This is a genomic window from Nocardia gipuzkoensis, assembly GCF_021183645.1.
In the GTDB taxonomy this organism is placed as follows: domain Bacteria; phylum Actinomycetota; class Actinomycetes; order Mycobacteriales; family Mycobacteriaceae; genus Nocardia; species Nocardia abscessus.
On record NZ_CP089225.1, the window covers coordinates 3,088,323 to 4,011,068 of the forward strand.

Genomic DNA, 922,746 nt, shown 5'->3' on the forward strand with positions numbered 1-922,746 from the left:
ATCTCGGCGCGCAGGCGGCCATGGGCGCGGGTCGGGACCTGCGCGGCGCGTTGCTGCACCGCGTCGGCACGTTCTCCGCACGCGAAGTGGGGATGTTCGGCGCGCCCTCGTTGATCACCCGCAATACCAATGACATTCAGCAGGTTCAGCTGCTCATCGTGATGTCGGCGACCATCCTGGTGATGGCGCCGATCATGTGCGTGGGCGGGATCATCATGGCGTTGCGCGAGGATCTCGGCCTGTCCTGGCTGCTGCTGATCGCGGTGCCCGCGCTGGGGCTGTCCATGGGGGTGCTGATCTCCAGGATGGTGCCCGGCTTCCGCGACATGCAGACCAGGATCGACGAGGTGAATCGGGTGCTGCGCGAGCAGATCACCGGTATCCGCGTGGTCCGGGCTTTCGTGCGGGAACGGCAGGAGACCTGGCGGTTCGGCCTGGCCAATACCGAACTGACCGACACCGCACTGCGCGTCGGCCGGTTGATGGCGCTGATGTTCCCCACGGTCATGCTGATCAGCAATGTCACCGCGGTCGCGGTGATCTGGTTCGGCGGGCACGCGATCGACGCGGGGCACATGCAGATCGGTTCGCTCACCGCGCTGCTGTCCTACATCATGCAGATCCTGATGGCCGTGATGATGGCGTCCTTCCTGGCCATGATGGCGCCGCGCGCCGCGGTGTCCGCCGACCGGATCGGCGAGGTGCTCGACACCGAATCCTCGGTCCACCCGCCACGACTGCCACAGCCGTTCACCGACGACCCGGCCGTCGTGGACGTCCAGTTCGCCGAGTTCGCCTTCCCCGGCGCGGAGAAGCCGGTGCTGAAAGCCATCCGGTTCCAGGCGCGTCCAGGCACCACCACCGCGATAGTCGGCTCCACCGGCGCGGGCAAGACCACGCTGATCAACCTCATTCCGCGGCTGATGGACGTCACCGACGGCGCGGTATACCTCGGCGGTACGGACGTCCGCCACATCGACCTCGAGGTGCTCCGCGCGCAGATCGGCCTCGTCCCGCAGAAGGGGTACCTCTTCTCCGGCACCATCGCGAGCAACCTGCGCTACGGCAATCCGAACGCCACCGACGAGGAGCTCTGGCGTGCGCTGGAGATCGCGCAGGCGGCCGATTTCGTCCGGGAGATGCCACAGGGGCTGCAGACCCCGGTCGCCCAGGGCGGCACCACCGTGTCCGGAGGCCAGCGTCAGCGGCTGGCCATCGCGCGTGCGCTGGTGAAGAAGCCGAGGGTATACCTGTTCGACGACTCGTTCTCCGCGCTCGACGTCGCGACCGACGCCAGGCTGCGCGAGGCGCTGAAGCCGGAGACCGCCGACGCCTCGGTCCTGATCGTCGCGCAGCGCATCGCCACCATCCGGGACGCGGACCAGATCGTGGTGCTCGAAGACGGCGCGATGGCGGGTATCGGCACCCACGAGCAGCTCATGCGCGACTGCGCGGAGTACCGGGAGATCGTCGAGTCGCAGCTGAGTGCCGAGGAGGCGCGATGAACCCCGACCGCCCGGACCGAGTGCGGATGTCCCGCGGCGAGCAGGAGGCGCGATGAGACCCGGAATGCCGACTCCCGGTGCGCCGGACGCCAAGGCGAAGTCGTTCGGGCCGTCCCTGAAACGGTTGTTGCGCAGGCTCACGCCGGAGCGGTTCCATGTCGGACTGATCATCGCGCTCGTCATCGTCTCGGTGGTGCTGAACACCCTCGGCCCCTACATTCTCGGCAAGGCGACCAACCTGGTCTTCGACGGTGTGGTCGGCAAACAGCTGCCGCCCGGCGTAACCAAGGACCAGGCGGTCGAAGCCCTGCGGGCCGAAGGCGACGACACCTTCGCCGACATGCTCGGCGCCATGGACGTGGTGCCCGGAGTCGGCGTCGACTTCGGCGCCGTGGGCCGGGTGCTCGCTCTGGTGCTCGTGCTGTACATCGGCGCCGCCGTCTTCGGATGGCTGCAGGGGTACCTGCTCAACATCGTGATCAACCGCACGGTGAAACGGCTGCGCAGCGACGTCGAGGACAAGATCCATCGGCTGCCGCTGCGCTACTTCGACACCGCGCCGCGCGGTGACGTGCTCAGCCGAGTGACCAACGACGTGGACAACGTCTCGCAGAGCCTGCAGCAGACCATGAGCCAGCTGCTCATCTCGGTGTTCTCGGTGCTGGGCATCCTCGTCATGATGTTCTGGATCTCGTGGGTGCTCGCGGTGATCGCGCTGCTCACCGTGCCCGCCGCCATCGTGGTCACCGCGCAGATCGCGAAACGCTCCAAGCCGCACTTCGTCAACCAGTGGAAGTACACCGGCCTGGTCAACGCGCAGGTCGAGGAGGCCTTCACCGGGCACGAGGTGGTCACCGCTTTCGGCCGTAACCGCGAGGTCGGCAAGGAATTCGATCAGCGCAACGAGGAGCTCTACCAAGCCAGCTTCAAAGCGCAGTTCATCTCGGGCCTGATCATGCCTGCGATCATGTTCCTCGGGAACGTGAACTTCGTGCTGGTCGCGCTGGTCGGCGGCCTCAAAGTGGCCACGGGCAGCCTCTCACTCGGCGAAGTGCAGGCGTTCATCCAGTACTCCCGCCAGTTCAGTCAGCCGCTGACCCAGCTCGGCGCGATGGCCAACCTGCTGCAATCCGGTGTCGCCTCGGCCGAGCGGATCTTCGAGATCCTCGACGCCGAGGAGCAGAGCGCGGACCCGGTGATGGCCGTCGCGCGCCCGGTCGACCGCGGCCGGGTGGAATTCGAGGCCGTCTCGTTCCGCTACGAACCCGACAAGCCGGTGATCGAGCGGCTCTCCCTGGTGGCCGAACCCGGACACGTGGTCGCCATCGTCGGCCCCACCGGCGCGGGCAAGACCACCCTGGTGAACCTGCTCATGCGGTTCTACGAACTGGACGCGGGCACGATCACCGTCGACGGCGTCGACATCACCGAGATCACCCGCGACCATCTGCGCTCCCGCATCGGCATGGTCCTGCAGGACACCTGGCTGTTCCGCGGCACCATCCGGGAGAACATCGCCTACGGCAACCCGAACGCGAGCGAGAAGGAGATCCTCGCCGCGGCGCGCGCCGCCTACGTCGACCGTTTCGTGCACGCGCTGCCCGACGGCTACGACACGATCATCGACGAGGAGGGCTCCGGCGTCAGCGCGGGCGAGAAGCAGCTGATCACCATCGCGCGGGCGTTCCTCGCCCAGCCGTCCATCCTCATCCTGGACGAGGCGACCAGCTCGGTGGACACCCGCACCGAACTGCTGGTGCAGCACGCCACCGCCGCACTGCGCCGCGACCGGACCAGCTTCGTCATCGCCCACCGCCTGTCCACCATTCGCGACGCCGACTTGATCGTCGTCATGGAAGCGGGCCGGATCGTGGAACACGGCTCGCACGAACGCTTGCTCGAGGAGCGCGGGGCGTACTACCGCCTCTACAACGCCCAGTTCGCCGGGGCTGTGTAGTTTTGCCGCGCCTTCGGCGCGGCGTGTTCGCGGCCCCTTTGTGGCTCGCGTCCGAGCGACCGCCGCTGGCGACTTCGTCGCGGACGCGGCGGCCACTCGGACGCGAGCCGGGCCGCGAACGGCGGATGCTCGGTCTCGCTTCGCTCGAAACCGGGGGTTGGGGTGCGCCGGGCGCGTTTGTAGTTGAGCTCACGGCATCGGGCACGCAACCGGAGGGCTGATCCTGGTGTGGGCCGGTGAGCGGTGGCCTGGTTCGGGCCGGTTCCGTCGAACTGCGAGGATGTCGGGGTGTCCGGTCCCGAATCCTTCACCTTCACTGTCGGTGCGCGTCTGGACGGGCGGCACGGCCGGTCGGGGGTGATCACCACGCCGCACGGGTCGATCGCCACGCCCGCCTTCGTTCCGGTGGGCACCAAGGCAACGGTCAAGGCGGTGCTGCCGGAAACCATGCGCGAACTCGGCGCCCAGGCGCTGCTGGCCAACGCCTACCACCTCTACCTGCAGCCGGGCGCCGACATCGTGGACGAGGCGGGCGGGCTCGGCGCGTTCATGAACTGGCCGGGACCCACCTTCACCGACAGCGGCGGATTCCAGGTGATGTCGCTGGGCGTCGGCTTCAAGAAGGTGCTGGCGATGGAGGCGGTCGACGTCCGCAGTGACGAGGTGATCGCGCCCGGCAAAGAACGGCTGGCCACCGTGGACGACGACGGGGTCACGTTCCGCTCACACCTCGACGGCTCCACGCACCGGTTCACCCCCGAGGTGTCGATGGGCATCCAGCACCAGCTCGGCGCCGACATCATGTTCGCCTTCGACGAGCTCACCACACTGCTCAATACCCGCGCGTACCAGGAGCGATCGGTGCAGCGCACGCACGAGTGGGCGCAGCGCTGCATCGATGAGCACGAGCGGCAGACCGCCGCCCGCACGCACCGTCCGTACCAGGCGCTGTTCGCCGTCGTCCAAGGTGCGCAGTACGAGGATCTGCGCCGCAAGGCCTGTCGCGGGCTCGAATCGATTCGCGGCAGCGCGGGAACGGGGTTCGACGGTTACGGCATCGGCGGCGCGCTGGAGAAGCACAATCTGGGGGCCATCGTCGGTTGGTGCTGTGACGAGCTGCCCGAGGACAAACCGCGGCACATGCTGGGCATCAGCGAACCCGAAGACGTGTTCACCGCCATCGAGAACGGCGCCGACACCTTCGACTGCGTGAATCCGTCCCGGGTCGCCCGCAACGCGGCGATCTACTCCGACACCGGCCGGTTCAACATCAACACCAGCCGCTTCCGCCGCGACTTCACCCCGATCGATGAGAACTGCGACTGCTACACCTGTGCCAACTACACGCGCGCCTACATCCATCACCTGTTCAAAGCCAAGGAGATGCTGGCGTCCACGCTGTGCACCATCCACAACGAGCGCTTCACCGTCCGCCTGGTAGACCGCATCCGCGACAGCATCGAAGGCGGATACTTCGACGAGCACAAGGCCGAGACACTGGGCCGCTGGGGAAGCGGAAGGGTCGGCCGAGCGACAGAGGGCGCGGGCCGCAAGGACGATCAGTAGCTCGACAGCGTCCGCGATCGTCTCGGGTGACCCGCGCCCTCCGGTGTACGGTCAGCGGCTTCGTCAGGTGCGCAGCGGATCGGCTTCGATTGGCGCGTAGGTGGGTTCGCGCTTCTTCAGGAACGCGATCACCCGGTACGTGATCGGGAGCACGATCACCTCGCAGAGGGTCTTCCAGATGAAGCCGACGATCACGTAGTTGACGAACTGCTGCCAGGTGTCGATGCCGATCGCGCCGGCGGCGATCGAGCAGAAGATCAGCGTGTCGGCGAACTCCCCGACGATGGTCGACCCGATCAGCCTGGCCCACAGATACTTTTCCTTCGTCCGCTCCTTGATCAGCACCAGCGTCGCGGAATTGAGCAACTGGCCGACGAAGTATCCGGCCAGACCCGCGGCGACGAGCCGCAGCGTCGTCCCGAGGACGGTGCGGAACGCCTCCTGGTTCTCGTAGAAGCTCGCGGCGGGCAGCCGGATCGCGATGGCGAAGCACGCGACCGTCAGCAGCAGGGCGCCGAAGCCGTAGTAGATGGCGCGCCGGGTGGCGCGGAAGCCGTACACCTCGCTCAGCACGTCGCCGAGGATGTAGGCCAGCGGGAAAAGGAAGAAGGCGCCGTCGGTGGCGATCGGCAGGATTTGCAGCGGCCCCAGCGACACCGACCGATCGCCGAGGAACTCCACCCCCTTGCCTGCGCAGATGTTGGAGATGATCAAGGTCGCAGTGAACAGGGCCACGATCGGTGCGTAGTACCCCCGCGCCACCTGGGCAAATGCCGCATGGTCCGCGGGGCGCCCAGGCCCGTTGTGCTCTTGGGTGGTTTTCGACTCACTCACCCGCATCATCCAACCAGGTTGTGGAATACGCTGTACCAATGACGAATCCCGGCGATTCCGACGAGTGGTGGAAGCAGTACGGCGGCCAAGGCGTGTCGCCGGAGTCCGGTGGGCAGAGTTCGGTGCCGCAGTACCCGAGCCCTGAGCAGCAGCCGTCGGGCTACCCCTCGGCGCCGCAGTACCCGGTCCAGCCGCCCTCGCAGCCGATGACGCCGCCTCCGCAACCGCAATACCCGTCCTACCAGCAGCCCGCACAGCCGTATCCGCAGCCGAACTACGGCTACCAAAGTCCGTACCAGCCCTATGGAGTTCCGGCGCAGGGCACCAACGGCATGGCGATCGGTGCGCTGATCTCGTCCCTGGTCGGATTCGTCACCTGCGGGATCGGCTCGATCGTCGGGATCATCCTCGGGGTGGTCGCGCTGAACCAGATCAAGCAGAGCGGCCAGGAAGGGCGCGGCATGGCGCTGGCCGGCATCTGGATCGGTGTGGGCGCGATCGTGCTCGGCATCCTGTGGTTCGTCGTGGTGATCATCGCGGGGGCGACCAGCGCGTAGCGGCGGGGCCGGGAAAGCAACAGGGGCGCACCCGAATCGGGTGCGCCCCTGCGCGTTCGATGCCGCCGTGGCGGATCAGGCCTTGACGACCTGGGTGCCGCCGGCGAACTTGTCATGCCAGCCCTGCTTGTTCGGGTCCTGCGAGATGGTGATCATGATGTAGATCGCCAGGCCGAGCGACACGAGGCCGCCGACGCACGGGATGATGTTCGCCGCGACGAACAGGTTGCGCTTCAGCGAGGTGACCGGGTCGATCTTGGCGGCGCCGCCCGGGGCGAGCACCTTCAGGCCGAGGATCTTCTTGCCGAGCGTGGTGCCCTGCGAGGTCTCCATGCCGACGAAGTAGCCGAGCTGGACCAGGGTCCAGACCAGGCCGAGACCGATGGTCAGGCCCACCGAATTGTTGACCAGAAGGTACAGGATGAAGTACGGGATCATCAGGATGATCGCGTCGATCACGCGGGCGCCGATGCGGGTGCCGAGGTCGCCCGGCTGGCCGCCGTAGTTGTTGAACCCGGGCTGCTGCGGGTACTGACCGTAGGGATCCTGCCCGTACTGGGGCTGCTGGCCGCCGTACTGCGGCTGCTGCCCGTACTGCGGCTGCTGCCCGTACTGCGGCTGCTGCCCGTACTGCGGCTGCTGCCCGTACTGGTCGCCGCCCTGGGGGTACGGCTGCCCGTACGGCTGCCCGCCCTGCGGATACTGGTTGGGGTCGTACCCACCGCTTGTCATAGTTGTTTGTCCTCGTCGATTGATCAGTAGTTGGACGATGCGTACGTTACGGACATGGGCTGCTTCGCAACAACCCATGAACATCGAGTATCCACGGTTCGCGGGGTAGCCGCCGGGTGTCGAAACGCGCGAGTAGCTCGGACGACGATGTCGCGGCGCAGCCGAGCGAAGCGGCCAGTGCCGAGACTACTTCCTCCGGCGTGTTGCCGAGCGCCAAGCGTTCGCGGAGTGTTACGGCCCCATCCCGTTTCGCCAGTCGCCGCCCTTCGGCGTTGCGTACCAGCGGCACGTGGGCGTAGCGCGGCACCGGCAGGTCGAGCAGTGTCGCGAGATATGCCTGGCGCGGGGTCGACGGCAGCAGGTCGTCGCCGCGCACCACCTGGTCGACGCCCTGTGCCGCGTCGTCCACCACGACGGCGAGGTTGTAGGCGGGGATGCCGTCGCCGCGCCGCAGCACCACGTCGTCGACCGGGCCGCGGTAGCGGCCGTGCAGGTCGTCGTGCACTTCGAACTCGGCGGCCGTGGCGCGCAGTCGCAGCGCGGCCGGGCGACCCTCGGCGCGCAACCGCGCACGCGCCGTCGCGCTCAGGGTGCGGCAGGTACCGGGGTACGCGCCCATCGGCCCGTGCGGCGCCGTCGCGGCCTTCTGAATTTCCTTTCGAGTGCAATAACATTCGTAGGTGAGCCCGGCGGCCATGAGACGCTCGACGGCCGCATCGTATTGCGCCAACCGGTTGGACTGACGCAGTACGGGCCCGTCCCAGTCCACACCGATCGCGGCGAGGTCGGCCAGCTGCCGCTGCTCCGCACCGGGACGCACCCGGTCCAAATCATCGATCCGGAGCAGGAATCGGCGGCCGGTGGAGCGAGCGAACGCCCAAGCGAGCAGCGCCGTGCGGAGATTGCCCAGGTGCAGGTCCCCGGACGGGCTCGGCGCGTACCGGCCCGCGCCCGGCTCAGCCACGGGCTCGGTCGGTAGACGATGAGGTGCGCACGCCGCCATGGTAGAAGCGACGCGCTCAACCGCGCAGACGCGGCCGCAGGTCGGCCTCCGCCGGTTCGCCGCCTGCCTCCAGCGTGGCGAGCAGCGACTCGGCGTGCGCGATCAGTCCGGCGAGGTCGATATCGTAGGGCGCCTGCTGACCTTCCGGCCGGTATGCCGTCAACCGCGACACCGCGCGGGCGAGCAGTGTACGCGCCCCCTTCGGATTGCCGCGCTGTATGTGGGTCAGACCGACAGCGAACTGCGCGAGCGCCTGCCACAGCATCCGCTCGGCGAACGGTCCGTTCTTCCATGCGGCCTCTAAAACCTCATGTGCGTTGAATGCAAGTCCGTCGTCCAGCAGTTGCTGGGCGAAGGTCAAGGTTTGCTGGGGTGGAAGCTCGAGATCGTCTGGAATTCGGGCAACTCCGGTGCTGCCGAGCGGCAGCGGGCGCCCGAGGCGGTCGCGCGGACGGGCACTACGGGCGCGACCTGCGTCGTCGCGATCGCGTTCGACCATAGGTTCCATCATGCACGGCCGCCGTGCCCGCGTCGACGGAGGCTGCGGCGGGATGTGAATTGTCGTCCGATAACAGAGCAATCACATCCGTTAAAAACATTGTGGTACGCCAGTGCTGGGAATGAATGAGGAGGGCTGGCAATGCTTCCGCAACTCTCTTGCTTCGCAAACGTGTGTGGTTGCGATGATTGAATAGGCAAGAGCCGGGCAAACTTTCGAAGGACCTGCTAGTGTTACCGCGCGGGGACAGGCCCCGCGCGAGGTTAATTTCCTCTCGAACTCGATGTGCGATATCGACGCACCGAGAAAGTGCGCTCCGGCACGGGGTGCACCACGGGATTCGGCTTTCGGAGTCGGGTGCCGATGCTAGCTGGAACGATGTCAGGAGAAATCTCGCTCTCGACGCAGCAAAGGAGCTAGTGCCGTGGAGGTTGATTGGACGGGCGCTGTGTGGCGCAAGAGCACATACAGCGGTCCGGATGGGAACTGTGTGGAAGTCGCGTTTCTCGTCGACGGCAATGTCGCGGTTCGTGACACCAAGGACAGTGGACGTGGCCCGGTCTTGGCGTTCGCGCCGGGCGAGTGGGACGCATTCCTAATGGGGGTCTCAGGGGGAGAGTTCCGGCGCGGCTGAACCGCTCCGGAGTCGCCTGAACAAGGCAAAGCGGGCCCCGGGTCGTGTGGACTCGGGGCCTTCGCGGTTTCGGGACGGGTTGTGCGGGCGTCGGATCCTCAGTGGGCGGAACCGTTCCCGTGGCCGTTCGCCCGATCCTGAACCTTGCGCAGCACGGCGAGCTGCTTGCGTTCCTCTTCGTGCTCGATCTCGAAGTGCTTCGCGCTCTCGTCGCGCGGGTCGGCGCGCAGGAAGCTGCCGGTGCCGGGCTTGCCCGCCGCACCGAGCTTGCTCATCTTCTTCGGGACGGGGGCGCCCTGGTACTCCAGCGGAATCGGGTGACCGTGCGCGTCCACCGGGCCCAGCGGCTGGTGCACCTCGATGTACTCGCCGTGCGGCAGACGCTTGACCACACCGGTCTCCACTCCGTGCTCGAGCACCGCGCGATCGCTGCGCTGCAAACCGAGGCAGATGCGGTAGGCCAGGAAGTAGGCGATCGGCGGCCCGAGCAGGATGCCGATGCGGCCCACCCAGGTCGTCGCGTTCAGCGAGATGTCGAACTTGTAGGCGATGATGTCGTTGACGCACGACAGCGTCAGCACCACGTAGAAGGCGATCGCCATGGCGCCCAGCGCCGTGCGAACGGGCACGTCGCGCGGGCGTTGCAGCAGGTTGTGGTGCGCGCTGGTGTCGCCGGTGAGCCGCTTCTCGATCCATGGATAGGAGATGAGGACGGCGAACACCAAACCCATGAGCACGGCGACCCAGAACACCGCGGGCACGGTGTAGCGGCCCAGGTACAGCTCCCACGGCGGCATCAACCGGGCCATGCCGTCGGTCCACATCATGTAGAAGTCCGGCTGCGAACCCGCCGACACCTGCGACGGGTTGTACGGGCCCAGGTTCCAGATCGGGTTGATCTGGAACACGCCGCCCATGATGCCCACGATGCCGAGGGTGAAGGCGAAGAACGCGCCCTGGTCGGCGGCGAACACCGGCACGATCCGTGCGCCCACCACGTTGTTCTCCGTGCGGCCAGGGCCGGGGAACTGGGTGTGCTTCTGGTACCACACCAGCGCCACATGCGCGGCGATCAGCGCCAGGATGATGCCCGGGAACAACAGCACGTGCGCCACGTAGAGGCGCGGGATGATGATGTCGCCGGGGAAGTCGCCGTCGAAGATCAGCCAGTGCATCCAGGTGCCGATGATCGGGATGCTCATCGTGATGCCGGAGAAAGCGGCCCGCAGGCCGGTGCCCGACAGCAGGTCGTCGGGCAGCGAATACCCGAAGAAGCCCTCGAACATCGCCAGGATCAGCAGCAGCGAACCGATCACCCAGTTCGCCTCGCGCGGCTTGCGGAACGCGCCGGTGAAGAAGATCCGGAACAGGTGAACGATGATCGAGGCGGCGAACAACAACGCCGCCCAGTGATGTACCTGCCGCACGAACAGGCCGCCACGGACCTCGAAGGACAGATTGAGCGCCGTCTCGTACGCCCGTGACATGGTGACCCCGCGCAACGGCTGGTAGGAGCCGTTGTAGACGACCTCGCTCATGGATGGGTCGAAGAACAGCGTCAGGTAGACGCCCGACAGCAGCAGGATGATGAAGCTGTAGAGCGCGATCTCGCCGAGCAGGAACGACCAGTGGGTCGGGAAGACCTTGTTGATCGACCGCTTCACGAACGCCGCGGCGCTGTACCGCTCGTCCGCCTCATCGGCTTGGTTGGCGGTGATCCGAGATAGAGCTGTAGCCATGGCCGACACCCCGCCCTGGGTGAGAGTGGTATCCGTTCCTACTACAGACGGTAGCAGAGCTGACAGGCGGAATCGATGGGGTTTTCCGGGTGAATTGTGGAACAAGATCATTCACATCGTCCGGTCTCGCCCCGCCCTGCCGGATCCGAGCCGATATCGTTTTACTCGTGAGCGCGATGACACCGCAGGACGCGACGATCTATTGGCTGTCGAAACGCACGCGCAACGATCTTTTTCTGCTGTATTGCTTCGCCGATCGGGGGCGGCCGACCGAGGAACTCCGCGCCGCCATCGCCGAACGAAGCGCGCGGATCGCCGACCTTTGCGTCCGGCTGCGCGAACTGCCCGGGGACATCGACTACCCGGCTTGGACGCGGTGTGAATTCGGTGCCGGGCAATTCTTGGAACACGAACTGGTGGAGCGTAATTGGCCGCGTCTGCTGGATGCCCTCGGCGATGTGCTCGGCACCGGCGTCGATGCCGCCGTGCACCCGTGGCGACTGCACCTGTTCCGAGCCGTCACCGACGCGCCAGGACTGGAAGGAGAACCCGCACTGGTGGTGGTGCTCCAGATGTCCCACGCGCTGGCCGACGGGCGGCGGGCCTCGGCGATCGCGCGTGCGTTGTTCAGTGGGGCGGAGAATCCCGTGCTCCGAGGCGGAAGCCGAGCGGGGTCGGCGGCGTTCGGTGACATGCGGGCCGGGGCGGACGGCGGTGTCGATGCCGCAGGTGGCGAGTCGTCCGCCGGCCGAAGCGTGCCCACTGCGCGGCTGTCTGCGTTGCTTGCTGGAGGTGGTGAAGTCGGCTCGGCCGTAGCAGCTCGTGGACGGATGATCGGTGACGCAGTGTCGGCGGGAGTGTCATCCGCTGGGGTGCTGGCCGATTCGGCTCTGGGACTGTTGCGCATGCCGGTTCGACTGTCCGCCACCGCAGTGCGCGGCTATCGAGCCTTCCAGGCGCAGCAACGGCTGGCGCGGTTGACCGAGGCGGGCGAATTACCGCCGCCAGGACCGGATTTCCCGCCGAGCTTGCTGAATCGCTCGACAGCGGAAGGAGTCCGGCGGCACGAAGCGCGGATACTCGTGTTTCCGGCCGAAGACTTGCGCGTCCCCGGTCGCACCGTCACGGTCGTCGTCCTGACCGCGGTGTCGCTGGCGCTCGCCCGTTACCTGGCCGATCGTGGCGAGCCGCCGGAGCGCCTCGGTGCGCAGGTTCCCATGGCTCTGCCCGAGGGCGCCGCTGCACGCAACAACTACCGCAACCTCGGCGTCGATCTGTTCGTCGACGAACCGGACCTGCGCCTGCGCGCCGACAAGATCGCCGTGGCGCTGGCCGACCGCCGCGTGCGGGCGGGGCACCCACTGCTGTCGGCGCAGGACCGGGTCACCGCGACCGTCCCGGCCCCCATGCTGCGCCGGGACGTGGACCGCTATCCCCTCGACGCCGTGCCCGACTCGATCGCGGGCCACACCGTCGTCTCCAGCGTCGATCGCGGCGCAGCCGACCTTTCCTTCGGTGGCGGCGACGTGCGCTTCACCGCCGGTTTCCCGGCCCTCGGCTCCGTCATGCATCTCACCCACGGGGTGCACGGTCTCGGCGACACCGTCACCGTCTCCCTGCACGCCGACCCCGAGGTCGTACCGGACCTCGATGCCTACGCCACATACCTGCGTGCCGCGCTGCTCGAAGCGCACCTCACCCAGCGGGACCCCGCTCCGGCGGCGCCGCCGGCGTGATGCTCGCCTGCCCCGCTGGTCAAGAACGGGCGAGGGCGGGCTGGGCCGTGGACTGGTGAACTTCGGCGGAGATCTTGATCTCCAGCTCCAGCCGGGTGGCGTTGATGACCGACCGTTCTTCCTCGACGGTGTTCTCGATCGCCCGCGACCACAGCGCCTGGATCTCCGCGATCTCCTCGGCGGTGGCCTCACCGTCGAGTTCGATCCTGCGGCGCTGCAAGCTGATGTTCAGCGCCGCGGCGAGCGTACGCATCAGGTCCTCGCAGCGATTGGGGATCTTGCGGTGCGCCACGACGCGCAGGCTGCTGATGAAGCCCCGGGAGCCGGTGATGATCTGCCGCACCTCCGCGTCGAGCTGATCCAGTTCCTCGGCCTCCCAGCGATCGCAGCGCAGCAATTGCTGGCGGACGTCGCTCGAGACGGCCAGCACCGAGGAGACCGCGGTCAGCACCGATTCCCGCCGCCATTTGTCGTGCTCGCGCCGCTCGGCCGCCGCGTTGGCCGACTCCACGGTGCGCTGCGCCGCGTCCAAGGTGACCCGGTTCCGCTCGTCCGCGGCGGTGAGCGCCGCACGGTTGGTGCGGTTGTTGACCAGCACGCCGACCAATGCCGCAATGGCAACGATGAGGGAACCGAAGAGCGGAAGCCACTGAGTCACGGGGACGATCATTCCATCGGAAACGGAAGTCGCACAGCCTAGATCGGGCGAACCGGGAAGGACCTACGCGGACGAGACCGCGCGCCCGGCCGCGGTCGTCGGTGCGGCGGTGACGAGTTACGCGCCGCTGGATCTTCGGCTTGCCCTACACGGCGAGGCGTCGCCCACGGGTGAAGTAGGCGAATAGTCGACGTGCCCAGTCGGTGGGGCCGGGATTGCGCAGCTCGGCCGACAGGCAGCACGGCGGTGCCGTATCCGACAGAAAAGGCCAGGTCGGACGCGATCAAGCGTCCGACCTGGCCTTTCGTGGCGGAGGATAGGGGATTTGAACCCCTGAGGGCGTTAACCCAACCCGCGTTCCAGGCGAGCGCCATAGGCCACTAGGCGAATCCTCCGTGGAGCAGCATACCGGTAGCCCCCGGCCAGTCGCCAAATAGGTGGGGTCGAAGGGGTGAAGTGCCTGGTCGAGGCGGGTTGTGGACCCGGAGGATGGGATTGCGGGCGGAAGGCGCTACACTGGCCGACGGATCCCGCGCGGCGCGCATCCTGTGAACTCCCCCAGGGCCGGAAGGCAGCAAGGGTCAACGGGCTCTGCCGGGTGCGCGGGGTCCCCTTTATTCGGAGGGCCCGCGCGGGCGGATGCGCGGCTGCCTCGCCTTTCGCTCGACCGGTGCGGGCTGTGGGCGGACCGGGCCCGAGCGGACTACCCTCGGTCGGCGGATAACGCCCCCAATTCCGGGCACTGCACGGGTAACGTGAACATCGTCCGCGGATGCACGTGCGTCTGCACGGACAAGTTCGGCCGCCGCCGCACATCGGTCCGGCCAGACCCATTCGTCCCTTCGCTGCTTGAAAGGCTGCCCAGGATGCCCCGGCAAACGCAGATCGGTTTGATGAGCCAAGAGGAACTCGTGTCCGAGCACGAGACCCAGACCGCGAACTACGCGAAGCTCCAGACCGAGAAGCTCACGCTGGACCTGACCCGCGGAAAACCTTCCCCGGAGCAACTCGACCTGTCCGCCGCGCTGCTGCAACTGCCCGGCGAGGGCGATTTCCGCGACGGCACCGGCACCGACTGCCGTAACTACGGTGGCCTGCACGGTCTCCCGGAACTGCGCGCGATCTTCGGTGAGTTGCTCGGCATCCCGGTGGACAATCTGCTCGCGGGCAACAACGCCAGCCTCGAGCTGATGCACGACGTGATCACCTACGCGATGCTCTACGGCACCAACGATTCCGAGCGTCGCTGGGCCGCCGAGGACACGCTGAAGTTCCTGTGTCCGGCCCCCGGTTACGACCGGCACTTCGCGATCACCGAGGCACTCGGCTTCGAGATGATCCCGATCCCGATGCGCCACGACGGCCCGGACACCCACGCCATCGCCGAGTTGCTGGCGAACGACCCGCAGATCAAGGGCCTGTGGGCAGTGCCGAACTACTCCAACCCGACCGGCGTCGTCTTCTCCGAAGACGTTGTCCGCGAACTCGTCTCGATGCCGGCCGCCGCGCCGGACTTCCGGCTGTTCTGGGACAACGCCTACGCGGTGCACCCGCTCACCGACACCGCGGCCCCGGTGATCGACGTGCTCGGCCTCGCCGCCGCGGCCGGAAACCCGAACCGCCCCTTGGTGTTCGCCTCCACCTCGAAGATCACCTTCGCGGGCGCGGGCGTGAGCTTCATCGGTGGTTCCACCGCGAACCTGGAGTGGTACCTCAGCCACGCGTCGAAGAAGAGCATCGGCCCGGACAAGATCAATCAGCTGCGCCATCTGCGCTTCTTCCGGGACGCCGACGGCGTGCGCGCGCACATGCAGAAGCACCGCGCCATCCTGGAGCCGAAGTTCGCCTTGGTGCTGAAGATCCTCGAGGACCGCCTCGGCGCGTCCAAGGTGGCGTCCTGGACCGAGCCCAAGGGCGGCTACTTCATCAGTCTGGACGTGCTGGAGGGCACCGCGGCGCGGGTGATCGCGCTCGCGAAGGAAGCGGGCATCGCCCTCACCGCGGCCGGTTCGGCCTTCCCGTACCGGAACGACCCGGAGGACAAGAACATCCGGATCGCGCCGAGCTTCCCGAAGTTGCCCGAGCTGGAGAAGGCGATGGACGGGCTGGCCACCTGCGTACTGCTCGCGGCCACCGAGAAACTGCTCGGCAAGTAGCGGCAGATCGAGACAACCGACCAGCGGCGCCCGGCACGGATCTCGTGCCGGGCGTTGCCGACTTCGTGCTGGGCCGAGGCGGCCGCGCGGTTGTGCCGGATGGGTTCCGCTCGGAGATTCGAGCTGGGCCGATCGCAGGTGCGATAGTCGCCTACCCGGTCTCCAGCAATTCCTTGAGTCGCGCCAAGTCGGCCCGGTTCGCCCGCCGGATCGCCGCCTCCAGCATGGGTGCGGCGAGTTTCTCGAATCCGCTCGGCTCGCCCCGATTGCGCAGTGTCATGCGGGTGCCGCCCTCGGGGGTGTCCACCCAGGTGTAGGTCGTCTCCATCGGAAACGGCCCCTGTGCGGTACGCATCACCAAACGGGAGCCGGGCACGTAGTCGACGACCTCATAGGTGTAGGCCAGCCTGCGGCCGAGGAAGTGAGCGACGAACGCCGCCCGCGAGCCGACGCGCAGCGGCGGCTCCGTCTCCCAGGTGACGCCGCGGATGCGCGAGTACCAGGCGGGCGCGTGCGCCGGATCGGCCGCGTACGCCGCGACCAGCTCGCGTGAGCGGTCGATCACCACCTCGGTCAGGACGTCGACGGCCATCGGCCCGGGTCAGTGCGGTTTGTGCGCGAGGACGGCGAACATGGTCACCGAGAGGTGGATGTCGCCGTTGGCCGCGCCCGCCTCGAGGTCGGCGAGCAGTCGCTCGCGCTGTGCCTCGGTGATCGAACCGCGCGCGACCGCCATCGCCGAGACCCTGGTGACCAGCGAGCCCACACCGACGCTGCGGTCCTGCACCAAGGCTTGCGAGCCGATGTCGTCGACCACCAGGCCTGCCTTGGTGAGCAGACCGGGGAGGCGACGGCCCGACAGCGGGTTGGTGGTGGCCGACACCAGGGTGTCGATCACCTCGCGGACGACTCCCCGGTCACCCGGGTGCATGATCGCGGTGCCCCAATCGCTGTCCACCACGACGACGCGGCCACCCGGACGGAGCACGCGCGCGATCTCGTTGGCCGCGCGGGCAGGGGCGGTGAGGTGCTGGAAGACGCGCTCGCACAGGACGGCGTCGAAGCTTTCCGCGCCGAACGGCACGCCATAGGCGTCGCCGGAATGGAATTTGGCCGTGGAGCCCGCCTGCTCGGCGCGGCGCTCGGCGGAGGCGAGCAGATGCGGGTCCGGCTCGACGCCGACCGCGCTGCCGGTCGGGCCCACCGCCTCGGCGAAGGTGATGACCTCGGTCCCGGTGCCGGAGCCGATGTCGACGGCATGCTCGCCGGGCCGCAGCCCGAGCGCTTCGTGCGCCCAGGCGCGCAAGCGGCGGATGCCGGGCAGCGCGGCCTGTAGGTCACGCACGTCGACGAGCTGGTCCTGGCCTGCTCTGTCGAACCGATCGGGGCGCAATGCGTAGGTGTTCATGGGCCCGTGTCCATCCCTGGCCGTCGTAGTCGGTGTCGCCGTCATCGGAGGCATGGCCTGGAGCCTACGCGGCAGGTCATCTACCCGCGCGTAGGGGATGTGAGGTGGGTCACTATCGTAGAGTAATCCAGTACGGCCTGAATACCTGGAGAGGCGCGACAGTGACTCGCACGCTATGCCTGGCGCAAGACGCCGAGGCCGACAAGCTACTGACCGAGGACCATTTCGCCACGCTGCTCGGCATGCTACTGGACCAGCAGTACCCGATGGAGCACGCCTTCCGCGGCCCGAAGAAGATCGCCGACCGGATGGGCGGCTTCGACATCCGGCGCATCGCCGAGGCCGACCCGCAGGAGTTCGAGGAGCTCGCCGCGACACCGCCCGCGATCCACCGCTACGGCCGGTCCATGGCCCGGCGCGCCCAGGAACTGGCTCGCTACGTCATCGAGCACTACGACGGCAGGGCCGAGAACATCTGGACGGCGGGCGACCCGGACGGCAAGGAAGTGCTGCGCCGCCTGAAGGAACTTCCCGGCTACGGCGAGCAGAAGGCGAAGATCTTCTTGGCCCTGCTGGGCAAGCAGCGCGGCGTGCGGCCGGAGGGCTGGCGCGCGGCGGCGGGCGCGTACGGCGACGAGGGCTCGCGCCGGTCGGTTGCCGACGTGACGGACACCGAATCCCTCGCGCAGGTAAGGGAATTCAAGAAGCAGGCGAAAGCGGCGGCCAAAGCGAAGTAGCACGGTCGTAATTCGCGGGTTGCCTATTTGAAATCGTCTTGCGTTTTTTCCTCGTTCTCGGGGAGTCGGTACCGGATGCTTTTGCCTGGAACGGCTCCACCTGAGATGAGGGATTGCAGGACATGAGGATGAGGAAGCTCGCCGTGGTGGCGGCGCTGGTGACCATCGCGACCGGAGTGGCCGCGGGTACGTCCGGCGCCGCGCCCGCGGAGGAAAACGCCGAAAGCGCAATCAATTTCACCGCGTATGCAACGGATAGTCAGTCGATCATCGAAACCGACGCGGGTTCGCTGGTTGTCGAAGACGAGGTGTTCAAGGTCAAGGCGTCCAACGGTACCGTGCTCGCGGCCCAGCCGCTGCGGTTTCAGCTGGAGGATTTCGAATTCCCGATCGCCGCACAGATTTCCGGCCGCAGCGCCACGCTGACGCCGCTGTTCGACCGGGAGCACGCGGTCTACAAGCCGGTCGCCCTGCCGTACGAGGACAAGGCGCCGTGGAAGACCGAGTACGACCGTGAGGTCGCCGCCTGGACCCGCCTGACCAGCACCATCGCTGCCGGTGCGACGGTCGGCACGCTCGTCGGCGGCCTGGCGGGCGGCGCCATCGGTTGCGTGCTCGGCGGCATCGCGGGTGCGACCGTGGCCTCCGCCGCGATCGTCGGCCTGTTCGGCGCGTTCATCCCGGCCGCGGCCATCGGCTGCCTCGGCGGCATCATCGCGGTCGGCGCGCTGGGCACCCTCGCGGGCCAGGTGCTGGTGACCGCTCCGGTGGCGGTCGCCGCCGCGATCCAGTACTTCACGACGATCAACCAGCCGTTCAACGCGCCGAAGTAATCCTTCCGCGCGAAAAGACCCCGCCCCGCAAGCCTCTTCGAGCGAGCGGGGTCTTTTTCGCGTGCTCACGACCTGGGGAAACAATGTGCGGGTGCACACAACGGCGCGTCGGGGGTTGGTGCGTCGCGGAAATCGGTGTTAATTTTAATGACATGTCTGCTGGCCGGCCGAACCTCCTGCGCGTCACTTACGTGACCGCCGCGCTGGGTCTGCGGCTGCCATTGACGCGCGAACTGTGTCGCCTCTCTTGCTGCAGCTGAGCTCGTTTTCCTGCTCATTTGCTGCCTCGCCGCTCATGTAGGCATGTCCCGTTGGATTACGGGACTTCAGCAAGGATCTGCACAATGTCCCTTCCCGCCCTCGAACGATCCGGCTCCAGGGTTGCGGCCGCTCGTGCCCGCGTTCAGCGCCCGGTCGTCGCTCCCGAACTGCGCATCGCCGACAACCCGGCGGCCGCGGTGTTGCGCTCCGCTACCGGCGGTCCGGTTTCCCGCGACAACGCCGCGCGCACAACCGGTTTGAGTATCGCCACGGTCAATCGCCAGGTCTCCGCGTTGCTGGCGGCCGGCCTGCTGCGGGAGCGCCCCGACCTGACGGCCTCGGGCGCGGTCGGACGCCCCCGCGTCCCCTTCGAAATCGATCACGAGGCCTACCTGACCATCGGCATCCACGTCGGCGCCGTGGTCACCAAGATCGTCGCCGCGGATCTGCGCGGCCGCATCCTCGGCGGCCTGGCCATCGCCACTCCACAGACCGGTCAGGAATTCGCGACCACCACCGTCGCCCGCAGCGCGAAAGCGTTCCTGCAGCGCTGGCACCGGCGCAAGGCGCTGTGGGCCGGCGTCGCGATCGGTGGCCGGGTCGATCCGCTCACCGGCGTGGTCGACCACCCGAAGCTGGAATGGCGTGGCGCGCAAGTTGGTTCGGTCCTCGGCGAGGTGCTGGAGCTGCCGGTCTCGGTGGCACCGCACGTCGAGGCGATGGCCGGGTCGGAGCTGCTGCTGCCCACCGGCGAGCCGAAGGACCAGGCCCGCGTCGAGCGGGGCAGCAGCCTGTACTTCTATGTGCGTGAGACCGCCGGTGTCGCAGTCACTTTGGACGGTCGCGTGCACACCCCGAGCAACGGCCCCGGATCGATCGCGCATCTGCCGACGGGCTCGGACGTCGAATGCACCTGCGGACGGCGTGGCTGCTTGGAGGTGACCGTCGGCGATCGGTCGCTGCACTCCAGGGCCGTGGGCCGCGGCATCATCCCGGCGCACAACGGAACCGCGGGCTCGACCATCGCCGACCTGTACCGGGCCGCGGAGGCCGGTTCGGAATCCGCGCGCGAGCTGCTCGCCGAACGGGCCACCATCCTCGGCCACACCGTGGCGATGGTGCGCGACATGCTCAACCCCGATCGGGTGATCCTCGGCGGCCAGGCCTTCACCGGCTACCGCCCCGCGGTCGCGCATGTGGCGCGGGCGTTCAACCAGGGGTCCACATTGCCGCCCACCGACATCCGGATCAGCGGATTCGGCGGCAAGGTCCAGGAATACGCCGCTGTGGTGACCTCGCTGAGCGTCCTCTACGCCGACCCGCACGCGGCGGTCCGGCGCACCGCTTCGAACGACTGAGCAGACGACAAAGGGCGACCGGCCCCAGCGGCCGGTCGCCCTTTTCGCGCGTGCAAGGCGTTACCGATGCGGGTCGCCCGCGGTCGCGAACAGACCCTCCAGCGCGGTGATGAAGAACGGGAAGTGGCCCGCGAAGCGCTGCAGGTTGCGGTCGCGTTCGAAGCCGCCGAACCAGTAGAGGCCGGGTTGCGCGTCGGCCGACGGATCGAGATCGCGGAAGGCGCGGATCCAGTTGTCGGCGCGCGCGCCGAGCACCATGAACGGCAGCGCGCGGGAGAAGACGGTCTCCTGGTCGATCGGCGGGATGTGTTCGCGCCGAGTGGTTTCCAGGCCGCGCTGCAGGGCGCGGATCTGCCGGGCGAGCTCCAGCCCGCGCGCCGTCCGTGCGGGCAGGTACCTCGGCGTGAGCAAGGTCGCGACACCGCCGAGCGCGATGGCGACACCGACCAGGGCGTGCCCGGACGTGAGCGCGAGCGCGACGGTCGCCGCGACACCGGCCACGACCAGCGCGCCGCCGAGCCACACCGCGAAGCCGGGCTGCTTGCGGTCCAGGAAGTTGCCCCGGGCCACGGCGTCGGCCACCAGCGCGGTGCGTACCGGACCGGAGCCCACGCGACCCGGCTTGCGCAGGTCGGCCAGTGTCACCGCGTCGGAGCCGTCGGGCAGTAGCGCGTGGTAGACGGCCTTCTCGTAGTCGCGCAGCTGGTCATCGGGGGTGTTCACCCGGGTGATCCGCCAGTCGCTGTCGCTGAGCGGGGTGATCCGGATGTACCGGCGCACCGCGAGATCCACCACGGTGGCGGCGATGTCGACCGGATCGACGAACCCGTCCAGTAGCAGGCCCGCTTCGCCGGGCAGCGCACCGTCGGGCGAGGTGAACTGCACGCGGTCGCCGTCGCGCAGCAGCGGGTCGATCGTCTCCGAACCGCCGTCCATCGCCGCGTCCTGGCGGCGGACGCGCAGTACGAAGGCGACCAGTCCGGCCAGCGCCACCAAGAGGACGCCGAACGCCACGAGCACCGGGGTGGTGATCGTGAACGGGCCCGCGTCGCCGCTGTCGCGCACGTCGGCGTTGTTCGGCACGGTGCCGGGCGGCAGTTGCAAGGTCAGGTCGATCGCGTCGCCCTTGTGCAGGTCGGTCTGCTCGAGGAAAAGGACGCCGTCGGCCTCGATCTTGACGTCGGCGCACGGCCGGGTGTTGCCGGGCGGGCCGAGTTTGCAGTCCACGATGCCCATTTCGAAGCTCGGGCTGATCAGCGAGGCGCTGATGGACGCGATGTCGGTGTTGAGCACACCGAGCCAATGGAACACCTGGGTGCCCTGCGCGCCGCTGACGGTGTTCCGCACGGAGTACCGGAAGGTGGATTCGCCGGGCCTGGCCTCGATGGTGAACTGGTCGTTCGCGACTGTCGCGGTGCCCGCGCCCTCGGTGTCCACGTCGGTGACCCGGAAGACGCGCTCGGCGTCGTCGCTCACCTTCAGCCGCAGCGGAAGCGACATCCGGAAGGAGCCCTCCGGCGGTACCGAGACCTGTTCGACCACTTCGAGGACGCCCTCGCGGTTCAGCTTCAGATCGGCGGTGATGGTCACGCCGTCCGGCGCGGGCTGGGCCTGGGCGACCGGGGCCGTCGCGGACAGTCCCACGACGGCGAGAAGCAGCGCGCCTAGGGCGGCCCCCCGAAAAGTCAGCATGGCTGCCTACTCTAGACAGCTTGCTATTCTGCGTCAGCGGCTGTCGGCGATCACTAGGACTAGGGGGTACGGGGGCGTGACACAACCACCGTACGGACACGGACCGGTCCCGCACGGGGGGCGTCCGGTTCCGCCGCCGCCCGGCTACGGTGCGCCCTATGGCCCGCGGCCGGGCTACGGTCCGCCACCTGGGTACGGCCCACCGCCCGGCTATGGTCCGCCGCCCGGATATGCCCCGCCTGCTTACGGTCCGCCCCCGGGTTACGGCCCGCCGGTCCCGCCGCCGATGCCCTACGGTCCGCCGGGACGGCCGCCCTACCCGCCGCCGCGCAAACGCGGTGGCGGCGGATGGGTGGTGCTGCTGGTGGTCGTCGTTTTCCTGGTCGCCGCGGGGCTGGTGCGCAACGCCATCTCGGTGGGACGCAACGACAGCGACGCGTCCGGCCCGCAACCGAGCTTCACGTTCGACGCCCAGCCGGACGGCTCGATCGGACCGTCGGAAACCGGCAACAATCCGCTGCTGACCGACCCGAACGCGACGCTGATCCCGGCGCGATGCGACTACGCGCGGTGGGGCACGCAGGTGGACGCCGCCCGCAAGTTCTTCGAAAGCGCCGCGTCGTGCCTGGAGACGGCCTGGAAACCCGTACTGCGCAAGGCGAACCTGCCGTTCCAGCCGCCGTCGCTGAACGTCAGCGCGACCACGGCGGGCATCACCACGCCGTGCACCGGCTCGACCAGCAATTTCGCCGCGTTCTATTGCCCGGCGAACAAGACGATCTACATGCCGATCAGTCAGTTGCAGACGGACTTCTTCAAGGACAACTGGGTGGTGTACCTGTCGGTGTTCGCGCACGAGTACGGGCACCACGTGCAGGCGATGTCCGGCATCCTGCGCAAGGCCAACAGCGAGCGGGCGGACGCGGGACCGCGCACCGCCAAGGGCCTGGAGCTGTCCCGCCGGGTCGAATTGCAGGCCAACTGCTTCGACGGCATGTACCTTGCCTCCTCGGCGGAGGGCGGCTCGCTGACCGATCCGCAGCTCACCTTGGCCCGCAAGGACGCCTACGGGCGCGGCGACCAGGCCGGGGACATGCGGGACCACGGCTCCGCCGAGAACGGCGGGCAGTGGTTCGAGACGGGTGTGGACAAGAACCGTGCGGCGCAGTGCAACACGTTCACCGCGTCGGCGAGTTCGGTGAGCTGATTCCCGTTCAGTCCCGCTGATCGTCATCGAGCGGGCGATCGGGGTGCGGACGCCCGAAATGCCCCTCGCCGAGACGGCGTGGCGCGTGTCCGTGCACCCCTTCGGCATACGCCGTCTCGGCGTGCAGGGCGAAGTCGATGCCGGCGGTCTCGTCCTCCTTGCTGACCCGGAATCCGACGATCAGGTCGATGCCCTTGCCGAGCGCGAACGAGACGCCGAAGGCGTAGGCCGCGACGACGAGCACCGCCACCAGCTGCTTGCCCAGCTGAGCCAGGCCACCGCCGAAGAACAGGCCATCGACGCCGCCGGTCATCACCTGGGTGGCGAGCAGGCCGATCAGCACGGTGCCCACGATGCCGCCGACGAAGTGCACGCCGACCACGTCGAGCGAATCGTCGTAACCTGCCTTGAACTTCCAGCCCACCGCGAACGAGCACACCACGCCCGCCGCGAGCCCGACCAGCAGCGCGCCCAAGGTGTTGACCGACCCGCACGAGGGCGTGATGGCGACCAGACCGGCCACAACGCCGGACGCGGCGCCGAACGTGGTCGGCCTGCCGTCGCGGATCTGCTCCACCGCGAGCCAGCCGAGCATGCCGAGACAGCCCGCCACCAGGGTGTTCAAGAAGACGGCCGCGGCAACGCCGTTGGCGGCCAGCGCCGAGCCGGCGTTGAAGCCGAACCATCCGAACCACAGCAGGCCCGCGCCGAGCAGCACGAAGGGCAGGTTGTGCGGGCGCATCGCGTCGGTCCTGAACCCGATGCGCGGGCCGAGCACCAGCGCGAGGGCCAAGGCCGACGCGCCGGAGGCGATCTCCACCACCAGCCCGCCCGCGTAGTCCAGCGCGCCGAACGAGGCGAGCCAGCCGTCCGGACCCCACACCCAGTGCGCGATCGGCGCGTACACCGCCAGCGCCCACAGCGGCACGAAGATCATCCACGCGGCGAACTTGGCGCGGTCGGCGATGGCGCCGCTGACCAGCGCGGCGGTCAGGACGGCGAAGGTGAGCTGGAACGTCGCGAACAGCAGTTCCGGCACCGAGCCGCGCACCGAGGTCGGGTCTATGCCTGCCATGCCGAAGTGCCCGAGATCGCCGATCAGGCCGCCGCCCGCGTCGGCACCGAACGCCAGGCTGTAGCCGAGCAGTAGCCACACGACGGTCACCAGCGGGATCGCGATGAAGTTCATCATCAGCATGTTGAGCACGCCGGTCGAGCGCACCATCCCGCCGTAGAAAATCGCCAAGCCCGGGGTCATCAGCAGGACCAGAGCTGTGCTGATCAGTAGCCAGGCGGTGGCCGCCGGGTCGATGGTTGCAGACACGGGTTCACTCCTTCCGCGCGCGTGCGCTGCGAGGAAGTTACCGAACGGTCGCTCGCGGCCCGACAGCCCATCGGTCGAAGCGCGTTTCCACGGTTCAGGCCGGAGACCGGCCCTGCCGGACGTCGCGCAGCCATTCCGTCACCGACTCCGCTGTCGGCGGGTCGGTGCCGATCAGATCGAGCACGCTGTAGCCGAGGCACGCGGCGCTCATTACGCGCGAGGCGACGGCTTCGGCATCGCCCCAGGGCAGGAAGGGTTTGGCCAGCAGCAGGGAGGTGATGCCATGGGCCACCGACCACAGCTCCAGCACGATCGGCAGCGGGTCGCGCGGCGCCATCGTCCCGTCGTCCATGCACTTGCGCACGGTGGTCGCGAAATGCTGGAAGGCCCCGCTGGTGAGGACCTGGTCCACCGCGCCTCCGGTCTCGGTCGGCGCGGTCGCCAGCCGGTACTGCTCGGGATGCTCGAGGGCGAAGCGGACGTAGGCCATGCCTTGATCGTGCAGCTGGGTCATCGGGGAGGTGGTGGGATCGGTGGCGGCGCGCATCGCGTCGGCGAGGTCCTCGAAGACCTGCGCGACGACCGCCTCGATGAGCTCGTCCTTATCGGCGAAGTGCCGGTAGATCGACGGGGCGCTCACCCCGACCAGCTCGCTCACCGCGCGGATCGAGACCGCGTCGGCGTGCCCGGTCCTGCTGAGCAGTTCGGCCGTCGCGCGCAGGATCTCCTCCCGCAGCTGGGCGCCGGACCCGCGCGGCGACCGCGGACGCCTGCCACCGATCACGCGCGTCCCGCGGTTTCCAGCGGGCGGGCGGCGATGTCCTCCTCGCCTTCGGTCAGCCCGATCTTGGCGTGCAGGCGGGCCAGGGGCGCGGGCGCCCACCAGTTGGCCCTGCCGAGCAGGCGCATGAGCGCGGGCGCGAGCAGGCCGCGGATGATGGTGGCGTCGACGAGCACGGTCAGCGTGAGGCCCAGGCCGAGCAGCTGCATGAACGACACCTTCGAGGTCACCAGGGCGCCGAGCACGATCGCCATCAGCAAGGCGGCCGCGGTGAAGATCCGGCCGGTGCGAGCCAGGCCGACCGCCACCGCGCGGGTGTTGTCGTGCGTGGCCAGCCATTCCTCGCGCACCCGCGAGAGCAGGAACACCTCGTAGTCCATGGACAGGCCGAAGGCCAGGCAGAACATCAGGATCGGCATGGTCGGCACCAGATAGCCCACCGGGGTGAACCCGAGCAGTCCGGACAGGTGGCCCTCCTGGAACACCCACACCATCGCGCCGAAAGCGGCCGCCAGCGACAGCGTGTTCAGCAAGAGCGCTTTGATCGGCAGTACGACACTGCCGGTGAACAGGAACAGCACGACGAACGTGGTCAGCGCGATCAGAGCGGCGGCGAGCGGCAGCCGGGCGGCCAGGGCGTGCAGTGAGTCGGCGTTGGCCGCCGCCGCGCCGCCGTAGAGCGCGTCGCCCGGCGCCGGGATCGCCCGGATGTCCTTCAGCTGACGTTCACCGGCGGGCGAGAAGGGGTCGAGCTTGGTGGCCACGCTCAGATAGGCCCCGGTGGCGTTGACCATTCCGGGCGGAGCTGCCGCGACTCGCGTGCCGCTCGCGTAGATCCCGGCTCCGGACAGCACCGCGGGCACGCCGTCGACCTTGGACAGTTCGGCGGCGTACCCGCCGAGCGCCGCGACGTCGACGCGATAGCCGTCCAGCACGATCGTGGTGCTCGCGACCGGATCGGCCTGGGGGAACTCGGTGCGCAGGGCATCGCCGACCTGGCGGCTGGAGGCGGTCGTCGGCAGCACCCGGTCGTCCGGGTAGCCGAACTGCACCGAGAGGAACGGTGCGCCGAGCGCCAGCAGCAGCGCGATGATCACGATGGCGACCGGCGCCGCGTGCCGCATGACCACGCCGGCCAGCCGGTACCAGCCGCTGTCCTCCGGTGCGCGCGGGCCGGGCGCGGGCGCGCCGCGGCGGAACAGGCGCCGCAACGGAGCCCGCAGGTCGAGCGAGTTCACGCGGTGTCCGAGCAGGACCAGCGCGGCGGGCAGCACCACGATCGAGGCGGCCGCCGCCGCGGCGACGACCGCGACGCCCGCGTAGGCGAAACTCTTCAGGAAGTACAGGTCGAACACGCTCAGCACGGCCATCGACAGCGCGACGGTGAGCGCGGAGAACAGCACCGTGCGCCCCGCGGTCTGCACGGACCGGATGGTGGCCGCCGCCGGATCGAGGCCGTGCGCGAGTTCCTCCCGGAAGCGGCTGACGATGAACAGGCTGGAATCGATGGCCAGCGCCAGGCCCATGGCCGTCGTCATGTTCAGTGCGTAGATCGACACATCGGTGAACAGGGTGAACAGGCGCAGGATCGCCAGCGTCGCCAGGATGGCGAAGATGCCGATGGTCAGCGGGAGGGCGGCGGCGACGAGGCTGCCGAACACCAGGATCAGCACGATCATCGACAGCGGCACCGCGACGCCCTCGGCCAGCGCGAGGTCGCGGGTGGTCTGCTCGGTGACGTCGTGGTAGATCGCGGCGATGCCGCCTTGCCGGACCGTGACGCCGTCGGAGACGCCTGCCAACTGCCGCTCCAGTTCGCCCGCGGTCTGCTGAACCTGCGTTTCGTCGCCGTCGAGGTAGGCGACGACCAAGGCGCTCTTGCCATCGGTGCTGCGCAACGCGTTCGCCAGCGGCTGCGGCGTGGTCCAGTAGGACTGGACGCCCTGCACGTCCGCGCGCGTCTTCAGCGCCTCGGCCAGCCCGACACCAGCCGCTTCGGTGGCCGGATCGTCCGCGCCCGCCTCGGAACCGACCAGCAGGACGAAGTTGGGCGCCGCGCCGGCGAAGTTGTCCGCGATCAGCTGATTGACCTGCGCGGATTCGGCATCGGCAGAGGTGAAACCGCCGGACTTCAAGTGCGCGGGCGCGGTGGCCCCGAAGACGCCGCACAGCAGGGCGATGGCCGATGCCGCGGCCAGCACGGTGCGCGGAGATCGGGTGGTGAAACGGGCAATCCGGGTCAGCATCGCGGCTCCGCTCGTTAGGCTAACAGCGTTAGAGTAACGCCGTTAACCTATGGTGTCGATTCCGCGGATGCGCCCGACGTCAGCCGCGGGACTTCCGGATGGCCCGCAACCCCCTCCGCCCGGGCACGGGGAGGTCGTCCTGCATCTCCACCCACTCCGCGGTGGTCAACCACAGCTGCTGGACGCGGGCGTCGGCGGTGTTGTGGAAGATCCGGCGGCCCCGGTCGTCGCGCAGTTCTTGCGCGACCACCGACCAGCGCGGCGCGCGGCCGTGTTCGTCCAGGTAGTCGGCGAGGTATGTCGCGATCGCGGTGCCGATGGTGTTCACCGGGCGCAACGAGACCCGGTTGCCGTACTGGGCGGCGTAGAAACGCCGTGCGGCGCAAAGGGATCGGGGGTTGGCGTTCGAAGCGATCCACCCGGCACGCTGGGCCCGCTCGATCAGCCAGAGGTGTTTGACCGCCGACGGCGCGATATTGCCGACGTGGGTGCGGATCAGCGTCATGATCTGCTCGCTGCACAGCACGTCGCGGCGGGTGGGTCCATAGCCGTGCGCGGTCCAGTGCGCGTCGGCGAGTTTGGCGAGTGCGCGGCCGAAGTCGTCGATGCTGCGCTGCGCGCGCCTGCCGAGACGTTCGATGCGCTCGGCCTCGCGGCGCATCTCGTTCTGCGCGGTCAGGGTGCGGATCGCGGCCATGGTGGGCACCTGGCCGCGTTCGAGGAGCTCGAGGATGGCGGCGGCGGTGGCCGGATCGGCTGCCGCGGTCACCGGCAGTGAGTCGCGCTTGATCGCGAACTCCTGCGGGCTGATGGCGCGGCTCAAAAGGGCGACGGCGGAGCGGTCGCCTGCGAAATCGGTACTGGACAGCCAGGCGGCGGCGATGTCGTCACACGACACGGTGGACGGTCCTCCGGTGGAAGTGGGAATTAGCGCTGGTCACCCGTGGGCCGAGCTCTGCTGGTTGTGCCCCGGTCGGGATGAGGGACCGGCCGGGGTCACCAACCTGATGAAGGTTTGGCTACCGAAGTTGCCGAATGCCACGTTAGCCAGCCGATTGCATCGGTGTCACCCTTGGTGACGGTTTCGTTATCTCCAAAAATTTGGGGTAAAGCGGGGTGTGAGTTCATATTTTCCAGATCGGCGGGGGTGGCGTGGCGGCGAAGTTCCGAATTCGCGCGGTCCGCATAAGCGATAGCTCGAAGGTTGCCATCGCTGTGTATCCCGGCTGGCCGCCGAAGAAGGCGGCGAGCATGTTGTGACTTGTATCACATCTATGGCCGCCGCACCGGCCCGGAACGGCGCACCAGGCGGGAATGTCCTTTGTCGGTAGTCGCCGGTAACCTCTGGCCGTGGCTCTGTACCGGAAGTACCGACCGGCAACGTTCGCTGAGGTGGTGGGTCAGGAGCACGTCACCGACCCGCTGAGTATCGCGCTCGACACCGGGCGGATCAGTCATGCCTATCTGTTCTCCGGTCCGCGCGGCTGCGGTAAGACGTCGTCCGCGCGTATTCTCGCCAGATCGCTGAACTGCGCGGAGGGGCCCACATCGACGCCCTGCGGCACCTGCCCGTCCTGCGTCGCGCTCGGCCCCGGCGGTCCGGGCAACCTGGACGTCATCGAACTCGACGCCGCGAGCCACGGCGGTGTCGACGACACCAGGGAATTGCGCGACCGCGCCTTCTACGCACCCGCCGAGTCCAGGTACCGGGTGTTCATCGTGGACGAGGCGCACATGGTGACCACCGCCGGATTCAACGCGCTGCTCAAGATCGTCGAGGAGCCGCCGGCGCATCTGATCTTCATCTTCGCCACCACCGAGCCGGACAAGGTGCTGCCCACCATCCGCTCGCGCACGCACCACTACCCGTTCCGGCTGCTGCCGCCCGCCACGATGCGCGGCCTGCTCGGCCGGATCTGCGAGCAGGAGCACGTGCCGGTCGAAGAAGCGGTGTACCCCTTGGTGATTCGCGCGGGTGGCGGTTCGCCGCGCGATAGCCTGAGCGTGCTCGACCAACTGCTGGCGGGTGCGGGCCCGGAGGGCGTCACCTATGCTCGCGCGGTCTCGCTGCTCGGCGTCACCGACGTGGCATTGATCGATGACGCGGTCGAGGCGCTGGCCGCCGACGACGGCGCCGTGTTGTTCGGCACCGTCGACCGGGTGATGGAGGCGGGCCACGACCCACGTCGTTTCGCCGTCGATCTGCTCGATCGCTTCCGCGACCTGATTCTCTTGCGCGCGGTGCCCGACGCCACCGAACGCGGTTTGGTCACCGGGCCCGGCGACGTGCTCGAGCGGATGCGCGACCAAGCCGCGCGGCTGGGCTCGGCCACCCTGACTCGTTACGCCGAGCTGCTGCACGAAGGTCTCGGGGAGATGCGCGGCGCGACGGCGCCGCGACTGCTGCTCGAAGTCGTCTGCGCGCGCATGCTGCTGCCATCGGTGTCGGATACCGAATCCGCCACGCTGCAGCGGTTGGAACGGCTGGAGCGCGGTCTGGCGGCTGGCTCGTTCGCCGCTGCCCCCGCCGCGTCCTCGCCAGCCGCTCCCACCCAGCCGCCGGCGGCGGGCGGACCCCCGTCGGAGCCGCCCCGCCGCCGTGGGGCAGAGGCACTGGCAGCGATTCGCCGCGAGAGTCCCGCGCCGGTCGGACCGGGGGGGAGCTCGTCGTCCGGTTCCACTGCCGTAGTGCCTGGTGGCGGAGCCTCTGGCGGTGGTGGCGAATCCGCGGGTGCCGGAGAAGGTCGTCGGCCGACCTCCGCGGACTCGGTTGCGCCGGGTGTGGGTGTCGAGGGCGGCGCAGATCGTATTGCGCCGGTCGCCGAGCCGCGCTTCGATCCCGGATCTGGCGGCGGTGCGGCAGGGATGACGTCGGGAGGGCCGAGCGCGCACTCGGGTACTCCGCAGAGTGGAACGGCCGAATCGTCCGGGGGGCCTGACGTCGCCGTCACCCGCGGTGCGAGTGCGGGAGCGGGGCGCCTTCCTTCCGAATCCGGGGCGCCGCAGCGGATTTCCGACGATGTCGCGGGTTCGGGGCTCTCTCCGGCGGCGCAGGCAGCGGATTCTCGGGCATCGAGCGCGCAGGTGCCGGGCCCGGCCGCCGGGCGCGACCCCGTGGCCGCCGATTCGGCCGTCGTGCGAAGTTCCCCCGCCGGGCACGGCGATCGGGATCGATCCGGCGCGTCTGCGTCCCGCGTGCCCGGCGCGTCTGCGTCCGAGGTGCCCGGCGCGTCTGCGTCCCGCCTGCCCGACGCGCCCGCGACCGGCGCGACCGACGCGACCGCGACCGGCGCGCCGTCATCGGAGCCCGCTTCCGATCCTTCCTCCGCGCCGAGTGGTGATCTGTTGCGCGAGGTGGAGGCCGCCTGGGTGGATATCCGGGCCAAGGTGCGTGAGTTCGGCGCCGCCGTGCAGGCGATGCTCGCCGGTGCGTCGGTCGCCCGAGTGGAGGGCGAGGTGATCGTCTTCGCTCATCAGCACGCGCCGCTGGCGCAGCGATTGTCCGATCCGCGGAATCTGGAAGCGGTCCGGTCCGCGGTGCGCGCGGTGCTCGGTCGCGACCACGAAGTGCGCTGGGAAGCGGGTGGCGCGGCGCCACGTCCCGCGGCCGCGCCCCGGTCCGGCGGTGCGGGCAACCGCACCCGCGGGCAGGCGGGCAATCAGCCGGGACGTGAATCCGGCAACGCGGCGGGCCGTGCTCCGGACGCCGCCGCCCCGCCGCGGTTCTCGCGCCCGAGCCAGACCCGGAACGGGGGCGCCGACAAGTCGGGCAACGCCGGGCGCTCGCGCGCGACCGGCGCGAACCCGCGCCCGTATCCCGCGGACGACGACATCCCGCCGCCCGACTACCCCGACCTCCCGGACGATCCCGGCCCCGCGGATTATCCGCCGCCGTATGACGCCGAACCGAGCGGAAACGACGCGGCGAGCGGCCGCAGCGGGGCCGGTGACGGCGTCGTCCCCGCCTCGACGCCGGAAGAGGAGCAGGAGATGATGGCCGCCGCGGCCGACCCGGTCGCTCCCGGCGACCGGCGCGACCCGGACGAGGTCGCCCTCGAATTGCTGAAGAGTGAGCTGGGTGCCACACGGCTGGATGGTTGACAACCACCGCTCCGACGACGTTAAGTTAACCGGAGTTCGCACTCCACGGTAGTATGAGCGGGTAGCCGTGAGCTTCGGTACGCCGACGTTCTATGGTATGCCCAGGCGTACGAGCGACCGGGACGTGCGTCCGCTGTTGCTTGCCTGGTTTTGTACAGCGTTAGGAACGGTCGGTCGCAAGGCCGGTCGGCGAGGTCATCCGCAGCCACGCCGCACCCGCGGTGTCGCCGCACACCAGCGCTCGGACGGGACGAACGTGCCGGACGGTCGCACAGGAGCGCTCGGACGGACGAATGTGCCGGCCGACCGCAAGGAGCGCTCGGACGGACGAATGTCCGGCCGCCGCACATTGAGGAAGGAACACTCCGATATGACCACAGAGGCCTACATTTACGAGGCCATCCGCACCCCGCGCGGCCGTGGCAAGAAGAACGGCTCGCTGCACTCGGTCAAGCCGATCGACCTGACTGTTGGTCTGATCCAGGAGCTGCGCGGCCGCTTCCCGAACCTCGACGAGGACCGGATCTCCGACCTGATCCTCGGCGTGGTGGCGCCGGTCGGCGACCAGGGCGCCGACATCGCCCGCACCGCGGTCACCGTGGCCGGCCTGCCCGACACCGTCGGCGGCTTCCAGCTCAACCGCTTCTGCGCCTCCGGCCTCGAGGCGGTCAACCTGGCCGCCCAGAAGGTTCGCTCCGGCTTCGACGACCTGGTCATCGCCGGTGGCGTCGAGTCCATGTCGCGCGTGCCGATGGGCTCCGACGGTGGCGCCTGGGCGCTGGACCCGGCCACCAACTACGACACCTACTTCGTCCCGCAGGGCGTCTCCGCCGACCTGATCGCCACCATCGAGGGCTTCAGCCGCGACGATGTCGACGCCTACGCGGTGCGCTCGCAGGAGCTGGCCGCCAAGGCCACCACCGGCGGCTACTTCGCCAAGTCGATCGTCCCGGTCAAGGACCAGAACGGCATCGTCGTGCTGGACAAGGACGAGCACATGCGTCCCGGCACGACCGCCGAGGACCTGGCCAAGCTGCAGCCGTCCTTCGCCGTGATCGGTGAGATGGGTGGCTTCGACGCGGTGGCGCTGCAGAAGTTCCACTTCGTGGAGAAGATCAACCACGTGCACCACGGCGGCAACAGCTCCGGCATCGTCGACGGCGCCGCGCTCGTGCTCGTCGGTACGGAAGAGGCGGGCAAGGCCTCCGGCCTGACCCCGCGTGCGCGCGTCGTCGCGACCGCCACCAGCGGCGCCGACTCCACCATCATGCTCACCGGTCCGACGCCGGCCGCCAAGAAGGTGCTGGCCAAGGCTGGTCTGACCCTCGACGACATCGACCTGGTCGAGATCAACGAGGCGTTCGCCTCCGTGGTGCTGAAGTTCCAGAAGGATCTGAACGTCCCGGACGAGAAGCTGAACGTCAACGGCGGTGCGATCGCGATGGGCCACCCGCTGGGTGCGACCGGCGCGATGATCACCGGCACCATGGTCGACGAACTGGAGCGCCGCAACGGCCGCTACGCGCTGATCACCCTGTGCATCGGCGGCGGCATGGGCGTGGCGACCATCATCGAGCGGGTCTGAGCCCCAACCGACAGCTATTTCACTACGCGGCGTGAGCGACGGGCCCGGAGCAGGCGGCCTGCGTAACCGAGCAGGCATCGCGAACGCCGCAATTCAATCAGGAGACACACAGCTGTGAGCGAAACCAACATGATCGGTTGGGAGCAGGATTCGGACGGCATCGTCGTGCTGACGATGGACGACCCGAACCAGGGCGCCAACACGATGAACGAGCTGTACAAGAAGTCGATGACGGCCACCGTCGAACGGCTCGAGGCGGAGAAGGACACCATCACCGGTGTCGTGCTGACCTCCGCGAAGAAGACCTTCTTCGCCGGCGGCGACCTGAAGAACATGATGAAGGTCGGCCCGGACGACGCCCAGGCGCTGATGGACGAGCTCACCGAGATCAAGAGCGCCCTGCGTCGCCTGGAGCAGCTGGGCAAGCCGGTCGTCGCGGCCATCAACGGCGCCGCGCTCGGCGGCGGTCTGGAGATCGCGCTGGCCACCCATCACCGCATCGCGGCGGACGTACCGGGTTCGCAGATCGGTCTGCCCGAGGCGACCCTCGGCCTGCTGCCCGCGGGCGGCGGCATCATCCGCACCGTGCGCATGCTGGGCCTGCAGAACGCCCTGATGCAGGTGCTGCTGCAGGGCCAGCGCAACAAGCCGGCCAAGGCCAAGGAGATCGGCCTGATCGATGAGCTCGTCGGTTCGATCGAGGAGCTGGTCCCCGCGGCCAAGGCGTGGATCAAGGCCAACCCCGAGGGCGGCGTGCAGCCCTGGGACAAGAAGGGCTTCAAGATCCCCGGCGGCACCCCGTCCTCCCCGGCCTTCGCGGCGAACCTGCCCGCGTTCCCGGCCAACCTGCGCAAGCAGATCAAGGGTGCGAACATGCCGGCCCCGCGCGCCATCATGTCTGCCGCGGTCGAGGGCTCGCAGGTCGACATCGACAACGCGTCGCTGATCGAGTCGCGCTACTTCGTGCACCTGCTCACCGGCCCGGTCGCGAAGAACATGATCCAGGCGTTCTTCTTCGACCTGCAGACCATCAACAACGGTGGCTCGCGGCCGAAGGACGTGCCGAAGAAGGAGATCAAGAAGGTCGGCGTGCTCGGCGCGGGCATGATGGGCGCGGGCATCGCCTACGTCTCCGCCAAGGCCGGCTACGAGGTCGTGCTGAAGGACGTCTCGATCGAGGCGGCCGAGCGCGGCAAGAACTACTCGGAGAAGATCGAGGCCAAGGCGCTGTCCCGGGGCAAGACCACCGAGGAGAAGTCCAAGGCGCTGCTGGACCGGATCAAGCCGTCCGCGGACGCGGCCGACTTCGCCGGCGTCGACTTCGTCATCGAGGCCGTCTTCGAGAACACCGAGCTCAAGCACAAGGTGTTCCAGGAGATCGAGGACATCGTCACCCCCGACGCGCTGCTGGGCTCGAACACCTCCACCCTGCCGATCACCGGTCTGGCGACCGGCGTGAAGCGCCAGGAGGACTTCATCGGCATCCACTTCTTCTCGCCGGTCGACAAGATGCCGCTGGTGGAGATCATCAGGGGTGAGAAGACCTCGGACGAGGCGCTGGCCCGGGTGTTCGACTACACCCTCGCGATCAAGAAGACCCCGATCGTCGTCAACGACAGCCGCGGCTTCTTCACCTCGCGCGTGATCGGCACCTTCGTCAACGAGGCGATCGCCATGCTCAAGGAGGGCATCGAGCCCGCCACCATCGAGCAGGCCGGTCTGCAGGCGGGCTACCCGGCCGCGCCGCTGCAGCTGTCGGACGAGCTGAACATGAAGCTCATGCAGAAGATCGCCAAGGAGACCCTGGAGGCCGCCCAGGCGGGCGACACCACCCTGGGCGCCAAGCGGCACCCGGCGCAGGACGTCATCGACTACATGGTGTCCGAGGGTCGTCCGGGCCGTCTGGAGAAGGCGGGCTTCTACGAGTACGACGAGAACGGCAAGCGCACCGGCCTGTGGGAGGGCCTGCGCGAGCACTTCAAGACCACGGCGGACTTCGGCGTCCCGATCCAGGATCTGATCGACCGCATGCTGTTCGCCGAGGCGATCGAGACCCAGAAGTGCTTCGACGAGGGCGTGCTCACCTCCACCGCCGACGCCAACATCGGCTCCATCTTCGGCATCGGCTTCCCGGCCTGGACCGGTGGTGTGCACCAGTTCATCGTCGGCTACCCCGGTGGCCAGGAGGCCTTCGTGGAACGCGCCGACTACCTCGCCAAGACCTACGGCGAGCGCTTCGAGGTTCCGGCCTCGCTGCGTAAGTAATCTCGCGCCGTAATCAACGGCGAAGCCCGCCATCGCTTTTCGCGGTGGCGGGCTTCCGTCGTTTTCCGGCCCGTTCACCTTCGCGTCCGTTCGGCCGGATAGGTTGGCGTTCGTGCGGAGAAGTAGTCGTCATGTTCTGATCGCCGGTTGTGCCCTCGTGCTCGCCTCGGCCCCGGTGGCCGGCGCCGATCCAGCGGCGGCGCCCTCGGTGCGTTTGCTGAGTGAGCAAGTGATCGCATCGGGCCTGGACTTCGACGGCACCACCGTGGGTGGCCTGTCCGGGATCGACTACTCGGCACGCACCGGTGAATTCGTGCTGATCAGCGACGATCGGTCGAACAAGAACCCCGCGCGGTACTACACCGCGCGGATCGAGGTCGGCGAGCGCGGAGCTGGGCCCATGACGTTCACCAGCACCCGGCCGCTGCTGACCGCGACGGGCGCCGCCTACGCGCCGATGTCGGTGGATCCCGAGGAGATCCGCGTCGACCCGTGGACCGGCGACTACTACTGGACGCAGGAAGGCGAGCGGGACGGCGCGGTTCTCGCGGACCCCTCGGTGCGGATCGCGCACCCGGACGGCTCGTACGCCGGTGAGCTGCCGATCCCGGAGAACGAACGCATGCGTCCCGGTGCGGGTCCCCGGCAGAATCAGGGATTGGAGGCGGCGGCCTTCCTCGCTGCGGGCGCGTTGTTCGTGACCGCCACGGAAGGACCGCTGCTGCCGGACGGCCCGGCGGCGACCACGACGAGTGGCGCGGTCGCGCGGATCACCGTTCAGGCCCGATCCGGCCCCCTGCTCGCCCAGTACGCGTATCCGATGGAGCCGGTCTTCACCGAGTCGCGCCCCGAGCCCGGCCGCGGAGGAACCGGGATCGCTTCCCTTCTGGCCGCCGATCCGCTGGACCCCACGAAAGTTCTTGTGTTGGAACGGTCCTTTTCATATGACGCGGGCAACAAGATCCGTATCTACGAGGCTGATCTGAGCGCCGCGACCAATGTCCTCGATAGCCCGATCGGCGCGGCGCGTCCGGTGGCGAAACGGTTGCTGGTCGATCTCGACGATGTGGGGCTCTCCATCATCGACAATGTGGAGGGCATGACCTGGGGGCCCCGGCTGCCTTCCGGCGAACGCACCCTGGTTCTGGTCAGCGACGACAATTTCGACAGCGACCAGGTCACCCAGGTGATCACCCTCGCCGTCGCGTAGGTCCTCGGCGTAGCCCCCGGTCGAGTAGTCGAACAGCCACCTCGTGCGGTCCGGTCGATCGGTCGCCGAACAACGCTCTGACGGCGTTCCCGTGATCGGGCGCTGAGCGGCGCGAAACGCGCGGACCGCGGACACGAGCCGTCCTGTTCCGAAAGATCTCCCGCGTGCTCGCGCACCGCGCTACGTTGGAGTATGCGCAGACATATCGGACACCCGCGTCCGGGGTCGGCGCGGAGTTGGTCGCCGATGTCGCCGATTCGATGTGAGTTCGAGGTGATCACATGAATCCACAGACGCGTTCGGGCCGGGTGCGCCCCGAATCCCCTGCGGCCGAATCGCATACGCAGCGTCTGACGCCGATCGCCATCGCCGACGAACTCGAGGCGATGGGCCTGTCGGGTGCGGTGGAGATCGGCCGGGGCGGGTTCGGGGTGGTGTATCGCTGCATCCAGACCGCATTGGACCGGGTGGTCGCGGTGAAGGTGCTCTCGTCGGAGATCGACCCGGAGAGCCGGGAACGGTTCCTGCGCGAGGAACAAGCCATGGGCAGGCTGTCCGGCCATCCGAACATCGTCGACATCCTGCAGGTGGACGTGACGGAGACCGGGATGCCCCTGATCGTCATGCCGTTCTGCACCCATGGGTCGCTGGAAAAGCTGATCCGTGATCAAGGCCCGTTGACTTGGGCGGACTCGCTGCGAGCCGGGGTCAAGCTGGCGGGCGCGATCGAGAGCGCGCACCGCGCCCGGATCCTGCACCGCGACGTGAAACCGGCCAATGTCCTGCTCAGCGGCTATGGCGAGCCGCAGTTGACCGATTTCGGCATCGCCCGCATTCCGGGCGGGTTCCAAACCTCCAGCAGCTTGATCACCGGGTCGCCCGCGTTCACCGCGCCGGAGGTGCTCAAAGGCGACGAGCCGACCATCCGCTCCGATGTCTACGGCCTCGGCTCGACGTTGTTCGCCTTGCTGACCGGGCACGCGGCCTTCGAGCGGCAAGCGGGTGAGCGGGTGGTCGCGCAGTTCCTGCGGATCACCACGCAGCCGGTGCCGGACCTGCGCGAACAGGACATTCCGCCGGATGTGGCGACCGTCATCGAACACGCCATGTCGCCGAGTCCGCGGGATCGCCCGGCCAGCGCCTACGAGTTCGGCGAGATGCTGCGCGCGGTGCAGCGCGACCACGATCAGCTGCCGGACGAGATGGCGCTGCTGGACACCACGCTGGAGGCCGAAGCGACGACTCCGACCGCCGTCGGCGAGCCGACCGCCGCGTGGACGGGCTCCCGTGCGGCCGTCACCGCGCGGCGCAGCTGGCCGTTGACGCTGCGGCCCGCCGTCTCGCAGCATCCGTCGACGTTGCCGCCGACGGCCGTGACCAAATTCCGTCCACCTACGCCCACCCGGGAGCCGATACCGCGGCCGCGTCTGCTGGACATCCTGCGCGGGGGTGGTCGACGCAGGCTGGCGGTGATCCATGCCCCGGCGGGGTTCGGCAAGAGCACGCTTGCCGCGCAGTGGCGCGCCGCGATCGCCGAAGACGACGCCGTGATCGCCTGGATCGGTGTCGACCGCGACGACGACAACGAGATCTGGTTCCTGGCCCACCTGATCCAGGCGATCCGCCGGGTGCATCCGGAGGTCGGCGACGGGCTGGGCCAGGTGCTGGAGGAACGGCCCGCCGATGCCGCCGCGTTCGTGATCCCCACGCTCATCGACGAGATCCACGCGGCGGGCAAGACGGTCGTGGTGATCGTCGAGGACTGGCATCGGATCACCGACGCGGGCGCGCATCGCGCGATGGAAGCCCTGCTGGACAACGGCTGCCACCATCTGCGTTTCGTCGTGACCAGCCGGGAGCAGTCCGGCCTGCCGACGAGCCGGATGCGCGTGCACGACGAACTGGTGGAGATCGGCTCGGCCGCGCTGCGCCTGACCGAGACGGAAACCCGCCAGATCCTCGTGGACCGCAACGGATTCGACCTGACCCCCGAGCAGGTGGCCGAGATCCACACCGCCACCGACGGCTGGCCCGCCGCCATCCAGCTGGTCGGCCTGTCGCTGCGCGGCAACGCCGATCCCGCCCAGCTGATCGCCACGCTCTCGGAGGGCAACCACGGCATCCGCGAGTACCTCGCCGAGAACGTGCTGGACACCCTGGAACCGAGGATGCTCGAGTTCCTGATGTCGATCGCGGTGACCGAGCGGGTGTGCGGCTCGCTCGCCGCGGCGCTGTCGGAGGAGCCGGAGGCCGAACAGCTGCTCGAGCAGGCCGAGCAACGCGAGCTGTTCCTGCGGCGCATCGCGCACGATCCGGAGTGGTTCCGGATGCAGCCGCTGTTCGCCGAGCATCTGCGGACCCGGCTCGATCGCGTCCACCCGGGGAAGCTGAAGTCGCTGCACCGCAAGGCGTCTCGCTGGTATGCCGAGCATCAGCTGCTGCGCAAGTCGGTCGACCACGCGCTGGCCGCGACCGACCTGAAGATGGCGCTGGACCTGCTCGAGAGCGGCGGGATGGATCTGATCGACGGTTCCCGGCTCGCCACCCTGCTGGGCAGCGTGTCGAAATTGCCGATGCAGCAGGTGGCCTCGCGCTCGAAGCTGCTGATGGCGGTGGCCAGGGCGAACGTCAACCTGCAGCAGTCCGGCGCGGCGCGCAACGCGCTGGGCAGACTGTCCAACATCCTGGCCCGCGGCTCATCCGGCGACGCCGACGTGCGCGTGCAGCGCTGCCAGGCGGCGGTGCTCGCCGCTTCCGACCAGATCGCGCGCGACCATACCGAGGGCGTCTGCGCTCGGGTGGCCGACTGCCTGCAGCAGCCGGACGACCTACCCGCGTGGACGGTCTCGACCGCCGCGAACCTGGCCACCTTCGTGCGCCTGTGCGAGTTCGACTTCGAGGGCGCGAGGAAGATGCAGGACTGGGCCGAGGAGTACCACGAGCGCTCCAAGGACCCGCTCGGCATGGTCTTCGGCCGCTGCGGCCGAGGCGCGGCAGCCTACGAGCAGCTCGACGTCGCCGCCGCCACCCACAGCTTCCAGCAGGCGTGGGAGTCGGCGCGCGAGCGCTCCGGCCCGCGCTCGCACGCGGTGCGCGTGGCCGCCGCGCTGCTCGGCGAAATGAATTACCGCCGAGGGGATCTGGATGCCGCCGACCGGCTGCTGGACGAGAGTCACGAGCTGGTCACCCGGATCGGCCCGGTCGACTTCCTGATCTCCACCTTCGTGGTCGGCGCCCGGGTCAAGGCGGTCCGTGGCGACCTGTACACCGCCGCCACCCGGCTGGAGGAGGGCGCGCGCATCGCCGCCGACAACCGGCTGACCCGGCTGGCCGCGCATATCAGGGCCGAACGGCTGCGCCTCGGCATGCCGCCGGAGGTCGCGGATCGCCGGTACACCGATCCCAGCGAGTCCACGCCGCTCCAGGCCGGGCATCGGCTGAGCGGCGCCGCCCTGCTCACCGCCGAAGCCGAGGAACTCGCCGCGATCCGCGCGCTGCTCACCGAACACCGGCTCGGCTCCGACGACCGGGCGGTGCGCCGCGCCCGCGCGCTGCACGACCACACCCGCGACAAGCACCGCCCGCGCGCGCAGTTGGACGCCGCGCTGCTGCTCGCAGAATGCTTGGCCGCGGCAGGCTGGGTCGGCGAGGCGACCAACCTGCTGCTGCCCTCCCTCGCGACCTGCGCCGACCTCGGCTGGACCAGGCCACTGCTGGACGCGGGCCCCGGCGTGGTCGGCATCCTGCGCGTGCTGCGCGCCGATCTGCCCGCTCCGCTACAGGTCGGCGACACCGAACTGCCCGCCCGGTTCCTGGACGAGCTCCTGGACGGGGCGGGCAGTCAGGTCTTCTGAAGGAGCCGGGTTACGGCTGCCACCACGGCCGCAACGGCACGGTCCAGTCGCCGTCGGCGGGCAGTTTGACGCCGAGCACCTGGTGCAGCTGAACCACGTTGCGCTGGAAGCCGAGGCGGCACCCCGCCATGTACAGGCCCCACACCTTCGCGGTGCCCTCGCCGACCTCCGCGACGCAGGCGTCCCAGTTGGCGACCAGGTTCTTGCACCATTCGTGCAGCGTCAGGGCGTAGTGCTCGCGCAGGTTCTCCTCGTGCAGCACCTCGAGCCCGATGTTCTGGATCTCGGAGATGATCCGGCCGGAACCGATCAGCTCGCCGTCCGGGAACACGTAGCGGTCGATGAAATCGCCCGCCTTGGTGGTGCGGGTGTTGTCCGGGCGGGTGATGCAGTGGTTCAGGAACAGGCCGCCGTCGCGCAGCTTGCCCTTGATGAAGTCGAAATAGAACGGGTAGTTGTGCACCCCGATGTGCTCGGTGAGCCCGATCGAGGACACCGCGTCGAACTCGCCCTCGGGGACGTCGCGGTAGTCGGAATGGCGCACCTCCGCCAGATCGGCGAGGCCTTCCTCGGCGATCTTCTTCCGGGCCCAGTCCGCCTGCTCGGCCGAGAGCGTCGCGCCGATCACCTTGACGCCACGCTTGGCCGCGTAGCGCACCATGCCGCCCCATCCGCAGCCGATGTCGAGCAGCCGGTCGCCTTCCTTCAGCCGCAGCTTGTCGAACACCAGGCGGTACTTGTTCTCCTGCGCCTGCTCCAGCGACCAGCTCTCGTCGCCGTAGGTCGCGCAGGTGTAGGTCATCGATGGGCCGAGGACATACTCGTAGAAGGTGTTCGAGACGTCGTAGTGATGATGGATCGCCTCCGCGTCGCGGGTCTTGGAGTGGCGCAGGCCCTCGAAGGCGATGCGCCGCCAGCGCGGCAGGGTCTCCTGGGGCGGTGGTGGGACCGGCTTGAGCCGCTCCCAGCCGAGCGAGCGCGCGATGGTCACCAGGGCCAGCGCGGACGGACGGCGGAACTTCAGCCCGTCCATCGCCTTCAGGACTTCGTACGGATCGCCCGGGTGCACGCCGGTGACGGTCATGTCGCCTGCGATGTAGGCGCGGGCCATGCCCAGGTCGCCGGGGGCGGTCGCGAGATAGTTGATGCCGCGCGGCGTCCGGATGTCCAGCGCGTACTGCGAATCCTCCGGTCCGGTCGCGCTGCCGTCGTAGGCCGTCAACCGGATCGGGACTTCGCCCTCGACGAGGGTCTCGAAGATCTCGGCAATGCTGAGCTTGGTCCCGAGATCGGCGAAGACATCGGAGCGGTCCTTGAATGTCGTCATTTACGTTGCACCGCCTTCGAATACAAATCCAGCAGGCGCTGGTTCGGGTCGTAGCGTTTCTTCAGTTCGGTGTAGGTGTTTCCGCCGTAGAGCGCCGCGAACTCATCCTTGCCGTAGTAGGAATCCGAGTACAGCGACTTATGACCGTCGAAGTCGGTCACCGTGTGTTCGATGGCGCGGTTGGCCGCGCCTTCTTGCTGCCCGGGGGCGGTGGGCACGGCCGACCAGAATCCGACATTGACGTAGGTTCGGTCCGGCTCCAGGGGGTACAGCGGCCAAGGGCGGCCGCCCGGCCGGTCCGCCTCGCCGGTGTCGCGCAAACGCAGCGGGCACAGCCAGATCGGCTCGATCGGGATCTCGCGCAGAAACCATTCCGCGAAGTCGGCGGTGCGATCCACCGGTACCTCGATGTCCTGCACGACCCGCTCCCGTGGCGGATTGCCCTTGCGGGCCTCCAGTTTGTCGCCGATGCCGTATCTGCGGTCCAGCGCTACGAGTTTCCAATAGAAACTGCTGCGGCGGTAACGTTTCGGCCAGAACCGGCGGATCTTCGGGTTCTGCGTGCCGAACGCGCGGGAGCACCAGAACCAGTCGGTGTCCCAGCGCCACAGGTAGTCGTGGATGGTCAGGTGGTCGCGCCGGGGCTCGGCGCCGTCGTGCTGGATGGACCGGTAGTAGATGTCCATCCCGGTGTAGTCGCTGACCGGGCCCGGCTCGTCGGTCCGGCGGCCCAGCGTCAGGTAGCTCTCGTCGGCGGAGAACACGACGCCGTCGAGGTAGTCGACTCGCTCACCCGCGTAGGTCCGGTCGGTGACGATCGCGGCGAGGGTCGACTCCAGCTCCCGCAGATCGTGAAACCGCAGGTGCCGCAGGGCGACGTACGGCTGGACTTCCTCCAGCTCGATCTTCAGCCGGACGGTATAGCCCAGCGTGCCGTAGGAGTTCGGGAAACCGCGGAACAGATCGGCGTACTCGTTGCCCGGCGTCACCGTGAGGATCTCGCCCGCGCCGGTCAGCACGTCCATTTCCAGCACGGACTCGTGCGGTAGGCCGCTGCGGAACGAGGTGGACTCGATGCCGAGACCGGTGACCGCGCCGCCCAGGGTGATCGTCTTGAGCTGCGGAACGACCAGTGGCGCCAGCCCGTACGGGAGGGTGGCGGCCACCAGCTCCTCGTAGGTGGTCATGCCCGCCACGTCGGCGGTCTTGGCGACCGGGTCCACCGCGATGACGCGGGTCAATCCGGAGACGTCGAGGCCGGGCGCGGTGTTCTCGGCCCTGGCGCGGAAAAGGTTCGAGGTTTTCTTCGCCAACCGGACGTTGGCATGCTCGGGTATCGCGCGGTAACTCGCCAATAGGCGGTCCACGCCCGCTCGATGCGCGGCAAATCCTGATTCGCGTGCGGCCGGTGCGTGTCCGGCCTTCCCCAACAGACTCACTGCCACCCCTCGACGCTAGTACGGACGATACGCCTGGGCCACCGCGCGGCCACAGTGGCGGAGAAATGTCACGCATATGTTGCGAAAAGGAATACCGAATTGTCCGGAGGCGTTTGCCACACGCCGACGCCCTCCGCGTTTTCCCGCGGCATGGACAGGGCAGGATGGACATCCGTCGAGACACCGCATCCGGACAAGGAGCTCATTGTGGGACAGGTCAGCGCCAGCAGTTCGATCGACGTGACGGCGGATCCGCAGCGCACGCTGGCGGCCATCGCCGACTACGACACCGTGCGTCCGCGCATTCTCACGTCGCATTACCGCGACTACAAGGTGGTCGAAGGGGGCAAGGGCGCGGGCACCGTCGCCGAGTGGACGCTGCAGGCGACCGAGAAGCGCTCGCGCAACGTGCACGCCGTCGTTTCGGTGTCGGATTCCATTGTCACCGAGCGCGACTCCAATTCGACGCTGGTGAACACCTGGACCGTCACCCCGGAGGGCGCCGGCGCGCGGGTCACGCTGCGCACCACCTGGCAGGGCGCGGGCGGCGTCGCGGGCATCTTCGAGGGCATCTTCGCGCCGCTGGGCCTGAAGAAGATCCAAGCCGAGGTGCTCGCGAATCTGCAGCGCGAACTGGCCTGATCGCAGGATCGCGACGACGGTCCGGTGCGGGCCGTCGTCGCGGTCGGCTTTCGCCGCGCGGTCTACTCGGCCGCGATGTCGAAGAGGTTCCCTTCCGGGTCGGCCAGCGTCGTCCACTTCGTGCCCCACTCGTCGAAATCGCCGACGTGCTTCGCGCCGAGTTCGATCGCACGTCCGACCTGCTCGTCCCGGTCGGATGCGTGCAGGTCCAGATGGATGACGTTCTTGCCCGGATTCTTGTCGGGTACCCGGATGAACATCAGCACCGGCGTGGCGCCCGCGGTGCGGCCGACGGTCGCGAACTCCGGGCTGGGGTCGGGGTCCACGGGAGTCTCCAGCAACCGCGACCAGAATTCGGCGATGGTGCCCGCGTTCTCGCAATCGATGGTGACGTGGGCGATCGAGAGCGTCATGGATATCTCCTTGTTCACGGCTGGGCGATGGGCCAGCACACTTCGGTCCGGTAGGTGGCCGGGTCGTCGGACTTGTCCGGACCCAGCAGGTACAGCTCGCGGATGGGCTCCGACAGCGCGACGTCGTGCTCGGCGACATGACTGCCCAGCGCGCCGTAGGTGCGGTCGAAATCGTCGAACGGGCCGTCGTGCACGGTGACCGCGAAACGGCGCGCGGGTAGTTCGACGACGGAAAGCGCTGCGGGCAGGGCGATGCCGGGGTCGGCGACCGGGACGAACACGACCACTTCGCCCTCGTCCTCTTCGAAGAAGTCGGTGCCGTAGGTGGCCCCGCCGGCCCCCGCGGGTGCGACGCCTGCCGCGTCGAGGGCTTCGTACAGCGCCTGGAACGCCGTCGCGCACCACTCGCCGATGTGCTCGCGCGCCACCACCGCACGGCGGGCCGCGGCCGGGAACGCCGGAACCACGCGATACTCCACAGTGATCGGGGCCGAGGGAGTCAGCAGCGAACGCAACGACGTCACCACCGCGCGGGTACGGATCAGCTCCGCCTCCATGCGTTCCAGATGCGCGCGCAGCGCGGTGTCGCGGGCGCTGTCGTCCGGCGCGGTGAGCACGGCGCGGATCTCCTGGACCGGCATGTCCAATTCGCGCAGCCGCCGAATCAGCTGGGCTTGTGCCACCTGCGCCGTCGAGTACCGCCGATAGCCGGAACCCGCGTCGATATCGACCGGGGCGAGCAGGTCGATCTCGTGGTAGTAGCGCAGCGTCTTCACACTGAGGTGGCTCAGCCTGGAGAACTCCCCGATGGGGACGGTCGCTGTCATGGCATCAGCCAACACCCTCCAGTGACGGGAGGGTCAACGGCGTCCGATGTTCAGCCGAGCGCGAAGGTCAGCAGCAGGGTGGTCTGGAACGCGCCGCGCCACCACGAGTAGCCGAACCAGACACCGGGGGTGACCTCGCGGATCTCGTCGTAGACCGGCGGCGTCGGGGAGGGCGTGTAGTCGAGGGCCCAGGCGGGCCGCCCGTCGGTCAGGGCGGGCGAGGCGTAGACGTCGGCGCGCCAGCCCTCGACGCCCGCGCCGGTGAGGCGGTTCATCAGGTATCCGCCGTCCGGACCGGTGTAGAAGGTCTTGCCGATCCACAGCGGGGGCGCCACAGCCTGCATGACCGGCGGGCGAGTCACCCAACCCGCTTTCACGCCGGTGGGAACGGCGCCCAGCGGCGCGTCGCGGAAGATGGCGTCCTGCTGTTCGGCCGAGCAGCGGAAACGCAGCGAGTCGATGGTCGCGGCCTTGTCGTCCGGGTAGAGAACGCAGCCGCTCCCGTAATCGGCGACGGCCGGTGTGGTCTCGGCATCGATCACCTCTGTCGCGTCGATGATCTCCGTATCCGCGGACACCGGACCGGTGCCGAGAAACAGGCCCGGGACCCCGAGCGTGAGCACCAGCGTGCTCGAGAAACGTGCACGGACTGCGATCATCATTGTCTCCAGATTTGCACACCGGTCTCGACCCGGTGTCGATGGTAAGGAACTCTCGGGCGATCTCCATCGGAACTACCCAACCTGTTATCAGCCATGCGCCGCGCGTCGGACCGTCGGGCCGCGCCGGAAGCACGGTGTGGCAGGACTAGGCTGGCCGATGACACCTTCTCCAGAGAGGACCCTCCCGTGCAGCCAGGTGGTCAGTTCGACATGCAACAGTTGCTCGCTCAGGCGCAGCAGATGCAGCAGGCGGTGATGGAAGCCCAGGCCGAGATCGCGGCGACCGAGGTGGACGGCGCGGCGGGTGGTGGGCTGGTCAAGGTCACCATCAAGGCGAGCGGTGAGGTGGTTTCGCTCACCATAGACCCGAAGGCCGTCGACCCCGACGACGTCGAGACCCTGCAGGACCTGGTCATCGGCGCGGTCAACGACGCGATGGCCAACGCGCAGCGCATCGCCGCGGAACGGCTCGGACCGCTGTCCGGTGGCCTCGGCGGCGGTTCGCTGCCCGGTTTCTGAGCCGAGGTAGCAGTTGTACGAGGGTCCGGTCCAGGATCTGATCGACGAACTGGGCAAGCTGCCCGGCGTCGGTCCGAAGAGCGCGCAGCGCATCGCCTTTCACCTGCTCCAGGTGGAGCCGCCGGAGATCGATCGGTTGCAGGCCGCGCTGCAGAAGGTGCGCGACGGTGTGCAGTTCTGCGTCACGTGCGGGACGGTCTCCGACGGCGAGTTGTGCCGCATCTGCGCCGATCCGCGCCGGGACCGGACCATGATCTGCGTCGTCGAGGAGCCGAAGGACGTGCAGGCGATCGAGCGCACCAGGGAGTTCCGCGGTCGGTACCACGTGCTCGGCGGCGCGCTCGATCCGCTCAGCGGTATCGGCCCCGACCAGTTGCGGATCCGGGAATTGCTGGCGCGCATCGGGAATCAGGAGGACGGCGTCGATGTCAGCGAGGTGATCATCGCGACCGACCCGAACACCGAGGGCGAGGCCACCGCCACCTACCTGGTCCGGATGCTGCGCGACTTCCCCGGTCTGAGCGTGACCAGACTGGCCTCGGGCCTGCCGATGGGCGGCGACCTGGAGTTCGCCGACGAACTCACCCTGGGCCGCGCGCTGTCCGGGCGGCGGACCCTCTAGGCGCTGTCGCTCGCTCCGGCGGGAACGCCCCGCGGCCCGGTCTCGCGAACGCCTCTCGCGAGTAAGGTTGCGCCGCGCCTGGCTCGAGTTACCGTGTCGAGGATGAGCATCGAATTCGTGCTGACGACGCTCGTCATCGTCGCCACGCCCGGCACCGGTGTGCTGTTCACGTTGGCCGCCGGACTGTCCCGCGGCGCGCGGGCCGCGGCGATCGCGGCCTTCGGCTGCACGCTCGGCACTGTCCCGCACATGATCGCGGCGATCACCGGTCTGGCCGCGCTGCTCAATGCCAGCGCGGTCGCGTTCCAGACGCTGAAGTACCTAGGCGTCGCCTACCTGGTGTACATGGCCTGGACCACTTTCCGGGACAAGGGCGCGCTCGCCGTCCCGGAGCCGACCGGGCTCACCGTGCCCTCGGCGCGGAAAGTGATCACCTCGGCCGTGCTGCTGAACCTCCTCAACCCCAAGCTGACCGTCTTCTTCTTCGCGTTCCTCCCGCAGTTCGTACCCAGCGGCGCGCCGAACGCGTTGGCGCGCATGCTCGCGCTGAGCGGCATCTTCATGCTGGCGACCTTCGTGGTGTTCGCGGTGTACGGCGCTTGCGCCGCCGCCGTCCGCGACCAGGTCGTCTCGCGTCCCACCGTTGTCACCTGGATGCGCCGTGCCTTCGGCGCCTCGTTCCTGGCGCTGGCGGGGCGGCTGGCCGTCCAGAATCAGTGACCGTGTTCAGAGGTCGACGCGAGACCAGGGTAGGCCGGGAAAGCGGGTGCGGTCGTCGTTGGCCCAGCCCCAGATGAGGGCGGCCACGGTGGCAGGGTCTGCGACGGTGGTGCCGAAGTGCTTGTCGGGGGAGCCGTCCCGGTATTCCAGGGTGTAGGCGCCGGAGTTCTCCCGATAGGTCTGGATGTAGAACTGCTCACCGCGTTCGACGACGAGATACGGGTTGGGCGCGCTCAGCTCCGGAATCCACTGCTCGATCAGGGCTTTGGTCAGGTAGGGGAACTCGCCCCCGCCGCCGTGCGTGACGATGGCGGGCACGTGCCCGGCGGGATCGATCAGCCAGGCCAGCTGCGGATCGTAGACGGCGTAGTTCAGCGGCGTGGCGAGTTCGAACAGCAGGTGCCGTACGAAGCCGATCGCGTCGTAGGGACACGACACGTGGAGTGCCGCGCCGGTGGCGGCGCCGCCCACCGGCGCGGCACTGAGAAAGTTGTCCTCCTCGGGTAACTCCGCGTTGCGTCTGTTCAGTTCGGCCGCGATCCCGGCGACCGTCCCCGACTCGGGGACGCCCTGCTGGGTGCTCAGGTAGGCGTCGACCTCCGCGATCGACGACGCGACACCGGACGGCAGCAACACGTGGTCATAGCTCACCCGGCCAGGCTACGGAACCGCTCGGGCGCGTCGGCGGACCGTGTCGTCGTCGGTGCATCGGCAGCCGCCCGCGAGATCCCGGCAATCGAGGACGAACGCGTGGCGGGCATGGGCGAGATCGAGGCAGTGCTCGTCGGTGCATTCGGCCATCCGGCGCGCGTGCACGATCAGCGTTCCGTGGCAGTGGTCGAGGGCCGATTCGCAGGATGAACAACCTGGTGTACGCATGTGACCTCCTGGCGAGATCGTTCGTCGTGATTCGGTGATACCACCGGCACGGCCGCTGCGGTGGGATCCGCGGCCCGTGTGTCGCCCCTATCCGGCGTGATGGCAATCACTCAGCTATCTGCGTTGCTGCTGGAGTGGACACTGCCGTATCAACCAGATCAGGGCCCACGACGTGCGAAAATGACCGCACAGCCCACCGATGCGATGCGTCGGGACGATCGGTTGGTTCCGGGCGCGAACGTTCTGGAAAGCGTTCGGCGACCGTGGGGCACGGATGCGGCGGAAGCGAGGTCGGCCGGTGAGGTTGCGCGACGAGCCGCGGGAGACCGCGGCCCTCACGACCGTGCGCGAGCAGTTCGCGCGCTACCGCATCGACGGCGCCGAGACCGCCACCTACGACGAATGCGGCAGGCCGGTCCCGGGTTACCACGACGAACTGGTCGACGCCGAGGGCAACGTGCGCCGGATCTGGTCGGAGCTGTCCGCCGACTTCGCCGAACTCGGCGGGGAGGGCCTCGGCAGGCTGGACAGCAGGGTGCGCAGGCTGATCGACGACGACGGCATCACCTACCTCGAGGCCGGCGCGCCGGCCGACGCCACGGCGCCGTCGCCGTGGCGGCTCGATCCGATTCCCCTGCTGGTGGCCGCGGACGACTGGATTCGGCTGGAGGCGGGGCTGGAACAGCGCTCCCGCGTGCTCGACGAGGTGCTCACCGATGTCTACGGCCCACGCAGGACGATCGACTCGGGGCTGCTCGCGCCGGAAGTGGTGTTCGGCAACCGCGGCTATGTCCGGACCGCGCACGGCATCACCGTGCCGGGGCGGCATCAGCTCTTCCTGCACGCCTGCGACCTCAGCCGCTGGAGCGACGGGCGATTCCGGGTGCTCGCGGACTGGGCGCAGGCGCCCGCAGGCGCCGGATACGCGCTGGCGGACCGCAGGGTGGTGTCGACCGCGATCCCGGAGTCGTTCGAGCACGCCAATCCGCGCCCGCTGACGCCCTTCGCCAGGGCGCTGCGCTCGATGCTGATCGAATCGGCGCAGAACGGCGACGACGAACCGGTGGTCGTGGTGCTCAGCCCCGGCGTGCACTCCGAGACCGCGTTCGATCAGGCGTATCTCGCCTCCACCCTCGGCTTTCCGCTGGTGGAGAGCGCGGACCTGGTGGTGCGGGACGGTGCGCTGTGGATGCGGTCGCTGGGCACGCTGAAACGGGTGGACGTGGTGCTGCGCCGCGTGGACGCGGAGTTCTCCGATCCGCTGGACCTGCGGCCGGATTCGCGCCTGGGCGTGGTGGGACTGGTCGAGGTGCTGCGGCGCGGCGCGGTGACGGTGGTGAACACGCTCGGCAGCGGATTGCTGGAGAACCCCGCGCTGGCTGGTTTCCTGCCCGGGCTCTCGCGTGCGCTACTCGGCGAGGACCTGCTGCTGGAGAGTGCGCCGTCGTACTGGGGCGGGCACGACCGGGAGCGTGCGCACCTGATCGCGCATCTGGATGGGCTGGTCCTGCGCTCGGCGGTCGACGGAGCCACGCTGTTCGGACCGGAGCTGAGCCGGGAGCAGCGCGACGAGCTGAAGGGCAGGATCGGCGCGCACGGATGGCAGTGGGTCGGCCAGGAACCGGCGCAGTTCTCGGTCGCGCCCGCCGTTCGCGATCACGACGGGCTCGCCGCGGCTCCGGTCGGGATGCGCTTGTTCTCGCTGGCCCACCGCGGCGGTTACACCGTGATGTCCGGCGGTCTCGGCCAGCTGCGGCAGCGCACGACCGAACGCGCCGCGATCAAGGTCGCCGCCAAGGACATCTGGGTGCGGGCCGCGCCGCAGGCCGCGGCAGCGACGGGCACCGAGCCGCCGAGCGCGGAGCGGGAACGGCGCACCGCCCCGATCGTGGCCGCGATCAGCTCCCCGCGCGTGCTCAACGACCTGTTCTGGATGGGCCGCTACGGCGAGCGCGCCGAGGACACGGCGCGTCTGCTGATCGCCACCCACGAGCGCTACCAGGAGTTCCGCTATCGCCCTTGGCTGGAGGGCGCACAAGCGCTGCCGGTCCTCTTCGCCGCGCTCGGCCGGACCACCGCCACCGCCGCACCGGCCGAGGGACCGTCCGGCCCGGAGGCGCATGCCCCCGCGCCGCAGCAGAATTCGTCCGATCGCGACATGCTGTCACGGTCGGGTGACGTGCCGGTCGCGCAGTACGGCGACGATCGAGCGCACACGGCGGCGGCCGGATCGATCGGGTATTCCGATCACGAGTCCCAGGCCGTCCCGGCGCTGCCGGGTGCGGGCGGATCGGCGGAAGATGCCGCGCAGCCGCCGTTTTCCGGCGAACGTTCCGTTGCGGAGGGCCCGGCCGCACCGTCGCCGAGAGCCGGAGCGCCGAAAGCAGCAGGGAGCGGAACTGATCGGGAGCGAGCGGAGTGTGATTCCGGCGTGGCTCGGGTCGAAGCCGTGGCCAGGGCCGGTGCGCGACAATCGGCTACGGGCGGGGTAGAGGCCGTCGCCGAACGACCGGGTAGCGGCGCACCGACCGGCGCGTCCCGGGAGGGCCACGACTATCTCGTCGCCCTGACGATCGATCGGGACCTCCCCGGATCGCTGGCCTTCGCGATCGAGCGGTACGGCAGCGCCGCGCGGGCCGTGCGGGACCAGTTGCCGACGGACACCTGGATGATCCTCGGTGCCATCGACCGCGCGTTGGCCTGCTATCCGGGTGCGGTGGACGACCAGGAAGCGGAGCTGTCGCAGGTGCACGCACAGACCCTGGCCGGGCTGCTCGCGCTGGCCGGGATCGACGGGGAGTCGCTGGTCCGCGACGCCGGGTGGTACGTCAGGGACATCGGCAAGCGAATCGAGCGCGGTCTGGCCCTGACCGCATCGCTGTCGGCCGCGCTGACCCAGCAGTATCGGGAGGAGACCGAGCGGGAAGTCACCGAGTGGGTGCTGCGCGCCACCGAGTCCTCGGTGAGTTACCGTCGGCGGCACCGGGATTCGGTGCGCATCTCCACCGTCGCCGAGCTCCTGCTGTTCGACACCGCCAATCCGCGATCGCTGGCCTATCAGCTGGATCGGCTCCACGCCGATTTCCACGCTTTGCCCGGCGCCTCCGGCTCGTCGCGTCCGCAGCGGCTGCTCGCGGACGCGCGACGCATGCTGCGCCGCCTGGACCCCGACGACCTCGAGTTCACCGACGCGGACGACCGGCGCACCGAACTGGCCGAATTGCTGGAGGGAGTGCACTCGCGCCTGCGCAAGATGTCCGAGTCCTTCGAGACCACCACGCTGTCGCTCCCGATCGGTATCCAGCCGCTGTGGGGCAGCGCGCAGGTTGTCGAATGACCGGCCCAGACGGCGCGGCCCGGCGCTACCGGGTGGAGCATCGCACCAGATACGCGTACTCCGGGGAGGTCACCAGTTCGTACGGGCGGGCGTACCTGACGCCCCGCGAATTCCCCGGCCAACGACTGATCGCACACGACATCCGAATCGACCCCGCGCCGTCGGACCGATCGGTCGGCGCGGACGTGTACGGCAATCGCACCTCCTACTTCCACGTCACCACCGAGCACCGCGCTCTGACGGTGGTCGGCGAATCGCTCGTCGAGGTCGACGCCCCCGGACACGATCGCGCCGCATCGGCCGCCCAACCTTGGGAGAAAGCGCGCCCCACCGGAGCGAACGGGCCGTTCGCCGTCGAGTTCGCCCTCGACCTGCACCCGCCGGAGATCACTGCGGACCTCGTCGCCTACACGGCCGAATCCTTCCTGCCGGGCAGGCCGCTGCTGGCCGCGGTGGACGAGCTGAACACCCGCATCTACACCGACTTCGCCTACCGGTCCGGCGCCACGACGGTATCCACTCGGGTGGCCGACGTGTTCGCGGCCCGAGCCGGCGTCTGCCAGGACTTCGCGCGTCTCGCCGTCGCCTGCCTGCGCTCGCAAGGCCTCGCCGCCAGGTACGTCTCGGGCTACCTGGCCACCGATCCGCCGCCGGGGAAGGAGCGGATGATCGGCGCCGACGCCACGCACGCCTGGGCGGCGGTGTGGGCGCCCGGCGTGGATGGACACGACCGGGCGGGCCACTGGGTCGACTTCGACCCCACCAACGACCAGTTCGCCGACGAGCGATACATCACCGCCGCCTGGGGCCGGGACTACGCCGACGTCCCTCCGCTGCGCGGCATCATCTACACCGACGCGAAGGACAGCGTCATCACCGTCTCGGTCGACGTCACCGAGACCGGAGACTGATCACTCGGCACCACCACGCGGCTCAGGCGCGCAGGCGCTCGCGGCGCAGCTGGTCCACCTCGGGGAGGTCGAGGGGGGCCAGTTCGGTGCCGCCGAGGGCGCGGGTGAGCAGCAGGTCGGCGAGTTCGGGGTTGCGGGCCAGCGCCGGACCGTGCATGTAGGTGCCGATCACTGAACCCTGGACGACGCCTTCCAGCCCGTCGCCGACGCCGTTGCCGACGCCGCGGGTGACCCGGGCCAGGCCGTGCGCCTCGCCGCCGAGTTTCGTTCCGCCCCGGTGGTTTTCGAAGCCGGTCAGCGCCGCGGTGAGGCCGTCGAGCAGCGGTGCGGTGGTCACCTCGCCGATGGCGCGCTTGGGCTGCGGCGATGTGGTGACGTCGATCAGGCCGACGCCGTCCACCCGCTCGCCCGCCGAGGTCTCGTACCACTGGCCGAGTACCTGGATGGCCGCGCAGATCGCCAGTACCGGAGCGCCTTTCGCGGCGGCGCGCTGCAAGCCGGGGTAGCGCTGCAGGTGCCGGGTGGCCAGCCGCTGGGCGGAATCCTCCGCGCCGCCGAGGGTGTAGATGTCCAGGGAATCCGGCACCGGCTCCGACAGCGTGATCTCGACGATCTCGGCGTCGTAGCCGCGCATGCGCAGCCGCTGCCGCAGCACGAGGGCGTTGCCGCCGTCGCCGTAGGTGCCCATCACGTCCGGCAGCACCAGGCCGATGCGCAGGGTCGATTCGCTCATGATGCCCGCTCCTCGAGGTCACGGTTGAGATCGCGGAACGCGGTGTAGTTCGCCAGCACTTCCACATGGCCGGCGGGGCACGACGCGATGGCGCGCACCGGATCGGGCACCGTGGTGTGCTCCACGCCCGCGTAGGTCAGTCGCACGGCGAGATCGGTGGCCCGCTCACCGGCCGCCACCACCTGCACGCCTTCGAAGTGCTCGAAGCGCACGTCCCACAGCCAGGACAGGTCCTCGCCGTCGGGCACCTGGCCGTTCACCGCGATCACCAGGCCCGCCGAGGTCGGCTCGATCATCGACAGCGCCTCCTGCCACCCCGCCGGGTTCTTCGCCAGCAGCAGACGCGCGTCGTGCTCGCCGACCTGCACGGTGCGGTAGCGGCCCGCGATCTCGCGCACCGTGCCCGCGGCCGCGACCGCCTGCTCCGCATCGGCGCCCAGTGCGACGGCCGCGGCCACCGCCTGTGCGGCATTGCCGCGATTGGCCCGGCCGGGCAGCGCCAGCCGCAACGGGAAGCGCACGCCGCCCGGCCCGACCAGATCGTCCCCGTCGAGCCACCAATCCGGTTCGGGTCGTTGGAAGTCCGCGCCGGTACTGCGCCAGTGCGTCCCCTCCCAGACGATCGGCTCGCCGCTGCGGGGGCAGCTGGTCGCGTCCATCGCCCAGCCGCTGCCCGCGGACACCCACACCACGTTGGGATGGTCGTAGGCGATCGAGGTGACCAGCACGTCGTCGCAGTTGGCCACCACGACGGTGGCGGGATGCCCGGCCAGCCCGGCGCGCAGCTTGCGCTCGATCATGTTGATCTCGCCGACCCGGTCGAGCTGGTCACGGCTGAGGTTCAGCAGTACCACCGCCGAGGGGTTCAGCGAATCGGTGACGTGCGGCAGATGCAGTTCGTCCACCTCGATCGCGGCCAGCGGCGCGCGCCGGTGGGCGTTGAGCGCGGCGACGATGCCCGCGTCCATGTTCGCGCCGTCGGCCTGGGTCGCGACCGTGCCCAGCGTGCTGAGCGCGGCGGTGGTCATCCGCGTGGTGGTGGACTTGCCGTTCGTGCCGGTCACCAGCACGGTGCGCCGCTGCCGCCCCAGCTGGTCCATGACGGTCGGATCGATCTTCAACGCGATCAGGCCGCCGATCATCGAGCCCTTGCCGCGACCCGCCTTCTGCGAGGCCCAGGACGCCGCGGCCGCCGCCGCCAGCGCGAGCCGTCCACGCACCGATATCTCTGCCACGTCGCGAGTCTATGTTCGCCCCGCGATCCGGGCGCGCCGCGGTCGGGTGGCGTGGGCCACGCGGCTCAGCCCTGGTAGAGGTTGGCGGCGTAGTTCTCCGGGGAGTAGTAGCGCTCCAGCTCCTCCACCGTCTCGGTGACGTTCGTCTGCACCTCTTTGACCAGGCAGGCGGCGCTCGGCAGGGAGTCCTGCGGCCACTGTTGCGGCTCCCACAGGTGGCTTCGCATGAACGCCTTGGCGCAGTGGAAGAAGATCTGGTCGATGTCCACCTCGACGGCGAGGATCGGGCGGTGCCCGCGCACCACCATGTCGTCGAAGTACGGCGCGTCGCGCACCAGCCGCGCGCGGCCGTTGATCCGCAGCGTTTCGCGGCGGCCCGGGATCACGAACATCAGCCCGACGTGCGGGTTGGCCAGGATATTGAGGTAGCCGTCGGCGCGCCGGTTACCAGGGCGCTCGGGAATGGCGATGGTGGTGTCGTCGAGCACCCGCACGAATCCGGCCGGATCGCCCTTGGGGGAGGCATCGCAGTTGCCGTCCGCGTCGCTGGTGCTCATCACCAGGAACGGCGAGGTGGCGATCCACTCGCGGTCCCTGGCGTGCAGTGCGGCTCGCTCCTTGGTCGCGGCGCGCGGCATCACCGCGCCGAGCAACTCCCGCAGGTCCGCCGGGTCGGTGATCTCGTTCGGGCCGGTGCTCTCGCGCATGATTCGATTGAAGCACCGCCCGCGGGGACGGCGCGATCGAATTCCGTTCCGCAGAGGGACATCGATCACGTTCAGACGGGGACGTCGAACATGTTCGGCTGTCCCGCCGCGTAGCGGTCGGCGTCGATCCGGCGCAGCGGTTCCAGTTCGGGCGCGCGGAACAGGGTGAACATCCGGCAGCGCTCCGCGTTCGAACCGGACACCTCCAGAAGCGCGTTCACCGCGGCTCGCGCGGATTCGTTGGCGCCCTCCATGGTGGCCAGGTCGATGTTCGTGCGCACGTAATCGCCTGCCAGGAACAGGTTCTCCAGTGCGCCGTGCGGTTGCGGACGGTACTCCCACGACCCGGCCGTGTTGATCAGCAGTGGGTCGGCATTGGCGTTGCGCCGCTGCCCCTCCTGCCAGGTGATGCCCGGGTCGAGGAACCAAGAGTGCAGGTCGGCGTCGCGCAGCACCTCGCCGCGGTCGACCAGGTGGGCCCGGATCTGCGCCCAGGTCTCGCGGGCGATCTCCTCGTGCGTGCACTCCTTGGCCGGTTTGCCGAACACGATGCCGGGGGTGTTCCAGTCGGAGATGTCCACCGACAGGCAGTCCTGCACGCTGCCGTCGCCGAACTCGGGCAGCTTGCGGCGCCACAGCTGGTTCTGGCTGATCGAGGTGAGCGACCACGGCGCATCGATGTAGGCGGTGTGGCCGCGCGAGATCTCCGCCGGTCGGCGCAGATAGAACTGGATGCCGTTCATCCAGTCGGTGAAGAGGTTGTCCATCGCGGCCAACTCGGGCTGCACGGCGAGCACTTGCGGCGACCACAGGGTGCGTGCCCGTTCGGCGGGCAGCGCGACGACGAAGTAGTCGGCCTCGATCGTGCGCTGCGCGCCGGTCTCGTCCAGGATGCGGGCCGCGGTGATCCTGCGGTCGCGCACCTCGAGTTCGCGCACCTCGGCGCCGAGCACGAATTCCGCTCCCAGTTCCCGGATCCGCCGCAGCCACGGGTCGATCCACACCGCGTTGGTCGGACCGTTCAGCACCCGGTCGAGGCCGCCGTCGTTGCCGATCTGGAAGGGATTGCCGAGGAACTGCTCGCCCATCGTGCCGATGGTGCGCACGCTGGCCACGTTCTCCTTCGCGGCGACCATGATGCTGGTCAGCGTGCGCGAGAGCAGCGCGCGGAACTCGTGCGAGCGCGCGTGGCCGCCGACGAAATCGTGCCAGGAGGTGCGTTCCCACTGTCCGAGGCGGCGGGCGTCGCAACTGGTGTTGAAGACCAGCAGCCGTTCGGCGAAGTAGATTCCCTCGTCGGCGGGCATTTTCAGCGCGGTCGACAGCGCGGCGCCGAGCGTTTCACGGAAGGCTTCGTGGTTGAAGCCCGAGCGGGCGCGCGGGCCGAGCGGGACGCGGAAGTCGTCGCCGCCGCGCCGTGCGAATCGTGCCTCCGGCACGGCGACGAGGTTGTCCCAGACTCCGTTGGCGTTGCCCGGGAAGGGAATTCGCCGCATGGTGTCCGGCACGTGCTGATAGAAGCCGGGGAAGAAGCGGAAACCGTGCTCGCCGGGCAGATCCGGCCGTCCCCCCGCTCCGGTGCCCGGTACGCCGACGCTGCGGGCTTTGCCGCCCCATGCGCGCTTTTCGTAGACGGTGACCTGGAATCCGCGTTCCGCCAGCTCGTGGGCTGCGGTGAGGCCGGCGACACCACCGCCGAGCACCGCGACCCGTCCTCCGCCGGGATTCGCCGCGGCCGGCGCCGGTAGCGACGCACCCGCCGTCAGCGCCCCCGCTGTAGCCACCCCCGCTGCGACCGTGTTACGAAGCAGTGCTCTTCGCGATACGGTCCATCGATTTTCTGCCATGCGCCGCTCTGCTGCCTAGAACCGGGACCAACTTCCACGCCGGGCACTACTGTAAGGCGGCAATCCGAGCATCTCGCACCGACCCCGCGAAGCGATCGGCGCACTCTGCGGAATCTGTGCGATCGAGCGCACGCGGGTCGGCCGGATCGCGGCGTGACCGCCCGTTCAGGCCGGGTGGCCGGATCCGGCCATCGCGGGGGTGCCCGGTGTCCCGGTGCGGACATCCATCGTCGCCGCACGCGGCTTGCTCGACGTGGCGGCGAACGCGCCCGCCAGCACCACGACGCCGCCGACCAGCGACAACGGGGTCGGTGTCTCGTCGAGGACAGTCCAGGCCGCGGCGATTCCGACGACCGGAACGAGCAGCGAGAACGGCGCGACCAGACCCGCCGGATAGCGCCCGAGCAGGTAGGTCCACAGTCCCGTACCGACCACGGTGGCGAGGACGGCGATATAGGCGAGGGCCAGGAGAGCGGGCAAACCCTCAGTCGTGAACAACTCGGCCAAGGCGCGAGCGCCCGTGGTCGGTCCTTCGGCGAACACGGACAGCGCGAACAGGGGCACCGGCGGCACTGCGGTGGTCCACAGCATCAGGTGCAGCGGGTTGACGCCGAGGGACTCGGTACCGGCCAGGCGCGCGCCGATGTTGCCGAAGGCCCAGCCGAGCCCGCCCGCGAGGGTCAGCAGCACGGGCAGCAGCGCGGCGTGTTCCAGCCGGTCCCAGCCGATCACCGCCATGCCCGCCACCGCGACGGTGATGCCCCCGACCTGCACCGGCCGCATCCGCTCGCCCAGCAGCAGCGTGCCGAGCAGCACGGTGAACGGCGCGGAGGATTGCAGCACCAGCGAGGCGAGGCCGGTCGGCATGCCCACCCGCATCGCGGTGAACAGGAACGCGAACTGCAGGATGCCGAAACCGGTGCCGTACAGCAGGATCCAGCGCATTCGCACCGCGGGACGCGGGATGAACAGCAGGGCGGGGACCGCGAGCACCGCGAAGCGCAGTGCCGCGAAGAAGAACGGCGGGAAGTGGTCGAGCCCCACCCGGATGGCGAGGAAATTCAGTCCCCAGAGCAGGACGACGGTCAAGCCGAGCAGGCGGTCGCGGTTGGTCACATCCCCATCGTGCGAGTTGCTAATGATCAGAACAATCGAATAATTGTGGATCAATAATGTAGTGTTGCTTAATGGACTTGACCTCCGGCCCCGCCGTTTCCGGGCCGCCCATGGCGCTGGAACGGCTCCGTGTGCTGCGTGAGCTCGCCGATCGGGGCACCGTCGCCGCCGTGGCCTCGGCGCTGTCCATGACGCCCTCTGCCGTCTCACAACAACTCAAGGTGCTGGCCAGGGAGGCCGGGGTGGCCCTGCTCGAACCGGACGGCAGACGGGTGCGGCTCACCGACGCGGGCCGCGCCTTGGTGGTGCGCGCCGACGAGGTGCTCGCCGCCATGGACCGCGCGGTCGCCGAGATGGCCCACTATCGTGGCTCGCCGCGCGGGCGGGTCCGCGTCGCGGTGTTCCCCTCGGGTGGTGCGTTGCTGCTGCCCCATGTGCTGCCCGGCATGGTGGACAGCGGAGTGGAGGTGATCGCGCGAGACGAGGACGTGCCCCCGTCGGAGGTGGCGCGACTGCTCGCCGACTACGACGTGGTCCTGACCCACCGCGACGAACGCGCCGCGCCGATCGCCGACCCGCGCGTCGCGACCCGGGCGCTCATGCGCGAGCCGATCGATGTCGTGGCCGCGCCGACCCATCGGCTCGCGGGCCGTTCGGCCGTCGCGCCGGAGGAATTGGCCGACGAGACCTGGCTGAGCGTGCGGGGCGGTTTCCCGGTCGACGACGTGCTGCGCTCGATCGCCACCGTGACCGGCGTACAGCCGCGGATAGCACAGCGCCTGAACGATTTCCGCGTCATCGAGACACTGGTGGCCACCGGCTACGGCGTCGCGCTCATGCCGCGCTACGCCGTGGGACACCCCGCTCTCGCGGTGCTGCGGTTGTCGGGCGTGCGTGCCGCCCGGATGTACGAACTGGTCACCCGCCCGCGGGCCGATGCCCGTCCGGCGGTCGCCGCCGTGCTCGCTGCTTTCGAATCGGCCGCCGCGATCGCGACCACCGACGTGGGCGCGGTGAGCGGAAAAGACACCGCCGCACGAGGATGATCTCGGGCGGCGATGTCGAGTCGCCCTGCGAACCGATCAGAATCCTTGCGGCGGCTGGTACTGCCGGTAGGGGTGCTGGGTCTGCGAGCTGACGTAACCGAAGTCGTCGGCGACCATCGCCGCCAGTTCCAGCAGCGCCCGCCGTGTCGGCTTGCTCACCAGTTCCAGATCGATCTCCGCGCCCTCGGCGAGGTGGTCGTCGAACGGGACCACCTGCACCGCGCGGGTGCGGTCGAGGAACAGCTTGCGCAGCTGGTCGAGATCGACGGTGGACGCGCCGCGCCGGGAAGCGTTCACCACCACGACCGTTCGCTCCACCAGCTTGCCGTAGCCGTGGTGGTCCAGCCAGTCCAACGTGGCCGACGCGCTGCGGGCGCCGTCGATGGCGGGCGAGGTGACCAGCACCAGCGAGCTCGCCATATCCAGCACGCCCGCCATCGCGGAGTGCATCAGACCGGTGCCGCAGTCGGTCAGGATGATGTTGTAGAACGACTGCAGGATGCCGATCGCCTTGCGGTAGTCCGCTTCGCTGAACGCCTCGGAGACCGCCGGATCCTGTTCACTGGCAAGCACTTCCAAGCGGCTCGGCGCCTGCGAGGTGTGCGCCCGCACGTCGGAGTACCTGGTGATGTGCTGATCCTCGAGCAGGTTGCGCACGGTGGAGCGGGTCTGGCGCGGTACCCGGTGCGCGAGCGTGCCCAGGTCGGGGTTGGCGTCGATCGCGATGACCCGGTCGCCGCGCTGCGAGGCGAAGGTGGAGCCGAGACCGACCGTGGTGGTGGTCTTCCCGACGCCGCCCTTCAGCGAGAGGATCGCGATCCGGTAGTCTCCGCGCACCGGTTGGTTCACCCGGTCGACGAGATCCTGGTAGACGATGTCGGCCGCCGACTCGCCCGGGTTGATCATGCCGCCGGACGCCTTGTGCACGGCACGGCGCCAACCGCTTCGCGGCGCCCTGCGGGCCCGCCTGAGCAGGTTCAAATCGTTCACCGAATGCCCCGGCTGGCCGGGCTGCGTCAGATGCTGCGGCTGGAACGGTTGCGCCGGCTGATGCGGATTAGGTCCACCCTGCCAACCCGGCGGCCCGTCCTGCCAACCCGGCCCTTGCGGTTGCCCCATCGGCGGGGGCGGCGGTTGATAGGCGGGCGGCGGAGGCTGATGCGTCACCGGCGGGGGCGGTGGCGCCCAGCTGTAGATCGGGCCGCTGGGCTGATCGGGTTGCGGCGCAGCGGATTCGGGCGGCCCGGAGTCCACGGGCACCCGCCGGACCAAGCCGTCGCCGCCGATCTCCTGGCGGTATTCGCCGTAACCGGGATTGGGCCCGTCCGGCGGCGTGGCTATGGGGTGGCTACCGCTGTGACTCGGCGGCGGCTGAAATGCGCCGGTAGGGAACGGCTCCCCGGGAAAGGGCGACGGCGGCGGATACGCGCCCGCGCTCGGCGGAGCGTAGGAACCGTACGGCTCGGCAGGTCCGGCTTGTGGGGGAGCCCAGGACTGCGCTGGTACGGCAGCCTGCGGATAGGCCGTGGTCTGCTCCGTCGAGCCCTGTGGCTCCGGCTGTTCGGGCTGCGCGTCCGGCTGGGCAGGCCCATCCGCCGTGTCGGTTTCCTTCGCTTCCGTGCCGCCGGCCGGTTCGCCCGACGGGTCGGTGGCCGATGACTCCGCGTCGCTGACTTCGGCCGTATCCACGGAATGACTCTGCAGCCAGGGCGGAGAGGTCGGATTGTGGTCGTTTGTTGTCACGGTTCCCCCATCTGCTCGGGAATTCGAGCAGAGAGCTCGGCGCTTGGAGTGCGAATCCAACGCTAGCACGGGGTTCGCTACGCCGTGGCGCGGTGCATGCCGGAGGTGGGGAGCGATAGGGCCCCTGACAAGCGGTCTGCGCCAGCAGGATCGGGCGCCGCGCGGTGGAACCGTCGCGGCGCCCGTCCGGATGGGTGCTGGGATGCGCTGTCAGTGCGACCGGTTCACCGCCGACACCACCGCGCGCAGCGACGCGGTCGTGATCGAGGTGGCGATGCCGACGCCCCATACCACCCGGTCGCCGATCGCGCACTCCACGTACGCGGCGGCCTGCGCGTCATCGCCCGCGGACATGGCGTGCTCGGAGTAGTCCAGCACCTCGACGTCGAAGCCGACCGCGGCGATCGCGTCGATGAACGCCGCCAGCGGTCCGTTGCCCTTGCCGGTGATCTCCTGCTCGACGCCGTCGACCTTCACCACGGCCACGATCGAGTCGACGCCGCCGTCGGTCTCCGACGCGGTGACCTTCTGGCGCATCCGCTCCAGCGGGCGGATCGGGCTCAGGTACTCCTCGTGGAAGACGTCCCACATCTCCTTGGGCGTCACCTCGCCGCCCTCGCCGTCGGTGATCTTCTGGATCGCCTGGGAGAACTCGATCTGCAGCCGCCGCGGCAGCGCCAACCCGTGGTCGGTCTTCATGATGTAGGCGACGCCGCCCTTGCCGGACTGCGAGTTCACCCGGATGACCGCCTCGTAGGTGCGGCCGACGTCCTTCGGGTCGATCGGCAGGTAGGGCACCTCCCAGGTGATGTCGGCGACGTCCGACTCGGCGGCGTCGGCCGTGGCCTTCATCGCGTCCAAGCCCTTGTTGATGGCGTCCTGGTGGCTGCCGGAGAAGGCGGTGTAGACCAGGTCGCCGCCGTACGGGTGACGCTCGTGCACCGGCAGCTGGTTGCAGTACTCGACGGTGCGGCGGATCTCGTCGATGTCGGAGAAGTTGATCTGCGGGTCGACGCCGCGGGAGAACATGTTCATCCCCAGGGTGACCAGGCAGACGTTGCCGGTGCGCTCACCGTTGCCGAACAGGCAGCCCTCGATCCGGTCGGCGCCGGCCTGGTAGCCCAGCTCGGCGGCGGCCACCGCGGTGCCACGATCGTTGTGCGGGTGCAGCGACAGCACGATCGAGTCCCGGCGGGCCAGGTTGCGGCTCATCCATTCGATCGAGTCGGCGTAGACGTTCGGGGTGGCCATCTCCACGGTGGCGGGCAGGTTGATGATCAGCGGCTTCTCCGGCGAAGGCGCGATGATCGCGGAAACCGCGTCGCAGACGTCCTTGGCGTATTCCAGCTCGGTGCCGGTGTAGGACTCCGGGCTGTACTCGTAGCGCCAATTGGTGTCCGGGTAGCGCTTCTCGGTCTCCAGGCACAGCGCGGCGGCGTCGGTGGCGATCTTCTTCACTGCCTCGCGATCGGCGCGGAACACCACCTTCCGCTGCAGGATCGAGGTGGAGTTGTAGAAGTGCACGATGACGTTCCGCGCGCCCGCACAGGCTTCGAAGGTGCGTTCGATCAGCTCCGGACGGCACTGGGTCAGCACCTGGATGGACACGTCGTCGGGGATCGCGCCGTCCTCGATGATCTCGCGGACGAAGTCGAAATCGGTCTGGCTCGCCGAGGGGAAGCCGACCTCGATCTCCTTGTAACCCATCCGCACCAGCAGGTCGAACATGCGGCGCTTGCGGGCCGGGCTCATCGGATCGATCAACGCCTGGTTGCCGTCGCGCAGGTCCACCGCGCACCAGCCGGGCGCCCGGTCGATGACCCGGTCCGGCCAGGTGCGGTCGGGCAGCGTGATCGGCTCGACCTCCTCGGCGAACGGCCGATAGCGGAACGTCGGCATCGAGGAGTTCTTCTGTTTGTTCCACCCGGGCTGGTCGGCGGGAGCGGGTTTGCTCGGTGCCGTGATCGTGCGGGTGGTTGATACGAACGCGTCAGCAGGGGACATGGGGGTTTCTCCCGAGGATGTCGTTTTTCCCAATGGGCTGGGTCGACCGGCGCGGCAAAACCCCGCGACGGGAGCCGGTCCGATCAGACCCCGTCGCGGCGGTCGAGAAGAAGTGCCCGCTGCATGATGTCCGAGAGTTTACCGTGCCGCCCAACCGCCGGGAAGGGAGGTCCCGTCGTCGGGTGATCCGACGATCCGGCTACCGTTCGGTCCGGCAGTGGACAACGCTGGTACGGGCCCGGTGCCCGACCGGACGTCGAAGGATTGGCTATGACCTGGCTGGAGCAACTGGCCGTCTTCGGTGCCGGCATCGCGGCGGGCGGCATCAACACGATCGTCGGCTCGGGCACGCTGATCACCTTTCCCGTACTCCTCGCGTTCGGCCTTCCTCCGGTGACGGCGAATGTGTCCAACACCATCGGTCTGGTCCCCGGCTCGATCAGCGGCGTGCACGGGTACCGCCGCGAACTCGCGGGCCAGCGCGACCGGCTGACGCGCTTGGGCACGGCCTCGCTGCTCGGCGGCATCACGGGGGCGGTGCTGCTGCTCGTCCTGCCCGCCGGTGCATTCAAGGCGATCGTGCCCATCCTGATCATCGTGGCACTGGTGCTCGTCGTCGTGCAGCCGCGGCTGGCGAGCTGGGTCAAGCGCCGCAGGGAGAACGACGGCGCCCCGGTGCCGGAGCACGGCGGCCCCATCCTGTTCGCCGCGGTCTACGCCGCGGGCGTCTACGGCGGGTACTTCGGCGCGGCCCAGGGCGTGCTGCTGATCGGATTGCTCGGCGTTTTCGTGCACGACGACATCCAGCGCCTCAACGGGGTGAAGAACGTGCTGGCCCTGATCGTGAACGCGGTCTCGGCGCTGATCTTCATCGTCCTGGCGGACGTGGACTGGCGTGCGGTGGCGCTGATCGCGTTCGGCTCGATCATCGGCGGGCAGCTCGGTGCGCGAATGGGCAGGCGGATGCCGCCGACCGCACTGCGCGCCGTCATCGTGGTGGTCGGCCTGATCGCGGTGATCCGGCTGGTGACGTCCTAGAGCCCGGGTAGTGCCGTCAGGAATCTCAGGGTCGGATGTCAATCCTCAGGGTGACGACGGCCGCCCGGCGCGGGGCTCAGGATGAGTGCCGTGCCTAGCTGGAAGATCGTCATCGTCGCCGCGCTCGCCGGGCTGCTACCCGCCGTGAGCGGCTGCGCCGGACCGCCGAGCCGACACGAATCGGCGGTCGCGGACCTGGTCGCGCAGGCCGACGCGGTCCCGACACCGCAACTGGACTGGGCGCCGTGCGCCGAGCCGGGGCTGAGCCGATTCGACTGCGCGACCGTGCAGGTGCCGGTGGACTACGCGCACCCCGACGGCCCGGCCCTCGGGCTGGCGGTGGTGCGTCAGCGGGCCACCGACCCGCAGCGGCGGATCGGCACGCTGTTCTCCGCCGTCGGCGGTCCGGGCGGTTCGGGACTGCGCTGGGCGGCGGAGGGGGAACTGCTCGGCGGCGAACTCGCGCGCCGCTTCGACGTGGTCACCTTCGACCAGCGCGGGGTCGGCCGCAGCGGCCAGGTGCGCTGTTTCCCGGACGCCGAGCGGCAACGCCGGTTCTGGACCGGCGCGTTGCTACCGCCGGCGAATCCGGAACAGGAGCGCGCGGCCGACGTGGCGAGCCGCGAGCTGGCCGCCGGTTGTGCCGCGCACGGCGGCGCACTGCTCGGGCACCTGACCACGGTCGACGCGGCGCGTGATCTGGACCTGCTGCGCCGGGCCGTCGGCGATCCGCAATTGACCTACGAAGGCGGATCCTATGCGAGCTATCTGGGGCAGGTGTACGGCGCGCTGTTCGGCGATCGAGTGCGTGCGCTGCATCTGGCGTCGATGATCGATCCGGACGCGTACACCAACGACACTCGAAGCGGCATCGAGAGCGCCGCGGCCGGGACCGAAGAGGTATTCGGTGAATTCCTCCGCCTGTGCGCGGACGCGGGCCGGGCGGGCTGCGCGTTCGCCGCCCAGGTCGGCCAGAGCGATGCCCTCGTGCAGGGCGGCGCGGGCGACCCGGTCCGCCCCGCCGATCTCCGGGCGCGCAATGATGCTGTGCTGCACCGTCTTCGCGCGGCGCCCCTGGTGGTGGGGACCGGCGCGCGGGCGCGGACGCTCACCTACAGCGAGGTGCTGTCGGCGCATGCGCTGCTGCTGTACGACCCGAAGGAGGGCTGGCCCGCCCTGGCCCGACTGCTCGCCGAACTGGAGCGCGGCCCGGCGGGGGACCCCGACGCCGTGCGCGAGATACTCGCGGCCACCGCGCAACCGTACGACTTCCTCGACTCGTACACCGCTATTTCGTGCGCCGACAACTCTTTTCCACGCGATCCGGGTCAATGGTCCGCATTGGCAAGGGAACTCGCGAGTGTCAGCCCGACCTACGGCGCTTTCTGGTTGTCGCTGCGCCAAGCGTGCGCGTCCTGGCCGTCCCCGCCGGAGGGATACGCCCAGCGGTATACCGGCCCGTGGATTCTCCGGTCGGACACCCCGGCTGTGTTGGTCAACAACCGATTCGACCCGGCCACTCCGCTCAGCGCGGCGCGGCGCGCGCAGCAGGAGTTGGTGAACGCCCGGTTGGTCGTCGTCGAAGAGGGCTACGGGCACACTCCGCTCAACGACTGCACCAGGAAGCTGCGCGAGCGCTATCTCGTCGACTTGCACCTACCGGCGCCCGGGGCGACCTGCCGCCCGGACGAGCTGCCGTTCGGTCGATAGCCAAAACGGATATCTGTTCACAAAACGGGAATACCGGTAATCTGCGCACGCTAAGCCTGATGATGGAAGGTGACCGGTGCGTAGACGTGCCTTGTTCAAGGCGGCGGGCACGGCCGCCCTGCTCGGTGCTGTGGGAACGATGGCGGGAACGAGCGTGGCGTCCGCCGACCCGGTTTGGGAGGGCTTGTTCCGCACCTGGGTGCCGGAGATCTTCGCCCCGATTCCCGACCCGCCGGAGCATTCGCCCGCGATCGTCATCGGCTCGGGCTTCGGCGCCGCGGTGACCGCGTTGCGCCTGGCCCAGGCCGGGATCGCGACCACCGTGCTGGAACGCGGCTCGCGCTGGCCGAACGACCCGTGGCGGGAGATCTTCACCGGCGACGACCTGCCCGACGGCCGCGGCTTCTGGCACCGCACCCAGTTCACCGGCGTCACCAAGGTGCCCATGCAGTTCGCCAGTTTCGGCGGGGTGCTCGACTGCACCGAGTACCCGGGCATCGACGTCTGGCGCGCGGCCGCGGTCGGCGGCGGCTCGGTGATCTTCAGCGGAGCGATGATCGCCCCGCCGCGCCGCTTCTTCGACCACGTCTTCGGCGGCACCGTGGACTACGGCGAGATGGAGCGCGTCTACTACCCGCGCGTGCGGGAGATGCTGCGGCTGAGCCCGATGCCGGCCGACATCTACAACTCCTCGCCGTTCGCGCATTCGCGCGCCTGGGACGATCAGGTCCGCAAGGCCGGTTACCAGCCCCAGGCGAACGACTCGATCTTCAACTGGGACATCCTGCGCGGCGAACTGGCCGGTGCCACAAGGGCTTCGGCCACCGCGGCCCGCAGCAATCTGGGCAACTCCAACGGAGCGAAGTTCGACCTGAACCAGAATTACCTGGCGTACGCGCAGGGCACCGGCCGGTGCGGGGTCTTCCCCGGCCACCGGGTCGATGCCATCGCACAGGAGTCCGGCGGCCGCTACGCGGTCACCGTGGCGAAGCTCTCGCCGACCGGTGACGTGCTGGGCACCCGCAGCCTCACCTGTGATCGGCTCTTCCTCGGAGCGGGCTCGATCGGCACCTCCGAACTGCTGGTGCGCGCCCAGGCCACCGGTGCGTTGCCGAATCTGAACGAACACGTGGGCGACGGCTGGGGCACCAACGGTGACGTGGTGCTCGCCCGCGGCGCCAGCGCGCTGGCCGGTCACGGCCAAGGTGTGCCGAGCGCGAGCCGGATCTTCGACGAGTCCGGCGTACCGCTGACCCTGGAGAGCTGGTACATCCCGGGAATCCCGTTCGAAACCGGCGCGCTCGCCTCGCTCGGCATGGTGCTCGACCCGACCCGCGCCCGGTTCGGCTACGACCGGGGCACCAACCGCGTCGGGCTGAGCTGGTCGACCAAGAACCGGGACGACACCGTGGCCGCGGCCCGGGCGGTCGACCGTCGGATCGCCGAACGAGCGGACGCCCTCGTCGAGTACAGCGCCCTCGGCTACGACGCGAACGCCCTGTTCACCGCGCATCCGCTCGGCGGAGCGGTGCTGGGCCGGGCCACCGACGGCCACGGCCGCGTGCACGGTCATCCCGGCCTCTACGTGATGGACGGCGCCGCGATACCCGGCAGCACCGGAACGGTCAACCCGTCGCTCACCATCGCCGCGCTGGCCGAACGCAATATCGAGGCGATCGTTCGCGCCGGTCGCTGACCGATCCTGCGCCGGGCGGGACAGTCCGCTCGGCGGGGTATCGCCATCCGTGCCGAGCGTGCTTTCCGCGTACTAATGTCGGCGACACCGTTCGGCGTCGAAGGGATTCGCAGTGTCCGCTCCCACCCCCAGCTCGGGCATCGAGAGTTCGCCTGTCGACAGATACGGCCTGCGGGAACCTCCACAGCCGCAGGACTATCCGCGCAAGCCGCCGATGCTGTGGACGGATTTCCTCATGCTGGCGCTGGCCATCGTCTCCGTGGCGTTGGTGGCGTGGATCACCTTCTTCCCGGTTTCCGGGCACACCTATCGCGTGATCGTGGTCGTCGACTGGACGGTGTGCGCGGTGTTCGCGATCGAGTTCGTCTGGCGCTGGCGCCGCGCGGGCTGGCCGTGGACCTTCCCGTTCGTCTACTGGTACGAGGTCCTCGGCATGATCCCGGTGACCAGCCCGTTCTTCCGCGGCTTCCGGCTGCTGCGGATCGTGGTGATCGTCGTCCGGCTCGCCCGGGTGGCCGACCGCGTGTTCGGGGACCGGGTGACGGCCGCTGTGGTGAACCGATTCGTAACGACCATCGTCGACACCATCCGCCGTCCGATGACGATCGCGGTGATGGACGAGGTGGCGCACGTGCTGCGTACCGGGCACTACACCCGCAACATCGCGGCCGCGCTGGAGGAGAACCGCGCCGAACTGGACGAGATGATCCTGGAGTTGATCAAGAAGGACCCGCGGGCGGGCCGAGTGCGCTACATCCCGTTCCACGACGAGATCATCCGGCTGATCGCCGACACCACCTTCCGCATCGTGTTCCAGGTGCTGGAGGATCCGCGCACCGACGAACTCGTCGCGGATGTGTTGCGGGAGAACATCGATCAGATCCGCGACGCGGTCCGCGACGGTGTCCGGGTGCCGCCGTCCGCGTACGGGAAAACACCCGACGGGGATTGCGTGCGGCATCGCGTCAATCGGCTACCGCGTGCCTGATCGCGTCCCGTGGCTGCGCCAAACGCACGGTCTCCCAAGCGATCAGCGCGACCAGGACGAGGCACAGCAGCGACAGCGAAGCCAGCGCGGGCAAGGCGCAGGCCAGCGGGATGAGGGCCAGTAGCACCACCACGGCGATCACCCGCGGCACCGTGATGGTGCCCGTGGCGAAGTGCTTGAAGCCCACCAGGGCGATCAGGTACAGCACGACGCCGCCGTAGAGGGCGTAGAGCGGAATTCCGTACAGCGGGTCCTTCAAGGTGTGGTGTGAGGAGTCCCCGACGTAGTAGAGAACCTTCTTCAGCCCGAGCGACAGCGCGATGATCCCGACGATCATCGGGAAATGCCAGAAGGTGTAGGAACCCTGCGCGATCTTGATCTGCCGCTTGCCCTCGGCGCGGACGAGTTCGTGCTCCACCGCCAGGGCCGCGACGTCGAAATACGCCCACCACAGCAGACCGGAAACGGCGAGGCCGAGCAACGAGCCGAGCGCGATCGGCCAGGAGATCGGCAGACCGGCTACCCCGATGCCGATCGAGACGATCGATTCACCGAGCGCGACGATGATGATCAGCCCGTAACGCTCGACGAAATGCCTCGCCGAATTCAACCGCCAATCGGTGCCCGCGAACAGCGTCCACAGGTAGTCGCCCGCGATCGCGGCGATCCACAGCGCGATCTGCGCGGCGCCCTCGGTGAGCGCGGCGACGACCAGCAGCGTGGTACCGAGGGTGATCGAACCGAGCGCCCAGCGCAGCAGCTGGCTGCGCAATTGCGGGTCCTGGGCACTGGCCAGCCAGAATATCCCGACGTGCACCAACCGCACGATCAGGTACGCGACGGCGAAGACCAGGGGCCCGAACCATCCCCCGGCTATGTCGTCGAACGCCTCGGGGATGGTGAGCGCGGCGAGGAACGCGCCGCCCATGGCCGCGAACATCGCCACCCGTGCGATGCCCTCGTCGGCGCGAACGACATTGCCCAGCCAGGAGTAGGCGATCCACAGCCACCACATCACCGCGAGCACCAGCAGCGCGCGCAGCGCGTTCTTGGCGCTGGTGTCGTCCGCGACCAATCCGGTGACCATGGTGAACGCGAAGACGAGCACCAGGTCGAAGAACAGCTCGAGCTGGGTTACCGAGCCGTCTTGGGCCATCGGCTGGAACCGCGCTCGTTTGGAACCGATCATGCCGCTCATCGTCGCACCTCGGCCGGTTCGGCGCCGGTTCGCTGCCGCGCCCGCCCGCCTGTTTCGCGCAGAGCGCAGCATCGCCCGCGGCTACACGGGTAGGTAGGTCTCCGTTTCGGGGAACCGCTCGGCGAAATCGATGAAACACTCCACGACCACTTCGTTGGCCTTGCGGAAAGTGCGTTTGAGCAGAAATCCCGGAACCGGGAGGGGCAGATAGAGCTCGACGTGGTACCAGACGTGCGTGCCGTCCACGCTGTCGGACACCTCGAAAAAGCCGCCGCCCCGCACACCCCGGGTGCTGTCGGCGACGACCCAGGAAGACCGGTCGTCGGTCCAATCGTATTCCAGCACTTGCAGATCCGCGCTGCCGAGCAGCTCCGCGGCGAGAAAGACGCGCCGCGGCCTGCGCCGTGCGTCGCGGGTCGCGACCCGCACGTCGCTGTAGGCGGACGACCATTCCGGAAGCGATTCGACCGCCGTCAGAGCGTCCATGACCTGTTCGGGATCGGTGTCGACGAAGAATCGGATATCCGTTTTGGTGCGCATGGCATACCTCCGACCCCCGGATGGACAAGTCGGCCCGATTGTCTCCGCGATTTGTCCGGTTCGTCAACTTGACTGTGCCAGGCGGAATCTCGGCTAACCGGATAGCATGTCGTTATCTGGTCGAGATCGGCGATCGGCAACCGCGGGAACACCTTCCAGGTGGAAGGAAGGGGGTCGAGTGGGGCCTCGCGCGCCTACGATCGGAAGCCGAATGATCGCCGGTATCCGATGCCGTCGGTCCGGTCGGGAGGTTGCCATGAAATACGCCGAACTGCTGGCGCAGACACGGGACGCGATCACGGTGCGCCGGGTATACGGAGAGCCTTTCGAATCCGGCGGGGCGACGATCATTCCCGCCGCCGCGGTCGGGGGCGGCGGTGGCGGGGGCGGCGGTACCGGGAACGGTCCCGATGGGGAGGGCGCGGGCGAAGGCGCGGCGTTCGGAGTGGGCGCCAAGCCCGTCGGCGCGTTCGTGCTGCGCGACGGTGAACTCACCTGGCATCCGGCCGTGGACGTCAATTCGATCATCGAGACCGCGGGCAAGGTGCTGATCGCGGCGATCGTGGCTTTCGCGCTGACGCGCCGCGGCTGGCGACGCGCCTGAGCCGCGCTGCCGGATGAGGTTCGTCAGCCGACGCCCGGTTCGAGCGAAGACGGCGTCTTCGCTCGAACCGGCGTCACGTTCATTCCGACGTGGCGGGCTCGACGATCGCGTCGGGCCCTGGATACACCAGCGACTCGTGACCGTCGGAGAACCGCACCACGTACGGTGGCGTCCCGTCCGGTCCGCGGACCTCGATGATCTCGGCCAGGTGATCCCCTTCTCCCACCACGTGCCCGTGCACGCAGAGTCGATCTCCTACATGTGCCATCATCGCCCCATTATCGAACGGCAGTGCTGCGCGTCACAACCACTCGCGGCAGGTCGCGCGTGGCGATTCAGTCCTCGGCGCCTATGACGCGCTCGACCGCGGCTTCGATCAATTCCCGGCTCTGCTCCTCGGTGAACACCTCGGGCAGCGTGAGCCGATCGACGATCAGCCAGTTCAGCGCGAGGTAGAGCAGCAATACCGACTTCTCGTCGCCGGGCAGGCCGGCGGCCAGGTGGTTGCGCACGTTGTACTCGATGTCCTCGCGCACCCGCTCGGTCAGCACCGCGCGCAACTCCGGTCGCCGCGTCGCTTCCAGGCGCAGTTCCAGCAGCGCCAGGTAGCCGGTGCGGAACGCCTCGATGCGTCCGACCGTCTCCCGCATCAGTTCGATGATGTTGGCGCGGGTCTTCGGCCCGTCGGTCAGCTTGGCCATGGTGGCCTCGCTCGGCTGCAGCCGCTCGTAGAAACGGCGGCCCGCCTGGGTCAGCAGGTCGTCGCGGTTGGCGAAGTAGTTCGATGCCGTGCCCGCCGGTACACCGGCCTCCTTGTCCACCGCGCGGAAGGTCAGCCCACGGGCGCCGTCGCGCGCGAGGACTTCGATCGCGGCGTCGACCAGCGCCTGTCGTCGTTCCGGGTTGGTCCGCACTTGACACCACTCCATTCGTAGTACTACTTTCAAACCACTTCGAACAGAGTACAGCGAGATGGGCGGTAAGGGTATGCGAAAGCTGGTCTATTACGTGGGCGTGTCGCTGGACGGCTACATCGCGGGCCCGGCGGGGGAGTGGGACTTCTACCCGTACGACACCGAGATGGCCGCCTGGGTCAACGCCGAATACCCGGAATTCGTGCCGAGCCACGTACGACCGCACGCCGGCATGGCGGTGGGCGAGCCGAACAAACGGTGCGACACCGTCGTGATGGGTCGCGGGACCTACGAGCCCGCCCTGTCCGAAGGCGTGGCCAGCCCGTACGCGCATTTGAAGCAGTACGTGGTGTCCAGCACCCTCGGCCGGATCGACGACCCGGCCGTCGAACTGGTCGAGCGGGACCCGGTCGGGCTGGTACGGGGCCTGAAGCAGGCCGAAGGCGGGGACATCTGGCTCGCGGGTGGCGGCAAACTCGCCGCCGAACTGCTCGGCGAGATCGACGAGATGATCATCAAGAGTTACCCCGTCGTCGCGGGCGGCGGCATATCCGCGTTCGCCGGCCCGTTCCGTCCCACCTTGTTCACCCCGGTCCGGCGTAAAGAGTTCGGCAACGGCGCGCAGGTCACCTGGTTCACCCGGGCCTGACCCGGTCGTCGCCGGCACCGCCGTGCCCGGTTTCGCGGGCGAGTTCCGCCCGACGCTGTTCCGGCCGGCCGAGCGCGATCCGGCGGCGTCAGCTCGCGTCGGTGAGGAACGACAGCCGCACCTGCCGGTCCGGGTTGTCGACATTGAGGTCGACCAGCGCGATCGACTGCCAGGTGCCGAGGGCGAGCTTTCCGCCGAGTACCGGGACCGTCGCGTACGGCGCGATCAGCGCGGGCAGCACGTGCGAGCGGCCGTGCCCGCGTGAGCCGTGGGCGTGCCGCCACCGGTCGTCGGCAGGCAGGAGATCGCGTAGCGCGGCAAGCAGGTCGTCGTCGCTGCGCGCGCCGAGTTCCATGATCGCGATCCCGGCGGTGGCATGCGGTACGAAGACGTGCAGCAGCCCGTCACCGCCCGCTTCGCGCACGAATGTCGCGCACTGCGGCGTGATGTCCTGTACCACTTCACTGTGGCCCGTTCTCACCTCGAGCAGCGTGCTCTTCATGCGCACATCGTCCCCCATTCGCGGTGGCCCGCGCGGGGGGATCGGGATCGGATGCGGCTGTGGGCTTTTCCACAAGCCGGGTAGGTAGCGGCAAAACCGCTGGCCCCGGCCGGTACCCTGAATGACTGTTACCAGTTTGTTGTCGATCTTGGAGGACCCTGTCGTGGCTCTCGTGGTTCAGAAGTACGGAGGATCCTCGGTGGCGACCGCCGAGCGGATCCGGCGCGTCGCTGAACGGATCGTGGAGACCAAGAAGCAGGGCCACGATGTGGTGGTCGTCTGCTCCGCCATGGGTGACACCACCGACGAGCTGCTCGATCTCGCTCAGCAGGTGGCGCCGTCGCCGCCCGCCCGCGAGATGGACATGCTGCTCACCTCGGGTGAGCGCATCTCCAACGCGCTGGTCGCCATGGCCATCCACTCCCTCGGCGCCGAGGCCCGCTCGTTCACCGGCTCGCAGGCGGGTGTGATCACCACGGGCGCGCACGGCAACGCGAAGATCATCGACGTGACCCCGGGCCGCGTCCGCGCCGCGCTGGACGAGGGCCTCGTCGTGCTGGTCGCCGGCTTCCAGGGCGTGAGCCAGGACAGCCGGGACGTCACCACGCTGGGCCGCGGCGGCTCGGACACCACGGCCGTCGCACTGGCCGCCGCGCTGGACGCGGACGTCTGCGAGATCTACACCGACGTGGACGGCGTCTTCACCGCCGACCCCCGGATCGTGCCCGACGCGCAGCGGCTCGAGCAGGTCTCCTACGAGGAGATGCTGGAACTGGCGGCCTGCGGCGCCAAGGTGCTGATGCTGCGCTGCGTCGAATACGCCCGCCGCTACAACGTGCCCGTGCATGTGCGCTCGTCCTACACCGACAAGCAGGGCACCTACGTTTACGGATCGATGGAGGACATCCCCTTGGAGCAAGCAATCCTCACTGGCGTCGCGCACGACCGCAGCGAGGCCAAGGTGACCGTGGTCGGACTGCCGGACGAACCGGGCTACGCCGCCAAGGTGTTCCGCGCCGTGGCCGACGCCGAGATCAACATCGACATGGTCCTGCAGAACATCTCGAAGATCGAGACCGGCAAGACCGACATCACCTTCACGCTGCCCAAGACCGAGGGCGCCCGCGCGGTCGAGATGCTGACCAAGCGGCAGGCCGAGATCGGCTTCTCCCAGGTGCTCTACGACGACCACATCGGCAAGGTGTCGCTGGTCGGCGCGGGCATGAAGAGCCACCCCGGCGTCACCGCCACATTCTGCGAGGCGCTGGCCAAGGCGGGGGTGAACATCGACCTCATCTCCACCTCGGAGATCCGGATCTCGGTGCTGGTCAAGGACACCGAGCTGGACGAGGCGGTCCAGGTGCTGCACAAGGCGTTCGACCTGGGCGGCGACGAGGTCGCGGTGGTCCACGCGGGAACGGGGCGATAAGCCATGGGAGTTCGCGTAGGAGTCGTCGGCGCGACCGGACAGGTCGGCGCCGTCATGCGGAAACTGCTGGACGAGCGCAACTTCCCCGCCGACGAGGTGCGGTTCTTCGCGTCCGCGCGTTCGGCGGGCAAGACGCTGCCTTGGCGCGGCCGCGAGATCGTCGTCGAGGACACCGAGACCGCGGATCCATCCGGCTTGGACATCGCGTTGTTCTCGGCGGGCGCCACCATGTCCCGCGTGCAAGCGCCGCGTTTCGCCGCGGCGGGTGTCACGGTGATCGACAATTCCTCGGCGTGGCGCAAGGACCCCGAGGTCCCGCTGGTGGTCAGCGAGGTGAACCCGGAGCAGACCCGCAACCTGGTCAAGGGCATCATCGCCAACCCGAACTGCACCACCATGGCGGCCATGCCGGTGCTCAAGCCGCTGCACGACATCGCCGGTCTGCGCCGCCTGATCGTGTCCAGTTACCAGGCGGTCTCCGGCAGCGGCCTGGCCGGTGTCGAAGAACTGGTGAGTCAGGCCCGCGCGGTGATCGATGACGCCGAGCGGCTGACCCACGACGGCCGCGCCGTGGACTTCCCCGCTCCGAACAAGTACGTCGCGCCCATCGCGTTCAACGTGCTTCCGCTGGCCGGTTCGCTGGTCGACGACGGCTCCGGCGAGACCGACGAGGACCAGAAGCTGCGCAACGAGAGCCGCAAGATCCTCGGCCTCCCCGATCTGGCGGTCAGCGGCACCTGCGTGCGCGTGCCCGTCTTCACCGGCCACTCGCTGTCGGTGAACGCCGAATTCGCCGAACCGCTCTCCGTCGAGCACGCCAAGGAGATCCTGGCCAAGGCCCCGGGCGTCAAGCTGGTCGACGTGCCGACCCCGCTGGCCGCCGCGGGCATCGACGATTCGCTCGTCGGCCGCATCCGGCAGGACCCTGGCGTGCCGGACGGCCGCGGACTCGCGCTGTTCATCTCCGGCGACAATCTGCGAAAGGGCGCCGCCCTCAACACGATTCAGATCGCCGAAGTACTGCTCAGCAACCGCTGAGGTCTTCCCGATCCGAACGGGCCGCGGGGTTCCCGCGGCCCGTTCGTCGTTTCCGGAGCCGAGTCAGTGGGCCCGCAGTGGTACCATATATTGTACTACTGGCTGGGAGGAATGATGGCTTCGGCGATTACCGCGAGTGAAGCGCGCAGAAACTTGTTCCCCCTGATCAGGATGGTCAATGAGGATCACGACACGATCGAGATCGTGTCGAAAGGGGGGAACGCCGTGCTGATGTCCAAGGAAGATTACGACTCGCTGATGACGACCGTGGAACTGTTGAGCGGTCGCGACGGGGCCCGCCTACGCCGGTCGATCCAGGAACTCGAGGGTGGTGGCGGCGTCGAACGCGACCTCATCGAATGAAGGCCGTCTTCTCCGAAGCCGCGTGGGAAGAGTATTCGGCGTGGCTACAGCGCGACCGGCTCGTGCTGAAGAAGGTCAATGTCCTGATCGAGGCAATCCTGGCCGATCCCTTCGAAGGCATCGGTAAGCCTGAGCCTTTGAAGCATGACTTGGCGGGGTACTGGTCACGCCGGATCACGCAGGAGCATCGCATCGTCTACCGAATCGTCGACGACGCGGTTTGGATCGCCAAGGTAGGAAAGCACTACGACTGATCCTGGCGTGCTCGGCGAAAAGGGCTCGCTCGGCGCACGGCGCGGCTGTTAGCCTGCGCCGATGGCTCATCCTCATCCTCAGGTGTTTCTCGGCGACCGGATCGTGGCGGCGGACGCCGCGACGGTGGGCGTCGCATCGTCGGCGGTGCTCTACGGACTCAGCGTCTACACCGTCTTCCCGGTGCACGTGGATGGGGCAGCGCGTACGGCATTCCGATTGGACGATCATTTCCGTCGGCTCGAGGAGTCGTGCAAGATCATCGGGATCGATCGGTTCGCGGCGGAGTGGGATTTCGAGCGGTTTCGTGCGGCCGTGGTGGAACTGATCGCGGTGAACGATCCGCGCGAGGACGTTTTCGTGCGGGCGACGGTACACGTGGTCGAGTCCATTCCGGGGACCCGGGTGCGGGGCTGCGCGATCCGGGTCAGCATGTTCGTCTACGACGCGGTGCCGATCGTCCCGCAGGACGGCATGCGCCTGAAGTCGAGCCCGTGGCGGCGCATTCCGGACAACGCGATTCCGTCTCGCGCGAAAGTCAATGGGGCGTATGTGAATTCGGTGCTGGCCAAGCAGGACGCGATCGACAGCGGCTACGACGACTGCGTCTTCCTCGACGGTAACGGGCACGTCTGCGAACTCAGCGCGGCGAACATCTTCCTCGTCCGCAACGGCACGCTGATCACGCCGGACGTCTCCTGCGACATCCTCGACGGCATCAACCGCAGGACCGTTCTCACTGTGGCGGCCGAAGACGGCATCCCGGTGGTCGAACGCACCGTAGACCTCACCGAGCTGTACATCGCCGACGAAGTTTTCGTGACCGGCACGTCGGCCGGTGCGGCGCCGGTCGTCGAGGTGGACGGCCGCGTGGTCGCGAACGGTGTGCCCGGCCCGATCTCGCAGGCGCTGCGCAAACGCCACTACGCGGCACTGCGCACCGACAACGTGCACGGCTGGGTCACGGACTTGTCCATCGCCCAGTAGGCCACGGGGGCCGCTCAGCGGATGCCGGGGGTGCGCGGATCGGTGCCGAGGCAGGCGAGGATGGCGCAACCCGGCGGGGTGTCCGCGAACGGCGGTGCGAGCGGCTGATTCAGGCACGAGAAGACATTGCAGCCAGGGTAGGCGGCGGGCCCGATTCCGAACACCGCGATCAGAATGTCCGCGTCGACGAAGCGCCGCGGGTCCAACCGCAACGGCGGCTCGACGTACGGGCCCGGGTCGGGCACCGGCCGGTCGTAGAAGGCGTCGAACACCTTGCGGAAGAATTCGTAAGGCAATTCCTGCGTGTTCTGCACGACTCCGGACAAGCCCTGACTGCTGACGTTTCCGAAGACGCCGGTCCACACCACTGTGAGATCCAGACTCGGGATGACGAAGACGTTCTGTAGCCCCAGGCCGGCCATCGCGTACACGTCGCGGGGCAGGTAGTCCGCGATCTCGGCGCAACCGCTCCCGAGCCAGAACAGGTATCCGTAGCACGCGTTCGTGGGTGACGGCGTGCGTGCCTTCCGCAGGTAGTCGAGGGAGACGATCTGCTGTTCGCCCCAGCGCCCGTCGTTGCTCACCAGGAGTCCGAGCTTCGCGAAATCGTTCGGCGGGATCATCAGGTGGGCGTAGCCGTAGGTGTTCCCGGAGCGGTCGCGGGCCCAGTAGTAGTCGCTGCGGAGAATGCCGAGGGGATCGAACAGTTCACGCTGCGCGAACTCTTGCATGGGTTCGCCGACGGCCAGTTCCAGCACGTAGGCCAGCAGGTCGACATTGCGCTGGCTGTAGGTGAAGACGGTGCCCGGCGGATTGTCCAGCGGCACCCCGAGCGCCTGCACCGGGCTGTCCGGGTCGATCGGGATCACGCCGGTGACACCCTCGGTCAGCACGCCGACCCGCATACCCGAGGTCTCGGTGAGCAGGTTCTCGATGGTGATCGACCGGTGCTTCGCGTCGCCGAGCCCTGCGGGCAGATAGCGGTCGATCGGTGCGTCGAGATCGAGTTTTCCCTGATCCGAGGCAATCCCGGCGAGCAAGGAGACGACGCTCTTGGTCGAACTCCAGATGTTCCATGCCACATTGCCGGTCTGGTTGTTGGTCAGCCCCTCGCCGATGAGGCAGTTGTGCCGGAATATCTGCACGTTGAATCGGTTTCGCCCGGCCGCGAACGTCAACGCGTCCTGCAGCTTCACCGAATCCAGCCCGACCTGTTCCGGTGCCGCCCGCTCCAGATCACGTCCCGAGGTGACCGCGCAGCGCACCTGATCACCGGGCGCGGCGACCGCATTCCCGGCGAAGAGGTTGCCCGCCACCAGCGAAACCGCCGCGACTCCCGCCAGGAATCCACCGAAACGCCCCATGCGCAAAGGCTAGCGCTCTTCGGCCTGTTGACGCGGTCAATAGGCGGGGTGTGTGGCGGGTAACTGGACGTTCGATATCGGCATCGGTCGGCGGCTATCGGCGGTAGCGCTTGCCCAACACATACAACGCACCGCCGAGCGCGAGTGCGCCGAGCCCGGCGAGCACGGAGTCGAGGGGCAGCGAGAACCCCACGACGACGCAGCCCACCGCGCCGACCACGGGTATCCACCGGGGCGGGCGATTCTCCTCGGCGGTCAACGTGGCGGCGCAGATATTGGCGATCAAGTAGTAGAAGAGCACGGTGAACGAGGAAAATCCAATGGCCGCGCGCAGATCGAAAAGCGCGGCGACCACGGCGACGATCGCGCCGACCACCAGTTCCGCGCGGTGCGGCACCCCGAACCGCGGATGCACGGCGGCGAGCGCTCCCGGCAGATAGCGGTCCCGCGCCATGGCGAGCGCCGTGCGCGATACGCCGAGAATCAACGCGAGCAGCGATCCGGCCGCCGCGAGCACCGCGCCGATCCGCACCACAGGAGCGGCCGCCGGAACGCCCGCCGCACTGACCACGCGCGCCAGCGGGTCGGCGGCCTGGGCCAGTCCGCCCGAACCGAGCACACTCAGCGCCGCGACCGCCACCAGCGCGTAGACCGCGAGGGCGAGTCCGAGTGCGATCATGACGGCGCGGGGAATGGTGCGTCGCGGTTCGCGCACCTCTTCGCCGAGCGTGGCGATGCGGGCGTATCCCGCGAACGCGAAGAACAGCAGTCCCGCTGCCGTGAGCACATCGCGCGGACCGATCCGGCCGGGCAAGACCGTTGCCGCCGAGTGCGTTCCGGCCAGCCCGATCACGATCACCACGGCCAGCACCGCGAGCACCGCCGCGACGATCATCCGGGTCGCGAACGCCGACTTCTGCACCCCGGTGTAGTTGACGGCGGTGATCGCCACCACCGCCCCGACCGCCACGGCATGCGCCTGCTCGGGCCAGGCGTAACTACCGACTGTCAGCGCCATCGCCGCACACGAGGCCGTCTTCCCCGCGACGAATCCCCACCCCGCGAGGTATCCCCAGAACCGTCCGAGCCGCTCCCGGCCGTACACATACGTTCCACCGGACACGGGATACAGCGCTGCCAGCCGCGCCGACGACATCGCGTTGCAGTACGCCAGCAGCGCCGCCACCGCGAGCGCCACCAGCAACCAACTCCCGGCCGAGGCCGCCGCGGGCGCCAGCGCCGCGAATATCCCCGCCCCCACCATCGCCCCCAAGCCGATCACCACCGAATCGGTGAGCCCGAGCCTCCGGTGCAAGGTCCCGTCCTGCGACGCCATGAGGTGCATCCTTCCGCACCATCCCCGCCGCCGCAGCGCGGGTACGACTCGGCGAAGACCACGAGGTTCGACGCAAGGACGGGGCGCGTTCAGCCGAGTACGGTACAGCGCCGCCGGATTCGCGAGGAACCTGGCGGCGCTGCGAGTTCGGACACCATGCCGGCGTCACATCCGTGGTCGACGTCCCACAAGCGCCTCTCGGCGGGTGGTCGCTCGTAGCGACGAAGGGGTGCGGCCCGGGGCTGTCCGGACGCCGACGTTGGGTGTCGACGTCCCACAAGCGCCTCTCGGCGGGTGGTCGCTCGTAGCGACAAAGGGTGCGGCCCGGGGCTGTCCGGACGCCGACAGGGTGTTCAACCACCGGCCCGCGCAACCTATTCCGGCGCCATTTTGTGACGCTCGCCACTTCTTCCGGCCCTGTTGGAGGCAGTGATCGGCGCGTCCTGGCCGGCAGGAGCGGCTCTCGGGGTCCCCTCTTTTCTTGAACGAGTCCAGATCCTTTTCTTGACTTATTCCAGAAAAGGGCGAGACTCGAAGCATGCACACCCACGGCACCGCCCCACGCGAGTGGTTGCGATCAGCAGGTCTGCGGGTTACCGCCCCGCGGCTCGCGGTGCTGAACGCGGTCGTCGCCCGGCCGCATTCGGATGCCGACACGGTGGCCGCCACCGTCCGGGAAGCGCTGGGTTCGGTATCGACGCAGGCGGTCTACGACGTCTTGCACGCTTGCGTGCGCGCCGGGATCCTGCGCCGGATCGAGCCTGCGGGCTCGTCCGCGTTGTACGAGACCCGGATCGGCGACAACCACCACCATCTGGTGTGCCGAAGCTGCGGTGCGGTCGCCGACGTCGACTGCGCTGTGGGCGCGGCCCCCTGCCTGGACCCCTCGGACGCTCACGGATTCGTGATCGATGAAGCCGAGGTCGTCTTCTGGGGACTGTGCCCGACGTGCCGTTCCGAGTAGCGGTCCACCCCTCATGCCCGGGGCAGCCCGCCCGGGACGATCTTCACCAGCCGAGGAGACTCCATGACCCAACCGACGACCACGAACACCGGAATTCCGGTCGAGAGCGACGACGAATCGCTCACCGCGGGCGCGCAAGGCCCGATCCTGCTGCACGACCACTACCTCATCGAGAAGCTGGCCCAGTTCAACCGCGAACGGGTGCCCGAACGCATCGTGCACGCGAAGGGCGCGGGTGCCTACGGTGAGCTGGTCGTGACCAACGACGTCAGCAAGTACACCAAGGCGAAGCTGTTCCAGCCGGGTGCGCGCACGGAATCGCTGGCGCGGTTCTCCACCGTGGCGGGTGAGCAGGGCAGTCCGGACACGTGGCGGGACCCGCGCGGTTTCGCGGTGAAGTTCTACACCGAGGACGGCAACTACGACCTCGTCGGCAACAACACGCCGATCTTCTTCATCAAGGACCCGATCAAGTTCCCCGACTTCATCCGGTCGCAGAAGCGCCTGCCCGGCAACGGTCTTCGCGACCACAACATGCAGTGGGATTTCTGGACCCTGCGCCCGGAGACCGCCCATCAGGTGACCTGGCTGATGGGCGACCGCGGCATCCCGAAGACCTACCGGCACATGAACGGCTACGGATCGCACACCTACCAGTGGATCAATGCCGCCGGCGAGCGCTTCTGGGTCAAGTACCACTTCAAGACCGACCAGGGCAACGAGTTCCTGACCCAGGCCGATGCCGACCGGATCGCGGGCGAGGACGCCGATTACCACCGCAAGGATCTGTGGGAGGCGATCGAGCGCGGCGAGTTCCCGAGCTGGACGGTGTACGTGCAGGTCATGCCGGTCGCGGAGGCCGAGGGCTACCGGTTCAATCCGTTCGATCTGACCAAAGTGTGGTCGCATCGGGACTACCCGCTGATCGAGGTCGGCAAGTGGACGCTGAACCGCAACCCGCGCAATTACTTCGTAGACATCGAGCAGGCCGCGTTCGAGCCGTCGAATGTCGTTCCCGGCATCGGCTTCTCGCCGGACAAGATGCTGCTCGGCCGCGTCTTCGCCTACGCGGACGCGCACCGCTACCGCATCGGCACGAACTACGCGCAGCTGCCGCCGAATCAGGCCAGGGCGGCGGAGGTGAACTCCTATTCCAAGGAGGGCGGCATGCGCTACCACTACAACGACCCGAATGTCCCCGTCTACGCGCCGAATTCGTACGGCGGCCCGCACGCCGACCCGGAGCGGGCGTCCGACGGCGGCATCTGGGACTTCGACCCGGCCATCGTCCGGGCGGGCTACATCCAGCACGCGCAGGACGGTGATTTCACCCAGGCGGGCGCCCTCGTGCGCGAGGTGCTCGACGACGCGCAGCGCGAGCGGCTGGTGGACAACATCGTCGGCCACGTGCTCGGTGGAGTGCGGGAGCCGGTGCTCAGCCGGGTCTTCGAGTACTGGAAGAACGTGGACGCCGACCTCGGCAAGCGGGTCGAGGAGGGCGTGCGCGCCGGGCTCGCCGACTGATCGCCGCTCGCGGGCAGGTGCGCGTGACGGCGTGCACCTGCCTGCGGCGTGTCCTGCCGATCCTGTTTGCCCGGTGAGTGCCGGGATGTCAGAGTGATGGCATGTCTCGGCTGACACGCGACTATCGGGTGGCACTGGCCGCCGCATTGGCGCTACTGGCCGGTTGCGGTGCGGAAACCGATGCGGCGCAGCTCGGCTCGGCCGCCTCGAGCGTCCAAGCGGGTCCCGCCGCGAACGCGAGCCTGGACGAGGTGGAGGCTCGCTACGGTGCGCAGGTAGGGCTGTCCGCCGTGGACACCGGTACCGGCGAGACGGTGACCCATCGCGCCGACGAGCGTTTCCCGTTCCTGTCCACCTTCAAGACGCTCGCGGCCGCCGCACTGCTGCACGCGCATCCGCTCGATACGGGATACTTCGAGCGGGTGATCCGATTCCATGAGGCGGATCTGGTCGAGCACTCGCCGGTGACCAGCGCCGCGGTGGCCGGTGGAATGACCCTGGCGCAAGTGGCGGAGGCCGCGATCACCCGGAGTGACAACACCGCGGGCAACCTGCTGCTGCGCGAGCTCGGCGGACCGGAGGCGCTCACGGCGTTCCTGCGCACGCTCGGCGATCCGACGAGCAGGCTCGACCGCTGGGAAACGGAACTCAACACCGCGATCCCCGGTGACGAGCGGGACACCACCACTCCGGCCGCTCTCGCCGCGGACTACCGCGCGGTGGTGCTGGGCGACGCGCTCGGTGCGCGGGAACGGGATCAGTTGATCACCTGGCTGAAAGCGAACACCACCGGCGCCGAGCGCATCCGCGCCGGGCTGCCCGCGGGCTGGGTTACCGGCGACAAGACGGGCACCGGCTCTTACGGTTGCGCCAACGACGTCGCGGTCGTCTGGCCGGAGGGTGGCCGGGCGCCGATCGTGATCGCGATCCAGAGCCGCAAGGCGGACCTGGACGCCGAGGTGAACAACGCCCTGCTGGCGGAAGTGACGAAGGCGGTCGTAGACCGTCTGCGGTGACAGCCAGGGTGTCACTCGTTGCGCGTGTGCCCCGGCAAGGCGGACTCGGAGGTCCTCGCGACCTCCATATCGATCTCCTGGATCTGGAGCGTCACGCCGTCCGGATCGACGACCCGCAGGCTGCGACCGAAGTCCTCGTCGTGGATCTCGTAGTCGTAGCCGCGAGCCCGCAGCCGGTCGGCGACCACTTCCAACTTCTCGTCGGTCGCGAAACCGAGCTCGACCGAACCGGCCGGGCGCCCTTTCGACACCCTGAAGTCGTGGACCCCGACCGCGCCCGCGTCGCCCGAGAGTTGCGCCCAGACATCGAGGCTCGCATCCGGGTCGAGCGCGAGGCCGAGACCGGCGTAGAACGTTCGGCACGCGTCCACGTCCGCGACGTACCTGATGGGCAGGACAGTAAGCATCTTCACTCCTTCTCGAACAACTGGTCCGAGTATGGAGTGACGCCGTGCGCCGTGGCCCGCTCTGCCGGGCTGTACGCCGGGATCCGACACGCGACGCGGTGTATCTGACGGATTCCGTCACGGCTGACAGTCGCACCGGCTGTGCCGAGGCCCGATCGGCGAGACCTCGAACAGAGGGGCTCTGCGACGTGCCGTAGTAGACCTGGCCGGGTGGGCGGCCAGGTTCGGACACCTACAGCAGGCCCCACCAGTAGAGCAGGCTGGCCAGAATCCAGACCACCACGGTTTCCATCGTCGCTCCCAATCTCCTTGGCGCACTTGTCACCATCATCCCGCGATCCGGGGCCGGGCGGTAGGCGCTTGCCTGGTCACCACTTGGTAAAGCCCGTTCACCTGCGATTTTGATCTTGCAAGGTGTTCTTAAGTGCGCGCCAAGCCCGCGCCTGCATTCTTTGTACCGCAGGGAGGACAAGCCTCCGCCGGAGGTGCGAACCGGGGAACGACCTGTCTCGAGGGGTGACAGGTCGGGCTCTCGGGGGTGCAGTCCGCCGGGCCGGTCTACGAGGGGTGGCCGGCCCGGTGGGCGCGGGACGCGCAGCGATCGCTCGCGCCGGCTCTTCCCGGAGCTGACCGGCAACGAGACGGTCGTTGCCGCTGCCGAAGGTAACCGACGAGTGTGCGGCGCCGTGTCCGACGAGGAGCGCGGCTGGGCCGGTGGTGAGGGTGACCGGCCCGCCGAACTGAAACCCGTTCTAGACACTTCGCTTGTATTGTCTTACGGTCGATACATGGTGAACGCTGCGTATCAGCCAGCTCCGGTCTTCGAACTTCGCTCCGGGCCCACGTGGGCCTCTCCGTGGGAGATGTACGCGGCGCTGCGCGAGCACGATCCGGTGCAGCACGTCGTACCGCCCGCGCGCCCGGAAAACGACTATTGGGTGCTCACCCGGCACGAGCACGTCTACGCGGCGGCGCGCGACAGCGACACGTATTCCTCCCGCGACGGCCTGACGGTGGAATACGGCGAACTCGACGAACTCGGCCTGACCGACAACCCGCCACTGGTGATGCAGGACCCGCCGCAGCACAGCGACTTTCGCAAACTGGTCGCGCGCGGGTTCACGCCGCGCCAGGTCGGGGAGGTCGAGCCGGTGGTCCGCCGGTTCGTGCGCGACCGGCTGGACGACATCGCGGCCCACGGCGGCGGCGACATCGTCGAAGAGCTGTTCAAGCCGCTGCCGAGCATGGTGGTCGCGTACTACCTGGGGGTGCCCGCAGAGGACCGGGCGAGGTTCGACGGGTGGACCGACGCCGTCGTCGCGGGCAGCATCGATCGGACGAACACCAAAGCGCAGGCGGCGTCGGCGGAGATGATGGGGTACTTCGCGGAGCTGATCAAACGCAGGCGCACCGATCCCGGTGACGACACCGTGTCACTGCTCGTCCAGGCCGGAATGGCCGCCGACGACGCGGACGTGCGCGGCCTGGTCCAGATCCTCGCCTACACCTGGACCATGGTGGCGGGCGGCAACGACACCACTACGGGCCTGCTGGGCGGCGCGGTCCAACTGCTGCAACGGCATCCGGATCAGCGCGCCGCGCTCGCGGCGGAACCGGACCGGATTCGCGTCGCGGTGGAGGAGTTCGCCCGGCTGACCTCGCCGGTGCAGGGGCTGGCCCGCACGACGACGCGCGAGGTCGAACTGGCCGGGAAGACAGTGCCCGCGGGACGCAAGGTGTTGCTGGTGTTCGGGTCCGCCAACCGGGACGAGCAGGCGTTCGGCGCGGATGCCGCCGACCTCGACATCGACCGGAATCCGCAGCGCATCCTCACCTTCGGGCACGGCCCGCACCACTGCCTCGGCGCGGCCGCCGCGCGGATGCAAGCCCGGGTCGCGCTCGAGGAGTTGCTCGATCGGTTCCCTGAGTACGTGGTCGACATCGACGCGGTCGAGTATGCGAACGGTCCGTATGTCCGCAGGCCGACTACTGTGCCGTTCCGGTGCACGGCGTGACCGCGGAGTGCCTCGATCGTGCCGGAAGGGACACACAGTATGAGTGGCGATTGGCTCGCCGACGGCCGCGCCGAGCTGGCCGCTGAGCGCATCCTCGACGCGGTGCGCGCGCTGTTCATCGACAAGGGCGTCAGCGGTGTCGGCATGGCCGAAGTCGCCGACGCCGCAGGTTGTTCCAGGGCGACGCTGTACCGCTACTTCGAGAATCGCCAGGCGCTCTACGTGGGGTTCGCGGGCCGGGAGGCGCGTCAGCTGGTCGAGCGGGTCTGGCGCGACCGGGCGGTGCCCGCGAGCGCGGAGCCGGGGGAGCCGTTGCTCGGCACGTTGACCGCGTTGCTCGCCGAGGTGCGCAAAACGCCGCATCTGGCGGTGTGGTTCGAACCGTCCAACGCGGGTATCGTCGCCCAGCTGGCGAATTCGCCGGGCGTTGTCGACGCGCTCGCCACGGACTTCGTCGCCGGATTCCGCCCCGGGCTGTCCGCGCTCGCCGCCAAGCGCGTCGGTCAGTGGGTGGTGCGGGCGATGGTGTCGCTGCTGACGCTGCCCGGTGCGGGGGAAGACGACGAGCGAGCGATGCTGCGGAATTTCGTGCTGCCGTTCCTGCTCGACGAGCGCACCGTGATCGACTGATCTCGGCACGTCATCGACCGCGAGCAGCCTGACCGAGTCCGGTCGCATCCGCAGCCGAGCTCTGGCGTACCGTGCTCCCGACCAGGCGCGCCGAATCCCGGTCGCCGCACGCGCCGACGGCTCACGGACTCAGTTGCCGACGGTCACCGTCGCGTAGTCCGGCAGATCGTAGGTCTCGGTCTTGCTGAGCATCCGCATCATGACCGGACGCATCGCCTTCGACATCATCACCCTGCTCAGTGCGTGTCCGGCGCGAATGCCGAAGCGCGACTTGGGCGTCATGGCGCTCAGACCGCCCGGCTGCAACTGCTGGGCCTTCTGCACGAAGGGGCGCAGCACCTCTTCGTAGCGGGCCAGCCCCGCTCCGGGGTTGTCGGCGTGCGCGGCGAGCTCACCGGCCAGGACGTACGCGCCCACCAGCGCCATGGCGGTTCCCTGCCCCGTGAGCGGTGAGCCGCAGTATCCCGCGTCGCCGAGCAGGACCACCCGGCCCTGAACCCAGCTCCGCATGTCGATCCTGGCCAGCTCGTCGAAGTAGAAGTCCGGCGCCTCCGACACGGCCGCCGCGATGCGGGCCGACTCCCAGCCGCCGCCGGCCAGGCGCTCGCGGATGAACTGCTGCTGTGCCGCGACGTCCCGGCGCAGCGCCGGATCCGCCGCGGCGCGGATCACCACGAGCGCCTTGCAGGTACTGGGGTCGGCGTCGGGCCGCATGCCCAATCCCGTTGCTCCGACCAGCGAATGCATCGTGAACCAGTGCGGCTCCAGGTCTTGCGGCCGCGGCAGCGTGAAGAACGACATGTACCCGCCCAAGTACGTCGCGAACTCCTCCTCGGGGCCGAACACCATCCGGCGCGTGGCGGAGTGCAGGCCGTCCGCGCCGATCACGATGTCGAATCGCTCGGCGCCGCCGGAGGCGAATGTGACGTCGGCGCCCGCGTCGTCCGGCCGGATCTCGGTGATCCACTCCCCGTACCGGTAATCGCCCCCGCCTTCCGCGGCGAGCAGGTCGAGCAGCACCTGGTTGAGATCGCCACGGGTGATCTCGATTTCGGCGACCGCGCCCTTGCCGTCGAAGAGTTCGGCGGACATGCGGAGAATCTCCCGGCCCGCGTCGTCGACGTACTTCATGCCGCGCTCGTCGAGCTGGTATGCGCGGATGCCGGGCATCATGCCCATGCGCTCGGCCACTTCCCGGCTCGGTCCGCGCAGGTCGACGGCCTGCCCGCCCGGCCGTGGCGCCGCGGCGCGCTCCACCACGGTGGCCCGGATACCGGACCGGAGCAGTTGCAGCGCGACGGCATTGCCGCCGATGCCGCCGCCTGCGACGAGTACGCGGAGCTGACTGCTGACGGACTTGGCGCTCATGACTTGCCTCGACTCCCACTGGGTTGACCAAATGTCTCAGACATATGTCTAACACAAGCTGGCACAAGTGTCTAGCACAAATGTCTGAGTGTGGGGCCGAAGAATGGCCGTGGTGGCGAGGGACTCTCGCTACCACGGCCTATCGGCGGATTGCCGGAGCTAGGAACGATGTTGCAGGTACGTGCGCCAGCTCGCGTGGTGGGTGATGTCGGTAGCGGTGCTCGCGGCCTCGTGAGTGCAGCTGAAGCCGACGACGTCGCGGCCGTCGGCGAGTTCGATGCTGGTCAGGGCCATAGGAGGGGGCAGTTCGGCGAGAAAGCTGCCCAGTCCGGCCGTGGAGACGCGGAAGAGTTCGCCTTCGATTGGAGCGCCGCGGCCCGGTCCGTGCCGCACCAGTCCCGGCTTGGGCGGCGTGGTGTCCAGTGCGGTGAGGCGGTAGGCGTCGGTGGTTCGGATGCCGCCGAGAAAGCGGGCGCCGAGCTGCTCGAGCTGCCAGTGCAGCGGTTGTCCGCGCAGGTGGGCCCCGAAGACGGCCAGGTCGACACCACGATCGACCAGTAGTGGCGCACTGTCGAGTCCGAGCAGGCGGGCAGCGAGGTCGATCGCCACCTGATCGGCGAATGCCGGGGTGACCAGCATGACTCCGAACGGCGCGCCGTCGGCGGTCGATGCGCCGGGGACGGCGACCGCGGCCATGTCCAGCAGATTGCAGAAGTTGGTGTAGGTGCCCATCCGCCGGTTGATCGCGATCGGATCGGCTTGCACCGCGGCGATACTCGGGTGCTCGGTGGTTGTCGGCAACAGCAGTGCGTCGAAGCCGTGCAGCAATTCGGCCGCCGTCGCTTTCGCGCGGGCCAGCGTGTCGAGATCGGCGGCGAACGCCGGGCCGGTCTTCGCTCGCGCGGCGCCGATGATGGCGGCGACCGTGGGATCGGCGCTCGCGGGGGCGGTGTCCAGGAACGCGCCGACCGCGGCATAGCGTTCGGCGACAAGTGCGCCGTCGTAGAGCAGCAGCGCGGCGTCGAGCAGGGCGGAGATGTCGATCTCCTCGGTTTTCGCGCCCGCGTCGGCAACCCCGGCGACGGTGCGAGCGAAAGCTTCCCGATACGGCTCGCTGAGCGCGGCCAGATCTTCCGCGCGTGGCACGGCGACGCGCGGCGCGAGCGGGGCGGCCAGCCGGACGTCGGCGGGCCAGCTCCGGCTGCGCGGATCGCGCGGCTCCGGTCCCGCCATCACCGCGGCCGCGGTCACCGCCAGGTCGAGGTCGGCGGCGAAGACCGTCACGGTGTCGTAATCGGCGCAGGCGGGCACGGTCCCGTGTGCCGGGATCACACCGAGCGTGGCCTTGATGCCGACGATCCCGTGCAGCGCCGCGGGCACGCGACCGGACCCGGCGGTGTCGGTGCCGATGCCGATGTCGGCGACCCCGAGCGCGACCGCCGCGGCGGAACCGGAACTCGACCCGCCCGACACCAGCTCCGGGTCCAGCGCGTTGCGCACCGCCCCGTACGGGCTGCGCGTCCCGACCAGCCCGGTGGCGAACTGGTCCAGGTTCGTCTTGCCCAGCACCAGCGCGCCCGCCGCGGTCAATCGCTCGATCGCCGCCGCGGTCACCTCCGGCAGGTAGGCGAACTCCGGGCAGGCCGCGGTGGTCGGCAGGCCGGCCACATCGATGTTGTCCTTGACCGCCACCAGCAGTCCGGCCAGCGGCAAGGTCTCCCCGGCGGCGACCCGCTGCGCGAGCGCGGCCGCTTCGGCGGCGACCTCGGGTTCCGGTCGCAGCGTGATCCACACCTCCGGCCGATCGACCTCGGCGATCCGCCGATAGGCGGCCGCGACGCGTTCGACGGGGCCGGCGGTGTTGCCTAGGACGCCTGGGGGCATTCAGTCGACTCCGATCACGACTAGGGGAGTACCCGGCTCCACCTTGGCGCCGGGGGTGGTCAGGACCTTCAGCACGGTGCCGTCGGCTGGGCTGTGCACAGGTAATTCGAGTTTCATCGCCTCCAGGACGGCGACCGGCGCACCGGCTGTGACATGTTGGCCCGGTTCGACTTCCACCCGCCAGACGTTGCCGACCATCGGCGCGGTCACCACACCCGCGTCGGCGGGTAGTCCGGCCAGCGGGTCCTCGACCGGCGCGGCGACCGGCGCGACGGTGGTGCGTTCGAATTCGCCCGCCGCCCGCCACGCTTGCTTCTCCGCCTCGAACGCGGCGGCCTGCCTGGTCTCGAACTCGGCGATGGAGTCGGCCTCGGTGCGCAGCAGCCGCATATGGTCCGCGAGGGCGAAACTGCCCTCGCTCACCTCCGCGTCGAATCTGCCCGCTTCGGCCGCCGCACGGTATTCGAGCAACTGCTCGGCGCCGACCGGCTCCCAGACGATGCGATCGAAGAACCGGAACAGCCAGGGCGTGCCCGCTTCGAACGGCGCGGACTGCCGATAGCTGGACCAGATCGGCACCGTGCGGCCGATCAGCTGGTAACCACCGGGAGAAGCCATCCCGTAGACGCACAAGTACTTGCCGCCGATGCCGACGGCGTCGGACGGGGTCCACGTGCGCGCCGGGTTGTACTTGGTGGTGACCAGACGGTGTCGCGGATCGAGCGGAACCGCAAGCGGCGCACCCAGATACACGTCACCGAGGCCGAGGACCAGGTATTCGGCGTCGAACACGGTGGCGCGCACGTCCTCGACGCTGTCGAGCCCGTTGATGCGGCGAATGAACTCGATGTTCGACGGCAGCCACGGCGCGGTGTCGCGCACGCCGCTGCGATAGCGGTCGATCGCCTCGGCGATGGACGGGTCGTCGAACGACAGCGGCAGCCGGATGGTGCGGCTCGGCACCACCAGGTCGGTCGTGGCGGGCAGCTCGAGTTCGAGATCGGCCAACGTGCCGAGCAATCGATACTGTGGGAGCACCGCGGGATCGAAGTGGATGTGCAGGGATCGGACGCCGGGGGTCACGTCGAGAATGCCGGGCAACCGGGCGCCCGCGAGCGCCTCGGACAGTGCGTGCACCCGCATGCGCAGTCCGAGATCGAGCACCATCTCGCCGTATTCGACCAAGACGTTGTCGTCCCCGCCGCGCAGGTACCGCACACCCGGCCGGTCCTGCACCGCCTCGATACCGCCGAGGACGCCGCGATCACGCAGGGCCGTAGCGGAAGCGGGGACCAGATCCGGAACGCGGCTGCTGTCGGAGGCGCGCAACGCGGCCGCCTGCTCGTCATCGACCGGCACGAAGCGCACCGAGTCGCCGGGACGCAACTGGCCCATCCGCCAGCGATGCGCGGACACCACGGTGAGCGGGCAGGCGAAGCCGCCCAGGCTGGGGCCGTCCGGCCCGAGGAGGATGGGCGTGTCACCGGAGACGTTCAACGCGCCCACGCTGTAGGGGTTGTCGTGCAGGTTGGACGGGTGCAGCCCGGCGTCCCCGCCGTCGGACCGCGACCAGGCCGGTTTCGGCCCCTCCAGGCGGATGCCGGTGCGGTTGGCGTGGCTGGCGACCCGCCACGGGTGCGTGCAGAACTGGGTCATGTCGGCGTCGGTGAAGTACGCGGGCGCCGTCTGCGGACCTACCCCGACCGCGAGTTGCCAGTCGTGGGTGAATTCCGGCCGGTCACCCGGCGGCACCGTCGCGGGCGTGCCGAGGGCGTCGGCGGCGGCCGGGGCGATGCCGAGTACGTCACCGGTGGCGACGGCCTTTCCGGTCACCCCGCCGAATCCGCCGAGGGTGAAGGTGGCCGCGCTGCCGTGGTAGAGCGGGGCGTCGATACCACCGCGCACCGCCAGATAGGTGCGCAGTCCGGTGTCGGTGGGTGCGCCGATATCCAGCACCGCACCCGCGGCCACGGTGAGCGGCTCCCACATGGCCACCGGGTGGCCGTCCACCAGTACCGGGGTCGGCGCGCCGGTCACGCAGACGACGGTGGTGTCGGAGAAACGCAATTGCGGCCCCTGCAAGGTGCATTCGAGCGCGGGGACGCCGACCGGATTGCCGACCGCGGTGTTGGCCAGGGTGAAGGAGAGGTCGTCCATCGGGCCGGACGGCGGAATACCGACCTCCCACAGGCCGATCCGGCCCGGATAGTCCTGCACCGTGGTCATCGTGCCGCCGCGCAGCACATCTATGCGCCGCCCGACCGGGCGAATCTCGGCCAGCGTCGTGGTGGTGTGCTCGGTGGCCAGCACCCGGGCGTCACCCGCTGCTTGGCGCAATTGGGGCAGATTCGTCTGCACGCCGTAGATCCGCGTCGCGACGAGCGCGGTGCGCAATGCGGCGAACGTGTCCGTCCGGCTCTCGCCCGAACTGATCACCTTGGCCAGCAGCGGGTCGTAGTACGGACTGACCTCCGAGCCGGTGGCGATCCAGGTGTCGACCCGGACGTCGGCCGGGAAGTGCGCGGCCGTGACCAGACCCGCGCTCGGGCGGTAATCGTGGCCGGGATCTTCCGCGTAGACGCGCGCCTCCACCGCATGGCCGGTGATCGCCGGTCCGCTCTCGGGTAGTTCGTCCACCATCGAGCTGTCGCCGCCGGCCAGGCGCAACATCCATGCCACCAGGTCGACGCCGGTGACCGCTTCGGTGACCGGATGTTCGACCTGAAGGCGGGTGTTCATCTCCAGGAACGACGCGGTGCCGTCGTCGGTGTCGTACACGAACTCCACCGTCCCGGCCGAGCGGTACCCGACCGAGCGGGCGAGTTCGCGGGACGCGGCCAGCAGGTGTTCGGCCAACCCCGCGGTGAGTCCCGGCGCGGGCGCCTCCTCGATCACCTTCTGGTTGCGGCGTTGCAGCGAACAGTCCCTGGTGCCGAGGCTGACAACGCGGCCGTGGCCGTCGCCGAACAACTGCACCTCGACATGCCTGGCGCGTGCCACGAACCGTTCCAGGAAGACACCCGTCGAACCGAAGTTCGACGCCGCGATGCGCTGAACGCGCTGGTAGGCCGCGCGCACCTTGTCCGGGCCGAAGCAAGCCTGCATACCGATGCCGCCACCGCCGCCGACCGCCTTCAGCATCACGGGGAAGCCGATCCGCTCCGCCTCCGCCACCGCGTGATCAGCCGATTCGAGCAGATCGCTGCCCGGAATGAGCGGCACGCCGACCGCGCGTGCCGCCGCGCGGGCGGTGTGTTTGTCACCGAAGACGCGCAGCTGCTCGGGAGTCGGTCCTACGAACGCGATTCCCGCGTCCGACACCGCGGTGGCGAAATCCGCGTTCTCCGAGAGGAATCCGTAACCCGGATGGATCGCCCCGGCTCCGGTCTCCAACGCCGCCTCGACCACCAGGTCCGCGCGCAAATAGGACTCCGCCGCCGGGCCCGCACCCAGATGCACCGCCACATCGGCCATTTCGACATGGGCGGCGCCCACGTCGGCGTCGGAGTACACCCCGACCGTCTTCAATCCGAGCGTCTGCGCGGTACGCATAATGCGGCAGGCGATCTCGCCGCGGTTGGCGACCAGCACCGTATCGAATTCCAGCCCCACAACCACTCCTTGCTAATCCGTGGCCAGCGACATCGCCGTGATCGCGCGGGTGACTCGTTCGAGCACCACGTCCAGCGATTCACCGATGTGCGTGTGCAGCAGCCGGTAGGCCAGCGGGAGATCGTCCGCCAGCACGGCGTCCAGGATGCCGAGATGCTCGGCGATGGTGGTCTCGATCCGGTTGTTGACCATGAAGTCGTACATGCGCACATGGCGGATGCGGGAGTTCACCGCTTTGAGCGCCCGCACCATCTCGGTGTTGCCCGCCGCGGTGAGCAGTGTGACGTGGAATTCCTCGTCGCGCACCACGAAACCGGGTTCCTGTTCGGGCGGATCGGCGCGCAATTCCAGCCAGGCGGCGCGCTCGGCTTCCAGCAGTTCCCGGTCGTGCGTGACGGCCGGGTTGGTCATGGCGCGCTGGAGGCCGCCCATTTCCAGAGTGATTCGCAGCTCGTACAGGTCACGGATCAGAGGGATGCTCGGGCGCACCGGACTGAAGCCGTATTCTTCGCGTTGCAGCAGTCCGTCCGAGCACAGGACGGTCAGCGCTTCGCGAATCGGGGTGCGCGAGATGCCGAACCGCGCCGACAGTTTCGGCTCGGTCAGGCGTTCGCCGAACTTGATGTCCCCGTTCATGAGTTCGCTGCGCAGCGCCGCGTACACCACGTCGCGCAGCGGTTTGCCCGCCGCGTCCGCCAAGGTGGCAATCCGTGTCGACATGGCTGTATACGCTATTGACCTCGCATTTCGGTGGCGTGTCCGTAAGTTATCGCCGCGTTAGCGTCTGCTCACCGCGCCGGGCGCGGCGATGTGCCCGCACGTGGGGCGGATGACGCGGGGCGAAACGGAATCCGGCGCGGACCCGACAGAGTTGTCGAGTCGGTTGTCCCTCGGCGAATCACCAAGGAGATGGTATGAAGCGCAGCACGAAGTTCGCCGGAGCACTCGCCGCCGCGGTGGTGGCGCCGATCATCGCGGCCGGTAACGCACAGGCCGACCCGGGCACGGTGTACTTCTCGGTGGGCAGCACGAACTGCGCGATCTTCGGCGACGGCTCCGTCGGGTGTGATTTCGGCTCTCCCCTGCACCTGAGCTACTACGTCGGCGACACCTACGTGCCGGTGCCCATGACGGTGAACGAAATCGTGATCGACCAGCCTTGGCTGCCCGCGCATCCCACGTTCGACCCGGCTACGCCCTACACGCTGCCGGGCGGCAATCCCAGCATCTACGACGTGAAGACCGGCGCGGGGCAGTGGGGTCCGATCATCCAGCACGCGGGGGCCACCTGCCAGGTGGGCTTCCACGGCAGCTTCGGATGCCAGGCGTTGGGCCGGGGATTCACCACCTACGGCGGCACGATCGTCGCGTGACCGCCGGCGCGCCCGCTGAGTTCGGCGGGCACTGCCGGGGCTATTGCGGTGGCTTGCCCGTGCCGTCGAGCCTGATGACTTGCGCGTTCACCGTGCTCGCCGCGTCGCTCGCCAGATACGCGACCACCGCCGCGGGCTCGGCCGGGCTGATCGCGGCGAGGGCGACCTCGAGCTCCGCGTTGTCGGTCGTGCCCGCGCCATAACTGACCGTGTTGACAGTGATCCGCCGCGGCACGAAGTCCGGCGCCACGGCTTGGCCGAGCTGCTCGACCGCACCGCGCGTCGCGTCGTGCACCGCGCTGCCCGGATCGGCGGGATCGCAGACGTTGATGACCCGGCCTTCGTCGGCGAGGTGCGTAAGGGCCAGTTGGAGACCGTGGAACACGCCCTTCACCGGCGCCGCGAAACCGCTGTCGAACCCCTCCGAGCTGAGCTTGGGGAACGGCTCGGACTCCGGCACCGCCGCGGTGTTGACCAGCAGGTGCCATCCGCCGCATTCCTCCAGCAGCGCCTGCACCAGTTCCTCGTACTCGGTGCGGTCGGCGATGTCCGCCGCGAGCGCCAGCGCCTTGCCGCCTGCCTCGGTGATCTCCTTGACCACCTCCGCGGCGGGCTCCGGGAAGTGCGGATGCTGGATCACGACCTGAGCACCTTGCGCGGCAAGCGTTTTCGCGACCGACCTGCCGATTCCGGTGTAGGCCGCCGTCACCAGCGCGGTCTTCCCGGACAGCGGTTCGTCTGCGGGCACGCCATCGACGGGCTTGCTCATCTGCCGACCTTTCGTCGATTGCGGGAGTGGGGCTTCAGCGATGATATTCCCGCATTCGATCCGATTACCCGTTAAAGGGCAAGTGACCCACGTGTCGGAAGCGAGCGAGCGTTGTTCGCACCCGGCGAGTGCGGGCATCTGGTTTCTGTCCGGCCGACCAGAGTTGATCGATCAAATCGGGCGACGCGTCCTTCGCTTCGAAACCAGCACGGGCGGCGGGGATCCGGCGCGCGGTCGTCACCACGCGCCGAAGCCCCTCTTCCTACGCGTCGACGAACAGGTCGTTGGCCAGCGCGCCGTCACCCGGGACGACGCGGTATCGGTCCAGATCCGTCACACCGTTGGCGGTCAGCACGTCCTCGTCCAGCAGCAGTTGGCCGGTGTAGGTCGCGGCGGGGCTGGTCACCATGAGCAGGGCGGCGTCGGCGCAGATGTGCGCGGTGCGGGAGGCCGCGACGGCTTCCGCGCCGCCGAGCAGGTTGCGCACCGCCGCGGTGTCGATTTTGGTACGCGGCCACAGCGAGTTCACGGCGATCCCGTAGGGCCGGAACTCGTGCGCCAAACCGATGGTGGCGACACTGACGCCGTATTTGGAGACGGTGTAGGCGACACCGTTGCCCACCCACTCGGGATTCATATTGAGCGGTGGCGAGAGCGTGACGATATGCGGATTCCGTCCGGCTCGGGCCGAGGCACGCAGATGCGGGAGCGCCAGCTTCGACAGCAGGAACGGGGCGCGCAGGTTCACGGCTTGCATGTGGTCGTAGCGCTGCATACCGATCTGCTCGGCACCGGTCAGATCGACCGACCCGGCGTTGTTGACCAGGATGTCGATGCCGCCGAACCGCTCCACGACCTTTTCGACCGCCGCGGCCATCGCCTTGTCATCGCGGACATCCGCCACCAGCGGCAATACATCGCCGCCCGCCGCCTCGGCTCGCGCGGCAGCGGTATGGATAGTGCCCGGCAGTTTGGGATGCGGCTCCTGAGTACGGGCGATCATCGCGACGTTCGCCCCCTCCGCCGCGAACCTGATCGCAATCGCCAGGCCGATACCCCGGCTGGCTCCGGTGATCACCGCGGTCTTGCCGGCGAGCAGGCCCTCGACTGCCGCGTGGGTAGTGGATCCGTGCATAGCTGCTGCTGCCCTTCGCATTCGGGTCGATCGTGCTCCGAGGCTAACCGGCGTACGGGGCGAGCGGGAGCGGTTCGGCCGCCCCCGCCGAGTGCCACAAGTTCGCTGTCCCGAAACACAAAGAAGGCCCCCGACCGTGTAACGGTCAGGGGCCTTACCTTGTCGTCTCAACCACGAGTCGGGGTGACAGGATTTGAACCTGCGACCTCTTCGTCCCGAACGAAGCGCGCTACCAAGCTGCGCCACACCCCGTGAAGCGAACCTGGAGTAGCTTACAACAGGGTGGCTCGAGACGTTAAACCGGCAGGTCAGTCAGCCTTCGAGGGGGCGGATGCTGGTGAAGATGCGCTTGGCTGTCTCGGCGTCGAGTGCGTGCGGGACGCCGGTGTCGGCGGCGATCACCATCACGAAGGTCCCGTTGTCGTTGGGGAACGCGGCGGTGTAGACGGAGTACGCCTTCGCGCAACCGGGCTTGGCGTCGGCGACGGTGCCCTTGGTCTCCACGAACATGCCGTGCTGGGAGCCGTCCAGCGAGGCCAGCGGCATCGGCAGGCCGGGGTTGCTGCCGGAGGTCGCCTTGTAGGCGAGCGTGGCGGTCTTCGTGCCGAGTTCGGTTGCCGCCTTGCCCGGGTCCGAGGTGTTCGAGCCGGTGAGGAAGGCGACGGTCCGGGTCGAGCCGGGGCAGTAGCCCTTGCCCTCGCTGGCCAAGCCTTTACCCGCGACGGCGTTCGGCGGTTCGCCGAAGCCGCCGATGGTGCCTTGGGGGGCGATGGTCCAGTCGGCGGGCACGTCGTAGGCGGCGCCGCTGTCGGGCGCCTTGACGACCTGGAAGCCGGGGATGAGCGGGGTCTTGTCGGCTGACCCGCGCGCGGTCGTCGTCGGCGCGGGCTTGGTCGTCGCAGGGGCGGTCGAGTTCGCGGCGGCGGTGGTGGTGGTGAGCGCGCTCACCATCGACGGCGGGGTGTCCTGGGCCGAATCATCTGACTTCATTGTCGTCAAGGCGACTGCCCCGGCGACAAGACCTACCACCAGCAGTGCCACGAGCCCGGCCGACAGGACCAGCTTTCCTCTCGGACTGTTCTGCTGCGGTGGCGGCGCCGGGAACCCGCCCTGCGGGCCAAGCTGGTATCGACCGTCGGGAGCCGGGCCGTACTGCCCCGGCCCGCCGCCTGGTTGCCACTGCGAGATCTGCGCCGGTGGGCCGAAGCTGCCGGCGTTCGAATAGCCGAGCAGAGTGGGCGCCGAATCACTCGGTACGGGACTCTGCCCCCGTCGACCGAAGGGACCGTGCTGGTCGAGCGCGCCGAGCGGCTGTCCGAGCATGGTCGGGTCGTTGTGCCCGTGGACGCCGGGAACCGGCTCGGTCTGCGGCGGCCACTGTCCCGACGGTGGCTGCCCGAGGGATCGGGCCAGCATCGTCGGATCGTTCCGGCCGCCCTGGCCGGGTGGCGCGGGTTCCGGCTGCCGGCCGCCCGGCGCCGGGCCGAGCAAGGTCGGATCGGTCAATGCGGGCGTGTTCGCCGCCGAACCGGCGTCCGGCATCCAGGACGTGGCGGGATCGCTCTGCCCGCCCGGTTGCCATTGGAGCGTCGGCGCGGGCTCTTCGTTCGGCGGCCATTGCGTGGCGGGGTCGGGCTGCCACGGATAGGGCGATGCGCCCCCGTCACCGGTGCCCGGCAACTGCGACGTGGGCGCGGGCTCGTTCGAGTTCAGCGGCCGCCAGCCCGAAGCGTGGCCGGAGAACTGATCTTCCGCGCCGCGCTGCCAAGGGGTGACCGCGGGGCGTCCGCCTTCATCGACCCCGGATGGCTGCCATGGTGACGACTGTCGCGGGGCTTCCGGCTGTGCCCCGGCGTTCAGCCGGCTAGCGCCCTCGGCGTCGTCACCGGACGCGGCAGAGGCGAAACGCGGTGCGCCGAAAGGTTGTTGTCGAGGAGTCGGCGGCCCGGCGGGCCGTCCCGGAGTCGTCGGGTCGTCGCGCCGGTCGTCGAATCCATTCACAGTTGTCCCCTACCTGACACATGTCTCGGCAGGGGACCTTAGCGGGCGACGGCCTCCGATGCCGACACACCATGGCCCGTGTCGGCTCCCGGCCGCTTCGGCGTCGCGGCCACCAGGGTCAACAAAGTCGCCTCCGGACGGCAGCAGAATCGGTACGGCGCCCACGGGGAGGTGCCGATGCCCGCGGAGACGTGCAGCTGGGTGTGCTCACCCCACTTCGACGCACCCTTCACCCGGGACCGGTCGATCCCGCAGTTGGTGACCAGGGCGCCATAGCCGGGCAGGCACAACTGGCCGCCGTGGGTGTGCCCGGCCAGCACCAGGTCGTAGCCGTCCTCGGCGAAGCGGTCCAGCACCCGGGGCTCGGGCGAGTGGGTGAGGCCGATCCGCAGGTCCGCCAGCGGATTCGGCGCGCCCGCGATGGTGTCATAGCGGTCGCGCTGCAGGTGCGGATCGTCGACGCCGGCGGTGGCGATGCGGATACCGGCCACCTCGAGGTCGCGGCGCACGTGCGTCAGGTCGAGCCAGCCGCGCTCGTTGAAGGCCGCGCGCAGGTCCTTCCACGGCAGCGGCGCGCCATAGGTGCGGCGATGGTCCTTCTTGAAGTACTTCAGCGGGTTCTTCGCCACCGGCGCGAAATAGTCGTTGCTGCCGAAAACGAAAAGGCCCGGGCGGGAGAGCAATCCGCCGAGGGCCTGGACCACCGCGGGCACCGACTTCTGATGCGAGAGGTTGTCGCCGGTGTTGATCACCAAGTCCGGCTCCAGCCGGTCCAGCTCCCGTAGCCACTGCTGTTTGAGCTTCTGGCCGGGCGTCATGTGCAGGTCACTCAGGTGCAGCACCCGCAGCGACGACGACCCCGGCGCCAGGACAGGCATGGTCGCCTCCCGCAGGACGAAGGCGTTGCGTTCGACCAGCGAGGCGTAGCCGATTCCGGCCACCGCGGCCCCGGCGGCTCCCAGCGCGGTCGTGCGTACAGCAGAGGTCGAGATCACGGGCATTTGCCCAGCATAGGTGACCTCGCTCAGGAGCGCCGAGTGTGTTTCCGCACAAGCGCCCCTTTATCGGGCGGGAAACGGGCGACGCGGCAAATGTAGTGGGACCGGCGCGCCGCAGCGGCTACCGTGATCGGCATGTCGGAACTCAAATCGCAGCTGCGGGCGGACCTGACCGCCGCGATGAAAGCCAAGGACACGCTGCGCCTTTCCACGTTGCGGATGCTGCTGTCGGCGATCCAGAACGCCGAGGTCGCCGGTTCGGCGGCCCGTGAGCTCACCGACGCCGAGGTCGTCTCCGTACTGCAGAAGGAATCGAAGAAGCGCAACGAATCAGCCGAGGTGTACACGCAGGCCGGGCGCGGCGAACTGGCCGCGAACGAGCACGCCGAGGCGCGCATCATCGATGAGTATCTGCCGAGCCAGCTGACCGACGCCGAGGTCGCCGATCTCGCCGACACCGCCATCGCGCAGGTCGCCGAGGAGATCGGGGAGCGTCCCGGCATGCGCCAGATGGGCCAGGTCATGAAGATCGCCACCGGCCTCGCCGCGGGCAAGGCCGACGGCTCGCGGATATCGGCCGCGGTGAAGGCGCGGCTGTAGGGCAGCGACACGAAAGGGGCCGCGAACCGTGTGGTTCGCGGCCCCTTTCTGCTGCTCAGCGCGGGATCGGGATCGGAATCGGGATCGGTGGCAGCCGCGGCGGTAGCGGCAGCCCCGGAATGCCCGGCGCCGGTGGGGGCGGCCCCGGCGGCGGCGCGGCCCGGACCGTGCCGTCGCTGATGTACAGCGTGATCACCGAACCGGGGATCGCCGAGCCGTTCGGCGCGGTGCCCATCACGGTGCCCTTGGGCCGATCGCCCGCCCCGGTCACCGGCGAGACCTGGAAGCCCGCCGCCACCAGCTTGGCGGTCGCCTCGCCCTGGGTCATGCCGACGACGTCGGGTACCTGGGCGTTGTTCGCGCCGCGCACGTATTTGTCGTCCAGCGGCGGCAGCGCGGGCGGCGGGAACAGCGGTATCACCGGTTTGATCGCGTTGAACCAGGTGCGTGCCGGTTCGTTACCGCCGAACAGGTTGCCGTCACCGCAGTTGCGCAGCGGGAACGAGCAGATCTCCCCGGGAGTGGGGCTGTCGCCGTAGACGTAGACCGAGGAGGCGAGCGAGTTGGTGAACCCGAGGAAGGCCGAGGAGCGGTGGCTCTCGGTGGTACCGGTCTTGCCCGCCATCGGAAGGTTCCAGCCCACCGACTGGGCCGCGGCCGCCGCCGTACCCGAGGTGTCGTCCTTGCTCATCGCGTTGGCGAGGGTGTTCGCCAGACCGGGTTCGACGACCTGCTCGCAGGCCTGCTGGGTCAGCGGTACCTGCTTGCCTTGGCGGTCGATGACCTCCTTGATCGGGTTCGGCGGGCACCACCGGCCGCCCGAACCCAGCGTCGCGGCGACGTTGGACAACTCCAGCGGGTTGATCGCGACGGGGCCGAGGGTGAACGAGCCGAGGTTCTGGTCCTTGATCATGTCGGCCAGGCTCTGGTTGCCGTGGCCCGAGGAGCCCGCTTCGGTGAACGAGCGCATGCCGAGCCGGACCGCCATGTCGACGGTCGGGGTGACCCCGACGGCCTGGATCAGCTTGACGAACGCGGTGTTCGGCGACGTGGCCAGCGCCTCGGTGACCGACATGGGCGACTTGTACCGGCCCGCGTTCTCGACGCAGTAGGTGGCGGGCGGGCATCCGCGCGCACCACCGTTACCCATGCCCTTGGCCTCGAACCGGCCGGGCACCTCCAGCTGGGCGTCGATGCCGAGTCCCTTTTCCATGGCCGCGGCGGTCGTGAACACCTTGAAGATCGAGCCCGCGCCGTCACCGACCATCGAGTACGGCTGCGGCTGTACGGTCTCGCTCGCGTCCCGGTTGAGGCCGTAGGTGCGACTGCTGGCCATCGCGAGTACCGGATGCGAGTCCTGCCCCGGCGCGACCACCGACATGACCTCGGCGATGTTGTCCAGATTGGGGTTCGCCGCATCGGTCACCGCCCGCTTCACCGAGTCCTGCACGGCCGGGTCGAGGGTGGTCCTGATCAGATAGCCGCCCTTTTCGATCTGCTCGCGGCTGATGCCCGAATTGGCCAGATACTGCAGCGCGTAGTCGCAGAAGAAGCCGCGGTCGTTGGCCGCGATGCAACCGCGCGGCAGGCCCTTGGGCTCCGGCAGCACGCCCAGCGGCTTGGTCTTGGCCTCGCGGAACTCCTCGGCGCGGCTGGGAATGTTCTGGATCATCGTGTCCAGCACCGTGTTGCGCCGGGCCAGCACGCCGTCCGGGTTGGTGTAGGGGTTCAGCTTGGACGAACTCTGCACCATGCCCGCCAGCATCGCGGCCTGCGACACGTTCAGTTCGGCCGCGTCGACGCCGAAGTAGGTCTTCGCGGCGTCCTGGATGCCGTAGGAGGAGTTTCCGAACGGGACGAGGTTGAGGTATCTGGTGAGGATCTCGTCCTTGGTCAGCTCACGGTCCAGCGTGAGCGCCATCCGGATCTCACGGATCTTGCGGGCCGGAGTGGTCTCGATGGCGGCGCGGCGTTCGGCGTCGGTCTTGGCGACCACCAGCAGCTGGAAATTCTTCACGTACTGCTGATCCAGCGTCGACGCGCCCTGCTGCACCTCGCCGCTGGTGGTGTTGGTGAGGAATGCGCGCAGCGTGCCCTGCCAGTCGACGCCCTCGTGCTCGGCGAAGCGGCGGTCCTCGATGGACACGATCGCCAGTTTCATGTCGTTGGAGATCCGGTCGCTGGGGACCTCGAATCGGCGCTGCTCGTACAGCCAGGCGATCGGATTGCCCGCCGCGTCGACCATGGTCGAGACCGCGGGCACCGTTCCCTCGACCAGCTCCGCGGAGACGTTGTCCACGGCGTCGGCGGCGCGGTTGGAGACGAACCCGAAGCCGCCGGCGAGCGGGAACAACAACCCGGCGACGAGCACGGAGGCCAGCACGCAGCTGCCGGCCAGGCGCGCGAGCGTATGTGTGATCGGCACCAATCAAGACTACGGGTTGCCATTCCGGCGTTCTTGGCGGCATTTGTCCGAAGCCCGGAACTGGTTGTTCGCGAACCGGAATGGGCGTGTCGCGCGATCGCACCCGGCGTGTCGCGCAAGGGCCCGCACGCAATCTGCCTGCCCGTCCTGTGTGCGCCCGGCTTTGCAGGGACGGACGTACCAAAAAATCTCGAGGTGGTCTTGCGCAAGCGCCATACCTTTACCTAGATTGAGAACCCAGTGTGATAGAGCTAACACTCAAAGTGGAATGTGGTGCACTTCGCAGCGGGGTTTGGGTGCTGCGCGGTGACAACGCGATTCTGGAGCGCCGTTGACCCGGTGTTCGGACTGCAAAGGGGCACACCAAATGCACATGACAACCCCCATCGCTCGATTGGACGTGGAGCAGGCCGAAGCAAGGATCGCCTGGGTAGCCCAGGCCCGATGCAAGGAAGTGGATCCCGATCAGTTGTTCGTCCGCGGCGCGGCGCAGCGCAAAGCGGCGACGATCTGCAGGCACTGTCCGGTGCTCATGCAGTGTGGTGCCGACGCCCTGGACAACCGCGTCGAGTTCGGTGTGTGGGGCGGCATGACGGAGCGGCAGCGCCGCGCCCTGTTGAAGCAGCATCCGGAAGTGACCTCGTGGGCCGATTTCTTCCAGGCCCAGCGCCAGCACCAAGTGGCGATGTAGTCCAGCTCAAACCGAAACGGAGCCCGCGCGAGCGGGCTCAGTTTCGTTTCAGGACCGATATTTTCTTCGAAGCAATAGCGGATACGCCTAAGTATCAGCGGTCGCGCGGGCCGTGCTGGTGAGCTGATCGCCGACCACCCGCAGCGCGTCGAGATCGGACACCTCGAACGGGAGCGAGGTGACCGAGACGATCGGCACGCGCGGGTGCGCGCCCGTGAAGCGGTGCAGCAGATGCTGCTCGCGCTTGTCGGTGGCGACCCGGCGAGCGTGCACTCGCAACACCGCCGCGGTGAGCGGATCGGATTCGGCCACCTGGTCGGCGGCGGTGATCGCGTGATCGGCCGACAGCGAGCTGAGCACCGGATGCGTGCGGTTGAGCACCAGTCCCGCCAGCGGCATGCGCTCGGTGGAGAGGCGGTCGACGAAGAACGAGGCCTCCCGCAGCGCGTCCGGTTCCGGCGCCGCCACCACGAGGAAATGCGTGCCCGGCTTCGACAGCATCGCGAAGGTCCGCTCGGCCCGCTCCTGGAAGCCGCCGAACAGCGATTCCAGAGACTGCAGGAAGTTCGACGCGTCCTTGAGCATCTGCCCGCCCACGACGGTGGACACGCCACGCACGGCCAGGCTCATCGCGCCGGTCACCAATCGGGTCACGCCGCGGCCGGGAGCCATGATCACGCGGATCATCCGGCCGTTGAGGAAGTTGCCCAGCCGCTTGGGAGCGTCCAGAAAGTCGAGCGCGTTGCGCGAAGGCGGCGTGTCGACCACGATCAGGTCCCATTCGCCCCGGTGAGCCAGCTGGCCCAGCTTCTCCATCGCCATGTACTCCTGTGTGCCGCCGAAGGAGGAGGCGACCGTCTGATAGAAGGGATTGGCGAAGATCTGGTCGGCTTTCTCCCCGCTGGTGTGCTCGAGCACCATGTCGTCGAACGTGCGACGCATGTTGAGCATCATCGCGTACAACTCGCCCTTGACCTCCGGACCCAGCGCCACCCGCTGCGGGTTGTTACCGAGGTCGGCGACGCCCAGTGACTGGGCCAGCCTGCGCGCGGGGTCGATGGTGAGCACCACGACCTTGCGTCCCGCCTCGGCGGCGCGCAGCGCGATAGCGGCGGCGGTGGTGGTCTTGCCGACGCCACCGGAGCCGCAGCAGACCACCACGCGGGCGGAGGGGTCGGCGATGATCCGCGAGACATCCAGCGGGGCAGCCGTGGGGTGGGTCGGCGTGCTCATCGGACTCCCTGTGCGGTGAGGTGTTCGGCTAGTTCGTACAGCCCGCCCAGATCCATCCCATCGGGCAGGGCGGGCAGGTAGAGCCGGGAGATGTCGACCTTGGCCAGCTCCTCGGCGCTGTCGTCCTGTGCTTGTAGCGTGGCGGAGTGCTCGATCGTTTCGGTGAGCAGGCCCTGGAAGTCGCTGTCGGAGAGGGTGATCCCGGCGGAGGTGAGGCCGGCGCGAACGGCATCGGCGTCCAGATCGCCCCGGGCGGCCCTGGCGCGCAGCTCGGGCGGGAGCTGGCCTTCGGTCGCGCGGTTCACGATGACGGTGCCGATGCGCAGGTCGGCGGCGGTGAGTTCGGCGATCGCGTCGGCCGTTTCCTGGACCGGCAGCGCCTCCAGCAGCGTGACCAGATGGATCATGGTCTGGTCGGAGTGCAGCAACTGCGAGACGCCCTCGGACTGCGAGGCGATCGGCCCGCCCTTGGCCACCTCGGCCATGGCCTTGGTGACGTCGAGGAAACCGGCGATCCGGCCGGTGGGCGGGGCGTCGACCACGATTTCGTCGTAGACCCGCTTGCCGGACTTGTCCACGCGAACCGCGCACTCCTTGATCTTGCCGGTCAGGATGACGTCGCGCAGACCGGGCGCGATCGTGGTGACGAACTCGATGGCGCCCATCCGGCGCATCGCCCGTCCCGCGAAGCCGAGGTTGTAGAACATGTCGAGGTATTCGAGGAAGGCGTGCTCGATGTCCAGCGCCAGCGCGACGACTTCGCCGCCGCCGTCGGCGGTGGCGATCCGTGTCTCGGTCGGCGGCAGCGGCGGCAGATCGAACAGCTGCGCGATCGATTGCCTGCTCTCCACCTCGACCAACAACACCCGCCGTCCGCCCGCGGCGAGCGCCAGCGCCAGCGCGGCGGCCACCGTCGACTTGCCCGTGCCCCCCTTACCGGAGACGTAGTGCAAGCGGGCCTGCTCAGCGCGCTTCGGCCACCCTGTGTCCAGTCCCGGCTCCGCCGAAAGCGGCACTGCTGTTGGTACTCCCACGCTCGCGAGCCTATAACTGGTCCGCCACTACGAGTCACCGGCCGTACCAGACGGGCGAATGAACGCCTGGTCACAGGCCATACTGGGATGCCGCCCACACCCGGCGAGTTGCCGATGCTCGTACGAAATCCGCCGTGCGCCGTCCGGACCATCCGCGCCGCGGCACAGGCATCGGTCGCCCCCAACGGCCCCTGCCAGACCGCCCGCGTCTTCCACGCACCCCATCGGCCCAACCAAGGGTTCGAGCGAAGCGAGACGGCGCACTGCATGCTCGCTTCCGGGCGGCCGCCGAGGTCACCAGCCACCTCGCCCGCCGTGCGGCTGAAGAACCGAACTCCGAGTGGTGGGGCCTAGCACCTGTCGCAACCACATCGGCCCATCCAGGGGTTTCGAGCGACGGAGCGCTGCCCGTGTGGCCTCGTTCGCGTCCGAGCGGTCGTCACGCCAGCGCGGAGGTCGCCAGGAGACATCTCCTGCCGTGCGGCTGAAGAACCGAACTCCGAGTGGTGGGGCCTAGCACCTGTCGCAACCACATCGGCCCAACCACCGGTTTCGAGCGAAGCGAGACCGAGCATGCGCCGTTCGCGCCACCAAGGGGCCGCGAACACGCAGCGCCGAAGGCGCTGCAAATCGAACACAGCTACGCTCTCGCACATGAGTGATACGACCCTGTGGGAGTACGCGACCGTGCCGCTGCTGACGCACGCGACGAAGCAGATTCTCGACCAGTGGGGAGCCGACGGCTGGGAACTGGTCACCGTGCTGCCCGGCCCGACCGGTGAGCAGCACGTCGCCTACCTCAAGCGGCCCAAGTAGAGGAGGGTGAGGCAGTGACCCAGTGGGAGAAGAACCTCGCCGAACTCGGCATCACCCTGCCGCCGGTCGTTGCTCCGGTCGCGGCCTACATTCCCGCGATCCGGACCGGGTCGCTCGTCTACACCTCCGGGCAGCTGCCGTTCGTGAACGGCCAGTTGTCCGCGGTCGGCAAGGTCGGCGCGGAGGTTTCGGTCGAGGCGGCCAAGGAGGCGGCCCGGCTGTGCGCGCTGAACGCCTTGGCCGCGGTGCACGACCTGGTCGGGCTGGACGCGGTGGTGCGCATTGTGAAGGTGGTCGGATTCGTCGCCTCGGCACCGGGATTCGGTGATCAGCCGGTGGTGATCAATGGTGCGTCGGAGTTCCTCGGCCAGGTCTTCGGTGACGCGGGCAGACACGCGCGCTCGGCCGTCGGCGTCGCCGAACTTCCCCGCGACACCCCCGTCGAGGTCGAACTGATCGCCGAGGTGCGCTAGACCGGAACTACCGGCTCCGTTTCTATCCGAGGTTATGCGATGACATTGACACACCCCGCCTATGGGCAGCTCCGGCAGGTCACCGAGATGGCGGCGGTGCTGCTCGCCGACAATCCGGGCCAGATGACCTTGGAGGGAACCAATACTTGGATCCTGCGCGCGCCCGGAGGGACGGACTGTGTGGTGGTGGACCCGGGGCCGAAGGACAAGTCGCACTGCGCCGCGATCGCCGAAGCCACCGGCGGCCGGATCGCCCTCACCTTGGTCACCCACCGTCATCACGACCACACCGGCGGCATCGATCGCCTGGTCGAGCTGACCGGAACACCGGTGCGGGCCAAGGATTCCGCCTTTCTGCGCGGCTCGGATGCCCCGCTCGCCGGCGGCGAGGTGATCGAGGCCGCGGGCCTGCGGATCACCGTGCTGGAGACACCGGGCCACACCGGCGACTCGGTCAGTTTCGTCCTCGATGACGCGGTGCTGACCGGTGACACCATTCTCGGCTCGGGCACCACGGTGCTCGACTCCACCGACGGCACGCTGGCCGACTATCTGTCCTCGCTGGACCGGCTGGTGGAGGCGGGCAAGGGCAAGGCTTTGCTGCCCGCGCACGGCCCGGACCATCCGGACCTCGAGCCGGTCGCCCGCTACTACATCGCGCATCGGCACGAGCGTCTCGGTCAGGTGCGGGACGCACTGCGGACGCTCGGTCCGGACGCGGGTGCGATGGCGGTGGTGCGGAAGGTGTATTCCGACGTGGACAAGCGGTTGTGGCCGGCGGCGCGCAGTTCGGTGCAGGCGCAGTTGGACTACCTGCGCGTGCACGGCTAGGCGGAACGCCACAACGCCGGGTTCAGTGGAGCGCTGAACCCGGCGTTCGCCGTATGAGGTCCGCTACCGCGCGCGGCGGGCCAGGCGCTCGGAGTCGGAGATGAGCACGCTCTTGCCCTCCAGCCGCAGCCAGCCGCGATGCGCGAAGTCGGCCAGCGCTTTGTTCACGGTCTCGCGGGAGGCGCCGACCAGCTGGGCGATCTCCTCCTGGGTGAGGTCGTGGGTGACCCGCAGCGCGCCCGCCTCCTGGGTGCCGAAGCGCTGCGCGAGCTGCAGCAGCGCCTTGGCGACCCGGCCGGGGACGTCGGTGAAGATCAGATCGGCCAGGTTGTTGTTGGTCCGGCGCAGGCGGCGCGCGAGAACGCGCAGCAACTGCTCGGCGATCTCGGGTCGCTGATCGATCCAGGCCTTGAGGGCGTCGCGATCCATCGTCACCGCACGCACCTCGGTCACCGTGGTGGCGGTGGAGGTGCGCGGCCCCGGGTCGAAGATCGACAGTTCGCCGAACATGTCGGACGGGCCCATGATGGTCAGCAGGTTCTCGCGCCCGTCGGGCGAACGACGTCCGATCTTCACCTTGCCGGACGTGATGATGTACAGCCGGTCGCCCGGCTCGCCCTCGTTGAAGATGACGTGTCCACGCGGGAAATCCACCGGTTGAAGTTGCTTGGCGAGGGCGGCCACCGCAGTGGGCTCGACGCCCTGGAAGATGCCTGCTCTGGCGAGGGCCTCGTCCACGAATGTGCTCCTTATGGGAAATGGCTCTGTACTGGACCGAAGCGACTCGGCCAACAGCGCAGTCTACGCGGCGTGCCTACAGCGTAGTGACGGACACCACGTAACGAGTGGATTGCGCGACGCTCGCGCCGGTGTCAGCTCGCGCGAGCCACGTCCAGCTCCTCGCCGCGGGAGCGGCGCCTGCGCATACGGGCCACGGCGGCGGGGAGGCCGAGCTTCGTCAGCTCCTTCACCTCGGCGTTGCTTGCCTTGTCCAGGTACTGCTGAACCTCTTCGTCGGGTTCGAGAAGCTTGCGGAGCCGGTTCTCGACCCGCTCCATACCCAGTGCGAACAGCATCAACACCACTGGGAAGAGCACCACAGCGAGTCCTTGCATGACGAGCAGTAAACACCGTCGAGGTCTCAGATGGAACACGGCAACTGAACTGGAAGGGCAACGTTGTCCGCCGGTTCCGTATGGTGGACGCGTGCGCGTCTCCCCCTCCACCGCCGCCGGGAACGGGCTTCCGGCCGGCTCCGAGTCCTCCGAAACGTCGCCGGTCACCGCCGCGGCTCCGAGACGGAAAACCAGGGCGCGACAGGCGGAAACCCGGCTCGGGCTGGTCCGCAGGGCACGCCGGATGAACCGCGAATTGGCCGCCGCTTTCCCCGATGCGCACTGTGAGCTGGATTTCACCACTCCGCTCGAATTGGCGGTCGCGACAATACTTTCCGCGCAGTGCACCGACGAGCGAGTGAATCTCACCACCCCCGCGCTGTTCGCCCGCTACCCGGACGCCCGCGCATATGCCGAGGCCAACCGGGCGGAACTGGAGGAATACATCCGGCCGACCGGGTTCTTCCGGAACAAGGCCGCCTCGCTGATCGGACTCGGCCAGGCACTGCTGGAGCGGTACGACGGTGAATTGCCTCACACCCTGACCGAACTGGTCCAGCTGCCCGGCATCGGACGCAAGACCGCGAACGTCATCCTCGGTAACGCGTTCGGGGTGCCCGGCATCACAGTCGACACCCATTTCGGCCGCTTGGTGCGTCGCTGGGGATGGACCGACGAGGAAGATCCGGTGAAGGTCGAGCACATCGTCGGTGCGCTGATCGAGCGCAAGGAGTGGACGATGCTCTCGCACCGCGTGATCTTCCACGGCAGACGGGTCTGCCACTCCCGCAAGCCCGCCTGCGGCACGTGCGTGCTGGCCAAAGACTGCCCGTCGTTCGGGATCGGGCCGACCGATCCGGAGGCCGCGGCCAAACTGGTGAAAGGGCCGGAGCGGGAGCATCTGCTCGAGCTGGTGGGCCGGTGAGCTCGGAGCCCTCGGGCCGAAGGAGCACGGGTCTTGCGTGGCGTTGGGCACTCGCCGGTCTGATCGCGGTGGTGGCGCTGGCGGTCGCGGTGTGGCCGCGCGGCGACGACGGCGAGACGACGGGACCGCGGTCCACATCCCTCGCCACCGGCGTTTCCGATGACCTGCGCGCCGCCGCCGGTCTGCACGATTGTCCGAGCGCCGCCGCTCCCGGGAACGGCCCGCTGGCCGGGATAACGCTCGAGTGCCTGGCGAACGGCAGGCCGGTCGACCTGGCCGCCGCGCTGGCGGGCAAGCCGGCCCTGCTGAACCTCTGGGCCTACTGGTGCGCACCGTGCGCCCAGGAGTTGCCGTATTTGCAGCAATACGCCCAACGCGCCGGAAACGCGATTACGGTGCTGACCGTGCACAGCGACCCTGATGAGGCCAAGGCCCTGTCCCGGCTGCACGGACTGGGCGTCCAGCTGCCAGGCGTGCTTGACGCCGACGCGCGGGTGCGCACGGCCGTCGGCGCCCCCGCCGTGCTGCCGATCTCGGTGCTGGTGCGGGCCGATGGCTCGGTCGCCGAGGTCGTGGTGCGCGCTTTCGAGGGGGTGGATGACATCGCGAACACGGTCGCGGGCAAGCTCGGAGTGGCCGCATGACGATGCGGGTGAACAAATCAATGGTGGAGGTGTCGGTGCGGGCGGTCAGTCGGGGACGCATGCGCGGGGGAGGTGTGCGTTGACGATCGAGCCGCCGCGAGATCTTCCGGCGTGGCTGGCCCGCTCGGCGGAACCGGCCGCCGATGGCGCCGACACTTTGACCAGGGCGCGTGCGTTGCGCCGCGTCCTGACCGTGACCTCGAAACCGCGCCAAGCCGCCGTGCTCGTGCTGTTCGGCGGCTCGCCGGAGACGGACCCGAACGCTCCGGGCGGACTGCCCGCCGACGCCGAAGTGCTGCTCACCCAGCGCGCGTCCACGATGCGCCAGCATCGCGGACAGGTCGCGTTCCCCGGCGGCGCGGTGGACCCGGAGGACGCCGGGCCGATCGACACCGCGCTGCGCGAGGCGTGCGAGGAGACCGGCCTGGACCGTTCGGGCGTCGAGCCGTTCGCGGTGCTGCCGAAACTGTTCGTGCCGCCCTCCCGGTTCGACGTGACACCCGTGATCGCGTACTGGCGCGCGCCGGGAGCGGTACGGGTGGTGAACGAGAGCGAGACCGAACGGGTCGTGCGCGTCCCGCTGGCGCAGCTGCTCGATCCGGCGAACCGCTTCCTGGTCCGCAGCACCCTCGGCTATCAGAGCCCGGCGTTCCAGGTGGACGGAATGCTGGTCTGGGGTCTGACCGGCGGCATACTGGCCGGGATCAGCAAGGCGTCGGGCTGGGACCGCGAGTGGGACCACGAGGACGTTCGTGACCTGGAGACCGCACTCGCCGCCGTGGGGATGACGTTATGAGCTCGTCGGCCTGGCTCGACATCGCCGTCGTGCTGCTCGCGCTGCTGGCCGCCTCCTCGGGGTGGCGGCAGGGTGCGGTGGCCTCCGCGCTGGCCTTTCTCGGCGTGGTGCTCGGCGCCGTCGCGGGCATCCTGATCGCGCCGCACATCCTGGTGCATGTCGATGAGGGCCGCACCAGAGTGCTCACCGGTGTGCTGCTGATCGTGGTGCTGGTGATCGTCGGCGAGGTCGCGGGCATGGTGCTCGGACGCGCAGCGCGCAGCGGCATGCGTCATCCGTTCACCCGCAGCGTGGACAGCGTGGTCGGCGCGGGGCTGCAGGCGGTCGCCGTGCTCGTCACGGCGTGGCTGCTGGCGCTGCCGCTGGCCACCTCGTCGCAGCCGGCCATCGCGACCGCGATCAACGGCTCGCGGGTGCTCGCCGACGTCAACGACGTCGCGCCGAACTGGCTGCGCAGGCTGCCCAACGAATTCTCCAAGCTGCTCAACACCTCCGGCTTGCCGGACGTGATCGGGCCGTTCGGGCGGGCGCCGATCGCGGCCGTCGAACCGCCTGATCCGAGCGTGCTGGCAAGTCCGGTCGCCGCGTCGCTGCAGCAGAGCGTGCTGCGCATCCGCGGGGTCGCGCCGAGTTGCCAGCGTGCGCTGGAAGGTTCCGGGTTCGTGATCGCGCCGGAGCGCGTGATGACCAACGCGCACGTCGTCGCGGGCACCACGAGCATCGACGTCGACACGGCATCCGGCTCGCTGCCCGCTTCGGTGGTGCTGTTCGATCCGTTCACGGACGTCGCGGTGCTCTCGGTGCCCGGGCTCACCGCTCCGGTCGTTCCCCAGGCGCCCGCGCCCGCCCGTTCCGGCGAGAGCGCCATCGTGCTCGGCTACCCGGGCGGTGGCCGGTACACGGCGAGCGCGGCACGGATCCGCGAGACCCTCGATCTGACCGGGCCGAACATCTACCGGGACGGAACGGTCAAGCGCGAGGTGTACACGGTGCGTGGGCTCGTTCAAGCGGGCAATTCGGGTGGGCCGCTGGTGGATACGCGGGGACAGGTGCTCGGAGTCGTCTTCGGCGCCGCGGTGACCGACAACGACACCGGCTATGTCCTGACGCTCAACGAGGTCCGTTCCGAACTGGAGGCTTCGGAGCGTTCCGCGGGCCCGGTCGCCACCGGAGCATGCGTGCTCAGCTGATCTCGCCGTGTTCCTCGCGATTCAGGTCAGGAGCTTCGCGAGTTCTGCCGTGACCACGTCCGGGTTCTCCTGGTGCGCGAAGTGGGCCGCGCCGGGGACCCGGACCAGGCGTCGTCGCGGTGACCATTCGTGCCCGCGACGGAACGTGGCGGGCAGGATGTAGGGGTCCAGGTCGCCGCGCATGGCGAGGACCGGGATGTGGATGGGGTCGCGCATGGTCGCCATGAAGCGGCGGCCGTCCGGCCGCCACTGGCTGCGGAAGGCCCAGCGCTGGTACTCCAGCGCGCAATGCGCGGCGCCGGGGATCTGGATGGCCGAGCGCATCCGCCGCGCCGTGTCGACGAATTCGGCGGAGCCGGACCAGCCCACGCTCACCCGCTGCCGCAGCAACCGTTCCACTTCGAAGCCGTCGGCGGTGGTCAGCAGATGCTCGCCGTAACGGGGCAGCTGATAGCGAAGGAAGTTCGGCAGCCAGGCCGAGCGCTGGCGGCGGTTGCGCAGTACCGAACTCTTCAGCGCCGACGGATGCGGCGAGCCGACCAGCGCGATGGAGTGAACCAGCCGCGGGTGCAGCACCGCGGTGGTCCAGCAGACCAGTCCGCCGTCGGCGTGCCCGACCAGCGTGGCCTCGGTGTAGCCGAGCGCCCGGATGAGCCCGGCGACGTCACCGGCGAGCGTCCAGCCGTCGTAACCACGCGGCGGCTTGTCGCTGTCGCCGTAGCCGCGCAGGTCGACGGCCACGGTGCGATAGCCGAGTTCCGCCAGGCCGGTCAATTGGTGCCGCCAGGACCACCAGAAGTCCGCGAAGCCGTGCAGCAGCACGACCAGCGGGGCATCGGACCGCTCGGGCGCCGCGTCCACGACGTGGAATCGAATGCCGTTGGCGTGCACGTCCCGATGTGTCCACGGTCCGTCGTAACGGACGCTGGACGGATCCGGAAGCAAGTTCGCCGACACGGCGACCGAGCCTAGTAGCCGCCGTACCGGCTCGCGAAAGCGCGCCTAGGAAGTTTGCTTCTGCAGCGCGAGACGGTCGTCGTGCGCGGCCGCGCCCAGGCTGTGCGGCAGCACCGTGCGCGCCTGCTTGAGCGAGTCGATCGTCTTCTCCGGCGCGCGCAGTTTCTTCACCCGCAGGTACCCCAGGAACGCCAGCGCCGCGGTGGCCGCGATCATCAGCAGGAAGACGATCAGGAAGGCCGCCCAGCGCGCCAGCCACACGTCGAGCAACTCGCCGAGGAAGAAGAAAAAGAAAAAGGTGCTGAACAGCAGCACGGTGAGCGCGAGGATGAAGTAGACGCTGCCCTGCAGGCCCTTCTTGATCTCACCGGTGACCTCGGCCTTGGCCAGTTCGACCTCGGCGCGGACCAGGGTCGACATCTGCTCGGCGGCGTCGCGGACCAGGGTCCCGAAGCTCGCGGAGCCGAGTGGATCGGCGTCCGTGAGGGGAATGGAGGTGACCGTACGACCGCGCTCCGCGTCGTTCCCGTTACCGCCGTGGTTGAAACTCACTTGGTCGACCCTTCTCCCTGTCCCGGCACTGCTTCAACTCCCGTTTGATCGGCGGCGTTCCCGGTGCCCTCCGTGGTCACGCAGGCTACCGCCTCCGGACGGATCGCTCGCGCCGCCGTGCTGTTCACGTTGTAACGCACGGGCGTCCCGCCGAGCCTGGTGGACACGCCCACGCCGCAACAGTAGCGCCGAACCGGCGAGCGACGCCGCCATTGATGCGACCAACACAGCGGCTTTCGCCAACTCGGCGGCGGAGGCGTCCGCGACGTCGGCGAAAGCGAGCTCCGCCACCAGAAGGCTAACCGTGAAGCCGATCCCGCCGAGCACCGACAGGGCGAACATGTCCCGCCAGCCGAGTCCGCCGGGGCGCGTCGCGATGCCCAACCGGATTGCCGCCCAGCTCATTCCGAAGATCCCGAGGGGCTTGCCCACCAGGAGACCGAGAATCACCGCGAGCGCGAGCCGATCGGTGAACAACTCGCCGAAGACCGTGGGGTTCAACGGCACTCCGGAGGCGAACAGGGCGAAGAGCGGGACGCACAGTCCGGCGGAGATCGGCTGGAAGAGGTGCTCGAGCCGGGCGGCGGGCGCTACACGTTCCCCGGGATCCGGGCGCACCCGGCTGAGCAGGCCGAGCGCGACACCGGCCAAGGTCGGGTGGATGCCCGCTTCGTGCAGCGCGTACCAGGACACCAACGCCAGCGGGACATAGAGCAACGGCGTGCGGATTCGCGCGTGTTGCCCCAGCGCCCACCCCGCGAAGCACCCGGCGGCGATGAGCAGCCACAGCAGCGATACCGCGGTGGTGAACAGCACCGCGATCAGGACGATCGCCATCAGGTCGTCGACCACGGCGAGACTGAGCAGGAAAACGCGCGCGCCCGCCGGAATGCGCGAACCGGTCAGCGCGAGCACGGCGAGCGCGAACGCGATGTCGGTGGCGACGGGAATGGCCCAGCCGCGGTCCATGCCCGGTATGCCGAACCCGACGATCGCCGCGATCAGCGCGGGGGTCACCACACCGCCGATCGCCGCGATCACGGGCAGCGTGGCGCGTCTGCGGTCGGCCAGCTCGCCGACGACCAGTTCGCGTTTGAGTTCCAGCCCGGCGACGAAGAAGAACACCGCGAGCAGACCGTCCGCGGCCCAGTCGGCCAGGGTCAGCTGCAGGTGCAACGGCGGGATCGCGACGACCGTCCTGGTCATCGTCAGATAACTCGCTCCCCATGGCGAGTTCACCCACAGCAACGCGGTCGCGGCCGCGATCAGAAGCAGTGCGCCGCCGACGGTTTCCGTGCGGAGGTAGCGGGACAGTTCCGAGCGCACTGGCGTGATCACGGGAAACCTTTCGGGCGGTGGGCAGCCGGCGCGGAGGCGGCACCCACCGGAATCGGCTCTACGGATGCGCGACCGCTCGCCGACCAGACTTCCCGGCACACCGTACGCAATCTTAACGGGTCGGCCGGTGACGGATCCGCCACCGGCCGCGCTCAGCGTCTGTGGCGGTCAGTCCTTGCCCGCGCGGATCGCCTCGAAGACGCTCGGGTCGACCAGGGTGGAGGTGTCGCCGAGTTCGCGTCCTTCGGCGATGTCGCGTAGGAGGCGGCGCATGATTTTGCCGCTGCGGGTTTTGGGGAGTTCGGGGACGATGTGGATTTCGCGGGGTCGGGCGATGGGGCTGATTTCGCGGGCGACTTCGTTTTTGAGGTCGTTGATCAGTGCGGTTCCCGTGTCTTGGGCTTCGGCTGTGAGGATGACGAAGGCGACGATGCCTTGGCCGGTGGTGGGGTCGGTGGCGCCGACGACGGCGGCTTCGGCGACGGTGTGGTGGCCGACGAGGGCGGATTCGACTTCGGCGGTGGAGATTCGGTGGCCGGAGATGTTCATGACGTCGTCGACGCGGCCGAGGATCCACAGGTCGCCGTCGGTGTCGAGTTTGGCGCCGTCGCCTGCGAAGTACCAGCCTTGTTCGGCGAAGCGTTCCCAGTAGGTGGTTTTGTAGCGTTGCATGTCGCCCCAGATGCCGCGCAGCATGGACGGCCAGGGTTGGTCGAGTACGAGGTAGCCGTTGGCTTCGGTTTCGCCGCGGTGTACTGGTGTGGCTTCTTCGTCGACGACTTGGGCGGAGATGCCGGGTAGTGGGGTCATGGCGGCGCCGGGTTTGGTGGCGGTGACGCCGGGTAGTGGGGAGATCATGATGGCGCCGGTTTCGGTCTGCCACCAGGTGTCCACGATGGGGGTGCGACCCGCGCCGATGACTTCGCGGTACCAGCGCCAGGCTTCGGGGTTGATGGGTTCGCCGACCGAGCCCAGGAGCCGGATGCTGGACAGGTCGTGGGCGGCGGGGATTTCTCGGCCCCATTTCATGAAGGTGCGTACCAGGGTGGGGGCGGTGTAGTAGATGGTGACGCCGTATTTTTCGATGATCTGCCAGTGGCGGTGTTCGTCGGGGTAGTTGGGGGTGCCTTCGTAGACGATCTGGGTGGTGCGGTTGGCGAGGGGGCCGTAGACGATGTAGCTGTGTCCGGTGACCCAGCCGATGTCGGCGGTGCACCAGTAGATGTCTTGGGCGGGTTTGTGGTCGAAGACGGTGTGGTGGGTGTAGGCGGTTTGGGTGAGGTAGCCGCCGGTGGTGTGGAGGATGCCTTTGGGTTTTCCGGTGGTGCCGGAGGTGTAGAGGATGAACAGGGGGTGTTCGGCGTCGAAGGGTTGGGGTTGGTGGGTGGGTGAGGCGGGGGTGATGGTGTCGTGCCACCACAGGTCGCGGCCGTGGGTCCAGGGGACCTCGATGCCGGTGCGGCGCACGACCAGGACGTGTTCGACGGTGGTGGGGTCATCACCGAGTGCTTCGTCGACGGCGGCTTTGAGGGGGGCGGGGTTGCCGCGTCGCCATTGTCCGTCGGTGGTGATGACCAGGCGTGCGCCGGCGTCGTCTACGCGTTGGCGCAGCGCGGTGGGGGAGAAGCCGGCGAAGACGACGGAGTGGGTCAGGCCCAGGCGGGCGCAGGCGAGCATGGAGATGATGGCTTCGGGCACCATCGGCATGTAGATCGCGACCCGGTCTGTGGTGGTGAGGCCGAGTGCGGTCAGGGCGTTGGCGGCCCGGCAGACCTCGTCGTGGAGTTCGCGGTAGGTGATGGCGCGGGAGTCGCCGGGTTCGCCTTCCCAGTGGATGGCGACCTGGTCGCCGTGTCCGTCCAGGACGTGGCGGTCCACGCAGTTGTAGGCGACGTTGAGTGTGCCGCCGACGAACCACTTCGCCACCGGCGCGTCACTCCAATCCAGCACCTGTGTCCACGGCTGCTCCCAGTGCAGCCTGCGGGCCTGCTCGGCCCAGAACGCGTCGCGATCGGCCGCCGCCCGCTCGTAGAGCCCGGCATCGGCGTTCGCCGCCGCGGCGAACTCCGCGGTCGGTGGGTAGGAGTCCCTGTGGTCGGCGCTGGTTTCGGTCATCTCGTCTCTTCTTTCCACGTAGCCTGAGCGCACGATTCGACGCAGCCGAGTTCGACAGTAATCAACTGTGACCTACGCCGCGTACGGTGTGGCGCCCGGGTCGAGCCGACTGCGCACCGCCGGGCTCCGCCTGCTCGGCGTCGGCGCGCGGCGGCCCCGCACGGCCGTTTCGTCGGAGATAATTTCGGCCGGACGGCCATTTTCCCAGGAAAGTCGGGGTGTTTCGGCAATGTTGCCGGATCGGTAACAAGTGCAACGAACTCGGATCAATCAGGTGACAGTGCCCGCGCCGGTGGTTACTCTGCCAACCAAACAGGGGGATCGTGGCGGCATGCGCTGATGGACCTCGCGCGAGTGGCGTCCGGCTCCCCCCTTCTCGCACCGGGAGGACGCGTTGAAATTCCACAGAGCGATGGCGCTGACCGCGGCGGTCGTGCTGGCCACGAGTCTCGGACTGTCCGCATGTTCCCCGGGCGACGGCGCCGACGCCGACATCGTCACCGTCAACGGCGGCGAGCCGCAGAATCCTCTGGTGCCCACCAACACCAACGAGAACATGGGCGGGCGGGTGGTCGACCGGCTGTTCGCGGGCCTGAAGTACTACGACGCCGAGGGCAAAGCGCACGACGAGATGGCGGAGTCGATCCAGACCACGGATCGGAAGAACTACCGGGTGACCATCAAACCGAACTGGAAGTTCACCGACGGCACCCCGGTGACGGCGAAATCGTTCGTCGACGCCTGGAACTACGGTGCGCTCGGCAGCAACGCGCAGTTGCAGAGCTACGTGTTCGGTCCCATCGTCGGTTTCGATGAGGTGTCCGCGGAAAAGCCCACGGCACAGACGATGTCGGGGCTGAAGGTGATCGATGACCGCACCTTCACCATCGAGCTGAAAGCGCCCTCGATCGACTTCGAGACCGAACTCGGCTACGCGCCGTTCTATCCGTTGCCCGAAGCCGCGTTCAAGGACATCAAGGCATTCGGGGAGAACCCGATCGGCAACGGCCCCTACAAGTTCGCCCGGACCGGGGCGTGGGAGCACAACGTCAAGATCGACTTGGTGCCCAACCCGGACTATCCCGGCGGCCGCCCGGCCAAGAACAAGGGGCTGCGGTTCGTGATGTACCAGTCCTTCGACACCGCCTACGCGGATCTGCAGGCGGGCAACCTCGACGCGCTCGACACCGTGCCCGACAGCGCGCTCACCTCCTACCAGCAGGACCTCGGCGACCGCGCGATCACCAAACCGACCGCGCAGAACCAGCACATCGGCATCCAGTCCAACGTCGCGCATTTCTCCGGCCAGGAAGGGTTGCTGCGGCGGCGGGCGATCTCGATGGCGATCAACCGGGAACAGATCGCGCAGAACATCTTCCACGGCACCCGGATTCCGGCGCGCGACTTCACCGCGAGCACACTGCCCGGTTTCGAGCCGAACCTGCCCGGCTCGGAGGTGCTGAAGTACAACCCGGACGAGGCCAAGAAGGTGTGGGCGCAGGCCGACGCGATCTCGCCGTGGTCGGGCCGCTACGAGATCGCCTACAACTCCGACGGCGGCCACCAGGCCTGGATCGAGGCGGTGGCCAACAGCGTCAAGAACACTCTCGGCATCGACGCCATCGGCGTGCCGTACCCGACGTTCAAGAACATCCGCGACGAGGTGAACGCCCATACCATCAACAAGGCGTTCCGCTACGGCTGGCAGGGTGACTACCCGACAATGCTGCAGTTCCTCACCTCCCAGTACTACAGCTACTCCGATACCAACAACGTCGACTACGCCAACCCCGAATTCGACCGCCTGCTCGATGCCGCCTTGGCCGCCCCGACCCAGGAGGAGTCCTACCGGATCGTCGCGCAGGCCCAGGCCCTGCTGATCAAGGACCTGGCCGATATCCCCGTCTTCGACTACGTGGCAGCGGCGGGCCGCTCCGACCGTGTGCGTAAGGCCGAACTCGCTTGGAACGGTCTGTTCGCTTTCGAGAACATCGAGAAGTAGACGCTGGCCGCCCGGCGTCCGCGTGGCGCTCGGCGGTGTTACCCCGGAGGTGAAATGGCCTGGTATATCGGGCGGCGTCTGCTTCAGATGATCCCCGTGTTCCTCGGTGCGACGCTGCTCATCTTTGCCCTGGTGTTCGTCGTCCCGGGTGACCCGATCCACGCGCTCGCCGGTGACAAGCCGATGACGCCCGCGGTGGAGGCACAGCTGCGGGCGCGTTACCACCTGGACGAGCCCTTCATCGTGCAGTACCTGCTGTATCTGAAGGGCATCCTCACGCTGGACTTCGGCACCGCCTTCTCCGGCAGGCCGGTGCGGGACGAACTCGCGCGCGCGTTTCCGATCACCATCAAGCTGGCGTTCATGGCGGTGTTGATCGAGTCGGTCTTCGGCGTGCTGTTCGGCCTGATCGCCGGGCTGCGCAAGGGCAAACCGTTCGATTCGGCAATGCTCGTGGTCAGCCTGATGGTCATCGCGGTGCCGGTCTTCGTGGTGGGCTTCCTCGCGCAGTATCTGCTCGGGGTCAAGTGGGGGATCGCTCCGGTGACCGTCTCCGGGAAGGCGACGGTCGGCGAACTGCTGGTACCCGCGTTCGTGCTCGGCTCGCTCTCGTTCGCCTACGTTCTGCGATTGACCCGGAACTCGGTGGCCGAGAACATGTCCGCCGACTACGTGCGCACCGCGACCGCGAAGGGACTCGGCAGGCCGCGTGTGGTGACCGTGCACATCCTCCGTAACTCGATGATCCCGGTGGTCACCTTTGTCGGCGCCGACCTGGGCGCGCTGATGGGCGGCGCGATCGTCACGGAGGGCATCTTCAACATCCCCGGCGTCGGCGGCACGCTGTATCAGGCCATCACCAGGGGCGAGCCGCCGACCGTGGTCTCCTTCGTCACGGTGCTGATCGTCATCTTCCTGCTCACCAACTTGATCGTCGACCTGCTCTACGCCGCACTCGATCCGAGGATCCGCTATGCCTGACCCGACCGCGCGCGCGGGCGCGCGCCGTGGCCAGGAGCACTTCGTCGCACCGCCCGATGAGGTCGAGGTGCTCTCCACCGACGCGGTTCTGGACGCGGGCGCGCCGACCAGCCTCTGGCGCGACGCGTGGCGGCAGCTGCGGCGCAACCCGATCTTCGTCGTCGCGGCGGTGTTGATCGTGTTCGTGCTGATCGTGGTGATCTGGCCGGGGTTGTTCACCGATCAGGATCCGCGCTACTGCAATGGCGATTTCAGCATGGACCCGCGCGGCGCGGGCCACCCGTTCGGTTTCGACAAGCAAGGCTGCGACATCTACGCCCGGACCATCTACGGCGCGCGGGCTTCGGTGCTCGCCGGGGTGGGCGCGACGCTGTTGTTCGTGCTGATCGGCGGAACGCTCGGGGCACTGTCGGGGTTCTACGGCGGGCCGCTGGACTCGATCGTCTCCCGGGTCGCCGAGATCTTCTACGCGATTCCGCTGATGCTGGCCGCGATCGTGATCATGCAGCTGCTGGACGCGCGCACGATCTGGACCGTGATCGTCATCCTCGCCTCGTTCACCTGGCCGCAGGCGGCGCGGATCGCCCGCAGCGCGGTGATCCAGGCGAAGAACAGCGACTACGTGACGGCGGCGAAAGCGCTGGGCGTCTCCCGGATCCAGACGCTGCTGCGTCACGTGCTGCCGAACGCGGCGGGACCGTTGATCGTGGTGACCACGCTCTGGCTGGGCGTCTTCATCGTCACCGAGGCGACGCTGTCGTATCTCGGTGTGGGACTGCCGCGCACGGTGGTGTCCTGGGGCGCGGACATCGCCACCGGGCAGAAGGAGATCCGTACCTCCGCCATCCTGTTCTATCCGGCGACGGCGCTGGCGCTGACCGTGCTGAGCTTCATCATGCTGGGCGACGCCGTGCGGGATGCCCTCGACCCGAAGGCGAGGAAGCGATGAGCGAGTCCGCACGGCCGCTGCTGGAGATCACCGATCTGAACGTGAGTTTCACCGCCGACGGCAAGCCGGTGCCCGCGGTGCGCGATGTGAGCCTGTCGGTCTATCCGGGACAGACCGTGGCCATCGTCGGCGAATCCGGTTCGGGCAAGTCGACCACCGCGCACGCGATCATCGACTTGCTGCCCGGCACCGGCCGGATCACCTCCGGCTCGATCAGATTCGACGGCAAGGATCTCACCGCTGCCTCGAAGCGAGAGATCGTCGCGGTCCGCGGCAGCGGCATCGGGCTGGTGCCGCAGGACCCGATGTCGAATCTGAACCCGGTGTGGAAGATCGGATTCCAGATCCGCGAGACGCTCGAGGCCAACGGCATCGCGAAGGGCAAGACTGCCGCGAAGCGAGCGGTGGAGCTGCTCGAGGAAGCGGGCATGCCCGACGCCGGACGGCGGGTCAACCAGTACCCGCACGAGTTCTCCGGAGGCATGCGCCAGCGGGCGTTGATCGCGATCGGCCTGTCCTGCCGGCCCAAGCTGCTCATCGCCGACGAGCCGACCTCGGCGCTCGACGTGACCGTGCAGCGGCAGATCCTCGACCACCTCGAGCAGCTCACCGCCGACCTCGGCACCGCGGTCCTGCTGATCACCCACGATCTCGGTTTGGCGGCCGAGCGTGCCGAACACCTGGTGGTGATGTATCGCGGCCGCGTCGTGGAATCCGGGCCTGCCCTGCGGATTCTGCGCGATCCCCAGCACCTGTACACCAAGCGGCTGGTGAGCTCGGCGCCCTCGCTGGCCGCGCAGCGCCGGTCCGCGGTGCGGCGCCGAACCGAGATCCACGCGCAGGCCGTGCAGGTAGCGGCCGATGACACGGCGGTGCCGGACGAAGTGGTGGTGACCGAGCACCTGACGAAGACCTTTCGCATTCGCGGTCGTGCACCGTGGAAGTCCAGCGAGTTCGTCGCGGTGGACGATGTGTCGTTCCGGTTGCGGCGCGGGTCGACCACGGCGATCGTCGGCGAATCCGGTTCGGGCAAGACGACGGTGGCGCGCATGGTGCTCGGTCTGCTGGAACCCAGCTCCGGCTCGGTCACCTTCGACGGCAAGGACGTGGCGACCCTGGATCGCAAGGGCGCTTTCGCGTTCCGGCGCCGAGTGCAGCCGATCTTCCAGGACCCGTACGGCTCGCTCGACCCGATGTACACGATCTACCGCACCATCGAGGAGCCGTTGCGGACCCACGGGATCGGCACTCCCGCAGAGCGCGAGGCGACGGTGCGGGAACTGCTCGACAAGGTCGCGCTGCCTGTCGGCGTCATGCGGCGCTACCCCAACGAGCTGTCCGGCGGACAGCGTCAGCGTGTGGCGGTCGCGCGTGCGCTCGCCCTGCGGCCCGAAGTGGTGGTGTGCGACGAGGCGGTCTCCGCGCTCGACGTTCTGGTACAGGCCCAGATCCTCCAGCTGCTCAACGACCTGCAGGCGGAGCTGGGACTGGCCTATCTGTTCATCACCCACGATCTGGCCGTCGTCCGGCAGATCGCCGACGACGTGCTGGTCATGCAGCACGGCAAGGTGGTCGAAGCGGCGACGACCGACGAGGTGTTCGACGATCCCCAGCAGGAGTACACGCGCAAGCTGCTCGACGCGATCCCGGGACGCGATCTGCTGGCCGGGTAGGCGGGCCGGGCGCGCGGATCGCTCCCTGCGGGCGCAAGTAGCCTCGTATCCCGTGACCGATCCGCTCCAGCCCCTCGTCGATCTGCCCGGTGTCCGGGACGCGGCCGACCGCGCCCGCGACGCGCTCGCCGAGGTGCACCGGCACAAAGCGAACCGGCGCGGGTGGCCGACCACAGCGGCCGAGGCCGCGGTGCGTGCGGCCCGGTCCTCGGCGGCGATCGATGGCGGTAGCACGGACATCCCCGCCGACGGTCGCGTGGCGGACCCGATTCTGGCCGGTTCGCTGCGCGTCGGTCAGGCGCTGGACGGCGACGCGCTGCGGAATCTGGTCGGCGTCTGGCAGCGCGCTCCGCTGCAGGCATTGGCGCGGCTGCATCTGCTCGCCGCGGCCGATCTGGTGGAGCAGGAAGAGACGCTCGGCAGGCCGCGCGGCGACGCGGGTGTGGCCCAGCGGCTGGATCTGCTGGCGCAGACGGTGCTCGGCTCGCGGGCGCCCGCGCCGGTGCTCGCCGCCGTAGTACACGGTGAGCTACTGGCGCTGCGGCCGTTCGGAACGGCCGACGGCGTGGTCGCGCGGGCGGCCTCCCGGCTGGTCGCGGTGTCCAGTGGGCTGGACCCGCACAGCCTCGGCGTGCCGGAGGTGTTCTGGCTGCGCAGGCGTCAGGCGTACCTGGACGCGGCCGCCGGGTTCGGCAGCGGGGATCCGGAGGCTGTGGGTGGTTGGGTGATCTACTGCTGCGGGGCGTTCGAGGACGGTGCGCGCGAGGCCACGTCGATCGCCGACTCGGCGGCGGGATGATCCCCCTGTACACGTCAAAGCGGGCGGCGTTGTCTGTCGACCTCACCGCCCGCTAGCACGGACTACCCGGTTACCAAGCGTGCTAATTGGGTTGTGTTCTGCGGCCTCGGCGACAATCCGGACATCGGCCGGTTCATCCCCGCAACCTGTGCGAGGCCTTCGCCGTCGACTATCCGTATTTCGCAGGCCCACAACGCTTCTGCCCTTGTCGCGGCGCGCTCCGCGTGGGTGCCTGGTGTCCGTGCTGGGAAAGAGGGTCGGGAGACAGTGCCTTCTCTTCTGGTGCTGCCTTGGCCTTCCTTCCTTCCGTAGTTACCTTTCTACACTGTGACTGCACTCACATCAAGAGGTCGAAAGGCATTGAATAATCGGCGTGTTTCTCGGCGTTTCGTGGTTAAATGCCTGGTCCTTCGCCGCGTCTGCTAAGTCGGCGAACCCCTCGGCAAGCATCTGGCGTCCTGGATGGGTGCGGGCGCTCGAGCGACCGGACCTCAGCGTCGCCGACGCAGCATCCGGTAGCTGATCGCACCCGCCAGCACCGCACTCAAGCCGACCGCGGCCGTCGCCGCGAGGGTCGTCGAGGACGGCGCCTGGAAGCGCGCCCACAGCGACACCGGGTTGGAGAAGGTCAGGATCGGCCAGCCGCGCGCGGTGGCCTCGCGGCGCAGATTGCGATCCGGATTGACCGCCGTGGGGTGCCCCACCGTGCCGAGCAGCGGCAGATCGGTGATCGAGTCGGAGTAGGCGTAGCAGCGGGTCAGGTCGTAACCCTCGCTGGCGGCGAGTTTCTCGACGGCGGTGACCTTGCCCTCGCCGTAGCAGTAGAACTCCACCTCGCCGGTGTACTTGCCGTCCGCCACGACCATCCGGGTGGCCGCGGTGTGCGAGGCGCCGAGCGCTTCGGCGATCGGGCCCACGATCTCCTCGCCGGAGGCCGAGACGATCACCACGTCGTGACCCCGGATCTTGTGGTCGGCGATCAGATCGGCCGCCTCCGCGTAGATCAGCGGATCGACCAGCTCGTGCAGCGTCTCGGCCACAATCGATTTCACCTGTTCGACGTCCCAGCCCGCGCACATGCTGGTCAGGTGCGCGCGCATCCGTTCCATCTGGTCGTGGTCGGCGCCCGACAGCAGGAACAGGAAGTGGGCGTAGCTGCTCTCCAGGACGGCGCGCCGGTTCAAGAGCCCCTGCGCGTAGAAGGGCTTGCTGAAGACGAACGTGCTCGACTTCGCGATCACGGTCTTGTCCAGATCGAAGAAGGCGGCGACGCGGCCGCCCGCGGTGGCTGAGTTGTCCACCTGACCAGGATAGGTGGCGGTATCGCGTCCGCTGGGCCCGGAGCCGGGCAAGTTCGTTCGGCGTTGCTTGTTCGCCGCCCTCGAGTCGCCTGAGTCGGGCTCGACAGTGGGCTGCGGGGCAGCTCCGGACCGGCCGGGCCCAGAGACGAGCGCGGGCCTCGGGGGGACCGTCTCGGTTTCGCTCGGCCCGGCGCGCGATTCTGAGCGGGGTCTGTCCGGCTGCGCTGCATCGGGGCGGCCGGTCAGTGATCGCGTACCGAACCGCCGCGCCTGTTCTGTGGCTGTCCTGCCTGCGATCGGCCCAGTATGGGCGGCGGATGGACTTCGGCCGCGCTCATTCGGCACGGGGTGTTCCGGGCGGCGCGGCGGCTGTGGCCGGCGCAGCGGAGAAGTTTGCCCCGCAGACGCCGGGGCTGCAGCGGCCACAAAGATGTCCGATGGCAGACTTGCGTGGTGGCCGGGGCTTGGGTGTAGTATTGCTGGCACCTGGACATAGTCCAGGCGCGTTCAGCCCGACCCCCCGGGGCTGAACCCCGACGGCCCCAGCCTCCTCCCCCCCCGGCTGGGGCCGTCCTCTATTTTCGGGGACGGCTCGGTGGGCCGCGTGGCCTGGATGGTTGTCCACAGCCCGCGAGTTATCCACATTCGGCATCCTGCCCCTTCTTCCGCTGCTCGAGTTCAGCGACGCTGACCTGCATGAACCTTGCAGCACCTGAGTCGAGCGGGCCCCCGCCCGCCCTCGTGCTCATCGATGACGATCGGCTGCGTGACGAAGTCCGGCGGATCGCTGCGGCCGCCGAACGGGCACTCGACGAGCGGACCCAACCCGTCGGCCGACATGCCTGGACGGGCGCTCCGCTGGTGATCCTGGACACCCGTGCGGCGCAGGAGGCGGCCGCGGCCGGATATCTGCGCAGGACCGGCGTGGTGCTGGTAACCGACGGTGAGCCAGGTTTGCTCGACTGGCAGGCCGCCGCGTCGGTCGGCGCCGAGCGAGCTATCGCTCTGCCGGGCGCCGCGGTGGGGCTCATCGAGATGTTTGCTGAGTACGGCGAGCAGCGCGCGGGCGACGGCGTGGTGGTCGCCGTAGCAGGGGCGGGCGGCGGGGCCGGGGCGTCCACCCTCGCCGTCGCGATCGCGCTGCGCGCCGCCGCCGAAGGGTTCCGGCGCGAAACCTTGCTGGTCGATGGCGCACCCTTCGCCGGTGGTCTCGACCTGCTGCTCGGCATCGAGAACACGCCGGGCCTGCGCTGGCCCGAGCTGGTGGTGGAGGACGGGCGGGTGTCCGCTGCGGCGCTGCACGGCGCGCTGCCCGTCGCGGCGCCGGGGCTGGCGGTGTTGTCCTGCGGGCGCTGCGGTGCTGGGCGGTTGCCACGCGAACTCGGCCCGGCCGGAGTCCGCGCTGTGATCGAAGCAGGCCGTGCCGCAGGCGATTTCGTAGTTTGCGATATTTCGGGCGAGCGCGGGCCGCATGCCGACCAGATGCTCGACTCGGCGGATCTCGTGGTGCTGGTGGTTCCGGCGCGCCTGCGAGCAGTCGCCGCGGCCGAAGCGGTGGCCGCCCACATAGCGCGGCGAAACCCGAATCAGGGCTTGATCGTTCGCGGGCCCGCACCCGGCGGGCTACGCGGAGCCGAGGTCGCCGAGGTGCTCGGCCTTCCGCTGCTCGCCGCCGTCGGCGCTCAGGCCGGCTTGGCACACCGTCTGGAGCGCGGTGGGATTTCGCTCCGCCGCGGACCGCTGCGCGATGCCGCCGATGCCGTGCTCGGCGTGCTCAGCGCGGCACCCGGACAGCGGCGATGAGCGCCATACTGACCAGCGAGCTGCTGGACCGGGTACGCGAGCGGTTGGCCACCGAAACCGGCGATCCGGACCCGGCGCAGGTCGCCGCCGCGATCCGCGCCGAGGCGGGCGGGGTGCTGGGCGACACCGACCTGCTACGGGCGCTGCGGTTGTTGCAGACCGAGCTGACCGGCGCGGGCGTACTCGAACCGCTGCTGCACGATCCGCATGTCGCGGACGTTTTGGTCACCGGTCCGGACGCGGTCTGGATCGACCGCGGGCACGGTCTGGAGAAGACTTCCGTCACCTTCTCCGACGAGGCCGCGGTCCGGCGGCTGGCGCAGCGCTTGGCGCTGTCGGCGGGGCGGCGACTCGACGACGCGCAACCATGGGTGGACGGTCGGCTATCCGGAACGGGTGCGGCGCTCGGGGATTCGTTCGGGGTTCGTTTGCACGCGGTACTCGCGCCGGTCGCGCACGGTGGCACCTGTCTGTCGCTGCGCGTGCTCCGTCCGGCCACCCAGGGGCTGGACGCGCTCGCCGCGGCGGGTTCGGTGCCCGCCGCCGCGAAGCTGCTGCTGGAGCGGGTGGTCCGGGCGAGGCTGGCATTCCTCGTGGTCGGCGGCACCGGAGCTGGGAAGACGACGCTGCTGTCCGGTCTGCTCGCCACGGTGGATCCGTCCGAGCGGATCGTCTGCGTCGAGGATGCGGCCGAACTCGCGCCACCGCATCCCCACGTGGTCCGCTTGGTCGCCAGGACGGCGAATGTGGAGGGCGTCGGCGAGGTGACGGTGCGCGACCTGGTCCGTCAAGCGCTGCGCATGCGGCCGGACCGGATCGTGGTCGGCGAAGTCAGGGGCGCCGAGGTGGTGGACCTGCTGACCGCGCTGAACACCGGTCACGACGGCGGGGCGGGCACGGTGCACGCCAACTCGCCGCAAGAGGTCCCGGCCCGTCTGGAAGCCCTCGCCGCGCTGGGCGGAATGGATCGAGCGGCTCTGCACAGTCAACTCGCCGCCGCGGTGCAGGTCGTCCTGCATGTGCACCGCCGATCGGACGGCTCGCGCGGCCTGCGCGAGATCGGTCTGGTGCACCGCACCGATTCGGGGCGCGTGCGGATCACACCGGCTTGGCACGAGACGGGTGCGGCTCCGGCCGCCGCGGACCTGTCCAGCCTGCTCTCCGAGCGGCTCGACCGATGAGCGGTGCGGTGTTGTGCCTCGCGCTGGCGCTGCTCGTGGTGCCCGCCCCGCGATCCCGGCGCCGATTCGGTGAGCTGTTCACCGCGCCCGACCGGCCTCGAATGCCGCTGCGCGGAACCATCCTTCGGGTCGGTGCGGTCGCAGGCGTCGTGATTGCGCTCGTCGCCTTCGGGACGGGTCCGTTCCTCGCGGTCGGCGTGGTCGCCGGAACGGTTGGGCTGCGAGGCCGCCGGGCGGCGCGAGACCGGCGCAGGAATCTCGAGCGCGGACACCTGCTCGATGCGTTGGAGGCCGTGATAGCCGAATTGCGCGTGGGAGCCCACCCGAGCGCTGCCGCCGAGGTGGCCGCGCGCGAGGTGCAGGGCGAATCGGCGCACGCGTTCGCCGTCGGCGCCGCACGCAGCCGGCTCGGCGGCTCGGCGGCGGAGGGCCTGCGCCGCCCGGACTCGCCTGTGGCTGTCGAACTTTCCCGAGTCGCGGGCGCCTGGCAGGTGGCCGAGCAGCACGGTCTGGCACTGGCCGAATTGCTGTCGGCAGCGCGGACGGACCTCGCAGGACGCATTCGATTCCACGGCCGCACCACCGCCGCGCTGGCCGGTGCACGCGCCACCGCCGCGGTGCTGGCCTGCTTGCCGTTTCTCGGTATAGCGCTGGGCCAACTGATGGGTGCGTCGCCTCTGCACGTTCTCTTCGTCTCGTCCGCGGGAACGGTGTTGCTGCCGCTCGGTGCGGCGCTGGCCTGCGCGGGCTTGCTGTGGACCGATGCCATCACGCGAAAGGTGCTCGTATGAGATCGCTTTCGACGGACGGTCGAGGCCGGCCGAATATCCGGCAGCAGTCGCCGCGTTCGAGGGCATGGCCGATGGGCGAGGAGTTGAGGCTCGGAATGCCAGTCCGAGCGGCTGTTGTCGTCGCAGCCGTGGCCGGTGCCGCCGCGCGCGGCCTGGCGACGGTCCGTGCAGGTGGCTCTCGCGCAACAGGATCTGTGAGGAAGGCTGACGATGGCGCTCACCCAGGAGACGGCACTGCCATTGCTGTTGGTGGCGACCGCATTAGCGCTGCTGCCGGGACGGGTGGCCGTGCGCCGACGGCTGCATGCCCTCCGCGGAACACACCCCCGCGGACCGGCCGCGTCGTCGCGCCGCAGGAAGCGGGCGGCCGATGCACTGGCTGTCGCCTCGGTTCTCGACCTGCTGGCCGCCTGCCTGCGCGCCGGGCTTCCCATGGCCGCCGCGGCGCGGGCCGTGGCGCCGGAAGCCCCGGAATCAGTCGGCGAAGCTCTGCGCCGGGCAGCGGACTCGCTCGCCTTGGGCACCGACGCGGCCACGGCCTGGGAACAGGTCGCCCGGGATTCGAACGCGCGTCCCGGAACCGAGGAGATCGAGTCACTGGCCCGGATGGCACGCCGTTCTGCGCGGTCCGGATCGTCCTTGGCTGCTGCGGTCACGGAGCTGGCCGAGCAGCGTCGGTCGGCGGTCGAAGACTCGGCAGCCGCGAAGGCGGAGCGGGCAGGCGTCTTGATCGGCGGCCCCCTGGGGTTGTGTTTCCTTCCTGCCTTCGTCTGCCTCGGCATCGTCCCGGTTGTCATCGGCTTGGCGGGCCGAGTCCTCGACGGCGGTCTCCTGTAGCCGCAGTTCACGGTGTGGCTTTGCCGCATACGGTGCGGGCCCGACAGCGTGCATGCGGGGGGCTCGCACCGGTCCGGTGGGCTGCTGTGTACCGAGACGTGTGGGTGCCTCGCAGTGCGCGCAGGCAAGGGCGACATGCGCTCGTCCCTATGTCTCAGCTCTCACGCGAGGGTGGTCGTGGTGGTTTCGTGGCCGGCAGCCAGCAGCCTCACCGGTTCGTCGCCGATCTCCTGATGCCTCATCGAGCTGCGGCGGGCGATGCACGGTCGGGTGGCGGCACCTCGTTGTCCACCGGGCTGGATCCGGTGGGCGGCCGCCTCCATGCTCGCCGCTGCTGCCGGCATACGTCGGGGACTGCGCCGCACATCTGGTCTGCCTGCCTACGGTCCGGCAGTCCGGCGGTGTCCGGAGTCTTCGAGGTTCCGGTGCCCGCGCTGCGCGTTGTGTCATCGCAGGCGTTCTGCGGGTGCTGCCTCGCGCCTCCGGGTGCTCCTGTCGACGGGCAGGCGGTTGCGGTTCGCCCCCGCTCGGAGCGGGACGTGGGCGGTGGCCAGGGGAGGCCGGGACGGTGGTGTCCGGTGCCGCCGCGCACTGCACCGGAGGAAGCGTGCCCGTGCGGATCGGCCGCACGGGCCGGAAAGGAGGAATCGGGTGCGTATCGAGGGGGTCGCGAGGTCCGTGGGCCGAAGGCTGAGGGCTGTATATATGGGTCTGCGTGCGCGAGTGCTGCGGGCTGTGGTCGCGGAGGACGGCATGAGCACGGCGGAGTACGCGATCGGCACGATCGCGGCGGCGGCGTTCGGTGCCGTGCTCTACGGCGTGGTGACGGGCGACAGCATTGTGAACGCGCTGACGAAGATCATCGATCGGGCGCTCAACACGTCGGTGTAGCCGAGGCGCGACGGTGTCCTGCCGCGCCGGGACTGGGCGACGATCGGGGCGCGGTGACGGTCGAGGCCGCGCTCGCACTCACCGCGGTCGTCGCCACCGTCGTGCTCTGTCTCGGTGCTCTGCTGGCGGCGTCTACACAGGTCCGCTGTGTAGACGCCGCCCGTGAGGCGGCCCGCCTGGCCGCACGGGGCGATCATGCGAACGCCCTCCCCGCGGCGGAGCGCATCGCGCCACCGTCGGCCGACATCACGCTCCGCACCGAGGGCACCCGTGCCATAGCCGTGGTTTCCGCCCGAACACCGCTACTTCCCTTGCTCACCCTCCGCGCGGAAGCGGTCGCAGCCCTCGAACCTGGGGCTTCGAAGTGAAGGCGGCGCCGACGGTCGGGGCTGTGAGTCGAGGGTCCAACGAGGCCGCCGGCCGGGTTGTCTCGGCGTCAGCGTCGGTGGCGGTGTGACGTGAGAGGCCCCAGCACCCGTACTGAGGGCACCCGTACTGAGGCCGAGAGCATCGACCGATGCCGCCGGTCCGGCGCCTCCTGGCGTCAGCGTCGAGTCGTGGGTTGGGACGTGAGGAGCCCGAGCGACCGCAGCGAGGCCAGATCGGAGTCCGATGAGCGGTGTCCCCTGGTGCGGGGCAGGTCGGGGGTGTGACGTGAGAGACCCGAGCGACCTCAACGAGGCCGAAATCGGCGACCGATGCCGCCGGAACGGGCTCTCCCGGCGTCAGCGTCGGGCCGTGCGCAGTGACGTGGGAGGCCCGAGCCACCGCCCTGGGGCCGAGATCGGTGACCGAACGGTGTGCGGCGGTCGGCGGGTGTGCTCTGAGGACGGGTTGGCGACCGTTTTCGGGTGTCTCGCGCTCGTGGCATTGATCGGGGCGACGCTCCTGATCGCACAGGTGGGCTTCGTGGTGGTGGCGCGACATCGAGCGCAGGCAGCCGCGGATCTGGCGGCCCTCGCCGCGGCGGGCGCATTGGTCGAAGGAGTCGATCCCGCATGCGACGAGGCCGAAGAGCTGGCGCGGCGGATGGGCACACGAATCCGCGCGTGCGGCGCAACGGAGTGGGATGTCACGGTGACTGTGGAAAGGAATGTACCAATAGGTCTGTATGGCGATCGCGTCGTTCGGGCGAGCGCCCGAGCCGGACCGGTTGAAGAGTGACGGAGTTCGATACACACCCGCTCTTACGTCGCTTCCGGTAGCGGAAATCGGTAATACTACTGGCCGGTTAAATGGGGCTCGGGGAATTCCCCGCCGGAGTCCGGATATCAAAAACGAATGGATGCGCATGTCCGCAATGGAGGCGGTGGCAATAGTCTAGTTAACATGAATCTATTCCTTTTTATTCCGCCGGGGTGAAGCAGTGCCATTCCACTGGGACGTGTCCCAACGCCGCCGGCATGTTCGCTGGCAAGGTCGACAACCGGTCACGGGCCAGGCTCCGCGCTGTCACGAACCGAGCGAGGTGTCCTCATCGGCCGGCAGTTCGGCCAGGACTGCGGTGAGCAGGCGTGCCGCCGCCACCTTGTCCAGCGGGTGGTTGCCGTTGCCGCACTTGGGCGACTGGACGCAGGACGGGCAGCCTGCCGCGCAGCCGCATGACTCGATGGCCAGCCGCGTTGCCGAAAGCCACTGGCGTAGCTGGGCGAACCCGCGCTCGGCGAAACCCGCGCCGCCGGCTTGGCCGTCGTAGACGAAGACGGTGGGCAGCCCGGTGTCGGGATGTTCGGCGGTGGAAACACCGCCGATGTCCCAGCGGTCGCAGGTCGCCACCAGCGGCAACAGCCCGATCGCCGCGTGCTCGGCCGCGTGCAGGGCTCCGGGGACGTCCTGGGGTTCGATACCGGCCAGGGCCAACAACTCCGGTGTCACCGTGTACATGACCGCCCGGGTGGGCAGCGTCTGCGGTGGCAGATCCAGTTCGACCAGGTCGAGCACTTCGCCGGTGACCAGCGTGCGCAGGTAGCCGATTACTTGGCTGGTGACCCGCACCTGTGCCAGCCCAGCCGTCACGTGACCGTGGGCGCGGTGCTCGGTCACCGCGTCGACGGCGATCGAGGTCACCTGGCGTGCGTTGGTGGTCCACCCGGGCTCGGCGGCGTGCACGAAGGCCACGCCGTCCTCGAGATCCAGCTCGTCGACCACGTAGGTCTCGCCCTGATGGAGGTGAACGGCGCCCTGGTGCAGCGTCGCCCGGGCCCGCCCCGCGTCGGCGGTGCCGAGCAGCCTGCCGGTCTCGCCGTCCACGATGGCCACCGGAGCGCCGATCCCGCCCCGGACGTCGACCGCATCGTGCGGCTGGGTCTCCGCGGTCACGTACCAGCGCGCACGGTCTTCGGCTCCACGACGCCTGATCAGCCCTTTCGCGGATAGATCGCCGAGTACCTCGCGGGCGCCGAACTCGTCCACCTCGGCATCGGTGAGCGGAAGCTCGAGCGCGGCGCAGAGTAGTTGCGGCCCCAGCACATAGGGATTTCGTGGATCGGTGATGGCGGCCTCGACCGGCTTGTCCAGTAGCGCTTCGGGGTGGTGGACCAGGTAGGTGTCCAACGGATCGTCCCGCGCCACGAGCAGGACCAGTGATCCCTGGGTGCGTCGCCCCGCCCGCCCGGCTTGCTGCCAGAACGAGGCCACCGTCCCGGGAAAACCGGAGATGACCACGGCATCCAGCCCTGCGATATCCACGCCGAGCTCCAGCGCGTTGGTCGTCGCCGCGCCCAGTAGCGATCCGTCCGACAACGCCGCTTCCAGATCGCGCCGATCCTCCGCGAGATATCCCGCCCGATAGGACGCCACGCGCGCGGCCAAGTCGGGGTCCACCTCGGCCAACAGCCTTTTGGCTTCCATCGCGGTCAGCTCCGCGGCCCGGCGTGACCGGACGAAAGTCAAGGTCCGCGCCCCTTCGCCTACCAGATCCGCCATGATCCGCGCCGCTTCCGCGGTGGCCGCCCTGCGCACCGGTGCGCCGTTTTCGCCGGTCATCGCAGTGAGCAGGGGTGGTTCCCAGAGCGCGACCGTGCGTGGGCCCTGCGGTGATCCGTCTCGGGTGACCGCCACGCACGGCGCGCCGATCAGACGCGACGCGGCCGCCGCCGGCTCGGCCGATGTCGCCGAGCAGAGCACGAACACGGGATCCGCGCCGTATCGTGCGGCGATCCGCCGCAGCCTGCGCAGCACCAGCGCGACGTGCGAGCCGAAAACACCGCGATAGGCGTGGCATTCGTCGACCACCACGTAGCGCAGCTTGCGCAGCACGCGCGCCCAGCGCTGGTGTGACCGCAGTATGCCCAGGTGAAGCATGTCGGGGTTGGTGAAAACCCAGCGCGCGTTCGCGCGTACCCACTGGCGGATCTCGGCCGGGGTATCGCCGTCATAGGTGGCCGGATGGACATCACGCAGGGGACCTTCGTGGGTCAGCGCGCCGACCGCGCGCAGCTGATCGGCGCCGAGCGCCTTCGTCGGCGACAAATACAGCGCGGTGGCCTTCGGATCCGCTTGCAGCGCCGTGAGTACCGGCAACTGGTATCCGAGCGATTTGCCCGAGGCCGTCCCGGTGCTCACCACCACGTGCCGGTCGTGGAACGCCGAATCCGCCGTCTCCACTTGGTGGCGCCAGGGCTGGTCGATGCCGGTGTCGCGTAATGCCGCAATCACTTCCGGCGATGCCCAGGCGGGCCAGTCGGAGCGATCGGCGGCCCGTGCGGGCAGCTCGACCACATGGGTCAGCCGGGGGTCGCCAGCCGGTCCGCCGGCTAGGACACGATTCAGCAACGATGTCCCGTAGCTGAGGCCGGTTCGAGGCTGCGCGCGCAGCGCTGAGTCCGCCGGATTCACGAGGCGAACCCCGCAACACGCTCGGGAAGTGTGAAACGTGTGTGTCCGGGAAGCCCTACCTGCCATTTCGTTACCCAATAGCGACCTGGGTCACAGCTTCTTTGCTGAACGTCGACTCTGTTATCAGCGAGCAAACGAACCACAAGTCTGGATTCCACCATTGTGTCCCTCACCTGCGCATTCGCAAGATCAACTTTTTTGCAAATTGTCGGTAACTCGACTGTTGAATTGCCCGAAGACATGGTTCACTGGTTCCTGGTCGCAAGCTTCTGTGTTCGAGGGACGGATCCAAAGTCCAAACCGTCAGCAGGATCGATGTTGCGAACGGTGTGCTTGGTGCTTTCCTTGCAGGGGGAACCAACAGTACAGCGGTCGGAACGGACCCGGTGGACGAACCCAGTTGTCCGCCGTTCCGGTAAGAAAAGAGAAGGAACAGAATGGCACAGGGAACTGTGAAGTGGTTCAACGCGGAGAAGGGGTTCGGCTTCATCGCGCCGGAGGACGGCTCCGCTGACGTCTTCGTCCACTACTCCGAGATCCAGGGTTCGGGTTTCCGCACCCTCGAGGAGAACCAGAAGGTCGAGTTCGAGGTCGGCCAGGGCACCAAGGGCCCGCAGGCCACCGGAGTGCGTGCGCTCAGCTGAGCGGCGCAGGGATCCACAGCGCGTCCCTCACCACCGGCAACGGGGTGGGGGACGAGCTATATCTGGGGTAGTCACGGCCCGCGTGCGGCGGCGGAACGGCCCGCTGAGGACGCCGCGGCGCAAGTGTGGCGAAAAGACAAGGCATACTGATTCGAACTGACGCGCGTACGCTCAGTGGTTCGAGTCGCAAGCACTCGACCACACGCGGCGTCACGGTATAAACGTGTCTGGTGCGACGTTCAGCCGTCGCAGCCGCTTACCCCAGCCGCGCACAGCGGGAAACAACGCAGCGCGGGTCGATCAGGAAAGGTGTATTCGCCGGTGGCAACACGAGACCGCGGTGCAGCCGACCAGGGCCGTGCCCTGCGTCGTCTCGTGATCGTCGAGTCCCCGACCAAGGCCCGCAAGATCGCGCCGTACCTCGGTCGTAACTACACGGTCGAGGCGTCGGTCGGCCATATCCGGGATCTGCCGCGGGGTGCGGCGGACGTCCCGGCCAAGTACAAGGGCCAGTCCTGGGCGCGGCTCGGTGTCGACGTGGACAACGATTTCGAACCCATCTATGTCGTGAGCCCGGACAAGAAGGCCAAGGTCACCGAGCTCAAGAGCCTGCTGAAGGACGCCGACGAGCTCTATCTGGCCACCGACCCCGACCGCGAGGGCGAGGCGATCGCCTGGCACCTGCTGGAGACGCTCAAACCCAAGGTGCCGGTCCGGCGGATGGTGTTCCACGAGATCACCGAACCGGCCATCCAGGCCGCGGCCGCGGACACCCGCGATCTCGACAACGATCTGGTCGACGCGCAGGAGACCCGCCGCATCCTGGATCGGCTCTACGGCTACGAGGTCAGCCCGGTGCTGTGGAAGAAGGTCATGCCGCGGCTGTCGGCCGGCCGCGTGCAGTCGGTGGCCACCCGGGTGATCGTGCAGCGGGAGCGCGAGCGGATGGCGTTCCGTTCCGCCGAGTACTGGGACATCGCCGCCAAGCTGGACGCGGGTAACGGGGAGGGAACCGACGCCACCAACCCGAGGACTTTCGGTGCTCGGCTGGTTACCGTCGACGGGGCGCGGGTCGCCACCGGACGTGACTTCGGATCGGACGGGCAGCTGAAGTCGGTCAGCGGTGTCGTCGTATTGGACGAAGGCTACGCACGGCGGCTGGCGGAGGCGCTGGACGGCGCCGACCTGGTGGTCTCCTCGGCGGAGGCCAAGCCGTACACCCGCAAGCCGTATCCGCCGTTCATAACATCGACGCTGCAGCAGGAGGCGGGGCGCAAACTCCGTTTCACCTCCGAGCGGACCATGCGGGTCGCGCAGCGTCTGTACGAGAACGGCTACATCACCTACATGCGTACCGACTCGACCACGCTGTCGGAGTCGGCCATCGCCGCGGCCAGAGCGCAGGCGACTCAGCTCTACGGCGCCGAGTTCGTGCACCCGACCGCGCGCCAGTACAACCGCAAGGTGAAGAACGCGCAGGAGGCACACGAGGCGATCCGCCCGGCGGGCGACACTTTCGCCACGCCGGGTCAGCTGCACGCGCGCCTGGACAACGACGAGTTCCGGCTCTACGAACTCATCTGGCAGCGGACCGTCGCCTCCCAGATGGCCGATGCCAGGGGCACCACGCTGACGCTGCGCATCACCGGTGTCGCGGGCACCGGCGAGGAGTGCGTGTTCTCCGCCTCCGGCCGCACCATCACGTTCCCCGGTTTCCTGAAGGCCTACGTGGAGAGCGTCGACGAGGAGGCCGGCGGCCAGTCCGACGACGCCGAGTCCAGGCTGCCCGCGCTGGAGGAAGGCCAAGCGGTCACCGCGGTCGAGCTGAACCCCGACGGGCACAGCACCAACCCGCCCGCGCGCTACACCGAGGCGTCGCTGATCAAGACGCTCGAAGAGCTCGGCATCGGCCGTCCGTCGACGTATTCGTCGATCATCAAGACGATCCTCGATCGCGGCTACGTCTACAAGCGCGGCAGCGCGCTGGTGCCGTCGTGGGTGGCGTTCGCCGTGATCGGCCTGCTGGAAGAACATTTCGGCCGCCTGGTCGATTTCGACTTCACCGCCGCCATGGAGGACGACCTCGACGCCATCGCGGGTGGGCGCGAGCAGCGCGGAAACTGGTTGTCCAGCTTCTACTTCGGCGGCGACCACGGCGTGGAAGGCTCGGTCGCGCGGTCCGGCGGTCTGAAGAAGATGGTCGGGGAGCGGCTCGACGACATCGACGCGCGAGAAATCAACTCCATCAAGCTGTTCAGCGATTCCGCCGGACGCGACGTCGTCGTCCGGGTGGGCAAGTACGGGCCGTACCTGGAGCGGATGGTCGCGGATCCCGATGACCCCGAGGGCAAACCGGTGTCGCAGCGGGCCAACCTGCCCGACGACCTGCCGCCGGACGAGCTGACCCCCGAGGTCGCCGAGAAGCTGTTCGCGACGCCGCAGGAAGGGCGATCGCTCGGCGTGGACCCCGAGTCGGGGCACGAGATCGTCGCCAAGGAAGGGCGTTTCGGTCCGTACGTCACCGAGATCCTGCCCGAACCGCCGGTCGCCGCGGGGCAGGAACCCGCCAAGAAGACCGCGAAGAAAGCCGCGGCGCCCAAGCCGCGCACCGGTTCGCTCTTCAAGTCCATGGACCTGTCCACCATCACGCTCGAGGACGCGCTGAAGCTGCTGTCGCTGCCGCGCGTGGTCGGCGCCGACCCGGCCAGCGGTGAGGAGATCACCGCGCAGAACGGGCGGTACGGGCCCTACCTGAAGAAGGGCACCGACTCGCGGTCGCTGAACACCGAGGACCAGATCTTCACGGTGACGCTGGAGGAGGCGCTGAAGATCTACGCGGAGCCCAAGCGCCGTGGACGGCAGGCTTCGAGCGCCGCCCCGCTGCGTGAGCTCGGCGACGACTCGGCCACCGGCAAGCCCATGGTGATCAAGGACGGCCGCTTCGGCCCATATGTCACCGATGGCGAGACCAACGCGACCTTGCGCAAGGGCGACGAGATCGAGTCGATCACTCCCGAACGGGCCATGGAACTGCTCGCCGACCGTCGGGCGCGCGGACCGGTGAAGAAGGCGGCCAAGAAGACCGCCGCGAAGAAGGCGCCCGCCAAGAAGACCGCGGCCAAGAAGACGGCCGCGAAGAAGGCAACGACCACCACGAAGACGGTGGCGAAGAAGACCGCGGCGCAGAAGGCGACAGCAAAGAAGAGCGGCGTCGGGAAGTCGTGAGTTCTCGGCTCGTGGCCGTAGCCTGAGCGCCATGAGTACAGAACAGGAACGCGAGGATCTGATCGCGATGCTCGCCGACCAGCGCGCGCTTTTTCGCATCACCCTGCGTGGCGTCGACGATGAGCAGGCGCGGAAGCGGACCACGGTGAGCGAGCTGACCCTCGGCGGTCTGCTGCACCACCTGGTCAGCTGCGAACGGCACTGGACCTCGGTGATCGTGCAGCGGGACGAGAACGCGGAACTGGATCTCTCGAAGTTCGGCGGCGAGTACGTGATGGCCGCCGAGGAAACCGTCGCCGGTCTGCTGGCCACCTGGGACGAGGTCGCCGCGGCGACGGCGGAGTTGATCCGTTCGGTGGACAGCCTCGACAGCTCGATCCCGACGCCGACGGCGCCGTGGACTCCGGAGCGGATCTGGCAGTCGGTGCGCTACACGGTGCTGCACATTCTGCGGGAGATCGCGCACCACTCGGGCCACGCCGACATCATCCGCGAGGCGCTGGACGGGGCGAACAGCACAGCGCAGCGCGCCTCCTAGTCACGAACCCGGGTGAGTGGCGCCGTGGGTGCCGAGAATCGCAGCGGTCCGGCATCCGTAAGGCGCTGGGCGGCGCGAACAGCACAGCGTGCCTCCTAGTCACGCCAGCTGCGGCAAGCGGCGCCGTGGACCGTCGAGATCGCGGCGGTCCGGCATAGCTGTGCGGCCGAGGCGGGGTGTGTCCAGTGGAGCTGGGTGGTGTGTGGCTCAGCCGGGGTGCGGCTGAGTCGGGTGTGCGCGGCTGAGCCGGGCGTCGTGCGGTTGAGCCGGGGATGCGACTGAGCCGGGTGTGCGCGGCGCGGCCGGGCGTCGTGCGGCTGAGCCCGGGTTGTGCGCGGCGGTCGCGCGGCCGAGCCCGGGTAATGCGCGGTTGAGCCGGGGCGCGATCGTTGCACCGCGCTGATGCATCCGGACGATGCGGCGGCGCGGGAATTGCGGGAGGGTGAGCCGGTGACGGTGCGTTCCCGGACCGGGTCGATCGTGGCGCCGTTGGAGGTGCGGCAGGCCGGGTGGTGCGCGGCGGAGCTGGGCGGCGTGCGGCTGAGCCCGGGTAACGCTCGGTTGTCACGTAATGCGCAGCTGAGCCGGATCTGCGCGGTTGAGCCGGGTGGTGTGTGGCTGAGCCTGGGTGGTGCGCGGCCGAGTCGGACGTGCGGCGCGGCTTGGACGATCGGATCCACCCGCGACGCGTTCGGTTTGGTTGATTCGGTCATGACACGACCTCGTGGCCGAGGGCTTCGGCGACGGCGCGGCTGAGCCAGATGGTGTGACGCTGAGTGGGATATGCGGCGGAGCCGGATGATGTCCGGCAGAGCCGGGTGTGCGCGGCAGAGCCGGGCGGTGTGGTCGAGCCAGGTGTGCGTGGGCGCGTCGGCGGGTGGCGGGCGTGGTGTCCGAGACCGGCCGGGTTCTGTCGGGAGGGGCGGCTAGGGTGTACGGCGTGGCGGGTGTCTTCGATCGGTTGGTCGGCCAGGAGGCGGTCGAGTCCGAGCTGACTGCCGCCGCCGTCGCGGCGCGCGGGGGCACGGTCGACGGCGCGATGACGCATTCCTGGTTGTTCACCGGGCCGCCGGGGTCGGGCAGATCCGTTGCGGCGCTGTGCTTCGCGGCGGCATTGCAGTGCACCGACTCGGAAATACCCGGCTGCGGCAGCTGTCACGCCTGCACCACGACCATGGCGGGCACTCATGGCGACGTTCGCCGGGTGGTGCCCGAGGGGCTGAGCATCAGCACCAAGGAGATGCGCGAGATCGTGCAGGTGGCCTCGCGCAGGCCGAGTACGGGGCGCTGGCAGGTGGTGGTCATCGAGGATGCCGACCGGTTGACCGAGGCGGCGGGCAACGTGCTGCTCAAGGTCGTCGAGGAGCCGCCGGACCGGACGGTGTTCCTGCTCTGCGCGCCCTCGGTGGATCCGGAGGACATCTCGATCACGCTGCGCTCGCGCTGTCGGCATGTGCATCTGGTGACGCCTTCGGTGCCCGCCATCGCGCGGGTGCTGCGGGAACGCGACCAGCTCGACGAGAAGACTGCGAACTGGGCCGCTTCGATCAGCGGCGGGCACGTGGGCCGTGCCCGCAGGCTCGCCACCGACGAGGAGGCGCGAGCCCGCCGTCGGCGCGCGCTGGCGTTGGTCACGGCGTCCGGAAAACCGGGTGCGGCCTACGCCGCCGCCGACGAACTGGTACGCGCGGCCGACGACGAGGCCAAGCAGATGAGCGCGTCCCGCGACGAACGCGAGCGTGCGGAACTGGCCACCGCGCTGGGCGCGGGCGGCACCGGCAAGGGCGCGGCGAGCGCCACCCGCGGCTCCGCCGGCGTTCTCAAAGATCTGGAGCGGCGGCAGAAATCGCGCGCGACCCGTACCGGCCGCGACGCGCTCGATCGCGCCCTCATCGACGTGGCCGGCGTCTACCGGGACGCGCTGGCCGTCCGATTCGGCGCTACCCGCCTCGGCTCCGGCATCGCGCTCACCCACCCGGACCTGTCCGACGAGATCTACGATCTGGCCGAGCGGGTGCGCCCCGAGGGCCTGCTGAAATCCATCGAGGCCGTCCTCGCCTGCCGCGAAGCCCTCGACCTGAACGTCAAACCTCGTTTCGCCCTCGCCGCCATGACCGCCGCCCTCATCGCGGTCCGCGCCCAATGACCGAGCTCATGAGCTATCGCGGATCGACCGACAGTTCCCTGTCCTCCACCTAGTGGGATCGGCACGTGGACGGGGTGTTGATAGAGCCCGTGGGCATTGTGGACGGCTTCAGGGCCGATGCGCCGCCGTGCAAAGGCGTCCGTGCCTGCTGTTGAGGTAACCTCTCCACGGCCCGGGCTGGTCTTCCGCTATTCAGCACGGTGTCGGCGACTGCGCCGAGTCGGCTGCGGAAGCCCGGCGGTCTCGGCGACTGCGTGCTGTGTGCGGCGCACTGCCTATTTACGGGCCGCATCGCCGATAAGACGGATCTGCTTCGTAGTGCAAGCTGTCTCGGTGGCAATTCTCGGGAAAGGGTCCGATGTCGATTGAGACGCTACTGGCTCATGCTCGCGGGCTGTGGGAAGGGCTTGCGAGAGTTCCGGTTTCTTTCTCGCCGGGCTGTATCGACGTGGTGGTGTCACCCGAGTCGCAGATGTGCCCTCCGGGATGGGCCGGTGTCGTGATCTTGCAAGGTTCGGCGATCGTAACGGCGCCCAGCCCTGTTGCGGCAGAGATCATTCAGACTGCCACCGCGCGGTTCTCGGTTGTGGAGGTGGCCGTTGCGGAACGACTCGGAGAGGTCCTGCCCGTTGCCGACGTTCTCGGTCCTGCGGTGTTGGCCTATACCGACGAAGAACTCTTTCATCCCGCATCGGTAGATGCATCGATGATCGAGTGCGCACCTCCTGAGGATTCGACGCTGAATGAGCTGACGGTTTCGGCCGGTGCGGCTGATACGGCCGAGAGTGGACTGAACGAGATCACCTCGGCCGCATTCACAGTGCGCTCAGGCGAGCGGATCGTATCCGCAGCCGGATACCGGGCCTGGCCGAAACACACAGCGCATATATCCGTCCTGACAGCGCCCGATTACCGGGGCAACGGCTTGGCTCGGCTGACTGCCGGCGCTGCCGTAAGCCATGCTTTGGCAGATGGTCTGACCCCACAGTGGCGAGCCCGAACGCCACAGTCTCTGCGGGTCGCATCTGCCCTTGGCTTCCACGAACTCGGCATACAGATGAGTGTCCGCCTAGAGACCGGCGACGAGGTTGAATCGATCACGCGTGGATAAGCGCGGCGAGTGCCTGCACGCTCGGGTTCTCCAGGATGTGCTTGATCCGTAGCCGAACGCCGCAGCTCTCGTGCACCTCCTGGATCAACTTGCCGGCAAGGACAGAATTCCCACCTAGGTCGAAGAAGTTCTGGTCGACTCCGACCCTGTGTACGCCGAGCACCGTGGCGAACAATTCGGCCACGCGCTGCTCCTCGGGGGATGCCGGTGCTCGACCTTCCGGCGCGACATCGCGGTCCGGCTTGGGTAGTGCTGTACGATCCAACTTCTCGTTCGAGGTCAGCGGAAGCTTGTCCAGCACAACGAATGCCGTGGGAACCATGTAGTCAGGCAATGCCGCCTCGGCCCGGGCGCGGAGCGAGGTCACGTCAGGTGTCCGGCCTGTCGCCGACACTACGTAGGCCACCAGTCGCTGATCGCCCGGCGTATCTTCGCGTACCAGGCAGACCGCCTGGCTGAGTTGCCCGTCGCGGAGTAGGACCGATTCGATCTCCCCCAATTCGACTCGAAAGCCTCGGATCTTCACTTGATGGTCGAGTCGTCCGAAGAACTCGATCTCGCCGTCTTCTCGCCAGCGAGCCGCGTCGCCCGAGCGGTACATCCGGTCGCCGGGTTCACCGTACGGATCCTCGAGGAAGCGGTCCGCGGTCAGCTCGGGTCGGCCCAGGTAACCCTCTGCCAGTTGCACCCCGGCGAGGTAAAGCTCACCGATCACGCCTGGTGGCAGCAGCCGTTGCTGTTCGTCGAGTACGTACAGCTTCGTGTTCCATACCGGTCGGCCGATGAGCACCGGGCCGGGCTCCGGGTCGCGGGGGCACAGCATCGACGTGACATCGACCGCCGCCTCGGTCGGTCCGTAGACGTTATAGAGGTTCGCGGGTAGCACGGCGGCGAACCACGCTTGCAATTCCGCGGGCAGCGCCTCGCCACCGCACACCACGGTGCGCAGGCTGGTGCATCCGATCGCGGCCGGCTCTTGGAGGAACATCTTGAGCCCGGACGGCACGAAATGGGCAACGGTGATGCCTTCGGCCACGATCGTCTCCGCCAGATACAGCGGATCACGGTGACCATCGGGGTCCGCCACCACGAGGGCCGCGCCCGCCAGCAGCGGCCAGAACACCTCGCGCACAGTGACATCGAACCCGGCAGGTGTTTTCTGTAGCAGCAGGTCGTCGGGCCCCAGCGGAATCTGGTGTTGCATATGGTGCAGCCTGTTGGTGATGGCTTTGTGTGCGACCACGACACCCTTGGGGCGTCCCGTGGAGCCGGATGTGTACAGCACATACGCGGGAGCATCCGGGTTCAGCGGAACCCTTCGGTCGGTATCGACCAGGTTGGCCGGGTCGGCTTCGGCGAGACGGTCCACGGTCGCAGGGTTGTCCAGCACGACCAGTTCCACGTCGATGAGCACCGAATCCACCAGGTCATCGATGGTGACCACGTGAGACACCCCTGCGTCGGAAAGCACCTGGGTGATGCGCTCGACCGGGTAGCCGGTGTCGACCGGCAGATAGGCGGCGCCGGTCTTGACGATGGCCAACGCGGTGACCACATAGTCGATCGAGCGTGGAAGCAGCATCGCCACGATGTCGTTCGAGCCTGCGCCGGCGCTCGAGAGCAACCGGGCTATCCGGTTTGCCCGCGCGTTCAACTCGTCATAGGTCAGGCGTATGTCGTGATGTTTGACGGCGAGCCGGTCCGGGTGAGCGGCCACGTTGGCCTCCACCAGCTCGGGCAGTGTCAGTACCGGGACCTCGTGGGCGGTGTCATTCCAGATCCGCATGATCCGGTGGTACTCGTCCGGGGTGAGCAGTTCCACCGCCGCCACGTCCGCGTTGGGCCCGACGGCCAGCAAGCGGTGCGCGAAGTGAGCGATGCGCGTGGCGTGTCCGGTGAGTTGTTCGCGCGTGTGCTGCTCAGCGTTGCCCACGACATCGACCACCAGTCGCCCCTCGCATTCGTCGAAGACGAACGTCAGGTTTTCGACGAGGACGGGAGGTTCGCGGAAGGCGACACAGGTGTGCACGGCCGCCGCAGCCGACTCATTCTCGCCGGCGTGCGCGCGGGAGGCGCGAACCCGCTCGACGAGGTCACCGAAGTTCGAGGCCGACCCGGCGTGCACCTGTATCAGCGCGTCCTGCGTTGCCAGCGTGATGCTGTCGGTCCGGAGCATCCGATGCTGATAGGCGACCAGCACAGCCAGCGCGATATCCGTCCAGTCGGCTTCGCCGAAGGTTGCGGGTTCCATGCGGATCTCGGCCATGGTCATGCTCCACACCCCACGAGGAAGCGGTGCACGGCCTCGACGACGCGCGCGTCGGCCAGCATGGCCTCGGTGCCGACCGGGAAGGTCTGTACGGACGCCGCGTGCACCACGCCGGGATCGGACCCGGCCGAGGTCAGTGCCGTGCTCGTGCTCCACCCCTGTTCGGGATCGAGTTGCCGGGCCGCGACAAGGTAGGACACGTACGACCGGAACACGCTCACTACATCCTCGACGGTGTCTTCGTCGAAGCCCAAGCGTTCGGATACAGTTCCCACGGCGGCTTCGTACAGCTTGACCACCTGGGTGGCCGCCTCCGCGGCGTCGCCCGCTGCCTCGCACACCGCCAGCGCCTCCGCACAGTGATCGGCACGCTCCTGCGCGGACAGCGTCGACATGGTGTCGATAGCCTTCTTGAAGTCACGATGAAAGCTCAGATTGACCACGTGCTCCGGGTCGATGAGCAGTGACGCCGGTCGGCTGCCCTGGTCTCGGGCGATGGCCTCGGCCAACGCGGGAACGAACACTGCCCCCACGCAGTAACCGGTGACAGCGATCACGTGGCCTTGCGCGCCGTCCGGCCGGTTGCGCCACCACCGCAGGTACTCCTCGACCGGCAGCAGTCCGGTCTCCGCGGCTTCGGGCTGGCTGGTCAGCCAGACCTCGCGACCGGGCCGCAGAAGTTCGGTCAGTTGGTGGTAGCCGGCCTCGGGCCTGGCCGACGAACTGAAGTCGATAGCGAGTATTACGCGTTCTGGGTCGCCCGCACTGATCCGCCGCCAAGAACCTGTGTTCACGACGATCGCCCCCTGTTGGCCACGATGACCTACTCCTTACGCGTGAATGTTCTCATCGACAGAAACAGCTGCGGCCTGCGGCCGGGTTTCGATCCGGTGGGAAATACGGACATCGACGGCGTGAAGTCGGAATTTTATTGAATACCCCCGGTTCCAACTCCGTCGACGAAAGTGGAACATAGCGTATGAAGCGTGTCAAGAGACTGTCACGCCGGGTTGCCTGCAACGACGATGTGATACCTGCCCGCCAGATAGAAAAATGGCAGTCGAATGGCAGTGGTGGCGTGGTGGAGTGAACATGTTGGCAGGGGTGCAGTGCGAAAGGGCGCGCGCACCAGTCGCTGTGCCCGCGCCCTGTCCGATCAACGGATCGGTTATTCGATACCTGTCCGGAACTGGTGAAGCGCCTTCCAATCTATTCCGTGCGGAGCATTGTCCAACACCGTTGCCAGCAATCCGATTCGGGCGTTCCTGAGATCGTCCCGATCGGCCATGACGAGCACGTCGTCGAAGAAATTCTGCAGGGCAGTGACCAGCCCGGATGTGTGTTGCACCCATTCCGTGAGCGGCAACTCCCGCAGTGGGATCAGCTTGGTGACGACCGCGTCGAGTTCGACCTCGGCAGGAGTTGTCAGTAGTGATACATCGTAAGAACGTGGGGGGTCGGCGGGCAGGATTCGGACGATACGTTGCAGCCCCTCGACCAATTCGGTGAATCGGCGGCCGTGCTGGGCAGCGGACTCCTCGATATCCGCTAGCAGACGATCCGCGCGCAGCGGCGATTTTGTCGCGGGCGCCACGGCGGAAATCAAGGCAACGGGCACGTTTTCATCGCGCAAGCGTTGTACGAGGCGGCTTGTCAGCAGATCCTCCGCGGCCGTACGAATCCTTGCGTCGACGTTGTGACCCTGGTGGCGGAGCTGTCGCGCGGCGGCCTCGACGCCTGCCGAGAAGGTGACGTGCTCGAGTTCCGGCGCGGCGCGCAGGATCCGCACGATCCCCAGTGCCGCCCTCCGCAGCCCGTACGGATCGGACGTTCCGGTGAGCTTGGCACCGACCGCCAGCATGGCGACCAGCATATCGAAGCGATCGGCGAGCGCGAGTATCTTGCCGATCGTGCTGTGCGGCAGAACGTCCGCCTGGTGGCGAGGCAGCTCCATCTCGAGCAGGGCCTCGGCCACCTGCTCGGGTTCACCAGCTTGGCGTGCGTATTCGCGCGCCATGGTGCCTGCCAGCGACGTGAACTCCACGACCAGCTGTGACGCGAGGTCGAACTTGGCCAGTGCGCTCGATCGGCGCAGGCTGACCATGTCGTCGTCCGAGAGGTCGGCCTGGGCCGCCAGGTCGGCGGCCAGTCCGGCTATCCGGTCCGCGCGGTCCGATACCGAGCCGAGCCGCTCGTGGAAGGTCAGCGCGGCCAGTCGGCGCCGGAATTCGCTCGGCGGGATCTCGAGATCGGCTCGCCAGAAGAATGAGGCATCCTCGAACCGTGCACGCAGGACTTTCTCGTTACCGTGGCTGACGATTTCACGATCGCAGGCACCATCGGCCAGGGTGACGAAGAAGGGCATCAGTTCGCCGGCGGCGGTGCGGACGGGCAGGTAGCGCTGATGCTTACGCATCACGGTCGTGAGGACCAGATCGGGCAGTTCCAGATATTTCGGGTCGAAACGGCCGAGTATGCCGATCGGGGATTCGACGAGATCTGTTATCTCGTCCAGTAATTCCGTCTCGTCGTCGGTGTCGATAAATCCACCTGCCTGCATCGCCAGGTTCTCGGCCTCGGCAACAACGGCGATGCGGCGCTCACTGCGATCGATGATCACACCCGCAGTGCGCAACAGCCTCGCATATTCGTCCGCGTGTGGAACGGCAATGATGGTCGGCTGGGCGCGCCGTTGGCTGTCCCGGGTGGTGCGCCCGGCCAAAAGTGTGCCGGCGGTGACCGGAAGGACAACATCCCCGAGCAAGGCGAGCATTCCTCGGACCGGTCGACTGTAGGTCAAGACCGGGTCGTTCCACCGCATATTCTTGTCGGAGCGCAGTCCGGCGACGACCTTCGACAGCACCTCGGTCAACACGACTGTCGCAGGGCGTCCTGGCCGCGGTACCCGCAGCGCAACGTGTGCGGTTCCGTTGAATTCGACTTCGGTGAGATGTTCGACCTCCGCGGACTGTGCGCGCAGGAACCCGAGCAGCGCAGGCGTCGGTTCGCCGTCCGCCGTGAAGGCGGAAGCGACCTTGGGCCCGCGTTTCACCTCGACCCGGTCGGCTTCGTGCTCGGCGACGTCATCGATCTCGAGCACGATCCGACGGGGTGTGGCAGCTACCCGCACCCGGCCGTGCGTCAACGCGGTGGTCGCCAGGAGTTCGGTCAGCGTGTGCTCTACGGCTGCGGGGGCCGTCTCGACACAGTGCGGTGGCAGTTCCTCGACGGCGATCTCGAATACAAGCCGACCTTCGGCCGTTTCGACCGTCGTATTCGGTGCGATGGCTTCCGGAAGCGGGACGTGAACGCCACGTGGATAACCCGCACTCTCTCTGAGCTCGACCCAGAGCTCGGCAATCGCGCGCGACTGGGTCCGCATCGTTCCGAACCATTTCGCCCGCTCTGTCGTCGAGATCGCCCCTCGTGCGTCGAGGATATTGAAGGCGTGCGATGATTTCAGTACGAAGATGTGGGCGGGCACAGCGAGGCGACGCTCGACGAGCCGATGAGCTTCGCCGGAATATATTTCCAGGGCGGCTCGTGTTGATTCGACGTCTGCCTCGTCCAGATAGTATCGCGAAAGCTCGTATTCGGATTGGCCGAAAATCTCGCCGTAGGTCACGCCGTGCGCATAGGTGATGTCCTTGAAATGATCGACGCCCTGGATCGCCATGATGATACGTTCCAGGCCGTAGGTGATTTCCACCGGGATCGGGTCGAGATTCAAGCCGCCCACCTGCTGAAAGTAGGTGAACTGAGTGATCTCCAGACCGTCCAGCCACACCTCCCAGCCAAGGCCCCAGGCGCCGATTGCCGGCTGAGCCCAATTGTCCTCGACGAACCGTATGTCGTGGGCGTCGATATCGATCCCGAGAGCGATCAGCGAGCCGAGATACAGTTCCTGTGGGTTACCGGGCTCCGGCTTCAGCAGCACTTGGAATTGTGTGTGAGTTTGGAGACGGTTCGGATTCTCGCCGTACCGGCTGTCGTCGGGTCGAACCGACGGTTCGACGTAGGCCGCTTTCCATGGCTCCGGTCCGAGTGCGCTCAGAATCGTTGCGGGATTCATCGTGCCCGCTCCCACCTCTGTATTAAACGGTTGCGAAATGACGCAACCGATCTCGGCCCAGTAATTTTGCAGGCGGAGTATTGCTTCCTGCATCGTGAGAGAATCACCGGGTCCGTTACGAGTCGCTGCTGCGGGCATGCCGCCGATACTAACCCGTGCGCGGTGCCTGTCGGAGCCTGGCTGTGCTGGGGGAATCGCGCGGGAGCCGGCTGTCGGTTCTGCTGTTCGAGATGGCAGTCCTTGGCTCGGGTGGCAGTCGTCGTTTCGTTGCCGGGCCGCGATCCAGCGGCGGTCGACCGGTGCTGCTGCTGTCGGCGCCGGTTCCGCGGGGTCTTCGCTGCCCGCCATCGCGCTGGAACTCGCGCTCGCGGCGTCGTGCGGTGACCGTCGCTTAATCAAGAGTCGTCACCGTATACCGGGGGGCTGCCATTTCTGGCACGGCAACTGCCATTTCTGACGAGACGGCACAAGCACTTGACCCTCACGAAGGCGGTCGGTTTAAGCTGGCCTCGGCTTCGGCGTCGCGGCAACGATGATCGCTTTGAGGCATCGCATTACTCGAATACGGGGTGGGAATCTTGAGTGATCAGCAGGACCAGGTGTATGACGTCGTCATAAACGACGAAGAACAGTATTCGATCTGGCTCGCGCACCGCGATCTGCCGCCCGGTTGGCGGCGGGTAGGCAGACGGGGCACCAAGGAAGAATGCCTCGATTTCATCGAGGTCACCTGGACAGATATGCGGCCATTGTCATTGCGCCTCCGAATGGCCGGATCACACACCGAGCCAGGGTCCCAGGCGACGGACATCGTGTCGTGACCGTGCAGTCGGCCGGATATCACTGCACCCCTTTACAAGAATGGCTCGCCGGTCGTATTTCTGAGCCGAAATCCTGGATCAATACGGGCCGGGTGCAATTTCCCGACGGGAAATCCTTGTCGGAGGCGGTCAGCGCCTTGAGCGCGACAGTGGGCCTGAGCCGAGTCGGCCTGGTACACGATCCGGCCCACGGCGTCATCCTCCGGGTAGGCGACGCCCCCGGTGGCACGTCATCCGAGGAGGACTACGGGTACGGCTTTGCGGTGTCCGCCGATACGGAGGACGAGGCTGTCGTAGAGATCCGGGTCCCGGCACTGCTGGCCGACCCGCCATCGATCCGGCTGCTGCAGAGGGCACTTGTGGACTGTCTTCGTGGCGTGCCGGTGAGCGACGGGCGGCTCTCCGACTGGTTTCGGTACGCCGCGTGGCAGCGCTCGTTGTCCTCCCATGGATCCGCCTCTCCCGCGCCGGAAGAGGTCGGGCACCTGACATTCGAGCGGCCCGAAGGCACCGGACGCGGCGACTGGGCGAGTTCTCGGCTCACGGGCCCGGCCGCGACAGCATTTCACGCTTTCTGCACCGAGCGTGAGATAACCGCAGATGCCGCGCTTTTGAGTATCTGGCGGCTTGCGCTGCGTGCCGTAGGAGCGACCGGCGGACTTCCGATCTGGGTGGCGATGGACCGGCGGATCGGTGAGGTTCCGTCGGATGTCCTCGGACATCTATCGTCCTATCGCGTATGGCATTCGGGAGCCGAGTCGATCGTGGACGTGCTGGCCGACGCGGCCGGTTGGCTGGACTCAGCGCAACGTGACGATCAGGCATGGGGTATCGATAGTCCGCCGACGACGCTGCCGATGTTCTCCTACACCTCGGTGCCCGCTGAGCTGGTCCTCGAACTCGCACACGGCCGAGCCGTGCTCGGTTCGCCGGTGCCTGCCCCGTTCGCAACGGGCATGATGCTGACTACCTCGATTGATTCCGACAGCATCGAGCTTCGATTGTGGTACGACACAGGTCGTTTCGACGCTGCCGATGCCGCAGAGCTGGTCTCCGTGATCGGACGGCTGGCAACACAGCTGCCGGAAATAGCCGGCAACGGGCAGTGCTGGCGAGGCGATCGGGCAGCCGAGTCTCGGGTATGCGCAGGGGGGCGCCTCCATTACCGCTCGCTGTTCGAGCGAGTGCGCGACAGTGCCGCGAGTAATCCGGATGCGCCCGCCGTGAGCTGTGCGGACAGGTTGGTCACCTATCGCGAACTCATCGCTGCTGCACAAGGGATCGCCGGTGCGGTCAGGGCATCGGGCGACGGAATCGAGGATCGTGTCGGGGTGCTGGTGCCGCAAGGACCCGACTTGGTTTCGGCATTACTGGGAATCAATGCCGCGGGCGCTGCGTATGTACCGCTCGACTACGGCCTTCCCGCCGCCCGAATCGAGTCGATGCTGCGCGCCGCCGAGGTCCGGACCGTCGTCTGTGACGTCGCCGCTCGGCACCTGATCCCGCCGGACATCCGCACTATCGACCCGTCTGTGCTGTCGGCTCCGAGTCGTGTAGACCTCGGCACGTCCGATGATCCGGACGCGCTGGCCTATGTGCTGTTCACCTCGGGCAGTACGGGTGAACCGAAAGGCGTCCTCGTCACCCGCCACGGCCTGGACAGCTACCTGAGTTGGGCGGTGTCGCACTACTCGTTCGATCGAGGCGCGGCTGTCGTCACCCATACGCCGCCGATCTTCGATCTCGGGGTCACCTCTTTGCTGGCTCCCTTGATCGCGGGACAACATGTCCGCGTAGCACCGCCGAGCCAGGGCCTCGACGGGTTGCCCGCGACGCTTCGAGCCGTGGGCGACGTATCGCTGCTCAAACTCACCCCCACCCATTTAGCAGCGATCGACCTGTTGCTGGGCCCGGACAGCGGCGTGCGTGTTCACACGGTCGTCGTCGGTGGTGAAGACCTCGCGACGGACACCGTGGTCCGCTGGCTGCGGCACCACCCGGAGTCCGTGGTCTACAACGAGTACGGGCCGACGGAGACTGTCGTCGGGTGCTCGGTGCGTCGATTCGAAACCCGGGAGGCGGGGTGGCCGACCGTTGCGATCGGCCATCCGATCGACGGTGCCGGTACCTCGGTGCGTGGCTCGGACCTGCGGGACCTCGAGCCGGGCGTCGTGGGTGAGTTGTGTATCGGAGGCCGGGTTGTAGCGCGCGGGTACGCGAACGATCCGCGCCGTACCGCGGAACGCTTCGTACCTGACCCGTCGGGCCCGCCCGGATCCCGGATGTATCGTAGCGGCGATCTCGCTGTCGATACCGCCTCGCGCGGCCTGCGTTATCTGGGGCGCCGGGACCGCCAACGCAAGGTGCGGGGATACCGCGTGGAGCCCGGGGAGATCGAGCACCGGCTCAGAGACCTGCCTGGGATCACCGATGCTGTCGTGCGTGCCGCGGCGGCCGAGGGCGAGGACATCCTCGTCGCATACGTTCTCGGCCCTCGATCCGAGGGCGCCGTCGATGCCGCGGCGATCCGGGACGCGTTGACCGAGCACCTGCCGGACTACCTGCTACCCGACGTGGTGCTGGGTATGGACTCCCTGCCGGTCACCGCGAACGGCAAGCTGGACGAACAACGGCTACCCGACTATCGCGCCGTCGCGGATCCACCGTCGCGGACTGTCCAGACGGCGACGGAGGCGCTGGTTCTCACCGCATGGAGCGAGGTCCTGGGGAGGACGGTTTCGAACCCCGATGCGCGTTTCTTCGAGCTCGGCGGGACTTCGTTCGGTCTGGTGAAGATCAATTCCCGGTTGCGCGCGGAGTGCGGCATCGAGCTTGCCATCACCGAGATGTTCGAGCGTCCGACCGCCCGAGGGCTGGCCTCACTGATCGACGACAAGCTCAGCGGGCGCGCCGGGGCGCCGAGATACGAGCCGGCGACAGGCGCTGATCGGTTACGGGCGATGGAAGCGCTGCGCTGGTCGAGGGAGAGCAGGGCATGACCGATCAGGGGATGCGCATCGCGATAGTCGGTCTGGCACTCCGTCTCCCGGGAGCCAGCACCGCCGAACAGTTCTGGCGCAATCTCGCGGACGGGGTCGATTCCATCACCCGTTTCCCGGCAGCCGACGCGTCGGTGATTCCGCAGCTGGAGCGGCTCGGTGTGGGTGCGACCGCGGTGCACGCGGGCGGATTGCTCGACGAGCCGGAACGCTTCGACGCCGATTTCTTCGGGGTCTCACCGCAAGAGGCCAAACTGATCGATCCGCAACAGCGACAGCTCGTGGAGGTGGTGCACGAGGCGTTCGAGGCGGCCGCGATCGTTCCCGGGGCGGGTCGCACCGGAGTATTCGCCGGCGCGGGTTTGCCCACCTACCCGATGACTCATCTGTGGAACAGTCCCGACCTCGACGGCGCGGGGCACTATTGGCTGACTGTCGGGAACGACAAGGACCACATCGCCACCCGGGTCTCCTATCTGCTCGGGCTGCGCGGGCCATCGATCACCGTGCAGTCGGCGTGCTCGACCTCGCTGGCCTGCCTGCATCTTGCCTGCCAGAGCCTGTTGACCGGTGAGTGCGACATCGCGGTCGCCGGTAGTTCGGCGATCACCTTTCCACAGCGCCGGCCGTACCACGTGGTGGAGGGCGGCATCCTCTCGACGGACGGGACGTGCAGGCCGTTCGATGCCGCGGCCGCCGGCACGGTGCCCGCCAACGGAGTGGTCGCGGTCGTGCTCAAACGTTTGTCGGACGCGCGGCGGGACGGTGACCCGGTGCGCGCGATCGTTCGAGGCACGGCGATCGGCAACGACGCTGTCGATCGGATGAGCTACAGCGCGCCATCGGTTTCCGGGCAGGCCGCGGTCATCTCCGAGAGTTTGGCGGTGGCCGGTTGCCGACCGGAGGATGTGTCCTTCGTCGAGGCGCACGGAACCGGTACTCCGCTCGGTGACCCGATCGAGATCACGGCACTGGCCCGCGCCATGCCCGGTGGACCCGACCAGGGCCCGTCCTGCCTGATCGGCTCGGTGAAGGGGAACATCGGCCACGTCGACGTCGCGGCAGGGCTCGCCGGGTTGATCAAAACGGTCCTCGCCCTGGAACACGATGCAATACCTGCCACAGTGCACTTCCGGTCGCCGAATCCGGCATTGGAACTGTCGCGGACCAGGTTCCGGGTGGCGGACTCGGTGGTTGCCTGGCCCCGGGGTGCGGGCCCGCGAATCGCCGGGGTCAGCTCGATCGGCCTCGGCGGGACCAACGCACACGTCGTCGTGCAGGAAGCACCGGCGGATACGCTTCCCGCGCCCGATACCCTCGGCGATCCCGTGCCGTTATTGTTGTCTGCGGACAGCCGTTCCGCGCTCGAGACCTATGCGGGACGCCTCGCGGACGTCGTCGACCATGACCTTTCCGCGGCGGCTCGTGCCCTCGCATTCGGCCGAAAGCATCGGTCGCACCGCCGTGTGGTCATTGCGGACTCGCAGGAAGGGGCGCAGCGGGGACTGCGGAACGAGCGACGCTGCTCGGTATCCGCCGCCGCCCCACGGACGGCGTTCGTGTTCTCCGGCGCCGGACTGCTGCCCGGTCCGGAGGCGGTCGATCTCTTCGAGTGGCCCGCCTTCGGGTCCGCCTACCGGGCGGTAGAACACGCCTTCGCCGCGATCGATGTCGAAGTCCTGTCACCCGCCCTCGTGGCGAATATGCCGGAGGCCGAGCGGGTTCGGCCGTCGGTCACGCTTCCCGCTCTCTTCGCCGCACAAGTGGCGCTGGCGCGTTTGTGGGAATCGTTCGGCATCCGGCCCGCGGTCGTCTGTGGGCATAGCGCGGGCGAATACGCCGCAGGCCACGTCGCGGGAGTGTTTTCGCTGTCCGGCGCCGCGGCCATGATCAAGAAGCGGGCCGGACTGCTCGAGACGGCGGCGCCGGGACGAATCGCGCTGGTTCGCCTCGGCCATGCGGCGGCCGCGGAGTTGGCGGAGTCGACCGGCGTATTCGTCGCGGCCGTCAACTCGGCGGATACCTGTCTGCTCGCCGGTGACGACGAGCATTTCGCGGCCCTGCTCGCGCATGCCGAAGTCATCGGACTGGACCTGCGGGTCGTCGGCGTCGCGACCGCGGCGCACACCCCGCTGCTGCACGATTCGGGTGACGAACTCGCGGCGCTCGTCCGAACCGTCACCAGACGGCCACCCGAAATACCCTATATCTCGGGAATGACCGGGGCGGCCACCGACTCGGAGGTCACTGATCCCGGCTATTGGAGTGACCATCTGTGGCGGACCGTCCGGTTCGATATGGCGTGTCAGGCAATGGCCGGGCACGCGGATGCGTTCATCGAGATAGGGCCGCCCGGCACAGCGGAACCCGCTGTGCGAGCCAATATCCCGGATGCGATCGTGGTTGCGTCGTTGCCCCGGCAGCGTGAATCGGTGCGGTCGCGGACCCGTTTTCTCGAATCGCTGGGTGTGCTGTGGACGCACGGTGCGGATGTGTCATGGGATGCCGCGGTAAGCCGCGAGGGTCGGCGTGCTGCGCTGCCCAGCGCGCCGTTCGGCGGTGACAAACATGTGCCCCAGCCGGGAGTTGCGACCACCGCTGGCACCCACACCGATCGCGGATCCGGGTCCTGGGTGTTCAACCCGATCTGGCGGCGCGTCACGGCACCGGCAGCAGGGGTGCCTGCGCCCGGTCGATGGCTCGTCTACGACGACGGTTCGGTGCTTGCGGACGAGATCATCGATCGATTGCGGGGATTCGGTGCGGAGGCGGAACGGATCATGCTTCCCGCTGATAGCGGTCAGTCGGCCGACCACGCGGCAGGTGACCGATTGGTCGAGTTCGCGACCGAGCCGTGGTCGCGCGGACCCGCGATATCCGGCGTGATCTATTTCTGGGCCGCCCGGGCTCCGGTGTCCGGCCCGAGCGGTTCGGACGCGGATTCGGCAAGAGCAGTCGATGTGGGATTCACGGTGCCGCTGGCGATCGCCAAATCTGTGGTCGGACGAAAAGACGATTCCATCCGGCTGGTCGCCATAGCGCCCGGCCTGGTCGATGCCTTCGACGGTACGGGTGCGCGTCCCCACAGTGCGTTGCTCCTCGGCCCGTTCCTCACCGCATCCCGCGAGAACGATCGCCTTTCGGCGGTAGCCATCGACACCGATCCGGCTGCCGCAGACGAGGCGACCGTGAACAGCATTTGCGCGGTGGTGGGCGGCGGCGAACCGGACGAGGTCGTGGTGGTTCGCGGAGCACGCCGGTGGGTGCGGGAATGGGAACGAGTCGACGAGCCCGCCGTGGAGACCGAAGAGCCGGGCGTGACCGTCATCACCGGAGGACTCGGTGGTATCGGATTGGCCGTCACGCGCGCGCTCCTCGCGCGCGACGTCCGCAAGATCGCCCTCTTCAGCAGACGCGCGGAGCCTTTCGGCGAGGCTGCCGATGCGGTGCTTCGCGCGGCGAAAGAGATCGGCGCGGACCTCCTTGTCCTGCGGGCGGATGTCGCCGACGCAGCGCAGTTGTCGAATGCGATCGCTACGGTCGCCGCGCGGCTCGGCCCCATCGAGACCGTGGTGCACGCGGCCGGAGTGCCAGGTGGCGGACTGATCGCGTCCCGATCGCTCGACGAATGCCTCGATGTTCTGCGGCCGAAGGTCGCCGGCACTCGCAATCTGGCCCAGGCCCTGGCGGGACAACCGGTGCGCAGGGTGCTGCTCTGTTCGGCGCTGGATGCGATCCTGGGAACCTTCGGGCAGGTCGATCATGTAGCCGCGAATTGCTTCCTGGATGCGGTCGCGGCAACCGACTGGTTCGGTTCGGCCGTGGTGACCTGTGTCGACTGGGGTGCGTGGCGTGACGTAGGGCAAGCTGCCGATCTCGCTTCGGCGGGAGGACTGGCGCGGTGGCGCACGGAAATGCTGGAGCAGGGGATCACGCCCGAGCGTGGTGCGGAGCTGGCAACCCGGCTACTCGGCTGGCCGGGCGCCGTCGCGGTGTCTGCGCGTGATATCGGCGAACTGCGGTCACTCGCTCGCGAGTCGGATGTGGTGAGTCTGTTCAGCGACCCGGCGCCGGCTCCCCGTATGTTCGCGCCGCGCCCCCTGTCCGAGGAGACCTACCGGGCTCCGTCGAACGATATGGAGAGGATGGTCGCCACGCTGTGGTCGGCGGTCATCGGTGTGGCGCCGATCGGGATCCATGACGACTACTTCGCGCTGGGTGGGCATTCGCTCGCGGCTATAGCGCTGGTGTCACGACTGCGGCTGCGGTTCCGATTCCGGATCGGCCTTACCGACGTACTCGATAAACCCACGGTGGCGGAGCAGGCGCGGTGGCTTACGGAGCAATTCGATCAGTACCTCGCCGGCTTGACCGACGACGAGGTCGAGCGGCTGCTCGCCGAGGAGCCGCCGGCCGAGATGGGGGTACAGAATGCCGGTCAGTGATCAGAGCGCGGATGAACTCCGCGCGATCGCCGCACGACGGCGGGCCGAGCGGGCAGCGGGTAGTGCCGTCGTTCGGCTCGTCGACATCGGTCGCCCCGCGCGTGCGTCGGCCTGGGAGCCGGCGACGATCGAGGCGCGGGTCGGCGGTCTCGAGCTGTCGGCATGGGTGTCCGGGCACGCCGATCTGGTGCGCGAGCTCGTCGCCACGCATGGTGCCGTGCTGCTGACGGGGATGGTGGTCGATGCCGATTCCTTCGGTGCCGTGGTGTCGTTGGTCGCGGACGCGCCGCTCGGGGATTACGTCAACCGATCCACACCACGGACCAGGGTGAGCGGCCGGATCTTCACCTCCACCGAATACAGTGCCGATCTCGCCATACCCATGCATTCCGAGCAGTCGTACACCACGAGCTGGCCGTTGGTGCTCGGTTTCTGGTGCGACCGTCCGGCGACGCAGGGAGGCATGACACCGCTGGCACCGACCGATCGTGTCCTCGAACTGTTGCCGCACTCGCTGGTGGATCGGTTCGAGGCAGACGGAGTCTGTTACGAGCGGTGGTATCACCCGCACCTGGACCTCCCGTGGCAGGAGGTGTTCCAGACCGGTGATCCCGAGGAGGTCGAAGCGCTGTGCGTGGCGGCCGGCATCGAAACGCATTGGGAGGGTGAGCTGTTGCGTACCAGGCAAACGGCCCAGGCATCCGTCAACCATCGTGGCCGGCCGCGGTGGTTCAACCAGGCGTCGCTGTTCCATCCGTCGGCACTGCCCGCACACGGAGAAGCCGCGCTGCGGCAGTCCGTCGGCGACCGGCTGCCGCGTAACGCGTGGTACGGAGACCTCGCCCCGATATCCGCAGGCGACATCGCGGTCATCGGTGAGGCGTTCGATACGGCGTCCTGGCGTAGACCGTGGCGGACCGATGACGTGCTGCTGGTCGACAACGTGGCGGTAGCGCACGGCCGCACGCCATTTCGTGGTGCGCGGCGAGTCCTCGTGGCGATGGCCGGGAGCGGCACGGCCGACGAGAGGGGACAGATGTGACACTCGACGAGATGTGGCACGAGACGATCGGTCTCGGGCTCGCCCATTGGCCACTGCACTGCGCTGCTGCGCGGGGCTCGGGGCACCGTCGGGCCGAATTGGTGATAGCCCCGGATCTCGGAGCTATCGACATCGAGACCCGGGCTCGGATCATCGAGGCACTGCGCCGTTGTGATGCGCTCGGAATAGCGGTGGGCTCGCTGCCGGGAGTCCGGGTCGGCGTATTGCATTGCGGTGCTGGCCCGGTTGTCGACGAGGGGACGGATGCGGCGAGTGTCCGGGGTAGTAGGAGCCCGGCGCTGCTCACGGTCGAGCCTTCGCGACTGTGCCTGTCAGTGCCTGCGATGGCGATCGACACGGCATCGTTCGAACTGCTCTGGGCCCGCTTACGCGCCGCTCTCACCGATCCGGATCAAGCCGCCGCCGACAACGAGGTGGACTACCTGGATGTGCTCGAGTGGCAGAACGAGCAGTTCACCCGCGGGCCCGGCGGCATCGGTGGATCCTTCCGGCTACCCGATGCGGATTCCGGCGATCTCGCCGATGTCGGCGAATGCGTCTCCAGTCGCTGCAGTGCCGATACCGTCGACGGCTTGCTGCGCGTGGCACGGCTGCTCGATGCTGATCCGCTCGACGTACTCGTCGCGGTGTTGCAGCGAATCCTGCCCGTCCCGAGAGGCGAGGACGCCCCTTTGATCGCCCGCGTGTCGGCCGGGCGTACCACTGCCGCGGTACGCGGGGTGGTGGGCAGGCTCGACGTGCTCGCACCGTGCGATGCCAGCCCGACCACCTCCGCGGCACTCGGCCGAGCGGTGGCGACGGTGGCCGCCCGGCACGCCCAGGCGCAGCACCGCTTCGCTACCGACCTGGTGGACGCGGTCGAGAAGACGTGCGGGCGGCTCTGGTCACGATCCCGGCGTCAGCCGTTGATCGCCGTGATTCGTCGTCCGCACCTCGACCCGATCGTGCTGGACGACGGCAGCCGGTTGCGCGGCACCGTCGTCGGTGACGACGGTGACCTTGCCGACCTCGCGGTTCGGCTGATCGATGGGCGCACGCCGTCACTCGAGTTCGCGCTCGGACCCGGGCGAACGCCGATCCCACCGGAACTGTTGGAGGAACGACTGCGATCAGTGCTCGACACGGTCACTGATACGTCGGCAGAAGTGGAGCCAACCGTCCGGATCGGCCCGTGTGAACGGGCTTGGCTGGCGGAGCGGCTGACTCCCACGGTGACGGAAGGCCGTGCGGCCGGGTGTCACGAACGCATCCTGGCCCACGGGCGCCAGGATCCGCAGCGTCGGGCGCTGGTCGGCCAGCACGGCCCGATCACCTACGGGCAATTGCGCAATGCCGTGCTGCGGGTGGCGGCGGACCTGCGCCGAGCGGGCGTGGCGAGGGAAGACCTGGTCGCGGTGGTCACGGACGACCTCGCCGCGTTCGCCACCGGGTGTCTGGCCGTCCTCGCGGTCGGCGCGGCGTTCGTCCCGATCGATCCGGGTACCTCGCCATCCAGGCGCGCCGACCTCCTGGATCGAGCGGGCGTCCGCGTCAGTCTCACGCGAGGTGAGTCGCGCGACTATCCGGAAGCCATCGGGATCGCCCTGCCGGATGGTGCCGGCACCGCGCCCGCTGAGCAGGAACCAACGATGGCGCCAACGGTTCCGGAATCCCTGGCCTATGTCTTGTTCACCTCCGGCTCGACCGGGATGCCCAAGCCGGTCGCCGTGGAGCATCGCGCATTGTCGGCCTACGTCGATGCCATCGGTGAACGGTTGACCATCGCGCCCGAGATGACCTTGATGAGCCCGGCCGGCTTCACGGCGGACTTCGGCTTCACCGCGCTCTGGCCCGCCCTCGTTGCCGGTGCCACCGTCGTGCACTGCCCGCCCGCCGCACGGCTCGACGGCGAGGCGTTCGCCGACCAGATGGCTGTCCTGCCGATCGATCTCCTGAAAATCACGCCATCGCATCTCAGCGCGCTGCTGACCATCTCGGAACCCGCGCGGGTGCTGCCGAGGCAGACCCTCGTCTTCGGCGGCGAGCGCCTGGATTCGGCTCTGGTCGCGAACGTGCTCGCATTGCGGCCCGATCTCCGGGTCATCAACCACTACGGCCCGACCGAGACGACGGTCGGTGTCCTCACCGCCGACGTCACCCACCTCGATCTCGACGAAGAGGTACCCCTCGGAACTCCACTGCGGCATGTGTCGCTGGCCATCCATGGCCCTGCCGAGGAGCCGGTCGGTATGGAGCGGATAGGAGAGCTCATGGTCTCGGGTCCGGGGGTCGCCCGCGGCTATCTGGGTGATCCGCGCTCGACCGCGGATCGTTTTCGGCCGTGCTCGCACGTCACACCCGGTGCGCGCGCTTATCGCACGGGCGATGCGGTGCTCATCGCCGGCGATGGTGACGTGCGGTTTCGTGGTCGCCTCGACGACCAGGTGAAAGTCCGGGGCTGGCGAGTGGAGCCCGGGGAGATCGAGCATGCGCTGCGTGGGCATCCGGCGGTCACGGAGGTCTCGGTGATCGGCCGCGATGTGGCGGGCGGATGCGTGCTCACGGCCTTCGTGGTCGTTCGTGGCACGACGAACTCGGACGACTTGCTCGGGTTCCTCCGAGAGCGATTGCCGGAGCACGCGATACCGGCGGCGATATGCGTGATCGACCGTCTGCCGCTGCTGCCGACGGGCAAGGTCGACCGACTGCGGCTCCGTGAGCTGGCCGATGCCAGGGCTGCCGTGCGAACCGCGCCCCGAAGCGATGTGGAACGTGTTGTCGCGGCTATCTGGGCGGAGTTGATCGGGGTCGAGGAGATTGATGTGCTAGCCGATGTCTTCCGGATCGGCGCGCATTCGCTGATGGCGACTCGTGCCCTCGCGCGGGTTCGTGACCTGTTGCAGACACCCGCGACAATCATCGACATTTTTCGCTACCCCAGCGTGGCCGGTTTCGCCGCTCATCTGACGCGTGGACCGGACGGCGCCGCGCTCGCTCGCCGGGCCGCGGTCGTGACCCGGGTATGGGAGATGACCGACGACGAGGTCGGGCGCGCGCTCGCAGACCGGACGGAGGGAGCGCGATGAGTACCGACGACCCGCGCGACGAGTTGGCGGAAGCCGTTATCGCGGTGTGGGCCGACCTGCTCGATCGCCCCGCGGTGGACATGTCGGACGACTTCTTTCGCGCCGGCGGGAATTCACTGCTCGCCGCGCGGCTGATCCAGCAACTGCAGGCGGCATTCGACATTCGGCTCAAACTGATCGACTTCTTCGACGAACCAACTCCGCTCGCACTCTGCGAGCTGGTGCGGTCTGCGCTGGAGCGTCAACTCGACGCGATGAGCGATGACGAACTGATGGCGCTGCTCGAGCAGGAGACGTGGTGAACGACGTCGAGATCGGGCGGCGTCGCGAAGCCCTGAAGAAGCGTCTGGCCCACGGTGTCGACCGCCTGCGTCCAGCAGATGCGGTGCAGGCCGCCGCCACAGCCGTACCCGAGGCCGTCGCGCGTCCGCTGCGGGGTGGGCTGCAACTGCCCTACTTCTCGGCGCCGGTCGATGTCAGCACCGATCGCTTCGGGGTTCCGCATGTGGTCGCGGCATCGCGGGCGGACCTCTACCGTGCCCAGGGCTTCCTCCAGGTCACCGACCGTGGCTGGCAGATCGAGCTCAATGCGCGGCGTGCGCTGGGCACACTCGCGGAACTGCTCGGCCCCGCCGCACTGTCCTCGGACCAGTTCGTCCATCGGATCGGCCTTCCCGACGCGGTCCGCCGTGCGGTCACCGCGATGCCCCCGGAGACATGGCAGGTTTTCGAGTGGTACGCCGAGGGGCAGCGCACGGCGGCCGAGTTGATCGGCGCGACCGCCGAGCACGCGCTACTGCATGCGGAGCCCACGGTGCCGGACACCGAGACGGCTCTGGTCCGGGCAACGGCACTGTTCATGTTGCTTTCCGTTCGCCTGCAACATGATTGGCTCTACGAGCTGCTGCGGCTGTCCATCACCGCCACCGACCACGCCCATGCGGACCGAACCCCCGACTCGCCGTCGGCGGAACAGCTGCTACAGGCCTATCGAAAACGGTTCGGCTCAGTGCGGACGACCGGAGGCGGCGGATCGAATGCCTGGGCTGTCGCTGGCCCGCGCAGCGCCACCGGAGGTGCCGTACTAGCCGGCGACCCGCACCTGGAACAGCAGCTTCCCGGAAACTGGTACGCGATGCACCTCGCCTGTCCGGGCGTGGATGTCATCGGCGCGTCGTTGCCCGGAGTTCCCGATATTCTGTTCGGTCACAATGGAAAAGTCGGCTGGGCGAATACTTTCGCACCCGTGGTGGCGACCGAATGCGTCATCGAACACTTCATCGGTCCCGGCGTAGTCCGGCGGCCCGAGGGCACGGAGCCGGTGCGGACGAGGTCCGTGCGGATCGCGATAGCGGGCGAGGAGGACCACACCGAGGAGTGTGCGTCGACCTCCAATGGTCCGTTGCTCGGGCTGGCGTTGACAGCTCCGGACGGTTCCGGCCACGACCTCGCGCTGCGGTTCGCGGCGTGGGACGAGCCCTACCCGCAGCCCGTGATCGCGGCCGTGAACACGGCGAAGACCGGCAACCAACTGGCATCGATCCTCAGCGGCTGGCGTGGCATGGCACAGAGCGTCGTATACGCCGATCATCAGGGTGGCATCGGTGTGGTGCAGACCGGGGTGCGGCTCGCGTCGAACGCGCGGGAGCCGCGTTGCGGCTGGCGACCCGGCACTCGCGCCGCGGTCGTGTCGAGGCACGACGTTCTGCGCGGCAACGACATCGTCGTATCGGCGAACAACCTGCCGGATGGCTCGACGGAGCAGGGACATTGGGAAGTCGCGCTGCGGGCGAACCGCATCAGGGATCTGCTCGACGACGGAGTGGCCCTACCGTTCAACCAGTCGGTGCGCACGCAACTCGACGTGCTCTCGCCGCTGGCGCTGCGGGTTCTTCCCGCGCTGTGCGCCGGCGTGGCCGCCCATGTCGACGGTCTGGATGCCGAACTGTTGACGGACTTGAGCCGATGGCACGGATTCGCCTACCGCGATCTGGTGGAACCGACCGTTTTCGCCGCGTGGTACCGCAGGCTGGCATCCGCCGCGGCGGGCGACGAGCTGGGGGAGTTGTTCTTCGGCAGCAAGGCGTGGCTGACCGAATGGGGTCTCGAGACGGTGGATCGGTGGGTCGATGCCCGGGGACGCATGCCTGACGGCGCCTGCGAACTGGCTGGGCACTACCGAGCCGCGCTCGCCGATCTGCGAGCTCGACTGGGTTCGGACCCCGCTCGATGGACATGGGGGCGGGTGCACCGGGTTCGATTCGGGCACGCCTTGACGGGCCTCCCCGGCTGGCCGGCCGATGACGTGGTGCTGGAGTTGCCGGGCCTCGACGATTCGGTGTTCCGAGGTGACACGGGCGTCGATCCGGTCGGCGGACCCACCTTTCGGATGGTGTTGAACCTGGCGGAGCCCGATCGTTCGGTATGGGCGTGGCCGGTCGGCAACAGCGGCGTCGCCACGAGTCCCCATTGGGCCGATGCGAAAGACAGTTGGGCGCAGGGCAGGTATCACCCGATGCCGTTTTCCCGAGCCGCGGTGAACGCCGCCTCGACCAATGTCCTACGAATCGTGCCATCCAGAAAGGCGCCTGCCGACCGGTGACGGACACGGCGGCGAATCAGTTCCACGAAATGGCTTTGAAAAGGGGAGGTCTCGAAACTATGTCGGACTGGACGTTGCTCAATCTCAATGCTTACAGTCCGGGGCGGGTGCTCGATCCGCGTACCGGCACACCGATCACCTACGAACGCCTGGCGGAGGTCTTGCCTCCGTCGCTGGCCGAAATGGAACTACTGGACCGCCCGACCCTGTCGGTGCCCGCGGATCTGCGTGACGCGTTCAGCAGCTATCGCCCGACCCCGGTGCTGCGGGCGGACAGGTTCGCCGAGGCCATCGGCAACGGCTGCACGGTATTCGCCAAGGACGAGGGCACCACCCCGTCCGGCAACCACAAAATGAACAGCGCCCTGTGGATCGCATACCACTGCGCGCAGGACGGTATCAAGACGATCACCACGGAAACGACCGGCAACTGGGGTCTTGCGCTCGCGATGGCGGCTGCCCGGTTCGACCTGCGCGTCGTCTGCTTCATGGACGAGGCCAGCGCTGCGGCGCGGCCGGACCGGGAACGTTTGATGCGCGATGCGGGTGCGGAAGTGGTGGTGGTCGGGCCGGACGACGCGGAGGCGGATTTCGACCCGCTGGTCCTGTCGGCAGACCGGGCCGTGACCTACACCCGTGCTCGCGACGACGCCCGGTACATCTTCGGCAGCGTCTACAACTACTTCATCCTGCCGCAGACGCTGACGGGAACGGAACTGAGGCGACAGCTGGCCGATGAGGACATCGATGTGGTGGTCGGGAGCTGCGGCGGTGGCGCGAACTTACTCGGTGTCGCGGCGGCATTTCTCGCCCAGCGAATCGAGACAGGGCGCGGCCCGGACATTCTCAGTGCGGAATCGGATATGTGTCCGATCATCACGAAAGGCGTACCCGGCGAATACTCGATCGATGGCCAGGGTTTCTACCCTTCGCTTCGTACCTACGGCCTCGATCGCCTGCTCGGCGCGGAGTACATAGGCGGGCTGGGTTCGACCCTTGTCGCTGCACCGGTGGCGCACTTCCACGAGCAGGGCCTCATCCGGGGCGTCACGATCACTGCCGAGCAGGCGGCCGAGGCCGCGCAGCTGTTCGCCCGGACCGAGGGCCGGCGCGTCGCACTGGAGACCGGGTATCAATTGGCCGCCGTCATCGAAGAGGCGCGCCGCATTCCCGGCCGCCGACTGCTTGTCACCGTCAGCTCGGTCGGCGAACGCTCATATGCCTGATTGCCGCCGCCTGATTTCCGCTCGCACTCGAAAAGGATCGCCCGATGGTTTCTGCCGGCCGTGACGAATTGATCAAAGCCCTACTGCACGATGAGGGGCTCTCGGACGCCGGGCGTGACCAGATCGTGCCGCGATCAGCGTCGAACGAGTTTTTGCCGTTGTCTTTTGCGCAGGAGCGGTTGTGGTTGGTTGATCAGTTGGGTGGGGGGTCTGCGGCGTACAACATTCCGCATGCGGTGCGGTTTCGTGGGGTGTTGGATGTGGGGGCTTTGGAGTGGGCTTTGGGGGAGGTGGTGCGTCGGCATGAGGTGTTGCGGACGTGTTATCCGGTGGTGGGGGGTCGGGTGGTGCAGCGGGTTTTGCCGGTGGGGGGTTTTCGGTTGGGGTTGGTTGATTTGTCGGGGGTGGGGGATTCGGAGGGGGGTTTGTGGGAGCGGGCTGCTGCGGAGGCGGTGGAGCCTTTTGATTTGGCGGTGGGTCCGGTTTTTCGGGCGGAGTTGGTGCGGTTGGGGGGTTTGGATCATGTGTTGTTGTTGACGGTGCATCATATTGCGTCGGATGGGTGGTCGAGTGGTGTGTTGGTGGGGGAGGTTGCGGCTGGGTATCGGGTGGCGTGTGGTGTGGGTGGGGGTTTGCCGGTGTTGCCGGTGCAGTATGGGGATTTTGCGGTGTGGCAGCGGGGGTGGTTGCGGGGGGAGGTGTTGGAGCGGCAGTTGGAGTATTGGCGGGGGGTGTTGGATGGGGCTTCGGTGTTGGAGTTGCCGGTGGATCGGGGGCGTCCGGAGGTGTTGTCGGGGGTGGGGGCGACGCGTCGGTTTGTGGTGCCTGGGCGGGTGCGTGAGTCGTTGATGGGGTTGGCGGTTGGGGAGGGGGTGACGTTGTTCATGGTGTTGGTTGCTGCGTTCGATGTGGTGTTGGCGCGGTTGACCGGCGCCACCGACATCGTCATCGCTACTGCGGTATCCGGCCGTCCACACCGCGATTTGGAGTCACTGATCGGGTTCTTCGTCAATACGTTGGTGTTGCGGACGGATGTGTCGGGGGATCCGAGTTTTCGGGAGTTGGTGGGGCGGGTTCGTGAGGTGACGTTGGGTGCGTATGCGCATCAGGATCTGCCTTTCGAACAACTCGTCCAAGAAATAAGGGCCGACACCGAATCTGATCGACGCGATCACCGCCGTCCGCTGGTCGAGGTGCTTTTCCAGCTCGACGAGTCCCCCTCGCCGTCGTTGTCGCTGCCCGGCCTCGATATCGAACCGCTCGCGGTCGACAAACAGGCGGCGAAATTCCCATTGACGGTGATGATGTGGGACCGCCCCGACGAGGGACTTACCGGTGGCATCGAGTATCTCGCCGAACTGTTCGACGATGACAGCATCGCTGCGCTCGTCGCCGCCCTGAATTCGGTCCTGGCCTGGGCCGTAGAGAACCCGGAAACGCCACTGTCGCAGTGGTCTTCAATGAGCGAAGCGGTGGGTGTCGACCCGTCGCAACAAGAAAGCGTGGCGCTGTGAACGATCCTTCCGACGTCGATGTCACTTCGGGGCAGCCGTCCCGTGCTGCCGTGCTGGATCGGCTCGTGCGCAGCCGGCTGGGTCGGCACGACGAACCCGAGCAGGCTCCGGACGCCGCTACCGAGGCGGAACCGGGCCCGATTCCGATGACACCCCTCCAACGTTCGCTGTGGTTGCACGGAGAACGGTACGGCCACGGTCGGCGCCAGTTGGTGACGTGGAGTGCGTGCCTCACCGGTGAGATCGACGATGCCGCCCTCGAAGCGGCACTGCGTTCGACCGCCGGTGACGGCGCGCTGCAAGTGCGATTCACCGTGCTGGACGGTGAATTGGTGTGTCTGCCCGAGCCGCATCGCGAACCCGTTGTGTTCGTCGATCACAGCCGTGAGTTCACCGACCTCGGTCCCGCAGACCGGGAAGCGGCGGGCCTGAGAATCGTTGCAGGCAGGGTGTCCGAGATCGATCCGGCGCACGGTGTCTTCGCGGCCACCTGCGTCCGGATCGACGCGAACCACCTGTTGATCGGCCTGATCGCTCACCATCTGGTCTTCGATGCGAGATCGCTGCGGGTGTTCCTGGATCGGCTCGCCGAGCGCTACGAAAAGCGGGTGCGGACATCGAGTTCCGGTCCGCTGCGAACGGCGCGGCTTTCCCGGCCGACCGCGGGTACTCGCGATTCGATCGCATACTGGACCGAGGTGCTGGCCGACCGGCCGCCGGGGGTCGGCGCGCAAGAGGGGCGTGGGTCCCGAGGTGGCGGTCGCCGCGACGTCGCCATCGGCGCACCGGCCACTCGCGCTCTGCGACAGCTCGCGGTCGATTGCCGTGCGTCGCTGTTCATGGTGGTGTTCGTGGGCGTCGCCATCGCGATGCGGAGGGCGGGCGCACCCGCCGATGTGATCATCGGTGTTCCGGTCGACACTCGGGAACCCGAGGACGCCGATCGGATCGGCTGCTTCGTGAACACCCTCCCGTTGCGTCTGCGATGGGCAGACGGCGCGGCGGACTACCGCGCGCTTCTCGATGACGCGCGCAGGGTGGTCACCGAAGGCCTGGTCCATCGCGACGCCGCGCTGGCGGACATCAGTGCGGCACTCGGTGGCTCGCGCAGTGCGTCCGGTGCGTTGTTCGACGTGACGCTCAATTTTCTGGGGGTAGGCGTTGACGAGCTCTATATCGACGGAGTCGAATGCGAACCGCTGGATCTCGCGGTGGCGGAGCCGGAGTTCGGGCTGAGCCTTTTCGTCCGTGAGGAGGGCTCGGAACTCGACATCGTGCTGGAGTACTCCACCCGGTTGCTCGATGCCACCGGTGCCGAGCTTTTCGGCGAGCTACTTGCCGACGTGTTCGACGAGATGGCGAATCATCCGGATCGGGTGATTCCGGCGGTGGCTCGCACGCAGCTGTGGCGCACCGCCGACGCCGGTGCGGCGAGCACACCGCCACGGGACACGGCCCTTGAAGCCCCTGTGCCCCACCTCCAGGCAGTGGTTGCCGATGTCTTCGCCATAGTGCTGGAACAGGCGGGGCCGCTGACTGCCGACGACGATTTCTTCCTACTCGGCGGGCACTCGTTGCTCGCCATGCGCGTTGCCATGGAGCTCCGTCTGCGCACGGGCGTGGATCTCACGCTTGCTGACATCTTCGACTACCCGACTGTCGGCGAACTCGCGGCGGTGATCGCGGGCCACCAGGACGCCGGTACCGACATCGAGACGGAGGGCTGCCGGTGAACACCATCGACCCGAGTGCGGATTTCCTGACCGCGATCATTCGTCGCGGTGAGCGTCAGGGCCATGACATCGGTATCAGGTATCTCGATGAGCTGGGCGACTGTGCCGACGAAATCACCTATGCCGAACTGTCGGACGGGGCGCGCCGCGTCGCGGCGACCCTTCGAGAGGAGGGTGTGGCCGGACTGCCTGTCGTGCTGCTGACCGGGGCGAGACGGTCTTTCGCCGTCTGGCTGCTGGGGTGCATGCTGGCCGGATCGGTTGCGGTGCCCGCACCCCGTCCACGAGGTAGCCGCCAGCAGGAGCGGTTGCGGCGGCTGGTGCAGGATTCGGGTGCGGTCGCCATCGTCGGACCGCCGTCGGCCGATCCGATCGAGGTGCCGGGAGTGCAGTGGTGGACGCCCGACTGCTATCTCGGATATGAGCCGTCGGACGTCCCGGCCGTTTCCGAAGCGCCCGAGCAGGCCGCGATCCTGCAATACACGTCCGGTTCCACCGCCGCGCCGCGAGGAGTCGTGCTGACCCACGTTTCACTGGGGCACAACATCGGCCAGATCGCCTCGGCGTTCGACCTGAGCCCGGAGTCTAAGGCCGTGATCTGGTTGCCGACCCATCACGACATGGGTTTGATCGGGGGCCTGCTCACGCCACTGTCGATCGGTTTTCCCGTCACGCTCCTGGAACCGAGGCACTTCGCCCGGCAGCCGATCGAATGGCTGCGAGCCATCTCCCGGGAGCAAGCGACCGTGAGCGGCGGGCCGAACAGCGCGTATGACATGGTGGCGCGCGGACTGGCAAACTTGGCACCGGACGACGCCGTTCTGGACTTGTCGCGATGGCGGACCGCGTTCGTCGGCGCCGAACCCATTCACCCCGAGACCATGCGGCGGTTCCTGAAGGCCACCGCTCCATTCGGGTTCGGAGCAGCGGCTTTGCGCCCGTGCTACGGGCTGGCCGAGGCGACGCTCATGGTCACCGCCACGCGTGGCGGCGACATCGGCACTACGCGACGGCCCGGTGACGAGAAGGAGATCGTCGACTGCGGACCCCCGGTAGCCGACACCGAGGTCGTGATCGCCGACAACACTGGCCGAGCGCTGCCGCCCGGCCGGGTCGGGCGAATCCTGGTGCGCGGGCCGGGCGTGGCGGCCGGTTATCGCTCGAACACCGAGGAAACCGAGCGGGTGTTCGGCGCTACGGTCCGGGGGCGCGCAGGTGTGTTCCTGGATACCGGTGATCTGGGTTTCCTCGACTCGGCCGGGTGCCTGTTTCCTACCGGGCGGACGAAGGAAGTCCTGATCGTCAACGGCCGCAACATCTATCCGTCGGATCTGGAATTGGCAGCCGCCACAGCCGCCGGGTCCGCGCTCGCGGGTGCGGCGGCGGCGTTCGGTCTCGGTGTGATGGACGAATTCGCGGTCGCGGTGGAGTGCGCGGCTCCCGAATCGGAGCATGCCGCCCTGGTTCAGCGGATCCGACTGGCCGTCTTCGACGAAGCGCAGCATGCTCCCGCTGTCATCGCGCTCGTCCCGACCGGCTCGCTCCCGCGTACGACGAGCGGCAAGATCCAGCGCGGTCGAACGCGTACCGCGTACCTCGCGGGCGGACTCGCGCCCTTCGCCGAGTCCGATACCCGGCTTTCCCGCACGACCCCCGGCGTACACGAGCAGCTCCTGCGGACCGAGCTGGCTCGGGCGACACCTGCCGCACGGGTTCGGCTGCTCGTCTCCTATCTCGAGGATCGGCTCGCGGCGGCAGGGGTAGTGGCAGCGGCTACAGACACCGAATCATCACTCATCTCACACGGGCTCGACTCGCTGACGCTGGTATCGATCCTGAGCGGCCTGGAGGCCGCGGTGGGACAGCCGCTGAGTCGCAGCACACTGCTGTCTTTGTCCTCGATCGAGGCGGTGGCCGCCGCGGCTGCCGATACCGGCCGCTCCGAGACACCCGTTCGCCCGGCGCCGCTGCCCGGCGCCGAGTACGGGACTTGGTCTGCGGCCTCGCCCGCCGAGTCGGCGATGTTCGTGCTGGAATCGCTACTGCCCGGTGGCACCAACCTCTGGGGAGCGTGGGAGGTGACGGGCCCGTGTGACGCCGGCCTCGTCGAGTCGGCACTCGCCACGCTTGTCGATCGGCATGATGCCCTGCGAACCAGCTATCGCGACAGTCCCTTGGGTGTCCAGCGCCGGGTGCAGCCACCTACGACGTGCCCGCCCGATGTGGTCAGCATAGCGGCGGCCCGCTGGTCCGAGGCGAGGGTGGAGGACTGGCTGCGGACAACCACCCGATTGCCCTTCGATATCGCTGAGGCACCATTGCTGCGGGGGTATGTGCACGAGCTGGGCGACGATCGTCACCTACTGCTGGTGACCGTATCCCATCTTGTAGCCGACTTTCGCTCCACCACACTGCTTTTCGACGAGCTTGTCGCCGAACTGAACCAACCGGGTTCGGCTCCCCCTGTCGAACTCGGTTACGCCTCCCATGTGCCCGCGGCGCACGCGTACCTCGACAGTGAGCGCGGTCGTCGCGCGGTCGCGGATTCGGTGCGTGAGTTGAGCGGTGTGTCGTCGCGGTTGCTGCCGAGTGTCGCCGGCGCCGCGGATCGAGTGCCGGTGGGTGCGGCGGCCGAGATGCCGATCGTGGTGCCCGCCGACGCCGTCGATGCGCTGACGGCACTCGCCCGGCTGGAACAGACAACGCTCTTCGTGGTCATGCTCGCCACCTACCAGGCGGCGCTGCATTGCTGCACCCAGCAGGGTGAAGTAGTGGTCGGGACGCCGGTACTCGGCCGCGAGTCCCGCTTCGGGGCGTCCGTGGGCCTTTTCATGAACCAGGCGCCGATCATCAGCAGGTTGGACGGTCACGGCACGTTCCGTGAACTGGTTCGCGCAACGCGCGAGCGCGTACTCGCCGCGCTCGATCGGGAACATTGCCCGCTGACCGCGGTCACCGCGGCGCTCGGGCGCAACGCCGCGGTCTTCGAGACCATGTTCGTGCTCCAACAGCCTGCCCATCAGCTCGCGTTGGGCGAGGTGGTGGATGGCGCTCGCGTTCGGATCGGCGATCTGACCTTCCGCTCACGCTATGTGCCGCGGAGCCTGGACACGCTGCCGCTGACACTGGTCGGGGCCGAATACGAGGGGACCCTCCGATTCGTTCTCCGCTATCTGTGCGACCGAGTCTCGCCGGACATCGCACGGCACATCGCCGATACGTTTGTGGCACTCGCGCGGCGATTGGCCGAAGATCCCGACGCTCCGGTTCTTTCGATTCTTTCGCCGCCCGTGGCGCACACACCGAGTTCGTGGCGCGGTGCCCCGGCACGGCGCAAGGAGTCCGTCGTCGACCGGCTTCGCGACGTCGTCGGCACCTACCCGGATGTGGTGGCGGTCGATGACACGGTCACCACCCTTACCTACGCCGAACTGTGGGAACGGGCGGGCCGTGCGGCGGCGATGCTGCGCAGCCAGGGTGTGCGACCGTCGGGCACGGTGCTCATCCTGTGCCGGAGAAATGCCGATGCGGTGGTGGCCACCATCGCCGTGCTGCGGGCGGGCGCGGCTTACGTCCATCTGGACGCGGACTCTCCCATCGAACGACTACGGCGCATCGCCGTGGACAGCGGTGCCGCCGTCATGGTCGCGGAAACCGCACTGGCACCTGCGGCACGTGCGCTCGGCGTACGGATGCTGACGCCGGATGATCTGCGCACAGGCGGGCCGGGACAGGAACTTCTGGAGATACCGGCCGAGCTACCGGCGTATATCAGCTACACATCGGGTTCGAGTGGGAGCCCCAAGGGAGTCCTGGTCGCACATCACGCGGTGGTCGCCGCCGTCGACGCCTATACCGACCGCTTGGCGATCGGTCCGGGAGACGTCGTCTGCGGCGTCTCCGCATTGGGATGGGACATCGTGGTCGGCGATATCCATGCCGGCCTGCTTCGCGGCGCGACACTGTGCTTGGCGCCCGCGGACGTCGTGGTCGACCCGGTCGACCTGGTTGCGCTGCTGGCCGCGCGACGGATCAGTGTTCTTGCGACGACACCGCATAGATGGAGGTTGTTGCTGGACGCTGGTTTTCGGCCTTCAGCAGGGTTTCGCGCGGTCTGCGGTGGGGATACCATGCCGCCTGCGCTCGCCGCCGACTTCCGCAGGCTCGGGGTGCACGTATGGAACTTCTACGGGCCGACCGAGACCGTGCTGTGGGCGACGTGCAATGACCTGTGGCGCCGTGGTGGCGCCGAATCCGCCTCCGTACCGATCGGAGTGGCGCTCGACGGGTACGAGCTCCACGTGGTCGACCCGGCCATGCGGCCGGTGCCACCCGGTGTTCCCGGTGAGTTGTGCATCGGCGGGCCCACCGTGGCCGAAGGCTATCTCGGCGCGGCCGCGCAGACCGCGGAACGGTTCGTGCCGGATCCCTTTGCCGCCACGCCAGGCGCCCGTGTGTACCGCACCGGAGACATAGTCCGCCACGGGCCCGGCGGACTCACCTTCCACGGTCGAGCAGACCTGCAACTGAAGATACGGGGCCACCGTGTGGAAGCGGGCGAGATCGAATCGGCACTGGTGGCTATTCCGTCGGTGAGCGCGGCGGCGGTGGTCGCGGCCGATACCGAACTCGTGGCGTACGTGCAGCGGGTTGCGGGCGCTCCGACCGGCGGCGCCGAGCTCATCGGAACGGTCGGCTCCACGTTGCCGCGGTATATGGTGCCGGATCGGGTGATCGAGGTCGACGAGTTGCCGGTGACCGTCAACGGCAAAGTCGACCGCGTGCGGCTGGCCGAGATGGTTCCCGAGTACGCACTCTCGGCCCGGCCGGTCGAACATCAGCCGGCCACTGTGACCGAAAGGCTGGTAGCCGACATATTCCGGGAGGTACTCGGCGCTGAGGTCGATGTGCAGGACGACTTCTTCGCTGTCGGCGGACATTCGCTACGCGCGGTCCAGGTTGCCGCGCGTTTGAGCATGGCGATCGGCAGACAAGTCTCGGTGCGCGCGATCTTCGCGTATCCCACCGTGGCGGGCATTGCCGACTACCTCGATCGGGTGGACGGTGTGCACGGTTTCACCGCAACCGCTCCCAGCGAACGTGCCGAAGGACGGCCCGGAGCGTTGACCTCCGGGCAATACCGGGTGTGGTACGAGCAACTGGTCGCCGAGGGTGATGTAGGACTGGTGCTCCCCTTCGGAATCGAACTTTCCGGAACCATCGTGCACGGAGCCGCCGTGGAGGCTTTCGATTACCTGGTGGATCGGCACGAGTCGCTGCGGACCGTCGTCGTCGAGGAAGGGGGCGAGCCACGTCTATCACTCGGCCCGCGACCTGAGCTGTCGGTAGTGCGGGCACCGGGCATGTCGCTCGGCGATGTGCGGGAAGCTCTCGCGGTACTGACCGGTGAGCCCTGGCGGGTCGACGAAGGCCCGTTGATCCGGAGCGAGTTGCACCTCATCGACGAGGACCGCGCCTTCCTCCTGGTCGCTGTGCACCATCTCATCTCGGACGGATGGTCGGCACGGGTGCTGTTGAACGAATTCCTGACCGTGTATGCCGATCTGGTTGCCGGCCGAGAGCCCCGCTTGCCGCGGCTGGTGGTCGGTGAACACGACGCCGCGCGACGTCGCGCGGCCGCGACCGAGCTGGTGACCTCCCATACGGTCCGTCGGGTCGCCGACCGACTGCAGGATGCGCCGCGAATTGCCTTGCCGACGGTGACCGCGCGGCGCACAGACGGAGCGGCACGACGATATAGCGTCGAGGCAGGCGCGCTGGTCCATCGAATCGCGCGTCGGCGTCGTACCACGGCTGTGGCTGTGGTGGCCGCGGCGCTCGGGATGGCGCTGAGCAGCCGGTGTCGGCAAGAAGATCTGGTGCTGTGGCTGGACGTGGCGAATCGGGACCATCCGGATCTCGAACATCTCGTCGGATACTTCGGGAATCAGATACCCATGCGGCTGCAGATCCGCACTACCGATGACCTCGGATCGGTGCTCGACCGAGCCGGCGGCGCGCTCCGCGACGCACTCGAGGATGCGGACGCACCGTATGAGCAGGTGCTGGCCGAACTCCGCCGCCGCTCGGGCGGAGCGGTCGTCGGCGATCTAGTGGATGTCAAGGTGGTACATCAGTTCATGCCCCGGCGCATCACGTCGGGCGACTCATCGATTGTCGGCACCCTGGTCGACTCGGGGTGGGCGTCCGCGGCCGATCCGGTCGGTCTGTGGATATGGGACGACGGCGAAGCGTGCCGTCTCGAAGTCCATTACCGGCCGGAATCCTGCTCAGCGGAGTGGGCCGAGGCACTCCTCGACGCCGTCGTTGCGACGCTTCACACGGAGCTGCGGCTCGACCGGGGCGGCCGCCCGGCTTTCAGCGAGGTGACTGTCGCGCCCATAGGTATCGGGGACCGGCCGCACCGATCGATCGACGTCTGTGTCGACTCGAGCCGTGAGACCAGCGTTCTCACCGTCGAGAGCGATGGCATCACCGATCCGCAGTCGTGGCTCGCGGAGCATCGCGATGTGGTCGTGGGGGGTTTGAACGATCATGGAGCGGTTCTGCTTCGCGGATTCGATGTTGCGACTCCGGACGCACTCACCGCCGTCACCACGGTGTTGTACGAGAAAAACTATGCCACAGCGGAACACCCCCGGCAGGTAATCGACGGGCAGGTGGTGACCCCGGTCGACTATCCGCCCGAACTCGAATTGTTCTGGCACAACGAGGATTCGTTCAACCGGATCTGGCCCGCCACATTGGCGTTCGCGTGTGCTCGTGCGGCCGATGAAGGCGGTGAGACGACCGTCGTCGACGGTGTCCACGTATGGAAGATGCTGCGGCCGGGAGTGCGCGCCGAGTTCCAGGAGAAAGGTGTGCGCTACATACGCCGATTCATTCCGGGCCTCGGTTTGCCATGGACAACGGTTTTCGCCACCGAAAATCGAGCGGAAGTCGAGCGACGGTGCGCGGCGGACGGGATGAGCTGGACGTGGGAGCACGACATTCTCACCACCGTCGCGCACCGGCCCGCAGTCATGTCCACTCAGGGCGAGCAGGCCTGGTTCGCCCAGATATTGCATTGGCATGAAGCATGTATCGACCCCGAAACACGGGAGGCGATGCGTGCCGGCCTAGGCGGGCTCCTGCCTCGTTCGGTTACTTTCGGCGATGGCTCACCGATTTCCGATGACATAGTCGACGAACTGATCGACGTATGCCGGGCCAGTGAGTATCCGATGCGCTGGCAGCCTGGTGACGTGTTGTTCGTCAACAACCGCCGCGCGGCGCACGGCAGACGGCCGTACCGGGGCAGCCGCAAGATCTTGGTGGCCTTGGGCGACCCGGTGGAGGAGTGAAACCGGCGGGAGCCGATGTCCCGCCGACGGCGAGCCCGCCGACCACCTGATCGGTCGATCCTATGGTGGCCGACGAGGCAGATCCACCTGGCCACCCTGTTCATGTGGATAGGCGGACACTCTGTAGGACCCACACTGATTTCGGTCCCGAAGTACGAGCCGGAATCAGTGTGGGTTCTCGTCTATTCGGCAGTCTCCGTCAGTAGGTCCCGCAGTTGATCGCCGTATTGCCGCAGTGCATCGGTGTGCAGCATTTCCGAATGCGTGCAGTCGATGAAGTATTCGATTGTCTCGCCTCGGACATGTGGTGCCCACAACTCGTCGGCGCGATGCCGGTCCTTCGCTGCGGTGAAGAGAACAACATCTCCGTCGAAGACCTGCGGGACGTGGTTCTGCTGGAGTTCCATGTTCCGCCAGAGGTTCTCCGCTACCAGCGCATACAGCCCCGGGCTGGCAAGATCCTCGTCGACGTGATCCAGATAGTCGTTCACCATCTCCTTGTCCTCGTCGGTCCACTCGACATCCAGATAGGTGTCCAGGATGACGAGTCGCTCGACCTCGCAGCCCCGGCGACGGAGTTCGACGGCAATTTCGTGTGCGACCATGCCGCCGAACGACCAGCCCAGCAAGCGATAAGGACCGGTGGGCTGGATTGCCTGCATCTGGTCTGCGTAGCTTCTCGCCATCGAGGTCACCGAGTCGTGCTGCGGGTCGTCGGTAGCACCGGTTTGCTGGATCGCAATGATCGGGCAATCCAGGTATCTACCGAGGTTGCGATACGGCCAGCAGATGCCGCCCCCGGGGTGGATGCAGAACAGTGGGTAGCCCGCGCCGTCCTGGATCATTTCCAGCGGCTCCAGCCTTTGCTCATGGGCAGTACGTGTCGCCGACTCTTCCCATCTGTCGGCGAGCTGGGCCGGCGTGGGGTGGTCGAAGATCACGCGGATGGGGATGTCCACGCCTAGGCGCTCGCGGATTCGGCTGGCGAGTCGGGTGGCCAGCAGGGAGTGACCGCCGAGGTCGAAGAAGTTGTCGTCGATGCCGACGGTGTCGATGCCGAGTATCTCGGCGTACAACGACGTGAGGGTGTGTTCTAGTGCGGTGCGCGGTGGCCGGTAATCGACAGCGGACGCAAGTTCCGGGTCGGGCAAAGCCGTGCGGTCGGTCTTTCCGTTGGTGGTCAGTGGAATGTGGTCGAGAACCACTATTGCCGCGGGCACCATGTACTCCGGTAGCCGATCGGCCACGTGACGCCGCAGGGCCGTGGCGTCCGTGGCGCCGGTGTCGTGCAGTGCGACGTATCCTACGAGCCGTTTCTCGCCGGTGACAGCACTCGCCCGGGCTAGTACGACAGCCTGGCGGACGGCGGTGTGTGCGGAAAGCGTCGCTTCGATTTCGCCGGGTTCGATGCGGTAGCCACGGATCTTGATCTGCTGGTCGCTGCGGCCGAGGTATTCGAGTTCGCCTTCCGGCGTCCAGCGCACCACGTCACCGGTACGGTACAGTCGGCCGTTGCCTTCACGATCGAACGGGTCGGCGACGAATCGTGCGGCGGTCGCTCCGGCCCGGTGCAGATAGCCTCGTGCCAGCTGAGCGCCGGCGACGTACAGTTCGCCCGCTACTCCGACAGGAACGGGCAGTAGATCGTCGCCCAGCACGTAGACCCGTACATTGCCCAGTGGTGTACCGATCGCGCTCGCGCTGGACCGAAGATGATGTGCTTTCAACCGAAGTTCTGTGGTGTGCACCGTGTTTTCGGTGATGCCATACATGTTCACCAGCGTCAGATCCTTCGAGCGGTCCACTGCCTGCCAGGAGAGCAGGCGCGTGGGATCGAGCGCTTCACCACCGAAGATCAACAGCCGCCACGCCGTCGGTTGCCGGTCGTGTCGCGCTCCCACCTCCAGTAGGGCGTCGAACGCGGACGGTGTCTGGTTCAGGACAGTTACCCGGTGCTCGACCAGCAGCTCCCACAACTGGTCCGGGGAGCGCACTGCCTCCCAGGAGGGTATGACAACCCTTCCTCCGTGAGCGAGCGCTGCCCAGATCTCCCACACGGAAAAGTCGAACGCTACCGAGTGGCACCACAGCCAAACATCATCGGCTCCGAAACCATATGACTGTGCGACCCCGCTCAACAGATTGACCACGTTGCTGTGTGGAACCGCCACACCTTTCGGGGCGCCCGTGGAGCCCGAAGTGTAGATCACATATGCCAGATTTCGCGGATGCAACCTTGTGGTGGTCGGAACAGTGTCCAGGACCTCGGAATCGACGGCACCGGTGAGTTCCTCGATCAACAGACACGGCACCGTCGTATCCGGCAACGCCGATGCCAGGGCACGATCGGTGAGGACGAGATCCGGTGCCGCGTCGTCGAGGATGTATCGGGTGCGTTCGGCGGGGTAGGTGGGATCGAGGGGAAGGTACGCGGCGCCGGTTTTGGTGATGGCGAGCAGGGTGACGAGTAGTTGGGGGGTGCGGGGCAGGGCGACGGCGATGATCTTCTCCGGAGCTGCTCCCTGGGCGAGAAGGTGGTGGGCCAGGTGGTTGGCGAGGGTGTCGAGTTGCTGGTAGGTGAGGTGTTGGTTGCCGTGGATGACGGCGGTGGCGTGGGGGGTGGTGCGTACGTGGTGTTCGACCCTGTCCGCGACGGTGATACCAGGGGTTTCGGTGGTGGTGTCGTTCCAATGGTGCAGAAGTTGGTGCTGTTCGGTGGCGGTGAGGGCAGTGCTGCGAGCGATGGGAATATCGGGTCGGTCGGTCAGGGCGCTCAGGAGTCGTTGGTATCGGGCAGTGATGGTTTCGATGGTGCTGTGGTCGAACAGGTCGGTGGAGTACTCGACCACTGCCGGGTACCCGAGGGAGGAGTCCGGGTCGTCGGTGATGCTGAACAGTAGGTCGAGCCGGGCGGTGTGGGTGCCGACGGTGGGGTAGTCGGTGATCTCTAGACCGGGCAGCGTGGTGGAAGTGGATCCGGCGTTCTGGAATGCCAGCGAGACTTGGAACAGGGGGTGATGAGCGGTGGAGCGGGTGGGGTTGAGCAGTTCGACAAGCCGTTCGAAGGGGGCGTCTTGGTGGGTGTAGGCGGCCAGGGCTTTATCCCGGACCTGGGTCAGTAGGTCGGTGAACGTGGTGGCGGGAGTGACGGTGGTGCGCAGGACCCAGGTGTTGACGAAGTAGCCGACCAGATCGGTCAGAGCGTCGTCGGTGCGTCCCGCTACCGGGGATCCGATCGGGATGTCGTTGCCGGCGCCGAGCTTGTGCAGCAACACGGCCAGGCCGGCTTGCAGGACCATGGACGCAGTCACGTTATGGCGCTGAGCGAGTTGGGTGATTGCGGTGCGGGTGGCGGGATCGATGGTGAAGGTGGCCAGGTCGCCCCGGTAGGTGGCGGTTTTGGGGCGGGGCCGGTCGGTGGGCAGGGTGAGCTGGTCGGGGAGATCGGCTAGTTCGGTGCGCCAATACTCGAGCTGCTGACTGATCAGGGAGCAGGGGTCGGTGTCGGAGCCGAGGATCTCGTGTTGCCACAACGTGTAGTCGGCGTATTGGACCGGCAGGGGAGTCCAGTCGGGTGCTGTGTTGTGCAGGCGTGCGGTGTAGGCGGTGGCGAGGTCGGCGAAGAGGGGTTGCATCGACCAGCCGTCACCGGCGATGTGGTGGAGCAGGAGGATGAGAGTGTGGTTGTGCGGGCCGGTGCGAACAATGCTGGCGCGCAACGGTATCTCCGTGGCGAGGTCGAAGGCGTGTCGTGCTTCGGTGGCGAGGATGGTGTCGAGGTCGGTGGTGTCGGTGGTGAGGTCGATCAGTGTGATGGGTTGGTCGATTTCGTGTGGGTGGTGGATGTGTTGGAAGGGTGTTCCGTTTGTTTGGGTGAAGGTGGTGCGGAGTGTTTCGTGGCGGGTGATGAGGTCGGTGATGGCGGTGGTGAGTGCGGTGGTGTGGAGTTTTCCGGTGAGTTGGAGGACGAGGGGCATGTTGTAGGTGGGTGAGGGGCCTTGGAGTTGGTGGATGAACCAGAGGCGTTGTTGGGCGTAGGAGAGGGGGATTTGTTGGGGGCGGTTGCGGGGTGTGAGTGGGGGGCGGGTGGTGGTGGTGTTGTTGTTGAGGTGGGTGGCGAGTTCGGTGGGGGTGGGTGCTTCGAAGATTGTTCGGATGGGGAGTTCGATGCCGAGGTGGGTGCGGATTCTGCTGATGAGGCGGGTGGCCAGGAGGGAGTGTCCGCCGAGTTGGAAGAAGTTGTCGGTGATGCCGACTCGGTCCAGGCCGAGGAGGTCGGCGAAGGCGTCGGTGAGGGTTTGTTCGTGGGTGGTGCGGGGTGGCTGGTACTCGGCGGCAGGCTCGGCCGTGGGCTCCGGTAGTGCCTTCCGGTCGAGTTTGCCGTTGGTGGTCAGGGGGAATCGGTCGAGGACAATGATCGTTGCGGGAACCATGAACTCGGGCAGCCGTGCAGACAGGTACGTTCGCAGAACCGTGGGGTCCAGGCCGGCGGTGGTGTCGGCCGCAGTTGCGTAACCCACCAACCGCTGCCCGGCGTTCGCGGCGCTCTCGTGCGCTATCACTGCGGCGCGGCCGACCGCGGGGTGAGCGGTCAGCGTCGCTTCGACTTCGCCGGGTTCGATGCGGTAGCCGCGGATCTTGACCTGGTCATCGAAGCGGCCGATGAATTCCAGCTGTCCGTCGGTGCGCCAGCGGACATTGTCGCCGGTGCGATACAACCGATCACCCGGTGTTCCGAATGGGTCGGCGACGAACCGCGATGCTGTCAGTCCCGCACGATTGAGGTATCCCCGCGCGAGACCGGAGCCGGACACGTACAACTCACCGGGCGTACCAGCGGGCACCAATTGAAGCCGCGCGTCGAGCACATACACGCGCATGCCCGAGAGGGCGGTACCGATGGGTACCGGTCCCGCGCCGATGGTGTCACCGGGTTGGGCCGAATGTGCGGTGGCGAAGGTGGTGGTCTCAGTCGGCCCGTAGCCGTTCACGATTCGTGCCGTACAGGTTGCGAGTGCCCGGGAGAACGCGTCGACCGGCATCTGTTCACCGCCGACCCAGACCTCGCGCAGACCGTTGAAGATTTCAGGATTCTCGTCGAGGAATAGTTCGAACAGCCTCGTCGTGAGGAACAGCGCACTTACCTCGCAGGAGCGGAGAATTCCGTCGAGCGCTGTCGGACTCAGGTGCCCGGGCGGGGCGATGATCGCGGTGCCACCGGTGAGCAACGGCACCCACATCTCGTAGGTGGATGCGTCGAACACCGACGGGGAATGCACTAGGACTCGGGTGTGGGCACCATTGGCGAATCTGGGATCGGTGACCAGGTCGGTCACGGCGGCGTGGGTGATACCGACGCCTTTGGGTCGTCCGGTGGATCCGGAGGTGTAGATGATGTAGGCGAGGTGCTGCGAGTGCAGCGGTGTGGTGTGAGTGAGGGGGTGGCCGCACTGGTCGGCGACGGTGCGTTGAGTGTCGGAATGATCGATCAGGATGGTCGAAGTATCGGTCGGTATGGCGGATTGCGTGGTACTGGTCAGGGTAAGGACGGGTGTGGCGTCGGCGAGGATGTACCGGATGCGTTCGGTCGGGTAACTGGGGTCTACGGGTAGGTATGCGCCTCCGGCCTTGAGTACGGCCAGGATCGCGATGATCATGTCGATCGAGCGAGGCAGCATGACGGCCACGGTGCTGTCGGGTCGCACGCCCCAGCTGATGAGCAGTCGTGCGAGTTGGTTGGATGCTTGATCGAGCTGCCGGTAGGTCAGTGACCGGTCGTGGGCTACGAGCGCGATGGCGTCGGGCTGGTGTGACGCATGGATAGCGAACAGCTCCGGAATCGACAATGGTCGAAGGTCTGTACGCCGCGTCGCGTCGCAGCTGTCCTGGTTCCACTCGCTGAGTAGCTGACGGCGTTCGATGCTGTCGAGTAGGTCGATGGATCCGATTCGTTGATCCGGATCGGCCACCACTGTCTCGAGAATCCGGAGCCATCGTGACATCAGTGTCTCGATGGTGGAGCGGTCGAAGACGTCGGTCCGGAATTCCGCGGCGCCGACGATCCCGTCGGAGTGGCCGGAGGTATCGCGGTGTTCGGTCAGACTGAGGGTCAGGTCCATGCGTGCGGTGCCGGTGTCGACGTATTCGGGACGAACTTCGATTCCGGTCATCGCGAACCGCGCCGGGTTGGTGTTGTTCCAACCGAGGACGACCTGGAACACCGGGTGGTGGGACATCGACCGTGGCGGGTTGAGGACTTCCACCAGTCGTTCGAAGGGCAGGTCTTGATGGGCGTAGGCGTCGAGGCTGTTTTCGCGCAGCTGGGTCAGTAGTCGCCGGAAGGTGGGGTTGCCGGAGGTGTCGGTGCGCAGGACGAGCGTGTTGGCGAAGTAGCCGATCAGGTCGTCGAGAGCGTTGTCGGTGCGGCCGGCGATGGGTGAACCGATCACGATGTCGTCGCCGGCTCCGGTGCGTGACAGTAGTACCGCCAGTGCGGCGTGGACGATCATGAATACGCTGGCACCGCAACTGCGGGCGAGCTCGTCGAGCTGGGCGTGCAGTGGAGCGGGCCACGAGATGAGTACCGTGTCGCCTTCGTTGGTGGCGACCGGAGGGTACGGCCGGTCGATGGGCAGGGCGATTCGCTCGGGGAGCGTGGTCAATATTCGTCGCCAGTACTCGATCTGCGTGGAGATTTCGCTGCCGGGTTCGGACTCCTCGCCGAGAATTTGGTGCTGCCATAGCGTGTAGTCGGCGTATTGCACGGGCAGCGGTGCCCACTGCGGTGTCCGGCCGACGCACCGTGCCGCATACGCCGTACTCAGATCGCGCCCCAATGGCTGCAGGGATCCGCCGTCGCCTGCGATGTGGTGCAGTAGCAGGACGAGGACGTGATCGTCGGGCGCGCGCCGAATAAGGGTCACACGCAGCGGTATCTCCGTCGCGAGGTCGAAGCAGTGGCGTGCTGCGGTGGCGAGGACGGTATCGAAATCGGCAGGGTCGGCGGTGAGGTCGATGGTGCAGACCGGGTGCCGTACTTCCCGAGGGTCGAGGATGTGCTGGTAGGCGCCGGCCGTGGGATCTTCACCGACGATGGTGCGGAGTGTTTCGTGGCGGGTGATGAGGTCGGTGATGGCGGTGGTGAGTGCGGTGGTGTGGAGTTTTCCGGTGAGTTGGAGGACGAGGGGCATGTTGTAGGTGGGTGAGGGGCCTTGGAGTTGGTGGATGAACCAGAGGCGTTGTTGGGCGTAGGAGAGGGGGATTTGTTGGGGGCGGTTGCGGGGTGTGAGTGGGGGGCGGGTGGTGGTGGTGTTGTTGTTGAGGTGGGTGGCGAGTTCGGTGGGGGTGGGTGCTTCGAAGATTGTTCGGATGGGGAGTTCGATGCCGAGGTGGGTGCGGATTCTGCTGATGAGGCGGGTGGCCAGGAGGGAGTGTCCGCCGAGTTGGAAGAAGTTGTCGGTGATGCCGACTCGGTCCAGGCCGAGGAGGTCGGCGAAGGCGTCGGTGAGGGTTTGTTCGTGGGTGGTGCGGGGTGGTTGGTATTGGGTGGTGGGGTGGAATTGTGGTTGGGGTAGGGCTTTGCGGTCGAGTTTGCCGTTGGTGGTCAGGGGGAATTGATCGAGCACGGTGATCACAGCGGGAACCATGAAATCGGGCAGTCGTGCGGACAGGTAGGACTGCACAGATCCGACCTCGACACGGGTACGCGCGTCGGCAGCGGTGACATACGCGACAAGGTGTTTGATGCCCGTCGCTATTTCGTGAGTCACCACCGCGGCGCGGCCGATAGCGGGGTGTGTGACGAGCACCGTCTCGATCTCGCCGGGTTCGATTCGATAGCCGCGGATTTTGACCTGGTCGTCGGTACGGCCAACGAATTCCAGGTGCCCGTCGGCGCGCCAGCGCACGATGTCGCCGGTGCGGTAGAGCCGCTGCCCCGGTGCCCCGAAGGGGTCGGCGACGAACCGCGACGCTGTCATCGCGGCTTGGCCGAGGTATCCCCGTGCAATACCGGAGCCCGACACATAGAGTTCGCCGGTGGTTCCTACGGGCACCAGCTGCAGTCGTCTGTCGAGGACATGAACACGCATGCCGGACAGAGGTCTGCCGATGGGGATCGGGCCGTCGCCGATGTCTTCCTGGTGCTGGAACGGGCGGCTGGTGGTGAAAGTGGTGGTTTCGGTCGGGCCGTAGACGTGCACGATTCGCGCGGTGCAGGTGGATACGGCACGGGTGAACGTTTCGACCGGCATCAGTTCGCCACCGGTCCAGATCTCGCGGAGCCCGGCGAATACGTCGGGGTCATCATCGAGGAGGAGTTCGAACAACCTTGTGGTGAGGAATAGTGCGCTCACCCTGTTCGGCTGGATGACCTGTGCGAACGTCGCCGTGTCCAGACGTCCGGGAGGAGCGATCACCGCCGCGCCGCCGTTCAGCAGTGGCACCCACATTTCGTAGGTGGAGGCATCGAACACCGAGGGCGAATGGACCAGGACCCGGGTGTGGGCGCCATTGGCGAACGCCGGGTCGGTGGCCAGGTCGGACACCGCGGCGTGGGTGGTGATGACGCCTTTGGGCCGGCCGGTCGAGCCTGAGGTGTAGATGACATAGGCGGGGTGTAGTGGATGCAGTCGGCTGCCACGGTCGGCATCGGTGAGCGGGCGGTCGTCGTGAGCGGCGAGGGCGTGGACGACGTCGGGGTCGTCGACCACGATCACCAGGGTGCCGGCAGGCATGGCGCCGGACAGAGCCGTTTGTGTTGTGCTGGTCAGGATCGAGACAGGCGCCGCGTCGGTGAGTGTGTACGCGATGCGTTCGCGCGGATGATCCGGATCGATGGGCAGATACGCGCCGCCGGCCTTGAGGACCGCCAGGACCGCCACGACCATCTCGATCGAGCGGGGCAGCATCACGGCCACGATCGTGTCCGGCTGCACGCCGCGGCTGATGAGCAGTCGCGCCAACCGGTTCGAGGCGCGATCGAGCTGGTCGTAGCTCAGCGACCGACTCTCGAATATCAACGCGGGCGCATCGGGTCCGCGTCCGACCTGGGCCGCGAACAGGTCCGGTATCAGTGCATTGCGTTCGTTCGGTGATTCGGCCGGTAGGTTCCAATCGAGCAGCAGTTGCCGCCGCTCGGTGTCGTCGAGCAGATCGATCGTTCCGACTCGACGGTCCGGGTCGGCCACCACCGCCTCGAGAATTCGCTGCCAGCGTGAAACCAGCGTCTCGATCGTCACCCGGTCGAACACATCGGTGCGGAATTCGGCGGCACCGACGATTCCGCCGTCCCCGCGACCGGAGCCACTGCGGTGTTCGGTCAGGCTGAAGGTCAGGTCCATCCGGGAGGTGCCGGTGCCGATGAACGCGGGACGGACCTCGAGCCCGGGCGCCGTGAACTCGCCCGCAGCGGTGTTGTTCCAGCCGAGAACGACCTGGAACACCGGGTGATGAGACATCGACCGTGGCGGGTTGAGGATTTCCACCAGTCGTTCGAAGGGCAGGTCTTGATGGGCGTAGGCGTCGAGGCTGCGTTCGCGCAGCTGGGCCAGGAGTTCCCGGAAAGACGGGTTTCCCGACATGTCGGTACGCAGTACCAAAGTATTCGCGAAGAATCCGACCAATTGGTCGAGCGCGTCGTCGGTGCGACCGGCGATCGGTGAACCGATCACGATGTCTTCGTCGCCGCCGATCCGCGACAGCAGCACCGCCAGCGCACCGTGGACAACCATGAAGACACTCACTCCGCAACGGCGGGCGAGTTCATCGAGCCGGGTATGCAGCTCCGCGGGCCAGGACATCAAAACTGTGTCACCCGCATTGGAGGCCCTCTGTGGATATGGCCGGTCGATCGGCAGGGTGATTCGCTCGGGCAACTCGGTCAATGCCTGCTGCCAGTACCGCATCTGTGCCGAAATTTCACTGTCGGGATCGGACTCCGCGCCGAGGGATGCCTGCTGCCAGAGCGTGTAATCGGCGTATTGCACAGGAAGCGGCGCCCAATCCGGCTTCGTGCCTTGTACTCGTGCGGTGTAGGCGGTGATGAGGTCGGTGAACAGGGGATGCATGGATCCTCCGTCGCCGGCGATGTGGTGGAGCAGGAGGACAAGGGTGTGCTTGTCGGGTGCGGTTCGGACGATCGTGGTGCGCAGTGGTACTTCGGTGGCGAGGTCGAAGGGGTGGCGTGCCGCGGCGGCAAGGACAGACTCGAGGTCGGCAGGGCTGGTAGTGAGATCAATAACGGTGCGCGTGATGTCGATGTCGCCGGGTCGGTGAATGAGTTGGAAGGGTTCGCCATCCATTTCGGTGAATGTGGTGCGGAGCGTTTCGTGGCGAGCTATGAGGTCGCCGATGGCGGTGGTGAGTGCGGTGGTGTCGAGGGTGCCGGTCAGCTCGAGCACGAGCGGCATGTTGTAAGTGGGTGAAGGGCCCTCGAGCCGGTGAACGAACCACAGCCGTCGCTGGGCGAACGACAAAGGAATTCGGTCGGGGCGCAATTGCGGGATGAGGGGAGTGCGGGTGCAGAAGTTGTCGACGAGTTGTCGTGCCAGTTCTGCTGGTGTGGGCGCGTCGAAGACGACGCGGATGGGAACCTCGATGCCCAGCTCGGTGCGGATTCTGCTGACGAGACGGGTGGCCAGAAGTGAGTGCCCCCCGAGCTGGAAGAAGTTGTCGTCGACGCCGATTCGGTCGTGGCCGAGGATATCGGCGAAGGCATCCACGAGGACTTGTTCACGCACGCTCTCTGGGGCCCGGTACTCCGAGACCGCGGTGAACAACGGCACGGGCAAGGCCGCGGCGTCGAGTTTTCCGTTGGCCGTCAACGGGAAGCGATCCAGCACCACGATCGAGTCGGGGACCATGAACGACGGCAACTGCCGCCGTACGTAGGCGCGTAGCTCCTCCGCGAGACCCGGGATGTCGGCCTGGTGGGCGGTGGTGTAGGCGATGAGGTGTGTAGTGGTGGGAGTGTGATGTGTGGTGATGTGTGCTCGGCGGATGGCCGGATGGGCGGCGAGCGCGGACTCGATCTCGCCCGGTTCTATCCGGTAGCCGCGAATCTTGATCTGAGAATCGCTGCGACCGAGATATTCCAGTTCGCCGCTGGATGTCCATCGAACGAGATCACCGGTGCGGTACATGCGTTGCCCCGGCTCGCCGAACGGATTGGCGACGAATCGCTGTGCGGTCAGTTCGTGCCGGTTGGTGTAGCCCCGGGCGAGTTGGACACCAGCCAAATAGAGCTCACCGGTCACACCGAGTGGTACCGGTCGGAGGTACGAATCCAGCACGAACACCTGCGTGTTCCACACCGGTGCACCGATCGGGATGATTTGTGGTGCAGCGCCGTCGGGCGCCTCGCTGCGGCGTGGGCATGCCCAATGTGTGACGTCCACTGCTGCCTCGGTGGGACCGTACAGGTTGTGCAGTGCGGCGCTCGAGATCGCAGTGAACGCGCGAACGGTCTCGGCCCCCAGAGCTTCGCCGCTACAGAACACGCGACGCAGTGACTCGGGCGCCTTTTGTCCCACCGCAACGAACTCAGCCAACATCGACGGAACGAAATGGACCGCGGTGACCTCGGCGGCACGAATCAGCCCCGCCAGGTAGACCGGGTCACGGTGCCCGCCCGGCACGGCCATCACGAGCCGAGCGCCGACCCGCAGCGGCCAGAAGAACTCCCACACCGACACGTCGAAGGTCGCAGGAGTTTTCTGCAGCACCGCATCGGTCGCATCGAGCGGGAAGGTGTGCTGCATCCAACGCAAACGGTTGTCTATCGCGGCGTGGGAAACCACGACGCCTTTGGGTTCTCCGGTCGATCCCGAGGTGAAGATCACGTATGCCGGGTGGTCGTGGCGTAATGGGGTGATCCGGTCGGTGTCGGTGATCGTGCCGGGGTCCCGGTCGGCAAGGTCGAGGCTGTCCACGTCAATCCGGACGATCTCCGCGGGTAGCGCGACCGGTGATGCCGACACCGCCAGTACACACACCGCGTCGGCGGCCGATAGCACAGCGCGGATGCGGTCGGCCGGATATTCCGGATCGAGCGGCAGGTAAGCGCCACCGGCCTTCACGATCGCGTACATGGCGACCACCAGATCCAGGCTGCGCTCGATGATCAGACCGACCACCGACTCCGGGCCGACACCCTCCTCGATGAGCGCACGCGCCAGCCGGTTCGACCGATCGTCGAGCTCTGCGTAGGTCAGTGCGTGGTCTTCGAACCGCACGGCTGTGGCAGCCGGGGTGCGGGTCACCTGGTCGGAGAAGGCCTGCGGCAGCGTGGTATGGGGAGCGTCGGCGGCGGTGTCGTTCCGGTGGTGGAGGAGTTCGTGTTGTTCGGCGTCGGTGAGGGCGGTGATATGGCCGAGGGGGAGATGGGGTCGGTCGATGAGGTCGGTGAGGAGTTGTCGGTATCGGATGATGATCGTTTCGACGGTGCGGGCGTCGTAGAGATCGGTGGAATATTCGATGACGGCGGGGTACCCGTCGGCAGCATCGGAAGTGTCGGTGAAGTTGAACAGCAGATCGAGCCGGGCGGTGTGGGTGCCGGCGGTGGGGTAGTCGGTGATCTCCAGACCGGGCAGCGTGGTCCCGGTGGTGGCTCCCGCGTTCTGGAATGCCAGCGATATCTGGAACAAGGGATGGTGGGCGGTGGAGCGCGCCGGGTTGAGCAGTTCGACAAGTCGTTCGAAGGGGGCGTCTTGGTGGGTGTAGGCGGCCAGGGCCTTCTCCCGAACCTGGGTGAGCAGCTCGGTGAAGGTGGTGGTGGAGGTGATGGTGGTGCGCAGGACCCAGGTGTTGACGAAGTAGCCGACCAGATCGTTGAGGGCGTCGTCGGTGCGTCCGGCTACCGGGGATCCGATCGGGATGTCGTTGCCGGCGCCGAGCTTGTGCAGCAATACCGCTAGGCCGGCTTGCAGGACCATGGCTGGGGTGGCGTTGTGGCGCTGCGCGAGTTGAGCGATCGCGGCACGAGTGGCAGGGCTGATGGTGAAGGTGGCCAGGTCGCCCCGGTAGGTCGCGGTTTTGGGCCGGGGCCGGTCGGTGGGCAGGGTGAGCTGGTCGGGGAGACCGGCGAGTTCGGTGCGCCAGTAGTGGAATTGTCCACTGATCAGGGAGTCTGGGTCGGATTCCTCGCCGAGGACTTCACGTTGCCAGAGGGTGTAGTCGGCGTATTGGACCGGGAGGGGAGTCCAGTCGGGTGCTGTGTTGTGCAGGCGTGCGGTGTAGGCGGTGGCGAGGTCGGTGAACAGGGGTTGCATCGACCAGGCGTCACCGGCGATGTGGTGGAGCAGCAGCACGAGGACGTGATGGTCGGGAGCAACTCGGATAAGACTCGGACGCAGCGGTATTTCGCGAGAAAGGTCGAAGGCGTGTCGTGCTTCGGTGGCGAGGATGGTGTCGAGGTCGGTGGTGTCGGTGGTGAGGTCGATCAGTGTGATGGGTTGGTCGATTTCGTGTGGGTGGTGGATGTGTTGGAAGGGTGTTCCGTTTGTTTGGGTGAAGGTGGTGCGGAGTGTTTCGTGGCGGGTGATGAGGTCGGTGATGGCGGTGGTGAGTGCGGTGGTGTGGAGTTTTCCGGTGAGTTGGAGGACGAGGGGCATGTTGTAGGTGGGTGAGGGGCCTTGGAGTTGGTGGATGAACCAGAGGCGTTGTTGGGCGTAGGAGAGGGGGATTTGTTGGGGGCGGTTGCGGGGTGTGAGTGGGGGGCGGGTGGTGGTGGTGTTGTTGTTGAGGTGGGTGGCGAGTTCGGTGGGGGTGGGTGCTTCGAAGATTGTTCGGATGGGGAGTTCGATGCCGAGGTGGGTGCGGATTCTGCTGATGAGGCGGGTGGCCAGGAGGGAGTGTCCGCCGAGTTGGAAGAAGTTGTCGGTGATGCCGACTCGGTCCAGGCCGAGAACATCGGCGAACGCTTTGACCAGCACCTGCTCACGGCTGGTGCGGGGTGACTGATACTCGGTGGCGCTGGTGAAAACCGGGTCGGGTAGCGCCGCGATGTCGAGTTTGCCATTGGAGGTCAGCGGGAATCGGTCGAGGATGATGATCGAGTCGGGGACCATGAACGAGGGCATCCGGTCGCGCACGTACGTGCGTAGCTCCTCCATCAAGCGAGCGTCGCCCGGCCGATTCGTGTATCGCTCGATCGAGGGAGTCGGCACATAAGCATCGGCCAGCAGCCTGCCGCTGACGAAGGCTGCGTCGGCGAAGACGGCGTCCATGCATCCCTTGCGGGCGGACCAGGTAACCGCTGTCGTGTATCCGAGTTCTTCACCGAGCCCATAGACCTGTTCCGGCAGCATGCCGGCACTCGGATGATCGACGAGATCGGCTAGTGATTCTTCGGCGGCATGGAGCCCGTCGACTGTGGCGACCGGCTGCCCCGCCATCACCCGCTGCGCCACCGCGATTTCGTCGACGAGACCCAGATGCGGAATCCCTGTCACCCGGATCGCCCTGTGCACACGGGTATGGAGTAGGTGCACCAAAGCCGGGCGATCGCTGTAGCGGACTTCCGAAGTTGCCGCGACCGACAGCACAGCTGATGAGTTTTTGTGCAGGACGACGTCGTAGCGATAGCGCGTCAGCTCGTTGATCGAGACCCCGCGCTTGAGCTGGATATCCACGGCGCCTATGTCGGGCATCTGCTCGGCCAGTGCGCTGAAGTAGTCAGGAGCGACCAGCAGCTCTCGTTCGGTCGCGACCCTCCGGTGCACCTGCTTGCGGATCACCGAGGATGGCGCACCACTGTCAAGTGCGACCTCGATATTCGATGCGAATACCTCGAGCAGGCGGTGATTCCGTACATCGCCGACGAACATGGTGCCCTCAGTAGCCAACAGTCGCGCGGCGGTGCCGAGTACCCTGTCCAGATACTCCCTGCTGGGGAAGTACTGAATCACCGAGTTGAGAATCACGGTGTCGAAGTAGCCCTCCGGCAACCCAGCCGCATCCTCGGCAGTCCTGACGCTCAGCACCACGCGGTCGGCCCATTCGGCTCCGGAGGCACGCAGATCGGTCCGCAGCGCATCGATGGTGGCAGCCGAGAAGTCGGAGGCCCAGTACTCGTCGCAGTGTGGTGCCACTTGCGACAGCAGCAGTCCTGACCCCACACCGATCTCGAGGACCCGCCGAGGGTTCAAGGCCAGAATCCGCTCGACAGTAGTCGCTCGCCACTCACGCATATGCTCGATCGGGAGAGGTGCGCGAGTGTAACTGCTCGTCCAGCCGCTGAAATCGGCGCCGAAGCCTGCGTTTCGTCCATCCTCAGATCCGAAATCTCCGCCGGAATAGAGGTCTTCGGAGATCTCGCACCACTCCTGTACGAGTTCGTCCTCGTAGGTGGAGTGATGGGTGGTGACGTAGGCGACGAGGTGTGTGGTGGTCGGTGTGTGGTGGGTGGCGATGTGTGTTTGGTGGACGTTGGGGTGGCTGGTGAGGGTGGTTTCGATTTCGGCGGGTTCGATGCGGTAGCCGCGGATTTTGATTTGGGTGTCGGTGCGGCCGTGGTATTCGAGTTGGCCGTCGGGTGTCCAGCGGGCGAGGTCTCCGGTGCGGTACATGCGTTGTCCGGGCGTGCCGAAGGGGTTGGCGACGAATCGTTGTGCGCTGAGGTCGGCGCGGCCGGTGTAGCCGCGGGCGAGTTGGGCGCCGGCCAGGTAGAGCTCGCCGGTGACGCCGACGGGCACCAGCTGCAGAAGCGAATCCAGCACGTACACGCGCGTGTTTACCACCGGCGCGCCGATCGGCACGATGGTCCGCAGCGGAGTCGACTCGACGGTGTCGTATTCGGACACGCAGGCTGTTGTTTCTGTCGGCCCGTAGCCGTTGGTGAGCTGTATTTGCGGGTGCCGGGTATGGACCGCACGAACCAGCGCGGGTGGGAGTTCGGCGCCGCCGGAGAGGATATGGCACAAGCTCTGCAGCGGGTCGGTGTCGAGGTGTTGGGTGTGTTCGGTGAGGGCGGTGAGTAGGGGTGGGGTGAGGAAGGTTTTGGTGATGTGGTGGGTGGTGATCAGGTGGGTGATTTCGGTGATGTCGGAGCGTGGTTCGCTGGCGAGGACGAGGGTGGCGCCGGTGGTGAGGGTGGGCCAGATTTCGTAGATGGAGGCGTCGAATGCGATGGAGCAGTGGGCCAGGACGCGGTCGGCGGGGGTGAGTGGCCATGCTTGGGCGAGGAGGTTGGTGAGGTTGGCGTGGGTGATGCCGACGCCTTTGGGTCGTCCGGTGGATCCGGAGGTGTAGATGATGTAGGCGAGGTGTTCGGGGTGCGGCGATGTGGCTGTGGGTGCAGGTGCGTTTGAGGCCGCGCTGTCCGGATGGATGTGAGGTACAGCGGTGTGGGGCAGAGGGAGGGCTGAGTCGGTGACGATCGCTATGGGGTGTGCGTCGTCCAGGATGTACTGCGTGCGTTCGGTGGGGTAGGTGGGATCGAGGGGAAGGTACGCGGCGCCGGTTTTGGCGATGGCGAGCAGAGTGACGAGTAGTTCGGCGGTGCGGGGTAGGAGGACGGCAATAGTCGTTTCGGGGCCTGCTCCGTGGGTGAGGAGGTGGAGGCTGAGGTCCGCGGCTCGGGTGTCGAGTTCGCGGTAGGTCAGGTGATGGTCGCCGCAGATGACGGCAATGGCGTCCGGAGTTGTGCGTGCGTGGTCTTCGACGAGGTCCGCGAGGGTCGTGTGCGGGGTTTCGGTGGTGGTGTTGTTCCAGTGGTGGAGCAGTTGGTGTCGTTCAGTGGCGGTGAGGGTGGTGATGCGGGCGAGTGGCGTGTGAGGTTGGTCGGTGAGGGTGCTGAGGAGACCTTGGTATCGGGCAGTGATGGCTTCGATGGTGGTGTGGTCGAACAGGTCGGTGGAGTACTCGACGACCGCGGGGTATCCGGAGGTGGGGTCGGGGGTGTCGGTGATGTTGAACAGTAGGTCGAGCCGGGCGGTATGAGTGGTGGTGAGGTGGTTGGTGATCTCGAGACCGGGAAGTTCGGTGGAGTTGGTACCGGCGTTTTGAAATGCCAGCGAGATCTGGAACAGGGGGTGATGGGCGGTGGAGCGGGTGGGGTTGAGCAGTTCGACGAGTCGTTCGAAGGGGGCGTCTTGGTGGGTGTAGGCGGCGAGGGCCTTCTCGCGAACTTGGGTGAGTAGGTCGGTGAAGGTGGTGGTGGAGGTGATGGTGGTGCGCAGGACCCAGGTGTTGACGAAGTAGCCGACCAGATCGTTGAGGGCGTCGTCGGTGCGTCCGGCTACCGGGGATCCGATCGGGATGTCGTTGCCGGCGCCGAGCTTGTGCAGCAATACCGCTAGGCCGGCTTGCAGGACCATGGCTGGGGTGGCGTTGTGCTGGTGGGCGAGTTGGGTGATTGCGGTGCGGGTGGCGGGATCGATGGTGAAGGTGGCCAGGTCACCCCGGTAGGTCGCGGTTTTGGGCCGGGGCCGGTCGGTGGGCAGGGTGAGCTGGTCGGGGAGACCGGCGAGTTCGGTGCGCCAATACTCGAGTTGCCGGTTGATCAGGGAGTCTGGGTCGGATTCCTCGCCGAGGACTTCACGTTGCCAGAGGGTGTAGTCGGCGTATTGGACCGGGAGGGGAGTCCAGTCGGGTGCTGTGTTGTGCAGGCGTGCGGTGTAGGCGGTGGCGAGGTCGGTGAACAGGGGTTGCATCGACCAGCCGTCACCGGCGATGTGGTGGAGCAGCAGAACGAGGATGTGATCTTCGGGGCCGGTGCGGAAGAGGGCGACGCGCAGCGGAATTTCGTTGACGAGGTCGAACGTACGGCGCGCTTCGGTGATCAGGATGGTGTCGAGGTCGCCGGGATCGGTGGTCAGGTCTGTGATGGTGACGGGAATTTCGAGGTGATCGGGGTGGTGGATGTGTTGGAAGGCGCGTCCGTCTGTTTCGGTGAAGGTGGTGCGGAGTGTTTCGTGGCGGGTGATGAGGTCGGTGATGGCGGTGGTGAGTGCGGTGGTGTGGAGTTTTCCGGTGAGTTGGAGGACGAGGGGCATGTTGTAGGTGGGTGAGGGGCCTTGGAGTTGGTGGATGAACCAGAGGCGTTGTTGGGCGTAGGAGAGGGGGATTTGTTGGGGGCGGTTGCGGGGTGTGAGTGGGGGGCGGGTGGTGGTGGTGTTGTTGTTGAGGTGGGTGGCGAGTTCGGTGGGGGTGGGTGCTTCGAAGATTGTTCGGATGGGGAGTTCGATGCCGAGGTGGGTGCGGATTCTGCTGATGAGGCGGGTGGCCAGGAGGGAGTGTCCGCCGAGTTGGAAGAAGTTGTCGGTGATGCCGACTCGGTCCAGGCCGAGGAGGTCGGCGAAGGCGTCGGTGAGGGTTTGTTCGTGGGTGGTGCGGGGTGGTTGGTATTGGGTGGTGGGGTGGAATTGTGGTTGGGGTAGGGCTTTGCGGTCGAGTTTGCCGTTGGTGGTCAGGGGGAATTGATCGAGCACGGTGATCACAGCGGGAACCATGAAGGCCGGAAGCTGCTCACGCGCGTGTGCACGCAGTTCCTCCGCCAGACCGGCGTCGTGGGCTCGGTCCGCGACGACATAGGCGATGAGGTACGTCCCGGTGGAGGCGCGGTGTGTGGTGACGTGGACTCGATCGACGGCGGGGTGGCTGGTGAGGGTGGTTTCGATTTCGGCGGGTTCGATGCGGTAGCCGCGGATTTTGATTTGGGTGTCGGTGCGGCCGTGGTATTCGAGTTGGCCGTCGGGTGTCCAGCGGGCGAGGTCTCCGGTGCGGTACATGCGTTGTCCGGGCGTGCCGAAGGGGTTGGCGACGAATCGTTGTGCGCTGAGGTCGGCGCGGCCGGTGTAGCCGCGGGCGAGTTGGGCGCCGGCCAGGTAGAGCTCGCCGGTGACGCCGACGGGCACCAGCTGCAGAAGCGAATCCAGCACGAAGACCTGTGTATTGGGTGCCGGCGTCCCGATCGGCACCGTCGTGTACACCGTCTGAGGCCGGGTGGTGTGCGAGGTGACGGTCACCGTCGCCTCGGTAGGCCCGTACAGATTGGTCAGTTCGACATGCGGATAACGAGTGTGCAGAGCCTCCACGACCGCGGGCTGCAGCACATCTGCTCCGGTATTGATACACCCGAGACTTTCGAGGTGTTGGGTGTGTTCGGTGAGGGCGGTGAGTAGGGGTGGGGTGAGGAAGGTTTTGGTGATGTGGTGGGTGGTGATCAGGTGGGTGATTTCGGTGATGTCGGAGCGTGGTTCGCTGGCGAGGACGAGGGTGGCGCCGGTGGTGAGGGTGGGCCAGATTTCGTAGATGGAGGCGTCGAATGCGATGGAGCAGTGGGCCAGGACGCGGTCGGCGGGGGTGAGTGGCCATGCTTGGGCGAGGAGGTTGGTGAGGTTGGCGTGGGTGATGCCGACGCCTTTGGGTCGTCCGGTGGATCCGGAGGTGTAGATGATGTAGGCGAGATTTTCGGGGTGGTGTCGCGTGGTGTACCCGAGTTCAGCGAGGGGGTCGTTGGTCAGTGTGTGTCGGGTGTCGGGGTGGTCGACCAGGATGGGGGGGATGTCCGCTGGTATGGCGAATTGTGCCAATTGGTCTGTACTGGTGACGGCGACTACCGGTGTTGCGTCGTTCAGGATGTAGTGGGTGCGTTCAGCGGGATAGGTCGGATCGATGGGTAGATATGCGCCGCCGGCTTTCAGCACCGCCACGACGGCGATGATCATGTCGATCGAGCGAGGCAGCATGACGGCCACGATGGTGTCGGGTTCGACGCCCTGGCTGATCAGCAGTCGGGCGAGTTGGCTGGATGCCTGGTCGAGTTGCCGGTAGGTCAGCGTCCGGTCTTGGGAAATGACCGCGGTGGCGTGCGGGCTTGTGCGGGCGTGGTGTTCGACCATGTCCGCGACGGCAGCATGAGGTATGTCGGCGGTGGTGTCGTTCCATTCGTGCAACAACCGACGTCGTTCCTGCTCGTCGAGCAGATCCAGGACACCGATCGGGGCGTCGGGCTGCTCCGACAATCGTTCGGTCAGCAAGCGAGTCTGGTCAGCGATGCGCTCGATAGTGCTGCGCTCGAACAGCGCGGTCGCATAGGTGAGGAGCCAACGCAGCCGGGATGGCGCCACGGAGACGAAGAACTCGATATCGAACCTTGCTGTCGCATTCTCGGCCGGGGGAAAGGGTTCTGCCTCCAGGTCGGCCCACGGCGCCGGGGATGGTGACTCTACTTCCAGATCGAAGACAACCTCGCTGAGCGGGTTTCGGCTGAGGTCTGGTGCCGCTCCGATGCTTCGGACAACCTCGGTGAAGGGAACGTCTTGATAGCGGTGCGCATCGAGCACTGTGCGGCGTACTTGTCTGAGTACGTCGCGGAAGCTCTTTTCGGCATCGACATCGGCCCGTATGACGAGCATATTGACGAACATGCCGATGGTGTCTTGGACGTCGAGAGATGTACGGCCGCCGACCGGGATGGTGACCGAGACATCGGCGCGGCCGGTTCGTTTGGCTATCAGCACCAGAACGACGGCGAGCAGGCCCATGAACGGGCTGAGCCGTTCGTGCCGGAACAGTGATTGGAGCCGATCCACGCTCGCTCCGTGCACAGTGAATTCCACTGATCCGCCCTCGAGGGACAGAACTGCCGGCCGTCGATGATCCGTGGGCAGATCCAGCGGTGCGAGATCGGTGAGTTGATCCTGCCAGTAGGTCAGCTGATCGTGCCGGGCGCGAACGCGGTCGGCGCTGGATTCCCGAATGGCATAGTCGATGAAGTCGAGTTGGGCGGTCTGTGGGGCAAGCGCCCCGGGGTTCGCGTCTTCGGTGAGGTATGCCTCGGCCAGCTGTCGGGCGAAGACCTCCAGTGACCATCCGTCACTGATGATGTGGTGCATCCATACCGACAACACGTGGTCCTCGGCGTCGAACGCGATGAGCAATGCACCCGCCACTGGACCGCGCAGAAGATCAACCGGGTTGCGCCGGTGCTGGTCGACGAGCTGCCGCGCACGGGCGTCCCGCGCGTCGGCGAGCGATCCGGTGAGATCCGTTGTCTCGAGCGGCAGCGTGGTGTGTGGCGACACTCGCTGGAACGGCCTGCCACGCTCGTCGACATCGAAGGTCGTGCGCAGACTGGAGTTTCGCGACGCCACTGCGGCCAAAGCTCGTTCGAGCTTGCCTCGGTCGAGCCGCCCGCGCAGTCGCAGGACAGTCGAAATCGTGTACGCACTGGTGTCGGGCGCGATTTGCATGATGAACCACAGACGCTCCTGGGCGGCTGTCAGCCACGCGGTCCGCAGTCCGTCGGCATCGGTCGTCCTCTGCGACTGCACGGATTCCGACTTGTCGTTCATGCTCTCTACCTGCTCTCTTCGACAAACACGCGGAGCGCGGCCGAATCCAGTTTTCCGCTCGGCAACAACGGCAGCGTGGTGACCTGACGCCAGAGATGCGGAACCATGTACGGCGGAAGTTGTTCCATCGCGAAGCGGCGGAGCTTCGCGGTATCGATATCACCCGCCGTCGGAACGACGATGGCTACCAGTCGTTTGCTCGCACTGTCGTTGCCGTGTGCGATGACAGCGACGTCGGCGACGTCCGGATGAGTTCGAAGTACGGCGGATATCTCACTCGGCTCGATGCGATAGCCGTTGACTTTGATCTGGTTGTCGATTCGACCGACGAACTCGAGGTCGCCATTGGCGTTGATGCGGCCGAGGTCTCCGGTTCGATACACGCGATCCATGCGTCCGGCGATACCGGGCAGAAAACGTCTTTCCTGTTCGTCCGGCGCATTGAGATATCCGATCGCCAATCCATCGCCGGCCACGTATATCTCCCCCTCCGCGCCGACTGGCGCCAGCTCACCCGCGGCATCCACCAGGTAGACGCGACTGTTGGAGACAGGTCGGCCGATCGGTAGCCCGTCGATGAGCTGGTCGGCGGCAAGACGGTACGTGGTCGTAAACGTTGTATTCTCAGTCGGCCCGTAAGCGTGGATTATGTGCGTCCGAGGGCAGCGAGCGCGGAACTGCCGTACATGCTCGATCGAAGCCACATCGCCGCCGGTCACCAGTTCGCGGACCCCGGAGAACCGCTCTGCCGCGAAATCGGAAACCATCTGGAAGAGGCCGGTTGTCAGGAAGCAGGTCGTGATTCGTCGCCGCTCGGCGAATTCACCGATTTCGGTGGGAAGCAGCCGCCCGCCCGGCAAGATGTCGAGTGTCCCGCCATTGAGCAGCGCGCCCCAGATCTCGAAGGTCGAGGCATCGAAGGACAGTGGCGAAAGGTGCATCATTCGTGTCGTGCCGTCCAGGCGCGCATAGTTCTGTGCCCGGACGAGCCGTGCGACGCCGCGGTGCGTCACCTGCACACCTTTCGGAGTTCCGGTCGAGCCGGAGGTGAAGGCGACATAGGCGATGCGATCCGCGAACCTTTTCGGGAAGCTGATCGGATCGTCGCCGGCGTGCGTCAGCAACTCGTCGAACGTCACACACGCAATGGGTGAGTCCGGCGATTCGGCGATCTCTAGAACGGCGGACGACTCGCGTGCCACAGTCAGTTTTCGCGTTGCGGGGAGATCCGGCTCTACGCCGACATAGCAAGCGCCGAGGCGCAGGACTCCGATGAGCGCCGCGATGGTTTCCGGTGATCGGCTGTTCTGCACGAGTACCCGGTCGCCCGGACCGACGCCGTGGGCATTCAGGCTACGCGCGATTCGGCGGGAGCTGTCCGCTAACTGACGGTATGTCACTACGCGATCGCCGAGTTCGATCGCGGCTCGGCCGGGATGAGTATCGGCCACCGCGTCGAAAAGCGAATCCAACGTTGCCCGAGGATAATTCGTGGCAGTATCGTTCCAGCTATCGTACCAGGCGGCGATAGATAAGCGCGTATGCATCTGTCGCTCCTTTATTTGCTCGGCGATGAATCGGTGGAACGTCCGTCAAGACGAGACAATCGACGGGTCACCGAGCACTGGTTGTGTGAAGAAGTTCGGAAGAACGATCGACTCGTCGTACTCCTCGGCCAGAAAGGAGTGAGCCGAGTCGGTGACCGCGCCGGCCAGTGACCTCCACCGGGCGTGTGTCGGACGCCCAGCGGCCGCTTCTCGTCGCTGGTGGTGGGTGAAGGCGGTGGCCACGCTGTAGTGGTCGACGATGGTGACGCGCTGCTCGGCGAACGAATGCATCACAGCGCGCAACAGCTCGACCGCCGCGCGGTCCCGCCACAACGTCCTGGTCGATGCGGTATCAAGGCCCATCCGGCGCCCGATCTCCGGCAATACGTTGTACCGGCTGGGGGAGCCCAGGTTACGCAGTGCGACCTCGGTGCAGGTGTACCACCCGGAAAACGGGGCCGCCGGGTAGGAGATACCTCCGATACGCAGTAGCTGATTGCTGATTGCCGGATGGGCGTACCAGCGGAGGCCGAGTTCGTCGAACCAGGACAGCTCCGGGTGGACCAGTGGCACTTCCAGCCCGGCGCTCTCGGGTATCGGGTACCACCGAGGTTGTTCCCGAGGCATCTGGATGACGATCGGCAAGATATCGAATCGTGTGCCCGCCCCGCGCCAGCCGAGATTTTGAACGGCTTCGGTGAAGCGGATCGTGTCGGGATCTCCGGTGACGGATCCGCCGCGATGTCGGTAGCCCGCATACCGGACGAGCTGACTGTTCCAGATCCGGATACCGGAGCCGTTCTCGGCCGACGGCAATACGGTTATTACTGCCCTGATTCGTCCGTTGCCGGTGGCTATCCGCAGGTGCTCGACGCATGCCTCGAAGACTTGATCGGCTGTGACGGCGTCGCGGCAGTCACGCAGGTCGAGTCCGCGCCACGCGCCTTTTCCGATGCAATCGAGTGAGTTGCGCCAGGCAAGTTTGCTGCCATAGCCGAGTTCGGCCGAACTCTGCCAGTAGGTTCCGGTCCGGTCGATCTCCGTGGCGATTTCCTCCCACCGTCCCGCCGGTATCGAGTCGGCACCCAGTTCCGCCCGGCAGATTCGCAGGAATTCCCCGGCCTCGGTCAATGTGTCGGTGGCAGGCTGGATCGGGTCGATGGAGGTGTCGTGGCCCGGGCAGACCGCGAATTGCTTCATGCCACGCCGCCCGCGCTGATCGCACCGGTCCGATGCCAGATTGCGGCGACAGTCTCGGCGCGAGCGGGCACCCGACGGAGCAACAAGCCGAGTGCTGCGGTCACTCTGCCTGCGAACACGGCATCGACCGTGCGTCGCCGGTGTGTCACCGACAGTTCCAGGTGGGTCGTGTGATCCGCGAGGGCGACGCGAAGATCGTGTCGGGCCGTGTCGACGCCGATCGGCAGTGGTTCTACCGCCAGACCGGACAGCTGGGGTAGCGATTCGGCACCGTAGGTGACAACCCACAGCACATGTCCGCCCGCCGCGGAGTGGATGTCGTCGGCAAGTAGCTCGTACGAGATATCGGACACGGTCAGCGCGGATCGGACGTCGTGCGTTATCGCGTCGATCAATTCTCCGAAGGTGGTGGTCGGGTGCATCCTCGTCTGGATGATCAGCGGACGCGCGAAGTATCCGACCGCATGTTGGTCGCCGGTGCTGTCTCTGCCGTGGAAGGGCGTGCCGATGAGCAGGTGTGCCGGACCGCCGGCCGCCGCGACGGCGATCGCGGTGAGCGCAAGTGTCATCACCGATGTCGTTGCGCGCGCTGCGCGGCGGCGCTGCTCCCACGTCGCGCGTTCCGCCGAATCCGCGACGGCGAACGCCGTACCGGACTCCCAAGGCATCGGATCACCGGGTTGCTCCGGCTCCGGAAGCTTAGGCCGACCGGCTGCGGCCAGCTCGTCACGCCGGCGCACGATCAGCTCCGTTCGGTGCTCCGTCGCATCGTCGCAGTCAACCGGACGCCCTGCGGCAGTTCTCGTCGCCCACCCGGCCGGATGCCGTCCGCTCTCGCGCAGCGCTTGATAACAGTCGAGCATCTCGGTGCACACCAGGCGTATCGAGAAGTCATCGGAGATCAGGTGGTGGATGACGAGAACTACGACGTGATCGTCATCGCGGGCCCGGAGTATGCCGATCCGGCTGAGCGGGCCCTCGGCCAGGCGTATCGGGCGGACGACGAAGTCGGCGGCTACCTGACCGATCAGTGCATCCGTTGCCCCACCGAGGTCGATCACGGTCATCTCCGCGCTGCCGGGGCGCTCGACGAGCACGGGCAGCCCGTCGGCCGCGGTGGCAACGACGCATTCCAATACCGGGTGTCGCCGTAGTACCGCCTGGACCGCCTGCTGCAGGACCTCGAGGTCGAGCGTGCCGCGCAACCGGAAGGCAGCGTTCATATGGTATTCCGGGGTAGCGCCCTGCCGCAGTTCCAACAGCCACAGTCGAAGTTGTCGGTCGGTCAGCGGCCGGGGATCCGCTGGTGCGCTGAGCAACCCGATCAGATCTCCGCGCCAGGCCGACATCGCGGCGCGAATTGTTTCGTCGATCGCTCCGACCGGTGCCCGGAATCGCAGCAGCTCCTGATCCAGCCACAGCTCGACCCCACGTCGGCGCAGCTCGATCAGCAAATCGGCGGGCGTGCCGAATTGCCCGGCAGTCATACCACGCCTTCCTCGACTCCCGCATGCGCCGGTGGTTGGGCAGCCCGTCCTTCCTCGTTCTCGACGAAACGCCGCACCATCTCGACCTCGAGCAGCCGTCGGAAGTTGGTGACCGATGGCGCTCGCATCAGCTCGACGTGGGAGGGACGAAGCCCGAATCGACGTTCGGCTTCGTTCAGCAGGGTGATCAGGTGGACGGAGTCCATGCCGACCAGCACCAGATCGGTATCGGCCTCGATGCCGGGCTGGTCCAATCGCAGTCGTACCCATTCCAGTAGATGCTCGCCCAACGGAGAGCTGGCGCTGGTCGAGCGGACCTGCGCGAGTTGTTCCCGCGCACCGGACGTGGCGTCGTCGGTCGAAGTAAGCGGCAGCTCACGGAGCCGGCGCCGGTCGACCTTTCCGTTCCCGCTCAGCGGGAACTCCGGGACAAAAACGATATGGCTGGGCACGAGATATGCCGGGACGATTCGTAACAGGGCTGCGCGTAGCGCATCGGCGGTGACGTGTTCGTCGGCCGGAACCACGTAGCTGACCAGACGCCGATCGTGTTCTCGGTCTCCGATCACCTGGCTGATGGCCGTCCGGACGCCTGGCAAGCTGGTCAAGGCCGCGTCCAGATCACCGAGTTCCACCCGGTAGCCACGGACCTTGACCTGTCCGTCCAGGCGGTACAGCATCTCCAGCTGCCCGTTCCGCCGCAGGCGTACGAAATCGCCGGTGCGGTAGAGCCTGCCGTGCTCAGCGTGCAGGGGAAACGCTTCGGCCGTCAGCGCCGGGTCGTTCCAATACCCGTCCGCCACTCCGGAGCCGCCGATATGCAGCTCACCGGGGACATCGAGCGGCCGTTCCCGGCCGAGCGCGTCGAGGACATAGGTTCGCTGGTTGGTCAGGGGCTTGCCGTAGGGCACGCTGGACCATCCGGGAGAGGGCTCCTCGGTGTCGTGCACCACCGACCAGACGGCGGCCTCGGTTGCGCCACCGAGGCTCAGGACTCGCGCGTTCGGCGCCGTCGATCTGATGCGCTCCGGGAGATCGAGAGGAATCCAGTCCCCGCTCAACAGCACCAACCGCAGATCGGGCAGCGAGACGTCACGCAGCTGTGCCAGGTCGACCAGCAGATTCATGAGCGCGGGTACCGAATTCCACAGTGTGATCCGGTGTTCCGTCGAATATTTCAACCACTCGCTGGGATCCTGTGCGGCCTCGGCCTGTCCGGTAGTCACTACCGTCGCGCCGGCAGCGAGCACGCCGAAGATGTCCCACACCGACAGATCGAAGCCGAGCGACGATACCGCGAGAACCCGATCACCCGGGCCCACCATGAATCGTCGATTGATATCGAGCAGGGTGGTGGCGGCCGCGGCATGGGTGATGCGGACACCTTTGGGGGTTCCGGTGGAGCCGGAGGTGAATATGACATATGCGAGGTCGTCGAGCCCGACGGCTGGTTGCACCGTGGCGGCCGGGTCCGCGTCGGAGTCGGCTTCGCGCACGGTGACGAGACGACCGTCGAACCAGGCGGGCCGATCTCGATCAGGACCGACCACCAGGGTGTCGATCCCGGCGGCGTCGGCCATGATCGCCAGCCGCTCGTCCGGCAGTGCCGGGTCCAGCGGAAGATAGGCGGCCCCCGCGGCACAGATGCCGATCACCGCGGCGGCAGCGGCCCAGCCACGGTCCCCGACCACACCCACGACGTGCCGGGATGTTCGGCCGAGCGCCCGCAGTTCCGCCGACAAAGCCAGCGCGGAGCCGGACAGTTGGCGATAGGTCACCGCCGTCGCTGCCGCGGTGTCGACCACCGCGATGGCTTCCGGAGTCGCTGCCGCCGCGGCAAGGACCAGTTCGTGCAAGGGACGGAGCCGGAAGTCGGCGTCTAGTTCGGCACCGGCGCGAGTGAGCCGCACAGACTCGGGGGTCGTTGCCGCGTGGGAAGCACTCCAGGTGGACTCGTCGGCGAGGCTGCCCACGGTGCGGGTGAAGGTCTGGAACATGTCGTCGAGCATTGCCTCGTCGAAGGCGTCCGAGACCACGTCCCAGATCAGCGACACAGCATCGGAAGTCTCGATGACCTGGCAATCGAGCAGTACCTGAGGCGTCTGTGAAATCGAGAACCGTACGGTGCCGAGCTGCGCGAGATCGTTTCTGAAGTCACTGTTGTCCGGGGTGCGAACATGCGTGAACACGATCGGCATGGAGACTTCCGACTCCTGCCGCCGGGACATCTCCCGCAGCAAGGCGACACCGGTGAATTCACGGTGCTCGAGATTGCTCCACAGCTGCTGTTGTACGGCCGCCGCGAGATCGCGCACGCTACGGTGCTCGCGAAGGTCCACCGCCAGCAGCGTCGTATTGGTGAAGGCGCCCACGACTCGATCGATGTGCGGGTGTAGCGGTGGGCGGTCGAACACGGTGAGGTTGAGCGTGAATTCGGGTGCCGCGGCCCAGAGTCCGATGGTGTCCGCCATCGCGGTCAGGATGGCAGGGGCGGTACCGACTCCCGCCGCACGGGCATGCTGATCGATCGCCTTCCACTGTCGGCCCTCGATCCTCGCTTCCAGGCGAGTGAACTTCGGTGACTCGATCGCCTCGATCGGGCATCGAAGCGGCAGTTCCGGAGCGGACGGCAGGTCGTCCAGCCGAGTGCGCCAGTATTGTTCGGCCTCGGCGCGTGCGGTTGCCCGCGACTCGTCCGTCACCTGCGCGACGTAGTCGCGGAAAGTCACGTCTATCGGAGGCAGCACCCGGTCGGGGTGCATATAGAGCTGGACGAGTTCGGATGCGAGGATCTGGAAGCTCAACGCATCCGCGATCAAGATATCGAAGCTGATGTGTACTCGGCTGATTCCGTCCGGCATTCGCGTGACGCGTATGTCGAACAGTGGCCATCGATCGGTGGGCAGCACCTGATGGGACATTTCGGTGCGAATCGCATCGAGAATGTCAGTGTCGGTGGTCACCTCGGTCAGCGGCGGACGGTACCGAGGGACGGTGTCCAGCACCCGCTGAACCCCATCCCCGTCGACGATGGCGCGCAGCATCGGATGGCGTTCGATGAGTTTGTTGCATGCCTGCTCCAGACGTTCGGTATCGAGTTCGGGAACATCGAGCTCCAGATATCCATGGCATGCGGTGCCGACCGCGGTGGATGTCCTCTGCCTACCGACCCAATAGGCCTGTTGCAGGTCCAGCAACGGGAACGGTTCGAACTGGTCATCGTGGTTGCTGCGCACGGATGATTGCGGGAGCAGGCCGGTCGGCGGCGACGGTTCCCTATCCGAGTCGATGGCCGCGAGTAGCCGTTCGCGAAGTTGCTCTCTGGCCGTCGGTGCGGCCTGGCGAGTGACTTCTTTTCCTGATTCGGGCATGAATTGTCTCAACCTTCTCGTATTTCGCCACTCGCGCTCGGATCGACTGCGGGCGAATACGCAGTCGTAGGTGAACCCGGATATCCGGCGGTGGCGACATCGGAGCGCCGGAGGGTGGAGCTGGACAGACCGGCAAGGAGAACCAGCGCGATAAGACCGGCCGCGATGACGATCGTGCGCGTCGGGCCGGCCCCTTCCGTGAGAAACCCGCCGAGAGCCGGCCCGACCGGCAAGAGCGCCGAAAATCCCGCTTCGACCATCGACTGAACTCGCGCCATCATGCCTGCCGGAGTCTGTTCGGCGATGTAGACCTGCAATGGGATCGCGAGCACCGGGCCGAGAAGCCCGGCGAGCATCATCGGCAGCGCAGGCCAGTACGGGCCGAACGGGGCAGCGATGGCAAGCACCAGGCCCGCAAAGGCCATGCAGATGGCCAGGACCAGCTGATTGATGGGCACCAAGCCGACGAGCCGGGGGGCGACCAGTGCGCCGACCAGACCGCCGACACCCATCGCGCCCATTACGATGCCCACCACGGTCGGGCTTCCGCCGCGATCTTGAACCAGCACGATGACGGGGATCAGCAACATGCTGCTGCCGAGGTTCACCACCAGTGTGAAGAGGCAGATCGCGCGCAATAGAGGTTTGTTCCACAGCCACCGGGCGGCCTCGGCGATGTCAGCGCGCATCGTCGGCTCGGCGTCCGCGGCTACCATCGGTGCGCCGGCCCGGCGAGGTATTCTCGCGAACATGAGGCAGGTTGCCGAAATCAAATAGGTGATGGCGTCTGCTACGAAGGGAATTGCCTTCCCCCAACCGAACAGCAGACCACTCGTGGGCGGCCCGATCAGCGTGACGCCGTACGTGCGGGCGTGTTCCTGAGCGTAGGCGACCGTCAGCAGTTCCGGTTTCACGATCACCCGGACGGTGGCTTCGCGTGCCGGGGTGAACAGCGCTCCGGCCGCACCGAGGATCGCGGCCGCCGCGACGATGTGGACGATCGTGAGACGGTCCATGATCGCGGCCAGGGCCACCGTGCCCACTGAAATCGCCCGGATCACCTCGCAGGAGAGCAGGACGCGACGCCGATCCCAGCGGTCACCCCACACTCCCCCCGGCAGTGCGAACAGCAGTCTCGTGGCGAACCCCACCGTGCCGACGGCACCCGCCATCGCGGGCGATCCGGTGAACGCGAGAACCAGCAACGGAAAGGCAAGTGCCGAAATATCCGAACCCAGCGCTGATATCGCAGAGCCAATCCACAGCCATTGGAACTGTTTGTTCCGCCGAAGCTCCTTCGCGTGTTCCGTGGTTCCCCTCATCGCGCCCCCATGCCAAGACCTCTCGTAGCGGAAATTTCATCAGCTTCGGAGTCGAGGCATTCCGATGGATATTTCTCGCATTGATATTCCCCCCGAAAGTCAATAATGCTTGCGGCCTCTACGCCGGAGTCGAAGCTAGCATGGCCACTTGGTCGGGACAACCCTGCTCCGCGGTGCTGACAAAACTTTGGCAGTCCTGTCACTGACATGCATCATGGCATGGGCAAATGCTACCCCCGCATGTCATTGACACGCGTAGGCGTCCTGCGGTTACCTTACTTCGGTCCCACGGCACTGGACGGAGGTATTTCTGTTGGAAATTCGCGGCTTGTACCACTGTTCCGCAGGCGAACCGTCCGATTTCAGGATCGGTTCGGGGCCTCGAGGATGAGCAGTGGGTTCGTCGGTTACGATCTGCACCGTAAAACTGAAGGATCGGTCTGACAGGCAGTGGCCGTCGGGTCGAATCGCGGTTCGACCCGACGGACGCCGCGACTGCCGTGACTATTACATGAACAACTTCCCGATCACGCCAGAGCGGAGAGCTTCGAGCGGCAATCGTCCTGATCCGACAATGTGATCAGCTCAGCGCGACTGTCCACCCCCAATTTGTCGTACAAGCATCGAATTCGCCGGTACATCGATCGCTCCGATATGTAGCTCTCGCGCGCGATCTCCGCCACGGTCATCTTGGACCGCAGCATCTGCAGCAATCGGATGTCGAACTCATGCCGGATGCTCAGGCTGTTGTGTATGTGTCCCCGTCCGGATTCGTGTTCGATAACTGCACTGTCGGCACCGGCAATACCCTGGCCGCCGGGCTTCCGATGTTCCACTGGCTCCGGCGCCGAGCGTTCCGGTGTCATATCGGGAGGCTGGAGGTGCTCACGTAAATGGTCGCGAAGGATCTCGGCTTGCTGTTGACCGGAGATCGCGACATTCAGCACAAGGTTGGCGCCGGAGCGTATCGCGAAGTAAGTCGAGTATCCGGTGACATCATTGGTCACCGCGACGATGAGTCCCATTGCGTATCGCGCGCGCACCGAGCCCAGAATCTCAGCCTGATGCTCGGTGTTGACCGGCAGCATGACCGGCACATTATCGATACGAGCGCGCACCGACATTTCTTCGTAGTCGACGTACTCGACCTTGAACGGTGGTGCGAGTAAGTTCCCCCATCGCGCATTCCCGGGATGAAGATGCTCGCGCAGGCTCGGATGGGCGAGAACACCCACCTTGGAGTTCGGTTCGAGGTCTCGGGTCGGTCTCGAACCAACTCGGGCCAAACCGCCTCGAGTCCGTCCTCGCCGATGCGAATCTGTCATTGCCACGTGTCACACCCCCACTCGGTCACAAGCGTTCACTCGCTGTGACCGACTATCCTGTTGTCCTGCTATCCGATTGGACGCAGTAGGTCCCCAATCGGTTCCATCATGCTGAGCGGGATGGCGACCGACGACGAGGTGGTGCCATCCCATTCGCAGCTGATCTTACCCACGACGCGTCGAACCTCCTGCGCCGAACAGTCTCCCTGAGGACCCGCAGAGCCGCGGTGACCTGGCTTTTTCGCCGACGTGGTCGTCCTGTCCGCCGGGCCGCTCGCCGTGGCCACGATTCGTCGGTGACGGCACGCTCGATCCGGAGAACGTGCCCGACGACAACTGGCCGACACCGTGGCATGGTTCCCAAGTGGTTACGATGACCTGCGGTTTTCGTGATCCTGCGACGATTCGATAGACTCGCACCGCCGAGAGGCACGCCGCCTTAGCTCAGTCGGTAGAGCGCTTCACTCGTAATGAAAAGGTCGGGGGTTCGATTCCCCCAGGCGGCTCAATAGCATCTTGCTATAATCGCAGGTGGAGAGCTTGTCGAAGCCCCTCTTGTCCATTTTGCCCGATTTTTCTGATGACGCGGTCATCGGAAAGTGATGACGCGCAACGCGGGTTGGTCCTTCGGTGGTCCGTTGACCTGGTCTTTTACCGCGAGAGGGTCCGATGATTCGGTCCCTAACCCCATGCAGTGATCGGATTGCGCAAAAGATCAACCTCTCCGATCTGGGGTAGCTGGCGGACCCTTCTCTGGAGTGGTCACCGTCATCGCCTCTGTCGGCGATCGCGTCGTGTAGCCACCGCGGTCGAATGGGTCACCCGCCTTCAGGCCCACTCGCCGGCACGGACGATTGCCGCTGAACTGGCGGGTCGTTGCGTCCGATTGGCAGGGTGTCGCCTCGGCGATGAACGATGCCACCCGAGAGGTCGGCTCCGCGGTCGGTATCGCGTTGATGGGCTCCGCGTTCGCCAGTTACTACACGTCGGCGCTGCCTGTGCGCGATCAGCTACCGTCGCAAGCGGGGCACGCGGTGGAGTCGTCGGCGGCGGCCGGTCTGCACGTGGCGGGATTGCTGGGTCCGCAGGGCACCGCGCTGGCAGCTGCAGTGCGATCGGCCTTCATTGGTGGTCTGTCTGCGTCATTGGTCGCAGTGTCGGTGATCCTAGCGGTGGCCGGTGTCGTTGCGATGCTGCGTGCGCCCGAGGTTCAGCATCCGCCGCGGTACCGATGGCTGTTTTGTCGAGCTACCACGAACAACAGCTGAAAATGATGATCTCATCAGTTGAATATTGACAACGAATATGATCATAAGTGAGTATTTCATCAGAATTTTCAGGCATGGCCGTACCGCCGCATGCCGGCTGGGGGCATGGCTGCGTGTTGGACAAGAGGACCAAAAGGATACTGCGTCATGAAAACGATACTCATTACCGGTGCGACGGCGGGGATCGGGCTGGAGTGCGCCACTCGACTGGCCCCCGACTCGAATCTGGTGCTGGTAGGGCGCAGCCTGCCCAAACTGGACGTTGCCGCCAGGCGGGTCGGAGACGCGGGAGCTGTACGTGTGGACACACTGGTCGCCGATTTCGCCTCCCTGGCATCGGTGCGCGAACTAGTTGAGCAGATACGCGCCAGCTACGACCGGATCGACGTTCTGATCAACAATGCGGGGACTGTGTACGCCGACCGCACGGAAACCGTGGATGGCTACGAAGCCACCTTCGCGGTCAACCACCTGGCCCCCTACCTGCTCACCCAGTCGCTGAAGGAGCTGATGGTGGCAAGCGCGCCAGCGCGGATCGTCTTCACGGCATCTACCGGACATTACCGTGGCTCAATGGATTTCGATGACCTGCAGTACCGCTCCGCGTACTCGATCATGAAAGCCTATTCGCGTTCCAAGCTTGCCAACGTCTTGTACATGCGAAGTCTCGCAGCCGAACTTTCGGGCACCGGGGTCACCGTCAACGCTCTCCATCCCGGAATGGTTGCAACTGACATCTGGGATCGCGCCCCTTGGTTCGCCCGCCCGCTCTTGGCTGTGGTCAAGCGGATGACCATGATCTCTCCCGAGGAAGGTGGACGTCGAATCGCCTACGTGGCCAGCGATCCGGCCCTCGCCGACGTCACCGGTCAGTACTTCGAGGACAACCAGATTCGGGAGCCGTCCCCGGTGGCGCAGGACCCGTCGGTCGCGCAGCGGTTGATGCGAGTCAGTGATTCGCTCACGGATCCACGCTGAGCATTGGGCTGACGAGGGTTCGACAGGCAGTGGCCGTCGATATCGGCCCTGAAACGCCGCAAAGCGCGCACTCGCTCAGCGGAGGACCTCGAAGAGGTTGAACTCGAGGTCGCGCACATTGCTCTTGTAGTGACTCACCGTCCGCCTTTCCCGATCAGCCCGCCGACACGTCCAGTAGATGACGACTTCATCGTAAGTGATGACAATTCCAGAATCTGGCCAGGATCGTGGTCGCTGGTTCAAGGACTGCCGCCCTGTGTACAGGAGCTCCAGCTTTCACTTCGATAAGTGGAGGACGGCTCGAACGATGGGGGCGAGGCGCCCGATCTCTGCTTCTTCAGTTCGCTTTGCGCTCCAGTCCTTTTCGGTCATAGAAGAGGGTGACCACCGCACCGAAGCACACTCCGATAGCCAGACCGAGCAGTGTCATCCAGGTGCCGTGGGCCAGGCCCGCGGAGCCGCGCGCGTCGAAATACAGGATCGCCCGGATGCCCAGGAAGACCTGGTGCATCGGTTCGAAGGTGGACAGCCATCCCATGAATCTCGGGGTAGCCTCGATGGGGACGGTGCCGCCGGCGGAAGGCAAGCCGAGGACGATGAACACGATCAGGTTGACCAGCATGCCCGCCGCGCCGAAGGCCGCCAGGATCGCCAGGGCGCTGACACCGACGGCGATGATGGCCAGTGTGCTGTACAGGAACAGTGCTGGGGCCCGGTCGACGGGCATGCCGAGCAAGTTTCCCACGCCCAGGATGATCGCCGAGACGACCGGAGCGAGACCGGTGAGGATGCCCCATTTCAGCAGAAGGGTGCGGAATCGGGAGATCGGTGTGGGCGGATAGTGCACGTACCAGGGCCCATACTCGGTCGGGGTGAATCCTAGGGAGGCGTCGACCATGGTGTGGATGATCATGGCGCCGGTGAATCCGGCGAGCAGGACGAGTAGCGTGTAGAAGAACGCCGACAGCCCGCCGCCGGTGCCCTCGGGCAGCGGCCGGAACGGCGTGATCACCACGTTGATCGGTTCGGCCAGGGTCAGCAGGCTCGCCCCGGCGACCGTGGGAGCTACTGCGCCGGGTGCGGAATGCAGTTGGGCCTCGACGGTATCGGTGAGCTGCTTGCCGACCGTGCGGTTGACCTCGGTGAGCGCCTGCTGGGCGATGCGCGTGGTGATCTGCGTGGCGTAGCTGCCGACCCGCGGGTTGGTCTGGATGGTGATGATCGGTCGTTCGATCTGGCCCTCGACGACACTGGCGGTGCCGAGGATGCCCAATCGCTTGGTGAAGTCACTGGGAATGATGATGGCGCCGTAGATCGAACCGTCGAGCAGCATGCGCTGCATTTCCGGGACACCGGTGACCTTCAGGTCGACCTTGTCGGCGGGGATGTGCTGCACCAGCGCCGCGCTGATCTGGTCGCCGATATTGGCGGGGTTGCCGCCGAGACTGTCACCGACGTCCTGGTTGACCAGCGCCAGCGGGAAGTCGTGCAGGTTCTTGTCGGGGTTCAGGACGTAGCCGAGATACATGAACGACAGCAGTGCCATCAGCAGGGCCACCACCGCTGTGGGTCGTGTCCAGACACGTGCCAGCCGGAATTTCGCTGCCATCGAATGGGCTCCTCTCACGACTGCTCTCCGAATACCACTCGGCGATCGCGGGTTTGGTTGTCGAGTTCGGCTCGCATGGTTGCCCTGATTCGTTCGGAAGGCCCTCTCATCCGGGAAGTCGACATGGGGGCCGGACCGTTGTCCGCAACTTCGTCGGCGCGGGCTGCTGAGTGCGAGCAGGGCCGGCCTATAGGGCGGGGGCAGCGGCCGTTGCCGCCACGCCGAGCGCTCCGGCGACCGCGTCTCCGAGGGCGCGGCAGCCGCCTACTGCCGGTCCAGAGCATGGACTCGTAGTCGTACACTGCGGCCTCATTTTCCGTGTCGGGAGCTGCGTGGGACGGAAACTCCAATCTGATAGCGTCATCAGAGTTGATTGAATCAACCTAACGCAGCTATTGAGGAAATCATCAGTCACGATGAAACTCGTGTCAAGGAGATCTGAGGATTTCACAGCGCTCCAGTCCGCGTGGCAAGCGCGACGGCGGTCACGGTGACGGCCCCTTCGTGCCGCGAACCAGCCTCCTGGCTCCCGAGCCGGTGCAGGCGGAACAGCATCTGCCGGTTGGTTCGGCGGCGGATGTCGGCTTCAAACGTCGGGTGACAGCATGACGACGCGTCGGGTAATCGCGGTCGTCGGCTGCTGGCCGCCGATGATTCTGTGCGGTCTGGCTCGTGTCGTGGACTTCCTGCCCACAGTTCTTACGGCGCCGATCCGTGCAATTGCGCCCCTGCTGGGGGCGAACAGACCGGTGGGGATATTCTGGCGGGTGCCCGCTGGGTGAATCACGAGGAGCCGATGGTCGACACGGATCCGTTCGAGACACAGCGTGATGTGGCTATTGATGTCATCACGGAGTTGAGCGCTGCCGGTTTCGAGGACGCAGTGGAGATCGGGCGGGGTGGATTCGGGGAGGTGTACCGGTGTACCCAGCTCTCGGCGGATCGTACGGTCGCGGTGAAGGTACTCACCGGTGAGCTCGACGAGAATCGGGAGCGCTTCTTTCGCGAGCAACGTGCGATGGGGCGGCTGACCGGGCACCCGAATATCGTCGACATGCTGGAGGTCGGTGAGACCGGCCGCGGTCACCCCTACCTGGTCATGCCGTATCACGATCGCGGCTCCCTGGATGCGCGCTTGCGCCGCGATGGTCCGCTGTCGCTGGCAGAGGCGCTGCATCTGGGGGTGAAGATCGCCGGGGCGCTGGAAACCGCACATCGGGCGCAGGTGCTGCACCGTGATATCAAGCCGGGAAACATCCTGCTCACCGAATACGGCGAGCCCGCGTTAGCGGATTTCGGCATTGCCCATATCACCGGCGGGTTCGAAACGGCGACCGGCACGATCACCGGATCACCGGCGTTCACCGCACCGGAGGTACTCGGTGGGGACCCGCCGAGCCGGGCTTCGGATGTGTACGGGCTGGGAGCCACCTTGTTCTGCGCACTGACCGGGCATGCGGCCTTCGAGCGCCGCAGCGGCGAGCGGGTGGTCGCGCAGTTTCTGCGAATCACGCAGCAACCGGTACCTGATCTGCGTGAGCAAGGAATGCCCGACGACGTCTGCGCGGTGATCGAGGCGGCCATGTCACGCGAACCGCGGGACCGCCCCACCGCTGCGGCATTGGGCGAGCAAGTCCGTCAGGTAGAGCGCGATCATGGTTTCGCGGTCGACGAGATGGCGCTGCCGACCGAACCAGGAGCGCCCGCGACATCGGCCGCGGTGATTGGGAACAGTGTTCCTGGCCGAGGCGTCGATGGGTTGCGTGTGGGTGTGGGGAATGTGCCGTTGGAGCTCACCAGCTTCGTGGGTCGGCGCATCCAGGTGTCGGAGGTGAAGAACGTACTGTCGGTGTCGCGTCTGGTGACGTTGACCGGTATGGGTGGGGTCGGCAAAACCCGGCTCGCGCTGCAAGTCGCTCGCAAAATGCGGCCGCATTTTGCCGGTGGCGTGTGGCTGGTCGAGTTGGGAGAGCTGCGCGACGCGGAGTCATTGGTCGATGTCGTGGCGGCCACTCTCGGTCTGCGCAACCAGACCGGCGGGCCGATGCTCGAGGTGCTGGTGGACTTTTTGTCCGCCCGGGAGCTGCTGCTGGTGTTGGACAACTGCGAGCACATGATCGAAGCGGTCGCGGAGCTGACCGAGTCGCTGCTGCGAACCTGTCCGGAGGTGCGGATTCTGGCGACCAGTCGGGAGTCGCTCGGCGTCGGCGGGGAGTCGGTGTTTGCGGTCTCGCCACTGGCCGTCCCGGCTCCGGACAGTGAACCGTCACTGCGGAGTCTGGCCCGCTACGACGCGGTGACATTGTTCGCCGAACGAGCTGCCGCGGCGGTGCCGGGCTTCGAGGTAACCGACGGCACCGGGCTGACCGTGGCCCGGATCTGTGCCCGACTGGATGGGTTACCGTTGGCGATCGAGTTGGCCGCGGCCCGGTTACGGACGATGTCGCCCGAGCAGATCCTGACCCGGCTGGACGACCGCTACGCCTTGCTGACTCGCGGGAGTCGTGGTGCCCCCGTGCGGCAGCAGACACTGCGGTGGTGCATCGGCTGGAGCTATGACCTGTGCACGTCGGTCGAGCAACGGTTGTGGGACCAGCTTTCGGTGTTCGCCGGCGGTTGCGAGCTCGATGCCGCCGAGCAGGTGTGCGGCACCGATCTGACCGAGGCGGAATTGCTCGACGCATTGTCCGCGCTGGTGGACAAGTCGATCCTGATCCGCGAGGAAACCGATGGCACGATCCGCTTCCGGATGCTCGAAACCGTTCAGGAATACGGCAGGGAGCAAGCCGAGAACAGCGGAGAGTGCCCGGGATACGTTCGACGGCATCGGGATTGGTACGAGCGGATGGCACTCGCGGCAGAAGCGGAATGGGTCGGCCCGCATCAGTTGCAGTGGGTTGCCCGGTTGGAGCGGGAGCTGCCGAATCTGCGGAAAGCGCTGGAGTTCAGCCTGTCCGAGCCGGGTGATGACGGGTTGCGGATCGCCACTGCCCTTTACATGTTCTGGACGTTGCGTGGGCGACTCAGCGAGGGGCGCCGCTGGTGCGAGCGCGCGCTCGACCACACGACCGGTGTGCCGACCGCCGACCGGGCCAGGGCACTGTACGAAGCCCATGCGATGGCCACTATGCAGCGGGACATGCCAGCCGCCATCAGCAAAGTGGCACAGCTCGAAAGCTTGGCCGAGCAGGCGGACGACCCGATGGTCAGCGCCCTGCTCGCCCAAGTCCAGGGAAATAATTGTCTCGCCGGAGGTGATGCTGATCTGGCTCGCGCCGGTAGCCTGCTGGCCACTGCTATCGACTATTATGAGGCATCCGGTGACCTCAGATTACAGCTGCACGGCTTGATTTCGCTCGGATGGGTTTACGCACTACAGGGAGATGAACCGCGGGCTATCGCCTGTTACGAAAGAATACTCGCGATCACCGAATCCGCCGGTGAAACGCTGCTTCGGTCGTGGGGGTTGTGGGGGATGGGATTCGCCGTGTGGCGAAGCGGTGCGCGCGACCGCGCCGAACATCTGTTGCAGGAGGGTATTCGAGTGGCCCGACTGGTGTCCGATCCACTTGTCGCCACGGGCTGTTTGGAAACGCTGGCCTGGATCGCGGCGCAGCAGCGCCATGCCCGGCGCGCCGCCGTCTTGCTTGGCGCCGCCGATACGCTCAACCGCACCGTCGGCAACCTCATTTTCCTTTTTCCCAGTTCGCTTGTCCACCATGAGGAATTCACGCGCAGCAGCCGTAAGATGCTCGGCGCGCGAGCATTCGAGACGGCCCACCAGAATGGCGCCGCGATGAGTTTCGATGCTGCGGTGAGCTTCGCGCTCGACGAGCAAGCCGAAGCGACCGCGCCGCCGGCTCGTTCGGGAGGAAAACTGACCAAACGTGAGCGCCAGATCGCCGATCTCGTCGCGCTGGGTTTGACCAACAAGGCCATCGCCGCCCGACTGGTGATCTCAAAACGTACCGCCGATGGACATGTGGAACATATCCTGGCCAAACTGGGCTTCACCTCGCGCGCACAGATCGCGGCCTGGGCCGCCGAGCAGCCCGAATTCTGAAGCCCTTGCGCCATATGCCCCGGCCCGGGCAGCGTCATCGATCCGGCGTTCGGTTGTGCCTCGGTGCGGTCGAGATGAGTGGCCGCCGACTTCGCCCCGAGCGGGAGCCCGCAGGGTATCGAGCGTGATCTGTCGCCTTTGAGATAGCGGTCGAAGAATGCTGCCGAGTAGCGCATGTAGACCTCGGTTTCGCGGAAGTCCGCCAGGTTCCATGGCGGGAAGAGCTTGTTGATGTAGGGATTGAGCGCTGCGAAGTCGGAGATGAGGAAGCGATCGGTGTGGCTGATCTCGATGAAGTGCTTCCGCCGCCGCCGGCCGCGGTGTAGGTCGTCCATGGTGGTTCGCCCGACGCTTCCGAGTAGGCGTCGGCGCCGGTGAGGAACATCAGTGGGATGTCGATATGTGCGGCGGCGTCGGCGATGCGTGTGTTGCTGATGAACGGGCGAGGCCAGCGGGAGGACACGCTGATCCGGGGATCGCGCGGGGCGAGCGGGCTGTCGAGAGCGCGGGCCGCGGGCATGGCGCAGGGGTCGATGTCGACCACCCGGACTTGTCGGAGATCGGCCGGGAGCGGGGCATACGGGTGGCGCAGTCGATTGCCATGCCGCCGTTGAGCAGGGGGTAGGCGGCGCCCAGCGAGTGCCCCGGCATCCGGACCTTGGAGGGGCCGATCGACCTCGCGAGCGGCGCGGCGGTGTCGTCGTTCGCTGCAGTGTCATGTCGAGAGCCATGAGGATCTCCCGGGGTCGATATGTCATGCCGAACCGCATCCATGCGATCGCGGAATCTCGGGCGGCGAAACCACGAGTTCAGAGCGCGAAAGCGACCACAGGACTGCGCGTCTACCAGGATCAAGTATCTGACAGTATCATCGGTACAGGATCAAAAGATCAGATATGATGGTCTGATCGAGACGTGAGATCGGCATGACCGTAATTGATTTCCGGAGGGCGAACGGAACGTGGGCCACTGCACGAGCAATGTGTGCGACCTCGATTTCGATCTGTTCGAAGTGCTCGGTCTGGAGACGATCCTGTCTGCGGGTGCCTTCAGTGATCTCGATCCTCAGACCGCGCGGACGATAATCGCCGAGGCCGCGGGCTGGCTGAGGGGCCACTCGTCGAGTCGTTCGCGGCCACCGATCGCACTCCGCCGGAGTTCGTCCGACCCTCACGGGTTCGACTGCCCGAGGCCTTCAAACGCTCCGTGCGGGCGTGACAGGAGGCTGGCTGATGGTGTGTCGGCAAGTCGGGGCCATCGGAGGCATGCCCGCCCTCATGTGCCGAACCCTACTGGAATAACTGCTGATCTCCGCGCTCGATCGCAGAGGTGACGGTCACGCACATCCGCCGACGGCGCGGGAGGCGGTCTCCGGTACTTCGACCGCGCCCTGCTGCGCCGCACCTCCGAACTCGCGAAGGTCCACAACCACGGGCATGGCCGTGGAGGGCTGGCATCCATCACCGCTCAAAACCATAACTTGTGATTGAAGGGTCAACTCATGGAAGTAGTGACTACAGGTTGCTGGCTGCTGCGCTTCCGCTCCGACATTCCGCGAGCCGACGCGAGCCGCTATTGGGCGACAGAGCACGGTGACATCGCGGCTCGCATCCCGCACGTCATCGAGACCGTCGAGCGACACTTCTCCCGCACGGAGCGGGGCTTCTGGCCCAAGACCCCGCGGTGCGCCACCACCATTCCCGATGACTGGAGCTTCGACGGGATGCCGGAGCTGCGCCTGACGCTCGGCGGGGCGTTGCGGGGGTTGCGTTCCCCTGCCGCCCGCGAGATCGGCTACGACGAGCAGAACGTCTTCTCCACATCTCTCGGTCACCTCGGTCTGCCCGGTTCGTCGCGCTGGTGGACCGGCGGATTCGGCGATCGGACCCTTGACACAGCTGTCGTGTTGATGCGCCGCCGGGCAGGAGTGTCCCGCGCCGACTTCGCGGACTTCGTACACAACGTGCTGGCCCGAGCGCTCCTCGAGGCAGGAGCAGCCGAGCTGCGATCCCACGTGTTCGCCCCTTGGCTTCGAGCTCTCCACAACACGCCGGGCGTCGGTCACGACAATCCCGCTCACCTGCGCTACCACGGAGCGTTGGTGATAGGCGCGCGGCCGGACGAGGGCCTCCCGGCATTACTCGAGTCCTCGCCTGTCGTCTATGCGGTCTCGCACCAGGATCGGTTCTGCACCGCCATGCACGCCTACAAAGTCGAGCAGTCGATCCCCCTCGTGCTGGCGGGTCGACCGGTGCCCGCTGTGGAGCGAGGTTTCCGCGAACTCACCTCACCGAGCCGTCCCGGCGAAGACTGCGTAGCCCAACACTCCGCCGACAGCCCGCACCGTCACAAGGATCGGCATGAACCCAGCGACCGCGACCCCGTCCGTCCGCTGTCGTCTCCGCTTCCCACGAGCACCTGACCAGTCACAGACAAGTGGCGGCACGAGACGAACCCGGAGAATGGTCTTGGAAAATGCATCGGCTCGTTGATGGTCGTGAAGTACTGTGCGGCGGCAGCGATTGCCACAGGGGCGGTGGCGAAGACCTGACCAGCCAGGGTGCCCAGGACAGCGCCCGCGGTGACCCCGGCAATGCACCCTGGACGCCGGAGGGCGGGCTGTCGAACACGGTGGCCAGTGCGCCGGTCAGGGTCGCGCCCGGGGCGCCTCCGATTGCCCAGCCGCCCGCCCCGTCGCCAAACAAACCCGTCGTGGTGCCGACGGTCGCGCCCATCTGATGGTGTTGGTCAGACCACTCCACGCGGCCTGCGCGCGCCGTCGGCCGGTTGCATAGTCGATCTACGCGGGATCTGACGCGGCGCCGATGCGCATCATGTGGATGACTTGATTCCGCTGTCCAGACTCAGACCGTGAGGAAGGCGCGAGTTACCTGGTTGAAGTAGTCGGCGCGTTCCCATTGCACCCAGTGCCCGGCGTTCGCGGCGAGCAGCAGATCGCAGTTGGGCATGATGTCGGCCAACATCTTTCCGCCGCTCGGGCGGTTGACCTTGTCGGCGCTGCCCCAGATCACCAGGGTCGGAGTGGCCAACCTGGCCAATCGGCTGTCGCGTGTGAAATCCATCCGCCACAGGGTGCGCAGCGCGGTCGGTCCCGAGGGGCGGCGCAGTGGTGGATTCGCGATGACCTCGGGGTCGATGCTCGACTGGTAGCGGGTTTCGATGACCTCGTCGGGTACCGCGCTGCCGTCGAAAACGAGGTCTTCGCGGATGAAGGTCTGCAGCTTCTCGCGGGAGGGGCCGGAGCCGCCGTAGTACGCCAGTAGGTGTTGCAACCCGGCGGTCGGCAGTGCGCGTGTGGTGCCGATCCCCCCGGGCCCCATCAGGACCATGCGGTCGACACGATCGGGGGTGTCCAAAGCCAGTCGAAGCGCGCACGCGCCGCCGTAGGAGTTGCCGACCAAATGCGCCTTGCGGATCTCCAGGCGACCGAGCAGGCCGCGAATGGCGTCGGCCAGATAGCCGAACGGGTCGTTCTGGTCGACACCTTTGCTGGATTGTCCGTAGCCGGGCAGGTCCGGCACGATCACCCGGAAGTCCTTCGCCAATTCCGCGATGTTGCGCGAATAGTTGGAGACTCCGGATGCGCCGGGTCCGCCTCCGTGCAGCAGCAACACGGCCGGACCTTCGCCGGTCTCGGTATAGAAGATCTTGTTGCCGCGTACCTCCACCGTCTTTTCGATCATCGCTGGTGTCCTCATTTCACTGCTCCTTGTGGGTGGCTTCGATGAATCATCATGCTGATTCGGATATTTCGGCTGCCACCGTGAGTCCCTTCGGCGGTGACGGCAAGGTTTCGTTCGAATTGGCGGCGGCGTAGACGAATCCATCGGGTCGCAGCGCCAGAACTGTCGCGTCGTGTCGGCGCATCCAGTCGACCAGGATGTTGTCGAGATCGACGGTGGCCCCGTCGGATATCGGCGACTCCGCGGGCCATAGCCGCATCGTCGGTACCCCAGCTGCTGTCCATTCGGCCCAGTCACAAGCCGGTCCGAGATGGAGCACTCGCCACCCCGACCCGATCACACTATCGAGTCGCGCACGGCCGCCGACTTCGTCGAGCACCCAGGGCTGCGGTGGAAGATGCCCCACCGCTGCGTGTTTCGACGGGGAGAGGAATCCCTTCGGGTAGTGCGCCGCTGGAAACCATTTGGCGCTGCGGAGATAGTCGCCGACGAACGGAAGTTGCATGGCTATGCGGAAGGCGAGATTACGCGCGGCGGTGACCGGCGGGCGTCGCTCGGTAATGACGCGACCGAAAAAGACCGCGGCCTTGGTCACTTCGCGGACATGCGGTTGACGTTCCACCTCGTAGCTGTCGAGCACGCTTTCGGGAAGCGATCCGGTGAGCACCGCGGCAAGTTTCCAGCACAGATTCGCCACATCGCGGACACCGGCGGCCATTCCCTGCCCGATCCACGGCGGCATGACATGTGCGGCGTCGCCGGCCAGAAAGATTCGGCCGACTCGCCACCGATCGGCGAACCGGACATGATGGCTGTATACGACGGCTCGCAGAATCTTGACTTCGTTCTCGGTGATACCTTGGTCGTTGAGCAGCCGCCATACCGCGGCATCGGTAACGAGTTTCTTTTCGTCTTCTCCAGGCAATACTGGAAACTCCCAGCGGTGATGACCGAGTGGGGTGGGGCAGTCCACGGCGGGCCGAACCGGGTTGCAGTGGAACCGCAGCCGATCGTGGGTCGGCCATTCGTTGATGACTTCGGTATCGATGACGACCCAGCGGTCCTCGTAGGTTCGTCCCTCGAAACCGACTCCGAGTAGACCGCGGGTCGGGCTGGAACCGCCGTCAGCGGCAATCACGTACGACGCGCGAATGCGCTCGAAGGTGTCTGTGCGTAGGTCCGCGACCAGCAATTCGACGCCGTCGTCGTCTTGACGGGTGCGCAGACATTCGTGTTGTAGAAGCACTTTCACATTCGGATACCGGTTGACACCCTCGCGGAGTACCTGCTCGAGCGCGGGCTGATAGATGAACACCTGCGTGGGGTGACCATTACCGCGGGGTTCCGGCACGAAGTTCAGAAACGAGCGCCCGGCTGCGTCGACGAATTCGAGCGGCTTACCCGCGAGCATGTCCTGCTTCAGGCGTTCGGCCAAGTCGATCCGCTGCCAGATGCGGAGGACTTCCTCGTCGGTCGCTATCGCCCTGGCTCGGCTGTAGATGGACTCGTCTCGTTCGATGACGACGACGTCGAGGCCGAGTCGGCCGAGAAAGTTCGCGGCAGTCACGCCGGACGGGCCGTAGCCGACGATCGCGACATCGTAGGAATGCTGGGCGGTCACGTCGAGACCTCTCGTCAATGGGGCTTTCGACCCGAAGGGTAGATCCGGGGTTGTTCCCGTAGCGGCAGTCATATTATGATGATTTCATCAGATAGTCAATGAACCATCAGTGATGTAGATAAAGTCAATGGCGGACCAGGGTCCTCCGCCGCGGCATGGTCCTCGGGTGGGGAGGGGTGATCGTCGCCATCGCACTCGACATCGTCGCTCGCCGTCGCGCCACGGTCTCTGACCTGCGCGCAGTGGCAAGATTCTCGTGCATTTCTGACCAAACCATCAGATTCGCTTGACAGAGTGTTGAATCGTAACTGATGATCTGATCACTAACGGTTGTGGAGGTAGCTGTGAGGCCCATCGCCAAAGGTGTCGGCATCGGACCGACGTCTCGGGTCGGCTTGGACGGAATATGCTGCGCGGCCGGGCCCGCTCCCGCGATGCCGAATCGGAAGGCGCGATCATGAGTGACTTTCTGCGCCCGACTACCGACGGATCGGTCTTCGGTGCAGTCCATTTGAGTTATGTTGTCGTGCAATCGAATCGGCTACACGACTGGTGGCGGTTCGGCTCGGACGCGATCGGGATACATGTCGACGAAACCGGTACGGACGTGCTGCGTTTCCGTCTGGACGAGTACGCCTGCCGTTTCCTGATCCAGCGGGGCCCCGCCGAGGATGTGATGGCCCTGGGCTGGCAGGTCGACGATCACGAGACGTTCGACCGCATCGTCGGCCGGGTGGCCGACCGTGGTGTCCCGATCATCGAGGGCACGCCGGAGGAGACGGCCCTGCGCGGGGTGGAGCGATTGTGGCGCTTCGCGGGCCCGAAAGGCCTGGCACAGGAGATCTTCACGGTTCCGGTGACCACACCGGAACCGCTGCGGATGCTCAGCTCCGGATGGGTGACGGGGGAGGCCGGAATGGGCCACGTCGCGATCGTTTCACGCGAACCGGAAGCGATGCGCGGCTACTACCACACGGTTTTCGACTCCCGACTGAGCGACTACATCGACGAGAACGTCTCCGGGTTGAAGATGAAGATCCGTTTCCTGCGGGTCAACGAGCGCCACCATTCGATCGCGATCGCCAACCTTCGCGGAGTGAAGATCGATCCGATTCGAACCCGAGTGCAGCACATCAATATCCAGTCCGCGGGCTTGGATGACATGCTCGCGTCCTTCCAGCGCGTCAAGGATCTGGGCTTCCGCATGGCGTGGTCGGTCGGTCAGCACACCAACGACCGTGAACTGTCGTACTACTGCGTGACCCCATCCGGCTTCGAACTCGAGGTCGGGTGGAACCCGATCGTGATCGGTCCGGAACTCGAATCCACTTGGGAGCCGACGACTTATCAGGGCATCAGCCTCTGGGGTCACACCCCGGTAGGGGAAACCGTGCTGGGCAAGTTCGCTCAGTTCGGCCAAGCCCTGCGCACGGTAACCACGCCGGAAATCACCATTCCAGAGCTCACGGGTGCTTCTGCGCGATGAGCACCAGCCCAGCCCATTCCCGAACCGCCACGGGTCTGGCAAATCGTTTCTCCGAGGAGTTCAGTGTCGCGTAGCGATTCGATGCCGGGCGGGTCGGTGACCGATACACCCGAGGTTCGGTCCGCCGCCGTTCGGCTGGCCGATGCAACCTTCCGCGGTGTCACAGTGCCGCCGGTACGTGATCTGATCGGCCCCGACGATGTGCGGTTGGCCTATGCGGTGCAGCGCATCGGTACTCGGGAACGGCTCGCCGCTGGTGCCCGTGTGGTCGGACGCAAGATCGGCTTGACCTCTCCGGCGGTCCAACAGCAGCTCGGTGTGGATCAGCCCGACTTCGGGGTGCTGTTCGACGATATGGATGTCACCGAAACCTCTGCGGCACAACGACCGCGGCTATTACAGCCGAAGATCGAGGCGGAGCTGGCCTTCGTGCTCGGTGCCGACCTCGACACCGATCAGCTGGACGCGATGAGCGTCCGCGGGGCAGTGGAATACGCGGTCGCCGCGCTCGAGATCGTCGACAGTCGCATCGCGGACTGGGATATCAGCTTCGCCGATACCGTCGCCGACAATGCTTCCAGCGGCTGGTTCGTGCTCGGCGCGCAACGGCTGTCACTCGATGATTTCGCGCCGCGCGAGATCGCGATGAATATGACGATCGACGGCGAGATCGTCTCTACCGGAACCGGTTCCGCGTGCCTGGGCGACCCGCTCAACGCGCTGGCCTGGCTGGCGCGCGCCACCCGCGAATTCGGTGACCCGCTGCGGACGGGCGAGGTTATCCTGTCCGGCGCGCTCGGCCCGATGGCACCGTTACTACCCGGAGCTCGCATCCATTCCGAAATCTTCAACGGCGCAGTAACTCTCGGTTCGGTCGACTTTACGCTCGGCCTTCCGGGAGCCGAGGCGGGTGAGCGGTGATACGTCCGCTACGCCGCGGAAACCGTCGGCAGAGCGTTTACAGCCGCGGTTGCGGCGGCAGCTCGGTCGAAGTCAACTTCTGCGCCGAACGCTTGTTCATGCCGAACATGCGCAGCACATGGCAGGTCATTTCGTCGGCCAGCTCATCGGCATCGGCGTCGGGGCGCGCATCCAACAGCTGCAACAGTCCGAGCAGCGCTCCGCCCGCCGCCATGATCGCCATATCCGGGTCCATCGGCTCGAAGCGGCCCGCCTCCTGGGCGGCCATGATGTCCCGGCGAGCTCGCGGGGCCAGACCCTCGTCACGCAGCAGTACCGATGTTCCGGAATTCAGCAGGACCCGCACCATCTCCGGAAGCTGCCGCTGCAACCGGCCGGTCATGCGGAAACTCACCGCGAATATCTCGGCCGGATCGTCGTAGAGCTCCACGATCGAATCCCGCATTTCGCTGTAAACCTGCAGCGCCGAGCGCACTGCCTCGTCGAACAACTGCTCCTTGGACTCGAAATGGTTGTAGAAGGAACCGAATCCGACGTCGGCCGCATCGGTGATCTCCTGAATGCTCACCGCGGACCGGCCTTCGGACAGGAACTTCCGTGCCGCGCCGAGCAGTGCGTTGCGGGTGCGCTCGCGGCGGCGGTCGACTCGGTTGCGCACCACGGGTTCGGCTGTCATCGCACCTTCTTCCACTCGAAAACGTCACCGGAATCGTATCTGAGGAAACCATCAAATGCGATTACGGTGCCAGTCAACTCTGGTGTGGTGTGCGCAACATTCCGCTCCCGCGACTTCCCTCCCCGCACTGCCGCCGTCGTTGCGTCGGCGGATTTCGCTGTATTAGTTGCCGATCTTCGACTCGGAAAGTGAGAATCCCTGTGCCGAATTCCCGCCCGCAATCGATCCCTCGGATCAGCCGCCGCAGCGCGATAGGCGGCGCTGTTGCAGGCACCCTGAGTGCGGCCGCCGCGGCAGCGCTGCCGGGCGTGCATGCGGCCCCGGCCCGCGCCCAGCAGCCGGCGCCGTCGGGCGCCTATCGGATCGACCTGCACGCGCATTTCCTGCCACCGGACTACCGTGCAGCACTGCTGGATCATGGTCACCTCACCATCGGTGGCTACCCGACGCCGCAGTGGTCGCCGGAGGCGGCAGTGGCCTTCATGGACTACTACGGCATCCAGGCCCAGGCACTGTCGGTATCGGATCCGGGGGTGTCGTTCTTGACCGGTAAAGAGGCCAGCGATATGGCCCGCTACTGCAATAGCTATGCCGCCGGGTTGTTTCGGTCGAATCCGTCGCGATTCGGGGCGTTCGCTGTGCTGCCGATGCCCGATATAGCGGCCTCGATCACCGAGGCGATCTACGCACTCGATGACCTGCACCTCGACGGTGTGGTCCTGCTCTCGGCCTATGATGGTGTCTACCTGGGTGATCCGCGTTTCGAACCGCTGATGATCGCGTTGAATCAGCGCAACGCCTACGTCTTCGTGCACCCGGCCGCCATTCCCGATTTCGCCAAGCCGAAGCTGGCGCTGCCGGACTTCCTGGAGGAGTTCACCTTCGACACCACTCGGGCGGCGACGATGATGATGGTCACCGGAATGACGCAGCGTTATCCCAACATTCGCTTCCAGCTCGCGCACGCGGGCGGGACTGTGCCGTTCCTGTCCTGGCGCATCAGTGTCGCGTCGCAAACGGTGCTGGACGAGCTGTGGCCGCAAGACCTGCCGAAACCGTCCGTGCTGGACATGAAGAATCAGATCTCGCGGTTCTACTACGACACCGCACTCAGTGGCTCGGCCGCCGCCATGGCCAGTGTGCTCGCCGTGACGAACCGTGATCACATCGTCTTCGGCTCCGACTGGCCCTTCAGCGCGCTCACCCTCCCGCAGAGCGGTTCCCACGATCCTGCACCCGGACTGAGCGAGGTCTTCGACGCCGATCAGCGCATGGAGGTCGAACACCACAACCCGCTTCGGCAACTGCCGCGACTGGCCGCAGTGGTGAATGGCTGACCAGGTCGAATCGTCCGATACCGCAGTTGTATCGGTCCGCGCCGTGATGTGCATCGGTCACGGAGCGGGTGCGCGCCGTTCGCCGAGCACGTCCACGCTGCTACAGATTCGGCAGCGTAACTAGAGCTGTTGCCCCCGAACAGTGTCCAGGCAAGCGCGCTGTTCGGGGAACGCGACAAATCGTGAAGCGGACGCGGCGTATGTGCTCATCCGCGCGGCGCAAGGTTGTCGGTTCCGCGGCCCGGCCACCAGGCCGCCGACGCCGCGGATCTGCCGCGATTGGCGCAGGTGTCAGGCACCCGGCGGGTGCCGTTGCCGACTGGTAGTCAATGGATCGTCGGCTGCGAGTGCGACCAGCCGCAGCTCGGTGAGCAGTGGTTCTACATCGAAGAACAAGCGGGTCTGTGCGCGGGTTGGGATCGTGATACTCCCGTCTTTCAGCGTCCGAATAGGAGTGTGATGACAGCATCCGCGTGGGTCTCGACCACTTCGCGTGCTCGTGGGTCGACGCCCGCGAGGCGGCGGCACTCGGGTGCCAGGACGAACATCGTCGACGCCGCGCCGGTGAGGATGTAGTAGAAGTGCTCCGCCGGGATGTTGGGCAGATGACCGGCGGCGACCAGGCGAGCGAACATGGCCGTCGCCTGTTCGTAGCGGGGGCGAACGTGCTTTTCGACCAGCCAGTCCATGCGTGGGCCGTCGGCTTTGCCCTCTTGGTTGATGATGCGATACAGCTGTGGATTCTCGGCCGAGAAGTAGATGTACTCGCGGACCAGCAGCTTGGCCACGCTCACCTCGTCGACACCGCGCAGTCCTTCCGTGCGAGCCGTCATCACTCGGGCGAGGGCTTCGAACAGTCCGTTTACCGCTGACCGCCACAACTCGTCCTTCGAGCTGAAGTGGTAGTTGAGCAGCGGCTGTGTCACTCCGGCTCGCGCCGCGATATCCCGCATGGACGCTCCGTCGTATGACAGTTCGGCGAACAGGTCCAGGGCAGCCGCGAGAATCCGTGCTCGGGTGGCGTCGGCCGAACGCCTGGTTGTTCGTCCTGTCGTAGGCACCTTGGTCACGATTGAATACTAATCAGTTGATCAGATTATTGACAGCAAACTTATCAAATGATTAGGTACGACGTGATCCCGCTCACGATCTTCTGCGGTGGCGACCGTGCAGTGCGGGACCTGCGGGGAGCCGGCACAGAAACTGGGCCGCGGTGAGACGAAGGAAGTTGGATGCAAAATGTCGACGCGGACATCCGCGACGCACACTCGGCCGGATTGCCCGCAGCCCTGGCGCCTGCTGCTGGGGATCGCCTCGGACTGCTGTCATTGCGTGAAACGCTGGTTGCGAGCGTGGTCGCCAATGTAGGCACGCTCGGGCGAACCCTGCGCTCGGCTGTGGAGGCGACGGTGATCGCGAGCGTCGACTTGATACGGGGTCGATTTCTATGGCGCGAAACCCTCACGCAGGCGTGGTTTCTCATCAAGGTGACCGCGTTGCCTGGTGTCTTGATGGCGATTCCGTTCGGTGTGACCGTGTCCGTTCAGGTCGGCAACATGGTCGATCAGCTCGGCGCGGATTCGCTGATCGGCGCTGCCGGTGGGCTGGGAGTGATCAAGCAGGGCGCGCCTTTGGCTACCGGCCTGCTGCTCGGTGGGGCCGGCGCGGCTGCCGTTGCCGCTGATCTGGGCGCGCGGACGATACGCGAGGAAGTCGATGCGATGCGGGTCATGGGGATTGATCCGAGGCAGCGGTTGGTCGCCCCGCGTATCGCCGCTATTCTGCTGGTGGCACCGCTGCTCAACGTGCTGATCATCGTCATGGGTGTGGTCGCCGGGTACCTCGTCGCCATCGCGGCGCTTGGGGTGACGCCGGGCAGTTATTGGGAATCGTTCGGCGCGTTCACCGGTGGCGCGGACGTGTGGGTCTCGCTGGGCAAGTCGATGATCTTCGGATATCTGGTCGTGAGCATCGCATGTCAGCGAGGACTCGAGGCCAAGGGCGGTCCCCGCGGCGTCGCGGACGGGGTGAATGCGTCGGTGATCCTTTCAGTGGTGACGATCGCGGTGGTGAATGCCGCGATTACTCAGGTCGCGGCCATGTTCTTGCCGACGGAGCTGGCATGACGGCATCCAGCTATACGGTGAAGGGCCTGCGCTGGACACGCACTGCGCGTGGGCGGGTATGGGCTCCGATCGACACGTTCGGGTTCGTGCTCGGTTTCTGCTGGCAGGTGCTGGCATCCATTCCCCTCGTGCTGAAGCATTACCGGGCGCAGACCATGACGCTGATCACGGATATGACGTGGGGTCGTGGCGCGGTGATCGTCGGCGGCGGCACGGCGGCGGTGATGGGGATCATGGGCGTGGCGGTCGGTGTGACGACCGGTATCGAGTCCTACAGTGCGCTCGATCTGGTCTCGCTCGGCCAACTCACTGGTGTGGTCTCGGCCTTCGCGAATACCCGCGAGCTTGCGCCGATCGCCGCAGGTATCGGGTTCGCCGCACAGGCGGGCTGCCGAATGACCGCCGAGATCGGGTCGATGCGGATTGCGGAGGAGATCGATGCTATCGAATCTTTGGGCGTTCGATCGGTGCCTTTTGTGGTGACGACCCGGGTTATCGCGGGGCTGGTCGCGATAGTGCCGACTTTTCTGATCGCGCTCATTCTGAGCTATGTGGCCAGTGCGGCCATCGTCGTGCGGCTGCACGGTGAGCCGAGTGGTGTGTACGACCACTACTTCGACATGTTCGTGGTGGGCTGGGATATCGCGGCCGCGGTGATCAAAGTGATGGTGTTCGCGGTGGCCGTCATTGTGATCCACTGCTATCAAGGCTTTTTCGCGACGGGCGGACCACAGGGGGTCGGCATCGCCTCGGGCCGGGCCATCCGGGCCAGTCTGGTGGCGATCATCGCACTGAACATGGTGATGACGATGCTGCTGTGGGGGTTCACCGCCCCTGTCCGGTTCGCGGGGTGATCGGCGTGCCAGTGTACGGACTTCCCGGAACAGCGGTCGGTGCGCGTGGCGCGCGAGCGATCGGCGTTGTCGCCGCCGTCGTCTCGGCGGCACTGCTGATTACCTGGTCTGCCCTTCCGCAGGACGATGACGGGACGATCTCGGTCGCTGTCCTCACCGACGAGATCGGAACTGGTATCCAGGTCGGCGATGACGTGCGCCTGGACGGCGTGCAGGTCGGCCGGATCGAGGCGATCACGTCCGCGGACCGGCATCAGCGGATCACGTTGGGGCTGTACCACAGCCAGGTATCCGGGCTGACCGATGCGCTCGGCGTGGATTTTACGCCGGGCAATCTGTTCGGGGTCTCCGAGATTGATCTGCAAAGGGGTATCGGCGGACGTCCACTCGCCGCGGACGCCGTCGTCGATCTCACCGGCCCGCAGGCCGGGCGTGCTCGTGACGCGACGATCTCGATGTTGCTGAACCAGGTCGGCTCGTTCAGCAACGACGTGCTTTCCCCCGAGCTCGTCTCGGTGCTGCAGCGAATTGCTGGTGGTACAGCGGCATTCACGCCACTGATCGAGACGATCGTCGCGCTCACACGATCGATAGCCGACACCCAGCGGTTGCCGAGTTCCTTCCTGATCGGCCAGTACGGCTCGATGCTCGGCGGGCTGCCCTCCACGGTGGACGGCCTACTGCAGTTGCTGGGGTCGGCCTACAACTCCGAATACATGCGCAGCCCAGGCCACATCCAGAAGTTCGACGCGAGTGTGCACATGCTCGAAAGCGAGCTGATTCCCAGTATCGTGACGCTGTTGACGACCAGCGAGGAGTATTTCGCTGGCACGACGGCAGCGCTGGTGCCGGTGCTCACCGTGCTGGCGCGGACCGTGCCGGCTCCGGACCGGTCCAGCCAGGAGTTCGGCGAGCTGCTCGACCGACTCGGTAGGGCGATGCCTGATTCACCGCATGGCCCTGTTTTGAGAGTGAACCTCGACCTGCGCGGAGTGCCTGGTTTGGCCACGCCGTTGAATGCGGCGCTGAGCGCTGAGCGGGGGGTGCGATGAAAGTCCGGTCGTTGGTGATGCGGATGGTGCTGTTCGCGGGCGCCATGGTGCTTCTGCTGATTGGGGTCTTCCAGGTCATCGATCGTCCGGTGACCGGCGATACGGACACCTACACAGCGGAGTTCGCAGATGCGAACGGTCTCAGAACCGGCGACGATGTGCGACTGTACGGAGTGCGGGTCGGCAAGGTCGGTGAGATCCGGTTGGCGGGTGCCCGGGCCGCGGTGCGGTTCACCGTTCGCAGCGCCTATCCGCTGTTCGACAACAGCACCTTTGCCATCCGCTACCAGAATCTCAGTGGACAGCGGTATCTCGATATCCAGCACGCCCATGATCCGAGCCGACGACGAGACCCGAGTCAGCGGATCGGCACCGAACACACCATTCCCTCGTTCGATATCACCAAGGTGTTCAACGGCCTGGAACCGGTACTGGCGCAACTGACTCCAGCGGACTTGAATCAGTTCTCCACCAGCATGTTGGCGGTCATAGAGGGGTCGGGTAGCGGATTGGGCCCGGCGTTGAGCGCCATCGACACATTGAGCAACTACGTCACCGACCGGCAAACAGTGATCACCACCCTGGTGCGCAACCTGGGCCAGGTCGCGCAGCAGCTCGGTGGAAAGTCCGGGAACACAGTCCAATTGCTGCGCCAGCTGACGGCCATCTTCGTCAATATGACTCAGCGGATCGGTGGGCTGGTCGACTTCTCCCAGCAGATTCCGCCGGTTCTGCGGCCTACCGACCGCCTGCTGGCCAGCCTCGGGCTGACGCCGTCGCCGAATCCGGATATTGATCAGTTGCTGCGGAGGGCATTTCCCGATTCCGACCGGACAGTCGAGACATTGAGCCGTCTGCCCGCGGTCCTGCAATCGCTGTCCGCGTTGATCCCCAGCAATGTGCCGGGCCTGCAACCAGGCTGCGCACATGGTGCCGCGCAACCGCCACAACCCCTTCAGCTGCTCATCGGTGGACAGAGGATTTCGCTGTGCAACAACTGATTCGGATCAGGCCGATACGCGGGCGCCACCCGCGGCCCCCGCTGACCGACGCCGCCCGCAAACGGGGCGATGTCCGCTGGGGGGTGGTCGCGCTCGCATCCGTGCTGGTGCTTGCCGCCGCACTCGCATGGGTCGACCGCGTCGATTTCGGTGCACGGACGTATACGGCGCGTATGTCCGATGCCGGTTCGATCCGGGTCGGCGACGAAATCCGGCTCGCTGGAATCCGGGTCGGCACTGTGAAATCGCTGACGGCCCGAAATGGCGAGGTAGAGATGCGGTTCACGGTCGAGGGTGACGTCTTCGTCGGCGCCCAGACCACACTCGACGTGCGGATGCTCACCATCCTCGGTGGCCACTACGTGGCTTTGATCCCCGGTGGCAGTGCGCCGCTGGGCGAGGCGGTCATCCCGGCTGACCGAGTGGCACTGCCCTACAGCTTGCCCAAGGTTTTCCAGGAGGCAATTCGCCCGGTCAAGGAGGTGGACGGGGACACACTGCGCCGCAACGTCGCGGCGCTGAACTCGTCGATCACGCGCAGCCCCGAGGCGGTCGGCAGCACATTGACCGCTATGGAGAGCGTTATCGACATCATGAACCAGCAAAACGCCGAGATATCCCGCTCGCTGTCGCTGGCCGATGAATACCTCACCGCGCTCAACGGCGGCAAACAGGTGCTCATCACCTTGATCGGCACCCTCCGGACACTCGAGACGATCGTGGAGAATCACGGACTGGAGATACACGAGGCCCTCACCGTTCTCGCAAGGGTGCTCGACCGACTGGCACCCCTCGGGCAGGCATGGCAGACAACGTTGAAGCCGATGGCCCACCCGCTGGCCGATGCGATCCAACAACTGGATCGCATCGGCGAGAAGATGCGCGACCTGCTGGATTCGCTGCACACGCTCGAAAGCCGACTGACTCAGATCGCTTCGCCGGACGGCCTCGCGATCGATCACTCCACCACCACATACCAGGCCGCCGGAATCTGCGTGCCCGTGCCGGGAAGGGTGTGCTGATGCTGAAGCGCCTGTTCGCCGCGCGTGGATTTGTCACCGCGGCGACAGTTCTCGCCCTCGCCGCAGTGGCCGTAGTCGGCTACCGGATCGCCCAGCCCACCCCGCCGATGCGCTCTTACTGCGCACTCATGCCCGACAGTATCGGGCTCTACACCGGCAGCGATGTCACCCTGCTCGGGCTGCCCATCGGGCGGGTCACCGACATCCGGCCCGACGGCGCCGGCGCGCGCGTCGAGTTCGAGATTTCAGCCGACCGACATCTACCCGCCGATGTGGGGGCCACCACGCTGTCGGACACCCTTGTCGCCGACCGCAAACTCGCCGTCGTCGAGACCGCGACATCGAGCGGTCCGAACTGGGATCCGGCACGCTGCATCACCAAGACGCTGACACCCAAGAGCATGACCGAAACATTCGATGCGCTAGGTGATCTCGCCGAAGAACTCAACGGTGGCACCCATCCGGACCAACCGGATCTGCTCGCGCAGGGCTTCACCGCACTCGACACCGCGACCACCGGACGCGGCCATCAGATCAATGCCATCATTCACAAACTCGGCTCGGCGCTGAACTCACCGGATGCCGCCATCGGCCATCTCGGCGCCCTGATCGACGCGTTGGCCGAACTGGCGCACAGCGCCGCGAACGGCTGGTCCGACATCGAGAACATGCTGACCCGGCTGACCGCGAGCCTGAATGCCGCCAACTTCCTGGTGGTACCGCCGCTCGTCGATGTGTTCGACGGCATGCGCGATGTGCTGCCTCCCGTCAACGAAGCAATCATCGCACTGGGTGGCCCACTGCTGCGCAAGCTCGACGCGGCGGCCGACCAACTTCCCTTGCTCGCTGCGGGATTGGGCTCGCTGCGCGACCTGATCGTCATGCTGCCACCACTGGTACAAGCATTCACGACCGCGGCTGACCCGCACACCGGACAGCTGGCACTCACCTACGCACCGCCTGTCGTCGCTATCCCGGATACGGCCGCTCCGCAAGTCTGTTCGGCCATCAACGCGCTCGCTCCCGGCCGGTGCACCGACGCCGCGGGCGGGCTGGTGTACACCCAGATCGTGCCATTGGTACTCGGATCAGTAGGTGCGCGATGAAATTTCGTAGAGTCTTGATCACCACAGTGGCGTTGGCCCTGACGGGTGGTTGCGGTATCGACCCCGCCACGATCGAAGTACCCGGCACACGGGTCGGTGGACAAACGTATCAACTGCACATCCAGTTCGCCGACGTCCTCAACCTGCCGCCCGGCGCGAAGGTATTCGCCAACGGGGTGTTGGTGGGCAATCTCGACAGCGTGCGGATCGTCGACCCCGGTGCCGGAGATCGACGCACGGGCTACGCGGTGGTCACCCTCGATATCACCGATTCGGTGAAACTGCCCGCCAGTACTATCGCCGAACTGCGGCAGGCGACTCCGTTGGGCGACATGCACATCGCACTCACCTCGCGCCCCGACGACACGGGGCCCTTACTGGCCTCGGATGCGACTATCCCGATCCACCAGACCAAACAGTCCCGTCAAGTAGAGGACACCCTCGCCGGACTTGCGACCGCGATGGGGAGCGGAGCCATCCTCGACATGCAAAACGTTGTGCGCCAGCTCAATACCGCCCTGCCGCCCGATGCGTCCGACACCGCCCGCATGTTCGGTGTGCTCGGCAACGACCTGCGTGATGTCGCGGACAACCTCGGCGAGGTCGACTCCTTCCTCAACGGACTGGACGTCAACGCGACCACGATGCTCGCAGACGGGCCGCTGCTGAACCAACTGCTCGATGATTACGGCGTAGAGCATGTGACGGCCGTGGTCAGCTCAATCGTCGGGGTGCTGAACATCATGTCCGCTCTCGGGCCGGTCGCCACCCAAGCGGCCTGGCTCGCCCCGGCCATCGCCGCCCTCGACGATGCGGCCCACGCTATGGTGCCGCTGCTGTTCACGAACCGGCCGCTGGATCTGCACGCCCCGTCGAACCTGAGCAAGCTGACTGCGCTGATTCGGGAGAAGATCATCCCGTTCACCGAGCACGGCCCAAAGATCGACATTGTCGGTGCGACCGTCGCCGATGCCGCGGCACCGGACGTCCCGCGCGAGGACAAGGTGCAAGATATCCTCGCGACGCTGCGCATGATCGGAGTCGTGCGATGACCCGGAGTGCGCGCTCGATCAAACCGAGGTCGCTGGTGTCATCGGCGGCCATTGCCGCCGTCCTGCTCGCCGGGATCGGCTACTTGAGTTTCGGTGTGCTGCATATGGATCCGTTTCGCGACGACATCACGGTGCGTATGCTGCTCGCCGATTCCGGTGGGGTGGGTGCGAATTCGCCGGTGCTGCTCAGCGGCGTGCGGGTCGGCAAAGTTGCCACGGTCGATACGGTGCCCGCCGGTGTCGAGTTCCGGCTGCGTCTGGACACCCGATACCGCGTCCCCGCGTCGAGCACGGTCCGCGTCGAAGCGGTGTCGGCGCTGGGTGAGCCGTATGTGGAGTTCGATCCGCCCGGCCAGACCGGCCCATATCTGAGCGACAACCAACTCGTGGACACCCGCGGGATGCCGATGTCGATATCGATCCCACAGGTCTCGGTCCGGGCTGTACAACTGTTGCGCCAATTCGACCCCGCCACCATGAAATCCCTGATCGGCACGATAGATACGGCTATCACGGGCACAGGCGGCGAAATGCCACGCCTCGAGCGCGCGAACACCCTGCTGGCCGCCACGATCCTCAGCCGCCGCGACCTGCTGCACCGGCTGCTCACCGACATGCAGACGATGGGCGCGGACATGTCCTGGGCCGGGTCGAGTCTGCAGACCTCCGGTCGGGGGTGGCAGCAGTTCGGCGTCAGCATCGACGCGTTGATCATCGCCGCGTCCGGTCTGTTCGAAAAAGGCAACTCACCGACTGACTACAACACGGGCGACGGGATGGTGCCTTTCCTGCAGCGCCTCAACAGCGTAGTCGGCGAAACGGGGCCGTTGTTCCAACAGCTGACCCCGATGCTCCAACCGCTGGCCGACACCGCGGTACACGTGGGCGCGGACATCGACATCAGCGCCCTCATCTCGCAGGCCTTGGCCATGGTCGGCGACGACGCAGCCGTGCACCTGCGCATCAACGTCAAATAGCCGATAGGAGAGATCAGTGAGTACCCGGACCGACGACGAACTCGACGAGCACACGAGCCGCGCCGACAACGATGAGGTGAATACAACCCCTCGAAAAGTGCCGCGCCGCGTCGCGATTCGCCTCTCCACCGCGATCGCCGTGGTGCTGAGTATCATCGCCGTCGCCTCGATCACCGTGCTCACGGTACTGCTGGTCTCCGCACGCGGTGAACTGGCCGGCCAGGACGCGCGCGCTGCTGACGAGGACCACAGCAAACAAGTCGCGATGGACTATGCGGTCGGGGCCTCCACCATCGACTATCGCGATACCAAAGCCTGGTACACGAAGCTGAAAGCCAACACCACACCAGAGTTGGCCGGCCGATTCGACGCCACCGCACCCCAACTCGACCAGATCCTGATGCCACTGCAATGGACCTCCACTGCCCACCCGATCACCGCGGTCGTGACCTCGACGTCCTCGGGCATCTACAAGGTCAACGCCTTCCTGAACGTCACCTCGACCAGCGTGCAGACCCCGCAGGGCGGACAAACCACCGTCACCTACGCGCTGACCATCGACAAGAACTCCGGATGGAAGATCACCGAGGTCGGGGGCCTGGACGGCGCGCTGCCGATGAAGTGAGCACATGACCACCCGCACGGCGTATCCGCCATATCGGCATCGTATCCGGCGCACTTACCTCTCAGGATAGTGTCGAACGGATCGGATGCGGGCCGTCCAACTCGCCGCCGTGACCATCGACGCTCTTACCGTGACCGTCGATGACAACGTCGGTTCCGGCCTCCCGCTAACAGTTCAGGAGGCACAGTGCCCCCGGCTCAGCGCCAGTCCATGCATCCGGCGGATGGTGAGCCCGAAGTCAGGTTGGGTGTGGATCCGAAAGCTGGCGCGTCATAGCCGATCCAATCATTCCGCGCGCATGGCCAGCCTCTGCGAATCCGGCGGAGCAACCGACCCGCAAATGCATCGGCCCGTCCTTCAGCACACCCGATACGGCGGACATTGGCAATCGTACGAGTGGCATCATCCGAGAAGCTCCCTAGCGGCGCGAACTCTCTCCCAGGGCCTTGACCGTTGCCCCGATGATGTCCTTGACGGCTTGCAGTAGCGCCTGCTCCTCGACCGAGGTATACGGCTCGGAGTAGAACCGCCAGAGCGTGCGCTCGACCATCGAGTTGAGTGCGCGGACATGCGCCTCGGTGGCTGCCGATCCCGGCTGTGACCGCAGTACTGCGAGCGTGGCTTCCAGCCAGCGGTCCATTGTCTGTTGCCACAGCTCGCCGATCCTGGGCATGTCGCTCGACCTTTGCGCGGCGAAGCACATGACTGCAGTGTGCTGCCGCCAGAGCTCGGCCACGCGGTCGATCGTGTCGCTGATCAGGTCGTCAGTGTCGGCGTTGACCGGAACCTCGCGGATCGGGGCGACAAGCTCGTCGTAGATCGCTTCTACGAGCGCGATCGCTACCGACTGCTTGGAGTCGAAATAGAAGTACAGGGCCGAACGAGCGATGCCGACGCCCTTCGCGATGGCGTCCATCGTCATGCCGTCGAAGCCCTGCTCGTCCAGCTGTCGCTCGGCCACCTCGAGGATGCGCTGCTCGCGCAGGTCCCCGCGCGAGGGCTCGCGTTTGCGCTGCGCACGTCGTGAGGCCGTAGTCATCTCCCGATTATTGCATGAGTTCGAGTCGTTTTGACGCTATGTCGATTATGCGTCGACGCAGCGTTGACTTTTAGTTGATGGTGTGTCTAACCTCATACAGAACCGCCCCTGGTGGCCCCTGAAGCGCAGCCGACGACAGCAAGGAAGCAGTCATGCAACACACACTGAGGACCTCGGTATTGGTGGCCGGAGCCGGCCCTGTCGGCGCCGTCCTGGGGCTCGAACTCGCCCGGCTCGGCATTGCCAGCACCGTCATCGAGCGGCGGGACACGATCGCCCCGAACCCCAAGTGCATCACCACCAACGCACGGACCATGGAGTTCCTCCGGCGGCTCGGTCTCGCCGACGCCATCCGCGCGGCCGGCCTGCCCGATGACCACCCGACCGACGTGGTCTACATGACTACGCTCGCCGGGTACGAACTCACCCGATACGTCATGCCATCCCGCAATGAGCTCGGCGACCCGGAGGTGCAGGCGATCGACGCAGGCTGGCCGACCCCCGAACCTCAGCACCGGGTCTCCCAGCTCTTCGCGGAGCCGATCCTGCACGACGCCCTGCGGGAGAGTTCGGCCGTAAACTTTTGCGAGAGCACGGAGCTGGTCGCGTTCGAGCAATCCCACGACGGGGTCCGATGTGTCGTCCGAGACGCCGATGGCCAAGAGCGAGTTATCGAGGCCGACTTCCTGGTCGGCGCCGACGGAGCCAACAGTCTGGTGCGCAAGGGCATCGGTGCACGGTTGACTGGTATCCCCGAGGTGGCGCGCGTCGTGACGGTCTTTGTGCGGGCACCTCGCATCACCGAGCTCGCGGCCAAGGCCCGGCTGGGGTTCATGTACCGGTTCGTGGGGGGCGAAGCGCCCATCAGCATGGCCGCGATCGACGGTGAGAACCGCTGGATCTGCCACATCGTCTTGCCGCCGGGGACAGACGACGCGAGCTTCGACCACGAACGCGCGATGTTCGCTGCCATCGGCGAGGAGTTCGAGTACGAGCTGCTGAACCGCGAGGTGTGGATCGGCCGCGCGATGGTCGCCGACCGGTTCCGCGACGGGCGGGTGTTCCTCGCCGGCGACGCCGCCCACATCTGGATCCCGATGGGCGGATTCGGTATGAACGCAGGCATCGCCGACTCGGTGGGGCTTGCCTGGATGCTGCGAGGCGCACTGGAGGGCTGGCTGTGCGAGGACGCCCTGGAGGCGTACGCCGTGGAACGTGCCTCGATCGGGACGATCGTTGCCTCCCATGCCGCGAAGATCACTCGCGAGCTGCAGGCGATCGAGATCCCCGCCTCCCTCGGTGAGGCCACCGAGGAAGCGGCAGCGCTGCGCGAAGACATCGGCAACCGCATTCGCACCGTGAACCTCGCCGAGTTCAACAGCGTCGGCCTCCAGCTGGGGTATGCCTACGCGGACTCGCCCGTCATCTGCTACGACGGCGCTACCCACCCGGCGGTCGCGCTCGACCACTATGAGGAGTCGAGCCGACCGGGGGTGCGGGCTCCGCACGTGTGGCTGTCCGACGGTTCCTCGCTGTACGACAAGCTGGGCGACGGCTACGCCCTGCTCCGACTCGGCGCAGACGCCCCAGCGGTCGCTGACTTCGAGAGCGAGGCCGCGGCGCGTCGGGTGCCTTTGACGACTCTGCACCTCGTAGAGCCGGAGGCAGTGGCGAAGTACGGCGAGGCCCTGGTGCTGGTGCGCCCTGACCAGCACGTGGCCTGGCGCTCGTCGACCTCCCCGTCAGCCGCGGAGGCCGCGGAGGCATGGGATCGCCTTACCGGGGTGTCGGTGCGCCGGGACCGCGTGCCGACGCTGCCCGCCGAGGAGGTCGGTTCCGGTTTCCTGTTCGGAGAGGGGCCGCGCTGGCGTGACGGCCGCCTGGTCTTCAGTGACATGACCGGGGGGCGCGTCCTGCAGTACGACCCCGCGGACGGCGAGATCACCGGACTGCACGAAGTGCCCGCCATGCCCAACGGTCTGGGCTTCCTCCCCGACGGTCGGCTCGTCGTGGCGTCGATGTTCGACAGCGTCGTCTACGTCGAGGGCAGCGAAGGCCTCGAGCCCTACGTCGACCTTTCCCACCTGACCACCGGCTACCTCGGTGACCTCACCGTAGACCGCCTCGGCCGCATCTACGTCGACGACACCGGAGCTCGGGTCCTCGAGGGCGAGCCCCCGGCCGCGGGCCGGCTCATCCTTGTCGACACGGACCTGTCCTCGCGCGCCGTACTCGAAGGACTGCTGTTCCCCAACGGCCTTGCACTCTCGGCCGACGGTGACGTGCTCCATCTCGTGGAGTCCTTCGGCTTCCGCCTGCTGACCGTGCCTGTGCATGAGGACGGCGGCCTCGGCCGGCCGGAGGTCTTCGCGGACCTGTCGCCAGGCACCGGGGACGGCATCGCGCTCGACCCGAACGGCAACATCTGGGTGTGCTCCCCGATCCTCGCCGACGTCGTGACCTGTTACGACGGCACCGGCCGCGTGAGGGCCCGGGTAGTCATGCCGGAGGGCGGAGAGCCCGTCGCTTGCGCCTTCGGTCGCGAGGACGGTCGTGATGTCCTCTACATCGTCGGCACGGACAAACTCCCCGAGGGTGTGGACCACTTCGCGGCCATGGCGGCCAAGCAGACCGTCGGCCGGCTGTGGAGGGCTGACATCACCGACATCACCGCCGCGACCATCAAATCCGCCGCGACCGGGGAGCTCTCGTGACCAAGCCGATCGCCCACGAGGGGCTGATTCGTGTCAGCGCCGAGCGGGAGATCTTCTACGCCGACACCCGCACCCCTGGTCCGGTCGTCGTCCTCCTGCATGGGGGCGGACCGGGAGCATTCGGCGTGTCGAACTACTCGCGCAACATCGACGCCCTGGCCTCCAGCTTCCGGGTGATCGTGCCGGACCTGCCCGGCTACGGCCGCTCCACCAAGGGAGTCGACCGTGATGACCCCTTCGGCGACTTGGCGACCAGCATGCGTGGCCTGCTCGACGCCCTCGACATCGAGCGCGCGCATTTCTTGGGCAACTCCCTGGGCGGTGCCTGTGCCCTGAGGCTCGCGCTCGACAGCCCACAACGCGTCGACAAGCTCGTGCTCATGGGTCCGGGCGGGATCGGCACGACCCGGAGCCTGCCGACGGCCGGTCTGAACCATCTGCTGAGTTACTACACGGGTGAGGGGCCGACGCTGGCCAAGGTGGAGACGTTCATCCGGGACTACCTGGTGTACGACGGCAGCTCGATTCCCCAGGAGCTCATCGAGGCTCGGTACATGTCGAGCATCGAGCGCGACGTTCTCGCACATCCACCACTGCGGCGCCCTTCCGGCCCGCTGGCCCTCCGCAAGGTATGGCGGATGGACTTCACCCGCGACAGCCGGCTGAAGTCTCTGACCACTCCGACCCTCGTCATCTGGGGGACCGAAGACAAGGTCAACAGGCCCGAGGGTGGCAGGATGCTGGCCCGGACGCTGCCGAATTGCGACCTGCTCATGCTCTCCCGCACCGGCCACTGGGCTCAGTGGGAGAGAGCCGATCTCTTCAACACGGTCATTCGTGCATGGCTGCTGGACGAGTCGTGAAGAGCGTCTTCGGCGATGTGCGCCTGGGATACCTGGTGGTCGAGACGCGGCGGTTCGGGGACTGGCGGCGCTTCGGCGTCGACGCCGTCGGTCTGCATGTCGACTCGCTGGGACCGGACGCCCTGCGCTTCCGCATCGACGAGCATGCCTGCCGGTTCCTTATCCAGCGGGGACCGGCCGAGGACGTCCAAGCGATCGGGTGGCAGGTCGACAACCACGAGTCCTTCGAGCAGGTGCTCGGGCGGGTCACCGCAGCGGGTGTCCCCGTCGCCGAGGGCACTCCCGAGGAGGCGGCGCTGCGCGGCGTCGAAAGGCTCTGGCGCTTCCCCGGGCCCAAGGGCCTCGTCCAGGAGATCTTCACCCGGCCCGTTACGACGGACTCGCCGTTGGAGATGGTGACCTCTGGCTTCGTCACCGGTGGCGGAGGGATGGGACACGTCGCGTTCACCTCCAAGAAGCCGCACCAAGTTCGCGGTTACTACAACCGCGTTTTCGACGCCCGGCTCTCGGACTACATCGACGAGACCATCAGCGGCGTGAAGCTCAAGATCAGGTTTTTGCGGGTCAACGAACGTCACCATTCTGTAGCAGTGGTCTCCGTGCAGAACGTCCCGGGCGACCCGATCAGGACGAAGGTGCAGCACGTCAACATCCAGGCGGCGACGCTCGACGACATGGTCCAGTCCTACCAGCGGATGAAGCAAACGGGCTTCGCCCTGTCCCTTGGCGTGGGCCAGCACACCAACGACCTGGAACTTTCGTACTATGTCGAGACACCCTCGGGATTCGACCTCGAAATCGGGTGGAACCCGATCCTCGTCGACGAGAACACCTGGGAGCCCACCACCCACCAGGGCACCAGTATCTGGGGCCATCAGCCCGTCGGACAAACGGTCTTCGACATGCTCGCCCGGCTGAAAATCCTTGCGCGGTCGCTGAGTCGAGAAGAGGAGGATGTACCCGAGCTGTCGGGGATCGGGATCGGCGATAACTGATCCTCGTCGGCCCAGCTGTCCGACACGAATCTCACCCAGAGATTCGTAGGCCCGCGACCAGAGCCGGAAGGTCGTGGATGTCGACCGCGGCGGATGTCTTCGAACAGGGTCGCATCGAGTAGGCCGGGGATCGGGTCGCGCCAGCCGGTGAGCCGATTGGGCGAGTTCGTCGTCGGCGCGTTCCGGAGGTGCGCATCGGATTCCTGTCGTCGCCGTTCCGATTCGGCCCCAGGCCGACCACCATGGTGTTCACCCAGCCGGACAACCATCCCCGTCAACAAGACCGATAGCGAAGCTCGAGGGCGACCGATCGCTGGACCACGACCGATACTCCGTGATAGCCGAACGCGCCGAGCTGTCCGAGCAGGGACAACATCCAGTCGCTCCCCGGAGAGTTGGCACCATCTCTGCTTGGTGTTCGCCACGCCGTGTTGGTGGTTGATGGGTCATTGGTGACCGTTCAGCTTGTGTGGCATCCGCAATCGACGCGTCGCGCTGAGAAGCAAGTGGATGTCTGTGGTCTGACCGCAGTGTTGGTGGGCTGCGCGGTCGACTCGCAGGCCCCTACGGGATGCCGACGTTACCGATGCCGTCATCGTCAAAATCCTCGTTCTGTGCGCTGACCGGGTGATGACGGCGTCATCACTCAGGTGGTATTTTCTGTTGCGAAATGTAGTGATACGTCGCGAAAGTGCAGTTGAGCGGCGGTGATACGCGCAGGTCAGCTCGTTGAATTGGTCGTTTTCAGTGGGGCACAATGGGGTTCGATTCCCCCAGGCGGCTCCAAGAAACGCCAGTTCAACGGCGTTTTCTCGTACGTTGGAACGGGCTCGGTGTGCGCACCGTCGTCATCACCCGCATCTCGAGGCGATGTGTCTTCCGGCAACCGGAAGGTTGACCATGGCATCCGCGCCGCGAAGTTCGCCGAAATCTCACCGGTGGTCAACCCCTTCGCAGTCAACGACAGCACGAGTTCGTCCACCCGGACAGGCGGCGCTGACGCTTCTTGACTACCTTCGGCTCGAGCGGGAATCGTATCCAGCGCACGCCGATGGCGGCCGATTCGGCGCCCATCACGCGGCGCGGCTATTGCTCCCGCGTGGAACCGAAGCTGACGTCGGTCACCCACCGTTGTCGGTCTATTCGATCAGGACGTTTGCTCATCCGCCGCGGCGTTCGGCTGCTGACAGGAGGGTCTCGGCGGCGTCCCGTGCCCTGCGCGCGGCCTGGGGGTCGTCGTGCATGGCGGCGGTGACCATCGCGCCGTTGGCCAGGATCAGCAGCTGGTCGGCCAGCGCTTCCGGAACCGGGCAGTCGGCGATGAGATCGGCCAGGTACTCGCGCACCGCGAGTTTGTGCTGCCTGGCGATCCGGCCGACGTCATCGACTGTGCCACCCAGCTCCCCGACCGTGTTGATGAACAGGCAGCCCCGGAAACCGGTTTGCGCGAACCACTCGAACAGGAAGTCGAACACGGCCAACACCCGCTCCCGGGGCGTACGCGCACGGGCATCGACGAACTGCGCGATCGCCTCGCGCACCTCGCAGTCGCGGTGCTCCAGTACGGCACGCACCAGATCTGCTTTCGAGGGGAAGTGGTGATAGAGACGTTTGAGCGGTAGGCCCGCGGCGTCTCGGATGGCGTCCATGCCCACCGCTTGTATGCCGCGGTCGTTGAATAGACGCTCGGCGGCAGCGAGTACCCGTAGCGCGTCCGATTCCTCTTGCACAGCGCACTCCCTTGCGTAGAGAACCATCGTTCTCCTAGACTAGCGAAGCCGGTTGAGAACGATCGTTCTCAACCGGCGTCGGCAGAGGAGAACCACCTCCTGGGCTCGGACGTTCCGGCCCGAACCGGCAGGAAAGACATCCGTCGGCCACTCGGCTGCGGAAACATCGAAGGAGAGAAACATGACCCGAGAAGCTGCGACCAAGACCGCGGTAGTCGTGCTGAGCGACCCCGCGGGCGGCGACGAAGCCCTCGGTCGCGTGTTCAACGCACTCGCGGCTGCCTACGACTTCGATCAGGCCGGCGACGAGGTCCGTGTGCAGTTCCACGGGGCGGGCACGCGCTGGCCCGAGCTGCTCGGTGCGCCCGATCACCCGGCATACGAGGTCTACCAAGCAGTGCGCCATACCATCGCCGGTGCCTCCTGCGGATGCGCCGACGTCTTCGGCAGCAGCCAGGGCGTGCAGGCCAGCGGTATGGACCTGATCAAGGACAACCCGCTGCCGGGCACCTCCGGCCTGGCCAGCCTGCGCGCCCTGGTCGACGACGGATACCGCATCCTGTCGTTCTGACCATGGAGCACTTCTTCGCCCTGACGTTCGGACCGGATGAGCAGGCGCACCAACGTCGGCAAGGTTCATACGGCCGCTACGAACGCTCACTTTCCGCCGCGCCCGTGCCCGATGGCATGGGTGCGGCGGAAGCCGAGTTCCTCGCCCACCGCGACAGCTTCTACCTATCTTCGGTCGGACGTAACGGCTGGCCCTACGTTCAGCACCGTGGCGGGCCGCCGGGCTTCGTCAAAGTGCTCGGCCCTACCCGGCTGGCGTGGGCCGAGCGCACCGGTAACCGGCAATACATCACAGCCGGTCACCTCGACAACGACGACCGCGTGGCGATGATCGCGATGGATTATCCGAACCGTAAGCGGCTCAAGATTCTCGGGCATGCGCGGTTCGACCCCGATCCGGACCCTGAAACACTCGACCGAGAAGGCATCGACGGCAAACTCGAAGGCCTCATGACCGTCGAGGTCGTCGCCTTCGACTGGAATTGCCCGAAACTCATCACTCCACGGTTCACCGCGGATGAGGTACGCCTTTTCACTGAACCGCTGCGCGAACGCATCCAGCAACTGGAAGCACAATTGGCCGCGCAGCAAGGCTGCGAAGGACAGGCTCGGCAGTCTGCGGCGGATCGCAACCGTGGTCCGATGAGCTGAACCTGGATTCGGCAGGAAGGACCGACTGATGCTGTAGACACTCGACGCTCCGATCGGTCCACCTCCGGCGCGTCGGCAGGGGCTTCGCAGTGGCGGCGCGCCGGGCGCTGCTCGAGCGGCTGATGCCCTCGATGACAGCCGACAGTCCGGCGAGTACGGTCAATGCTCCGTCGGGCGAAATGGCGGCCAGCCGTCGCCCCACTCCACGTTCCTCGCGCTGCGGTATGCCTCGCCCTGTCGCTTCGAGACGAGGGTCGGCAGTACGCCGTCGTCCGGTGTGCACACCTGCATGGAGACCAGACCCTTGCGTTTGAGTGGATGCCGCAGGATTCGGCCCGGCGCGGGCTCGTACGCGGTCCGCGAGGCGATGACATAGGAGAACTTCTCGTCTTCGTGGCCGAGTTCGCCGCCCTTCAACCGCCTATGGAGGGAGGTCCGGTTGATCCGCGTACTGAAATGACACCAGTCCGTGCCCGTGGCGAGCGGGCAAACGTGCTGGTGCGGGCACGGGGCCACGACGGCCATTCCGGCATTGACCAAGACGTCGCGGGCGGCCAGTATCCTGCTGTGGCCGTCCGGGGTACCCGGCTCGATAACGGTCACTACTTCCGCCCCCTCGGCCGACCGGGCGACCAAGGCTGCCTGCTCTGCCCCGGACAGTTCGCTGAGTACATAGGAGATCGTGACGAGGTCGGCTTCGCCGAATACCTCCCGTTCGGCGAACGAGGTCCGCCGCCATACGGCGGAGCGCAGCGCCGCGGCGTCGGCGCCGGTCGCAAGCCTGCGTCCGAGCTGCAAAGCCTCGTCCACCTGATCGAAGACGGTCGCCTCGGCCAAGGAGGGGAACAGTTCGGCGGCGGCCCACAGCGCCGCGCCGGTACCCCCGCCGACGTCGAGCAGCGTCACCGGTCGGAAGCCGGGCGCCTGCTCGGCGAACCGCTCGAGCGCGCTGCGCACGGCGGCCCAGGTAGCGGGCATGCGATAGGCGGCGTACGCGGTGACGTCGGCAGTCGATGTGAGGATCGGCGCCGAGGCCGGACGCGGGTCTCGATACCGCGAGATCAGCCGCTCGACCGACGCGGCGAGTTGCCGCTGAGGAACGCCCGCGCATGCCCGGTCGAGGGCGGCGACGAGTTCGGTGGGCAGCTCCACCCCGTAAAGCTCCTCCGTGTGACGACTGGGCCGCCATTCTGTCATGGCGGCCCGCGCCCATTGGTCAGCGGTGACCGGCCAGGAGGAGCGCGTTGCCGGGGGCGGCGATATCACGGGGGACACCTCCGCCTCGCTGGGTTCCGACACGTCGGACCAAGCGGCCAGGACAGCTGACGACGACCGTGGCGGAGTGCCTGCGGCAGAGACGGCGACGACCGACCGTGGCGGAGTGCCTGCGGCCATGACGACTGACGACCGACCGTGGCCGAGTGCCTGCGGCAGAGACGGCCCGGACCGTGGATCGGTTCGGCTTATCGGCTGTTCGTCGCTCAGGAAGCCCAGGGGCCGATGCCGCCGACCTTCTCGATGCGGATGCGGGTGAGATACCCGGGCGGCGCGTCCGCTGGGGGGAACTGGGCATCTGGGCTGGCCAGAGTCTTGGCGAGTTCGCGGAGTAGTTCGGGTGCGCCGCCCTCGACGACGCGGGCGCTGCCGGTGATCGAAAGGTACGGACGCATCACCTCGCCGCGTTCCTGGGACAGGATTGTCACCGCGACGCGGGGGTCGCGGCGGACATTGCGGATCTTCTGGTAGACGCCGAGGTGGGCGGTGACGAGTTCATCGCCGTCCGGGGTCGATTGCAAAGCCACCCAGACGACCGATACCTGTGGGCTGCCGTCCGGGTTGATGGTCACCAATGTCGCGTCAGCGCCGGAACCGATGAGTGCGCGTGCGGCGTCGTCGAGTCTCATGTGCTGTTCGACTGTCCGGTCGGCGCTTTCATTCCCGCGCGGGCCTCGCAGATCTGCCGGTGGTACCGCGCGCTGCCGGCGAAGATCGCGACGCAGGCGCGCGGTAACCGCCGTGACCGGGCAGAACAGTCCGCTGGACCGGACTACGTGACGACGAAGACTCCCTTCCCGGGAACGTGCGGGAAGTTGGTCGCGATCAGGACTTCCACCCGGCCGAGGCCGGAAGGTATGCGGACCGGGACCCAGACGTCCGCGACGTTCTCCTCGGCCGGTGAGTCGTCACCGAGCCACATCGAGGGGAGGGTGCCCAGCTCGCCGGTGTCGGAGTTCCGCCACGACACCGTGACCTCCACACCGCAGGAGCCGCCCGGTCGGTCGGGGGTGAAGACGAACTCCGGACGGATCCAGAGCGTCGCGTTGTCGGCGTAGTTGCGGTCGGGGTCGTATTGGGCGGCGATCATGCCGATGCCCGCACCACCGCCGCCGCAGAGGGTTCGCGCCGGGGGGACGCCGAGGGGTAGCGCCGATGCGGACGGGGTGGTCACGGCAAGTGCGCCTATGGCCAGAGCCAGGACCGCTACACCACGAGAGACGTTCACCGCTGCTCCCTTCGCCGGAACCAGAACTTGTCTGTCTGAGTGTCGACTGGAGTTCGCTGTGTGTTAACGGTTCTGGTGAAAATGGGAGCCTGGGCGGCGGGAAGCTGAGCCATCGCCGCTGGATACGTCTGTTCGGCGCGCTGATTTCCTTGATGGACGTCCAGGAGAGTATTTGACGGGCAAACGGGACGAACGCGAACTAGGTGTACTGACCACAGAGGTTGGTGACGGCGTGTCGGGCTGACATGGCGAAGACCTCCGGGTGAAGTGCGAGCTGTCTAGGAACGCATTCACCAATCGGAGGTCTTCGTGTCCCACCGTAATGCCCCGTTGTCAGAACTGGGCCGACTGCGGCTTGCTCGTTGTGTCGTTGAGGACGGTTGGCCTTTGAGGCGAGCCGCCGAACGATTCCAGGTCTCAGCGACCACGGCGAAACGGTGGGCCGACCGCTATCGGACCGACGGCGCTGCCGGTATGGCCGATCGATCCAGCCGCCCGCACCGCAGTCCGCGACGAACCCCGGTGCGCACCGAGCGGCGCATCATCAAACTCCGCCTTCTGCGCCGGTGGGGACCGGCCCGGATCGCCTACCTGCTCGGCCTGCACCCGGCCACCGTGCATCGGGTCCTGGCCCGCTATCGGCTGGCACGGCTGCGGTGGCTCGATCGCGCCACCGGCCGGGTGATCCGCCGCTACGAACACCCTGAACCCGGCGACCTGGTGCATGTTGACATCAAGAAACTGGGCAACATTCCCGACGGCGGCGGACACCGCGCCGTGGGCCGCCGCACCGGCGGACGCAACCGCGCGCGCACACCCGGAAAAGTATTGCGCCGCAATGGAAGCAGCCATGTCGGCAACAGCTATTTGCACAATGCTGTCGATGACCACTCCCGCCTGGCCTACTCAGAGATCCTGAGCGACGAGCGCAAGGAAACCGCTGTCGCGTTCTGGCGACGCGCACGCAACTACTTCCACACCCACGGAATCACTGTCCGGCGGGTGCTCACCGACAACGGCTCCTGCTACAAATCCCAACTCTGGCGCGACACCCTCATCGAGACCGGCATCACCCACAAACGCACCCGCCCCTACCGGCCACAAACCAACGGCAAGGTCGAACGCTTCAACCGCACCCTGCTCGAGGAATGGGCCTACGCCCGCCCCTACCGCACCGAAACCGAACGCCGCAACACCTTCCCCGACTGGCTACACACCTACAATCACCACCGCGGCCACACCGCACTCGGCGGACACCCACCAGCCAGCCGCGTTCCTAACCTCTCAGGTCAGTACAACTAGGCGGTCCCGCGACACGGCTGCGGGCACGGCGTGGAAGTAGATCCCACGCGGTGCGCAAGTGGTTACGGTCGTAACCGACCTGTGCGTCGGTCATGTGCCGACCACGGGCGTCGCGCCGTCGAGCCCGGCGTTGTCGCGGGAGACCGTTGCTCCTGGACCGGGCGCCGTTGACCGGCCCAGGAGAACGTCCTCCGGGGTCAGCCGGCGACTGCGGAGCGCAGATGGGCGCGCTCGGCGATAGCGGCCAATTCCGCGTTGAAGCGGTCGGCGGCTTCGATATTGCCCAGGTGGCCGGTGGGCCATACGTGGTACGCGGCCAAGTGGCCGGTTTCGGCGAGCGCGTCGGCGATGCGGCGCGACATGCGCTCGGGCAGCAAGCGGTCGTGCGCGCCCGCGATCACCGTGGTGGGCACGGTGAGGGATGCGGCGGCTTCGGCGAGATCCATGTCGGCGAGGGCGGCGGCATGCCTGCCGCGCGTGAGCGGTCGGCACGACCGCACGATGCCCAGCGCGAATTCCACCTGGTCCGCGGTCGCGTGCGGCGTCATCACGCGCGCCTTGAGCAGAGCGCTGGCAGGCCAGCCGCCCGGCAGCGGGACCGGGGCGGTGAGCAGCGTCTCCGCGACGATCATCGGCAAGCGCACGGTGGCGCCGAGCACGGTGATCGGCCGGTCCGCCAGAGTCAGCGGCTTGTTCAGCAGCGGAAGCAGATCGGTGTCGTAGCGGATGTTGCCCGAGGAGCTGTTCAACAGGACGGCAGCGGCGGCCTGCTTGCGGACCTGCTCCGGATAGCGAGCGGCCCACGCCTGCACGGTGATCCCGCCCATGCTGTGGCCGACCAGTACGGCGCGCTGTCCGGGGCGCAGCGTCGCGTTCAGGACCACGGAGAGATCGTCGGCGAGCGAGTCCTTGCTTGGCGCCGACTTACCGATTTCACTGGCGCCGTGGCCGCGCTGGTCGTAGCAGACCACGCGATACCGGTCGGCGAACGCGTTGATCTGCGGGTTCCAGTACTCGATGCTGCAGCTCCAGCCGTGGATCAGGACGATGACGTCGCCCTCGGCGGGACCGTACGCGTGTACTCGGAGGCGAGCGCCGTCCTTGGTGGTGACGGGGATGACCGCGTGGCGGGCGGTCGGTGCGTTCAATGACGCGGTCCCGAAGGTGCGGGACCGAAGTCCGGCACGGTATTCGGCGGTCAGCGCACCGTTGTACGCGTCCGCCAGCGTCCTCATCGACTTCACCAGCATCGAGCACTCCTTTGTGTCCACCGTCACCGTACAGTGCAAGCAGAGTGCTTGCTAGTGCTAGCGCTGTAGGACGGTATTCCTGGTCTATATCGGGGAGTACCCCCGGATTCGCACCGGCAAAAGATCATTTCGGGATGAAACTTCGTGCGCGATGTAGTGGGCTTGTCGGAGTCCGATGCGAGGATCGCGGCATGACCGCCATCCACCTCGCCCCGCCGGTCCCGGTGCTGCGCATGTTCGACGTCGCCCGGGCTTACGAGTTCTACCGGGACTACCTGGGATTCACGGTCGACTGGGAACATCGGTTCGGCGCGGAGTTCCCGCTCTACGCGCAGGTCTCCCGGGCCGAGGCGATGGTTCATCTCAGCGAGCACCACGGCGACGGCACGCCGGGAAGCGTCGTGTGGATCGCGGTCGGCGACGTGTTCGCCTGGCATGCCGAGCTGGCGGCCAAGAGCTACCGCTATGCCAACCCCGGTCGTCCGGAAGACGGTCCGGGCGGGCCGGGCTTCGAGCTGGTCGACCCGTCCGGCAACGTGCTCCGGTTCGCACAGCCGAAGTAGCGCGGCGCTGCTGTGGCGCCCGCGATCGCCGCACGGTTACGGTTGACTTCGTGGAGATCGCGCATACTGCCCCCGGCCCCGCGTCGGACCTGGAGCCCGAGCCGAGGACGGGTTGGCGCGGCGTCGGGCTCCCCCTGCTCGTGGCAGGAGTCGGACTGGGCGTCGGCGTGCTGTTGCATCTACGCGATCCGCACGTCGAAGGCTCCTACGGCACCTGCCCGGTCTACGCGCTGACCGGCTGGTACTGCCCCGGCTGCGGCGGCATGCGGGCCGTGCACAACCTCACCGACGGGCAGATCATCGATGCCCTGCACAGCAACTTGCTCGCGCTTCCGCTGGTCCTCGCGTTCGCGGTATGGGTGACGGACTGGACCATACGGGCCTGGCGTGGTCAGAAGATGAGGCTGCCATCGATCAGCCGGACCACGATGTGGACTTTCTTCACAGTGCTGGCGGTCTACACGGTGTTGCGCAATACGCCGTGGGGAACCTTGTTCACACCGGTGTAACAAAGCGCGACGGGGGCATCCGAAAGTATGAACGATTCGCTGAAGACCAGGGTGCGGCAGAAATTGCTGCGCCAACTCGGAGAGGACCCGCGGGACGCCGAACACGACGACCCGCGGCAGATCGCCGTCGAAACCGATCTGGACGCGCTGGCCAACGTCCCGGAGGACGATCCGCTCGTGGAGGAGCTGGCGGCACGCTATCTCGTGTTCTGATCAGGCGATCGAGGCGCCGCCGTAGGGCGGCAGCTGCGGTAGTCGCTCGGCGCGCAGCCAGCTCTCCCACAGGGATCGCAGCGGCACCAGGCTGTAGTGCCCCGCCAGGTCGGTGAATTCCTCGGTGGTCACCGACGCGTGGCGGTAGCGGATGGTCCACTCGCGCAGCAGGTCGAAGAATGCCGAGTCGCCGAGTTCCAGGCGAAGCGCATGCAGGGTCAGCGCGCCGCGCTTGTAGACGCGGTCGTCGAACATGCGCAGTGGTCCCGGATCGCCGACGACGATGTCCTGAGGCTCGCGGGAGAGGTTGTGCCGGGCGGCGCGAGCCAACTGATCGGCGGTGGGTCCGCCCGCCGCCTCCGACCAGATCCATTCGGCATAACAGGCGAAGCCTTCGTGCAGCCAGATGTCACGCCACTGCCGGATGGTCAGGCTGTTGCCGAACCACTGGTGCGCCAGTTCGTGCGCCACCAGCCGTTCGGCGCCGCGGCGGCCGTCGCAGTGGTTGGCTCCGAAGATGGATATGCCCTGCGCCTCGATCGGAATCTCCAGCTCGTCGTCGGTGACGACCACGGTGTAGTCCTCGAACGGGTACGGGCCGAACTTCTCGCTGAAGACCTCCAGCATCTTCGGCTGGCGAGCGAAGTCGTAATCGAAGTTGGCGCGCAGCCGCGGTGGCAGCACGGCGTGCATCGGCACCGAGGAGTGCGAAGAACCGACGCGGTGCTTGCGATAGTGGCCGATCTGGATGGTGGCCAGGTAGCTCGACATCGGTTCCGGCTGCTCGTACACCCACGTGGTCTGACTGGCCTTGGTCTGCTTGCGCAGCAGGGTCCCGTTGGCCACCGCGTAGTACGGCGAATCGGTGGTGATCGAGATCCGGTAGCTCGCTTTGGAGCTCGGGTGGTCGTCACAAGGGAACCAGGACGCCGCGCCATTGGGCTGGCTGGCCACGAGCGCCCCCTCGGTCAGTTCCTCCCAGCCCACATCGCCCCACGGCCCGCGCACCGGTTTCGGCGCGCCGCCGTACTGCACCACCAGCGAGAGCACGCCGCCTGCCGGAATCCGCTGGTTCGGCGCGATCACGAGTTTGCCGTGCTGGTGGGTGAACTTCGCGGCCTTGGCGCCGTTGACCGACACCTTCGTGACGCTCAGCGCCTGGGAGAGGTCGAGCGCGTACCGGGGCCGCACCTCGGTGGTCACCGCGGTGATCACGGCGCGTCCGGCGAGCCGGTTGGCGGCCACCCGATAGGACAGTTCGAGTTCGTACCGGGAAACGCGGTACCCCCGGTTGCCGTTCTGCGGGAGGTAGTCATCGATGGGGGCTTCGTAGAACTTGCCCGCCATCAGCGCGTCCCGGGATCGCCCGTGAACCAGGGCGCGATCGGGTTGCCCCACCAGCGCGTCGAAGCGGGAACCGCGTCACCGCGCATGACCAGGGAGGCCGGGCCGATAGTGGCGCCGTCGCCGAGGGCGGAGGCGGGCAATGCCACGCAGTGCGGCCCGAGGGTGGCGCCCGCGCCGATGGTGACGGTGTCCATGGCCATGATCCGGTCGTGGAACAGGTGGGTCTGCACCACACAGCCGCGTTCCACGGTCGCGCCGTCGCCGAGAGTCACCAGATCCGCCTCCGGTAGCCAGTAGGACTCGCACCATACCCCGCGGCCGATGTTTGCGCCGAGACCGCGAAGCCAGAGGTTCAGGACGGGCGTCCCGGTCGCCGCACGCGCGAACCACGGCGCGGCAACCGTTTCCACGAAGGTGTCGGAGACCTCGTTGCGCCAGACGAACGAACTCCACAGCGGGTGCTCCCCGGTGCGGATCCGCCCTACCAGCAACCATTTCGCGGCCACCGCGCTCGCTCCCGCGACGGCCCCCGCCGCGAGCAGCACCAGGCCGCTGAGCAGCGCGGCGGCCAGGTGGCCGAAGGTTTGCGCCAGCGCTGCCAGGGTGAACAGCACGCCGAGGCCGATCGCGAAGGTCACCAGAACCGGGATCAAGCGGCAGGTTTCGACGATGCCGCGGGCGACGCGCAGGCGGGCGGGCGGGTCGAAGGTACGCGCGGTGTCGGCGCTCTCCGCGGCGCGGCGCAGCCGGACCGGCGGGCTGCCCAGCCAGGACGAGCCCGCCTTCGCCTTCGACGGCGCCGCCGACAGCACCGCGACCAGCCCGTTCTTCGGGACACGGCGACCGGGCGCGGTCATCCCGGAGTTGCCGAGGAAAGCGCGTTTGCCGACCTTTGCCTCGCCGATGCGCAGCCAGCCGCCGCCGAGTTCGTAACCGGCGATCATGGTGTCGTCGGCCAGGAAAGCGCCGTCGGCGACGGTGGTGAACTTCGGTAGCAGCAGCACCGTGGACGCCTCGACGCTCTTGCCGACCTTGGCGCCGAGCAGGCGCAGCCACAGCGGGGTGAGCAGGCTGGCGTACAGCGGGAACAGGAAGGTGCGCGCGGAGTCCATCAGCCGCTCGGTGGCCCACGCCTGCCAGCCGACGCGGCTGCGCACCGGGTGGTAGCCCTCGGTCAGGCCGATGCTCAGCAGCCGGACCGCGATGATAGTCGTCGCGGCGTAGATACCCAGGCTGAGCAGTGTGGCGAGGGGAAGTACGGCGAACGCGCGCACGGCGCCCTCGGCGAGCGTGCCGCTGTCGCGAACGAACCAGGCGAGGAACGCGCCACCGGCGCCGATACCGAGAATCGGCATGGCGGCCAACGCCATCGACGTGATGCCGAAGATGCCGACCCAGTGCCGGGCTCGATGGGGTGTGTGCGGCGGCCAGCGGTGCTGGGCCTTGCCGACCTTCACCGCGGGCGAACCGGCCCACTCCTGCTCCGCCTTCACCTTGCCCGCTACCGCGGAGCCCGGGGCGACCTCGGCGTTCTTGCCGATCTTGGTACCGGGCAGCAAGATCGAGCGCGAGCCCACCACCGCGCCGGGGCCGATGGTGATCGGGCCGAGATGCACCACGTCGCCGTCGATCCAGTAACCGGACAGGTCGACTTCCGGCTCCACGCTGCAACCGTCGCCGAGTTCCAGCATGCCCGTCACCGGAGGGAGGCTGTGCAGATCGACGCCCTCGCCGATCTTCGCGCCGAGCGCGCGGGCGAACGGCACCATCCACGGCGCTCCGGAGAGGTTCTCGGCGCCGCTGGCCTCGGAAAGACGGACGGCGGCCCACAGGCGCAGATGCACCGAGCCGCCGCGCGGGTAGCGGCCGGGCCCGATGCCGCGCAGCAGCAGCCGCGCGCCGGCCACGCAGATCGCCATGCGGCCGGGCGGGGAGATGAACAGCAGGAACGCGATCAGCGTCCACCACCACGACAGCTGCGGCAGCCAGGGCAGCGAGCCGGACCACGCGGCGATGTTGCCGACGATCGCCAGCCAGGTGAACCACTGCAGTCCGGTGAGGGTGGTGAGCGGGATGGTGGCGAGCACCTGCGCCGCCTGCGCGGGCCGTGGGGTCGGGCGCACCGTCCGCTCGGCGACGGCTACGGCGGGCGTGGTCTGCTCCAGCAGGTCGGCCAGCGCGCCGAGGCGGGGATGATCGTAGACATCGGCGACGGCGATCTGCGGATACCGTTCGCGCAGCGCCGTGACCAGCTGCGCCGCCGCGAGCGAGCCGCCGCCGAGATCGAAGAAGTCCGCGCCGAGGTCGCCGACCTGGGCGCCGAGAATGGAATCCCACAGTCCGGCGACCCATTGCGCGGTACCGGTCAGATCGTTGTCGTCGTCGTCCTCGGCGGCATCGGGCAGCGGCCAGGGCAGCGCGTCGCGGTCGACCTTGCCGGAGGTGCGGGTGGGTAGCTCCCCGACCACCGCGAGCCGGGGCACCAGCGGAGCCGGGAGTCGTTCGGTGAGGATGGCGCGCGCGGCCTTGGCGTCGAACTCCGACCCCGGGCCGGTCAGGTAGCCGACCAGGATCTTGTTGCCCGCCTTGGTGGTCCGGATGGCCGCCGCGGCGCCGGTGACACCGGGGAGATGCTGTAGAGCGTTGTCGATCTCGCCGAGTTCGATGCGCCGCCCGCCCAGCTTGATCTGGTCGTCGGCGCGGCCGAGGAAGACCAGTCCGGCGCTGTCGTTGCGAACCAGGTCGCCGCTGCGGTACGCGCGCTCCCAGCCGACGGAGGCCAGCGGCGCGTACTTCTCGGCGTCCTTGACCGGGTCGAGATAGCGAGCCAGACCGACGCCGCCGATCACCAATTCGCCGGATTCGCCCTCGGCCACCGGGTTGCCCGCCTGATCCACCACGACCAGATCCCAGCCGTTGAGCGGGAGTCCGATGCGGACCGGCCACTGGCCGTCCAATCGCGCCGCGCACGCGACGACCGTCGCTTCGGTGGGGCCGTAGGTGTTCCACACCTCGCGAGCCGAATCGCCGTTCCCGGCTAGACGTTCGGCGAGCTCGGGCGGAACCGCCTCGCCGCCGAAGATGAGCAGGCGCACCGCCTCCAGCGCCTCGACCGGCCAGGTCGCCGCCAGCGTCGGCACGGTCGAGACCACGCTGACCTCGCGCCGCACCAGCCAGGGACCGAGATCGGCGCCGGTGCGCACCAGCTCACGCGGGGCGGGCACCAGGCAGGCGCCGTTGCGCCAGGCCAGCCACATCTCCTCGCAGGACGCGTCGAAGGCGACCGACAGACCCGCGAGAACCCGGTCGCCGGGACCGATCGGGGCGTCGGGGAGGAACAGGTCGGCTTCGGCGTCGACGAAGGCGGCGGCGTTGCGGTGTGTGACGGCAACGCCTTTCGGAGTGCCGGTGGAACCGGAGGTGAAGATGATCCAGGCGTCGTCGCCGGGGCTGGGCAGCGTCGACCAGGTTTCCTCGCGTTGCTGCTCTGCCGCGCGGATGCCCGCGGCAGTGGTCTCGATGCCATCGGCGGTCACGATCGCGGTGACCTGCGCTTCCCCGAAGACGAGGTGGGCGCGCTCGTCCGGGTCGTCGGCGTCGACCGGCACGTACGCGGCCCCGGAGTACAGGATGGCGAGGATGGTCACGTAGAGCCCGCGGGTGCCCGACGGCATACGCACGCCGACCCGGTCGCCCGGCCGCACGCCCGCCGTGGCGAGGCGGGCCATGGTCTTCTCGATCTCGACGACCAGCTCCAGATAGGACAGCACCACTCGGCCGTCATCGATGGCGGGAGCGTCGGGATGTGCGAGCGCCGTGGCGGTCAGGATGTCGACGAGCGTCCTGGCCTCGGGCGCGCGGTCGCCGCGCGACAACGGGCGCGCCGGCATGTCGACGTCTGTCTCGAGCATGGTGCTCTGCGCACCTCCCATCGGCCTGCCTCACACTTTCCTGTTGTTGTGTCATAGCTGGGTTACCAAAGGGCAAACGCCACGACGGCCAATCGTCCACGGTACCCGGGGTCGCTGTCGTGCGTTGTTCACCGGACGCTGCCCGGGATCGACTGGCGCGGAGCGCGTTGTTGCAGGTGAGATCGATATTTCTCGCATCGCACAGGGCAACCGCTGGTCGGCGGGGCATCCCGTTGGTTCGCCGGGAGATCGCTGGGTGCGGGGGTGTGATTCCGCTCATGGGTGCGCTCGGCAGACTCCGCCGCGCGGTGGCGCCGATGTCGAGTGCGCAAAGGTTCACGGCGGGCTTTGGCAGCCGGTCGCGGAAGCGCGGGCGCGGCAGGTCCACGCAGAGCGTCGGGTCGACGCGGCTCGCGCGCTGTCGTGGGGGTGCTTGTAATGGCTCTCGCGTGGTGGTTATGTCCACGCGGTGCTCGTGGAAGCTCGGGTGGAACGTGGTTGACAGCGCCGGGGCGCTTCTGCCACTCTCGGGTCAGGTCATGAGTGCCAGCGTCAAGCCCCGGCTTGCTGGCCGGCAACCCTCCTCCGCGGTGGGGTGCTCCGGGTGACGACCCGGCCGCCGCCCAACTGGGCGCGGCAAGCGCGGACTCGACGAATCATTTTCGATTGCGGGTCCCTGAGCCGACGGGATTTCACGTGATGACTACTGCTGTCGACAATGCCTGTGCCGCACTCGCCCGAGTCTCCGGTGACGAACTGCGCGTACCGCTGGTGCAGGGTGGAACGGCGACCTACGCCAACTTCGACTACGCGGCGAGCGCACCGGCGTTGACGCAGGTGACCGACCGCGTGCAGCAGTTGCTGCCGTACTACGCGAGCGTGCATCGCGGCGCGGGCTACGCCTCCCGGATCTCTACCGAGTGCTACGAGGCCGCCCGCGGGTCGGTCTCCCGGTTCCTCGACGCCGCCGATGACCAGGTGGTGGTCTTCACCCGCAACACCACGGACTCGCTGAATCTGCTCGCCTCCTGCGTTCCCGGTGACACCGTGGTGCTCGACGTCGAGCACCACGCGAACTTCCTGCCGTGGACGAGGCGCGGTCGCCGCGTCGTAGCGGCCGCCGACACGGTCGAGGAGACCGTCGGCAGGTTGGTCGCCGAACTGTGCAGCAGGCCCGCCGCCTTGCTCGCGGTGACCGGCGCGTCGAACGTGACCGGGGAGGTGCTTCCGCTGGAGCGGCTGGCCACCATCGCCCACCAGTGCGGCGCCCGGATCCTGGTGGACGCGGCTCAATTGGCGCCGCATCGGCGGATCAGCCTGCGCGACATCGGAATCGACTACCTGGCGTTCTCCGGGCACAAGCTGTACGCGCCGTTCGGTGCGGGTGTGCTGGTGGGCAGAAGGGATTGGCTCGACGCGGCGCGGCCCTATCTGGCGGGCGGCGGGGCAGTGCGCGAGGTGAGTATCGACGGGGCCGAGTGGGCGCCCGCTCCGCAGCGCCACGAAGCCGGGTCGCCGAATGTGCTCGGCGCCGCCGCGCTGGCGGCCGCCTGTGACGCGCTCGGGGCCATCGACGCCGAAACCCTTGCCGCGCACGAACACCGGCTCGCCGACCGCCTGCGCGACGGCTTGGCAGCTATTGCCGGTGTCCAGCAGTTGCGTATCTGGATCGACAGCCCCGATTCCGTCGGCATCGTCGCCTTCACGCTCGACGACTTCGCCCCCGGCCATGTCGCCGCCTATCTCTCCGCCGAACACGGCATCGGCGTGCGTGACGGACGTTTCTGTGCCCACCCGCTGCTCACCCGCCTCGGCTTGGACGGCGCTCTGCGCGCCAGCATCGGTCTCGGCACCACCTCCGCCGACGTGGACCGCCTGATCGATGCGCTCGCCGCACTCGTGCGAACCGGCCCCACCTGGAACTACGCCCCCACCAACGGCCTGTGGAACCCCACCCCGGAAACCCGCCCCTTCACCTCCACCGCCCCCAGCGGCGCCGCCCCCTGCCTCGTCGAATAACGCGAGCGCGGCCTCAGTTCCGGAACTGGACCCTTCCGCAGCAGAAGTGGATATAGCATTGATGCTATGGGTTGGGGTATTGTGGAGTTGGAACCGGAGGTACGCGATTGGTTGGAGAAACTCTCCTCGGTCGCATTCGCCCGAGTGGCGTTCTACATCGATTTGCTTGCAGACAAGGGCCGCTACTCGGTGAACCGTACACGCGGCAGTTGGACGGTAAACTGCGGGAACTGCGGTTCTATTTGGGCAATTTCGCGGTCCGGCTGACCTACTGGATTGCACCTGGGCGTCGGATTGTGATGCTGACCGTGTTCGTCAAGACGAGGATGCGGGAGCATGCCGAGGTTGAACGAGCGCGGCGAGCGCTTGACCGCTGCATCGCGGCGCGGCACACGGCCGAGGAGGATGAGATCAATGGCTGAGCGTGGTGGATGGGCGGAGATCAGGAACCGCCGGATGAAGGAGCCGGCCGCCGCTGAAGCTTACGAAGCGGCCCGGTTGGCCTACGAACTCGGTCGAACGATTCGGCGCATGCGCGAGGAGCGTGGCTGGAGTCAGACTGGGCTGGCCGACGCCGCAGGTATGACCCAGTCCGCGGTCGCCAGGTTCGAGGCGGGTGGGACGGTGCCGAGCCTTCCGGTGCTGGAGCGGCTGGCCCGCGCGCTCGACGCGGAGTTGGTGGTGCAGGTGCGGCCTCGGGTGGCGTAGCCGGAGTCAGTCGCCCAGTGCGGTCGGGCGGTAGTAGCGCCCGTTGTAATACAGCAGTGGCGCGGCGGCGGGTTTCTCGTCGGTGTTGTCGTGCACCCGGGTGACCAAGCCGACGACGAAGGTGTGGTCGCCGATGGGGATCAGTTGGTGCACGGTGGCGCGTAGCCAGATGGGGGTGCCGTGCAGGACCGGCTCGCCGGTGTCCAGGGTGGTCCACAAGGCGCGGTCGGTGAAGCGCTCCTCGGCGGTCCGGGAGAACCGATGCGCCAGGTGCTGCTGGTGTTCGCCGAGGAAGTGGATGACGACGGACTCGGCGTCTCGCATGGCGGACAGGCTGGAGGAGGTGTGCGCGATGTTGAACGAGACCAGCGGCGGGTCCAGGGACAGCGAAGCGAACGAGGTCGCGGTGAAGCCGACCGGCCCCCGCGGCGAATGCAGTGTGACGACCGTGACGCCGGCCGGATAGTGGCGCATGGACGCGCGGTACTGCTCCGCGGTGATGCCGCTCAGGTCATCGGGGATCCGCAGTTCCGTCTCGGGGCGTGGTGCGTCGGTCACATGACGAAACTACGCCCGGATTGCCCGCACGCGAGGTGTGTGTGGCGTTCGGCATGATTTGCGACCCGTGCGCCGGAGTCAGTCCACGTCGAGCGGGAGACCGGCGGTGATCCGCAGCAATTCCGGGAACGACGTGCGGAAGATCGTGTTCGGGTGCCCGCCCGCCGCCCAGATCTCGCGATGGCGCCCCAGCGCGTTGTCCACCCAGGTGGGCAGGTTCGTCGGGTGGCCGACGGGCGCGACGCCGCCGATGGGCTGACCGGTCACCGCGCGCACCATATCGGCGGGAGCGCGGGTCAGTGTGCCTTCCAGACGCGCGCCGGTCTTGTCCAAGTCGACCTGGTGCTCGCCCGACACCAGCAGCAGCACCGGGTCGTCGTCGAGCAGGAACACCAGCGATTTCGTGATCGCCCCCACGTCGACGCCGAGTGCGCGCGCGGCGTCCGCCGCGGTGTGCGTCGGTTCCGGCTGGGCGACGATGAGTCCATGATGACCTCGGGAGATGAGGGTGTCCGCGACCCGGCAGGCGACCGGTGGCAATGACGACCTGCGCATCTCACCAGGGTAGAGCGATTGCGGACGGTACGCCGGACAAGTCGAATCGCGGGCTCAGTATTCCGGGTAGCCCTCGCTCGGACCGAGCATCCCGGCGATCCGTTCGCGGGTGATCCGCGCCAGCTCCGGCAGATCGCGCGACGAGACCGGTTCGTGCGCAACCGCTTCGAAGGCGCGGTCGACATCCCGTGGAGACAGCGCGAGCAGTTCCAGATCGGCCTTGGTCAGCAGGGCATCCCGGTCCGGATACGGTCGGGCGTCGCTCAGTGTGGCGGCCCATGTGACGTTGCAGCAGCACTCGTACAGGGCGTGCACCGCGCGGGCGCGCGGCATTTCGTTGAACCGGTCCAGGCCGATTCCCCGATGCATCAGCATGGTGTCCTCCGAACCCGATGAATGAGGTTTGCTGACTCGACCATGATCCGCCGTCCGGCGAGCCGGGAACCAGTGCGCCGCCGCCATTTTGCACAGGATTTACACGCTGCGGAGTTTCACCGCGAATCCTTGCATACCGGGATCTCCCGGGCCGGGATACCGGCCGCGCGTCACCTCGATACGCTGTACAAATGACAGATTGGCAGGCTTTCACCGTCGAAACCAAGGATCACGTCGCGCAGGTGACGCTGACCGGCCCCGGCAAGGGAAATGCGATGGGTCCCGACTTCTGGCGCGAGCTGCCGGAGGTCTTCCAGGCACTGGACGCCGACCCGGAGGTGCGCGCCATCGTGCTGACCGGCTCGGGAAAGCACTTCTCCTACGGTCTGGACCTGCCCGCGATGAGCGGCACGTTCGGTCCGCTGATGGCCGAGCGCGCCTTGGCCGCGCCGCGTACCGACTTCCTCACCGACCTGCGCAAGATGCAGGCTTCGGTCACGGCGGTGGCGGACTGCCGCAAGCCGGTGATCGCCGCGGTGTCCGGCTGGTGCATCGGCGGCGGGCTGGATCTGATCGCGGCGGTCGACATCCGCTACGCCAGCGCGGACGCCAAGTTCAGCTTGCGTGAGGCCAAGGTCGCGATCGTCGCCGACATCGGCTCGCTGCACCGGCTGCCCGGCATCATCGGCGAGGGTCACCTGCGCGAGCTGGCCTACACGGCCAAGGACATCGACGCCGCACGAGCGGAGAAGATCGGCCTGGTCAACGACGTCTTCCCGGACCAGGAAGCGGCGCTGGACGCGGCGCACGCCACCGCGCGCGAGATCGCCGCCAATCCGCCGCTGGTGGTGCAGGGCGTCAAGGACGTGCTGGATCAGCGCCGCAAGGACGAGGTCGCCGCGGGCCTGCGCTACGTCTCCGCGTGGAATGCCGCGTTCCTGCCCTCGGAGGATCTCACCGAGGCGATCAAGGCCGTCTTCGAGAAGCGCGCGCCCGAGTTCCGCGGCCGGTGACCCCACGGCGCGCCCGCACCGCCGTGGGCGCGCCGTGCCCGTACCCAAGGGTGGGTATCGAGGGTGGGCAAGGTGATTCGCCTCAGGGTTGCTTTGCCCTCACCCTAGGGGTGGGTGTGCGAGGCGCCGATCGCCCATATCGTTTGGGACGTCAGAAATTTCGCCTCGCATTCAGGAGCAAAACCAATGCGTATCAAGTCCTTCTTCGCCGCTGGTCTGCTGGCCATCGCCGCCGTCGCCGGGGTGTCGACGGCTGCTTCGGCCTCGGCCGCGCCGGTTTACCAGGACGTCGCCTACGGCGGCACCTACGTCGGCACCTACGCCACGCTGAACGCCTGCCGCGCCGACGGCGAGTCGCCGAGCACCGGTGGCTACTACTGGGAGTGCATCGAAGCCTGGGACGGCTGGGACCTTTACATCTACTACTGAGCCACCTGTCACAGAGAAGGGGCATCCGGCATCCGGGTGTCCCTTTTCGCCTTCCGAGATCCGAATCTCAGGTCACAACGAAAGCGGGGAGTCCGATGGAACGGACTCCCCGCTTTCGTTGTGTCCAGCGGACTTTCAGTGCCCGCCCTGGTCCTTCAGGCGCTGAATGGACGCCTCCACTTCGGCCTCGGCCTCGGCGCGACCGACCCACTCCGAACCCTTGACGTACTTGCCGGGCTCCAGGTCCTTGTAGCGCTCGAAGAAATGCTTGATCGCGGCCAGCTCGAACTCCGGGACGTCCTTCAGATCCTGGATGTGGTCCCAGCGCGGGTCGCCCGCGGGCACGCACAGGACCTTGTCGTCGCCGCCCGCCTCGTCGGTCATCTTGTACATCGCGACCGGACGGGCCTCCACGATCACACCCGGGAACACCGAGTCGGGCAGCAGGACCAGCGCGTCCAGCGGGTCACCGTCCTCGCCGAGGGTGTTCTCGATGAAACCGTAGTCGGCGGGATAGACCATGGACGTGTACAGGAACCGGTCGAGCCGGACCCGGCCGGTCTCGTGATCGACCTCGTACTTGTTCCGGGAACCCTTGGGGATCTCGATCGTGACGTCGAACTCCACGCCATCTCCTTCGTGCATCGGTGCCGAGCCCGGCGACTCGGCTTCTTTCGGCGACTGCCGACTCGGCCGCTGCGGAGTGCCGACTCGCCAGGTTGTTCAGGGGAACGGTTGCGCAACGAGGATAGTGTGGTCGGCGCGGACATGGGTGCGGCAGGCGGCTGCTGCGGGAATCGGTCAGGAGAGCGGCGGCGACGTGTTTGGTGGCAACGAGAACATCGGTGGGCTGGCCGCCCGGCGGCGCCGCAACAGATGGATCTGGATATCGACCACGCTGATCGTGCTGCTCGCCGTCGCCGTGGTGGCACTGGTCACGGTGCGGCCGTGGACCGACGAGTTCCGGCACGGCGGTCTGACCGTCGTCGCCGCGCCCGCGCCGGTCGAGCCCTCCCCGCGGATCGGTCCGGCCCGGTCGACCGGTTCCGCGCCGAGTGCCGCGGGGATCGCCGCCGCACTGGCGCCGGTGATCGGCAACCCGGACCTCGGCGCGTTCGCGGGGCAGGTGACCGACGCCGACAGCGCGATCGTGCTGTGGAGCGGTGACGCGAACCGGCCGATGATCCCGTCGTCCACCGCGAAGATCCTCCTCACGGCGGCCGCCCTGCTCACGCTGCCCGCTGAGCACCGGGTGACGACGAAGGTGGTCGCCGGTGCGGCGCCGAACGAGCTGGTGCTGGTCGGCGGCGGCGATCCGACTCTCACCGCGCAGCCGGACGGCAAGGGGTACTACCCGAACGGTCCGCGGCTGTCCGACCTGGTCGGCCAGATCAAGACCGCGGGCCGCCCGGTGGACACGATCGTCGTGGACACCTCCGCCTTCGCGGGCCCGACCATGGCGAAGGGCTGGGACCCGATCGACATCCCGGAGGGTTCCATCGCCCCGATCGAGTCGGTGATGATCGACGGCGGCCGCTTGCAGCCGCTCGTCGAGTACTCGCCGCGTACCGCCACGCCCGCGCTGGACGCGGGCCGGCGACTGGCGGTCGAGCTGGGGCTCGACCCGGCGCGGGTCCGGGCGGGCGTCGCGCCCGCGGGCGCGGCCGAGGTCGCCTCCGTGCGGTCGGCGCCGCTGCGTGACCGGCTGCGCGACATGATGGTGTACTCCGACAACGTGCTGGCCGAGACGATCGGACGGGAGCTTGCCGCGGCCACCGGTGACGACGCGTCCTTCGACGGCGGGGTCGCCGCGGTGCGCACGGCGCTGAGCACGGCAGGTTTCGATCTGACCGGCCTGGATATGCACGACAGCAGCGGGCTTTCGGTCGACGACCGGATTCCCGCGCGATTGCTCGACCGGGTCGTGGCGACCGCGGCCAAGCCGACCGGCGCCACGGCGGTGCAACCGGCCGGTACCAAGGCCAAGCCCGAGAACGACCGCGTCGCCGCCACCTTGGCTCCGATGCTCGACGCTCTGCCGGTCGCCGGCGCAACCGGGTCGCTGACCGGCCGCTACGTCGCCCGCGACCGCCAAGCCGCGGGCTGGGTGCGCGCCAAGACCGGAACTCTGTCGGTGTCCAGCGCGTTGGTCGGGTATGTGCTGGACGCCGATGGGCGGGTGCTGACCTTCGCTCTGATGTCGAACGACCGACCGCCGGAGGTGAGCAGGCCCGCGTTGGACGCGATCGCAGGCACGCTGCGAAATTGTGGATGCTCGTGACGGGTGGTTGATCATGACCCAGCAAGGTTCCGACACAGCCGAATCCGGCGCCGCGGACGTCGTCGAGCGGCGCAAGGGCCGCTCGGGTCTGTCCGGCGTGGTCGATTGGCGCTTGGCCGCTAGAACCGGCTCGGCCCTCGCGCCCGCGGGTCCGCGCACGTCGCGCTATTCGGCCGAACAGGTCGTCGCCGAGCTCGCCGATTCCTCCGTGCGAGCCGAGGGGCCGGTCCGCGAGGTCAGCGGCTTGCTGGACGACCGGCCGGTCCCGGCGGCCAGGATCGTCGACCGGCCGGGGTGGATCGGAGCCGCCGCCGACTCGATGGCCCAGCTCACCGGCACCGGTGGGGCGCCGGTCGAGCGCAAGCCGCTGGCGGGCAAACCCGCCGGTGTGCAGGCGGGCGCGATGCTCGCCTTCCTGTCCACCGCGATCCTCGGCCAGTACGACCCGTTCACGGGACCGGACGGCACCCTGCTGCTGGTCGCGCCGAACATCGTGGCGGTCGAGCGCGCGCTCGGGGTGTCGCCGAGCGATTTCCGGCTCTGGGTCTGCCTGCACGAGGTGACCCACCGGGTGCAGTTCTCCTCGGCGCCCTGGCTCGCCGAATACATGCGCGCCAATGTCGAAGTGCTCGGCGAGGTCGGCGACGAGCCGGTGAGCGACATGCTGTCCCGGCTGGTCGAGGAGGTGCGCGACCGCCGCCGCGGAACAGCCTCCGATGACCCGGCGGCGCGCGGGGTGGTCGGCCTGCTGCGTGCCACGCAGGCACCGCCGCAGCGTGCGGCGCTGGACCGCCTGCTCATGCTCGGCACGCTGCTGGAGGGGCACGCCGATCACGTCATGGACGCGGTCGGCCCTGCGGTCGTTCCGTCGGTCGAGCAGATCCGCACCGCGTTCGACCAGCGGCGCAAGCGTCCCACCAACCCGGTGCAGCGCATCCTGCGCGCCCTGCTCGGCGTGGACGCGAAGGTCGCCCAGTACGTGCGCGGCAAGAAGTTCGTGGACGAGGTGGTCGCCACCGTCGGGACCACGCGGTTCAACACGGTGTGGACCGATGCCGAGACGCTCCCGCGCACCGACGAGATCGAGCAGCCGCAGCGCTGGATCGAACGGGTGCTGGCTTGAGCTAGCAGGGCCTTTTCTGCCCCGGCGGTCAACCGCCGAGTGAGGCAGGCCGGTAGGCTGCGCCCATGGGGCGTGCGCCAGGAACCACACCCGGGCGCTTCGGATCGGAGGCCGGGTCGTCCGGTTCCGTGCCGCCACTCGCGCCCGCCGCCGATCCCGCGCGGCGCCTGCCCGAGACCGCGGCCGTGCTCGCCGTGCGCAGGGCGGTCCGGGACTGGCTGGCCGATTTCGGACCGCGGGAGACCGACGAGCAGGCGGTCGCGGTCGCGCTCTCGGGCGGCGCGGATTCGCTGGCCCTCACGGCCGCGGCGGTGGTGGAGACGAACGCTGTTCACGCGCTGGTGGTCGATCACCGGCTGCAACCCGGTTCCGGCGCGGTGGCGGCCGAGGCGGCGGCCCGGGCACTCGCCCTGGGCTGCCGGTCCGCGCGGGTGCTTCCGGTCGAGGTCGGCACCGAGGGCGGTGTGGAAGCCGCGGCGCGCCGGGCACGCTACGCCGCGCTGGACGCGGCGCGCGACGGCCTGCCGGTGCTGCTCGGGCACACGCTCGACGACCAGGCCGAAACGGTGCTGCTCGGCCTCGCGCGCGGTTCGGGTGGCCGCTCTATCCAAGGGATGGCCCCGTGCGCCGAGCCGTGGGGGCGGCCGTTGCTCGGCGTGCGACGGGCGACCACCCGGCAGGTGTGCGCCGACCTGGGCGTTCCACCACACGACGACCCGCACAACGCCGCCCCGGAGTTCACCCGGGTCCGGCTGCGCACCGAGGCGTTGCCGCTGCTGGAGCAGATCCTCGGCGGCGGGGTGGCCCCGGCCTTGGCGCGCACGGCCGAGCAGTTGCGTGCGGACGGCGCGGTGCTGGACGCGCTCGCCGCCGAACTGCGGCACAACGCGAGTGATGGCCGGGCGCTGGTGATCGAGACCCTCGCCACTGCGCCCGCCGCCCTGCGGAAACGGGCAATTCGGGCATGGCTGCTGGACCACGGTGCGAAAGCCCTGACCACGAAGCATTTACAGGCAGTCGACGAACTGGTGACGGCTTGGCGCGGGCAGGGCGGTGTCGCGGTCGGCGGAGGAAGGCCGGGTAGCAGGTTGGTCGCCGGGCGCGAACATGGCAGGCTGACACTGCGGCTGAGTGAGGATGGGCATCGGAGGCGATGACGCAGACCGAACCGGCCCGACGGGCTCACCACCACGGAAGGAATTCAGCTGACGTGTACGGGGACGACATCGCGTCGGTGCTGATCACCGAGGAGCAGATCGCCGCGAAGACCCAGGAGCTGGCCGAACTCATCGCCAAGCGGTATCCCCCCGACGCACCCGAGGGTGACCTGCTGCTGGTGGGCGTGCTCAAGGGCGCGATCTTCTTCATGACCGACCTGGCCAAGGCGTTGCCGATCCCGACCCAGATGGAGTTCATGGCCGTCTCGTCCTACGGGTCGTCGACCTCCTCCTCCGGCGTGGTGCGCATCATGAAGGACCTGGACAAGGACATCGCGGGCCGCAACGTCCTGATCGTCGAGGACATCATCGACTCCGGGCTCACGCTGTCGTGGCTCAAGCGGAACCTCTCCACCCGCAACCCGGCGTCGCTCGAGGTGGTCACCCTCCTACGCAAACCCGACGCGCTACGCACGCCCGTGGAAGTCGCGCACGTCGGCTTCGACATCCCGAACGAATTCGTCGTCGGCTACGGCCTCGACTACGCGGAGCGTTACCGCGACCTGCCCTACATCGGCACCTTGGACCCCAAGGTCTACGGCGGCTGAGCGTCAGCCCGGCAGGATGCCGAAAATCGTTGCGGGGGAACCTGAACCACCGCGGTAGAGCGGTCCGCCCACCAGTACCCACGCGCCCGTCGCGGGCAGCGCGGCCAGGTTCGCCAAGCACTCCAGGCTGATCCGGTGCTCGCCGTAGAGCAGCTTCGACACCGCGTACGTCTCGTCGGTACCCAGGTCAGGGCCGAACGTATCGATGCCGAGCGCGCCTCGGCGGCCGAGCCTGCCGGTGCGCAACAGCCACTGCACCGTTTCCACCGCGAAACCCGGTTGGCGACCGGACGATTCGCCGGTGCCGACGAATTCCGGCGTACCCCACTTGGCGTCCCAGCCGGTCCAGGCGATCACCGCGGCGCCGTCCGGGATCCGGCCGTGCTCCGCCTCCCATCCCCGCAGATCGCCGACCGTGACGGCGTAGTCGCGATCCTCCGCGCAGAGCTGCCGGACATCGATCCGCACCGCGGGCAGCAGCAGATCGTCCAGCTCCAGTTCGTCCGCGGCCAGCCCGTCGGCGCGGAAATGGATCGGTGCGCCCCAATGGGTTCCGGTGTGTTCGCCCTGCTGGATGTAGCGCAGGTAGTAGCCGTCGTCGGCGATCGTGGCCACGAGGTCGGCGCGGAATTCGGGATCGTCCGGGTACAGCGGCGTGGTGGCCGGATCGTGGACGTGCGACAGATTCACCAACCGTCCCAGCGGGCGCGGTGTGGTCATCGGGTCCGCTGCGGAATCGCTCTGGCCAGCGCGAGCAGATCTGCTTCGAGGAGCCGGAACAGCCGGTAGGTCAGCACGAAGGCCAGGATGCCACCCACACTCAGCACGCGCACCGGAACGATCACCAACTCCAGGTCGGCGGCGTTGACGAAGGTCGCGCTCGCCACGCCCAGCAGCGGAACCGACGCCGCGACACCGAGATAGAAATTTCCGCGCTTGGCCAGCGCGCGCAGCTGCTTCTCGTCGCCGGGGCCGATGCCGCCGCGCACCAAGAGCTGTGGATAGATCGAGCGCACCGCGTAAACCATGATCGGGAAGAACGGATAGGCCAGCGCGATCGCCGCGCACACCACCTGCGCGGCGAAGAAATGCAAGAAGGTCCCGCGCGGCAGGTCGACACCCGAGAAGGCCAGACCCAGCGGCCAGATGATGCCCGCGACCAGCCAGAATCCGAAGGGTATCCAGACCGCCCAATCACCCATCATCAGCGTGTCCCGGCGCGCTTTCGCGAGCGTCCGCGCGGAGTACCCCTCGCCACGGCGGAGGCGGAACGCGATGGTGAGCGGCCGCCGGGTCATGAACAGCAGCAGCAGCGCGGCGACCGGAAACGCGACGAGATTGTTGATCAATCCGACCGCCGCGAATTTCTCTTGATCCGCCGCCGCCATCCGATCGATGATCAGGGCTTGGTTCAGCTGGATGTTGTAGAAGCTGGCCAGCACATTGGGGACGCCGACGCACAGCGCCGCGACCGGCAGCAGCCAGCCGCGCGCTCGGTACGCGAGGCTGTTCGGCGGGGGATCGACCAGGTCGCGTGCGCGGGTGTCCAGGCACAGGTCCAGTTGTCCCGCGAGTTCCGCGCCGCTGCGCCAGCGGCGCCGCGGGTCCGCGTGCAGGCACTCCAGCAGCACGCGGCGCAGCGCGGCCGGGGTGTCTTCGGGTAGGCGGGACAGCGCCGCGGCCGGGACGCCGTCGCGGCGCACCGCGAGCATCCGCGCGTACGTCTCGGTGACCGAACCCTCCTCGGTGGGCGGCGGATCGTCGAACGGACTCGCGCCCGTCAGCATTTCCCACAGCAGCACCCCGAGGGAGTAGACGTCGCTGGCGTTGCCCGGCGCGGGCGCACCGGGATCCAGATAATGGGCCAGCTGCTCCGGGGAGCGGTAGACGAGTGCGTCGGTCGCGCCGGGATCGCGTGGCACGGGGATGCGGGCCGCCGCCTCGCCGAGGGCGAAGTCGGCGAGCTTCGGGATGCCCTCCGCGGTGAACAGGACGTTCGCCGGCTTGATGTCGTGATGCAGTACGCCGTGGTGCTCGGCGTAATCGAGGGCGTCGGCCAGCCGCCTGCCCACCCACGCCACGGTCTCCGGCCAGCTCAGCCGCGCGATTTCGGCGCGCACGCTGGAATCCGAGGGCCGGATCTCGCCCTTGGCCTCCATGGCGGTGTCCAACGCGCGCAGCAGCAGCGCGCCGCCGTCGGTCACCGGGCCGCGACGGCGCTGCTCGAGGACGCCGACCGCGGTGCCGCCGGGGAGGTACTGCATGTAGACCAGGCGCGGCAGGGGGGCCGGCGGGGCCAATGGTGGCCTGCCCGTCGAGGCGTCGGCGTAGTCCCTCGGGATGGCGTCAGGAGCGATGGAGTCCGCCCGCGTCGCGTCCGGATCGTCGAGTACCGCGGTGCCATTGCCGGATTCCGCCGACTGCCCGGCCTCGTGATCGGGAACCGGCGTGCCGTCGCGGCGTGGGCGGCGCGCACGGTACGGGCTGGTGACAGTGGTGTCGTCGCTGCCTTCAGGGGTCCGGGGGGCGTGTGTCGCCGCTGCGACGGTGGCGTCGTCTGCGGCTGGACGTCGTTCGGTGTCGCGAAGGTGTGCCTCGGCCACAGTGGCGTCGTCTGCGGTCGGGCGTCGTTCGGCGGATAGGTCGGCGCGTTCGGTGCCGGGGAGGCCGGGGGCGGCGATGGTGGCGTCGTCGTCGGGGCGGCTCGCGGACCGGCCGGGCGGTGGGGCCGCGACGGTGGCGTCGGGTTCGAACGGCTCGGCGATCGCGGGGCGCGGCGCGGCGATGGTCGACTCCGCGTCGGCTGTGGTGGCGAGGGTGTGGCTGCCGTTCGCGGGCGCACCGGCGACGGTCAGGGTGCGTGCGGCGTCGGCGCTGAGCACCCGCTGGTCGAAGACGCGCACGATGTGGGCGTGGTCGAGCTGGGCCATCGTGTGCGGCGCACCCGCCCGTCCCGCCGAGAACCGGACGGCGACCAGCCGCTGCATGGAACGTTGCCTGGCCAGGAAGACCCGGCCGAGCAGGCCGGCGCCCAGGTCGGTGAGCAGGTCGAAGTCATCGATCCGCAGACCGGGCGCGAGGTCGGCGAGTGCGGCCAGGGCGTCGCTCGATTCGCCCGCCTCGTCGGCATCCTCGACGGCGAAATCGGCGAGGCGTTCGCGGATGGCGTCGGCGAGGTCCGGATATTCGGCGAGAAAGTCCTCCGTCGGCAGCGGTCCGCGTCCGCGGCGCGCCAGGAATTCCTCGCACACCAGATCCAGGAGTCCGGGGCTGCCCGCCAGCTCGATAAATTCCTCGCGATACTCCGCGATCCGCTTGCCGAGCCCTTCGCGCTCCCAGCGCCGCCGCAGATCCACTCGGATCAGATCGACGAGGACGGTCAAGCGCACCTGCGTGCCGTCGGGCACGTAGTCGCGGATCTGTGGCGGCAACCGATCGCTGTGAAGGCTGCGTTGCCAGTCGGCGGCGAACCGGACGACGGCATCGGTGCGCGGAGAACTCACGTGTCGGTCTCCACGTCGGCCGTTTCCACACGTGCGGATCGGCCCTCGGGAGGCCCCTGTCCGGCAGCTTCGGGGTCGACAACCCGCTCCAGCGCCCGCAGATCCGCTTCGAGCGCACGAAACAGCAGATAGGTACCCACGAACGCGAGTATGCCCCCTACGCACAGCAGCCGGACGGCGAAGATCACCGACGGGATGTCGGACGGGGGCAGGAAGGTCACTCCGGCGACCGCGAGCAGCGGCACCGAGGCGGCCACCGCGAGATACCCGTTGCAGCGCCGGTCCAGGCCGCGCAGCCACACCGCGTCGGCGGGGCTGATGTCCCCGTGCCGCAGGAACACCGGATATATGCACCGCACCATGTAGAAGGTCAGCAGGAAGAAGGGATAGGCGACCGCGATGGCGCCGCAGACCACCAGCGAGGAGAAGAAGTGCACTATGGCGCGCGCCGATATGTCTCCGGTCGACACTTGTAGCGCGAGCGGGAAGATCATTCCGGCCAGTACCCACAGTGAGAATGCCACGGCCACGGCACGATCGCCCATCAGCAGAGCGTCCCGTCTGGCGCGCTGTAAGGTCTGCGGGTCGTACCGTCGTCCTTTGCGCAGACCGCGCGGCACGGTGAGCACGTATCTGGCCATGTACAGCACCAGCGCTATACCGGCCGGGAAGAAGATCGCGTTCACGGTGCCGGTGATGATCAGGAAGGTCTGCTGGGCATTCTCGGTCATCCGACTGATGATCAGGTGTTGGTTGTGCTGGATGTTGTACAGCGAAGCCAGCACGTTCGGCAGTGCCACCGCCACCAGCGCGATCGGCACGATGTACGGGCGCAGCCGCCGCCGCCAGCTGTTCGGCGCGGGATCGACCAACTCCCGCGCGCGCCCGTCCAGGCACATCTCCAGCTGCCTGGCCAGCAGCGCGCCTCTGGACCAGCGGTCGGCCCGCTCCGGTGCGAGACAGGTCAGCAGCACGCGGCGCAACGCGGCGGGGCAGTCGGGCGGAACCCGCTCCAGCGCGGCCGCGTCCACGCCGCTGCTGCGCCGCTCCAGCATGGCTTCCAGGGTGGTGTCGTCGCCGTGCCTGCCCGCCCCCGCCGTGCTGTCGTCGAACGGCTTCGCGCCGGTGAGCAGCTCCCACAGCACCACCCCGAGCGAATAGATGTCCGCGCGGGTGTCCAGGTCGGCCGCGTTGCGACCGAAGCTGGGATGACAGGCTTCCAGCTGTTCCGGCGACATGTATGCCAGTGAGCCGCCGAAGTAGGCCACCGGGCTGGTGCCTTCCACGTTGCGGCTGAAGCTGATGTTGAAGTCGGCCAGTTTCGGCACGCCCTCGGCGGTGAGCAGGACGTTGGCCGGTTTCACGTCGCGGTGCAGCACACCGTGCGAGGAGGCGTAGTCCAGCGCCTCGGCCAGTCTGCGGCCCAGCCAGGCCACCGTCTCCGGCCAGCTCAACCGCGCGAGTTCGGCGCGCACGCTGGAATCGGTCGGCCGGATCTCGCCCTTCTCCTCCATCGCGACGTCCACGGCGTCCAGCAGCAGCCGGCCGCTGCGCTCGGCGGGCGGGGTGGCGCGCACCCAGCGCAGCAAGCCCAGCAGCGTGCCACCGGGGAGGAATTGCATGTAGAGCAGTCGCAGCCGGCGCGCGGCGCCCTCGGCGTCGTCGAGCAGCCGCTGGTCGAAGACCCGCACGATGTAGTCGTGGTCGAGTTGGGCCAGCGTCTGCGGCTCGGTGCCGTGATCGGCGGAGATCTTCACCGCGACCAACCGTTGCAGTGAGCGTTGCCGCGCGAGGAAGACCCGGGCGAACGCGCCGCTGCCCAAACCGGTCAGCAGATCGAAATCATCGATCCGCTGCCCGATCTCGATGCGGTCGAGCGCGATGTAGCGCACCGGTCCGGTACCGATCGTCGTGGGCACGGCGGTGGCCGTGCCCATCGGATCGGCGGCGGTCGTTCTGGTCATCTCAGAATCACGAGAGGACTCGGCGGTTTGGTTCAACGCGGTGTCGGCGAGGTCGGAGCCGGGGTGCGCGAGGGCGGTCCGGGTGGAATCGTCCAGCGTCGCGCGACGCGTGCTCTGGTCGAGCTCGTCGGCGTTCAACAACTCGCGCAGTTCCTCCGCCTGCCGCGGATATTCGCGCAGGCATTCGCGTGGGTCGACCCGCTCCCCACTCTGGCGGCGGATGACGAACTCCTCGTACACCAGACCGGCCGGAATATCGTCGGACCCGAGTTCGGGAAATTCGGCGCAGTAATCGGCCAAGCGCATGCGAGCGGCGTGTTCCGGCGCGGACCCCGGACGGTGCAGCCAGCGATGACGTAAGTCGACGCGGATCAGCCCCAGCAGGGCTTCGCGGCGCAAGGTCGTGGCGTCGGGAAGGAATTCGGCGATGGTCGGTGGGCGCCGGGCGGATTTCCACGCCGCGGAGAACGCCGCCACCGCGTCGGATTCGGCACGTAACAGCCCGCCACTCCTCGCACGGGTGGAAACACCTGTGTCGGGATCGAAACTTCTCTCAGAGTTCACACTCATGCTCGGACCTAGTGGCTCGGCGGACGCCGCGGTATCCGCATCGGTCTTTGGCCGGATGAGGCGAAAATTTCTCGCCACACCCGACTCCATCATCCCCCGCGCCGTATTCGAAATGATAACTTGCGGCTCGACAGTGGATCACCCGATTTCGACAACGACGCGACGGGGGATGACCAGCACATGTCTGACGAGGCCGCGGTAGTGGCGAACGGCTCGATGTCGGCGGCGAAGGCCGCGCCGCGAACAACCGTTCCGAATGCGAAGACCACCGAACCGACGCTCACCGGAGTACGAGTGACCGCGGTCGGCGAACGGCCGGAGCGCCTCAGGGAGGCCGGATCCGGCTCGGAGCGCGGCCCGGCCGCCACGATCGCGGCCTGCGTGCGCGACGGCCTGCTGCATCCCGGCCAAGTGGCGGCGGACGCAGGCACGCGGATCGCCGCGGCGGACCGGAAGGACAACGTGTTCAGCGTCCTTCGCGCCGAGCAGGCCATGGCCGAGTCGGTCGGCCTGATGGAGCGCGCCGACCTCGACGTGCTGCCGATGGCCGGTGTGCCGGTCGCGGTCGAACACGGGACCCCGATCGCGGGCGAGCCCGCGCCGTGGGGTCCGGCGGCCACCACGGATCATCCGGTGGTGGCCAGGCTGCGCGCGGCGGGTGCGGTAGTCCTCGGGCACGTCGCGGCCCCCGAACTCGGCCGTTGGTCGACCAGCGCGGGCACCGAGCGCGTCATCCGCAATCCGTGGAACCCGGCACGCAACGCGGGCAGCGCGGCCGCCGCCGCGGTCGCGGCCGGGCTGGTCCCGGTGGCGCACGGCAGTGACGGTTTGGGCGCGGTGCGGGTCGCCGCCGCGTGCTGTGGGGTCTTCGGCATCAAACCTGGGCAGCACACGGTCCCCGATGTGGGCGCGTGGGCGGGCTCGGTGGAAAACGGTGTGCTCGCCACGAGCGTGGACGACGCCGCGCTGGCGCTGTCGGTCCTGGCGGCGCGGCCGGACCTAGCCGAGGTGGACCCACCCGGCCGACTACGCATCGGCCTGGCCGTGGATCCGCCTTCTCCGCTACTGCGTGTCGACCGGCACTGGACGGCAGCCGCGCGCAGAGCGGCCTCGGTGGCCGCGGCGGCGGGCCACTTGGTCGAACCCGCCGCGCTACCGTACGGAAACGCCGTGTTCGCGGCGTTTCTACGCTGGCTGGCCCTCAGCGCACGCGACGTCCCCGCGCTACCTGAGCCGGACCAGCTATCCCGCAGAACCCGCCGTCGCCTGGCCCTCGGCCGGGCGGTGCAGCGGTTCCGGCTCGCCCACCCCGCCCAGATCGACCGGGTGGAAGCACGACTACTGGAGTTCTTCGAGCGTTACGACGTGGTGATCACTCCCACGCTCGCCGCCCCGCCGCCCATGGCGCGGGCCTGGCACTTCCGCGATCGACCGGCCACTCTGCTCGCCGGTGCGCGATTGGCACCTTTCACCCCGCTGTGGAACCTTGTCGGCTGGCCCGCCGCCTCCGTTCCTATGGGCATGCACCCTCGGTCGGACACGCCGGTAGCCGCTCAGTTCGCGGGATCACCCGGCAGCGAATCCACCCTGTTGCGGCTGTCCGCGCAGATGGAGGCCCGCTGTCCCTGGCAGCGCACCGCGCCCTGACCCGCTGGTTCAGACGCTGACCGGCGACTGCTGCGCCGCGAAACCGCCGTCGACGGCCCGGCCGGCGAACTCGAGGATGGTCGGCCGGTTGTCGTCGGCCCGCCACGCCACGGCGAGTTCGCACGGCGCGAGGCCCGACACCGGGCGTGCGGTCAGACCGGGCCAGCGGTACATCGGCACATTGTTCTCGGCGAGCAGGAGCACGCCGAGGCCGAGACTCACAGCTTCCAGCTTGTCCTCGGCAGTCGCGGCCTCGGCGCCGATCTTCGGCGCGCGGCCGCCGCGTCCGTCGTTGCCGAGCCAGAAGTCGCGCACCGCACCGGCTTCGGTGGGCAGTGCCACGAACGGCTCGTCGAGCAGATCGGCGAACTCGATGGTCTCCGAGGCGGCCAGCGGGTGGTTCTCCGGAAGCAGCACCCAGCGCGGTTCGGTACGCAGTACCTGCCAGCGGTAGCGGCTCTGGTCCGGCAGCGGGAGCCAGACCAGCGCCAGGTCGGCCTGACGGCCCGCGAGCCCGCTGGAGGGATCGGTCCACGAGGCCGCGTGCAGCGCGAGGCGATGTCCGCTCGCGCTCTCCAGATCGCTGAGCAGGCCGCGGCCGAGCGCGGACTGGATACCGACGCGCAGCACCTCGCCGGCCTCCTGGAGCGAGACGTTGGTGACCTCCCACAGCTCCAGGATCTTGCGGGCGCCTTCGAGCAGCTCCTTGCCCGCGACGGTCAGCGCCACACTGCGCTGGTTGCGGTCGAACAGGACCACGTCGAGCTGACGTTCCAGCTGACGGATCTGACGCGACAGGGTGGGTTGTGCGATGTGCAGCCGCTGAGCGGCGTTGGTGAAGTGCAGTTCCTCAGCGACGGCGACGAAATACCGCAGGTCGCGCAAGTGCGGGTCCATAGCCCCTTGCTATCAGAATCAGTCCGGAATTTCCAGCCTTATCAGGCCGAAAAGTTCGGATACGGGTGCCGAAACAGTCGACAGGTTTGTTAGAGACAGCATATTGCTTGCGATGGTACTGCGCACTAGGCAGTTGGCGAATTCTCGGCACGCGCCGACGGTTATCGCCGCCTTTCCCTACCTGGGCGCTTGACCAGCAGTAATAGCAGCATAGCGGGGCGGCGGTAGCGGATTGTGGACACCGCTGCGGTTGCCGCCTATCGGCTGAGAATTTGCCGCTGACCGGCTGCCCGGGGTGGCGGAGTCATCAGGTGATCTTCCTCACAAAAAAGTTTTCGAACGCCTCGGCGGTCGCCCCCGGTGTGCTCCAGAACGCAGCGAGGCGCCACGGTCGAGACGAATCCCGGCCGTGGCGCCCCGGCTCGGCGCCCGCGCTCACGCGCCGCGGGCGCGCTCCTCGTATGCCTTGCGCTTGTCGGCGTCGACGTCGTCGAGGAACGCGCGGCCGGACCCCAGCGCCCGGCCGATGCCGTCCCCGAGCGCCTCCGGCAGCAGGCCGACGAACTGCGAGATGAACCCTGCCACCGCGGTCACCCGGACCTTCGACTTCGGCGCGACGATCAGCTTGGCGACGGCGTCGGCGATCTCCTCCGGCTCGGCGGGACGCAGCAGTTTGGGCGGGGTGACGCCGGAACCGAGTTCGGTGTTGGTGAGCGTCGGCAGCACCGAGGAGAAGCGCACGCCGGTGCCGCGATACTCCTCCCGCAGCGTGTCGGTGAACCCGAGCACCGCGTGTTTGCTGGCGTTGTAGGTGGCCAGGCCGGGGATGTGGGTCTCACCGGCCAGCGAGGCGATGTTGATGATGTGCCCCGTGCGGCGCGGCAGCATCCGGCGCAGCGCCAGCTTCGAGCCAAGGATCACGCCGTAGACGTTGATGTCCAGGATGCGCCGGGTCAGCTCCTCCGGCTCGTCAACCACCTTGCCGGTCGGCATGATGCCCGCGTTGTTGATCAGCACGTCGATCGGGCCGAGGGTGCGCTCCACCTCGTCCAGGAAGCCGTCGAACGACTCCTGATCGGTGACGTCGAGCTTGCCGTAGTGCTCGAAATTCCGCGCGGTGCCCGACTCCTTGACGGTGGTCTCGTCGATGTCGCCGATCGCGATCTGCGCGCCGAGGGCTTGCAGCGCGGTCGCGGTGGCGAGCCCGATGCCGCGGGCCCCACCGGTGATGACGACGACCTTGCCGCGGATCTGCTTCGTTTCGGTCACTTGCCGTCTCCCTCGAGCTTCAACAGGGCCGGAATGTCGAGACGCCGCAGACCGCGTGCGCCCGCCGCGCGCATCGCGCCGAGCGCGACCAGCAGCTTCGGCATCGAATACGGGTACCAGAACAGTTCTTTCTGCTGGGTCGGCAGGATCGGCGTGGTGAGCGCCTGCTGACGGCAGTATTTGCGCACGCCGTTCGCGCCGCCCCAGCGGGCGCCGACGCCGGACAGACCCCAGCCGCCCATCGGCAGCGCGTAGCTGAACAGGTTCGCGAAGACGTCGTTGATATTGACCGCGCCCGCGTTCAGCTGTCGCGCGATCCGCTCGCCGCGCGCCTTGTCGCCGGTCCACACCGAGGCCGAAAGCCCGTAGACGGAGTCGTTGGCCAGCCGGATCGCCTCGGACTCGTCGGCCACCTTCATCACCGGCAGGGTGGGCCCGAAGGTCTCCTCGCTGACGCAGGACATGGTGTGGTCGACGTCGACCAGCACGGTCGGCTCGAAGGCGGTGCCGAACCCGGCCCGCTTGCCGCCGGTCAGCACCTTCGCGCCGGCCGCGACGGCCTCGTCGACGTGGCGCTGCACGATGGCCACCTGGTTCTCGTTGGCCAGCGCACCCACGTCGTATTTCGACTCGCGCCCGTCCAGCCCTTGGCGCAGCGCCTTGACGTTGGCGGTCAGCTTCGCGACGAACTCGTCGTACACCGGCGCCTCGACATACACCCGCTCCACGGAGATGCAGACCTGGCCGGAGTTGAACATGCCGCCGAAGGCGATACCGTGCGCGGCGCGATCGAGGTCGGCGTCGGCGAGCACGATGGCCGGGTCCTTGCCGCCGAGTTCGAGGCTGTAGGGCACCATCCGCTCCACGCACGCGGCGGCGATCTTCCGGCCGGTCGCGGTGGAGCCGGTGAACTGGATGTAGTCGGCGTTGCCGACCACGGCCGCGCCGGTCGCTCCCGCTCCGGTGACCACGGCCAGGACCGGCGGCGCGCCGATCTCGGCCCAGCCCTTCGCCAGTTCGAGCGCCGAGAGCGGCGTCACCTCGGACGGCTTGAGGATGACGGCCGCCCCGGCGGCGAGCGCCGGGAACACGTCCATCACCGGCATGGCCAGCGGGAAGTTCCACGGCGTGATGACGCCGACCACCGGATAGGGCCGGTAAACCGTGGTCAATCGCTTGACCCGGGCCAGCGGACTGTGCGGCGACGGGTGATCGTCGGCCAGGAATTTGGCCGCGCGGCGCGCGTAGTAGCCGATCAGGTCGGTGGCGAAACCCGGGTCGATCAGCGCGTCCACCCGGGGCTTGGCCGTTTCGGACTGCAGCACGGTGGCCAGGCGGTCGGTGTTGTCGATCAGCCAGTCCTGGAACTTCAGCAGCCAGACTTTGCGGCCCTCGGGCCCGATCGCCTCCCACTCCGGCTGGTACAGCCGCAGTTCGCGCACCTTGGCCGCGACGGCCTCGGCGGTCTCGTCCAGCACCGTGCCGACGACCTCGCCGGTGCCGGGATTGCGCACCTGGATGACGGCGGGACCGTCCTTCTTCGCGGTCGTCTCGCGTGCCTGCGCCTTCTCGGTCGCGGGCGCGGGTTCCGTATTGGTCACTGCTGTTCTCCCACTGACGTTGTGTTGAACCGCCGCTGACTACTGTGAGTCAGGCCACTGAACTATGATCGTGACACAATTCGAAGAGACTTTCTTGGCCCAGATTGTCAAGGAAGAAGGGCAAATTTGTCTCCGGGTAACAAACAGCGTCGGCCTGAGGAGATGGCGATGACCGTGGGGCCCACGCCGCGCGCCGGGGACCGGCCGAGCCCGGCGCCCGACGAGGTGCGCGACTGGCTGGCCGACTACGTCTACGAGACGATGCGCGCGGAGACGCTGGAGCGGATCGTCACCCGGCTCGACGACGTCATCATCGCGCGAATCCCCGAACTCGCCGATCGCGATATGCGCCGCGACCTCGCGGCCAGCACCCGGGCGCACGCGAGGATCGTGCTCAGCCGCCTGCCCAGCGACGCCTTCGAGTTCTCGCTGCCGGAGGAGGCGCACGCGTTCGCGCGCAGCGTGGCCCGGCGCGGCTTCGAGCTCCGGTTGCTGCTGCGGGTCTATCACGTGGGCATGGAGGCGGTGCTGGACTACATGACCGAGGTCGTCGAGCAGCGGCGGACCACGCCGGAACTCGAGCGCGTGGTGCTGCTGCGGTTGTTCGAGCGGGCCACCAAATGGATCAGCACCTCGGTCGAATTGCTCACCGACACCTACATGGAGGAGCGCGAACAAGTTCTGCGCGCCGCCATCAACCGGCGGGCCGAGACCGTCCGCGCCCTGCTGGACGGCGACGACGTGGACGTCGAGCAGGCGTCGGTGCGGCTCGGCTACCGGCTCTCCCAGCAACACCTGGCCTTCGTGCTGTGGACCGACGAGCCGACCGGCGAGCCCGCGGGCGCGGACGCGGAGGCGACCGGCTTGCTGGACCGGGTCGCGGCCCGGCTGGCCGCGTCGTTCGGCAGCGCACGGGTGCTCACCGTTCCGTCCGGCGCCAGCGCCATGTGGGCGTGGGCCGGTTCGGACGACGTGGAACGCGCCGCCGAACTCGCGGCGCCGGGACAGCTGGAGCGGCTGGCCGGGGCGCAGGTCGAAGCGCCGGTGCGGGTCGCGTTCGGTGTGCCTGCCGCGGGAATCGCGGGCTTCCGCCGCAGTCATCGCGAGGCGGTCGCCGCGCGGCAGGTCGCCGAGCGGGCACCCGCGGGCGGCCCGCGGGTCACCGGGTATCGAACGGTGGAGATCGCCTACCTGGCCGGCGCGGACGAAGCGGCCATGCGCGGGCTGGTCGAGCGTGAGCTGGGCGCGCTGGCGGGCCGGGATGCGAACGCCGCGCGGCTGCGCGCGACGCTGCACGCCTATCTGCGCGGCCACCGCAGCCCGGAGGCCACGGCCAAAGCGCTCGGCGTGCACAAGAACACGGTTCGCTACCGCGTGCAGCGGATCGAACAGCTACTGGGATATCCGATCGAAGAGCGGGGCTTGCCGCTGGAGATCGCGCTGGTGTGCGTCGACGTCTACGGCTCGGACGCCCTGCCCTGAACCGCGGCTACTCTCCCGCTGCCGCCTCGCGCGCCGCGATGCGGCGCAGTGGCGGCTCGGTGGGCGGCGCCACCCTGCGGTCGGGTAACTCGGCGAGCAACGTGGTGGTCGCCTCCGCGATGGCCGCGACGGCCTTGTCGACGGCCGATTTGGTGGTCGAGCTCAGGCCGGACACGCCACCGACCTTGCGCACGTACTGCAGTGCGGCGGCATAGATTTCCTGCTCGGTTGCGGCAGGTTCCAGACCACGCAGGACGGTGATGTTTCTACACATGCGAGCACACTAGCCCCAGATCACGACATGCGTCAGGGCAAGAAGTCATCGAGGTCGAAAACTATTCGCCCAGCGGACGCGCACTCGGCGCGACGAACATGCGCCATCGGCGAATACCGAGCGTCCGCCGGGACGGATGGGGAACAATCGGGGGCATGTCTGCGCGCGGTGTACCGACCTTGACGACGTTTCCGTACGCGGAGCTGGACGAGCGGGAGGAAGACCATTGGTCCGGCGCCGCGGTATCCGACGACGAACTGCGGGCGTTGGCCCTCGGCGCCTTCTACTCGGCGCGCTGGGACGCCTTCCACGACGCGCTGCTGCTCGGTCCCGAACGCGCGCATCCCCTCGGTGACCGGCGCGAGCTGGCCATCGACACACTCACCGGAGCGTGGGGCATCACCGACGGCACCGAGGCGCAGGCCTCGATGGAGCAGTTGCTCGACGGCATGCACGCCCCGCTCTACGCGCTGGTGCACCCGCTGGTGACGGCCTCGATCAACGCCAGCGAGCGCGATCGGTTCGGCGAGCGGGCCGACCGGCACCGGGCGTTCCTGCGGCAGGTCGGCGCGTTCCGCGGCATGGACAATCCGGAGGCGCTGGTCCGCGACTACGACATCTGGTCGCAGGCGATCAAGATCGGATTCACCGACCATCTGGCCCGGCCGCTGCCCAGCGACATCCACGCCTGGGATCTGGCCAGGGTGGTCGCGGTGGCCAGGATGGCCTACACAGCCGGCTACCTCGACGCCGACGTGGCCTGGGGCTATCTCGCGCGCGCCCTGCCGCTGGCCCAGAGCAAGTACCGCAACTGGCGTCAGTTCGGCGACGCCTACCTCACCGGCTGGACCTATTGGCAGGCATGCGAGGACCTGGCCGAGCTGAAGAACGGCGGCGTCGATCGCCGCAAGGAGCTGCTGCGGCTGTGGCTGCGCCCGACCAGCCCGTGGCGTCGGGTCGCGCTGAACTCAGTTCCCGTCGGGGAGTGAGCGCAGGATGCCGCGGCCGTAACGCTGGAACTGCGCGTCGTCGACCATGCCGAGGGAGTGCCGCTCGACCAGCAGCTCCCACTCCGAATACAGCTGGGCCACACCGGGATCCGCGGAGCCCGCGGCCCCGTCGGCGGATTCCCTGCGCACCGCGAAGTTCACCGCGCAGGTGACCCGCTCGGTGTCGGCGCGGTCGACGCCGGTGAAATGCAGCGTCCGGCTGCCGTCGTGCACCTCGATGCCGGTGGCGCCGCGTCCGGGACCGATCTCGCCGCGGCCCGCGGTGGGGGTGTCGGTGACGCGCGCCCACAAGACCACGGGAATCGGGAGTTCGTGCGCGTACCGGCCGTCGCCGATCGAGACGAACAGCAGGCGCGCCGTCGTGGCGGCGAGCAGGCCGGAACCGTTGCCCGCGGGTGGTTGCGCGACCGCGACGGCGGTCTCCAGGACGTACTCGTCCGGCGTCACGTAACGATGCAGAGCCGCTATCGCCTGCTTCGTGTCGCGGCGCGGCGACATCCTTCGGGTCGCCCGCTCCACATCCGCGCGAACGGGACCGCCGCGGCCCCAGGTGGGCGCAGGCGGGCGCAGATCCGGCGCCGCCACGTCGATGCGCTGGGTGGCCAGGATGTGCGCGTTGAGCCGGTCGATGATCTCGGTGGCCGCCGGGAGGTCGTGCTCGGCGATCAGGACCGGCAGCGGGGTGCGGTCCGCGGGCACGCCGGTGAGCACCGGCGTGGGGTAACGCAGATAGATCTCGATGACGACCGCGTCGTCCGCGCGCCGGTTCAGCCGGACCTTGAGCAGGTCCGACACCGGGACATCGAGGACGCGCTCGCCGTCGGACCCGGGCCGCAGGATGATCAGCCTGCCGCGGCCGTGACGCAGTATCGCTGTGGGTGTCCGTAGCTCGACTATGTCCATACCCCCTGCGCTCGTGTCTGGTGCGGCGCTCCCGGGGCTTTCGTGGTTTGCGAGCTACCGCTTAACGTGCCCGTCGCTCGCGCCGCGAGGTTGTGTCGTCGCTCACGATAGGCCGAACATGCCATGATTGTTGCCACTTGGAGGAAGCCGGACCGGAGACATCGGGAACCACCGTCGATCCCCAGCCGTTTACCTCATTAGCTGCACCTGCAGTCGAACTGTGCGATGTATCGACTAGACCGTACGCGGTAACGTGGCATGTCCGCATCCGAACCCCCGCGGAACCGGACGCGCCAGACGCATCGCTAGGCAAGAACCGGAGACACCGGAAAGGACTGGCCGCCCCGGCCGACGCTCTATGAACCGCAAGACAGTGTTTCGCACCCTGGCCATAGTCTCGGGCATTTTGCTCGTGATCTATGCGTTCAGCTATTTCGGCAACGACACGCGGGGCTGGAAGAGCGTCGATACATCGGTTGCCCTGAGCCAGCTCGAGAACAAGAGCAACGTTCAGAACATTCAGATCGATGATCGTGAGCAGCAGCTGCGCATCGAACTGAAGGACGGCAACGACGCCACCGGCGGGCAGAACAAGATCATCGCGAAGTATCCGGGCGGGAGCGAGACCTCCGCCCAGATCTTCGACGCGGTGAAGACCTCCGGCGCGCCCTACAACACCGTGGTCAAACAGGAGAGCTGGTTCACCCAGATCCTGCTGTTCGTGCTGCCGATGGTCATCCTGCTCGGGTTGTTCATCTTCGTGATGGCCCGCATGCAGGGCGGCGGCCGCGGCGGCATGATGGGCTTCGGCAAATCGAAGGCCAAGCAGCTGTCCAAGGACATGCCCAAGACCACGTTCTCCGACGTGGCCGGAGCCGACGAAGCGGTCGAGGAACTCTACGAGATCAAGGACTTCCTGCAGAACCCGGTTCGCTACCAGGCCCTCGGCGCCAAGATCCCCAAGGGCGTCCTGCTCTACGGCCCGCCCGGCACCGGTAAGACCCTGCTGGCCCGTGCCGTCGCCGGCGAGGCGGGTGTGCCGTTCTTCACCATTTCCGGCTCGGACTTCGTGGAGATGTTCGTCGGTGTCGGCGCCTCCCGGGTGCGCGACCTGTTCGAACAGGCCAAGCAGAACAGCCCCTGCATCATCTTCGTCGACGAGATCGACGCGGTCGGCCGCCAGCGCGGCGCCGGTCTCGGCGGCGGTCACGACGAGCGTGAGCAAACCCTCAACCAGTTGCTGGTCGAGATGGACGGCTTCGGTGACCGCACCGGCATCATCCTGATCGCCGCGACCAACCGCCCCGACATCCTCGATCCGGCGCTGCTGCGTCCGGGCCGGTTCGACCGGCAGATCCCGGTCGGCAACCCGGACCTCGCCGGTCGCCGCGCGATCCTGCGGGTGCACTCGCAGGGCAAGCCGATCTCTCCGGACGCCGACCTGGACGGCCTGGCCAAGCGCACCGTCGGCATGTCCGGCGCCGACTTGGCCAACGTGATCAACGAGGCCGCGCTGCTCACCGCCCGCGAGAACGGCGCGGTGATCACCGGCGAATCGCTGGAGGAGTCGGTAGACCGCGTGATCGGCGGCCCGCGCCGCAAGAGCCGGATCATCAGCGAGCACGAGAAGAAGATCACCGCCTACCACGAGGGCGGCCACACCCTGGCCGCCTGGGCGATGCCGGACATCGAGCCGGTGTACAAGGTCACCATCCTGGCGCGCGGCCGCACCGGCGGTCACGCCATGACGGTGCCCGAGGACGACAAGGGCCTGATGACCCGCTCGGAGATGATCGCCCGCCTGGTCATGGCGATGGGCGGCCGCGCGGCCGAGGAACTGGTGTTCCACGAGCCGACCACCGGCGCGTCCTCCGATATCGACCAGGCCACCAAGATCGCTCGCGCGATGGTCACCGAGTACGGCATGAGTTCCCGGCTCGGCGCGGTCCGCTACGGCCAGGAGCAGGGCGACCCGTTCCTCGGCCGCTCGATGGGCATGGGTTCGGAGTACTCGCACGAGGTGGCGGGCGCGATCGACGTGGAGGTGCGCAACCTGATCGAGGCCGCGCACACCGAGGCGTGGGCCATCCTCAACGACTACCGCGACGTGCTCGACGACCTGGCCACCGCGCTACTGGAGCGGGAGACCCTGCACCGCAAGGATCTCGAGCAGATTCTCGCGTCGGTGCAGAAGCGCCCGCGGATCACCGCGTTCAACGATTTCGGCGACCGCGTCCCCTCGGACAAGCCGCCGGTGAAGACCCCGGGCGAGTTGGCCGCCGAGCGCGGCGAGTCGTGGCCGCCGGAACCGGCGGTGGCCGCGTCCGCGCAGCGTGACCCGCAGACCTCCAACGGCTACCCGCCGCACGAAAGCGGTTACGGAGCTCCGCCGCAGTACGCCCGCCCGTCGGCACCCGGCTACCCGCTGCCTCAGGCGCCCGCCCCGGCCTATCCGCGCCAGGGCACGCACGGTTCGCGGCCGGACTACGGCGCTCCCGCGGGCTGGTCGGCTCCCGGCTGGCCGCCCCGGGACGAGCCGCAGCAGCAGGGGCAGCCCGGCTGGGGTGACTCGCAGCAGCCGCGGCACGGCTACCAGCAGTGGGGCCCGCAGGGGACCCCCGAAGGCGGCTACGACCGGGACGGTTACGGCGAGCGCGGCGGCTACGAAGAGCCGCGCCGCGCCAACCCGAACGGCGAGGGCGACAACGGTGATTGGGATGGACCGAACGGTCGTCACTGAGCAGTGACGATTAGGCTCGACCATCGTGGGGTGCCGAGAAATTGCCGGCACCCTGAAAGTTTGGAGGTGTCCTCGATTGTCGGCCAACGATCACGGCGGTGGCTACACCCTCGCCGAAGCGGATAGTGCTGAACACGATGGTTTCGACATCGGCCTGGCGGAGCCTGGACCGGTCGCCCTGGAGAGCGGTAGATCGTTCGACCAGGCACGGGCCGAAGCGGCGGTGCGGGAGTTGCTGCTCGCCGTCGGTGAGGACCCGGATCGGCCTGGGCTGCGGGAGACGCCCGCCCGGGTCGCGCGGGCCTATCGGGAAACCTTCGCGGGCCTTTACGTGGAACCGGATTCGGTGCTCAACACCACGTTCGATGAGGGCCACCAGGAACTCGTGCTGGTGCGGGACATCCCGATGTACTCCACCTGCGAGCATCATCTCGTGTCGTTCCACGGTGTCGCCCACGTCGGTTACATCCCCGGCCCGCACGGGCGGGTCACCGGTCTGTCCAAGCTCGCCCGGCTGGTCGACCTGTACGCCAAGCGCCCGCAGGTGCAGGAGCGTCTGACCAGCCAGATCGCCGACGCGGTGATGCGCAAGCTGGATCCGCGCGGCACCATCGTGGTGATCGAGGCCGAGCACCTGTGCATGGCGATGCGCGGTATCCGCAAGCCGGGCGCGAGTACCACCACCTCCGCCGTGCGCGGGCTGCTGCAGTCCAACGCCGCCTCGCGGGCCGAGGCGCTCGATCTGATACTCCGGAAGTGAGCGGGCCCGCGGTGTCCGAACCGAGCAGCGGAGGGCGCGCAGCGACCGGGGACGACGCCGCCACCGCGCGGCCGGACGGGCGATCGGCGACCGAAGCGCGGGCGAGTGGGCTCGAGAACGTCGGCGCTCGCGACGGGCGCTCCTGCGTGGTGATGGGCGTGGTCAACGTCACCAGCGATTCGTTCTCCGACGGTGGGCGATACCTCGATCCCGAGCTGGCCATCGCGCACGGCGTGCGGCTGCACGCCGCCGGCGCGGACATCATCGACGTGGGCGGCGAGTCGACCAGGCCGGGCGCGGTGCGCATTGATGCGGCGACCGAGGCCGCCCGGGTGACCCCGGTGATCCGCGGCCTGGTCGCGGCGGGCGTGCCGACCAGCGTGGACACCATGCGCGCCGCGGTGGCCGCCGCGGCGATCGAGGCGGGGGTGTCGGTGGTGAACGACGTCTCCGGTGGTCGCGCCGACGCCGACATGGTGCGAGTGGTCGCCGCCGCGCGGGTCCCGTGGATTCTCATGCACTGGCGGGCGGGCGCCGACTACCGGCACACCGGACCGGCGGACCACTACGACGACGTGGTCGCCGAGGTGTTCGCCGAGCTGACCGCGCAGGTGGACCTGGCCGTCGCCGCCGGCGTAGACCCGTCCCGGCTGGTCCTCGACCCGGGCTTGGGCTTCGCGAAGAACGCCGAGCACAACTGGGCTCTGCTCGGCGCGCTGCCCGAACTGGTCGCGCACGGGCTGCCGGTGCTGATCGGTGCGTCGCGCAAGCGTTTCCTCGGTTCGCTCCTCGCCGACGAGGCGGGGCCGCGTCCACCGGACGGCCGCGAGACGGCCACCGCGACCATCTCGGCACTGGCCGCGCTGCACGGCGCGTGGGGTGTGCGGGTGCACGACGTGCGCGCCTCGCTGGACGCCATCGCGGTCGCCGACGCGTGGCAGAATGCCGCACGGCAGCGCGCCGCACAGCACGACACCGTCCGATCCAGTGCGCAAGGAGCTCGATGATGAGCCGGTCCCCGGTCCACGCCGAAGACGATGCGCCGCCGCGCGATTCGGCGACCAGGCGCGGCGCCGACCGGATCGAGTTGCGCGGCCTGCGCGCCTTCGGACATCACGGTGTCTTCGAGCACGAGCGTCGCGACGGTCAGGAGTTCCTGGTCGACCTGACGGTGTGGGTGGATTTCGCGTTGGCCGCCGCGTCCGACGATCTGGCCGCCACCGTGGACTACGGCGCGTTGGCCGAGCGTGCGGTGCGCATCGTCCAAGGCCAGCCGCGCAATCTCATCGAGACGGTGGTGTCGGAGATCGCCGACGACGTGATGACCGATCCGCGGATCGAGTCGGTAGAGGTGGTGCTGCACAAGCCGTCCGCGCCGATCCCGCACACGTTCGCCGACGTGCGGGTGATCACCTCCCGGCACCGGGGGGAGCCCGCCGAATGAGCGAGCGCAACGGCGGCGCGGCCATTGTCCGGACCGCGCCGAGCGCTGCGGAGGCGCGCCGATGACCCGTGCCGTGCTGTCCATCGGTTCGAACCTGGGGGACCGGCTCGCCCATCTGCGCAGTGTGCTGGATGGGTTCGGGCATCGGGTGCTGGCCGCCTCCGCCGTGTATTCGACCGCGCCGTGGGGTGGTGTGCCGCAGCAGGATTACCTCAATGCCGCTGTGCTGGTGGAGGATCCGGGCTTCGGCTGCGCGGACTGGCTGCGCTGGGGCCAAGATCTGGAGCATGCCGCCGGACGCGTGCGCGAAGTGCGCTGGGGCGCGCGCACACTCGACGTGGACGTGGTGTGGTGTGCCGAACTGCGCGAGGGAGAGCCGGTCGCGTGCCGCAGTGCCGACCCGGATCTGATTCTGCCGCACCCTCGAGCGCATCGGCGCGCTTTCGTGCTGGTGCCGTGGCTGGACGTGGTGCCGGACGCGGTGCTCGAGGTCGACGGCGTACCGCACGCCGTGGCGGATCTGCTGGCGCGGCTGGAGCCGGCCGAGCGCGCCGGGGTGCGCCGCACCGAATTCTCGTTGACGGGCACTCCCTCGTGAAACTGAAGCCGACTCGCGTCCTCGACCTCGTGGCGACTGTGCTGATCGCCGCGATCCTCGCGTGGATCGCCACCAGGGTGGCCTATGACAACTTCCCGCCGATCTCGGTGTTCGCGGGAGCCTCGCTGTACCCCGTGGCCGCCATCGAGGCGGTGCTCGCCTTCGTGATCCGGGCCAGGGTCAACGACCACGAGATCGGCGACGGCCGCCACCAGTTGCATCCGATCACCGCGGCCCGCGCCGTCGCGCTGGCCAAGGCGTCGGTGCAGGTGGGTGCGATCTCCGCCGGCATCTGGCTCGGTTTTCTGTGCTGGGTCTTCCCGCAGCGCGGCACGCTGCGCGCGGCGGCCGCCGACAGCCCGGGTGCGATCGTCGGGATGCTGGCGGGGGTGGCTTTGGTTGCTGCGGCCCTCTGGTTGGAGTATTGCTGCCGGGCGCCGGAGGATCCGACCGACGATGCGGCAACTACCTAGCTAGCTTTACGAACGGAATCACCAAACGTTGTGTGGGCGCGGCTCCACCTATTGGCTACCCTGGCTGGCATGGTTTCACCCTCCCGTAGCAGCACTTCCCGTCGACGGCGGGACGACGCGGGAAAATTGTTCGTCGGCGTCTTGATCTTGCTCGGCCTGGTTGCCAGCGTTTTCCTGATCTTCAGTAACAGCGTGCAGTTCGTACGGGTAGGTCTGATTGCGGCGCTGTGGGCGGCGGCGATCGGCGCTCTGGCTGCGACGAAGTACCGCAAGGAAGCGGATATCGACAAGGCGAAGGTCCGTGATCTACAGACCGTCTACGAGTTGCAGTTGGAGCGGGAGGTCACCGCGCGACGCCAATACGAGCTCGGCCTAGAGGCGCGAGTGCGGGAGGAAGTGGGCGCCGACGCGGCCGAACTCGCGGCCTTGCGCGCGGAACTCACCGTGCTGCGGCAGAGCCTGCAGCGGCTGTTCGACGGGGATCTGCCGATGGATCGCCCGGCGTTGCGCGCCGACGCGACCCGGATTCAGGAGCTGACCAGCTCGGGCGCGGAATCCGGGAACAATAGCTCCGCGAATGCCGGGATGTGGTCGGTGTTCGCCGACCAGCAACCGCATAGCAGTATGACGCCGATCTTCGAGCCCGATCATCCCGAGCCGCCTGCCTTCGCCAGCCCCTTCGACGATCCGGTCACCGCAGAGACCGCGGTGGTCTCCATCGACGACGAGGCCGAGCAGGCCGACGTGGAGCAGGCGCGCTACGCCGAGCCGCGTGGCTGGGCCGACGCCTTCACCGAAACCGTGGACGAGCCGGTCGACGAGCCGCCGACCCAGCCCGCCGCGCGCCCGCGGCCGACGCAGGAGCCCGCCCCGCGGCCGACCTCCGCGCCGACCATGGGCACGCCGAGCGCGCGCAGGCGGCGCCGGGCCGAGAGCGACGACGAGACGCCGTCGCGTCGTCTTTCGGTCGCGGAGATCATGGCCAACCTGCAGTCCGAGGAGCGCGAACGCCGGTGACCCGCGGCCGGGCGCTGCCCGGCACTGCGGCATAGATCACGCGGGCACCCCGTGGCGGCGGAGAACCGCCTGCCGATATTCTCTTGGCGTACCGTCCGGTACCCGCATGGCGGGACTGGAACGACATCGAGAGGACAACGTTGACCTCGAGAAGCGTGAATTCCGACAACGCTGCTTCGGGCTTCGACCCCGCGCCCGCACGCCTGACGGTGGGAATCGTCTCGGCGGGACGTGTGGGCTCGGCATTGGGCGCCGCACTCGAGCGGGCCGGACACATCGTGTTCGGCGTCTGCGCGATCTCCGACGCCTCGGTGCGCCGTGCCGAGACCCGGCTGCCCGACTCGGAGATCCTGCCGGTCGAACAGGTGGCCGCCCGTAGCGAGCTGCTGCTGCTCGCCGTACCCGACACCGAACTCCCCGGCCTGGTTCGTGGCCTGGCCGGGGCGGGAGTCGTCCGGCCGGGCACCATCGTCGCGCACACCTCCGGCGCCAACGGCGTCGGCGTGCTCGCGCCCCTCGCCGAGATCGGCGCCCTTCCGCTGGCCATCCATCCCGCCATGACCTTCACCGGACACGACGAAGACGTGCCCCGGCTGGGCAACGCCTGCTTCGGCATCACCGCGGCCGACGAGGTCGGCTACGCCATCGCGCAGTCGCTGGTGATCGAAATGGGCGGCGAGCCGGTCCGGGTGCCCGAGGCCGCACGCTCGCTGTACCACGCGGCTCTCGCGCACGGCAGCAACCACCTGGTCACGGTGATCGTCGACGCGGTCGCCGCGCTGCGGGCAGCCCTGGACGGGCCGGGACTGATGGGCCAGCAGCTGGTCGACGACCAGCCGGGCGGCTTGGCCGAGCGCCTGCTCGCCCCGCTGGCGTCGGCGGCGCTGGACAACGCGCTGCGCCGCGGCCAGTCCGCCCTGACCGGCCCGGTGGCCCGCGGCGACGCGGACGCGGTGGCCGCGCATCTGGACGCGCTGTCGTCGGTCGACCCCCGGCTGGCCGAGGCCTACCGCGCGCTGTCGCTGCGCACCGCCGAACGGGCCGGCACCGCCCCGGCCGTCATCGAGCTGCTGGAAGGACACTGATGTTCGACCCGAAATTGCGCGGTGCCTACCGGCCCGGTGAGCTGACCGTGCACCACGATCCCGCGGTCCTCGGCGCGGTGTCCGCCGCGCTGCGCGGCGTCGGCCGCACCGTCGCGCTGGTGCCGACCATGGGCGCGCTGCACGAAGGCCACTTGGAGATCGTGCGGCTGGCCAAACGGACCAACCAGGTCGTCGTCGTCTCGATCTTCGTCAATCCCTTGCAGTTCGGCGCGAACGAGGATCTGGACAAATATCCCCGCACGCTGGACGCCGACGTCGAGCTGCTGCGCGCGGAGGGCGTCGAGCTGGTGTTCGCGCCGAGCGTGGCCGACATGTATCCCGACGGTCCGCGCACCACGGTGCATCCCGGTCCGCTCGGCGCGGAGCTGGAGGGCGCCAGCCGCCCGACCCATTTCGCGGGCATGCTCACCGTGGTCGCCAAATTGCTGCAGATAGCGCGGCCGACCGAGGCGTTCTTCGGCGAGAAGGACTATCAGCAGCTCACGTTGATCCGGCAGATGGTGCGCGACCTGAATTTCGACGTCAAGATCACCCCGGTGGTCACCGTGCGCGAGGCCGACGGCTTGGCGCTGTCCTCACGCAACCGCTATCTCGACCCGGTGCAGCGCGAAGCGGCGCTCGCCCTGTCGGCGGCCCTCTCGGCGGGCAAGCACGCGGGCGGCCTCGGCGGCGCCGCGGTACTCGCGGCCGCCGGCCAGGTGCTCGACGCCGCGACCGGCGTGGACGTCGACTACCTGGAACTGCGCTCGGCCACGCTGGGGCCCGCTCCGGCGACCGGCAACGCCAGACTGCTGATCGCGGCCAGGGTCGGCCCGACCCGGCTCATCGACAACGTCGCCGTCACGCTCGGCGCTCCGATCGACGGCCATCCCAACGTCTCCGGTTCGCGGCCCGCCGTGGACTCCTCCCAGCCTGCCCCGGCGGTGTCAGATCCCGCCCCGATCTTCCCCGCGAACTAGAAAGGGCGACGCAATGCTGCGCACCATGATGAAGTCGAAGATCCACCGTGCCACCGTGACGCACGCCGACCTGCACTACGTCGGCTCGGTCACCGTGGACCAAGACCTGCTCGATGCCGCCGACCTGCTGGAAGGCGAACAGGTCTGCATCGTGGACATCGACAACGGCGCCCGGCTGGAGACCTACGTCATCGCCGGTGAGCGGGGGTCCGGTGTGATCGGGATCAACGGCGCCGCGGCGCACCTGGTGCATCCGGGTGACCTCGTCATCCTGATCGCCTACGGTCAGCTGAACGAGCAGGAGATCGCGGACTACGACCCCAAGGTCGTGTTCGTCGACGAGCGCAACCGTCCGGTCGAGCTCGGCTCGGACCCGGCGCACGCTCCGGAGGGCTCGGGTCTGACCTCGCCGCGCTCCCTGTCGTTCGTCTGAGGACCGGCGACCGGGACATGCTGCTGACCATCGATGTCCGCAATACCAGTATCGAACTCGGTCTGTTCTCCGGTTCCGGGGCGCATTCGAAACTGGTGCGGCACTGGCGAATGCACACCAATCCGTTGCTGACCGCCGACGAATTCGCCATGCAGGTGCGCGGGTTGGTCGGCGCGCAGCTGGACGAGGTGATCGGCGTCTCCGCGCTGTCGACGGTGCCGCCCGTGCTGCGCGAACTGCGCGCCATGCTCGGCCAGTACTGGGCTCACGTTCCGCACGTATTGGTGGAACCCGGTGTGCGCACCGGGATTCCGTTGCTGGTGGACAATCCGAAAGAAGTCGGCGCGGACCGCATCGTCAATTGTCTGGCCGCTTACCAGCGGTATTCCGCACCCGCGATCGTCGTCGATTTCGGCACGGCGATCTGTGTCGATCTGGTGTCGAAGAAGGGCGAGTTCCTGGGTGGGATCATCGCGCCCGGTGTGGAGATCTCCACCGAAGCGCTGGTGGAACGCAGCGCGCTGCGGCGGGCCGAGCTGACCAGGCCGCGGTCGGTGCTGGGGAAGAACAGCATGGAGTGCATGCAGTCCGGAGCGGTCTTCGGTTTCGCCGGACTGGTGGACGGCCTGATCGATCGGATCCGCGACGAGTTCGACGCCTTCGCGGGCGACGATGTCGCGATCGTGGCGACCGGCGCGACCGCACCGCTGATCGTCCCGGAATCCGAAACGATCGATGATCACGATCCGCACCTCACGCTGACCGGGCTCCGGCTCGTATACGAACGCAACCAGCGGCGCAAGGGAAGTGTCTGAATTGCGCGGTGTTGGCTTTGTCGCAGGCCGGGCATGTCGATACCGCGCCGGATGCTGTTAAACTCACTCTCGTGACTTCCCGCGTGAGCACCCAGGAGTGTTGTCGAGGCTGACTTGCCTCGACCGATCGAGGCTGCCTTCCCGCCCTCGACCGATACCTTCCTCCTGGAGATTCGCTCATGCGTTCCTCTGTTCTTTCCCTTTCTTCCGCGCGCACTGCGTTTTCGGCTACCCCGCCGGTGGAGCGCTCGGTGTCGCCCGCGCTCCCTACCCGGTTGCGTCCGGCCGACCTGCTCCGGCTGACCGATGAAGGCGCCGAGGATGTGCTGGCCGGGCGGTACGACCACCTGCTTCCCGCGGACGGGACGTGGCCGGTGGACGAGCGCTGGGCGGCCAGATTACTCACCGACGACGAGGTCGACGTCTGGCTGATCAGCTGGACTCCGGGTAAATCGACCGAATTGCACGACCACGCCGGTTCGCTCGGCGCACTCACCGTGCTCAGCGGCGCGCTGTCGGAATATCGTTGGAACGGAACGGAACTGCGCTGCCGCACACTCGCGGCGGGTGACCAGGCCTCGTTCCCGATCGGCTGGGTGCACGACGTCATGCGCGCGCCCGCCGCCGTGCCCGGCGCTGCCGATTCCGCGGGTCCGCTCGACCCGACGCTGAGCGTGCACGCCTATTCCCCGCCGCTCACCGCCATGTCCTATTACGAGGTGACCGGTCACGGCACCCTCCGGCGCACTCGAACCGTTCTCACCGACCAGCCCGAAGGTGATATGTGATGACCCGTTTGACCATCGATCAGATGCTCGAGAACGCACGGGCCCAACTCGAGCGGATCTACGCCTTCGAATTGCCGCAGGCTATCGAGCGCGGCGCCATTCTGGTGGATATCCGGCCCCAGGCCCAGCGTGGACGCGAGGGCACCTTGCCCGGTGCGCTGGTGATCGAGCGCAACGTCCTGGAATGGCGGCTGGACCCCACCAGCTCCGCCCGCTTGGCGCTGGCCGCCGATCACGACGTGGAATGGATCGTCGTCTGCTCCGAGGGCTATACCTCCAGCCTGGCGGCCGCCGCTCTCCAGCAACTCGGGCTGCATCGGGCCACCGACCTGGTGGGCGGCTACCAGGCATTGAAGGCGGCCGGCCTGCTGAACGTCGCCATGGGGGCGCCGCACTTCGCGCGTGAGCTCGACGCGCTCGCGTCCCTGTAAATCACCCGCGAACACTTCCATCTCGAAATAGCCGGTCGCACAGGTGTTTCCGGACACCGATCGATGCGCACCGGCTATTTCGGGTATCCGGAGGCTCGGACCGACGGTCCGGATCGGGGCAGAGCATCGATACCGTTTCGTTACTCCGGGTCAGAGTCCGGGCGGCGCGCAAACGATTTCCGGTGCACGCTAGGGTTGTTCGATGTGAGCACCCCGAACTCTGCATCCTCCAGCGCATCGACATCGGATTCGCGGCCTGCCGTGGCGCCCGACGCCGACGACGCCCCGGAGCAGATACGGATTCGGCGGGAGAAGCGGGAGCGACTGCTCGCGGCCGGTGGCGAGGCCTATCCCGTGGTCGTGCCGCGTACGCATACACTCGCGGAAATTCGGGCCGCATATCCGGACCTGGCCGCCGACACCGCCACCGGACAACAGGTGGGCGTCGCCGGACGCGTCATATTCCTGCGTAATACCGGCAAGCTGTGTTTCGCGACACTGCAGGAGGGCGACGGCACCAAGCTGCAGGCGATGATCAGCCTGAACGGGGTCGGCGCGGACGCCCTCGCCGCCTGGAAGGCCGATGTCGATCTCGGTGACTTCGTTTTCGTGCACGGTGAGGTCATCTCCTCCCGCACCGGAGAACTGAGCGTCATGGCCGATTCCTGGTCCATGGCGGCGAAGGCCCTGCGGCCGCTGCCGGTGGCGCACAAAGAGATGAACGAGGAGTCGCGGGTCCGGCAGCGCTATGTCGATCTGATCGTGCGCCCCGAAGCCAGGGAAATGGCCCGTACCCGCATCGCCGTGGTGCGTGCGCTGCGCAACGCGCTCGAGCGCCGGGGATTCCTCGAGGTGGAGACGCCGATGCTGCAAACGCTGCACGGCGGCGCGGCGGCCCGGCCGTTCGTCACCCGTTCCAATGCCCTCGATATGGACCTCTACCTGCGCATCGCGCCGGAGCTGTTCCTGAAGCGCTGCGTGGTCGGCGGCTTGGAGCGCGTCTTCGAGATCAACCGGAACTTCCGGAACGAGGGCGCGGACTCCACGCATTCCCCCGAGTTCGCGATGCTCGAGACATACCAGGCATACGGCACCTACGACGACTCGGCGGTGATGACCCGGGAATTGGTGCAGGAAGTGGCCCAGGAGGCGTTCGGCACCCAGGTGGTGACCCTGGCCGACGGTACCGAATACGATCTGCGCGGCGAGTGGGCGACCGTGGAGATGTACCCCTCGCTGTCGGACGCGCTGGGAGTGCAGGTCACCCCGGAAACGTCGGTCGCCGAATTGCGGGCACTGGCGGATCGGGTCGGTCTGGAAATTCCGGAGGGCAAGGGCTACGGACACGGGAAACTTGTCGAGGAACTCTGGGAACATCAGTATGGCGACAAGCTCTACGCCCCGACTTTCGTGCGCGACTTCCCGGTGGAGACCTCCCCGCTGACCAGGCAGCATCGGAGTGCGGCAGGCGTCACGGAGAAGTGGGACCTCTATGTGCGCGGCTTCGAGTTGGCCACGGGCTATTCGGAGTTGGTCGACCCGGTGATCCAGCGCGAACGGTTCGTCGATCAGGCTCGGCTGGCCGCACAGGGTGACGACGAGGCGATGGTGCTCGACGAGGACTTCCTCGCGGCGATGGAGCACGGCATGCCGCCGACCACCGGAACCGGTATGGGAATCGATCGGTTGTTGATGGCGCTCACGGGATTGGGAATCCGAGAAACGATACTGTTCCCAATTGTGCGTCCGGTCACCAGGTGACCACTGGATTGCAAAGTAGCGGCTCCGTCTTGGAATTTCCGGAATTCGGGGTATTCTTGCCTCGGGTAATCGGCCTAGTATGCGGGTCGCACGATTTCGAGAGGACGTTCATCTCATGGCAAAGAAGGTCACCGTTAGCCTGATCGACGATGTCGACGGTGAGTCCATCGCGGACGAGACCATCGAGTTTGCGATCGACGGTGTGTCGTACGAGATCGACCTGTCGTCGGCAAATGCGGCGAAGCTGCGCGACGGTTTGGAAGAGTGGGTTTCGAATGCGCGCCGGGTCAGCGGCCGGCGCCGGGTCAAGGCCGCCGCGGCCGCCGCGGGCACGCCCAAGAGCCGGGTCTCGATCGACCGGGAACAAAGCGCCGCAATTCGTGAGTGGGCGCGTCGGAATGGACACAAGGTGTCCGCCAGGGGCCGCATCTCCGCCGACATCACCGACGCGTACAACAAGGCCGCGAAGGGATAGTTCTATTTTCGGCCGCCGTCCCGGCGAATCGTGCGACGTCGGGGCGGCGGTCTTGTTTGTGATAGACCTTCGATATAGCAGCGAGACCGGATCCCACGGTGGCCCGTCACGGGCGGATGAATCGATCTTGCTCGTGGTACCCGAACGCGGCACCATGGAAACGTGCGACGGTCACTGGCGGTATGGAGAGGCGAGGTATCGGCGCAGTGACAGGATTCGTCGGATCATTCTTGCGGTTCACCGATGACGCCGGTCGGCAGCAGGAGCTCACGCTCACTCCCGACCGCGGGCGCGTCACCATCGGCCGCTCCCCGCATGCCGATCTCGCGCTGAGCTGGGACGCGGAGGTCTCCCGCCTGCACGCGGCGGTCGAATACCTGGGCGCGCACTGGACCATCGTGGACGACGGTCTGTCCCGCAACGGCACATTCGTCAACGGGGACCGGCTGGTCGGTCGCCGCAGGCTGATGGCGGGCGACGTCATCCGGGTCGGCACCTCGCGGGTGTCCTTTCACGACTTCGGCGGCGTGTCCGACGACATCACTCGTACCTCCACCGGCTCGATGCCCACCGCGCGCTCGCTCACCGAAACGCAGCGCTCGGTGCTGATCGCGCTGTGCCGCCCGTACAAGCACGGCGCGGGCTTCGCCACTCCGGCCTCCAATCAGCAGATCGCCGAGGAACTGTTCCTCAGCGTCGACGCGATCAAGACCCACCTGCGCGCGCTGTTCGCCAAGTTCGGCGTGGAGGATCTGCCGCAGAACCAGAAGCGCGTCCGGCTGGCTGGTTTGGCCATGCAGAGTGGGCTCATTTCCGATCGGGACCTGTGAGACCTTCACGGTAGACGCTCGCTTAGGCGGTCGAGCTTCTCGGCCATGGAGAGTCGTGCCGACAGCGGCTTGACTTGGACTCAGCAGCCGGATCGAGAACGGGTCCGGCCGAGTTTCCCAGCAGGAGGAAGTCATGACCGCCACACGTCTCGCCGCACTGGTGTTCGCCACGCTGGCGACGGGCCTGATCGCGGGCCTCTTCTACGCGTACGCCAATTCGGTGATGCCCGCGCTCGCCCGCACCGACGACCGGGTGATGATCGACGTGATGCAGAAGATCAACGTGGTGATCATCAATCCGTGGTTCATGATCGCGTTCCTCGGCACCGTCGGCTGCACCATCCTGGCCGCCGCGCTGCATCTGGGCCGGGAGCACCGCGGCACGCTGATCTGGATCGTGCTCGCGCTGGTGCTCAACGTCATCGCGTTCGCGGTGACCTCGGGCCTGAACGTTCCGCTCAACGACCAGCTGGCGGCGGCGGGCGACCCGGCCTCGATCGCCGACCTCGCCGCGGTGCGCGCCGATTTCGAATCCGCCTGGGTCCGTTGGAACATCGTGCGGGGCGTCGTCCACACGCTGGCGTTCCTGGCGCTGTGCGGCGCGCTGTTCGTGGCAGGCGTTCAGCAGGGGAAGGCCACCGCCGCGGCGAGCACGCCGGGCCATCCGGTCGCGGGCCGGTACGCGGTGGACCGGCCCGGCGCGCCCGCCTTCGGTCAGAGCTAGTTTCCGCAACGACCCGCCGGAATCTACTCCGTCTGGGCCACTGCGTGCGGTAGCTTCCCGGGAAGACGAGACCGGACCGGGAGGCTATTGTGCGGCGTGTCCCAGGCTTTTCGTTGCTGATCGTTCTGCTCGCCGCGGTGTGCGTCACCGCGGGCTCGGCGCACGCGCGGCCTGCACAGGAGCGATATCCGGTCGACTACAACTTCTTCGCCGGGATTCCCGCCGAGCTGGCGAATCCCGGCGGTTCGCTGCCCGGCACCAACGACTGGACCTGCCGGCCCGGCTCCGAGCACCCGAACCCCGTGGTGCTCGTGCACGGCACAGGTGGTGGCGCACAGACGAACTGGGGCGTGTATGCGCCGTTGCTGGCCAACGAGGGCTACTGCGTGTACTCGGCCACGTTCGGCGCCTACAACCTGCCGTGGCCCGCTTCGGCCATCGGCGGCATGCTCCCGATCGAGCAGAGCGCGGCCCAGCTCGCCGCTTTCGTGGACCGGGTACGCGCCGCTACCGGCGCGGCCGAGGTCGACCTCATCGGCCATTCCCAGGGCAATTTCATCGGCAACTACTTCGTCAAGCGGCTCGCGGGCGCGAGCAAGGTGGACAAGATGGTCGGGCTGGCTCCGCCCTGGCTCGGCTCGAACGCAGGCGGCATGGCGGATCTGAACGAATTCGGCACGCGCCTGGGCCTCGGCCCGTTCTTCGACGCCGTGGCCGGGTCGCCGTGTATGGCGTGCCGCCAGGTGTTGCAGGGGTCGGAGTTCGTGCGCGCCCTCAACTCGGACGGCGTCTACCACCCGGACGTGACCTACACCAACATCGCGACCGTCCTGGACGAGCTCGTGGTGCCCTACACCGCCGGACTGGTCACCGGGCCACGAGTGACGAATATCGTGGTTCAGGACGGCTGCGCGACGGACTACTCTGGACATACGGGCATTGCGGGCAGTCGGAGGGCCGCGACGTACGTGCTCAACGCGCTCGATCCCGCGCATCAACGCCCCGTGCCCTGCGGTTAGGTCCACCCGTACACCGGGTAGGCAGCCCAGGTCGGACGTGTTCGGCAGTGATCCGGTCGGCGAGCAGTCTGTTCGCTGAGGGCAAAACCCGGCCGGAAACGAATCCCCCGCCGCCCACGTTATGAGTGAATGACCGTGCTGTCGCCGGTCGGCAATAGGGTGGACTGGCGGCGGCGGCATCTCCCGCCAACTAGAGTGGAGGCGGGGGCCGCAACCCCCGGGCTTCATGGCAGGCTGACGCCCACGGTTGTTGTACACAGCACACTGCGGCGTCTGTTGCCAGAATGTCGGAGCAGGAGAGTGAGGGAGCGATGTTCGAGAGGTTCACCGACCGCGCGAGGCGTGTCGTCGTCCTGGCCCAGGAAGAGGCCCGGATGCTCAACCACAACTACATCGGCACCGAGCACATCCTGCTGGGGCTGATTCACGAGGGTGAGGGCGTCGCGGCCAAGTCGCTGGAGTCGCTCGGCATTTCGCTGGAAGGCGTGCGCAGCCAGGTGGAGGAGATCATCGGCCAGGGCCAGCAGGCCCCGTCCGGTCACATCCCGTTCACCCCGCGCGCCAAGAAGGTGCTGGAGCTGAGCCTTCGCGAGGCGCTGCAGCTCGGCCACAACTACATCGGCACCGAGCACATCCTGCTCGGCCTCATCCGTGAGGGCGAGGGCGTGGCGGCGCAGGTGCTGGTGAAGCTGGGCGCCGATCTCAACCGTGTGCGCCAGCAGGTCATCCAGCTGCTGTCCGGGTACCAGGGCAAGGAGCCGGTGGAGTCCGGTTCGCGCGGCGAGGCGGGCACCCCGTCCACCTCGCTGGTGCTCGACCAGTTCGGCCGCAACCTGACCCAGGCCGCGCTGGAGGGCAAGCTCGACCCGGTCATCGGCCGCTCGAAGGAGATCGAGCGCGTCATGCAGGTGCTCAGCCGCCGCACCAAGAACAACCCGGTGCTGATCGGCGAGCCCGGCGTCGGCAAGACCGCCGTCGTCGAGGGCCTCGCGCAGGCCATCGTCAACGGCGAGGTCCCGGAGACGCTGAAGGACAAGCAGCTCTACACCCTCGATCTGGGTTCCCTGGTCGCGGGCAGCCGCTACCGCGGTGACTTCGAAGAGCGCCTGAAGAAGGTGCTCAAGGAGATCAACACCCGCGGCGACATCATCCTGTTCATCGACGAGCTGCACACGCTCGTCGGTGCGGGTGCCGCCGAGGGCGCCATCGACGCGGCCTCGATCCTGAAGCCGAAGCTGGCCCGCGGCGAGCTGCAGACCATCGGCGCGACCACCCTCGACGAGTACCGCAAGTACATCGAGAAGGACGCCGCGCTCGAGCGCCGGTTCCAGCCGGTGCAGGTGGGCGAGCCCACCGTCGAGCACACCATCAACATCCTCAAGGGTCTGCGCGACCGCTACGAGGCCCACCACCGGGTCTCCATCACCGACGGCGCGCTGGTGGCGGCCGCCACCCTGGCCGACCGCTACATCAACGACCGGTTCCTGCCGGACAAGGCGATCGACCTGATCGACGAGGCGGGCGCCCGGATGCGCATCCGTCGCATGACCGCTCCGCCGGACCTGCGCGAGTTCGACGACAAGATCGCCGAGGCGCGCCGGGAGAAGGAGTCCGCGATCGACGCGCAGGACTTCGAGAAGGCCGCGCGGCTGCGCGACAAGGAGAAGCAGCTCGTCGCCAAGCGGGCCGAGCGGGAGAAGCAGTGGCGCTCGGGTGACCTGGACGTCGTGGCCGAGGTCGACGACGAGCAGATCGCCGAGGTGCTGGCGAACTGGACCGGTATCCCCGTGTTCAAGCTCACCGAGGAGGAGACCACCCGTCTGCTCCGCATGGAGGACGAGCTGCACAAGCGGATCATCGGCCAGGAGGACGCGGTCAAGGCCGTCTCCAAGGCCATCCGCCGCACCCGTGCCGGCTTGAAGGACCCGAAGCGTCCGTCCGGCTCGTTCATCTTCGCCGGTCCGTCCGGCGTGGGTAAGACCGAGCTGTCCAAGGCGCTGGCGAACTTCCTGTTCGGCGACGACGACGCGCTCATCCAGATCGACATGGGCGAGTTCCACGACCGCTTCACCGCCTCGCGGCTGTTCGGTGCCCCTCCGGGCTACGTCGGCTACGAGGAGGGCGGCCAGCTCACCGAGAAGGTGCGCCGCAAGCCGTTCTCGGTCGTGCTGTTCGACGAGATCGAGAAGGCCCACCAGGAGATCTACAACACCCTGTTGCAGGTGCTCGAGGACGGCCGTCTCACCGACGGCCAGGGCCGGACCGTGGACTTCAAGAACACGGTGCTGATCTTCACCTCGAACCTCGGTACCTCGGACATCTCGAAGGCCGTCGGCCTCGGCTTCACGCAGAGCAATGCCGAGGGCTCGAACTACGAGCGGATGAAGCTGAAGGTCAACGACGAGCTGAAGAAGCACTTCCGCCCCGAGTTCCTCAACCGCATCGACGACGTGATCGTCTTCCACCAGCTCACCACCGACCAGATCGTCGAGATGGTGGATCTGATGATCAACCGCGTCGCCACGCAGCTGAAGAACAAGGACATGGCGATCGAGCTCACTCAGAACGCCAAGAACCTGCTGGCCAAGCGCGGTTTCGACCCTGTGCTCGGTGCCCGGCCGCTGCGCCGCACCATCCAGCGCGAGATCGAGGACCAGCTGTCGGAGAAGATCCTCTTCGGCGAGATCGGCCCCGGTCAGACCATCGCGGTCGATGTCGAGGGCTGGGACGGCGAAGGCTCCGGCGAGGACGCCAAGTTCACCTTCACCGGTAAGGCGAAGCTGACCAAGGCGCAGACCGAAGAGAAGCCGGAAGTCGTGCTGACCGGCGCGACGGAAAGCTCCACCGAGGCCGCCTCGGGCGAGTAAGTCGCAACGCGAAAGCCCGTGCCCACCGGATGCCGGTGGGCACGGGCTTTTGTGCTTCTGCGGTGCGTCCGGACGCCGCCGTCGTAATGATCGGCACGGAACTCACGGTCTCGGGTCGAGTGAAAATGTTCATGCCGAAAAACTGCGCTGCGGGACATGCCGGAGGCATCGGTCGCGCGTCGTCACTGGGAATTCGCCTGGAGACGTACGCGCGAAGCTGCCACTCGGGAGATTAACCAGATAATTGCCGAGTGCCGTCAGGTTGCGAAATAAATGATTGCTGAAGAATTGCTATTGCCCTGATATCCAGCCGGGCGAACGACGTCTCGCCATGTCGTCGCGAGTATGGCGCCAGTCCGCTGTTGGTTACTGCCAGCCCGGGCGGACGAGCCCGGCTTCGTAGGCCATGACCACCAATTGGGTGCGGTCCCTGGCGTGCAGTTTGGTGAGAATGCGACTGACATGCGTGCGAGCGGTGGCCGGGCTCATATAGAGGCGCTCGCCGATCTCGGCGTTGGTGAGGCCCTCGGCGACCGAGGTCATCACTTCGCGCTCGCGGTCGGTGAGCTCGGTGAGGGTGGCCGGAGGCGGTGTTTTCGCGCGCGCGGAGAATTCCGCGATCAGTTTCCGGGTCACTCCGGGGGACAGCAGGGCATCACCAGCGGCGACCACGCGGACGGCACGCACCAGATCGGCCGGTTCGGTGTGCTTGACCAGGAATCCGGTCGCGCCGGAGCGGAGGGCCTCGAAGACGTACTCGTCGAGCTCGAACGTGGTCAGCACGACCACGCGGACACCGGCCAGCCGCGGGTCCTCGGCGATCATGCGGGTGGCGGCCAAGCCGTCCAGGATCGGCATGCGGATGTCCATGAGCACCACGTCGGGGCGCAGGCCACGGGTCATCCGCACGGCCTGCTCGCCGTTGTCCGCCTCGCCGACCACCTCGATGCCGTCCTGGGCATCCAGCAACGCGACGAAGCCGCCACGCACCAGCGCCTGGTCGTCGGCCACGAGAACCCGGATGTCACCGGGCGGCCCGGACGCCGTGCCCGTCCCGGCGGAGTCGTCGTCCATCGGGTCTCCTTTGCGGTCAGCCGGGTTGCGCGGTGCTGTCATCGCCGTGCGCGACCAGCCCGGGTGTTCGTCCGCTCGTCCGTGTCGGTGGACCGGCGCTGCGGCCCGGCCGCCGTTGAACGCGGCTCGTCGGGGCTCGCATCCGCGTTGTCCGAGGGTGGCGTTCGTGAGGCTTTGCTGTCGGCTGATGTCATGCCCGCCGCGGCCGATGCCGGTGTTCCGGGGGCCGAGGCGTCAGGGCTCCGTTTCGGCGTTACTGACGCAGCAGGGCCTTGGGGCAGCGTGCCCGCCGCGCCCTGGAGGTCCGTCTGTGCTGCCGTCGTGTTCTCGGAAAGCGTCCCCGCGGGCGTGGTTGCTCCTGGTTCGGGGGTTCGCGTGGGCAGCCGGGCAGCGACCCGGAATCCGCCGCTGGGGCGCGGACCCGCGGTGAGCGCGCCGCCGAGTGCGTGGGTGCGCTCGCGCATGCCGATGATGCCGTTGCCGCCGCTGGTGCCGGAGCGCGCGGCCGCACTGGCCGGCCGGGTGTTGTCGACGGTGATGTCGACCGAATCCGCCGTGTAGCGCACGGTCACCGTGGCATCCGCGCCGGGTGCGTGCCGCAGTACGTTGGTCAGCGACTCCTGGACGATCCGGGCCGCCGCCACGTCGATGACGCTGGGCAGCTGCTGCGGAGTGCCGAGTATCCGGGTGTTGACCGTCAATCCGGTGGCGCGGGGGCGCTGCAGAAGATCGTCCAAGTCGCCGATGCTCGGCGCGGGAGCGCGTGGGGCGGGTGGTGGCTCGGCCACGGCCTCGGCCGACTCCTCGGGGCGGTCGCCGTCGCTCGAAGTACGCTCGGCCGCAGCCGAATTGCGGGTGCGTGCGAAACGACGGGTCCGGCGCAGGCCGGTCTCCTCCGTGTCGGCGTCGTCCGTGGCCGGTTGCTCGTCGGCCGCGGCGGGGGCCGTGCCGGAGCGGATCGTGTGCAGCAGGGAATGCACCTCGGCGAGCGCGTCGCGGCTGGCGTTCTTGATCGCGGTGAGAGCCGTCTCGGCCTGTTCCGGGCGCTTGTCGAGCAGTTCCAGCGCGACCGAGGACTGCACGTTGATCATCGAGAGACTGTGTGCCAGCACGTCGTGCAGTTCACGCGCGATGGCGAGGCGCTCTTCGCTGGCCCGGCGCTCGCGCTGCGTTTCCTCGTCCCGGCGCGCGGCCTCGGCACGCTGCTTGCGCTCGACGAGCACGGCCTTGCGCTGCCGGATTCCTTCGGCCGCCAGCAGCAGCACGGCCAGCCACGCCATCAACGCGACGATCTGCCACAGGTCGGCGGGGCGGCCGAGCAGCGCGGGCAGCGGCCAGACCAGCGCCAGGTACCCGAGCGGAACGAGAGGATAGGTCCACCAGCGTGATCCGGCGCTCGCGGCGGTGAGGAAGGCGACGACCAGTGCGACGAAGATCGGCCCGTATCCGTAGCCGCGCACGAAATACGCCAGGCACACGGCGAGCACCACGATCAGCACGGGCACCGGCTGTACGCGCCGCCAGATCAGCGCCACCGGCCCGGCCAGCAGCAGCAGATAACCGAGGACGTCGAGGGAGTGCACCCCGGTCTGCCGCATGTTCGCGAAGGTGCCACCGACCAACTGCACCGCGGCCACGACGAGCGCGACCCCCCAGTCCCAGCCGACCGAACTTCGATCCGTCATCCCTGCCACCCGCACCCACGTAGCCTATGCGGCTCGGTCGTGATTCGACGTCCGCCTGGGAACGTATTTCGCGGGAATCGCCCCGATTCGGCTATTTGCCGGACGCCGCGCCTGGGGCAGGGCGGCCCGCCGCGCCCGCTTCCAGTGATCCGCCGTGGCAGCTCGTCTTGCTCCGCTGCGGCCGCGACAATGGCGGTGAGCTGTGGCGTTGTGAGCTGTGGGCCGGGTTGTGAGCCTGCCCCTGAATCGTCGGCATCGGACTGGGGGCCGTCGTCCTCGCTACGTATGCCGAATATCGCTCGGCGGCGGATGTCCGCATGGGGTTGTCGGCGGATTCTCGGTGCATGACAGATTCGATCGTGGTCACCCGAGGGTTGACCAAACGCTACGGCGAGCACACCGCTGTCGACGGCGTGAGCATGAGCGTCGCGGCCGGCGAGATCTACGGGTTCCTCGGTCCGAACGGCGCGGGCAAGACCACCACCCTGCGCATGCTGGCCGGGCTGATCCGTCCGAGCCGAGGCACCGCCACGATCGCGGGGCATCGGCCGGGCGATCCCGCGGTGGTTCGCCGGATCGGCGTGCTCATCGAGGGTCCTGGCTTCTACCCCTACCTTTCCGGCCGGGACAACCTGCGCGTGCTCGCGCGGTATCGGGGGCTGGGACGGCCGGAGGTCGAGGAGGCGCTCGCCCGGGTCGGACTCGTGGGGCGGGCCGACGACAAGTTCCGCACGTACTCGCTGGGGATGAAACAGCGGCTCGGCGTGGGCGCCGCGCTGCTGGGCAGTCCCGATCTGCTCATCCTGGACGAGCCGACCAACGGCCTGGACCCGGGCGGGATGGCCGAGATGCGGGAACTGATCACCGCTCTGGCCGCCGAGGGCCACACCGTGCTGCTGTCGAGCCACCTGCTCGGCGAGGTACAGGAGATCTGCGATCGGGTCGGCGTGATCTCGCAGGGCAGGCTGCTCACCCAAGCGACGGTCGCGCAGTTGCGCGGGGGCTCGTCGCTGGTGGTGCGGGCCGAGCCGCTCGAGGTCGCCTTGCCCGCGGTGCGCGGGCTGGTCGGTGCGCGTTCGGCGCTGCTGACCGGGAGCGGCATCCGGATCGAGTCGGACACCGTCACCGCGCCCGCCGTGGCACGTGCGGTCGTGGCTTCGGGCGCGGACCTGCTGGAGCTGCGGGTCGACGAGAAGTCCCTGGAGGAAGTGTTCTTCGAGATGACGCGATGGGAGACCGCGCGATGAACGGTAGGGCACTGCGCGACCTGGTCGCAAGCACGAAAGCCGAAATGCTGCGGCTGCGCAAGTGGCCCGCGTTCTGGATCATCCTCGGCACGTGGATTCTGATGAATCTGACATTCGCCTACTTGTTCAACTATCTTGCCTACACCTCCGGCGAATCGGGACGGATGTCCAACGGACTGCCGCGCGAGGCGCTGCTGCGGCAGATGTTGCCCCCTGCGGTCCCCGAAGTTTTCACGCAGGGCATGGCCATGTTCGGCGGCGCGCTGATGCTCATCCTCGGCGCACTCACCGTCGGTAGCGGGTACGGCTGGGGGACCTGGAAGACGGTGTTCACCCAGGGGCCCTCCCGGGTGCGGGCGGTCGCCGGGGTGGTGGTGAGCCTCGCGGTCGTGGTGGTGGGGCTGGTGTGCGCGGCATTCGTCGTGGATGTCTCGATCGCGGTGCTGATCGCGGCGTCCCAGTCGCAGGCGGTCACGCTACCGGCACTGGACCGGTCCCTGCTCGGAATCCTGACCGGCACAGCGATTCTCGGTATGTGGACGCTGGCGGGCGCGCTGATCGGCGCGATCGCGCGCGGCCCCGCGCTCGCGGTGGGGCTCGGCCTGGTCTGGGTGCTGGTGGTGGAGAACCTGCTGCGCGGCGTCGCCGGAATCTTCGCGCCGATCCGGGCGATCGCCGATCACCTGCCCGGCACCGCGGCGGGGTCACTGGCGGGGGCGATGCGCACGGTGGACGGTCCCGCCACGCCGGGTGTGCTGGACGTGCTTCCGCGGACCGAATCGCTGGTCGTGCTGGCGGCCTACCTGGTGGTGTTCGCGAGCGGCACGATCTGGCTGATGCGCAAACGCGATCTGGTGTGAATCACGAGGGGTAACCGTTGGTGAGCTTTGCTCGCCAACGGTTTTCGCGGGAGTGGACCGGTTTCACCCGGCGCCGAGCACGGTTTCGGCGATCGAGCGTAGTGCGCCGGTGATCTGCTGAGAGGACAGCCCGCGCCGGCGTTGCTGCCGATAGACCTCGGCGGCCAGCGGTGCGAGGAGCGGATCGACCATGGCGTCCGGCTCACGAATCCCGGCTGCCACCAATAGCGCTCGCACATGGGCGTACCAGAACCCGTAGGCGCCGGTCGCGAAGCGCGCTCCGCCTGTTTCGGCGCCGAGGACCAGATGCGCGTGCGCGTCCAGCAATTCGACCATCGCGGCGTAGAAGGCCGCCAGTCTTTGCGCGGGTGCGGCGCCGGGGCCGAGGGGCGGCGGGCCGGACAGCAGTTTCTCTTGCAGCGCCCGTTCGTGTTCGTCCAAGAGGGCCACCGCGACCGCGGTGGTGTCCGGATAGCGCCGATACAGGGTGCCGCGGCCGACGCCCGCGGCCTTGGCGATGTCGTCCATCGTCACCGTGCGGGGTTCCCGGGTGGCGAACAGCTCCGCTGCGGCGGCGAGCACCTTCGCCCGGTTGCGGGCCGCGTCCGCGCGTTCCGCGGGGGCCGCCGACGGGCTCGGCCCGGTACCGGCGAGCAGGTCGGATCGGGGTTCCATGCCGTGACTGTAGCCGAACGCGGAACAAGTGGACAAGATGTCCACTTGTGCTCTACCGTCGAGGAAGGAATCGGACACATTGTCCAGTTATTCGGAGGTTTGATCATGAGCACGTTGTTGCATCTCGACGCGAGCGCTCGGCGCCAATCGATCAGCAGGGAATTGAGCGCCGCTTTCGCCGACGCATGGCGCACGCGGCATCCCGGCGGCGGTTACCGCTACCGCGACCTCGCGGCCGAGCCGGTGCCGTTCATCGCAGCGGCGTGGACCGAGCTGTGCGACGCCGTGCTCGCCCTCCCGAGCACGGACCTGGAGCGGCTCGGCGACCTGGTGCGGACCCCGGCGCAGGCCGCCGCGTGGGGCATCGTCGAGCCGCTGCTGTCGGAGCTGCTCTCGGCGGACGTGATCCTGATCGGCACGCCGATGTACAACTACTCCGTACCGGCCGCGCTGAAGGCGTGGCTGGACCAGGTGACCTTCCCGCGAATGACGCTGGGGCACCGGAGATTCGTCGTGACGAGCGCCCGCGGCGGCGCTTACTCGCCGGGAGCGCCCAAAGCGGCCTACGACTACCAAGAGCGCTTCCTCCGCGACTTCTTCGCGGGCCATTTCGCCGTGTCCGACACCGTTTTCGTGCACGCGGAGCTAGCCAATTCCCGCCAGGACCCGGCGCTCGCGCACCGGCGTGCCGAGCACGACGCGTCCTACGCCGACGCTCTGGAGACCGTTCGCGCGCTGGCCGGGGAGTACTGAGATGAGCTGGGTGGTGCTCGTCGTGGCAGGTCTCGTGGAGATCGTCTGGTCGCAGAGCATCAAGCCGACCGAGAATTTCACCCGCCTGGTCCCGACGCTGGTCTGCTTCGTTTTTGGGGCCACCGCCGTGTACCTGCTGTCGCGCGCCATGCAGACCTTGCCGGTCGGCACCGCCTACGCGGTGTTCACCGGCATCGGCGCACTCGGCGCGATCACCCTCGGGATCGTCGTCAACCGGGATCCTCTCAGCGCGGGCCGGGTGCTGGCGCTCGCGTTGATCCTCGGCGGCATCGTGCTGGCCAGGATCACGAATCCGGAGTAAGCGGCCGCCTCGCCGTTCCGACGGATTCGCTTGGCGCGTGGGCAGTTTACCGCCGAGCCGCCCAGTCCGTGTGGTCGGCGCGCCGCCGCGAACGCGATCGGCGAACAGGTGGGCCGGGGCGAGTCGGCCGGGGTAGGTTCGTGCTGAATCGTCAAACGAGCATCGGCGAAAGGACCGTGATGCCCACACGTACCGCGCGTACCGCTTGGACCGGCACCCTGCAGGAGGGGTCGGGCCAGGTCGAACTGGCCAGTTCGGGGGTCGGTAAGTACGACGTGTCGTTCCCCAAGCGTTCCGCCGCGGAGGCCGACGGCACCACCAGCCCGGAGGAACTGATCGCGGCCGCGCACTCCTCCTGCTACGCGATGGCGCTCTCGGCGCAGATCGGCAACGCGGGCGGCACCCCGGAGAGCCTCGACGTCACCGCCGACGTGACCCTCGGCCCCGATCCGGCGGGCGGTTTCCGGATCACCGGGATCGAACTGACCGTCCGTGGTCGCGTGTCGGGTATCGACGCCGACGCGTTCCAGGCCGCCGCCGAGGCCGCGAAGGCGGGATGCCCGGTCAGCAAGGCCCTCGCGGGCGTCAACCACATCAGCCTGGACGCGGCTCTCGCCTGATTCGCCTCCGCGCTTCGTGCCCCGCACCGCGATAGGTGCGGGGCACGAAGCGCGGGTGCCCGGCGTCAGCGTTTGCGGAAGTGACGGCGGGCGGTGCTGGTGTAGAGAGCGGGGACGGCGATCAGCACGGCGATGACGTGGACCGTGCGCAGGGCGGCCGGCAGCAGGGACGCCGCGGACGCGTCCCGGAAGAGGTCGCGCAGTTCGTCGGCGGACATGGCCGCGGCGAGTGGCTCGATGGTCAGTGACAACAGCCCGAATACGCCGATGCCGACGGTGATCAGCAGACGGGCCCAGCGGTCGCCGTAGGTCAGGCGTACCGCGACGGCCAGCACCAGAAGGTAGATCGCCGCGCGCGTACCCAATCCGGCTGCGAGGCTCGCCGCGTCGGACTCGGGGAAAGCGAGAACGGCCCGCACTACCCCCTCGGCGGCCCCCGCGAGCAAAGCGACGACCAGAGCGATGAATGCGGCGCGTACGGCGCGCGGTGGTTCAGCGGGGTGGACACGCAGCGGTGCGGGCCAGACGGAAAGGGCGGTGCCGGTCATGGGACCGACACTGCCTCAGCTCGTCTCGACGCGAATCACCCCGCGGTAGCAGCCGCCGCCGGTACCGGGGTATCGGTGCGCGTGGCGTGCTCGGTGAGCGCCGCGAAGCCGAGGGCCAGGCAGGCCCACAGCGTCGCGGTCTCGGCCAGGGACGCCACTCGGAACTGCCACAGCAGGGTGGCCGGGAAGTCCGCGCTCACCTCGTTCACGCCGGGCAGCAGGATGTAACCGAGCGCGGTGACCAGCACGAATGCCGCGACGCCACCGGCCAGCCGGAACGTGGGAGGCTGAGCGCGCAGCGCGGTGAACACCGCCACCGCCGCGCCGACCGCCACGAGACCGAGTGCGACGGCTGCCAGCCACAGCAGGGTGCGCTCGTTGATGGTGTCCGGATCACCCACGGCGGGCGGGTTCGCCGGGTACTTGAAGAACGGCACCGCGACGATCGCGGCCCATCCTGCCGCGCCCAGCGTCAGCGCGAGCCGTGGCCCGGACAGGGTGGTGTAGCGCCGCGCGAAATGCGCGACCGAGGCGTAGATGGCGCCGAGCGCGAGCCCGGCCAGGCCGAGCGCGAGGAACTGCCCGAACTTCTGGCCGCCGCGGCTCACCAGCGGTTCTTCCTCGTCACCGTGGGTATGCCCGCCCGGGGATTCGGCGTGCTCGCCGTGCGTGTGCTCGGCGGCGGAGCCCGCTTCCTCGATGGCGATGGCGGCGTCCACCTTGGGTTCGCCGACGAAGTAACCGACTGTGGCGGCCAGCAGTCCGGCGATGAGGCCGGCCAGCAGGCCGCGCAACAGCAGTGTGCGGAGCGAACCGATCAGTGGCACGGAAGCCCCAGCAGGTGGCGTCCGTCGTGCATCAGCTCGTGCAGGTACATCCCGCTGCGCGAGATGACGCCCTGGTCGAAGCCGACCAGGTACAGCGTGAGCAGTGCGAGAAGAACGACACCTACCGTGACGAGCACGGTGGCCAGGGAATCGGTCGCCCGGCTGGGTGTATGCGCGATGGCCATTCGAGTCCTCCTTGGGATGCGCGTCCCATCGGGTGGTGGCGCGACGGTGCCGGTGTCTGGCTTTCCGGCACCGGACTCGGTGCGTGGAACACAGTGGCGCGACCGCTCCGGAATCTCACCGGAATTACCGCATCACCCTCGCGTTTGTCCTTCGAACTGTGACACCCGCATGCCACCGGCGTCAACCAGGTCCGGCACGGGCGTACCACGGCGTCGGGCGAGTCGCCGGGCAGGCGGACCTACCCGGCGGCGGGTAGTCGACTCAGTTCGCGGGTTTGGCGTCGACGTCGAGCACGACCTCGAACTCGAGCAGGGACGCACCCGTCGAGACCGGCTTCTGGCGCTCGCCCGCGTGCGCCTCACGCGCGGGCCCGTCCCGCCACGCCGCGAAGGACTCTTCCGAATCCCACTGGGTGACAACGAAGTACCGGTTCTCTCCGGCGACCGGGCGGAGCAGTTGGAAGCCGAGGAAGCCGGGGGAGCCCTCGACTGCGTGCGCACGGTGGGCGAACCGCTTCTCCAATTCGGGGCCCGCGCCCTCGGGAACCTCGATCGCGTTGATCTTCACAACAGCCATGCATCCAAGCTAGCGGCTGATGCCGAGCGGGTGCTCGGTGCCTCGTATTGTCGGACCGATGTTGCACGACGAAGGCGGAGCAGGCGCGCCGATCCTGCTGCTGCACGGATTGATGGGCAGCGCGCGCACCTGGCGTGATCAGCTGGACTGGCTGCGCGAGCACGGCCACGTCTACACCTTCGACGCCGCGGGCCACGGCAGGCCGGCGCCCGCGGAATTGACCACCGAGGCGTTCGTCGACGACCTCGCCGCGGCCACCGCCCCGATCGGCGCGCCGATGGTGGTGATCGGACATTCGATGGGCGGGCTGCACGGCTGGGTATTCGCCGCGACCCACTCAGATCGGGTCCGGGCACTGGTGATCGAGGACATCGCGCCGGACTTCACCGGCCGCACCGCCGCGCACTGGGCGGCGATGATCGAGGCGTGGCCGCAGCCATTTCCGGACGACGATGCCGTGCTTTCCTTCTTCGGGCCGGTCGCCGGGCGGTACTTCCTGAACTCCTTCGAGCGCGGTCCGGAGGGATACCGGCTGCACGGCTCGGTCGCCACCTTCCGCGATATCTCCGAGGAGTGGGGGACGCGCGACTTCTGGCGGCACTGGCACGCGGTGCGGGTTCCCGCGCTGTTGCTGGAGGGCGAGCACAGCATCACCCCACCGGGGCAGATGCGGCAGATGGCCGCCGCGCATCCGGGCGCCGAATACGTCCTGGTCCCCGGTGCGGGCCATCTCGTGCACGACGACCAACCGGAGCGCTACCGGGCCGAGGTCGAGCGCTTCCTACGGCGCGTGCTCGGTAAGTAGGGGTCGAGCAGCCCCGCCGCGCGGTTCGGCGGCCGAACCGCTGTCGCGTCCGGCGCGGGCCGGTTCTCCGCTGTTCTCCCCGAGGTTGCCGCCCTCGCCCGCCAGGGCGAACAAGCCGTCGGGCGTCTGTTCGATCAGGCCGTCCACCAGCAACGAGTGCAGGGCGCGGTCGCGCTGGCCCGGGTCGCGGGTCCAGGCCAGATCCAGCCGCATCCGCTCCACCGGGCCGGTGGCGTGGCGCAGGACGTCCAACAGGCGACCGCGTGCTTGCCGGTCGGTGCCCTCGTACTTCTGGGTGCGGCGGACCACCTCGCTCACCGGCCTGCCCGCGGTGACCCACGCGCAACTCGGCAGCGGGCAGCGCGAGCAATCGGGAGTGCGGGCGGTGCACACGGTCGCGCCGAGTTCCATCAGCGCGGCGGAGAACACCGCGGCGCGGTCGACCTGGTGGGGGAGCAGCGCTTCGGTGTCGGGGAGGTCCCGCGACGAAGGGTTGCCCGCTTCCGCTCGGCCGTGCACGGCCCTGGCAACCACTCGGCGGACGTTGGTATCCACCACCGGAACTCGTTGGCCGTATGCGAAACAGGCGACGGCGCGCGCGGTGTAGGCCCCGATGCCGGGCAGCCCGAGCAGCACGTCCACGTCGGCCGGGACTTCGTCGCCGTGCTCGGCCGCCAGCATCCTGGCGCACTCGTGCAGCCGCAGCGCGCGGCGTGGATAGCCGAGTTTGCCCCAGGCACGCAGCACTTCGGCCTGCGAGGAGGCGGCCATCGCCGAGGGGACCGGCCAGCGCGCCACCCACTCCCGCCAGATCGGTTCGACCCGCACGACCGGGGTCTGCTGCAACATGATCTCGCTCATCAAGATCTGCCACGCGGTGACGCCCGGTCGGCGCCAGGGCAGATCGCGCGCCGTCTCCCCGTACCAGTCCAGCAACGTGTCCGCGTCGATGCCCTTCGGCACGCCGTTCCGCACTGCCCTCACTATCCTCGTCCTACTGCCGCCAGGCGGTATTTGCCCACCTGTAACCAACCGAACTCGCTGGTAGCGCAATCGTTGTGCACAATGGTCGGTATGCCGGATTCCAACCCGATCAGTGCCTGGAAGTCCTTGCGTGAAGGCAACGAGCGCTTCGTCAGCGGTGCGCTGCTGCATCCTAGCCAGGGTGCCGCGGACCGGGCCAAGCTCGTCAGTGGCCAGCATCCGCAAGCGATCTTGTTCGGTTGCGGCGACTCGAGGGTCGCCGCCGAATTGATCTTCGACCAGGGCCTCGGCGACATGTTCGTGGTGCGTACCGCGGGCCATGTGGTCGACAGCTCGGTCCTCGGCTCGATCGAGTACGGGGTGCAGGTGCTCAACGTACCGCTCATCGTAGTGCTCGGCCACGACAGCTGCGGAGCCGTGAAGGCCACCATCGACGCGCTGGACGGCGGCGAGGTCCCGGGCGGGTTCATTCGCAGCGTGGTCGAGCGGGTCACGCCGTCCATTCTGATCGGACGGCGTGAGGGCCTGTCCACCGTCGACGAGATGGAGGCCAGGCACGTGGTGGAGACCAGCCGCCTGCTCATGCAGCGGTCGATGATCATCTCGCAGCGGGTCGCGACCGGCGAGTGCGCCATCGCGTGTGTGACCTACAAGCTGGCCGAGGGCAAAGTGCAGTTGCACCGGGTCGTCGGCAATATCGGCGAGCTGGCCTGAGCCGGGGGCGCGCCCCCGGTTTGCCCAGCGTGTCGGCGGAATGTACTCGCCGCCGACGGGGGCGGGCAGCCGACACGCCGTGCCCCTGAGACGATGTGCACGAGCGTGCCCTTACCGTTGAGTCGTGCTGGAACCGAATGGACCGCTGCCACCGGAGATCTATTGGCGTCGCCGCGCGTTCGCCATCGGAGTTCTGGTGGTCGCGCTGGCGCTGGTGATCTGGGTGGTGCTCGCGATCGCGCGCGGCGGCGGCGACTCGCCCGGTGACGCCAAGACCGCCGGGTCCAGTTCGGTTGTCGCCAAGCCCGCCGACGCGGCGGCCAAGCCCTCGGGCGAGTCCGGCGCGCCGAAGTCCTCCGCGGCGGCCACCAGCGCCGCGGCGGCGGGCCCATGCCCGGACCAGTCGCTGGCGATCAAGGTGACCGTGGAGCAGCCCACCTACAAGACCGGCGAGCAGCCGGTGTTCGGGATCGTCATCACCAACATCTCGGGGGTGGCGTGCACCCGCGACATGGGCTCGGGCCTGCAACAGGTTTCGGTGCACACGCTCGACGGCCAGCGGCGGCTGTGGTCGAGCACCGACTGCTACCCGGACGGCCAGCCCGACGTCCGGACGATGAGTCGCGGTGAGCAGGCGGCCTTCACGGTGACCTGGTCGGGCACCACGTCCCAGCCCAACTGCGCGGGCGAACGCGTTCAGGTGCCACCGGGGCCGTACAGCGTGATAGCGCAACTCGGTTCCGTACGAAGCATGGCCGAGCCGTTCAATATCGCCTGAGAGGCGTTGGTCGGTGTGGGCGCGTGGAGCGTTTGTAGCCGGGACACGGTACGCGCTGCTTGGTGTGGAGGTCGATGAGCGCGGGGGCTGGTCGGGATCACGCTGCCCAGTGAGTGTGGCGGCTGGTGTCGAGATCAGCCGGCGGCCTCTTCGGGGGCAGCGCGGAGTTTGCGCAGGCCCGCCATGCGGATGGCGGAGCGGAGATCGGTGACCTCGTGGATCTTCATGGTGCCGCGCACCGGCGTGAGGCCGGGCGGCACCAGGGCGGTGGTGAAGCCGAGGCGTTCGGCTTCGGCCAGTCGGCGGTTGAGGCCGGTCACCTTGCGGACCTCGCCCGCGAGTCCGACCTCGCCGAGGATCACCCAGCCGGGCGGGATCGGCACGTCGGACTCGGCGCTGGCGATGGCCAGCGCGATGGCCAGGTCGGCGGACGGCTCGACCAGGCGCATACCGCCGACCGTCGCGGCGTAGACGTCGCTCTTGCCGAGGAACACCCGGCCGCGGCTCTGCAGGACGGCCAGCACCATGGCGACCCGGTTGTAGTCCAGTCCGCTCACGGCGCGGCGCGGCTGCGGGATCTCCGTCTTCACGGTCAGGCCCTGCACCTCGCCGACCAGCGGTCGCTTGCCGTCCATGGCGACGGTCACCGCCGTGCCGGGCACCGAATCGGTCCGGTGGTGCAGGAACAGGCCGGACGGGTCGTCCACACAGGCGATGCCGTCCTCGTGCAGCTCGAAGCAGCCCACCTCGTCGGCGCTGCCGAAGCGGTTCTTGATGCCGCGCACCATGCGCAGAGTCGAATTCTTGTCGCCCTCGAACTGCAGCACCACGTCGACCAGATGTTCGAGCGTGCGCGGGCCCGCGACATTGCCGTCCTTGGTCACGTGCCCGACCAGCAGCACCGCGATCCCGCTCGCCTTCGCCAGCGACGTCAGCGCGGCGGTGACCTCGCGTACCTGGGTGACGCCGCCGATTACGCCGTCCACCTCCGGGGCGTGCATGGTCTGCACCGAGTCGACCACCAGCAGCGTCGGCCGTACCTGCTCGACATGCCCGAGCACGATCGACAGATCCGATTCCGCCGCCAGGTATACCCGGTCGTGCACCGCGCCGGTGCGATCGGCGCGCAGCCGGACCTGCCCTGCCGACTCCTCCGCGGTGACGTACAGCGACTTCTCCTCGCGCTGGGCGGCCCAGCGATGCGCCACCTCGAGCAGCAGCGTCGACTTGCCCACCCCCGGCTCGCCGGACAGCAACACCACCGAGCCGGGCACCACCCCGCCGCCGAGCACCCGATCCAGCTCGCTGACGCCGGTCGGCCGCGCTTTGGTGATCTTGGAGTCGATCTGCGAAATCGGCGCGGCCGCGGTGCTGGGCAACATCGCCTTCCGCCCGGGGGAACCGATCGCGCCCGCCCCCGCGACTACCTCGTCGACCGTGCCCCAGGCTCCGCACTCAGGGCACTTGCCCACCCATTTGGCGACTTCGTGCGAACAAGCGGAGCACCGGAAAGTCGGCTTGGTCTTTGCCACAGGGGCACCATACGCACCAACCCCGACAGTGTCTGATTTCCAGCGCCTGTGTCTGATTTGCCGCGACTTCATCGCGGCGTGGACGCGAGCCGGGCCGCGAACGGCGGATGCTCGGTCTCGCTTCGCTCGAAACCGGTGGTCGGGCCGGTGTGGGCGCGTAGGGCGGGGACTGTGCGGCTCGAGTTGTGCCGTTGCAGCGCCGCCTTGCGCAGTGCGCGGCTCGGGTTGCCGACGTTCGACACGCCCTTGCGGGGTGTGGACGTATGCGGATCTCGAATACGCAGTGCTACGGCGCTTCGTGTCGACCAGGGTTCAGTGGCCGCCGCTGCCGTGCTCGGCTTCGCCCGGGCCCGCGTGGGCGCGTAAGGCGGTAACCGTGCGGCTCGAGTTGTGCCGTTGCAGCGCCGCCTTGCGCACAGCGCGGCTCGGGTTGCCGCTGGTCGACGCGCCTTGCGAGGGTGCGGGCTTATCGGGATCTCGACGCAGCGCTACGGCACTGTGAGTCGACCGCGGTTCAGTGGCCGCCGCTGCCGTGGGCGCCGCTGCCGTGTTCGGCTTCGGCCGGGCCGGACTTGTCGGACTCGTGGCGCTCGGTGTGCAGGCCCGCGTCGACCGGGACCTGGACCTGGACGGTGCCGTTCTGCTTGAAGTTGAACGAGATGTTGTAGGTCAGGCCCGGGGTGATGTCCTTGGCCAGGCCGGTGATCTCGATCTGGATCGGCTTCGCCTCGGGATCGGCGGCGGGCTGGGCGCCGTGCTCGCCCGCGCCGTGCGAATCGGCCGTGGTGGTCGGTGCGGCGGTGCGCGGCGCGGAGGTGGTCGCTCCCGCGCCGGTGGTCGGCGCCGCGCTGGTGGTGGTCGGCGCGGCCTCGCGCTTGACCGGCTGGCTCGCCGCGACCACGGTCTGCTGCGGAGCGAGCTCGACGACGGACTTGCCGGAGGCCGGGGTGAGCTTGACGGTGCCGAGGTCGGTGGTGATGCTGGTCAGCTCGTCGGAGACGGACTCGCTGTTGTTGATGATGGACAGCGCGATGAGCGCCTTGCCACCCTTCGCGTTGTTGTATCCGGCGCCCTCGTTCGGATACACGATGTGCACGTTGCGCAGCGCGATGCGGCCGACGTCGGCGTGATTGCCGTTCACCGCGGCGACCTGGTCCGCGGTCTGCGAGATCTGGCCCGCGCCGCAGCCGGACAGAACAATCGCCGCTCCGGCGGCGAGTGCGGCAACCGTCACCATGCGACGTCGCGCCCCCTTCGGAGCGGTCACAGCTTTCAGGGCAGTCACGGGTTGTCCCTCCATGTCGACCGGGCTCTGCTCCGCGCGGGAGCGTAGTAACTAGGCAGCGTAGTAGTTCCCTCGGCAGGCCGGGCGCGGGGGCCGTGCCAACGCGGCTGCCGGGGCGTCGTGCGCCCGTGCTTGCCGGAGCGCGGCGGTGGGGAGGGGAACCGGTGCGTCCGGGCCGACACACGCGTGTCGGTAACGGTTCGGTGGAGCTTCGAAGGTTGCCGAGAGCGTGCCGCGCCGCGGGAGGGGAACGGCGCCGATCGAGCCGGGAGATAACTCGTTCTGGCACAACGTAATGCACACCGCCTGGCATCTGTCAAGCCCCGGGGTCGCCTCGTTGTGGCCCTGACCTGCACAGTTGATCGCGCCGTTATCGAGTCGCATGTTAAACTGTGAACATCGAAAGGGGCACGGGACACATGATTTTTAAGGTCGGAGACACCGTCGTTTACCCCCACCACGGAGCGGCGCTGATCGAAGCAATCGAGACTCGCACCATCAAGGGTGAGCAAAAAGAGTATCTGGTCCTGAAGGTCGCCCAAGGCGATCTCACTGTTCGGGTTCCCGCGGAGAACGCCGAATACGTCGGCGTGCGTGACGTCGTGGGTCAGGAGGGTCTCGATCGGGTCTTCCAGGTGCTTCGCGCGCCGCATACGGAGGAGCCGACCAACTGGTCCCGCCGCTACAAGGCCAACCTCGAGAAGCTCGCTTCCGGCGATGTGAACAAGGTGGCCGAGGTCGTCCGCGATCTGTGGCGCCGGGAACAGGACCGCGGCCTGTCCGCGGGCGAGAAGCGCATGCTCGCCAAGGCTCGGCAGATTCTTGTCGGTGAGCTCGCGCTGGCCGAAGGCACCGATGACGGCAAGGCTGAGACCCTGCTCGATGAGGTCCTCGCAGCGGCTTCCTGACCGTGAATACACCTGACAACGGTGTCCGTTCCACCGACGGACCCGTCGTTGCTCTGGTGCCTGCCGCCGGCCGTGGCGTGCGTCTGGGTGAATCGACACCCAAGGCGTTCGTCACGGTCGGCGGCACGCCCATGGTCCGGCTCGCCGTCGAAGGCTTGATCGCCTCGGGTGCGGTCGACCGGATCATCGTGATGGTTCCCACCGAACTGGTCGACAGCGCCGTTGCCCTGCTGCCGCCCTCGGATTCGGTGCACGTGGTCGTCGGCGGCGCCGAACGCATCGACTCGGTGCGAGCGGGTATCGCCGCCGCGCCCGACGCCGCCTACTTTCTGGTGCACGACGCCGCCCGCGCCCTCACGCCGCCCGCGCTCATCGCCCGGGTCGCGGCGGAACTGCGCGCGGGCCGTCCCGCCGTGGTTCCGGGTCTTCCGGTGGCCGACACCATCAAGTCCATCGACACGGCGGGCGTGGTGACCGGCACTCCCGACCGCGCGCGGCTGCGCGCCATCCAGACGCCGCAGGGTTTCGCGGCCGAGCTGCTGCGCTCCGCCTACGCGACCGAGGGCGTCCAGGCAACCGATGACGCGGGTCTGGTCGAGCGGCTCGGCGTCGGAGTCCACACCATTCCCGGCGATCCGCTGGCTTTCAAGATCACCACTCCGCTCGACCTCCGGCTCGCCGACGCGGTACTCGACGGCGCGGGCATCGCACGAGCGGTGGCGCCGTGACCATGCGCGTCGGCATCGGCAGTGACGTCCATCCGATCGAAGCGGGCCGGCCCTGCTGGATGGCCGGTCTCCTGTTCGACGGCGACGACGGCTGCGCAGGCCACTCGGACGGCGACGTCGCCGCGCACGCGCTGTGCGACGCGCTGCTGTCCGCGGCCGGTCTCGGCGATGTCGGCGCGGTGTTCGGCACCGGACGCCCCGAATGGGCGGGTGTCTCCGGCGCGGCCATGCTGAAGGAAGTGCGCAGGCTGCTGGGCGAGGCGGGCTTCGAAGTGGTCAACGCGGCGGTGCAGGTGATCGGCAACCGCCCCAAGATCGGGCCCCGGCGCGCCGAGGCGCAACAGGTGCTCGGCGAGCTGCTCGCCGCTCCCGTGTCGGTGTCCGGCACCACCACCGACGGCCTGGGGCTGACCGGTCGCGGCGAGGGTGTCGCCGCCGTGGCGACGGCCCTGCTGCAAGCCTGTCGTTGATCCTGCTCCGGCGGACCCGAGCCGGTCCGTGAACGACCTTATACACCAGCTAGGATCGACTGCCGTGACGCTGCGCCTCTTTGACACCGACACGCGGACCGTGCGCGATTTCGCGCCCTTGGTCCCCGGCCGTGCCTCGGTGTACCTCTGTGGCGCCACCGTGCAGGGTGAGCCGCACATCGGCCATGTGCGCAGCGGAGTCGCGTTCGACGTGCTGCGACGCTGGTTGCTGGCGCACGACTTCGACGTCTGGTTCATCCGCAACGTCACCGATATCGAGGACAAGATCCTGACCAAGGCCGCCGAAGCGGGCAGGCCGTGGTGGGAGTGGGCCGCTACGCACGAGCGCGCCTTCGACCGTGCCTACGAAAAGCTCGGTGTGCTGCCGCCGTCCGCGGAGCCTCGCGCCACCGGCCACATCACCCAGATGGCCGACATGATGCAGCGGCTGATCGACCGCGGGCACGCCTACGCCTCGGCGGGCAACGTCTACTTCGACGTGGTCAGCTATCCCGACTACGGCAAGCTGTCCGGTCACAAGCTCGATGACGTGCACCAGGGTGAGAGCGCGGGCGAGGGCAAACGCGACCCGCGCGACTTCACCTTGTGGAAGGCGGCCAAGCCGGGCGAGCCGACCTGGCCGTCGCCGTGGGGGCCCGGCCGCCCCGGCTGGCACCTGGAGTGCTCCGCGATGGCCGAGTTCTACCTCGGTGCGGAGTTCGACATCCACTGCGGCGGTATGGATCTGGTGTTCCCGCACCACGAGAACGAGATCGCCCAGTCGAAGGCCGCCGGTGACGGCTTCGCCAGGTACTGGCTGCACAACGGCTGGGTGACCATGGGCGGGGAGAAGATGTCCAAGTCGCTGGGCAATGTGCTGTCGGTGCCGAACGTGCTGAAACAGGTACGTGCCGTCGAACTGCGGTTCTACCTGGGCAGCGCGCACTACCGCTCGATGCTGGAGTACTCGGAGAAGGCGCTGCACGACGCGGCGCAGTCCTACCAGCGCATCGAGGCGTTCGTGAATCGGGTGGTGGACCGGGCCGGTGAGATTCCGGTGGGCAAGTGGACCGACGCGTTCGCCGCCGCCCTCGACGACGATCTGGCGGTGCCGAAGGCGCTGGCGGAGATCCACCGCGCGGTGCACGAGGGTAACAAGGCGCTGGAGGTCGGCGCGATCGACTCCGCTCGCGATCTGGCGAGCCAGGTGCGCGCCATGCTCGGCATCCTCGGCGTCGATCCGCTGGACCCGCACTGGTACACCCCGAGTGATTCCTCCGCGGCGATCGGCGCTTTGGACGTGCTGGTGCGTGCGGAACTCGACCGCCGCCAGGAGGCGCGGGCCACGAAGGACTGGGCGACCGCCGACGGCGTGCGCGACCGCCTGCAGTCAGCGGGCATCGAGGTCACCGACACCGCCAACGGTCCCGAATGGGCACTCGGCGAACCGCAATCCGGAAAGGCCGAGTGATGGCAGGAAATTCGCAGCGCCGAGGTGCGGTCCGCAAGAGCGGTAGCAAGAAGGGCGCCGTGGTCGGCTCCGGCGGCAAGCGCAGGCGCGGGCTGGAAGGCCGCGGCGCGACCCCGCCCGCCGAGATGCGGACCAAGCATCCGGCGGCCAAGCGGGCGGCCGCGAAAACCAAGGCCGCGCAAGGCCGTGGCGCGGCCTCCCGGCCCGCGGGGCGCAAGACCGACGACGGTCCGGAGTTGGTGCTCGGGCGCAATCCGGTGATCGAGTGTCTGCGCGCGGGTGTGCCCGCGACGGCGCTGTACGTCGCGGTGGGCACCGAGAACGACGATCGGCTGACCGAGAGCGTGCGGCTCGCCGCCGATAAGGGCATCTCCATCCTGGAGGTTCCGCGCACCGACCTGGACCGGATGAGTGCCAACGGCTTGCACCAGGGCGTCGCCCTCCAGGTGCCGCCGTACCGCTACGCCCACCCGGACGACCTGCTCGACCGGGCGCGCGGTTCCGCGCAGCCCGCGCTGCTGGTCGCCCTGGACAACATCTCCGACCCGCGCAATCTCGGCGCGGTGGTTCGCTCCGTGGCGGCCTTCGGTGGACACGGCGTGCTGATCCCGCAGCGGCGCAGCGCGAGTGTCACGGCGGTTGCCTGGCGCACCAGTGCGGGCGCCGCCGCTCGGCTCCCGGTCGCCCGCGCGACGAATCTCACTCGCACGCTGAAGGATTGGGCGTCGCAGGGTGTTCAGATCGTCGGTTTGGACGCCGGTGGCGATACCTCCCTGGACGATTTCGACGGCCGTGAACCCACCGTGATCGTGGTCGGCTCGGAGGGCAAAGGGCTTTCCCGCCTGGTCCGGGAGTCCTGTGACGCGATCCTGTCGATCCCGATGGCGGGCCCGGTGGAATCGTTGAACGCGTCGGTCGCCGCCGGCGTCGTGCTCTCCGAAGTCGCCCGGCAACGACGCGCCTGAGGAGAGTTCGTCAGTCGGTATCGTCGTTCGCCGACCTCTGCGCAGGGCTTGCCGGTGCGGCGAACAATCCAGCGGCCAGGGAATCGGCGCGTAGCTGGGCATGGTCCGGCTGCTGCCGGGCGTCGCTCGCGGGACGGCGCCAGGGCGGCTTCAACCGGTCTGCGGTATCCAGGACGAATTCCTCGCCGACGCGACGTCGAGTGCTGTCGCGCCCGGCGATCTCGCGAATGGCAGCACGCGACAATGGATTTCGTAAGAACGTGAGTAACTCGGCGGATACGCCCGAAACCGGAGCATCACCAATCGCATGACCTGCCGCCGAATCTCGGCATTACCGACTCGTACGGTCTAAAGACCCGGAGAGGCGGCGCATCCCAGTAGAATTCGGCTGGTGGTGATACCCAATCAGCCCATCGGTCAGACGGTCGAGCATCCGAACGCGACTGCGGTGTTGTTCCTCGGCGCGGTGAGCGTCCTCTGCTGCGGGGTGCTGGGGCCGGTGGCGTGGGCGCTGGGGCGGCGCGCGCTCGACCAGATCGAGGAGTCCGGCGGCGCGTACAGTGGCCGTGCCCAGGTGATGGTCGGCTACATCCTCGGCGTCGTCGGCACCGTCCTGATGATCATCTTCGCGGTGCTGTTCGTGCTCATCCTGCTCGGCGGCAACGCTTGAGAGGCGAAGCGCCGCCGGACCGAATGGGCGGAGGTAACGTTCGGCCGTTGGGCGCCGGCGGCGGGATGGAGGTTCGTCCACAGCGCCGGGCCGTGTGGCACGCACAATAGGGCCGTAGTTCGGGCGGAGTCCGTCCACAGCGGCCCAGACGCGTCCGCCCTAGTCCAGACTGGGCCGTTCGCGATCCGCGCCGTCCCAGGCGGGCCATTCCGTGCTGACGCTGCCGGACCAGCTGGGTTGCCTGCGGTCCCGGAAGGCGGCCATGGCCTCGCCGCCGTCGATGCTCTTGGTCGCGTGCTGGTTCAGCTCCGATTCCAGCTGCCCGACCACCGTAGGAGTCATGCCGAGCCCTTCCCACAGCAGCCTCTTGGACAGCGCCACCGGGAGCGGGGCCGAACCGTTGGCGAGGTCGTGCGCGACGGCGAGCGCGGTCGGCAGCACCTCGCCCCCGGGTAGCGAGCTGTTGGCCAGGCCCATCGCCTTCGCCTCGTCGCCGTCGAACGTGCGCCCGGTCAGCATGATGTCGGCGGCGTTGGCCATGCCGACGAGCCGGGGTAGCGTCCAGTGCGCGTAGCCGTCGGCCAGGACGCCGCGACGGACCTGGTTCAGCCCGTAGACCGCGTCGCGCGCCATGTACCGCAGGTCGCATTGGAGGGCGAGCGCCAAGCCGATGCCGACGGCGTGGCCGTTCACCGCCGCGATCACCGGTTTGCGCACCCGCCACGGCGGAGGATCGATGGTGGCGCTGACCTCGCCGACTCGATTGGACAGATCCGCGCCCGCGCAGAACGCGGGCGGGGTGCCGGTGACGATCACGGCACGAATGGCGTCTTCCGCATCGCACCGCTGCAAGGCGGCGCCCAATTCGGCGGCCATCGTGGGGGTGAAGGCGTTCTGTTGCGCGGGCCGGTTGAGCGTGAGCACGGCGACGCCCCTGGAGACATCGACGTGCAGTTCCGAACTCATGCCACAGGATGTTAGCCGACGGAGGCGGACCTGACCTCGGGCCGAAAGTCCTCAGCTATCCGCGCAGCACCTTGCGCCCGATGGCGTACTTGTGTACCTCGGTCGGCCCGTCGTAGAGCCGGAAGGCCCGCATGTCCCGGAAGATCATCTCGACCACCGTCTCGTCGCTGATGCCGATGCCGCCGAGCACCTGTACGCACCGGTCGGCGACCTTGAACAGCTCCTCGGAGACGAACGACTTGGCGATCGAGCTCTCGTGCCGCGCCTTCTCGCCGTTGTCCATCAGCCAGCACGCGTGCCAGATGGTCAGCCTGCACTGGTGCAGTGCGATCTCGTTGTCCGCCAACATGAACGAAACGCCCTCGTGCTCGCCGATCGGCTTGCCGAACGCGGTGCGGGTGCGCGCGTGCTCGATCGCGATGCTCTGGGCCCGTTCGGCGGCGCCGAGCCAGCGCATGCAATGGGTCAGGCGGGCCGGGGCGAGCCGGAGCTGGGCGTAGCGCAGCGCTTGGCCCGCCTCGCCGAGCAGTGCTTCCCTGGGCAGGACCAGGTTGTCGAAGCGGACCACGCCGTGCCCGGCGACGTAGTTGCGGTCCATCGTGTTCATCGTGCGCTCGAGGACGATGCCGGGCTCGTCACCGTCGGCGAGGAACAGCGTGGGGCCCTCGGGCAGGTGCGGGTTGGCGGCAAGGCGCGCCATGATGATCCAGGTCTTCGCGCCGTTGGCGCCGGTGATCAGCCATTTCCGGCCGTTGATGGTGAAGTGCTCGCCGTCGAAGCTCGCCGCGGTGGACAGCTGGGCCGGGTCGGAGCCTGCCCCGTCCGGCTCGGTCATGGCGAAGACCGAGCGCTGGTGGCCCGCGATCACCGGGGCCAGGTAGCGCTGCACCTGGTCGGGGTCGGCCACCTTGGACAGCAGGAACATGTTGCCCTCGTCGGGCGCCGCGCAGTTCATCGCGACCGGGCCGAGCGTGGACCAGCCCGCCGCCTCGTAGATCACGGCCTGCTCGATGTGGGTCAGCCCGCGCCCGCCGAGCGATTCGGGCGCCTGCACGGTGAGCAGCTGCTCGGCGCGGGCGAGTTCGACGAGTTCCTGCCGCAGCTCGTCGGTCGGGCCGTGCGCGGTCAGGCGCGGGTCCCGCTCGTACGGCACGATCTTGTCGATGACGAAACGGCGGACTCGGTCGCGTTCGGCGGCGAGCTCGGCGGGAATCGCGAAATCGATCATCGTTGGTCACCATTCGTTCGGGGGCGCGATGCGTCGAGCTTACGAAAGCGTCCGGAAATGACTGAAGGCGGATGCCATCAAAGATGCCATCAGGTGGTGGTAGCGCCCTGAGCTGCGGCGATAACCACCGGATGCGGTGCCGTCGGCAAACCGGGCATCGTTGCGATCATCGGAACGAGTACCCCCGGGGAGCCGGTGAGCCCGACGAGGAGATCCCCGCCGTGATCGTGCGGGCCTCGGCATTCCTGCTGCGGCACGCGGAGCCGCCGTCGCAGAGACGCAACTGGGGTTCGACGCGGTGGCGACAAGACCGCAGCGACGGTCGCGACCATGCGAATCACCCACCCCGAGGCTCCACGGGCTCTGCAGGGCTGCGGAAGACCGTGCGGCGGGCCCTGAGCGGTCTCAGCGGGCGCGGGCGAGCCTGCGGTTACGGCTGCCCAGCAGGCGGCAGGCGAGGTAGATCAGGAACGAGATGGTGGTGACGAAGGTCGAGACGGGGACGCCCGGCGCCAGCGACAGCAGGATGCCACCGACCGCGGCGACTTCGGCGAACACCACGGCGAGGACGGTCGCCCGGATCGGGTCCGCGGTGAGCTGCGCCGCCGCTGCCGCCGGGGTGATCAGCAGGGCGAGAACCAGCAGCGCCCCGACGATCTGCACTCCGAACGCCGCCGTGATGCCCAGCAGCACAGCGAACACGATGGACAGCGCACGCACCGGAACCCCGCGCGCCACCGCCACCTCCGGATCGGAGCTGGCGAACAGCAGCGGCCGGTAGACGAACGCGAGCACCGCGATCACCCCGGCGGTGCAGACGGCGAGCAGGCCGAGGCCGTTGTTGCCGACGCTCACCACCTGGCCGGTCAGCAGGGAGAACTTCGATCCCGCACGGTCGGGGCCCAGCCACAGGAACAGCACCGAGAGACCCAGCCCGAACGAGAGCACCACCGCGATCACCGAATCGCGCTCGCGCGCCCGGGTACCGAGCAGGCCGAACAGCACCGCCGCGACCACCGACCCCGCGATGGCGCCGAGACCGACACCGACACCGGCCAGCAGCGCGGCGGCGGCCCCGGTCAGGGACAGTTCGCTGGTGCCGTGCACGGCGAAGGACATCTGCCTGCTGATGATCAGCGGGCCGATCACCCCGGACAGCAGTCCGAGCAGGGCCGCGGCGAGCAGCGCCTGCTGCACGAAGCCGTAGGACAGCAGGTTCGCCGTGGTGCCGAAGTCCAGCATCTTGCCGAGGACGCCGGAGAGCTTGTCGGTCACGAACGCACTCCGCTCTCATGCGGGGCCGGGCGGCCGCCGTCGCCGTCGACGAGGTCGGCCGGAGCGCTCGGCGTCGCATGGGTCGATGCCTCTCCCGCCGTCGCGCCGTCGTCCGGTGTCGAGTCGGTCCGGGTCGGTTCTCCGACTCCGGGCGAGGCGGAGTGACCGGTTGTCACGTTGGTTCCGTCCGAGTCGCTCGAGGATGGATCGGTGGTTGCCGCCGCGATGGTGACGGGTTCCCCTGATGCCTGTCGAGCCGAGTCGTCGGTACTGGCTGCCCCGGTCGAATTCGAGTAGCTGTCGGCGGCCGATGTCCCGGCGCCCTCCGCAGTGGACACACCCTGGCCGAATTCGTCGCCCGCGGGGCCGTGGCAGTGACCGCCCGCCGTGCCGAGCGCGTCCATGGTGTCGCCGGTGCCGACGACGACCAGGCGCCCGCGTACCCGCAGCACGTCCACCTCGGTGTGGTACAGCTCCGAGAGCACCGCCGAGGTCATCACCTCCTGCGGCGTCCCGATCCGGAACTGACCGTCGACCAGGTACAGCACCCGATCCACCAGGGGCAGAATCGGATTGATCTCGTGCGTCACGAAGAGCACCGCGGTGTCGTGGGTGCGCCGCCTGCGATCGATCAGTTCGGCGACCAGGCGCTGATTCGCCAGGTCCAGGCTGAGCAGCGGCTCGTCGCAGAGCAGTACCTTCGGATCGCCGACCAGCGCCTGCGCCACCCGCAGGCGCTGCTGCTCGCCGCCGGACATGGATTCCAAAGGCGCGTAGGCGAAGTGCTCCGCTCCGACGTCGGCGACGGCCGCGGCCACCTTGCGCTTGCGTTCGGCCCGGGAGCGTAGGCCGAGGCCCCAGCGATGCCCGTCGACGCCGAGCCCGACGAGGTCGACGCCGCGCAACTGCACCCCGGCGTCGATCGTCTTCTGCTGCGGCACATAGCCGATGTCGTGATTGCCGGTGCGCGCGGGCGAGCCCGCGATCCGAGCCGTCCCGGAACTCAAGGCGAGCTGGCCCAGCAACACCTTCAGCAGCGAGGTCTTGCCCGACCCGTTCGGTCCGAGCACCGCGACGAATTCACCGGGGGCGACGCTGAGATCCAGCCCCTCCCAGAGGGTTCGATCGCCGAACGACAATCGCGCCGCCTCCAGGCGCACCGCCGCCGAGTCGTCGCCGGGGTCAGGTCGCCGCCGATCCATCCGGTCGGTGTGCTCGGTCAGCGCGGCCGCCTTGTTCATCGGCTCAACCCAGCGCGGCGGCCAGCGCCTGCGCGTTCTTGGTCTGCCACTGAATGTAATCCTGACCCTCGGGCAGGGTTTCGGTCACCTCGACGATGGTGACGCCCGCGTTCTGCGCGGTGCCGCGCAGGTCCTTGGTGATCTTGTCCTCGGTCTGCACGTTGTAGATCAGGGCGCGGACCCGCTTACCGCTGAGCAGATCCTGGGTCGCCGCGACGGCCGCGGGCGCCGGATCGGTCTCCTGCTCGATGGCTTCCTGGAACTCGTGCGGAGTCAGATCGTCGGCTCCGGCCGCGACCAAGAGGTAGTGCGCGAGGGGCTCGGTTTGCAGCACCGGCGTTTTCGGGTGCTCGGCGGCGAGCTTGCCGGTGATGGCGGTCACCGCGGCGAGCCGGTTCTTGAAGGTCGTCGCACGCTCGGTGTAGGCCCCTGCCTTGCCCGGGTCCAGTTCGCCGAGCTGGGCGGCGATCCGGTCGGCGACCACGCCGACGGTGCGCACGTCGTACCAGACGTGCTCGTTCTCGTCGCTCTGATCCACCCGCAGCGAGAACGCGTCCACCGTGCGCTTGTTCGTGCCCGCCGCTGCCTTCTCGGCGAACTCGTCGTAGCCGCCGCCGTTGTAGACCACCAGGTCGGCGTCGCTCAGTTCGGCCGACTCGACAGCGGAGGTCTCGTGCGAGTGCGGGTCGGCGTTCGGATCGGTGATCAGCGACCGGACGGTGGCATCGGGGCCCGCTATGGCCACGGCGATGTCACCCCAGACGTCGGTGGAGGTGACGACGGTCGGCCGATCGGAGTCGGTTGAGTCGCCGCAGGCGACGATCGTCGCTACGGACGCGAACCCCACGGCAATGCCTGCACACTTCATGGCGAATCTGGTTTTCACGCGGGGTACTCCTGGCAATCCGGCAGATCAAAATGGAAATCGTTCCCGTTAACTCTAGCAAATCCGGTCCAACGGTAGGACGCAACGCCGATGCGGAACGCAAAAACCAAGGGCCCGTTCACGATTCCTCGTTCGCGGGCCCTCGGGTGAGCTCGGATCTTCAGACCAGCGCGGCCTCCACCGGCTGTCCGAGCAGTTGCGCGCAGCGCAACAGGCCGAGATGGCTGTACGCCTGGGGATGGTTACCGAGCGAGCGTTCGGCTACCGGGTCGTACTCCTCGCTGAGCAGCCCGGTGGGGCCCGCGACGTCGACCAGCTGAGCGAACAGCGCCTCGGCGTCCGAGCGCTTGCCGATCAGCAGGTACGCCTCGACCAGCCAGGCCGCGCACAGGTGGAATCCGCCCTCGCCGCCGGGCAGGCCGTCGTCGTGGTGGTAGCGGTAGACGGTCGAGCCGCTGCGCAGCTCGGCCTCGGTCGCCACGACGGTCGCCGCGAAGCGGGGGTCGGACGGGTCGATCAGGCCGCTCAACCCGATGTGCAGCGTGGCCGCGTCCAGGTCGGTGCCGTCGTAGGCCGCGGTGTAGGACTGCACCTCGTCGTTCCAGCCCTTGGCCTTGACCTCGTCGGCGATGGTGTCGCGCAGCACCGGCCAGGCCGGATCGACCTCGCGATCGAACTTCTGCGCCAGGGTCAGCGCCCGGTCGACCGTCAGCCAGCCCATCACCTTCGAGTACACGTGGTGGCGGGGGTTGCCGCGGATCTCCCAGATGCCGTGGTCGGGCTCCTGCCAGCGCCGCTGCACCGCCGCGACCATGGCGCACACCAGCTCCCAGTCGGCGTCCGGCAGCACGCCGGCCGGATCGGTGACCCCGCGCAACTCCCTGGCGTGCGCCAAGGTCGCGATGAGGTCGACGATCGGGCCGAAGACGTCCAGCTGGACCTGCATGTTGGCCGCGTTGCCGACGCGCACCGGGCGCGAGCCCGCGTAGCCGGGCAGCTGGTCGATCGAGGCCTCCGGCGGCAGCGTCTCGCCGTACAGCGTGTACAGCGGGTGCAGGCGCTCCGGGCCGGGCAGCGTCTCCAGCACCCGGTGCACCCAGCCGAGGTAGTCCTCGGCCTCGGTGAGCGAGCCCAGCGAGACCAATGCCTGCGCGGTCAGCGCCGCGTCGCGCAGCCAGCAGTAGCGGTAGTCCCAGTTGCGCACGCCGCCGATGTCCTCGGGCAGCGAGGTGGTGGCGGCCGCCAGGATCGAACCGGACGGCGCGTGCACCAGGCCGCGCAGGGTCAGCGCGGAGCGCTTCATCAGGTCGGGCTTCAGCGGGGGCAGGGTGAGCTTGGAGGCCCACTCCGACCAGTACCGCTCCGCCTCGCGTCGCCGCTGAGTCTCGTTGCTCTCCGCGGGATCCAGATCGCTGGTGCCGCAGCGCAGTTCGAGTACGACCGCGCCCTGGGACGGATCGACCACGGCCCGTGCCGACTCGTGCGTTCCGTCGAAGACGATCTCCCACCGCACGCCGGGGGAGCGCAGCACGATCGGGTCGTTGGTGCCGTGCACGCGCAGGCCGCCCTCTTGCGCTTCGAGGTTCACCGGCACCTGGCCGAACTCCGGCCGGGGTGCGAAGGTGACCACGGCTTTCGCGTGACCGGTGATCACCCGGGTGAGGTCGGTCCGGTTGGACGCCACGTCGTGCGGCAGGTAGTCGGTGACTTGCAGGCTGGCCCAACGGGTTTCGACGGTCATGGTGCCGTCGACGTAGCGCTGCGACAGCGGCAGCCCTGGCCGCTCGGGCTCGATGGTGAAGTGACCGCCCTGCGGGCCGCCGAGCAGGTGCGCGAACACCGCGGCCGAATCCGGTTCCGGGTGGCAGAACCAGGTCACCGTGGCGTCGGGGGTGAGCAGCGCGACCGAGCGCGGGCTGGCGAGCATGGTCAACCGCTCGATGCGCGGCGCGCTCGCCCCCGCCAGCCAGGTCCGGCGCTCCTCCAGCAGGTAGGCCAGCGCCCAGGCCACGGCCTCGGTGCTGTCCACCCGGAACTTGGCCAGGCTCTCGCCGTCGCCGACCTTGATGCCCACGTCCGGGCCCGAGAGCACCCGGAACGCCTTCTCGTCGGTGACGTCGTCGCCGAAGAACACCGCGGCCGAGGCCCCCGCCTGATGCCGGACGGTGTCCAGTGCGGTGCCCTTGTCGGTCTGCACCACGGCCAGTTCGATGACGGCCTTGCCCTCGGTGACCTGCACGCCGAACCAGCACGCCGGGCCGAGCCGGACCTGCGACAGCGCGCGGTGGCCGATCTCCGGGCTGGCGTTGCGCACGTGCAACGCGACGCTGGCCGGTTTGATCTCGACGGTGACCCCGGGGTTGTCCGCGGCGACCTGGTTCAGCGCCGTCTGCACCTCTTGGAGCAGGTGCTTGGCGTCGTTGTCGATCGCGTGTACGAAGCCGACGTCGAATTCCGAACCGTGGCTGCCGATCAGTTGCACCTCGACGGGCAGGCGCGACAGCGCCGCGAGATCTCGCAGCGCGCGGCCGGAGATCACGGCGGCGGTGGTCCCGGTCAGGCCGGCGAGGGCTCGTAACGCGCTCACCGATTCCCGATGGGGAAAGGCTTTGGCCGGGTCGGACACGATGGGCGCGAGTGTCCCGTCGTAGTCCGATGCGACCAGCAGCCGTGGCACGCGCGCGACCGTCGACAGTGCACGGCGAAGTTCCAGTGGCAGATCCTGTGCGCTCACGCATCCAACCTAGTGATCGGAGGAGTTCTTTACGGGGGCGGGCAAAACAATACTGTGTTGAATTTGCCGCACAGAAGCGCGCCGGTCCGCGTGCGCACGATAACGCAGGTGCTGAACCGGTGTCCGGTGGATCTTCCCAGCTAACGGCAACGGGATCCGAGCGGGTGAGCTTCGTCGCAGCACAGGGGTTGATTCGGGCCCGATGGGTGACCGGGCGCCGAATTCGCTCGATGTGCGCTGAGAGATCCCGGTAGAGCTTACTGGTTGCGTTCGCCGAGCAGGAGGTCGACGGTCAGTTCCAGGCGTTCGGTGACGTCGGTGGCCGACGCGCGCCGGGTCAGCCAAGCGACCAGATTCGACAGCCATACGTCGCTGATCACCCGCGCGATGGCCAGCTGGCGTTCGGTGGGCTCGCCGTCGTTCATGGCCCGCGCGAAGACACGGTCCATCACCTTGCCCACGCGGTCCACCTCGGCGGCGGCGGAGGCGTCGGCGAACATGAACGCCCGGGTCATGGCCTCGGTGAGCAGCGGGTCGCGCTGCATCATCCGGGTGATCTGGGTGAGCAGCAGGTGCATGCGCTCCTGCGGAGACTGCCCGGCAAGCGGCTTGCGTTTGCCCTCGATCTGCTCGAATTCGCGCGACAGCGCGGAGACCAGCAGGTGCACCTTCGACGGGAAGTAGCGGTACAGCGTGCCGACCGCGACGTCGGCGCGCTCGGCGACCGCGCGCATCTGGACCGCGTCGTAACCGCCCTTGGACGCGAGTGCCAAGGTCGCGTCCAGAATCCGCTTGCGCCGTTCGCGCTGCGCCGCCGAACTCAGCTCGTCCTCACTGAGCGTGGTGACCGTGGCGGCGGGCCGGGCCGCGCTCGGGTCGGCTGGCTGCGATCGGGACGGACTGGCCATTGATGAAAGTCCTTTCCGGGAACGTCGTTTCGTCGGCTGCGTGCGCGGTCTCGCCTCGGCGGCGATGGTGTCTTGACTTCCGCCCGGCTAGGATATTAGAACATGTTCTAGGTGTGGGAGTCACGCCGGAAAGGCGGTATGGAGTGTGACCATCGCCACCACTGACGAGCATAAAGCCGTGCAGGAGTCGATGCGCGGATGGGCCGCCTCGGTCCGTCCAATTGCAACAATGCGAACCGGCGCGGCCGACTTCTGGCGCGCCTACTGGCCCGCGCTCGCCGAGATCGGGATCTTCCGGGTCGCGGTGGCCGAGGACGCGGGCGGTGCGGGTGGATCGGTCGCCGATCTCGCCGTGCTGATCGAGCAGGCGGCGCACGACCTGGTCGGCGGCCCCGTGCTGGCAACGGCTCTGGCCAACCTGATCACCACGGGACAGCTCGATGAGGACCTGCCCTGCGGTGTAGCGCTCGACTTCGTCGTCGGTGCGACGGTGAGCGTACCCGCCGCAAGCGACGGTGTGTTGCTCACGGGTACCTGGGATTCCGTGCTCGGCGCCGCACCGGGCACCGCCGTGCTGCTGCCGGTGGACCACCCGCGAGGGCAGCGCTGGTGCCTGATCCCGCCCGACGCCGACGGCCTGCGGGTGGAGGCGCTCGCGCCGCTGGACCCGAGCACGCCGCTGGCCCGGGTGCACTGCGCCGACCTGCGGGTGCCCGCGGAGCGGGTGTTCGTCGCGCCACACGGCGCCGAAGACCTTCTCGTCGCGCTGGTCGCCGCCGAGCTGGCGGGTTTGGCGGGCTGGTGCCTGGAGACCGCCGTCGAGTACGCCAAGGTGCGCGAGCAGTTCGGCCGCAAGATCGGTTCCTTCCAGGCGGTGAAGCACATCTGCGCGTGGATGCTGTGCCGCACCGAACTGATTCGCGCCGTCGCGGCCGACACCGCGGCCGCCGTGGACGACGGCGGCGCCGAACTGCCGATCGCCGCCGCCATCGCGGCCGCGATCGCCCTGGACGCCGCGGTCGAGACCGCCAAGGACTGCATCCAGGTGCTCGGCGGCATCGGCTTCACCTGGGAGCACGACGCGCACCTGTACCTGCGCCGGGCGACGGCGCTGCGGCAACTGCTCGGCGGCTCGGCGCACTGGCGGGCCCGGGTCACCGAGCTCACCCGTCAGGGCCTGCGGCGCACCACCGGCGCGGATCGGGTCTTCGCCGCTGAGGGCGTGGCCGTGGACAGTGGCACCGCGGACGAACTGGCCGCCGAAGTCGCGCGGATCGCGGCCCTGCCCGCCGATCGGCAGCGCGACGCACTGGTCGAGGCGGGCCTTGCCATGCCGCATTGGCCGCGGCCCTACGGGCGCGCCGCGGATCCGATGACCGGTTTGGTGATCTCCGAGGAACTGCGCCGCGCCGGGCTCACGGCGCCCGACCTGGCCATCGGCGGCTGGGCGATTCCGACGCTGTTGCAACACGGCACACCGGAGCAGATCGAGCGCTTCGCCTGGCCGACGCTGCGCGGCGAGGTGATCTGGTGTCAGCTGTTCAGCGAACCCGAAGCGGGCTCCGACCTGGCCGCGCTGCGCACCACCGCGAAAAAGGTGGACGGCGGCTGGGTGTTGCGCGGGCAAAAGGTGTGGACTTCTCTGGCAGACAAGGCGAATTGGGCGATTTGCCTGGCTCGTACCGATCCGGACGCACCCAAACATCGTGGCATCACGTACTTCTTGGTCGATATGCACAGCACCGGACTCGAAGTGCGCCCACTGGTGCAGATCACCGGGGAGGCGCGTTTCAGTGAGGTATTCCTCGACGACGTGTTCGTGCCCGACGACGGCGTCGTCGGCGCACTGAACAATGGATGGAAAATCGCCCGATCGACCTTGGCGACCGAGCGGGTCGCCATGGGCGGCAATGGCATCGGTCCGGTGCTCGAAGAGCTGATCGCGAAATCGCCCGCCACGGGCCCCGGCGCCGAACTGGTGAACGACCGCCTCGGCGGATTCGTCGCAGAGGCCGTCGCCGGACTTTTGCTCGAACAACGCGCGGCAGTGAAGTTGCTTGCCGGGGGAGACCCGGGTGCGCAGAGTAGTGTTCGCAAATTGGTCGGGGTGCGCCACCGCCAAGCGGTCGCGGAATTCGCTGTCGAGACGGCAGGGCTTTCCGGCGCGCAGGATTCCGAAGTAGTGCAGGAATTTCTGCTCACGCGCTGTCTATCGATCGCTGGTGGAACTGAGCAGATCTTGCTCACCGTGGCTGGTGAGCGGATTCTCGGGCTGCCTCGCGACGCGAACAGCTAGTCGCCGACAACCGGGAGAAAACGTGGATTTCACCAGGGACGAGGGCCAGGACGCGGTGGCCGAAGTCGTCGTGAGCTTGCTGGAACGAGAACCCGCTCGCGATATGGAGCTGTGGCCGAGACTGGTCGACACCGGACTGCTTGTCGTGGCGGTGCCGCAGCGGCACGGCGGTGACGGAATGGGGCTGCTCGAGGTGGCGGCTCTACTGACCGAGCTGGCGACGGACGCGGTCGCGATACCCGCCCTTCCGACGCTGGGCTTCGGCGTGCTGCCGCTGGTGGCGAGTGCGCCGGAGAGCGTGGTGGCACGGGTGCTGCCCGACATCGCCAAGGGGACGGTGCTCACGGCTGCGCTGAGCGAAGCCGGGGCGCCTTTCACCGTCGAACCGGAGACCATCGCGGTCACCAGTGGAAACACCGTGCGGATCAGCGGGTGCAAGGTGGCCGTGCCCTATGCCGAGCAGGCGAGTTGGCTGCTGGTGCCCACCAATTCCGGTATCGCCCTCGTCGATGTCCAGGCCGAAGGGCTCACGCTGACGCCTACGCCGGTCTCCGGCGGCATCCCCGAATACACCGTGCGGCTGGACCAGGTGGAGATACCCGCCGAACACTTGTGGACAACCGGCCTGACGGACCTGCACCGTTTGGCGCTGGCTTCCATCGGCTCGGTAGCCGATGGGTTGCTCAAGGGGGCGATCACGCTCACCGCGGAGCATTTGCGGACCCGCCGCCAGTTCGGCAGGCCGCTGGCCGAGTTCCAGGCCGTCGCTCAGCAGATCGCGGATCTGTACGTCGTCTCCCGCACTCTGCACGTGGCCGCGGTCTCGGCGAACTGGGCGCTGGCCCAGGACGATACGAGCCAGGAACACCGCGAGCGCACCGACGACGACCTGGAGATCCTGGCCTACACCGTCACCGAACAACTGCCCGCGGCCATGCAGAAGTGTCATCACCTGCACGGCGGCCTCGGGGTGGACGTGACCCACCCGATGCACCGCTACTACTCACAAGCCAAGGACATCGCTCGCTGGCTCGGCGGCGCGTCGTTCCGACTCGATCGATTGGGGGCCAGATGTTCATCGACCTGACCACCGAGCAACGTCGGCTACGCGAGGAATTGCGTGCCTACTTCGCCGATCTCGTGACTCCCGAGGAGGAGTCCGAGATGGCGGTGAATCGGCACGGCGACGCCTACCGCGCCGTCGTGCGCAGGATGGGGCGCGACGGCTGGCTCGGCGTCGGCTGGCCCAAGGAGTACGGCGGCCAGGGGTTCGGCCCGGTCGAGCAGCAGATCTTCTTCAACGAGGCGGTCCGGGCCGACGTCCCGCTTCCGCTGGTGACGCTGCTGACCGTCGGCCCCACCTTGCAGCAGTTCGGCACCGCGGAGCAGAAGCAGCGGTTCCTGCCCGGAATCCTCTCCGGAGACATCCATTTCGCGATCGGCTACTCCGAGCCGGAGGCGGGCACCGACCTCGCCGCGCTGCGCACGTCGGCGGTGCGCGACGAATCCGGGGACTGGATCGTCAACGGGCAGAAGATCTTCACCACGGGCGCGCACGAAGCCGACTATGTCTGGCTGGCCTGCCGCACCGGCTCGGCCGAGTCGCGCCACCGCGGCATCACCATCCTGATCGTGGACACGAAGGACGCCGGCTACTCGTGGACGCCGATCATCACCTGCGACGGCGCCCACCACACCAACGCGACCTATTTCGACAACGTGCGCGTTCCGGCGAACATGCTGGTCGGCGAGGAGAACCGGGGCTGGAAGCTGATCACGACGCAGCTCAACCACGAGCGGGTGAGCCTGGGGCCGTCCGGCAAGATCGAGCAGCTCTACGACCGGGTGCGTGACTGGGCGCAACCGCGCGGCGTGCTCGCCGAACCGGACGTGCGTCGCGCGCTGGGTCGCATCCACGCCATGGTCCGGCTGAACGAACTGCTGAACTGGCAGGTGGCCGCTGCGTCTGATGGGCGGCGTTCGCAGGGCCCTGCGTGGTCACGCTCCGCTACCGCCTCCGGGCCCGGCACGCCCGCCGCCGGGGTAGACGGCGACCAGTCCCAAGTGATCGCCGACGCGTCCGCCACCAAGGTCTACTCCACCGAATCGCTGCAGGAGGCGGGCAGGCTCGCCGAGGAGATCGTCGGCCGCTTCGGCGACCCGGCCGACCCGGCCACCGGCGAACTGCTGACCTGGCTGGACCGCAGGACCAAGCAGAACCTCGTGGTCACCTTCGGCGGTGGCGTCAACGAGGTGATGCGCGAACTGGTCGCCTCGGCCGGTCTCCGGTTGCCGCGAGTACCCCGATAACGAGTGAAGGAGCCGCGCGTGCCGGACACCACAACTGCGGACGCGATCGTCGCCGCCGCCGAAGCGATTCGGGCGGCGGGTGAGAGCGCGCCCCGTTTCGGGCGTGACCCGGTGAACCAGCCGATGATCAACAACTGGGTCGAGGCGCTCGGCGACGCCAACCCGATCTACGTGGACGAACAGGCGGCGCGCGCCGCGGGGCATCCCGGCATCGTCGCGCCGCCCGCCATGGCCCAGGTGTGGACCATGTTCGGGCTCAACGGGTCCCGGCCCGCCGACGACCCGATGGGGGCGGCCACCGAGCTGCTCGACGCCGCGGGTTACACCTCCGTGGTGGCCACGGACTGCCGGCAGACCTACCACCGCTACCTCAACGTCGGTGAGCAGGTTTCGGTGACCAGCACGCTGTCGGACATCCGCGGCCCGAAGCGCACCGCGCTGGGCGAGGGGTGGTTCGTCACCTTCCGGACCACCTGGCGGGTCGGCGACGAAGTGGTCGCCGAGATGCTGTTCCGGCTGCTGAAATTCGCGCCCGGCACCGCGGCGGCGGAACCGGCCGCGGGCGAGCGGGTGAAGCCGCTGGTCTCCTGGGATACCGAGTTCTTCTGGGAGGGAACCAAAGCGGGCGAGTTGCGCATCCAGCGGCTGCCGGACGGATCGCTGCGGCATCCCCCCATCCCGGCCATCTGGGAGGACAAGTCGAAACCGACCGATTACGTCGTCGCCTCCGGGCGCGGCACCGTGTTCAGCTACGTCGTGCACCACGCGCCGAAGGTGCCGGGACGGCGGCTGCCGTTCGTGGTGGCGCTGGTCGAATTGGAGGAGGGCGTGCGCATGCTCGGCGAACTGCGCGGCATCGACCCGGCCGAGGTGCGGGTCGGCCTGCCGGTCGAGGTGGGCTTCGAGAAGCTCGACGACGAGGCGACCCTGCCGGTGTGGCAGGTGGTGTCTTGAGCGCCGCCGTGCAACCGGAGTCCGTGCGGGTCGGCACGGCGCTGCCGGAGTTGGTGATCGACGCCGATCCCACCTTCGTGATCAGCACCGCGCTGGCCACCCGGGATTTCCAGGACGTGCACCACGACCGGGACAAGGCCGTCGCTCGCGGGTCGAAGGACATCTTCGTCAACATTCTCACCGACACCGGCTTGGTGCAGCGCTTCGTCACCGACTGGGCGGGCCCGCGCGCCATCGTCAAGTCGATCGCGTTGCGCCTGGGCGTGCCGCTCTACGCGGGGGACACGCTGACGCTGACCGGCACGGTGACCGCGCTGGAAGGCGAGGACATACACATCGACGTGATCGGCAAGGACAGCTTGGGCGACCACATCACGGCCACGGCCGTCATCGCGTTGCGGAGCGCCAATGACTGAGCAGAAGATTTCCGGCCGCGCGGCCGTCGTCGGCATCGGCGCCACCGACTTCTCCAAGGACTCCGGCCGCAGCGAACTGCGGCTGGCCGCGGAGGCGGTCACCGCCGCGCTGGCCGACGCGGGCCTGACACCCGCCGACGTGGACGGCCTGACCACGTTCACCATGGACACCAACACCCAAGCCGCCGTGGCCAGGGCGGTCGGTATTCCGCAGCTGAAGTTCTTCAGCCACATCGGCTACGGCGGTGGCGCGGCCTGCGCCACCATCCAGCAGGCCGCCATGGCGGTGGCCACCGGAATCGCCGACGTCGTCGTGGCCTACCGCGCGTTCAACGAGCGGTCGGTGTCGCGGTTCGGGCAGTTCTCCACCGCACTGGCCACCGCGCCCACCTCCTCGGGCATCGACGCGGGCTGGTCCTACCCGCAGGGGCTGGGCACACCGGCCGCGCAGGTGGCGATGGTCGCCCGGCGCTACATGCACGTCTACGGCGCGACCAGCGAAGATTTCGGCCGGGTGGCCGTGGCCGATCGCAAGCACGCCGCGGTGAATCCGGCGGCGTTCTTCTACGGCAAGCCGATCACCCTGGCCGACCACCAGAATTCCCGCTGGATCGCCGAGCCGCTGCACCTGCTGGACTGCTGCCAGGAGTCCGACGGCGGCGTCGCGATCGTGGTCACCAGCGTCGAACGGGCCCGCGACCTGCCGCAGCGGCCCGCGGTCATCGCCGCGGCCGCCCAGGGTTCCGGCGCCGACCAGTACGTGATGACCAGCTACTACCGTGACGCCATGACCGGCCTTCCGGAGATGGGCCTGGTCGGCGACCAGCTGTGGGCGCAGAGCGGATTGCGTCCGCAGGACATGCAGGCCGCCATCCTCTACGACCACTTCACCCCGTTCGTCCTCATGCAACTGGAGGAGCTCGGTTTCTGCGGCCGGGGCGAGGCGAAGGACTTCATCGCCGACGGGGCGATCGAAGTCGGGGGCCGCCTGCCGCTGAACACCCATGGCGGCCAGCTCGGGGAGGCGTACATCCATGGGATGAACGGCATCGCCGAAGCCGTGCGCCAGATTCGCGGCACCTCGGTCAACCCGGTACCCGACGCGACCAACGTCCTGGTCACCGCGGGCACCGGCGTCCCCACCTCCGGGCTCGTTCTCACCGCGGGCTGAGTCGGCTCGGGGCCACGGGCAGGCGCGTAGGTTGGTTGCGGTGGTGGCCCGGCATCTGGTGGACGTGCACGTGCTGTTGCTGCGCGGCGAGGAGTTGTTGCTGAGCAGACGGCGCAGCGCCGACGAGTTCGACGGGTTGTGGCACCTGCCGGCCGGGAAGCTGGAGGTAGGGGAGTCGGCGCTGGCCGCGGTGGTCCGCGAGGCGTGCGAAGAGGTCGGCGTGGTGATCGATCCGGAGGATCTGCGGCATGTCCACACCGCGCACGTCGTCGGGTCCGGGCGGGAGGCTCGGATCGGGTTGTTCTTCGAGGCTCGCCGCTGGTCGGGCGAACCGGTCAACCGCGAGCCCGACAAGTCCTACGAGTTGCGATGGTTTCCGCTGGCGAACCTTCCGGAAACGCTCATCCCCTATCCGGCCGCGGGCATCCGCGGCTACCGAACGGGAGCGACCTACAGCCAGCGGGGCTGGACGGGGTAGCGGCATCGATCAGACGCTCAGGTGGGGACCGATCAGCCGGGCGAGTTGCCGCACGCTCTCCGGTGTGTTCGGGCGCAGGGCCGTGCGGTTGCCCGCGAAGCGGTCGAACACCGCGCCCTCGACTACGGCGACGAAGTCGTCGGCCCTGGCGCCGGGGTCGGTCGCGCCCATGGCCTGGAAGAGGTCGCGGGCGCGTTCGGTGGAGAACAGGCTGTGCGCGAGTCGGGGCCGCAGGTCGTGATCGTCCAGTAGGTCCAGCAGCAGGGCGTGGCGGGCGATCAGGTGCGCGCGCCGCTCGGCCAGCAGCCGGTCGAGCCAGGCGGCGATGGTCTCGGCGACCGCCTCGGGCGTGGCGGCGCCGGTCGGCGCCAGCGCGGCCGCGGCGAAATCGTCGCGCGAGCGGGTGGTGATCCGGTCCACGATGGCCTCGACCAGGGCGCGTTTGGTGCGGAAATAGTACGAGGCCGACCCGCCGGGCAGGCCGAGTTCGGTGTCCAGCGCCCGGTGCGTGAGCGCCCGCAGGCCCCGCGTCGCGATCAGTTCGATCGCCGTGTCGACGAGGAGCACGCGCCGGTCGCCTGTGGACATGATCACCCTTCCTGGCCGCCGCGCGGCTCGTCCTCTACAAATGTAGAGGACGAGGAGGTGTCATGGAACCCGATGTCATCCAGTGGGATTCCGAGCAGCAGTTGGCGGCGGCGCGGTTGCGGGAGTTGGTCGACCGGCGCGGCAGGCCGGTGCGGCGTCATCGCGGGATCTACCTCTACGGCAGGCCGGGGCGCGGCAAGACCATGCTGATGAACCGGTTCTTCGCGGAAGTGGCCTCGCAACACAAGCGGCGCTACCACTTCCACCAGTTCTTCGCGGGTCTGCACGCCGCGGCGCACGCGTCCGGCTCGATCGACGCCGCCGTGGACGCGCTGCTCGGCGACGCCCGGCTGGTCTGCTTCGACGAATTCCACGTGCACGACATCGGCGACGCGATGCTGATCGCGCGACTGCTCGACGCGCTGTTCGCCCGCCGCATCGTGCTGGTGGTGACCTCGAACTACCCGCCTGCCGAACTGCTGCCGAATCCGCTGTTCCACGATCGTTTCCTACCGACGATCGAGCGCATCCTCGCACGCATGGACGTGGTGGCGGTCGACGGCGCGATCGACTATCGCGGCCTCGGTTCTAGCGGCCGCCGCACCGGATTCGCGGCCGGACGATACGTCGTGGCGCCACGGTGGCACGCGCCGCGGATTTCGACCGCGGGCGCGTGGAATACTGAGGAGGCACAAGGGGAGAACGGATCGGCCGTCGAGATATCCGTCGGCGCCCGAAGATTGCACGCCATCGCGACGGACGACGACACACTGGTCATCGACTTCGCCGCATTGTGCGGGGTCCCGACCTCCGCGGCGGATTATGTTGCACTGTCCCAACGATTTCGCCGCTGGGAAATCCGGGATGTGCCGCTGCTGGGTGCAGTTCCGCCCGACTGGGCGATGCGTTTCGTGAACGTCGTCGATGTTCTCTATGACGCCGATCGCGAACTCGCCGTTGTCGCGTCTTCGGTGCTCGGCGAGCTGGTGCGGGGCGTTCGCGGGGTGCCGGATATCTCACGTTTGACGAGCCGTCTTTGTGAATTGTCCCAATCCTCGCCCGAAATCGCCCGGGAACCGCGGCCGTCCCAGCCGTCCGGTGGCCACCTGGCACAGCCGCGGTTTAAGAGGAGGGACTCCGAAGTATTCCATTCCATCCCGAGCGGACCATCCGGCATGTAACTATGTGGCTGTTTTGTGCAGTACTCAGATTTGGTGGTACGCAGTGGCCCGGGCGCGAGCGCCGATATCGCGCGTGATCGTGCTGATCACGCTGCTGGCTTTTGCCGCCATAGCCCTGCACGGATACATCCCAGGAATTACCGAAAGTGAGCCGCGCGGGCATGCCCCGTCCGCCTTGTCGGTCGCGCTCATGCCGGTGCTGCTGTCGGTGTCGATCGTGATCCTGCTGGCGGGCGTGATCGCGAGCCAGCACCGGTTGCCGCTGGCCATGCCCGAGCCGGAACGCGAGGACGAGCGCACGCAGTGGCGTCTCGGGCGGGCCGGGCTGGCGGTGCTCGGCGCGCTCGCGCTGCTGGCGTTGCTGCTCGCGGCCGCGTCGGCGATCTACTTCATCGGCGCCGGCGGGCCGAGCGAACCGGCCCGCCCGGCGGCGCCCGCCACCACCACGGGCACCGCGCCGGAGCCGGGGACCGCGCCGCCCGCCGAGTACGACCCCCGGTCCGCGGAGCTCACCGGGACGGCGCTGGTGCTGGCCGGAATCGCGGCCGTGGGCCTGCTGACGGTGGCGATGAGTGGATTGGTCGTGGTCGCCGTGTCCTCCCGGCGCAAGCCGGTGCACGCCCCGGCGCCCGCGGCCGCGGCGGCGCCCACCGTGGCGGACTCGCTCGCACGCGCGGCCGAGATGGGGCTGGCCGCGATGAACGCCCCCGGCCAGGACCCGCGCACCGCGATCATCGCGTGCTACGTCGCGATGGAGCGCGGCCTCGCCTCCGACCGCTCCGCCGCCCCACTGGTCTCGGATACCCCGATGGAAGTGCTGGCCCGCGCGTTCGAACGCGGCGCGCTGCACGACGCGTCCGCCCGCGAGCTGGTCGCCCTGTTCGAGGAGGCCAGGTTCAGCCCGCACGCCATGCTCGAGTGGCAGCGCATGCGGGCCGAGCAACTGCTGCGCATCGTGCTCGCGGACCTGCAAGGGGAGGTGCCCGCATGACCGGCCGGGCGAGAAAGGACACGGCGTGAATCGGATGGGGGTGGTGATCACCAGCGTGATCGTGGTCGGGGTGATCGAGCTGGCGGCGGTCGAGCGCGCTCGCGGGTTGCTGCTGGTCGTCGCCGGGATCCCGGTGGCGGTGGCGCTGGGCTGGCTGATCTGGTCGCTGCTCGAGCGCGCCGAGGCCAGGGGCGAGGACCGGATCGACGATATGGAGAACGGCCCCGCGGAGATGCTGCAGCGCTGGCACGCCAGGGCGCAGATGCTCGCCGACCGCGCGGACGGCACCCGTGCCGAGTGGGACCGGCACTTGCGTCCCCTGCTGGCCAAGGAGTTCGAGTTGTCCAGCGGCCAGCGGGTGGCGAAGAACCGCCGAGCGGTCGAGACGGCGGGTATCCACCAATTCGGGCCGGAACTGTGGCGGTGGGTGGATCCGGCCAATTCGGCCCTTCGAGATCAGACCAGCAGGGCACCGGGACGTGCGGCGCTGGACGAGATCCTGAGCCGCCTGCAGAGAATGTGAAATGGGTTGAGGCAAGTGCGGGTACACAAATGACCATGCCGATGGACGTGACCATCCAGCGCAGCGAGGCCGTGCTCCGGGAGCTGTCCCGGGTCGTGGTCGGCAAGCAGGACGAGTTGCAGTTGATCATGATCGCCGTGCTGTCCGGTGGGCACGTGCTGATCGAGGACTTACCCGGCCTCGGCAAGACGCTCATCGCGCGATCGTTCGCGGCCGCGCTCGGGCTGCAGTTCACCCGCGTGCAGTTCACCCCCGACCTGCTGCCCGCGGACCTGCTGGGCTCGACGATCTACGACATGTCCTCCGGCCGGTTCACCTTCCGCAGGGGCCCGGTGTTCACCAACGTGCTGCTGGCCGACGAGGTGAACCGCACCCCGCCGAAGACCCAGGCCGCGCTGCTGGAGGCGATGGCGGAGGGACAGGTCAGCATCGACGGCGAGACGTTCCTGCTGCCGCAGCCGTTCGTCGTGCTGGCCACCGATAATCCGATCGAGTACGAGGGCACCTACCCGCTGCCGGAAGCCCAGCTCGACCGGTTCGCCATCCAGTTGCGGCTGGGGTACCTGTCCGAGCAGGACGAGACGCAGATGATCCGGCGCAGGCTGGAGCGCGGCGCGCAGCAGCCGCAGGTCAACCAGGTCGTGGACGCGAACGGGTTGCTGGAGATGCGGCAATCCGTCGAATACGTGACCGTGCACCCCGACGTGGTCAGTTACGTGGTCGCCTTGGCCTCGGCGACCAGGGGACACCCGCAGGTCGAGGTCGGCGCGAGTCCGCGCGCGGAACTCGATCTGGTGCAGATGTCGCGGGCGCGGGCGCTGCTGCTCGGCCGCGACTACGTGATTCCCGAAGACGTCAAGGCGCTGGCGATCCCGGCCATGTCGCACCGGATCACGCTGCGACCGGAGATGTGGGTGCGCCGCATCCGCGGCGAGGACGTGATCACCGAACTGCTGCGCCGTCTGCCGGTCCCGCGCGCCACCGTGACATGAGGCACCGCGACGCCAGCTCCGCGGTCGACGCCGAATTGCGGTGGCGGCCCGCACCGCTGGTCTTCATGCTCGCGGTATGCGCCGCGGCGGCCCTGGTGCTCGCGGTGGTCCTCGGCAGGTGGCAGCCGATCGTGTTCGCCGCTCCCTTGCTCGGCGTGCTGGCCACCGCGCCGTGGCAGCAGTCCTCGACCAGGATCCAGGTCGACGGGGGCGGCACGCTGCGCTGTTTCGAGACCGAGGAAGTGGTGCTCACCGTCGCCGCCTTCGTCGAGAAGGGGCACGCGCTGCTGCGCCTGAAACCGGAGAGCTCGACGGGGCTGGGAATCCAGGTCGAGGAGGCCAGTGATTCCGGGACGGCGCCGGCCGGGTTGCGGCTCGCGCTCTCGGCGGGCCGGTGGGGGCGCTATCCGGTGACGGTGCGGGTCTCGGCGCTGAGCCCGGCCGGGCTCGCGATCGCCACCGCCGTGCTGCCCGCCGGTCAGCTGTTCGTGTACCCGATCACCGATCCGCAGCGAATGCGCTTGCCGCGCACGGAACTTCCTGAGCGGCTCGGCACCCATCTGACCCGCAGGCACGGGCCCGGCGTCGAGTACGCGGACATCCGCGCCTACGCGCCCGGCGACCAATTGCGCATAGTGAACTGGCCGGTGAGCGCGCGGCGCGGGCGACTGTACGTCACCGAGCGGCTGACCAATCGCTCGGCGGACGTCGTGGTGCTGGTGGACACCTCGCAGCAGGCGCCGGGACCGGCCGCCGACTCGCTGGAGCTGTCGGTGCGCGGCGCGGCGCAGGTCGTGCAGTCGACCTTGCAGGCGGGCGATCGCACCGCGGTGGTCTGCCTGGGCCAGGAGCCGCGCTGGCTGCGGCCGGACATCGGGCGCCGCCAGTTCTACCGCATCGTGGACACCGTGCTCGACGTCGGCGACGAGCACATTCCGACCACCGGCACCCTGGCGCCGCACGCGGCCGTACCGCTCGGCGCGATCGTGGTGGCGTTCTCCACGCTGCTGGACACCCAGTTCGCCCTCGCGCTGATCGATCTGCGCAAGCGCGGGCACGTGGTGGTCGTGGTCGACGTCCTGCGCGGGCCGCCGTTCCATGAGCACCTCGACCCGACCCTGGCCAGGATGTGGCAGCTCGAGCGCGCGGCGATGTACCGGGACATGGGCACCGTCGGCGTCGACATCGTGGCGTGGCCGCAGGACGCGCGCCTCGACCAGATCATGCGGGTGCTCCCGGAGCACCGCAGGACGGTACGGGTGCGCCGATGACCAGATTCCTCGCCGTTCTCTCCGGGGTGCTGCTGGTGGCGTCGGTGGCGCTGCTGGAGCCGTGGAGCGGCCTTCCCGCTCTGCTGCTCGTCGCGCTCGGCTGGTGGTTCCGGCCGCTCGCGGTGTGCGCCGTGCTGCTCGCGCTCGGCGTGCTGGCGGTCGCCGACGCCGGTGTGCTCGCTTCCGCCGCAACTGGGTTGGTGGCGACGACCTACCTTCTCAACGCCGCCACGGTGACCGCGCCGCACGGCGTGGTGCCGACGACGATCCCCTCGGTGGCCGGAGCGGTCGGCTTCGCGGCGGCCGCCGTCTGCGCGGCTCTCGTCCCGCTGCGCCTGGCCTGGGCCCCGCTGGCCGCGCCGGTGCTCGTGCTGGTGCTGTACGCCCTGGTGATCCAGGGCGTCGCGGCCCGGCGCGGGCGCGACGACCGGGAACTGGGCCGCACGGCCAAGCCTGAGACGCCGTAGGCCGATAGGCGTTCGTCCGTCTATAAGCTGACCAGCCCGGCTGAATGTTTCGCAGTCAACCCAGATACGGACTCGTGCGCTGTTCGGCGTGGTGCCGCAACCGGAGCCGAACAGTCTCGTGTACGGGCAGCGTCTCGAGTTCTTCGAGTCGCAGGAACTCGACAGAGGTCGATTCATCGGATACGGAGATTTCCCCACCGGTCACTCTGCCGTAGTAGACCACTGCGAACTCTTGCCGGACCTCTCCGTTCGCGTGTTCGATCACGTGCTCGGGGTCGGTGTAGATACCGAGCAAGCCGGTGATCTCTATGTCCAGTCCGGTCTCTTCGCGGGTCTCTCGAACCGCGCAATCCTCCAGGGTCTCGCCTATTTCCATGATTCCACCGGGGAGAGACCAGTTACCCGAGTCGCCACGGCGTTGCATCAGCACACGCCCGTTCTCGTCGGTCACCAACGCTGAAGCTCCCGGCTTCAGTGAGTTCGGCCGTGGCGCGTTCGGATCTCGGTAGTAGTCACGCCGTGAGCCCATTGGCGAATCCTTGCGTCGTTGAGTACGGGGTGACAGTGCCCCATATCTGTTCGAACTGGTCGGCGAACGACTCGAATATCCCGTGCTGGGACAACCGGCGCAGATGCAGCGCCGTGTGCTGGTAGCCACGGGCACGGAACAGGTACGGCGTCACGATCATCTCGGAGTCGAACCGGAACACAGAGTTATACAGATGGGTCGAATGAACTCCCACGGTGCAGCCGGGGGTATCCGCAAGCGGTCCCAGCATCGACAGCGCGTTGCGTATCCGGCCGGGGAGCGTCCCCCGCCCATCTGCTCCAGCGCGTCACGCTCCATGACGTGAGCGCAGTCCGGATCGGCGAAGCCTAGCCGAACCTCGCATCCTGCGCGGCACTTGGCAGCGATGATCTCGGCTGCCCTCGGCAGCAGTTCGAACACGAACGGGTAGGCATACCCGATAATGTCGATTCATTCGGTTGCCTTGTGTACCAACGAAATCCATAGGTCGTTGGGAATGTCCGCCCGGTGTGCGTACGCGCTGATGACCTCCGCGGTAGCCGGTGCGCCGGATTGCATGTCCGGCCGCGCCACGGGCCATAGGGTCTCTTCGGTCTCCTGGAGTGCTTCGGCTATCCGAATCCTGGTTCGACGGTGCGGTACCCGACCGGCAAGCCACCGGTTGACGGTCTTCACGTCCACGCTGGCGATTGCCGCCAGCGCAGCTGAGTCGAGTCCGGCCCTCAGCATCGCGGACTCGAGTCGAGATGTCATACGCACATCTTCCCAAAGGTCCCTCGAGGACACACCGGACGTTTCAAATGTCCGGCAAAGCGTTCTCGGCGAAGTTCTGGCGTCCCGCGGCTATCCATACCTTTGAGACAGCGTTCGGCACCGGTCGATTCGTTCCCCGGTGCCGCGTGCGAACCAATCGTCAGGGCAGCGGTGGATATCGATTGCACGGCCCGCTACGGCCGTCTGCCGGACGACGCCCACCCGAAGCCGGTGAACACTCAGGGGGTTCGACGTGAGCCACGACCTAACCCAGCGCGTCCCGAGGGCGGACGAAATTCCTCCAGGCCGGTACGAGCCTCCGCCGCTGTTGATGCTGTGGCTCTTCGCGGACGCTATGGCTGACTGGGCCTACAAAGACTCCCCGGGTACGGGTGAACCGTCCCCGTACTCGGGTGAGAACCAAGCACAGGGACGAAAGTGACTCTGTTACCGGACGATCGGGTCGTCGTCGACCCTGTGCCGTTGTCTCGGTGCCGCTGGTGGAAGACGGCCGACGGCCCACCGAATGGATGGGGGACACTGACCGATGTCCGTTGCCCCGATAGGCTGTTCTGCCTCCACCTGGTCCCGGTCGTAGACGGCCGAATCGGAGGGCACCAACGCAGCGACCGGCGTCCGTGCCCGTGGCCAGGTTCCCGGATCGAAGACGACCGGCCGGAGGGTTTGCGATGAAGCCGAACCCGTCGCACGTCACGACATCCCCGGATGGCTCAGCGTCGGTCGAATGGAAGCTGGTCGGACGCATAGCGCGTATCGCCCAACTGACGAACGGCGAGACCCCCACTGTCTCGTTCATGCCGTGGCCGGATCTATCGGAGGCTCGGGAGCGCTACCCGCGTCTCGGCGGACTCTGGGACCGGGTTCGACACGACTACTGGGCCGAGATACTGACCGCTGGAATGCTTCCAGGAGACGAGCACCCGGCCCCCCAAGCCGTCCTGCGGACGCGCTCGCCCACATGTGGCGCGCCGTCATGCGAGGCAAACCGCTCAGGCGGGGCCGATCCGTAGGGAGACGTCGCCGAGAACCGGTGCGTCGTCGCGCTCCACCACGGTTGCGGCGATGGTGAGTACGTCGTCCCGCCGCCAGATCCGGGTGCGGATCGTCTCGCCCGGGTAGAGCACGCCCGCGAACCGGGCGCGGAACCCGATGACGCGGCTGGCGTCGGAGTCGAGCACGGTGTCGGTCGCGGTCTTGCACACGATGCCGTAGGTGCACAGGCCGTGCAGGATGGGCGCGGGAAATCCGGCGGCACGGGCGAACTCGGGGTCGGAGTGCAGCGGGTTGCGGTCTCCGGACAACCGGTAGAGCAGCGCCTGCTGCGGCAGGGTCGGCGTGGTGACCTCGAAGTCCGGGGCGCGGTCGGGCAGTTCGGACTTGCTGCTGGGGCCGCGCTCGCCGCCGAAGCCGCCCTCACCCTTGGCGAAGATCGATGAGCGCTCGGTCCACAGCGGCGCTCCGTCGGAGCCGGTGACCGTGTGCTCCTGCACGATGACCGCTGCCGAGCCCTTGTCCCAGACCTCGGCGATCCGGCTGACCTTGGTCGCCTTGCCCGCGGCGGGAATCGGCCGGTGCACCTCGACCTCTTGATGACCGTGCACCACCTTCGCCAAGTCGATCTCGATGCCGGGGAAGCTCACCTTCGGCGGCTCGGTCTCGTGCACCGTCGCCGCCACGGTGGCGAAGGTCGGCAGCACCTGTGGTTCCCGATCGTCGAGATAGCGCAGCTCGGCGGGGTCGGTCCAGCGCGTACCCGCGCCCAGGCCCAGCTGGTAGAGCTGCACGTCCGAGGGGGTCCAGGCGAACTCCCGGCTCGGCAGTTGCGCGCCGAGCGCGATCTTCGGGTCGATGGGCATCAGTTCTCCTTGTGCATGATTGTGGATCGATCCGGGCCTGCCGCACCGCGACCGGGGCCGCGCCGGAAATCGATGCGCCTTTCGGTCCGAGCATGCTCGGCGCGACCGAGGCTCGCCAGTGCGTCGCCCGTTCGGCGGGATGGGTGCGTGACCCGCACCGCGAGCGGTCGTCAGGCTTCCGTCGCAGCGGGTGCGGGCCGGTCCTTTTTGCGCTCGACGATGTCGAGCACCGCGAGGTAGCCGAAGGTGATCGCGGGGCCGATGGTGGCGCCGGGCCCCGCGTAGGTGTGTCCCATCACCGGTGTGGAGCAGTTGCCTGAGGCGTACAACCCTTCGATGACGCTGCCGTCCTCGCGCAGCACCCGCCCGGCGGTGTCGGCCACCAGTCCGCCCTTGGTGCCCAGATCGCCCGGCACGATCTTGGCGGCGTAGTACGGGCCCTGCACCAGCGCGGCCAGGCACGGGTTGGGCCGCACGGTCGGATCGCCGTAGTACCGGTCGTAGTGGCTGTCGCCGCGGCCGAAGTCCTCGTCCTTGCCGGTCTCGGCGAAGCCGTTGAACCGGGTGACGGTCGCGGCCAACTCCTCGGCGGGCACGCCGATCTTGCCTGCCAATTCCTCGATGCTCTCGGCCTTGACGATGAAGTCGTTTTCCATCCACCGGGACGGGAAGCGCTGCCCGGGCTGTAGCCCGGCGAAGATGTAGCGGTTCCGGTAGCGCTGGTCGAACACCAGCCACGCGGGGATGTTCTCGCCCGGTCCCTCACCCTGCCCGTACTCGCCGCCGTACATGGTGTGCACGGCCTCGACATAAGGAGCGGACTCATTTCCGAATCGCTTGCCGTCGGCGTTCACCATGATGCTGCCGGGCAGGTTCCGTTCGGCCAGCGCGAACCACGGTTTGCCGCCCTTGAAAATGGTCGGCCCCCACCAGGCGTCCTCCATGAAACCGATAGCCGCGCCCGCACCCATGCCCGCTTGGATGCCGTCGCCGGTGTTGGCGGCCGCGCCGGTGGTCCACTCGGTGGTGATGGGCTGGCGCTGGTATTTGGTGCGCATTTCAGCGTTGTGCTCGAAACCGCCGCTGCCGAGGACTACGCCGTAGCGGGCGGTGAAGGTGACCGGCTCGCCCTCGTGCAGCGCATGGACGCCGGTGACGACGCCGTTCGTCACGACGAGGTCGGTCATCGGAGTGTTCAGCAACATCGGCACGTTCGCGTCCATGAGTCCCTTGCGCATGCCCGCGATGATGGCCTGCCCCATGCCGACGATGTGTTTGCGGGTGAACTTGGCCCAGTAGGTACGCGCGCCGACGCGCATCGCCCGGAGCATGCCCTTCGGATGACGCCGGATCAGATTGAGCCGGACGAAGTCGGCTTGCATGACCACCACGTTCAGCGGAGCCTTCGCGTACGGCGGCTCCAGGTTGAACCGCTCGTCGCCGAGGATCTTCGTGTCGAACGGCTTGGGCTCACACGAGCGCCCCTCCGGCCGCCCGCCCGGCGCCTCGGGATGGTAGTCGGAGTAGCCCGGCACCCACGTCATCTTCAGCGGCGAGTGATCGAGCACGAAGTCCATCGCTTCCGCGCCGCGATCGATGTAGGTGTCGATCCGTTCCTTGGGCACGACGTCGCCGATGATGCTGTGCAGGTAGGTCCGCGCGTCCTCGCGGTCGTCGGGCCGACCGGACGCGCGCAGCGCCTTGTTGCCCGGGATCCACACGCCGCCGCCGGAGCGCGCGGTCGACCCGCCGTAGTGCGCGGCCTTTTCGATGACCACCACGCTCAGCCCGTGCTGGGCCGCGGTGAGGGCGGCGGTCATGCCGGCGGCGCCGCTGCCGACCACCACCACGTCGTATTCCCGATCAGTCATGTAGAACACGTTATAGAATGGACGCGCCATTGGTCTATGTTGTGTGGCAGAAGACTTGCTCGACGTTCCGTTTGTCGAGGAAACTTGTTTCAGTTTCAGACCGGAGTTAAGAACATGGGCCTCGAATGGGACCTGGCCACCGACGTTGTCGTGGTCGGATACGGCGCCGCGGGCGCGGCGGCCGCGCTGGAAGCGACCGCGGCGGGCGCGCAGGTGCTGGTGCTCGAACGCTTCGCCGGGGGCGGCACGTCGGCGCTGTCCGGCGGCATCATCTACGCGGGCGGCGGCACCTCGGTACAGCGGGAGGCGGGGGTCGAAGACACCCCGGAGGCGATGTACGCCTATCTCGAGCGCGAGGTCGGCGGCGCGGTCACTCCCGCGACGCTGCGCAAGTTCGTGGACGAGAGCCCGGAGCTGATCGAGTGGCTGAAGGCGCACGGCGTCCCGTTCGAAGCCTCACTGTGCCCGTACAAGACTTCCTACCCCAACGACCGCTACTACCTGTACTACTCCGGTAGCGAGATCTCCGGCGCGTTCCGTGACATCCCGGCCGCTCAGCGCGGACATCGGGTGAAGGGCAGAGGCACTTCGGGCAAGAAGCTCACCGGCCCGCTCGCCGCTGCGGCGTCCCGGGCGGGAGTCCGCGTGGAAACCCTCACCCGGGTAACCCGATTGATCACCGACGGCACGGGCGCGGTGATCGGCGTCGAGTGCCACACACTGCGCGACGCCCCCGGCCGGGTCCGGGACCGCTACACGCGCATGGCGAACATCGCGGCCAAGCCGGGCATCTACTACCCGCCGCTGCGGCGCGCACTGGAACAGCGGCTGGACCGGCTGGAACGCCGGTACGGCAGCACGATACGCGTCCTCGCGCGGCGCGGGGTGGTGCTGTGCGCGGGCGGCTTCATCGCCAATCGCGACATGGTGCGGCAGTACGCGCCCGCCTTCCACGGCGGTCTCGCCCTCGGCACCACCGCCGACGATGGCAGCGGCATCCTGATGGCCCAGCAGGTCGGCGCGGCCGTGGACCGCATGGACAACGTCTCCGCGTGGCGATTCCTGCTCCCGCCCAGCGCTTTCACCGGCGCGCTGCTGGTGGACGCCGCCGGTCGCCGGGTCATCGACGAGACGCGCTACGGCGCCGCGGTGGGCAACGCCCTGATCACCGAGCACGACGGCAAGGGCTGGCTGCTGGCCGACGGCCCGCTGATGCGCACCGCGATCGGGCAGATCGGCAAGCAGGGCGCGTGGTTCCAGCGCGGGCAGTTCGAAACCATGCGGCGCACCGCGGTCAGTGGCGCCACGCTGGAGGAAGCGGCGACGAAGGCGGGGATCGATCCCGCCGGGCTGCGCGCGACGGTCGAGGCGCACAACACCGCGATCGAGACCGGCGCCCCCGATCCGGCCGGCAAGCCCGCCGAGTTCACCAATCCGGTCCGCACCGGCCCGTTCTGGCTGTTGGATGTGGGCATCAAACCGAGCCTGACCAACCCGTGCCCCATGCTCACCCTCGGCGGCGTCGTCGTGGACGAGAACACCGGCGCGATCAAGACGGGCGAGGGGGACGACATCCCCGGGCTCTTCGCCGCCGGTCGCACCGCGCTCGGCGTCTGCTCCGAGTCCTACGTCAGCGGGCTGTCGCTGGCCGACTGCGTCTTCTCCGGCCGCAGGGCCGGCCGGTCCGCGGCGGGCGAGCAGGTCTCGGCGCTGGAAAAAGCAACTGTGGAAGGGAACTAGCGTGCTGTCCGACGCGGTACGAACCGAACTGGCCGACGAACTCGAGCGCGCGGAGCGCGAACGGGTGGCGATCGATCCGCTGATCACCCGCCACCCTGACATCGACGTGGTCGACGCCTACGAGATCCAGCTGATCAACATCCGGCGCAGGCTCGCCGACGGCGCGCGCGTGGTCGGGCACAAGGTGGGCCTGTCCTCGAAGGCCATGCAGCAGATGATGGGCGTGGACGAGCCGGACTACGGGCACCTGCTCGCGGAAATGGAAGTCTACGAGGACGTTCCGGTCGAAGCGGGCCGCTATCTGTTCCCCCGTGTCGAGGTGGAGGTCGGTTTCGTGCTCGGCGCGGACCTGCCCGGCGCGGAGTGCACCGAAGCGGACGTGCTCGACGCCACGGTCGCCTTCGCACCCGCGATCGAGCTGATCGACTCGCGGATCAAGGATTGGCACATCGGCCTGGCCGACACCATCTCCGACAACGCGTCCTCCGCCGGTTTCGTGCTCGGCGCCGAGCGCGTCGCGCCGAAGGACATCGACGTCAAGGCCATCGACGCGGTGCTCACCCGCAACGGCGAGGTGGTCGCCGAAGGCCGCAGCGACGCCGTGCTGGGCGATCCGGTGATCGCGGTGGCCTGGCTGGCGCGCAAGGTCGCGAGTTTCGGCGTCCGGCTGAAGGCCGGTGACATCGTGCTGCCCGGCTCGTGCACCCGCGCCATCGACGCCCGTCCGGGCGATGCGTTCCACGCCGAGTTCGCCGGACTCGGCTCTGTCCGTCTGCAATTCACCTAGGGAGGCTGTCGTGTCCGTGAACGGGACCGTCACCGCCGCGATCGTCGGGTCCGGCAACATCAGCACCGACCTGCTCTACAAACTGCTGCGCTCGGAGAAGATCCAGCCGCGCTGGATGATCGGGATCGACCCGGACAGCGAGGGCCTGAAGCGGGCGCGCGGGCTCGGGCTGGAGACCTCGCACGAGGGCGTGGACTGGCTGCTCGGGCAGTCCGAACTGCCCGAGTTGATCTTCGAGGCGACTTCGGCGTATGTGCACCGCGCCGCCGCGCCGCGCTACGCCGAAGCGGGCATCCGCGCCGTCGACCTCACCCCCGCCGCTGTCGGCCCCGCCGTCGTGCCGCCGGTGAACCTGGGCGCGAATCTCGACGCGCCGAACGTCAACATGATCACCTGCGGCGGCCAGGCGACGATCCCGATCGTCGCCGCGGTCTCGCGGGTCGTCCCGGTGCCGTACGCGGAGATCGTAGCGTCGGTGTCGTCGGTTTCCGCGGGCCCCGGCACGCGGGCGAACATCGACGAGTTCACCAAGACCACCAGCCGCGGCGTCGAGACCATCGGCGGAGCGCAGCGCGGCAAGGCCATCATCATCCTGAATCCGGCCGAGCCGCCGATGATCATGCGCGACACCATTTTCTGCGCCATCCCCGAGGACGCCGACACCGACGCGATCGCCGACTCCATCCACCGGATGGTCGCCGACATCCAGCAGTACGTGCCCGGCTACCGGCTGCTGAACGAGCCGCAGTTCGACGAGCCATCGGTGGTCTCCGGCGGCTTGGCCAAGGTGTCGGTGTTCGTCGAGGTGGAGGGCGCGGGCGACTTCCTGCCCCCGTACGCGGGCAACCTCGACATCATGACCGCCGCCGCGACGCAGGTGGGCGAGGTCATCGCCGAACAAATCGTCACGGCCCGGGTGTAAGGAGCTATTCGAATGGCCTACTCAGCAGAACTCGACATCCGCGTCACCGACACCTCGCTGCGCGACGGATCCCACCACAAGCGCCACCAGTTCACCGCCACCGAGGTCCGGGACATCGTGGCCGCGCTGGACGGCGCGGGCGTCCCGGTGATCGAGGTGACCCACGGCGACGGCCTGGGCGGCTCGTCGTTCAACTACGGCTTCTCCAAGACGCCGGAGCAGGAACTGGTCACCATCGCGGCCGAGACAGCGAAGCACGCGAAGATCGCCGTGCTGATGCTGCCCGGCGTCGGGGTGAAGGAAGACATCAAGATCTCCCAGGACAACGGCGCGTCGATCTGCCGCATCGCCACGCACTGCACCGAGGCCGACGTGTCGATCCAGCACTTCGGCCTGGCCCGCGAACTCGGGCTGGAGACCGTAGGCTTCCTGATGATGTCGCACACCCAGCCGCCGGAGGTGCTGGCCGAGCAGGCGCGCATCATGGCCGACGCGGGCTGCCAGTGCGTCTACATCGTCGACTCCGCCGGAGCGCTGGTGCTGGAACAGGTTTCCGACCGGGTCGCGGCGCTGGTCGCCGAACTCGGCGACGACGCGCAGGTCGGCTTCCACGGCCACGAGAATCTCGACCTGGCCGTGGCCAACTCCGTGTACGCCATCCGCGCGGGTGCCACCCAGATCGACGGCAGCGCGCGGCGTTTCGGCGCGGGCGCGGGCAACACGCCGGTCGAGGCGCTGGTGGGGGTGTGCGACAAGCTCGGCGTCAAGACCGGCATCGATTTCTTCGCCATCGCCGACGCCGCCGAAGACGTCGTCCGCCCGGCCATGCCGCAGGAATGTCTGCTCGACCGCCAGGCCCTGATGATGGGCTACGCGGGCGTCTACTCCAGCTTCCTCAAGCACGCCGAACGCCAAGCCGAGCGTTACGGCGTCTCGGCCGCCGAGATGCTCGTGCGCGCGGGCAAGCGCAAGCTGGTCGGCGGGCAGGAGGACCAGCTCATCGACATCGCGCTGGAACTGCAGCGGGAGAAGGCGACGGTCACCGCCTGACCCGGAAACGGTCGCTATCCGGCCAGTTCGGCGACCATCCGCCGCACTAGGTCGGCGCGCTCGGTGGAAGTCCGCGCCTTCATCAGCCGCAGGAAGTAGGCGTACTGCGCGGTGCGGTCGAGTTGATCGAAACTGTTCCGTGCGGGGGCATTCGCGCCGAGCGCGTCACGCAGGTCGGCTGGGCAGGTGGCGGTGCGCTGAGGTGCGTAGGCGGCCGACCAGCGGCCGTCCGACTGGGCGGCGGCGATGGCCGCGAAGCCGGGGGCGCGCATCCGGCCCGTGGCGATCAGTGCTTCGGCTTTACCGACATTGACCTGCGACCAGGGGCTCTTCGGACGGCGCGGCGAGTACCGCTGGAGGTAGTGGTCCGCGTCGAGGCCGCGGCGGTGACTGTCGATCCACCCGAAGCACAGCGCGCCGTCGAGCGCCTCGGTGATCGTGATCGTCGTGCCCGCCGCCCCCTTCTTGGCGATCTTCAGCCAGACCCCGGCGGCCTGGTGGTGATTGGCTGCGAGCCACTCCTCCCACTGCCCGATGCCGGTGCAAATGAGGATGCCCGTTTCATCCCACTGACCCACACGTGCCTCCAAAGATGCGGTGCTGTTCATACACCTCATCCTCCGCCCCAAAGTGCTCATCAACTGAGCACTTCACCCTTTGAGTGGCGCATGAGCATGGGTGATCTCGGAATTCCCCGCGCTCAGGGGCAGAGTAAAGAATTCGATGTCACCGGCACGCGCCTGCTCTGCTTCTCCGGCGCGGAGTTCAGCGAAGACCTCCGACGCGCCGAGCGCGAAGGCGAAGTCGAGTTGGTTGGGCTGGACGAACTGTACGGCCGTTCGTGAACGCGCGGCCTCCTCGAAGTCGGCGCGAAACCGGGAAGCGTCCCGTGGCGGCGGCGATCGCCGAGCGATCGGCGGCGTAGTGTCTCTGCCGCCGTGCATGCGGCGGCATCCCGGCCGGTGACCGGGCCAGACAGTCGAGAGGATCGGCGAATGACCATCGATATTCGCAAGGTGACCGTCCTCGGCACGGGAGTGCTCGGGTCGCAGATCGCATTCCAGACCGCGTTTCGCGGTTTCGAGGTGACGGCCTACGACATCGACGACAGGGCGCTGGCCGCGGCCGAGAAGCGACTCCACGGGCTCGCGGCGGTTTACCGCGAGCAGGTACCCGGCGGTGGGGACGGCAAGGCGGAGCAAACGGCGGCGGGCATTGCGCTCAGTTCCGAGCTGGCTCGAGCGGTGCAGGACGCGGACCTGGTCATCGAGGCCATTCCCGAGGTGCTGAGCATCAAGCAGCGGACATATGAGGAACTCGGCCGGGTCGCTCCGGAGCGCACCATCTTCGCCACCAACTCCTCCACCCTGCTGCCCAGCGCCATGAAGGACTTCACCGGCCGCCCGGACCGGTTCCTAGCGCTGCACTTCGCGAATCAGGTGTGGCACTTCAACACCGCCGAGATCATGGGTACGGCCGACACCGACCCGGCGGTGTACCAGGCCGTGGTCGACTTCGCCTCGAAGATCGGCATGGTGCCCATCGAAATCCACAAGGAGAAGGCCGGTTACGTCCTGAACTCGCTACTGGTGCCGTTGCTCAACGCGGGCATGAGCCTGGCGGCGGGGGGCTACGCCGATCCTGAAGCGGTGGACAAGACCTGGCAGATCGGCACCGGCGCACCGGCCGGGCCGTTCCGCATCCTCGACATCATCGGCCTGACCACGCCGTACAACATCCTGGTCAACAACGAGGACGAGGACTCCCAACGGCTGGCCCAGTGGTTGAAGGAGAACTACATCGATAAGGGCAAGCTCGGCATCGCCACCGGCGAGGGGTTCTACAAGTACTGACCTGCGAGGGCGACAGCGCCACCCGGCTCGGTCGGCCACACGGCCGATCGAGCGCTTGATGCGCTAGACCGCGACGATCTGGAGCATGCTTTCCAGCCCGAGGAAATCCGCGCTGTTGCGGGTGTACAGCGGTAGTCCACGTACCGACGCGATCGCCGCTATGAGCAGATCCATCCGGCGGGGCCGCGGGTCGCGTTTCGTTGCCAGGGTAAGTGCTACCAGGGTGCCGTAGCGTGTCGCGGCCTCCGCGTCGAAAGGCAACGGATCGAAATCCACTATGGCGGCGCCGAGTTGCTCGGATCGTGCGGCGCGAGTAGCAGTGTCTTTCGCCATGGCGACGCCTTGGTGCAGTTCAGCCAGCGTGATTGCGGTGATCTCGGGCAGCTTCGGCAAAGACGCAGGATCAAGCGCGTACAGGTCGATGTAGGTGCAGGTGTCCAACACGCCTGAGGCGTATCGCTCGGTCATGAACGTGATCCCCATGCATCGTCGTCACCGACCCGATCTTCTGTTCCGAAGAATTCGTCGGCCTCTTGCCGCATGCGGGCATAGTCGATACGCGGGAGTTTGCGATGCCGTTCAACAACTTCTTCCGCCGTGCGGCGGCGCTGTCGGCCGACCGGCCGCACCTCGGCAACCTCCACCCCATTTCGGGTTACGCGGAAAGTCTCCCCGGCCTCGACAGCATCCATGACCGCCGCTGAGTTGTTGCGGAACTCGCGCTGGGTGATCACCTTCATAGCACGATTGTAGCCCCATGTAGCGCGACGAGCTACAGAAGTTCGTTTCTTCGGGTCGCTACAACCAGGTGTCCAGCGTGGTAGTCGTGAGGAAGTGCTCCAAGTCCGCGCGCCAAGGGGCCGGGGTGGTCTTCTCGGGTTCGATGGCGGTGTACTGCCCCCGGTAGAAAAGCAGGGGGCGGCCGGTGGTCGTCGTTTCGGTGAGGGCTTGGACCCGGCCGATGACGATGTAGTGGTCGCCGCCGTCGACGACGCTGTCGACCTTGCATTGGATGGTGGCCAGCGCGTCGTCCAGGACCGGCAGGTCCAGGTCGGAGGTGTGCCAGGCGGCGCCGGCGAACTTGTCGGGTTCGCGGGAGCCGAAGCGGGCGCACAGTTCGCGCTGCTGTTCGGCGAGGACGTTCACGCAGAAGCGCCCGGATTTCTCGATCGCCGCCCAGGACCTGGACGCCTTGGTGGGGCAGAACAGCACCAGGGGCGGTTCCAGCGAGAGGGCGGCGAACGATTGGCAGGCGAAGCCGATCGGGGCCTGCTCGCCGTCGAAGGTGGTGATCACGGTGATGCCGGTGCAGAACTGCCCCAGCACATTCCGGAACTGCCGTGGATCGATCTCGGATCCGTCCGCGGTCATCGTTTCGCTCGCCCTCTCGGTCACTGCTGCCGCTGTCCGACGGTGAAGTCGTGGCCCCACAGGCTCACCGCGGTGGATTCCCGCGCGATCCAGTCGTGGTCGTCCACTTCCAGGCCCTCACAACCGAATTCGACGTCGAAACCGCCCGGCGTCTTCATATAGAAGGAGAGCATCTTGTCGTTGACGTGCCGCCCGAGCGTCGCCGACATCTTGACCTTCTTGCGCAGCGCGCGGTCCAAGGCCAGCCCGACGTCGTCGGCGTTCTGCACCTCGATCATCAGGTGCACGATGCCGCTCGGTGTCGGCATGGGCAGGAACGCCAGCGAGTGGTGGCGCGGGTTGCAGCCGAAGAACCGCAGCCAGGCGGGCTCGCCGTCGGCCGGGCGGCCGACCATCTGCGGTGGCAGCCGCATCGAGTCGCGCAGCCGGAAGCCGAGGACGTCACGGTAGAACTCCAGCGCCGCCTTGTCGTCCTTGGTGCTGAGCACCACGTGCCCGAGCCCCTGCTCCTCGGTGACGAACTTGTGCCCATAGGGACTGACCACCCGGCGATGCTCCAGCGCCGCGCCGTGGAACGCCTCGAGCGTGTTGCCGGAGGGATCGTCGAACCGGATCAGCTCGTACACCCGGCGATCGGCCAGTTCGGCGGCGGTGCCCTCCTTGAAGGGCACGCCCGCCGCGTCCAACCGGTTGCGAATGTCCTGCAGCTCTTCGGCGTTGGCGGTTTCCCAGCCCGAGATCAGCAGCCGGTCCTGCTCGCCGGGGACGATCACCAGCCGGGCCGGGAACTCGTCCATGCGCAAATACAACGCTTCGGGGTCGGCCCCCTTGCCCTCGACCATGCCGAGGACCTTCAGGCCGTACTCCCGCCAGGCGGCCATGTCGGTCGCCTCGATTCGCAGATATCCCAGTGAACGGATTCCCATCACTTCTCCTTGACGCCCGCGAGGAAATCGATGGCCAGCCGGTTGAACTCATGGAACTTCTCCAGCTGCGCCCAGTGCCCGCACCCGCCGAAGACGTGCAGCTGCGCGCGCGGGATCAGCTTGGTCGCCACCAGCGCGCCGTCCAGCGGGTTGACCCGGTCCTCGCGACCCCAGATCAACAGCACCGGCTGACGCAGCTTGTAGGCGTCGCGCCAGAGCATGCCCTTCTCGAAGTCCGCGCTCGCGAACGACTTGCCCATGGCGCGGGTCGCGGCCAGTGCCTCCGGCGTGCTCGCCGAAGCGAACCGCTCCTCGATCAGCTCGTCGGTGACCAACGACTGGTCGAAGACCATGATGCGCAGGAACGCCGCCAGGTTCTCCCTGGTCGGCTCGTAGTTGAACTTGGAGAGCAGCTTCACGCCCTCGGTCGGATCGGGCGCGAACAGGTTGGTGCTCAGCCCGCCCGGTCCCATCAGGACCAGCTTTCCGGCCCGATCCGGGTAGTCCAGCGCGAACCGGACCGCCGCGCCGCCGCCGAGCGAGTTGCCCAGCAGGTGCACCCGCGAGGTGATCTCCAGGTGGTCGAGCAGGTCCTTCAGCGCCGACGCGCTGTGCACGAAGTACTGCGGATGCTCGGTGGGCTTGTCCGAGCGGCCGTAGCCCGGCTGGTCCACCGCGATCACGTGGAAGTGCTCGGCCAGCACCGGGATGTTGCGCGCGAAGTTCGACCACGAGGACGCGCCCGGACCGCCGCCGTGCAGCAGCACGATCGTCGGCCCGTTGCCGACGCCCGCCTCGTGGTAGTGCAGCCGCAGATCGGGCCGCACCTGCGCGTAGCGGGAAGTCGATTCGGCGGTGAGTTCCACGGTCGATGTCACGGTCACCCCTCCTAGACCATGCCGTCGGTGACGGGCAGCCCGAACTCGTGCGTGCCGTACATCAGGTACGCGCGCTCCGGATCGTTGGCCGCGTGCACCCGGCCGGCGTGCGCGTCACGCCAGAAGCGTTGCAGTGGTGTGCCGTTCGACAGCGCGGTGGCCCCGGAGCTCTCGAACAGCTTGTCGATCGCGGCGATCGAGCGGCCGGTCGCGCGCACCTGGTCGCGGCGGGCTCGCACGCGCAGGTCGAACGGGATCTCCTCGCCCGCCACCAGCAGCGCGTATTCGTCGGCCACGTTGCCCGACAGCTGGCGCCACGCGGCGTCGATGTCGCTGGCGGCCTCCGCGATGCGCACCTTGGCGAACGGGTCGTCCTTGGCCTTCTCGCCCGCGTAGGCCGCGCGCACCCGCTTGCCCTGGTGCTCGACGTGCGCCTGGTAGGCGCCGTAGGCCATGCCGACGATCGGGGTGGAGATGGTAGTGGGATGGATTGTGCCCCAAGGCATCTTGTAGACCGGGTCGGTGTTCCGCTCCAGGCCGGGCGATTTCAGCTCGCTCATCGCGCGGAAGCTGAGGAATCGGTGCGAGGGCACGAAGACGTCCTTCACCACGACGGTGTTGGAACCGGTGCCGCGCAGGCCGACCACGTTCCACACGTCGTCGATGCGGTAGTCGTCGCGCGGGATGAGGAAGCTGCCGAAGTCGACCGGCTTGCCGTCCTTGATCACCGGGCCGCCGAGCACCGCCCAGGTGGCGTGATCGCAGCCGGACGACCAGGCCCACGCGCCATTGACCAGATAGCCGCCGTCGACAACCGTGCCCGCGCCCATGGGCGCGTAGGAGGAGGAGATCCGCACTTCGGTGTCCTCGCCCCAGACGTCTTCCTGCGCTTGCTGGGCGAACAGCGCGAGGTGCCAGTTGTGCACGCCCACAATGCCCGCCACCCAGCCGGTGGAGCCGCACGCGCTGGCGATCTTGCGCACGGTGTCGTAGAAGACCACCGGATCGGCGGCGTGACCGCCCCACTGCTTGGGCTGGAGCAACCGGAAGAAGCCGGTCTCCTGCAACGCCTTCATGCTTTCGTCGGGGATGCGCCGCAGGTCCTCGGCCTCCTGTGCGCGTTCGCGCAACGTCGGCAACAGCGCTTCGACCCGTTCGGTCACTTCTTGCGTCATCTCGGGACCTGCTCCTGCCTGGTCGGTGATGTCCAGAATGTCATTTGCCTCTGAGACTAGAACAGGTTCCTATTTCTGTCGAGAACCGGTGTCGACCCCCGCTCGGACATGCGCTCATGCAGGAAGTGAGGGGAATCGCTGGCGTCTAGAGCGCCAGTTTTGTAACGTGTTCTAGTACAGATGGAGGAGGAATCGCGATGGCAGTTACCCCACAGGGCGGCGGTGCGAAGGTACGGGAGCTGGATGTCGGCACCGCACCCACCCGCTATGCGCGGGGATGGCATTGCCTGGGTCTGGCCAAGACGTTCCGGGACGGCAAGCCGCACGCGGTGAACATCTTCGGCACCAAGCTGGTCGTCTGGGCCGACGGCGACGGTGAACTGCGGGTGCTCGACGCCTACTGCAGGCACATGGGCGGCGACCTGAGCATGGGCGAGGTCAAGGGCGACGACATCGCCTGTCCGTTCCACGACTGGCGCTGGTCGGGGACCAACGGCAAATGCACCGCGATTCCGTACGCCCGCCGGGTGCCGCCGTTGGCGCGCACCAGGAAGTGGACCACGCTCGAGCGCAACGGCCAGCTGTTCGTCTGGCACGACCACGAGGGCAGCCAGCCGCCGCCCGAGGTCACGATTCCGCACATCAAGGGCCCTTACACCGACGCGGACGGCAACCCCACCGAGCAACTCGACAGCGGGTGGACCGACTGGACCTGGAATTCGATGCTGATCGAAGGCGCCAACTGCCGCGAGATCATCGACAACGTGGTCGACATGGCCCACTTCTTCTACATTCATTTCGCCTTCCCGACGTACTTCAAGAACGTCTTCGAGGGGCATATCGCCACCCAGTTCCTGGAGACCAAAGGCAGGCCGGACATCGGCATGGCCTCCAAGTACGGCGGTGACACGCTGCTCAAGTCCGAGGCCTCGTATTTCGGACCCTCGTACATGATCAACCCGCTGATCAACATCTACAGCGGTTACGAGGTCAAGAGCGTCCTGATCAACTGTCACTACCCGGTCACGCAGGACTCCTTCGTCCTGCAATGGGGCATCACGCTGGAGAAGCCGAAGGGCGTCGAGGGTGAGATGGCGACCAAGCTGGCGGAGAAGATGACCGAGGGCATCAGCGTCGGCTTCCTGCAGGACGTGGAGATCTGGAAGCACAAGTCCAAGGTCGAGAATCCGCTGCTGTGCGAGGAGGACGGGCCGGTCTACCAGCTGCGTCGGTGGTACGACCAGTTCTACGTCGACCTGGCCGACGTCACCGAGAAGATGACCCAGCGCTTCGAGTTCGAGGTGGACACCACCAAGGCGAACGAGGCGTGGGAGGCCGAGGTCGCCGAGAACCTGCGGCGCAAGCGCGAGTCCGAGGAAGCCGAGGCCGGCGTCTGATGGCCACCTGGGCGAAGGCACCCGATTTCGCCGATCAACCCGCGCGGCGAGCCGAAGTGCACGCCCAGACGGTGGTCGACAAACAGCGGTACCTGGAGGACGGCCTGACCCCGCTGCGGTGTCAGGCCTGCCAGAGCCAGGTGCTGGTGCGCAAGAGCAGCACGCACCAGACCTCGGTGCAGTGGACCGGCGATCCCGCCGAACGCTGCCCGGTCTTCGCCGAGCTGAGTGCGGGCGGCCACGGGCCGGGCCGCCCTGACTCGTGTCCCGACCTCGAGCGCACCATCGCCTGGGCCGTGACCGAGGGAGTGCTCGAAATCCCTGACTAGGCACGGTATTCGAGGGCCCTCAGCACGGCTCGGTTTGCCCGCCGATCGCCGCGGCGATGACCGTGCTGTCGCGGGCGAGCCGTGCTCGGGCTACGTTGACGGGAACAAGAAGACCTTCGTGCCGGAACGGATCTCGTCCGATCCGGCGCCGCAGGAGGGAGTTTCCGTGATGCTGGTGCGGCATCTGGACTGCGCGACCATGTGCCCGGTCGGCGGGCGCGCGCTGCTGGGCAGCGGTGGGCTGCTGACCGGCGGGCTGGTCGGGCATTGCCTGCTCATCGAGTCCGATGCCGGGCTGGTGCTGGTGGACACCGGATTCGGCATGGCCGACGTGCTCGACCGCGGCCGGCTCGGGTTCGGTACCGCGCGCTTGCTGCGACCGCGGCTGCGTCCGGAACTCACCGCGCTGCATCAGATCCGCGGGCTCGGCTATCGGCGCGAGGATGTCCGGCACATCGTGCTCACCCATCTCGATGTCGATCACGCGGGCGGGCTGTCCGACTTTCCGGACGCCACCGTGCACGTCTTCGCCGACGAACTCGACGCGGCGACCCAACGGCTCACCATCGGGGAGAAGCTGCGCTACCAGCCGCGCCAATGGGAGCACGGACCCCGCTGGCTGGCCCACGAAACGGGCGCGGACACGTGGTTCGGCTTCACCGCCGTCCCGGTGCTCGAGGACATCATGCTGATCCCACTGGTCGGGCACACCCGCGGGCACAGCGGCGTCGCGGTGCGGCAGAGCGACGGGTGGCTGCTGCACTGCGGTGACGCCTACTTCCACCACCGACAGCTGGTGGTGGGGAAGGCTCGCCCACCGGTTGGGCTCGGCGTCTTCGAGGTGTTGGCGGGCACGCTGGGGCGCGCGCGGGTGGAGAACCTGGAGCGCCTGCGTACGCTGCGCGCCGATCACGGTGACCGGGTGCGGATGTTCTGCGCGCACGATCCACACGAGCTCGCTCAATTCGCCAGGGTGCCGGTGCGCTGACCCCGGTCAGTCCAGCCGGAAGTCCGCGAAGTCGAACCCCGGCGCGACGATGCAGCTGACCAGCGCATACTCCGTGCCCGCCGGTCGCGCCGACTGGCTCACACCGCCGGGCACCACGGCCTGGAGCACATGACCGTGCTCCAGGCCGGGGCCGAGGATCACCGTCCGGCCGCCGATGTCCAGCGCCAGCGGGCCGCCGCGATGCCAGAGCCACAGCTCGTCGGATCGCACCGTGTGGGGGGCCGACTGCTCGCCCGGCAGCAGCAGGAAATGGATCGCCGTGGCGGCGGCGCGCGGACCGGGGTAGCCCTCCGGCGTGAATTCCACGGGACTGCGCCAGGTTTCGCGATACCAGCCGCCCTCGGGATGCGGTGCGAGATCGAGTGCGACGGCGAGCGGCGGTCGATTGTCGGTCATCGTTCGACTATGCCCGATCCGCCGACTGCCCGATTCGCGCTGCCGGTCAGCTTTCCTCGATGCGCCAGGTGATCCCGAACGGTGCCAGCGCATCCAGGAAATCGGCAGCGTCGAACGCTTCGGCGGGGGCCAGCGCACCCGGTGCGGCCGCGCCCTCGGCCAGCCGGACGGCCGTCTCCACCGCCATCAGCGCCGAATCGCGGTAGGAGTCGACCCCGCTCACCACGCCGCGGACCCGGACGCCGTCCACGCCGAACGTGTCCACCACGAGGTCGTAGCGCAGATCCGAGCTCGGCTCGTCGGGCAGCGTCTCGATGAGCTCGGCGGTGAAACCGCTGAGCAGGTCGAGGATCGAGGTGGCGAGCACGCCCTCGACGTAGGAGACCTCCGAGTGCCGGGGGATGGTGATAACCGGGGGCTGCGGGAACTTCGCGACGGGAGTCGGCTCCGCGTCGCCGGGGAAGATCATCTTGTCGTGCCGTGCGGTGGCGCCGGTGCGCAGTTCGCCGCCCGCGTAGTGCCAGCCGCCGCTACGGAACCAGTCCAGGCTGGCGAACACCGTCTTCGCGCTTCCTTTGGAACCGTTGCCGCCGCTCTTGCTCAGGTGACTCAGCACCACCTCGGCCGGTCCGGCCACCCGGCGGGTGGTGAGGTGCGCGAGCAGGTCGCCGGAGAGATTGTTGTCGGTGATGCCGGAGACAACGGTGACGCCCGCCGCCGCGGCACGCGGACCGAACTCCTCGAAAACCCGCCGCAGGAACAGTTGTTCGCCGGATATGTCGGTGTAGTGCGCGCCCGCCTCGATCGCCGCGGCGAGCACCGCTGCGCCGTTCTCGACGTAGGCGGGCAAGCTGCTGATCACGACGTCGGCTCCGGTGAACGCCGTGACGAGGGCCGCATGGCCGGTCAGGTCCGCTACCCGGATGTCGGCATTCGGGAGGTCCGCGGCATCGGCGGCGGCCCGGATGCGATCGGCGTCGCGGCCCACCAGGATCGGGGTGATGCCGCGGCGGCGCAATTCGGCGAGCAGGTAGCTGCCGGTGTGGCCGGTGGCGCCGTAGACGGCGATGGTGGGGGTGGCTTCGGTGGATGTCATGAGAAGAAATGTATTGCCCACATCTGAGCTATCCAATGCTTATAAAGCTCTATAGTTTGTCTGGAACGCTCAAACTGGGAGTGCTACGGTGTTCTGGTGGACATCCTCAGCGAGGCCATCGCCGCCATTCGCACCGGTAGCCCGACCTCGGGTCTGTTCGTTCGGCACGCTCCGTGGGGTCGCCGGTATCCCGTGGTGCCCGGCGCGGGCTTCCACGTCGTGTTGCAGGGGTCGTGCTGGGTGGTGCCGCCGGACGGACGGCCGATGGCGCTCGGCGTGGGTGACGTGTTGTTCATGCCGCGCGGCGCCGATCACGACCTCGTCGACAGCTTGGACTCCCCGGTCACCGAGCACGCGAGGCCCGGAGAGCCGAGGGAAATCGTGGGGCCCGGCGTTCGGACCGCGTTGCTGTGCGGCGCCTACGAACTCGGCCGCGGGCGCAGCCATCCGATTCTCGACGAGTTGCCCGAGTTCATCCACCTGCCCGCCCGCCCGGGGCGTCATCCGGCGTTGCGCGGCGCCGTCGATCTGCTGGCCGCGGAGATCGCCGAGCCGCGCCCGGGCAGCGACGCGGCCGTGCCCGCGATCCTGGAGACGCTGCTGCTGTTCATCCTGCGCGCCTGGTTCGACGAGCAGGCCGACGCGCAGTCCTCCGGTTGGGCAGGCGCTTTCGCCGATCCGGCCGTAGCGGCGGTGTTGCGCGCCGTGCACGAGGAGCCCGCGCGAGCCTGGACCGTCTCCGATCTCGGTCACGTTGCGGGCGTCTCCCGCGCCACCCTCGCCCGCCGCTTCACCGCGACGGTCGGCGAACCGCCGCTGGCCTACGTCACCCGCTGGCGCATGCTGACCGCCGCCCGCCTGCTCCGCGACACCGACAGCAGCCTCGGCGCCGTCGCCCGCCGCGTCGGATACACCTCGGAATTCGCCTTCGCGAAGGCGTTCAAACGCGAATACGGCCTGGCTCCCGGCCGATACCGCCGCGCGGCCGACAGCCCGCCCTTGGTCGCGGTCTGACCGGAGGACGCGGCGGGCGGCGACCTTGCGAGCACTCGCCGAGCCGCGTCTGGGCATTGCGCCGGATACTGGCGCACCTGCCGCCGGAGCCCGGACCGGCTGGACGCATCACGGCGATCCCGGGCACTTTCGCCTTGCGGCAGGCTATCGACCGGCACCGCGACGGCGACGACGCGCAACGGGCCGACGGGCTATCGCTGAACTCAGCTGAACGGCGAGCGGGGCCGTTCCTGGAGTTCACCGTCCACGTAGATGTCGACCTTCTCGTTGTAGAAGCAGACCAGCCCGGCGACTTTCTGACTCTCCGGAAGAGGTGTGCGGTAACCCCACACGTAGTCGGGATACTCCTTGCCTTCGACGCGGACAGTCCAGTAGTCGGCGGTGCCCTTATAGGGGCAGCGGGTGTGGGTGGCCGACGGGTGCAGCAGATCCATGCGGACGTCCGTCATCGGCAGGTAGTACCGCGCGGGAAGGCCCGTTTCGAAGAGGATGCGCGGCGCGCGCGAGTCGGCGACGGTGACGCCGCCGATCTCGACCCGCACATGACGCGAACTGGCCAGGATGTCGACGCGCGAATACGGGTTGCGCGGGTGGACGTAGATCGGTTCGTCTTCCTCGAACCACTCGTCCATCGCGTTCCACTCCAGCCGCACCAAGTCGCGCAACTCGGTGAGCGGCGAGTCGTGATACCGCAGTGCCGCCCCGCCTGCCGTCGTGCCGTCGACCATGACGTCGTATACGGTCGCGTCGCCCCGGCTCGTGGAGTGTTCGGTATGTCCGTTCGGTTCGAGTTTGGCGCGCAGATCCGCGACCGGCAGATAGTAGGCCGGGTAGTGCGGGTTCTCCCACACCAGCACCGGCCGCGCGCTGTCGGCCACCAAGTGGCCGCCCAGGTAGACGCGCACCCGCTTCTGGCTGGTCTCGACGCTGACGCGGCCCCGCTTCGCTTCGGTCATATTTCTCGACCGTACTCCTCGCACCGGCCGCCGCCAGGGTGGAAACGCCGAAGGCAGCCACGCCGGTGGCTGCCTTCGGTATGCCTCCGGATCAGTCGTCGCCGACGGTGATGGCCTGGGCTTCCTCGACGCTGTGCGGTGCGGGCTCGTGCTCGTCGAGGTGTGCCAAGGCGGCGCACCCGGTCAGCAGGACGACGACCGCGGCGGCCGTGCACGCCGCGCCGACCCAGAACGGCAGCGAGATGCTGTGCTCGCCCAGTTTGCCCGCGAGGTAGGGCGCCGCGGCGCCGCCCGCGAAGCGGACGAAGCTGTACGCGGCCGACGCGGTGGACCGTTCCACCGGCGCCGAGATCATCACGGCCTCGGTGATCAGCGTGTTGTTCACGCCGAGGAACAGGCCCGCCAGCACGGTGCCCGCGATGAGCGCCGGCTTGTGCTCGGCGAAGACGGCCATCACCGCCAGATCCGCCGCGAACAGTCCCAGCGACAGTCCCATCATCGGCAGCGAACCGAACCGGCGCTGCAACCGGGGAGCCAGGAACACCGACGCGATCGCCAGCAGCACACCCCAGCCGCAGAAGATGAAGCCGATCGCGTAGGTGCCCATGTCCAGCGGGAACGGGGTGTAGGCGAGCAGGGTGAAGAAGCCGAAGTTGTACAGCAGGGCGGTGATGCTCACGATCAGCAGCCCGCGGTGGCGCAACGCGCGGAACGGCGCGGCGATCGAAGTGTGGTGCGTGGGCTTCGGGCCCTCCGGCAGCAGGACGACGATGCTGACCAATGCGACGGCCATCAGCACCGAGACGCCGAAGAACGGTCCGCGCCAGCTGATTCCGCCGAGCACCCCGCCGAGCAGCGGACCGGTCGCGATGCCGATGCCGAGCGCGGCCTCGTACAGGATGATCGCGCGGGCCACGCCGCCGCTGGCCGCGCCGACGATGGTGGCCAGCGCGGTGGCGATGAACAGCGCGTTGCCCAGACCCCAGCCCGCGCGGAAGCCGACGATCTGCGTGACCGTGCTGGACATACCGGCCAGCGCCGCGAACACGATGATGATCGCCAGGCCCGCCAGCAGCGTCTTCTTGGCGCCGAAGCGGCTGGACACCACGCCGGTGACCAGCATGGCCACGCCCGTCACCAGCATGTAGCTGGTGAACAGCAACGACACCTGGGAAGGTGAGGCGCGCAGCTGCTCGCCGATCGGTTTGAGAATGGGATCGACCAGGCCGATGCCCATGAACGCGATCACGCTCGCGAACGCGACCGCCCAGACGGCTTTCGGTTGCTTGGTGCCGTCCGCGGCCGAGGCCGCGGCGCGGGTGGGAGCCACTGTGCTCATCGATGTCCCCTCGATATCGGATCGTGCTGTCGCGTAGCCGTTTTCAGGGCCTCCAGCAGGTCGTGCAATTCGGCGTCCAGCCGTGCCAGGCGTTCGGTGTCGAAGCCGGGAAGATGTCCGCCGATCGCGGCGGCGAATGCTCGGCGGAACTCGGCCAGCCGGGTTCGCCCGGCCGGGGTGAGCTCGACGATGACGACCCGGGAGTCCTCCGGGTCCTTGCGCCGGGCCGCGAATCCCTCCGCGACCAACTTGCCGATCAGCGCCGTTGCCGCCGGCTGTGAACATCGGTCGATCCTGGCGAACTCACTGACCCGCAACGCGCCGTGTTCGTCGAGCACCGAAAGCGCTCGCGATAAGGCGCGCGGCAGGTCGTCGCCGCTGATCACCCCGGCCAGCCGAGTGAGCCTGCCCGCGGTGACGAGAAGGTCGACGACGATGTCATCCGCTGCGTTCACCTGAGCTTGCTGCACGAGAATATTATTACATAGGCTAACTATCTATCTATGGTGAAGTCGGCCACGCGCTCCGGATCTGTGGTTGAGCCCCGCGCAGCCGCGTGCTCCGCGGGGCTCGCGATGGAATCAATCCTGCTGCACGGCAATGGGTTCTGGCGTCGTCTCCTCGTAGCGGATGCCGTAGGCCGCCGCGATCGGATTGATTTTCACCGGGTCCAGCACGCCGTCGGTCAGCACCGACGCCCCGGCCTCGAAGAGGTCTTCCAGGTAGCACTCCCATCCGCCGGGTGAGGAGATCTGCAGTACCCGCGGCGGCGGCTGCGACCCGCAGCGCAGGGCGTGTGGCACGCCGTGGGGCAGCAGCACGAACATGCCGTCGGTCGCGGAGAGGGTCCGGTCGTCGAACTCGACCTCGAGCGTGCCTTCGAGCACGTAGATGCATTCGTCCGCGATGTGGTGCGTGTGCCGGGGGATATCGCGTGCCAGGGTCACCTCGAGCAGGGAGAACCTGCCTTCGGTGTCGGCGGTTGTGGCTTTCACTGCGAACGCGGGCGGTAACGGCACTCGGCCGGGACGCGCCTCGCCGGGGTTCAGGAGGCGGAAACGATTGTCGGACATACTGCTACCCTTCGATGACACGAAACGGAATCGGAATCCGGTTCCGTTTGAAGCGTAAACATGGAGGGATCGCCAGTGTCAAGGCCACCGACGCCCCGGCGGCAGCGCGCCGACGCCACGCTCAACCGCGCCCGCATCGTTGCCGTGGCTCGCACGCTGTTCGCCGAACGCGGCGCGGCGGTGCAATTGCCGGAGGTGGCTCGCGCCGCCGGAGTCGGCGTCGGCACCGTCTATCGCCATTTCCCCACCCATGCCGATCTCATCGAGGCGGCCGCCGAGCAGCGCTTCGCCGAGATCGAGGACTTCGCCCGCACCGAATGCCTGCCGGCCGAGCCCGGTGCGGGCCTGGCCCGCTACTTGCATCACGTCGGCGCGGTCCTGGCGGCCGATCGCGGTCTGTCGGCTGCGATCGGGGCGGCGCGGCAGTCGGCGGGCAGCGAGCCGAGGGGTGAATCCCGCACCAGGCTCGAAGGTGTGATCGGCGAACTCCTCGAGCGGGAGCGCGCCGCGGGAACGCTACGCGACGACTGCACGGTGGCGGACGTCTACCTGATCGTCGGCGCGTTGTCCGCGACCATCGCCAGTGGAAGCGGCGACTGGCGGCGACTCGTGGAGATCGTGCTCGACGGCCTGCGTCCGCGGGCCGCCGATGCGGCCCGCGTACGCGCGGACGGGTGATCCGGCCGGGTCAGCCGGGGGCGATGTTGGCGTTGCGGTGGAAGACATTGCCCGGGTCGTAGCGGGACTTGATTCGGGCCAGCTTCGCGTATTTGGCGCTTCCGTAGGATTCGCGGACCCGGCTGTGATCGGCGTCCGCCATGAAGTTCACGTAGCCGCCGTGGTTGGACGCCATGGGGCGCAGCGCTTCCCACGTCCTGCGCACCCAATCCCGGTCGAGGGCGAGTGTCTCGGCGTCGGGAGCGATCGCGTTGATATTGCACCCGTAATGCGGGGTGCGCGCGCCACCGAATGCCGTGTCGTCCTCGCCGACAGTGCTGAACGCGCCGTTGAGCGGAAAGATCGGCATGAACGACAGTGGCGCGGTTTTCTCGGCGGCCTTCTCGGTGAGCACCGCGATGACGTCGTTCGAGAAATCGTCCAGGTCGAGCGCCTTCTCGTACCCGCGGATGCCCCACGGCGCCGCTTCGTCGAGCATTCGCTGCAGTCCGGTATACGGGATCGGGCTGATGAATTCGAACAGCGGCGGCAATGCGTCCCGGATCGGCGCGACCGCGGCGGCGTGCTCCTGCGCGGTGCCGAAACCGACGACGATCAGGGCGTGGCCCGCGCGGCCGTGGTATCGCTCCGGGACGAAGGGCGCGGGCGGCGCCGACATCGCCAGCGCTATCAACGCTCCCGACCGGCGCGGCAGCGTGGGAATGAACTCGCGGATCAGTCGGAGTGCGTCGGTGCCGTCCGGCATGTCCCAGAAGAACAAGCCGAGATTCACTTCCGGGCCGACGTGATGCAGGCGGTACTCGAATTCGGTGACCACGCCGAAATTCCCGCCGCCGCCGCGCAATGCCCAGAACAATTCCGCATACTCGGTCTCCGACGCCCGCACCACCTGGCCGTCGGCGAGGACCACCTGCGCCGAGACGAGATTGTCGATGGCCAGCCCGGCCATCCGGGTCAGCCAGCCCATGCCGCCGCCGAGGGTGAGGCCGCCGACGCCGGTATCGCTGATCACCCCGCCGGTCACCGCCAGCCCGTGCGCCTGGGTCGCGGCGTCCAGGTCGGCCATTGTCGCCCCGCCGCCGACGCGGGCGCGCTCGGTCTCCGGATTCACCGCGACGCCCTTCAGTGCGCTGAGGTTGATCATCAGGCCGCCCTCGCCGACGGCGGTCCCGCTGTAGGAGTGGGCGCCGCCGCGAACGGATATCTCCAGCCCGCGGTCCCTGGCGAAGGCCAACGCCGCGGCCACGTCGCGGGGCGACAGGCACTGGGCGATCACCGCCGGGTGCCGGTCGATGTCCGCGTTCCAGACGGCGCGGGCTCGGTCGTATCCGGTGTCCGCGGGGCCGTAGACCGGCCCGTCCATGGTGGACCGCAATACCTCGAGATCGGAATTCACTGTTTGCGTCATGGCATCCTCCCGGCTGGTAGGCCCCGACGACTTGTTGGAGGCGAGCCACAATCTGGACTCGCTACGGCACCGATTCCGACCTGCGGTGCCACTGGTAAACGCACCCCCGAGCATGCGCATGTGGCGCGTGTCACATCTTAGTTCATCGCGTCCGCACCGGACAGAAATCCGGACAGGGCGCACCGCCGATCACAGCGGCGCGCCGCTGCCCCGGGTCATGCGGGCTGCGTCACCGGACGGTGTGCGGCGCCGAACAGCTGGGCATCCGCGTGGGCACGCTTGAAGAACAGATGCGCGTCGTGCTCCCAGGTGATCGCGATGCCACCGTGCAACTGGACGGTCTCGGCCGCGATCGCGGTGAGCGCCTCCGAGCAGTGCACGCGGGCGGCCCAGACGTCCTCGGCGGCCGAGGGGCTGTTCGCGGCCACCGCCGCGGTGGCCGCGACGGACGCGGACCGGGCCGATTCCAGCAGCACGTACATGTCCGCCATGCGGTGCTTGAGCGCCTGGAAGCTGCCGATCACCCGCCCGAACTGCACACGGGACTTGGCGTAGTCCACCGTCATCTCGAGGCAGCGGTCCGCCGCGCCGACCTGCTCGGCGGCGAGCGCGGCCCACGCGATCTCCCGCAGCCGGGCAATGGTCGCCGCCGCGTCACCCGAGCCGAGCCGTCGCGCCGGTACTGCGGCGAAGCCGACTTCGGCGAGCTTGCGGGTGGGGTCCATGGTGGGCGCGGATCGCCGGGTGACGCCCGGTGCGGTGGGCTCGACCTCGAAGAGACCGGTCGGGGTCACCACCACGAGGATGTCCGCGGCCATCCCGTCGAGCACGTAATGCGCGGTCCCGGCGAGGGCGCCGTCCGTCTCGCGCACACCCGGCTCGTCCCAGCCGCCCTCGCCCGCCCAGCAGACCGCGATCGTGCGCGTGCCCTCCGCCACCTCGGGCAGCAGCCGCGCGCACGCCCGCGCGTCGCCCGACAGCAGCACCGCCTGCCCGCCGAGAACGGCGGAGCCGAGCATCGGCACCCCGGCGAGTGTGCGGCCCAATTCGCCCACGACCAGCAGGGATTCGACCAGGCTCGCGCCGAAGCCGCCGTACTCCTCGGGAATCGCCAGCGCGGCGACGCCGATCTGCTCGCACAGCAGCCGCCACAGCGCCGGGTCGTAGCCGAGTTCGGTGTCCATCGCCGCGCGCACGGCCGCGGACCCGGCGTGCTTGGTCAGCAGCGCCCGGACCGACGCGAGGAATTCCTGGTGTTCGGCGGTGCTCATCGGTGTCCTTTCGCGCATGAGCGGGTGCGCCGCGTGGTTACGCTTCGCTGCCGTCTCCGGGCCCGACCGCTCATGCTGTGCCCGTATCCGGCATGAGCGGGGCCCTCCGTCGTCACGCTCCGCCGCCTCAGGGATCGACCGCTCATGCGATGCCTCGCTCGGCGCGCTCCCGGTCGGTGTCCTCCCGCAGCGCCCGTGCGATCCGGGCGCGATGCACATCCGATGTGCCCCAAGCTGATCGCAGCGCGGTCACCTTGGTCAACCACAGCGAAAGGCCGTACTCGGCGGTGTAGCCGATCGCGCCGTGCACCTGGAGGGCGGCGCGAGCCGCGCGGTGAGCCGCGTCGCCGCAGGCGATCACTGCGGCCGAGACGTCCCGGCCACGGGTGGGGGAAGTCATGGTCAGCGCTGCCCGGTAGAGCAGTGGTTCGGCCAGGTCCAGCGCGATCAGCACGTCCGCGAGCTTCTGCTTCACGGCCTGGAACTCGCCGATCGGCTTGCCGAACTGCTTGCGCTGCTTGGCGTATTCGGTCGACGCGTGCAGCAGGGCCCTACCGGCGCCGAGCAGCTGCGCCGCGCAGGCCAGCGCGCCGGTGTCGAATCCCGCGGCGGCCGCCGCGCGGACCTGCTCGCCCTCGGCGACGGTCTCGAGCGCGGTCACCGCGAACAGGCGGCGCGCGGGATCGATCGAGCGCACCAGACCGGCGCGGTGTCCGGTGGCCAGCTGGTTCGCATCGGCCAGCAGGACCACCTCGGCGGCGTCGGCGTCCAGCGCGACGCCGCCGGGGCCGGGTGCGGCGAAAGCGACGGTGCCCAGCGCCGTGCCCTCCGCCAAGCCCGGCAACCATCGCGCGGCCGGCTCGTGGTCCGGAAGTGCTTGCAGCAGAGCAGGAATCGCGGCGGCGGTCTCCACCAGCGGCCCGGGCACGGCTGCCCGGCCGATTTCCTGGAACGCCACGACCAGATCGATCGGCTCGGCGCCGATGCCGCCGTGCCGCTCGGCGACGGCCAGACCGAGCACACCGGCCTCGGCCAGCTGCCGGATCAGCGCACGGCCCGGTCCGCTGTCGCCCGAAGCCCACGCGCGCACGGCGGCGGGCGTGCGCCCCGCCTCCAGCAGCTTGCGCAGGCTGGCGCCGAAGTCGAGTTGTTCGGGGCTGAGCGCGAATCTCATCGGCTGCTTCCTCTCGGTAGTCCGAGCAGCCGCTCGGCGATGATGTTGCGCTGGATCTCGTTGGTGCCCGCGTAGATCGGGCCGGACAGCGCGAACAGGTAACCGTCGGTCCACGGTCCGGAACGCTCCGCGGACGCGCCGAGCACCTCGAGCGCGGTCTCGTGCATGGCGATGTCGAGCTCGGACCAGAACACCTTGGTGATCGAGGATTCCGCGCCCAGCTTGCCGCCCTCGTTCAGCCGGGTGACCGTGCCGAAGGTGTGCAGCCGGTAGGCCTCGCTACCGATCCAGGCGTCCACCACCGCGTCGCGCTGCGCGGTGTTGTCCTGCTCGCCTGCCGCGCGCCACAGCTCGATCAGCCGCTGCGCGGTGGCGCTGAACCGGCCGGGGCTGCGCAGCGAGAGGCCGCGTTCGTTGCTGGAGGTGCTCATCGCCACCCGCCAGCCCTCGCCGGGTGCGCCGATCACGTCGCGGTCGGGCACGAACACGTCGTCGAGGAAGATCTCCGCGAAGCCGGGCTCACCGTCGAGTTGCGGGATCGGGCGCACCGATACGCCGTCGGCGGTCAACGGGAACATCACGTAGGTGAGGCCCTTGTGCCGTTCGGCCTCCGGGTCGCTGCGGAACAGGCCGAAGGCCCAGTCGGCGAAGGCGGCGCGTGAGCTCCACGTCTTCTGGCCGCTCAGCAACCAGCCGCCGCTGGTGCGCCGTGCGGTCGAGCGGATACCGGCCAGGTCGCTGCCCGCTTCCGGCTCGGACCACGCCTGCGCCCAGATGTCGTCGCCGCGGGCCATCCGCGGCATGATCCGCTTCAGCTGCTCGGGTGTGCCGTGTTCGAAAAGCGTCGGCGCCAGCAGGAATATGCCGTTCTGGCTGACCCGCCCCGGCGCGCCCGCCGCGTAGTACTCCTGCTCGAACAGCACCCATTCCAGCAGTGCGGCGTCGCGCCCGCCGAACTCCTCCGGCCAGGAGACCACCGAGAGCCGGGCGTCGGCTAGGGTGCGCTCCCACGCGCGGTGGGCTTCGAATCCCGCTTTCGTGTCCATCGAGGGCAGCGGTTTCGCGGGTTTGTTCGCGGCCAGGAATTCGCGGACCTCCCGCTGGAATTCCTGGGTCGCCTGGTCGAGATCCAGATCCACTACGTCGTTCCGTTCTGTTCTGCGGTGCCCGCGGAAGCCTTCATCGACTTGGCGTTCATGCCGCCGAGCGAGTCGGCGCCGACTTCGGCGTTGTGCGCGTGCGCGAAGTGATGCAGGCCGAAGACCGAGTCCATGCCCGACCGCATGCCCATCAGGTCCTCGGCCTGGTTGACCGCCTTCTTGGTCAGCGCGAGACCGAATTGCGGCATCGTGGCGATCTTTTCGGCCAGCGCCAGCGTCTCGGCCTCCAGATCGGCGCGCGGCACCACCCGGTTGACCATGCCCCACTCCTTGGCCTGCGCGGCGCCGAACCGGTCGCCGGTGAACAGGAACTCCTTGGCCGCGCGCGGACCCATCACCCACGGGTGCGCGAAGTACTCGACGCCCGGAATGCCCATGCGGACCACCGGATCGGAGAAGAACGCGTCGTCGGAGGCGATGATCAGATCGCACACCCAGGCCAGCATGAGCCCGCCCGCGATGCAGGCGCCCTGCACCATGGCGATGGTCGGCTTGGGGATCTCCCGCCAGCGCCTGCACATGCCGAGGTAGACCTCGAGCTCCCGGGCGAAGCGCTGATCGCCGCCGGCCCGGTCCACGTGGTCCCACCAGAGCGCGGCCTTGTTCTGGTACCGCACGTGGTGGTCGCGGCCGGGCGTGCCGATGTCGTGCCCGGCGCTGAAGTGTTTCCCGTTGCCCGCCAGCACGATCACCCCGACCTCGGGGTCCTGCACGGCGCGCTCGAAGGCCGCGTCGAGCGCGTAGGTCATCACCGAGTTCTGCGCGTTGCGGTAGTCCGGCCGGTTCAGCGTGACGATCGCGACGTGACCGCGCCGCTCGTAGGTGACGACCTCACCCTCGTCCGGGATCGCCGGACCTTGGTCCGGGGTTGCCGGTTCCGACATTACGACTTCTCCTCACGTAGTTGACGCTTGAGTACTTTCCCGGCGGCGCTGTAGGGCAGCTGATCGCGGAATTCGACGAACCGCGGCACCTTGAAGTTGGCCAGCACGGTGCCGGCGTGCGCGAGCACCTGTTCCTCGGTGAGGGCGGAGCCGGGCTTGCGCACCACGTACGCCTTGCCCACCTCGCCCATCCGGGTGTCGGGCACGCCGATCACCGCCGACTCGGCCACGCCGTCCAGCCGGGCCAACGCCTGTTCGACCTCGGCGGGATAGACGTTGAAACCGCCGGAGATGTACATGTCCTTGAGCCGGTCGGTGATCTTCAGGTATCCACGGTCGTCGACCGTGCCGATGTCGCCGGTGTGCAGCCAGCCGTCGGCGTCGATCGTCTCCGCGGTGCTGTCCTGGTCGTCCAAGTAACCGAGCATCACGTTCGGTCCGCGCAGCAGCACCTCGCCCGCCTCGCCGATGCGCAGTTCGAAGTCCGCGATCGGCCTGCCGCAGGTGTTCGCGATGGTCTCGGCGTCGTCCTCGACGCGGCACATGGTGCCGAAACCCGCGCTCTCGGACAGGCCGTAGGCGGTGATCACGACATCGAAGGCCAGTTCCGAGCGCATCCGCTCGATCAGCACCACCGGCACCGTCGCCGCGCCGGTGACGGCCACCCGCAGCGAACTCAGGTCGAACTCGGCGCGGCGCGGGAAGTCCAGGATCGTCTGATAGATGGTCGGCGGGCCGGGCAGTACGGTGACCCGCTCCGCGCCGATCAGTCGCATCGTCTCGGGCACGTCGAAGGTGGCCTGCGGGATGATCGTTGCCCCGGTGACCAGGCAGGCGAGGATGCCCGCTTTGTAACCGAAGTTGTGGAAGAACGGGTTCACCACCAGGTACCGGTCGTCGCCGCGCAACGTCGCGCACTCCGCCCAGGCCCGCACCACCGACAGCGCCTGCCGGTGCGCGACCAGGGTGCCCTTGCTGCGGCCGGTGGTGCCGGAGGTGAACAGGATGTCGGACAGGTCCTCCGGGCGCACCGACTCGGCACGTTTCTCCGCGTCGGCCACGGTCACCTGCTCGGCGACGGTCGCGAGTTCCGACCAGTCCAGTGCGGCGATGTCGGTGTTCTCCGTGCCCGGTTCGGCCGGGATCACCACCACCGTGTCGATGGCGAGGTGCGGCGCCGTCGTGCGCAGTTCGGCGAGCCGGTCGCGGCCGAGGAAGGGCCCCGCGATGAACAGCGCCTTCGCGTGCACCCGCCCCAGCACGTCGGCGGCCTCGTCGGCCACATAGCGGGTGTTCAGCGGCACCAGTGCCGCGCCCGCGTAGTGCGCGGCCAGCGCGGCGATCACCCAGTGGTGGGTGTTGGGCGCCCACATGGCCACGCGGTCGCCGGTCCGCACGCCGCGTGCGATGAGGGCCCGCGCCACTTCCTGGACCGCCTCGAGCAGTCCGGCCCAGTCCAGCCGGACCTCGCCGTCGGCGACAGCGGGGGCGTCGCCGAAGGTCCGAGCGGCGTGGTGCAGTGCCATCGGTGTCGTCTGTGCAGGGGTTGTCACGGTTGTCCTTACCGTCGGCGAGCCACTTATGCGAGTGCTCTACAAAGCAAGTGCTTGGTAGGTTATCCTACCGGCGTGGGTGCGATCCAGACCTCAGAATCCGATACCGCCGCGCCGGACGGGCGGTTTTCCGCCGCACAGGACGAGCGATTCGCCGCCGACGTGCGCGAGTGGCTGGAGGAGAACCTCAACGGCGAATTCCGCGAGCTGCGCGGCCTCGGCGGTCCCGGCCGCGAACACGAGGCGTTCGACGAACGCCTGGCCTGGGACCGGCACTTGGCCGCAGCGGGGTGGACCTGCCTGGGCTGGCCGAAGGAGTACGGCGGCCGCGCGGCCACGGTGCGCCAGCAGGTGATCTTCCACGAGGAGTACGCCAAGGCCAACGCGCCCGCGCGGGTGTCGCACGTCGGTGAGGAACTGCTCGGCCCGACCTTGCTCGCCTTCGGCACGCAAGCCCAGAAGGACCGGTTCCTGCCCGGCATCCGCACTGTCAGCGAACTGTGGTGCCAGGGTTACTCCGAACCCGGCGCGGGCTCCGACCTGGCCGCCATCACCACCGCCGCGCACCTGGACGGCGACGAGTGGTCGATCAACGGGCAGAAGATCTGGACCTCGCTGGCGCACGTCGCGGACTGGTGCTTCGTCGTCGCCCGGACCGAGCGCGGGTCCGCCCGGCACAAGGGCCTGTCCTACCTGCTGGTCCCGATGAAGCAGCCGGGCATCGACGTGCGCCCGATCATCCAGCTGACCGGGACCTCGGAGTTCAACGAGGTCTTCTTCGACAATGCCCGAACCGCGGCCGACCTGGTGGTCGGCGAGCCGGGTGACGGGTGGCGCATCGCCATGGGCACGCTCACCTTCGAGCGCGGCATCTCCACCCTGGGCCAGCAGATCCGGTTCGCCCGCGAGCTGGCCGACATCGAGGCGCTGGCCCGCCGCACCGGAGCGGCCGACGACCCGCTGATCGCCGACCGGATCGACCGGGCCTGGGTCGGCCTGCGCGTGCTGCGCGCGCACGCCATGCGCACGATGGAGGGCGCGGGCGTGGACGACGGAGCGGGCCAGGCCTCGGTGGGGAAACTGCTGTGGGCCAACTGGCATCGCGGGCTCGGCGAGCTGGCCATGGCGGTGCTCGGCGCCCGCGGCCTGGTGGCGGGCGAGGACGATCTCAACGAATGGCAGCGGCTGTATCTGTTCACCCGCGCCGACACCATCTACGGAGGTTCGAACGAAGTGCAGCGCAACATCATCGCCGAGCGGGTGCTCGGCCTACCGCGCGAGGCTCGCCCGTGACGACCGGGGCCGGTCGTTCGGGGCCGCTGTCGGTCGCCCCCGCTCCCGTCGCGGGGCACGGCCTGTTGTCCGGCCGCACCGCCGTGATCACCGCGGCCGCGGGCACCGGGATCGGCTCGGCCACCGCGCGCAGGCTGCTGGCCGAGGGCGCGGACGTGGTGGTCTCCGACTGGCACGAGCGGCGGCTGGCGGAGACCGCGACCGAGCTGGCCGCCGAGTTCCCGGACCGGCGGGTCGCCTCGATCGTGTGCGACGTGCAGAGCACCGAGCAGGTGAACGCACTGGTGCGCGGCGCTGCCGAGGCCGTCGGCCGGATCGACGTCATGGTCAACAACGCCGGTCTCGGCGGTGAGACGCCCGTGGTCGACATGACCGACGAGCAGTGGGACCGCGTCCTCGACATCACCCTCAACGGCACCTTCCGCTGCACGCGCGCCGCGCTGGGCTACTTCCGCGCGGCGGGCCACGGCGGCGTGATCGTGAACAACGCCAGCGTGCTCGGCTGGCGCGCGCAGTACGGCCAGGCGCACTATGCCGCCGCCAAGGCGGGCGTGATGGCGCTGACCAGGTGCAGCGCGGTCGAGGCCGCCGAACTCGGCGTCCGGATCAACGCGGTGGCTCCGAGCATCGCCAGGCACGCGTTCCTGGACAAGGTCAGTTCGACCGAGTTGCTGGACCGGCTGTCGGAACGGGAGGCATTCGGCCGCGCGGCCGAGCCGTGGGAGGTCGCCGCGACGATCGCCATGCTGGCCAGCGACTACACCACCTACCTGACGGGTGAGGTGGTCTCGATCAGCAGCCAGCGCGCCTGAGCCGCGCGGTTTTCCGGGCTCGTCCGCTGCGTAGCGGGCGGACGGGCGCGCCCGGCGACCGCCGAGCAGCCCCTTGTTCGGCCGTTCGGGACCGGTCTCGCGCGCCGTATTGCGATCGCCTTCTCGCATCGCGCACCCTGCGCAAAATGGGCGGCTGATCAGCTGGAAAAGCGCGAGCAGGAGGCCGCCGAGGTGTGCCATGCTGGATGAGATCGGATCCGCGCTCTTCAAGGGGGCGATGGCTATGGGCCTGGATCGCCCACCTGCCCGCGAACAACTGGAACTCGACGTGGTGCGCGAAGTCGTGCTGGCCAGGCGACGGCTGGACAGCCTCGTACTCTCGGCGCTCACCCTCGGCGCCGAGCTCATCGAGCACACCTCCGTGCGCACGGTCGCCACGGCCGCCGTGCGCATTCTCGAGCAACACGCCGTCGACGAGGGCGAGGTCGCCCGCGACCCGCGCGGCGCGCTACGGGCCGATCTGGCGCGCGACCGCGAGCGCGCCCACCGCATCGGCCTCAGCGCCGAGGGCGCCGACAGCGAACAGGAGCGCCGCAGGCAGCACCGAACGGCTCTGCTGTGCGAGGTGCGCGCGGACCTGCTCGCGGTGGTCGCGAAATGCCGGAAGTTCCGCTTCGACCGGGTGACCTTCGCGGACGAGATCGCGCAGGGCCTGTGCGCGGCCACCGACAAGCTCGTGATCGGCGCCGATATGGACACCTATCACGCCTGGCAGCGCGGCATGGTGCTCAAGCTGAGCGAGGAACCGGTGCGGGGCGGGCCGCCGCGGGTGATGGCCACGGTGGACGCCGGCCCGGACCGCGGTCAGCTCACCGTCGAGTGGGACAGCTGCGAACGTCGTCTCGCGCTCGTCGCGCGGATGGCGCGGGCGGGCGTCTCGCCGGTCGTCATCTGCGATCGCCTGCTCGCCGACCTCTCGGTCTCCTCGCCGCTGCGCTACTCGGCGAGATAACGCTCGCCCAAGCAAATGCTTGGTTGTATGATGGGCCGCGTGACCGCACCAGACGCCTCCAAATCAGCACGGCGCAGCGAGTTGCTCGCTATGGCGGCCGAATTGTTCGCCGAGCGGGGATTGCGCGCCACCACAGTGCGTGACATCGCCGACGCGGCCGGAATCCTATCGGGCAGCCTCTATCACCATTTCGATTCCAAGGAGTCGATGGTGGACGAGATCCTGCGCGGATTCCTCGACGACCTGTTCGGCCGCTACCGCGAGATCGTCGCCTCCGGTCTGAGTTCGCGAGACACCTTGGAAGCTCTCGTGCTCGCGTCCTACGAGTCGTTCGACCGGTCGCACGCCGCGGTGGCGATCTACCAGGCCGAGGCGAAGCGGCTGCGCGCCTCGGAACGGTTCACCTACATCGCCGACTACAACCGCGAATTCCGCGAGCTGTGGCACCGGGTGCTCACCAACGGCGTCCAGGACGGCAGCTTCCGGGCGGAACTCGACGTCGAACTGGCCTACCGGTTCCTGCGCGACACGGTGTGGGTGGCGGTGCGGTGGTACCAGCCGGGCGGCTCCATCACCGTCGAGAACCTCGCCAAGCAGTACCTGACCATCGTGCTCGACGGGCTCACCGTCCCCGAGCGCACCACGTAGGAGTCCTTACATGTCAGCACCTTCCACGTCCCGTCGTCCGTATGCCCCGCTGCGGGACGCCTACGTGATCGATGCGGTACGCACACCGGTCGGCAAGCGCGGCGGTGCGCTGGCGGGCGTGCACCCGGCCGATCTGGGTGCGGCCGCACTGCGCGGCCTGCTGGACCGCAGCCCGATCGATCCGGGCGTCGTGGACGACGTCATCGTCGGTTGCGTCGACAACGTCGGCCCGCAGGCGGGCAATATCGGCCGCACCATGTGGCTGACCGCCGGATACCCCGAGGAGGTTCCCGGCGTCACGGTGGACCGCCAGTGCGGGTCGAGCCAGCAGGCCATCAATTTCGGCGCGCAGGCGATCATGAGCGGCACCGCTGAGGTGATCGTGGCCGGCGGCGTGCAGAACATGAGCGCGATCCCGATCTCCGCGGCCATGCTCGCGGGCAAGGAGTACGGTTTCGACACCCCATTCGTCGGCGCGCAGGGCTGGGACCACCGCTACGGCACCGGCGAGGTAACGCAGTTCCGCGCGGCCCAGCTGATCGCCCAGAAGTGGGGCATCAGCAGGGAAGAGATGGAGCGCTGGGCGCTGCGCAGCCACGAGCGGGCCCGCGACGCGATCAAGAACGGCCGCTTCGACAACGAGATCGTGCCGGTCGGCGACTTCGGGATCGATCAGGGTCCGCGCGAGACCAGCCTGGAGAAGATGGCGTCGCTGCCGCCGCTGGCCGAGGGCAGCCCGCTCACCGCCGCGGTGGCCAGCCAGATCTCCGACGGCGCCAGCGCCACCCTGCTCGCTTCGGAATGGGCCGTCCAGGAGTACGGGCTGACTCCGCGAGCGCGCATCCACCACGTGAGCGCGCGCGGCGCGGACCCGATCTTCATGCTCACCGCTCCCATTCCGGCGACCAAATGGGCGCTGGAGAAGACCGGTCTCACGATCGACGACATCGACGTCGTCGAGATCAACGAGGCGTTCGCGCCCGTGGTGCTGGCCTGGCTGAAGGAGACCGGGGCCGACCCCGAGAAGGTCAATGTCAACGGCGGCGCCATCGCCCTCGGGCACCCGCTCGGGGCCACCGGCGCGAAGCTTTTCGCGACGCTGCTCAACGAACTCGAACGGATCGAGGGCCGCTACGGCCTGCTCACCATCTGTGAGGGCGGCGGCACGGCCAACGCGACCATCATCGAGCGCTTGCCCCGCTGACCGGCGACGAGCGGCACGTCGGCGAGATCGAGTCGCCCGACGTGCCGCTCGGCACGCGTTGTCGGTCTTCGGCGCCGCACGCGGGGCCGGGTTCAGTTCAGTCGGACTGCACCTCGTGGTCCGACTGACCCTGTGACGAACCGCCGTTGACGGGGTTGCGGCTCGCGGAATTCCCGAAGGAGTCGGTTTCTTCGTCGCTGCGGGCGTCGGGCCTGCCGGAGGGGTCGGTTTCTTCGTCGCCGCGGGCGGTGGTTCCTGCCGACGAGTCCGTCTCCGCGTCGCCACGGGCGGCCGGACTTCCGGACGAGTCCGTGTCCTCATCGGCGCGGGCGGCGGGCTTTCCCGCGCCGCCTTCGCCTTTACCTTTTCCCTTGCCTTTTCCTTTGCCCTTCCCCTTCCCCTTCCCCTTTCCTTTTCCCTTGCCTTCGCCTTCGTCGGCGTTACTCGCGTCGGGTTGTCCCTGCGTTTCGTCCTGTGCCAGATACGCGACCGGCCCACCGCCGATCGTCTCGCTCGCGGCGGGCTGCGCGACGAGTCCCACGGTCAACGCGCCCGCGGCGACCGCCGCTACCGTCACGGCGGTTCGAACGGATGACTTTCCCACTACCAAACCTCCCTGGCGATCGGTTTCGTTGGTGGAGCAGCGCGAAGTTAGCACCGGCGCGAACGCGGTTTCTCGGGCTCGCCGCGCCCTGATCGCCGTCGTGACAAGGTCGACATTCCGCCGTGACGCGCACCCGATTTGTTCGGAAAGTCCTATCGCTGTGAGCGCAGATACTCGTCGTGTTCGCGGTCTTCGCGGTAGTAGCGCTGGGTCAGGGCGGCGAGGCGGTTGATCTCGGCTGCCATGGCGGCGGGTTCGAGGGGCTTGGCGACGATGGGGTCGCCGGTCTTGACGTAGTAGCGGCCGTCCGCGTAGTCCATCCACCAGAACCCGCGTCCGAACCCAGGCCGGGCATCGACAGCTGGGCCCGCGAGTACGGTGATCTCACCGAGGCCGAGGCGTTCGCGTTTGAAGATCCGGTCCAACTGCGCGACGACGCCGATCTCGTACGGCTTGCGAACCGGCCGTTCCCGATCGGCGGCCACTTCTTCCCGGCGCACTTCGATCGGCGCGTGCGTGCCCGCCGGCATCTTGGGCAGCGCGGCAACCGCTTTCGCGGCGATTCGTTGCGCGGCGCAATAACTCACGATCACGTCGCCGCCGGTATCCGGCGCTGTGCCGGGAAGCTGGACCAGAGTGGCACCGAGGCTCCCGCGCACGGCCCCGTGGAAACGGAAGACGATCGACATATCCGGGCCACCCATCCCTTTGGACTCGACGCGCACCTCCGGCTCCAGCAATACGTCGAGCGCACGTTCCAGGTCGACTGCGTATCGACCGAGTAGCGCGTCGACCGCCGCCTCGCGCTGACGCTTCAGGTCGGCGAAATCCATCTCCTCCGGCCGGTATTGCAGCGGGTAGGGCAGGCGGTCGCGACCATAGGCGGCCCAGAGGATCTCGAATTCCTGCCCAGTGAATCGCCAGTCAGCCATTCGGGTTGTCTCCACCGATGACCGGAGGAACCGATTTCGGCAAGGAGTCCAGACCCGTGAGTTCCTCGCCGTTGTGCTGATTGATCAGGTAGTCCTTGACGCCCGAGGTCTCCCGCTCATCGTCCTTGCCGCGCGCCGCCATACCCGGCGCCATGCCGGACGTGCCTGCCGCGCCGGTTCGAGCCACCGGGTGGCCCGTTGCCGTGGCGGCCGGAATCACGCTCGGCTGCTGCGGTACGGCCGGGATATTGCGGCCCGGTGCAGGAGTGCCGGTGGCATTCGGAGTGCCGGGAACGCTCGGCGTGGTGGGACGTAGGGGCGTGTTCGGGCGCGTCGTACCGGGTCGGCCCGGTGCTGTCGGAGCTGTGGTGTTGAGGGCAGGGGCCGGCGTATTGGTGCTGCTCGGTGTGGTCGACGGTGTGTTCGAGGTGGTCTGCTGCACGCTGGTCGGCTGGTCCGCGCCCGCCGGGGTGACCGCCTGCGGCGTGGTGGTGGCCGGGTCGGTCTCGGGCGATCGCTGCCGGTCGCCGTCGGACTGTTCGGTGGACTCCGGTTGCGCGGCTTCGGAACTGTCGGAGGCGGACGTTGCCGACGTACCCGGCTGCGGCCCGGCATCCGCGACGATCTGCGGAGCTGTCGGAAGGACGGGCACGCCGTGGTCGGTCTGAGTGGCCACTTGCCCGTACACCGTGCGCAGGATCCGCCGCGCCTCCTGCGTGGCTTCCTCCTCGGTGTAATCGCCCGCCTTCATGACGCCGTCCTGGGGCAAGGTCTTACCCGTCAGTTCTGGGCGTTCGGTGGCCTGCGGCATCAACGCCTGCGTCTGCTCGAGGCCGGTATGCATCTCGGACAGTTTGAAACTCACCATGGCGGCGGCATCGGCCAGATTCGCCGACTGGTTCCGGTAGTTCGTCACCGCGTCGGCGGCCGCCTTGCCGGATTGCCCCGTCCAGCCGGGATTGGTGCCGTCGCCGGTCACGGTGCGGCCGAACTGCTCGTTGAACGCCTGAATCGCACCGGTCAGATTCATCCCGATGTTCAGCCACGCCTCGGACGCCTCCCGCACCGTCCCCGGCCGCATTGCGTTCACGGCATCGACCATCTGCGCCAACGTCATACTGTCGTAGTTGTCCGGCCCCGGAATCCGCGGCGGCTCGTATTCCCCCTGAAACGACGAACCCAACCGGCTGGTGAAGTCGTAGATCGTGTCGCGCTCCCGATTCCACTGCTCCTGCGCGGCGATGATCCGATCGCGGTACTCCTCGTAGGTCATGGGGTGGCGTCCAAACCGGTGAGCTGGTCAGCTCTGGACTGGTCCAGCTTCACAAAGTTCGCGATGGCTTTGGCGACAACTTCTTTCGCGATCTTCACCGCGTCGATGTGCTGCATGAGGACGGCGTCCAAGGACTGCTCGGTTCCGCTTGATTTCAGCTTGAACTTCTCTTGTAGCGCCACACCGGACGGGAACGGGCCGAACCCGGTGACATCAATGATCCTGTCGGTCATTCGCATGATGTCATCGAGACGATCGAGGTAGTCATCACAAGCTTTATCCAGACCTTTGCCGACATCCGGATGCAGGATCAGCTCACCAGCGTTCGCCTGGTCCAGCAGTCTGCGCCATTCCGCCGGATCGACCCCTACGGCCATCGCCCCTCCTCAGTTCCTGGGCAGGTAACGCACCAGGTCGTCGGCGTGACGACCTGCCTCCTGGCACGGTTCGCCTTGTTTGCCGATCGAATAGCGTGTCGTCACCTTGAAGATGACCGTTCCGTGCGCGTTTTCGACCGCGACACTGCATTTGAGTCGCTTGCTGTCACCGACGTCCAGGTATTGCAGTGCGCGATGCGAGCCCACGGTCAAGGGAGTGAACGACTCCTTGTCCTGACGTTGACGAACTTCGTCCAAAGCGAATGCTCCGGATAGGACACCGAGGTCGTACCATCGCGCCGACGCCTGCCAGCCACAGACCTTCCACCCGGTGAAATCCACACCGGCGACATCCTTCTCTTTGGTCGCCTGGTTGAGGCCGGCGCCGGAGATTGCCGAGTCCGGCAACGTGCACGGATCCCAGAGGGCGGCGTCGGGGTCGGCCGACTTTGACGCTGATGAGGAGGGTGCCGCCACAGCAGTGGTCGTGGTCGCCGAGGGCGAGTCCGTGGAGTCGCCGCATCCCACGACAACAAGAGTGGCACCGACCGCGAGCGCGGCACCGCGCAGAACCTTCCCCCAGCTCGTCATCGGTTCCTCACCGCCGGTGCCGTACCGCATCGACGGGGGTCGGACCGGCTTCTCCGCCCCCTGCAAGCTGAGATCGACGCTACTGGCCCCGTCCCCATGGTTGCAACCAGTTCGGTGCTGATTCCAGCCATCACAATTGTGAAGTCGTGCACCGCTCCTCACCAGCCCCGATCGTGTGCAACGGTGATCGTCTTACGCCCTCAGCGCAGCAGCTCGTACACGTCCATATCCACGCGCCGTGGCAGTGCCTCGAGCTAGGTGGCTCATGTCGGGGCTCGGCCGACCCGCTCGAGGCTGTAGCCACGTGTACGGGAAAGATTGACCTCGGCGCGGCCGGTGTTGCGCTATGGCCCGCCCGGTAGACGGCGGTGTCCTGTACCCACTTCGTCCGTCAGATCTTCGTAGCCGACAGCCAGTTCTGCCAGTTGCTCCCATGCGTCGCCGAGCGACTGCGTGGAGCTGCTGGCGAGTGCGGCGTAGGCGTAAGCGGTGTACTGCGCGAGGCGATCGACCACCGAGCCAACGGTTTCGGTGTGGACTCGTGCCGCGCCCAGAGACGGTCGTAGTCGGGCGGTGACCCACCGGTCGATGTCTCGGACCAGGCGGGTGCGGCATTGATCGATCGATTCGGTTTGTTCGGGCCCTGCGGAGAGGCGGCGTTCGTGCAGTGCGGCGAGGTCCCGTGCGGCACTCAGCAGGGGGTGGTCGTCGTGGGTGTCGCCACGGCAGGCGGCCAAGAGGCGGTGTTTGCCGGGGAAGGGTTCCATCTGGGTCACCGCACTCTGCCGGTTTCGGGCTGGCGAACCTGCGAAAGGGCGAGGCCGCAGGGCGAAGTTCTCACGCGCTCAAGCCCTTTCCCCTCGATGCTTCGGTATGGGCCGCGATGAGCCAGAACCGGGTCGGCGCAGATGTGGCGCGGACGTCTCCCTCGTCAGATGACGGATGGATGCGAGGATCAACTGCCCGGAAGGGCGGTACGCGCCGCACGGGGGCTCGATCCAGTGCCGGAAGCGGGCGCACTTGTCGGTGGGGGACGGCAGCGCGATCTCTCCGCCGACGCGCACCACGGAGACGTCCAAGCGGAACATCTCTGCGAACAGGCGGTCGTCATCGGGCAGATCAGGCCGCACCAAATAGCTCCACCTATGTGAGCGTGGGTGGGACATGATCGGGCCGATACCGTGCCCGCGGCGCTGTAGATCGATCTTCACGAGCTGTCCCAAATGGGCGGGCATCATCAGCGCCCAGACGATTCCGGCCCGAACGACGATGCGGCCCAACTCGGGTGGGTCGATGATCGCGGGCAGGCCGCACACCTGCCGGGAGTACCGGCAGCGGGACACAGGCGTGTCCCCGAACTCCGATTGGTTCATTTCCAGACCTCTGCGCGAGTCGGTGAGCTAGGGTGCGCCCAGCCCTGGAAGTCGGCAGAACCCAGGGGCGGGGGGCGTGGTGGGAAATCGGGGTGGCCCCCTCCTGGGCGCGGAGTCAGCAAAACACCTTTGACCTGCGCGGAGTCCGAAGTCTGGGTATCCCAGACGAACTCGGCCGAAGGTCCAGAGCAAATCCCGTGCCGGGTCGTAGCCGACACCCAGTACGGGTCGAAATCGCATGAGGAAGGGGACCTACTGTGACCGATACCGGCTCGACTCTGCCGAGGCGCCAACTGGGGCGCTATCTCCGGGAAGCGCGGACGGCGGTGAACATGTCACTCGAGCGGATGGCCTGCCTTACAGATCTGAGTTCATCTGGACTGCAACGACTCGAGACCGGGCAGGCGACGCGCCTGAAAGTGCGCGATCTACAGGCGATCTGCGAGGTACTGGACCTGTCCGAAGAAATGTCCGCCGCAATGGTCGGACTGCTGCGGCAGAGTGCCGAGCCGAATTGGTGGCACGAGTACGGAAATCTGATTCCGACGACCTTCGATGTATACGTAGGTCTGGAGACGGCGGCGCGGAAGTTGACGACGTATCAGCCGTCCCTGGTGCTCGGCCTGCTTCAGACCGCTGAGTATGCCGCCGCGCTGATCCAGGCCGGAACGCCTGCGGAAAGCAGTGATGAACTGAGGCGGCGCGTGGAATTACGGATGAAGCGCCAGACGATCGTCACTCGGAAGCGGCGGCCGATCGAGCTCGAGGTCGTGCTTCATGAGTGCGCGCTGCGAAGCGCTGTCGGTGGTGACCGTGTCATGGCACCACAACTTCACCATCTGGCGGAGATCGGGAAGATGCCCAACGTGACGATTCGAGTGCTGCCGTTTGCTGCCGGTGCTCCGATCGGTCACCCGGTGGGGCAGTACGCGATCCTGGAGTTCGGTGACGATTCCAAAGACAGGGCTGTCGAGCCACCGGTTGTGTACTTGGAGAACTTCACCGGTTGCCTGTATCTCGAAAAGGATGAGGACATTCAGCGGTACGCTTGGGTGCACGATTGTCTCCGGCGGGCCTCGTTGGACGAGGCTGCGAGTAGGAGCCTGCTGCGGCAGGTGGCGAAGGAGTTACAGGCATGACTGCTGACCTGTCCAAGGCAGATTGGTTCAAGAGCAGCCATAGTGCGACCCAGGCGGATTGTGTCGAGGTCGCATTCCTCGCGGACGGTCAGGTCGGCGTGCGAGACTCCAAGAACCCGAGCGGCCCAGCGCTTGTGTTCCAGCCGGGAGCCTGGGACGCGTTCACCGGGCACCTCGTCGCTGGTGACCTGCGGCGGCAATAGTCGTTGCATTCTGCTGTAAGTGTGCCGAGCTGAGGGGTTTGGTGTGGTAGCCAAAGTGTTGGGGGCTCAGTGGTTCAAAAGCAGCTACAGCGGCACCCATTCCGACTGCGTCGAAGTCGCTTTCCTGGACGGAGACCACGTCGGCGTGCGTGACTCCAAGAACCCGACCGGTCCCGCGCTCGTCTTCACCGCCGATGAGTGGGACGCGTTCACAGCGGGCTTACACGCTGGGAAGTTCAGGCGAGCAGACGCCTGAGTCGGTCACGCGTGAATGTGATTGATCAACGATGCCCCGGAACCCATACGGCTCCGGGGGCATCGGCTTCTGTCGAGAGTTGGCGCGGGGCTCAGCTCACGGCACCGCGGTGAACAGTTCATAGCTGTGCCCATTGGGGTCGCGCACATAGACTCCTCGACCTCCGCCGAGGCGATTGATCTTCCGGTCCCATCCGTACTCCGGGCCGGACCCGTAGTCGACGTCCGCCCATGCCGACAGGCGTTCCAACACCGCGTCGAAGGTTTCGTCATCGACCAAGAACGCGTAGTGACCGGGCTCGACCTGCCCGCGTTGATCGAAGTCGAAAGTCAGGTCTTCGTTGACCCGCACCGGCGCGAACGCCCCCGCCGGAGCCGCCACCTCCAGCCCGAGTAACTCGGCGAAGAAACTCGCCGCCACCTGTTCGTCGGCCGCAGGGACGATCGTGTGATTCAGGACGATGGACATGGTGCCCTCCGTTCATTTGTGTGTGATACGCACACAAATATATGTGCGCATCGCACGTAATGTCGAGCCATGTCCGCACCCGAGTGCTGGTAGGTTGGCGGCCGTGAACCGCTCCAGCGCCGACGTTCCCGAGATCGACGGCGGACCCGCGCTCTTTCGACTGGTCCGTTTCTGGTCCCGCCGCTGGATCAACCAAACGCTGACCGGCGTACCGGCGGAACCAGACCACGACATGCGCCAGGCTCAACACGTCCAAGTCGTCGAAGCCGTGGCGGCCACGCTGCGCACCGCCGAGGAAGCCACCGTCACCACCGTCGCCACCCAACTCGGCCTCGACCATTCCGGAGCCAGCCGCATGGTCCGCGACGCCGTCACATCCGGCTATCTCACCCGCACCGATTCCGCCCACGACCGCCGCCGCGTAGTCCTGAGCCTCACCGACGACGGCCACGACCTCCTCACCGCCTCCCACGACTGGCAACGCCGCTGCTTCGACCAACTCACCGCCACCTGGAGCCCCCGCGACCGCCGCCAATTCGCCACCTACCTGCAACGCCTGGCCGACGAGGCAACCATCTGAGTCCCGGCCATCACGGCGTAATCGAATGCCGGGACCGCAAATCCGGCTCGCGAGGAAATTTGATTCGTGCAGCACCGATCGCCGGCTTCTCAGGCGCGCGTTGAGTTGGTGGAAACACCTCCGCCATAGGCCGTCCCAGCACGGTGGCGCGGCCGGCATCGGGTCGGCCGGTGGCTGATCGCGGGAGGCTCGAGCGCACCCCGCCTACGAATGTTCCTGCTGGCGCTGCTCCCACTCCGCCTTTTTGCGCAACCATTCCGCTTCGCGCCGGTCGCGGGCCTCCTCGGTGTTCGATTGCCGATACCACTCGTCTTTCTCGGTACCGGCCAAGTCGTCTTTGAACCGCTCCGGCAGATCGTCCGGATGTACTTGCGGGGGTCGCGCATTGAATTCCGCAAAGGCTGCTTCGGCTGCGGCCCTCACTTCAGGCGGAATTTCATGCACCGGTACCCCGAACGTCTTTCCGATTGCCCTAAATTTTCCGTGCTGCTCCACAGTCTTCTCCTGTCTACTTCGGAACTACTTCGATCATTTCAATGATAGTTCGGCCGGTCGTCCAGTCGGTGGTGATGTTCGTCGGCTGGAAAGTGGTACCCGTCTTGAAAAGCACTTCCGGATTGCCGGGCGCGGAATATTGTGTGACGTCTTTACCGGTTTGCGAGAAGTATTGAAATTCTACATTTCCGTCTCGGACGTTGCCGCCATTCCTCAACGGTGACGTGCTGGTGAATGCATCCTCTGTGACACCTTCGTTTCTTCGCCACGCTGCGTAGTACTTGTTGAGGTCGGCAGGGTCCAAATCAGTTACGCGGGTGACCGGGCCTTGGTGGTTGGGCAGTTTGTCCAACGCGGAATTGAGTGTGTCGACATAGCGCTGCTGTTCCGGGGTGAGGGGCCGCCCGGCCCGCAATGGGATATTTGCGTACTGGTGACCCGAACCGGAGTAATCGGCGATCGCATCCACCTCGGCGCGAGAGAGGGAGGCAGGCCGCGTCGGCGTTGTCGCCTGCTGGCCCATCCGCTTGAGCCGCTGTAGCTCTTTTTCCTTCTGCGCCAGGCCGCCGAGCCGGTTGGCGCTGAACGGCTTGGCCTTCCGTGCGATCTTCCACCCGTCGACCAGCGCACGAATAGGTGCCGAGCATCGCGCGATGATCTGGGTGACCCGTGCGGCACCCAGCGCTGCGCCGAGACCAGCCGTAATCACCGACGCGGCCACCGCCAGCGCCAGCGTGATGCCGACTTCTGCGGCGATCTGCTTGCCGAGGTCCTGTAGCAGAACGATCAGCTTGTCCCGCAACTCTTTCAAATCTGCTTTATGGTCCAGGCACGCCGTGGAGAACTCGCCGAAAGCGGCAACAGCATCGTTCGCGGAATCCCGCAGAGTGTTCAAATTCTGGACGACGAGCGAGATTTCCGGGGCGGTGTTCTGATCGATTTCCTTCGCGATCTGATCGAGCGCATCCGAGAAACCGGACACGGCCGGATCGTCTTGGATCTGCTTCCACGCATCCGCTACGGCCTGCAACTTGTCGGTATCCCCATCCGGGACGGTGACACCGATCTTCTCGATGAGCTCGACCGAATCGGACACCAACCCATTTCCCGGGCCGCCCGCGCTGGGCAGTGGAACGCGGCACAGGTATACAGCAGGAGGGAATGCGGTGGGTTTCTCCGGACCGGAACCGCCCGCGTTGATGGTCGCCGTGAAATCGGCTACCGCGTAGTTGTAGCCCACGGTTTGGAGGACGGACGCGAAGTTTCCCGCCGCTTCGGCGATGAGCGTGGTCTGTCGCAGGAGCTCAGCGGCGCCGTTATCGTAGGCGTCGGCCCACTCCCGGGCCTCGGTATAGCTTCCCGCCATATTGGAGCAATTCGACAGCGCCCCGAAACGTCCGTCGATAGCGGAAAACCAGTTCGTCGCGGCTTCCTGCAATCTGGTCGCTGTCGAATAGTAGGTTTGTGGGTCCAGATCCATCACGGTCATGCGGGCTCAGCTCTCCAGCATCCGCATGTTGGTGTTGATCGCCTCGCTGTAGGCGGCATGAGCTGCTGCGGCAGCGGCACGCATCGCGGCGATGCCGTCGCGCACGTCGGCCGCACCTTCGGCCCAATCCCGGTGCGCCTCGGCATGTGCGGCCGCAGCGGCGCCGGTCCATGTGCGGTGCAGCGCGGTCACCCGCTGCTCCACCCCTGTGAATGTGTCCTCGGTGAATCCGGCCAATCCGCCGATGCGCGCGGTCACGGCGTCCAGGTGCGCCAGATCCACACCGAACGCCGCCGTCATGGCAACTCCAGTGAGGACGTGCTCGCAGCGCGGTCGACGTCGACCGACACCACGGCATCTACCGAGACGCCGAGTAGATCGCCCATGCCGTCCAGCGCTTCGAGGATGCGCACCGCACCGCGGCGCGCCTCATCCCATGCCGCGGAGTAGGCGTCGGCGGCTGGGCCGTGCCATGTCGCCATGAGCCCGGCCACCTCGGTGTCAGCCGAACGGATGCCGTTGATGAGCGTTCGCGCGGCCTGCTGGACATAGCGGCCCGCATCGGACACGTCGGCCGGGACAATCGCGAAATCGGTGTCGGCGCCTGCGGTGTCGGTCATGCAATCCCCTGTCTGCGTGATACGCCATGCGTTCTTGCATCAGCGATCTTGCCTTCTTGGACGCACCGACCTCCTTGTTGATTCCATTCGAGATGGCAGGGGTCGAGGCCGTAACGGCTCTCGATCGTACGATTACCGAGCTGTCCTGCGACGCACAGGGACAGCAGCATCGAGTTGCCGATAGCGGGTCAGAGTTTCTGCGCGTCAGCGGTTTCAGTACTTGATCGAAGCAATGCGCCACGTCCTACCGTGTCGAACGATCCGATCAGTCCGGCGCGGCGACCACTTCGGGACTTTCACTGGTCGGTCGTATAGGTGCCGATCAGCTGTCCGTCGCCGAGGCTCGCGTCGACTATCGCGGATCGCGCCTCGTCCGGTGGGGTGTCCGCATCCACCGGCACGGGGCGCGAGAGGGCGTACACGATGAAGCGGTAGTGGTGGACGCCGGTACCGGCGGGCGGGCACGGTCCGAAGTATTCGGCACGGTTCGCGCTGTTCAGGCTGACCAGCCCGCCCGCCGGTGTCTGCCCCTCGTCGGTGGACGTCGTGGTCGGCGGGATATTGCTGACCACCCAGTGGGTGAACAGGCCGCTGGGGGCGTCCGGGTCGTCCACGATCAGCGCTAGGCCGGCGGCTTGTGGGGGAGCTGTCCAGCTCAGCGGCGGTGGCTCGTTTCTGCCATTGCAGGTGTAGACCACCGGGATCGGGTCGCCATTGTTGAAAGCGGTACTACGCACGGAGATTTCGTTCGTCGCGGGCATCGCGGCCTCCGCTCGAGTGGAGGGGACAGTGATGGAGTCCGGCGATTCGCCTGTCTCGCCCCGAGGCGGGACGAACCGGCGCACGACGGCGACGGATACCAGGCGAACCCGGTATGTCGTTGTCAGTCCAGCGTAGGCCGCTGACCGCGGACCTCCAAGCCAGGTGGCAAACACGCCGTTATCGGCGGTCGCGGTCGAACGTAACGTCACCGGCCGGGTTGGATTCCGCCGGGTCGAAGCTCCGATCGCGGGGCACTGATTCCGGCGCGCGGTCGTCCCGATAGCAGGTGGTCGTTTCCGATAGCGATAACGGCGGCCACCGTCTGAACCGGAGGCCGCCGTTTCCTCATTCGGACTGCGCCGCCGCCGGGTGCGGATTACCGGCGAGCGCCGAGATCGTCTCGATCCGCGCCACCGCGTCGGTGACGATCCGCTCGATCAGCTCCTTGCACGTGGGCAAGTCATCGATGATGCCTGTGACCTGCCCCGCGGCGAGCACACCCGCCTCGGTGTTGCCCTCGACCAATCCGGCGCGCAGCAGCATCGGCGTGTTCGCGGCCATCACTACCTGGGACCAGCTGAGGTCCTTGGTCTTTCGCATGGCCAGGCCGTCGCGGACCATGGTGGACCACTTCATACCGGTCATGCTCTTGAACCGGGCCGCGTTGCCGACGGCGGCGGTGAGTCCCCGCCAGCGGCCGGAATGCTCCAGCCGCTGCACCAGTTCGGTGTTCAGCACGCGGTGCGGCATGCCGTCGACCTTGAGCGATACCACCGTGTCCTGGAGCTGTCGTTGCAGGTACTCCTGTTTGACGGCGTCGGGAACGGTGCTCTCCTGGGTGAGCAGGAACCGGGTGCCCATCGCCACGCCCGCCGCGCCGTACGCGAGGGCGGCGGCCAGGCCGCGTCCGTCGAAGAACCCGCCCGCCGCCACCACGGGAATGTCCACCGCGTCGAGCACGGAGGGCAGCAGGAGGGTGGTGGCCACCGGGCCGGTGTGCCCGCCGCCCTCGCCGCCCTGCACGATCACCGCGTCCGCGCCCCAGGACGCGACTTTGACCGCGTGCTTGGCCGCGCCGATGGACGGGATGACCACCACGCCCGCGTCTTTCAGCTTCGCGATCAGGTCCTGTTTGGGGGCCAGCGCGAACGACGCGACCGCTACCTTCTCCCGGATCAGCAGGTCGATCCGCTCCGGGGCGTCCGCGGCGTCGGCGCGGATGTTCACCCCGAACGGCTTCGCGGTGTGCGCTCTGGTCTTCGCGATGGCCGCCTCCAGCTCCGCGAAAGTCATGGTCGCCGAAGCGAGAATGCCGAGGCCGCCCGCCTCGGCGGTGGCCGATACCAGGCTAGGGCCCGCGACCCAGCCCATGCCGGTCTGCACGATCGGGTGCTCGACGCCGACCAGATCGGTCAGCGCGGTGCGCAGGCGTGGGCTCATGACGGGACCTCGGTTTCGCGAATCTTCTTGGGATCGAGCACCTCCCGGATCAGCCGCAGCTCCTCGGCGGTCGGCTGCCGAGTCTCGCCCGCCTCGGCGAGACCGGCGATCTCGAACGAGGTGTTCTCCGCGACCTCGCCGGCGGTGACGCCGGGGTGCAGGCTGCGGGCGCGCATGGTGTGGCCGGGACCTTCGAAATCGAAGACGCCCAGGTTGGTCACCACGCGGTGCAGGTGATGGAAGCGGTAGGCCGGGTCGGCCTGGTCGACCTTGTCGTATCCCACCCCGCAGACGATGTCGACCTTGTCGGTGAACACACGCTTCGTGTGCCGCGCGACCCAGTAACTGGTGGCGTGGTTGATGGTATTGCCCGGAGCGCCGCGCGAACCGAACATCTGACGGGTCGGCTGCCGCAATGAGCCGAAGGCCGAGAGGTTCTGGTTGCCGAACCGGTCGATCTGGTTGGCCCCCATCACCACGTGCCGCCGACCGGAGGCCACCACGTCGAAGACTTTCCGGAACGGAATCCACCCTTCGATCGGCGCTTTGCCGCCCAGTGGGGGAGTCTCGGCGAGCAGCAACGCCTCGCCGTCGGACAGCAGCAGGTCCGGTTCGGTGGTGAGCTTGGCCAGGCGCGCGCCGATGATCGACATCGGCGACATCGGGCTGGCCATGATCTCGCCCGCGCCGCTGAAGATCTCCGCGCAGGCGACCGCGCAGATCTCGGCGCGGGTGACGGTCTCGGTGGTGGTCATCACGCCTCCTCGGCGAATCGGCGTACGGCGGCCTGGTACTGCTCCTCGGAGCCGGCCAGGTAGGTGTCGACGAACTGCTGCCACGTTTCCGGCGTCTTCGCAGCTGCCACGTAGTGCTTCTGGAACTTCTCGTCCCGGCCGTAGTCGTCGCCGGCGAGGGTGAAGTGCGCGCCGTTGGGGGCCTCGACCACGCCGTCCACCATCATGCGGTTGAGCAGCAGCGCTTGCAGTGGCACGGTTTTCACCAGTTCGTCCGTCTCCACCACCCGCTCTACCGAGACGTAGCGGCGCTGTGCGGCAAGACAGAACAGGTCGTCGAAGTACGGGTCGACGCCGGTGTAGGCGGCATTGCCGTGCGCGTCGCCGAGATTGAGGTGCACCAGCGCCGCGTCGAGATGCAACGCGGGCATGGCGATCAGAGTCTCGGGCGTGCCGTCGACAGGGTAGGGCGATTCGATCGTCTTCAGCTCGCCCTCCCAGAAGTTCGGCACGTCGGAGCCGAGACCGGCGCGGATCGGCAGGAACGGCAGTCGCGCCGCGGCCGCCTCCAGCCCGCATTTGAGCATGCCCTCGTCCATCTCGCGGGCGGCCAGCGCGCCGGAGGTGCGTGCCGCGGCGAACCACGGGTCGTAGAACGGCGCCGAATCCAGCGACACGAATCCGTAGTACGCCTTGCGCACCTTGCCCGCCGAGCACAGCAGCCCGAGGTCGGGCCCGCCGTAGCTCACCACGGTCAAGTCCGTGAGGTCCGAACGCAGGATGGCCCGCACCAGCGCCATCGGCTTGCGCCGCGACCCCCACCCACCGATGCCGATGGTCATCCCGCTGCGCAGCTCGCCGACGACCTCGTCGAGCGACATCCGCTTGTCTCGCATGGGTATTTCCTCTCCTGGTTGTCGGCGCTCTCGGGGCCCTCCGTGGTCGCGCACGCTGCCGCCGCCGGGCCCGTCGATCGCGCCGCGTCTCACTGCCCGCTCTTGCGCGCCGCGAGGTCGTCGTCGAACCGGGCGCGGATCTCGTCGGCGACGCCGGCGAGGTTGAGTTCGAAGGTGAAACCCTGCTCGTACCGGTAGCTGCGGTGCACGTCCTGCACGTCGATGCCGTTCAGGGCCCGCTTGGCCGCCCGGATCACCCGGCCGTCCTTGGCCGCGATGTTCTTGGCCAGCTCCAACGCGGCGGCGTCCAGTTCGGCGCGCGGCACCACCTGATAGACCGAGCCGTAGTGGTGCAACTGCTGCGCGGTGATGGTGCTCGCGGTGTAGAACAGCGCGCGCATCAGGTGCTGGGGCACAAGCCGTGCGAGGTGCGTCGCCGCGCCGAGTGCGCCGCGGTCGACCTCGGGCAGCCCGAAGGTGGCGTCGTCGGAGGCGATCACGACATCCGCGTTGCCCACCAACCCGATACCGCCGCCGAGGCAGAAGCCTTGCACCACCGCGATCACCGGTACCTGGCAGTCGTACACCGCGGCGAACGCCTCGAAGCACCCGTGGTTGGCGTCGATCAGCGCCTGGTGGCCGGGCTTGCTCTGGATCTCCTTGATGTCCACACCCGCGTTGAACCCGCGGTTCTCCGCGCGCAGCACCACCACCTTGGTGTCCGGATCCCGGCCCGCCGCGCGCACTTCGTCGGCGATGGCGAACCAGCCGTCGGTGGGGATGGCGTTGACCGGCGGATAGTCGACGGTGACCACGCTGATGCCGGTCGATTCGGAGTGGCGGTTGATCCCCATGGCAAGTCCCATCGTGTGTACCAGCGCATTGGCAAAGCAAGCAGTTGCTTGGTAGGTTAGCACGGTGGCACTCGAAATCGATCTGGCCGGGCGCGTCGTTCTGGTGACGGGCGGTGTGCGCGGCGTCGGCGCGGGCGTGAGCAAGGCATTCCTGGCCGCGGGCGCGACCGTCGTGGCGTGCGCGCGGCGTCCGGCCGATGCGCCGGTCGAAGTCGACGGGCGCACGATCGACTACCTGCCCTGCGATGTGCGGGACGCGGACGCGGTGCACGCGCTGGTCGACACGATCACCGCGCGCCACGGCCGCCTCGACCATCTGGTCAACAACGCCGGTGGCGCTCCTTTCGCGCTCGCCGCCGAAGCGAGCAAGAACTTCCACACCAAGATCGTCGAGCTGAACCTGCTCGCTCCGCTGCTGACGGCGCAGGCCGCCAACGCGGTGATGCAGCGGCAGGATGAGGGCGGCTCGATCGTGAACGTCTCCAGCGTCAGCGGGCACCGCCCGTCGCCGGGGACCGCGGCCTACGGCGCGGCCAAGGCGGGCATGGACAGTCTCACCGGCTCGCTCGCCGTCGAGTGGGCCCCGAAAGTGCGGGTGAACTCACTGGTGGTCGGCCCGGTGGACACCGAGCTGAGCCAGTTGCACTACGGCGATCAGAACGGCGTCGACGCGGTGGGCCGGACCATTCCGCTCGGCCGCATGGCCCGCCCCGACGACGTCGGCCGCTGTGCGGTTTTCCTGGCTTCCCCGCTGGCCGCCTACGTCAGCGGCGCGACCCTGCTGGTGCACGGCGGCGGCGAGCGGCCCGCCTTCCTCGCCGCCTCCACTGCCGACCAGCAGTCCTGAACACGCCGGGGACGAAGAAGAACACAGGTGGGAGCGGTGGGGCGGAGCGTGAGCACGGAGAGCCCCGCTCGGATCGGAAAGGACACCGGGCAGGAGCGATCAGGCCCGGAGGCGGCAGCGGAGCGTGACCATGGAGGGCCCGCTCACATCGGAAAGGGACACAGTATGGACACCGAGCAGATCTGCGCCGGACGCGTCGTCATCGTCACCGGCGCGGGCCGGGGCATCGGCCGGGCGCACGCCCTCGCGTTCGCCGCGGCGGGCGCCCGCGTGGTGGTCAACGACATCGGTTCGACGCTGGACGGCGCGGCCACCGCGGAAACGCCTGCCGCGCAGGTGGTCGCGGAGATCGAGGCGCTCGGCGGCCAGGCCGTGGCCAACGGCGACGACGTCGCCGACTGGGACGGCGCTCGCAGGCTCGTCCGCCAGGCCGTCGACACCTTCGGCAGGTTGGACGTGCTGGTCAACAACGCCGGTTTCGTGCGCGACCGGATGCTGGTCAACCTGAGCGAGGACGAGTGGGACGCGGTGGTCCGCGTGCACTTGAAGGGCCACTTCGCCACCATGCGGCACGCGATCGAATATTGGCGTGCGGAGGCCAAGGCGGGCCGCCCCGTGGACGGCCGGATCATCAACACCAGCTCCGGCGCCGGTCTGCAGGGCAGCGTCGGTCAGGGCAATTACGGCGCCGCCAAGGCGGGCATCGCGGGCCTGACGCTGACCGCCGCCGCCGAGTTCGCCCGCTACGGCGTGACGGTGAACGCGATCGCCCCGTCCGCGCGCACCAGGATGACCGAGACGGTGTTCGCGGACATGATGGCCAAACCGGAGAACGGCTTCGACACGATGGCGCCGGAGAATGTGTCTCCGCTGGTCGTGTGGTTGGGCAGCGGCCAGTCGGCGGCGGTGACCGGGCGGGTGTTCGAGGTCGAGGGCGGCAAGGTGGCGCTGGCCGACGGTTGGCGGCACGGGGTGGCCGTCGATCGCGGCGCGCGCTGGGACCCGGCCGAGCTCGGCCCGGTGGTGGCCGATCTGATCGCCAAGGCGCCTGCGCCGGAGCCGGTGTACGGGGCCTGATTCGGCTTCACCCCTTTCGGGGCGTGTTCGCGGGCCGGGGTCTAGTATGGGCACCCATCCGTTTTGGAAAGTCCCGTGTGGGAGGGCGACCGGGCACAGAACTGCGCTTCGACTGATAAGGGGAAGGCTCGGCGCATGGCGGTAGTTCGCGCATTCCATGTGCTGGCAGCAGCCTGCGCTGTCGCGGGCTCGGCCCTGCTCGGCGGCGCGGCCTCCGCCGATGCGCGACCTCCCTGCCCCTCGTGCGTCGCCGACCCCGCTCCGCCGCCCTACGACAGCGGCGATGCCTGGTACCCGCTGGCGGTGCCAGGGCAGCGATCCGAGACCAGCGCGGATCCAGCCGACTCTGCCGACCCGGTCGCCGGAACCGGTTCGGCCGCCGCGGGTTCGGCGGCCGCCGGTTCTGCCGGGTTGGGTGTGGTGCTCGGTTCCGGTTCGGCAGGTCTCGGTGTGGTGCTCGGTTCTGGCTCGGCCGGTTTGGGTGTCGCGCTCGGTACCGGATCCGCGGCCGTCGGGTCGGCGGCCGCCGGTACCGGTTCGGCGGTCCTGGGTACCGGTTCGGCCGCGCTGGCGACCGGTTCGGCTGTCGTGGGTACCACCGGCTCTGCCGCGTTGGGAACCGGTTCCGCCGCGCTCGGCACCGGGTCAGCCGTCGTGGGCACCACCGGCTCCGCCGCGCTCGGTACCGGTTCGGCTGTCGTAGGCACCACCGGTTCCGCCGCGGTCGGCTCGGCCGGTATCGGTTCGGCGGCCGTTGGCTCCACCGCGACCGGTTCGGCCGCGACGGGTTCCGCCGCAGTGGGTTCGGCGGCCGTCGGTTCCGCGAGTCCCTTACTGCTGCTGTTGATTCCGCTCCCGCAGGCGACCGTTCCGCCCGCGCCCGCGCTGCCACCGTTGACCGTTCCACCGGTACCAGTCCCCACGGCGCCGTGGAGCTCGCCGATTCCGATCGACGCGCCGCTGATTCCGCCGTTCGCCGCACCCGCGCCCGATCTTGCCGCGCCCGCACCGGTGCGGGAGCAGCCCGCGTCCCCGGCGGTCCGCCCGGTGAGCAGCGCCGACCTTCTGCCCGCACCGCGGCTGCTGCCGGTGATCGGCGGATTGATCGCGCTCGCCCTCGCGGGCGTGGGGTCCGGCGCGATCAGCTTCCACAGCGCGGCGGCCGCGCAGGCCAGGATCGACGCTGCCCGTGCCCAGTTCTTCCCGAGGCCGTGAGGGGCCGCCGATGAGCGTGAGCCGGATTCGCGGTGACTTACGGTCCTACCGGCGGGTCGCCGCCGCCGTCGACGCGGTGTGCGCGGTGGCGGCCGACTTCGACGCGACCACCCTCGACGAAGTCGTTCGCGCGATCGCGGGCGAGCGGCGCCGCGAGATCGAGATCGCCAGTGCGCGGCTGGGTCCCGGCGTCTGCGGGCAGCGCTGGTTCTACCCCGACCGCGACGTGATCGTGCTGGCCGAGACGCTGCCGAGCCGCGAGCACACCCTCGCCCACGAACTGGGGCACATCGTCTTCGATCACGAGGGCGCGCCCGCGCCCGAGGTCACCTTGGCGGCGAGCGACGACCTGATCGCCTACATGCTCAGCCAGCGCGCGCACCAGCGGATCGTCGACGACGGCGCCGACGAACTCGCCGAATGGGAGGCCGAGACGTTCGCCGCCATGCTGATGACCCGGCTGCGCGTGTTCGACAACCGGGGCGCGGGCGTCTCGGTCCTGCGATTCGACGAGGCGCTCGGATGATCCTGTGGACGACGGCTCTGCTGGTCTGGATCGCCGCCGGCGCACGGGTGGGACGGGTTCTGGTCAAGCCCGCGACCACGGCCAGGGTGGCCATCGTCGTCGCGGTGGCCGCGGTGGCGCTCGCCGCCACCGTCGCCGTACCCGAGATCGCGGTCGCCGTGGACAATCTCGTTCCCGGCGGTGTGCACGCGGGCTGGCTGTCGGAGGGAGTGGTCACCGCGAGCTGGATCGCGTTCGCCGCGGCCACCTCGGTCGTCGCCGCCGCGGCTCGGCCCGTGGTGTCGCGGCATAACCTGCGGCAGATCGGTCTCGGCATCTACGGCATCGGCCTGTGCGCGATCGTGGTCACGCTGGCCTGGTCGTTCACCGTCGGCTGGCTGGTCGTGGCCGGGGGATGCGCGTTCGTCGTCGTGACCGGTTTGCGCAATCTGGACTGGACCGCACTCGGCCGTGGCATCGCGCTCTACACGGCCGGAACCGGGTTGGTCGCGGTGCTGGCCGTGTGGCAGGTCTGCCGCGCGTTCGGGCACGCGCCCCGCGTCGCGCCCGGCGACCCGGCCTGGGCCTGGCCCGTCTGGGGGATCGCGAGCCTGCTCATCGCGCTCGGCGCGGTGTGGATCGTGGTGGAACTCTGGGCGCGGGCACGGGTGCTGATGCGGCGGATCCGCCCGCTGCACCGGGTCATGGTGGGGCGCTTCCCCGAAGTGGTCGCGCACGAACAAACCGGATTCTCCACGCAGCTCGCGGCTTCCGACCAGGTGGCGCAGATCATCGACGCACTGTACCTGCAGTCCGGCGGGGGGCTCGTGCTGGCGGAACTCGCAGCGCCGCCCGCCTCGGTGCCGGAACGGGCCGATCGGGTCGCGCGGTGGGCGCGCGATCCCGCGGGGGAGTTCGCGGTGGACGCCCGATGGATTGCTCCGCCGGAAGGCATTAGTCCTCGGGGATGGGTTCAGGCCATCGCGCGGGCGTATCGGGCCACCGCGTCCGTGGCCGCGCGAAATTGATCGACTTCGCGCGAATACGATCAATCCGACGCAATAGCGCTACTGATCGGACTTTTCGGACAGACCGGTTGGACCGGGAATCTCGTTCGGCGCGAACGTAGACCGCTCTATCGCGCCGAAAGCGGTTATGCGGGCATGTGATCCGGACCACAGCGAAGGCCGGAGCGCGTACGTGCCCGTAATTCTCGGGCACGCCGCGCGCCGGTTGTGTGCTGCACGCACATTTGCATGTGCATAACACAGCACAGTGCGACCCACTGGGTCGCACTGTGCTGCCGTGCAGGAGAACCTATTCGGTGCCGTCCGGAGGAATTTCGGGCAAGCCTTCGCTGGCCCGCAACTTCTCCGCCATGGACGTGAGCAGGTTCTGTGATTCTTCGGACAAGTCGAACGCTCTACTCGACAGCCGCCGCAGTCCGTAGCCCTGCAGCTGGGACAGCAGCTCCAGATCGTGATCGATCTTGGCGGCATAGATGTCGTTGAAGAAGTAGTCCGGCTTGACCTTGAAGAACTTCGCCAGGGCGGCCACCGTCTCATCCGACGGGTTCGTCCGTTGTCCCGACCGCAACTGCGACAGGTACGGTTTCGAGATCGGATGTCCGGAGGCCGTCAGCGCCGCCGCAACCTCCGCGTTGGTGTGCGGCTTACGCCCCGGGGGATGCACGGTTTCGAACAGCTTGTTCAGCCGCGCCGCGAAATCAGCCATTGTGAGCCGCCCAATTCCCTTCGCTGTACTAACAGTCGTTATCTCGGATACGTATCATTGATATTAGCGGCTCAGTAACTGAAAACCTACGCCTGATTCCGGATTTCCTTGAAGCTTCTAGGTCGGATGGCGGCGAAGGCACTGGGACGGTCGCGTTTGCGGGTCACGCCAAGGCCTCTCGAGAAGCCGCAGTACGAACCGGTTCTGGCCCGTCGCTGCGGTCTCGACGCAAGGGGTCTTGATAGCCGCAAGATAGCTGACGTCTCATGGACTCGACGGTACATGAGTTTGTGTGGCGTACGACACGTTTGTGCCCCTAGGGGATGAACGTTCAACCAACGCGCACGAAATGGTTGAAGTCACAAACGTTCGATGATCGTTCCTGTCGCGAGTGCGCCACCGGCGCACATGAGAACCATTGCGGTGGCGCGGTCGGAGCGTTCGAGCTCGTGCAAAGCCGTTGTGATGAGGCGTGATCCGGTGGAGCCGACCGGATGCCCGAGGGCGATGGCGCCGCCGTTGACATTAACCCGGTCCATGTCCGGCCGATGGACCGAGGCCCAGGACAGCGCGACCGACGCGAACGCCTCGTTGATCTCGAACAGGTCGATGTCCCCGATGCTCATGCCGGACCGCTCCAGCAGCCTGGTGCACGCCTGCACCGGGCCGTCGAGGTGGAACTCGGGCTCGGCGCCGACCACCGCCTGGGTGACGATCCGCGCCCGCGGCCGCAAACCGGCCCGCTGGGCGGCCTTTTCGTCCATCAGCAGTACCGCGGCGGCGCCGTCGGAGATCTGCGAGGACGAGCCCGCCGTGTGCACGCCGCCTTCCAGTACCGGCTTCAGCTTCGCCAGGCCCTCGACGGTGGTCTCGCGCAGTCCCTGATCCCGGGACACGTCGAGCTTTTCGCCGGTGGGATTGCCCTCTTTGTCTACCGCGGGAGCGGTGACGGTGAGCACCTCGCGATCGAATCGGCCTTCCGCCCATGCCTGCCCCGCCAGGCGCTGCGAGCGCGCGCCGAACGCGTCCACGTCCGCGCGAGTGATGCCGCGCCGCTTGGCGATTCGCTCCGCCGCCTCGAACTGGTTGGGCAGGTCGATGTCCCACGACGCGGGCCTGCGCGGTCCGGCGTTCGCACCGACGTTGGCGCCCAAGGGAACCCGGCTCATCGCCTCCACGCCGCAGGCCATGCCGATCTCGATGGCGTCGGCCGCGATCAGGCCCGCGATCAGATGGTTGGCCTGCTGGGCCGAGCCGCACTGCGTGTCGATCGTGGTGGCGCCGACCTGCCACGGCAGACCCGCGTGCAGCCATGCGACCCGGGTGACGTTGTTGGACTGTTCGCCCGCCTGGGTGACGCAGCCGCCGATGACCTGTTCGACCTGCGCGGGGTCCAGGTGCGCGCGCTCGAGCAGTCCGCGCTGCGCCGCGCCGAGCAGTTCGGCCGCGTGCAGGCCGGCCAGCCAGCCGCCGCGCTTGCCGATCGGGGTCCGTGCGGCCTCGACGATCACAGGTGTGCCCATGTCCAACCTCTCGTTATGGGACAGAAAACTGAAACGCGTTCATAGCGCTCGCCAGGCGCGGATCTGTCCGGTTTCTTTCCTCATACTCGCGCCTGTGCTTCAATGATTATAGAACGTGTTTCAGTTTGTCGAAGGAGACATCTGGTGGTAGACACTCGGAATGCCCGGCCGAATCTCCCGGACGGGTTCGACGTGACGGACCCGGACATCTACGCCGAGCGTGTTCCGGTCGAAGAGTTCGCCGAACTGCGCAGGACGGCGCCGATCTGGTGGAACCCGCAGTCGCCGGACGTCAGCGGCTTCCACGACGACGGCTTCTGGGTGGTCAGTAAGCACGCCGACGTCAAGGAGGTCTCCCGGCGCAGCGATGTGTTCTCCAGTTTCGAGAACACCGCCATCCCGCGGTTCAACGACGACATCGCCCGCGAACAGATCGAGCTGCAGCGGATCGTCCTGCTGAACATGGACGCCCCCGAGCACACCAAGCTGCGCAAGATCATCTCCCGCGGCTTCACCCCCCGGGCCATCAACGGCCTGCGCGCGGAGCTGTCGGCACGCGCGGAATCGATCGTCAAAGCGGCGGCCGAAGCCGGCTCCGGGGACTTCGTCACCCAGATCGCCTGTGAACTGCCGCTGCAGGCCATCGCCGAGCTGATCGGCGTCCCGCAGGAAGACCGGATGAAGGTCTTCAGCTGGTCCAACGACATGACCGGCTACGACGACCCGGAGAGCACCGCCGACCCGGTCGCGGCGTCGGCGGAGATCCTGGGCTACGCCTACCAGATGGCGGCCTCGCGCAAGCAGTGCCCGGCCGACGACATCGTGACCACGCTGATCGAGGCCGACGTCGACGGTGACAAGCTCACCGAGGAGGAGTTCGGCTTCTTCGTGATCATGCTCGCCGTCGCGGGCAACGAGACCACCCGCAACGCCATCTCGCACGGCATGATCGCGTTTCTGGAGAATCCGGACCAGTGGGAGCTGTTCAAAAAGGAACGCCCCGCCACGGCCGCCGACGAGATCATCCGGTGGGCCACCCCGGTCACCTCGTTCCAGCGGACCGCGCTGGAGGACACCGAACTCGGTGGCGTGCAGATCAAGAAGGGCCAGCGGGTGGTGATGCTCTACCGCGCGGCCAACTTCGACGAGGACGTCTTCGACCAGCCGGAGAAGTTCGACATCATGCGCAAGGACAACCCGCACCTGGCCTTCGGCGGCACCGGCGCGCACTTCTGCATCGGGGCGAACCTGGCCCGGCTGGAGATCGACCTGATCTTCAACGCGATCGCCGATCACCTGCCCGACATCACCAAGATCGCCGACGCGAAGCGGCTGCGTTCGGGCTGGCTGAACGGGATCAAGGAGTTCCCGGTCGACTACAAGACCTGCCCGGTCGCGCACTGAGACACGAAAGGGGCCCTCGCACCGTGCGAGGGCCCCTTTCGTGTGCCCGCTACCTCAGTCGACCGGTCGCGCGGTCTTCATGGCGCGATCGACCTCCCAGAACGCGCGCAGCGCGGCGATCTTGCCCGCGTCGTCCACCCGGTAGGTGAACACCCCGTCGGCATCGATCCGGTGACCGCCGATGGTGCTGCGGATCGTGCCGGTGAAGGCGACCTCGTTGCCGCACGCGAACGAGTCGCCGAACAGGAACTCGATCAGGTCGGTCTTCGCGATCGCTTTGTCCCAGAACGCGGCGATGGCCTCCGTGCCGCGGTGGCCCTTGCCCTCCGGATCGAAGCCCGAAGGGCCGATGGGGTCCTCCACGATGCCGTCTTCGGCGAACAGCGCGACCCAGGCCTGCTTGTCGCGTGCTCGCACGGCGGCCTGCGAGGCCAGGCCCGCGGCCCTGGCCGGATGCTCGGTGGTGGTGGTCATATGGCCTCCCTCGGCCAGTGCGTGGGCCTCATGCGGCGACTATGGGTTCGGCGATGTACTGCTGGGCGAACTTGCGCAGCGAATCCTGTTTGGCGGCGAGTTCGCCGTCGAAACCGATGCCATCGGCCAGCCAGGGCACCACGATCGCGTCGGTGACGCCCGCGTCCACGAGGTCCTGATAGCCGGACCGGCCGAACCGGTCGACGCACACCGCCTGGATCTCGAACGGCTCGTCGGCGCGGCCGTACTCGGCGCGCAGCGCGTCGAGCTTGCCGATGGTGCGTCGCAGTTCGTCGTAGGTCATCATGGCCGAGGTCCAGCCGTCGCCCACCCGTGCGGCGCGGCGCAGCGCCGCGTCGGTGTGCCCTCCGATGTAGAACGGCACCGGCGCACTCGGCGCCGGGCTGATCTGCAGCGGATCGAAGTCGAAGAACTCGCCGTGGTACTCGACCATGCCGCCGGCCAGCACCAGCTTGATGACCTCGATCATCTCGTCCACCCGAGCGCCGCGGCGCGCGAACGGCACGCCGCACCACTCGAATTCCTCCGGCGCCCAGCCGATCCCGACGCCGAAACCGAAGCGGTTGCCGGACAGGTTGGCCACCGAGCCGACCTGCCGGGCCAGCAGCAGCGGATTGCGCGAACCCAGCTTCAGCACGTTGGTGTAGAAGCGGATGCGGCTGGTGACGGCCGCCATCGCGGTCGCGCCGATGAGCGGGTCGACCCACGGGGTGTCCGGTCCCCAGAACCGGCTGCCGTCGGCGGTGTAGGGGTACTTCGCCGAGGCCGACTTCATGTAGAACAGCGAGTCCGGCAGTGCGATGGACGAAAAGCCGCACTCCTCGGCGGTTTTCGCGAGCTCGGACAGCTGGTCCAGGGGACTCAGCGCGATGCCGACGGTGAACTTCAGCGCGGTCACCGCCGCTCCGATCCGACCACCCACATCGAGAAGTACTGCGAACCACCGCCGTACGCGTGCCCGAGCGCTTTGCGCGCGCCCTCGACCTGATAGTCCCCGGCGCGCTGCATGACCTGCTTGGCGGCTTCGGCGAACCGGATGAGCCCGGACGCGCCGATCGGGTTGGACGACAGCACGCCGCCGGACGGATTGACCGGAAGGGTGCCGCCGATCTCGGTCTCGCCCTTGTCGGTGAGCTTCCAGCCGTCACCCTGCGGCGTGAAGCCGAGGTTCTCCAGCCACATCGGCTCGAACCAGGAGAACGGGACGTAGATCTCGGCCACGTCGATCTCCTCGAGCGGGTTGGTGATGCCCGCCGCCTCCCACAGCGCCGCGGCGGCGTCCCGGCCTGCCTGCGGATTGACCTGGTCGCGTCCGGCGTACGTGGTCGGCTCGGTGCGCATCGCGGTGGCGTGCACCCAGGCGACCTTACGGCCGGTGGCCTCCACCTCGGCCGCGGCGTCCGCGTCGCCGAGCACGATCGCGCACGCGCCGTCGGAGGAGGGGCAGGTCTCGTCGAAGCGGATCGGGTCCCACAGCATCTGGGAGGCCAGCACCGATTCCAGGGTGATGTCGGGCTGCTTCAGGTGGGCCAGCGGGTTCTTGGCGCCGTTGCGGCGGTCCTTCGCCGCGACCATGGCGCCGATGTGGCCCGGTGCGTTGGAGCGGCGGATGTAGGAGCGCACGTGCGGCGCGAAGTACCCGCCCGCGCCCGCGCCGACCGGCATGGTGAACGGCACCGGAATCGACAGCGCCCACATGGCGTTGGACTCCGACTGCTTCTCCCAGGCCACCGCGAGCACGCGCTTGTGCACACCCGCCTGCACCAGGTTGGTCGCCACGATGCCGGTGGACCCGCCGACCGAACCGGCGGTGTGCACGCGCAACAGCGGCTTTCCCGTGGCGCCCAGAGCGTCCGCCATGAACAACTCGGGCATCATGACGCCCTCGAACAGATCGGGCGCCTTGCCGACCACGACCGCATCGATGTCGGCGATGGTGAGACCGGCGTCGGCGAGGGCGCGGTCGATCGCCTCACGGCACATGCCGGCCATGGACACGTCGGTTCGTTTCGTCACGTGATGGGTTTGTCCGGTGCCGAGCACCGCGGCAGGGAAGCCCCCAGCTGTAGTCGTCATCGGGTCTCCAAAACGGTCACGAGGTTCTGCTGCAGGGCGGGGCCGCTGGTGGCGTGGGCCAGCGCACGATTCGCCGAGCCCGCGATGATCGCCTCGGCCGCGAAGCCGATGCGCTCCAGGCCTGCGGCGAACATCGGGTTGGCCGCGAGCGCGCCGCCGGACGGATTCAGCGTCGTGCCGTTCTTCAGCCCGATCGCCTCGGCCAGGATCAACTGCTGATGACTGAACGGGGCGTGCAACTCGGCGATGTCGAAGCCGCTGACATCGCCGCCGGTGACGGCCTGGGCGGCGGCCGCCGTCGAGGGTGAGACGCTCAGGTCGCGCGCGCCGAGCACCGGAGTGTCGACCCGGTGCGCCATGCCGGTGATCCAGGCGGGACGCTCGCACAGTTCGCGGGCTCGGTCGCCCACGGCGAGCACGATCGCGGCCGCGCCGTCGGTGATCGGCGCGATATCGTGCGCGCGCAGCGGATCGGCGACATACGGCTGGTCGAGCAGGCTGTCCACGTCACCGGAGTCGCTCGCCGCCACGGCCGCCATGTCCCGCTCGGTCCAGCGGCCCGCGTCCAGGCCGGCGCGCGCCTGCAAGCCCGCGATGGACCAGGCGTCCGGCCACAGCGGCGCGACCAGGTACGGGTCCAGCTGCATGGTGAGCACCTGGCGCAGCGTGCTCGCGGAGGACTTGCCGAAGCCGTAGACCAGCGCCGTCGTCGCCTGTCCCGAGCGCAGTTTCACCCACGCCTCGTACAGTGCCCACGCCGCGTCCATCTCCACGTGCGACTCGTTGATCGGCGGCACCGCGCCGATGGCGTCGATCGCCGAGATGAACGAGAACGCGCGTCCGGCAAGGTAATCGGACGAGCCCGAGCACCAGAAGTCGATATCGGCCTTGGTGATGCCGAGTCGGTCGTAGAGCTGCTGGAAGCAGGGCACCAGCATCTCGACACCATTGGTGGTGCCGAAGGTCTCCGGCACGTGCGGTGCGTGGGCGAAACCCACGACCGCGATGTCGGTGGCGTTGTCAGTCAACGTGCGCCTCTCTCAGAGGTGATGGGAGTAGGTCTCGTATTCGGCGTCCGGCTCGCCGCTGGGGCGGAAGTGGTCCACGTTCTCCAGGCCGTAGCCCCACTCCTCGCGCGGTTTCCACACCGCCTCCACCCGCATGCCCATGCGCACCTCGCTCGCCTCGCACCCGAGCACCAGGTGCAGCACCGGGATGTCGGCGCCGTCCAGCAGTACGTACGCCGCGACGTACGGCGGCTTGATCCGCTGCCCGAGGAACGGCACGTTGACGATGCAGAAGGTGGTCACCGTGCCGCGGTCGGGCAGCTCGATGAACTCGTCGGTCGGCCTGCCGTCGGTCGGGTTCGCGCCGCGCGGCGGGAAGTACACCTTGCCCGCGGCGTCGGTGCGCGCGCCGATCAGCTTGCCCTCGGCGAGTCCGCGCAGGTAGACGGTTTCCTGCGGGGACGCGGTGTGCTTGTAGGACAAATCGACCGGCGTGGTGATCACGGCCACCGGGTCGGCGGACGCGGCCTGGACCGGCGCGGCGGAGTTCTCGCCCGGCTCGAAGCAGACGATGTCGCGAATGCTGCCCTCGGTCTGCTCGGCCCACCGTGCGGTCACCCGCAAGCCGGTGCTGATGTCCTCGGGCGCGGCGACGTCGACCGCGTGCAGCAGCGTGGTGTCCGCGCCGTCCAGCCGGATCAGCGCCCAGGCGAACGGGCGGTCGAACGGCTGGCCGGGCAGCGGCTCGCGCACCCAGGTCCACGATTCGACGGTGCCGGTGTCGGCGACGTCGACGAATTCGGTCAGCGGTTCGGCGGTGATCGGGTCGTATTCCGGCGGGGGCACGATCACCCGGCCGTCCGAGCCGCGCGCGCCGACGATTTTGTGGTCGCGCAACTGGGTCAGAAAATTCCCGATGGTGGATCCGACGGAGCGGGTGTAATCGAAACGCATCCGTAGGGGCGCGCTGAGTACATCGGGCACGGCGGCTGTGTTCAATGCCGTGCCGCTACCACCAGCGATTGCCGTGGATGCAGTATTCCCCTGAGTCACGATATCGAGTAGAACAGGTTCTAACTCTGGTGGCAAGCAGTTGATCGGAAAGGGGTCCGGCGTGAAGTTCGGATTGCAACTCGGGTACTGGATGGCCCAACCGCCCGCGAACGCGGGGGAGCTGGTGGCGGCGGCCGAGGAAGCCGGGTTCGACGCCGTGTTCGCCGCCGAGTCCTGGGGGTCGGACGCCTTCGGCCCGCTCACCTGGTGGGGCTCGTCCACGCGGCGGGTACGCCTCGGCACGTCGGTGGTGCAGATGTCGGCGCGCACGCCCGCCGCCACCGCCATGCACGCGCTGACCCTCGATCACCTCAGCGGCGGACGCGCCATCCTCGGCCTGGGCGTCTCGGGTCCACAGGTGGTGGAGGGCTGGTACGGCCAGCCGTTCGCCAAGCCCTTGCAACGCACCCGCGAGTACGTGGGGATCGTCCGCCGAGTGCTGGCCCGCCAGGCGCCGGTCACCAATGACGGCCCGCACTATCCGCTGCCGTACACCGGGCCGGGCTCGACCGGCCTGGGTAAGCCACTGAAGCCGATCGTGCATCCGCTACGTGCGGATTTGCCGATCTGGCTGGGTGCCGAGGGTCCGAAGAACGTCGCGCTCACCGCCGAGATCGCCGACGGCTGGCTGGCCATCTACTACGCGCCCCGGCTGGCCGGGATGTACAACGACTGGCTCGACGAGGGCTTCGCGCGGGCGGGGGCGCGGCGCGGCAGGGACGATTTCGAGATCGCCGCGAGTTGCCAGGTGGTGATCACCGACGATCCGGCGAGCGAGCTGGAGCGGATGCGCTGGATCATGGCGCTCTACATCGGCGGCATGGGGGCGCCCGAGCTGAACTTCCACGCCCAGGTGTACCGGCGAATGGGGTACGACCGCGAGGTCGACGAGATCGGCCGGCTGTTCCAGTCGGGCAAGAAGGCCGAGGCGGCGGCGGTGGTGCCGGACGAGCTGATTCTGGACACCGCGATCATCGGCGACGAGGAGCACGTCCGCAAGCAACTGCGGGTGTGGGAGGCCGCGGGCGTCACGATGATGCTGGTGTCGGTTCCCGATGTCGCGCAATTGCATCGGCTCGCCCCCCTTGTCGAACAGTAGAACACGTTCTAGATTCAATGGGGTGACTGCCTCACCCGCCCCGTCGGCTCCGCCTCCTCACCAGCCCCCAACGCAGGAGTCAGTGAAAATTCTCGGTCTGTGGAACATCGCCGAAGCCGAACCCGATCGGATCGCGATGGTCGATCCCTGGGGCCGGGAGGTGACGTATCGCGAATTGGCCACGCTCGCCGATCGTTACGCCACCGGCCTGCGCGGGCTGGGCCTGAAAACCGGTGACGTGCTGGTCAGCATGGTGCACAACTGCGTGGAGGCGATCGCGGCCTATTTCGCCGCCTACCAGTCCGGGTTGTACATCGTCGCGGTGAACTGGCACCTCACCGGCCCGGAGGTGGCCTACATCCTGGCCGACAGCGAGGCCAAGGCGTTCATCGCCAGCGATCGTTTCGCCGCCGCCGCGAAAGCCGCCGCCGACGAGGCGGGGCTGCCCGCGACGGCGCGCTTCGCGGTGGGCGAGATCGAGGGCTTCAAGTCGCTGGCCTGGCTCGGCGCGGCGGACACCGGACGCCCGTCCGACCGCAGCACGGGCGCGCCGATGCTGTACACGTCGGGGACGACCGGACGGCCCAAGGGTGTCCGCCGTCCGCTGACCGGAGCCGACCCCGATGTCGTTCCGCCGCATACCACCGCGTTCTTCGGCCTGTTCGAACTCGCGCCCTACGACGACCATGTGCACATCTGCGGCTCGCCGCTGTATCACACCGCGGTGCTGAACTTCGCCACCATCTCGATCCAACTGGGCCACAAGCTCGTTCTGATGGATCGCTGGGACGCCGAGGACATGCTCCGGCTGATCGACAAGCACCGGGTGACGCACAGCCACATGGTGCCCACGCAGTTCCACCGCCTGCTCGCGCTGCCGGAGGAGGTGCGCGCCAAGTACGACGTGTCCTCGCTGCGCAGCATGGTGCACGGCGCCGCGCCCTGCCCGCAGGAGACCAAGCGGCAGATGCTGGAGTGGTGGGGGCCGACGGTCACCGAGTACTACGCGGCCACCGAGGGCGGCGGCACGGTGATCAACGGCTCCGAATGGTTGCGCAAGCCGGGCTCGGTCGGCAAGGCGTGGCCGTGGTCGGTGATCAAGGTGCTCAGCGAGGAAGACGGCTCCGAGGTCCCGGCGGGTGAGACCGGTCTGGTCTACATGCGCATGGGCGCTTCGAGTTTCGAGTACCACCACGACAAGGCGAAGACCGAGGACTCGCGTGTCGGCGACCTGTTCACCGTCGGCGACATCGGGCACCTCGATGAGGACGGTTATCTCTACCTGCACGACCGGCGCTCGGACCTGATCCTGTCCGGCGGCGTGAACATCTACCCGGCGGAGGTCGAGAACGTTCTGATCACCCACCCGAAGGTCGCCGACGTGGCGGTTTTCGGTATCCCGCACCCGGATTGGGGCCAGGAGGTGAAGGCGGTCGTGCAGCCCGCCGAAGGGGCGGCCACCGGCGACGCGCTCACCGAGGAGCTTCTCGCCTTCGCCGCCACGCAATTGGCGAAGTACAAGATGCCCAAGTCGATCGACTATCTCCCCGAACTGCCGCGCGACCCCAACGGCAAGCTCTACAAGCGCAAGCTCCGTGAGCGGTACATCCCCGCGTCCTGACACGCGCCGCCGGACGGCCTCGGGCGAGAGCCTGCCCGGGTCCGGCGGAGGCCCGGCGGTCGAGTAGCCGGCCCGCTGGGGCTGCGGTTCGGCTACTCGACGACGCCGAAAGCGAATGCGCCCTTCGTGATCACTGCGAAGGGCGCATTCGCGCGCTCAGGGTCAGACGCTCTCGCGCAGTTCGGGCGCGAGGCCGAACAGCGGGAACAGCTTCTCGGTGTCGAGGAAGAAGTTCAGCCCGGCGATGGTGCCGCCGTCGAGTTCCAGCACCGTGATCGACCACGGCACCCACACGCCCGGCTCGTCGCCCGGCTTGTAGTGGCCGAAGGCGGGCAGGCCGTTGGCGCCCTCCAAGCGGACCATTCGCGAATCGCGGCAAGCGCTTCCGTGCCCGAGCATGAACGCGGCCACGTTCTCCGGGCCGGAGATCCACAGCTCGATCGGCGGCATGGATAGCGCCACATCTGTTTTCAGCAAGGTGGTGAGCGTGTCCATGTCGTAGGCCTCGAACGCCTTGACGAAGTCGTCCACCAGTCGGCGCTGGTCCTCGTCGGCCTCGTCGTAGGTGTCGGTGGCCGCGGGCTGCACCTTGGACATGGTGGCGCGCGCCCGTTGCAGCGCGCTGTTGACCGACGCGGGCGACATGGTGAGCGCCTCGGCGGTCTCGTTGGCGGAGAAGCGCAATACCTCGCGCATGATCAGGATCGCGCGCTGGGTGGCGGGCAGATGCTGGCAAGCGGCGACGAACGCCAGGCGCAGCGTGTCCTTGGTGCTGGCGTGCTCGGCCGGATCGGCGCCGAAAGCCAGCGCGTTCGGGATGGGCTCGATCCAGACGTAGTCCGGCTGCGGCGCGGGCAGCGGCGAATCCGGCCGCGACGGACCGGACAGATCCATCGGCCGGGCCCGGCGCTGCGGGCCGTCGAGCATGTCCAGGCAGACGTTCGTGGTGATCTTGTACAGCCAGGAGCGCAGGCTGGCGCGGCCCTCGAACGAGTCATAGGACTTCCACGCCCGGGTATAGGTCTCCTGCACGGCGTCTTCCGCTTCGAAGGAGGAGCCGAGCATGCGGTAGGCGTACGCGCACAGTTCCCTGCGATGGGTCTCGAACGCCGCGAGCACATCGGGAGCGAGGCCGGTAGGGGAGCCGGACGAGTCGTTCATGGGAGTCACCCTGCCACAGGCCACCGACACAAAACAGGCCCTCGAACTCGAGGGCCGCGCTGATCAAGATCGTTAAACCTGTCCGGCCTGTGGGACGTGTCACCGATGAGTTCGCGGTGGGTGGCCCGTCATATCCGGTGACACGAAACGGACTTGCTCGAGAGGAAGAGGCCATGAGCAGCAAGATGATCTTCATCAATCTCCCGGTCGCCGATCTGAACCGGTCGAAGGCGTTCTACGAAGCGCTGGGCTGGAAGGTCAACCAGGAGTTCACCGACGACAACGCCGCCTGCATCGTGGTCGACGACAACATCTGCCTGATGCTGCTCATCAAGGACTTCTTCACCACCTTCAGCAAGCGGCCGGTCGCCGACACCACGGCGGCGATCGGCGCCGCGTACGCGCTCGCGCTCGGCAGCGCCGCCGAGGTCGACAACCTGACCGCCGCCGCGCTGGCGGCAGGCGGCACCGAAGAGGTGAACGAGGACAAGCGTGCGCAGGAGGCGCAGGTCGGCATGCACGGCCGCACCTTCATCGACCCGGACGGCCACCAGTGGGAGCCGTTCTGGATGGATTACCCGGGCGCCGACTGAGCCCGGCGAGGGGTCGCCCCCGATGCGTACGCGCACCGGGGGCGCCGGGCTCCTGTCCGAATCCTCAGTTTCCCGTGAAAGAGGGCTTGCGCTTTTCCGCGAACGCCCGCGGGCCCTCCTTGGCGTCGGCCGAGCGGAACACCGTCATGCCGAGCTCGGCGTCGATCTGGAAGGCGTCCTCTTCGGGCATGGCCTCGGTCTCCCGGATCGTGCGCAGGATGGCCTGCACCGCGAGCGGGCCGTTGGCGGCGATCTGCCCGGCGATCTCCAGCGCCTTGTCCAGTGCCGAGCCGTCCGGCACCACGTGCCCGATCAGGCCGATCTCCTTGGCTTCGGCCGCGGTGAGGTGCCTGCCGGTGAGCAGGATTTCCGCCGCGATGGTGTAGGGGATCTGGCGGACCAGCCGCACCGCCGAGCCGCCCAGCGGGAACAGTCCCCATCGTGCTTCGGACACACCGAATTTCGCGCTCTCCCCAGCGACGCGGATGTCGGTGCCCTGCAGAATCTCGGTGCCGCCCGCGATGGCCGGGCCCTCGACCGCCGCGATCAGCGGCTTGGTCAGCCTGCGGCCCTTGAGCAGTGCCTCCAGCTTGGCCGGATTCCAGCCGCCGCCGTCGATGGTGTCGCCGGGGTGCTCGGAGGTCATGCCCTTGAGATCGGCGCCCGCGCAGAACGCGCCGCCCGCGCCGGTCAGGATCGCCACCCGGATGTCCGGATCGTCGTCCACCTGGTTCCAGGCGTCTTTCATGATCGCCATCATCTCCCCGGACAGCGCGTTGCGCGCCTCGGGCCGGTTCATGGTGACGATGAGGACATGGTCGCGCTTCTCGACGAGGCAGTGCGGCATCGCTGATTTCTCCTGACTTCGAGCCTTGTCAGAAACAGTAACACGTTCTATTTTTAAGCTTGTGAGCTACAACATAGCGGACCTTGTCGAACATGCCGTCGACCTGATGCCCGACCGCGTCGCGCTGGCCGACGACGGCCGCGAGGTCACCTACGCCCAGTTGGAGGAGCGGGCCAACAAACTCGCTCATTACCTGCAAGAACAGGGAGTCCAGCCGGGCGACAAGGTAGGCATCTACTCACGCAACACGATCGAGGCCGTCGAGGCCATGGTCGCGATCTTCAAGGCGCGGGCCGTGATGATCAACGTGAACTTCCGATACGTCGAGAACGAGTTGCAATACATCTTCGACAACTCGGACATGGTCGCGCTGATCCATGAGCGGCGCTACAGCGACAGGGTCGCGGCCGTGCGTCCGAAGACTCCGCAGCTGCGCACCGTCGTCGTCGTGGACGACGATACGACCGGCACGATTCCCACCGCAGCGGATTCGGCGGATTACGAGACGGTGCTCGCGCAGTCCTCGGGTGAGCGCGACTTCGGCGAACGCTCCCCGGACGACCTGTACATGGTCTACACCGGCGGCACCACCGGCATGCCCAAAGGCGTGATGTGGCGGCAGGAGGACGTGTGGCGCGTGCTGGGCGCGGGCATCAACTTCATCACCGGCGAATACGTCCAGGACGAGTGGGAACTGGCGAAAGTCGGCGCGGGCAGCCCGCCGATGACGCGGTTCCCGATTCCGCCGATGATCCACGGCGGCGCGCAGTGGGCCACGTTCCACAGCCTGTTCGGCGGCGGCAAGGCCGTGATGATCCCGGAGTTCTCCGGGCACGGCGTGTGGCGGGCCATCGACAAGCACAAGATCAACCTGATCTTCATCACCGGTGACGCGATGGCGCGCCCCATGCTCGACGCGCTGATCGAGGGCAACCCGGAGACCGGGCAGCCCTACGATCTTTCGAGTCTGTACGTGATGGCCAGCAGCGCCGCGCTGTTCTCGCCCGCGCTCAAGGACCAGTTCCTCGAGCTGCTGCCCAACCGGATGATCTCCGATTCGATCGGCTCCTCGGAGACCGGTTTCGGCGGTATCGCCATCGTGGCCAAGGGGGCGACGCACACCGGAGGGCCGCGCGTGAAGATCGACGCCTCCACCGACGTGCTCGACGAGAACGGCGATCCGGTGCGGCCCGGCTCCGGCCAGGTCGGCATCCTGGCCCGGCGCGGGCACATCCCGCTCGGCTACTACAAGGACGAGGCGAAGAGCGCGGCGACCTTCAAGGAGTTCAACGGGATCCGCTACGCCATTCCCGGCGACTTCGCCCGGGTCGAGGAGGACGGCACGGTCACCATGCTCGGCCGCGGCTCGGTCAGCATCAACAGCGGCGGCGAGAAGATCTATCCCGAGGAGGTCGAGGGCGCGCTCAAGACACACCCCGAGATCTTCGACGCGCTCGTGGTCGGCATCGAGGACGAGCGCTGGGGCCAGCGGGTGGTCGCGGTCGTGCAGTGCCGGGGCGAGTCCCGCCCCACCCTGGAGGAGCTGCGGCCCATGCTCACCCAGGAGATCGCACCGTACAAACTGCCGCGCAGCTTGTGGTTCGTCGACGAGATCAAGCGCTCCCCGGCGGGCAAGCCCGACTACCGCTGGGCCAAGGAGCAAACCCAGTCCCGCCCAGCCGACGACCACGCGGTGGCGGGCGGGAAATAGGTCGGTCACGCGTCCTCAGCGGTTGGCGAGTTCGGCCAGCTGGTAGGCGAGGCGGTAGCGGAAGGCGGGGACGCGGGCCAGGGTGGTGAGGATCAGGTTGCGCAGGGCGCGGGCGGGGCGCTGACGCAGGGTCGCCATCTTGGTCATGCGGTCGGTGAACGAGACGACGCCGAGGGCCACGGGGCGGCGGCTGGTCTCGTACTCGTCGAGCAAGGCGCCGGGCTCGCCGGCGAGTACTCGGACCAGCAAGGGACCGAGGGCGGCGGCGTCCTGGATGCCGGTGTTCATGCCCTGGCCGCCCGCCGGGCTGTGCACGTGGGCGGCGTCGCCCGCGAGCAGGATCCGGCCGCTGCGGTAATGGTCGGCGACACGGTGGTGCACGCGGAAGCGCGAGCTCCACAGCACCTCGCGCACCCGTACCGCGCCACCGGGACCGCGGGCGTCCAGTACAGCCTGAACGTCCGCGACGGTCGAGTGCTCGGGCGCCGTTTCCAGAGTGGCGACCACGCGGAAGCGGTTCGGCTCGTTCTCGTCCGGCAGCGGCGCGACCACGGTGACCCCCTCCGGCGAAAGATGCAGGGCCACCTCGTCGCGCGGGATCGGCCAGTCCATCCGCACGTCGGCGAGGACGAAGGATTCCGGGTAGGTGGCACCGGTGAACCCGATGCCGGCTTGCTCCCGGACGACGCTGTGCATGCCGTCGGTTCCGATGACGTAATCGGCGCGGATGCTGCCCGGCGTGCCCGCGGCGTCGGTGTATTCGACAGTGACGCCTTCGTTCTGTTCGGCGACCCGGCTGACCGTGTACGGCCGGTGCACGTCGCCCCCTGCCTTCCGCAGCCGCTTCAGCAGCACCGCCTCGGTGGTGTCCTGCGGCGTCATCAGGGTGTACGGGTACCGCGTCGGCAGGCCGTCGAAGTCGATGGTGGCCAGGGTGCGATCGCCGTCGTGCACGGTGAAGCGCGCGACGACGTCACCGGAGGCGACCAGTTCCTCGGCGATGCCGAGCTCCTCGAGCACCTCCAACGTCCTGGCGTGCACTACGGCGGCACGCGAGGTGTTCGCGCCTTCGCTCAGCCGATCGAGCAGGACGAAATCCACACCCGCGTCGGCCAGCGTGATGGCGGCGGTGAGCCCGGCGGGCCCCGCGCCCACGATCACGACGGAGGTGGTGGCGGGCAGCGCGCTCGGCGTGGCGTTCATCGGAACTCCTCAAGTCAACGTTTGTAGGCCAACGTTTGTTGGCATAACCGTAGCCCCGACCGGGCTAGGAAGTCAACAGTTGTTGGCCTACACTTGTTGGCATGACTGTCGAGCCTGATCAAGCCCCCGCTCGCCGCTCGGACGCCACGCGTGCGGCGATTCTGGAGGCGGCCCGCGCGCGGTTCGCCGCCGAGGGTTTTCGCAAGGCGACCATCCGCGCCATCGCCGCCGACGCCGACATCGATCCGTCCATGGTCATGCGGTACTTCGGCAGTAAGGACGGGCTCTTCGCGGCCGCGGTCGACGTGCGGTTGGATCTGCCCGATCTCGGCTCCGCGGAGCCGGACCTCCTGGGCGAGCTGCTGGTGCGTCGCTTCTTCGAAATCTGGGAAGAGCAGCCGAACCAGGAGGTGCTGCTGACTCTGCTGCGCTCATCGATCACCGACGAGGCGGTCGCCGAACGCGTCCGCGCCATCTTCGCCGAGCAGATATTGCCCGCCGTCCTGCGTTTCGGCGATCCCGCCGACGCCCCCCGCCGGGGTGGCCTGATCGTCACCCAGATGCTGGGCCTGGCTCTGTGCCGCTACGTCCTGCGCCTGCGCCCGGTCGTCGCCCTGACCCGAGACCAGATCATCGCCGAGGTCGGCCCCACCCTTCAGCGCTATCTGAGGTCGATTCCGGCCGATTGAGAGTGGAGCGGTATCGGGTGGTACCACGTAGTACTATGTGGCTATGGCCGGCCTGAACATTCGATTTTCCGACCAGGAACTGGGCGCCTTGCGCGAACGTGCGGAGGCTGAGGGCCGCAGTATGCAGCAGTTCGTCCACGATGCTGTGATCAAGGCGATCAACGAGCATTCCAGACTGTTCAACGAGGCAGCCGATCATGTCCTGCGCGTCAGTGAGGAGCTGAACCGGAGGCTGGCCTGATGGAGTACCTGACGCTACCCGAGTTGCTGAATCTCGCGGAGCGGTTGGGCACTCCGACGGTGCGCGACTACGGCTTGCTGGACTCCGCGCTGGCGCGCCCGCGGTCCAGCGTGTTCGGACAGGATGCCTACCCCGATGTATGGCAGAAGGCTGCCGCGCTGATGGAGTCGATCGCCCGCAACCACGGCTTGGTCGACGGCAACAAGCGACTGGCGTGGTATGCCAGCTGGGTTTTCCTGCAGATGAACGGTCATCGGCTGGACCCGCGCTTCGACGTCGACGACGCTGAGCAGTTCGTGCTCGATGTATGTCAGGGTGTGTTGGACGTACCGGCAATCGCAGAGCATTTGGCGAAGTTCGAGAGCTGACACGCTACGAGACGCACATCGGCCCGCGCGGCAGGACGCCGTGCGGGCCGACTCGTTCGGATGCGGCTACGTGGCCAGCAACGCGCCGAGGGCGCGGAGGTGGTCGGTGCTCGCGCCGAGGGCGAACTCGTTGTGCTTGGCGGCGGTGAAGTAGTTGTGCACGATGTGGTCGCGGTCGATGCCGACGCCGCCGTGCACGTGGACGACGGTGTGCGCCACGCGGTGGCCCGCGTCGGCGGCCCAGAACTTGGCGGTGTGCACCGCCTCCGCCGCGGGCAGGTCCTCCGACAGCAACCATGCCGCCTGGGTTACCGCCAGGCGCAGGCCCTGGACGTCGATGTAGGCGTCGGCGAGCCGCTGGGCGACGGCCTGGAAGCTGCCGACCGCCTTGCCGAACTGCTCACGCTCCCTGGCGTACTCGGCGACCAGATCGAGCGCCCGTTCCAGGGTGCCGAGCTGCGAGGCGCTCAGGCCGAGCCAGGCGCGGGTGAGGATCCAGTCCAGGATCGCCGCGCCGTCGGCGACGGCGCCGACGAGTTCGGCGGGCGTATCGGTGAACTCGACCGCGAACTCCGGGCTGCGGTCGACGACCTGCTGCGGAGTCACCGTCGCCGTCGCGGGATCGACCAGGAACACCGCGGTCGTCCCGGACACCGTGGCGGGCACCAAAATTCGCTCCGCCCGGTTCGCGAAGGGCACGGTGGTCTTGGCGCCGGTCAGCCGCCAGCCATCGGCGGTCTCCACGGCGGTGGTGGTCGGCGTTGCGGGTTCCCAGTTGCGTTCCTCGGCCAGCGCCACCGTGAGGATGACGCTGCCCGCGCCCGCCCGGGTGGCCAGATCCTGTTGCGCCGCATCGCCGAATCGCGCCAGCGCGCCCGCGCCGAGCACGATCGACCACAGGTACGGCACGGCCGCGAGATGCTTGCCCAGCTCACGCAGGATGGCGGTCTGCTCGAGCGCGCCGAGGTCACTGCCGCCGACCGCCTCGGGCAGTGCCGCCGCGAGCACACCGGTCTCGGCCAGCGAACTCCACAGGGGCTGGTCGAACCGCTCGGTGCCCGCTCCCGCCTCGCCGCCCCGGCTGTTGTCGAGCTCGCGCAGCCGATCGGCGGTGACCAGTTTGCCGCACACCTCGCCGGTCAGCCGGCCGAGATCGAGTTGGGCTTCGGTGGGGGTGAAATCCATGGTGGGTCCCTGCTTTCGATCAGCGCGCAGCGGCGGGCTGCTTGAGGGCGGTCATGGCGATGATGTCGCGCTGCACCTCGTTGGTGCCGCCGCCGAAGGTGAGGATGAGTGCCGCGCGGTGCATCCGCTCCAGGCGTCCGCGCAGTTGCGCGCCGGGGGAGTCCTGGCGCAGGTAGGCCTGCGGGCCGAGCACTTCCATGAGCAACCGGTAGGCCTCGGTGGCCAGTTCGGTGCCGTACACCTTGCAGGCCGAGGCGTCCCACGGCCGCGGGGCCGCGTCGCCGCCCGCGTCCGCCCGGCTGGCGATCTCCCAGTTCAGCAGTTTGAGGTATTCGACCTTGGCGTGCACCTTGGCCAGGTTGAGCTGCACCCATTCCCGATCGATCACGCGGGAGCCGTCACCGGCCTTGGTGTCGCTCGCCCATTCGACGGTCTGGCGCAACGCCAGTGCCAGCGGCGCGGCCGAGGTCAGCGCGACGCGCTCGTGATTGAGCTGGTTGGTGATCAGCGCCCAGCCGCCGTTCTCCTGGCCGACCAGCGCGCTCGCGGGCACCCGCACGTCCTGGTAGTAGGTGGCGCTGGTGTCCGGCCCGGCCATGGTGTGCACGGGCGTCCAGGAGAAGCCCTCGGCGGTGGTCGGCACGATGAGCATGCTGATGCCCTTGTGCTTCTTGGCCGCCGGATCGGTGCGCACCGCCAGCCAGACGTAGTCGGCGTAGGCGATCAGGCTGGTCCACATCTTCTGGCCGTTGATCACGTAGTCGTCGCCGTCGCGTACCGCGCTCGTGCGCAGGCTGGCCAGGTCGGTGCCCGCGCCCGGCTCGGAGTATCCGATCGAGAAGTGCAGTTCACCGGCCGCGATCTTGGGCAGGAAGAACTTCTTCTGTTCCTCGCTGCCGTAATGCATGATCGTGGGCGCGACCGAGTTGATGGTCAGGAACGGCACCGGCGCGCCCGCGATCGCGGCCTCGTCGGTGAAGATCAACTGGTCCATCGTGGGGCGGTCCTGGCCGCCGTATTCCTTGGGCCAGCCCAGCGCCAGCCACCCGTCGTGGCCCATCTGCTGAACCACCTCGCGGTACACGTTGCCCTGCCCGTACTCGCCCGTCTGCGCACTCAGGGCCTCCCTGCGTTCGGGAGTGATGAGCCGCGCGAAGTAGTCGCGCAACTCCGCGCGCAGCTGCTCCTGTTGCGGCGTGTACGCAATGCGCATGGCAATACCTCATGGGGGGTGGTCGGCCGACGGAGCTTACGGAGTCGGCGGGGTGGACAGGACCGAGCCTTCGTTGGATCGGGTTCCCCCGATCATTGCATATGGACTGAAACATGTTCCAGTATTGATACTGAATCCCCCCGATGCCGCCCCGGTGGAGCGGATCGGCTTGTTAGGCTTCGGCCAGAGCGGTGGTAAAGGAGTTGCCATGAAGATCAGTGTCGATCCGGATCAGTGCGAAGCGAATGGAATCTGTGTCGGAATCGCCCCCGACGTGTTCGAACTCGATGACGAGGACGTACTGCACATCGCGAACGCCGACGTGCCCGACGATCGGCTCGCCGATGTCGAGGACGCCGTGGCGCAGTGCCCCAAGGCGGCGCTGCGTCTGCAGTGAACGACCCTTGCCGTAAGTTGGAACACGTTCTAGAGTCGGCCGCGTGAGCAATGATCTGAGCCTGGCGGGCCGAGTAGCGATCGTGACCGGCGGCGGCGCCGGACTTGGGCGGGCCGAAGCGCTCGCGCTGGCCGGGGCGGGCGCGTCGGTCGTGGTCAACGACCTCTCGGAGTCGGACGCGGTCGCCGACACGCTGGGCGAGATCCGGGCGCTCGGCGCCAAGGCGGAGTTCGTCGCGGGCAGTATCGCCGAGCGTGCGACCGCCGATGCGCTCATCCGCACCGCGGAGGAGTCTTTCGGGTCGGTCGACATCGTGGTCAACAACGCGGGCATCACCCGCGACCGGATGCTGTTCAACATGTCCGACGAGGACTTCGACGCCGTGCTCGCGGTGCACCTGCGCGGTCATTTCCTGTTGTCGCGCAATGCCGCCGCCTACTGGCGCGGCAAGTCGAAGCAGGCGGGCGCGCCGGTCTACGGCAGGCTGGTCAACACCTCGTCGGAGGCCGGATTGCTCGGCCCGGAGGGGCAGGCGAACTACGGCGCGGCGAAGGCGGGCATCACCGCGCTGACCCTCTCCGCCGCGCGGGCGCTGTCGCGCTACGGAGTGCGCGCCAACGCGATCGCTCCGCGGGCGCGAACCGCGATGACCGAGGCGGTGTTCAGTCCCGCTCCCGAGGGTGGGGTCGACCCGCTGTCGCCCGAGCACGTGGCCCGGCTGGTCGCCTACTTGGCTTCGCCGGCGGCGGATGCCGCGAACGGGCAGCTGTTCATCGTCTACGGGGGGATGGTGGCGCTCATGGCCGCGCCGGTCGTCGAGCGCCGGTTCGACGCGGACGCGGGGCAGTGGTCGGCCCAGGAGCTGGCCGACACGCTGGGCGGCTACTTCGCCGATCGTCCGGATGGGCGAACCTTCTCGGCATCCTCGCTGACCGAGCTGGGGTGAGTGGGGGCGGGGCGCCGCAGATGCGCTACTGATCAGCTGTCCAACTGTTGATCAAGGGATCGGCGCTTGGTAGACATAGGGACGGGTTATGTCCTACCTCACAAAGGTGGGATCATTTCTCACTGACACCGGTTCCAAATTTATATGCCGATCTTTCGAAATATTGCACGTCAAATGTGCGAAAAGGGCTACCGGCAACACGGTGAACATGTTCTAATCGTTCCGGCGGTGCGGCCACGGTTGATTCGCGCCGTGTGCTGTGTACGCCGGTTGAGCAAGGAGGATCGCGGATGAACGAGGTCCTTGCCGTGCCGTTGCGGGCAGTCGGTGGATTCTTCGAACTCACCGCCGATGTCGCACGCGCCAGCGTGCGCAGACCCTTTCAATGGCGGGAGTTCATCGACCAGTCCTGGTTCATCGCGCGGGTCTCGATCGTGCCCACATTGCTGGTGGCCATTCCGTTCACCGTTCTGGTGAGCTTCACGCTGAACATTCTGTTGCGCGAGATCGGCGCGGCCGACCTCAGCGGGGCCGGAGCGGCTTTCGGCGCGGTCACCCAGGTAGGGCCGATCGTCACCGTGCTCATCGTCGCGGGGGCCGGCGCCACCGCGATCTGCGCCGACCTGGGCGCACGCACCATTCGCGAGGAAATCGACGCGATGCGAGTGCTGGGCATCGATCCGGTACACCGCCTGGTGGTGCCCCGGGTGCTCGCCTCGATGTTCGTCGCGCTGATGCTCAACAGCCTGGTGTGCACCATCGGCATAGTCGGCGGATTTCTGTTCTCGGTGTATCTGCAGGACGTGAACCCCGGCGCGTTCGTCAATGGCATCACGCTGCTCACCCATCTGCCCGAGCTGATCATTTCGGAGGTGAAAGCCGGGTTGTTCGGGCTGATCGCCGGACTGGTCGCCTGTTATCTGGGCCTGAATGTCAAAGGTGGTCCCAAGAGTGTCGGTGATGCGGTGAATCAGACCGTAGTCTTCGCTTTTATGGCCCTGTTCGTCGTGAACGTGGTGGTCACCGCCGTCGGCATCAAGTTCACGGCGCGGTGACGCGATGGCCTTCGTTATCGAATCCCGCTTTCCCCGCACCGTTCGCCGGATGCGCCGGATGTCGGACTCGCTCGATTCGCTCGGCAAGCATGCCGTGTTCTACGCCCAGGCGATCGGGGCCATTCCACGGGCGCTGATCCACTATCGCACCGAGACCATCCGGTTGATCGCCGAGATCAGCATGGGTACCGGTGCGCTGGCGGTGATCGGCGGCACGGTGGTGATCGTCGGGTTCCTCACGCTGTTCGCGGGCGGCACCATCGCCGTGCAGGGCTACAGTTCGCTGGGCAATATCGGCGTCGAGGCGCTGACCGGCTTCTTCGCGGCGTTCATCAACGTGCGCATCGCGGCGCCGGTGATCTCCGGCATCGGCCTGGCGGCCACCATCGGGGCCGGCTCGACCGCGCAACTGGGCGCGATGCGGGTCGCCGAGGAGATCGACGCGCTGGAGTCGATGGCGATCCGGCCGGTGCCCTACCTGGTCGCCACCCGCGTGCTGGCCGGGATGATCGCGATCGTCCCGCTGTACGCGCTCGCCGTGATCGCCTCGTTCCTGGCCAGCCGGTTCGCCACCGTGGTGATCTACGGGCAATCGGCGGGCGTCTACGACCACTACTTCTCCACGTTCCTCATCCCCAGCGACATCCTCTGGTCCTTCGCCCAGGCGATCTTCATGGCCTTGGCGGTGATGATGATCCACACCTACTACGGCTACAACGCCGCGGGCGGGCCGGTCGGCGTGGGCGTCGCGGTGGGTAACGCGGTGCGCGCCTCGCTGGTCGCGGTGGTCACGGTGACCCTGCTGATCTCGCTGGCCATCTACGGCACCTCCGGCAACTTCCATCTCTCCGGATAAGCGACATGGCGGAATCGAAGCAAACGGAAAGCGGCCTCGTGCGGGCGCTGCGCGGCGGGCTCGGCCTGAAACTGGCCGGTGCCGCGATGGTGCTCGCGCTGGTCGCGATCGTCGCGGTCGCGTTGATCATGTTCGTCGGCGGGTTCACGCCGACGGCCACCGTGACGGTGGACGCGCCGCGCAGCGGCCTGGTGCTGGACCCGGACGCCAAGGTGAAGGTGCGCGGTGTGGAGATCGGCCGCGTCGCGTCCGTCGACCACACCGACGAGGGCGCCAGACTGAAACTGGCTCTCGATCCGGATCTGTTGCGGCTGGTGCCGTCCAACGCGGACGTCGACATCAGGTCCACCACGGTGTTCGGCGCGAAGTACGTCAACTTCGTCGTCCCGCGACAGCCGTCGTCCACGCCGCTGCAGCCGGGCGCGACCCTGACCGCGCAGCGGGTGACCGTCGAGTTCAACACGCTGTTCCAGCATCTGTCGGATGTGCTCGCCAAGATCGAGCCGGAGAAGCTGAACGCGACGCTGTCGGCCCTCGGCACGGCACTGCAGGGCCGTGGGCAGAAGCTCGGCGAGCTACTCGAGCAGAGCGACGCCTACCTGCGCGACATCAACCCCTACCTGCCCACGCTGCAACAGGATCTCGCGAAGACCGGAGAGGTCACCGACCTGTACGCGGACACGGTGAACGACCTGCTGCGCACCGTGGACAACTTCACGGTCACCAGCAAGACCCTGGACCAGGAGCAGGACAGCCTCGACAACGTCCTGGTGAATCTCACCGGGCTGGCCGACACCACCGGTGCGGTTCTGCGCGAGAACGAGAACGACCTCGGCACGGCATTGGATCTGCTGCGCCCGACCACCGGGCTGCTGGAGGATTACGCGCCCGCGCTGTACTGCCTGATCGGCGGCCTCGGCAAGGCGCTGCCGCTGGGTGAGGCGGTCTTCGGCGGTCTGCAGGAAGGTGTGGCGCTGAACACCGGCTTCATGTACGGCGCGAAGCCGTACACCTACCCGGAGGATCTGCCCAAGGTCAACGCGACCGGCGGCCCGCAGTGCGCGGGCCTGCTGGACCGGGAGCCGGGCAGCCACGCGGACTACGTCGTCACCGACACCTCGGAGGGGCATGTGTACACGCCGTCGACGACGCTGACGGTCAACCCGCCGAAGATCTTCCAGATCCTGTTCGCCGGACTGCCGGGGGTGCCGCGCCCGTGAAGAACACTGCGACCACCGTCAAACTGGCCATCTTCACGCTCGTGATGTCGCTGATCTTCGCCGGCCTGGCGGTCGTGTTCAGCCAGATGCGCTTCGCACGGGAGCACGGCTACCACGCCGTGTTCACCAGTTCCTCGGGCGTACTGCCCGGGGCGAAGGTGCGCATCGCGGGCGTGCCGGTCGGCTCGGTCACCTCGGTGCGGGTGGGCAAGGACTACCTGGCGCACGTCGAGTTCGACGTCGACCGCAAGTACCGGCTGCTCACCAGTACCCGCGCGGCGATCAAGTACGAGAACCTGGTCGGCGACCGCTACCTCGAGCTGTCCGAAGGGCCGGGCTCGAATCGTGTGCTGCAGCCCGGCGGCACCATCGTCAAGGAACAGACCGCGCCCGCACTCGACCTGGACATGCTGCTCGGCGGCTTCCGGCCGCTGCTGCGCGGCCTGGACCCCGGCCAGGTGAACGACCTGACCAACGCGCTGCTGCAGATCTTCCAAGGCCAAGGTGGCACGCTGGTGTCCCTGCTCAACAGCGGCGGGTCCTTCGCCAAGACGCTGGCCGACCGCGACGCGCTGATCGGCAGCGTGATCGACAACCTGAACGCGGTGCTGCAGACCATCGATCAGCGCGGCGACCAATTCGCCACCACGATCGCCGAACTGCAGCGGCTGATCAGCGGACTGGCGGCCGACAAGGACCAGATCGGCGACGCGATCCCGCGGATCGCCGGGGCCACCGGCGACCTGACCGACCTGCTCGCCCAGGCTCGCCCCGATCTGCAGGGCACCATCGAGCAGACCGGACGCCTGGCCACCAACCTCGACGCCGGGTCGGACACCGTCCAGTGGGTCCTGGAACGGCTGCCGGCGACCTACCGCCAGCTGATCCGCATCGGCGCATACGGCTCCTTCCTCCAGCTCTACGTCTGCTCGACGAACTTCCTGGTGGACGGCCCGAACGGACAGACGATGAAGATCAACATGCCCGGGGCGCAGACGACCGGAAGGTGTGCGGACAACCGATGAACGAGCAGCGATCACCCGCCATCACCATCGGCATCGTCGGCCTCGTGCTCGCGGTGGCGGTGGCGCTGTCGGCACTGCAATTCGACCGGCTGCCGTTCATCCGTTCCGGCGCCACGTTCACCGCCTACTTCGCCGACGCGGGCGGCCTGCTTCCCGGCGACCCGGTGCAGGTCGCGGGCGTGCGCTCCGGGCGGGTCGAGAAAGTCGGCCTGGACGGCGCGAAAGTGCTCGTCCGGTTCACCCTCGCGGAATCGATCGTGCTGGGCGAGAAGACCTCCGCGGCGATCAAGACCAACACGGTGCTCGGCCGCAAGTCGCTGGAGGTGACGCCGTCCGGTCCCGGCGCGTTGCGCGCCGACGACACCATTCCGCTCGAGCGCACCACCTCGCCCTACTCGCTCAACGAGGCGTTGAGCGACCTGGCGGGCACGGTGCACGACCTGGACATGGATCGGGTCGACCAGACCCTGGACGTGCTCTCGGAAACGTTCGCCGACACACCGGCGCCGCTGCGCTCGGCGCTCGACGGCGTCACCGCGCTCTCGCGCAGCATCAACGCGCGCGACCAAGCGCTGACCGATCTGCTGAAGCGGGCGCAGAACGTCACGAAGATCCTCGCCGACCGCGGCAACCAGATCAACGCGCTGCTGCTGGACGGCAACGAACTGCTCGGTGAGCTGGACCGGCGGCGCACCGCGCTCGGGCAGCTGATCGTCTACGTCAACGGGCTGGCCCAGCAGCTGTCCGGCCTGGTGGCCGACAACGAGGCTCAGCTGCGGCCCGCGCTCGACAAGCTGAATTCGGTGGTGGCGCTGTTGCAGCGGAACAAACAGAACCTCGCCGACGCACTGGACGGGCTCGGCCCGTTCGCCGCGGCCCTGGGCGAACAGGTCGGCAGCGGCCCCTACTTCCAGGCGTACGTGATCAACGCCGCGAGCAAGACGCTCCAGCCGCTGGTGGACGCGCTGGTGTGGCCGCAGCACCTGCCGAGCGATCTGCAGAGCTACCTCACGCCGCCCCCGTCGATCGAACCCGCGATACAGGAGCCGCCGCGATGAAACTTCCCCGCTGGGCGCTGGTGCTGGCCGTGGTGGTCGTCGCGGCGCTCGTGGTCGCCGTCGCGTGGACCGGCCTGACCCGGATCGGAACCACGAAGGTCACCGCGTATTTCTCGTCCACGTCCGGCCTGTACGCGGGCGACGACGTGCGAGTGCTCGGCGTCAAGGTCGGCCGGATCGACGCGATCGAACCCGGCGCCGACCGGGTGAAGGTGACGATGACCCTCGATCGCGGCATCGATGTGCCCGCCGATCCGAAGGCGGTGATCATCTCGCCTTCGCTGGTCTCGGCGCGCTTCATCCAGATCGCGCCCGCCTACACCGGCGGCCCGAAGCTGGCCGACGACAGTGTGATCCCGATCGAGCACACCGCGGTGCCGGTCGAATGGGACGACATCAAGGCGGAGCTGTCCAAGCTGGCCACCGCGCTCGGCCCGGTCGGCGACGACAAGCAGGGATCGTTCGGCCGCTTCGTCGACACCGCCGCCGACAACCTGGACGGCAACGGGCAGCGGTTCCGCGACACCCTGCGGGAACTGTCGGCCACGTTGAGCACGCTGTCCGACGGCCGTACCGACCTGTTCGGCACGGTGCGCAACCTGCAGAAGTTCGTGGAGGTGCTGTCGGCGAGCAACGAGCAGATCGTGCAGTTCGGCGGACGGCTGGCATCGGTGTCCTCGGTGCTGGCCGGAGTCTCCACCGACCTCGGTGCGGGACTGGACAATCTGGATGCGGCGATCGTCGACGTGCGCCGGTTCATCGACGGCAGCGGCGCCGAGCTCACCGAGGGTGTGCAGCGGCTGGCCGACGCCACCCAGGTGCTGGTGGACAAGCGGCCGGAACTGGAACGAGTCCTGCACTCCGGCCCGACCGCGCTGGTGAACTTCTACCAGATCTACAAACCGGCCCAAGGCACCCTGACCGGCGCGATCGCGCTGAACAACCCGGCCGACCCACTCGGATTCCTGTGCGGTTCGGTCCGCGCGCTGGAGACCAACGATTCCGATCGCAGCGCCGACCTCTGCGCGCAGTACCTGGCGCCGGTGATCAACAGCCTGAGCATGAACTACGTGCCGATCATGACCAACCCGGCCAGCGGCGTGACCGCGTTCCCCGATCAGCTGGTGTACACCGATCCCAGTCTGGCCGGGCAGGTCGCCAACCAGACGCCGGCGCAGCCGCGGCCCGCTCCGGTGAGCGTGCCGGACGGCATCGCCGGACTGGCCATTCCCGGAGGAGTGCGATGATGCCGACGCGGCGATTGCGCCGCACCGCCGCCGTCGCGGTGGGGCTGGCGGTGGCGCTCGGCGTCTCCGGCTGTCAGTGGGACGGACTGAACTCGCTGCCGATGCCCGGCACCGAGGGCACCGCGCCCGGCTCCTACGAAGTGCGCATCCAGATGCCGAACGTGACCACGCTGACCCAGAATTCGCCGGTGCGCGTGCACGACGTGACGGTCGGCACGGTCTCGAAGATCGAGGTGGAGGACTGGCACGCGCTGGTCACCGTCATGCTGAACCCGGACGTGCTGCTGCCGGCGAACACCGTCGCCAAGATCGGCCAGACCAGTCTGCTCGGGTCCAACCATCTCGAGCTCGCCGCGCCGACCGATCAGCCTCCCGAAGGTCAATTGAAAGCGGGCGACGTCATCCCGCTGGCGCGGGCCGGGATCTTCCCGACCACCGAGCAGGTGCTGTCCTCGCTGTCGGTGGTGCTCAACGGCGGCGGCGTGGCGCAGCTGGAAACCATCACCCGCGAACTGAATTCCGCGCTCACCGGGCGGGAGGAGGCCATCAGGGACCTGCTGCCGCAGCTGAACGAGCTCACCACCAACCTGGACCGCCAGACCGGCGACATCATCGCCGCGATGAGCGGGCTGGACCGGCTCGGCGGTCAACTGGCCCAGCAGCGCGACGTGGTGGCGGCGGCCATCGAGCAGATCCATCCGGCGTTGACCGTGCTCGCCGACCGCAGGGCGAACATCACCAGGGCACTCAGCGCGCTGGGCGAGCTCAGCGACGTCGTCCGGCGCATCGTCGCCGCCAGCGGCGACGACCTGAAGGCGAACCTGAACAGCCTCGTGCCCGCGCTGAAGTCGCTGTCGGACACCGGCAGCAACCTCACCGAGGCGCTGAAGATCCTGGCCACCTTCCCGTTCCCGATGAAGAACCTGGACCACGCCATCAAGGGCGACTATCTGAATCTGTTCATGACCGTGGACATCACCGGCAAGCGGCTGGATTCCAACTTCCTCACCGGAACACCGCTGGGCGGGCGGTTCGGCGGCGTGGAAGGCGCCCTCGGCAGCTTCGCGCCGGGGACGGCCGCGCAGAACGGTGATCCCGCCACCGGACCGTTGCAGGCGCCGCCCCCGGCGGCGAGTCAGCCGCCGCCGTCCATTCCGGGGTTGCCGCCGATACCCGGCCTGCCCGCGATACCCGGGCTGACCGTGCCCATGCCGGGCAACACCGCGCCGCAAGGGGGTCCGGGACAGTGACGCTCACCCGGTTCGTTCGTACCCAGCTGATCATCTTCTCCGTGCTGACGGTGATCGGCCTGGTGGTCATGGGCGGCACATACGTGAAGCTGCCCGCGATGTTCGGCATCGGCCGCTACGAGGTCACCGTGCAGCTCGCCGCGACCGGTGGTCTCTACCCGACGGCGAACGTCGCCTACCGCGGCACGAATGTCGGCGTGGTGAAGGAGGTCCGGCTCACCCCCGTCGGCGTCGACGCGAAACTGTCCATCGGCAGCGACTACAAGATCCCCTCCGACGTCGACGCGTGGGTGCGCAGCGTCTCCGCGGTCGGCGAGCAGTACGTGGACCTGGTGCCCGCCGAGAAGCGTACGGGCGGAAATCTGCGCGATGGCAGCGTGATCCCGGTCGAGCGCACCAAGCTGCCGCAAGACGTCGGCGCGCTGCTCGACCAGGCCGACCGGTTGCTGTCGAGCGTCGCGGACACCAGGTTGCGGCAGGTCATCGATGAGGCGTTCCTCGCCTTCAACGGCGCGGGACCGGACCTCCAGCGGTTCATCGACTCCGCGTCGCTGCTGGTGCAGGAGGCGCAGGCCAACGCCGAACCCACCAAACAGCTGCTCGACCAGATCGGACCGCTGCTGGACACCCAGACCCGCTCGGACGCCGCGATCCGTTCCTGGACCGCCGATCTGGCGACGGTCACCGATCAGCTGCGCGGCCACGACCCCGCACTGCGCGGCATCCTGCGCGAGGGCCCCTCGGCCATGCAGCGGGTGACCAACCTGTTCGACGATCTGCGTCCGACGCTGCCGCTGCTGCTGTCGAACCTGGTCAGCGTCGGCCAGGTCGCGGTCACGTATCACGCGGGACTCGAGCAGATCTTGGTGGTCTACCCGCCGCTGGTCGCTGCGCTGCTCACCGCGGTACGCGGCCCGCTCGAATACGGAGCCCTGGTCGACTTCATGGCGGTGGTCAACGACCCGCCCGCCTGCACCACCGGCTTCCTTCCGCCGGACCAGCGTCGCTCGCCGAGTGAACTCGACACCCCGCCCACCCCCGCCGGCCTGTACTGCAAGGTGCCGCAAGACGCTCCCGAGGCGGTGCGCGGCATCCGGAACACGCCGTGCGCCGAGGTGCCCGGTGTGCGCGCCCCGACGCCGGAAATGTGCCGGACCGGGTACGTTCCGTTGGGTGACAATCCGCCGTTCGGGCCGCCGCGGCCGGTCGCGCCCGCGGCGTCGTCCGCGGATGAGCCCCCGGCCGTCGCACCGGCGAGTTACGGCGGCGACACACCAGCCACCGCGCGAGCGTACGACCCGTCCACCGGCGTGTACATCGGCACCGACGGGCGGACGTACCGACAGGGTGATATCGGACCGGGCGGTTCGGGCACGGTACCGTCGAGCTGGCAGGCGATGCTCGAGGAGCAGCAACGATGAGTGAGAGCAACGGAGAAGGTCACCGCTCGCGGCGGCGTGCGGTGCGCTCGGCCGGGCCCCCGGTCGAGGAGAACGCGACCGCCACCGCCACCGGCGCCGAGACCGCGACCGACGCGAAGGCCGTGACCGCCACTGACGCGAAGGCCGTGACCGCCACTGACGCGAAGACCGTGACCGCCACTGACGCGAAGACCGTGACCGCCACTGACGCGAAGACTGCGGCCGCCGACGAGGTGAAGACTGCGGCCGCCGACGAGGTGAAGACCGCGCCAGCCGAGGTATCCGACGGCTCCGCGGCCGGAACTGCCGTTGCGGACAACGAGCCGAGTTCGCTCGCCGCCGAGTCGAGCCCGCCGAGCGCACCGGCACCGGCCACGGACGACTCGACCGCCGATGCGGACGACGCGACGGTCACCATGACGAAACCCGCTGCCGAGTCGTCGTCCACCGAGCAGAAGCCCGGCGCGAGCAAGGGCCGTGGCCTCCCGCGCATTCTCGCGATGGCAGCGGCCGCGCTGCTGGTCATCGCGCTCGTCTGCGGCGCGACCCTCTCGGTGCTCGCCACGCGCTCAGCACACGAACGCGACGAGCGCCGCGCGGAATACGTGGAAACCGCCAGGCAGGCGATCGTCAACCTGACCACCATCCGCGCCGATTCGGCGAAGCAGGATATCGACCGGATCCTCTCGCTGGCCTCCGGCGAGTTCAAGACCGAGTTCGACGGCCGGGTCGATCCGTTCACCAGCATCGTGCAGCAGGCCAAGGTGGTCTCCACCGGCGAGATCGTGGAAGCCGCGCTGGAGAGCGACGACGATCGCTCCGGACGGGTGCTGGTCGCCGCCAAGCAGTCGCTGACCAATGCCGGCCAGGCCGAGCCGCAGACCAGGTACTACCGGTTCCGGGTCACCGTCTCCCGCGGTGATTCCGGGCTCACCGTCTCCGATGTGGAGTTCGTGGCATGAACGGTCAGGCCTGGAGGCGGCAGCGGAGCGTGACCACGGAGGGCCCCGTTCATGCCGGAGAGGACACAGCATGAACGGTCAGGCCTGGAGGCGGCAGCGGAGCGTGACCACGGAAGGCCCCGTTCCTGCCGGAGAGGACACAGCATGAACGGAATTCGAGGCAGGATCCTGCTCGCGCTCCTCGGTGTGGTGGTCGCCGTAGCCGCGGTGATCGGCGGCGTCAACGGGTACCGCTACTGGGACGACCGGCAGGCCGAGCAGTCGCGCAAGGACGCGGTCGCGACGGCGGGCCGCACCGTCGAGGCCATGTTCACCTACAACCCGCAGACCGTGGACACCGAGCTGCCCAAGTCCGCCGACAACTTGACCGGCGACTTCCGCGCGGACTACCTGACCCTGATCGAGAAGCAGATCGCGCCGGGCGCCAAGGAGAAGCAGCTCACCGTCACCGCGACCACGCAGGCGGGCGGTGTCATCTCCGCCGACAGCTCGCACGCGCAGGTCCTGCTGTTCCTCAACCAGGTCATGACGAGCAAGGACACTCCGCAGGGCACCACCACCGGCAGCCGCGTGCGCGTCGCCTTGACGAAATCGGACTCGCGCTGGCTGGTCGAAGCGGTCACGCCGGTCTGAGCCCGCGGCGAGGCGCTAGGACGACTCCGAGGACGGCCGGCGCGGCAGCCGCACCGTGAACGTCGTCCCGGCCTCGGTCGAACTGCGCACTCCGACCTCGCCGCCATGTGCGGTGACCAGCGCTTGCACGATGGACAGGCCGAGCCCCGTGCCGCCGCTTGTTCGCGCGCGGGAGGTGTCGGCGCGATAGAAGCGCTCGAAGACGCGTTCGGCGTCCTCGGGCGGCAGTCCCGGCCCGGTGTCGGCCACCTCCAGCAGCACGTGCTCGGGGTCGGGCGCCAGTGCCACCGTCACCATCGCGTCGGGTGCGGTGTGCGTGACGGCGTTGTTCAGCAGATTGCCCAAGACCTGACGTAGTCGCGCCTCGTCGCCGACCACCTCGAGCGTCCCTTCGCCCGGTTCGATGGTCAGCTCGATGGTGCGGACGGGTCCGTCGGTGTGCCCGGCGGCGACCATGGCGCGCGCGTTGTGCACCGCGTCGCTGGCCACGGCGAGGAGGTCGACCGGGCCCAGTTCCAGCGGGCGCTGCGCGTCCAGCCGCGCGAGCATCAGCAGGTCTTCTACCAGCACACCCATTCGCTGGGATTCGCGCTCGATGCGGTCCATGAAAGTGGCGGGATCGTCCGTGGCGCCCTGGCGATACAGTTCGGCGAACCCGCGGATCGTGGTCAACGGGGTGCGCAGCTCGTGGCTGGCGTCGGCGATGAAGCGCCGCATGCGCTCCTCGGACCGGCGCGCCGCCTCCTCGGAAGCGGCGGTCGCGGTGAACGCGCGCTGGATCTGCGCCAGCATGCCGTTCAGTGACCTGGACAGCCGATCGACCTCGGTGTTCGTGCCGCGCACCGGGACACGGCGGTGCAGGTCGCCGCGGGCGATGGCCGCGGCGGTGCTCTCCACCCGGCGCAGCGGCCGCAGACTGCGCCGCACCACGAAGTACGCGATCACCGCCAGCACGGCCAGGACGATCGCCCCGACGATCAGCTCCAGCATCACGAGCCGGTGCACGGTGTCGGTGTTCTGTGTGAGCGGCAGCGCCACCGTCGTGGTGCCGTCCGGTGTGCGCACGGTCAGCGCGCGCCAGCGGATCGGACCTCCGTCCGTGGACCCGACCGTGTACGGACCCGTCCGTGGCGTGGCCGGCAGATCGGGTTCGGCCTCGTCGACACCGAATGCCTTCAGGAAGACCGCGCGTCCATCGGTGCGTATCGAGCGCACATAGAACTGGCTGGGGGCGTGGCGTGGTTCGGCGGGCAGCACCGGCGGTGGCGGCCCGCGCCTGGCCCATTCCATCGCGCCCTCCCGCAACTGCTGGTCGGTGCGGTCGGTGAGCTGCTGTTCCAGGGCCGAGGTGACCACCATGCCGGAGACCAGCAGGCCGAGCCCGGCGGTGAGCACCAGCAGCACCATCAACGTCACGCGCAGCGGGACCGAGGAGAGCAGGCCGGAAATCTTCGCGCGCGCCGTGACGATCCGGCCCGGGCTCATGTACCGCTCTTACGGTGCGGCGCGCGCATCACGTAGCCGACGCCGCGCAAAGTGTGGATCAGCCGGGTGTCGCCCGTGTCGACCTTCTTGCGCAGGTAGGAGACGTAGGTCTCCACCACGCCGACCTCGCCGCCGAAGTCGTAGCGCCACACGTGGTCGAGGATGCGCGGCTTGCTCAGCACGGTGCCCGCGTTGACCATGAAGTAGCGCAGCAGCGTGAACTCGGTGGGCGAGAGCGCCACCGGCTCACCCGCCTTCCACACCTCGTGGGTGTCGTCGTCGAGCTCGATGTCCTCGAAACGCAGACGCGAACTCTCCCGCTGCGGAGCGCCGTGACCGGCGCGGCGCAGGATCACCCGCAGCCGGGCCACCACTTCTTCCAGGCTGAACGGCTTGGTGACGTAGTCGTCGGCCCCGAGGGTGAGGCCGGTGATCTTGTCCTGCACGTCGTCGCGCGCGGTCAGGAACAACACGGGCGCGTCCACCCCGTCGGCGCGCAACCTGCGCAGCAGGCCGAAGCCGTCCATGCCGGGCATCATCACGTCCACGATGAGCGCCTGGGGGCGAAAGGTGCGCGCCTTGTCCAGCGCTTGCGCGCCGTCGGCCGCGGTGTCGACCTCGAAGCCCTGGTAGCGCAGGCTCACCGCGAGCAGTTCGACGATCATCGGCTCGTCGTCGACCACCAGGACCCTGGCTTCGGGTATCTGCTGCACGGACGCACCACTCATGGCTTCATGGTCCGGTATCCGCCTGCGAAGTTCCTGGACCGAAGCTGGGTGGTTCCTGTGAACGCGCGACTCAGCGTGGTTCGCGGTCCTCGGGATAGACGTCGTCGTCGGTGAGCAGCGCGCTGCCCGCGACTTGGTCCTGCGCCAAGGCATCGAGGAAGGCCCGTGCCCAGCGATCGACGTCGTGGGCCAGCACCTGCCTGCGCAGCGACCGCATCCGCCTGCGCTTGACGTCGCGCTCGTCCTCCAGCGCGGCGACGATGGCGTCCTTCACGTCGTCGAGGTCGTGCGGGTTGCACAGGTATGCCTGCCGCAGCTCGGCGGCGGCGCCGGTGAACTCGCTCAGCACCAGGGCGCCGTTGAGCCCGCTGTGACAGGCGACGTACTCCTTGGCCACCAGGTTCATGCCATCGCGCAGCGGCGTCACCAGCATGACGTCGGCGGCCACGAAGAACGCGATCAGCTCGTCGCGCGGAATCGGGCGGTGCAGGTAGTGCACCACCGGATAACCGACCCGGGCGAACTCGCCGTTGATCCGGCCGACCTGGCGTTCGATGTCGCCGCGCATCTGGATGTAGCTCTCGACCCGCTCGCGGCTCGGGGTGGCCAGCTGGATCATGACGGTCTCGGAGGGATCGACCCGGCCATCGATGAGCAATTCCTCCAGCGCGTTGAGCCGGATGTCGATGCCCTTGGTGTAGTCCAGCCGGTCCACGCCGAGCAGGATGTTCTTCGGGTTGCCGAGTTCGGCCCGGATCTTGGCGGCGCGCTCGCGCACCGACCTGCGCCGGGAGTGCTCATCCATCTCGGTGGAGGCGATCGAGATCGGGAACGCCCCGACCCGCACCGTACGGAACCCCACCTGGACGACGCCGAGCTTGGAGCGCACGCCCACCGAGCCGCGCGAGGTGGGCTGGCCGGCCAGCCTGCGGGCCAGGTAGAGGAAGTTCTGCGCGCCGCCGGGCAGGTGGAAGCCGATCAGATCGGCGCCGAGCAGGCCCTCCACGATCTCCGTCCGCCACGGCATCTGCATGAACAGCTCGACCGGCGGGAACGGGATGTGCAGGAAGAACCCGATGGTCAGGTCGGGGCGCAGCATGCGCAGCATCTTCGGCACCAGCTGGAGCTGATAGTCCTGGACCCACACGGTCGCGCCCTCGGCGGCGACCTTGGCGGTGGCCTCGGCGAAGCGCCGGTTCACGGTGACGTACGCGCTCCACCACCTGCGGTCGTAGACCGGCCGCACGATCACGTCGTGGTACAGCGGCCACAGGGTGCCGTTGGAGAAGCCCTCGTAGTAGTCGGCCACCTCTTTCGCCGACAGCGGGACCGGATGCAGCTCCAGGCCGTCCTCGATGATGGGGTCCACGTCGACGTCCGGGACGCCCGCCCAGCCGACCCAGCCGCCTTTGTTGTTGCGTAGGACCGATTCCAGGGCGGTCACCAAGCCGCCGGGGCTGCGTTTCCACCGGGTGCTGCCGTCGGGCAGTCGTTCGAGGTCGACCGGGAGCCGATTGGCGACGACGACGAAACCGGAGCCCGCGCCGGAGCCGGTGGTTCCCGCCGCGGTGTCAGCAGTCGAGGTTTCTCTGGCGTGCTCGGAGTCGTCGGAGGGGTTCATCTGGTCCACTCACGCATCCTTTGCGCGTTGCTGTATCCCGCTGGAGTTGTGTAGTCGACGTCGCCGTTGGCGTCGAGAACGAGGCTATTCGCCTCGAGCGTTCGGTCCAATACCCAACATGGACAACAACATCCGGCATTCATCGGCGTCCTCGGCGTATGCCGCGACCACCCGCTGCGCCTGACGCGCGGTTTCGTCGGCGAGCGGTTCCAGATCGTCGTCCGCAATGTCGTTCGCGCTGCCCTTCGCGGCCATCGTCAAGTCCTCCCGGCTTTAGTGCGCTCTTACCCTGCGAAAAGTCAATGGTATGCGACGCTGGGAGGTGCGCCCGCCGGGGCGTTGGCGCAAGCGTGGCACGCGCCACCAGGGCACCCCGGTCGGTGCGTCGCCCCCGCCGGTCCCTATACCGTGGGGGAGCAGCACCAACTCCACGAAAGGGTCGACATGCCGCTGGCCACGGTGAACGGGATTTCCCTCAACTATCAGGTGAAGGGCGACCGCGCCAGGGGCACCGACACCAAGGGCTCCGCGCCGCTCGTCGTCATGATCATGGGCACCGGCAGTCCCGGCCGGGTGTGGGAGCTGCACCAGGTTCCCGCCCTGGTCGCGGCCGGTTACCGGGTGTGCACGTTCGACAATCGCGGGATCGCGCCGTCCTTCGAGGCGGCCTCCGGCATGACCGTCGACGAGCTGGTCGCCGACACCGCAGCCCTGATCGAGTTCCTGGACGAGGGCCCGGCGCTGGTGGTGGGCACCTCGATGGGGGCGCGCGTCGCGCAGGAACTGGCGCTGGCCCGCCCCGAGCTGGTGCGCAAGGCGGTGTTCATGGCCGGGCACGGGCGCCTCGACCAGTTCCAGAAGACGCTTTCCCTCGGCGAACACGAGCTCGACGCCGCCGGGGTGAAACTGCCGCCGAAATACGAGGCGGCGATCACCGCGGTCATGAACCTCTCGCCCGCGACCATGGCCGAGCCGAACGCCGCGCGCGACTGGCTCGACCTGTTCGAGTTCACCGGCGGGCCGGTCTCGCCCGGTATCCGGGCGCAGCGGCGGATGGACCACGATTTCGATCGGGTGCAGGCCTACCGGGCGATCCGCGTGCCCTGTCTTTCGATCGGTTTCGCCGACGACCGGATGATTCCGCCGTATCTGTCCAGGGAGATCGCGGACGTGATCCCGGGCGCGCGGTACCAGGAGGTACCGGACGCGGGGCATTTCGGATATTTGGAACGGCCGGAGGCGGTCAACAAGATTCTGCTGGACTTCTTCGCGGGCTGATTGCGCGTCGGCGAGGCGACAGCGTAGGTAACCGCCCAGGCGTAACGTCTTGCTTGCTAGTGTCGAAACAACGCTCGGGCTCTCTCGGCGCCAGGGGTTGGCAGCAACCCGGCACCGTGTGAACCAGGAGCGATCCCGTACATAGCGCCAGTATCCAGTGAGGTGAAATTGAGCACCAACCCCTTCGATGATGAAGACGGCCGCTTCTTCGTCCTGGTCAACGACGAGGAACAGCATTCCCTGTGGCCCGCCTTCGCAGAGGTTCCGGCCGGATGGCGAGTCGTGTTCGGCGAGGACAGCCGTGCCGCCTGTGTCGAGTACGTGGAGAAGAACTGGACCGACATGCGTCCGAAGAGCCTGCGCGACGCCATGGCCGCGGACGATGCGGCCCGGCAGGGCGCCCAGTCCTGATCGGTCCGCCGAGTGCCGCGCCCACCGCGCGGCAGGTTCGCGGCTCTGTCTCGGCGCACGCCCGAGCGACCGCCGCCTGTGACGTCGTCGTGGGCGGGCCGGTCGCTCGGGTCTGAGCGGGGCCGTGAGCGATGCTCGATCTCGCTTCACTCGAAAGCGGTTGTCGGGTCGGGTCGCGTTCATCGCCGAACGCGGATTCCGTTTGTCACACAGACGGCGAGCCCGGTTATGATGACAACCGCTTTTCCCGCCTCCTTAGCTCAGTGGTAGAGCACTCGCCTTGTAAGCGAGCGGTCGTCAGTTCAATCCTGACAGGGGGCTCCGTCGGCCGCTGCGCGTCTGAAGCTCAGTGGTAGAGGCCGTGGCCCTCATTCTCGGTGCCGCTGCACCGTTTCGATCCACCACAACGTTGGCTCGGGTCTAGTTCTCAGACACCGACAGCTACCGCGTAGTGCTGACGCTTCAGGCTCATCGTGCTTGCAAACTCGAGCACTGGTGTAGATGCATTCACGCCAAGGTCTGAGAGGCTGGTTCCTGCGGTCTCGGTGGGATTCGCCGCCAGCAAGCCGCCGATCGCGCGCCAAGCCACCATGCTGGGCCCGTTCAGTACCATCCAGATTGCGTCGTGCGGGGTGATCTGGTCGAGGAGGAAGGCGACGTCATCGCTCGGCTCGCACACGACAGCGACAACGTCGCCGCTTGCTGTGGTGTGTTCGAAAAGCCACTCGATCTCTATGGGGTTCCGGTTGGCGAACGCCGGTGCTAGCACGTCGAACGCCTCGGCGCGGTCGAGTTGGTGCTCATCGAGCGCGGTGCGTACGAAGACACCCGCGACGATCGGCCGCTCGGTGTGCTCATGGATTGGTGGCAGCGCCTCGGGCTCCGCATCGAGCGCGAACGCCAGCGCTTCGCGATAGTCCTGCTTCGCTTCCGCGAGCGTGTCTGCGCCACCGAGGATGCTCTCGGGCATCGAATAGTATTGCCACTTCGGCCCAGCGTCCGGGCAGAAGCGGTACACAACAGTCTGTGCGCTCACTTACCCACCTCATTCCGGGCTTCGGAATCGGATAGACCGATGTCAACTACAAGGATACGTCGTAGGATGTTTCCGTTGATCTCGACGCCATCGTGGAACGCGAACGTGAACCTGCCGTTCTTGCCCTGGTACACGCGATGCGATCCACGTTGCCGGAGGGGAGGCCCGCAGTGTCGCTCGATGATCGCAACTACGTAACCTGCTTTCTTCGCAGGCCACCGATCCCCCAACTCGTTGGCCCCCTCCAGCTTCGGTTGCGTGCATCTAGGCGTGTCGAGCTTCTCGATCGTATCCGAGGCGGCGCGAAGCGTCGAGATTGCGAGCGACCTGTGGACGCCGGTGCATCGCTCGATGGATGGTCATCACAATCGACGCCTATGGGCGGCCGCCGGACGTGGCCTGATCCGGCAATCCTGACGGGGCGCCACCGACGCATGCGAACCTACCACTCGCGCTCCCTGTACGTGCTCTGGAGAAAGTGATGCGGCTACCGATCGAGTCGTTGGGGTTCGGTGCCGTGATGGCCGGCCGAAGCCTCTCCGGCGGTGCGGACGGAACCGAGGTCGACTCGGCTATAGGTGAAGTCGCGCCCGAGCAGTTCGCCGCTGCGCGGCGCCCGAGGATGCCAGGCAATTACTCGGGGATCTGGCTGTCCCGTTACGAGTACTACTCGTCCGGACAAGATGCGACGTTCACGGCTGTGCACCATGTCGTGGTGTTGCAGCACGACAGCCGGCTGACGGTGCGCTCCCTGCCGAACTCCGCGCAGTCCTCCATGGAGATGGACTTGACCGTTGACGGGCACGTCGCTACTGGCACATGGCGCGAGCACACCGCCCAGGACGGCTACTACCGCGGCGCCTACTACCACGGGGCTATCCAACTGCTGATCGAGCTGACCGGTGCCCGGATGGCAGGGAAATGGGTCGGCTTCGGCAAGAGTTTCGAAATCAACTCCGGGCCGTGGGAGTTGGTGTTGCAGGACTCCTCGACGGCCAAGGCCGCCATCGACGCCTACGACCGCCCGCCGGACCTGGCTTGACGGATGTCACGTCGTCGCGGCGTTGTCGCGACTCGGTTGGTCTCTGCCGGATTGTGTAGGGCCATCGTGTCACCGTGGAGGCATGGACGATGCGGGATCCGGGGTACATACCGCCAGAGATGCCCGGCCCCGCCTCGCCCGCGTTCATCGCGGCCGTGGCAGCTGCTCTTACACCCTGGCGGGCGACGATGCCGGAGCGCACACCACCATTCGCAAATTGTGGCGCAAGGTCCTGGCATTCAACGACGAACCTCTGAGCGCGCCGGGCACGCTGGAGAAGATACGGCCGCACTGCATCGGGGCTCATGCGCAACCACCCACAGGTCCACAGGACCGTCCGTGTACTCGCCCACGCCCGCCGCGGCACCGACTCCCTGGCCAGTTCGCCAAGTGGCCAACGTCAAGATCTGAACTGGCAGACCGGGTTACCCGGGCTGCCCGGTAGATGCAGTCGCTTGCGGGCATGGCGTGACCGCGCTGAACGAGTTCGGCCGAGACTTCCCGATGGCGAATGGGCAAGTGAGCCCTTTCCGGTTGCCGACGAACGCGTCCGGTTCGAATTCGTCTGTAAGCGTGGGACGATTTCTCATCCGAATCCGGATGGAATGGGCGAGAGAAAGGGGCGACCAGTATGGCGGGCGGTAGCGAACTACCAGCAGGTCTGATTACCGACCGACTGGAATGTTTTCGGCTACGAGTCTGTTTGTAGTCTGGTGTGCGCAAATAGGTCTCGCGACGAGCCGGTTCAGGTCACGCGCAAACACCGGATGGGCTACAAACGAAACATACTGGCATACTTCGCGCATACGCGGGAAAATCGACTGTGTCGGGTTCTCCATCTGCCGAAAGTTGCTGAGATGTACGAATACAACGCGTTGCCACCGACCGATACGCGGGCTCGTACGAACCAGGGGGTGTGCGATGACTGAGCTGATCGACTTCTCCGCCGCGCTCATCGAGCCACAAGCGATCAAGGACGCCGGATACGCGGGCGTCATAGGCTACTTCAGCGATTCCCGCCCGGGCACGAATTTCGGTGCGAAGCCGCTGCGGCGGGATTACTGCGACCGATTGCGCGCCCTCGGGCTGGAAATAGTGACCAATTACCAGTACGGCAAGGGTGAGACATCGGACTGGAAAGGTGGTTACGACGCGGGTGTGCATCATGCGCGGATCGCGCTCGATTACCATCTCGCGGCCGGGGGACCCGGCTTCCGTCCGCTGTATGCCCCCGTTGACGCGAATCCGTCGCTGAACGAGTGGAATTCGCTGATCGCACCGTTTCTGCGGGGCTGGGCATCGGTCGTCGGGTTGGAATGGACCGGCATGTACGGCAATGCCCGATGCATCGACTGGGCGCTCGAGGACGGCGTCGCCACCTGGTTCTGGCAACACAACTGGTCCGGCGATTCCTCGATCAACGGCGACCATCCGGCCGCGCACCTCCATCAGATCCGCATCGACCGCGATCGGGTCGCCGGTGTCGTGGTGGACGTCAACAAAGTTCTCGCCGACGACTACGGCCAGTGGTCGAAGGCCGTCCCGGATCAAGGAGGAGCGATGCAGAAGCCGGACTACGTCGAATTGGACCGAATGGGCAACTCCGCGTCCAGCCGTCACGGGGCGCGCATCGAGAACTTCCTGCTGCACACCCAGGAAGGCAACGGAACGGCCGAGAGCCTGGCCAACTATCTGAACAACCCGGCGAATGGGGTGAGCTACCACTACACGGTCCGTGATCGTGTGGTGGTCGACGTGGTCGACACCGATCTGGCCAGCTGGTCGGTGCTGGACGCGAACCCGTTCACGATCAACCTCTGCTTCGCGGGCAGCCGCGTGGCGTGGAGCCGGAACGACTGGCTGCGCATCCGCGACGACATTCGGATCGCGGCCTGGCTCGCGGTGCAGGACGCGCGCAAATACGGGTTCGACACGCACGTCATCGCACCGCCTTACCAGCGGCGCCAGGGGATCTCCGACCACAAGTACGTCACCGAGTGTCTCGGCATCGGCACGCACACCGACGTCGGGCCGAATTTCCCCTGGGACGTGTTCGCCGACGACGTGCGCGGCTTCGCCACCGGCGAGCCGGGCGGCTCGGAGCCGAACGCGATCAATGATTGCGCGGCCGCGAATCCGTGGCTCGGCGCCCGGATCACGAATGGCGAGATCGCGACGCCCGACGGCGCGGGCCGCTTCGCCCAATTCGAACACGGGTACATCTATTGGCATCCGGACACCGGTGCGCACGCCATCCCGGAGACGCTGTGGGGAAAATTCGAGGAACTGGGCTGGGAGGCCGGTCCGCTCGGCTACCCGATCACCGATCGCGCCGTCCTGTCCGAGAACGGCCAGGTGGCGGGTGAGGTGCAAGGCTTCCAGGGCGGCGCGCTCTACCGGCGGCAATCGAGCGACAGCGTGCACTGGGTGCACGGCGCGATCCGCGACCGCTGGAACCGCTCGGGTTTCGAGACCGGGCCGCTGGGCTGGCCGACGAGCGACGAGATCCCCTGGGACACGGGCGCCTATCAGGATTTCGAGCACGGCCGGATCTATTGGACCCCGAGCCAGACTTTGGCCACGGTCGCGGTCGGCGGAATCGATACACCCCTGCGCGATGTGGCGAGCTGACCCAGAGGCGGGCTAGTCGGGAACGTTGGCGCCGTGGCCGAGTTCGCGCAGTGCCTGCTTGATCTTGGCCTGGGCCTCGTCCAGGGACTCGGGGCTCGGATTCGGGTCGGCGCCGGAGATGTCGAAGTCGCCGAGTGAGAAGGCCGGGAACACGTGCACGTGCAGGTGCGGCACTTCCAGTCCCGCGATCAGCAGACCGGCCCGCGGGGCGTCCCATGCCGCGCGCACGGCCTGGCCGATCTTCTGGGCGACGGCGGACAGCCTGGCGAAGGTGTCGCCGTCGATGTCCTGCCAGTGGTCGATCTCCTTGCGAGGCACCACGAGCGTGTGACCGGGGGTGACCGGGGCGATGGTGAGGAACCCGACGAACTCGTCGTCCTCCCAGACGAAACGGCCCGGGAGCTGACCGGCGATGATCGCGCTGAAGACAGAAGCCATGTTCCGCAGCGTAGACCGGCCGGTGCGCCGAAGCGCCGGACCGGCCCCCGCTACACCGCGACGAAGTGCGACAGAATGCCCTGCACCTCGTAGATGTCGACCTGCCGGTTGAACCGCTTCAACAGCGGCTCGGTGGTGCCCGCGATCCAGATGGCCAGTTCGGCGTCCAGATCGAAGGTGCCCGCGGTCTCCACCGAGAAATGGGTGATCGCGCGATAGGGGACGCTGTGGTAGCTCACCTTGCGGCCGGTGACGCCCTGCTTGTCGATCAGGATCAGGCGGCGGTTGGTGAACAGCATCGCGTCGCGGACCAGCAAGTACGCTGCGTAGACCTGTTCGCCGTTGCCCAGGAGCTTGGCGTACTCCTGTTGCGCCTGCCCCGGCTCGATCCGGCCGGCGTTGCCCATCAGTCCGTCGATCAGACCCATTTGTCAGCACTTCCTTCGGTGCTCCGGTGGCAGGAGCGGTCAGGCCCCCGCACATGCCGGAAAGGACACAGTGGTCGGGTGCGGGCCCGATACGCCCACACCCGTTGTCCCCATTCATCATCCCCTTCCCGAGCACCGGCAGCGGCGAAGACGGGCAACGGCTCGTTTAGGCTGTCTGCCGTGCGTGTACTCGTCATCGGTTCCGGAGCCCGTGAACATGCCCTCGTCCTGGCGCTGCGCCGGGACCCCGCGGTGACCGCGCTCTTCGCCGCCCCCGGTAATGCCGGGATCGCCCAGCACGCGCAGGTGCGCCCGGTCGACCCGTGCGCTGCCGAGGACGTGGTCGCGCTGGCCACCGAGGTGGACGCCGACCTGGTGGTGATCGGCCCCGAAGTCCCGCTGGTGCTCGGCGTCGCCGACGCGGTGCGCGTGGCGGGCATCGCCTGTTTCGGCCCGTCGGCCGCCGCCGCCCGGATCGAGGGCTCCAAGGCCTTCGCCAAGGACGTGATGGCCGCCGCGGGTGTGCGCACCGCGCACAGCGAGGTCGTGGACAACCCCGCCGAGCTGGACGACGCGCTCGACCGGTTCGGTCCCACCTGGGTGGTGAAGGACGACGGACTCGCCGCGGGCAAGGGTGTCGTGGTGACCGCCGACCGCTCCGCCGCGCGCGACCACGGCGCCGAACTGCTCGAGCAGGGCCACCCGGTGCTGCTGGAATCGTTCCTGGACGGCCCCGAAGTGTCGCTGTTCTGCCTGGTGGACGGCGAGACGGTGGTTCCGCTCCTGCCCGCGCAGGACCACAAGCGCGTCGGCGACGGCGACACCGGACCCAACACCGGCGGCATGGGCGCCTACACCCCGCTGCCCTGGCTGCCCGAATCGACCCTCACCGCGATCGTCGAGGACGTGGTGAAACCCGTTGCCGCCGAACTGGTGCGGCGCGGCAGCGGATTCTCCGGCCTGCTCTACGCCGGGCTGGCGATCGGCGCGGCCGGTCCCGCCGTAGTCGAATTCAATTGCCGTTTCGGCGATCCCGAGACGCAGGCGGTGCTCGCGCTGCTGGACAGCCCGATCGGCGAGCTGCTGCACGCCACCGCCACCGGCACGCTGGCCCAGCTCGCCCCGCCGCGTTGGCGCGACGGCTCGGCGATCACCGTGGTGCTCGCCGCGGAGAACTACCCGGGCCGCCCGCGGCTCGGCGACGCCATCTCGGGCGCGGGCGAGGGCGCGTTCGACGAGCACGCGACGGTCCTGCACGCCGGCACCACGCAGCGCGAAGACGGCGCCTTGGTCTCCGCGGGCGGACGGGTGCTGAACGTGGTCGGCGTCGGCGCCGACCTCGTCGAGGCGCGTACGCGCGCCTACGACCGCATCGCCGCGATCAAACTGCCGGGCAGCCACTACCGCACGGACATCGGCTTGGCCGCCGTCGAAGGTCGCATCGAGGTCTGACCGGCGGTTCGGTCGGCGCACGTCTCGATGGCCGGACGGCCGGATCGGGAGCGCGTCGGCGACCGGTCGGCAGCGTCGGCGCGATCCGCTACGCCGACCCACGGCCGACCTGGGGGTCGTCGCCTTCGGGAGCCGATGCCCAGGCAACGGTGTGCGGAGTCGTCTCCGATGCCGCCGAGCGGCCGCCTGCGTTCCGGCTCAGCCGAACGTGAGTCCGCGCAGCGCCAGCCACTGCTGCGGGTCCACGTGCTGTCCGCCGACGATCACCTCGAAGTGCAGATGCGGGCCGGTCGAGTCGCCGCGGTTGCCCATGCGGGCGATCTGCATGCCCGCGGGCACCCGCTCGCCGACCGAGACGAAGAAGTCGTACATGTGCCCGTAGACGGTGACGCTGCCGTCGTCGTGGCGGATCCTTACCCACAGCCCGAAGCCTTGCGCCGGTCCCGCGTCGATGACCGTGCCGTTGGCGACCGCGTAGATCGGGGTGCCCATCGGACCGGCGATGTCGATGCCGTTGTGGAACGTGCCCCAGCGGGACCCGAAGCCGCTGGTGAAGATGCCGCGGGCGGGCAGGGCGAAGCCGGTGGTGCCGGGGATGGTCCCCGGCTGCACCGGAGCGGTTCCGGTCATCCACGGCTGACGCTCGCCCGCGACGGCGGCGGCAGCCTCGGCCTTGGCGCGTTCGAGCGTCGTGCGCGCGGCAGCCGCGACCACCGCCTGCTCGCGCAGCCGTTCACCGTTGGCGATCGCGTTCAGCAACCGGGTCACCGAGGGCGGGGTGTTCTGCATCTGAAGCGGATACGCGACAGCGACGCGCTGCGCGCGATCCGGAGCCGGCGTGCGATCGGTGACCGTCCCGGCGAAGGACGTGTCGCCCGCGGCGAACACCGCGGCCGCGGTGAGCCCGGCCAAGAGCACCTTGTGCTTGCGCGCCAGCGCGAGCAACTCGTCGCCGGTGGGTTTGCGCCGCCACAAATCGCGCGCGTCCGGCCTGCGCCCCCACCAGGCCCGCAGGTCGCGGCGGCGTGCCCACAGGGCGCGCGGATCGACCCTGCCGCCGCGCCCGAACAGCCGCTTGCGCGCCCGTCGTGGCAGGCGCGCGCGCCGATCACGCGGAATGACGCCGATACCGCCAACTCCGCGCACTCGGTCGAGCTCGTCTGGTCGAGACCTATCGAGCATCAGGCCGACCATAACCGCGACCGTGCGGTTGCGCGTGCTCTACCGTCTGTCGAGTGTCCAGAGAATCCCGCCGGTCGACCATTCCACCTTTCTACGTGATGGATGTCTGGAAAGCCGCCGCGGAACGCGCCCGAACCCACGGTGATGTGCTCGTTCTCGCCGCGGGACAGCCGTCGACGCCCGCGCCCGCGCCGGTGCTGCGCGCGACCCGGCTGGCCATCGAGTCCGAATTGCTCGGTTACACGGAGACTTTCGGCATCCTGGCGATCCGGGAAGCGATCGCCGAACACCATCGGGAGACCTACGGTTACCACGTCGCGCCGGACGACGTGGTGGTGACGACCGGCTCGTCCGGCGCGTTCTCGCTGATCTTCCTCGCCGCGTTCGACCCGGGCGACACCGTCGTGGTCGCGCGCCCCGGTTATCCGGCCTATCGCAACACGCTCGCCGCGCTCGGCTGCCGGGTGCTCGAGCTGGACTGCGGCGCCGCGACCAGGTTCCAGCCCACCGTCGCGATGCTCGACGCGCTCCCCGAGCCGCCCGCCGGCCTGGTCGTGGCCAGCCCGGCCAACCCCACCGGCACCATGATCGCCCCGGACGAACTCGCCGCGGTGGCCCGCTGGTGCGAGGAGCACGGCACCCTGCTGATCTCCGACGAGATCTACCACGGGATCACCTACGACAGCGCGGGCGCCGACAGCGCGACCTCCTCGGCGTGGGAGACCTCGCGGGAATCGGTGGTGATCGGCTCGGTCTCCAAGTACTTCTCCATGACGGGCTGGCGGCTGGGCTGGATGCTGGTGCCGACGGGGCTGCGGCCTGCGTTGCAGCGATTGGCCTCGAACCTGACGGTGTGCCCACCCGCCATTTCGCAGTACGCCGCGCTGCACGCGTTCGGGGCGGAGGCCAAGGAAGAACTCGACGGGCACGTCCGGCGGTACGCGGTGAACCGGCGGTTGCTGCTGGACGGGCTGCCGAAGCTGGGCATCAGCGACCTCGCCCCGGCCGACGGCGCCTTCTACGCCTATGCCGACATCGGTCACCTCACCGACGACTCCCGGGCGTGGTGCGCCGACGTGCTGAATCACACGGGCGTCGCGCTCGCGCCGGGGGTGGATTTCGACACCGTCAACGGACACCGCACGGTTCGTTTCTCCTTCGCCGGAGCCACCGCCGATATCGAGGCGGCGCTGCTGCGTCTAGGGCACTATCTAGGTGTATGAAAGCCCTGCCGGGCAAGAACTTTCCGCAGTTCGGCACCCTGGCCGCGCGGATGCGGTAAAACAACGATGGTTGCTTTTCCTCGCTGATTTCCCCTGGAAGAACTGATGACGACTGGCACGATGGCACGGTGATCACCGCGACGACCCCGAAAGGCGAACGGCGTCGCCAGGCTTTGATAGCCGCCGCTGCCGAACTCCTGCTCGAAGGCGGGTTCGAGGCGGTGCGGCATCGCTCGGTTGCGACGCGCGCTGATCTGCCCCTGGCGTCGACCACCTACTACTTCGAATCCCTCGACGACCTGATCGCGCGGGCGGTCGAGTTCAGCGGCAACGCCGAGCTGGACGCGATGCGCAGGCGGGTCGGCGAGGTGAGCCACCGTCGCCGCGGCGCGGAGGCCACCGTCGACCTGGTCCTGGACCTGCTGGTGGGCGCCGACGGCGCCGACGAAGGCGCGCGCGGGCAGCTGATCGCCCGCTACGAGCGTTCGGTCGCCTCGGCGCGGCACCCGGAATTGCGCGAAGTGCAGTTACGGCTGCGCGCCCAGCTGGACGAACTGCTCGCCGACGTGCTGCGCCGGTCGGACCGGATGGTGCGGCCCGAACAACTGCGCAGGCTGGTCGCCGTGGTGGACGGAGCGGTGGTCGCCGCGCTCACCGAGATGGACCCCGAACCGCGGCGGATGGCGCGGGGCGCCCTGCTCGAGGTGATCGACATCGTCGCGCCGCCCGCACGGGGGTCGGCCCCCGAGACGGCGGCGTACGTGACCACGGACGGCCCCGTGCGCGCCACACCTGCGCAAGTGGACCGCTACCGGGCACTAGACTGACCCGACGTGAGTCTTGTCCCCAATGTCCTCGCCACCCGTTACGCCAGCCCGGAGCTGGTGCACTTGTGGTCGCCGGAGCACAAGGTCGTGCTCGAGCGGCGACTGTGGCTGGAGGTGTTGCGGGCGCAGTCGGAGCTGGGCGTAGCGGTGCCCGACGGGGTCGTCGCGGACTACGAGCGGGTGCTCGACGAGGTCGACCTCGCCTCGATCGCCGAACGCGAGCGGGTCACCCGGCACGACGTGAAGGCGCGCATCGAGGAATTCAACGCGCTGGCCGGGCACGAACACGTGCACAAGGGCATGACCAGCCGCGACCTCACCGAGAACGTGGAGCAGCTGCAGATCCGGCTCTCGCTCGAGCACGTGCACGCGCACGGCGTCGCGATCGCCGCGCGGCTGGCCGAGCGCGCCGCCGAGTACCAGGCGCTCGTGATGGCGGGCCGCTCGCACAACGTCGCCGCGCAGGCCACCACGCTCGGCAAGCGGTTCGCCTCCGCGGCCGACGAACTGCTGATCGCGCTGTCGCGGCTGCGTGAACTCATCGACCGTTACCCGCTGCGCGGGATCAAGGGCCCGATGGGCACCGCGCAGGACATGCTCGACCTGCTCGGCGGCGACCCGGCCAAGCTCGCCCGGCTGGAGCAGCAGGTAGCCAGGCATCTGGGCTTCGCGACCGTGCTCACCAGCGTCGGCCAGGTCTATCCGCGCTCGCTGGACCACGACGTGCTCTCCGCCCTGGTGCAGGTGGGCGCTGGCCCGTCCTCGTTCGCGCACACCATCCGGCTGATGGCCGGGCACGAGCTGGTCACCGAGGGTTTCCAGCCCGGTCAGGTGGGCAGCTCGGCGATGCCGCACAAGATGAACACCCGCTCCTGCGAACGGGTCAACGGCTTGCAGGTGGTGCTGCGCGGTTACGCCTCGATGGCGGCCGAGCTGGCCGGTGCGCAGTGGAACGAGGGCGACGTGTTCTGCTCGGTGGTCCGCCGAGTCGCGCTGCCGGACGCGTTCTTCGCCATCGACGGGATGATGGAGACCTTCCTCACCGTCCTGGCCGAGTTCGGCGCCTACCCGGCCGTCATCGCCCGCGAACTGGACCGGTACCTGCCCTTCCTCGCCACCACCCGCATCCTCATGGCGGCCGTGCGCGCCGGTGTCGGACGGGAGACCGCGCACGAGGTCATCAAGGAGCACGCCGTCGCGGTCGCGCTGGCCATGCGCGAGCAGGGCCGCGAACCCGACCTGCTGGACCGTCTCGCCGCCGACGCGCGCCTCCCGCTCGATCGCGCCGCCCTCGACGCGGCGCTGGCCGACAAGTCCGCCTTCGTCGGCGCCGCCGAAGCCCAGGTCGCCGACGTCATCGGCCAGGTGCAGAAACTCGTCGACCGCCACCCGGACGCGGCGCGGTATTCGCCGTCGCCGATCCTGTAGGGGAACTGAGGCTTCTGCGGCGAAGCGGCTCGTCATTCCGCGAAACCGTGTGTTCAACGGCCACAGCGCGCGCTCAGCGACGTCCGCAGACGACGACACGGTCGCCGCAACCTCTCCAACCGAGAGTGCTGCGACGACCGTGTGAATCCAAGGGATCGCGGGAGGGGGCTCTTTTTGCGTTTCCGGGATCTTTACCGGATCAGAACACGCCCAGCTTCGTGCACATCCAGGTCAGCGCTTCCTCGCGATCGGTTCCCGGAATGGTCCGAGTCGCGTACGTCGGCTTGCTGACCCAGCGCCGCGCACCCCAACCGGACACCGGCCGGACAGTCCACCAGCCGACTTCGCGATGCAGCGTGTATCCGCCACCCGTGTCGTCTGGGTGCAACCGCCGTCGGGGGTGGGGGCGAGACAATGCCCTGGCGACACCGATCACCCGATCTCGTAGAGTGACCGGACCGTCGTACTCGGCGTAACGTCGCCCACTCGGCAAACCCATGTCATCCCTCTATCCGCAGTCGACCGCGCTGACAACACGCTCTTGGGAGGTGGTCTCGATCGGACCATACGGCCTGCCCTGGATCGTACCGCTCGCCGAGGAGTACATCCGCCAGAGTCCGGGAACGCATGGCGCGGTAGCGGTGTAGGTCTGGCGTGACCATGGCACCAGACTGGTCTTCACATGCTGGCCGACGAACTCCCACGAGCCAGAGGAGTTCCGTCGTTGCAGGCTCAGGTAGTAGTTGTGCGTCAGCGCCGGGTCCCCACCATCGGTAGGCCGATCGCACTGTGCCCACCCATCGGCGTGTACCTCGGGCCGTACGATCGTCGGCTTGGAGAAGCTGAATCCGTTGTCGCAGAGGGTCTTCTTCGCCTTTGTGACCGATGGTCCGCCGGGACTGGCATTGACGACGTTGACACCTGTGAGGGTGAACGCGACCGCAGCGCTGAGGACGGCTACGAGTCTAAATACGCTGCTGTGCACTAGTTTCCCCTTTTCGCCTGAGCGTCTTCTCCGCTCAAAACTCCCGTGTTGTGTCCGGCTTCATGCGTCCGGCGCTGATCAGCGTTTGGCGCGCCGCTTCCTTGCGTGGGCACTCCGTGGCGCGGCAGCCGCGGCGCTGCTGCATGGTCGCGTGGGCTTCTACGGCGCTGAAGGGCCACTCGGGGGCTGCATGAGGCCAGCCCGTCGGCCCCCGTTGGCTGGCTCTCCACTCGGCTTGGACGCGATCGACGATGTCTTGGACGTTCCCCCGCTCCGATGGATCGACGTCGTCTTGCCACCAATTGAAACCCATTGCCGTATCAGTCCTCATGTCATTTATGGGTTGAGAGTCACCGGAGCCGGCAACCCGGCTGGTCAAGTCCAGGGGCGTGGTGTAGGAGGGGCGGTCACCGCTGATCCGGTTGGTGGTCAGGCGGTGAGGGCTGGGGTGGTGGTTTCCTCCTGTTCATTCGGGTTGGTGTCGGTGGTGGTGCGGGATCGGGTCAGGACGTCGAGGCCGAGGTAGCGGCGGCCTTCGATCCATTCGTCGTGTTGTTCGGCGAGCACGGCGCCGACGAGGCGGATGATCGCGGCGCGGTCGGGGAAGATGCCGACGACGTCGGTGCGGCGGCGGATCTCCTTGTTCAACCGTTCTTGGGGGTTGTTGGACCAGATCTGGCGCCAGATCTGTTTGGGGAAGCTGGTGAACGCGAGCAGGTCGGCGCGGGCGGTGTCGAGGTGGTCGGCGACTTTCGGCAGTTTCTCGGTCAACGCGTCGAGCATCCGGTCGTATTGGGCGGCAACTGATTCCGGGTCTGCTTGATCGAATACCGAGTGCAGCAGGGTCCGCACCCACGGCCACGACGTTTTCGGACACACCGACATCAGATTGACTGTGTAGTGGGTGCGGCAGCGCTGCCAGCTCGCGCCGGGCAGGGTGGCGCCGATCGCGGCTACCAGTCCGGCGTGTGCGTCGGAGGTGACCAGACGGACTCCGGTCAGGCCGCGGGCGACCAGGTCCCGGAAGAACGACAGCCAACCGGCTCCGTCCTCACCTGAGGTGACTTGGATACCGAGGATTTCGCGGTAGCCCTCGGCGTTGACGCCGGTCGCGATCAGGCAGTGCACGTTCACCACCCGCCCGTTCTCCCGGACTTTCAGCACCATGGCGTCGGCGGCGACGAAGGTGTATGGACCTTGATCCAGCGGACGGGTGCGGAACGCTTCGACCTGGGCGTCCAGGTCGCGGGCCATCATCGACACCTGCGACTTGGACAGGCTTGTGATCCCGAGGGATTCGACAAGCTTCTCCATCCGCCGGGTGGATACTCCGAGCAGATAGCAGGTGGCGACCACGCTGGTGAGTGCGCGTTCGGCGCGTTTGCGGCGCTCCAGCAGCCAGTCGGGGAAGTAGCTGCCCGATCGCAGTTTCGGGATCGCGACGTCGATCGTGCCGACCCGGGTGTCGAAATCACGATGCCGGTAGCCGTTGCGGGAGTTGACCCGCTCGGGCGAGCGTTCGCCGTAGCCGGCACCGCACACCGCGTCGGCTTCGGCGCTCATCAGCGACTGGATGAACGTCGAGAGCATGGTGCGCAGCAGGTCAGGGCTGGCGACGGCGAGTTGATCGGACAACAACTTCGACGGGTCGATAGGCTCGACAGAGGTCATCGCGTGAACTTCTCCTTCGTTGAGCTTGGCGGTTCAAGAAGGATCACGCGGTGACCGCCCACTATCCGGCTACGACACGCTCACGCGGTCGCTCCGAAATCGCTGGTACACCACTCTGCCGGACGCAACCACCCGGCTCCGGGACGATTCTGGGCCTCCACCCATTCACGGAGGGCTGCGAAGTATTCCGCCGACATTCCGGCGGGCAGCCGCGATGGTGTGACACTCGTCGCCGGGGGCTCGGTGAATTGATGAGGGCTCCGGCGCCGCCCCGACGGCGAGTGCTCGGATTCGAGATTAGGGAGTGACATCCGACAGGTCTACGAACTTGCGCAAACTTGCGCGCATTCGGCCAACAGGGTGCATGTGGCGCAAGAGTGGCGGATCATGAGTTATGTCGGTGCAAGCATGCACAAAAATATCGGGAGGGACTTGATCATGAACTTACGATTTCTCGGCAAAGGTGGCTCCGATAAGACAGGGTGCCCATCCTTGTACGCGACTGCCCAGGGAACTTACCTCGTCCAGGGATGGCGGACCGGGGAGCCTGAGATAGTGGAGATTCCGCACCTGTTGACCGGCTTCGCTGAGACGGACACGTTCATCGGCGCGACGATGATCGACACGGGCAGGGGGACGTTCAGGTTGACTGGTCGCCCCATCACCGACCATGAAACTCTGGCTCAGCTGGTGCTGGAGGACAACGAAACAGCCATCGAAGTGCCGAAGGCTGAAAGGAACTACTACGGTGGAACTTCGCTCGGATGATCGTTGGCTGGAGCTATTCGAGGGCGCCCAGCATTCAGCGTTTCACCTGGAAGTCCGGGATTCCTACGCCGAGCCGGAGGAGTCTGCACCGCTGCGGCGGTTCCTCGCAGGCGAACCTGAGCCGCCGGACGGCTACGACAAGAACGACTGGATCCAACTGATTGCAGCACTCGCCGATCGCGGGATCACGGTGAGCCGTATCCGGGTGGTAACCGAACCCCTTTCCGGCTATCAACGGTGGTTGCTGTCGGTGGCTGGAAGTAGCGTGCGTGCCGGCGAGGACATTCGTTATGTTCTCAGGCATCTCGCGGGGAAGGTGCCTCCCGATGACTGGTGGTTGTTCGATGACGAGCTGGTGGCGTTCAACCTCGTCGACGCCATCGGCAAGCCGGTCGGTGCAGCAGTGACCAACGATCCCGGCGTCGCGGCATATTGCCGGCTCGTCAGGCAAAGGCTCTGGGATCTGGCCATCCCGTACACCGAGTTCGCCGCTTCGGTCAGCATCCAGCGGTGACTGATTCTGTTCAAGACGCGAGGGAAGCTCTCGGCCAGAGGCTTCGGGAAATCCGGCGTGATGCCGGTATCAGCGGCCGAGAGCTTGCCTCCCGCGAGGGCTGGCACGAGTCGAAGGTTTCCCGCATCGAGCACGGGAGGAACACGCCTTCGAGCGACGATATCCGTGCCTACTGCAACCACTGCCGGGCGCACGAACAGCTGCCCGACCTGCTTGCCACGCTGCACAATATCGACGCCGCATATCTCGAGTACCGTCGGCTACTCAGCGCAGGGGTCAAGCGCGGACAGCAGTTGTATGCCAAGCTCGAAGCGGAAGCGAAGCTGATTCGCACTTACGATCCGCAGATCATTCCCGGCCTGCTGCAAACCGCCGAGTATGCCGAGGCCAAGCTGCGCAGCGTCATCGAGTTCTACCACCTGCCGAACGACATCGACGCAGGCGTGTCCAAACGTATCGAGCGGCAACAAGTCCTGTACCGCAGGGATCACCGATTTCACTTCGTCATCAGTGAGCGGTCCCTCTACACAACCGTTGGTGATGACGATGTGATGCGCGGCCAACTCGATCGATTGCACTCGATTATCGGCATGCCGCGAGTCACGTTCGGGATCGTGCCGCTGACAGCCGAGGCCAAGGTGGTCCTGGAGAATTTCACCATGTTCGACAACCGGATGGTCAAAGTCGAAGGGCACACGGCCGAGCTGACCATCACGCAGCCACGGGAAGTCGCGCTGTATGGGCGCGCATTCGACGTCTTGTCCCATCAGTCCGTGACCGGCAAGCAGGCGCGCTATCTGATCACTTCAGCCCTTGAACGACGCACGGGAGCTGCCCGACCGGGTCGAGCATGAAAGAGCACCCGCGGCAGCGGGCGGTGGTGAAGCCGCACGCCTTGGCCTCGACCGGTGTCGATGCGGCTGCCGCTGGCCGGCACTTGTGAGGACGACAACACGCGCGGCGCCGCGCTGGGGACCGCATAGGCTGCGGCTTATGAATCCCTACACGATTTTCGCCGATATCGTTGCTGGGCGGGCGCCGTCGAGCAAGGTCTACGAGGACGACGATGTCGTGGCGTTCATGGACATCAGGCCGATGACGCCGGGGCATCTGCTGGTGGTGCCGAAGGTGGCGGCACGCAGTCTCGCCGAGCTGGATCCCGTCATCGGGGGGAAGTTGTTCCAAGTGGGGCAGCGGCTCGCGGCGGCGTTGCGGACCAGTGAGGTGGGGTGTGACGGGGTCAATTTCTTTCTGGCGGACGGGGTGACGGCCGGGCAAGAGGTCTTCCACGTGCATCTGCACGTCATCCCGCGTACTCCGGGCGACGGGTTCGGGCTGCGCGGCCGTCCGACCAGTCCGCGGCGAGAGGATCTGGACTATCTCGCTGGATCAATCCGGGGTGCGCTGAAGGATTGAGCCCGTATCGCTGTGTTCCGCACCGTATTCGCGCGGGCGAGCGGCAGGTCTGCCAGCCGCGGCGTGCCCGGCTCGCGACACAGCAACTTGCGAATAGCGGCGGCGAACCGCCGGGCCGGGGAGACGAGCACCCGGCCCGGGGACGATCGACATGTCCTGGGCGCGCCTCAGCGCGGCGACGAGACCGCGCCGATCCGGGCCACGCGCACGTCGTCACCCACGGAGACGGCGGTGACGGTGCGGGAGATCGCCGAGCGGCGACTGCCTAGTCGCGCACCAAATCGGCCGCCGTCCAGTTCGGGTAGTCGCTGTAGCCCTCGGCGGTGCGGCCGTACAGCAGCTCTTCGCGGAGGGGCGCCAGCGGCAGGTCGTGGCGGATGCGGTGCACGAGATCGGGATTGGCGATGAACGACCTGCCGAACGAGACCAGGTCGGCCAGCCCCGCTTGCAGCACCTGTTCCGCGCCCGCCGCCGTGGTCGGTTCGCGGTTCTCGCCGATGTTCGCGATCAGCGTGCCGTGCCAGCGCGGTCGCAGGTCGTGCAGCGCCGGGTAGTGGTCGTTGTCGGTGAGGTGCAGGTAGGCCAGGCCGCGCCGGTCGAGTTCGGTGACGAGTGCGCGGTAGAGCGGGGCCGGATCGGCCTCGGACATGTTGAACTGCGGGTTGCCCGGCGAGAGCCGGATGGCGGTGCGGTGGGCGCCGATCGCCTCGGTCACCGCGTCCACCACCGTCAGGGGCAGCCGCATGCGGTTGACGATCGAACCGCCGTACTCGTCGTCGCGCAGGTTGGTGTTGTCGGCGAGGAACTGGTGCGGGAGATAGCTGTTGGCGGCGTGGATCTCGACTCCGGCGAAGCCGGCGGCCACGGCGTTGCGCGCGGCGGCGGCGTAATGCCGCACGGCGGCGGCGATACCGGCGTGGTCGAGCGCGGCGGGCGTGATCGGATCGGCCTTGCCGCCTGCGATGAGATGCACCGGGTCCTCGTCCAGCACCGCCGACGGTCCGGCGGGCCACGACCCGTCGATCCGCGCGAGCGGGTGGCCCTTGCGCCCGCCGTGCATGAGCTGCGCGAAGATCCGTCCGCCCCGCGCGTGCACGGCCTCGGTGACCCGGCGCCAGGCCGCGACGTGCGCGGGCGTCTGCAATCCGGGCACCCACGCTTCGCTCTGGCCGGTCGAATGCGGCCAGATGCCCTCGGTGACGATGAGCCCGGCCGTCGCGCGCTGGGCGTAGTAGTCGGCGACATCGCTGGTCGGCGAACCGTCGGGCAGCGAGCGCAACCGGGTCATCGGCGACATGACGATCCGGTTGGGCAGGTCGAGCGGGTGGTTGCGGTATTCGGTCAACAGCAGCATGGCTGTACCGTAAAACCTGACATCGATGTTAGGTCAAGGAGCGAGTGTGCGGATCGGTGAACTGGCCGAGCGAACCGGCGTGAGCGTCCGGTCGCTGCGGTACTACGAGGCAAGGGGACTGCTGGCCGCGCAGCGGACCTCCGGCGGCCAGCGGGAGTACCCGGAGGCGGCGGTCGACCGGGTCAGGCGCATCCAGGAGATGTTCGCCGCGGGCCTGCACAGCGACACGATCGGTGAACTGCTGCCGTGCGTCCACGACGTCGACGGCACCCCCAACGCCCGCGCGACGCCGTTCCTGGTGGAAAAGCTCACCGAGGAGCGCGCCAGGATCGATCAGGCGATGCGCGATCTGCGCCGGACCAGTGACGTGCTCGACGGCATCATCCGAGCTGCGGGCGGCTCGGCCACCGAACAGTAGGGTGTACGCCATGGCTCTCGACAGCTCAACGATCTCCGGACCCGGTAGCGGCGCGGTGGCGCCGCCGGTCGCCAAGACGGTGCCCAGCGAGCGGGTACACCACGGCGACGTCTTCGTCGACGAGTACGAGTGGCTGCGGGAGAAGGAGAACCCCGACGTCATCGCCTACCTGGAGGCGGAGAACGCCTATACCGAGGCGCAGACCGAGCACCTCGCCACGTTGCGCGAGACGATCTTCGACGAGATCAAGGCGCGCACCCAGGAGACCGACCTCTCGGTGCCCACCCGGCTCGGCGACTACTGGTACTACTCGCGCAGCTTCGAGGGCAAGCAGTACGGCGTGCACTGCCGGTGCCCGATCGCCGCGGGCGCCGAGGGCATCGACGCCTGGACCCCGCCGCAGCTCGACGCCGAGACCGAGGTTCCGGGCGAGGAAGTGCTGCTGGACAGCAACGAGCTGGCCGAGGGCCACGATTTCTTCGCGCTCGGCGCGTTCTCGATCAGCCATGACGGCACCCTGCTCGCCTACTCGGTGGACAACGTCGGCGACGAGCGGTACGTGCTGCGCTTCAAGGACCTGCGCACCGGGGAACTGCTCGGCGACGAGATCGCGGGCACCGCTCCTGGCGCGACCTGGTCGCTGGACGGCAGCCACGTCTTCTATCAGACCGTCGACGAGTCCTGGCGGCCCGACACGGTGTGGCGGCACCGGCTCGGCGGCACCGATCCCGACGTCAAGGTGTTCCACGAGCCGGACGAGCGCTATTGGGTGAGCATCGGCGCAACCCGCTCGGAGAAATACCTGATGATCTGGGTCGGTTCCAAGATCACCAGCGAGGGCTGGGTCCTGGAATCCGACGATCCCGAGGGCGAGTTCCGCGTCCTGCTGCCCCGCCGCGAGGGCGTCGAGTACTCCGCCGAGCACGCGGTGATCGGCGGCTCCGACCGATTCCTGATCCTGCACAACGACGTGGTGGACGGCGTCAAGGCGGAGAACTTCGTGCTCGCCGAAGCGCCGGTCGACGATCCGTCGAACTTGACGCAGCTGATCGGGCATCGCGACGACGTGCGGCTCGAGGACATCGACGCGTTCCGCGACCACCTGGTGCTCAGCTACCGGCGCGAGGCGCTCACCCGGATCGCGGTATGGCCGCTGACCGAGTCGGGCTACGGCGAGCGGCGCGAACTCGACTTCGATCTGGAACTCTTCGCCGTCGGCGTCGGCTCCAATCCGGAGTGGGCCCAGCCGACCTTGCGCATCGGGCTGACCTCGTTCATCACGCCGATGCAGGTGTTCGACTACGTCCCGGCCACCGGTGAGCTGCTGTTGCGCAAGGAACAGCCCGTGCTCGGCGGCTACGACGCCCACGACTACGAACAGCAGCGGGACTGGGCGGTCGCCGAGGACGGCACCCGGATTCCGATCTCGCTGGTGCGGAAGAAGACGACGGCCGCCGACGGGCCGAAGCCGTTGCTGCTCTACGGCTACGGCTCCTACGAGGCGAGCATCGACCCGTCCTTCTCGGTCGCCCGCCTGTCGCTGCTGGACCGCGGCATGGTCTTCGCGGTCGCGCATGTGCGCGGCGGCGGTGAGATGGGCAGGCTCTGGTACGAACACGGCAAGACGCTCACCAAGAAGAACACCTTCACCGACTTTGTGGCCGCCGCCCGGCATCTGATCGCCACCGGGGCCACCGCCGCGGACCGGATGATCGCCGACGGTGGCAGTGCGGGCGGCTTGCTGGTCGGCGCGGTGGCGAACCTGGCTCCCGAGCTGTTCGCGGGCATCCTGGCCAACGTGCCGTTCGTCGATCCGCTCACCTCGATCCTGGACCCGTCGCTCCCGCTGACCGTCATCGAGTGGGACGAGTGGGGCAATCCGCTGGCGGACAAGGACGTCTACGAGTACATGAAGTCCTACTCGCCGTATGAGAACGTCGCGGCCAAGGACTACCCGGCGATCCTGGCCATCACCAGCCTGAACGACACTCGCGTGCTGTATGTCGAGCCCGCGAAGTGGATCGCCAAGCTGCGCGCTACCGCGACCGGCGACGCGCCGCTGCTGCTGAAGACCGAGATGAGCGCGGGTCACGGCGGGGTCAGCGGACGCTACGAGAAGTGGCGGGAAGTGGCCTTCGAGCACGCTTGGGTGCTCGACACGCTCGGTCTCGCCGGCGCGTAGGGCATCGGGATCGCTACCGGTCGAACCGGTGGTTTGCCGATAGCGGCGGCGCGCCGCGGGCGGGGCGAGGGCTCGACACAGGCGTGACGGAGTGTTCGCCACCTGGTCACGCGGCCTGCATGTCGAGGACATGTGCGGCTGGCACCGTAGGTTCATGAACGCTGAGCTGATCGTCTCGATTTCCGGGATCAAGGACACCACCCGGGACACGGCGATGGAGTTCGCCGAACAGATGGATCGGCGCGGCGTGCCGCTCTCGCTGCTGGTCGCGCCGCGGCTGAAGGGCAAGTACCGGTTGCTCGACGACCCGGCGACGCAGGCCTGGCTGCGCGGGCGGCGGGCTCGCGGCGACGCGATCGTGCTGCACGGCTACGACCAGGCGGCCACCAAGCGGCGGCGCGCCGAGTTCGCCGCGCTGCCCAGGCACGAGGCCAAGCTGCGGTTGACCGCGGCGGACCGGGTGCTGGAGCAGGTCGACCTGCGCACCCGGCTGTTCGCCGCCCCGCGCTGGGACGCCTCGGCGGGCGCGCTCGCAGCGCTGCCCGAGGTCGGTTTCCGGTTGGCGCTCGGTCTCACCTCGATGGTCGACCTGGAGCGCAATGTGGCGCAGAAGTCCAGGGTGTACGGCATCGGCGAAGGATTTCGCGCGGAGCCGTGGTGGTGCCGGGCCCTGGTCATGGGCGCCGCGCGCACGGCCCGTCGCGGCGGGGTGCTGCGGCTGGCCGTGTCCGCCGCCCAGCTGGCGCGTTCCGGCCCGAGGCAGGCCATGCTCGACGCCGTCGACCTCGCGCAGTACCACGGGGCGGCAGGCACGACCTACCGGTGGGAGCCCTTCCCTGTCGTTCGAGCCGCATGACTGACGCCGCGGCGCACGGTGTGTCGGCACCGTCGCCCGCGGCCGGTCGGGACCGCTTTCGCGCGACCGATCGGCGCCGCCGCCCGCGAATGGCGTAGCCGGGCGGCGGCGCTGTCACGACCGGGACGTGGCGATCGTCGTCTGCGGCACGGCAGGTGACGCGGTGTGGGTGAAGCCGCCCGCCTCCTCGCGCGTGAGCGAGGTGGCGAACGGTCGCAGCCGCAGCTGGCGCATGCAGCGGGCGAGATCGGCGAGCAGCAGGTCGGCCATGTCGACGGTGAAGCCGTGGCGCAGTACCGTGCGCATGACCGTCTCGTCGCCCCGGTCAGCGGGCAGCGGATATGCCGCGATCAGCCACCCTCGGGAGCGCAGCCGGTCGGACAGGTCATAGAGGTTCCAGCCGGGATCCCCGGTCAGCCGCCAGCACACCGCCGTGATGCCCCGCTGTGGGTCGCCGTCGTGGATCAGCTCGAAGACTTCGAGCCCGCGCACTCCCGCGGCCAGATGCTGGGCCACCCGATAGATCGCGGACTGCACCCTCGCGTAGCCGGCGCGCCCCAACCGGATGAATTCGTAGTACTGGGTGATCGCCTGCCCGCCGGGCCGGGAGAAATTCAGATTGAAGGTGGCCATGCTGCCGCCGAGGTAGTCCACGTCGAAGATCAACTCCTCGGGCAGGTCGGCGGCGTCGCGCCAGATCGCCCAGCCCGCGCCGAGCGGCGCCAGCCCGGTCTTGTGACCCGAGGCGTTGATCGACTTCACCCGGGGGAGGCGGAAGTCCCAGACCAGGTCCGGTGCGGTGAAGGGGGCGAGGAAACCGCCGCTCGCCGCGTCGACGTGGATGGGGATGTCCCAGCCCTTCTCGCGCTGCAACGCGTCCAGCGCCGCGCTGACGCCTGCGACGTCTTCGAACAGTCCGGTGTAGGTCTGGCCGAACGTGGGGACGACCATCATGGTGTTCGCGTCGCAATGCTGCGCGAGATCGTCGGGGTGCATGGTGAGCCGGTCGCCGCGCAGCGGGATCTGCCGGATCTCCACATCGAAGTAGCGTGCGAATTTCTCCCAGCAGACCTGCACGGGACCGCAGACGAAATTGGGCGTGCCGGTGCCGCCGCGCTTGCGCCAGCGGAACTTTGCCGCGAGGCCGCCGAGCATGGCCGCCTCGCTGGACCCGATGGTCGAGGTGCCGTGCGTGGTGGCCGGGTCCGGCGCGTGCCACAGGTCGGCGACCATCCGGACGGCGCGGCGCTCCAATTCGGCCGTCTGCGGGTACTCGTCCTTGTCGACGATGTTCTTGTCCAGGCATTCGGACATCAGCCTGCGTGCTTGATCGTCCACCCACGTGGTGCAGAAGGTGGCCAGGTTCATCCTGGACACGCCGTCGAGCATCAGCTCGTCGTGCACGATCTCGTAAGCGACCTGGGGAAACATCTCGTGCGCCGGAAAACCGCCCCGCGGCGCGGACCGGCTGAGTCCCGGCAGGGCGAACAGGTCATCGGCTCCTTCGGACATGACAACGGCCTCCCGGTTCGACTGGTGTGCGGGTGTGCGGGTGTGCCCGGAGAGAATGCCAGAGGTTTGCCCAACACTCTCGATTGCCAGCTTGGCACACCCTTCCTGTCGCTGGACGCACTTCGCGCATACCTCGGATTCCGCGCTGCGGGCAGTGCGGGCGCGAAGACCCGACCGGCGGTGGGAACTTCGCTCGCGGCGCGGGCGATAGGGTGAGGGAATGGCGGAGGATGTGCGGGTGGCGGAAGTGCGCGGTGCCGTGGCGGGGCTGATGGACCAAGCGAAAAGAGATCTGGCGCAGCTTGTTTCGTTTCGTTCGGTGGCCGATCCACGGCAGTATCCGATCGAGGAGTGCGATATGGCGGCGCAGTGGGTGGCCGACGCGTTCGTCGCCGCCGGACTGACCGCGGTCGGTCTGCACGAAACGCCGGACGGCACCAAGGCCGTCGTCGCGTCGCGGCCCGCGCCCGATGGCGCGCCGACGGTGTTGCTCTACTGTCACTACGACGTCCAGCCGCCGATGGACGAGGCGGCATGGCGCACCCCGCCATGGGAGCTGACGGAGCGGGACGGGCGCTGGTACGGACGCGGCAGCGCGGACTGCAAGGGCAACATCGCCATGCACCTGACGGCTCTGCGGGCGCTGGGTCCGGACTTGCCGCTGGGCGTCACCGTCGTCGCGGAGGGCTCCGAGGAGCAGAGCACCGGGGGACTCGAGCAGTTCGTCGAAGCCAACCCGGACCTGCTGCGTGCGGACGCGATCGTGATCGGCGACTGCGGCAACTTCGCCGCGGGTGTGCCGACCCTCACGCAGACGTTGCGCGGCGGGGTGAACGTGCTGGTCACCGTCGAAACCCTCGCGAGCCCACTGCATTCCGGGATGTTCGGCGGCCCGGCCCCCGACGCGCTCGCCGCGCTGATCCGGCTGCTGGCCTCGCTGCGCGACGAGCGCGGCAACACCACGATCGACGGGCTGCCCAACGATCAGGTGTGGACCGGTGTGCAGTATCCGAGTGAGCAGTTCCACGCCGACGCGCGCGTCCTGCGCGGCGTCGACCTCATCGGTGACGGCACCGTCGCCGACCTGCTCTGGGCGCGTCCGGCGCTGACGGTGCTCGGCATCGACGCGCCTCCCGTGGTCGGGTCGGCCGCCGCGATCCCGCCGATCGCGCGGGCCCGCCTCAACCTGCGCATCCCGCCGGGCACCGACCCGCAGCAGGCGCATCGGGCGCTCGTCGCGCACTTGGAGGCGCACACGCCGTGGCATGCCACGCTGACCGTCGAACTGGAAGGCACCGGCGCGCCCTTCCGATCCCCGACCGGCGGACCGGCGCGCGCCGCGATGGAGGCGGCCCTGGCCGCGTCCTACGGCCGCCCGGCGACCACCCAGGGACAGGGTGGCTCGATCCCGCTGTGCAACGTCTTCGCGACGACCTACCCGGAGGCGGAGATCATGTTGCTCGGGGTCGAGGAACCGAAATCACTCATCCACGCGCCCAACGAGAGCGTCGATCCGAAAGAGATCGAGCACATGGCGTTGGCCGAGGCGCTTTTCCTCGCGACCTATACCGGGTAGCCCTACAGTTCGGTGGCGTCCTCCGGCTCGAGCACCCGGAATTCGGTTCCGGCGGGGGCCATCTCGCTGAGGCGTCCGAAATAGATGCCCTGCGCTTCGCGCTGGATGATGCCGAAATGGATCGGCAGCGCGACCCGCGGGGCGACCGCGCGCAGGTAGTCGACCGCCTCGCTGATCCGCATCCAAGGGGCCGCGGCCGGGGTGGCCAGCACGCCGACCGGGACCGGCGGCACCCACAGCGAGTCACCGGGGTGGACCAGCTGAGCCGGGTCGTCCGGGGTGCCCAGCTGGAAGACGGTGTTGTCGATCACGGGGATCTCCGGGTGGATGACGGCGTGCCTGCCCCCGCCGCCGACGATCTGGAGACCGCCGAGGGTGAGTACGTTGCCCGCGCGCACCGCCTCCCACGGCTCGCCGCGCTGCTGCGCGGTCTGTGGATCCGACAGCAACCGTGCGCCGGGATTCGCGTCGATGAGCGCCTCGATCCGGTTCGGGTCGATGTGGTCGGGATGCTGATGGGTGACCGCGATCGCGTCCAGGCCGGTGAGGCCCTCGAAGCCGTGCGAGAAGGTGCCCGGGTCGAACAGGATCTTCTTGCCGTGCAACTCGACGAGGAGGCAGGAGTGACCGAAGTGGGCTATGCGCATGCCGCCATGCTATCCACGCCCGGTGTGTTCTCCGCGACAACGCCGATGTCTTGGCCGACCCCGCGGATGCCGTGTCCGACCAGCACAACTACGCTGCTGAGGTAACCCCACAACCACATGAGGAGCAACGCGTGGCACGAGTCGTGGTCGAGGTGATGCCGAAGGCCGAGATCCTGGATCCGCAGGGGCAGGCCATCGTCGGCGCGCTTCCGCGTCTGGGATTCGAGGGCGTCGCGGACGTGCGGCAGGGCAAGCGATTCGAACTCGACGTCGATGACAGCGTCGACGACGCCGCACTCGAGCGGATCGCCGAATCGCTGCTGTGCAACACGGTGATCGAAGAGTGGAAGGTGGTTCGCGTCTCATGACCGCGCGGATCGGGGTCATCACGTTTCCCGGCACGCTCGACGACGTCGACGCGGCCAGGGCGGTGCGCTTGGCCGGCGCGGAGGCGGTCACGCTTTGGCACGCCGACGCCGATCTGAAGAGCGTCGACGCGGTGATCGTGCCCGGCGGCTTCTCCTACGGCGACTACCTGCGTGCCGGGGCCATCGCCCGGTTCGCCCCGGTGATGGGCGAGGTCGTGCGCGCGGCGGGCGCCGGACTGCCGGTGCTGGGTATCTGCAACGGCTTCCAAGTGCTGTGCGAGGCCGGATTGCTGCCCGGTGCGCTGACCCGCAACGAGGGACTGCACTTCATCTGCCGGGACGAGTGGCTCACCGTGGATTCGGTGTCGACGGCGTGGACCTCCCGCTTCGAGCCGGGCGCTCAGATCCTCATCCCGCTCAAGTCCGGTGAGGGGCGCTACCAGGCGTCGGAGGCCGTGCTGGACGAACTGGAGGGCGAGGGCCGGGTGGTCTTCCGCTACGCGAGCGGCAACCCGAACGGCTCGCAGCGCCGTATCGCGGGCATCGCCTCGGCCAACGGTCGCGTCGTCGGCTTGATGCCGCACCCCGAACACGCCACCGAGCCGCTGACCGGCCCCAGCGACGACGGGCTCGGCCTGTTCCTCTCGGTGCTGGACACGCTGGTAGGGGTGTAGAGCTGTATTGAATTTCCAGCGCCGGGCCGCGAACGGCGCATGCTCGGTCTCGCTTCGCTCGAAACCTGGAGTTGAGGTCGGCCGGGTACGTTGGTAGTCGAGTCAGGACATAGTGCACGCGGTTTGTAATGGCTCGGCCGCGAATTGACCGGTATCAATGGTTCTTCGTGGTGCGGGTTTGCTCGAACGCGAGTTGGCCGCGGGGGCGTCGGTTCAGCTGATGCGGTCGATGATGTCGAAGTCGACGCCCTGCGCGCGGGCGAGGTAGCCGTGCTGGATCGCCTGGTTGCCCCGGAATCCCCGGTTGCCGGAAGGCGTTTCGAGGATCAGGCCGTGATCGAGGGCGTGGAGGATCTCGGGCACGCCCAGTGAGCCGACCGTCCGTGCGAGCGCGCCCAGCGTGTGGACGGCTTCGTAGGTGGCGTTGCTGAAGCTGGTCATGGCGGGGGCGAACGCGCCGTACCGCGCGCGGTAGCGGGTCAGGCGGTCGCGTCCGTCGGCGGTGCGGCCGTCGAGGAAGAAGCTGGACGCCACGAAGAAGTCGTGGTTGGCCTCCGGGCCCGCCGCCAGCAGCACGTTCTCGTCGGCGGCCGGACTGACCCGCAGCTGGCTCGCCGCGCGGCCGGTGGCCGCGTACTGCCGGTTGAAGCGGGCGACGTCGGCGCCGACCATCAGGATCACCACTCCATCGGCCAGGTCGAGCGCCGGATGGCTGAGGAAGCCGGAGAAATCCGCGCATCCCAGCGGGACGAACTGTTCCAGCACGATCGCGGCCGGATCGGGCAGGCTCGCGCGAATCGCCTTGGCGGACTGGCGCGGCCAGATGTAGTCGTTGCCGATGACAGCCCAGCGCCGCACGCCGTACTCGCGTTCGAGCCAGTGCACGGCGGGCACGGTCTGCCCGGCCGGATGCTCGCCGAGCATCAGCACGCCGGGCAGTTCGTCGGTCAGGCCCTCGTGGCTGGTGGCGTACAGGTAGGGCACCCGGCCGGCGCAGGCGCGCGCCACGGCACGGCGGACCGCGGAGGTGTGCCACCCGGTGATGGCGTGCACCATGCCGGTGGACAGCAGCGCGGAGACTTCGGCGGCGACTTCGCGCGGCGGCCGTCCGCCGTCGATATTCGTGGTACGAATTTCCCGCCCCAGAATTCCGGTACCGCGGTTGATTTCATCGACCGCGAGCGTTATCGCCGCATCGCAGGACGGCGCGACGATACCGCCCGGACCCTGCCGCGGAACTATGTTGAGGACCTCGATCGTGCCGTCGGGGCTCTCGATCGACGTCGACATTCGGTACTCTTCTTCTCGTTCGAGTGAAATTCACGGCAGGCGGGAAATAATGACGTCCATTGTAAGCGGAAATTCGACGCTGCATGGCGCGCTGCGTGCCGCGGAGCGTGGTTGGGTGCGGCACTTGGACGCGGCACTGTGTGCCAGGCAACTCTCGCCGGATCAGTGGTCGATGCTGTCGAATCTGTGTGGCGACGCGGGGATCACGATGACCGAGCTGGCGGCCAGGTCGCAGCTGGCGCCGTCCTCGGCCACCAGGCACGCCGACTATCTGGCCGAGCGCGGCCTGATCTTCCGGCTCGCCGCGCAGGACGATCGGCGCCGCATCCTGATCGGTCTCAGCAGGCTCGGGACGGACCTGGTCGCCGAGGTGCGCGCGGAGGAGGCGCGCGCCGAGCAGGAGTTGCGCGGGCGCATCGGAGCGCGCCGATATACCGAACTCATGCGATTGCTCGACCTGGTTTCCATTGCCTCGGAGTAAATACTCCGAAGTACCGGACATTCATCCGATGAATGTCGTGAACGACCGTTTCGTGATCGGTCGGCAACCATTCTCGGCGTTATGTCCCGACGCGAATCGTCGGGCGCCGCGGAGGGATCTCGGCGGGTGGATTCCCGGCGATCACGGTATCGGCCACACCGTCTCGACCGATATTCGCCTCGCGTGGCTGCCCGGCCGTGACAGGGCGGTCGCGTCCGGCGTGCCTAGGATCGCAGGCATGCCCGTTTCCACCACCGCAGCCACGGCCGCCGGGTTGTGCGCGTTCATCGATGCGTCTCCGTCACCGTTCCACGTCTGCCGCACGGTCGCCGCGGAACTGGACGCGCGCGGATTCACCCGGCTCGCCGAGCCGGAGCCCTGGCCCGCGGACGGCGCGGGCAGGCACTATGTGATCCGCGGAGGATCGCTGGTCGCCTGGGCCACCGGAGAGACCGCGAGCGCGACTCCGTTCCGCGTCGTCGGAGCGCACACCGACAGCCCCAACCTGCGGGTGAAGCAGCACCCGGACCTGACGTCGGCGGGCTGGCAGTTGGTCGGCTTGGAGCCATACGGCGGCGCGTGGCTGAACTCCTGGCTGGACCGAGAGCTCGGCATCTCCGGGCGCCTGAGCGTGCGCGACGGAAACGCGGTGCGCGAGCGCGTGGTTCGCATCGACGAGCCGATCCTGCGGGTGCCGCAGTTGGCCATCCACCTGTCCGAGGACCGCAGGGGCGTCACCCTGGATCCGCAGCGGCACGTCAACGCGGTCTGGGGTGTGGGATACGAGGCGGCCGGGTTCGTCGATTTCGTGGCCGATCGGGTCGAGGTCGATCCCGGCGACGTGCTCGGCTGGGAGCTGATGACCCACGACCTGACGCCGAGCAGACTGATCGGGCGTGACCAGGATCTGGTCAGCGCGCCGCGCCTGGACAACCAGGGAACCTGCTACGCGGGCCTGCAGGCGTTCCTCGCCGCGCTCGACGAGCCCGGCGCGGCCACCCCGGTGCTGGCCATGTTCGACCACGAGGAGGTCGGCAGTCAGTCCGATCGTGGCGCGCAGTCGGATCTGCTGCCCGCGGTGCTGGAACGCATCGTGCTCGCGCGCGGCGGCGGCCGGGCCGATTACCTTGCCGCGCTGGCCGGTTCGGTGTGCGCGTCGGGAGACATGGCGCACGCCACGCACCCGAACTATCCGGAGCGGCACGAGCCCGCGCACCGGATCGAGGTCAACGGCGGGCCGGTGCTGAAGGTCAACCAGAATCTGCGCTACGCGACCGACGCCACCGGCGCGGGCGCGTTCGCGCTGGCCTGCGCGCAGGCCGGAGTCCCGTTGCAGCGCTACGTGCATCGCGCCGACCTGCCCTGCGGCTCCACGATCGGGCCGATGACCGCGGCGCGGACCGGCATGCCGACCGTCGACGTGGGCGCGCCGCAGCTGGCGATGCATTCGGCGCGCGAGTTGATGGGCGCGCTCGACGTCCCGGCCTACGCGGCGGCGCTGGCCGCCTTCCTCACACCCGAGACCACCGGGCGGTAGGTGACCACCGCCACGACGAACACGGCGAGAGTGACCAGCACGTAACTGCTCCCGATGATCTGCTGCCACCAGGCCCAGTCCAGCTCGCGGTCGCGCGAGTGCGGCAGCAGCCAGTGCGGGCCGATCAGGAACAGCACGCAGCCCGCCGCGACCGCGCCGATCACGCGCGGGCTGCGCGCGCCACGCACCATCACCTCGGCGGTGACCACCAGCACGGGCGCGATCCACACCCAGTGATGTGACCAGGACACCGGCGAGACCAGCAGCACCGCCGCGGCGTTCACCAGCAGCGCCGCCACGGTGGCGCCCGCGTCGATCAGCCTGCGCATCCACACCGCGGCCAGCGCCACGGCCAGCGCCGACAGCGTGATCCACAGCAGGGTCGCCACCGTGTCGTCGACGCCCAAGCGGAATGCCATGCCCTTGATGGACTGGTTGCCCGCGAAGTATGGAGGTCCGATCCGGCCGGTGTCGGCCAGCGTGTGAAACCAGTAGTCCACGGAATCGGCGGGGAACAGCAGGAATCCGAGCCCCACCGCCGCGATCGCGGACACCACCAGCGTGCCCGCGGCCTTCCAGTCCTTGCGCAGCACGAAGTACAGCAGGTACCCGGCCGGGATCAGCTTCACCGACACGGCGATGCCGATCAGCATGCCGCGCGGCCAGAACGGCTTGCGCACCAGGCAGTCCAGGGTGACCGCGGCCATCAGCACCAGGTTGATCTGGCCGAAACCGAACGTCTGGCGGATCGGCTCGAGGAATTGCGCCACCGCGACAGCGCCGATGACCAGGGTGAGCACGGCAGGGCGGGACAGCTCGGGACGCAGGCGCGCCAGCACCAGCCACAGCGAGATGCCCAGGCTCGCCACGGAGGTGGCGACCACCAGCACCTCGGCGAGCAGTAGCGGCATCAGGGCCAGAGGCGCGAAGAACAACGCGGCCAACGGCGGATAGGTGAACGGCAGCCCGATGCCCTCGACCGGTGGCATCGGACCGTACAGATCGCCGCCGTCCAGCCACACTCGGGCGCCGTTGCGATAGACCTGCAGATCGATGTAGCCGTGCCACCAGTGCGCCAGCAGCGAAACGAGTGCCGACACCGCGAACAACGCGATCGCAGCAATCAGCCAGCGCACTTGCGGCGCCCACGAGTTCGGCGACGCGAGGCCGGGCGCGGTTCCCGGGTCCCCGATCCGGGTCGACGCGGTGTCCGTGGTGATCGATCTCCCACCCGGATTCGCGGCTCCCGATCCTTCGTTCACCGGCTCAGAGTAGCCGGTGCGTGAGCCCCGTACCCACTGCCTCTAGACTTACACCAGGCTTCTCGCCGCCACCCAGTGACAACGCTCGTCGCTTCACAATGCCCGGCCGAAAGGACCCTGGTACTCCGTGACTCCGCAGGTCGACACCGTCAGCGCAGCCGCAGCAAACCCCGACGTGCCGCAGCCCTATAAAGAACTCGGACTCAAAGACGACGAGTACGCCCGCATCAAGGAGATCCTCGGGCGCAGGCCGACCGACGCCGAGCTGGCGATGTACTCGGTGATGTGGAGCGAGCACTGCTCCTACAAGTCCTCGAAGGTGCACCTGCGCTACTTCGGCCAGACCACCACCGACGAGATGCGCAAGTCCATGCTGGCAGGCATCGGCGAGAACGCGGGCGTCGTCGACGTCGGCGACGGCTGGGCGGTCACCTTCAAGGTCGAAAGCCACAACCATCCCTCCTACGTCGAGCCGTACCAGGGTGCGGCCACCGGTGTCGGCGGCATCGTGCGCGACATCATGGCGATGGGCGCGCGCCCCATCGCGGTGATGGACCAGTTGCGCTTCGGCGCGGCCGACGCGGCCGACACCCGCCGCGTGGTGGACGGCGTCGTGCGCGGCGTCGGCGGGTACGGCAACTCGCTCGGCCTGCCGAACGTCGGCGGCGAGACCGTGTTCGACGCCTCCTACCAGGGCAACCCGCTGGTGAACGCGCTGTGCGCCGGTGTGATGCGGGTCGAGGACCTGCATCTGGCCTTCGCCTCCGGCGCCGGGAACAAGATCGTGCTGTTCGGCGCGCGCACCGGCCTGGACGGCATCGGCGGCGTCTCGGTGCTGGCCTCGGACACCTTCTCCGGTGACGAGTCCGGCGCGGGCCGCAAGAAGCTGCCCTCGGTGCAGGTCGGTGACCCGTTCACCGAGAAGGTGCTCATCGAGTGCTGTCTCGAGCTGTACGCGGCGAAGCTGGTGGTGGGCATCCAGGATCTCGGCGGCGCCGGATTGTCCTGCGCCACTTCCGAACTCGCGGCGGCCGGCGACGGCGGCATGCACATCGAGCTGGACAAGGTGCCGCTGCGCGCGGCCAACATGACGCCCGCCGAGGTGCTCTCCAGCGAGTCGCAGGAGCGCATGTGCGCGGTGGTCACCCCCGAGAACGTGGACGCGTTCATGGCCGTGTGCCGCAGGTGGGACGTGCTGGCCACGGTGATCGGCGAGGTCACCGACGGTGACCGGCTGGTGGTCACCTGGCACGGCGACACCGTGGTGGACGTGCCGCCGCGCACCGTCGCGCACGAGGGCCCGGTGTACGAGCGCCCGGTCGCGCGCCCCGACGAGCAGGACGCGCTGATCGCGGACACGCCGGACCGGCTGGCCCGGCCGAAGACCGCGGACGAACTGCGCGCCACCCTGCTGCAGATGATCTCCAGCCCGCAGCTGTGCAGCCGCAAGTGGATCACCGAGCAGTACGACCGCTACGTGCGCGGCAACACCGTGCTCGCCGACCAGGCCGACGCTGGCGTCATCCGGATCGATGAGGCGACCGGCCGGGGCATCGCGCTGGCCACCGACGCGTCCGGCCGCTACACCAAGCTGGACCCCTACGCGGGTGCGCAACTGGCGCTGGCCGAGGCCTTCCGCAACGTGGCCACCACCGGCGCGACGCCGAAGGCGGTCACCAACTGCCTGAACTTCGGTTCGCCGGAGGACCCCGGCGTGATGTGGCAGTTCCAGCAGGCGGTGCGCGGACTGGCGGACGGCTGCGTGGCGCTGGGCATCCCGGTCACCGGCGGCAACGTCAGCTTCTACAACCAGACCGGCCAGACCGCGATCCTGCCCACCCCGGTGGTCGGCGTGCTCGGCGTGATCGACGACGTGCACCGCCGCATCCCGACCGGGATCGGGCTGGAACCGGGCGAGACGCTGATCCTGCTCGGCGAGACCCGCGACGAGTTCGGCGGTTCGATCTGGTCCCAGGTGGCGCACGACCATCTCGGCGGCGTCCCGCCGAAGGTCGACTTCGCCCGCGAGCAGTTGCTCGCCGAGGTGCTGACCGCCGGTTCGCGCGACGGCATGATCAGCGCCGCGCACGACCTCTCCGAAGGCGGTCTCGCGCAGGCCGTCGTCGAAGCCGCGCTCGCCGGTGAGACCGGTTGCCGCATCCTGCTTCCCGAGGACGCCGACCCGTTCGTCACGCTGTTCTCCGAGTCGGCGGGCCGGGTGCTGGTCGCCGTTCCGCGCTCGGAGGAGACCAGGTTCACCCGCATGTGCACCGCCCGCGAACTGCCGTGGGTGCGCATCGGCGTGGTCGACCAGGGCTCGGATTCGGTCGAGGTGCAGGGCCAGTTCTCGATCCCGATGGACGAGTTGCGTGCCGCGCACGAGGGCACGCTGCCGAGGTTGTTCGGCGCCGGCGCCGTCTGAGACGAACGCTCACCTGGGCGGGCCTGGACCCCTCGTTGCCGGGCCCGCCCAGGTGAGCGCGATCAGGCGACGGAATGGAACGGATCGTGCTCGGCGAGCAACTTGTCCATCCGCGCCTGGTCGATGCGACCGTGGATGGTCGCCGCCTCGTGCTGGTCGCGAACCACTTTCGCCAGCGTGAACGTGCTCGTGACCAGGAAGAGCACGGACATCCCGAGGAACCCGCGCTGCCAGATGTCCAGCGGCAGTGCGCAGATCCCGATGCCCACTCCGACGAAGCTGATGCCGAAGGCGATCGCGGCCTGCGCGACGTAAGCGCCGCTGGCCTTCGGGCGCGTGGTCGATGTGCTCATGGACAAGAAGTTTCCGGGCGGCGCGGCCCGAGCACCCCGGTACAACTACTCGAGCGGAATGCGTAGTTGCCAATCGCGCCGGGCGTTCGATTGCCGGACCGCCGGCGTGGACGGTGTGATCCGCGTCGACCGCGCCCGCGTCCGGCCGGGCGACGCGCCGGATCGTCGGAGGCGACCGCCATACTGATCGAATGCTGAAGACCGCCGGAGCCATGCGGCGGCTGCGCACGCGCGCGGTCGCGGCGGTCCGGCGCGCCGAGGACGTCATCGACCTCAACTATGTCGGCCTGGTGGTCGCGACCGTGTTCTTCGCCCTGTCGGTGACGCCGTCACTGCTGCCGCGCGACTGGCTGTTCCAGGGGTTGATCAGCGGGATCAACGCCGCGCTCGGGTACGGCGTGGGCTGCCTGCTGGAGTGGCTGTTCCGGCTCTGGGTGCGGCCGCGGCTGAAGATCGCCTCCCCGCCCACGTGGGTGCGTTACGCGGTCAAGTCCGCCCTGCTGTTCACGGCCGCGCTGAGCGCCGCGCTGATGCTGGTGCAGTCGGCGCGCTGGCAGCGGGAGATCACGGCGTTGATGGGCATGGAGGGCACCACCACGCCCGCCTATCTGCGCACCGGTCTGCTCAGCCTGGCGGTCGGCGCCGCGGCGGTCGCGGTGTACCGGACGGTGCGGGAGATCATCCTGTTCCTGGCCCGCCTGCTCAACCGGTGGGTGCGCGTGCCGCGCGAGCTGGCCCCGGCCGCCGGTTTCCTGGTGCTGGTGGTGCTGGCGGTGACGATCTTCAACGGCGTCGCCACGCGGGCGTTCTTCGCCGTGGCCAATTCGGCTTTCAGCGTGCGCAACGACCACACCTCGGTGAACGCGGTCCAGCCGCAGCAACCGGAGCGCTCCGGCAGCCCCACCTCGATGGCGAAATGGGAGACTCTCGGGTTCGAGGGCCGCTGGTTCGTCTCGCACGGTCCCACGGCGAGCCGGATCACCGCGGTCACCGGCCGCCCGGCCAAAGAGCCCATCCGGGCCTACGTCGGCTTGGAATCGGTCGAGGGCGACGAGGAACCGGCCGAGCTGGCGGTGTCCGAGCTGGAGCGCACCGGGGCATTCGACCGCAAGGCCATCGTCGTGGTCACCACCACCGGCACCGGATGGGTGAACACACTGGCCGCGAGTGCCATCGAGTACATGTACGACGGCGACACCGCGATCGTCGCCACGCAGTACTCCTACCTGCCGAGCGTGCTGTCGTTCCTGGCCGACCGCACCAAGGCCGCCGCGGCGGGCAAGGACCTGTTCGACGCGGTGCACGAGCATTGGGCCGCGCGCCCGCCGCAGGTGCGACCCAAGCTGCTGGTGTACGGGGAGAGCCTCGGCTCGCAGGGCTCCGAGGCGGCGTTCGACGGTCTCGCCGACCTGCGGGCGAAGGTCGACGGCGCGCTGTGGGTCGGTCCGCCCAACTCCAACCGGCTGTGGCAGCAGTTCGTCGCGCGCCGCGATCCGGGTTCGCGTGAGGTCGAGCCGCTGTACGCGGACGGGCTGGTGGTCCGGTTCGCCTCCGACAGCGCCGACCTGGCCCGGCCTTCGACGGAGTGGCGGTCCCCGCGCATCGCCTATCTGCAGCACGCGTCCGACCCGATCGTCTGGTGGTCGCCGGATCTGATCTTCTCGCAACCGGATTGGCTGTCCGAGTCGCGCGGCTCGGATGTCTCCTCCCAGATGCGCTGGTGGCCGTTCGTCACTTTCTGGCAGGTGGCCGCCGACCTGACCAACGCGCAAGCCGTCACCGACGGTCACGGGCACCGCTACGGCAGCCTGGTGCTGGACGGCTGGGCGGCCATCGCGGCGCCGCCGGACTGGACCGCGGAGCGTTCCGAACGGATCCGCTTCGAAGTGCAGACCGCGGAGGATTACGAGCGGACCACCAAGTGAGTCCAGGCAGCGCCGCGAGAACGATTGTGGCCGTGGCGCTTCCCTTGATCTGGAGCAATGCGGCGTTGCCCCGTCTCGCTCTCGGTGTGCGCGGGCGAACCGCCGCCAACGCCGGTTTCGCCACCGCGTACGCGCTCGCACTGCGCGACGAGCCGGTCCGATGCTCGGTGCGCGGCGTGTGCTACGGGCTGCGCGCTGCCTCGGTCGTCGCGGCCGGATACACGGTGGCCCTTGCCGTTCCGTCGACGCGGTGGCAGCTGGCCGAGCTCGCCGACCGCGGGCCCGAGGTGTCGACGGCGGAGTGGGTCGCGGTGCACATTCCCGTCGGCACCGTCTACAGCGAGGAACTCGTCTTCCGCGGCACGCTGGACCCGCTGCTGGACACCGTTTTCGGCACGCGAGCGGGGATATTGCTCGGCGCGGTGACCTTCGGCCTCTGGCATATCGCCCCCGCGCGGGCCGCCGGTGACAGTGTCCCCGCCACCGTCGCGGTGACCACGGCGGGCGGCCTGGTGTTCGGTTGGCTGCGCCGCCGCACCGGGGGTGTTGTCGCCTCCGCACTGCTGCACCTGGCCATGAACGCCGGTGGGGCGATCGCACCGCGCCTGGCCCGCCGCCTCGAGGCTTCCGTGCGCGCACCTCGGGGAGCGCGGTGTGCTGGGGACAGCTGTGCATAGTTCCACAGTCCGGCTTCCGGCAGCACTCTTCACGGCCTGAGAGTGACGGCCGACCACCGGCGGTGATCGACCTCTGCCCATGCGCCGTCGGCTTTCCTCGGCGCGGCTCGGTTCGCGCCTGACCCGTGCTCGCTGAACGATGGCGCGGCTGTGGGCGGCCCGCGGCGTGCGGTGACCGGGAGGTTGCGAACGATTCTCGACTCACCATTGGCCCGAACCGGATCTCGGCAGTTCTCACCCTGAACACGTTGAGGCGCAACCCGGTATGCGATCCCGCCCGCGCCACAGGGTGTGACCAGATCCGGGCGGCGAGAGATTCGAAACAACCGCGACCAGGTCGCGCAGTCGTGCCACCCTCGGCCGCCCTTGCGCAGGTCAGGGGAAGGTTAGGCGACGCACGGGCGGCGGCTGGTGTCGTTCCGGCGCAGCCGATGACGACGCTGCGGGTCATGCACGCACAGCCCGCCTGCCTCGCGTTCATTCGGGGCCCGTCGAGGCGGACGCGCCTCTTCGGAACACGGGCTGACTGCGGCAAACCAGCGGTTGCGCACAACGTTCCCATATGAGTACAGTGTGCGCATGGAAGCGCACACTGTGCGCAAGATTGAGAACGGAAGCGAAGCGATGTCGAACACGATGAACTGGGACGAAACGGGCGCATGGCAGGTGCGGGGAGACTGGGGCAGCACGGATTCGGCCGGGCGCCGGTTCTCCGTGGCGCGCTGGCAGGCGAAGTTGGACAGGCTGCTCGCCGAACACCACGTGCCGGGCGCGGCCCTGGCCGTGCTGGTGGACGGACAGATCTACGAGATCGCCGGCGGCGTCCTGCACCGGGGGACGCGAGTGCCGGTCACCACCGACTCGGTGTTCCTCTGCGGCTCGATCGCCAAGGTGTACACCGCGACGCTGATCATGCGGCTCGTCGACGCGGGCGAGCTCGACCTCGACGCTCCGGTGGTGGACGTGCTGCCGGAGTTCGCCACCCCCGACGAGCGGGCGACGGCGACGATCACCATCAGGCAGCTGCTCAGCCACACCGGCGGTGTCACAAACGATTTCAACCACGACACCGGCCGCGGCGACGACTGCCTCGCCGCATACGTCGAGGCGGCACGGGACGTGGCGCTGGATTGCGCGCCCGGCACGGCGATGTCCTACGGCAGCCTCGGCTATGTGGTGCTCGGTCGCGTCGTGGAAGTGCTCACCGGGAAGACCTGGGACGAAGCGGTGCACGACATGCTCGCGGTCCCGCTCGGGCTCGACCGGCTCGTGACACTGCCCGAGCAGGCGCTGAAATTCCGGGTCGCGATGAGCCACCTCGGGGCGGCTGGCGTCGATCCGGACCCTGCGCCGGAGTGGGATGCGATGCCGCGCAGTGTCGCACCGGCGGCCCGGGTGATCACGTCGGCGGGCGACATGGTCCGCTTCGCCCGCATGCATCTGGATGGTGGGCGCGCCGCGGACGGCGCCGAGGTCCTGTCCGCCGCGTCGGTCGCCGCGATGCAGCGGCGCGAGGTCGACGTCCCGGACAAGTGGACGGTCAGCGCCGACGGCTGGGGTCTGGGTTGGACGCTCTACGACTGGGACGGCGTCAAGGGATTCGGCCACGACGGCGCGGCCATCGGTCAGTACGCGTACCTGCGGGCGGTGCCGGGAGCGGGAGTCGCGGTGGCGCTGCTCACCAACGGCGGCGGCGCCCGCCCGCTCTGCTCGGCCCTGTTCGGCGAACTGCTCGCCGAACTGGCGGACGTCCGGGTGCCGGACGCGTTCGGCCCGGCCGACCCGCCGGTCCCGGTGGACATCGCCCCGTTCGTAGGCACCTACCGGCGCGCGGGCGTGGAGATCACCGTCACCAAGCGGGACGACGGCACCGGCCACATGCTCTACGAGTTCGTCGACGGAATGGCAGGCATGTCACCCGCACTGAGCATGGACCTGACCCCGGTCGGTGCCACCGTGTTCGCCGCCTCCGGCGCGGGCCCGTCCTTCAGCGAGGACTACATGCCCGTCGTCTTCGCCACCCTCGCCGACGGCACCGAGTGCTGCTACGTCGGCATGCGTGCCACACCGAAGGTATGACCTCGGTCCCTCTCCTGGTTGCCCGGTTCTCCGCACCTTTCGAAGGAGGCGAGGTGCCGGGCAGCCGGGCTGAGCGGAACGAGTGGGGAAGTAGGGTCGGGACCGTGGCAGGACGAGGGACGGTCGACCCGGCGCAGATGCGGGCGGCGGTGGCGGTGGTGAGCGAGTGGTTGCGTGACGAGTCGGTCGATGCCCCCGCGCGTCCCGAACTCGCGGCGGCGGTGCGGACGACGGCGCGGTCACTGGCAGCCTCCGCGCCCGGGCATTCGGTCGAGGTCCGGGTGCCGCCGTTCGTCGCGGTGCAGTGCATCGAAGGTCCGCGGCACACCAGGGGAACCCCGCCCAACGTCGTCGAGACCGACGCCCGCACCTGGCTGCTGCTGGCCACCGGCCTGCTCGAGTTCGACGCCGCCCTCGCCTCCGGCGCGGTCAGCGCCTCCGGCACCCGCGCGGCCGAGATCGCCCATTGGCTACCGATCGCCCGGGCAACGACCGACTGACGGCGCGCGCAGACGAACGACTCACACCTGGACGATGTTGCGGCGCTCTAGCCCCTTGCGGTCGTAGAAGCGGGTGATCGCCGCGCCGAAGACCAGCCCGATCGCGAGTCCGAGGACCGCCATCCACACGCCGCGGGTGAGTCCCGCCTCGAACTTCGCGTCGAAGTAGAGGATCGACCGCACACCGAGGAACACCTGGTGCATCGGTTCGAAGGAGGCGAGCCAGCCGAAGTACCGCGGCGTCGCCTCGATCGGCACGGTGCCGCCGGAGGACGGCAAACCCAGGATGACGAACAGGATCAGGTTCACCAGCAGGCCGGCCGAGCCGATCGCCGCCAGCATGGACAGCCCGGTCACGCCGACCGCGGTCAGCGCGAGCGCGCTGTAGAGGTACAGCGCGAGCGGATTGCCGATCGGCATGTCCAGCAGCTTGCCGACGACCAGGAACACCGCGGCGACGACGTTCGCCACCAGCACGAACACGCCCCACTTGATCAGCAGCGTCTTGAACCGCGAGATCGGCGTGGGCGGGTAGTGCACGTACCACGGCCCGTACTCGGTGGGCACGAAGCCGAGCTGCGCATCGATCATCGTGTGGATGACCATCGCGCCGACCACCCCGGCCAACAACAGCAGCAGGGCGTAGAAGAACGCGGTCAGGCCTTGGCCGCTACCGTGCGGCAGTGGGTGGTACTGCTGCTCGACCACCTCGATCGGCGACGTCAGCGCGACCTTGGTCGCGCCGGTCAGCTCGGGTGGGGGCGGGCCGCCGGGGCGCGGGGCGAGCTGCGCGTTCACCTGGTCGAGCAACTGCTTTCCGACTTGCTTGTTCACCTCGGTCAGCGCCTGGTTGCCGACCCGGAGCATGATCTGGGTGCCGAACGCGCCGGTGCGCGGGTTCGTCTGCAGTGTGATGATCGGCCGCTGGATATCGCCCGGTATGACACTGCCCACACCCAGATTGCCGAGCCGCTTGCTGAAATCGCCCGGGATGACGATCGCGCCGTACACCTGTCCGGACTGCATCTGGCGCTCGGACTCGCTGATGCCGAGCACGCGCAGGTCGACCTTGTCCGAGGGCACCCTCGAGGCCAGTGCTTCGGTGATCTGATTGCCGAAATTGACCTGCTGCTTGCTCTCCCCGCTGCCGATGGTGTCGCCGACGTCCTGGTTGACCAGGGCGATCGGGAAATCGTGCAGGTTCTGCTCCGGATCGACGACATAGTCGAGGTACATGATGCCCAGCAGCGCGGTGAGCAGGCTCAGCACCACCAGCGGAAAGAACACCATCCGCGACCATGGCCTGCGCCCCGCGCCCGCTGCCGGCCCGGTTTTGCTCGCGTCGTCCGTAGTCGTCACGGTGCGCACCGTAACAGCTGCGGGCGCCGGAAATAGTCCGGTTCGGTCACCGTGGATTGCTGCCCGGATGCGGCGGCGTGCGAGTGCGCCGCGGCCCACCCGTAGAATGAAATTTGCCCCCAGCCCGCCCGAACAGGGAGCAAACGGTGACCAACGCCGAACTGCCGGTCGACAGCATTTCCGCCACCTCGTGTCCCACCCCGGACGTCGATGAGAACGAGCCGCGCGAGGAGTGCGGAGTGTTCGGAGTCTGGGCGCCGAGTGAAGAAGTGGCGAAGCTCACGTATTACGGGCTCTATGCCTTGCAACACCGTGGGCAGGAGGCGGCGGGCATCGCGGTGTCGGACGGTTCGCAGATCCTCGTCTTCAAGGACCTGGGTCTGGTCAGCCAGGTGTTCGACGAGCAGACGCTGGCGGCCATGCCGGGTCACATCGCCGTCGGTCACTGTCGTTACTCCACCACGGGTGGCGTGACCTGGGAGAACGCCCAGCCCATCTTCCGCACCACCGCCGTCGGTTCCGGACTTGCTCTGGGGCACAACGGCAATCTGGTCAATACCGCCGAATTGGCGGGCCGCGCACGCGAACTCGGCTTGCTCGCCTCCGTTCGCGGCGGGCGCCCGCAGCCCGCCGCGGCCACCTCCGACTCCGACGTGGTCACCGCGCTGCTCGCGCACGCCGCCGCCGATTCCAGCATCGAGCAGGCCGCGATGCAGCTGCTGCCCACTTTGCGGGGCGCGTTCTGCCTGACCTTCATGGACGAGCACACCCTCTACGCCGCGCGCGACCCGCACGGGGTGCGCCCGCTGTGCCTGGGCAGGCTGGAGCGTGGCTGGGTCGTTGCCAGCGAGACCGCCGCGCTGGACATCGTCGGCGCCGCGTTCGTCCGTGAGATCGAACCCGGCGAACTGCTGGCGATCGACGCCGACGGCGTGCGCTCGATGCGCTTCGCCAACCCGGAGCCCAAGGGCTGTGTCTTCGAGTACGTGTACCTGGCCCGGCCGGACAGCACCATCTCCGGGCGGTCGGTGCACGCCACCCGGGTGGAGATCGGCCGTCGCCTGGCGAAGGAGCATCCGGTCGAGGCCGATTTGGTGATCCCGGTGCCCGAGTCCGGCACGCCCGCCGCCGTCGGCTACGCGCAGGGTTCAGGGGTGCCCTACGGCCAGGGCCTGATGAAGAACGCCTACGTAGGGCGCACGTTCATCCAGCCGAGCCAGACCATCCGGCAGCTGGGCATCCGGCTCAAGCTCAATCCGCTGCGCGAGGTCATCCGGGGCAAGCGCCTGATCGTCGTGGACGACTCGATCGTGCGCGGCAATACCCAGCGCGCGCTGATCCGCATGCTGCGCGAGGCGGGCGCGTTGGAGATCCACGTGCGGATCGCCTCGCCGCCGGTGAAGTGGCCGTGCTTCTACGGCATCGACTTCGCCTCACGGGCGGAACTGATCGCCAACGGCGCGGGGACCGAAGGCGACGTCGCCGACATGGTGGAGGGCGTGCGCCGGTCGATCGGCGCCGACACGCTCGGCTACATCTCCTTGGACGGCATGATCGCCGCCACCGAGCAGCCGCGTTCACGGCTGTGCGCCGCGTGCTTCGACGGCGACTACCCGATCCCGCTGCCCACCGAAGCCGCCATCGGGAAGAACGTGCTCGAGGGCATGCTCACCGGCCAGTCCGAGGCAGAGCTGTTGGGTGACAACGCGAATGCGAGCGCGCTGAGCCGTCCGTAACCCTTTCGCGGGTACCGCCATCCGGTGTCGCACACCGTGATCTGGCGTGCTCGAGACATCACAACCGCCAATTCTGGACGTTTGACCGGTTTACCCGGCGTCGGAGGCGTCGCGCATAACACCTGCTGACGACGCCGCGGATTTTCTTCGGAAACGTAACGTGCCGAAAATGCTTCGTAGGTACGGTGCCGATCAGATCGGAAGTTCACCCGTGTCCGCACCGGGCCAGGAGAACGCGGTGCGGCGCTCGAGAAGTGGGGCCGTGATGAGGAATTCGAGGGTTGGCCGACGTGCCGGGACGCGAACCATCGCCACCGTCGGCTTGCTGGCGCTGACGGCGTCGGTGCTGGCGGGCTGCGGTTCCGGACGAACCGGGGAGGGAGGCGACGGAGCCGGACTGGTGGCGGGCACCACCGACAAGATTTTCTCGCTCGATCCGGCGGCCGCTTACGACAACGGGTCGCTGGTCGCCGAGACGCAGATCTACCAATACCTGCTCAACTTCGCGCCGGGTGACGCGACGCCGAAGCCGGATGCGGCGCAGAAGTGCGAATTCACCGCGCCGACGGTGTACACCTGCACGTTGAAGGACGGCCTGAAGTTCGCCAACGGTAACCCGCTCACCGCGACCAGCGTGATGTTCTCCTTCGACCGGATGCTGCGGATCAACGACCCGAACGGCCCCGCGTCCCTGCTCGGCAACCTGGAGAAGACCGATGTGCTGGACGCGCGCACCGTCGCGTTCACGTTGAAGGTGGCCGACGATCAGACCTTCCCCGCGATCCTGCCCACCCAGGCGGGTCCGATCGTCGACGAGAAGGTCTACGCGCCGGACAAGGTGATGCCGGACGAGGACGTGGTGCGGGCCAAGGGCTACTCCGGTCCGTACACCATCGCCGCTTACGACAAGAACAAGCTGGTCGAGTACCAGGCGTTCGCCGACTACAACGGCATCCTCGGCACCCCGAAGACCAAGACCGTGTCGACGAAGTACTACGCCAGCACCGACAACATGAAGCTGGACCTGCAGAACGGGTCGCTCGATGTGGGGTACCGGTCGTTCACGCCCACCGACGTCGAATCGCTGCGCAACGACGGCAGAGTCGCCGTGCACGAGGGCCCCGGTGGCGAACTGCGCTACATCGTGTTCAACCTGAACACCATGCCGGGCGGCACGCCGGAACAGAAACTGGCCGTGCGCAAGGCGGTCGCGTCCACCGTCGACCGGGCCGCGCTGGCCGACAGCGTCTACAAGAAGACGTACCTGCCCGCGTATTCGTCCGTGCCGCAGGGCATGCCGGGCGCGGCGGAGCCGTTCAAGGACATCTACGGAGCTCAGCCGAACAAGGACCAGGCGGCGAAGTTCCTCGCCGACGCGGGGGTGACGACGCCGGTAGAGCTGAAACTCCAGTACAACCCCGATCACTACGGTTCCAGCAGCTCCGAGGAGTACGCGGCGATCAAGTCGCAGCTGGAGGCCACGGGTTTGTTCCGAGTCGACCTGCAATCCACCGAATGGGTGACCTACCAGCGGGAACGAGCGCGCGACGCGTACCCGGTCTACCAATTCGGCTGGTTCCCGGACTTCCCGGACCCGGACAACTACCTCTCGCCGTTCTTCGGTCCGAACAACTTCCTCCAGTCGCACTTCGAGGACCCCGGCATCTCCGCGCAGTTGATCGCCCAAGCGACGCAGCCGGACAAGGACAAGCGGCTCGCGCAGATCAATCAGGTGCAGCGTGACCTCGCGCAGAACTTCCTGCCGATCGTCCCGTTGCTGTCCGGCAAGCAGATCGCGGTCGCGGTCGCGGGCGTACAAGGCGTGCAGCAGACGCTCGATTCGTCGTTCAAGTTCCGCTATACGGTACTGAGCAAGTGAGTTCCGGTGACGCAGCCGGTGCCGGGACGACTACCGCGCCGGAGAACGTGCGCACGCCGGTCCCGGCCCGGCGGTTCGGGCTGCCGCGAAGGGGCGAGGGCGGCGAGGATTCCCGTCACCTGGCGCTGCTGCGCTACCTGGGCGTTCGCCTGCTGCTGATTCCGGTGACCGCGTGGATCCTGGTGACGGTCGTGTTCTTCCTGATGCGTGTGGTCGGCGACCCGATCAGCGCGGCCATGGGCGGGCGCATGACCCAGGAACAGATCGAGGCGCGCAAGGAGGCGGCCGGGCTCAACCGGCCGGTCCTGGCCCAGTATTGGGACTACCTCTCCGGCCTGCTGCACGGGGACCTCGGGCGCTCGCAGGACAACCGGGAGATCAGCGAGGTGGTGCTCACCTACGGCGCGGCTTCGCTGGAGCTGGTGTGCTGGGCGTTGGTCGTCGCGTTCGCGATCGGCGTCCCGCTGGGCAGATACGCCGCGACCCACCGGGATTCGGCCGCCGACACCACGGTGCGGCTGCTGGCCATCCTGTTCTACGCCGCGCCGGTGTTCTTCGTCGGATTGCTGTTGAAGCTGGTTTTCGCCGTGCGACTGGGCTGGCTGCCGGTCGCGGGACGGGCGAGCACCAACGTGGAACTGCAATTGCAGCACGTCTCGCCGAAGACGAACATCATGGTGATCGACGCGATCCTCTACGGCGACACCGGATATCTGCTCGATGTGCTGAAACACGCGGTGCTCCCGGCGATCGCGCTCGGCTTGCTCACCGCGGGCATCTTCCTGCGGCTGGTGCGGATCAACTTGATCCAGACCCTCCGCGCCGACTACGTGGACGCGGCACGGGCGCGCGGCCTGTCCCGGCGCGTGGTGACCGGGCGGCATGCCTTCCGCAACGCGATGATCCCGATCGTCACGGTGATGGGCATGCAGATCGCCATGATGCTCGGCGCCTCGGTGCTCACCGAGACCACATTCGAGTGGAAGGGCCTCGGCTACCAGTTCGCGCAGTACCTCTCGGCCCGCGACTTCATCGCCGTGCAGGGCATCGTCGCGTTCATCGCGCTCATCGTGGCGGTGCTGAGTTTCGTGGTGGACGTACTGGTGGCGCTGATCGATCCGAGGGTGAGGTTTTGATGACCGCTCCGGAAGTGCTGAACGAACCGCTGATCACGCCACCGGCGGCACGCCGGGGTGTGCCCGGCCTGCGGCTGTTCGCCATGACCGCGGGCTTGCAGCGCGCGACGCTGATCCTCGGGCTCGGCCTGGTCGGCGTCTTCGTGGTCGCCGCCGTCTTCGCCCCGTTCATCGCGCCGTACGGATTCGCCCAGAGCGCCGCCGACGGAGTCGATTTCGCCCGGCAGCAGGCGCCGTCGGCCGAGCACTGGTTCGGCACCTCGGTGCGCGGGGAGGACGTGTTCTCCCGGGTGATCTACGGTGCGCGGACGGCACTGTGGGTGATCGCGATCTCGCTGGTGCTCTCGCTGCTGATCGGGGTGCCGCTCGGGCTGCTGTCCGGCTATCTGGGCCGGTGGCCGGACCGATTGCTCGTGCTGTTCATGGACGCGATGTACGCCTTTCCGACGCTGCTGCTGGCGATCGTGGTGTCCATCGTGGTCGCTGGCGGGCGCTCGACCAGTCTGGGCGGTGTGCTGTCCGCGGCGGTCGCCATCACGGCGGTGTTCGTGCCGCAGTACTTCCGGGTGGTGCGCAACGCGACCGTCGCGGTGAAGCAGGAGCCGTACGTGGACGCCGCCCGGGTGACCGGCGCGTCCACTGCGCGGATCCTGTTCCGGCACATCCTGGCCAACGTCACCCAATCGCTGCCGGTGATCGTGACGCTCAACGGGTCGGAGGCCATCCTCACCCTGGCCGGCCTCGGGTTCCTCGGTTTCGGCATCGAACCGACCCAGGCCGCGGAGTGGGGCTTCGACCTGAACAAAGCGCTGTCGGACGTCTCCAACGGCATCTGGTGGACCGGCGTGTTCCCCGGCGTCGCCATCGTGCTCGTGGTGCTCGGCATGACCCTGGTCGGCGAGAGCCTCAACGAGGTGCTCAACCCGATCCTGCGCACCCGCCGTGCGGCAACGATCGCGGCGACTGCCGTTACCGAAGTCCGTCCCGGCGACCAGGACGCCGTGGTCGCCGACCGGAAGGACACAACCGATTCTCAATGACGATGTCAACTCTTCAAGATCATGTGGGCACTGGGATGTCACGCGGCGGTAGCGGCCGGAGTGGGTGGCACTGCCGTGTAGCAGCGGTTGTCTCGCAGCATCGCCCACAAGACGTTGACTCGTCGGCGTGCGAGAGCGAGGACGGCCTGGTTGTGTCGCTTACCCTCGGACCTCTTGCGGTCGTAGAAGTTCCGCGACGGCTCATGGCGCTGGACGCTGATCAGCGCGGATGTGTAGAAGACATGTTGCAGGCCGCGATGGTATCGGCGTGGACGGTGCAGGTTGCCTGCGATGCGGCCGGAGTCTCGCGGCACCGGTGCGACGCCGCCGTAGCCGGCCATGTGGTCGCAGGAGGCGAAGGCGTTCATGTCGCCGCCGGTCGCGGCCAGGAATTCGGCTCCGAGCACGGGCCCGATGCCGGGCATGCTCAGCAGGACCTCGGCGCTACGGTGGCGGTGAAATCGGCCCTCGATGAGCTTGCCGACGTGTTTGAGCTGCTCATCGAGGGCGATCACCCCCTTCGCCATCTCGGCGATCAGCTCGGCGGCCAGCCGTTGGCCGGGAAGGGTGGTGTGCTGGCTCGAGGCAGCGGTGACAGCCTTCATCGCCAGTGCGGCGGCACCTTTGACTTTCTGCGAGCGCAGCCATGCTTCGACCTCGCCGACACCGGCTTGGCGCAGCGTCTCGGGGATCTGGTAGCCGGTGAGCAGCACCAGCGGTCCTTGGTTGGTCAGATCGAGCACTCGCTCGAGTGCGGGGCTGAGGCTGAGCAACTGCTGGTGCAGCCGGTTGACCAGCCGTGTGCGGTCACCGGCGAGGTCACGGCGGCGGGCGATGAGCATCCGCAGTTCCACGATGAGTTCGTCATCGATGCGCATCGGTGCCAGATCGCGGCGGATGCGGACCTGGTCGGCGATGATGGCAGCGTCTTTTGCGTCGGTTTTCCCCGCGCCGCGGTAGCCATCGGCGGCCCGGTTGACCTGGGCGCCAGTGATATAGAAAACCGTCTGGTCGTGGGCTGTGAGCAGGGCCAGCAGCAGTGCCGATTCGCCTGTGACGATATCAACGGCCCAGTCCACCCGGTCGGCCAGGCCAGCCACCTGGCCGACCAGCTCCAGCAAAGCCTGTTCGTCGTTGCGGACTCGCCGCGACAGCAGCCGGTTGCCGTCGGTATCGATCACCACCGCGTGATGGTGTTGCTTGCCGATGTCGACTCCGGCCCACACACGTTCCAACGTCGTCTCCCTCGTTCACCGAAACTATTGCACCGCAGACGACCTCGCTGTCCTATCCCTACTGAGCGACTGGTTCGCAATTCTCAATCAGCAGCCGGGTCGTCGCGGGGTGCCGGGCGGCCAATCGGCGCAAGCCACATCCACTGCAGATGCCTGAGAGCCATACCCGGCACCCCTCGGCAACCAGGACCCTACGACTGGCCCGAGTCACCCACGAAAGAAGGTAGGGATGTCTGAGCCGATCGCGACAGATCGTCCCCGCCCCGCCCTGTCCATCGAATCGCTGTCGGTCACCTTCGCCACCGACGCGGGGCCGGTGCACGCGGTCACCGACGTCTCCTACGAGGTCTATCCCGGGGAGGTGCTGGCCATCGTCGGGGAATCCGGCTCGGGCAAGTCGGTGAGTTCGCGCACGGCGATGGGATTGCTGCCGGCGACCGCGACGGTGCGCGGTCTGGTCACCCTGGGCACCGAGCAGGTCACCGCGATGAGCGAGAAGCAGCTCACCGCGCTGCGCGGCGGCGCGATCTCGATGGTGTTCCAGGAACCCGGTCTGGCGCTGGACCCGCTGTTCACCGTCGGCTTCCAGATCGGCGAGGCGCTGCGGGCGCACACGAAGCTCAGCAAGAAGGCCGCGAAGGCCCGCGCGGTGGAATTGTTGCGCTTGGTCGGGCTGCCCGAACCGGAGCACCGGGTGGACTACTACCCGCACCAGCTCTCCGGCGGGCAGAAGCAGCGCGTGGTGATCGCCATCGCCATCGCCTGCGAGCCGAAGGTGATCATCGCCGACGAGCCGACCACGGCGCTGGACGTCACCGTGCAGGCCGAGATCCTCGCCCTGCTGCGGGACCTGCGCGACCGCACCGGCACCGCGATCGTGCTGATCACCCACAACATGGGCGTGGTCGCCGATATCGCCGACCGCGTGGTGGTGATGCGGGATGGCGCGGTGGTCGAGCAGGCGCCGGTGGACGAGCTGTTCGCGCGGCCCAGCGCGGACTACACCCGTGCCCTGCTGGCCGCGGTGCCGCATCTGGGCGCCGAGCAGCTCGAGCACGGCCCGTCCGACAGTGCCCGCACCGAGGGCGATCCGGTGCTGGAGGTCCTTGACCTGGTGGTCGAATTCCCCGGCCCGTTCGGCCGTCCGCGGTTCCGCGCGGTGGACGGGGTGAGCCTGCGCATCGGGCACGGCGAGACCCTCGGTCTGGTCGGCGAGTCCGGATCGGGCAAGTCCACCATCGGCCGCTGCGTCGCGGCGCTGCAACGGCCGACCTCGGGGGTGGTGCGCGTGCGTGGCCAGGACATCGCTGGTCTGTCCCCGCGCAAACTGCGGCCCATCCGGCGGCGCTTCGGCTTCGTCTTCCAGGACCCGGCCAGTTCGCTGAACCCCCGGCTCACCGTGGGCGAGTGCGTGGCCGAACCGCTCATCGTGCACAAGGCCGGAAGTGCCGCGCAGATCCGCGCCAGAGTGCGCCGACTGCTCGACGACGTGCGTTTGCCCGCGGGGGCCGAACGCCGGTACCCGCACGAGCTGTCCGGCGGGCAGCGTCAGCGCGCCAGCCTGGCCCGCGCCCTGGTGCTCGACCCGGACCTGCTGGTCGCCGACGAGCCGACCAGCGCGCTGGACGTCTCGGTGCAGGCGGCGGTGCTGGAGCTGTTCGGTCAGCTACAGCGCGAATGCGGCTGGGCGTGCCTGTTCATCAGCCACGACTTGGCGGTGGTCGACCAGCTCGCCGACCGGATCATGGTGCTGCGTGACGGTGCGGTGGTCGAACAGGGTGATCGTCATCGCATCCTGCGCGCGCCGCGGGAGGAGTACACGCGGCGCCTGGTCGCGGCGGTGCCGGTGCCCGACCCGGTGCGGCAGCGCCACCGCCGGGCCCGGACGGCCGGGTTGTTCGACGGGAACGAGATGGACTGATGGTCCCCCTGTACGGCTCCCGCTGCCCTATTGTCAAGAGGGCGAGCCAACACCGGTGCGGGGTCGTTATCCGGCTCCGGTAGCGTGAGCAGGCATCTATCCGCCGATTCGGTTTGGAGCTTTCCCCGAAGATGACTGAACAGACCCCCAGTGGTGGTGCCTCGTACGCCGCGGCAGGCGTGGACATCGAGGCAGGTGACCGCGCAGTCGAGTTGTTCGGGCCATTGGCGAAGAAGGCGACCCGGCCCGAGGTTCAAGGCGGCCTCGGCGGTTTCGCCGGGCTGTTCGCGTTGAAGGGTGGCTACCGGGAACCGCTGCTGGCGGCCTCCACCGACGGCGTCGGCACCAAGATCGCGGTGGCGCAGGCGATGGACAAGCACGACACCGTCGGCCTCGACCTGGTCGCCATGGTGGTGGACGATCTCGTGGTCTGCGGCGCGGAGCCGCTGTTCCTGCAGGACTACATCGCCATCGGCAAGGTCGTGCCGGAGAAGGTCGCCGAACTGGTCTCCGGTATCGCGGAGGGCTGTGTGCGCGCAGGTTGCGCGCTGCTCGGCGGCGAGACCGCCGAGCATCCCGGACTGATGGACCCCGACGACTACGACCTGTCCGCGACCGGCATCGGCGTGGTCGAGGCAGACGCGGTGCTCGGTCCCGACCGGGTTCGTCCCGGCGACGTGGTGATCGCCATGGGGTCCTCCGGTCTGCACTCCAACGGCTACAGCCTGGCCCGCAAGGTGCTGCTCGACATCGACCGCATGTCGCTCACCGGCCACGTCGAGGAATTCGGCCGCACCCTGGGCGAGGAACTGCTCGAGCCGACCCGGATCTACGCCAAGGACTGCCTGGCGCTGATCGCCGAGACCGACGTGCGCACCTTCGCCCACGTCACCGGCGGTGGCCTGGCGGCGAACCTGGCCCGGGTGCTGCCCGCGGGCATGGTGGCCGAGCTGGATCGCGGCACCTGGAATCCGGCGCCGGTGTTCAAGATGATCGCTCAGCGCGGCCGGGTGGAGCGGGTCGAGATGGAGAAGACGTTCAATATGGGCGTCGGCATGGTCGCCGTCGTCGCTCCGGAGGACGTGGACCGGGCGCTGGCGGTGCTGACCGCGCGGCACATCGAGTGCTGGACGCTGGGCACGGTCAAGAAGGCCAAGGACGCCGACGCCGTGCGCGCCGTCCTGGTCGGTGACCATCCGCGGTTCTGACCGCGGCGAAGACACGTCAGAGTCCCGCATCCTCGTTCGATGCGGGACTCTGTTGTGTTGCAAGCCTTTTCGGCGCCTGTGACGTCAACCCGCGACAACGCTCGAAGGGGGAGGCCCGTCGGCCTCCCCCTTCAGACGTGAATCCGAGTCAGCGGCGCCAGTCGTCGTAGTCGTCCTCGTCCCATCGGGACAAGGAGTCGTCCGCGTCGTGCTCATCGGACAGCACACCACCACTCCGCTGGGAGTTGGGGCTTCCCGAAAGCTCGCGCTGAAGGCTCGCGAAGTCGGTCGGCGTCGAGCTGTACTTCAGCTCGCGTGCGACCTTGGTCTGCTTTGCCTTAGCCCGGCCACGGCCCATGGCTGACCCCCTCGCGTCACAGCGGGGCGGCCTGGGGTTTGGTGGCGGCCCCGTTCGAATTAATACTCTTCCTGACAGACACTTTAGCGTGTGTCCGGCGGTCTCGCTTCCAGGAGTGGGTGAAGAACTCCGGAACTGGGCCGTTTGCCCGCTTGTCGCCCCGGCGTGGAATAGCTAGACGACCCCGGGTATCGCGCGAATCACACCGACTCGAGCGCCGCCGCCGAGCACCGCGGGGGCCGCCAGCTCCGCGTGCGCATCGGTCCACTCGATGCCCATCCGATGCAGAATCGCCAGCGTCAGTGGCATTCGCGCACGATCGTGGCCGTCATCGATCTTGTACGCGAAAGCCGATCCGTCCGGCAGGGCGCCGGCGTGCACGCCGTCCGCGCCGATCTTGCACACCAGGCCGGGGGTGGCCCGCATGACGAGCAGATCGGGGGCGTTGGTGCCGGAAATCACTCGCGGATGGGCGCGGATCGCGTCGGCGACCCGGCGTTCGGGGGAGCCGGGCGCGGCCGTCGCCATCGTCGAGAACACCCGCGCGAGATTGATCAACGAGACCGGGATGATCGGCAGTCCACAGCCGTCGATGCCGAGATCGGCTTCCGGCTCACCGGTCAGGTCGGCCACCGTGGCGATCACCGCACGCTGCAGCGGATGCGCCTGGTCTCGGTAGCCCTCGGTGGGCCAGCCGTTGACCGCGCAGGTCGCGAGCATCGCCGCGTGCTTGCCCGAGCAGTTCATGTAGAGCGGGTGTGGCGGCTGTCCGTCCGCGAGCAGAGCGGCGCGGGCGCGCTCGTCGTAGGGAAGATCGGCCGGGCACGCGAGGGCCGTGTCGGCGAACCCGAAGCGCTCCAGCAACCTGCGCACCAGGGCGATGTGGTCCGGTTCGCCGTAGTGCGAGGCGGTGGTGACGGCCAGTTCGGCATCGTCGAGGGGCTCGAAACCGTTGCGCAGCAGAGTGATCGCCTGCATCGGCTTGTTCGTCGAGCGCGGGAAGATCGGCAGGTGCACTTCACCGAGCTCGCGGGTGGGCTCGCCCGCGGCGTCGAGCACCACCACCGAGCCGCGGTGCACGCATTCGCGAAAGCCCGAGCGGACGACTTCGACCAGTTCCACACTCACAGCCGCGCTCCCGTGCCGAGGTCGTCGGCGGCTGCCGACGTGTCCCGGTCCGCGGCGGCGCGCGCCGCGTTGGCATGTCGGCGTGCGTGCCGTTCGACCTGCATGCGCACGTCGTCGGAAATGGTCGGCTCGTCGGCGAGCAGGATGGCCAGCAGGTCGAGATCGGTGCCGGTGAACACGTCGCGAACGGTGACGCCGTGCTCGGGGACGTGCACCACCGAGATCCGGTCGCCCGCCCCGATCGTTCCCTCGGTGAGCACCCGCAGGTAGGTGCCGGTGTCGCTGCGCGATGCGAACCGCTTCACCCACTGGCGCTCACCGCTCCAGTGCTGAAACGTCGCGCACGGCACGCGCGGTGCGCTGACCTCGAGCAAGGTGTCGCCGATCGACCAGCGCGCGCCGATCACCGAGTCGCTGACCGGAAGCCCACTGACACGCAGGTTTTCGCCGAACCACCCGGCGGGCAGTTCGCGGCCGAGTTCCGTGCCCCAGCGGCGGGCGTCCTCGTCGGCGTAGACATAGACGGCCTGGTGCACGCCACCGTGGTGCTTGGTGTCGCAGACGTGGTCGCCGGCCAAACCGAGTGCGCGCACCGCGACCCGCCCCGCTACCGGCCTCTTGTCGATGGCGGTGCGGCCGACCCGCCCCGGCATCTCGAGGTCGGCGTGCACGACGCAGGTGGCGAGGACCTCGCCGGAATCACCGACGCGCATGGGCAGCGCTCCTCTCGTCACGAATGGGGAGCTCGGCGCTGAGCAAGGGCAGGGATCTCGGCTCCGGAACGTCCCATGCCGGATGGTGGTTCGTCAACCGGTCAGCGCCCGCGCAGCCGGTCGACCGCGATCCGGCCTGCCTGCGGCTCGTCGTCGGCGGGCACCGAGCCGGGATCGATGGACGCCGCGACCGAGCCCGCGGCCAGTGCGGTGTCGGCCGGAACGGCGCGCTTGACCAGGGCGAGGGCGATCGGGCCGAGTTCGTAGTGGTCCACGACCGTGCCGAGCCTGCCCACCGTGCGACCGCCCGCGGTGACGTCGTCGCCGGTGGCGGGGCGCTCGTCCGCCGAGCCGTCCAGGTGCAGCAACACCAGGTGCCGCGGCGGCTTGCCGAGGTTGTGCACCCTGGCCACGGTCTCCTGGCCGCGATAGCAACCCTTGTCCAGGTGCACCGCCCCGTGTTCGCTCACGCCGCCGATCCAGCGGGCCTCGTGCGGGATGGTCCGCTCGTCGGTGTCCAGACCGATCCGCGGGCGGACGGCCGCCACGCGCAGCGCCTCGAACGCCCACATCCCGGCGGGCACGGCGCCCGCCGCGGTGAGCCGGGTCCACAGATCGGTCAGCTGATCGCGGGGGATGACCAGGTCGAAGGAGTCGGCCGTCGGCCACGGCATCCGGCGCAGGAAACCGCCGCCGGGCAGCGGCGCCGCCTCGTACACGCCGGGCAGGGCAGTGATGCCGAGGGTTTCGGTCAGGCCGGCGACGCCCGATCCCAGCAGGCTCAGCACCGCGTGATCGTCGGCGCCGACCGGCTTGGCGTCGGCCCAGAAGACCATCTTCTGCAGGAACGCCAGCAGGTCGGGTCCGCGCTCGGCCTCGGTGTCGATCCAGACGGTGCCGTCGAGTTCGGTGAGCACGAAGTGCTGCTGCACCCGGCCGTTCAGATCGAGGTCGAGGTTCTCCGCGGACTGCCCGTCGCCGAGAGCGGCGACGTGCTGACTGGAGATGGTGTGCAACCAGGTGAGCCGCTCCGCGCCGGTGATGCGCAGGACGAAGCGATGCGAACGGTCGACGATCGCGGCGCGGTCCACCGCGGCGCGCTGTTCACCGAACGGATCGCCGTAATGCCAGGCGACGGCGGCGTCTGGTGAGCCAGCCGCTCCCGCGACGGCTCCCGACACACTGAGCAGGGGGCTGGGCGCTACGACCACGGACACCTCTCCCACTCTAGGCGGGGCCGCCGCGCGGTGCGCGAACCGGGCTGCCACGCCCGAGTCCGGCATAGCGGATCGGCATTGCGCGAGCATTACGACCGGCGCTGCGGGGAACCTTGACAAAAGGTCTTGCGAAAGCGGCCGTGACGTAGGCATTGTCCGCTCCTACCGCCTACGCTCGTCGCATGGTGGATCGAGTTCTGGTAACTCTCGATGGCGCGGTGCGGGATGCGGATGCGCCGTTGTTGTTTGCGGACGATATCGGCGTATTACGTGGCGACGGAGTTTTCGAGACGGTGCTCGTGCGCGCGGGAGTCGCGTGCGCGATCGAATTTCATCTAGGCAGACTGCGCCGCTCCGCGCAGGCGCTCGATCTACCCGAGCCGGAGCTGGGCAAATGGCGCGAGGCGGTGGAGACCGCCGCCAAGGAGTGGGGCAGCGACCGCGAAGGGGTGCTGCGGCTGGTGCTGACCCGCGGCCGCGACTCCGAGCTGGCCGGCACGCCCGACAAGGTCAAGACCGGCGATCTCGCCGCCGCCGTGCCGGTGCCGACCGCCTTCGTGCTGGTGGCGCCGGTACCCGAGCGCGTAGCGAAGGCCCGCACCGAAGGCGTGGCCGTGGTGACCCTGTCGCGCGGCATCTCGATCGACCTCGCGCAGGCCGCGCCGTGGCAGTTGCTCGGCGCCAAGACGCTGTCCTACGCCACCAACATGGCCGCCCTGCGGTTCGCGGCGCGGATGGGCGCGGACGACGTGATCTTCACCAGCACGGAGAACCGGGTGCTGGAAGGCCCGCGGTCCAGCGTGGTGATCGCGCGCGACAAGCAGTTGATCACCCCGCCCGCGAAGAACGGGGTGCTGCCCGGCGTCACCCAGCGCGCGCTGTTCGCCGAGGCGGAGAAGGCGGGCTGGCAGTGCCGCTACGAGTCGCTGTTCACCGCCGACCTGCTCACCTGCGACAGCATCTGGATGCTGTCGAGCGTCTCGCTGGCGGCGCGGGTCAATTCGCTGGACGGGCTGCGGATGTCGGCGCCGGACAACGCCGCGGAGATCATCGAGTTGGTCGATCGCGGCATCGAGCGCGCAGGCGCCATCGGCGACTGGTGAGGCGGCGGTGACCTGTCGCTGATCGGTGCCGCCCGTGATCTCCGTCCTATTCGGCGGGGAGCCCGGTGGCTATGAGCACGGGAAACCGGCGAAACGGCCGGTAAAGCGCCTGGCCAGTGGCCCAGGACGCATTGCCGCGAGCCGTCTCCGACGTACTCTTACTACGACACGTCGTAGATAACAGGAGGTCGGCTTGAACGCCTTGGACATCTCCCGATGGCAGTTCGGCATCACGACGGTGTATCACTTCCTTCTGGTGCCGCTGACCATCGGCCTCGCGCCGCTGGTTGCGGCCATGCAGACGGCATGGGTCGTCACCGGCAAGCAGCACTGGCTGCGGCTGACCAAGTTCTTCGGCAAGCTGTTCCTGATCAACTTCGCGCTCGGCGTGGCGACCGGCATCGTGCAGGAGTTCCAGTTCGGCATGAACTGGAGCGAGTACTCCCGGTTCGTCGGTGACGTCTTCGGTGCCCCGCTCGCGCTGGAAGGACTGATCGCCTTCTTCATGGAGTCGACCTTCCTCGGACTGTGGATCTTCGGCTGGACCCGATTGCCGAAACTGCTGCATCTGGGCGCGATCTGGATGGTCGCGATCGGCGTGAACGCCTCGGCGTACTTCATCGTCGCGGCCAACTCGTTCATGCAGCATCCGGTCGGCGCCCGCTACAACCCGGAAACCGGTCGCGCGGAGCTGGAGAGCATCGTGGAGGTGCTCACCAACAACACATTGCTGGCGGCCTTCCCGCACGTGGTGGCCGGGTCCTTCCTCACGGCAGGCACATTCGTCGCAGGCATCGCGGGTTGGTGGATGGTGCGCAACGCCCGCAGCGGCGACGAGGTGAAACTCGCCGAGGCGCGGGCGATGTGGCGGCCCGCCGCGCGGGCGGGCATCGTCGTGATGATCGTGTCGCTGGCCGGGCTGGTCTACACCGGTGACGTGCAGGGCAAGCTGATGTTCGAGCAGCAGCCGATGAAGATGGCATCGGCGGAATCGCTGTGCCACACCGCGCTCGACCCGGATTTCTCCGTGCTCACCGTCGGCACGCACAACAACTGCGACAGCGTGACGCACGTGCTCGAGGTGCCCTACGTGCTGCCCTGGCTGGCCGAGGGCCAGTTCACCGGTGTGACGCTGGACGGCGTCGTCGACCTGCAGAAGGCTTACAACGAGAAGTTCGGCGTCGGTGACTACCGGCCGAACCTGTTCGTCACCTACTGGTCGTTCCGCGCCATGATCGGCCTGTCGGCGGGTTCGGCGCTACTGGCGCTGGCCGGGCTGTGGCTGACCCGCCGCGGCCGGGTACCGGATCAGCCCTGGTTCTCGTGGCTGAGCCTGCTGGTCATCCCGACACCGTTCCTGGCCAACAGCGCCGGATGGGTGTTCACCGAGATGGGTCGGCAGCCCTGGGTCGTCGTGCCCAATCCCACCGGCGACCCGAACCTGCGCCTCACCGTCCAGCAGGGCGTGTCGAACCACTCGCCGGGCGTGGTGCTGTTCTCGCTGATCATCTTCACGTTGCTGTACGGCGCGCTCGCGATCGTGTGGTTCTACCTGATGCGCCGGTACGTGATCCACGGCCCCGATCCGGCGGCACCCGCGGCGAGCGAGCCGCACGACACGGACGCGGCCTCGGGCGGGCGCCGCGCCGGAGAACCCGCCGTCGAACAACTTTCGTTCGCCTACTAGGAGCCGGCGATGAGTCTGCAAGAAATCTGGTTCGTCTCGATCGGCGTGCTGTTCACCGGCTACTTCGTGCTGGAGGGCTTCGACTTCGGCGTCGGCATGCTCATGCCGATCCTCGGCAAGAGGTCCGACGCGCGCAGGCGCGCGGTGCTCAACACGATCGGGCCGGTGTGGGACGCCAACGAGGTCTGGCTGATCACGGCGGGCGCCGCGATGTTCGCCGCGTTCCCGGAGTGGTACGCCAGCTTGTTCTCCGGTTTCTATCTGGCGTTGCTGCTGGTGCTCGTCGCGCTCATCCTGCGGATCTGCGCCATCGAGTACCGCGGCAAGATCGACGACCCGCGCTGGCGGGCCCGCTGCGACATCGGCATCGGCATCGGTTCCTGGGTTCCGGCGCTGGCTTGGGGCTGGGTGTTCGCCAATGTGGTGCACGGGGTTCCGCTGAACGAGAAGAAGCAGTTCGCGGGCTCGGTGGCGGATCTGTTCGGCCCCTACGCAGTGCTCGGCGGGCTGGCGACCGGACTGCTGTTCGCGCTGCACGGGGCGATGTTCCTGGTGCTCAAGACCGGGGGCGAGGTGCGCGACGACGCCCGGCGCACCGCCCGGCTGCTGCTGGTCCCGACCGTGCTCGTGGTCGGCGGATTCGGATTGTGGACCCAGCTGTCCTACGGGACCGGCTGGACCTGGTTCCCGCTGGCACTGGCCGTGGCCGGGCTCGTCGTCGCGACGGCGGCCGATTTCGCGCACCGCGACGGGTGGGCGTTCACCGGCACCACGCTGACCGTCGCGGCGGCCACCGCGCTGCTGTTCGGGTCGCTGTTCCCCAACGTGCTTCCCTCGACCATCGATGCGGCCTTCGACCTCACCATCCACAACGCGTCCTCGACGCCGTACACGCTGAAGGTGATGAGCTGGGCCGCGGCGCTGGTCACGCCGGTTGTGCTGGTGTACCAGGGCTGGACGTACTGGGTGTTCCGCAAGCGGATCACCGTCGAGCAGATTCCGGCCCCGGTCGGGCTGCCGCTGCGGCGCGGGCAGGATTGATGCCATGGCCCGTCCGCCGATCGATCCGCGCCTGTGGCGGTACGCCCGCTCGGCGCGCGGCTACCTCGCGCTGAGCGTCGCGCTGTCGCTGGTCGTCACGGCCGCGATCGTGGTGGCGGCGGTGATGATCGGACGGGTGCTGGCCGGGGTGGTCACCGACCCGGCTCTGCGGACCCTCGGCGCGTGGACGGTCGAACTGGTCGTGCTCGCGCTCGCGATCGGGAGCCGGGTGCTCGCCACCTGGTCGCAGTCCCGGCTGGCCCACCGGGCGGGCGCGAGCGTGGTGGCGGAACTGGAGAGCGCGGCGCTCAGTGCGGGCGCGCGGCTGTCCCCCCGCGAACTGGACACGCGCCGAACGGAGTTGGCGGTGGTCGTCGGCACGGGATTGTCGGGGCTGCGCGGCTATCTCGTGGGCTACGTGCCCGCACTGCTGCTGGCGGTGCTGGTGCCGCCGATCGTGCTCGCCGTCATCGCGGCGCACGATCTCACCTCCGGCGTGATCGTGGTGATCACGTTGCCGCTCATCCCGATCTTCATGATCCTCATCGGTCTGCTGACCCAAGGGCGCGCCGAGGCCACGCTCGCGGCCACCACCCGGCTGTCGGACCAGTTGCTCGACCTGTTCGCGGGCATGCCGACGCTGCGCGCGCTCGGACGGGAGACGGGCGTCGCGGAACCGGAAACCCCGTCACGGGGCGGTGGCGCCGGGCACGCGCGCACCCTGCAGCACCGCGTGCGCGATCTCGGTGACGCGCTGCGGCAGCGCACCATGCGCGCTCTCCGCATGGCCTTCCTGTCCTCGATGGTGTTGGAGATGCTCGCCACGCTGAGCGTGGCCCTGATCGCGGTGTCCATTGGGCTGCGGTTGGTGTTCGGCGAGATGAGCCTCTACGCGGGCTTGGTGGCGCTGGTGCTCGCGCCCGAGGTGTACTTGCCGCTGCGCATGGTCGGTGAACGGTTCCATGCCGCTCAGGACGGTATGGCAGCCGCGGACAAGGCGTTCGCGGTGCTCGAGTCCACGCCGGGCGAGCAGACGGGGGCCGGCTTGGACGAGTCGTCGCGTCCCGCACCGGTGCGCCGCGACCTCGCCGCGTCCGGAACGGTCGAAGTGCGCGGGCTCTCGGTTCGGGCGCGCGACGGGTTCGCGCCCGCGGATCTGTCGGCGACCTTGCGGCCCGGCTCCCTCACAGTGCTCGCCGGTCCCAATGGAAGCGGCAAATCGACCGCGGTGCAGGCGATCCTGGGTTTGATCACGCCCGACCGAGGCGCCGTGACCGTCGACGGTGTCGACGTCCGTGAACTGGACCCGGACCGATGGTGGGCGCGCGTGGCCTGGCTACCGCAGCGACCGGTGCTGGTGCCGGGCACGTTGCGGGACAACCTCGAACTGCTCGGTGCGCGAACGGTGGACCACGCCGCTCGCGGCCCGGTCCGCGTCGTCGACGATCTCGAAGCCGCGTGCCTGGCCACGGGATTCGACGCCGTACTCGATGATCTGCCCGAGCGCTGGGACACCGTGGTCGGCCCAGGCGGCATCGGCCTGTCGCTCGGCCAGCGCCAACGCCTCGCGCTGACCAGAGTGCTGGCCGCCGACCGTCCGATCCTGCTGCTCGACGAGCCGACCGCACACCTCGACGCCGCCGCCGAGGCCACCGTGCTGGCCGCCCTCCAGGCCCGCGCTCGCGCGGGCGCGACCATCGTCGTCATCGGCCATCGCCCCACCGTCCTGGCCGCCGCCGACCATGTCGTCCAGGTCCGCGCCGACCGAGCGGAGGTCCTGCGGTGAGCGCGGGGACATGCGGACGACCCGTTCGCACGACCCTGTCCGGAGCGAGCGACCGCAGTCGGTGGTCGACGGCGCCGCGACCGATTCGACGCGCCGATGTGGCCGGTTCGTCCGCTGCTTCGTCCACCGCCGTCACCTCGGCGCCGACCGCACGGGCCTGGACCGCCGCCTACCAGGCCGCAGGCGCCCCGTGTCCGCGCCGCCGCGACCCAGCCCCGCCTGACGTACCTGCGGCGCGTTCGAGGATCGGCCGGACCGTCGAGGTTCGCGCGCCGATGCGAGAGGAGCGATCGCGATGACGCGAGCCGTTGCGCGCGACACCGGCTACACGGTGCTGGGTGATCTGCGCCGGATGTGGGCGCTGCTCGAATTGTCCCGTCTGCGCGTCGCGGTGGCGATCGGCTGGGGCGTGCTGGGGCTGGGCAGCGGGCTCGGGCTCGCCGCGCTGGCAGCGTGGCTGATCGCGCGGGCCTGGCAGATGCCGCCGGTGCTCGACCTCAGCATCGCCGTCGTGGCGGTGCGCGCCCTCGGCATCTCGCGCGGCCTGTGCCGGTACCTGGAACGTCTCGCCACGCACGACGTCGCCCTGCGAGCCATGACCACGGCGCGAACCACGGTCTACCGAACGCTGGCCCGGTCGGATTTCTGGCTGCGCCGACCAGAGGTATCGCGCGGCGGTGACGACCGGCCGGAGGCCCGGCCCGGGGAAACGAAGCCGCCGCGCCTCGGTGATCTCCTGGTCCGGATCGGCAGCGACATCGATGACCTGGGTGCCGTGGTGGTCCGCGTGTTCGTGCCGGTCGCCGTCGCGGTCGTCCTCTCGATCGCGGCGGTCGCGCTCCTGGCCACGATCTCGCCGCCCGCGGCCGCGCTCCTGGCGGGTGCGCTGGCGCTGTCCGGCGTCGTCGCGCCGTGGCTGTCGGCGAAGGCGGCATCCGAGGCGGAACGCGCCGTGCGCGCCGACCGGGCCGAGTTCACCGCACAGGCTCTCACGGTGCTCGACCACGCCGCCGAACTGCGCGTCGCAGGCCGGCTCGACGCCGCCCTCGCCGCGGCCGGAGCAGCCTCCCGCCGGGCGGTCGCGGCGGAGGACCGGGCCGCCGCGCGCAGCGCGTGGTCGGCCGCCGCCACCCCGCTGTCGATCGGAGCCGCCGTGCTCGGCGCCCTGCTGATCGGCATCACCCTCTACGGCCCCGACGGCGGCACGGCGGGCGCGATGACACCCATGGCACTGGTGATCCTGGTTCTGTTGCCCCTGTCGGCCTTCGAAGCGGTCGGCCCACTGGCAGCGGCGGCGCAAGCTCTGACGACCGCCCGTGCGGCGCTGCATCGCCTGGACGGGTTCGAACCCGGCTGCACGTCGGCGGACCCCTGGGCGCGAGTGACTCTGCCGCCGCACAGCAGGGACGCGGAGGAGGTCGCTCGGACCGGGGATGGCCGAGCGGCCGACCCGGTCTCTTCGATCGGCTGGGCCGGTCACGCCGCGCCCGGTGGGACTGCCTCCAGCGCGCACTCCGGCAGCAGCGTGGCGCCCCAGGAGCTTTCGGACCAATGTGTGGACGGTGCAGGCGTCCCGCGTCGGGCCGACGATATCCCCGGCGCAGCCGACCCGGCCCGGCCACTCGACGCGCGCGTGCCGGAAATGCCTCGGGGTCGGCGGATCGCGGTGGTCGGCCCCAGCGGCGCGGGCAAGACGACGCTGCTGATGAAGTGGGCCGGGTTGTTCGACGCACCTCGCCCCGGCGTCACCTTCTTCGCCGAGGACGCGCACTTGTTCGGCACTTCCGTGCTGGAGAATCTGCGGGTCGCGCGCGGCGATCTGACCGCGGAAGAGGCCGGGAAGGCGTTGCGGACAGTCGGTCTCGGCGACTGGCTGGACGGGCTGCCGGAGGGAGTGCACACCGATCTGGTCGGGGGAGCGGCCGCCGTGTCGGGCGGCCAGCGTCGCCGGATCCTGCTCGCACGCGCTCTCGTATCCCCGGCGCGGGTGTTGCTGCTCGACGAGCCGACCGAGCACCTGGAGGCCGAGGCCGGGGCGCAGCTGCTGCGCGACCTGCTGGACGCAGGCAGCGGCCTCGTCGCACCCGATCGTGTGGTGCTCGTCGTCACGCATCAACTGCCAGAAGACCATCAGGCCGACACGGTGCTCCGGATCACCGCGTCAGGGGAGGTCACAACGGATTTCGCGGTCGATGAACCACCGCGCCGTCCCGCCGATTCCGCCCACCGAGAAATTCCGTTGCCGAGTTACTGACGCATCGCTAGATTCGTTCGTACACGAGGAAGGAGGTGGTTCGAAGAATGGTTATTCATAGGACACGTGAGGTGGCTGTCCGCTAGCGCCACCGCTGCAGGTGGATTTCGCCCGCGCGAGCGCTGAGCGAATTCCAGGCAGTCACCCGGCCCCCGAGCCCCGGTCTGTCCGACCGGACCTGTGCGACGCAAGAAGCACCGGTACGGCTCGGGGGCTGTTCTGTTCCGCCCCTCCGAAGATTCAGGCCGTACTAGTGGGGTGGTGCTCGGGTGATCACAGGTCTTGCGTCGGGGATGGGGTGAGTTTTGGGCGTACCCGGTGAGTTACCCATGTGCTGGCGAGATCAGGTGTTGCGTCAGCAGCCGCTGTGGTCGGTGCGGCTTAGTTTTCGCCGTACCCGGTGAGTTACCCATGTGGCTGGCGAGATCAGGTGTTGCGTCGGCAGCCGATGAGGGCGGTCCGGCTCAGTGTTCGCCGTGCTCGGTGAGTTACCCATGTGCTGACGAGCGAACTGGGCAGGTCCCGCCGGGTTAGGCGATGACGGGCACTCGCCTCAGCCGATGTAGCGCTGGAGGCGCGCGGAGAGGCGGGGTTCGAGGGGGCCGTCGGCTACCACGCGCTCCTCGACGTAGGCCAGGTCGCCGCCTTCGACGATGCCGTAGAGGCGCTTGGCGCCGCCGACGACGACGCCGGACTGGCTGCGGATCACCACGTCGGTAGCCAGTTCCCAGGACGACTGGGTCAGCGCCTGCCCGTAGAACAGCTCCACGATGCCGCCGCTGTGCGCCAGCAGCAATTCGATGACCTCGTCGTTACCGTCGATGCCGACCCGCCAGAAGCCACTCTCCCGCAGGTCGGGGCCGCCGTAGCCGCCCTCGGCGTCGATAACCCAGGACCGGGACTCCCAGGCCAGGTAGTCGCCGCCGTCGTGCGAGACGACGATCTGCTGGCCGAACCGATAGTCGCCGCGCTCCGGATCGTGGCCCTCACCTTCGCCGCGCCACACGCCCACCAGGGGGAGCAGCGCGAGCATCGAGGCGCTCAGATCCGGGCCGAGCCGCAGGTTGGCGGTGTCGTCGGGCAGCGGAAGATCCGGCAGGACCGGGATGTTGCGGGCACCGGTCGATTTCGCCCGTTCGGCAGCGTCGGCTACGGCCTGGTCACCGCTGCGGCGACCGGCGGAGTCGACCGGAGCGTCACCGTTCAGTTGTTCACTCGCTCGCTCGGCCGGGTTGGAACCTTCGCTCGCGAGTTCGCTCATGATTCGGTGAACAGCCGGTAGAAGACGTAGAGGCCGAACCAGCCGATCAGCACGGCCACGGCCACCAGCAGAATCTCGAAGAAGAGGACCACGTTTGGAGTCTAACGACCCGCTTGCGACGGCACGCAAACGGCCCCGGTGCTTCCGCAGAGCGGAAAGCGACCGGGGCCGTCGGCCTGGGTGCGGTGGCTTACTTGGCGACCGCGACGTCCACCGAGTGGATGCCCGCCCCTTCGGGGCGCACCTCGGCGGAGCCGTTGCCCGCCGAGGACAGCGCGCGGACGGTCCACGAACCGGGAGCCGCGAAGAACCGGAAGTCACCGGTGCCCGACGCGACGACCTCGGCGGTGAAATCACCATTGCCGTCGAGCAGGCGCACGAACGCCCCGCCCACCGGCTGGCCGTCGGTGCTCAGGACACGGCCGGTGATGACCGTCTCCTTCTCCACGTCGACTCCGGCCGGGATGGCCTGACCCTGAGTAGGTGCTGCACACATGTCGATTACTCTCCCAACTCGATCGGAGCGCCGACGAGGGAGCCGTACTCGGTCCAGCTCCCGTCGTAGTTCTTGACGTTCTGGTGGCCGAGCAGCTCCTGCAGCACAAACCAGGTGTGCGAGGAGCGCTCGCCGATCCGGCAGTACGCGATGGTCTCCTTCTCGCCGTCCAGGCCGGCTTCTTTGTAGATCTCGGTCAGCTCGGCGTCGGCCTTGAAGGTGCCGTCCTCGTTCGCGGCCTTGCTCCACGGCACGTTGATGGCGCCGGGGATGTGGCCCGGACGCTGGCTCTGCTCCTGCGGCAGGTGGGCAGGCGCCAGGATCTTGCCGGTGAACTCGTCAGGGGAACGCACGTCGACCAGGTTCTTCGTGCCGATGGCCGCGATGACCTCGTCACGGAAGGCACGGATGGACAGATCCGGCGCCGAGGCCTTGTACTGGGTGGCGGGGCGGTTCACCGGCTCGGTGGACAGCGGACGGCCGTCCAGCTCCCACTTCTTGCGGCCACCGTCGAGCAGCTTGACGTTGTTGTGGCCGTACAGCTTGAAGTACCAGTAGGCGTACGCGGCGAACCAGTTGTTGTTGCCGCCGTACAGGATGACCTCGTCGTCGTTCGAGATGCCGCGAGCCGAGAGCAGATCGGAGAACTGCTCCTGGTTCACGAAGTCGCGACGAACCTGATCCTGCAGGTCCTTCTTCCAATCGAGCCGGACGGCACCTTCGATGTGACCACCGTCGTAGGCGGAGGTGTCCTCGTCGACCTCGACGAAGACGACGCCGGGGGCGTTGAGGTTCTCTTCGGCCCAGTCAACGGAGACCAGGACATCGGAGCGAGCCATTGTTTTCCTTTCAGAGATGACGTGCAGGGTCAGTTCGATGCCGGTGACGGGCTCCGGCGGAGGCGGGCTGCCAGCGGATAGATCCGGCAGCCCAGGCAGATCCCGAACGCCGCGTTCAGGAACGCCGCGAACAGGGCGAAGCCGGCGAATACCGCGCCGACGACTGTGGAGCCGAGCGCGAAGCCCAGCAGGCTGACGGCCGCGAAGACGAAACCGAGCAGCTGCGCGAATCGCAGCGGAGCCGTCGGCTCGGTCTCACTGGCCGGCGCGAGGCGCGGCGCGACGAAGGCCGCGTAGATCCGCCCGTACGGGTGGCGGCGCGGACCGAGAGCGGCGCCGAGCGCGAAGACTACCGCCTGCAAGGCGATCAGAACCGCCGCGGCGACCGGCGAGAGCGCGGCGGCGATCAAGACCAGGACGAGCACGCCGGTGGTCACCCAGGCGACGAAACGGGGTCCGCGCACATCGACCTGGTCGGTGGAAGAGGGGATGGTTTCGGAAATATTGCGGATTTCGGTGGACATTGTGCGTACTCCTGCGCTGAATAAGTCCGATGACTGAAAATTTGCCAGTTCGCCGGGGGATCGTGAGATCACTCGCGCGGCGGACAGAGGTCGGCGTCAGGAAATCCGGGGAAGCCGACCGATCAGCGGCACAGGCAGCAACAACCACCGAGCCGACACAGATCCACTGTGCGGCGTCGGGTGAGCATCAGCTCGTGGTTGGAAAGCACGCCAAGCAGTTTACCCAATTCGGCGGGAGAATTGGACCCGGGGTGGATCACACCCGTCCAGGGGACTTGTCGTCGCAGCTCAGGCCGCCGCGGTGAGCGGCTCGAGCGCGGAGTGCAGATCCGAGTCCTTCGGCACGCCGGAGATCCGGAACCGTTCCCTGCCCTCGGTGTCGAAGACGAACGTGGTGGGCAGGGAGAGCACGTTCAACTCCCGTGCGAGCGCGGGCTCGGCATCGATGTCCACCTCGATGTCCTGCGGCGGCTGCGGTGATTCCGCGAGCTGCCCTGTGACATTGGCAACCACTCGGCGAACCGCGGCGCACGGCCCACACCACTCGGCGGAGAAATGCAGCACCGCGGGACCGGCGCCGGTCACGCCGACGGCCGCCAGCAGTTCGGCGCGGGCCGACTCGGACGCGTCGATGCCCGCGCCCGCCCGGACCTTGCCGTCGTGCCTGCGCAGCAGGACGCCCACCGCCAAAGCGGTGAGCAGTACGACTGCCAAGATGGTGATCTGGATCATGGTCGCTGCAATCGGTCGAGGTCGATCGTGACGTTCACGCCCTTGCCCTCCACGACGATCTGACCGCCCTGGGCGGAGACCTTGGTGGGCCGGACACCGAACGGCAACTCCTTGGTGTCGATGGTACGGGTGAACCGGGCGAGCACCGCGGGGCGATCGGCGTCGGTGATCACCGCCACAGGCATGGTCTCGGTGCCCGGGCCGCCGCGATAGAAGCCGGTCGCCACGATCTTCACCTGGTCGCCGTCGAGCAGCAGATCGGCTTGCACACTGACCTTCTCACCGCCGTACTGCGCGCCCGGGGTCTCCGGCAGGGTGCCGGTGAGCACCAGTGCGCCCGTGGTGGTCATACCGGAACCGCCCGATCCGCCGGTGCCGTCGGACTTGTCCGCGGGCCGGGAATGCACCTGCAGATCGGGAATGGTGAACAACCGGCCCAGTTCGGTGGGCTCCACGCGCAACCTGCTGTCCACCCGCTCCACGGGGACGGCGCGCAGGCTGCCGTCGACCAGCTCGCCGACCGGCAACCGGACCCCGGTCAGCGTCGCCTCCAGCGCGGTCTCGCCGGGAATGTCCGCGCGCTTGGCGCGCGCCCTGATCTCCACGTGGTCGTAGCGGCTGTCCCACGCCTGGCCGAAGAACGGGAAACCGTGAATCGTCACCTCGGGATCGGCGGTGAGGTCGGCGCCTTCGCGCAGCGCCCGGGACACCCGGTACTCCGAATAGGCGGCGGTGCTGAAGTCGGCGACGACGGCGAACCCCGCCAGACACAGCAGGCCGATGATCAGCTTGCGCATGCTCCCCCGTCTCTCCGGGTCTCGGGCCGCGGCGGTACGGAGCCGCGCGGCGCACGTCCGGGTGCCGCGCCGGGCGCCCGGCTGGTGGCGGGCCTGCCCGATACGTAACCCATGTAGGCACCATATCGGTTGGCTCGAGCCGGGCTCCCGGGTGTCCGCGGGTGCGGCAGCGGACCCGGAATGCGTGGTCATCCCTTGTTACGCGCTAATCTTGCATCCGATTACCTGTGATTAGCGACGCGGCCACGGCGGTGCTGCCGTATCCGCGTGGCTACGAGATGGGAGGAGGGCCCGTGGAGCTGCTCCTGCTTACCTCCGACCCCAACCCCGAGTCGGTGTTGCCCTCGCTGGCGTTGCTGGCCCACAATGTGCGGCCCGCGCCCACCGAGGTGGCTTCGCTGCTCGAGGCAGGCACCGCGGACGTCGCCCTGGTGGACGCCCGGACCGATCTGGCCGCCGCGCGCGGCCTGTGCCGCCTGCTGGGCAGCACCGGGTCCTCCGTGCCGGTCGTCGCGGTGCTCACCGAGGGGGGCCTGGTCGCGGTGAACGCCGACTGGGGACTCGATGACATCCTGCTGCCCGGCACCGGCCCCGCCGAGCTCGACGCCAGGCTGCGGCTGCTGGTCGGGCGCAACGGCGGCGTGGCGAGCCCGGAGAACACCGGCAAGATCACCCTCGGTGAGCTGGTGATCGATGAGGGCACCTACACGGCGCGGTTGCGTGGCCGTCCGCTCGACCTCACGTACAAGGAGTTCGAGCTGCTGAAGTACCTCGCGCAGCACGCGGGCCGGGTGTTCACCCGCGCGCAACTGCTGCAGGAGGTGTGGGGCTACGACTTCTTCGGCGGCACCCGCACCGTCGATGTGCACGTACGGCGGTTGCGCGCCAAGCTCGGCACCGAGTACGAGTCGCTGATCGGCACCGTGCGCAATGTCGGTTACAAGGCCGTGCGCCCGTCGCGCACGGCCGCCAAGGGGGAGCCGGTGAACTTTCCGGACGAGGACGACGAGGGCACCGACGACTCCCCGCTCACGCCGGTCAACGGTTCCGCCCAGTAATTTCCCGCAGGTGACGGCCGGAATTGCGATAGTGCGGGCATCGTTCCCGGCCGCGGCCGAAATGCCGCGTGCTCGCGCGGCGTTGCCAGAAGCGGGCCCTGCGGGGTCCGCCGGCTCGATGAACGGAGGCCGATGAGCGGCGCGACGACACAGTGGACCGACCGTCCCGACGCGGACGCAGCGCGGGCGATCACCGATCTGCTGGCGCGGGCCACCGCGGCCGACGGGGTCGCCCCGGTCTCCGAACAAGCGGTGCTCTCGCTGACCGCGGCCGACGGCGCCGGGGCGCGCCATCTGCTCGCGTGGCGCGACGGCGTGATCGCCGGTTACGCGAATCTGGTTCCAGCCCATGGCGAACACCCCGCGATGGCCGAGGTGGCGGTCGACCCGTCCCGGCGCGGCCACGGCGTCGGGACCGATCTGGTCACGGCCGCCCTGGCCGCGGGCGGCCAGGGCGCGCGGGTCTGGGCGCACGGTGACCGGCCTGCGGCCAAAGCCGTCGCCGCGCGGCTCGGGCTGCGGACCGCGCGCGAGTTGTGGCAGATGCGGAGGTCACTGGCAACACCCGAGCTACCGGAATTGGCCGTACCGGAGGACATCACGGTGCGCACCTATGCCGGTCCCGCCGACGACGCGGAATTGTTACGGGTCAACGGCGCGGCCTTCGCCTGGCATCCAGAACAGGGCGGCTGGACCGAACGTGACATCGAGGTCCGCCGTACCGAGTCGTGGTTCGACCCGGCTGGCCTGTTCCTGGCGTTCGACACCGCTCACCCCGACCGGCTGCTCGGATTTCACTGGACCAAAGTGCATTACGCGGAGGATCCGCCGCTGGGTGAGGTTTACGTGGTCGGCATCGACCCTGCCGCGCAGGGGCGTGGCCTCGGTCGTCTGCTCACTTCGGCCGGCCTGCGCCACCTGCGGGATCGTGGATTGACCGAGGTGTTGCTCTATACCGAAGCCGACAACGTACCGGCGGTGCGCACTTATACCCGTCTCGGCTTCGCGCCCGCACATGTCGATGTCGCCTACACCACGGCCGCGGCTGAATAGCAAGCGGCAGACCGGGTATCACCGAGTAAAACTAGGGCAAACGTCACATCTACCGGGTGCAATCGCGCCGGGCTGTTCACTCTCCGTTCACTCAGGTCGGTCCAACTGTCAACCACGTGACCTTAGGTTGTGTGAGGGCAGCACACTGCTGCCTGGTGCGCAAGTTCCCCGCGAACAGCACCACAACACCCGTCCGGGCCGGTGAGGGACCGGACGAGTAGGACGCGATTCCGGAGGAATAAGTGAATTTCAAGCGCAGCAGCGCCCTGGTCGGTGTGCTGGCCGTCGGCGCGATGACGCTCGCCGCCTGTGGCAGCGACGACAACACCTCTTCCGACACGGGCAATGTGGCCAAGGTCGACGTGGCCTGCGGCGGCAAGGAGGCCCTCAAGGCCAGTGGCTCCTCGGCGCAGAAGAACGCGATGGAGCGCTTCATCGCGGCGTACGAGAAGAACTGCGACGGCGCCACGCTGAACTACACCTCCAGCGGCTCGGGTGCCGGTGTGAGCGAATTCATCGGCGGACAGACCGATTTCGGCGGCTCCGACTCGCCGCTGAGCTCGAAGAAGGACGAGCCGAAGAAGGCCGCCGACCGCTGCGCCTCGCCGGCGTGGAACCTGCCCACCGTGTTCGGCCCGGTCGCGATCACCTACAACATCGATGGCGTGACCGACCTCGCGCTGGACGGCCCGACCGCCGCCAAGATCTTCAACGGCGCCGTGACCACGTGGGACGCTCCCGAGATCAAGGCGCTGAACCCGAACGCCAAGCTGCCGTCCGAGCCGATCGCGGTGATCTTCCGCAGCGACGAGTCGGGCACCACGGACAACTTCCAGCTCTACCTGGACGCCGCTTCCGACGGCGCCTGGGGCAAGGGCGCGGGCAAGGCCTTCAACGGTGGCGTCGGCGCGGGCTCGAAGGGCAACGAGGGCACCTCGGCCGCGGTGAAGAGCACCAAGAACGCGATCACCTACAACGAGTGGTCCTTCGCGAAGGCGCAGAACCTGTCGATCGCGCGCATCGTCACCTCGGCGAGCAAGGACCCGGTGACGCTGAGCGTCGAGTCGGCGGGTAAGGCGATCGAGTCGGCGAAGATCTCCGGCCAGGGCAACGACCTGGTGATCGACACCTCCTCCTTCTACAAGCCCGCGGCGGCGGGGGCATACCCGATCGTCATGCCGACCTACGAGATCGTGTGCTCGAAGTACGCCGACGCCGCCACGGCCACAGCGGTGAAGGCCTTCCTCACCTCGGCGGTCACCAACGGCCAGCAGGGCTTGGACGAGGCCGGGTACGTCCCGATCCCGGAGCAGTTCAAGACCAAGCTGACCACCGCCATCAACGCCATCTCCTGATAGCAGCCCCCACATGACCGTGCACGACGAAGTTGCCGCCGCTGATCAGTCGGATTCGACCGACCAGCGAGCAGGCGGAGATACTGCGCTCATGCCGAGCAAGCCGAGCAACGAACCGGCCGCCAAGAGCGGTCGCCCGCACAGCCCGCGAGCGGAGATCATCTTCCGCTCGCTGGCGACGGCGGCGGGAGCGATCATCGTCGCGGCCATCGCGCTGATCGCCCTGTTCCTGCTGATCCGAGCGGTGCCGTCGGTGCTGGCGAACGAGGCGAACTTCTTCACCAGTACCGACTTCAACACCTCGGACGCCAACCACCTCAGGTTCGGCATCCGGGATCTGTTCATGGTGACGGTGCTGAGTTCGATCTTCGCTCTGGTGCTCGCCGTTCCGATCGGCATCGGCATCGCGCTGTTTCTGACGCACTACGCGCCGAAGACGCTGGCGCGGCCGTTCTCGGTGATCGTCGATCTACTCGCCGCGGTGCCTTCGATCGTGTTCGGTCTGTGGGGAATCCTGGTGCTGGCTCCGCAATTGGAGCCGATCCAGAACTTCCTGAACGACAACCTCGGATGGCTGTTCCTGTTCTCGAACGGCAACATCCCGCTGGCCAGCGGCGGCACGATCTTCACCGCGGGCGTCGTGCTCGCGGTGATGATCCTGCCGATCATCACGTCGGTCAGCCGTGAGGTGTTCAACCTCACCCCTCGCGCGCACATCGAGGCGGCGCAGGCGCTCGGCGCGACGAAATGGGAAGTCGTGCGGATGACGGTGCTGCCGTACGGCCGCAGCGGCATGATCGCCGGCGCCATGCTCGGTCTGGGCCGCGCGCTCGGCGAGACGATCGCCGTGCTCATCGTGCTGAAGACGGCCGCCCAGCCGGGACAGTGGTCGGTGTTCGACGGCGGCTACACCTTCGCCTCCAAAATCGCCTCGGCCGCGGCGGAGTTCAGTGACCCGCTGCCGACCGGCGCGTACATCGCGGCAGGCTTCGTGCTGTTCGCGCTGACCTTCGTCGTGAATGCGCTGGCTCGACTCGCCGCGGGCGGAAGGGTGAACGGGTAATGACCTCGACTCTGGACCGGCCGATCAAGCCGCCCACCTTCCGGGATGTGAGCCTGTCGCGCAAGGTGCGCAACAACGTCGCGACCGGCTTGGTCTGGCTGGCGTTCGGCATCGCGCTCGTGCCGCTGGCCTGGGTGCTGCTCATGGTGATCACCAAGGGCTTCAGCGCCGTGGTCCGGGCGGCCTGGTGGCAGAACTCGCTGAAGGGCGTACTGCCCAATCAGGTCGCGGGCGGCGTCTACCACGCCATCTACGGCACCATCGTGCAGTCGCTGGTCGCGACGGTGATCGCCGTGCCGCTGGGCATCATGGCCGCGGTGTATCTGGTCGAGTACGGCCGCGGCGTGCTGGCCAAGACCACGACCTTCATGGTCGACATCCTGGCGGGCGTGCCGTCGATCGTCGCGGCGCTGTTCATCTTCGCGCTGTGGATCGCGACGCTCGGCTTCCCGCAGAGTTCGTTCGCGGTGTCGCTGGCCTTGGTGTTGCTGATGTTGCCGGTGGTCGTCCGCAGCACCGAGGAAATGCTCAAACTGGTGCCCGACGAACTCCGTGAGGCGTCCTACGCCCTCGGCATTCCGAAGTGGAAGACCATCCTGCGGATCGTGGTGCCGACCGCGCTGCCCGGCATGATCAGCGGCATCTTGCTGGCCATCGCCAGGGTGATGGGTGAGACCGCTCCCGTGCTGGTGCTGGTCGGCTACAGCAAGTCGATCAACATGGACATCTTCGACGGCAATATGGCGTCGCTGCCGCTGCTGATCTACCAGGAGCTGGCCAACCCCGAAGCTGCCGGACGCGAGCGGGTCTGGGGCGCGGCTTTGACCCTCATCATCATCATCGCCTTCCTGTACCTGGCGGCTGCGGTCCTCAACCGCCTGCTCACCCGGAACCGATAGAAGCGGAACGGATTACCCAAAATGGCCAAGCGGATCGACGTCAAAGATCTGAACATCTACTACGGCAAGTTCCATGCCGTGTCCGATGTCTCGCTGACCGTGCTGCCGCGCAGCGTGACCGCCTTCATCGGTCCCTCGGGTTGTGGCAAGTCCACCGTGCTGCGTTCGCTCAACCGCATGCACGAGGTAACCCCGAACGCCAGGGTCGAGGGCGCGGTGCTGCTGGACGGCGAGGACATCTACGGCACCCAGGTCGACCCGGTGGGCGTGCGCCGCACCATCGGCATGGTCTTCCAGCGGCCGAACCCGTTCCCCACCATGTCCATCAAGGACAACGTGGTCGCGGGCCTGAAGCTGCAGGGCGTGCGCAACAGAAGAGAACTCGACGAGGTCGCCGAGCGCTCGCTGCGCGGCGCCAACCTGTGGAACGAGGTGAAGGACCGCCTGGACAAGCCGGGCGGCGGCCTCTCCGGCGGTCAGCAGCAGCGTCTGTGCATCGCGCGTGCCATCGCCGTGTCGCCCGACGTACTGCTCATGGACGAGCCCTGTTCGGCGCTGGACCCGATCTCCACCCTGGCGATCGAGGACCTGATCACCGAGCTGAAGAAGGAATTCACGATCGTCATCGTCACCCACAACATGCAGCAGGCCGCGCGTGTGAGTGACCAGACCGGCTTCTTCAACCTGGAGGCCCAGGGCAAGCCGGGCAAGCTGATCGAGATCGACGACACCGAGAAGATCTTCTCCAACCCGTCGCAGAAGGCCACGGAGGACTACATCTCCGGCCGCTTCGGCTGATCCCGGCGCCGCCGGCTTTTCCACAAGCGGCTGAGCGAAACGAAGGCCCTGGATAGCGATTCGCTGCCCAGGGCCTTCGCCGCGTTTCGGGATACGGCTCCGCTATTCGTTGACGGGCGGAGTTTCGAAAAGCGGAGTCGGCGTTGCTTCCACCCGACGCGTGTGCTCCGAATCCGACTGCCTGCTCGCCCCCGGTGTGCCGAGCAGACCGGTACTCGCCGGCGCGGTCGACGGGGAACTGGATGCGGGCGCGGGAGAACTGCTCGGATTGCCGGAGTCGGTACCGGTGTAGCTCGCCTGCCGGACGGACGCTGGTTGGTCCGCCGTGGATTCTGCGGACTGCGGCGCATTCGGTTTGTCGGTTTTGCTGTTGTCGGTGTTCGCCGGATTGCCCGCCGCCGAATTGTCCGCCTTCGGATCGGCGGCTTTCGCGTTCGGATCGGTGGCAGCGGGCTGCCCTGTCGTGGGATCGGTACCCGCCGGGTCGGACTTCGGCGTTTTCGACTCGGCCGGGTCGCCGGTAGCCGGTGCGTCCGTGGACGTGCCGTCCGCCGCACGGTCGACGCTGGTGATCACCGTGTCAGCCGCGTCGGCGAATTTCTCGGCCGCCGAACCGGCGGAGTCGATCAGACCCTTGCTCGCCTCGCCACCCGCCTTGATGATGTCGTCGAGATCGTCATCGAGCTTGCTGACGGATTCGATCAGCGTGGGCACATTTCCGGTGATCCCGCCCACCGCGGTGATCAAACTCGTCACATCCGACGGCTTCCACGAATTCGGGTCGCTGGCCGCGCCGGTGGAAGCCGGTGACTGCGCGGGTTGGTCCGTCTTGTTCTTGTCCGCACCGTCACCGCTGTCGTCGGTCTTATCGTCTTTCTGCTTTCCGGATTGATCGGCTCCGTCCTGCTTTCCCGACTCATCGGCTCCGTCCTGTTTCCCGGATTGATCGGCGCCATCTTGACTCGCGGGTTGCTGGTCTGCGATCGGGCTCGCTTGCGGCGTGCCCGCAGGTGTGGTGGCAGGGGAACCCTGATCGTTCTGCTCGGATTGATCCGCGGGCTGGTCGTCGGTGTCGGACGGCTGGCTGTACACCGCCAGGATCGGATCGCCCTCCGGCGTCTGGCCGCTGTCGAGCGGGTCGCCGTCGCCGAGCTGCTCACTGCGGGCACGGACGTCCCCGCCGGCCTGTTCGATCTTGGTGGCGATGTCCGATTGGGTGCCGATCATTTCGTTCAGGGCGGTGGTGATGGCGGTCTGATGCGTGTACTGCGCTTCGCCGTCCTCGTCCGAGCCGCCCGGCCCCGGAGTGACCTGCCAGTCCTCGGAGACGGTGAATCCGGCCGCTACGGCCTGGTCGACCTTGTCCAGCAACGCCTGGCGGAAACCGGCCAGGCTGGTGCCGCTGTCGATCAACGTCTGCGCGAGTTCCTCGGTATCGAGCGCCACCTTGTTCGCCGCGTCGCGGTCGCCGGCTATCCGATCGTAAGCCGCGTAATAGGCGTCGCCGCTCCAATGCGCACCGGCGGCTCGGATCTGCGTCACCGTCTCATCGATCAGCGTGACGAATTCACCATTGCGGGTGCGTATTTCGGTCCCGGCTTCGCTCAATTTCCACGGCTGCCATTCCGACCGCACCTGGCTCAGGGTGGGCGTCGCGTTCGTGGTCCTCACAGGTGTGCGCCCATCGCGTCGAGTCCGTCGCGAAACTCTTGGTCGGACACCTCGTAATTCGCGGCGCCGCCCTTCGCGAGGTTCGAGACCCGTTTGCAGCGCATGGCCATTCGCTGCCACGCGTCTTCGACGTTCGCACCTGCCGTCGAGCACACTTCGCTCAGCGCCGAACCCGGCAGGACGCCACCGAGCGCGTCCGTGGTGGCGCGTACCGTCAAAGCGCCGATTTCGCCGCCGATTTTGTCCATCGACGCGGCTAATGCGCGCAGTTCTGCTGGATCGACGTTCATAACGCCCCCCTTCATACCGGATCCCCTCCGGCGTAACGCAATACCAGAGCAATCCCGCCCCGTGCGGCTCAATCTATCATTTGCCGCCCGCGAAACGTCAAGCCCAGCAACCCTTTCGGTTACGCCTCCGCATCCGGGTCAGGGGGGAGGACGCCGGTCACCAGGAAGATGACCCGGCGGCCGATTTCGACCGCGTGATCGGCGAAGCGCTCGTAGTAGCGGCCGAGCAGCGTGACGTCGACCGCGGCGGCCACGCCGTACTTCCAGTCCCGGTCCATGAGCAGCGTGAAGAGGTGGCGGTGCAGATCGTCCATCGCCTCGTCGTCCTCGTTCAGCTGCGCGGCACGGTCGGGGTCGCGCGTCTCGAGCACCTCGCGGGCGCCCGCGCCCATGTTCACCGCGATGCGCCCCATCTCGGCGAAGTAACCGTTGACCGCCTCGGGCAGCGCGTGGTTCGGATGGCGCCTGCGGGCGACCTTGGCCACGTGCAGTGCGAGCGCTCCCATCCGGTTCACGTCGCCGACGATCTGGATGGTGCTCACCACCTGCCGCAAATCGCCGGCCACCGGCGCCTGCAGCGCGAGCAAAGCGAAGGCCTTCTCCTCGGCGTCCTGGATCAGCTCGGCGATCCGGTCGGACTCACTGATCACCTGCTCCGCCAGGGCGAGGTCCGCTTGGAGCAGCGACTGGGTAGCCCGCTCCATGGCCGAGCCGGCCAGGCCGGCCATCTCACCCAGCAGGTGGGCGAGTTCGGCCATTTGCTCGTTGTAGATGACACGCATGAAAGCTGACATTAGTTCGCCGCGCTGACCAAGTCACGAACGCCGAGTGAATGACCGGTGTGCATCATTAGCGCGGCGATTGCCGATGGCGGGTGTCAACGACCCGTCCGCCGCCCTGGTCGCTCCGCACGACGGCAACAGCACAGCAAAATGTGATCTGAATCGCACCGTCCGCCGCGGCGTTACTTGCAGATATCGTCGGCCGCGTTGACGTGTTCCAGATCCGAGGGCAGTACGGTCGGCGTCGTATCCGTCGGGGTACTCGTCACAATGTTGGTGATCTCGTCACCGACCGGCGTCGGCGCCTTCACGGTGACGCCGTTCGCCGAGTCGACTCCGATGACGACCTCGACGATGCCGCCGAGATCGTCGGCGGCCTCGATGGTCGCGCCGGGGATCGCGGTTGCCACGGTGGCGGCTTCGGCTTCCAGGCCCGCGGCGTAGCGCACCTTCGTCGTGGTGGATTTGCCGTTGGCGTAATTACTGGTGTTGTAGATCGCGAAACCCTGGTTGCCGAGCTTGGTAGCGGCCGTGCGCGCCAGACCCTCGAACCCGGAGCCGTTGGACACCAGCAGCGAGACGGTGGAGGGCGCCACCGCGGTGTACTTCGTCGGTGCCGGCGCGGCCTGGGTCGGAGCGGGTGCGTCGTCATGGACGGTCGGCTTCTCGCCCGGCAGCGGCTGATCGTCGCGGATCGCCTTGAAGATCGCCTTGATGTCGGATTCGCGGGGGATCTCGTTGCCGTAGGAGGTGGTGCCCGCCGTCGGGACGGTGATGAAGGTGACCGCGCCGGCATCGATCTTCTGCAGGGAACGTCCCAGCATCAGGAGGTCGTTCGTTTCGACCTTGTTGACCCAGGTGTGCTCGCGGAACGCGCGGATGAAGTCGTTCAGCTTGCCCGGATTGAACAGCACCTTGCTGGACAGCGCGCCGCGCAGCAGCGAAGCGAGGAAGCGTTGCTGTCGGTTGATGCGGTCGTAATCGCTGCGCTCCTCACCGTAGACATGCCTGGCGCGCACGTACTTCAGCGCGGTTTCGCCGTCGACGCGCTGCTTGCCCGGGTGCTCGAGGATGGTGCCGAGCACATCGTCGACGAGCGGCTTGGCCGCACAGACCTCGACGCCATCGATGGTGTCGACCATGGACTCGAAACCGGCGAAGTCGATGCCGATGAAGTGATTGATCGACGCGCCGGTGAGCCGCTGGATTGTGGAGACGAGGCACATCGGCCCGCCCAGGTTGTAGACGGCGTTGAGCTTGTCGCCGATGGCCGAGGGGAACTTCTCGTCGGTGTAGCCGTTCTTCTCGTTGTCCCACCCGTAGCACTGCGGCCTGGTCACGTCCAGGTCGCGCGGGAAGGAGACTACGACGACCCGACTCCGGTCCTTCGGGATGTGCACGAGCATGGTGGTGTCGGCGCGGGCGCCCTCCGCGTCGTCCAGCGTGCCCGCGCCGAGCTTGCCGTTGGCGCCTGCGCGGGTGTCGGTGCCGACGAGCAGGTAATTCTCGTCACCGAGCTGGGCATTGGAATCGACGATGTCCTCGGAGTTCTCGTCGAGGGCCGAGACCTGGGTGAAACTGTCGCTGGTCGAGCGCAGATAGCTCCAGCCGCCGCCGGTGGTCAGCAGAATAAGGACGGCGCACACGGTCATCCCGGCCCGTCCGGTGGCTCGCAGCCGCTTGTTCCGGCGCTCCCGGGAGGCTTCCAGCCGGGTCTGCGCGGGGGTGCCGACGGTCTTCGGCTTGGCGTCTTTGCCTTCCTTGGTCGGCCAGCCCACCCCCTTGCGCTTGGCGCGCGTCTGCTCTTCGAGGGGAGGAAGGACGTCGGTGACCTCTTCGGCCTGCTCCGGCTCGGGACGCGCGACAGGTGCGGCGGCTACCGGGCGCTCGGCGGTGCGGCGGCTCGCGGCGCGGGCGGCCGGTGTGGCGCCTGTGATGTCCTGGACCACCGGTGAGTTGCCCGTCTGGCGCGGCGGCGGGGCGTCGGGTGCGCGCCGGGGACCCGCTGCCGCGCCGCGGCCGTTAGCGGGCTCCGGGGCACGATTCGCGGCCGGGTCGGCGGGGCGCCGGGGAGCCTCCTGCCGCGGCTCGGCGCGGTTGCCCCGTTGCGGGGGCGGGCCGGCCTGCGGAGGTATCGGCTCAGGGCGGCGCGTCCGGGTCGGCGGAGTGCCCGCACCCGGCGGCGCGGGTTCGGCGCGGCGTCCTCGGTTCGGCGCGGCGGACGGGTCCGGCGGGGCGGGTTCGGCGCGGCGTCCTCGATTAGGTGCGGCGGACGGGTCCGGCGGCGGGGGCTCGGCACGGCGGCTGCGCCGGCCGCTGCGTTCGTTGTCGACCCGCTGGACGAGATCCTGGACCGTCAGGGGCGCGGAACCCTGGTCGGGAGTGGCGTCGGTATGGCGGGAACGGCGAGACGTGCGTGCGGCGTCTTCTTCGGGGTAATCCTCCGCGGGATACCGCTCCCACGGGGCGCGACCTCCGGGCCGTGGCGAACGCCCGTGCCGATCGTCACCCACCAACGAACCTCGCTTTTCGTCTTGCTTTCCGCCTCGGTCGAACCGGACCGGCGGCACCGATCCCGTAATGATAACGATTCCGCCACAGCGGGCCACCCCACGGCGAAATCGAACAGGTCACAGCAGTGTTTGGCGCTCTCGTTCGCTATGCGGTTGCCCGATCACCCGCCGCTGTGCATCACATCGGCGGCCTGCGGCACCGCGGGATCGTCCGGGTCGTCGAGCCACCCATGCGGCAGCGCGACCTTTCCCGGTGAGCCCTGGCGACCGCGCGGGCCCTCCGCGTCCTTCGGGAAGGGCGCGGTCGGATCGAGCTGTCCGACAAGATCTTCCAGCTGAGCGAGGCTGCCCACCGTGGCGAACGAGCGCCGCAGGTCCGCGCCGACCGGGAAGCCCATCAGATACCAGGCCATGTGCTTGCGCAGATCACGCATGGCCTTGTCCTCGCCGAGATGCTCCGCCAGCAGCGCGCCGTGCCGATACAGCACCGCGCCGACCCGGCCCAGATCGGGAGCCGCGGGCAGCGGCTCGCCGCGCAGCGCCGCCTGCAACTCGGCGAACAGCCACGGCCTGCCCAGGCAGCCGCGACCGACGACGACGCCGTCGCAGCCGGTCTCGTCCATCATGCGGACCGCGTCGTCGGCGGAGAAGATGTCGCCGTTGCCGAGGACCGGGATCGAGGTGACGGTCTCCTTCAGCCGGGCGATCGCCGTCCAGTCGGCCTGGCCGGAGTAGCGCTGCGCGGCCGTGCGCGCGTGCAGCGCGACCGCACGGGCGCCTTCGGCTTCCGCGATGCGTCCCGCGTCCAGATAGGTGAGGTGGTCGTCATCGATGCCGATGCGGAACTTCACGGTGACCGGGACCCCCGCCGGCTCCGCCGCGGTCACCATGGCGCGCACGATGCGCCGGAACAGCGTCCGCTTGTACGGCAGGGCGGCGCCGCCGCCGAGGCGGGTGACCTTGGGCACGGGGCAGCCGAGATTCAGGTCGATGTGGTCGGCCCAGCCCTCGCCGACGATGATCCGCACCGCTTCGCCGAGGGTGGCCGGGTCCACGCCGTAGAGCTGCATGGAGCGCGGATGCTCGTCGGCGTCGAAGGCCATCATGTGCAGCGTCTTCTCGTTGCGCTCGACCACCGCACGCGCGGTGATCATCTCGCAGACGTAGATCGAGGTCGGGCTGCCGAATTCCCGGCACAACTTGCGGAACGCCAGGTTCGTGATGCCCGCCATCGGCGCGAGCACGACCGGCGGATCGACCGGATACGGCCCGATCCGCAGCTCGGCCGTCGCCTCGGTAGTCATCGTCACGCCGACCAGTGTCTCATTTCCGCACGTGAGTCGGCCGGATCGGGTCGTTCGCCCAGCAGGCATGTCGCCATGGGGTCGCTACACCGATCCGTTCATACCGCGCCGCCGCCCAGTGTCCCGGACGGCGGCGGTGTGCTCTCGTCGCGGCGGTCAGCCTACGGAGCTGCCCGCCATCTGGCGGTCGCGCTTGGCGGCTTCGCGAGCGAGCATCCGGTCGCGCTGCTCCTCGAACTTGATGACGTCCTTGGCCAGCCTGTCCAGGAAAAGGCCCAGGCGCTCACGGACGGCTTCGCCACGGGCGGTGAAGTCGGTGCGCTCGAAGATGTTCCACTTCTTCAGCACCGGCTGGACGACCTCTTCCAGGTGCTGGCGCAGGTCGTAGATGCCGTGCTTGGCCATCAGCACGCCGTTGCGGCGGAAGTTGGGCATGCCCGCGCCGGGCATCTGGAAGTTCTCCAGGATCAGGGTGATCGCCTCGATGGCCTGATCGGGAGCCAGATCGAGGGCGGCGCCGCACATGTTGCGGTAGAAGATCATGTGCAGGTTCTCGTCGGCGGCGACGCGCTGCAGCATGCGGTCGGCGATCGGGTCGTCACAGACCTTGCCGGTGTTGCGGTGGCTGACCCGGGTGGCGAGCTCCTGGAAGGTGACGTACGCGACGGAGTGCAGGAACCCGGCATCGGCTTCGGCAGGGGAGGCGAAGCCGTTGGTCATGTGGACCATGCGGGCCTCTTCGAGGGCGACCGGGTCGACGCCGCGGGTGACGACCAGGTAGTCGCGCATGACGATGCCGTGGCGGTTCTCCTCGGCGGTCCAGCGGCCCACCCAGGTGCCCCATGCGCCGTCCTGGGAGAAGTTCTCGGCGATTTCCCGGTGGTAGGAGGGGAGATTGTCCTCGGTGAGCAGGTTCGTGACCATGGCCGCCTTCGCGACCTCATTGAGCCGGGACTGTTCCGGGTCCCAATCCACACCGCCGAGTGCCGCGAAATTGCGGCCGTCGTCCCACGGGACGTAGTCGTGCGGATGCCATTCCTTTGCCATGGAGAGGTGCCGGTTGACGTTTTCTTCGGCAACCGGCTCCAACTCCGTCAGAAGCTCGAGTTGAGTCAGATCCCTTGCCATGTATGAACCCTTCAGTGTGTGCTTCCGGTCGTGCAGGTCATCCCAAGGTAGACCGATACCGTTGCGGCCATACCTTACGGCACCGTAGGTGTGATGCGAAACGCATCCGTTAGACGATCGATGCCCTGGTGATCCACCTCATGCGACGCCTTCGCCGTTCGGTGATCTACCCGAGTGTATGGGTTCTACCCGTGGCGAGGGGACTATCGACGCGGGGCACGAAGCGTTAGCAAAACGTGCTCGGCTACACAATCCCCGGTCGCGGCCGTCATGCGGCGATCGACCGGCGCTCGAGCGTGTCGGACCGCCGAACTCGAGCCGCGCTGAGGCGGTCTCGCCCGGCGACTCGCCGATGTGACCTCGCGACGGTGGTTCGGGGTGCGCCTCTCAGCCCGGGCCGCGGCAGATCGCGACGGCGATATGGGTCCGTTTGCGGCGGCGGTCGCCACCCGAGCGGGCGTTTGTGCCCTTCCTCACAATCCGACCGGTGTCCACTGTGGTGCTACGCCCCATTCGGGCCTATGTCTCTGTTGTCGCCACTCGGCCGGAATCTGTCGGCAAAAGCGCCGGGTCCCGGCTCGCGCACATCGCGGAGGGCTTCTATATCCACCTTCGCTCAGCCTGATCGCAGTGAAACGGAGCGCCGGCAGCTCGTCCGGCGGCCGTCCACGCCGGTATGGCCACGCTCGGGAACTCGGGATAAACAGATCGGGCGCCCGGAGTGACCCGGGCGCCCGACGCGTGTGCCCCCAGTAGGGCTCGAACCTACGACCTGCGGATTAAAAGTCCCTTTCTTGCCTACATACCAAATCCGCTGGACATACGTCAACAATCGCGACACGTATGTACCTATGAACAGCACATATTCATCTATTCCGGCTTGTGTGTTCGTGACGCGAGTGTACACAGGGGGACATCTGTCTGCCCCATGTCTGCCCCACATGCCACGGACATCTGCCCCACATGCGTTCTGAACGGTTGTGGCCCTGCGGTGCTCATGCGATATGGGTGTCCGAGTGGCGGTGCTGCTCATAGCCAACCCAAGCGGCCGTCGAGGTCGGCACAATCGACTGGGTGACAGGATTCGTATTGACACCGGAGCGTCGTGAACAGCTGTCCGACCTTCTCGGGGACGAAATGCGCTTTCGCGCTTCGTATCCCAGGGTTGCGGAGTACCTCGACACTGCCCCGGCCATACCTGGCAGCGGTGACGTCGAGGCGGACAGAGCCTTTGACCTCCGTTTGCTGCACTACATGACGGGGGGTGACAGTGAGAATCCGTACTGGGACATTGTCGGCCCGTCTGTCAGTGCGGGCTCGGCCGAACGTGGTGGGCGTCGCGAGGTCAACGGCGGTGCAGCGAAGGGCAGTGCTCGGCTGGCCTACGCACAGACCGTTCTCCAGGAGGCATATGCCTACGCGATCCCGTCGCCGGAGACGCTGGAGTGGGTCACCGACGTTTGCGCGGGCCGAGGACTTCTGGAGATAGGTGCCGGTCGCGGGTACTGGGCGCAACAGCTGCGGCGCCGCGGTGTCGATGTGTTGGCGTTCGATTCGGAACCGCCCGGCCAGATCGAGAATGTGTCGTTTCGCGGGGGAGCTGGACAGGTGGATGTCTGGCACGAAGTCGGCGACCTTGGCGACCTGGCCGCAGCTCGGGAAGCTGGCGAGGAATCGCGTCGAGTCCTCTTCCTGTGCTGGCCGCCGGGGTGGGGAAATCCGATGTCAACTGATGCGCTCGAAGCGTTCGAGAAGGCCGGAGGCGACACGCTGATCTATGTAGGCGAACCTCGCGGCGGCAAGACTGGAACTGACGCGTTCTTCGACAAGCTCGCCTCCGGGTGGGAACAGGTTGGTGAGGATTCGCAATTTGTGGCTTGGTGGAACCTGCACGACAAGGCTGAGAGCTGGGCTCGGCGGAAGTAATCCCAGAAGTCGCGCAAACACATCACCCTGCTTCTCGCACACTGCGATGATGTGTGTATACGTAGTTGTGTATTGGTAGGACGTACTAACTCCTGCCTTAGTGGACGAAGCGAGGGGATGGACAGTGACAGAACCGGCATACGTGAAGATCGCGGGTGAATACGCACGCAAGATCAGGGCGGGTGAACTCCCGCCCGGAACGCAGCTGCGGAGCTACCCGGAACTGGCGAAGCGTCATGGCGTGTCGCAGATCGTGATCCGGAACGCGATCGAGTTGCTTCTCGGTCAAGGGTTGGTGCGGACCGAGCGGCGGAAGGGCACGTTCGTAGCCGACCGGCCGAATCTCACAAGGGTCTCGCCCGAGCGTCAGTTCGAGCAGCCCGAGACGACATTTGAGAACGAGGCGACGGAGCCGGTGGAGGTGGAGCGCGACATCAGGAGCGTTCCGGCTACGGAAGAACTCGCTGACAAGCTCGGCGTCGAAGTCGGCTCCGAGCTGACGCATGTAATTGTGCGCGCATCGGAGGGCGGACGGCCGATCTCCGTGTCGGACAGTTACCAACCCGTCGGTGTTGCCGACGTCTCGGCGGCGGCGTTTCTGGAGGAGACCCTGACGGACTCCCTGCCGCCGGCGAGCCACGCTGAGTGGCTCAAGACTCCGTCCGGTGAGCTGGTCAAAGCTGTGTCTCAGCGCTACATCGACAGTGATGAGCGAGTGCTCATGTTCTCGAACATCTCGTACCCGCGGGATCGGTACGACGCGTTCCTCTTCCGAATGGCACTGGCACCTGAATCGGTGGCTGCGAGCAAGCGGGAGACCTCGACCTGACCTGAGCTAGAACGCTTCGGATCGAAGCGTATAGGGGCCTGATCAATGCCTTGATCAGGCCCTTTTCGCGTTCTTTGACGACTACACATGTGTAGGGCTTGTGCACATACGCAACTACACATACGCTCTTGTGTATACGTAACGACAAGTCGTCAAAGGAGTGACATTCATGAGCAGACGAAGTGGCTCGGTCGGAGGACCGAAGAACCTGGTCAGCCTTCGCGTCGCGGCTGAACTGGCCGGGGGAGTCCACCCGCGGACCGTCCGTCGCTGGGTGGACGGTGGTCTTTTGGAGGGCTTCCAGGTCGGCCCGAGGCTCATCAAGGTCGATCGAGACCAGGTCCTCGCGCTGGTTCGTCCCTTGAACGAGACCGGAGTGGCGTGATGAGCGCCCGTACGTTCGGTCTCGCGGTGGCGGCGGTATCGGTTGGGTTCCTGACGCTCACGCACCCCGCAGTTGTCGGATCCACGGTGATGGTGCTGGGTGGTGTCGCGTTCTGGCGTGCGTCGCGGCGGTGGGGGGTTCGGCGATGAGCATCAACCTGAGCGATGGGGATCAAGAGCGGCAGGCCCACCCCGAAGGAGTGTTGCGGGACTACGTAGGTCACTACGTGATCGCGGCTAGCGAGTCGGGTGTCCCGGTGGATACCGGGGTCTCCGCGGAAATCTCGGTGCACGGGTCGTTCCGGGTGCGGTACGCGGCACACGTCGACCGGGTATGTGTCCGGGTGTACCCGGCGTCGTCGTCGGCGTACGTCGGGATGTCAATGCAGTTGACGCTCGAGCAGGCAACCGCGCTGCGCGCGCTGCTCGACGCCGGCATCGCGGATGCAGTGGCCGCGCGTGACAGCCGGGCCGACACGGGCGAGGCGGTCGACCGCAACAGTGCCGAGCGGAACGAGGCGGATCGATGACCGCGCCGTGGCGGCAGGACCCGCCCGCCCAGGGGTACACGGTCACTCATTTCGACCGCCGTAGTGGTCACAACCCGTTGCATTCGATGGCTGGTCCGGAGTTCACCGGCGCGAGTGCGGTGTTCGCCCCGCTGGGGCTGTTGCCGCCGATGGTGCGGCTCGCGGCTTTCGGTGTGCTGCTGCTCATCGGCATGGGTGGTTGCACGGCGGCGTGGATCGATTACCAGGACTACGTGCCGTCGCCGAACATCTGCCGCCCGCTCAACGCCGGGGTCCCGGCGGAACCGGCGGGGTCGTGCGTCCCGCGCTCGCAGGCGCCGGAGGTGACGCCATGACCAGGCGCGTGTTGCCGCCTGAGTTCGCGGTCGAGGTCGCGGCGATCGATACCGCGCGGGACGCCGCATCGGCAGCGTTGCGTGAGGCCAACGCTCGTGGCCTTACCGGGGCGGATATCGACGCGGTGATCGATGCGATGGATCAGGTCACCGCTCGTTGCGAGGAATTGCGTCGCCGCTACTTCCCACGCCGTCACCGGCTGTTCGTGGCGTGTGGTCTTGCTGTGGTCATATCCAGGACGGGACGGTCCACGGAGATTGTCTGGCGCCGCCCGGATCGGGGAGTGAACCGGTGACCGCGGCCGAGCAGCAGGGCGGCATCCCGGTTTACGACTGGCGTCGCGCGCCTTCGCATCTGCGGACGCGTCGGCAGCTGGCCGCGCAGGGATTGCGCCCGAACGGCCAGGACATCGCGGGCAAGGTGCAGCGTCCGCGCCGGTCACGGGAGCCGCTGACGGCCTACCTCTATGACGTCAACCTCGCCGCGGCGAAGCGAGAAGCGACGCCTGCCCAGCTCGCGGCGTTGGCGAAGGCCACGCGGGAGCGGCAGCTGCGCGCTGCGGAGCGGCACGGCGTCGACCGTGCGGAGTTCGAGCAGATCAACGACCCAGGCCCGGGATGGGCCGATTCGACAACGACCCCGACAGCGCGGTCCCCGATTGCGGGTCATGCGTTCGCGGGGCTGGTCAACGGCCGCGGCCGTGACCGTGATGGATGGGAGCGATAGATGACGGCATATCGGATCGGTCCGGTGCCGATGACCGTGTTGACGATTCTGGCGTTCATGTACGGGGCGCCGCTGGATGTGGTCGCTCGGATGCTGGGCGTACGGATGTCGAGCGCGTACCGGCACGTGGCAAAGTGGCGTGAATCCAAGCTGGTTTCGTCGTTGAAACTTCGGCCGGTGCCGGGACCGACGTGGGTATTCCCGACCCGCTCGGCGATCGAGGGCCTGACGGGGCTGAGTACGCAGTTCTGGACGCCGACACCAAAGATGGCCTCGCACGTGCGAACCGTGCTGGAGCTGCGGCTGGCGCTGGTGGGGCTGGATCTGGAGCGGTGGATCTCCGAGCGTGAACTGCGCGCGCAGGTCGGGCCGGTCCGGGCGGGAGAGGCGCGCCCGCACATCCACGATGGCCGGTATTACGACGAGCAGGGCCGGTTGTGGGCGGTCGAGGTCGAGCTGACCGCGAAGAACGCCGCCGCCGCCCGGATCGCGGTCGCCAAGGCCAAGCAGGCAGCGGCGAAAGCCAACTGCGACAGGCTCATCTACTACTGCAAGAACGGCGAGATCCGCAACGTGATCGCCGATGCCGCCCGCGCCGCAGCGGGTGTGGAAGGCCCGTCTATCCGCGTGGCCGCCCTCGCCGAAGCATTCGGCATCACCAGCACGGTTCCTGGTTCTCGGCCCGGTCTGTCGCTGATCCCCGGCGGTGCCTCCGATCGCATCAACCAGGCCGAGACCGGTCGCCGTGACACCGGAGAGGCGGTGTCGTGATGAGCACCGAGTTCCCCATCCACCGCGACGCGGTGTGCCAGAAGGTGATCGATTTCCGTCCCGAGTGCGCCAAGACCTACCCGTCGCAGGTGCCCGCCGCCCCGGAGCAGTCCCAGGTTCCGGGTACCGGCGAATCTCCGCACATCGAGATCCACCCGAAGGCCCCGCCGATCTTCGGCGACAACGCTCCTGACAGTGATCTGTTCGGCATCACCCTGCCGGAGATCACCCTCGACGGGTTCCTCGACGCGTTGATGATCGCGGGCACCTGCGCGGTGTTCGGGCTGGTGTCGGCGGGCGCGATCTTCCTGGTCACCAACCTGCTGGCGTGGTCCCCCGCGAGGCTGCGGAACTGGACGATCGGCGCCACCGTCGCGATGCCCGGTTCGGCGATCGTGTTCGGCGGCATGGATTGGTCGGCGCCGCTGACCCAGTTCACCGCGGGCGCCGCGGAGCTGGTGTCGGGCAACCCCGCCCACGGTTTGGCGGCGATGACGGTGCTGCTCATCCCGGCAGCGTGGCTGACCGCGATGATCGCGTTCACCAACCGGCGGGTGCGGGTCGCGACCAACGGGTTGCAGTCCCCGGCCGCCACGGAGCGGGCGTTGTGGCTGCGCACCCAGCGTGAGCAGCGGGCAGCGGCGCGGATGTCGCGGTATCGGCTGCCGTTCTCCACCGGCGGGCTGAACCCGCAGCCGGTCCTCGGCCGTCTCGCGACCGAGTCGAGCCAAGCCCCGGCCAAGTCGCGGACGCGGGCGTTGCTGTCGCGGACGGAGACTCGGCTGATCGTGCCGTGGATCAAGTTCAACGAGCACGGCACCGTCGTCGCGTCCTCGGGTAAGGGCAAGTCGACGCTGATGAACCGGACGTTGGTGTCGTGGTTCGTGACCGGTTGGCTGCGGCATCAGCAGTGGTGGCGCCCGCGTCGGCCCGGCCGGCCGTTGGTGCTGGTGATCGACTGCAACGGCGGCCCGGAGTCGGTGAAGTCCGCGCGGACGATGGCGCGCTGGTTCGCTGCCCTGGGTGTGCCCGCCGACCGGATCGGTGTCGTCGGTGTCGAGGACACCGACCCGCTGTACACGCAGCTGGCTTTGTGGGACATCGAGGATCTCGATGACCTGCGGTCGGTGTTGTCGGCGATGATCTCCGGCGGCTCGACACCGACGACCGACACCGAACGCTACTTCCACAACATCCGCGAGACCCTGATCCACCTGGTCGTGGACGCCCCGGCGAAGGTGGTCGACGGCAAGCCGGTCGGACAGAACCCGCCGCGGGATTGGATCGAGTTCCTGTCCCGGTTCGATCCGGTCAAGCTGGCCAAGCTGTGGGGCGGGGTGTGGGACGACGAGGTGCCGTGGGCCGGTGTGCCCGGCGCCGATCGGGAGATCGCCTCCACGATGGCCGGGAAGCAGCCGGTGATGGATTCCGCACGCAGCGAGTTCGGCATCCTCTACCGGCTGCTGGGTGACTCGTTCGAAGGCGACAAGCAGGTCACCGACTTCGATTTCCTCTACATCATCCTCGAAGGCGTCAAAGCCGCCGACCGGGCCCGCGCCCAGTTCGCGGCGCTGGGTTGCATGCTCGAGCAGCTCGCCGACAAGGACCACGGCCGTCAGGCCCTGCTGGCGGTGGACGAGTTCTCTGCGGTGTCGGATGGCAAGACTCGCGCCAAGGCGTGGGTGGAGCGGCTGCGCAAGGCCGGGATCGGCTCGTGGTGGTTCGCCCAGTCCTGGAACGGTCTGGGCCACGACGACGACGCCCGCGAGGCCCTGGCCACCGCCGCCTCCGGTGGTTCGCTGCTGGGTGGGCAGGAGAAGGGCGACAAGCTCGCCGAGATATACGGCACCCGCCGCGATTTCGACCTCTCCCGCAAGCTCATCGGCGGCTCCGAGGCAGGCGACGAGGGCAACGTGCAGGCCAACGACAAGCTGCTCGTGCACCCGAACCGGCTGCGCGCCATGGCCAAAGGCGACATCGTGCACGTCTCCGGCGGTGTGGCCCGCTTCGGCCGCGTGACTCCGCTCGATGAACGGCAGCTGTCGGCGTTGCGCCCGCTGCCCGGCCTGTCGCAGATGCAGGCCAGCCCGGCCGAACCCGTCCTGTTAGCGCCGGTCATCGACCTGACCAAACACCGCCACGCCTGAAACGAGAAGGAGCACCACTCATGTCTGTTCCGAACATCAACCCCGAGGACCACGGAGAGGAAATCTCCGGCCTGTCGCCCGAGCAGCGCCAGGCCGAGATGGACCAGCTGGCTCCGCTCGCCGACGAGATGGCCAACCGCACCACCAAGAAGCTGGTCGAGCAGATCCAGCAGCAAAAACCCGTCGTTCCCGATGGCGGCCAGATCGGGCGCGCGCTGGGAAAGCACGTCGACCGCGCGACCGGGGTCAAGGACGGGCTGCGGCTGTGGGCGCCCGTCCTGGGCACCAGCACCGGGTTCGTGGTCGCCGCGACCACCCTGCCGATGACCGGCCCGCTGGCCGTCTACGGCGCCGGGCTGACCGGGTTCTCGGTGTGGATGTGCGCTGGCCGCCCCGGCCCCATCGAGTCGATCCGCCTCAGCGGCTATGTCATCGCCGATTCCGCCAGCTGGATCAAACGCCACACCACACGCCGCCGCAGTGACGCGGCGGAGTCCGCATAACCCCACCGAAGGAGAAATGGAAATGTCCGACCACAGTGTCGAAGACGAGATCTTCGCGCAGGCACGCCAGTTCAGTGCCGCGATGCGCACGGCGATGCAGCGTCACGCCCAGGCCGCGAACTGGATCGAGCGCCGCCGGGCCCGCAAGGAAATCTCGCGTCTGGTCCGCCAGGAGCGCCGCGAGCAGCAGAAGTCCCGCACCAACCACCTGTCCTGGACCAACCAGGCCGTCGACCGCTACCGGCTGCACGCCGAAACGGTCGCGGCCCGCGCCAATGATCCGCGCGTGGATCACGACCGCCGCGCCCGCGATGCCCGCGCCCTGGTCGAGCACCGTGACCGCCTGGCCGCGCAGTTCGTCGGCAACGGACATTTGACCCGCACCGAGCAGGGCATTGCCCTCGACGGTTTGGACGCCGCCACGGTGTTCCCGGAGTTCAAGACCGGCAACCTGTTCGCCCGCGCCCACAAGGTCAAGGGCCTGGAAGCGCTGCACTACCGGGCGCGGGTGGCCCGCGAGACGGTCAGCATCAACCGCAGCGCCGAGCGTGAACGTGCGGAGTGGCAGCAGGGCCTCGATGCCGCGCACCGCGCCAACGCCGAGGAGGCGCTGTTGGCCCGGATCGACGCCGCCCAGGCTCACCGTCACCGCTACACCGCAGCGATGACGTGGACCGATCCGGACGGCGGGAAGCTCACCGAGTCCCGCTCGTTCGCCACCGTGCACACCGCGACCGAATGGTTGCAGCGCAACATCCACCGCACGTCGTGGTCGGACGGCACCACCCTCCAGGTCGAGACCCGCGACACCGCCAACGCCGCGAAGCAGTACGTCGACTACGGCCGCCCCGAGACCGTCGCCGGGCAGTTGGCCGCGCGGGAGGCCGTGCTGCGGGAGCGGACGCTGGCCGGGCAGGTGCACCGCGAGCAGGACACGGCGCAGGCCCGCGGGGTCGAGCAGGGACAGCAGGCGGAGCGGTTCAGTAGCACCGTCACCTACCTGCCGGAGAACGCGAATCAGGTGGTGCATGAGCGCGGCGCCCATAGCACCGAGGCGGAGTCGGCGCGCTGGACCGCGCAGCAGCTGGCCGGGATTCGGCCGGCGCCCGGCACCACGGTGCACGTGGCCGCTTACGACCTGGCCGACGAGTGGCGTCCGGAGCGGGTGTTCCGCGCCGAGGGCGGCCGGTCGATGGTCGCCGACGAGGTGACGCAGTGGCGGGAGGGCATCGAGCGCGTCTCATCCGAGCAGGAGCGCGACGAGCAGCAGCTGCCCGCCTCGGTGCAGGAGATCGCGGCCGAGCGTGACCAGCTCGCCGAGGATCTCGCCCAGCGCGGTCGCGAAATCGAGCAGCTGTCCGGTGATCTGGTCGACGCCGCCGAACGCAACAACCAGCTGTCCGGTCAGCTCACCGAACGAGACAAGAAGCTCGCGGAACTGACCAACCGGCACGGGTTGTCGATCGAGCACAACAACGACCTGACCGAGCAGAACGCCCGGCTCACCCGGCAGCTGACCCAGGTCACCGCCGAGCGAAACGATGTCGTCTCGGCGTTGGCCGAACGCGGAGGCGAGGTCTACGCACTGTCGCAAGACCTTGAGCAGGTCACCGCCGAGCGTGACCAGCTGCGCGGCGAACGCGACGAGGCGGTACAGAAGCTCGCCGAGCGCACCCCGGCGCATGAGCGGTTCGGCAGCCCGGAGCGCCAGGCCGAGCAGGCCGGCGCCGAGGCCGCCACCAATGGACACACCAACGGCCGCGCGCCGATCAAGGGCCACGCCTTCGCGGGCCTGGTCAACAACCGCAACCGGGATCGGGAAATGGAGATGGAGCTGTGAGCAGCAACGAGCTGGATGACCTGTACGTCAACCGCTACGCCGGGCGGGTCGAGAATCCGGAGGAGGTGTTGATGCGGGCGGACTTCGACCGGGCGAAGGACCTGTACGACACCGCAGTCCACGCCGAAACCATGGACCAGATGGACCTGATCTGCGATCAGGCCAACGCCATCGGGCAGCGCTGGCTCGACCGTGGCGAGGAGTTCGGGGATGCCTGGCGGTACCTGGAGGACGCGCACAGCGATTGGAAGTCCGCGCCCGACACGATGCGGCGTCTGCACGAGCAGATAGCCGCGGATCGAGCTGAGGGTTTCCTCGCGATCAGCGAGATCGACTGGCGCAGTCAGCAGCACGCCCGCGAACTGACCGGCAACGGCCGCTGGATTGTGCAGCCGCGCTCCATCGAGCAGGCCCGCCAGCAGCTCGCCGCTGCCGAGCGCCGCGATTCCTGGTCGGATCCGGCCGAGGTCAACCCGAACGCGGCACCGGTCCCGGTGTCCGGATCGTTCGCCGCTGGCCGTACCGCGGAGCTGTCCGGGCAGCAGCGGCGCCCGATTCCGGGGCACGCGTTCGCGGGCCTGGTCAACAACCGCGACCGGGGACAGGAGATGGAGCTGTGAGTACCGAGGACCGGACCGTGGGCGAGCTGATGATCGATCTCGCCAAATCTGACGGCTTGGACGATGCGGTCACCGCCTACTACGCCAACCGCGTCCAGGACCCGCAGGAGGCGTTGTGGCGCGCCGATTACGCCCTCGCCTACATCCGGTGGGATAAGGCCGAAGACGCCCCGTGGCGTGACCACCCGCGCGCGATCGAGCTGCAGGCGCAGGCCCGCGCGATCGAACAGCGGTGGACCGATGACCCGATCGTCGGGCCCCGGTGGGCGGAGCTGGACCAGATGCGCAGCGATGCCGACTACGCGGTGCCGATCGGCGACGAGGAGCCGACCATGCAGGTCGAGGCGCCGACCGGCATGGACCCGATCACGTGGCGCAGTCATTTGCAGGCCAACGATATGACCGGCCACGGCCGATGGCCCGCCGCCTCCCACACCGCTGATCTGACCCAGGAGCAGCGGGCCCCGATTCCGGGACACGCGTTCGCGGGCCTGGTCAACGACCGTGATCGGGGACAGGAGATGGAGCGGTGACCGCGATCCACGAGACCGAGGTACCCGCCGACGGATTCGAGCCGTTGCGCCCGTACGGGCCGACCGCGCCGGGCGAGTCCTACGCCGAGCTTCAGGCCCGGCTGATCGCGGCGAACGAACGCGCCGCCGTGCTGGAGCAGCAGCTCGCCGCCGTGACCGCGCAACGGGACGCCGCCGAGCACCAGGTCGCGGATCTGAAGGACCGTAACCGGGAGCTTGCCAGCGATCTGGACGATGCGCTGGATCTCGCGAGCGAGAACGCGCTGCACGCCGGTCGTGAGCGCTTGGTCCCGAAACCGCTTTACGGGCACGCCTTCGCGGGCCTGGTCACCAACCGCAATCGAGAAGGGATCGAACGATGAGCGACACCCTGTCGCCCCCTGAGGCCACCGCGTCACCGTCCGACGTCGCCACGTCGCCCACCGAGGCCGGATTGTCGCCGCAGCCGTCGCCGCCGTCGTGGAACGTCGCTGAGGTTGTCGCCTTGCTGTCGCTCGCGGCAGTGAGCATCGCGGCGTTCTCGTGGAGCGCGATCGCGTTGCACGGCGTGGCGGTCATGTCCGGTATCGACTCCCGATTGGCGTGGGGTGCCCCGGTGATCGTGGACGGCCCGATCATCCAGGCCGCTTTCTCGCTGGTCGCGTTGAACCGGCGCGAGAAGATCGGTGTGCCGATCCCGGCCGCGACTCGACGGTTCTTCTGGGCTGAACTCGCCGCTGCTGAGCTGGTGTCTTTGGTCGGGAACGGTGTCCACGCGTGGACTTCGGAGGGTCTGATGCTGCCTCAGCTCGCCGCCGCGGCCGTGGCAGGCGCCGCCCCGGTCGCCGCGCTGGCGGTCACGCACGCGCTCACCGCGCTGCTGGAGGTCCCCCGCACCCCGCAACAGCAGGCGACAGCACCCGTCGCGCATGCGACAACCGGCGACACCGCCCCGAACTCGGGCGACACCGAGGCGACACCCGCCGACGTGGAGGCGACACCGGCCGAAACCGATGCGACAGCAGCACGCGACGCGGAGATCCTCCGGTTGCATCAGGCCGGCCTTTCCTACCGCGAGATCGCCCCGATCGTCGGGTTGCACCACGGCTCGGTCGGCAAGATCCTCGCCCGCCTCAAGACCGAGGGCGACACCCACCGCGAGCAGCTGGCGTTGCCCGCACCTCAAAGCGTCCGGCTGATCGCCGGATAACCCCACACCCAACAATCGATAACCAAGGAGTAACCGTAATGACATCGTGGATCATGACCGAGGAGCCGAAGGTCATCCGCAGCGCGTTCGGCAAGGCCGACGAGCCCGGCACGACGGTGGCCGGTCTGGTCGTCTCCCAGGAGCTGGCCGTGCAGAAGGACCCGAAGACCGGCAAGCCGAAGCTGCGCCAGGGCAACCCGATTCGGCAGCTGGAGGTCGTCATCCTGACCGGCTGGCAGACCGATCCGGACGACGACGGCGCACGCAAGCTGTTCGTGCGCGGCAACCTGCAGAAGGCTCTGCGGGCGGCGATCCTCGCCGCGGGCGATGACGACCTGCGCAACGGCGCCCGGCTGACCATCCAGTACACCGGCACCGGGCAGGCATTCAACGCCGACTATGCACCGCCGAAGCTGTATCGCGCCAAGTACGAGCCGCCCACCGACGACTCCCTCGCCGAGGTCGCCGCGTACTTGGGCCAGGACGACGAGTAGCCGCCTGACCCACGCCTGACCAGCAAGAAGGCCCCTGCCGAGTCCCAGTCGGCAGGGGCCTTCGCGTGCCCGGAGCAGCTCGCGTCCAGGCCCGTTCATTCTTCGCCACCAGCCCACCGGCCGCAGCGTCGGGGCTTCTCGCCCCTGGTGCGGGGGCGCGTGCGCCTCCGCCGGGGCAGGCCACCGGCCTGCCCCTTAACGCCTGCTCTTCCCGCGCAGAGGCTCACGGGTCAAGGGTGGCCGCAGGCCATCGCCGCAGGCGACGCGCAGCGCCCTTGAGGCGTGAGTGGCGCGGGAACACAATGCAGGCGCCCCCGAACCAGGGGCACGCGGCCGAAGGCCGCGCACGGCGCACCGCGCCGCCTCCCCAATCCAATTGCCAATCGATAGCCGGTAGCGGCTCTGGAGCTACTCGCCGCCGTTGCCGCGATCCTCCTGTCTCCTCCAGCCCAGCGCCGAGAACTCGGCTGGTTCCCGTGTCCTGACTCCGGTTCGGCAGTTGATCTTGCGATCTGCCGGAGCGCGAAAACCTAGCGAGAACTGAGCGAAATGCCAGCCAAAAGTAGAGACAACTTATCGCAACTTTTCGCAGGCGTACCTCACCCCCGCCTACCTCCCTGACCTGCGTATACGACGCTGCGCGTCGTTGAATTCCTCCCCCCTCCCACTTCCACATCTCATACCCACTTCGTGCGCATGAGATGTGGAAGTGGGAGGGGGGAGGAATTCAAGATCAAATCAGGTCAGGGAGGTAGGCGGGGGTGAGGAGAAGGAAGAAGTGGTTGAGTTGGGTGGGTATCGGTGAGTTTGCGAGTGGGTTGCGTTGGGAGACGATTCCAGCTGGTCAACTCGTGTGCGTCGGCTGCGGTCTACTGATACGCGGATACCGTCCGGGGCCGGAACTGCAAGGCGTGGCAGGTCATCGAAGTGGTGCGCGGGCGACGGGCGCCCGCGTCCGCGAGCCAAGGCTCGCGTGGTCCGGCGCGCAACGTGCTGGGTGCTCCTCCGGTATGGCCTTATTCGGGGCTATCACGACGACGACGACCGTCAAGGGCAAGTCGGCTGCGCCGATGGCCTGGCGGCCACCCTTGACGGCCGCCGCCGTCGTGATCGAGTAGCCCCAGGCCATACCGGAGGAGCACCCAGCACGAACCCGAGGCACGCGCTATGGACCGGGAAAGCTGCGCAGCCGCAGGCTGCGAGGCGGGGCTCTGCCCCAGCACCCCGCCCTCGCCGGGAGGCAGGCCACCCAGAGGGCCACAGATGACTCGGTCGATCCGAGGTCCGCAGCAGAACTACCGGCCCGTCGATGGAGTACCAAATCGCAAGTGGCCTGTGCCTAGCCAGTCATCTACCTCACACTGACATTGTCTCTCTGGCATGATGCCAGCGAACAATCTGCTCGGACTCGACGATTTCACACACGAGGTTATGGGGGTGCAGCATGAGCTACAAGAAGTCGAAGCTGTGGGCAAGGACGCTGGGCAGTTCCGATGACATGACTCATCACGAATCTCTTAGCAAATTGTCCCAGGCATATGACCAATTTCGCGACCATGTTGAACCTTTGGCTAATGAAATCGCGCTATCGGTACCAGGATATACAGACCATGGCATTGGCCATTGTGACAGCCTCTGGGACTCTGCATCACTTCTCATCGAGGACGATTTCCCTATAAACCCAGCCGAAGCATTTGTGCTTGGTGGGGCATTCCTAGTGCACGATCTCGGAATGGGTATTCAGGCATATGGCGGCGGTCTGGAATCAATAGCGAACTCAGTCGAGTGGAGCGACTTGCTCGCGATGCTCCATCCCGGGGATCATTCGAACCTCCATGAGACTTTCGTGAGAGATTTACAAAATAACCCGAATTGGGATGGCCTAACAGACCAGCGTGTGAAGCACGCATTAACGATCTTCCTCCGGCTGCACCATGCGGAGCAGGCTGGAGAAATTGTTGGACGAGAGTGGGCGCTAACGAATGGGCAAAAGTTCTACCTGATCGCAGATTCTCGGCTTAGATTCTGGTACGGAGATCTTGTAGGAAAGATCGCTTACAGCCATTGGTCAAGTGTCGATGAATTGCCGGAAATGTTCCCAAGTACGCTTGGCGCTCCGCCCGGATACCCTTCAGAGTGGACGATCGATCCCATCAAGCTGGCCTGTGTAATGAGGCTTGCTGATGCTACACAGATAGACGCTCGGCGAGCCGACCCGCTTCATACGCCGCATCGAAATCCTCAGGGTATATCTCTTGACCACTGGAAGTTTCAGGAGAGAATGTTTAACCCACAGATTATCGGTAATCGGATGGTGTACACCAGTGCGGCTGCACTGGAGTACAAGGATGTCGAAGCTTGGTGGCTTGCGTACGATACGGCGAAGATGATCGACGCCGAGCTCAGAAAAGTTGACGCCCTATGCGCGGACCTGTCAAAACCTAGGTTTGCCGCATCTTCAGTTGCGGGAGTCGAGTCCCCTGAGCGATTTTCAAGATTTGTTCCAACCTCAGGGTGGCGCCCCGTCGATGCCAGACCTTATATCTCGAACTCGGGTCATGTGATCGCGACGCTTGGTGGATCGAAACTATATGGCACGAACGATGCAGATAGAAGGGTAGTAATCCGCGAGCTTCTCGCGAATGCTTTGGACGCGACTCGAGCCCGGCGGGCCGGAGTCGGCGAAGATGGAATTCGACCGATTCGTATATCATTCGCATCCGAAGACTCCTGTGACACACTGACGGTGCGCGATTTCGGCATAGGGATGTCGGAGTCGGAATTGATTTATAATCTCTGCGATTTTGGTAGCTCTGGGTGGCGCGGCATGAATATGGCGCGTCGGTTTCCCGGCCTACTGTCGCATGACTTTGAGCCGACCGGACAATTCGGCATCGGGTTCTTCTCGGTATTTATGGTCGCAGAAGATATATCGGTGACTTCGCGGTCAGTACATGAATCGTGGAGTGGAACTGTGGTGTTGGAATTCAGGGGAGGGCCATCAGCTAGACCGCTGCTAAGAACGGCCAGTACCTCGGAACGTCTGGCGGAACCTGGTACAGAGATCAAGCTTAAATTGACCCATCGCCTCACTTCTGCCGAGGGAATTCTTTCTAACTTTTCACTGTTTCAGTTGCGAAAAAACGGCGAACTCGCAGATTTCGTACGACGAATGGCATTGATGGCCGACGAAGATATTGAAGTGCGTGGAGTTGGTCAAGCGGATTATTCATTGGCTGTCAAACGCAATCAGTGGAAAACGATGCCTGCAGAAGACATATTTGATGCTCTTAACCCAGATCTCTGGCTGTACGATTCCGAGGAAGTTATTCATGCCGCACGGGAAGAGTTCGCATCGACCCTCTCAAGTATAGAAAATTCTCAGGGAGAAGTTCTCGGCAGGCTTGGGCTGTACGGAACGGCGCGCAAAGTTAGAAGCACTGCGTCGGATTTCGATGTGTTCTGTGGAGGCTTGGCGTCCTCGGAAAGATCGCCGTACTGCGGGATTATCAAGGGCGTTCCTACGCGAGCTAGAAGGGATCAGAGTCGAATCAACCTTAGCTTGGAAGATATGCGTCGATGGTTCGAGGTTCAGAAGTCTAAAACCGACTTGGATTCGATCCCTGATCGCATCAAAATGCTGATACAAGAATCGGGCATTGAGCTTGGTATCAGAAGTGAAGATCTCCCTATAATATACGGTAAGGGTGGATACATGACCCCAATCCAATTAATGGAGTTCTGTGCCGATCGGTCGGAGCTGATAATTGTTGACGAGCCTTCTGGGCATCTTCTGCTTGGTGATGAAGAGCATTGGGGTTTCACGTCTGAGGACGACAGGTTCTGCATACTGGATGACAACCTCCTTCATCTGATGATGGATCAGGTCCTGACTAGCGGAAGGTCGACCTTCCCAATGCGTGAGAATGAATACAAGAATTATTGGGTTGACCATCCCTATGGGGAAAACGTGCAGATAAGGCCAGATGTCTGGTGGAATATGCGATACGCAAGCGTGACCGCCGAAGTGGTTAGAATAGTCTCGGAATCATGGGAGATGACGGTTCCGGAAGTCGTTGAAAGTGTGGAGCTCGCGTACTACGACGACAGGGTTACTGTACCGGCTGTGGGTGGTGGAACTGCGAAGGCTGACGCAATCAAGTTGTCTCGGTCGATAAAAGATGCGACGAGATTTTAGACCGGTTGTTTATGTCCATAACGTGGCAGCTGGCTTACATTGATCTTAACTGTTATGGAAGGGTCAAGTTCGGTGTCTGTAAGTGCGGATGGTGTCAGGTTGGATGATCGTAAGGAAATTGATGCACTGCTAGACCGAATACGTCACCGAGCGCATCGCTCGGCCCGTGCTCAGTACATCGCATCGAAACGTGCTGGCTTGATGCATAACATACTGGGAATTCCAGTTGTGATACTTTCGGTGGTAGTGGGAACGACGTTGTTCTCTTCCCTCGGAAGTGATCCGAGGAAGGGGGTTGTTATATGCGCGGGAATTGTTTCCCTATTGGCCTCGGTGTTGGCAGCTCTGCAAACGTTTCTTGGATACTCGGAGAGCAAAGAGCGACACTTCGCCGCAGCTACTTCACTGAGCGCCTTGAAGCGTGAATTGGATCTGCTGGCTCTCAGGTTTCGTGTCGATCAGATGGAGCCGCCTCAAGCGCTAGATTTGCTGGCTCCATTCGTGGACAGGTTCTCCACCTTAATTCGCGATAGTCCCGATGTACCGGATCGCTATTACGACCGGGCTCGTGCCGAGGAAGAGGAGGATAGCGAAGGTGTATGAGACACCCAGCTTGTCCGACTTAGAATTTTGAAAGACGTGTCGGTCGGCATGACGGTGCCTAGCGTGGCAATCCGCCGCTCCTGTCTACTGCTGGGAAGACATGCAAGCGACTAGTCCAGGGCAGCGCGAACACTATCCCATCGCGACTTGGCTCGGTGGGCGTACCGCATGGTGGTGGTCACTGATGCGTGTCCGAGTAGTCGCGAGACGTCCTCGATCGGGATGCCGCGTTCGAGTAGGCGGCTGGCGTAGGTATGGCGGAGGTCATGGAGACGGACATGCCCGATCTGATGACGAGTCCTCCCTCGACCGACATACGCGATTCGTACGGACGCCTCGAAGCGGTCACGCAGGTTGCTTGAATCGAACGGTCGGCCTTGTGTGTGTGCTAGGACGAGCCCGGAGTGCACGCGGGCATTCCGCGGGTACTTCACGGGTGCAGGGGCAGGCTTGCCTATCCCGCCTCGATCGAGCCGCGTTTTGAGAAGCTTCGTCAGCTTGTCGCCGATAGGGATAGTTCGGCGCTCGTAATCTTTTGGAGGGTTCATCTCATGCTCCACCGGATCGTAGGCCCACTCCACAACGATCTCGCGGCGTTTGAGGTCCACGCTCTCCCAGTGCAGGCCCATTGCCTCGCCGAGGCGGACACCGGTACCGAGCAGCAGCTCGACCACCGCGAGGTCGAACGAATCTAGTGACACCTCGATGGCCCTTACCTCCTCATCGTCGAGGTAGCGCTCGGGCATGGGGCCGGGCTTCGGAAGCGTTATGCCTTTGCACGGGTTCACGTCGATACGGCGTGCGAGGTGCGCAGCCTTCATCGAGGAACTTAGGAGGTAGTAGCACTTGGCGACCGTAGAGGGCGCCATGCCGCTGTTGGAGAGGTCGGTCACCCACTTCTGTACATCGTCGGTTGTGATTGACCGCAACGCTTCCTTCTGCCACCGCGGACGGACGTGATCCCGCAGCCGAGCCACGTCCGAACGATTTGTGCTCTTCCTCACAATCCGTGCCGCCGCCCATACCGGCTCCCACTCGCCCCATGTCATCTTGTCGGCTCCATCGGGAGTGGGGGACCGGCGTTCCGCGACCTCCCTGGTCCCGGCCTGCCGCTCCGCCTCCGCCTTCCGGGCGAAGGTGCCGGCACTCCGCTTCTTCCCGTTCGCGTCCCTGTAGACGCCCCTGTACTTGCCGCTGGGGAGCTTTTCCGCCCACGCCATCGACTGGTCCACCCTTCAATCGGTTCGTGCCCCACAGCCGCTGTCAGCTATGCTTGCCAGCCGAGCCCCTTTAGCTCAGTTGGTAGAGCTGGTGACTTTTAATCACTAGGTCGTAGGTTCGAGTCCTACAGGGGGCACCATCACGACGGCGGGGCGTGGAGGCTGCGAGCCCCACGTTTGCCCCACGATTCTAGCGTTTTCGCTGATAGAAGCGCTACAACCCTTGGATTAAAAGTCCGTAGCTCTACCAACTGAGCTATAGGGGCGCGCGGAGGAACAGTGTAGTGCGAGCGGTGGCCGATGCCCCAATCGGGGGAGTTCGTGTCGGGGGGCGGGATGGATGGGTGGTGTCGGCGTGGCGGCCAGGGTGCGTCGCGTGGCGGCGTGGGGGAAGGTAACACGGTGCGCGCAGGGGCGATGCAGGCGGTAAACATTTGGTACCCAGCTTTGTTCATCTCAACCCGATCTGGATATCATTCAATCATGTTGGCTGGCAATGAGTTTGGATTTGCGGGGGGTGAACGGCCCGAGCCGGGGGAGGCTCGTGGGATGGGTTGGCGGGTGAAGTGTGGGCGGCGGCCGGCTGTCCGGCCTGCCGATCGGCTCGGGTGAACGATGCTGGGCCGCTGGTGAATTCACCCACCCGCCGGACGAGCCGGGCGGGTTGCCGAAGATTTGCCGTAACAGAAAACGGAATCGGATGGCTACCCGACTCGTCAGTTTGCCGCGTGTCGGATCGGGATTCCGGGTACGGTGACGCCTTGGTGAATTCCGAAAGAATCGCCGACTCGGTCGGCGCCGCGGAATTCGGATTGTCGTTGCTGTGTCCGGAGGGGTCGCGGTCGGTCCGGCCGGCCACGGCTCGACGGAACTCGATGCCGCAGGAGGAGGCACGTTCGAGACGAAGAAATGCCCGGATGCGCACCCCCTGCGGCGCACCCGGGCAGGCAAACTATACCAGCTGGTGTGTTTCAGGTTTTTCCCGAGTTTTCGTACCGAAAGTTTGAATTCGCTCGAAAACCGGGTTTGAAGTATCGATAAAACTAATGAATTCGCGCCGAGGGTCCGTTCCTTTGGGGGTGGCTGATTGGCGGCGAGTAGGCTTCGGAGGCGTTTCGAGCATGGCACGGCAGCAAGAGCGGGCCCGCCGGACACGGGCGGCGATAATCAGGTCCGCCGCCGTTGAGTTCGGGAAGAGCGGCTATGCCGCTGCATCGCTCAACCGCATACTGGAAGGGTCGCGTGCCACCAAGGGCGCCATGTACTTCCATTTCGACTCGAAGGAAGATCTGGCACGCGCGGTGCTGGAGACCGCGGTGGAACGCTACCGCGCCTCCGCCGAGCGCTGGCTGGCCCGAACGGATCTCAGCCCGCTGGACATCCTGCACGGAGTGGTCGACGAGATCGCGCTACGGCTGGAGCACGACATCATCGTGCAGGCCGAGTATCGCCTGATCATCGAACCGGACTTCTACCGTGACGTGCAGGCGGGTGGCGGCCGCATCCTGGGCCGCACGACCAGGGTGCTCACCGTGCGCGCCATCGACCACGGGCAGCTGCGCGCGAACGCCGACCCCGACCGGTTCACGCGCACGCTCGCGGCCGCGCTGGCCGGTCAGCGGTACATGGTGGACCTGCTCGGCGGCCAGGTCGATCTGCGGGCGCGGTTCGAGGAGGCGCTCGAGGTCGTGGTCGAGGCGATGGCGACCGGGGAATGGCTGGAGAAGTTCCGCAGCGACGGCTGGCGCGCGCAGGCTCGCTTGGAGGAGCTCGGTTTGAGCCTCTGACCAGCCGGTTTGGGATTCGAGTCGGGTCTGTCATAAGCTATCCCAGCTCCCAACGGACAGCCGTTGAAAGCCGGTCCGGAGAAATCCGGGACGAGCCCCCTTCGTCTAGCGGCCTAGGACGCCGCCCTTTCAAGGCGGTAGCGCGGGTTCGAATCCCGTAGGGGGTACGATCTTCGGATCGTTGGTAGCAGAGCATGGCCCTGTGGCGCAGTTGGTTAGCGCGCCGCCCTGTCACGGCGGAGGTCGCGGGTTCGAGTCCCGTCAGGGTCGCAAGTAAGCGCCGGAGATATCCGGCGTTTCGCGTATGGCATTCACTTCGGGTGCCTGCGGCCAGGTAGCTCAGTTGGTACGAGCGTCCGCCTGAAAAGCGGAAGGTCGCCGGTTCGATCCCGGCCCTGGCCACTTCACTCGTACCGGCTCATGCTCATGGAGAGCATGAGCCGGTCTCGTTTCGTCATGTTTTGTGGGGGTGCAACCCCCACGCCCCGCCCGGCGGGCTTCGCCCCCGGACCCCCAGGATTGTGGTTGCGTTCGGTGGGTGTCGTTCGGGTTGATTCCATGTTTGCCGGTGTTTGCCGGTCCGTCCCTGCCCTCCGGATGCCGTGGTCAACCCAGTGTGCTGGTGTCGCGTGGTCGACCCATGTCGACCCGTGTCCGATGGTTGAACCGTTTCGGGGCTCTTCCCCTCGAGGGGATTGGTCGTCGTCTCGCGCGACGCGGTTTCCGTGCGCGGCGCTCGACTTGATGTGGCGAATCCCACAGCGGTGCAGGGTGGTTCGCAACTGGGGGCGTGGCCGGTTCGCGGGCCGCGGGTAGGCTGGCGCGGCCATGTCGACCCTTCTCCTCGCGCTCGCGGGGTTCGCCTTCCTCGACTCGCTCGACCTGCTGCTGATCGGCGTCACCACGGCGGTGGTCTACGACAGCAGGTTGAGCCGTCGCTCGCCGCTGGTGGGCGGTCTGAGCCTGCTGGCGGGCGTCTTCGCCGTCACCACGGCGTTCGGGATCTGCACGATCCTCGGGATCGGTTTCGTGACCGAGCTGATCGACTTTCGGATCACACCGGCGGTGCGGTACTGGGGTGAACTGGCCGCCGGGGTGGTGCTGATCGCTCTCGCGACCATTCGAATGACCGGAACGGCGGCCCCGCGGCGCGCGACCACATTGCGACGCCGGCCATGGATGCTCGCCGGCATCGGCGTGGCGATCGGTATCGCACAGGCGCCGACGGCGGTTCCGTATCTCGCCGGACTCGCGATGATCTCCGCGCGAAATCCGCTACCGACGTTGTGGCCGCTGATCGTGGTCGCCTATTGCGCGCTCGCATTGCTGCCGCCGTTGGTGATACTCGCGCTCGCGATGCGGCGCACGACCGGCGCGCGGCGGATGTATCGAAACATTGTTCGCATTATCACCACACACGGCCCGACTTCGGTCCGCATACTCTTCGCGATCTTCGGAGTGGCTCTCCTATGTGACGCGCTCGTTCATTACCGCAGCCTTTGGTAGTCCGTGATGAATTGCGTTCGCCGGAGCACCGCATCGGCGGTCGGGAAAGGGGGTTGAACGGTGGTGTTCGGTGGGATGCTGGAGGTATGGCTGAGCGCTGGTATTACTGCTTGAAGCACAATCGGGCCGAGCAAGGGCGGCAGTGCTGGTTCCGCGACCGGATGGGGCCGTACCCGGACAAGGCGACAGCGGAGCGGGCGCTCGAGATCGCACATGCGCGCAACGAGCGGGAAGACGCCCGGGACCGAGCCTGGCGGGACGGGGACTGAGGGCGAGCCTTCCCCCGGGCGGTGAAGTTGATCTTGAGCCGCAGGTCGCGGGCCCGGACGGCGTCGCCCCGGGTGCGGCCGCTCGGCTCCCGGTCAGGTGTATCGAGTACGGTTCTCCAGAACTCGACGAATGCTCGGTGGTCCTGGCGTGGGCTGCGAGCGGAAACCAGGATCAGCAGGGAGGGCGACCCTTGAGGGTTACCGTTGTTGTGCCGACCTACAACGAGCGGGAGAATCTGCCGGTTGCGGTGGAGCGGCTGACCGCGCTGCCGGTGCCCGACCTGCACGTCCTCGTGGTGGACGACAGCTCGCCGGACGGCACCGGCGAGGTGGCCGACAAGCTCGCCGCCGAGCTGCCGAACGTAGTGGGTGTGTTGCACCGGACCGAGAAGGACGGACTCGGACGCGCGTACATCGCGGGCATCACGCGTGCGCTGGACGAGGGCGCGGACGTGGTGATCCAGATGGACGCCGACCTGTCGCACCCGGCCGAGGTCATCCCCGCCATGCTGGAGAAGCTGACGACCACCGACGCGGGTGTCGTGCTCGGTTCCCGTTACGTCCCGGGCGGCTCGACCGCCGCCGAATGGAAGTGGTACCGCAAGGCGCTGTCGGCCTGGGCCAACTTCTATGTGAACCTGATTCTGCGGTTGGGCGTCAAGGACGCCACCGCGGGCTTCAAGGCGTGGAAGGGCGACACCCTGCGCGCCATCGAGGTGGCCTCGATCCGCAGCAACGGGTACTCCTTCCAGGTCGAGATGAACTACCGCACCATCAAGAAGGGAATCTCGATCGCCGAGGTGCCGATCCGGTTCGAGGAGCGGACGCTCGGCGCCTCCAAGATGAGTCTCAAGGTGCAGCTCGAGTCGGCATTGATGCCGTGGAAGTTGCTGTTCGGGCGCGCGGTCTGAGCCACGCCACCGGATATTCGTGACGCGGCGCGGACTCGGTGATCAGCGGGGCCAATCCAAGAGCGTGTCGATGAACAACTGACGCACCTGCGCCACGTTTTCGTCCAGATCGGCGGGATTCCATGCGCTGACATCGATCGGGTCGAGGATCGCCACGTCCACCGTGCCGGGCCGGGCGACCATCGCGTTGCGCCAGCAGATCTCGCCCGCGTTCCGGATGACCACCGGGATCACCGGCACCCCGGCCTGCATCGCGATGTGGAACGCGCCTTTCTTGAACAGTCCGACCTCGGGGGTGTAGGAGCGGGTTCCCTCCGGCGACACCGCGACCGACAAGCCGCCGCGCAGCGTCTCGACCACCGGTCGCAAGGCCGCCCTGGCCCGCGCGCTGTTCGACCGATCGATGAAGGTCACGCCGACGAAGCGCATGAGCGGCCCGAAGATCGGATTCTTGGTGAGTTCTTTCTTGCCGATGGCCGTGACGCCGCCGCCGAGCACCTCGGGCACGATGATGATGTCGAACTGGCTCTGGTGGTTGAACAGGAAGACCGCGGGCCGCGGTGATTTCGCGTTCTCGGCTCCCGTGACCCGCACGTGCACTCCCGCGATGCGCAGCGTATTGCGCGCCGCGTGCGCCATCAGGGCGTCGGCCATCTGCTGGCGGTCCTTGGTGGGCGCCTTCGACGCGACACCGAACAGCGCGCCGCCCAGCAGTCCGGCGAATCCCGCGGCGGTGCGTGCGTAATCGCCCGCGCGTGGCGGGCGGCGCGGCCGGAACGTCAGCTTGCCCCAGTGCTGCCGGTCGGCGACCTCGGCCAGCGCGTCGTCGGGGTTCACCGCCACCGGATGCCCGGTCTGCGACAGCAGCGGCAGGTCGGCGCTCGTGCCCGCGTAGGCGTAACTGCGTTCGAGATCCACCTCGTGCGCGGCGGCGAACTCGGCGACCGCCTCGGCCTTGCCGTTGCCCCACAGCGGCTTGCCGTCGGGATATCCGGTGAGCACACCGTCCCGGGCGGCCATGGGCGTGAACAGCACGTGCTCGATGCCCAGGTGCGCCGCCGCGGGCGTCACCTGGAACTCGGTCAGCGAACTGACCAGCACGACGGTGTGCCCGGCCGCCTGGTGGGTCCGGATCAGCTGCCACGCTTCGGGGTACAGGTACCCGTAGACAGTGCGCTTGAACAGTCGCCTGCCCAGCTCGGTCAGCTCCGGTGCGGACCGTCCGGCCAGCGTCACGGACAGTTCGCGGAGCAACCGGCTGTACTCGCCGTCGGTCATGTGCTTGCCGAGGCCGCGCAGCAGCACGTCGGCGGGCTTGCGGCGCCGGCGTGGTGCCGGGCCGTCGACGACCGCGCCGAAATCGAAGACAGCCGCGACCGCGCGGCCTTGTGGCCCGGAGCGGATGACGGCGATCGCGGCGTCGAGGTCAGCGCGTGCGCCGGTCATCGGACCTCCTGTGCGCCCGGGGTGGTTGCGCGTCGATCGCTCACCACGCCTCCCGGTTGGATGGGTCGAGCGCGGCGGCCTGCGCGATGCGGGCGCCGATAGTGCGCAGGCGCTCGGCGAATTCGGTTCTGCGCCGCAGCAGGTCCGCGCGCCGCTGGGCCGCTTCGGCGGAGCGCTCGGCCGGTTCCTCATCGAGCGCCGTTTCCAGCAAGCCGTAGTTGTCGGCGAGTTTCAACGCGCTGGTGAACAACTCGGTGGAGACCGACTCGGGGCTGTGCAACCGCTGCTGCAGCATCATCTGCTTGCCGACCGCGACGCATTCGGTGATGAACTCCTTGCGGTCGATCTCGTCGCCTGCGTCGCGGGCGGCCAGCCGTTCGGCCACCACCAACTGCGCGTCGATGAACGAGCGCAGCACACGGTGGGCCATCGTGAAGCCGGATGCGGTGAGCTTCGCCAGGATGTCCGAGCCGAGGGTGTCGTGGCGGGTGTGGGTGTACCAGTCCGGATCCACCAGGAGCATTTCCGCGACCATCTGGTCGGCGAACTCGCCGCGATCGGGAAAGAAGAAGTCGAACTTCAGCAGGTCGCGCAACCGGAATGCCTCGTCCCAGCCGGTTTTGAGGGCGTCGGCGTCGCCGTTGTCGACCGCGGCCAGGATGGACAGCTCGAGGATGGCGCGGTTGACGAACCAGTGCACGGCGCTGTTGCGGTAGAAGGCGGCTTCCAGATGGGCGCCGGGCTCGATCGAGTACACCGGCTCGATCCCACCGCGATACACCGTGACCACCTTGGCCAGCGAGAGCTGTTCCAGCACGACGGCCAAGCCCTGCTCGTCGCGGAGCGCGTCGAGTTCGCCGCGCGGCAGCTCGCGCTTGTCGATGTAGCCGAGCATCGGGGCCAGCACGGTGCGCACCTCGCCGAGGGTGAGCGCGCGCCCGTCGACACCCAGCAGCGTCAGGGTGGCCAGCGCATTGACGGTGATCGGCGTGACCGCGTTGATCCCGACCGCGACCTCGAACGCCAGCCGCTGCACGGCCTTGCGTTCCAGCTCGAGCATTTCCGGCGGGTCGCTGTCGACGAGCCCCGCTTCGGTGCGCGGCGGCGGGATCGGCTCAGTGTGGTGCCACGGGATGGTCAGCGGCGGCGCCGTCAGCGGATCGCCGTGCGCGGCGAGTCGATCGCGCGCCGACAGCGGCTCACCGAAGCGGACGTATACGTGCCCGGCGGAGTGCTGCTGACTGCGGATGTAGCGCGCCAGCCAGGTCAGCCCCTCGGGTTTCTTCTTGCCGCCCTCCTGCTCGGTGGTGATGGCGCCGAGTTCGTTGAGCCGTTCGTAGGTGATCGAGACCGGAACCAGCATGACGTCGTCGATGCGATTCGAACGGACGGCGGCCGCAAGATAGTTCAGCAGTCCGTAGCGCGGCGGCCGCAGCTTCCCGGTGCGGGTGCGGCCACCTTCGAAATACCACTCCAGGTTGAAGCGCTTGACCAGCAGATAGGCGAAGTATTCCTCGACTACGGCCTTGTAGACCTCGTCGTCACCGAAGCTGCGCCGGATGAAGACGGTTCCGGTGCGCCGCGCGATCGGGCCCATCGGCCAGAAGCTGAGGTTCGCGCCGCCGATCACGTGGTTCGGCGGGAAGTCGTTGCGGGCCAGCACGTCTCCCAAGACGAACGCGTCGACGTAGGAACGGTGCGAGGGCAGGAACACCAGCGGATAGCGGCGGTTGAGATCGCGCAGCCCGGTCAGGCCGGACTCGTCGGGGTCCACCTTCCAGGTCGAAGCGTGCACCGGTCGCATGGCCTGGGTGAACAGGTCGGAGACCAGCCTGCTCTGCGCGGCGACCAGTTCGTTGAGCCCTTTCTCCGCACGGCGATACACCTCGTGCGGGCTGGCCCCGATCTGGTCGGCGATCAACTCCAGCCTGCGCAGGAAGTCGGGGGAGTCGAGGATCTCCTCGGCGACGAGCTTGGGCACCTTGTACCGGTCGCCGATGATGGTGCGTTCGGCGCGTTCGAGCGCCACCACCGCGGCGCGCACGACGGCGCGGGCGAACGGCTCGGCGGTGCCCTTGTCGAACAGCGCCGAAGCCTCCGGGTTGTTCGCACGCAGCTCGCTGAGCCGGGCCGGCGCGCCGGTCAGCACCACGTGCCGGTCCGGCGACTTGGACAGCAGCCTGCGCTGCACCAGCCGGTTGGGCTTGCGCGGGTTGGTCATCAGGGCCAGGTCGGCGAAGGTGACGCGGCGGACGCCGTCGCGTTCCGGTGGCAGCCACAGCACGCGGATCGGCACCACCAACGGATCGTCGCGCCTTCCGACCAGCCTGGTCGCGACGGCGGCCGCGTCCAGGTCCAGCTGGATGACCGGTGCGTCGGTGCCGAACTCGGCGCTGATCCCGCCGTCGGCCAGCCACTGGCCGACGAGTTCGCGTTCCACCCCCGATGCGGCGTCGATCAGGGCCACCACCGAGTGCGGTGTGGTCCCGGGCCGGGCTGTCGCGGGTGAATCGCCGCGGTGATCGATCATCGATGTTCTTCCCTCCGCAGGTGACGCTCTCCACTATTCAATCCCGGCGGGTCTCTTCCGCGCAGGCGGTCGGCGTGGCGAGTTCGGTTCGGGCGGCACGGATGGCGTGATCGAGGCACCGGATGGCGGCACGAGTGCGGGCGAAAGTGCTTGCGAGGTGGCCCCCATGCCGCTCGGATCGATCGCTAGGCGGCAGCCTTGTAGCCGCGAGCACACCCCCGCACAGCGAAGCAGGTAATGCTAACCTTACCTCCACAAGTTAGGCCAGGGTAACCTTTGGAGGATCGTTGTCGACCACGGAACGCCTGCGGGTTGAGTATGTGACCGATCCGGCGGCAGCGATGTCCCGGCTGGCAGGGGCGGATCGGTTCGGCGAGTACGTGATGTACGAGCGTCCGGGGGAATGGGTCTTCGCCGCCGATCCGATCGGCAGTGTCGAACTGGACGCGCGGGAACTGCGCGTCACCTGGGTGGGGCAGACCACGACCAGCGGATGGGAAGGCAACCCGGCAGGCGTGATCGACCGTGCGCTCGGCACGCTTCCCCTCGACGGTCGAAATGCGTACGGCTGGATCGGATTCGAATTCTGCGCGTGGGCCCTCGAAGCCACCGGGCACGTGGACCCGCGCACCGCGCTCGCGCACCTGATGATCCCCCGGATCGAGGTCAGGGTGAGCGAATTCGGCGTTCAGGTAGCGGGTGCGACGCCCGCGGAGACCGGGGACATCCACGATCTGATCGCACAGTCGCAGAACACCGAACTGCCGCGGGCGCATCCGGCCGACATCCGGATCGATCCCACCGGGTACCGGGACCGGGTCGCCGAGGCGGTCGGCGAGATCCAGGCCGGCCGCTACCAGAAGGTCATCCTGTCCAGGAAGGTCGAACTGCCGTTCGCGGTGGACATTCCGGCCACCTATCGGCTCGGGCGCGCGCACAACACTCCGGCGCGGTCGTTCCTGCTGCGGCTGGGCGGCCTGGAGGCGGCGGGCTTCAGTCCCGAACTGGTCGCGTCCGTGGATGACCAGCGGGTGGTGACCACCGAGCCGCTGGCGGGCACCCGCGCATTCGGTCGCGGCTCGGCGGCCGACCTCGCCGCCAAAGCCGACTTGATCACCGACCCGAAAGAGATCGTGGAACACGCGATTTCGGTGCAGACCTCGTTCGCGGAGATCGCGGCCGTCGCCGATCCGGGCACGCCCGCGGTGTCGGACTTCATGGCCGTGCGCGAGCGTGGCAGTGTGCAGCATCTGGCGTCGACCGTGCGGGGGCGGCTGGCCGCGGACCGATCCAGCTGGGACGCGTTGGAGGTGCTGTTCCCGTCGGTGACCGCCTCGGGGATTCCCAAGCGCGCGGGCGTCGACTCGGTGTTCCGGCTGGACCACGATCCGCGCGGGTTGTATTCCGGTGCGGTGGTCACCGTTTCGCCGACCGGTGCGCTGGAGGCGACCCTCGTGTTGCGCGCGGTGTACCAGAACACCGAGGGGGCCTGGCTGCGCGCGGGCGCGGGCATCGTCGGCCAGTCACGGCCGGAGCGCGAGTTCGAGGAGACCTGCGAGAAACTGGGCAGCATCGCGCCTTATGTGGTGAAGGCCTAGCGAAAAGCCGGCGGGCAGCGCACCGATGATGCGCTGCCGTCGGCTTTCAGCGGTACTACCGCTCGGCGCGCAGCGCTTTCTTGTCGATCTTGCCGACCGCGGTGATCGGCAGTTCGTCACTGCGGCGCAGCACGTCGGGCAGTTTGTAGGTGGCCAGCCCGCGTGCGGCGAGGAAGGTCTTGATCTCGGCCAGCGTCGGCATCTCGCCGTCGACGACCAGGACGGCGCAGACCTTTTCGCCCAGCGCCGCATCCGGTAGCCCCACGGCGGCGGCGTGCCGGACGGCGGGGTGGGCGAGCAGGTGTTCCTCTAGCTCGTCGCAAGAGACGTTCTCGCCGCCGCGGTTGATCACGTCCTTGATCCGGCCGGACACCACCAGATGGCCGCTGGGTAGACGACGCACCAGGTCACCGCTGCGATAGAAGCCGTCCGGGGTGAACGCGCGCGCGTTGTGCTCGGGGGCGCGGTAGTAGCCGCGAATCGTATACGGCCCTCTGGTCAGCAGCTCGCCCTCCGTGCCCGGCGCCACCTCGTTGCCGTCGGCGTCCACCACGCGGATCTCGTCGGCAGGTGAGAGCGGCCTGCCCTGGGTGGTGTGCAACAGCTCGGCCGGATCGTCGAGCCGGGTGTAGTTGAGCAGGCCCTCGGCCATGCCGAACACCTGTTGCAGGGTGGCGCCCAGCGCGGGGGTCACTTCCTTGGCGTTGACCTCGGCCAGTCGCGCGCCGCCGACCTGGAGCAGACGCAGCGAACTCAGGTCGGCGTCTTCCCATTCGGTGGCCGCGCACCAGAGTTGGGCCAGCGGCGGCACGACGGCGGTGACCGTCACCCGGTGCCGCTCGATCGCGGCGAACGCGCTCTCGGGGCTCGGGTCGCCGACGAAGGCGACCGACCCGCCCACCGCGACGGTGCCGAGGATTCCCGGGCAGGCCAGCGGAAAGTTGTGTGCGGCGGGCAGTGTCGCGAGGTAGACGTCCTGCTCGGTGAGTTGGCACACCTGCGCGCTGGCGGTGGCGTTGTAGACGTAGTCGTCGTGCGTGCGCGCGATCAGCTTCGGCAGGCCGGTGGTGCCGCCGGAGACCAGCATGAGGGCGATGTCGGCCGGATCGATCTCGGGTAGTTCACCACCCGCACGCGGGATCGAGGTGAGGTCGGTGAACGGCCCGGGATCCCCGAGCACGAGGATGTGGCGCAGCGAAGGCACCGCGGCGCGCACGGTCGCCGCCAGTTCGCGATAGTCGAAATCGCCCGCCCGGTCGGCGACGATGTAGCCGACCGCCTCGGAAAGCCGGGCCAAGTGCTCGATTTCGGCCCGTCGATGCGCAGGCAGACTCAACACGGGAATGATTCCGGCGCGCAGCAGGCCGAACAGCACGGTGAGGAACTCGGGCACGTTCGGGAGCTGGACAACCACGCGGTCGCCGGGAGCGATGCCCAGCGCGAGCAGTCCGTGCGCCATCCGGTCCGCGGCGGCGTCGATGTCGGCGTAACTGCGCTTGCCTTGCGCGTCGAGCAGCGCGGGGCGCTGGGGACGCCGGTGTGCGGTCGCGCGCAGCAGGTCTCCGAGCGGGCGCCCGGCCCAATATCCGGCGGCTCGATATTCCGCGGCCGTGCGCGCGGGGAAAGGTACATAGCCGTCGCGATGCGCGGACTCGGTCGGTGTGGAAGTCACGGTCTGCCTCACAGATGTCAAGCCAAGGGGTGCCTTATATAGGTTAGGCAACCCTACTGTTCGGCGTGTCCGAACCTGTCGCCCGGCATCGGCGCGCACTAGACTTTTCGTCATGACCAGGTGGGACACCTCGAACATTCCCGACCAGAGCGGCCGGAAATTCATCGTCACAGGGGCCAACAGTGGCCTGGGGGCCGAAACGGTGCGCGCGCTGACCGCCGCGGGCGGCGAGGTGGTGCTGGCCTGCCGGAACGTGGCCAAAGGGGAGCGGGTGGCCGCCGGACTCGGCGACCGGGCCCAGGTGCGCGAGCTGGATCTGGCCGATCTCGCCTCGGTCCGCGCGTTCGCCGAGGGCGTCGACGGTGCCGACGTGCTGATCAACAACGCGGGCGTGATGGCTGTGCCGGAGGGGCGCACCGCCGACGGCTTCGAAAAACAGATCGGCACCAACCATCTCGGTCACTTCGCGCTCACCGGGCTGCTGCTGGACAGGATCTCCGACCGGATCGTCACCGTCTCCAGCGGTGCGCACCAGGTCGGCAAGATCGATCTGGACGATCTGAACTGGGAGCGGCGCAAGTACCAGCGGTGGGCGGCTTACGGGCAGGCCAAGCTGGCCAACCTGATGTTCGCTCGTGAGCTGCAGCGCCGGTTGACCGCCGCGGGCTCGTCGAAGGTCTCGGTCGCCGCGCATCCCGGCTACGCTTCCACCGAATTGCAGTCGCACACCGAGTCGTTCCTGGACCAAGTGATGTGGCTGGGCAACCGGGTTTTCGCGCAGAACGCCGCCATGGGCGCGTTGCCGACGCTGTACGCCGCGACCACCGACGTCCAGCCCGGCGGCTACTACGGGCCGACCGGACTCGGCGGCATGCGCGGCTATCCCGGGCCGTCCGGATCGTCGAAAGCCTCCAGGGACGAGAAGGTCGCGGCGGATCTGTGGGAGCTGTCGGAGAAGCTGACCGGCGTCACCTACGACTTCACGAAATAAGCGCCACTTCGCCTTTCGGGCACTGTGATCCACGTCTCACGGTCCGCTGTCACACTCCGGCGCACCGCGTCGTCCTCCTGATGAACCCGCAGGGAACGACAAAGGACGGACATCATGGAACAGCGCTTCGAACTCTTCACCAACCCGGTCGGCGGCAGCTTCGTCAAGCGGCTGACGATGGCCTCGAAGGTGATCAACGATTCCACCCTGCCCGCCGCGACCTATGAATTGGTGAAGATCCGCGCCAGTCAGATCAACGGCTGCGGCTACTGCACCGACATGCACACCAAGGACGCCGCGCACGCGGGCGAGACCTCCGTGCGGCTCAACCTGATCGCCGCGTGGCACGAGGCCACCGTCTTCACCGAGGCCGAGCGCGCCGCGCTGGCGCTCACCGAGGAGGCCACCCGGATCGGCGACGGCCGCGCGGTCAGCGACGCGGTATGGCAGGAAGTGCGCAAGCACTACGACGACGACCAGATCGCCGCCCTCATCGCCGCCATCGCGATGATCAACGCCTGGAATCGGATGAACGTCATCGCCCGCACCCCGGCGGGTAGCTACGTGCCCGGCCAGTGGGGGTGAGACCGAATCTCCGGCAGCACCGCCACATCGCCCCGTCGCGGCCCCATCTCGGCGGGGCCGCGAGCAGCGCTCGTAAGCCTCCGGTTCCGGCGGGCCAGGCCGCCCGAGCCTAGAGAGAGCCGCGACACGCCGCGCCGAGGCGTGGCGTATCTAACAGAGTCGTTCACCGATCGGTTGCGGGCTGGTACTGTCCCCGACGTGCAGCGCGTGTATTTCTGGTTTAGCAAGCCGGCCCTGGGTGGGCTGGTCTGCGGCAACCGCGTGCGCTGACTGACTTCCACCCCGAGCCGGACGATGACCGGCTCGACGGGATTTCTCCTCCGTGGGTCGGCCTCGAGATAAGGAAACCCACGACATGACAACCGCAGCCGACGTCGACGCGCGGCATTCCGATCTGGACGATCAACGCACCCTCAACATCAGCCCGCTGCGCTCGCCGGCTGAGGTGCGTCGCGTGCACCCGATCACCGATGCGCTCGCCGATACCGTCCGTGCGGGGCGCAAAGCCACCGTCGACGTGCTGAACGGCGCGGACGATCGCCTGATGGTGATCGTCGGCCCGTGCTCCGTGCACGACCCCGCCGCCGCGCTGGACTACGCGCGCCGCCTCGCGGCGAAGGCCGCCGAACTCGACGACCGGTTGCACGTGGTGATGCGGGTCTACTTCGAGAAGCCGCGTACCAGCCTGGGCTGGAAGGGCCTGATCAACGACCCGCACCTGGACGGCTCGTTCGACGTCAACACCGGACTGGGCTTCGGCCGCAAGCTGCTGGTCGATATCACCGCGCTCGGTCTCCCGGTGGCCTGTGAGTTCTTGGACCCGATCACTCCGCAGTACATCGCGGACCTGGTGTCCTACGGCGCGATCGGCGCGCGCACCGCGGCCAGCCAGGTGCACCGCCAGCTCAGCAGCGCGCTGTCGATGCCGGTCGGAATCAAGAACGGCACCGACGGCGACGTCCAGGTGGCAGTGGACGGTGTGCGCGCGGCGGCGGCCAGCCACGTGTTCCCCGGCACCGACCTCGACGGCCGCTCCGCGCTCATCCGTACCACCGGCAATCCGGACTGCCACGTGATCCTGCGCGGCGGCAGCAACGGCCCGAACTACGACGCGGCGTCGGTCGCCGAGGCGTGCCTGCGGCTGGAGAAAGCGTCCCTGCCGCAGCGGATCGTGGTGGACGCCAGCCACGGCAACAGCAACAAGGACCACAACAAGCAGGTCGACGTGGTCACCGATATCGCGCGGCGGCTGGCGGCGGGCGAGGCGGCAGTCGTCGGCGTCATGCTGGAGAGCTTCCTGGTCGCGGGACGCCAGGACCTCACCCTCGGCCACGCCGACGAGCTCACCTACGGCCAGTCCATCACCGACGCCTGCCTGAACTGGGAGACCACCGCGAAGCAGCTGGACCGCCTGGCCGAGGCGGTGGGGCAGCGCCGCGAGCGCTGATCCGTCCGACGGGACGCTCGAACCGACGGTGCTGCGCAGCAAAGTCGAGGTCGCGGCGAAGTCGCCCGCGCTCACGCGGGCCGTGCAGACGCCGTTGGTCGAGCACCATCAGCAGCAGAGCACGCCCAGTAGGTCACCGGAGGAGATGGTGCGGACATCGAAACCCGCTTCGGTCAGGTGTTCGGTCAGCCGGGCGAGCGGCGGCTTCGGGCTGGTCGGATCCGCGGCGTCGGGCGGGCCGTAGCCGTAGTACAGGCCCAGCGTTCCTCCGGGCGCCAGCAGTTGCCGGATCAGGGCGAGTTCGGTGGTGGGGCGCTTGGTCCAGAACAGGTTGACGTTCACCGCGAGGACTTTGTCGAAACCCGCCGCGCCGAGCCCGGTCTCGCGCAGCAGCCGGTCCTGGGCCAGATCCGCGAGGTCGGCGTGCACCAAGCGGACCCGGCCCGACGCGAGGTGCGCGGCATGCCGTTTACTCGCGCGGGCGATGGCCGTGACCGAACGTTCCACGCCGACGACCGTGCCGTCGATCGCCTGCTCGGCCAGGCGGGCGATCGAATCGCTGGAACCAGGACCGATTTCCAGCACTCGATCGGCGGGCCGAACCGCCATAGTTCGTATGATCCAGGCGAATCGCGGGTCGGCTGTCATCGGCGAGCTACGCCGTGGCTCGGCGTCCGGCCACGAGCGAACTCGGCGGGCCAGTCGTCCGCCGGGCCGGGCGGGTCGGTGCGCAGCCGGGCGGCGAACCAGTGGTCGCGGCGTCGTCCGCGCTGGAGGCTGCCCAGCCGGGCCAGGCCCTCGTACCGGAATCCGGCGTGGCGCGCGACCGCGGCCGAGGCGTAGTTGCCGACGAACGCGCGCCAGGCGATCCGCTCCAGAGCCAGGCCGTCGGCGCGGAACCCGAACTCGCACACCAGCTCGACCGCCTGGGTCATCAGGCCGCGCGACCGCTGCGCCGGGACGAGCCAGAAACCGATCTCGGCCGCGCTCTCGTCGCGTTCGCCGAGCCCGATCATGCCGACGACCGGTCCGTCGGCGCGCAACCGGATCGCCCAAGTGGGGCTGCGCGCGGCCCAACCAGGGACCACCATCTCCTCGATGAAGGTCACGGCGCTGTCCCGTACGTAGGGCACCGGGATGGTCACCCACTCCGCGATGTCCGGATCCTGGCAGCACTCGGTGATGGTGTCGATATCGTCCGTCGTCGGGCGCGACAGCCAGATCGTTCCGTTCGACAGCACTTGCTGGTCCATCGCGTCATGCTGCCACGGAAGGGTCCGGCGGATCATCCGGTTATCTCGCGCAAACCTGTAGATGCCGCGCGGGAACGTTCCAGACCCGGACCGTAGACTTCCCTCGATGGTTGCCGCGCTGCTTTCCGACCTGTTCGAGTCACATCGGGCGCATCTGCTCTCGGTCGCCTACCGGCTGACGGGCAGCGTCGGCGATGCCGAGGACGCGGTGCAGGAGAGCTGGTTGCGCTTGGCGGGGGCCCACCAGTCCGAGATCGAAGATCTGCGGGCTTGGCTCACCACCGTGGTGACCCGCATCTGCCTGGACCGTCTGCGAAGCGCGGCGGCGCGGCGGGAAAGCTACGTGGGTCAGTGGCTGCCGGAACCCGTGGTCACCGCGCGCACGCAGTCGAGCGCCCCCGACCCGCTGGAAGCGGTGGTGCGCAAGCAGGAGTGCCGGTTCGCGGCGCTGATCGTGCTGGACGCCCTGACGCCGCCGCAACGCGTGGCCTTCGTACTGCACGACGGGCTGTCGGTGCCGTTCGACGAGATCGCCGACATCCTCGGCGTATCGGCCGACGCGGCGCGGCAGCTGGCGGTGCGCGCCCGCAAGGCGGTGACGCAGATGCCGCAGCCGGTGCCGGATGCCGAGCACGAGGCCGCCGTCGTGCGTTTCCTCAACGCGCTGAGTTCCGGTGACGTGGCCGCCGTCGCGGCGGCGCTGCATCCGGACGCGGTGATGATCGGCGATGCCAACGGCACCACCGCCACCGCGATCAACGTGCTGCACGGCGCGGATCGCATCGCCCGGTTCTACCTGGGCTTGGTGCGCAAGTATGGCTTCGAGGACGCGTCGCCGGACTTCGAAATCGTCTCGGTCAACGGGCAATTGGGGCTCGCGGTCCAGGCGCGGCCGGCGCGGGAAGGCCGGAGCGGTTATCCCGCGCGTGTACTCGGCTTCACGGTGCGTGACGGGCTGGTTTGGGGTACTTACGATCTCGCGAATCCAGCCAAACTCGGCGGGATTCGTCTGGGTTGAGCCGCACCAGACTGCCGCCCGGTGGGGATCGGCCGGGACGCTGACGGACTCGGCCAGTTCCCGTGGACGCCCCGGCTCCCGGCCAGGGGACGAGCCAACGCCCCGCTCCGGTGTCCAGGAGTCGAATCAGGTGCCCGCGATCGAGTCGTGCGGCACCTGCCGCAGCATTTCGATGCGTGTCCGGCGACCTCCGATGTGGCGGGGGCTTCGCGCGATCGGATCGAGGTGGCAGGCGATGCGCCCCCGCCGAGGCACCCGCTACCAGCGGGTTTGTGCGGTAGAACACGTGGAGGTGGGCTGAGCTAGTCTCCGGTTATGCCCTCGCGACATCAGACCGTTGCCCGCCTGCGTCCCTTCGCCTCCACGATCTTCGCCGAGATGACCGAGCTCGCCGTCCGGCACGACGCGGTCAACTTGGGGCAGGGGTTCCCCGACACCGACGGGCCCGCGAGCATGCTCGAAGTAGCGCGGCGCGCCATCGCCGACGGTCTCAACCAGTACCCGCCCGGGCGTGGCATGCCGGTGCTGCGCCGAGCCGTCGCCGCCGACCGCGCCCGGCGCTACGGGACCGAGTACGACCCGGACACGCAGGTGCTGGTGACGGTGGGGGCGACCGAGGCGATCAGCGCGGCGGTGCTGGGCCTGGTCGAGCCCGGCGAGGAGGTCGTGCTGATCGAGCCGTACTACGACTCGTATGCCGCGGCGGTGGCGCTGGCAGGCGCGCGGCGGCGCACGGCTCGGCTGGTGGCCGACGGAGACCGCTTCGTGCTGGACCTGGACAGCCTGCGCGCCGCGATCACTCCGGCGACCCGGATGCTCGTCGTCAACTCGCCGCACAATCCGACCGGCACGGTGCTGGGGCGCCCGGACCTGCTGGCGATCGCCGAGATCGCCTGCGAGCACGATCTTCTGGTGCTCACCGACGAGGTCTACGAGCACCTGGTCTACGACGGTGCCGAACACGTCAGCCTGGCCACCCTGCCCGGCATGGCCGAGCGCACGATCGTGGTGTCCAGTGCCGCGAAGACATTCAGCGTCACCGGGTGGAAGACCGGGTGGGCTTGCGGGCCCGCGGATTTGATCGATGGCGTGCTCGCGGCCAAGCAGTTCATGACGTTCGTGGCGGGCGGGCCGTTCCAGCCCGCCGTGGCACACGCGATCGACCACGAGCTGGGCTGGGTCGGCGAGCTGCGGAATGCGTTGTCCGAGAAGCGGCTCCGTCTTTCCGCGGCGCTCAGCGACACCGGTCTGCGGGTGTATCCGAGCGCGGGCGGCTACTTCGTCGTCGCCGACATCACCCCGCTCGGCGCCGCCGATGGACTGACGTTCTGCCGGGAACTGCCGAAGCGTCTCGGGGTGGCGGCGGTGCCGGTCAGCGTGTTCGCCGACGACACCGCCGCGTGGAACCACCTGGTGCGTTTCACCTTCTGCAAGCGGGACGAGACGCTGGACGAGGGCGTGCGCCGGTTGCGTCACGGCTGATTCGCAAACCTTGCCGTGAACTGTCAGGTTTCGGTGGCAACCTTGCCTGGCATGGCTACCCAGTACTACACCGCAACCAGTCTGGACGGATACCTCGCCGATCCGGACAACTCACTGACCTGGCTGTTCGAGGTGGACGGCGCGGACGAGGCGCAGGCGAGCACGGCGGGCTTCCTCGCCCGGGTCGGCGCCCTGTGCATGGGCGCGACCACCTACGAGTGGATGGTGGCCAACGATTCGCCGGAGAACTGGCACACCTACTACGGCGACCTGCCGTGCTGGGTGTTCACCCACCGGGAGCTGCCCGCGATACCCGGTGCGAATCTCCGGTTCGTGTCGGGGACGGTCGAGTCGGTGCACCAGGAGATGGCGCGCGCGGCCGGTGATCGCAATATCTGGATCGTCGGCGGCGGGGACCTGGCCGGGCAATTCGCCGACGCCGGGTTGCTCGACGACGTCATGGTGAGCATCGTGCCGGTGACCCTGGGCGCGGGCGCACCGCTGCTGCCGCGGCGCATCCTGTCCACCCGGATGCGCCTCGTCGCCGTCGAGCAGGCCGGTCAATTCGCCGAACTGCACTATCGCCTCGCGGCCCCGCGCTGAGCCGAGCAGCCGCCGCACCGGCGTCACATCGGCTCAGGCCGGTGTGGGGCGGGTGCGGTCGGTGGCGAGCAGGACGGCGATCGCGCCGAGCATCGTGCCGGTGAGATAGCGCTGGACGCGCAGCCACAGCGGGCGGCCGGTGACCAAGGTCGCCAGCCCACCCGCGCCGAGCACGATCAGGGCGTTCACGGTGAGCGCCACCGCGATCTGCACCGCGCCCAGGCACAGACTCTGCAACCAGACTTTGCCGTGCTCCGGCGTGACGAACTGCGGGATCAGCGCCATGTACATGATTGCGATCTTCGGATTCAGCAGATTGGTGACCAGCCCCATCGCGAACAGCCGCCGCGTGGGATCCGCGGACAGCGCCGTGGGCGCGAACACCGAGACACCGCCCGGCCGCACCGCCTGCCAGGCCAGCCACCCGAGATACGCCGCGCCCGCCAGCTTCACCGCCAGATACAGCCCGGGGACCACCGCGAACACGGCCGTGATCCCCGCCGTCGCCGCCGCCAGATACACCCCGAACCCAGCCGCCACCCCCGCCAACGACACCAACCCGGCCCGCCGCCCCTGCGACACCGTCCGCGACACCAGATACATCATGTTCGGCCCCGGCGTGAGAACCATCCCCAACGCCGCCACCGCAACCCCCACCACCGCCACCATCTCGATCACCCCCCGATCCTCACCCGCCCCACCGACCCCTGTCGCGGTCCACTTCACACCCGCTGGACGGGAAGCGGGAATATCCACTCGGGTGACCTCTGCCCTCGACCGAGGTCGCGCCGAGCGGGCTCAGCCGCTCGGGTTCACGGTCAGTGCGCGCATGCGGATTTCAAAAGCCCAGGCCAGGGGTGGTGGTGGGCGGCGAGTCGGCGGGACATTGGTGACGAAACGGATGACAATGCTGGGCTATGACGGCCACGGTCAGCGGGTTGCGAAAGCGGCGGGCGGACGGGGTGGGCGGCGGGTCGGATCGGGAGGGATTTCGGCCGGATATCGAGGGAATGCGAGCGGTCGCCGTAGCGGCTGTGGTGCTTTTTCACGCGGGTGTGCCGGGGATCGGGGGTGGATTCGTCGGTGTGGACGTCTTTTTCGTCATTTCCGGCTTTCTCATCACCGGAATACTTTGCCGAGCAGCGGTGGCCACCGGCACCGTGGGGCTGGTGCGGTTCTACGGTGCCCGTGCGCGCCGACTGCTGCCCGCGGCGGGCGTCGTGCTGGTCGCCACGGCGATCGCCGCGGCCGCGTTGTTACCGCCGTTGCAGGCTCGCGAAGTCCTCGTCGATGGGATCGCCTGCGCACTGTATGCCGGGAACTACCGCTTCGCGCTGCACGGCACCGATTACCTGGCCGCGGATGCGCCGCCCTCGCCGTTTCAGCACTTCTGGTCGCTCGGCGTGGAGGAGCAGTTCTACCTGGTATGGCCCGCGCTGGTGATCGCGACGACCTGGCTGGTGCGGCGGCGCCGCAGCGGTTCGACCGGGCCGTTGCCGTACCTGGTCGCACTCGGGGTGGTGGCCGCGCTCTCCTTCGCGGTCTCGCTGATCTGGACCGAAACGCTGCCCCCGTGGGCGTTCTTCTCGCTCCCTGCCCGGGCTTGGGAGCTGGCGGCAGGCGGCGTGGTCGCGCTGACGGCCGTCGTGTGGGCCCGGCTGCCGGAGGGCGTATCCGCCGTCGCGGGCTGGGCCGGATTCGGTGCGATTCTCGCGGCCTGCGTTCACCTCGACGAGAACGTGCCGTATCCGGGCACCGCGGCGCTGCTGCCCGTGCTGGGCACGGTCCTGGTGATCGGATCCGGTTGCGCTCGCGCGCGATTCGGTGCCGGTCGCGTTCTAGCGGTGCCCGAGCTGCGGGCGATCGGCAGAGTGTCCTACGCCTGGTACCTCTGGCACTGGCCGGTGCTGGTGCTGGCGCCGCAGGTGCTCGGCCACCCGCTCGGGTCGGTCGGCGCACTGGGCGCGGTCGCCATGGCCTGCGGACTCGCCATGCTCACCCAGCGGCTGGTCGAGGATCCGGTTCGCTTCGCCGTTCGGTTGCGAAGTTCGGCCCGGCTCAGCCTCGCCTGTGGCGGTGCGAGCACCGCGATCGCGATCTGCGTGGCGCTTGCGCTGCTCACGGTGGTGCCCGCTCCGGTCGGCCGCGGCGCGGCGGCGCAGCGGCTCACCCTCACACCGGTGGCACCGGCTAGCCCCGTCGCCGACCCGCATGACGACGTGATCCGGCAGTTGACGGCGCAAACTCAGTCGGCGGTCGCCGCCTCCGCCGAAGTCCGCGACGTTCCCGCCAACCTCACTCCCTCGCTCGCCGATGCGCGTGGCGACCGGGCGGAGGTGTTCGACAACGGTTGCGTCCGGTCCTGGCACGACGTGGGCCAGGCCGAGTGTGCCTCCGGCGATCCGGACGCGGCCACCACGGTGGCCTTGGTCGGCGATTCCCACGCGGCGATGTGGCAGCCGGCGTTCGAGCAGATCGCCGGATCGCGCCACTGGCGGCTGGAGACCATGGCCAAAGTCACTTGTCCACTGTTCGACCTGCCGATCACGAGTCCCTACCTGGGCCGCGCGTACACCGAATGCGAGCAGTGGCGCGGGCAGATCCTGACCCGGCTGCGACACCAGCGCCCGCGGCTGATCGTGGTGAGCATGTCCCGGCGCTACGGTGGCGACTTCGGCTTCGTGTCCTACGACCAGGCGTGGATCGACAGCCTGCACCGCCTGGTCGCCCAGTTGAGCGCGACCGGCTCGGCTGTGCTCGTGCTCGGCGCGATCCCCGATCCCCATGCCACCGTGCCCGCGTGCGTGGCCGAGCATCTCGGCGACGCCTCGGCATGCGCTCCCGCGCGCCCGGTCGCGGTCGACGACGCGGGCATTGCGGCCGAGCACGCGGCGGTGACGGCAGGCGGCGGACAGTACGCCGACCTGACCGCGCTGTTCTGCACCGCGGCTCGCTGCCCCGTCATCGTCGGGAACAACCTCGTCTACCGTGACGACAACCACCTCACGATCGGTTACGCCGAGACCCTCGGGCCGGTGCTCGGCGCGCTCGCCGAACGCGCGCTCAGCCACGGCTGAGCAGCCCGTCTCGGGGGCCGCGGGAAGACATCGGGCCCTTCCGGTGTTACACCCGGTCGCCGCCGCAACCGCGCCCTGTGGAAAGGCCCGGTAGCCTGCGGGTTGTCGGAGGGGTCGGGGAGAATGGCGGGGAATCTATCGGAGGAGGGACTGTGAACGACGGTCCGCTGATCGTGCAGAGTGACAAGACACTGCTGCTGGAGGTCGACCACGAGTCAGCCGACGCGGCGCGGCAGGCGATCGCGCCGTTCGCCGAGCTGGAGCGGGCGCCCGAGCATGTGCACACCTATCGGGTGACCCCGCTGGCGCTGTGGAACGCGCGGGCGGCCGGGCACGATGCCGAGCAGGTGGTGGACGCGCTGGTCAGCTTCTCCCGTTATGCCGTGCCGCAGCCGTTGCTGGTCGACGTGGTGGACACCATGGCGCGCTACGGCAGGTTGCAGCTGGTCAAGCATCCCGCGCACGGGTTGACGCTGGTCAGCCTGGATCGCGCGGTGCTGGAGGAGGTGCTCCGGCACAAGAAGATCGCCCCCATGCTCGGCGCGCGCATCGACGACGACACGGTAGTGGTGCACCCGTCCGAGCGCGGCCGGATCAAGCAGATGCTGCTGAAGATCGGCTGGCCCGCCGAGGACCTCGCCGGCTACGTCGACGGCGAGGCGCACGAGATCGAGCTGGACTACGCGACCGACGGCTGGCACCTGCGCGACTACCAGCAGATGGCCGCCGACTCGTTCTGGGCGGGCGGCTCCGGGGTGGTGGTGCTGCCCTGCGGCGCGGGCAAGACGATGGTCGGCGCCGCGGCGATGGCCAAGGCGAAGGCCACCACGCTGATCTTGGTCACCAACACGGTGGCGGGCAGGCAGTGGCGGCGCGAACTGCTCGCGCGCACCTCGCTCACCGAAGACGAGATCGGCGAGTACTCCGGTGAACGCAAGGAGATCCGCCCGGTCACCATCGCCACCTACCAGGTGATCACTCGCCGCACGAAAGGCGAGTACAAGCACCTGGAGCTGTTCGACAGCCGCGACTGGGGATTGGTCATCTACGACGAGGTGCACCTGCTGCCCGCTCCGGTCTTCCGGATGACCGCCGATCTGCAGTCCCGGCGCAGGCTCGGCCTGACCGCCACGCTGGTGCGCGAGGACGGCCGCGAGGGCGACGTGTTCTCGCTGATCGGCCCGAAGCGCTACGACGCGCCGTGGAAGGACATCGAGGCCCAGGGGTGGATCGCCCCTGCCGAATGCATCGAGGTCCGGGTCACGCTGACCGATGCGGAGCGGATGACCTACGCCACCGCCGAGCCGGAGGAGCGCTACAAGCTGTGCTCCACCGCGCACACCAAAATCGCTGTGGTCGAGTCGATTCTGGCCCAGCACCGAGACGCGCCCACCCTTGTCATCGGTGCCTACCTGGATCAGCTGGACGAACTCGGCGCCGCGCTCGACGCCCCGGTGATCCAGGGGTCGACGAAGACCAAGGACCGCGAGGAACTCTTCGACGCGTTCCGGCGCGGCGAGATCCCGGTGCTCGTGGTGAGCAAGGTGGCGAACTTCTCCATCGATTTGCCGGAAGCGTCCGTTGCCGTGCAGGTTTCGGGTACCTTCGGCTCTCGACAGGAGGAGGCGCAGCGCCTCGGCCGGCTGCTGCGGCCGAAACAGGACGGGGGGCAGGCCCATTTCTACTCGGTGGTCGCGCGCGACACGCTCGACGCTGAATACGCTGCTCATCGTCAGCGTTTTCTCGCCGAACAGGGGTATGCCTACCGCATCACGGATGCCGACGACTTGCTCGGCCCCGCCATCGGATAAGCGGAGGCATTTCCTCCGCAAACTGTGCTAGGAATGAGGGCGTGCGACGCTTCGAATTCGCGGTGGACCGCAGGCACGCCCACGCGGTCAACGAAGTCTTCGCCGACCTTCGCCGCCTGCGCGTCATGGCGATCGCCGCAGCGGTCGTCGCGGCGAGCGGGGCGGCGTTCTTGATCTGGCTGGACCACACCTGGGCGTATCTGGTCGCGGTCGCCTTCGCGCTCGGCGCGGTGACCGCCCTGTGGGTGGCCCTGTGGACGCCGTGGCATTCCAGCATCGAGAAGCTCTACGCGGACGGAGAGTTGGTCCCCGCGGTGGTCTCGGAGGTGCGTCCGTCCGGTGTGGTGCTGCTCGCCTTGGTGGACGTCTCCACGCCGGAGACAGGTGACCGGCGCTATGCCTTGGTGACCCGCAAGGTCGGTGCCCTTCCCGGCCATGAGGCCAAGGTGGGGGAGCGAGTGCCGTCGGTCGCGGTGCGTACCGACCGGGCGCCACGGCCGGTGGGCGAGCGCTGGCAATCGGTGAGCGCCATGCCGATCGCGTGGGGCACCACCGACGGCAAGGTCATCGCAGGCGCCCGCGCGGCGATCGGCGAGACCGAGTGGCGGTTGCTCACCGACAATCTCGGGCTCGCGGAGAAGGTGCGGCGCACCACCACGAAACGGTTGCTGCTCGATCCGGATCAGTTGCCCGGCGAACTCGGCACCTGAATCCGGCTGCGAACGCACGATTCCCGGTTGCGCGCGCGCCTACACTCGAAGGATGGTTCCAGCGTCCAACCTGCTGGCATTCGTCGCCGCCGCGGTCGTCATCATCGTCGTGCCCGGTCCCGGCGTGCTGTTCACCGTCGGTCGTGCGCTCACCCTCGGCCGCCGCGCGGCATTGCTCTCGGTGCTCGGGCACGCCGCGGGTGTCTACGCGGCGTTGGTCCTGGTCGCGATCGGGCTGGGTACCTTGCTCACGGCGTCGGCGCTGGCGCTCACGGTGGTGAAGTTCGCGGGCGCGCTGTATCTGATGTATCTGGGAATCCAAGCGATTCGCCAGCGCTCGGCGTTGCGCGAGGCGCTGGGCGCCCCGGTCGAGCCGACGCCCCATGCGCGAGTGCTGCGCCAGAGCGCGATCGTTGGACTCACCAACCCCAAAGCTATCGTGTTCTTCTCCGCGGTGCTGCCGCATTTCGCCGACCCGGCAGCGGGCTCCTTGTCGTGGCAGTTCCTCCTGCTCGGCACCGTCTTCCTCGCCATCGCGCTGGTCTCCGACAGTGCGTGGGCACTGCTGGCCGCCTCGGCGAGGTCCTGGTTCGCGAAGTCGCCGCGGAGGCTGGAGGCGGTCGGTGGAGCGGGCGGGGTGATGATCTTCGGTGTCGGCGCGTCGGTGGCGCTGACCGGCAGCGGCGACTGAAGCCGCTACCATCCAGCGTGGTCGGTGCGCCGGTACCGGCATGAGGCGGGGTGGAGAGGGGTGGTCGTTCGTATGAGGTTGTCCGGCCGGATGTGCGCCGCGGTCGCGTGTGTGTTCGTCGCGGTGCCGTGCTTACCCGCGAACGCCGAACCTCCCGCGGACCCGTTCGTCGGCGCGCCGGGCCTGGGCGATCCGTACTACCCGCTGGACGGCAACGGCGGCTATGACGTCCGGCACTACGACATCGCCATCGATTACGACCCGCCGAGCCGTCGGCTCGCGGGCACTGCCACGATCGACGCCGCCGCTACCCAGGCCCTGCGCGTGTTCAACCTGGACTTCGCGGGACCGGAGGTGCGGATGGTGTCGGTGAACCACCTCCCAGCCGCCTTCGACCGCAACGGCGAGCACGAGTTGACGGTGACGCCGATGCTCCCCCTACTGCCCGGGGTGCCGTTCACGGTCACCGTCGACTACGCGGGCCCCGCCGTGAACACCCAAGGCGAGGGATGGACGTTCGCGCCCAGCGGCGGCGCTTTCGTCGCGGGCGAGCCGCACTCGGCCACCAGCTGGTATCCGCTCAACGACACCCCGCTGGACAAGGCCACGTTCACGCTGAACGCCACCGTTCCCGCGGAGTGGGAGGTGGTGTCCAACGGTGTGCGAACCGAGAACGTGGTGCGCGGCGACCAGCGGACGGTCCGGTGGGCCAGCGCCGAGCCGGTGCTGGGCTACCTGACCACCGTCGCGATCGACAAGTTCGACTACCTCGAGCAGCGCAGGGCCGACGGCACTCCGCTGATCAGCGCGTTCGCGCCGAATGCGGACAGTCGCCAGCGCGAACTCGAACAGCGCCTGCCGGAGATCCTGGACTTTTCCGAACAGCTCTACGGCCGGTACCCCTTCCAGGCCGCGGGCGGCATCTACCTGGACGCCGACATCACTTTCTCGCTGGAAACCCAGACCCGCCCGCTCTACGCACCGCGGATCGATCTGCAGACGGTGGTCCACGAGATCGCGCACCAGTGGTGGGGCAACTGGGTGTCGGTGCGCAACTGGTCGGACATCTGCCTGAACGAGTGCTTCGCCAGCTACACCGCCGACTACCTGTGGCCGGAGCGCACGGAGGGCAAGAACGTCGACGACGACTACCGCAGGACCATCCGGAAGTACCGCGACAGCCAAAAGTTCTGGGACATCCCGCTGGAGAACCCCGGCGCCGGGAAAGAGTTCACCTCCGTCTACTACCGCGGGCCGCTGTTCCTGCACGCGCTGCGCAAGCAGATCGGCGAGGAGGTGTTCTTCGCGACCGTCCGGGATTTCCTGGCCGCGCACGCCTACGGCAACGCCTCGATGCCGGAGTTCCGCGCCTTCGTGCAGTCCAGAACGCCTATGAATCTGACCGGTTTCTTCCACGCGTGGCTGAACACCACCGCGCCGCCGGTGGAGGAGTACCTGTTCCCCGGCGCCCTGCGCAGCTGAATCGTCAGTCGTTCGCGACGTGCTCGCGAGCCTTCGCCATTCTGCGTTCGGCCCGGTCGAGCCGGCGTTGCGCGGCGTGTAGGTCCTCCTTGGCCGACCGCTCGGCCGACTTGCGGAATTGCCGCTGCTGTTCGGCGTGCGTGAGCTCCTCGCGCAGCGCGGCGACGCGTTCTTCGGCGCCGGACAGTTCTTCCGTCGCTTCCGCGAGCGCGGATTGCGCAGAGTCCTTTGCGGCGCGAGCGGATTCGACCGCCTCCTCGGCGTCGGCCAGCTCGCGGCTCGCGGTGTCGTCCGGCTGCCGCCGCGATGCCGCGCGCCGGGGTGCCGCGGCCGGTTCGGGCACCGCCAGCAGGTTCGGTCCGCTCGGCCCGAAGCCTTCGTAGCTCGCCGCGGTGGCGAGGGTTCCCGTGCGCAGCCGCTCGGCCACCTCCGGGTCGGCGAGTGCCGCAGCCAACGTCTGGCCGACCTCACGCACAACACCCTCGCCGACCGGATGCCCGTGCTCGGCGGCGAGCGTGCCCGCCTTCTTGGCGAGCGCGTTGACCAGCTGCTGCCGCTGGGCGGTGAGGCTGCGCAGCCGCTCGGCCGAGAGTTTCCGCTGAGCGGCGGCCAGTGCCGCGCCCAGCCGGAGCAGATCCGCCACTTCGCCGGGTGCCGCGCGGGCCAGCAGGTTCGCCGCCCATGCGGTCAGGGTCGGCTTGCGTAGCTTGCCGATGGCAGCCGCGAGCTGTTTATCGCCCGCCTGCTTGGCCTCGGCCGCCCGGTCCGCGCGGGCCGCGACGAATTCCGCGGGCGCCAGCCCGTACAGGTCGTGCGCGACGTCCTCGACCGTCATACTGACCAAGCGTAACGACCCGGTCTCGGACGACGACACACTCCGCATACCGGACAAGAGTCCAGTTGGATGAAAATCGCGAAAGGCGTTGCTAGTGAATTACTCTGCGTTCTCGTTGCTCGGTCGTCTGCTCCCCAGCATCCTCGGTTACGCGCTCATGGGGCTCTACGGCACGCACATGTAGCGCGCCGCCCGCTCGGGGTCAGCCGGTTGGCTGATGCGGCCGCTTGGTCCTGCGGGTATCCTCACCGCGTTCACGAGCCCGTGAACGTGTTCGGTGAGAGAGGTTTTCAGGTGAAGTTTCCAGGAGCGAGGCTGCTGGCACGGGTCGTGCTCGCCCTCGTCGCGGTGGCCGCGGTAGTGGTCACGGTGGCCGGCTGTTCGATGATCGGCGACGCGGGCAAGTCGGACACTGCCAAGGCCGAGGTCGGCGACTGCATCAACGTCATCGAGGGCTCGGCGGTCGATTCCAAGACCGAGCCGGTCGACTGCTCGTCGGACAAGGCCGTGTACAAGATCGCGCAGTCCTACGACAAGAAGACCGACTGCGCCGCCGACTACACCTCCTATGAGGAGACCCTGGGCGGCGGAACCACCGCGTTCCTGTGCCTGGCGCCCAACTTCAAGGAGGGCAGCTGCTACAACGAGAGCAGCACGACCGGCTACAAGCACGTCGACTGCGCGTCCGCGGACGCCACCTTCAAGGTGCTGAAGCGGATCGACGGCCAAGCCGACGAATTGCTGTGCGACGCGAACGCCGACGGCTTCCGGCTCATCGAAACCGATCCCAAGGTCACCTTCTGCACGGGCAAGCCGAAGGGCTGATCATCCCAGCAGGTCATTCCAGCAGGGCGACCGACGCGATCCGGTGCAGCGTGAAGTGCCGGACCGCGCCGGTGACCGGGTCCAGCGCGTCGAGCTGCCCGTTGCCCACCTTCAACGGTTCCACCACGCGCTGCGTGGCGACCCCTTGGGCGTCGACGTAGCCGATGTTCACCGATCGCCGCACCCGCGCCGCGAGCTGGAGCAGGGCGAGGGTCGCGGCGGTGTTGGTCCTCGTCCCGTCCAGGCGCACCGACTGACCCGAGCGGGCGCTGGCCGCACGTTCGCTCGCGCGTAGCTCGGTGACGAGCAACTCGAGTTGTTCGGTGCTGGGCGGTGTCGGGCGATACGGCTGCCGTGCGGCGGGCCGGACGGAGATCCGCGCGCCACGCGGACGCAGATTTACGATCGCGCCTGCCGAATCCTCGCCCGCGGGCGCGAAACCGGCCGCGCGCAATTGCTCCAGCAGTTCGCCCAGCGGCGCCTGAGCGATGGCGACGGTCGGGGCGATGGACCGCAGCGCCAGCGTGCCGGCCACCGGTGCGGCGAGCACCTGCGCCAGCAGCGCCGGATCGTCGCTGCGGATGAACGATTGCGCCATGCCCGCGCGCAACTGGCCGTGCCGCCGGGCCACGTCATCTATCAGATAGGTCAGCGCCTGGGGGACCGGCGTCCTGGAATGCTTGGCGAACAGGGCGTGCAGTTCGGCCGCCGTCAACCCCGCGTCCAGGGCGCGCCGCACCGACGACTCGCCGATCCGATACACCGTCGCCGCGCCGGCGGACTCGACGTCGGCGGCCAGGGCGACGCGGTGCTGCAGGTCGGTGGTCAGCGGACCGGGCGCGATCACCGTCAGGTCCGCTTGCACCAGCACGTGATCCACCGGCTCCGGCAGCGCCGACTCCATCTCCGCCTCGGCGTCGGCCACGCTGGTCGGCGCCGCGTGCAGCAGCGCCCGCGCCGCCGAGCCGAGCGCGCCACGGCCGACGAAGCCCAGCGCCGCCGCTTCGGCGAGGGTCTGCTCGACCACCTCCGGACGGAAGTTCCTGCGCCTGCGCGGCTGCCGCCAGGCCAGCAGCCGGCCGATGTCCGCCGGGGCCGGCGCCGTACCGGACGGATACTCCGCGAGCAGGCCCAGGACGGCATGGCGATCGCGCGGCGCGTTCGGGGTGCGCAGTTCCAGCGACAGCGCGGCCAGCGGCTTGTCGTTGGCATCGCGCATGCCGATCATCCACGGCGTGCGATCCATTTCCAGCCAGGTCTGCCCGAGCGCGGCCCAGCGCCGGGCGGGCGGAGACTCCAGCCAGGCGTCCACCAGCGGTGTGGGCGCCCAGAAATCGTCGGTCGAGTCGAAGTCCGGCGGTGGGTCCGGCAAACCCTTCTCGATCAATTTCGCGGCCGCCAGCAGTTCGACCAGCAAACCGGCTCGCGGCTCGTCGACCCCCGCCTGCTTGGCGATGCGGCGCAGCTCCCGCACGCCGAGGCCACCCGCGCGCAGGGCGGGAGCCGGCGCCTGACCGAGCACCTCGAGTACGGCGGCACAGTGCCGCAGCAACTCGCCGACCTCGCCCGCCGCGACCGCGTTCACCTCGGCGGGCGGGTATTTGGCGGCCTCCGGTTGCGGCGGGGTCAGCGCATGCGGGTGGGTGACCGGTTCCCGGCGCAGCACCTGGCCGACGGTGACCGGAAGCTCGACGGTCTCGTCATCGATCCAGTGCAGCAGCCTGCGGGTCAGCAGCCGCTGAATCGGTCGATCGGACGCGGTGCCCGGTGCGGCGTCCCTGGTGCGACCGCGCGGGCCCGTCGCCGCGAGCTTGTCCAGCAGGGCCCGTTCGGCGGGCTCGAGTTCGGTGAGCGCCGCGACCACCTCGGCTTCGGTGAGGGCGTCGGGAAGCTCGGTCGCGGTGCCGATCGGCCACGGCAACGCCTCGGCGGCCGCCGGAATCAGGTGCAATCCCTGCTCGGCGTCGAGCCAGACCAGCGCCCGAGCCGTCAGCCGCTCCAGCGCGTCGTCGATCGCGGCGGCCTGCACCCGTTCGCTCAGTTGCACATGCAGTTCGGCACGGTTGAGCGGAGCACTGCCGGGGCGGGTCACCCCGTGCACCGCAAGGGTTTCCAGGAGGGCGAATTCCAGAGTGGTCAAGTCCTCTGTGGCGCGCAGCACCGACGCCCGCTGTTCGGTGCGGGCGGCGAGCACGGCCATCGAGGAGGGCAGCGGCACGGCCAGGTCGGGCCGAAGCTGCAGCAGCGTCACGAGCTGGGCATCACTGCGGGCACCGAGCCATCCGGCGAGGGAGTCGGTCACGGTCATCCCGTCCACCCTACGACGCCGGGCCCGGTCGATCGGATCCCGTCACGCAACACCTGAACGCACATCCTGTGTCACCCGACTGGTACGGCCTGAATACTCGGAGGGGCAGCACCGCTAGCATGGGGCCGTGGTGAACAAATCGAAGAAATCCTATGTCGACAACGGCTGGCCGAAGGTGGAAGACGGCGACCATGCGGTCACCGAGCTTTCCTCGGCCCGCTCCGGTGGTCTCTCGCCCTACGGCGAGGACACCGAGTTTCCGGTTCCCGCCGAGCAGTTGCCCTACATGCACCCGAACACGGTGATCAACCGCTGAGCGCGCGACCGGAACGTTCTCGGCTACGAAGAAGGGCCCCGCATCCACGTTGATGCGGGGCCCTTCTTGAAGCTGGGTGGCGATCAGGAGGGCAGCAGGCCCTTGTTCGCCTCGTAGAAGTTGACGACCGCGGGGTCGAGGGTGACTCCGCTGGACTTGGCGGCGTTGAAGAAGTCGAGAGCTTCCTTCGGCACCTGCACGCCCTGGCTCTGCACGACCTCGAGGGCGCGATCCACGGCGGAGAAGATCTGCTGCGTGTCCGCCGGCGCGGCCTGGGCGGCCTGCGGCGCGGGGTTCCAGCGCGGTGTCTCGTCGGTGGCGGGCGCGGAGCGCGGGGTGGGCGCGCTGCTCAGGCCCAGCTTGGACGAGCAGGAGGGCCATGCGCCCCAGCCCTGCGAGGCGAGCACCTTCTCGGCGACCGCGATCTGCTGTTCGCGGCTGGCCTGGTTGGCGGAGGAGGCGTACTCCTGACCGCCGTGGGCGCGCCAGGTGCTGGGCGAGAACTGCAGCCCGCCCTGGAAACCGTTGCCGGTGTTGATGCCCCAGTTGCCGCCGGCCTCGCACTGAGCGAGTCGATCCCAGTCGGAGTCGGGTGCCGCGCTGGCGTTGCCTGCGAATGCCACACCGGCGGTGCCGATGATGGCGCCGGTGACGGCAACCTTGGCTACCGTGCGGCCGGTCGAGCTTGGCTTGCGATGGCGTCCACTCATTTCGGGTTCGTCTTCCTCTCGACGCACCTGCGACATCTTCGGTTCTGGTTCGGACTGAGAGGTCGTCCGTTCCGCCCTCGCCCCTACGTTTCCGTTGGGGTTCCGGTACCCGCGGGGCGAGGCTCGGTGCGGCGGGCCGGTGGTCGCCGGGGTGTCCCGGCTGGATAAGACGGTACGACGAACCGCGGGAAAAATCACTATTTGGTAACCGGCGTGTACCACTGGGTCTCGACGCGATATCAGCTGAGCAATAAGTCTTCGCGCAGCTAGAGCGGTCACGGCTGCTCACCTCGGCCGCCGTCACCGCTCCGTGACCTCCCCGTAATGTGATGAGGATCACACATCCGAGTGGGTAACGAACGCGTCGGGTAACCAGTTCGCGGCGATCGCGGACCCGCGCTCCGGTTCAGCGGGATCTGCGGCCCGAGCGCAGCGTGAACACCAGGGCGAGCACGAACCCCAGCGGCGCGAGCATCGCCCCGAAGTAGAGCCACAGTCCGGGCTCGCCGTCGGTGAGTATGGGGATCGCGAAGATGACGACGATGGCCAGCAATCCCAGCGCGAACAGGCAGAGCGCGAGCTGCAGCAACCAATCGCCGCGTCGCCGCGGGGCGCCGCCGGAAGGGTTCGGAGCGGAAGGGTTCGTCACGGTTCGACGGTAAAACTGATGTGCTTGCGTTATTGGCACCGGGGTAGACTCGGTGGCAATCGCGTCCTGCAATCCTGCTGGGCGCGTTCTTTTCGCACAGAAAAGGGCCGGTCCCGTGACCGGCCCGGTGGACAGATGTGCTCGGGCCGTAGGGGTCCGAGTTTCGATGACGAACGGGTGAGCGCAGTGCCGACCGGCAGGGTGAAGTGGTACGACGTCGAAAAGGGCTTCGGCTTCCTTTCCCAGGACGAGGGTGAGGACGTCTATGTCCGCTCGTCCGCGCTGCCCGAAGGTGTCGAAGGCCTCAAGCCCGGCCAGCGCGTCGAATTCGGCATGGCCGCAGGCCGTCGCGGCCCCCAGGCGCTGAGCCTCAAGCTGCTGGAGGCGCCGCCGTCGGTCCGGCAGGGCCAGGAACGCAACGCGCGCAAGGAACCTGTCGCGCGCAAGCACACGCCTGACGAGCTGCACGGCATGGTCGAGGACATGATCACCCTGCTCGAGGCGAAGGTGCAGCCGGATCTGCGCAAGGGCAAGTATCCCGATCGCAAGACGGCGCAACGCATCTCGGAGGTCGTCCGCGCGGTGGCGCGCGAACTGGACCGATAGTCCTCGCGCCGGCGGCGACCTCCGCGGGCGCTGAGGGTCAGATGCCGCGCAGTTCTCGGGCCACGAGTCCGTCGACGAGATCGTTCATCTCCTCGACCAGTTCGGGCGCGCCGCCGTTGTGGGCGAGGTTGTGCATCTCGTGGGGATCTTCCTGCCGGTCGTAGAGCTCGTAGTCGAATTCCTTGCGGATCCCCTCGATTTCGTGCGGCGTCGAGTAGCGGGCGAAGCTGTAGCGGGGTGTCACCGCGCCCCGCAGGCAGTATTTGACGCCGGCTGCTTGACCGCCGCTGGATTTGGCGTCGGAGGTGAGCAGCAGTGCGTCGCGGAGGGAGCCCGCCGGGTCGGTCAGCAAAGGCGTGAGGTCTTTGCCGACGAGTGGGGCTGTCGTGGCATCGATTCCAGCGAGGGAGGCCAGGGTCGGCACCAGGTCTATGTGTGAAGTCAGTGCGGCGGTACTGGTTCCGTGCGTGGCGGGGTTGCGGGGGTCGGCGATGACCAACGGCACCCGGTTGTTCTCGCGGTAGATCATCGCGCCCTTCTGCCGCAGTCCGTGCGCGCCGCCGAGTTCGCCGTGGTCGGCGACCCGGACCACGACGGTGTTGCCCGCAGCGCCACTGTGGTCCAACGCGTCGAGGACCTCGGTCATCAATTCGTCGGTGCGGCGCAGCAACTCCAGATACCAGTTGCCCCACTGCCGCCATTGGGTACGCCCGAGCGGCGAGTCGACGTCGTGCGGCATCAGACCGCCGACTGCCTCGTTCATGGTGCGCCACACCGTTTGTATCCGCGGCTTGGTCGACAGGTCGGACTCGAAGTTCGGCGGCACGTCGGCGCCGTGATCGGGCACGTCCGCCAGGCGGTAGAAGCGCGGGCAGTACATCATGTCGTGCGGGTTCACCATGCTGACCACGCACAGCCATGGCCGGCCGTCGCCGCCGTGCCGTCGCAGCCAGCCGACGGCGTTCTCGACGACGCCGGGGTCTTCGTGGGCGCCCTCGTTGGGCCCGCCGCCGGACAGGATGTCGTAGGCCTCGTCGAATCCGTATGCCGACAGCGCCGCGCTCTCGGTGCCGACCGGCTCGGAAAGGTGCCATTTTCCGATGTAGGCCGTCCGATAGCCGGCGTTCTTCAGCACCGTCCCGATGGTGGGGATCGTGGTGTCGAGATTCGCGCTCCAGGCGTGCAGCGGTCCGAGGACCGAGCCCATGAGGTCGTTGCCGCGGACGTTGTCGGTCATGCCGGTGACCGGTGCGTGTGATCCGGTGAAGAACGCCGATCGCGCGGGCGAGCACGGCGCCGTCGGCGAATGATGCATGGCGAACCGGACGCCGGCGGCCGCCACCCGGTCGCGGGCGGGCAGTGCGAAGCCCGCGGGCAGGACGACATCCGCGCGCTCCTGGTCGGTCATGATCACCAAGATGTTCGGCCGCGCCGCCGGCGCCGCGACGGCCTCGGCGGCGAGCGCGCCGCTGAGGGCGGGCACGGCGGCGGCCATCATCGCGAGAACCTGACGTCGGTTCGGCGCCGGTGGGCGGGCGCACGCGAGGAACTGATCGGAGTCAGACACGGGACGGACCTTCCTGCTGGGTGGAACGACCACCCCACTGTAACTGATGAATTGACGAAATCATTCAGTAAGACTTTTTCGCTGGTGGAGTCGTCGCGATACTGTGCACTGGTGTCAGGAACCGAGACGACGTCCGCTACGGCACGCGGTGAGCAGACGCGGCAGGCCATCCTCGACGTCGCCACACGCCGGTTCGCCGACCAGGGTTTCCGCAACACCTCGGTGGCGGCGGTGGCTCGCGAGGTGGGTGTGGCGCCATCGGCGGTGTACTTCCACTTCGCCGACAAAGAGGCGCTGTTCGTCGCCGCGTTCGACCGCGACGCCGCGCGCCTGTCCGACGCGGCGCTGCCCCAGTCGGGTCCGATGGACGCCGTGTACTGGCAGCAGGTCGTCAGCCGGTTCGTGACCAGGCTCGACGCCTACCCGCTGGTGCATCGAGTGCTCGCCGGACAGGAGCCGGGGCTGCTCGTTCGACTGGTCGACGGTGTTGTACCGCAGCGCATCCGGCAAGTGCTCGAAGCGGCGTTGCGCGCCGGTCAGCAGTCCGGGGACATCGCCGAAGACCTCGATCCGCGGGACACCGCGATCGCGCTCGAGGCCATCTTCACCGCGGTGATCATCACCGTGGTGCAGGTCGGCGGGAGCGGTAGCTCGGAGCGTATCGACGCCGTCGGCCGTTTGGTGCGGGCTGCTCTCACCCCGGCTTGATCGTCCAGGCGCGGGGAAAGGCGGCCCGCCCGGAAGCGGCGGCTCGCCGCTCGATGCCGCCTACGCCGTGCTGATCGACCAGGTCGCGTGCGGCACGTAGAACTCCCGGCCCGTTTCGTCGCGGGCGAGGATCGGCAACTGGAATTCGACGCCGATGAGACGCAGATCGGGTTCGGGCTTCGAATCGATGGTGAGCGCCAAGGCGCGGTCGGGGTAGTCGTTGCGGCTGATCACCTGGTCGACCTTCTCGCCGTTGGGCAGCAGGTAGACGAGCTGGGCGAGCCAGGGCGCGTCGGCGACCTGCTTCGGCAGCGACAGTTGCAGGGGGTAACCGGCGGGAACTTCCAATTCGACGGTGCGACCGCGGCGGCAGTCCGGCGCGTCCGGGGCGCAGTGCAACGTCTCGAAGACCGTGCCCGCCACGTCGTCCTCGGGCAGCACGCGGCAGTCCCGCATGGTCACCGCGCAGTAGCTGAACGGCCGCACAGTGACCGTCTTGCCGTGCGCGTAGGCGGTGAGGGTGACGTCGGGTTCGTCGGCGTTGCGGACCAGCACCGCCAGAACGCCCGCGAAGGCGACGGTGAGCACGAGCAATCCGGCCGCGACCAGCGCGACGATCGTGCGTGCGTTGAGCTTGCTCACCAGATCGGGTCTCCTTGCCCTCGTTGGATGCGTTTGGTGTCGCCGCCGCGGCGCGCCGCCGGATCCTGCGCGCCGGGTGCGCTTCCGGGGTAGCCATGCGGCCGGAGTGCCGGCACCTCTTGTTCCGCGTGCTGCGGGCGGTTGCCGCCGAGGCCGGGCAGCAACGAGTGACCGCGGAAGCTGAGGAAAGTCTGCACCAAGCCGAGCACGAGTATCGCGGTGACCACCGCGAAGCCCTTCCAGTAGTCGGTCGGCAGCAGCACGCCCGCCGCGCCGCCGACGACCCAGCTCAGCTGGAGCACGGTCTCCGAGCGACCGAAGCCGGAGGCGATCGACTCCGGCGGCAGGTCGTCCTGGATCGAGGCGTCCAGCGACACCTTGGCCAGCGCGCTCGTCGCGGCCGCGACCAGGGCGGCGGCCGCCGCGCCGAGCAGATTGTTCGCGAACGTGGCGAACAGCGCCACCAGCGCGCAGGCCGCCGTGCAGCCCAGCACGATCAGTGCGGGCCTGCCGAGCTGGAGCCGGGCGCCGGTCGCGTTGCCCGCGAAGTTGCCGACGGCCGCGGCCGCGCCCACCGCGCCGAGCATGAGGGCCTGTTGCACCGGCCGGTGCTCGGTCGCCTTGGCGACGAACGCGACGTAGAAGGTGAGGAATCCGGTCAGTACGCGGATGGCGCTGTTGCCCCAGAGCCCGGTCACCACGGCGCGGCCGAGCGGCTGCCTGCGTTTGCGCGGCGGTACCGACGACTCCTTGCCGGAGGACAGCACCTCGGTATGCGCGTCGGGGCCGTGATAACTCAGCGTCGCGGGCACTTCGCCCTCGGTCACTTCGACCCAGGAGGGGATGCGCAGGCTCAGGTAGGCCCCCGCACAGGCGATCAGCGTCGCGAAAACCAGCGCGCCGTTTGAGCCCGCGATCGCCGCGGCCAGCCCGGCCAGCCCTCCCGCACCGATGGTGCCGCCGACCAAACCGAACACCGTGAGACGGGAGTTGGTGCGGACCAGATCGATGTCCGGCGGCAGTACCCGGGGTGTCACCGCGCTCTTGAGCACGGAGAACGATTTGCTGCCGATCATCATGCACAGCGCGAGCGGATACAGCGCCCAGGTGTCGAACTCGAGGATCAGCACCACCGCGACCACCGCGCGCACCGCGAACGACGTCGCCAGCGCGAGGCGGCGACCGCGCTGCAGGCGATCGAGCATCGGACCGATCAGCGGGGCGATCACCGCGAACGGCGCGATCGTGATCAGCAGGTACAGCGCCACATTCGTCTTGCTCTCCGCGGTGGCGCTGGCGAAGAACAAGGTGTTGGCCAGCGCCACCGCGATGGCGGCGTCGAGGGCGAAATTCGCCATGGTCGCGTAGGTGAGCGCCGTCAGGCCCGACTTGTCGGCGCCGTCGGCCTTGGCCGCGCGCTGGAAGGTCGCGATGCCCTTCTCGGTGAGCTGCCTGCCGCGCAGGGCGGCCACACGGGTAACCGTGAGTTTGCGCGGCATCCGCCGCGCGCCGGAGGCGGCCGCGCTTTCGGGTGGTTGCACCGCATCCTGGACGGCGGTATCGGGGTAGTCGCCGGCTGGTGGTTCGCTGCGACGAGGCGGTTGCGGGCGGTGCGGGAAGGCGTGCCGAGCCGCGTGGCCGGAGGCACTCGGTTGCTCGGTGTCCGGTCCGAGCGGGAAAGGTTTGGTCGCCGGAGGCCGTGGGGCTTCGCGTCGCGGTGCAGATCCCGGCTGGTCGTAGGGCTCGGGGGCGCGTCCGCGTCCCAGCGGTGGCAGCGGCCCTCGGCGTCGCGGCGGGTTGGGGGGCGGGTATCGGTCGAAGCCGGGATGCCGATCGAACGGCGGGGACTCCTCGCCTTCCCACCGATCACGGTCGGGACCGGAAGGTTCGCGGGGAGTAGTCACGCCCTCAATTCTGGCGTACTCCCGTGCTGGGCGTTCACGCACGCTCCGTGGCGGCCGCGGAAAGTGACCATCGTCGCGGATCGTCGGACCTGCTCAGGCGGGCACGAAGCGGACCTCGAACATGGTCGGCCAATTCTTGCCCGTGATCAGGAACCGGTCGGTGCCGGGCAGTTGGGCGATGCCGTTGAGGGCGTCGGCCCCGGCCCGCGCGGTCGCCGGGAGCAGACCGGCGGCGTCGGCGGACGCCAGCACGGCGCCGGAACCGGGGTCGATGCGCAGGATCGTGTCGGTGGGCCAGTCGTTGGCGTAGACCGACCCGTCCGCCGCGCACTCGAGTTCGTTGAGGCGCGCGCCGTTGTGGCTGGTCAGCTCGACCGAGCCGGTCGGGGCGAAGGTGACCGGATCACGGAAGGTGAGCCGGTCGGTGCCGTCGCTCATGATCAGTCGCCCGTCCCGGGCGCACAGGCCCCAGCCTTCGCCGTCGTAGCTCGCCCGGCCGCGTTCGGCCAAGGTGGCCGGGTCCCGCGCGATGGCGACGCCGTCGTGCCAGGTCAGCTGCCAGAGCGTGGCGCCGGCGAGGGTGATGCCCTCGCCGAAGTAGGGGGCGGGCAATTCGGTCCTGGCCAGTTCCTCGCCGGTCGTCAGCCGGGACGCGCGCACGCTCGACGCGCCCGGCAGTCCGGTGCCCTCGTAGAGAACCTCGCCGTCGACTTCCAGCCCCTGGGTGAACGCCTTCGGGTCGTGTGGTCGGGTGCCGACCACCTCGATGTTCATCCTGGGTGTCGTGTCCTCGGCGCCGCCGCATCCGCTCGTAACGAGCAGACCGACCAGCACACCGACGGCCAACGAACGCCGATTGCGTTCCATACGGCAAAATGTAGGCCGTGAGCGCAGTTTCTGTTTCGGAGTCCGGCGTGCGGCCGATTCTGGCCGATGCCGTCGATTTGGCCCGCCGTGCGCTCCTGGAGTTGGAACCGTTGGGTGTCGGCGCGCACCTCGGCGTGATCGCCGAGGACGAGAGCGCGGCGACCCATCGATTCGAGGCCACGCTGCCCGGCTATCGCGGGTGGCAGTGGGCGGTCGTGGTGGCCGCCCCGCCCGAGGCCGATTACGCGACGGTCAGCGAGTCCGCGTTGCTGCCCGGGCCCGAGGCCTTGGTCGCACCCGAGTTCGTACCCTGGGAGCAGCGAGTTCGCCCCGGGGACCTCGCGCCCGGCGACCTGCTCGCCCCACCCGCCGACGACCCGCGCCTGGTGCCGGGCTACATCGCGACCGGCGATCCTGCGGTCGACGAAGTCGCCTATGAGATCGGCTTCGGGCGCACCAAGGTGATGAGCAGGGAAGGCCGCGCGGAGGCCGCCGAACGCTGGTACGCCGAATACGGCCCCGACGCCGAGATGGCCAAGGCCGCGCCCGCCACTTGCGGCAGTTGTGGCTTCTATCTGCCACTGGCCGGAGCGCTGCGCGCCGCGTTCGGCGTCTGCGGCAACGCCATGGGCGCCGATGGGCGCGTCGTCCACGTCGCTTACGGCTGCGGTGCGCACTCCGACACCGAAGCCCCCACCGGCGGCGGCTCCCCGCTCTACGAGGCATACGACGACGCGGCCATCGAGGTGATCCCGCTCGAAAAGGGACGCGCGCGCGCCGCCGAGGCGGATACGCCCACGGGTGGTGGTCGGCACCGTGCGCCCGAGGCGAGCAGTGCGCCCGCGGCGGTTGAGCAGGCGGAGGACGCGACGGGAACCGCCGAGGTCCGCGCGGACGCGGCGGTCGAGCAGGCGGAGGACGCGACGGGAACCGCCGAGGACCGCGCGGTCGCGGCGGTCGCGGCGGTCGCGGCGGTCGCGGCGGACCTTGCGGTCGCTGAGGGCGCTGCGGTGGTCGAGGACGCTGCGGCTGCCGAGAGTGTGGTTCCTGCCCAAGACGATGCTGCAATCGAGGACCTTGCCGGTGCCGAGCACGCCGGCGGTGCGGAGGGCCTTGCGGCCGGCGGGGCGGCCTCGGAGAACGCGGCTGTCCCGGAAGAGAACACCACCGCCGGGGCTCCGAGTGGGACCGGCATCGGCCAGTCCGCCGACCGGACGGCGACTGCGGGTCCTGAGGTGACCGAGCCCGATGCCGCCGGGGTCGGTGAAATCGATTCCGCCGCCGTGGCCGCCGGATCTGGCGTTCCGTCCGCCGGGCGGGAGGTGCCGAGCGCGGGCGATGTCGCTGAGCCGCCGACGGTGCACGACACCACGTCTGCTGCCGCCGACGCGAGTTCCGTAGCCGCTCAGGGCGAGCCGCGCGGCACGGCGGACGACGCCGCCAGCCCGGCGCTCCGCACGGGCGACGCGGCGGACACGCCCGCGGCGACCGATGAGAGTGGATCGGCCGCTGTGGTCGCAGCGTCGGTCGATACGCGAAGCACCGGCAGCTCCTCGGATAGTGCGGTCGGTACCGAGTCGAGTCCGGCCGAGCAGGTGACCGCCCCGACCGAGTCCGCGGTGGGATCGGGCTCGTCGGAGACCCAGCCCAGCGAGCCGCGCACCCCCGCATCGGGCCTGTCCGGTACGAGCGTGGACGACGCAGCTCTCCCGGTGACCGATGACCGTGAGCCGGGTTCGGTGAGCCCGCAGTCGGATCCGGTAACCGACGTGGAGCAGCCCTCGGCCGATTCGGATCCCGTCCAGTCGTCCGGCACCGGGTCGAGTGTGTCCGAGGCGGAAGCTTCGTCCGCCGACGCGCCCGGCGCGCCGGAGACCAGCGCTACCGATTCGCCGGTGCAGGCCGGAACCGAGATCGCAGGTGCGCCAGCCGGTTCCACGGTCGGTGACGAGCCGGGGTCCGAGGCACGGCCGGAGTTCCAGTCATCGCCGCGGAGCTGACCGAGGCCGCCGATCCGTTCGGCACGGCGGCGTTGCGGGCGGGAGTGCTCGCCGCATGGCGTGATTCGCCGACGCGGTTGCGGGAGGACGCCGCGACCGAGCACGACTTGGTGCGCGCGGGCTACCGCGACCGGTTGCTGACCGAGCTGGCGCAGAACGCCGCCGACGCCGCGCGTAAGGCGGGCGTGCCCGGTGAACTCGTCGTCCGGCTCGACGGCCGTGACCTGTCCATCGGCAATACCGGTGCGCCACTGGACGTCTCCGGCGTGCACGCGCTCACCGCCCTGCGTGCGTCGGCCAAATCCGACGACGGCGCCGTCGGCCGGTTCGGCGTCGGATTCACCGCGGTGCTCGCGGTGAGCGACGACATCGAGCTGCGGTCCGCCTCCGGATCCCTGCGGTTCTCCCGCGACCTGACCCGGGAAGACCTGAGTCGCAACCAGATCCGGATTCCCGCTGTCGAAACCGGCGAGTTCGCCCCGCCGGTGCTGCGGTTGGCCTGGCCGACTCGGGCGCGACCGGCGGACGGTCTCGACACCGAGGTGGTGCTGTGCCTGCGCGCGGACGTCGACGCCGACGCGCTCCTGGCTGCGATGCGCGCCGAAGCCGTCGACTTGCTGTTGGAACTGCCCGCTCTGCACCGCATCCGCGTCGGAGCGGACGAATTCGTCGGCAGTGCGGAAGACATGGGCGGCGGCATGCACGAGGTCTATGTCGACGGGCCGGGCAGCGAACAGCGCACCTGGTGGCAGTACCGCACACCGCGCGCACGCTGGCTGCTGCCGGTGCGCGACGGCAAGCCGGTGGCCGCCGCTCCGGACGTGCTGCGAGCGCCCACCCGTTCCGACGAGGAACTGTCGCTGCCCGCGCTGCTCATCGCAGACATCCCCATGCAGCCGGATCGTCGCAGGCTGTTGCCCGGCGCCCGGCTCGCCGAATTGGCTGCGGGCTACGCCGATTTCGCCCGTGCCCTTGCGCCACGCGACCGTCTGGTGCTGGTTCCCGCGCCTGGTTTCGCTCGCAGCGAGGCCGACGGTCTGCTGCGCGAAGCCCTGCTGCACGAGCTGCGATCGCATCCTTGGCTGCCGGTGGTAGCCACCCCCCGGCGCGCTCCGCAGGAAGATTCCGGCGAACAGGTTTGGCCTGACGAATCATCAAGTATTGCAGTCAATTTCGGTGTGATCGGTGTCGCAGCGTCCGCCCCGATCGGTAGCCCGGAGGACGCCGAGCCCCACGTATCCGCGCCCAGCGCTGAGCCAGGCCATGTCCGGGCCGCCGAACCGGCCGATGTATCCAGCGCTTCATCCATCCCCGTCGGCGAGCTGTACGCCGAGCCCGGCGCCGGTTCCCCCTCCGCCGAATCGCCGTTCACCGCCGTACGGCCACCGCTCGAGGACGTTGCCGTCCCCACCCGCGCATACGTTCTCACCGGTCTGACCGCGGAGTTGGCTGCACTGCTCGACGACGTGGTCGGACCCTTGGTGATCCCGGACCTCTCCGGGCGGGCTCAGGCCGAGGCCATGGGCGTGCTGGACGTGCACCGGCTGGGGTTGGCCCGGCTCGCGGAATTGTCGGGGGGCCTGGAGCGGCCGCCGAGTTGGTGGCGGGAGTTCTACGCCGCGCTGGAACCGTTCGTGGTGGATCCGCTCGCGGCCGAAGAGCTGGGCGCGCTGGCGGTTCCGCTGGCGGACGGCCGACTGGTCACCGGGCCGCGCACCGTGGTGCTGGACGATCAGCTCGAGGTCGCGATCCCCGTGCACTGGGCCAGGCTGGCGCACCCCGAAGCCGCGCACCCGCTGCTGGCTCGGCTCGGCGCGCGGTCGGCCACCGCCGAGGATCTCCTGAACGACCCCGGGTTGCGGGCCGACTTGGAGGATCACCCGGGCGATCCCGACACCGCCGACGCCGTCCTGCGTCTCGCCGCGCACGCCGACCCGCAGTCGCTGCCCTCCTGGCTCGGGCTGCTCGAATTGCCCGACGTCGATGGCGAGCCGCGCTCCGCCGACGAACTGCTGCTGCCCGGCGCGCCGCTGCGCGAACTGCTCGTGCCGGACGCGCCGTTCGGCACGCTCGACCCCCAGCTGCTCGAACGCTACGGTGCGGACGCGCTGCGCGCGGTCGGCGTCGGCTGGGATTTCGGTGTGATCGTCGAGGCCGATCCGACCGGCCCCGATCATGATCTGGCCGACGAGGAACAGTGGTGGTCCACGTTGCCGGACGATCCGCCGGAGCTGATCGCCGTTCGCGACCTGGACTTGGTCGACGACCGCGCCTGGCCGGAAGTGCTGCGGCAGCTGGCCGCGACGTCGCGCACCCGCCGTCTGCTCACCGACGCCGACGGCTACACCGCGTGGTGGCTGCGCGCGTACGCGCGGATCGACAGCACCGCGCTGGGCCTGTTCCGTCACCCCGCCGATACCGAGTTCGACGGGCTGCTACCGGCTTTCACCGTCGCCGACGTGGACCCGGACGCCTATCGCGCGGTTCTCGCCGACCCGGGGACGATCACCGACGAGCTGGCCGCCGCGCTGCTGGACGCGCTCGCCGATCCATCGAGAACGCCCGCGCCGGAGGTCGTCTCGCGGACGCACGCGCGCTTGGCCGCCGCCGTCGCCGCTGGTCTGCTCGATCTCGAAGAGCTGCGACCACCCGATCGTGTGCGCGCGCTCTCCGGCGCCGTGGTCGATCCGGGCGACGCGTTCGTCCTCGATCAACCGTGGTTCGGTCTGGCGGTGCCACCGGACCGCGTGGTGGCGGGCGATACCGAAACCGCCTCGGCCCTGGCGGCTCTGCTCGATCTGCCGCTGGTGTCCGAGGCCGTCACCGCCGAGGTGGTGGAGGCCGGCCGCCGCACGACCTGGGCGGCGGAGCCACTGGGCGTCGTGCTGCGCCAGGTATTCGGCTTGCCCGCGCAAGCGGGCGAGCTGATCGTGCACCAAGAGCTGACGGTGCGGCTGAGCGGTGCGATCGAGGCGACGGTGGCGGTGCCCTGGTGGCGGACCGGCGCGGCCGTGCACGTTCGCGCGCCGCAACCGCGTAGCTGATCCCGAGGCTAGTGCGCGGCGTATCCGGTGATCATCTCGCTCAACAGATCCAGCTGCCCGCGCACACTCTCGCTGTCGTTGTCCACCAGCCAGCGCAGCACCACACCGTCGATGACGTTGAGCGTGAAGCGGCTCAGCGTCTGCACCGGAACCGACCAGTTGGTGCCGGTCGCGTCGCGCGCGTGCTCCAGGATGTCGGCGACGGTGGAGTCGTTGAAGTTGTACTGTTCGCGCGCGATCGCCAGTTTCGCCGGGGTTTGTTCGCCTTCCCGCAGTGCGTAAGTGGTCGTTTCGTAAGTGAGCAGCTGCCGTTCCGGAGTGGCTTCAATGTTGAGCCACATGAGTTCGAGTCCGGCCCGGATCAATTTTTGAAGGGCTTCTTTTCCACTTCCGACGTCTTGCCATACCGTTTCGTTTGCGTCGACGGAATCGCGCAATTCCATCGCCAACGCTTTGACCAGCTCGGTCATCAGCGCGTCCTTGTTTTCGAAACAGTAATGCACCACACCGAGCGAGACGCCGGCCGCCTGAGCGACATCACGCGTGGTCACGCCCGCGACACCCTTTTTCTCGGCAAGGCCGATCGCGGCCTCGATAAGGTGGGCCCGTCGTTCTTCGACGCTCAATCGGGAGGACACCCAAGGGAGTTAAGCGCTCACGGACCGCGCAGTCAATTCGCGGGCCGAAAAAAATTGGACTGGACGAGTGACCAGTTGTGTGGTTCGCTGCATCGGGACGGAAGGGAGACGGGTATGTCGGTGTCGCGCAGAACTGTTCTGGCCCGGACCGCGATCGGTTCGGCCACGCTCGCGGCCGCGACGGTGCCCGGGATGAGTGGCGTGCTCGGCGTTCCGGCCGCCGCCGCCCCGGATTCGGGCGGCTACGAGATCGGCGTCGGGCTTTCCGACATCACCGGCCCGGCCGCGGAATGCGGCATGATGGGCTACTCCCAGCTCGAGCAGCAGACCGCGGGCATCCACCTGCGCCCGCGGGCGCGGGCGTTCGTCATCGGCAGCGCGGGGCGGCGAATCGTCTTCGTGGTCGCCGAGAACGGGATGATCTTCCAGTCCGTGCACCGTGGCGTGCTGACCGAACTGGCCCGGCGGTTCGGCGATCTGTACACCGAGCAGAACGTCCTGCTCACCTCCACACATTCGCACGCGACCTGCGGTGGCTCCAGCCACGACTACGCCTACAACCTGTCCATCCTCGGTTTTCAGCAGCAGGTCTACGACGCCGAGGTGAACGGCATCGTCGAGGCGATCACCGCTGCGCACGCCGATCTCGGCCCCGGCTCGCTCGCGGTCGGCCGCACCGAGCTGCACAACGCGAGCGTGAACCGCTCGCGCGTGGCCTGGGAACGTAATCCGCTCGCGGACAGGCAACATTTCCCGGAGGCCATCGATCCCGCGGTGACCACGCTCGTCCTGCGCAAGGGTGGCCGGTCGGTGGGAACCATCACCTGGTTCGCCACGCACAACACCTCGATGACCAACGCGAACCGTCTGATCAGCTCGGACAACAAGGGCTACGCCTCCTTTTCCGGCGAGCACATCGAGCACGGCGTGCGCTACCTGGACGGCAAGCCCGCCTTCGTGGCCGCCTTCGCGCAGACCAACGCCGGTGACATGTCCCCGAACCTGAATCTGCGTCCGGCCTCCGGACCCACCGAGGACGAGTTCGACAACACCCGGATCCTGGGCGAGCGGCAGTACGCGGCGTCGAAAGACGCGGCGGCCCAGGCGCGCTCGATCTCCGGTTCGGTGGACGGGCTGCTCTGCTACATCGACCTGGCCGACATCGCCGTGGAGGGTCGCTTCACGCCGGACGGCCTGCCGCGGCGCACCGCACCGGCCGCGGCGGGTGTCTCGCTGATCGCGGGCAGTGTCGAGGACGGTCCGGGCTTGCCGGGCGGCCCCATCCCGGAAGGTGTGCGCAATCCGTTTCTCCAGGCGCTCGGTGACCCGGCCCAGCCGGCCCCGGCCTGGCTGGCGGACGCGCAGGCGCCGAAAGCGATCGCGGTGCCGCTGGGCATGCTGCCCCCGGTGGCGTGGGTGCCGAATGTGCTGCCGATTCAGCTCGTTCGGATCGGCGAACTCTATCTGGCCGCCGCGGGTGGGGAATTCACCATCACGGCAGGCTTGCGGATCCGCCGGGCGGTCGCGGCGGCGCTGAACGTCCCCTTGGAGCAGGTGCTCATGCAGGGCTACGCGAACGCCTACCACGAATACGTCACCACGCCCGAGGAGTATGACTCCCAGCAGTACGAGGGCGCTTCGACGCTGTTCGGCCGCTACACCCTGTGCGCCTATCAGCAGGAGTTCACGCGGCTGGCCGCGGCTTTCGCCGCCGGTGGCCGGGTGTCGCGCGGCCCGGCGCCGCGCGATGTGTCCCAGCTGCAGCCGAACTTCCAGCCGGGCGCCGGTCCGGACGCGGCCGTGCCGGGCCGCGGCTTCGGCGACGTGCTCGTGCAGCCGAACCCGGCCTATGGGCCGGGCGGTCGCGTAGTGGCCGAATTCGTCTCGGCGCATCCGAAACACGACAACCGCCGCAACGGGACGTTCCTGGAAGTGCAGCGCCGGAACGCTTCCGGCGAATGGGTGCGGGTGGCCAATGAGGGCGAGTGGGCGGTGCGATACCACTGGAGCAAACACGGGTCCGCCGCGTCGGTGGCCCGCTTCACGTGGGACATCCCGCGCGACGCCGAGCCGGGACGCTATCGCCTCCAGCACTACGCGACCCGTCTCGATCCCAGTGGCGCACTCCACCCGTTCACCGGCGCCACCGACGAATTCGAGGTGGGCCGCCCGTAACCCCGGGCGGGTTACAAACCGGTCTGCGCGCCCTTGTCCCCGCGCCGCGCGCCGCGGCGCTGGACCAGATAGATCACCAGGGCGATCAGGCCGACCACCAGCCCCATGAGGCAGACCGGGCGGGCCGACGCCCATCGGTCCCCGCCCGCCCACACCACCACGGTGGCGACCAGCCACAGCGCGCTGCCGACCGCGAGCACAGGGCGCGGATCGGTCAGGCGCGGCGGGAGTTGCGGGACATTCTGCGTCACGCAGCTCAGCCTAATCGTCCCGGTGAGTCGAAGTCCGTCGGCCGAGCGGAAGCGCGGTGGTCGGCGCAGCGCGGGAACCCGCGACCGGCCGCCCGCGGTCCCGTATCGTTTGCCACTGTGACAACGCCATCGGATGTCAGAGCCCTCGCTGGTGAGCTCTCGCTGGCGGTCGTTCGACTGACGCGACACCTGCGCGGCCGTCGGGCCGACTCGCAGATCTCGCTGACCCAACTCTCCGCGCTCGCCACCCTCGCGCGGGAGGGTGCGATGACGCCGGGTGCGCTCGCGGCGAAAGAACGCGTCCAGCCCCCGTCCATGACTCGCGTCATCGCCTCGCTCACCGATCTCGATCTGGTGGAGCGCAATCCGCATCCGACCGACGGCCGTCAGATCATCGTCTCGCTGTCCCCGGCGGGGCGCGCGCTCATCGCCGACGAGGCCAGCGCGCGGGAGGCGTGGATGACCGAGCAGCTGTCCACGCTCACCGAAGAGCAACTCATCGTGCTCACCCGGGCCGTGGCGATCATGAAGCAGATCGTCGCGGAGTCCGAGTAGCACGTTCGGCCGCAACGGCATTCGATGCCGATGCCGTCGACGGCGGCAGGGTCAGCGGTTCGTCCGGAGGAGTCGGACGAGGATTGCGGCGCCCCACCACAGTAGGCCGCCCGCGATCGTCAGGCAGAGGGCGAAGGCCGGATAGACCAGGACCCCGTAGTCGGCGGCCCAGCGGGGCAGGCGGGGGAGTTGGATGGCCGCGCCGACGATCAGCAGCAGGCCCAAAACCGCCGCGATCGGCGCGAGTGGCGCGGTGTCCGGGGCAGTGCGGTCGGTCATGTGGAGCCCTCCTGTGCGGTCGGCTCGGCACCCGCTCGGGGCGCGATGGGCACTGGAAAACGTCAGTTACCTTCTAGCTAACATTCGCACAGGGGTGTGATTTCGTTAACAGTCTGTGACGTAGATCACAGAAGAATCGCGACAGCGCCATGCGGCCAGCGCACAGCGTGACCTGCGCAAGGGCGGCCGATCCGGCCGGATGTGCCGACGGCTAGCGCGTGCCGAACGGCTGGTCGCTGTCCACGATCTCCCGTCCCAGCGGGAACAGTGAGATGGGGATGAACTTCAGGTTCGCCCAGCCGAACGGGATGCCGATGATCGAGACGAACAGCGGGATGCTGGTGATCAGGTGGCCCAGCGCGAGCCACCAGCCCGCGACGATGAACCAGATGATGTTGCCGATCAGCGAGCCCGCGCCCGCGCCCGGCTTCTCCACCGTGGTCCGGCCGAACGGCCACAGCACGTAGGCGGCGATCCGGAAGGACGCGATGCCGAAGGGGATCGTGATGATCAGGATGAAGCAGATGATCCCCGCCGCGATGTATCCGAGCGCCAGCCAGAACCCGGCGAGGACGAGCCACAGGATATTGAGAACCAACTGAATCGGCTTCATGAGACCAGCATGCCAGCCGCGCGCCGATTCGGACATTTCTTCCTTCCCGGCGGGGCGCGGCGCGTGTCGTCAGAAGAACCAGCCGAGCATCGCGTCCCGCTCCGTGCGGAAGGCGTCGTCGAGCGCACGCACCTGCGCGGAATCCTTGGCCCGCACACGGTTCGCCGCGGCGAACACCCGGCCGGGATACGCGCCGAGATACATGCTGCCGAGCACGTCGATGCCCAGTTCGACATCGGCCGCGCGATCGGTGGGCGCGCATTCCGCCTGACCGTCGCGCACCCGCAGAGCGAACCTGCCGCCGGCGTTCCGGAAGGGGTCGGTCACCTCGAGGGTCACATCGAGCTCGCCCGCGTACGCGCGTGCCGTCAGCGCGGCGGGAACGTCCATCAGGCGAAGCCACAGTCCGTCGTAGCGGGCGGTCGTGCGCACCAGCCGGGGATCGGTCAGCAGATAGGGCAGCGGGTCGTGGTCGGTGAGCACGCCGTCCACCCGCTGGACCAGGTCCAGCCCGAGCAGGGCCCGCCACAGTGCCGCGTGCGCTTCGGCGGTGACCGTCCGCATCTCGACGACTTCGACCGTTCTCGCCCTGTCGTCGGAGTGGAACCGATACAGCGCGTAACCGTCGGCGTGCAGGAGACCGAACAGGGTGGTGCCGCCTTCCCGGAAGCGTTCCGGGTCGTCGAACACGATGTCCCATGCCGCCGCCGGACGCACCTGCGCGCCGGGCACCAGCCTGCGCCAGCGGTCGTAGATCCGTTCCGCGGCCGCGCGCAGTTCGCTCGGCGTCCGGAGCGTCACACCGCCGGGGTCCGGAGCGGTCGGCAGGAACTCGGCGAGTCGGCGTTCGATGCCGACGGCGTTCTCCCGTGTCGCGGGTCCGTAGCCGAACCGGCCGTAGATGCCGCCCTCGCTGGCGGTGAACATGGTCAGGGGCAACCCGGCCGCCTCGATGCGCCGGTGCTGCTCGGTGTACATGGCGCGCAGAATGCCGCGCCGCCGATGGGTCGGCGCCACGCCGACGCCCGCGATGCCGCATACCGGCACGGTCCGCTCGCCGGCCACCGTCACCGTCATGGTGGTGGCCTGCAGGTGACCGACGACCTGTCCGCCCTCGACCGCGACGATCGAGTTCTCCGGGGGGAACAGCAGCGGTATCCGATGCAGCTCGGCCGGGTCGTAGCGGGTGCCGAACGAGGTCTCCACCAGCGTCATGATCGCGGGCCCGTCGTCCTCGGTGGCCGACCGAATCGTGATTCCCGGAAGGGTCATGCCTCGACCATCCCACGTTCGCGTCCCTGCCCGCACCGCATTTTCCCGCGCTCGGCGACCACCGGGCGAACACCGATTCGGAACCGGGCGCGGCCGCCCGGCAGGATGGAGCGGTGGCCGAAGTGATCGATATCGATGACCCCGCCGACCCCCGGGTCGACGACTTCCGCGATCTCAAGTCGGCCGACCGCAGGCCCGATCTGCCCGGGCGCAAGGGACTGGTGATCGCCGAGGGCGTCGTGGTGGTCCAGCGGATGCTCGATTCGCGCTTCGCGCCGACCGCACTGCTCGGCGTGGAACGCAGGCGCTGCGAACTCGCCGACGACTTGGTGGCCGTGGATGTGCCGTACTACCGCGCGACGGCCGAGGTGATGGCCGAGGTGGTCGGGTTCCACCTGAACCGCGGCGTGCTGGCCGTCGCGCGCCGCCCCGCGGAACTCGGCGTGGACGAGGTGATCGAGAAAGCGCGGACCGTCGCGGTGCTCGAAGGCGTCAACGACCACGAGAATCTCGGCGCGATGTTCCGCAACGCGGCCGGGCTCGGCGCCGACGCGATCCTGTTCGGCGACCGCTGTGCCGATCCGCTGTACCGCCGCGCCGTCCGGGTCTCGATGGGACATGTGCTGCGGATCCCGTTCGCGACCGTGCCGGATTGGCCGACTGGACTGGATATACTGCGGCGCAAGGGATTCCAGATCATCGCGCTCACTCCGAACCCGGCGGCGGCGAATCTGGCCACGGCGATGACAGGGGAGCGGGTGGCGTTGTTGCTCGGGGCCGAGGGGCCGGGACTGACCGAGGACGCCATGCGGGCCACCGACGTGCGCGCGCGCATTCCCATGACGCCGGGCACCGATTCGCTCAACGTCGCGACCGCGGCCGCGATGGCGTTCTACGAGCGGGTGCGTACCGCATGACCGGACCGTATCGACCGTATCCGTCCTATCAGGACCCGACGCCGTGGGGCGCGGGCCTCACCGTGGCGATCATGGTGGCGCTGCTGACGGCGGTCGCGGTGTACTCCTTCGGTGCCGCGCTGGCCGAGGTGCACCCGCTGCTCGCGGTCGCGGTGAATCTCGTGGCGGTCGGCGGCGCCGCGCCCACCGCGTGGCGCTGGCGTTTCGCGCCGGTGACGCGGTGGGTGATCGGCGGAGGCGCGGCGGGCGTGCTGCTCGGCTGGATCGCATTGCTGCTCGGCGGATTCGCGGCATAGGCCGACCGGCTACGTCGCGCGGCGACGCGCCTAGCGGACCGGGTCGGGTCCGCGCAGCCAGCCGAACAGGCCGCGCCTGCGCGAGGTCGCATGCGCCCCGCCGTCGGCGGGGCCGCGGATCGCCGGATCGGGCAGCTTGCCCTTCGGGTGCAGCGCGAAGCCGCAGACGGGGATGTCACCGGGCACGATCGCGCCGGGAGCGACCGGACCGCGGTAGTGGAAGCCGAGCCATTCGTCGTTGGCGGCGTCGGCGAAGCCGGGCGGATCGAACGGCAGCGAGTGCGGGTCGGGTAGTTCGCCCGCGCGCCACCGCACCGGGTGCTCGCCCGCCCAGTAGGGACGCTCCCAGACCAGCGGAAGTCCTTCGTCCTCCAGGATGTTCACCCGGGTCGAGCTGAACGCTCGGCGGAACTCGCCGCGCTCCCAATGAGCGAACGCGCCCCAGCCGTGCTCGATGTCGAACGACACCAGATAGGTGTGCTCGGAGGCCAGCGGGCGCACCAGCAACTCCGGGATCTCGGTCGGGTGGATCCGCGCGGCCTGGGGCGAGCACAGCACCGTCACGCCCGGAAAACAACCGATGTACACCTCGTCGTTCTCCGGGCCAGCGCAACCGGCCAGCGTGCCGACCATGATCGGCCGCACATCGCGGTCCTCGTGCAGTTGCCTCGCCAGTGCCAGTGCGGCTCGGGGATCCGGGTCGTGGTTCGCGCGCAGCACCGCCACGGGGTCGGGGGTGTCGACGTACCAGAGCGACCAAGCCTTGGATAGCATTCCGGCACCTCCCGATAGTTGCACGAATGGACTCCGCGAACTTCGAGCAACGCGCGATGGTGCCGACCGGCACACCGCTGAGGTGACCTGTCCGGCGCCGACGCGCGTCGTCGACCACACCGAAAATTTACTCGCACCGCACCATCCGCGGTGCGGCTTCGCGCCGCGAACACGCGACGCGCCACCGGCCCTCGCACGGGCGATCGAGCATCAACCGCGACTTCTGATTTCGCGAGCACATGGGTAACTCGCCGGGAACGCCCGAAGCTGAGGTGGCACCTGACGCAGGACCTGTGTGTGAATCCCGCGCTCTCAACTCGTACGGTCTGAAGGCGCGGAGAGGCGGAGGAGCGCTCAGTGACCGGAGCTGCGCACCCCGAGCAGCACGTCCTCCCAGGACGGCATCGGGGCTTTGCCCCGCTTGGCGCGGCTGGGCTTCGCCGGAGCCTTCGCGGGCTTCGCCGGCTCCTCGCCGGTGGCGGGCGCCGACGCGGCAGGGGCAGCCGGGGTGGTCTCCGCCGCGGCGCCGGAAGTCGGTGTCGCAGCGGCGCCGTTGGCGGGGGCCGCGTTACCGGCCGCCGCGGGGGCCGCGTTGGCAGCCGCGGCGCCGTTGCCCGGCGGGATCGCCGCGGCGCTGCCACCACCGGCGACGGCACGCTGTTCGTAGTACTCGTCCAGCGTGGGCTGGCTCTGTCGGTTCGCGGTGCGCGCGGGCGGCGCGGCCGGGGCGGGACGCGGTTCGGCCACCGGTTCCGGCTGCGGCGGGGCCGGTTCGGGTTCCGGCGGCAGGATCGTCGCGAGCCCGCGCAGCGCGCGTCCGAAATCCGGATCGATCAGATCGGAGGCCGGGTCGTCGAGCGGGGAGACCGAGCCGCCGTGCGCGTCCGGCTGGTAGCGCCAGTGCGCGGCGATCTCCGATCGCCCGTTCTGCCACTGTAACTGGGCGACCCAGTAACCCTTCTCATCCTTCCAAGCGTCCCATTCGGCGCCCTCGATGTTGTGCCCGCGCGCGGTGAACGCGGCGGTGACCACATCGATGAGGGTGTCCACGGCGGGACCGTCGGGACGGACGGGGTGGGCCTTCTGGGCGAGTTCGGCGGCGCGCGCTCGCTCCAGCAGCACCGGATAGGCGAACCGCTCGACGCGGCTGGCCGGCATTCCGGATTCCTCGGTGACCTGTTCCACGGAGGCCCCTGCACGAATACGGGCCTGGATATCGCGGGGACGCATAGTTGCTTCCATTTCGATCTCGATCTGGCCGAATCGGGCAAGGTCTCCGCGCGCGGCGGCTCGCAGTTTGTCGTCGGCGGGCAGCCGGAACTTCTGACCGGACTCGGTGTCGATACACACGATGTGCGTGGAGTCGGGCGTCACCCCGATCACTCGAAGTTCACGCACCGTTACCTCCTTATCGCGTCGACTCGCGACACCGCCCACTTTCCGAAACAGTAGTGCACATCTGGGATTCCTGGGGCAGGACACGCGGCACGGAAATCTCCGGAGAGACGTCCGCGCCCCGCTAATCTGCTCTGTTCGATCCGCTATGCCTAATTTCGCGGCGTGTCGATCCCGGGCGTGTTGCGGCCGTAAAGGCTCGAAATATGCGGCGGTCAGCCGAGATTCTGCACGACCCAATCGATCGAGCGGGTCAGCTGGCTGACGTCGTCCGGATCGATCGCCGGGAACATGCCGATGCGCAGCTGGTTGCGGCCCAGCTTGCGGTACGGCTCGGTGTCCACGATGCCGTTGGCGCGCAGGATCTTCGCCACCGCGGCCGCGTCGACCGAGTCGGCGAAGTCGATGGTGCCGACCACCTGCGAGCGGTGCGCCGGATCGGTGACGTACGGGGTGGCGTACTCACTCGACTCGGCCCAGGAGTACAGCCGCGACGAGGAGTCCAGCGTGCGCTTGACCGCCCAGTCCAGGCCGCCGTTGCCGTTGAGCCACTCGATCTGGTCGGCGAACAGCAGCAGGGTGCCCAGCGCCGGGGTGTTGTAGGTCTGGTCCTTGGTGCTGTTGTCGATCGCGATCGGCAGCGACAGGAAATCGGGTGTCCAGCGGCCCGACGCCTTGATCTCCTCGACCCGGGCCAGCGCGGCCGGGCTCATCAGCGCGACCCACAGGCCGCCGTCGGAGGCGAAGCACTTCTGCGGGGCGAAGTAGTAGACGTCGGCGTCGGTGATGTTGACCGGGAGACCGCCCGCGCCCGAGGTGGCGTCGATGGCGATCAGCGCGTGTTCCGAGCCGGCGGGACGACGTACCGGGATGGACACGCCGGTCGAGGTCTCGTTGTGCGCCCAGCCGATCAGGTCCACCGACGGGTCCGACACCGGCTCCGGCGCGCTGCCCGGCTCGGCCGAGACCACGATTGGGTCGCCGATGAACGGGTTGCCCTTGGTCACCGCGGCGAACTTCGAGCTGAACTCACCGTTGGTCAGGTGCAGCGAGCGTTCCCGGACCAGGCCGAACGCCGCGGCGTCCCAGAAAGCGGTGGTGCCGCCGTTGCCGAGCACCACCTCGTAGCCGTCCGGCAGGCCGAACAGCTCACGCAAGCCGGAGCGCACCCGCGCCACCACGTCCTTGACCGGTTTCTGCCGATGCGAGGTTCCGAACACCGAGGCGCCCACGTTCACCAGCGACTGCAGCTGCTCCGGGCGCACCTTGGAGGGGCCGCAACCGAACCGTCCGTCGGCGGGCTTGAGATCGTCGGGAATGGTCGGAAACGCAGAGGTCATGGCGAACAGGGTAGTCGGTGGTGTCGCTGTGGCGACGCCCACACTCCGGCTAACGTAAGCGCCCATGAGCATGCGGTCAGCTAACTCGGGGTGGCGACTGCGCGAGCGGGCGCGGAACTTCCGCCTGCGCGGCGCGACGGTCTCGGACGCGATGCGGCGGGAGTTGCTGATCCGCGGGGAAGGGGGCACCGCGACGATCCTCGGCGTGCGTCCGCGGCGTACCGAACCCGGGCACGTGTTCTGGGTTCGGGTGCAGCTGGCCGGGGAGTTCCCCTACGAGAGCCGGGTGCGGCAGCGGGTGACCGAGGCCGACCTGGAATGGATGCGCCCGGGCGACGTGGTGTGCTGCCGGGTGGACCCGCGCGACCGCGATCGCCTGGTGCTGTACGTTCCCGACGCCGAGGAATCCGGTCGGGCGAGCATCGCGAAGATCCTCGCCGACGGTCGCCGCGCCGACGCCACCGTGCTCGCCGCCGCGCCGATCGCGGCCGATTACTCCGGTCGCGACGACCCCGTGCTGCGGCTGGACCTCGAATTGCGGGCCTGGGACGAATCCAAACCGTGGCTGGTCCGGCTGGTCCAGCCGGTGCCGCTGAACGCCATCCGCCTGGTCGACCTGGGTCAGCATCTGGAGGTCGCCTTCTTCGAGGTCGACCACGGCGAAACGGTCGCCGTCGACTGGCTCGCGTCGCTCGAGGAGTGAACCGTCAGCGAATTCGGCCGAGTGCCTGGCGGTGTACAAAGGTGAAACCCATCGCGCGGATCTTCGGCCGCGCCGCCATCATCCTCGCCGCTGTTCCGGAGTGCGATGCATATGGTCGAGTGAAATAGCGCCCGAGACTGCCACATTCATCCCCAGATCGCGTCTTGGTGGCTGCGGCGGCCGCACCGAAATCGGTGTCGATACCGAATCCGGCCGGGATTCCCCTCAATTCGTGGACGATTGACACTGCGACATCGTGTTTATGCGCGGCGCTGGCGAAAGAATCGCGGCGGCCTGCGATTTCGACGCCCAACTGCTGTGGCCGGATCCCGGCGTGCCCGGCGGATGTCGTACCGGCCGCTCTTCCCGGATGCTGCGCGAGCCGGGCGGGACGGCAGGAGGACATGTCCGCCGTCCCGCCCGGCTCGGGGCGGTGACGCTGTGGTTCGGCTACGTGTGCCCGATGGTCGCCCAGCCGTCGACCTCTTCGGGCTTGCGGGGGCTGGGGCCGGTGTAGATGGCCGCGGGGCGGACCAGTTTGCCCAGTTGCTTCTGTTCCAGGATGTGGGCGCACCAGCCCGCGGTGCGGCCGCAGGTGAACATGGCGGGCATCATGTGCGCGGGTACTTCGGCGAAGTCCAGGATCACCGCGGCCCAGAACTCCACGTTGGTCTCGATGGCGCGGTCCGGACGGCGCTCGCGCAGCTCGGCCAGGGCGGCCTGTTCCAGCGCGGCGGCGACCTCGTAGCGCGGAGCGGCCAGGCGCTTCGCGGTGGCGCGCAGGACGCGGGCGCGCGGGTCCTCGGCCCGGTAGACCCGGTGACCGAAGCCCATCAGCTTCTCTTTGCGGTCCAGGATGCCCTTGACCAGTGCGCGCGCGTCGCCGGTCTTCTCGACCTCTTCGATCATCGGCAGCACGCGCGCGGGCGCGCCGCCGTGCAAGGGACCGGACATGGCCCCGATCGCGCCGGACAGCGAGGCGGCGACGTCGGCTCCGGTCGAGGCGATCACCCGGGCGGTGAAGGTGGAGGCGTTCATGCCGTGCTCGGCGGCGGAGACCCAGTAGGCGTCGATGGCCTCGGTGTGGCGCGGGTCCGGGTCACCCTTCCAGCGCGTCATGAAGCGCTCGGTGACGGTGGTGCACTCATCGATCTTCTTCTGCGGGACCGCGGGCTGGTAGATACCGCGCGCCGACTGCGCGACGTAGGACAGCGCCATGACCGAGGCGCGGGCGAGGTTCTCGCGAGCGGTCTCGTCGTCGATGTCCAGCAGCGGCTGGTAGCCCCAGATCGGGGCGAGCATGGCCAGCCCGGCCTGCACGTCGACCCGCACGTCACCGGTGTGCACGGGGAGCGGGAACGGTTCGGCGGGCGGCAGGCCGCGGCCGAACGATCCGTCGACCAGCAGCGCCCACACGTCACCGAAGGTCACCCGGCTCTCGACCAGGTCCTCGATGTCGACTCCGCGGTAGCGCAGCGCGCCGCCGTCCTTGTCCGGTTCGGCGATATCGGTGGTGAAAGCAACCACGCCCTCCAGGCCACTGACGAAATCGCTGGGTACGGTGGCCTGCCTACCGGAAACCGCGGGGCTGGTAGTCATGTTGCGACTCTCCTTGCACTTGGGTCGCATGTTCTCGTCGATGGGAAGCTGCCGGATTTGACGAGCACATGCCGATCATCAAAACCTTAGCTCGCCGCTACTGCGGAGTAACGTCTGGCCCATGCGTGACCTGGACAATTCATCGGATCTCGCCGCCATGCGGGTCGACTACGGCGGCCTGCCGCACGGCGGCAACGAGGACGTGGACCTGGACGAGACCTGGCTCGCCGGTGGATGGGAGCCGCTGCTGCGGCATTGGATCGAACAGGCCACCGCCGTCGGCATCGCCGAACCCAACGCCATGGTGCTGGCCACGGTCTCGCTGGCCGACGGCACGCCGCGGCCGGTCGCGCGGACCGTGCTGTGTAAAGGGCTCTCGCCGGACGGTGTGATCTTCTACACGAACTACGAGTCCGCCAAGGGCGCTCAACTGACCGCGGTCCCGTACGCGGCGGTCACCTTCGTCTGGCCCGCGCTGGGCAGGCAGGTGCACCTGCGCGGCGCGGTCGAGCGGGTCCCCGCCGAGACGACGGCGGCCTACTGGCGTTCCCGGCCGCGGGACTCGCAGCTGGGCGCCTGGGCCTCGCGGCAGTCCGCGCCGATCGGCTCGCGGGCGGAACTGGATCGCACCTTGGCCGAGGCGAGCGAGCGGTTCGCCGATGTGGACGAGATCCCGGTACCGCCGCACTGGGGTGGTTTCCTGGTCCGCCCCGACGAGGTCGAGTTCTGGCAAGGGCGGCGCGGCAGGCTGCACAACCGGATCCGGGTGCGGATCGAGCACGGGACCGCCTCGGTCGAGCGCTTGCAACCCTGAGGTATTCCCGTTCCGCGCGTGAGAATTCTCGCGTCGAACCGGACCTGCCCGACTGGATACTCTGCGCCCGGTGAAACTGCTCGCCGACACCACTCCGCTGCGTGATCCGGACTTCCGACGCCTGTGGAGCTCGGGCATCGTCACCATGATCGGCGCTCAGCTGTCCGTCGTCGCGGTGCCCCAGCAGATCTTCCAGATCACCGGCAGCTCCGGCTACGTCGGTTTGGCCGGATTGTTCGGTTTGGTGCCGCTGATCGTGTTCGGCCTGTGGGGCGGCGCGCTCGCCGACGTGCTGGACCGGCGCAGGCTCCTGCTGCTCACCAATGCGGGCACCGGGCTCACGGCGCTGGCCTTCTGGCTGCAAGCGGCGGCCGGGCTGGACAACGTCTGGGTCGTGCTCGGCCTGTTCGCGGTGCAGCAGGCGTTCTTCGCGGTGAACCAGCCCACCCGCAGCGCCACCATCCCGCGCCTGCTGCCGGAAGACCAACTGGCCGCCGCGAATTCGCTGAATATGACCGTGATGCAGTTCGGCGCCATCGCGGGGCCGGTGCTCGCCGGTGCGCTCATCCCCGTCGTCGGGCTCGCCACGCTCTATCTGGTCGACGCCGTCGCGCTGCTGGCCACCCCCTGGGCGGTCTGGCGGCTGCCCGCGCTCCCGCCCACCGGAAACGTGCGCCGCGCCGGATTCCGCACGGTACTCGACGGTTTCGGCTATCTCGCCACGCAGCGAGTGCTGCTCGCGTCGTTCGCGGTGGACGTGATCGCCATGGTGTTCGGGATGCCGCGCGCGCTGTTCCCGCAGATCGCGCATGAGACCTTCGGCGACCCGGCCACCGGTGGGGTGGCGCTCGGCCTGCTGTTCGCCTCGATGTCGGCGGGCGCGGTGCTCGGCGGGGTGTTCTCCGGCTGGATTCCACGCGTCCGCAGGCAGGGCCTCGCGGTGCTGGTCTGCATCGTGCTGTGGGGCCTGGCCATGGTCGGTTTCGGTCTCGCCGTAGGTTTCACCGGCCACGGCCTGGGCCTCGGCGCGGGGTTGTGGATCGCGTTGGCCTGCTCGGCCTTCGGCGGTGCGGTGGACATGGTCTCGGCCGCGCTGCGGGTCACGATGCTGCAGACGGTGGCCACCGACGAACTGCGCGGGCGGCTGCAAGGGGTATTCACGGTGGTGGTCGCGGGCGGTCCGCGGATCGGTGATGTTGCCCACGGTTTCGCGGCAGCGAGCCTGGGTACCGCTGTAGCCGCGGCGGGCGGAGGCGCGCTGGTGGTGGCGGGTGTGCTGATCGCGGCGGTCGCGTTTCCGGCCTTCACGCGTTACCGTGTCGCTCGCGCTCATGCCGAAATCGCCGTGTGACGTGCACCGCGAACACCCGGCGATCGGGTTCCGCCGTGGGCGCGGAACCTCACCGCGCCAGGACGTGTTTGTGAGCCTCCGCAGGACTACCCTCCGGTATTGTCCGCGTCGGTGAACGGCTAGCGTTGAGGCAAGCGCATCGTGCGCCGACCGCGCCGGTGCCTGTGGTTCTAGCCTGAGAGGGATCCTTCCGTGCCCGCTGAGAACATCATCAACGTCGACGACGACGCCAAGCCGGTACTTTCCTACCCCGGCGGCGAGTTCCCGATGACGGTCGCCAGGGCCGCCGAGGGCAACGACGGGATCGAGCTGGGAAAGCTGCTGGCCAGCACCGGGTACGTGACGTACGACCCGGGCTTCATGAACACCGCCCCGACCAAGTCGGCGATCACCTACATCGACGGTGAGGCGGGCATCCTGCGCTACCGCGGGTACCCGATCGACCAGCTCGCGGCGGCCTCGACCTTCATCGAGGTCAGCTACCTGCTGATCTACGGCGAGCTGCCGACCCAGGCCCAGCTCGAGGACTTCACCGACCGCATCCGCAGGCACACCCTGCTGCACGAGGACCTGAAGCGGTTCTTCGACGGGTTCCCGCGCAACGCGCACCCGATGCCGGTGCTGTCCTCGGCCGTGAACGCGCTGTCGGCCTACTACCAGGACTCGCTGGACCCGCGCGACCCCGAACAGGTCGAGCTGTCCACCATCCGACTATTGGCCAAGCTGCCCACCATCGCGGCCTACTCGTACAAGAAGTCGGTCGGCCAGCCCTTCCTCTACCCGGACAACTCGCTGAGCCTGGTGGAGAACTTCCTGCGGATGACCTTCGGCTTCCCGGCCGAGCCCTACGAGGTCGACCCCGAGGTCGCGGCGGCGCTGGACATGCTGCTCATCCTGCACGCCGACCACGAGCAGAACTGCTCCACCTCGACCGTGCGCTTGGTCGGCTCGTCCGACGCCAACCTGTTCACCTCGGTGTCCGGCGGCATCAACGCGCTGTGGGGCCCGCTGCACGGCGGCGCGAACCAGGCCGTGCTGGAGATGCTCGACGGCATCAAGGCCAGCGGCAGCGACGTCAAGGAGTTCATCCGCAAGGTCAAGAACAAGGAAGACGGGGTGAAGCTCATGGGCTTCGGGCACCGCGTCTACCGCAACTACGACCCGCGCGCGTCGATCGCCAAGAAGCACGCCGACGCCATCCTGAGCAAGCTCGGCGGCCACGACGAGCTGTTCGACATCGCCCAGGCCCTGGAAGAGGCCGCGCTCACCGATGATTACTTCATCGAGCGGCGCCTGTACCCGAACGTCGACTTCTACACCGGCGTCATCTACAAGGCGATGGGCTTCCCGACCCGCATGTTCACGGTGCTGTTCGCGATGGGCCGGCTCCCCGGCTGGATCGCGCACTGGCGCGAAATGCACAGCGAGCCTTTGAAGATCGGCCGTCCGCGGCAGATCTACACCGGCTACGGCGCCCGCGATTACCGCGAGATCACCAACCGCTGACGACATCCATCCACCATCTATCGAAGGGGTAAAAGCCGAATGACCAAACCGGAGATCGAGTTCCAGGAAGGGCCCGCGCCCACCGAGCTGGTGATCAAGGACATCATCGAAGGCGAGGGCAAGGAAGCCGTGCCCGGTGGCACCGTGGAGGTGCACTACGTGGGCGTCGAATTCGAATCCGGCGAAGAGTTCGACTCCTCCTGGAACCGTGGTGAGTCCATCACCTTCCCGCTGCGCGGCCTGATCCAGGGCTGGCAGGACGGCATCCCCGGTATGAAGGTCGGCGGCCGTCGTCAGCTGACCATCCCGCCGGAGCTGGCCTACGGCCCCGCGGGCGCCGGTCACCGTCTCTCGGGCAAGACGCTGGTCTTCGTGATCGACCTGCTGAACGCCAACTGATTTCGGCGTAGAAGTGGCCTGTGTTCCGATCGGGACACAGGCCACTTCTCGTATTCCGGCTATCGCCTGACGATCTCGACCGGATCGGTGAGAGCCGCGGCCAGGGCCGATTGCTGGGCGCTGCTGCGTTGTGGCATGGCGGCGACGGCCTTGTCGGTCTGGGCGCTCAGGTTGTGGACGATGCCTTGCAGCTGGCTCACACCGCCGGTGAGCTGGCCGATCGCGTCTACCAATTGGGCGCCGCCCTGTTCGGCCAGCCGGGGCAGCCCCTCTGCGAGCTTCGCGCCCTCGGACAGTTGCGCGCTCGCGCTGGTCAGGCGGTCGACGACGGTGCGAAGCAGCGTGCCGAGATCGGTGTCGGGGTCCATCGCGCCGCCGACGAGCGAGCCCAGTCCGGTCAGCTGCGAGCCCGCCTGGCCGGACACGCCCCGCAGTGCGTCCAGTTTCCCGATGATGTCGGCGAGGGCCGGATCGCCCGCGAACGGCAGCGCGCGCAACAGCGGCAGGATCTGATCGAGTCCGCTGCTGACCGTGTTCGCCGTCCGCTCCACCTGCGCGATGGTGATGCCGGTCGAATCGAGCGCGGCGGCGAGCTGGTCGGCTTGCGCGGCGGCGCCGTCCACGGTGGAGTTCAGCAGCGCGATGGCCGAACTCAGCTGCGCCGAACCGTTCTTCGCGAACTCCAGGAAGCCGAGCAGCTGATCGGCGCCGGAGCTGAATTGATCGGCTCCCGCGGCGGCGGCCTCGACGCCCGCGTTGAGCAGCTGGGCGGTGAACTGCACCTGCGACATCTGGGAACGGGCCTGCGTGACGGCGGTGAGGGCGGCGTCGACGCCGACCGCGCCGATCCGATGGGTCACCGCCGTGACCGCGCCGTGCACCAGATCGGCGTCGGCGTCCTCATGCGTGGCCACGGTGACCTTGGCCCGCTTCGGCTCGGCACCGGCCAGGGTGCCCATCGACTCGGTCAGATCGGCGGGCAGGGTGATGACGGCGGCGTAATCGTCGGTGTTCAGCGCACTCGCGGCGACGGCATGCCATTCATAGCCACCCGCCTCCTGTAACGCCTTGACCACCCGCGCGCCGGTCGGGCCCATATCGCCATCGACCAGCGCGATCGCCGTCGGACCCTGGTCGGACCCGGTGCATGCGCTGATTCCGGCGCCGAGGAATCCCGCTGAGACGAGGGCAACGGCGAGAAGGGCCCAGCGGGCGCGTTTTCCGATCACGTCCGCACACCCTAAACGCGAGTTATGGTGCGCTCCTTGGCGTTTCTCTGAGAGAAAGCTAAATTGCCGATCGCTCGGGCAGATCGAGGACAAGCCGGATGCCGCCGAGGGTGCCCGCGTCGAAATAAGCCCGGCCACCGTGCAGTTGGGCCTGCTGGGCGACCAGCGCCAGGCCGAGGCCGGAGCCGCCCTTGCTGGCTTGGCTGCCGCGGAAGAAGCGGTCGAAGACGGCTTCGCGCTCCTGCGGCGGGATGCCGCGGCCGTTGTCATCGATCGAGATCACGATGTGGCCGCCCGCCCCCCGGTGCGCGGAGACCAGCGCCTCGGTGGCTCCGCCGTGCTTGACGGAGTTGGCCAGCGCGTTGTCCACGGCCAGCCGCAACCCGGCGGGCAGGCCGCGGGTGACCAGTTCGGCGTCGGAATCGATGCGCACGGTGAGGCCGGGGAAGTGCCGCATGGCGTCGTGCGCGGCCTGATCGCACAGGTCGCCGACGTCGGTGGCGACGTGGTCGCGCTCGTTGGTCAGGTCGCCGGTGGCCAGCCGCTCCAGCGCCGCGAGCGTGCTCTCCACCCGGCCCTGACTGCGTTGCAGGTCATCGAGGATCTCGGCCCGCTGCGCCTCGTCCAGATCGAGGGTGCGCAGCACCTCGAGGTCGGTGCGCATCGCGGTCAGCGGGGTGCGCAGTTCGTGGGCGGACACGGCGGCGAAGTCGCGCGCGGTCTCCAGCGCGGCCGCGGTCTGGGCGTGGGCCAGATCCACCCGCTGCAGCATGGTGTTCACCGCCTCGGCCAGCTTCTCCGCCTCGTGCACGCCCGCGCCCTCCACCGGCGTCTGCGGATCGCGGGGATCGGGGAACGCGCTGCGTGCCCCGACCTGCCGGGTGAGCCGGACGATCGGACGCACCGCGGCGCCCGCGAGCAGCCAGCCGAGCGCCGCCGCGGCGGCGATCGCCAGCAGCGCGCCGCCGAGCACCCATCGTTGCTGGTCGGCGGTGGCCTCGGCCGCGCCCGCGGCGGGGATGCCGAGCGAGACCACCCGGCCCGCGGGTTGATTCTCGATGGTGGTGGAAATCCGGTACGGGGTGCCGCCCACCGTGACGGTGCGGGAACCGGTAGGCAGCGCGGGCAGCTCGGTGGGCGTGCTCGCGACCACCTCGCCGTTGTCCCGGACGGTCACGGCCATGTCGTTGTTCAGCCCGGTCAAGCTGATGAACCGGACCGCGATCTGCGGCTCGATCAGGACGATCCGCGCCGCGACGGCGAGTTGCTGGTCGGACTGCTGCAGGTTGTTGCGCTCGATGGCGCGGATGCTGATCAGGCTGATCAGCGTCACGATGACGATCGCGCCGGCCGCCGCCGCTCCCGCGACCCTGGTGCGCAGCGAAAACGACCGGCGCCGACGGGACTTCGAGCGGTCGGCGGCGGCCACGGTCATTTCGGCGCTCGCAGCACGAACCCGACGCCGCGGATGGTGTGCAGCAGCCTGGGCGTGCCGCTCACCTCGAGCTTGCGGCGCAGGTAGCCGACGAAGACGTCCACCACGTTGGTGTCGGCGGCGAAGTCGTAGCCCCACACCAGTTCCAGCAGCCGTTCCCGGCTCAGCACCACGCCCACATTTCTGGCCAGCGTGGACAGCAGCTCGAATTCCCGCTTGGTGAGCTCGATCTCGCGGCCGTGCAGCAGCGCGCGGTAGCCCGCGACGTCCACCTCCAGCGGACCGACGGTGATCGCGCCCGGGGTCGCGGGGGCGGGTGCGTCGGATCGGCGGCGCAGCAGGGCCCGGATCCGTACCACCAGCTCCTTCAGCACGAATGGTTTGACCAGGTAGTCGTCGGCGCCGGACTCGAGTCCGGAGATGCGGTCGTCCACCGAGGCGCGGGCGCTGAGCACACAGATCGGCACATCGTTGCCCATCGCGCGCAACGCGGTGACCACGCCCGCGCCGTCCAGCACGGGCATGTTCATGTCGAGCACGATGGCGTCGGGCGCGTTCTCGTTCACACTGCGCAGCGCCTGCGCGCCGTCCCTGGCCACGAGAACCTGGAAGCCGGACAGGCGCAGCCCGCGCTCGACCGAGGCGAGCACGTCCTCGTCGTCGTCGACGACGAGAACCGTGGGAGTCGGGGTCGACGTCACGTCGTCCATTCTGCTCCCCCTCCTCTCCGGGTCTTCGATCCGCGCAGGCCGGGGGATGCCGGACATGCGTCCAGCTCCTGAGTCGGGTGACCCGCCGGGCCGTTCGGACCCGGCGAGTCACCCACGTTCTCGCGAGATCAGTAGTTGTGGCAGGACTCGGCCACGGCGCGGATGGTGTCGCGCAACTGCGCGGTCCGGGGGTCGTTCTCCGCCTGGCGCGCGGCCTCCGGGTTCTCGTCGATGGCCCGCCGCAGCTCGGCCCGCCGCTGCTCGACCGGCTGGTCGAACTTGCGCTGCAACTCGGCCTTCTGGTTCGGGTTGGCGTCGAGCATCGCGGCCAGCTGCGGCGCCTTGTCGTGCAGCGCGGCATCGACCTGGGCGAACGAGCAGTCCGAGGTCAGCAGCGGCTCGGCGTATTCCATCGGGCCCGCGGCGGCGATCGCGGGGCTCAGGAACAACGTGACCGTGGCGAATCCACCAGCTGCGAGAGCGGCGACGGCGGGGCGGCCTACGGAACGTTTCATGATGTGTTGCCTCCAGATCATCGAAGGGTTTCGGGGCGGTCTCGAGGCTATTTCGAACTGCTGGCACGGATATGAACGTCGTCTGTGGAAACTCTGAGGACATCACGATCCGTGCGCAAACTCAGGAGGGCACAACCGGATCCACGTCGGGCGCCACTACGTTGTCGGTGTTCTCGGCGTCGCTGTGCGCGGGTTCGCGCCACTCCGGCCGCGCCGCGCGGATCTGCTGTTCCAGGGCCGCGAGCACTCCGGGGTCCTCGATGGTGGACGGCACTTCGAACGGCCCGCCGGAAGTCATCTGCCGGATGGTCTTGCGCAGGATCTTGCCCGACCTGGTCTTGGGCAGCGCCGTCACGGTGATGGCGTCGTGCAGCGTCGCTATGGCGCCGACCTGGATGCGCACCCGCTCGATCAGTTCATCGCGCAGTTGCCGCGGATCGATCTCGACGCCGGCCTTCAGCACCACGTAAGCCAGCGGCCGGTGGCCCTTGAGCTCGTCCGGCAGCCCGATGACGGCGCATTCGGCGACCGCCTCGTGCCCGGCGATGGCCGCCTCGATGCTGCCCGCCGAGAGCCGGTGCCCGGCCATGTTGATCACGTCGTCGCTGCGGCCGAGGACGAACAGATAGCCGTCCTCGTCGAAGTAGCCGGAGTCGCCGGTGAGGTAGTGGCCGGGGTAGGCGGACAGGTAAGAACGCTCGTAGCGGGCGTCGTCGCGCCACAGTCCGGTCAGCGTTCCGGGCGGCAGCGGCAGGCCGATGACGATATTGCCCTCGGTGTTGGGCGCCACCGCGTTGCCAGAGGAGTCGAGCACCCGTAATCGGTAGCCCGGTACCGGCACCGACGCCGAACCCGGCTTGATCGGCAACCGCTGCAGGCCGAGCGGGTTCGCGCAGATCGGCCAGCCGGTCTCGGTCTGCCACCAGTGATCCACGACCGGGCAGTCCTGGCGGCCCGCGAACAGAATCTCGTCGGCCCACGCGTAGGTGGCCGGGTCCAGCCGTTCGCCCGCGCAGAACAGGGCGCGCAGTGAGGACAGGTCGTGGCGGTGGGCCAGCTCCGCTCGCGGATCGGCCCTGCGGATGGCCCGCAGCGCGGTCGGGGCGGTGAACAGCACGTCGACCTTGTGCCGGTCGACCACCCGCCAGTACGCGGCCGCGTCCGGCGTGCCGATCGGCTTGCCCTCGTACAGCAGCGTGGTGGCTCCGACCAGCAGCGGCGCGTAGACGATGTAGGAGTGACCGACCACCCAGCCCACGTCGGAGGCCGCCCACATCACCTGGCCCGCGCCGACGTCGTAGATGTTGCGCATGGACCAGGCGAGGGCGACCGCGTGTCCGCCGTTGTCCCGGACCACGCCTTTCGGCTTACCGGTGGTGCCGGAGGTGTACAGGATGTACAGCGGATCGGTCGCGGCGACCGGCACCGGTTCGGCCGGGGGAGCGTCGCGCACGGCGTCGTCCCAGTCCAGCCACTGCGCGGCCACGGTTTGCGCCGAACTCGGTAAATACTCGGTGGCGGGCTGCGGGGCGGGGAAATGGATGGTGTCGAACTGCGGCCGCTGCTTGACGATCACCGTGCGCGGCGCGGTGGTCTCGGCCAGATCGAGCGCCTGCAACACGATGGGCGGGTATTCGATGTTCTTGCCCGGCTCCAGGCCGCCGGAGGCTGTGATGATCAACACGGGTTCCGCGTCGTCGATGCGGGCGGCCAGCTCCGGCGCCGCGAAGCCGCCGAACACCACCGAGTGGACCGCGCCGATGCGGGCGCAGGCCAGCATCGAGATCACCGCTTCGGGGATCATCGGCAGGTAGATCACCACACGGTCGCCCGCCGAGACGCCCAACCGGGCCATCGCGCCGGCGAACCGCGATACCTCGTCGAGCAACTCGGCGTAGGTGTAGACGACGGTGGCGTCGGTGATAGCCGAGTCGTATATTAGTGCGGGCTGATCGGCGCGGCTGGGGGCATCGGGGGTCGTCGGGTGCACGTGCCGATCGAGCGCGTTGAAGGAGGTGTTGAGGCGGCCGTCGGGAAACCACCTGGCCACCGGCCGGGCACCGGCGTCGACGATCTGCGTCGGCGGCACGTCCCAGTCGATCGACTCGGCCGCGGCGGCCCAGAACTCGGCGGGATCCACCAAGCTGGTCTGATAGGCCGGTCGATACTCGTGCCGCACGTTCAACCCCGTGACTCCCTAGCCTCGCCTCGATGCCCGCCTCGATAGATCTGGTTGATTGTGGCAGACTTCACGCGACGCCCGGGTGGGTGCCGCCACCTTTGGTTTTGCCTGGAATCGGCAGGTCATCGGTTGCGAACTTACGCGGAGTCACCCAAGAAGTTATTGATCCGTTAGAATCTGATGTCACTTGTTTGGGCCGTCGTAGACGCAATTTCTCGGCCAGCCGCAGTTCTCGGCCAGCTCCACCCGTCGAGCCATGCACGCGATTGTGGAGGTTCGGCTGATGGTGCGTGGTAGAGGCCAGTTTGGAAAGTGAGTGGGAGATGCGTGACGCCGCTAGGTCCGGCAACAAACGCTGGGCGCTCGGCAACTGGGACCTGCGCTGGAAGGTGACGGCGGTACTCGCCGTGCCTCTGGCGGTCGCGGTCGGGCTCGGCGTGTCCAGGATCTCATCGGAGTTCGCGGAATCGAACCGGCTCGCCGACATCGCCGAGAACATCGCCGCCATCCCGGTGGTCACCGGCCTCAGCGCGCAGACGGCGACCACCGCGAGTTCGCAGATGGTCACGCTGGCGCCGAACACGTCCATTGTGACCGATCAGAACCTGGCGGATCTGGACAAGGCGATCGCCAACGCGGAGAAGTCGGTCGACCGGTTGAGCAGCGTGCCGGGTGCGCGCGCGTCGCTGGAGAGCATGCTCAACCAGGCGAAAGCCGTCCGCGCCCAGGGTAAAGGCGCCACCACCGGTCCGGCCTCGGATACCGTCGCGTTGATCGACCGCGTCCGCAACGACAGCGTGCATATCGTCGAAACCACGGTCGGCCAGGTCAGCGACGGTGGGGTCGACGCGGCCAAACTGCGGTTGGTCGACTCGCTCAACACCCGTGCCGCGCTGGTCAGCGTGGTCGCCTCCTTCCCGGAGGTGCTGCGCTCCCAGCAGGCCGGCGTGCAGAGCTTCCTCATCGCGTCCAGCACCGAGCGCGCGCTGCTCAACGTGGTCGCGCACCGCTTCCCGGACGGCGACACCTCGATCGCCGATCTGCGCGCGGGCATCGACACCAGGGTCGCGCTGCTGACCAGCCCGCAGGCCCAGGCCGGCCAGCTCCCGATCGGTGACCTGAAGAAGTCGCTGACCGACAGCCTCGCGGTCTACGAGCACGTCGTCGGCAAGTCGACCAAGGACATCGACTCCGCGATGCAGTCGCTGGTGTCCACGGCCCAGCGTGACGCGTGGACCTACACCGCGGTCGTCATCGCGACCATCCTCGCCGCGCTCCTGCTCGCCGTCTTCGTGGCCCGCTCGATGATCGTCCCGCTGCACCGCCTGCGGCTGGCCGCGCTGCGCGTGGCCGAGAGCGACCTGCCGCACGAGGTCGCCCAGCTCCGTAACGGCGCCTCGCCGGAGGAAGTGCCGCTGGAGCCGATGCCGGTGCGCAGCACCGAGGAGATCGGTCAGCTGGCCCGCGCGGTCGACGACATCCACGGCCAGGCGCTGCGCCTGGCCAGCGACCAGGCGAAGATGCGTTCGCAGGTCAACGACATGTTCGAGACCCTCGCCCGGCGGTCCAAGTCGCTCGTCGACCATCAGCTCACCCTCATCGAGGCGATGGAGTACGACGAGAAGGACCCGCGCCTGCTGGAAAACCTCTTCCGGCTCGACCATCTCGCCGCACGTATGCGCCGCAACGGCGACAACCTGCTGATCCTCGCGGGCACCAGGCAGCGCCGCGCCAAGTCCGCCCCCGTCGAGATCGCCGACGTGCTGCGCGCCGCGATCTCCGAGGTCGAGGACTACGAGCGCGTGAAGCTCGGCGCGACGCCGCGCGGTTCGCTGAAGGAGCCCGCCGCCTCCGACCTCGCGCACCTGTTCGCCGAACTGCTGGACAACGCGCTGCGCGCCTCGCCGCCGGAGACCGACGTCAAGTTCACTTTCGCGCAGGCGCACGACCAGGGCCTGCTCATCGAGGTGGCCGACCGCGGCATCGGTATGCCGCCCGCCGAGATGGCCGACATCAACCGGCGCTTGGAGCAGACCGCCGAGCCCGGACCGGACACGGCCCGCCACATGGGTCTGTTCGTGGTCGGCAGGCTCGCCGAGCGGCACGGCCTGACCGTGCGGTTGCGCCCGACCTTCGACACCGCGCGCGATCCGGGCGTGACGGTGACCGTGCACGTGCCGGTCGGACTGATCGTCGCGGGCAAGCCGAGCGCGGGGCAGCCCGTCACCCCGCAGCCCTCGCCGCAGGCCGCCGCGCCCCAGCGTCCGTCGGCGCCCTCATCGATGCAGATGCGGGCCGTCACGCGGACCCCTGGGGGCAATGTCATGGTCACCGTCGATCCCGGAGTGAGCGGCCCGATCCCGGTCACGAGTTCCACGCCGACCCCCAGCGGGCCCACGCCCAGCGCACCCGCGGCCACGGGCCCGGGTGGACTGCCGCAGCGGCAGCCGGGTTCGGCGATGTCGTCGTCCGGTATGCGCTCGGACGCGCAGCAGCAGGCCGCGAGCCTGCGTCCCGCGCCGGGGCAGCCCGCGCCGAGCGGTCCACAGCGCGGCAAGCTCGCCGCGGCCAATCTGCCCAAGCGCAACCTCAGCCCGGGCGGTCCGCCGCCGCGGCAGCCCGGCGGTACCGCCGAACAGTCCGGGTCGGGCCTGCCGCCGCGTGAGCCGAACTCCGGTGAGCTGCCGGTCCGTCAGCCGGGCGCGAACGGTGTGCCGCAGCCGAGCACGGGTCTGCCGCAGCGCCAGCCGGGTACGAACGGTGTGCCGCAGCGTGAGTCGGCCTCTGGTGGTTTGCCGCAGCGTGATGCTTTGGGTGGTCTGCCGCAGCGTGAGTCGGCCTCTGGTGGTTTGCCGCAGCGTGATGCTTTGGGTGGTCTGCCGCAGCGTGAGTCCGCTTCCGGTGGTCTGCCGCAGCGCGACCCCTCGAGTGGCTTGCCGCAGCGTGAGTCGGCCTCTGGTGGTCTGCCGCAGCGTGATGCCCTGGGTGGTCTGCCGCAGCGTGAGTCCGCTTCTGGTGGTTTGCCGCAGCGTGATGCTTTGGGCGGTCTGCCGCAGCGGGAGTCGACCGGCGGCTTGCCCCAGCGTGAGTCGGCCTCTGGTGGTTTGCCGCAGCGTGATGCCCTGGGCGGGCTACCGCAGCGTGAGTCGACAGGGGGGCTGCCGCAGCGTGATCCCTCGAGCGGTTTGCCGCAGCGTGAGTCCGCTTCTGGTGGTCTGCCGCAGCGTGATGCCCTGGGTGGTTTGCCGCAGCGTGATGCCCTAGGGGGTCTACCGCAGCGTGAGTCGACCGGCGGCTTGCCGCAGCGCGAGGCGGGCTCCACCGGCCTACCTCAGCGGCAGCCGGGTTCGAACGGTGTGCCGCAGCATGAGTCGGCGGCGGGTGGTCTGCCGCAGCGTGAGCCGGGCGTCACCGGCCTGCCGCCGCGGCAGCCTGCGCCGAACCTCCCGCAGCGCGAGTCCGCTTCCGGCGGTCTGCCGCAGCGGGAACCGGGCAACGGCCTCCCGCAGCGGGATACCGGTGCCCACCATCTGCCGCAGCGCGAGTCGGCGAACGGCTTGTCGCAGCGTGAGCCGGGTATCGCGAACGGCTTGCCGCAGCGTCCCCCCGCGCCGTCGAGCCCGCCGCAGCGGGAAAGCGGGCTGACCGGTCTGCCGCAGCGGCAGCCGGGCGCCCAAGCGCCACAGCGCCAGCCCGTGCCGCCGGGCATCGCACTGCCGCAGCGCGGTGGCCAGCACGCCGCGAGCGAAGATCAGCAGGCCACCCCGCCGGGGCGCGATCCAGGCAAGCACAGCTTCCGGTCCAACCCGGCCAAGACGGCCTCGTTCTTCCAGACCAGGCTGCAGCCCGCGGAAGAGTCGGGGGCGTCGATGGGCGGAACGCCGATCTTCGCCGAGATGATGTCGGCGTGGCTGTCGGATCCCAGCACTGACAGGTCTCAGGTGGCCGCCTCCTTCGAATCGCCGGGTGACGAGGGGTGGCAAGCCGCTCGCCGCGCCAGCGAGGCGCAGACCGAGACGAAAACGGCGGCGGGCTTGCCGCAACGCAATCCGGGCGGAAGGCTTGTCCCCGGCGGCGTGACCGGTGCGGTGGATCGGGCGCCGCGCCGTGACCCAGAAACGATCAGGTCCAGCTTGAGTCGTCACCAGCAGGGCGTCCGGGATGGCCGCGCAATGAGAGCAATGAACCTAACCGGAGATAAAGGAGACCGATGAACCCCGATCTAGGTGGTACGAACCGTCAGCTGGATTGGCTGGTTTCGAACTTTGCCAACGAGGTTCCTGGCGTAGCCCATGCCGTCCTGGTCTCGGCTGACGGCCTACTCATGGCCGCGAGTGCCCAGCTGCCCGTCGACCGCGCCGAACAGCTCTCGGCCGTCACGGCCGGTCTGGCCAGCCTGTCAGTCGGCGTCTCGAACCTGTTCGAGGGCGGCACCGTGCTGCAGTCCGTCGTCGAGATGGAGCACGGCTACCTGCTACTCATGGCTGTCGGCGACGGTTCCTACCTCGCGGTGCTGACCAACACGTCGTGTGACATCGGCCAGGTCGGCTACGAGATGGCTCTGTTGGTCGAGCGTGTTGGCCAGACTGTTCAGGCCACACCACGCGTCACGATGGGTTCCTGATGGTGGGATGGACATAGAAGATCACCGCGTGGGGAGCGCCGAGCCCAGCCTCGTCCGTCCATACTCGCTGACCGCAGGCCGCACCAGGCCCGCGGTCGAGTTGGCGTTGGAAGCTCTCGTCGCATCGCATCCGGTCGCCCTGGAGCGGCAGTTCGAACTGACCAACATCGAGACGTCAATCGTGGAGTTGTGCAGAGAATCGCCGTCCGTCGCCGAGGTGGCAGCCCGATTGGGTATTCCTATCGGGGTGGCGCGCGTGCTCGTGGCCGACTTGATCGAGGCCGGGCACGTGCGCGTATCGGCGACTTTGAAAGACGATTCCAGCGACGATGAGCGTCGCGAGCTGATCGAAAGGGTTCTCAGTGGACTCCGGCGTATTTGATTCGACGGCGCAGGTCGACACTCGTACCAGTAAGCCAACATCGGCGAAGATCGTGGTCGCGGGTGGCTTCGGCGTCGGGAAGACCACGTTGGTCGGTGCTGTCTCGGAGATCGTTCCGCTGCGCACCGAGGCATTGGTGACCAATGCCAGCGCCGGGATCGATAATCTGACCGGCATTCCGATGAAGTCGACCACCACCGTGGCGATGGACTTCGGCCGGATCAGCCTCGCCGACGATCTGGTGCTGTACCTGTTCGGCACGCCCGGCCAGTATCGATTCTGGTTCATGTGGGACGACCTGATCCGTGGCGCCATCGGTGCGGTGGTGCTGGTCGACACCCGCAGGCTGGAGGACAGCTTCGCGGCCGTCGACTACTTCGAAGCGCGCGGCCTGCCTTTCCTGGTGGCGCTCAACGAATTCGACGACGCGCCGCGATACCCGATCGAGGACATCCGGCAGGCCCTCGCGGTGCCCGCCGACGTGCCGATCCTGTCCATCGATGCCCGTCGCCGGGAGCCGGCCAAGCAGGCGCTGGTCGCGCTCACCGAGTACGCGCTGCGCAAGGTGATGCAGGGCTACTGAGTGCTCGTGGGGCTTGCCGAGGCGCCGGGTAGGGCCGGATAGGCTCGCCCGGTGCGTACCTCGGCGCGAGAGTTACTCGAGCAACTGCTCGACACGGGCTCGTTCGTCAGCTGGGACCGGCCGCCGGTGACGGTGGCCGCATCCCCGCAGTACCGCGATGCGTTGCAGAAGGCGGCGGTCGCGGCGGGCATCGATGAATCGGTGCTCACCGGCGAAGGATTGCTGCGCGGTCGGCGCGTGGCCGTGATCGCCTGCGAGTTCGGATTCCTGGCGGGCTCGATCGGTGTGGCGGCCGCGGAGCGGATCGTCTCGGCGGTCGAGCGCGCCACCGAACTCGGGCTGCCGCTGGTCGCGTCACCGACCTCCGGCGGCACCCGGATGCAGGAGGGCACCGTCGCCTTCGTGCAGATGGTGAAGATCGCCGGTGCGGTCGCGGCGCACAAGTCGGCCGGCCATCCCTACCTCGTCTACCTGCGTAATCCCACGATGGGCGGCGTCTTCGCCTCGTGGGGTTCGCTGGGGCACATCACCTTCGCCGAACCCGGCGCGCTGATCGGGTTTCTCGGCCCTCGGGTCTACGAGGCGCTGTACGGCAGGCCGTTTCCGGAGGGCGTGCAGACCGCGGAGAACCTGTATCGTCGCGGCGTTATCGACGGTGTTCTGACCATTCCAGTTTTCCGCCGGATCGCCCACCGCGCGCTGAGTGTGTTCAGTGGCGTCGCGTTACCCGATTCCACTGTCACACGAACGGATTCCGATCAGTCCGCGGCACTCGAACCGAGGTCGACGCCGCCGCATCGAACTCATGAATCGAATGACGCTGAGGCAGAAGGAATTCGACTCGGCGTGCCGCAGAGCCGCTCCGGAGGCAATGCGGTGTGGCAGTCGGTCCTGATCTCACGCCGCCCGCCGCGCCCCGGCCTCCGGGATCTCTTACGTCATGTGACACAACGCGTTCCGCTCAGCGGCACCGGGCAGGGCGAGTCCGATCGCACTGCGGTGCTCGCTCTCGGACGTTTCCGAGGGCAGCCGTGCGTGGTGTTCGGGCACGACCGGCGTGGCCAGCAGGGTGAGAACACCATGGGCCCGGCCGCCCTGCGCGAGGCGCGGCGCAGTATGGCGCTTGCTCGGGAGTTGCGACTGCCGCTGGTTCTGGTCATCGATACGGTGGGTGCGGCACTCTCGAAGGAGGCCGAGGAGCGCGGGCTCGCCCCCGAAATCGCCCGCTGCATCGCGGATCTGGTGACGTTGGACACCCCGACCGTCTCGGTGCTGCTGGGTCAGGGCACCGGCGGTGGCGCGCTGGCGCTGCTGCCCGCCGACCGGGTGCTCGCCGCCACGCATGGCTGGCTGGCTCCGCTGCCGCCGGAAGGAGCGAGCGCCATCGTCTTCCGCGACACCGATCATGCGGCGGAACTGGCTGCGGCACAACGCATCAGCGCCGCCGATCTGCTCGCCGACGGCGTGGTCGACCGGATCGTGCCCGAGTTCCCCGATGCGGCGGACGAGCCGGTGGACTTCGCCCGCCGGATGGTCGCCGCGATCGCGCGGGAACTGGCCGCCTTGCGCGCCCGGCCGGAATCGGAGGTGCTCGCGGCGCGGCAGGCGCGCTACCGGCGGCTCGGGCTGCCCGGCGGGACGAGCTGACCGACGGCTGACACGGTACGTTTCGGCCCTCCGCCACCGGTTTTCCAGCAAATTGCGGGCCAACACACCCGAGGGCGTGATTGACGGTTCGCCGCCGCACTTCTACCGTCGGAATGTGACCTTCAAAAGCGAGACCAGCACCGTTCCCTCGATCGTGCTGAACGACGGGAACGTGATCCCGCAGCTCGGCTTCGGCGTGTTCCAAGTGCCCGCCGAGGATGTCGTATCGGCCGTCACCACCGCGCTCGAGGTCGGCTACCGCAGCATCGACACCGCCGCTGTCTACGGAAACGAAGAGGGCACCGGCCGTGCGATCCGGGAATCCGGCCTGCCCCGCGACGAGATCTACGTCACCACCAAGCTGTGGAATTCCGAGCAGGGCTACGACTCGACGCTGCGCGCGTTCGACGCCAGCATGCAGCGGCTCGGCCTGGATTACCTCGACCTCTACCTCATCCACTGGCCGGTGGCCGCCGCCGACCGGTTCGTGGACACCTTCCGTGCCTTCCAGGCGCTGAAGTCCCAGGGCCGGGTGCGCTCGATCGGCGTCTCGAACTTCACGGTCGCGCACATCCAGCGGCTCATCGCCGAGACCGGCGAGATCCCGGTGGTGAACCAGATCGAGCTGCACCCCAGGTTGGCGCAACGCGAGCTGCGCGAGTTCCACGCCGCCAACGCGATCGCCACCGAGGCGTGGAGCCCGCTCGGGCAGGGCACGCTGCTCGAGGAGAGCGCCATCAGCACGGTGGCCGCCGAGCTCGGTCGCACTCCCGCGCAGGTGATCATTCGCTGGCATCTGCAGCTGGGCAATGTCGTCATCCCGAAGTCGGTCACGCCGTCGCGGATCGCGGAGAACTTCGACGTGTTCGGTTTCGAGCTGAGCCCGCAGCAGATGGACGCGATCAACGCGCTGGACACCGGTGCGCGCCTCGGTGGCGATCCGGACACGTTCACGCTCGGTCTGATCGACTGACGTTTCGGTCGGCGGGTGCGGCGGTCAGCGCAATCCGAGATGTTCGGTGAGTTCGAGCGCCGCCGCGCGTCCCGCGCGATTGGCGCCGACGGTGCTGGCCGACGGCCCGTAGCCGATCAGGTGGACGCGCGGGTCGGCGGCTACCTGCGTGGCCAGCCGGCCCGTCATGGTGATGCCTCCGCCGGGTCCGCGCAGTCGCAGTGGTGCGAGGTGGTCGAGGGCGCTGCGGAACCCGGTCGCCCAGAGGATCACGTCCGCCTGCTGAAAGGTTCCGTCGGCCCAGCGCACCCCGCCGGATTCGATGCGCTCGAACATCGGCAAGCGGGTGAGCGCGCCGCGCGCTTGTGCCGCGCGTAGGCGGTCGTCGAGCCGCAACCCGGTGACCGAAACCACCGACCCCGGCGGCAACCCGCGCCGCACCCGGTCTTCGACTATCGCGACCGCGGCTCGCCCGGCCTCCTCGGCGAAAGGGCCCTCCCGGAAGCGCGGCGGTGTCCTCGTCACCCACGTTGTCGTGGTGACCTGGGAGATCTCGTCCAGCAGCTGTACCGCCGAGATGCCGCCACCGACCACGACGACGTGCTTGCCCGCGAACTCCGCGGCGGTGCGGTAGTCGTGGGTGTGCAGCTGGCGGCCGGTGAAGGCTTCCGCTCCGGGGTAGTGCGGGACGAACGGATGTTCCCAGGTGCCGGTGCAGTTGATCAGGCCGCGCACCCGGATGGCTGCGGCGGCGTCGGTTTCCGCGTTGAGCACCGCGCCGTGGGCGGCCGGGTTGCCCTCCAGGGGCCGATCACACACCACGGTGACCGATACCTGTCGGTGTACGCGCAGGTCGAAACGCTTTTCGTACAGCTCGTAGTAGCGCGGCACAGCGGTGGCCGCCGGTGCGGACGACGAGCCCGGCGGCAAGGTCTCGGCGAACGGCATTCCGGGCAGATCGTGCACCTTGTTCACCGTTTCCAGGGTGAGCGATGGCCAGCGGAACTGCCACGCGCCGCCGGGCCCGGGGGACCGGTCGACCAGCAGAAAGTGCCGCTCGGGACGCAGTCCCAGGCGTTGGAGGTGATATCCGGCCGACAGCCCCGCCTGACCAGCGCCGATCACCAGGATGTCGAAGTCGGTCGGCACAGCCGGTGATCGTATCGCCCGGCGCGGAAAAGGTGACGGGCTATGGCAGAGTGAAGAGACCAGATGGACCGTTCAGCCGGGGAGGTCGCATGCTCGGGGTCAGCCGTGACGGTGACGTTGTCACCATCGAACTACGGCGGGAGGAGCGTCGTAACGCGCTCAACTACGAACTCGTGACACTGCTGCGCGAGGCGGTGCTCGCCGCGGTCGCCGACGAGGCGCGGGTCCTCGTGGTGACGGGGCGCGGCCCGGTCTTCAGCGCGGGCGCCGACCTGTCCGGGGTGTACTCCGACGATTTCCTGTCCGGGCTGCTGGAGATGCTGCACACGATCGAATCGGCGCCGATCCCGGTGATTTCGGCCATCAACGGCGCCGCGATCGGAGCGGGCGTGCAGCTGGCGCTCGCCTCGGATCTGCGAGTGATCTCACCGGAGGCGTATATCGCGGTCCCCGCCGCGAAACTGGGCATCAGCGTGGACCGGTGGACCGTGCGCAGGCTGGTCGCGCTGATCGGTGGCGGTCCGGCGCGAACCGTGCTGCTGGGCGCCGAACAGATACCGGCCGACGACGCCTACGCCTTCGGGTTCGCCAACCGGATCGGCGGATTGGCCGACGCGCAAGCCTGGGCCAAGCAGATCGCGGCGCTGGCCCCGTTGTCGCTGCGGCACATGAAGCTGGTGCTCAACGATGACGGAACGCGCGATCCGGAAACCGCGCAGCAGCGGGCGGCACTGGAGGCCGCGTGGACGAGCGAGGATGCCAAGGAGGGTCGTTTGGCCAGGCAGGAAAAGCGTCCGGCGAAGTTCGTGGGGCGATGATGGACATCAGACGTATCGGAGGCGCGGCCGCGGGTGCGCTCGGCATCACCTGGCTGGTCCGGGCGGTGTGGGACATCCCTTCGGCGATGGGCGCTTCGATCTCCGCCATCCAGCCGCACGCGGTGGGCGCGACGACCTATCGCGATCGCCAGTTCCACAACACCGAGCCCAGTATCCAGATAGCCGCGGGTTCGGCTCCCTCGCTGCTGGTCTCGGCCCTGACCCGGCGCAACGCGGGCAGGCCGCGTGGCGCCATTCCGTTGCAGACCCCGCAGCAGCCCACGGCGGCGGCCGCGCTCGCCGTCACCTGGTACGGCCACGCGACGACGTTGATCGAGGTCGACGGGTACCGGATTCTCACCGATCCGGTGTGGAGCGAGCGAGTTTCGCCTTCGCCGCTGGTCGGGCCGGCGCGCCTGCATCCGGTGCCGCAACCGCTGGCCGATCTGCCCCCGATCGACGCGGTGATCATCTCGCACGACCACTACGACCACCTGGACAAGGAGACGGTCCGAGAGCTGACGGCGCGCCAGAGCGCGCCGTTCCTCGTTCCGATCGGCATCGGCGCCCACTTGCGGCACTGGGGTGTCCCGGAGGATCGGATCGTCGAATTGGATTGGGGCGGTTCGGTTTCGCTCATCGAGCTCGGCCGGGACCGGGACGGCGTGGATCTGGTGATCACCTGTACGGAGGCGCGGCACTTCTCCGGACGCGGCCTGCTGCGCAACACCACCCTGTGGGCCTCGTGGTCGATCGTCGGTCCCACACGGCGTGCGTACTTCGGCGGCGACACCGGCTACACCAAAGCGTTCGCCGCGGCGGGCGCCGCGCTCGGCCCGTTCGATCTGACGCTGCTGCCGATCGGCGCCTATGACGAGCGCTGGCCGGATGTGCACATGAATCCCGAGGAGGCGGTCCGGGCACACGCCGACCTGTGTGGCGGCGATCCCGGCCGCGGCCTGCTGGTGCCCATCCACTGGGCGACGTTCAATCTCGCCTTCCACGGGTGGTCGGAGCCGGTCGGGCGCATGGTGGCCGCGGCGCGGGCGGCGGGTACCGCGGCCGCGGTGCCGATGCCCGGGCAGCGTGTGGACCCGTCGAGTGCCCCACCTGGGGATTCTTGGTGGGAGAATGTTGGGTGAACGACTCCGGCTGATCGACGACAGGAAGGATTCACCACGATGAGTTTCGCGGATACGGTCAAGGGCCTGGTCGGCAAGGGAAGGGACGCGGCGGCCAAGAACTCCGACAAGATCAACCAGGCGGTCGACAAGGCCGGTGACTTCATCGACCAGAAGACGCACGGCAAGTACACGGACAAGATCGCGAAGGGCAAAGAGGCCGCCAAGAAGGTGGTCCCGCCGGATCAGTCCGGACCGCACGCCTGAGCGAGCGGCGGAGACCGCGTCCGGGTCTCCGCCGCTACACTTCGGATATGGCGGCCCGCCGCGCGTTCGGTGGTATCGAGGTTGACCTGAGCAACCTCGACAAGGTGCTGTATCCGGCCACCGGCACGACCAAAGGCGAAGTCATCGCCTACTATTCGGCGATCGCGCCTGCCATGCTGCCGCATATCGCCGGGCGGGCGGTCACCCGGAAGCGCTGGCCCAATGGGGTCGACGAACCGTCCTTCTTCGAGAAGAATCTTCCGTCGCACGCGCCGTCCTGGATCGAGCGGCGCACGCTGCGGCATTCCGATCGCAAGGTCCACTACCCGCTGATCGATTCCGAAGCCGGGCTGGCCTGGCTGGCGCAGCAGGCCGCGCTGGAAATCCATGTGCCGCAGTGGCGTTTCGACGGCGACGAGATGGGCGCGGCGACCAGGCTGGTCTTCGACCTGGACCCGGGCAAGGGCGTCGGGCTCGCCGAATGCGCCGAGGTGGCGCTTGCGGTGCGCGAGATGGTCGAGGGCATCGGTTTGCACGCCTTCCCGGTCACCAGCGGCAGCAAGGGCATTCACCTCTACGTGCCGTTGGATCGCGAGCTGAGCCCGGGCGGCGCGTCCACGGTGGCCAAGCAGGTGGCGACGAATCTGCAACGGCTGCACCCGGACCTGGTCACGTCGACGATGGCGAAGGCGGCTCGCGGCGGCAAGGTCTTTCTGGACTGGAGCCAGAACAACCCCGCCAAGACCACGATCGCGCCCTACTCGTTGCGGGGGCGGCCGGAGCCGAACGTCGCCGCCCCGCGCACGTGGAAAGAGATCGAGCACCGGAAGAAGCTGCGGCACTTGCGGTTCGACGAGGTGCTGGCCCGGTACCGATCGGACGGCGATCTGCTGGCGGAGCTGGATCCACCGCCGGCGCGGCGTGCTTCGTCCTCGGTGCAGGCAGGACCGGACGCGTTGAGGAAGTATCGCTCGATGCGTGATCCGGCCCGCACGCCGGAGCCCGTCCCCGCCGAGGCGCCCGAGCCGGGGACGAACAATCGCTACGTGGTGCAGGAGCATCATGCGCGGCGGCTGCACTGGGATGTGCGGCTGGAGCGCGACGGTGTCCTGGTGTCCTGGGCCGTGCCGAAGGGCCCGCCGACCTCGCCGGAGCAGAATCGCCTCGCGGTGCACACCGAGGACCATCCGATGGAGTATCTCGACTTCCACGGCGCCATCCCGAAGGGCGAGTACGGCGCGGGTGAGATGACGATCTGGGACTCCGGCACCTATGAGACCGAGAAGTGGCGCGACGACGAAGTCATCGTCCGGTTCCACGGCAAGCGGCTCACCGGCCGGTACGCGCTGATCCAGACCAACGGCAACCAGTGGCTGATGCACCTGATGCGTGCGCCCGGCGATGCCGAACCCCAGCAAGAGGCGGACAAGTCGCCGGGCCGGATCATTCGCCCGGCCAATGGGCCCGCGCCGCTGCCGCGCGGACTGGCGCCGATGCTCGCGACTCCCGGCGACGTCACCGAACTCGGCGCCGACGAGTGGTGCTTCGAGACGAAGTGGGACGGCTTCCGGCTGATCGCCGAAATCGACTCCGGCGCGATCACCTTGCGCAGCCGGGCGGGGAACGTCGTGACCGACCGCTATCCCGGCATCGCCGCGTTGCAGCGGGAGTTGTCCGGGCACCGAGTGGTGCTGGACGGCGAGGCGGTCGTCTTCGACGATCACGGCGTGGCGACCCTCGGTCTGCTGCAAGCCGATGCGGCGCGGGCCGCCTTCGTCGCGTTCGATGTGCTGTACCTGGACGGCACCTCGCTGCTGCGCAAACGCTACGCCGATCGCCGCAGGGTGCTCGAGGCGCTCGCCGCGAACGCGCCGTCGCTGGTGGTGCCGCCGCGACTGGACGGCTCGGGCGCCGAAGCCCTGCGCTACAGCCAGGAGCAGGGGCTCGAGGGCGTGGTCGCGAAACGCAAGGATTCGGTGTATCTGCCGGGCAAGCGCGGGCATTCCTGGGTGAAGCAGCGCAACTGGCGCACCCAGCGGGTGCTGATCGGCGGTTGGCGGCGCAGCACGGCGCGGGATTTCAAATCGCTGCTGGTCGGCATTCCGCACGACGGGCGGCTGGTCTACGTCGGCCGGGTCGGCACCGGCTTCGACGAGTCGGACATGCGGGATCTGGCGGGTCGCTTGCGCAAGCTGGAGCGGAAGACCTCGCCGTTCGACAACGACCTCACCGCGGAGGAGCGCAAGGAGGCGGTGTGGGTGACGCCGAAACTCGGTGGCACCGTGCGGTTCATGAACTGGACCGAGACGGGACGGCTGTGGCACCCGGCCTGGCTCGGCGCCGCGCCGCACGCGCGCGAGGCTGGGTAGGGTTGATTCGCGGTTGTTCCCAGCGCGAAAACGAGGAGTGCACGGTGGACTTCAAGAACCTGGCCGGCAAAGCGATGGACCTGGCCCAGAAGAACGCGGACAAGCTGGACGCGGTCATCGACAAGGCGGGCGACCTCGTGGACGAGAAGACGGGCAAGAAGTACGCGAGCCAGGTCGACACCGCCCAGGCCGCGGCCAAGAAGGCCTTACGGGAGCAGTGAACGATCGAACGGGACCCGGCCTCGCCGGGTCCCGTTCTCGGGTCAGTGGCCGCCCGCGAGCAGCGGGGTGATGGTGGCGATATCGGTCACCAGCGTGTGGCCCTGGAATGCGAAGTCGTCGTAGGCCCGCGCCATGGCCGCTTCGTCCCGGCCGCCGACGGCGTCGCTGATCACCACCGGGACGAACCCGAGGTCGGTGGAGTGCGCGACCGTGGGCGCGATGCCGATCTCCAGAGCGACGCCCGCGATCGCGTAGGCGCCGATGCGCAGGTCGCGCAGCATCGAAGCCAGCGGCGTCCCTTCGAACGCCGACATCGACGTCTTGTCGAAGACCACCTCGTCCGCGCGCGGCCGCAGCTCCGGGACCAGTTCGAAGGCCGGGGTGTCGCGCTGCAGGATGAAGCGCACCTCGTCCACCGAATCCACCTGCTGCCAGTTCATCGCCATGCGCAGCGCGAAGGCTCCGCTGAGGCGCTGGGGCAGGAAGAAATGGCGCAGGAAGACCACCGGGTAGCCACCCGAGCGCGCCGCGTCGACCACCCGCACCACGCGCTCGATGATCTCCTGGCCGTCGGGCAACTGGCTGAGGACGCCGACCTGCATGTCGTAGACGATCACCGCCATCCGGTCCGGGGCGCACACGTCGGCGAGTCCTTCGGGGATGTCCAGTCCGTTGCCATGCCGCATACTCGGCTACTCCTCTGCGTTGCGCCCGCGCCGCTCGGGCGGTGGCGCCCGACGGCTATCCGATTGCGCTAGGGGCGTTTTCGTCACCACTGTAGCCAGTCCGGCGGACACCACCGGCGGTGGGTGTGACCTGCGATCGACCGTTGCCGGGGTGGTCGGTGCCGCAGTACCGTTGAGTTCTGGAGGCCGAGTGGTTCGGCGCCGAACGCACCGGAGACACTCGCGCCTCGCCGGGACTGGGGAGGCCCTGATGAAGGATGTTCAGCGAGCGCCTGCCATCGCGTGGGCGAGCAACCGGCCTGTGCGCCCGGCGATTCTGCGGGCCGTACTGGCGGCTCTGACCTTTCTGGTCGCCGCCCTGAGCGCCGCCCCCGCGGCGTACGCCGAGCTACCGCCGCCGGATCTGGACCCGTTCTACGCGGCCCCCGCGAACCTCGCGGACTACCGGAACGGCGCCGTGCTGGATTCCCGCCCGATCGCGCTGTTCGGTCTACCTCTGCCCATTTCGACCTGGCAGGTGAAGTACCGGAGCACCGACGCGAGCGACGATCCCGTCGCGGATGTGGCGACCGTCATGGTCCCGATGCTGCCGTGGTTCGGTCCCGGCGCACGGCCACTGCTGTCCTACCAGGTCCCCGAGGACAGTCTGGGCACGCGGTGCGCCCCGTCGTTCGCGCTGCGCGGCGGCTGGGACACCGGCGCCGTGAACACGCTGATCGACACGCCGTTCATGGCGGAGGCGCTACGCCGCGGGTGGGCGGTGGTGGTCAGCGACTACGAGGGGCCGTGGTCCCGTTTCCTCGACGGGGTGAACTCCGGACGGGGTGTGCTGGACGGTATTCGCGCGGCCCGTGACTTCCCGCCCGCCGGACTCGGACCCGCGACGCCGATCGGCGCTTGGGGCTACTCCGGCGGTGCGTTCGCCACGCTGTGGGCCGCGCAGATACAGCCGTGGTACGCGCCGGACGTCCGGCTCGCGGGGCTCACCTCGGGCGGCGTTCCGGCCGACTGGCCTGCCATAGCGCGTGAAGCTGACGGCACCGTGCAGGCCGGACTGGCGTTGCTGATCCTGTTCGCGCTCGCCCGCAACGATCCCGGCGCTGGGTTGCTGGAGTTGCTCAACTATCGAGGGCACGCGGCGCTGATCGAGAACGGCGCGGCCTGCGGGTCCGATCTGGTGCCGAAGTACGCGGGCGCGCGGGTCGACGACTTCGCCCTGGTTCCGGATCTGCTGTCACATCCGGCCTTCCGGGCCGCGACCGACGCCCAGGAACTCGGCGGCAGCGCGCCCGCGGCGCCGATGTACCTGTATCACAGCCTCACCGACGACGTGATCCCCGTGGCGGGATTCACCGACTTGGTCCGCCGCTACTGCGCGCGGGGAGCAACTGTCACCTCCGTGCACTCGATGCTGCCCACGCACAACCCCGCGGCGATCGGCGAGGCTCCGGGCGCGATGAACTTCCTGGCCGAACGATTCGCGGGTATGCCCGCTGTTCCGGGATGCCGCGAGCGGTAGGCGGGTGAGCGTCCGGGCGCAGTGGTGGGCGCGCCCCGCCGCGGACGAGCGCCGCCGGGCGCACAGACGAAAGCGCACCGAATCACAGTCGATTCGGTGCGCGTCGTGCGGCGGGCACCGGTCAGTTCTGCGGACGGCCGGTGGTGTCCGTCCACTTGGTGGTGCCGGGCTGGGCGGCCAGCGTGCTCAGCAGATCGATACCGGCGATGATCAGAGCCGGTCCACCGACGACGATGGTGCCGATGATGCCGCCGATGCCCGCGCCGGCGAGCACGGTGCCGATACCGATCGGTCCGCCGATGAGGCCGGTCAGTCCGACGAGTGCGCCGATCACCGTGCCGATGAACCCGCCGACCGCGGTGGCGATGCCGAACTGCGACAGGAACGCGTCCATCGCCCGCTGGTTCTCGAACGGGGACGCGACCGGCGTGACCGCCGGGCGGGCCTGCGCCGCGTCCTTCACGACGGTCAGCTCCAGTACCCGGCCCGCGTCGCGCACGGCGTGCGGCAGGGGGTACTCGAGGCCGTCCTGCCGGAAGGCGAGTGGCAGTGTGACCGCGACGTTTCCGGCCGCATCCTTGATGTCGACGGCGCCGCCGCGCACGTCGAACGTGCCCGCGGTGAGCGTCGTGACGATCTTGTTCCCGATCAGCTCGGCCTCGTAGCCGATGTCCGGGACCGGCGCCGCGGCGGGTTCCGCGTGCGTGACACCGGCCCCCACCGTGAGCGCGGCGATGAGTGGGACGGCAGCGGCGGTGACTTTCCGGAGAATCATTTCTCGGTTTCCAATCTTCATCAGGTCTCGAGCAATAGAGAACGCGGCACACGCCGAAATTCCTTCCCCCGTCGGCATGTACGTCCGTAATGTGATCCAGAAGACAGCTACTTCTGAGTGGTAACTGTACTGTGGCTGATGGGGTTTAGGACCTGATTTTCGGGGGTAATCTTCCGGTTTTACCGGCTCTCATGGGGTTATAGCGTCTCGCTATTCAATGCGAACGTAGCGTAGTGGCTGTAGCCGACATGACGGGTCCGCGGCGCTGCGGACCCGTCCTCGATCGAGTTCACGGCGGTTCGGCCACGCCGGTCGTAAGGCCAACTACGCCACTGGCTTTCGTGAGATCGAGCGCGAGCGCGAGTGCGCGGATGCCGTCGTTCCGCTCGAGCGGCCAGGGACTGGGCGGCCGGAAGGGTGGCGCGACCAGACCTGGAACACCGACCGGAACCGATGGCTGCCGACGCAACGCACAACCGCTGTGCTGAACCCGACGGTCGGGCACCGGTGTCCGCATGCCGGTTCTCGAATCGGATGACGGCCGGCAATCCGCAAACATTCCGTGAACATCGGCGACAGAATTCGCCGGAGGCTTTCTCTCGGGCCTTTCCGGCCCGAGTTCAGAGCAGCAGGTGCAGGGCGACGGAGCCCAGGCACACACCGAAGACCAGCGCGAGCGCGAGCGCGTCGCGGCGGCCGGGAGCGCTGGGGTGGGCGGTGAGCTGCCCGGTGCCGCCGCGCGCGGTGATCGCCTCGCCCAGTTCACCGGCGCGGCGGGTCGATACCGCCATGGCCGCGGTGAGGATGTCGATGAGCGGGTTGTCGGCCGCGCGGGCGAGCATGCCGTCTTTGGGGCGCAGCCGGCGAGCGGCCCGCAGCACCCGGATCTCCTCCATGAGCAAGGGCAGACCGCGCAGGGTGAGGGCGACGACGACAGCCCATTCGTCCACCGGGAGCCGCAGGCGGCGCAACGGCGCGCCCAATTTGGCGAGGGCGGGCGCGATATCGCCCATCGGCGTGGTCCACGCGATGAGGAACGACGCGGCCACCAGGATCAGGGTGAACGTCGCGATCTGCGCGTAGCGCAGCACCGCCGCGCCGCCGACCGGCACGGTGATCAAGCCGCCGACGACGAACAACGCCCAGAACCACCAGGGCAGGCGCGGCAGCGTGCCGAGCGGCAACCGGGCGGTGACGCCGACGAACACCAGGAACGCCGTCATGATCCCGAGCACCGGCCAGGAGGGCAGGAACATCAGCACCAGGCTGATCAGGAACACCCCGATCATCTTGGTGCCCGCCCACAGCCGGTGCACCGGACTGGCGACCGGCACCTGACGCAGCAGAACGGTGCTCATCATCGACCTCCGTGCTCGAATCGCCAGGCGGTTGCACCCGGCGTGCGCAGCGCCCCCGGACCGGACTCGGCCTGCGCGGCGGCTTTGCCCGGCACCGGCGTGACTTCCCAGGCGGATTCCGCGCCCAGGATTCGTCCCGACCGCAGATGCACCGTGCGATCACACACCGCCGCCATGTCGGCCACGTCGTGCGAGATGACGATCAGCGTCAATCCGGAATCCCGTAGCCGCCCGAGTAGCTCCACCACGTCGGCCCGGCCCTCCGGGTCGAGACCGGCCAGGGGTTCGTCGAGCACGACCACTTGGGGATGGCTGGCCACGATGGCGGCGAGCACCACCCGTTTGGCCTGGCCGCCGCTGAGTTCCTCGATCGAGCGCGCGGCCAGCGAACGATCCAGCCCGACCGCGTCCAGCGCTCGCCCGACCGCGCCGGAGCCCGTGGCCCGCCCGCCCCAGTCCGCGATCTCCGCGCCGACGGTCTGCTTCTGCAATTGCAGGCGGGAATGCTGGAACGCCAGCTCGACCCGCCCGATCTGCTTGCTGATCGGCTTCCCGCGCAGGTCGCAGTGACCGGAACTCGGTTCGATCAGACCCGCCATGATCCAGGCCAGGGTGGATTTGCCCGAGCCGTTCCCGCCCACGATGAGCAGCGCCTCGCCCTGCCGGACGGACAGGTCGACGCCGTGCAGGGCGGGCGCTTCCCACGGCGTCGCGCGGTTGTAGACGTGCCGGACGTCGCGCAGTTCCAGAATCGGCTCGCCCATCGGCCTGCGGCGCTCGTCGCGCGCCGGTCGCGGCCACGCGGGCAGGCGCGCGACCGAACGGCCTGCGGCCAAGTGCACCACCCGGTCCGCGGCCGCGGCATCGGCTTCGTGGTGGGTGACCAGTACCACGGCCATCGGGTGCCGCCTCGGCAGTGCGGCCAGCAGTTCCACCAGTTCCCGGCGTCCGTCCGGATCGATCATCGAGGTCGCCTCGTCGGCGATCAGCAGCGCGGGCCGGCGGGCCAGCGCCGCCGCGACCGCGAGCCGCTGCTGCTGCCCGCCGGAGAGCGTGGCGGTCTCTTTGCCGCCCATCCCGGCGAGACCGACCTCGCCGAGCAGTCCCTCGACGTCCACCTCGGCGGCCAGTTGCGCGGACAAGCCCCATACGACGTCGTCGGCGACGAGCACGCCGAGGGTCTGGCTCTCCGGTCGCTGCAGCACCAGAGCCGTCCCGCCGAGCCGCCCGAGCCCGGCCGATCCGGGCCGCCGCACCGATCCCGAGGTGGGCGGCAGCCCCGCCAGCAGCCGGGTCAGCGTCGACTTGCCCGAACCGTTGTGTCCCACCACGGCCACGAATTCGCCGACCTCCACGGTCAGGTCGACGCCGCTGAGCGCCTCGCGTGCCGCGCCGGGGTAGCGGAACCCGGCGTCGCGCAGCGTGACCGGCAGCGGTGCGATGGGCCGGTCGTCGACCGGGGCGTCGAGCCGGTCCGAGCCGGGCAGCCAGTCCAGCCGGTCCAGCACCGAGCCGAGGACATACCAGGAGAACACCCCGGTGGCCACCATGCCGAGCGCGACGCCGCCGCCGATCCACAGCCACCACCAGCGCAGCACCGAGTCGGCCAGTTCCGCCGCGAGCTGCCCGAGCGAAGCCAGCTGCACTTGGGCGGCGAGATCCTGCAGACCGCGCGCGAGATTGCGGATGTTGTCGAAGAACAGGTTGCGCGCGCTCGACAGTGCCAGCAGCGACCCGATGGCAAGCGCGGCCCACGCCAGCCCGGCCAGCAGGGAAAGGCCGAATACCGCCACGACACCGCCGCGGCGTCGCTTCACGCTTCCGATGATTCCGCCCATGGTGGCCGCGGCGAGCAATCCCGTCGCCGCCGCCATACCGCCCGCCACGAAGGTGACCAGCGTGGCCGCGATGGTCGCGGTCACCACGGCGCGCGGCCGGAAGCGATGCGCGATCAGCCCGATCGGGACCGCGGCGACCAGATTCAGCGCGGCGGCGAACGGGACCACCGATCCGATGGTCACCAGCCCGACGGTGGCTCCGCCCAGCACGGCGCCGGTGGCCAGCTCGATCGGACGCAGCGGCCCCCGCTGATCCGATTCGCCCGGACGGTCCAGTTCATTCACAGCACAAGTCTGCCAGCCCGGCGGGCGGTGCCGGGTGACGGCGAAATCGAGCGGGGCCTTCGTCGATCACGAGACCGGAGTCAGCGTGTAGTGCCGGGGGTCGAGGCGACGGGTGCGGCGGCGGTAGCTGGTCTGCGAGCCGGGCCAGTTGTTGGTGATGCGGCCCGCGGAGTTGCGGTACCAGCTCGAGCAGAAGTTCCACGGGGTGCGGGCCAGGCGTTGCTGGAGCGCGGTGTTGTAGTCCTCCTCCAGGTCCGCGCGGACGTCGACACAGTGGCCGGGATGGTCGGCCAGCAACTGCACGGCCTGGCGGATATAGCGAGCCTGCGACTCGATCATGTAGATGATCGAGCCGACGCCGAGATTGGTGTTGGGCCCGTAGACGAGGAAGAGGTTCGGGAAGTCCGGCACCGTGATGCCGTAGTACGCGTGCGCGCCGTCGGCCCAGGCGTCGGCCAGCTTGCGGCCCCCGCGGCCGTAGATGTCCATCGGCCAGAGGAACTCCGTGCCTTTGAAGCCGGTGCCGTAGATGACCACGTCCACCTCGTGCAGCGCTCCGTCGGCGGTGCGTACGCCCTGCGGGGTGATCTCGCTGATGGCGGTGGTCTCCACCCGCACGTTCGGCTGGGTGAGCGCGGGGTAGTAGTCGTTGGAGAACAGTGCGCGCTTGCACCCGATCGGGTAGTCGGGGGTGAGCTTGGCTCGCAGCTGCGGGTCCTCGACCTGTTCGGCCAGGTGCCGGGAGGCGATGCGGGCCACCCACCGCGCGATCGCGGGCACCTCCACCAGCCCGAGCGAGACGAACTCGGCGATCGACCACCACCCGAACCGCTCGGCCAGCAACGCGCCCGGCACCCGCGCGAACAGTTTGTGCTGGATCGGCGAGTAATCGGTGTCGAACTTCGGGATCACCCAGGCGGGCGTGCGCTGGAACAACGTGAGCCGGGCGACTCGGGGCTGGATCTCCGGGATGAACTGGATGGCACTGGCCCCGGTGCCGATGCAGGCGACGCGTTTGCCGCCGAGGTCGACCTCGTGGTCCCACTCGGCCGAATGGAACGACGGGCCCGCGAACGTCTCGACGCCGGGAATGGCGGGCAGAGACGGCCGCGACAGCTGACCCACCGCCGAGATCAGCACGTCCGCGATCCAGCTGCCCCCGTCGGCGGTGCGGACGGTCCACCGGCCGGTGGCGTCGTCGAATTCCGCGTCGGTGACGCTGGTGCCGAAACGGATCGCCGCCAGCACGTCGTGCCGCTCGGCGACGCCGCGCAGGTATCGGTGAATGGCGGCACGCCCCGAGTACCGCTGCGGCCAGTCCGGCTTGGGTTCGAACGAATACGAGTACAGCGGGGACGGCACGTCACAGGCGGCGCCGGGGTAGGTGTTCTCCCGCCACACCCCGCCGATGTCGGCGGCGCGCTCCAGGATGGTGAAGTCGTCGAAGCCGTTGCGGCGCAGCTCGATCGCCATGCCGATGCCGCCGAAGCCCGCGCCGATGATGAGGATCGCCGGCCCATTGCGCGCTGTCATGTGACACTCCTCACTGCGACCGTAACTGTCTCCACTGTAGGAGCCGCTGTGCCGTGGTATCGAGAAATTCGGCCATAATGTCCGCGTGGAACGGGTGCAGGATCCGGAAATCCGCGATTGGAACTTTCCGCGCGGGGTGGCCAGCGTGGCGCTGATGGTCGGCTACGCGGCCGAACACGACGTGCCCGTCGCGCGCATGCTGCAGGGCACCGGCCTCACCGAGCAGCAATTGCGGGATCCGGACGCGCAGATCGACGCACACACCGAACTGGCGGTCATCCGCAATCTCGTCCGCGAACTCGCCGACCGGCCCGCGCTCGGCGTCGAGATCGGCCGCCGCTACCGGATCACCACCTTCGGCATCTTCGGCTTCGCCTGCGTCAGCAGCCCCACGCTCGGCGAGGCGATCAGCCTCGCGTTGCGCTACCTGGATCTCAGCTTCACGTTCTGCCTGCCGGTCGCCGAGTGGGGCGAGGGCGAGTTCGTCGCGGTGGTGCACGACGAATCGGTGCCCGTGGACGTGCGACAATTCCTCGTCGAACGCGACGTCACCGCCATGCATCAGGTGATGAGCGACCTGCTCGGCACGCCCTTGCCGCTGACGCGGGCCGAATTCCGTTTTTCCGCACCCGCCTATGCGGACCGGATCACGGAGGTGACGGTGGTGCCGCCGCGCTTCGGCATGTCGCGCAACCTGTTCGCGATCGAACCGATGCTGCTGGAACAACCGCTGCCGCAGGCCAACGAGCACACCTGGGCGATGTGCCTGGCGCAGTGCCGGGACTTGGTCCACCGCCGCAGGGCCCGCACCGGCATCGCGGCCGAGGTGCGCGAGCGCCTGGTGCCGCGCGGCGGCGCGGACGGGTTCGCCGCACCACCCGGCATCGACGCCGTGGCGAACGATCTCAATATGAGCACCCGCACGCTGCGGCGCCACCTCGACGCGGCCGGAACCAGTTATCGCGCGTTGCTGGACGAAGTGCGGCGGGCATTGGCGGAGGAAATGCTCACCGCCACACCGCTCTCGGTGAGCGACGTCGCGATCCGGCTCGGCTACGCCGAAGCCTCGACGTTCATCTTCGCCTTCAAGCGGTGGACCGGTAACACCCCGGCGGCCTATCGCCGCGAACGCGTCGTCCGGCGTTAAGCCCCTTCGCCGCGGCCGCTGCGGCTGCCGGTGTAGGCCAGCTCGCGGATCTTGCCGATGGCTTTGGGGAACAGCTCCACCTCGGGCGGGTGATTGAGCATCGGATCGAAGTAGTCCGTCCGGTGCTCGGCGGATTCGGCCGGACGCAGCGTGAGTTCGGCGACCCGCCAGGCGGGTCCGCCGAGGCGGCTGGCGGTGAGGGTGAAGCTCACCAGGTCCTCTTGCAGGTGGGCTTGCATCGATTCGAGCGACGCCGACCCTGGCTGCACGCTGTCCGGCTCGGCGAAGAACCAGGTGGGCGCGGAGTTGTCGATCCGGTAGGGCATCAGGCAGCCGTAGCGTGCGCTGGCCCAGCCGCGCGCGGGGGTGATCACCAGCCTGCCCAGCGGTCCGCGGCCCGTGGTGGCCAGCGCGAAATCCCAAGGCTGGTCGTCATGGACGAGCACTCGGAACGCCAAGCCGAGCACATCCGGCAGCCCGTCCGGCAGCCCGACGCCCTTGGACAACCGCGCGATGACCGCTCGCTCGCCACTGCCGAAGAGCGGCTCGAACTCGGGCTCCGCGTGCAGGCGGCCGGCCAGGTGCAAACCCGTCGGGTGGAACACCCGCGCATGCCGGATCCGTGCTCCGGCCGCGAACGCGTTCTTCACCACTGCGGCTGGTAGATCGACCATGGCGAATCCTCCCGGGTAGGCGTCGTGTGCCTCCCGATTGCCCCGGCTCGTGCCGGGTAAACCGCCCCTCAGACCGGTTGCACGCCGATCCGGCCGCCCAGCGCAACCGTGCGGAAGTGGGTGGTGAGCCGGTGGTCGTCGCCGATGACGTGCAGCGCGACCGCCGGGTCCGGCGCGTAGTCCATGACGTGGTCGGGCATGTCCAGTTCCCACTCGCCGCTCAGCACCGACGCGGTGCTGGGGGCAACCAGCAGCGGGCGGCCCCCGAACGTAGTGGTCGCGGCGGAATGGGCGTGCCCGGTCAGCACAGCGACGATCCGGTCGTCACCGGCTACCAGCTCGGCCAGCCGCTGCGGCTCGGCGAGCGAGATCCCGTCCACGATCGGGCTGAACAGGTGCGCAGGCGGGTGGTGCAGCGCGAGCAGGATCGGCTTGCCCGCAGGGGCCGCACCGAGCACCTCGTCCAGCCATTGGTAGGTCTCGTCGGCGAGCCGTCCACCCGCCTCCCCGGGAACGCTGGAATCCAGCAGCGCGATGGTGAGGTCGCCGATGCGATGCGTGCGGTTGATCGGGGCGTCGGACGCGGGCTCACCGAGCAGGCGCGTGCGGAAGCCCGCGCGGTCGTCGTGATTGCCGGGGATGGCGTACAGCGGGATCTCGGCGTCGAACGCGAGCCTGGCCTCCGCGTACTGCTCGGGTTTGCCGGATTCGGTGATGTCGCCGGTCACCAGGATGGCGTCCGGTCTGCGGCGCAGGCCGGCGATGAACGCCATCACCCGTTGCACACGCTCGGCATTGCGGGTGCCGAGATCGAAATGTGTGTCGCTGACCTGAGCCACCAGGATCATCGGCATTCGCTTTCGCTAGGGGTTCGCTGCACTGCGTCAGAGCGTGCGCGCGCCGCGGCCGCCGCACGTCATCAGGCTAATTGACCTGCGTATTACCCGTCGCCATGACGCTCGCCACCGTGCGAATGGTGCCCCCCGAACTATGTTCGAGATCACATTGGGAAATGCGCGGTCGCCGTCACGCGGATCAGGATGTGGAGCGTTCGGACACCGCGTCGGAGAGCGTGCGCAGGGCGCGCAGGAAAGTGCGGCGGTCCGGTTCGGGAAGCTGCTCGAGTAGTCGGTCCTCGCTCGCCTGGATGTCGCGCTGGGCGCGGTCACGCAGGGCGCGGCCCGCGTCGGTGATCGACACCAGGTTGACCCGCCGGTCCGTCGGGTCCGGTTCGCGCGTGATCAGGCCGCGGCGCTGCAGCTCGTCGAGCACGCCGATGATGCGAGTCTTGTCCGCGCCGATCGCCTTGGCCAGCGCCGCCTGGGTGTAGACGGGTTCGGCGCCCAGTCCGAGGAGGACGGAGTAGCCCCACATCGACAGCTCGTGGCGCTCCAGGATGGGCAGTTCGGCGGCCATGAGCGTCCGGATGAGCGGCGCGATCATCGCGGCGAGATCGGGACGGGCGTTGGGCATGGACCGACGATACTGCTTGGCAAATTGTAAGCCCGCACATACGATAGGCACATGCTTACTAACTCTGTGGAAGAATTGCGGGCCTCGCACGCTCGGTCCGTTCGTTTGAGCGTGGACGTCGTCGCCCGGGTGCGCCCCGACCAGTTGGATGCCGAAACTCCCTGTGCGGGTTGGCGCCTTCGTGACCTGCTGGAACACATGATCGCGCAGAACCACGGCTTCGCCGACGCCGCGCGGGGCGGCGACGATCTCGGTGTCTGGGCCGTTCGCCCGTCCGCCGATCCGGTCGCGGATTACCGCGTCTCCGCCGACGACGTCCTGGCCGCCTTCGCCGCCGAGGACGTCTTCGAGCGCGCGCTGGTGCTCGCGGAAATCCTGCCGGACCAGGGCATCCCCGCCGACCGCGTGATCGGCTTCCATCTGGTGGACAGCGTCGTCCACGCCTGGGACGTCGCGCGATCGATCGGTGAAACGGTCACGCTCGATGCCGCCCTGGCCGACGAGGCGCTGAACATCGCACGCACCGTCCCCGACGGGCCCGAACGCTCCACACCCGGCGCGCCCTTCGCCCCGGCCCTGAGCGCGCCGGGGCACACATCGACCCTCGACCGAATCCTGCTGGCCCTCGGCCGTTCACCGAACTGGCCGAACTGACCCGCTCGAGCGAGTCGGTCAGCCCTGCGGGGTCCCTGCCCTGCTCAGGCCGACGCCCTGGGTGATCCGTCTGGGGATAAGTGTGCGTGAACCGCACGCCGGCGGTGGCTCCCTGAACTGGCGAGCTGATCCGCGCGAGTGGCCCGGCGAAACCTCTCGTGCAGGCCATCGACCCCTCGGATCGGCTGTGTGCCCTGGGCGATCCCACTAGCGATGACCGGAGAACAACCGCGCGGCGGCCGCTCTTCAACTCACCGAGTTGATCCGCGCGGACGGCCCCGCGGCCCGTCCTGCGATGCTCCTGGCCTTGTGCGCCGACAGTGCGTCCTGGGGACAACTGTGCGCGAACTGCGTTCGGGGCCGCTCCCTGGCCAGGCCGCGCTGGTGGCTCGTCGGGCGTGCTGCGGTGCTGCTGCCCCACACCGGGCGGGTGCCCCGAGCGATCTACCTGGGGATGGTTGTGGAAGAACCGCGCGGTGGCAGTCGCTTACCGAACGGGCCGGGTGGATCCGCTCGAGCGGCCCCGGGGGGCGTCGTGAGCCCGTCCCCCCTTGCGCCGGGCTGTGGCCTGGGCAATCCGCCTGGGGACGAGTGTGCGCGAACTGCGTTCGGGGCTGCTCCCCGAACCGGCCGCGTGGGTGGGTGGCTCGGCCTCCTGCGGCGCTTCTGCCCCCGCACGCCGGGCGGGTGAGGGTACCCCTGTGATTCACCTGGGGACGGTCGGCACCGGTTCGCCGCACAGCGTTTTTCGCAGCGGCGATGCCCAGCTGAGGAGACGTGGAGAACGAACGGGGCGGCGGGCTACCGGATTGTGTGCAGGAGTTCGATTGCGTGGTCCAGCGGGGGCGGTGCCGTGGATTCGCCGAGCGGGCGCCAGAAATCGGTGTCGGGATCGGCGGTCAGCGACAGTTCGGGCGGGGTGCGCCACGATGCGGCGAGGGTCAGGCGCCAGGAGTGCAGGTAGGTCCGTTGGTGGGCGCCGGAGCGGTCGAACAGCGGGTCGCCCACGATCGGATGCCCGGTCCAAGCCAGGTGGACGCGGATCTGGTGGCGGCGGCCGGTGACCGGACGCAGCGCGAGCACAGTGTGCGCCGGGCCGCGCAGCACCGTCACGAAATGGGTGAGCGACGGGTAATTCTTGGCGGGGAGCAGGTCGGCGTCGTCGACGAACCAGCGGCCCGCCGAATGGCGGATGCTCTCGCGCGGCGCCGCGATCCGCACCCGGTTCTTCCGTCCCACGCTGAGTGGCAGATCGAACACGCCGGTGTCCGGCAGATCGGTGGCCGCGACGACGGCCAGGTACGCCTTGTCAGCGGTCTGTTTGTTGAACTGCCTGGTCAGCTCGCCGTGCGCGCGGAGTTCCTTGGCGAACAGGATCAGGCCGGAGGTCACCTTGTCGATCCGGTGCACCGGATACAGCGTTTCGCCTGCCGCGGCCGCCAGCTCGACGAGGTCGGTGTCGTGGCGCTCGCCGGTGACGGAGATGCCGGCGGGTTTGTGCAGGGCCAGAATCGCCGCGTCCTCGTCGACGAGGGAACGCGCGCGCAGCTGTGACCAGTCCGTGTCCACCGGACGAGCCTAGGGCGGCGGTCGCGGGCGGGCGGCACGCGGTCGCGGCTACTTGCCGTTCTTGCCGTTGTGACGCAGCAGGTGGGGCCGCAGGCGATTGAAGCCGCGCACCCGGACGCTGCGCAGGTGCCTGATGGTGAATGCCGGGTCGCCCTCCAATGCGGCGGCGGCGTGGTCATCGATCAGGACGGTGCCCGGCCGCGCGACGCCGGTCAGCCGCGAGGCGATGTTCACCACCGAGCCGTACAGGTCCCCGAAGCGTTGCAGTACCGGGCCGTAGGCGACGGCGACGCGCAGATCCGGGGTGCCGCCGACCATCATGGTGGATTCCTGGATGGCGAGGGCGATGCGGGCGGCCTCGGTGGCGCTCTCGGTGGCGAACATGACTTCGTCGCCGACGTTCTTGATCACCCATCCGCCGTTCTCGGTGATGGCGGCGGTGGTGGTGGATTCGAACGCCTCCAGCAGCATGGACAGTTCGTCCGGATGCAGGTGCCTGGTCAGCCTGGTGTAGCCGACCATGTCGGCGAAACCGACGGCCAGTTCGCGGACCGACTCACCCGCACTCGTCCCCGGATCCAGTGAGCGCGACAGCGCCGCGGCGAGATGCCGCCGCCACGCATAGGTGTTCAGCTGCTCGAGCGTGGCGATGGCGCCCTCGGTGGCGGCGCGCACCGTCTCTTCCGGGTCGGCGTCGGGAGCCGCCCGGGCGATGCGCTCCTCGATCTCCGCCAGCACCAGGTCGACCTGCCATTCCGCCAGACGGGCCATGCCCTGGCCGAGCGTGCGCGCGGTCGCCGACTGCTGCCGGGTGTCCGCCGAGGACAACACGGTCAGCTGCTCGAAGTTGCGCACCGCCGCGACATCGGCGTCGGCGTAGTCGACCGCCTCGTCACCGATGCTCGACGGGAAACCGAGCGCCATCCACAAGCGCTTCGTGAGCGCCGTCGTCGTCCCCGACCGCTCGGCGACCTCGGTGCGGTTGTATCGGCGTGCTCCGTCGAGCAGGTAGGACTCGACGACCGACTGCACCAGCTCGGACCTCTCGGTGGCCATGATCGGTACCTTACGGGCCATATCCGACGACTCGGCCCCCATTGGGGGACTTCACATACCGCCGACCACCCGACGTCGGATTCGCTTCCGCGACGACTGCGTTGACGGCTTCCTCGGCGCTACCGGGTAGTGGACGGGGTGCGGCCGCGGAAGGTGCGGCGCAGATCCTCGACCCACCGGTCCGGTATCTCCCACGGGATGAAGTGACCGCCGCGATCGTGGGCGGTGAGGTTGACGTGGTTGTACCAAGCACCGCGGTCGCTGTCGCGAAAGTTCTGCACACGGCGGTCGGTGGTGACGCCGGGCGGGTTCTCGTAGCCGACGAAGGTGATGCCGGTGGGGGCCTCGATGGGGGGCTGCCGGTCGTGCGAGGGGGTCCACGGGTAGCGATGGTTGTTGGCGTAGGTGCGGATCGACGTGCCGATGGAATTGGTGACCCAGAAGATCATCGCGTGGGTGAGCAGGTCGTCCTTGCCGAAGACGGACTCGATGTCGCCGCCGTTGTCACTCCAGCTCACCCAGCGCTGCAGAATCCAGGCGAGCATCCCGGCCGGGGAGTCGGACAAGCCGTAGGCGAGGGTGCTCGGTTCGAGCACCTGTGCTGCCAGGTGGACGGCGAAACGGCGTTCCAGCTCGATGATCCGTGCGTGCACGCCGGGAGGTATGCCTTCGGGAATGGGCCTGCCGCCACTGATGTCCCAGCCCCGGTCGCCGTCGAACAGGGTGAGCTTCTGGCCGGAGCCGATGTGGATGCCGTACAGCTCGGCGGAGTACTTGTGCCCGAGCTGGCCGGTGACCAGCGCGCCGACATCGCACCCCGCCGCGGCGTACTTCCGATGGCCGAGCGTCTCCGTCATGAGGACGTGCCAGAGGTCGGCGACCTTCCAGAAGTTCATATCCGGGTTGTCGGGCAGCGGTGCGGAGAACCCGAACCCGGGGAACGACGGGACGATCACGTCGAACGCATCGGCAGGGTCGCCGCCGAAGGCCCCGGGGTCGGCCAGCGGGTCGATCACCTTCGCCCAGTGCCAGAAGGTCCAGGGCCAGCCGTGAGTGAGGATCAACGGCGTCGGGTTCGGCCCGACGCCCGGCCTGCGCAGGAAATGCACCGGCACGCCTTCGATCTCGACGAAGTAGTGCTCGTAGGCGTTGATGGCGGCCTCCGCCGCACGCCAGTCGTAGCCGGTGCGCCAGTACTCGACCAGCTCTCGCAGATAATCTCGCGAGACACCGTAGGACCAGTCCTCGTTGCCCGCGTCGACCGGCCATCGGGTCAGGTCGAGCCGTACCCGCAGGTCGGCCAGCACCTCGTCGGGCACGTGGAGGGGTGTGGGATCCAGCGGAAATGGCCGTGTCTCGACTCCATGCGACAAAGGATCGTTACTCACGCGAAAAGTATGCTCCGCGACCGGAGAGGTCATCGCACCCCACGGCGCACTCCGATAGCGTCGGGACGAGGGACGGGTCTCTGATCGGAGGACATCGTGGGCAAGACCGGACGAGCTGCCGGGTTCGAGGTCACCGAGGGCGTGTGGGCGCACGGCCTGCCTTATTTCGCGATCGGCTCCGGCCGGCCGCTGGTGTTTCTCCGGTGGTTCAGCCCCGACCACGCGAACCCCCGGGGGTGGATGCGCGACTCCGAGATCAAGACGCTGGGGCCGCTCGCCCGGAACTTCCGCGTCTACGCGGTGGGCCGGGCGCCGGGCATGGCGGAGGGCATCACGATGGGCGAGATCGCCGCCGAGCACGCGGACGCGCTGCGCGGCGAGTTCGGCGAGCCGGTCGACGTGCTGGGCATCTCCTCCGGCGGCTCGGTGGCGCTGCAACTGGCCGCCGATCATCCGGAGGTGGTGCGCCGCCTCGTCATCGCCTCGTCCGGATACCGCTTGGATCCGATCGCCAAGGAAAGCCAGATGCGCTACGCCGAAGCCGCTCTGCGCGGCCGCCGGGCAATGCACCACCTGGCCTCGAGCACCGTATCCTCGCCCGTCGCCGCTCGTTTCGCGGCCGCCGCCATGTGGTTGCTCGATCCGCTGAACCGCCCGGCCGACCCCGCCGACACGCATGCCTTCCTCCGCGCCGAGGACGATTTCGACCTCGGCGACCGCCTCGGTGAGATCCACGCGCCCACGCTCGTCGTCGGCGGCGAACGAGACGCCGCCTACAGCCTCGCCACGTTCCGTCGCACCGCCGACGGGATCCCCGATTCCCGCCTCGTCATCTACCCCGGCGCGGGCCACGTGGCCGCGATCAAGCACCCCCGCTTCGCCATCGACGTCACCGACTTCCTCACCCGGCGCGCCTGAGTGCCCATAAACCGCATCACTGGTATCTCGCCCACGGCGGCGACCTCTCGGCGGGCGAGGGACTGTGCTCGGGCAATGGCTCATGGGACGCCTCTTTGCGCTCGTCGGGACAGTGGAAGTGCGGATCACAATGCTGGGGTGGGCGTCCAATAGCCGGACCGGCGATCGCTCGCGGCGGTGCGGAACGCCGTGTGGAGGCGCTCGGCCAGGCGGCCGGGAGCGGACAGGTCGTCCCAAGTCCAGCGGACGACTGTCCAGCCGAGGGCGCGCAGTTGGTCTTCGCGCAGCATTTCCGCGGTGCCGGCCTCTTCGGCGGGCATCAGGGCTCGCGCCGCGGTCCGGTACTCGGCCTTTCCGTCGAACTCGCCGATCACCCCGAAGTCGGGGAACAGGAAATCGACCCGACCGACGCATATCTCGCTCTCGGAGAACACGCGCGCTTGCACTTCGGGAGCGGGGAAACCTTGCTGTCGCAGCATGATCCGGCTGCGGGATTCTCCGACGCTCTCGCTGCGGCCGTCGAGGAAGTCGAGGACGAGGGCGGCCCTGCGGCATCCCGGCCGGTGCCGGGCCCTGCGGAGATGTTCGCGCAGTTCCGTCGCGGTGGTCAGACCCTGCCGCAAGGCGGAATCTCCGAGAGCGACGGATTGTTCGAAGCGTTCCGAGCGGGCGATATCGAGGACGGTGCGCGCCGGGGTGGTCACTCGGATGTCGTCGACCAGGGTGATCTCGTCCGGCTCCATCTGGGCCGAATGGACCACGAGCCGCCTGCTCAGCCGACCGCCGTTGATCCGGTTCCTGGTGAGATGAACGCGGTCGAGCGGAATGCCCCAGGTCGCCATTCCGTGCAGTACCGCCGCCGAGCAGTGGCTCGTGATGGCGGACTCGGACGTGGACTCCGCGGTCGCCAACGTCATCAGCAGATGCCGCCCGGTCGCGCCGAGACCGGACGCGGGCGAATTCAGATAGTGCCCGGCCCGCAGCCGCTGCCATTTCCCCGTTCGGCACAACCGGTGCAGGGCCTTGTCGGACAGACCGGATGCCAGCGCTTGCTTACGCGAGATCAGTTGCGGTGCTTCCATACGACGATCGTGAGCGACCGGCGTCCTCAGGACACCCATCGCAGGGGCGAATGTGGACAACACGCCTGCTGTGGATAACTCCGGTGCGTTCAGCCCATCTGGGTCATGCCCGCCGCGACCACGCGAGCCACGTTCAGCACTTCGTCGGCGGTGGGCAGCGGCACTCCGTCGAGCGCGTGCAGCCGGTCGGTGCTGGCGATGGCGAACATCGCCGAGACCCAGGCCGCGGCGCACGCACGCAAGGTTCCGGGGCGGACCGGGGCCGGGGCGCTCGCCTGCAGCACCTTGGCGGTCACGTCGAGCATTTGATCGCGCAGGCGGCGCAGTTGCCGTCGCACGTCGGGATGGGTATCGGCCTCCCGCCACAGGATCACCCGCAGCACCGACGAGTGGTGGTCGCGCAGGTTCAGGGCGGCATCGAGATTGACCAGGCTGGTCGCCGGATCGCCCGGCGCCACCACCGTGCCGATGTCATCGATCGGCTGCGCGGGCACCCGCTCGGACATCAAGGCGGACAGGATCGCATCCTTGGTGGGGAAGTAGTAGAAGACGAGTCCTTTGGGGACGCTCGCCGCGGCGGCGACGGCCGCCGTCGCGGTGGCGTCGAATCCTTGTGCCGCGAACAACTTCTCCGCGGCGTCGAGGATGAGCTGCCGGGCGTCGCCGTCGGCCTTGGCGCTGCGGCGACGCCCGGCGCGCCGGGCTTTGGGCATCTGCATCAGTGATGCGGAGCCATGTCGTGCAGACGTCCCGACACGGTCGGCAGCGCCGCTACCGCGACCACCGCCGTCACTACCCCGACCACCCATGCGGTCCAGGATGCGCTGCGGTACTCGGTGAAGTCCATGACCCAGGGGGAGATGAACAGCAGTGCGCCGCACAGGCCCATCACGTAGTCCGCCGCCGCCATCTCGGGGCGGGCCATCTGTGCGAGACCGGTGAGGGCGATGAGCACGCCGAGCACGATCAGCGACCACATGGCGTTGTCGTTGGTGTCCACCCACAGGGGGGACAGTGCGGCGAAGGCTCCGAGCACGACAGCCAGGAAATCTTGCGCGCGGCTCTCGGTGAACATGTGTGCCTCCTCGGGCTGGGAATATGTCCTCTCCTCGGTATAACTCTGATTGACCGCCCGATCAATAGCGGAATGGAAACGATTGCGCGACAGTCGCTCGCCTGCCGCGACGTGACCGTCCTCACAGAGACGTGAACCAAGCAGAGGTTAGGGTGGGCTTCGTCGCACCGCTGGTTTCCGCTGGGAATCGGCGGCGAGTTCCACAGAAGGGATGGCCGTATGACCGCGCCGATCGTGATCGTCGGAGCCGGCCTCGCCGGCCTGCGCACCGCGGAGGAACTGCGCCGCGCGGGGTACGCCGGGGCGCTCGTGCTGGTCGGTGAGGAGTCGCGGTTGCCGTACGACCGGCCCCCGCTGTCCAAGCAGTTCGTGCGCGGCGAGACCGACGACACCACCCTGCGTCCGAGCGAGTTCTACGACGAGAAGCAGATCGAGCTGCGGTTGGGCACCGAAGCGGTCGGCGTGGACACCGCGGCGCGCCGCGTCCGCCTCGCCGACGGCACGACGCTGGACTACGACCAGCTGATCGTCGCCACCGGCCTGCGCCCGCGCCGCCTGCCCGGCTTGCCCGATCTGGCCGGCGTGCACGTGCTGCGCGGCCATTCCGACGCCGTCGCCCTGCGCGCCGATCTGACCGGCGCTGCCACGGCGCTGGTCGTCGGCGCGGGCTTCATCGGCTGCGAGCTCGCGGCGAGTTTCCGGGCACAGGGGGTGGACGTCGTGCTGGTCGAACCGCAGCCGACGCCGCTGGCCTCGGTGCTCGGCGAGGAAGTGGGCGAACTGGTCGCGCGGACGCACCGTGCGGAAGGGGTCGATCTGCGCTGCGGAATCGGCGTGGACACTCTCCTCGGCGACGACGCGGGGCGGGTGCGCGGCGCCCGGCTGTCCGACGGCACCGAGATCGCCGCCGATCTCGTCGTGATCGGCGTGGGTTCGCGGCCGGTGACCGAATGGCTGAGCGATTCCGGAATCGCGCTGGCCGAACCGTCGGCTGGTGGCGGCGTGCTCGCCGACGAGGTCGGGCGCACCTCCGCCGAAGGCGTGTGGGCGGTCGGCGACGTGGCGGCGTGGCTGCACGACACCGGTTCGCGCAAACGCGTCGAACACTGGACCAACGCGGGCGAACAGGCCAAGTTGGTCGCCTGCGCGCTGCTGGGCGCCGAACCGCCCACGGCGGCCCGCGTCCCGTATTTCTGGAGCGACCAGTACGACGTCAAGATCCAGGCCCTCGGCACCCCCGGCGCGTCCGACGAGGTGCACATCGCCTCCGACGACGGCCGCAAGTTCCTCGCCTACTACTCCCAGGGCGGAAATCTCACCGGCGTCGTCGGCGCGGGTATGACCGCGCAGGTGATGAAGGCGCGCGCGAAGATCGCGGCGGGCGCTCCGGTGACCGAGCTGCTGGCGCCCAGCTGAACGCGCCGGTCGCGCGCCAACGTCGCGGCGGGCTGCCGGCGGTTCCGCGGAACGTGCCGGGTGCGTGACAACGCCGCGATCGGTTCGGCCCGGCCGGTGTCCGGCCGCGCGCTCGTGCCGGCTCGAATTCCTGATCATGGTGATCATCGGGAGTTCCGCGCGGTTGCTCGGGCGGACCGGTGGCAGAACTCGCAGCTGGCGGGCATCGGGTCCCGCCTGAGGGCACCGCGCGTCTCGGATCGCGGGCATTCGGCGAAGGCCGGATCCGCCGAGGCCGGGGCGGCTGGTGGCTGTCGCGGAGGGTGCGCCGGGGCATGAGCGGTGTGCGTGGCTGTCGGTGGGGCTGTAATACGGTGGTGCGGTGATCGTCGCGCTCATCGACTCCGGTCTGGGGTTGCTGCCCACTTCCGCCTGGTTACGCAAGTTGCGGCCGGATGTGGATCTGCTGCTGCAACTGGACCCGGATGGCGCGCCGTGGGGGCCGAAGCCGGAGGACTGGGTGGTCGAGCGGGTGGTCGACGCCGCGCGAACGTCGCTCCGGATGGGGGCCGAGGTGATCGTCCTGCCGTGCAATACCGCCAGCGTCACGGCGCTGGAGCACGTGCGTGCGGACGTCGGGCCCGACGTGCCGGTGATCGGCACCGTGCCCGCGATCAAGCCCGCCGCGGCCGTATGCCGGTCGGTGGCGGTCTGGGCCACGGCGGCGACCACGGCGAGCCGGTATCAGGCCGATCTGATCGCGAAATTCGGCGGCGACGCCGACGTGGTGGGCGTGGCGTGTCATGGATTGGCCGACGCCATCGACCGCGGTGATCTGGCCGCCGCCCACGCCGCGATCGCCGACGCCGCCGCGCGGACGCCGCCGGACGTCGAAGGCGTGGTCCTCGGCTGCACCCACTACCCACTGGTGACCGACGCGATCGTGGCCGCCCTGCCGGACGGTGTGCGCCTGTTCGACAGCGCGCAAGCCGTTGCCGCGCAGACCATTCGGCGCATCGACGCGCTCGGCCGCCCCAGTACCGGCACCGGGGAGGTCCGGGTGCTCAACAGCGGCGAGCCCGGCGCATTGCCCGCCAGCGCGGCCGCGTTCGAGTCCGGACGCGTTCTGGGCGCACAAGCGTGAGCCGCCGAGCAGTTCGCAACAGGAGCGCCGTGCGATGACCGACTCGGTGACCGCGGCCGACGTGCAGGCGGCCTTGCGGGAACTGGCGATTCCGGCCGACGCGACGCACCTGCGGCGGTTCTTCAAGACCGGCCCCGGCGAATACGGCGAGGGTGACGTGTTCCTCGGCGTCCGGGTCCCGGCGAGCCGTGGCGTCGCGAAACGCTTCGCGGCGCTTCCGCTCGACGAGGTCGACAAACTGCTCGACAGCGACGTGCATGAGGACCGGTTCGCCGCGCTGGTCATCTTGAACGCCCGATTCGCGGCGGCGTCCAAGCCGCGCTCGTTCGACGATGCCGCCCGCGCCGCCATGGTGGAGCTGTACCTCGCGGCCGTGCGCCGTGGCCGAGTGAACAATTGGGATCTCGTGGACGTGTCGGCGGAGCGCATCGTCGGCCCGTGGCTGCTGGACAAGCCGCGTGACCTGCTGTTCCAGCTGGCCCGGGCCGACTCGCTGTGGGAGCGACGGGTGGCGCTGCTGTCCACTTTCGCGTTCATCAAGGCGGGCGACGCCTCCACCACCTTCGCGCTGAGCGAACTGCTGCTCGGCGACCGCCACGACCTGATCCAGAAGGCGCTGGGCTGGATGCTGCGCGAAGTCGGTAAGCGCGTCGACCGCAGCCTGCTGACCGGCTTCCTCGACCGGCACGCCACGGCCATGGGACGCACCGCGCTGAGCTACGCGACCGAGCATTTACCGCCCGAGGTCCGCGCGGGATACCGCGCGCGCCGACCGTCGCAATCGATCGGTTAATGCCGCGATTCCGGGCGAACGCACAATTGCGTTCGGAATCCCGGTCGGCTCAGAACTGGATCTTCAGGTGGTCGGTCACCGGGTGCGCTTGGCAGCCGAGGATATAGCCGTTCTCGATATCCTCCGGGTCGAGAATTTCGGCGTTGTCCATTTCGACCTTGCCTTCCAGCACCGTGCAAGCGCACGAACCGCATTCGCCTTCCTGGCAGGAATAGGGCACGTCCAATCCCTTGGCCAGCATGATGTCCACCAGGGTCTGCTTGCGCGGCCATTTCAGCTCGTGCACTTCGCCGTCGAGTTCGACCTCGACGGTCGCCGCGTCGGCCGCCTCCTCGTCGGAGACCTCGACCGGCGCCTGATCGGCGAACGGGTCGCCGGCCAGCGAGTTGAACACCTCGGCGTGCGTGCGCGAGCGGGGCACGCCCAGCTGCGCGAGCGCGTCGTGCACGCGGTCCATGAACGGTTTCGGTCCGCACATGAACGCGTCGTAGCCGCGATACGGCGCGACGAGGGTGGCCAGCGCGTCGGCGGTCGGCAAGCCCTGCAGGTATTCCAGCCAGTGGATCACGGTGAGGCGCTGCGGGTGCTTGTCCGCCAGGTCGCGCAGCTCGCCGGCGAAGATCACCGACTCGTGGTCGCGGTTGGCGTAGACCAGCACGATGCGGCCGTTGCCGCGGGCCAGCGCCGACTTCAGGATGGACATGACCGGCGTGATGCCGCTGCCCGCGCCGAACAGCAGCAGATCGTCGTCCAAGTCCTTCGGGGTGAAGACGCCCGAGGGCGGCAGCACCTCGATCAGGTCGCCCGCCTGCACGTTGTCGCACACCCAGTTCGACCCGAAGCCGCCGTCGGTCCGCTTGACGGTCACCTTCGGGCGGTCATCGGTGTAGGGCGAGCTGGCCAGCGAGTAGCACCGCGCCACCGAGCCGGTCAGGTCGCTGGGGATGCGCAGGGTGAGGAACTGTCCCGGCTGGTAGCGGAACTTCTCGGCCAGCTCGTCGGGAACGTCGAAGACCAGGGAGCGGGTGTCGGCCGTCTCGGCGATGACCGCGGACACCCGCAGCACGACCGAGCGCGAGCCGTGTGGAACCTCGACAGTGGTCATGTCGTCCTCTCGAACCTGGCATGGGCATTCCGCGACGCCAAAACTAGAACGTGTTTCAGTTTCATCGTACGTCGGTGGTCGCCTGACGGACAAGCTGGGCTTCGAGACCGGCGATCAGCACGTCCATGCCGAAGTCGTAGGAATAACGTCCGCGCAGGTCGCCGATATAGCGAGTAGCCCGCTCGACAACGGGGGGCAGTGTGACGTCGGCCGGTGCGGAGCGGTCGCGCGGGTTCACCCGGCTGCGACCGAACAGGTAGGTGTGGATCGTCGCGTAGGCGGCCAGTATGTTGCGGTCGCCGAACCCCGCGTCATCGAGGATGTCCATGATCGCGGCGATCAGGTCCAGCTGTTTGCCGAGCATCTGCTCGATCAGGATGTCGCCGAGACCGGGATGCTTGCGCAGCTTCTCGTCGATCTGGTCGACGAGGTCGCGCAGCCGGTGCTGCCACGACTCGGATTCCGGCGGTGGTGTGCGCACTCCGGTCAGCGCCGCGCTGGCGACGAGGTCGAGCAGCTCGCGCTTGTCCGCGACGTAGTAGTAGGGCGCCATCGGGGAGACGCCGAGTTCGCGGGATAGTCGCCGCATCGACAACTTCTCCACGCCGTCCTCGCGAACCACCCGCAGCGCGGCCTCGACGATCTCGGACTCCGACAGTGTTCGATTCGTGGTGCTCGCGGGCCCTCCGTGGTTACGCAAGCTTCCGCCTCCGGGCCTGATGCTCGCACCACGGCGTGCTGCCGCCCCCGTTCGCCTGCATTCGTCCGACTCCCATGCCACCTCTACCAGGGCGGGCGCGTGCCGCCCGTCACATTCCGTTCAGCTGCTTGCCACCCGCAGTCTAGAGCGCCGGGTATGGACCCCGTCGCCGCCTGTTCCCCTCGGTGCGCGGCCGAATCAGCCGGTCGTCCCGGGTGCGCGGCGGCCGGAATGCGGCGATCGCCGGTTCGGTGACTGAAACCTGTTGTTTTGTCAGTTTATGACGTTATTGTGTGAGCACGGACTGCACCGGGCAGTCCGGCACACGGATCGTCCTCGCGGAGGTAGCCATGCCGGAATACGGGTCCATCGGACACGCCGACACCGACAACACCGGACGGATGGAGACCGCCGCGGCGCGGTCGGCCGAGGAGACGCCGCTGGTCGAGGAGAGCCTCATCGAAGAGGTGTCCATCGACGGCATGTGCGGCGTCTACTGACAGGCGGTCGAGAACCATGCTCGATCTCGATAACCGCTGGCAGCTGCACCCGCGCGTGGCGCTGCGGCCGGAGCCCTTCGGCGCGCTGCTCTACCACTTCGGCACGCGCAAACTCTCCTTCCTGAAGAGTCCGCGGATCGTCGAGATCGTCCGCTCGTTGCCGGAGCACGTCTCGGCCCGCACCGCGCTGCGTGCCGCGGGCGTGCCGGAGGCCGGTACCGCGGCTTACGCCGAAGCGCTGACACAGCTCGCCGATTCGGAGATGATCGTCGGCGCACCGGCCGGCGCACCGGCGGTAGCGGCCGCTGCGAGCGCGGCTCCGGCGCCGTCCACGGCGGGGGTGGTCCCGCCGTCGGACGCGGCGGTGCGCCTGGTGGACCGCTTCGAGTCCGGTCTCGCCGCGCCGATCTGCCTGACCTGGGAACTCACCTACGCCTGCAACCTGTCCTGCGTGCACTGCCTGTCCTCCTCGGGCCGGCGGGACCCGCGCGAGCTGAGCACCGAGCAGTGCAAGGCGCTGATCGACGAGTTCGAGCGCATGCAGGTGTTCTACGTGAACATCGGCGGCGGCGAGCCCACGGTGCGCCCGGACTTCTGGGAGCTGGTCGACTACGCGACCGCGCACCATGTGGGAGTGAAGTTCTCCACCAACGGGGTTCGGATCACGCCCGAGGTCGCGGCCCGGCTCGCGGCCAGCGACTACGTCGACGTGCAGGTGTCGCTGGACGGCGCCGACGCGGCGGTCAACGACGCAGTGCGCGGTCCCGGCTCCTACGACATGGCCATTCGCGCACTGGAGAACCTCGCCGCGGCGGGTTTCCGGGACGCGAAGCTGTCGGTGGTGGCCACCAGGCACAACATCGAACAGCTCGACCAGTTCCGGGCGATCGCCGAAAGGTACGGCGCCACCTTGCGTCTGACCAGGCTGCGGCCGTCGGGGCGGGGCGCGGACGTGTGGGACGAGCTGCACCCGACTCCCGGCCAGCAGCGCGTGCTCTACGACTGGTTGCTGCGCAACGGGGAGGGCGTGCTCACCGGCGACTCGTTCTTCCACCTGTCCGCGTTCGGACAGGCGCTGCCGGGCCTGAACATGTGCGGCGCCGGGCGGGTGGTCTGCCTCGTCGACCCGGTGGGCGACGTCTATGCCTGCCCGTTCGCCATTCACGACCGGTTCCATGCCGGAAACGTGGTGGCCGACGGCGGTTTCGGCGCCGTATGGCGGTCCTCGGAACTGTTCGGGGAGTTGCGCGAGCCCACCGGCGGCGGCGCGTGCGCGTCGTGCAGCCACTACGACGCCTGCCGGGGCGGCTGCATGGCGGCGAAGTTCTTCACCGGGCTGCCCGCCGACGGACCGGACCCGGAGTGTGTCCAGGGCTACGGCGAAGCGGCGCTGGCCGACACCGCGCGGATGATCCCGCGTTCGTCGGTCGACCACTCGCGCCGGGTCGCGCCGCGGGCGGGCGGGCGCAAGGGCGGGCCGATCCCGTTGACGCTGAGCGTGACGCGCCCGGCCGGATTCTCGCCGGACCGGCGTCCGTCGCGGGCCTGCGACGAAAGTCCGCTGGCATGACGCCACTTAGTTTGCTGGAAGTATGCTAAATGCCCGGATTCGGCTATCGCCCGGTGTGCTACCGGGTGATAGCCGCCGCGTTGCCGGATGCTGGGACAGGCCCGTTGGCGAACTCCCGGCATCGGCGGCGGGGCGGGTCGCTTCCGGTGGCGGGCCGGTTTCGCCCGGAATTCCGGCGATTTTTCCGGACTGTTGATGTCCGCACCCGAAACTCCGCCTAGCATGCCAGGAATGCGCCATGATCGCCTGCCCGATGGATTCGGGGTGCGGATCGATCCTCGGGTACGCGCATACTCCGGTGGGCGGGTCCTGATCGGCGGTTCGCCTGCCCGGTTGCTGCGACTTGCCCCGGAGGCCGCCGAGATGATCGGCGACGGGTACCTCGAGGTGACCGGCCCGAAGTCCGCTGTCGTTGCCAGACGGCTGCTCGACTCCGGAGTGGCCAATCCCCGCCCCCGGCTGCTGCCTTCGCCGGAGGACGTCACCGTCATCGTGCCGCTGCACAACAACGCCGAGGGGCTGGCGCGGCTGCTGGCCGCGCTGCGCGGGCACAACGTCATCGTGGTCGACGACGGGTCCGATCAACCGGTCCGGATCCCGCGCAACCGCGGCACCCGCTGCCGGGTGACCGTGCTGCGCCACGACCGCAAGCAAGGGCCCGCCGCCGCCCGCAACGCCGGTTTACGGGCGGCGACAACCGACTTCGTCGCGTTCCTGGATTCCGACGTGGTGCCGCGCAGCGGATGGCTGGAGGTGATGCTCGGCCACTTCAGCGACCCGGGAGTGGCGCTGGTCGCCCCGCGGATCGTCGCGCTGGACCCGGAGTCCAACGCGCTGGCGCGCTACGAGCACACCCGCTCCTCGCTGGACCTGGGCCGGCGCGAGGCGGCCGTGCACTCGCGCGGACTGGTGTCCTATGTGCCGAGCGCGGCGCTGCTGGCACGGCGCAGGGCCCTGCTGGGACAAGGCGGCTTCGACGAGTCGATGCACGTCGCCGAGGACGTCGACCTGTGCTGGCGGCTGGAGCAGGCGGGCTGGCGGCTGCGCTACGAGCCCGCGGCGCACGTGGCGCACGACCATCGGGTGTGCTTCCGGGCCTGGTTCGGCCGAAAGCTGTTCTACGGCACCGGCGCCGCGCCGCTGGGCGAGCGGCACGCGGGAACGGTCTCACCGCTGTCGGTGCCGTCCTGGACACTGCTGGCCGCCTTCCTGTTCGCGACGCTGACCAAGTGGGGACTGCTCGGCGGCGTCGTCACCCTGATCACCGCGCTGGCCCGGCTGCGCCGCGTCTTCGCCGGGCTGGACAACCCCACCCGGATCGCCTCGATCTACTTGGCGCGCGGCTTCTTCGCCGGGCTGTGGCGTCTGGCCTCGGCGATGTGCAGGCACTACTGGCCGATCACGCTGCTGGCGATGGTGGTGTCGCGGCGCATCCGGCGGATCGCGGTGACCATGGCCATCGCGGACGGACTGGCCGACTGGTTCACCCACCGCGACGCGGGCGGCCTGGATCCGGTGCGCTACGTGGCCTACAAGCGGCTCGACGACATCGCTTACGGCACCGGCCTGTGGCTGGGCGCCTTCCGCGCCCGCAGCCTGGAGGCGCTGAAACCCACCACACCGTCGCGCTGAGCCATCCGGACCACCCGCGATGACCTGATCCGGCCCGCACCGGCGCCGCGCCGAGATACCGAACGGGAGTCCGAATGGCCGACACGCTCATCGTCGGGGGCGGTACCGCCGGGTGTGTCCTGGCGGAGCGCTTGAGCGCCGATCCGGCGCACACGGTGCGCCTGCTCGAGGCCGGCGCCCTGTGGGTCGGTCTGGACGCGATGCCCGCCGAGTTGATGGACGCGGCCGCGCTTCCGATCGGTCCGGAGGCGCAGTGGCTGTGGCGTTACGAGGTGGTCCTCGCGGACGACCCGCCGGTGCCGGGAACCATCGTGCGCGGCAGGCTGATCGGCGGCTCGGGGGCGGTCAACGGCGGTTACTTCGTCCGGGCCGCGATGGCGGATTTCGACGCATGGACCCGCGTGCTCGGCGGTTCGGACGCCTGGTCGTTCGCATCCGTGCTGCCGCTGTACTGCCGGATCGAGCGGGACCTGGACTTCGGTGATCAGCCATGGCACGGTGACCGCGGCCCCATTCCGGTGCGGCGCGCGCCGGACCCCGCTCCGGTCAGTGCGGCGTTCGCGCAGGCGTGCCTGACCGCCGGATTCGCCGAAGTGCCGGATCTCAACGCGCCCGGCAGCGGTGAGGGTGTCGGGGCGGTGCCGTGCAATTGCGACCAGGGCAGGCGGATCGGCCCCGGGGTCGGCTATCTGCTGCCCGCGCTGTCGCGCCCGAACTTGACCGTCGCCGCGGAAACGGTCGTCACGCGCATCCGCTTCGACGGGACGCGGGCGGTCGGCGTGGAGTGCGTGCGCGACGGCGAGACCGGCATCGAGTGGGCCGACCGCGTCGTGCTCTGCGCCGGCGCGATCGAGTCGGCCGCGCTGTTGCTGCGCTCCGGCGTCGGCGACCCGCGACAGCTTCGCGCACTGGGCATCCCCGTCGTGCACCCGGCCCCGGTCGGCGCCCGGTTCAGCGACCATCCCGAGGTGGGCATCTCCTACCTGCTCGATGTGGCCGAACCGCCGGCCGTCCCGCTGGAGACGGTGCTGGAAGTCGACGACGTCGAAATCCGGCCGTACGCGGTCTCCTTCACGCCGGGGGTGCACCGGCTGGGCGTCACGCTGATGCGTCCGCGGTCGGCCGGGGTGCTGCGATTGCGATCTGCCGAACCGGATGCCGCGCCGCTGATCGACTATCGCTATCTCGCCGCGGAGCAGGATCGTGCCCGGTTGCGCGACGCGGTGGCGACGGCAGGCGGGTTGCTGCGAGGAATGAACGCCCGGCCGGTCGATCCGATTCCGGAGCCCGCGGATCTCGGCGCCTGGCTACGCGCGAATCTCGCCACTTCGCAGCATTTGTCCGGGACCTGCCGAATGGGACGGGAAAACGACGAGGCGGCGGTGGTGGACGAGATGTGCCGAGTGCACGGCGTCACCGGATTGTCGGTCGTGGATCTGTCCGTAGTGCCGGTGCCACTCGGTCGTGGACCACAGGCCACGACCATGATGATCGCGGAAAAGGCGGCCGCGTACCTTACCTCGTAAAGTGAAAGGCGATTGGGTCACAATTTACCGGGATGGGAATCGGTGTGACCTGGCGGACAAACCCCACCATCGGTCGGTACCGCCCTGTATACGCCGGTACAGTTTGGGGCGGAAAGAAAGGCAAATGGTCAGCAACATCGCAGGTGGGCGACCCCCACGGCAGGGCGTGGAGCCGGGCGCCCAACTCGGTGCGCTCGAAGTCTACGCCGCGCAGGCGCACGGATATCTCAGCGCGGGTGGCGATCAACTTGCCCGGCTCGCCGGTTTGCTGCGCCCCGCCGTGCTGGAGTCCTGGCTGCGCAGTGTGCGCGACGGGGTCGACCCGATGGATGCCCTCGACGGCCGCGGCCTGCGCGGCGCCGATCTGCAGCGCTATCTCCAGGCCCATCCGATCGCCGCGCTGATGCCACTGATCGACAAATTGCTCGTACAGGACGTAGCCAGAACGGGTTTGATCGTCGTGATCGCCGATCAGTTCGGCCGGGTGCTCTCGGTGCACGGCAACGCCGAGCAGGTCGCGGCGGCCGCCGAGATCGGCCTGCGCGCCGGTGACGATCTGAGCGAGCGCCGCATCGGAACCAATGCGGTCGGCTTGGTGGTGCGCACCGGTCGCGCCGCGTGGATCCACGGCCCGGAGCACTTTCTGCACCGGATGCACCAGATCACCGGCGCCGCGGCGCCGGTGCACGATCCGGACGGCAGGCTGGTGGGTGTGCTGATGATCGCGGGCGGCGTCCGCGTGGCCAAGCCGGAGATCCTCGCGCTGGTCAAAGCCACCGCCACCGCCGCGGAGATGGACTTGCTGCTCACCGCGATGCGATCGGGAGAGCGCGGTGCGGACGGCCGGGGCCGCCGTGACCCGGCGCAGCCGCACCCCGCGGGCAGGCTCGGCCTCGACGTGCTCGGCCTCGGGCAGCCGCAGTTGAGCGTCGCCGACGATCGAGTTCCCTTGTCGCAGCGGCATGCCGAGATCCTGCTGCTGCTGGCCGAACATCCGGAGGGGCTCGGCGCCGACCATCTCGCGCTGCTGCTCGACGACACCGATCTGGACAACGGCACCATCCGCGCGGCCGTGTCCCGATTGCGGGCGGTGGTCGGCTCGGCCGTTTTCGGTTCGCGGCCCTACCGTTTGCGCGTTCCGGTGGCCACCGATGTCGAGGCATTGCGCGCAGCGCTCGATTCCGGTGATGTCGATTCCGCATTACGACTTTATGCCGGGCCGGTGCTGCCTCGGTCGACCGCACCGGGAATCATCGACATTCGCGACGAGCTGCGGGTGCGATTGCGTACCGCGGTGCTGGCTTCCTGCGATGCCGCGGTGCTGCGCCGGTGGACCGCGTGCCCGGAGGGGCGCGAGGACGCCGCGGCATGGGCGGCCTACCGAGCGACGGTCGATCGTGATTCACCGTTGTATGCGCAGATCGAAGCCAAGCTCCGGGTGCTGGACCGCCGCCTGGGCGCCGATGCAACGCGGATGCAACGTTTCGGCTCTTAGTCTGCACAGCCATCGGCGCGTGAGCGCGCCGCCGCGGTCGAAATGGGGATCGCGCGGACTGTTTTGCCCAGAGTTCCGGCCCTGGTAGCCGCACTGGACGTCCGTCCAGAAGTTTTTGGGGTAATTAGTTCCTTTTTATTAACGAAGCGCCTAATGTTCGCACTGCACGGATCACGACCGTGTGACGTAGCTGACATAGCCGTGGCGCCCGGTCCGCGGCGATGACGTTGGAGGAATGCCGGATTCCGCGCGAGTGCGCCTCGGATCGCTCGCGCTCTCATCGAATCGCACGTGGTGGTCGACGCCATGCGCCCGGCCTGGGCAGCCGGGTGCAGCGGCTTGTTCGTGCTGCCCAAAAGCGTTCGGCCAGCGGTTGTTTCGCCGAGTAGGAGGCTCTGGTGCAGGATACGGAGTTGGGTGGGTTCAGCGCGTTGCCGCAGCGTTCCGTCGAGCCGAAGCCGTCCCCGGCCGCATCCGAGCCGTTCGCGCTTGCGCCCGCCCAGCTCGGCGTCTGGTACGCGCAGCTGCTCGACCCGGACGTGCCGATCAACGTCGCACAGTACGTGGACGTGCACGGCGAGCTGGACGCCGCGCTGCTGCAGGAGGTGACGGTCGAGGCGGCCCGCGAGTACGAGTCGGTGCTGGTGCGGATCGGCGAAGCGGACGGCGTGCCGCACCAGGCGGTCGACCTCGGCCTCCCGGTCGACATTCCGCTGATCGACCTGCGTGAACACCCCGACCCGGTGGCCGCGGCGCACGCGTGGATGCGCGCCGACGCGAGCGCGCCGGTGGACCTGCTGACCGACCGGCTCTTCGCGGGCGCGGTGCTGCGCGTCGCCGAGCGCCGGTACTTCTGGTACCTGCGCGCCCACCACATCGTGCTGGACGGCTACGGCGCGCTCACCAACACCATGCGGGTTGCCGAGCGCTACACCGCCCGGGTGCTCGGCACCGAACCCGAAGCCGTGCGGCCCGGGACGCTCGCCTCGCTCACGCAGGCCGAACTCGCCTATCGGGACTCCGCCCGGTTCGCATCCGATCGCGCGCACTGGGCCGAGCGGGTGATCGGGCTGGATGGCGCGACCAGCCTGGACGGGCGGCGCGCACCCCGCTGCGCGAGCAACCTGATCGCCGGTCGCGCACTCGCGCCGGAGCTGATCGAGCGGATGAACGCCCTTGCCGCGCGCCAGGATTCGACCCTCGCGGTGGTGCTGCTCGCGGCGTTCGCCGCCTACCTGGGACGGCTGACCGACCGCGACGAGGCGGTGCTGAGCCTGCCGGTGACCGCGCGCACCACCGCGGCGCTGCGGCGGTCGGCGGGCATGCTGTCGAACATCGTGCCGCTGCGGCTGCCGGTCGGCGGGAACTGGGGCGAGCTGCTGCGTGCCACCCGGGTCGAGGTCGCGGGCGCGCTGCGCCACCAGCGCTACCGGCACGAGGACATCCGCCGTGACGCCGAGAGCGCGGGCGCCCCCGCCCAGCGCGGGCTGTTCGGGCCGCTGGCCAACATCATGCTGTTCCGCAGCGATCTCACCCTCGGCACGACGGTGGGGCGCTACCACGTGCTGTCCACCGGTCCGGTCGAGGACCTCGGCATGAACGTCTATTACGGCGACCGGGACCGGGTGCACGTCGATTTCGAGGCCAATCCGAACCTGTACACCGCCGACGACGTCGCACGCCACCACGCCCGGTTCCTGCGCTACCTGCAGCGCCTGGTCGTCACCGAGCCGGACGTCGCGCTCGCCGCGGTCGGCGTGGCGACCGAGCTGGAACTCGAGGTCAGCACCCGGATCTGGAACGAGACGGGTTTCGACGTGGAAGCGCAGCTGCCGGGGCGCCGCGCCGGTCTCGCTCCCGTCGCGACGCTGGCATCGATGTTCGAGGCGCAGGTGGCCCGCACGCCGAGCGCGGTGGCGCTGCGGGCCGCCGGTGCGCCGGACCTGACCTACCGCGAACTCGCGGCGCGCAGCAATCGGCTGGCCCGCCGCCTGATCGCGCTCGGCGTCGGACCGGAGACGCCGGTGGCGCTGCACCTGCCGCGCTCGCCCGAGCTGGTGATCGCGATGTACGCGGTTCTGGCGGCGGGCGGCGCGTACCTGCCGCTGGATCCGGACCATCCGCCCGAGCGCACCGCGCACATCCTGGCCACGGCCCGCCCAGCCTGTGTGCTGACCGCCGGACCGGACGCGACGTCCGAGCTGTCCGGCCTGCCGGTGGTGCGGGTGGACCAGGCCGACGAGACCGTCGGGGCCGGGCCGGTGTGGGACCGGGAACGTGTCGCGGCCCTTCGGCCGGAGCATCCGGCGTATGTGATCTTCACCTCCGGATCGACCGGTCAGCCCAAGGGCGTCGCGATCACCCACCGGGCCATCGTCAACCGGCTGGTGTGGATGCAGCACACCTATCGACTATCCGCGAAAGACGTTGTACTGCAGAAGACTCCGGCTACGTTCGACGTGTCGGTGTGGGAATTCTTCTGGCCGTTGCAGATCGGTGCGACGCTGGTGCTCGCCGAGCCGGACGGGCACCGCGATCCCGCTTATCTGCACCGTGCCATCGACGAATACGGTGTCACCACAGCGCATTTCGTGCCGTCGATGCTCGAGGCGTTCCTCGCCGCCCCGCAGGTCGCGTATCGGACGTCGCTGCGTTCGGTGTTCGCCTCGGGGGAGGCGCTGCCCGCCGCGCTCGCCCAGCGGCTGCGCGCGCTGACCGGCGCTCGCCTGCACAATCTGTACGGTCCGACGGAGGCGGCGGTCGACGTCACCTTTCACGAAGTCGCCGACACCGATACCCTCTCGGTGCCGATCGGCGCGCCGGTGTTCAACACCAGGCTCTACGTCCTCGATTCGCGGCTTCGGCCGGTACCGGTCGGGGCGCCGGGTGAGCTGTATCTGTCGGGGGTACAGCTCGCCCGGGGCTACGTCGCGCGACCGGAGCTCACCGCGGCTCGGTTCGTGGCCGATCCGTTCGGCGGCCCGGACCGGACGTCGCCGGCGGGGGACCGCATGTACCGCACCGGTGACCTGGTGCGATGGACCACGCACGGTGAGCTGGAGTACCTCGGACGCACCGACTTCCAAGTGAAGCTGCGCGGCCTGCGCATCGAGCTCGGCGAGATCGAGACCGTGCTCGCCGCGGTGGACTCGGTGGTCCGCGCGGTGGTGGTGCCGCGCGACGACACGGGCGCGGGCGCGCAACTCGTCGCCTACGTGGTCGAAGCCGAGCCCGGCGCGGTGCGGCCCGAGCGGCTGCGGGCCGCGGCGGCCGAAGCGCTGCCCGGATACATGGTGCCCGCCGCCTATGTGGTGCTCGACACTTTCCCCGTCAACGCATCCGGAAAGCTGGATCGCGCCGCGCTACCCGCTCCCAGCAGGGCTTGCGCCCACTACACCGCACCCGCGACCGCCGTCGAGCAGGCGGTCGCGCGCGTGTTCTCCGAAGTGCTCGGTAACAAGCTGGTCGGTCGCAACGACGACTTCTTCGCACTCGGCGGAAACAGTCTGGTGGCCACGCAGGTCGCCGCCCGGCTGTCCGCCGACCTGAACTGCCCGCTCGGAGTCCGCGACGTGTTCGCCGCCTGCACGGTGGCCGAACTCGCCGCACTCGTCGAGCGGGCCGGTGGATCCAGCGGCGCGTCCTTGGTCGCGCAGCTGCGGGCACGGCCACGGCCGCCGCTGGTTCCGCTTTCTCCGGCGCAGCAGCGCATCTGGTTCCTCAACCGGTTCGAGCGCTCCAGCGCGAGCTACAACATGCCGTTCGTGGTGCGCCTGCGCGGCGCGGTGGACGTAGCCGCCCTGCGGCAGGCGCTCGACGACCTGGTCATCCGGCACGAGGTGCTGCGCACGATCTTCCCCGCGCTGCTGCCCGGTGACGGCGCGGGGCCCGCCGCACGGCAGGTCGTGCTGTCGGTGGCGGAGGTGGCGGGCGCGCCGGAGGCGATCGCCGCCGCCGACCTCGACGCTCGCCTGGCCGCGTTCGCCGCGCGCGGCTTCGACCTGGAACGTGAAGTCCCGATCCGGGCCCGCGTCTTCGCGGTGGACGACGGCAGCTGCGCGCTCGCGCTCGTACTGCACCATATCGCCGCCGACGGGCTGTCGCTGCGGGTGCTCGCCCGTGACGTGATGACCGCGTACCGAGCGCGCCGCGGCGGTGCCGCGCCCGCCTGGCCCCCGCTGCCGGTGCAGTACGCCGACTACAGCCTTTGGCAGCACGAAATGCTCGGCTCCGCGCAGGACCCTTTCGCGGCCGCTCAGCTGTCGTTCTGGACCGGTGCGCTGGCCGGCGCGCCCGACCAGCTCGACCTGCCCGCCGACCGGCCCCGCCCGGCGGTCGCCTCCGGCCGGGGCGCGGTGTTCGGCTTCGAGCTGCCCGCCGAATTGGTCGCCCGGATGGCCGAACTCGCGCGAGCTGAGGGCGTCTCGACCTTCATGCTGACGCACGCCGCGCTGGCCGCGCTGCTGGCGCGACTATCCGGCAGCGACGACATCGTGGTCGGCACCCCGGTAGCGGGCCGGGGCCATCGCGCGCTCGACGACCTGATCGGCATGTTCGTCAACACCCTGGCGCTGCGCACCCGAATCGAACTCGCCGCCCCGTTCACAGCTCTGCTGGCGCAGGTCCGGGAGCGCGACCTCGCCGCGTTCGGCCACGCCGAACTGCCGTTCGAGCAAGTGGTCGCGGCGCTCGACCCGCCGCGCTCGCAAGCGCGCCATCCGCTGTTCCAAGTGCTGCTCGCCTTCGACAATGCCGAGGCAATCGCCGTCGAACTGCCCGAACTGTCGGTTGCCACCAGTACCCTGGACACCGGAGTGACCAAGCTCGATCTGCAGCTCACGGTCACCGAGAGCTCCGCCGGTGCCGGACTCGGGGAAGGTTCGGCATCGGCGGGGGTTCCCGCGGAATTCACCTATGCCACCGATCTGTTCGACCGAGCCACCGTCGCGGGCTACGCCCGCGGGCTGATCGGCTTCCTGTGGGCCGTCACCGCCGATCCCGAACTCGCGGTGCTCGATCTGCCCCTCCTCGACCGCGACGAGCAAGCGCGCGTCATCGCGGCCGCACAGGCTCCGGTCGGCGCGCACGACTCGGCGCGGACGCTGCTCACCGCCTTCGAGGCGCAGGTGCGGCGCACTCCGGACGCGGTCGCGGTGCTCGACGGTGCGCGGCGGCTGACCTACGCGCAGTTCGCGGGCGCGGTCAACCGGCTGGCGCGCCGGCTGATCGGCGCAGGCGTCGGCCCGGAGCGGCTGGTCGTGCTCGGTATGCGGCGCTCGGCCGACCTCGTGGTGGCCGCGTACGCGGTGCTGACCGCCGGCGGTGCGTACGTGCCGGTGGACCCGGACCAGCCCGCGGCCCGGATCGCGCAGGTGATCGCGGCGGCGCGTCCGGTCTGCGTGCTGGCCCGGTCCGGTGACGACCTGGCCTCCGAACTGGCCGATCGGTGCGCGCTCGCCGGACGTCCGGCGACGCCGATCGTCATGGTGGACGCCCCCGACATCGCGGAGTACTCCGACGCGGCGGTAACCACCGCGCACCGCGCGTCCCCGCTGCACACCGCTTACGTGATCTTCACCTCCGGCTCCACCGGGCAGCCCAAAGGCGTCGCGGTGCAGCACGACTCGGCGGTCAACCAGATCGAATGGATCGCGGACGAATACCAGGTCGACACCGAAGACGTCGTGTTGTTCAAGACCCCGGCCGCCTTCGACGTCTCGGTGTGGGAGCTGTTCGCGCCCCTGGCCCGCGGCGCGCGGATCGTCGTCGCCGAGCACGACGGACACCGCGACCCCCGGTATCTCGCGGCGACCATCGCCGCGTACCGGGTCACGATGACCTCGTTCGTTCCGTCCATGCTCACGGTGTTCGCCGATGCCGTCGCGCGGGAGGCGATCGCGTCGCTGCGCACCGTGCTGGTCGCGGGCGAGGCGATGACCGGCGAGGCTGCCGCGGCGTTCGCCGCGGTGAGCCCCGCGCGGCTGCACAACCTTTACGGCCCCACCGAATTCACCGTGCACGCCACGCATGCCGCCGTCGACCCGGCCGTGAGCGGGCCGGCGCCGATCGGGCGTCCGGTTCCCGGCAGCCGGGCGATTGTTCTCGATGCCCGGCTGCGACCGGTTCCGGACGGCGTGGTCGGCGAGCTGTACCTGTCCGGCGTGCAAGTGGCGCGCGGTTATCACAATCGAGCCGACCTCAGCGCCGAGCGTTTCGTCGCCGACCCTTACGGACCGGCGGGCGCCCGGATGTACCGGACAGGCGATCTGGTGCGCCGCCGCCGCGACGGCGCCCTGGAATACCTGGGCCGCGGCGACTTCCAGGTGAAGCTGCGCGGGCAGCGGATCGAGCTCGGTGAGATCGAGGCCGCGCTGCTCGCCATGGACGAGGTGCGCGCGGCGGCGGTGCGGGTCGTCGCACAGCCTTCCGGTGACGTGCTGGCCGCCTACGTGGTCGGCACCCGCACGCCCGATCGGCTCGCCGCGGAGCTGGAGCAGCGGCTGCGCCTGACGCTGCCCTCGTACATGGTGCCCACCGCCTACGTCGCGCTGACCTCGATGCCGCTGACCCCGTCGGGCAAGCTGGACCGCACGGCGCTGCCCGATCCGGCTCCGGTCACCAAGGCGTTCCGCGCGCCGGGCACGCCAGGGGAGCGAACCGTCGCCGCGGTGTTCGCGCAGGGCCTGGGTGTGGACGCGGTCGGCCTGGACGACGACTTCTTCGCTCTCGGCGGCAATTCGCTGGTCGCCACCCAGATCGCCGCCCGCCTCGCCGACGCGCTGGACACCGAGGTGCCGGTACGCGCGCTCTTCGAGCACCCGACGGTGGCGGCGCTCGCCGCGCACCTGTCCGACGGCGGGCGCCCGCGCAACCGCACGCCACTGGTCGCGGGGCCGCGCCCCCCGCTGGTGCCGCTGTCCTACGCGCAACAGCGCATGTGGTTCCTGAACCAGTTCGACGCGGCGTCGGTGGCGAACAATCTGGTCGCCGCCATCGGACTGCGCGGCGCGCTCGACGCGGCGGTGCTCGCCGACGCCGTCGCCGACGTGGTGACCAGGCACGAGTCACTGCGCACCGCCTACCCTGCGGCCGAGGGTATTCCGTATCAACTGGTGCTGCCCGCGGACGAGGCGCGGATCGCGCTGGTCGCGGAAGTGGTCGAGGCGCAGCGGCTGACGCGGCGAATCCGCGAACTGGTGGCGACGCCCTTCCGGGTCGATCGCGAGCCACCGGTGCGGCTCACCCTGCTGCGCATCGCCGACGACCACCACGTGCTCGTCGTGGCCATGCACCACATCAGCGCCGACGGCTGGTCGCTAGCGCCGCTGACGCTCGATCTCATGCGTGCCTACCGCGCCCGCCGCGTCGGCGCCGCGCCCGACTGGCCACCGCTCGCCGTGCAGTACGCCGACTACGCGCTGTGGCAGCGGGACACACTCGGCTCCGAGGACGACCCGGATTCGGCTCTCGCCGAACAGATCCGGTTCTGGGCGAGCGAGCTGGCCGGTCTGCCGGACGTGCTGCCGTTACCGGCTGATCGCCCGCGCCCGGCTGCCGCGTCCGGCCGCGGCGCGCGTCATGCTTTCACGATCGATGCCGCGACGCGGCGGCGGTTGCGCGAGATCGCGGACGGTGTGCACGCCTCGCTGTTCATGGTGCTGCACGCCGCGTTCGCGACGCTGCTGGCCACGCTGACCGGGCAGCGGGACATCGCGGTCGGCACCCCGGTGGCCGGCCGTGGCGACCGTGCGCTGGACGAGTTGGTCGGCATGTTCGTCAACACCGTCGTGCTGCGCGCGGACGTGCGGGCCGAGCTGTCGTTCACCGAGCTGGTCGCGGCGGTGCGCGACCGCGACCTGGCCGCCTTCGCCCACGCCGACGCGCCGTTCGAGCGGCTCGTCGAGGTGCTCGCGCCGGAGCGGTCGGCGGCCCGGCATCCGCTGTTCCAGGTGATGCTCGACTTCCAGAACACCGCGCGGACCGATCTGGAACTCCCTGGCCTGACCGCGTCCCCGCTCGACATCGACACCGGCACGGCGAAATTCGACCTGCACCTTTCCCTGGCGGAGGCGGCGGACGGTTCCGGGCTCGCCGCGGTCTTCGAGTACGCGACCGACCTGTTCGACCCCGCCACCGTGGCGTCGTTCGCACTGCGTTTGCGCCGGGTCCTGGACGCGGTGGTCGCCGATCCGCAGGTGTCCGTCGGTGCGATCGACGTGCTGAGCCCGAGCGAACGCGCTCTGCTCCTGGACACCTGGAATGCCACCGGACACCCGGTGGACCCGGCCGCGACGCTGGTCTCGCTGTTCGAGGCGCAGGCGGCGCGCACGCCGGACGCGATCGCGGTGAGTTTCGAGGGTGCGGCGCTCACCTACGCCGAGTTCGCCAGCCGGGTGCACCGGCTGGCCCGGCTGCTGGTGTCCATCGGCGCGCGGCCGGACAAGCCGGTGGCGGTGGGCATGCGACGGTCGGTGGATCTGGTGGTCGCCCTGTACGCGGTGCTCGCGGCCGGGGGCGCCTACGTCCCCCTCGATCCGGAGCATCCGGCGGAGCGGATCGCGGACGTGCTGCGGACCGTGCGTCCGGTCTGCGTGCTGACCCGTTCCGAGGACGGGCTCGACCTGCCGGGCGAGGAGACCGGCGCCGGGCTGTGGGCGGTGCTGGACGTCGACCTGTTCGACACCGAGGACTACGCGGACACACCCCTGACCGACGCGGACCGGCTCGGGACGCTCAGACCGTCGAACACGGCGTATGTGATCTTCACGTCCGGTTCGACCGGCCGACCGAAGGGTGTGGCGGTGTCGCATGCGGCGATCGTGAACCGCCTTGTCTGGATGCAGACTGCCTACCAGCTGACTGCCGCTGACGTGGTGTTGCAGAAGACGCCCGCGACGTTCGATGTGTCGGTGTGGGAGTTCTTCTGGCCGTTGCAGATAGGTGCGCGCCTGGTGGTCGCGAAGCCGGACGGGCATCGTGACCCGGCGTATCTGGCCGAGATCATCAGCGGCGAGCGGGTGAGCGTCACGCATTTCGTGCCGTCGATGCTCGCGGTGTTCGTCGCGGATGCGGCTGTGGCGCAGTGTGGTTCGTTGCGGTTGGTGTTCGCCTCCGGTGAGGCGTTGCCGCCGAAGCCCGCGCATCGCTTGCGGGAGTTGACCGGTGCGGCGCTGCACAACCTGTATGGTCCGACCGAAGCGGCGGTGGACGTCACCTTCCACGAGGTGGTGGATGCCGATTCCGAGACGGTGCCGATCGGTGTTCCGGTGTTCAACACGCAGGTGTTCGTGTTGGACGCGCGGTTGCGTCCGGTGCCGGTGGGTGTCGCGGGCGAGCTGTACCTCGCGGGTACGCAGCTCGCGCGTGGTTACGTCGCGCGACCGGACCTGACCAGCGACCGGTTCGTCGCCAACCCGTACGGGGAGCCCGGCGCGCGGATGTACCGCACCGGCGACCTCGTTTCCTGGACCGCTGGTGGCGAGTTGGCCTATCTCGGCCGCACCGATTTCCAGGTGAAGTTGCGCGGTCTGCGCATCGAGCTCGGCGAGATCGAATCGGCGCTGACGGATCTGGACGAGGTCGCGCGAGCCGTCGTGGTCGTGCGCGACGACGCCGGTGCCCAGCTCGTCGCCTACCTGGTGCCCGAGTCGGGCACGCCGCTGAATCCCGGCACGATCCGGGCGGCACTCGCCCGCCGGCTCCCCGCGTACATGCTGCCCTCGGCGTACGTGACGCTGGAGGCGTTCCCGGTCAACGCTTCCGGGAAGCTGGACCGCACAGCGCTACCGGCGCCCGCGCTCGAGTCCGCGCGGTTCCGCGCGCCCGCGACGCCGGTACAGAGACTCGTCGCCGCCACTTTCGGCGCATTGCTCGGCCTCGACCGGGTGGGTCTGGACGACGATTTCTTCGCACTCGGCGGCAACTCGCTCACGGCCGCTCGCGTGGTGGCCCGGCTCGGCGCGGCGCTCGACGCCCACTTGCCGGTGCGGGCGCTGTTCGACGCGCCGACGGTCGCCGCGCTGGCCGCGCGCGCCGAAACGCATCGCGGTGACGGCGGACGCGCGCCACTGCGTCCGCTGCCGCGTCCGGACCGGATTCCGCTGTCCCCGGCCCAGCAGCGCATCTGGTTCGTCAACCGCTTGCACGCCGGCGAGCAAGCCGGACCCGCGGACGCGATCGACAACATCCCGGTCGCACTGCGGCTCTCGGGCGACCTCGACGTGGCGGCGATGACCGCGGCCGTGGCCGACGTGGTGGCCAGGCACGAGACCCTGCGCACCGTCTACCCGGACGGCCCGGAGGGGCCCGAACAAGTGGTCCTGCCCCCGGCGGCGCCGCAGGTGCCGGTCGAGCGGGTGACCGAAACCGCGTTGGCGCAGCGGCTGCGCGAGCTGGCGGCGGACGCTTTCGACCTCACTACCGAGACGCCGTTGCGCGCCACACTGTTCGTGCTCGACGACCGATCGCGGCCGCAGTATGTGCTGGCTCTGGTGCTGCATCACATCGCCGCGGACGGGTTCTCCCTCGGACCGCTGGCCGAAGACCTGATGACCGCCTACGTGGCCCGCCGCACCGCCGCGGCGCCCGCATGGGACGCCCTGCCGGTGCAGTACGCCGATTACACGCTCTGGCAGGCCGATTTCGCCGGCCTCGACCGGCAACTCGACTACTGGCGGCACGTTCTGGCGGGCCTGCCGGAGCAGCTGGAACTGCCCACCGACCGCCCACGCCCACCGGTCTCGTCCCATCGCGGCGCGACCCACCGCCTGCGCGTCGACTCCGATCTGCACAGCGAGCTGGGCGAGCTGGCACGCAAGCGGGAGACCACGCTGTTCAGCACGGTGCACGCGGCGCTGGCCGTGCTGCTGGCCCGCCTGTCCGGCAGCGCGGACATCGCGATCGGCACCCCGGTCGCCGGACGCGGCGACGCGGCGCTGGACCGGCTCGTCGGCATGTTCGTCAACACGCTGGTGCTGCGCACCGCCGTCGACGCCAGAGCCAGGTTCGAGACCGTGCTGGACGCGGTGCGCGATCAAGACCTCGACGCGCTCTCGCACCCCGACGTGCCGTTCGAACGTCTCGTCGCGTCGCTCGCGCCCACCCGCTCGCGCAACCGTCATCCCCTGTTCCAGGTGGCGCTGACCTTCCAGAACTTCGCCCTGCCCGAGCTCGAGCTGCCGGGTCTGCGGGTGAGCCCGCAGGAGTTCGACGCGCCGGTGGCCGAATTCGATCTCCAGTTCACCGTGCTGGCGTCGAACAACCGGGACGGTCGCGCCGACGGCATGCGGATCGAGATCCGCTACGCCACCGATCTTTTCGACGCGCCGACGATCGCCGTGCTGGGCAGGCGGTTCACCCAGGTGCTGGCCGCCGTCGCCGCCGATCCGACGGTGGTCGTCGGCGACATCCAACTGCTCAGCGCCGAGGAGCAGCATCGGGCGCTGTACGAATGGGCGGTCGGCGGGGCCGAGGTCGCGGACGCGGACGAGGGCGGCAGTTTGGCCGAGCGATTCGCGCGCGCCGCGGCGCTGGACCCGGCCGCTGTCGCGGTCCGGGACGGCGCGCGGTCGCTGGCCTACGCCGAACTGGACGACTGGTCCAACCGATTGGCACGGCGGCTGATCGCCGCGGGCGTCGGTCCGGAAACGCTGGTGGCCGTCGCGCTGCCGCGCTCGGCGGAACTGGTGGTCGCCCTGCTCGCGGTGCTGAAAGCGGGCGGCGGGTATCTGCCGATCGATCCGGCCTACCCCGGCGACCGGATCGAGTACGTTCTCGATGACGCCCGCCCGATCTGCGCGATCACGGGCGCGGCCACCGAGTTGCCGCGCGGCTGGTTCGGCGGACCGGTGGTCGACGTCGACGCGCCGAACCTGGCGGAGTTCGGCGGCGGGCCGATCACCGACGCGGACCGGCGCGCGCCGCTGCGCTGCGCGCACGCCGCCTACGTCATCTACACCTCCGGCTCCACCGGTAAGCCCAAAGGCGTTGTGGTGGCGCATCGCAACGTGCTGCGGCTGCTGGACAACGCGCAGTCGCACTTCGATTTCGGCCCGGCGGACGTATGGACGCTGTTCCACTCCTACGCTTTCGACTTCTCGGTGTGGGAACTGTGGGGCCCGCTGCTGTCCGGCGCGACGGTGGTGGTGGTCGACTACTACACCTCGCGCTCGCCGCAGCAGTTCCGCGAGTTGTTGATCGCCGAGCGGGTCACCGTGCTCAACCAGACGCCGTCGGCGTTCTATCAGCTCGTCGCCGCCGATCTGGCCGAGCCGGAACCCGCCGAGTTCGCGCTGCGCGCCGTCGTCTTCGGCGGCGAAGCGCTGGAGCCGCAGCGGCTGGCCGGATGGTTCGCGCGCTACCCCGACGCACCCCGCCTGGTGAACATGTACGGCATCACGGAGACCACGGTGCACGTGTCGCATCGTGAGATCGACGGGCGCACCGGCTCGGCGAGCGTGATCGGCAGGGCGCTGCCCGGCCTGACCGTTCGGCTGCTCGACGACCGGCTGCGGCCCGTCCCGGTGGGCGTGCCCGGCGAGATCTACGTGTCCGGCGGCCAGTTGGCGCGCGGCTACCTGCACCGTCCGGCGCTGACCGCGGGACGCTTCGTCGCGGACCCGTACGCGGGGGACGGGTCGCTCGCCTACCGCTCCGGCGACCTGGCCCGCTGGACACCCGACGGCGACCTGGAGTACCTCGGACGCGCGGACCAACAGGTGAACCTGCGCGGCTTCCGCATCGAACTCGGCGAGATCGAGGCCGCGCTGCTCGAGACGTCCGCGGCGGTCCGCGAGGTGGCCGTGGTGGTGCGCACCGACCTGGTGGACGAACCGCGCATCGTCGCGTACGTGGTGGCCGCCCACGAGCCCATCGACGCCGCCGCGCTGCGCCGGGCGGTGACCGATCGCCTGCCGGAACACATGGTGCCCGCCGCGATCGTGCCGGTGCCGCGAATCCCGTTGACCGTCAACGGCAAACTCGACCGTGCCGCGCTGCCCGCGCCGCGGTTCGAATCGACCGTCTACCGGGCGCCGTCCACGCCGGGTGAGCGGGTCGTGGCCGAGGTGTTCGCCGAGGTGCTCGGGTCGCGGCGCGCGGTGGGGGCCGACGACGACTTCTTCGCACTCGGCGGCAGCTCGCTGCTGGCCGCCAAGGCGGTCGCCAGGATCGGCGTGGCGCTGGGCCGGACGGTGGGTGTGCGGGCGCTGTTCGAAGCTCCCCGGGTCGCCGACCTCGCGGCCCTGGCGAGCACGGTGGCCATGGGCGGGACGCGACCCGCGCTGGTGGCGGGGCCGCGTCCGGAGCGCGTTCCGCTCTCACCAGCGCAGCAGCGGATGTGGTTCCTCAACCGGTTCGACCAGTCCGCCACCGCCTACAACATTCCGGTGGCCCTGCGCTTGTCGGGGCGGCTGGACGTGCCCGCGTTGCAGGCCGCCGTCGGCGACGTGGTTGCCAGACACGAGGCGCTGCGTACCCGGTATCCGCAGCTCGACGGTGAGCCGGTGCAACTCGTCGAACCCGCCGCCGAAGCCGCCGCGGCGCTACGGCCGATCGACCTGCCGGAAGACGAACTGCCGCGACGACTCCGGGAGCTGGCCGCGACGACCTTCGACGTCACCGCCGAGATCCCGGTGCGGATACGGCTGTTCCGCGTCATCCGGGCGCAAGCGCACCTCGAGGACGGGCGCGGCGAGTTCGTACTCGCCGCGGTGTTGCACCACATCGCCGCCGACGGGTCGTCCATCGCGCCGTTCGTGCGGGACCTGATGGTCGCCTACACCGCCCGCCGCGACGGCGCGGCGCCGCCATGGACGCCGCCTGCCGTGCAGTACGCCGATTACGCGCTCTGGCAACGAGACCTGCTCGGCGCCGAGGACGACGACGAATCGGTGGCGGGCCGCGAGCTCGCGTTCTGGACCGAGACCCTGGCCGGGCTGCCCGACCAGCTGGCGCTGCCGACCGACCGTCCCCGCCCCGCGAAACAGAGCCTGCGTGGCGCCGAGGTGCCGCTGAGCATCGGCGCGCGGCTGCACGCGGAGCTCGTCGGGCTCGGCCGCAGGCACGGCGCCACGCTGTTCATGGTGGTGCACGCCGCGTTCGCGGTGCTGCTGGCGCGCTGGTCGGGCACCGGGGACATCGCTGTCGGCACGCCGGTAGCGGGCCGGGGCGTGGCCGAACTCGACGACGTGATCGGAATGTTCGTCAACACCCTCGTGCTGCGCGTCGGCGTCGAGGGCGGCGAGTCGTTCGCCGGGCTGCTCGGGCGGACGCGGGCCGCCGATCTCGCGGCGCTGGAACACGCGACCGTTCCGTTCGAACGCTTGGTGGAAGTGCTCAATCCGGTGCGCTCCACCGCCCGGCACCCGCTGTTCCAGGTCGGTTACTCGTTCCAGAACCACGAGCGCGACCGGCTGCGGCTGCCCGAGCTCGACGTCCGCGAACTCGACGTCGGCAACGGCGTGGCGCAATTCGATCTGCACCTGTTCGCCGTGGACACCTACGACGCCGACGGCGCACCCGACGGCATCGATCTGACCCTCGGCTATGCCACCGATCTGTTCGAGCGGCCGACCGCGTTCCGGTTCGCCGCCCAGCTGCGCCGGGTGCTCGAGACGGTCGTGGCCCGGCCGGAACTGCCGATCGGCGACATCGACCTGCTCGGTTCCGACCGGTCGCTGGTGCTCGCCGAGTGGAACCGGACCAGGCAGCCGCTCCCACGGCTCACGCTCGCGGATCTGATCGACGCGCAGACCGCGCGCGGCTCGTCGGCGGTCGCGCTGGTGGACGCCACGACCGGAGCCGAGTTGCGCTACGGCGAGTTCGACGAACGGGTGAACCGTCTGGCGCGCAAGCTCATCGCGGCCGGTGTCGGACCGGAGTCGACCGTCGTGCTGGCGATGCGCCGCTCGCCGGACCTGGTCGTCGCGATGTACGCCGTGGTGCGGGCGGGCGGCGCCTACGTGCCCATCGATCCCGGCCATCCGGCCGAGCGGATCGCCCACATCGTGGCGACCGCCGCGCCCGCGATCGTCCTCACCACCGCACGCGACGGACTGCCGATCGAGACCAGTTGCGCCACCGTGCGAATCGACCGGCTGGACCTCACCGAGTTCGCCGCTACGCCGATCACCGACGCCGAACGGCTGCGCCCGCTGCGTCCCGAGCATCCCGCGTATGTCGTCTTCACCTCCGGCTCCACGGGCCTGCCCAAGGGCGTGACGGTCCCGCACGCCGCCATCGTGAACCAGCTCCGGTGGCTGGCCGCGGAATTCGATCTCGGCGCACATGACCACGTGCTGCTGAAGACGCCCGCGACGTTCGACCTATCGGTGTGGGAGTTCTGGTCCCCGCTGGTCACCGGAGGACGCCTGATCGTCACCCCGCCCGGCGCCGAACGCGACCCCGATCTGCTGCGCGCACTGCTGCGCGAGCACGGCGTGACCGTGCTGCACGCGGTGCCCGCCCTGATCGGCATGCTGCTGGCGGTCGAGCCCGGCGCGCCGCTGCCGCAAACCCTGCGCCACGTGCTCGCCATCGGCGAGGCGCTGCCGCCCGCCACGGCGGCGGAGTTCCTGCGCCGTCACCGCGCCGGGGCCGCGCTGCACAACCTCTACGGTCCCACCGAGGCGGCGGTGTCGATCACCGCGTTCGCCGTCCGCACCCAGCCCGAGCACGTCGTCCCGATCGGCTCGCCCGTGTGGAACAGCCGGGTCTACGTGCTGGACCCGCGGCTGCGCCCGGCGCCGATCGGGGTGCCCGGTGAGCTGTACCTGGCGGGTGCGCAGCTGGCGCGCGGCTACCAGCGTCGTCCGGGGCTCACCTCGGACCGCTTCGTGGCCGATCCGTTCGCCACGGAGCTGGGCGAGCGGATGTACCGCACCGGCGACATCGTGCGCTGGCGTCCCGACGGCACGCTGGAATACCTGGAGCGCGCCGACTTCCAGGTGCAGATCGGCGGCTTCCGGATCGAACTCGGCGAGGTGGAAGCCGCGCTGCTGCGGCAGCCGGGTGTCAGCGCGGCGGTCGCGGTGGCGAAGGCCGACGAACGAGCCGGAACCCGGCTCATCGCGTATGCCGCGGTACCGGAGGCGGATTCGGACACTCACGCCGCCTTGGCCGGATCGCTGCGCGCGGCGCTGGCCGCGCAGGTGCCCGGGTACATGATGCCCGCCGCCGTCGTCGTGCTGGCGGCGCTGCCGCTCACCGCCAACGGCAAGATCGATCGCACCGCCCTGCCCGAACCCGTCTTCGCCGAAACGGGCCACCGCGCACCGGCTGGTGCCCTGGAGCGCTTGATCGCGGACGCGTTCGTGGAGGTCATCGGCGTGGACGCGGTGAACGTGGACGACGACTTCTTCGCCAGGGGCGGCAATTCCCTGCTGGCCACCCGCCTCGCGGCCCGGCTCGGCGCGGCGCTGGGCGGCCACGTCCCGGTGGCCGCGGTGTTCGAAGCGCCGACGCCTGCCGCGCTCGCCGGGCGTCTCGCGCACACCGAGCGCGCCGCGTCCCGGCCTGCCTTGACCCGCCGCGCCTTCGCCGGGCCCGCGCCGCTCGCGCCCGCGCAGCAGCGCCTGTGGGTGCTCGACCGGCTCGCGCCGGACTCGTCGGCCTACCACATCCCCGCGGCGCTGCGGTTGCGTGGCGCACTGGACGTCACGGCGCTCGCCGCGGCCATCGGCGACGTGCTCGACCGGCACGAGCCGCTGCGCACCAGATACCCCGACACCGAACAGGGGCCGGTCCAGGAGGTCGTGCCCGCGGCACCGGTGCAGCTGACGCCGATTCCGGTGCCGCGCGAGGAATCGGACGCTCGGATCGCCGCGTTCGTGTCCCAGGCCTTCGATCTCGCCGCCGCGCCCCCGGTGCGCGCAGCCCTGTTCGCGACCGCCGCCGACGAACACGTCCTGGTGGTCGTGCTGCACCACATCGGCGCGGACGGGTATTCGATCGCCCCGCTGACCGCCGACCTGGTGCGCGCCTACCTCGACAGATCCGCCGGACGCGCGCCGCAGTGGGCCCCGCTGCCGATCCGCTACCGCGACTACAGCGCCTGGCAGCACGAACTGCTCGGCGACGCCGCCGATCCGGACAGCCTGCTCGCACGCCAACTCGCCTTCTGGCGAACGGAACTGGCCGGGGCGCCGGAACTGCTCGCCTTGCCCACCGACCGCCCGCGACCGGCCGGCCGAAGCTCACGGGGGGCAAGCATTATTCGCGAACTCGACGCCGAGCGGACCGTTCGCCTGGAGCGAGTGGCCCGCGCACACGACGGCACGCTGTTCACCCTGATGCACACCGCGCTCGCGGTGCTGCTCGCGAAACTGTCCGGCGGCGGGGACATCACGGTCGGCGCCCCGGTCGCCGGGCGCGGTGTCCGCGAGCTGGACGAGCTGGTCGGCATGTTCGTCAACACCGTGGCATTGCGCGTGGAGGTCGACCCGCGTGCGAGCTTCGGCGAGCTGCTGCGCCAGGTCACCCGGCGCGACCTGGCGGCGCTCTCGCACGCCGACGTCCCGTTCGACCGGGTGGTCGAGGCGCTGGGGGTCACCCGTTCCGGCTCGCACGCGCCGCTGTGCCAAGTGCTGCTCACCTTCCAGAACCTGCCGCGGGCGGAGGTGGAACTGCCCGGGTTGGCGGTCGAGGCGCTCGATCTCACCCTCGCGGAGGCGAAGTTCGACCTGCAGCTCACCGTGCTGGAACGCTTCGGCGCCGACGGCGACCGCGCCGGTTCGGAGCTGCGCTTCGGTTATGCGACGGACATCTTCGACGAGCCGACGGCGCACGCGTTCGGCGACCGGTTGCTGCGGGTGCTGGACACGGTCGCCGAGAACCCGGCGGTGGCCGTCCGCGCGATCGATATCCGTTCCGCGGACGAACGGCGCCCCCGGGCCACCGCGACGGCGGCGGACCTGCCCGCTCTGATCGCCCGTGCGGCGAAGGCCGCCCCCGCCGCGCGCGCCTTCGAGCACGGCGACCGGGTGGTCTCCTTCGGCGAACTCGACGCGAAGCTCACGAGCGTCGCCAAAGCGATGGCGCCGCGGCCAAACCCGAAGCCCTGATCCACGTCTCGCTCGCCGGGCTGGTGCCCGGCCTGCTCGCCGCCCTCGGTGGCGGTGGACTCGCGGCCTTGCTGCGGACCCTGCCCACCACCGCCGAGGCGCTGCTCGCCGACTCGGGGTCGGCTGTCGATTCGGAAGGAAACCGCTGATGACCCACGCAGAGGCTGTGCGCCGCGCCTACGGCATCGACGATCTGCCCGGCCTGATCGCCACCGTCGCCGGACGGGAGCCGCAGCGGGTGGCGCTGCGCCACGGGGAACACACCGTCACCTACGCGGCGCTGGCCGCGGAACTCGCGGCGCTGGCCGAGGTCATGGGCGCGGGACTGGGCGCGGACGCGCTGGTTCCGGTGGTGGTCTCCGGCCGTCTGCCCGCACTGCTGGAATCCGGCGACGGCGCGCTCGGCGCGGTCTTGGCGGCGCTGCTCGACGACGCGCTGTCCGCGGCGCACGATGTCCTGACCGCCACCGCCGCGCCGGTCGAGACGCTGGTGAGCCAGTTCGAGGAGCAGGTGCGCCGTAGCCCGGACGCGACCGCGCTCGACTGCGCGGGCGTCACCCTGACCTACGCCGAACTCGACGGCCGGATCAACGCGCTGGCCTGCCACCTGATCGAACTCGGTGTCCGGCCCGACACGCTGGTGGGCTTGGCCGTCCGGCGCTCGATCGACCTGGTGGTCGGCATGTACGCGATCCTGAAGGCGGGCGGCGCCTACCTGCCGATAGACCCGGACCATCCGGCGGATCGCATCGCCTACGTGCTGTCGGTCGCCGAACCGGTGATCGTGCTGACCACCACGCACGACGAGCCCGAATTCGGGCCTGCGGTCCCGACGCTGCGGATCGATGAATTCGCGGGTTCGCCCACCCCGGACGCGCCCATGGTCGTCCGGTCGGCCGACGCCATCGCCTACGTGATCTTCACCTCCGGCTCCACCGGCCGGCCGAAGGGCGTGGCCGTGTCGCACCGCGCGATCGTCGCGAATCTGCGCTGGCGGCAGCGCATGTACCGGCTGCGCGCCGACGACGTGGTGCTGCAGAAGACGCCGTGCACCTTCGACGTGTCGGTGTGGGAGTTCTTCTGGCCGTTACAGATCGGGGCCCGGCTGGTCGTCGCGGCGCCGGACGGCCACCGCGACCCGGCCTACCTGGCCCGCGTGATCCGGGAGCGCGGTGTCACCGTGGCGCATTTCGTGCCGTCGATGCTCGCGGTGTTCGTCGCCGAGCCGCAGGCCGCCGCGGCGGACTCGCTGCGGCTGGTCTTCGCCTCCGGCGAGGCGCTCCCGGCCGCCACCGCCGCGGCCTTCCGGGACATCTGCGGGGCGACCCTGCACAACCTGTACGGTCCGACCGAAGCCGCGGTCGACGTGACCGCGCACGAGGTGACCGGCGCGGACGTTGCCCGGGTGCCGATCGGTGTCGCCGCCGACGACACCGAGCTGCTGGTGCTCGACGACAGCCTGCGTCCGGTGGCGCGCGGCGTCGTCGGCGAGCTGTACCTGGCGGGCGTGCAGCTGGCGCGCGGCTACCTCGCCCGCCCCGGCCTCACCGCCGAGCGATTCGTGGCGAACCCGGAGGGACCGGCAGGGGAGCGGATGTACCGCACCGGCGACCTGGTGCGCTGGGCGCCCGGCGCCGATGGCGGGCCGGACGAACTGGAATACCTGGGCCGCACCGATTTCCAAGTGAAGGTGCGCGGCCTGCGGATCGAACTCGGCGAAGTCGAGGCGGCGCTGCTGCGCCACCGGCAGGTGTCCCAGGCGGCGGTGGTGGCGCACCGGCACGCGAGCGGTGAGCATCTGGTCGGCTACATCGTGGGTGATCCGATCGATACCGCCGAGGTGCTGGATTCGGTGCGGCGCGAGCTGCCCGAGTACATGGTGCCGACGCTGCTGGTCCGAGTGGACGCGATGCCGCTGAACGCCAGCGGCAAGCTGGACCGGCGGGCGTTGCCGGAACCGGAATTCGGTTCCGGCGCACCGGCGTATCGCGCGCCGCAGAACGAGGCGCAGGCGGCGGTCGCCGCTGTCTTCGCCGAGCTGCTCGGTGTAGCGCGCGTGGGCGCGGACGACGATTTCTTTGCGCTCGGCGGCAATTCGCTGCTCGCCACCCGCGCTATCGCGCGGATCGCGACGGCCCTCGGCGCGACCGTGGACGTGCGTGATTTCTTCGCCCGCTCCACTGTCGCCGCGGTGGCCGCATCGGCCGAGCGGGCGCGGCCTGCCGGAGCGCGTCCACCGCTGACGGCGGGTCCGCGTCCGCAGCGCGTTCCGCTCTCGCCCGCGCAGCGGCGCATGTGGTTCCTCAACCGGTTCGGCGCCGACACCGAGCAGGCCCGCGACCTGGGCTCCGCCGCCGTGGACAACATCCCGGTGGCGCTGCGCCTGCGCGGCCCGCTGGAGGTGTCGGCGCTGTCGGCGGCGATCACCGATCTGGTGGCCCGGCACGAAGTGCTGCGCACCGTATATCCGCAGACCGCCGACGGGCCCGTGCAGTCGGTGCGGCGGGTGCACGCCGTGTTCGACCTGACACCCGCCGAGGTGCCGGAGGACCGGCTGCTCGCGGCGATCCGCCGCGCGGCGAGCCAGGGCTTCGACGTCGCCGAGGAGATCCCCGTGCGGGTGCGCCTGCTGCGCTGCGGGCCGCAGGACCACACGCTGGTGCTCGTCGTGCACCACATCGCGGCCGACGGCGTCTCGCTCGGTCCGCTGATGCGCGACCTGGCCACCGCGTACGCCGCGCGGCACGAGGGCCGGGCGGCGCAGTGGGCTCCGCTGACCGTGCAGTACGCGGACTACGCGCTCTGGCAGCAGCGGGTGCTCGGCGCGGAGACCGACGCGGATTCGGTGGCCGCACGCCAACTCGCCTTCTGGCGTGCCGAATTGGCCGGATTGCCCGCGCAGCTCGAGCTGCCCGCCGATCGGCCACGCCCGGCCACGGCTTCGTATCGGGGCGCGACCCACGAGTTCGCCATCGATGCCGCTCTGCGCGCCGACGTCGAGGCGGTCGCGGCGCGCGTTCGCGTGACGCCGTTCATGGTGCTGCACGCGGCGCTGGCGGCCCTGCTCGCGCGGCTGTCGGGCACCGCCGACATCGCGATCGGCACGCCCGTCGCGGGCCGGGGCGAGGCGGCGCTCGACGATCTGGTCGGCATGTTCGTCAACACCCTCGTGCTGCGCACCGAAGTCGACGGCGCCCGCCGTTTCGCCGAACTCCTCGCGCAGGTCGCCGACCGCGACCTGCGCGCATTCGCGCACGCCGACATCCCGTTCGAGCAACTGGTGGAGGCGCTGAACCCGGCCCGTTCGGCCGTTCGGCATCCGCTGTTCCAGGTCGCGTTGTTCATGCAGAACATCGGGCCGATCGCGCTGGCCATGCCCGGCCTCGACACCGGCCTGGTCGACTTCGATCCCGGTTTCGCGAAGTTCGATCTCCAGCTCACAATGTCCGACGCGGCGGCGGGCTATCGCGCCGAATTCACCTACGCCACCGATCTGTTCGACGCCGCGACCGTGCGCGAGTTCGCGGCGAAGTTCGTGCGGCTGTTGCGCGCGGCGGTGCGCGACCCGGACGTGGCGGTCGGGGACATCCCGCTGCTCGACGCGGGCGAGCTGGACTACGTCACCGCGAGCTGGAACGCCAGCGGGCACCGCGTGCCCGACCGTTTCCTGCACGAGGGTTTCGACGCGCAGGTGCGCCGCACCCCGGATGCCCTGGCGCTGGTCACCGACACCGAGCGGTACAGCTACGCCGAACTGTCCGACCGGGCCGACCGGCTGGCCAGGATGCTCATCGGGCTCGGCGTCGGCCCGGAAGCGCTGGTCGTGCTGGCGCTGCCGCGCTCGGCCGACCTGGTGGTGGCCATGTACGCGGTGGCGCGGGCGGGCGGGGCGTACGTTCCGGTGGACCCGGCGCATCCGGCCGAGCGGGTCGGTCACATTCTCGACACCGCGCGCCCGCATGCGGTGCTGACCACCAGTGCGGCCGGATTCGCCTCGGCGACAACGGTTTCCGTCCCGGTGTATCACCTGGACGAGGTCGATCTCTCGGCGTATGCGTCCGGCAAGATCGGCGACCGCGAACGCCTCGGTGTGCTGCACCCGCAGCACCCGGCCTACGTGATCTTCACCTCCGGGTCGACCGGCAAGCCGAAGGGCGTGGCGGTCAGCCACCAGGCCATCGCCAATCAGCTGGCCTGGATGCACGCCGAATACCGTCCGCGCACCGGCGATGTCTACCTACAGAAGACCGCGAGCACCTTCGACGTCTCGCTGTGGGGATACTTCCTGCCGCTGCGGGCCGGCGCCACCCTGCTGCTGGCCGCGCCGGAGGGACACCGCGATCCGCGCTACCTCGCCGAAACCATCGCCCGCCACCGCGTCACGCTCACCGACTTCGTGCCGTCGATGCTCGCGGCCTTCGCCGCGCACGCGGAGGCGGGCGAACTCGACTCACTGCGCGAGGTGTTCGTCATCGGTGAGGCGCTGCCGCCGGAGACGGCCGCCGCGTTCCGGCAGGTGTGCGACGCGAACCTGCACAACCTCTACGGTCCGACCGAGGCGGCGGTGTCCATCACCTACCGCGCGGTCACCGAGACGGACACGCCGCAGGTGCCGATCGGTGAGCCGGAATGGAATTCGCAGGTCTACGTGCTCGACGGGCGATTGCGGCCCGCGCCGATCGGCGTGCCGGGCGAGCTGTACCTGGCGGGGGCGCAACTGGCGCGTGGCTACCACGGCCGCGTCGACCTCACCGCCGATCGATTCGTCGCGAACCCGTTCGGCCCGCCCGGCGCGCGCATGTACCGCACCGGCGACCTGGTGCGCTGGAGCCGCGACGGCGAGCTGATCTATCTGGGCCGCACCGACTTCCAGGTGAAATTCCGTGGACAGCGCATCGAACCGGCCGAGATCGAAACCGCGCTGCTGGCGGCGGCCGAGGTGAGCCAGGCCGCGGTGCGGCTGGTCACCGGACCGACGGGTGAGTTCCTGGCGGGCTACGTGATCGAAGCGCCCGGCGCGACAGTGGATCTCGACGGGCTGAAACGGTCTGTAGCCCAGCGCCTTCCCGCTTACATGGTGCCGGCCGTGCTCGTCCGGCTGGCCGAATTCCCGGTCAACACCAGCGGCAAGCTCGATCGCGCGGCACTGCCGGTCCCGGTGCTCGCGGCAGAGCGTTTCCGCCCGCCCGTGCACGCCGCGCAACGTCTGGTCGCCGCGGTGTTCGCCGAGGCGCTGCGGGTTCGGCGGGTCGGACTGGACGACGACTTCTTCGCCCTCGGCGGCAGCTCGCTGGACGCCACCCAGGTCACCGCCCGCGCGGGCGAGGCCGCGGGCGTGCGCGTTCCGGTGCGCGCGCTGTTCGACGCGCCCACGGTGGAGGGCTTCGCCGCCGCCGTCGAGCGGCTCCGCGCCGCCGGGTCGACCCGGCTTCCGCTGGTCCGCCGGGCCCGGCCCGAGCGGGTGCCGCTGTCGCCCGCGCAGCAGCGACTGTGGTTCCTCAACCGGATCGAGAGCCAGGACGGCGCCGACAGCGTCTACAACCTGCCGATCGTGCTGCGGCTGACCGGCCGCCTCGACGTCACCGCGCTGGAGCGCGCCGTGCTCGACGTGCTGGCCCGGCACGAGACGCTCCGCACCACCTTCCCCGAAACCGACAGCGGCCCCTACCAATCGGTGCTCGATGCCGCCGACATCGGCCTGAGCCTGCATCCGGTGCCGATCGACCGTCGCGGAGTCCGGGAGGCCGTGGCCGGGATCGTCCGCGCGGGGTTCGACGTCACCGCCGAGTTGCCGTGCCGGGTCGCCCTGCTGGCCGTCGACCGGGTGGACGAGGCGCGCGGCGTCACCGGTGACGAATACGTGCTGGTCTTCGTCGTGCATCACATCGCCGCCGACGCGTTGTCGATGGTTCCGCTGGTCACCGATCTGGTCCGGGCCTACCTCGCGCGCCTGACCAGCAGACGCCCGGACTGGGCGGCGCTGCCCGTGCAGTACGCCGACTACAGCCTGTGGCACCGGGAACTGCTCGGCGCCGAGGACGTCCCCGGCGACCTGGCCTACCAGCAGCTGCGTTTCTGGCGCGACGTCCTCGACGGCGCGCCGGCGCAACTGCCGCTACCGGCCGACCGGCCGCGGCCCGCCGTGCCCTCCCACGAGGGAGCCGCCGTCGATTTCGTCATCCAGCCCGAGGTGGCCGCGGGCCTGCGGGCGCTGGCCAGGCGCAGCGGCGCGACGCTGTTCATGACGCTGCACGCGGCGTTCGCCGCCACGCTGGCCCGGTTGAGCGGCAGCGCCGACATCGTGATCGGCACGCCGGTCGGCGGGCGCGGGGAACGGGCGCTGGACGCGCTCGTCGGCATGTTCGTCAACACTCTCGCGCTGCGCACCCGGGTCTCCGGCGACGCGGCGTTCGCCGCGCTGCTGGCGGACGTGCGCGAGGGCGACTCGGCCGCGTTCGCCAACGCCGACCTGCCGTTCGAGCGCTTGGTGGACGCCATGGCGGTGGACCGTTCCGCCGGCGCGCACCCGCTGTTCCAGGTGATGTTCAGCTTCGAGGCCGCGATGCCCGCCTTGGACGGGAAGGCCGTGCAAGTGCCGTGGCTGTCGGTGCGCCCGGTCGAGATCCCCGATACCGGAGCGAAATTCGACCTGCACCTGGTCGTGCAGGAGCGGGCCGGATCGGCGGAACTGTCCGGCACCCTGCGCTACGCGACCGATCTGTTCGACGCCGCGACCGCGGAGTCCTACGTCGCCCGGTTCCGGCGGCTGCTCGTCGCCGTCGCGGTCGATCCCAGCACGCGCATCGGTGACATCGAACTGCTGTCGGACCCCGAACGTCACCTGGTCCTGCGGGAATGGAATGCCACCGAGCAGCCGGTGCCCGCATCGGACACGCTCGCCTCGCTGTTCGCGGCCCAGGCCGCGCGCACCCCGGACGCGCCCGCGGTCACCTTCGAGGGGCCTGCGCCGGTCCACCCGTTGCCCGGCCACCACCCCCCAACGAGTCGCTACGCGACGCTCGCCCACCCGTCGCCCGACCACCACCCCCCAACGAGTCGCTACGCGACGCTCACATATTGCGAGTTCGCCGGTCGGGTAAACCGGCTGGCACGCTGGCTCGTCGAACAGGGCGTCGGCCCGGAATCGCTGGTGGCGCTGGGCATGCGCCGCTCGGTCGACTTGGTGGTCGGCATGTACGCCGTCACCGTGGCGGGCGGCGGCTACCTGCCGCTCGACCCCGACCACCCCGCCGAGCGCACCGCGCACATCCTCGCCGCGGCCGCGCCCGTGTGCGTGCTCACCGCGGGCGCGGACCTGCACTGCGGTCTCGCCGAGACGCGGATCGATCGGCTCGACCTGTCCGCCTACTCGGACCGTCCGCTCACCGACGCCGACCGGCGCGCGCCACTGCGGCCGTCGAATACCGCGTACGTGCTGTTCACCTCCGGTTCCACGGGCAGGCCGAAGGGCGTGGCGATGAGTCACCGCGGCATCGTGAACCGGCTGCGCTGGATGCAGTCCGCGTACGTCGGGCTCGGTCCCGGCGATGTCCTGCTGCAGAAGACGCCCGCCACCTTCGATGTCTCGGTGCCGGAGTTCTTCTGGCCCTTACAGGTCGGCGCCCGCATGGTGCTGGCCCGGCCGGACGGCCACCGTGACCCGGCCTACCTGGCCCGGCTCATCCGGACCGAGGGGGTCACGGCAGCGCACTTCGTGCCGTCCATGCTGGCCGTCTTCGCCGACGAGGCGCTCGACGTGCCGACGCTGCGCGAAGTGTTCTGCTCCGGCGAGGCGCTGCCGGTCGGTGTCGCCCAGCGGATGCGTGCACGCACCGGCGCACGGGTGCACAACGGCTACGGCCCGACCGAGGCCGCGGTGGAGGTCACCTTCCACCAGGTGTGCGACACCGATTTCGAGACCGTGCCGATGGGCAAGCCGATCTGGAACACCCGGACCTACGTGCTCGACGCGCGGTTGCGTCCGGTGCCCGTCGGGGTGCCCGGTGAGCTGTATCTCGCGGGCGTCCAACTGGCGCGCGGCTACCTGGGCCGCCCCGACCTGACCGGCGACCGGTTCGTCGCCGACCCGTTCGGCCCACCCGGCGAACGGATGTACCGCACCGGTGACCTGGTGAAGTGGACCGCCGCGGGCGAGCTGGAGTTCCTCGGCCGCACCGACTTCCAGGTGAAGATCCGCGGCCTGCGCGTCGAGCTCGGCGAGATCGAATCGGCCCTGCTCGCGACGCGCGGCGTCACGCAGGCCGCCGTCCTGGTACGCGACGACCGCGGCACCGGAGAGCGACTCGTCGCCTACCTGGTGACGGACGGGCCGATCGAGATCACGGCGGTGCGTGACGCGCTGTCCGAGCGGCTGCCGGGCTACCTGGTGCCGCAGGCGTTCGTGGTGCTCGAACGGTTCCCGGTGAACGCGTCGGGAAAGCTGGACCGCACGGCACTGCCCGCCCCCGCGCTCGCGCCCGCGGTGTTCCAGGCGCCCAGTGGTGAAGCGGAAACGCTTGTCGCCGACACGTTCTCGACCCTGCTCGGAGTGACCGACGTGGGCGCCGAAGACGATTTCTTCGCCCTGGGGGGCAACTCGCTCAGCGCCACCCAGCTCGCCGCGCGACTGGGCCGGGCCACCGGCGCCGAGGTGGCGGTGCGCACGATCTTCGACGCGTCCACGGTGCGCGCGCTGGCGCGGCGGATCACCGTCGACGGCCCGGTCGATGACGCCCCCGTTCCGCTGCCGCCGCTGACGCCGCAGGAGCGCAGCGGGTCGATCCCGCTGTCGATCGCCCAGCAGCGCATGTGGTTCCTGAATCGGTTCGACACCACAACCGGCGCGTACAACATCCCGTTCGCACTGCGTCTCACCGGGGCGTTGAACGTGCCCGCCCTGGCGGCGGCGATCGCCGATGTGATCGCCAGGCACGAGACACTGCGCACGATCTATCCCGAACACGACGGCGGCGCGACGCAGGTGGTGCTCCCCGCCGGGACGAAACTGGTCGAGCTGGTCGCGCGGCCGGTTCCGGCGGCGCAGGTGCCCGAGCTCGTCGCCGCCGCGGCGCGCGCCGGGTTCGACGTGACCGCCGAGGTGCCGCTGCGCGTTCGTCTGCTGCGCGTCGAGGACGAGTGGGGGCCGGGCGGGCAACAGGTCCACGTGCTGCTGTTCGTCGTGCACCACATCGCCGCCGACGGTTGGTCTTTCGCACCGCTGACCCGGGACCTGGCCAACGCTTACGTCGCGCGGTGCGCCGGCATCGCACCGGCCTCCGGGCCGCCGCGGGTGCAGTACGCCGACTTCGCCCTCTGGCAGCGTGCCGCACTCGGCTCCGCCGACGACCCGGCCTCGGTCCTGTCCCGCCAGCTGGCGTACTGGACCGATCGGCTGGCGGGGCTGCCCGAGGTGCTGACGCTCCCGTCCGATCGGCCCCGCCCCGCGGTCGCCACCAACCGGGGCGGCGCGTCGACCGCGCGGCTCGACGCAGACTTGCACGAGCAGATCCAGGTCCTCGCCGCTGCGCACCGGGCGACCCCGTTCATGGTGCTGCACACCGCGCTGGCGGTGTTGCTCAGCCGCTACGGCGCCTGCTCGGACGTCGTGATCGGCGCGCCGGTCGCCGGACGGGGCGCCGAAGCGTTGGACGAACTCGTCGGCATGTTCGTCAACACGCTGGTGCTGCGCACCGAGGTCCGCCCGGACGCGACCCTCGCCGAACTGCTGGCGTCGGTGCGCGCGGCCGACCTGGCCGCCTTCGACCACGCCGCGGTGCCGTTCGAGCAGTTGGTCGAGGTCGTGAACCCGGTCCGCTCGCAGGCGCACGCCCCGCTGTACCAGGTCGCGCTGACCTTGCAGAACCAGGCCGCACCGGAGTTCCGGCTGCACCGGCTGGCCATCGCCGCGCTCGAGGTGGACGCCGCGCCGATCCAGCTCGACCTGGACTGGACACTGACCGACCGCTACACCGCCGACGGTGCGCCGGACGGCATCGACGTGCACCTGCACTACGCGCTCGACCTGTTCGACGAACCGACTGCCGCCGGGTTCCTCGCCGCCTTCGAACGCGTGCTGCGCGCCATGGTGCGCGACGCCCGCACCCGGGTCGGCGCGGTCGAGCTGATGTCGGTGGCCGAGCGCGGCATGCTGCTGTCGGACCGCAATGCCACCGCCCACGCCCTGCCCGCCGAAACCCTGGACGACCTGCTCACCGCCCGCGTGGCCGCCACGCCCGACGCGATCGGCGTGCGCTACGAGGACACGGCGGTGACCTACGCCGAGTTCGCGTCCCGGGTGAACCGGCTGGCTCGCAGGCTGATCGAGGCGGGTGTAGGCCCGGAGGACATCGTCGGACTGGCCGCGTGGCGCTCGATCGACATGCTCGTGGCGATGTACGCGATCGTGCGGGCGGGTGGCGCGTATCTGCCGATCGACCCGGCGCATCCAGCAGAGCGCCTGGCGCAGATCGTCGCGAGCGCCGCGCCGCGGCTGGTGCTCACCGTGGGTGGCGCGGCGCTCTCCGCCCTGGACGGCGTGCCCGTGCTCGACCTCGCCGATCTCGACATCGACGGCGTCCCCGACGGCCCGGTCGACGATGCCGAGCGGGTCGCCGCCCTGCGTGCGGACAACACCGCCTATGTGCTGTTCACCTCCGGTTCCACGGGCACGCCGAAGGGCGTGGCGGTGACCCACCGGGCGATCATGAACCAGCTGCGCTGGCTGGAGCACCGCTACGAGGTCACCGCGGCCGACCGCATCCTGCAACGGGCCCCGCTGACCTTCGACGTGTCGGTGTGGGAATGTTTCCTGCCGATCGCCGTCGGCGCGCCGCTGGTGATCGCCCGGCCCGGCGGGCACCTCGACCTCACCTATTTCGCGGATCTGCTGCGCGAACACCGGATCACCATCGCCGAGTACGTGCCGTCGGTACTGGCCGCGCTGATCGGTGAGGGCATGGGCGACGCGCTGCGGTCGTTCCGGCACCTGCACTGCGGGGGTGAGGCGCTCACCCCGGAGCTGCTCGCCGCGCTGCGCGGCAGCTTCGACGGCGCGGTGCACAATGCCTACGGTCCGACCGAGGCGGCGATCTCGGCGATCTATCACGAGTTCACCGACGCCGACGCCGACGGCCGGGACGTGGCGATCGGCCGCCCGTGCTGGAACACCAGGGCCTATGTGCTGGACGCGCGGTTGCGTCCGGTGCCGATCGGCGTCACGGGGGAGTTGTACCTCGCGGGCGACCAGCTGGCGCGCGGCTATCACGCCCGTCCCGGACTGACCGCCGAGCGATTCGTCGCCGACCCGTTCGGCGTGCCGGGCCGCATGATGTACCGGACCGGTGACCTGGTGCGCTGGAACCGCGACGGCGATCTGGTGTATCTGGGCCGCAACGATTTCCAGGTCAAGCTGCGCGGTCAGCGGATCGAACTGGGCGAGATCGAGGCCGTGCTCGCCGCCGCGCCCGGAGTGCGCAACGCGGCGGTGCTGGTGGCTCGCGACAGCACGGGGCGGCAATGCCTGGTCGGCTACGTCACCGGCGCGGCCATCGCCCCCGAGGCGGTGCTCGACGCGGTGCGCGCTCAGCTGCCCGCCTACATGGTCCCCGCCCACGTCGTCGTGCTCGGGGAGATGCCGTTGACCACCGTGGGCAAGCTCGACCGCTCGGCGCTGCCCGCCGTCGAATTCACCGGCGCGGCAGCGGAGTTCCGCCCGCCCCGGGAGGGGACCGAAGCGGTGCTCGCCACTCTGGTCGCCGACCTGACCGGCACGGCGCGCATCGGCGCGGACGACGATTTCTTCGCCCGCGGCGGCAATTCGCTGCTGGCCATGCGGCTGGTCGCCAGGGCGAACGCCGCCTTCGGCTGCGCGCTGACCGTGCGCGAGGTGTTCGAGGCGCCGACCGTGGCGGGGCTCGCACTGCGGGTGGCCCGGTCGGAGCGACCGGACGCGGACCGGCCCGCGCTCGTCCCGGGCGAGCGGCCCGCACGGATACCGTTGTCGCTGGCGCAGACCCGGATGTGGCTGCTGCACCGGCTCGATCCGGATTCGGCGGTCTATCACATCCCGATCACCATCCGGCTCACCGGCGCGTTGGACGTGGCGGCGTTGCGGGCCGCGGTACGCGACGTGATCGGTCGGCACGAGTCCCTGCGCACCGTCTTTCCCGCGGATGCCGAGGGACCAGTCCAGGTGGTTCTCGCCGAGACCGACCTGCCCGAGCTGCCGCTGCACCCGATCGAGGTGACCGAGCCGGACCTGCGCGACGCGGTGCTGGCGTGGACCGGCGGGAGTTTCGACCTGCGCACCCGTATTCCGGTGCGGGCGAGGCTGTTTCGCGTCGAATCGGATGATCATGTGCTCGCGGTGGTGGTCCACCACATCGCCGCCGACGGCGTCTCCACCGCCCCGCTGGCCCGCGACCTGATGACGGCCTACTCCGCGCGCGTCGCGGGGGAGGAGCCCGCGTGGCGTCCGCTGCCCGTGCAGTACCCGGATTTCACCCTCTGGCAGCGCGCGGCGCTCGGCTCGGCGGACGACCCGGATTCGGTGCTGTCCGGCCAGATCGCGTACTGGCGGGCCGAACTCGCCGGACTGGCCCCGGTGCTGGAGCTGCCCGCCGATCGCCCGCGCCCGCCGGTGGCCTCCGGCCGGGGCGCTACCGTCGAATTCGCGATCCCCGCCGACCTCACCGCGGCGATCGCCGGTCTCGCGCGGCGGCACGGGGTCTCGACGTTCATGGTGCTGCACGCGGCCTACGCCACGCTGCTCGCCCGGCTCGCCGGAGTGGACGACGTCGCCGTCGGCACGCCCGTCGCCGGACGCGGCGAGCAAGCGCTGGACGACTTGGTCGGCATGTTCGTCAACACTCTCGTGCTGCGCACCCCGGTCGCGGCGGACGCGTCCTTCGCCCAGTTGCTCGCCCGCGTGCGCGAGGTCGACGTGCGGGCCTTCGCGCGCGCCGACCTGCCGTTCGAGCGCCTGGTGGAGGAGCTGAACCCGGTTCGTTCGCAGGCGCACGCGCCGATCGTGCAGACCCTGCTCACCTTCGAGCACCACGACGACACCGTGTTGCGGCTGCCCGGCCTCACGGTGTCGGCCTATCCGCTGGACAACGGCGTCGCGCAGGTCGACCTGGCCGTGGAGCTGGCCGAGCACCGCACCGACGCCGGAGCCGCGCTGCGCGGCGTGCTGCGGTATGCCACGGACCTGTTCGACCGCGACACCGTCGCCACGTTCGGGACCCGGTTCGTGCGCGTGCTGCGCGGCGTGGTGGCCGACCCGTCGGTGCGCGTCGGCGATCTCGAGCTGCTGGACGACGCGGAGCGGGCGCTCGTGCTGGACCGGTGGAACGACACCGCCGCCCCGGTCGACCCCGCGGCCACGCTGATCTCGCTGTTCGAGGCACAGGTGGCCAGGACCCCGGACGCGCCCGCGGTCACCGTGGAGGGTCGCACGCTGACCTATGCCGAGTTCGCGGGACGCGCCCGGCGCCTCGCACGCTGGCTGGCCGGACAGGGCGTCGGCCCGGTCGCGCCGGTCGCGCTCGGCATGCGCCGCTCGCTGGACCTGGTGGTCGGCATCTACGCGGTCACCCTGGCCGGCGGCGCGTATGTCCCGCTCGACCCCGACCACCCCGCCGAGCGGCTGGAATACGTGCTGGCGACCGCCCGGCCGGTGTGCGTGCTCACCTCGGGCCTCGACCTGGACGCGGGCGCCGCGCGGCAGGTACGGATCGACCGGCTCGATCTCACCGGCTACTCCGGCGATCCACTGACCACGCCGGACCGGCTCGGTACGCCGGGGCCGGGCCACACCGCGTATGTGATCTTCACCTCGGGCTCAACGGGCCGCCCGAAAGGCGTGGCGGTCACCCACACGGCGATCGTGAATCGCCTCACATGGATGCAGTCGGCCTATCCGCTGGCCACGGACGACGTGGTGCTGCAGAAGACCCCCGCCACCTTCGATGTTTCCGTCTGGGAGTTTTTCTGGCCCTTGGCTTTCGGTGCGCGGCTGGTGGTCGCACGTCCAGATGGCCATCGCGACCCGGGCTATCTGGCTCGGCTGATCATCGAGCAGCGCGTCACGACGGTGCACTTCGTCCCGGCCATGCTGGGGGTTTTCCTGGCAGACCCACGCTCGGGAGAGTGCATTACGCTGCGCAACGTCTTCGCGTCGGGCGAGGCATTGCCCGCGGTTGCCGCGCAGCGGGCGCGAGAGGTGATCGGAGCGCGGGTGCACAACCTGTACGGCCCCACGGAGGCCGCTGTCGACGTCACCTGTCATGAGGTGACCGATACGGACCTGGTGTCCGTGCCGATCGGAAGACCGGTGGCCAACACTCGCCTGCTGGTGCTGGACGCCCGGATGCGGCCGGTGCCGGTCGGCGTGCCGGGTGAACTGTACCTGGCGGGCGCGCAGCTGGCCCGGGGTTACGTGGCGCGACCGGAGCTGACCGCGGACCGGTTCGTGGCCGATCCGTTCGGTCCGGCCGGGGCGCGGATGTACCGCACCGGCGATCTCGTGGCGTGGCGCGGCGACGGCGAGCTGGAGTATCTGGGGCGCACGGACTTCCAGGTGAAGCTGCGCGGCCTGCGCATCGAGCCGGGTGAGATCGAGTCGGCGCTGCTGGCGCTGGACGCGGTCGCGCAGGCGGTGGTTCTGGTCCGTTCCGACGAGCGGCTGGGCGATCAGCTCGTGGCCTACCTGGTTGCCTCGGGCCGTCCCGTGCTCGACACCGGGGCGGTGCGCGCCGCGCTGGGCGCCGCCCTGCCCGCGTACATGGTGCCCACCTCGTTCGTCGTGCTGGAACGGCTCCCGGTCAACGCCTCCGGCAAGGTGGACCGCGCGGCGCTGCCCGCGCCGGAGTTCACGACCGTGGGCTACCGGGCTCCGGCCACGCGCGAGGAGGCGACCGTCGCGCGGATCGTGGCGAGCCTGCTCGGTGTGCAGCGCGTCGGGGTGGACGACGATTTCTTCGCCCTCGGCGGCAATTCGCTGATCGCGACCCAGGTCGCCGCCCGGCTGGGGGCCGAGCTGGACGCGGAGATCCCGGTGCGCCTGCTGTTCGAGGCGCCTACCGTGTCCGCCCTGGCCGCGCGCGCCGAACGCCTCGCGGGCCGCGGCGGCAGGCCCGCGCTCGCGCCCCGGCCGCGACCCGAGCGCATTCCGCTCTCGCCCGCGCAGCAGCGCATGTGGTTCCTCAACCGCTTCGACCCCACCGAGACCGTGCACAACCTCGCGGTGGTGGTACGCCTCACCGGCTACCTCGACTCGGACACCCTGGCCGCCGCCGTCGCCGACGTGGTCGGCAGGCACGAAACGCTGCGCACCGTCTACCCCGATATCGATGGCATCGGCTACCAGCGCGTCCTCGACCCCACCAAGGTGCCCGCGATCCAGCGCTTGGACGCGGCGGGCGCCCTGCGCGAGTTCGTCGCCGCCCCGTTCGACCTGACCGCCGACGTGCCGCTGCGCGTCGGCCTGGACACCCGGTCCGACCGCGATCACCTGGTGGCCCTGGTGGTGCACCACATCGCCGCCGACGGGTTCTCCATGGGCCCGCTGGCCCGCGATCTCGCCGCCGCGTACGCGGCCCGCGCGACGCGCACCGCGCCGGTCTGGACCGAACTCGACCTGCAGTACGCCGACTACGCGCTCTGGCAACGCGAAGTGCTCGGCACGGAGGACACCCCGGACTCGGTGGCCGCGCGTCAGCTGGCGTACTGGCGCGAGACGCTGCGCGCTTTGCCCGCTCAGCTCGACCTACCGGCCGACCGGCCGCGTCCGGCGGTCGCCTCCCACGCCGCGGCGAGCGCCACCGTGGTCCTGCCGGACGAGGTCCGCGCCGGAATCGCCACCGTGGCCGCGCGCTACGAGGCCACGCCGTTCATGGTCGTGCACGCCGCGCTGGCCACCCTGCTGGCCCGGCTGTCCGGCACGGCCGACATCGCGATCGGCGCGCCCGTCGCGGGCCGGGGTGACGCGGCGCTCGACGATCTGGTCGGCATGTTCGTCAACACCCTGGTGCTGCGCGCGCAGGTGCCCGGCTCGGACACCTTCGCCGCCGTGCTGCGCCGGGTGCGCGAGCACGACCTCGACGCCTTCGCCCACGCCGACGTGCCGTTCGAGCGCCTGGTCGAGGTGCTCGACCCGCCGCGGTCGCAGGCCAGGCATCCGCTGTTCCAGATCGCGCTGTTCTTCCAGAATCTCGCGCCGGTCACCTTGGACATGGCCGGAGTGGCGGTGACCGAGCACGAATTCGACTACGAGACCACCCCCTTCGATCTCCAGCTGACCGTCGCCGGCGACGAGCTGCGCTTCACCTACGCCACCGACCTGTTCGACGCCGCGACCGTCGAGACCTTCGGCGCGCGCTTCGCCCGCCTGCTCGCGGTGGTCACCGCCGACCCGGAACAGGTGGTCGGTGACATCGATCTGTTCGGCGCGGGCGAGCTGCGTCGCGTGGTCACCGAGTGGAACGACTCCGCGCACACCGCCTTGGCCGACGAACTGCTGCTCGACGAGTTCGAGGCGCAGGCCGCCGCGACGCCCGACGACCCGGCGCTGGTGTTCGTCCCCGACAGCGCGACGCCGCCGGTCACCCTGTCCTACGGCGAGCTGGACCGGCGTGCCAACCGGCTGGCCCGCCATCTCATCGCGCTGGGCGTCGGCCCGGAAGCGCTGGTGGCGCTGGTGATCCGGCGTTCACCCGAGCTGGTGATCGCGATGTACGCGGTGCTCGAGGCCGGCGGCGCATACGTGCCGATCGACCCGGACCACCCCGCGCAGCGCATCGCGCACATTCTCGGCACCGCCGCGCCCGTGGCCGTGCTCACCACGACGGCGGATCGGATCGACCTCGGCGACGTCCCCACCGTCCTGATCGACGCCGTCGCGCTGGACGGCTACTCCGACGACCCGATCGCGGTCGACGAGCGTCCCGAGCCGATCCACCCGGACAGCCCCGCGTACGTGATCTTCACCAGCGGCTCCACCGGAAAACCCAAGGGCGTCAGCGTCTCGCACGCCGCGATCGTCAACCAGATGACCTGGATGCAGTCGCGGTACGGCCTCACCGCCGACGACGTGTACCTGCAGAAGACGGCCACCACGTTCGACGTGTCGCTGTGGGGCTACTTCCTGCCGCTGCGCGTCGGCGCCACGCTCGTGCTGGCCGCCCCGGACGGTCACCGCGATCCCGGCTATCTCACCCGGGTGATCGCCGAAAGACAGGTGACGATCACCGATTTCGTGCCGTCGATGCTGAGCGTCTTCGCCGGGCACGTCGCCTCCGCCGGAGCGAGCGCCGCGCTCGAGTCGCTGCACACGGTGTTCGTGATCGGCGAGGCGTTGCCCGCCGACACGGTGCGGGCATTCGGCGCGGTCAGCGCCGCACGGCTGCACAACCTGTACGGCCCGACCGAGGCCGCGGTGAGCATCACCCACCGCGACGTCACGGGCGAGGGCGACCGCACGGTGCTGCCGATCGGCAACCCGGCCTGGAACAGCCGCGTCTACGTGCTGGATTCGCGACTGCGCCCGACGCTTCCCGGCGTCGCGGGCGAGCTGTACCTCGCGGGCGTCCAGCTCGCGCGCGGCTACCACGGCAGGCCGGACCTGACCGCGGACCGCTTCGTGGCCAACCCGTTCGGCGCGCCCGGCGAGCGGATGTACCGCACCGGCGATCTGGTGCGCTGGGAGACCGGCGGCGGCGCTGCCGAACTGGTGTACCTGGGCCGCAGCGACTTCCAGGTGAAATTGCGCGGCCAGCGGGTCGAACTGGGCGAGATCGAAGCCGCGCTCGTGGCCGCCCCCGGTGTGGCGCAGGCGTGCGCTCGGGTGGTCACCACCGTCACCGGCGACGACCACTTGGTCGGCTACGTCACCGCCCAGCCGGGCGCCGTGGTGGCAGAGGCCGAGGTGCTGCGCGCCGCCGCGGCCACGCTGCCGTCCTACATGCTTCCGTCGGCGCTGGTCACTCTGGATGCCTTCCCGCTCAACGCCTCCGGCAAGCTGGACCGGAACGCGTTGCCGGAACCGGTTTTCGACCGCGTCGCCTACCGCGCCCCGGTCGCACCCGCCGAGCGGGTGGTGGCCGACGCCTTCGAATCGGTGCTCGGCGCCGGGCCGATCGGCGTCGATGACCATTTCTTCGCGCTGGGTGGCAACTCGCTCAGCGCCACCCGGGTGCTGGCCCGGCTCGGCGACCGGCTCGGCCGCCGAGTTCCGGTGCGGCTGCTGTTCGAGGCGCCGACCGTGCGGGCTCTGGCCGAACTGCTCACCGCCGAGGCAGCGGCGAGTGAGCAGGTAATTCCGCTGGTGGCGGGCCCGCGCCCGGTGACGATTCCGCTGGCGCCGGTCCAGCGCGGCATGTGGCTGCTCAACCGGCTCGATCCGGCTTCGCCCGCGCACAACATCCCGATCGCGCTGCGCATCGAAGGCGCACTGGACACCGACGCTCTGGTCGCCGCGTTCGCCGACGTCGTGGCGCGGCACGAGAGTTTGCGCACGATATATCCGGCCGACAAGACCGGCGCCGGTCACCAGGTGATCCTGCCTCCGGACGACGGGGCACGCTTGACGGTCGAAGCGTTGAACGGCCGTGCGGCTGACGACCGGATCACCGAATTCCTCGGCGCTGGTTTCGACGTGACCGCCGAAGTACCGGTGCGCGCGGCGCTGCTGCGCGAGCACGACACCCGGCACGTGCTGGTCGCGGCGGTGCACCACATCGCGGCGGACGGCTATTCGATGGGCCCGCTGCTGCGCGACCTGCTCGCCGCCTACCTTTCCCGCGTCCTCGGCACGGACCCGGCCTGGCCCGCGCAGGCGGCCCAGTACGCCGACTACGCCCTGTGGCAGGCCGCCGAGCTGGAAACCACGGGCGCCGCGCGGCTTTCGTTCTGGGTCGAGACACTGCGTGACCTGCCCGGTGAACTCGAGCTGCCCACCGACCGCCCACGTCCGGCCGTCGCGAGCAAGCGCGGCGCGAGCGTGCGGGCCAGGATCGGCGGCGGCGTCGCCGCGCGCGTGCGCGAACTCGCGCTACGGCACGACGCGACGCCGTTCATGGTGGTGCACGCCGTCTTGGTCGTCCTGCTGGCCCGGGTGACGGGCTCCGGCGACATCCCGATCGGCACCCCGGTGGCCGGGCGCGGCGCGGCGGCACTGGACGACCTGGTCGGCATGTTCGTCAACACCGTGGTGCTGCGCACCCGGCCGGATCAGGATCGCTCCTTCGCCGATCTGCTCGCGCAGACCAGGGCCGTCGACCTCGCGGCGTTCGAGAACGCGAGCGTGCCGTTCGACCGGGTGGTCGACGAACTCGGCGTCGAGCGCTCGCTGGCCCGGCATCCGCTGTTCACCGTGGCCCTGAGCTACCTGGGCACCGGGCCCGACGCCTTCACCGTGCCCGGTCTCGAGCTCTCGGCGGTCGAATTCGATGAGCGGGTGGCCCGTTTCGACTTGCAGTTCACCGTGTCCGCCGAGCCGGACGCCGACGGTCACCTCGCGGTGGAGCTGGACTACGCCACGGATCTGTTCGACGCGGCTACCGCGAGCGCGCTGTTGCGCCGCTTCGGCAGGCTCCTCGGCGCGCTCACCGCCGCACCCGACCGGCCCGTCGCCGAAGCCGACCTGCTGGCGCCCGCCGAACGCGCCGACCTGCTGGGCCGCCGCGGCGACGCCCCGGTGCCGCCCCGCACCCTGGCCGAGTTGATGGCCGCGGCGGTCGCGGTCGATCCGGACGCGGTGGCGCTGATCGCGGGCGAGCGGCGGCTGACCTACCGGATGCTCGACGAGCAGTCCTCGCGGCTGGCGCGCATGCTCATCGGGCACGGTCTCGGCGCGGAGGACGTGGTGGCCATCGCGGTGCCGCGCTCGATCAGCTCCATGGTCGCGGTGTGGGCGGTGGCCAAGACGGGCGCGGCGTTCGTTCCGGTGGACCCGACCTATCCGGCCGAGCGGATCGCGCACATGCTCACCGATTCCGGTGCGGCGCTGGGCTTGACGATCGCCACCTGCCGCGCGGCGCTGCCCGGCGAGGTCGACTGGCTGGTGCTCGACGCGCCGTCCACCGCCGCCAGGATGCGCCGCAACAGCGGGCAGGTGGTCGACGCGGCCGAGCTGATCCGTCCCGTGCGGCTGGAGAATCCGGCCTGGATGATCTACACCTCCGGCTCCACCGGAACACCCAAGGGCGTGGTCGCCACCCACGGCGGCCTCGCCGGAGTGGCCGCCGCGCAGCGGGATCGGTATCAGGTCACCGCGGACGCGCGCGTGCTGCACGTGGCCTCGCCCAGCTTCGACGCGTCCATGCTCGAACTGCTGCTGGCGCTGTCGGCGGGTGCGACGCTGGTGATCGCACCGCCCGGCGTCTACGGCGGCGCCGAGCTCACCGCGCTCATCCGCGACCAGCGGGTGACGCACGCGTTCCTCACCCCGGCCGTCCTGCCGACCCTCGACCCGGCCCAGCTGGGGTGTCTGCGGCAGCTCACCGTCGGCGGCGAGTCCTACGGCCCCGACACGGTGCGCCGCTGGGCGGAGGGCCGCTCCTTCCACAACACCTACGGCCCCACCGAGACCACCGTCATCGCCACCATCAGCGCGGCCCTGCGCCCCGGCGACCCGCTCGATCTGGGCGCGCCGATCCACGGCATGTCCGTGGTGGTGCTGGACGGCCGGTTGCGTCCGGTGCCGATCGGGGTCACCGGCGAGCTGTACCTGCGCGGTCCCGGACTCGCCCGGGGCTATCACGCGCGGCCGGGGCTCTCGGCGTCACGATTCGTCGCCGACCCCTACGGCCCCGCCGGGGGACGGCTGTACCGGACCGGTGATCTGGTGCGGTGGAACCGATCCGGCGCGCTGCACTACGTCGGACGTTCCGACCACCAGGTGAAGCTGCGCGGCCTGCGCATCGAACTCGGTGAGATCGACACCGTGCTGTCCGCGCACGAAACGGTGGAGACGGCCGTCACCGTGGGCCACACCGACGCCTCGGGTGCGGTCTCCCTCGTGGCCTACGTGGTCGCGGCGGCCGGCCACACCATCGATACCGTCGCCCTGCTGGCCCATGCCGCACGCTCGCTCGCGTCGTACATGGTGCCCAGCGTTGTGCTGACGCTCGGCGAACTGCCCTTGACACCCGTCGGCAAGCTGGATCGGAACGCGTTGCCGCAGCCCCGGCTTCGCGGCGCGCCGTTCCGCGCGCCCCGCACCGAGGTCGAGCGGGTGGTGGCGCACACGGTCGCGGAAGTGCTCGGACTCGACGGCGGCGTCGGCCTGGACGACGACTTCTTCGCCCGGGGCGGCAACTCGCTGACCGCGACCCAGCTGGCCGCCCGGCTCGGTGACCGGCTGGCGGTCACCGTCGGCGTTCGCGCGGTGTTCGAGCATCCGTCGGTCGCCGCCCTGGCCCGCGTGCTGACGACCGCCTCCGGCGCGGCCGGACGTCCCGCGCTCACCCGGCGCGCGGTGACCGGGCCGGTGCCGCTCTCGCTCGCCCAGCAGCGCATGTGGTTCCTCAACCGCCTCGATCGGCAGTCCACGGCCTACAACATTCCGCTGGCGGTGCGGCTCACCGGCGACCTGGACGTGGCCGCGCTCGCCGCCGCGATCGGCGACGTCGTCGCCCGCCACGACGTGCTGCGCACCGTGTACCCGCAGCACCCGTCCGGACCGATGCAAGTGGTGCTGCCCGCCGCGGCGAGCACTCCCGTGCTCGCGCCCGTCGCCGTCCGCGCCGACGATCTCGGCGCCGCGGTGGCCGATTTCGTCGGCGGCGGTTTCGACGTCACCGAGACCGTCCCGGTCCGCGCCCGGCTGTTCGCCCCGATGGACGGCGACGCGACCGCTCCGGTCACCGAACACGTGCTGGTGGTGGTCGTGCACCACATCGCCGCCGACGGCTCGTCGCTGGCGCCGCTGGCCCGCGACGTGATGCTCGCCTACGCCGCCCGCAGACGCGGCGTCGCACCCGACTGGCCGCCGCTTGCGGTGCAGTACACCGATTTCAGCGTGTGGCAGCGCGAATTGCTCGGCGCGGAGGACGATCCCGGCTCGCTGCTGGCCCGGCAGATCCGGTTCTGGACCGAGACGCTGGCCGATCTGCCCGCGCAGCTGAACCTGCCCACCGATCGCCCGCGCCCCGCCGTCGTCGCCACGCGTGGCAGGCACGTCGACTTCGCGATCGCCCCCGACGTGCACGCCCGGCTGACCGGCATCGGCCGGGAGTCCGGCGCGACGCTGTTCATGGTGCTGCACGCGGCGTTCGCGGTGCTGCTCGCCCGCCTGTCCGGCACCCCGGACATCGCGGTGGGCACCCCGGTCGCCGGGCGCGGCGCGGCCGAACTCGACGACGTGGTCGGCATGTTCGTCAATACGCTGGTGCTGCGCGCCCGGGTCGACGCGGGCGACGCATTCGCCGATCTGCTCGCCCGCGTCCGCGCGGCCGATGTCGCGGCCTTCGCCAACGCCGACGTGCCGTTCGAGCGCCTGGTCGAGGTGCTCAACCCGGAGCGGTCCACCGCTCGCCACCCGCTGTTCCAGGTCGGGTTCTCCTTCCACAACCAGGCGGAGGCCGACTTCGGCCTGGACGGATTGACCGCGACGGCCGCGGATTTCGACACCGAGGTCGCCCAGTTCGATCTGCACTTGGTCGTCACCGACCGCTATGCCTCCGACGGGGCGCCCGCGGGCATGGCCGCCTCGCTCACCTACGCGACCGCGCTGTTCGACGAGTCCACGGTGGCCGGGTTCGCCACTCGCCTGCAACGGCTGCTCGGCGCGGTGTGCGCCGACCCACGGCTGCCGGTCGGCGATCTCGCGCTGCTGGACCCGGCGGAGACCGAGCGCATGCTGGTCACCTGGAATCAGGCCGATCGCCGCTTCGCCCCGGACACGCTGCTCACCGCCTTCCAGGCGCAGGTGGCCCGGACGCCGGAGGCGATCGCGATCGTCGACGACGCGCGAACGGTGACCTACCGTGAGTTCGGCGCGCGGGTCAACCGCCTGGCCAGGGTGCTCATCGAACGCGGGATCGGCCCGGAAGCGCTGGTGGCGCTCGCCATTCCACGCAGTCTCGACCTGCTCGTCGCGATGTACGCGGTGGTGACGGCCGGTGGCGCCTACGTGCCGCTGGACCCGGCCCATCCGCTGGAGCGCACCGCGAGTGTGCTCGCCGCCGCCACACCGCAGTTGGTGCTCACCTCGGCCCGGGTACCGATGCTGCCCGCGGCGGCGTCGGAACACAGTGTGGTGCTGGATATCTCGACTGTGTCCGAGACCGTGGCCGACGGGCCGGTGCGCGACGACGAGCGGGTCGCCCTCCTGACGCCCGCGAACACCGCGTACGTCGTCTTCACCTCCGGGTCCACCGGCGCGCCGAAGGGCGTCGCGGTGCCGCACGCGGCGGTGACCCACCAGCTGGACTGGATGCAGTCGGAATACGGGCTCGGCCCGGACGACGCGGCGATGGTGTCGACTTCGGCGGCCTTCGACCTGTCGGTGTGGGAGTACTGGTGGGCGCTGCGCACCGGCGCCCGGCTGGTGCTCGCGCCGCGGAACGCGCAACGCGACCCGGTGGGTGTGCTCGACCTGGTGCGCCGCGCCTCGGTGACGACGCTGACCCTGGTGCCGTCGCTACTGGCGATGCTGGCCGAATCGTCCGGCGAACGGCGCATGCCGCGCTCGCTGCGCAGGCTGCTCGTCATCGGCGAGGCGTTGCCCGCCGCGACGCTGCGCCGGGCCGCGGCGCTCACCACGGCCAGGATCGACAACCTGTACGGCCCCACCGAGACCGCGGTCTCGGTGACTCGCTTCCGCACCGGCGCGGCCACGCGGCACGCGGTGGTGCCCATCGGCACACCCGAGTCCGGCACCCGGGTCTATGTGCTCGATGATCGCCTGCATCCCGTGCCCGCCGGGGTGACCGGCGAGCTCTACCTGGGCGGCGCGCAACTGGCCCGTGGTTACCACGGCATGGCGGAGCTCACCGCCGAGCGGTTCGTGGCCGACCCGTTCGGTCCCGCGGGCGCACGCCTGTATCGCACCGGCGACATGGTGCGCTGGGGCGCGGAGGGCAACCTGGAGTACGTCGAGCGGCGCGACTTCCAGGTGAAGGTGCGCGGCTACCGCATCGAACTCGCCGAGATCGAGCACGCCCTGCTCTCGCGGCCGGAGATCGGCGAGGCGATCGTCCTCGCTTACGACACCGACGACGCGAATGCCGTGCTGGCCGGCTATTTCACCGCCGTGCGGCCGCTGGACCCGGGCGCGCTGCGCGCCGCGCTGGCGGAGGTCTTGCCGAGCTACATGGTGCCCGCGGTGCTGCGGCAGGTGCGGGCGTTGCCGCTCACCGCGAACGGCAAGGTCGACCGGGCCGCGCTGCCGCGCCCGCAGTTGCGCGGCCGGGAATTCCGCGCCCCCGGCACCGACTTGGAACGTGCCGTGTGCACGGGCTTCGCCGAGGTACTCGCGGCCGAGCGGGTCGGCCTGGACGACAGCTTCTTCGAACGCGGCGGCAACTCGCTGCTGGCCACCCGGCTGGCCGCGCGCCTGAGCACGGCGCTCGGCGAACAGATCCCGGTGCTCTGGCTGTTCGCCGCGCCGACGCCCGCCCGCCTGGTCGCCCAGCTGGAGCAGCACCGGACCGGCCGCGGCCGGGTCGACGCGGCGGCCGCGTTCGACGTCGTGCTTCCGCTGCGCACCGGGGGCGCTCGGGAACCGCTGTTCTGCTTCCACCCGGCGAGCGGCGTGGCGTGGTCGTTCGCCGGTCTGGCGGCGCACCTGGACCCGGAACGGGACGTGTACGGCATCCAGTCGCCGGTGCTCGGCTCGGCCGCGCGCCTGCCGGAATCCATCGACGACTGGGCGCGCGAGTACGTGCGCGAGATCCGCGCCGTTCAGCCCGAAGGCCCGTATCACCTGCTGGGCTGGTCGCTCGGCGGCGTCCTCGCGCATGCCGTCGCGGTGCGCTTGCAGGAACAGGGCCAGCGGGTGGCGGTACTGGCCATGATGGACAGCTCGCTGCGTGGCGGCGCCGACGCGAACGCGCCGCTGCCGGTCGCCGACCTGCTCGGCGGTGTGCTCGGCGAAGCCGCCGACGAGGAAGACGCCGGACTCGACCTGCCCGGGCTCGCGCGCCGGATCGCGGAACTGCCCGAACCGTTCGCCTCGTTCGGCGCCGACCGCCTCGATCGCGTGCTGCGCGCGGGAGCCGGGTCACTGGAGCTGATCCGGCGATACCGCCCGCGCCCGTACAAGGGCAACCTCGTGTACTTCACCGCCGCGCTGGACGATCCGACCGGCGCCACGGGTGCCGCGAGCTGGTCGGACGCCGTAGACGGCACCGTGCACAACCACGCGGTGCACGCCTCGCACTGGCGGATGACCTCCGAATCCGCGCTGGCCAGGATCGGCCACGTCCTCACCGCGGTACTGGCCGACACCGGCCCCCACTGAGCCCCCCATCCCTGACCCGACCAGAAAGAAGGAAATCGAGATGAAGAATCCGTTCGATGACGACGACGCCAAGTTCTACGTCCTGATCAACCAGGACGGCGAACACTCCCTGTGGCCGGTCTTCGCCGCCGTCCCCGGCGGCTGGACCATCGCCTACGGCGCCGCCAACCGCAAGTCCTGCCTGGAGTACGTGGAAACGCACTGGGTGGACATGCGCCCCAAGTCGCTCATCGAGGCCATGTCCAGCGAGGCGAACTGACCACCTGAATCCGCGGGGCGCGCCGGTCCACACCCCCCTGCCGACCGGCGCGCCCCGCCCCGGCTCCGTGCGCGGTACTCAGGCCCGGCGCGCGGAGTCCTTCATCGTGTCCGCCTTGCCTCTCCGGCACGAACTCGAGCCCCGGCGTGCGCGGAAATCGTTCATCGAGCGCGCGTCCCGCCTGGGCTCCGGATCTGACGTGCGCTGCGGCGGTAACCGATAGCGTGTGCCGCCGCGCCTCCGGGCGCGGTACTCAGACTTCGGCGTGCGCGGAGTCGATCACCGCGTGCGCGTGCTGCCGCCAATCGCTGACGGCTCTGGTGCGCAGGCCGCCCAGCGCCGAGTCGAATTGTTTGGCGCGTTTGGTGACGGTCAATCCAACATAGGTGCGCGCGTTCGTGATCGCGCTGGTCGCCACCGCGCAGGCTTCGTCGATCTCGCCGGAGGCCAGCAGCGCCGTGGCGTGCTCGAAGCGGACCAGGGCGGGTTCCATGGTCTCAGACGGGTCGTACAGCGCCATCGCGCGGGCGGCCGCCACGGCGGTCTCCTCGGCGCGGCCGAGCCGGGAATATCCGATCGCCTGATAAAAAGCGAGTTTCTCCGGGCGGAAAGAAAAAATACCGACCGAAAGGTCTTCCGGCCCGACGTCTTCCAGAGCCGAGGCCGATCGCGCGATACACCGTGTGAATTCATCGGCGTGCCCGAGGCTGGCGTGCGCGCGCGCCGCCATTCCCCACAACCATGCGGCTGCCGGGCCGTAGGACGGATTTTCTTGCAAGCGACCGTCGAGTAACTGCAATACTTCCTTTGGTTTATCGCTATAGGTCGGCAAATACGCGAGTCCGGCCAGGGCGATGTCCTCCGAATAGCGATCGCCGATGTCCTGCGCGGCATGGATCGCGGTGGCGTACCACATGCGCGCCTGACCGAAATGGCCCTCGTTGAACAGGATCTCGCCGACCACGTTCGCCAGCCGGCCCGCGGTGCGCACCAACCGGACCTGATGGTGGGTGGGCTGCCGTTCGCCGAGACAGCCACGCACCATACGGAATTGCTCGAGCCCGGTCTGCAGCAGTTCGTGCGGCGGCACCTGGACCACCCGCGTGCCGAGGACCTCGGCCGACTGCTCCAAGAACGCCAATCGCCGTTCGCTGATCGACCCCGCGTCGAGGGTTGCCAGCATCCGCTCCGGTTCGCTCGCCACCAGGTCTGCCGCCTGGCCTGCCAGACCTGCGCCGATGCAGGCCAGCAGTTCTCGCCTTCTCACGTCGTCTTCCTCGACTTCCTTGTCGAGCCCGATTTCCCTACCGAGCTTGGTGTGCCTTTCCGGCGCCGAATCGGCGCTTTCGTAGTCGTGAGCCGTCATCCGGCCCGTGGTGATCGCACGCTCGAATCGTTCGGAGACGGCGGAATCCACCTGCGACAGGACCCTGTCCAGGAGACGCTGGCTAGCGGCGTGCATCCGGGTCGTCCGGCCGTTCTCCCACAGGACCACGGTGCGCGGTGTGACGCCCACCAGACGCGCGAATTCGTAACGGCTCCGCTTCATCGCCGTGCGAAGCGCATGTACAGCTTCGCCCGTCCAGTCGACCTCCACCATAGGTCTCTGTTCCTCCCTCCAGGCCACTACAAACGGAAAGTACTCGCAATTACCGCATTCGGGTCTGTTATCTACCGAATCGCAACGCGCACTGTTGAATCGCACCCGGCATCGGGGGTCCGCCCAAACCCTGTCGAGGGCGCCCGATGTCCGGAACCCGGCGCACGGTCCCGGCACGGCCCGATCCATCCGTGTCGAGCGCGGTCCGGCGGCGCCTTCTCGGTGCCGGGTGCACTGCCCTAATGGAGGTGAAAGATGGACGTGTTGCCCTCGGATGTCCGGGAGCTGTGGCTGATCCAGAGCCGCGATTGCTCTCAGGAACCGCTCGGTCTGACCTATGAGCGCGCGCGATTCCTCTGCGCTGTCCACGGCGGGCACGGCGCGACCTGCCATCAATATCTAGCCGCCTCGGCGTTCTGTTCCGGGCAGGCCACCGGCCGGTGACCGGCCGTGGAACCGCTGCTGAGCATGCTCGGCGCTTGCACACTGCTGGTGGCGGCGATCGTCGCCGTGGGTTCCTGTCTGTCGCACGGCGGCACCGATGACTCGCACCGTCCACCCGATGAGCCATTCACCATCGAACAGGCGCACCGGGTGATGCAGGGCCACCGTCCCTGCCGCGCGGACGCCTGCCCCCGCAAGCAGGCGGCCTTCCGCATCCTGGTCGCGTCCGGCCGCGTCGTCCCCGACAGCCGGGCCGACGGATACTCGCGCTGACCAGCGTCAGCGCGCCGAACTCGTTGCCGTTGAGCGTGATCCGCGCGGCAGCGAACACCCGCTGATCGGGACTGTGGCGAGGGAATCCCGAACAGCGCCGGAGTCCTCGTATCCCCGTACCACGGGATACGAGGACCCGCCGGTGTCCGCTCGAGCCTCCGTATGACTGTCCGCCTCCCGCCGCGCTTTTCGAATCCGAGTCGATGTCGGAGGGGAACATCTACCCGAACATCTGGTACGAGGGCGGCGAAGCGCTCGACTGCTTCCGAGTGAATCGCGAGGAGTCGATGCGACAACGGCCGACGGAGTGGTCGGTTGCCGGGCTCCCGGCGGGCTATTCGGCAGAGGCGGCGACCGCCGTGCCGTCGACCTCGGCACCGATGTCGCGGGCGCACGCGTTCACCTCACCGGCGGCATGATCATCGACTGACCCGGCAAAGCGCCGCGAAAGTCACGTGATCGATGCCGGGTTCGTTGGGATACTGGCGCATCCCTACAACCAGGAGGATTCGTCCCGTGACCCATTCCGGGGTTCTGCCATTGCTCGATCAGGTCGCCGCCGCTGTCTCCGACGCGATCGACCGAACCCGGCCGGAGGCGGTGGGGGCAGACCCGGTGGTGCGCCGATCCACCCACGCCGACTTCCAGTCCAACGCCGCGCTCGCGCTCGCGAAGCGGCTGAAGGTCCGGCCGTCGGATTACGCGGCCGAACTGGCTACGGCGTTGGCTTCCGCGCCCGCGGCGGCGATCCGATCGGTCGAGTTGTCCGGCCCGGGATTCCTGAACATCACGGTGGCCGATCGAGCCGTGTGGCAGCAGGTCGCGGCGCGGCTGGGTGACGACCGCCTCGGCGTGGCGGCCACCGAAGACGGTCGCCGCACCGTGGTCGACTACTCCGCGCCGAACATCGCCAAGGAGATGCACGTCGGGCATCTGCGCACCACGATCATCGGTGACAGCTTGTCCCGCGTACTGGACTTCCTCGGCGCAGGGGTGATCCGTCAGAACCACCTCGGCGACTGGGGAACCCAGTTCGGGATGCTCATCCAATATCTCGACGAGCACCCGGAGGCGCGATGGCGGCACGACGAGCTCGACGGCGCGAATTCGGCGGTCTCGGCCCTCGACCAGCTCTACCGGACGGCGCGGGCAGCCTTCGACGCCGACCCGGAGTTCGCGGCCCGGGCCCGCGCGCGGGTGGTCGCCTTGCAGGCCGGTGACCCGGCGACGTCGGCGCGCTGGAGCGAGATCGTCGCCGAGTCGGAGAAGGCGTTCCGCGACATCTACGACCGGCTGGGTGTTCTGCTCACCCCCGACGACAACGTGGGCGAGTCGTTCTACAACCCGATGCTCGCCGACACCATCGATGAACTGGTCACCAAGGGCATCGCGGTGGAGAGCGACGGTGCGCTCGTCGTGTTCTCCGAAGCGGTGACCGGCCCCGACGGCGAGCCGGTGCCGCTCATGGTGCGCAAACGGGACGGCGGATACGGCTACGACACCACCGATCTCGCGACCATTCGCTACCGGATCGGCGTTCTGCGCGCCGAGCGGCTGCTGTATGTGACCGACTCCCGCCAGGCCCTGCACTTCCAGTTGGTGTTCGAGACCGCGCGCCGCGCCGGTTGGCTCACCGAGGCGGTCGAGGCCGAGCACATCGCCTACGGCACCGTCCTCGGCCCCGACGGCAAGCCGTTCAAGACCCGCGCGGGCGGCACCGTGCGCCTGATGGATCTGCTGGACGACGCCGTGGCCGCCGCCCGCCGCGTCGTACAGGAGAAGAACTCCGATCTGCCCGCCGCCGAATTGGATTCGATCGCCGAGCAGTCCGGAATCGGCGCGGTGAAGTACGCCGACCTGTCCACCTCACGGGTCAAGGACTACGCCTTCGACCTCGCCCGCATGACCGCCCTCACCGGCAACACGGCGGTCTACCTGCAATACGCGCACGCCCGCATCCGCTCTATCCTCCGCAAAGCGGGCGAACCCACCCCTGTGGTGGATGCCGGACAGCCGCTCGAACCGGCCGAACGCGCACTCGCGCTCGAGTTGGACGCGTACGGCAGCACGGTCATCGAAGTGGCGTCCACCCTGGAACCACACCGCCTGTGCGGCTACCTCTACGAGCTGGCCCGCGACTTCACCGCCTTCTACGACAACTGCCCGGTCCTGACCGCCGACGAACCGAGCCGCACCAACCGCCTCGCCCTGTGCGCGCTCACCGCCCGCACCTTGGCGCACGGGCTGGGTCTGCTGGGCATCGCAGCGCCCGAACGCATGTGAGCTCTCCTCGTAGGGATATGGCTGTGGCCCAGTCACTTCGCAACAGCCATATCCCTACTGCGTATCGCGCTTCCGCAGGGTCAGGCGTTCGACGGGTCGAACGCGCCGTTTGTGACACCCGCCGTGAATGCGTTCCACTCACCCGGGGTGAAGACCAGCGCCGGACCGCTGGTGTTCTTCGAGTCACGGACTCCGACCATATCGCCGTCGAGCCACGCGACCTCGACGCACTCTTGGCCCGCCTGGCTTCTGCTGCTCTTGAACCACTTGGCCCCAGCAAAATCTTTACTCACGCTTAGTACTCCTTCGCCACTTTCCTGAGCAACGCTCTGCTCTCTGTCACGCTCAGCGCAGCATCGCGCAGAGCCGCCGACACCGCGCGGTATCGGTCCACGTCCGGCCGTTTCTCGAGGTAGATGTTCGCGGTCAGCACGTTCTCGATGTACCCCACCGCAGGTTCGACGGGTCGCCCCTTGCCGTCCCTGCCGAAGTCGAGGATGACAAAGCCACCTGGCAGCACGCCCGCCGGCAGTCCCTGCGAGAACGGCAGGATGCGTACTTCGACATTCGGCCACGTGCTGGCGTCGGCGAGTTGGAGTAACTGACTCGACATGATCCTGGGACTGCCGACCCTGCGATGCAGAGCCGACTGGTGCAGCACGACATCGAGCGTGACCGGCTGAATCTTCCGCCCGACGAGCGTTTGCCGTTTCTCCGCCCGTCCGGACTGCTGGTGATCCAGGCGATCCGCGCCTGCGCGAGCCCACCCGAGCCCGGGAGGGCGGCCCGCCATGCCTGACCCCTCGACAAACGCGACCATCCACCCGTTCCGCGCCGCCCGCGCCGACCGATCGCGCCCGCGCTCGAAATACGCCCACGACAACCCCCAGTGGGCCGTGTCGAGCCGCAGAAACGCCGCCATCGCCGCCACCCTGCACCGCGCCTGCGATTTCGCCGCTTGCTCGACCTTGGTCGCCGCAACCATCGTCGCCCGCGACGACTTCGCCTACTTCCGCGACCGCCCCCGACAAACGAACTCGCGCTGAGCGGGACAACTCAGTTCCCTCGCCGGGTCGGTCAGGTCCCGACACCGCCGTTCGAGTGGCGTCCCGGTCGGGAGTGGCACAGCGCTACGGCGAACCGGGCGACCTCAAAACGACTGATGCAGAAGGAAAGCGGATGGTTCATGTCCTACGGCGGCGTCGGCGTCTGGGTCCCGCCCGCTGCCGACAGGGATTCGGGGGCACCCGGTCACGCCGCCGTGGGTGCCCCCGAGCATCAGCCGGGCCGATCAGTTCCCAGTCGACCCGGTAGCAGCGGACAACGCCTCGAATTCCGCGTCGCTCAACGTGATTCGCGCGGCCTCGGTGTTCTCCTCGACGTGCGCGACGCTGGAGGTACCCGGGATCGGCAGCACGACGGGGGAGCGGCGCAGCAGCCAGGCCAGGGCGAGCTGGGCGGGGGTCGCGCCGTGCTCGGCGGAGATGGCCGCCAGCGGGCCGCCGGGAGCGGCGAGTTCACCGGTGGCGATGGGGAACCACGGGATGAAGCCGATGTTCTCCTGTTCGGCGTAGTTCAGCACGTCCTCGTCGGCGCGGTTGGCCAGGTTGTACAGATTCTGCACCGAGGCGATGGTGGCGTGCTCGCGCGCCTGGCGCAGCTGCTCGACGCTCACCTGCGAGAGGCCGATATGCCGGATCTTGCCCTCCTGCTGGAGCGCGACGAGTTCGCCGAGCTGGTCGGCCAGCGGCACCTGCGGGTCGATGCGGTGCAGCTGGTACAGGTCGATCCGGTCGAGGCCCAAGTGGCGCAGGCTGAGTTCGGCCTGCTGGCGCAGGTATTCGGGCCTGCCGACCGGCCGCCACTCATTGGGCCCCTGCCGCGTGAGCCCCGCCTTGGTGGCGATCACCAGGTCCTCGCGATAGGGGTGCAGTGCCTTGCGAATCAGGTTCTCACTGACGAACGGGCCGTAGGAGTCGGCCGTGTCGATGAAGTTCACCCCGAGTTCCACCGCGCGGCGCAGCACCCGTACCGCCTCGTCGGGGTCCTTCGGATCGCCCCACACACCAGGGCCGGTCAACTGCATCGCGCCGTAACCGAGCCGGTGCACCGGAAGATCGCCGCCGATGGCGAAGGTTCCGGAGGCCGCCGCGGGCTGTGCGTCGAGGTCTGTGCTCATAAAGGGTCTACCTTCCGAAGTCGGAAACTGCGAACGCTGCACGAGTGTCGCGCCGGTCCGGCGCGCTCTCCTGCCGCAACAGCGCTGTCGCGAGGTCGATTCCCGGCGCGGTGTTCGCCGGTGGCGTAATACCGGGGCGACCCTGCCCTACTCCGCCGGCCGCTCGAACAGGATCACCTGCATCAGGCGGATCACGCGCCGGGGCGAGCACGCCGGGTCGTCGGAGCCGAAGCGTTCACCCAGATCGACTACCAGGGCGAACGCGGCGTGCACCAGCAGGCGCGCCTCGGCCGCGGACAGCACGGGCCGCACGCCGATCAGCAGTTTGGCCCACTCCTCGACATTGAGCCGCTGGATGTTGCGCAACACGGTGCGCTCCTCCGGCGGCACGTTGCTGATCTCGGCGTAGTAGACGAAGGTCAGCTCGCGTTCGGCGAACGAGCCCGCCACGTACAGCTCGATCAGCGTGCGCAACGCCTGCTCGGGCGTCTCGGCGGCGGCGACGGCGGGCCCGATGGCGGCCGACACCCGTTCGGCCGCCCGGCGGAACGCGGCGGTGAGGATGTCGCCCTTGCCGCGGTAGAACCGGTACACCGCCGAGGAGGCGGGCAGCCCGGCGGCGGTGGCGATGTCCTCCACGCTGACGTTCGGGTATCCGCGCTGGTGGAACAGCTCGACCGCACGGGTCAGCAACAGTTCGTGCTTGAAGGTCAGCGGGATCTCGCTCGCGGCGAAGTTCTCGGCGCTGCCGGGCGGCGGCAGCTCACACGCGGCGATCGCGTGGCAGGCTGCGGTCAGCCGCGCGGTGAGCGTACGCACCGGGATCGAGACGTGGTGATCGCCGATGCTGCTGAGCACGCTCAGCTCCGCCGCGGCGAGCACGGCGCGGTCGGCCTTGGGCAGCGTGGGTCTGGTCGCGGCGAGCAGTGACGTGAGCGCCGCGTTCACGCAGGCGAGCTGATCGGTCAGGGTGGCCGCGTCGGCTTCCTCCAGGTAGCGCCGCTGCCAGCGCAGCAGCGCGGCGCTGCGCCGGTTGGCGATGGCGGCCGTGATCAGCGCGTCGAGCACTCGTTCGAGTCGCTGCCCGGCGGGTAGGCCCGTGGCGTCCGGCAGCGTGGCCGCTTCCTCGCTGACCGCGCCCAGCCGCAGCGCTTCCTCGCGGAACAGCGCGTACTTGCTCGGGTAGTGCCGGTACAGCGCCGCCGAGCTGATGTCGAGCCGAGAGGCGATGTCCTCCATGCTGACGCCGTGGTAGCCCAGCGCGCCGAACGCCTCCGCCGACGCCGCCGCGATCTGCGCCCGGCGGTCGCGTGGTCGGCGACGGATCACCCGTGCCGGTGTCCCGTCGGCCGCCTCGTCCGCAGTGCGGTCGTCCCGGGCACCCATGCGGCGATGGTAGCCCAAGCCAATGCTTGGTACATCGCTGCCAACCTTGCTCGGCGCTAAATGAATGGTAGATCACAAGAAGGCTGTGATCCGGCCTTCAGATCGCACGATGCGCACGGCGGGATGAGAATCATCGATCACATATTCGGCTAGCGGGCGGGCCGGTCGAAGAGAATCAACTGCATCAGCAGACGCACTCGATCCTGGGCGGCCAACGATTCGTTGCCGAAGGAGCGGCCCAGATCCACGACTACCGCGAACGCCGCGTGGACGAGGATGCGCGCCTCGGCCGGAGTGAGCTCCGGGCGCACCTCGCGCAGCAACCTGGCCCACTCTTCCACGCTGAGCCGCTGGATATTCCGCAGCACCGTGCGTTCCTCGGCCGGAACATGCTGGAACTCGGTGTAATACACGAAGGTGAGGGCGCGTTCGGCGAACGATCCCGTGACGTACTGCGCGATCAACGCGGTGAGCGCGTCCTCGGAATCGGTGGCCGCGGCCACGGCGGGGCCCACGGCGCCGGAGACCCGCTCGGCGGCCCGGCGGAACGCGGCGGCCAGGATGTCGCTCTTGCCCCGGTAGAACCGGTACACCGCCGACGCGGCCGACAGCCCGGCGGCGGTGGCGATGTCCTCGACGCTGACGTTCGGGTAGCCGCGCTCGTGGAACAGCTCGACCGCTTTGCGCAGCAGCAGTTCGTGTTTGAACGAGTCCGGGATCTCCACCACCGCGACCGGCTCCACCGCGCGCAGTGCGGGCAGCTTCGCGTGCGCGATCGACCAGCAGGCCGAATGCAGCAGGCGGGCAAGGGGTTTCGTGGGAAGTGCGGCATGGTGGTCGGCGATGCTGGTGATCGCGCTGAGCAGTGCGGCGCGCAGCACGCGCAGGTCCGCATCGTCGAGCTCCGGACGCAGCGCGGCCAGTTGACCGCCCAGCGCGCCGAGGACCGTGGCCTGCTGCTGGTTGAGCGTGGTCTGGTCGTCGGGCTCGAGGTAGCGGACCTCCCAGCGCACCAGCGTGACGGTGGGGCGGTTCTCGATCGTGACCGCGATGAGCGCGTCGAGCACGTGCCGCAACCGCTGTTCGGCAGGCCAGTCCGCCGCCTCCTCGGGCAGCTCCACCGATTCGGTCATCGCCCGGCCCACACGCAGCAGTTCCTCCCGGAACAACGCGTACTTGCTCGGATAGTGGCGGTACAGCGCCGCGGAGCTGATCCCGAGCCCGGAGGCGATGTCGTCCATGCTCACGCCGTGGTAACCCAGCGCGCCGAACGCGGCCGCCGACGCCGCCGCGATCTGGGCGCGCCGATTCTTCGGCCTGCGCCGGATCTCCCGAGGTGCCGAGTCGCCGCTGCTCGCCTTCCGCGCCGTACGGCGATTGTCGACACTCATGACGAACATCGTAACGACCTGGCCGTATGGCCGGGCCGGGCGTGCCACGCCGATACGGCTCCCGGGGATGAGCGGCCCCCGGGAGCTGTACCTGTTCTCCGGTGCGCGTCGGCTCGCGACAAGGCGGGATGCGCATGCCGATGCGTCCGGAAGCCGACAACCCGACGCGGCCGAGCGGGGGGCACCAGGAACGCCGTGCCGTGGCAGGATGTCGAACAGAGACAAACTTACACGAATGTATGCGCACTACAAAGAGGTAGTCTGTAAAAGAATCATTGTTCACATAGTTCGTCGCTTCGGATGCGGGTGACCACCCGGGCTCTACCGCGCGGCACCGTGGCGATGTTGCGGATCTTGCCGCGCTCGGGCCTGCTGTTCGGCGGAAGCGAAGGATCGTGACGGGCAGGATCTCCCGCAGCACGGTGGCGCCCTCCAGCAGCGAGAATCCCGCGCCGATGCGCCGCCGCACGCCGCCGAACGGTAGCCGGGTGTTCGGCGCCAACTCGCCGTCGAGGTTCGGACTGAACACCGCGACATCGGGGTAGGCGGTGGTGCGGCGGTGTGCGAGGACGATCGAGGTGGCGACGACGGTGCTCGCGAGCAGGCGATGTCCGCCGATCGTCATGTCTCTGGTGTGCACGAGCGGCGGCAGCGCGGGGCCTCGGGGACACCCCGCGGACTCGACGACTTCTCGGGCGTCTCGGTGGGCCACGATGCTGCCGCCACGCGGATGTCGGACCGGCTGTCGCTTGCGCACCAGGGAAACCCGAACTCTGGTCCATGCGGACTATGGACCGGACGACCGTCCGGTGCCCTCGTCCGAAAACGCGTGGCGTGGTGGAGCCGAATGCGTCAGGGCCGCGTGGGCGGAAACGGATTTCAGGCCCTTATTCGTCCGAATTCGGTTGTACCGGTGCGTCTTTCTGGTAAGGAGTTCACCATGGCGTTGGCTTTGCACCCGGTGGACCCCATCCCGGTGCTCGGCGCCGTGATCGCCGCGGTACGGCGGATCACGGCGCGCTACCGGCTCACTCCGCAGGAGAAGCGCAACCTGGAGGCCGCTCGCGGCGCGCGAGCGGCGGTCTTCACCGCGTCCATCGGCGGCCGCTCCTACCGAAGGTAGAACCGAACCCCCTGCACCACAGCGCAACCCGCCGAACTCAGGCGCGCCCGCCGGGCCGGACCGTGCCGTACCAGTCGAGCAGGTCCGGGTTGTCCACGGCGCTGCGTTCGACGACGCGGCCCGGGTCGGCGCCCTGGAACAGCTTCTTGATCGGCACTTCCAGTTTCTTGCCGGTGCGGGTGTGCGGGATGCCGGGGGCGAGGATGATCTCGTCGGGCACGTGCCGGGGGGATACTTCGGTGCGGATGGTGATGTTGATGCGTGCTTTCAGTTCATCGGTGAGTTCCGCGCCGGGCGCCAGGACCACGAACAGCGGCATCCAATATCCGCCGTCGGGCTGTTCGGCCCCGATCACCAGCGCCTCGGCGATCTCCGGGAGCCGTTCGACGGACTGGTAGATGTCGGCGCTGCCCATCCGGATGCCGTGCCGGTTGAGCGTGGAATCGGAGCGCCCGTGCACGACGACGCTGTGGTGGTCGGTGATGGTGATCCAGTCGCCGTGCCGCCAGACGCCGGGGAACATGTCGAAATACGCGTCGTGATAACGCTTTCCGTCCTCGTCGCGCCAGAACGCGACCGGCATGGACGGCATCGGCGCGGTGACGACGAGTTCGCCGACCTCGCCGCGCACCGGTTGCCCGGCCGGGTCGTAGGCGTCCAGTGCGACGCCGAGATAGGGCGCCGACAGCTCACCCGGCCACACCGGCACGGTGCGCACGCCGCCGATGAACGCCGACACCACGTCGGTGCCGCCGCTGATCGAGGAGACCTGCACGTGCTCGCCGACGTTCTCGCCCAGCCACAGCGCCGACGACGTGGGCAGCGATGAACCCGTGATACCGACCGTACGCAGTGCCGACAGGTCGTGATCGGTGCGCGGGACGGACCCCGCTTTGATGCACGCCAGCACGTAGCCGGGGCTGGCGCCCAGCACGGTGGCCCCGACCTCGGCCGCGATGCGCCACAGTGCGTCGGGAGCCGGTGCGGTGGGGCTGCCGTCGTAGGTGACGATGGTGGCTCCGGCCAGCAGGCCCGCGATCTGGAAGTTCCACATCATCCAGCTCGGGCTGGTGTACCAGAAGAAGGTGTCCTCGGGGCCGATATCCGATTGCAGGGCAACCGCTTTGAGGTGTTCGAGCAGTACGCCGCCGTGGCCGTGCACGATACCCTTGGGCAGGCCGGTGGTGCCGGAGGAGAACACGATCCACAGCGGATGGTCGAAATCCACCGATTCCGTGGTGATCACCGGGGGCAGCGACTCGGTGCTGGTGATCGCGTCGTCCCACGAGGTGGCGTCCGGTACGTCCAGCCCGAGCCGGGAGACCGCGATCGTGCCCTTCAGCGAGGCAAGGCCCGCACGCAACGCGGCGATGTCGTCGCGCTTGTCGTGCGCCTTGCCGCCGAAACGGTAGCCGTCGGCGGTGACCAGCACGGTCGGCTCCAGCTGCCCGAGCCGGTCCAGCGCGGCCTTCGGGGAATAGTCCTGCCCGCAGGCGCTCCACACCGCGCCGATGCTCGCCGTGGCCAGGAACGCGATCACCGCCTCCGGGATGTTCGGCAGATACCCGGCCACCCGGTCGCCGGGACGCACACCAAGCGAACGCAACGTCTGCGCGAAAGCCGCTGTGTGGTCGATCAATTCGGCCCAGGACACCTCTCGGATCGGAGCGTCCTCGCTGACCGCCTTGATCGCGGGCCGGTCGGTGTTCAGCTGCCGGATCACCTGATCCACGTAGTTGAGCCTGGTGCCGGGAAACCATTGCGCCCCCGGCATCTCGGCGCTCGGCAGCACTTCCCCGGCGATGTCGCCGAGTTCGAAGTAGTCCCACAGCGCATGCCAGAATCCGGCGAGATCCTCGACCGACCACTGCCACAGCGCGTGATAGTCGCCGGAGCGCACGCCGGTGCGCTCCGCGACGAATCGCGCGAAGTCGGTGATCCTGGCCTCGGCGACATCCTGCTCGGTCGGCACCCACTGTGGTTGCATCGCATTCCTCCTGGCTGTGGAACTCGGGGATCAGGCGTGGTCGGCGCGCCGCACGATCTGCTCGGCGTGCCGGAACACGGGGCCATCGACCATCCTGCCCTCGAGGGCGAAGACCCCGCGGTGCTTCGGCGCCTCCTCCAGCACCCGCCTGGCCCAGGTGAGCTCTTCTTCCGAGGGCGCGTAGGCGGCCCGCAGCACAGCCACCTGGCTGGGATGGATCGCGACCTTGGCGTCGAAGCCGACCGCGATCGCGTCCTCGGCTTCGGCGCGCAGGCCGTCCAGATCGCGAATGTTCAGATACACCGAGTCCAGCGCGAATTTGCCGTACGCCTTGGCGGCCAGCAGCGTGGCGGACCGCACGTGGCGGGCCACGTCGCGGTAGCCGCCGTCGGCGTGCCTGCTCCCGGTGCCGCCGAGCCCGGCAACCAGGTCCTCCGCGCCCCACATGACGCCGATCGCGTTGGGCGCCGTCACCGCCTGGTTCACCGCGAGCGCACCGAGCGGCGACTCGATCAGGGCGATCACCTCGTAGTCCGACAGCGCCGTGATCTGTTCGGCCGACTCGCATTTCGACAGCATGAGCCGCCGGTAGGCGGTGCCGGCGAGCGCCGCCAGATCGAGCGCGTGATCCTCGGTGCCCGCCGCGTTGACCCGCACCACCGTGGTCCGCGGGTCCAGCGGGGTGTCCAGCAGCGCCTTGCGCGCCGCCGCCTTGTCGTGCGCGGCGACGCCGTCCTCGAGGTCGAGGATCACCACGTCGGCGGCCGCGGCCGCCTTCGCGAAGCGTTCCGGGCGATCCGCCGGGCAGAACAACCACGCCGGACCCGCCATCTGCCAGCTCATACTGCGTCCTTTCGGGCGTGTGCGGTCACGCTGCGCTGCCGCCTCCGGGCCTGACCGCTCATGCTGTGTCTCCTGTGGGCATGTGCGGGGCCCTGCGTGGTTACGCTGCGCTGCCGCCTCCGGGCCTGACCGCTCATGCTGTGTGTCCTGTGGGCATGAGCGGGGCCCTGCGTGGTCACGCTGCGCTGCCGCCTCCGGGCCTGACCGCTCATGCCCCGGCCTCCGGGGCTTTGCGGACCAGCGTCTTGCGAACAGCCGTGGCGACGACGTCACCGTGCTGGTTGCGCGCCGTGTGCGCGAAGGTGACGATGCCTTCGCCCGGACGGCTCTTCGACTCGCGCTTGTCGGTGACCACGGTCTCGGCGTACATGGTGTCGCCGTGGAACAGCGGCTTGGGAAACGCCACCTCGGAGAAGCCGAGGTTCGCCACGATGGTGCCCTGGGTCAGCTGCGCCACCGACAGCCCGATCAGCGTGGACAGGGTGAACATCGAGTTCACCAGCCGCTGGTTGAACGGGGGCAGCCGATCGCTGAACGCCGCGTCCAGGTGCAGCGCCTGGGTGTTCATCGTCAGCGTGGTGAACAGGACGTTGTCCGCCTCGGTGATGGTGCGGCCGGGGCGGTGTTCGTAGACCACCTCGGTATCGAACTCCTCGAACCACAGGCCGCGCTGCACGACCGTCCGCCGGGTCACAGGCCCAGCTCCCGTCCGATCAGCATCAGCTGCACCTCCGTCGTCCCCTCGCCGATCTCCAGGATCTTGCTGTCGCGATAGTGCCGGGCCACCGGGTATTCGTTCATGAAGCCGTAGCCGCCGAAGATCTGCGTCGCGTCGCGGGCGTTGTCCATGGCGGCCTCGCTGGCCACCAGCTTCGCGATGGAGGCCTGCTTCTTGAACGGCTTGCCCGCCAGCATCAGCGCCGCCGCGTCGTAGTAGGCGGTGCGGGCGGCGTGCGCCCGCGCCTCCATCCTGGCGATCTTGAACGCGATGGCCTGGTTGCGCCCGATCGCCTGGCCGAACGCCTCGCGCTCCTTGGCATAGCGCACGCTCTCGTCCACACAGCCCTGCGCGGCGCCGACCGAGAGCGCGGCGATGGCGATGCGCCCCTCGTCGAGGATGCGCAGGAAGTTCGCGTAGCCGCGCCCGCGCTCGCCGAGCAGGTTCTCCTCGGGCACGCGCACGTCGGTGAAGCTGAGCGGATGGGTGTCGGAGGCGTTCCAGCCCACCTTGTTGTACGCGGGTTCGGCGACGAAACCGGGCGTGTCGGTCGGCACCAGGATGGTCGAGATCTCCTTCTTGCCACCGGCTTGCCCGGTCACCGCGGTCACCGTGACGAGCACGGTGATGTCGGTGCCGGAGTTGGTGATGAACTGCTTGCTGCCGTTGATGATCCATTCGCCGCCGTCGGCGACCGCGGTGGTCCTGGTGCCGCCCGCGTCGCTGCCCGCGCCCGGTTCGGTGAGCCCGAACGCGGCGAGGTTGCGGCCGCTGGTCAGCTGCGGCAGCCATTCCTGCTTCTGCTTGTCGTTGCCGAAGCGGAAGATCGGCATCGCGCCGAGCGAGACCCCCGCCTCCAGCGTGATCGCCACGCTCTGGTCGACCTTGCCCAGTTCCTCGAGCGCCAGGCACAGCGCGAAGTAGTCCCCGCCCATGCCGCCGTACTCCTCCGGGAACGGCAGGCCGAACAGGCCCATCTCGGCCATCCCCGCGACCACCTCGTACGGGAAGGTGTGGTTCGCGTCGTGCTCGGCCGCCACCGGCGCGACCACCGACCGCGCGAAGTCGCGCACGGTCAGCGCGAGATCCCGGTACTCCTCCGGCAGCGTGCCGGTGGACAGGAAGTCGGTCATGTGGGGATTCCTTCTCGTTCGGCCTGTTCGGCGGGGTTCGTTGCGGCCTGCGCGACGACGCGCGCCAGCACTTGGTCGAGGCGCACCTGGGCGCCCGGCTCGACCAGGAGTTCCACGGTTCCGGCGACCGGCGCGGTGAGCGAGTGTTCCATCTTCATCGCCTCCACGATGACCACCGGATCGCCCGCGGCGACGACGGAGCCCGAAGCCACCGGTACCGCGATCACCGAGCCCGGCATGGGGGAGCGGATCTCGGCGTCTCCCACGTGCTCGTCACCGCCGCGCACGTTGACCTCGGCCACTTCGCGCAGCGCCGCGATGCCGCATGGTCCGGCCACCCACAGCAGGCCGTCGTGCTCGGCGGCCCGGTAGGTGCGGCGCAGGCCGTCCACGGTCGAGGTGAGCACGCCCGCATAGCGATCGGAAGCGGTGAAAGTCGCGGTGAGCGAGCGGGTTTCGCCCTCGCCCACCTTGACCGTGCCGCCGTCGGGGGTGCCCGAGACGTAGACGTGCTCGATCCGCTCGCCGCCCGCGAGCCGGATCGGAGTGGGTGCGGCGGCCCCGATCCGCCAGCCGGACGGGATCTCCCAGGGATCACGCGGCGTGGCCGGCCAGCGGCGCAGCCAGTGCCAGGCCGCCGCGGCGACGAACTCGTCGTCGCCGACGGCGGCGGGACGGAAGTCGGCCACCCGCCGGTCCAGCAGGCCGGTGTCCAGTCGTCCTTCGGCGACGTCCGGATCGGCCAGCAGGAAGCGCAGGAATTCGACATTGCTGGTGACGCCGAGCAGCACGGTGTCGGCCAGCGCCCGATCGAGTCTCGCGAGCGCGGCGGAGCGGTCACCGGCATGCGCGATGACCTTCGACAGCATCGGGTCGTAGTCACTGCCGACGTGCGTGCCGATCCGCAGGCCCGAATCGACCCGCACCCCGTGGCCCTCGGGCTCATCGAGGTCGAGCACCGTGCCGCCGGTGGGCAGGAACCCGCGCCCGGGGTCCTCGGCGTACACCCGGGCCTCGATCGCGTGCCCCACCATCCGGATGTCGTCCTGGGCCACCGCCAGCTTCTGCCCGGCCGCCACCCGGACCTGGCATTCCACCAGGTCGACGCCGGTGACCAGCTCGGTCACCGGATGCTCCACCTGGAGGCGGGTGTTCATCTCCATGAAGAAGAACTCGTCGGGCCGGTCGGCGGAGACAATGAACTCCACGGTGCCCGCGCCCACGTAGTCCACGCTGCGCGCGGTGTTGCAGGCGGCGGCGCCGATCCTGGCCCTGGTGGCCGCGTCCAGCAGCGGCGAGGGGGCCTCCTCGATCACCTTCTGGTGGCGGCGCTGCAAGCTGCATTCGCGTTCGCCCAGGTGCAGCACGTTGCCGAACTGGTCGGCCAGGATCTGCACCTCGATGTGCCGCGGCCGGGTGACGAACCGTTCCAGGAACAGCGTGTCGTCGCCGAACGCGGCGGCCGCCTCGCGCCGGGCGCTGCGCAGCGCCTCCGGCAGCCGGGCCGGATCGTCCACCCGGCGCATGCCTTTGCCTCCACCGCCCGCGGACGGCTTGACCAGCACCGGGTAGCCGACTTCGGCGGCCGCGGCGATCAGGTCGTCGTCGGTCAGGCCGGGTGTGGCGATGCCGGGCACCACCGGGACGCCGAACGCGGCCACCGTGTTCTTCGCGGTGATCTTGTCGCCCATCACCTCGATGGCGCGGGCGGGCGGGCCGAGGAAGACGATGCCCGCCTCGGCCAGCGCGGCCGCGAAAGCCGCGTTCTCCGAGAGGAACCCGTATCCGGGGTGGACCGCTTGCGCGCCGGTGCGCACGGCGGCGGCCACCACCCGGTCGATCGCGAGGTAGCTCTCCCTGGCGGGGGCCGGGCCCAGGCGCACCGCCGTGTCGGCTTCGTGCACATGCCGGGCGTCGGCGTCGGCATCGCTGTAGACGGCCACCGAGCGGATGCCCAGGGCGCGCAGTGTGCGGATCACCCGCACCGCGATCTCGCCGCGGTTGGCGACCAGCACGGTGTCGAATCCGACCGGAACAGATCTGTTCAGCATCGCCATCACATCCGGAAAACGCCGTAGGAAACGGGTTCGAGCGGGGCCTGCGCGCACACCGACAGCGCCAGCCCGAGCACGGTTCTGGTGTCGGCGGGATCGATGACGCCGTCGTCCCACAACCGGGCGGTCGCGTAGTAGGGGTTGCCCTGGCTTTCGTATTGCTCCCGGATCGGGGCCTTGAACGCTTCCTCGTCCTCGGCCGACCAAGGCTGCCCGCTGCTGTCGAGCTGGTCGCCGCGCACCGTCGACAGCACCGACGCCGCCTGCTCGCCGCCCATCACCGATATCCGGGCGTTCGGCCACATCCACAGGAATCGCGGCGAATACGCGCGCCCGCACATCGAGTAGTTGCCCGCGCCGTAGGAGCCGCCGATCACGACGGTGAGCTTCGGCACCCGCGCGCAAGCCACCGCGGTGACCATCTTCGCGCCGTGCTTGGCGATGCCGCCCGCCTCGTAGTCGCGGCCGACCATGAAGCCGGTGATGTTCTGCAGGAACAGCAGCGGAATGCTGCGCTTGTCGCACAGCTCGATGAAATGCGCGCCCTTCATGGCGGATTCGCTGAACAGCACGCCGTTGTTGGCGACGATGCCCACCGGATGCCCGTGGATGTGCGCGAAACCGGTGACCAGGGTCTTGCCGTATTCGGCTTTGAACTCGTGGAAGCCGCTCTCGCCCTCGGGTGTGCCGTCGACCAGGCGGTGGATCACCTCGCGCACGTCGTACGGGGTGCGCAGATCCACCGGCACCACGTCGTAGAGCTCGGATTCCGGCGCGGCGGGCGCGATGACCGGCCGGACGTCCCACGGCACCGGGGTGCGCGGCCCGAGTGTGGCCACGATGCGGCGCACGATGCGCAGCGCGTCCTGGTCGTCCTCGGCCAAGTGGTCGGTGACGCCCGAGGTGCGCGAGTGCAGCTCGCCGCCGCCGAGTTCCTCGGCTGTGACCACCTCACCGGTCGCGGCCTTCACCAGCGGCGGGCCGCCGAGGAAAATGGTGCCCTGGTTGCGCACGATCACGGCCTCGTCGCTCATCGCCGGTACGTAGGCGCCACCGGCGGTGCACGAGCCGAGCACCGCGGCGATCTGCGGAATGCCCTCGGCGCTCATGGTCGCCTGGTTGTAGAAGATGCGCCCGAAGTGCTCCCGGTCGGGGAACACCTCGTCCTGGCGCGGCAGGTAGGCCCCGCCGGAGTCGACCAAGTACACGCACGGCAACCGGTTCTGCGACGCGATTTCCTGCGCGCGCAGATGCTTCTTGACCGTCATGGGGTAGTAGGTGCCGCCCTTGACCGTCGCGTCGTTGGCCACGATCACGCACTCGCGCCCGGACACCCGCCCGATCCCGGTGATGATCCCCGCGCCGGGGGACTCGTCGCCGTACATCCCGGTCGCGGCCAGCGGGGAGAGCTCGAGGAACGGGCTCCCCGGGTCCAGCAACCGGTCCACGCGCTGCCTGGGTAGCAGCTTGCCCCGCGCGACGTGGCGATCGCGCGCCTTCGCGGGCCCGCCGAGCGCCGCGGCGGCCAGCCGGGCGCGCAGGTCGTCGGCCAACGCCGCGTGGGCGGCGCGGTTGCCGACGGCCTCTTCGGTAACGGTCATCACGCCATCCTGTCGTCCAGTTAGTCGCCGATAACTGGAATTCAGGTTAGTGTTGATTAACCGAGATGTCCAGGTCGGCGGAAAGGAACGCGTGTGACCAGTGCCGAATCCGTCGCGCCCACGCGTCGTGAGCAATTGAAGGCGCAACGCAGGGCGCAATTGTTGGAAGCCGGGGCGCGGTTGATCGCCGATCGCGGCTTCCTCGGTATGCGCCTGGATGATCTGGGCGCCGCCGTCGGTATCAGCGGTCCCGCGGTCTACCGGCACTTCCCGAACAAGGAGGCGCTGCTGATCGAACTGCTGGTCGGGGTGAGTCAGCGCCTGCTGGCCGGCGGCGCGGCGGTGGTGGAGGGCGCGAACTCCGCCGAGCGGGCGCTCGCCGGGCTGGTCGACCATCACCTGGACTTCGCGCTCGGTGAACCGGAGTTGATCCGCATCCAGGACCGCGACCTGGACAACGTGCCCGCCGCCGCCCGCCGCGAGATCCGCCGCACCCAGCGCCGATACGTGGAGATCTGGGTGGGGGTGCTGCGCGAGCTGCATCCGGAACTACCCGAGGAGACGGCGCGGGTCCAAGCCCACGCCGCCTTCGGCCTGATCAACTCCACCCCGCACAGCGCGGGCAACGCGACCGCGGCCCGAGCCCGTCCGGTGCTGCGCAGGATGGCGCTGACCGCCCTCGGGTGAGCGCGCCCTCATCGCGCGCTCCACCCGCCGTCCATCGTGTAGGCCGCGCCGGTGACCATGCCCGCCTCCGGCGACGCGAGCCAGCTCACCAGCGCCGCGACCTCCTCCGGCTCCACCAGGCGCTTGATCGCGCTCTCGGTGAGCAGGATCTTCTCCACCACTTCCTGTACGGGCACGCCGTGCGCCTTGGCCTGGTCGGCGATCTGCTTGTCCACCAGCGGCGTGCGCACGTAGCCCGGGTTGACGCAGTTGCTCGTCACGCCGTGCGGGCCGCCCTCGAGCGCGGTGACCTTCGACAGCCCCTCCAGTCCGTGCTTGGCCGTCACGTAGGCGACCTTGTATTCGGAGGCGCGCAGCCCGTGCACCGAGGAGATGTTGACGATACGTCCCCAGCCCTGCCGGTACATGTGCGGCAGGGCCGCGCGCACCAGCAGGAACGGCGCCTCGACCATCAGCGCGAGCAGGTCGCGGAACCGCTGCGGCGCGAACTCCTCGATCGGGCTGATGTGCTGCACCCCGGCGTTGTTCACCAGGATGTCGGTGTCGAGTTCCAGCTTCTCGAGCGACGCGACGTCGAGCAGATCCACCGCCCACGATCTGCCGCCCAGTTCGGAGGCCACGGCCTTCGCGCCGACCTCGTCGATGTCGGCCACCGTGACGGTGGCGCCGCGCGCCGCGAGCGCACGGGCGCAGGCCGCGCCGATGCCGCTCGCGCCGCCGGTGACCAGGGCGCTGCGCCCCGCCAGATCGCTCATCGCACGGTCACTTCGGCCCGTGCGCCGAGGCTCTCGGCGTCGGCGTGATCGATGCTTTCCAAACTCAGTCCCTTCGTCTCTCGCGCGAAGAGCACGGCGATCGCGCTCACCGCCGCCGCCCCCGCCAGGTACCAGGCGATCGGCACCGCGGAGTGGTAGGTGTTCAACAGCCGGACGGCGATGATCGGCGCCAGCGAGCCGGCCACGATCGAGGTCACCTGATAGCCCAGGGACACCCCGGAGTAGCGCATCCGAGTGGGGAACATCTCGGCCATGATCGCGGGCTGCCCGGCGTACATGAAGGCGTGGAAGATCAAGCCGATGATGATGGCGGACATGATGATCGCGTTGTGGCCGCTGTCCATCATCGGGAAGGCGAAGAAGCCCCAGGTGCCCGCGGTCAGCGCGCCGATCAGGTAGACCGGTCGCCTGCCGAACCGGTCGGACAGGTTGCCCACCAGCGGGATCGTCACGAAGTGCACCGCGTGCGCGGCGAGCAGCCACCACAGGATCACCTGGGTGTCGGCGTGCACCTCCACCTTCAAATAGGTGATCGTGAACGTGACCACCAGGTAGTACATGACGTTCTCGCCGAACCGCAGGCCCATCGCGGTGAGCACGCCGCGCGGGTAGCGGCGCAGCACCTCCACCACGCTCAGCGAGGTGGCCTTGATCTGCTCGGCTTCCTGCTGCGCCGCGACGAAGATGGGCGCGTCGGTGATCTTCGTGCGGATGTAGTAGCCGACCAGCACCACCACCGCGGACAGCCAGAACGCCACGCGCCAGCCCCAGCCGAGGAACGCCTCGTCCGACAGCGTGGAGGTGAGCACCAGCAGCACCACCGTCGCCAGCAGGTTGCCCGCGGGCACGCCCGCCTGCGGCCAGCTCGCCCAGAAGCCGCGGCTGCGGCTCGGGCTGTGCTCGGCGACCAGCAGCACCGCGCCGCCCCATTCCCCGCCGACCGCGAAACCCTGGATGAAGCGCAGCGTGACCAGCAGTGCGGGGGCCCAGTAACCGATCTGCCCGAAGGTCGGCAGGCAGCCCATCAGGAACGTCGCGCTGCCCACCAGGATCAGGCTGAACTGCAGCAGTTTCTTGCGGCCGTACTTGTCGCCGAAATGCCCGAAGACCACGCCGCCGAGCGGGCGCGCCGCGAAACCAACCGCGTAGGTGACGAACGCGGCGAGGATGGCGTCCAGATCGCTGGTGTCCTTGGCGAAGAACACCTTGCTGAACACCAGCGTGGCGGCGGTGCCGTAGAGGAAGAACTCGTACCACTCCACGACCGTGCCCGCCATCGACGCGGCCACCACACGGCGCAAACCGCTGGTCGTGCCGCCCCGATCCTCCGCCGGTGTCGCTCCGGCGCTGTGCTCCCTCATCGCGCTACTCCTTCGTGCCCGGGGCCACACTTCGGACTCGATGTGACGGCCCACACATGCTTGGCTGCACCGAGTATTGGTGCAGACGATTGGCGTCGCAATGACCATTAGTGCAGTTCGGGTCTGCAAAGATGCAGATACGGGCTGCGCTGCACCAGCATTCAGGCTGAAGGCGGCATGCGTTCATGGGGGACGGAACGGCGCGGATCCGGACTTCGCCCGGCACACGTCTACGCGGCGACGACCGCGACCGGTTCGGCGGCGAAGAACCTCACGCCGTGGCTCGGATCAGATCCGTATCACGGTTCTCGATCTGTTCGGTGGTCTTCGGCTGGGCGGGCGGACGTACTCGGTGCAGGGCCGCGTAGCCCGCGGTCGCGAGGATCAGCGCGGCGAATATGCCGAGGTTGCTGCTGCCCAGGCTGCCGGCGCGGGCGGCTGGAGTGAACAGATATCCGAGCAGTGGGCCGATATGCGGATCGGGGGAGGTGATCAGGCCGAACCCGACGATGGTGGCGACGGTCAGGCAGCCGATCCCGGCGCGATTCACCCTGCCGTAGCCGCCGACCGGGCTGAACAGGGCTGTCCGGTCGTAGCCGATATGGCGGCGCTGCCACAGGTCGACCACGAAGATTCCGGACCATGCGGCCATCACCACCGCGGTCGTGGTCAGGAAGGCCTGGAACGGGGCGAAGAAGCCCGGCGCGGCGAAGACGACATAGCCACCCGCGCTCGCGATCAGGACCGCGTCGATCAGGACGGTGTAGTGCCGGGGCATCCGCACGCCCAAGGTCTGGAGCGCGAGGCCCGAGGAGTACAGGCCGATGATGGACCCGGACACGAAACCCACCAGCGCCAGGATCAGATACGGCACCAGGAACCAGGTGGGCAGATGGGCCGACAGGGCGCTGATCGGGTCGGTCGCGGCCATCGCCGCGACCTCGGGGTTACCGGAGGCCAGCAATGTCCCGAAGCCCATCAACACGATGGCGGGCGCGGTGCCGCCGAAGGTGATCCATCCCACCAGTGCGCGTTTACCGGTCTCGCGTGGCAGATAACGGGTGTAGTCGGCCGCGCAGTTGACCCAGCTCAGGCCGAGCAAACTGGCGGCCAACATGATCCCGCCCGTGAACGCGCCCGGACTGGCCTGGCCGTGCGTCGCGAACGAAATCTCGGGCAGCGTCAGCACGACATAGACCACCGACAGTGCGGTGAATACCACGGCGAACCACTTCTGAATCCGCAGGATCACGTGGCAGCCGTAGATTCCGACCACCGTACTGGCCAGGACGACGATGCAGAGGGTGACGATCATGAAGGGCCTGGTATCCATGTCCGGGTCGAGCCGGTGGGCCACGGTGCGGGCCGCGAGGGTCGCCAGGACCGCCGAGAAGGTCTCCCATCCGACCAACGCCAGATAGCTGATCAAGGTCGGGATCTTGTTGCCGTGGAATCCGAACGCCGCGCGGCCGGCCACCATGGTCGCCGCCCCGCCCCGCTGCCCGGCCAGTGACACCAGGCCGAGCAGCAGGAAGGACAGAACCGCGCCGGTCGCCGCCGCCAGCGCCGCCAGGTGCCAGTCGAGGCCCAGTGCCATGACATACGGACCGAACGACACCAGCAGCACGTTGCAACTGGTGCCCGCCCATGGCCAGAACTGCGCGCGCGGATTACCTCGACGCTCGTCATCGGCGACCCATTCGGCGCCTTTTCGCTCGAAGGACCACTTGGAAAGTTTCGCTGAAGCCATTGCCATGCCCAGATCCATTCGCCGAGGGCCGCGACCGGCTGTGGGCACCGGGCCCCGACCATTCCATCTACTTACATATAGTGCCGTTAGATGATGGCTCATTGTATGACGGTGAAGTGTCAAGCGGAACCATGGTTGACGGGGCAACTATTGGGGCGCAACAGATTTGGTGTTCCTTAGCGGTCGTTGCACGTCAACGCCCAAAGCCAGGCACGAATCGAGCGCAAAGGACACCGCTGATTCGCGCTCAGTGCGACGCATGCAGTCAGTTCGACACCTGGATAGCGATCCGTTGTTCGATGGCTTATGTGCCAGTGAGGCGCAAATCTGGCGGTGCCGACGATCTGCGCGCGTCGAGCGATCTGCCAAGATGCAGATATGAGCCCGGCTTCCGCAGGGTCTGCTCGCCGTCCCAGCGCCGATGACCTCCTCGTTCTGCTCGCGGTCGGACGGTCCGGCCGCTTCGTCACCGCGGCCGAGGAACTCGGCATCAACCACACCACGATCTCCCGCCGTATCGCCGCGCTGGAACACACCCTCGGCGGCCGGGTGCTCACCCGGGTGGCGGGTGGCTGGGAGCTGACCGATCTCGGCAAGGAGGCGCTGGCCGCCGCCGAGGTGGTGGAGTCGGCCGTGAAGTCCCTCACGAGCGACGCGGGTGGGAACCGATCGCTGGAAGGCGTGGTCCGCATCTCGGCGACGGACGGCTTCAGTGCCTACATCGCCGCGCCCGCGGCCGCCGAAGTGCAGCGGCGGCACCCGAAGATCACGGTGGAGATCGTGGCGACCACCCGGCGTGCGTCGCAACAACGTTCGGGACTCGACCTCGAGATCGTCGTCGGCGAGCCGCAAGTGCACCGCGCCACCGCCACCCACCTGGCCGACTATTGCCTCGGCCTCTACGCCTCGCGCGACTACCTGCGCGACCACGGCGCGCCCGCGACGATCGACGACCTGGCCGAGCACCCGCTGGTGTACTTCATCGATTCCATGCTCCAAGTCGACGACCTCGACCTGGCCTCCAGTTTCGCGCCCGCGATGCGCGAATCCGTCACGTCCACCAATGTTTTCGTGCATGTGGAAGCCACACGCGCGGCAGCGGGCCTCGGCCTGCTGCCCTGCTTCATGGCGGATCGCCACGCGGATCTCGTTCGCTTGCTGGCCGATTCGGTGACGGTCACCCTCGGCTACTGGCTGGTCGCCCGCACCGAAACGCTCCGCCGCCCGGAAGTGGCCGCCGTCGTCACCGCGATCCGCGTCATGGTCGCCGATCAGCGCGACGTCCTTCTCGGACGCTTGGGCTGACTTCCGCCGAGCGAACATCGGCGGTCAAGCTACGGAGCACATAGGTTCACCTGCGCTCCTGGACGTTTTCGCCCGAGATCTGTTTGGCTGGTGGCTTCGACGGTCTCAGGGAGGTACACACCTATGGCGCTCACGCACTGGGGATTCATCTACACAGCGGCCGGCAGCGCCGCGGGCGGCGATGTCAGCGTCGTGGACACCGGCAAATGCCGCACTGTCCTCGTGGGGGTGGAGAAGCCCGAGGAAGGCATCGAGGTCGCGCGCCGCCTGGTGGACGACGGTGCGCAACTGATCGAGCTGTGCGGAGGGTTCGGGCCCGTTTGGGCCGGGCGCGTCATCGAGGCGATCAACGGTGCGGTGCCCGTGGGCACGGTCGGCTACGGGCCTGAAGCAGTCGACCAGGTGCACGCCATCTTCTCCTGACCGTATGCCGCAGAGGCAGATCGCGTCTGTTGTTCTCCGGGTCAGGCCGTTCGGGCGAGGGTGTCGAATCGGTGGCGGAAGTGTTCTGCGTCGTCTCCCCGTGTCCGGGTGGCGGCTATGCGGACCGGGCGTAGTTCGGCCAGAAGTCGTGGAGAGTTGACGGGGCCTTCCAGGAGAGTCAGGGCGGTGCGCGCTTCGGTGATCGCTGCGGTGGTGTCGCCGAGCCCGGCGAGAGCGGCGGCGAAATAGGCGCGGTACGAGGCTTCGTCCCGTGGGAAATAGCCCCCGTGGGCGACGCTCTCGCGGCACAGTTCGGCCGCCTGGCCGTGGTGCCCGAGCATCCGGAGTCCTCGCGCCTCATGGGCGTGCAACTCGGCCTCGTTCACGTGCTCCAACCATGCCGGGTCGTCTGGATTGTCGAGGCCGCGATCGGCCTCGCGCCAGACTCGCGCCATCGCGCGATCGAACTCCTGCTGGTCACCGACGGCCGCGTACGCAATTGCCTCCTCGGCGGCCTTCAGCGCGTTCATGCGAGCGGACGGTATGCCCCTGACGAGTTCTGTCGAACGCCGTGCGAGGCGCACGGGCTCGGCAAAAGAGGCGGGCGAGGACGCGGCGAGATTCGCGAGGTCTCCCAGGGCGGCGGCCAATAAGGCGTTGTCGCCGCACTGTTCGGCAAGCAGAACCGATTCCGTGAGTTGCCGCCAGGCAGTGCCAGGCCGATTGCTATCACGAGCCAGCCAAGCAACGGTATTCGACAGCCATCCGGTGGCACTCACCAATTCGGCCCCTAGGCGGTGGCCGTACGACCTGGAGTCCAGCAGCCGCCTTACCGAGGCGTATCGGCGCGCTGCGTAGTCGAAGACGCCGCCACCTCCGCGATGGTTGTCGTGCTCCCAAAGCCGTTGCGTGAGCACCCGAATATAAGTGACATGCCCGGTGCCGACCCGAATCGGTTCAGCGGCCCTGGTCGGCGGTATGGAGACACCCGACACTGCCGTTATTGTCGCTGCCAGGCCGAATTGTCTGCGGTCCACGTCATCGACTCCTTCGCCACCCCCGTAGTCGATGGTCCCCGTATCGGGTGTCGCGAGCAAGAGGGGCAGCAGCGCGGAGCGGGGAATCCCCAGCGCGTCGGCGGCGCGGATCAGTTCGCGGATGTCGAAGATGGTCCCCACTTCTCCACGTTCCACCCGGCCCGCATGCGTGCGGTCCCAGTGCAGGAGTGCGCCGAAGTCGGCTTGGGACAGGCCCATTTCTCTGCGGACGAGGGCCAGGGCTTGACCGGGCCGCCCCTCGGCGAGCAACTTGCGGAATTGCGGCGTCGTCCACACGCCGTCCATCTCGTTGTCGATCACTTTCGGCCCCCTGTCCCGAAATCCACTGTGATGCGCGAACTTTAAGCACAAAACCGCAAGCGGGGAGGGGCAACCGCAGATATCGCACACCCGGTGTCGCGCGCTTGACAGCGTCGCGATGTTCCGCCCGTTCCTCGAGGCTCGAGGTGCGCGCGCCGCCGGGGTGATGTCGTGTCGGCACGGCACTCCGGACGCGGTGAGCCGCGAGCGGTGGCGAAAGCCCCCGGCGGCGGGCGCACCCATCGAACGAGAGGTGATCATGAAGCCGAAAGTGGTCGGGTATCTGCGCCGCGATGTCTCCGGGCGTCGCGCACGCAGGCACGAATTGGAAATCCGCGCGCTGGCGAAGGCGTCGGGTTTCGATCTGGCGCGAACGCTGGTCGCGGGCCCGACCGCCCCCGCGTCACTCGAGGCCCTGCTCGCCGTGATCGGCCGTGTCGGCGCGGTCGCGGTGATCACCCCGTCGCGGGGCCATCTGGAGGACCGCACGGACGCGATCATGTCGGTGTGCGGGCTGATCACCCTCGATTCGAGGCACATCCCATCGCAGGGCATGGAAGACCTCGCCGCCCATGGCCCCTCGGACCACGCATGACTGATCGACCTGAACGCCGCCGCGGACGAGCCCGGGCCGACATCAGGGTTTCCGGTCTTCGTGATCGGTCAACAATTGACAGCGGGCGGTCGACGCCCGTGACACATCAGACCAATTGCCCGGCAGGAGAACTGGCCGAGCGCAAACCGACGATCTGCCGACGAAGTGTCCGATCATCTGCCGACCGATTGCCCGATGATTTGCCGATATTATCGCCGACGATCTGCCGATACATATGCCGACGGTCTGCCGATTTCCCGGGTAGGAGAATCAGGACCCCGCCATCACCATCGCGGCCGACTTCGAGGAATAGTCCGCCGAACGCCGTAGTCTGCCGCGGGCCCGCTCGTCGTAGGTGATGTGCCGGACCACGGGACCTACTGCACGGCCGGTTACGGCATGGCCGTAACGCCCGGCTTCCGGCAATGCCTCGGCGACGGCTCGGATCGGTGTGTGACACATCACCGGCTCCGGACGGAAACGGGGTTTCCCGCGCTGTCGATCGGTCAACAAACCATGCGGCGGACCGCCGGTCGGGAGCGCGGACGCCGACCGAACCCATTGCCCGGCACCAGGATCGCGCCCGATCAGGGCGCAGAAGGAGGACAAGTGCGATCCATCCGAGCCGGTCTCATCGCCGTGACGCTCGTCGCCGCCACCGTGGCCGGAGCGAGTTCGGCGCATGCCGATGAGACCCTGCCCGGCGCACCGAAGGACGAGATCATCTCGGTGGACATCAACCTGCTGGGCTGCTCCCTCGGTGCCGGACTCGGCCTGGACCTCCTGCTGGCTCTCACCGCGGGCAACGGTTCCAGCACCACCATCGGCTCCGGCCTGGCCACCCGCCTGCGCGCCGCGGGCTGCCTGCCCTGGCAGCGCTGATCCGTAGCAGAGTTCGACGGGATGCCACCCTGATCCGCGCACCAGCGGCGGGTGGCTTTCCTCGAGCGACAACGGACTCTGCCATGCGGTAGGGCTGCTTAGTCTTGAGCATGGCGTAGGGACGTGGCAGCGGCGTCGGGACAGCGCACCGGGCAATGCCTCCGCACGCACTGAGCGAAAGTCCTTGATACTCAGTGTTTTGGCCTGAGTGTCGAGGGTGCCGAGTATGCAGGAGCATGGGGACGTGAGTACTCCTGCACCCGGACCTGTCTTCGACGTGATCGCCGTGCTGAACGGCGCGGTGGACCTGCGATCCTATCCGCGCCGGAACCTGGTCCTGAGCTCGCCTCCGCGGGTAGAGTTCCGCACCCTGGGGGACAACAGGTCCGCGATCTTCGAGCCGGTCGTCCACCTGCTCAATGGCATCGAGCTGCTCGAATCCCAGGGTTGGGCGCTGGTCAGCGTGATCGAACGGAGCGTCGACAGCACGAGAACCAAGGAGTGCTGCCTGATGGCGTTCATGCACCGCCCCTGATGGAGACCGGTCTGCCGGACGTCTCCGGGCCGCCAGGGTCTTCCGGAGCAGTGGTCTGATCGCGGTGCGCGGCCGTATGGGTCATCCGGCCTGGGGGTGCGGGCGCAAGTCGATCGTGTCGCGCGCTCGTGCCCACACCTCCTGGGCATCGAACCGGGCGGCCTGCCACGAGTCGGTGGCAAGGCCGACTCGCCCGCGCCACTTCCGCATGATCTCGGCGTGCACGGGCCAGCGCACGAACCGCCGCATGTCCTTTTCGGTCTCCCAGATCGAGATCGAGCCGCCGCGTGCCTCCGAGGGGCGAGCCCACAACCACAGGCCGACCGCGCCGTGCATCACGGGCCAGTTCCGGCCCAGCCGCATTCCCGTCTTGTAGATGTCCTGAACGTCTTCTTCGGAAGCGGCCAGGAAGTCGGTGACGCTGACGAACACCGGACCTGCGCTGTCGTGGCGGGGACCGGCTTGCCAGGGCATCAGCACCGTGCCTTCGGAAAACGGCGGTTCACCTGCCGCACCGTGCGGGTCGCCGGATCCTTGGCGGTAATTGGTAATCATGTGTAGATGATATACACATGCATATCAAATCCGTAACCGGGCGCTGACCGCATGAATAGGTATATGCATGGTGAATCCACGGATGTGGGATCGGTACGTATTCGATGAGGCTGGTTGCCGTGCGGCAAGCACAGCTGAGGTGACAGCGCCGTTACCTGGACCCGCCTTCGACAACGGCGCCGGTAGGCCGACAAAGGAGTCGGTCGCGCAGGCGGGATTCCGAACTGCACGGTCTGCGCCACAGTCGCCAGCCCCTACGGCCCGGAGCGGCCCGCAACTACGCCTAGGCAAAAGCATGCCCGGCGGGCACGCCGCGCGGGCACGGTTCTCTCGTCGAATTAGGACGGTAACTGTCCTATCTCCGCGACACAATCGAATCATGAGCGAAACCGAATCGACTGCGGGACAGCCGGATCAGGCCGACATCACCGACTACAACGATCCGAACGCGCCGTGGAACCAGGCTTGGGACCAGCAGGGCAGCATCGCCAACTGGAACGATGATGTGATCAAGGAGTTCAGGGAGAACTCGGGCAAGGTGGGCGGTGCTTACGCGGGCGGGGACCTCATCCTGCTCACCACCACGGGAGCCAAGAGCGGCAAGCGGCACACGACTCCGCTGGGGCCCCTGTACCGGGACGACACCATGTTCGTGAGCTCGTTCATCGAGGATAAGTACCCGGCCTGGTGGTACAACATCAAGGCGAATCCGCAGATCACTATCGAGCTCCGGGACAAGACCTACCAGGCGACCGGCAAGGTGCTCGAAGGCGCGGACTACGACGAGTTCGCGGCCTGGGTGCTGGCCAACAACCCCCTGCTGGCGGACTTCCAGTCCAAGGTCGACCGGCCCATACCGCTGGTCGTGCTGACCCTCGACGGCGAGAGCTGAGCGACCCGGCCGGTACCAATAACCGGCCCCGCAAGATTCACGGCTACCGCAGCCCGGCGGAAATCTACGCTGAACACTGATGTAGAACGAGGCGCGCCGCATCCCGTCCGGGTCCGGCCGCGTGCCGCCCTTACCCGTCCGTGCACGTTCTCCACCCGCCCTTACCTGTGTATGGGCAGGTGTACCTCGAATACACACGTGTCGCTCATCTGAGCGCCGATTGCATAAATAGGTATTGCCTGGGTGAATCTACGGATGCGGGGCCGGTACGTATTCGATGAGGCTGGTTGTCGTGCAGCAAGCACAACTGGTGACAGCGCCGTCACCTGAATCCGCCCTCGACAACGGCGTCGGTAGGCCGACAAAGGAGTCGGTCGCGCGGCGGGGTTCCGCAACGCCACGAACCAGAAACTTCATCCTGATGTCCATTAATCCGTTCAGCCTGTTCGGCTTGGTCGCTGCCCTCGACAGCCGCAACATCCGAGCTCACCTCACCGACAGTGTCGAGGACTGCGCGGTCTGCGCCACAGTCTTCAGCCCGAGGACGTGCCCGGCCGGCCACGCCGCCGAGATCACCCACGCCACTCAGCGTCCTATGACCGCGATCGAAATAGTCGACCAGCTCGTCACGACCGTTCATCAGTCGGTTTCCGCTGGTGCCCAGTGGTCGTGTGGGGCCGGTGGCCGTGAACACAGTGCGCTGATCGACGAGAACCGGCGCGGAATGGGTGTTTGCGACGCCGTGTCACGGAGTTCGGAGAGGACTCCGTGACACGGCTGTTGCTGCCGGTCGACATTCCATCAAGCGGCGTCGAGGGCTGCGGTGATCTTGCGGGTCATCTCGGCCAGGGTGGGGCTGGGCTCGCCCTGGTGGGTCCGGGTGGCTGCGTCGAGGGCGACGAGGACGGTGTTGCGGAAGTTGTCGGCCTCGGCCGGATCCTGCTTCTCGAGCAGGCTCATGGTGGCGGTCAGGGCCGGCAGTACCTGATCGGCGAGTTCGGCGACGGACTTGCCCGGCAGTTCGATGTCCTTCGACTTGGCGGCGAGCACGTGCCCGACCAGGCCGGTCGCCGATGACAAGGCGATGGAACCGTTCGTGGCGACCTTGTGGGGCTTGCCGGTGGCATCAGCGGCGGCCATCAGCGATACGGCACCGTAGGCGGCGGTCCGCAGGGTGCTCTTGTCCTGGTCGGTCAGGGTGACGGACATGCTGTGCTCCTTCAAAGATGTGGTACTGCAATGTGATTGGATGGATAGAGTGGAGGAATGCGGTCGGGTTGGTGCCCGCGGATTGCTCGAGGCGGGTCGGGATACGCCTCGGCGAACGCTGCCGCCCGACCGGTCGTGAGCCCGTTGGTTATCGGCTCGGCGACCCCTGCCGGTCATGGGCGGCTGCCGTCTCGCGTACGGCCTCGGCGATGGCGCGGAAGTCTTTGCGCAGGAGGGCGCCGTGGTTGCTGCCGACCTTCGCGCTGATGTGGATGTTCGGGTTGCGGACGGTCACCGCATCGAGGCTGGTGCGGATCCGTTCTTGCTCATCACCGCGGCTTCCGAAGGACGTCCCCGAAGCAACCACATACCGCACCGGCACGATGATGCCGTCGAGCACCGGGCCCAGCTCGCGCTCGCGGGAGAGCCTGCCGAGCTCGATGTTGCTCTCAGCCATCTGTTCGGCGGTCATCCGGGGTGTCAGGCCTGTCGGGCGCAGCAGCGGGGTGAACCAGCCCAGCCGCTTGAACAGCTTGCGGATCCGCTGCTCCATGGCCTGGTCGAGCCAGTCGTACGGGAACGCGCCGTCGACCAGGACCGCGCCCGCGGCACGATCCGGATTCCGGCCGGCCCAGTGCGCCGCGACGACCGCCCCGTAGGACCAGCCCACCACCAGCGCCCGGTCCACGCCCCTGGCCGCCAGGACGGCATCGACATCGCGGACGGCGGCCCCGAAGGAATAGTCCGCCGAACGCCGCGATTTGCCGCGAGCCCGCTCGTCGTAAGTGATGTGCCGGAACCCGGAACCGAGCTCGGCGATGACCTTCCGCCAGTACCCCTGAGTGGCGAACTGGCCGTTGAGATAGACCACGGGGATACCCGCACCGCCGGTGTCGGTGACAGCCAAGGCCGTATCATCGACCGGCACCATGCCGGTCCACTTCGAATCGGTCGAGGAAGTGTTGTCCTTTGTCATGGCGACCACTCTCAGCGTCTGACCTGACACCACACTGACACCCACCTGACACGGTCACTGACACGGTGTTCCACCTGGATATCTGCTGTTTTCAGCGCCGTTCTACCGGACCCTCCGGAGGCTCGATCGAGGTGCGCGGGCCGCTCGAGCACGGCTCCACCGAGACGGCCCAGATGAACCTCTGCCCGTCGATACCGAGATCCACTCTGCCCGTCGTCGCCGTGACCCTGCTCGCCCCTGCTGAGACCGCCCCCGTGCTACCGCCCGCCCCGTGATGCTGCCCGCCGCCGGTGTGCTCTGAGCACGGCGCAAGCACTCGCAACCCTTCGTAATCGCTGCGCCCGCCGACTCGTAGACGGCAGGGGCGGGCACCGTCCCGCAGGTCGTCCCGGCGATTCGTCGCGTGATCTGTGGCCGACCGCGACTTAGGGTGAGCGGATGGCCTCTCTTTCCGATCCCGAAGTGCGTGAGTTCCTCACCCACGGCACCCGTACCGGCAAGGTGGCGTTCGTCGCCGCTGACGGCAGGCCGGTGGTGAGCCCGGTGTGGTTCGTCCTCGAGGGAGACGAGCTGGTCTTCAACACCGGCAAGTCGACCGCGAAGGGTAAGGCGTTCGCTCGTGACGGGCGCATCGCCGTGTGCGTGGACCTGGAGGAACCGCCCTACGCGTCGGTTCAGTTGCAGGGCTCGGTCACCCTCTCGGAAGACCCCGGCGAACTGCTGCGCACGGCCACCGAGATCGGAGGCCGCTACATGGGCGCGGACCGCGCCGAGGAATTCGGCAAGCGCAACGGCGTCCCCGGGGAACTGGTGGTCCGGTTGCGGCCCACGAAGGTGATCGCCCACTTCGACGCCACAGCCTGAGCGGCCGGATCGGGGCTACGTGTTTCGCCGGTAGCCGGGTGTCGCGGGCATATCCGCTCCCGGTGCTCGGGCCCGTGCGCCGCAGATCCTGCCTCGATCGGTCCGCAGGCTTTGGCGCTTGGTCGTCGGATATCGCCGTTCTACCGCTACCGGTACGCGAGCCCGTTCGCCGCAGGCCTTGTCGCGATCGGGTCGCAGCTCTGGCGCTCGTCGCCGGGGGTCGCTGTTGTATCGGTGCTCAGGTTGGTTCGTTATCCAGCCGGTGTGATCGGGCCGCGGGTTCTCGCTTGGTCGCCAGGCGTCGCCGTTGTGTGGCTCCTGGCGCTCGGACTGGTTCGCCGCAGGCTCTGCCGTGATCGGGTCGCAGTTCTGGCGCTCGTCGCGGGGGTGTCGTTGTATCGCGGCTGGTGCGCGGGCTGGTTCGTTGTCGGCTCTGCCGTGATCGGGTCGCAGTTCTGGCGCTCGGCGCGGGGTGTCGTTGTATCGCGGCTGGTGCGCGAGCTGGTTCGCTGTCGACCCTGAGGCGATCGGGCCGCAAGCATTGGCGGCTCGGTCGCCGGGTAGGCGGTGGGCGGCGGTCAATACACTCGCGCGCATGACCGTGCACTTCATCGGGGCCGGGCCGGGTGCGGCCGATCTGTTGACGGTGCGCGCGGTCGAGTTGCTGCGCGCGTCGCCGGTGTGCCTGTACGCGGGGACCTATCTGGATCCCGACGTGCTGGCGTACTGCGCGCCGGACGCCGAGCTGGTCGATACCCAGCACTTGGACCTCGACCGGATCACCGATCATCTGGTGCGCGCCACCTCGGAAGGCAAGGACGTGGCCCGCCTGTGCTCGGGAGACCCGTCGCTGTACTCCGCGCTGACCGAGCAGACCCGCAGGCTCGACGCGCACGGCGTGCCGTGGGACGTCACGCCGGGCGTGCCCGCCTATGCCGCCGCGGCGGCGGTGCTCGGCACTGAGTTGACGGTGCCGGAGCTGGTGCAGTCGGTGGTGCTGACCCGCACCCAGGCCCGCTCCACCGCGATGCCCGAGTCCGAAGCGCTGGCGAACTTCGCCGCCACCGGAGCCACCCTCGCGCTGCACCTGGCCATCACCCGCGTCCGCGTTCTGGCCGCCGAACTGGCCGCCGACTACGGCCCGGACTGCCCGGTCGCCGTTGTCTACCGCGCCAGTCAACCCGAGCAACTGATCCTGCGCGGCACCCTGGCCGACATCGCTGACCAGGTCGAAGCCGCCGGACTGCGGCAGGCGGCGGTGATCCTGGTGGGCCGCGCGCTCACGCCCGCCGTGTCGTGCGCGCAATCCCACCTCTACGACCCCTCGCGGGTGCGCGGGTCCTCCGGTGCGCAGCGCGGATGACAACGGCGCCGGTGGACGCGAGCGTCGGTCCCCAACGCGGAGGGTCCACCGACGGCGGGTGCCATAGGCGCGTGCCTTACCCGTCACGAAAGTGCCCAAGTGGCGCAGGAGTGACGTGTGTGAGAACCGCAACATCATCCGGCGAACTCACTGCAACGCCCCTGCCTGCGGTGATGTTTGCTCGCTATGTCCGATGGTTGGTCGGGTGCCGGAGGCGACGGTAGATTGATCCGGTGATTCGCAAAGAAGGTCCCGGCGGAGCCGGTCGGTGGGTTCCGGGCACGGTTGAGCCCATGTAACAAGCCCGGCATGTTGGACAGATAGTTCAAATGAACATTTTTTGCCTGATTTGATGTGAGAACTGAACCTGGGGACGCAGGCGCCACGCTCGGATAGGTGTGCGCCCCCTCCGGGTGTGGTCGGGGAGCGCTTGCGTGGTGTTCCGGAAGCGAGGTTACGGTTGGACCGGCTGGATTTCGGCGGAAACGGCGAAACTGGTGGCGAACGGGCACACGCTGGTGGGGTAGAACCCGGCCTGTCCGGCGCCTTCCCGTTGTCTCCTGCTCAGCTGGGCATCTGGTACGCGCAGCATGTCGACCCGCAGGTGCCGGTCACCATCGCGCAGTACGTGGACCTGCACGGTGAGCTGGATGTCGACGTGCTCGAGCGCGCCAGCATCGACGCCTCGCACGAGCTGGGTTCGGGCTTCCTCCGGATCGTCGAGCGCGACGGCGAGCCGTTGCAGTTCATCGATCATTCCATCGCGGATTACGACAAGGTCGTGTACGTAGATCTGCGCGGCGAGGCCGACCCGGCCGCCGCGGCGATGGCATGGATGCGCGCCGAATACAGTCGCCCGCTCGACCTGATCAACGACCGGCTGATCATGATCGCGGCGCTGCAACTGGCCGACGACCACTGGTACTGGTACTCCCGCGCCCACCACATCGCGCTCGACGGCTACGGCGCGATGACCAACCTCAACCGCATCGCGGAGCTCTACACCGCCTACGTCGCCGGGGCCGAACCCACGCCGTCCAAGGCGACCGATCTGCACACCCTCTACGAGCAGGAAATCGCCTATCGCGAGAGCTCCCGCTTCGTCTCCGACAAGGAGTACTGGGCGCAGCGGGTGGCGGGGCTGGAAGAGGGCACCAGCCTGACCGGCCGCTCCGCGCCGCCCGCCGCGATCAACGGCGTAGTGAGCGCGGCGCTGTCGGACGAGCAGAACGGCCAGCTGGACGCGGCCGTCGCACGGCACGATTCCTCGCCCGCCGGTCTGCTGCTCGCGGGCTTCGCCGCGTATCTGGCGCAGTGGAACGGCGTCGAGGACGTCATCCTCAGCCTGCCGGTGACCGCGCGCACCACCGCCGCGATGCGCCGCTCGGGCGGCGTGTCGTCGAACATCGTGCCGCTGCGGCTGCACGTCGGCCACTCCACCACGGTGTCCGAGCTGCTCAAACAGGTCCAGGTCGAGGTCTCCGGCGCGTTGCGCCACCAGCGCTACCGCCACGAGGACATCCGCCGCGACGCGGCCGGCGACGGCGTGGTGACCACGGAGTTCTTCGGGCCGTGGGTCAACATCATGCTGTTCGGTGACGAGCTGGTGATGGGCCCGATGGTCGGCCAGCTCAGCGTGCTGTCCACCGGCAGCATCGAGGATCTGGGCGTCAACTTCTACCAGTCGGTCGCGGGGACCCGCTCGCACATCGACTTCGAGACCAACCCGAACCTCTACACCGAGGACGAGGCGCGCCGCCACCACGGCCGCTTCCTCGAGTTCTTCGACCGCTTCCTCGCCGCCGACGTGGACGAGACGGTGTGGGACCTTCCGGTCACCACCGCCGGTGAGCGCGAGCGGACCCTGCTGGAGTGGAACGACTCCGAGCAGGACGTCCCGGAGACCACTCTCGCGGCGCTGCTGGACGCGCAGATGGCCCTGACTCCGGACAACATCGCGCTCGACTTCGAGGGCGCGACGCTGACCTACGCGGAGTTCGACGCGCGGGTCAACGAGCTGGCCCGCTTCCTGATCGCCGACGGCGTCGGCCCGGAATCGCTCGTCGCGCTGGGCATGCGCCGCTCGCTGGAGCTGGTGATCGGCATGCACGCGGTGCTGAAGGCCGGTGGCGCGTACGTGCCGATCGATCCGGATCATCCGGCCGAGCGCACCGCCTACATCCTCGACAGCGCCGCGCCGGTGTGCGTGCTGACGCTGTCGGCCGACGAGCTGGAGCTGCCGGAGTCGGTGCGCCGGGTGGAGATCGACACCCTGGACACCTCGGCGTATTCGGCCGCCCCGGTCACCGACGCCGAGCGGCTGGCGCCGCTGCGCCCGGACAACACCGCCTACGTCATCTACACCTCGGGTTCCACCGGTCGTCCCAAGGGCGTGGCGGTGACCCATCACGCGATCGTCAACCAGCAGCTGTGGATGCTCGACGAGTACCGGCTGACCGCGGAAGACGTGTATCTGCAGAAGACCGCGACCACGTTCGACGTGTCGCTGTGGGGCTACTTCCTGCCGCTGCTGGTGGGCGCGAAACTGGTCATCGCGTCGCCAGACGGGCACCGCGACCCGCTGTACGTGGCGGAGATGATCTCCCGCCACGGGGTCACCGTGACCGACTTCGTCCCGTCCATGCTCACGGTGTTCGTCGCCCACGCCACGCAGGCCCAATGCGCCACGCTGCGGGCGGTTTTCGTGATCGGCGAGGCGCTGCCGCCGGAGACCGCAGCGGGCTTCCGCGCGATCACCGACGCGGGGCTGCACAACCTGTACGGCCCGACCGAGGCCGCGGTCTCGGTGACCTACTGGGAGGCCACGGCCGCCGACACGGTGACCGTGCCGATCGGCATCCCGGAGTGGAACGTCCAGGTCTACGTGCTGGATTCGCGACTGCGCCCGGCCGCGATCGGCGCGCCGGGTGAGCTGTACCTGGGCGGGCGCCAGCTCGCGCGCGGTTACCGCGGCCGTCCCGACCTGACGTCGGACCGCTTCGTGGCCAACCCGCTGTCGACCAGCGGCGAACGCATGTACCGCACCGGCGACCTGGTGCGCTGGAACGACGCGGGCACGCTGGAATACATCGGCCGCACCGACTTCCAGGTGAAGTTCCGCGGTCAGCGCATCGAGCTGGGGGAGATCGAAACCGATCTGCTCGCCCACCCGGCGGTCAGCCAGGCCGTGGTGCTGGTGATGGACACGGCTACCGGTCAGCAGCTGGTCGCCTACGTCGTCCCGGCTCCCGGCCACACCGTGGACCCGGTGGAGCTGACCAGGTTCGCCGCCGAGAAGCTGCCCAGCTACATGGTGCCCGCGTCGATCATGGTGCTGGACGCCTTCCCGTTGAACACCAGCGGCAAGCTGGACCGCAAGGCCCTGCCGGAGCCGGTGTTCAGCGCCGACGCGGGCGATTTCCGCGCACCGCGCACCCAGGCCGAGCAGATCGTGGCGGGCATCTTCGCCGACGTGCTCAGCCAGGACCGCATCGGCATCGATGACAACTTCTTCGACCTGGGCGGTAACTCGCTGGTCGCCACGCAGGTGGTGGCGCGTATCGGCGCGGCCTTCGGCACCCAGATCGGGGTGCGCGCGCTGTTCGAGACCCCGACCGTCGCCGGGATCGCGGCGCGCGCGGAGAATGCCGCTCCGGTCGGCGAATCGCGTCCGCCGCTGGTGGCCCAGCGGCTGCCGGAGCGGGTGCCGCTGTCGCTGGCACAGCAGCGCATGTGGTTCATCAACCAGTTCGACCCGACCGTGCCGACCTACAACCTGCCGTTCGTGGTGCGGTTGCGCGGCCAGGTGGATCTGGAGGCGTTGCAGTCGGCGCTGCTGGACGTGGTCGAGCGGCAGCAGTCGCTGCGCACGATCTTCCCCGAGTCCGGCGACGGCGGTTACCAGCAGGTGCTTCCGGTCGACCAGGTCGAACTCGGCATCGAGTTGCAGCCGATCGACAAGGCCGAATTGCACGCCGCGCTGGCCGAATTCGCCGCGCGCGGCTTCGACGTCTCGCGTGAGCTGCCGATCCGGGTGCGGGTGTTCGCGGTCACCGGCGGGCGCGGCAACGGCACCGCCGACTACGCCGTGGCGTTCGTGGTGCACCACATCGCGGCCGACGGCTTCTCGTTCGGCCCGCTGGCGCGCGACGTGGCCGCGGCCTACCTGTCCCGCGCCGCGGGCGAGGCGCCGAGCTGGGCTCCGCTGCCGGTGCAGTACCAGGACTTCAGCATCTGGCAGCGCGAACTGCTCGGCGCGGAGTCCGATCCCGCGTCCATGGCGGCGCGCGAGATCGCCTACTGGCGCAGGGCGCTGGCGGGCCTGCCGGATCAGTTGGACCTGCCCGCGGACCGTCCGCGTCCGCCGGTGCAGAGCTTCCACGGCAGCCGGGTGAGCTTCGACATCGATGTCGAGCTGCACCGGCGTCTGGTCGCGCTGGCCCGCGCGCAGGGCGTCAGCCTGTTCATGGTCATGCACGCCTCGCTGGCCGTGCTGCTGGCCCGGTTGTCGGGCACCAACGACATCGCGATCGGCACGCCGGTCGCCGGACGTGGCGAGCAGGCCCTCGACGACCTGATCGGCATGTTCGTCAACACCCTCGTGCTGCGCTCGGAGGTGGACGGCAGCGAGCCGTTCGCCGAATTCCTCGGCCGCACCAGGGAAACCGACCTCGCCGCGTTCGCGTTCGCCGACGTGCCGTTCGAGCGCTTGGTGGAGGTGCTCAACCCGACCCGCTCGCAGGCACGCCACCCGCTGTTCCAGGTGATGCTGTCGTTCCAGGAGATGTCGCACGCGACCCTGGAACTGCCCGGTCTCTCGGTCACCGCCGACGAGCTCGAAGTCGACATCGCCAAATTCGACCTGCAGTGGACGGTCACCGAGGAGCGCGGCGCGAACGGCGAGCCCGCGGGCATGGGCGCGGTCATCTCCTTCGCCACCGACCTGTTCGACGCCCCGACCGTCGCCGAGTTCGGCCGCCGCTACCTGCGTGTGCTGGAAGCCGCCGTCGCCGCACCGGCAACCGCCGTGCGCGACATCGAGATCCTCGACGAGGCCGAGCGCGCCCGCGTGCTGACCGAGTGGAACCACACCACCCGTGAGGTTCCCGCCGCGACGGTGCTCGAGCTGTTCGAGGAGCAGGTGCGGGCCCGGCCCGACGACCCCGCCGTGGTGTTCGACGGCGGCGTTCGCGGCGCGGACGAGTTCGGCGCGCCGGTCGAGCTGACCTACGCCGAGTTCGCCGGGCGTGTGAATCGCCTGGCGCGCAAGCTCATCGACGCGGGCGTCGGCCCGGAGACGCTGGTCGCCGTCGGCATCCGCCGGTCGGTGGACATGCTGGTGGCGATCTACGCCACGATGACCGCGGGCGGCGGCTACGTACCGATCGATCCCGACCACCCGGCCGAGCGCACCGAATACGTGCTCGACAGCTCCGCGCCGGTGTGCGTGCTGACCACCACCGCCGACAACGTCACCGCCGCGGGCATCCCGGTGCTGACGCTGGACACCTTGGACCTGGACGGGTTCGGCGACGAGCCGGTCACCGACGCCGAGCGCCGCGCCCCGCTGCGCGCCACCAACACCGCGTACGTGCTCTACACCTCCGGCTCCACCGGCCGCCCCAAGGGCGTCGCGGTCAGCCACGCGTCGGTGGTCAACCAGATCGCCTGGATCACCGCCGAATACCGGATCGGCCCGGCCGATGTGATCCTGCAGAAGACGCCGGTCACCTTCGACGTGTCGGTGTGGGAGCTGTTCGGCACGCTGGCCGTCGGCGCCCGCATGCTGATCGCCGCGCCGGACGGCCACCGCGATCCGATCTACCTGTCGGAGATCATCGGACGCCACCGCGTCACCATGACCTCGTTCGTGCCGTCGATGCTCTCGGTGTTCGCCGGGTCCGCGTCCACGGCCGAATGCGCTTCGCTGCGTGCGGTTCTCGTCGCCGGTGAGGCGCTGCCGCCGGCGACCGTCACCGCGTTCCGGCAGTTCTCCACCGCCGCGGTGCACAACCTGTACGGCCCCACCGAGTTCACCGTGCACACCACGGCCTGGCACCTCAACGAGGTCGCGCCCACGTCGGTGCCGATCGGCCGCCCGGTGTGGAACGCGCAGACCTACGTCTTGGACGAGGGCCTCGCGCCCGTTCCGGTCGGCGTGCCCGGCGAGCTGTACCTCGGCGGTGTGCAGACCGCCCGTGGCTACTACGGCCGCCCCGACCTGTCCGCCGAACGCTTCGTCGCCGACCCGTTCGGCGCGCCCGGCTCCCGCCTGTACCGCACCGGCGACCTGGTGCGCTGGGTGCAGCCGCGCGATCCCGAGGTGGGCAGCGCGGGTGTGCTGGAGTACATCGGCCGCACCGACTTCCAGGTGAAGTTCCGCGGTCAGCGCATCGAACTCGGCGAGATCGAGACCGCCCTGCTCGACCACCCGGCCGTCACCCAGGCCGTCGTGCTGGTCATGGAGACCGTCGCGGGCGATCAGCTGGTCGCCTACGTGGTCACCGCGGGTGGCCCGGTCGATCTGGACAGCATCAAGAACGCGCTGCACCGCACGCTGCCCGCGTACATGGTGCCCTCGGCGATCATGGTGCTCGAGGCGTTCCCGCTGAACGCTTCCGGCAAGCTGGACCGCAAGGCGCTGCCCGCCCCGGTGTTCGAGGTGCGCGAATTCCGCGCTCCGACGACGCCGATCGAGGAGATCGTCGCGCAGATCTTCGGCGAGGTGCTCGGCATCTCGCGCGTCGGCGTGGACGACGACTTCTTCGAACTGGGCGGCAACTCGCTGATCGCCACCCAGGTGGCCTCCCGCCTCGGCATCGCGCTGGACACCAGGGTGCCGGTGCGCATGCTGTTCGAGGCGTCCACGGTCGCGGCGCTGGCCGCGCGGGTGGAATCGCACGCCGGTGACGGCGCGCGCAAGGCGCTGGTCGCCCGGCAGCGTCCGGAGCAGGTGCCGCTGTCGCTGGCGCAGCAGCGCATGTGGTTCCTCAACCGGTTCGACACCTCCTCGGCGGTCAACAACATCCCGGTCGCCATCCGGCTGTCCGGCGATCTGGACATCGCCGCGTTGCAGGTCGCGGTCATCGACGTGATCGATCGGCACGAGTCGCTGCGGACGGTCTTCCCGGAGACCAAGACCGGGCCCGTGCAGGTGGTGCTGGACGCCGCGCAGATCGTGCCGGACCTCACCCCGGTGCCGGTGACCGAGCACAACCTGATCGATCACCTGGTCGAGCTGGCCTCGATGGCGTTCGACGTGACCAACGAAGTGCCGCTGCACGCCCGGCTGTTCGAGATCAGCGAGACCGAGTACGTGCTCGGCATGGTGGTGCACCACATCTCCGCCGACGGCTGGTCGATGGGACCGCTGGCCCGCGACGTCATGGTGGCCTACGCCGCCCGCACGTCCTGGGAGGCGCCGGCCTGGTCGGCGCTGCCGGTGCAGTACGCCGACTACGCGCTGTGGCAGCGCGAGGTGCTCGGCGCCGAGGACGACCCGAGCTCGCTGATCTCCACCCAGATCCGGTACTGGACCCGCGAACTGGCCGACCTGCCGGACGAATTGGTGCTGCCCTCGGATCGGCCGCGCCCCGCCGTCGCCTCCTACCGCGGCGGCACCTACCCGTTCGTGATCTCCGGCGAGACCCAGCGCGCCCTGATCGAGCTGGGCCGCAGGCACAATGCCTCGTTGTTCATGGTGCTGCACAGCGCGCTGGCGGTGCTGCTCGCCCGGGCCAGCGGCACCAGCGACATCGCCATCGGCACCCCGGTCGCCGGTCGCGGTGAGGCCGCGCTGGACGACCTGATCGGCATGTTCGTCAACACGCTCGTGCTGCGCACCGAGGTGGACGGAGCGTCGAGCTTCGCCGATCTGCTGGCCCGCTCCCGCGAGACCGACCTGCACGCGTTCGCGCACGCCGACGTGCCGTTCGAGCGGCTGGTCGAGGTGCTCAACCCGGCCCGCTCGCAGGCGCGCCACCCGCTGTTCCAGGTGATGCTGACCTTCCAGAACACCCGGCAGGCCAGCCTGGAGCTGCCCGGTCTCTCGGTCAACGGCATCGACTACGACGCCCGGCTGGCCAAGTTCGACCTGCAGCTGACCCTCTCGGAGACCCAGGACGAACAGGGCGAATCGGCGGGCATGTCGGCCGAGTTCTCCTACGCGCTGGATCTTTTCGACGAATCGACCGTCGCCGCGTTCGCCCGCCGCCTCGACCGCATCCTCGCGGCCGTGACCGCCGACCCGAACGTGCCGATCGGCGACATCGACCTGCTCGCGGCGGAAGAACACGCGCGGGTGCTGGTCGACTGGAACGACACCGGGCACCCGGTGGACCAGTTCGCCACGCTGGTCTCGCTGTTCGACGAGCAGGCGGCGGCCACGCCCGATGCCATCGCGCTGGACTTCGAGGACGAGCGGCTGACCTACCGCCAGTTGCAGGAGCGGGCCAACCGCATCGCCCGGCAGTTGATCGGCGCGGGCGTCGGCCCGGGATCGCTGGTGGCGCTGGCGCTGCGGCGTTCGACCGAACTGGTTGTCGCGATGTACGCGGTGGTGCAGACCGGCGCGGCCTATGTGCCGCTGGACCCGGACCAGCCCGCCGACCGCGTCAACTACATCATCGAGACCGCGCGGCCGCGGATGATCCTGTACCGCTCCGCGGACGGCTTCGGCCTCGACCCGCAGCCGCGGGTGACCGCGCTGTCGGTGGAAGGCATCGAAGGCGTGCCCGGTTTCGCCGCGACCAGCGGCGCGCCGATCACCGACGCCGAGCGCACGCAGCCGCTGCGGCCGGAGAACATCGCCTACGTCATCTTCACCTCCGGTTCGACCGGACGCCCGAAGGGTGTGGCGGTCTCGCACGCCGCGATCGTCAACCGGCTGTTGTGGATGCAGCACGAATACCCCATCGGCCGCGACGACGCGGTGCTGCAGAAGACGCCCGCCACGTTCGACGTGTCGGTGTGGGAGTTCTTCTGGCCGTTGCAGACCGGGGCCAGGCTGGTCGTCGCGCGCCCGGACGGGCACCGCGACCCGGTGTACCTGTCCCAGATCATCGCCGACAAGCAGATCACGACAGCGCATTTCGTGCCGTCCATGCTCTCGGTCTTCGTGTCCACGCTGGGCAACGAGAACGGCGACGGCCTGCCCGCGGCACGGCTGCGGCAGGTCTTCGCCTCCGGTGAGGCCCTGCCCGCGCAGACGGCGCAGCGCTTGCGCGAGCTGACCGGCGCCCGGTTGCACAACCTGTACGGCCCGACCGAAGCCGCCGTCGACGTGACGTATCACGAGGCGACGGAAGCCGACACGGTGTCGGTGCCGATCGGACGCCCGGTGTGGAACACTCGCGTCTTCGTGCTCGACAGCCGTCTGCACCCCGTCGCACCGGGTGTCGCGGGTGAGCTGTATCTGGCGGGCGATCAGCTGGCGCTGGGCTACCTGGGCCGCCCCGACCTGACCTCCGACCGGTTCGTGGCCAACCCGTACGGCGCCCCGGGCGCCCGGATGTACCGCACCGGTGACCTGGTGGCCTGGACTCCGGACGGCGAGCTGGACTATCTGGGCCGCACCGACTTCCAGGTGAAGCTGCGCGGTCTGCGCATCGAGCTCGGCGAGATCGAGTCCGCGCTGCTTGCGCAGCCCGGTGTCGCGCAGTCGGTCGTGGTGCTGCGCTCGGACGCGCACGCGGGCGATCAGCTGGTGGGCTATCTGGTCTGCGAGCCGTTCGCGACCGTCGATACCGACGACGTGAAGGCCGCCTTGGCCGCCGTGCTGCCGGGTTACATGATCCCGGCCGCACTCGTCGTGCTGGACGCGTTCCCGGTCAACGCCTCGGGCAAGCTGGACCGCAAGGCGCTGCCCGCGCCGGTGTTCGAGGCGCGGGTGTTCCGCGCGCCCTCGACGCCGATCGAGGAGATCGTGGCGGAGCTGTTCGCCGATCTGCTCGGCGTGCCGCGCGTCGGCGTGGACGACGACTTCTTCGAACTCGGCGGCAACTCCCTGGTGGCCACCCAGGTGGTCGCCCGGCTGAGCGCGGCGCTGAACACCGACGTCGGCGTGCGCGTGCTGTTCGAAGCCCCGACCGTGGCCGCGCTGGCCGCCCGCATCGAGTCGCACGCGGGCAGCGGTGCGCGCCAAGCGCTCACGGCACAGGTGCGTCCCGAGCATCCGCCGCTGTCGCTCGCGCAACAGCGGATGTGGTTCCTCAACCGTTTCGATGCCGACTCCGCCGCGAACAACATCCCGGCCGCGGTGCGGCTGGAAGGCGCGCTGGACCTGGACGCGCTGCGCGGCGCGATCGCCGACGTGGTCGGGCGGCACGAATCGCTGCGCACCATCTACCCGTCCCGCGACGGTGTCGCCTACCAGCGCGTGCTCAACGCGGGCCGGGCCATTCCGGAGCTGGACGTGGTCGAGGTGGCCGAGGGGCAATTGCTCGGCGCGCTCTACGAGTTCGTCGAGCGCGGCTTCGACGTGACCACCGAACCGCCGGTGCGCCTGCGCGCCTACCGGCTCGGTCCGGACGACTACGTGCTGGTCGTGGTGGTGCACCACATCGCCGCCGACGGCTTCTCCATGCGCCCGCTGGTGCGCGACCTGATGACCGCGTACGTGGCGCGCACCTCGGCCGCCCAGCCGGGCTGGCCGCCGCTGGCGGTGCAGTACGTGGACTTCGCGCTGTGGCAGCGCGACACCCTCGGCTCCGAGGACGACCCGACCTCGCTGATCTCCGAGCAGCTCGACTACTGGCGCGGGGCGCTGGCCGGTCTGCCCGACGAACTGCGCCTGGCCGGTCGCCCGCGCCCCGCCGTCGCCTCCTACGGCGCGGGGACCTACCGGTTCCGCGTGCCGGGCGAGTTGATCGAGGACCTGAACCGGGTCGCGCACACGCACGGCAGCACGCTGTTCATGGTGGTGCACGGCGCCTTCGCCGCGCTGCTGGCGCGGTTGAGCGGCTCCGACGACATCGCCGTCGGCATTCCCGTCGCCGGCCGTGGCGAGCAGGCGCTCGACGATCTGGTCGGCATGTTCGTCAACACGCTGGTGCTGCGCGCCGAAGTGGACACCGCCGAGTCGTTCGGCGACCTGCTCGCCCGGGTCCGCGAGCGCGACCTGCAGGCGTTCGCGCACGCGGACGTGCCGTTCGAGCGGCTGGTCGAGGTGCTCAACCCGGCCCGCTCGCAGGCGCGCCACCCGCTGTTCCAGGTGATGCTGTCGTTCCAGAACCTCGGCCGCACCGCGCTGGAGCTGCCCGGCCTCACCGTCTCCGAGCTGGGCATCGACCAGCCGACGGCGAAGTTCGACCTCCAGCTCACGCTCAGTGAGGTGCCCGGCGCCGAAGCGGCGATGGACGCCGAACTGGTCTACGCCACCGACCTTTTCGACGGCGTGTTCGCCGGTACGTTCGCCGAGCGGTTCGTGCGGGTGCTGCGCGGTATCGCCGCCGATCCGTCGGTCACCGTCGGCGACATCGACCTGCTGGACGACGCCGAGCGGTCCTTGGTGATCGAGCGGTGGAACGCCACCGAGTTCCCGGTCGACGCCGCGCTCACCTCGCCGGTCGGCGACGCCGCGGCGACCCTGGTCTCGCTGTTCGAGGCGCAGGTCGCGCGCACACCGGACAGTCCGGCGGTGACGTTCGAGGGGACGAGTCTGTCCTACGCCGAGTTCGCGCGCCGGGTGCACCAGTTGGCGCGCTGGCTCAAGGTCAACGGCGTCGGGCCGGAATCGTATGTGGCCCTCGGCATGCGCCGCTCCATCGATCTGGTGGTGGGCATGTACGCGGTGAACGCCGCTGGCGGCGCGTACGTGCCGCTGGACCCGGACCACCCGGCCGAGCGCATCGACTACATCCTGGAGACCGCGCGCCCGGTGTGCGTGCTCACCTCCGGCTCCGACCTGGAGACCACCGTGTCCCGGCAGGTGCGCATCGATCAGATCGACCTGTCGGAGTTCTCCGGCGAGCCGCTGACCGACGCCGACCGGCACAAGCCGCTGCGTCCGGCCAACACCGCGTACGTGATCTTCACCTCCGGTTCCACCGGTCGCCCGAAGGGCGTGGCGGTCTCGCACGCCGCGATCGTCAACCGCCTGGTGTGGATGCACGCCGAATACGGTTTGGCGGCCTACGACGTGGTGTTGCAGAAGACGCCCGCGACGTTCGACGTGTCGGTGTGGGAGTTCTTCTGGCCGTTGCAGGTCGGGGCCCGTCTGGTGGTCGCGAAGCCGGACGGCCACCGCGATCCCGCGTACCTGGCTCGACTGATCGTCGACGAGCAGGTCACCACGGTGCACTTCGTGCCGTCGATGCTGTCGGTGTTCGTGGCCGAGGAGCGCGCGGCCGAGTGCACCAGCCTGCGCAACGTCTTCGCCTCCGGTGAGGCGCTGCCCGCGGTGACCGCGCAGAAGTTGCGCGAGCTGACCGGCGCGCGTCTGCACAACCTGTACGGCCCGACCGAAGCCGCGGTCGACGTCACCTTCCACGAGGTGACCGAGGGCGACACGGTGTCGGTGCCGATCGGCGCTCCGGTGTTCAACACCCAGGTGTACGTGCTGGATTCGCGCCTGCGGCCGGTTCCGGTCGGCGTGCCCGGCGAGCTGTACCTCGCGGGCGCGCAGCTGGCGCACGGTTACGTGGGCCGCCCGGACCTCACCACCGAGCGTTTCGTGGCCAACCCGTTCGGCCAGGCCGAGCGCATGTACCGCACCGGCGACCTGGTGGCCTGGACCGAAGACGGCGAGCTGGAATACTTGGGCCGCACCGACTTCCAGGTCAAGGTGCGCGGTCTGCGCATCGAGCTGGGGGAGATCGAGGCGGCGCTCACCGCGCTGGAATCGGTCGCGCAGGCGGTGGTCGTGGTGCGCACCGATGAGCGGACCGGTGATCAGCTGGTCGCGTACCTGGTGACGGACCCGGACCGGGTGGTGGACGTCGAGTCGGTCAAGGCCGAACTCGGCGCGCGGCTGCCGGGCTACATGGTGCCCGCGGCGTACGTGGTGCTCGACGAGTTCCCGCTGAACGCCTCCGGCAAGCTGGACCGCAAGGCGCTGCCGGAACCGGTCTTCGAGGCCAAGGTGTTCCGCGCGCCCGCGACGCCGGTGCAGGAGATCGTGGCCGAGACCTTCGCCGAGGTGCTCGGCGTGGAGCGGGTCGGCCTGGACGACGACTTCTTCGAACTGGGCGGCAACTCGCTGGTCGCCACCCAGGTGGCGGCTCGTCTGGGCGAGGCGCTGAACACGCAGGTCCCGGTGCGCGCGCTGTTCGAGGCGTCCACCGTCGTCGCGCTGGCGGCGAAGGTGGAATCGGCCGCGGGCCAGGGCGGCCGGACGCCGCTGGTCGCGCGGGAGCGCCCCGAGCTGGTGCCGCTCTCGCTCGCCCAGCAGCGGATGTGGTTCCTCAACCGGTTCGACAACCGCACCGCCGTGAACAACATCCCGGTCGCGCTGCGGCTGACCGGTGAGCTGGACGTGGCCGCACTCGGCGCGGCCATCCGTGACGTGCTCGCGCGGCACGAGGCGCTGCGCACCGTCTACCCCGAGGTGGAAGGCACCGGCTACCAGCGCGTCCTGCCGGTCGGCGAGGTCGGCTTCGACCTGGTCGCCGAATCGGTCGGCGCGCAGGAGCTGACCGCGCGGGTCGTCGAGCTGGCGAGCGTCGGCTTCGACGTCACCACCGAGATCCCGTTCCGGGCGAGCCTGCTCGCGGTGTCGGCGACCGAGCACGTCGCCGTGCTGGTCGTGCACCACATCAGCGCGGACGGCTTCTCGCTGCGGCCGCTGCTGCGCGATGTCGTGCTCGCCTACACCGAGCGCGCCCGCGGCGAGGTGCCCTCCTGGGCCCCGCTCGAGGTGCAGTACGCCGACTACGCGCTGTGGCAGCGCGAGGTGCTCGGCGCCGAGGACGACGCGGACTCCGTGGCGGCGCGCCAGATCGCCTACTGGACCGAGCAGTTGCGCGACCTACCCGACCAGATCGAGCTGCCCAGCGATCGGCCCCGGCCGGAGATTGCCTCCAATGCCGGTGGCACGCACAACTTCTCGGTCGACGCGCAGGTGCACGAGGCGCTCGCCGAGCTGGCGCGCGCCCGCGGCGTGACGCTGTTCATGGTCGTGCACGCCGCGCTGGCCGTGTGGGCGGGCAGGCTGTCGGGCAGCACCGACGTCGCGATCGGCACGCCGATCGCGGGCCGCGGCGAACGCGCGCTCGACGACGTCGTCGGCATGTTCGTCAACACGCTGGTGCTGCGCAGCGAGGTCGATCCCGGCGCCCACTTCGGTGCGCTGCTCGACCAGGTGCGCCGCACCGATCTGGCCGCCTTCGCCAACGCCGACGTGCCGTTCGAGCGGCTGGTGGACGTGCTCAGCCCGGCGCGTTCGCAGGCGCACCACCCGCTGTTCCAGGTCGCGCTGACCTTCGAAGCCGCCTCGGCGGCCGAGCTCGGCGCCGTCGCGCTGCCCGGCGGCCTCGAACTCGCCGCCGTCGACTTCGACCCAGGCACGGCGAAATTCGACGTGCAGCTCACCGTGGGCGAGGCCGCCGACGGCGGGCTGACGCTGTCGTGGAACTACGCCACCGAACTGTTCGATCCGGAGACGGTGACGGCCTTCGCCGACCGTCTGGTGCGCATCCTGCGCGGCATCGCCGAGGACCCGGAGATCGCCATCGGCGATATCGACCTGCTCGGTGAGAGCGAGCGGCTGGACGTGTCGCAGCGCTGGGTGTCCTCCGGCGCGCAAAGCGTCGCGGGCGCGTTCGCCGATCCGGATATCACGCTGGTCGGGCTGTTCGACGCGGCGGTGGCCGCGCACCCGAACCGGGTGGCCGCCCGCTTCGGCGTGGAGACGCTGACCTACGCCGAGCTGGACCGGCGCGCGAACGTGCTGGCGCGCAGGCTGATCAGCGACGGCGCCGGGCCCGAGACGCTGGTCGCGGTGATCCTGCCGCGCTCGCTGGACCTCGTGGTCGCGCTGCTGGCCGTGGTGAAGACGGGCGCGGGTTACGTGCCGGTCGACCCGACCTACCCGGCCGAGCGCATCGCCTACGTGCTCGCCGATTCCCGGCCCACCAGCGTGGTGCTCGACTCCACGGTGCAGGTCGAGGTGCCCGCCGGGCTGCCCGCCGTCGTGCTGGACGGGTTCGCGGTGGAGACCGGCAATGTCGAGGACGCCGACGACGCCCCGATCACCGACGCCGACCGCAACTCCGCGCTCACGCCCGACAACGTCGCGTACGTGATCTACACCTCCGGCTCTACCGGCCGCCCGAAGGGCGTCGCCGTCGCGCACCGCAATGTGGTGCGGCTGTTCGCGAACACCGACCGCGACTTCGGTTTCGGGCCCGAGGACGTCTGGACGCTGTTCCACAGCTACGCCTTCGACTTCTCGGTATGGGAGCTGTGGGGCCCGCTGCTGTTCGGCGGCACCCTCGTGGTGGTCGACTACTACACCTCGCGGTCGCCGGAGCAGTTCCTGGAACTGCTGCGCGCCGAACGCGTCACGGTGCTCAACCAGACCCCGTCCGCGTTCTACCAGCTGGCCGAAGCGGACCGGAACGCCGCGCCCGACGCCGCGCCGCTGGCGCTGCGCTACGTGGTGTTCGGCGGCGAGGCGCTGGAGCTGCGCAGGCTCTCGGACTGGGTCGCGCGCCACGGCGACGGCACCGGTGCGACGTCTACGACCGCGCCGCTGCTGGTCAACATGTACGGCATCACCGAGACCACGGTGCACGTGTCCTACCGCGCGCTGGACGCCGCGACCATCGCCGCCGCCTCCGGCAGCGTGGTCGGCCGCGCCATCGCCGGCCTGCGGGTGTACGTGCTCGACAGCAGGCTGCGCCCGGTGCCGGTCGGCGTCGCGGGCGAAATGTACGTGGCGGGACCGCAATTGGCCCGCGGCTACCTCGGCCGTCCCGATCTGTCGGCCGCTCGTTTCGTCGCCGACCCGATGGGCGACGAGCCGGGCGGGCGACTGTATCGCTCCGGCGACCTCGCCCGCTGGAACCGCTTCGGCGAGCTGGAATACCTGGGCCGCGCCGACGACCAGGTCAAGGTGCGCGGCTTCCGCATCGAGCTCGGCGAGATCGAGTCCGCGATCCTCGCCCAGCCCGGCATCGCCCAGGCCGCGGTCATCGTGCGCGAGGACCAGCCCGGCGATCAGCGGATCGTCGCCTACGTGGTGTCCGAGCCGGGCGCCGAACCCGTGCTCGACGCGGTCCGCGACGGCGCGGCCGCGCAGCTGCCCGCCTACATGGTGCCCTCGGCCGTGGTGCGGCTGGAGTGGATCCCGCTGACCGTCAACGGGAAGCTGGACCGCCGTGCGCTGCCCGCGCCGACCGCGCAGGCGCGCGCCTTCCGCGCGCCGGTCACTCCGGTGCAGGAGACCGTGGCGGCGGTGTTCGCCGACGTGCTCGGCCTGGATCGGGTCGGCGTGGACGACGACTTCTTCGACCTCGGCGGCAACTCGCTGATCGCGACCAGGGTGGTCGCCCGCATCGGCGCCGCGCTCGGCACGACCGTCGCCGTGCGCACCCTGTTCGAGGCTTCCACGGTCGAAGCCCTTGCCGCGCGGGTGGAATCGCACGCCGACGGCGCGGCCCGGGCCCGCCTGGTCGCCCGCGAGCGGGCGGCCGACGAACTGGTGCCGCTGTCGTTCGCGCAGCAGCGCATGTGGTTCCTGAACAAGTACGACACCGCCTCGGCGGCCTACAACCTGCCGATCGCGATCAGGCTCACCGGCGCGCTGGACGTCGAGGCGCTGCGTCTGGCGGTCGCCGACGTGGTGCGCAGGCACGAGTCGCTGCGCACCCGCTACCCCGAGCACGGCGGCACCCCGGTCCAGGTGATCGTGCCCGCCGAGGACATCGCCGCGGACCTGCATCCCGTGGCGGTCGACCCGGCGCGGCTGATCGAGACGGTGACCGAGTTCGTCACCGCCGGATTCGACGTGGCCGAAGAGGTTCCGTTGCGCACCCGGCTGTACGCGGCCGGGCCGGACGAGCACGTGCTCGTCGTGGTGGTGCACCACATCGCGGCCGACGGCTTCTCGATGAGCCCGCTGACCCGCGACGTGATGGCCGCTTACACCGCGCGCAGCACCGGCAGCGCCCCCGGCTGGGCGCCGCTGGCGGTGCAGTACGCCGACTTCGCCGTCTGGCAGCGCGAGATCCTCGGCTCCGAGGAGGACCCGGACTCGCTGCTGGCGAAGCAGGTCGCGTACTGGCGGCGCGCGCTCGACGACGTCCCCGACGAGCTGACCCTGCCCACCGACCGTCCGCGTCCGGCCGTCGCCTCGCACCATGGCGCGACGCTGCATCGCGAGCTGCCCGGTGAACTTGTCGCCGCGCTGGAAGACCTCGCGCGGCAGCGCGGCGCGTCGCTGTTCATGGTGATGCACGGCGCGCTGTCGGTGCTGCTGTCGCGTCTGTCCGGCAGCGACGACGTCGCGGTCGGCACGCCGATCGCGGGCCGCGGCGAGGCCGCGCTCGACGACCTGGTCGGCATGTTCGTCAACACGCTGGTGCTGCGGACCGGCATCGAGCCGGGCGAGTCGTTCGCCGATCTGCTGGACCGGGTGCGCCGCACCGACCTCGACGCCTACGGCAACGCCGACGTGCCGTTCGAGCGGCTGGTGGAACTGCTCGCCCCGGAGCGCTCGCAGGCCCGCAACCCGCTGTTCCAGGTGATGCTGGCGTTCCAGAACCTGGAGCGCACCACCCTCGAGCTGCCGGGCCTGTCGGTGTCCGCGCTGGACCTGGAAGAGAACGTCGCGCGCTTCGACCTGCAGTTCACCCTTGCCGAGCGCGGCGAAACCGGTTCCGGCGCTATGGCCTTGGCGCTCACCTACGCCACCGAACTGTTCGACGAGGCGACCGCGGCGGCCATCGTGGACCGCTGGGAACGCGTGCTGGCGGCCGTCGCGGCCGATCCGTCGGTGACCGTCGGCGCGATCGACGTGCTCGACGCCGCCGAGCGGGCCGACCTGGTCGCCCGCACCGGCGCGCCCGCCACGCCCGCGCGGACACTGCCGGACCTGATCGCCGAGGCCGCGGCCATCGACCCGGAGGCGCCCGCCGTGGTGTTCCAGGGGAGAAGTGTGTCCTACGGTGAGCTGGACGCGCGGTCGAACCGCCTGGCCCGCTTGCTGATCGAGCGTGGCATCGGCACCGAGGATCTGGTGGCGGTCGCTGTGCCGCGCTCGGACGAGTCGTACTTCGCCGAGTGGGCGGTGTCCAAGTCCGGCGGCGCGTTCGTGCCGATCGACCCGACCTACCCGGCCGACCGCATCGCGCACATGGTCACCGACTCGGGCTCCCCGATCGGTCTCACCGTGGCCTCGGTGCGCGCCGAGCTGCCCGAGTCGGTCGAGTGGCTGGTGCTCGACGAGCTGGATCTCGCCGGATTCGACGACGCCGCGGTCACCGACGCCGATCGGGTGCGCCCGGTGCGGCCGGAGCACCCCGCGTACGTCATCTACACCTCCGGTTCCACCGGTGTGCCCAAGGGCGTCGTGGTCACGCACGCCGGTCTGGCCAACTTCCGGGACGAGCAGAACGCCCGCTACGACGTCGATTCCGACACGCGCGCACTGCATTTCGCCTCGCCCAGCTTCGACGCGTCGATCCTGGAATTCCTGCTGGCGATCGGCCGCGGCGGCGCCCTGGTGGTCTGCCCGCCCGGCGTCTACGGCGGCGAGGAGCTGTCCGAGCTGATCCGCGCCGAGCGGGTCACGCACGCCTTCATCACCCCGTCGGTGCTCGCCTCGCTGGATTCGGCGGCGCTGGCGGGCATGCGGGTGATCGTGGCGGGCGGCGAGGCCGTGCCCGCCGATCTGGTCACCAAGTGGGGTGGCGCGCCGGACGGTTCGGGCCGCCGCTTCCACAACGGTTACGGCCCGACCGAGACCACGATCATGACCAACATCAGCGACGCGCTCGCGCCCGGCGACCGGGTCACCATCGGTGGCCCGACCCGCGGCATGCAGTCGCTGATCCTCGACGCCCAGCTCAGGCCCGTTCCGGTGGGTGTCGCGGGTGAGCTGTATCTGTCGGGCGTCCAGCTGGCACGCGGCTACCACGCGCGCCCGGGGCTGTCGGCGGAGCGCTTCGTCGCCAACCCGTACGTGCCCGGCGCACGGATGTACCGCACGGGTGACGTGGTCCGCTGGACCCGGGTCGCGCACTCCGCAGGCTCCGCGCCCGCTGGAGGAGTCGAATCGCTCGTCGTCGAATACGTAGGCCGCTCCGACTTCCAGGTGAAGGTGCGCGGCTTCCGCATCGAGCTCGGCGAGATCGACGCCGCGCTCGCCGCGCACGAGACCGTCGACTTCGCCGTCACCGTCGGCCACAAGAGCGCTGCGGGCGCCGTGTCGCTGGTGTCGTACGTCGTTGCCGCGCAAGGGCACTCGATCGATGTGGCGGCGCTGACCGCGCATGTCGAGGAGCGCCTGCCCGCCTACATGGTGCCCTCGTCGATCATGGTGATCGACCATGTGCCGCTCACCCCGGTGGGCAAGCTGGACCGCAAGGCGCTGCCGGAGCCGGTATTCGCGACCGAGGTCGTGTTCCGCGCGGCGCGCACCCCGGTCGAGCAGACCATCGCCGAGGTGTTCGCCGAAGTGCTCGGTGTGGAGCGAGTCGGCGTGGACGATTCGTTCTTCGCCCTCGGCGGCGACAGCATCGTCTCGATCCAGCTGGTGTCGCGGGCCAAGGCGCGCGGCGTGGTGTTCACCCCGCGGCACGTCTTCGAGCAGCGCACGGTGGCGGGTCTGGCGTCGGTCGCGGAGACGACCGAGGCAGCCGAGGCATCGGCGACGACTCTGGCCGAGCCGCCGGGCGGCGGGATCGGCGTCATGCCGTTGACGCCGGTCGTGCGGTTCATGGCCGAGCGGCGCGGCTCGTTCGGCCGGTTCAACCAGACGCTGGCGCTGGAACTGCCGGTCGGCATCGACCGGGCGGGCATCGCCGCGACGGTCGGCGCCGTCATCGATCGGCACGACATGCTGCGCGCGAGCCTGCGCCGCGACGGTGACGACTGGGTCGTCGAGACCGCCGCGCCGGGCACGGTCGAGGTGGACGCACTGATCGACCGCACCGAGTTCGCCGCGAACGTCACCGACGCCGAACTGGTCGAGATCGCCTCTGCCGCACTGGATGAGTCGCTGGACCGGCTCGATCCCGCCGCGGGCGTGGCGATCCGGTTCGTCTGGCTGGAACCCGATTCCGCCGAGCGCGCCGGACGTCTGATCGTCGTCGCCCACCACCTGGTGGTGGACGGCGTCTCCTGGCGCATCCTGGTGCCGGACTTCGTCACGGCGTGGGGCCAGCGCACCGCGGGGCAGACCCCCGAGCTGGTCGCCCCGGCCACGTCGATGCGGGCCTGGGCGCACGCGCTGGAGCGCGAGGCGGCCGCCCCGCAGCGGGTGGCCGAACTCGACTACTGGCGTTCGGTGGTCGCCACGGCCGATCCGCTGCTGACCGAGCGTCCGATGGACCCCGCGCTCGACACCTCGGGCGTCATCGACAAGCATCAGGTCGAGGTGTCCGCCGAGGTCACCAAGGCCCTGCTCACCAAGGTTCCGGCGCTGTTCCACGGCGGTGTGAACGACGGCCTGCTCACCGCGCTGGCGCTGGCCACCGCGAAGTGGCGGGCGCGCCGGGTGGCCGCCCGGGGCGAGGATTCGCTGCTGATCCGCCTGGAGGGTCACGGCCGCGAGGAAGACGTGGTGCCGGGTGCGGATCTGTCGCGCACCGTCGGCTGGTTCACCGCGATCTACCCGGTGCGCTTCGACCTGTCCGGCATCGACGTCGACGCGGCGTTCGCCGGCGGACCCGCGCTGGGCGCGGCCGTCAAGGCGGTCAAGGAGCAGTTGCTCTCCGTGCCGGACAAGGGCATCGGCTACGGCCTGCTGCGCTACCTGAACCCCGAGACCGCGGCCGAGTTGCCGCGTGAGCTGCCCGGACAGGTGAGCTTCAACTACCTCGGTCGCGTCTCCGAGGGCGACGTGCCGGAGTCGCTGCGCGGCTTCGGCTGGATCCCCGCGCCGGAACTCGGCGCGCTGGGCGGTGCCTACGACGCGGACATGCCCGCGATGGCGCCGCTGGACGTGAACGCGATCGTGGTCGGCGACAAGCTGACCGCCAACATCGGCTATCCGTCGACCCTGCTGTCGGCCGCCGAGGTGCGCGAGTTCGGCGAGCTGTGGACCACGGCGCTGGAAGCGGTGGCCCGCCACGCCAATTCGACCGGCGCGGGTGGGCACACCCCGTCGGACTTCGCGCTGGTGCGCAGCACGCAACGGGATATCGACAGCTGGGAGCGGCGCTTCCCGGCGCTGTCGGACGTCTGGCCGCTGTCGGCGCTGCAGGCCGGTCTGCTGTTCCACGCTCGCCTCGCCGCGAGCTCGGTGGACGTGTACACCGCGCAGGCGGTGCTGACGCTCACCGGCCGGGTGGACGCCGCCCGGTTGCGTTCGGCAGCACAGGCATTGGTGGACCGCTACGAGAACCTGCGCACCGCGTTCGTCAGCGACCACGACGGCAACCCGGTGCAGATCGTGCTGGACAGCGTCCGCGTCGCGTGGGCCGAGTACGACCGAACCGAATCCGGGTCGGCCGAGGACCTGATCGAGGCCGACCGCATGCGGCGGTTCGACCTGACCGCGCCGCCGCTGATCCGCTTCACGCTGATCCAGGTCGCGCCCGACCGCTGGCAGTTCGTGGTGTCCAACCACCACATCCTGCTCGACGGCTGGTCGATGCCGCTGCTGATGCGGGATCTGCTGGTGCTCTACGCCGTGCACGCGGACGCTTCCGCGCTGCCCGCGGTGCGCTCCTACCGGCACTTCCTGGACTGGACCCGGCAGCAGGACCACACCGCGTCCCTGGCCGCGTGGGCGCACGCGCTGCGCGGCGTCGGCGAGCCGACCCTGCTGGCGCGGCCGGACGCCGGTCGCGAGATCACCTCGCTGTCGGGCGAGTACTTCTTCGAGTTGGACGAGGCGACCACCGCGCGGCTGACCGCGCTGGCCGGCTCGCTCGGCGTCACCCCGAACACCGTGCTGCAGACGGCGTGGGGCATTCTCGTCGGCCGGATGACCAGCCGCGACGACGTGCTGTTCGGCACCACCGTCTCCGGCCGTCCCGCGCAGCTGTCCGGCGTGGAGGCGATGGTCGGTCTGTTCATCAACACCGTGCCGGTGCGGGTGCGCTTCGATCCGTCGGAGTCCGTGCGCGACCTGCTCGTCCGCACTCAGGGTGAGCAGGCCGATCTGCTCGACCACCACTACGTGGGTCTGGCCGACATCCAGGCGGTCGCTGGCATCGGCGGCCTGTTCGACACCCTCGTGGTGTTCGAGTCCTACCCGGTCGACGCGGCGGGCTTGCAGGCGCAGGCCGCGGACATCGACGGCATGGCCGTGGTCGGCCTGGACGCGGCCGACGCCACGCATTACCCGCTCACTCTGATCGCGCAGCTGGATTCGCGGTTGCGGGTGCGCGCGGGCTACCTGCGCGACCTGTTCGACGAGCAGACCGTGCGCCGCATCGCCGACCGCCTGATCCGGGTGCTCACCGCGATCACCGCCGAGCCCGGCGCGATCGTCGGCGACATCGAGCTGCTGGACACCGCCGAGCGCGAGCTCGTGGTGCGCGGTTGGAACGACACCGAATTCGATGTGGCCGCTGCCTTGCCGGGTGGCTCCGCTTCCGCCGCGACCCTCGTCTCGATGTTCTACGACCAGGTGGAACGCACCCCCGACGCGGCCGCGATCACGTTCGAGGGGACAACTCTGTCCTACGCGGAGTTCTCCTGGCGGGTGAACCAGCTGGCGCGCTGGCTGATCGCGCGCGGTGTCGGCGCGGAATCGTATGTGGCGCTGGGTATGCGGCGTTCCATCGATCTGGTGGTCGGCATGTACGCCGTGGCCGTGGCCGGTGGCTCGTACGTGCCGCTGGACCCGGATCACCCGGCCGAGCGCACCGAATACATCCTCGGCACGGCCGATCCGGTGTGCGTGCTGACCTCGGGCAGTGATCTGGACATCGACACCGCGCAGGTGCGGATCGATCTGCTGGACCTGAAGGGTCTGTCGGAGGCTCCGGTCACCGACGCGGATCGGCGTGCGCCGCTGCGTCCGTCGAACACCGCCTATGTGATCTTCACCTCGGGTTCGACGGGTCGTCCGAAGGGCGTCGCCGTCTCGCACGCCGCGATCGTCAACCGGCTGGTCTGGATGCAGACCGCCTACCAGCTGACCGCCGACGATGTGGTGTTGCAGAAGACCCCGGCCACGTTCGACGTGTCGGTGTGGGAGTTCTTCTGGCCGTTGCAGATCGGTGCGCGCCTGGTCGTCGCCAAGCCCGACGGGCACCGTGACCCGGCCTACCTCGCGGAGGTCATCAGCGGCGAGAAGGTGACGGTCACCCACTTCGTGCCCTCGATGCTCGCGGTGTTCGTCGCTGATGCGGCTGCCGCGCAGTGCGATTCGCTGCGGTTGGTCTTCGCCTCCGGTGAGGCGCTGCCGCCCAAGCCCGCGCACCGCCTGCGTGAGTTGACCGGTGCGGCCTTGCACAACTTGTACGGTCCGACCGAAGCGGCGGTCGACGTCACCTTCCACGAGGTCGTGGACGCCGACACCGAGACCGTGCCGATCGGCGCTCCGGTGTTCAACACCCAGGTCTTCGTGCTGGACGCGCGTCTGCGTCCGGTGCCGGTGGGTGTCGCGGGTGAGCTGTACCTCGCGGGCACGCAGCTGGCGCGTGGTTACGTGGCGCGTCCGGATCTGACCAGCGATCGGTTCGTGGCGAACCCGTTCGGGGAGCCCGGTGCGCGGATGTACCGCACGGGTGACCTGGTGGCCTGGACCGAGCACGGTGAGCTGGAGTACCTGGGCCGCACCGACTTCCAGGTGAAGTTGCGTGGTCTGCGGATCGAGCTGGGTGAGATCGAGTCGGCGCTGACCGGCCTGGACGAAGTCGCCCAGTCGGTCGTGGTCGTGCGCTCCGACGCGCACGCGGGCGATCAGCTCGTCGCGTACGTCATTCCCGCGCAAGACGCCGCGCTGGACATCGAGCTGGTCCGGGAAGACCTGGCGCGGCAACTGCCCGCGTACATGGTGCCGTCGGTCGTGATCGTGCTCGACGAGTTCCCGCTCAACGCCTCCGGCAAGCTGGACCGCAAGGCCCTGCCCGCGCCGGTGTTCGAGGCCGCGGTGTTCCGCGCCCCGACCACGCCGGTCGAGGAGATCGTCGCCGCCACCTTCGCCGACGTGCTCGGCCTGGAGCGGGTCGGCCTGGACGACGACTTCTTCGCTCTCGGCGGCAACTCGCTGTCCGCCACCCAGGTCGCGGCCCGCCTGTCCGCCGCGCTGGACACCGATCTCGGCGTGCGTGAACTGTTCGAGGCGTCCACTGTGGTCGCCCTCGCGGCGCGTGCGGAGACCAAGGCGGGCGCGGGCGGCCGTGCGCCGCTGGCGCCGCAGCAGCGGCCGGAGCTGGTGCCGCTGTCGCTGGCCCAGCAGCGCATGTGGTTCCTCAACCGCTTCGACCCCGACTCGGCGGTGGACAACATCCCGGCCGCGGTGCGGCTGTCCGGCCTGCTCGACCGGCAGGCGCTGCAGATCGCCGTCGCCGACGTGCTGGCCAGGCACGAGTCGCTGCGCACGTTCTACCCCGAGGTGGACGGCGCCGCGCATCAGCAGACCGTGGCCACCGCGAAGGTCATCCCGGATCTCACCCCGGTCGACGTCACCGAAGCCGAACTGCCCGAGCGGCTCGCGGAGCTGATCGGCACGGCGTTCGACGTCACCGCCGAGGTGCCGTTCCGCGCCCGGCTGTTCGAGATCAGCCCCACCGAGCACGTGCTCGCCCTGGTGGTGCACCACATCTCGGCCGACGGGTTCTCCATGGGCCCGCTCACCCGGGACGTGATGACCGCCTACGGCGCCCGCGTGGACGGCGGCGAGCCCGCTTGGCGTCCGCTGGACGTGCAGTACGCGGACTTCGCGCTGTGGCAGCGCCAGGTCCTCGGCGCCGAGGACGACCCGAATTCGGTGATCTCCGAGCAGATCTCGTTCTGGTCGGACACGCTGCGCGGGCTGCCCGAGCAACTGGACCTGCCCGCCGACCGGCCGCGTCCCGCGGTCGCCTCCGGCCGCGGCGCCACGCACGTCTTCGAGATCGACGCGCAGACCCACGCTCAGCTCACCGAGCTCGCCCGCACCAGAGGCGCGACGCTGTTCATGGTCGCGCACACCGCGCTGGCCGTGCTGCTGTCGCGCCTGTCCGGCGAGGACGACATCGCGATCGGCACCCCGATCGCGGGCCGAGGCGAGCGCGCGCTCGACGACCTGATCGGCATGTTCGTCAACACCCTGGTCCTGCGCACCCCGATCGAGCCCGCGGCGACGTTCACCGACCTGCTGCGTTCGGTGCGCGCCACCGACATCGCCGCGTTCGGGCACGCCGACCTGCCGTTCGAGCGGTTGGTGGAGATCCTGAACCCGGCGCGCTCGCAGGCGCGCCACCCGCTGTTCCAGGTGATGCTGTCGTTCCAGAACACCGGCCAGAACAGCCTCGAACTCCCCGGCCTCACGGTCAGCGGTGTCGACCTGCCGATCGACGTCGCCAAGTTCGACCTGCAACTGGTGCTGTCCGAACGCGACGCCGCTGGGGCGGCCGTCGGTACCGGCGCTGCCCCCGCGGGTATCGCCGCCGAGCTGATCTACGCCACCGACCTGTTCGACCCGGCCACCATGGCGGAGTTCGGCCGCCGCTTCGGCCGGTTGCTGAAGGCCGTCGCGGCCGAGCCGGACCGGCCCATCGGCGACATCGCGCTGCTGGACGAGCAGGAGACCGCGCAGGCACTGCGCGGCTGGAACGACACCGCCCGCGACCTCGGCCCGGCGACCACGCTGGTCGAGGAGTTCGCCGCGCAGGCCGCGGCCACGCCGGACGCGGTGGCCGTGGTCGACCCGGCCGCCGGAACGTCGCTCACCTACGCCGAATTCGCCGCTCGTGTGCGGCGGCTCGCGCGCCGCCTCATCGAAGCGGGCGTCGGCCCGGAGACGCTGGTCGCCCTCGGCCTGCGCCGCTCGGTGGACCTGGTCGTGGCGGCTTACGCGGTGCACGCCGCGGGTGGCGGATACGTGCCGCTGGACCTGGACCAGCCCGCCGATCGCGTGCACTACGTGCTCGACTCGGCCGACCCGGTCTGCGTGCTCACCACCGCACGCGACGCGTTCGACGGCGCGGGCCGCGCGACGCTGAGCATCGATGAGCTGGACCTGTCCGGCTACCCGGACGCACCCGTCACCGATGCCGACCGCATCGCGCCGCTGCGTCCACAGCACCCGGCGTACGTGATCTTCACCTCCGGCTCCACGGGACGCCCCAAGGGCGTCGCCGTGCCGCACGCCGCGGTCGTCAACCAGATCCGCTGGATCACCGGCGAATACGGCATCGGCGCCGACGACGTCGTGCTGTTCAAGACGCCCGCCACCTTCGACGTGTCGGTGTGGGAGCTGTTCGGACCGCTGAGCACCGGCGGCCGGATCGTGGTGGCGAGCCCGGACGGGCACCGCGACCCGCAGTACCTCGCCGAGGTGATCGCCGCCGAGCGGGTCACCATGACCTCGTTCGTACCGTCCATGCTGAGCGTCTTCGCGGGCGGGATCGACCCGGCCGACGCGACCTCGCTCGCCTCGCTGCGGACGCTGTTCGTCGCCGGTGAGGCGTTCACAGCCGACGCGGTCGTCGCCATCCGCCGGGTGAGCGACGCCGCGCTGTACAACCTGTACGGCCCCACCGAGTTCACCGTGCACGCCACGCACGGTCCGGTGGCCGAGCAGGTGGATGGCGCCGTGCCGATCGGCCTGCCGGTGTGGAACGCGCAGGCGTACGTCCTGGACGCGCGGCTGCATCCGGTGCCGCCGAACGTCGCGGGCGAGCTGTACCTCGCGGGCGACCAGCTGGCGCGCGGCTACGTCGGCCGCGCCGACCTGACCGCCGACCGCTTCGTGGCCAACCCGTACGGGGAGCCTGGCGCGCGGATGTACCGCACCGGTGACCTGGTCACCCGGGACGACACCGGAGCCATCGAATACCTGGGCCGCACCGACTTCCAGGTGAAGCTGCGCGGTCTGCGCATCGAGCTCGGCGAGATCGAGGCCGCGCTCACCGCCCACGAATCGGTCGCCCAGTCGGTCGCCTTGGTGCGCTCCGACGCGCGCACCGGCGACCAGTTGGTCGGCTACGTGGTGCCCGCGGGCGGCGCCACGGTGGACGTCGAGCAGCTGCGCGCGCATCTGTCCGCGCTGCTGCCGTCGTACATGGTGCCCGCCGCGATCGTGGTGCTCGATGCCATGCCGCTGAACCCGAACGGCAAGCTGGACCGGCGCGCGCTGCCCGAACCCGTTTTCGAGGCACGGGCGTTCCGTGCGCCGTCGACACCGGTCGAGGAGATCGTCGCCGACGTCTTCGCCGAGGTGCTCGGCCTGGCGCAGGCCGAACGCGCCGTCGGCCTGGACGACGACTTCTTCGACCTGGGCGGCAACTCGCTGATCGCCACCCAGGTGGTCGCCCGCCTCGGTGCGGCGCTGGACACCAGGATCCCGGTCCGCGTGCTGTTCGAGGCGCCCACGGTGGCCGCGCTGGCCGCGCGGGTCGAGACGCACCAGGGCACTGGCCGCCGCCGCGAGCTGGTGGCGGGCCCGCGACCGTCGAAGATCCCGTTGTCGCTGGCCCAGCAGCGGATGTGGTTCCTGAACCGGTTCGACAACCAGACCGCGGTGAACAACATCCCGCTCGCGGTCCGGCTCACCGGAACCCTGGACACCGAGGCGCTGCGCCAGGCCGTCGCCGACGTGGTCGACCGGCACGAGGTGCTGCGCACCGTCTATCCGGAGACCGCCGACGGCCAGGGCGTGCAGGTCGTGCTGCCCGCCGGGCACAGCGCCATCGATCTCACCCCGATCGAGGTGTCCGAGGCCGAGATCGCCGAGCGGATCAGCGAACTGGTGCTGACCGGCTTCGACGTCACCGCCGCGGTGCCGGTGCGGGCCGAACTGTTCCGCATCGCGGGCTCGATGGACGGCTCGCAGCCCGACACCCACGTGCTGGTGTTCGTGGTGCACCACATCTCCGGCGACGGCTGGTCGGTGCGCCCGCTGGCGCGCGACGTGATGGTGGCCTACTCGGCGCGTTCGCGCGGCGAGGCGCCCGCCTGGGCTCCGCTGCCGGTGCAGTACGCCGACTACGCGCTGTGGCAGCGCGAAACGCTGGGCTCCGAAGGCGATCCCGGTTCGCTGATCGCCCAGCAGGTCGCGTTCTGGTCCGACACCCTGGCCGGGCTGCCGGATCAGCTCGACCTGCCGTCGGACCGCTCCCGCCCGGCGGTGGCGTCCAACCGTGGTGGCGTGTACGAGTTCTCGCTCGACGCGCAGCTGCTGCGCGAGCTGAACGCGCTGGCCCGCGCGAACGGCGCCAGCCTGTTCATGGTGGTGCACGCGGCGTTCGCCGCGCTGCTGGCGCGGCTGTCCGGCAGCGACGACATCGCCATCGGCACCGCGGTCGCCGGCCGTGGCGAGGCGGTGCTCGACGACGCGATCGGCATGTTCGTCAACACCCTGGTGCTGCGCAGCGCGGTCGATCCAGCGGAACCGTTCACCGAATTGGTCAAGCGCACCAAGGACACCGACCTGGCGGCGTTCGCGCACGCGGACCTGCCGTTCGAGCGGCTGGTGGAGATCCTGAACCCGGCGCGCTCGCAGGCGCGTCACCCGCTGTTCCAGGTGATGCTGTCGTTCCAGAACACCGGTGAGGCCGCGTTCGAGCTGCCCGGGCTCGAGGTGGCCGGTGTGCCGCTGGACGTGGTGACCGCCAAGTTCGACCTGCATCTCAACCTCGCCGACCGGTTCGACGCCGCTGGTGCGGTCGACGGCATGACCGCCGAATTCGCCTACGCCACCGACATGTTCGACGCCGACACGATCGCGGGCGTGGCGGCGCGCCTGGTCCGGATGCTGAGCGCGGTCGTCGCGGATCCGTCCGTCACCATCGGCGATGTCGAGCTGCTCGACAGCGTCGAGAGCACCGAGGTCATCGAGCGGTGGAACGACACCGCGCACCCGGTCGACCCGGCCGCCACCCTGGTGTCGATGTTCGCCGCGCAGCTCGCGCGGACCCCGGACGCGCCCGCGGTGACGTTCGAGGGGACGAGTCTCTCCTACGCCGAGTTCGCCGCGCGGGTCAACCGCTTGGCCCGGCACCTGATCGCGCTGGGCGTCGGCCCGGATTCCATGGTGGCGCTCGGCATGCGCCGCTCGATCGACCTGGTGGTCGGCATGTACGCGGTGAGCGTCGCCGGTGGCGCGTACGTGCCGCTGGATCCGGATCATCCGGCCGACCGCACCCGCTACGTGCTCGACACCGCCCGGCCGGTGTGCGTGCTCACCACCTCGCGCGACGGCTTCGACGCGGGCGCGACCCAGGCGATCGAGATCGATGTGATCTCCCTCGCCGACTACTCCGACGAGCCCGTCACCGACGCCGAACGCCGTGCGCCGCTGCGTCCGTCGAACACCGCGTACGTGATCTTCACCTCCGGTTCCACCGGTCGCCCGAAGGGCGTAGCGGTCTCGCACGCCGCGATCGTCAACCGCCTGGTGTGGATGCAGGACGAGTACGGCTTGGACGACACCGACGTGGTGTTGCAGAAGACCCCGGCCACGTTCGACGTGTCGGTGTGGGAGTTCTTCTGGCCCTTGCAGGTCGGCGCGCGGCTCGTGGTGGCCAAGCCCGACGGCCATCGCGACCCGGCCTACCTCGTGCAGGTCATCACCGACGAGCAGGTCACCACGGCGCACTTCGTGCCGTCCATGCTGTCGGTGTTCGTCGCCGAAGAACGCGCCGACGAATGCACCAGCCTGCGCAACGTCTTCGCCTCCGGTGAGGCGCTGCCCGCCGCCACCGCGCAGCGCATGCAGGAACTCACCGGCGCGCGTCTGCACAACTTGTACGGCCCGACCGAAGCCGCGGTCGACGTCACCTTCCACGAGGTGACCGAGGGCGACACGGTGTCGGTGCCGATCGGCGCTCCGGTGTTCAACACCCAGGTGTACGTGCTGGATTCGCGCCTGCACCCGGTGCCGGTGGGTGTCGCGGGTGAGCTGTACCTCGCGGGCGTGCAACTGGCCCGCGGCTACGTCGCGCGTCCCGATCTCACCTCCGACCGGTTCGTGGCGAACCCCTACGGCGAGCCCGGCGCGCGGATGTACCGCACCGGCGACCTCGTCACCTGGACCGGCAAGGGCGAGCTGGAGTACCTGGGCCGCACCGACTTCCAGGTGAAGCTGCGCGGTCTGCGCATCGAGCTGGGCGAGATCGAGTCGGCGCTCACGGCGCTGGACTCGATCGCGCAGGCCGTGGTCGTGGTGCGCTCGGACGACCGGCTGGGCGACCAGCTGGTCGCCTACGTCATCGCGACCGCGGGCCGTTCGGTGGACATCGACGGCGTGCGCGCGGAACTCGGCGGCGAACTGCCCGCGTACATGGTGCCCTCGGCGTTCGTCGTGCTGGACGCGTTCCCGCTGAACGCCTCCGGCAAGCTGGACCGCAAGGCGCTGCCCGCGCCGGTGTTCGAGGCCAAGGTGTTCCGCGCTCCGTCCACCCCGATCGAGGAGATCGTGGCGGGCACCTTCGGCGACGTGCTCGGCGTCGCGCGGGTCGGCCTGGACGACGACTTCTTCGAACTCGGCGGCAACTCGCTGCTGGCCACCCAGGTGACCGCGCGGCTGGGCGCCGCGCTGGACACCAGGCTCGCGGTGCGCGACCTGTTCGAGGCGTCCACCGTGGTGGCGCTGGCCGCCCGGGTGGAGCACAACGCCGGGTCCGGCCGGGACCGGCCGCGCCTGGAGGCGGGGGAGCGCCCGGCGCGCATCCCGCTCTCGCCCGCGCAGCAGCGGTACTGGTTCCTCAACCAGTTCGACACGGCCACCTCGGCGGTGGACAACATTCCGCTGGCCGTCCGGCTGTCCGGCACGCTCGACGTGGCCGCGCTGGAACAGGCCATCGGCGACGTGTTCGCCCGCCACGAGGTGCTGCGCACCACCTACCCGCGTTCGGCGGACGGGCCGCACCAGGTGATCCGTCCCGCGGACCGGTCCGCGGCGGCGCTCACCCCGATCGATGTCGCCGAGGAGGATCTGCTCGGCGCCGTCATCGGCTTCGCGCTGACCACCTTCGACGTCACCGTCGAGGTGCCGTTGGCGGTGGCGCTGTTCCGGATTGTCCCGGGCGGGAGTAGGGCGGGATCCGGCACAGCCGAGCATGTGCTCGCGTTCACCGTGCACCACGTCGCGGCCGACGGCTCGTCGATGGGCCCGCTGGCCCGCGACGTGATGGCCGCCTACGTGGCCCGCGTGCAGGGCGAGGTGCCGCAGTGGCAGCCGCTGCCGGTGCAGTACGCCGACTACGCGCTGTGGCAGCGCGCGGTGCTCGGGTCCGAGGACGATCCGGAATCGCTGGCCGCCCGTCAGGTGGCGTACTGGACCTCGGCGCTGGCCGACCTGCCCGATCAGCTGGAACTGCCCGCCGACCGGCCGCGCCCGCCCGCGCAGTCGTTCCAGGGCAAGGCGATCCGCTTCGAGATCGACCCGCAGCGGCACGCCCGCCTGCACGAGTTGGCGCGCGGACACAACGCGTCGCTGTTCATGGTGGTGCACGCGGCGCTCGCGGTGCTGCTGTCGCGGCTGTCGGGCACCGACGACATCGCGGTCGGCACCCCGATCGCCGGTCGCGGCGAACGCGAACTCGACGACCTGATCGGCATGTTCGTCAACACCCTGGTGTTCCGTACCCGGGTGCGGCCCGCCGAGCGTTTCGCCGACCTGCTCGGCGACGTGAAGGAACGCGACCTGGAGGCGTTCGCCAACGCCGACGTGCCGTTCGAGCGCCTGGTCGAGGTGCTCAACCCGGTGCGCTCGACCGCGCGCAACCCGCTGTTCCAGGTGGGCCTGTCTTTCCAGAACCTGGCCGAGACCACCTTCGAACTGCCCGGGCTCACCGTGAGCGCGGTCAACTTCGACTCCCAGCTGGCCAAGACGGACCTGCACGTCACGCTGTACGACCGGTACGCCGAGGACGGCACACCAGCCGAGATCATCACCGAATTCGGTTACGCCACCGACCTGTTCGACGAGGACACGGTGCAGGGCTTCGCCGACCGGTTCCTGCGCGTGCTCGACGCCGTGCTGGCCGACGCCTCGGTGCTGGTGGGCGAGATCGATCTGCTCGCGCCGCAGGAGAGCGAGCGCATCCTCAGCGCCTGGAACGACACCGACCACGCGGTGGATACGACCGCGACGCTGGTGTCGCTGCTGGATGCCACCGTGGCCGCGACGCCGGAGGCGGTGGCGCTGGTCGCCGACGAGCCGACCGGGCGCCGCGAGCTGACCTACGCCGAGCTGGACGCGCGGGTCAACCGCCTGGCCCGCTACCTGATCGGCCGCGGCGTCGGCCCGGAGGACCGGGTCGCGCTGGCGATCCGCCGCTCCACCGACCTCGTGGTCGCCATGTACGCGGTCGCGAAGGCCGGCGCGGCGTACGTGCCGATCGATCCGGACCAGCCCGCCGAGCGGACCGACTACATCCTCGGCACCGCCGCGCCGGTGTGCGTGCTGACCACCGCGCGCGACGGCTTCCGCACCGCGGCGGCCGAGACGGTGCAGATCGACGGGCTCGACCTCGCCGGGTACGCGGACACGCCGGTGACCGCGGCCGAGCGCACGCGTGCGCTGACCCCCGCGAACACCGCGTACGTGATCTTCACGTCCGGTTCGACCGGCCAGCCGAAGGGCGTGGCCGTCCCGCACGGCGCGATCGTCAACCAGTTGCAATGGGAGACGGCCGTTTTCGAGCTCGGCATCGAAGACGCGGTGCTGCTGAAGACGGCGGCGACGTTCGACCTCTCGGTGTGGGAGTTCTGGTCGGCCGCGGTTTCCGGTGGCCGCTTGGTGATCTCGACGGCCGACGGGCACCGTGACCCGGCGTACCTCAACGAGCTGATGCGCGCCACCGGCGTCACCACGCTGCACGTGGTGCCGTCCATGCTGGACGCGTTGCTCACCGAATCCGGTGGCCGCCTGTCGGCCTCGCTGCGGCGGGTGCTGGCCATCGGTGAGGCGCTGCCGGCCGCGACCGCTCAGCGGTTGCGCCGCAACAACGCCGCCGAACTGCACAACCTCTACGGTCCGACCGAGGCGGCGGTGTCCATCACCAGCCACCTGGTCAACGATGCCGACGAAGCGGCGGTCTCGATCGGCGCGCCGGAGTGGAACAGCCGGGTCTACGTGCTCGACTCCCGCCTGCGGCCGGTGCCGGTCGGCGTCTCCGGCGAGCTGTACCTGGCCGGTGCCCAGCTGGCGCGCGGCTACTTCGGTCGCGCCGACCTGACCGCCGACCGGTTCGTCGCCGACCCGTTCGGCGCGCAGGGCGAGCGGATGTACCGCACCGGCGACCTGGTGGCCTGGAGCGCCACCGGTGAGCTGGACTACCGCGGCCGCACCGACTTCCAGGTGAAGATCCGCGGCTTCCGCATCGAGCTCGGCGAGATCGAGGCCGCGCTGCTGCGGCAGGACGCGGTGAGCGCGGCCGCCGTCGTCGCGCACAACGATCCGAGCATCGGCGACCGGTTGGTCGCCTACGTGGTGCCCCGGAGCGGCACGCTGGACAAGCGCGCGTTGCAGTCCGCGCTGGCGGCGGAGCTGCCGTCGTACATGGTGCCGTCGATGCTGATCGAGCTGGACGCGTTGCCGCTCAACGCGAACGGCAAGCTGGACCGTAAGGCGCTGCCGCAGCCCACCTTCGAGAAGGCGGTGTTCCGCGCGCCGGTCACCCCGATCGAGCAGATCGTGGCGAACACCTTCGCCGAGGTGCTGCGGATCTCCGATCGTGACGGTGCATCCGGCGGGCAGGAGCGCAGCGACCGGGGGAAGAGTCCGTCGAAACGCCTCGGCCTGGACGACGACTTCTTCGCCTGGGGCGGTAACTCACTGCTGGCCACGCAGGTCGCCGCCCGCTTGGGCGAGGCCCTCGACACCCGGGTGCCGGTGCGCCTGCTGTTCGAGGCGTCCACCGTGGCCGCGCTCGCGGTGCGGGTGGAGCAGCACGCCGACCTGGGCGGCCGCCGCGCGCTGACCGCGGGACCGCGGCCGGAGCACATCCCGCTGTCGCTGGCGCAGCAGCGCATGTGGTTCCTCAACCGGTTCGACACCCAGTCGGCGGCCTACAACGTGCCGATCGCGGTGCGACTGTCGGGCGCGCTGGACGTGGCCGCGCTGCGTGCCGCCATCGCCGACCTGGTGAGCAGGCACGAGATCCTGCGCACCGTCTACCCGCAGACCGAGTCCGGCCCGGTGCAGGTCATCCTGCCGCCCGCGCAGGCGATGCCGCGCCTGGAGGTGCGGGTGGTCGCGCCCGCGCAGATCGAGTCCGCCGTGGTGGCGCTGACCTCGACGATCTTCGACGTCACCACCGAGGTGCCGATGAAGGTCGCGCTGTTCCAGATCGCCGGAGAGGGCGCGCCGACCGGGCCGGACGGCTCGGTGGACTACGTGCTGGCCATGGTGGTGCACCACATCTCCGGTGACGGGTCCTCGGTCGGCCCGCTGACCAGGGACCTGATGATCGCCTACGCCGCGCGCGCGGCCGGCGAGGCGCCGAACTGGGCGCCGCTGCAGGTCCAGTACGCGGACTACAGCATCTGGCAGCGCGAACTGCTCGGCGACGAGAACGATCCGGAATCGCTGGCCGCCAAGCAGGTGGCCTACTGGAAGCAGGCCCTGGCCGAGCTGCCCGACCAGCTGGACCTGCCCTCGGACCGGCCGCGTCCCGCGGTGCAGTCGTTCGCGGGTGGCAAGGTCGAGTTGCGGGTGGACGCGCAGACCCATCAGGCGCTGATCGAGCTGGCGCGCGCGGAGGGCGCGACGCTGTTCATGGTCGTGCACACCGCGCTCGCGGTGCTGCTGGCTCGCTTGTCGGGCACCGACGACATCGCGATCGGCACGCCGATGGCGGGTCGTGGCGAAGCCGCGCTGGACGATTTGATCGGCATGTTCGTCAACACCCTGGTGTTCCGCACCCGGGTCGAGGCGGGCGAGGCGTTCACCGACCTGCTGGCCCGTCAGCGCGAGACCGACATCCAGGCGTTCGCCAACGCCGACGTGCCGTTCGAGCGCCTGGTCGAGGTGCTCAACCCGGTGCGCTCGACCGCACGGCACCCGCTGTTCCAGGTGGGTCTGTCGTTCCAGAACCTGGCGCAGTCCGCGCTGGAGCTGCCCGGCTTGAGCGTGTCCGGCCTGGACATCGACACCGAGCTGTCCCAGTTCGACCTGCACCTGATCGCGACCGACCGCTACGACGACGGCGGCGCGCCCGAGGGCATCACCGGGTTCTTCACCTACGCGACCGACATGTTCGATCGCTCGACGGTGCAGGGCTTCGTGGATCGGTTCGCGCGCCTGCTCGGCGAGATCGTCGCCGCGCCGCGCACCCCGGTCGGCGACCTCGAACTGCTCGACGCCGCCGAGCGGACCCGGCTGCTCACCGCACGCAATGCGACCGGCCAGCCGGTGGACACCTCCGCCACGCTGGTGTCGCTGCTGGACGCCACGGTGGCGGCCGGGCCGAAGGAAGTCGCGCTCGTCACCGAGGACGGCGAGTCGATCACCTACGGTGCGCTCGATGTCCGGGTGAACCGCCTTGCGCGGCATTTGATCTCGTTGGGTGTGGGTCCGGAGTCGCGGGTCGCGCTCGCGCTTCGCCGGTCGGTCGATTTGATCGTGGCGATGTATGCGGTGGCGAAGTCCGGTGGTGCGTATGTGCCGGTGGATCCGGATCAGGCTGCCGAGCGCACGAGTTACATCCTGGAGACGGCGGCGCCGGTGTGTGTGCTGTCGAATGCGGATGCTGATTTCGATACCGATGTCGCGCCGGTGGTGCGGATCGATGAACTCGATCTGTCGGGTGTGGAGGCCAAGCCGGTCACCGATGCCGATCGTGTCGCGCCGTTGCGTCCGGAGAACACCGCGTATGTGATCTTCACCTCCGGTTCCACCGGCCGCCCGAAGGGCGTGGCGGTGCCGCACGGTGCGATCGCGAACCAATTGCAGTGGAAGAACATTGAGTTCGGTCTCGATGCCGCCGACGCGATCCTGCTGAAGACTGCCGCGACGTTCGACTTGTCGGTGTGGGAGTTCTGGTCTGCCGCGGTGTGCGGTGGGCGTTTGGTGATCGCTTCAGCCGATGGTCACCGCGACCCTGCGTACCTGAACGAGTTGATGGCGCGCGAGTGGGTCACCACGTTGCATGTGGTGCCGTCGATGCTGGATGCGTTGTTGACGGCCGGTATGCCGAACTCGCTGTGGCGGGTGTTGGCGATCGGTGAGGCGTTGCCGGGTTCGGTGGCGCAGCGGTTCCTGCGGGAGAACCCGCGCACCGAGTTGTTCAACCTCTACGGTCCGACCGAGGCGGCGGTGTCCATCACCAGCCACCGGGTCACGCTCTCCGACGAGACGTCCGTGTCGATCGGCGCGCCCGAATGGAACAGCCAGGTCTACGTCCTCGACGGCCGCTTGCGGCCGGTTCCGGACGGCGTTTCCGGTGAGTTGTACCTGGCTGGTGCGCAGTTGGCGCGTGGGTATTTCGGTCGTGCGGATCTGACCGCGGATCGGTTCGTGGCCAACCCGTTCCAGCCCGGTGCTCGGATGTACCGCACCGGTGACCTGGTCGCCTGGAACCCCAACGGCGAACTCGAGTACCGGGGTCGTACGGATTTCCAGGTGAAGATCCGTGGTTTCCGTATCGAGCTCGGTGAAATCGAAGCCGCACTGCTCGCACTGCCCGAAATCGCGCAGACGGCGGTGATCGCGAAGTCCGATCCGAAGACCGGTGACCGCCTGGTGGCCTACCTGGTGCCGAGCGATGCCGAAGCCGGTGTCGATGTGGCGCAGGTGAAGTCCGAACTCACTGCCGGATTGCCGTCCTACATGGTGCCCTCGGCGTTGGTGGTGTTGGATGCTTTGCCGTTGAATGTGAACGGCAAGCTGGATCGCAAGGCCTTGCCGGAGCCGGAGTTCGAGGTTCAGGCGTTTCGTACGCCGTCGACTCCGATCGAGGAAATCGTGGCCACCGTGTACGCCGAGGTGCTCGGTGTGGAGCGTGTCGGCGCGGACGACGACTTCTTCGCCCTGGGTGGTAACTCGTTGTTGGCGACTCAGGTCGCGGCACGGATCGGCGCCGCACTGGACGCGCGTGTTCCGGTGCGTGTGCTGTTCGAAGCCTCCACCGTCGCCGGACTCGCCGCCAAGGTCGAGCAGCACGCGGGCGCCGGTGGCCGCCGCGAGCTGGTCGCGGGTCCGCGTCCGGAGCGGATTCCGCTGTCGCTGGCACAGCAGCGCATGTGGTTCCTCAACCAGTTCGATACCGCCTCGGCGGTGAACAACATCCCGGTGGCCGTGCGGCTCACCGGTGAACTGGATGTCGAGGCGCTGCAATCGGCGGTCGGCGACGTCATCGGCAGGCACGAGACGCTGCGCACCGTCTACCCCGAACAGGACGGCACGGCGTATCAGGTGATCGTGTCCGTCGAGCGGGCCCTGCCGGACCTGACGCCGGAAGCGGTCGCAGCCGAGGACATCCGGCACCGGATCATCGAGGTGGTCTCGGCCGGATTCGACGTGACCACCGAGGTCCCGTTGCGGGCCAAGCTGTTCCGGGTGACCGACGCGGGCGGCGACACAACGTACGTGCTCGTGTTCGTCGCACACCACATCAGCGCGGACGGCTGGTCGATGGGCCCGCTGACCCGCGACGTGATGCTGGCCTACGCGGCCCGCTCGGCCGGCGTGGAACCGGGCTGGGCGCCGCTGCCGGTGCAGTACGCCGACTTCAGCCTCTGGCAGCGGGACGTGCTCGGCTCCGAGACCGACCCGGAGAGCCTGATCTCGCAGCAGGCCGAATACTGGCGCGCCGCGCTGGCCGGGCTGCCCGACGAACTCAACCTGCCCGCCGACCGGCCGCGTCCGACGACGCAGTCGTTCGCCGGTGGGCGCGTGGTGTTCCCGATCGACGGCGAGTTGCACCGCATGCTCACCGAGATCGCCAGGGAGCAGAACGCGACGCTGTTCATGGTCGTGCACGCCGCGCTCGCGCTGTTCCTCGCGCGCATGTCCGGCACCGACGACATCGCCATCGGCACGCCCATCGCGGGCCGCGGCGAAGCCGAACTCGACGACGTGATCGGCATGTTCGTCAACACCCTGGTGCTGCGCTCGCACGTGGACGGCGACTTGACCTTCGGCCAGTTCCTGGCCCGCACCAAGGACGCCGACCTGCAGGCGTTCGCGCACGCGGACCTGCCGTTCGAGCGGCTGGTGGAACTGCTCAACCCGGAGCGCTCCACCGCGCGCCACCCGCTGTTCCAGGTGGCGCTGTCGTTCGAGAACCTGCCCGAGAGCAGCTTCGAACTGCCCGGACTGCACGTAGGCGCGGTCGATTTCGACGTGGACACCGCCAAGTTCGACCTGTCGCTGACCATCCGCGAGGCGTCCGGAGCACGCAGCCCGGGGGAGAACCCCGACGAGGCAGGCATGTACGCGGAGTTCTCCTTCGCGCGCGACCTGTTCGACGACGAGACGGTGCAGATCTTCGCCGAGCGCTTCACCAGGCTGCTCACCGCGATCACCGCCGACCGCCAGACCCCGATCGGTGACCTGCCGCTGCTGGACGCGGCCGAGTACCACCTGCTCACGCACGTGGCAGGCGAGGACGTCATGGCCACCGGCCTACTGCCGGACCTGCTGCAGTACGGTGCGCGGCTGGACCCGGAGCAGATCGCGGTGCGCTACCAGGGCCGCTCGATCACCTACCGCGAACTGGACGAGTACTCCTCGCGCCTGGCGCGGGTGCTCATCTCGCGCGGCGTGGGACCGGAGCGCATCGTGGCGCTGTCGTTCCCGCGTTCCTACGAGATGGTCGCCGCGTTCTGGGCGGTGGCGAAGGCCGGCGGCGCGCACGTGCCGATCGACCCGACCTACCCCGAAGACCGCATGCGGCACATGGTCAACGACTCCGGCGCGGTCATCGGCATCACCGCGAGCGAGTACGTGGACCGGCTGCCGCGCGACGTCGAGTGGCTGCGGATCGACGACCCGGCGCTGGGCGAACTGATCGAGAGCCGGTCCGCCGAGCAGGTCACCGACGCCGACCGGATCTCCTCGCTGGCCATGCGCCACCCGGCGTACGTCATCTACACCTCCGGCTCGACCGGTATGCCCAAGGGCGTCACCGTGACCCACGCGGGGATGGGCGGCCTGGTCGGCGTCGCGACCGACCTGTACCAGCTGGAATCGCACCACCGGTTCCTGCACATCTGCTCGCCCAGCTTCGACCCGTCGGTGCTGGAGTGGCTGTGCGCCGCCTACACCGGCGCCACCCTGGTGGTCGTGCCGTCGACCATCATCGGCGGCCCGGATCTGGCGGAGCTGCTGCGCACCGAGCGGGTGAGCCACACGATCATCACCCCCGCGGTGCTGGGCACGGTCGATCCGGAAGGCATGGAGGCGCTCGAGGTGGCTTCCGTCGGCGGTGACGTCACCACGGCGGAACTGCTGGCCAAGTGGTGGCCGGGCCGCAAGTACTTCAATGCGTACGGCCCGACCGAGACGACGATCATCTCCTCCTACGCCCAGCTCACGCCGGGCAGGCACATCACCATCGGCCGTCCGGTGCGCGGTATGTCCGCGCTGGTGCTCGACCACCGGCTCAACCCGGTGCCGCCGGGCGTCGCGGGCGAGCTGTACCTGGCCGGTGGCGCGCTGGCGCGCGGCTACCACAACCGCCCGGACCTCACCGCGGAACGGTTCGTCGCCAACCCGTGGAGCAACGAGGGCGCGCGGATGTACCGCACCGGTGACGTGGTGCGCTGGTTCGCCGAACCCGGCGAGCGGGCGGGCAACGCCGCGCTGCCGTCGGTGCGCTGGGAGCTGGACTACGTGGGCCGCTCGGACTTCCAGGTGAAGATCCGTGGCTTCCGCATCGAGCTCGGCGAGATCGACACCGTGCTGGCGAGTCACGAGGACGTCGAGTACGCGATCACCATCGGCCGCAAGACCGACGCGGGCGCGACGATTCTGGTGTCCTACGTACTGGCCGCGCCCGGTCGCGAGATCGACACCGCACGGCTGACCGAGTACGCCTCGCGCAGCCTGCCGCCGCACATGGTGCCCACCGCGATCGTGGTGATCGACGAGATCCCGCTGACCCCGGTCGGCAAGCTGGATCGCAAGGCGCTGCCTGAGCCCGAGCTGGCCCCGCGTGAATTCCGCGCGCCGGCCAGCGAGGTCGAGGCCGTCATCGCCGAGGTGTTCGCCGAGGTGCTCGGCGTCGAGCAGATCGGGTTGGACGACTCGTTCTTCGCGCTCGGCGGCGACAGCATCCTGTCGATCCAGCTGGTCTCGCGGGCCAAGGCGCGCGGCGTGCTGTTCACTCCCCGTGACGTGTTCGAGCGGCGCAGTGTGGCCTCGCTGGCCGAGATCGCGGCGCTGGGCACGGGCACGGAGCAGGCGAAGCTGGAGGAGCTGCCCGGCGGCGGTGTCGGTGAGATCCCGCTGACCCCGATCATGCGGCAGATCCTCGCGAGCGGCTCGTCCTACCAGCGGTTCTCGCAAACCATGGCGCTGCGGCTGCCCGATGGCATCGACCGGGAGACCCTGGTCGCCACCATCGCGGCGGTGTTCGACCACCACGACGTGCTCCGTTCCCGGCTGCGCCGCACCGGCGCCGACTGGACGTTCGAGGCGCTGCCGCACGGCGCGGTGGACGTCGAGGCCCTGGTGCACCGGGTCGACTTGGCCGCCGACGCCGACGAGGCGGAGCTGGCCCGGGTCGCCACCGAGGCGCTCGACGGCGCGCTGGGCAGGCTCGATCCGGCGAACGCCGCGATGGCGCAGTTCGTCTGGTTCGCTTTCGAAGGCCCGCGGCGGGACGTGCTGTTGATCGTCGCGCACCACTTCGTGGTCGACGGCGTCTCCTGGCGCATCCTGATCCCGGATCTGGCGGTCGCCTGGTCGCAGCTGGTCGCCGGTCAGCCGGTGGCGCTGCCCGCCAACGGCACGTCGATGCGGCGCTGGGCGCACAGCCTGGTCGAGGCGGCCAGCGCCCCGGACCGGGTCGCGGAACTGCCGTTCTGGCAGCAGGTTTCGGCCACGCCGGACCCGCTGCTCGGCGAGCGCGCGTTCGACCCGGCGGTCGACACGTTCGCCACCGTCGAACGGGTCGAGGTCACCGTGCCCGCCGAGGTCACCGACGCGGTGCTCACCGCGATCCCCGGCCTGTACCGGGGCGGGGTCAACGACGGCCTGCTCTCGGCGCTGGCCATGGCGGTCGCGCGCTGGCGCGGGGATGGCTCGCAGGCCGCACTGGTCAAGCTGGAAGGCCACGGTCGTGAAGAGGACGTGGTGCCCGGTGCGGACCTGTCGCGCACCGTCGGCTGGTTCACCTCGGCCTATCCCGTCCGGCTCGATCTGGCCGATGCCGACCTCACCGACGCGTTCGCCGGTGGCGCCGCGCTGGGCGAGATCGTGAAGTCGATCAAGGAGCAGTTGCTCGCGGTGCCCGACAAGGGCCTCGGCTACGGCCTGCTGCGGCAGCTGAATCCGGAGACCGCTGCGGGTCTCGGTTCGTCCGGCCAGATCAGCTTCAACTACCTGGGCCGGATGTCGGCCGGGGAGATCCCCGAGCAGCTGGCCGAGATCGGCTGGGTGCCGGTGGCCGACCTGGGGCAGCTGGATGTCGACATGGACCTCGACATGCCCGCCAACGCGACGATCGACATCAACGCGATCGTCACCGACTCCGACGAGGGCCCGAGGCTGGGCGCGTCGTTCGCCTTCCCGACCGGTCTGCTGACCCAGGAGCGGGTCCAGGAGTTCGCCGACCTCTGGGTCGAGGCGCTCACCGCGCTGGCCACGCACGCGCGGCGGCCGGACGCGGGCGGCTTCACGCCGTCGGACATGTCGCTGGTGCGGGTGCGGCAGCACGACCTCGAGCAGTGGGAACGGACCTACCCGGCGCTGGCCGAGGTGTGGCCGCTCTCGCCGCTGCAGTCCGGTCTGCTGTTCCACGCGATGATGACCCAGTCCACCGTGGACGTGTACACCATGCAGGCCGTGGTGGACCTGGGCGGCGCGCTGGACGCGGCACGGCTGCGGGCGGCGGCTCAGGGGATCGTCGACCGGTACCCGAACCTGCGCACCGCGTTCGTCACCGACGCCGAGGGGCAGGCCGTGCAGGTGGTGCTGGATCGAGTCGCGGCGCCGTGGCGGGAAGTGGACCTCACCGATCTGCCCGCCGAGCAGCGGACCGCGGAACTGCGCAGGCAGGTCGCGGCCGACCAGGCGACGCACTTCGACATGGCCACCCCGCCGCTGATCCGGTTCACTCTGTTCCGCAGCGACGATGCGCAATGGCACCTGGCCATCACCACCCACCACATCCTGCTGGACGGCTGGTCGATGCCGCTGCTCATGCGGGACCTGCTGGTGCTGTACGCGGTGCGCGGCGACCAGACCGCGCTGCCGCGGGTGGCCTCCTACCGCAACTTCCTCGGCTGGCTGGCCGGGCGCGACCGGGACGCCTCGCTGCGCGCCTGGTCGGCGGCGCTGGAGGGCGTCAACGAACCCACTCAGCTCGCACCGCAACCGCGGGGCGCGGAGAGCTACGAGATCGGCAAGGTGGTCACCGAACTCGACGCCGACCGCACGCGCCGGATCACCAAGCACGCCGCCGAACTCGGCGTCACGGTGAACACGCTGGTCCAGGCGGCTTGGGGCATCCTGCTCGGGCGTCTCACCGGCCGGGGCGACGTGGTGTTCGGCGCGACGGTGTCCGGCCGACCGGCCGAACTGCCCGGCGTCGAGTCGATGGTGGGTCTGTTCATCAACACGCTGCCGGTGCGGCTGCGCATCGATGACCGCCAGTCCATCGGCGAGCTGCTGGCGCGGCTGCAGGGCGACCAAGCCGGCCTGCTCGAGCACCACTACGTGGGGCTCACCGACATCCAGCGGGTGGCGGGCACCGGGTCGCTGTTCGACACGCTGCTGGTGTTCGAGTCGTACCCGATGGACAAGGAAGCGATCTCGGCCGCCAGCTCGATCGACGGCATGTCGGTGACCGGTGTCGGCGTCAACGACGCCACGCACTACCCGATGACGCTGCTGGTGATCGCGGAATCCACGATCGAGCTGACCCTGAAGTACCTGGGCAGCCGGTTCACCGCCGAAGAGGTCGAGACCCTGGCCGAGCGGCTGGTGCGGGTGCTGGAGGCGCTGCTCGGCGATCCGGATGCCCTGGTCGGCGACATCGACATCCTGGACGAGGGCGAACGGGCCCGGCTGCTGGTCGAATCCGGGGTCGCGGCAGCGGCTTCCACGCCGGAGCCGGTGGGCCGGGTCGGTGCGCGCACGGTGGCCAAGGTGCTTGCCGAGGTCGTCGAGGAGGACCCGGAGGCCCCCGCGCTACTGGCCGGCGAGGACGAAGTCGCCTTCCACACACTGGACCGGCGTTCCTCCCAGCTGGCCCGGGTGCTCATCGATCGCGGTGCCGGACCGGGCGACGTCGTCGCGGTGACGCTGCCGCGTTCGGTGGACGCGGTGGTCGCGGCCTGGGCGGTGCAGAAGGCCGGTGCGGCATGCCTGTTCGCGGGCGACCTCACCGCGGACGAGCTGGCGGGCGCGGGCGCCGGGTTCGGGATCACCGCCGAACCGGTGGCCGACGGCGACATCCGCTGGGTGGCGCTCTCCGACGCTCAGGTGAAGCAGGACATCGCCGCGGCCCCGTCGCACCCGGTGTCCTACGCCGACCGGGTCCGCCCGCTCGGCGAGGAACACCCCGCGTTCGTCGTCACCACGGCGGACGGGGTGGTCGCGATCACCCAGTCCGAGGCGCTGGACGAGGCCGAACTGGTACGCGAGGAGTACGGGATCGACTACGAGTCGACCACGTACACCACCGCCGTATCCGGCCGCCCCGCCATCCTCGAGTTGCTGACCTCCGCCACCGCGGGCGCCCTGTCCGTCGTCCCGACCGGCGACCTCGACACCGACCTCACCGAGGGCGAGGTCACCCACTGGTTCGCGGGGCCGGGCGAAGCGACCGGCGCGGCGGGTGACGAGATTCGGATCGTCATCGCGGAGTAGGGCGAGTCCAGGTCCGTAGGCTCTGGATAGGCACCCGGATCTCCGCGCCGGCGAAGTGTTGCCAGTGGGAGCAGACGAGCCCCTCAGAACGGGAGGGGCTCGTCTGCTCGGATTCGAACTGCAATGATGTCCGCTATGAGCGCTCCCGACGAGCAACAGGTACTGCGTGTGACGGCCGAGCAGTTCGCCGAAGGGGCGACTGCCGAGCTCGGTGACATCGAGATCGTCGACGGGCGTGTGGTGCGACTGATGGCCCAGAGCCCCGTGCACAGCCGTGTGGTGCGGCGGCTGGCAGGGATGCTGGAGTCGGCCCGGCGCGACGGCGGACCGTGTATGGTCGTGGACTCCGACGTTGCCGCGCGATTCGCTGACGCGGAATCCACAGCCGCCGATCGGCGGTTGAACATCCGCTATCCCGACATCTGGATCCGTGACTGTGAACCTTACGACGTCAACACCGTGCGTGAGCACATACTGCTGGTGGTCGAGGTCACTTCCGAATCAACCATCGACGCCGATATAAGCGACAAGCGAATTCAATACGCGGCCGCCGGTATACCCCGGTATCTGATCGTCCGGCTCGATCAGAAGGAAGAGCGCATCGAAGAAATCGAGGAATACCGCCTCGACTGGTCCGGTCGCCGCTATCTTGCCCACACGGTTCACCGACGTGTTCTGCTACTCGACGACCCGGTCGAGGCGACCATTCCATTCGACGTACTCGAACAACCCTGACCACCTCTCACGCAAGCCGCCGCAAAGCTCGAAGTAGCCGCGAGTGGCAGATGGCTGCGGCGAAGTGCGAGAAGGCCTCTCCGCCATGTGCCACGCCCGGGACGGTTCAGAGTGGGACGGCGTGGTCCTCGGCGAAGACCTTGCGGCAGACGGGGGCGCAGAAGGCGTAGTGGGTGCCGTTGTGGGTGAGGGTGAATCGGGCTGTGGACAGGTCGACGGTCATGCCGCAGACGGGGTCGATGGCGTGGCCTTCGGGGGCGTCGGTGTGGGTGCCGGAGGCTCGGTAGTCCTCGGTCATCAGTTTGGTGATCTCGGTGGCGGTGAGGGTGTGGCCGAAGGCGCCGAGGTTGTTCTCGCGCAGGCCGATGATCTGGACCACGCAGTGCGGGTCTCGGGTCAGGCGGTCCGGGTCGGGCTCGGTGCCGGCGACGGCTTCGGTGATCAGTGGGATGACGTGGCCGCCGAATTCGGTGTTGCCGGCCCATGATCCGGGGACGGTGAGCCGCGCCAGGTAGCGCGGCGCGTCGTCCAGGGCCGGTCCGCCGGTAGCCCACACATCGGCGTCGCGCACCAGGACGTAGGTCAGTTCGCGGGCTTTGGACATCACCGAGTCGGGAGCGCTGGGCTCGGTGGTCAGGACGCGCAGAATTCGTTCGGCGAGGGCGCGTTTGCGGTCGGCGGTCAGAGCTGGGTCGGAGACGAACAGTTCGACGGTCATCATGGGCGGGCCTCTTTCGCGGGAAGCAGGGTGGTCAGCACGACGAGGAGGAACGCCACCAGCGCGCATGCGGTGCGCGCGAAATGGAATGCCTCCCAGCGGCTGAGGATTTCGGCGTAGTCGGCCGGTGGGCCGCTGACCGCCCACACCTTGATCTTCTGGTTGATCGGGACGTTGCCCAGGCGGGTGATGAGGAACGCCGCGACAGCGAGAATGCCCGCGCCACCGGCGAGCAGGCGGGGCTTGCCCGTGGAACGGATGGCGAGCACCGCCGTGCTGAGGATGGTCAGGCCCATCAGCGATTGCATGACCAGGCCGTTCACGCTCATCAGTGCTGTGTGAAACGTGAAGCGCACCTCCAGCGGGACTTTGCGGAACGCGTAGAGGACGTTGACCGCTCCATAGCCGAACGCACCGGCGAGCAGCCCGCCGAAAACCAACGCGAATGCCCTTGCCGCCAGGGGTCTTTCGGCAAGCCTCACGCGCGACGCTCCGCCGGGACGAGCGCGAGCAGTTCGTCGACCGACCACTGGTCGTAGACATGCGCGCCGTGCTTCGCGGCGAGCACGCGTCCGTCGGGGGAGATCAGGAAGTCGGCGGGCAGCCCGAGACTGCCGCCCTCGGGCTTGGTGGGCGGAGCGGCCTGCCCGCGGCGCAGGGTCGCGTACGCGGCGTGGGCGACGCCGCGCAGGATGGCGGGCCAGCCGCGCGGGTCGAGCAGCGCGCGGGGCGAGGTCTCGACGCCGTATTCGCGGTACAGCTTGCGGTCCGGGTCGGCGATCACCTCCAGCGGTAGTTCGGCGGTGTACTTGCGCAATTCCTCCGCGCTGGAGTGGAAGACGACCACTTCGCGGATGCCCGCGGCGGCGATCTCGTCGCGCCGGGCGACGATCGAACGCAGGTGCAGGTTGCACACCGGGCATCCGGCGAAGCGCCGGAACTGAAGGTGGATCAGGTGGTCCGGGTCCGGTATCCGGACTCGCGCACCGGAGATGGCGAGCAAGGTGCGACCGGAGACTGCGGTCGGCAGCGACATGATGGGCTCCTTCGTCGTAGGTGTACTTCGTACGCCTACGACCAGTATGCGCGTAGCTTGTACGCTGTCAATCCGTGCCCCGTCCCCGTTCGCTGACCACCGCCGATCTCGCCGCGGCGGCCCTCGCCGTACTTGACCGCGACGGCCTGGCCGCGCTCACGATGCGCGCGGTGGCGCGGGAACTCGGCGTGGCCACCATGGCCCTGTACCGCTACGTGCGCGACCGTGATGCGCTCGAGGTGCTGGTGGCAGACCATGTATTCGCTTCGATCGACACGTCGCTGCCCGCTGGAAGCGACTGGAAAACGCGGGTGACGGCGCTGCTCGAGCACATCCGTGACGGCTTCTCGGCCCATCCGGCCGCCGTGCCGCTCGTGCTGCGGCATCGGCAGTCGTCGGTGGAATCGCTGCGCGTGATGGAAGCGATGCTCGCCGTGCTCACCGAGGGTGGATTCACCGGACGCGCCCGCGTCATCGCCCAGCGCACGCTGATCGCCTTCCTGATCGGCTACCTCCAGAACAAGCACTACGCGCCGTTGCCGGGGCGGGGGACCATCGCGATGGCCGAACTCCCCGCCGCGGACTACCCGCATCTGGCGCAGACCGCGGGCCAGGCCAAGGGCATGTCGGCCGAGGACGAATTCCGAGGCGGTGTCGAGATCGTGCTGCGCGGTCTCGAGCCCTAGGAGTCGACGGGTTGCGCGACGCCATGTGCCTGTTCAGCCGAAAAGCGCCGTGATATCGACGCTTTCGGCCATGGCGCGGGCACCGGCGTCGTTGAGGTGCATGCCGTCGCCGCTGTCGAATTCGGGGCGGATGAAGTCCGGCCGCTGCGGATCCTCGACCGCACGCGCCACGTCGAACACCGAATCGAAGACGTCGCTGGTACGCAGCCAATCGTTCACGCGCCGACGGGTCGGCAGCGCCTCGTCGACGTGCAGACCTTCATAGATGACGCCCGCATAGGGGCCGATCGTGGCAGCGTGGATGGTGAGTCCGGCGGCGTGCGCCCGCCGCGCGAGGGTGGTGAAGCCCGCGATCAGTTCGTCCGCGGTCGCCGGCGGCTGGCCGACCATGCCGCCCAGGCTGAGGTCGTTGATGCCGAAGTTGACCAGGACGCTGGTCACGCCGGGCACGCCGAGCGCGTCGCGGTCGAAGCGCGCCAGGCCCGGTTCGCCGACCACGTCGGTCAGCAGCCGATTCCCCGCGATGCCCTGGTTGACCACCCAGCCACGGTCCAGGCGCGCGTTGAGCACGTCCACCGACCGGCGGTTGGCGCCGAGCGTGGTGCCGACGCCTTCGAACCAGGAATCGCCGAACGCCACGGCCACCGGCGTTTCCGCGGGCGCGAGCACGTCGACGCCGACGACGAAGAACCGCGCGGGCACCTCCTCGACGGCGGTGAGCGCGGCCTGGGCCGTGACGTCGCCGTCGGCGATGTACGCGGTTTCGCCGGGCTGGTGTGAGAACGTCGCCAGCCCGGTGGGGCCGGGCAGGTAGAGGCTCAACGCCAGATCCGTGCCCGCCGAGACGGCCAAATCGACCGGGTCGCTGAGGACTTCGCCGCCCACCGGGACGACGACCTGCCCACCGCCGTCGAACCGCAGCGCGGCGTCGGTCTCGGCGACGATCTCATTGCCGTTCTTGCGCAGGGCGATCCGCGCCGCGCCGACGACCAGTGGCGTCGTCCCGTACCGGTTGGTCAACCCCACCCGCACCTGCGCGCCGCCGCCCGCCAGGTGCAGCACTTGGCGCACCGTCTGGTCGGTGAACGCGCGCGAGTCCGCGAATTTGATCTGCTCATCCGGACGGATAACCGCGGTGCGGAATCCGGCGATCCAGGCGGTCTGCGACATGGGAACCTCCACTAGTTGACGCGAGGAATAATGCGTATGCATATTTCTACGGCTAGTTGTTCCGCGTGTCAACTATTCGCGATCTTCGGGTAGGTTCCCCTCATGGACGTGACCGAGCTGTTCGACGACCCGCGTCTGACCACGATGGGCCTGCTGTTCGAGGCGCACGGCGGCGTGCTCGCGAAGCTGGAGCCGGTATGGCAGGCCCACGGCTTGTCCGGCTTGGATCTGAACGCCCTGATGCGGCTGAGTCGTTCTCCCGGGCGCCGGTTGCGCATGTCCGAGTTGGCGGTGCAGACCGCGCTGTCCACCAGCGGCGTGACCCGGCTGGTCGATCGGCTGGCTCGCGGCGGCCTGGTGGAACGCGAGCTGGACACGGCGGATCGGCGCAGCGCCTATGCGGTGCTCACCGACGCGGGCGCGGCGCGGCTCGCGCAGGTGCTGCCGGACTATCTCGCCGCCGTCGACCGCTGGTTCGTCGGGTTGCTGACTCCGGCGCAGCTCGCCGCGTTGTCCGAGGCGCTGCGAATCGTCCGGGACACGGCCAACCCCGAGGCCACGTTCCGGATGGACTGAGGGTCAGTCCGCGTTCGCGGCGAGCACTCGCTCGAGGCCGTCCAGGATCAGCTCGAGGCCGAACTCGAAATCGGCGATGCCCGAGTGCTTTCCGTCGATCACCAGCTGGGCGAGCGCGTGCATGTGGGGATACTCCTCGGCCGGTATGAGCGGCAGGAACTGCTGTGCGGCGGAGCCGTATTCGGACGGCTCGAGCGGAAAGCTCAACTCCTGCAACGTGAAGCCGTAGAGGTGGCTGTCCAGCGCGTTCCACGCGCGGTCCGCCTGGGGCAGGGAGAAGCCCGCCGCGCGCAGGCAGCCCACGGTGGCGTCGATGTAGCGCAGCATGGCGGGGCCCACGTTGATCCTGGTGCCGATCAGCCCGGTCGCCCACGGATGGCGCAGCAGGACTTCGTGGGCGGAAACCGACCGGGCGCGCAGGGCGGCCCGCCAATCGCCGCCGATGGCGGGCGGCGTCATCTCGGCGACCGCCAGATCGGCGATGCCGTCGAGCAGGTCGTCCTTGTTCCGCACGTGGTTGTACAGCGACATCGCCTCGACGCCGAGTGTCTGCGCCAGGCGCCGCATGGACAGCGCGGACAAGCCGTGCTCGTCGGCGAGCCGGACGGCGGCGTGCAGCACCGCGTCCCTGGTGAGCGGCGCGCGGGTCTCGGACATGGTTCCCCTCTTGACGCACTTACAGCGTAAGCGTACCGTCGGCGGTATCGCACTTACACTGTAAGTGCCCGGTGAAGACGAGGAATGTCATGTCCGACGGCCAGCGGTCCACCCTCGAGCGCGCGACGATGAGCGCGATCGTCGCGCCGCGATACGGTTCCAGTGACGTCCTCCGAACGGAGACGGTGCCACGCCCCGTCGCCGTCGCCGGTTCGGTACTGATACGCATGCGGGCGGCGGCGGTGAGCAAAGGCGACGTGCACCTGCTCACCGGTAAGCCCTACGCGATCCGGCTCGGTTTCGGGCTGCGGCGGCCGAAGGACCCGATCATCGGGCACGACCTGGCCGGTGAAGTGGTCGAGGTCGGTGCGGGAGTGGTCGAATTCGACCGCGGAGACCTGGTCTTCGGCGCTGTCGACGCGGGGGCCTTCGCCGAGTACGTGTGTGTCCCGGTCGAGCGGCTCGCGCGCGTCCCCGATGGCCTGACCGTGGCGGAGGCCGCGGCCCTGCCGGATTCCGGAATGACCGCGCTGCAGGGCTTGCGCGATGTCGGCGGTCTGCGCGCCGGGCAGAAAGTGCTGGTCAATGGCGCGTCGGGCGGTGTGGGAACGAGTGCGGTGCAGATCGCCAAGGCGCTCGGCGCGCAGGTGACGGCCGTGTGCAGCACACGTCACGTCGAGCAGCTGCGCTCGCTGGGCGCGGACCGGGTGATCGACTACACCACGGCGGATTTCACGCGCGGCACCGATCGATACGACGTCCTGCTGGATCTGGTGGGCAACCGGTCGCTGACCGCCTGCCGCCGGGTGCTCGCGCCGAAGGGCGTCTTCGTCTCCTCGGCGGGTGCCCCCGGCGGCAACTGGCTCGGACCGGTGCTGTGGGTGGGCAAGGTGGTGCTGACCGGCCTGGTGGTCAGCCAGACGATGCGCCCCCTGCTGATGCGCCCGCGCCGGGCGGACCTCGAGTTCCTTGCCGGGCTGGCCGCGGAAGGCAAGCTGCGCCCGGTGATCGAGCGGCGCTGTCCGCTCACCGCGGCCGCCGCGGCGGTGGGCCATGTCGCCGGAGGGCATGCCCAGGGCAAGACGGTGCTCGTCGCCTGAGCCGGTCGGCCGGTCAGTCGACCGCCGCGCCGAGGCGCGCGGCGAGTTCGCGGATGTGCGCGACGAGTTCCGGCGGTTCGTGCACCCGGAACGGGAAGCCGAAGGTGGCGAGATAGATCGCCAGCTCGTCCAGCGAGTTGGAGCCGGTGCGCAGTACGCAGGTCGCGGCGTCCGACGCCTCGATCACCCCGACGGTCGGTGCGATGCGCTCGGCGGCCACCTCGGCGGGGACACCCAGGGTGACGCGGGCTTCGTAGCGGTACGGCGCGGTGGTCACGCCGCGGGAGAGGTACCCGGACAGGTCGGCGTCGGGCGCCTCGCGCGGGGTGAAGCGGGGGCCGGTCGGGATGCGTGGGTGCAGGCGGTCGACGCGGTAGGTGCGCCAGTCCGCGCGATCGACGTCCCAGCCGATCAGGTACCACCGTCTGCCCGTGTGCGCCAGGCGATGTGGTTCTGTGGTGCGCAGCGACGTGGCGCCGTCGTGCGCGCGATAGTCGAACCGCAGGCGATGGCAGTCGCGGATGGCGGCCGCGACGGCGGTGAGCACGTCCGGGTCGACCGTCGGACCGCCCGCGGGCACCGTGACCGTGGCCGCTTGGAGCATGCCGAGGCGGTGGCGCAGCCGCGAAGGCAGTACCTGCTCGAGTTTGGTGAGCGCGCGCAGCGAACTGTCCTCGATGCCCGCGATGGTGCCGCCCGCCGCGGTGCGCAAGCCGAGCGCCACCGCCACCGCCTCCTCGTCGTCCAACAGCAACGGCGGCAGCTTCGCTCCCGCGCCGAGCCGGTACCCCGCGACGCCGGGCGTCGCGTCCACCGGATAGCCCAGCGTGCGCAGCTTGCCGATGTCCCGGCGGACGGTGCGCACGTCCACCTCGAGTCGCTCGGCGAGTTCGGCGCCGGTCCAGTCGCGGGGTGTCTGCAGCAGCGACAACAGACGCAGTAGGCGCGCCGAGGATTCCAACATGGGAAAAGTCTGCCCCGAACCTAGGGCGGAAGTTGTCCTAGCCGGGTCATACCGTCTGTTTCATGAGCAACGAGATCAGCCCCTTCCGCATCGACATCCCGCAGCAGCAGCTCGACGACCTGCGCTCCCGGCTCGACGCGGCCCGCTGGCCCGCCCCGCTCCCCGGCGACGGCTGGGACACCGGCGTACCGACCGTTTGGCTGCGCGAGCTGGTCGACTACTGGCGCACCGGATACGACTGGCGCGCGGCCGAAGCGCGGCTGAACGGTCACCCGCAGTACACGACGGTGATCGACGGGCAGACCATCCACTTCCTGCACGTCCGCTCGCCCGAGGCGAACGCCCTGCCCCTGCTGCTGACGCACGGCTGGCCGGGCTCGGTGGCCGAATTCCTCGACGTCATCGGGCCTTTGACCGACCCGGGGCAGCACGGCGGCGACCCGGCCGACGCCTTCCACCTGGTCATCCCCTCGCTGCCGGGATTCGGGTTCTCCGGGCCGGTCGCCGAGGCGGGCTGGACCATCGAGCGGATCGCCGCGGCGTGGGCCGAACTCATGGACCGGCTGGGCTACCGGCGCTACGGCGTGCAGGGCGACGACATCGGAGCGGCGGTGAGCCCGCAGGTCGGCCGGACGGCGCCCGGCCGGGTCGTCGGCGTGCACACCAACGGCGGGCCCGGTCCGTTTCCGCCGCTGCCGCTCGCGGAGGAAGAACTGGCGAGCCTGACCGATCTGGAGCGCGATCGCATCCGGCGGATCGAGGCGTTCATGCAGGAGGAGTTCGGCTACATCGCCATTCAGTCCACTCGACCGCAGACCCTGGCCTACGGACTGGTCGACTCACCGGTGGGGCAACTGGCCTGGATCATGGACAAGTTCCGGGAGTGGACCCATCCGCGCGGTGTCGAGCCGGACCAGATCCTCGACCGGGATCGGCTGCTGACCAACGCGATGCTCTACTGGCTCACCGGAACCGCGGGCTCGGCGGCCTATGTCGGCTATGCCCAGAACGCCGCGTGGGGCGAGCCGAAGCAGAACTCCGGCGTGCCCACGGCCGCCCTGGTCTTCGCGCACGACATCGGCATCCGCCGCTACGCGGAGACCGAGAACACCATCACCCGCTGGAACGACGTCGACCGCGGTGGCCATTTCGCGGCCATGGAGGAACCCGAACTGCTCACCGGCGACATTCGCGAATTCTTCCGCGACCTGCGCTGAACCGTCGGCCCGCAGCTCGCCGGGCGGATCTCGACTACGCCACCGGGGCCGGGCGGCCGACGCGCTCAGCTCGCAGACGTTTGCTAGCGGCCGCCTTGCCGAGCCGTGAGCTCGCCCGCCGATCGCCAGGAATTGCGTTCGGCGGCGAAGGCTTCCGCCTGCTTCGCCCGGAAGGCCTCGATGGACTCGGCGTTCTCGGTAAGAAACCTCCGGTAGTCCGCCAGGCGGAATTCGCCGTCCTCGGTGCGCACCTCGACCTTGCCCGCGGCGAAGTCGGCGCGCATATCGAGGAGTTCCTCCGCTTCGACGGGATACCAGCGAATCCGGTCGAAATAGCGGAGCAGCCAGGGGGTTTCGCCTCCAACTAGGCCACGGTCGGCGCCCGGGGAAATCGTCGGCGCCGCACCTGCCCCGTGATTCCACACTTGCGTGGTGCGCCCGACGAATTGGTAGCCGCCCGGCCCCTCCATGCCGTAGACGCACAGGTAGGCGCCGCCGATGCCGACCGCGTTCTCCGGCGTCCAGGTGCGGGCGGGGTTGTACTTCGTGGTGACCAGCCGGTGCCGGGGATCGGTGGGGGTGGCGACCGGCGCACCGAGGTAGACGTCGCCGAGGCCGAGCACGAGGTACTCGGCGCCGAATACGGTGTCGTAGACGTCGGATACGGCAGCCAAGCCGTTCACGCGGCGGATGAACTCGATATTCCACGGGCACCAGGGCGCGTCGGCCCGCACGCCGCGCATGTAGCGGGTGATCGCTTCGCGGGTGGACGGGTCGTCCCAGGACAGCGGCAGATGGACGACCCGGCTCGGCACCACGAGCCGATCGGAGGCGGGCAACTGCGCTTCGGCCTCGGCGAGCAGGTCGAGCAGGGCGGGCACCGGCAGCACGTGCGGATCGACCCGGATCTGCAACGAGCGGATGCCGGGGGTCAGCTCGGTCACGCCACGCACTCCGGCGGCGAGTAGATGCTGGTGCAGGGCGTGCACCCGGGCGCGCAGGCCGAGATCCAGTGTCATCGCGCCGTATTCGACGAGCACGCCGTCGTCGCCGGCGCGGCGGTAGGTCACCGCGGTCTCGTCGTCGACCTCGGCGCGGCGCAGCACGCCGTCGTCGCCGTCGCCGCCCGCCGACAGCACGGTGGGCCATGCGGCGCGGCGGGCGGCCCCGAGTTCGCGGATCGAGGCGGCGCGGTCACTGCGGACCAGCACGAAGCGCACCCGGTCGCCGGGCGACAACTGTCCCAGCTTCCAGCGGTCGGCCGCGACGACCGTGACCGGGCAGACGAAACCGCCGAGGCTCGGCCCGTCGGGCCCCAGCAGGATGGGGGTGTCGCCCGTGAAGTCCAGCGCGCCGACCGAATACGGGGTGTCGTGGATATTGGACGGGTGCAGGCCCGCCTCGCCGCCGTCGGCGCGGGCCCATTCCGGCTTCGGCCCGTTCAGCCGGACACCGGTGCGGTCGGAGTTGAAGTGCACCTCGTAGTCGGTACCGATCACGGTGCCGAAGTCGGCGCGGGTGAAGAACTCCGGCGCGCCGTGCGGGCCCTCGGTGACCGCGAGTTCCCAGTGCCGGGTGAGCACCGGTTGCTCGTCCATCGGCACGGCTGCCGCGACCCTGCCGCGGTGCGCGCCGAGGGAAAGCGATGCACCGCCGCGCACCGCGCCCCCGGTGCCGCCGCCGAAGCGGCCGAGGGTGAAAGTGGCCGCGCTGCCGAGGTATTCGGGCACGTCGATGCCGCCCGCGATCAGCACGTAGCAGCGCATGCCCGGTCCGCGCACCGCGCCGACGTCGAGCACGCCGCCCGCGGGTACCCGAACCGTGCGCCACTGGGGGACCCGGACGCCGTCCACCATGACGTCCGCCGGGGCGCCGGTGACGCAGACCCAGGCCGGCGCGGTGAACCGGAGCGCGGGACCGCCGAGGGTGCATTCCAGCCCGGCGGCGCCCTCGTCGTTGCCGAGCGCGCGATTCCCCAGCCGGAACGACAGATCGTCCATCGGCCCCGACGGCGGGACGCCGACGTGCCAATACCCGACCCGGCCCGGCCAGTCCTGCACGGTGGTGAGCATGCCGGGGCGAACCACCTCCACCCGGCCGGGACGCGCGGTTTCCGCCTGCGCCGTCCCGGCCACCGGTAGTTCGGTGATCGTCATCGCGACACCACCATGCGTACCGGAGTCGGGTCGAAGCCGTTGCAGGGGTTGTTGATCTGCGGGCAGTTGGAGACCAGCACCAGCGTGTCGATCTCGGCGCGCAGCGTGACCCGCTTGCCCGGTGCGGACAACCCGTCCACGATGCCCAGTGTGCCGTCCGCCTCGACCGGAACGTTCATGAACCAGTTGATGTTCGACACCAGGTCGCGTTTGCCCAGGCCCCAGCGCAGGGCTTCGGTCAAGAAGTTCTCCACGCAGGCGTGCTGGTGGCGGGTGTGGTGGCCGTAGCGCAGCGTATTCGACTCCTGGGAGCAGGCGCCCGCGATGGTGTCGTGATTGCCCACCTCGTCGGCCACGACGGTCATCAAAATGGTGCCCGCGTCGGTGCGCAGTTCGCTGCCGGTGGTGAGGAAGATATTGCGCTGGGCGGCGACCGTGGCCTGCGCGCTGTAGCGGTCGGAGTGGTCGGCCGCCGAGTACAGCAGGCAGTCCACCGCCTGGTTGCCGTGCAGATCGATGATCTCCAGGTGCTCGCCCGCCCCGACCACGGCCGACCACGGCGCGCGGGCGGGGACGGTCTCGTCGAGCACGATGGTGCGGGCCGAAGTCATGCGATTGCCTCCATTGTCAGCGCCGCCGTCCAGACTTGTTCGGTGTTCTGCACGGCCCGTCGGTATTCCGGGTCCCGGTTGGCGGGTACGGCGAGGTCGTCCGGTGCGGTCCACGCGACGACATCGAGGTCGGCCGCGGGCCGGTCGTCCAGCGGATGGGTGGCGTTGGCGATCAGCACAGTGACCGGCAGGTGCACGAGCAGATCGACCGACGAGCCGGGAGCGGCGCTGCCGGTGGCGGTGAGCGCTCCGTCGCGCTGCACCCGGACGCCGCGGAACAACGAGACGGTCGGCCCGATGTCCGCGGGGCGCAGCCCGTGCTTGGCGCCCGCCAGCCGCAGCAGGTCGCGGGCCTGGGCGGTCGGTCCGCAGAGCGTGTCGTGGTGGCCGGAGGTGTCGGCGAGCACGGTCGCCAGGACTCGACCCTGGTCCGACAGCAGCGGGTGACCGCTGCCCAGGTACGCCTGCCACGGCACCTTGATCGTGTCGGCGACGTTCAGGCGCTCCCACGGCGCTTCCGTGCGCGCCAGCAGCAGGTGCGCGCAGGCCGCGCCGTCCGGATCGCGCAGGCGGATCCGAGTGCCGCGCCCGAGCGCGAGGTTCGCGTATCCGCCTGCCGGAATCCGCTGGGCGAAGGTGATCTTCGAGGCGGGGACCTCGGCGGGCCGCGCGGGCTCCGCGATGGTCGCGGCCGCGGCCTGCGCTCGTGCGTGCGCTCGCGCGCCGGAGGTGTCCGCAGTGCTTGTCACGGTGATTCCTTTCGTGCTGGTGTCCTGGGCATGCGATCGGGTGCGGCGGTGCCGGGTAGTGCGCCGCCGCACCGGTCGATCAGGCCGGTTGCGGTGCGGGCTCGCCGCTCGCGACGTCTCGTGACCAACCGACGACGAAGCGATGCACCACCACGCCGACGGCCAGCACCAGCAGCACGAAAAGCGGCGCGGCCCAGCGCATCCACCACCCGCCGCCGTCCGGCGCGTAGACCTCCGCCCGCGGCCAGGCCAGGTTCACCACCATCGCGATCCCCCAGACCACGGCGAGCGCGTTGACCGGAATGCCGAACCGGCCCAGGCTGAACAGCCGCGCGTCGGTGCCCGCGTCCGGCAGACCGGTGCATCTGCGGACCAGCAGCGGCACCGTCACCAGCAGGTAGGCCAGATACAGCGTGACGATGCAGACACTGGCCAGCGTCGCGAAGATCGCGGCGTTGCCGAGATTGAGCACCAGCAGGCCGATGCCCAGCGCACCGATCACGACGGCGGGCAGCACCGGCGTGCCGTAGCGCGGGTGCACGGCGGCGAGCCTGCCCGCGAACGGCAGCTTCCCGTCCCGCGCCATGGAGAACATCAACCGAGAGCCCGCGGTCTGGATCGCCAAGGTGCACACCGTGATCGCGACCGCGACGCAGCCGAGCAGCACCTTGCCCGCCGGGCTGTCCAGCTTCGCGGTGAGCACGTAGGCGAGTCCGTCGGAGGCCAGCGCACCGTCGGACAGGCTCGGGGCGGCCATCAACGCGCCGAGCAGCATGAGCCCACCGCCCAGCGCCGAGACCGCCAGCGCGGTGAGGATGGTGCGCGGCGCCACCCGGCGCGGGTTCTTGGTCTCCTCGGAAAGCTCGCCCGCGGAATCGAATCCGACCATCACGTAAGCCGCCATCAGCCCGGACACCAGGAACGCGGCCCAGTAGGGACCCGGCGCGGCCTGGTCGGTGTGCAGCACCACACCGGGCCCGCGCTCGGCGCCGGTGAAGAACAGCGCGATGATCGCGAGGACGCCGACGATCTCGACGGTGACGCCGATCGAATTGATCCGCGCCATCAGATCGATGCCGAAAACGTTGATCAGCGTGGTGACCGCGAGCAGGATGCTGCCGAGCAGCACGGCGTTGGTCGCGCCGGACGGCGAGCTGAGCGCGGTGTCCGTGCCGACGAGCTGGAATCCGCTCCAGATCGAGGGCAGCACCACCTGCAGGGCGATCGCCGCCGCGGCGGCCGTGACGATCTGGGCGATGATCATCATCCAGCCCGCGAACCAGCCGACGAGTTCGCCGCCGAGCCGTCGCGACCACTGGTAGATGCAGCCCGAGATCGGGTAACGCGCGGCCAGTTCGGCGAAGTTCAGCGCGACGAGGAACTGCCCGGCGAAGACGATCGGCCAGGTCCAGAAGAAGGCGGCTCCGCCGAACGAATAGCCGAAGCCGAAGAACTGGAAGATCGTGGTGAGGATGGAGACGAACGAGAAGCCCGCCGCGAAAGAGGCGTAGCGGCCGAGCTTGCGGTGCAGGACGGGCTGGTAGCCGAACCGGGCGAGGTCGGCGCCGTCACCGGTGAGATCGGGGGGCGGGGGCGGGGCGAGCGTGGTTGCCATGTGCGGTCCTTCGGCGTGCGACCAATAACTATCAGGTGACAGTTTTGCGTCCGCGAGCGCGCTTTCGGTGACCTGGATGTATCGCTTCCGGTACCGCCGGTAACTTCTGTGTTGCCGCTATTTCTATCAAGTGACAGGAAACGCACGCGGCCCGTTCACGCACTGAGCGGACGGCCACCGCGCCGCAGCGCCCGCCCGCTCACCTGCCAGAATGGGGCAGTGGCGAACCTCGGTCCCGGACGGCCGCGCGTCGAACAGCGACGCCGACGCGGATCGACGCCGCGCGCCGAGATCCTGGACGCCGCAGGCGAACTGTTCACCACCAACGGTTACGCCAACACTTCCACCCGTGCGATCGCCGACGCCGTCGGGATACGGCAGGCTTCGCTGTACCACCATTTCGCGGCCAAGGACGACATCCTGGACGCGTTGCTCGCCGAAACCGTCGCCGCCCCGATCGAACTGGCCGAGCGACTGCGCGCGGCGCCCGACCCGGCGCCGGTCCGGTTGTACGCGCTGGCCGTGTTCGACGTGCGGCAACTGTGCTCCTCGCGCTGGAACCTGGGTGCGCTGTACCTGCTGCCGGAGCTGCGCACCGAGCGGTTCGCCGCCTTCCGCCTGCGCCGCGACGAATTGCGCGGGCATTACGAGACTCTGGCGGCGCAGGTGCTCGCCGAGGGTGGCGCGGCGAGCGTGCCCGGCACGGAGTTGCTGCCGTTCCGCTTGGTGGAGACCGTGATCAGCATCCGCTCCGACGAGGGCGCCGCGCCCAGGTACGCGGAGCGGACCATCCCGGGGGCGGTGCTGCGCGCCCTCGGCTGGACCGGCGATCTCGACGCGACTCGGGCCGAGGCGGTCGCGCTGCTGGACCGGCCGGCCGCGCCCGCGGTCTGAGCGTCAGGACTTGCCGGTGCCCCGCACCCAGTTCAGCCCCCAGGCGTAGGCCTTGTCGACTTCGGTCACGCCCCAGCGCGGACGGTTCGGCGGCGGCGGGACGAAGCGTCCTTCCCGGCGCACCACCAGATCCGCGCCGGTGTTCTCGATGAGCACCAGCACCACATCCCTGGAGCCGTCCGTGCAACCGTCCACGGTCAGCTCGATCGGCGGCGCGCCCGCCGGGTACAGCGCGGCGGTCGCCCGGATGCCGCGGAAGTCGGCCGCGCCGTCGTACAGGGTGGCGAAGACCAGGATTCGGCGGAACTCGGCGGCGCGGCCGAGGTCGATCTCCAGGTTCTCCCCGGCGGCGCCGGTCCCGGAACGATCGTCCGCGTCCAGCCGGATGAACGGCGGCCGCTCCAGTGACCCGCAGTCGCCGACCGGACGGATATCGCCCTTGCGGCCGTCGGCCAGTTCCCAGAAGCAGCACAGGTCCACGTCCAGCGCGGAGCCTTCGCTCGCCGGAGAAGTCCAACTCAGGTTGATCCGCATCCTGCCGGAGGACGCGCCCAATGCGGTCAGCGACACCGAGGGGAAGTCCTTCGTCAGCGAGAGCTTGCCAGCAGACTGCCCTGTCGACGCCGCCCAGCCGGGAACGTTGTGTCCCTGCGGCACCGGCTGTCCCGCCGCTGGCATGTACTGGCCAGACGGGTAGTACGCCGGGGGCGACGTGTGGTGCCCGGATGCCGGGTACTGGCCGGGTGGCACGTAATCGCTGGGCGCGCTTCGACCGTAGGGCGCATACGAGCCCGGCGGTAGCGGCTGCCCCGGTGGTGTAAAACCGCTCGGCGGTCCTGGGACTCCGCCGGAAGGCACGGATGGGCTGGACGGCGGTGCGTACCCACCTGGCGGGCCGTACTGACCAGGCGGTGGTACGGCCTGGGCCTGCCATGTCGTCGCGCCGGACGGGTCGGGCTGGTGCGGCATCGCGGGTGGGCTCGGCGGGTCGGGCGGCGGTGTGTGACCGCTCGCCGGGGCGTACTGGCTGATGCCTCGGCCGGTCGCCGGGCCGGACCGGTCGGGTTCGGTCATCGGTGGCGGCGTGGCGGACTGACCGGTACCGGGACCCGGTGCGGAATCCGATGGCGGCTGTCCAGCGAACCGACGCGCCCCCGGCGGTGACGGTGTGCCGGGCGGTGATGGGACCTGGTGTGGGTCGGCGGAGCCGGTCCCGAGAGCGGGCGCGACGAGCCGACCTGCCTCCGGCGGTACCGCCCCGGTGGGCGGTGGTGGCGGCGTGAACTCATGCGATGGCGCGGGCGGTGGTGGCGGTGGCGTGTATTCGTGCGGAGGGGCGGGCGCGTCGTCCACGGCGATGCCGTAGTCGGTGGCCAGGGCGGCCAGACCCGATGCGTACCCCTGGCCCACCGCGCGGAACTTCCAACCGCCGTCGCGCCGGTACAGCTCGCCGAGCACCACCGCGGTCTCGCTGGTCGCGCCGATGCCGTCGAAGTGGGCGAGCTGCGCTCCGCTGCCCGCGTCCACGACGCGCACGAACAGTCCGTCCAGCAGCCCGACCGCGCCGCCCTCGGTGGACGCGGCGATCACGATGCCGTCGATCTGCGACTCGACCTGCGTCAAGTCCGCGGACAGCACGTCCAGCACGATCGGTCCCGGCCGCTTGCCCTCGTGCCGGACCGCGCCGGAGGGGTGGGCGGGCTGGTTGTAGAAGACGAAATCGCGGTCGGAGCGCACCTTTCCGGATACCACGAGCAGTGCGGAGGCGTCGGCGTCCGGCGCATCTGCCCCGGCGCGCCAGCCCACTTCGATCCGGACGGCGGAACTCGGCACCGGCACGTTGGCGCCCTTCGGCATGGACACGTCTGTCAACGTAACCGAAACCGGTGTACGGCGTCCGGCATCCGCGCGCTCTGCCGAACGCCGTCGCGGTCTCAGTGCGTCGGCGGCGCGATCTGCCAGTGTTCCCGCAGCGCCCCCGCGATCTGCGGAAGCACGGTCACCGGAATCCGCTTGTGCCGCAGAATCGCCCGGATCTCCGTCACCTGGTCGCGTTTGCGCAGGTCGTAAGCGCCCGCCACCGGGCGGACCACCGGCGGGATGGACAGCAGGACCAATTCGCCGTGCGGTTCGTCGCCACCGGACAGATCCAGCGCCAGCGACCAGCGGGCGCGCTCGTCGAGTGTGAACCGCCCGGCCACCACCCGGTCCCACGGGATGCTGGAGACCGTCCACGGCGTGCGCCGGTAGATGGCGTGGTCGGTGAGCACGACGGCGTCTCTGGTGAACAGCGCGGCCAGCACCGCGATTCCGACGACGGCCCCGGCCAGCAGGCCGGTGAACACCCGGTTCACCCCGAACGCGACGACGAACGAGGCACAGATCGTGACGGTCGCCAAGACGCCGGACACGCTGTAGAGCGCGGCGCGCTGGGTCGGGACCACACCTGCCCGCACCGTTGTCATCTCACCTACCTGCCTCGGGCGTATTTCCGGCTCAGGCTACCGCCTCGCGCACCGGCGCACACCCGGCGGTTTCCCAGATGTGGCCGATGCGTCGGCGGTGCTCAGACGTTCAGCGGGACCGCGGCCTCGGCGGTGTACACCAGGAACGTCAGGCTCTGCTGGAAGTACAGCTGGACCGACGTGCTGTCGTGCGACAGGTAGCCGATGGACAGGTCCTGGCCGATGCGCAGATCGAAGTCGCCGCCGCGGGTGGTGAGCACGATCGCGCCGTCGATGGCGGGCGCCCAGATGATCTCGCCTTCCGGGATCAGGCGCTCGATGTGCGTGCGGATCATGTGGCCGTGGTCGGAGGTCTCGCTCACCGCCGTGTACAGCTCGGCGCTGAGCAGCACCGAGTACGGCCCGTCGACACCGGCCAGCCGCAGGGCGCTCAGCGCCTGCGCGATCGCCTCGGGCACCAGCCGGGTGTCGCCGGGCAGCGTGATCGGCTCGTTGGACGAGCTGGCGCGGATGCCGGTGATGTGCGCGGCCGGGTACCCCTCGAAGATCGCGCGGTCCTCGGCGAACGCGATCTTCTTGGCGGCGTCCTTCACCGGGTCCAGGTCGGTGTCCTGGGCGCCGCGCTCCACATTGTCGAGTTCCTCGCGGGAGAGCGTGAACGGCACGCGCAGTTCGACCAGCGGCGCGACCACCCGTTGGCGGGCGAACACCCCGGCGTCGGGCGAGTCGATCGCCGTGGTGTGCCCCGTGCCCACCGCGGAGTAATCGATGCCGTGCGGGCCGGACAGGTCGACGACGCGCCGGCCCGCGATGTGCCGCTTGAAGGTGCGCGTCGCCTCCTCCTCGATGGCCGCCCACGCCTCGGTGGTGATCGGCGCCAGTTCGCGATGGAGGTTGTTCATGACCGGGTGCTCCTTTTCAACGAGCCGATAGCGAGGGCGCCGTCGCCGGCGGGCGCGGCTGTTCCGGGCAGATCCGCGAGACCGGCGCCGTCGGTGTCCACGGACACCGCGGGTTCCGCCGCTTCCCACGGCGCAGGCGGCAGATCGTCGAGGAAATCGACGGTGGGTGCGAAGAACGAGGTGCCGGTGCGGGCGACGGAGAAATCCAGGATGCGGTCGTAGGCGGCCTCGTCGGTGCCGAGGAACATGCGGGTGAGCATGCGTTCGGTGACGCTCGGCGTGGCCGCGTAGGCGATGTAGTAGGTGCCGAACACGCCCTCCCGCACGCTGCCGAAGGGCATGTTGCCGCGCAGGATCTGGCGTTCCGTGCCGTCCGGATCGATCAGCGTATTGACCTCGACGTGCGAGTCGGCGGGCTTGATCTCGTCGGGGAGTTCGAAATCGTCCAGCTTGGTGCGGCCGATCACCCGCTCCTGCTCCTCGACCGACAGCGCGCGCCAGTCCGCCAGCGGATGGGTGTACTTCTGCACGATGACGTAGCTGCCACCGGTGAACTGTGGGTCTTCCTCGCCGACCAGCGCGGCCGCGGCGGCCGCGCGGCCCTCCGGGTTCTCGGTGCCGTCCACGAACCCGAGCAGGTCGCGCTGCTCGAAGTAGCGGAAGCCGACGGTCTCGTCCACGATCGTCCCCGCGCCCGCGAGCCGGTCGGCGATGGCCATGGCCAGTTCGAAACAGGCGTCCTGCACCTCGGACTTGAGGTGGAACAGTAGGTCGCCCGGTGTCGCGGGCGCGGTGTGGCGTGCGCCCACGTAACCGGGGAACGGATGCAGCTCAGCGGGTTTCGGCCCGGCGAAGAGGCGGTCCCATGCGTCGGAGCCGATCGACGTGACGCAGGTCAGGTTCGCTCCCGGCAGGCGAAAGCCCACCGAACGGCGCAGGCCGGTGATGTCGGCGAGCAGGTCGCGGACCGCTGCCTCGCCACCTTCGTCGATCGTGGCGACCAAGAAGATCGCCGACGGCGTGAGCGGTTCGAGGATCGGCTGCGGCTCACCCATGATCGACACCATAACGCCCGGCCGGGCCGGCCGCGGTGCGGACCCGCGCCGTCGCGACTACATCGCCACGGTCAGCAGGAACGCGACGTCGTCGATCGCCTTGACGCTGTGGCGTGCCTTGGGCACCACGATCAGGTCGCCCGCGGAGCCCTTCCACTCGTTCGCGCCGCTGATCAGGATCAGGGTGCCGCTGAGCACCAGCAAGGTCGCCTCGCCCGCGTTGTCGTGCTCGGCCAGGCTCTGCCCGGCCGTCAGGCCGACCACCGTCTGCCGCAGCGTGTGCGCATGGCCGCCATAGATTGTCTGTGAACTGCGTCCGCTCGTGGCGACGGCTGCCAGCTTCAGCTGCTGGCGCGCTACCGCAGTCAGCGATTTCTTTTCCATGGGCCGCCTTTCGCAGATCACCACAGCCGATGCCGGGCTGGTGGCAACGGCTCGAGGCGCGCGACCGGAGACAGCTCCGATCGCCGCATAACGAGGAGTATGCCCGAGTCGGCGGCCGCGCGGGCCGGGTTTCACCGGCCCCGCCTCTGAGGGCGGCGTTCACAGGGCTCGCACGGCGTGGCGTCGATTCGTGCCAGCGTCAGGCGGGGCGCTCGCGGACATAGTGCCGGATGCGGAACCGCAGACCGGTGGCCGAGGTCCGCCAGGGCTCTGGGTCGTCCGGTCGCCACTGCGGCCCGATCGGCGGCGCGAAGGCGTCGCCCTCGACCGCGGCGTCGATCTCGGTGACGCGCAGGTCGGTCGCGAATTCCAGGGCGGCGCGGTAGATCTCGCCGCCCCCGGCGACCCACACGGTGTGCGGGGCGCACCGGGCCAGTGCCTCGGACACCGACGCCGCCCGCTCGGCGCCTTCGGCCGACCAGTCGGGCTGCCTGGTCACCACGACATTGCGCCGCCCGGCCAGCGGCCGGAAACGCGGCGGCAGCGAATCCCAGGTCTTGCGGCCCATCACCACGCAATGACCCCAGGTGACGTCCTTGAACTGCGCCATGTCCTCGGGCAACCGCCACGGGATGGTGTTGCGCATCCCGATCACCCCGTCCAGGGTCTGCGCCCAGATCAATCCGATCGTGCGGCTCTCGCTCACACCGCCACCGGAGCTTTGATGGCCGGGTGATGCCGGTAGTCGACCACTTCCACGTCTTCGTAGCGGTAGTCGAACAGCGTGGGCGCGGGACGCAGCCGCAACGTGGGGAACGGGTAGGGGTCGCGGCTCAGCTGCTCGGCGACCTGGTCGAGATGGTTGTCGTAGACGTGGCAGTCGCCCCCGGTCCAGATGAAGTCGCCCGGCGTCAGCTCGGCCTGCTGGGCGACCATGTGGGTCAGCAGGGCGTAGCTGGCGATATTGAACGGCACGCCCAGGAACAGGTCGGCGCTGCGCTGGTAGAGCTGGCAGGACAGCTTGCCGTCGGCGACGTAGAACTGGAAGAACGCGTGACACGGCGCCAGCGCCATCTTGTCCAGGTCGGCGACGTTCCACGCGGAGACGATGATGCGCCGGGAGTCCGGGTCGGTGCGCAGGGTCTGCAGCACCTGGGAGATCTGGTCGATGTGGGTGCCGTCCGGCGTCGGCCAGGACCGCCACTGCACGCCGTAGACCGGCCCCAGTTCGCCGTTCGCGTCGGCCCATTCGTCCCAGATGGACACGCCGTGGTCGCGCAACCAGCTGATGTTGGAGTCGCCGCGCAGGAACCACAGCAACTCGTAGACGATCGACTTCAGGTGGACTTTCTTCGTGGTGATCAGCGGAAACCCAGCCGAGAGGTCGTAGCGCAACTGGTGACCGAAGATGCTGCGGGTTCCCGTCCCGGTGCGATCGGCTTTCTTCGTGCCGGAAGCCAGTACCAGCCGCAGCAGGTCTTCGTACTGGGTGTCGGGGGCGAAAGCCGGATCGAGCGCGTCATGAGCCACGCCTCGCCACTCTAGTCTTCGCCCTCTGCGGGCTGGGCGAGCCGGATCGGCCGCGTCCCCGGCGCCGCCCGGCCCCTGTGGTCCACCGCCGACCTGGCAAGCTCGAGCCCATGCGCAAGCTCTACGTGATCGGCATCGGCGCCGGGGATCCCGACCAGGTCACCGTGCAGGCGATCAAGGCGATGCGCCAGGTCGAGACGTTCTTCGTGATCGGCAAGGGCGAGACCAAGCGGGAACTGGTCGACGTGCGGACCGCGATCCTCGACGCGCACATGGACCGGCCGTACCGGATCGTCCCGATCGCCGACCCGCCGCGCGACCGGACGCCCGCCGACTACCTGGATGTTGTCGACGACTGGCACGATCGCCGGTCGGCGCTGCTGGAGTCGGCGTTCGCCGCGGCCGAGGGCGTCGGCGGCATCCTGGTCTGGGGCGATCCCGCGCTGTACGACAGCACGCTGCGCATGGTCGAACGGGTGCTCGCCCGTGGCGTGGCGCACTTCGAGCACGAGGTCGTTCCCGGCATCACCAGCGCCCAGGCGCTGGCCGCGCGGCATCGGATCGTGCTGCACGGAATCGGTGAACCGGTGTGCATCACCACCGGCCGCCGCCTGCGCGAGGAGGGGCTCGGCGCGGAGAACGCGCTCGTGATGCTGGACGGCGAGTGCTCGTTCACGGCGATCGCGGACGAGGACGTGCACATCTGGTGGGGCGCCTACCTCGGTATGCCGGACGAGACGCTGATCGAGGGACCGCTGCCCGTGGTGCGGGAGTTGATCGTCCGCCGCCGCGCCGAGTTGCGCGAGCGCAAGGGCTGGATCATGGACATCTACCTGCTGCGCCGCGGCGGGTGAGCCGCCCGGCGCCACGCGAGAACCGGGAGGTTGTCGTCCGGGCTGGGTAGTCTGGTGCCGTGCCAGAGCTACCGGAAGTGGAGGCGTTGGCGCAGTTCCTGCGGGAGCATGCGGTCGGCGCCGTGGTCGGCCGCGTCGACGTGGCCGCGCTGAGCGCCGTCAAGACCTTCGAGCCTCCCGTGACGGCGCTGTCCGGCCGAGACGTCACCGGTGCGGGGCGCTGGGGCAAATTCCTCGGGATGGAATGCGATGGGCTGTGGCTCGTCACGCATCTGTCGCGCGGCGGATGGCTGCGCTGGATCGACGAGCCGAGCCCGACGCCGCCCAAACCGGGCGGCAAGAGCCCGCTGGCACTGCGGGTGCATTTCTTCACGCCGGAAGGCGCCACGCCCGCGTTCGATCTGACCGAGGCGGGCACCAAGAAGCGGCTGGCGGTGTACGTCGTGGAGGACCCGAAGGCGGTGCCCGGCATCGCCCGGCTGGGTCCCGACGCGCTGGAAGTGACCCAGGCGCAGTTCGCCGACCTCCTGGACGGCACTTCGCAGCGGATCAAAACCGCGCTGGTCGACCAGACGCTGCTGGCGGGCGTCGGCAACGCGTATTCCGACGAGATCCTGCACACCGCGCGGATCTCGCCGTTCGCGAACACGAAGACCCTGCCCGCCGACAAGGTGGCCGAGCTCTACACCGCCATGCGTGCCGTGCTCACCGACGCGGTAGGCCGCTCGGTCGGTCAGGACGCCGCCCGCCTCAAGGGCGAGAAGCGCTCGGGCATGCGGGTGCACGCCCGGACCGGGCTGGCCTGCCCGGTCTGCGGCGACACGGTCCGCGAGGTCGCCTACGCCGAGCGGTCGTTCCAGTACTGCCCCACCTGTCAGACCGGCGGCAAGATCCTCGCGGACCGGCGGATGTCGCGGTTGCTGAAGTAGCCGCCCGGCTCAGGTCACCGTGGGAACCCGCACGCCCTGCCAGGCGAGTCGTTTGGCCCGGTCCGGATCGTGTTCCACCCGAGTCGGATAGTCGATGATCAGCGTGGACCTGCGGGCCTCCGTATAGGCGGGCCAGGACGGCAGCGGGGCCCCGGTGCGCGCGAAAGCCAGCCAATTGTCCTGGAACTGGTCGGTGACCGCGCGTAGTCCGCGCCGTCCGCCCGCGGCGGTGATGGCCCGGCCGATCGGGGTGTCGCCGACGCCGAAGACCGCGATGAGATCGGTGGCGTGCGTGGCGCCGAGCCCGGCCAGATGCAGGGCGCGTGGGGCGTAGTCGTATCGGTAGGCGTAGGTGGGCGCGTGCTTGCTGTGGCCTTCCATGACGGTCAGCGAAGGACGCCAGAACGTGTAGTCGCCGCCCGCCTGCACCGCGGCCTTCGGCTGGGGATAACCGGGATAGGCCGCGGCGATCCGGGATTCGGCCTCGGCGGAGTGGCCTAGCGCGGAGCGCAGCCGCTGCGGCGTGGTGGGCAGCTCGTCGGCGAATCTGGCGAAGAGCGTGCCTTCGTCCCGGTTCGTGCCGATGATCAGCGGAACCCGGTGGGCGGAGCCGTTGCTGATCGCGTCGACGGGGGAGCGCGGCAGGAACTCGCCGTCCACCACCGGACAGGCGGGGAAGACGCCCGGTTGTTCCCGCAGCAACTGGGCGATGGTGCGGTCGACGGCGCGGCGGATGTCATTGGGGACAGCGGTGCGCAGCGCGGTGTGCGCGGTGTCCGGCGTGGCGCCCAGCGCGGCGACACAGCGGCGCGCGAAGCCGCGTGCCTCCTCGGCGGTCATCGACCAGTCGGCGGGCGGGCTCTGCGAGATCGCCCGGTGGAACAGGCCCTCGGCCGCCGGAGTGGCCAGCAGGCCGAGCACTGCGTGCGCGCCCGCCGACTCGCCGAAGATCGTCACGTTGCCAGGGTCGCCGCCGAAGGCCGCGATGTTGGTTCGGACCCACTGCAAGGCGGCGAGCTGATCCCGCAATCCGAGGTTCGCGTCGAACGGATGCTCGGCGGTACCGAACTCACTGAAGTCGACATAGCCGAACGCGCCCAACCGGTAGTTCAGCGACACCACCACCACGTCACCGCGCACCGCCAGCCGCGCGCCGGAATACAGCCCGAGCGCCGAGGTCCCGATCAGGTAGCCGCCGCCGTGGATGAAGACCAGCACCGGTCGCGGGCCCGCCGCCGCTGTCGCGGGCGCGGTGACATTCAGTGTCAGAGCGTCCTCGCTGGTCGGCTGGTAGGCGCGCGGCCCGATCCGCGCCCCGGAGCGGTGCTGCATCGCCGCGGAGGTGAATTCCGTCGCCGCCCGCACACCGGACCACGGCTCTACCGGCTGGGGAGCGCGAAATCGCAGGTCCCCGATCGGAGGAGCCGCGTAGGGAATGGACCGCCAGTGCAGTACGCGGCGGCCCCGGCGGCCGCGGACGATTCCGTCGGCGGTCGCGATATCCGTTGTTGCCACCATTTTCAAATGGTAGCTATGAGCGGCGCGCCTCCAACAGTCGCAGCCAGAACTCGCTGACCGCCGGGAAGGCTGGCACCGCGTGCCAGAGCGTGGACAGCGGCACCCCGCCGACCACCGCGATCGTCGCCGCGTGCAATTGCTCGCCCACCTCGGGACCGACGAAGGTCGCGCCCAGCAGTGTGTCGGTCGCGCTGTCGATCACCAGCTTCGCGCGGCCGGCGTAGTCGTCGCGGGACAGCGCCGACCCGGCCACGGCGATGTCGATTTCGACGGTCTCGACCGGATGGCCCGCGTCCCTGGCCGCGGCTTCGGTCAGCCCGACCGAGGCGACCTCGGGCGCGGTGAACACCACCTGCGGCACTTTGCCGTGGTCGGAACTCGCGACGAACCGCGGGTCGTCCAGCGGCCTGCCCTCGGCGCGGGCCGCGATCACGTCACCGCACACCCGGCCCTGGTACTTGCCCATGTGCGTGAGCGCGGCGCGGTGGTTGAGGTCGCCGACCACATACAGCCACTCGCCCTCGACGTCGCGCGCGGTGAGGTGGTCGTCCACCGCGACGTATCCGTCGGGCAGTCCGACCGTGTCCAGGCCGAGTCCCTGCGTGGCGGGCGCGCGTCCGGCCGCCACCACGATCTCGTCGACTTCGAGCGCCGACTCGCCTTCGGGACCACGCAGCCGGATCATGGCCGGACCGCCGTGGATCCAGCCCTCACCGGTGTCCTTCGTGGCCGGGCGCTCGACGGCGGCGGGCTCGGTGCCGAAACGCACCCGCACGCCGGCGTCGGTCAGCGCCGCTGCCACCCGATCGCGCGCGAACGGTTCGGCCGCGGCCAGCAGCGCCGCGCCGCGCACCAGCAGGGTGACCTCGGCCCCGAGCGAGGCCAGCCAGGTCGCCGCCTCGGCGGCCACCACACCGCCGCCGACCACGGCGGCCCGGCGCGGTACCTCGTGCAGATTGGTGACATCACGCGAAGTCCACGGCAGTGCGGAACGCAGGCCCGGCACGTCGGGGATGTTCGCGGTGGTGCCGGTGGCCAGCACGACGGCATGCCCGGCGCGCAGCTGTCGCCCGTCGACCTCGAGCGTGCGCGCACCGGTCAGGCGGCCGGTGCCGCGCACGACGTCGATGCCGTTGCTCCGGGCCCAGTCGACCTGCGTGGAATCGTCGTGCTCGTGGACGAATGCGTCGCGCCGCCGCAGCACCGCCTCGACGTCGAGGCCGTTGGCCGAAACACCCGGCATCGCCAGCGCGGCCGCCAGGACATGGCCCGGACGCAACAGCGCTTTGCTCGGAACGCAGGCCCAGTATGAGCATTCGCCGCCCACGAGTTCACGCTCCACGATGGCGGCTGTGCGGTCGCTGCCCGCGACGGCGTAGGCGGCGGCGTTCTCACCCGCGGGTCCGCCACCGATCACGATGACGTCGTAGTCGGTCGCTGTGCTCGACATCGCCGCGCCTACTGCAGGTAGCCTTCGACCTGCGAGACCGAATTGGCCTGCACCCCGTCCGGGGATTCACCCAGGTCGATCCGCGCCCGGCGATGGCGGAGCAGATCCCAGGCCTGATCCAGCATCACTTCGAGTTCGGCCAGGCGCTGGCGTTCGGTCTTCGGGTCCAATTCCCCGCGGGTGGCCTGCGAGCGCAGCTGGTGCTCCTGGTCGACCAGTTCTTTGATGCGCGCCAAGATGTCCTGTTCGCTCATGCGGACCATGCTACGGCCGGGCGAGGCACTCGGCGGCCAACGGTACGGCCGCGGTGAGCTCCGGCCACGACAGCGCCGTGTAGCCGAGCGCGACACCGAAGTGCGCGCGGCGCGGTCCGAGGTGGTGCCTGGCCAAACCGTCGAGCGCGACACCGCGCGCCTGCCCCGCGGCGACCACGCGCCGCTCGGCCTCGGCCGACTCCACCGGCACGACGACATGCGAACCCGCGTCGTCGCCGAGCACGCCGAGACCGCGGCGGCGCAATTCGGTCACCACCAGCATCCGGCGCGGTGGCAGCGCGCGACGCAGCCTGCGCAGATGCCTGGCCAGGTCACCGTGTGCGGCCAGGGCGAGCAGCACCCGCTGGCCCGCCGGGCTCGGGCCGGTGCCGGTGCGCTCCCGATGGTCCAGCACCGCCTCGGCGACGGCCGGAGCGGCCAGCAGCCAGCCGACACCGAGGGCGGGGGAGAGGATCTTGCTCGTCGTGCCCAAATGGACGACGACATCGGGAGCCATGGTGGCGAGCAACGGCAGCGGCGCGGTGTCGTAGCGCAACTCTCCGTCGTAGTCGTCTTCGATGACGAAGATCCCGGATCGCCGCGCATGCTCGACCAGCTCGACCCGCCGCGCCGCGGGCATGCGCGCGCCGAGCGGGAACTGATGCGCCGGCGTGCAGTACACCGCTTCGATCCGGGGCGGCAGCAGATCGACGCGCAGGCCGTTCTCGTCCACCGGGACGGGAAGGACGTCGACTCCTGCCGCCGCGAAGGCGCCCGCGGCGCGCTGGTAGCCCGGGTCCTCCATGGCCACGGCAGCGCCCGGGCGCAGCAGCGCCGCGGCCAATTCGCCGACGGCGGAGCTGGTTCCGGCGGTGGCGAGCAGCATTGTGTCGCTGCCCGCCCCGATCCCGCGGTGGCGCAGCAGATGCTCGGTGACCGCCGTGCGGAATTCCGGCTCGCCCGCGCGGTCCTTGCGCACGAGCGGCGGATTATCCGCGGCGGCACGCCAGGCGCGGCGCCACGCGGCCGGGTCGATGGCGTCGACGCACGGAGCTCCCGGGGCGAGGTCGAACAGCCGCGGCGCGGGGGCGGTGTCGTGGCGGGCATCGGCGCGCGCGGGCGCCGCGGCCGGCGCGGTCGTCAGATAGGTGCCGGAGCCGCGTCTGCCGGTGATCCAGCCTTCCGCGTGCAGTTGGTCGTAGGCGGCGGCCACCACGGTGCGGCTCACGCCGAGCCGCTCGGCGAGCGCGCGGGTGGACGGCAGGCGGTCGCCGCCGCGCAGCGGTCCGGTGGTCGCGGCACGGCGCACTTGGTCGGCGATCTGCACCGACAGCGGTTGCGCCGAATCACGATCGAGGTCGAGGGGAAGGTCCTCCAGCACGGCTCCTCCTCGAAGTGGACCGCTGGAATTCACGTGAATTGGCACTTTGATAATGCCATTCCCGGCCCGATGCTGGGTGCATGACCGAGACAGTCAGCCCACGGCCTCCACTCTCGCCGACGTCGCGCAGCACACCGACCAGGTTGACCGACCGCGCCAGGACCGATCGCGCCGACTTGGACGCGGTGCTCGACGCCGGGTTGATCTGCCACCTCGGTGTGCTGCTCGGCGGCACACCGGTCGTGCTGCCCACCACCTACGGCCGCGACGGTGACACGCTCTACCTGCACGGTTCCACCGGCGCGGGGAACATGCGCGCGGCACTCGCCGCCGACATCTCGGTTGCGGTGACGCTGGTGGACGGCGTGGTCTACGCGCGTTCGGCCATGCACTTCTCGATGAACTATCGCTCGGCGGTCGTGCTCGGCCGCGCTCGCGAGGTGACCGATCACGAGGAACGCGTGCACGGACTGCGCGTGATCGTCGAGCACGCCGCACCCGGCTCGTGGTCGCGGGTGCGGCCGCCGAGCAAGAAGGAACTCGCCGCGACCGAAGTGCTCGCCTTGGATCTCACCGAGGCATCGGTGAAGATCCGCGAAGGCGGCCCCAAGGACGACGAGGCCGACATCGCGTCAGGCGGCGTCTGGGCGGGCGTCCTTCCCCTGCGTCAGGTATGGGACGCCGCCATCGACTCCCCGGACCTCGATCCCGGGATCCCCGTCCCGGCCGATGTCCTCCAACGCACGGACTCCTGAGCGGCTTTTACCTTCAGAACACGAAATGAGGGCCGTAGCCTGTTGTTTGCGCAATGCCGTTGCGCGCCTCGGCGCGGACGGTGATGAACGGCATCGCGGAGGCGGGGGAAAGACATCCGTTGACATTCAGCGGCGTATTGCTGTGCGCGAAGGTGAAGGGGAACGTCGACTCCCCGTCCAGGTCCGCCTCGGCGATCACCGCCGCGGTCACACTGCCCGGCGCCAGGTTCACGGTGATCTCACCGCCGACTTCGCCGTTGACACCGAAAGTGGTGTCCGCGCCGAGGGCGATGACGGGAGCGACGATTACCGGCAGCTCTTCGAGCATGCCGTGTTCGTTGAGTCCGCCGAAATCGATCCCACCGAATTCGATGACGATCCCGGGAGTGAATTCGACACCTGCGCCGACAGCGCCGGCGATGGATACCGAGATGCCGTCGGAAATGTCCACCGCACAGCCGATCAGATATCCGGCGACGATCTCTCCGCGACGCATTGCCGCGGCGCCGTCGGAAACGACCGAGAAGTCCCCGGACACCTTGACCGCGTGCGCGAACGGAACTCCCAATGCGACGTCACCGCCGGGTACGACGTTGTTGTAATCCACCGACGCGATCAGATGTAGCCCGCGGGTGCCGACCTCCCCTGGCTCGGCCCCCGCCACGGTATGCGAAACAGCGAAAGAGCCTGTGGCGGCAACGACTACCGCGATGATCGCGGCGAGGGTACGCGAATGCTTGCGGTTCATCATGCTCCAGTCGAGTGTCGATCGAATCGGAACTTCGTACGCAAACGGACTCGCACGGCAAATGGGTCGTCGCAGACTCCATTCGGCGTGCGCGGCAGTGCGACTCTATCCGGCGGTGCGGCTGGCGGCGGTGAGGCGCCGACACGGCGAGTCGGCCGGCGAGACCGGTGGGGCGGTCGTCGTCGGCATCGCACCGACCACCGGGATCGGCGAAAGAACCATCCGATTTAATACCAGATTGCCAATAATTCGCCAGAAGTTCGCCGTTGTTGTGCGCGTCGCTACACGAGGTAGCGACAGGCGTGTGAACTCACCACGCGAAGACGCGCAAGCCCGCGGAGCCGAACGCGCGCAGCGCCAGCTCGCGCAACGCATCGGCCGTCGCGATCCGCGCCGGGTCGAGGCCGACCAGGCTCAGTACATAGTCGTCACCGATGCGGCACAGGTAGCCCGAGAGGCGGGTGCGGGGCAGTCGTGCGGCGCCGAGGCCGGGGTGGATGGCACGGGCGGCGACGCCGGTGCAGCGGTGCGGACCGAGCGTGCGCAATGACGCCGGGAGCGTTCCGATGTTGGAGCACAGGATGTCCCGCTCGCCCGCGCCCTTGGACAGCGCGTAGGCCATGCGGTCCGGGATCACCTGCAGGAGCTGTTCGGGCATGCCGCTCGGCGCGGACATGCGCTGGTCGTAGGCGCGGCGGGCCAGGGTGCGAATCGTCGCGGGGGTGTCGGCGCGGGTGATCGCGATGCGGGTCATGGCGAGGTCGTTGTCGACGCGGGGTTCGTCGCGGGTGTCGACGGGCAGGCTCGCCTCGATCTTCTCGTGGGGAAAACCGCTGTCCCACAGTATGTTCGCGACGAGGTGGATGAACAGGCTGTTGGCTGTGCCGCCGTCTCGCGCGGCGGTGCGGTCCCATTCCGCGGCCGGGCATTGCAGGATCGCGCTGTGCGTAGTCTTGTCGGCCTCGCGCGGCTCCTCGTCCCGGATCGGTGCGGCCGGCTGCCGCGGTATCCCGTGCCGGAGCGCCGCCGCGGTCCCGCGCAGGACGATCGACCACTGGCGCCTGGCATCGGACCAATCCGATTCTCGCGCGGAAGGATTCGGTGCAGGCACCCGCGCTCCGCCCAGAGCGTCGTCCACCGCGAGCACCAGCGCCCGGCCGTCGGCCAGCGCGTGCGAGCATGTGAGGGAGACGACCGATCCGCCGTCGTCCAGCGCCGCGCTCGAAAGCCGCCACCCGGGACCGTATTCCGGATCGAGCCCGGCGCCTTGCGCGTCGGCCCAGTCGAGCAGTTCCGCGACCGGGAGCACGCCATCGGCGTGGCCGATCGGATAGGCGCGGACGTTCGGTCGCCAGGCCCGGCGAGCGCCCGGCACCCGCGCTGGAACCACTCTGCGCCCCAGCGGTCCCGAGCGCAGAGCTTCGTGCACCCGCGTCAGCAGCGCGGGGTCCACCCGGTCCGCCGTTCGCCACAGCCCCTGCAGTGCGATCGGGGTGCCCAGCCCGCGATGGGTGCGCAGAAAGATCTCGTCGACGACGCTGAGACGGCCCATCGGGCTCAAGCGCGAGCGCCGTGCCGGCCCGCACCCGCCGCGAAGCGCTGCGCGCCGTCCAGCGCGCCATCGGCCAGTGCCGTCAGCCCGTGCCGGAATTCGTTGCGCAGCGCGGCCTCCTCGGTCATCCCTTCCTGCTCCAGCATCGACATCCGGTCCGAGCGCAGGCAGGTCTGCGGCAGCGCGGCGAGTTCCGCGGCGAGCGCCTCCGCCGCGCCGCGGGCTTCGCCGGTGGGCACCACGCGGTTCACCAACCCGATTTGCAGCGCCTCGTCGGCGCCGACCTCGCGTCCGGTGAGCACCAGATCCATGGCGCGGCCCGCGCCCACGATGCGCGGCAACCGGATGGTGCCGCCATCGATCAGCGGAACGCCCCAGCGGCGGCAGAAGACGCCGAAGGTGCTGTCGCGCTCGGCGACCCGCAAATCGCACCACAGCGCGAGCTCGAGCCCGCCCGCCACCGCGAAACCGGAGACCGCGGCGATCACCGGCTTGGACAGTCGCATCCTGGTCGGGCCCATCGGGCCGTCGCCGTCCTCGGTCGCCTGGTTGGAGCGCTCGGTACCGAGCGCCTTCAGGTCGGCGCCCGCGCAGAACGTGCCGCCGTCGCCCCACAGCACCGCGACCGCCGCGTCGGGGTCGGCGTCGAACTGGCGGAAGGCGGTGGCCAGCGCGGCGGCGGTCGGCCCGTCCACCGCGTTGCGCGCCTCGGGGCGGTGCAGGATCACGGTGGTCACGGGCCCGCTGCGTTCGATCAGTACGGTCACGGGCTCGACCATACGCCGTAAAAGCACCCTTGTGGGAAGAAATGAATTCGTGCTTCACTTCTTGCGTGGCCTACCGCAGAACCCCCGCTGTGCAGGCCCGCCTGGACGCCCAGGCGGGGCTGATCGTGCAGGCCGCGACCAAGGTGCTGTCCGATGGCGGGTATGCCGCGCTGTCCATGGCGGCGGTCGCGGCCGAGGCGGGCGTGGCCACCGGCACCGTCTACAAGAATTTCGACGGCAAGGCCGCTCTGGTGCGGGCGGTGTTCCGGAAAGTCGTCGCCGGCGAGGTCGCCGCGGTCGCCGCGGCCGGTGCGCACGGAACGGCGATCGAACGGGTGACCGCCGCGGTGGAGACTTTCGCCGGTCGTGCGCTGAAGAACCCGAATCTGGCCTACGTGCTGCTCGCCGAGCCGGTCGACGCGGCCGTGGACAGCGAACGCCTGCGCTTCCGGCGCGCGTTCGCCGAGACCTTCGAATCGGCGGTGGCCGAAGGGGTCGCGCGGGCCGAACTGCCACCGCAGGACCCGAGGATCAGCGCGGCCGCGCTGGTCGGCGCGATCGGCGAGGTGCTCGTCGGCCCGCTCGCCGACGAGCCACATGGCGAATCCGTCGTCCCCGAACTCATCGCTTTCGCGATCCGCGCGCTGGGCGTGCGCGCCGACCGCGCTCGGCTGGAATCAGGAGTGTCCGATGCAGACGCATGAAGTCCTCAACCAGGTACCCGACATCGTCCCCTTCGACGCCGCGCGCAACCCGGCGCTGCTCGAGGGCCTGCACCGGGAAGGCGCGGGCTGGGCCGAGGCCGAGGTGCGCGAGCTGGGCGCGCTCGCCGGTGGCGCGCAGGCGGAGGAATGGGGCAGGCTGGCCAACGAATACCCGCCGGTCCTGCGCACCCATGATCGCTACGGTCACCGCATCGACGAGGTCGAGTTCCACCCGCACTGGCACGACTTGATGCGCGTGGCCGTCGAGCACGGCCTGCACGGCGCCCCGTGGCTGGACGACCGCCCGGGCGCGCACGTGGCGCGCGCGGCGAAGTTCTACACCTGGGGCATCGCCGACGCGGGCCATATGTGCCCGATCTCGATGACCTACGCGGTGGTCCCCGCGTTGCGGCACAACGCGGAATTGGCGGCGCGGTTCGAACCCCTGCTCGGCTCCCGCGTCTACGACTTCGGCCTGCGGGAGCCGTCCAGCAAGGCCGGACTCATCGCGGGCATGTCGATGACCGAGAAGCAGGGCGGCTCGGACGTGCGCGCCAACACCACCACCGCGACGCCGCAGCCGGACGGCACCTACCGGATCGTCGGGCACAAATGGTTCACCTCCGCGCCGATGTCGGACATGTTCCTCACCCTGGCGCAGGCGCCCGGCGGCCTGTCCTGCTTCCTGCTGCCCCGGGTGCTGCCGGACGGCGCCCGCAACCCCATCCGCATCCAGCGGCTCAAGGACAAGCTGGGCAACAAGTCCAACGCCTCCTCGGAGATCGAGTACGAGAACGCCGTCGGCTGGCTGGTCGGCGCGGAGGGCGCGGGCGTCAAGACCATCATCGAGATGGTGAACATGACCAGGCTGGACTGCGTGATCGGCTCGGCCACCGGCATGCGGGCGGGCACCGTGTACGCGGTGCATCACGCCAGGCACCGCAAGGCGTTCGGCGCCGAGCTGATCGACCAGCCCGCCATGCGCAACGTGCTGGCCGACCTGGTGATCGAATCCGACGCCGCGACCACCGTGATGATGCGGTTGGCCGGGGCCACCGACCGGGCCGGACAGGATCCGGCCGAGGCGGCGCTGCGGCGCATCGCGCTGGCCGTCACCAAGTACTGGGTGTGCAAGCGGGCCCCCGCGCACGCGGCCGAGGCGCTGGAATGCCTGGGCGGCAACGGATATGCCGAGGAATCCGGCATGCCGCGGCTGTACCGGGAAGCGCCGCTGATGTCCATCTGGGAGGGGTCGGGCAACGTCGCGGCGCTGGACGCGTTGCGCGCCATGGGACGCCAGCCGGAGACGGTCGAGGCGTACTTCCACGAGGTGTCCCTGGCCAAGGGCGCGAACCCGCGCCTGGACGACGCGATCGCCCTGGTCGGCAAGGAGCTGTCGGATCTCGACGACATCGAATACCGCGCCCGGCGCGTGGTGGAGCTGATGGCGCTCGTGCTCCAGGGCGCGCAACTGGTTCGCCACGGTCACCCCGCGGTCGCCGACGCGTTCTGCGCCACTCGGCTCGGTGACGACTGGGGCATCGCCTTCGGCACGCTGCCCACGGGAGTGGACACCGGCGCGATCATCGAGCGCGCGTTCGTCTGAGCCGCTCGCGTCCCTGAAGACCGGTTCCTGTGCAACCGGTCTCCGTGAACGTCGTGTCTCAGCCCGAGACAAGGGCCGCCGGGACGTGGGGCGGTTGCTCGTTGTCGGGTGTCGTGCGGGTGGTGGCGAGGGGCGGCTCGTTGTCGGGTGTCGTGCGGGTGGTGGCGAGGGGCGGCTCGGCATCAGGTGCCGGACCGGAGGTGGCGGCGAGCGGCGCGAGGCTCGGCTCGCCGCGTATCCGGTCGGGGCGGAGGGATCAAGCAGGGCGAATCAGTACGCGCTCGACCAACGCCGTGTCGCAGTACTCGACCACTTCGCGCAGCTTCCCGTCGGCGACCCGGAAGAGAAAGCAGTAGATCTGATCGTAGGTTTCGCCGCGCGTGGTCACGGCCTGGGCGCGGGCCCGCACGACGACGCGGTCATCCTCGGCGAGGATCAGCTCCGCGGTGCTGCGGTACGCGGTGAACTGCGCCATGAGCGGACGAAGGAGGCCCGCCAGCACCGCGGACTTCGGTTCCCAGGTGCCGCTCCAGGACCAGTCGCCGGGGAACACCCAGCGGAAGTCGTCGGCCATGGCGTCGCTCAGCGCGCGCGTATTGCCGAGGGACATCTGCTCGAAGATGTCGGCGAGCAGCTTTTTGTTCTCCATCGCAGTCACGACTCGACGCTAAAGTCGCCCGGCACATGCGACAAGCGACTGTCTGGCATATCTGGTATGAGCATTACGCATGGATGAGTTCACCGTCGCGGGCCTGCGCGTGGTTCGGGAGGCGGCTGCCTGTGGATCGTTCTCGACTGCGGCGGAGAACCTCGGCTACACCCAATCCGCGGTGTCCCGCCAAATCGCGCTGATGGAGCGGGCCGCCGGTCGCGCACTGTTCGAGCGCCACGCCCGCGGTGTGCGGCCGACCGAGGCCGGACGCATCGTGCTGCGGCACGCGGAGGCGATTCTCGGCGAGTTGGAGCACGCCCGGCACAACATCCGCCATCTGGCGGCGCGCGCGGCAGGCCGCCTGCGCATCGGCGCGTTCTCCACCGCGACGGCCGCCTTGGTGCCCCGCGCGATCGCCGCCACGGCCGTCCGCGATCGGCAGCTGCGGATCTCGTTGCGGGAGGGGCTCAGTCCCCGGCTGCTCGCTGCCGTCGCGCGAGAACGCCTCGACCTCGCCGTGGTGACCGCGCCGGACACCCTGCCCAGCGGCGTGGCGATCGAACCGCTGCTGGACGATCCGCTGCTCGTCGCGGTCGCGTCCACGCATCCGCTCGCGGGAGCCACCAGCGCGCCGCCCGATCTGCTGCGCGCCGAACGGTGGATCGCGGGCAGCCAGGAGCCGGCCGCCACCCTTCTCGGTGCGTGGCGCGATCCCGGCTGGGAGCCGGATATCGCCTTCGTCGCCCGCGACTGGTTCGCCAAACTCGGCTTGGTCGCGGCCGGACTGGGCATCACCGTGGTTCCCGGCATCGCCGTTCCCGTCCTGCCGCCGACCATCGCGCTGCTCCGGATCGATCACCCGGCCGCGGTGCGGCGGACCGTCCTCGCCCACGGTGGCGACCGCGGCGCCGCCGGACCTCGTGGTCTGTTCGCCGAGGCGCTGCGCGACCAGGCGGCAGAGTTGTCCGCCCAAGTGCGCCAGCGTCTTCGCGGTGGCGGGTGAGCGCCGCCGATATCGGTCGGCCTGCGCGCGGCGAAGACCGTCAGGAGCGCGATCGTCCGCGCGAGTTCGCGGGTGAGCCATGAGATGGCCCGCGGCGGTAGTGTTGCGGCGGTGGCAGGGGAGTTCGTGCAGCGACCGGTGAGCTGGTTGGTCCGGCGGGTGCTCGACCGGGCCGCGCGGGGGCGGTATCTGCTCGGTATCGCGGGGCCGCCGGGCGCGGGCAAATCCACCTTGTCGGTCGCGTTGCGCGATGCGATCAATGCCGAGGCGGGCGGCACGGTCGCCGAGATCGCACCCATGGACGGATATCACCTGGGCAACGACGTCCTGCGCGCGATGGAAAGCCTCGCGCGCAAAGGCGAGCCGGACACCTTCGACGTCGACGGCTACGTCACGGGGCTGCGCCGCCTGCGCACCACGCCGGTGGGTGCCCCGGTGCCATGGCCGACGTTCGACCGGTCCATCGATGCGCCGGTGCCCGGCGGCGTGGTGCTCGATCGGCAGCCCATCATCCTGACCGAGGGCAACTACCTGCTGCTCGACGACTTCGAGGGGCGGCGGTGGTCGGCGGTCCGCGCCCTGCTCGACGAATGCTGGTACTTGGACGCCGCGCGCGACGTGATCGAGAATCGCCTGCTGGACAGACACATTCGCGGCGGTCGCACTCCCGCGGCGGCCCGCCACAAAGTGCACGACAGCGACTTACGCAACGCGGACCTCGTCGCGACCACGAGGGAGCGCGCCGACCTCGTACTGCGCTGGCACGCGGAAGGCTACGCGGTCCTCGACCGCTGAGGCACGACGCGTCGTGCGCGGCTGCCGTCCTCGTCCGCCGAGCCGAACCGACGCGGCGCGTGCCACGTCGGACCCCGACGGCGCAGGCCGCCGGTCAGAGGGTGGCAGGCACCGCGCCGCGTTCGGCCCGCAGCAGCTGCCTGCGCTTGCCGTCCTTGAACCCCCAGGTGAACGAACCCGGCTCGCGTGCCTCGTCGGCCAGTTCCTTGACGACGTTCTTGCAGGCGATTTCCTTGATCTTCGCGGCCAGGCGACCGCCGATGTAGAACCTGTTCGCGGTGTCGTCCCTGGCGGCGACCTGGAGGGTGGCGGCGCGACGGCCCAGGGCGATGCACTGGCCGAAGTAACCCACGTCGATGGCCGCGGGCTGCGTACCCGCGATCCGGGCCAGCACCGTGTCCGCGGCGTGGGCGCCCAGCGGACGCGCGGTCTGGCAGCTCATTCGCAACGGCAGGTCCGACGGTGCCGCCGAATCCCCCGCCGCGACGATGCGGATGTCGTCCACGCTCGTCAACGTCTCGTCGGTGAGCAGGCGGCCGACCGCGTCGGTGCTCAGCCCACTGCGGGCGGCCAGGTCCGGCACGCCGAAACCGGCGGTCCAGATGGTCACCGTGCTCCGCAGCGTGTGGCCGCCACTGAGCCGCACGAAATCCGGCGTCACGGCCGTCACCTTCGAGCAGGGACCTTCGAGCACGGTCACCCCGAGCTCGGCCAGCCGCTTGGCCACCGAGCGCCGCCCCCGAGGATGCAGGTACGGGCCGAGCGCCCCACCGCACGCCACGGTCACCCGGCGACCCTGCTCCGCCAGCTCGGCGGCGATCTCGATGCCGGTCGCACCGGCTCCCACGACGGTCACCGCTGCCGTCACCGGCGCGGCGTCCAAGACCGGCCGCAGCCGCCGCGCCTCCTCCAGAGTGGCGACCGGATAGGCGAACTCGGCCGCTCCCGGCACGTCCGGATCGGCGCTGCCACTGCCCACCGCGTACACCAGATAGTCGTAGCTCGCCGTGCCACCGGTCGCCAAGGCCACGCTGCGCTCGGCCGCGTCGATCCGGGTCACGGTGTCGACCACGAGCCGGACGCGCTCGCCCAGGATCTCGCGGTAGTCGACGACCGCCTGGTGCGAACCGCCGACCAGTTGATGCAGGCGGATCCGCTCGACGAAGGCCGGGCGCGGGTTGATCAGAGTCACTGTCACGTCGTCACGCTGCGTCAGGCGATTGGCGGCCAAGACGCCGGCGTATCCGCCGCCGACCACGACCACATCGATGTTTCCAGTCATGGCGTCTCCTTCGTTCGAGGGCTTCGGACACAAGACACCGCGTAACCGATCCTTGTGACACCTGGTGAGCCGGATCACGTCCTCGTGTCGCCGAGACAGGGCGGCCCGCGGCGAGCCAACCGCGCATCGCGTCCGGCGCGTGCAGCGGCCAACGCGGTCTACCTGGGCAGATGATGGAGCGATGACGGAGAATCGCGCAGTCGGCAGGTCATCGCGCCTTGTGCACAATGTGCCGGCCGTGGTGTGCGCTCTGCTGTTCTACTACTTTCTGCCGCTGGAGAGTGTGCCGCTCGGTCGCCCCGCCGCGGTGCTCGGGCTGGTCGCCTTCGTCGTCGGAGTCGCCGGCCTGATCTGGCTGGCTCGGTGGCGCGTCCGCCGCTACTTCCTCGATCCGCGAGCGACCAGCGGGCGGATCAACGACGTGCTGCTCGTGGTCTGCGTCGTGGTGACGTTCTTCGCCCTCTACTACTACGTGCTCGAACAGCGCGCGCCCGGCCAGTTCGCCGGACTGCACACGCGAACCGACGCGCTCTACTACACGATCGTCACTCTCGGGACCGTCGGCTACGGCGACGTGCATGCGGTCGGGCCCGCGGCGAAAGTGGCCACCATGGTGCAAGTCGTCTTCGATCTCGGCGTCATCGGCACCTTGATCGCGATAGGCACTTCGCTCATCGTCCGCCGGCTCGACGAGGCGCAGCGCAAAAGCCCGCCCGGCGGGGCTGACTAGCGTCGCGGGCTGGATCAGCGGTGCGCGCGGTACCAGCGGATGAGCGAGTCGGTCGACGAATCATCCTGTGGCTGTGGCTCTTGCGCGTCGGTGAGCAGCGGGGCCAAGGCGAGGGCCTGCTGCTTGCCGAGTTCGACACCCCACTGATCGAAGCTGTCGATGCCCCAGATGGTGCCCTCCACGAAGACCTGGTGCTCGTAGAGCGCGATGAGCTGACCGACGACCGACGGGGTGAGCCGGGGCGCGAGGATGGTGGTGGAGGGGCGGTTGCCCGGCATCACCTTGTGCGGCACGAGTGCGGGATCGGTGCCCTCGGCGGCGATCTCCTCGGCGGTCTTGCCGAAGGCGAGCACCTTGGTCTGGGCGAACAGGTTGCTCATCAGGATGTCGTGCATGCTGCCGGTGCCGTCGATGGTCGCCAGATCCGCTGTGGGTTGGGCGAATCCGATGAAGTCGGCGGGGATGAGCCGGGTGCCCTGGTGCAGCAGTTGGTAGAAGGCGTGCTGGCCGTTGGTGCCCGGTTCGCCCCAGAAGATCTCGCCGGTGGAGGTGGTGACGGGGGTGCCGTCGGCGCGCACCGATTTGCCGTTGGACTCCATGGTCAACTGCTGCAGATAGGCCGGGAAGCGGGCCAGATCGTTCGAATACGGCAGCACCGCGCGGGAGGCGGCGCCGAAGAAGTTCGAATACCAGACGCCGAGCAGGCCGAGCAGCACCGGGGCGTTCGCCTCCAGCGGCGCCTCGGCGAAGTGCCGATCCACCGCGTGCATCCCGGCGAGGAACTCGGCGAAGCGTTCCTTGCCGATGGTCGCCATCACCGACAGGCCGATCGCCGAGGCCACCGAGTATCGGCCACCGACCCAATCCCAGAAACCGAACATGTTCTCGGTATCGATACCGAATTCCGCGACCCGCTCGGCATTGGTGGATACCGCGACGAAGTGCTCGGCCACGGCGTCCTCGCCGAGCGCGGCGACCAGCCAGCGCCGGGCCGCGGTCGCGTTGGTGAGCGTCTCCAGGGTGGAGAACGTCTTCGAGGCGACGATGAACAGCGTGGTGGCCGGATCCAGGCCGTCCAGCTTCGCGATCAGGTCGGCCGGGTCGACGTTCGAGACGAACCGGGCGCCGATCCCGGCGTCGGCGTAGTGCCGCAGCGCCTGGTGCACCATGACCGGCCCGAGGTCCGAGCCGCCGATGCCGATGTTGACCACCGTCGTGATGCGCTCGCCGGTCGCCCCGCGCCACGCGCCGGAGCGCAGCGCGTCGGTGAACTCGCCCATCCGCCGCAGCACTTCGTGCACCTCGGCGCCCGCATCGGCGCCGTCGATGACCATCGTCTCGCCCACGGGCAGCCGCAGCGCGACATGGCCGACCGCGCGGTTCTCGGAGGTGTTGATGTGCTCGCCCCCGAACATCGCGGCTCGCCGCTCGGGCACACCGGCCTCCCGCGCCAATTCCACCAGCAGATGCAGGGTTTCCCGGTTGACGCGGTGCTTGCTGTAGTCGATGTGCAGATCGCCCACCTCGACGGTCAGCTCGCTGCCCCGCGCCGGATCGTCCGCGAAGAACTCCCTGAGGTGTCGGTCGGCGACGGTGCCGTGATGATCGTGCAGTTTCCGCCATGCCGCCGTCGCGGTGATGTCGCTGCTCACGTTCGCCGAGGGTACAAGCAGGCACGGTCGCGCGCACGGGCGCGTTCGCGGAGAGTCGGGACTGCCGGTGCCGCCGCCGAGGCGAGAATCCGCTGCGCCACATCGGACTTACCGAGGCCACAGGTGCCCGTAGCCGGGGCGACGCGCCGGGCCGAGCCCCTGTCCGACCCGATGGGGGCGGGCGAGATGAGTTCCAGGATGTGCTCCCGGCGCGAGGCATAGTCTGGCGTCATGGGCTCCGAACGTGAACTTCTCGAATCCGTACCGAAGCAACTGTGGATCGCAGGGCGGCCCGTGGACGCCACCGGTGGGGGCACCTTCCCGGTGCACAATCCCGCGACCGGGGAGGTGCTGACACACGTCGCGGACGCGACCCCGGAGGACGCGGTGCGCGCGCTCGACGCGGCCGTCGCGGCACAGGACGAATGGGCGGCCACGGCCGCGCGCGAGCGGGGGGAGATCCTGCGCGAGGTGTTCGAGCAGATCACCGCCCGCGCGGAGGAGTTCGCCCTGCTGATGACCCTGGAAATGGGCAAGGCGCTGCCGGAGAGCCGCAACGAGGTGCGTTACGGCGCCGAGTTCTTCCGCTGGTTCAGCGAGGAGGCCGCCCGGGTGCACGGACGCTACCTGCACGCGCCTTCCGGCACCGGCCGGATCATGGTGCACAAGCAACCGGTCGGCCCCTGCCTGGCCATCACGCCGTGGAATTTCCCGCTCGCCATGGGCACCCGCAAGATCGGCCCCGCGCTGGCGGCGGGCTGCACGATGATCGTCAAACCCGCCTCGGCGACACCGCTGACCATGCTTCTGCTGGCCCAGCTGTGCAGCGCGGCCGGCTTGCCCGACGGCGTGCTCTCGGTGATCACCTCCAGCCGCTCCGGTGCGGTGACCCAGCCGCTGCTCGACGATCCCCGGCTGCGCAAGCTCACCTTCACCGGCTCCACCGAGGTGGGCAAGAAGCTGGTGGAGAAGTCCGCGAACCGGCTGCTGCGCACCTCGATGGAACTCGGCGGGAACGCCCCGTTCGTGGTGTTCGAGGACGCCGACGTGGATGCCGCCGTGCAGGGCGCGATGCTGGCGAAACTGCGCAACGGCGGCGAGGCGTGCACCGCGGCCAATCGGTTCCACGTGCACGAGAGCGTGCTCGAGGAGTTCTCCACCAAGCTGGTGGAGGCGATGTCGAGCAGCGTGCGGCTCGGACCCGGCGCCGACCCGGACACCACACTGGGCCCGCTGATCAACGAGGAGCAACTGCACACGGTGAGCGAACTGGTGGACGACGCCGTCGCGGCCGGTGCGCGGGTGCTGATCGGCGGCAAGGCGCCCGCCGGGCCCGGCTGGTTCTACCCGGCGACCGTCCTGCGGGACGTCCCGCCGCAGGCCAGGATTCTGCGCGAGGAGGTCTTCGGCCCGGTCGCGCCGATCGTGGGCTTCCGGACCGAGGCCGAGGGGCTCGCGGCCGCCAACGATACCGAGTTCGGCTTGGTCAGCTACGTCTACACCCGCGACCTCGATCGCGCCCTGCGGATCGCCGAGGGCCTGGAATCCGGCATGGTGGGCGTCAACCGCGGCGTGATCTCCGACCCCGCGGCCCCCTTCGGCGGCGTCAAGCAGTCCGGTTTCGGCCGGGAGGGTGGCACCGAGGGGATCGAGGAGTACTTGTCCACCAAGTACATCGCACTCACCTGAACGCTTCGCCGGGGTGGGATGCGGCCGATCGGCCCTCGACGCATCCGACCGCGGACATGAAACGACCGCCCCGGGGGTGTGCACACCCGGGGCGGCCTTGTGGAAGCGACGGTTCAGCGAGCGCGCCGCGTGTTTGTCAGGTCAGTGGCCGAGGCGACCGCGCCCGAGGCGCAGCAGCAGCATGGCGAGGGTGTGGCCTTCCTGGCCCAGCTCGCTGAACCGCTCCAGCACCTTCATTTCGCGACTGTGCACCAGGCGCGGCCCGCCCGACGCCATGCGCGTCCGGCCGATGATCCGGGAGATCTCCGTGCGCCGCTTGATCGCGGCCAGGATCTCGGCGTCGAGACTGTCGATCTCCTTGCGGAGCTTGTCGATCTCGGCCTCGGTCTGCGGCAACGCGGATTCGGACCCGGTCGTCGTGGCAGGGGTGCTCATCATTCATCTCCTCGTGTCAGAACAAGGATCGGCGCGTGCACGAGGCTCGTTACCGATCAGTTCTTTCACCGTGAAACAGACCTGGTGGGGCCTTGTATTGTCCCCCCAGAAAGGTGTGCTCAGGTACAGGCTCCGCGATCCCGGTGTCCGGCCGGCAGCCGGATCGGATGTCTTGCGAAAGCGCTGAGCATGTCGCCAGTGTGCCACGGGCTGGGGGGTATGCAAAACGGATACGTTTGGGAATCGCGGGAGAGACGCAGGTCGTTTCGCCCAGGCTTCCCATCAGCGGGAGTTCACGCGCCGTTCAGGCATCCGGCGCCGAACCGATACCGATGTCCCCCGGGGCTTCATCTGTGTCGGTGGCCGCCGGTAGCGTGGACGGACGATGGACATCACGGTGGCTCCCAAGACGCAGGCCGGTCGGATCGCGCACCCGGACCCGACACCGAAACCGCCGTTCCCCGGCGGTGACGCAGCGGAGGGGTCGCGGCCTGCCGCCGTGCCCGAGGCGCCGCCCACGGACGCCGAGCGCGAGCGGCAGCGCGTCGAGCGCGAACAGCGGCGCGCCGAGGAAGCCGAGCGCCTGCTCGACGGCCTGAACCCGCAGCAGCGGGCGGCGGTGGTGCACACCGGATCCCCCTTGCTCATCGTGGCGGGCGCGGGCTCGGGCAAAACCGCCGTGCTCACCCGTCGCATCGCCTATCTGCTGGCCGCCCGCGGCGTCACCCCGGGCCAAGTGCTCGCCATCACGTTCACCAACAAGGCCGCCGCGGAGATGCGGGAGCGGGTGACGGGGCTGGTCGGACCGCGTGCGAACACCATGTGGGTGTCGACGTTCCACTCCAGTTGCGTCCGCATCCTGCGTACCCAGGCGGCGCTGCTGCCCGGCCTGAACTCGAACTTCTCCATCTACGACGCGGACGATTCGCGGCGCCTGCTCACCATGATCAGCCGCGACCTGGACATCGACACCAAGAAGTACTCGGCGCGCCTGCTCGCCACCGCGATCTCGAACCTGAAGAACGAGCTCATCGATCCGGCCCGCGCCACCGCGGACGCGGAATCCGACGACACGGAGCTGCCCGGCCTGGTGGCCAGGGTCTACACCGAGTATCAGCGCAGGCTGCGCTCGGCGAACGCGCTGGACTTCGACGACCTGATCGGCGAGACGGTGGCGCTGCTGCAGAACCATCCGCAGGTCGCCGAGTACTACCGCCGCCGGTTCCGGCACGTGCTGGTGGACGAGTACCAGGACACCAACCACGCGCAGTACGTCCTGGTCCGCGAGCTGGTCGGCCACCACGTGGACGAGGAGGCCGAGGATCGGGTCCCGCCGAGCGAACTGTGCGTGGTGGGTGACGCCGACCAGTCCATCTACGCCTTCCGTGGCGCGACGATCCGCAATATCGAGGAGTTCGAGCGCGACTTCCCCGACGCCGAAACCATTCTGCTGGAGCAGAACTATCGCTCCACCCAGCACATCCTCTCCGCCGCCAACGCGGTGATCTCGCGCAACGAGAACCGGCGCGACAAGAAGCTGTGGACCGATTCCGGCGAGGGCGACCTGATCACCGGCTATGTCGCCGACAACGAGCACGACGAGGCGTCGTTCGTGGCGCGCGAGATCGACCGGCTGGTCGACCAGGGCGAGGCCAACTACGGCGATGTCGCGGTGTTCTACCGCACCAACAACAACTCCCGCGCGCTGGAAGAGATCTTCATCCGGATGGGCCTGCCCTACAAGGTGGTCGGCGGCGTCCGCTTCTACGAGCGCAAAGAGGTGCGCGACATCGTCGCCTACCTGCGGGTGCTGGAGAACCCGGAGGACGCGGTGAGCATGCGCCGCATCCTGAACACGCCCCGCCGCGGCATCGGCGACCGCGCCGAAGCCTGCGTGGCGGTCCATGCCGAACAGCGCGGGATCGGTTTCGCCGCCGCGCTGCGCGACGCCGCCGAAGGCAAAGTGGCGCTGCTGAACACCCGCGCCCAGCGCGCCATCGCGAACTTCCTCGACCTGCTCGACGACGTCCGCGCCGCGGGTGAACGCGCGGAATCCGACTTCCCCGACGTGGGCAACGTGGTCGAAGCGGTGCTCGAGCGCACCGGTTATCGCGCCGAGCTGGAGGCGTCCGACGACCCGCAGGACGGCGCCCGGCTGGACAACCTCAACGAATTGGTCAGCGTCGCGCGGGAGTTCAGCTCCGAGGCGCACAACAACGCGGAGGCCGCCCGGCAGGAGGGGCTGCTGCCCGAAGTCGGTGAGGGCGAGCCGGACCCCGGGTCGCTGGCGGCGTTCCTGGAGCGGGTCTCGCTGGTGGCCGACACCGACCAGATTCCGGACGAGGGTTCCGGCGTGGTCACGATGATGACGCTGCACACGGCCAAGGGGCTGGAGTTCCCGGTGGTGTTCGTCACCGGCTGGGAGGACGGGCAGTTCCCGCACATGCGGGCGCTCGGCGATCCGACCGAACTGGCCGAGGAACGCCGCCTCGCCTACGTCGGCATCACCAGGGCCCGGCAGCGGCTGTACCTGACCCGTGCCGTGGTGCGTTCGGGCTGGGGACAGCCGGTGTCGAACCCGGAATCGCGGTTTCTGCAAGAGATCCCCGGTCACCTCATCGATTGGCGGCGGCTCGAACCGGCCGGATCGCCCGGAACGAGGGGTATCCGGCGGCGTGGCGACGACGACGGCCTGGAGCGGGACTGGACGCGCGGTGACGGGTGGTCGCAGCAGCGGCCCGGTTTGCGTGATCGTGGACCGCGCAGGCCCGCTCCCGGCGGTGCGACCCGCAACAACACGAACTTGGTACTCGCCGTGGGTGATCGGGTCAGCGACGACAAGTACGGTCTCGGCCGGGTGATCGCCGCCGAGGGCTTCGGCCCACTGGCCACGGTGACCATCGACTTCGGCACCGCGGGCAAGATCCGGTTGATCCCGCAGTACAGCCGGACGTTGGTCAAGCTCTGAGCGGCGTGGGTCTTCCGGCCCTGCCTGGGAGCGCGCCACGCCGGTAGGGTCCGCGTCGTGGATACGATCGCGCAGCACGTCCTGTGGTTTCTGCCCATGTTGTGGCTCGGCATGGTGCTGGCCATCTCGTTCCTGGAAGCGCCACTGAAGTTCCGGGCTCCCGGGGTGACGCTGCCTCTGGGTCTCGGCATCGGCCGCCTGGTGTTCCGGGCGCTGAACGTCACCGAGGCCGTGCTCGCGGCGCTGCTGGTGGTCGCCGCACTGATCGTCGGGCCGGGCCGGGCGACGTGGCTGTGGCTGGGTGTGGCCGCGGCGCTGCTGGCAGTTCAGATCCTGGTGGTCCGCCCGCCGCTGTCCCGCCGCGCCGATCGTGTGCTGGCGGGCGAGGAACTACCGCGCTCGCACGCTCACTTCTGGTACATCGGCCTGGAGGTCGTCAAGGTCGTCGCGCTGTTCGGTCTCGCGATCGCGGCGGCGCCGTAGGCGCGGTACTCCCTGGACCGCGCAGGTTTGCGCAGAGCGGCGCAGACCAGCGTCGCGGGCTGGACCAACGTGCCGGTCCGCGTGCGGCACTGATCGAGTCACGTTGCGTGCGTCCGTAGTCGGGGCGTCGGCGCCAGGGCTGCGGCGTGTAGCGTATCCGGCCGATCACCGACTGGGGCGTGCCGGATTGGCGTCGGTCTCGAGCCTCGATCGCATCATCGAGGCCGCTATCGCCGTTGCGGACGCGGAAGGGATCGGCGCACTGTCGATGCAGCGGGTTGCCACCGAGCTCGGCGCGGCCACCATGTCGCTGTACCGGCATGTGGCGAGCAAGGACGAGCTCGTCGCGCTGATGCTCGATACGGCCATGGCTGAACGGCCCGGCCTGCCTCGAGGTGACTGGCGGGCGGCGATCGAACAGTGGGCGCGCCGGACCCGCGAGATGTACCGACGGCATCCCTGGATATTGGCCGTCGGCGTGAGCAACCGATGGATGGGGCCGAACGAGGCCGCATGGGGCGAGGCCGCGATGAGCGCTCTCCTCGATGCCGGGTTGCCACCGGACGAAATCGCCGACGTGATCTTCTCCGTCAACGCTTTCGTCGGCGGTGTGGCCCGTCTGGAGATCGATCCGGCACTGGGCCGCGACGCGGCCGGGCACGTCGGCCCCACCCTCGATCCGGAGATGATCCAGCGCTACGGGCAGCCCGAGCGGTACCCGGCGCTGATGACCATGCTGACCGCGGGTGCCGCCGCCCCCGGCACGCGCGCCGTGGCCGGGGGCGTGTTCGAGTTCGGTCTCGGCAAGCTACTCGACGGCATCGCCGCCCATCTGGCCCGATAGCCCGGGGTCACAACCGGATACGAATCTTCTTCGATCTCAGGATTTGCCCGGTAGCGGTGATGCCGATGGGGCTTCGACAAGTGGTGTACGCGTCATCGGAAGTCCCGCGGTGGTTGTGGTGGCGCGGTGGGCGCGTAGGCCACCGACGAGGCACAGTGCCGCGCCGAAGGCCATCCAGGTGAGCAGAACGATGACGGCCTGGGTGGCGCCGCGGCCGTCGAAGAACGCGGTCGAGCGCAGTAACCGGCCGCCTGCTCCGGGCGGCAGTAGTTGGCCGAGCGTGCCGGACCAGCCGGGCAGCATCTCGGGTGCGGTCGCCGTGCCCGAGAGGGGGTTGCCGATGAGCATCATGAGCACGGCGCCGATCCCGATTCCGGCGTATCCGAGCAGGGATTCGAGCCCGAGCACGGTCAGCGAGGTGGCCGCGATGGTCAGGGCGACGGCGCCTGCGTTGGCTGGGTAGGACCCGCTCAGCGAGCCGAGCCCGAACTGCAGGATCGCTGCCACGGTCCCGCCGCCGATGGCCGCGAAGGCGAATGCCCCGGCGACTCGGCGGGCAGTGCCGCGGACGAGTCGGGTCAGTAGCACTGCGGCCAGCAAACCGCCCATGACCAGCGGCAGTGCGCCTGCGGACAATCCGGCGCCACGCGGGTCGTCGGCGGGTAGGGCGGCGAGATCGCGGACGGCGACCTGTGTGCCGGGTTTGTCTACCTGGCCGAGGCTGGTCGCCATGGTCTGCAGGGTTTGGGCGACCGCGGTGCTGGCGGCGGAGGCGACGATGAACTGCGGGGTGCCGGAACTCAGGTCGATCGCGCCGTACACCTGCCGGTCGCGGATGAGTTGTTCAGCGGCATCGGTGTCGGCGACTTCGGTGATCTCGAAGCCGCCAGGCAGACGTTGATCAAGCGTTGTACGAATCTGCACGACCGCGTCGGTCGGCCCGGCGACAGCGATCGGCACATCGTGCACCGACGACCGCACCGACGGCCAGGCGAACGCGATCAGCAGAATGCTCGTGGTCGCCGTGAGCGCGACGACGGCTCCGGCCACCGTCGGCCATCGGGAAGGAAGGGTGTTGGTGGCAAGTGGTGCCCGCAGGGTCATGTCTACTCCTCGAACAGTTTCGGCCGTGATCGGTATTCATCGCAGGGTCAGGGGGGTCGCGGATGCGATGTGGGTCAGTTTCTGCGGGTTGCGGACGTAGTAGAGGCCGGTGATACGGGTGTCCTCGATGTGCATCACGATGACGCCGTCGAGTTCACCGTCGACGTGTAGCGCCAGTGCCGGGGCGGCGTTGATCACGGTCGGCTCGACGGTGAGCGCGACGTTGTGCTTGGTGAGGCCGCCGGTGATGAACCGGGCCACCTTGTCGGCGCCGACGACCGGACGCGGGGTTGCCTGTTTGATACCCCCGCCGTCGCTGATCGCGACGACGTCGGGGGCGAGCACGTCGAGCATGCCCTGCAGGTCCCGGGTCTCGAGGGCCCGCTGGAAGGCTTCGACAGCAGCTTGGGCCTGCCGTGCGGTGACCACGCGGCGTGGCCGGCGGGCGTCGACGTGGTTGCGAGCGCGACGGGCGATCTGGTGCACAGCGGCGGGTGTCTTGCCGACCGCGGCCGCGATGTCGTCATAGCCGAAGCCGAATGCTTCGCGCAGCACGAACACCGCCCGTTCGGTCGGGGTCAGTGTCTCGAGGACGAGCATCAGCGCCATCGACACGCTGTCGGCGAGTTCGACGTCGGCCGCCACGTCCGGTGCGGTGAGCAGCGGCTCGGGGAGCCAGGAGCCCACGTATGCCTCCCTGCGGCGTTTCATGGAGCGCAGCCGGTTGAGGGACTGCCGGGTCGTGATGCGCACCAGGTAGGCGCGCTGGTCGCTCACCTGGGATACGTCGGCCCTCACCCATCGCAGCCAGGTCTCCTGCAGGACGTCTTCGGCGTCGGCCGCTGACCCGAGCATCTCGTAGGCGACGGTGAACAGCAGATTGCGGTGGACGACGAACGTTTCCGTCGCGTCGGCGGTGGCGTGGTCGTCGCTGAAAGCCCGCCGCTGCCCGTCGGGTTCACCTGCTGTGTCCATGGGGTCTTCTCCTATTCGGTGGTCTTCGGGTCCGCACCGGCTCATCGATGAGACGCAATGTGCGTCGGCCGTCGCGACGACGGCGGTGTCGGTATCTCAGGCGAGAGGTGTGGGTGCGTCGCTGCGCTGGGCCAGCAGCTGCAGCCGGTACTTGCCGTCCTTGAACCAGCGATGCGAGCCGGGCTTGCGCGCCTCGCGCGCGAGGTGCTTGATGCCCGCTTCGCAGGCGAATTCCTTGAGCTTCTTGCCCGCGAACCCGCTGAAGTACAGCCGCATCGCGGTCTCGTCCTTGTGGCCGAGCTGGTAGATCCCCGCGTCGCGTCCGAAGCTGAGGCACATGGCGGGGAAGGCCAGGTCGATCGGCGTGGGCTGTTCACCCGCGATTCGGTGCAGCACTGTGTCGGCGGCATGCGCTCCCAGGCTGTAGGCGGTGTAGGCGCTCATCCGGAACGGCAGGCCCGACGGGGCCGACGAGTCGCCCGCCGCGATGATGCGCTCGTCGTCGACGCTGGTCAGTGTTTCGTCGGTGAGCAGGCGACCGGCGGCGTCGGTGCGCAACCCGCTGCGATCGGCCAGATCGGGCACATCGAAGCCCGCCGTCCAGATCGTGACCGCACTCGCCAACTGCTGCCCGTCGCGGAGTTCCACGGCCTCCCCGGTCACCGCGACGACCGCCGCGTCGGGGCCTTCGACGACGCTCACCCCCAGGGCGGCGAGGTACTGACGGGCCGTGCGCCGCGCCTTCTGGTGCAGATACGGGCCGACGACCCCGCCACAGACCAACGTGACCGTGCGGCCACGCTCCGCCAATTCCGCGGCGGTCTCGATGCCGGTCGGACCGCCACCGACGACCGTCACCGGGGCCGTCATCGGGGTGTCGAAGAGCACCGACCGCAGCCGTCGCGCCGCCTCCAATGTGGCGACCGGGTAAGCGAATTCGGCCGCGCCCGGCACCCGCGAGCCCGCGCCGCTGCTGCCCGCCGCGTAGATCAGGTAGTCGTAACCGATCGTGCCGCCCTCGGCCAGCGTCACACTGCGCGCGGCTGCGTCGATCCGCGTCACGCTGTCGACGACCAACCGGACACCCTCGGCGAGGACTTCGGCGTAGTCGACGACCGCATCATGGGTCCCGCCGACCAGTTGATGCAGGCGCAGCCGCGGGACGAAGACCGAGCGCGGATTGATCACGGTCACCGTCACGTCGTCGCGCTGTCGCACACGATTGGCCGCCATGACACCGGCATATCCGCCGCCGATCACGACCACATCGATGTTCTTGCTCATGGTGTCTCCTTCGCTCCGTAGGGGCTCGAGCACAAGACACCGCAAGGACGAACTTCCTGACATGATGTGATGCAGATCACTCACCGTGGTGGTTCGTTGCTCGGACTGCAGGAAGGATCCGACGGCTGGTTCGAGATCCTGGTTCGAAGACATCTGCACTGATTTCGGCAACAGCGAGGACAGCACAACACCTCGCGGGCGCTACCTTGCCGAGGAAGACCGCAGGTTGATCGCGGCGTCGCGACTACAACCGGCTCGGGTTCGCCGTGCGGGTGGTGACCGTCTTCGGCGGTTATCTGGCAGGGTACGAGCCGAGCCACCAGACGTCGTGTGTGGTCCAGAGCGGACTGTGCCCGGACACACGCAAGCAGACGTTGTCGTGAAAACTCACCGTCAAGCTCCCGTCGTCATCGACGGTGACGTCATGAACGGTCAGGTTGAGTACTTCGGCCAGGCGTAGCAGCCTGAGGCCAACGAATCGCCGCGCGCTGCGGCGGCCCGCGAGGTGCGCGAGGAACTCGGGCTGGACGTGGTACCGGGACGGCTGCTGGTGGTCGACTGGGTTCCGCCTGGCCTCTACCCTGACGACGGACTGATGCTGATCTACGACGGCGGGACCCTCACCGCAGAACAACTGGCCGCGATCACCCTGCAGGCCGACGAACTACGCAGCTGGAGCTGGTGCGATCAGAGCGAGGCCGATGAGCGCCTGGTGCAGGTGATGGCGCGGCGAGTGTCCGCAGCGCTGGCAGTCCACACTGGGCACGACGCCGCGATCTACCTGGAGAACGGCTCTGCGGTGGGCTGAGGACGAGTCAGCCTCGCGGCAGGCCGTCCGCAGACGGCCTGCGACGGCGCACCGGTCGAAGCGCGGCCGGTGACACAATCGTGCGATGACAGCTGCCAGAACTGCACGCCACCAAAGAGTCTCGGCGTTCCTGGCGGCCCGCAGCGATTTCGAGCTCGCCGAGCTGGTAGGCACCGGTCGAGTCATAAGCGTGGGTGTGGGCGGTGGTGCGGCGCTCATCGACGTCGACAGCGTGCCGGTGTTCACCAAGCGGATCCCACTGACCGACCGGGAGCTCGCCAACCCGGACTCCACAGCGAACCTGTTCGACCTGCCGACATACTGCCAGTACGGTATCGGCGGCCCAAGTTTCAACGCCTGGCGAGAGCTGGCCGCGAACATCATCGTCACCGAAGCCGTTCTGGCCGGTGAGACGCAATCGTTCCCGATCCTCTACCACTGGCGGGTCCTACCCGGCCGCTCGACGGTCGCAGCCGAACACGCCGACATCGACACCGTGGTTACCGCCCAGGGCGGCAGCCCGGCCGTGCGGGCCCGCCTCGAAGCCCTGGTCGCCGCACCGTGCAGCCTCGTGCTGTTCTGCGAATACATCCCACACCCGATAACGGACTGGCTGCGCGAGAACCCGGCCGACAAGGCCGCCACAGTCGAGCGGCAGCTGTCCGAGATCGTGACGTTTCTGCGGGATCGGGAGTTGCTGCACATGGACGGGCACTTCGGCAACATGCGCACCGACATGGAGCGGATCTATCTCAGCGACTTCGGGCTGGCCACATCGCCGCGATTCGACCTGTCGGCCGCTGAGCGCGACTTCACTGAACAACACGTCGCTTATGACGCCGGCTACGCCGCCATGCGACTGGTCAACTGGCTGGTGACCGACGTCTGCGGGGTACCGATGCCGCCCAGCGGCGGTCCAGTCGCCCGCAACGAGTACGTACTCCAGTGCGCCGCTGGACGCATCCCCGACGACGTGCCACCGGCGGTGGCCGCGATCTTGACCCGGCACGCACCCGCCGCCGCGAAGATGAACGCGTTCTTTTGGAGGCTGTTCGACGGTGACGTTCACGCGGAGTACCCCGGTATGTGAGAGAGCGGCGGCAGGCGATGACTGTCCGAAGATCCTGAAAAGTGAAGCATCTCCAGCCCTTCTCGGCGGTCGTGCCGACATTCCCGAGATACCGAAGCCTTCACGTCACTTCTTGGGGGACCGGGGTGCCGCTGCAGTTGGACGTGGAGGACTGGATCTTGATTCAAGACGACACCTGCCCGGAGGCTTATCGATGGACGAGTTCAAGTACGGCCAGGACTTGGTGCGCGCGCTGCTGCGCGACCAACATCCGGATCTCGCAGACCTGAAGCTCCGAGATGTCGACGGAGGCTGGGACAACCAGCAATGGCGGCTCGGGGATGAGCTGGCCGTGCGCTTGCCGCGCACCGAGCGCGCGTCTGCTCTGCTGCACACCGAGCAGACGTGGCTGCCGGTGCTGGCGAACCGCCTGCCGCTGCCGACGCCCACCCCGGTGCGTATCGGCAAACCTTCGAGCCTGTTCGAGCACACCTGGACAATCGCGCGCTGGGTCGAGGGAGAGCCGGCCGATCGTGCGCCGGTCACACGCATCGATGCGGCCGAGATCCTCGCGGAGTTCCTCGGTGCGCTGCACGACCAGGCGCCTCCCGACGCACCGGCCAACCCCATGCGCGGCATCCCGCTGGCCGGACTGCAAAAAGAATTCGAAGGCTCGTTCGAGATCCTTGCCGACCACGCGAACGCTGACAGCGCACGGGAAGTCTGGGAGAAGGCCATAGCAGCCCCGGCCTGGGAGGGCCCGCCGCTCTGGCTGCACGGTGACTTGCATCCGGCGAACGTGATCGTCAGCGATGGGATGCTCGCTGGGCTGATCGACTTCGGCGACATGTGCGCAGGCGATCCCGCAACCGATCTTTCAGCCGCCTGGATCCTCTTACCTGCCGGAACGGCCAGCCGGTTCTTCGACGCCTATGGGCAGGCCGACGAAGCGACCATCACCCGAGCCCGTGGCTGGGCTGTCCTGCGTGCACTGGGCCTGATCGCGATCGGACAGGGCGGGAGACTCGGTCTGCCCGGGGGCAAACCGACCTGGGAACCAGCAGGCTACGCCACGCTCGAACAGGTCCTGGCGGCGAACTGACCGCGTGGCGAACAGGGCCGTAGCTGGGACACATTCAGTGCGGCTCCCGCGAGGTGTCGGGCTTCATGCGTCCCGAGTCGATGAGCGTCTGCCTGGCCGCCGCCTTGCGCGGGCATTGATCGCCGTGCGCAACAGCTGGTCGACGAGCCTCGCCTCGAGTGTCGCGCGCGCCGAGGACTCGCGATGCGAGGCAGGACCTGGGCTCGATGTCGAACCAGGGTGGGTCGTGTGGAAGCGGCCGGACTGGTGACGCGGCCGCGTCGTTCAGTCGCGCTGCGGGCCGAGGCTGATGCCGCGGGTCGCCAGCCAGGGGAGCGGGTCTACCTTGTCGACGCCGTTCAGCCAGACCTCGAAGTGGCAGTGCGGACCGGTGGAGAACCCGCGGTTGCCGATCGTGGCGATCTGGTCTCCGGCGAGCACACGCTGGCCTTGCGACACCGTGGCGGTATCGATGTGGCCGTAGATGGTGACGGTGCCGTCATCGTGCAGCAGGCGGACCCACATGCCGAAGCCCGACGCGGGACCGGCCTCGATTACGGTGCCGTCGGCGACGGCGTAGATCGGGGTGCCGATCGGGCCCGCGATGTCGATGCCGAGATGCTGCACGCCCCAGCGGGCGCCGAACCCGGAGGTGAAGGTGCCCGCGGCGAAGAACTTGTGGAAGAGCGGGCGAAGTTTCGCGGCCTCCTGGTTGGCGAGGTCCTCGGCGTACTTCTGGCCCTTCTGCAGGATGTCGTTGAACTGTTCGAGGTTGGCCGGCGCCGAAACATTCAGCACCTGAGGCGAATCCGGCGAAGCGGTCGGATCGGCCACGTTCATCGACTGCGCGGCGATCTCGTGGATCTGTCCCGCGGCTTCGTAGTCGACGGCCTGCGACGGCTGCTCGGGCGAGGCGAAGGCGGCCTGCCCGGCCGCGACCACCGCGCCCGCGGCGACGGCGGCGACGGCGGCGCGACCCTTGAGAGCGGCGGGCGGCGCGGGCACACGGTGTGCGCCGCCGCGCTTGTTCCCGGACCGGCGGGCCGGAATCACGGTCGGTAGAACGGGGGTGGCCGGCTCCTGGTCGGCAGCCTCGGGCTCGGTGGTGTCGTTGGCCCAGGATTCCTCGGGAGCCCAGCAGCCCGTGTCGGACACCCACGATTTCTCGTCGGGCGCCCAGGACTCCTCTTCGGCCCACGCGTCACCGGAGCTCCAGGCGCCGCCATCGGACCAGGTGTCCTGCTGTGTCCAATTCTGTTGCGGCCACGCGTTGTTCGGAGCCCAGGAGTTGTCGTAGGCCGCGGCGGAGTTGTCGTAGGACGCGCTCTGGTAGCCCGACTGGTCGTAGCTCGGCTCGTGGACGGGCGCATCGGCCGCGTAGCCGTACTCGCCACCGAACGCTCGGAAGTCGTGGTCTGCTTGCGGCGCGGCCTCGTACCCAGCGTGGTGCTGGTCGAACGAGGGGCCCGCGTGCCGGCCGGACGGAGTGAAGGGCTCGTCGTCGGGGCGGTAACGATGTCCCGAGCGAACTCGATCATCGGAAGCGAAGGTGGAGCTGTGGTTCATCGGCGGTGCCACATCGTGAAGCGGATGGAACTCGAATGCCGCCTGACCAGCGGCGTCGATCGGTCGAATGCGGAGCGGCTCTCCTGCTGCGGAGTGCTGTGCTGCGTCAAGCTTGCCGTCCTCCTAGTCGTGACCGTGTTGTGACATCGACCGCAATGACGGTAACGAAACGATGTCGTGCCCACAAGCGCTGCGACGGGTCCGTGACAAACATGTGAGATTGATCACGCTTAGCCCCCGGAATATCTCACTGCTGTATGGGCACTCCGGAGAGGTCGTTCAACGACGAATTGTAGTAGTTCGCGGTGTGCTCCCGGCTTCCCCCGCTCTACCTGGCGCGGTGTCGGCAACCTACTCGCCAGTAGCGGTGGCCAGCGGTTTTACCGCTCCCGGCGGCGCCGGGTGACCTGCGCCACTTAGGATGAACGTGGCCGATTGGCCCTCCATGTGACTGGTTAGAGTCCGACCCGACCCGCTTCCGACGTCGGGCCGCCAACAAAGACGTTGTCATCACAACGCAGACGAGACGGTGAGTACATGGATCTCTTCGAATATCAGGCGAAGGAGCTCTTCGTTAAGCACGGAGTGCCTTCGTCGGAGGGCCGCGTCACGGACACGGCCGAGGACGCCCGCGCCATCGCGGCGGAAATCGGCAAGCCGGTGATGATCAAGGCCCAGGTGAAGGCCGGTGGCCGTGGTAAGGCCGGTGGCGTGAAGTACGCCGCCACCCCGGACGACGCGCTCACGCACGCGCAGAACATCATCGGCCTGGACATCAAGGGCCACATCACCAAGAAGATCCTGGTCGCCGAGGCCAAGGACATCGCGGAGGAGTACTACATCTCCTTCCTGCTGGATCGGGCCAACCGGACCTACCTGGCGATGTGCTCGGTCGAGGGCGGCATGGAGATCGAAGAGGTCGCCGCCACCAAGCCGGAGCGGCTGGCGAAGGTTCCGGTCGACGCGGTCAAGGGCGTCGACCTGGCGTTCGCGCGCTCGATCGCCGAGCAGGGCCATCTGCCCGCCGACGTGCTGGACGCCGCGGCCGTGACCATCCAGAAGCTGTGGGAGGTGTTCGTCGCCGAGGACGCCACCCTGGTGGAGGTCAACCCGCTGGTGCGCACCCCGCAGGACGAGATCCTCGCGCTCGACGGCAAGGTCACCCTCGACGAGAACGCCGGATTCCGCCACCCGGAGCACGAGGCGTTCGCGGACAAGGACGCGACCGACCCGCTCGAGCTGAAGGCCAAGGAGAACGACCTCAACTACGTCAAGCTCGACGGTGAGGTCGGCATCATCGGCAACGGCGCGGGTCTGGTCATGTCGACCCTGGACGTGGTCGCCTACGCGGGCGAGGGCCACGGCGGCGTGAAGCCCGCCAACTTCCTCGACATCGGCGGTGGCGCCTCGGCCGAGGTGATGGCCGCCGGTCTCGACGTCATCCTGAACGACGAGCAGGTCAAGAGCGTGTTCGTCAACGTCTTCGGCGGTATCACCGCCTGTGACGCGGTCGCCAACGGCATCGTGAAGGCGCTGGAGATCCTGGGTGACAACGCGAACAAGCCGCTGGTGGTCCGCCTCGACGGCAACCGGGTGGACGAGGGTCGCCAGATCCTCGTCGATGCCGCGCACCCGCTGGTGACGCTGGCGCAGACAATGGACGAAGGCGCCGACAAGGCCGCCGAACTGGCAGCCGCCCGATAACGACGGCCGAGTAAGGACGAAAAGAATGTCTATTTTCCTGAACAAGGATTCCAAGGTCATCGTCCAGGGCATCACCGGCGGCGAAGGCACCAAGCACACCGCGCTGATGCTGAAGGCGGGCACCAAGATCGTGGGCGGTGTGAACGCGCGCAAGGCGGGCACCACCGTCGCGCACACCGATTCCGACGGCAACGCCGTCGAGCTGCCCGTCTTCGGCACCGTCGCCGAAGCCATCAAGGAGACCGGCGCCGACGTGTCCATCGCGTTCGTGCCGCCGAAGTTCGCCAAGGACGCCATCATCGAGGCCATCGACGCGGAGATCCCGCTGCTCGTGGTCATCACCGAGGGCATCCCGGTGCAGGACACCGCGTACGCGTGGGCTTACAACGTGGAGAAGGGCGCCAAGACCCGGATCATCGGCCCGAACTGCCCCGGCATCATCACCCCCGGCGAGTCGCTGGTCGGCATCACCCCCGCCAACATCACCGGCAAGGGCCCGATCGGCCTGGTCTCCAAGTCCGGCACCCTGACCTACCAGATGATGTACGAGCTGCGCGACTTCGGCTTCTCGACCTCCATCGGCATCGGCGGCGACCCGGTCATCGGCACCACCCACATCGACGCCATCGAGGCGTTCGAGAAGGACCCGGAGACCAAGCTGATCGTGATGATCGGCGAGATCGGCGGCGACGCCGAGGAGCGGGCCGCGGCCTACATCAAGGCCAACGTCACCAAGCCGGTCGTCGGCTACGTGGCGGGCTTCACCGCCCCCGAGGGCAAGACGATGGGCCACGCGGGCGCCATCGTGTCCGGCTCGTCGGGCACCGCCCAGGCGAAGAAGGACGCGCTGGAGGCCGCGGGCGTGAAGGTCGGCAAGACCCCGTCCGAGACCGCGGCGCTGGCTCGCGAGATCCTGGAGAAGGCCAGCATCAGCGCCTGATCTCCCCCTGCGCACGAAGGCCGCCTCCGAATTCGGGGGGCGGCCTTCGTCATGTGTGGCGGTGGGCTCCGGCTCGGGCAGTAGCGGAGCGTCCGGACCGACCACGTGCGGAATCGAGGTATGGAGGGGGTTCGTCGTCTCCTTATCTGTCCACACGAGGCAGCCGGACGGATGGTTCATCGACTCGTCACCGGGAATTCCCCGCTATTGAGAACCCGCGTGGTGTGAAAAGCGCCATCGCGGGCAACAGTTCAATGAGCGGTAGGTGGTCTCGCTAACGGCTCGGCGCCGGACACCGACCGCGACCTGCCGGGATATGGACGGACTCGCCCGTCCCGGCCGTCGCGGCGGGGTGACCTGGGCGTGGGAGTGCAGTAGCGTCAGAAGTAATCCAGCCGTGAAGACCATGTACGACTCGATTTAGGAGACGACGACATGTCCTACCCGACCGGGGGCTCCGGGTACAACACACCCACGCCCTCAGCGCCATCCAGCCAGAGCCCGGCGACGGGTGGTGCCAGTGCAGGTTCGAGCGCTACCGGTTCCGATGCCAAAGGTCTGCCGTTCTTCCTGGTGGTCGGCGTAGCGGCACTCGGCGTGATCAACTTCCTGCTCGGCTTCCTGCCGTTCCTCGGCACCAAGCCGATCGATTTCGGCGGCCGCACGGTCGGCACACCGGAGTCGGCCAACCTCTTCGAGGTGGCCTCCGGCTCGCCGCTGCTCGGCCTGCTGCTGCTCGGCGGCCTGCTGGCCGGGCTGTCGCTGCTGCCGAAGCAGAACTGGATCGGCGTGGCCGCCGCGGCTTCGACCGCGGGCTTCCTCGCGCTGCTGTTCCAGTCGTTCAACTTCGGTGAGGGCAGCGAGCTGAAGGCGGGTGCGTTCATCCTGCTCGCGCTGGCCTTCGTGCAGGCCGCTGTGGCGATCGCCGCGACGCTGTTCGAGGCGGGCATCCTCAAGGCGCCCGCGCCGCGCCCGGCCACCGCGCCGAGCGGCTTCGGCCAGGGCGGCTACGGCCAGCAGCAGCCGTCGTACGGGCAGCAGTCCTACGGCCAGGGCCAGCCGGGTCAGCCCGGTTACGGCGCGAGCCCGTACGGGCAGTCCGGTTACGGCGCTCAGTCCGCTCCGCCGCAGTTCCCGTCGCAGGCGCAGCAGCAGCAGTCGCCCTACGGGCAGAGCCAGCCGGGTTACGGCCAGAGCCAGCCGGGCCAGTCGTACGGGCAGCAGCAGTCGCCCTATGGGCAGAGCCAGCCGACGACCGCCTACGGTGCTTCCCCGCAGCCGGCTTCGCCGTACGGCGCGCAGCCGCGCCCGGACGAGAGCGTGACCCAGCACTTCGGCGGGCAGCAGCAGGCGGGCCAGCAGGCGCCCTACGGTTCGCCGGGCTACGGGCAGCAGCCGCAGGCCCAGCCGAGCCAGCAGAACAAGCCGTTCGGCAGCGAACAGAGTGGTGATCCCTCGTCGGACGCCACCCAGGCATTCCGTCCCTCGGACGACAACAACAAGTAGGAACTCAGCGCATCCTCCCCGGCGCGGCGGCCGCCTGCGGCGCGCCTGACCCGCTCGCGCCGGGGAGAGTGCCACGCTGAATTGCCATGAGCTCCTCCAGAAACTCTCCGACCCGCCGAATCGGCGGGTCGCGCGCGTCGCAGCCGCACACCGAAGCGGACGAAGCCGGGTTTCTGTCTCTCACCCCGGAGCGGTCCAGGGTTCTTATGGCGGTCGCGGGCCGTCCTTCGGCCTTCGGGCTGACCACCCTCGTCGTCCTCGTGTTCGGCGCGCTGCTCGCCTCGGGCAGCGATCTCGCGGGCACGTCCGGGGCGATCGCCGCCTCCTGGCTCGGCGTGCACCAGGTTCCGCTGGTGATCGGCAAGACGTCGCTCGGGCTGCTTCCGCTGCTGCCGACCGCGCTGCTGGTCTGGCTGGCCGCGCGGGAATGCGCCCGCGCCGTGGAACCGCTGTGCACCAGGGCGGATCTCGGGTGGATCGCGGGCGCCGCGGTGGGTGGTCCGCTGCTGGTCACCTCCGTCTGCCTCGCGGTCACCGAAGACGCCTCCGGTGTGCTCCCGCTGCAACCGCCGAACACCCTCGCCGCGTTCGCGTGGGTCGCGGGCCTGTATCTGCTCGCCGCCGCGATCGGTATCGCCGTTCGTCTCCGGCGGCAGCTGTTCGTGCTGCTGCGCCTGCCCGATTGGGCGGTCTCCGGCCTCTACGGCGCGGGCCGGTCCGTGGCTCGCCTGCTGGGTTGTGCGGCGGCGGTGGCGGTGATCTCGTTCCTGGCGCACATTCCCCGGCTCGGCGACATGTACCAGTCGGCGGGCAACGCCGGTGGCGTGCTCGGCTTGACGGTGCTCTCGCTGGCGTATCTGCCGAATCTGGCGATCCAGACCGTCGGTGTGCTGGTCGGTTCGAGCGCGCAGATCGGCGCCGCCTCCTTCGGGGTGTTCTCCGTGGTCGGCGGTCCGGTCCCGGCCTTTCCGTTGCTCGCCGCTGTGCCGACCGGTCCCGCGGCGGGATGGTGGCCGGTGTTGCTGTTGATCCCCGCGGCGGTCGGCGTGCTCGGCGGGCTGGATCTCGCCCGCACCTCCACCGACGGGATCACCGCGCCGTGGGCCACGCTCACCTCCGCCGCGCTCTCCGCGCTCGCGTTGACGGTGGCAGGCGTGGTCGCGGGCGGCGAGCTCGGCACGATCGGCCGGGTGGGCCTCGATCTGCCGGTCTTCCCCCTGATCACGTTCGCCTGGCTGGCGATTCCCGGCTACGCGGGCCTGGTGTTCGCGCGCTGGTTCCTCGTGCCCGTCGGCATCCCGCCGGTCGATTACACCGATCCGTACGACGACTACCACGACGAGGACGACGCCTACTACGAGGCGGACGACCAGGACTACTACGAAGACGACGACTACTACGACTACCGCGACGACCCCTACGGCCAGTACGACCGGCGCGAGCTGGAGGCTCCGCTGGACGCCGAACTCGTCGACGAACAGCCCGCGATCGAGACCGGCGGCGGATACCACCACCACGCCACCCCGGACATCGTCGACGCCGAGGTGGTCGAGGCGGACCTGCCGGACAGTGACCGGATGGACGGTCGTTAGGCTCTAACCCGGCGGTGCCGTATCCGTCCGCCATCCGATCGATCGCAGGAGTAGAGCGCTGACGTCCCCGCATGCCCCGTGGAAGCCCGCAGCGACGCCGGCCACCGTCGTCGTGCTGGCGTCGGGCACCGGTTCGCTGCTGCGCGCCCTGCTGGACGCCGCGTCCGCACCCGGCTACCCGGCGAAGGTCGTCGCCGTCGGCGTCGACCGGCTCTGCGCCGCCACGACCCACGCCGACGCCGCGGGCGTACCGCACTTCCGGGTGTCGCTGAAGGACTTTCCCGATCGCGCCGCGTGGGATGTCGAGCTCACCGAGACGGTCGCCGCGCACGAGCCGGATCTCGTAGTGTCGGCGGGCTTCATGAAGCTGCTCGGCCCTGCCTTCCTGGATCGGTTCGGCGGCCGGATCATCAACACCCACCCCGCCCTGCTGCCCGCCTTTCCCGGCGCGCACGGTGTGCGTGACGCGCTCGCCTACGGGGCGCGGGTCACCGGCTGCACCGTGCACCTGGTCGACGAGGGCGTGGACACCGGGCCGATCCTCGCGCAGGAGGCGGTGACGGTGCTGCCGGGTGACGACGAGGCCACCCTGCACGAGCGCATCAAGGTTGTCGAGCGACGGTTGCTGGCGGAGGTCGTCGCCGCCGTCGCGACGCGAGGCATTGTCTCCGACGGACGAAAGGCAGTTATCCCAGATGAGCGAGATCTCCGGTGAGTGAACGCAAGCCGATCAGCAGGGCGCTGGTGAGCGTCTACGACAAGACGGGTCTCGTGGAACTCGCGACCGGTCTGCACGCCGCGGGCATCGAGCTGGTCTCGACCGGGTCCACCGCGGGCAGGATCGCCGACGCGGGCATCCCGGTGACCAAGGTCGAAGACCTGACCGGGTTCCCGGAGACCCTCGACGGCCGGGTCAAGACGCTGCACCCCCGGGTGCACGCGGGCATCCTGGCCGACTCGCGCAAGCAGGAGCACGTCGACCAACTGGTCGAACTCGGCGTCGAGGCGTTCCAGCTGGTCGTGGTGAACCTCTACCCCTTCACGCAGACCGTGGCCAGCGGCGCCACCCCCGACGAGTGCGTGGAGCAGATCGATATCGGCGGGCCGTCGATGGTGCGCGCCGCGGCGAAGAACCATCCCTCGGTGGCCGTGGTCGTCGACAGCGGCGACTACGACGACGTGCTGGCCGCGGTGAAGTCCGGCGGCTTCAGCTTGGCCGAGCGCACCGCCTTGGCCGCCAAGGCGTTCCAGCACACCGCGAGTTATGACGTGGCGGTCGCCAGCTGGATGACCAACGTGCTGACCGGCGACGGCGCGGCCGAGGACACGGCGATCCGGTTCCCCGAATGGCTCGGCGGCACCTGGGAGCGGTCGGCGGTGCTGCGCTACGGCGAGAATCCGCATCAGTCCGCCGCCCTGTACACCACCGGCGACGGCAGCCTCGGGCTGGCGCAGGCACGGCAGTTGCACGGCAAGGAGATGTCGTACAACAACTACGTCGACGCCGACGCGGCCTGGCGCGCCGCCTTCGACCACGAGGCTCCGGCTGTCGCGATCATCAAGCACGCCAACCCGTGCGGCATCGCCCTCGGCGCCGACATCGCCGCCGCGCACCGCAAGGCGCACGCCTGCGACCCGGTCAGCGCGTTCGGCGGGGTGATCGCCGCCAACCGCGAGGTCACCGTGGAGATGGCCGAGCAGGTCGCCGAGATCTTCACCGAGGTGATCGTCGCGCCGTCCTACGCCGACGGCGCGGTGGAGGTGTTGCAGCGCAAGAAGAACGTGCGCATCCTCGTCGCCGAGCCGCCCCGGCGCGCGGGCGCCGAGCTGCGCCCGATCAGCGGCGGCGCCCTGCTGCAGCAGCGTGACGTGCTGGATGCCCCCGGCGACGACCCGGCCAACTGGACCCTCGCCGCCGGCGAGCCCGCCGACGCGGAGACGCTCGCCGATCTGGCGTTCGCCTGGCGCGCCTGCCGGGCCGTGAAGTCCAACGCGATCCTGCTCGCGCACGACGGCGCTTCGGTCGGTGTCGGCATGGGGCAGGTCAACCGGGTGGACGCGGTCGGTCTCGCGGTGCAGCGGGCGGGTGACCGCGCCAAGGGCTCGGTGGCGGCCTCGGACGCCTACTTCCCGTTCCCGGACGGGCCGCAGACCCTGATCCAGGCCGGTGTCCGCGCCATCGTGCAGCCCGGCGGTTCGGTGCGCGACCAGGAGACCATCGACCTCGCGCGGGACGCGGGCGTCACGCTCTATCTCACCGGGGCCCGCCACTTCGCCCACTGAGACCGGTAGCCGAAACGCCGCGTCGGATCGATGATCCGACGCGGCGTTTGCGTTATCGCAACTAGGATCGTAAGCCGTATTGGTCAGTGCGGCTGGAGATTCGGTGCATGCGCCCGACTCTGGACCATGAACTACGTTGTGGCACAGTACAGTTCGTTTTCCCAGCTCAGATGACGGCTCGTCGCAAGCGGGCAGCTACTCGAGCGCCGGTATGGACGGCCCGGCCGTGTCCGTGCTGTGCGCGCGGCACCGGACCGTGCCGCGTGGCGCCCTAGACCGCGCTGAGCACCGTGCGGTTGCCGAGCGGTTCCTTCAGCGGCACCTCCATGGTCCCGAAGACCGCGATCATCGTGCACATCCGGCCGACCGCCTCGGCGCGGCTGCCCGAGCGCAGTTCGACGGTGACCGTCGACGCGGATTCGGTGACCGTGGCGTCCACGCCGTAGCACTCCGGTGACCCGGTTTCGAAATTGACGGCTATCTTGTTGTCCGCCAACCGAGTCCACGATTGGAACGGGATCGGATGGGCCCCGACGATGGCCGGGTCGGCGGTGAACGGCTTGCCCTCGTTTCCGCGTGGGTCCTCGATCGGCGTGCGGGGCGCGGCGGTCGATGTGGTGCTCGCGTTCGGTGCCGCCCCCTTGTCGTCCGAGTCGCCGCAGCCCGTTGCGGTGAGACAGGCGAGCACTACGGCGACAGCTGTGGCGGCGCGTCCGGCCTGGATCCGATCCATACCGACACCCTAGTCCCGGCGCGACTGCGCACAGCGCACGCCGGGCGCATCCTGCCCGGGGGTGAACCTCACAGTGAACGTTCCGCGAACCGTGCGCGTAATCGCTCCGTAAACCGTTCGGGGGCAGTAAGTTCGGCGGGGGTGCGCGTCAGGGGAGTTGTGGCGCTCATCCATGTCGGATGCTCTACCAGCTTTTCCGGAAAGGAATCAACGTGGTCGACACGCTGCGCGTAGGCGAAGAACTCGGACGGGGCCAGTCCCTCCAAGGTGGTGCTTACACCCTCACCCTGCAGGAGGACGGCAATCTGGTGCTGTCCGAGCCGGGCGGAAATGTGGTGTGGGCCACGCAAACTCATGATCAGGGCGTGGAGCGCGCCGTGCTGCAGGACGACGGCAACTTCGTCCTCTACAAAGGCGACGGCGCCGCGTGGGCGACCGAGACCGACGGCCAGGCGGCCGACCGGCTGGTCGTGCAGGCCGATCGCAACGTAGTGCTGTACGGCGCCGACGGCAGCGCGCTGTGGGCTTCCGGCACTCATACCGACAGCCCGCTGCCCGCCCCGGAGCCCGAAGCGGTCCAAGAGCAGGAACAGGTCGCGGCTCCGGCCGCCGAGGAGGTGCCGCCTCCGCCGCCCGCCCCCGAGCCGCGCACCTACACCGTCGAGCCGGGCGACACCCTGTGGGCGATCGCCGAGCGCTTCTATGGCGACGGCAACCGTTACCAGGAGATCGCGGACGCCAGTGGCATCCCGAACCCGGACGCGATCAACCCCGGCCAGGTGCTGACCATCCCGTGAGCCGGTCGGCTCGGTAGCGACGACGACAAAGACCCCCGGTGCTCGAGCCTCGGGGGTCTTCTTCGTTTCGCTCGTGTCGCGAAGTGCGCCTAGCGGCTGGTGAACGGCAGCAGTGCCATCTCACGGGCGTTCTTCACCGCGACAGCGACCTGGCGCTGCTGCTGCGGGGTGAGCCCGGTGACCCGGCGGCTGCGGATCTTGCCGCGATCGGAGATGAACGTACGCAGCAGGTTCACGTCTTTGTAGTCGACCGTCTCGATGCCGGCGGCGATGAGCGGGTTCTTCTTCGGACGGCGGGCCTGCTCGGCGCGAACCTTCTTCGACGGTGCTCGCTTGACTGCCATATGACGAGTTCCTTCTCACGAGAACAGTGGTTGTCTACCAGCTCGATTTGCGCACACCGGGCAGCTCGCCACGGTGGGCCATCTCGCGCACACGCACACGGGAGAGCCCGAACTTCCGGATATGACCGCGCGGTCGTCCGTCGGCGGCGTCCCGATTGCGCAATCGTACCGGACTGGCGTCGCGCGGCTGCCGTCGCAGTTCGGCCTCCGCGGCCGCGCGCTCGCCCTCCGGCGTGCCCGGCTTCCTGATGAGCTCCTTGAGCTCGGCGCGGCGCGTGGCGTAGCGCGCCACGATCGCCCTGCGCTGCTGGTCGCGCGCGATCTTCGATTTCTTGGCCATCTCAGCGCTCCTCGCGGAAGTCGACGTGCTTGCGCACGACCGGATCGTACTTGCGCAGGACCAGGCGGTCGGGGTCGTTGCGGCGGTTCTTGCGGGTGACGTAGGTGTAGCCGGTGCCCGCGGTGGACTTCAGCTTGACGATCGGGCGGATGTCGGTCGATTTCGACGCCATGGGTCGCTCCTCAGATCTTGTCGCCGCGGGCCCGGATCCGGGCCACCACGGCCTCGATGCCGTCCCGGTCGATGGTCTTGATGCCTTTGGCGGAGACGGTCAGCGTGACGCGCCGGCCTTCGCTGGGCAGGTAGTAGGTCTTGCGCTGGACGTTGGGGTTCCAGCGACGGCTGGTCCGCTTGTGCGAGTGCGACACGGACTTGCCGAAGCCGGGCTTGCGCCCGGTGACCTGGCAGTGGGCCGACATGCGGACTCCCTCCAGTAGATGACAATCGTTTTCGACAATGGCTGCCGCACAATGTACCGTTGCCGTAAAGCAAATGAAAATCGTTACTGAAAGGGGCGTCCGGTGGCGGCGGCAGATTCCACCCAGATCCCACCCGAGTCCGACCGGAGAACGCCCGTGGTGGCGCTCGCCGGTTTCGCCGGACTCGCCGCGGCGGGCGTGGATCGCGCGGCCGCGGTGCTCGGCATGGCGCCGGGGACCGTCGTGGTCCGCCACGACCTCACCCAGCTGCGGGAAGGCATCGTGCACCGCACGGTGCGCACCGCTACGCAGGAGACCTCGGCCGTGCTGGAGCTCGCGCACGGTTGCGTCTCCTGCACGCTGCGGATGGATCTGCTTCCGCTGCTGTGCACCCTCGCCCGGCGCGAGTCGGTCGATCGCATCGTGCTCGCGCTGGACCCGGCGTTCGAGGCCGAAGCGGTCTGTCAGGCCATCGAGAACGTCGTGGTCGCGGGCGTGCACGGCCGGGTGGACGGCCCCGCCGGACGCGACGTGCGCGTGGACGCGGTCCTGACCTGCCTGGACGCCGACGCCTGGCTCGCCGACGCGACCGGGGACGACACGCTCGCCGAGCGCGGCCTCGCCACCGCCGACGACGACCGCACCGTGGCGCAAGTCGCGGTAGGTCAAGTCGATTTCGCCGATGCCGTCATCGCCCTCGGCGCCGCCGACGCCTCCGGAGTGCTGCTCGGCGACGCGCGGGCCAAGCTGGCCGCGGTGCTGGCCAGGCTCGTCCCCGGCGCGCCGGTCGCCTGGGTGGACGAGCTGTCCCGGCTCACCCCGACCCTGGTCGAGACGCTGCTCACCCGCGTCCCCGCCGATTCGCGGCGCGGCCGGGTCTTCGACGCGCACGCGCCGCTGCTGCGCGGACGACCGCCCTTGACCGGTGACTGCGGCGTCGAGCTCGTGGAGTTCGCCGCGGCGCGCCCGTTCCATCCGGCTCGCTTGCACGAGGCGCTGGACGTACTGCTCGACGGTGTGGTGACCGCGCGTGGGCGCATCTGGCTGGCCACCCAACCCGACGAGGTGGTGTGGCTCGAATCCGCCGGTGGCGGCCTGCGGGTCGGCGGAGCTGGGCGCTGGCTGGCCGCGCTGCCGGAAGCCGAACTGGCCGAGGCTGATCCGGAGCGCCGCGCGATGGCGGCCCTGCGCTGGGACGAACGGTTCGGCGACCGGGACATCTCGCTGTCGATCCTGGTGTACGAAGCCGATCCGGCGGAGATCCGCGAAGCGCTGCACTGGGCGCTGGTGGAGGACGACGAACTGCGCCTGGTCGAGCGCGCACCGGAGCGAGTGGCCCAGTGGGAGGACCCGTTCGGCGACTGGCACGCCGACCCGTGCGCGAGCGACGAGGCGGGAGGCCAGCCCGTGGAAGACGCGAAAAGCCCGAGAGGAGAGGCGAAATGAAGAAAGGGATCCATCCGGACTATCACCCGGTGGTCTTCGAGGACGCGAGCACCGGCAAGCGGTTCCTCACCCGGTCCACGGCCACCGGCGCACGCAGCGTCGAGTGGACCGATGGCAACACCTATCCGCTGCTGACGGTGGACGTCACCGCCGACTCGCACCCGTTCTGGACCGGCGCGCACCGCGTGCTGGACGCCCAAGGGCGCGTGGAGAAGTTCGAACGCAAATACGGCAAGCGCGCACGGAAGGGGTCCTGAGATGGCGGTACCGAAGCGGAAGATGTCGCGGTCGAACACCCGAAGCCGCCGCTCGAACTGGAAAGCCGTTCCCGTGGACCTGGTGCCGGTGACCGTCGGGGGCGTCGTGCATCAGGTGCCGCGCAGGTTGGTCGCGGCCGTGCGCCGCGGGCTGATCGACGTCGAGCGGCTCTGAGCCGGGCATCCGAAACTCGCGACACGGAAGCGGGGCCGCCGGTGATCCGGACGGCCCCGCTTCGCTGCGTCGCGCGTCGTTGGACCTGCGTGTACGCGCCTTTGGCAGCTATGGGGAAGGGGCCGGATCGCCGATCGTCTCGATGCGCTTCGATGCGACCCGCCGGCGCCGATAGACCTGCCGCGTATCGGCCCACGATAGCTCGCTGGATACTGGTGAGCGACAGAACGCGCCCGGTCCTGGTCGATCGTCCGGAAACGCGCACTCGGGGGCATTGGGCGAAAAATCTTCGCGCGAACTCCGGTGCCGGTAGCTACTTTACAGCTACCTATGTGCTCTGCATCACGTCGCACTATTGCGCCGGAAGCGATTGCGAATGGATAGCCAGATGGTGAATTGCGCACTGACGGTTGGTTTTTGAACTACGGAAAAGTCCCCGGAAAGGATGCGCTCGCGGCCGGAGGGAGGTACCCTCGTGCTCGAGGGCGGGTTCTCCTGGTTTCCAGGAGAACCCGCTCATCGCCACTCTGCGGGGCGTTGCGCCGAATGCCGCTCTCCTGATGTCCCTCTCGCCCTGCCGGACTGCGCGCGTCCGGTGGTCGCGCCGGTGTGCGGCTCAGTTTTTCGAGGTCAACTCGGGCGGCCGGTCGTCGTCGCTCGCGGCGCGCCGCTGGTCACCGTCGTGCCCCGGCAGACCGGGAAGATCCGGCAGCAGCGCCTCCAGACGCGCCAGTTGCTCGCCGACCAGTGCCGCGGGCCCTTCGATCAGCGACAGCGGCCACGGCCAGTGCGGTCCGTTCCAGCGCCGCACCTGCTCGGTCAGCTCGGCCGTCGTCGCCTCCAGTTCGCTGATCTCGGTCCGCAATTCGCCTACTTGCGTTCGCAACTGGGCGGATTCGCGCTCCAATGCGGAGATGCGCGCCAGCGCCGCGGCCAACCCGTCCACCAGCGTCCGATTGCGGCCGTCCGCGTCGGCGCCCAGTTGCGGCCAGCCCGACAACCCGGGTCCGCGCAGCTGAATCTGGATGTCGCGCAGCACTGCCTCTTGTTCCGGCGTCACGTCCGGATCCTCCCGTCCCACGAAATCCCACTGGCCGAAATCGGTCGCCTCGGCCTCGTTCACATCACAGCGCACGCCGCCGACCGTCACTTGGCGCCGGGTCTGATGGATGGCGCGTCTTGTCTCCACGTTCGTGCCCGACCAGGCGTCGGTCTGCCACGCCCACGTCGCGTATCCGGCGTCCAGCGCGCGGCTGACCGCCCAGTACCCGCCGTAGATGCCGACGTTCGCGCGCCCGAGCACCGTCGCCGCCCCGTCCAGGTAGGCGTTGATGGGTAGCTGGTCCTGCGGTGAAGCGTCGAAATCCGCGGAGAAATAGATCGGCCGGTCCACCCGTCCGCCGCAGCGCAGCACCTGGGCGAGGCCCGCGCGTGCGTCCACGATGCCCGCGCCGTAGCCGTCCAGCATCCGCGCGGCCGTGGTCTCCCAATTCGACACGATCGAGACGCCGTGCGTCCGCAGATCGTTCGCCTCGGCCGGGGTGAGCAGCTTGCCGGGCAGACTCGGGCCACCGTCGGACAGGTACCGCACCACGAAATCGAACCCCGCCGCCCGAATCGCCGCGCCCCCCGGGCGTCCAGCGGCGTAGTCCAGACCGAAACGCATGGCCTCCACTGTAAGTCGGCCGGGCGGCTGAATTCGGGGCATCGCCGAATCCGGGATGCGCGAGGGGATCGCTCAGCGGAAAACGGTCGAGGAGGCTCGACGCGTACCGCGAAACCGAATCGCCGACGGTGCGATTCGCTCGCCGACCGCCGTTCTCCGGACGGTGCCTCGGATCAGCGGGCGGGCTCCAGCTTCGGTCGGCGGACCTTCGGCGGCCCGGCCAGCTCCCGGCGGTCCGGAGCGATCAGCACGGCGGAGATCGGCACCGTCAGTGCCAGCAACCCGATGACGAACATCGGGAACACGAAGTCGAACAACTCCACGCCATCGGGCACCTTCGCCGACCGGTTCACAGCGAAGTGCAACGCGGCGAGCGCGGTGTAGTAGGTGGCGGCCACGCCGACGCCGAACAGCAGCACCGTCGCGGCGCGGGCCAGCGGGAAGCGCATCGTCTGGAACAGCCACAGCGTCGCGGTCGCGGTGATCACCCCGATCACGGCGGAGATCACGGCCAGCCACATCGTCACGCCGACCGACCCCTGGATCTGCAGCGAGCCGACGCCGAGGTAGTTCGTGACGCCGATGCCGAGGCCGAGTACCACGCCGCCGGGCAGCAGCAGCGTCAGCCGCGGTGTGCGCCCGATGATCAGCAGCGCGGCGAAGACCGAGACGATCGACACCACCAGGGCCGAGATCAGTTTGCCCGTGTCGTAACGCATCGCGCTGCCGGGCACCTTCAGGCCCAGCATGGCCACCGACGTGGCCAGCCACACCCCGACGCCGCCGAGCGATATCGCTGCCGAAACCAGCCACACCAACCGGAACTGGACCGAGCGCGCGCCGTGCAGGATGCAGGCGAAACCGACTACCGCGCCCAGCACCGAAATGCCCAGCGACAGCCCGACCAGCCAATAGCCGAGGGCGAACTGGTCGACGGACGTTCCCGCGCCACCTCCGGCGGCCAGCACCGCGACCTCACGCATGCCGCGCTGTTCCTTCCAGTTCGCTCGCCTTCAGCTGGGCGATCGCGTACTCGGTGACCGCGGCGAGCGCTTGGCGCACCTCGATCGCGTTGCGCGCGTCGATGTCCACGATCGGCACGCCCTCGCGCACCGAAAGCGCCTCGCGAAGCTCGGCGATCGGGAAGCGCGGCGCGTCCGGGAAGCGGTTGACCGCGATCAGGAACGGCAGCTTCCGCGCCTCGAAGAAGTCGACCGCGGCGAAGCTGTCCTCCAGCCGTCGGGTGTCGATCAGCACCACGGCGCCGATCGCGCCGCGGATCAGGTCGTCCCACATGAACCAGAACCGCCGCTGACCCGGCGTGCCGAACAGATAGAGCACCAGGTTGCCCGGCAGGATGATCCGGCCGAAGTCCATGGCGACCGTGGTGGTCTCCTTCTCCGGCGTCTCGGCGAGATCGTCGATGCCATCGGAGTAGCGGGTCACCATCGCCTCGGTGCGCAGCGGAACGATCTCCGACACCGCGCCGACGAATGTTGTCTTGCCCGCGCCGAAGCCGCCCGCGACGACGATCTTCGTCGAGGCGACCCGGTTCTCGAAGCCGTCCGGTCCGGGGGCGTTTCCCGGTCCGGGAATTCCACTTGGCCCGGGATGTCCACTGGGCCCCAGATTCCTATAGGGCGCGGAGTCCACGCAATGTCCTCTCCATCAGGGAACGGCGCTCGTCATAGCTCGCCTCTTCGGTCAGGGTCGAATGCACGCGCATGGTGCCGTCGACGACGAGGTCGCCGATCACCACTCGGACCATGCCGAGCGGCCGGTCCAGATGTGCCGCGATCTCGGCGACCGACAGCCGGTGCGTGCCGAGTCGCAATATCTCGGTGCGGATATCGCCGGTCGGCCAGTCGAGATGTGCAGTGTACGACAAGGTTTCGATGACCGCCTCCAGCGGCAGGTCGATCGCGGGTTCGGTGCGCCCCGAGGTCAGGGCGTAGGGCCGGACGCGCGTAGTCGGTCGTGGTCCGGGGCCGTATGGGTTGGACATCTCACACTCAAACAGCGGTGCGCGCGGTCGCGGTGACCACCGAACCCACCCGATCGACCAGCAGCGCCATCTCGTAGCCGATACGTCCGATGTCGTGCGTCTTGTTGGCCAGCACCGCCAGGTGCGAGCCGTTGCCGACGCTCATCACCAGCAGATAGCCGCGCTGCATCTCCACGATCGACTGCATGACCTTGCCGCCGTCGAACAGGGAGGCCGCGCCCATGGAGAGGCTGGCGAGCCCGGCGGTGACGGCGGCGAGCTGTTCGGCGCGATCGCTGGGCAGATGCGGACTGGTGGCCTGCAACAAGCCGTCCGCCGATACCAGCACCGCATGGGAAACGCCGGGCACATCACGGGTGAAGCGGGCGACCAGCCAGTTCAGGTTCTCGTCCGTGGTGCTGTTGTTCGCGTTGGTCATGCAAGCCCTCCGTCGTTGTACTGCGCATTGGCCCGCCCGCTGCGGACCCCACTGAGATGCCTGGTCAGGTTGTTGCGAATTTCTTCCGGATCACGCGCGCCCGCGTCCTCGGCCTGCGCCAGACCGCCGGGCACCAATTGAGCGCCCGGCCTGCGAATCGGCAGTCCGCCGACGGTACGCGCGGTCGTGGTCGGATGGCTGGCGTCCTCCGCGGCCAACCAGCCCGCGTCACCAGGCGAGGACCACGTGCTCTCCGGCGATTGCGAGGTCGAGGGCTCGACCAGCCATTCCGAGACCATGCGCTGATAGATCGGGGTCGGGGAGGCGCCCGCGACCGGCTGCAGCCGGGAGGAGGTCACCGTCGCGGGTTCCGGTGCCGCCTCCTGCGGCGGGTCGGCGGGTACGGCGGGCTTCCGGATCGGAAGACCGGACCGGGCGGTGGTCGGCGGCGCGGGCGGCTGGCTCGGTACGGCCGGAGCGGGACCGGTCGCCGGTTCGTCGTCCTTGAATTCGGCCCACAGATCGGTGCGCGGCTGCTCCCGCTCGACGGCCTGCTCACCGGTGGCGGGCGTCACCGGGGCGAACGGACCGGTCGGGGTGCGGTCGTCCGAGCGCGGCGTGAGGACCGGCCACGGCTGGGTGGGCGGCTGGTCCGCCGGGCTGACCGCCCGGCCGACCGGCGTGGAGACCGTGGGCTGGTCGGGAGCGTCGGCCACGCGGATGGCCGGACGGCGCTGGGGCAGTCCGGAACTGGTCACGCCGAACCGTGCGGTGTCGCGTTGCGGCAGGCTCGGCACCGGGACCAGGTTGCGCGGCTGCGCACCGGTGGGCGGCGTGACCGGCGAGGGTAGCTGATGCTCGGCGGTGAGGTCGAGCGGCTTGCCCGCGGGGTCGGTGACGTCCATCGGCGGCGCAACCAGCGCCCCGGGCAGATGCACACTGGCGGTGATGCCCGGCTGCTGCGCCATCGTCGACGTGCGGCGCAGGGCGCAGGTTGACCGTGATGGTGTGGCGCTTGGCCAGGCGGCCGACGACGAACAGGCCCATGCGGCGCGCGGTCTCGACGGTGACCTCACCACCGGAGGCGAGCCGGTCGTTGGTCGTCTGCAGGTCTTCCAGGGACATGCCGAGGCCGCGGTCGGTGATCTCGATCAGGTAGCCGCCGTCCACCGCGCGCGACACCATCACGGTGACCGGCGTGGTCGGCGGTGAGTAACGCAGCGCGTTGTCGATCAGCTCGGCGAGCAGGTGCTCGATGTCGACGGCGGGCTCGCCCGCGACGATGCCGTCGGGCACCGCGCCGATCTCCACCCGCTGGTAGTCCTCGACCTGGGAGACCGCGCTCCAGAGCATGTCCGACAGCGGCACCGGGTGCAGCTGACCGCGGCGCAGCGCGGTACCGGCGAGCACCAGCAGGTTGTCGCCGTTGCGGCGCATGCGGGTGGCCAGGTGGTCGAGGCGGAACAGGCTCTGCAGCCGGTCGGTGTCGTCCTCGTCGTGCTCGAGATCCTCGATCAGCGCCAGCTGCTGCTCGACCAGCGATTGGCTGCGGCGCGACAGGGTCTCGAACATGTTCCCGATCTGCAGGCGCAGGCGGGCCTGATCGGCGGCCAGGTTGAGCGCCTGTTCGTGGATCTCGTCCACGGCGCGGGCGAGCTGGCCGATCTCGTCGGTGGTGTGCACCGCGACCGGGGTGATCTCCGGTGTGGTGCCGCCCGCGCGCACGACGGCGAGTTCGTCGGGCAGCTTGATGTGCGCGACCTCGAGCGCGTCCCGGCGCAGCCTGCGGACCGGGACGACCAGGGTGCGCGCGACCGAGAGGGCCAAGGCCAGGCCGGCGAGCAGCATGCCGATGACGATCGTCGTCTCGCGCAGCGCGCCGGTCTGCGCCTCGGTGGTGCGGTCGGCCAGCGCGCCGTCGATGGTGTCGATCAGCTGCGCGGTGGTCTTCTCATAGGTGTCCGAGCTGACCAGGAGCGAGTCGAGCACGGCGGGGTTGCTCGCCGGATCCGCGACGTTCTGACTGAAGGTGCCCAGACGCGTCTGTACCGCGTCCAGCAGCGGGCGCATGTTGCCCGCGTAGTCCGGCAGGATCTGCGCGTACTGGTAGATCATCGTGATCTCGGCGCCGGCGGCGACCAGCACGCGGGGCCGCACGCTCGGGTTGCGGCCCGCGTCCGGCGAGCCGATCAGCATGCGCTGCTGGGTGACCACGCGCCGCGCCGTCTGCACCGACGCCAGCTGCAGGAAGTACCGCTGGATGACCAGGTCGTCCACCGATGGCGACAGCGCGAGCGCGTTGCCGATCCGCACCATGATCTCGTCGGACTGCTCGCCGACCATGGCGGGCGAGCCGTTGCGCAGGCTGTTGCGCATCGTGGTTCCGGTGGCGATGGCCGAGGCGAGTTCGGAGGTGACCCGGCCGCTGACCTTCGTGGTCTGCAACGCGGCTTCCAGCTCGGCCAGCGCCTGGTCGAACTTCGTCAGCGCCGCGTCGGTCTGCGGGTCGGCGGTGTTGCCCCAGGTGGCGGTCGCGGTAACGCCGAGTTGCTCGGTGGCCGAACCGAACTTGACGATCGGCCGGATGATGATCGCCTGTTCGGTCGCTGCGTCCAACTGCGTCATGGTGCGCAGTTCGTTGTTGATTCGGAGCACGGCGAAGACGCCTGCCAGCAGCACCGGAAGCACCAGCACCACGCCAACCTTGCGGGTGACCGACCAGTTCGACAGGCTGAATTGCCAGGACCGCGGTGCAGCTTCCATCCGCTTCCGTCGCCTCCGCTTCACCAGTGACCTCGGGCGCGCGTGGCTGTTCGGTATTGATTCAACCCGCAAAGAACCAACTAGAGGTCTTCTTTTTACCGCACGGAACATACCGTGCAGAGGGGTCATCGGCAATCCGGGGGAGCCCGTCCGCAAATTGCCGAATATGGCTATAGAGAACAAGATTCGCGGTGGAATGTGTAAGGGACGCGTCAACTTCCCGCCTGGACCACGGAAGGCGCTGGTCACCCGGGGTTGACAGATGCGACGCGCCGAGGGGTATCGGGCCTGCTCGCCTCGGCGTGTCGGGAGCGCCCTCTCAGTTACCTCTCAGTCGGTGCGGTCAAACTGGTGACATGCGCATTCTGGTGGTCGACGACGATCGGGCGGTCCGGGAATCGCTGCGCCGGTCGCTCACCTTCAACGGCTACTCCGTCGATCTCGCGGTGGATGGTGTGGACGCCCTGGAGAAGGCTACCGTCCAGCGACCGGATGCCCTCGTGCTGGACGTGATGATGCCCCGGCTGGACGGGCTCGAGGTCTGCCGCCGTCTCCGCAGCACCGGCGATGATTTGCCGATTCTGGTTCTCACCGCGCGAGATTCGGTATCCGAGCGGGTCGCGGGGCTCGATGCCGGTGCCGACGACTATTTGCCGAAGCCTTTCGCGCTGGAGGAACTGCTGGCCAGACTGCGCGCGCTGTTGCGGCGCACGACCGCCGATCCGGGTGAGGCGTCGGAGGCAATGAAGTTCGCTGATTTGTCGCTGGATCCGGTGACTCGTGAGGTGTCCCGCGGCGGCAGGCAGATCAGTCTCACCCGCACCGAGTTCTCACTGCTGGAAATGCTGATGGCGAATCCGCGCCGGGTGCTCACCCGCAGCCGCATTCTCGAGGAGGTCTGGGGCTACGATTTCCCAACCTCGGGAAACGCGCTGGAGGTCTACATCGGATATCTGCGCCGCAAGACCGAGGCCGAGGGCGAGCCGCGGTTGATCCACACCGTGCGCGGCGTCGGTTATGTGCTGCGTGAAACGCCACCGTAGGTCGCAGGCCATGGCACGGACAGTTCCCAAGCGTCCCGTGGTCGCCGCGCTCGGCCAGCGACCGCTCGAGTCCGCGGACATGCGGCCGCCGATGCCGCTGACGCGGTCGGTCTCGTTGCGGTGGCGGGTGACGCTGCTGGCCGCCTCCGTGGTGGCGATCGCGGTGGCGGTCACCTCGATCGCGGCCTACGCGCTGGTGGCGCGCGCGTTGTACGCCGACGTGGACGCCCAGCTGCGCAGTAGGTCCACGGCCGTGATCGCCAGCAATCCCTACGGGTTCAACAACCTGAATCTGATGGTCGCCGCGGCCTTCTACGACGACACCGGCATCGCGCTGATCTACCCCGACCTGCGGCGCTGGCTGCCGCCGCAGTCCACCGATCCGCCGGTCGGCGCCCAAGAGGTGGCCGTGGCGCGCGGCGAGCGGAGTTCGTCGCTGCGCACGGTCGGCAATCAGCGCGTGCTGGCCGTCAACACCGACTCGGGTGCGACGCTGGTCATCTCCCAGCGACTGGACCGCACCAGGGAAGTGCTCGACCGGCTCGCCTGGCTGCTGTTCGTCGTCGGCGGCTGCGGCGTCGTGCTGGCCGCCGCGGCGGGCACGGCGGTCGGGCGGACCGGTCTGCGGCCCATCGCGCGGCTGACGGCGGCCACGGAGCGGATCGCCCGCACCGACGATCTGACGCCGATCCCGGTCACGGGCGACGACGAACTGGCAAGGCTCACAGAGAGTTTCAACACCATGCTGCGCGCGCTGACCGAGTCGCGCGACCGGCAGCGCAGGCTCGTCGCGGACGCCGGGCACGAACTGCGGACACCGCTGACGTCCCTGCGGACCAACATGGAGTTGCTCATCGCTTCGAGTCGTCCCGGGGCTCCCCGCCTCCCGGACGAGGACATGGCCGGGCTGCGCGCCGACGTGATGGCCCAGATCGAAGAGCTGTCGACGCTGGTGGGCGATCTGGTCGATCTGGCACGGGAGGACGCGCCGGAAACCGTCTACGAGCGCGTGGATCTCGGGGAGGTCGTGGAACGCGCGCTCGAGCGCGCCCGGCGCAGGCGCACCGGCATCGAGTTCGTCGCCGACCTGCGCCCGTGGTTCGTCTACGGGCACGAGGCAGGCTTGGAGCGCGCGGTGCTGAACGTGCTCGACAACGCGGCGAAGTGGAGCCCGGCGGCCGCGCAGGTCCGGATCCTGATGCGGGAGTGCGGCCCCGGCTTGCTCGAACTGTCCATCGACGACGCGGGCCCCGGCATTCCCGCGGCCGAGCGCGAGTTGGTGTTCGAGCGTTTCTATCGGGTCATGTCGTCGCGGTCCATGCCCGGCTCCGGTCTCGGTCTGGCGATCGTCAAGCAAGTGGTGACGAAACACGGCGGCACCATCGCCATCGATACCTCGCAACGCGGCGGTACCGTCGTTCGCATCGTGTTGCCCGGCGAGCCGGGCGCGCCCGCGCCGGATTGACGCAATAGCGGCCGGCCGAAGTTCATTTTCCGCATAATCTTCGGTCCGGTGCGGAATATTCATCGTCGTCGGGGTATTTCGCAGATTGCTCCGATCGGTTTGCCGCAGGATTTGAGACATCGAGTTGCCGGTGGTTCTATCGCGTACCGGCGCCTGGGACAGATCTCGGAAAACTGAAAGCACGGTCTCAGTCCGCTCTCAGCCGCCATGGCCAATCTGGTCGAGACGTGAGCAGAAACGAGGAGTCCATGACCGAGGATTCGAAGGATCGCCGGGAGCCGGGTCCGGTGGACGGCGGACCCGATCGCCGGCCGGCCGAGCAGATCCGCGGCGCGGCGCCCGACGCGCGAACGGCGGGTGCGCCCGGCCAGGCGCCGCACGGCGGCGTGCCGGGGCCCGGCGCGGCGCCCGCGTACGGCTACGGCCCGCAGCACCCGGCCCCGCAGCATCCGCCGCGGCACGATCCGGCTCCGCCGTTTCCGGGATACCCGGCGTCGTTCGGTCCGGCGGAGGCCACCCAACCGCACGGCCCGGCCTACGGCGCTGCGCCCGCTGGGGCCCGGCGTCCGTTCCGCACCGGTCTCGCCGTCGGCGCCGTCGCGCTCGCGCTGGTCAGCGGCGGTGTCGGCGGTGCGGTCGGCGCTCTGGTCACCCGCGGCGACGACGGGCGCGCCCCGGTGACGAACGCGCTGGACGCGCCGAAGCCGAACGTCAGCAACGCCGTCAACGCTCCGGCCGGCTCCACCCAGGCGGTCGCCCAGAAGGTGCTGCCGAGCGTGGTGATGATCAAGGTGGCCAGCAGCAAGGCCGAGGGCGAGGGCTCCGGGGTGGTGCTGTCCTCCGACGGGCTGATCCTGACCAACAACCACGTGGCCGCGGGCGGTGGGCCGAGCGCCAAGATGGAGGTCGTCTTCTCCGACGGCAGCAGTGCGCCCGCGACGCTGGTCGGCGCCGATCCGGTCTCCGACCTGGCCGTCATCAAGGTGTCCGGGAAAACCGGCCTGACCCCGATCGAGCTGGGCACCTCGGCGAATCTGCAGGTCGGCCAGCCGGTCGTGGCGATCGGGTCGCCGCTCGGCTTGGCCGGCACGGTCACCACGGGCATCGTGTCGGCGCTGAACCGTCCCGTCGTGACCTCCGGCGACGGAAGCGAGCCCGGCCCCGCGGTCAGCCCGGTGATCGACGCGATCCAGACGGACGCCGCGATCAACCCGGGCAACTCCGGCGGCGCACTGGTGGACGGCAACGGCAAGCTCGTCGGCATCAACACCGCCATCGCGACGCTCGGGCCCACCGAGACGGCAGGCGGGCAGACCGGGTCGATCGGACTCGGGTTCGCGATCCCCGTGGATCAAGCGCGCCGGGTGGCCGACGAACTGATCAAGACCGGCAAGGCCACCTACGCCCAGATCGGGATCACGGTGTCGCGTCAGCAGGACCCGGCGCAGCAGATTTCCGGCGCGAAGGTCCGCGACGTGACGGCGGACGGGCCCGCGGCGCGCGCGGGCATTCCGCCGGGGGCGGTGGTGACGAAGCTCGACGACCGTCCGATCGATTCGGGGAACGCGCTCGTCGCCGCGGTCCGCTCACACCAACCAGGAGACAAGGTGAAAGTCACCTACACCGATGACCAAGGCAACAACGCCAAGACCGTCGAGGTGACCCTCTCCGGCGCGCCCGCGGAGGGCGGCCGGTGATCCGCGCGGTTCCGGCAGGCCGGTCCCGGCTGATCGAGGTCGACGCCGACGTTCTCGGCGCGGCCGCCGAGTTGCTCGACGCAGGCGCTACGGTGAGCACCATGGAAATCGATGCTCCTGTGGCGGGGCGTGCTCTGGTGGTGGTCGTCGACGATCGAACGGCGCATGGAGGTGTTGACTCGCTCGGTCCGCTGGTCACCGAGCTGCTCACCGAGGCGGGTTTCCTCGTGGACGCGTCGGTGTCGGTGCAGGCCGACGAGGTGGAGATCCGCAATGCGCTCAACACCGCGGTGATCGGTGGCGTCGATCTGGTGATCTCCGTCGGCGGCACGGGAATGTCCCCGCGTGACGTGACGCCGGAGGCCACCTCTCAGGTGCTCGACCGCGAGTTGCCCGGAATCAGCGAGGCCCTTCGTTCCTCCGGCCGGGTGGCCGGCTCGCTGGACGCGGGTCTTTCCCGCGGTGTCGCCGGCGTGTCCGGCAGCACCCTGGTGGTCAACCTGCCCGGCACCCGGTCCGCCATCCGGGACGGCATGGCGACTCTCGGCCCGCTCGCGAGCCGGGTGATCGGCGAGCTCTCCGGATTGGTCGAATAATCCCCGCCCCTACTCCCGCCGAGAACCCTCGCCCGGCCGCGCGCCGGGCGAGGGATGCCGCGCGCCTGGCGAAGATCTTCGGTGACACGCTGCCCGAGACCACCGGCGACGAGCGCGACGACCGTGAGGACACCCGGTCCGGCGACGAGTGGCTGCGCGGCCAGGTGCCCCCGCATCACGGCTGAGACCGTTATCTACGTAGTAGCTACGTACCAGGTGTGGCTCCGCTTCGTTATCTTCCGGTGATCGATTCCGGGTGAAAGTAACCCTGACGAGATACTTGCGGCTGCGTCCGCGTATCGGATCAGTGGCGCTCCTGTGCTGGCCGAACGGATAATTTGCCCGGTCCGGCTGTAGCGAGCCTGCATTTATGCACGTCAAGCCATATTCAAATGCGCGCACCTGTGATGTAGATCACTTTGAACTTTACGAAACCCCGCGTTGCGTGCCTCGTTATGGAACGTTTAATCTCCCCATCGAGCCAATTGACGAATGGACCCCACAGGCCCGGGAACCGGCGTTACACGAAGCCGTTCGGCGGAACTCGGCTCGGTTCCGTCGTCAGCTGGTCCGTTGCGCCGAAATAACAACCGGTTACACATCGGCAACAAAGGAGCGACACACTGAGCTGGGCCTGAGAGGACCACTGTCCAGCCTCGATGGTCGAGGTTGACTGTTTGAACCTGATGAGGGGAAGTATGAGCGAGAACCGCACCACAGGTCTGCGCCGCGGTGCCCGCGCCGCGGGCCTCGGCGCTGCCGCGGCTGTTGCCATGGGCCTGCTTTCGACCGGCGCTGCCAACGCCGACACCTTCGTGCCGTTGCCGGACGGCCAGAAGGTGGGACCCGGCGTGACGATCACCCGGAACGGAGAGCGGGCCGTGATCTCGCCGTCGCTGGCCGCCAACGGCGCCGGGCGCGTGGTCTGGGTTTCGGGCAACGCGGTCGCCGACGTCACCGTCACCCCCGAGGGGGAGATCGGCCCGAACAATGGTCCGACCGGAAACCCCGGAACCAACAACTCCTCGACGCACGGCGCGTCGCAGCTGAGCACCGGTTACATCGTCGGCTGCCAGGTCAGCATCGCCGACGACGCGATTTCCGCCGGTGTGTCCGGCAGCGTGAACCTCAGCGGCGCCAGTGCCGGTGGTTCGATCGGTATCAACCTCGGTCCCGGTGAGGTCAAGTTCGTTCAGATCGACTACAAGGACATCCTCAAGCCCGGCGTGTACTCCGTCGAGTACCAGGACGCGGAGATCCAGATCCAGGGCTGCGCGGGTTACGCGCAGGCGCGTTCGTACACGGTCGTCGAGATCATCGGCGATCACTACTCGAAGACCACCCTCTACGGGATGCCGTTCAGCATCGGCTGACGTCTGTCGAATCCAACGAACCATCCTCCCGCTGAAGCGACTCAACCCTCGAGGGATATCAACCATGATCAACCGTAAGAACCTGGCGCGGATGGCCGGCGTCGGCGCCGCTGCCACCATTGCCATGGGACTGTTCTCCACCGGTGCGGCCAACGCCGACACCTTCGTTCCGCTGCCGGGCGGCGAGCTCACCAAGACGCTGTCGGATGGCACTGTCGTGACTATTCGTCTGGCCGGTGAGTCGGCCAATATCAACCCGTCCATGGGTTCGACGCCGTTGCACCGTAATGCGTGGGTGTCGGGTAGTGCGCAGGTCGAGCTCTCCGGTGCGGCCGGGGGCAAGATCTTCCCGGGTTACACCGTTGGTTGCCAGGTGAACATCGCCGGTGGCGGTGCCACCGGCGGCGTGGACGGCAACGTGGACTGGAGCGACGGACAGAACGTCACCGGCGGCGTGGGCGCCAACTCGGGCGGCAACCTGTCGTTGGGTCCGGGCCAGGCGAAGTCGTTCTATGTGCTCGATCTGGAGCAGGCCGATGACTTCGGTAACGAGACGCACAAGACGCGTAATGCGTTCAAGGGCACCAGTGGTTCGGTGACGTGGGCCGATGAGACCATCGGTTTGAACGGTTGCGGGGGCTACGCGCAGGCGCGTGCATTCGTGAGTGTCGAGGTCGAAACCGACAACGTCATCACCTGGGTGACGTTGTGGGGAGCGCCGTTCAGCCTCGGCTGATCTCGGATATCCCCTCACGCAATGCGAACGGGCCTGTCGCCGTCACGACAGGCCCGTTTCGCGTATGTCCCGCCAACGCTGTCAGTGGGTCAGTGGAAGACGACGGTGAGCGCGGTGCGCAGTGACGCCCCGGCCACGGCGGTGGCGTGCTCGGCGTCCATCGCGACCAGAACCACGCGTTCGGCGGCTGTACGTCCGTCGCCCACACCGGAGACCAGAATGACGACGGCATCGGTGGCAAGCGTGCGGGCCGGGCGGCTACCGGGTCCGCTCGCGTCTTCCGCGCCGATCACGTCGACGCGATCGCCCGCGCGCAGGATGTCGGCGACCGCCGTATCGGCCAGGCGGACGGGCACGATCCTGGCCTCGCGCGCGCCGGTGGCCGCCGCGGCCGAGCGCGGACCGACGACGCGCAGGTCGGTGAGAATCTCGCCCTGACGCACCGCGCTGGTCAGCGTCGCGCCGATGAGGGCGGCGGGATCGGTGACCGCGCCCGCGGGCAGTGTGCCCGCCTCGCGCGGCGCGGAGCGCAGGTCACCTGCCTGCAGAAGTCGTCCGGGCGCGAGATCGCGGCCCGCGACGACGACCGGCGTGCGTTCCGTGTGCGGGTCACCACGGAGGAAGAGAAACGCCGCGAGCGCGGCGAGAGCGGCGGCGGCCAGCCGCCGGACCAGCACGATGTCGGCCCAGGGCGGTCGCTGCCACCCGGAAGGATTCCAGCCGCCGCGGCCGAAGTCGGCGAATGCGCGAGTCATGGCCGGATCCTATGGCCGGACGTGCACTCACCCGGCCCGGATCACCGGGGGCTGTGGATAGGGTGACCGGCTGTGGAAAACCGTCGAATCAGCTGGCCACGGCCGTGCTGGTGGACGCGGCGGACCCGCTCGACGACCCGGAGTCCGAAGACGAACTCGAGTTGCTGCTGTCGGACTTGGCGGGCTCGCTGGCGGTGGAGGAACCACCGCGGCTGTCGGTGCGGTAGAAACCGCTGCCCTTGAAGACGATGCCGACCGAATTGAACAGCTTGCGCAGCTTCCCGGAGCACTCCGAGCACACGCTCAGCGCTTCGTCGGAGAAGGACTGAACGATGTCGAAGCGGTTGTCACACTGGGTGCACGCATACGAGTAAGTAGGCACAGGATCCTCCGCGGTGTTCGTCGATCTGGCACTCTACAGCCGACAGTGCCAACACCGCCAATCGGTGTTTCATTCCTCAGGGTAATCGTCGCCGAGTCGTCGCAGGCCACCGCGCGGCGTGAGCGCCCAGCCCATGCGCAGATCGTGCGGTTCCTCGGGCAGCCGGTCGAGCAGCTCGTCGTCCCGGACGACCGCGACCAGCCGGGCGTCCGGCCGCGCGGCGGGCAGCGTGCGGTCGTAATAGCCCGCACCGCGGCCGAGCCGCACACCACGGCGATCCACCGCGAGCGCGGGGACCAAGATGAGCTCGGCCCTGGCCACGGTATCCGGCGGCAGCACGGCCCCGATGGGCTCCAGCAGTCCGTAGCGGGCCCGGCGCAGCGCGTCCGCGCCGGTGTACTCCGCCCAGCTCAGCGGCCCGGGCGGGCCGGTGACGGGCAGCAGCACCCGCGCGCCGTCGGCGAGCAGCGCGTCCAGCATCGCTGTGGATCCCGGTTCGCCGGCGACCGGCACATACGCGCAGACCCACCCGTGCGCGTCCAACGTGCCGACCGCAACGGCCAGGGCTAACGCCTCCTTTTCCCGCTCCGTGGCGCTCATCACACCTCGGCGGGCGACCAGTTCGATGCGCCATGCATGTTTATCGCGCTCGCCGGGCATCTCCACAGTGATCACCATAGGCTCACCGCGGGACCGGGGCCGGCGCGACGCCGACCCGGCGGCGTGATGGATGGATAGGGTATGCGTATGACAGCAAAGGCCGGAAAGCCCGGTGACGCCTCGGTGGTGTCGTGCTTCCGCACGGCCGTGGTGCCCGCGGCCGGGCTCGGGACACGGTTCCTGCCCGCGACCAAGACGGTGCCCAAAGAACTTCTTCCTGTCGTGGACACCCCCGGCATCGAGCTGGTGGCCGCCGAGGCGGCCGAATCAGGCGCCGAACGGCTGGTGATCGTCACGTCTCCGGGCAAGGACGGCGTGGTCGCGCACTTCGTCGAAGACCTGGTCCTGGAGAGCACGCTGGCCGAGCGCGGCAAGTACCAGCTGCTGGAGAAGGTGCGCAAGGCGCCGGGGCTGCTCGACGTCACCTCGGTCGTGCAGGAGGAGCCGCTGGGGCTCGGTCACGCGGTGGCCCAGGCCGAACAGGCGCTCGACGACGACGAGGACGCCATCGCGGTCCTGCTGCCCGACGACCTCGTGCTGCCCCGCGGCGTGCTCGACGTGATGTGCCGGGTGCGCCGCAAGCGCGGTGGAACGGTGCTGTGCGCCATCGACGTCCCCAAGGACGAGGTCAGCGCGTACGGCGTGTTCGACGTGGCGCCGGTGCCGGACGCGGTGAATCCGAACGTGCTGCGCGTCAAGGGAATGGTGGAGAAGCCCGCGCTCGCCGACGCGCCGTCGACGTTCGCCGCCGCGGGCCGGTACCTGCTCGACCGCGCGATCTTCGACGCGCTGCGCCGCATCGAGCCCGGCGCGGGCGGTGAATTGCAGCTCACCGACGCCGTCGCCCTGCTGATCGCCGAGGGACATCCGGTTCATGTCGTGGTGCACCGTGGGTCGCGCCACGATTTGGGCAACCCGGGCGGTTATCTTCGTGCTGCGGTCGATTTCGCACTGGAACGAGAGGAATACGGCCCCGCCCTGCGGGAGTGGCTGCAGCACCGCCTCGGTCCGGACTGGGATCCGCAGCTGACGACCGACGACTGACGGACCCGGCCGGGGGTTTCGCCGAGCCTGGACCGTCGGGTACGAATGATGGTTCACCGCGGTGCGCGCGAATGCGCTTGCGCCGCGGCGGGATTGCGCGTGCCCGCGCAGGCGAGGTCGGATGGAGTGCGGAGAAATCAGGAAGGGCTGGATGCGCTCGGTTGAGGATCAGCAGATCAAGGTGACCGCCGCGGCAGTCGCGCCCCGGCCGGTCCGGGTCGCGATTTCCGAGGCCCAGGGCCTGCTGTGCGCCGAGGACGTGGTCACCGAGCGGCCGTTGCCCGGCTTCGACCAGGCCGCCATCGACGGTTACGCCGTGCGCAGCGTCGACGTCGCCTCGGCCGGGGCCGACATCCGCGACGAGGCGGGCGATCTCGTCGACCTGACCCTCCCCGTGGTCGGCGAGGTGGTTGCCGGTTCGCGCCAGCCGATCCGCCTGCAACCGCGCCAGACCGTCCGGGTGGACACCGGCGCCCCGATGCCTACCCTCGCCGACGCGGTGCTCCCGTTGGACTTCACCGACGGCGGGCGCGCCAGGATCAAGGTGTACGAGCCGGTGCGCTCCGGCGACTACGTCCGGCGGGTCGGTGACGATGTCCAGCCCGGCGACGTCGCGGTGCGCGCGGGCACCATCATCGGCGCCGCGCAAGTCGGTCTGCTCGCCGCGGTCGGCCAGGACAAAGTACTGGTGCACCCGCGCCCGCGACTATCGGTGCTCTCGGTTGGTGGCGAGCTGATCGATATCGACCGCACACCCGGTCCCGGCCAGGTCTACGACGTGAACTCCTACGCGCTGGCCGCGGCCGCGCGGGACGCTGGCGCGGACGTGAACCGCGTCGGCATCGTGAGTTCGGATCCGCGCCGGTTGCGTGACGTGATCGAGGGGCAGTTGGTGCGCTCCGAGGTGGTCGTCATCGCCGGCGCGGTCGGCGGGTGGGCCTCCGAGCAGGTCCGGGAGGCGCTCGAAGGGCTCGGGGAACTGGAGATCACCCGCGTGGCCATGCATCCCGGCTCGGTGCAGGGCTTCGGCCGGCTCGGCCGCGACGAGGTGCCGACTTTCCTGCTGCCGTCCAACCCGGTCGGGGCACTGGTGGTTTTCGAGGTGATGGTGCGGCCCCTGATTCGAATCGCTCTGGGGCGCAGGCATCCCATGCGCCGGATCATCAGCGCGCGCACCATCACGCCGATCAGTTCCATGGCCGGGCGCAAGGGCTACCTGCGCGCGCAGCTCATGCGGGACGAGGCGACCGGCGAGTACCTCGTGCAGCCGCTCGGCGGCGGGAACTCGTCCTCGCACCTGCTCGCCACGCTCGCCGAAGCGAACAGCCTGATCGTGATCGATCCGGACGACACCGAGATCCGCACCGGTGACGAAGTTCAGGTCGCCTTCCTCGCGCAGCGCGGATGAGTCGTGGACGCGATGAACGTTTTCCGGGTCACGCAGCATCCGGGGTGGCCCGCACGACTCGGCCCGGTCCGGGCGGCCGCGGGACAGGTGACCTTGCGCCCGGTGCGTTTGCGTGACGCGGCGGCTTGGAGCCGGATCCGGTTGCGGGACCGGGCCCATCTCGAGCCGTGGGAGCCGACCGGCCGCGGGGCGTGGGAGGCGCGCAATCACGCCTCCAACTGGCCCTCGCTGTGGTCGAGCTTGAAAGCAGAGGCCCGGCGCGGCGCGATGATCCCGCTCGTGATCGAAGTGGACGGGGCATTCAGCGGGCAGCTGACCATCGGCAATATCGTGCGTGGCGCACTGCGCTCGGCTTGGATCGGCTACTGGGTGGCCAAAGATCTCAGCGGGCAGGGCGTCGCGACCGCAGCGCTGGCGCTCGGCGTCGACCACTGCTTCGGACCGGTAGGTCTGCACCGGATCGAGGCCACCGTGCGACCGGAGAATCTGGCCAGCCAAGCGGTGCTGCGGAATGTCGGTTTCCGGGAGGAGGGGCTGCTGCGGCGCTACCTCGACGTGGACGGCGCCTGGCGGGACCACCTGCTGGTCGGCATGACCGTCGAGGAAATCGCCGGAACGGTCCTGGACCGGATGGTGCGAGAGGGGCGCGTCACCCTCCAGTAGAACCGGCCACCGAACCGCGGTGGCGTTGGTGGAAATGTGACAGGTGTGGCGGATGAGCACGGCGCGCCTGCCGGAACTTGGTGCTACCCGGAATTAGCCTACGGACGTCGATGGTGCGTCTTGCGTCATCGGCAGGGAGCCTGCGAGGGGACCGGCGTCCACGCCGCTGCGCGGACGGGAGCCGGCCGAGCGCGGGGCGTGTGACGCACCGCTCGCGGGCCGAGCCGGACAAATCCTGGCGGGACGGAGGTGCTGACGCGATGCCGAATTCGATCCTGTGGATCGGTCTCGTCGTGCTCTGGGTCTTCGTTCTGTTCCCGATTCTCGCCGACCGCCACCCCAGAATCCGGCGGACCACCGACGCCGCGCTGGCCACCAGAGTCCTGCACCGCGGCGGAGGCAAACGACGTCTCAGGAAAGGCCCGGCCGCCGGGCACGAAACCGATCCGAACTGGCGGCCCCGCCGCGTACCGAGAGAGCATTCCCACAGCGATGATGCGGAGGACCGGATGACGACACCGGCCGACGAGCCCGTCACCGAGACCGACGAGGAGAACCCGCCCGCGGCCGACGACACCGCGGCATACGACATCGCTGACGCCGAAACGGACGACGCCGAGGCCGACGACCACGCGCCCGCCGCACCGGACGACGACGAGTCGGAAGACGACGAAGCCGCCGAAGTCGCTGCGAAGATCGACGCGGAGACCGATGATGACGGCGTGGGCGCACACCACCCGGAGCCGGTCGCGGCCAGAATCCCGCCTGCGCGCTCCACCGTGCCCGCCCGCGTGGACTACGACGCGTACGACGACTACGACGATTACGACGACGCCGACCCGATGGAACCGGATTTCGTCCCCACCCGCCGTGGCCGCGGCGGCTACGACCCCGAGGCCGATGCCATCGCCCGCGCCGCCCGCTACACCTTCCGGCAGCGCGCCGTGCTGGGCCTGCTGCTGGCCGCCATCCTGTCCGGCGCCCTCGCGTTGGTACTCACCCCGCTGCTGTGGTGGGCCTGCGGACTCGCCGTCACCGTGCTGGTGACCTACCTGGCCTATTTGCGCAAGCAGGTGCGGATGGAGGAGGAGATCCGCCGCAGGCGCGCCGCCCGCCTCGGTCGCGGCCAGCAGGGGGAAGCCGATCCCCGCACGCGACGCGGCCGCGCCCCGCAAGGCGCGATGGACCGCGACACCGCCCGCGCCCTCCGCCGCCGCTCCACCCTGCTCGAGCCCGACGACGAAGACCCCATGTTCGCCCACCTCGACCCCTTCGACCCCGCCACCGCGCGCGCCCTGCGCACCCGCACAAACAGCGACATCCGCCGCGCCGCCGGCGCGTGATCCCAACCATCCGCGCAGGTCACAGCACCGATTCGGAGTCTGGCACCATGGCCTGATACAGTGTCACAGCGCGGTTCCCCGGAGCCGCACGGGGCTATAGCGCAGTTGGTAGCGCGTCTCGTTCGCATCGAGAAGGTCAGGGGTTCGATTCCCCTTAGCTCCACGCATCGCAGGCTCATGCTCATAGAGAGCATGAGCCTTTTGCGTTCCGCGTGTTATGTGGGATGCAACCTCTCCGCCTCGCCCGGCGGGCTTCGCCGCCGGACCCCCGCGCTTGCCAGTCCCGGTGCCGCGTCCCGGATTCCCTCGTTCGTGGTCGCGTTGGGGGCGGTCATGGTTCGCTTCCGCGATGCGCACTCGTGGAAGGTCGCGCTGGTGAGCGTGGCGCGGCCACTCCTTGGCTCTGTCAAACCGGACTGCTGCTCGCGGCGCGGCGGCAAACGCGACGTACCGATGCCGTCGTCTCGCGGCCTAACGCGTTGGCAGCAGGTTGAATGCCGCTACGTGTTTCGGTTTGACCACGAGGAAATGCTTGACGTCCAATGTTGCGACGGACCCCGCACCTAGGCGTTCCGCAACAGCGATGACCGAGGCGTCCACAGCGCCGAGCGGCAAGTCGGCGTAGGTGAGGATCAATTCGTGTATCCGCCGCAAGTCGCCTGACGTCAATGGCTCCAATGACAGGTCACCGTCGCGGAGCGCTGCGATGAAGAGGGCCTCCGAATGCGTGCCACTGCGTTGTTCGAGGAGATAGCACACCTCCGTGAGCACTGGCGCAGGGACAACCAACGGACCCGGTGCTGATTCCAGTAACCGCGCGCACTCGGCGTGCCGATTGTCGCGTTTGTTGATAGCGGCGACGATCGGACCGGTATCGAGAATCAGCACTCGATGCCGCCCAAGCCCTCACGAGCCAAGTCTCCAGACCTTTCCGCCAGCTCCGGTTCGGCGTCGAGCGTGCCGATGAATCCCAGCGACCTGCGGCGTAGCGTGAATTCTTCCGAGCTTTTCCCGGCATCATGTGCGATGCCCAGTGCGCGCACAACCTTGTTGACTGCCTGCAACAGTTCGGTGTCCTCGGTGCCGATCTGCTCAGGTTCGGTCACCAGCAGCCTCAGCCGTCGGGCCTGCGCCGGAGACAACCGGTCCACCATGTGGTGGATCGCCTCGTAGTCATGGGCTGCTGTCACGCCTCGAGTTTACTGGGCATCGCCCAGAGACGAGGCAAACATTCAAGGCCGAGACCGCTGCCGAAGAACTCTGATCGCCATGGTGATGGCGATTCGGCCGGGGCGGGCGTGGCAATTCGGTCGCCAACTTCATCGACGCCATGGAGCAGATACGGCGTCGGGCAACGAGGATTCTCTGGTCCAGTTCAGATCGTTCGTCAGGGTTATCGACACCCCGTAGGCGCACCAATCGGTATGAACTCGCCGCAGTCAGGCGATCGCCGTGCGCAAAGCGAACCAGCCCGTGGTCGGGTCGGCGAAGCCGTGGTAGGTGAGGCGGACGCGTTGGTCTACCTCGAACAGGCGGTAGACGGCGAGCATGGCGCGGGAGGTTGCTTCCTGTTGGAAGTCGTCGATGCGGCGGTAGCCGATGGGGTGTTCGGGGAGTAGGGCCAGGCGGATCAGTTCGGCGGGGTCGCTGACATCCAGGCCCATCGGGGCGGCGGCGGTGATGTGGTGGTCGTGCAGGATGGCGTGGATTCGGTGTGGGTCGGGGCGGTCGGTGTGGAACACCTGGAGTTCGGTGCGGACCCCTCGGCCGGGGGGAGCCGGCTCGCTCTGGACCAAGTCGATGAGTTCGGCGTCAGGAGTCGGGGCGCCGGTCTCGTCGGAGAGCGGGGCCTGTTCGAGCAGGTGCAGCATGTTGCCGCCGGGGATCAGTGGCTCCGGGGACAGGAACAGGGTGACCGTGGGGCAGACGCAACCCTCGCCGAGTAGACACACGCGCATATGGAACGGATCGGGCATGCGGCCCTCCTCCATGAAACCGGGCCGGATGTACCGGCCCATGCCGGATCGGGACTTCGAGTTATGCCGATCGTGGAGTTGCCGGAGCCCTTCGACGGTCGACCGTGCCGCAGTTCCCCAGTCTAGGAGCCGGGCACCGCCGCCGCATCGCCATCAACCGCCTACTTTCGCGAAACTGCCCCGGCATGCTCGCGCTGCCGGGTGATCGCCGGTCTCCCCAGGCGCCGATCCCTGCAAGTCGTTCTCGTTCCGTCCGCATACCGCGATGCGATGACTGCCGGGCAGCTGTTCCGGATTTGCTCAGCCGTGCTGGTGGCAGAGGGAGAGGGCTTTGGTCCGCATGGCTCCGAGGCTGATCTTGTCGTTTCCCGCGCCGGTGGCGCGCAGGGGTTCGATGTCGGCCGCGCCGGCGTCGGACGCGTTGCCGTTCAGAGCGTAGGCGGTGCCGTCCGGGGCGATGAACACGGCTTGATCGCCGGGACGGCATTCCAGGGTGCCGTGATCGATGGTCAGCGGCCACAGGTAGCCCAGGTTTTCGCTGCGGATGGCCTGACTGTTGGAGATGGGTGGTGGGAGGGGCGACGGTGTCGGGTGTGCGGGGTTCTTCGGTCCCGAGCCGCCGCCGCATGCGCTGGACGCCAGAGCGCCGGCGATGAGACATGTGAGCAGTGCTCTGCGGCCTCTTCCCGGTCGAGTACCGCTATCGGTGCGTCCTGCTGACACGGCCATCCGAGTCTCCCCCTCTGCGGTCGCGCTGTCCCCCTGCGCTCGGCAGGCAGCTTACTGACCGAAGCCACTGTAGCGCCAGGGGTTTGGTGCCGCTGCGACTCCACCACGCCCGACAAGAGGACTTCGACGACATCGGTCGAGTGCAGTGGGTCAGCGGATCCGGATCTCCACCGTGGGAGCTGACATATGGGGGTAGTCGGTGGTCACGTCGGCCTGCACCCGCCCCCGGCCGGTGGGCAGGGCGGCGAAGGCAGGCCGCCGTGTTTCCGGGCCCGCGCGACCGCGCGAGTGCTTAGCATCGGAGCGTGGAGCGAGGATCGTTGCTGAAGGCGCGGGCCGGCGGGAAACTGCACGGCGGAAACCACGGGATCGCCCCGGAAGACGTGGTCGCCGCGCAGCGGGCCCGCATGCTGGTGGCGATGATCGAGTCCGCCGCGGACAAGGGGTACGCGGCGGCGACGGTGGCGGATGTGCTGAAGCGGGCCGAGGTCTCGCGGATGACCTTCTACCAGCATTTCGCGAACAAAGAGGCGTGTTTCCTCGCCGCCTACGACATGGCTGTGGAGATCGTGATGACCCGCATCGCGGGCGCGCTCGCGGGCGAGGGCACTCCGCTCGAACGGGTGGATCGCGCGCTCGACGCGTACTTCGCTACCTTGGCGCAGGAGCCGCAGGTCGCGAGGGTTTTCCTGGTGGAGGTGTACGCGGCGGGAAGGCCGGTGCTGGAGCGGCGGCTGGCGGCCCAGGCCGCGTTGGTGGACGGGTTCGCCGCCGCGCTCGGGGCGGCCCGGCCGCATCAGCAGCTGGTGGGCGAGGCGGTGATCGGCGCGGTCGTGTCGTTGGCGACCAATCGCGTCGTCGCGGGCGACTTCGCCGCGCTCCCCGGGCTGCGCGAGCCGCTGATGTCCGCGCTGATCAGGAATCTGGTGTGAGGCCGGACAGCCGTCCGGCGACCGCGGGCAGCCGATCGATCATCGCCACGGTGTAGTCCGCGAGCAGCGCGATCAGCCCGGCCCGGTCGACGTCGAGTCCGCCGTCCAGCCAGACCAGCACCAGTTCGGCCGCACCGCCGGTGATCAGCTGGGAGGTCGCGGCGATCGCGGTGTCCTGTCCTTCGGGCAGTTCGAGCACGAGACGGGTCTGCTCGATGATGACGTCGGCGACCTGGCGCATGCCCGCGAACCGGCTGCGCATCAGCGCCTCGTCCCCGTAGGTCTGGGCGAACGCGACCTTCGCCCGCCGCGGGTCGTCGGTGAGTTCCACGATGAGGGCCGCGACTCCGGCGCGGATCCGGTCGCCCGGCGTGCCCGCGGTCTCGGCGATCGCGGCCTTCGCCCGGTCGAGCGCCGCCTGCTGGATCTCGACCAGCACGCCGGAGGCGAGTGCGTCGAGGTCGGGGAACGCTTCGTAGAAGAATCGCGGGCCGACCTTGGCCTGCTCGCACACGCCGCGCACGGTCAACGCCGACAACCCCTGGGTGCCGATGATGTCCAGGGCCGCGTCGAGCAGCCGCCTGCGCCGATCCTCGCGGCGCTCGGCCGTGGAGGCTCCGCGGTAGGTGCCGCTGACGGTACGGGTCACCCCGTCAGCTTGGCACAGCCGCTATTGGGAAACAAACGTTTACGGAAACGGTTGTTTCCTATATCGTCGGACCATCGCAGAGTCGCGAAGGGAAGACGGCCATGAGTCTGCTTGTGCCCCAGTCGATCAACGAGGTCTCCGGCACGGTCCGCCAGGCGCGGGTCACCTGGGCGTGGCACGCGCAGCGGGCAGCTGCGCGGCTGATCGCGTCCTACCCGGCGCCGGTGCGTCCGCTGGCCGATCCGCCGCCGGGCAGCGGGCTGAAACCCGTGCCCGGCGACTTCGGGCCCCCCGGGATCGGTTACACGCTGAACGCGCTGGCCGATCCGATCCGGTTCGCGCGCAGCAGGTTCGATCGCTTGGGCCCGGTGCAGTGGATGGGCATGCTCGGTCGGCGGATGGTCACCATCGGCAGTCCGGAGGGGTACGAGGCGGTGATGCTGGACCGGGACAAGGTGTTGTCGGCGCAGCGCGGCTGGGAGTGGCTGATCGGCCCGTTCTTCCGCGGCGGACTGCTGCTGCGCGATTTCGACGAGCACCTTTTCCACCGGCGCATCATGCAGCAGGCCTTCACCCGGCCGCGATTGATCGGCTACCTGGGCCTGACCACGCCGCGAATCACCCGTGGCATCGCGCGGTGGGAACCCGCCGACGACTTCCGCGTCTACCGCGCGATCAAGGAACTGCTGCTCCAGCAGGCCACCGAAGTCTTCGCGGGCGCCGAACTCAGCGCGGACGCGGCACGGCTGGAGCGCGCCTTCGAGGACGCGGTGCGCGGAGGGGCCGCGCTGATCCGGGCGAACGTGCCGGGCGGAGTGTGGGCCCGCGGCATGCGCGGACGCCGGGTGCTCGAGGAGCACTTCCGCCGGGAGTTGCCCGCCAAGCGCGCGGGCGGCGGCGACGACCTGTTCAGCGTCCTGTGCCGGGCGAGCACCGCCGACGGCGAGACCTTCACCGACGCCGAGGTGGTCGAGCACATGATCTTCGTGATGATGGCCGCCCACGACACCAGCACCATCGCCGCGTCCATGCTCGTCTACGAGCTCGGCAGGCATCCGGAGTGGCAGGAGCGGCTGCGCGCGGAATCCGTCGCGCTGGGCAAGCCCGCGCTGGGCTACGACGATCTCGATCGCCTGCCCTCGCTCGACCTCGCGTTCAAGGAGGCGCTGCGCGTCTATTCGCCGGTGGCCCAGCAGGTCCGCGAAACCATCGCCGACACCGACATCCTCGGTTACTACCTGCCGAAGGGGACGTTCATCCTGTGCGGCACGTACGGTCTCATGCGCAACGAGGCGTACTGGCACGATGCCGACACCTTCGACCCGGAACGTTTCGCCGATCACCGCCGTGAGGACCGATCGCACCGCTTCGCGTGGGCGCCCTTCGGCGGCGGCGCGCACAAGTGCATCGGCCTCTACTTCGGCGGCATGACGGTGAAAGCAGTCGTGCACCAGATGCTGTTGCGGTACCGCTGGAGCGTGCCGGACGGCTACCAGGTGCCGCTGGTCGCCGGAACCGGCCCGGTGCCCGCCGATGGCCTGCCCATCCGGCTGGAACGGATCTGACCGATGCGGATCATCGCCGACCGCACCCTGTGCGCCGGGCACGGCATGTGCGAAGCACTAGCGCCCGACCTGTTCCGCGTCGGTGCCGACGGGATCGTCGCGCCGGCCGACACCGACGTACCGCCCGATCGGGAACTGCTCGAGCTGGTGGTCGACAGCTGCCCGGTCGGGGCGCTGCGCCTGGCCTGAGATCGCCGGGGCCCGTTTTGCCTCACCCGCGCTGGGTACCGCGAACTGCGATGCTCTGCCCATCGACGCGAGAGGACCGGTGAAACCCCATGGCCACCTGCGACACGTGCGGAAACGAGTACGACAAGACCTTCACCATCACCCGGGACGGCGAATCCGCCACCTTCGACAGCTTCGAATGCGCGATCAACGCCATGGCCCCGACGTGCACGCACTGTTCCTGCCGCATCCTCGGCCACGGGGTCGAGGCGCGCGGCGACTACTTCTGCTGTGCGCACTGCGCCCACGAAGCAGGTCATCCGGCCCTGGTCGACCACGTCTGAGCCGCCGGATCGAAGCGGCGGTGCACGACCGATCAGCCGCGCGGTGCGTGCCCGCGCCGCACCTCGAGCCCGGCGGCCGCCGCCGCGTCGGCGAGTACCGCCTCGAGCATGGCCGGAGTGAGCCGGCCGGTGAAGGTGTTCTGCTGGCTGACGTGATAGCAGCCGAACAGGTGCAGCGGGCGCCGGCCGGCGTCGGTCGCGGCCAGTTCCACGTGCGCGCCGTGGCCGAACTTCGGGCGCGGACGCGGTACTACCCAGCCCGCCCGGGCAAGCACCGGGAGCAGGGCCTGCCAGCCGAACGCGCCGAGTACCACCACCGAGCGCACGGTGGGGGCCAGCAAGCGCAATTCGGTGTCCAGCCAGTGACCGCAACGGTCTCGTTCCTCCGGCGTCGGCTTGTTGTCCGGCGGCGCGCAGTGCACCGGGGCGGTGATCCGGACACCGTGCAGGCGCAGGCCGTCGTCGCGGCTGACCGCGGTCGGCTGATTGGCCAGACCTACCGCGTGCAGCGCCGCGTAGAGCACGTCGCCGCTGCGGTCGCCGGTGAACATGCGGCCGGTGCGATTGCCGCCGTGCGCGGCGGGCGCGAGGCCGACGAGCAGCATCCGCGCGTCCGCCGGACCGAAGCCGGGGACCGGCCTGCCCCAATAGGTCTGGTCGCGGAAGGCGGCGCGCTTCTGTTTCGCGACGAGTTCGCGCCAGGCCACCAGGCGCGGGCAGGCGAAGCAGTCGGCGACCGTCGCGTCGAGTTCGGCGATGGTTCGGCACATGTCAGTACCGGCCGCCCGGATCGGTGGCACTGCCGGCGGGATGCTCGTACCGGTGTCCCGCGGCGGCGCGCCTGCGTCGGCCGGAGATCGGCGTCTCGGTCATCAGAACTCCGTTCGGTGGTGCCACGGGATGGGCGAACCGGACGATCGTGCCCACTGTGCCTCGGCGCGACCGGACGGCGCACTCGTTCGCCGACCGGTCCCGTCCGGACCGTACCGCTTCGGACATCTGTCCAGTTCAGCGGGGTGATCGTGCGGCACTTGGGGCCGATATGTGATCGGTACCACCCGGTCCGGGTTGGTAGCATGGCGTTTCCGACTGACCGGATGCGGTGGTTGACCTCCGGCTTCCTTCGAAAGAGTCTTTTCATGCAGTTTGAAATCGTCGAGCGGGACGAGACGTGGGTTGCCGGGCTGCCGGTACGCAGCCCCAAACGCGCGCTCGGGGAACTGCGGGACCGCGATCTGGAGGCCGCTTGGGCGGCGGTGCTGCACCAGGAACTCGGCGGGCCGCTGGCCAGCGCCTACACCGATTACACCGGTGAACTCGGCACCTACAACACCCAGATCGTCGGCTACCAGTGCGCGTCCTTCGACGACGTCACCCGCGGTCACCTGGTCGCTCGGCTGCCGCGCGGCGCCTATGCCCGGTTCTCCTCGGTCGGTAACTTCCCGCAGGTGATGACCGACCTGTGGACGCAGATCGCCTACGCCGAGGAGCACAACCAGATCAAACGCACCTACACCGGCGATTTCGAGTGTTATCCGCACGCCTACAAGATCGATCTGTACCTGGCGGTCGACGCGCGATGAGCTATGCGATCGTGGTGCGTGCCGAAGCGGTCTACGGCGGGCTGGTCGTCCCGCGCGTGCGCCCGAGCTTCAAGGTCAGCAACAGCGACCTGATCGAGTTCCTGAAGGACCGGCTGCGCGACCGGGCGGGCGAGGACCATCCGATGTACACGGTGTACGTGCCGGATCCGGCCGGGAACTACAACGCGGTGGTGTGCTTCGAGTACCCCGCTCCGGACGCCGTGCCGGTGGGCGACATCTTGGTGCGGGTGCCGAAAGGCGTTTACGCCCGTTTCGCGCCGAACGGCGACTATCACGATCCGGTGGAGGACGTCTGGGCGCAGGTCGACGACGCCACGGCCTCGGCCGAGATCACCCGTGCTTACCGTGAAGAGATCGAGATCTGGCACGGCCCGGAGTCGGTCGAGTTGTTCATTTCCATCCTCGTATAGCTTGCTAGACGGTAGCTACGCCAGAACCGACTGGTCTCCACGTTATTTACGGTATTGACTGCACAGGGTTTGACCTGCGAAGACATCGTATGTACCGCGGAGTTTTCGGGAAATTAGCCGGACGGCTGGTCAATTCCTGTCCGATGACGGATACTGCCCTGGGCAACTTCATCTCGGCGCAGGGCCGCGGGGGGCTGCATCGGGCTGGACTATCGCGCATGACAGCGCGGCGATGGAGTGGGAACAACATGACTGTGGATCTGATTGCAGTCGTGCCGAGGAACTCCCGTGGGCGGGGAGTGCTGCGGTATTACGACGCGCAATCCGAATGTGCGTTCTTTGTCTCCGAACCGAGCGTTCAGCCGGAGCTCTGGCACCGGTATCTGAACGGGGCGCTGGACGTTTACCGGCGTTTCGGAGTCGAACACGCACTCGAATACGACGCGGTCGCCGACGGTGGATCGACGTCGCTGTTCTTCACCGCCCTCGACGCCGAGGGCGACATGCTCGCGGGGGTGCGGATGCAAGGGCCCTACACCGATGCGCGGCAGGCGCACGCGCTGGTCGAATGGGCCGGTCAGCCGGGCGCGGACGCCTTGCACCGGATGATCGCCGACCGGATACCGCACGGCGTGATCGAGGCCAAGGGCGCGTGGGTCGCCCGGGACGCGGCCAACCGGGCCGAACTCGGCGCCGCCATCTCGCGCACGGTGCTGCACGCCGCGCGGCTGCTCGGCGCCCGCTACGGCTTCGCGACGGTGGCCTCCTTCACCGTGGCCCGGCACCAGGCGTGCGGCGCTGTGCCCGCCGAGCGCGTTCCCGCGGTGCCGTATCCGGACGAGCGTTACCGAACCGTCCCGCTGTGGTGGGACACTCGGAGTTACCCCGCGTTCGCCGAGGAAACGCAGCGGTCTCTCACGCAGGCCGAACAGGACGCGCTCGGCCTGCCCGCCGCGGCCGCGCCCGGCACGCGGTGCGGAATCGGCCGGGAGACGGAGGGCCGGCGCGGACATGGACGATGACCGGCCCCGAGTGGCGGACCACCGGCCACTGATCCTCGACCCGGCGGATCCGGAGGACGCCCGGATGCTCGCCGCACTGCGCGCGGACCCGCACATCGAATTCCGCGACCTGCGTGCGTCGTTGCACACCGAGCGCGCCAAAATGGTTGCCGCGCCGGATATTCCGGAGGGGCCCGAAGCGGATCGCTGGATCTACTACCCGTGGCGAGCCGCGGTGGTCGGATTGCCGGGGCCGCGAACTTTCCGGGCGATTCGGCTGGATCGCAATCGGAACAAACTGACCAGAGCCGAACAGGATCGTCTCGCCGAACGCACCATCGGGATCATCGGGCAGAGCGCGGGGCATGCGATCGCGCATCTGCTCGCACTCGAGGGCGTTTGCGGTGGATTGCGCTTGGCCGATCTCGACGAAATCGAGTTGTCCAATCTCAACCGGGTTCCGGGAACGCTGTTCGATATCGGCGTCAACAAAGCGGTGGTAACCGCGCGCCATATTGCCGAGTTGGATCCCTATCTGCCGGTGCAGGTCTTCGAGGCGGGAGTCGACGAGAATTCGGTGGACGAGTTCTTGGACGGTCTCGCGATCGTCGTCGAAGAATGTGATTCGCTCGATATGAAACTCGTGATCAGGGAGGCGGCGGCTCGGCATCGAATTCCACTGCTCATGGAGACCAGCGACCGCGGTTTGCTGGACGTGGAGCGTTTCGATCTCGAACCCGAGCGCCCGGCGTTTCACGGATTACTCGGCGACATCCGCGCGGCGGATCTGCGCGGGCTCTCCTCCAGGGAGAAGGCGCCGTTCGTGGTGAAGCTGCTCGGCGCCGCGGGGCTGTCGCCGCGGCTGGGCGCGAGCCTGGTCGAAGTCGGCGAGACGGTGACCAGCTGGCCGCAGCTGGCCGGTGACGTCGCGCTCGGCGCCGCCGGTGTGGTCGCCGCCGTCCGCCGCATCGGACTGGGGACGAAGCTGGATTCCGGTCGCGTCCGGGTCGACGTGGAACGGCACCTCGACGAGCTGGCCGACCCGCCGCCGAACGACGAGCCGATCTGGGCACCGGCGCCGCCCGAGCCCGCAGGCGGACCGATCGAGAGCGTCCTGGCCTGCGCGCAGCGGGCGCCGTCCGGGGGAAACATGCAGCCCTGGTCGTTGCGAACCAGGGAAAGTGAGATCTCGATCGAGCTGTCGCCCGAGCACAGCACGGCGATGGACATCGGCTATCGCGGCAGCGCCGTCGCGCTCGGCGCGGCTGTGTACAACGCGCGGGTCGCCGCGGCCGCACACGGGATTCTCGGCCCGCACGAGTTCGTCGAGGGCGCGCCGGGGTCCGGTCGTCTTCTCGCCCGTCTGCGGCTGGGGAACGCCCGAAGTGCCGATCTGGCCGCCGACTATCCCGCTGTCCTGCGTCGCGAGACCAACCGCAGGGTCGGCACCGGGGCCGGGCTGGCCGACGGGGTGCTCGACGCGCTCGCAGCGGTCGCCGAATCGGCGGGCGCGCGGGTGCGCGCGGTGGTGGATCGGCAGGGTATTGAGGAAGCTGCGTGTTTGCTGGCGGATTCCGATCGCATTCGCTATCTCACGCCCCGGTTGTACGAGGAAATGCTCGCCGAAGTTCGGTGGCCGGACGACGACCCGGACACCGGGATCGACGCACGCAGCTTGGAGTTGACCGACGACGAGTGGGCGGCATTCGAGATCACCACCCGCGCCGACGTCATGGCGCAGTTGCGATCGTGGTCGGGCGGCTCGGCGCTGGGGAAATACACCGCCGACCGGGTGCGGTCCAGCTCCGCCATTCTGGCGGTCACCTTCGAGGCGACCGACCCGCGATTGACCGACTATGCGGAGGCGGGCGCGGCCGTCGCGCGGGTTTGGGTGCGGGCCGAGCGCCTCGGATTGTGTGTGCAACCGATTTCGCCGGTATACCTCTACGCCCGACGCCATGCGGAACTTGCTGCGATTTCTCCCGACTTCGCGGATACACTAACGTCACTTCAGGGCCGTTTCCTGGACCTGCTGGAAGTGCCTGAGCATGAGACCATGGCGTTGGTGCTTCGCCTGAGCTACGCCTCCGCCGCCACCGTACGCAGCAGGCGGCGTCCCGTGCTCGGTGTGGACACCAGTAGTTAGCGCGATCGGAGACAATGTGCCACGGCGGACACTCGACTCGTTGGTGACCCAGGTCGCCTCTGAGCTCATGGGTGTGGACGCCACGACCATGGTCGCCGCCACCGAACGCGTGCTCGCTCAACTGGTTGAGTACTTCGACGTCGATTTCAGCTACGTGCGACACACCGACCGCGAACGTCGGGCAACCGTGCTCATCGCGGAGTGGCCGCACCGGCAGAACGTGCCCGATCCGGACCCGCTCGGCGTGATCTACTTCGACGGCGCCGACCCGGTGTTCCGGGCGCTGGAGAACGCCACCGAGCCGATGGTCGCGCGCCCGACCCCGGAATTCGCCGACTACCAGGAGACCGTCCGCCGCGGGTCCGGCATCGCCGGGGTGACCTCGGCGGCGGTGCCGCTGCTGTCGCGGGGCGAGCCGACCGGCGTGCTCGGGTTCGTCAAGTCGGGCGACCGCGAGTGGAGCAACCGCGAACTCAACGTGCTCACCGCTATCGCGGCGCTGTTCGCGCAACTACAGGCGCGGGTGGTGGCGGAGGAGCGGCTCCGATATATCGCCCTGCACGACGACTTGACCGGCCTGGCGAATCGACGCGCGCTGCTCGAGCACATGGAGGAGCGATTACGCTCCGGCAGCCCCGGCCCGGTGGCCGCCTTCTTCCTCGACCTGGACCGCTTGAAAGCCCTCAACGACTTCCTCGGTCACACCGCCGGGGACAACTTCATCCGCACGTTGTCGACGCGATTGCGGGAGAACCTGGACCCGAACGACATGATCGCCCGCCTGGGCGGCGACGAATTCGTCATCGTTCCGGCCAAGCCGATGGACGCGGTGGCCGCCGAATACGAGGCCAACCGCATCCAGCAGTTGATCGCCCGGCGCGTCACCGTCGGCGGCGAGTCCGTCAGCCGGGGCGCCAGCGTCGGCGTGGCGCTCGGCTTCCCCGGTGAGACCACCGTCGCCGATGTGCTGCGCCGCGCCGACCATGCACTGCTGTCGGCGAAATCGGGTGGCGGCAACGGCGTCGCGGTCTTCACCGACACCATGCGCGCTCAGTTCGAACTCCAAGACGACGTGGAGCTCAATCTGCGCGGCGCGGTGTCGGACGGCTCGCTGCTGCTGCACTTCCAGCCCGAGGTGGACCTGCGCACGGGCCGTATCGTCGCGTTGGAGGCGCTGGTCCGCTGGCTGCACCCGACCAGGGGCCTGCTGCCGCCCGCCGCGTTCGTCACCGTCGCCGAGGCCACCAACCTCGCCGGTGAGCTGGGGCGCTGGGTCATCCGCTCGGCCTGTGCGCAGTTCGCCGAATGGCGCCGCCGCGGGCTGGCGGGCAACGTGGTGATGCGGATCAACGTGTCACCGGTGCAGCTGGTCAGCCTGGATTTCGTCGAGCGCATCGAGGACATCCTGCGCCTGTTCGGCATCGACGGCAGCTCGGTGTGCCTGGAGATCACCGAGCACGTCGTGGTGCAGGACCTGGCCCGCACGCAGGTCACGCTGCGCGGGCTGAAGCGGATGGGCGTGCAGATCGCCATCGACGACTTCGGCACCGGCTACAGCTCGCTGTCGCATCTGAAGGCGCTGCCGGTGGACGCGGTGAAGATCGATCGCGGGTTCGTGCAGCGGCTCGGCGCCAGCACCGACGACCTGGCCATCGTGAAATCCATCATCGGCCTGGCCGGCTCGTTCGGGCTCGGCGTCGTCGGCGAGGGCGTCGAGACGGCGGTCGCCGCGCGCACGCTGGTCGGTCTCGGCTGCTACCGCGCGCAGGGCTTCCTGATCGCGAAGCCGATGCCCGCCGAGCAGGTCGAGGCGCACCTCGCCGCAGGCCGGATCCCGCTCGACCTCGATCTGCCCAGGGCCGGGCGCGGGCTGCCCGCGCTCTGAGACCGCGGCCGCAGCCGCGGTTATCCGGTTCTTTCACGGCCGTTCACGCACCGTTGGGCGCGGGTAACCCGATCCGCTGCACGATCGGCCACGTGCGCATAGTTCAGCTGGCGAACTTCTACGGCCCGCGTTCGGGTGGGCTGCGCACGGCGCTGCACCACCTGGGTGAGGGGTATGTGTCCGCCGGACACGATGTGGCGCTGATCGTGCCGGGACCGCGCCGCTCGGAGGAGATCCTGCCGACGGGGGTCGTGCGGATCACGCTGCCCGCGTTGGCCATTCCGGGGACCGGGGGCTACCGTGCCGCGGACCCGCGCCGGGTGGCCGACGTGCTCAACGGTTTGCGGCCCGACGTGCTGGAGGTGTCCGACCGGCTCACGCTGCGCGGCTTCGGTCGCTGGGCGCGGCGGCGCGACGTGACCGGCGTGATGATCTCGCACGAGCGGCTCGACCGGCTGCTGGGCCAGGTGCTGCCCGGCCCGGTGGCGCGCCGCTGCGCCGACGTGGCCAACCGGCACACCGCCACCGACTACGACATGGTCGTGTGCACCACCGAGTTCGCCCGCGAAGAGTTTCTGCGCATCGGCGCGGCGAACGTGGAGTTGGTCCCGCTCGGGGTGGACCTCGACCTGTTCAATCCGCATCGGCGCGATCGCAGGCTGCGCGCCGATCTCGGCGTGCCAGGTCATCCGCTGCTGGTGCACTGCGGCCGGTTGTCGGTCGAGAAGCGGGTGGACCGCAGCATCGAGGCGGTCGGCGCGTTGCGCGAGGCGGGCATCGAGGCGCGGTTGGTCGTCGCCGGGGACGGCCCGCGCCGGGACGCGTTGCAGCGGCGGGCTCGCGCGCTGGCCCCGCTGCCGGGCGGGGTGCCCGCCGTACATTTCACCGGATTCATCTCCGAGCGCGCGATGGTCGCCAAACTGCTTGCCACCGCGGATGTCTCGCTGGCACCCGGCCCGCACGAGACCTTCGGCCTCGCGGCACTGGAAGCACTCGCGGCGGGCACGCCGGTGGTGGCGAGCCGATCCTCGGCGCTGGCCGACATCGTGACCGCCGACTGCGGCGCGGTGGCCGCCGACCATCCCTCCGCCTTCGCGCGCGCGGTCAGCGACGTACTGGCCATGCCGCAGGCCGGCCGGCGCCGAGCCGCACGCAGCCGTGCCGAGCAGTTCACCTGGCCACGGGCCGTCGCGGGCATGCTCGCGGTGCTGGGTCGTTAGCGGCGTCGCGGCCGTCGGCTGGACTACCCTGCGGAGAACCGATTCGGCGATTCGAGATGGGATGCGCAGTGCTGGGTAGAGGTCGCGGGCGAGCGGGTCGAACAACGGTGCGCGAGGCGACGGTGCTGGTCACCGGTGCGGCGAGCGGCATCGGCCGGGCCACCGCGCTGGCCGCCGCCGGGGAGGGCGCCGAACTGGTGCTCACCGACGTCGATGCCGAGGGCTTGGACGCCACGGTGAGCGACATCCGCGCCTCGGGTGGCCGCGTCGCCCTCGCCGAGTCGCTGGACATCACCGACTACGACGCGGTGCGCGCCTTCGCCGACCGGGTGCACGCCGAACTCGGCAGCCTGGACGTCGTGATGAACATCGCGGGCACGTCGGTCTGGGGCACCGTGGAGAACCTGGAGCACAAGCACTGGCGGCGCATGGTCGAGGTCAACCTGATGGGCCCGATCCACGTCATCGAGACCTTCGTGCCGCCGATGGTGCGCGCGGGCAAGGGCGGTGCGCTGGTGAACGTGTCGTCGGCGGCGGGGCTGCTCGCGCTGCCCTGGCACGCGGCATACAGCGCGGGCAAATACGGCATCCGGGGTGTCTCGGAGGTGCTGCGCTTCGATCTGGCGCAACACGGCATCACGGTGCACCTGGTGGCGCCGGGAGCGGTGAACACGCCGCTGGTGCGCAGCGTCGAGCTGGTCGGAGTGAACAAGGAGGACCCGAAGATCAAGCGGCTCACCGCGGCATTCGCCGAGCACGCGGTGCCGCCGGAGCGGGTGGCGTCGGCCATCCTGCGCGGGATCGAACGCAACCGGTTCCTGATCTACAGTTCGTTCGACATCCGCTTCGGCTACTGGTGGAAGCGCAAGTTCGCGTTTCCCTACGAGTTCGTCATGCGCCGCACCAGCGCGCGCTTCAGCAGGCTGCTGGCTTCGACGGGCAGTTGAGCTGCACATCCAGCACGCGGGCGCCGGGGCCCTCCGCGCCGAGCCGGTCGTGCTCGTTGACCAGGCGGCAGGTGCCCAGCGACAGGCAGCCGCAGCCGATGCAGCCGGTGAGGCTGTCGCGCAGGCGGATCAGCTGGGTGATCCGGTCGTCGAGATCGGCGCGCCAGACGGTCGAGAGGCTCTCCCAGTCACGCCGGGTGGGGGTGCGGCCCTCGGGCAGCTGATCGAGGGCCGCCCGGATCTCGCTCAGCGGTATGCCGACGCGCTGGGAGATGCGGATGAAGGCCACGCGCCGCAGTGTCTCGCGGGCGTATCTGCGCTGGTTCCCGCTGGTACGTCTGCTCGTGATGAGCCCTTCGCGTTCGTAGAAGTGCAACGCGGAGACCGCGACTCCACTACGCTCGGAGAGCTGCCCGGGGGTCAGCTCTTTCGCCCGCCAATCAGCTGCTGTCGACATGCACGCTCCTCCCTATCACCTAAACAATACTTCAGGTTAGGGTGTGCCGGGGCCGGATTCGGTGATCGGCATCCGAAGCCGGGAATCGCGTGCCCTCCGGGCCGTGGCGCACTACGGTCTGATCATGGGAGCTGATGCTGTGTCCGCGCAGGAGGGTGCGCGTCTGGCCGTGACGTCCGAAGTCGGCACGCTGCGCACGGTGCTGTTGCACCGGCCCGGCAACGAGCTGCGCAGGCTGACCCCGCGCAACAACGATCAGCTGCTGTTCGACGGGATCCCGTGGGTGGAGCGCGCTCAGCAGGAGCACGACACGTTCGCCGACGTCCTGCGCGGCCGCGGCACCGAGGTGCTGTTGCTGTCGAAGCTGCTCGCCGAGACGCTCGAGGTCAGCGGCGCGGCCCGGATCCAGGGCATCTCCGCCGCGGTCGACGCGCGCAGGCTCGGCCACGCGCTGGCCGACGAGCTGGCCGCCTTCCTGCGCGGCGTGCCCGCCGTGGAACTGGCCGAAATCCTCATGGCGGGTATGACCTTCGACGAATTGCCGTTCGGGCCCGACGCCACCTCACTTGTCCGCCGCATGCACCACGGCGGCGACTTCGTCATCGATCCGCTGCCCAATCTGCTGTTCACCAGGGACTCGTCGTTCTGGGTCGGGCCGCGTGTCGCGATCACCTCCCTCGCGTTGCCCGCGCGCGGCAGGGAGACCTCGCTGACCGACCTCATCTACGCCTTTCATCCCCGTTTCCTCGGGGTGCGCCGCGCTTACGAATCGCATACCGCTCCGATCGAAGGGGGTGACGTGCTGCTGCTGTCGGAGGGCGTGGTCGCGGTGGGCGTAGGGGAACGCACCTCACCCGCGGGCGCGGAAGCCTTGGCGCGCAGCCTGTTCGACGACGACCTCGCGCATACCGTCCTCGTGGTGCCGATCGCGCAGACCCGCGCCACCATGCACCTGGACACGGTGTGCACCATGGTCGACGCGGATGCCGTCGTGATGTACCCCGCGGTGCGGGAGTCGCTGTGCGCCTTCACGATCCGCAAGGAGGCCGACTACGGCGGGCGACTCGGCAGCGGCCGGGTCAGCATGCGCGGGCCCGATCCGTTCCTGCCCGCGGCCGCGGAGGCGATGGGCATCGGCAAACTACGCGTCATCGACACCGGGCTGGACGGCGTCACCGCGGAACGCGAGCAGTGGGACGACGGCAACAACACCCTCGCCCTCGCTCCGGGCGTGGTGGTGGCCTACGAGCGCAACGAGATGACCAACGCCAGACTGGAGGACGCGGGCATCGAGGTGCTGCGCATACCCGGCTCCGAATTGGGTTCCGGCCGAGGCGGGCCCCGCTGCCTGTCCTGTCCGCTGTCCCGCGACGACGTGTGAGCCGGCCATGTTCACCATCACGGTCTCCCATGAATCGGCTGTGCCGCCCTACGAGCAGCTACGCCTGGGCATCATCGCGCAGGTGCGTTCCGGCGAGCTGACCGCCGGAACCAAGATCCCGACCGTCCGCGCCCTGGCCGCCCAGCTCGGCCTGGCCCCCAATACGGTGGCGCGGGCCTACCGCGAACTGGAGGCCGACGGCGTGGTCGAAACCCGCGGCAGACAGGGCTCGTTCATCGCGTCGTCCGGTGACCCGACCCGCGACGTGGCGGGTCGCGCGGCCACCGCCTATGTCGCGACCGTGCGCAGACTGGGCTTGGACGACGCCACCGCCCTGCGCTACGTGCAAGCGGCGCTGGAAGGTTGATACGCCGGGGCCTCCACCGCTCCCCGCGCCCACACCGGCCCGACCACAGGTTTCGAGCGAAGCGAGACCGAGCATGCCCCCTTACTACCTCCAGCTCGGCAGCCAGAGGTGGTCGTGCCAGTTGCTCGGGGTGATCGGGAGGGCGGTGAGGATCGGCCAGAGCCAGATGAAGTTGGCGATCACCAGGCCCAGGTAAAGACAGACCGCGAGCAGTCCGAGGCTGCGCCGCTCGTTCGGCGGGGCGGGGAGGTAGGTCCCGGCGGGGCTGCGCGGGATGGTGCTGGGGCGCGCCGGGCCCAGCACGTCGCCGAGCGCCAGCGCCACGCCCATCACCAGGAACGGGGCCATCGGGACGGCGTAGAAGTAGTACATCTGCCGGTCGAGGGTGGCGAACCAGGGCAGCAGCGCGGCGCCGTAGCCGACCAGCACCGTGCCGTAACGCCAGTCGCGGCGCACCACGGCGCGCCACAGCATCCACGCCAGTACCGGACCCGCGACCCACCAGATGGCGGGCGTCCCGATCAGCATCACGGCCTTCACGCACTGGGTCTGGCCGCAGCCGGTGACGCCGCCGTCGGCGTAGTAGTACAGCATCGGGCGCAGGCCCATGGGCCAAGTCCAGGGTTTGGATTCCCAGGGGTGGTGGTTGCCCGCCGAATTGGTCAGCTCCGTGTGGAATTCCAGCGACCTGGCGTTGAAGTACCACAGCGAGCGCAGCGCGCCCGGCGCCACGTGCGACCAGAATCCGCCGGTGCCGATCGGGTCCGTAGGCGCCGACGGATTGCCCGGCATGTACCGGTACACGCCGGTCTCGCTGGCGAACCAGGCCCAGTAGCTCGCCAGATAGACGCCGAGGGGGACGAGCACCAGCGCGTACAGCGCGGGACCGATATCGCGCAAGGCCACACCGAGCCAGGGGCGGCGCACACCGTAGGTCCGCCGCGCCGAGAGGTCGAAGTAGACGCTCATCAGGCCGAAGGCGGCGATGAAATAGACGCCGGACCATTTGGTTCCGCAGGCCAGGCCGAGCAGCACGCCCGCGCCGAAACGCCACCAGCGCACCCCGAGGCGCGGACCCCAGTCCGTCACGCCGATCCGGCCGTGGGCGTCCGCGCGCGCGAACCGGGCGCGGATCTCGTCACGGTCGACGATCAGGCAGCCGAACGCGGCGGTGACGAACAGCGCCATGAAGATGTCGAGCATGCCGATGCGCGAGGAGACGAAGGTGAGCCCGTCGGCGATCAGCAGCAGGCCCGCGATCGCGCCGATCAGGGTGGAGCGCGCCAGCCGCCGCACGATCCGGATCACCAGCAGCACCAGCACCGTTCCGGCGACCGCCGCGGTGAAGCGCCAGCCCCAGCCGTTGTAGCCGAACATCGCCTCGCCGAGCGCGATGAACTGCTTGCCGACCGGTGGGTGCACCACCAGTCCGTAGCCGGGGTTGTCCTCCACCCAGCCGCCGGTGAGCATCTGCCAGGCCTGCGGCGCGTAGTGCTTCTCATCGAACACCGGAGTGCCCGCGTCGGTCGGGTAGTTGAGCATCGTGAAGCGCGTCACCGCCGCGATCGCGGTGAGGAACGCCGTCACCAGCCAGCCGCGCAGTCGGTCGGTGGGGCCGAAGTCGGGCGTCGGCCGCAGCGGTCCCGGACTCGACCAGGAGGGCACGGTTCCGAACCGTGCGGTCGCGCGCTGGTCGGTCACCTGGGTCACGCCCCGATCGTATGCTGTGCCGCCTCTCCGAGTATTCAGGCCGTACGCGTTGGGTGGTCGCACGCGTCGCGGTCAGGTCCCGCGCACCCGGCCCAGGACCGGACCACGAGACCCGCCCGTAGTCGTCGCGGACATCGGAATACGCTACGAACCGGTTTCGTATGTACATGGGCAACTCATCGGGTACGCCCAGAACTCGGGCGCACCCCGACGCAGGGTCTGAACGTAAATCCCTCGGCGCCCGACTGGTACGGCCTGAATACTCCGGAGAGGCGGGACAGCGACAGTGACGACGGGCAGGCTGGTGCTCGCGGCGACACCGATGGGCGACATCGGGGACGCCTCGCAGCGCCTGCGCGAGGGGCTGGCCACCGCCGACGTGGTGGCCGCCGAGGACACGCGGCGTACCAGGGCGCTGGCCAAGGCGCTCGGCGTCGAGATCTCCGGCCGGGTGGTCAGCTTCTACGACCATGTGGAGACCGCGCGGATCCCGATGCTGCTCGACGAGATCGCCGAGGGCCGCACGGTGCTGCTGGTGACCGACGCGGGGATGCCGTCGGTGAGCGATCCCGGCTACCGCATGGTGGCGGCGTGCGTCGAGCGCGACCTGCCGGTGACCTGCCTGCCCGGCCCCTCGGCGGTGACCACGGCGCTCGCACTGTCGGCCTTGCCGGTGGAACGGTTCTGCTTCGACGGATTCTCGCCGCGCAAATCCGGCCAGCGCCGGGAATGGTTGCGCACCTTGGCCACCGAATCGCGCGCCTGCGTGTTCTTCGAGGCGCCGCACCGGCTCGCCGACTGCCTGGCCGACGCGGTCGAGGTCCTCGGCCCGGACCGCCGCGCCGCCGTCTGCCGGGAGCTGACCAAGACCTACGAGGAAGTGGTCCGCGGCACCCTGGCCGAACTGGCCGCATGGGCCGTCGAGGGCGCGCGGGGCGAGATCACGGTGGTGCTCGCGGGCGCCCAGCCCACCGCCGCCGATCCCGCGGACCTGGTCGACGCCGTCGAATCGCTGACGGCCGCGGGCGCTCGCCTGAAGGACGCCTGCGCCGAGGTCGCCGCCGCCCACGTCGTCTCCCGCCGCGAGCTCTACGACGCGGTTCTCGCTGCGCGCCGCACTTCCTAGCGGCGCACCTCCCCGGGCCGTGCGGTGCGGCTCCGCCGTGGGTGGTCGACCCGAGGTGGTGCGGCGGGCATGATCATCGGTATGACTTCTCTGGAGAGCAAGGCCACGACGTTTCTCGGATTGCACGTGCCGGGGAACCCGGGCGTCTTCCCGACGGTGTGGGATGCCTGGTCCGCGAAAGTCGCTGTGGCGGAGGGCTTTTCGGCCCTGACGGTCGGCAGTCATCCGCTGGCCGACTCGATCGGCCGCGGGGACGGGGAGCAGATGACGTTCGACGAGTCGTTGGCCCGGGTGCGGCAGATCACGGCGGCGGTGGACGTCCCGGTGTCGGTCGACATCGAGTCGGGCTACGGGCAGGAGCCCGCACGGCTGATCGACGGGCTGCTGGAAGCGGGCGCGATCGGGCTGAACATCGAGGACACGGTGCACAGTGAGGGCAGGCGCCTGCGCGCGGCGCAGGAGCACGCCGATCTCGTGCACGGGCTGCGCAAAGCCGCCGACGCGGCGGGCGTGCACGTGGTGATCAACGCGCGCACCGACCTGTTCCTGCGCCGGGACGGCGACGACGCCGACCGCCTCGATCGCGCCATCGAGCGACTGAAGCTGGCCGCCGAGGCGGGCGCGGACGTGCTGTTCCCGGTGGGCCGCCACGCCGAGGCCGACATGCGCCGCCTGACCGGCGAACTGCCGCTGCCGATCAGCGCCACCGTGGCGCCGGATCAGGCCGACAAGGCGGCCCTCGCCGATCAGGGCGTCGCGCGGATCACCTTCGGCCCCTTCCTGCAGGCCGTGCTGACCAAGGAGATCCAGACCGTGCTCGGCCGCTGGAAGTGAGACCCGAGGCCGGTGCCCCACCGGACGACCCGGTGGGGCACCGCCCACGGTGAAAGGCCCGCCGGACCGCTGATGCGGTGTTCAGGCAGGTTCGGATAGCCCGAGGGCGCTCATGACGAACTGGACGAAAAGCGGCGCCATCTCCGGCACCCGCGCGGGTCCGTCGGAGATGATGACCCGCCGCGTCCGTTCGCCGATCGCGTCCGGGATCAGGGCGATCAGCCCGTCGGAGACCTCCGGCAGCGTCGGGTCCGCCGCGCGCGCCTGGTCGTAGAAGATCCGATAGAGCTGGGCGAAGCGGTCGACGGCGAGGTCGCGGTAGCCGACGGCGGCCTGGTTCACCTTGAACGACTCCACCAGAACCAGCCGGGCGAAATCCGGCTCGGTGGCGACGGTCCGGCAGAAGGTCACCACGATGGACTCGATCTTCGCGTAGGCGTCGGCGTCCGAGGGCAACTGGGCGAGTTCGTCCGCGATCCGGGTCGCCATGATGTCGACACCGGTGTGCACCGCCTCGGCGAAACACTCCTCCTTGTTGGCGAAATGGTCGTAGAAGGTGGTGCGCGAAACCCGCGCGCGGCCGACGATGTCGGTGAGCGTGGTCGCCGGATAGCCCTTGCTGTCCACCGACTCCACCATCGCCTCGACCAGCCTGCCGCGCTGCGACGTGAGTACGGCTTCGCGTGCCGCCCGATGCCGCTCGGCGAAACCGGACCGCTGAGCGGATGCCGTCGCATGCTGCTGGCCCATGTGTGCCCTCTCTGTGCCGGAACCGATCCCGAACGGCAGCGTCGTCGTACCGATCGCACACGGTCCGGGCGTCGCAGGGCCGCGAACCGGTGTTTCATTATCCGACAACGCATTCCACGACGGAAAGGCAGGTACGGCCCACCCCTGGGTAGTCGGGGTGCAAGATGGCGAAAGCATTGCGCGCCTTATGGTTCCGGCCCGCCGCGGGGCGGGCCGGACTGGTCATTCCTTCGGTTCGACGTACTTGGGGAACACCGGTTCCGGCGCGGGCAACGCCAGGCCGGGCTCGATCGGTGTCGCGATATCGGCGAACGTCCTGCGCTGCTGGCCCAGCTGGTCGAGGATGCGGCTCGCCGACCCCGGCAGCACCGGCTGCACCAGGATCGCGACGATGCGCAGCACCTCCAGGGTCACGTACAGCACGGTCGCCTCGCGGGCGAGATCCTCCGGCGTGCCCGACTTCGCCAGCGCCCACGGCGCCTGTGCGGAGAAGTACCGGTTCGTCTCGCCCAGCGTCAGCCAGATCGCCTCCAGCGCCAGATGCATCTGCTGCGCGTCGAATTCGGCGCGGCAGCGCTCCAGCAGGCCGCCCGCCAGGTCGAGCAGGGCGCGGTCGTCGTCGGTGAACACGCCTGGCGTCGGCACCGCACCGCCGCAGTCCCGCGCGACCAGCTTGGTGCTGCGCTGCACCAGGTTGCCGAACTCGTTGGCCAGGTCGCTGTTGATCCGGCTCACGATGGCCTCGTGGCTGTAGCTGCCGTCCTGGCCGTAGGAGATCTCGCGCAGCAGGAAGAAGCGCACCGCGTCCAAGCCGTAGTTCTCGACCAGTTCCAGCGGGTCGACCACGTTGCCGACCGACTTGGACATCTTCTCGCCCTTGTTGTACAGGAACCCGTGCACGAACACGCGTTTGGGCAGCTCCACGCCGGCCGACAGCAGGAACGCGGGCCAGTACACCGTGTGGAACCGGGTGATGTCCTTGCCGATGATGTGCACGTCGGCGGGCCAGAACTTGCCGAACGCCTCGGACTCGGTGTCCGGGAAGCCGACGCCGGTGATGTAGTTGGTCAGCGCGTCCACCCACACGTACATGACGTGGTCGGGATGGTCGGGGACCGGGACACCCCAGTCGAAGGTGGTGCGCGAGATGGACAGGTCCTTCAGGCCCGCCTTCACGTAGCTGACGATCTCGTTGCGCCGGGTGGCGGGCGCGATGAATTCCGGATGCTCCTCGTACAGCGCCAGCAGCTTGTCCTGGTAGGCCGACAGCCGGAAGAAGTAGTTCGACTCCTCGGTCCAGGTGACCGGCGTCCTGGACTCGGTGGAGACGCGGGTGCCGTCCTCCAGCACCGTGGTCTCCTCGTCGGTGTAGAACGCCTCGTCCCGCACCGAGTACCAGCCCGAGTAGTTGCCCAGGTAGATGTCGCCGCTGGCCAGCATCCGCTCCCAGATGGCGACGCAGGCGGCGTGGTGGTCCTCATCGGTCGTGCGGATGAACCGGTCGAAGGAGATGTCGAGCGTCTTGTCCAGCGCCTCGAACACATCGGAGTTGCGGGCCGCGAGCTCTTCCACCGGGATGCCCTCGGCGACCGCGGCCTGCTGCATCTTCTGGCCGTGCTCGTCGGTGCCGGTCATGAAGAACACGTCGTAGCCGTCGAGGCGCTTGAAACGGGCGATGGCGTCGGCCGAGATGTACTCGTACGCATGCCCGATGTGCGGCGCGCCGTTCGGATAGGCGATGGCCGTGGTGATGTAGAAGGCGGGGCGGTCAGCTTCGCTCATGGTGTGTCTACTGTAATGCGCGTGCATTCTTTCGCTCGCGTGAATATGCCCCTCGCCGATTCGCGGGCCGTGTGGCCCGCGCCGCGTGGTGGCCGCCGATGAGCGCCGGACGTCCCGCGCCGGAGTTGCCCGAGCCGCTGTCGCCGATCGTGGACGCGCACACCCATCTGGACGCCTGCGGCGCGACCGACGCGGCGTCCACCGCGGCGATCGTGGATCGCGCCGCTTCGGTCGGGGTCGGCCGGGTGGTCACCGTCGCCGACGACCTGGCCGCCGCCCGGTGGGCGGTGCGGGCCGCGCACTGGGACGATCGGGTGTTCGCCGCCGTCGCGCTGCATCCGACCAGGGCGAACGCGCTCGACGACGAAGCGAAGGCCGAGCTGGAGCGATTGGCCGGCGACCCGCGGGTGGTCGCCGTCGGCGAGACCGGTCTGGACTACTACTGGCCGGGCAAGCTGGAGGGTTGCGCCGACATCGAGACGCAGATCGAGGGGTTTCGCTGGCACATCGACCTGGCCAAGCGCATCCGCAAGCCGCTCATGATCCACAACCGCGAGGCCGATCACGACTTGCTGACGGTGCTGCTGGACGAGGGCGCGCCGGACACCGTGATCTTCCACTGCTTCTCCTCGGACACGAACATGGCGCTGTCGTGTGTGGCCGAGGGTTACGTGCTGAGTTTCTCCGGCACCGTGAGCTTCAAGAACGCGCACGAGCTGCGGGAGGCGGCCAAGGTCGTGCCCGACGATCAGATCCTGGTCGAGACGGACGCGCCGTATCTGACCCCGCACCCGTTCCGCGGCGCGCCGAACGAGCCGTACTGCCTGCCGTACACCGTGCGCGCGCTGGCCGGATTGCGCGGGCAGGATCCGGTGGAGCTGGCGAAGATCACCACCGCCAACGCGCGGCGGGTCTACCGCATCTGAGCCGGGTGCGCGCGCACCCGAGGGCCACAACGAATGCCCGCGATATGCCGGGCTATGCGAAATGTGGGCTATGTCACTTTCGCCGTTCCGTTTTGTGATTTACCTGCGGGGTCGATATTCGATCGTGATATTGAAAAGGCCCTGTTCCTGAGCTTGCTGTTGTCGGCGCCCGGCCCCCTCGTTATCGTGCTGTGACCATGTCCCCCTTCACGCGGATCAACCAGTCGCGTTCGCCGCTGCTGTACATCGCGGTCGCCGCGCTGCTGCTGACGCTGATCATCGGCGCCGGGCTCGCGATCGTGAACCGCAAGACGGTGGCCGTCGTGGTGGACGGCGAGAAGCTGTTCCAGACGACCATGTCGCGTGACGTGCGCGGCGTCCTGAAGGCCGCGGGCTTCGCCGTGACCGACCGGGACAAGGTGGCGCCCGCCCTGGCCGCGCACATCGCCGACGGCGCGACCATCACGCTCAACCGCGCCCGCGAAGTCGATCTGTCCGTCGACGGGATGACGCAGAAGGTGTGGACCACCGGCGTGACCGCGGGAGAGGCGCTCGAGCAGCTGAAGATCCCGAAAGAGGTCTACGTCTCGCCCGCCCGCGACGAGCGGCTCCCGCTGCAGGGCGCCACGCTGCTGATCGCGACACCGCGCATGGTCTCGCTGGTCGACGGCATCGGCAATCCGGTGGACGTGCGCGCCGCCGCCCCCACGGTCGGCAAATTCCTCGAGGTGTCCGGCATCCCGCTGGTCGAGCAGGACACCGTCGAGCCCGCCGCGTCCACGCCGCTGACGAACGGTCTGCGCGTCACGGTGACGCGCAAGCGGGTCGAACAGCACACCGAGACGTTGCCGCTGGATCCGCCGGAGAACGTCATCGAAGACCCGACCATGAACATGAGCCGCACGGTGGTGGAATCGCCCGGCGCGCCCGGCGTGCAGAACGTCACGTTCGCGGTCACCATGGTCAACGGCCAGGAAGTGGACCGGCAGGCCGTCGGTTCCACGGTGACCGTGGCGGCGCAGCCGAAGACCGTCCGCAAGGGCGCCAAGCCGGGCACCGAGGTGCCGCCCGTGCGCGACGGCGCGATCTGGGACGCGCTGGCCCGCTGTGAGTCCACCGGCAACTGGTCGATCAACACCGGCAACGGCTATTACGGCGGCGTGCAGTTCGACCAGGGCACCTGGGAGCGCCAAGGCGGCCTGCGGTACGCGCCACGCGCCGATCTGGCCACCAGGGAAGAGCAGATCGCCATCGCCGAGATCACCCGGCAGCGGCAGGGCTGGGGCGCCTGGCCCGCGTGCACCGGCCGGCTCGGCATCAGCTGACGCTCACCGGACCCGGGGGCCGCCGCGGCGTGGTTGATAGATTCTCGAGGTGTCCGAACCTGAAATCTCCGCTCGTGGGAGCGCGGCCCTGCTCGGGCCCGCCGAGGTGCGGGTACTTGCCGAGCGATTCGGCGTGCGGCCGACCAAGCAGCTCGGTCAGAACTTCGTGCACGACGCGAACACGGTGCGCCGGATCGTCGCGGCCGCCGGAGTGGGGCGCGGGGACGTGGTGCTGGAGGTCGGGCCCGGTCTCGGTTCGCTGACCCTCGCGCTACTGGACGTGGTGGACTCGGTGGTCGCGGTCGAGATCGATCCCGTGCTGGCGGGGCATCTTCCGGCTACCGTCGCCGACCGCGCGCCGGAGCTGGCGCAACGTCTGTCGGTGGTCGAGGCGGACGCGCTGCGGGTCGCCGCCGCCGACCTGCCCGCCGAGCCCACCGCGCTGGTGGCCAATCTCCCGTACAACGTGGCGGTGCCGGTGCTGCTGCATCTGCTCGCCGAGTTGCCCGGCATCGCGGTCGCTCTGGTGATGGTGCAGGCCGAGGTGGCCGATCGGCTCGCCGCCGAGCCGGGCAACCGCACCTACGGCGTCCCCAGTGTGAAGGCGGGCTTCTTCGGCACGGTCCGGCGCGCGGGCGCGGTCGGCACCCAGGTGTTCTGGCCGGTGCCACGGGTCGAGTCGGGTCTGGTCCGGATCGATCGCTTCGACCAGCCGCCGTGGCCGATGGACGCCGGGCACCGCCGCCGCGTCTTCGAGGTCGTCGACGCCGCCTTCGCGCAGCGCCGCAAGACCCTGCGCGCGGCGCTCGCCGGCTGGGCCGGGTCGCCCGCCGAAGCGGAGCGCCGCCTGCTCGCCGCGGGCATCGCCCCCACCGCGCGCGGCGAAACGCTTGACACCGCCGCCTTCGTCCGCTTGGCGGCCCAGGCGTAGCGCTGCCCATAGAGCAGCGGCTGCGCGAAGGCCGGATCAGACGGCGACTTCGTAACCGGCTTCGTCGACGGCGGCGACGATATCGGCGTCCGCGATCGGCGCGGTGCTGTCGACCCGGACCGCGCCGCTGGCGAGATCGACGTCGACGCTGGTCACACCGTCGATCTTGCCGATCTCGGTCTTGACGGAGCTGACGCAGTGCCCGCAGGTCATCCCCGTGACGGTGTAGGTGGTGGTAGGCATGTCCGACTCCTTCGCATCCAGATTCTCATACGATCCGGGGGTATCCCGACAGGTGAAACATACCCCCTATGGGTATCGGCGTGCAAGAGTGGCTCGGCATTGACCGGCGCGGCTCACACGCCGTCGGCCAGTTCCAGCCAGCGCTCTTCGGCCGTCTCCTTCTCCGCGAGCACCTGCTTGAGTTCCGCGCCCAGGGTGACCAGCTTGTCCGGCTCGGTAGCCGCGTCGGCCAGCGCGGTGTGCAAGCGCTGCTCGCGCTCCGACAGCTTGTCGATGGCGCGTTCCAGGCGGGTCAGCTCTTTGCGGGCCGCGCGGTAGGCCGCGGAGTCGGTGGCGGGGGCGTCGGCGGGCTTGGCCTCGGGCGCCGCGGCGCGCGTGCGGCTCGCGGCGAGGGTCGCGCGTTTGGCGAGGTACTCCTCGATGCCGCCGGGCAGGTTCGTGAGTTTGCCGTCGCCGAACAGTGCCCAAGTGGAGTCGCAGATCCGCTCGATGAGGTACCGGTCGTGGCTGATCACGACCAGCGTGCCCGCCCAGTTGTCGAGCAGATCCTCCAGCTGTTGCAGGGTGTCGATGTCCAGGTCGTTGGTCGGCTCGTCGAGCAGCAGCACGTTCGGCTCGGACATGAGGATGCGGGTGAGCTGCAGGCGCCGCCGTTCGCCGCCGGACAGATCGCCGACCGGCGTGCGCTGGCGGGCGGGGGTGAAGCCGAGTCGCTCGGCCAGCTGTCCCGCCGAGATCTCCTTGTCGCCCAGCATGATTCGCTGGGCGACCTGCTGCACCGCCTCCAGCACGCGCAGCTGGGTCGGCAGGTCGTCGAGTTCTTGGCGCAGCCAGCCGATCTGCACGGTCTGGCCTTGGACGCGCTTGCCCGCGGCGAGTGTCGAACCGTTCGGACCGGTGTCTCCGGCCAGCGCGCGCAGCAGCGTCGTCTTGCCCGAGCCGTTGACGCCGACCAGGCCGACGCGCTCGCCCGGCGCCAGCCGCCAGGTCAGGTCCCGCACCAGCTCCCGGCCGTCCGGGGTGGTGAGCGTGGCGTCCTCCAGCTCGACGACCACGCGGCCGAGGCGCTTGCGCGCGAAGGCGGCCAGCGAGACGCTGTCGCGCGGCGGTGGCACGTCGGCGATCAGGGCTTCGGCGGCTTCGACCCGGTAGCGCGGCTTGGAGGTGCGCGCCTGCGGGCCGCGCCGCAGCCAGGCCAGTTCCTTGCGGGCCAGGTTGCGCCGTCTGGCCTCGCTCGCGTCCGCCTGACGGGCGCGCTCGGCGCGGGCGAAGATCCAGTCGCCGTAACCGCCCTCGTAGCTTTCCACCTTGCCGCCGACCACTTCCCAGGTGTTGGTGGCGACGGTGTCCAGGAACCAGCGATCGTGCGTCACCACGACCAGGGCGCTGCGGCGGTCGAGCAGGTGCTGGGCCAGCCACTGCACGCCCTCCACGTCCAGGTGGTTGGTCGGCTCGTCCAGCACCAGCAGGTCGAGTTCGCGCACCAGCGCGGCGGCGAGCGCCACCCGGCGGCGTTCGCCGCCGGAGAGGTTGTCCACCAGGGTGTCCAGGCCCAGATCCGCGATGCCGATACCCTCCATCACCGAGCGGATCCGCGAGTCTGCGGCCCATTCGTGCTCGGCGATCTCGTCGGTCATGGCGTCGTCGGCCAGGCCCGCCAGCACCACCGAACCGACCGTCGCGCCCGCGGGCAGCACGCCGCGCTGGGTCACCACGGCCATGCGCAGGCCGCCGAGCCGGCTGACCCGGCCGCTGTCCGGTTCCTCGATGCCGGTGAGCACCTCGAGCAGGGTGGTCTTGCCGCCGCCGTTGAGGCCGACGACACCGATCCGTTCGCCCGCGTGCACGCCGAGCGAGACGTTGTCCAGCAGCGGCTTGATCCCGAAGCTCTTGTGGACCTGTTCGAGGTTGATCAGGTTGGACATGGATCCTTCCGTGTCTTGCGGAGGCGGTCCGATGATCGCCCCGGGCCAGCGTACCGACCGTGGCCGAGCGGCCGTCGATCCGTCGAACGCGGGGCGGGCTTGCGTGACGAACGTTGTTCGTTTAGATTCGGGTCGAACGAACACTGTTCGTTCGATGAAACCGAATCGGCGCTCCCCAGAAGTACAGCCGCAGAGTGGGACGCCCGCCTCGTAACGAGGTGTCGGCGGGCGGCCACCGTTCCCATTCGCTTGTCCTCTGGAGGATTCCCCATGCACGTCGGCCTCGGCCTGCCCATTTCCGATCCCGCCGCCCTGCTCGACTGGGCCCGGCGCGCCGACGCGGGCCCGTTCCGCACGCTCGGCCTGCTGGACCGGCTGGTCTACGACAATCCCGAACCGCTCATCGCGCTGGCCACGCTCGCCGGGGCGACCTCTCGCGTCAAGGTCCAGACCGAAGTGCTGCTCGCGCCGCTGCGCGACCCGGTGCTGCTCGCCAAGCAGGTCGCCACGCTGGACCGCATGTCCGGCGGCCGCCTGGTGCTCGGCCTCGGCGTCGGCGGCCGCGCCGACGACCATCTCGCCTCGGGCACCGAGCTGCGTACCCGGGGCCGCCGCCTCGACGAGCAAATCGCGCTCATGCGCCGCCTGTGGTCCGGGCAGCCCTTCAGCGACGAGTGCGGGCCGATCGGCCCCGCGCCGCTGCGCCCGGAAGGACCCGAAATCCTCTTCGGCGGCTTCCAGCCCGCCGCACTCGAACGCGTCGGCCGCTGCGGCGGAGGGTTCCTCGCCGCCGCCCCGCCGTCTTGGGCGGGCAAGCTTTTCGACACCGTGCGCCGTTCCTGGACGGACAACGGCCGATCGGGTGCGCCGAGAATCGTTGCCCAGGTCAATGTGGCCCTCGGCCCCGACGAGGTGATCGAGGACGCCCGCGCATCGATGGGCGCCTACTACGCGTTCAGCGGCTACACCGAAGGCATTCTCGCCGGAATGCTCAGTACCCCCGCGCAGATCCGCACGACCGTCGCCGAATTCGCCGATCTCGGCGTGGACGAGGTGATGTTCTACTGCTACGGCCGCGATGCCGATCAGGTCGACCGGCTCGCCGACGTGCTTTCCTGAGCAACGCCGTAGACCGGGTGCGCGGGTTCGATGTCCGAGCGGTGAGCAGACCGCGATCGGTGGCGGAGGGCCCGCGCCCCTGCTCGACTACCGCGGTGCTGTCGGCCCCCGCAAGCCGTCGCGCTCGTGCGCGGCGGTCAGTGCTTCCCGGCCTGGTCGCCGCTGAGGATGCGCGCACCCGGCACGGGCCCGCTGGCCGTCCGCACGCTGCGGCACACGCCGGCGCCTGCGAGTTCGGCGGCCACCGAGATCGCCGATTCCTCGCTCTCGCAGAGGAACGCGCACGTGGGCCCGGAGCCGGACACCAGCCCGGCCAGCGCGCCCGCGGTCACGCCCGCCCGCAACGTGCGGCGCAGCTCCGGCTTCAGCGACACCGCCGCCGCCTGGAGATCGTTGCCGAGCAGGGGCGCGAGCTGCCGCGGGTCCCCGGAGGCCAGCGCCTGCATCAGCTGCTGCGGCTCGCCGAGCCGAGGCGGGTCGCCGTGCTCGCGCAACCGGTCGAGTTCGGCGAACACCGCGGGCGTGGACAGGCCGCCCTTGGCGAAGGCGAGCACCCAGTGAAACGTATTGCGCGACAGCACCGGCAGCAGGCGCTCGCCGCGACCGGTGCCGAGCGCGGTGCCGCCGTGCAGCGCGAACGGCACGTCGCTGCCGAGTTCGGCGGCCACCGCGCCGAGTTCCTCCCTGGACAAGCTCAGGTCCCACAGCTCGTTCAACCCGACCAGCGCGGCGGCGGCGTCGGCGCTGCCGCCCGCCATGCCCCCCGCCACCGGAATGCCTTTGGCTATGGCGATCTCCACCAGGGGGGCGCGGCCGCCCAGGTGTGCGAGCCGGACCGCCGCCTTCCATACCAGGTTCGTCCGGTCGGTCGGCACTTCCGCGGCGCCCTCTCCGGTGACCCGCACGGCCAGCGAACCCGACGGGGCGATCTCCAGATCGTCGCTCAGGGACAGTGCTTGGAACACCGTGGTCAGGTCGTGGTAGCCGTCGGCACGTAGGTCGCCCACTCCGAGATGGAGGTTCACCTTCGACGGCGCCCGCACGGTCACGGGACTCGGCACTACTGACAGCACGGTGCACAAGCCTAATCGGAGTCGCCGGGCGACGCCGGTCCGTAGCCGGCGCCGAACAGCAGCGGGCGCGGGCGGAGCATTTCCGGCGCGTCAGAGCAGCCCGCCGCCGGTAGCGTCGATCCACTGCCCGGTCACCCACCGCGACTCGTCGGAGGCGAGGAACCCGACCACATCGGCCACGTCCGCGGCCTGACCCACGCGGTTGAGCGGTGACATCGCCGCCACCGCGGCCTGTGTCTCGGCGTTGCGCAGCCAGCCGGCGTTCATATCGGTGTCGATGATGCCCGGCGCCACCGCGTTCACGGTGATGCCGCGTGCGCCGACCTCTTTGGCGAGCACGCTGGTGAAACTGTCGATCGCGGCCTTGGTCATGGTGTACGCGATCAGCTGCGGCATGTACGCGCCGTGGGTCAGCCCGGTGGAGATGTTGACGATCCGGCCGCCGGTGCGCAACCGGTCCAGGCCGAGGCGGGTGACGAAGAAGGGCGCCTTCGCGTTGATCGCGAAGACGCGGTCGAACGCCGCCTCGTCGGTCCCGGCGATCGGCTCCCGGATGCCATCGGTGCCCGCGTTGTTCACCAGGATGTCCAGTCCGTCGGCATGCGCGTCGAAGGCCGCCCACAGCGCCTCGGCATCACCCGGCACGCCCAGTTCGGCGCGGATCGCGAACGCCGCGCCGCCCGCTGCCTCGATCGCGGCGACGGTGGCCTTCGCCGCCTGCTCGTCGGCGTTGTAGTGAACCGCGACGCGCGCGCCGTCGCGCCCCAGCCGTTCGGCTATCGCCCGGCCGATGCCGCGGCTGCTTCCGGTCACCAATGCCGTCTTGCCCGTCAGTGCGCCCATCGCGGGCCCCTTTCTCTAGCGGTCACTACAGAAAGGAAGTTAGCACATTCTCTAGTGGGCGCTATAAAATTGCGGCCATGACCACGACCCGCGGGCGGCCCCGATCCTTCGACCGGGGCGCGGCGCTGGACAAGGCGATGTGGCTGTTCTGGGAGCGCGGGTACGAGGCCACGTCGATCGGTGACCTGACCGCGGCGATGGGTATCGGCGCGCCCAGCCTGTACGCGGCGTTCGGCGACAAGAAGACGTTGTTCGCCGAGGTTGTCGCGAGTTTCGGCGCGCGCTACGGCGGATTCGTCGCGCGGGCGCTCGCCGAGGAGCGCACTGCCGACGCGGCCGTGCGGCGCATCCTGCGCGAGGCGGCGACGGAGTACACCCGGCCGGATTGCCCGCACGGCTGCCTGGTGAACACCGCGGGCGTCAACACCACCACCGCCGAGATCGCGGATCTGCTACGCGACATGCGCAATCGGAACATCGACGCGTTCGCCGCACGCATCCAGGCCGACATCGACGCGGGGATCCTGCCGCACCATCTGGACGCGCGCACACTGGCCCGCTACGTCGGCACGGTGATGCAGGGTATGTCCCAGGCGGCGCGGGACGGCGCGAGCCGGGCCGAATTGGAGCAGGTGGCCGAACTCGCGCTGCGCGGGTGGGGAACCTAGTGCCCCGAGGCCCGTCCGTCCTGTACCACCACCGGCAGGCAGGTGCGCACGAAGTCCGCGCCGAAGCCGGTGAGCACCACGCTGCGATAGATCACCTTGGTGCCGAAGCCGGACCGCTTCAGCATCTCCCGCACCGGTGACTGCGCCTCCAGCAGTTGGTACCGGTTCGGATTGCCGACCGGCTCGCGCGCGTGCTCGACCAAGCCGAGCCTGCGCAGGTTGGTCAGGTACTGCTGGATCCGGTTCGGGAAGCGCAGGCCGGCGTGCTCGCCGATCAGCGTGAGCATCGAGCCGAGGCGTTCGGAGCCGAGTGCGCGCGGGCGCCCGGTGCGGATGTCGATCGAGGGCTGCGGCCCGTCCAGATGCAGGAAACGCAGGATGCGCGCCTCGTCCGGGGTCAGCTCGGCGAGCATGCCCGCGAAGGCCGGGTGGTTGTCGTCCTCGCCGTGCGGGCTGGCCGACAATCGCAGCAGCGCGGCGCCCTGCTCACGCAGCGTCGGTACGGCGTCCTGCGGGGTCGGTTCCGCCGCGACAGGGAGACCGAGCGCTTTGCGCATCGCGTCGCGGACCTCGGACTCGGCCTCGGCCAACACCTCTCGCGGCGGCGCTCCCTCGATGCTGCGCCGCACGACGGTCGAGGTGACGCCGACCGCGGTGCCGACACCCCAGGAGGTCACCCCGGTGACGGCGGTCCACGCGACCCGGGCGACGCCCGTCGCGGCACGCACGGTGGCCACGGGAACCGTTACCCGTCTGGATAATTCGTCGGTGGGAGCGATATCCGAAGCCGGCCGCCGGGCGATCTCCTGCGATGGCTCGGCATTCGCCGCCGCGTCGAGGTGCTCGACGGCCTCGATATCGCCGCCGTCCGGACCCGCTACAGCCATGATGTCGCCACTCCCGTTCCGAAGATCAGGATATGAGCGTATCCGGCGAACAGCCCCAACACGCCGCCATGGACGAAAAGGAGCCATTCGTCCTGCTTGATGGCCGCGCGCAGCATGTCGACGAAGTCCGGCGGTGACAACATCGCCATCTGCCTGGCGATGTATTCGTTGATCTGCCTGCCCTGGCGGACGTTGAACTCCGGGTCGGCGAACGCGATCGGAGCGATCGCCATCGCTTCGCTGGTGAACGTCGATTGCAACGAGTCGTATTCGCGGCTGCCGAGCATGAACTTGACGGCGGGACGCGCCGGGCCGAGGGCTCGGTCGGCGGCGGGCCGCAGCGTGTCCTCCAGCATCTGCATGGTGCGGTCCGAGCGCGGGCCGTTGAGCAACTCGTCACCGATATTCGCCACGGTGATCACCTGGCTGGAAACCAATTCCGCGTAGCCGTCGGTGATTTCGGACTTGCGTTTGATCAGCAGGCCCTGCCGCCACGGAACCCACCACTTCGGATAGGCGGGCGCGAAGATCATATTGATGCCGATCCAGTTGACCACCCAGCCGATGATCACGCCGCCGAGCGGCAGTACGACGAGGCTGGACCATCCGGTCAAGTGCAGGGCGGCGACCAGCACCACGCCCATGGGCGCGCCGAAGTAGAAACCGAAGTTCTGCATGAATCGCAGTTCCTTCGCGCCGAGCACCTGGAACAGCGTGTTGAGCAGATGCGGCCGGGCCTGGAAGTAGCGGATCACCATCTGCTTCACGTCGAGCAGCTGATCGATATTCGCGCCCAATTCCTCGGTCAGCTCGCGCAGGATCTCCGGCAGTTGCTGGCGCACCCGGGCGTGCACCATGTCGCGCACCTGGGCGGGCAGGTTGTACCAGAGCTGCGGATGTTCGCGGCGCAGGATGTCCTCGACGATGTCCTTGATCTGCGCGTCGGCGATGCTCGCCAGATGCTCGGCCAGCTTGTCCGGCTCCAGTTCCCGGTAGAAGTCGGCGACGCTGCCCAGTTTGGCCAGGCCCTTGTCGACCGCGATGCTGGCCATCTTGTCCGCACGGGAGGGGACGATGCCCTGCCAGCCGAATCGGCCGTCGTAGCTCAGCAGGGGAAGAACTTGAATTCGCTTGGGAAGGAACGGATACAGTGCGCGCAGACCGGGAACTCGCACGCCGTGGAAGGCGACCGGCTTGAACAGCATGAGCACGCCGGTCCAGTTGGTGATGTAGCCGATCACGCCGGTGAAAAGCGGTATGGTCACGAGCTCGAGGAGGATCGTGGGGTGGATTCCGAATACGCTCTCTAACACGACACCCTCCTGCCGATACACCGGTGCTCGCCGCCTCACCGGCACCCAAAACTAGCACCCCCTCGGCAAAGAAACCCTATTGTGCGCCGCGTGCCGGTCGGACTGTCCGAGTCAGGCGGTGCGAATGACCCGCGACACAAGGGGAAGTAATCTGTGGAGCGGATTCGTTCCCCCGGCGATATCGGAGAAAACGTGGCAGACGACAGGACCGGACAGGACGTGGCCAGGCCAGGTTCCCGCGCCGTCGAGCGCAGTTCGGATGTCGAACAGCGGCAGATCAGCAACGAGGCCCGGCTGATCCGCGGCGTGTTCCGAGCGGCAGGCCTGGCCGCGGGTACCGTCGTGCGCGGAAGCCAGTGGGCGGTCGGCACGACCTACGAGGTCACCAGGGAGATCACCCAGGCCGCGCTGGACGGGGAGTCCTCGGCCGAGATCGCCGAGCGGACCGGAAACGCGTTGCGCTCTATCGCCCGCAGCGCGCTCGGCGTCACCGAGGGTTCGGTCCGGGAGATCGTCAGCTATGTCCCGACCTCCAACGGCCCCGCCTCGCAGCAGACGCTGCCGGTCGGGTCCTATTTCCGCTCGGCCACCAGCGAGGAACTGCGCCGCCGCGGTGACGCGCTGCTGGCCAGGTCCGCCGATGTCTACTTCACCGAGGACGTGCACCCGGCCTACGACCGCATCCTCGACGAGCTCGCGCCCGACGAGGCGCGCATCCTGCGCTTCATGGCGCTCAACGGCCCGCAACCGTCGGTCGACGTGCGCACCAACCGCCCGCTGGGGATCGGCTCGGAACTGGTGCAGGGCGATCTCACCTCGGTGCCCGAGCAGGCGGGAGTGCGCTACCCGGACCGCGCGCGCTCCTATCTGATCAACCTCAACCGCCTCGGGCTGACGCTGACCTCGGACGATCCGGTGGTGTTGAGCCGGTACATGGTGCTCGAGGTGCAGCCCGTGGTGGAGGCGGCGCTGAAGAAAGCGGGCCGGGCGCCGAAGATCGTGCGCAAGAGTCTCCGGCTGACCGAGTTCGGCGAGGACTTCTGCCGCACCTGCTTCACGATCGGATCCTGACGCCCGAGTTGATCTTCGCCGGAATGTTTCCCTACGCCGTGATAGCAATCTGATACAACTCTCCCAATCCGGCCTCCGGGATGGGATTGTTGAGGGTATGGATCAGCGAACCGGCGGGCAGGGGCGCGGCGACCCAGGGTTGGGCATCGCTGGGCAAGTGCGTAGTGACCAGGGTACGGGCTCCGGTGGTCAGCAGCGCGACGACCCGGAATTCCCCCCGGGCCGGCAAGCGCGCGGTGGGGTGGACATCGATTCCGGCGTACCGGAGCAGGAAGAGCGGGACGTCGATCCGGGCGGTTCGGGGCCGGGGCGCGGCCAGCGGGCGACGCCCACCGGTGAGCGGGAACAGGACGACCGGCGCGCCGGTGGCGGCCGGCTGCGCTTCGACGCGGGACCGATCGACTTCGGCCAGGTGCGCGGCGATCCGCGCCCGGGTGGCGGCCAGGAGCGGGAGGTGGACGACGTCGCGGCGATCTCCCGGCTGAAGTACCGGTACCTGCGCACCCTCGACACCAAATCATGGGATGAGTTCGCGGACACCATGATCCCCGAGGCGACCGCGACCTACAGCGAATATCTCCAGTTCGAATCGCGCGAGGCGTTCATCGCGTTCATGCGCAACACGCTCGGGCCACACGTGATCACCGAGCACCGCTGCGATCACCCCGAGATCGATGTGGACGGCGACAAGGCCGACGGCACCTGGTACCTCGCCGACACGGTCCTCATTCCGGGCCACAACATGCTGCTGCGCGGGGCGGCCTTCTACACCGACCGCTACGTCCGCTGCGACGACGGCCGCTGGCGGATCTCGCACACCGGCTACGAACGCACCTACGAAGTGGTGCTCTCGCTCAGCGACCTGCCCAGCCTGCGCCTGACCTCCAGCCGCTGGGGCCTGATCGCCAAAGAAGACGGCATCTCCTCGGTCGAGCGCGACCCCGGCGCTGCGCCGATGCGGCCGGAGTCCGAGGCCGGCTGACTCAGTCGGCGGTGGCGACCAGGGGCTCCAAGGTGAGCGCCGGGTGCTCCTTCTCGATGTATTGCAGCCGCCATTTGTCGCTGAACAGCGCGAGCAGCGCACCGTCTGAGCGGGTGAACACCTCCACGCCGCGCTGGCGCCCGAGTTCCTCCGCCGACGCGGCATCGGTGCGCCGGGCCAGCGTGTAGCCGAGGTGTTCCATGGTGGTCTCGACGTTGAACTCCGTCAGCATGCGCGCGGTCACCACCTCGAACTGCATCGGGCCGACGGCCGCCAGGACGGGGGAGGCGTCGCCCCGGATGTCGTTGCGCAGCACCTGCACCACACCCTCGGAGTCGAGCTGATCGACGGCCTTGCGGAACTGCTTGTACTTGCCCGCGGTCCGCGCCCGCAGCACGGCGAAATGCTCCGGCGCGAACGACGGGATCGGCGGGAATTCCACCTTCTTGTCCACGAACAGCGTGTGGCCCGGCGCCAAGGCCGTCGCATTCACCAGGCCGACGACGTCGCCCGGGTAGGCGGTGTCCACGGTGGCGCGTTCGCGGCCGAACACGGTCAGCGCGTACTTCGTGGCGAACGGCCGCCCGGTCTGCGCGTGGGTGACCACCATGCCGCGTTCGAACTCGCCGGACACGATCCGCATGAAGGCCAGGCGGTCCCGGTGGGCGGCGTCCATCCCGGCCTGCACCTTGAACACCACCGCGCTGAACGGGTCGGCGGTCTCCCTCGGCTTGCCGTCGACGTCACGCCGCGACCCCGGCGGGGGAGCGAGCGCGACCAGCGTTTCCAGCAGTTGCCGCACGCCGAAGTTCAGCATCGCGGAGGCGTAGATGACCGGTGAGGTCTGCCCGGCGAGGAACAGTTCCTGATCGTGGTCCTGACCGGTGGCCGAGAGCAGCTCGCTCTCCTCCGCGGCGGTGCTCCACGGCTCGCCTTCGCGCGCCTCGGCCGCCTCCGGCGTGAGCGATTCCTCCGGCGCGATGGTCGCCCCGCCCGCGGTGCGGGTGAAGTGGATGTATTCCAGCGGGGCGCCGTCCGGGCCGCGGCGCAGCAGGCCGCGGAAGTCGCCCGCGATGCCGACCGGCAGGAACAGCGGGGTGGGGGTGAGGCCGATCCGCTCATCGATCTCGTCGAGCAGCTCCAGCGGCGCCCGACCGGGCCGGTCCCACTTGTTGATCACGGTGATCACCGGGATGCCGCGGTGCCTGCACACCTGGAACAGCTTCAGGGTCTGCGGCTCGAGGCCCTTGGCGGCATCGATCAGCATCACCGCGGCGTCGACGGCGGTGAGCACCCGGTAGGTGTCCTCGGAGAAATCGGAGTGGCCGGGAGTGTCGACCAGGTTGATCACGTGGTCGACGTCGGAGCCCGCGGCGCGGTAGTTGAACTGCAGCGCGGTGGAGCTGACCGAGATGCCGCGCGCCTTCTCCATCTCCATCCAGTCCGAGACCGTGGACTTGCGCCCGGCCTTGCCGTGGATCGCGCCCGCCTCGGAGATCATCCTGGCGTGCAGGGCGAGCGCCTCGGTGAGCGTGGACTTGCCCGCGTCGGGATGGGAGATCACCGCGAACGTGCGCCGGCGGGCTACCTCGGCGGGTAACCCGCGGGGTGCGGGCGCGACAACACCCTCAGGGGAGGCGCTCAACGCAAGACAACCTTTCGCAGACGACCGATCGGCAACCCCGCCAGCGTACGCGACGCGCCCGAGCGCGAGCCGAACCGCGGGTGACCACCCGATTCAAAGAGCGCTGGTGCGCTGGGGTATGGTGTTCGGGTTGTCTCGGCGAGGGTGACCGCAGACCAAGTTTGCGACACCGTGATCGACGCGGCGCGGCTTCCGGCCGTCCTCGTTCGGTCTTCGCCCCGACGAGTAGACCACCCCGTCAGGTGTGCCGAACCCCTGACGTGTAATTGCCAGCCCGGAAGAGCCGTAGGAGTAGATCCAGTCATGTCCGACGTCAACCTTCTCGAAGCATCCGTACGCACCGAGTTCGGCAAGGGCGCCGCCCGCCGCACCCGTCGTTCGGGCAACGTCCCGGCCGTGCTGTACGGCCACCAGTCCGACCCGCAGCACCTGTCGGTCAACGCCCAGGCTTTCGCCGCCATCCTGCGCGAGCACGGCACCAACGCGGTGCTCAACCTCGTCATCGACGGCAAGAAGCAGCTGGCGCTGACCAAGTCCGTTGTGGTGCACCCGATTCGCCGCTACATCGAGCACGCCGACCTGCTGATCATCAAGCGCGGCGAGAAGGTCACCGCCGACGTGAACGTGACCATCACCGGCGACGCCGCCCCCGGCACCCTGGTCACCCAGGAGGCCACCACCGTCTCCATCGAGGCCGACGCCATGAAGCTGCCCGAGGCCATCGAGGTCTCGGTCGAGGGCGTCGAGGCGGGCACCCAGATCACCGCGGGCGCGCTCGAGCTGCCCGCCGGTGTCACCCTGGCCGCCGATGCCGAGACTCTGATCGTCAACGTCATCGCCGCCCCGGCCGCCGAGCCCACCGAGGGCGAGGCAGCGGCCGAGGCCGAGGGCGAGAGCGCTGAGTAGCACCGAATCGTCCGCCGGGCCCGCGCTCGTCGTCGGACTGGGTAACCCCGGTCCCGAGTACGAGCGCACCCGGCACAATGTCGGTTTCCTGGTCGCCGACGTGCTCGCCGAGCGCGTCGGCGGCCGTTTCGGTGTGCACAAGAAGTCCGGCGCCGACCTGCTGCAAGCGCGGCTGGACGGGCGCCAGGTGCTGATCGCCAAGCCGCGATCCTTCATGAACGTGTCCGGCAGGCCGGTGGCCGTGCTGGCGAAGTTCTTCTCGGTGCCGCCGACCGAGGTGATCGTCGTGCACGACGAACTCGACCTGCCGTTCGGCGCGATCCGGCTCAAGCGCGGTGGCGGTGAGGGCGGGCACAATGGCCTCCGCTCGGTCTCCAGCGCACTGACCACCAAGGACTATCTGCGCACCCGCATCGGCATCGGCCGCCCGCCGGGCCGCCAGGACCCGGCCGACTACGTGCTGAAACCGTTCTCGGCGCCGGAGCGCAAAGAGGTCCCGGTGATCGTCGAGCAGGCCGCCGACGCGGTGGAGCTGCTGCTGCGCGTCGGGCTGGAGACCGCGCAGAACCAATTGCACTGAGCCGCGCGCGGCGCGCCGGGACGATCAGCCCCGGGGCAGATGCATCGCGGTCGCGGCCCTGCGCAGTTTGCCGGAGGAGGTCTTCGGCAGTGCGCCCGGCCCGAGCACGGCGACGGTGCGTGGCCGCGCGCCGACCTCCGCGAACACCGCGTGCACGATCTCGCGCTCGATGCGCTTGACCTCCTCGTGGTTCTGGTGGCTGCCGCTTTCCACCACCACGGCGAAACTCTCCCGCTTCTGGCCCGCGTCCAGCCGCACCGCCACCGCGTTGCCGGGGCGGACACCGTCCACCCTGGTCGCCGCGCGCTCGATGTCGGTGGGGTAGATGTTGCGGCCGCCCATGATGATGACGTCCTTCATCCGGCCGCACACCACGATCAGTCCCTCGTCGGTGAAGTAGCCGATGTCGCCGGTGTCCAGCCAGCCCTCGTTGTCCTGGGCGGGCTGGAACCCGTCCATCGTCACGTACCCGGAAGTTACGGCGGGACCGCGCAATTCGATCACGCCGACCGACCGGGTCGGCAGCGGTTGCCGTTCGCTGTCGACGATCCGGCCCTCCAGTTGGTCGACCAGGTAGCCGAGGGTGGGCAACCGGCGGATGTTGGCGGGGTGGCCGTGCTCCTCCGGCACGGGCACCGCCTTGCCGAGCGCCTCGAGCAGATCGGCATCGATCACGTCGAGCACCTGACCATGGCCGGGATCCGGGATGGCCACCGCGAGCGTGGTCTCGGCCATGCCGTAGACCGGCGTGAGCGCCATGGGATTGAGGCCGAAGCGCTTCCCGGCCGCGGCCAAGGCATCCATGGTGTCCGGGTCTACCGGTTCGGCGCCGTTCCACATGTAGCGCACGCTGCTGAGGTCGAACGCGCCGTCGTCGGCCTGCCGCAGCCGCCTGGCCAGCAGAGAGTAGGCGAAATTGGGTGCGGCGGTGACGGTTCCGCGGTACTTGCTGATCAGCTCGGCCCACAGCAGCGGTCTGGTGAGGAAGTCCAGCGGCGTCACGCATACCACTTCAGCGCCGAATTGCATGGGGACACTGAGGAATCCGACCATGCCCATGTCGTGGAACAGGGGCAGCCAGCTGACCATCACGTCGTCGTCGAGCTGGAATTTCACCCGGTCGAACATGGCATGGGCGTTGACGAAGAAGTTCTCGTGCGTGATCCGCACCGCCTTGGGCGAACCGGTCGAACCGGAAGTCAACTGCTGCAAGGCGATATCGCCCTCGGCGGTGGGCACCGGATCGATGCCGGGGCCGTCGGGCAGCTGGTCGATGCGCACCACGGTGATGCCGCGTTCGCGCAGCAGCGGCTCGGCCGCCTCGAACGGCGCGCCCAGCACGACCGCGCGCGCTTCGATCATGGTCAGCACGGTCTCGGTGTCGCGCGCCCAGACCACCAGGTCGGTGCGCGGTGTCGGCTGGTGCAGCATGGTGATCGACGCGCCGCGCATCCAGACGGCCTGGCAGGCCGGGGCGATGTCGACCGGCAAGCCCGCGAGCACGCCGACCGCGTCGCCGTGACCGATGCCCGCTTCGGCCAGCCCGCCCGCCATCCGTCGAGCGATATGGTGGATTTCGGCCCAGGTGCGACGCAAGGGGGCGCTCGGCTCGCCGGTCACCAGTCCGCGCTGGGAGGTCCGCGCCGTGGCATACATCTCGTCGGTGAACCTGCTCAATGTTCATCTCCTAACCACCAGCTGTCGCCGGGAATCGGCCTCCCCCAACTATCCCGCCATCGCGCTGCCGCGTTAACCCCCTTTCTGGGGGCGCAGGTCAGCGCCGGGACGTGGGCGTCCGAAAGGTAGCCGCGTAGCGATCGACATAGTGACGGCCCGAGCGCGCGGCCATCTCGCGCATCAGCTCGTCGGTGGCGGCGCGCACCAGATGGCGCTGCTCGGTCGCCGGGTAGCGGCGCGGGGCCCCGAACTCGATGCGCACCTTGCCGAAGCGCGGCAGACGGCTGCCGCGCGGGTTCACCCGGTCGGTGCCCGCGAGCGTCACCGGAACGACCGGCGCGCCGGTGGCCATGGCGACCCGCAAGGTGCCGGTGCGGCCGCGATAGATCCGCCCATCCGGGGATCGGGTGCCCTCGGGATGAACGGCCCAGACGCCGCCCGCCGCCAGGATGCGGGTAGCGGCGGCGAGCGCGTCGGCGGCCGCGCTGCCGCCGGTCCGATCGACCGGGACCTGTCCGGAGACCGAGTAGAACCACCGGTTGAACCGGCCGCGCGGGCCTTTACCGGTGAAGTACTCCTGTTTCGCCAAGAACGTCACGCGTCGCGGGACGACCAGCGCGAGATACAGCGAATCGATCACGGCGAGGTGATTGGCCGCGATGATGACCGGCCCGGTGCGCGGAATGTTGTCCAGCCCGGTAACTGCGGGTCTGCCGAGCAGCCGCAGCGCCGGGCCGAGCAAGACGTACTTGAACAGCTGATACCACACGGGAACCTCCAGGCGACGAGTGCGTAGACACTGTCTACCCGATTTCGTAGACAGTGTCTACGTCAGCGTGACGTGGCGGTCCCGGCCGTAGACAATGCCTGCATGGTGGAGAGCGAATCGCTGCGGGACCGACTGGTCGACGCCGGCGTCGACCTGCTCGAAGAGGTCGGTGCGGCGCAACTGGGACTGCGGGCGATCACCCGGGCCGCGGGCGTCTCACACGGTGCGCCGCGGCGGCACTTCCCGACCCACCGCGCACTGCTGGCCGCCGTCGCGGCGCGCGGGTTCGCCGACCTCACCGGCCGGTTCGCCGAGGCGGACGCCGGGTCCGCGCGCGAGCGGCTCGCACGGATGAGCGCCGAGTACATCGAGTTCGCTGGGCACCGGCCGGAGATGTTCAGCCTGATGTTCCGGCACGACCTGCTGGAGGGCTCCGGCGAGAATCTGCGGTCGGTCACCCTGCCGCTGTTCGCGCGCTTCGCCGACCTGGTCGGTGCGGCGGCGACCTCCGGCGCGATCGATCCGCGCGCTCGCGCCCTCGCCCTGTGGACCAATCTGCACGGCATCGCCACCGTGCGGGCCAATCGCAGCTTGCGTCTGGTCGAACCGGGTGTCGATGTGGCGGCTCTGGTGGCCAGGGCACTCGAAGTGCACCTGGCCTGAACCGCTGACCGGTGGGGTTTCCTCGTCCGCCGCTCAGGCTCGCAGTGCTGCCACCGCGGCGACGAATCGGTCGAGTTCGTCGAAGCCGACGAAGCAGTGTGGCGAGGCGCGCACGACCGACCGCAGACCGCGCCCGGTCATGTCCAGCAGGGTCGAACCGGCGTGGCTGACGGTGACCGTGATGTCCTGCGCCAGCAACCGGTCGCGCACCTCGACGGAGTCGACGCCGTCGACGGTGAAGGACACGATGCCGCTGTGCCGGATGCCGAGGTCGCGCACCGTCACGCCGGGAATCTCCGGCAGCGCCTTGCGCAGGTGTTCGGCGCGCGCCGCGATCGCCGCGTAGACCTCGTGCGGACCCAGCTCCAGCAGGTATCGCACCGCCGCGCCCAAGCCGAGGCGGCCCGCGACGTCGCATTCCCAGAACTCGAAGCGGCTGGCATCGGGCGCGAGCCGGTAATCGTCGGGGCCGGTCCATTCCGCACCGTGCAGGTCAAGGCGCGCGGGTTCCATCGAGCGCGCCAATTCCGGCCGCAGGTACAGGAACCCGGTGCCGCGCGGGCCGCGCAGCCACTTGCGGCCGGTCGCCGACAGCGCGTCCACGCCGAGTTCGGCCACGTCGATGGGCAGCTGTCCGGCCGACTGGCAGGCGTCCAGCAGCACCAGCGCGCCGACCGAATGCGCGATCCTGGTCGCCTCGGCGGCCGGGTTCACCAGCCCGCCATTGGTCGGCGCGTGCAGCACCGAGACCAGCTTGACCCGCTCGTCCACCAGCGCGGCCAGCGCGTCGAGATCGATCTGCCCGCTGCCGTCACTGGGGATCTTCTGCACCGTGGCGCCGGTGGCGCGGGCGCGCTGCAAGGCGGCGATGGCATTGCTGGCGTAGTCGGCCTCGGAGACCAGGATGCGGTCGCCCGCGGCGAGCGGGACCGAGTAGAAGAAGTCCGCCCAGGAGCGGGTGGCGCTGTCGCTGAGCGCGATGTTCTCCGGCGCGGCGTTGATCAGCGCGCCGATCGCGGTCTTGACCGCGGCCAGGTCATCGAGCCGCTCGTTCGCCGCGCGATAGCCGCCGATCTCCGATTCCCGCCGCAGATGCGCGACGACGGTGTCGGTGACGACCCGCGGCGGAAGCGACGATCCGGCGCTGTCGAGGAAAACGGGGCCGGGTCCCGGCCCGGATGCGCACCCGGGCGTGTCGGCTCGTACGCGATCGTCATCCAGCATGCAGCCGACCTTATCCGGTGGAATGTTCGGCTTCATGTCGGTTTCTTGTCGGGATGCGTGGCTACGCTGGATGGGTCGCCGCATGCGATTTCGGCCGGGGAGTGGAATAACGCCGCGCCGAACGGCGACAACCGAACAGCAGCGGACTATGTCCCGGACGCCTACTGGAGGTTGGCATGGCGGTCACGCTCGAAAGTCCTGAGTCGGCCGGTTGTGCCACCGAGCAGGGGGAACTGTCCTCCCGAGCGGCGGCGGAGGCGTATATCGGCGGGGTGTGTTTCAAGCTCGGACCACCCGCCTTGATCGGCGCCGAACTGGAGTGGCTCACGGTGCACGGTGAGTGTTCGGCGTCCGGTCCCGCGGCCGCTCCGCGCCCCCAGCTGTCCGCCTTGGCGGACGCGCTCGGACCGTACGCACCACGGTCCATCGCCCCCGATTCACCGGCGCTCGCTCTGCCGGGGGGCAGCCGGGTCACTCTCGAACCCGGTGGTCAGATCGAACTCTCCAGCGCTCCCTACGACGCTGCCGCGCAGCTGTGTGATCGGCTGCGCGATGATGCCCGCCTGTTGCGGGAACTCCTCGAATCCCGGTCCATCCGTCCGGTTTCGGTCGCCGCGGACGCCGACCGCCGCCCCAAACGCGTGCTCCAGCTCCCGCGCTACCGCGCGATGGAACGAGCCTTCGGCGGCATCGGGCCGTTCGGCAAGCTGATGATGTGCAATACCGCGGCCACCCAGGTCAGCGTGGACGCGGGCGCCGACCACGCGGACGTCACCGCACGCTGGACCGCACTGTACGCCGTGGGCCCCGCGCTGGTGGCCGCCTTCGCCTGTTCCCCCGCCCTGCGTGGCGCGCCGCCCGGAACCTGGGCGTCCCAGCGCATGCGAGCCTGGCTGCGCCTGGACAACACCCGAACCCGCCCGCCGGTGCTCGACTGGGCCGACCCGGTGGCCGCGTACGGCAAGTGGGCGCTGGACGTGCCGCTGCTGTGCGTGCGCCGGCCCGAAGGGGCCGCGGCACCCGGTGACGGCCACGGGGAGGGATGGTTCGCGCCGCCCGGCGCGACATTCGCCGACTGGCTGTCCGGCGCTCTGGACGACGAGGTGGGCCGCCGCCCCGATATCGGCGATCTCGACTATCACCTGACCACGCTGTTCCCGCCGGTGCGCGCCTCGGGCCACCTGGAAGTCCGCTACATCGACGCACAGCCCGGCGACGGGTGGACCGTCCCGGTGCACGTGATCGACGCGCTCATGTCCAGCCCCGCGGTGGTCGCGGAGGCGAACGCGATCGCCGCGCCGCTGGCCGGGCGCTGGGTCGACGCCGCCCGCTACGGATTGGCCGACCCGGATCTGCGGGCCGCCGCCGTCGCGCTGCTGCGGCTCGCGGCCGCGCACACCGCGACCGACGAGGCCGCCCGCGCCGTCGAATCCGCCGCCGAACGATGTCGGCGTGGTCACACCCCGGACGAGGAGGACGCCGAGCACGGCCTCGACGCGCAGCCTCCGGGAGCCGCCACGTGACCAGGAACCAGCCGCGCTTCCCCGCCGGCGCCCCGGTCGACCAGGCCGGCGTGTGCCGAATCGCCCGCAGCCGCACCGAGACCCGCGGCCGCGCCGACGCCGATCATCACGAATCCCGGAGACGTTTCCCGTGACCATTTCGCATTCCGCCCTGACCGGCAACTCCGGCACCGAACAGCTGCGCGACCGGATCGCCGAGGTCCTCACCCGCGCCAGGCAACGCACCCACACCCTCACCGACTGCGTCGACGAAGCCGAACTGGTGGCCCAGCATTCACGGCTGATGAGCCCGCTGGTCTGGGACCTCGCACACATCGGCAACCAGGAAGAACTGTGGCTCGTGCGCGACGTCGGCGGCCGCGACCCGGTGCGCGCCGACATCGACGAACTCTACGACGCCTTCAAGCACGCCCGCGCGAACCGGCCCGCGCTGCCGTTGCTCGACCCGGCCCAGGCCCGCGGTTACGTCGGCACCGTGCGCGACAAAGTCTGGGATGTGCTCGAGCGCAGCGACTTGCGCGGCCGCCCGCTGGTCGACGGTGGTTTCGCGTTCGGCATGATCGCCCAGCACGAGCAGCAGCACGACGAGACCATGCTGGCCACCCATCAGCTGCGCACCGGCTCGGTGGTGCTCTCCGCGGCGGCCGCGCCGACGTCGGCGGCCCCGGTCACCGGGGAGGTCGTCATCCCGGCGGGCGAATTCACCATGGGCACTTCGACCGAGGCGTGGGCACTGGACAACGAGCGTCCCGCCCATCCGGTCGTGGTGTCCGGTTTCGCGATCGACGCCGCGCCGGTGACCAACGAGCAGTACCTGGCCTTCATCGATGACGGCGGCTACCAGCGCCCTGAGCTCTGGTCCGAGCGGGGTTGGGCACATCGCAGCGAGGCGGACTTGGTCGCGCCGCAGTTCTGGGAGCGCGATCCGTCCGGACGCTGGTGGCGGCGGGTGTTCGGGGTGATGACCCCGCTGCGGCCGCACCAGCCGGTCGTGCACGTGTGCTGGTTCGAGGCCGAGGCGTACGCGAACTGGGCGGGCAAGCGCCTGCCCACCGAAGCGGAATGGGAGAAGGCGGCCAGGTTCGACCCGGCCACCGGCGCGTCGCGGCGATTCCCCTGGGGCGACGCCGATCCCGATGCCGCCACCGCGAACCTCGGGCAGCGTCATCTGGAACCGGCGGAGGTCGGCGCTTATCCGGCGGGCGCGTCTCCGGCGGGCGTGCACCAGCTGATCGGTGATGTGTGGGAGTGGACCGCCTCGGGTTTCGAGGCGTATCCCGGTTTCCGCGCGTTCCCGTACCGGGAGTACTCCGAGGTGTTCTTCGGCGGGGACTACCGGGTGCTGCGCGGCGGCTCCTTCGGCACCGATCCGGTGGCCTGCCGCAGCACGTTCCGCAACTGGGACCACCCGATTCGCCGCCAGATCTTCGCGGGATTCCGCTTGGCGCGGGACCTGCGCGCGGGAGAAGGCGAGTGAGCGACGCTCGTTCCGCCGGGCGGCGGTGGGACCGCGGTGACGCGGTGTGCGAGCCGCACCCCACGGAGGCGGCCTCGGCGGGCGCCGATGTGTAGACACCTGGGTTATGTCGGCCCGCCGGTGCGGGTGGGCGAGATGTTGACCCTCGGCTCCCATTCACTGCGCACCCAGGCGTGGGCCCCACGCGATATGCGCCACGGCGGCACCATCAACGCCGACGGCTTCGGCGTCGCCTGGTGGCGCGTCGCGGAGAACGACGCGGTCATTGCCAGCCGCTACCGCAACGCCGACCCGATCTGGACCGACCCGGCCGTGGACGAGGTGCTCGGGCAGCTGGAGTCCGCCGCGGTGCTCGCCGCGGTGCGCTCGGCCACGGTCGGCATGCCGGTCGAGCGGTCGGCGTCCGCGCCGTTCACCCGCGACCGCTGGGCGTTCAGCCACAACGGCGTGGTCCCGGACTGGCGCCGCACGCTGTCCGGCGTAGCCGCCGAGTTCGCGCTCATCGCGGCCGAACTCGGCGCCGAGGATCTGTTCACCCCGGCCCGGCTGCTGGAGGCGGAATCGGCCACCGACGCGGCGACACTGTGGGTGCTGCTGTGCGATCTGCTGGCGACCAGCTCGCCGGACGGCGAGTGGTCCGCGGCGCCCGCGGCGCTGCGGCTGCTCGTGTCCGCCATTCTCGACCGGGCGCCGGAAGCACGACTGAACCTTCTGCTCTCCGACGGCGCGCAGCTGTGGGCGACCACCTGCCACCACTCGTTGTCGGTGCTGGTCACCGACGAGTTCGCGCTCATGTCCTCCGAACCGTTCGACGACGACCCGCGTTGGCGGTCGATCCCGGATCGCTGCCTGGTGAGCGCCCGGCCCGGCGCGCTGTCCGTCGACGCCCTCCTCTGACCCGAAAGGCCCGTGCCATGACCGCAGCCTCGCTGGACATCCACCTCACCGAAGACGACCTCGACGCGGCGCTCCGCTCGGACGCCCGGCTGGGGTTGTCCGCCGACCCGAAATGGTTGCCGCCCAAGTACTTCTACGACGCCAGGGGCAGCGAACTGTTCGAACAGATCACCGAGCTGCCCGAGTACTATCCGACGCGCACCGAGCGCGCGCTGCTGGAGCGCGTGGTCGACGAGATCGCCGACGCCGCGCAAGCCGAGGTGCTGGTCGAACTCGGCGCGGGCTCGGCGGCCAAGACGCGCCTGCTGCTCACCGCGCTCAGTGCGCGCGCACCCCTGAAGAAATACGTCCCGCAGGACGTGTCGCCCGCGGCGCTGCGAGCCGCCGCCGATGAGGTCGCCGCCGAGTTCCCCGGCCTCGCCGTGCACGGTGTGGTCAGCGACTTCACCGACACACTGGACAACCTGCCGCGCGGGGGACGCCGGATGATCGCCTTCCTCGGCGGCACCATCGGCAACCTGATCCCCGAGGAACGGGCCGAATTCCTCGCCCGGATCCACGCCGTGCTCGAGCCGGGCGAACACCTGCTGCTCGGCGCCGGGCTGGTCATCGACCCGGCGGTGCTCGTCCCCGCCTACGACGACGCGGCGGGTGTCACCGCCGAGTTCAACCGGAACGTCCTGCACGTGTTGAACTCTCGCTTGCACGCCGACTTCGCACCGGAGAAGTTCCGGCACGTCGCGGTCTGGGACGCGGCGCGCGAGTGGATCGAGATGCGGCTGGAAGCGAGCGAGGACATGACCGTCACGGTCACGGACCTCGACCTCACCGTGCGCTTCGGCCGCGGCGAACAGATCCGCACCGAGATCTCGGCGAAGTTCCGGATCGAGGGCCTCGAGGCCGAACTCGCCGCCGCGGGCTTCGCCACCGGACACGTGTGGACCGATTCCGACGACCGCTTCGCCCTGGTGCTCGCCCAGCGGCGCTGACCGCGCACCGGTCGGCGGCGGTCACCGCGAGGGTACGCCGCCGACCACCGCCGCGAGCCATTCGACCAGCGGCCGCATCTTCTCCCACGCGGCGCGGACCTCCTTCGCCGCCCGGGGCGTCTCCAGCCAGGCGGGCGCGCCGAATTCCCTGCCGCACGTGATGGACTTGTGCCGCAGCAGGTCGATGCGCGGGTGGTCGGCGTCGTAGCCCTTGGGTTTGGTCTTCAGCTTCTCGCCGCCGATGGTGAAGCCCGCGGCGGCGAGCTCCGTGAGGATCACCGCCAGCTCGGGTCCGCGCACGTCGTCATCGATGGTGGCGCGCAGTTGCGCGAGCTGGTCGGGGGAGCCCTGGTAGAAACCGCCGCCGACGTACAGGCCACCGGCGTTGATCTGGACGTACCAGCCCGCGCCCGGCGCGGCCCGCACCACGGCGCCCTGCGCGGTCTTGTACGGCGACTTGTCCTTGGCGAACCGCACGTCCCGGTAGGGGCGGAAAATCTTGGCCGGCCCGAAGTCCGGCTCGAGTTCGGCGACGAGCGCCTTCATGGGCGCGAGCACCGCCTCGTCGTAGATCTGCTTGTGCGCGGTCCAGAACGCCTTGGAGTTGTCGGCCTCCAGGTCCTCGTAGAAGTCCGGTCCGGCCAGCGGGAAGCCCGTGAATCCGGTCATGCTCGCGCACCCGTCGTGCCGGTGCCACCGAAAAGACGCATACCGAGAATCTACGTCGACAAGTCTCCGCCGAACACGGCGAATCCCACGATGAAGCCGATCACCATCCCGACGGCCGCCGCGATCGCTGCCCATTTGCCGAGCGATTCGCCCTTGTTGTGCCCGATTATGCCCAGGATTATCCCGGCCGGGCCGAACAGGAACGGGCAGAACAGCAGGGCGGTGACCGCGCAGACGAACCCGATGATCGAGTACACCTGGCTACCCGCCTGCTTCGGCTGGGTGGCGTAGGGCTCGTACCCCTGCTGCGGGTAGGACGGATAGCCGTACTGCGGAGGCTGCTGCCCCGACGGATACCCGTACACCCCGCCCGCCGGGTATCCGGGCTGACCGGTCGGCGGGTACAGCTGCTCGGCGTCGGCGGAGTGCCCGGTCGGCGGAGAAGGCGGTTGCCCAGCGGAGCCGAATCGCGTGTGCTCGTCCGGCGTGAACCGGTGTGTGGATTCGTCGGTGGGCTGCGGCGCGGAGCCCGACAAGGGAGTGCCCGGCGCGGCGGGTTCGGCGCCCCAGGACTGCCGGCCACCCGGGCTGTCGGCGCCCCAAGGCTGCGGCTCAGCGGGCTGGCCGCTGGGTTCGGCGCCCCACTGGCCGCCCAGCGGTCCGGCGGGCGGCGATCCGGTCGGCTGCCACCACTGATCCGGTGCAACCGCCTCGCCCTCCGGTGGCCGCGCGGCCGCGGGGTCGTGCCCGGTGGGTTGTGCGCTAGGTGTCTGGGCCGGAGCGGAACCGGTCAGGGGCTGGGCAGGCTCCTCACCGGAGGTGTCCCCGGTCTGCTTCGACAACGAGGGCGACTCCGACGGCCGCTGCTCGTCGTCTGCGTGCTCCGGATCCTTCGGCGTGCTCATCGCACCCTCCTCGTATCGTCCCGGTCAGCAACCTATGCCTACCACGGTGAACGCGTCGTCGTACCCGATTGCGCCAGCGTGGCGCGTCGGGGGAAGCGCGTCTCAGAGGTCCTGATCGTCGACGATCTCGATCGCGGCGACCTCGGCGGACCGGTCGTCGGCCTCCTCGTCTCCGGCGCGGCCGTCGCTCGGCGTCCACTCCTGGGCCAGCTCGTCGCCGATACCCAGCCTGCCGTCGTCCTCGTCCTCGTGGTAGCGGATGCGCAGATCGTCGGGCGGATCCTCGATGTTGCGCTGATACTCGCGGATCTCGTCCTCTTGGTCGTCATCCCCCATTTCGGTTTCCAACGGGTCACGGTTCATACCCCCAGTATCCCCACCGATCGCCGCGCCTAACGCGGATACGAAAACGGCGGCCCGAACCGGAGTCCGAGCCGCCGTCTGCGGGGGTGTGGTTCTTATGCGTTGCCGTTGAAAAGGCCGGTGACCGAGCCGTTTTCGAAGACCTCGCGGATGGTGCGGGCCAGCAGCGGCGCGATGGACAGCACGGTCAGCTGCGGGAATTTCTTGTCCTCGGTGAGCGGCAGGGTGTTGGTCACCACGACCTCCTTGGCGCCGCAACTGGTGAGGCGCTCGGCGGCGGGCGGGCTCAGCACGCCGTGGGTCGCGGCGATGACCACGTCACCGGCGCCGGCCTCCTTGAGCACCTTGACCGCGCCCGCGATGGTGCCGCCGGTGTCGATCATGTCGTCGATCAGGATGCAGGTGCGGCCCTCGACCTCGCCGACCACGCGGTTGGACTTCACCTGGTTGGGCACCAGCGGGTCGCGGGTCTTGTGGATGAAGGCCAGCGGCGAGCCGCCCAGCGAGTCGGCCCACTTCTCGGCGACGCGCACGCGGCCCGAATCGGGGGAGACGACGGTGATGTGCTCGAGGCTGTAGTTGGTGCGGATGTACTCCGCCAGCTGCACCTGGGCGTGCATGTGGTCGACCGGGCCGTCGAAGAAGCCCTGGATCTGGTCGGTGTGCAGGTCGACGGTGATGATCCGGTCCGCGCCCGCGGTCTTCAGCAGGTCCGCGACCAGACGGGCCGAGATGGGCTCGCGGCCGCGGTGCTTCTTGTCCTGGCGGGCGTAGGGGTAGAAGGGCAGCACCGCGGTGATCCGCTTGGCCGAACCGCGCTTGAGCGCGTCGATCATGATGAGCTGCTCCATCAGCCACTGGTTCAGCGGCGCGGGGAAGCTCTGCAGGACGAAGGCGTCGGAGCCGCGGACCGACTCCTCGAACCGGACGAAGATCTCGCCGTTGGCGAAGTCTCGTGCGATCTGCGGCGTCACGTGGACGTCGAGTTCCTTGGCGACCTGCTCGGCCAGCTCAGGATGGGCGCGTCCCGAGAAGAGCATGAGGTTCTTCTGGTTGTCGATCCATGACGCGGTCACTGCTGATTGCCATCCTTTTGCTCTATTGCCTGACCCGACATCTCCTTGGCCGCGATGGCTTCCGCCGCCGCGCGGGCCGCGTCCGTCCCTGGACGGTGACGCTGCACCCAGCCCTCGATGTTCTTCTGCGGACCACCGGAGACCGCGAGAGCTCCGGGCGGAACGTTTCTGCGCAGTACAGTACCCGCAGCCGTATATGCTCCGTCACCCACCGTCACCGGCGCGACGAACATGGTGTCGCTACCGGTGCGCACGTGCGAGCCGACGACGGTGTGGTGCTTGGTCACGCCGTCGTAGTTGACGAAGACACTGGACGCACCGATGTTGCTGTGCTCGCCGATGGTGGCGTCGCCGACGTAGGTGAGGTGCGGCACCTTCGAATGCGCGCCGATCGAGGCGTTCTTGGTCTCCACGAAGGCGCCCAGCTTGCCCGCGTCGCCCACGACGGTGCCGGGACGCAGGTAGCTGAACGGGCCGATGGTCGCCTTCGGGCCGATGGTCGCGCCCTCGCCGTGGGTGCGGATCACCTTCGCGCCGTCACCGACGACCACATCGGTGAGCGTGCTGTCCGGGCCGACCTCGGCGTCCTCGCCGAGGATCGTGTTGCCGAGCAGTTGTACGCCGGGCCGCAGCACCGCGTCCCTTCCGATGCGCACGCCGGCGTCCACCCAGGTGGAGGCGGGATCCATGATCGTGACGCCCGCCCGCATGTGGCGCTCCAGGATGTAGCGGTTGAGCGTGCGCGCCGCCGCGGCCAGCTGCACCCGGTCGTTGACGCCGGTGACCTTGGCCGCGTCGACCAGCCGTGCGCCGTGCACCGGGTGACCGGCTTCGCGGGCCAGGCGCAGCACGTCGGTCAGGTACAGCTCGTGCTGGGCGTTGGCGGTGGACAGCCTGCTGATCATGGTGCGCAGCACCGCGGCGTCGAACGCGTACACACCGGAGTTCACCTCGGTGATCGCGGTCTGCTCCGGGGTGGCGTCGGCGTGCTCGACGATCTCGGCCAGCTGGCCCTCGGCGTCGCGCACGATGCGGCCGTAGCCGTTCGGGTCCTCCGGTACGAAGGTCAGCACGGTGACCGCGGGGCGTTCGGCGTAGCTGCGGTGCTCGTCGAGCAGCGCGGCCAGGGTGTGCCCGTCCAGCAGCGGCACGTCGGCCGAGGTGACCAGCACGTCGCCGGTGAATCCGACCGGCAGGGCGTCCAGCGCGCACTGCACCGCGTGCCCGGTGCCGAGCTGCTGTTCCTGCAGCGCCGGGGTGATCTCCCGGCCCAGGTCGTCGGCGACCGCGGTGACGGCCGCGCCGACCTGCTCGCGGTCGTGCCCCACCACGGTGATGAGGTACGCGGGGTCGATCTCGTTCGCCGCATGCAGCGCGTGCGCGAGCATGGTCCGACCGGCCAGCGAATGCAGCACCTTGGGGGTCTTCGACCGCATTCGCGTCCCGGCACCGGCTGCGAGAACGACGACGGCGGTCTGCTGTGGCATGGATCTCCCTCGGCTGCCTGTCCTCGTGCGGGGCGTCGTCGTGCTTGGTCAGCGATGTGCGGGCCAACGATAGTCATCGTGCTCTCGAGCTCCGCCGCCAGGACTCGAACCTGAACTCTCTGAACCAAAATCAGATGTGCTGCCATTACACCACGGCGGATTGTCACACCGGCGGTTGGCGAACCCCCGCCGCTGTGCCACGGCACGAGATGAATCCTCGCATACTCGCCCGCCTCCCCGCGAATTGTTGGGCGGAGGGTCGAGCGGTCGCGTCGCCGAGCTGTCTGGAACAGTGGTATGTGAACGTCGGCGTCCTGCGTCGGAGCCCCGATGCGACGCCGTCTCGCACGCACATGGGTAACTCGCCGGGCACGCCCACGGCTGGGCCGGGCAGGCGATCGGCGGGCCGGAGGGTGCACCGTCGATGTACTCGGTCGGCGAGAACGCGGAGAGGCGGAGGAGTGTCAGTGTCTTCGGGTGAGTCACATCGAGTGTCCCGGCCGCGCATGACCGGCACCCAGCGGCGTCAGCAGTTGATCGAGATCGGGCGCGCGCTGTTCGCCGAACGCGGCTACGACGCGACCTCCATCGAGGAGATCGCGCAGCGCGCCCAGGTCTCCAAACCCGTGGTGTACGAACACTTCGGCGGCAAGGAGGGGCTGTACGCGGTCGTCGTCGACCGGGAGATGTCGATGCTGCTGGACATGATCACCTCCTCGCTCACCCAGAACCGATCGCGGATCCGGCTGGAACAGGTCGCGCTGGCGCTGCTGACCTACATCGAAGAACGAACCGACGGGTTTCGAATTCTCGTGCGTGATCAGCCCGCTGCCGCCGCGGAGGGCCGGTACTCCAGTTTGCTCAACGAGGCGACCAATCAGGTGGCGCACATCCTGGCCGGAGACTTCGCGCGCCGGGGCTTCGACACCAGCCTGTCCACCCTCTACGCCCAAGCGCTCGTCGGCCAGGTCGCCACGGCCGCGACCTGGTGGCTGGACGAGCGCACACCGTCGAAAGAGGTTGTGGCGGCACACTTGGTGAACCTGTGCTGGAACGGTCTGAGCCATCTCGAAGCCGATCCGCAACTGAGCTCGGAGTGGCGCGCCGGCGCCGGTGAGTGACCCGGATTGTTAACTAGCAAATTGCGCGGCAGGTCTGGCCGAATGCTCGAATTGGCTGCCGGGCGCGCGCCTGGTGGTACGGTTCACCCATCCTTTGGGTGCTGTTCGGGCGGTAAGTCGGTCAACTTCGAGATGTCGGTCTACTTCAGGATGGCTGGTTTTGGGATGACAGGCGGATCTGATGGCTAGGCAAGCGCGCGCGGAGATCACCCGCGATTCCGTCCTGGCGGGCGCTGCCGATGTCTTTCTGCGCTTGGGATATGCGAATGCGAGCCTGAGCGAGATCATCGCGCAGTCCAATGTGACCAAGGGCGCCTTGTACTTTCACTTCGGCTCGAAGGAAGAACTGGCGCGCGCCGTGGTCGACCAGGGCAACGAGCGACTGACCAGCTCGTGTCAGGGCTTCTTCGATCCCCGAGTGCCCGCGCTGGAAGCGTGCATCGGCATCACCTACGTCGTCGCCGATCTATCGATGAACGATCCGATGGTCGGCGCCATGCTGAAGCTGACCCACCAGATCGGCGACTACCGCGGCGCCCAAGGCGACAACATCGCCAAGAACTGGGGCGACACCTACCGCCTGCTCGCCGAACGAGCCATCGCCCAGGGCGACCTGATCGCCGACCTGGACGCGGAGGTCATCGGCCTGCTGTGGCAGGAGATGGCCGCGGGCGTGCACATCATCGCCGTCGGCACCGAATCCATCGACCAGATGGCGGTCCGGATGGAGCGCGCCTGGTACTTCCTGCTCCCGGCCCTCGTCCCGGCGGAAAAGCTCTCGTACTTCCGGGAATTCGCGGCCCGGCGGCTGCGGCGCTACGTGCCGTAATTTTTGCAGCGCTGCGGCGCCGCGAACGGCGCATGCTCGCTTACGTCATCGTCGAAGCTGAAGTGTCGGACGAGGAAGTCGGATTGGCGTACTGGCGGCTGGCGGAGCCATCGATCCGGCAGTACGGCGGGCGTTACCTCGTCGCTACCGTGCCCGAGGTTATCGAGGGGGCCTGGCCCGCGGCCCGGCGCGCGGTGGTGCTGGAGTTCCCCGATCTGGACCGGGTCCGAGCCTGGTACGACTCGCCGGAGTACTCGAAGGCGCGGGAGGTGCGTAAGTCCGGGGTCGAGGTGCGGATGGTGTTCGCGGACGGCGTCCTGGGCTAGACCCTCCACGGCGCTCTTGATCAGCCGGTCGGAGCCGGAGCGTATCCAGGTGGTCGTGGCGTTCGAGACGGAGTCGGCCGGCGGCGGTCGCCGCGGTGCACGCCGAAAGCGGCCGCGAACACGCGTCGCCGCAGGCGCTGCAAAAACGGGACACCCGCTTAACTAGACTCGGTTGGCCGCTCGAACCGTCTCGCCTGCGCTCAGGAGTTGTCGATGTCCACCCACCGCCCGCCGTTGGCGGGACTGGCCGCCGCGGCCGGTGCCGATACCTCGCTACGGACCGTCGCGGAGCTGATCGGCACCTCATCGGTCGAGTTGGTCGCGCCGTCGGCGGTGCGCCCGTTCGTCGCGGCGCGGGTGGCGGCCGCGCGGCCGCTGGTGGTGGTGACGGCGACGGGGCGGGAGGCCGACGATCTGACCGTCGAGCTGGAGGAGATGCTCGGCCCCACGGTCGCGCAGTTCCCGTCCTGGGAGACGCTGCCGCACGAGCGGCTCTCACCGGGCGCGGACACGGTGGGGCGCAGGCTGGAGGTGCTGCGCCGGATCGCGCACCCCGCCGACCCGCATTTCCCGGCGCCGCTGCGCGTCGTGGTCACCACCGTCCGGTCGCTGATGCAGCCGATGGCGGACGGGCTCGGCGACATCGAGCCGATCGTGCTGCGGGTCGGCGCCGAGCTGGACTTCGACGAATTGCTCACGCGGCTGGTGGAATTCGCCTACACCCGGGTCGACATGGTGGGCAAGCGCGGCGAATTCGCGGTGCGCGGCGGCATCCTGGACGTGTTCCCGCCCACCGCCGACCATCCGGTGCGGGTGGAGTTCTGGGGCGACGAGGTTACCGAGCTGCGGCCGTTCGCCGTCGCCGACCAGCGCTCCCTGCCCGAGGTGACGGTGGACCTGGTCGTCGCGCCGCCGTGCCGGGAACTGCTGCTCACCCCGGAGGTGCGCGATCGGGCGGCCGAGGTCGCCGCCGCCAACGCGGCCGACGCGGCGCTGGTGGAGATGCTGGAGAAACTGGCGCAGGGTATCCCGGTCGAGGGCATGGAGGCGCTGTTGCCGGTGCTGCGGCCCGGGCAACTGCGCCTGCTCACCGAGGTGCTGCCGGAGGGCACCCACGTGCTGCTGTGCGATCCGGAGAAGATCCGCACCCGCGCCGCCGACCTGGTGCGCACCGGCGAGGAATTCCTGGAGGCCTCCTGGACCGCGGCGTCGTTCGGCGGCGCCGCACCGCTCGGCGGGCACGGACTCGACCTGGCCGCCTCCGCCTACCGCCCGCTGCCGGAGGTCCAGGCCAGCGCCGATCGGCAGGGTCTGCCCTGGTGGACCCTGAGCCCCCTCGCCTCCGGCGCCGCGTCCGAGGTCGCGCTGCCGGTGCTGCCCGGCCCGGCCGCGCGCGGCTCCGACGAATTGGTGGCGACCCTGTTCGCCTCGCTGCGTGCCCACGTCATCACCGGCGGCAGGGCTGTCGTGGTCGTCGCAGGTCACGGCACGGCGCAGCGCATCATGGAACGGCTGGCGGACGCGGACGTCCCCGCCGCGGCGCTGGAGCAGGGGGCCGAGCCGAACGACGGCGTGGTCGGCGTGCTGTGCGGTTCGCTGCACGACGGCCTGGTGTTCGAGGACGCCGGTCTGGTGATCGTCGCCGAGTCCGACCTCACCGGCAACCGGGTCACCGCGCCCGCCGAGGGCAAGCGGATGCCGGCCAAGCGCCGCAACCAGGTCGACCCGCTCGCGTTGAGCGCGGGCGACATGGTGGTGCACGACCAGCACGGCATCGGCAAGTTCGTCGAGATGATCGAGCGCACCGTGGGCGGCGCCCGCCGCGAGTACCTGGTGATCGAGTACGCGCCGAGCAAGCGCGGCCAGCCCGGCGACCGGCTGTTCGTGCCGATGGAGTCGCTCGACCAGCTCTCCCGCTACGTCGGCGGTGAGATGCCGAGCCTGTCCAAGCTCGGCGGCTCGGACTGGGCCAATACGAAACGCAAGGCGCGCAAGGCGGTTCGGGAGATCGCGGGCGAGCTCGTGCAGCTCTACGCCGCGCGCCAGGCCGCGCCGGGCCACGCCTTCGCGCCGGACACGCCGTGGCAGCAGGAAATGGAGGACGCATTCGCGTTCACCGAGACCGTCGACCAGATGACCGCCATCGCCGAGGTGAAGGCGGACATGGAGAAGCCGGTCCCGATGGACCGCGTCGTCTGCGGCGACGTCGGCTACGGCAAGACCGAGATCGCGGTGCGGGCGGCGTTCAAGGCCGTGCAGGACGGCAAGCAGGTCGTGGTGCTGGTGCCGACCACGCTGCTCGCGCAGCAGCACCTGCAGACCTTCACCGAGCGGGTCGCGGGCTTCCCGATCACCGTGAAGGGCCTGTCCCGCTTCACCGATCCGGCCGAGGCGCGCGCCGTGCTGGAGGGAATGGCCGACGGCGGCGTGGACATCGTGGTCGGCACGCACCGGCTGCTGCAGACCGGTGTGCGCTGGAAGGACCTCGGCCTCGTGGTGGTCGACGAGGAGCAGCGGTTCGGTGTGGAGCACAAGGAGCACATCAAGGCGCTGCGCACGCACGTCGACGTGCTCACCATGTCGGCGACCCCGATCCCGCGCACCTTGGAGATGAGCCTGGCCGGTATCCGCGAGATGTCGACCATCCTCACTCCGCCGGAGGAACGCCACCCGGTGCTCACCTATGTGGGCGCGTACAACGACAAGCAGGTCACCGCCGCGATCCGGCGCGAGTTGCTGCGCGACGGCCAGGTCTTCTACGTGCACAATCGGGTGGCGTCGATCGACAAGGCGGCCAAGCGGATTCGCGATCTGGTGCCGGAGGCGAGGGTGGTGGTCGCGCACGGCCAGATGAACGAGGACGCGCTGGAGTCCACCGTGCAGGGCTTCTGGCAGCGCGAATACGACGTGCTGGTGTGCACCACGATCATCGAGACCGGTCTGGACATCTCCAACGCCAACACGCTGATCGTGGAACGCGCCGACGCGCTCGGGCTCTCCCAGCTGCACCAGCTGCGTGGCCGGGTCGGGCGCTCCAGGGAACGCGGCTACGCCTACTTCCTGTACCCGCCGGAGAAGCCGCTCACCGAGACGGCCTACGACCGGCTCGCCACCATCTCGCAGAACTCCGACCTCGGCGCGGGCATGGCGGTCGCGATGAAGGACCTGGAGATCCGCGGCGCGGGCAACGTGCTCGGTGCCGAGCAGTCCGGGCACGTCGCGGGCGTCGGGTTCGATCTCTACGTGCGCCTGGTCGGCGAGGCGGTCGAGGCGTACCGCGCCGCCGCCGACGGCAAGCCGATCACCATCGAGGAAGTCAAGGAGGTGCGCATCGACCTGCCCGTCGACGCGCACATCCCGCCGGACTACATCGCCAGCGACCGGCTCCGCCTGGAGGCCTATCGCAAACTGGCCGCCGCTCAAGACGATTCGGCGCTGGCGCAGGTCGTGGACGAGCTCGTCGACCGTTACGGGCCACTGCCGGTCGAGGTCGGGCGGCTGGTCTCGGTGGCCAAGCTGCGCCTGCTCGCCCGCGAGTACGAGGTGACCGAAATCGCCGTCACCGGAACCACTTTGAAGATATCCCCGCTGCATCTGCCGGATTCCAAGCAGATGCGCCTCAAGCGGCTCTACCCCAGCGCGGGTTACCGCGCCGCCTCCGGGGTGGTGCAGCTTCCGTTGCCCCGCGTGGAGGACAGTGTCGGCGCCGAGCGCGTCCGGGATGTGGTGCTGCTGCAGTTCGTGGCCGATCTGCTGCTGGCATTGGACGGGAAGGCGCAGGGCGCGGTCGATCTCACCGTCGCCGCCGAGATGGCTCCCCGATGAGTTCGGCGGATCGCGACGAGTCCGTCCTGCGGGCTGCCCGGCACCGTGCCGCCGAACGCAGGGCCGACGGCGAGGATCGCGCCGCGCCGAACGGCGACGCGGTACCGCGCACGGACACGGCGGTGGTCGCGGCCGGTCTGGCCGGGGCGGTCGAGGTCATGGACCGTCTCTGGCACTTCGGGGGCTGGGAGGTCACCCAGACCCACGATTCGCTGCGCCCTTACCTGCTCGAGGAAACCTACGAGTTGCTCGACGCCATCCAGCACAGCGATGCCGAGACGATCAAGGAGGAACTCGGCGACCTGCTGCTGCAAGTGCTCTTCCATTCCCGGATCGCCCAGGCCGCAGGCGAATTCACCGTGGACGATGTCGCCGCCGCTCTCGTCGCGAAGCTGGTCAACCGCAGCCCGCACCTGGTGGGCTCCGCGATCGATCCGTCCGCGTCGGTGGCGGAGAAGATCGCCGCGCAGGAACGGGCCTGGGAAGAACGCAAATCCGCCGAGAAGTCCCGCCGCTCCTGCCTGGACGGCATCGCCATGGCCCAGCCCGCCCTGGCTCTCGCCGAGAAGGTCGTCTCCCGCAGTACGAAGGCGGGCCTGCCGTCCGATCTCGTCCCCGAGGCTCTCCGCGTCGTGCGCCTCGGCGGGCCGGAAAGCGCCGAAGAAAGTCTCCGCAAAGCGACGCTGACGTTCGCCGCCGCTGTCCGCGCGGCGGAGGACGCGGCGGAGAAGGACCGCGGTGAACGTCGTCCGCTCGCTGCCGAGGATTGGCGCGCCTTCTGGCCGGACGCAACCGAGTAGTCCGGGGCCCGGCATTGGGCAACCTACGCGGCCGCCACGTGACGGCTGGATCAGGGAGACTGGGACGATGACCTACCCCGAACTCCACGCGCGACCGCAGTGGCGAAGGACCGGGATAGGCCGGTTCCCCGTCGCCGCACTCGTGGACGACCAGTGGTGGGTCCTACGGATCAACGGCTTCCCGGATCATCCGCTCTGGACACTCTTCATCGACGGCGCACCGCGTTTCGACCTCGATGACACTCCGCCGAGCTGGGGCCGCCCGAGTGTCCGGTCCGCGCCGTCGCTGGACCCCCAGACCGCTGAGCAGGTCGTGGCGCCCATCCAGGGCTTCACGGCATACGGCAGCGAAGTCGGAGACCCCTGCGACGACCCGGTCTGCTGCGGCTGACGTTGTCGGCCGGGCAGGTCTCGCGGATGTTCCACACCGCCCGGCGGCGGTGGTCGACTCGGAAAGTCAGATGTTCACGCCGTAATCCCTGGCGATTCCCGCCAGGCCGGAGGCATAACCCTGACCGATGGCGCGGAACTTCCACTCGTTGTTGTGGCGGTACAGCTCGCCGAAGATCATGGCCGTTTCGGTGGACGCGTCCTCGGTGAGGTCGTAGCGAGCCAGTTCGACGCCGGTGCCCGCGTCGACGACGCGGATGAAAGCGTTGCGGATCTGACCGAACGACTGGCCGCGAGCGTCGGCGTCGTGAATGGACACCGGGAAGAAGATGTTGGTGATGTTCGGCGGCGTGGCCGTGAGGTCGACGTTGATCACCTCGTCGTCACCTTCACCCGCCCCGGTGAGATTGTCGCCGGTGTGCTCGATGGATCCGTCGGGCGAGCGCAGGTTGTTGTAGAAGATGAAGTGCTGGTCGGACAGCACTTTCAGATTCGACCCGCAGGCGAGCGCGCTGGCGTCGAGGTCGTAGTCGGCGCCGGTGGTAGTGCGCACGTCCCAGCCGAGTCCCACCGACACCTTGGTGAGATTCGCCGCCTGCTTCGACAGCGAAACGTTGCCGCCTTTGGCGAGAGTGACGCTCATGATCCCCTTCCGCGCGGCACGAACGGTGCCGCCTTCTTCCGTGCTGCCCGGGGGCCGCCGGGCTGATTCAGTTCTGGTGGTCTGCCCAGGATTTCAAGGTGCTGACCCGGTCTTTCAGCGCGCGCAGTTCGCTCTCGTCGTCGAGCACCGTGCGCTGGATGCCTTGCACGACGGCGAAGGCCGACTGGCGGTGGTCATCGATCACCTCGACGTCGATGCGGACCGCGACATAGTCGTCGGCGCCGGGCATCTGCTCGGCGACCACGTGCGCGGTCCCCCGCGCGCACATCGCCACGTTGCCGCCGCCGAGGATCAGCAGCGCCACTTCGGGATGCTCGCGCAGCCGGGCCAGTGAACCGCGATCGTACTTCAGGCTGAGCAGAATTCGCCGGTCGCCGGCGCGCACCGGCCAGGACACCGGAATCGCGTGCGGCGCGGGGTCGGTCGTCACCAGCACGCCGATCGTCTCCAAGGGCCATTCCGGGAGCACGTCCAGCTCGGGATGATCTGTCGAGTTGTGCTGACGTTGGGCGGGGCTCGCTCCGGCTGCCATCTTCGTCACCTCATGGATCGTCGAGCGCGGCGGGCTGTGCCGCGCTTGATAGCAGTCTAAGGTGCTGCGCCACTTGTCCGCTGACGCTGTGCACTTTGTCCGGACCGCTAGCGCGTGGTCCCCGGCCCGCGCCCGGCGACGGTCAGGCCGAGACCAGCGCGGGAATGTCGAGCGTGGCGGCCCACTGCTCAGCCATGTCCCTGGCGCGAATCTCCGCCGACGCGTCGTGCCGCGCGTGCTCGCCGACCTGGGTGGCGCCGCACGAGGCGAGTTTCTCGGCGATGATCTCGCCGCCCCGATTGAACGTGTCGCCGTAGACGGTGTCACCGAGCCCGAACACGGCGAACCGCAGGCCGCGCAAATCCGGGCGGTGGCGGTCGAGCGCCTCGTAGAAGGGTTCGGCGCCGGTCGGCAGATCGCCGTCGCCGTAGGTCGAGCACACGACGACGTGGAAGTGGCGCGGGTCCAGATCCGCGATGTCGAAGTCCGTCATGTCGTGCACCGAGACGTCGTGCGCCCCGCGGAGTTGTCCGGCGATGCTGTCCGCCGCGGACTCCGCGGTGCCCATCTCGGTTCCGAACAGGATGATGACTCGCACCGGCACAACCTTTCTCCAGTCAATATGGTGAGGCTATCCTAACTATGTAGCCCGCGGTGTGCCACGCCTCGGCCGTCGGTACCGGGTCAGCGGCAGCGGAAGGGCACGGGCAGTTCAGCAGCGCCGATTGACGGAATCTCCAGCGCGTTGCATCATTCGTAGAGGTGCCCGGTATTTTCTGGGCAGACCACTTTCCGCCGGCCGATGACTGTCCGGCTCCGCGGCTGCCGCCCGTGCCCTTCGAGTTCCGCACGAGTGCAGCGCTTCCATCCATGACGCTTCGCGCGTCCGGCCGTGAGTGAGGTGAAAACGAAATGGTCTACCAGTCGTCTGCATGCCAGGTGATCAATTCGCACCCCCGCTTCGGCACCCTTCCCCATTTCTGAATGTCACCGCGCCGGGCGCGGTCATCTCTGGTCGATGCCTCGGCATCGGCGGATCACGGCTCGGCGCGGTGCCCCGGACGCAATCGGAATACCGGCGGACAGACGGATGTGGAGACAGTGATGGTGGACAGGGGAGCAGTGAATTCGGGGGCGGTGGAAATGGTGACGCGGCACATGGTGAGCAACCTCGCCGTGTCCGCGGCGATGATCGAGGATCTCGGGTACCTGCGCGCGGAGTTGGCGGCGGCGGAGGTGCCGTTCCTGCTCGTGCGCGACAGCGGGCACCGGCTCGTGCTCGCGGCCGACGCGGCGCATCGCCCGATGGTGCGCCGGGTGACCGCCGCCGCGATGTCGGCGGGATTCTCGTGTGTGGAACTGCAGCACAACGTATTACGGCTCGGGCGCGACCACGATCCCGCGCATCACGTCGAGTTGGAACTGTGGGAGTACCACGGCGACACGGTGACCTGCCCGCGCCCGAACGCGCTGACCCGCCCGGTCTTCGACCTCGCCGACGCCCAGCCCACCCAGGTGCGGCTGTTCGACCGAACCTGGCCCACCCTGGCGGACATGTTCGCGCCGCAGACCGGCGACGTCGGTTTCGACATCGACCTGGTGTTCTCCTGGGTGGACGGCTCCGACCCCGCATTCCGCGCCCGCCGTGCCGGGATGCTGGCCCAGGTCGTGGTCGGAGAGGG

At 68.7% G+C, this 922,746-nt stretch carries 748 protein-coding genes, 10 tRNA genes, 1 other RNA gene, 1 pseudogene and 1 riboswitch (2 of these 761 running past the window's edge); of the genes and pseudogenes, 423 read left to right on the forward strand and 337 right to left on the reverse strand.

Annotation, left to right across the window (positions count from 1 at the left end):
• The 3 genes from LTT66_RS13990 to tgt form a co-directional block, all read left to right on the forward strand.
• On the forward strand, positions 1-1,505 hold the 3' portion of the coding sequence (locus LTT66_RS13990; protein ID WP_181721057.1) for an ABC transporter ATP-binding protein. The gene continues 229 nt to the left of window position 1, outside the view; 1,505 of the gene's 1,734 nt are visible here — the last part of the coding sequence; the start codon falls outside the window, past its left edge; the stop codon is at positions 1,503-1,505.
• A gap of 52 nt (positions 1,506-1,557) precedes the next feature.
• Entirely contained in the window at positions 1,558-3,462 is a 1,905-nt protein-coding gene (locus LTT66_RS13995; RefSeq protein WP_233067478.1) for an ABC transporter ATP-binding protein, read from the forward strand.
• Positions 3,463-3,750: 288 nt separating this feature from the next.
• Positions 3,751-5,028, forward strand: a complete 1,278-nt coding sequence (gene tgt / locus LTT66_RS14000) for a tRNA guanosine(34) transglycosylase Tgt (RefSeq protein WP_233067480.1) — start codon at positions 3,751-3,753, stop codon at positions 5,026-5,028.
• A gap of 63 nt (positions 5,029-5,091) precedes the next feature.
• On the opposite strand, the gene LTT66_RS14005 is transcribed toward tgt, so the two are convergent.
• Positions 5,092-5,871: a queuosine precursor transporter gene (locus LTT66_RS14005; protein WP_233067482.1), complete on the reverse strand. Its 780-nt coding sequence runs from the start codon at positions 5,869-5,871 to the stop codon at positions 5,092-5,094.
• 29 nt (positions 5,872-5,900) lie between these two features.
• Between LTT66_RS14005 and LTT66_RS14010 the strand changes: the two genes are divergently transcribed.
• Positions 5,901-6,419 carry a DUF4190 domain-containing protein gene (locus LTT66_RS14010; protein ID WP_043685328.1) on the forward strand — a complete coding sequence of 173 codons (519 nt, stop codon included), beginning with the start codon at positions 5,901-5,903 and terminating at the stop codon, positions 6,417-6,419.
• Positions 6,420-6,494: 75 nt separating this feature from the next.
• On the opposite strand, the gene LTT66_RS14015 is transcribed toward LTT66_RS14010, so the two are convergent.
• Genes LTT66_RS14015 through LTT66_RS14025 form a run of 3 tightly spaced genes read right to left on the reverse strand, consistent with a single transcriptional unit; the run spans position 6,495 to position 8,653 of the window.
• Positions 6,495-7,151, reverse strand: coding sequence for an RDD family protein (locus LTT66_RS14015; protein WP_043685252.1), 657 nt, complete (start codon positions 7,149-7,151; stop codon positions 6,495-6,497).
• A 46-nt stretch (positions 7,152-7,197) separates the two neighbouring features.
• Complete coding sequence (gene gluQRS / locus LTT66_RS14020) at positions 7,198-8,154, reverse strand: tRNA glutamyl-Q(34) synthetase GluQRS (RefSeq protein WP_408638794.1); 957 nt, start codon at positions 8,152-8,154, stop codon at positions 7,198-7,200.
• A gap of 16 nt (positions 8,155-8,170) precedes the next feature.
• On the reverse strand, positions 8,171-8,653 hold the full coding sequence (locus LTT66_RS14025; RefSeq protein ID WP_233067486.1) for a DUF309 domain-containing protein: 483 nt from the start codon (positions 8,651-8,653) through the stop codon (positions 8,171-8,173).
• 490 nt (positions 8,654-9,143) lie between these two features.
• Between LTT66_RS14025 and LTT66_RS14030 the strand changes: the two genes are divergently transcribed.
• Positions 9,144-9,287 (forward strand): DUF397 domain-containing protein, encoded by a 144-nt coding sequence (locus tag LTT66_RS14030; RefSeq protein WP_408638848.1) that lies wholly within the window; start codon positions 9,144-9,146, stop codon positions 9,285-9,287.
• A gap of 98 nt (positions 9,288-9,385) precedes the next feature.
• Here the strand turns inward: LTT66_RS14030 and qcrB are convergent, their stop codons facing one another.
• Positions 9,386-11,026, reverse strand: coding sequence for a cytochrome bc1 complex cytochrome b subunit (gene qcrB / locus LTT66_RS14035; RefSeq protein ID WP_195066930.1), 1,641 nt, complete (start codon positions 11,024-11,026; stop codon positions 9,386-9,388).
• A 167-nt stretch (positions 11,027-11,193) separates the two neighbouring features.
• Here qcrB and LTT66_RS14040 point away from each other — a divergent pair, with 167 nt between their 5' ends.
• Positions 11,194-12,762 (forward strand): WS/DGAT/MGAT family O-acyltransferase, encoded by a 1,569-nt coding sequence (locus tag LTT66_RS14040; RefSeq protein ID WP_233067489.1) that lies wholly within the window; start codon positions 11,194-11,196, stop codon positions 12,760-12,762.
• A 19-nt stretch (positions 12,763-12,781) separates the two neighbouring features.
• Here the strand turns inward: LTT66_RS14040 and LTT66_RS14045 are convergent, their stop codons facing one another.
• Together LTT66_RS14045 and LTT66_RS14050 are read right to left on the reverse strand one after the other, a co-directional pair.
• Positions 12,782-13,420 carry a hypothetical protein gene (locus LTT66_RS14045; protein WP_233067491.1) on the reverse strand — a complete coding sequence of 213 codons (639 nt, stop codon included), beginning with the start codon at positions 13,418-13,420 and terminating at the stop codon, positions 12,782-12,784.
• A 307-nt stretch (positions 13,421-13,727) separates the two neighbouring features.
• Positions 13,728-13,815, reverse strand: a tRNA-Ser gene (locus LTT66_RS14050).
• A gap of 127 nt (positions 13,816-13,942) precedes the next feature.
• Between LTT66_RS14050 and ffs the strand changes: the two genes are divergently transcribed.
• Both ffs and LTT66_RS14060 read left to right on the forward strand, forming a co-directional pair.
• Positions 13,943-14,037: signal recognition particle sRNA small type (ffs, locus tag LTT66_RS14055), an RNA gene on the forward strand.
• Positions 14,038-14,286: 249 nt separating this feature from the next.
• On the forward strand, positions 14,287-15,576 hold the full coding sequence (locus LTT66_RS14060) for an aminotransferase class I/II-fold pyridoxal phosphate-dependent enzyme (protein ID WP_233067494.1): 1,290 nt from the start codon (positions 14,287-14,289) through the stop codon (positions 15,574-15,576).
• Between the two features lie 151 nt (positions 15,577-15,727).
• Here LTT66_RS14060 and LTT66_RS14065 read toward each other — a convergent pair whose 3' ends face one another.
• Together LTT66_RS14065 and LTT66_RS14070 are read right to left on the reverse strand one after the other, a co-directional pair.
• Positions 15,728-16,168, reverse strand: a complete 441-nt coding sequence (locus tag LTT66_RS14065; protein ID WP_233067496.1) for an SRPBCC family protein — start codon at positions 16,166-16,168, stop codon at positions 15,728-15,730.
• Positions 16,169-16,177: 9 nt separating this feature from the next.
• Entirely contained in the window at positions 16,178-16,984 is an 807-nt protein-coding gene (locus LTT66_RS14070) for a methyltransferase domain-containing protein (RefSeq protein ID WP_233067498.1), read from the reverse strand.
• Between the two features lie 161 nt (positions 16,985-17,145).
• Between LTT66_RS14070 and LTT66_RS14075 the strand changes: the two genes are divergently transcribed.
• From LTT66_RS14075 to LTT66_RS14085, 3 genes are all read left to right on the forward strand, one after another.
• Complete coding sequence (locus tag LTT66_RS14075) at positions 17,146-17,721, forward strand: HhH-GPD-type base excision DNA repair protein (protein WP_233067500.1); 576 nt, start codon at positions 17,146-17,148, stop codon at positions 17,719-17,721.
• A 122-nt stretch (positions 17,722-17,843) separates the two neighbouring features.
• Complete coding sequence (locus LTT66_RS14080) at positions 17,844-18,554, forward strand: hypothetical protein (RefSeq protein ID WP_233067502.1); 711 nt, start codon at positions 17,844-17,846, stop codon at positions 18,552-18,554.
• Positions 18,555-18,898: 344 nt separating this feature from the next.
• A complete protein-coding gene (locus tag LTT66_RS14085) occupies positions 18,899-20,173 on the forward strand; it encodes an ROK family transcriptional regulator (RefSeq protein WP_233067504.1) in 1,275 nt (424 codons plus the stop codon).
• Positions 20,174-20,233: 60 nt separating this feature from the next.
• Here LTT66_RS14085 and LTT66_RS14090 read toward each other — a convergent pair whose 3' ends face one another.
• On the reverse strand, positions 20,234-21,865 hold the full coding sequence (locus LTT66_RS14090) for a DUF2207 family protein (RefSeq protein WP_233067507.1): 1,632 nt from the start codon (positions 21,863-21,865) through the stop codon (positions 20,234-20,236).
• Between the two features lie 286 nt (positions 21,866-22,151).
• Between LTT66_RS14090 and LTT66_RS14095 the strand changes: the two genes are divergently transcribed.
• Positions 22,152-23,072, forward strand: coding sequence for a neutral zinc metallopeptidase (locus LTT66_RS14095; protein WP_269822010.1), 921 nt, complete (start codon positions 22,152-22,154; stop codon positions 23,070-23,072).
• A gap of 7 nt (positions 23,073-23,079) precedes the next feature.
• On the opposite strand, the gene LTT66_RS14100 is transcribed toward LTT66_RS14095, so the two are convergent.
• From LTT66_RS14100 to LTT66_RS14115, 4 genes are all read right to left on the reverse strand, one after another.
• Complete coding sequence (locus tag LTT66_RS14100; protein WP_233069232.1) at positions 23,080-24,330, reverse strand: ammonium transporter; 1,251 nt, start codon at positions 24,328-24,330, stop codon at positions 23,080-23,082.
• Positions 24,331-24,490: 160 nt separating this feature from the next.
• On the reverse strand, positions 24,491-25,180 hold the full coding sequence (locus LTT66_RS14105) for a TetR/AcrR family transcriptional regulator (protein WP_233067510.1): 690 nt from the start codon (positions 25,178-25,180) through the stop codon (positions 24,491-24,493).
• Complete coding sequence (locus LTT66_RS14110; protein WP_233067511.1) at positions 25,177-27,423, reverse strand: MMPL family transporter; 2,247 nt, start codon at positions 27,421-27,423, stop codon at positions 25,177-25,179. Before LTT66_RS14110 ends, LTT66_RS14105 begins: the two co-directional genes overlap by 4 nt.
• Before the next feature lie 79 nt (positions 27,424-27,502).
• Positions 27,503-28,321, reverse strand: a complete 819-nt coding sequence (locus LTT66_RS14115; RefSeq protein ID WP_233067513.1) for a hypothetical protein — start codon at positions 28,319-28,321, stop codon at positions 27,503-27,505.
• A gap of 452 nt (positions 28,322-28,773) precedes the next feature.
• Here LTT66_RS14115 and LTT66_RS14120 point away from each other — a divergent pair, with 452 nt between their 5' ends.
• From LTT66_RS14120 to LTT66_RS14140, 5 genes are all read left to right on the forward strand, one after another.
• Positions 28,774-31,524 (forward strand): DNA polymerase III subunit gamma and tau, encoded by a 2,751-nt coding sequence (locus tag LTT66_RS14120; protein ID WP_233067515.1) that lies wholly within the window; start codon positions 28,774-28,776, stop codon positions 31,522-31,524.
• A gap of 370 nt (positions 31,525-31,894) precedes the next feature.
• Positions 31,895-33,109, forward strand: a complete 1,215-nt coding sequence (locus LTT66_RS14125) for an acetyl-CoA C-acetyltransferase (protein WP_063018946.1) — start codon at positions 31,895-31,897, stop codon at positions 33,107-33,109.
• 114 nt (positions 33,110-33,223) lie between these two features.
• Entirely contained in the window at positions 33,224-35,374 is a 2,151-nt protein-coding gene (locus LTT66_RS14130; RefSeq protein WP_269822011.1) for a 3-hydroxyacyl-CoA dehydrogenase NAD-binding domain-containing protein, read from the forward strand.
• 112 nt (positions 35,375-35,486) lie between these two features.
• On the forward strand, positions 35,487-36,584 hold the full coding sequence (locus tag LTT66_RS14135) for an esterase-like activity of phytase family protein (protein ID WP_233067518.1): 1,098 nt from the start codon (positions 35,487-35,489) through the stop codon (positions 36,582-36,584).
• 281 nt (positions 36,585-36,865) lie between these two features.
• Positions 36,866-40,438 carry a serine/threonine-protein kinase gene (locus LTT66_RS14140; protein WP_233067520.1) on the forward strand — a complete coding sequence of 1,191 codons (3,573 nt, stop codon included), beginning with the start codon at positions 36,866-36,868 and terminating at the stop codon, positions 40,436-40,438.
• Between the two features lie 10 nt (positions 40,439-40,448).
• Here the strand turns inward: LTT66_RS14140 and LTT66_RS14145 are convergent, their stop codons facing one another.
• Positions 40,449-41,765, reverse strand: coding sequence for a class I SAM-dependent methyltransferase (locus LTT66_RS14145; protein ID WP_233067523.1), 1,317 nt, complete (start codon positions 41,763-41,765; stop codon positions 40,449-40,451).
• A complete protein-coding gene (locus LTT66_RS14150) occupies positions 41,762-43,204 on the reverse strand; it encodes an FAD-binding oxidoreductase (RefSeq protein WP_233069236.1) in 1,443 nt (480 codons plus the stop codon). The genes LTT66_RS14145 and LTT66_RS14150 overlap by 4 nt, the downstream gene beginning before the upstream one ends.
• Positions 43,205-43,411: 207 nt before the next feature.
• On the opposite strand from LTT66_RS14150, the gene LTT66_RS14155 reads away from it, so the two are divergent.
• Positions 43,412-43,846, forward strand: coding sequence for an SRPBCC family protein (locus LTT66_RS14155; protein ID WP_233067525.1), 435 nt, complete (start codon positions 43,412-43,414; stop codon positions 43,844-43,846).
• A 62-nt stretch (positions 43,847-43,908) separates the two neighbouring features.
• On the opposite strand, the gene LTT66_RS14160 is transcribed toward LTT66_RS14155, so the two are convergent.
• From LTT66_RS14160 to LTT66_RS14170, 3 genes are read right to left on the reverse strand one after another with little or no spacing between them, the layout of a single operon-like run.
• Positions 43,909-44,259: a VOC family protein gene (locus tag LTT66_RS14160; protein WP_233067527.1), complete on the reverse strand. Its 351-nt coding sequence runs from the start codon at positions 44,257-44,259 to the stop codon at positions 43,909-43,911.
• A gap of 14 nt (positions 44,260-44,273) precedes the next feature.
• Positions 44,274-45,086: a MerR family transcriptional regulator gene (locus LTT66_RS14165; RefSeq protein WP_233067530.1), complete on the reverse strand. Its 813-nt coding sequence runs from the start codon at positions 45,084-45,086 to the stop codon at positions 44,274-44,276.
• Between the two features lie 50 nt (positions 45,087-45,136).
• Positions 45,137-45,748, reverse strand: a complete 612-nt coding sequence (locus LTT66_RS14170) for a hypothetical protein (protein ID WP_233067532.1) — start codon at positions 45,746-45,748, stop codon at positions 45,137-45,139.
• Between the two features lie 186 nt (positions 45,749-45,934).
• Here LTT66_RS14170 and LTT66_RS14175 point away from each other — a divergent pair, with 186 nt between their 5' ends.
• The 3 genes from LTT66_RS14175 (at position 45,935) to LTT66_RS14185 (ending at position 47,609) form a co-directional block, all read left to right on the forward strand.
• Positions 45,935-46,267 (forward strand): YbaB/EbfC family nucleoid-associated protein, encoded by a 333-nt coding sequence (locus tag LTT66_RS14175; protein ID WP_063709377.1) that lies wholly within the window; start codon positions 45,935-45,937, stop codon positions 46,265-46,267.
• A gap of 13 nt (positions 46,268-46,280) precedes the next feature.
• Entirely contained in the window at positions 46,281-46,889 is a 609-nt protein-coding gene (recR, locus tag LTT66_RS14180) for a recombination mediator RecR (RefSeq protein WP_043685451.1), read from the forward strand.
• 102 nt (positions 46,890-46,991) lie between these two features.
• The gene (locus LTT66_RS14185) at positions 46,992-47,609 is read left to right on the forward strand and encodes a LysE family translocator (protein ID WP_181721084.1); all 618 of its coding nucleotides are present in this window, start codon (positions 46,992-46,994) and stop codon (positions 47,607-47,609) included.
• Between the two features lie 6 nt (positions 47,610-47,615).
• On the opposite strand, the gene LTT66_RS14190 is transcribed toward LTT66_RS14185, so the two are convergent.
• Positions 47,616-48,260, reverse strand: a complete 645-nt coding sequence (locus LTT66_RS14190; RefSeq protein ID WP_233067534.1) for a hypothetical protein — start codon at positions 48,258-48,260, stop codon at positions 47,616-47,618.
• A gap of 9 nt (positions 48,261-48,269) precedes the next feature.
• Complete coding sequence (locus LTT66_RS14195; RefSeq protein ID WP_233067536.1) at positions 48,270-48,488, reverse strand: hypothetical protein; 219 nt, start codon at positions 48,486-48,488, stop codon at positions 48,270-48,272.
• A 304-nt stretch (positions 48,489-48,792) separates the two neighbouring features.
• Here LTT66_RS14195 and LTT66_RS14200 point away from each other — a divergent pair, with 304 nt between their 5' ends.
• Positions 48,793-51,825, forward strand: coding sequence for a circularly permuted type 2 ATP-grasp protein (locus LTT66_RS14200; protein WP_408638849.1), 3,033 nt, complete (start codon positions 48,793-48,795; stop codon positions 51,823-51,825).
• On the forward strand, positions 51,822-52,736 hold the full coding sequence (locus LTT66_RS14205) for a transglutaminase family protein (protein WP_233067538.1): 915 nt from the start codon (positions 51,822-51,824) through the stop codon (positions 52,734-52,736). The genes LTT66_RS14200 and LTT66_RS14205 overlap by 4 nt, the downstream gene beginning before the upstream one ends.
• A gap of 22 nt (positions 52,737-52,758) precedes the next feature.
• Here the strand turns inward: LTT66_RS14205 and LTT66_RS14210 are convergent, their stop codons facing one another.
• The 5 genes from LTT66_RS14210 to LTT66_RS14230 form a co-directional block, all read right to left on the reverse strand.
• The gene (locus tag LTT66_RS14210; RefSeq protein ID WP_195066912.1) at positions 52,759-53,469 is read right to left on the reverse strand and encodes a type 1 glutamine amidotransferase; all 711 of its coding nucleotides are present in this window, start codon (positions 53,467-53,469) and stop codon (positions 52,759-52,761) included.
• A complete protein-coding gene (locus LTT66_RS14215) occupies positions 53,466-54,704 on the reverse strand; it encodes a MurT ligase domain-containing protein (protein ID WP_233067541.1) in 1,239 nt (412 codons plus the stop codon). The genes LTT66_RS14210 and LTT66_RS14215 overlap by 4 nt, the downstream gene beginning before the upstream one ends.
• Positions 54,705-54,769: 65 nt before the next feature.
• Positions 54,770-55,411: a pyridoxamine 5'-phosphate oxidase family protein gene (locus LTT66_RS14220; RefSeq protein ID WP_233067544.1), complete on the reverse strand. Its 642-nt coding sequence runs from the start codon at positions 55,409-55,411 to the stop codon at positions 54,770-54,772.
• Between the two features lie 71 nt (positions 55,412-55,482).
• Complete coding sequence (locus LTT66_RS14225) at positions 55,483-57,258, reverse strand: hydroxysqualene dehydroxylase (RefSeq protein WP_233067547.1); 1,776 nt, start codon at positions 57,256-57,258, stop codon at positions 55,483-55,485.
• A 165-nt stretch (positions 57,259-57,423) separates the two neighbouring features.
• Complete coding sequence (locus LTT66_RS14230) at positions 57,424-58,374, reverse strand: EamA family transporter (protein WP_233067549.1); 951 nt, start codon at positions 58,372-58,374, stop codon at positions 57,424-57,426.
• 110 nt (positions 58,375-58,484) lie between these two features.
• On the opposite strand from LTT66_RS14230, the gene LTT66_RS14235 reads away from it, so the two are divergent.
• On the forward strand, positions 58,485-59,420 hold the full coding sequence (locus tag LTT66_RS14235; RefSeq protein ID WP_233069241.1) for a LysR family transcriptional regulator: 936 nt from the start codon (positions 58,485-58,487) through the stop codon (positions 59,418-59,420).
• A gap of 36 nt (positions 59,421-59,456) precedes the next feature.
• Here the strand turns inward: LTT66_RS14235 and LTT66_RS14240 are convergent, their stop codons facing one another.
• Positions 59,457-61,109, reverse strand: coding sequence for a MinD/ParA family ATP-binding protein (locus LTT66_RS14240; protein WP_233067552.1), 1,653 nt, complete (start codon positions 61,107-61,109; stop codon positions 59,457-59,459).
• 264 nt (positions 61,110-61,373) lie between these two features.
• A complete protein-coding gene (leuA, locus tag LTT66_RS14245) occupies positions 61,374-63,167 on the reverse strand; it encodes a 2-isopropylmalate synthase (RefSeq protein WP_233067555.1) in 1,794 nt (597 codons plus the stop codon).
• Positions 63,168-63,437: 270 nt separating this feature from the next.
• Here leuA and LTT66_RS14250 point away from each other — a divergent pair, with 270 nt between their 5' ends.
• The 4 genes from LTT66_RS14250 (at position 63,438) to LTT66_RS14265 (ending at position 68,599) form a co-directional block, all read left to right on the forward strand.
• A complete protein-coding gene (locus LTT66_RS14250) occupies positions 63,438-64,205 on the forward strand; it encodes a sulfite exporter TauE/SafE family protein (protein WP_233067558.1) in 768 nt (255 codons plus the stop codon).
• An 81-nt stretch (positions 64,206-64,286) separates the two neighbouring features.
• Positions 64,287-65,915: an alpha/beta hydrolase gene (locus tag LTT66_RS14255; RefSeq protein ID WP_233067561.1), complete on the forward strand. Its 1,629-nt coding sequence runs from the start codon at positions 64,287-64,289 to the stop codon at positions 65,913-65,915.
• Positions 65,916-65,991: 76 nt separating this feature from the next.
• Positions 65,992-67,611, forward strand: coding sequence for a GMC oxidoreductase (locus LTT66_RS14260; protein ID WP_233067563.1), 1,620 nt, complete (start codon positions 65,992-65,994; stop codon positions 67,609-67,611).
• Positions 67,612-67,723: 112 nt separating this feature from the next.
• Entirely contained in the window at positions 67,724-68,599 is an 876-nt protein-coding gene (locus tag LTT66_RS14265) for an ion transporter (protein ID WP_233067567.1), read from the forward strand.
• Here the strand turns inward: LTT66_RS14265 and LTT66_RS14270 are convergent.
• A complete protein-coding gene (locus LTT66_RS14270; protein ID WP_233069242.1) occupies positions 68,577-69,788 on the reverse strand; it encodes a low temperature requirement protein A in 1,212 nt (403 codons plus the stop codon). The two genes, LTT66_RS14265 and LTT66_RS14270, sit on opposite strands and share 23 nt — an antisense overlap.
• A 90-nt stretch (positions 69,789-69,878) precedes the next feature.
• Positions 69,879-70,337, reverse strand: coding sequence for an SRPBCC family protein (locus LTT66_RS14275; protein WP_181721098.1), 459 nt, complete (start codon positions 70,335-70,337; stop codon positions 69,879-69,881).
• A 256-nt stretch (positions 70,338-70,593) separates the two neighbouring features.
• Here LTT66_RS14275 and LTT66_RS14280 point away from each other — a divergent pair, with 256 nt between their 5' ends.
• Entirely contained in the window at positions 70,594-70,941 is a 348-nt protein-coding gene (locus LTT66_RS14280) for a spore germination protein GerW family protein (RefSeq protein ID WP_195104106.1), read from the forward strand.
• 79 nt (positions 70,942-71,020) lie between these two features.
• Here LTT66_RS14280 and LTT66_RS14285 read toward each other — a convergent pair whose 3' ends face one another.
• Together LTT66_RS14285 and LTT66_RS14290 are read right to left on the reverse strand one after the other, a co-directional pair.
• On the reverse strand, positions 71,021-71,212 hold the full coding sequence (locus LTT66_RS14285; RefSeq protein ID WP_233067570.1) for a DUF1918 domain-containing protein: 192 nt from the start codon (positions 71,210-71,212) through the stop codon (positions 71,021-71,023).
• A gap of 64 nt (positions 71,213-71,276) precedes the next feature.
• Entirely contained in the window at positions 71,277-71,855 is a 579-nt protein-coding gene (locus tag LTT66_RS14290) for a TetR/AcrR family transcriptional regulator (RefSeq protein ID WP_408638795.1), read from the reverse strand.
• A gap of 73 nt (positions 71,856-71,928) precedes the next feature.
• On the opposite strand from LTT66_RS14290, the gene LTT66_RS14295 reads away from it, so the two are divergent.
• On the forward strand, positions 71,929-72,504 hold the full coding sequence (locus LTT66_RS14295; RefSeq protein WP_233069244.1) for a dihydrofolate reductase family protein: 576 nt from the start codon (positions 71,929-71,931) through the stop codon (positions 72,502-72,504).
• Positions 72,505-72,592: 88 nt separating this feature from the next.
• Here the strand turns inward: LTT66_RS14295 and LTT66_RS14300 are convergent, their stop codons facing one another.
• Positions 72,593-73,006: a secondary thiamine-phosphate synthase enzyme YjbQ gene (locus tag LTT66_RS14300; RefSeq protein WP_233067573.1), complete on the reverse strand. Its 414-nt coding sequence runs from the start codon at positions 73,004-73,006 to the stop codon at positions 72,593-72,595.
• Between the two features lie 163 nt (positions 73,007-73,169).
• Between LTT66_RS14300 and LTT66_RS14305 the strand changes: the two genes are divergently transcribed.
• The 5 genes from LTT66_RS14305 (at position 73,170) to LTT66_RS14325 (ending at position 77,075) form a co-directional block, all read left to right on the forward strand.
• Positions 73,170-74,435 carry an aspartate kinase gene (locus LTT66_RS14305; RefSeq protein ID WP_181721103.1) on the forward strand — a complete coding sequence of 422 codons (1,266 nt, stop codon included), beginning with the start codon at positions 73,170-73,172 and terminating at the stop codon, positions 74,433-74,435.
• A gap of 3 nt (positions 74,436-74,438) precedes the next feature.
• Entirely contained in the window at positions 74,439-75,473 is a 1,035-nt protein-coding gene (locus tag LTT66_RS14310; protein WP_181721104.1) for an aspartate-semialdehyde dehydrogenase, read from the forward strand.
• Between the two features lie 90 nt (positions 75,474-75,563).
• The gene (locus LTT66_RS14315; RefSeq protein ID WP_269822012.1) at positions 75,564-75,836 is read left to right on the forward strand and encodes a type II toxin-antitoxin system Phd/YefM family antitoxin; all 273 of its coding nucleotides are present in this window, start codon (positions 75,564-75,566) and stop codon (positions 75,834-75,836) included.
• Positions 75,833-76,090 (forward strand): Txe/YoeB family addiction module toxin, encoded by a 258-nt coding sequence (locus tag LTT66_RS14320; RefSeq protein WP_233067576.1) that lies wholly within the window; start codon positions 75,833-75,835, stop codon positions 76,088-76,090. The genes LTT66_RS14315 and LTT66_RS14320 overlap by 4 nt, the downstream gene beginning before the upstream one ends.
• 61 nt (positions 76,091-76,151) lie before the next feature.
• Positions 76,152-77,075, forward strand: a complete 924-nt coding sequence (locus tag LTT66_RS14325) for an aminotransferase class IV (RefSeq protein WP_233067578.1) — start codon at positions 76,152-76,154, stop codon at positions 77,073-77,075.
• Between the two features lie 14 nt (positions 77,076-77,089).
• On the opposite strand, the gene LTT66_RS14330 is transcribed toward LTT66_RS14325, so the two are convergent.
• Entirely contained in the window at positions 77,090-78,439 is a 1,350-nt protein-coding gene (locus LTT66_RS14330; protein ID WP_233067581.1) for a serine hydrolase domain-containing protein, read from the reverse strand.
• Positions 78,440-78,533: 94 nt separating this feature from the next.
• The gene (locus LTT66_RS14335) at positions 78,534-79,775 is read right to left on the reverse strand and encodes an APC family permease (protein WP_233067583.1); all 1,242 of its coding nucleotides are present in this window, start codon (positions 79,773-79,775) and stop codon (positions 78,534-78,536) included.
• A 538-nt stretch (positions 79,776-80,313) separates the two neighbouring features.
• On the opposite strand from LTT66_RS14335, the gene LTT66_RS14340 reads away from it, so the two are divergent.
• From LTT66_RS14340 to bla, 3 genes are all read left to right on the forward strand, one after another.
• Positions 80,314-80,739: a Fur family transcriptional regulator gene (locus tag LTT66_RS14340; RefSeq protein ID WP_233067585.1), complete on the forward strand. Its 426-nt coding sequence runs from the start codon at positions 80,314-80,316 to the stop codon at positions 80,737-80,739.
• A 63-nt stretch (positions 80,740-80,802) separates the two neighbouring features.
• Positions 80,803-82,263: a catalase gene (locus LTT66_RS14345; RefSeq protein WP_233067588.1), complete on the forward strand. Its 1,461-nt coding sequence runs from the start codon at positions 80,803-80,805 to the stop codon at positions 82,261-82,263.
• 101 nt (positions 82,264-82,364) lie between these two features.
• The gene (gene bla / locus LTT66_RS14350) at positions 82,365-83,279 is read left to right on the forward strand and encodes a class A beta-lactamase (protein WP_233067590.1); all 915 of its coding nucleotides are present in this window, start codon (positions 82,365-82,367) and stop codon (positions 83,277-83,279) included.
• A gap of 11 nt (positions 83,280-83,290) precedes the next feature.
• Here the strand turns inward: bla and LTT66_RS14355 are convergent, their stop codons facing one another.
• Complete coding sequence (locus tag LTT66_RS14355; protein ID WP_233067593.1) at positions 83,291-83,686, reverse strand: VOC family protein; 396 nt, start codon at positions 83,684-83,686, stop codon at positions 83,291-83,293.
• Positions 83,687-84,474: 788 nt separating this feature from the next.
• On the opposite strand from LTT66_RS14355, the gene LTT66_RS14360 reads away from it, so the two are divergent.
• Together LTT66_RS14360 and LTT66_RS14365 are read left to right on the forward strand one after the other, a co-directional pair.
• Complete coding sequence (locus LTT66_RS14360; protein ID WP_233067595.1) at positions 84,475-85,701, forward strand: cytochrome P450; 1,227 nt, start codon at positions 84,475-84,477, stop codon at positions 85,699-85,701.
• A 39-nt stretch (positions 85,702-85,740) separates the two neighbouring features.
• Positions 85,741-86,331 carry a TetR/AcrR family transcriptional regulator gene (locus LTT66_RS14365; protein WP_233067597.1) on the forward strand — a complete coding sequence of 197 codons (591 nt, stop codon included), beginning with the start codon at positions 85,741-85,743 and terminating at the stop codon, positions 86,329-86,331.
• 129 nt (positions 86,332-86,460) lie between these two features.
• Here the strand turns inward: LTT66_RS14365 and LTT66_RS14370 are convergent, their stop codons facing one another.
• From LTT66_RS14370 to LTT66_RS14385, 4 genes are all read right to left on the reverse strand, one after another.
• Positions 86,461-87,699, reverse strand: coding sequence for an FAD-dependent monooxygenase (locus LTT66_RS14370; protein ID WP_233067600.1), 1,239 nt, complete (start codon positions 87,697-87,699; stop codon positions 86,461-86,463).
• Positions 87,700-87,858: 159 nt separating this feature from the next.
• Positions 87,859-89,583, reverse strand: coding sequence for an allophanate hydrolase (atzF, locus tag LTT66_RS14375; protein ID WP_233067602.1), 1,725 nt, complete (start codon positions 89,581-89,583; stop codon positions 87,859-87,861).
• Positions 89,584-93,135 (reverse strand): urea carboxylase, encoded by a 3,552-nt coding sequence (gene uca / locus LTT66_RS14380; protein WP_233069246.1) that lies wholly within the window; start codon positions 93,133-93,135, stop codon positions 89,584-89,586.
• Positions 93,136-93,207: 72 nt separating this feature from the next.
• Positions 93,208-93,915 carry a GntR family transcriptional regulator gene (locus LTT66_RS14385; protein ID WP_043685590.1) on the reverse strand — a complete coding sequence of 236 codons (708 nt, stop codon included), beginning with the start codon at positions 93,913-93,915 and terminating at the stop codon, positions 93,208-93,210.
• A 194-nt stretch (positions 93,916-94,109) separates the two neighbouring features.
• Between LTT66_RS14385 and LTT66_RS14390 the strand changes: the two genes are divergently transcribed.
• On the forward strand, positions 94,110-94,568 hold the full coding sequence (locus LTT66_RS14390; RefSeq protein ID WP_233067604.1) for a hypothetical protein: 459 nt from the start codon (positions 94,110-94,112) through the stop codon (positions 94,566-94,568).
• Between the two features lie 40 nt (positions 94,569-94,608).
• Here LTT66_RS14390 and LTT66_RS14395 read toward each other — a convergent pair whose 3' ends face one another.
• From LTT66_RS14395 to LTT66_RS14415, 5 genes are all read right to left on the reverse strand, one after another.
• Complete coding sequence (locus tag LTT66_RS14395) at positions 94,609-95,337, reverse strand: SDR family NAD(P)-dependent oxidoreductase (protein WP_233067606.1); 729 nt, start codon at positions 95,335-95,337, stop codon at positions 94,609-94,611.
• Positions 95,338-95,599: 262 nt separating this feature from the next.
• A complete protein-coding gene (locus LTT66_RS14400; RefSeq protein WP_233067608.1) occupies positions 95,600-96,472 on the reverse strand; it encodes an SDR family oxidoreductase in 873 nt (290 codons plus the stop codon).
• A gap of 178 nt (positions 96,473-96,650) precedes the next feature.
• Positions 96,651-96,724: transfer RNA gene (locus LTT66_RS14405), tRNA-Pro, on the reverse strand.
• A gap of 60 nt (positions 96,725-96,784) precedes the next feature.
• A complete protein-coding gene (locus tag LTT66_RS14410) occupies positions 96,785-98,473 on the reverse strand; it encodes a hypothetical protein (protein WP_233067610.1) in 1,689 nt (562 codons plus the stop codon).
• A gap of 38 nt (positions 98,474-98,511) precedes the next feature.
• Complete coding sequence (locus tag LTT66_RS14415; RefSeq protein ID WP_233067612.1) at positions 98,512-99,474, reverse strand: metallophosphoesterase; 963 nt, start codon at positions 99,472-99,474, stop codon at positions 98,512-98,514.
• A gap of 132 nt (positions 99,475-99,606) precedes the next feature.
• Between LTT66_RS14415 and LTT66_RS14420 the strand changes: the two genes are divergently transcribed.
• Entirely contained in the window at positions 99,607-100,071 is a 465-nt protein-coding gene (locus LTT66_RS14420) for a GatB/YqeY domain-containing protein (RefSeq protein WP_181721128.1), read from the forward strand.
• Between the two features lie 55 nt (positions 100,072-100,126).
• Here LTT66_RS14420 and LTT66_RS14425 read toward each other — a convergent pair whose 3' ends face one another.
• The gene (locus tag LTT66_RS14425) at positions 100,127-102,496 is read right to left on the reverse strand and encodes a penicillin-binding protein (protein ID WP_233067614.1); all 2,370 of its coding nucleotides are present in this window, start codon (positions 102,494-102,496) and stop codon (positions 100,127-100,129) included.
• A 367-nt stretch (positions 102,497-102,863) separates the two neighbouring features.
• Here LTT66_RS14425 and LTT66_RS14430 point away from each other — a divergent pair, with 367 nt between their 5' ends.
• Positions 102,864-103,187, forward strand: a complete 324-nt coding sequence (locus LTT66_RS14430) for a WhiB family transcriptional regulator (RefSeq protein WP_014981178.1) — start codon at positions 102,864-102,866, stop codon at positions 103,185-103,187.
• A gap of 87 nt (positions 103,188-103,274) precedes the next feature.
• On the opposite strand, the gene LTT66_RS14435 is transcribed toward LTT66_RS14430, so the two are convergent.
• Together LTT66_RS14435 and LTT66_RS14440 are read right to left on the reverse strand one after the other, a co-directional pair.
• Positions 103,275-104,420: an ArsA family ATPase gene (locus LTT66_RS14435; protein WP_233067616.1), complete on the reverse strand. Its 1,146-nt coding sequence runs from the start codon at positions 104,418-104,420 to the stop codon at positions 103,275-103,277.
• Positions 104,417-105,436 carry an ArsA-related P-loop ATPase gene (locus LTT66_RS14440; RefSeq protein WP_195104200.1) on the reverse strand — a complete coding sequence of 340 codons (1,020 nt, stop codon included), beginning with the start codon at positions 105,434-105,436 and terminating at the stop codon, positions 104,417-104,419. Before LTT66_RS14440 ends, LTT66_RS14435 begins: the two co-directional genes overlap by 4 nt.
• 672 nt (positions 105,437-106,108) lie before the next feature.
• On the opposite strand from LTT66_RS14440, the gene LTT66_RS14445 reads away from it, so the two are divergent.
• Genes LTT66_RS14445 through LTT66_RS14455 form a run of 3 tightly spaced genes read left to right on the forward strand, consistent with a single transcriptional unit; the run spans position 106,109 to position 107,574 of the window.
• The gene (locus tag LTT66_RS14445) at positions 106,109-106,270 is read left to right on the forward strand and encodes a DUF4177 domain-containing protein (protein ID WP_085994820.1); all 162 of its coding nucleotides are present in this window, start codon (positions 106,109-106,111) and stop codon (positions 106,268-106,270) included.
• 14 nt (positions 106,271-106,284) lie between these two features.
• Positions 106,285-106,743, forward strand: a complete 459-nt coding sequence (locus LTT66_RS14450; RefSeq protein WP_043685629.1) for a RidA family protein — start codon at positions 106,285-106,287, stop codon at positions 106,741-106,743.
• 39 nt (positions 106,744-106,782) lie between these two features.
• On the forward strand, positions 106,783-107,574 hold the full coding sequence (locus LTT66_RS14455) for an MBL fold metallo-hydrolase (protein WP_233067619.1): 792 nt from the start codon (positions 106,783-106,785) through the stop codon (positions 107,572-107,574).
• 63 nt (positions 107,575-107,637) lie between these two features.
• Here LTT66_RS14455 and LTT66_RS14460 read toward each other — a convergent pair whose 3' ends face one another.
• Both LTT66_RS14460 and LTT66_RS14465 read right to left on the reverse strand, forming a co-directional pair.
• A complete protein-coding gene (locus tag LTT66_RS14460; RefSeq protein ID WP_019044571.1) occupies positions 107,638-108,312 on the reverse strand; it encodes a Crp/Fnr family transcriptional regulator in 675 nt (224 codons plus the stop codon).
• A 134-nt stretch (positions 108,313-108,446) separates the two neighbouring features.
• Positions 108,447-108,689, reverse strand: a complete 243-nt coding sequence (locus tag LTT66_RS14465) for a hypothetical protein (RefSeq protein ID WP_040686056.1) — start codon at positions 108,687-108,689, stop codon at positions 108,447-108,449.
• A 223-nt stretch (positions 108,690-108,912) separates the two neighbouring features.
• Between LTT66_RS14465 and nth the strand changes: the two genes are divergently transcribed.
• The 4 genes from nth (at position 108,913) to LTT66_RS14485 (ending at position 112,244) form a co-directional block, all read left to right on the forward strand.
• Positions 108,913-109,614 carry an endonuclease III gene (nth, locus tag LTT66_RS14470; protein WP_228820342.1) on the forward strand — a complete coding sequence of 234 codons (702 nt, stop codon included), beginning with the start codon at positions 108,913-108,915 and terminating at the stop codon, positions 109,612-109,614.
• On the forward strand, positions 109,611-110,258 hold the full coding sequence (locus tag LTT66_RS14475) for a TlpA family protein disulfide reductase (RefSeq protein ID WP_233067622.1): 648 nt from the start codon (positions 109,611-109,613) through the stop codon (positions 110,256-110,258). The genes nth and LTT66_RS14475 overlap by 4 nt, the downstream gene beginning before the upstream one ends.
• A gap of 79 nt (positions 110,259-110,337) precedes the next feature.
• Positions 110,338-111,054 (forward strand): NUDIX hydrolase, encoded by a 717-nt coding sequence (locus LTT66_RS14480; RefSeq protein WP_408638796.1) that lies wholly within the window; start codon positions 110,338-110,340, stop codon positions 111,052-111,054.
• Positions 111,051-112,244 carry a MarP family serine protease gene (locus LTT66_RS14485; RefSeq protein ID WP_195066865.1) on the forward strand — a complete coding sequence of 398 codons (1,194 nt, stop codon included), beginning with the start codon at positions 111,051-111,053 and terminating at the stop codon, positions 112,242-112,244. The genes LTT66_RS14480 and LTT66_RS14485 overlap by 4 nt, the downstream gene beginning before the upstream one ends.
• A 21-nt stretch (positions 112,245-112,265) precedes the next feature.
• Here LTT66_RS14485 and LTT66_RS14490 read toward each other — a convergent pair whose 3' ends face one another.
• The 4 genes from LTT66_RS14490 to acs all read right to left on the reverse strand — a co-directional run bounded on the left by LTT66_RS14490 (position 112,266) and on the right by acs (position 117,206).
• Positions 112,266-113,201 carry an alpha/beta fold hydrolase gene (locus LTT66_RS14490; RefSeq protein WP_233067625.1) on the reverse strand — a complete coding sequence of 312 codons (936 nt, stop codon included), beginning with the start codon at positions 113,199-113,201 and terminating at the stop codon, positions 112,266-112,268.
• Positions 113,202-113,246: 45 nt separating this feature from the next.
• Positions 113,247-113,753, reverse strand: coding sequence for a phage holin family protein (locus LTT66_RS14495; protein WP_233067628.1), 507 nt, complete (start codon positions 113,751-113,753; stop codon positions 113,247-113,249).
• A 33-nt stretch (positions 113,754-113,786) separates the two neighbouring features.
• On the reverse strand, positions 113,787-115,091 hold the full coding sequence (gene nhaA / locus LTT66_RS14500; RefSeq protein ID WP_233067631.1) for a Na+/H+ antiporter NhaA: 1,305 nt from the start codon (positions 115,089-115,091) through the stop codon (positions 113,787-113,789).
• A 168-nt stretch (positions 115,092-115,259) separates the two neighbouring features.
• Positions 115,260-117,206, reverse strand: coding sequence for an acetate--CoA ligase (acs, locus tag LTT66_RS14505; protein WP_233067634.1), 1,947 nt, complete (start codon positions 117,204-117,206; stop codon positions 115,260-115,262).
• A gap of 412 nt (positions 117,207-117,618) precedes the next feature.
• On the opposite strand from acs, the gene LTT66_RS14510 reads away from it, so the two are divergent.
• The 5 genes from LTT66_RS14510 to LTT66_RS14530 are packed head-to-tail and all read left to right on the forward strand — an operon-like array spanning position 117,619 to position 123,610.
• The gene (locus LTT66_RS14510) at positions 117,619-119,208 is read left to right on the forward strand and encodes a peptide ABC transporter substrate-binding protein (RefSeq protein ID WP_233069251.1); all 1,590 of its coding nucleotides are present in this window, start codon (positions 117,619-117,621) and stop codon (positions 119,206-119,208) included.
• Between the two features lie 54 nt (positions 119,209-119,262).
• Complete coding sequence (locus LTT66_RS14515; protein WP_233067637.1) at positions 119,263-120,189, forward strand: ABC transporter permease; 927 nt, start codon at positions 119,263-119,265, stop codon at positions 120,187-120,189.
• Entirely contained in the window at positions 120,182-121,138 is a 957-nt protein-coding gene (locus LTT66_RS14520) for an ABC transporter permease (protein WP_233067641.1), read from the forward strand. Before LTT66_RS14515 ends, LTT66_RS14520 begins: the two co-directional genes overlap by 8 nt.
• Positions 121,135-122,811 carry a dipeptide ABC transporter ATP-binding protein gene (locus tag LTT66_RS14525; protein ID WP_233067644.1) on the forward strand — a complete coding sequence of 559 codons (1,677 nt, stop codon included), beginning with the start codon at positions 121,135-121,137 and terminating at the stop codon, positions 122,809-122,811. Before LTT66_RS14520 ends, LTT66_RS14525 begins: the two co-directional genes overlap by 4 nt.
• Positions 122,812-122,863: 52 nt before the next feature.
• A complete protein-coding gene (locus tag LTT66_RS14530; protein WP_233067646.1) occupies positions 122,864-123,610 on the forward strand; it encodes a Fic family protein in 747 nt (248 codons plus the stop codon).
• A 491-nt stretch (positions 123,611-124,101) separates the two neighbouring features.
• On the opposite strand, the gene LTT66_RS14535 is transcribed toward LTT66_RS14530, so the two are convergent.
• Entirely contained in the window at positions 124,102-124,911 is an 810-nt protein-coding gene (locus LTT66_RS14535; RefSeq protein ID WP_233067648.1) for an HAD-IB family hydrolase, read from the reverse strand.
• 696 nt (positions 124,912-125,607) lie between these two features.
• Between LTT66_RS14535 and ssd the strand changes: the two genes are divergently transcribed.
• The 7 genes from ssd (at position 125,608) to LTT66_RS14570 (ending at position 131,578) form a co-directional block, all read left to right on the forward strand.
• Positions 125,608-126,714: a septum site-determining protein Ssd gene (gene ssd, locus LTT66_RS14540; RefSeq protein ID WP_233067650.1), complete on the forward strand. Its 1,107-nt coding sequence runs from the start codon at positions 125,608-125,610 to the stop codon at positions 126,712-126,714.
• Positions 126,711-127,895, forward strand: coding sequence for a TadA family conjugal transfer-associated ATPase (locus LTT66_RS14545; protein ID WP_233067652.1), 1,185 nt, complete (start codon positions 126,711-126,713; stop codon positions 127,893-127,895). The genes ssd and LTT66_RS14545 overlap by 4 nt, the downstream gene beginning before the upstream one ends.
• Positions 127,892-128,686: a type II secretion system F family protein gene (locus LTT66_RS14550; RefSeq protein ID WP_233067655.1), complete on the forward strand. Its 795-nt coding sequence runs from the start codon at positions 127,892-127,894 to the stop codon at positions 128,684-128,686. Before LTT66_RS14545 ends, LTT66_RS14550 begins: the two co-directional genes overlap by 4 nt.
• 210 nt (positions 128,687-128,896) lie before the next feature.
• Positions 128,897-129,523: a type II secretion system F family protein gene (locus tag LTT66_RS14555; RefSeq protein ID WP_233067657.1), complete on the forward strand. Its 627-nt coding sequence runs from the start codon at positions 128,897-128,899 to the stop codon at positions 129,521-129,523.
• 705 nt (positions 129,524-130,228) lie between these two features.
• A complete protein-coding gene (locus LTT66_RS14560; protein WP_174189666.1) occupies positions 130,229-130,414 on the forward strand; it encodes a DUF4244 domain-containing protein in 186 nt (61 codons plus the stop codon).
• Between the two features lie 53 nt (positions 130,415-130,467).
• Positions 130,468-130,782, forward strand: a complete 315-nt coding sequence (locus tag LTT66_RS14565; RefSeq protein ID WP_233067660.1) for a TadE family type IV pilus minor pilin — start codon at positions 130,468-130,470, stop codon at positions 130,780-130,782.
• A 466-nt stretch (positions 130,783-131,248) separates the two neighbouring features.
• On the forward strand, positions 131,249-131,578 hold the full coding sequence (locus tag LTT66_RS14570; protein ID WP_332909684.1) for an Rv3654c family TadE-like protein: 330 nt from the start codon (positions 131,249-131,251) through the stop codon (positions 131,576-131,578).
• 288 nt (positions 131,579-131,866) lie between these two features.
• On the opposite strand, the gene LTT66_RS14575 is transcribed toward LTT66_RS14570, so the two are convergent.
• Positions 131,867-134,188 (reverse strand): DEAD/DEAH box helicase, encoded by a 2,322-nt coding sequence (locus LTT66_RS14575; RefSeq protein ID WP_233067664.1) that lies wholly within the window; start codon positions 134,186-134,188, stop codon positions 131,867-131,869.
• 500 nt (positions 134,189-134,688) lie between these two features.
• Between LTT66_RS14575 and LTT66_RS14580 the strand changes: the two genes are divergently transcribed.
• The 6 genes from LTT66_RS14580 to LTT66_RS14605 all read left to right on the forward strand — a co-directional run bounded on the left by LTT66_RS14580 (position 134,689) and on the right by LTT66_RS14605 (position 141,915).
• A complete protein-coding gene (locus LTT66_RS14580; RefSeq protein ID WP_011206895.1) occupies positions 134,689-134,895 on the forward strand; it encodes a cold-shock protein in 207 nt (68 codons plus the stop codon).
• Between the two features lie 321 nt (positions 134,896-135,216).
• Entirely contained in the window at positions 135,217-138,120 is a 2,904-nt protein-coding gene (topA, locus tag LTT66_RS14585) for a type I DNA topoisomerase (RefSeq protein WP_233067666.1), read from the forward strand.
• A 31-nt stretch (positions 138,121-138,151) separates the two neighbouring features.
• Positions 138,152-138,658, forward strand: a complete 507-nt coding sequence (locus LTT66_RS14590; RefSeq protein ID WP_233067668.1) for a mycothiol transferase — start codon at positions 138,152-138,154, stop codon at positions 138,656-138,658.
• A gap of 402 nt (positions 138,659-139,060) precedes the next feature.
• Positions 139,061-139,414, forward strand: a complete 354-nt coding sequence (locus LTT66_RS14595) for a molybdopterin dinucleotide binding domain-containing protein (protein ID WP_233067670.1) — start codon at positions 139,061-139,063, stop codon at positions 139,412-139,414.
• A gap of 184 nt (positions 139,415-139,598) precedes the next feature.
• The gene (locus LTT66_RS14600) at positions 139,599-140,804 is read left to right on the forward strand and encodes a DNA polymerase III subunit delta' (RefSeq protein ID WP_233067673.1); all 1,206 of its coding nucleotides are present in this window, start codon (positions 139,599-139,601) and stop codon (positions 140,802-140,804) included.
• 358 nt (positions 140,805-141,162) lie between these two features.
• Positions 141,163-141,915 (forward strand): GNAT family N-acetyltransferase, encoded by a 753-nt coding sequence (locus LTT66_RS14605; protein WP_233067675.1) that lies wholly within the window; start codon positions 141,163-141,165, stop codon positions 141,913-141,915.
• Here LTT66_RS14605 and LTT66_RS14610 read toward each other — a convergent pair.
• The 3 genes from LTT66_RS14610 to LTT66_RS14620 all read right to left on the reverse strand — a co-directional run bounded on the left by LTT66_RS14610 (position 141,902) and on the right by LTT66_RS14620 (position 148,349).
• Complete coding sequence (locus tag LTT66_RS14610) at positions 141,902-144,187, reverse strand: amino acid adenylation domain-containing protein (protein ID WP_233067677.1); 2,286 nt, start codon at positions 144,185-144,187, stop codon at positions 141,902-141,904. The two genes, LTT66_RS14605 and LTT66_RS14610, sit on opposite strands and share 14 nt — an antisense overlap.
• A complete protein-coding gene (locus LTT66_RS14615; protein WP_233067680.1) occupies positions 144,184-144,978 on the reverse strand; it encodes a hypothetical protein in 795 nt (264 codons plus the stop codon). Before LTT66_RS14615 ends, LTT66_RS14610 begins: the two co-directional genes overlap by 4 nt.
• A gap of 374 nt (positions 144,979-145,352) precedes the next feature.
• Positions 145,353-148,349, reverse strand: coding sequence for a glycine--tRNA ligase (locus LTT66_RS14620; protein WP_233067682.1), 2,997 nt, complete (start codon positions 148,347-148,349; stop codon positions 145,353-145,355).
• Between the two features lie 485 nt (positions 148,350-148,834).
• On the opposite strand from LTT66_RS14620, the gene LTT66_RS14625 reads away from it, so the two are divergent.
• The 11 genes from LTT66_RS14625 to LTT66_RS14675 all read left to right on the forward strand — a co-directional run bounded on the left by LTT66_RS14625 (position 148,835) and on the right by LTT66_RS14675 (position 175,088).
• Entirely contained in the window at positions 148,835-149,077 is a 243-nt protein-coding gene (locus tag LTT66_RS14625; protein WP_269822013.1) for an MbtH family protein, read from the forward strand.
• On the forward strand, positions 149,074-152,076 hold the full coding sequence (locus LTT66_RS14630; RefSeq protein WP_233067686.1) for a non-ribosomal peptide synthetase: 3,003 nt from the start codon (positions 149,074-149,076) through the stop codon (positions 152,074-152,076). The genes LTT66_RS14625 and LTT66_RS14630 overlap by 4 nt, the downstream gene beginning before the upstream one ends.
• The gene (locus tag LTT66_RS14635; protein WP_233067688.1) at positions 152,073-156,521 is read left to right on the forward strand and encodes a type I polyketide synthase; all 4,449 of its coding nucleotides are present in this window, start codon (positions 152,073-152,075) and stop codon (positions 156,519-156,521) included. The genes LTT66_RS14630 and LTT66_RS14635 overlap by 4 nt, the downstream gene beginning before the upstream one ends.
• Entirely contained in the window at positions 156,508-157,563 is a 1,056-nt protein-coding gene (locus LTT66_RS14640) for a TauD/TfdA family dioxygenase (RefSeq protein ID WP_233067690.1), read from the forward strand. The genes LTT66_RS14635 and LTT66_RS14640 overlap by 14 nt, the downstream gene beginning before the upstream one ends.
• Before the next feature lie 344 nt (positions 157,564-157,907).
• Positions 157,908-160,649 carry a non-ribosomal peptide synthetase gene (locus tag LTT66_RS14645; RefSeq protein ID WP_233067692.1) on the forward strand — a complete coding sequence of 914 codons (2,742 nt, stop codon included), beginning with the start codon at positions 157,908-157,910 and terminating at the stop codon, positions 160,647-160,649.
• Complete coding sequence (locus tag LTT66_RS14650) at positions 160,646-160,951, forward strand: phosphopantetheine-binding protein (RefSeq protein WP_233067695.1); 306 nt, start codon at positions 160,646-160,648, stop codon at positions 160,949-160,951. Before LTT66_RS14645 ends, LTT66_RS14650 begins: the two co-directional genes overlap by 4 nt.
• Entirely contained in the window at positions 160,948-163,251 is a 2,304-nt protein-coding gene (locus tag LTT66_RS14655) for a penicillin acylase family protein (protein WP_233067697.1), read from the forward strand. The genes LTT66_RS14650 and LTT66_RS14655 overlap by 4 nt, the downstream gene beginning before the upstream one ends.
• A 182-nt stretch (positions 163,252-163,433) precedes the next feature.
• The gene (locus tag LTT66_RS14660) at positions 163,434-164,477 is read left to right on the forward strand and encodes a pyridoxal-phosphate dependent enzyme (RefSeq protein ID WP_233069256.1); all 1,044 of its coding nucleotides are present in this window, start codon (positions 163,434-163,436) and stop codon (positions 164,475-164,477) included.
• A 44-nt stretch (positions 164,478-164,521) separates the two neighbouring features.
• Positions 164,522-165,991 (forward strand): condensation domain-containing protein, encoded by a 1,470-nt coding sequence (locus LTT66_RS14665; RefSeq protein ID WP_233067700.1) that lies wholly within the window; start codon positions 164,522-164,524, stop codon positions 165,989-165,991.
• Complete coding sequence (locus LTT66_RS14670) at positions 165,988-167,724, forward strand: condensation domain-containing protein (RefSeq protein WP_233067702.1); 1,737 nt, start codon at positions 165,988-165,990, stop codon at positions 167,722-167,724. Before LTT66_RS14665 ends, LTT66_RS14670 begins: the two co-directional genes overlap by 4 nt.
• The gene (locus LTT66_RS14675; RefSeq protein ID WP_233067704.1) at positions 167,721-175,088 is read left to right on the forward strand and encodes a non-ribosomal peptide synthetase; all 7,368 of its coding nucleotides are present in this window, start codon (positions 167,721-167,723) and stop codon (positions 175,086-175,088) included. The genes LTT66_RS14670 and LTT66_RS14675 overlap by 4 nt, the downstream gene beginning before the upstream one ends.
• A gap of 182 nt (positions 175,089-175,270) precedes the next feature.
• On the opposite strand, the gene LTT66_RS14680 is transcribed toward LTT66_RS14675, so the two are convergent.
• From LTT66_RS14680 to LTT66_RS14710, 7 genes are all read right to left on the reverse strand, one after another.
• The gene (locus LTT66_RS14680; RefSeq protein ID WP_233067707.1) at positions 175,271-196,384 is read right to left on the reverse strand and encodes a non-ribosomal peptide synthase/polyketide synthase; all 21,114 of its coding nucleotides are present in this window, start codon (positions 196,382-196,384) and stop codon (positions 175,271-175,273) included.
• Positions 196,385-196,389: 5 nt separating this feature from the next.
• Entirely contained in the window at positions 196,390-197,931 is a 1,542-nt protein-coding gene (locus LTT66_RS14685; protein ID WP_233067709.1) for an amino acid adenylation domain-containing protein, read from the reverse strand.
• A gap of 45 nt (positions 197,932-197,976) precedes the next feature.
• The gene (locus LTT66_RS14690; protein ID WP_233067711.1) at positions 197,977-199,131 is read right to left on the reverse strand and encodes a nitric oxide synthase oxygenase; all 1,155 of its coding nucleotides are present in this window, start codon (positions 199,129-199,131) and stop codon (positions 197,977-197,979) included.
• A complete protein-coding gene (locus LTT66_RS14695) occupies positions 199,128-200,618 on the reverse strand; it encodes a condensation domain-containing protein (protein WP_233067713.1) in 1,491 nt (496 codons plus the stop codon). The genes LTT66_RS14690 and LTT66_RS14695 overlap by 4 nt, the downstream gene beginning before the upstream one ends.
• The gene (locus LTT66_RS14700; protein WP_233067716.1) at positions 200,615-203,989 is read right to left on the reverse strand and encodes a non-ribosomal peptide synthetase; all 3,375 of its coding nucleotides are present in this window, start codon (positions 203,987-203,989) and stop codon (positions 200,615-200,617) included. The genes LTT66_RS14695 and LTT66_RS14700 overlap by 4 nt, the downstream gene beginning before the upstream one ends.
• An 8-nt stretch (positions 203,990-203,997) precedes the next feature.
• Positions 203,998-205,311, reverse strand: a complete 1,314-nt coding sequence (locus LTT66_RS14705) for an MFS transporter (RefSeq protein ID WP_233067718.1) — start codon at positions 205,309-205,311, stop codon at positions 203,998-204,000.
• Between the two features lie 527 nt (positions 205,312-205,838).
• The gene (locus LTT66_RS14710; RefSeq protein WP_233067720.1) at positions 205,839-206,546 is read right to left on the reverse strand and encodes a helix-turn-helix domain-containing protein; all 708 of its coding nucleotides are present in this window, start codon (positions 206,544-206,546) and stop codon (positions 205,839-205,841) included.
• A 523-nt stretch (positions 206,547-207,069) separates the two neighbouring features.
• Between LTT66_RS14710 and LTT66_RS14715 the strand changes: the two genes are divergently transcribed.
• The 3 genes from LTT66_RS14715 (at position 207,070) to LTT66_RS14725 (ending at position 208,882) form a co-directional block, all read left to right on the forward strand.
• A tRNA-Thr gene (locus LTT66_RS14715) sits at positions 207,070-207,142 on the forward strand.
• Positions 207,143-207,544: 402 nt separating this feature from the next.
• Complete coding sequence (locus tag LTT66_RS14720; RefSeq protein ID WP_233067724.1) at positions 207,545-207,904, forward strand: hypothetical protein; 360 nt, start codon at positions 207,545-207,547, stop codon at positions 207,902-207,904.
• 147 nt (positions 207,905-208,051) lie between these two features.
• Positions 208,052-208,882, forward strand: a complete 831-nt coding sequence (locus LTT66_RS14725) for an SDR family oxidoreductase (protein WP_233067726.1) — start codon at positions 208,052-208,054, stop codon at positions 208,880-208,882.
• A 337-nt stretch (positions 208,883-209,219) separates the two neighbouring features.
• Here the strand turns inward: LTT66_RS14725 and LTT66_RS14730 are convergent, their stop codons facing one another.
• Positions 209,220-210,491: a YhgE/Pip domain-containing protein gene (locus tag LTT66_RS14730; RefSeq protein WP_233067728.1), complete on the reverse strand. Its 1,272-nt coding sequence runs from the start codon at positions 210,489-210,491 to the stop codon at positions 209,220-209,222.
• A 796-nt stretch (positions 210,492-211,287) separates the two neighbouring features.
• On the opposite strand from LTT66_RS14730, the gene LTT66_RS14735 reads away from it, so the two are divergent.
• Both LTT66_RS14735 and LTT66_RS14740 read left to right on the forward strand, forming a co-directional pair.
• Positions 211,288-214,554 (forward strand): protein kinase domain-containing protein, encoded by a 3,267-nt coding sequence (locus tag LTT66_RS14735; RefSeq protein WP_233067730.1) that lies wholly within the window; start codon positions 211,288-211,290, stop codon positions 214,552-214,554.
• A gap of 1,501 nt (positions 214,555-216,055) precedes the next feature.
• Positions 216,056-216,976: a hypothetical protein gene (locus tag LTT66_RS14740; protein ID WP_233067732.1), complete on the forward strand. Its 921-nt coding sequence runs from the start codon at positions 216,056-216,058 to the stop codon at positions 216,974-216,976.
• Positions 216,977-217,418: 442 nt separating this feature from the next.
• On the opposite strand, the gene LTT66_RS14745 is transcribed toward LTT66_RS14740, so the two are convergent.
• Positions 217,419-218,273 (reverse strand): alpha/beta fold hydrolase, encoded by an 855-nt coding sequence (locus LTT66_RS14745; protein WP_233067734.1) that lies wholly within the window; start codon positions 218,271-218,273, stop codon positions 217,419-217,421.
• A gap of 34 nt (positions 218,274-218,307) precedes the next feature.
• Positions 218,308-219,879 (reverse strand): bifunctional 3-(3-hydroxy-phenyl)propionate/3-hydroxycinnamic acid hydroxylase MhpA, encoded by a 1,572-nt coding sequence (gene mhpA, locus LTT66_RS14750; RefSeq protein ID WP_233067736.1) that lies wholly within the window; start codon positions 219,877-219,879, stop codon positions 218,308-218,310.
• A 457-nt stretch (positions 219,880-220,336) separates the two neighbouring features.
• On the opposite strand from mhpA, the gene LTT66_RS14755 reads away from it, so the two are divergent.
• Both LTT66_RS14755 and LTT66_RS14760 read left to right on the forward strand, forming a co-directional pair.
• The gene (locus LTT66_RS14755) at positions 220,337-221,365 is read left to right on the forward strand and encodes a VOC family protein (protein ID WP_233067738.1); all 1,029 of its coding nucleotides are present in this window, start codon (positions 220,337-220,339) and stop codon (positions 221,363-221,365) included.
• Between the two features lie 81 nt (positions 221,366-221,446).
• Positions 221,447-222,286, forward strand: coding sequence for a 2-keto-4-pentenoate hydratase (locus tag LTT66_RS14760; RefSeq protein WP_233069258.1), 840 nt, complete (start codon positions 221,447-221,449; stop codon positions 222,284-222,286).
• Between the two features lie 37 nt (positions 222,287-222,323).
• Here LTT66_RS14760 and LTT66_RS14765 read toward each other — a convergent pair whose 3' ends face one another.
• Positions 222,324-222,962, reverse strand: a complete 639-nt coding sequence (locus tag LTT66_RS14765) for a TetR/AcrR family transcriptional regulator (RefSeq protein ID WP_233067740.1) — start codon at positions 222,960-222,962, stop codon at positions 222,324-222,326.
• A 188-nt stretch (positions 222,963-223,150) separates the two neighbouring features.
• Between LTT66_RS14765 and LTT66_RS14770 the strand changes: the two genes are divergently transcribed.
• Entirely contained in the window at positions 223,151-224,299 is a 1,149-nt protein-coding gene (locus LTT66_RS14770; RefSeq protein ID WP_233067742.1) for an amidohydrolase family protein, read from the forward strand.
• Positions 224,300-224,736: 437 nt separating this feature from the next.
• Here LTT66_RS14770 and LTT66_RS14775 read toward each other — a convergent pair whose 3' ends face one another.
• Positions 224,737-225,369, reverse strand: coding sequence for a TetR/AcrR family transcriptional regulator (locus tag LTT66_RS14775; RefSeq protein WP_233067745.1), 633 nt, complete (start codon positions 225,367-225,369; stop codon positions 224,737-224,739).
• Between the two features lie 162 nt (positions 225,370-225,531).
• On the opposite strand from LTT66_RS14775, the gene LTT66_RS14780 reads away from it, so the two are divergent.
• From LTT66_RS14780 to LTT66_RS14820, 9 genes are all read left to right on the forward strand, one after another.
• A complete protein-coding gene (locus LTT66_RS14780) occupies positions 225,532-226,425 on the forward strand; it encodes an ABC transporter permease (protein WP_233067747.1) in 894 nt (297 codons plus the stop codon).
• Complete coding sequence (locus LTT66_RS14785; RefSeq protein ID WP_233067750.1) at positions 226,422-227,279, forward strand: ABC transporter permease; 858 nt, start codon at positions 226,422-226,424, stop codon at positions 227,277-227,279. The genes LTT66_RS14780 and LTT66_RS14785 overlap by 4 nt, the downstream gene beginning before the upstream one ends.
• A gap of 194 nt (positions 227,280-227,473) precedes the next feature.
• Complete coding sequence (locus tag LTT66_RS14790) at positions 227,474-228,331, forward strand: MlaD family protein (protein WP_233067752.1); 858 nt, start codon at positions 227,474-227,476, stop codon at positions 228,329-228,331.
• Complete coding sequence (locus LTT66_RS14795; protein WP_233067754.1) at positions 228,328-229,332, forward strand: MlaD family protein; 1,005 nt, start codon at positions 228,328-228,330, stop codon at positions 229,330-229,332. The genes LTT66_RS14790 and LTT66_RS14795 overlap by 4 nt, the downstream gene beginning before the upstream one ends.
• Complete coding sequence (locus LTT66_RS14800) at positions 229,320-230,354, forward strand: MlaD family protein (RefSeq protein ID WP_233067756.1); 1,035 nt, start codon at positions 229,320-229,322, stop codon at positions 230,352-230,354. Before LTT66_RS14795 ends, LTT66_RS14800 begins: the two co-directional genes overlap by 13 nt.
• Positions 230,354-231,460 carry an MlaD family protein gene (locus tag LTT66_RS14805; protein ID WP_233067758.1) on the forward strand — a complete coding sequence of 369 codons (1,107 nt, stop codon included), beginning with the start codon at positions 230,354-230,356 and terminating at the stop codon, positions 231,458-231,460. The genes LTT66_RS14800 and LTT66_RS14805 overlap by 1 nt, the downstream gene beginning before the upstream one ends.
• On the forward strand, positions 231,457-232,512 hold the full coding sequence (locus LTT66_RS14810) for an MlaD family protein (RefSeq protein ID WP_408638851.1): 1,056 nt from the start codon (positions 231,457-231,459) through the stop codon (positions 232,510-232,512). The genes LTT66_RS14805 and LTT66_RS14810 overlap by 4 nt, the downstream gene beginning before the upstream one ends.
• A complete protein-coding gene (locus LTT66_RS14815) occupies positions 232,509-233,489 on the forward strand; it encodes an MlaD family protein (protein WP_233067760.1) in 981 nt (326 codons plus the stop codon). Before LTT66_RS14810 ends, LTT66_RS14815 begins: the two co-directional genes overlap by 4 nt.
• 16 nt (positions 233,490-233,505) lie before the next feature.
• Positions 233,506-234,114: a hypothetical protein gene (locus LTT66_RS14820; RefSeq protein WP_233067762.1), complete on the forward strand. Its 609-nt coding sequence runs from the start codon at positions 233,506-233,508 to the stop codon at positions 234,112-234,114.
• 418 nt (positions 234,115-234,532) lie between these two features.
• Here LTT66_RS14820 and LTT66_RS14825 read toward each other — a convergent pair whose 3' ends face one another.
• The gene (locus tag LTT66_RS14825; protein ID WP_233067765.1) at positions 234,533-235,153 is read right to left on the reverse strand and encodes a TetR/AcrR family transcriptional regulator; all 621 of its coding nucleotides are present in this window, start codon (positions 235,151-235,153) and stop codon (positions 234,533-234,535) included.
• Positions 235,154-235,305: 152 nt separating this feature from the next.
• Between LTT66_RS14825 and LTT66_RS14830 the strand changes: the two genes are divergently transcribed.
• The 3 genes from LTT66_RS14830 to LTT66_RS14840 are packed head-to-tail and all read left to right on the forward strand — an operon-like array spanning position 235,306 to position 239,725.
• Complete coding sequence (locus LTT66_RS14830; protein ID WP_233067767.1) at positions 235,306-237,867, forward strand: FAD-dependent monooxygenase; 2,562 nt, start codon at positions 235,306-235,308, stop codon at positions 237,865-237,867.
• Entirely contained in the window at positions 237,864-238,730 is an 867-nt protein-coding gene (locus LTT66_RS14835) for an alpha/beta fold hydrolase (protein WP_233067769.1), read from the forward strand. The genes LTT66_RS14830 and LTT66_RS14835 overlap by 4 nt, the downstream gene beginning before the upstream one ends.
• Positions 238,709-239,725, forward strand: a complete 1,017-nt coding sequence (locus tag LTT66_RS14840; RefSeq protein ID WP_233067773.1) for a VOC family protein — start codon at positions 238,709-238,711, stop codon at positions 239,723-239,725. The genes LTT66_RS14835 and LTT66_RS14840 overlap by 22 nt, the downstream gene beginning before the upstream one ends.
• Positions 239,726-240,885: 1,160 nt before the next feature.
• Here the strand turns inward: LTT66_RS14840 and LTT66_RS14845 are convergent.
• Positions 240,886-241,455: a TetR/AcrR family transcriptional regulator gene (locus LTT66_RS14845; protein WP_233067776.1), complete on the reverse strand. Its 570-nt coding sequence runs from the start codon at positions 241,453-241,455 to the stop codon at positions 240,886-240,888.
• 181 nt (positions 241,456-241,636) lie between these two features.
• Here LTT66_RS14845 and LTT66_RS14850 point away from each other — a divergent pair, with 181 nt between their 5' ends.
• Together LTT66_RS14850 and LTT66_RS14855 are read left to right on the forward strand one after the other, a co-directional pair.
• Positions 241,637-242,026 (forward strand): DsrE family protein, encoded by a 390-nt coding sequence (locus tag LTT66_RS14850; RefSeq protein WP_233067779.1) that lies wholly within the window; start codon positions 241,637-241,639, stop codon positions 242,024-242,026.
• Between the two features lie 2 nt (positions 242,027-242,028).
• Positions 242,029-242,676: a pyridoxamine 5'-phosphate oxidase family protein gene (locus tag LTT66_RS14855; RefSeq protein ID WP_233067783.1), complete on the forward strand. Its 648-nt coding sequence runs from the start codon at positions 242,029-242,031 to the stop codon at positions 242,674-242,676.
• 159 nt (positions 242,677-242,835) lie between these two features.
• Here the strand turns inward: LTT66_RS14855 and LTT66_RS14860 are convergent, their stop codons facing one another.
• The 3 genes from LTT66_RS14860 to LTT66_RS14870 all read right to left on the reverse strand — a co-directional run bounded on the left by LTT66_RS14860 (position 242,836) and on the right by LTT66_RS14870 (position 245,179).
• Positions 242,836-243,828 carry a small ribosomal subunit Rsm22 family protein gene (locus LTT66_RS14860; protein ID WP_233067786.1) on the reverse strand — a complete coding sequence of 331 codons (993 nt, stop codon included), beginning with the start codon at positions 243,826-243,828 and terminating at the stop codon, positions 242,836-242,838.
• Positions 243,829-244,157: 329 nt separating this feature from the next.
• Positions 244,158-244,580 (reverse strand): PPOX class F420-dependent oxidoreductase, encoded by a 423-nt coding sequence (locus LTT66_RS14865; protein ID WP_233067789.1) that lies wholly within the window; start codon positions 244,578-244,580, stop codon positions 244,158-244,160.
• Between the two features lie 143 nt (positions 244,581-244,723).
• Positions 244,724-245,179: a hypothetical protein gene (locus tag LTT66_RS14870; RefSeq protein ID WP_233067792.1), complete on the reverse strand. Its 456-nt coding sequence runs from the start codon at positions 245,177-245,179 to the stop codon at positions 244,724-244,726.
• Between the two features lie 309 nt (positions 245,180-245,488).
• Here LTT66_RS14870 and LTT66_RS14875 point away from each other — a divergent pair, with 309 nt between their 5' ends.
• A complete protein-coding gene (locus LTT66_RS14875; protein WP_233067796.1) occupies positions 245,489-246,481 on the forward strand; it encodes an IS481 family transposase in 993 nt (330 codons plus the stop codon).
• Between the two features lie 197 nt (positions 246,482-246,678).
• Here the strand turns inward: LTT66_RS14875 and LTT66_RS14880 are convergent, their stop codons facing one another.
• A complete protein-coding gene (locus tag LTT66_RS14880) occupies positions 246,679-247,731 on the reverse strand; it encodes an alpha/beta fold hydrolase (RefSeq protein ID WP_233067798.1) in 1,053 nt (350 codons plus the stop codon).
• A 191-nt stretch (positions 247,732-247,922) separates the two neighbouring features.
• On the opposite strand from LTT66_RS14880, the gene LTT66_RS14885 reads away from it, so the two are divergent.
• From LTT66_RS14885 to LTT66_RS14895, 3 genes are read left to right on the forward strand one after another with little or no spacing between them, the layout of a single operon-like run.
• The gene (locus tag LTT66_RS14885) at positions 247,923-248,294 is read left to right on the forward strand and encodes a glyoxalase superfamily protein (protein ID WP_233067799.1); all 372 of its coding nucleotides are present in this window, start codon (positions 247,923-247,925) and stop codon (positions 248,292-248,294) included.
• Positions 248,295-248,344: 50 nt separating this feature from the next.
• On the forward strand, positions 248,345-248,803 hold the full coding sequence (locus LTT66_RS14890; protein WP_233067801.1) for a DUF2752 domain-containing protein: 459 nt from the start codon (positions 248,345-248,347) through the stop codon (positions 248,801-248,803).
• Between the two features lie 27 nt (positions 248,804-248,830).
• Positions 248,831-249,016 (forward strand): hypothetical protein, encoded by a 186-nt coding sequence (locus LTT66_RS14895; protein WP_043703544.1) that lies wholly within the window; start codon positions 248,831-248,833, stop codon positions 249,014-249,016.
• On the opposite strand, the gene LTT66_RS14900 is transcribed toward LTT66_RS14895, so the two are convergent.
• Both LTT66_RS14900 and LTT66_RS14905 read right to left on the reverse strand, forming a co-directional pair.
• A complete protein-coding gene (locus tag LTT66_RS14900) occupies positions 249,017-250,363 on the reverse strand; it encodes a M1 family metallopeptidase (RefSeq protein ID WP_195066569.1) in 1,347 nt (448 codons plus the stop codon). It abuts the gene before it with no gap.
• Positions 250,363-254,274, reverse strand: a complete 3,912-nt coding sequence (locus LTT66_RS14905) for a Pls/PosA family non-ribosomal peptide synthetase (protein WP_233067803.1) — start codon at positions 254,272-254,274, stop codon at positions 250,363-250,365. The genes LTT66_RS14900 and LTT66_RS14905 overlap by 1 nt, the downstream gene beginning before the upstream one ends.
• Before the next feature lie 535 nt (positions 254,275-254,809).
• Positions 254,810-254,923: riboswitch (SAM riboswitch) on the forward strand.
• Between the two features lie 50 nt (positions 254,924-254,973).
• Here LTT66_RS14905 and LTT66_RS14910 point away from each other — a divergent pair.
• The 3 genes from LTT66_RS14910 to LTT66_RS14920 all read left to right on the forward strand — a co-directional run bounded on the left by LTT66_RS14910 (position 254,974) and on the right by LTT66_RS14920 (position 257,001).
• A complete protein-coding gene (locus LTT66_RS14910) occupies positions 254,974-256,293 on the forward strand; it encodes an aminotransferase class V-fold PLP-dependent enzyme (RefSeq protein ID WP_233067806.1) in 1,320 nt (439 codons plus the stop codon).
• 209 nt (positions 256,294-256,502) lie between these two features.
• Entirely contained in the window at positions 256,503-256,715 is a 213-nt protein-coding gene (locus tag LTT66_RS14915; RefSeq protein WP_233067808.1) for a type II toxin-antitoxin system RelE/ParE family toxin, read from the forward strand.
• Positions 256,708-257,001, forward strand: a complete 294-nt coding sequence (locus tag LTT66_RS14920) for a helix-turn-helix domain-containing protein (RefSeq protein WP_233067811.1) — start codon at positions 256,708-256,710, stop codon at positions 256,999-257,001. Before LTT66_RS14915 ends, LTT66_RS14920 begins: the two co-directional genes overlap by 8 nt.
• Before the next feature lie 6 nt (positions 257,002-257,007).
• Here LTT66_RS14920 and LTT66_RS14925 read toward each other — a convergent pair whose 3' ends face one another.
• The 3 genes from LTT66_RS14925 to LTT66_RS14935 all read right to left on the reverse strand — a co-directional run bounded on the left by LTT66_RS14925 (position 257,008) and on the right by LTT66_RS14935 (position 258,489).
• Positions 257,008-257,559 (reverse strand): flavin reductase family protein, encoded by a 552-nt coding sequence (locus LTT66_RS14925; protein ID WP_369123362.1) that lies wholly within the window; start codon positions 257,557-257,559, stop codon positions 257,008-257,010.
• A 78-nt stretch (positions 257,560-257,637) separates the two neighbouring features.
• On the reverse strand, positions 257,638-258,114 hold the full coding sequence (locus LTT66_RS14930; RefSeq protein WP_195066573.1) for a YbaK/EbsC family protein: 477 nt from the start codon (positions 258,112-258,114) through the stop codon (positions 257,638-257,640).
• 54 nt (positions 258,115-258,168) lie between these two features.
• Positions 258,169-258,489 carry a 2-oxo-4-hydroxy-4-carboxy-5-ureidoimidazoline decarboxylase gene (locus LTT66_RS14935; protein WP_043685845.1) on the reverse strand — a complete coding sequence of 107 codons (321 nt, stop codon included), beginning with the start codon at positions 258,487-258,489 and terminating at the stop codon, positions 258,169-258,171.
• A 191-nt stretch (positions 258,490-258,680) separates the two neighbouring features.
• Here LTT66_RS14935 and LTT66_RS14940 point away from each other — a divergent pair, with 191 nt between their 5' ends.
• Positions 258,681-259,502: a crotonase/enoyl-CoA hydratase family protein gene (locus LTT66_RS14940; RefSeq protein WP_195066574.1), complete on the forward strand. Its 822-nt coding sequence runs from the start codon at positions 258,681-258,683 to the stop codon at positions 259,500-259,502.
• Positions 259,503-259,688: 186 nt separating this feature from the next.
• A complete protein-coding gene (locus tag LTT66_RS14945) occupies positions 259,689-259,931 on the forward strand; it encodes a hypothetical protein (protein ID WP_195066575.1) in 243 nt (80 codons plus the stop codon).
• Between the two features lie 135 nt (positions 259,932-260,066).
• Here LTT66_RS14945 and LTT66_RS14950 read toward each other — a convergent pair whose 3' ends face one another.
• The gene (locus tag LTT66_RS14950; protein ID WP_043685919.1) at positions 260,067-260,558 is read right to left on the reverse strand and encodes an inorganic diphosphatase; all 492 of its coding nucleotides are present in this window, start codon (positions 260,556-260,558) and stop codon (positions 260,067-260,069) included.
• A gap of 193 nt (positions 260,559-260,751) precedes the next feature.
• Between LTT66_RS14950 and dacB the strand changes: the two genes are divergently transcribed.
• The 4 genes from dacB to hpt all read left to right on the forward strand — a co-directional run bounded on the left by dacB (position 260,752) and on the right by hpt (position 265,100).
• Positions 260,752-262,212 carry a D-alanyl-D-alanine carboxypeptidase/D-alanyl-D-alanine endopeptidase gene (dacB, locus tag LTT66_RS14955; RefSeq protein WP_408638798.1) on the forward strand — a complete coding sequence of 487 codons (1,461 nt, stop codon included), beginning with the start codon at positions 260,752-260,754 and terminating at the stop codon, positions 262,210-262,212.
• A gap of 13 nt (positions 262,213-262,225) precedes the next feature.
• Positions 262,226-263,335, forward strand: a complete 1,110-nt coding sequence (locus tag LTT66_RS14960) for a zinc-dependent metalloprotease (protein ID WP_233067814.1) — start codon at positions 262,226-262,228, stop codon at positions 263,333-263,335.
• A 65-nt stretch (positions 263,336-263,400) separates the two neighbouring features.
• The gene (tilS, locus tag LTT66_RS14965) at positions 263,401-264,492 is read left to right on the forward strand and encodes a tRNA lysidine(34) synthetase TilS (RefSeq protein WP_233067817.1); all 1,092 of its coding nucleotides are present in this window, start codon (positions 263,401-263,403) and stop codon (positions 264,490-264,492) included.
• A gap of 53 nt (positions 264,493-264,545) precedes the next feature.
• Positions 264,546-265,100, forward strand: coding sequence for a hypoxanthine phosphoribosyltransferase (hpt, locus tag LTT66_RS14970; protein WP_040864524.1), 555 nt, complete (start codon positions 264,546-264,548; stop codon positions 265,098-265,100).
• 3 nt (positions 265,101-265,103) lie between these two features.
• Here the strand turns inward: hpt and LTT66_RS14975 are convergent, their stop codons facing one another.
• The 3 genes from LTT66_RS14975 to LTT66_RS14985 are packed head-to-tail and all read right to left on the reverse strand — an operon-like array spanning position 265,104 to position 271,137.
• Complete coding sequence (locus LTT66_RS14975; RefSeq protein WP_233067820.1) at positions 265,104-265,820, reverse strand: cyclase family protein; 717 nt, start codon at positions 265,818-265,820, stop codon at positions 265,104-265,106.
• Positions 265,817-268,603, reverse strand: coding sequence for a protein kinase domain-containing protein (locus LTT66_RS14980; protein WP_233067822.1), 2,787 nt, complete (start codon positions 268,601-268,603; stop codon positions 265,817-265,819). The genes LTT66_RS14975 and LTT66_RS14980 overlap by 4 nt, the downstream gene beginning before the upstream one ends.
• Positions 268,600-271,137, reverse strand: a complete 2,538-nt coding sequence (locus tag LTT66_RS14985; RefSeq protein ID WP_233067824.1) for a serine/threonine-protein kinase — start codon at positions 271,135-271,137, stop codon at positions 268,600-268,602. The genes LTT66_RS14980 and LTT66_RS14985 overlap by 4 nt, the downstream gene beginning before the upstream one ends.
• A 180-nt stretch (positions 271,138-271,317) precedes the next feature.
• Here LTT66_RS14985 and LTT66_RS14990 point away from each other — a divergent pair, with 180 nt between their 5' ends.
• On the forward strand, positions 271,318-272,784 hold the full coding sequence (locus tag LTT66_RS14990; RefSeq protein ID WP_233067826.1) for an amidase family protein: 1,467 nt from the start codon (positions 271,318-271,320) through the stop codon (positions 272,782-272,784).
• A 9-nt stretch (positions 272,785-272,793) separates the two neighbouring features.
• Here LTT66_RS14990 and LTT66_RS14995 read toward each other — a convergent pair whose 3' ends face one another.
• From LTT66_RS14995 to LTT66_RS15005, 3 genes are all read right to left on the reverse strand, one after another.
• Positions 272,794-273,681: a LysR family transcriptional regulator gene (locus LTT66_RS14995; RefSeq protein ID WP_181719076.1), complete on the reverse strand. Its 888-nt coding sequence runs from the start codon at positions 273,679-273,681 to the stop codon at positions 272,794-272,796.
• Positions 273,682-274,116: 435 nt separating this feature from the next.
• Positions 274,117-274,950, reverse strand: a complete 834-nt coding sequence (locus LTT66_RS15000) for an SDR family oxidoreductase (protein WP_233067828.1) — start codon at positions 274,948-274,950, stop codon at positions 274,117-274,119.
• Complete coding sequence (locus LTT66_RS15005) at positions 274,947-276,551, reverse strand: aldehyde dehydrogenase family protein (RefSeq protein WP_233067830.1); 1,605 nt, start codon at positions 276,549-276,551, stop codon at positions 274,947-274,949. The genes LTT66_RS15000 and LTT66_RS15005 overlap by 4 nt, the downstream gene beginning before the upstream one ends.
• A 168-nt stretch (positions 276,552-276,719) precedes the next feature.
• On the opposite strand from LTT66_RS15005, the gene LTT66_RS15010 reads away from it, so the two are divergent.
• A complete protein-coding gene (locus LTT66_RS15010) occupies positions 276,720-278,033 on the forward strand; it encodes a PucR family transcriptional regulator (RefSeq protein WP_233067832.1) in 1,314 nt (437 codons plus the stop codon).
• A 7-nt stretch (positions 278,034-278,040) separates the two neighbouring features.
• Here LTT66_RS15010 and LTT66_RS15015 read toward each other — a convergent pair whose 3' ends face one another.
• Entirely contained in the window at positions 278,041-278,307 is a 267-nt protein-coding gene (locus tag LTT66_RS15015) for a DUF2277 domain-containing protein (RefSeq protein WP_174188519.1), read from the reverse strand.
• A gap of 155 nt (positions 278,308-278,462) precedes the next feature.
• Between LTT66_RS15015 and LTT66_RS15020 the strand changes: the two genes are divergently transcribed.
• Positions 278,463-279,296 (forward strand): DUF1266 domain-containing protein, encoded by an 834-nt coding sequence (locus tag LTT66_RS15020; RefSeq protein ID WP_181719071.1) that lies wholly within the window; start codon positions 278,463-278,465, stop codon positions 279,294-279,296.
• Here the strand turns inward: LTT66_RS15020 and LTT66_RS15025 are convergent.
• The gene (locus LTT66_RS15025) at positions 279,276-280,220 is read right to left on the reverse strand and encodes a hypothetical protein (protein ID WP_233067834.1); all 945 of its coding nucleotides are present in this window, start codon (positions 280,218-280,220) and stop codon (positions 279,276-279,278) included. The two genes, LTT66_RS15020 and LTT66_RS15025, sit on opposite strands and share 21 nt — an antisense overlap.
• A gap of 358 nt (positions 280,221-280,578) precedes the next feature.
• Between LTT66_RS15025 and ftsH the strand changes: the two genes are divergently transcribed.
• The 19 genes from ftsH to LTT66_RS15120 all read left to right on the forward strand — a co-directional run bounded on the left by ftsH (position 280,579) and on the right by LTT66_RS15120 (position 299,460).
• The gene (gene ftsH, locus LTT66_RS15030; protein WP_233067837.1) at positions 280,579-282,960 is read left to right on the forward strand and encodes an ATP-dependent zinc metalloprotease FtsH; all 2,382 of its coding nucleotides are present in this window, start codon (positions 280,579-280,581) and stop codon (positions 282,958-282,960) included.
• 148 nt (positions 282,961-283,108) lie between these two features.
• On the forward strand, positions 283,109-283,720 hold the full coding sequence (gene folE / locus LTT66_RS15035) for a GTP cyclohydrolase I FolE (RefSeq protein ID WP_227954967.1): 612 nt from the start codon (positions 283,109-283,111) through the stop codon (positions 283,718-283,720).
• A 152-nt stretch (positions 283,721-283,872) separates the two neighbouring features.
• Positions 283,873-284,727, forward strand: a complete 855-nt coding sequence (folP, locus tag LTT66_RS15040; RefSeq protein WP_233069264.1) for a dihydropteroate synthase — start codon at positions 283,873-283,875, stop codon at positions 284,725-284,727.
• Positions 284,724-285,164: a dihydroneopterin aldolase gene (gene folB, locus LTT66_RS15045; protein ID WP_408638799.1), complete on the forward strand. Its 441-nt coding sequence runs from the start codon at positions 284,724-284,726 to the stop codon at positions 285,162-285,164. The genes folP and folB overlap by 4 nt, the downstream gene beginning before the upstream one ends.
• Positions 285,165-285,225: 61 nt before the next feature.
• Positions 285,226-285,762, forward strand: coding sequence for a 2-amino-4-hydroxy-6-hydroxymethyldihydropteridine diphosphokinase (folK, locus tag LTT66_RS15050; RefSeq protein ID WP_233067841.1), 537 nt, complete (start codon positions 285,226-285,228; stop codon positions 285,760-285,762).
• Between the two features lie 2 nt (positions 285,763-285,764).
• Entirely contained in the window at positions 285,765-286,235 is a 471-nt protein-coding gene (locus LTT66_RS15055; RefSeq protein WP_181719146.1) for a DUF3180 domain-containing protein, read from the forward strand.
• A gap of 69 nt (positions 286,236-286,304) precedes the next feature.
• Positions 286,305-287,252, forward strand: coding sequence for a DUF6779 domain-containing protein (locus LTT66_RS15060; protein ID WP_233067855.1), 948 nt, complete (start codon positions 286,305-286,307; stop codon positions 287,250-287,252).
• Positions 287,253-287,407: 155 nt separating this feature from the next.
• Positions 287,408-288,337, forward strand: coding sequence for a Rossmann-like and DUF2520 domain-containing protein (locus tag LTT66_RS15065; protein ID WP_233067857.1), 930 nt, complete (start codon positions 287,408-287,410; stop codon positions 288,335-288,337).
• Positions 288,337-289,317 carry a pantoate--beta-alanine ligase gene (gene panC / locus LTT66_RS15070; RefSeq protein WP_233067859.1) on the forward strand — a complete coding sequence of 327 codons (981 nt, stop codon included), beginning with the start codon at positions 288,337-288,339 and terminating at the stop codon, positions 289,315-289,317. Before LTT66_RS15065 ends, panC begins: the two co-directional genes overlap by 1 nt.
• Before the next feature lie 13 nt (positions 289,318-289,330).
• Positions 289,331-289,750, forward strand: a complete 420-nt coding sequence (panD, locus tag LTT66_RS15075; RefSeq protein WP_043685890.1) for an aspartate 1-decarboxylase — start codon at positions 289,331-289,333, stop codon at positions 289,748-289,750.
• A 17-nt stretch (positions 289,751-289,767) separates the two neighbouring features.
• Entirely contained in the window at positions 289,768-290,565 is a 798-nt protein-coding gene (locus tag LTT66_RS15080) for a type III pantothenate kinase (RefSeq protein ID WP_043685894.1), read from the forward strand.
• A 179-nt stretch (positions 290,566-290,744) separates the two neighbouring features.
• Positions 290,745-291,353 (forward strand): cysteine dioxygenase, encoded by a 609-nt coding sequence (locus LTT66_RS15085; protein ID WP_233067861.1) that lies wholly within the window; start codon positions 290,745-290,747, stop codon positions 291,351-291,353.
• An 8-nt stretch (positions 291,354-291,361) separates the two neighbouring features.
• On the forward strand, positions 291,362-291,784 hold the full coding sequence (locus LTT66_RS15090) for a rhodanese-like domain-containing protein (protein ID WP_043685961.1): 423 nt from the start codon (positions 291,362-291,364) through the stop codon (positions 291,782-291,784).
• 261 nt (positions 291,785-292,045) lie between these two features.
• Positions 292,046-293,545 (forward strand): lysine--tRNA ligase, encoded by a 1,500-nt coding sequence (gene lysS / locus LTT66_RS15095; RefSeq protein WP_181719145.1) that lies wholly within the window; start codon positions 292,046-292,048, stop codon positions 293,543-293,545.
• Positions 293,546-293,660: 115 nt separating this feature from the next.
• A complete protein-coding gene (locus LTT66_RS15100; protein ID WP_040864538.1) occupies positions 293,661-294,020 on the forward strand; it encodes a histone-like nucleoid-structuring protein Lsr2 in 360 nt (119 codons plus the stop codon).
• Positions 294,021-294,202: 182 nt separating this feature from the next.
• Positions 294,203-294,850 (forward strand): FHA domain-containing protein, encoded by a 648-nt coding sequence (locus LTT66_RS15105; protein WP_181719063.1) that lies wholly within the window; start codon positions 294,203-294,205, stop codon positions 294,848-294,850.
• Between the two features lie 133 nt (positions 294,851-294,983).
• On the forward strand, positions 294,984-295,574 hold the full coding sequence (locus LTT66_RS15110) for an anthrone oxygenase family protein (protein WP_233067865.1): 591 nt from the start codon (positions 294,984-294,986) through the stop codon (positions 295,572-295,574).
• Between the two features lie 113 nt (positions 295,575-295,687).
• Positions 295,688-296,593 (forward strand): esterase/lipase family protein, encoded by a 906-nt coding sequence (locus LTT66_RS15115; RefSeq protein WP_332909685.1) that lies wholly within the window; start codon positions 295,688-295,690, stop codon positions 296,591-296,593.
• A 311-nt stretch (positions 296,594-296,904) separates the two neighbouring features.
• A complete protein-coding gene (locus LTT66_RS15120) occupies positions 296,905-299,460 on the forward strand; it encodes an ATP-dependent Clp protease ATP-binding subunit (protein ID WP_181719060.1) in 2,556 nt (851 codons plus the stop codon).
• A gap of 366 nt (positions 299,461-299,826) precedes the next feature.
• Here LTT66_RS15120 and LTT66_RS15125 read toward each other — a convergent pair whose 3' ends face one another.
• The gene (locus tag LTT66_RS15125) at positions 299,827-300,534 is read right to left on the reverse strand and encodes a response regulator transcription factor (RefSeq protein WP_233067867.1); all 708 of its coding nucleotides are present in this window, start codon (positions 300,532-300,534) and stop codon (positions 299,827-299,829) included.
• Positions 300,535-300,572: 38 nt separating this feature from the next.
• A complete protein-coding gene (locus LTT66_RS15130) occupies positions 300,573-302,219 on the reverse strand; it encodes a sensor histidine kinase (protein WP_233067870.1) in 1,647 nt (548 codons plus the stop codon).
• A gap of 344 nt (positions 302,220-302,563) precedes the next feature.
• Here LTT66_RS15130 and LTT66_RS15135 point away from each other — a divergent pair, with 344 nt between their 5' ends.
• Together LTT66_RS15135 and LTT66_RS15140 are read left to right on the forward strand one after the other, a co-directional pair.
• Positions 302,564-303,466 carry an ABC transporter ATP-binding protein gene (locus LTT66_RS15135; protein WP_233067872.1) on the forward strand — a complete coding sequence of 301 codons (903 nt, stop codon included), beginning with the start codon at positions 302,564-302,566 and terminating at the stop codon, positions 303,464-303,466.
• On the forward strand, positions 303,463-304,326 hold the full coding sequence (locus tag LTT66_RS15140; RefSeq protein ID WP_233067881.1) for an ABC transporter permease: 864 nt from the start codon (positions 303,463-303,465) through the stop codon (positions 304,324-304,326). Before LTT66_RS15135 ends, LTT66_RS15140 begins: the two co-directional genes overlap by 4 nt.
• A 63-nt stretch (positions 304,327-304,389) precedes the next feature.
• On the opposite strand, the gene LTT66_RS15145 is transcribed toward LTT66_RS15140, so the two are convergent.
• Complete coding sequence (locus LTT66_RS15145) at positions 304,390-305,001, reverse strand: TetR/AcrR family transcriptional regulator (protein ID WP_233067895.1); 612 nt, start codon at positions 304,999-305,001, stop codon at positions 304,390-304,392.
• A gap of 105 nt (positions 305,002-305,106) precedes the next feature.
• On the opposite strand from LTT66_RS15145, the gene LTT66_RS15150 reads away from it, so the two are divergent.
• The 3 genes from LTT66_RS15150 to LTT66_RS15160 all read left to right on the forward strand — a co-directional run bounded on the left by LTT66_RS15150 (position 305,107) and on the right by LTT66_RS15160 (position 306,696).
• Positions 305,107-305,754, forward strand: a complete 648-nt coding sequence (locus tag LTT66_RS15150) for an FMN-dependent NADH-azoreductase (protein WP_233067898.1) — start codon at positions 305,107-305,109, stop codon at positions 305,752-305,754.
• Position 305,755: 1 nt separating this feature from the next.
• Positions 305,756-306,076, forward strand: coding sequence for a DMT family transporter (locus LTT66_RS15155; protein WP_233067901.1), 321 nt, complete (start codon positions 305,756-305,758; stop codon positions 306,074-306,076).
• A 179-nt stretch (positions 306,077-306,255) separates the two neighbouring features.
• A complete protein-coding gene (locus tag LTT66_RS15160; RefSeq protein ID WP_233067932.1) occupies positions 306,256-306,696 on the forward strand; it encodes an OsmC family peroxiredoxin in 441 nt (146 codons plus the stop codon).
• A gap of 65 nt (positions 306,697-306,761) precedes the next feature.
• Here the strand turns inward: LTT66_RS15160 and LTT66_RS15165 are convergent, their stop codons facing one another.
• The 4 genes from LTT66_RS15165 to mhuD all read right to left on the reverse strand — a co-directional run bounded on the left by LTT66_RS15165 (position 306,762) and on the right by mhuD (position 308,833).
• Positions 306,762-307,244, reverse strand: coding sequence for a hypothetical protein (locus LTT66_RS15165; RefSeq protein ID WP_233067935.1), 483 nt, complete (start codon positions 307,242-307,244; stop codon positions 306,762-306,764).
• A 35-nt stretch (positions 307,245-307,279) separates the two neighbouring features.
• The gene (locus tag LTT66_RS15170) at positions 307,280-308,071 is read right to left on the reverse strand and encodes a CbtA family protein (RefSeq protein WP_233067938.1); all 792 of its coding nucleotides are present in this window, start codon (positions 308,069-308,071) and stop codon (positions 307,280-307,282) included.
• Entirely contained in the window at positions 308,062-308,256 is a 195-nt protein-coding gene (locus LTT66_RS15175; RefSeq protein WP_043718599.1) for a CbtB domain-containing protein, read from the reverse strand. Before LTT66_RS15175 ends, LTT66_RS15170 begins: the two co-directional genes overlap by 10 nt.
• 262 nt (positions 308,257-308,518) lie before the next feature.
• Positions 308,519-308,833 (reverse strand): mycobilin-forming heme oxygenase MhuD, encoded by a 315-nt coding sequence (gene mhuD / locus LTT66_RS15180; protein WP_181719050.1) that lies wholly within the window; start codon positions 308,831-308,833, stop codon positions 308,519-308,521.
• Between the two features lie 58 nt (positions 308,834-308,891).
• On the opposite strand from mhuD, the gene LTT66_RS15185 reads away from it, so the two are divergent.
• Positions 308,892-309,638, forward strand: coding sequence for an alpha/beta fold hydrolase (locus tag LTT66_RS15185; protein WP_233067941.1), 747 nt, complete (start codon positions 308,892-308,894; stop codon positions 309,636-309,638).
• Here LTT66_RS15185 and LTT66_RS15190 read toward each other — a convergent pair.
• Positions 309,615-310,622: an HhH-GPD family protein gene (locus LTT66_RS15190; protein ID WP_408638800.1), complete on the reverse strand. Its 1,008-nt coding sequence runs from the start codon at positions 310,620-310,622 to the stop codon at positions 309,615-309,617. The two genes, LTT66_RS15185 and LTT66_RS15190, sit on opposite strands and share 24 nt — an antisense overlap.
• Before the next feature lie 90 nt (positions 310,623-310,712).
• Between LTT66_RS15190 and LTT66_RS15195 the strand changes: the two genes are divergently transcribed.
• Positions 310,713-311,336, forward strand: coding sequence for a carbonic anhydrase (locus tag LTT66_RS15195; protein WP_181719048.1), 624 nt, complete (start codon positions 310,713-310,715; stop codon positions 311,334-311,336).
• Positions 311,337-311,460: 124 nt separating this feature from the next.
• Positions 311,461-312,114, forward strand: a complete 654-nt coding sequence (locus LTT66_RS15200) for a hypothetical protein (protein ID WP_195066604.1) — start codon at positions 311,461-311,463, stop codon at positions 312,112-312,114.
• Between the two features lie 134 nt (positions 312,115-312,248).
• On the opposite strand, the gene radA is transcribed toward LTT66_RS15200, so the two are convergent.
• Positions 312,249-313,646, reverse strand: a complete 1,398-nt coding sequence (gene radA / locus LTT66_RS15205) for a DNA repair protein RadA (RefSeq protein WP_233067970.1) — start codon at positions 313,644-313,646, stop codon at positions 312,249-312,251.
• 514 nt (positions 313,647-314,160) lie between these two features.
• On the reverse strand, positions 314,161-314,913 hold the full coding sequence (locus tag LTT66_RS15210; protein WP_233067973.1) for a hypothetical protein: 753 nt from the start codon (positions 314,911-314,913) through the stop codon (positions 314,161-314,163).
• A 437-nt stretch (positions 314,914-315,350) separates the two neighbouring features.
• On the opposite strand from LTT66_RS15210, the gene carD reads away from it, so the two are divergent.
• The 6 genes from carD (at position 315,351) to LTT66_RS15240 (ending at position 320,143) form a co-directional block, all read left to right on the forward strand.
• Complete coding sequence (carD, locus tag LTT66_RS15215; protein WP_011206964.1) at positions 315,351-315,839, forward strand: RNA polymerase-binding transcription factor CarD; 489 nt, start codon at positions 315,351-315,353, stop codon at positions 315,837-315,839.
• A 2-nt stretch (positions 315,840-315,841) separates the two neighbouring features.
• Positions 315,842-316,567 (forward strand): 2-C-methyl-D-erythritol 4-phosphate cytidylyltransferase, encoded by a 726-nt coding sequence (gene ispD / locus LTT66_RS15220; RefSeq protein WP_233067976.1) that lies wholly within the window; start codon positions 315,842-315,844, stop codon positions 316,565-316,567.
• A 2-nt stretch (positions 316,568-316,569) separates the two neighbouring features.
• On the forward strand, positions 316,570-317,037 hold the full coding sequence (ispF, locus tag LTT66_RS15225; RefSeq protein ID WP_043686080.1) for a 2-C-methyl-D-erythritol 2,4-cyclodiphosphate synthase: 468 nt from the start codon (positions 316,570-316,572) through the stop codon (positions 317,035-317,037).
• 64 nt (positions 317,038-317,101) lie between these two features.
• Positions 317,102-318,508 (forward strand): cysteine--tRNA ligase, encoded by a 1,407-nt coding sequence (gene cysS, locus LTT66_RS15230; protein ID WP_233067992.1) that lies wholly within the window; start codon positions 317,102-317,104, stop codon positions 318,506-318,508.
• A complete protein-coding gene (gene rlmB / locus LTT66_RS15235; RefSeq protein ID WP_195032008.1) occupies positions 318,508-319,473 on the forward strand; it encodes a 23S rRNA (guanosine(2251)-2'-O)-methyltransferase RlmB in 966 nt (321 codons plus the stop codon). The genes cysS and rlmB overlap by 1 nt, the downstream gene beginning before the upstream one ends.
• A 391-nt stretch (positions 319,474-319,864) precedes the next feature.
• On the forward strand, positions 319,865-320,143 hold the full coding sequence (locus LTT66_RS15240; protein WP_195032007.1) for a DUF4190 domain-containing protein: 279 nt from the start codon (positions 319,865-319,867) through the stop codon (positions 320,141-320,143).
• A 159-nt stretch (positions 320,144-320,302) separates the two neighbouring features.
• Here the strand turns inward: LTT66_RS15240 and LTT66_RS15245 are convergent, their stop codons facing one another.
• The 7 genes and pseudogenes from LTT66_RS15245 to kstR form a co-directional block, all read right to left on the reverse strand.
• Complete coding sequence (locus LTT66_RS15245) at positions 320,303-321,109, reverse strand: enoyl-CoA hydratase/isomerase family protein (protein ID WP_181719041.1); 807 nt, start codon at positions 321,107-321,109, stop codon at positions 320,303-320,305.
• A gap of 55 nt (positions 321,110-321,164) precedes the next feature.
• The gene (locus LTT66_RS15250; protein ID WP_233068007.1) at positions 321,165-322,337 is read right to left on the reverse strand and encodes an acyl-CoA dehydrogenase family protein; all 1,173 of its coding nucleotides are present in this window, start codon (positions 322,335-322,337) and stop codon (positions 321,165-321,167) included.
• 405 nt (positions 322,338-322,742) lie between these two features.
• Entirely contained in the window at positions 322,743-323,612 is an 870-nt protein-coding gene (locus LTT66_RS15255; RefSeq protein WP_181719039.1) for a metal ABC transporter permease, read from the reverse strand.
• A gap of 377 nt (positions 323,613-323,989) precedes the next feature.
• Positions 323,990-324,814: pseudogene (locus LTT66_RS15260) on the reverse strand (metal ABC transporter ATP-binding protein); the annotation flags it as partial.
• Between the two features lie 43 nt (positions 324,815-324,857).
• Positions 324,858-325,721, reverse strand: a complete 864-nt coding sequence (locus LTT66_RS15265; RefSeq protein ID WP_233069268.1) for a metal ABC transporter solute-binding protein, Zn/Mn family — start codon at positions 325,719-325,721, stop codon at positions 324,858-324,860.
• 178 nt (positions 325,722-325,899) lie between these two features.
• Positions 325,900-328,473, reverse strand: a complete 2,574-nt coding sequence (gene otsB, locus LTT66_RS15270; RefSeq protein ID WP_233068018.1) for a trehalose-phosphatase — start codon at positions 328,471-328,473, stop codon at positions 325,900-325,902.
• A 257-nt stretch (positions 328,474-328,730) separates the two neighbouring features.
• Entirely contained in the window at positions 328,731-329,381 is a 651-nt protein-coding gene (kstR, locus tag LTT66_RS15275; protein WP_043686038.1) for a cholesterol catabolism transcriptional regulator KstR, read from the reverse strand.
• Positions 329,382-329,571: 190 nt separating this feature from the next.
• Between kstR and LTT66_RS15280 the strand changes: the two genes are divergently transcribed.
• The 7 genes from LTT66_RS15280 to LTT66_RS15310 are packed head-to-tail and all read left to right on the forward strand — an operon-like array spanning position 329,572 to position 337,006.
• Entirely contained in the window at positions 329,572-331,677 is a 2,106-nt protein-coding gene (locus LTT66_RS15280; RefSeq protein ID WP_408638852.1) for an acyl-CoA dehydrogenase family protein, read from the forward strand.
• A gap of 22 nt (positions 331,678-331,699) precedes the next feature.
• Positions 331,700-332,764 carry an acyl-CoA dehydrogenase family protein gene (locus LTT66_RS15285; protein ID WP_233068022.1) on the forward strand — a complete coding sequence of 355 codons (1,065 nt, stop codon included), beginning with the start codon at positions 331,700-331,702 and terminating at the stop codon, positions 332,762-332,764.
• Positions 332,749-333,987, forward strand: coding sequence for an acyl-CoA dehydrogenase family protein (locus LTT66_RS15290; RefSeq protein ID WP_233068024.1), 1,239 nt, complete (start codon positions 332,749-332,751; stop codon positions 333,985-333,987). Before LTT66_RS15285 ends, LTT66_RS15290 begins: the two co-directional genes overlap by 16 nt.
• 18 nt (positions 333,988-334,005) lie before the next feature.
• Positions 334,006-334,941 carry a bifunctional MaoC family dehydratase N-terminal/OB-fold nucleic acid binding domain-containing protein gene (locus LTT66_RS15295; protein WP_233068026.1) on the forward strand — a complete coding sequence of 312 codons (936 nt, stop codon included), beginning with the start codon at positions 334,006-334,008 and terminating at the stop codon, positions 334,939-334,941.
• On the forward strand, positions 334,923-335,357 hold the full coding sequence (locus LTT66_RS15300; RefSeq protein WP_408638801.1) for a MaoC family dehydratase: 435 nt from the start codon (positions 334,923-334,925) through the stop codon (positions 335,355-335,357). Before LTT66_RS15295 ends, LTT66_RS15300 begins: the two co-directional genes overlap by 19 nt.
• Positions 335,350-336,528 carry a lipid-transfer protein gene (locus LTT66_RS15305; RefSeq protein WP_195094702.1) on the forward strand — a complete coding sequence of 393 codons (1,179 nt, stop codon included), beginning with the start codon at positions 335,350-335,352 and terminating at the stop codon, positions 336,526-336,528. The genes LTT66_RS15300 and LTT66_RS15305 overlap by 8 nt, the downstream gene beginning before the upstream one ends.
• 40 nt (positions 336,529-336,568) lie before the next feature.
• Entirely contained in the window at positions 336,569-337,006 is a 438-nt protein-coding gene (locus tag LTT66_RS15310) for an NUDIX hydrolase (RefSeq protein WP_233068036.1), read from the forward strand.
• Between the two features lie 9 nt (positions 337,007-337,015).
• Here the strand turns inward: LTT66_RS15310 and LTT66_RS15315 are convergent, their stop codons facing one another.
• Entirely contained in the window at positions 337,016-337,594 is a 579-nt protein-coding gene (locus LTT66_RS15315) for a TetR/AcrR family transcriptional regulator (RefSeq protein WP_233068038.1), read from the reverse strand.
• Positions 337,595-337,656: 62 nt separating this feature from the next.
• Between LTT66_RS15315 and zapE the strand changes: the two genes are divergently transcribed.
• The 6 genes from zapE to LTT66_RS15345 all read left to right on the forward strand — a co-directional run bounded on the left by zapE (position 337,657) and on the right by LTT66_RS15345 (position 343,019).
• A complete protein-coding gene (zapE, locus tag LTT66_RS15320; protein WP_233068041.1) occupies positions 337,657-338,775 on the forward strand; it encodes a cell division protein ZapE in 1,119 nt (372 codons plus the stop codon).
• Positions 338,776-338,848: 73 nt separating this feature from the next.
• The gene (locus tag LTT66_RS15325; protein ID WP_233068043.1) at positions 338,849-339,766 is read left to right on the forward strand and encodes a DUF4129 domain-containing protein; all 918 of its coding nucleotides are present in this window, start codon (positions 338,849-338,851) and stop codon (positions 339,764-339,766) included.
• Between the two features lie 34 nt (positions 339,767-339,800).
• A complete protein-coding gene (locus tag LTT66_RS15330) occupies positions 339,801-340,289 on the forward strand; it encodes a hypothetical protein (protein ID WP_233069271.1) in 489 nt (162 codons plus the stop codon).
• A gap of 29 nt (positions 340,290-340,318) precedes the next feature.
• Positions 340,319-341,281: an AAA family ATPase gene (locus LTT66_RS15335; RefSeq protein ID WP_195031995.1), complete on the forward strand. Its 963-nt coding sequence runs from the start codon at positions 340,319-340,321 to the stop codon at positions 341,279-341,281.
• A complete protein-coding gene (locus LTT66_RS15340) occupies positions 341,278-342,552 on the forward strand; it encodes a DUF58 domain-containing protein (protein ID WP_233068045.1) in 1,275 nt (424 codons plus the stop codon). Before LTT66_RS15335 ends, LTT66_RS15340 begins: the two co-directional genes overlap by 4 nt.
• Positions 342,549-343,019, forward strand: coding sequence for a hypothetical protein (locus LTT66_RS15345; protein ID WP_233068048.1), 471 nt, complete (start codon positions 342,549-342,551; stop codon positions 343,017-343,019). Before LTT66_RS15340 ends, LTT66_RS15345 begins: the two co-directional genes overlap by 4 nt.
• Before the next feature lie 55 nt (positions 343,020-343,074).
• Here the strand turns inward: LTT66_RS15345 and LTT66_RS15350 are convergent, their stop codons facing one another.
• From LTT66_RS15350 to kstD, 4 genes are all read right to left on the reverse strand, one after another.
• Complete coding sequence (locus LTT66_RS15350; protein ID WP_233068050.1) at positions 343,075-343,548, reverse strand: NUDIX domain-containing protein; 474 nt, start codon at positions 343,546-343,548, stop codon at positions 343,075-343,077.
• On the reverse strand, positions 343,532-343,729 hold the full coding sequence (locus tag LTT66_RS15355; protein WP_233068052.1) for a hypothetical protein: 198 nt from the start codon (positions 343,727-343,729) through the stop codon (positions 343,532-343,534). Before LTT66_RS15355 ends, LTT66_RS15350 begins: the two co-directional genes overlap by 17 nt.
• Positions 343,730-345,311: 1,582 nt before the next feature.
• A complete protein-coding gene (locus tag LTT66_RS15360) occupies positions 345,312-346,178 on the reverse strand; it encodes a MaoC/PaaZ C-terminal domain-containing protein (protein WP_233068054.1) in 867 nt (288 codons plus the stop codon).
• Between the two features lie 170 nt (positions 346,179-346,348).
• Positions 346,349-348,058: a 3-oxosteroid 1-dehydrogenase gene (gene kstD, locus LTT66_RS15365; protein WP_269822014.1), complete on the reverse strand. Its 1,710-nt coding sequence runs from the start codon at positions 348,056-348,058 to the stop codon at positions 346,349-346,351.
• Between the two features lie 105 nt (positions 348,059-348,163).
• Between kstD and LTT66_RS15370 the strand changes: the two genes are divergently transcribed.
• From LTT66_RS15370 to dmpG, 4 genes are read left to right on the forward strand one after another with little or no spacing between them, the layout of a single operon-like run.
• Positions 348,164-349,789 carry an FAD-binding protein gene (locus LTT66_RS15370; protein WP_233068059.1) on the forward strand — a complete coding sequence of 542 codons (1,626 nt, stop codon included), beginning with the start codon at positions 348,164-348,166 and terminating at the stop codon, positions 349,787-349,789.
• A gap of 1 nt (position 349,790) precedes the next feature.
• Positions 349,791-350,576 (forward strand): 2-keto-4-pentenoate hydratase, encoded by a 786-nt coding sequence (locus tag LTT66_RS15375; protein ID WP_233068061.1) that lies wholly within the window; start codon positions 349,791-349,793, stop codon positions 350,574-350,576.
• Positions 350,577-350,592: 16 nt separating this feature from the next.
• Positions 350,593-351,498, forward strand: coding sequence for an acetaldehyde dehydrogenase (acetylating) (locus tag LTT66_RS15380; protein WP_195066835.1), 906 nt, complete (start codon positions 350,593-350,595; stop codon positions 351,496-351,498).
• 12 nt (positions 351,499-351,510) lie between these two features.
• Positions 351,511-352,548, forward strand: coding sequence for a 4-hydroxy-2-oxovalerate aldolase (dmpG, locus tag LTT66_RS15385; RefSeq protein WP_233068063.1), 1,038 nt, complete (start codon positions 351,511-351,513; stop codon positions 352,546-352,548).
• A gap of 14 nt (positions 352,549-352,562) precedes the next feature.
• On the opposite strand, the gene LTT66_RS15390 is transcribed toward dmpG, so the two are convergent.
• Positions 352,563-353,156 (reverse strand): YdeI/OmpD-associated family protein, encoded by a 594-nt coding sequence (locus LTT66_RS15390; RefSeq protein WP_233068065.1) that lies wholly within the window; start codon positions 353,154-353,156, stop codon positions 352,563-352,565.
• Positions 353,157-353,216: 60 nt separating this feature from the next.
• Between LTT66_RS15390 and LTT66_RS15395 the strand changes: the two genes are divergently transcribed.
• Entirely contained in the window at positions 353,217-353,393 is a 177-nt protein-coding gene (locus tag LTT66_RS15395; RefSeq protein WP_233068067.1) for a hypothetical protein, read from the forward strand.
• 150 nt (positions 353,394-353,543) lie between these two features.
• The gene (locus LTT66_RS15400; RefSeq protein ID WP_233068069.1) at positions 353,544-354,401 is read left to right on the forward strand and encodes a 3-hydroxyacyl-CoA dehydrogenase; all 858 of its coding nucleotides are present in this window, start codon (positions 353,544-353,546) and stop codon (positions 354,399-354,401) included.
• 63 nt (positions 354,402-354,464) lie between these two features.
• On the opposite strand, the gene LTT66_RS15405 is transcribed toward LTT66_RS15400, so the two are convergent.
• Genes LTT66_RS15405 through hsaA form a run of 6 tightly spaced genes read right to left on the reverse strand, consistent with a single transcriptional unit; the run spans position 354,465 to position 358,751 of the window.
• The gene (locus LTT66_RS15405; RefSeq protein WP_233068071.1) at positions 354,465-354,869 is read right to left on the reverse strand and encodes a type II toxin-antitoxin system VapC family toxin; all 405 of its coding nucleotides are present in this window, start codon (positions 354,867-354,869) and stop codon (positions 354,465-354,467) included.
• Positions 354,866-355,141 carry a type II toxin-antitoxin system Phd/YefM family antitoxin gene (locus LTT66_RS15410; protein WP_233068073.1) on the reverse strand — a complete coding sequence of 92 codons (276 nt, stop codon included), beginning with the start codon at positions 355,139-355,141 and terminating at the stop codon, positions 354,866-354,868. Before LTT66_RS15410 ends, LTT66_RS15405 begins: the two co-directional genes overlap by 4 nt.
• 58 nt (positions 355,142-355,199) lie before the next feature.
• Complete coding sequence (hsaB, locus tag LTT66_RS15415) at positions 355,200-355,772, reverse strand: 3-hydroxy-9,10-secoandrosta-1,3,5(10)-triene-9,17-dione monooxygenase reductase subunit (RefSeq protein WP_181719017.1); 573 nt, start codon at positions 355,770-355,772, stop codon at positions 355,200-355,202.
• A 20-nt stretch (positions 355,773-355,792) separates the two neighbouring features.
• The gene (gene hsaC / locus LTT66_RS15420) at positions 355,793-356,698 is read right to left on the reverse strand and encodes an iron-dependent extradiol dioxygenase HsaC (protein ID WP_233068075.1); all 906 of its coding nucleotides are present in this window, start codon (positions 356,696-356,698) and stop codon (positions 355,793-355,795) included.
• Entirely contained in the window at positions 356,698-357,576 is an 879-nt protein-coding gene (gene hsaD / locus LTT66_RS15425; RefSeq protein WP_233068076.1) for a 4,5:9,10-diseco-3-hydroxy-5,9,17-trioxoandrosta-1(10),2-diene-4-oate hydrolase, read from the reverse strand. The genes hsaC and hsaD overlap by 1 nt, the downstream gene beginning before the upstream one ends.
• 11 nt (positions 357,577-357,587) lie before the next feature.
• Positions 357,588-358,751 (reverse strand): 3-hydroxy-9,10-secoandrosta-1,3,5(10)-triene-9,17-dione monooxygenase oxygenase subunit, encoded by a 1,164-nt coding sequence (gene hsaA, locus LTT66_RS15430; protein WP_181719015.1) that lies wholly within the window; start codon positions 358,749-358,751, stop codon positions 357,588-357,590.
• Between the two features lie 197 nt (positions 358,752-358,948).
• On the opposite strand from hsaA, the gene LTT66_RS15435 reads away from it, so the two are divergent.
• The 3 genes from LTT66_RS15435 (at position 358,949) to LTT66_RS15445 (ending at position 361,465) form a co-directional block, all read left to right on the forward strand.
• Positions 358,949-360,148 (forward strand): Rieske 2Fe-2S domain-containing protein, encoded by a 1,200-nt coding sequence (locus tag LTT66_RS15435; RefSeq protein WP_233068078.1) that lies wholly within the window; start codon positions 358,949-358,951, stop codon positions 360,146-360,148.
• Positions 360,148-360,477, forward strand: coding sequence for a hypothetical protein (locus LTT66_RS15440; protein WP_233068087.1), 330 nt, complete (start codon positions 360,148-360,150; stop codon positions 360,475-360,477). Before LTT66_RS15435 ends, LTT66_RS15440 begins: the two co-directional genes overlap by 1 nt.
• Positions 360,478-360,595: 118 nt before the next feature.
• Complete coding sequence (locus LTT66_RS15445) at positions 360,596-361,465, forward strand: MBL fold metallo-hydrolase (protein WP_233068089.1); 870 nt, start codon at positions 360,596-360,598, stop codon at positions 361,463-361,465.
• A 6-nt stretch (positions 361,466-361,471) separates the two neighbouring features.
• Here the strand turns inward: LTT66_RS15445 and LTT66_RS15450 are convergent, their stop codons facing one another.
• Both LTT66_RS15450 and LTT66_RS15455 read right to left on the reverse strand, forming a co-directional pair.
• Entirely contained in the window at positions 361,472-361,882 is a 411-nt protein-coding gene (locus LTT66_RS15450) for a cupin domain-containing protein (RefSeq protein ID WP_233068091.1), read from the reverse strand.
• A gap of 46 nt (positions 361,883-361,928) precedes the next feature.
• Positions 361,929-362,978 carry a saccharopine dehydrogenase NADP-binding domain-containing protein gene (locus tag LTT66_RS15455; protein ID WP_233068099.1) on the reverse strand — a complete coding sequence of 350 codons (1,050 nt, stop codon included), beginning with the start codon at positions 362,976-362,978 and terminating at the stop codon, positions 361,929-361,931.
• A 96-nt stretch (positions 362,979-363,074) separates the two neighbouring features.
• Between LTT66_RS15455 and LTT66_RS15460 the strand changes: the two genes are divergently transcribed.
• Positions 363,075-363,992: an AraC family transcriptional regulator gene (locus LTT66_RS15460; protein ID WP_233068102.1), complete on the forward strand. Its 918-nt coding sequence runs from the start codon at positions 363,075-363,077 to the stop codon at positions 363,990-363,992.
• A 203-nt stretch (positions 363,993-364,195) separates the two neighbouring features.
• Here the strand turns inward: LTT66_RS15460 and LTT66_RS15465 are convergent, their stop codons facing one another.
• The 4 genes from LTT66_RS15465 to LTT66_RS15480 all read right to left on the reverse strand — a co-directional run bounded on the left by LTT66_RS15465 (position 364,196) and on the right by LTT66_RS15480 (position 367,360).
• The gene (locus tag LTT66_RS15465) at positions 364,196-364,948 is read right to left on the reverse strand and encodes a DUF427 domain-containing protein (RefSeq protein WP_233068103.1); all 753 of its coding nucleotides are present in this window, start codon (positions 364,946-364,948) and stop codon (positions 364,196-364,198) included.
• Positions 364,949-365,039: 91 nt separating this feature from the next.
• On the reverse strand, positions 365,040-366,287 hold the full coding sequence (locus LTT66_RS15470) for an MFS transporter (protein ID WP_233068105.1): 1,248 nt from the start codon (positions 366,285-366,287) through the stop codon (positions 365,040-365,042).
• The gene (locus LTT66_RS15475) at positions 366,284-366,757 is read right to left on the reverse strand and encodes a MarR family winged helix-turn-helix transcriptional regulator (RefSeq protein WP_233068106.1); all 474 of its coding nucleotides are present in this window, start codon (positions 366,755-366,757) and stop codon (positions 366,284-366,286) included. The genes LTT66_RS15470 and LTT66_RS15475 overlap by 4 nt, the downstream gene beginning before the upstream one ends.
• Before the next feature lie 111 nt (positions 366,758-366,868).
• Complete coding sequence (locus LTT66_RS15480) at positions 366,869-367,360, reverse strand: cupin domain-containing protein (protein ID WP_233068107.1); 492 nt, start codon at positions 367,358-367,360, stop codon at positions 366,869-366,871.
• 75 nt (positions 367,361-367,435) lie between these two features.
• On the opposite strand from LTT66_RS15480, the gene LTT66_RS15485 reads away from it, so the two are divergent.
• Positions 367,436-368,038, forward strand: coding sequence for a TetR/AcrR family transcriptional regulator (locus tag LTT66_RS15485; RefSeq protein WP_233068108.1), 603 nt, complete (start codon positions 367,436-367,438; stop codon positions 368,036-368,038).
• A gap of 10 nt (positions 368,039-368,048) precedes the next feature.
• Here LTT66_RS15485 and LTT66_RS15490 read toward each other — a convergent pair whose 3' ends face one another.
• The 6 genes from LTT66_RS15490 to LTT66_RS15515 all read right to left on the reverse strand — a co-directional run bounded on the left by LTT66_RS15490 (position 368,049) and on the right by LTT66_RS15515 (position 375,488).
• Complete coding sequence (locus tag LTT66_RS15490) at positions 368,049-369,446, reverse strand: FAD-binding oxidoreductase (RefSeq protein WP_233068110.1); 1,398 nt, start codon at positions 369,444-369,446, stop codon at positions 368,049-368,051.
• 215 nt (positions 369,447-369,661) lie between these two features.
• Positions 369,662-370,717 (reverse strand): acyl-CoA dehydrogenase family protein, encoded by a 1,056-nt coding sequence (locus LTT66_RS15495; protein WP_233068111.1) that lies wholly within the window; start codon positions 370,715-370,717, stop codon positions 369,662-369,664.
• Positions 370,718-370,859: 142 nt separating this feature from the next.
• Positions 370,860-371,891: an acyl-CoA dehydrogenase family protein gene (locus LTT66_RS15500; RefSeq protein WP_233068113.1), complete on the reverse strand. Its 1,032-nt coding sequence runs from the start codon at positions 371,889-371,891 to the stop codon at positions 370,860-370,862.
• A complete protein-coding gene (locus tag LTT66_RS15505; RefSeq protein ID WP_233068115.1) occupies positions 371,888-373,030 on the reverse strand; it encodes an acyl-CoA dehydrogenase family protein in 1,143 nt (380 codons plus the stop codon). The genes LTT66_RS15500 and LTT66_RS15505 overlap by 4 nt, the downstream gene beginning before the upstream one ends.
• Positions 373,030-373,935 carry an enoyl-CoA hydratase gene (locus LTT66_RS15510; RefSeq protein WP_181719000.1) on the reverse strand — a complete coding sequence of 302 codons (906 nt, stop codon included), beginning with the start codon at positions 373,933-373,935 and terminating at the stop codon, positions 373,030-373,032. Before LTT66_RS15510 ends, LTT66_RS15505 begins: the two co-directional genes overlap by 1 nt.
• Positions 373,935-375,488, reverse strand: coding sequence for a FadD3 family acyl-CoA ligase (locus tag LTT66_RS15515; RefSeq protein ID WP_269822015.1), 1,554 nt, complete (start codon positions 375,486-375,488; stop codon positions 373,935-373,937). The genes LTT66_RS15510 and LTT66_RS15515 overlap by 1 nt, the downstream gene beginning before the upstream one ends.
• A gap of 162 nt (positions 375,489-375,650) precedes the next feature.
• On the opposite strand from LTT66_RS15515, the gene LTT66_RS15520 reads away from it, so the two are divergent.
• The 5 genes from LTT66_RS15520 (at position 375,651) to LTT66_RS15540 (ending at position 380,418) form a co-directional block, all read left to right on the forward strand.
• Complete coding sequence (locus tag LTT66_RS15520; protein ID WP_269822023.1) at positions 375,651-376,781, forward strand: acyl-CoA dehydrogenase family protein; 1,131 nt, start codon at positions 375,651-375,653, stop codon at positions 376,779-376,781.
• The gene (locus tag LTT66_RS15525; protein ID WP_233068117.1) at positions 376,778-377,593 is read left to right on the forward strand and encodes an SDR family oxidoreductase; all 816 of its coding nucleotides are present in this window, start codon (positions 376,778-376,780) and stop codon (positions 377,591-377,593) included. The genes LTT66_RS15520 and LTT66_RS15525 overlap by 4 nt, the downstream gene beginning before the upstream one ends.
• 199 nt (positions 377,594-377,792) lie before the next feature.
• Positions 377,793-378,566 (forward strand): hypothetical protein, encoded by a 774-nt coding sequence (locus tag LTT66_RS15530; RefSeq protein ID WP_233068119.1) that lies wholly within the window; start codon positions 377,793-377,795, stop codon positions 378,564-378,566.
• A 30-nt stretch (positions 378,567-378,596) separates the two neighbouring features.
• Positions 378,597-379,214: a TetR/AcrR family transcriptional regulator gene (locus tag LTT66_RS15535; protein ID WP_233069275.1), complete on the forward strand. Its 618-nt coding sequence runs from the start codon at positions 378,597-378,599 to the stop codon at positions 379,212-379,214.
• A 10-nt stretch (positions 379,215-379,224) separates the two neighbouring features.
• The gene (locus LTT66_RS15540) at positions 379,225-380,418 is read left to right on the forward strand and encodes an acetyl-CoA C-acetyltransferase (RefSeq protein ID WP_408638803.1); all 1,194 of its coding nucleotides are present in this window, start codon (positions 379,225-379,227) and stop codon (positions 380,416-380,418) included.
• A gap of 97 nt (positions 380,419-380,515) precedes the next feature.
• Here the strand turns inward: LTT66_RS15540 and LTT66_RS15545 are convergent, their stop codons facing one another.
• From LTT66_RS15545 to LTT66_RS15575, 7 genes are all read right to left on the reverse strand, one after another.
• Complete coding sequence (locus tag LTT66_RS15545) at positions 380,516-381,022, reverse strand: hypothetical protein (protein WP_233068121.1); 507 nt, start codon at positions 381,020-381,022, stop codon at positions 380,516-380,518.
• Between the two features lie 152 nt (positions 381,023-381,174).
• Entirely contained in the window at positions 381,175-381,954 is a 780-nt protein-coding gene (locus LTT66_RS15550; protein WP_233068123.1) for an ESX secretion-associated protein EspG, read from the reverse strand.
• Positions 381,947-383,227, reverse strand: a complete 1,281-nt coding sequence (locus LTT66_RS15555) for a hypothetical protein (RefSeq protein WP_233068139.1) — start codon at positions 383,225-383,227, stop codon at positions 381,947-381,949. The genes LTT66_RS15550 and LTT66_RS15555 overlap by 8 nt, the downstream gene beginning before the upstream one ends.
• Positions 383,224-383,604, reverse strand: a complete 381-nt coding sequence (locus LTT66_RS15560; protein WP_233068141.1) for a hypothetical protein — start codon at positions 383,602-383,604, stop codon at positions 383,224-383,226. The genes LTT66_RS15555 and LTT66_RS15560 overlap by 4 nt, the downstream gene beginning before the upstream one ends.
• Positions 383,605-383,613: 9 nt before the next feature.
• Positions 383,614-384,195, reverse strand: a complete 582-nt coding sequence (locus tag LTT66_RS15565; protein ID WP_233068143.1) for a DUF3558 domain-containing protein — start codon at positions 384,193-384,195, stop codon at positions 383,614-383,616.
• Positions 384,196-384,539: 344 nt separating this feature from the next.
• On the reverse strand, positions 384,540-384,962 hold the full coding sequence (locus tag LTT66_RS15570) for a DUF4254 domain-containing protein (RefSeq protein WP_233068145.1): 423 nt from the start codon (positions 384,960-384,962) through the stop codon (positions 384,540-384,542).
• A gap of 78 nt (positions 384,963-385,040) precedes the next feature.
• On the reverse strand, positions 385,041-385,568 hold the full coding sequence (locus LTT66_RS15575) for a DNA-directed RNA polymerase subunit beta (RefSeq protein WP_233068147.1): 528 nt from the start codon (positions 385,566-385,568) through the stop codon (positions 385,041-385,043).
• A gap of 257 nt (positions 385,569-385,825) precedes the next feature.
• Between LTT66_RS15575 and LTT66_RS15580 the strand changes: the two genes are divergently transcribed.
• The 3 genes from LTT66_RS15580 to LTT66_RS15590 are packed head-to-tail and all read left to right on the forward strand — an operon-like array spanning position 385,826 to position 387,166.
• On the forward strand, positions 385,826-386,707 hold the full coding sequence (locus LTT66_RS15580; protein ID WP_233068155.1) for a helix-turn-helix domain-containing protein: 882 nt from the start codon (positions 385,826-385,828) through the stop codon (positions 386,705-386,707).
• Complete coding sequence (locus tag LTT66_RS15585; protein ID WP_233068158.1) at positions 386,704-386,910, forward strand: DUF397 domain-containing protein; 207 nt, start codon at positions 386,704-386,706, stop codon at positions 386,908-386,910. Before LTT66_RS15580 ends, LTT66_RS15585 begins: the two co-directional genes overlap by 4 nt.
• A gap of 43 nt (positions 386,911-386,953) precedes the next feature.
• Positions 386,954-387,166 (forward strand): DUF397 domain-containing protein, encoded by a 213-nt coding sequence (locus tag LTT66_RS15590; protein WP_233068160.1) that lies wholly within the window; start codon positions 386,954-386,956, stop codon positions 387,164-387,166.
• A gap of 96 nt (positions 387,167-387,262) precedes the next feature.
• On the opposite strand, the gene LTT66_RS15595 is transcribed toward LTT66_RS15590, so the two are convergent.
• Positions 387,263-387,634, reverse strand: coding sequence for a VOC family protein (locus LTT66_RS15595; protein ID WP_233068162.1), 372 nt, complete (start codon positions 387,632-387,634; stop codon positions 387,263-387,265).
• Positions 387,635-387,737: 103 nt separating this feature from the next.
• Between LTT66_RS15595 and LTT66_RS15600 the strand changes: the two genes are divergently transcribed.
• Entirely contained in the window at positions 387,738-388,214 is a 477-nt protein-coding gene (locus LTT66_RS15600) for a MarR family winged helix-turn-helix transcriptional regulator (RefSeq protein ID WP_233068164.1), read from the forward strand.
• A 204-nt stretch (positions 388,215-388,418) separates the two neighbouring features.
• Here LTT66_RS15600 and LTT66_RS15605 read toward each other — a convergent pair whose 3' ends face one another.
• From LTT66_RS15605 to LTT66_RS15645, 9 genes are all read right to left on the reverse strand, one after another.
• Positions 388,419-388,709, reverse strand: a complete 291-nt coding sequence (locus tag LTT66_RS15605) for a hypothetical protein (RefSeq protein ID WP_233068166.1) — start codon at positions 388,707-388,709, stop codon at positions 388,419-388,421.
• Between the two features lie 13 nt (positions 388,710-388,722).
• Positions 388,723-390,198, reverse strand: coding sequence for a hypothetical protein (locus tag LTT66_RS15610; protein WP_233068175.1), 1,476 nt, complete (start codon positions 390,196-390,198; stop codon positions 388,723-388,725).
• 6 nt (positions 390,199-390,204) lie between these two features.
• Positions 390,205-390,498 carry a WXG100 family type VII secretion target gene (locus LTT66_RS15615; RefSeq protein ID WP_195150901.1) on the reverse strand — a complete coding sequence of 98 codons (294 nt, stop codon included), beginning with the start codon at positions 390,496-390,498 and terminating at the stop codon, positions 390,205-390,207.
• Positions 390,495-390,818: a WXG100 family type VII secretion target gene (locus LTT66_RS15620; protein WP_195094740.1), complete on the reverse strand. Its 324-nt coding sequence runs from the start codon at positions 390,816-390,818 to the stop codon at positions 390,495-390,497. Before LTT66_RS15620 ends, LTT66_RS15615 begins: the two co-directional genes overlap by 4 nt.
• 296 nt (positions 390,819-391,114) lie before the next feature.
• Positions 391,115-391,555, reverse strand: coding sequence for a YbhB/YbcL family Raf kinase inhibitor-like protein (locus tag LTT66_RS15625; protein ID WP_233068178.1), 441 nt, complete (start codon positions 391,553-391,555; stop codon positions 391,115-391,117).
• Between the two features lie 370 nt (positions 391,556-391,925).
• Positions 391,926-393,020, reverse strand: a complete 1,095-nt coding sequence (locus LTT66_RS15630; protein WP_233068186.1) for an NAD(P)H-dependent flavin oxidoreductase — start codon at positions 393,018-393,020, stop codon at positions 391,926-391,928.
• Complete coding sequence (locus LTT66_RS15635; protein ID WP_233068188.1) at positions 393,017-393,775, reverse strand: CoA-transferase subunit beta; 759 nt, start codon at positions 393,773-393,775, stop codon at positions 393,017-393,019. Before LTT66_RS15635 ends, LTT66_RS15630 begins: the two co-directional genes overlap by 4 nt.
• A complete protein-coding gene (locus LTT66_RS15640; RefSeq protein WP_233068190.1) occupies positions 393,775-394,650 on the reverse strand; it encodes a CoA transferase subunit A in 876 nt (291 codons plus the stop codon). Before LTT66_RS15640 ends, LTT66_RS15635 begins: the two co-directional genes overlap by 1 nt.
• Positions 394,651-394,739: 89 nt before the next feature.
• Positions 394,740-395,504 carry an enoyl-CoA hydratase family protein gene (locus LTT66_RS15645; protein ID WP_043686286.1) on the reverse strand — a complete coding sequence of 255 codons (765 nt, stop codon included), beginning with the start codon at positions 395,502-395,504 and terminating at the stop codon, positions 394,740-394,742.
• Positions 395,505-395,568: 64 nt separating this feature from the next.
• On the opposite strand from LTT66_RS15645, the gene LTT66_RS15650 reads away from it, so the two are divergent.
• The 5 genes from LTT66_RS15650 to LTT66_RS15670 all read left to right on the forward strand — a co-directional run bounded on the left by LTT66_RS15650 (position 395,569) and on the right by LTT66_RS15670 (position 400,176).
• Entirely contained in the window at positions 395,569-396,351 is a 783-nt protein-coding gene (locus tag LTT66_RS15650; RefSeq protein WP_233068192.1) for an SDR family oxidoreductase, read from the forward strand.
• A 165-nt stretch (positions 396,352-396,516) separates the two neighbouring features.
• The gene (locus LTT66_RS15655) at positions 396,517-397,428 is read left to right on the forward strand and encodes an SDR family oxidoreductase (protein ID WP_195066652.1); all 912 of its coding nucleotides are present in this window, start codon (positions 396,517-396,519) and stop codon (positions 397,426-397,428) included.
• Positions 397,429-397,563: 135 nt separating this feature from the next.
• On the forward strand, positions 397,564-398,643 hold the full coding sequence (locus LTT66_RS15660; RefSeq protein ID WP_233068193.1) for a hypothetical protein: 1,080 nt from the start codon (positions 397,564-397,566) through the stop codon (positions 398,641-398,643).
• A 10-nt stretch (positions 398,644-398,653) separates the two neighbouring features.
• Positions 398,654-399,169 carry an ImmA/IrrE family metallo-endopeptidase gene (locus LTT66_RS15665; protein ID WP_233068195.1) on the forward strand — a complete coding sequence of 172 codons (516 nt, stop codon included), beginning with the start codon at positions 398,654-398,656 and terminating at the stop codon, positions 399,167-399,169.
• Positions 399,166-400,176, forward strand: a complete 1,011-nt coding sequence (locus LTT66_RS15670) for a hypothetical protein (RefSeq protein ID WP_233068197.1) — start codon at positions 399,166-399,168, stop codon at positions 400,174-400,176. Before LTT66_RS15665 ends, LTT66_RS15670 begins: the two co-directional genes overlap by 4 nt.
• A gap of 289 nt (positions 400,177-400,465) precedes the next feature.
• Here LTT66_RS15670 and LTT66_RS15675 read toward each other — a convergent pair whose 3' ends face one another.
• Complete coding sequence (locus LTT66_RS15675; protein ID WP_011207048.1) at positions 400,466-400,882, reverse strand: helix-turn-helix domain-containing protein; 417 nt, start codon at positions 400,880-400,882, stop codon at positions 400,466-400,468.
• Between the two features lie 359 nt (positions 400,883-401,241).
• A complete protein-coding gene (locus LTT66_RS15680) occupies positions 401,242-402,405 on the reverse strand; it encodes a steroid 3-ketoacyl-CoA thiolase (protein ID WP_233068199.1) in 1,164 nt (387 codons plus the stop codon).
• 102 nt (positions 402,406-402,507) lie between these two features.
• Here LTT66_RS15680 and LTT66_RS15685 point away from each other — a divergent pair, with 102 nt between their 5' ends.
• Positions 402,508-403,809 carry a cytochrome P450 gene (locus tag LTT66_RS15685; RefSeq protein WP_233068202.1) on the forward strand — a complete coding sequence of 434 codons (1,302 nt, stop codon included), beginning with the start codon at positions 402,508-402,510 and terminating at the stop codon, positions 403,807-403,809.
• Positions 403,810-403,863: 54 nt separating this feature from the next.
• Here the strand turns inward: LTT66_RS15685 and LTT66_RS15690 are convergent, their stop codons facing one another.
• The 5 genes from LTT66_RS15690 to LTT66_RS15710 are packed head-to-tail and all read right to left on the reverse strand — an operon-like array spanning position 403,864 to position 408,341.
• Positions 403,864-404,283 carry a nuclear transport factor 2 family protein gene (locus LTT66_RS15690; protein WP_043686340.1) on the reverse strand — a complete coding sequence of 140 codons (420 nt, stop codon included), beginning with the start codon at positions 404,281-404,283 and terminating at the stop codon, positions 403,864-403,866.
• Positions 404,284-404,311: 28 nt separating this feature from the next.
• Positions 404,312-405,193, reverse strand: coding sequence for a TIGR03619 family F420-dependent LLM class oxidoreductase (locus tag LTT66_RS15695; RefSeq protein WP_043686390.1), 882 nt, complete (start codon positions 405,191-405,193; stop codon positions 404,312-404,314).
• A 5-nt stretch (positions 405,194-405,198) separates the two neighbouring features.
• Positions 405,199-406,380, reverse strand: coding sequence for a thiolase domain-containing protein (locus LTT66_RS15700; RefSeq protein ID WP_043686342.1), 1,182 nt, complete (start codon positions 406,378-406,380; stop codon positions 405,199-405,201).
• A complete protein-coding gene (locus tag LTT66_RS15705) occupies positions 406,377-407,408 on the reverse strand; it encodes a thiolase domain-containing protein (RefSeq protein ID WP_233068204.1) in 1,032 nt (343 codons plus the stop codon). Before LTT66_RS15705 ends, LTT66_RS15700 begins: the two co-directional genes overlap by 4 nt.
• Before the next feature lie 12 nt (positions 407,409-407,420).
• Positions 407,421-408,341: a Zn-ribbon domain-containing OB-fold protein gene (locus LTT66_RS15710; protein WP_195066841.1), complete on the reverse strand. Its 921-nt coding sequence runs from the start codon at positions 408,339-408,341 to the stop codon at positions 407,421-407,423.
• A 160-nt stretch (positions 408,342-408,501) separates the two neighbouring features.
• Between LTT66_RS15710 and LTT66_RS15715 the strand changes: the two genes are divergently transcribed.
• Positions 408,502-409,539, forward strand: coding sequence for an LLM class F420-dependent oxidoreductase (locus LTT66_RS15715; protein WP_233068206.1), 1,038 nt, complete (start codon positions 408,502-408,504; stop codon positions 409,537-409,539).
• Between the two features lie 82 nt (positions 409,540-409,621).
• A complete protein-coding gene (locus LTT66_RS15720) occupies positions 409,622-411,160 on the forward strand; it encodes an acyl-CoA synthetase (protein WP_233068208.1) in 1,539 nt (512 codons plus the stop codon).
• Positions 411,161-411,322: 162 nt separating this feature from the next.
• On the opposite strand, the gene LTT66_RS15725 is transcribed toward LTT66_RS15720, so the two are convergent.
• Positions 411,323-412,321 carry a sigma-70 family RNA polymerase sigma factor gene (locus LTT66_RS15725; protein ID WP_195066661.1) on the reverse strand — a complete coding sequence of 333 codons (999 nt, stop codon included), beginning with the start codon at positions 412,319-412,321 and terminating at the stop codon, positions 411,323-411,325.
• 173 nt (positions 412,322-412,494) lie between these two features.
• On the opposite strand from LTT66_RS15725, the gene LTT66_RS15730 reads away from it, so the two are divergent.
• Positions 412,495-412,914 carry a VOC family protein gene (locus tag LTT66_RS15730; protein WP_233068210.1) on the forward strand — a complete coding sequence of 140 codons (420 nt, stop codon included), beginning with the start codon at positions 412,495-412,497 and terminating at the stop codon, positions 412,912-412,914.
• A 64-nt stretch (positions 412,915-412,978) separates the two neighbouring features.
• Here the strand turns inward: LTT66_RS15730 and LTT66_RS15735 are convergent, their stop codons facing one another.
• Positions 412,979-413,761, reverse strand: a complete 783-nt coding sequence (locus LTT66_RS15735; protein ID WP_233068213.1) for a crotonase/enoyl-CoA hydratase family protein — start codon at positions 413,759-413,761, stop codon at positions 412,979-412,981.
• Between the two features lie 61 nt (positions 413,762-413,822).
• On the opposite strand from LTT66_RS15735, the gene LTT66_RS15740 reads away from it, so the two are divergent.
• Positions 413,823-415,472, forward strand: coding sequence for an acyl-CoA synthetase (locus LTT66_RS15740; RefSeq protein ID WP_233068215.1), 1,650 nt, complete (start codon positions 413,823-413,825; stop codon positions 415,470-415,472).
• Between the two features lie 15 nt (positions 415,473-415,487).
• On the opposite strand, the gene LTT66_RS15745 is transcribed toward LTT66_RS15740, so the two are convergent.
• Positions 415,488-416,675 (reverse strand): FAD-dependent monooxygenase, encoded by a 1,188-nt coding sequence (locus tag LTT66_RS15745; RefSeq protein ID WP_233068217.1) that lies wholly within the window; start codon positions 416,673-416,675, stop codon positions 415,488-415,490.
• A 101-nt stretch (positions 416,676-416,776) separates the two neighbouring features.
• Here LTT66_RS15745 and LTT66_RS15750 point away from each other — a divergent pair, with 101 nt between their 5' ends.
• Genes LTT66_RS15750 through LTT66_RS15760 form a run of 3 tightly spaced genes read left to right on the forward strand, consistent with a single transcriptional unit; the run spans position 416,777 to position 417,973 of the window.
• Positions 416,777-417,364, forward strand: coding sequence for a TetR/AcrR family transcriptional regulator (locus tag LTT66_RS15750; protein ID WP_233068219.1), 588 nt, complete (start codon positions 416,777-416,779; stop codon positions 417,362-417,364).
• Between the two features lie 43 nt (positions 417,365-417,407).
• Complete coding sequence (locus tag LTT66_RS15755; RefSeq protein WP_233068221.1) at positions 417,408-417,605, forward strand: antitoxin Phd; 198 nt, start codon at positions 417,408-417,410, stop codon at positions 417,603-417,605.
• Positions 417,602-417,973, forward strand: coding sequence for a type II toxin-antitoxin system death-on-curing family toxin (locus LTT66_RS15760; RefSeq protein ID WP_233069279.1), 372 nt, complete (start codon positions 417,602-417,604; stop codon positions 417,971-417,973). The genes LTT66_RS15755 and LTT66_RS15760 overlap by 4 nt, the downstream gene beginning before the upstream one ends.
• Before the next feature lie 66 nt (positions 417,974-418,039).
• Here LTT66_RS15760 and LTT66_RS15765 read toward each other — a convergent pair whose 3' ends face one another.
• Entirely contained in the window at positions 418,040-419,158 is a 1,119-nt protein-coding gene (locus tag LTT66_RS15765; protein ID WP_233068223.1) for an acyl-CoA dehydrogenase family protein, read from the reverse strand.
• A gap of 19 nt (positions 419,159-419,177) precedes the next feature.
• Complete coding sequence (locus LTT66_RS15770) at positions 419,178-420,371, reverse strand: acyl-CoA dehydrogenase family protein (RefSeq protein ID WP_233068232.1); 1,194 nt, start codon at positions 420,369-420,371, stop codon at positions 419,178-419,180.
• A gap of 208 nt (positions 420,372-420,579) precedes the next feature.
• Between LTT66_RS15770 and LTT66_RS15775 the strand changes: the two genes are divergently transcribed.
• The 12 genes from LTT66_RS15775 to LTT66_RS15830 all read left to right on the forward strand — a co-directional run bounded on the left by LTT66_RS15775 (position 420,580) and on the right by LTT66_RS15830 (position 432,441).
• Positions 420,580-420,768: a ferredoxin gene (locus LTT66_RS15775; RefSeq protein WP_043686375.1), complete on the forward strand. Its 189-nt coding sequence runs from the start codon at positions 420,580-420,582 to the stop codon at positions 420,766-420,768.
• A gap of 43 nt (positions 420,769-420,811) precedes the next feature.
• A complete protein-coding gene (locus LTT66_RS15780) occupies positions 420,812-421,714 on the forward strand; it encodes a 3-oxoacyl-ACP reductase (protein ID WP_233068234.1) in 903 nt (300 codons plus the stop codon).
• A 290-nt stretch (positions 421,715-422,004) separates the two neighbouring features.
• Positions 422,005-422,769 carry an MlaE family ABC transporter permease gene (locus LTT66_RS15785; RefSeq protein WP_181718959.1) on the forward strand — a complete coding sequence of 255 codons (765 nt, stop codon included), beginning with the start codon at positions 422,005-422,007 and terminating at the stop codon, positions 422,767-422,769.
• A gap of 4 nt (positions 422,770-422,773) precedes the next feature.
• The gene (locus tag LTT66_RS15790) at positions 422,774-423,625 is read left to right on the forward strand and encodes an MlaE family ABC transporter permease (protein ID WP_181718958.1); all 852 of its coding nucleotides are present in this window, start codon (positions 422,774-422,776) and stop codon (positions 423,623-423,625) included.
• A 5-nt stretch (positions 423,626-423,630) separates the two neighbouring features.
• A complete protein-coding gene (locus tag LTT66_RS15795) occupies positions 423,631-424,845 on the forward strand; it encodes an MCE family protein (RefSeq protein WP_233068243.1) in 1,215 nt (404 codons plus the stop codon).
• Between the two features lie 44 nt (positions 424,846-424,889).
• Entirely contained in the window at positions 424,890-425,870 is a 981-nt protein-coding gene (locus tag LTT66_RS15800) for an MCE family protein (protein WP_408638853.1), read from the forward strand.
• Positions 425,867-426,928, forward strand: coding sequence for an MCE family protein (locus LTT66_RS15805; RefSeq protein ID WP_233068247.1), 1,062 nt, complete (start codon positions 425,867-425,869; stop codon positions 426,926-426,928). Before LTT66_RS15800 ends, LTT66_RS15805 begins: the two co-directional genes overlap by 4 nt.
• Entirely contained in the window at positions 426,925-428,175 is a 1,251-nt protein-coding gene (locus LTT66_RS15810; RefSeq protein WP_181718954.1) for an MCE family protein, read from the forward strand. The genes LTT66_RS15805 and LTT66_RS15810 overlap by 4 nt, the downstream gene beginning before the upstream one ends.
• Positions 428,172-429,425, forward strand: coding sequence for an MCE family protein (locus LTT66_RS15815; protein WP_233068249.1), 1,254 nt, complete (start codon positions 428,172-428,174; stop codon positions 429,423-429,425). Before LTT66_RS15810 ends, LTT66_RS15815 begins: the two co-directional genes overlap by 4 nt.
• Positions 429,422-430,846 carry an MCE family protein gene (locus LTT66_RS15820; protein WP_181718953.1) on the forward strand — a complete coding sequence of 475 codons (1,425 nt, stop codon included), beginning with the start codon at positions 429,422-429,424 and terminating at the stop codon, positions 430,844-430,846. Before LTT66_RS15815 ends, LTT66_RS15820 begins: the two co-directional genes overlap by 4 nt.
• On the forward strand, positions 430,843-431,808 hold the full coding sequence (locus LTT66_RS15825; RefSeq protein WP_233068251.1) for a hypothetical protein: 966 nt from the start codon (positions 430,843-430,845) through the stop codon (positions 431,806-431,808). The genes LTT66_RS15820 and LTT66_RS15825 overlap by 4 nt, the downstream gene beginning before the upstream one ends.
• Before the next feature lie 144 nt (positions 431,809-431,952).
• Complete coding sequence (locus LTT66_RS15830) at positions 431,953-432,441, forward strand: h domain protein (protein WP_195066673.1); 489 nt, start codon at positions 431,953-431,955, stop codon at positions 432,439-432,441.
• A gap of 15 nt (positions 432,442-432,456) precedes the next feature.
• On the opposite strand, the gene LTT66_RS15835 is transcribed toward LTT66_RS15830, so the two are convergent.
• From LTT66_RS15835 to LTT66_RS15850, 4 genes are all read right to left on the reverse strand, one after another.
• Positions 432,457-433,926: a sensor histidine kinase gene (locus tag LTT66_RS15835; RefSeq protein ID WP_233068253.1), complete on the reverse strand. Its 1,470-nt coding sequence runs from the start codon at positions 433,924-433,926 to the stop codon at positions 432,457-432,459.
• Positions 433,923-434,654, reverse strand: coding sequence for a response regulator transcription factor (locus LTT66_RS15840; RefSeq protein ID WP_233068255.1), 732 nt, complete (start codon positions 434,652-434,654; stop codon positions 433,923-433,925). Before LTT66_RS15840 ends, LTT66_RS15835 begins: the two co-directional genes overlap by 4 nt.
• Positions 434,655-434,724: 70 nt before the next feature.
• Positions 434,725-436,275 (reverse strand): alpha,alpha-trehalose-phosphate synthase (UDP-forming), encoded by a 1,551-nt coding sequence (locus LTT66_RS15845; RefSeq protein WP_181719128.1) that lies wholly within the window; start codon positions 436,273-436,275, stop codon positions 434,725-434,727.
• Between the two features lie 84 nt (positions 436,276-436,359).
• The gene (locus LTT66_RS15850) at positions 436,360-436,530 is read right to left on the reverse strand and encodes a hypothetical protein (protein ID WP_169334155.1); all 171 of its coding nucleotides are present in this window, start codon (positions 436,528-436,530) and stop codon (positions 436,360-436,362) included.
• 189 nt (positions 436,531-436,719) lie between these two features.
• Here LTT66_RS15850 and LTT66_RS15855 point away from each other — a divergent pair, with 189 nt between their 5' ends.
• The 3 genes from LTT66_RS15855 (at position 436,720) to LTT66_RS15865 (ending at position 438,285) form a co-directional block, all read left to right on the forward strand.
• Positions 436,720-437,553, forward strand: coding sequence for an alpha/beta fold hydrolase (locus LTT66_RS15855; protein WP_043686424.1), 834 nt, complete (start codon positions 436,720-436,722; stop codon positions 437,551-437,553).
• A 168-nt stretch (positions 437,554-437,721) separates the two neighbouring features.
• Entirely contained in the window at positions 437,722-437,964 is a 243-nt protein-coding gene (locus LTT66_RS15860; RefSeq protein WP_011207082.1) for an MbtH family protein, read from the forward strand.
• Positions 437,965-438,213: 249 nt separating this feature from the next.
• A tRNA-Thr gene (locus LTT66_RS15865) sits at positions 438,214-438,285 on the forward strand.
• Between the two features lie 106 nt (positions 438,286-438,391).
• Here LTT66_RS15865 and LTT66_RS15870 read toward each other — a convergent pair.
• Positions 438,392-439,000, reverse strand: a complete 609-nt coding sequence (locus tag LTT66_RS15870) for a nuclear transport factor 2 family protein (protein WP_233068257.1) — start codon at positions 438,998-439,000, stop codon at positions 438,392-438,394.
• A gap of 520 nt (positions 439,001-439,520) precedes the next feature.
• Between LTT66_RS15870 and LTT66_RS15875 the strand changes: the two genes are divergently transcribed.
• On the forward strand, positions 439,521-440,042 hold the full coding sequence (locus tag LTT66_RS15875; RefSeq protein WP_233068259.1) for an XRE family transcriptional regulator: 522 nt from the start codon (positions 439,521-439,523) through the stop codon (positions 440,040-440,042).
• A 921-nt stretch (positions 440,043-440,963) separates the two neighbouring features.
• Positions 440,964-442,673 carry a glycoside hydrolase domain-containing protein gene (locus LTT66_RS15880; protein ID WP_233068261.1) on the forward strand — a complete coding sequence of 570 codons (1,710 nt, stop codon included), beginning with the start codon at positions 440,964-440,966 and terminating at the stop codon, positions 442,671-442,673.
• Between the two features lie 12 nt (positions 442,674-442,685).
• Here LTT66_RS15880 and LTT66_RS15885 read toward each other — a convergent pair whose 3' ends face one another.
• A complete protein-coding gene (locus LTT66_RS15885; protein ID WP_233068263.1) occupies positions 442,686-443,111 on the reverse strand; it encodes an HIT family protein in 426 nt (141 codons plus the stop codon).
• Between the two features lie 50 nt (positions 443,112-443,161).
• On the reverse strand, positions 443,162-443,539 hold the full coding sequence (locus LTT66_RS15890; protein ID WP_043686442.1) for a PH domain-containing protein: 378 nt from the start codon (positions 443,537-443,539) through the stop codon (positions 443,162-443,164).
• A gap of 180 nt (positions 443,540-443,719) precedes the next feature.
• On the opposite strand from LTT66_RS15890, the gene purD reads away from it, so the two are divergent.
• On the forward strand, positions 443,720-444,991 hold the full coding sequence (gene purD, locus LTT66_RS15895) for a phosphoribosylamine--glycine ligase (protein ID WP_233068265.1): 1,272 nt from the start codon (positions 443,720-443,722) through the stop codon (positions 444,989-444,991).
• 198 nt (positions 444,992-445,189) lie between these two features.
• Here the strand turns inward: purD and LTT66_RS15900 are convergent, their stop codons facing one another.
• Positions 445,190-446,173 (reverse strand): M23 family metallopeptidase, encoded by a 984-nt coding sequence (locus LTT66_RS15900; RefSeq protein WP_233068267.1) that lies wholly within the window; start codon positions 446,171-446,173, stop codon positions 445,190-445,192.
• A gap of 53 nt (positions 446,174-446,226) precedes the next feature.
• Here LTT66_RS15900 and LTT66_RS15905 point away from each other — a divergent pair, with 53 nt between their 5' ends.
• From LTT66_RS15905 to purB, 3 genes are all read left to right on the forward strand, one after another.
• Positions 446,227-447,396: a pyridoxal phosphate-dependent aminotransferase gene (locus tag LTT66_RS15905; RefSeq protein WP_181718943.1), complete on the forward strand. Its 1,170-nt coding sequence runs from the start codon at positions 446,227-446,229 to the stop codon at positions 447,394-447,396.
• 128 nt (positions 447,397-447,524) lie between these two features.
• On the forward strand, positions 447,525-448,223 hold the full coding sequence (locus LTT66_RS15910) for a TetR/AcrR family transcriptional regulator (RefSeq protein WP_043686453.1): 699 nt from the start codon (positions 447,525-447,527) through the stop codon (positions 448,221-448,223).
• Between the two features lie 6 nt (positions 448,224-448,229).
• Positions 448,230-449,651 (forward strand): adenylosuccinate lyase, encoded by a 1,422-nt coding sequence (gene purB, locus LTT66_RS15915; RefSeq protein WP_195094768.1) that lies wholly within the window; start codon positions 448,230-448,232, stop codon positions 449,649-449,651.
• 1,414 nt (positions 449,652-451,065) lie between these two features.
• Here the strand turns inward: purB and LTT66_RS15920 are convergent.
• Positions 451,066-452,307 (reverse strand): IS256 family transposase, encoded by a 1,242-nt coding sequence (locus LTT66_RS15920; RefSeq protein WP_233062422.1) that lies wholly within the window; start codon positions 452,305-452,307, stop codon positions 451,066-451,068.
• Between the two features lie 555 nt (positions 452,308-452,862).
• On the opposite strand from LTT66_RS15920, the gene LTT66_RS15925 reads away from it, so the two are divergent.
• From LTT66_RS15925 to LTT66_RS15940, 4 genes are all read left to right on the forward strand, one after another.
• Positions 452,863-453,075, forward strand: a complete 213-nt coding sequence (locus LTT66_RS15925; RefSeq protein WP_233068269.1) for a hypothetical protein — start codon at positions 452,863-452,865, stop codon at positions 453,073-453,075.
• Positions 453,056-453,589 (forward strand): DUF6879 family protein, encoded by a 534-nt coding sequence (locus LTT66_RS15930; protein WP_233068271.1) that lies wholly within the window; start codon positions 453,056-453,058, stop codon positions 453,587-453,589. Before LTT66_RS15925 ends, LTT66_RS15930 begins: the two co-directional genes overlap by 20 nt.
• On the forward strand, positions 453,586-454,443 hold the full coding sequence (locus LTT66_RS15935) for a helix-turn-helix domain-containing protein (RefSeq protein ID WP_233068273.1): 858 nt from the start codon (positions 453,586-453,588) through the stop codon (positions 454,441-454,443). The genes LTT66_RS15930 and LTT66_RS15935 overlap by 4 nt, the downstream gene beginning before the upstream one ends.
• Positions 454,444-454,582: 139 nt before the next feature.
• Positions 454,583-455,005, forward strand: coding sequence for an HIT family protein (locus tag LTT66_RS15940; protein ID WP_233068275.1), 423 nt, complete (start codon positions 454,583-454,585; stop codon positions 455,003-455,005).
• A gap of 265 nt (positions 455,006-455,270) precedes the next feature.
• Here LTT66_RS15940 and LTT66_RS15945 read toward each other — a convergent pair whose 3' ends face one another.
• Positions 455,271-456,359 (reverse strand): alkene reductase, encoded by a 1,089-nt coding sequence (locus tag LTT66_RS15945; protein ID WP_233068284.1) that lies wholly within the window; start codon positions 456,357-456,359, stop codon positions 455,271-455,273.
• 46 nt (positions 456,360-456,405) lie between these two features.
• On the opposite strand from LTT66_RS15945, the gene LTT66_RS15950 reads away from it, so the two are divergent.
• The 3 genes from LTT66_RS15950 (at position 456,406) to LTT66_RS15960 (ending at position 459,815) form a co-directional block, all read left to right on the forward strand.
• A complete protein-coding gene (locus LTT66_RS15950; RefSeq protein WP_233068286.1) occupies positions 456,406-456,777 on the forward strand; it encodes a MerR family transcriptional regulator in 372 nt (123 codons plus the stop codon).
• Positions 456,778-456,787: 10 nt separating this feature from the next.
• Positions 456,788-458,959: a S9 family peptidase gene (locus tag LTT66_RS15955; RefSeq protein ID WP_233068288.1), complete on the forward strand. Its 2,172-nt coding sequence runs from the start codon at positions 456,788-456,790 to the stop codon at positions 458,957-458,959.
• 154 nt (positions 458,960-459,113) lie between these two features.
• Complete coding sequence (locus LTT66_RS15960) at positions 459,114-459,815, forward strand: DUF2334 domain-containing protein (protein ID WP_195094771.1); 702 nt, start codon at positions 459,114-459,116, stop codon at positions 459,813-459,815.
• Positions 459,816-459,929: 114 nt separating this feature from the next.
• Here the strand turns inward: LTT66_RS15960 and LTT66_RS15965 are convergent, their stop codons facing one another.
• Positions 459,930-461,327, reverse strand: a complete 1,398-nt coding sequence (locus tag LTT66_RS15965) for a glutamate decarboxylase (RefSeq protein WP_233068290.1) — start codon at positions 461,325-461,327, stop codon at positions 459,930-459,932.
• Positions 461,328-461,547: 220 nt separating this feature from the next.
• Here LTT66_RS15965 and LTT66_RS15970 point away from each other — a divergent pair, with 220 nt between their 5' ends.
• Positions 461,548-462,903: a dipeptidase gene (locus tag LTT66_RS15970; protein WP_233068292.1), complete on the forward strand. Its 1,356-nt coding sequence runs from the start codon at positions 461,548-461,550 to the stop codon at positions 462,901-462,903.
• A 2-nt stretch (positions 462,904-462,905) separates the two neighbouring features.
• Here the strand turns inward: LTT66_RS15970 and LTT66_RS15975 are convergent, their stop codons facing one another.
• Entirely contained in the window at positions 462,906-463,550 is a 645-nt protein-coding gene (locus LTT66_RS15975) for an MBL fold metallo-hydrolase (protein WP_195031903.1), read from the reverse strand.
• 131 nt (positions 463,551-463,681) lie between these two features.
• On the opposite strand from LTT66_RS15975, the gene purS reads away from it, so the two are divergent.
• Positions 463,682-463,918, forward strand: coding sequence for a phosphoribosylformylglycinamidine synthase subunit PurS (gene purS, locus LTT66_RS15980; RefSeq protein ID WP_181718933.1), 237 nt, complete (start codon positions 463,682-463,684; stop codon positions 463,916-463,918).
• Positions 463,915-464,592, forward strand: coding sequence for a phosphoribosylformylglycinamidine synthase subunit PurQ (gene purQ, locus LTT66_RS15985; RefSeq protein WP_043686488.1), 678 nt, complete (start codon positions 463,915-463,917; stop codon positions 464,590-464,592). The genes purS and purQ overlap by 4 nt, the downstream gene beginning before the upstream one ends.
• A gap of 213 nt (positions 464,593-464,805) precedes the next feature.
• Here purQ and LTT66_RS15990 read toward each other — a convergent pair whose 3' ends face one another.
• Positions 464,806-465,882: a substrate-binding domain-containing protein gene (locus LTT66_RS15990; protein WP_233068294.1), complete on the reverse strand. Its 1,077-nt coding sequence runs from the start codon at positions 465,880-465,882 to the stop codon at positions 464,806-464,808.
• Between the two features lie 49 nt (positions 465,883-465,931).
• Between LTT66_RS15990 and LTT66_RS15995 the strand changes: the two genes are divergently transcribed.
• Positions 465,932-466,363, forward strand: a complete 432-nt coding sequence (locus LTT66_RS15995; protein ID WP_233068296.1) for a MarR family winged helix-turn-helix transcriptional regulator — start codon at positions 465,932-465,934, stop codon at positions 466,361-466,363.
• A 238-nt stretch (positions 466,364-466,601) separates the two neighbouring features.
• A complete protein-coding gene (locus tag LTT66_RS16000; protein ID WP_181718930.1) occupies positions 466,602-467,900 on the forward strand; it encodes a M18 family aminopeptidase in 1,299 nt (432 codons plus the stop codon).
• Here the strand turns inward: LTT66_RS16000 and LTT66_RS16005 are convergent.
• Positions 467,849-469,162: a glycosyltransferase 87 family protein gene (locus LTT66_RS16005; RefSeq protein WP_233068299.1), complete on the reverse strand. Its 1,314-nt coding sequence runs from the start codon at positions 469,160-469,162 to the stop codon at positions 467,849-467,851. The two genes, LTT66_RS16000 and LTT66_RS16005, sit on opposite strands and share 52 nt — an antisense overlap.
• A 127-nt stretch (positions 469,163-469,289) precedes the next feature.
• Here LTT66_RS16005 and purL point away from each other — a divergent pair, with 127 nt between their 5' ends.
• Entirely contained in the window at positions 469,290-471,584 is a 2,295-nt protein-coding gene (purL, locus tag LTT66_RS16010) for a phosphoribosylformylglycinamidine synthase subunit PurL (protein WP_195066688.1), read from the forward strand.
• 62 nt (positions 471,585-471,646) lie between these two features.
• Here purL and LTT66_RS16015 read toward each other — a convergent pair whose 3' ends face one another.
• Positions 471,647-471,937 (reverse strand): YiaA/YiaB family inner membrane protein, encoded by a 291-nt coding sequence (locus LTT66_RS16015; protein WP_181718928.1) that lies wholly within the window; start codon positions 471,935-471,937, stop codon positions 471,647-471,649.
• Positions 471,938-472,128: 191 nt separating this feature from the next.
• On the opposite strand from LTT66_RS16015, the gene LTT66_RS16020 reads away from it, so the two are divergent.
• The 4 genes from LTT66_RS16020 to LTT66_RS16035 all read left to right on the forward strand — a co-directional run bounded on the left by LTT66_RS16020 (position 472,129) and on the right by LTT66_RS16035 (position 477,118).
• The gene (locus LTT66_RS16020; RefSeq protein ID WP_181718927.1) at positions 472,129-473,862 is read left to right on the forward strand and encodes an alpha/beta hydrolase; all 1,734 of its coding nucleotides are present in this window, start codon (positions 472,129-472,131) and stop codon (positions 473,860-473,862) included.
• Between the two features lie 32 nt (positions 473,863-473,894).
• A complete protein-coding gene (locus LTT66_RS16025) occupies positions 473,895-474,539 on the forward strand; it encodes a CPBP family intramembrane glutamic endopeptidase (RefSeq protein WP_233068301.1) in 645 nt (214 codons plus the stop codon).
• A gap of 579 nt (positions 474,540-475,118) precedes the next feature.
• Positions 475,119-476,618, forward strand: coding sequence for a serine hydrolase domain-containing protein (locus LTT66_RS16030; RefSeq protein WP_233068303.1), 1,500 nt, complete (start codon positions 475,119-475,121; stop codon positions 476,616-476,618).
• 104 nt (positions 476,619-476,722) lie between these two features.
• A complete protein-coding gene (locus LTT66_RS16035; RefSeq protein ID WP_408638804.1) occupies positions 476,723-477,118 on the forward strand; it encodes a sterol carrier family protein in 396 nt (131 codons plus the stop codon).
• A 21-nt stretch (positions 477,119-477,139) separates the two neighbouring features.
• Here the strand turns inward: LTT66_RS16035 and LTT66_RS16040 are convergent, their stop codons facing one another.
• Complete coding sequence (locus LTT66_RS16040; protein WP_233069281.1) at positions 477,140-478,408, reverse strand: YhgE/Pip domain-containing protein; 1,269 nt, start codon at positions 478,406-478,408, stop codon at positions 477,140-477,142.
• 215 nt (positions 478,409-478,623) lie between these two features.
• On the opposite strand from LTT66_RS16040, the gene purF reads away from it, so the two are divergent.
• From purF to LTT66_RS16060, 4 genes are all read left to right on the forward strand, one after another.
• Complete coding sequence (purF, locus tag LTT66_RS16045; protein WP_233068305.1) at positions 478,624-480,213, forward strand: amidophosphoribosyltransferase; 1,590 nt, start codon at positions 478,624-478,626, stop codon at positions 480,211-480,213.
• A 265-nt stretch (positions 480,214-480,478) separates the two neighbouring features.
• Positions 480,479-482,092, forward strand: a complete 1,614-nt coding sequence (locus LTT66_RS16050; protein WP_233068307.1) for an ABC transporter substrate-binding protein — start codon at positions 480,479-480,481, stop codon at positions 482,090-482,092.
• 119 nt (positions 482,093-482,211) lie between these two features.
• Positions 482,212-483,228, forward strand: a complete 1,017-nt coding sequence (locus LTT66_RS16055; RefSeq protein WP_233069283.1) for an ABC transporter permease — start codon at positions 482,212-482,214, stop codon at positions 483,226-483,228.
• Positions 483,228-484,268, forward strand: coding sequence for an ABC transporter permease (locus tag LTT66_RS16060; RefSeq protein ID WP_408638805.1), 1,041 nt, complete (start codon positions 483,228-483,230; stop codon positions 484,266-484,268). The genes LTT66_RS16055 and LTT66_RS16060 overlap by 1 nt, the downstream gene beginning before the upstream one ends.
• A gap of 38 nt (positions 484,269-484,306) precedes the next feature.
• Here the strand turns inward: LTT66_RS16060 and LTT66_RS16065 are convergent, their stop codons facing one another.
• A complete protein-coding gene (locus tag LTT66_RS16065; RefSeq protein WP_233062317.1) occupies positions 484,307-485,503 on the reverse strand; it encodes an IS110 family RNA-guided transposase in 1,197 nt (398 codons plus the stop codon).
• 229 nt (positions 485,504-485,732) lie between these two features.
• Here LTT66_RS16065 and LTT66_RS16070 point away from each other — a divergent pair, with 229 nt between their 5' ends.
• Together LTT66_RS16070 and purM are read left to right on the forward strand one after the other, a co-directional pair.
• Positions 485,733-487,424, forward strand: coding sequence for an ABC transporter ATP-binding protein (locus LTT66_RS16070; protein WP_233068309.1), 1,692 nt, complete (start codon positions 485,733-485,735; stop codon positions 487,422-487,424).
• Between the two features lie 131 nt (positions 487,425-487,555).
• Positions 487,556-488,632 (forward strand): phosphoribosylformylglycinamidine cyclo-ligase, encoded by a 1,077-nt coding sequence (gene purM, locus LTT66_RS16075; protein WP_043686520.1) that lies wholly within the window; start codon positions 487,556-487,558, stop codon positions 488,630-488,632.
• 148 nt (positions 488,633-488,780) lie between these two features.
• Here the strand turns inward: purM and LTT66_RS16080 are convergent, their stop codons facing one another.
• The 4 genes from LTT66_RS16080 to ygfZ all read right to left on the reverse strand — a co-directional run bounded on the left by LTT66_RS16080 (position 488,781) and on the right by ygfZ (position 492,048).
• On the reverse strand, positions 488,781-488,990 hold the full coding sequence (locus LTT66_RS16080) for a DUF3073 domain-containing protein (RefSeq protein ID WP_063053670.1): 210 nt from the start codon (positions 488,988-488,990) through the stop codon (positions 488,781-488,783).
• Between the two features lie 174 nt (positions 488,991-489,164).
• Complete coding sequence (locus LTT66_RS16085; RefSeq protein WP_233068319.1) at positions 489,165-490,118, reverse strand: asparaginase; 954 nt, start codon at positions 490,116-490,118, stop codon at positions 489,165-489,167.
• Positions 490,115-490,831, reverse strand: coding sequence for an MOSC domain-containing protein (locus LTT66_RS16090; RefSeq protein WP_233068322.1), 717 nt, complete (start codon positions 490,829-490,831; stop codon positions 490,115-490,117). Before LTT66_RS16090 ends, LTT66_RS16085 begins: the two co-directional genes overlap by 4 nt.
• A gap of 101 nt (positions 490,832-490,932) precedes the next feature.
• Positions 490,933-492,048 carry a CAF17-like 4Fe-4S cluster assembly/insertion protein YgfZ gene (gene ygfZ / locus LTT66_RS16095; protein WP_233068324.1) on the reverse strand — a complete coding sequence of 372 codons (1,116 nt, stop codon included), beginning with the start codon at positions 492,046-492,048 and terminating at the stop codon, positions 490,933-490,935.
• Between the two features lie 182 nt (positions 492,049-492,230).
• Between ygfZ and LTT66_RS16100 the strand changes: the two genes are divergently transcribed.
• The 5 genes from LTT66_RS16100 (at position 492,231) to LTT66_RS16120 (ending at position 499,919) form a co-directional block, all read left to right on the forward strand.
• A complete protein-coding gene (locus LTT66_RS16100; RefSeq protein ID WP_233068326.1) occupies positions 492,231-493,151 on the forward strand; it encodes an aminodeoxychorismate lyase in 921 nt (306 codons plus the stop codon).
• Between the two features lie 193 nt (positions 493,152-493,344).
• Complete coding sequence (locus LTT66_RS16105) at positions 493,345-494,838, forward strand: cytochrome ubiquinol oxidase subunit I (protein ID WP_233068328.1); 1,494 nt, start codon at positions 493,345-493,347, stop codon at positions 494,836-494,838.
• A gap of 9 nt (positions 494,839-494,847) precedes the next feature.
• Positions 494,848-495,879, forward strand: coding sequence for a cytochrome d ubiquinol oxidase subunit II (gene cydB, locus LTT66_RS16110; RefSeq protein WP_233068330.1), 1,032 nt, complete (start codon positions 494,848-494,850; stop codon positions 495,877-495,879).
• Positions 495,880-495,883: 4 nt separating this feature from the next.
• Positions 495,884-497,665, forward strand: a complete 1,782-nt coding sequence (locus LTT66_RS16115; protein WP_233068339.1) for an ABC transporter ATP-binding protein/permease — start codon at positions 495,884-495,886, stop codon at positions 497,663-497,665.
• A gap of 295 nt (positions 497,666-497,960) precedes the next feature.
• Positions 497,961-499,919, forward strand: coding sequence for an ATP-binding cassette domain-containing protein (locus LTT66_RS16120; protein WP_408638806.1), 1,959 nt, complete (start codon positions 497,961-497,963; stop codon positions 499,917-499,919).
• Positions 499,920-500,472: 553 nt separating this feature from the next.
• Here the strand turns inward: LTT66_RS16120 and LTT66_RS16125 are convergent.
• From LTT66_RS16125 to LTT66_RS16150, 6 genes are all read right to left on the reverse strand, one after another.
• A complete protein-coding gene (locus LTT66_RS16125) occupies positions 500,473-501,180 on the reverse strand; it encodes an FABP family protein (RefSeq protein ID WP_181725515.1) in 708 nt (235 codons plus the stop codon).
• Between the two features lie 190 nt (positions 501,181-501,370).
• Entirely contained in the window at positions 501,371-501,676 is a 306-nt protein-coding gene (locus tag LTT66_RS16130) for a DUF1416 domain-containing protein (protein ID WP_043686601.1), read from the reverse strand.
• A gap of 5 nt (positions 501,677-501,681) precedes the next feature.
• On the reverse strand, positions 501,682-502,515 hold the full coding sequence (locus tag LTT66_RS16135) for a sulfurtransferase (RefSeq protein ID WP_181725514.1): 834 nt from the start codon (positions 502,513-502,515) through the stop codon (positions 501,682-501,684).
• Between the two features lie 29 nt (positions 502,516-502,544).
• Positions 502,545-503,039, reverse strand: coding sequence for a DUF4395 domain-containing protein (locus LTT66_RS16140; protein ID WP_233068348.1), 495 nt, complete (start codon positions 503,037-503,039; stop codon positions 502,545-502,547).
• A gap of 288 nt (positions 503,040-503,327) precedes the next feature.
• Positions 503,328-503,771: a thioredoxin family protein gene (locus LTT66_RS16145; RefSeq protein ID WP_233068350.1), complete on the reverse strand. Its 444-nt coding sequence runs from the start codon at positions 503,769-503,771 to the stop codon at positions 503,328-503,330.
• Positions 503,768-504,568 (reverse strand): LmeA family phospholipid-binding protein, encoded by an 801-nt coding sequence (locus LTT66_RS16150; RefSeq protein ID WP_233068352.1) that lies wholly within the window; start codon positions 504,566-504,568, stop codon positions 503,768-503,770. Before LTT66_RS16150 ends, LTT66_RS16145 begins: the two co-directional genes overlap by 4 nt.
• A gap of 293 nt (positions 504,569-504,861) precedes the next feature.
• Between LTT66_RS16150 and LTT66_RS16155 the strand changes: the two genes are divergently transcribed.
• From LTT66_RS16155 to pstB, 6 genes are all read left to right on the forward strand, one after another.
• Positions 504,862-505,626: a winged helix-turn-helix transcriptional regulator gene (locus LTT66_RS16155; protein ID WP_269822016.1), complete on the forward strand. Its 765-nt coding sequence runs from the start codon at positions 504,862-504,864 to the stop codon at positions 505,624-505,626.
• 132 nt (positions 505,627-505,758) lie between these two features.
• Positions 505,759-506,679, forward strand: a complete 921-nt coding sequence (gene mshD, locus LTT66_RS16160) for a mycothiol synthase (protein WP_233068361.1) — start codon at positions 505,759-505,761, stop codon at positions 506,677-506,679.
• Between the two features lie 242 nt (positions 506,680-506,921).
• Positions 506,922-508,034, forward strand: coding sequence for a phosphate ABC transporter substrate-binding protein PstS (gene pstS / locus LTT66_RS16165; protein WP_233068363.1), 1,113 nt, complete (start codon positions 506,922-506,924; stop codon positions 508,032-508,034).
• 91 nt (positions 508,035-508,125) lie between these two features.
• Positions 508,126-509,097 carry a phosphate ABC transporter permease subunit PstC gene (pstC, locus tag LTT66_RS16170; RefSeq protein ID WP_195094792.1) on the forward strand — a complete coding sequence of 324 codons (972 nt, stop codon included), beginning with the start codon at positions 508,126-508,128 and terminating at the stop codon, positions 509,095-509,097.
• Complete coding sequence (pstA, locus tag LTT66_RS16175) at positions 509,097-509,996, forward strand: phosphate ABC transporter permease PstA (RefSeq protein WP_181725507.1); 900 nt, start codon at positions 509,097-509,099, stop codon at positions 509,994-509,996. Before pstC ends, pstA begins: the two co-directional genes overlap by 1 nt.
• A gap of 21 nt (positions 509,997-510,017) precedes the next feature.
• Positions 510,018-510,794, forward strand: a complete 777-nt coding sequence (gene pstB / locus LTT66_RS16180) for a phosphate ABC transporter ATP-binding protein PstB (protein ID WP_195066709.1) — start codon at positions 510,018-510,020, stop codon at positions 510,792-510,794.
• A 102-nt stretch (positions 510,795-510,896) separates the two neighbouring features.
• Here the strand turns inward: pstB and LTT66_RS16185 are convergent, their stop codons facing one another.
• From LTT66_RS16185 to LTT66_RS16210, 6 genes are all read right to left on the reverse strand, one after another.
• Positions 510,897-512,465, reverse strand: a complete 1,569-nt coding sequence (locus LTT66_RS16185; protein ID WP_233068365.1) for a hypothetical protein — start codon at positions 512,463-512,465, stop codon at positions 510,897-510,899.
• Positions 512,462-512,755 (reverse strand): type VII secretion target, encoded by a 294-nt coding sequence (locus LTT66_RS16190; protein ID WP_181725505.1) that lies wholly within the window; start codon positions 512,753-512,755, stop codon positions 512,462-512,464. Before LTT66_RS16190 ends, LTT66_RS16185 begins: the two co-directional genes overlap by 4 nt.
• Positions 512,756-512,874: 119 nt before the next feature.
• Positions 512,875-513,537 carry a phosphate signaling complex protein PhoU gene (phoU, locus tag LTT66_RS16195; protein WP_043686743.1) on the reverse strand — a complete coding sequence of 221 codons (663 nt, stop codon included), beginning with the start codon at positions 513,535-513,537 and terminating at the stop codon, positions 512,875-512,877.
• 182 nt (positions 513,538-513,719) lie between these two features.
• The gene (locus tag LTT66_RS16200) at positions 513,720-516,050 is read right to left on the reverse strand and encodes an LCP family protein (protein WP_233068368.1); all 2,331 of its coding nucleotides are present in this window, start codon (positions 516,048-516,050) and stop codon (positions 513,720-513,722) included.
• A gap of 161 nt (positions 516,051-516,211) precedes the next feature.
• Positions 516,212-517,354, reverse strand: coding sequence for a tRNA dihydrouridine synthase DusB (gene dusB, locus LTT66_RS16205; RefSeq protein WP_233069288.1), 1,143 nt, complete (start codon positions 517,352-517,354; stop codon positions 516,212-516,214).
• 156 nt (positions 517,355-517,510) lie between these two features.
• Positions 517,511-518,482 carry an acyl-ACP desaturase gene (locus LTT66_RS16210; RefSeq protein ID WP_233068370.1) on the reverse strand — a complete coding sequence of 324 codons (972 nt, stop codon included), beginning with the start codon at positions 518,480-518,482 and terminating at the stop codon, positions 517,511-517,513.
• 1,074 nt (positions 518,483-519,556) lie between these two features.
• Between LTT66_RS16210 and LTT66_RS16215 the strand changes: the two genes are divergently transcribed.
• From LTT66_RS16215 to LTT66_RS16300, 18 genes are all read left to right on the forward strand, one after another.
• The gene (locus LTT66_RS16215) at positions 519,557-520,408 is read left to right on the forward strand and encodes a methyltransferase domain-containing protein (protein WP_233068372.1); all 852 of its coding nucleotides are present in this window, start codon (positions 519,557-519,559) and stop codon (positions 520,406-520,408) included.
• Between the two features lie 124 nt (positions 520,409-520,532).
• Positions 520,533-521,237 carry a GntR family transcriptional regulator gene (locus LTT66_RS16220; protein WP_233068374.1) on the forward strand — a complete coding sequence of 235 codons (705 nt, stop codon included), beginning with the start codon at positions 520,533-520,535 and terminating at the stop codon, positions 521,235-521,237.
• A 169-nt stretch (positions 521,238-521,406) separates the two neighbouring features.
• The gene (locus LTT66_RS16225) at positions 521,407-521,622 is read left to right on the forward strand and encodes a helix-turn-helix domain-containing protein (protein WP_233068389.1); all 216 of its coding nucleotides are present in this window, start codon (positions 521,407-521,409) and stop codon (positions 521,620-521,622) included.
• A gap of 145 nt (positions 521,623-521,767) precedes the next feature.
• Complete coding sequence (locus LTT66_RS16230; RefSeq protein ID WP_233068391.1) at positions 521,768-522,151, forward strand: hypothetical protein; 384 nt, start codon at positions 521,768-521,770, stop codon at positions 522,149-522,151.
• On the forward strand, positions 522,148-522,486 hold the full coding sequence (locus LTT66_RS16235) for a hypothetical protein (protein WP_233068393.1): 339 nt from the start codon (positions 522,148-522,150) through the stop codon (positions 522,484-522,486). Before LTT66_RS16230 ends, LTT66_RS16235 begins: the two co-directional genes overlap by 4 nt.
• Positions 522,483-522,782, forward strand: a complete 300-nt coding sequence (locus LTT66_RS16240; RefSeq protein ID WP_233068403.1) for a hypothetical protein — start codon at positions 522,483-522,485, stop codon at positions 522,780-522,782. The genes LTT66_RS16235 and LTT66_RS16240 overlap by 4 nt, the downstream gene beginning before the upstream one ends.
• Complete coding sequence (locus LTT66_RS16245; RefSeq protein ID WP_233068405.1) at positions 522,779-523,213, forward strand: RRQRL motif-containing zinc-binding protein; 435 nt, start codon at positions 522,779-522,781, stop codon at positions 523,211-523,213. The genes LTT66_RS16240 and LTT66_RS16245 overlap by 4 nt, the downstream gene beginning before the upstream one ends.
• On the forward strand, positions 523,214-523,984 hold the full coding sequence (locus LTT66_RS16250) for a hypothetical protein (RefSeq protein WP_233068407.1): 771 nt from the start codon (positions 523,214-523,216) through the stop codon (positions 523,982-523,984). It abuts the gene before it with no gap.
• A complete protein-coding gene (locus tag LTT66_RS16255) occupies positions 523,984-526,131 on the forward strand; it encodes a type IV secretory system conjugative DNA transfer family protein (RefSeq protein ID WP_233068417.1) in 2,148 nt (715 codons plus the stop codon). The genes LTT66_RS16250 and LTT66_RS16255 overlap by 1 nt, the downstream gene beginning before the upstream one ends.
• 20 nt (positions 526,132-526,151) lie before the next feature.
• Positions 526,152-526,634 carry a hypothetical protein gene (locus LTT66_RS16260; protein WP_233068420.1) on the forward strand — a complete coding sequence of 161 codons (483 nt, stop codon included), beginning with the start codon at positions 526,152-526,154 and terminating at the stop codon, positions 526,632-526,634.
• A gap of 22 nt (positions 526,635-526,656) precedes the next feature.
• Positions 526,657-528,474, forward strand: coding sequence for a coiled-coil domain-containing protein (locus tag LTT66_RS16265; RefSeq protein WP_233068422.1), 1,818 nt, complete (start codon positions 526,657-526,659; stop codon positions 528,472-528,474).
• Entirely contained in the window at positions 528,471-529,094 is a 624-nt protein-coding gene (locus LTT66_RS16270) for a hypothetical protein (protein WP_233068424.1), read from the forward strand. The genes LTT66_RS16265 and LTT66_RS16270 overlap by 4 nt, the downstream gene beginning before the upstream one ends.
• Positions 529,091-529,627: a hypothetical protein gene (locus LTT66_RS16275; RefSeq protein ID WP_233068426.1), complete on the forward strand. Its 537-nt coding sequence runs from the start codon at positions 529,091-529,093 to the stop codon at positions 529,625-529,627. The genes LTT66_RS16270 and LTT66_RS16275 overlap by 4 nt, the downstream gene beginning before the upstream one ends.
• Positions 529,624-529,989, forward strand: a complete 366-nt coding sequence (locus LTT66_RS16280; protein ID WP_233068427.1) for a hypothetical protein — start codon at positions 529,624-529,626, stop codon at positions 529,987-529,989. The genes LTT66_RS16275 and LTT66_RS16280 overlap by 4 nt, the downstream gene beginning before the upstream one ends.
• The gene (locus tag LTT66_RS16285; RefSeq protein ID WP_233068430.1) at positions 529,986-530,816 is read left to right on the forward strand and encodes a DUF2637 domain-containing protein; all 831 of its coding nucleotides are present in this window, start codon (positions 529,986-529,988) and stop codon (positions 530,814-530,816) included. Before LTT66_RS16280 ends, LTT66_RS16285 begins: the two co-directional genes overlap by 4 nt.
• A gap of 38 nt (positions 530,817-530,854) precedes the next feature.
• Complete coding sequence (locus LTT66_RS16290; protein ID WP_233068432.1) at positions 530,855-531,310, forward strand: hypothetical protein; 456 nt, start codon at positions 530,855-530,857, stop codon at positions 531,308-531,310.
• A gap of 1,444 nt (positions 531,311-532,754) precedes the next feature.
• Positions 532,755-535,508, forward strand: a complete 2,754-nt coding sequence (locus LTT66_RS16295) for an HD domain-containing protein (RefSeq protein WP_233068434.1) — start codon at positions 532,755-532,757, stop codon at positions 535,506-535,508.
• A 99-nt stretch (positions 535,509-535,607) separates the two neighbouring features.
• A complete protein-coding gene (locus LTT66_RS16300; protein WP_233068436.1) occupies positions 535,608-536,111 on the forward strand; it encodes an SLATT domain-containing protein in 504 nt (167 codons plus the stop codon).
• A 110-nt stretch (positions 536,112-536,221) separates the two neighbouring features.
• On the opposite strand, the gene LTT66_RS16305 is transcribed toward LTT66_RS16300, so the two are convergent.
• Entirely contained in the window at positions 536,222-537,343 is a 1,122-nt protein-coding gene (locus tag LTT66_RS16305; RefSeq protein WP_233068437.1) for a tyrosine-type recombinase/integrase, read from the reverse strand.
• A 52-nt stretch (positions 537,344-537,395) separates the two neighbouring features.
• Here LTT66_RS16305 and LTT66_RS16310 point away from each other — a divergent pair.
• From LTT66_RS16310 to LTT66_RS16345, 8 genes are all read left to right on the forward strand, one after another.
• Positions 537,396-537,471: transfer RNA gene (locus tag LTT66_RS16310), tRNA-Lys, on the forward strand.
• Positions 537,472-538,452: 981 nt separating this feature from the next.
• Complete coding sequence (locus LTT66_RS16315) at positions 538,453-539,118, forward strand: TetR/AcrR family transcriptional regulator (protein WP_043686652.1); 666 nt, start codon at positions 538,453-538,455, stop codon at positions 539,116-539,118.
• A gap of 94 nt (positions 539,119-539,212) precedes the next feature.
• Positions 539,213-539,285, forward strand: a tRNA-Glu gene (locus tag LTT66_RS16320).
• Between the two features lie 29 nt (positions 539,286-539,314).
• Positions 539,315-539,388: transfer RNA gene (locus tag LTT66_RS16325), tRNA-Asp, on the forward strand.
• A gap of 58 nt (positions 539,389-539,446) precedes the next feature.
• Positions 539,447-539,520: transfer RNA gene (locus LTT66_RS16330), tRNA-Phe, on the forward strand.
• 426 nt (positions 539,521-539,946) lie between these two features.
• Positions 539,947-540,624 (forward strand): GAP family protein, encoded by a 678-nt coding sequence (locus LTT66_RS16335; RefSeq protein WP_233068440.1) that lies wholly within the window; start codon positions 539,947-539,949, stop codon positions 540,622-540,624.
• A gap of 86 nt (positions 540,625-540,710) precedes the next feature.
• Positions 540,711-540,893, forward strand: a complete 183-nt coding sequence (locus tag LTT66_RS16340) for a hypothetical protein (protein ID WP_159925130.1) — start codon at positions 540,711-540,713, stop codon at positions 540,891-540,893.
• A gap of 209 nt (positions 540,894-541,102) precedes the next feature.
• Positions 541,103-541,804, forward strand: a complete 702-nt coding sequence (locus LTT66_RS16345; RefSeq protein WP_043686659.1) for a polyprenol monophosphomannose synthase — start codon at positions 541,103-541,105, stop codon at positions 541,802-541,804.
• Between the two features lie 42 nt (positions 541,805-541,846).
• Here the strand turns inward: LTT66_RS16345 and LTT66_RS16350 are convergent, their stop codons facing one another.
• A complete protein-coding gene (locus LTT66_RS16350; protein ID WP_233068442.1) occupies positions 541,847-543,250 on the reverse strand; it encodes an HAD-IB family hydrolase in 1,404 nt (467 codons plus the stop codon).
• A 40-nt stretch (positions 543,251-543,290) separates the two neighbouring features.
• On the reverse strand, positions 543,291-545,780 hold the full coding sequence (locus LTT66_RS16355; RefSeq protein WP_233068444.1) for a glycerol-3-phosphate 1-O-acyltransferase: 2,490 nt from the start codon (positions 545,778-545,780) through the stop codon (positions 543,291-543,293).
• A 287-nt stretch (positions 545,781-546,067) separates the two neighbouring features.
• On the opposite strand from LTT66_RS16355, the gene nbtS reads away from it, so the two are divergent.
• Entirely contained in the window at positions 546,068-547,378 is a 1,311-nt protein-coding gene (gene nbtS, locus LTT66_RS16360) for a nocobactin biosynthesis salicylate synthase NbtS (protein ID WP_233068457.1), read from the forward strand.
• 55 nt (positions 547,379-547,433) lie between these two features.
• Here the strand turns inward: nbtS and LTT66_RS16365 are convergent, their stop codons facing one another.
• Positions 547,434-549,050: a (2,3-dihydroxybenzoyl)adenylate synthase gene (locus tag LTT66_RS16365; protein WP_233068459.1), complete on the reverse strand. Its 1,617-nt coding sequence runs from the start codon at positions 549,048-549,050 to the stop codon at positions 547,434-547,436.
• 112 nt (positions 549,051-549,162) lie between these two features.
• Here LTT66_RS16365 and LTT66_RS16370 point away from each other — a divergent pair, with 112 nt between their 5' ends.
• From LTT66_RS16370 to LTT66_RS16380, 3 genes are all read left to right on the forward strand, one after another.
• Positions 549,163-550,041 (forward strand): oxidoreductase, encoded by an 879-nt coding sequence (locus tag LTT66_RS16370; RefSeq protein WP_233068461.1) that lies wholly within the window; start codon positions 549,163-549,165, stop codon positions 550,039-550,041.
• A 114-nt stretch (positions 550,042-550,155) separates the two neighbouring features.
• Positions 550,156-550,626 carry a carboxymuconolactone decarboxylase family protein gene (locus LTT66_RS16375; protein ID WP_181725479.1) on the forward strand — a complete coding sequence of 157 codons (471 nt, stop codon included), beginning with the start codon at positions 550,156-550,158 and terminating at the stop codon, positions 550,624-550,626.
• A 355-nt stretch (positions 550,627-550,981) separates the two neighbouring features.
• Complete coding sequence (locus LTT66_RS16380) at positions 550,982-552,073, forward strand: 3-deoxy-7-phosphoheptulonate synthase (protein ID WP_233068463.1); 1,092 nt, start codon at positions 550,982-550,984, stop codon at positions 552,071-552,073.
• Between the two features lie 108 nt (positions 552,074-552,181).
• Here the strand turns inward: LTT66_RS16380 and LTT66_RS16385 are convergent, their stop codons facing one another.
• Together LTT66_RS16385 and LTT66_RS16390 are read right to left on the reverse strand one after the other, a co-directional pair.
• Positions 552,182-552,682, reverse strand: a complete 501-nt coding sequence (locus tag LTT66_RS16385; RefSeq protein WP_233068465.1) for a class I SAM-dependent methyltransferase — start codon at positions 552,680-552,682, stop codon at positions 552,182-552,184.
• 35 nt (positions 552,683-552,717) lie between these two features.
• Positions 552,718-553,326: a GNAT family N-acetyltransferase gene (locus LTT66_RS16390; RefSeq protein ID WP_233068467.1), complete on the reverse strand. Its 609-nt coding sequence runs from the start codon at positions 553,324-553,326 to the stop codon at positions 552,718-552,720.
• A 106-nt stretch (positions 553,327-553,432) separates the two neighbouring features.
• On the opposite strand from LTT66_RS16390, the gene LTT66_RS16395 reads away from it, so the two are divergent.
• The 3 genes from LTT66_RS16395 to LTT66_RS16405 all read left to right on the forward strand — a co-directional run bounded on the left by LTT66_RS16395 (position 553,433) and on the right by LTT66_RS16405 (position 556,429).
• Positions 553,433-554,344 (forward strand): sigma-70 family RNA polymerase sigma factor, encoded by a 912-nt coding sequence (locus tag LTT66_RS16395; protein WP_233068469.1) that lies wholly within the window; start codon positions 553,433-553,435, stop codon positions 554,342-554,344.
• Positions 554,345-554,659: 315 nt separating this feature from the next.
• Positions 554,660-555,826 carry a pyridoxal phosphate-dependent aminotransferase gene (locus LTT66_RS16400; protein WP_233068470.1) on the forward strand — a complete coding sequence of 389 codons (1,167 nt, stop codon included), beginning with the start codon at positions 554,660-554,662 and terminating at the stop codon, positions 555,824-555,826.
• Between the two features lie 51 nt (positions 555,827-555,877).
• Positions 555,878-556,429 (forward strand): dihydrofolate reductase family protein, encoded by a 552-nt coding sequence (locus LTT66_RS16405; protein WP_233068471.1) that lies wholly within the window; start codon positions 555,878-555,880, stop codon positions 556,427-556,429.
• A 33-nt stretch (positions 556,430-556,462) separates the two neighbouring features.
• On the opposite strand, the gene LTT66_RS16410 is transcribed toward LTT66_RS16405, so the two are convergent.
• The gene (locus LTT66_RS16410; protein WP_233068472.1) at positions 556,463-557,107 is read right to left on the reverse strand and encodes a LysE family translocator; all 645 of its coding nucleotides are present in this window, start codon (positions 557,105-557,107) and stop codon (positions 556,463-556,465) included.
• Positions 557,108-557,346: 239 nt separating this feature from the next.
• Between LTT66_RS16410 and LTT66_RS16415 the strand changes: the two genes are divergently transcribed.
• The 5 genes from LTT66_RS16415 to LTT66_RS16435 all read left to right on the forward strand — a co-directional run bounded on the left by LTT66_RS16415 (position 557,347) and on the right by LTT66_RS16435 (position 564,200).
• The gene (locus LTT66_RS16415) at positions 557,347-559,506 is read left to right on the forward strand and encodes an acyltransferase family protein (RefSeq protein WP_408638808.1); all 2,160 of its coding nucleotides are present in this window, start codon (positions 557,347-557,349) and stop codon (positions 559,504-559,506) included.
• Positions 559,507-559,658: 152 nt separating this feature from the next.
• Entirely contained in the window at positions 559,659-561,317 is a 1,659-nt protein-coding gene (locus LTT66_RS16420; RefSeq protein WP_233068473.1) for a DNA repair helicase XPB, read from the forward strand.
• A 41-nt stretch (positions 561,318-561,358) separates the two neighbouring features.
• On the forward strand, positions 561,359-562,027 hold the full coding sequence (locus LTT66_RS16425) for a DUF3239 domain-containing protein (protein WP_233068474.1): 669 nt from the start codon (positions 561,359-561,361) through the stop codon (positions 562,025-562,027).
• A gap of 52 nt (positions 562,028-562,079) precedes the next feature.
• Positions 562,080-562,718, forward strand: coding sequence for a LysE family translocator (locus tag LTT66_RS16430; RefSeq protein ID WP_181722803.1), 639 nt, complete (start codon positions 562,080-562,082; stop codon positions 562,716-562,718).
• 72 nt (positions 562,719-562,790) lie between these two features.
• Positions 562,791-564,200: a M1 family metallopeptidase gene (locus LTT66_RS16435; protein ID WP_233068475.1), complete on the forward strand. Its 1,410-nt coding sequence runs from the start codon at positions 562,791-562,793 to the stop codon at positions 564,198-564,200.
• Positions 564,201-564,204: 4 nt separating this feature from the next.
• Here LTT66_RS16435 and LTT66_RS16440 read toward each other — a convergent pair whose 3' ends face one another.
• Positions 564,205-565,035, reverse strand: a complete 831-nt coding sequence (locus tag LTT66_RS16440) for a hypothetical protein (protein WP_233068476.1) — start codon at positions 565,033-565,035, stop codon at positions 564,205-564,207.
• 294 nt (positions 565,036-565,329) lie between these two features.
• On the opposite strand from LTT66_RS16440, the gene LTT66_RS16445 reads away from it, so the two are divergent.
• Positions 565,330-565,860 carry an LppU/SCO3897 family protein gene (locus tag LTT66_RS16445; RefSeq protein ID WP_195094810.1) on the forward strand — a complete coding sequence of 177 codons (531 nt, stop codon included), beginning with the start codon at positions 565,330-565,332 and terminating at the stop codon, positions 565,858-565,860.
• Positions 565,861-565,873: 13 nt separating this feature from the next.
• On the opposite strand, the gene LTT66_RS16450 is transcribed toward LTT66_RS16445, so the two are convergent.
• On the reverse strand, positions 565,874-568,168 hold the full coding sequence (locus tag LTT66_RS16450; RefSeq protein WP_233068477.1) for a helicase-associated domain-containing protein: 2,295 nt from the start codon (positions 568,166-568,168) through the stop codon (positions 565,874-565,876).
• 127 nt (positions 568,169-568,295) lie between these two features.
• Between LTT66_RS16450 and LTT66_RS16455 the strand changes: the two genes are divergently transcribed.
• Complete coding sequence (locus tag LTT66_RS16455) at positions 568,296-568,484, forward strand: hypothetical protein (protein ID WP_043686720.1); 189 nt, start codon at positions 568,296-568,298, stop codon at positions 568,482-568,484.
• 83 nt (positions 568,485-568,567) lie between these two features.
• Here LTT66_RS16455 and LTT66_RS16460 read toward each other — a convergent pair whose 3' ends face one another.
• Together LTT66_RS16460 and LTT66_RS16465 are read right to left on the reverse strand one after the other, a co-directional pair.
• Entirely contained in the window at positions 568,568-569,194 is a 627-nt protein-coding gene (locus tag LTT66_RS16460) for a resuscitation-promoting factor Rpf1 domain-containing protein (protein ID WP_181722808.1), read from the reverse strand.
• Between the two features lie 406 nt (positions 569,195-569,600).
• Entirely contained in the window at positions 569,601-569,843 is a 243-nt protein-coding gene (locus tag LTT66_RS16465; RefSeq protein WP_233068479.1) for a hypothetical protein, read from the reverse strand.
• A 186-nt stretch (positions 569,844-570,029) separates the two neighbouring features.
• Here LTT66_RS16465 and LTT66_RS16470 point away from each other — a divergent pair, with 186 nt between their 5' ends.
• Positions 570,030-570,449, forward strand: coding sequence for a cold-shock protein (locus LTT66_RS16470; protein ID WP_174377662.1), 420 nt, complete (start codon positions 570,030-570,032; stop codon positions 570,447-570,449).
• Positions 570,450-570,486: 37 nt separating this feature from the next.
• Here LTT66_RS16470 and LTT66_RS16475 read toward each other — a convergent pair whose 3' ends face one another.
• Positions 570,487-572,016 carry a sulfatase-like hydrolase/transferase gene (locus tag LTT66_RS16475; protein ID WP_233068481.1) on the reverse strand — a complete coding sequence of 510 codons (1,530 nt, stop codon included), beginning with the start codon at positions 572,014-572,016 and terminating at the stop codon, positions 570,487-570,489.
• Positions 572,017-572,127: 111 nt separating this feature from the next.
• On the opposite strand from LTT66_RS16475, the gene LTT66_RS16480 reads away from it, so the two are divergent.
• Entirely contained in the window at positions 572,128-572,724 is a 597-nt protein-coding gene (locus LTT66_RS16480) for a TetR/AcrR family transcriptional regulator (RefSeq protein ID WP_233068483.1), read from the forward strand.
• A 60-nt stretch (positions 572,725-572,784) separates the two neighbouring features.
• Here the strand turns inward: LTT66_RS16480 and LTT66_RS16485 are convergent, their stop codons facing one another.
• The 3 genes from LTT66_RS16485 to LTT66_RS16495 form a co-directional block, all read right to left on the reverse strand.
• Entirely contained in the window at positions 572,785-573,366 is a 582-nt protein-coding gene (locus LTT66_RS16485; RefSeq protein WP_233068484.1) for a DUF2771 domain-containing protein, read from the reverse strand.
• Positions 573,363-575,270 (reverse strand): MFS transporter, encoded by a 1,908-nt coding sequence (locus LTT66_RS16490; protein ID WP_233068485.1) that lies wholly within the window; start codon positions 575,268-575,270, stop codon positions 573,363-573,365. The genes LTT66_RS16485 and LTT66_RS16490 overlap by 4 nt, the downstream gene beginning before the upstream one ends.
• A 93-nt stretch (positions 575,271-575,363) precedes the next feature.
• Positions 575,364-576,137: a glutaminyl-peptide cyclotransferase gene (locus LTT66_RS16495; protein WP_233068488.1), complete on the reverse strand. Its 774-nt coding sequence runs from the start codon at positions 576,135-576,137 to the stop codon at positions 575,364-575,366.
• A gap of 17 nt (positions 576,138-576,154) precedes the next feature.
• On the opposite strand from LTT66_RS16495, the gene LTT66_RS16500 reads away from it, so the two are divergent.
• Complete coding sequence (locus LTT66_RS16500) at positions 576,155-578,137, forward strand: DUF3027 domain-containing protein (protein WP_233068490.1); 1,983 nt, start codon at positions 576,155-576,157, stop codon at positions 578,135-578,137.
• A 32-nt stretch (positions 578,138-578,169) separates the two neighbouring features.
• The gene (locus LTT66_RS16505; protein WP_233068492.1) at positions 578,170-581,181 is read left to right on the forward strand and encodes a sacsin N-terminal ATP-binding-like domain-containing protein; all 3,012 of its coding nucleotides are present in this window, start codon (positions 578,170-578,172) and stop codon (positions 581,179-581,181) included.
• Positions 581,182-581,189: 8 nt separating this feature from the next.
• On the opposite strand, the gene LTT66_RS16510 is transcribed toward LTT66_RS16505, so the two are convergent.
• Complete coding sequence (locus LTT66_RS16510; protein ID WP_233068493.1) at positions 581,190-581,807, reverse strand: TetR/AcrR family transcriptional regulator; 618 nt, start codon at positions 581,805-581,807, stop codon at positions 581,190-581,192.
• Between the two features lie 126 nt (positions 581,808-581,933).
• Here LTT66_RS16510 and LTT66_RS16515 point away from each other — a divergent pair, with 126 nt between their 5' ends.
• Entirely contained in the window at positions 581,934-583,994 is a 2,061-nt protein-coding gene (locus LTT66_RS16515; protein ID WP_233068494.1) for a neutral/alkaline ceramidase, read from the forward strand.
• 11 nt (positions 583,995-584,005) lie between these two features.
• Here the strand turns inward: LTT66_RS16515 and LTT66_RS16520 are convergent, their stop codons facing one another.
• Positions 584,006-584,245 (reverse strand): DUF2530 domain-containing protein, encoded by a 240-nt coding sequence (locus LTT66_RS16520; protein WP_233068495.1) that lies wholly within the window; start codon positions 584,243-584,245, stop codon positions 584,006-584,008.
• Between the two features lie 117 nt (positions 584,246-584,362).
• Between LTT66_RS16520 and LTT66_RS16525 the strand changes: the two genes are divergently transcribed.
• A complete protein-coding gene (locus tag LTT66_RS16525; RefSeq protein WP_195066740.1) occupies positions 584,363-584,800 on the forward strand; it encodes a MarR family winged helix-turn-helix transcriptional regulator in 438 nt (145 codons plus the stop codon).
• A gap of 51 nt (positions 584,801-584,851) precedes the next feature.
• Here the strand turns inward: LTT66_RS16525 and LTT66_RS16530 are convergent, their stop codons facing one another.
• The 3 genes from LTT66_RS16530 to LTT66_RS16540 form a co-directional block, all read right to left on the reverse strand.
• Entirely contained in the window at positions 584,852-585,079 is a 228-nt protein-coding gene (locus LTT66_RS16530; RefSeq protein ID WP_233068500.1) for a hypothetical protein, read from the reverse strand.
• A 211-nt stretch (positions 585,080-585,290) separates the two neighbouring features.
• The gene (locus LTT66_RS16535) at positions 585,291-585,692 is read right to left on the reverse strand and encodes a YccF domain-containing protein (protein WP_043686801.1); all 402 of its coding nucleotides are present in this window, start codon (positions 585,690-585,692) and stop codon (positions 585,291-585,293) included.
• 69 nt (positions 585,693-585,761) lie between these two features.
• Positions 585,762-586,964 carry a GNAT family N-acetyltransferase gene (locus LTT66_RS16540; protein WP_233068502.1) on the reverse strand — a complete coding sequence of 401 codons (1,203 nt, stop codon included), beginning with the start codon at positions 586,962-586,964 and terminating at the stop codon, positions 585,762-585,764.
• 113 nt (positions 586,965-587,077) lie between these two features.
• On the opposite strand from LTT66_RS16540, the gene LTT66_RS16545 reads away from it, so the two are divergent.
• Together LTT66_RS16545 and LTT66_RS16550 are read left to right on the forward strand one after the other, a co-directional pair.
• Positions 587,078-587,881 (forward strand): TrmH family RNA methyltransferase, encoded by an 804-nt coding sequence (locus LTT66_RS16545; protein WP_233068504.1) that lies wholly within the window; start codon positions 587,078-587,080, stop codon positions 587,879-587,881.
• Positions 587,878-588,177: a DUF2537 domain-containing protein gene (locus tag LTT66_RS16550; protein WP_181722819.1), complete on the forward strand. Its 300-nt coding sequence runs from the start codon at positions 587,878-587,880 to the stop codon at positions 588,175-588,177. Before LTT66_RS16545 ends, LTT66_RS16550 begins: the two co-directional genes overlap by 4 nt.
• A gap of 30 nt (positions 588,178-588,207) precedes the next feature.
• Here the strand turns inward: LTT66_RS16550 and LTT66_RS16555 are convergent, their stop codons facing one another.
• From LTT66_RS16555 to serC, 3 genes are all read right to left on the reverse strand, one after another.
• Positions 588,208-588,951 (reverse strand): DUF6928 family protein, encoded by a 744-nt coding sequence (locus tag LTT66_RS16555; RefSeq protein ID WP_181722820.1) that lies wholly within the window; start codon positions 588,949-588,951, stop codon positions 588,208-588,210.
• Positions 588,952-589,305: 354 nt separating this feature from the next.
• Positions 589,306-590,349: a septation protein SepH gene (sepH, locus tag LTT66_RS16560; protein WP_233068506.1), complete on the reverse strand. Its 1,044-nt coding sequence runs from the start codon at positions 590,347-590,349 to the stop codon at positions 589,306-589,308.
• A gap of 212 nt (positions 590,350-590,561) precedes the next feature.
• The gene (gene serC / locus LTT66_RS16565; RefSeq protein WP_195094821.1) at positions 590,562-591,686 is read right to left on the reverse strand and encodes a phosphoserine transaminase; all 1,125 of its coding nucleotides are present in this window, start codon (positions 591,684-591,686) and stop codon (positions 590,562-590,564) included.
• A gap of 64 nt (positions 591,687-591,750) precedes the next feature.
• On the opposite strand from serC, the gene LTT66_RS16570 reads away from it, so the two are divergent.
• Positions 591,751-592,389 carry a hypothetical protein gene (locus LTT66_RS16570; protein WP_181722823.1) on the forward strand — a complete coding sequence of 213 codons (639 nt, stop codon included), beginning with the start codon at positions 591,751-591,753 and terminating at the stop codon, positions 592,387-592,389.
• 4 nt (positions 592,390-592,393) lie between these two features.
• Here the strand turns inward: LTT66_RS16570 and LTT66_RS16575 are convergent, their stop codons facing one another.
• Both LTT66_RS16575 and LTT66_RS16580 read right to left on the reverse strand, forming a co-directional pair.
• Complete coding sequence (locus LTT66_RS16575) at positions 592,394-592,636, reverse strand: hypothetical protein (RefSeq protein WP_233068508.1); 243 nt, start codon at positions 592,634-592,636, stop codon at positions 592,394-592,396.
• 203 nt (positions 592,637-592,839) lie between these two features.
• Positions 592,840-593,988 (reverse strand): citrate synthase 2, encoded by a 1,149-nt coding sequence (locus LTT66_RS16580; protein ID WP_233068510.1) that lies wholly within the window; start codon positions 593,986-593,988, stop codon positions 592,840-592,842.
• Positions 593,989-594,109: 121 nt separating this feature from the next.
• On the opposite strand from LTT66_RS16580, the gene pdxH reads away from it, so the two are divergent.
• From pdxH to LTT66_RS16600, 4 genes are all read left to right on the forward strand, one after another.
• Positions 594,110-594,802 (forward strand): pyridoxamine 5'-phosphate oxidase, encoded by a 693-nt coding sequence (gene pdxH, locus LTT66_RS16585; RefSeq protein WP_233068512.1) that lies wholly within the window; start codon positions 594,110-594,112, stop codon positions 594,800-594,802.
• A gap of 70 nt (positions 594,803-594,872) precedes the next feature.
• Positions 594,873-596,153, forward strand: coding sequence for an MFS transporter (locus LTT66_RS16590; RefSeq protein ID WP_233068516.1), 1,281 nt, complete (start codon positions 594,873-594,875; stop codon positions 596,151-596,153).
• Between the two features lie 192 nt (positions 596,154-596,345).
• Positions 596,346-597,659 (forward strand): citrate synthase, encoded by a 1,314-nt coding sequence (locus tag LTT66_RS16595; RefSeq protein WP_083899118.1) that lies wholly within the window; start codon positions 596,346-596,348, stop codon positions 597,657-597,659.
• A gap of 39 nt (positions 597,660-597,698) precedes the next feature.
• On the forward strand, positions 597,699-598,058 hold the full coding sequence (locus LTT66_RS16600; protein ID WP_233068523.1) for an FKBP-type peptidyl-prolyl cis-trans isomerase: 360 nt from the start codon (positions 597,699-597,701) through the stop codon (positions 598,056-598,058).
• Positions 598,059-598,117: 59 nt separating this feature from the next.
• On the opposite strand, the gene LTT66_RS16605 is transcribed toward LTT66_RS16600, so the two are convergent.
• The 5 genes from LTT66_RS16605 to LTT66_RS16625 form a co-directional block, all read right to left on the reverse strand.
• A complete protein-coding gene (locus tag LTT66_RS16605; RefSeq protein WP_233068525.1) occupies positions 598,118-599,287 on the reverse strand; it encodes a YhgE/Pip domain-containing protein in 1,170 nt (389 codons plus the stop codon).
• 58 nt (positions 599,288-599,345) lie between these two features.
• A complete protein-coding gene (locus LTT66_RS16610; RefSeq protein WP_233068527.1) occupies positions 599,346-600,722 on the reverse strand; it encodes a sensor histidine kinase in 1,377 nt (458 codons plus the stop codon).
• Entirely contained in the window at positions 600,719-601,432 is a 714-nt protein-coding gene (locus tag LTT66_RS16615) for a response regulator transcription factor (RefSeq protein WP_181722838.1), read from the reverse strand. Before LTT66_RS16615 ends, LTT66_RS16610 begins: the two co-directional genes overlap by 4 nt.
• A 128-nt stretch (positions 601,433-601,560) precedes the next feature.
• A complete protein-coding gene (locus tag LTT66_RS16620) occupies positions 601,561-601,947 on the reverse strand; it encodes a hemophore-related protein (RefSeq protein WP_181722839.1) in 387 nt (128 codons plus the stop codon).
• A gap of 121 nt (positions 601,948-602,068) precedes the next feature.
• On the reverse strand, positions 602,069-604,132 hold the full coding sequence (locus tag LTT66_RS16625) for an AMP-binding protein (protein ID WP_233068529.1): 2,064 nt from the start codon (positions 604,130-604,132) through the stop codon (positions 602,069-602,071).
• 320 nt (positions 604,133-604,452) lie between these two features.
• Here LTT66_RS16625 and LTT66_RS16630 point away from each other — a divergent pair, with 320 nt between their 5' ends.
• The 6 genes from LTT66_RS16630 to LTT66_RS16655 all read left to right on the forward strand — a co-directional run bounded on the left by LTT66_RS16630 (position 604,453) and on the right by LTT66_RS16655 (position 612,338).
• Entirely contained in the window at positions 604,453-608,343 is a 3,891-nt protein-coding gene (locus LTT66_RS16630; RefSeq protein WP_233068531.1) for a sensor histidine kinase, read from the forward strand.
• On the forward strand, positions 608,340-608,753 hold the full coding sequence (locus LTT66_RS16635) for a roadblock/LC7 domain-containing protein (protein ID WP_011207200.1): 414 nt from the start codon (positions 608,340-608,342) through the stop codon (positions 608,751-608,753). Before LTT66_RS16630 ends, LTT66_RS16635 begins: the two co-directional genes overlap by 4 nt.
• Positions 608,754-608,760: 7 nt before the next feature.
• The gene (locus tag LTT66_RS16640; RefSeq protein WP_014981573.1) at positions 608,761-609,135 is read left to right on the forward strand and encodes a DUF742 domain-containing protein; all 375 of its coding nucleotides are present in this window, start codon (positions 608,761-608,763) and stop codon (positions 609,133-609,135) included.
• Positions 609,116-609,718 carry a GTP-binding protein gene (locus LTT66_RS16645; RefSeq protein WP_174186021.1) on the forward strand — a complete coding sequence of 201 codons (603 nt, stop codon included), beginning with the start codon at positions 609,116-609,118 and terminating at the stop codon, positions 609,716-609,718. Before LTT66_RS16640 ends, LTT66_RS16645 begins: the two co-directional genes overlap by 20 nt.
• Before the next feature lie 51 nt (positions 609,719-609,769).
• The gene (locus tag LTT66_RS16650) at positions 609,770-611,365 is read left to right on the forward strand and encodes an acetyl-coenzyme A carboxylase carboxyl transferase subunits beta/alpha (RefSeq protein WP_233068533.1); all 1,596 of its coding nucleotides are present in this window, start codon (positions 609,770-609,772) and stop codon (positions 611,363-611,365) included.
• A gap of 115 nt (positions 611,366-611,480) precedes the next feature.
• Entirely contained in the window at positions 611,481-612,338 is an 858-nt protein-coding gene (locus LTT66_RS16655) for an aldo/keto reductase (RefSeq protein ID WP_195066760.1), read from the forward strand.
• Between the two features lie 24 nt (positions 612,339-612,362).
• Here the strand turns inward: LTT66_RS16655 and LTT66_RS16660 are convergent, their stop codons facing one another.
• Positions 612,363-613,466, reverse strand: coding sequence for an NAD(P)-binding domain-containing protein (locus LTT66_RS16660; RefSeq protein ID WP_233068535.1), 1,104 nt, complete (start codon positions 613,464-613,466; stop codon positions 612,363-612,365).
• Positions 613,467-613,555: 89 nt separating this feature from the next.
• Between LTT66_RS16660 and LTT66_RS16665 the strand changes: the two genes are divergently transcribed.
• Genes LTT66_RS16665 through LTT66_RS16685 form a run of 5 tightly spaced genes read left to right on the forward strand, consistent with a single transcriptional unit; the run spans position 613,556 to position 618,262 of the window.
• Positions 613,556-614,284, forward strand: a complete 729-nt coding sequence (locus tag LTT66_RS16665) for an enoyl-CoA hydratase (protein WP_181722845.1) — start codon at positions 613,556-613,558, stop codon at positions 614,282-614,284.
• On the forward strand, positions 614,284-615,426 hold the full coding sequence (locus LTT66_RS16670; protein WP_408638854.1) for an MBL fold metallo-hydrolase: 1,143 nt from the start codon (positions 614,284-614,286) through the stop codon (positions 615,424-615,426). Before LTT66_RS16665 ends, LTT66_RS16670 begins: the two co-directional genes overlap by 1 nt.
• Before the next feature lie 39 nt (positions 615,427-615,465).
• A complete protein-coding gene (locus LTT66_RS16675; RefSeq protein ID WP_181722846.1) occupies positions 615,466-615,672 on the forward strand; it encodes an antitoxin in 207 nt (68 codons plus the stop codon).
• A 47-nt stretch (positions 615,673-615,719) separates the two neighbouring features.
• Positions 615,720-618,041, forward strand: coding sequence for an ATP-dependent DNA ligase (locus LTT66_RS16680; protein ID WP_233068539.1), 2,322 nt, complete (start codon positions 615,720-615,722; stop codon positions 618,039-618,041).
• A 44-nt stretch (positions 618,042-618,085) separates the two neighbouring features.
• A complete protein-coding gene (locus LTT66_RS16685; protein ID WP_233068540.1) occupies positions 618,086-618,262 on the forward strand; it encodes an antitoxin in 177 nt (58 codons plus the stop codon).
• A 42-nt stretch (positions 618,263-618,304) separates the two neighbouring features.
• Here the strand turns inward: LTT66_RS16685 and LTT66_RS16690 are convergent, their stop codons facing one another.
• Positions 618,305-618,949 carry a cysteine hydrolase family protein gene (locus tag LTT66_RS16690; protein WP_233068541.1) on the reverse strand — a complete coding sequence of 215 codons (645 nt, stop codon included), beginning with the start codon at positions 618,947-618,949 and terminating at the stop codon, positions 618,305-618,307.
• 250 nt (positions 618,950-619,199) lie between these two features.
• Between LTT66_RS16690 and LTT66_RS16695 the strand changes: the two genes are divergently transcribed.
• Entirely contained in the window at positions 619,200-620,468 is a 1,269-nt protein-coding gene (locus LTT66_RS16695; protein WP_233068542.1) for a lipase family protein, read from the forward strand.
• A gap of 121 nt (positions 620,469-620,589) precedes the next feature.
• Here LTT66_RS16695 and LTT66_RS16700 read toward each other — a convergent pair whose 3' ends face one another.
• From LTT66_RS16700 to LTT66_RS16715, 4 genes are all read right to left on the reverse strand, one after another.
• Positions 620,590-621,243, reverse strand: a complete 654-nt coding sequence (locus LTT66_RS16700) for an ammonium transporter (RefSeq protein WP_233068544.1) — start codon at positions 621,241-621,243, stop codon at positions 620,590-620,592.
• Between the two features lie 620 nt (positions 621,244-621,863).
• Positions 621,864-622,601, reverse strand: a complete 738-nt coding sequence (locus tag LTT66_RS16705; protein ID WP_233069290.1) for an energy-coupling factor transporter transmembrane component T family protein — start codon at positions 622,599-622,601, stop codon at positions 621,864-621,866.
• Entirely contained in the window at positions 622,601-624,724 is a 2,124-nt protein-coding gene (locus LTT66_RS16710) for an ABC transporter ATP-binding protein (protein WP_233068546.1), read from the reverse strand. Before LTT66_RS16710 ends, LTT66_RS16705 begins: the two co-directional genes overlap by 1 nt.
• 66 nt (positions 624,725-624,790) lie before the next feature.
• Positions 624,791-626,257, reverse strand: a complete 1,467-nt coding sequence (locus LTT66_RS16715; protein WP_233068549.1) for a flavin-containing monooxygenase — start codon at positions 626,255-626,257, stop codon at positions 624,791-624,793.
• An 85-nt stretch (positions 626,258-626,342) separates the two neighbouring features.
• On the opposite strand from LTT66_RS16715, the gene LTT66_RS16720 reads away from it, so the two are divergent.
• The gene (locus tag LTT66_RS16720) at positions 626,343-627,404 is read left to right on the forward strand and encodes an AraC family transcriptional regulator (RefSeq protein ID WP_233068550.1); all 1,062 of its coding nucleotides are present in this window, start codon (positions 626,343-626,345) and stop codon (positions 627,402-627,404) included.
• On the opposite strand, the gene LTT66_RS16725 is transcribed toward LTT66_RS16720, so the two are convergent.
• The 3 genes from LTT66_RS16725 to LTT66_RS16735 all read right to left on the reverse strand — a co-directional run bounded on the left by LTT66_RS16725 (position 627,401) and on the right by LTT66_RS16735 (position 629,551).
• A complete protein-coding gene (locus LTT66_RS16725; RefSeq protein ID WP_043698707.1) occupies positions 627,401-628,078 on the reverse strand; it encodes a hypothetical protein in 678 nt (225 codons plus the stop codon). The two genes, LTT66_RS16720 and LTT66_RS16725, sit on opposite strands and share 4 nt — an antisense overlap.
• A gap of 68 nt (positions 628,079-628,146) precedes the next feature.
• Positions 628,147-628,932 carry a metallophosphoesterase gene (locus LTT66_RS16730; RefSeq protein WP_233068552.1) on the reverse strand — a complete coding sequence of 262 codons (786 nt, stop codon included), beginning with the start codon at positions 628,930-628,932 and terminating at the stop codon, positions 628,147-628,149.
• A gap of 181 nt (positions 628,933-629,113) precedes the next feature.
• Positions 629,114-629,551 carry a MarR family winged helix-turn-helix transcriptional regulator gene (locus tag LTT66_RS16735; RefSeq protein WP_233068554.1) on the reverse strand — a complete coding sequence of 146 codons (438 nt, stop codon included), beginning with the start codon at positions 629,549-629,551 and terminating at the stop codon, positions 629,114-629,116.
• Between the two features lie 51 nt (positions 629,552-629,602).
• Here LTT66_RS16735 and LTT66_RS16740 point away from each other — a divergent pair, with 51 nt between their 5' ends.
• On the forward strand, positions 629,603-630,205 hold the full coding sequence (locus LTT66_RS16740) for a TIGR03086 family metal-binding protein (RefSeq protein WP_233068557.1): 603 nt from the start codon (positions 629,603-629,605) through the stop codon (positions 630,203-630,205).
• 801 nt (positions 630,206-631,006) lie between these two features.
• Here the strand turns inward: LTT66_RS16740 and LTT66_RS16745 are convergent.
• From LTT66_RS16745 to LTT66_RS16755, 3 genes are all read right to left on the reverse strand, one after another.
• Positions 631,007-631,774, reverse strand: a complete 768-nt coding sequence (locus tag LTT66_RS16745) for an RluA family pseudouridine synthase (RefSeq protein WP_233068559.1) — start codon at positions 631,772-631,774, stop codon at positions 631,007-631,009.
• Positions 631,775-631,822: 48 nt separating this feature from the next.
• Positions 631,823-632,830: an adenylate/guanylate cyclase domain-containing protein gene (locus LTT66_RS16750; protein WP_233068563.1), complete on the reverse strand. Its 1,008-nt coding sequence runs from the start codon at positions 632,828-632,830 to the stop codon at positions 631,823-631,825.
• 119 nt (positions 632,831-632,949) lie between these two features.
• Positions 632,950-634,218: an epoxide hydrolase family protein gene (locus LTT66_RS16755; RefSeq protein ID WP_233068564.1), complete on the reverse strand. Its 1,269-nt coding sequence runs from the start codon at positions 634,216-634,218 to the stop codon at positions 632,950-632,952.
• A 96-nt stretch (positions 634,219-634,314) separates the two neighbouring features.
• Between LTT66_RS16755 and LTT66_RS16760 the strand changes: the two genes are divergently transcribed.
• Entirely contained in the window at positions 634,315-635,136 is an 822-nt protein-coding gene (locus LTT66_RS16760; protein WP_233068565.1) for an alpha/beta fold hydrolase, read from the forward strand.
• A gap of 125 nt (positions 635,137-635,261) precedes the next feature.
• Here LTT66_RS16760 and LTT66_RS16765 read toward each other — a convergent pair whose 3' ends face one another.
• From LTT66_RS16765 to LTT66_RS16775, 3 genes are all read right to left on the reverse strand, one after another.
• Entirely contained in the window at positions 635,262-636,218 is a 957-nt protein-coding gene (locus LTT66_RS16765; protein ID WP_233068567.1) for a type IV toxin-antitoxin system AbiEi family antitoxin domain-containing protein, read from the reverse strand.
• 89 nt (positions 636,219-636,307) lie between these two features.
• On the reverse strand, positions 636,308-636,937 hold the full coding sequence (locus LTT66_RS16770) for a TetR/AcrR family transcriptional regulator (RefSeq protein WP_233068569.1): 630 nt from the start codon (positions 636,935-636,937) through the stop codon (positions 636,308-636,310).
• Positions 636,937-637,293: an SPW repeat domain-containing protein gene (locus LTT66_RS16775; RefSeq protein WP_181722860.1), complete on the reverse strand. Its 357-nt coding sequence runs from the start codon at positions 637,291-637,293 to the stop codon at positions 636,937-636,939. Before LTT66_RS16775 ends, LTT66_RS16770 begins: the two co-directional genes overlap by 1 nt.
• Before the next feature lie 219 nt (positions 637,294-637,512).
• On the opposite strand from LTT66_RS16775, the gene LTT66_RS16780 reads away from it, so the two are divergent.
• The 3 genes from LTT66_RS16780 (at position 637,513) to LTT66_RS16790 (ending at position 640,625) form a co-directional block, all read left to right on the forward strand.
• Complete coding sequence (locus LTT66_RS16780; protein WP_233068571.1) at positions 637,513-638,709, forward strand: NAD(P)/FAD-dependent oxidoreductase; 1,197 nt, start codon at positions 637,513-637,515, stop codon at positions 638,707-638,709.
• A 361-nt stretch (positions 638,710-639,070) separates the two neighbouring features.
• The gene (locus LTT66_RS16785) at positions 639,071-639,832 is read left to right on the forward strand and encodes a glutamate racemase (RefSeq protein WP_233068573.1); all 762 of its coding nucleotides are present in this window, start codon (positions 639,071-639,073) and stop codon (positions 639,830-639,832) included.
• A 34-nt stretch (positions 639,833-639,866) separates the two neighbouring features.
• Entirely contained in the window at positions 639,867-640,625 is a 759-nt protein-coding gene (locus LTT66_RS16790) for a DNA alkylation repair protein (protein ID WP_233068575.1), read from the forward strand.
• Between the two features lie 49 nt (positions 640,626-640,674).
• Here LTT66_RS16790 and LTT66_RS16795 read toward each other — a convergent pair whose 3' ends face one another.
• Positions 640,675-641,730, reverse strand: a complete 1,056-nt coding sequence (locus tag LTT66_RS16795) for a ferredoxin--NADP reductase (protein ID WP_233068577.1) — start codon at positions 641,728-641,730, stop codon at positions 640,675-640,677.
• A 61-nt stretch (positions 641,731-641,791) separates the two neighbouring features.
• Entirely contained in the window at positions 641,792-642,430 is a 639-nt protein-coding gene (mftR2, locus tag LTT66_RS16800; protein WP_181722865.1) for a mycofactocin system transcriptional regulator MftR2, read from the reverse strand.
• A 401-nt stretch (positions 642,431-642,831) separates the two neighbouring features.
• On the opposite strand from mftR2, the gene mftA reads away from it, so the two are divergent.
• The 8 genes from mftA (at position 642,832) to LTT66_RS16840 (ending at position 692,933) form a co-directional block, all read left to right on the forward strand.
• A complete protein-coding gene (gene mftA / locus LTT66_RS16805; protein ID WP_157172164.1) occupies positions 642,832-642,930 on the forward strand; it encodes a mycofactocin precursor MftA in 99 nt (32 codons plus the stop codon).
• A 16-nt stretch (positions 642,931-642,946) separates the two neighbouring features.
• A complete protein-coding gene (gene mftC / locus LTT66_RS16810) occupies positions 642,947-644,500 on the forward strand; it encodes a mycofactocin radical SAM maturase (protein ID WP_233068579.1) in 1,554 nt (517 codons plus the stop codon).
• Positions 644,501-644,731: 231 nt separating this feature from the next.
• Positions 644,732-646,132 (forward strand): mycofactocin biosynthesis glycosyltransferase MftF, encoded by a 1,401-nt coding sequence (gene mftF, locus LTT66_RS16815; RefSeq protein ID WP_233068587.1) that lies wholly within the window; start codon positions 644,732-644,734, stop codon positions 646,130-646,132.
• Between the two features lie 74 nt (positions 646,133-646,206).
• A complete protein-coding gene (gene mftG / locus LTT66_RS16820) occupies positions 646,207-647,658 on the forward strand; it encodes a mycofactocin dehydrogenase MftG (RefSeq protein WP_233068589.1) in 1,452 nt (483 codons plus the stop codon).
• 124 nt (positions 647,659-647,782) lie between these two features.
• Complete coding sequence (locus tag LTT66_RS16825; protein ID WP_233068591.1) at positions 647,783-649,153, forward strand: GAF domain-containing protein; 1,371 nt, start codon at positions 647,783-647,785, stop codon at positions 649,151-649,153.
• A gap of 398 nt (positions 649,154-649,551) precedes the next feature.
• Positions 649,552-667,212: a non-ribosomal peptide synthase/polyketide synthase gene (locus LTT66_RS16830; RefSeq protein WP_233068593.1), complete on the forward strand. Its 17,661-nt coding sequence runs from the start codon at positions 649,552-649,554 to the stop codon at positions 667,210-667,212.
• A 148-nt stretch (positions 667,213-667,360) separates the two neighbouring features.
• On the forward strand, positions 667,361-692,674 hold the full coding sequence (locus LTT66_RS16835) for a non-ribosomal peptide synthetase (RefSeq protein WP_233068595.1): 25,314 nt from the start codon (positions 667,361-667,363) through the stop codon (positions 692,672-692,674).
• A gap of 40 nt (positions 692,675-692,714) precedes the next feature.
• A complete protein-coding gene (locus tag LTT66_RS16840; protein ID WP_043698670.1) occupies positions 692,715-692,933 on the forward strand; it encodes an MbtH family protein in 219 nt (72 codons plus the stop codon).
• 253 nt (positions 692,934-693,186) lie between these two features.
• On the opposite strand, the gene LTT66_RS16845 is transcribed toward LTT66_RS16840, so the two are convergent.
• Positions 693,187-694,638 (reverse strand): helix-turn-helix domain-containing protein, encoded by a 1,452-nt coding sequence (locus tag LTT66_RS16845; RefSeq protein ID WP_233068597.1) that lies wholly within the window; start codon positions 694,636-694,638, stop codon positions 693,187-693,189.
• Between the two features lie 150 nt (positions 694,639-694,788).
• On the opposite strand from LTT66_RS16845, the gene LTT66_RS16850 reads away from it, so the two are divergent.
• From LTT66_RS16850 to argS, 3 genes are all read left to right on the forward strand, one after another.
• Entirely contained in the window at positions 694,789-694,977 is a 189-nt protein-coding gene (locus LTT66_RS16850) for a hypothetical protein (protein ID WP_233068598.1), read from the forward strand.
• 6 nt (positions 694,978-694,983) lie between these two features.
• Positions 694,984-695,250 carry a hypothetical protein gene (locus tag LTT66_RS16855; protein ID WP_233068600.1) on the forward strand — a complete coding sequence of 89 codons (267 nt, stop codon included), beginning with the start codon at positions 694,984-694,986 and terminating at the stop codon, positions 695,248-695,250.
• A gap of 516 nt (positions 695,251-695,766) precedes the next feature.
• Entirely contained in the window at positions 695,767-697,533 is a 1,767-nt protein-coding gene (argS, locus tag LTT66_RS16860) for an arginine--tRNA ligase (RefSeq protein ID WP_233068602.1), read from the forward strand.
• Positions 697,534-697,613: 80 nt separating this feature from the next.
• Here the strand turns inward: argS and LTT66_RS16865 are convergent, their stop codons facing one another.
• The 5 genes from LTT66_RS16865 to LTT66_RS16885 all read right to left on the reverse strand — a co-directional run bounded on the left by LTT66_RS16865 (position 697,614) and on the right by LTT66_RS16885 (position 702,489).
• A complete protein-coding gene (locus tag LTT66_RS16865) occupies positions 697,614-697,826 on the reverse strand; it encodes a DUF397 domain-containing protein (RefSeq protein ID WP_233068604.1) in 213 nt (70 codons plus the stop codon).
• Positions 697,827-697,828: 2 nt separating this feature from the next.
• Positions 697,829-698,455, reverse strand: coding sequence for a DUF5753 domain-containing protein (locus LTT66_RS16870; RefSeq protein WP_233069291.1), 627 nt, complete (start codon positions 698,453-698,455; stop codon positions 697,829-697,831).
• A 369-nt stretch (positions 698,456-698,824) separates the two neighbouring features.
• Positions 698,825-699,712 (reverse strand): aldo/keto reductase, encoded by an 888-nt coding sequence (locus LTT66_RS16875; protein ID WP_233068606.1) that lies wholly within the window; start codon positions 699,710-699,712, stop codon positions 698,825-698,827.
• A gap of 147 nt (positions 699,713-699,859) precedes the next feature.
• The gene (locus tag LTT66_RS16880) at positions 699,860-701,098 is read right to left on the reverse strand and encodes a TetR/AcrR family transcriptional regulator (protein ID WP_233068608.1); all 1,239 of its coding nucleotides are present in this window, start codon (positions 701,096-701,098) and stop codon (positions 699,860-699,862) included.
• A gap of 149 nt (positions 701,099-701,247) precedes the next feature.
• On the reverse strand, positions 701,248-702,489 hold the full coding sequence (locus LTT66_RS16885) for a TetR/AcrR family transcriptional regulator (RefSeq protein WP_233068610.1): 1,242 nt from the start codon (positions 702,487-702,489) through the stop codon (positions 701,248-701,250).
• A 940-nt stretch (positions 702,490-703,429) separates the two neighbouring features.
• Between LTT66_RS16885 and LTT66_RS16890 the strand changes: the two genes are divergently transcribed.
• Entirely contained in the window at positions 703,430-703,612 is a 183-nt protein-coding gene (locus LTT66_RS16890) for a hypothetical protein (protein ID WP_233068612.1), read from the forward strand.
• A gap of 37 nt (positions 703,613-703,649) precedes the next feature.
• On the opposite strand, the gene LTT66_RS16895 is transcribed toward LTT66_RS16890, so the two are convergent.
• The 6 genes from LTT66_RS16895 to LTT66_RS16920 all read right to left on the reverse strand — a co-directional run bounded on the left by LTT66_RS16895 (position 703,650) and on the right by LTT66_RS16920 (position 711,948).
• Complete coding sequence (locus LTT66_RS16895; protein ID WP_233068614.1) at positions 703,650-705,599, reverse strand: acetoacetate--CoA ligase; 1,950 nt, start codon at positions 705,597-705,599, stop codon at positions 703,650-703,652.
• A gap of 30 nt (positions 705,600-705,629) precedes the next feature.
• The gene (locus tag LTT66_RS16900; protein WP_233068616.1) at positions 705,630-706,442 is read right to left on the reverse strand and encodes an HpcH/HpaI aldolase/citrate lyase family protein; all 813 of its coding nucleotides are present in this window, start codon (positions 706,440-706,442) and stop codon (positions 705,630-705,632) included.
• Positions 706,443-706,650: 208 nt separating this feature from the next.
• Positions 706,651-707,136, reverse strand: a complete 486-nt coding sequence (locus tag LTT66_RS16905; protein ID WP_195153314.1) for a MaoC family dehydratase — start codon at positions 707,134-707,136, stop codon at positions 706,651-706,653.
• The gene (locus tag LTT66_RS16910; RefSeq protein ID WP_233068618.1) at positions 707,133-708,293 is read right to left on the reverse strand and encodes an acyl-CoA dehydrogenase family protein; all 1,161 of its coding nucleotides are present in this window, start codon (positions 708,291-708,293) and stop codon (positions 707,133-707,135) included. The genes LTT66_RS16905 and LTT66_RS16910 overlap by 4 nt, the downstream gene beginning before the upstream one ends.
• Complete coding sequence (locus LTT66_RS16915) at positions 708,290-710,344, reverse strand: acetyl/propionyl/methylcrotonyl-CoA carboxylase subunit alpha (protein WP_233068621.1); 2,055 nt, start codon at positions 710,342-710,344, stop codon at positions 708,290-708,292. The genes LTT66_RS16910 and LTT66_RS16915 overlap by 4 nt, the downstream gene beginning before the upstream one ends.
• Positions 710,345-710,349: 5 nt before the next feature.
• On the reverse strand, positions 710,350-711,948 hold the full coding sequence (locus LTT66_RS16920; protein ID WP_233068622.1) for a carboxyl transferase domain-containing protein: 1,599 nt from the start codon (positions 711,946-711,948) through the stop codon (positions 710,350-710,352).
• Between the two features lie 93 nt (positions 711,949-712,041).
• On the opposite strand from LTT66_RS16920, the gene LTT66_RS16925 reads away from it, so the two are divergent.
• Positions 712,042-712,635 (forward strand): SACE_7040 family transcriptional regulator, encoded by a 594-nt coding sequence (locus LTT66_RS16925; RefSeq protein ID WP_233068623.1) that lies wholly within the window; start codon positions 712,042-712,044, stop codon positions 712,633-712,635.
• An 8-nt stretch (positions 712,636-712,643) separates the two neighbouring features.
• Here LTT66_RS16925 and LTT66_RS16930 read toward each other — a convergent pair whose 3' ends face one another.
• The 3 genes from LTT66_RS16930 to LTT66_RS16940 all read right to left on the reverse strand — a co-directional run bounded on the left by LTT66_RS16930 (position 712,644) and on the right by LTT66_RS16940 (position 716,624).
• A complete protein-coding gene (locus LTT66_RS16930) occupies positions 712,644-713,390 on the reverse strand; it encodes a 3-hydroxybutyrate dehydrogenase (protein ID WP_233068624.1) in 747 nt (248 codons plus the stop codon).
• Positions 713,387-714,772, reverse strand: coding sequence for an MFS transporter (locus LTT66_RS16935; protein WP_233068625.1), 1,386 nt, complete (start codon positions 714,770-714,772; stop codon positions 713,387-713,389). Before LTT66_RS16935 ends, LTT66_RS16930 begins: the two co-directional genes overlap by 4 nt.
• A gap of 271 nt (positions 714,773-715,043) precedes the next feature.
• A complete protein-coding gene (locus LTT66_RS16940; RefSeq protein ID WP_233068631.1) occupies positions 715,044-716,624 on the reverse strand; it encodes a purine-cytosine permease family protein in 1,581 nt (526 codons plus the stop codon).
• 276 nt (positions 716,625-716,900) lie between these two features.
• Here LTT66_RS16940 and LTT66_RS16945 point away from each other — a divergent pair, with 276 nt between their 5' ends.
• Complete coding sequence (locus LTT66_RS16945) at positions 716,901-717,827, forward strand: LysR family transcriptional regulator (protein WP_233068634.1); 927 nt, start codon at positions 716,901-716,903, stop codon at positions 717,825-717,827.
• 123 nt (positions 717,828-717,950) lie between these two features.
• On the forward strand, positions 717,951-718,250 hold the full coding sequence (locus LTT66_RS16950) for a DUF6506 family protein (protein ID WP_233068636.1): 300 nt from the start codon (positions 717,951-717,953) through the stop codon (positions 718,248-718,250).
• A gap of 41 nt (positions 718,251-718,291) precedes the next feature.
• On the opposite strand, the gene LTT66_RS16955 is transcribed toward LTT66_RS16950, so the two are convergent.
• Complete coding sequence (locus LTT66_RS16955) at positions 718,292-719,608, reverse strand: helix-turn-helix domain-containing protein (protein ID WP_233068637.1); 1,317 nt, start codon at positions 719,606-719,608, stop codon at positions 718,292-718,294.
• Positions 719,609-719,867: 259 nt separating this feature from the next.
• Here LTT66_RS16955 and LTT66_RS16960 point away from each other — a divergent pair, with 259 nt between their 5' ends.
• Entirely contained in the window at positions 719,868-720,203 is a 336-nt protein-coding gene (locus LTT66_RS16960) for a hypothetical protein (RefSeq protein ID WP_233068638.1), read from the forward strand.
• Positions 720,204-720,473: 270 nt separating this feature from the next.
• Here the strand turns inward: LTT66_RS16960 and LTT66_RS16965 are convergent, their stop codons facing one another.
• Positions 720,474-720,665 (reverse strand): hypothetical protein, encoded by a 192-nt coding sequence (locus LTT66_RS16965; protein ID WP_233068639.1) that lies wholly within the window; start codon positions 720,663-720,665, stop codon positions 720,474-720,476.
• 147 nt (positions 720,666-720,812) lie between these two features.
• Between LTT66_RS16965 and LTT66_RS16970 the strand changes: the two genes are divergently transcribed.
• Both LTT66_RS16970 and LTT66_RS16975 read left to right on the forward strand, forming a co-directional pair.
• On the forward strand, positions 720,813-721,085 hold the full coding sequence (locus LTT66_RS16970) for a hypothetical protein (protein WP_195031776.1): 273 nt from the start codon (positions 720,813-720,815) through the stop codon (positions 721,083-721,085).
• 244 nt (positions 721,086-721,329) lie between these two features.
• A complete protein-coding gene (locus LTT66_RS16975) occupies positions 721,330-721,620 on the forward strand; it encodes a hypothetical protein (protein WP_233068640.1) in 291 nt (96 codons plus the stop codon).
• 81 nt (positions 721,621-721,701) lie between these two features.
• Here LTT66_RS16975 and LTT66_RS16980 read toward each other — a convergent pair whose 3' ends face one another.
• Complete coding sequence (locus LTT66_RS16980) at positions 721,702-722,175, reverse strand: hypothetical protein (protein ID WP_233068641.1); 474 nt, start codon at positions 722,173-722,175, stop codon at positions 721,702-721,704.
• Between the two features lie 379 nt (positions 722,176-722,554).
• Between LTT66_RS16980 and LTT66_RS16985 the strand changes: the two genes are divergently transcribed.
• Both LTT66_RS16985 and LTT66_RS16990 read left to right on the forward strand, forming a co-directional pair.
• The gene (locus tag LTT66_RS16985; RefSeq protein ID WP_195066813.1) at positions 722,555-723,067 is read left to right on the forward strand and encodes a nitroreductase/quinone reductase family protein; all 513 of its coding nucleotides are present in this window, start codon (positions 722,555-722,557) and stop codon (positions 723,065-723,067) included.
• Positions 723,068-723,359: 292 nt separating this feature from the next.
• On the forward strand, positions 723,360-723,839 hold the full coding sequence (locus LTT66_RS16990; protein WP_233068644.1) for a TIR domain-containing protein: 480 nt from the start codon (positions 723,360-723,362) through the stop codon (positions 723,837-723,839).
• A 29-nt stretch (positions 723,840-723,868) separates the two neighbouring features.
• On the opposite strand, the gene LTT66_RS16995 is transcribed toward LTT66_RS16990, so the two are convergent.
• Positions 723,869-724,276 carry a hypothetical protein gene (locus tag LTT66_RS16995; protein ID WP_233068645.1) on the reverse strand — a complete coding sequence of 136 codons (408 nt, stop codon included), beginning with the start codon at positions 724,274-724,276 and terminating at the stop codon, positions 723,869-723,871.
• Positions 724,277-724,424: 148 nt separating this feature from the next.
• On the reverse strand, positions 724,425-725,252 hold the full coding sequence (locus LTT66_RS17000) for an alpha/beta fold hydrolase (protein ID WP_233068648.1): 828 nt from the start codon (positions 725,250-725,252) through the stop codon (positions 724,425-724,427).
• Between the two features lie 438 nt (positions 725,253-725,690).
• On the opposite strand from LTT66_RS17000, the gene LTT66_RS17005 reads away from it, so the two are divergent.
• The 4 genes from LTT66_RS17005 to LTT66_RS17020 all read left to right on the forward strand — a co-directional run bounded on the left by LTT66_RS17005 (position 725,691) and on the right by LTT66_RS17020 (position 772,462).
• On the forward strand, positions 725,691-726,116 hold the full coding sequence (locus LTT66_RS17005) for a PPOX class F420-dependent oxidoreductase (protein ID WP_233068650.1): 426 nt from the start codon (positions 725,691-725,693) through the stop codon (positions 726,114-726,116).
• A 595-nt stretch (positions 726,117-726,711) separates the two neighbouring features.
• Positions 726,712-727,479, forward strand: a complete 768-nt coding sequence (gene cobM / locus LTT66_RS17010) for a precorrin-4 C(11)-methyltransferase (protein ID WP_233068652.1) — start codon at positions 726,712-726,714, stop codon at positions 727,477-727,479.
• Between the two features lie 460 nt (positions 727,480-727,939).
• Positions 727,940-771,727 carry a non-ribosomal peptide synthase/polyketide synthase gene (locus LTT66_RS17015; protein ID WP_233068653.1) on the forward strand — a complete coding sequence of 14,596 codons (43,788 nt, stop codon included), beginning with the start codon at positions 727,940-727,942 and terminating at the stop codon, positions 771,725-771,727.
• 135 nt (positions 771,728-771,862) lie between these two features.
• On the forward strand, positions 771,863-772,462 hold the full coding sequence (locus LTT66_RS17020) for a Uma2 family endonuclease (RefSeq protein ID WP_195031767.1): 600 nt from the start codon (positions 771,863-771,865) through the stop codon (positions 772,460-772,462).
• 106 nt (positions 772,463-772,568) lie between these two features.
• Here the strand turns inward: LTT66_RS17020 and LTT66_RS17025 are convergent, their stop codons facing one another.
• From LTT66_RS17025 to LTT66_RS17035, 3 genes are read right to left on the reverse strand one after another with little or no spacing between them, the layout of a single operon-like run.
• Positions 772,569-773,183 carry an ATPase gene (locus LTT66_RS17025; protein WP_233068654.1) on the reverse strand — a complete coding sequence of 205 codons (615 nt, stop codon included), beginning with the start codon at positions 773,181-773,183 and terminating at the stop codon, positions 772,569-772,571.
• Positions 773,180-773,662: a DUF1772 domain-containing protein gene (locus tag LTT66_RS17030; protein ID WP_233068655.1), complete on the reverse strand. Its 483-nt coding sequence runs from the start codon at positions 773,660-773,662 to the stop codon at positions 773,180-773,182. Before LTT66_RS17030 ends, LTT66_RS17025 begins: the two co-directional genes overlap by 4 nt.
• Positions 773,659-774,216: a peroxiredoxin-like family protein gene (locus LTT66_RS17035; protein WP_233068656.1), complete on the reverse strand. Its 558-nt coding sequence runs from the start codon at positions 774,214-774,216 to the stop codon at positions 773,659-773,661. Before LTT66_RS17035 ends, LTT66_RS17030 begins: the two co-directional genes overlap by 4 nt.
• Before the next feature lie 74 nt (positions 774,217-774,290).
• On the opposite strand from LTT66_RS17035, the gene LTT66_RS17040 reads away from it, so the two are divergent.
• Positions 774,291-774,902, forward strand: coding sequence for a TetR/AcrR family transcriptional regulator C-terminal domain-containing protein (locus tag LTT66_RS17040; RefSeq protein WP_233068657.1), 612 nt, complete (start codon positions 774,291-774,293; stop codon positions 774,900-774,902).
• Positions 774,903-774,935: 33 nt separating this feature from the next.
• On the opposite strand, the gene LTT66_RS17045 is transcribed toward LTT66_RS17040, so the two are convergent.
• Positions 774,936-776,072, reverse strand: coding sequence for a GDSL-type esterase/lipase family protein (locus tag LTT66_RS17045; RefSeq protein ID WP_233068659.1), 1,137 nt, complete (start codon positions 776,070-776,072; stop codon positions 774,936-774,938).
• Between the two features lie 102 nt (positions 776,073-776,174).
• On the opposite strand from LTT66_RS17045, the gene LTT66_RS17050 reads away from it, so the two are divergent.
• The gene (locus LTT66_RS17050; protein ID WP_233068661.1) at positions 776,175-776,648 is read left to right on the forward strand and encodes a MarR family winged helix-turn-helix transcriptional regulator; all 474 of its coding nucleotides are present in this window, start codon (positions 776,175-776,177) and stop codon (positions 776,646-776,648) included.
• Positions 776,649-776,651: 3 nt separating this feature from the next.
• Here the strand turns inward: LTT66_RS17050 and LTT66_RS17055 are convergent, their stop codons facing one another.
• Positions 776,652-777,305, reverse strand: coding sequence for a TetR/AcrR family transcriptional regulator C-terminal domain-containing protein (locus LTT66_RS17055; RefSeq protein WP_233068663.1), 654 nt, complete (start codon positions 777,303-777,305; stop codon positions 776,652-776,654).
• An 89-nt stretch (positions 777,306-777,394) separates the two neighbouring features.
• On the opposite strand from LTT66_RS17055, the gene LTT66_RS17060 reads away from it, so the two are divergent.
• On the forward strand, positions 777,395-778,405 hold the full coding sequence (locus LTT66_RS17060; protein ID WP_233068665.1) for an NAD(P)-dependent alcohol dehydrogenase: 1,011 nt from the start codon (positions 777,395-777,397) through the stop codon (positions 778,403-778,405).
• Between the two features lie 13 nt (positions 778,406-778,418).
• On the opposite strand, the gene LTT66_RS17065 is transcribed toward LTT66_RS17060, so the two are convergent.
• A complete protein-coding gene (locus LTT66_RS17065) occupies positions 778,419-779,369 on the reverse strand; it encodes a helix-turn-helix transcriptional regulator (RefSeq protein WP_233068668.1) in 951 nt (316 codons plus the stop codon).
• Positions 779,370-779,431: 62 nt separating this feature from the next.
• On the opposite strand from LTT66_RS17065, the gene LTT66_RS17070 reads away from it, so the two are divergent.
• Positions 779,432-780,586, forward strand: a complete 1,155-nt coding sequence (locus tag LTT66_RS17070; RefSeq protein ID WP_233068669.1) for an epoxide hydrolase family protein — start codon at positions 779,432-779,434, stop codon at positions 780,584-780,586.
• Positions 780,587-780,669: 83 nt separating this feature from the next.
• Here the strand turns inward: LTT66_RS17070 and LTT66_RS17075 are convergent, their stop codons facing one another.
• The 4 genes from LTT66_RS17075 to LTT66_RS17090 form a co-directional block, all read right to left on the reverse strand.
• On the reverse strand, positions 780,670-782,742 hold the full coding sequence (locus LTT66_RS17075; RefSeq protein WP_408638809.1) for a 5-oxoprolinase/urea amidolyase family protein: 2,073 nt from the start codon (positions 782,740-782,742) through the stop codon (positions 780,670-780,672).
• Positions 782,739-783,353, reverse strand: coding sequence for an urea amidolyase associated protein UAAP2 (locus tag LTT66_RS17080; protein WP_233068671.1), 615 nt, complete (start codon positions 783,351-783,353; stop codon positions 782,739-782,741). The genes LTT66_RS17075 and LTT66_RS17080 overlap by 4 nt, the downstream gene beginning before the upstream one ends.
• The gene (locus LTT66_RS17085) at positions 783,350-784,102 is read right to left on the reverse strand and encodes a DUF1989 domain-containing protein (protein ID WP_233068674.1); all 753 of its coding nucleotides are present in this window, start codon (positions 784,100-784,102) and stop codon (positions 783,350-783,352) included. The genes LTT66_RS17080 and LTT66_RS17085 overlap by 4 nt, the downstream gene beginning before the upstream one ends.
• A 79-nt stretch (positions 784,103-784,181) precedes the next feature.
• A complete protein-coding gene (locus LTT66_RS17090) occupies positions 784,182-785,717 on the reverse strand; it encodes an amino acid permease (RefSeq protein ID WP_233068675.1) in 1,536 nt (511 codons plus the stop codon).
• Positions 785,718-785,936: 219 nt separating this feature from the next.
• Here LTT66_RS17090 and LTT66_RS17095 point away from each other — a divergent pair, with 219 nt between their 5' ends.
• Positions 785,937-786,611, forward strand: coding sequence for a TetR/AcrR family transcriptional regulator (locus tag LTT66_RS17095; RefSeq protein ID WP_233068677.1), 675 nt, complete (start codon positions 785,937-785,939; stop codon positions 786,609-786,611).
• 3 nt (positions 786,612-786,614) lie between these two features.
• Here LTT66_RS17095 and LTT66_RS17100 read toward each other — a convergent pair whose 3' ends face one another.
• The 7 genes from LTT66_RS17100 to LTT66_RS17130 all read right to left on the reverse strand — a co-directional run bounded on the left by LTT66_RS17100 (position 786,615) and on the right by LTT66_RS17130 (position 792,947).
• On the reverse strand, positions 786,615-788,468 hold the full coding sequence (locus LTT66_RS17100; RefSeq protein ID WP_233069294.1) for a TerD family protein: 1,854 nt from the start codon (positions 788,466-788,468) through the stop codon (positions 786,615-786,617).
• A 77-nt stretch (positions 788,469-788,545) separates the two neighbouring features.
• The gene (locus LTT66_RS17105; protein ID WP_233068680.1) at positions 788,546-789,076 is read right to left on the reverse strand and encodes a hypothetical protein; all 531 of its coding nucleotides are present in this window, start codon (positions 789,074-789,076) and stop codon (positions 788,546-788,548) included.
• A gap of 101 nt (positions 789,077-789,177) precedes the next feature.
• Positions 789,178-789,978: a family 1 encapsulin nanocompartment shell protein gene (locus tag LTT66_RS17110; RefSeq protein ID WP_233068682.1), complete on the reverse strand. Its 801-nt coding sequence runs from the start codon at positions 789,976-789,978 to the stop codon at positions 789,178-789,180.
• Positions 789,975-791,033 (reverse strand): Dyp-type peroxidase, encoded by a 1,059-nt coding sequence (locus LTT66_RS17115; RefSeq protein ID WP_233068684.1) that lies wholly within the window; start codon positions 791,031-791,033, stop codon positions 789,975-789,977. Before LTT66_RS17115 ends, LTT66_RS17110 begins: the two co-directional genes overlap by 4 nt.
• A 57-nt stretch (positions 791,034-791,090) precedes the next feature.
• Entirely contained in the window at positions 791,091-791,417 is a 327-nt protein-coding gene (locus LTT66_RS17120) for a cupin domain-containing protein (protein ID WP_043698095.1), read from the reverse strand.
• Between the two features lie 199 nt (positions 791,418-791,616).
• Entirely contained in the window at positions 791,617-792,063 is a 447-nt protein-coding gene (locus LTT66_RS17125) for a dihydrofolate reductase (protein ID WP_228825499.1), read from the reverse strand.
• A 56-nt stretch (positions 792,064-792,119) separates the two neighbouring features.
• Entirely contained in the window at positions 792,120-792,947 is an 828-nt protein-coding gene (locus LTT66_RS17130; RefSeq protein ID WP_181719490.1) for a thymidylate synthase, read from the reverse strand.
• Between the two features lie 110 nt (positions 792,948-793,057).
• Here LTT66_RS17130 and cobF point away from each other — a divergent pair, with 110 nt between their 5' ends.
• Both cobF and LTT66_RS17140 read left to right on the forward strand, forming a co-directional pair.
• Positions 793,058-793,801, forward strand: a complete 744-nt coding sequence (gene cobF / locus LTT66_RS17135; RefSeq protein WP_233068687.1) for a precorrin-6A synthase (deacetylating) — start codon at positions 793,058-793,060, stop codon at positions 793,799-793,801.
• Between the two features lie 59 nt (positions 793,802-793,860).
• Positions 793,861-794,730, forward strand: a complete 870-nt coding sequence (locus LTT66_RS17140; RefSeq protein WP_233068688.1) for an Fpg/Nei family DNA glycosylase — start codon at positions 793,861-793,863, stop codon at positions 794,728-794,730.
• A 9-nt stretch (positions 794,731-794,739) separates the two neighbouring features.
• On the opposite strand, the gene LTT66_RS17145 is transcribed toward LTT66_RS17140, so the two are convergent.
• From LTT66_RS17145 to pdxR, 4 genes are read right to left on the reverse strand one after another with little or no spacing between them, the layout of a single operon-like run.
• Positions 794,740-796,248, reverse strand: a complete 1,509-nt coding sequence (locus LTT66_RS17145) for a carboxylesterase/lipase family protein (protein WP_233068698.1) — start codon at positions 796,246-796,248, stop codon at positions 794,740-794,742.
• A gap of 13 nt (positions 796,249-796,261) precedes the next feature.
• Complete coding sequence (locus LTT66_RS17150) at positions 796,262-797,698, reverse strand: dihydrolipoyl dehydrogenase family protein (protein ID WP_233068700.1); 1,437 nt, start codon at positions 797,696-797,698, stop codon at positions 796,262-796,264.
• Between the two features lie 8 nt (positions 797,699-797,706).
• Entirely contained in the window at positions 797,707-797,952 is a 246-nt protein-coding gene (locus tag LTT66_RS17155; protein ID WP_181719485.1) for a DUF2630 family protein, read from the reverse strand.
• 10 nt (positions 797,953-797,962) lie between these two features.
• Positions 797,963-799,333 (reverse strand): MocR-like pyridoxine biosynthesis transcription factor PdxR, encoded by a 1,371-nt coding sequence (gene pdxR / locus LTT66_RS17160; RefSeq protein WP_233068703.1) that lies wholly within the window; start codon positions 799,331-799,333, stop codon positions 797,963-797,965.
• 80 nt (positions 799,334-799,413) lie between these two features.
• Between pdxR and LTT66_RS17165 the strand changes: the two genes are divergently transcribed.
• The gene (locus tag LTT66_RS17165; RefSeq protein WP_233068705.1) at positions 799,414-800,088 is read left to right on the forward strand and encodes a pyridoxamine 5'-phosphate oxidase family protein; all 675 of its coding nucleotides are present in this window, start codon (positions 799,414-799,416) and stop codon (positions 800,086-800,088) included.
• A gap of 13 nt (positions 800,089-800,101) precedes the next feature.
• On the opposite strand, the gene LTT66_RS17170 is transcribed toward LTT66_RS17165, so the two are convergent.
• The 3 genes from LTT66_RS17170 to LTT66_RS17180 all read right to left on the reverse strand — a co-directional run bounded on the left by LTT66_RS17170 (position 800,102) and on the right by LTT66_RS17180 (position 803,167).
• Positions 800,102-800,695, reverse strand: a complete 594-nt coding sequence (locus LTT66_RS17170) for an MspA family porin (protein ID WP_233068711.1) — start codon at positions 800,693-800,695, stop codon at positions 800,102-800,104.
• A 451-nt stretch (positions 800,696-801,146) separates the two neighbouring features.
• Positions 801,147-802,388: a hypothetical protein gene (locus LTT66_RS17175; RefSeq protein ID WP_233068712.1), complete on the reverse strand. Its 1,242-nt coding sequence runs from the start codon at positions 802,386-802,388 to the stop codon at positions 801,147-801,149.
• Positions 802,389-802,393: 5 nt separating this feature from the next.
• Positions 802,394-803,167: a crotonase/enoyl-CoA hydratase family protein gene (locus tag LTT66_RS17180; RefSeq protein ID WP_233068713.1), complete on the reverse strand. Its 774-nt coding sequence runs from the start codon at positions 803,165-803,167 to the stop codon at positions 802,394-802,396.
• 53 nt (positions 803,168-803,220) lie between these two features.
• Here LTT66_RS17180 and LTT66_RS17185 point away from each other — a divergent pair, with 53 nt between their 5' ends.
• The gene (locus LTT66_RS17185; RefSeq protein WP_233068714.1) at positions 803,221-803,859 is read left to right on the forward strand and encodes a TetR/AcrR family transcriptional regulator; all 639 of its coding nucleotides are present in this window, start codon (positions 803,221-803,223) and stop codon (positions 803,857-803,859) included.
• The gene (locus tag LTT66_RS17190; RefSeq protein ID WP_233068716.1) at positions 803,846-805,465 is read left to right on the forward strand and encodes an acyl-CoA dehydrogenase family protein; all 1,620 of its coding nucleotides are present in this window, start codon (positions 803,846-803,848) and stop codon (positions 805,463-805,465) included. The genes LTT66_RS17185 and LTT66_RS17190 overlap by 14 nt, the downstream gene beginning before the upstream one ends.
• Before the next feature lie 256 nt (positions 805,466-805,721).
• On the opposite strand, the gene LTT66_RS17195 is transcribed toward LTT66_RS17190, so the two are convergent.
• Complete coding sequence (locus LTT66_RS17195) at positions 805,722-806,114, reverse strand: nuclear transport factor 2 family protein (RefSeq protein ID WP_233069295.1); 393 nt, start codon at positions 806,112-806,114, stop codon at positions 805,722-805,724.
• A 79-nt stretch (positions 806,115-806,193) separates the two neighbouring features.
• Here LTT66_RS17195 and LTT66_RS17200 point away from each other — a divergent pair, with 79 nt between their 5' ends.
• Positions 806,194-807,120, forward strand: coding sequence for a LysR family transcriptional regulator (locus tag LTT66_RS17200; RefSeq protein ID WP_233068718.1), 927 nt, complete (start codon positions 806,194-806,196; stop codon positions 807,118-807,120).
• Positions 807,121-807,231: 111 nt separating this feature from the next.
• Positions 807,232-807,915, forward strand: a complete 684-nt coding sequence (locus LTT66_RS17205; protein ID WP_233068720.1) for a nucleoside/nucleotide kinase family protein — start codon at positions 807,232-807,234, stop codon at positions 807,913-807,915.
• 94 nt (positions 807,916-808,009) lie between these two features.
• On the opposite strand, the gene LTT66_RS17210 is transcribed toward LTT66_RS17205, so the two are convergent.
• Complete coding sequence (locus LTT66_RS17210) at positions 808,010-809,197, reverse strand: NAD(P)/FAD-dependent oxidoreductase (RefSeq protein WP_233068722.1); 1,188 nt, start codon at positions 809,195-809,197, stop codon at positions 808,010-808,012.
• Between the two features lie 181 nt (positions 809,198-809,378).
• On the opposite strand from LTT66_RS17210, the gene LTT66_RS17215 reads away from it, so the two are divergent.
• Positions 809,379-809,927 carry a potassium channel family protein gene (locus tag LTT66_RS17215; RefSeq protein ID WP_233068724.1) on the forward strand — a complete coding sequence of 183 codons (549 nt, stop codon included), beginning with the start codon at positions 809,379-809,381 and terminating at the stop codon, positions 809,925-809,927.
• A gap of 14 nt (positions 809,928-809,941) precedes the next feature.
• Here the strand turns inward: LTT66_RS17215 and pgi are convergent, their stop codons facing one another.
• Positions 809,942-811,579 (reverse strand): glucose-6-phosphate isomerase, encoded by a 1,638-nt coding sequence (gene pgi, locus LTT66_RS17220; protein ID WP_233068732.1) that lies wholly within the window; start codon positions 811,577-811,579, stop codon positions 809,942-809,944.
• Between the two features lie 231 nt (positions 811,580-811,810).
• On the opposite strand from pgi, the gene LTT66_RS17225 reads away from it, so the two are divergent.
• A complete protein-coding gene (locus tag LTT66_RS17225) occupies positions 811,811-813,268 on the forward strand; it encodes an NAD-dependent succinate-semialdehyde dehydrogenase (RefSeq protein WP_195068976.1) in 1,458 nt (485 codons plus the stop codon).
• 141 nt (positions 813,269-813,409) lie between these two features.
• Here LTT66_RS17225 and LTT66_RS17230 read toward each other — a convergent pair whose 3' ends face one another.
• Positions 813,410-813,703, reverse strand: a complete 294-nt coding sequence (locus LTT66_RS17230) for a chorismate mutase (protein WP_083899637.1) — start codon at positions 813,701-813,703, stop codon at positions 813,410-813,412.
• A 385-nt stretch (positions 813,704-814,088) separates the two neighbouring features.
• On the opposite strand from LTT66_RS17230, the gene pcrA reads away from it, so the two are divergent.
• The 3 genes from pcrA (at position 814,089) to LTT66_RS17245 (ending at position 817,998) form a co-directional block, all read left to right on the forward strand.
• Complete coding sequence (gene pcrA, locus LTT66_RS17235) at positions 814,089-816,671, forward strand: DNA helicase PcrA (protein ID WP_233068733.1); 2,583 nt, start codon at positions 814,089-814,091, stop codon at positions 816,669-816,671.
• 57 nt (positions 816,672-816,728) lie between these two features.
• Positions 816,729-817,154, forward strand: coding sequence for a hypothetical protein (locus tag LTT66_RS17240; protein WP_195068978.1), 426 nt, complete (start codon positions 816,729-816,731; stop codon positions 817,152-817,154).
• Between the two features lie 187 nt (positions 817,155-817,341).
• On the forward strand, positions 817,342-817,998 hold the full coding sequence (locus LTT66_RS17245) for a TetR/AcrR family transcriptional regulator (RefSeq protein ID WP_233068734.1): 657 nt from the start codon (positions 817,342-817,344) through the stop codon (positions 817,996-817,998).
• Positions 817,999-818,034: 36 nt separating this feature from the next.
• Here LTT66_RS17245 and LTT66_RS17250 read toward each other — a convergent pair whose 3' ends face one another.
• The 3 genes from LTT66_RS17250 to LTT66_RS17260 all read right to left on the reverse strand — a co-directional run bounded on the left by LTT66_RS17250 (position 818,035) and on the right by LTT66_RS17260 (position 821,361).
• Entirely contained in the window at positions 818,035-819,102 is a 1,068-nt protein-coding gene (locus tag LTT66_RS17250; protein WP_233068735.1) for a hypothetical protein, read from the reverse strand.
• Between the two features lie 36 nt (positions 819,103-819,138).
• Positions 819,139-820,077 carry an RNA polymerase sigma-70 factor gene (locus tag LTT66_RS17255; protein ID WP_233068736.1) on the reverse strand — a complete coding sequence of 313 codons (939 nt, stop codon included), beginning with the start codon at positions 820,075-820,077 and terminating at the stop codon, positions 819,139-819,141.
• A 96-nt stretch (positions 820,078-820,173) separates the two neighbouring features.
• On the reverse strand, positions 820,174-821,361 hold the full coding sequence (locus LTT66_RS17260; RefSeq protein ID WP_233068740.1) for an NAD(P)/FAD-dependent oxidoreductase: 1,188 nt from the start codon (positions 821,359-821,361) through the stop codon (positions 820,174-820,176).
• Positions 821,362-821,866: 505 nt separating this feature from the next.
• Between LTT66_RS17260 and LTT66_RS17265 the strand changes: the two genes are divergently transcribed.
• The 3 genes from LTT66_RS17265 to LTT66_RS17275 all read left to right on the forward strand — a co-directional run bounded on the left by LTT66_RS17265 (position 821,867) and on the right by LTT66_RS17275 (position 824,340).
• A complete protein-coding gene (locus LTT66_RS17265; RefSeq protein WP_233068741.1) occupies positions 821,867-822,169 on the forward strand; it encodes an NUDIX hydrolase in 303 nt (100 codons plus the stop codon).
• Between the two features lie 85 nt (positions 822,170-822,254).
• Positions 822,255-823,259 carry a serine/threonine protein phosphatase gene (locus tag LTT66_RS17270; protein ID WP_233068744.1) on the forward strand — a complete coding sequence of 335 codons (1,005 nt, stop codon included), beginning with the start codon at positions 822,255-822,257 and terminating at the stop codon, positions 823,257-823,259.
• A 193-nt stretch (positions 823,260-823,452) separates the two neighbouring features.
• A complete protein-coding gene (locus tag LTT66_RS17275; protein WP_233068746.1) occupies positions 823,453-824,340 on the forward strand; it encodes an aminoglycoside phosphotransferase family protein in 888 nt (295 codons plus the stop codon).
• 264 nt (positions 824,341-824,604) lie between these two features.
• Here LTT66_RS17275 and LTT66_RS17280 read toward each other — a convergent pair whose 3' ends face one another.
• Entirely contained in the window at positions 824,605-825,885 is a 1,281-nt protein-coding gene (locus tag LTT66_RS17280; RefSeq protein WP_332909686.1) for a M23 family metallopeptidase, read from the reverse strand.
• A 537-nt stretch (positions 825,886-826,422) separates the two neighbouring features.
• Between LTT66_RS17280 and sucC the strand changes: the two genes are divergently transcribed.
• The 6 genes from sucC to purH all read left to right on the forward strand — a co-directional run bounded on the left by sucC (position 826,423) and on the right by purH (position 833,910).
• Positions 826,423-827,589, forward strand: a complete 1,167-nt coding sequence (gene sucC / locus LTT66_RS17285; protein ID WP_233068749.1) for an ADP-forming succinate--CoA ligase subunit beta — start codon at positions 826,423-826,425, stop codon at positions 827,587-827,589.
• 25 nt (positions 827,590-827,614) lie between these two features.
• Positions 827,615-828,529: a succinate--CoA ligase subunit alpha gene (sucD, locus tag LTT66_RS17290; protein WP_233068752.1), complete on the forward strand. Its 915-nt coding sequence runs from the start codon at positions 827,615-827,617 to the stop codon at positions 828,527-828,529.
• A 435-nt stretch (positions 828,530-828,964) separates the two neighbouring features.
• Positions 828,965-830,035: a DUF5336 domain-containing protein gene (locus LTT66_RS17295; protein ID WP_233068754.1), complete on the forward strand. Its 1,071-nt coding sequence runs from the start codon at positions 828,965-828,967 to the stop codon at positions 830,033-830,035.
• Positions 830,036-830,121: 86 nt separating this feature from the next.
• Positions 830,122-831,627 carry a cell division protein PerM gene (locus LTT66_RS17300; RefSeq protein WP_233068756.1) on the forward strand — a complete coding sequence of 502 codons (1,506 nt, stop codon included), beginning with the start codon at positions 830,122-830,124 and terminating at the stop codon, positions 831,625-831,627.
• 58 nt (positions 831,628-831,685) lie between these two features.
• Positions 831,686-832,342, forward strand: coding sequence for a phosphoribosylglycinamide formyltransferase (gene purN / locus LTT66_RS17305; RefSeq protein ID WP_408638855.1), 657 nt, complete (start codon positions 831,686-831,688; stop codon positions 832,340-832,342).
• Positions 832,339-833,910: a bifunctional phosphoribosylaminoimidazolecarboxamide formyltransferase/IMP cyclohydrolase gene (gene purH / locus LTT66_RS17310; RefSeq protein ID WP_233068758.1), complete on the forward strand. Its 1,572-nt coding sequence runs from the start codon at positions 832,339-832,341 to the stop codon at positions 833,908-833,910. Before purN ends, purH begins: the two co-directional genes overlap by 4 nt.
• Positions 833,911-834,181: 271 nt before the next feature.
• Here the strand turns inward: purH and LTT66_RS17315 are convergent, their stop codons facing one another.
• Positions 834,182-834,643: a hypothetical protein gene (locus tag LTT66_RS17315; RefSeq protein WP_233068760.1), complete on the reverse strand. Its 462-nt coding sequence runs from the start codon at positions 834,641-834,643 to the stop codon at positions 834,182-834,184.
• Between the two features lie 212 nt (positions 834,644-834,855).
• Here LTT66_RS17315 and LTT66_RS17320 point away from each other — a divergent pair, with 212 nt between their 5' ends.
• A complete protein-coding gene (locus tag LTT66_RS17320) occupies positions 834,856-835,440 on the forward strand; it encodes a LysM peptidoglycan-binding domain-containing protein (protein WP_233068761.1) in 585 nt (194 codons plus the stop codon).
• An 89-nt stretch (positions 835,441-835,529) separates the two neighbouring features.
• On the opposite strand, the gene rpsR is transcribed toward LTT66_RS17320, so the two are convergent.
• The 4 genes from rpsR to rpmB are packed head-to-tail and all read right to left on the reverse strand — an operon-like array spanning position 835,530 to position 836,543.
• Positions 835,530-835,784: a 30S ribosomal protein S18 gene (gene rpsR, locus LTT66_RS17325; RefSeq protein WP_011211513.1), complete on the reverse strand. Its 255-nt coding sequence runs from the start codon at positions 835,782-835,784 to the stop codon at positions 835,530-835,532.
• Positions 835,785-835,818: 34 nt separating this feature from the next.
• Positions 835,819-836,124, reverse strand: coding sequence for a 30S ribosomal protein S14 (gene rpsN, locus LTT66_RS17330; protein ID WP_181719451.1), 306 nt, complete (start codon positions 836,122-836,124; stop codon positions 835,819-835,821).
• A 1-nt stretch (position 836,125) separates the two neighbouring features.
• Positions 836,126-836,296 carry a 50S ribosomal protein L33 gene (gene rpmG, locus LTT66_RS17335; RefSeq protein ID WP_019049259.1) on the reverse strand — a complete coding sequence of 57 codons (171 nt, stop codon included), beginning with the start codon at positions 836,294-836,296 and terminating at the stop codon, positions 836,126-836,128.
• Positions 836,297-836,306: 10 nt separating this feature from the next.
• Positions 836,307-836,543 (reverse strand): 50S ribosomal protein L28, encoded by a 237-nt coding sequence (gene rpmB / locus LTT66_RS17340; RefSeq protein WP_043697994.1) that lies wholly within the window; start codon positions 836,541-836,543, stop codon positions 836,307-836,309.
• A 102-nt stretch (positions 836,544-836,645) separates the two neighbouring features.
• Here rpmB and mrf point away from each other — a divergent pair, with 102 nt between their 5' ends.
• From mrf to rpmF, 3 genes are read left to right on the forward strand one after another with little or no spacing between them, the layout of a single operon-like run.
• Positions 836,646-837,989: a ribosome hibernation factor-recruiting GTPase MRF gene (gene mrf, locus LTT66_RS17345; RefSeq protein ID WP_233068762.1), complete on the forward strand. Its 1,344-nt coding sequence runs from the start codon at positions 836,646-836,648 to the stop codon at positions 837,987-837,989.
• Positions 837,986-838,246 carry a type B 50S ribosomal protein L31 gene (locus LTT66_RS17350; protein ID WP_181719450.1) on the forward strand — a complete coding sequence of 87 codons (261 nt, stop codon included), beginning with the start codon at positions 837,986-837,988 and terminating at the stop codon, positions 838,244-838,246. The genes mrf and LTT66_RS17350 overlap by 4 nt, the downstream gene beginning before the upstream one ends.
• 1 nt (position 838,247) lies before the next feature.
• Entirely contained in the window at positions 838,248-838,421 is a 174-nt protein-coding gene (gene rpmF / locus LTT66_RS17355) for a 50S ribosomal protein L32 (protein ID WP_043697986.1), read from the forward strand.
• A gap of 616 nt (positions 838,422-839,037) precedes the next feature.
• Here rpmF and LTT66_RS17360 read toward each other — a convergent pair.
• From LTT66_RS17360 to LTT66_RS17390, 7 genes are all read right to left on the reverse strand, one after another.
• The gene (locus LTT66_RS17360; protein WP_233068763.1) at positions 839,038-840,087 is read right to left on the reverse strand and encodes a glycoside hydrolase domain-containing protein; all 1,050 of its coding nucleotides are present in this window, start codon (positions 840,085-840,087) and stop codon (positions 839,038-839,040) included.
• A 173-nt stretch (positions 840,088-840,260) separates the two neighbouring features.
• The gene (locus tag LTT66_RS17365; RefSeq protein WP_233068766.1) at positions 840,261-841,070 is read right to left on the reverse strand and encodes an MHYT domain-containing protein; all 810 of its coding nucleotides are present in this window, start codon (positions 841,068-841,070) and stop codon (positions 840,261-840,263) included.
• Complete coding sequence (locus LTT66_RS17370; protein WP_051169312.1) at positions 841,063-841,683, reverse strand: GTP-binding protein; 621 nt, start codon at positions 841,681-841,683, stop codon at positions 841,063-841,065. The genes LTT66_RS17365 and LTT66_RS17370 overlap by 8 nt, the downstream gene beginning before the upstream one ends.
• Positions 841,684-841,720: 37 nt before the next feature.
• A complete protein-coding gene (locus tag LTT66_RS17375; protein WP_040782732.1) occupies positions 841,721-842,092 on the reverse strand; it encodes a DUF742 domain-containing protein in 372 nt (123 codons plus the stop codon).
• Positions 842,093-842,099: 7 nt separating this feature from the next.
• On the reverse strand, positions 842,100-842,510 hold the full coding sequence (locus tag LTT66_RS17380) for a roadblock/LC7 domain-containing protein (RefSeq protein WP_043697982.1): 411 nt from the start codon (positions 842,508-842,510) through the stop codon (positions 842,100-842,102).
• Positions 842,507-843,085, reverse strand: a complete 579-nt coding sequence (locus LTT66_RS17385) for a hypothetical protein (RefSeq protein WP_233068767.1) — start codon at positions 843,083-843,085, stop codon at positions 842,507-842,509. The genes LTT66_RS17380 and LTT66_RS17385 overlap by 4 nt, the downstream gene beginning before the upstream one ends.
• The gene (locus tag LTT66_RS17390; protein WP_233068769.1) at positions 843,066-845,273 is read right to left on the reverse strand and encodes a sensor histidine kinase; all 2,208 of its coding nucleotides are present in this window, start codon (positions 845,271-845,273) and stop codon (positions 843,066-843,068) included. Before LTT66_RS17390 ends, LTT66_RS17385 begins: the two co-directional genes overlap by 20 nt.
• Positions 845,274-845,629: 356 nt before the next feature.
• Here LTT66_RS17390 and LTT66_RS17395 point away from each other — a divergent pair, with 356 nt between their 5' ends.
• From LTT66_RS17395 to LTT66_RS17420, 6 genes are all read left to right on the forward strand, one after another.
• Complete coding sequence (locus LTT66_RS17395; protein ID WP_043697976.1) at positions 845,630-846,316, forward strand: response regulator transcription factor; 687 nt, start codon at positions 845,630-845,632, stop codon at positions 846,314-846,316.
• Between the two features lie 79 nt (positions 846,317-846,395).
• On the forward strand, positions 846,396-847,781 hold the full coding sequence (locus LTT66_RS17400; protein ID WP_233069298.1) for a sensor histidine kinase: 1,386 nt from the start codon (positions 846,396-846,398) through the stop codon (positions 847,779-847,781).
• 248 nt (positions 847,782-848,029) lie between these two features.
• Positions 848,030-849,478, forward strand: a complete 1,449-nt coding sequence (locus tag LTT66_RS17405) for a S1C family serine protease (protein WP_233068771.1) — start codon at positions 848,030-848,032, stop codon at positions 849,476-849,478.
• 101 nt (positions 849,479-849,579) lie between these two features.
• Positions 849,580-850,074 (forward strand): MogA/MoaB family molybdenum cofactor biosynthesis protein, encoded by a 495-nt coding sequence (locus LTT66_RS17410; RefSeq protein WP_195044576.1) that lies wholly within the window; start codon positions 849,580-849,582, stop codon positions 850,072-850,074.
• A gap of 698 nt (positions 850,075-850,772) precedes the next feature.
• Positions 850,773-851,447 carry an MspA family porin gene (locus tag LTT66_RS17415; RefSeq protein ID WP_233068772.1) on the forward strand — a complete coding sequence of 225 codons (675 nt, stop codon included), beginning with the start codon at positions 850,773-850,775 and terminating at the stop codon, positions 851,445-851,447.
• Between the two features lie 64 nt (positions 851,448-851,511).
• Positions 851,512-852,183 (forward strand): MspA family porin, encoded by a 672-nt coding sequence (locus LTT66_RS17420; RefSeq protein ID WP_233068775.1) that lies wholly within the window; start codon positions 851,512-851,514, stop codon positions 852,181-852,183.
• A gap of 89 nt (positions 852,184-852,272) precedes the next feature.
• Here the strand turns inward: LTT66_RS17420 and LTT66_RS17425 are convergent, their stop codons facing one another.
• From LTT66_RS17425 to LTT66_RS17435, 3 genes are all read right to left on the reverse strand, one after another.
• A complete protein-coding gene (locus LTT66_RS17425) occupies positions 852,273-852,938 on the reverse strand; it encodes an SAF domain-containing protein (RefSeq protein WP_233068779.1) in 666 nt (221 codons plus the stop codon).
• A gap of 88 nt (positions 852,939-853,026) precedes the next feature.
• Positions 853,027-853,320, reverse strand: a complete 294-nt coding sequence (locus tag LTT66_RS17430; RefSeq protein WP_233068780.1) for an FmdB family zinc ribbon protein — start codon at positions 853,318-853,320, stop codon at positions 853,027-853,029.
• A 69-nt stretch (positions 853,321-853,389) separates the two neighbouring features.
• Entirely contained in the window at positions 853,390-853,998 is a 609-nt protein-coding gene (locus LTT66_RS17435) for a 5-formyltetrahydrofolate cyclo-ligase (RefSeq protein WP_233068782.1), read from the reverse strand.
• Positions 853,999-854,067: 69 nt separating this feature from the next.
• On the opposite strand from LTT66_RS17435, the gene LTT66_RS17440 reads away from it, so the two are divergent.
• The 5 genes from LTT66_RS17440 (at position 854,068) to LTT66_RS17460 (ending at position 858,601) form a co-directional block, all read left to right on the forward strand.
• On the forward strand, positions 854,068-855,024 hold the full coding sequence (locus tag LTT66_RS17440; protein ID WP_233069299.1) for a UTP--glucose-1-phosphate uridylyltransferase: 957 nt from the start codon (positions 854,068-854,070) through the stop codon (positions 855,022-855,024).
• A 151-nt stretch (positions 855,025-855,175) separates the two neighbouring features.
• The gene (gene glp, locus LTT66_RS17445; RefSeq protein WP_181719440.1) at positions 855,176-856,432 is read left to right on the forward strand and encodes a molybdotransferase-like divisome protein Glp; all 1,257 of its coding nucleotides are present in this window, start codon (positions 855,176-855,178) and stop codon (positions 856,430-856,432) included.
• A 12-nt stretch (positions 856,433-856,444) separates the two neighbouring features.
• Positions 856,445-857,095, forward strand: a complete 651-nt coding sequence (locus tag LTT66_RS17450) for a GNAT family N-acetyltransferase (protein ID WP_181719526.1) — start codon at positions 856,445-856,447, stop codon at positions 857,093-857,095.
• 260 nt (positions 857,096-857,355) lie between these two features.
• Positions 857,356-858,438: a divisome protein SepX/GlpR gene (sepX, locus tag LTT66_RS17455; RefSeq protein WP_233068784.1), complete on the forward strand. Its 1,083-nt coding sequence runs from the start codon at positions 857,356-857,358 to the stop codon at positions 858,436-858,438.
• Positions 858,439-858,528: 90 nt separating this feature from the next.
• Positions 858,529-858,601, forward strand: a tRNA-Ala gene (locus tag LTT66_RS17460).
• 308 nt (positions 858,602-858,909) lie between these two features.
• On the opposite strand, the gene LTT66_RS17465 is transcribed toward LTT66_RS17460, so the two are convergent.
• From LTT66_RS17465 to LTT66_RS17480, 4 genes are all read right to left on the reverse strand, one after another.
• Entirely contained in the window at positions 858,910-859,326 is a 417-nt protein-coding gene (locus LTT66_RS17465) for a type II toxin-antitoxin system VapC family toxin (protein WP_233068786.1), read from the reverse strand.
• Entirely contained in the window at positions 859,320-859,628 is a 309-nt protein-coding gene (locus tag LTT66_RS17470; RefSeq protein ID WP_233068788.1) for a hypothetical protein, read from the reverse strand. Before LTT66_RS17470 ends, LTT66_RS17465 begins: the two co-directional genes overlap by 7 nt.
• A gap of 249 nt (positions 859,629-859,877) precedes the next feature.
• On the reverse strand, positions 859,878-860,414 hold the full coding sequence (locus LTT66_RS17475; RefSeq protein ID WP_233068790.1) for a hypothetical protein: 537 nt from the start codon (positions 860,412-860,414) through the stop codon (positions 859,878-859,880).
• A gap of 300 nt (positions 860,415-860,714) precedes the next feature.
• The gene (locus LTT66_RS17480) at positions 860,715-861,143 is read right to left on the reverse strand and encodes a DUF2511 domain-containing protein (RefSeq protein WP_233068799.1); all 429 of its coding nucleotides are present in this window, start codon (positions 861,141-861,143) and stop codon (positions 860,715-860,717) included.
• A 305-nt stretch (positions 861,144-861,448) separates the two neighbouring features.
• Here LTT66_RS17480 and LTT66_RS17485 point away from each other — a divergent pair, with 305 nt between their 5' ends.
• Complete coding sequence (locus LTT66_RS17485) at positions 861,449-862,075, forward strand: TetR/AcrR family transcriptional regulator (protein WP_233068801.1); 627 nt, start codon at positions 861,449-861,451, stop codon at positions 862,073-862,075.
• Here the strand turns inward: LTT66_RS17485 and LTT66_RS17490 are convergent.
• Entirely contained in the window at positions 862,059-862,724 is a 666-nt protein-coding gene (locus LTT66_RS17490; RefSeq protein ID WP_233068803.1) for a TetR/AcrR family transcriptional regulator, read from the reverse strand. The genes LTT66_RS17485 and LTT66_RS17490 overlap by 17 nt on opposite strands.
• Before the next feature lie 101 nt (positions 862,725-862,825).
• Here LTT66_RS17490 and LTT66_RS17495 point away from each other — a divergent pair, with 101 nt between their 5' ends.
• From LTT66_RS17495 to LTT66_RS17505, 3 genes are all read left to right on the forward strand, one after another.
• The gene (locus LTT66_RS17495) at positions 862,826-864,289 is read left to right on the forward strand and encodes a cytochrome P450 (protein ID WP_233068805.1); all 1,464 of its coding nucleotides are present in this window, start codon (positions 862,826-862,828) and stop codon (positions 864,287-864,289) included.
• 3 nt (positions 864,290-864,292) lie between these two features.
• Complete coding sequence (locus LTT66_RS17500; RefSeq protein WP_233068807.1) at positions 864,293-864,478, forward strand: ferredoxin; 186 nt, start codon at positions 864,293-864,295, stop codon at positions 864,476-864,478.
• 89 nt (positions 864,479-864,567) lie between these two features.
• The gene (locus tag LTT66_RS17505; RefSeq protein ID WP_043697915.1) at positions 864,568-864,801 is read left to right on the forward strand and encodes a hypothetical protein; all 234 of its coding nucleotides are present in this window, start codon (positions 864,568-864,570) and stop codon (positions 864,799-864,801) included.
• 32 nt (positions 864,802-864,833) lie between these two features.
• On the opposite strand, the gene LTT66_RS17510 is transcribed toward LTT66_RS17505, so the two are convergent.
• Positions 864,834-865,592: a uracil-DNA glycosylase gene (locus LTT66_RS17510; protein ID WP_408638856.1), complete on the reverse strand. Its 759-nt coding sequence runs from the start codon at positions 865,590-865,592 to the stop codon at positions 864,834-864,836.
• Positions 865,593-865,940: 348 nt separating this feature from the next.
• On the opposite strand from LTT66_RS17510, the gene LTT66_RS17515 reads away from it, so the two are divergent.
• The 7 genes from LTT66_RS17515 (at position 865,941) to LTT66_RS17545 (ending at position 874,014) form a co-directional block, all read left to right on the forward strand.
• On the forward strand, positions 865,941-866,384 hold the full coding sequence (locus tag LTT66_RS17515) for a GyrI-like domain-containing protein (protein ID WP_039801088.1): 444 nt from the start codon (positions 865,941-865,943) through the stop codon (positions 866,382-866,384).
• Positions 866,381-866,815 carry an effector binding domain-containing protein gene (locus LTT66_RS17520; RefSeq protein WP_195067771.1) on the forward strand — a complete coding sequence of 145 codons (435 nt, stop codon included), beginning with the start codon at positions 866,381-866,383 and terminating at the stop codon, positions 866,813-866,815. The genes LTT66_RS17515 and LTT66_RS17520 overlap by 4 nt, the downstream gene beginning before the upstream one ends.
• A 248-nt stretch (positions 866,816-867,063) precedes the next feature.
• On the forward strand, positions 867,064-867,837 hold the full coding sequence (locus LTT66_RS17525) for a hypothetical protein (protein WP_233068809.1): 774 nt from the start codon (positions 867,064-867,066) through the stop codon (positions 867,835-867,837).
• On the forward strand, positions 867,827-869,962 hold the full coding sequence (locus LTT66_RS17530; protein ID WP_233068811.1) for an Rv1355c family protein: 2,136 nt from the start codon (positions 867,827-867,829) through the stop codon (positions 869,960-869,962). The genes LTT66_RS17525 and LTT66_RS17530 overlap by 11 nt, the downstream gene beginning before the upstream one ends.
• A gap of 43 nt (positions 869,963-870,005) precedes the next feature.
• Entirely contained in the window at positions 870,006-871,847 is a 1,842-nt protein-coding gene (locus LTT66_RS17535) for a putative bifunctional diguanylate cyclase/phosphodiesterase (RefSeq protein WP_269822024.1), read from the forward strand.
• A 92-nt stretch (positions 871,848-871,939) separates the two neighbouring features.
• Positions 871,940-873,067: a glycosyltransferase gene (locus LTT66_RS17540; protein WP_233068812.1), complete on the forward strand. Its 1,128-nt coding sequence runs from the start codon at positions 871,940-871,942 to the stop codon at positions 873,065-873,067.
• 56 nt (positions 873,068-873,123) lie between these two features.
• Positions 873,124-874,014, forward strand: a complete 891-nt coding sequence (locus LTT66_RS17545; protein WP_408638811.1) for an SDR family oxidoreductase — start codon at positions 873,124-873,126, stop codon at positions 874,012-874,014.
• Here LTT66_RS17545 and soxR read toward each other — a convergent pair.
• Positions 873,983-874,471: a redox-sensitive transcriptional activator SoxR gene (gene soxR, locus LTT66_RS17550; protein WP_181719419.1), complete on the reverse strand. Its 489-nt coding sequence runs from the start codon at positions 874,469-874,471 to the stop codon at positions 873,983-873,985. The genes LTT66_RS17545 and soxR overlap by 32 nt on opposite strands.
• Positions 874,472-874,595: 124 nt before the next feature.
• Here soxR and arcA point away from each other — a divergent pair, with 124 nt between their 5' ends.
• Both arcA and LTT66_RS17560 read left to right on the forward strand, forming a co-directional pair.
• On the forward strand, positions 874,596-875,852 hold the full coding sequence (gene arcA / locus LTT66_RS17555; protein ID WP_233068814.1) for an arginine deiminase: 1,257 nt from the start codon (positions 874,596-874,598) through the stop codon (positions 875,850-875,852).
• A 7-nt stretch (positions 875,853-875,859) separates the two neighbouring features.
• Positions 875,860-876,219, forward strand: coding sequence for a GntR family transcriptional regulator (locus LTT66_RS17560; RefSeq protein WP_043731954.1), 360 nt, complete (start codon positions 875,860-875,862; stop codon positions 876,217-876,219).
• An 84-nt stretch (positions 876,220-876,303) separates the two neighbouring features.
• Here LTT66_RS17560 and LTT66_RS17565 read toward each other — a convergent pair whose 3' ends face one another.
• Complete coding sequence (locus tag LTT66_RS17565) at positions 876,304-877,929, reverse strand: dolichyl-phosphate-mannose--protein mannosyltransferase (RefSeq protein WP_408638812.1); 1,626 nt, start codon at positions 877,927-877,929, stop codon at positions 876,304-876,306.
• A 322-nt stretch (positions 877,930-878,251) separates the two neighbouring features.
• On the opposite strand from LTT66_RS17565, the gene rsmI reads away from it, so the two are divergent.
• Both rsmI and LTT66_RS17575 read left to right on the forward strand, forming a co-directional pair.
• A complete protein-coding gene (gene rsmI, locus LTT66_RS17570; RefSeq protein WP_195067815.1) occupies positions 878,252-879,055 on the forward strand; it encodes a 16S rRNA (cytidine(1402)-2'-O)-methyltransferase in 804 nt (267 codons plus the stop codon).
• 81 nt (positions 879,056-879,136) lie between these two features.
• On the forward strand, positions 879,137-879,889 hold the full coding sequence (locus LTT66_RS17575; RefSeq protein ID WP_181719416.1) for an isocitrate lyase/PEP mutase family protein: 753 nt from the start codon (positions 879,137-879,139) through the stop codon (positions 879,887-879,889).
• A gap of 81 nt (positions 879,890-879,970) precedes the next feature.
• Here the strand turns inward: LTT66_RS17575 and LTT66_RS17580 are convergent, their stop codons facing one another.
• The gene (locus LTT66_RS17580) at positions 879,971-880,639 is read right to left on the reverse strand and encodes a TetR/AcrR family transcriptional regulator (RefSeq protein WP_195067763.1); all 669 of its coding nucleotides are present in this window, start codon (positions 880,637-880,639) and stop codon (positions 879,971-879,973) included.
• A 222-nt stretch (positions 880,640-880,861) separates the two neighbouring features.
• Positions 880,862-882,421, reverse strand: a complete 1,560-nt coding sequence (metG, locus tag LTT66_RS17585; protein ID WP_195067762.1) for a methionine--tRNA ligase — start codon at positions 882,419-882,421, stop codon at positions 880,862-880,864.
• Positions 882,422-882,519: 98 nt separating this feature from the next.
• On the opposite strand from metG, the gene LTT66_RS17590 reads away from it, so the two are divergent.
• The 3 genes from LTT66_RS17590 to rsmA all read left to right on the forward strand — a co-directional run bounded on the left by LTT66_RS17590 (position 882,520) and on the right by rsmA (position 885,603).
• Positions 882,520-883,347, forward strand: a complete 828-nt coding sequence (locus LTT66_RS17590; protein ID WP_233068815.1) for a TatD family hydrolase — start codon at positions 882,520-882,522, stop codon at positions 883,345-883,347.
• Positions 883,348-883,544: 197 nt separating this feature from the next.
• Complete coding sequence (locus LTT66_RS37090; protein ID WP_220134958.1) at positions 883,545-884,672, forward strand: resuscitation-promoting factor; 1,128 nt, start codon at positions 883,545-883,547, stop codon at positions 884,670-884,672.
• A gap of 49 nt (positions 884,673-884,721) precedes the next feature.
• Positions 884,722-885,603 carry a 16S rRNA (adenine(1518)-N(6)/adenine(1519)-N(6))-dimethyltransferase RsmA gene (gene rsmA / locus LTT66_RS17605; protein ID WP_043697837.1) on the forward strand — a complete coding sequence of 294 codons (882 nt, stop codon included), beginning with the start codon at positions 884,722-884,724 and terminating at the stop codon, positions 885,601-885,603.
• Between the two features lie 36 nt (positions 885,604-885,639).
• Here rsmA and LTT66_RS17610 read toward each other — a convergent pair whose 3' ends face one another.
• Both LTT66_RS17610 and LTT66_RS17615 read right to left on the reverse strand, forming a co-directional pair.
• Positions 885,640-885,846: a heavy-metal-associated domain-containing protein gene (locus LTT66_RS17610; protein ID WP_063052594.1), complete on the reverse strand. Its 207-nt coding sequence runs from the start codon at positions 885,844-885,846 to the stop codon at positions 885,640-885,642.
• Positions 885,847-885,959: 113 nt separating this feature from the next.
• Positions 885,960-887,771: an ABC-F family ATP-binding cassette domain-containing protein gene (locus LTT66_RS17615; RefSeq protein ID WP_233068816.1), complete on the reverse strand. Its 1,812-nt coding sequence runs from the start codon at positions 887,769-887,771 to the stop codon at positions 885,960-885,962.
• Between the two features lie 270 nt (positions 887,772-888,041).
• On the opposite strand from LTT66_RS17615, the gene LTT66_RS17620 reads away from it, so the two are divergent.
• On the forward strand, positions 888,042-888,890 hold the full coding sequence (locus LTT66_RS17620; protein ID WP_233068818.1) for an LLM class flavin-dependent oxidoreductase: 849 nt from the start codon (positions 888,042-888,044) through the stop codon (positions 888,888-888,890).
• A gap of 137 nt (positions 888,891-889,027) precedes the next feature.
• Here the strand turns inward: LTT66_RS17620 and LTT66_RS17625 are convergent, their stop codons facing one another.
• Both LTT66_RS17625 and LTT66_RS17630 read right to left on the reverse strand, forming a co-directional pair.
• Positions 889,028-889,963 (reverse strand): 4-(cytidine 5'-diphospho)-2-C-methyl-D-erythritol kinase, encoded by a 936-nt coding sequence (locus tag LTT66_RS17625; protein ID WP_233068820.1) that lies wholly within the window; start codon positions 889,961-889,963, stop codon positions 889,028-889,030.
• A gap of 90 nt (positions 889,964-890,053) precedes the next feature.
• A complete protein-coding gene (locus LTT66_RS17630; RefSeq protein WP_233068822.1) occupies positions 890,054-890,806 on the reverse strand; it encodes an SDR family oxidoreductase in 753 nt (250 codons plus the stop codon).
• Positions 890,807-890,883: 77 nt separating this feature from the next.
• On the opposite strand from LTT66_RS17630, the gene LTT66_RS17635 reads away from it, so the two are divergent.
• A complete protein-coding gene (locus LTT66_RS17635; protein WP_233068825.1) occupies positions 890,884-891,474 on the forward strand; it encodes a TetR/AcrR family transcriptional regulator in 591 nt (196 codons plus the stop codon).
• Here LTT66_RS17635 and LTT66_RS17640 read toward each other — a convergent pair.
• Positions 891,471-892,361, reverse strand: a complete 891-nt coding sequence (locus LTT66_RS17640; RefSeq protein WP_233068827.1) for an Abi-alpha family protein — start codon at positions 892,359-892,361, stop codon at positions 891,471-891,473. The genes LTT66_RS17635 and LTT66_RS17640 overlap by 4 nt on opposite strands.
• Positions 892,352-893,674: a hypothetical protein gene (locus tag LTT66_RS17645; RefSeq protein WP_195067752.1), complete on the reverse strand. Its 1,323-nt coding sequence runs from the start codon at positions 893,672-893,674 to the stop codon at positions 892,352-892,354. Before LTT66_RS17645 ends, LTT66_RS17640 begins: the two co-directional genes overlap by 10 nt.
• Positions 893,675-893,866: 192 nt before the next feature.
• Here LTT66_RS17645 and LTT66_RS17650 point away from each other — a divergent pair, with 192 nt between their 5' ends.
• The gene (locus LTT66_RS17650; protein ID WP_233068828.1) at positions 893,867-894,745 is read left to right on the forward strand and encodes an Abi-alpha family protein; all 879 of its coding nucleotides are present in this window, start codon (positions 893,867-893,869) and stop codon (positions 894,743-894,745) included.
• 454 nt (positions 894,746-895,199) lie between these two features.
• Positions 895,200-895,727, forward strand: coding sequence for a nuclear transport factor 2 family protein (locus LTT66_RS17655; RefSeq protein ID WP_181719519.1), 528 nt, complete (start codon positions 895,200-895,202; stop codon positions 895,725-895,727).
• A 1-nt stretch (position 895,728) separates the two neighbouring features.
• On the opposite strand, the gene LTT66_RS17660 is transcribed toward LTT66_RS17655, so the two are convergent.
• Entirely contained in the window at positions 895,729-897,372 is a 1,644-nt protein-coding gene (locus LTT66_RS17660) for a peptide chain release factor 3 (protein WP_195094975.1), read from the reverse strand.
• Between the two features lie 303 nt (positions 897,373-897,675).
• On the opposite strand from LTT66_RS17660, the gene LTT66_RS17665 reads away from it, so the two are divergent.
• Complete coding sequence (locus LTT66_RS17665; protein WP_233068829.1) at positions 897,676-898,278, forward strand: 50S ribosomal protein L25/general stress protein Ctc; 603 nt, start codon at positions 897,676-897,678, stop codon at positions 898,276-898,278.
• A complete protein-coding gene (gene pth, locus LTT66_RS17670) occupies positions 898,271-898,858 on the forward strand; it encodes an aminoacyl-tRNA hydrolase (RefSeq protein WP_233069303.1) in 588 nt (195 codons plus the stop codon). Before LTT66_RS17665 ends, pth begins: the two co-directional genes overlap by 8 nt.
• Positions 898,859-898,882: 24 nt before the next feature.
• Here the strand turns inward: pth and LTT66_RS17675 are convergent, their stop codons facing one another.
• Both LTT66_RS17675 and LTT66_RS17680 read right to left on the reverse strand, forming a co-directional pair.
• Entirely contained in the window at positions 898,883-900,535 is a 1,653-nt protein-coding gene (locus LTT66_RS17675) for a fatty acyl-AMP ligase (RefSeq protein WP_233068830.1), read from the reverse strand.
• A gap of 97 nt (positions 900,536-900,632) precedes the next feature.
• Positions 900,633-901,304 carry a lysophospholipid acyltransferase family protein gene (locus LTT66_RS17680; protein ID WP_233068831.1) on the reverse strand — a complete coding sequence of 224 codons (672 nt, stop codon included), beginning with the start codon at positions 901,302-901,304 and terminating at the stop codon, positions 900,633-900,635.
• A 102-nt stretch (positions 901,305-901,406) separates the two neighbouring features.
• Here LTT66_RS17680 and LTT66_RS17685 point away from each other — a divergent pair, with 102 nt between their 5' ends.
• Positions 901,407-901,967, forward strand: coding sequence for a TetR/AcrR family transcriptional regulator (locus tag LTT66_RS17685; protein WP_233068832.1), 561 nt, complete (start codon positions 901,407-901,409; stop codon positions 901,965-901,967).
• Between the two features lie 33 nt (positions 901,968-902,000).
• Here the strand turns inward: LTT66_RS17685 and LTT66_RS17690 are convergent, their stop codons facing one another.
• A complete protein-coding gene (locus LTT66_RS17690) occupies positions 902,001-903,191 on the reverse strand; it encodes an aminotransferase class V-fold PLP-dependent enzyme (protein ID WP_233068833.1) in 1,191 nt (396 codons plus the stop codon).
• Positions 903,192-903,367: 176 nt separating this feature from the next.
• On the opposite strand from LTT66_RS17690, the gene egtA reads away from it, so the two are divergent.
• The 4 genes from egtA to egtD all read left to right on the forward strand — a co-directional run bounded on the left by egtA (position 903,368) and on the right by egtD (position 908,077).
• Complete coding sequence (gene egtA, locus LTT66_RS17695) at positions 903,368-904,714, forward strand: ergothioneine biosynthesis glutamate--cysteine ligase EgtA (protein WP_233068834.1); 1,347 nt, start codon at positions 903,368-903,370, stop codon at positions 904,712-904,714.
• 136 nt (positions 904,715-904,850) lie between these two features.
• On the forward strand, positions 904,851-906,191 hold the full coding sequence (egtB, locus tag LTT66_RS17700; protein WP_233069305.1) for an ergothioneine biosynthesis protein EgtB: 1,341 nt from the start codon (positions 904,851-904,853) through the stop codon (positions 906,189-906,191).
• A gap of 87 nt (positions 906,192-906,278) precedes the next feature.
• The gene (gene egtC / locus LTT66_RS17705; RefSeq protein WP_233068836.1) at positions 906,279-907,088 is read left to right on the forward strand and encodes an ergothioneine biosynthesis protein EgtC; all 810 of its coding nucleotides are present in this window, start codon (positions 906,279-906,281) and stop codon (positions 907,086-907,088) included.
• A gap of 17 nt (positions 907,089-907,105) precedes the next feature.
• Positions 907,106-908,077, forward strand: a complete 972-nt coding sequence (gene egtD, locus LTT66_RS17710) for an L-histidine N(alpha)-methyltransferase (protein ID WP_233068838.1) — start codon at positions 907,106-907,108, stop codon at positions 908,075-908,077.
• A 21-nt stretch (positions 908,078-908,098) separates the two neighbouring features.
• Here egtD and LTT66_RS17715 read toward each other — a convergent pair whose 3' ends face one another.
• The 6 genes from LTT66_RS17715 to LTT66_RS17740 form a co-directional block, all read right to left on the reverse strand.
• Positions 908,099-908,746, reverse strand: coding sequence for a DUF2461 domain-containing protein (locus tag LTT66_RS17715; protein ID WP_233068840.1), 648 nt, complete (start codon positions 908,744-908,746; stop codon positions 908,099-908,101).
• Positions 908,747-908,796: 50 nt separating this feature from the next.
• Positions 908,797-909,651 carry a DUF4190 domain-containing protein gene (locus LTT66_RS17720; protein WP_233068842.1) on the reverse strand — a complete coding sequence of 285 codons (855 nt, stop codon included), beginning with the start codon at positions 909,649-909,651 and terminating at the stop codon, positions 908,797-908,799.
• Positions 909,652-909,753: 102 nt separating this feature from the next.
• On the reverse strand, positions 909,754-910,014 hold the full coding sequence (locus LTT66_RS17725; protein ID WP_233068844.1) for a hypothetical protein: 261 nt from the start codon (positions 910,012-910,014) through the stop codon (positions 909,754-909,756).
• Between the two features lie 95 nt (positions 910,015-910,109).
• Complete coding sequence (locus tag LTT66_RS17730) at positions 910,110-911,054, reverse strand: ribose-phosphate diphosphokinase (protein WP_228820597.1); 945 nt, start codon at positions 911,052-911,054, stop codon at positions 910,110-910,112.
• Positions 911,055-911,086: 32 nt separating this feature from the next.
• Positions 911,087-912,577, reverse strand: a complete 1,491-nt coding sequence (gene glmU / locus LTT66_RS17735; RefSeq protein ID WP_233068846.1) for a bifunctional UDP-N-acetylglucosamine diphosphorylase/glucosamine-1-phosphate N-acetyltransferase GlmU — start codon at positions 912,575-912,577, stop codon at positions 911,087-911,089.
• 89 nt (positions 912,578-912,666) lie between these two features.
• Positions 912,667-912,737: transfer RNA gene (locus tag LTT66_RS17740), tRNA-Gln, on the reverse strand.
• 346 nt (positions 912,738-913,083) lie between these two features.
• Between LTT66_RS17740 and LTT66_RS17745 the strand changes: the two genes are divergently transcribed.
• From LTT66_RS17745 to LTT66_RS17770, 6 genes are all read left to right on the forward strand, one after another.
• Positions 913,084-913,698 carry a TetR/AcrR family transcriptional regulator gene (locus LTT66_RS17745; RefSeq protein WP_233069308.1) on the forward strand — a complete coding sequence of 205 codons (615 nt, stop codon included), beginning with the start codon at positions 913,084-913,086 and terminating at the stop codon, positions 913,696-913,698.
• Between the two features lie 181 nt (positions 913,699-913,879).
• A complete protein-coding gene (locus LTT66_RS17750; protein ID WP_039800936.1) occupies positions 913,880-914,527 on the forward strand; it encodes a TetR/AcrR family transcriptional regulator in 648 nt (215 codons plus the stop codon).
• 32 nt (positions 914,528-914,559) lie between these two features.
• A complete protein-coding gene (locus LTT66_RS17755) occupies positions 914,560-914,853 on the forward strand; it encodes a DUF1330 domain-containing protein (RefSeq protein WP_233068847.1) in 294 nt (97 codons plus the stop codon).
• 213 nt (positions 914,854-915,066) lie between these two features.
• Positions 915,067-918,678, forward strand: coding sequence for a transcription-repair coupling factor (mfd, locus tag LTT66_RS17760; RefSeq protein WP_233068849.1), 3,612 nt, complete (start codon positions 915,067-915,069; stop codon positions 918,676-918,678).
• Positions 918,679-918,836: 158 nt separating this feature from the next.
• A complete protein-coding gene (locus LTT66_RS17765) occupies positions 918,837-919,478 on the forward strand; it encodes a MazG family protein (protein WP_233069310.1) in 642 nt (213 codons plus the stop codon).
• 67 nt (positions 919,479-919,545) lie between these two features.
• Positions 919,546-919,869, forward strand: coding sequence for a hypothetical protein (locus LTT66_RS17770; RefSeq protein ID WP_195067737.1), 324 nt, complete (start codon positions 919,546-919,548; stop codon positions 919,867-919,869).
• A gap of 66 nt (positions 919,870-919,935) precedes the next feature.
• Here LTT66_RS17770 and LTT66_RS17775 read toward each other — a convergent pair whose 3' ends face one another.
• The 3 genes from LTT66_RS17775 to LTT66_RS17785 all read right to left on the reverse strand — a co-directional run bounded on the left by LTT66_RS17775 (position 919,936) and on the right by LTT66_RS17785 (position 921,662).
• Positions 919,936-920,511 carry a TerD family protein gene (locus LTT66_RS17775; RefSeq protein WP_181719386.1) on the reverse strand — a complete coding sequence of 192 codons (576 nt, stop codon included), beginning with the start codon at positions 920,509-920,511 and terminating at the stop codon, positions 919,936-919,938.
• A gap of 67 nt (positions 920,512-920,578) precedes the next feature.
• A complete protein-coding gene (locus LTT66_RS17780; RefSeq protein WP_233069311.1) occupies positions 920,579-921,064 on the reverse strand; it encodes a hypothetical protein in 486 nt (161 codons plus the stop codon).
• A gap of 142 nt (positions 921,065-921,206) precedes the next feature.
• The gene (locus tag LTT66_RS17785; protein ID WP_233068851.1) at positions 921,207-921,662 is read right to left on the reverse strand and encodes a flavodoxin domain-containing protein; all 456 of its coding nucleotides are present in this window, start codon (positions 921,660-921,662) and stop codon (positions 921,207-921,209) included.
• A gap of 506 nt (positions 921,663-922,168) precedes the next feature.
• On the opposite strand from LTT66_RS17785, the gene LTT66_RS17790 reads away from it, so the two are divergent.
• Positions 922,169-922,746, forward strand: partial view of a stealth family protein gene (locus LTT66_RS17790; RefSeq protein WP_408638813.1) — the 5' end (the start) only. The gene runs 886 nt beyond the window's last position; the window shows 578 of its 1,464 coding nt (coding positions 1-578); the start codon lies at positions 922,169-922,171; its stop codon lies off the right edge, out of view.

What these genes read in the sequence shown, in the direction of transcription:
- LTT66_RS13995 (WP_233067478.1), top strand. Translation starts at nt 1,558, where the DNA reads ATGAGACCCGGAATGCCGACTCCCGGTGCGCCGGACGCCAAGGCGAAG.
- LTT66_RS14005 (WP_233067482.1), bottom strand. Translation starts at nt 5,871, where the DNA reads ATGATGCGGGTGAGTGAGTCGAAAACCACCCAAGAGCACAACGGGCCT.
- LTT66_RS14010 (WP_043685328.1), top strand. Translation starts at nt 5,901, where the DNA reads ATGACGAATCCCGGCGATTCCGACGAGTGGTGGAAGCAGTACGGCGGC.
- LTT66_RS14015 (WP_043685252.1), bottom strand. Translation starts at nt 7,151, where the DNA reads ATGACAAGCGGTGGGTACGACCCCAACCAGTATCCGCAGGGCGGGCAG.
- gluQRS (WP_408638794.1), bottom strand. Translation starts at nt 8,154, where the DNA reads ATGGCGGCGTGCGCACCTCATCGTCTACCGACCGAGCCCGTGGCTGAG.
- LTT66_RS14025 (WP_233067486.1), bottom strand. Translation starts at nt 8,653, where the DNA reads ATGGTCGAACGCGATCGCGACGACGCAGGTCGCGCCCGTAGTGCCCGT.
- qcrB (WP_195066930.1), bottom strand. Translation starts at nt 11,026, where the DNA reads ATGGCTACAGCTCTATCTCGGATCACCGCCAACCAAGCCGATGAGGCG.
- LTT66_RS14060 (WP_233067494.1), top strand. Translation starts at nt 14,287, where the DNA reads ATGCCCCGGCAAACGCAGATCGGTTTGATGAGCCAAGAGGAACTCGTG.
- LTT66_RS14065 (WP_233067496.1), bottom strand. Translation starts at nt 16,168, where the DNA reads ATGGCCGTCGACGTCCTGACCGAGGTGGTGATCGACCGCTCACGCGAG.
- LTT66_RS14070 (WP_233067498.1), bottom strand. Translation starts at nt 16,984, where the DNA reads ATGAACACCTACGCATTGCGCCCCGATCGGTTCGACAGAGCAGGCCAG.
- LTT66_RS14080 (WP_233067502.1), top strand. Translation starts at nt 17,844, where the DNA reads ATGAGGATGAGGAAGCTCGCCGTGGTGGCGGCGCTGGTGACCATCGCG.
- LTT66_RS14085 (WP_233067504.1), top strand. Translation starts at nt 18,899, where the DNA reads ATGTCCCTTCCCGCCCTCGAACGATCCGGCTCCAGGGTTGCGGCCGCT.
- LTT66_RS14090 (WP_233067507.1), bottom strand. Translation starts at nt 21,865, where the DNA reads ATGCTGACTTTTCGGGGGGCCGCCCTAGGCGCGCTGCTTCTCGCCGTC.
- LTT66_RS14095 (WP_269822010.1), top strand. Translation starts at nt 22,152, where the DNA reads ATGCCCTACGGTCCGCCGGGACGGCCGCCCTACCCGCCGCCGCGCAAA.
- LTT66_RS14100 (WP_233069232.1), bottom strand. Translation starts at nt 24,330, where the DNA reads ATGACCCCGGGCTTGGCGATTTTCTACGGCGGGATGGTGCGCTCGACC.
- LTT66_RS14110 (WP_233067511.1), bottom strand. Translation starts at nt 27,423, where the DNA reads ATGCTGACCCGGATTGCCCGTTTCACCACCCGATCTCCGCGCACCGTG.
- LTT66_RS14125 (WP_063018946.1), top strand. Translation starts at nt 31,895, where the DNA reads ATGACCACAGAGGCCTACATTTACGAGGCCATCCGCACCCCGCGCGGC.
- LTT66_RS14140 (WP_233067520.1), top strand. Translation starts at nt 36,866, where the DNA reads ATGAATCCACAGACGCGTTCGGGCCGGGTGCGCCCCGAATCCCCTGCG.
- LTT66_RS14145 (WP_233067523.1), bottom strand. Translation starts at nt 41,765, where the DNA reads ATGACGACATTCAAGGACCGCTCCGATGTCTTCGCCGATCTCGGGACC.
- LTT66_RS14160 (WP_233067527.1), bottom strand. Translation starts at nt 44,259, where the DNA reads ATGACGCTCTCGATCGCCCACGTCACCATCGATTGCGAGAACGCGGGC.
- LTT66_RS14165 (WP_233067530.1), bottom strand. Translation starts at nt 45,086, where the DNA reads ATGACAGCGACCGTCCCCATCGGGGAGTTCTCCAGGCTGAGCCACCTC.
- LTT66_RS14170 (WP_233067532.1), bottom strand. Translation starts at nt 45,748, where the DNA reads ATGATGATCGCAGTCCGTGCACGTTTCTCGAGCACGCTGGTGCTCACG.
- LTT66_RS14185 (WP_181721084.1), top strand. Translation starts at nt 46,992, where the DNA reads ATGAGCATCGAATTCGTGCTGACGACGCTCGTCATCGTCGCCACGCCC.
- LTT66_RS14195 (WP_233067536.1), bottom strand. Translation starts at nt 48,488, where the DNA reads ATGCGTACACCAGGTTGTTCATCCTGCGAATCGGCCCTCGACCACTGC.
- LTT66_RS14205 (WP_233067538.1), top strand. Translation starts at nt 51,822, where the DNA reads ATGACCGGCCCAGACGGCGCGGCCCGGCGCTACCGGGTGGAGCATCGC.
- LTT66_RS14210 (WP_195066912.1), bottom strand. Translation starts at nt 53,469, where the DNA reads ATGAGCGAATCGACCCTGCGCATCGGCCTGGTGCTGCCGGACGTGATG.
- LTT66_RS14220 (WP_233067544.1), bottom strand. Translation starts at nt 55,411, where the DNA reads ATGCGCGAGAGCACCGGCCCGAACGAGATCACCGACCCGGCGGACCTG.
- LTT66_RS14225 (WP_233067547.1), bottom strand. Translation starts at nt 57,258, where the DNA reads ATGGCAGAAAATCGATGGACCGTATCGCGAAGAGCACTGCTTCGTAAC.
- LTT66_RS14235 (WP_233069241.1), top strand. Translation starts at nt 58,485, where the DNA reads ATGGCGCTGGAACGGCTCCGTGTGCTGCGTGAGCTCGCCGATCGGGGC.
- leuA (WP_233067555.1), bottom strand. Translation starts at nt 63,167, where the DNA reads ATGTCCCCTGCTGACGCGTTCGTATCAACCACCCGCACGATCACGGCA.
- LTT66_RS14250 (WP_233067558.1), top strand. Translation starts at nt 63,438, where the DNA reads ATGACCTGGCTGGAGCAACTGGCCGTCTTCGGTGCCGGCATCGCGGCG.
- LTT66_RS14255 (WP_233067561.1), top strand. Translation starts at nt 64,287, where the DNA reads ATGAGTGCCGTGCCTAGCTGGAAGATCGTCATCGTCGCCGCGCTCGCC.
- LTT66_RS14270 (WP_233069242.1), bottom strand. Translation starts at nt 69,788, where the DNA reads ATGATCGGTTCCAAACGAGCGCGGTTCCAGCCGATGGCCCAAGACGGC.
- LTT66_RS14275 (WP_181721098.1), bottom strand. Translation starts at nt 70,337, where the DNA reads ATGCGCACCAAAACGGATATCCGATTCTTCGTCGACACCGATCCCGAA.
- LTT66_RS14280 (WP_195104106.1), top strand. Translation starts at nt 70,594, where the DNA reads ATGAAATACGCCGAACTGCTGGCGCAGACACGGGACGCGATCACGGTG.
- LTT66_RS14285 (WP_233067570.1), bottom strand. Translation starts at nt 71,212, where the DNA reads ATGATGGCACATGTAGGAGATCGACTCTGCGTGCACGGGCACGTGGTG.
- LTT66_RS14295 (WP_233069244.1), top strand. Translation starts at nt 71,929, where the DNA reads ATGCGAAAGCTGGTCTATTACGTGGGCGTGTCGCTGGACGGCTACATC.
- LTT66_RS14300 (WP_233067573.1), bottom strand. Translation starts at nt 73,006, where the DNA reads ATGAAGAGCACGCTGCTCGAGGTGAGAACGGGCCACAGTGAAGTGGTA.
- LTT66_RS14310 (WP_181721104.1), top strand. Translation starts at nt 74,439, where the DNA reads ATGGGAGTTCGCGTAGGAGTCGTCGGCGCGACCGGACAGGTCGGCGCC.
- LTT66_RS14320 (WP_233067576.1), top strand. Translation starts at nt 75,833, where the DNA reads ATGAAGGCCGTCTTCTCCGAAGCCGCGTGGGAAGAGTATTCGGCGTGG.
- LTT66_RS14325 (WP_233067578.1), top strand. Translation starts at nt 76,152, where the DNA reads ATGGCTCATCCTCATCCTCAGGTGTTTCTCGGCGACCGGATCGTGGCG.
- LTT66_RS14330 (WP_233067581.1), bottom strand. Translation starts at nt 78,439, where the DNA reads ATGGGGCGTTTCGGTGGATTCCTGGCGGGAGTCGCGGCGGTTTCGCTG.
- LTT66_RS14335 (WP_233067583.1), bottom strand. Translation starts at nt 79,775, where the DNA reads ATGGCGTCGCAGGACGGGACCTTGCACCGGAGGCTCGGGCTCACCGAT.
- LTT66_RS14340 (WP_233067585.1), top strand. Translation starts at nt 80,314, where the DNA reads ATGCACACCCACGGCACCGCCCCACGCGAGTGGTTGCGATCAGCAGGT.
- LTT66_RS14345 (WP_233067588.1), top strand. Translation starts at nt 80,803, where the DNA reads ATGACCCAACCGACGACCACGAACACCGGAATTCCGGTCGAGAGCGAC.
- bla (WP_233067590.1), top strand. Translation starts at nt 82,365, where the DNA reads ATGTCTCGGCTGACACGCGACTATCGGGTGGCACTGGCCGCCGCATTG.
- LTT66_RS14355 (WP_233067593.1), bottom strand. Translation starts at nt 83,686, where the DNA reads ATGCTTACTGTCCTGCCCATCAGGTACGTCGCGGACGTGGACGCGTGC.
- LTT66_RS14360 (WP_233067595.1), top strand. Translation starts at nt 84,475, where the DNA reads ATGGTGAACGCTGCGTATCAGCCAGCTCCGGTCTTCGAACTTCGCTCC.
- LTT66_RS14365 (WP_233067597.1), top strand. Translation starts at nt 85,741, where the DNA reads ATGAGTGGCGATTGGCTCGCCGACGGCCGCGCCGAGCTGGCCGCTGAG.
- LTT66_RS14370 (WP_233067600.1), bottom strand. Translation starts at nt 87,699, where the DNA reads ATGAGCGCCAAGTCCGTCAGCAGTCAGCTCCGCGTACTCGTCGCAGGC.
- atzF (WP_233067602.1), bottom strand. Translation starts at nt 89,583, where the DNA reads ATGCCCCCAGGCGTCCTAGGCAACACCGCCGGCCCCGTCGAACGCGTC.
- uca (WP_233069246.1), bottom strand. Translation starts at nt 93,135, where the DNA reads ATGCGTACCGCGCAGACGCTCGGATTGAAGACGGTCGGGGTGTACTCC.
- LTT66_RS14385 (WP_043685590.1), bottom strand. Translation starts at nt 93,915, where the DNA reads ATGTCGACACGGATTGCCACCTTGGCGGACGCGGCGGGCAAACCGCTG.
- LTT66_RS14390 (WP_233067604.1), top strand. Translation starts at nt 94,110, where the DNA reads ATGAAGCGCAGCACGAAGTTCGCCGGAGCACTCGCCGCCGCGGTGGTG.
- LTT66_RS14395 (WP_233067606.1), bottom strand. Translation starts at nt 95,337, where the DNA reads ATGAGCAAGCCCGTCGATGGCGTGCCCGCAGACGAACCGCTGTCCGGG.
- LTT66_RS14400 (WP_233067608.1), bottom strand. Translation starts at nt 96,472, where the DNA reads ATGCACGGATCCACTACCCACGCGGCAGTCGAGGGCCTGCTCGCCGGC.
- LTT66_RS14415 (WP_233067612.1), bottom strand. Translation starts at nt 99,474, where the DNA reads ATGCCCGTGATCTCGACCTCTGCTGTACGCACGACCGCGCTGGGAGCC.
- LTT66_RS14420 (WP_181721128.1), top strand. Translation starts at nt 99,607, where the DNA reads ATGTCGGAACTCAAATCGCAGCTGCGGGCGGACCTGACCGCCGCGATG.
- LTT66_RS14430 (WP_014981178.1), top strand. Translation starts at nt 102,864, where the DNA reads ATGCACATGACAACCCCCATCGCTCGATTGGACGTGGAGCAGGCCGAA.
- LTT66_RS14435 (WP_233067616.1), bottom strand. Translation starts at nt 104,420, where the DNA reads ATGAGCACGCCGACCCACCCCACGGCTGCCCCGCTGGATGTCTCGCGG.
- LTT66_RS14445 (WP_085994820.1), top strand. Translation starts at nt 106,109, where the DNA reads ATGAGTGATACGACCCTGTGGGAGTACGCGACCGTGCCGCTGCTGACG.
- LTT66_RS14455 (WP_233067619.1), top strand. Translation starts at nt 106,783, where the DNA reads ATGACATTGACACACCCCGCCTATGGGCAGCTCCGGCAGGTCACCGAG.
- LTT66_RS14465 (WP_040686056.1), bottom strand. Translation starts at nt 108,689, where the DNA reads ATGCAAGGACTCGCTGTGGTGCTCTTCCCAGTGGTGTTGATGCTGTTC.
- LTT66_RS14485 (WP_195066865.1), top strand. Translation starts at nt 111,051, where the DNA reads ATGAGCTCGTCGGCCTGGCTCGACATCGCCGTCGTGCTGCTCGCGCTG.
- acs (WP_233067634.1), bottom strand. Translation starts at nt 117,206, where the DNA reads ATGACCGAAACCAGCGCCGACCACAGGGACTCCTACCCACCGACCGCG.
- LTT66_RS14510 (WP_233069251.1), top strand. Translation starts at nt 117,619, where the DNA reads ATGGCGCTGACCGCGGCGGTCGTGCTGGCCACGAGTCTCGGACTGTCC.
- LTT66_RS14515 (WP_233067637.1), top strand. Translation starts at nt 119,263, where the DNA reads ATGGCCTGGTATATCGGGCGGCGTCTGCTTCAGATGATCCCCGTGTTC.
- LTT66_RS14520 (WP_233067641.1), top strand. Translation starts at nt 120,182, where the DNA reads ATGCCTGACCCGACCGCGCGCGCGGGCGCGCGCCGTGGCCAGGAGCAC.
- LTT66_RS14525 (WP_233067644.1), top strand. Translation starts at nt 121,135, where the DNA reads ATGAGCGAGTCCGCACGGCCGCTGCTGGAGATCACCGATCTGAACGTG.
- ssd (WP_233067650.1), top strand. Translation starts at nt 125,608, where the DNA reads ATGAACCTTGCAGCACCTGAGTCGAGCGGGCCCCCGCCCGCCCTCGTG.
- LTT66_RS14545 (WP_233067652.1), top strand. Translation starts at nt 126,711, where the DNA reads ATGAGCGCCATACTGACCAGCGAGCTGCTGGACCGGGTACGCGAGCGG.
- LTT66_RS14550 (WP_233067655.1), top strand. Translation starts at nt 127,892, where the DNA reads ATGAGCGGTGCGGTGTTGTGCCTCGCGCTGGCGCTGCTCGTGGTGCCC.
- LTT66_RS14555 (WP_233067657.1), top strand. Translation starts at nt 128,897, where the DNA reads ATGGCGCTCACCCAGGAGACGGCACTGCCATTGCTGTTGGTGGCGACC.
- LTT66_RS14560 (WP_174189666.1), top strand. Translation starts at nt 130,229, where the DNA reads ATGGGTCTGCGTGCGCGAGTGCTGCGGGCTGTGGTCGCGGAGGACGGC.
- LTT66_RS14580 (WP_011206895.1), top strand. Translation starts at nt 134,689, where the DNA reads ATGGCACAGGGAACTGTGAAGTGGTTCAACGCGGAGAAGGGGTTCGGC.
- LTT66_RS14590 (WP_233067668.1), top strand. Translation starts at nt 138,152, where the DNA reads ATGAGTACAGAACAGGAACGCGAGGATCTGATCGCGATGCTCGCCGAC.
- LTT66_RS14595 (WP_233067670.1), top strand. Translation starts at nt 139,061, where the DNA reads ATGCATCCGGACGATGCGGCGGCGCGGGAATTGCGGGAGGGTGAGCCG.
- LTT66_RS14605 (WP_233067675.1), top strand. Translation starts at nt 141,163, where the DNA reads ATGTCGATTGAGACGCTACTGGCTCATGCTCGCGGGCTGTGGGAAGGG.
- LTT66_RS14610 (WP_233067677.1), bottom strand. Translation starts at nt 144,187, where the DNA reads ATGACCATGGCCGAGATCCGCATGGAACCCGCAACCTTCGGCGAAGCC.
- LTT66_RS14620 (WP_233067682.1), bottom strand. Translation starts at nt 148,349, where the DNA reads ATGCAGGAAGCAATACTCCGCCTGCAAAATTACTGGGCCGAGATCGGT.
- LTT66_RS14635 (WP_233067688.1), top strand. Translation starts at nt 152,073, where the DNA reads ATGACCGATCAGGGGATGCGCATCGCGATAGTCGGTCTGGCACTCCGT.
- LTT66_RS14640 (WP_233067690.1), top strand. Translation starts at nt 156,508, where the DNA reads ATGCCGGTCAGTGATCAGAGCGCGGATGAACTCCGCGCGATCGCCGCA.
- LTT66_RS14645 (WP_233067692.1), top strand. Translation starts at nt 157,908, where the DNA reads ATGGCGATCGACACGGCATCGTTCGAACTGCTCTGGGCCCGCTTACGC.
- LTT66_RS14650 (WP_233067695.1), top strand. Translation starts at nt 160,646, where the DNA reads ATGAGTACCGACGACCCGCGCGACGAGTTGGCGGAAGCCGTTATCGCG.
- LTT66_RS14660 (WP_233069256.1), top strand. Translation starts at nt 163,434, where the DNA reads ATGGAACTACTGGACCGCCCGACCCTGTCGGTGCCCGCGGATCTGCGT.
- LTT66_RS14665 (WP_233067700.1), top strand. Translation starts at nt 164,522, where the DNA reads ATGGTTTCTGCCGGCCGTGACGAATTGATCAAAGCCCTACTGCACGAT.
- LTT66_RS14680 (WP_233067707.1), bottom strand. Translation starts at nt 196,384, where the DNA reads ATGAACGACAAGTCGGAATCCGTGCAGTCGCAGAGGACGACCGATGCC.
- LTT66_RS14685 (WP_233067709.1), bottom strand. Translation starts at nt 197,931, where the DNA reads ATGCATACGCGCTTATCTATCGCCGCCTGGTACGATAGCTGGAACGAT.
- LTT66_RS14690 (WP_233067711.1), bottom strand. Translation starts at nt 199,131, where the DNA reads ATGAAGCAATTCGCGGTCTGCCCGGGCCACGACACCTCCATCGACCCG.
- LTT66_RS14695 (WP_233067713.1), bottom strand. Translation starts at nt 200,618, where the DNA reads ATGACTGCCGGGCAATTCGGCACGCCCGCCGATTTGCTGATCGAGCTG.
- LTT66_RS14700 (WP_233067716.1), bottom strand. Translation starts at nt 203,989, where the DNA reads ATGCCCGAATCAGGAAAAGAAGTCACTCGCCAGGCCGCACCGACGGCC.
- LTT66_RS14705 (WP_233067718.1), bottom strand. Translation starts at nt 205,311, where the DNA reads ATGAGGGGAACCACGGAACACGCGAAGGAGCTTCGGCGGAACAAACAG.
- LTT66_RS14720 (WP_233067724.1), top strand. Translation starts at nt 207,545, where the DNA reads ATGAACGATGCCACCCGAGAGGTCGGCTCCGCGGTCGGTATCGCGTTG.
- LTT66_RS14725 (WP_233067726.1), top strand. Translation starts at nt 208,052, where the DNA reads ATGAAAACGATACTCATTACCGGTGCGACGGCGGGGATCGGGCTGGAG.
- LTT66_RS14730 (WP_233067728.1), bottom strand. Translation starts at nt 210,491, where the DNA reads ATGGCAGCGAAATTCCGGCTGGCACGTGTCTGGACACGACCCACAGCG.
- LTT66_RS14735 (WP_233067730.1), top strand. Translation starts at nt 211,288, where the DNA reads ATGGTCGACACGGATCCGTTCGAGACACAGCGTGATGTGGCTATTGAT.
- LTT66_RS14740 (WP_233067732.1), top strand. Translation starts at nt 216,056, where the DNA reads ATGGAAGTAGTGACTACAGGTTGCTGGCTGCTGCGCTTCCGCTCCGAC.
- LTT66_RS14745 (WP_233067734.1), bottom strand. Translation starts at nt 218,273, where the DNA reads ATGAGGACACCAGCGATGATCGAAAAGACGGTGGAGGTACGCGGCAAC.
- LTT66_RS14755 (WP_233067738.1), top strand. Translation starts at nt 220,337, where the DNA reads ATGAGTGACTTTCTGCGCCCGACTACCGACGGATCGGTCTTCGGTGCA.
- LTT66_RS14760 (WP_233069258.1), top strand. Translation starts at nt 221,447, where the DNA reads ATGCCGGGCGGGTCGGTGACCGATACACCCGAGGTTCGGTCCGCCGCC.
- LTT66_RS14765 (WP_233067740.1), bottom strand. Translation starts at nt 222,962, where the DNA reads ATGACAGCCGAACCCGTGGTGCGCAACCGAGTCGACCGCCGCCGCGAG.
- LTT66_RS14780 (WP_233067747.1), top strand. Translation starts at nt 225,532, where the DNA reads ATGCAAAATGTCGACGCGGACATCCGCGACGCACACTCGGCCGGATTG.
- LTT66_RS14785 (WP_233067750.1), top strand. Translation starts at nt 226,422, where the DNA reads ATGACGGCATCCAGCTATACGGTGAAGGGCCTGCGCTGGACACGCACT.
- LTT66_RS14795 (WP_233067754.1), top strand. Translation starts at nt 228,328, where the DNA reads ATGAAAGTCCGGTCGTTGGTGATGCGGATGGTGCTGTTCGCGGGCGCC.
- LTT66_RS14805 (WP_233067758.1), top strand. Translation starts at nt 230,354, where the DNA reads ATGCTGAAGCGCCTGTTCGCCGCGCGTGGATTTGTCACCGCGGCGACA.
- LTT66_RS14810 (WP_408638851.1), top strand. Translation starts at nt 231,457, where the DNA reads ATGAAATTTCGTAGAGTCTTGATCACCACAGTGGCGTTGGCCCTGACG.
- LTT66_RS14815 (WP_233067760.1), top strand. Translation starts at nt 232,509, where the DNA reads ATGACCCGGAGTGCGCGCTCGATCAAACCGAGGTCGCTGGTGTCATCG.
- LTT66_RS14825 (WP_233067765.1), bottom strand. Translation starts at nt 235,153, where the DNA reads ATGACTACGGCCTCACGACGTGCGCAGCGCAAACGCGAGCCCTCGCGC.
- LTT66_RS14830 (WP_233067767.1), top strand. Translation starts at nt 235,306, where the DNA reads ATGCAACACACACTGAGGACCTCGGTATTGGTGGCCGGAGCCGGCCCT.
- LTT66_RS14840 (WP_233067773.1), top strand. Translation starts at nt 238,709, where the DNA reads ATGGCTGCTGGACGAGTCGTGAAGAGCGTCTTCGGCGATGTGCGCCTG.
- LTT66_RS14850 (WP_233067779.1), top strand. Translation starts at nt 241,637, where the DNA reads ATGACCCGAGAAGCTGCGACCAAGACCGCGGTAGTCGTGCTGAGCGAC.
- LTT66_RS14855 (WP_233067783.1), top strand. Translation starts at nt 242,029, where the DNA reads ATGGAGCACTTCTTCGCCCTGACGTTCGGACCGGATGAGCAGGCGCAC.
- LTT66_RS14865 (WP_233067789.1), bottom strand. Translation starts at nt 244,580, where the DNA reads ATGAGACTCGACGACGCCGCACGCGCACTCATCGGTTCCGGCGCTGAC.
- LTT66_RS14880 (WP_233067798.1), bottom strand. Translation starts at nt 247,731, where the DNA reads ATGCTGGTGAAGTCGATGAGGACGCTGGCGGACGCGTACAACGGTGCG.
- LTT66_RS14885 (WP_233067799.1), top strand. Translation starts at nt 247,923, where the DNA reads ATGACCGCCATCCACCTCGCCCCGCCGGTCCCGGTGCTGCGCATGTTC.
- LTT66_RS14895 (WP_043703544.1), top strand. Translation starts at nt 248,831, where the DNA reads ATGAACGATTCGCTGAAGACCAGGGTGCGGCAGAAATTGCTGCGCCAA.
- LTT66_RS14900 (WP_195066569.1), bottom strand. Translation starts at nt 250,363, where the DNA reads ATGGCGGGCAAGTTCTACGAAGCCCCCATCGATGACTACCTCCCGCAG.
- LTT66_RS14905 (WP_233067803.1), bottom strand. Translation starts at nt 254,274, where the DNA reads ATGCTCGAGACAGACGTCGACATGCCGGCGCGCCCGTTGTCGCGCGGC.
- LTT66_RS14910 (WP_233067806.1), top strand. Translation starts at nt 254,974, where the DNA reads ATGACTACTGCTGTCGACAATGCCTGTGCCGCACTCGCCCGAGTCTCC.
- LTT66_RS14920 (WP_233067811.1), top strand. Translation starts at nt 256,708, where the DNA reads ATGGCTGAGCGTGGTGGATGGGCGGAGATCAGGAACCGCCGGATGAAG.
- LTT66_RS14930 (WP_195066573.1), bottom strand. Translation starts at nt 258,114, where the DNA reads ATGCGCAGGTCGTCATTGCCACCGGTCGCCTGCCGGGTCGCGGACACC.
- LTT66_RS14935 (WP_043685845.1), bottom strand. Translation starts at nt 258,489, where the DNA reads ATGCTGATGCATCGGGGAATCGGCCTGGACCGGTTCAACGAAATGCCG.
- LTT66_RS14940 (WP_195066574.1), top strand. Translation starts at nt 258,681, where the DNA reads ATGACAGATTGGCAGGCTTTCACCGTCGAAACCAAGGATCACGTCGCG.
- LTT66_RS14945 (WP_195066575.1), top strand. Translation starts at nt 259,689, where the DNA reads ATGCGTATCAAGTCCTTCTTCGCCGCTGGTCTGCTGGCCATCGCCGCC.
- LTT66_RS14960 (WP_233067814.1), top strand. Translation starts at nt 262,226, where the DNA reads ATGACCCAGCAAGGTTCCGACACAGCCGAATCCGGCGCCGCGGACGTC.
- tilS (WP_233067817.1), top strand. Translation starts at nt 263,401, where the DNA reads ATGGGGCGTGCGCCAGGAACCACACCCGGGCGCTTCGGATCGGAGGCC.
- LTT66_RS14975 (WP_233067820.1), bottom strand. Translation starts at nt 265,820, where the DNA reads ATGACCACACCGCGCCCGCTGGGACGGTTGGTGAATCTGTCGCACGTC.
- LTT66_RS14985 (WP_233067824.1), bottom strand. Translation starts at nt 271,137, where the DNA reads ATGAGTGTGAACTCTGAGAGAAGTTTCGATCCCGACACAGGTGTTTCC.
- LTT66_RS14990 (WP_233067826.1), top strand. Translation starts at nt 271,318, where the DNA reads ATGTCTGACGAGGCCGCGGTAGTGGCGAACGGCTCGATGTCGGCGGCG.
- LTT66_RS14995 (WP_181719076.1), bottom strand. Translation starts at nt 273,681, where the DNA reads ATGGACCCGCACTTGCGCGACCTGCGGTATTTCGTCGCCGTCGCTGAG.
- LTT66_RS15010 (WP_233067832.1), top strand. Translation starts at nt 276,720, where the DNA reads ATGACCGTGGGGCCCACGCCGCGCGCCGGGGACCGGCCGAGCCCGGCG.
- LTT66_RS15015 (WP_174188519.1), bottom strand. Translation starts at nt 278,307, where the DNA reads ATGTGTAGAAACATCACCGTCCTGCGTGGTCTGGAACCTGCCGCAACC.
- LTT66_RS15020 (WP_181719071.1), top strand. Translation starts at nt 278,463, where the DNA reads ATGTCTGCGCGCGGTGTACCGACCTTGACGACGTTTCCGTACGCGGAG.
- LTT66_RS15025 (WP_233067834.1), bottom strand. Translation starts at nt 280,220, where the DNA reads ATGGACATAGTCGAGCTACGGACACCCACAGCGATACTGCGTCACGGC.
- ftsH (WP_233067837.1), top strand. Translation starts at nt 280,579, where the DNA reads ATGAACCGCAAGACAGTGTTTCGCACCCTGGCCATAGTCTCGGGCATT.
- folP (WP_233069264.1), top strand. Translation starts at nt 283,873, where the DNA reads ATGGGCGTGGTCAACGTCACCAGCGATTCGTTCTCCGACGGTGGGCGA.
- folB (WP_408638799.1), top strand. Translation starts at nt 284,724, where the DNA reads ATGATGAGCCGGTCCCCGGTCCACGCCGAAGACGATGCGCCGCCGCGC.
- folK (WP_233067841.1), top strand. Translation starts at nt 285,226, where the DNA reads ATGACCCGTGCCGTGCTGTCCATCGGTTCGAACCTGGGGGACCGGCTC.
- LTT66_RS15060 (WP_233067855.1), top strand. Translation starts at nt 286,305, where the DNA reads ATGGTTTCACCCTCCCGTAGCAGCACTTCCCGTCGACGGCGGGACGAC.
- panC (WP_233067859.1), top strand. Translation starts at nt 288,337, where the DNA reads ATGTTCGACCCGAAATTGCGCGGTGCCTACCGGCCCGGTGAGCTGACC.
- panD (WP_043685890.1), top strand. Translation starts at nt 289,331, where the DNA reads ATGCTGCGCACCATGATGAAGTCGAAGATCCACCGTGCCACCGTGACG.
- LTT66_RS15080 (WP_043685894.1), top strand. Translation starts at nt 289,768, where the DNA reads ATGCTGCTGACCATCGATGTCCGCAATACCAGTATCGAACTCGGTCTG.
- LTT66_RS15085 (WP_233067861.1), top strand. Translation starts at nt 290,745, where the DNA reads ATGCGTTCCTCTGTTCTTTCCCTTTCTTCCGCGCGCACTGCGTTTTCG.
- LTT66_RS15100 (WP_040864538.1), top strand. Translation starts at nt 293,661, where the DNA reads ATGGCAAAGAAGGTCACCGTTAGCCTGATCGACGATGTCGACGGTGAG.
- LTT66_RS15105 (WP_181719063.1), top strand. Translation starts at nt 294,203, where the DNA reads ATGGAGAGGCGAGGTATCGGCGCAGTGACAGGATTCGTCGGATCATTC.
- LTT66_RS15110 (WP_233067865.1), top strand. Translation starts at nt 294,984, where the DNA reads ATGACCGCCACACGTCTCGCCGCACTGGTGTTCGCCACGCTGGCGACG.
- LTT66_RS15120 (WP_181719060.1), top strand. Translation starts at nt 296,905, where the DNA reads ATGTTCGAGAGGTTCACCGACCGCGCGAGGCGTGTCGTCGTCCTGGCC.
- LTT66_RS15125 (WP_233067867.1), bottom strand. Translation starts at nt 300,534, where the DNA reads ATGGACGACGACTCCGCCGGGACGGGCACGGCGTCCGGGCCGCCCGGT.
- LTT66_RS15130 (WP_233067870.1), bottom strand. Translation starts at nt 302,219, where the DNA reads ATGACGGATCGAAGTTCGGTCGGCTGGGACTGGGGGGTCGCGCTCGTC.
- LTT66_RS15135 (WP_233067872.1), top strand. Translation starts at nt 302,564, where the DNA reads ATGACAGATTCGATCGTGGTCACCCGAGGGTTGACCAAACGCTACGGC.
- LTT66_RS15140 (WP_233067881.1), top strand. Translation starts at nt 303,463, where the DNA reads ATGAACGGTAGGGCACTGCGCGACCTGGTCGCAAGCACGAAAGCCGAA.
- LTT66_RS15145 (WP_233067895.1), bottom strand. Translation starts at nt 305,001, where the DNA reads ATGGAACCCCGATCCGACCTGCTCGCCGGTACCGGGCCGAGCCCGTCG.
- LTT66_RS15150 (WP_233067898.1), top strand. Translation starts at nt 305,107, where the DNA reads ATGAGCACGTTGTTGCATCTCGACGCGAGCGCTCGGCGCCAATCGATC.
- LTT66_RS15155 (WP_233067901.1), top strand. Translation starts at nt 305,756, where the DNA reads ATGAGCTGGGTGGTGCTCGTCGTGGCAGGTCTCGTGGAGATCGTCTGG.
- LTT66_RS15160 (WP_233067932.1), top strand. Translation starts at nt 306,256, where the DNA reads ATGCCCACACGTACCGCGCGTACCGCTTGGACCGGCACCCTGCAGGAG.
- LTT66_RS15165 (WP_233067935.1), bottom strand. Translation starts at nt 307,244, where the DNA reads ATGACCGGCACCGCCCTTTCCGTCTGGCCCGCACCGCTGCGTGTCCAC.
- LTT66_RS15175 (WP_043718599.1), bottom strand. Translation starts at nt 308,256, where the DNA reads ATGGCCATCGCGCATACACCCAGCCGGGCGACCGATTCCCTGGCCACC.
- mhuD (WP_181719050.1), bottom strand. Translation starts at nt 308,833, where the DNA reads ATGGCTGTTGTGAAGATCAACGCGATCGAGGTTCCCGAGGGCGCGGGC.
- LTT66_RS15185 (WP_233067941.1), top strand. Translation starts at nt 308,892, where the DNA reads ATGTTGCACGACGAAGGCGGAGCAGGCGCGCCGATCCTGCTGCTGCAC.
- LTT66_RS15195 (WP_181719048.1), top strand. Translation starts at nt 310,713, where the DNA reads ATGCCGGATTCCAACCCGATCAGTGCCTGGAAGTCCTTGCGTGAAGGC.
- carD (WP_011206964.1), top strand. Translation starts at nt 315,351, where the DNA reads ATGATTTTTAAGGTCGGAGACACCGTCGTTTACCCCCACCACGGAGCG.
- ispF (WP_043686080.1), top strand. Translation starts at nt 316,570, where the DNA reads ATGCGCGTCGGCATCGGCAGTGACGTCCATCCGATCGAAGCGGGCCGG.
- rlmB (WP_195032008.1), top strand. Translation starts at nt 318,508, where the DNA reads ATGGCAGGAAATTCGCAGCGCCGAGGTGCGGTCCGCAAGAGCGGTAGC.
- LTT66_RS15245 (WP_181719041.1), bottom strand. Translation starts at nt 321,109, where the DNA reads ATGAGTTCGGAACTGCACGTCGATGTCTCCAGGGGCGTCGCCGTGCTC.
- LTT66_RS15250 (WP_233068007.1), bottom strand. Translation starts at nt 322,337, where the DNA reads ATGATCGATTTCGCGATTCCCGCCGAGCTCGCCGCCGAACGCGACCGA.
- LTT66_RS15265 (WP_233069268.1), bottom strand. Translation starts at nt 325,721, where the DNA reads ATGAAGTGTGCAGGCATTGCCGTGGGGTTCGCGTCCGTAGCGACGATC.
- kstR (WP_043686038.1), bottom strand. Translation starts at nt 329,381, where the DNA reads ATGGCCAGTCCGTCCCGATCGCAGCCAGCCGACCCGAGCGCGGCCCGG.
- LTT66_RS15280 (WP_408638852.1), top strand. Translation starts at nt 329,572, where the DNA reads ATGCGCGGATGGGCCGCCTCGGTCCGTCCAATTGCAACAATGCGAACC.
- LTT66_RS15290 (WP_233068024.1), top strand. Translation starts at nt 332,749, where the DNA reads ATGTTCATCGACCTGACCACCGAGCAACGTCGGCTACGCGAGGAATTG.
- LTT66_RS15305 (WP_195094702.1), top strand. Translation starts at nt 335,350, where the DNA reads ATGACTGAGCAGAAGATTTCCGGCCGCGCGGCCGTCGTCGGCATCGGC.
- LTT66_RS15315 (WP_233068038.1), bottom strand. Translation starts at nt 337,594, where the DNA reads ATGTCCACAGGCGACCGGCGCGTGCTCCTCGTCGACACGGCGATCGAA.
- zapE (WP_233068041.1), top strand. Translation starts at nt 337,657, where the DNA reads ATGGAACCCGATGTCATCCAGTGGGATTCCGAGCAGCAGTTGGCGGCG.
- LTT66_RS15330 (WP_233069271.1), top strand. Translation starts at nt 339,801, where the DNA reads ATGGGGGTGGTGATCACCAGCGTGATCGTGGTCGGGGTGATCGAGCTG.
- LTT66_RS15335 (WP_195031995.1), top strand. Translation starts at nt 340,319, where the DNA reads ATGACCATGCCGATGGACGTGACCATCCAGCGCAGCGAGGCCGTGCTC.
- LTT66_RS15340 (WP_233068045.1), top strand. Translation starts at nt 341,278, where the DNA reads ATGAGGCACCGCGACGCCAGCTCCGCGGTCGACGCCGAATTGCGGTGG.
- LTT66_RS15345 (WP_233068048.1), top strand. Translation starts at nt 342,549, where the DNA reads ATGACCAGATTCCTCGCCGTTCTCTCCGGGGTGCTGCTGGTGGCGTCG.
- LTT66_RS15350 (WP_233068050.1), bottom strand. Translation starts at nt 343,548, where the DNA reads ATGGGCTCACGGCGTGACTACTACCGAGATCCGAACGCGCCACGGCCG.
- LTT66_RS15360 (WP_233068054.1), bottom strand. Translation starts at nt 346,178, where the DNA reads ATGCCCATCGACCCGAAGATCGCGCTCGGCGCGCAACTGCCGAGCCGG.
- LTT66_RS15370 (WP_233068059.1), top strand. Translation starts at nt 348,164, where the DNA reads ATGGGCCTCGAATGGGACCTGGCCACCGACGTTGTCGTGGTCGGATAC.
- dmpG (WP_233068063.1), top strand. Translation starts at nt 351,511, where the DNA reads ATGGCCTACTCAGCAGAACTCGACATCCGCGTCACCGACACCTCGCTG.
- LTT66_RS15390 (WP_233068065.1), bottom strand. Translation starts at nt 353,156, where the DNA reads ATGAACAGCACCGCATCTTTGGAGGCACGTGTGGGTCAGTGGGATGAA.
- LTT66_RS15395 (WP_233068067.1), top strand. Translation starts at nt 353,217, where the DNA reads ATGAGCATGGGTGATCTCGGAATTCCCCGCGCTCAGGGGCAGAGTAAA.
- LTT66_RS15400 (WP_233068069.1), top strand. Translation starts at nt 353,544, where the DNA reads ATGACCATCGATATTCGCAAGGTGACCGTCCTCGGCACGGGAGTGCTC.
- LTT66_RS15405 (WP_233068071.1), bottom strand. Translation starts at nt 354,869, where the DNA reads ATGACCGAGCGATACGCCTCAGGCGTGTTGGACACCTGCACCTACATC.
- LTT66_RS15410 (WP_233068073.1), bottom strand. Translation starts at nt 355,141, where the DNA reads ATGAAGGTGATCACCCAGCGCGAGTTCCGCAACAACTCAGCGGCGGTC.
- hsaB (WP_181719017.1), bottom strand. Translation starts at nt 355,772, where the DNA reads ATGACCGCGGACGGATCCGAGATCGATCCACGGCAGTTCCGGAATGTG.
- hsaC (WP_233068075.1), bottom strand. Translation starts at nt 356,698, where the DNA reads ATGGGAATCCGTTCACTGGGATATCTGCGAATCGAGGCGACCGACATG.
- hsaA (WP_181719015.1), bottom strand. Translation starts at nt 358,751, where the DNA reads ATGACGCAAGAAGTGACCGAACGGGTCGAAGCGCTGTTGCCGACGTTG.
- LTT66_RS15435 (WP_233068078.1), top strand. Translation starts at nt 358,949, where the DNA reads ATGGCAGTTACCCCACAGGGCGGCGGTGCGAAGGTACGGGAGCTGGAT.
- LTT66_RS15440 (WP_233068087.1), top strand. Translation starts at nt 360,148, where the DNA reads ATGGCCACCTGGGCGAAGGCACCCGATTTCGCCGATCAACCCGCGCGG.
- LTT66_RS15450 (WP_233068091.1), bottom strand. Translation starts at nt 361,882, where the DNA reads ATGACCGACAATCGACCGCCGCTCGCCGTCGCACTCGATCTCGCACCG.
- LTT66_RS15455 (WP_233068099.1), bottom strand. Translation starts at nt 362,978, where the DNA reads ATGACATCCACCGAAGCCACCCCCACCATCGCCGTCTACGGCGCCACC.
- LTT66_RS15465 (WP_233068103.1), bottom strand. Translation starts at nt 364,948, where the DNA reads ATGACCGAAGCGAAGCGGGGCCGCGTCAGCGTCGAGACCAGCCAGAAG.
- LTT66_RS15470 (WP_233068105.1), bottom strand. Translation starts at nt 366,287, where the DNA reads ATGAGCACAGTGGCTCCCACCCGCGCCGCGGCCTCGGCCGCGGACGGC.
- LTT66_RS15480 (WP_233068107.1), bottom strand. Translation starts at nt 367,360, where the DNA reads ATGTCCGACAATCGTTTCCGCCTCCTGAACCCCGGCGAGGCGCGTCCC.
- LTT66_RS15490 (WP_233068110.1), bottom strand. Translation starts at nt 369,446, where the DNA reads ATGACGCAAACAGTGAATTCCGATCTCGAGGTATTGCGGTCCACCATG.
- LTT66_RS15495 (WP_233068111.1), bottom strand. Translation starts at nt 370,717, where the DNA reads ATGAGCACCGCCGAACACCAGGAATTCCTCGCGTCGGTCCGGGCGCTG.
- LTT66_RS15500 (WP_233068113.1), bottom strand. Translation starts at nt 371,891, where the DNA reads ATGAGATTCGCGCTCAGCCCCGAACAACTCGACTTCGGCGCCAGCCTG.
- LTT66_RS15510 (WP_181719000.1), bottom strand. Translation starts at nt 373,935, where the DNA reads ATGTCGGAACCGGCAACCCCGGACCAAGGTCCGGCGATCCCGGACGAG.
- LTT66_RS15530 (WP_233068119.1), top strand. Translation starts at nt 377,793, where the DNA reads ATGCTGGATGAGATCGGATCCGCGCTCTTCAAGGGGGCGATGGCTATG.
- LTT66_RS15535 (WP_233069275.1), top strand. Translation starts at nt 378,597, where the DNA reads ATGGGCCGCGTGACCGCACCAGACGCCTCCAAATCAGCACGGCGCAGC.
- LTT66_RS15540 (WP_408638803.1), top strand. Translation starts at nt 379,225, where the DNA reads ATGTCAGCACCTTCCACGTCCCGTCGTCCGTATGCCCCGCTGCGGGAC.
- LTT66_RS15550 (WP_233068123.1), bottom strand. Translation starts at nt 381,954, where the DNA reads ATGGCTGACTGGCGATTCACTGGGCAGGAATTCGAGATCCTCTGGGCC.
- LTT66_RS15555 (WP_233068139.1), bottom strand. Translation starts at nt 383,227, where the DNA reads ATGACCTACGAGGAGTACCGCGATCGGATCATCGCCGCGCAGGAGCAG.
- LTT66_RS15560 (WP_233068141.1), bottom strand. Translation starts at nt 383,604, where the DNA reads ATGGCCGTAGGGGTCGATCCGGCGGAATGGCGCAGACTGCTGGACCAG.
- LTT66_RS15565 (WP_233068143.1), bottom strand. Translation starts at nt 384,195, where the DNA reads ATGACGAGCTGGGGGAAGGTTCTGCGCGGTGCCGCGCTCGCGGTCGGT.
- LTT66_RS15570 (WP_233068145.1), bottom strand. Translation starts at nt 384,962, where the DNA reads ATGGAACCCTTCCCCGGCAAACACCGCCTCTTGGCCGCCTGCCGTGGC.
- LTT66_RS15575 (WP_233068147.1), bottom strand. Translation starts at nt 385,568, where the DNA reads ATGAACCAATCGGAGTTCGGGGACACGCCTGTGTCCCGCTGCCGGTAC.
- LTT66_RS15585 (WP_233068158.1), top strand. Translation starts at nt 386,704, where the DNA reads ATGACTGCTGACCTGTCCAAGGCAGATTGGTTCAAGAGCAGCCATAGT.
- LTT66_RS15595 (WP_233068162.1), bottom strand. Translation starts at nt 387,634, where the DNA reads ATGTCCATCGTCCTGAATCACACGATCGTCCCTGCGGCCGACGAACAG.
- LTT66_RS15610 (WP_233068175.1), bottom strand. Translation starts at nt 390,198, where the DNA reads ATGACCGTGATGGATCTGGACCCACAAACCTACTATTCGACAGCGACC.
- LTT66_RS15615 (WP_195150901.1), bottom strand. Translation starts at nt 390,498, where the DNA reads ATGACGGCGGCGTTCGGTGTGGATCTGGCGCACCTGGACGCCGTGACC.
- LTT66_RS15620 (WP_195094740.1), bottom strand. Translation starts at nt 390,818, where the DNA reads ATGACCGACACCGCAGGCGCCGACACCGATTTCGCGATTGTCCCGGCC.
- LTT66_RS15630 (WP_233068186.1), bottom strand. Translation starts at nt 393,020, where the DNA reads ATGAGCCCACGCCTGCGCACCGCGCTGACCGATCTGGTCGGCGTCGAG.
- LTT66_RS15635 (WP_233068188.1), bottom strand. Translation starts at nt 393,775, where the DNA reads ATGACCACCACCGAGACCGTCACCCGCGCCGAGATCTGCGCGGTCGCC.
- LTT66_RS15640 (WP_233068190.1), bottom strand. Translation starts at nt 394,650, where the DNA reads ATGCGAGACAAGCGGATGTCGCTCGACGAGGTCGTCGGCGAGCTGCGC.
- LTT66_RS15645 (WP_043686286.1), bottom strand. Translation starts at nt 395,504, where the DNA reads ATGGGGATCAACCGCCACTCCGAATCGACCGGCATCAGCGTGGTCACC.
- LTT66_RS15655 (WP_195066652.1), top strand. Translation starts at nt 396,517, where the DNA reads ATGGACACCGAGCAGATCTGCGCCGGACGCGTCGTCATCGTCACCGGC.
- LTT66_RS15660 (WP_233068193.1), top strand. Translation starts at nt 397,564, where the DNA reads ATGGCGGTAGTTCGCGCATTCCATGTGCTGGCAGCAGCCTGCGCTGTC.
- LTT66_RS15665 (WP_233068195.1), top strand. Translation starts at nt 398,654, where the DNA reads ATGAGCGTGAGCCGGATTCGCGGTGACTTACGGTCCTACCGGCGGGTC.
- LTT66_RS15670 (WP_233068197.1), top strand. Translation starts at nt 399,166, where the DNA reads ATGATCCTGTGGACGACGGCTCTGCTGGTCTGGATCGCCGCCGGCGCA.
- LTT66_RS15675 (WP_011207048.1), bottom strand. Translation starts at nt 400,882, where the DNA reads ATGGCTGATTTCGCGGCGCGGCTGAACAAGCTGTTCGAAACCGTGCAT.
- LTT66_RS15680 (WP_233068199.1), bottom strand. Translation starts at nt 402,405, where the DNA reads ATGGGCACACCTGTGATCGTCGAGGCCGCACGGACCCCGATCGGCAAG.
- LTT66_RS15685 (WP_233068202.1), top strand. Translation starts at nt 402,508, where the DNA reads ATGATTATAGAACGTGTTTCAGTTTGTCGAAGGAGACATCTGGTGGTA.
- LTT66_RS15690 (WP_043686340.1), bottom strand. Translation starts at nt 404,283, where the DNA reads ATGACCACCACCACCGAGCATCCGGCCAGGGCCGCGGGCCTGGCCTCG.
- LTT66_RS15700 (WP_043686342.1), bottom strand. Translation starts at nt 406,380, where the DNA reads ATGACGACTACAGCTGGGGGCTTCCCTGCCGCGGTGCTCGGCACCGGA.
- LTT66_RS15710 (WP_195066841.1), bottom strand. Translation starts at nt 408,341, where the DNA reads ATGCGTTTCGATTACACCCGCTCCGTCGGATCCACCATCGGGAATTTT.
- LTT66_RS15725 (WP_195066661.1), bottom strand. Translation starts at nt 412,321, where the DNA reads ATGAACGACTCGTCCGGCTCCCCTACCGGCCTCGCTCCCGATGTGCTC.
- LTT66_RS15730 (WP_233068210.1), top strand. Translation starts at nt 412,495, where the DNA reads ATGAGCAGCAAGATGATCTTCATCAATCTCCCGGTCGCCGATCTGAAC.
- LTT66_RS15735 (WP_233068213.1), bottom strand. Translation starts at nt 413,761, where the DNA reads ATGCCGCACTGCCTCGTCGAGAAGCGCGACCATGTCCTCATCGTCACC.
- LTT66_RS15745 (WP_233068217.1), bottom strand. Translation starts at nt 416,675, where the DNA reads ATGAACGCCACGCCGAGCGCGCTGCCCGCCACCACCTCCGTCGTGATC.
- LTT66_RS15750 (WP_233068219.1), top strand. Translation starts at nt 416,777, where the DNA reads ATGACTGTCGAGCCTGATCAAGCCCCCGCTCGCCGCTCGGACGCCACG.
- LTT66_RS15755 (WP_233068221.1), top strand. Translation starts at nt 417,408, where the DNA reads ATGGCCGGCCTGAACATTCGATTTTCCGACCAGGAACTGGGCGCCTTG.
- LTT66_RS15765 (WP_233068223.1), bottom strand. Translation starts at nt 419,158, where the DNA reads ATGGATTTCACCCCCACCGAAGCCCAACTCGATCTCGGCCGGCTGACC.
- LTT66_RS15770 (WP_233068232.1), bottom strand. Translation starts at nt 420,371, where the DNA reads ATGCGCATTGCGTACACGCCGCAACAGGAGCAGCTGCGCGCGGAGTTG.
- LTT66_RS15775 (WP_043686375.1), top strand. Translation starts at nt 420,580, where the DNA reads ATGAAGATCAGTGTCGATCCGGATCAGTGCGAAGCGAATGGAATCTGT.
- LTT66_RS15785 (WP_181718959.1), top strand. Translation starts at nt 422,005, where the DNA reads ATGAACGAGGTCCTTGCCGTGCCGTTGCGGGCAGTCGGTGGATTCTTC.
- LTT66_RS15790 (WP_181718958.1), top strand. Translation starts at nt 422,774, where the DNA reads ATGGCCTTCGTTATCGAATCCCGCTTTCCCCGCACCGTTCGCCGGATG.
- LTT66_RS15795 (WP_233068243.1), top strand. Translation starts at nt 423,631, where the DNA reads ATGGCGGAATCGAAGCAAACGGAAAGCGGCCTCGTGCGGGCGCTGCGC.
- LTT66_RS15800 (WP_408638853.1), top strand. Translation starts at nt 424,890, where the DNA reads ATGTCGCTGATCTTCGCCGGCCTGGCGGTCGTGTTCAGCCAGATGCGC.
- LTT66_RS15805 (WP_233068247.1), top strand. Translation starts at nt 425,867, where the DNA reads ATGAACGAGCAGCGATCACCCGCCATCACCATCGGCATCGTCGGCCTC.
- LTT66_RS15810 (WP_181718954.1), top strand. Translation starts at nt 426,925, where the DNA reads ATGAAACTTCCCCGCTGGGCGCTGGTGCTGGCCGTGGTGGTCGTCGCG.
- LTT66_RS15815 (WP_233068249.1), top strand. Translation starts at nt 428,172, where the DNA reads ATGATGCCGACGCGGCGATTGCGCCGCACCGCCGCCGTCGCGGTGGGG.
- LTT66_RS15825 (WP_233068251.1), top strand. Translation starts at nt 430,843, where the DNA reads ATGAGTGAGAGCAACGGAGAAGGTCACCGCTCGCGGCGGCGTGCGGTG.
- LTT66_RS15830 (WP_195066673.1), top strand. Translation starts at nt 431,953, where the DNA reads ATGAACGGAATTCGAGGCAGGATCCTGCTCGCGCTCCTCGGTGTGGTG.
- LTT66_RS15835 (WP_233068253.1), bottom strand. Translation starts at nt 433,926, where the DNA reads ATGAGCCCGGGCCGGATCGTCACGGCGCGCGCGAAGATTTCCGGCCTG.
- LTT66_RS15840 (WP_233068255.1), bottom strand. Translation starts at nt 434,654, where the DNA reads ATGAGTGGTGCGTCCGTGCAGCAGATACCCGAAGCCAGGGTCCTGGTG.
- LTT66_RS15845 (WP_181719128.1), bottom strand. Translation starts at nt 436,275, where the DNA reads ATGAACCCCTCCGACGACTCCGAGCACGCCAGAGAAACCTCGACTGCT.
- LTT66_RS15850 (WP_169334155.1), bottom strand. Translation starts at nt 436,530, where the DNA reads ATGGCCGCGAAGGGCAGCGCGAACGACATTGCGGACGACGATCTGGAA.
- LTT66_RS15855 (WP_043686424.1), top strand. Translation starts at nt 436,720, where the DNA reads ATGCCGCTGGCCACGGTGAACGGGATTTCCCTCAACTATCAGGTGAAG.
- LTT66_RS15875 (WP_233068259.1), top strand. Translation starts at nt 439,521, where the DNA reads ATGGCCGGCCGAAGCCTCTCCGGCGGTGCGGACGGAACCGAGGTCGAC.
- LTT66_RS15880 (WP_233068261.1), top strand. Translation starts at nt 440,964, where the DNA reads ATGACTGAGCTGATCGACTTCTCCGCCGCGCTCATCGAGCCACAAGCG.
- LTT66_RS15885 (WP_233068263.1), bottom strand. Translation starts at nt 443,111, where the DNA reads ATGGCTTCTGTCTTCAGCGCGATCATCGCCGGTCAGCTCCCGGGCCGT.
- LTT66_RS15890 (WP_043686442.1), bottom strand. Translation starts at nt 443,539, where the DNA reads ATGGGTCTGATCGACGGACTGATGGGCAACGCCGGCCGGATCGAGCCG.
- LTT66_RS15900 (WP_233068267.1), bottom strand. Translation starts at nt 446,173, where the DNA reads ATGCTCGATAGGTCTCGACCAGACGAGCTCGACCGAGTGCGCGGAGTT.
- LTT66_RS15920 (WP_233062422.1), bottom strand. Translation starts at nt 452,307, where the DNA reads ATGACCTCTGTCGAGCCTATCGACCCGTCGAAGTTGTTGTCCGATCAA.
- LTT66_RS15940 (WP_233068275.1), top strand. Translation starts at nt 454,583, where the DNA reads ATGAATCCCTACACGATTTTCGCCGATATCGTTGCTGGGCGGGCGCCG.
- LTT66_RS15945 (WP_233068284.1), bottom strand. Translation starts at nt 456,359, where the DNA reads ATGCTGCTGTTGACCGAATACCGCAACCACCCGCTCGACCTGCCCAAC.
- LTT66_RS15955 (WP_233068288.1), top strand. Translation starts at nt 456,788, where the DNA reads ATGGCTCTCGACAGCTCAACGATCTCCGGACCCGGTAGCGGCGCGGTG.
- LTT66_RS15960 (WP_195094771.1), top strand. Translation starts at nt 459,114, where the DNA reads ATGAACGCTGAGCTGATCGTCTCGATTTCCGGGATCAAGGACACCACC.
- LTT66_RS15965 (WP_233068290.1), bottom strand. Translation starts at nt 461,327, where the DNA reads ATGTCCGAAGGAGCCGATGACCTGTTCGCCCTGCCGGGACTCAGCCGG.
- LTT66_RS15970 (WP_233068292.1), top strand. Translation starts at nt 461,548, where the DNA reads ATGGCGGAGGATGTGCGGGTGGCGGAAGTGCGCGGTGCCGTGGCGGGG.
- LTT66_RS15975 (WP_195031903.1), bottom strand. Translation starts at nt 463,550, where the DNA reads ATGCGCATAGCCCACTTCGGTCACTCCTGCCTCCTCGTCGAGTTGCAC.
- purQ (WP_043686488.1), top strand. Translation starts at nt 463,915, where the DNA reads ATGACCGCGCGGATCGGGGTCATCACGTTTCCCGGCACGCTCGACGAC.
- LTT66_RS15990 (WP_233068294.1), bottom strand. Translation starts at nt 465,882, where the DNA reads ATGTCGACGTCGATCGAGAGCCCCGACGGCACGATCGAGGTCCTCAAC.
- LTT66_RS15995 (WP_233068296.1), top strand. Translation starts at nt 465,932, where the DNA reads ATGACGTCCATTGTAAGCGGAAATTCGACGCTGCATGGCGCGCTGCGT.
- LTT66_RS16000 (WP_181718930.1), top strand. Translation starts at nt 466,602, where the DNA reads ATGCCCGTTTCCACCACCGCAGCCACGGCCGCCGGGTTGTGCGCGTTC.
- LTT66_RS16015 (WP_181718928.1), bottom strand. Translation starts at nt 471,937, where the DNA reads ATGAGCACATCGACCACGCGCCCGAAGGCCAGCGGCGCTTACGTCGCG.
- LTT66_RS16020 (WP_181718927.1), top strand. Translation starts at nt 472,129, where the DNA reads ATGCTGAAGACCGCCGGAGCCATGCGGCGGCTGCGCACGCGCGCGGTC.
- LTT66_RS16030 (WP_233068303.1), top strand. Translation starts at nt 475,119, where the DNA reads ATGGAAGCGCACACTGTGCGCAAGATTGAGAACGGAAGCGAAGCGATG.
- LTT66_RS16040 (WP_233069281.1), bottom strand. Translation starts at nt 478,408, where the DNA reads ATGGTGTTCTTTCCGCTGGTGGTGCTGAGCCTGCTCACCGCGCTGCTG.
- LTT66_RS16050 (WP_233068307.1), top strand. Translation starts at nt 480,479, where the DNA reads ATGAGGAATTCGAGGGTTGGCCGACGTGCCGGGACGCGAACCATCGCC.
- LTT66_RS16060 (WP_408638805.1), top strand. Translation starts at nt 483,228, where the DNA reads ATGACCGCTCCGGAAGTGCTGAACGAACCGCTGATCACGCCACCGGCG.
- LTT66_RS16070 (WP_233068309.1), top strand. Translation starts at nt 485,733, where the DNA reads ATGTCTGAGCCGATCGCGACAGATCGTCCCCGCCCCGCCCTGTCCATC.
- purM (WP_043686520.1), top strand. Translation starts at nt 487,556, where the DNA reads ATGACTGAACAGACCCCCAGTGGTGGTGCCTCGTACGCCGCGGCAGGC.
- LTT66_RS16080 (WP_063053670.1), bottom strand. Translation starts at nt 488,990, where the DNA reads ATGGGCCGTGGCCGGGCTAAGGCAAAGCAGACCAAGGTCGCACGCGAG.
- LTT66_RS16090 (WP_233068322.1), bottom strand. Translation starts at nt 490,831, where the DNA reads ATGCGCGTCGGTGATTCCGGCGAGGTCCTCGCCACCTGCGTCGTGCAC.
- LTT66_RS16100 (WP_233068326.1), top strand. Translation starts at nt 492,231, where the DNA reads ATGGTGGATCGAGTTCTGGTAACTCTCGATGGCGCGGTGCGGGATGCG.
- cydB (WP_233068330.1), top strand. Translation starts at nt 494,848, where the DNA reads ATGAGTCTGCAAGAAATCTGGTTCGTCTCGATCGGCGTGCTGTTCACC.
- LTT66_RS16115 (WP_233068339.1), top strand. Translation starts at nt 495,884, where the DNA reads ATGGCCCGTCCGCCGATCGATCCGCGCCTGTGGCGGTACGCCCGCTCG.
- LTT66_RS16120 (WP_408638806.1), top strand. Translation starts at nt 497,961, where the DNA reads ATGACGCGAGCCGTTGCGCGCGACACCGGCTACACGGTGCTGGGTGAT.
- LTT66_RS16125 (WP_181725515.1), bottom strand. Translation starts at nt 501,180, where the DNA reads ATGAGCGAACTCGCGAGCGAAGGTTCCAACCCGGCCGAGCGAGCGAGT.
- LTT66_RS16130 (WP_043686601.1), bottom strand. Translation starts at nt 501,676, where the DNA reads ATGTGTGCAGCACCTACTCAGGGTCAGGCCATCCCGGCCGGAGTCGAC.
- LTT66_RS16135 (WP_181725514.1), bottom strand. Translation starts at nt 502,515, where the DNA reads ATGGCTCGCTCCGATGTCCTGGTCTCCGTTGACTGGGCCGAAGAGAAC.
- LTT66_RS16140 (WP_233068348.1), bottom strand. Translation starts at nt 503,039, where the DNA reads ATGTCCACCGAAATCCGCAATATTTCCGAAACCATCCCCTCTTCCACC.
- LTT66_RS16145 (WP_233068350.1), bottom strand. Translation starts at nt 503,771, where the DNA reads ATGATCCAGATCACCATCTTGGCAGTCGTACTGCTCACCGCTTTGGCG.
- LTT66_RS16150 (WP_233068352.1), bottom strand. Translation starts at nt 504,568, where the DNA reads ATGCGCAAGCTGATCATCGGCCTGCTGTGTCTGGCGGGGTTCGCCGTC.
- mshD (WP_233068361.1), top strand. Translation starts at nt 505,759, where the DNA reads ATGAGCGGCGCGACGACACAGTGGACCGACCGTCCCGACGCGGACGCA.
- pstC (WP_195094792.1), top strand. Translation starts at nt 508,126, where the DNA reads ATGCCGAGCAAGCCGAGCAACGAACCGGCCGCCAAGAGCGGTCGCCCG.
- pstA (WP_181725507.1), top strand. Translation starts at nt 509,097, where the DNA reads ATGACCTCGACTCTGGACCGGCCGATCAAGCCGCCCACCTTCCGGGAT.
- pstB (WP_195066709.1), top strand. Translation starts at nt 510,018, where the DNA reads ATGGCCAAGCGGATCGACGTCAAAGATCTGAACATCTACTACGGCAAG.
- LTT66_RS16190 (WP_181725505.1), bottom strand. Translation starts at nt 512,755, where the DNA reads ATGAACGTCGATCCAGCAGAACTGCGCGCATTAGCCGCGTCGATGGAC.
- phoU (WP_043686743.1), bottom strand. Translation starts at nt 513,537, where the DNA reads ATGCGTGTCATCTACAACGAGCAAATGGCCGAACTCGCCCACCTGCTG.
- dusB (WP_233069288.1), bottom strand. Translation starts at nt 517,354, where the DNA reads ATGACTACCGAGGCGACGGCCGAGCTGCGGATCGGGCCGTATCCGGTC.
- LTT66_RS16210 (WP_233068370.1), bottom strand. Translation starts at nt 518,482, where the DNA reads ATGGCAAGGGATCTGACTCAACTCGAGCTTCTGACGGAGTTGGAGCCG.
- LTT66_RS16225 (WP_233068389.1), top strand. Translation starts at nt 521,407, where the DNA reads ATGAGCAGACGAAGTGGCTCGGTCGGAGGACCGAAGAACCTGGTCAGC.
- LTT66_RS16230 (WP_233068391.1), top strand. Translation starts at nt 521,768, where the DNA reads ATGAGCATCAACCTGAGCGATGGGGATCAAGAGCGGCAGGCCCACCCC.
- LTT66_RS16235 (WP_233068393.1), top strand. Translation starts at nt 522,148, where the DNA reads ATGACCGCGCCGTGGCGGCAGGACCCGCCCGCCCAGGGGTACACGGTC.
- LTT66_RS16240 (WP_233068403.1), top strand. Translation starts at nt 522,483, where the DNA reads ATGACCAGGCGCGTGTTGCCGCCTGAGTTCGCGGTCGAGGTCGCGGCG.
- LTT66_RS16250 (WP_233068407.1), top strand. Translation starts at nt 523,214, where the DNA reads ATGACGGCATATCGGATCGGTCCGGTGCCGATGACCGTGTTGACGATT.
- LTT66_RS16255 (WP_233068417.1), top strand. Translation starts at nt 523,984, where the DNA reads ATGAGCACCGAGTTCCCCATCCACCGCGACGCGGTGTGCCAGAAGGTG.
- LTT66_RS16260 (WP_233068420.1), top strand. Translation starts at nt 526,152, where the DNA reads ATGTCTGTTCCGAACATCAACCCCGAGGACCACGGAGAGGAAATCTCC.
- LTT66_RS16265 (WP_233068422.1), top strand. Translation starts at nt 526,657, where the DNA reads ATGTCCGACCACAGTGTCGAAGACGAGATCTTCGCGCAGGCACGCCAG.
- LTT66_RS16285 (WP_233068430.1), top strand. Translation starts at nt 529,986, where the DNA reads ATGAGCGACACCCTGTCGCCCCCTGAGGCCACCGCGTCACCGTCCGAC.
- LTT66_RS16290 (WP_233068432.1), top strand. Translation starts at nt 530,855, where the DNA reads ATGACATCGTGGATCATGACCGAGGAGCCGAAGGTCATCCGCAGCGCG.
- LTT66_RS16295 (WP_233068434.1), top strand. Translation starts at nt 532,755, where the DNA reads ATGAGCTACAAGAAGTCGAAGCTGTGGGCAAGGACGCTGGGCAGTTCC.
- LTT66_RS16315 (WP_043686652.1), top strand. Translation starts at nt 538,453, where the DNA reads ATGGCACGGCAGCAAGAGCGGGCCCGCCGGACACGGGCGGCGATAATC.
- LTT66_RS16335 (WP_233068440.1), top strand. Translation starts at nt 539,947, where the DNA reads ATGTCGACCCTTCTCCTCGCGCTCGCGGGGTTCGCCTTCCTCGACTCG.
- LTT66_RS16340 (WP_159925130.1), top strand. Translation starts at nt 540,711, where the DNA reads ATGGCTGAGCGCTGGTATTACTGCTTGAAGCACAATCGGGCCGAGCAA.
- LTT66_RS16350 (WP_233068442.1), bottom strand. Translation starts at nt 543,250, where the DNA reads ATGACCGGCGCACGCGCTGACCTCGACGCCGCGATCGCCGTCATCCGC.
- LTT66_RS16355 (WP_233068444.1), bottom strand. Translation starts at nt 545,780, where the DNA reads ATGATCGATCACCGCGGCGATTCACCCGCGACAGCCCGGCCCGGGACC.
- LTT66_RS16370 (WP_233068461.1), top strand. Translation starts at nt 549,163, where the DNA reads ATGACCAGGTGGGACACCTCGAACATTCCCGACCAGAGCGGCCGGAAA.
- LTT66_RS16375 (WP_181725479.1), top strand. Translation starts at nt 550,156, where the DNA reads ATGGAACAGCGCTTCGAACTCTTCACCAACCCGGTCGGCGGCAGCTTC.
- LTT66_RS16380 (WP_233068463.1), top strand. Translation starts at nt 550,982, where the DNA reads ATGACAACCGCAGCCGACGTCGACGCGCGGCATTCCGATCTGGACGAT.
- LTT66_RS16385 (WP_233068465.1), bottom strand. Translation starts at nt 552,682, where the DNA reads ATGGCGGTTCGGCCCGCCGATCGAGTGCTGGAAATCGGTCCTGGTTCC.
- LTT66_RS16390 (WP_233068467.1), bottom strand. Translation starts at nt 553,326, where the DNA reads ATGGACCAGCAAGTGCTGTCGAACGGAACGATCTGGCTGTCGCGCCCG.
- LTT66_RS16395 (WP_233068469.1), top strand. Translation starts at nt 553,433, where the DNA reads ATGGTTGCCGCGCTGCTTTCCGACCTGTTCGAGTCACATCGGGCGCAT.
- LTT66_RS16400 (WP_233068470.1), top strand. Translation starts at nt 554,660, where the DNA reads ATGCCCTCGCGACATCAGACCGTTGCCCGCCTGCGTCCCTTCGCCTCC.
- LTT66_RS16405 (WP_233068471.1), top strand. Translation starts at nt 555,878, where the DNA reads ATGGCTACCCAGTACTACACCGCAACCAGTCTGGACGGATACCTCGCC.
- LTT66_RS16415 (WP_408638808.1), top strand. Translation starts at nt 557,347, where the DNA reads ATGACGGCCACGGTCAGCGGGTTGCGAAAGCGGCGGGCGGACGGGGTG.
- LTT66_RS16430 (WP_181722803.1), top strand. Translation starts at nt 562,080, where the DNA reads ATGGTTCCAGCGTCCAACCTGCTGGCATTCGTCGCCGCCGCGGTCGTC.
- LTT66_RS16435 (WP_233068475.1), top strand. Translation starts at nt 562,791, where the DNA reads ATGAGGTTGTCCGGCCGGATGTGCGCCGCGGTCGCGTGTGTGTTCGTC.
- LTT66_RS16440 (WP_233068476.1), bottom strand. Translation starts at nt 565,035, where the DNA reads ATGACGGTCGAGGACGTCGCGCACGACCTGTACGGGCTGGCGCCCGCG.
- LTT66_RS16450 (WP_233068477.1), bottom strand. Translation starts at nt 568,168, where the DNA reads ATGACCGTGACCGACTCCCTCGCCGGATGGCTCGGTGCCCGCAGTGAT.
- LTT66_RS16460 (WP_181722808.1), bottom strand. Translation starts at nt 569,194, where the DNA reads ATGAGTGGACGCCATCGCAAGCCAAGCTCGACCGGCCGCACGGTAGCC.
- LTT66_RS16495 (WP_233068488.1), bottom strand. Translation starts at nt 576,137, where the DNA reads ATGGAACGCAATCGGCGTTCGTTGGCCGTCGGTGTGCTGGTCGGTCTG.
- LTT66_RS16515 (WP_233068494.1), top strand. Translation starts at nt 581,934, where the DNA reads ATGTCGGTGTCGCGCAGAACTGTTCTGGCCCGGACCGCGATCGGTTCG.
- LTT66_RS16530 (WP_233068500.1), bottom strand. Translation starts at nt 585,079, where the DNA reads ATGACCGACCGCACTGCCCCGGACACCGCGCCACTCGCGCCGATCGCG.
- LTT66_RS16535 (WP_043686801.1), bottom strand. Translation starts at nt 585,692, where the DNA reads ATGAAGCCGATTCAGTTGGTTCTCAATATCCTGTGGCTCGTCCTCGCC.
- LTT66_RS16540 (WP_233068502.1), bottom strand. Translation starts at nt 586,964, where the DNA reads ATGACCCTTCCGGGAATCACGATTCGGTCGGCCACCGAGGACGACGGG.
- LTT66_RS16550 (WP_181722819.1), top strand. Translation starts at nt 587,878, where the DNA reads ATGACCGGACCGTATCGACCGTATCCGTCCTATCAGGACCCGACGCCG.
- LTT66_RS16555 (WP_181722820.1), bottom strand. Translation starts at nt 588,951, where the DNA reads ATGCTATCCAAGGCTTGGTCGCTCTGGTACGTCGACACCCCCGACCCC.
- serC (WP_195094821.1), bottom strand. Translation starts at nt 591,686, where the DNA reads ATGACCTCTGCGTTTCCGACCATTCCCGACGATCTCAAGCCCGCCGAC.
- LTT66_RS16570 (WP_181722823.1), top strand. Translation starts at nt 591,751, where the DNA reads ATGAGCATGCGGTCAGCTAACTCGGGGTGGCGACTGCGCGAGCGGGCG.
- LTT66_RS16580 (WP_233068510.1), bottom strand. Translation starts at nt 593,988, where the DNA reads ATGACTACCAGCCCCGCGGTTTCCGGTAGGCAGGCCACCGTACCCAGC.
- pdxH (WP_233068512.1), top strand. Translation starts at nt 594,110, where the DNA reads ATGCGTGACCTGGACAATTCATCGGATCTCGCCGCCATGCGGGTCGAC.
- LTT66_RS16600 (WP_233068523.1), top strand. Translation starts at nt 597,699, where the DNA reads ATGACCAAACCGGAGATCGAGTTCCAGGAAGGGCCCGCGCCCACCGAG.
- LTT66_RS16610 (WP_233068527.1), bottom strand. Translation starts at nt 600,722, where the DNA reads ATGACCGTGGCCGCCGCCGACCGCTCGAAGTCCCGTCGGCGCCGGTCG.
- LTT66_RS16615 (WP_181722838.1), bottom strand. Translation starts at nt 601,432, where the DNA reads ATGGACGACGTGACGTCGACCCCGACTCCCACGGTTCTCGTCGTCGAC.
- LTT66_RS16620 (WP_181722839.1), bottom strand. Translation starts at nt 601,947, where the DNA reads ATGAAACGTTCCGTAGGCCGCCCCGCCGTCGCCGCTCTCGCAGCTGGT.
- LTT66_RS16630 (WP_233068531.1), top strand. Translation starts at nt 604,453, where the DNA reads ATGCGTGACGCCGCTAGGTCCGGCAACAAACGCTGGGCGCTCGGCAAC.
- LTT66_RS16635 (WP_011207200.1), top strand. Translation starts at nt 608,340, where the DNA reads ATGAACCCCGATCTAGGTGGTACGAACCGTCAGCTGGATTGGCTGGTT.
- LTT66_RS16640 (WP_014981573.1), top strand. Translation starts at nt 608,761, where the DNA reads ATGGACATAGAAGATCACCGCGTGGGGAGCGCCGAGCCCAGCCTCGTC.
- LTT66_RS16665 (WP_181722845.1), top strand. Translation starts at nt 613,556, where the DNA reads ATGCTCGGGGTCAGCCGTGACGGTGACGTTGTCACCATCGAACTACGG.
- LTT66_RS16670 (WP_408638854.1), top strand. Translation starts at nt 614,284, where the DNA reads ATGGACATCAGACGTATCGGAGGCGCGGCCGCGGGTGCGCTCGGCATC.
- LTT66_RS16675 (WP_181722846.1), top strand. Translation starts at nt 615,466, where the DNA reads ATGAGTTTCGCGGATACGGTCAAGGGCCTGGTCGGCAAGGGAAGGGAC.
- LTT66_RS16680 (WP_233068539.1), top strand. Translation starts at nt 615,720, where the DNA reads ATGGCGGCCCGCCGCGCGTTCGGTGGTATCGAGGTTGACCTGAGCAAC.
- LTT66_RS16690 (WP_233068541.1), bottom strand. Translation starts at nt 618,949, where the DNA reads ATGCGGCATGGCAACGGACTGGACATCCCCGAAGGACTCGCCGACGTG.
- LTT66_RS16695 (WP_233068542.1), top strand. Translation starts at nt 619,200, where the DNA reads ATGAAGGATGTTCAGCGAGCGCCTGCCATCGCGTGGGCGAGCAACCGG.
- LTT66_RS16700 (WP_233068544.1), bottom strand. Translation starts at nt 621,243, where the DNA reads ATGATTCTCCGGAAAGTCACCGCCGCTGCCGTCCCACTCATCGCCGCG.
- LTT66_RS16705 (WP_233069290.1), bottom strand. Translation starts at nt 622,601, where the DNA reads ATGAGCACCGTTCTGCTGCGTCAGGTGCCGGTCGCCAGTCCGGTGCAC.
- LTT66_RS16715 (WP_233068549.1), bottom strand. Translation starts at nt 626,257, where the DNA reads ATGACAGCGCGCAATGGGCCGGCGATCCTCATCATCGGCGCGGGCTTC.
- LTT66_RS16725 (WP_043698707.1), bottom strand. Translation starts at nt 628,078, where the DNA reads ATGGTCGATCTACCAGCCGCAGTGGTGAAGAACGCGTTCGCGGCCGGA.
- LTT66_RS16730 (WP_233068552.1), bottom strand. Translation starts at nt 628,932, where the DNA reads ATGCCGATGATCCTGGTGGCTCAGGTCAGCGACACACATTTCGATCTC.
- LTT66_RS16735 (WP_233068554.1), bottom strand. Translation starts at nt 629,551, where the DNA reads ATGCCCAACGCCCGTCCCGATCTCGCCGCGATGATCGCGCCGCTCATC.
- LTT66_RS16740 (WP_233068557.1), top strand. Translation starts at nt 629,603, where the DNA reads ATGCTTACTAACTCTGTGGAAGAATTGCGGGCCTCGCACGCTCGGTCC.
- LTT66_RS16750 (WP_233068563.1), bottom strand. Translation starts at nt 632,830, where the DNA reads ATGGCCACCGAGAGGTCCGAGCTGGTGCAGTCGGTCGTCGAGTCCTAC.
- LTT66_RS16765 (WP_233068567.1), bottom strand. Translation starts at nt 636,218, where the DNA reads ATGGAAGCACCGCAACTGATCTCGCGTAAGCAAGCGCTGGCATCCGGT.
- LTT66_RS16770 (WP_233068569.1), bottom strand. Translation starts at nt 636,937, where the DNA reads ATGCAGATGCCCAAAGCCCGGCGCGCCGGGCGTCGCCGCAGCGCCAAG.
- LTT66_RS16775 (WP_181722860.1), bottom strand. Translation starts at nt 637,293, where the DNA reads ATGTTCACCGAGAGCCGCGCGCAAGATTTCCTGGCTGTCGTGCTCGGA.
- LTT66_RS16780 (WP_233068571.1), top strand. Translation starts at nt 637,513, where the DNA reads ATGACCGCGCCGATCGTGATCGTCGGAGCCGGCCTCGCCGGCCTGCGC.
- LTT66_RS16790 (WP_233068575.1), top strand. Translation starts at nt 639,867, where the DNA reads ATGACCGACTCGGTGACCGCGGCCGACGTGCAGGCGGCCTTGCGGGAA.
- LTT66_RS16795 (WP_233068577.1), bottom strand. Translation starts at nt 641,730, where the DNA reads ATGACCACTGTCGAGGTTCCACACGGCTCGCGCTCGGTCGTGCTGCGG.
- mftA (WP_157172164.1), top strand. Translation starts at nt 642,832, where the DNA reads ATGGAGACCGCCGCGGCGCGGTCGGCCGAGGAGACGCCGCTGGTCGAG.
- mftC (WP_233068579.1), top strand. Translation starts at nt 642,947, where the DNA reads ATGCTCGATCTCGATAACCGCTGGCAGCTGCACCCGCGCGTGGCGCTG.
- mftF (WP_233068587.1), top strand. Translation starts at nt 644,732, where the DNA reads ATGCGCCATGATCGCCTGCCCGATGGATTCGGGGTGCGGATCGATCCT.
- mftG (WP_233068589.1), top strand. Translation starts at nt 646,207, where the DNA reads ATGGCCGACACGCTCATCGTCGGGGGCGGTACCGCCGGGTGTGTCCTG.
- LTT66_RS16825 (WP_233068591.1), top strand. Translation starts at nt 647,783, where the DNA reads ATGGTCAGCAACATCGCAGGTGGGCGACCCCCACGGCAGGGCGTGGAG.
- LTT66_RS16835 (WP_233068595.1), top strand. Translation starts at nt 667,361, where the DNA reads ATGACCCACGCAGAGGCTGTGCGCCGCGCCTACGGCATCGACGATCTG.
- LTT66_RS16840 (WP_043698670.1), top strand. Translation starts at nt 692,715, where the DNA reads ATGAAGAATCCGTTCGATGACGACGACGCCAAGTTCTACGTCCTGATC.
- LTT66_RS16850 (WP_233068598.1), top strand. Translation starts at nt 694,789, where the DNA reads ATGGACGTGTTGCCCTCGGATGTCCGGGAGCTGTGGCTGATCCAGAGC.
- LTT66_RS16870 (WP_233069291.1), bottom strand. Translation starts at nt 698,455, where the DNA reads ATGGCGGCGTTTCTGCGGCTCGACACGGCCCACTGGGGGTTGTCGTGG.
- LTT66_RS16875 (WP_233068606.1), bottom strand. Translation starts at nt 699,712, where the DNA reads ATGAGCACAGACCTCGACGCACAGCCCGCGGCGGCCTCCGGAACCTTC.
- LTT66_RS16880 (WP_233068608.1), bottom strand. Translation starts at nt 701,098, where the DNA reads ATGGGTGCCCGGGACGACCGCACTGCGGACGAGGCGGCCGACGGGACA.
- LTT66_RS16885 (WP_233068610.1), bottom strand. Translation starts at nt 702,489, where the DNA reads ATGAGTGTCGACAATCGCCGTACGGCGCGGAAGGCGAGCAGCGGCGAC.
- LTT66_RS16890 (WP_233068612.1), top strand. Translation starts at nt 703,430, where the DNA reads ATGGCGTTGGCTTTGCACCCGGTGGACCCCATCCCGGTGCTCGGCGCC.
- LTT66_RS16895 (WP_233068614.1), bottom strand. Translation starts at nt 705,599, where the DNA reads ATGCAACCACAGTGGGTGCCGACCGAGCAGGATGTCGCCGAGGCCAGG.
- LTT66_RS16900 (WP_233068616.1), bottom strand. Translation starts at nt 706,442, where the DNA reads ATGAGCTGGCAGATGGCGGGTCCGGCGTGGTTGTTCTGCCCGGCGGAT.
- LTT66_RS16910 (WP_233068618.1), bottom strand. Translation starts at nt 708,293, where the DNA reads ATGACCGACTTCCTGTCCACCGGCACGCTGCCGGAGGAGTACCGGGAT.
- LTT66_RS16915 (WP_233068621.1), bottom strand. Translation starts at nt 710,344, where the DNA reads ATGCTGAACAGATCTGTTCCGGTCGGATTCGACACCGTGCTGGTCGCC.
- LTT66_RS16920 (WP_233068622.1), bottom strand. Translation starts at nt 711,948, where the DNA reads ATGACCGTTACCGAAGAGGCCGTCGGCAACCGCGCCGCCCACGCGGCG.
- LTT66_RS16930 (WP_233068624.1), bottom strand. Translation starts at nt 713,390, where the DNA reads ATGAGCGATCTGGCGGGGCGCAGCGCCCTGGTCACCGGCGGCGCGAGC.
- LTT66_RS16935 (WP_233068625.1), bottom strand. Translation starts at nt 714,772, where the DNA reads ATGAGGGAGCACAGCGCCGGAGCGACACCGGCGGAGGATCGGGGCGGC.
- LTT66_RS16940 (WP_233068631.1), bottom strand. Translation starts at nt 716,624, where the DNA reads ATGAGCCATCATCTAACGGCACTATATGTAAGTAGATGGAATGGTCGG.
- LTT66_RS16945 (WP_233068634.1), top strand. Translation starts at nt 716,901, where the DNA reads ATGAGCCCGGCTTCCGCAGGGTCTGCTCGCCGTCCCAGCGCCGATGAC.
- LTT66_RS16950 (WP_233068636.1), top strand. Translation starts at nt 717,951, where the DNA reads ATGGCGCTCACGCACTGGGGATTCATCTACACAGCGGCCGGCAGCGCC.
- LTT66_RS16960 (WP_233068638.1), top strand. Translation starts at nt 719,868, where the DNA reads ATGAAGCCGAAAGTGGTCGGGTATCTGCGCCGCGATGTCTCCGGGCGT.
- LTT66_RS16965 (WP_233068639.1), bottom strand. Translation starts at nt 720,665, where the DNA reads ATGTGTCACACACCGATCCGAGCCGTCGCCGAGGCATTGCCGGAAGCC.
- LTT66_RS16980 (WP_233068641.1), bottom strand. Translation starts at nt 722,175, where the DNA reads ATGATTACCAATTACCGCCAAGGATCCGGCGACCCGCACGGTGCGGCA.
- LTT66_RS16985 (WP_195066813.1), top strand. Translation starts at nt 722,555, where the DNA reads ATGAGCGAAACCGAATCGACTGCGGGACAGCCGGATCAGGCCGACATC.
- LTT66_RS16995 (WP_233068645.1), bottom strand. Translation starts at nt 724,276, where the DNA reads ATGTCCGTCACCCTGACCGACCAGGACAAGAGCACCCTGCGGACCGCC.
- LTT66_RS17000 (WP_233068648.1), bottom strand. Translation starts at nt 725,252, where the DNA reads ATGACAAAGGACAACACTTCCTCGACCGATTCGAAGTGGACCGGCATG.
- LTT66_RS17005 (WP_233068650.1), top strand. Translation starts at nt 725,691, where the DNA reads ATGGCCTCTCTTTCCGATCCCGAAGTGCGTGAGTTCCTCACCCACGGC.
- cobM (WP_233068652.1), top strand. Translation starts at nt 726,712, where the DNA reads ATGACCGTGCACTTCATCGGGGCCGGGCCGGGTGCGGCCGATCTGTTG.
- LTT66_RS17020 (WP_195031767.1), top strand. Translation starts at nt 771,863, where the DNA reads ATGAGCGCTCCCGACGAGCAACAGGTACTGCGTGTGACGGCCGAGCAG.
- LTT66_RS17025 (WP_233068654.1), bottom strand. Translation starts at nt 773,183, where the DNA reads ATGATGACCGTCGAACTGTTCGTCTCCGACCCAGCTCTGACCGCCGAC.
- LTT66_RS17035 (WP_233068656.1), bottom strand. Translation starts at nt 774,216, where the DNA reads ATGTCGCTGCCGACCGCAGTCTCCGGTCGCACCTTGCTCGCCATCTCC.
- LTT66_RS17045 (WP_233068659.1), bottom strand. Translation starts at nt 776,072, where the DNA reads ATGTCGCAGACCGCCTGGATCGCCGGATTCCGCACCGCGGTTATCCGT.
- LTT66_RS17050 (WP_233068661.1), top strand. Translation starts at nt 776,175, where the DNA reads ATGGACGTGACCGAGCTGTTCGACGACCCGCGTCTGACCACGATGGGC.
- LTT66_RS17055 (WP_233068663.1), bottom strand. Translation starts at nt 777,305, where the DNA reads ATGTCCGAGACCCGCGCGCCGCTCACCAGGGACGCGGTGCTGCACGCC.
- LTT66_RS17060 (WP_233068665.1), top strand. Translation starts at nt 777,395, where the DNA reads ATGTCCGACGGCCAGCGGTCCACCCTCGAGCGCGCGACGATGAGCGCG.
- LTT66_RS17065 (WP_233068668.1), bottom strand. Translation starts at nt 779,369, where the DNA reads ATGTTGGAATCCTCGGCGCGCCTACTGCGTCTGTTGTCGCTGCTGCAG.
- LTT66_RS17070 (WP_233068669.1), top strand. Translation starts at nt 779,432, where the DNA reads ATGAGCAACGAGATCAGCCCCTTCCGCATCGACATCCCGCAGCAGCAG.
- LTT66_RS17075 (WP_408638809.1), bottom strand. Translation starts at nt 782,742, where the DNA reads ATGACGATCACCGAACTACCGGTGGCCGGGACGGCGCAGGCGGAAACC.
- LTT66_RS17080 (WP_233068671.1), bottom strand. Translation starts at nt 783,353, where the DNA reads ATGACTTCGGCCCGCACCATCGTGCTCGACGAGACCGTCCCCGCCCGC.
- LTT66_RS17090 (WP_233068675.1), bottom strand. Translation starts at nt 785,717, where the DNA reads ATGGCAACCACGCTCGCCCCGCCCCCGCCCCCCGATCTCACCGGTGAC.
- LTT66_RS17100 (WP_233069294.1), bottom strand. Translation starts at nt 788,468, where the DNA reads ATGCCGAAGGGCGCCAACGTGCCGGTGCCGAGTTCCGCCGTCCGGATC.
- LTT66_RS17105 (WP_233068680.1), bottom strand. Translation starts at nt 789,076, where the DNA reads ATGACAACGGTGCGGGCAGGTGTGGTCCCGACCCAGCGCGCCGCGCTC.
- LTT66_RS17110 (WP_233068682.1), bottom strand. Translation starts at nt 789,978, where the DNA reads ATGAACAACCTCCATCGCGAACTGGCGCCGATCACCACCGAGGCGTGG.
- LTT66_RS17115 (WP_233068684.1), bottom strand. Translation starts at nt 791,033, where the DNA reads ATGGGTGAGCCGCAGCCGATCCTCGAACCGCTCACGCCGTCGGCGATC.
- LTT66_RS17120 (WP_043698095.1), bottom strand. Translation starts at nt 791,417, where the DNA reads ATGGAAAAGAAATCGCTGACTGCGGTAGCGCGCCAGCAGCTGAAGCTG.
- LTT66_RS17125 (WP_228825499.1), bottom strand. Translation starts at nt 792,063, where the DNA reads ATGCGCAACACCATCCCGTGGCGGTTGCCCGAGGACATGGCGCAGTTC.
- cobF (WP_233068687.1), top strand. Translation starts at nt 793,058, where the DNA reads ATGCGCAAGCTCTACGTGATCGGCATCGGCGCCGGGGATCCCGACCAG.
- LTT66_RS17145 (WP_233068698.1), bottom strand. Translation starts at nt 796,248, where the DNA reads ATGGTGGCAACAACGGATATCGCGACCGCCGACGGAATCGTCCGCGGC.
- LTT66_RS17150 (WP_233068700.1), bottom strand. Translation starts at nt 797,698, where the DNA reads ATGTCGAGCACAGCGACCGACTACGACGTCATCGTGATCGGTGGCGGA.
- LTT66_RS17155 (WP_181719485.1), bottom strand. Translation starts at nt 797,952, where the DNA reads ATGAGCGAACAGGACATCTTGGCGCGCATCAAAGAACTGGTCGACCAG.
- LTT66_RS17165 (WP_233068705.1), top strand. Translation starts at nt 799,414, where the DNA reads ATGACCGAGACAGTCAGCCCACGGCCTCCACTCTCGCCGACGTCGCGC.
- LTT66_RS17175 (WP_233068712.1), bottom strand. Translation starts at nt 802,388, where the DNA reads ATGGGCCGTCTCAGCGTCGTCGACGAGATCTTTCTGCGCACCCATCGC.
- LTT66_RS17180 (WP_233068713.1), bottom strand. Translation starts at nt 803,167, where the DNA reads ATGGTCGAGCCCGTGACCGTACTGATCGAACGCAGCGGGCCCGTGACC.
- LTT66_RS17190 (WP_233068716.1), top strand. Translation starts at nt 803,846, where the DNA reads ATGCAGACGCATGAAGTCCTCAACCAGGTACCCGACATCGTCCCCTTC.
- LTT66_RS17195 (WP_233069295.1), bottom strand. Translation starts at nt 806,114, where the DNA reads ATGGAGAACAAAAAGCTGCTCGCCGACATCTTCGAGCAGATGTCCCTC.
- LTT66_RS17200 (WP_233068718.1), top strand. Translation starts at nt 806,194, where the DNA reads ATGGATGAGTTCACCGTCGCGGGCCTGCGCGTGGTTCGGGAGGCGGCT.
- LTT66_RS17210 (WP_233068722.1), bottom strand. Translation starts at nt 809,197, where the DNA reads ATGACTGGAAACATCGATGTGGTCGTGGTCGGCGGCGGATACGCCGGC.
- LTT66_RS17215 (WP_233068724.1), top strand. Translation starts at nt 809,379, where the DNA reads ATGACGGAGAATCGCGCAGTCGGCAGGTCATCGCGCCTTGTGCACAAT.
- LTT66_RS17225 (WP_195068976.1), top strand. Translation starts at nt 811,811, where the DNA reads ATGGGCTCCGAACGTGAACTTCTCGAATCCGTACCGAAGCAACTGTGG.
- LTT66_RS17230 (WP_083899637.1), bottom strand. Translation starts at nt 813,703, where the DNA reads ATGAGCACCCCTGCCACGACGACCGGGTCCGAATCCGCGTTGCCGCAG.
- pcrA (WP_233068733.1), top strand. Translation starts at nt 814,089, where the DNA reads ATGGACATCACGGTGGCTCCCAAGACGCAGGCCGGTCGGATCGCGCAC.
- LTT66_RS17250 (WP_233068735.1), bottom strand. Translation starts at nt 819,102, where the DNA reads ATGACCCTGCGGGCACCACTTGCCACCAACACCCTTCCTTCCCGATGG.
- LTT66_RS17255 (WP_233068736.1), bottom strand. Translation starts at nt 820,077, where the DNA reads ATGGACACAGCAGGTGAACCCGACGGGCAGCGGCGGGCTTTCAGCGAC.
- LTT66_RS17260 (WP_233068740.1), bottom strand. Translation starts at nt 821,361, where the DNA reads ATGAGCAAGAACATCGATGTGGTCGTGATCGGCGGCGGATATGCCGGT.
- LTT66_RS17270 (WP_233068744.1), top strand. Translation starts at nt 822,255, where the DNA reads ATGACAGCTGCCAGAACTGCACGCCACCAAAGAGTCTCGGCGTTCCTG.
- LTT66_RS17275 (WP_233068746.1), top strand. Translation starts at nt 823,453, where the DNA reads ATGGACGAGTTCAAGTACGGCCAGGACTTGGTGCGCGCGCTGCTGCGC.
- LTT66_RS17280 (WP_332909686.1), bottom strand. Translation starts at nt 825,885, where the DNA reads ATGAACCACAGCTCCACCTTCGCTTCCGATGATCGAGTTCGCTCGGGA.
- sucC (WP_233068749.1), top strand. Translation starts at nt 826,423, where the DNA reads ATGGATCTCTTCGAATATCAGGCGAAGGAGCTCTTCGTTAAGCACGGA.
- sucD (WP_233068752.1), top strand. Translation starts at nt 827,615, where the DNA reads ATGTCTATTTTCCTGAACAAGGATTCCAAGGTCATCGTCCAGGGCATC.
- LTT66_RS17295 (WP_233068754.1), top strand. Translation starts at nt 828,965, where the DNA reads ATGTCCTACCCGACCGGGGGCTCCGGGTACAACACACCCACGCCCTCA.
- LTT66_RS17300 (WP_233068756.1), top strand. Translation starts at nt 830,122, where the DNA reads ATGAGCTCCTCCAGAAACTCTCCGACCCGCCGAATCGGCGGGTCGCGC.
- LTT66_RS17315 (WP_233068760.1), bottom strand. Translation starts at nt 834,643, where the DNA reads ATGGATCGGATCCAGGCCGGACGCGCCGCCACAGCTGTCGCCGTAGTG.
- rpsR (WP_011211513.1), bottom strand. Translation starts at nt 835,784, where the DNA reads ATGGCAGTCAAGCGAGCACCGTCGAAGAAGGTTCGCGCCGAGCAGGCC.
- rpsN (WP_181719451.1), bottom strand. Translation starts at nt 836,124, where the DNA reads ATGGCCAAGAAATCGAAGATCGCGCGCGACCAGCAGCGCAGGGCGATC.
- rpmG (WP_019049259.1), bottom strand. Translation starts at nt 836,296, where the DNA reads ATGGCGTCGAAATCGACCGACATCCGCCCGATCGTCAAGCTGAAGTCC.
- rpmB (WP_043697994.1), bottom strand. Translation starts at nt 836,543, where the DNA reads ATGTCGGCCCACTGCCAGGTCACCGGGCGCAAGCCCGGCTTCGGCAAG.
- LTT66_RS17350 (WP_181719450.1), top strand. Translation starts at nt 837,986, where the DNA reads ATGAAGAAAGGGATCCATCCGGACTATCACCCGGTGGTCTTCGAGGAC.
- rpmF (WP_043697986.1), top strand. Translation starts at nt 838,248, where the DNA reads ATGGCGGTACCGAAGCGGAAGATGTCGCGGTCGAACACCCGAAGCCGC.
- LTT66_RS17360 (WP_233068763.1), bottom strand. Translation starts at nt 840,087, where the DNA reads ATGCGTTTCGGTCTGGACTACGCCGCTGGACGCCCGGGGGGCGCGGCG.
- LTT66_RS17365 (WP_233068766.1), bottom strand. Translation starts at nt 841,070, where the DNA reads ATGCGTGAGGTCGCGGTGCTGGCCGCCGGAGGTGGCGCGGGAACGTCC.
- LTT66_RS17375 (WP_040782732.1), bottom strand. Translation starts at nt 842,092, where the DNA reads ATGTCCAACCCATACGGCCCCGGACCACGACCGACTACGCGCGTCCGG.
- LTT66_RS17380 (WP_043697982.1), bottom strand. Translation starts at nt 842,510, where the DNA reads ATGACCAACGCGAACAACAGCACCACGGACGAGAACCTGAACTGGCTG.
- LTT66_RS17390 (WP_233068769.1), bottom strand. Translation starts at nt 845,273, where the DNA reads ATGGAAGCTGCACCGCGGTCCTGGCAATTCAGCCTGTCGAACTGGTCG.
- LTT66_RS17395 (WP_043697976.1), top strand. Translation starts at nt 845,630, where the DNA reads ATGCGCATTCTGGTGGTCGACGACGATCGGGCGGTCCGGGAATCGCTG.
- LTT66_RS17400 (WP_233069298.1), top strand. Translation starts at nt 846,396, where the DNA reads ATGCGGCCGCCGATGCCGCTGACGCGGTCGGTCTCGTTGCGGTGGCGG.
- LTT66_RS17405 (WP_233068771.1), top strand. Translation starts at nt 848,030, where the DNA reads ATGACCGAGGATTCGAAGGATCGCCGGGAGCCGGGTCCGGTGGACGGC.
- LTT66_RS17410 (WP_195044576.1), top strand. Translation starts at nt 849,580, where the DNA reads ATGGAAATCGATGCTCCTGTGGCGGGGCGTGCTCTGGTGGTGGTCGTC.
- LTT66_RS17415 (WP_233068772.1), top strand. Translation starts at nt 850,773, where the DNA reads ATGAGCGAGAACCGCACCACAGGTCTGCGCCGCGGTGCCCGCGCCGCG.
- LTT66_RS17420 (WP_233068775.1), top strand. Translation starts at nt 851,512, where the DNA reads ATGATCAACCGTAAGAACCTGGCGCGGATGGCCGGCGTCGGCGCCGCT.
- LTT66_RS17425 (WP_233068779.1), bottom strand. Translation starts at nt 852,938, where the DNA reads ATGACTCGCGCATTCGCCGACTTCGGCCGCGGCGGCTGGAATCCTTCC.
- LTT66_RS17435 (WP_233068782.1), bottom strand. Translation starts at nt 853,998, where the DNA reads ATGGTGATCACTGTGGAGATGCCCGGCGAGCGCGATAAACATGCATGG.
- LTT66_RS17440 (WP_233069299.1), top strand. Translation starts at nt 854,068, where the DNA reads ATGACAGCAAAGGCCGGAAAGCCCGGTGACGCCTCGGTGGTGTCGTGC.
- glp (WP_181719440.1), top strand. Translation starts at nt 855,176, where the DNA reads ATGCGCTCGGTTGAGGATCAGCAGATCAAGGTGACCGCCGCGGCAGTC.
- LTT66_RS17450 (WP_181719526.1), top strand. Translation starts at nt 856,445, where the DNA reads ATGAACGTTTTCCGGGTCACGCAGCATCCGGGGTGGCCCGCACGACTC.
- sepX (WP_233068784.1), top strand. Translation starts at nt 857,356, where the DNA reads ATGCCGAATTCGATCCTGTGGATCGGTCTCGTCGTGCTCTGGGTCTTC.
- LTT66_RS17475 (WP_233068790.1), bottom strand. Translation starts at nt 860,414, where the DNA reads ATGCCCGATCCGTTCCATATGCGCGTGTGTCTACTCGGCGAGGGTTGC.
- LTT66_RS17480 (WP_233068799.1), bottom strand. Translation starts at nt 861,143, where the DNA reads ATGGCCGTGTCAGCAGGACGCACCGATAGCGGTACTCGACCGGGAAGA.
- LTT66_RS17495 (WP_233068805.1), top strand. Translation starts at nt 862,826, where the DNA reads ATGAGTCTGCTTGTGCCCCAGTCGATCAACGAGGTCTCCGGCACGGTC.
- LTT66_RS17500 (WP_233068807.1), top strand. Translation starts at nt 864,293, where the DNA reads ATGCGGATCATCGCCGACCGCACCCTGTGCGCCGGGCACGGCATGTGC.
- LTT66_RS17505 (WP_043697915.1), top strand. Translation starts at nt 864,568, where the DNA reads ATGGCCACCTGCGACACGTGCGGAAACGAGTACGACAAGACCTTCACC.
- LTT66_RS17515 (WP_039801088.1), top strand. Translation starts at nt 865,941, where the DNA reads ATGCAGTTTGAAATCGTCGAGCGGGACGAGACGTGGGTTGCCGGGCTG.
- LTT66_RS17520 (WP_195067771.1), top strand. Translation starts at nt 866,381, where the DNA reads ATGAGCTATGCGATCGTGGTGCGTGCCGAAGCGGTCTACGGCGGGCTG.
- LTT66_RS17525 (WP_233068809.1), top strand. Translation starts at nt 867,064, where the DNA reads ATGACTGTGGATCTGATTGCAGTCGTGCCGAGGAACTCCCGTGGGCGG.
- LTT66_RS17530 (WP_233068811.1), top strand. Translation starts at nt 867,827, where the DNA reads ATGGACGATGACCGGCCCCGAGTGGCGGACCACCGGCCACTGATCCTC.
- LTT66_RS17545 (WP_408638811.1), top strand. Translation starts at nt 873,124, where the DNA reads ATGGGATGCGCAGTGCTGGGTAGAGGTCGCGGGCGAGCGGGTCGAACA.
- soxR (WP_181719419.1), bottom strand. Translation starts at nt 874,471, where the DNA reads ATGTCGACAGCAGCTGATTGGCGGGCGAAAGAGCTGACCCCCGGGCAG.
- arcA (WP_233068814.1), top strand. Translation starts at nt 874,596, where the DNA reads ATGGGAGCTGATGCTGTGTCCGCGCAGGAGGGTGCGCGTCTGGCCGTG.
- LTT66_RS17560 (WP_043731954.1), top strand. Translation starts at nt 875,860, where the DNA reads ATGTTCACCATCACGGTCTCCCATGAATCGGCTGTGCCGCCCTACGAG.
- rsmI (WP_195067815.1), top strand. Translation starts at nt 878,252, where the DNA reads ATGGGCGACATCGGGGACGCCTCGCAGCGCCTGCGCGAGGGGCTGGCC.
- LTT66_RS17575 (WP_181719416.1), top strand. Translation starts at nt 879,137, where the DNA reads ATGACTTCTCTGGAGAGCAAGGCCACGACGTTTCTCGGATTGCACGTG.
- LTT66_RS17580 (WP_195067763.1), bottom strand. Translation starts at nt 880,639, where the DNA reads ATGGGCCAGCAGCATGCGACGGCATCCGCTCAGCGGTCCGGTTTCGCC.
- metG (WP_195067762.1), bottom strand. Translation starts at nt 882,421, where the DNA reads ATGAGCGAAGCTGACCGCCCCGCCTTCTACATCACCACGGCCATCGCC.
- LTT66_RS17590 (WP_233068815.1), top strand. Translation starts at nt 882,520, where the DNA reads ATGAGCGCCGGACGTCCCGCGCCGGAGTTGCCCGAGCCGCTGTCGCCG.
- LTT66_RS37090 (WP_220134958.1), top strand. Translation starts at nt 883,545, where the DNA reads ATGTCCCCCTTCACGCGGATCAACCAGTCGCGTTCGCCGCTGCTGTAC.
- LTT66_RS17610 (WP_063052594.1), bottom strand. Translation starts at nt 885,846, where the DNA reads ATGCCTACCACCACCTACACCGTCACGGGGATGACCTGCGGGCACTGC.
- LTT66_RS17615 (WP_233068816.1), bottom strand. Translation starts at nt 887,771, where the DNA reads ATGTCCAACCTGATCAACCTCGAACAGGTCCACAAGAGCTTCGGGATC.
- LTT66_RS17620 (WP_233068818.1), top strand. Translation starts at nt 888,042, where the DNA reads ATGCACGTCGGCCTCGGCCTGCCCATTTCCGATCCCGCCGCCCTGCTC.
- LTT66_RS17630 (WP_233068822.1), bottom strand. Translation starts at nt 890,806, where the DNA reads ATGGGCGCACTGACGGGCAAGACGGCATTGGTGACCGGAAGCAGCCGC.
- LTT66_RS17635 (WP_233068825.1), top strand. Translation starts at nt 890,884, where the DNA reads ATGACCACGACCCGCGGGCGGCCCCGATCCTTCGACCGGGGCGCGGCG.
- LTT66_RS17640 (WP_233068827.1), bottom strand. Translation starts at nt 892,361, where the DNA reads ATGGCTGTAGCGGGTCCGGACGGCGGCGATATCGAGGCCGTCGAGCAC.
- LTT66_RS17665 (WP_233068829.1), top strand. Translation starts at nt 897,676, where the DNA reads ATGTCCGACGTCAACCTTCTCGAAGCATCCGTACGCACCGAGTTCGGC.
- LTT66_RS17685 (WP_233068832.1), top strand. Translation starts at nt 901,407, where the DNA reads ATGGTGGAGAGCGAATCGCTGCGGGACCGACTGGTCGACGCCGGCGTC.
- LTT66_RS17690 (WP_233068833.1), bottom strand. Translation starts at nt 903,191, where the DNA reads ATGCTGGATGACGATCGCGTACGAGCCGACACGCCCGGGTGCGCATCC.
- egtA (WP_233068834.1), top strand. Translation starts at nt 903,368, where the DNA reads ATGGCGGTCACGCTCGAAAGTCCTGAGTCGGCCGGTTGTGCCACCGAG.
- egtC (WP_233068836.1), top strand. Translation starts at nt 906,279, where the DNA reads ATGTGTAGACACCTGGGTTATGTCGGCCCGCCGGTGCGGGTGGGCGAG.
- egtD (WP_233068838.1), top strand. Translation starts at nt 907,106, where the DNA reads ATGACCGCAGCCTCGCTGGACATCCACCTCACCGAAGACGACCTCGAC.
- LTT66_RS17715 (WP_233068840.1), bottom strand. Translation starts at nt 908,746, where the DNA reads ATGACCGGATTCACGGGCTTCCCGCTGGCCGGACCGGACTTCTACGAG.
- LTT66_RS17720 (WP_233068842.1), bottom strand. Translation starts at nt 909,651, where the DNA reads ATGAGCACGCCGAAGGATCCGGAGCACGCAGACGACGAGCAGCGGCCG.
- LTT66_RS17725 (WP_233068844.1), bottom strand. Translation starts at nt 910,014, where the DNA reads ATGAACCGTGACCCGTTGGAAACCGAAATGGGGGATGACGACCAAGAG.
- LTT66_RS17730 (WP_228820597.1), bottom strand. Translation starts at nt 911,054, where the DNA reads ATGCTCTTCTCGGGACGCGCCCATCCTGAGCTGGCCGAGCAGGTCGCC.
- glmU (WP_233068846.1), bottom strand. Translation starts at nt 912,577, where the DNA reads ATGCCACAGCAGACCGCCGTCGTCGTTCTCGCAGCCGGTGCCGGGACG.
- LTT66_RS17745 (WP_233069308.1), top strand. Translation starts at nt 913,084, where the DNA reads ATGACCGGCACCCAGCGGCGTCAGCAGTTGATCGAGATCGGGCGCGCG.
- LTT66_RS17750 (WP_039800936.1), top strand. Translation starts at nt 913,880, where the DNA reads ATGGCTAGGCAAGCGCGCGCGGAGATCACCCGCGATTCCGTCCTGGCG.
- LTT66_RS17755 (WP_233068847.1), top strand. Translation starts at nt 914,560, where the DNA reads ATGCTCGCTTACGTCATCGTCGAAGCTGAAGTGTCGGACGAGGAAGTC.
- mfd (WP_233068849.1), top strand. Translation starts at nt 915,067, where the DNA reads ATGTCCACCCACCGCCCGCCGTTGGCGGGACTGGCCGCCGCGGCCGGT.
- LTT66_RS17765 (WP_233069310.1), top strand. Translation starts at nt 918,837, where the DNA reads ATGGACCGTCTCTGGCACTTCGGGGGCTGGGAGGTCACCCAGACCCAC.
- LTT66_RS17770 (WP_195067737.1), top strand. Translation starts at nt 919,546, where the DNA reads ATGACCTACCCCGAACTCCACGCGCGACCGCAGTGGCGAAGGACCGGG.
- LTT66_RS17775 (WP_181719386.1), bottom strand. Translation starts at nt 920,511, where the DNA reads ATGAGCGTCACTCTCGCCAAAGGCGGCAACGTTTCGCTGTCGAAGCAG.
- LTT66_RS17780 (WP_233069311.1), bottom strand. Translation starts at nt 921,064, where the DNA reads ATGGCAGCCGGAGCGAGCCCCGCCCAACGTCAGCACAACTCGACAGAT.